The sequence below is a fragment of the Solibacillus sp. CAU 1738 genome, assembly GCF_039888725.1.
Classification (GTDB): Bacteria; Bacillota; Bacilli; order Bacillales_A; family Planococcaceae; genus Metasolibacillus.
This window is the reverse complement of record NZ_JBDQQN010000002.1, coordinates 1-877,665: the sequence shown is the minus strand read 5'-3', so window position 1 is coordinate 877,665 and position 877,665 is coordinate 1. Positions and strand designations below refer to the sequence as shown.

Below are 877,665 nucleotides of genomic sequence, written 5' to 3'. Positions count from 1 at the left end.
TTCTTTCTTGTCACACATAATCAAAACTACGACTACAGGTTAGCTCCCTAGTACAGTCGTAGCATCAGTTTAACATACTAAAGCCAAGCCTTATGAAAAATCGAAAAATCACTAGGCTTATTCGACATGGCCTAATTTATCAAAATAATATCGTAGAGTTAAGAAAGTTATTATAGATACTTGACTAATCGTAAGAAAATAGCTGCCTCACTTTTGAGACAGCCACCATTCAAGTTTATTTCAGGCTCATTTTAAATTCTAAAAAGTACTCGTTATATTTGCCTAACCATTGTAAGCCAAGGTTTTCGTATACTTCTAGCTTTTCACGGAGCTCTTCATCTGGATAGTAGCGCTCATCTTCGATTATTTCAGGGTCCATTAATTCCATTGCAGCTTTATTCGGTGTTGAGTATCCTACATAATCTGTATTTTGTGCGTTTACCTCTGGATCAAGCATGAAGTTAATAAAAGCATGTGCACCGTCGATATTTTTAGATGTTTTCGGAATGACAAAGTTATCGAACCAAAGATTTGAACCTTCTTCAGGCACAGCGTATGTTAATTCTTCGTTTTCAGACATCATATCCGCTGCTTGACCTGACCAAGTTAGAGCAACAGCCGCCTCATTATTAATCATTAGCGGTGTAATTTCATCACCGATAATAGCCTTAATATTTGGTGAAAGGGCAATTAATTTATTTGTCGCTTGACGTAGCAGTGCGTCGTCCTTTGAATTTAACGATGCACCGATTGAGTTTAAGCCCATGCCCATTACTTCACGTGCCCCATCTACTAAAAATACTTTTCGTTTTAATGAAGGGTCCCATAAATCATCCCATGAATCGAATGTAATTTCATCACCAATAATTGATGGGTTGTAAACAATCCCAACAGTCCCCCAAAAATAAGGAACTGAAAACTCATTTCCAGGATCAAACGGTAAATCTAAAAAGTACGGGTCAATATTTTTTAAGTTCGGTAATTTCTCATGATCTAAAGGAATGAGTAAGTTTTTTTCCTTCATCATTTCGACCGTATACTCTGAAGGGATAGCAACATCATATGCTGAGCCACCTTGTTGTACTTTCGTCATCATCGCTTCGTTTGAGTCAAATGTTTCATAAATAACATGTATGCCAGTTTCTTTCTCGAATTGTTTTATTACGTCTGGGTTGATGTATTCGCCCCAGTTATATACTGTAATTGTATTTTTGCTCCCTTTATTACTAGCTGATTGCATTTGATCAGCAGCTACAAATAATAGGGCACAAGTAATTACAATTGCAATAGTTGCTTGCATTAAATCTCTCATTTGTACCCCCCCGCTCTCGTTTGTTTTGAGCGATTATTTACAAAATAATAGCCAATTACTACTAACATGGTAACAACGAAAATTAATCCTGAGATTGCGTTTATTGTTAATGTAATTCCAGCACGCGCCATTGAGTAAATTTCAACAGATAATGTACTAAAGCCATTACCTGTTACGAAAAATGTTACGGCAAAGTCATCGAGCGAATAAGTTAGCGCCATAAAGAACCCAGCGAAAATACCTGGTGAAATATATGGCAAAATAACACGTGTTAACACATCGCGTTTTGTTGCTCCAAGATCCCGTGCAGCGTCAATTAATGAAGTGTTCATTTCTAGTAATTTTGGTAAAACCATTAATACAACAATTGGTACACTAAATGCTACATGTGATACTAGCACTGATGCAAAGCCGAGTTTTACACCAACCATTGTAAATAAAATTAAGAAGCTTGCTCCGATTACAACGTCTGGACTAACGATTAATACGTTATTTAAGGATAATAATGTGTTGCGCATTTTCTTGTTTTTAATGGATACAATACCAATTGCACCTAGTGTTCCGATAATTGTTGCAATTAAACCAGAAAGCAGGGCAACGATTACAGTATTGATTAATATAACAATTAAGCGCGTATCCTCAAAAACAGCTGCGTAATGCTCAAGTGTGAATGACTCGAAGTGGTTCATGTTGCCGCCACTGTTGAATGAGTAAAAAATAAGGTAAAAGATTGGCGCATATAAAATGATGAAAACTAACGCCAAATAAATTTTTGAAGTGGGCGATAATTTTTTCATTAAGCGCGTCCTCCTTTAGATTTCTGACCTGTAAGTACCATGATAAGTACCATAATAAAGATTAAGAATACGGCAATTGTTGAACCCATTCCCCAGTTTTGAGATACGAGGAATTGTTGCTCGATTGCTGTACCTAATGTAATTACTTGGTTTCCAGCAATTAAACGCGTAATCATAAATAAAGATAGAGCAGGTATGAATGTTACTTGAATACCTGATTTCACACCGTCGATTGTCAACGGGAATACGACACGACGAAATGTTGTAAAGCTTGATGCACCTAGGTCACGTGCTGCATAAACAAGCGTTGGATTTAATTTATCAAGCGAGTTGAAAATCGGAATAATCATAAATGGAATGAAAATATATACTGACACGAATACGAAACTAAAATCCGTAAATAAAATTTGCTGTGGATTAAAGCCGAATATTTCAATAAAGGCATTAATCGGCCCGTATAAACCGAAAATCCCAATAAATGCATAGGTTTTTAATAGTAAGTTAATCCATGACGGAATGATGATTAGTATTAACCATAGCTGCTTGTGTTTCGTCTTCGTTAAAAGATAAGCAGTAGGGTACGCAACGATAAGCGTAAAGAACGTAATTAAAAATGCATACCAGAAGCTTGATAACGTCATTTTAAAATAAGAAGCCGAGAAAAATGCCTTATAATTTGCGAGTGTGAAATTGCCATCTAGATCTAGCAATGAGTAATAAGCAATTAAGGCAATTGGAGCAATAACGAATAAACCAATCCAAAGTAAGTAGGGAAATAAAGCGCCTTTTGAATTTTTAGTTTGCATCTTCATCTTCTCCGTACGATTCAAGTCGTTTATCGAAATCTTCTTCTGTTTCATTTAAACGCATGACATGGATTGCTTCTGGTTCAAAGTCTAAACCGATTTCTGCTCCTACGTCTGCCTTTTTCAGTGAGTGAACGAGCCATTCATTGCCGTCTTTATCATATGTGGATAGCTCATAATGCACCCCGCGGAATAGCTGTGTATCTACTTTGACTATTAATTTCCCTTGTTCAACAGTTGTAATTTCTAAATCCTCTGGTCGAATAACAATGTCTATTTTTTCGTTTTTTTGCATTCCTTGGTCAACGCACTCGAACTCCTTGCCAGCAAAACGTACGCGGAAGTCGTCAATCATAATTCCATCTACAATATTCGATTCCCCAATAAAGTCTGCTACGAAGCGGTTAATTGGCTCATCGTAAATATCAACGGGTGTGCCTGATTGCTGAATCTCACCGTTTGATAGGACGAAAATCTCATCGCTCATTGCAAGAGCTTCTTCTTGATCATGTGTTACAAATACGAAAGTTTTACCTAGACGCTGTTGTAGCTCACGAAGCTCGTATTGCATTTCTGTACGTAATTTTAAGTCTAATGCAGATAGCGGCTCATCTAATAAAATTATTTCAGGATCATTAACAATTGCTCGGGCAATCGCAACACGCTGGCGTTGACCACCAGACATTTCAGAAATTTCACGGTTACCATAGCCTGCCAAGTTAACGAATTTTAATGCTTCCTGCACGCGTTCTTGTACTTCAGCATCCTTGACTTTTTTAATACGTAAACCAAATGCGACGTTTTCAAAGACGTTTAAATGCGGGAATAAGGCGTAATCTTGGAAAACAGTATTCACTTGACGCTCATTAGCTGGCACATTGTTTATTTTTTTGTCATGGAAATATACAGTTCCATTAGTCGGTTCCGAAAATCCAGCAATAATACGTAAAATCGTTGTTTTTCCACAGCCAGAAGGCCCGAGTAATGTGTAAAACTTCCCTTTTTCAAGCTCGAAATTTATATTTTTTAATACGACTGTACCGTCATCGTATGACTTTGAAACGTTTTCAAAACGAATGATTGCGTTGTTATCCATAAAAAGCCTCCTAAACTATAAATAAGATTCAGTTGCAACAAGTAAAAGCTCAGTAGTTCCATTGTGTGCATTAAAAATTTGATGATTTGATGTTGCTTCGTAATAAACAGAATGACCTTCTGTTGCTATATATTCCTCGTTTCCAATAACGACCCGAATACGACCTTTCACTACAAAAATAAATGTTTCAGCAAGTGACGGTTCGAATAATTTAAACTCGCCTCCGCGCTTTAAAGTTAGAAAAACGGGCTCCATCTCTTTTTCATTAGAGGTCGGAATTAGCCATTCTATTTCATATTTTTTGTCGTTATCAATATAACTTGAGCGATCTTCTTTTGTGTATACAACATTTTCATTTTGTAAATTATCATCATCGAAAAATTGTTTTGGAGTAGAGCCTAGCACTTCTAAAATTGAAAAAAGTGTTTCGATTGATGGGGAGTTTAAATCTCGCTCTAACTGTGATATATATCCTTTTGTTAAATCTGTGCGTTCACCTAGCTCCTCTTGCGTTAAGCCTTTTTGTAAACGTAACTCTTTAATTTTCATGCCGATTTGCATGTTCTTTGTCCCCCTCCTTATAAGTTTAGTAATTTTAAACATTAAGTATGAAAGTTTACTTTTACCAAACTTTAAGTTTACAAAAACAAAGATAATTATACATAATAATGCCGAAAATACAAGCGATTTATATAGGTATTTGAAAATTTTTTAGCAATGTGCCTTTTCCTAGTTATTGCATATTGTAAGGGGAGGAGGAATGCAGATGAAATTGCGTACGGAAATGCCTGAATTCGAAGGAGCGACAGCTTGGTTAAATCGTAAAGTGGGGAAGGGCGATTTGCGAGGGCCAACGTTAATTCACTTTTGGTCAATTAGCTGTTCTTTATGTAAGGAACTTTTACCGAAATTATATGAACTGGCAAACAAGTACAATATAAATATGGTTGCCGTGCATATGCCACGTAGTGAGAATGATAAAAATATTGTACTTGTGAAAGAAGTAGCGCGGAAGTTACGGATGAAGGAAGCGATGTTTATTGATGATCATTTAAACTTAACTCAACTTTATCAGACGCGTTTTGTTCCTACTTATTATTTATTCGATGAACATCATTTGCTTCGTCACGTGCAAATCGCGGGAAGTATGCGATTTCTTGAATCAAAAATTCAACGATTATTAAAAGAAGCTCTGTAATATTTCGAGAGCTAAAATAAATTTGGTTTGATTTCCGTTCCAGTTGTGCGCTTTCCGGGGGGCGTCCGATGAGCCGCTTCCCTCGCGTCCAGGGTCTCGGGCCAACATGACGTTGGTCACGAAGGCGTTGTCACAGGACGTGACGTTTTAGCCTTCGTTCCTTTTTTGACGCTATTCCCCCAGGAAGCTTTGCTCTGTAGCGAAAGGCATAGCCGACAGCTACACTCGCCCAACTTCCACTCCTATCAACTTGATTTGTATTAAATAATTTGTCGACAGAATTTTGGTGATGAACTAATTAAATAGATAATTTTTGGTCTTTTAGTTAAAGGGAAGCCATGAGCTAATACATTCGCTCATATTGACAGATTGAAAAATACGACGAGAGCATTATAGCAGTTGTCTATCCAACAACAACAGATTACACCACTAAAACAAATCAACAATGAACTTCAAGTGGCATTGAGCACCTGTCATTGGATTCTGTATGGTGAAATTTGTATTGAAAAGTGCTCGTTTAAAGTAAATAAGTAAAATAGCTTTACGATATAAAATCCGGCACTTTTTGTTCGAATTGAACAGATGTGCAGGATTGCTTTGTTTTTTCTATTGTTCATTCGATCTTTTCAACACCTGTTGCAGATTGGTGCTTAATTAAGCATTTATTAAACGCATTTGGTCATAAAAATGAGAAATCATATTCCAACTAGTAGAATTGAAATAATATTTTTACAACAACGGTCGAGTGAGTTAAACTAGTGGCAACAGGTTGTGGAGGCGAATGTATGAAAAAAGAATTTGTTGTCATCGGACTCGGCCGATTTGGTGGAAGTATTGTTAGAGAACTTGTAGCTCAAGGCGCACATGTCATGGCGATTGACTCAACGAGTGAGCGCGTCGATGAATATGCACAAATAGCGACACAAGCGATTGTTGCGGATACAACAGATGAATCAGTAATTAAATCGCTTGGTTTATGGAATTTTGGGCATGTTATTGTAGCTATTGGTGAAAATATACAAGCAAGTATTTTGACGACTTTAATTTTAAAAGAACTTGGTGTATCGCAAATAACTGTAAAAGCACAAAATGATTATCATGAAAAAGTACTGCGTAAAATTGGTGCTGATTATATTGTGCATCCTGAGCGTGATATGGGTATACGTATTGCGAATAATATGATGTCTAGCAATGTACTCGATTATTTAGAGCTATCCGACGAACATTCCATTATGGAAATAAAAGCGAGTGATCGCATAGCTGGCTATAGTTTAATTGACTTAGATATTCGTGCGAAATATGGTATTAATATTGTCGGTATTAAGCGCGGTGAGGCGATCATGATATCCCCATCACCAGAAGATCCGATTTTACTAGGTGATGTACTACTCGTAATTGGTGCTGATGTAGATATTAATCGTTTCGTGAAAAAAGCATTACAAGATTAAAGGGTTATTGGTGAAATGTTGGGGGTGTACTAATTTTGAGGAATCAAAATTTAGTGCATCCTTTTTGAATGGGGGCGTTGATTTCCATTCTGGGTCGGACGCTTTCCTGGGGCACGGCTCTAACTAAATTGGTTCGGATGTAACCGAAACAATTGGATTTTCCGCACGTGCGGCTGTGGCTAAGCTTTTGCCGCAATAAACATTGCTTATCCTAGTGGATTCGACGTTCCTCCCCTACAATCAGCGATGCTAACTAAGATAAGTGCCTGCTTCTTTTATAGCGTAATTGTATAGATATACCCCGACAAATATTATAGAACCAAAAAAACAAGGTCTGCGGTTAACCGCAGACCTTGTTTTTATAATTGAATAAATTAAACTTCCATGATTATTGGTAAAATCATAGGGCGACGTTTTGTCTTTTCGAATAAATACGGTCCTAAAACGTCTGTAATTTCATTTTTCAACTCAGTCCATTGAGTAGATTTTTCTTGGATTGTGCTGTTCAAATGTTGATTTAGCATTTTTTGTGCTTCATTAATCATCATACCTGATTCACGCATGTAGACGAAGCCGCGAGAAATAATGTCTGGACCTGAAACAATTTTTTGTTTCTCCATATTCACACTCACAACTACAATTACAAGACCTTCTTCAGATAAAATGCGACGATCGCGCAAGACGATATTACCAATGTCACCAATACCATTTCCGTCAATATAAACATCACCTGATGGGATACGTCCTGCTACATGTGCTTCTTTTGCGCTTAGTGCAAGCACGTCACCATTTTCCATAACGAATGTGTTATCAATTGGTACGTCACAATCTTCAGCAAGTGACGTATGCATTTTTAACATACGATACTCACCGTGAATAGGCATGAAAAATTTAGGCTTCATTAATCGAAGCATTAGTTTTTGCTCTTCTTGTGAGCCGTGACCAGATGTATGAATATTGTTTAGTGAGCCGTGTATAACTTCCGCTCCTGCACGGAATAGTAAGTTAATAATTTTGTTAACGCTAGTTTGGTTCCCTGGAATTGGTGAAGAAGAGAACACAACTGTGTCACCCGGCTGAATTTGAATTTGGCGGTGGGTACCATTCGCAATTCGAGAAAGAGCTGCCATTGGTTCACCTTGTGAGCCTGTACATAAAATAAGTACTTCATTTGCAGGTAAACGATTAATGTTTTGTGCATCAACAAATGTTTCTTTTGGAGCTGTTATATAGCCTAGCTCACGCCCAATTGTAATTGCGTTGTCCATCGAACGACCGAATACTGCGATTTTTCGTCCGTGCGCAACTGCTGCATCAGTTACTTGCTGTACTCGATGAATATTTGATGCAAAAGTTGCGAAAATAACACGACCGTCAACTTTGCGGAAAATATCATCAATACTTTCGCCGACTTTACGTTCAGACATCGTAAAGTTTGGCACTTCAGCATTTGTACTATCAGATAACAAGCATAATACACCGTCACGACCGATTTCAGCCATTTTTGTTAAGTTAGCTGGCTCGCCAACAGGGGTAAAATCAAATTTAAAATCTCCTGTATGCACGATATTTCCCGGTGGTGTTTTAACAACAATACCGAATGCATCTGGAATACTATGCGTTGTACGGAAGAAGCTAACTGATGTTTTACGGAATTTAATAACATCTTCTTCTTTAAACTCAATCATTTTTGTTGAGCGCAATAAACCATGTTCTTCTAGTTTATTACGCAGTAGACCTAACGCTAGTTTACCGCCGTAAACAGGAACGTTTACTTGGCGTAATAAGTAAGGAATGCCACCGATATGATCTTCGTGACCATGGGTAATAAATAATCCTTTAATTTTATCTGCATTTCGTACTAAATACGTATAATCAGGAATGACATAATCAATTCCTAGTAAATCATCTTCTGGGAATTTAATTCCGGCATCGATTAAAATAATCTCGTCTTGGAATTGTACCCCATATGTGTTTTTGCCGATTTCGCCCAGTCCGCCGAGTGCGAATACAGCCGCTTGATCGTTTTTAACGAACTTCATAAAGATTAAGCGTTCTCCAGACGATAGTTCGGGCTAGCTTGTTCGTATTCTAAATAGTTGCCTTCTAATAGTTGAACAAGTTCAATATTGTAATTTCGATCTTTTAAATAGTGGCGAACCTCTCGTTCAGAATTAGCCTCTAAATAAAGTGTTTTTGTGTTTTCGCGAACTGGAATCTCTTGGTTACTTTCTTGGTAATAAACTTTGTAAATCATATTGACTCTCCTTTTAATACGTACATTATTATTGCATTTACATAGGTTGTACAACTTTTACACTATACTCATGATGTAATTATACATGTCTGAAAAGCATGAGAAGAAGTGTAGGTATAATATTAGAAATAAATGCATTTCCTTTATATTATCACGCAGCTACTTTAAAATAAAGAAAAGCCCTTCAAAAGAAGGGCTTAAGCAATTGATTTCTTTCCGAGGATGCCATTCAATCGTTTCAGTAATTTCTTTTTGAGCCGTTTTAACATGGCACATCACTCCTTATGTTTATTATATAGAATTTTCAGATTTTTGTAAAGTAGTATTTATATAGAGAGAAGGATATTAGTATGAAGAAAATTTTATTTTTTGATGTAGATGGAACACTTTATAATAGCGAAAAAAAATTGCCTGATTCAGCGAGAGAGGCGATAATGCGTGCGCGTGCAAATGGCCATGAGATTGCGATTGCTACTGGACGTGCCCCATTTATGATTCAGTCACTATTAGAAGAGCTAGATATTGATACATTTGTGACGTTTAACGGGCAATATGTTGTTTATAAAGGTGAAGTTGTTTTTACGGACGGCATTTCTACACAGCAGCTAGAAGAAATTATTGATTTTGGAGCACAAAGGGAGCATCCTGTTGTCTTTTTGAACGAAGAAAAAATGATTGCTTCCTTACCTGGGCACGCTTCGATTCGTGATAGTTTAGCGACGCTACATTATCCATACCCTGAAATTGCAGCTGATTTTTATCATGATCATGCTGTTTACCAAACACTTATTTTTATGGAGCAACAGGAAGAGTCGCTTTATAAAGAAGCATTTCCTAATATCGAGTTTGTACGCTGGCATGAAAAGTGTTGTGATATGTTACCGAAAGGTGGATCAAAAGCACGTGGCATTGAAAAATTAATAGAATGCATCGGCTTAAAAATGGAAGATACAATTGCGTTTGGTGATGGCTTAAACGATGTAGAAATGCTACAAGCAGCGGGCATCGGTGTTGTCATGGGGAATGGTCACACTATGGCGAAAAGGGTAGCGGATATTGAAGCGCCACATGTTGATGACGATGGTTTATATAAAATAATGGAAACGCTACAATTAATATAGGTTCTACGTTAAATTTCGTCTTCCTTCCTGTTTGTGTCATGATCATTTTGGACTTGGAGAACTAATTTTGATCCAAGGTTGAAAGTAAAGAAGGACCCAATAAACAGTATATAATTTTTTATAAAAACAACGCCACACGATTTTTATCGGTGGCGTTGTTTTTATACTCTTTCAAAAGGTGTTGAGTTTGGAATCGGAGCAAAAGGTTCTTTTTCATTAATATGGTCATAAAACATTATGCCGTTTAAATGATCTAATTCGTGCTGGAAGGCAATTGCTGGCAAGCCTTTTAAACGAATTTTCTTTTCTTCGCCGTCAATTGTCATAAATTTTGCTGTAATGCGTGCATAGCGCGGCACATAGCCGGGAATTGCGCGATCAACTGATAAACAGCCTTCACCGGATTCGATATATGTTTGCTCAACAGAATGGCTAACAATTTTGGGATTAATGGCAACGAAGCTCACTAGCTCCCCTGCATCGTCTGTTAAATGTAGTGCAAATATACGCTTTAAACAATTTACTTGGTTAGCTGCTAAACCGATGCCACCGCGTAAATTATATTTTTCAGCTATTTCGGAATCTTGACTATTTTTCAAATATTGCAGCATATCTTCTGCTAATTGACGATCTTCAACTGACAAAGGGAATGTCACTTCTTCAGCACGTGTGCGTAATGTAGGATGCCCTTCGCGTATTATGTGTTCCATTAAAATCATGTGAAACTTCCTTTCGTGTTTAACTCTATAACTTAAGTATACATAACGATATGTCATGTTCAATGATAAATACTTATTCTTCAATTGAAGAATAAAAAATAAAACAGGTATTGGTAATTTTGTACAGAAATAAGTAGTCGATGTAATTATTGTAATAGAAAAAAACGTAATGGCACAGTTTATCGAATAGCATACGAATCAGATAACAAGGAAAACCATACCTCTGATTAATTATTTAGTAATTTTTTTAGGAAGTTATATGAAATGAGTTTGCAAATGTAAGTAGATAAATAAAACGAAACCAATTAATAATGCTGTTTAGTTTATATAGAAAACACCATGCTATTATAGTGCGAATGGGAATCAGTATCGGTGCTATTATAATACAGGTATAAGTCTAATATATAACAGATAGAGAAATGTTCGGAATTTAATAAATGGACAAAATATTGCTTTAATAAAGGTAATCTATGATTGACCGATAAGATTTAATTCATTATACTCAATTATAGAATCACTTGTACTAATGATAATGAATTATTTTTTAATACAGTTAAAAGGGAGATGTGTCATATGGGAGAAAACATCGTAAACAAATTTGATCCGACGGCTACATTGCATGAAATTGAAGATAAATTTCAAATGTTCCAGATCTTAAATGAAGAAGGGGAAATCGTCAATGAGGAGGCCAATCCGAATCTTTCTGACGAAGACTTAATTGAATTAATGACGCGTATGGTATACACACGTATATTAGACCAACGCTCGATTTCATTAAATCGCCAAGGTCGTCTAGGTTTCTATGCGCCAACTGCAGGTCAGGAAGCATCGCAACTAGCTTCACATTTCGCGCTTGAAAAAGAAGACTGGATTTTACCAGGCTACCGTGATGTGCCTCAAATTTTTTGGCACGGCTTACCATTATGGAAAGCATTTTTATTCAGCCGCGGCCACTTTATCGGTAACCAAGTACCAGAAGGCGTAAATATTTTAGCACCACAAATAATAATTGGAGCACAATACATTCAGGCTGCTGGTGTAGCGCTAGGTATTAAAAAGCGCGGTAAAAAATCAGTAGCAGTAACATATACAGGTGATGGCGGTTCGTCACAAGGTGATTTCTACGAAGGTATTAACTTTGCAGGAGCATTCAAATCTCCAGCGATTTTCATCGTACAAAATAACCAATTCGCGATTTCGACACCACGTGAATTGCAAACAGCTGCCAAAACAATTGCTCAAAAAGGAATTGCGGCCGGCTTGCCAAGTATTTTAGTTGATGGAATGGATCCATTAGCAGTTTATGTTGCTACACGTGATGCCCGTGAGCGCGCAGTAAATGGAGAGGGACCAACGTTAATTGAAACAATGTGTTACCGTTACGGTCCACATACGATGGCAGGGGACGATCCAACACGCTATCGTACAACGGATACTGATAATGCTTGGGCAGCAAAAGATCCAATCGTACGTTTCCGTAAGTATTTAGAAGGAAAAGGTTTATGGTCAGAGGAAAAAGAAGAAGCTGTTATTGAACGTGCAAAAGAAGAAATTAAAGAAGCCATTAAATTAGCTGACCAAGCACCGAAGCAAAAGGTGACAGAGTTAATTGAAAATATGCATGCAAGCGAAATGCCGTATAACTTACAAGAACAGTATGCAATTTACAAAGAGAAGGAGTCGAAATAAGCTATGGCACAAATGACGATGATTCAAGCAATTACTGATGCACTACGTTGTGAATTACGTGACGATGAGAACGTTCTTGTATTTGGTGAAGACGTTGGAGTAAACGGAGGGGTATTCCGAGCAACAGAAGGCTTACAAAAAGAATTTGGCGTAGATCGAGTATTTGATACACCATTAGCTGAATCAGGAATCGGCGGCTTGGCAATCGGACTTTCTCTACAAGGATTCCGCCCTGTTCCAGAAATTCAATTTTTCGGCTTTGTTTATGAAGTAATGGACTCAATTAGCGGTCAGCTTGCACGTATGCGCTATCGTTCAGGTGGTACGTATAATGCACCTGTGACGATTCGTTCTCCTTTTGGTGGTGGCGTACATACACCAGAGATGCACTCAGATAGTTTAGAAGGGTTAATGGCACAGCAACCGGGCTTAAAAGTTGTCATTCCTTCAACACCATATGATGCGAAAGGATTGCTTATTTCTTCCATCCGAGATAATGATCCGGTTATTTTCTTAGAGCATTTAAAACTTTATCGTTCATTCCGTGAAGAGGTGCCAGAAGAATCGTACACTGTGCCAATTGGTAAAGCAGATGTAAAGCGTGAAGGAAAAGATTTATCGATTTTCGCCTACGGATTAATGGTGCATGAAAGTTTAAAAGCAGCTGAAGAATTAGAAAAAGAAGGACATTCAGTAGAAGTAGTCGATCTTCGTACAATTCAGCCATTAGATATCGAAACAATTATTGCCTCTGTTGAAAAAACAGGACGTGCAATCGTTGTACAAGAAGCGCAAAAACAAGCCGGAATTGCAGCGAATGTTGTAGCGGAAATTACAGAGCGCGCCATTTTAAGTTTAGAGGCTCCGGTATTGCGTGTAGCAGCTCCAGATACGATCTATCCATTCCCTCAAGCAGAAGGTGTTTGGTTACCTACGTATAAAGATGTTATGGAAACGGCAAAAAAAGTATTAACATTCTAATGAAGTGAGGGTGACTACTATGGCATTTAATTTCCGTCTACCGGATATCGGAGAAGGTATCCATGAAGGTGAAATCGTAAAATGGTTCGTCAAAGCAGGCGATCTTGTTAAAGAAGATGATATTTTATGTGAAGTACAAAATGATAAAGCAGTCGTTGAAATTCCATCTCCAGTAGAAGGAACTGTTGAAGAAGTACTAGTGCAAGAAGGGGCAGTTGCTGTTGTTGGTGACGTATTAATTCGGTTGGATGCACCGGGCTATGAAGACTTAAAATTAAAAGGCGACGAGCACGCGGAAGCGAAAACAGAGGCCCAAGTACAAGCGACTGCAGAAGCAGGACAAGTAGTTGAAAAAGCACCTGTAGAAGCACCTACGGAAAAAACGTCGAAAGAACCGCAATTAGCTGATCATATTGACATAAATGCACGCGTTATTGCAATGCCATCTGTACGTAAATTTGCACGTGACAATGATGTTGATATTCGTGAAGTCATCGGTTCAGGTAAAAATGGTCGTATTTTAAGAGAAGACGTGGAAAACTTCTTGAGTGGTGGTCAAAAAGTTGAGGAAGCAACAACTGGAGAAACGGTTGTAGCTGACATGAACGAGGCAATAGAAGTACCTAATGCAGCACCTGTTATTAATTTAGAAGGTGAATTCCCTGAAACTCGTGAGAAGATGTCAGGAATGCGCAAGGCGATTGCCAAAGCGATGGTACATTCAAAGCAAACTGCGCCACATGTTACTCTAATGGACGAAGTAGATGTTACGGCATTAGTCGCGCATCGTAAAAAATTCAAAGATATCGCAGCAGAAAAAGGCGTGAAATTAACGTACTTACCATATGTAGTTAAAGCGTTAGTATCAACATTACGTGAATTCCCTGAATTCAACCGTTCACTAGATGATGCAACTCAAGAAATTATTCAAAAACATTACTATAATATCGGCATTGCAGCAGATACTGAAAAAGGACTTCTTGTTCCAGTAATTAAACATGCAGACCGAAAATCAGTATTTACTATTTCAGCTGAAATTAATGAGCTGGCAACAAAAGCGCGTGATGGCAAATTAGCACAGAATGAAATGAAGGGTGGCTCAATGTCGATTACGAATATCGGATCGGCTGGAGGACAATGGTTTACACCAGTAATTAATCATCCAGAAGTAGCGATATTAGGAATTGGTCGTATTTCAGAGAAACCAGTAATAAAAAATGGTGAAATTGTAGCTGCACCTGTGTTAGCATTATCATTGAGCTTTGACCATCGCATGATCGATGGGGCCACTGCGCAAAATGCGTTGAATCATTTAAAACGATTGCTAAGTGAGCCAGACTTATTATTAATGGAGGCGTAGATAATGGTAGTAGGAGATTTCCCAATCGAGCTTGATACTCTAGTAGTAGGAGCGGGCCCTGGTGGCTATGTAGCAGCAATTCGCGCAGCACAAACAGGACAAAAAGTAACAGTTGTAGAAAAAGGCCAATTAGGTGGCGTTTGCTTAAACGTTGGCTGTATTCCTTCAAAAGCTTTAATTTCAGTAGGACACCGTTTCGAACAAGCGAAACATTCAGATGACATGGGGGTAGTTGCATCTGATGTGAAACTTGATTGGGCAAAAGCACAAGAATTTAAAAACGGCGTTGTAAAAAAATTAGTAGGCGGCGTTGAAGGATTATTAAAAGGTAATAAAATTGATGTATTAAAAGGCGAGGCATATTTTGTTGATGCTAACACTGTTCGTGTAATTAACGAAGATTCAGCTCAAACATATACGTTCAAAAATGCGATTTTAGCAACAGGCTCTCGACCAGTTGAAATTCCGACTTTTAAATTTACAAACCGTGTAATTAATTCTACTGGTGCACTTTCTTTACCAGAAGTGCCAGAAAAATTAGTTGTAATCGGTGGTGGGTATATCGGAACTGAATTAGGTTCTGCATATGCTAACTTAGGTTCACAAGTAACGATTATCGAAGGCGGTAAGGATATTTTAGCTGGATTCGAAAAACAAATGACTCAAATCGTTAAAAAAGGCCTGAAAAAGAAAGGCGTCGAAATCGTTGTTAATGCATCTGCAAAAGGTGTTGAAGAAAACGAAAACGGCGTAGTAGTTTCATATGAAGTAGGCGGAGAAGAGAAAACGGTTGAAGCGAACTACGTTTTAGTAACAGTAGGTCGTCGTCCAAACACAGACGAAATGGGTCTTGAAGAAATTGGTATTCAATATGCTGAACGCGGTTTACTTGCAGTAGACAAACAATGCCGTACTTCAGTGCCGAATATTTATGCTATCGGCGATATCGTTTCAGGTCCACAACTTGCTCATAAAGCATCTTACGAAGGTAAAGTAGCAGCGGAAGCAATCGCTGGTGAAAAATCAATCGTAGACTATCTTGCAATTCCAGCTGTATGCTTCACCGATCCAGAAATGGCTACTGTAGGTTACAACGAGGAACAAGCAAAAGCAGAAGGTTTAGAAGTAACTGCTGCGAAGTTCCCATTTGCTGCAAACGGCCGTGCATTAGCGTTAAACGCAACAGATGGTTTCGTGAAACTTGTTGCACGTAAAGAAGACGGTCTGTTAGTAGGTGCTCAAATCGTTGGTGCTGGTGCATCTGATATGATCGCTGAAATGGGTCTTGCAATCGAAGCGGGTATGACTGCAGAAGATATCGCATTAACAATTCACGCTCACCCAACTTTAGGTGAAATTACAATGGAAGCTGCCGAAGTATTACTTGGCAACCCAATCCATATTGTAACGAAATAATAATAATTTCTCCCTTACCTATTTCGGTAAGGGAGTTTTTTATTATTGGAAATTGATATATTGATTAATTGGTATATATAGCAAAAATTAAATAGTGGAATTTTATGAAGCAACAGACGATTGCAACGATGGCGTTGAAAAACGATTTTGAGTGCCAGCTTTTTGGTTCTTCGTCAAATGTTGTGTACTAACTTTGAAATTTATTGCACCCTTTTTGAATATGGGTGTTGATTTCCACTCTGGTTCGGATGCTTTCCTGGGGGCACGGGTCCAACAAAATTGTTTCGTATGGGACCGAAACAATTGGGTTTTTCGCACTTGCGACTGTCGCTAAGCTTGCGCCGCAATAAACAGTGCTTATCCCTAGGGAGTCGTTGCCCTTCATTTCAATCGACGCGTCCTTAATCAAGATGAACGAACCCACTTTGAAATAGTTCAACTATTGGAGACAAAAAAATGTGCATTCGCACTTATCACAAGACTTTAGTGATATGCGAATGCACATTTTTATTATTGTTTAAGGAACACAGGATTTTTTAGTCCGTTATGACGAGCGATTTGGTATGCATATAGTAAACCGATTATTAAAGTAGCTGATAAGCCGATAATCATGGATAAACCATATTCTAAACCAAATCCTTCAGGAGCTACCATTAAGTATGTGAATACAACAGCCGTCATAAACATTGCTGGTAGACCTGAAATCCAGTGGAATTTGCCTTCTTTTAGTAAGTAAGAAGTAGCAACCCATAGCATAACCGTAGCAACCATTTGGTTAGTCATCCCTACATAACGCCATAGGAATTGATAGTCGATTGTTGTTAAGTAGAATGCAGGAATGGTAACTGCTATTGTTGCTAAAATTGCTACTGTTTTCTGATTCCCTTTGATGCGTGATCCTAAGAAATCAAGCACAATCATACGGGCTGAACGAAGCGATGTATCACCTGTAGTAATAGGTAAGATGATTACACTTAAAACTGCTAATACGCCACCAACTGTCCCTAGTAGCCCAATCGCAATTTGGTCTACTACACCACCAGCACCTACTGCTGTAATGACAGTTCCAAGTTCACTTGTGCCACCAAAGAAGCTCATTCCAGCTGTACACCAGATTAGAGCAATAATACCTTCACCAATCATTGCACCATAAAATACTTTACGTCCCTCTGATTCTTTTTTAAGTGTACGAGAGATAATTGGACTTTGTGTAGAGTGGAAGCCAGAAATCGCACCACAAGAAATAGTAATCATTAATAATGGCCAAACTGGTAAATCACCCGGATGTAAATTGGCAAATGTTAATTCTGGGATATTAATATCTGAGAATAATAAAGATATAAAAATTGCACTAGCCATAATTAATAAAACAGCCCCGAATAACGGATAAATACGGCCGATAATTTTATTAATTGGTAAAATCGCTGCTAATAAAAAGTAGAAGAAAATAATGACGATTGCCACCATAAATGTAATGCCTGTTTTTGCTGAAATAACAGCAGCAGGACCAGCCGTAAATGCAGCGGCTACTAAAATCATTAAAATAACAGATACGATATCTGTAAATACGCGCATAATTTTACCTAAATACTTTTGAACAAGTGCAGGGAATTGTGCACCACCATGACGAAGTGATAGCATACCTGCAAAATAATCGTGAACTCCACCTGCAAAAATACAGCCTAATACAATCCAAACCATGGCCACTGGACCATATAACGCACCGGCAATGGCACCATAAATTGGACCAAGCCCTGCAATATTTAATAATTGAATTGTCCAGCCCTTCCAAGCGGGCATCGGAATATAATCGAGGTTATCTGTTTTTGTAAAAGCGGGTGTTGCTGTTGCATCATTTATGACAAACACCTTTTCTACAAACTTACCATAAACAAAATAACCACCAAATAAAAGAATGACAGAACCTAATAGTGTAAACATAAAAACTCTCCTAATATAATTTCATTTTTTCGACAAATTGAATTATATAATGCAAAAACTATTTTGACAAACTATTTTTAGAAAATTTGTTATATTTAAATTATTAAATTAAACAGAAATGTTTTGTGTAATCGATTACATCTTGCGGATTAGAGTATTTATGCTTGAAATTCTTAAATAAAATTTATTTGAAAAATGGTGTTTTGAGCTGTATGACTGCTCTAAGGCCATGAGTAAAGATTTAGGACAAAATACTATTCATGTGAATGCGATATAAAAGAAAAGTTACAACAATCTCATTTTGAGTACTTAATAAATAATTATGAGCTTAAGCAATGAATTATTGACTGAATTTTCGTATAATAAATCTATTAACATGAAAATAGTAAGCTAGGAGGCAATGGGAATGGAATTGGGGTTAAAAGGAAAAGTTGCGATTATATCAGGTGCTAGTAAAGGAATTGGATATTATACAGCGCTACAATTAGCAAAAGAAGGCGCAGCAGTAGCATTATGTGCGCGTGGAGAAAAACAATTAGAAGTAGCTGCAGCCTCTATAAAAGAAGCAACAGGTGCAGATGTGTTAATCGTACCAGCTGATATGGCGAAAGAAAAGGATTGTAAAGAGCTGATTAATAAAACAATCGAGCATTTCGGACGCATCGATATATTAGTAAATAATGCCGGGACTTCAGCTGCCCATTCTTTTGAACAAGTTAATAGCGAGCTTTGGCAAAGTGACTTAGACTTAAAACTACTTGGTGCAATCCATTGTTCAAAAGCTGCGATACCACATTTAAAAGCGGTAGGTGGCGGTTCTATTATAAACGTAACAGCTGTATTGGCAAAAACACCACCTACATCTTCATTGCCAACAACAGTGAGCCGTGCAGCAGGACTGGCGTTAACGAAAGCGATGAGTAAAGATTTAGGTAAGTACAATATTCGTGTCAACGCTGTATGCATCGGATTGATTAGGAGCGATCAAATTGAAAAACGCTGGAAAGATCAAGCGCCGGAATTAACGTGGGACGAATATTCGAAAAATATTGGGGAGTCAATCCCGCTTGGCCGTATTGGTAATACAGAAGAAGCGGCAAATGTTATTACGTTTTTAGCATCTTCTGCATCGTCATATGTAACAGGTACGTCGATTAATATTGATGGTGGTTCAGGTGGCACGATATAATCTGTGAGGCAAACTCAGCGATGGGTTTGCTTTTTTGTAATAAATTACATATGTTTTTGAAAAAGCGTGGAATTCTACATTTAGAATAGCAAGATGCAATAGACAGAGAATTTTGGAAGTCGTACAATGAAAAAAGAAAGGGGGATTACTGATGCAAATTATAAGAACGATTGCGCAAATTTGTATTTTAATAATTTATTATTATATAGGAGTACTCATAGTTGAGCTTACAGGCATCTTTATCCCTGCAAGTATTATTGGGCTTATATTATTGTGGATATCACTTTATTTCAAACTGGTTAATGTACAATATATTCAAGAAGGAGCAACGTTTTTATTAACGTACTTAACACTTTTTTTTATTCCTTCTACAGTTGCAGTGATAAATTATCCAGAGTTGTTGTCTAGTGCAGGAATATTTTTAATTATAGCAGTAATTATTAGTACATTATTTACGATAATTGTGACAGGGAAATGGAGTCAATGGATCGAAAAGAAAGAAAATACGGTGAAGGAGGGAGAATTAGTTGCTACAAATTCTTCAAGCGTCTCTCGCCATCATTAGTACAGTTTTATTATTTGTTGTTTTACAAAAGGTGTATTTAAAGTTTAGTAATCCGTTGTTATTGCCTATTTTAACAACTACTATTGTGTTGGTTATTGTACTACTCGTTTTTAATATTCCATATAGTACATACATGCAAGGTGGGGACTGGATTCAAGCAATGTTAGGTCCTGCCATTGTCGCGCTTGCTTTTCCACTTTATAATCAGCGAGCACTTATTTTTAAATATAAATATGCGATTGTTTCGAGTTTACTAGTATCAATGCTTTCGGGATTAATCAGCGTCTTTTCGTTGTTGAAATTATTTGATGCATCGGATTCGTTTATTTTAACAGCATTACCGAAATCATTAACAACGCCTGTTGCAATGCAAGTTAGTGATTCAGTAGGCGGCATTGCTCCCTTATCTGCTGTATTAGTAATGGTGGCAGGATTTACAGGTGCGATATTAGGTCCGCTAATATATAAAATAGCAAAAATTGATACTGCAATTAGTAGAGGCGTGGCAATGGGAAGTGCCTCGCATGGCGTAGGGATTACAAAATTAAAAGAATTTGGCGAAGAGGATTTATCAATGGGTTCTCTATCTATGGGTTTAAGTGCTGTATTAGGTGCATTTATTTGCCCAATATTTGCAATGATTTTTATGTAATATTTCCTGGGGAATAAGCATAAGGGGGATTTTTATGAAATGGGAGACACGTGTTACAAAACTATTAAATATTGACTATCCGATTATCCAAGGAGGACTAGCATATTTAGCGTATTCAGATTTAGCTGCTGCTGTATCGAACGCAGGGGGACTTGGGCAAATTACTGCGATGAGTCTTGCAACACCTGAAGACTTAAGACGTGAAATTATTAGAGTTCGTGAATTAACCGATAAACCGTTTGGGGTAAATTATGCAATTGGTCAACATGGCAAAGGTTATGAAGAAATGGTAGAAGTAGCTGCGGAAATGGATGTGCCTGTAGTCACGATTACAGGGGGCAATCCGGCGCCGATTTTTGATATTTTAAAAGATACGAATTGTAAAAAGCTAGTGTTAGTTGCTGCACGCCGCCAAGCACAAAAGGCAGAGTCGCTTGGCGCAGATGCAGTGATGGTTGTAGGGCAAGAAGGTGGCGGTCATTTAGGGCGTGATGATGTCGGAACGATGGTGCTCGTACCCCAAGTTGTCGATCATGTATCGATACCAGTTATAGCATCAGGTGGCATTGGGGATGGGCGTGGCTGGATGGCGGCGCATGCATTAGGTGCTGAAGGGATTGAGATGGGGACACGTTTTATTGCGACGAAGGAATGTGTGCATGCATCAGCTGCCTATAAGAAGGCAATACTAAATAGCGCGGAATATGATACAACAGTTATTAAACGTTCAATCGGCGCACCTGCAAGAGTATTGCGTAATAATTTTACGGAACAAATTTTACAAGTCGAAAATGAGACACCAACATATGAAGCACTAAAAACAATGATTAGTGGTACAGCAAATAAGCGCTTTATTTACGATGGGGATGCGCAGGCTGGCTTTGGCTGGGCGGGACAAGTTGCTGGTTTAATAACAGACGAGCCAACTGTTGCTCAGTTAATTGAGCGAATGGTTGCAGAGGCAGCAGCAATCCGTTTAAAATGGGGAGAATAACAAAAAGGTAGGGAACAGCATGGAATATTCATATCCATTATCAACAGATTGGACAACACAAGAAATGGTCGATGTTGTCAAATTCTTTGAAGTTGTTGAGGCAGCATATGAGAAGGGGATAAAACGCGAAGATGTAATGGCGAAATATCGTCGATTTAAAGAAATTGTACCTTCACAAGCCCAGGAAAAGACAATTTTTCGAGATTTTGAACGAGCAAGCGGCTATGTAAGCTATAAAGTAGTGAAGCAAGCTAAGGAATTAGCGGATGGACAAATTATTCGTATGCGTTAAATGAAAGAGGCATCATTTTTCCAATGAGAAAAATGATGTTTTTTTATGTTGAAAATTGATTTCCGTTCCGTGGACATTTTCCTAAAACACTGCTCGAGCCTGTTATATGTTACTCGTGCGACTGTCGTTCCACTTTTGTCACACAAAAAATTGTGACTGCTGCTACGCTTTCGTCACAGGTAATAATTTGCTGTTCCCCAAGGAGTCGTCCCGTTCACTCCAATCAAAGAGCATTGAATTTTTAGTATAGATAGTTCGTGCTTTTCATAAAAACCAAGCTTATGTCCCGGCCTCTTTTGCATTAATTAAGTTTTTACAATGTCCTTAATGTGCTGTTCCACAATTTCGGCTAGCGCATATACTGTATCAAAGCTATCGCTAGGAAACTCACTTATCGCAAATGCCACGCCGAGATCATTACCAATTTCAAAGAATGTTTCACCATCTGCACTTAGTGATAGGAAAGCACACGTTACATTAGCTAGCTCCTCATATTGTTGTACGTAAACTTTATTACGGTCTAAATCTACCGGTTGGCTATGAACTGTAAATAATACATAGCTTGCCTGCAGGGCTTGCGCTAGCAGCCAGTCAAACGCACGACGTACACGTTCCTCATACACACGTACAACCGCCGGATGTGTGTTCCACTTTTTCACTGAATCACTTCAATATCGTTTCCTTCGATTAGTGTTGCAACTTCATCATGGAATGCAACAGCATCTGTTTGCGGGAAAATAGGATTAATGGGCAATGTTACTATTGTTGTAAAATCATTCGCGGGCATCCTAGTCTTTGAAAGATACCCTAATATTTCGAATAACTTTGGTGGTACATGGCGTCCTTTTAAAATGTGGTCGAAGTAAATAGGTACATCATCAATTGATTATGGTGAACCGTAGGAAAAATGAATAATTCCGATTATGAAAAATTCACCTTTTAACATATTTAGTAATAATGATTATAAAAAATACCAAAATGTAAATAATTATCTATGTAGATATAAAAAAAGACTAACAAACAAGACGAAATATGGTATGTTTGTTAGCCATTTGTGCATATTAATAATACAGTATCGTTATTTTCCGATTATTACGTTATAAATCGGAAGTAGAGCTTCGAATGTTTCTTCAGCAAATGCCATGAATTCTTGAGCTGACATTGCTGTTGCTTCTTCAATGCTTAAATGACGACCAACTAAAAATTCACCTTTTTTGACATCACGTAAGCGTGTAATTAATTTTTCAAGCTTTTCCTCACGAGCCTCACCTAAATTGCTGGCATCCGGTGCCATGTGATCACCTGATACGACAAATTCATCTGATAACGTGTCAAACAGCTGTAAATTTACAAGTAAGCGTTCGGCCATCTGTGCTTTTTGAGGGGCCTCGTAAATAATTGCGGCAACGATAAATAAATGCGTCCCCCATAGCCCAATTTGGAAATGAGGGAGTGATTTATAACCACGTTTATATGGTGCAAATGCAACCCAAGAATCTTTTGGAGGATTTACCGTTCTGCGTGCATGTTTTGCGATATGTGGGAAAAATTCATCCCCTGTTTTTGCGCTGAAATATGTAGAGAACGTTTCACCTATTATATGGAATTTAGGGCGGACAATAGTAGTTAATGCTGCCATCCGTTCATCTAAACCGTTTATTTGGAAAACATTGAAATCTTCCGTAGTCCATTGAACATTTTGCATTTTTAATAACTCCTTTCGAATTATAGGTTTATTTTATTAACTTTTTGGGAAAAAATCAGATAACAGAAACTTTCAAGGATGACAAAAGTTTTTTATAAAACACTAAGGACGTGATGAATATGAAACAGATGATTAAGATTATACGCAAGGTAGATATTGAAAAGCAATACGAACACATTTTACGTTTAGAGCTCGATTATGAGTTAGCTTCGCTGTTTGAGGCAATGAAGGAAGACAATGTAGCAGATATGGAAAAATCCAAAAAACGTTTAAAAGAGATTCAGGAAGAATTGGATAGCTTACATGCATATGCATAACAAAATATTCAAACCTAATTAAAAAATCACTTGCTGGATATTCGGACAGCAGGTGATTTTTGTTATACTACTACTATACAGAATTTTAATCCGTTCTTTTAATACATAGCTAGCATGTGGAAGGTGGCGTAAGTACATGGATTTACAGCAATTAGATCAATTTGCTAAAAAAATGATTTTTGAAGCAGGGCAGCGCATTAGAGATTCTTTTTCTTACGATTTAGAAATTGAAACAAAGTCGAATGCCAATGATTTAGTAACAAATATTGATCGTGAAACGGAACTTTTTTTCATAGAAAAAATTAAAATATTCGACCCAACTCATAAAATTCTTGGTGAGGAAGGAATGGGAGAAAATGTTGAATCACTAGAGGGCGTTGTATGGATTATCGACCCAATCGATGGCACGATGAATTTTGTAAAACAACATCGCCATTTTATGATTACAATTGGTTTGTTTGTGGATGGTATTGGCAAGCTAGGTTACATATTTGATGTAATGCGAGAAGATTTGTTTTACGCAATTGCAGGTGTTGGTGCATGGTATAATGATTCCCCGTTACGTAAATTGCAGCCGTTGAAAATCGAGGAAGCGGTTATTGGTATTAATGCTACATGGGTAACACCAAATAAAAAAGTCAATCATGAAAAACTAATTGAGTTAATTCATACAGTGCGTGGTACGAGATCTTATGGTTCTGCGGCAATGGAAATCGCATTTGTTGTAAGTGGCAAACTAGATGCGTATATTTCAATGCGTTTAGCACCGTGGGATATTGGTGGCGGTACAATTATCGCGCAGGAAGTAGGGGCAATTGCGACGAATTTACAAGGAAAGACATTGGATTTTTTATCAACGGATACGTTTATTATTGCTAATCCATCTATTCATCAGTTGATTTTAGAAGATTATATTCAAGAGAAAAATGAGTAGTGATTTAGTCTGCTGAGAAACACTTGCATACTCACTCACGCTAAGCTTGTGCGTTTCTAAGTGCTTTTACTCAGTCAAAATTAGTTATTTAAAAACCCTAGAAAAGTCGGATATTTGACTTTTTTAGGGTTTTTATGAGTAAAATAAATTTCTGCTATTCTTTTTACAGTATTCCTTGCTCTCTAAATTTACGTTTTGTTTTAAATGCCGTCATAAAGATGAAGCACATAGCGATAATAGAAACAATGATACCAATATAGCCAACCGTATCGTACTCTGTACCTATTATACCAACTAATGCAACAGAGAAACCAATGCCCACCATAGATAAAATAGCTGCTAGAGCATAGATAAACATAACAATTTTCGCTTTATTCAATGCAGTTCGCTCCTTATAAATTATAGTAAAATATGTGATGAAACTATGAACTTGAATCTCTTAGAAAAGACAATTAATCTTTCTTGTGCTATAATAACACAGTTAAACTTATGAAAAAAGAATATGGAGTGGAATAATGACAAATTTACGTCAAGATTTACGTAACATCGCAATTATCGCGCACGTTGACCATGGTAAAACTACACTAGTAGACCAATTATTAAAACAATCGGGTACATTCCGTTCAAATGAGCAAGTTGAAGAGCGCGCAATGGACTCGAATGATATCGAACGTGAACGTGGGATTACAATCCTTGCTAAAAATACAGCTGTTGACTATAACGGCACACGCATAAATATTTTAGATACACCAGGACACGCAGACTTCGGTGGTGAAGTTGAACGTATTTTAAAAATGGTAGACGGCGTTGTATTAGTAGTTGATGCATATGAAGGTTGTATGCCGCAAACACGCTTCGTACTAAAAAAAGCGTTAGAACAAAACTTAACACCAATCGTTGTTGTTAACAAAGTCGATAAAGATTCAGCTCGTCCTGAAGAAGTTGTGGATGAAGTGTTAGAGCTTCTTATCGAGCTTGATGCTAATGACGATCAATTAGATTTCCAAGTAGTATATGCTTCTGGTGTAAATGGTACAGCATCATTAGATCCAAACCCAGCAAACCAAGAAGAAGATATGAAATGCTTATTTGAGAAAATCATTGAGCGCATCCCAGCACCAGTAGATAACTCAGAAGATCCATTACAGTTCCAAGTAGCATTACTTGATTATAATGATTTCGTTGGACGTATCGGTATCGGTCGTGTATTCCGCGGAACGATTTCTGTAGGGCAGCAAGTAGCATTAATGAAACTAGACGGCACAGTTAAACAATTCCGTGTAACGAAAATTTTCGGTTTCTTCGGTTTAAAACGTCAAGAAATCCAAACTGCAAAAGCGGGTGATTTAATCGCTGTTTCAGGTATGGAAGCTATTAACGTAGGGGAAACGGTTTGTCCTATTGAGCATCAAGAGGCTTTAACGCCATTACGCATCGACGAACCAACGCTACAAATGACATTTTTAGTAAATAACTCTCCTTTCGCTGGTCGTGAAGGGAAATGGGTAACTTCTTCTAAAATTGAAGAGCGCCTACGTGCACAATTACAAACAGACGTATCGCTTCGTGTAGAAGATACAGATTCACCAGATGCGTGGACTGTATCAGGTCGTGGTGAGCTTCACTTATCGATCTTAATCGAAAATATGCGTCGTGAAGGCTTTGAATTACAAGTGTCTAAACCACAAGTTATTATTCGTGAAATCGACGGTGTAAAATGTGAGCCAATCGAGCGTGTACAAGTTGACGTACCAGAAGATTGTGTAGGTTCTATAATTGAATCTATGGGTAGCCGTAAAGGTGAAATGCTTGATATGATTAATAACGGAAACGGACAAGTACGTATTATTTTCAACGTACCAGCACGTGGCTTAATCGGTTATTCAACTGAATTCATGTCATTAACAAAAGGTTTCGGTATTATTAACCATACATTCGATTCTTATCAACCAGTTGTAGCTGGTCGCGTTGGTGGACGTCACCAAGGTGTATTAGTATCAATGGAAAACGGTAAATCAACAACTTATGGTATGATGGGTGTTGAAGACCGTGGTACACTATTCGTAGAACCAGGTACTGAAGTATACGAAGGTATGATCGTTGGTGAAAATACTCGTGAGAATGACATTACAGTTAATATCACGAAAATGAAACAAAAAACAAATATTCGTTCTGCTAACAAAGACCAAACAAACGTGATTAAAAAACCTCGTATTATGACACTTGAAGAAGCATTAGAGTATTTAAGTGATGACGAGTACTTAGAAGTAACTCCAGAGTCAATCCGTTTACGTAAGCAAATTTTAGATAAAAACGAACGTGAACGTATGGCGAAAAAGAAAAAATACGCTGAACAAGAAAACTAAAAGCGTATTGGGGAGAGGATGAGAAGTGTTGAATATACCAATGTTCGCACTGAATTTTATTCAAACATCTGCACCTGTAAATGCAGGAGAAAATGATTTTGTATTTGGGCGTATGTCAGGTATAACTCGCTTCTTATATGAAAATTTACCGAGCTATGAAATGGCTGGGTATGCCACATTTTTCTTTGTATTCGTTTTATCAGCCATTGTTTATAAACTTGGCTTCGCAAAAAAATTACCGTTAGCTAAAAATATTGTTATTTATGCATTCCTATTTTTCGGGTGTATGATTTTAACGTTTTTAGCGCTGTTTTTACCAATGATTGAAGGGTTGATTGTCGCGGCCTTAATTTTAATTACGTACAAAACACGTTTATGGCGTGAAAAGCGTGAACAAGCGATAAGTAAATAAAAAGCTGCCGCATTGCATTGTAAGATGTAATGCGGCAGTTTTTTTAGTTTTTAGAGAAGATGACTAGGCATTATCGCCAGCCGTTAGTGCCGCTTTTAAAGGGATTTTTGGGATATGGTCAATAGAATTCAAAATAAGGTCAATAGAATTCAAAATAAGGTCAATAGAATTCGAAATAAGGTCAATAGAATTCGAAATATGGTCAATAGAATCAAAAATTTGGTCAACAACTCAGCAAAATAGGAAACCACTATTTGGGAAGTGAATAGTGGTTTATTTCTTGTTTTCTTAGATGAAGGATCAATAAACCATGTTACACAAATAATCAGTTTATCACCTTTTCGAATTTATTTGCGATGAAAGAGCAGCGACAGGAGCAGTTGGGCGCTCCAGGGAGGCAATTGAAGAAGGACTCACACTTTTTTTCATAAGTGCATAACCTACTCTAGGCGTAATACCAGTTTTTAAGGAGGAAAGGGAATGAAAAGGATGGGAAAATCTAGTTTCATTATTGTTTTATCGTGTTTAGTACTCCTCCTTCTTGGAGCATGTGGAAAAGAAGATTTAACAGAAGTACGTGTTGGAGAAGTGACACGCTCTATTTTCTATGCACCACTATACGTAGCAATTGAAGAAGGATTCTTTGAGGACGAAGGATTAAAAGTAGATTTAAAAACGATACCTGGTGGGGATAAAACAATGACAGCGTTGTTATCGGATGGTATTGATGTAGCGCTTGTAGGCTCAGAAACATCAATTTATGTAACAGCACAAGGTGCAAACGATCCGATTAAAAACTTCGCACAATTAACACAAACAGATGGTACATTCCTAGTGGCACGTGAAAAAATTGAGAATTTCTCTTGGGATATGTTAAAGGGCTCTACTTTCCTTGGTCAACGGAAAGGTGGAATGCCTCAAATGGCAGGGGAGTTCGTATTAAAGAAACATGATATTAATCCACAAACTGATCTTGAATTAATTCAAAATATTGATTTCGCTAATATTTCAACAGCATTTGCGTCAGGCACAGGTGATTTTGTGCAATTATTCGAACCAACTGCAAGTATATTTGAACAAGAAGGAATTGGGCATATTGTTGCATCCTTTGGAACAGAATCTGGCCATTTACCATACACATCATTTATGACAAAAGCTAGTTTTATTGAAAGTGATCCAGAAACAGTAGAAAAGTTCACAAGTGCAATTAAAAAAGCGCAAGACTGGGTGTATGCGAAGAGTGCTGATGATGTTGCAAAGTCGATTTCACCATATTTTGAAAATACAGATGTGAAGCTAATTGCAAAAGTTGTTGAGCGTTATCGTTCACAAGAGTCTTATGCAAAAAATCCAATATTAGACGAAGAAGAATGGAATAATTTACAAGATGTAATGGATGCAGCTGGAGAACTTCCGAAAAGAATGGATTACTTCGATCTAGTTGACACTTCATTTGCTGAGAAAGTATCGAAGTAGTATGGGTTTTCTAAGTGTCAGCAATGTTCATCATACGTATTTTTCAAGTGAGGCCGCAACAGATGCCCTACAAGATATTCATTTCTCGGTTGAAAAAGGAGAGTTTGTTTCAATTTTAGGGGCAAGTGGCTGCGGAAAATCGACACTGTTATCGATTATTGCAGGGTTGCTTACGCCTACGATGGGCACTGTTACAATTGATGGGCAACCTGTTATAGACAATGAGCAGTTATCAATTGGCTATATGCTGCAGCAAGATTATTTATTTCCGTGGAAAACAATTGAAGAAAATGTTACTCTCGGTTTAACGATTTTACAAAAAAAAGATGAACAATCACGAGAGATAGCAATCCAATTACTGCAAGATGTTGGTTTACCACACGTTGAGAAGAAATTTCCAAGAGAGCTTTCTGGCGGGATGCGACAACGTGTTGCACTTGCTAGAACACTTGCAGTTGATCCGAAAATTCTTTTGCTAGATGAGCCTTTTTCTGCACTAGACTATAAATCGAAGCTCACGCTGGAAGATTTAGTATCAAAAATGTTGAAAGATTACAGTAAAACAGCCGTTCTCGTCACACATGATATCGGCGAAGCAATTGCTATGAGTGATCGTATTTTCTTATTATCAGCTAAGCCTGGTAAACTATATAAAACATTTGAAGTACCACAAGAGTTAATAGAGTTACCACCATTTGAAACACGTTCACATGCGAGCTATTCTACGCTATTCCAATTAATTTGGAAGGAGCTGGAAAGTCTTGAGCACGAAAATACTTTATGAGAATTATAAAAAATCGCTCATTAATGAAAAAAGAAAGATTCGTTTTTTTCAGTTGTTAATTTTAGTTGTATTTATTAGTTTGTGGGAAATAGCTTCTCGTTCAAAATGGATTGACCCACTTATTTTTAGTTCCCCGCAAAAAATATGGAGTTTATTTATTGAAAAAATACAGGACGGAACATTAATAATGCATGCTAATGCCACGCTCTTTGAAACCGTGTTAGGGTTTATTATCGGCACAATGCTCGGGACGATATTGGCAGCGATTCTATGGTGGTCGCCATTCTTTTCGAAAGTAGTAGATCCATATCTTGTTGTATTAAACGCGATGCCGAAAGTGGCGCTTGGACCGATATTAATCGTAGTTATGGGACCAGGAATGACGTCAATTATTACGATGGGGGCAATCATTTCTGTCATCATCTCGACTATTGTCATTTACACTGCATTTAGAGAAGTAGACCCGAATTATTTGAAAGTGTTGCAAACATTTAATGCGACGCGCTTCCAAATGTTTAAAGAGGCCATTTTACCAGCTTCCTTTCCAACTATTATTTCGACGCTAAAAGTGAATGTAGGCTTATCTTGGGTTGGGGTCATTGTAGGGGAATTTCTCGTTTCCTCGAAAGGGCTTGGCTATTTAATAATATATGGATTCCAAGTGTTTAATTTCAACCTCGTATTAATGTCGCTTATGATTATCGCGATATTTGCAACGATTATGTACCAATTAGTGGAGCTGCTAGAAAGAAAGTTAGTAAAAACGAGATAAGAGGCTGTCCAACAAGTCAAATTTACGACTTGTGGACGCCTCTTTTAAAATTCTTCGTCAATTTTTGAAGAAGTGCGGAAAAAATGGAATTTCCCTGTTGAGAGTCTTTTTTCAGTATTCTCCGCTATGCGTGTATTACACGGCTCACACATATACGTATGAATAGGACGATTACGAAGCTTTTTTGCTAGTGGCAAATCGTCTTCAAGTTGCTGAATCGTATCACAAATGACACATTTAACACGCATACCAATACCTCCTATTGAACGCGAATTGCAACAACATTTTTAATCGGGTTTTCAATATTAGAGCCATCTGCGAACAAAATATGCACAGGACCACCTTCTGTTAACGGTTTACCATCTTGGCTATATTTTAAAATAAGTGTTTTCGCTTCTTCTATTGGAAATGCATATTCCTCATCGTTTTGGCACTCGAAAACTACTTCTGTCGCTTCTTTTTTTATTTGCGCGTTATTTAAAAATGATTTAATTTCAATACCGAAAGTACCGGTCATCATCCCTTTACGGTCAAATTTGCGCTCTGTTTTTAGTGTTGGGGGGAAAGTAGCCCCTTCCATAATTTCACGTGACCAGTGAGCACCCATATCTCTTAAATATTTTTCATCGTCCTCATCAGCTAGCTTTGATGTAAAATACGTATTTAAATCGAGTTTACGATCATCGAAAATCCAAACAGTTGGATCTAATGTTATTGTGTATGAAACAGCACCTTTAATCGGAATAATACTTTCCATAATCGTGAAATCCTCCTTCAATTTGTAACCATTTATAGTATACCGCTTTTTCTTGTCATTAATAAAGAAATATAATCGAAAACACTCGAATTCATATATATGCACTTGCATTTTTACTCACTAAAAGATAAACTTTATTAAGATAGAATCCAAGAAATATCAAATAATGGGGGCGTCCTCATGGATACGAAATCACAAGCTTCCTTCCAGGAAAAAGCGATAGAGTTACTGCACGCAGACGCAGGGAAAATTGCTCGCTTAATTAAAGTTCAAATGGATCATTTAACAATGCCGCAATGTCCATTATACGAAGAAGTATTAGATACACAAATGTTTGGCCTATCACGAGAAATTGACTTTGCAGTTAAGCTAGGTTTAATTGAACGTGAGAAAGGGAAGGAAATTCTTGATTCGCTAGAAAAAGAATTATCTCTTCTGCACGATTCGTATACAGAAAAATAAAAAAACTCAAACGCCATGCGCGATTTGAGTTTTTTTTCTAAATGAGGTATGTAACTAATGAAAAAATATCTATCAACCTATTTCCGAAATTTTGACTATCCCTTGTTTATTACATATGTTTTGTTGTGTTTGTTCGGCCTTGTCATGATATATAGCGCAAGTATGATGGTTGCTATTCAAGAAGGTAAGCCACCCGATAGTTATTACAATAAGCAACTGATGAATTTAGTTGTAGCCTCCGTTGCATTCTTAATAGGTGCATTTTTCCCATATAAACATTATAGCAATAAGTGGATACTCTTTATTTTAATGGTCATTATGGCGATACTGCTCATATGGGTTACTTTTTTTGGTGTTGGTCGTGAAACAACAGGTTCACAAAGTTGGATAAGCATTTTTGGACTTACTATGTTCCAACCATCGGAATTTGCAAAACTATTTGTTATTATTTATTTTTCCGGATCGTTATATAAAAAGAGTTTAAAAGAGAACTCAATCCAAGATGTTCGCCCGAATGACATATGGCCACCAATATTAATATGGTTACTCATTCTATTTAGTGTAGGATTGGAAACAGATTTAGGGGCAATAATTATTATTGGTGTAATAGCGATGTCTCTTCTTTTATTAAGTGGTATTAGAGGGAAAACATTATTAAAATTTTCAGCTGTACTTGGTTTTTTTGGTTCTATTGTTGTCGGTTTTGTCTTGTTACTAAAATTCGACTCCATTTTCAACGAAAGTCGTTTAGGCCGCTTCAAAGTTTTGAAAAATCCATTCGAATATGCAGATGGCTCAGGCTACCAAATTATTAACGGCTACTATGCAATTGGTGGTGGTGGATTAGAAGGGCGTGGTCTAGGTCAATCGATTCAAAAGTTAGGCTATTTACCAGAGCCGCAAACTGACTTTATTATGGCAATTGTCGCTGAAGAACTTGGTGTGTTAGGTGTAATCATCGTGTTAGGTGGAATAGGCTATATCGTGCTACGTGCTTTTTGGATTGCCATGACAACACAAGATCCCCTTGCACGTATGCTAGCAGGTGGTATTGGTGTGTGGATTGGATTCCAAACTTGCCTTAATATAGCGGGACTTACAGGGGTTGCTCCTTTAACAGGTGTGACACTACCGTTTATTAGTTATGGCGGTACATCCATTCTTTTGTTATCTTTAGCTATGGGAATACTTATCAACGTTTCCATGTATTACAAATTTGATAAGCGTAAGCAATCTTAGGAGGTTTTGAGGGAAATGAAAACTATTAACAAGATTTTAGTAGCGAACCGAGGGGAAATCGCAATTAGAATTTTTCGTGCTTGTAACGAGTTGAAAATTCAAACTGTTGCTATATATTCACGTGAAGATAGCGGCGCTTATCATCGATATAAAGCAGATGAAGCATATATCGTAGGTGTTGGAAAAAAGCCAATCGATGCTTATTTAGATATTGAAGATATTATAGCAATCGCCAAAGATGCAAATGTGGACGCAATTCACCCAGGCTATGGATTTTTATCAGAAAATGTGGAATTTGCTAGACGTTGTGAAGAAGAAGGCATTGTGTTTATCGGGCCAACATCAAAACATTTAGATATGTTCGGCGATAAAGTAAAGGCACGAGAACAAGCTGTACTTGCTAATATTCCAGTTATCCCCGGTACTGATGGTCCAGTAGCGAATATTACTGAAGTAGAAGCTTTTGGAGATAAACACGGCTATCCAATTATGATTAAAGCGGCACTTGGTGGTGGTGGACGCGGCATGCGCATGGTGCAGGCGAAGGAAGAACTAGCATCAGCATATGAGCGCGCAAAATCTGAAGCAAAAGCAGCGTTCGGTTCTGATGAGGTATATGTGGAAAAATGTATCGTCAAACCGAAGCATATTGAAGTGCAAATTTTAGGTGATACAACTGGCGAAATTGTTCATTTATATGAACGTGACTGTTCGATTCAACGCCGTCACCAAAAAGTGGTAGAAATTGCGCCATCTAATTCAATCTCAGCTAATTTGCGTCAACGAATTTGCGATGCAGCAGTGAAATTAATGCGCAATGTAAATTATATTAACGCGGGTACTGTAGAGTTTTTAGTTGCTGGGGACGATTTTTATTTCATCGAGGTCAACCCACGAATTCAAGTTGAGCATACGATTACAGAAATGATAACAGGTATTGATATCGTTCATGCGCAAATTAAAGTAGCAGAAGGGCATACATTGCACGGTGAAAGAATTGGAATCCCTTCTCAAGATCAAATTCCACTATTCGGCTATGCGATTCAATCACGTGTCACAACAGAAGATCCGACAAATGATTTTATGCCAGATACAGGCAAGCTAATGGTATACCGTTCAAGTGGAGGATTTGGTGTACGTCTAGATGCAGGGAATGGTTTCCAAGGGGCAATTGTGACACCATATTACGATTCGCTGCTTGTGAAAATTTCGACATGGGGCATGACGTTTGCTGAAGCGGCAGCGAAAATGGATCGAAACTTACGAGAATTCCGTATTCGGGGTGTAAAAACAAATATCCCGTTTTTAGGAAATGTTGTTATACATGAAAAGTTTTTAAATGGCCAATTTGATACAAGTTTTATTGATACAACACCAGAATTATTCGAATTTCCAGAAAGAAAAGATCGTGGTACAAAGCTGTTAACTTATATTGGAAATGTAACGTTAAACGGTTTCCCTGGTGTAGAAAAAGGCTCAAAACCAATTTTTGCCCAGCCAAATAAGCCGAAAATCGATTTGCTAACATCACCAACACCAGGTACAAAACAAATTTTAGATGAGCGAGGCGCGGATGGCTTAGTTAAGTGGATTAAAGAGCAGCAAGATGTCCTGTTAACTGATACAACATTCCGTGATGCACACCAATCACTTCTTGCAACACGTGTGCGTTCTCAAGATATGTTCCAAATAGCGGGTGAAACAGCCCGTATGATGCACAATTATTTCTCACTTGAAATGTGGGGAGGCGCAACCTTTGATGTTGCTTATCGTTTCTTGAAAGAAGATCCATGGGCACGATTAGAAGCACTTCGCCAGCAAGTACCGAATGTTTTATTCCAAATGCTACTGCGCGGTGCAAATGCAGTTGGCTACACGAATTATCCAGATAATTTAATTCGGGAGTTCATTAAAGAATCGGCTGCATCTGGCATTGATGTTTTCCGAATTTTTGATAGCTTAAACTGGATTAAAGGAATGGAAGTAGCTATCGATGAAGCACGTAATACAGGTAAAATTGCTGAGGCAGCTATTTGCTACACAGGTGATATTTTTGATGAATCACGTGCAAAATATACGGTGCAATATTATAAAGACATGGCACGCGAGCTAGAGGCGGTAGGGGCGCATATTTTAGCGATAAAAGATATGGCTGGCTTACTAAAACCAGAGGCCGCATATCGATTAATTTCAGAGCTAAAGGATGCAACAAGTTTACCAATCCATCTCCATACGCATGACACGAGTGGCAACGGGATTTATTTATATGCCAAAGCAATTGATGCGGGTGTAGATATTATTGATACATCATTAGGAGCGATGGCAGGCTTAACTTCTCAGCCGAGCGCAAACTCACTTTACTATGCAATGAAAGGTAGTAAACGTGAAGTTCGTGCCGATATCGAATCATTGGAGAAGCTATCATACTATTGGGAAGATGTACGTAAATATTACTCAAATTTTGAAAGTGGCATGATTAGTCCGCATTCAGAAATTTATGTCCATGAAATGCCGGGTGGACAATATAGCAATCTTCAACAGCAAGCTAAAGCAGTAGGGCTTGGTGACCGCTGGGATGAAGTGAAGAAAATGTATTCGATTGTGAATTTAATGTTTGGTGATATCGTAAAAGTTACACCATCCTCAAAAGTAGTAGGGGATATGGCATTATTCATGGTGCAAAATGATTTAACTGAGGAAAATGTATTAGAGCGTGGGAAAAGCATCGACTTCCCAGATTCCGTAATAGAATTTTTCCAAGGTTATTTAGGTCAACCACATGGAGGATTCCCAAAAGATTTACAACAAGTAGTATTAAAAGAGCGTGAAGCGATTTCTGTACGCCCTGGTGAATTACTAGCACCTGTTGATTTTGAAAAATTAACAGTAGAACTAGCAGAAAAAGTAGGCCGCCCTGTGACGAATAAAGATGTGTTAGCGTATGCGCTGTATCCGAAAGTATTTGAAGAATATGCAAAAACACACGCATCATTTGGAGATATTTCGGTGCTTGATACACCTACATTCTTATATGGTCTAAAGCTTGGTGAAGAAATAGAAGTAGAAATCGAAAAAGGGAAAACTTTAATTATCAAACTAGTATCGATTGGTGAACCACAGCATGATGGTACACGAGTGCTTTACTTCGAGCTAAACGGACAGTCTCGTGAGATTGTAATACAAGATTTAACGGCTGATGTAGACGGCAATATTGCTTTAAAAGCAGATCCTGCAAATCCAAATCAAATTGGAGCAACGATGCCTGGAACAGTGCTAAAAGTTGTCGTATCAAAAGGTAGCCCTGTAAAACGTGGTGATCACTTGCTTATAACAGAAGCGATGAAAATGGAAACGACAGTACAAGCACCGAAAGACGGTATAGTAAAAGAAGTTTACGCTGGAGCTGGTGACGCAATTTCAACGGGAGATTTATTAATTGAATTAGAATAGTACAAAAAAACATCTACGTGATAAGCGTAGATGTTTTTTACTTTTATTTCTTTTGATTAGCATTACTTCGTGATACGAGAAGAACCATATAGCAAAATAGACCAAATAGTAACGAAATTAATAATGAATGTAGTAGTGCGATAATTAAATTTAATTTTGTTAAAACGACAAGCATACCTGCTAATACTTGTAAAGTCACAATAATGAAAGCTAATATCCAACCCTTGTAAATAACAGGCTGATCTTTGTAATGTTTTATAACGTGCCAAGTTATGTATGCTATCCAAATAAAAATTAGTAATACTGCGAAACGATGCCCCATTTGAATCCATTCGTACATATTGTTTGGTAGGGCGGCTGGTTGGTCATTTCTGCAAAATGGCCAATCTGGGCACACTAAACTTGCATCTGTATGACGTACAAGTGCACCGGTATAGACAACAATATATGAATATAACGTTACACCTATAGTATGCATTTTTAATTTTTTGCCAATAAAAACTTTGTCTGCATTAAATTTAGTATCGACTTCAAAGACAATTAAAGAAAGGAGTAAAACTGCAGCAAAGGATATAAGTGATATCCCGAAGTGTAATGCTAAAATAAAGTCACCTTGCCCCCATAACACTTGTGCAGCCCCAATTAATGCTTGTGCGACTAAGAAGAAAACGGCTAGAAATCCTAAAAACTTAACTTCTCGGACGTGTCCAAGTGATTTCCAAGTCCATGCTACTAAAATAACGATGAAAATGGATACAGCACCTGTCACTACTCGGTGTGAAAATTCAATTAATACTGCTGTTGTTATCTCTTTCGGAATAAGTGAACCGTTACAGTCAGGCCAATTTCGACCGCAGCCTAACCCACTGTCTGTTTTCGTAACGAGTGCCCCCCCTAAAAGGATAAGCAACATACCAATAGTTGCTGCTACAGCAAACCATTTTAAATATTTACTATGTTGCACCTTGAGCCACCTACTTTGTCTATCAACATCGCTCATAAAAAAGCGTCTCTAGTTTTAGATAATAGCGAAATTTGGGAAAAAAGACAACTTCATTCGCAAACTCACATTATATAATTCCATTTTTTTCACAAATTGTTCATAAATTCGTGCCCTAGCATTCACAATTAAAATTGGGAAATCGTTTACTATAGATATGGTGTTTTCTATATACATAACTAATATTTGTAATTTCTGCAATGTTCATTGAAATTTCACTAAACGTCTAGAAATTGTGGGCAAATTTCGCTATAGTTATGTTAGCGGAATATGCTTACAAAAATGAAAGGGGAAGTAAAATGTCAAATGGACGTGCTTTCACGGCTACTAGAAAAACTGGACCAGAAACGACATCTTTCGTAAAAGATTTTTTCGCACTCATAAAGATTGGGATCGTTAATTCTAATTTAGTGACAACCTTTACAGGAATGTGGTTAGCATTTCAGTTTACGGACGGCCACTTTTTAGAACAGTTAGATATAGTCGTTTGCACTATGCTCGGTGCAGCGTTCATTATTGGCGGTTCTGGAGCGATGAACAATTACATCGACCAAGATATTGATCCGATTATGAAACGTACAAAAAAAAGACCTACTGTTACAGGTAGATTTAAGCCGGGTCAAACTTTGATTATTGCTCTTTCATTGTTAATTGTAGGTGAAATTTTGTTATTTACGGCTTCAATTTCAGCCGGAATGTGGGGACTAGCAGGTATATTAGCTTATGTAGTTCTTTATTCGATGTGGTCGAAGAGAAAACATGTGAGTAACACAGTTGTGGGAAGTATTTCTGGTGCAATTCCGCCAATTATTGGATGGGCGGCAGTTGAACCGTCGTTAGGGATCGGTGCCCTTGCGTTATTTTTAATTATGTTTGCATGGCAACCGCCTCACTTTTATGCGCTTGCGATGAAACGTACGGAAGAATATCGTGCAGCCAATGTTCCAATGCTTCCAGTTGTGAAAGGCTTTAAAAGAACGAAATATTCCATGTTAGGATGGGTAGTACTTTTACTCCCATTACCGTTTTTATTACCGGAGCTTGGTACGGGCTTTTTAGTGCTAGCTACAATGTTGAATGTAGGTTGGTTAGCACTAGCTATTAGCGGCTTTAACACGAAAGATGATTTGAAGTGGGCAAACAAAATGTTCATTTATTCATTGAATCATATGACAATTATGTTCGTCTCGATGATAATTTTCGCTGTGCTGAGCTAAAAAGTTAGGAATTCTTTCTTTTATAAGAATTCACATAGAAAAACCATAGTCCTGGTTACACATGAAAATACAACAAAGAAAGAGGGGTTTAATTAAGCTATGATGAAAGGGCTTAAGAAATGGCGTCTGTTTTCACTTTTAACAGTAATGACAGTGTTCCTTTCAGCTTGTGGTGAAGATTATATTTCGGCACTAAAACCAGCTGGTCCTGTTGGACAAGAACAACTGAACATCTTACTTTTAACTGTCGTAGTTATGACGTTAGTAGTTATAGTTGTATCTGTACTTTACTTAACGGCTTTCATGAAGTTCCGTCGTTCTAAAGTTGGCGAGAACGTTATGCCTAAACAAGTAGAAGGTAGTCACACTCTAGAAGTAATTTGGACAGTTATTCCGATTATTTTATTATTAATCATTGCTGTTCCAACATTAACTGCTACTTATAAATTTGCGGATGTTTCTGCAATGGACGAAGTAGATGAAAATGGTAATAAAACTGCACTTACTGTTAATGTAACTGCAAAATTATATTGGTGGGAATTTGAATATCCGGAGCAAGGGATTGTAACGTCTCAAGAATTAGTCGTTCCTACTGGCGAAAAAGTGTACTTTAACTTAAAAGCTGCCGATGTAAAGCACTCATTCTGGATACCAGCAATTGGCGGTAAAATGGATACGAACGTAGAAAACTTAAACAAATTCTACTTACAATTCGACGAAGAATCTAATAGCTTAAAAGATGGCGTATTCTATGGTAAATGTGCTGAGCTTTGCGGTCCTTCACATGCTTTAATGGATTTCAAAGTTAAAACTTTAGACCGTACTGCATTTGACGCGTGGGTTGCAGCAATGAAAGCAACAGAAGGTAATGTAGCTGATGCTAATTCTGCTGACTTAGGTGAAGCAACATTTGCAAACAGTTGCTTAGGCTGTCACGCAATTTCTGGTGTAGGTGGATCTGGCGCAGTGGGTCCAAACTTAACAACATTCGGTGACCGTAACCGTGTTGCAGGTTTCTTAGACCATACTGCTGAAGAAACAGCTAACTGGATTAATGATCCAGGAAAATACAAACCAGGTAACTTAATGACTGGTAAATATAATGTTTCTAAGGAAGAAGCAAAAGCTATTGCTGACTACTTAATGACATTATCTGTAGAAAAATAATTATACTTGGTAGAAACTTTGAAGGAGGTTAAAGTTGTGAGCTCTGTCGCACAGAAAAAGGGCTTTGGGGCACATGTATGGGACTTCTTAACTACAGTCGATCATAAAAAGATTGCGATACTGTATTTAGCTGCCGGTACACTGTTCTTCGCTATCGCTGGTTTTGAGGCGTTATTAATGCGTATTCAGTTAATGATACCAAACAACGATTTCATTTCTGCGGGCCTATTTAACGAATTATTAACGATGCACGGTACTACGATGCTATTCTTAGCAGCGACACCGTTATTATTTGCTTTTATGAATGCTATCGTTCCACTGCAAATTGGTGCACGTGACGTAGCATTCCCGTTCTTAAACTCACTTGGATTCTGGTTATTCTTCCTTGGAGCTATTTTCCTTCACCTATCATTCTTTATGGGTGGAGCACCTGATGCGGGTTGGACTTCTTATGCATCTTTATCTTTATACTCTCCAGGTCATGGTATTGATTTCTATGTACTTGGTTTACAAATTTCTGGTGCTGGTACGTTAATCTCTGGAATTAACTTCATCGTAACAATTATTACGATGCGTGCACCTGGTATGACGTTTATGCGTATGCCACTTTTCACTTGGACTTCTTTAGTTTCAAGTACATTAATTTTATTCGCATTCCCTCCACTTACTGTTGGTTTATTCTTAATGTTAGTGGATCGTATGTTTGGAGCTAACTTCTTCGATCATACAATGGGTGGTAACACGATTATTTGGGAGCATTTATTCTGGATTTTCGGTCACCCAGAAGTATATATTTTAGTATTACCAGCGTTTGGTTTATTCTCTGAGATTATTCCAGTATTCGCTCGTAAACGTTTATTCGGATACTCTTCAATGGTATTCGCAACTATTTTAATAGGTTTCTTAGGGTTCATGGTATGGGCTCACCACATGTTTACAACTGGACTTGGTGCAACTGCTAACGCTATCTTCGCAGTAGCTACAATGGCAATTGCTGTACCAACAGGTATGAAAGTATTCAACTGGATCTTAACTATTTGGGGCGGATCAATTAAAGTTACTGTACCAATGCTTTACGCACTTGGTTTCATCCCGTCATTCGTTGCGGGTGGTGTTACAGGGGTAATGCAAGCAACTGCACCTCTTGACTACCAATTACACGATTCTTACTTTATCGTAGCTCACTTCCACTACGTAATCGTTGGTGGTATCGTAACTGCGTTATTCGGTTCAGCACACTTCTACTGGCCGATCATGTTTAACCGTACATTAAATGAAAAACTTGGAGTACTTACTTTCTGGGTATTCTTCATTGGTTTCCATTTAACGTTCTTCCTACAACATTTCTTAGGTTTAATGGGTATGCCACGTCGCGTATTCACGTACATGGATGGCCAAGGTTGGGATTTATACAACATGATTTCATCTGTTGGTGCATTAATGATGGGTGTTGGGGTAATCTTATTAGTAATTAACGTATTATTATCGATCAAATCTGCACCAGTTAACCGTCGTGATTACTGGGGCGATGGACGCTCTCTTGAGTGGGCACTTGAAACGCCACTACCATTCTATAACTTTAAACAAACGCCACTTATTCGTGGATATGATCCGTATTGGATTGAAAAACAAGAAGGTAATAAAGAAGGTATGGTGTATGCTGAGCCACTAGGTGACATCCATATGCCAAATAACTCGATTTTACCTCTATTAATGTCAATCGGTACGTTCATTGCTGCATTTGGTGCTCTTTATAGTCCATGGGGTGACCAAGCGATCGCAGGTACAGCTGAAAGCGTTTCTCCAGCAGTATCATTAGCATTATTAATCGGTGGATTAGGTTTAACAGTATTATGTATGATTACACGTTCTGTGAAAGATGATTTCGGTTACCACGTTCACGTAGAAGAAATCGAAGCAATCGAAAAGGATTTAGCACATTATCGTGCAACAGGTAAAAAAGGAGGTAACAAGTAATGGACATCAATACTAAATTTACTCCTCAAAATTGGCCTGAGCATCCTGAGCAAGCAACGATGGAAGGTAAAAATAAATTCGTAGGTTTCTGGATTTTCCTTGCCTGCGAAGTTGTACTTTTCGCAAGTCTTTTCGCTACATACTTAGCGCTTAAAGACCACGGTCCAGCAGGTATGACTTTCTCAGCTAAAGGGCTTTACGAGTTACCTTTAGCATTTGTCATGACAATGTTACTTTTAACTTCTTCTCTAACTTCAGTGTATGCTATGTACCATATGAAGAACTTTAACTTCAAAGGTGTACAAACTTGGATGGGGATTACAGTTATTTTAGGTTTAGGATTCTTAGGTCTTGAGATTTATGAGTTCCAACATTACGTACACATTGGTTTTGGGTATAGACAATCTGCGTTCTCTTCTGCATTCTTCACGCTTGTTGGAACGCACGGTTTACACGTTATTATCGGTTTAGTATGGATATCTAGTCTAATTTTCCGTAATATGAAACGTGGACTAAACTTATACAACGCGCCGAAGTACTTTATTGCATCATTATACTGGCACTTCATTGACGTTGTTTGGGTATTCATCTTTACTGTAGTTTACTTGATGGGAGTGTTAGGATAATATGTCACACGAAACGCATTTCGAAGCACGTTCTCAAGTTCAACAAGAGTATTATCGTAATGAAAATGCAGCTAAAATGCGCAAACAAGTTACTCAGTTTGCTATTATGATCCTGTTAACGTTTATAGCGTTTGCTTCTGTAGTGGCAGATTTCTCGCCAAACTTCATTAAACCGTTTGTATTATTACTAGCTGGTATTCAAGTAGTACAACAGCTATACTCATTCATGCACATGGATGATAAAAACGGACACCATATCGGAGTTGTTTCTTTCTTTATGTGGGGTGGCGGATTTATTGCCTTTACGTTCTTCCTTTGTTTCTTAACAATTATTTGGTGGTAATAGTAGACGCGTCTGGAACTTTCCAGACGCGTTTTATGTTTTTTCTTGGGAGAAAAAGAGAGAGACTATGCAATTGCTATTAGAGGTGTAATCAGGTGCTTTTACCATTTCTCTCAAAATTGCTTTTATTGTCATAGTTCATCTATTGATGTTACTATGTATGCGTTCTATAATGAACATATTGAAGTTTAAAGGAGCGCGATGAGTATGCCGTTAAGTATATTTGGATTTCAAGCATTATGGAGTCCATATTTAATAGGGGTAATTGTATTTTTAACGGTCGTTTACTTTTTAGTTACGGTAACTTGGAGAAAAGATTTTAAAGTGAGCGAACCTTTAAAGAAGAGTGAAGCTATATATTTTATATTAGGTATGATTTCTTTATATATTATAAAAGGCTCTCCAATTGATTTATTAGGTCATATTATGTTTACGATGCATATGGTGCAAATGGCATTATTATTATTACTTGTACCGATTCTCATTATTAAAGGGATTCCGTGGTGGGTTTGGAAAGTAGTCGTGGAATTGCCTGTCATAAAGACGATTTTTAAAGTTTTTACACAGCCTCTAGTAGCAATTTTTATGTTTATTGCTTTATTTTCGTTTTACCATATCCCATCTGTTTTTGATACAATTAAATTAGATGAGACGTTGCACGGTATGTACACATTTATTTTATTTTCTTCTGCTGTTTTAATGTATTGGCCATTAATTAATACTGTAGAAGGTCAGCATCAGTTAAAGCCATTATACAAACTTGCATATATTATCGGAAATGCTGTACTTATTACTCCTGCATGTGCTTTAATTATTTTTGCACCGTCGCCGATGTATGGTACATATACAGATGGAGAAATGTGGTTAAAGGCGATGGAGCTTTGTGTTCCAACATCAACATTATCAGGTTTGTCATTATCAGGACCTGAATTATTTTCTTCAATGAGCTCACTTAGCGATCAGCAGGTTGGTGGAGTTATGATGAAAATTATCCAAGAAATTATTTTTGGAGTTATTTTAGCGAGGGTATTCCGTAAGTGGTGGAATAGTGAACGTAAAAATCCAGAAGAGGTTACGGCTAAAGCGTTAAAAGAGTTCCAGGAGCAAGTTATTTATAAATAATTTAGAGAGTGTGGAGAACAGAAATGGGAGTACCTATATTACCTACTATTAGTACATCTTTTATTGTCATTAGTGCTGTGTTAGTTGCTATTGGCTGGTACTTAATTATTATACGTAAAGTAGAAGCACATAAAAAAGTAATGTTGGCGGCTGGTGTATCAGCATTAATCTTTTTTATTATTTATATTTCACGTACTGTCTTTATCGGGAATACCGCATTTGGTGGACCGGACGAGTTAAAAGGATATTATACTTTCTTCCTTATATTCCATATTACGTTAGCGACAGTAGGAGCAGTATTTGGGATTGTAAGTATTATTTCAGGATTAAAAACGAATTTAAAATTACATCGTAGAATTGGTCCGATTACTAGTATTATTTGGTTCTTTGTTGCCATTACAGGTGTAGCAGTGTATTTACTGCTATATATAATTTACGAGGGTGGAGAAACAACTTCGGTAATTAAAGCAATTTTAGGATTCTAATAAAACACGTTACGCGAGAGAAGCGTAACGTGTTTTTTTTTATTTTTGTATTGTTTAAGCTATGGTAGTTTTTGCATAGGGGGTGTTGATTTCCATCCTGGGGTGAGCGCTTTCCTGGGGGCACGACTCCAACTAAATTTTTTCGGACGAACCGAAAAAAATTGGATTTTCCGCACGTGCGACTGTCGCTAAGCTTTCGCCGCAATAAACATTGCTTATTCCCAAGGAGTCGCCGCGCCTCCATTCCAATCAACGCGTCCTTAACCAAGATGAACGCTTACTTTTATAAATTTATGAAAGAGCAAAACCTGCGCTTAATAATATTTTTTAATCCATAGTCATCAAAACGCTAAGAACATTATGCTCCTCCTGTTCGACCATATTATGTATCAATACACTTTTTAATTCTGGGATATGCATGTTAACATTCATAGATCATAAATCACTTTTCTCTTACTTATTTCTCAACAATTCAAGTATATAAAAGAGTGTGATCTTGTGCTTTTTTTATGGACAAAATTGTGTGCATGCCCCATCAAACATTATAGAACCATACAAATAGCAGGATTTAGTTAATAAATTAAAAAAAGAGTGTAAACAAAGTCATTTTTGACATTGTTTACACTCAGAAGTATCTATTCTATGATACCTCTTTAAATATTATTATAGACCGAATTCAGCTAGGTCTTTACGAACGTTTGCTAATATCTTTTCGCAATCTTTTACTAAGTGAGCAGGGAATACTTCGTCAGTATATTCTACACCATGCGGATAGTAATATTTACCGATAGCTGGTTTGTTTAATTTTAAAGTTGCGTCGTGTGCACCAACGTCACCTGAAATAGCGTTGCAGAATATACGTAAATAGAAACGACCTTCACGCACATCGAAACGACGATCAAAAGTCATACGGTCATAATCCCAAGCACCGTGGCATTCTAAACCATGCTTTGCTAGAATATTAGTAAGAACTTGTTGATCGGCAGTTACTGATTCAAGATTTGTGTTTTCAAAATACATTGAATAATCCTCCTTTAGCAAATCGTACATATAGTATATGCTCCATTTTTATAATAGAGCAATTTAACCTTTGTTGCAATGACAACATTGTGTCAAGCTGTATAAAATGGTTATAATTGTAGGTAGGATAATCCTAGTAGGAGGTACACATGGAAGCACTTTTTCGAATCCTAATCATTGTTACATTTATAGCAATTGTGTATTACTATGCTGGGCCAGATGCTACAAAGCATGAACCGTTAGAGGGACCTACTATAGTACAACAACCAATATTAAAGTCAGATTATTCAAAAGTGATAGAAGACGTGCAAATGCGTCCAGAAGAAGGTTTATCGACGTATATTGGTGAACCTAGTGAAACTTTGTTAGTAACTTACGGCTTACCTATACGTATCGATAAAACACCGTTTCAATATGATTGGTGGATCTACAATGGTGAACAAGGTTTTATTATGTTTGGAGTTTCGGACGATAAAATTGTGCAAGTGTATACGAATACAAATGTATACGATGTTGCACCGTATGAGATAGGACAATCATTAGACGATATTTATCGTATGACAATAATAGATTCAGAAGTAACTGTACAATTGGGCGATAATATATATTTGTTTTCAATGAATGATGCGGATATGAGTAGTCGTATTTTAGTGAAATTTAAAGATGTATATGCACAGCTTTATATTGATACCGTAACAAAGCAATTAGCTGGTATCCGTTTTTTAAATGGTGAAACACTTGTCGAGCATAAGCCTTATGAAATGCAATTTATTGGAGAATTGATTGATTCATCTACACCATCTTCGTTTGCGCAGCATGAAATTCATAAAGCGAGCGCAGCGCAATTGCTTGATTTAACGAATGTTATTCGCAAAAAATACGGAGTACCAACATTAGTAAATGATGCAAAACTAAATGAATTAGCGATGCAATCTAGTGAAAATATGTTTTTGAAAAATATGGAGACTCAACAATCTGAAGACGATGTTTCCTTAAAAGACAAATTAATTGAAGCGGAAATTGAATATAAATCTGTCGATCAAAACATAGCGACAGCGTATTATGATGCAATTGAAGTAATGCATGGTTGGTTGAATTCGAAAGAACATAGAGCTATGTTGTTAAATGATACATATTCACATGTTGGTACAGGTGTATTCTTAAACTATTACACGCAAATCTTTATAGAAACGAATATAAACACCTCACTTGCTGCACAGTAGCATTTATGAGCCCTTTTCATACAGTAGTGAAAAGGAGTGAGTTGGATGCAGCTTGCGGAGTTATTAAAAGACTGGCCGTGTATTGTAAAAGGCTCCGTGCGGGAGGAAGTAACAGGTATTGAAGATTTTGCACAACATGTCAAGCAAGGCTATATATTTGTAATGCGAAAAGGAAAACAATTTGACGGTACGCAATTTTTACAGCAGGCGTTAAATAATGGTGCTAGCGCGCTAGTAACAGAAGATGAATCGTTACTCGATAGTAAACTCGCAGTCCCAATTATTTGGGTTCCGAATAGTATGCAATTTTTATCTTTTGCCAGTGCAAAGCTGCATCATTTCCCTGCAGAGGCATTAAACGTTATTGCGATTACAGGAACAAATGGCAAAACAACAGTTAGCCATTTTATTAGTCAATTGCTGCAATCAATTGGTAAAAGCTGTATCGTTATTGGTACGAATGGCGTTTTTTTGAATGGTGAAAAATTCCCACTAAGTTATGAATCTCTTACGACATTACAAGCAAAACAAATTCACGAAATCTTTCAGTTAGCTGTTAGAAAAGGTGTACAGTACGCTATTTTAGAAGCATCTTCAATGGGGCTAGCCAATTACCGACTCGATGATTGCGCTATTGATGTCGGTGTTTTTTTGAATTTATCGTCCGAGCATATAGAAGATCACGGTTCATTAGAGCAATATAAAAAAGCTAAACAACGACTGGCAACATTAGCTGGGCAGATTGTGTTAAATGGAGATGATGCATTTAGTCGCTCAGTTGGGCTCGTTGTGAAGAAAAAAATGCTAATATTTGGGACGAAGGGGCGCGTCGATATACAGTGGCAGCTCTTAACAGAAGGGGAAGGGTTTAGTACTTGTTGTGTGCAGTATAAAGGAAAAGAAGAAATTATTGTATTGCCATTTATAGGTGATTACCAACGCCAAAATGCAATGGCAGCGTTAGCTACTATGTATGCCCTAGATTTTGACATAGAACAATTTACATCTAAGCTAGCTACATTAGCGTTACCAGAAGGGCGTATGCAAGAAATTGAAAATGATTTAGGGCTTCGTATCGTCATTGATTATGCACATACACCGATTGCCTTAAAAGCGGTATTGCAATCATTACAGCATCAAAAAGTGCGAGTTGTATTTAGCTGTGGTGGTGAACGAGATGTTGAAAAAAGAAGGAAAATGGGCACGATTGCTTCAACATATGCACATAAAGTGTATTTAACAACAGATAATGCGAGAAGCGAAAACCCAACGAAGATTAATGCCCAAATTAAAGCAGGTTTTTATAGTGGGCAATTATATGAGGAAATTGAAGACCGTGCGCTTGCGATTGAAACAGCTATTCGCCAAGCTGACAAGGGAGATACGATATTAATTGCTGGAAAGGGGCATGAGCGAACACAAACAATTGGTTCAACTATAACCCCATTTTCAGATATTGATTGTGTAAAGAATGTGTTAAGTACGGCGCTCAATGACGAAAAATGAACCTGTAGCGGTCGCTAGTTTTTTGCCAGTTTCATCTTCAACAACGCATTCCATAACAAGTGTGCGTCGTCCTTTATGAATAAAAGAACCGCGAGCAATTAATTCTTCATTATATGTTGTCGCGATATAGTTAATGTTTAAATTAGTCGTTACAACATTAAAGCCTGGTGCTACTGAACGCGATGCAAGACCGCCCATGGCAGCATCGACAATTGTTGCTATGATACCTCCGTGAGGCACTTTAATTGTATTATGTATAACGGGAGTAATGGGAATACGCACTTCACTGCTATCTTTCCGAAATTCTCCTACCATATGTAAAGCAGCATTAATATACCGGCGATGTATGCCTTGCTGTTTATCTTTTATACCACCTAGTAAATGCAATAGCACTTCTTCGTCTTCTATGGAGCTCGTTTCTAGTATAGACGATAATAATTGTTCAATTTGTTTTTTTGACTTCCCCATCTGCATGACGCCTCTTTCTTATGTAAGCATTGTCTCCATTTTAAATGTAACACACTTTCTGTTATGATAGATACAGAATGGGGGAACATAAAATGTTGATGACTTCTGAATGGGCTTTCGTGTTGGATGAGGCCGACCAGTTGAGCACTATGATTATATCCTCTGAACCAGCACAAAAACTGCGTGATGCATATGCAGCGGTTTATAACGACCACGAGCTTGTTAGTCAAATAAATAAGTTTGGGCGATTGAAGGAACAGTACGAGGATGTACAACGTTTTGGCAAATATCACCCAGATTATCATAAAGTTATGAAGGAGATTCGTATGCAAAAACGCGCACTTGATTTAAATGATCGAGTAGCTACATTGAAACTTGCAGAAAACGATTTCCAAGATTTATTAGATGAAGTGAGCTTACTAATCGGTCGCTCGGTTTCAGAGGCAGTCAAAGTACCTGTAAGTAATCCATTCTTTACTAGCGGTAGTAGCTGCAGTACAGGTGGAGGATGCGGATCTGGTGGTGGCTGTTCTTGTTCGGCGTAGCCTACTAGCGGTAATAAATAAATGAACATAAGCAATGGTTTAGACGAATAAATGTCTAAGCCATTGCTTTTTTTCTATAATATTTTTGGGATATATAATAATTTTGTTAAAAAAGCACAAGATCACATTTTTATATACTTGAATTGTCGAGAAGCAAGTAAGAGAAAGTTGATTTGTGCTCTATGAATTGTTCCGTGAAGACGCGTTGATTGGAGGGGCGGCGACTCCTTGGGGATAAGCAATGTTTATTGCGTCGAAAGCTTAGCGACAGTCGCACGTGAGGAAAATCCAATTGTTTTGGTCACATCCGAAACAGAATGGAAATCAACGCCCCCATTCAAAAAGGGTGCAATAAATATTAATTCCTTAAAATATATTGCACCCCAACATTGACGGAAAACCGATCTTATTTGACTTTCATTAAACTTGATATTTTTGTAATAATGGTAGTGCTAAATCTGGGCGGTCTGTAATAATACCTTGTGCCCCAGTGCGAGTTAGGCGGCTCATTGATACTAAATCATTAATACCTTTAAACATAACTGGTACATTTAAATCCTTTAAAAACTGCACGAATTTTGGTGAATCGAAATTCATTACATTTGATTTTAGTGGAACCATGAATACATCTACTTTTGGATTATATAGGTGACCGAATTGACTTGTGAAAGATGTATAAGCTTTTGTTATATCTGCATCACCTGCGCCAAGTGCTACACGGTTTTGTGCATATAAATTGAAACGGTCAATTTGCTCGCTATATGAGCTTGTTACGATTACTTGATTTGTAACATTCAGTTCTTCAATTAAACGCCATAATTTTGAAGGCATTAAGCTACCTTCGTAAGTATCCGGGCCGTCTTTAATATTAATAACAAAAATTTTATCTTGGTATTTTTCTAATACTTCACGTAAAGTTACAACTTCTATTAGTTCTTCTGCATATAGTTTATTGCCTTCTAAGCATTCGAAGTTTGCACCAAAGTTTATTTGTTTTAATTCCGCAAGTGTAAAATCTTTAATATAACCCGTACTAGTAGATGTACGATCTACAGTTGCATCTGAAAAGATGATGATTTCCTCATCTTTTGTTAGACGAATATCAACTTGGAAGCCGTCTACACCTAATTCTGCTGACTTATCAAATGCAAGCATTGAATGTTCTGGTGCTAAATGTGCACCACCTCTATGTGCTAGTACGAATGGTCGCCCTTGTAGCACGTCTTTACCTTCTCGTTTTTGTGGTTTCGATATTGCCTTTGTACCTGCCCATGCAGCTGCACTAGCCGCGGCAATAGCAAGCGCTACTTTTGTTTTTTTACCCATGCTTCGTTCCTCCTCCGATTTTTACATTAATCGTTTTTAATTGAACAAAAAATGAATCCGTAGTTAGACCTTAATAGAGCGCTACAATGATATTTTATGGAGAATACTCTATTCATATTTATTATAACGGAAAATCCCACCTGCTGTCTAAACTCTGTTGCTAACAAATTGTACATTTGGTATGCTTTTAACAAGAAATGAGGGAATTAGATGAATGAAAGACAAGGACTAATCATATATGTACATCAGCTTAAACATGCGAAATCCCTACGGAAATACGGCCATGTGCATTATATTTCGCGAAAATTAAAATATGTCGTCATTTATTGTAACCGAGATGAAATTGAAGCGGTACAAAATAAAATACAACGCCTTCCATTTGTGAAAGACGTTGTCGAATCATACCGGCCGTTCTTGAAAACTGAGTTTGAAAATTCTAAACCAGATAAAGCGAAGGAATATGATTATAAAGTTGGACTTTAATTAATGCATAGGTGGAATATAGTGATTCAGTCTCAATATTCCGATTAAGTATTGATAAAATAAATTTGCTTCCGAAAAAATAGAAGAGTGCTTCACTTCAAGACGATTCGCTTGGCGCCCCATTTGCGAAACTGCCTCTTCGAAAATTTCTAGGCGTTTTGATCGTTTGTTAGAGTCGTACGGAATTCCTTCACGGCAAACGTAAATCGGCATAAATTTACTTTCGCCAACCGGTTTAAACGCTACTGCTAGAGATGCGTACGATTTATCATCTTTATTGGAAATGAAGATAAACGCATGATGAATGCGGCCTTCATTTGTTTTCATTAGTTCACATAGCTCGAAAATATCGCCATATCCTTGACCTAGTTCTATAAATTGTTGAATCATTTAAGTCACATCCTTTCCATAAACAATAGTAACATGATGCAGGAGGACAGGCACATGAAATTTGCCATGAGTTTTTTTTCGATTTTAGTATGTATTATTGGCGCGGTTCTTTTTGCGCAATTTCAAGTGTATTCTGACCAATTAAAAACAACCGAAGAAACATTTGGGTATTCGCAAGAAATTGAAATTGTTTACCGCGGAGAGAGTCTAGATATTCGTCAACATTTTAAAAATTTACCGAATCAAAAGGTGTCGATAAAGTGGCCAACGAAAGCGGAAAATCCAAGCTGCTTTATCGAAACAGAATATAGTTGTTCACGCTTAAGTGAAGATTTATCGGCGTTTGAGACGGGGGAAAATCGTACACAATCGGTTTCATACATAATACCTCTTAACGGAGGGCTTAAATCGAGACAATTAATGCAAGATGTATTTGTCTCACTTAATAAAGGCGACGTGAAATTTTCAACTGTTCATATTTCAACAGACAGTTCTATAGATGGACAATGGGTAACGGGGTTGCCATTAATTGGTCAGCAATCGTTACCGCTAGTAAATTATTCAATGTTTAGCGGGACTGGGGAAGTTAAGGATCTTTATTGGCAAGCAGGAGATTTAGCATTACAACAAGCGACAGATGTTATTTCGATTTACGGTAAACAACCAACATCTAAAGCGTTTAATGAAAAGTTAGCTACTGTGAACTTTTTAAATGATGAGCATATTGCTATTGTAAACGGAGAGAATCGAACAGGTGCGAAAAGTGACCGTATTTTATTTTTACCGAATGTAACAGTAGCGCAAATTAAGCAAGATGTCATTTTAGCCCAAATTGAAGCAGAGTATGACTTTGTAAATAGCCCGCAATGGTTAAAAGAAGTTATTGCTAGTTTCTTGACAGGTAATGCATTCGGAAGTGAGCGTGTAGCTGAAATTGTTGAAACATTAACAAATCAAATGACCGATGAGCAATTAGCGGAGTGGACGAAGCAATTAGAAGCACTCAAAGGCCAGCAAGTGTCGCCCGAAATACTAGATGAAGCTTTATCAACAGTATTTGGAATTCATACTGGGTATCTTTCAATGAATGTTAACTCGAGCGAAGTGTATCCGTTTTTATTTAATGACAAACGTGATGTATATTTAAATACGTATAAACAAGATGCTGTCAATGTTATTTTTAAAGACGGACTTGTCCTATATTCTGCTGAGCCATTATTAAATGCATTAGGCTATAAGGCAGCTGAAGGGAAAAATGGCTATTATGTAACGAGTGAAACCCGTTCCTTCCGTTTCCCAGTAGAGCCTGGATTTTACGTATTTAACCAACGACGTTACAACACAATCTCCGAGCCAATTGTACAAATAGCCGGAGAGTATTATGTGGAAGAGTCATGGTTACAACGTTTATTCTTAGTCGATATTCAGAAAAAGGATGAGAAAATTAATTTAACGACTGTGACAGCGCAATAGGAATAATGAAAGTTTGGTGAATATATGCGTGTAGTAGCAGGTGAACGAAAAGGTATGCCTTTAAAAGCGATTGATGGTACTACGACTAGACCGACTACAGATAAAGTGAAAGAATCTATTTTCAACATTATTGGTCCATTTTTTGAGGGCGGTATTGCACTGGATTTATTTGCTGGCAGTGGTGGTCTTGGTATTGAGGCGTTAAGTCGTGGGGCAGAGCGAGCAATTTTTGTTGAAAAAGATGGACGTGCTTTTCAAGTATTGCAGGAGAATATAAAAAAATGTCGCTATGAAGACTATACGGAGCTGTTTCGTACAGATGCAATGCGGGCGGTAAAGGGCTTATTAAAGCGTGATATTACGCTTAATTATGTTTTCTTGGATCCACCGTATCATAAAAAAGAGTATTACGATTTAGTCGATACTCTTGTAGAAAACGACAAAATAGCGCATACAGGCATTATTTTATGTGAGCACTCAACAGATGTTACACTGCCAGAAAATTATGGTCCTTTTCAGTTAACGAAACGAGAAACATATGGTGGAACGATTATATCGATTTATCGTTGCATTTAGGAAGAAGGAGAAACAATTGTCTGAAAAAATTGCAGTAGTTCCTGGTAGCTTTGACCCGATAACGAAGGGACATTTAGATATTATAGGCCGTGCAGCCGATGTATTTGATATTGTCTACGTTGCGGTGTTAAATAATTCAGCAAAACATCCGTTATTCTCGATAGATGAACGTATTGCTTTAATTGCAGAGGTAACGAAGGATTTTTCAAATATTCGTATTGAAAGCTCGTCAGGTTTATTAATTGACTATGCGAAGGAAAAAAATGCAAAGGCCATCGTTCGTGGCTTGCGTGCTGTTTCAGATTTCGAATATGAAATGCAAATTACTTCGATGAACCGCGTTCTCGATGAAAATATCGAAACATTTTTCATTATGACAAAAAATCAATATTCCTTCCTAAGCTCGAGCATCGTCAAGGAAGTGGCGAAATACGGTGGGAATGTCGGAGAACTCGTGCCAGCTGTAGTGGATCAGGCACTGAAGGATAAATTTAAAATGAATTAAGACGCAACCTTTGCTCGCGAGGCGGTGGCATTTTGATGCGACCAACACAGGAGCAATATTTCTTGATTGATAATTATCAAAGAGCGAAAAGGGTGTACAGAAATATTTTACTTTCTGTACACCCTTTTTTTAAATAAATATTAGCCAATACAGCACTGGGATTGTAATAATGTACAGCAGGCGCATGAAAATATACGGACGAAACGCAACAGAGCCTGTTTTCGCTATAACAAGTACTTGCATATGGATGCTTAAACTTTGTGCAGTTAAGCCTGTAATTAATCCTATAATTAGTAAATCATTTACTAAATATTCATTCATAAGTTGAAGACCATTTGTCATTTCAAGAATAGCTGCAAATAATATTTGTACATTCTCATGTAATGTGAAAAACTGGTTCATACTATGCATGATGACTGTATAAATTGTAGTGAAAAAAATAATCGTAGCACATACGATAAAAACGGTTGGCATACTATCTTTTACGCTATTTGAAAAAGCATTACGTGTAGAAATGAATGAGGCTCTTGTATTTTTTTTATGAGGTAGGTAAAAATAAACGATACAAAGTAATAACAATGAAAAGCTATGTAATAAGATTAAATATTGCCAACTTATTGATGCATCTCCGAGTAAATCTAAACCAACATATCCAATAACGAATAACGGGCTTGGACAATGGCAAATGCCGAGAAGAATCGCTGCTTCTTTTTTCGACAGTTCCTCGGATTTTACGAGCTGAACTATTGAGGCGGCTCCTGTTGGAAAGCCTCCAATTGCACTAATTGCATATGTTTTTAAATAAAGTAAAAAGGGATGAGCAGTATGCTTGGCCGTCATTCGAAGTAGCCAACCAGTTAATATTAAATAAGGCAATAAATAAGGGAATAATGCCTCCATAAATAAATGAACACCTAAATCTGTTCCTTCGTGCGCGACACCTGGGAATAACAGGAGTAAAATAAGTAACGTTATACAAATGAACACGGTGAAAAAATGAATGATACGATCAGCTCTTTTCGATATTTTGTCAACTGTAGAAGCAAGTGCTACACTAACTATATGCAAAAAAGTTTGCCGTTAGTCGCACACAAAAGAAGGTGGGGTACATAATGAAAAAAAAGTTAATAGCGCTTACGATTGTCTCTGTTTTAGTGGGCTTTTTATCTTTCTATAAGCTCGATGCGTACGTAATGAGTCCAGGGAGTGCGTATGATGTAAGTCGTTTCATAACTGTTCAAAACGGTGATGAACTTGATGAAGGTTCATTTAATTTAATGACTGTATCTATGATTCGTGCAACCCCGCTGTTATATGCCATAGCGAAAGTAAAAGAGCATCATGAAATTATACCGATAAATAGGGTGCGGCAAGAAGAAGAAGACGATGAAGAATACAGGGTTAGACAATTAAAGCTTATGAACGATTCTCAGTTTAATGCTCTATATGTAGCATTTTCAAAGGCTAAATTAGATTATAGTGTCACATATAAAGGTGTGTACGTGCTCAATGTACTAAAGGGCGGTGCGGCAGAGGGGATTATTAAGGCTGGCGATGAAATAGTTGAAGTAAACGGAGAACGTATTGAGAGACAGGCTGAATTAGTAGAAAAAATTCAAAATGTCAATAAAAATCAAGACGTTACACTCGTAATTAATCGCAATAATGAATTGATTGATAAAACGATTCGATTAAAGGAAATCCCTGGGACAGAAGGGCGAATTGGTCTTGGTGTAACGTTTACAGAGAGTAAATCAATTAAAACGGATCCAAAAGTAAAGATGGATACTGAAGATATCGGTGGCCCGTCTGCCGGCTTAATGTTTACACTTGAAATTTTAAATCAGCTTTTAGACGAAGATTTAACAAAAGGCTATACTGTAGCTGGGACAGGTGAAATGTATGAAGATGGTACGGTTGGGCGGATCGGAGGCATTGAACGGAAAGTTGTAGCAGCAGACAAAGATGGAATGGAAATTTTCTTTGCACCAGATGATGAAATTACCGACAAAATGTTAGAATTTAATCCTAATTTAGTATCTAATTATGATGCAGCTTTAAAAACGGCAGAAGAAATCGGTACGACAATGAAAATCGTACCGGTTAAAACATTAGATGATGCATTAGCTTATTTAGAAGCATTAGAGCCGAAACATTAAAGTCGAATAGGTGGCGTTTTGAAATCGCCATCTATTTTTTTGTTTGTGTGCAAGTTTATACCGATACCATACATTGTTGTTGCGTGTAAATCAATTTCCAGTAAATTATCTTGAACTGCAGCTACACGGCTAATTAATGGGAGATCAAAATGTTTTTTATGTTCCGATAAATAACGCTGACCCGCATCTGTCATGCCGAGTAAACGGATATAACTTGGTTCCTTATACGAATGGAGCTGCTCTTTTGTAATACCTGTATAAATATGTGTCAGCATTCGTTGAAGCCTTGTCCAAGTATAGCGTTTGGATTTAATTAGCGTCATAAATTCAATAAAAGAGTTACTCGTTTTTGCATGTTTTATAAGCGCGTATTGTAAGCCTTCTGTAACGTCCGCAAAGGCGGTTAATTGCTCGGGAGTATGTCGTAAAATCGCAAACTTTAAAAGTGGCCAGAACGCTTCCCAGCTACCGAATATATTATAAGATTGTTGCCATTTAGTTAGTTCAGCTAAAGATGTCGTTGGCATGAATTGTTCAACATTTGTTAGATCCTTTGCTTCAAATAATGCTTTTCGAATACCTGTTGCACTAGCAATTGAGCTCATTTTATCAGCGTCATCATGATAACCAGCACCGATACGTGGAATCGTTACAGGTCGTATCGGGCTTTTTAGCGTTTGTGCCGCCTCGATATAATGTAAGCCTAAAATATTGTTAGGCTGTGCTAAATCAATATAATTTCCAGAAAACTGCTGTTGTAGCTGTGCATAGGCTTCGTGCAATGCTTTTGGATAGCTAATCCCCAAAGACATATACTGCTTTATGAGTGCGTTATATTGCGTCCGGTTTTTATTAATTAATTCAAAGCTATTAATAAACGGTGTTATGCGCCCGTCTTCGCTACCAAAAGCGAATGTTTTACATTGCATCGCACTTAGTAGAAAGATAGCTCCGTAAGCAAATTGATTCGCTTGGGCGGTGCTAAAAACGTAAGGTAGCTCAATTACAATATCTACACCGCTAGCGAGTGCCATTTTCGTCCGTGCCCATTTATCGACAAGAGCGGGTTCACCCCGTTGTAAAAATTGTCCGCTCATGACTGCGATGACAGCATCAGCTTCTGTAATTTTTTTTGCTTGCTCTGCATGATAGGCATGCCCGTTATGAAAAGGATTATATTCCACAACTACACCGACTGCTTGCATAATTTATCACCTCACAGTAAAATATATCTTTATGCAATGATTTATTAAACGCGTTTGAAAATACTATTTTAAAACACGAAGAAATAATTTCTTGCAAATAATACTCAATCTGTATTGATTATAAGTGTGTTTTCGAGTAGTGACAAGAAATTATCTTGACATCTATTTTATATATCTATATAATCAACAGTGTTGTCTAGAGGTGATTAACGAATGAAATGGTCAATTCATCAATTATCAAAGTATCGCCAAAACGGGATGCCAATTGATACTTACGTACAATTGGATGAAGTAATGGATCGCAACCAGGATATTCGAGCTATCTCACCCGTTCATGTAAAAGGGCTATGTACATTCGGTGCATCGCAAATGACTTGTCAATTTACATTAAGTGCGACATTAACTCTTCCTTGTGCCCGCACATGGGAAGACGTTGAGTTTCCTATCGAAGTGGAAACGGCTGAAGTATTTAGCTGGGTCGACGAAGAAAAACGAGGGGATCTTGGCGGTGACATTCACTATATTGATGGTGAAGTAATCGACATGAAGCCAGTTTTAGAGGAGCTAGTGCTTCTTGAAGTGCCGATGCAAGTATTCAAAGAGAATACCGAAGGACAAGTGCATGGCGGAAAAAATTGGTCTTACACAACGGATGAAGATGTTGAACTTAGTCGTAAAAATGACGAACCAAAATTGGATCCAAGACTGGCTGCTTTAGCTAAGTATTTTGATCAAACAGATGAATAGATAATCTGTAAGGAGGTGCCACAATGGCTGTACCATTTAGAAGAACTTCTAAAACTGCAAAAAGAAAGCGTCGTACGCATTTCAAATTATCTGTACCTGGTATGGTAGCTTGCCCAAACTGTGGTGAAGCAAAATTAGCTCACCGTATTTGCAAAGCTTGCGGACAATACAAAGGTAAAGAAGTAGTAAGCAAATAATTCAGTATTTGCGCTATATAAAGGCGATAAGAGAGGCCATGGCTCTCTTATCGCCTTTTCTTTATGGGCTGAAATAATGGTTTTATAATATTTGTTGAGGGATTCACTCAATTTCGTACAAAAAAGCACAAGCTCACTCTTTTTTATATACTTGAATTAACGAGAAGTAAATAATGAAAAGGTGAATTGTGGGAGGGTACTGAAAAAGTCCATATAGTTTCACCTTTAGAGCTATCCAAGGATTAATCTCCGAATAACTCTTTTAAAAAATGTTGTTCTCCAGTTGTTTTCCGAAGCTTACCGCTCGCTTTCCGCGGGCGTAGGATTTAGCCTCCTCAGTGCAACACGATGTTGGTCACGAAGCCGTTGCCACAAGGATGTGGCGTACTTAGGCTGCGTTCCTCTATAGCTCCTGCGGGGTCTAAATTTCTCCGCTATCCCGCAGGAGTCGAGCGGACGCTTCTCCAAACAAGATAAAGTGTCGCAAAATCCCTCTCATCTCCGTTAAAATAATATGCAGATGGTGCTCCCGGTAATTTCAAATCAAGAAACACTCAACTTAAGACCGTTAATGGGAATTTACGATATTGTTGTGCCAAAAGATAATATGCTCAGCAAATTTAATGAACTTGTTGATTTTTCATTTATTTTAGTAGAGTTAAAAACAAAATATTGTTTGGATAACGGACGTAACGCGATTCACCCAATTCGCATGTTTAAGTACTTATTATTAAAGAAAATTAATAATGTATCGGACGTTGACTTAGTAGAACACTCACACAATCATGAATACAATGAAGTAAGCGCTCATTCTTGTTAAGGACGCGTTGATTGGAATGAAGGGGCGGCGACTCCTTGGGGATTAGCGCGTGCGGAAAATCCAATTTTTTCGACCCCGACCGAAAAAATTTAGTTGGAGCCGTGCCCCCAGGAAAGCGTCCGGCCCAAAATGGAAATCAACGCCCCCATTCAAAAAGGATGCACTATATTTTGATGCATCTAGAAGTAGTACACATCGACATTTGACGTGAAACCTTAAAACTCTGTTTCTGTTAATTTACTGCGATTAAAATAACCTGAACATTCGAAAAATATAGCGTTCATTCCTTGTCAAATGAAATATCGTTCGTTATGCTTAAGAAAGATGAACTATTTTGACATAATATTTAAGGGGATAAATACATGGCTTATTTAATTGATAAAAACGATGGGATATTAACATTTACTATTAATCGAGAAGAAAAACGGAATGCTGTAAATGATGAAGTGATGGATGGTTTAAAAGAAGTAATTACATATATAAAAGAACATGATGATGTTCGTTTTTTAGTGGTGACAGGTGTAGGAGAAAAATCGTTTTGTTCAGGTGGCGACCTTTCTGTATTTCATGCATTAGAAACTGAGGACCAAGCATTTGGAATGTTAAGTAAGATGGGCAATATATTGTATGAACTAGCTACTTTGCCTGTACCAACAATTGCACTAATTAACGGCACTGCTGTAGGGGGTGGCTGCGAAATTGCTACAGCATGTGATTTTCGTTTAATGGCGAGCCATGCGAAAGCGGGCTTCATACAAGGCACATTAGCTATTACGAGTGGCTGGGGTGGTGGTACGTATTTATTTGAACGTGGACTGCGGCATGACCGTGCGTTAAAAATGTTAGTAGATGCGAAGCCGTATGAAGCACAATTACTCTATGACATAGGATGGGCAATGCGAGTGTTTGAGGGCTCGAAAGAAGTGGCGCTAGACGAATTTATTGCAGAAATGCGCAAGATTCATCCGTCTGTCCACCAAGCATATAAAGAGATTGAGCTGCGAAAATGGCGTGAACGCAATATGTACGAACGTGTCATGGATGAAGTGCGGACTTGTGCAAAACTATGGGAAAGTGAAGCACATCATGAAGCGGTCAATAGCTTCTTAACAAAATCGAAGAAATAATTAACAAGAGGTGTGTGAATAAATTGTTCACGAACCTCTTTTTCATTTAAAATAGCGATTCTATTTCGTCACTTTACGCATATAGTAGTAAAAAATGAGAGGTGATAGAGATGGAAGCGAAAAGAAGAAAAGACCAATGGACACCTGAAGATGATGAAAAATTAGCGGAAATCGTTATTCAGTTTGTGCAAAATGGTAAAACACAACTAGATGCTTTTGCGGAAGCTGCAAATGTGTTAAATCGCACAAAGCAAGCATGCGGTTTTCGTTGGAATAAAACGTTGCGCGGTCAATACGGGCAAATGCTAGGGAGTGTGAAAAAAAGACCGAAACAGTTAATGCGTAGTCATTTAAAACTAGCGTTAACTAGTTTTGATGAGCTAACTGAAGCGTATCAAGAACTTGAATTGAAATACCATGAATTACAAACGGAGCATGACAAGCTAGTAAAATGGCTACAGCAAGGAATGCATTTAACACAAAAACATTAAATTGCACTTAAACTAGAAAATTATTGAATTTATAAGAGAATAAGTGAAAAATGATTGGAATCGCTCGCGTGTGTAACGTACAATGAAATGGAACCTTGTTGTTCGAATTATGCAAAGGGGGATTTTGTATGACACAAGTAAAGGCACCAATGGCAGGAACAGTTTTTGAAGTAAGTGTAAAAGAAGGGGACGTAGTAACTGCGGGACAAACGCTCATTATTTTAGAGTCTATGAAGATGGAAATTCCTTGTGAAGCCGAAGTTGCTGGTACGGTTGTAAAAATTTTAGTTGCTGAAGGCGATTTTATTGATGAAGAAGCAATTTTAGTAGAACTAGCATAACGCCACATAGGGGTGAAAAGGATGGTAAAATTATATAACGAGCAATTACAAAATAAAATCGATGAAATTTATGCGGGTGGTGCGCAGAAGTATCACGATAAGTTACAGGAAACAAATAAATTATTTGTCCGTGATCGGCTAAATTTACTTTTTGATAATGGACTATATGAGGAGGATGGCCGCTTTGCTAATTGTGAAGCGGGCGATTTACCTTCCGATGGTGTCGTTTGTGCAATCGGTAAAGTAGATGGGCAAACTATTTGTGTGATGGCAAATGATTCTACTATAAAAGCGGGTTCATGGGGCTCTCGTACAGTTGAAAAAATTATACGTATACAAGAAACGGCTGAAAAATTACAAGTACCATTATTATATTTAGTTGATTCAGCGGGTGCACGCATTACCGATCAGTTAGAGATGTTTCCTGGGCGCCGAGGTGCAGGGCGAATTTTCCACAATCAAGTACGTCTTAGCGGGATGATTCCGCAAGTTTGTATTTTATTTGGTCCTTCAGCAGCAGGGGGAGCCTATATTCCGGCGTTTTGCGATATTGTTATTATGGTAGAAGGTAATGCGTCGATGTATTTAGGCTCACCACGTATGGCTGAAAAGGTGATCGGAGAAAAGGTTAGCTTAGAAGAAATGGGTGGAGCACGTATGCATTGTACGGTGAGTGGTTGTGGTGATGTATTAGTTCCTTCTGAGGAACAAGCAATTGCACTTGCGAAGCAGTACATTAGCTACTTCCCTGCGAATTTCGTGCAGCTACCTCCACTTAAAGAAATGCGCCCTCCAATTGCAGGGCGCACATTAGAAGAAATTATTCCAGAAAATCAAAATGCACCTTTTGATATGTATGAACTGATAGATCAGCTTATTGATGAAAATAGCTTTTTTGAAATTAAAAAGCTGTTTGCGGCAGAAATAATTACAGGTATAGCACGAATTGACGGACAAGTCATTGGTATAATTGCGAACCAGCCGAAAGTAAAAGGTGGCGTATTATTTGTCGATTCGGCTGATAAAGCGGCTAAATTTATTACTTTATGTGATGCGTTTTCTATTCCGTTATTGTTTTTAGCTGACGTTCCGGGCTTTATGATTGGGACGAAGGTAGAACGAGCGGGTATTATCCGACACGGTGCAAAATTCATTTCAGCAATGAGCTCTGCAACTGTCCCGAAAATATCTGTTATTGTGCGTAAGGCTTACGGAGCGGGGTTATACGCTATGTGTGGACCTGCATTTGAACCGGACGTTTGTATCGCACTGCCGACTGCACAAATTGCGGTAATGGGACCAGAGGCGGCTGTGAACGCTGTGTACTCGAATAAGATCGAAGCGATTGAGGATCCGAAAGAGCGTATGGCGTATGTAAAAGATAAAATTGAAGAATATAAGCGAGAAATAGATTTATATAAACTAGCTTCCGAAATGGTAGTCGACGAAATAGTCTCGCCTAATCTTTTACGAGAAACATTAATTCAGCGAATTAACTATTATAGCTCTAAACAAATTTCGCTCCCTTCTCGTAAACATCCTGTCTATCCAGTATAATAAAATGAATTGAAGAGCTGTCCCAAAAGTGTTGCTTGAGCTTTTGGGGCTGTTTTACGTTAAATTGCGATAGAGGTGAGTGTATGACACGCATTTATATTATTGGAGCAGGCGCTGTTGGGTTATTAATGGCAAGCTTTTTAAGTGAGTCAGGACATGCTGTAACGGTTGTAACAAGAAGACCTAAACAAGCAGAAAAAATTAATATGCTCGGTATTACGCGATATGAAATAAATGGCGATCAAAAAACATTTGAAGTGCAAGCAACGTCAAAACTAGAAATAACAGATGGAGCAATAGTGATCGTCACAACTAAATATGATGCATTACAATCGATTTATCCTTCTCTCGCTAAATTACGACCAGATGTCCCGCTACTATTCTTGCAAAACGGCTTAGCCCATATGGAGAAAGTGTTAGCTTTACAGCATGAAAATATTACATTTGGTTCAGTGCAATTTGGGGCACAAAAAGGTGAGGAGACGTCTGTATATCATAGAGGGCTAGGAGTATTAAAACTAGCAATTGCTCGTGGGGATAAGCGTGTTGTTCAATTATTAGACTTTATTAAGCTTGAGTCATTTTCTGTACAACTAGAAAATGATGCAGAACAAATGTTGTTTGAAAAGGCATTATTAAATTGTTTTATTAATCCGTTAACGGCGTTGTTAGAAGTGAAAAACGGACAATTGATTCATAATGAGCATGCATTTTACTTGCTTCAGAAATTGTATAAAGAACTAATGGCAGCTTTTCCGAGCGTGGAACAAACATTTCCGTTTCAATCGGTGTATGATTTATGTGAACGCACAGCGAATAATACGTCATCTATGCTAGCTGACAGGCAGAAAAATCGGAAATTGGAGACGGAGACAATAGTTGGAGCAGTCATTAATAAAGCGAAAAAAATAGGACAAGAGGTGCCGACTTTACAAGTATTATACAGCTTATTGTTGGCTGTAGAGGAGAGCGGTGAGAAAATGTGAATATAATGGGATTTATTTTAGCGATAATAATAATTTTTCCACTTATAGCACTTATCATTACATATTTTATTTGCAAGAAAATGAAAATTAGCAATGTGAAATCAGTTGGTTTCGCAGCGGACGTGGCAACGTTTTTACTATTCTTTTCGGTCCCGCTAGCCGTGAATAGCATCTGGGACATATCTATCGTCTTACCGCTTATAATGATTGCGGTATTTATCGCAATTGCTTTTACATATATGGATTGGCGCACAAAAAAGGAAATTGAAGTAATGCAGCTGCTAAAAAAAATATGGCGTGTTTATTTTATTTTGCTAAGTGCAATTTATTTTTTCCTTTGGGTAGCTGGTCTGGTGCTTAATATTATGGAATTTGTTTCAGTTTAAGCAAATTCGTTTTCGAAATCGCTTTGAACGATTACAATAAATGCAGAAGGATATATTAGCATAGTAAATAAAAATAATTATACAATGTGTACTACAAGTAGAGTGATAGAAAGTAGAGGAGTTTGTTTAATGAAGCTGGAGCAACGAACATTACCAGTACAAAATGAATTGTTAGCACATTATTGGTCTGAAGAAGCGGCGATTCATTCTTTTTTTGATTACCGATATAATGATGCAGCATTTTCAGAGCGTGCAAATTATTTAAATAGTAAATCATACAATACGGAACAATTAAGTGCAGTCATACGTTCGTATATGGCACCGTTCGGAATATCGAATGCGGCAGAAGAACATTTAGCGGAGCTTGCAGCGGGGGCTCATGTTGTTGTAGGTGGTCAGCAAGCGGGTGTATTTACTGGACCGATGTATTCTGTGCATAAAGCGATTTCGGTTATAGTATTGGCAAAAGAGCAACGTGAAAAATTAGGGCAGCCTGTTGTTCCGCTATTTTGGATTGCGGGAGAGGACCATGATTTAGAAGAGATTAATCATACGTTTACGATTGTTGAAGGAATGGTGAAAAAAAGAGGCTACGGAGAACGGTCGAAACGTAAAACGATGGCTTCAACTACACCTTTAAATCAAGCGGAGATGGAACGTCTAGTACACACTGTGTTTGCAGATTTTGGTGAAACTGCGTATACAAAGGAACTACTAAATAATGTGCTCAGCCATTTGCGAAATAGTAAAACATTTACAGCGTTTTTCACCGCATTGATGAATGACCTGTTTGCTAAGCATGGGCTATTAATGGTTGATTCAGCTTATACACCATTCCGCCAATATGAAAAAGAATATTTCAAAGCTATTATTGAAAATAATGAAGAAATTGCCCGCGTTGTTGTTGAAAAGGAAGGGCAGTTGAACTCAGCTGGCTATGGTACACCGATTGAGGCAACTGTAAGTAATGCAAATCTTTTTTTTGTTCAGGATGGGGAACGTTTTTTACTAGAAAGAAAAGGCGATTACTATTCAAATGTTTTAGGTCATATAAAAATGACGCAAGAAGAGCTGCTTTTAGTTGCAGAGAATTCGCCTGAATGTTTGAGTAATAATGTTGTAACGCGACCGCTTATGCAAGAAATGACAATTCCGGTGCTCGCATTTGTCGGTGGTCCAGGTGAGCTAGCGTATTGGGCGACATTAAAAGGTGCATTCGATGTTTTACAGTTGCAAATGCCGATTTTTGCACCTCGTTTAAATATTTCGTTAGTAACAAGAGCTATGGATCCGTTATTGAAGCAATATGATTTGTCATTTGAAGATGTCACGGCAGGAAAAGTAGAAGAATTAAAAGATTTGTTTGTCGATAGCGTGCAAGATCTAGAAGCTCAGCGACAAATCGATGTGATGCAAGAAATATTAATAGACCAATTAGATAAACTAGAGCAACATTTACAACAAACACAACTTGCATTACACAATGTAATTGAAAAAAATCAACAATATCACGTATTGCAATTCGATTATTTGCGTAAGAAACTCGCGCAACAAGTACTAGTTAAGCATGAGGTGGCACTTCGTCAATTTAATCTATTGTCTGCGGAGCTATATCCGAATAATGGCTTCCAAGAACGTGTATATAATCCTTATCAATATATTAATCAGTACGGTCCGTCTTTAGTAGATGATTTATTGGAACTTGAATTAGTTCCATCTAACTATCACAACATCGTTCTATTGTAACAAAAAAGAGCTATTTCCTTAAGGGAAATGGCTTTTTTTGTATTTCTGTACTAAATAAGTACTGCTTAGTAAGGTCTAATTACACAATTTCACAATTCTTGTCAACAATTATTTGAAATAGGTGGTGCAAAGTGGGGCGTTGTGGTACATTATTTAGTAAAGTGGGGTGAGTAGCATGTTCATGGGAGAATATCAGCATTCCGTTGATGTGAAGGGACGTTTAATCATTCCTTCGAAGTTCCGGGATTTGTTAGGCGAAACGTTCGTAATTACGCGCGGATTAGATAACTGTATCTTTGGCTACCCTATGGATGAATGGCGAAAACTCGAAGAAAAATTAAAAGATTTGCCCATGACTAAAAAAGACGCACGTGCATTCGCTCGTTTTTTCTTTTCAGGGGCAACAGAAGTCGACTTGGACAAGCAAGGCCGAATGAATATACCATCTACACTCGTTACATACGCTCATTTAGAAAAAGAGTGTGTCATTTTAGGTGTATCGAGCAGGATTGAAATTTGGGCGAAAGAATCTTGGGACAAGTATTACGACGAATCTGAAGAGTCTTTTAATGAAATCGCAGAGAATATGATAGGCTTTGATTTTTAAATTGCAATTAAAGGAGTAAAACGGCATGTTCGATCATACAACCGTGTTATTAAAAGAAACTGTTGATGGATTGAACATCAATCCCGATGGTGTATATGTAGACTGTACTTTAGGTGGCGCAGGTCATAGCGAGTATTTAGTAAAACAATTATCCTCTAAAGGTCGTCTTATTTGTTTCGACCAAGATACTATAGCAATCGATAATGCAAAAATTCGTTTAGCTGATTATTTAGATCGTATTACATTTGTTCATTCAAATTTCAGATATTTGAAGGACGAGCTATACGCTTTAAATATTCAAAAAGTAGACGGGATTTTATATGATTTAGGGGTTTCGTCACCACAGCTTGATACGCCAGAGCGCGGCTTTAGCTATCATCATGATGCACCACTTGATATGCGTATGGATCAAACAGCTGAACTAACAGCATTCCATGTTGTTAATGAGTGGTCTTATGAAAATTTAGTACGCATTTTTTTCCGTTACGGAGAAGAAAAATTTTCTAAGCAAGTTGCTCGCAAAATTGAAGAAGCGAGAAAGACTGCACCTATCGAAACGACAGGTCAGTTAGTAGAATTAATTAAAGATGGTATTCCTGCTCCGGCACGTCGTAAAGGTGGACATCCAGCGAAACGTATTTTCCAAGCAATTCGTATTGCTGTAAATGACGAGTTAGGCGCAGCAGAAGACTCATTAGTAGACGCGATCGATATACTAGCAATCGGTGGCAGAATAAGTGTTATAACTTTCCATTCTTTAGAAGACCGTTTATGCAAAACGATTTTTAAGGAAGCGTCCTCATTACCTGATTTGCCGCCTGGTTTACCCGTAATTCCAGACAATATGAAACCGACGTTAAAGTTAATAACACGTAAACCTATTTTACCAACAGATGAGGAGTTAGAAGCAAACAATCGTTCGCGCTCAGCAAAGTTACGCATTGCTGAAAAATTAAATGATAAAGGACGTGGGTGAAGATGGCGGTACGTGTAAGACAGCAACCGTATATACAACAGCCAGCAACATTACCACAACCTCAGCAGCCCGCTTATCAGCCAACAAAAGGGACCACCAATAAAAAGAAGTACTCTATTATTTCGAAGCGAGAAAAATTGCTGTACGTTGTGTTTATGGTAGTCGTTGCATTATTCGCAGTATCAATATTACATACACAAGGAAAAATCCAAACTACGAGCATTGAAATTCAAAAAATTGAATCAGAAATCTCAGAAGTTTCTAAGCAAAATGTGGATTTAAAAGTACGTGTAAGTGAACTATCTACGTATGAACGTATTTGGGAAAAAGCAAAAGAACTCGGTTTGACTCTTAACGAGAAAAATGTAAAGGTAGTGCCGGGAGAATGAAAAAGAGTACATTTCGTTTCCAACGTGGAGCCTTCCTGATGTTTTTAATATACGGAGGGCTCTTTTTACTATTATTTTGGCGTATCGTTCATATACAAACGACTGGCGAATTAAAAGGCTATTCATTAGAGGCGGAAGCTGCAGCAAGATATGCGAAGGAATACAATTTATCGGCTAATCGTGGACGTATATTAGATCGTAATGAAAATATAATTGCAGAAGATACGCTTAGTTATAAAATGATTGCAGTAGTGAGAAAGTCTGTTACAACTAATGCTGATAAACCAAAGCATGTAGTAGATCCCGCTAAAACTGCGAGAGTACTAGCAGAATATATCCCGATGGAAGAAAAAGATATTTATGCTCGTCTTACTAAAGAAGGAGATCCGTATCAAGTAGAGTTTGGCTCGGCGGGGCGTAATATTAGTCACGAGGTCATGAACGCAATAAAAGAGGAAAAGTTACCGGGGATAATTTTTGTTAGTGATACGAAACGATATTATCCGAATGGTGCTTTTGCCTCCCACTTAATCGGTTTTGCTCAAGAAGAAAAGCAAGAAGATAGTACGATGAAAACCGTCGGTAAAATGGGTTTGGAATATACGTATAATAAGCAGTTAACAGGAGTTCCAGGGTCATTATCATATGATAGTGATAGATTCGGGTACTTATTGCCGAGTAGCGAGAAAGTGATTCAGCCTGCAAAAGATGGCGCCGATATTTATTTGACTCTAGATAAAACAATTCAAAATTTTTTAGAAGAGTCGATGACGCGTGTAGAAGAAAAATATAATCCTGAATCGATGACTGCAGTTGTTGCAAATCCCAAAACGGGTGAGATATTAGCGATGTCACAGCGTCCAACATTCGATCCAGACAACCGAATAGGTCTAGAATCTAATTGGTTAAATGAAGCGATTGAAGAAGTGATTGAACCAGGTTCAACAATGAAGATATTTACACTTGCAGCAGCAATTGATTCAGGAAACTGGTATCCAAATGAAAAATATCAATCAGGTAGATACACAATATTAGGTTCTACTATTAATGACCATGATCCAAACGGTTGGGGCAGGATTAGTTATTTAGAAGGTTTCCAACGTTCTTCGAATACAGCGATGGCGCATTTGCTCGAAATTATGGGTGCTGATACATTTATTGATTATTTGGATAAATTTGGATTTGGTGAAAAAACAGGAATTGACTTACCAGGTGAAGCGAGTGGTACGATTTTAACGAAGTATCCAATTAATAAAGTAACTACAGCTTTTGGACAAGGTTCTACAGTTACGCCAATTCAATTAATTCAGGCGCTGACAGCTATAGCTAATGATGGTCAAATGATGCAACCTTTCGTTATTGATAAAATAGTAGATCCGAATACAGGTGGAATTATTTTAGATGATGGACCAATCATCAAGGATAATCCAATATCTGCTGAAACTGCTAAGCAAGTACGTGAAATATTAGCTTCTACAGTTACGAGTGAAGTAGGTACAGCAAGACGTTTTGCATTAGATGGTTATGATGTAGCTGGAAAAACAGGGACAGCTCAGATTCCTAAAGAGGGTGGGGGCTATTACTGGGGGAAAAATCAATTTCTTTATTCTTTTTTAGGAATGGCACCAGTAGACGACCCGCAATTGATTATGTATATTGCTATTGAAAAACCAAAGTTAGCTGAAACAGAGTCTGGTTCGGAGCCCGCTGCTGAAATATTTAAATCTGTCATGGAAAATAGTTTGAAGTATTTGAATATTAACCCTGAGCAAGTAGCTGAAGTACAAACAACTAAACTCCCTGATTATATCGGTCAAGCTTCAGAAACAGTGCAAGTAGAACTGATTAATAAAGGGTTAACGCCAGTTATTATTGGTGAAGGTGGTTCTGTAATTGAACAATATCCAAAAGCGGATTTACAAGTAACGAATGGTAGTCTCGTATTTTTAAAAACAGATGGTCCAATAACGTTACCATCATTTGAGAACTGGTCACTCCGCAATATGCTCATCTATAAAACGATGTCACAGCTACCAATTGAAATTGTTGGTGAAGGCTATGTCGAAAGTCAGAGTGTATCTGCAAATACAGTCATTTTAGATACTTCACCAATAGTCGTGAAGCTAAAAACACCAGCACAAATTTATGCTCAAGAGCCCGAAGAAGTAGACGCAGAAGAGGATCAATTACCTCAAGATTAAAGTTGTACTGAATAGAAGTCCATTTCAAAACATACTTTGTTAAAAACGGAGTGTGGCTTTGTGAAGTGGATTTCAGTACATTCGAAAAAGCGGTTACAATGGATTGTGTTCGCTTTTTTATTTTACGGTATTGCAGTCATAATTCGGTTGATCTATGTTCAAATTATACAGCAAGATGAATTGACAGAAATAGCAAAGGCTAATTGGGATCGTGAAATACCTTTTGCAACTGAGAGAGGTAAAATTGTCGATCGCAATGGAGAAGAGATTGTTACGAATAAACTTGCTCCAACACTTTATTTTATACCTGCGCAAAATGATAATGTAGAACTTGCAGCTAAACAATTGGCACAAATATTGCAAGCTGATGAGGCAAGTTTACTAAAAAAAATGCAAAAGAAAGCATATCTTATAAAACTTGCTCCTGAAGGGAAAAATATTACACAAGAGCAGGCAGAAGCTGTACAGGCGCTCGGGATAAAAGGACTTTATAGCGGTGTCGATTATATGCGACATTATCCGTACGGTTCGTTGCTATCACGTTTCATAGGGTTTACTGGTTATGATAACCAAGGTTTAGCCGGGATAGAGTATGAATACGATAAAATATTAACCGGCAATAACGCGGCGATACGCTTATTTATGGATGCGAAGAACACGGAGATGGAACACGTCGATGATGAATGGAAAGAGGGAGAAGCTGGGGCGACTGTTGAATTAACAATTGATTTAACTGCTCAACAAGTTTTAGAACGCGAGCTGTCTCAAGCGATGATTCGTTTAAACGCGGATCAAGCAATCGGTATGGCGATGAATCCAAATACAGGTGAAATTCTAGCCTTGTCTTCGTTCCCAACATATGACCCCGCGGATTTTGCGAAAGTAGATTCTACTATATACAACCGAAATTTGCCTGTCTTTATGACGTATGAGCCGGGCTCAACATTTAAAATCATTACACTTAGTGCAGCATTAGAAGAAGGCGTAGTAGATCTTGAACGTGACCATTTTTATGATGCTGGCTACACTATGGTAGAAGGGGCAAAGCTTCGTTGTTGGAAACGCGAAGGACATAAAAATGAAACGTTTTTAGAAGTAGTAGAAAACTCCTGCAACCCCGGTTTTATTGAGCTTGGGCAACGTGTTGGTTCTACAAAGCTATTACAATATATTAAAGACTTCGGTTTTGGACAAAAGACAGGCTCTAATATAGCTGGAGAAGCGAGTGGAATATTATTTTCGGAAGAAGGTTTTGGTCCCGTCGAACACGCAACAACGTCGTTTGGCCAAGGTATTTCTGTTACACCTATCCAGCAAATGCAAGCAGTCGCAGCAGCAATTAATGGCGGAACTCTTTATACACCATATGTAGTGTCTAAAATTATTGGTGAAGACGGAGTTATCTCGGAGCAAAAACCTGTTGCCAAGCGGCAGGTTATTAGTGAAGCTACCTCTGCTCAAGTTCGACATGCGTTAGAGTCTGTAGTAGCAAAGGGTTCAGGAAAGCAAGCATTTCGTGAAGGACTGCGAATAGGTGGTAAAACGGGGACAGCACAAAAGGTAGAAAATGGGCGCTATAAAGAGGGCGATTACATCGTTTCGTTTATCGGATTTGCCCCTGCAGATAACCCACAAATAATTGTTTATGTTGCCATTGACAATCCGAAAAGTCATTTACAATTCGGCGGACTTATAGCTGCTCCAATTGTTGGGCAAATTATAGAAGATATCGCTCCTATTATTGGCATTGAAAAGTCGAGCGAGCAAATTGACAAAGCTACAGTTTGGACGGATCCGATTATGGCTGAAGTTCCAGATTTTGTAGGTAAAACGATTGACGAAGTTGTGCAGCAATATTATCCATACAAGCTTGAATGGCATGGAGAAGGAAAGATTGTATCGGATCAAATGCCACTTGCTGGGAACAAGATTGAGCAAGACGGGATAATTCATTTATATTTAACTAACTAATTCTATAAATTCTTTTAAAATGAGTATAAAACAACTATTATTATGAAGGATGTCAATCTAGATAGAAGAATTAAAGGAGATTTAACATGACACTTGCAACAACAATGACCATTTTAGCAATTTCATTTGTACTAACAGTGATTTTAGCCCCTATTGGAATTCCTATGCTACGAAGGCTGAAATTTGGTCAAAGTATTCGTGAAGAAGGACCGCAATCACATATGAAAAAAGCTGGTACCCCGACAATGGGAGGTATTCTTTTTGTAATATCAATAATTGCGACGACGGTAATTGCTGGGAATATTTACGAATTATTCACAACACAAACAGTTGTTTTATTACTCGTTTTAGTAGGTTTTGGTGTAATTGGCTTTTTAGATGATGGAATTAAAGTAATTTTTAAACGAAACTTAGGTTTAACATCATTACAAAAATTAATTGGTCAAATTATTATTTCGATTGCAGCGTTTATGCTGCTTCGTTTAGGAACATTCGATACATCGATCACAATTCCGTTCACGGACTTAAATCTTGATTTCGGTTTATTTTATGTAGCATTTTTAATTTTCTGGTTAGTAGGATTCTCTAACGCTGTCAACTTAACGGATGGTTTAGATGGATTAGTAGCTGGTACTGCTTCAATCGCATTTGCTGCATTTGGTGTTATTGCGCTTTTTAATGAGCAAGCAGATATTGCATTATTTGCTTTTGCAGTAACTGGCGCATTACTTGGCTTTTTAATTTTTAATGCCAATCCAGCAAAAGTATTTATGGGAGATACAGGCTCACTTGCTCTTGGTGGGGCATTGGCAATGATTTCGGTTTTAGTAAAGGCAGAATTATTATTATTACTAGTTGGTTTAGTATTCGTTATTGAAACATTGTCTGTTATTTTACAAGTAGGGAGCTTCAAATTACGCAAAAAACGTATTTTTAAAATGAGTCCAATTCACCATCATTTCGAATTATCAGGTTGGTCAGAATGGAAAGTAGTGCTTGTATTTTGGTCTACTGGTTTAATTGTCGCATTAATTGCAGTATTTTTGGAGGCGTTCGTATGATCGAATATAAAGAGTTACAACATAAAAAAGTTTTAGTATTAGGGTTAGCGAAAAGTGGTGTTGCAGCAGCAGAGTTATTGCACGAGTTAGGTGCTTTCGTAACGGTAAATGACGCTAAACCATTTGATGCAAATTCTGAAGCACAAAGCCTGCTATCAAAGGGAATTACAGTTATTTGCGGTCGTCATCCTGAAGATTTATTAGACGAAGGATTTGAGTTAGTCGTAAAAAACCCTGGTATTCCATATAGCAATCCAATTATTGCAGATGCTCTAAAGCGGGAATTACCAGTCATTACAGAAATGGAACTTGCATATTTAGTTAGTGAAGCACCTTTTATAGGCATTACAGGATCAAACGGTAAAACAACTACAACGACTCTCGTATATGAAATGCTTGAAAAAGGGAAGAAGCAACCTTTAATCGCAGGTAATATTGGAACAGTTGCTTGTAGTGTCGCAGCGGAAGCAACTGTAGATAATGTCATAGTAACAGAGCTATCTAGTTTTCAATTAATGGGCACACGTACATTTAAACCCCGCATCGCTATTTTAACGAATTTATATGATGCACATTTAGATTATCACGGATCATTTGATAATTACGCAGATGCGAAATTTAGTGTAACGCGCAATCAAGATAACAATGATTATTTCATTTACAATGCAGATCAACCAATCGTTTGTAGCTATGCAGCAAAATCGAATGCGCAAAAAGTGCCATTCACAACAAAAGGCAAAACGGAGCAAGGCATTAGTGCAGATGATACAGCAATCTATTGGCGTGGTGAGTACATTCTAAATCGTGCTGATATTGCATTACCTGGAAAACATAATTTAGAAAATATTTTATGTGCGGTTGGTGCTGCTTTACTTATAAATTGTCCACTTGATGCGATTAAAGAAGTACTAGCTACATTCACTGGCGTTCGTCATAGAACACAGTTTGTCCGTGAATGGAAAGGTATTAAAGTGTACAACGATTCAAAAGCAACAAACTGTTTAGCAACAAAAAGTGCACTAGAAGCATTTAAACAACCGATAGTGCTACTTGCTGGGGGCTTAGATCGCGGCCATTCATTTGAAGAATTACGCGACTCTATGAGCAATGTAAAGGCCGTAGTTGCATTCGGTGAAACAGGTTTACGCTTTATAGATTTTGCGAAATCTTGCGGTATTGAGCAAACAATTGCTGCAACGAATGTAGAAGATGCAACCGTTTATGCGGCAAAACTTTCTGTAGCAGGAGACGTCATGTTATTATCACCTGCCTGTGCAAGCTGGGACCAATATGATAGCTTCGAAATTCGAGGAGACTTATTTATCGACAGTGTTTTGAAGCTTGTATAACAACTAAAAATAGAAAGGATGCCCTAGCTGACGCATCAATATAAAAGGCTATTTGTATTCTGCGCCTGTATGTTATCTGTTGTTGGTATAGTTTTTGTCTATTCAGCCAGTACATATTGGAGTTCGGTGCATTACGAAGGGCAAACGCCTTTTTATATAAAACAATTAGTATATTTTTTACTTGCCTGTGTTGTATTTTTTGTAGTTGTAAAAGGGCCTTCAATAACAGAGAAACACGCGTTTTGGCTATATGTAATTTCACTTGTGCTGCTAGTAGCAGTATTAATACCAGGTATTGGTATTTGGCGCAATGGCTCGAGAAGCTGGATAGGTATCGGTCCACTAACATTACAGCCAGCAGAGCTCGTAAAAATTACGACTCTATTGTACTTAAGTATACGTTTAGCAAAAGTGAAATCGTATGAACGTGTTGTAAAGCTCGAGCATTTCATTATTTTATTTATACCAGCTACACTCATTATGTTACAGCCTGACTTTGGTGCTGTATTCATATTAATAGTGACAGGTTTTGTCCTATTATTTATTGCTAAATATCCGATTAAGTTGTATGTATTATGCTTAGCATTAGGAGCGGGTGGCTTAGTCTATTTAATTTTATCCGCTCCATATCGACTAAAACGGATAGAAGCGTTTTTAAACCCCTGGGCGGATTCATTAGGGAGCGGGTTCCAAGCAGTACAATCATTGCTTGCTATTGGTCCAGCTGGATTGTTCGGACACGGCTTTTTGCAAAGTCGTCAAAAGTATTTATATTTACCAGAGCCACAAAATGATTTTATTTTTTCGATATTGTTAGAGGAAATAGGCTTGATCGGTGGTGCAGGAGTACTTTTGCTATTTACGGTATTGTTGTACAGCGGATATTCACTAGCTGTTAGGGCATATAGCTTAGAGCAGTTTTACATTATTTGTGCGCTAACGTCTATGATTGCGATACAAGCTTGCTTAAACATTGGCGTAGTTATAGGACTACTGCCCGTAACAGGTGTTACATTACCGTTCATTAGTTATGGTGGTACATCTCTTGTAGTCGTATGGTTAACCGTTGCGCTCATTATTAATGTCGCCAATAGTGGAAGGAGGGAGTAAAAAAGATGGAAAAAATTATTGATATTGAAGATCGTATACCAACTCTTAGGGAAAAGCGTAGAAAGCGCACGAATATTAAATTTATTGTTTTAACAACTGTGTTCGTGTTCATCCTATTTTTACTCCTATATTTCCAATCACCGTATAGTAATATCAAAAAAATAGAAGTGAACGGAAGCGTCATAGAAAGTGAATTGTTTTATTTAAAACAGTCTGGTTTAAAGCAGGACGATTCGATGTGGGGCTTCCGTAAAAATGAAGTTGAAGCGGCTTTAATGGAAAATAATTGGGTGAAATCAGCAACAGTCGAACGGAAATTACTAACAAAAGTAATTATTCAAATCGAAGAATGGCAAAAGGTTGCTTATATCTCAAAGGATAATCATTTTTACCCGATGCTAGAAAATGGTGTCATATTAGAAGAACAAAGTGAGTTACTACCACTAGATGCACCGATTTTCTTGTCATTTGAAGATGAGGATTTGCGTAAGCGCTTGTTGAAAGAATTAGTAAAACTCGATAAAGAGGTACTCGCTCTTATTTCGCAAATTAATGCAACACCTACGAGTACAGATCCCTTTGCAATAACGTTATTTATGAATGACGGTTACGAAGTGCGTGCAGAAATAACAACACTTGCAAGTAAGTTAAACTATTATCCGTCAATTATAGCCCAAATTGAAAGTACGGAAGGCTATGAAAAAGGCATAATCGATATCGAGGTCGGTTCATATTACCGCTCTTATTCAGATGAATATGCATCGATGAAATTTGACGGAGCAGGAGAAGGACAGGAAGTGGGACAAGATGAAGAAGGATCAGCACAATAAAAAGACTCCTATATTTCAGCGTAAATATTTTGTGCTGTTAATCGTTTGTATCATCACGGGCTTTTTTATAGGTTACTCATACAATCTTTCTAAAGATAAAAAACAAGTTAACCCCATTTCTGGTACGAATTACCAGCAACAAGAAGTATATCGGGCGGAACTAATTGAGCAGCAAGAACGTAATAAAGAATTAGCGGACGAGCTTAATATCCTTCAGCAAAAAATTCGTAATTATGAAAAGGAATTTACTTCAAATGAAGTCGAGTATGAGGAGTTAGTTCAAGAGGCAGAGCGCTTGCGTTTACTCTTAGGATATATATCTGGTCAAGGTCAAGGAATAAAGCTAACTTTAGCAGATGGGGAATACGATCCTAGCTCAACGAATCCAAACGATTATATTGTGCACGAAAGCCATATTTTTAAAGTGCTAACAGAGTTGAAAATTGCTGGTGCAGAAGCGATTTCGATAAATGGACAGCGACTTAAGACAAATTCGTACATAAGTTGTAACGGTCCGGTTATTACAGTCGATGGTAAGCAGTTTCCTGCTCCGTTTATCATAGAAGCGGTCGGTAAACAAGATGTATTAATCGCCTCGTTAGAGCTTGCAGGTGGGGTATTTGACCAACTGCTTAATGAACGGATTCTTGTTACTCTAGAAAAAAGCAATGAAATACAAATGCCGTCCATCACTGAAGAAAGCTAGTCGGGGGATTTATATGACGAAAAGAAAATATTTGCATATTACGCTTATATCATTTGTCATCGGTTTAATGCTTGCTGTGCAATACAATACAGTAAAAAATCCTGCTGATGTGCGAGATACACGTGATATATGGGAAATCCGCCAAGAACTTTCGGAGGAGAAAAAACGGCATTCGGAACTATTAACAAGTATCCGTGGACTGAATGATGTTGTAAATAAATATGAAGATGCAGAATTTAATAATCCTGAAATATTATTACGCGATACAGTCGATGATTTGCAACGTCAAGCAGGTTTGTTGCCTGTCGAAGGACCAGGATTAACTTTGACAATTAAACCATCACAGGAGCTTATGCTTTACGGCTATCAAGTAGAAGCTGTTCCTCCAGAGTTACTGTTTCGCTTAGTTAATGATATTTTTCGTCATAGTGGGCAGTATATAGAAATCGATGGACAACGACTACTACATACAACTGCTATACGCGATATTAACGGGCGAACAACGATTAATAGCGTACCAATTAGTAATTCGAATGTTGAAGTGAAAATAATAATGCCATCAATAGAATTAGCCAAAAAATTATACAACCATTTGCTTGCTTCATCATTTATGGACGAGTTTTATCTTGATAATTTAGAACTAAACATTAATGAGGTTGAAAATCGTATTAATATTGCAGAATCAAATACTACTTTAACAAATACGTATTTGGTCGAAAAAAATAAAGGGGATTAGAATATGTGGTTACCACTATTAGGATTAATATTAGGTATAGGGCTAGGTATTCTAACCGATATTCAAATTCCAGCAATATACGAAAATTATTTATCTATTGCTGTACTCGCTGCTCTTGATACGATGTTTGGTGGTATCCGAGCTCAATTGCAGCAAGTATATGATGATAAAGTGTTTATTTCCGGTTTTTTCTTTAATATTGTACTCGCAGCTGGACTAGCCTTCCTCGGTGTACATATAGGAGTTGACCTATATTTAGCTGCTATTTTTGCATTCGGAGTACGCTTGTTCCAAAATATTGCGGTCATTCGTCGGATATTATTGACTAAATTGGAAGAAAGAAGGATAAAAACAAGTGAAAAATCGGCAGAATCACGTTAAAATTTGATTACAGATGTGATTTTGCTTAGACAACAATGGGAATTTACAATAGAATGAACATTAAGAGTATTTGAAGGAGGTGCAGCGAGTTGAGTCATCAAGATATATATATTTCTTTAGACATTGGTTCATCCTCAGTTAAAGTTTTAATAGGCGAAATGAGCGAGCAACAATTGCATGTTATTGGTGTCGGTCACGTTAAATCAAACGGAATTCGTAAAGGCGCCATTGTAGATATTGATGCCACTGTACAATCGATAAAAAAAGCAATAGATCAAGCTGAAAGAATGACAGGAATAAAAATTGAAGAAGTTGTACTCGGTGTACCAGCAAATCAAACATTTTTACAACCAGTAAAAGGTGTCGTTGCAGTTAATAGTGAGAACCGTGAAATTGGTGATGAAGATTTAGAGCGCGTAATTGAGTCTGCGCAAGTTATGTCAATACCACCAGAACGAGAACTTGTTAATTTAATACCTCGTCAATTTATTGTCGATAATTTAGATGAAATCAAAGACCCGCGTGGCATGATTGGTATTCGTTTAGAAATGGATGCAACAATGATTACGACATCCAAAACATTAGTACATAATGTTCTGCGTTGTGTCGAGCGTGCTGGGTTACAAATTCGTGAAATTTATTTACAACCTTTAGCTGCAGGATACTTTTCTTTAACAGAAGACGAAAAAAACCAAGGAACAGCATTTATTGACCTCGGTGGCGGTTCGACTACAGTCGCTGTATTTGAAGAAGGTTTACTGACGCATACAGGCGTGATTCCGGTTGGTGGAGATCATATTACAAAAGATTTATCGATCGTTTTAAAAACACCAACAGAACAAGCAGAAAAAATTAAAAAGCAGTATGGACATGCCTTCTATGATGATGCTTCGGATGACGAGTTGTTTGAAGTACCTGTTGTTGGCACAGATACAACAGACCAATATAGCCAACGTTATATTTCTGAAATTATCGGTGTCCGTTTAGAAGAATTGTTTGAGCTTGTTCTAGATGAATTAGCGCGTTTAGGTGTACGAGATCTACCAGGTGGTGTCGTAATTACAGGTGGTGTGGCTCAATTAGAAGGAATTGCCCAACTAGCTCGCCAAGTAATGCAAACTCGCGTACGTATATATACACCAGATTATATTGGTGTACGTGATCCATCATTTACAACGTCAGTTGGATTAATTAGATATGCACATTCAGATGATAAGTTTTATGGTAGGAGCCCAGGGACACAAGCATCCTCTTATGTTGCTGTAGCGGCTCAGCCAACTCCTTCTAAAAAACAATCGCATCAAGCAGAACATTTAGACAATAGCAATAAAGTAAGTGTTATCGATAAAGCGAAAAATATTTTCAATAAATTCTTTGAATAAGAGCTTACGATAAAAGTCGAGTGAAGTAGGAGGAGAAACAATGTTAGATTTTGATACAAGTATCGATCAACTTGCTGTGATTAAAGTAATTGGTGTAGGTGGAGGCGGTAATAACGCTGTAAACCGCATGATTGAACATGGTGTGCAAGGTGTAGATTTCATAGCAGTAAATACAGATTCACAAGCTTTGAATCTATCAAAAGCTGAATATAAATTACAAATTGGTGGTAAATTAACACGTGGGTTAGGTGCAGGTGCAAACCCAGAAGTAGGGAAAAAGGCTGCTGAGGAAAGCCGTGAGCAAATTGAAGAAGTTCTACGCGGTGCAGATATGGTATTTGTAACGGCAGGTATGGGCGGAGGTACTGGTACAGGTGCTGCCCCTGTAATAGCGCAAATCGCACGTGATTTAGGCGCATTAACAGTTGGTGTAGTAACACGTCCGTTCACATTTGAAGGTCGTAAACGCCAAACACAAGCAATCGGTGGTATAAGCGGCATGAAAGAAGCGGTTGATACGTTAATCGTTATTCCAAATGACAAGCTATTACAAATCGTAGACAAATCAACTCCGATGTTAGAAGCATTCCGTGAAGCGGATAATGTACTTCGTCAAGGTGTACAAGGTATTTCAGATCTAATCGCAACACCAGGTTTAATTAACCTTGACTTTGCGGACGTAAAAACAATTATGTCTGATAAAGGCTCTGCACTTATGGGAATCGGGATCTCTGCAGGTGAAAACCGTGCAACAGAGGCAGCGAAAAAAGCAATCTCAAGTCCATTACTTGAAACTTCAATTGATGGTGCAAAAGGTGTTATTATGAATATTACTGGTGGTACAAACTTAAGTTTATTCGAAGTACAGGAAGCAGCAGATATCGTTGCATCCGCTTCTGATGAAGAAGTGAATATGATTTTCGGTTCTGTTATTAATGAAAACTTAAATGACGAAATTATCGTAACAGTAATCGCAACTGGCTTCTCGGATGATATATTAACGCAACGTCCACCAACGGCAGCTCGTCCGACTTTAGGTGCTCGTCAAGCAGCAGCTACACAGCAGCAAGCACCAACGCGTCAGGAATCCGTACAAGAGATGCCACGTCAAACACAAAATTATCAACAAGATGATGCATTAGATATTCCAACGTTCTTACGTAATCGTAAAAACCGAGGCTAATCAACAATGGAATCGACGAAACTATTAATAGTTTCGTCGATTTTTTTATTTTTCTGCAAGTATTTGTCTAAAACATTTTTCAAATGAATACAATGAAATGACATTTTCTAACATGTTTGCAGTGGTAATCTACTACTAGGAGGAAGCGAAGCATGATTGGAGAATGGCTCATCATAGTCAATACACTATTTAATTATTTACTAGTATTATTTACAAAAGAAATAACAGGTGTGCATGTAACAAAAAAGCGAGCTTTATGTGCAGCGTTTTGTAGTGGTGTAGTAAGTGCAGTTTTTGACGCCTCTATAGCTATAAGTATAGTAAGTGCGTTGTTACTAGTCGGTATAGCATTTTCATTTCGCTTTCACATGCTAATTAAACAAACGGGCGTATTAATTGTAGCAACATTCTTTTTAGGTGGATTATTAACGGCAGTGCAACCTTTATTAGTAGGGCGCTCTTTACTATTTTATATCTTACTTTGTAGCATGCTAGCCATTCTTTGTTCGAAGTGGGCAGAAATGAAATGGCGAAGTTTTTGGCAACAAAATATTCAGGCACGTTATGTCGTAACATGCAAGCTCAGATTAGGAGAGACCGAGCTTGAATTACGCGGCTTTATCGATACGGGCAATATGTGCACCGAGCCAATCAGTCAGCAGCCTGTTCATTTTATTTCTTACAATGCTATTAAAGATAAATTACCAGCCCCGATAGACGAAGCACTCACTACTTGGGATGCAAAGTCGCCATATAATCTTTCCATGTTTCCACGTGAATGGTTAACAATGATACGCCTTATCCCGATTACAACAATCCAACATCGTGCAATTGTGCCTGCATTTCGTTTAACTGAATGGGCAATCGATCAGACGAAGCTTACTGGGCACTATGTCGTACTAACAAAAAATGATACACATTTTCCACAACAAGCCGATATGATGCTACATGTTTTAGCGCTTTCCAATCAAAATAATAAAGGGGGACAATGATTGTTTCAAAAGCTAAGATTATATTTACAAAACATTTGGAGTAAGTTCTTTCGCAAAGGAACATACTATATAGGAGGCCATGATTCATTGCCAGTACCACTTAGTCGAGAAGAAGAATTAACTGTCGTTGAAGCCTTTATGAATGGAGACTTAACAGCAAGAGATACACTAATCGAACGAAATTTACGCCTAGTAGTATACATCGCAAGGCGTTTTGATAATACGGGTACACCGATTGAAGATTTAATTAGTATCGGTTCTATAGGATTAATAAAAGCAATTGAAACATTTAATAAAGAAAAAAATATAAAACTGGCGACGTATGCTTCGCGCTGTATTGAAAATGAAATATTAATGCATTTGCGCAAAACAAGCCGTATGAAAGGTGAAGTATCGTTTGATGAGCCATTAAATTCAGATGCAGATGGCAATGAATTATTATTGTCCGATATTTTAGGAACTGAGGAGCATATTATAACAAATGATGTTGAACGGAAAATTGAGCGTCAACATATGTTTAATGCAATTAATTGTTTAAGTCCGCGTGAAAAATATATTATGGAATGTCGCTTCGGTTTAAACGGCAAAGATGAAATGACGCAAAAGGAAGTAGCTGATCATTTAGGCATCTCACAATCATATATTTCGCGTTTAGAAAAGAAGATAATTTTAGAATTACGTGAATATTTAAATGAACCGATTGCATAAGTTGGATGAATTTGGCGTAGTTTTTCACGCATAGCCTACATTGTTCGAGGACAAACTGAACGAAAGATAAAACGTTCGGAGGAAAAGAAATGATGCGAACAAAAGTAGAACTATGCGGAGTAGACACATCGAAATTACCTGTACTAAAACATGAAGAAATGAAAGCTTTATTTATTAGGTTACAAGCAGGCGAAGTAGAAGTACGTGATGAACTTGTTATAAGTAATTTACGTCTTGTGTTAAGTATTGTTGGGCGATTCTCATATAGAGGAGAGCAGGCAGATGATTTATTTCAAGTAGGATGTATAGGTTTATTAAAAGCGGTTGATCATTTTGATTTAAAGCATAATGTACGTTTTTCAACGTATGCTGTACCAATGATAATTGGTGAAATTCGTAGACATCTTCGCGATCATCATGCACTGCGCGTATCGCGGTCATTGCGAGATATTGCTTATAAAGCGATGCAAGCGAAGGAACAATTTATTGCAACGCATCTTTATGAGCCAACTATTGAACAGTTGGCAGAATTAATTGAAATGAAGCCTGAGGATGTACTGTTCGCACTTGATGCAATTCAAGATCCTGTATCATTGCAAGAGCCTATTTATTCAGATGGTGGCGATGCAATGTATTTAATGGACCAATTAAAAGGAGATGTGTCAGAAGATCAATGGGTGGCCTATGTATCGGTGAAGGACAGCTTGCAAAAATTAGATGAACGCCAGCAACTAATTGTCGCAAAACGTTTTTATTACGGCGAAACACAAACAGAAATAGCGAAGTCTCTCGGCATTTCACAAGCGCAAATTTCGAGGCTTGAAAAAAGTGCGATGGAATTAATGCAGCGAGACTATATGTAATGCGACTATCCCAAAAGTACAAAGGCGTACTCTTGGGATAGTTTTATTTAAATTCCGATTATTAAAAAAGGGGGACTAAAATGAAATTTTCGGTAGCGCAGCAAAAGGAAATAATTGAAGCAGGAAGTGGTCGTTTTATAGGTTATATTATAGATGCGGAAATTTGTGAGAAAAGCGGGATGATTATAGGTTTTGTTGTTTCAGAACCGAAAAAATTTTATCATATATTAAACGGGGAAGAAACTACTAGAAAAATAGCTATTGAAGATATACTTACAGTAGGCAAAGATGTCATTTTAGTGAAAGGCTCTGTATTAACACAATTTCATGGGCAATAATAATTTTCCACCAAATTAATAATAAAAATGAGTATTGAAAAGCAGGTGCTTCACTATTAGTCGGTCAAAAAAACTTAAATTCGAATAGAAGTTTCGATTAATAGGTCTCGCTATTCATTGATAAATAACGCTTAGCTTGATACAATGAAAAAAACTAATGTTGTAAAGTTGGGAATAAAGTGGCGAAGATTACTGAAAATTTAGCACAAATTCAAGCAAATATAGAACGAGCAAAAAGTCGAGCGCATGCAGGCAAGCCAGTTCAAATAATTGCTGTAACTAAAGAAGTAGATGTAGAGCGTACAGAAGAAGCGATTGAAGCTGGGTTAATACATCTAGGAGAAAACCGTCCAGAAGGAATAACGACAAAGCGTGAAGCGATAAAGCACGAGGCGCAGTGGCATTTTATTGGGTCATTGCAAACTCGAAAAGTAAAACAAGTAATTCATCAACTAGATTTTCTGCATTCATTAGATCGTTTAAGTCTAGCAGAAGAAATTGAAAAACGTGCAGATCGTGTAATTAAATGCTTCGTACAAGCAAATGTATCTGGTGAAGAATCAAAGCACGGTTTAGCTAAGGATGAAGTTGTTCCATTTATTAGAAGTTTAGCAGACATGACGAAAATTGAAGTAGTCGGGTTAATGACGATGGCCCCTAATACGGATAATGAGCAAGTCATTCGAGATGTTTTCCGTAATTTAAAAAATTTGCAGCAGGAAGTTGTGGCATTGCAATTACCATATGCACCTTGTACGGAATTATCAATGGGTATGTCCAATGATTATGAAATAGCCGTTGAGGAAGGTGCTACGTTTGTGAGGATTGGCACAGCACTTGTTGGCTAAAAGGAAGGGATAATTGATGAGTATGAAGAACAAAATAAAAAATTTCTTCTATCTTGAGGAAGAGGAAGAAGTGGCAGTCGCATCAACACCTGCTCAAGCCGCATCAAATGAACGACCTAAACAACAAGAGCAACTAAAACCTGTCGTAAACAATCGTGTGAAAAAAGAACGTAACGTACAAATGAGAAATGAAATTGGCTCTGTACCGAATACTAATAATGTTGTTAGTCTTCAAGCGGCAACATCTCAAAAAGGTTCGAAAGTTATTTTAATCGAGCCGAGAGTGTACGCAGAAGCACAAGATATTGCGGAGCATTTGAAAAATAAACGCGCAACAATTGTGAATTTACAACGTATCGACCGAGATCAAGGCGTGCGTATTATTGATTTTTTAAGTGGTACAGTTTATGCATTAGGTGGAGATATTCAACGTGTTGGTACAGACATTTTCTTATGTACACCAGATAATGTGGAAGTTTCGGGAGAAATTTCAAACTACTTAATTGAAGATATTTAGGAACTAGTGAGGGTGTATACATGATTTTTTATATTATTCATCAAGTATTTACAATATATACATTTTTGATTATTGGTTACATTTTACTGTCGTGGGTTCCAGCAGCTCAAGCTTCGCCAATTGGCCGTTTTTTAGCGACATTATGTGAACCGTACTTAGGATTTTTCCGTAAATTTATTCCGCCAATCGGCATGATTGATATTTCACCGATTGTTGCAATTTTCGCCCTTCGCTTTATTCAACAAGGGTTGATGATTGTAGTAAGCTATATTGTATAGTCGATAGCCTCCTTATACAGGAGGCTTTTATTTGTTGTGGATATTTCAGCACTAGATGATAAGTGGCCAGAGGAGACAGCTAAAGAGTGGCTATCCACTGAGATTAATAACCACCGCATAAAATGGTTTACAACACGTGCGCTAGCGTGATTGTACACTACACAACAAAAATAGAGTCGTATAACATAGTTTCTTTGTTTATTAAACGCGGATTTGTGGAATATATAAATGGAAGGAGGGACTTTTATGGAACATTTAATCCAGCATTTTAGGAAAGATGAGCAACCATTTATTGAGCAAGTAGTAGGGTGGCAGCGTGAAGTGGAAGACCGCTATGCTCCGAAATTAACGGATTTTTTAGATCCACGTCAACGTTTTATCGTTGCAGCTGTTATCGGTAATTCAAACGATATGAAAATGGTAGCAGAAGGTGCGTTTAAGTTTGCAGAGCGTGAACGAATAATAATCTCACCAGCCTATTTTGAACCGTTAAAAGATGATTTTCAAATTACTCTATTAAAGGTGAATTACCCTTCAAAGTTCGTGCAATTAAAACATCCAGATGTACTCGGTGCATTGTTATCACTTGGTATGGAGCGTAGTAAATTTGGTGACATACGCGTTGCAGAAAATGTCGTACAATTTGCGGTAGCGAGTGAAGTAGCTGATTATGTTCGTGCAAATTTATTGAGCATCGGCAAAATAAAAGTACATGTTGAAGAAGTTAGTGATATTGCAGCACTCATTGAAGTAGAAGATGAATGGGTAGAGCAATCACATACTGTATCTTCAATGCGTCTCGATGTTGTGCTAGCAACCGTACTGAATATATCCCGTCAAAAATCACAAAACTTAATTGCGTCAGGGCGAGTGAAAGTTAACTGGACAATTAGAGAAGGTGTAAGCTTTGAGTTACAAGAAGGTGATATTATTTCAGCGCGTGGTTTCGGTAGATTGAAAGTGATGATGACGGAAGGACGAACGAAAAAGGACAAAATTCGTCTACAAGTAGGACGATTAGAGCAAAAATCGTAAATATTGATGTTTTTTAAAGATTTATAATGTTAATTACTTAGCAAAGCTATATAATAAGTTTTAAGATAAAAGTATAAAGGAGTGTAACGCAATGCCATTATCACCTCTTGATATACATAATAAAGAGTTTACGCGTGGCTTCCGCGGCTATGCTGAGGATGAAGTTAATGCATTTCTAGATCAAATTATTAAAGATTATGAAATCATTTTACGTGAAAAGAAAGAGTTAGAAGAAAAGGTCAAAACAATGACGCAGCAAATGAATCATTACAATACTTTAGAAGAAACATTGCAAAAGTCAATTGTTGTTGCACAGGAAGCTGCGGATGAAGTGCGTCGTAATTCGCAAAAAGAAGCGAAATTAATCGTTAAAGAAGCTGAAAAAAATGCAGATCGTATTGTGAACGAGGCGCTTACGAAAGCACGAAAAATCACTATTGAAATTGATGAGTTGAAAAAACAATCAAAAGTATTCCGAAATCGCTTTAAAATGTTAGTAGAAGCACAGCTAGATTTATTAAATACCGATGACTGGGATCACCTTTTGGAGTATGATGTGAGTTTAACAGAAATTCAAGATCATACAAATCAAGAAATGGATGAAGAAAAATCGACTACTATCTAGTTGACAATACTTGACGGTTTTTCATCCTTTTCATATACTGATACACAAGAGTTTATATGCATATGAAGCAAAGACGGAGACAGTAAGTTTTAATTGTAGCTTAGCGATTCGAGGATAGTGAGAGCTCGAACTAATCAATTAATACTGAAGATCACTCCTGAGCTAAATTACTGAACGAATTTGAAAGTAAGTAATTTCGTGTTGCACTACGTTACAGTGTACTAAGAGGCACATTTGTGCAAATTAGGGTGGTACCACGAGTTATTGCTTCTCGTCCCTTTCCTGGGATGAGAAGCTTTTTATTTTGCATTAAACAAAATTTTAGGAGGCAATTTTAAATGGTAGAGTATAAAGATACATTATTAATGCCGAAAACTGATTTCCCAATGCGCGGAAATTTACCGGCTAATGAACCGAAAATGCAAGAAAAATGGAATGCTATGGACATCAATAAATTAGTAAACGAGCGAACAGCTGACCGTCCGCATTTTGTTTTACATGATGGCCCCCCATATGCAAACGGAGATATCCATATTGGGCACGCATTAAACAAAGTTATTAAAGATATGATTAATCGCCACCGTTCCATGACTGGCTACCATGTACCGTATATTCCAGGTTGGGATACACACGGTTTACCAATCGAGCAAGCTCTAACAAATAAAGGCGTTAAACGTAAAGAAATGTCTGTTGCACAGTTCCGTAAACTTTGTGAAGAATACGCATACGAGCAAATCGACAATCAGCGTAATCAATTCCGTCGTTTAGGTGTTCGTGGCGATTGGGAAAATCCATACATTACGTTAAAACCTGAATTCGAAGCACGTCAAATTGAAGTGTTCGGTAAAATGGCGGAAAAAGGCTATATTTATAAAGGTTTAAAACCAGTTTATTGGTCTCCATCTTCAGAATCAGCACTTGCTGAAGCGGAAATTGAATATAAAGATGTGAAATCTGCTTCCATTTATGTAAGCTTCGCTATTAAAGATGCAAAAGGTGTTGTACCTGCTGATGCAAAATTCATCATTTGGACAACAACGCCTTGGACTTTACCAGCAAACTTAGGGATTTCAGTAAATCCAGAATTCACATATGTAGTAGTAGCAGTAGGCGTGAAAAAATTTATCATCGCTAAAGAGCTGCTTGAAACGGTAGCAACAGCACTTGAGTGGGAAAGCTATGAAGTGATTCAAGAAGTAAAAGGGGAAGCATTAGACCGTGTCGTGGCGCAACACCCATTCTATGACCGTGATTCACTTGTAATGGTTGGGGAGCACGTAACAGCTGAAGCGGGTACAGGATGTGTTCATACAGCACCTGGTCACGGGGAAGATGACTTTAACATTGGAAAAGCGTACGGCTTACCAGTACTTTCTCCGGTTGATAATCGTGGTTGCTATACAGATGAAGCACCTGGCTTTGAAGGTATTTTCTATGATGATGCTAATAAAATTGTTACTGAAAAATTAAAAGAAGTCGATGCACTTGAAAAATTAAACTTCTTCACGCACTCATATCCACATGATTGGCGTACGAAAAAACCAGTAATTTATCGTGCAACTCCGCAATGGTTTGCGTCGGTGGAAATGTTCCGTGATGAATTACTTGAGGCAGTTCGTGCAACAGAGTTCACTCCAGCGTGGGGAGAAACACGTCTTTACAATATGATCCGTGACCGTGGGGACTGGGTAATTTCTCGTCAACGTGCATGGGGTGTACCGATTCCAATTTTCTATGCTGAAAACGGCGAGCATATTATTACACCAGAAACAATCGCTCATATTTCGAAATTATTCCGTGAGCACGGTTCAAATATTTGGTTCCAAAAAGAAGCGAAAGAATTATTACCTGAAGGCTTCACGCATCCAGGTAGTCCAAACGGTGAATTTACGAAAGAAAACGATATTATGGACGTTTGGTTTGACTCGGGCTCATCTCACCAAGGTGTGCTAGTAGAGCGCGGCATGAAATATCCTGCTGATCTTTATTTAGAAGGTTCTGACCAACACCGTGGCTGGTTCAACTCATCATTAATTACATCTGTAGCTATTAACGGTTATGCACCGTATAAAGGGTTATTAACTCACGGCTTCGTACTTGATGGTGAAGGACGTAAAATGAGTAAATCTTTAGGGAATGTTATTATTCCTCAAAAAGTAATGGACCAATATGGCGCCGATATTCTGCGTTTATGGGTTGCATCTGTTGACTACACAAGTGACGTTCGTATTTCAATGGATATGCTAAAACAAGTATCTGAAGCATACCGTAAAATCCGTAACACGCTTCGTTTCTTACATGGTAACGTTTCTGATTTTAATCCTGAAACAGATCGTGTAGCTTATGAAGACTTACGTGAAATGGATCAATACATGTATATGCGCTTACAAGATGTTTTAAAAACAGTGCGTGCTGCGTATGATCGTTATGAATTCTCTACTGTCTACACAGTTGTGAATAACTTCGTAGCAGTTGAATTATCATCATTCTACTTAGATATCGCAAAAGATGTTGTGTATATCGAAGGAACTGATAATAAAGATCGCCGTGCAATGCAAACAGTAATGTACGATACACTTATGACATTATTAAAAGTATTGACGCCAATTTTACCGCATACAACAGATGAAATGTGGTCGTATTTAGAGCAAGATGAGGTATCTGTACAATTAACAGACTTCCCAGAAGTAAACGAACAAGCGAATTTTGCTGAATTACGTGCAAAATGGGCTAATATCATTGCAGTACGCGATGAAGTATTAAAAGCTTTAGAAGAAGCGCGTAACGCAAAAGTAATCGGTAAATCATTAGAAGCGAAATTATCTGTTTATGCAGATGCAGAAGTAGCGGCATTGTTAAATGATGCAAACATTAACTTTGCACAACTATCAATCGTTTCAGCATTTGAAGTAGCTGGAACAAAAGAAGCTGCACCAGCAACTGCTTTAGTACTTGATAAAACTGCAATCGTTGTTGAAAAAGCAGACGGTGAAAAATGTGAACGCTGCTGGACAATTTCTGAAACAGTAGGCTCAAACGAAGCACATGCTACGCTTTGTGCGCGTTGTGCAGACGTTGTAGAGAAGTACTATGTATAATTTTATATAGCTCTCAAGGGAAATCTTTAAAATAAAACAGGTGAAGAAAAACTAGACGTTTTTCTTCACCTGTTTTTGTAGTGCGCGCAAGTTGTAAATTTTATAATAATTGTTGGGGTATTCACACAATTTCGTACAAAAAAAGCACAAGCTCACTCTTTTTTATATACTTGAATTGACGAGAAACAAGTAAAGGAAAGGTGAGTTATGCTATTTGAATATTAACATGCATATCCCAGGATTAAAAAATGTCATCATTGATCGGATAGAAAAACGCGAAGGAGCGTATCGTATTTTCTGGTTCATCACTTTAACTTGGGGTTGATTTCCGTTCCAGTTGTGCGCTTTCCGGGGGGCGTCTGATGAGCCGCTTCCCTCGCAAGCTCAGTCCAGGGTCTCATCTAGGACGCTAATCCCCCAGGAGTCGCCCAACCTCCACTCCAATCAATACTCATATTTCCCACTAAATTGTAACCCCTTATTTTTGTTGATGAACCATTTTTATACAAAAAGGGACGCGCTTGTCCGGCATGTTGCCAAAAACAAGCAAAATACATGTATATCGGATACAAAAAATTAAGCACCTAAAATGGTTTGAACGCCTTACAATATTATTTTATAGTCGCCGATCAGTGCCATTACTGTCTCTATATTCACTGGTCAGTGGATGAAGTATGTCGGAAAGTGCAGAAAAAATGGCATGCATATAAACGTAAAAAAGCGATCAAAACGTTTATGTGTTCGGCTATTCGAATGGTTTTTTAGAAGGGATTAATAATGCTTCCAAAGTCATCAAAAGAAACGCCTATGGTTTTCGAAAGTATGAACATTTTAAAGCAAAGATATTATTGAATTATGTATATAAAAATGTAGGAGTGCATCTTGGTTAGAAAGATTACGTTGATTGGAGATCTGGGCAGCCGACTTCTGCGGGAACAGCACGGGCGGAAAATCAAATTGTTTCGGTTCCATCCGAAACAATTTAGTTGGAGCCGTGCCCGCGAAAAGCGTGCTGCCCTGAGCGGAAATCAACCTCTTTCGCAAGAAAGAGTGCAGTGAAAATTCACTACACCCCAACATTTGAATTAGAACCAGTTCTAAGAGCTTTGCTAGTAAAATATAAACATGAGCTAGTAAATCGTGTGAACCATCGAGTATTCAAATCGAAAGTGATAGAAAATCCTGGAAAAGAGCGAGTAAATCAAAATTTCTACAGTAAAGCAAAATCATTTATCAAAAACACTATTATAGTTTGTCGCTTCTCTTAATGCTCTTTCTTCAATTGGTATTCTAACGGAAAGCATAGCAATATTTAAAAGAGTGAATATTATCGCAGTAAAATAAGCTTGAAACATTACCGGCAATAGGATGATTTCTAAACTAACGATTGTATAGTTTGGATGTCTCATAATAGTATATGGTCCTTTTTTTACGACTTTTGCATTCGGCAATATTATTATTTTTGTGTTCCAAAATCGACCTAAAGAAGATAGACACCAAATACGCAAAGCTTGCACAAAGGCAAATAACAATAGTAACACTAGGAAAAGCTGTGAAAGTTCCATTTTATTAATGCTAACTTCAAGAATTAAAATCAGAAAAAAACTACTATGCATAGCAATCATATAAGGATAATGCGAGGCACCAACTTCATATGCACCTTGTGAACGCATCCGCTTTTCATTATTCCTTGCGATAAAAATTTCAACTAGACGCTGCATAATAACAACTGAAATGATAAGGAGGAATAGCATATTACGCCTCCCATTTCAGTAATACAGCTTCCCCGCTAAAACCTGGCCCTAGTGCGACAAGTAAGCCGAAATCACCGATTTTATCATCTTCTAACATAAATTGTTCTAGCACATAAAGCACAGTAGGAGAGGACATATTGCCGTAATACTTTAGAATTTCACGAGAAATGCTCGTCTGTTGCTCTGTTAGGTGTAATGTATCCTCGTATGCTTGTAATACTTTTTTTCCACCAGGATGAGCGATGAAATGCTGGACATCACCTTTCGAGAGTAGCTCTTCTTCTAAAAATTGTTCAATAAACGGTCCAAGCCAAGTTGTTATTAAGACCGGAATACTTTTTTGAAAAACTACATGTAAACCATTATCCTTTATATCCCAGCCCATTACCTGTTCTGAGTTTGGCATCCATTTTGAAGCGGAATTGACAATCGAGGGGATATGCTTTTTTGTAGGAAGATGCACTTCGTCACCGCACACAAGAACGCAAGCAGCACCATCTGCAAAAAGAGAAGCGCCAACTAAATTGCTTTTGGTATAATCATTTGGTTGGAATGTTAAGCTACAAAGCTCTACACAAACGACGAGAGCTTTTTTCGTCGGATGCGCCTTACAAAAATCAAATGCTCGGCTTATCCCAGCAGCACCGCCTGCACAGCCGAGACCCCAAAGAGGCATACGTCTAACTCGATCTGAAAAAGGTAAATGATTCATAACCCGAGCGTCAATACTTGGTGTCGACATGCCTGTTGTACTTACAAAAATAATGGCATCGATTTCGGATGGAGCAACAGGTGACGCTAAAAAGGACTCGTTTTGCAGGCAAGCTTGTATGACGTTCACACTATATTGAGTAGCTAATTCAATATATAGATTATTTCTTTCTTCTAGAGAATGGTCTGTACGATGCCACTGTGCTGGGACACAAAAATGCCTAGTTTCGATATCACCATTTTTAAAAACTTTTAATAAGCGCTCTAGTCTAGGTATTTTATGTTGAAAAAGCGCCTTTGTTAGCTCTTCTGCATATTGCTGCTGCAGCGTAAATGGGGGCTTGTATGTACTAATAGACGTTATTTTAGGCATAAACTCAACTCCTCAAAAATTAATGTGGTTTATTGTATGCAGTGGTGTCAAGGGGACATGCAGATTAGTAAGCTTTTCTTGAAAGAATATTATTATTAGTATACGTATAGTTATGTTAGAATAGGTAAGATATCGTGTAAACGGAGGCGTCATTTGTGAAGAAGTATTATGGATTAGCTATTTTTGTTATTTTACTTGACCAATTAACGAAATGGATGATTGTTAAAAATATGGAAATAGGTGAACGGATCGCGATTTGGGATCCGTGGTTAGGCATTTTATCGCATCGAAATCGTGGTGCAGCATGGGGCATGTTACAAGGGCAAATGTGGCTCTTTACGATTGTCACAATCGGTGTTATTATTGCGATTTTTTATTTCTTCCATACAGAAGCAAAAGGCAAGCCACTATTCCAAGCAAGTTTAATGGTTTTACTTGGTGGTGCAGTTGGAAACTTTATTGACCGATTATTTATGGGTGAAGTTGTGGACTTTATAGACGTGATAATTCCAGTCATCAACTACGATTTCCCGATATTTAATATTGCAGATGCAGCATTAACAATTGGTGTTGTAATGCTTCTTATTGCAATATTACTAGATGAACAACAAGAAAAGAAAAAGGTGAAAAAATGACAGTTGTAACATATACAATTGAAGCTGTAAATGCTGGAGAGAGAATCGATAAAGCGTTATCAACTATTCAAACAGAATGGTCTAGATCTCAAGTCAGCAATTGGATTACAGATGGTGTTGTAAAAGTAAACGGCACAGATGTAAAAGCGAAATATAAAGTAAGAGAAGGGGATGTCATTGAAATTGACATTCCTGAAGTAGAAGAGCTAGAGATTGTAGCAGAAGATTTAAAATTAGACATCGTTTACGAAGATGCCGACGTCTTAGTTGTGAACAAGCCAAAAGGAATGGTTGTACATCCAGCTCCTGGCCATGCGTCTGGCACGCTCGTAAACGGCTTAATGTATCATTGTAAAGATTTATCTGGTATTAACGGTGTTATGCGCCCTGGTATCGTCCACCGTATTGATAAAGATACAACAGGTTTATTAATGGTGGCAAAAAACGACAATGCGCATACATCTTTGGTAGATCAGTTAGTGAACAAAACCGTAACGCGTAAATATACAGCACTTGTGCACGGTCATATTGCGCACGATAAAGGAACGATTGATGCGCCAATAGGACGTGACACGAAAGATCGCCAAAAGCAGGCGGTTGTAGATAGTGGTAAACATGCTGTGACACATTTCCAAGTAATCGAACGATTAGGAGATTACACAGTTGTAGAATGTATTTTAGAAACAGGACGTACTCACCAAATTCGTGTGCATATGAATTATATCGGTTACCCGTTAGTAGGAGATCCGAAATACGGACCGAGAAAAACAATCGATTTTGGCGGACAAGTATTACATGCAGGTGTTCTTGGCTTCAAACATCCCGTATCAGGCGAATATATGGAGTTCTCAACACCGCTACCAGCAGATTTCGAACAATTATTGTCTGACCTTCGTAAATAGTGTTGACAAGCACTGTTTGTAACTGTATAATGGCAACAGTGAAAAAATAAATATTCACCTTTAATAGCAGTCCAGAGAGGCTGAGAAGGTACTTGTGAAGTGTAGGGAATTTTTGTGCGCAAAAATATTTCTGCGCGCTCTTTCGACATGTATATTCCAACCTCCTAGGCAAACGCTTAGGAGGTTTTTTATTTGCGAAAAAGGTGAACAATGAACAATAAGGAATGAGAGGAGGAGCATTATGTCTCAAATTAATGAATTACTAGATGGACCTTCAATGAACAGAGCTTTAACTCGTATAGCCCATGAAATAATTGAGCGTAACAAAGGGATTGACGAATGTATTTTAGTAGGTATTAAAACGCGAGGGGCTTATTTAGCAAAACGACTTGCTGAGCGCATCGAAAAAATTGAAGGGAAGCCTGTTCGTACAGGAGAACTAGATATTACGTTGTATCGCGATGATTTGTCCAAGAAGCAAGATGAGCCGTTAGTGAGGGAAGTAGATATCGACTACAATGTCAAGGAACAAAAAGTTGTGTTAGTAGATGATGTTTTATACACAGGACGTACAGTACGTGCAGCACTCGATGCCATAGTGGATTTAGGCAGGCCAAAACAAATTCAGCTGGCAGTTCTTATTGACCGAGGCCATCGTGAATTACCAATTCGTGCAGATTATGTTGGGAAAAACATTCCAACATCTGGAGCAGAAAGAATCGTTGTCAACTTAGTTGAAGTAGACGGGCAAGATTTAGTAACAATTCATAAAGCAGAATAAGTAGAAAGTAGGGGGACTAACAATGTCAAACACAAAACCAGTTTTAGATGTTAACGAAAAACCAAGTCCAGGTCAGCTTATTACATTGAGCTTCCAGCATATGTTTGCCATGTTCGGATCAACAATATTAGTTCCCCAATTAGTAGGACTAAGCCCAGCAATTGCGCTTTTAACTAGTGGTATTGCAACAATCATCTTCATGTTTGTTACACAATTTAAAGTACCGGCATACTTAGGATCATCCTTCGCCTTTATTACACCAATCCTTATCGCAGCTGGATTGGATGGAAGTGGAAGAAGTATCAATCCAGGAAACGCAATGATAGGTGCGATGGCAGTCGGTTTAGTATACGGTATTGTATCACTCTTAATTTGGAAAACAGGACATAAATGGTTAATGCGTTTACTACCACCAATCGTAGTTGCGCCGGTCATAATTGTTATCGGTTTAGGCCTATCAGGTGTTGCTGTAGATATGGCAATGAACATTAGTGTTGAACAACTTAATGAGGCAACAGGGGTAATGGAAACAGTATCTAAATACAGTGGATTACACTTCTCAGCTGCACTAGTTACATTATTTGCAGCAATAATTTTCACTGTATATTTTAAAAATATTTTAAGCGCGATGCCAATCTTAATGGGGTTAATTGTAGGTTATATTTACTCAGTAATTGTAGGCATTGTTGATTTCACACCAGTTAAAGAAGCAGCGTTCTTTGCTCTACCAGATTTCTTAATCCCAGGTGTAGATTACGAGTTTAATATTACAGCTAAAATTTTATTAGCGATGGTACCGATTGTTATCGTAACGATTTCAGAACATATTGGTCACCAGTTAGTATTAGGAAAGGTTGTTAACCGGAACTATATTAAAGATCCTGGCTTACACCGCTCACTTTTAGGAGACGGACTAGGAACATTCGTAAGTGCGCTTATCGGGGGTCCACCAAAAACGACTTACGGTGAAAATATTGGAGTATTAGCAATCACTCGAGTATATTCTGTATACGTTATAATGGGTGCAGCAGTTATTGCGATAATCTTGTCATTCTTCGGGAAAGCAATGGCGTTAATCGCAACGATTCCGACAGCTGTTCTTGGCGGAATATCAATTCTATTATTCGGTATAATTGCATCAAGCGGTTTACGTATGCTTGTTGAAAGTAAAGTAGACTTTGGTAATAACCGAAACATGGTAATTGCTTCAGTAATATTAGTAATTGGTATCGGTGGTGCGGCAATTAGATTTAACGAGTCATTTGCGATTGAAGGAATGGCTTTAGCAGCAATCGTCGGAGTAATATTAAACCTTGTGTTACCAGGTCGCAACAAAGAAGTTGTCGATTATGATAATAAATAAGTAGTACCTTTTAACAATTGTCCAGAGAGGCATTGAAGGGGAATGGATAAGTGGCACGTATGAAATTACGCTTGCTTTAACTTGTCACACCCTTCAAGCCTCGCTGATAAGTCAGTGAGGCTTTTTTTAAGAAAGGCTTTTAACAGAGCCTTGAAAAACTTTACTTAAACATACTTTCCAAACTGGGGGCGCAGCATGAAGAACTTACTTTCCATGGAGCATTTATCAAATGAAGAAATTTTACACATCTTAGACCGAGCTAAAGATTTCGAAAACGGCGAACAGCCTGAACTTTCTCGCTCTTACAACGTAGCAAATTTATTTTTTGAGCCAAGTACACGTACGAAAACTAGCTTTGAAATGGCAGAGCGACGAGTTGGCTGTACAGTTATTCCTTTCGATGCAGGCTTTTCAAGCGCAATGAAAGGGGAGACGATGTATGACACAGTAAAGACACTAGAAATGATCGGCATGGATGCAGTTGTAATTCGAGCAAAAGAAGATGAATACTACAATGAATTACTTGAAGGCATTAATTGCGCGGTTATTAATGCAGGTGACGGCGCAGGACAGCACCCATCTCAGAGTTTACTAGACTTATATACAATCAAAAAAGAATTTGGGACATTTGATAACTTAAATATTACAATCGTTGGTGATATTTCGCATAGCCGTGTTGCAAAATCAAATGCCACTGCACTGAAGAGATTAGGGGCAAATGTTCGCTTCCTATGTCCAGCAGAATGGGCAGGCGGTTTTGAAGCGCATCATTCGTGGGATGAATTAATTAAAGATAGTGACGTTATTATGCTGCTACGTATTCAGCATGAGCGCCATTCAGTAAGCAAAAGTTTTTCAAAGGAAAGTTATCATGAGAAGTATGGTTTAACGGTTGAACGTGAAGTGCAAATGAAGCAAGGAGCAATAATAATGCACCCGGCACCGGTTAATCGTGATGTAGAAATAGCAGATGAATTAGTAGAATGCGAGAGATCTCGTATTTTTGCCCAAGTACGTAATGGCGTGTTTGCACGTATGGCCATTTTAGAAACTATTTTAAAAGGGAGAGACTAATATGACAAAATATATTCAAAATGTACAAATGGTAAATGAAGCGAGTGAGCTCATTACAACTAGTATTACAATTGAAGACGGCAAAATTACAGCAATTGGTGGCGAGCTGCCGGTAGGGGCTGAAGTTATTGAAGGCCAAGGTCATTTAGTATCTCCGGGCTTTGTAGATGTACATACACATTTACGTGAACCAGGATTTGAACATAAAGAAACAATTGCAACAGGAACAGCATCAGCTGCAAAAGGTGGGTTTACTACAATTTGCGCGATGCCAAACACAAAGCCAGTACCTGATTCAATCGAAAATATGAATCTTATTAATGGATTAATAGAAGATAGTGCAGTTATTCGAGTATTACCATACGGTTCGTTAACTAAAGATATTTCCGGTGAAGTACGTACGAATATGGAAGAGTTAAAAGAGCATGGTGCAGTAGCATTCTCAGATGATGGGGTGGGTATTCAACTAGCATCAACAATGTATGAGCAAATGAAAGAAGCAGCACGCCTTGATGCAGTCGTAGTAGCGCATTGTGAAGACAATTCTCTAATTTATGATGGGGTTATGCATGAAGGAAAACGAAATATCGAGCTTGGATTACCAGGTATCCCTTCAATCTGTGAGTCAGTTCAAATTGCTCGCGACGTGTTATTAGCAGAAGCGGCAGGTGCTCGTTACCACGTTTGTCACGTATCGACGAAAGAATCTGTGCGCGCAGTACGTGATGCCAAAGCGGCGGGAATTAAAGTAACAGCAGAAGTTTGCCCGCACCACTTATTACTTGAAGAAATGGATATTCCATCAGATGATGCAAATTGGAAAATGAACCCTCCATTACGTGCGGCAGATGATAAAGACTCACTACATGCAGCATTACTTGACGGTACAATTGACTGTATCGCAACAGATCACGCACCACATACGGTAGAAGAAAAATGTTGCGGAATGGTTGGTGCACCGTTCGGCATTGTCGGTTTCGAAACAGCTTTCCCATTACTATATACAAACTTTGTAGAAACGGGAAAATGGACATTGAAGCAATTAATTGATTGGATGAGCGTCAAGCCAGCACAAATTTTCGATTTACCATACGGTACACTAGAAGTTGGAGCATCAGCAGATTTAACATTAATCGATTTAAACAAAGAGCAAACAGTGGATGCAAATGGCTTTGTATCAAAAGGTCGCAACACACCATTTAACGGCTGGGTAGCAAAAGGCTGGCCAGTATTAACGATGTTCGCAGGTAATATTGCATATCAGGAGGCAGAGTAATGAAAAAACGTTTATTAATTTTAGAAGATGGTACAGTATTTAGCGGAAACGCATTTGGTAGTGACAAACAATCTCAAGGAGAGGTTGTATTTACGACTGGTATGACAGGCTACCAAGAAACAATCTCTGATCCATCATTTTATGGTCAAATCGTTACTTTAACCTATCCATTAATCGGTAACTACGGGATTAACCGTGATGATTTTGAGTCTATTACGCCAGCTATTCGAGGATTTGTTATTCGTGAGCTTGCAGAGCATCCATCAAACTGGCGCTCAGATATGACTTTAAATGACTATTTAACAGCAAAAGATATTCCTGGTATTGAAGGCATTGATACACGTAAATTAACACGTATTATTCGATCGAAAGGTGCAGTTCGTGCCATTTTAACGGCAGCAGATGCTGAAGTAAATGTAGATGAAATTGTAGCACAACTACAAGCTACTCCACTTATTACACATCATGTACAACATGTATCAGCGCAAGCTCCATATCCATCACCAGGTCGCGGTAAACGTGTAGTATTAATCGACTTCGGTATGAAGCATGGGATTTTACGTGAACTAAATAAACGTGATTGTGATGTGCTTGTTGTACCTTACAATACTACAGCTGAACAAATTTTAGAGTGGCATCCAGACGGCATTATGCTGTCAAACGGTCCTGGTAACCCTGAAGATGTAACAGAAGGAATTGAAACGGTGAAAAATTTAATAGGAAAAGTGCCAATGTTCGGTATTTGCCTAGGTCACCAAATTTTCTCACTAGCAAGTGGTGCTAAATCCTTTAAATTACCATTTGGTCACCGCGGTGGAAACCATCCTGTAAAAGATTTACGTACAGGACGTACAGATTTAACATCTCAAAACCACGGCTATGCAATTGATATCGATTCATTAGAAGGAACAGACTTAGAACTTACACATGTTGCGCTAAACGATGGCACTTGTGAAGGGGTTCGTCATAAGAAATATCCGATCTTCACAGTGCAATATCACCCAGAAGCTTCACCGGGTCCAGAAGATTCAAATCACTTATTTGACGAGTTTATTGAAATGATGGAAAAAGAAGCAGCGAAGGAGAAACAACATGCCTAAACGTACAGATATAAACACAATATTAGTAATCGGATCAGGTCCAATCGTTATCGGTCAAGCAGCAGAGTTTGACTATGCAGGTACTCAAGCGTGTCTTTCATTAAAAGAAGAAGGCTACCGTGTAATTTTAATAAACTCAAACCCAGCGACAATCATGACAGATACAGAAATCGCTGACAAAGTATACATCGAACCAATTACATTAGAATTCGTATCTCGCATTTTACGTAAAGAGCGCCCAGATGCAATCTTACCAACACTAGGTGGTCAAACAGGATTGAATATGGCTATCGAGCTAGATGAATCAGGAATTTTAGATGAATTAGGGATTGAAATTTTAGGTACAAAATTAGATGCGATTCATAAAGCGGAAGACCGTGATTTATTCCGAAACTTAATGTACGAATTAGGTGCTCCAGTACCTGAATCAGATATCATCCACAACTTAGATGAAGCGCGTGCTTTCGTTAAGAAAATCGGTTACCCAGTAATCGTACGCCCAGCCTTCACTTTAGGTGGTACTGGCGGTGGTATTTGTAACAACGACCAAGACTTAGAAGAAATCGTTACTTCAGGATTAAAATATTCTCCAGTAACACAATGTTTACTTGAAAAATCAATTGCTGGCTTCAAAGAAATCGAGTATGAAGTAATGCGCGACTCTGCAGACAACGCGATTGTTGTATGTAATATGGAAAACTTTGACCCAGTAGGTATTCACACTGGTGACTCAATCGTAGTTGCACCAACACAAACATTATCTGACCGTGAAAACCAAATGCTACGTAATATTTCACTTAATATTATTCGTGCATTAAAAATCGAAGGTGGCTGTAACGTACAGTTAGCACTTGATCCATACAGCTTCCAATACTATGTGATCGAAGTAAACCCACGTGTATCACGTTCTTCAGCTTTAGCTTCAAAAGCAACGGGTTACCCAATTGCTAAATTAGCTGCAAAAATCGCTGTAGGTTTAACTTTAGATGAGATTAAAAACCCAGTTACAGGTTCTACGTTTGCTTGCTTCGAGCCAGCACTTGACTACATTGTAGCGAAAATCCCACGTTGGCCATTCGATAAATTCGAATCAGCAAAACGTAACTTAGGTACACAAATGAAGGCAACTGGTGAGGTTATGGCACTTGGCCGTACTTTCGAAGAAGCAATGTTAAAAGCAGTTCGATCATTAGAAACTGGTCACTACCATATCGAAATGAAGCATCCTGAAGAATTAACAGATGCTTGGATTGAAAAACGTATTCGCAAAGCGGGGGATGAGCGTTTATTCTTCATAGGTGAAGCAATACGCCGCGGTGTAACAATCGAACAAATTCACGAATGGTCTGCAATAGATTTATTCTTCTTGCACAAATTAAAGAAAATTGTTGATATGGAAACTACACTTGTTGAGAACAAAAATAATAAAGATGTATTACGTACAGCGAAACGTTTAGGCTTTGCAGACCGTAAAATTGCAGAGCTATGGGAAACAACTGAAGCAGCAGTATACGCATTCCGTAAAGAAAACGGTATTATCCCGGTGTACAAAATGGTTGATACGTGTGCGGCAGAGTTCGAATCGAACACACCATACTTCTACGGTACGTATGAAGAAGAAAATGAATCAATCAAATCTGACAAACCATCTGTAGTTGTACTTGGTTCTGGTCCAATCCGCATCGGTCAAGGTGTTGAGTTCGACTATGCGACAGTTCACTCAGTATGGGCAATTCAAGAAGCGGGCTATGAAGCGATTATCATCAACTCAAACCCTGAAACAGTTTCAACTGACTTCTCGATTTCTGATAAACTATACTTCGAGCCATTAACAATCGAAGACGTTATGCACATTATCGATTTAGAGCAACCAGAAGGTGTAGTCGTTCAATTCGGTGGTCAAACAGCGATCAACTTAGCGGACAAATTAGAAGCAAACGGTGTGAAAATTTTAGGTACATCTTTAGAAGATATTGACCGTGCTGAAAACCGCAATAAATTTGAGCAAGCATTAAGAGGATTAAACATTCCACAACCTCCTGGTGATACAGCTACTTCAGCTGAAGGTGCGATGGTAATCGCTGAAAAATTAGGCTTCCCAGTACTTGTACGTCCATCATACGTACTTGGCGGTCGTGCAATGGAAATCGTATATAACATGGAAGAATTAGCACACTATATGGAGCACGCAGTAGAAGCATCTCCAGATCATCCAGTTTTAGTAGACCGTTATTTAACGGGCCAAGAAATCGAAGTTGATGCAATTTGTGATGGTGAAAACGTGTTAATCCCAGGTATTATGGAGCATATTGAGCGTGCAGGTGTTCACTCTGGTGACTCAATTTCTGTATACCCACCACAAAAATTAACGGAAGCTCAAAAAGAAACGCTAGTGGATTACACAACTCGTTTAGCAAAAGGATTAGGTATTATTGGCTTAATGAACATTCAATATGTTATTAGCCAAGGAGAAATTTACGTGATCGAAGTAAACCCACGTTCATCTCGTACAGTACCGTTCTTATCAAAAATTACGAATATTCCTATGGCTAACATTGCTACGAAAGCGATCCTTGGTCAATCAATTATCGAACAAGGCTATCAAACAGGACTAGCGAAAGAGCAACAAGGTGTATTCGTTAAAGTACCGGTCTTCTCGTTCGCAAAATTACGTCGTGTTGACATTACTTTAGGACCTGAAATGAAATCGACAGGTGAAGTAATGGGGAAAGATGCAACACTTGAAAAAGCACTTTACAAAGGCTTAGTTGCAGCGGGCACAGAAATTAAAACACACGGTACTGTACTCTTTACTGTATCAGATAAAGATAAAGAAGAAGCAATCGCGTTAGCAAAACGCTTCTTAACAGTAGGCTACCGTATTATGGCAACAGAAGGAACAGCACGTAGCTTTGAACAAGCGGGCGTTCGCACAGATGTTGTTGAGAAAATCGGTGCAAAAGGTAAAACATTAATTGATGTTATTCAAAATGGTGAAGCGCAATTAGTCGTAAACACATTAACAAAAGGTAAGCAACCAGCACGTGACGGCTTCCGTATCCGTCGTGAATCAGTAGAAAATGGTGTACCTTGTTTAACTTCTCTAGATACAGCAGAAGCGATGTTACGTGTAATTGAATCAATGACATTTACAGCAGAAGAAATGCCGAAAGCGGAGGTAGTACATTAATGATTCGTAGTGAACGTATGACTGTCGTTCGCCAAGCAAAAATCGCTCACAATATTTTCGAAATAGTACTACAAGGCGAGCTTGTCCAGGATATGAACCCTGGACAGTTCGTTCATGTACGTGTATCAGATGCATTCGAGCCATTGCTGCGTCGACCAATTAGTATTGCAAATATTGATAAAGACAACAATGAATTTACAATGATTTACCGTGCAGAAGGTCGAGGTACAGAAATTTTATCCTTAAAAAATGTTGGTGATGAAGTGGATGTTCTCGGACCATTAGGGAATGGTTTTCCAGTTGAGGCAACACCAAAGGGCGGTACTGCACTGTTAGTTGGTGGTGGAATTGGTGTACCACCTCTGCATGAGCTATCAAAACAATTGAATGCACGTGGTGTACGTACGATTCATGTATTAGGTTTCCAAACTGAAGATGTAACGTTTTACGAAGAGCGATTTAGCCATTTAGGTGATACTCATTTCGTAACAGCAGACGGTACAAAAGGGACAAAAGGGTTTGTAACAAATTTATTAGAAGAGTTGCAACCAGAATTTGATGTCTTTTATTCATGTGGTCCATTACCGATGTTAAAAGCGCTAGAAAATATGTATCCTGAAAAAGAGGGATATTTATCATTTGAAGAGCGTATGGCATGTGGTATTGGCGCGTGCTTCGCTTGTGTTTGTAACACAACAGACAAAATCGAAAAAGATTATGTAAAAGTGTGCTCAGACGGGCCAGTTTTCCCGAAAGGAGTTGTGCAATTATGAGCCGTATCAATATTGAATTACCAGGATTAGATTTAAAAAATCCGATTATGCCAGCTTCAGGCTGCTTCGGTTTTGGTCGCGAATACGCCAAGCTTTATGATTTATCAAAGCTAGGTGCAATTATGATCAAAGCAACTACTGTCGAAACACGTTCCGGTAATCCAACACCGCGTGTAGCAGAAACAGCAGCAGGGATGTTAAATGCAATTGGCTTACAAAATCCAGGTATTGAAAAAGTGATGGGAGAGGAACTTCCATTTTTAGAAGGTTATGATGTTCCGATTATAGCTAACGTTGCAGGGACAGAAGTGGCAGATTATGTAGAAGTGGCAGAACGTATTTCGAAAGCGCCAAATGTCAAAGCGCTTGAATTAAATATTTCATGTCCGAACGTAAAATGTGGCGGTATTCAGTTTGGTACAGATCCAGCAACAGCTAGAGAGCTTGTAGAAGCTGTAAAAGCTGTTTCAAGTGTACCTGTATATGTAAAACTTTCGCCGAACGTAACAAATATTGTGGATATTGCTAAAGCAGTAGAAGCTGGCGGAGCAGATGGTATTACGATGATTAATACGTTAATCGGTATGCGTCTACACGAAAAAACAGGTAAACCCGTCATTGCTAATGGGACAGGCGGTTTATCTGGTCCAGCGGTGAAACCAGTAGCAATTCGCATGGTATATGATGTTTATAAAGCAGTTAATATTCCGATTATCGGTATGGGTGGCGTGTCGAATGCTCAAGACGTGATTGACTTCATGTCTGCAGGTGCATCAGCGGTCGCAGTAGGGACAGCAAACTTTGTTGATTATTTTGTATGTCCGAATATTATCGATGCACTACCAGCAAAATTGGATGAATTAGGGGTAGAGCATATTTCAGAAATTATCGGAAGGAGTCACCGTTAATGAACAATAAACCAATTATTGCACTCGATTTTCCGAGTGACAAAGATGTGTTCCAATTTTTACAGCATTTCAACGAGCCATTGTTCGTGAAAATCGGTATGGAATTATATATGCAGGAAGGTCCAGACATTGTTCGTAAAGTGAAAGAGCAAGGTCATGATATTTTCCTAGATTTAAAATTGCATGATATTCCGAATACAGTAAAATCTGCAATGAAAGGTTTAGCACGTTTAGGAGTCGATTTAGTCAATGTTCATGCAGCAGGTGGCAAACAAATGATGGAAGGCGCGCTAGAAGGCTTAGAGGCCGGTACAGCTGCTGGTAATCAAAGAGCAGCATTAATCGCTGTTACACAATTAACATCAACGACTGAAGAACAAATGCAAGCAGAGCAAAAAATCAATTTATCATTGCAGGATTCCGTGTTACACTATGCGCAGCTAACAAAACAAGCAGGGTTAAATGGTGTCGTTTGTTCGGTACATGAAGCACGTGCAATTGCAGATATATGCGGGGAAGATTTCCTACGTGTAACTCCAGGCATACGCATGCTTGGTGGCGATACACACGATCAAAAGCGTATCGCAACTCCAGACGGCGCGCGTCAAGACGGTTCATCGTTAATTGTAGTAGGTCGAGCAATTACAGGTGCAGCTGATCCAGTGGCTGCATATAAAGAAGTTTGTGAATTATGGGAGGAAAAATAATATGTCATTACAAAAAGAAATCGCACACGCAATGTTAAAAGTAGGAGCAGTAGAATTAAACCCAACAGATTTATTTACTTGGGCTTCGGGAATTAAATCACCAATTTACTGTGATACACGTTTAACGATTTCAGATCCTATTGTTCGTAAACAAATCGCAAACGGATTAGCGCAAAATATTAAAGAATTTTTCCCTGGAACAGAACTTGTTGCAGGTACAGCAACAGCTGGTATACCGCATGCTGCATGGGTTTCTGATGTTTTAGAATTACCAATGGTTTACGTACGTTCAAAAGCAAAAGAGCACGGACGCGGTAACCAAATTGAAGGTAAATACACAGCTGGACAAAAAGTTGTTGTAGTAGAAGATATCGTATCAACAGGCGGCTCATCAATTACAGCAGTAGAAGCATTACGCGCAGCAGGCTGTGAAGTAGTTGGAGTTGTTTGTGTTTATACATACAACTTACCAAAAGCTGAACAAGCATTCGAAGAAATCGGCGTAAAATATGTTTCTCTAACTAACTTCGACTATTTAGTAGAAGCAGCCAATGAATCAGGCACTATTTCACAAGATCAAATCCCATTCTTAAAGGATTGGCATGCAAAACTCAAGGCGGGAACGCTTTAAGTTTTGCATGCGACGAGGATTGAGCGGGCAAATAAAAGAAATTGAGCAATCAATTTCTACATTAATCCGTTTGCCTCGAGTAATCGCAGAGGCAAGATTGCAGGGCAATGACAACCGCAGAAGCACGACAGATGGAGCACGGCATATAGCCGTGCTTCCTTACTTAAAGCAGGAGAGCTTTAAGTTTTCTATGCGACGAGGATTGAGCGGGCAAATAAAAGAAATTGAGCAATCAATTTCTACATTAATCCGTTTGCCTCGAGTAATCGCTGAGGCAAGATTGCAGGGCAATGTCAACCGCAGAAGCACGATGGATGGAGGCACGGCAATTAGCCGTGCTTCCTTTCTTTAAGGCGGGAACGCTTAAATTTTTTTAAATAAATTATGTATAAACAGATATATTTCCTAATGAAATATATCTGTTTTTTTATCGGTTCTATTGATGTATATACCCAAATACTTCTAAAGTGATACAAAACCCTATGCTTATTGCAAGTGTGAACGTTTTAAAGCGGGAATTTTAATAAATCCTTTAAAAAAGTAGGCAGTCATCTGGGTTAGCATCGTTGATTGTAGCAGAGGACCGCTGCCTAAACCGGATTGGAACGAGCGGAAAATCCATATTTTTCGGGAGTTCCTCGAAAAAATTAGTTGTGACGTCCCCGGGGAAGCGCGTGGATCAGAGCGGAAATCAACAGCCTTCGTAAGAAAGGATAAAGTGATTCACCCCAACATTTTACACATTATCGGTTTTCACTTGTACCTTTATTTCCAATACAGACCCATTATCCGCAACATATCATTTCCTATGACGTCTTAAAGAACATAGTAAATAAAGGGGTAAATGATATTGTTTGGTAAATATTTCGATAGACAAATTTTGTTGTACTTATGTATTTTTGCTGTTATAAGTTGTTGTTTCGTGTATTCCAGTAGTTCAATTTCTTCACAGTATTCCGATTCATTTGTAATAAAGCAATTAATTTTCTATATACTAGGATTTGGTTTAATGGTGAGTGTTGCTATATTAGACATTGAGCAATTAAAAAAAATATCATGGTATTTTTATGGACTCATCATATTATTATTAATTGGTCTAATATTTGCACCTGAAAGTATTGCCCGCCCAGTTAATGAAGCGAAATCATGGTATCAAATCCCGTTTATTGGTACATTTCAGCCATCTGAGTTTTTAAAGTTTGGTTTTGTGCTCGTAGTTGCAAAAGTAATTGAACGTCATCAAGAAAAAACAGATCAACAAACGATTTTTTCAGATTGCTTGTTACTAATAAAAATTGGAGTTATAACTATTCCGCCAATGTTCATCGTGTATCGGCAACCAGATACTGGGATGATTATGCTCTACCTAGCATTATTAATCCCTATGATTTACTTTTCAACTATACATAAAAGAATACTTGTAACGATTGCGATAGTGCCAATCACTGCAGTAGTAGCGTTGCTAATTATTTATTTTCAATTTAATAACTTTTATACCGAGCACATATTGGGACAGCTTTCACCACACCAAATATCTAGAATTAATGGCTGGCTAAGTCCTTTTGAATATGGAGATTCTTCTTATCAAACGAGACAAGGGATAATCGCGATTGGTTCTGGTGAGATGATAGGTAAAGGGTATATGCAAAACGATGTATATGTACCCGAAAAACATACTGATTTTATATTTGCTACGATTGCTGAGGAGACCGGTTTTGTTGGTGGATCGATTATTATTCTTTTGTATTTTTTATTAATATATCGACTCGTTTTAATTATAATGAAAGCAAACTCGTCCTTTGCTTATTTAACAGGAGCAGGAATTATCGGTTTATTAACGTTTCAAATATTCCAAAATATCGGGATGACGATGGGGATTTTACCGGTAACCGGTGTAACACTACCGTTTTTAAGCTATGGTGGTAGTTCATTATTGTCCAATTTTATGTTGATCGGAATCATATTATCATTTATAAAAACCTATGATGGCTATTTCTTTCAGTCGGAAGATGCCGAATAGCATGCGATTCCTTTGAAAAAAGAAGATCTAGTATAAAGCTAAGTACTCAAATATTATAGCGAATCATGTATAATACTACCTCTTTTTGCCAAGTGAAGTGAGAAAACGGCATAAAAAACGGAATGTGCGGTAAATAGCTCCATACATTCCCATTCATATCCATAATGAACTCCTTTAAAGGTCATTGTCATCAAATTGATCTAATGTCTCGTCACATTGTTCCTCGTGTAAATAGGCATCGTCATTATCGGCAATTGATTCATACGTATATGGATATTTATTTTGTACTTGATCTAAATACAATTTATACGTCATAGTCATCACCTCCTACTGTTATTTTACTAAGTTCGGAATATTCTGTAAATAAAATAGTGATAAAAAAATGGGGCGTTCGGAAAGTTTTTACTTTCTTGACACTCCCATGTTCTAAACGCTCTAAATTATTGTCGGTTGGATCTAAAAAATAGGCGCGAATAAACATACCTTGAGTAGCAAAAGCTCGTTGTATTTCGTCGCCGAGCTGCATTTTCACAACGCGTGTATCCATGGATTCTTCGACTTGATCGCCAATTTTATGTAATTGTATAACCGTGAAACTAAGTGACATCGCTATTAGTAGAAGAATTGCTAATAATCCACTGTTCATTTTTTAACTAACGGACAAAATGCTCTCTCCGTCAAAAAAAGATATATTAGTCTTATAATATATAGACTCTAATACTGGTGAGTATTGTAAAAAAAAGCATCGCCACCTATTTTGATGGCGATACTTGTATTAATTTTGCTTTAATTGTAAAACCAACTCGTCGTCTGGTGTAACAAATAGTGTTTTTTGCTCGAAATAAATGACAAAACCAGGCTTTGAACCACTTGGTTTTTTTACATGGCGAATTTCTGTATAATCGACCGGAACTGAAGATGATCCACGCGCTTTACTGAAATAGGCGCTTAAGATGGCTGCTTCACGTAGGGTTGTTTCATCAGGCTCACTATGATGTATAACTACATGAGAGCCTGGAATGTCTTTCGTATGAAGCCAAATTTCATTTTTCTTCGCTAACTTAAATGTTAAATGATCATTTTGTTTATTGTTTTTGCCGACAGAAATTTTTGTGCCAGTAGAGGAAATAAATTGCTCTGGCGTAGGCTTTGTCGGTTTTTTCTTCTTTTTTGAAGCACGTAGACGTAGCAAGCCTTGCTCTGCTAGCTCTTCTCGAATTTCCTCAATATCACTTGGTGCAGCCTGTTGTACTTGCTGTGCGAGCATCTCGAAATAATCGATATCTGCACGTGTCTTTTCTAGCTGCTCTTCAATCATAATGAGAGCATTTTTCGCTTTATTGTAGCGCGTAAAATAATGTTGTGCGTTTTCGCTAGGTGTTTTACGAGGGCTTAACGGAATGGTTACCGTTTCACCGTTATAATAATTTTTAACTGTAATTTTTTCTGGCCCTTTTTCGAATTGATATAAATTCGCCATTAACAACTCACCGTACAGTTGTAATTGGTCAAGTTCTGAAGCTCGGTCGAAATCTTTTTGAAGTTTTTTCATTTTAAGCTTTAATTTATCAATTTCATTTGATAACCAACGCTCTAAGTCACCTGCTTGTTGTTTGACGCGGTCACGTTCAGCGCGGGCGAAAAACACACGGTCTAGCAACGCGCCGAGTGATTCGTATGTTGATGCTTGCCCGTCTTCTAAATGCGTTAATTCAGTAGGGGAGAACGCTACTTTTCCGTCCTTTTCAACATAGGTCGGCTTGTGTGCAGTCGTTATTTCCTTTAAAAACGTATGGAATGTCGATACTGCATCACCACCTTGCATACGAGCAAGCAATTCATTTGCGTGCAGTGGTGAAAATGCAGCAAAATGGTTGACGATTTCTTGCGCATTTTTTTGCTCACTAAAAAACGTAGCAATTTCTTCGTCAGTGACAGAATACGGACTTACTTTATGCTGTGCAGGGGGTGCAATATACAATTGTCCTGGTAATACTGTACGATAGCTATTCAGTGATGGTGGCAAGTGCTTTAAGCTATCAATAATTTTATCATTAGCTACATCTACTAAAATACAGTTACTATGACGCCCCATCACTTCAATAATAAGCTTGCGCATAATTGGGTCGCCAAGCTCATTTTTGCTTTCGATGACAAATTGTAAAATACGTTCAGTACCATCGTGGGCAATTGCATGAATAAAGCCCCCTTCCAAATGCTTACGCAGCAACATGCAAAACATTGCAGGCTCAGCAGGGTTTTCAACTGCTTGCTCTGTTAAATGTACGCGAGCATAAGAAGGGTGAATGGAAATCATTAATTTAGAGTTAGCGCCATTTGCTCGAATATGTAAAATGACTTCCAATGCATTCGGTTGGTGAATTTTTGTAATGCGCCCTGAAACAAGTTGTGATAATTCGTTCGCCATGGAACGTGTAAATAATCCATCAAATGCCATGTTCATTCCTCTTTCAAACGCCATATCAAAATTGTATTTTATTCGAAATGGACGTAAAATATTATCTTTCTATCATAGCATTATTTCTCGACTTTGCTCTAGTTGTTCGTTTTTTCTATAAAACATTCGGCAAAATTGGGGGAACGTATGTTATAATTGGTGCAGTATGCAAAGAAGGATGTGACGAACCTTGGTGCGTAGTATGACTGGCTTTGGCAGGGGTGTCACAACGACGAAAAATTATCAACTAACGGTTGAAGTTCGTGCTGTGAATCATCGTTTTTTAGAAATAAGTACTAAATTCCCAAAAGAGTGGATGGAGGCAGAAGTATTATCAAAAAAAATGCTTTCGCAAACTGTATCTCGCGGAAAATTAGATGTGATTGTTTTTATTAAAGAGCTCCATGTAGCTGAACAAAAAATACAAATCAATTGGCCATTATTACATGCTTACATACAAGCGAAAGGCGAATTATCGCAAACTGTTTCGATTGATGAAAATTGGACGATGCAAGAAATTGCTATGCTGGACCAAGTACTAGTTGTAGAAAAACAAGAAGTTGTGCAGGAAGAAATACTCTCTTCAGTTAAGAAGTCGATGGAGTTAGCCATTGCTAATTTAATTCAAATGCGTGAGCGTGAAGGACAAGAGTTAAAAGCAGTTATGTTACAATATAAAGAACAATTGCAACAGCAAATTGCGCATATTCGTGAGACGTCCTCTGATGCTGTGATGAAGTACCGCGAGCGTTTAAAAACTCGTATAGAAGAAATTACGAGCGGACAAGTTATGGACGAACGTTTACTAATGGAAGTCGCACTATTTGCAGAGCGTGTCGACATAACTGAGGAGCTAGATCGCCTTGATAGCCATTTTGGACAGCTTGAAGAAACGCTTGAAGAAAATGTAGCGATTGGTCGAAAGCTCGATTTTTTAATGCAAGAGATGCACCGCGAAATTAACACGATTGGTTCAAAAAATCAATCATCGCAAAGCTCAGTTGCTGTAGTTCAAGCGAAAACAATTTTAGAGAAAATGCGTGAGCAAGTTCAAAATATTGAATAGCTAAAGGGAGATTTAACAATAAATGAGAAAACAACGAGGCTTATTAATCGTATTATCAGGTCCGTCTGGTGTTGGGAAAGGGACTGTACGTAAAGAACTATTCTCGCAACCTAACACGAACTATGAATATTCGATTTCAATGACAACGCGTAATCCTCGCGCAGGAGAAGTAGATGGTGTAGACTATTTCTTTAAGACACGTGAAGAATTTGAGGCGTTAATAGAGCAAGGTGGTTTATTAGAGCATGCTGAGTTCGTAGGCAATTTCTACGGTACCCCGCTTGCTTATGTAAACGAAACATTAGATGCAGGGCGCGACGTATTTTTAGAAATTGAAGTACAAGGCGCAGCGCAAATTCGCGAAAAGGCACCTAATGCACTATTTATTTTTTTAGCACCACCAAGCTTATCAGAGTTACAGGATCGTCTAGTTGGACGCGGCACAGAGACGGAAGATATTATTGCAAAACGTATTTCTACCGCACGCGAAGAGCTAGAAATGATGAGCCTGTACGATTATGTTGTAGAAAATGACGAAGTTCACAATGCATGTGATAAAATTAATGCAATCATTAAAGCAGAGCATTGCCGTCGTGAACGCGTTGAAAAAATTTATTTGTCAATGTTGAGAGGAGAATAAACCATGTTATACCCATCAGTAGATGCTTTAAAAAAAGAAATCGATTCTAAATATTCATTAGTAAGCTTAGCTTCTAAGCGCGCTCGTCAAATGCAAGAAGAGGGTGGCGAAAAACTTTCTAAGTATGTGTCTTACAAACCAGTAGGCCGTGCACTAGAAGAAGTAGCAGCTGGTGCATTACGTAAAGAAGAGCAAGATGCTTCAACTATTTACGAAGACGAAGTTTAATTTTCGAGTTGACGTTCAAACGCCGAGGAAGTAGTTCATTGATTACAACGATATAACTTGCGAAGTAGCTCCCGAGGAATTTTTCTTTGGGAGCTTATCATTTGAAAGGGTGAATTTACATGAAAAAGCAAAATATTTTACTATGTGTAACGGGTGGTATCGCCGTCTATAAAGCAGTTGCCCTTGTTAGTAAACTGTCGCAAGCAGGGATGAATGTCAAAGTCATAATGACCGAATCTGCTAAACAATTTGTTAATCCATTAAGCTTTCAAGTGATGTCAAAAAATGACGTGTTTTTCGATACATTCGATGAAAAAAATTCCAATGTTATTGCCCATATCGATTTAGCAGACTGGGCGGATTTAGTACTTGTTGCACCTGCGACGGCTAATTTGCTCGGAAAGTTAGCTAACGGTATAGCGGATGATATGGTTACTACAACGTTACTCGCAACTACAGCACCTGTTTGGCTAGCGCCCGCAATGAATGTCCATATGTATGAGCATCCTGCTGTGAAGCGCAATATTGCTCGTCTTGCAAATGACGGATATGAATTTATAGAACCATCTGAAGGTTTTTTAGCTTGTGGCTATGTAGGAAAAGGAAGATTAGAAGAGCCAGAGAAAATTACGGACATAGTGGTAAAACATTTTTTACCGAAAGCACGACCCCTTGCAGGAAAAAAAGTCATTGTATCAGCAGGTCCAACACGTGAACGTATCGACCCTGTACGCTATTTAACGAACTTTTCGACTGGTAAGATGGGTTATGCAATGGCGGAGGCCGCACGTGATTTAGGTGCGGAAGTTGTTCTTATCTCGGGGCCTGTTGCACTAACTAAACCAGCTGGCATCAAAGTTATTGATGTAGAAAGTGCAGCTGAAATGCTAGCTGCGATGGAAACCCAATTCGATACGAGCGACATCGTCATTAAAACAGCAGCTGTTGCAGATTACCGACCGAAAGAAATCTGTACACATAAAATAAAAAAACAACAAGGTAATTCCTCTATTGAACTAGAGAGGACAGTCGATATTTTAGCATCTCTCGGGAAGAAAAAAACACATCAATTGCTAATCGGCTTTGCTGCTGAAACAAATGATGTAGAGGCTTATGCACAAAGTAAACTAGAGAAGAAAAATGCCGATTATATTGTCGCGAATGATGTGACAGCACAAGGCGCCGGTTTTGGTACAGAGACAAATATCGTCACATTATATGGTCGGGAATTCGTACAAAGCTTTCCACAATTGACGAAATCAGAACTAGCGAAGCGTCTACTTGAAACAATTATGGAAAGAGAAGAGCGCTAATGATACGCATTGCAAAAGTAATTGTCGATGTGGCTGCTTATCCGGTTGATCGACCGTTTGACTATTTAGTTCCTGATGAATGGCATGATTTAATTGAATGTGGTTGCCGTGTAAAAGTGCCATTTGGACCGCGCAATGTGCTTGGCTTTGTAGTGGAACTTACTAGCGAGACAGAAATCCCACTTGATAAAGTAAAACCAGTTGCACAAATTTTAGATATTGAACCGGTATTAACAAATGAGATGCTAGCATTAGCTAAATGGTTAAAAAATGACACGATTTGTTATGAAATCGACGCACTGCAAGTAATGCTACCGTCTGCATTACGCGCGAAATATGAAAAGATTGTTCATCTTCATGTACCTGCTGAGCAGATACATCCAGAGCTTGCCTCTATATTTCGAAAATCCCTTAAAGCGAATTTTAAATTGTTTGAAAAAGCAGGATTTCTACGTGAATTAAAGCAAGCAATTCATGCAGGTCAAGTATCGATTGAAAATAGCGTCAAGCAGCAAGGGAATATAAAAGAAGTACGGAAAGTAAAGATCCATACAAATTTAGATGATTTAGCCGAAATCGAACGAACGATTTCGAACCGTGCAGCAAAGCAAAAGCAACTCGTAAATTGGATGCAGGCGCATGTCGGGGAAGTGTTTTCGCCTGATGAAATTTACGAGGAAGTGGGTGTTACAGCTGCAGTATTATTAGCGGTAATTGAAAAAGGTGCGGCACAGTTTATACAAGAGGAAGTATACCGGGATCCATTTACAAAAGAAGTTGCGAGAACAAACTTTTTAACGTTAACAGATGAGCAGGACGAGGCACTAACACAAATTACTTCCGCGATGGACAATCATCTTGCGGAAACGTTTTTGCTACACGGCGTTACAGGTAGTGGCAAAACAGAAGTGTATTTACAGGCCATTCAGCATACGTTACAGGAGGGCAAGGAAGCAATAGTGCTCGTCCCGGAAATTTCGCTGACACCGCAAATGACAGAGCGTTTCCGTTCAAGATTTGGGGAGCTTGTAGCAGTTATGCATAGCGGCCTATCTGTTGGTGAGAAATACGATGAGTGGCGAAAAATCCAGCAAGGTAAAGTGAAAGTCGTTGTTGGTGCGCGGTCGGCTATTTTTGCACCGTTTCATAACGTAGGAATTATTATTTTAGACGAAGAGCATGAATCTACGTATAAGCAAGAAGATGCGCCACGTTACCATGCCCGTGATGTTGCTATTTGGAGAAGCGAGTTTCATCATTGTCCGGTTATTTTAGGAAGTGCAACACCAGCGCTCGAATCTTTTGCCCGTGCAAAAAAAAATGTGTACAAGCTCTTATCCTTGAAAGTACGTGCGAAAAAACAAGCATTGCCAGCCGTTGAAATCGTCGACATGCGTGAACAATTAAAACTAGGCAATCGTTCGATGTTTTCAGAGAGACTTATAGAAGCGATAGGCACCCGATTAGAGAACAAGCAGCAAATAGTATTGTTTTTAAACCGTCGTGGTTATTCGAGCTTCGTACTTTGTCGTGATTGTGGAACGGTTGTACAATGCCCAAACTGTGATATCTCACTAACGTATCATCGTTCTAACGAAAAGTTAAAATGTCATTACTGTGGCTATGATGAATACGTACCGCAAAGCTGTCCAGAGTGTCAAAGTGAGCACATTCGATTTTTCGGTACAGGTACGCAAAAAGTAGAAGAAGAAATTTACAAGCTTTTCCCGGAAGCGCGCATCTTACGAATGGATGTCGATACAACCTCGCAAAAAGGTTCACATGAGCAACTACTTGATGCATTTGGTCGAGGGGAAGCAGATATTTTACTTGGTACACAAATGATTGCAAAAGGGCTCGATTTCCCTAATATAACGCTAGTTGGTGTGCTTAGTGCTGATACATCGTTACATATACCGGATTACAGAGCAGGCGAGCGTACATTCCAATTGTTAACGCAAGTAAGTGGGCGCGCTGGTAGACATGAACTGCCTGGAGAGGTCATTATTCAAACGTATACGCCAGAGCATTATGCCATTGAACTAGCTAAAGAACAGCAGTACGAGCCATTTTACGTACGTGAAATGCATGCACGTAGACAAGCAGGCTATCCACCATACTATTATTTAGCGCTCGTGCAAGTGTCGCATGAAGATGTTGTAATGGCTGCAGAATATGCCGCCAAAGCAGCTGAATATTTACGAGCAAATTTATCATTTCAGGTGAACATTATAGGGCCAACTACAGCAAGTATTACCCGTCTCCAAAATAGATATCGTTATCAATGTTTGATAAAATATAAAGTAGAGCCAAATTTAATTGGCGTATTACTACAGTTAATTAAAATATACCGCTCCGAGTGGATAAAAAAAGGTATTCAGCTAACAATTGACCTTGATCCGTCGATGATATAAACGTTTAGAAAGAAGGAAGTTAAAATGGCAATTAAAGAAGTTGTGAAAAATCCTGCGAAAATTTTAACAACGCCAACTAAGGAAGTAGAAGTCATCAATGAAGAAATCATCGCATTACTAGATGATTTATATGACACAATGGTTGAATATGACGGTGTTGGTATTGCAGCGCCACAAATTAATGTTGGCTTACGTGTTGCAATTGTTGAGCTAGGTGAAGATATTTTAGAAATGATTAATCCAATCGTTCTAGAAACAAAGGGCGAAGAGGAAGATGTAGAAGGTTGCTTAAGCTTCCCTGATTTATTTGGTATGGTGAATCGCCCAACATACGTGAAAATTGAAGCATCTGACCGTGAAGGACGCATTTATGAATTGGAAGCAGAAGATTTTGAAGCACGTGCTATTTTACATGAAATCGATCATTTAGATGGTGTTTTATTCGATTCAAAAATCACGCGTATTTTAACTGAAGAAGAATTAGAAGAACTGTACGCAGACGCTGAGGAGGAATAAAATGACTTCGATTGTATTCATGGGAACGCCTGCTTTTTCTGCACCAATTTTACGAATGTTACATGAAGAAGGCTATCATATTTTAGCTGTAGTAACGCAGCCAGACCGTCCAGTTGGTCGCAAAAAAGTATTAACACCCCCACCTGTAAAAGAGGAAGCGGTTCGATTAGGCTTACATGTCATCCAGCCTGAAAAGCTACGCGGATCTGCAGAGCTTGATGAGATATTAGCGTTAAATCCAGATTTAGTCATTACAGCTGCATTCGGTCAAATATTGCCGAAAGAATTGCTTGAGGCACCTCGCCTAGGCTGTATTAACGTACATGCTTCATTATTACCACTTTATCGTGGTGGTGCGCCAATTCACCAAGCGATTATTGATGGGCAAGCAACAACAGGCGTAACTATTATGTATATGGCTGAAAAACTAGACGCAGGGGATATTATATCACAGCAAGAAATTGCAATTGAAGATACGGATCATACAGGTAGTATGTTTGATAAATTAAGCGATGTTGGTCGAGAGCTCTTAAAGGATACATTACCTTCTATTATTGCGGGCACAAATGAGCGCATTGTACAAGACGAATCAAAAGTAACATATGCACGCAATATTAGTCGTGAACAGGAGCGTATTAACTGGCAACAAGATGCTCGAACAATTTATAATCAAGTGCGTGGTTTACACCCTTGGCCAGTGGCTTATACGACTTTTGATGAAGGTATCTTTAAAATTTGGTGGGCACAAATTGGCACAACTGCAAATAATGCAACACCGGGTGAAGTTGTGGCGATTGCGAAAGACTATTTTGAAATAGCAACAGGTGAAGGTGGTAGTCTCGCTGTATTAGACTTGCAACCAGCAGGCAAAAAGCGTATGTCTGCTAATGAATACTTACGTGGTACAGGGTCAAAATTACAGATTGGGGACCGTTTTGAATGAGTAAAAAAAAGCAACAAATTTGGGATGGAAATGTGCGGGATGCGGCATTAACTATCCTATTAACGGTAGATAAAAGCCAGGCGTATAGCAATCTTTTATTACACCAAACGATTGAAAAGTATAAAATTGAAGCAAAGGACCGTGCACTTTTAACTGAAATTACGTACGGTACACTACAACATAAATTAACGCTAGATTATTACTTAGAGCCATTTATCCGTGGGAAAGTCGATATTTGGGTACGTTGGTTACTACGTTTATCGCTCTATCAAATGCATTATTTAACACGTATTCCGCCGCATGCTGCCGTGAATGAAGCAGTAGAAATTGCGAAGCGTCGTGGACATCAAGGCATTGCATCGATGGTCAATGGCATCCTGCGTTCAATTTTACGAGAAGGTGTTCGCTCTACAGACGACATCGAGAATGATATAGAACGTCTATCAATAGCAACAAGCCATCCACAATGGTTAGTTGAGCGTTGGGTAGAATCGTATGGTTATGAAAAAACGAGTGACATGTTACAAGAAAATAATGTGCCTCCACTACAAACTGTGCGCGTTAATACAACGAAAGCAACTCCTGCCGAAGTCCTTACTACGCTAGAACGAGAAGGAGTAAAAGCGCAGCAAAGTGAATATCTGCCAGAATGTTTATATTTAACAAACGGTCAAGCAGCGCGTACTGCGGCATTTAGGCACGGGCTTATTACGATTCAAGATGAAAGCTCAATGCTTCCTGCAAATGTGCTAAATCCACAACCTGGCATGCGCGTCTTAGATATGTGTGCAGCACCAGGAGGGAAAACTACACATTTAGCAGAAAAAATGCAAAATGAAGGTCAAATTTTAGCGATGGATTTGCATCCTCATAAATTAGATTTAATAGATGAAAATACTGCGCGTTTAGGCATTGAAATTGTCCAAACAGCACCTCTTGATGGACGTAAAGCAGCTGACTTTTTACAAAAGGAAAGCTTTGACGCAGTATTAGTCGATGCACCGTGCTCTGGTTTAGGTGTTATGCGCCGTAAGCCAGATATTAAATATACGAAGCGTGAGGAAGATTTAGCTAGCCTTCAAACAATCCAACTTGCCATATTAAATAATGCTGTACAAGTGTTAAAACCAGGTGGTCGTCTCGTGTACAGTACGTGTACAGTTGACAAAAATGAAAACGAAGGTACTGTAAAAGCCTTTTTAGCGGCGCATCCTATAATGGAAGCGGTAGCGCTTGAAAATTTACCAAAACAACTAGATGGACAGCAACATGATGGAATGCTTCAAGTGTTCCCACAAGACATTGGTAGTGACGGATTTTTTGTTGCTGCCTTCGTAAAAAAGGAGAAATAAAATAACTAATGGATCAACAACAATTCGATGAACGTATTTTAGACTTAGTCGAGGAAGCAGAAGAAAAACCTGCCCGCCGTGTGAAAAAAGAAAAGCCACAATTAAAAGAATCAATTTATTCATTACGACCAGATGAATTAGAAAATTGGCTAAAGGAGAATGGTGAAAAGCCATTCCGTGCTGGCCAAATTTACGAGTGGTTATATGAAAAGCGTGTAAAAACGTTTGAAGAAATGTCAAACTTATCGAAAGCATTACGTGAAAAGTTAGCGGAAAATTTTGCTTTAACAACGCTATCTACAATTATTAAACAAGAATCAAAAGATGGTACAATCAAGTTTTTATTCCAATTACAAGATGGCTATTCTATTGAAACAGTATTAATGCGTCATGAATATGGTAATTCCGTTTGTGTAACGACACAAGTAGGCTGCCGTATTGGATGTACGTTCTGTGCCTCTACTTTAGGTGGTTTAAAGCGTCATTTAATGGCCGGTGAAATTGTTGAGCAAGTTGTTAAAGTACAACAAACGCTTGATGAAGTAGGGGAACGTGTAAGCTCAATCGTCATTATGGGTATTGGTGAACCATTTGATAACTATGATGCGATGATGAACTTCTTAAAAATTATTAACAATGAAAAAGGATTAAATATTGGGGCACGTCATATTACTGTATCGACTTCTGGTATTGTCCCTAAAATTTATCAATTTGCAGATGAGCAATTACAAATTAACTTTGCGGTGTCATTACATGCGCCAAATCAAGAGGCTCGCCAAAAGTTAATGCCGATTGCGCGTGCCTATAAAATTGAAGAATTATTAGAAGCTGTTCGTTACTATACTAAGAAAACAGGGCGTCGTGTAAGCTTTGAGTATGGTTTAATGTCTGGTGAAAACGATTCTGTTGAGATTGCAGAAGAATTAGCGCAATTAATTAAAGGGATTAAATGTCACGTTAATTTAATTCCTGTGAACTATGTACCAGAACGTGATTATGTTCGTACATCACGTAGCAAAATTTTCGCCTTTGAAAAAACATTAAAAAAGAATGGTATTAACGTAACGATTCGTCGTGAACAAGGTGCTGATATTGATGCAGCATGCGGTCAATTACGTGCAAAAGAGAGATCACAAGAAACTAAGTAGGTGGAAAATTTGAACTTTACAGTCGAAAGTGATGTTGGATTGAAGCGTACAGTAAATGAAGATCGGGTAGCTTTTTGTGAGCGGCCCGATTCCTTTAAGCTTGCGATTTTAGCGGATGGCATGGGTGGTCATAATGCTGGAGATGTGGCAAGCGAAATGACAATTACTGCATTACAGCAGTATTTTTTACAAGCAGAAGCAACTGCTTTTTCGACTCTAGAAACGAAACAGCAGTGGCTACATAACGTAGTAACACAAATCAACCATGAAATATATCGCTATTCTTTATCACATGAAGGCTGTCAAGGGATGGGCACAACGCTAATCGCCGTTTTGATTGATAATGCGAGCTGTATTATTAGTCATGTTGGCGATAGCCGAGTGTATCACTTTACTAACGATATAGGTGAGCTAGTTACAAGAGATCATTCATATGTGAATATTTTAGTTGATAGCGGTGAAATTAGTGAAGAAGAGGCACAACACCATCCGAAGAAAAACTATATTTTAAAAGCGCTCGGTACAGAAGCATCGATTGAGCCGGATTTTTACAAAATAACATTACAAGAAGATTCATATTTACTCATTTGTTCTGATGGGCTAAGTAATAAAATATCGTTACATGAAATGGCCGCAATGATTACATTGCCATTGCCATTAGAAACTAAAGGGAAAAAATTAGTGCAGCTTGCTAATGATTTTGGCGGTGAAGACAATATTTCCCTCGTATTACTAACGATGAAAGATGAGGAGGTGTAAGGATGATCATAGGCAAAAGAATTAGTGATCGCTATAAGATTATCGCGCTTATTGGTGGCGGGGGCATGTCAAATGTATATTTAGCGCATGACATGATATTAAATCGAGATGTTGCCATTAAAATTTTGCGTTACGATTTTACGAATGAAGAAGAATTACATCGCCGTTTTCAGCGTGAGGCACTTTCTGCCACAAGCCTTACACATCCAAATATCGTAAGTATTTATGATGTCGGTGAAGACGGCAATATGCATTATATCGTAATGGAATATATTGAAGGCAAAACATTAAAGCAATACATACAAGAGTTTTCGCCTTTATCGCCTGCGCGTAGTGTGCATATTATGAAGCAGCTAACTTCAGCAATAGCTCATGCCCATGAAAACGGTATTATCCACCGTGATATTAAGCCACAAAATATTCTTGTTGACTTAGATGGTAATGTTAAAATTACAGATTTTGGAATCGCTACAACGCTAAGTGCAACTAGTTATACACAGACAAATTCTGTTATGGGTACTGTACATTATTTATCTCCAGAGCAAGCGCGCGGTGGGACAGCGACGAATAAATCGGATGTTTATTCATTAGGCATTGTTTTTTATGAACTATTAACCGGTGAATTGCCATTTTCAGGTGAATCAGCTGTTGCGATTGCGCTAAAGCATTTGCAGGCGGAAACACCATCCGTTCGTGCGTTCGATGGTTCGATTCCACAGAGTGTGGAAAATGTCGTCTTAAAGGCGACAGCAAAAGATCCTAATCATCGCTATCAAACTGCCGAAGAGATGGAAATGGATTTAGCCTCTGCACTATCTGCAAATCGTGTAAATGAAGCAAAATTTGCACCACAATTAGATGATGGTGCTACGAAAGTTATGCCAATAATTAAAGATAAGAAAGCTGTGCATGACCTAGCAGAAACGAAAAAGATAGACACTGTTAAAAAACAGCCTAAGCAACCTGTACAGCAATCTGCAAATAACAAGAAAAAAAAGAAATGGCCGTTAGTTTTAGGGATTTTGTTAGCTCTTGTAGCGGTTATCGTTATTGTAGCAATCGTTTTAACGCCTTCCAAAAACGAAGTTCCAGCTGTAACGAATTATACTATCGAAGAAGCGGAGATAGCCCTTAAAAAGGCGGGATTTGTCGTTGGCCAAATTGACGAGCGCTATAATGAGGAGATTGAAGAAGGAAAAGTTATTGAAACGGATCCTAAAGCAGGTTTGATGCGCGTCAAAGGAACAGAAATTAATTTGATTGTTAGCCTTGGCAATGAAACATCTGTAATGGATGATTACGTTGGTAGCTCTATTACACAAATAAGACCGATGCTTGCCCCTCTATTTGCCGACATTATTGAAGAAGAAGTATATGATGATTTGCCAGCTGGAACGATTATAAGGCAAGAACCTGCAGCTGGAGAGGAAATTGTCGTTAAAAATACAACGATTCGTTTTACGGTAAGTAAAGGGAAGCATTATGAAAAAGTAGATGATTTAATAGGCTATACACCATCCCAGATTTCAGAATATGCAAACAACAAAGGCTTCGTATTGAAGGAAGTACAAAAAGTCCCTTCTGAAACAATTGCTGTTGGAGGTGTAGTATCACACAATCCGAAAAAAGGCGATTTACTTGAAGTAGGCGGTACACTCGAGATTACCGTTTCAAGTGGTCCGCGAGCAAAACCAGTTAAACTGTATACTAAGCTAGTTGAGATTCCTTACATGCCACTTGAGGAAGGCGCAAAACAAGTTGTACGTATTTTCATTCAAGACAAAAACCATACGATGGCAGAACCGGTTGAGGAAATAGCAATTACAGAAACGACATCTTATCGAATTGAACTAACTATTTCCGAAGGTGAAATTGGTGCATATCGTATCGAGCGGGATGCAGTTGTTATTGATGAGAAAACAATTAATTATGACGATTTGTAAAAAGAAAAGCCTAGCAGTAAGGGGATTATGTTACCAGCTGCTTGAAAATTATAGTTAAACAAAAGGGGGTATTTGATGGCGCAAGGCCAAATCCGCAAAGCATTAAGTGGATATTATTATGTATATCAAGATGGTGGGCTCATTCAATGCCGTGGTCGCGGCGTATTCCGTAACCGCGGTGAATCACCACTTGTTGGCGATATAGTCGATTATACAAAGGAAGGCGAGTCAGACGGCTATGTAATGAAAATTTATCCGCGAAAAAACGAGCTTGTTCGTCCGCCAATCGCGAATATAGACCAAGCGATTTTGGTTTTTTCAGTGAAAGAGCCGGCATTTAATACGATTTTACTTGATCGCTTTTTAGTCGTGTTAGAATCCTTTTCCGTACAACCAATTTTATGCTTAACGAAAATGGATTTATTAACAGATGAAGAAAATGAGCAGTTAAAGCCATATATTGATGATTATCAAAAAATCGGCTATACCGTTTTGACGACATATAAAGATGATGCATCATTAGTTCAAAGACTATCACCGATACTTGAAAATAAAGTGAGTGTATTAGCAGGACAGTCTGGTGTTGGCAAATCGACGTTGCTAAACACGTTAATTCCAGCATTAGATTTAAAAACGGATGCTATTTCGCAAAGCTTAGGACGTGGGAAACATACAACGCGTCACGTAGAATTAATCGAAGTTTGCGGTGGCTTATTAGCTGACACACCTGGATTTAGTTCGTTTGAATTTGAAACGATTGAAAAGGAAGAATTAACAGCTTGTTTCCCAGAATTTTTACGGCTAAGTGAGGGTTGTAAGTTCCGAGGCTGCCTTCATACGAAGGAGCCGAAGTGTGCAGTAAAAGAAGCGCTTGAAACGGGAGAAATTCGTCCGTATCGCTATGAGCATTACGAACAAATTTTACAAGAAATTATGGATCGAAAGCCGAGGTACTAAATATGATTAAAATTGCTCCATCTATTTTAGCTGCAAACTTTGCAAAGCTAGGAGAAGAAGTAAAAGAAGTTGAGGCTGCAGGCGCAGAATTGATTCACATTGATGTAATGGACGGGCATTTCGTACCGAATATTTCATTCGGTGCGATAGTGCTAGATGCAATTCGCCCACTAACTACATTACCTTTAGATGTACATTTAATGATTGAAAACCCAGATCAATATATCGAGCAGTTTGCGAAAGCGGGAGCGAATTATATTACAGTTCATGTAGAAGCTTGTCGTCACTTACACCGTACGATTCAATTAATTCGCTCATACGGTGTAAAACCGGGTGTTGTTCTTAATCCGCATACACCGATTGAGTCGATTCAGCATATTTTAGAAGATATCGATATGGTACTATTTATGACGGTTAACCCAGGTTTCGGTGGGCAAAAATTCATTGATTCTGTCGTACCAAAAGTAGCCGCTTTATCAAATATTATTAAAGAACGTAATTTAAATATTGATATCGAAATCGATGGTGGGATAACTGCCGAAACAATTATCCCATGTGCAAAAGCCGGTGCGAATATATTTGTAGCTGGCTCTGCAATTTACAATAAGGAAGACCGTGCAGCAGCGCTTCAAGAAATTAAAGCGGCTGGTGAAGCGGCTTACGTGAAATGATTGCCATTATTTGTTCAGGCGGACCGAGCGATGAGCTTTGTTCGTTTGAACGTTTTTTAAATCAAGAGCAAATTGTATTCATCGGCGCTGATCGTGGAGCATATCATTTATTAGAACGAGGAATTGTCCCAGATGCAATTGTTGGTGATTTTGATTCTGTAAGTAAGGAGGAGTGGCGGGAGATTAGTGCTGCTGTTACACATGTTGAATCTTATAAAGCAGAAAAAGATGAAACCGATACGGATCTAGCACTATTAAAGGCGCTAACTTACAAACCTAAAAAAATCATAATAACTGGTGTAACAGGTGGACGATTAGATCATTATGAAGCTGTTATGCGAACAGTTTGCTTATTCCAGCAAACATATTCGGAAATACAATTTGAGATAATGAATAATCGGAACTGCCTGCAATTTTTACATCCAGGGACGCATCATTTAGAGCGTGATATTAACTATCCATATGTATCTTTTTTTGCTTATGGTGAGGCTGTACATGCGGTTACGTTGCGCGGAGTGAAGTATGAAACGACAAATGAAACAATTAATTTATGGACGTCTCGTTTTACAAGTAATGAAATTATAGAGAAGGCGCATATCACCTTTGAATCGGGCATATGTTTAATGATAAGAAGTGCGGATTAAGGGGGAGCAAATGTGAAAGTATATACTTTTCAATTACCAAAGTTTCTAAGTAGTATGACGCGTGCATGTATGAAATTATTTAGAAGAGAGAAAAAAGCGTAGAAGCCGCCAGCGTTTGTTGGTGGTTTTTTTTGTCTTTGAACAGTGAAAAGGGAATATCGTTACTTAAACATTTGGAATCTGTAGTGCACATTCATGTATATAGTAAAAATTAAAAAAACATCGATTCATAGAGGAATCGATGCCTTTTATTTCGCGATTAAACGCGTTCAATTTTACCTGATTTTAATGCACGAGCAGAAACCCATACACGCTTTGGCTTGCCGTCAACTAGGATACGAACCTTTTGAAGGTTAGCCCCCCAAGTACGTTTGTTAGCGTTCATTGCGTGAGAACGGTTGTTTCCTGTACGAGCTTTACGGCCAGTAATAACACATTGTTTTGGCATGTAAATTCCCTCCTTACAGATGAATCTGAAAGCAATATATTTCAGTTCGATATTTCACATACCATAATAATTTAACATAGTCTCTATTTGAGTGCAAGACATTTCGCACAACCTTTCAAGAAAAAAACCTTTACACACTTCTTTCGTATAATAACTAATAGTAATTAAAAAATAGTAAAGAATACTTTGTAGATAGAAGGTTAAAAATGATTATTAATTACAAAATTATTGAGGGAATTAAGTTAGTAACGAATTTTCCAATTTCTGCATAGAAATCGATTTAAACGGAAAGCGCACGCAAACCGGACAAGGCCGCACGCAACAAGACCAAAAGCGCACGCAGCGTGAAAGAAACCGCACAGTCAGCCGGAAATCACGTGCAAACGATGGAAAAACAAAAATAACGAGATTATCCAACGCTTTATTTGAGTTGTTTTATCATAATGGGTGTTATTCTTTTTGGATCGTTGTAGACGAATACGAACGTTTTCTTTTATAATCATTGTTTGTGTAGTACAATAGATATTAGTCAAAAAGAGCCAAGGGGGCATATGTATGTCAGTAGAATTGAACAATGAATTCGGCCAAATTGATATTTCGAACGATGTGATTGCACAAGTTGCTGGTGGAGCAGCGATCGAATGCTACGGTATTGTCGGCATGGCGAGCAAACACCAAGTTCGTGACGGTTTAACAGATATTTTACGCAAAGAAAACTTCGCAAAAGGCGTTCTAATTCGACAAGAAGAGGAAGACCTACATATTGATATGTATATCATTGTTAGCTATGGTACGAAAATTTCTGAAGTAGCTTACCAAGTTCAATCAAAAGTAAAATATACAGTAAATAAAACATTAGGTATGAGCGTTAAGTCGGTTAATATTTTTGTGCAAGGCGTTCGTGTTACGAATGTGTAAGAGGAGGAAACGAATCCGATGAAGTCTTTAGACGGAATTAAATTTGCAGAAATGGTCCAAATGGGTGCGCATCATCTATACCAAAATGCAAATTATGTAGATTCATTAAACGTATTTCCAGTGCCAGATGGTGATACAGGGACAAATATGAACTTGTCCATGACATCAGGTGCAAAGGAAACAGAAGTGCAGGCGCAAGCACATATCGGAAAAACAGCGCAAAGCTTATCAAAAGGTTTACTAATGGGCGCGCGTGGTAACTCGGGCGTTATTTTATCGCAATTATTCCGAGGTTTTGGAAAAGCGATTGAAAAACAAGAAACAATCGACGCAAAAGGGTTAGCAAATGCCTTCCAAGCCGGTGTAGATACAGCATATAAAGCCGTAATGAAGCCAGTTGAAGGAACAATTTTAACGGTTGCTCGTGAAGCAGCGGCAAAAGGTGTTGAAGTTGCGGAAACTGAAGACAATATGATTGCTGTGATGGAAGCATTTGTTGCAGAAGCGAAAGCGTCATTAAATCGTACACCAGACTTACTTCCTGTGTTAAAAGAAGTAGGTGTAGTAGATAGTGGTGGACAAGGCTTACTATTCGTTTATGAAGGTTTCCTTGCGTCTATGAAAGGTGAGCCACTGCCGCAGAAAAATGAATCCTCATTAGATGATTTAATTAATGCAGAACATCACCGTGTTCAAGATTTCATGAATACAGAAGATATCGAATTTGGTTATTGTACAGAAATAATGGTTCGCTTTGAAGCAGATAAAGAGCCATTCGATGAAGAACAATTCCGCCAAGAATTAAATCCGATGGGTGATTCATTACTAGTTATTTCTGACGACGAAATTGCAAAAGTACATATCCACTCGGAAACTCCAGGTGCTGTACTTGCTGCAGGTCAAAAATATGGAAGTTTAATAAAAATAAAAGTCGATAATATGCGTGAACAACATTCTGCGATTGTCAATGAAACACCAGCAAACCAAGTGAAAAAAGCTGAGAGACATCCGTATGCAGTAGTAACAATCGCAATGGGCGAAGGTGTTGCCAATCTTTTACGTTCAATCGGTGCTTCTTATGTTATTGAAGGTGGACAAACAATGAACCCTTCAACTGAAGATATCGTGAAAGCTGTAAAAGAAATTGGTGCAGAGCGTGTGCTTATTTTACCGAATAATAAAAATATCATTATGGCAGCAGAACAAGCGGTTGAACTGTTAGATATCGAAGCAGCTGTTGTACCGACGAAAACAATTCCTCAAGGGATGGCAGCGATACTAGCATTCAATCCAGAAGCAAGTGTCTCGGATAACAAGGAAGCTATGACAGACGGTTATGCTCATGTGAAGACGGGTCAAGTAACATTTGCTGTTCGTGATACGTCAATTGATGGTGTTGAGATTCGTAAAGACGAGTTTATGGGATTATCTGAAGGGAAAATTATCGTATCTACACCAGCGATGATGGATGCAGCGCAAGCGGTAATAAATAATCTTGTTGATGAAGATGCAGAAATCATTACGGTTATTTACGGTGAAGATGCAACATCTAAAGATGCACAAGCTCTAGCAAGCTTTATTGAAGAAAATTATCCGGATGCTGAAGTTGAAATCGTAGAAGGTAAACAGGCGTTATATCCGTTCATTTTATCAGTGGAGTAATTAGACTAGGCCATTGATAAGCGATTTCAAAAAATATTGAGATATAATTAATCTATATTTGATAATATATGTAGGTAAAGTCGGAACATTGACTTTGTTAGGAGTTATCTCGCGTGTGCGAGGTAGCTCCTTTTCATGCTTTTATAGCGTAAATTGAAGAGAAGTTTGTATATTTTGTGTCGAAGTGTTTGTTCTGATACACTCATCTTAAAAGGAGATTACGATAATAGGAGGGGACAGTATGAAATTTACTTCAGTGTTTGACATAATAGGTCCAGTCATGATTGGTCCTTCATCTTCCCATACAGCAGGGGCTGCTCGAATTGGGCGTGCTGCAAGGGATTTATTTGGTCGTCAGCCAAAATGGGCAAAAATCCATTTATATGGCTCGTTCGCAGAAACATATCGAGGTCATGGCACTGATGTAGCGGTTGTTGGTGGTTTACTTAATTACGATACGTTTGATGAACGCATTAAAACAGCTTTTGAGGATGCAGACAAAGCAGGACTAATATATGAATTTATTCCGGAGCAGGCAAATAAGGAGCATCCGAATACCGCGCGAATTGTCATGGGGGATGACGATGGTGAAATGAGTGTCGAAGGTATTTCAATCGGTGGAGGCAAAATTGAAATTAGTGAAGTAAACGGCTTTAAGTTGCGTTTAACAGGTGGGATGCCGGCCATTTTAGTTGTTCATGATGATCGGGCTGGATGTATAGCTAATGTTGCAAATTGCTTAGCGATGCATAATGTGAATATCGGACATATGGAAGTGTCTCGCATTGAGCGAGGCTTAACAGCGCTTATGGTAATTGAAGTCGATCAAAATATAGATGAACGTATTTTACAGCAAATTTCGTATATTCCTCATATAACGAAAGTATCGAAAATAAACAACTAAGGGGCGGGCAATATGGACGTGTTATTTCAAAATGTACGTGAATTAGTAGAGCGTGCAGAATCTGAACAAAAGCTTATTTCAGAACTAATGATTGAGCAAGAAATCGCAATGAGCGGTCGTTCGCGTGATGAAATTATGGCGCAAATGGACCGCAATTTAACGGTAATGGAAGAGGCGGTAGAACGCGGTCTTCGAGGAGTACAATCTGTCACAGGTTTAACAGGTGGAGATGCAGTGCTATTACAAAAATATATTGCAACGGGTAATTCTTTATCTGGTGAACTATTATTAGATGCGGTGAGTAAAGCTGTAGCAACAAACGAAGTAAATGCGGCAATGGGTACGATTTGTGCAACGCCAACAGCTGGTTCTGCTGGTGTTGTGCCAGGTACGCTTTTTGCTGTGCAAAACAAATTAAAGCCGACACGTGAACAAATGATTCGTTTCTTATTTACATCTGGAGCATTCGGCTTTGTTGTAGCAAATAATGCATCTATTTCTGGTGCAGCAGGTGGCTGTCAAGCGGAAGTGGGTTCTGCTGCGGGGATGGCTGCGGCTGCCATTGTTGAAATGGCAGGTGGAACACCACAGCAATGTGCAGAAGGTTTTGCGATAACTTTAAAAAATATGCTTGGCCTTGTTTGTGACCCTGTTGCAGGATTAGTAGAAGTTCCTTGCGTAAAACGCAATGCTATGGGCGCTGCTAATGCACTCGTTGCAGCAGATATGGCGTTGGCTGGAATTACTAGTCGTATACCTTGTGACGAAGTAATCGGTGCGATGTATCGAATTGGCCAAGCTATGAGCCCGAACTTGAAAGAAACGGCACGAGGAGGACTTGCGGCAACGCCTACAGGTAAAGCGTTGGCTGCGAAAATTTTTGGAGGAGCTGTCTTGCAAGGTGAATAATTGCACGGAGCCGGTGACTACATTAAAAGGCATCGGAAAAGAAACAGCTGAACATCTACAAGCGCTCGGTATCGAAACTATTGGAGACTTAATTTGGACCTTTCCGTATCGTCACGAAGATTTCCGCTTGAAAGATTTAGCTGAAACACCACATAATGAACGAGTCACAATTGAGGCACTAGTAGAATCGATGCCTTCTGCTGTTTTTTTAGGGAAAAACAAGCAACGATTAACGGTGACAGTGAGAGCGGGACGTCATTTAGTAAAAGTCGTCTTTTTTAATCAGAATTATTTGCGTCAAAAATTAACACCTGGTGCTATTATTACCGTGACAGGGAAATGGGACCGAGGTCGTCAAGTTATTATCGGTTCTTCTGTAACATTTGGTCCGAAAACGGAGCAAGTAGATTTTGAACCAGTGTATAGTTTGCGAGGTAATATACAACAAAAGCGCTTCCGCAAATATATGCGTCAAGCGCTTGATGCGGTTGACGATATTGTTGATCCGTTACCGCTCTTAATGCGCGAGGATTACAAGTTGCTAGAAGTGAAAGATGCGTTAGAAGGTGTCCATTTCCCGAAAGATGCCAATCATGCCAAGCAGGCACGTCGACGATTCGTTTATGAGGAGCTACTAGAATTTCAACTACGTATACAAGCGTTACGGAAGGCGCGTAAAGATTCAGAGCAAGGTCTTTCTATTGCTTATGATGTAGCGAAAGTTCGTGCGTTTATCGAGACGCTACCATATGAGCTAACAAATGCTCAAAAAAGAGTAGTAAATGAAATTAGTAAAGATTTAAAGCAACCTCATCGTATGAATCGTTTATTGCAAGGGGATGTAGGGTCGGGTAAAACAGTTGTCGCAGCTATAGGATTATATTCTGCTGTAACAGCTGGCTATCAAGGGGCTCTAATGGCACCAACTGAAATTTTAGCAGAGCAGCATGCACAGTCGCTACAAGCATGGTTTGAACCAATTGGTGTACGTGTCGGTTTGCTTTCGGGTTCAACAAAATCAAAAGCGCGTCGGATATTACTGGAGCAATTAGCTGCAGGAGAAATCGATATATTAATTGGTACACATGCACTTATTCAGCCGGATGTCATATTTAAAAAGCTAGGCTTTGTTATTACTGATGAGCAACATCGTTTTGGAGTAGAACAGCGCCGTATTCTTAGGGATAAAGGGGAAAATCCGGATGTACTTTTTATGACAGCAACGCCAATTCCACGTACGCTAGCGATAACGGCGTTCGGTGAAATGGACGTATCGATTATTGATGAGCTGCCAGCTGGTCGGAAAGAAATCGAAACTCACTGGATGAAGAAGGAACAGCTTGGTAGTGTACTCGGTAAAATGGAATCCGAATTGAAAGCGGGTCGTCAAGCTTATGTTATTTGTCCACTCATTGAAGAGTCAGATAAGCTTGATGTGCAAAATGCAGTAGAAGCATACGAGCATTTAGTGCAATATTTCCACGGTCGCTTTCGCGTAGGGTTAATGCACGGTCGACTGCATCCGGATGAGAAGGATGCTGTAATGCGCGCATTTAGCGTTGGTGAGATTGATATTTTAGTATCAACGACAGTTGTAGAAGTTGGGGTAAATGTACCGAACGCAACGTTTATGACGATTTATGATGCAGAACGCTTTGGCTTGGCGCAGCTTCATCAGTTGCGTGGGCGTGTTGGTCGTGGTGAGCATCAGTCGTATTGTGTATTAATTGCTGATCCAAAGTCTGATGAAGGAAAAGAGCGTATGATGTCCATGACTGAAACGAATGATGGCTTCCGCCTAGCCGAAAAGGACTTAGAGCTACGAGGTCCAGGTGATTTCTTTGGTAAAAAGCAAAGCGGTTTACCGGAATTCAAAATGGCGGATCTTGTCCATGATTACCGCGCCTTGGATGTAGCGAGAAGAGATGCGGTACGCCTAGTAGAAGATCCTGCTTTTTGGCATGATGATGAATACTTGCCTTTACGTAATATGCTAGAGAAATCGGGTGTATTGGAAGGCGAACGTATAGATTAATTAAAAAGGAACACAACAATTATGAAAAATTGTTGCGTTCTTTTTTTTCTAACTGTATACTGGTATTAGTACCAAGTTCTAATACTAAATGAGAGGTGACGAGTGAAAATGAAACGTACAAAAAAGGAACGCCAGCGGTTACTGATTGAAACAATTACAGATAACCCATTCGTCACAGATGATCAGTTAGCAGCCGAGTTTGGTGTCAGTGTGCAAACGATTCGCTTAGACAGGATGGAGTTAGCAATTCCGGAACTGCGTGAACGTATAAAAGATGTAGCTGCAAAAAATTATGAAAATGAAGTGAAAGCTTTACCGCTCGATGAAGTAATTGGCGAAATTATTGATATTGAACTAGATAAACGAGCTTTATCGATATTTGATGTGAAAGAAGAGCATGTATTCCAGCGTAACGGTATTGCGAGAGGACATCATTTATTTGCACAAGCAAATTCTCTTGCTGTTGCAGTCATTAATGATGACTTAGCGCTAACTGTAAAATCCAATGTAGTCTTTGTGAAGCCTGTAAAAGCAGGGGATAGAGTAGTTACAAAAGCGGTTGTACGCGGACAAAATAATGATAAAAATCGTACATATATCGATGTTCATTCTACGGTAGATAATGAAGTTGTTTTTAAAGGTGAATTTGAGATGTTTCGTACGAAAGGTGTAGGTGAAACAAAGTGAAGATAGCAGTTGATGGTATGGGTGGAGATAATGCCCCACAAGCAATCGTGGAAGGTGTATTACTTGCACTTGAAGAATTTCCGGATATTAACATCCAATTATACGGTCAGCAAGAAAAGATGGCGCCGTTTTTAAAACAACATCCACGACTTGATGTCATTCATTGTACAGAAGTAGTTGAAGGGGAAGACGATCCGGCACGTGCGGTTCGTCGTAAAAAGGATTCTTCGATGACACGCATGCTAGAAGCTGTTGCGGAAGGTAAAGCGGATGCTTGTTTGTCAGCAGGAAATACAGGTGCCTTAATGGCGGGTGGTTTATTTAAAGTTGGCCGTATTGAAGGAGTTGCACGACCAGCACTAGCGACGACATTGCCAACAATCGATGGTAAAGGCTTCTTAATGCTTGATTTAGGGGCGAATGCCGATGCGAAGCCTGAAAATCTTCAACAGTATGCAATCATGGGCGATATTTATGTGAAAAAGGTACGTGGTTATTCAGCGCCACGTGTAGGGCTTCTGAATATCGGTACCGAAGATAAAAAAGGTAATGAGCTTACGAAAGCGGCATTTGATTTATTTAAAGAGTCTAATTTCAATTTTGAAGGTAATGTTGAAGCGCGTGAACTGTTAAATGGGGTAGCGGATGTCGTGGTGACAGATGGCTTCACAGGTAATATGGTTTTAAAATCAATCGAAGGAACAGCAGGCGCGCTGTTTTCAATGTTAAAAGAAGCGTTTATGGCTTCGACAAAATCAAAAGTTGCAGCTGTATTAGTAAAAAGTGATTTAAAAGTATTAAAAACGAAAATGGACTATACAGAATACGGTGGAGCAGCTTTATTTGGCTTGCAAGCACCAGTTATTAAAGCGCATGGTTCATCTAATGCCAAAGCTATATACAGTGCGATTAAACAGGCGCGTACAATGGTTGAGCATGATGTTTGTGCAACAATTAAAGAAACAATTGCTCAGTAATATTAAGGGGATTCACAAAGGGGAACTAACTATGACGAAAATAGCTTTTATTTTTCCAGGGCAAGGCTCGCAACTAGTAGGGATGGGTGCGGAATTTGTCGCTACAACTGAAGAAAGTAAAGCGTTTTATGAGCGAGCTGACGAAGTGCTTGGCTTTTCATTATCGGATTTAATGTTAAATGGTCCGCAAGAGGAGCTAACACTAACGTATCATGCACAGCCGGCACTGCTAACAACAGGTGTGATGGTGGCTAGTAAATTAATGCAAGCTGGCATTCAACCTCACTACACAGCAGGTCATTCATTAGGGGAGTACAGCGCATTTGTCGTATCAGGGGTGATGACATTTGATGACGCTGTAGCAACTGTTCACAAACGTGGTTTATATATGGACGAAGCAGTACCAGCAGGACAAGGAGCAATGGCTGCGATTTTAGGGATGGAATCACAAAATTTGCAAGCTGTTTGTGAAGACGTAACGGCACAAGGGGACACGGTACAACTTGCAAACTTAAATTGTCCAGGACAAATCGTTATTTCAGGTACAAAAGAAGGCGTAGAAAAAGCGTGTGTGGCAGCGAAAGAAGCTGGTGCAAAACGTGCAATTCCGCTAGTAGTAAGTGGGCCATTCCATTCGACATTAATGCAGCAGGCTGCCGGGAAATTAGCAGATGCAATTGAACAAATAGCTATTCAAACACCAGATATTCCGGTTATTAGTAATGTAACTTCCGCTGAGTTACAAGATGTAGAGGTAATAAAAAAAGAAATGGTCGATCAAGTTGTCAGCCCTGTATTATGGGAGCAAAATGTTCGGACGTTGCTTGATTTAGGTGTAACGGTATTTATTGAATGCGGACCGGGGAAAGTATTATCAGGTTTAGTGAAAAAAATTGATCGCACTGTAGAAGTACATTGCGTATATGACGAGGCTTCGCTGCAAGCATTACTTGAAGCGTCAAAGGGGTGGACACAATGAGTTTAATAAACAAAACAGCTGTTGTGACAGGAGCATCACGAGGTATTGGGCGAGCAATTGCACTAGAACTAGCAAAGCAAGGTGCGAAAATCGTTGTCAATTATAGCGGTAGTGAGGAACGTGCATTACTTGTAGTTGGAGAAATTAAAGCTGCTGGTGGCGAAGCAATCGCAGTACAGGCAAATGTCGCAGATGTTGATTCTGTCACAAAGCTAATGAATACGGCACTTGAAACTTTCGGTTCTATTGATATTTTAGTAAATAATGCAGGCATTACGCGTGATAATTTGCTTATGCGTATGAAGGAAGACGAGTGGGACGATGTGTTAAATACGAATTTAAAAGGCGTATTTTTATGTACGAAAGCAGTCACTCGTCAAATGATGAAGCAGCGTTCAGGGCGTATTATTAATATTTCGTCAATCGTAGGTGTTGCTGGTAATGCTGGTCAAGCAAATTATGTGGCGGCAAAAGCAGGCGTTATTGGATTGACAAAAACGACTGCAAAAGAGCTAGCGAGTCGAAATATTTTAGTAAACGCAATTGCGCCAGGCTTTATTACGACGGAAATGACGGATGAATTACCTGCCGATCTAAAGCAAGGAATGTTATCTCAAATTCCGTTAGCAAAGCTTGGTCAGCCAGAAGATATTGCACAGGCTGTAGCCTTTTTTGCATCCGACGCATCGAGTTATATTACAGGTCAAACATTGCATATTGATGGTGGTATGGTTATGTAAAACTTGTTGCTCGCAGCTACACATGATAATTTGTATAGTTATTTGAGGGGAGGTGACCGATTTGTCTACAGTTATAGAGCGTGTATCAAAAGTAATCGTTGATCGTTTAGGCGTTGACGAAAGCGAAGTGAAAGCAGAAGCTTCTTTCCGTGATGACTTAGGTGCGGACTCATTAGACGTAGTTGAGCTAGTAATGGAATTAGAAGACGAGTTCGATATGGAAATTTCTGATGAAGATGCTGAAAAAATTGCAACAGTTGGCGATGCGATCAGTTATATTGAGAGCAAAATTAGCTAATTAATAGGAGGCACGTTTCATGCGACGACTTTGAGCGCTAGAAACGTTGCCTCTTTTCGATTCTTGTAAAAAGGTCATAAAAGCTATCGCGATAAAATATTTAATATAACACCTTTGAAAAAACGAGTATTACATTGTACACTTAACGATAGAAACTACTAGGAAGGCAGATTGTCCATGACGATAAGAAAAAAAGGAAATAACCAGAAAGTAGGCATATTACCAGAAAAGGTACGAAGCCAATTTCAAACTTTACAAAATGAATTGAATATTCAATTCGACAACACTACTTTATTATATCAAGCATTTACGCATTCATCTTATGTGAATGAACATCGTCGCAAACTATTTACGGACAACGAACGCTTAGAATTTTTAGGAGATGCTGTATTGGAATTATCCGTCTCCAAATATTTATTCGAGAAATTTTCGCAAATGAGTGAAGGAGAACTAACGAAGCTCCGTGCGTCGATTGTTTGTGAACCATCACTTGTAATTTTTGCAAATGAACTTCAATTTGGTCAGTACGTATTACTAGGTAAAGGTGAGGAGCTTACAGGTGGTCGTGAACGTCCAGCCTTACTTGCGGACGTATTCGAATCATTTGTCGGCGCTTTGTATTTAGATCAAGGTTTAGCAAAAGTTGTAGAATTTTTAGAGCGTATCGTATTCCCGAAAGTAGAGACCGGTGCTTTTTCGCATGTGATGGATTTCAAAAGCCAACTGCAGGAAATGGTTCAACAGTCTAACAACGGCTTATTGCATTATGAGATTGTCGATGAAAAAGGCCCAGCGCATAATCGTACTTTCGTTTCGCGTGTATTATTAAACGATTTAGAGCTTGGTTTAGGACGTGGGAAATCAAAGAAAGAGGCTGAACAACAAGCTGCGCAAAGTGCCATGGTTATGTTGAAGAAGCAGGTGCAGGAGGAGGAATAGTATGTTCCTAAAGCGACTTGAAGTGATTGGCTTCAAATCATTTGCAGAGCGTATCGGTATAGATTTTGTTCCTGGTGTAACGGCTGTAGTTGGCCCGAACGGAAGTGGCAAAAGTAATGTAACCGATGCGATCCGGTGGGTATTAGGTGAACAGTCTGCGAAGTCGTTACGCGGGGCTAAAATGGAAGATGTTATTTTTGCTGGCAGTGACTCTCGAAAGCCATTGAACTTTGCAGAAGTGACGTTAATTTTAGATAATGAAGATGAACGAATAGCTGTTCCTTACACGGAAATTAGTGTAACGAGACGTGTGTATCGTTCAGGTGATAGCGAATATTTGCTGAATAACCAGCAATGTCGCCTGAAGGATATTACGGACTTGTTTATGGATTCTGGCTTAGGCAAAGAAGCATTTTCTATAATTTCACAAGGGCGTGTTGACGAAATTTTAAACAGCCGTCCAGATGATCGCCGCCTCATTTTTGAGGAAGCGGCAGGCGTCTTGAAATATAAATTGCGCAAGAAAAAAGCCGAGTATAAACTCGTTGAAACAGATGATAATTTGCACCGCGTGTTAGATATTTTACATGAATTAGATAGCCGCTTAGAGCCGCTGCAAATACAAGCTTCTAGCGCAAAAGATTATGTGCGTATGACGACAGAGTTAAAAGATTATGATATCGCACTTATTGCACATGATTTGACTAGCTGCTATGAAACGTTAAAAAAAATAGATGCAGAGCATGAAACATTGTTGCAAACTGAACAACAGAAGGCAGCAGAAATTGCCGGCGTAGAAAAGCAATTACGTACTATTCGTACGCGGTTAAACGAAATTGACAATGTGCTAGATCAATCTGGGGAAGAATTAGTAGAAGCAAGTACAGAAGTAGAGCGCTGGGAAGGTAGAAAAGCGCTTGTTAATGAAAAGCGTTTAAACGCTGAAAAGCATTTGCAACAATTGCAAGCTTCACTAGATGAGGCGCGTGGCGAGGAGCAAGAACTCGAACAAGCTGAAAACGAAAAAAAGCAACAATTTGAAGAAAAGCAAAAAGAAGTCCAACAATTAAAGCTAGCGATTAAACAGTTAGAACAGTCATTGACACGTTCTGCTTCAGAAATTGAAGCAGACATTGAGCAATCGAAAAATAAATATATTGATTTATTAAATGAAGAAGCAACAGTTAAAAATGAGCTAAAACATATTGAACAGCAATTAACCCAGCAAAAAGAAACGGCTGCTCGGATGACTGATCGTTCGGAAGAAGTAACAAAAGAGCTGGAACAAGTGTTGTCGTTAAAACAAACAACTGTCGCTTTACTCGAAAAAGTAGAGGCTGACATTGCGGATACATTATCTCAATATGATGTAATGCAACTGCAACTAAAAACAAAAACTATACAATTTGATGAAAAGCAAGAGCTATTATATAAAGCGTATCAGCATCATCAGCAATTAAAGGCGCGTAAAGAAACATTAGCAGAGCTTGAAGCGGATTTCTCAGGCTTCTTCCAAGGCGTAAAAGAAGTGTTACTTGCGCGAGATAAAGGTGAATTAACAGGTATTGAAGGTGCAGTTGCGGAGCTTATTCAAGTTAATGGCGAGTACTCGCAAGCAATTGAGACAGCTTTAGGTGCCGCTTCACAGCATATTGTGACTGAAAACGAGAGACAAGCACAGCAGGCAATTGGCTGGTTAAAGCAAAAACGTGCGGGACGAGCTACTTTCTTACCGAAATCAGTTATGAAATCGCGTAAATTATTCCCTGCTCAGCTTGCACAAGCTTCGGAGCATCCTGCATTTGTCGCACTTGCATATGAACTTGTACAATTTGATGAATCTAACCGTACGATCGTGGAAAATTTACTAGGCAATGTTTTAGTAGCGAAAAATTTAGAAGGTGCTAGTCAAATTGCGCGTTTATGCGGTTTTAAATTCCGTGTTGTTACACTTGAAGGAGATATAATCAATGCAGGTGGATCATTAACTGGTGGTGCCTTAAAGCAACAGTCATCACTTTTTACGCGTAAAGCTGAACTAGATACACTAACTGCCAAAATTGTCGAAATGGAAACATCTATTTCTGCAGCTGAAAAAACTGTGGCAACCCAAAAAGAACAAATTGCGACACTTCGCAATGATTTAGAAAAACTGAAGCTAATTGGTGATGATTTGCGAACACAACAGCAAATTCATCGTGCCAAAATGCTAGAGATTGAAATGACAGAGAAAAGCTTGCAACAAACCGCAACGATTGCGACATCCGAGCAATCTTCTGTGACATCACGGGAAGAAATATTAGCTGTACAAAAAAACGAAGCTATTACACGTTTACAAGAGCTTGCAACAGAGCTCGCAGCAATTAATGCCCAAGTTGAACAGCTAACAGAAGCGAAAGTTTACGGGGAAACTCAAAAAGATGTATTGCGTGAGCAGTCTGCGCAAAAACGTTCGGCACTTGCTGTAGCGGTGGAGCAATTAACACAAGTTCAAATTACAACTGCTGAAATAGCGTTAAAGCGTTCGAAATTACAACTAACTATTCAAAATATTTCCCAAGAAATAAATTGGTTACTATCTGATGAAGGTACAGGACCGTCTTTGGAGGAAATCAATCTAGCTGTGGAAAACTGGACATTGAAAAAAACAGCTTTATCAGAGACGATTCAACAACAGCGTGAGTCGCGTTCTGCACAGCAACAGCAAATGACGACGTTAGAAGAAAGCTTGCAAGAACTTTCTCGTGTACATAAAGGTTATGTTGATGCATTACGTACACTAGAGCTGAAACGAAACCGTACACAATTTGAGTTAGAATCTCTTGAAACACAACTAGAAGAACAATATGAATTGGAATATGGAGAAGCAAAGGCTAGCGCCATCTCTATTGAAGATGTAGAGCAAGTCCGTCGTAAAGTTCGCTTACTGAAACAATCGATTGAAGAGCTTGGACCAGTCAATTTAACAGCGATTGAAGAATATGATCGAGTACAAGAGCGTCACGTATTCTTAACAGAACAGCGGAGTGATTTATTAACTGCGCAGGAGACACTACAAGAAGCAATAAAAGAAATGGATGAAGAAATGACTGCACGTTTTTCGGAGACGTTTGCGATGGTGCGTGCGCAGTTTAAAGTTGTTTTCAGAGAACTATTTGGCGGGGGTCAAGCAGATTTAGTGCTTGTTGACCCGGAAAATATACTAGATACAGGCATTGAAATTGTGGCACAACCACCAGGGAAAAAACTGCAAAATTTAAGTCTCTTATCAGGTGGAGAGCGAGCATTAACAGCAATTGCTCTATTATTTGCTATTTTAAATACGCGCCCTATCCCATTCTGTATTCTTGATGAAGTCGAGGCGGCTTTAGATGAATCCAACGTTGTACGCTATAGTCAATACTTAAAGAAATTTAGCGAAGAGACGCAGTTCATCGTCATTACACATAGAAAAGGGACGATGGAAGGGGCCGACGTATTATATGGTATTACGATGCAAGAATCGGGTGTTTCGAAGCTTGTATCTGTAAAACTGGAAGAAGATGCTGTACTAGTTTGACAAAGGAGCGTAAAAATATGAGCTTTTTTAAACGATTAAAAGAAAAATTGATTGGTAATACCGAAGACGAAAAATTACAGCAGGACGAGTTACTAGCTGAAAAGGCAGAAAATCAAGATGAAATTACGACTGAACTAGAAGAAACGAGCAATGAGCAAAGTGAAGTTAGTATGTCAGAGCCAGCTGTTGAAAAATTAGAAGAAGTAGTTGTCGAGAACACTACAGAGCCAGTTGCTACAGAACAGACTACTGATATGACTGAACAATCGGCACAGCAGGAATTTCCAGCTATAGTTGAAGAAATCGAAGAAGAGCAGGAAGTTGTTGCAGAAAAGAAACCTTCTGCTTGGTCGATTACACAAAAATTTAAAGCTGGACTTGAAAAAACACGTAATTCATTCACATCAAAAGTAAATGATTTAGTAGCACGTTATCGTAAAGTAGATGAGGATTTCTTTGAAGAATTAGAAGATGTACTATTGCAAGCGGACGTTGGTTTTGAAACAGTAATGGAATTAATGGAAAAATTGCGTTTTGAAGTGCAACGCAAAAACATTAAAGACACAAATGGTATTCAAACGCTTATTTCTGAAAAACTTGTAGAAATTTATGAATCAGGCGAAGAAAATTTAACGGTTTTAAATATTCAGCCAAAAGGTGAATTAACGGTTATTTTATTCGTTGGGGTAAACGGTGTTGGTAAAACGACGACAATCGGTAAACTAGCACACCGCTTAAAAGCAGAAGGGAAATCTGTTCTTCTAGCTGCTGGTGATACATTCCGAGCAGGTGCGATTGACCAATTGCAAGTGTGGGGCGACCGTGTTGGCTGTGAAGTAATAAAGCAATCGGAAGGTTCAGATCCAGCAGCTGTTATGTACGATGCGATTCGCGCGGCGAAAAATCGCGGTGCAGATGTGCTTATTTGTGACACAGCAGGACGTTTACAAAATAAAGTAAACTTAATGAATGAGTTGGAAAAAGTGCATCGTGTCATTTCACGTGAAATTCCAAATGCTCCACATGAAGTGTTGTTAGCGCTAGATGCAACGACTGGCCAAAACGCACTTGTGCAAGCGCAAATGTTCAAAGAAGCAACAAATGTAACAGGAATTGTGTTAACGAAGCTAGACGGAACTGCAAAAGGTGGTATTGTTCTTGCTATCCGCAACAAACTACACATCCCAGTTAAATTTATTGGTCTAGGTGAGAAAATGGATGACCTACAACCATTCGATGCAGAGCGTTACGTCTACGGTCTATTTGCGGAAGGTTTAGAAAAAGAATTAGAGCAAATGGAAGACTAACTATAAGGGCTGTCCCGTAAGTAAAAAACTTGCGGGGCAGCTTATATTTTTGTAATAAATTTCTCTTATTAATATTTACTTCTGTGGCGGTCAGATGGAAATATAACCATCTTTGTTGTAAAGGGTCGGTTTTTAAATAACTTTCAACTGTGCCACCTTTTTTTATAAAGGGAATTTCCTTGACAGTCTATAAGGAAAATCATAAGATATAGTAGACAAATTATGATTGGAGAGATTAAAGTGCTACTTGAAAAAACAACGCGCATGAACTTTCTCTTCGACTTTTATCAAGCGCTATTAACGGATAAACAACGCAGTTACATGGAGCTATATTATTTAGACGATCATTCACTAGGGGAGATTGCTGAATCGTATACTGTATCGCGTCAGGCCGTTTATGATAATATTCGCCGTACAGAGGCAATGCTTGAGGAATATGAAGATAAGCTACAATTATTTGGAAAATTTCAGCAACGTCAGCAAGTGCTTGAACAGCTGACTAGCGCATTAAAAGAGGACACGTCTTTAGAAGTGCGCCTCGCGTTAATTGAACAACTGAAGGAATCGGATTAGGAGGCGAAAACGTATGGCATTTGAAGGATTGGCGGAACGACTCCAAGGGACAATTCAAAAGATTAAAGGCAAAGGGAAAGTGACGGAACAAGACGTAAAAGAAATGATGCGTGAAGTCCGTTTTGCTTTAATCGAAGCTGACGTTAACTTAAAAGTCGTAAAAGAATTCGTGAAAAAAGTAAGTGAACGAGCAGTTGGCATAGATGTAATGAAAAGCTTAACACCAGGTCAACAAGTAATTAAAATCGTCCAAGATGAACTTACAGAGCTAATGGGTGGCGAGCAAAGCCCAATTAAATTTAATACGAAGCCACCGACTGTTATTATGATGGTCGGTTTACAAGGGGCAGGTAAAACGACGACGACAGGGAAGCTTGCAAACGTACTACGTAAAAAATACAATCGTAAGCCGTTACTAGTAGCAGCTGACATATACCGTCCAGCCGCAGTACAGCAGCTGCAAACATTAGGGAAGCAGTTATCGTTACCGGTCTTTTCTTTAGGGACGGATGTTTCCCCTGTTGAAATTGCGCGTCAAGCGATAGAACATGCGAAAGAAGAACATTTGGATGTAGTCATAATTGATACAGCAGGACGTCTACATATAGACGAAACATTAATGCAAGAATTAAAAGATATTCGTGCGTTAAAAGAGCCAGATGAAGTATTTTTAGTCGTTGACGCGATGACGGGGCAAGACGCAGTTAACGTTGCGCAAAGCTTTAATGAAGCAGTCGGTATTACAGGTGTTGTATTAACGAAACTTGACGGTGATACACGTGGTGGTGCTGCGTTATCTATTCGTGCTGTTACAGAAAAGCCTATTAAATTTGTCGGTATGGGTGAAAAAATGGACGCGCTTGAGCCGTTCCACCCAGAGCGTATGGCGAGTCGTATTTTAGGTATGGGTGATGTATTATCACTGATTGAAAAAGCCCAAGCTAACGTCGATATGGAAAAAGCGAAAGAACTTGAAGAAAAGTTCATGACGCAAAGCTTTACATTGGATGACTTTATCGAGCAAATACAAGCACTGAAAAAAATGGGACCATTAGAAGATCTTCTAAAAATGATTCCAGGTATGAACAAGATGAAGGGCATGGATAATGTTAAAGTAGATGAAAAGCAAATGGGGCGCATCGAGGCAATTATTTATTCGATGACACCAGCAGAAAAAACAAACCCAGATATTATGAATGCAAGTCGTAAAAAACGTGTTGCACAAGGGTCTGGTACGTCTATTCAAGAGGTCAATCGCCTATTGAAGCAATTTGAAGATATGAAAAAAATGATGAAGCAAATGACAGGGATGACATCCGGCAAAGGCAAGAAAAAGATGAAAATACCTGGTCTCGATTCATTGTTTAAATAAAATTCTCATCATTTTTTTAGGTGTTAAGAAAAAACACTTTACAAACAACACAATCATTGATAATATACTATCTTGTGTGAAACTTATTCGGAGGTGCTAGAAAAATGGCAGTTAAAATTCGCTTAAAACGTATGGGAGCTAACAAATCTCCTTTCTATCGTATCGTAGTTGCAGATGCTCGTTCACCACGTGACGGTCGTCAAATCGAAACAGTAGGTACTTACAACCCACTTACTACTCCAGCTACAGTAAACATCGATGAAGAGAAAGCTCTTAAATGGTTAGCTGATGGCGCTAAACCATCTGATACTGTACGTAACTTGTTCTCAGAGCAAGGTATTATGGAGAAATTCCACAACCAAAAATTCAGCAAATAGTCTGAGGTGACGTGCTATGCAGCAACTGATTGAAACAATCGTTAAACCGTTAGTCGATTATCCAGAAGATGTCCGTATCGAGACGGACGAAAATGCAAATCGAATTGTTTATAAGCTTTTTGTTCATCCAGAGGATCGAGGGAAAGTCATAGGCAAGCAAGGACGCGTCGCAAAGGCGATTCGTACAATTGTTTATTCAGCTGCGAGTAGTCATCAGAAGAAAAAGACTTACGTCGATATATTGGATTGAAAATCTAGACAATAAGAGGAGGAGGGAGCTTGCTAGTTCCTTCCTTCTTTTTATTATATAATAAGGATTACGAAAATTAGAAAATGTTTAGGCTAAAGCATCTTCAGGTCGAAGTCGCTTTAGCACTTTTCATATAAGAGGTGACTATTATGGAATGGTTTAACGTAGGTCGAATCGTAAACACACACGGCATCCGCGGTGAAGTACGTGTTATTTCTACGACAGACTTTGAAGAAACACGCTTTGCAATTGGCAACAAGCTAGCGGTATTTAAAAAGGATGACAAGCGTCCAATTTGGGTAACGATTGAAAGTGCACGCCGTCATAAAAACTTTATTTTACTAACGTTTGAAGGGCTAAATAACATCAACTTAGTAGAACCTTTTAAAGAAGGTTTATTGAAAGTGTCGAAGGACCAATTAGCGGATGATGAACTTGATGAAAATGAATATTATCACTTTGAAATTAAAGATTGTGAAGTGTATTCCGAAGAGGGCGAACTAATCGGTGTCGTTTCCGATATTTTGGAAACAGGCGCTAATGATGTATGGGAAATTACAGCTAAAGGTAAAAAGCATTATATTCCGTACATTGCTGATGTAGTAAAAGAAATTGATGTCGATGAGAAAAAAATAATTATTCACGTCATGGAAGGCTTATTGTAATGAATATTCATGTATTAAGTTTGTTTCCACATATGTTTGAAGGAGTATTCGGTTCATCCATATTAAAAAAGGCTCAAGAGAAAGGTGCAGTGGAGCTAGCTGTATCTGATATTCGTGAGTTTAGTGACAACAAGCATAAGCAAGTAGATGATTATCCATATGGCGGTGGTGCAGGTATGGTATTAAAGCCAGAGCCAATGTTTAATGCAGTTGAGTCAATTACGAAAGGCCGTTCTCCGCGCGTTATTTTAATGTGTCCACAAGGTGAACGCTTTACCCAAAAAAAGGCGGAAGAGTTGGCACAAGAAGATGAGCTTGTATTTTTATGTGGCCACTATGAAGGGTATGACGAGCGTATTCGGGAACATCTCGTAACAGACGAAATTTCAATTGGAGACTTCGTACTTACAGGTGGCGAATTACCTGCGATGACGGTGATAGATGCTGTTGTACGCTTATTACCGGGTGTATTAGGACAAGCGGATTCACATATCCAGGACTCATTTTCAACTGGGCTATTAGAACATCCTCACTACACGCGTCCTGCTGATTTTAGAGGCATGAAAGTACCTGATGTACTTATTTCAGGTAACCATGCAAAAATCGAAGAATGGCGCGAGGAGCAATCATTTAAGCGTACATTGTTACGTCGACCTGATTTATTAGATGCGCTGGAGCTTACACCAAAACAGGTAAAAATAATCGAAAAACTGAAAAATGAAATGTAAAGTAAAACTGCTTGCACGTGCCTAATATTTATGGTAACATTCATTTTGTGCTTCTATGTGAGGTACTGAATTACGGTGTTCCGCTGTGGCGAAAAATCGCGTGCATGAGCATCTGTCTAAGGAGAGAAAACAATGTCAAACATTATTACAGAAATTACTAAAGAACAACTTCGTTCAGATCTACCTTCATTCCGTCCTGGTGACACAGTAAAGGTACACGTGAAAGTTGTTGAGGGTACTCGTGAGCGTATCCAATTATTCGAAGGTGTAGTTATTAAACGTCGTGGTGGCGGAATTAGCGAAACTTTCACTGTTCGTAAAATTTCTTACGGCGTTGGTGTTGAGCGTACTTTCCCAGTACACACTCCAAAAATTGCTAATTTAGAAGTTACTCGTCGCGGTAAAGTGCGTCGTGCAAAACTTTACTACTTACGTAACCTACGTGGTAAAGCTGCTCGTATTAAAGAAATCCGCTAATAACTTTTTTAAGAAGAGGGCTTGTACTTTTACAAGCTCTTTTTCTTTTGCTTGAAAGGGAAATTAAGTCCGGAAGTAAAAAATATTTCACAATAAGAGCTTATGATTTTTCTGCTTTATATTGCTAAGTATATTTGCTATCAATATAGTGTGGAAATAATTAGTTCTATTGTAAGTGATTTTGTTTTGAGTGAGGAAAATGCGATGTGAATGGTATTTTTTTTTGCTTGTTCTGACACTTTCGTTTACAATAATAGGTGATAGACAAGGGGGACATCTGCGTGGAAAAAACTCAGAAAGAAAAAAATGAACTTTGGGAATGGACAAAAGCGCTTCTAATTGCGTTTGCAATTGCAGCTTTCATTCGCTATTTTTTATTTACGCCAATTGTAGTTGATGGTGACTCAATGATGCCGACCCTTGAAGATGGTGATCGTATGATTGTTAACAAAATCAATTATAAAATTGGAAGTCCAAATCGTTTTGATATTGTCGTATTCCATGCACCGGAACAAAAAGATTACATTAAACGTGTAATTGGTCTTCCTGGTGACCATATTGAATATAAAGACGATCAGTTATATATTAACGGTGAGCCAATTCCTGAACCGTATTTAGATCAATATAAAGCGGAAATAACAGAAGGAAACTTAACAGGAAACTTCAAATTGCAAGATATTGACCCATCTTTAGATGTAATTCCAGAAGGCTATGTATTTGTCATGGGCGATAACCGCCGTTTTAGTAAAGATAGCCGCCATATCGGTATCGTCAATCAAAAAGAAATTATCGGTAATACAAGCATCATTTTCTGGCCTTTAAACGAAATAAAAATGGTAAAGTAATGGACTAGAGGAGATTACACATATCTCCTCTTTTTTATCTTTTCCCAACAGCAGATACCAACTTCAAATGACATAGGGAGAAGTGGTATGAGGTTCAATGTATAGGAGGATTACAAATGACAATTCAATGGTTTCCGGGACATATGGCAAAAGCGCGCCGAGAAGTGTCTGAGAAATTAAAATTAGTTGATATTATATTTGAATTAGTCGATGCGCGTTTGCCGTTATCATCTCGCAACCCGATGATCGACCAAGTGATTAATCAAAAGCCGCGTTTACTTATTTTAAATAAACAAGATATGGCAGATGAGTCTGAAACGCGTAGATGGCTACGGTATTTCGAAGAGCGTGGTCATAAAGCAGTTGCGATTAACTCTCTTGAGGGGAAAGGTTTGCAAACGGTAACGAAAGCGGCGCAAGAGATTTTAGAAGATAAATGGGCACGTATGAAGGCGAAAGGGATGAAACCCCGTGCCATTCGTGCAATGATTGTTGGTATCCCGAACGTTGGGAAATCAACGTTAATCAACCGTTTAGCGAAGAAAAATATAGCCAAAACAGGCAATACGCCAGGTGTCACAAAAGCACAACAATGGATTAAAGTTGGTAAAGAGCTCGAGCTGTTAGATACACCGGGAATTTTATGGCCGAAATTCGAGGACCAGGAAGTTGGCTATAAGCTTGCCTTAACGGGGGCGATAAAAGATACGATTACGAATATGGAAGACTTAGCAGTATATGGTCTCCGTTTCTTATCAAAAAAATATCCAACACGAATGGAAGAACGTTATGGTTTATCATTTGTACATGAAGATTTAGTGGAAACATTTGATCATATTGGGAAGTTGCGTCGCGTATTTGGACAAGGTGGAGAAATTGATTATGATCAAGTAGCGGAGCTTGTTGTACGTGATATTCGCAGCCAGCATTTAGGTAAGCTTACTTTTGATTTTGTAGATGAACAACTGGAAAAAGAAGCGTTAACTGAACAATAAAGAATGCTTGCTAATAGTTAATAATAACTCGAAAGGGCTGTCCTAAAGTGAGGTATACACTCATCTTGGGGCAGCTTTTTCTTGCTTAGTGTGACAATAACGCCAGCGGTTATTAGCTTTATTTGACGATTGAAATCGAGTGTAATTTGCGGTAAAGTAGCCATTATTAGAATCCTTCTACTGGTTAATTTGTAGTGATTTAACCTTAGCAGAAATGGATTCTTTTTTCGTTTATTTCATGCATAAATAGTTTGTAAAAAAGACAATTTTATAGCTTGTACTCTTTCTTAAAGCATCAGAAAAGAAGGATTCTTTTAAATAAGGAAAAACAAGCCGATATATTACTTATATAGAAACAAGGAGTTTGACAATGCAAACAATTAAAGAGATTACAGCTGCATTAAAGGCAGCGACAAAGATAGAATTATGGATGAAGGATATAGCATCTGATGAGCGTGCAGGTGTACAAAAAGCTTGGTCTCAATTTTTAAAGCGGTTAGAAAAGCAGAAGCAATTGCAACAAGCACATAATGAAAAAATTAGCTTTGATGCACAGTACGGCAAGCTCGTTGCCGGTGTTGACGAGGCGGGGCGTGGTCCTTTGGCAGGTCCAGTTGTAACCGCGGCAGTTATTTTACCAGAAAACTGTCAAGAGTTACTTGGCTTGAATGACTCAAAGCAATTATCGAAAGAAGCACGTGAACGCTTTTGTTTGCAAGTAAAAGAACATGCACTCAGCTATTACATCCATTTTCAAAGTGCCGAGGTAATTGACAAACTTAATATTTATGAGGCAACGAAGCAATCAATGACGGAAAGTGTGAACATGCTTCATATAAAGCCTGATTTTGTGGTTGTTGATGCGATGACTTTGCCAATAACAATTCCGCAAGCATCGATTATTAAAGGGGATGCGAAAAGCTTAGCTATTGCTGCGGCGTCCATTTTAGCCAAAACGGCTCGTGATCAATATATGGAGAACTTAGCGCTGGAATTTCCGCAGTATGGCTTTGAGCAGCATGCGGGTTACGGAACGAAGCAACATTTAGAAGCGCTTGAGCGGTACGGACCAACAATTTATCATCGGAAGACTTTTGAGCCCGTTAAATCTATGATGAAAGGATGAATTTTATGACATCAACATCATTAAACCTAGTATCTAACCAGACGCAATCAGTGCAAGCGAATCAACCACTTGCACTGAAGCAAGGACAAGTATTCCATGGGACAATTAAGCAGCTTTACCCAGACCAAATGGCGGAAGTGCAAGTTGGGGGGAATAGGCTAATTGCAAAGTTAGAAACGCCACTAAAAGTAGGGGATGCACATTTTTTTCAGGTGATTAATACATCTGGTGCACAGACAGAGTTAAAGGTTGTATCAGGTCCGATGTCACAGGCGATGACGCCAGCACAGCAGTTGACACAATTACTAGAATCTATGAATTTACCGAAATCAACTGAAATGCAGCAAGTGATGGCGCATTTTATGAAACAACAAATTCCGATTTCGAAAGAGCAGCTCGTGCAAGCGGAACTGTGGATGAAGAGCTTACCAGATGGCATATCGAAGCAGGATGCACTTGTTGCAATCCAGCGTATGGTAGAGCTGAAAATGCCATTTACAAATGATGTGTTTCAAGCATTAGTACAAGGAGCAAAGACGGATGGTATGACACAGACGTTACATAATTTTCTGCAACAGCTCGGTAGTGCGACATCTGTCAATGATCAGTTGAAAACAAGTATTATGCAACAAGTACAATCGCTTGCCAAACCTTTTGATGCTGAAATAGGGGGGCTAGTACTCGCGCGTGCTGTGCAGCTACTTGCTGATCCGAATGTGAGTGTAACGGATAAAGCGCAAGCATTGCAATTATTGAAGCAAGCGGGTGTTGTACCACAACATGCAACTGTGCAAAACTGGGCAAGTCAGCCTCATAGCCAAACGGAGCAAATACAGTCTCCACCTACAAACGCAGGACAGCTAATTGCTCAAGTAGCACAAGCTAAACCTGAGCAGAGAGGGCAATTAATAGAACAAGTAAAAGCGTTCATTGTTAACGATAGTCTATTGTCAACTGCTCAAAAAGCGCAATTACAGCAATTAGTAGATCGATTTACGCAGCTACCGCAAACGAAGCAAACACTTGAAATATTTGCAAAGGAGCTGCAAATACAATTAGTTAAAGCTTATTCAGATAGCTCAGCAAGTCACCTGTTTACCCAAAATGAGCGCGGGGTATCGATAAAGGATCAACTAGTATCGCTTTTAAGACCAGAAGTAAGAACACAAAATAATGATGCGCTCCTTCGTACTATAGTGAAGGAAGCAACAAATTTCACACAACCGACAATCCAAACGATATTAACACAAGCTGATGCTCAGGTGCAGTCCTCTATTGATAGTAAAGCTATGGAGCAAGCGATGAAAACCGTGTTAAAAGGTCTTGGCATAAGTTATGAAGCTGCATTAAACAATAAGGCAACAGATATACAAGATTTGGCACAGCAATTAAAACCACAGTTGCTAGCGTTAATTCAAGATACAAATACAACGCCATTATTACGTGAATCAGCCGATATGTTAATGGCACGTATAAATGGAATGCAATTATTATCAGGTGAAAATGGCCATCAGCATCAGCTAGTTATGCAAGTACCACTTGAATTTTTCGGCAAGCGTATGGATGCTACTTTGCAGTGGAATGGGCGTATGAAAGAGGATGGTAAAATTGACGCCAACTATGCACGCGTGCTTTTTTATTTGCACATGGAGTCATTAAACGAGACGGTTATCGATATGCAAGTGCAAAATCGTATCATCACAGTAAATGTATTCAATGATAATGCGGGCTTGGCACAGCTAGCTGAACCGCTAAAGCTATCGTTAAAACAAGGGTTAGCAAATAAAGAATATCAGCTCTCGGGAATCTTTATAAAGCAGTTTGAAAATACTATGACAGAACAAGCTCCGCAAAATTCAAAAGATGATCAAGAGGAGAGCGGTGGGGTGGATATTCGGGTATGAGCGAAAGAAGATATATTAGAAAAGAAGCGATTGCTCTATCTTATAATCCGTCTGATCATGCTGGACCGAAAGTTATTGCAAAAGGAAAAGGGAAAATTGCGGAAAATATATTAGAGCAGGCGGAACTTCATGAAGTTCCTATTCATGAAGATCCGAATTTGGTTGAATTATTAGGACAGTTAGATTTAAACGAATCGATACCAGAAGAATTATACCAAGCAGTTGCCGAAGTATTCGCATTTATTTATCATCTAGACCGTAAACATAATGAGTTACAAAGACAAATATAAAGCATAGGTCGAAGTCCGACTTATGCTTTTTTTACATTTGCATCATCTGCTGTAGAATATAACTGCATAATTAATTGAAAATTTCGCATTAAAGACAAATATAGACATTGTCAGAATGTTTGTATAGAATAGATTATGTTAGTAAAATAATTTCCAATGTCTGATGGGAGGATGTATTATGAATATCCATGAATATCAAGGGAAAGAAATCTTAAGAAAGTACGGTGTAGCTGTTCCGAAAGGGAAAGTAGCCTTTTCTCCAGATGAAGCAGTAAAGGTCGCAAAAGAAATAGGTGCTAACGTAACTGTTGTTAAAGCACAAATCCACGCTGGGGGCCGCGGAAAAGCGGGTGGAGTAAAAATTGCTAAAAACCTTGATGAAGTCCGTTCATATGCTAAAGAATTGATAGGTAAAATATTAGTTACACACCAAACAGGTCCTGAAGGTAAGGAAGTAAAACGTCTATACATTGAAGAGGGTTCAGATATTCGTAAAGAATATTACTTAAGTTTAGTATTAGATCGTGCAACTTCTCGCGTCACTATGATGGGCTCTGAAGAGGGCGGTATGGATATTGAAGAAGTGGCAGAGGAAACACCGGAAAAGATTTTTAAAGAAATAATTGATCCAGTGACGGGCTTACAACCATTCCAAGCGCGTCGTATGGCGTTTAATATGAATATTCCTGCAAAGCTAGTGAATAAAGCTGTGAATTTAATGCTAGGTCTATACCAAGCATTTATCGATAAAGATGCATCAATCGTAGAAATTAACCCATTAGTTGTAACGGGTAGTGATGAAGTAATGGCACTTGATGCAAAATTCAATTTTGATGGAAATGCATTATATCGACATAAAGATATTGTTGAATTACGTGATTTTGATGAAGAAGATCCGAAAGAAATTGAAGCTTCAAAATATGACTTAAGCTATATATCTTTAGAAGGAAATATAGGTTGTATGGTTAATGGTGCGGGGCTTGCGATGGCAACGATGGATACAATAAGTTATTACGGCGGCAAACCGGCGAACTTCTTAGACGTTGGGGGCGGTGCGACAGCTGAAAAAGTTACAGAGGCATTTAAAATTATTCTATCTGATGTAAATGTAAAAGGTATTTTTGTAAATATTTTCGGTGGAATAATGAAATGTGACATTATTGCAGAAGGTGTTATTACAGCTGCAAAAGAAGTAGGCTTAGCGGTACCATTAGTCGTTCGTTTAGAAGGGACAAATGTAGAGCTAGGTAAACAATTATTAAATGAATCTCGTTTAAATATTGTCGCTGCTGATTCAATGGCAGATGGCGCACAAAAAATTGTGGAATTAGTAGGCTAAGGAAGGCGGGGAGAAAAATGGGTGTTTATATTAATAAAGATACAAAAGTCATCGTGCAAGGAATTACGGGTGAAACAGCACTTTTTCATACAAAACAAATGCTTGAATATGGTACAAAAATTGTAGCTGGTGTTACACCAGGTAAAGGTGGTCTTGAAATCGAAGGCGTACCTGTTTTCAACACAGTACAAGAAGCGGTAGATGCTACGGGGGCAAACGTATCAGTTATTTATGTACCAGCACCATTTGCTGCTGATGCAATTTTGGAAGGCGTTGATGCTGGACTAGATTTAACGATTTGTATTACAGAGCATATTCCTGTACTAGATATGGTGAAAGTGAAACGTTATATGGAAGGTAAGAAAACTAGACTAGTAGGACCGAACTGCCCAGGTGTTATTACAGCGGATGAATGTAAAATTGGTATTATGCCAGGTTATATTCATACAAAAGGGCATGTTGGAGTAGTGTCACGTTCCGGTACTTTAACTTATGAAGCTGTGCACCAATTATCGCAAGCTGGCATTGGTCAAACGACAGCTGTTGGTATCGGTGGAGACCCGGTAAACGGTACAAACTTCATCGACGTATTATCTGCGTTTAATGATGACCCTGAAACGTATGCAGTCGTTATGATTGGGGAAATTGGTGGTACTGCGGAAGAAGAAGCAGCTGAATGGATTAAAGCTAATATGACAAAACCGGTTGTAGGCTTTATTGGTGGTCAAACAGCACCTCCTGGTAAACGAATGGGACATGCTGGTGCAATTATTTCTGGCGGTAAGGGCACTGCTGCAGAAAAAATTAAAGCGATGAATGCGGCTGGAATTGAAGTAGCAGAAACACCATCTGTTATTGGTGAAACATTAATTCGCGTTATAAAAGAAAAAGGTCTATACGAGAAATGTAAGACACATTAAAATAGAAGGTGTAGCGTATTATACGCTACACCTTTTTCGTAAACAAATTAAATGAACAGCAAATAACAATGCCAGCTCATTCGCGCCAATGTTTGTTTACACTTCTATGCGGTCATTTTTTTCTTCTATATAATATAAGGAGTGATAAAATGACAAAACAATTTAATCTACAACAATTATTAGCATTGCACTACGTATATCCTCTACCGCTAAATAAGCTCCAGCGCCTACTAAAAGAAATACATTCATTACAGAATTTACAATTTGTTCCGATTGAATTGCTTGCCAAAATACTAGGAATGACAGAAAATAAAGCACAAGCTTTGCAAACAAGCTATTTGCGTATAATAAGTACACCGATTGCGGATAGTTATGAAGAACATCAAATTTCTGCCATTCCTTATACAAGTGAATTGTATCCGAAAAGTTTACTACAGCTTATTGATCCTCCAACTGTACTATATGCAAAAGGTGATGTTCGACTTCTAACGGCAAATAAGAAAATTGCTTGCATTGGCTCTCGCAACGCAACAAATTATACTATAACAGCACTGCAAACGATTTTGCCACCGTTAATACAACAAGAATATGTTATTGTTAGTGGTTTAGCAAAGGGTGCAGATACCCTTGCACACCGAGCTACCATCCATTACGGAGGTAAAACAATTGCTGTTTTAGGACACGGCTTCTTTCATTTATATCCTAAAGAAAATAAAGAGATTGCTACACATATAGCGAAGTATCATCTATTACTTTCGGAGTATCCACCGTATGTAGGCCCAAAGAAGTGGCATTTCCCGATGCGTAATCGGATTATTAGCGGCTTGAGTAATGCACTCGTTGTCACAGAGGCAGCTTTGAAAAGTGGGACACTCATTACTACAGAGCATGCACTCGATCATGGGAAAGATGTCTTTGTCGTACCGGGGCCGATTCATTCTGAGCAATCAAAAGGTACAAATAAATTATTAAAAGAAGGAGCAATTCTGATTTGGGACGGGTATCAAATATTAGAGGAATTACAAATGTTTCAAATTAAAAATTGAAAAAAAGTTGCAATCTGTTTAAATCTGTTATACATTTTGCAACAGGTATTGCTTTGAAATCCAATAAGTAACCTCTATAAGGGGGAAAGAATAGATGGCAGATTATTTAGTAATAGTAGAATCACCTGCAAAGGCAAAAACAATTGAACGTTACTTAGGAAAAAAATATAAAGTGAAAGCCTCTATTGGACATGTACGTGACTTACCACGTAGCCAAATGGGAATTGATACGGAAAATAATTATGAGCCTAAGTATATTACAATTCGTGGGAAAGGTCCTGTACTACAAGAATTAAAATCGGCAGCAAAAAAAGTGAAAAAAATCTATCTCGCAGCCGATCCAGACCGCGAAGGAGAGGCAATTGCATGGCATTTAGCGACAGCGCTAAACATTGATATCGAGTCGGACTGCCGCGTTGTCTTCAATGAAATTACAAAAGATGCAATATTAGAAAGTTTTAAACAACCGCGTCCGATTAATATGGATTTAGTAGATGCACAGCAGGCACGCCGTATTTTAGACCGTTTAGTAGGGTATAATATTAGCCCGATACTGTGGAAAAAGGTAAAAAAAGGTTTGTCAGCTGGACGTGTTCAATCCGTATCACTCCGATTAATTATTGATCGTGAACATGAAATTAAAAATTTTGAACCTGAAGAGTACTGGTCGATTGAAGGGAGCTTTGAAAAAGGAGCTAAGCCTTTTGATGCATTATTTTATGGGTCAAACAAAGAAAAAATAAAGCTAACCAATGAACAGCAAGTGAAAGAAGTGTTAGCAAAATTAAAAGGTAATGATTTCACAGTAACTAACGTCGTAAAAAAAGAACGTAAACGAAATGCAGCCCCTGCTTTTACAACGTCTTCATTACAACAAGAGGCAGCACGTAAGTTAAATTTCCGTGCTAAAAAAACGATGATGCTAGCACAGCAACTGTATGAAGGAATTGAGCTGAGTAAAAAGGAAGGCGCGGTCGGTTTAATTACGTATATGCGTACAGATTCAACTCGTATTTCTGATACGGCTAAAGCAGAAGTTGTTGACTATATTGAGAAAAAATATGGGAAAGACTATGTTGTGACCGAAGTTAAGCAAGTGAAAAAGCAAACAAATGCACAAGATGCGCATGAAGCGATTCGTCCAACAAGTACTTTACGTACGCCTGAAGAATTAAAAACAATACTTAGTCGCGATCAACTGCGCTTGTACCGTCTAATATGGGACCGCTTTGTTGCTAGCCAAATGGCACCAGCGATTTTAGACACTGTTACAGTAGATTTGGAAAATGAGGGCGTACAATTCCGAGCAAATGGCTCACAAGTGAAATTCCCAGGATTCATGAAGCTCTATATCGAAGGCTCAGATGATCAAACAGAAGAGACAACTAAACTTTTACCTGTAATGGATATCGGTGATAAAGTAAAATCATTGGAAATTGAACCAAAGCAGCATTTTACACAGCCACCACCGCGTTATTCGGAAGCTCGTTTAGTGAAAACATTGGAAGAGCTAGGAATAGGACGTCCATCTACGTATGCGCCTACTTTGGATACGATTCAAAAAAGAGGCTACGTGCAGCTGGATGCAAAACGATTTGTGCCGACTGAATTAGGTGAAATTGTGCACCAAGCAACGATGGAATTTTTCCCTGAAATCATTAACATTGAGTTTACGGCACAGATGGAACATGATTTAGATAAAATCGAAGAGGGAATCAAAGGTTGGGTCCAAGTTATCGATGAATTTTACCGAGATTTTGAACCTCGTGTTAAACATGCAGATGAGGTAATGGAAAAAATCGTGATAAAAGACGAGCCGGCTGGTGAGGATTGTGACAACTGTGGAGCTCCAATGGTTTATAAACTAGGCCGCTACGGTAAATTTATGGCATGCTCTAATTTCCCAGATTGTCGTAATACAAAGGCAATTATGAAGTTAATTGATGTAAAATGTCCGAGCTGTAAAGAAGGCGAAATTGTCGAACGTAAAAGTAAAACGAAGCGTTTATTTTATGGCTGCAATCGCTACCCAGAATGCGAGTTCGTATCATGGGATAAACCGATTAGTAGACCTTGCCCGAAATGTAGTTCATTATTAGTAGAGAAGAAATTGAAAAAAGGTGTTCAAATCCAGTGTACAAATTCAGACTGTGATTACGAAGAAACACCGTCACAATAGAAGGTTGGTAATAAAAATGTCAGAATTAGTAGTAAACGTTATTGGAGCAGGTCTTGCTGGTAGTGAAGCAGCATGGCAAATTGCTAAGCGCGGCGTGAAAGTTCGACTATATGAAATGCGCCCGGTAAAGCAAACGCCTGCTCATCATACAGATAAATTCGCTGAGCTAGTATGTTCTAACTCATTACGTGCAAACACATTAACGAATGCGGTAGGAGTAATTAAAGAAGAAATGCGCTTGCTTGATTCGATTATTATGAAGGCGGCTGATAATTGCTCTGTACCTGCTGGCGGAGCACTTGCAGTGGATCGTCACGAGTTTGCAGGCTACGTTACAGAAGCAGTGAAAAATCATCCGCTAGTAGAAGTTATTCACGAGGAAGTTACTGAAATTCCAGAAGGTATTACAATTATTGCGACTGGTCCATTAACGTCAAAAGCACTTGCAGAAAAAGTTCAAGGGCTAACAGGAGAAGATTATTTATACTTCTACGATGCAGCAGCACCAATTGTCGAAAAAGATTCAATTAATATGGACAAAGTATATTTGAAATCTCGTTATGATAAAGGGGAAGCAGCATACTTAAATTGCCCGATGAATAAAGAGGAATTCGACCGTTTCCGTCAAGCATTAATTGATGCAGAAGTTGTGCCATTAAAAGAATTCGAAAAAGAAATCTATTTTGAAGGCTGTATGCCAATTGAAGTGATGGCAGCACGTGGCGAAAAAACAATGCTATTTGGACCTATGAAGCCAGTTGGACTGGAAGATCCGAAAACTGGAAAGCGTCCGTATGCAGTCGTACAACTTCGTCAAGACGACGCAGCCGGCACCTTATACAATATCGTTGGATTCCAAACGCATTTAAAATGGGGACCACAAAAAGAAGTACTACAATTAATTCCGGGATTAGAAAATGTAGAAATCGTACGCTACGGTGTCATGCATCGTAATACATTTATTAACTCTCCGAAAGTTTTAAATAAAACGTACCAGTTACGTTCAAATCCAACTATTTTCTTTGCTGGCCAAATGACAGGCGTTGAAGGGTATGTAGAATCAGCTGGTAGTGGATTAATCGCAGGAATTAACGCAGCCCGCTTAGCAAAGGGGCAAGAATTACTTTACTTCCCTGTAGAAACTGCCCTAGGTTCTATGGCACGTTATATTACAGAAGCGGAGTCGAAAAACTTCCAGCCAATGAATGTTAACTTCGGATTGTTCCCTGATTTAGAAGAACGTATTAAGTCAAAAGTAGAACGCGCAGAGCGTCACGCAAACCGCGCTTTAGAAACAATTCGAAATTTTGTGAATTCGCAAACAATTTAATTGCCAAAAGCCTCTAAAAGTTGTTATAATTTTAGAGGCTTTTCTATTTCGTTTTAACAGGATTTTTTTATCTCTTTGTTCAAAAAAAGGATATTATACCACATGTTCATTGAAGAAAAACAACTTTTTTAATATTAACACATATTTTACTTGATAAATTTCTTGTATAGGTATAGTGTCAGTATGTATGTTTTATTGTGCAGTATATAACTTTTGTGCAAACTGTTTTTTTACTATATAGCCTGTGTTTTAATAATTGCTATATATGACTAATACAAAAGCGATTTCTTTTCATTGCCTGTTGAGGGAGGTAGCGTCATATTGATAAATCAACCTTACGATACGTTAGAACAGTTTATTCGTTATGTGCAACTTGAGAAAAATTTCTCATTACATACAGTGCGTGAATATGAATCGGATATTCGTCAATTTTTAATGTTCTTGAAAATAGAAGGTATTGAGGATTTACGTGATGTCGAATATATTCATGCCCGATTGTACGTAACGAAACTTTATGATGAAAAAAAAGCAAGAACATCGATATCAAGAAAAATTTCATCGATACGATCTTTTTTTCGATTTTTAAATAGGGAATTTGAGTTTGACGACGCGCCATTTAGGTCTTTGTATCATCCTAAAAAAGAGGAGCGACTTCCAAGTTTTTTTTATGAAGAAGAGCTTGCGCGTCTTTTTGAAGCGAATGCAGGGAATGATATTAAAGCACTACGAAATATGGCTCTCCTCGAATTGTTATATGCAACAGGTATGCGTGTTAGTGAATGTACGTCGCTAGAGCTATCTCATATTGATTTTCATTATTCAATACTGCGTGTCATGGGGAAAGGTCGGAAAGAGCGGATAATTCCTTTCGGTGAGTTTGCCCACCAAGCTTTAACGAAATATATAGATGAAGCACGTCCGCGTTTAATGAAGAAAACAGAACATCAATTTGTTTTTGTGAATATGCGCGGTGGCGAACTTACGCCAAGAGGAGTACGTCATATATTAAGTGAGATGATTGAAGCAGCAAGTTTGCATATGAAAATTTATCCGCATATGTTACGTCATACTTTTGCGACACATTTGTTGAATAACGGGGCGGATATGCGTACAGTTCAGGAATTACTAGGGCATGCGCATCTTTCTTCAACACAAGTGTATACGCATGTGACAAAGGAACATCTTCGGAATACGTATATGAATGCTCATCCAAGAGCTTAAGGAGGAAAACGTATGGGGCAAATACATGCAACGACGATTTTTGCTATTCACCATAACGGAGGCTGCGCAATGGCTGGCGATGGTCAAGTAACACTTGGCAATGCGGTTGTTATGAAACATACGGCAAGGAAGGTCAGACGTCTGTTTAATGGCAAAGTATTAGCAGGATTTGCGGGATCAGTAGCTGATGCGTTTACATTATTTGAAATGTTTGAATCAAAGTTAAATGAGTACAATGGGAATTTACAACGGGCTGCTGTTGAAGTTGCTAAACAGTGGCGCGGTGACAAAATGCTGCGCCAATTAGAGGCGATGCTTCTTGTGATGGATAAAACAACATTACTACTCGTTTCAGGTACTGGAGAAGTAATCGAACCAGACGATGGCATTTTAGCAATCGGCTCAGGTGGTAATTATGCACTTTCAGCAGGCCGTGCATTAAAAAGACATGCAGGTGAGCATTTAACCGCGACAGAAATTGCAGAAGCTGCATTAACTACAGCAGCGGATATTTGTGTATTTACAAACCATAATATTATCGTGGAGGCGCTATAATGACACATAATTTAACGCCAAGACAAATTTCAGAACACTTAAATCGCTTTATTGTTGGGCAAAATGATGCCAAACGAGCGGTAGCAGTAGCGCTGCGCAACCGTTATCGTCGTTCGCTATTAAGTGATGAAATGAAAAATGAAGTAATACCGAAAAACATTTTAATGATTGGGCCAACTGGTGTTGGTAAAACCGAAATTGCTCGTCGGATTGCAAAATTAACACATGCACCGTTCATTAAAGTAGAAGCAACGAAGTTTACAGAAGTAGGGTATGTAGGGCGTGACGTCGAGTCGATGGTACGTGATTTAGTAGAAGCATCACGTCGACTTGTGAAAGAAGAGATGATGGCGACTGTGCAACCTGAAGCCGAAAAGCTTGCAAATGAAGCGATTGTAAAGTTACTTGCCCCATCGAAGCTAAAAGCGAAAATGCAACAAAACCCTTTCGAAATGCTTTTTGGGCAAAAACAGGAGCAACCGCAGCAAGAAAATACAGCAGAGGAAGCAGAAATCCGTTCCAGACGTGCGCAAATTGCTGCAGATTTAAAAGCAGGGAAGCTTGAAGAGCAATGGGTAACTGTAGAAGTAACAGAGCAAAATACGCCGATGCTTGACATGCCAGGTATGGATATGCAAGCAAGTGGTATGCAAGAGATGTTCTCGAACTTAATGCCAAAGAAAACGAAAAAACGTAAAGTTCAAGTAAAAGATGCGCGTCGTATTTTGATAATCGAAGAAGCGAATAAATTAATTGATACGGAGCAGTTGGCTGCAGAGGCAATAACACGAGCAGAGCAATCCGGTATTATTTTTATTGATGAAATCGATAAGATTGCAAGTAAGAATAACGACTCTTCAGCTGGTGTATCTCGCGAAGGGGTTCAACGTGATATTTTACCGATCGTTGAAGGCTCTACTGTGACAACGAAGTATGGACCAGTAAAAACTGATTATATGCTATTTATCGCCGCGGGTGCTTTTCATATTTCGAAGCCGAGTGATTTAATTCCTGAATTGCAAGGTCGTTTCCCGATTCGTGTCGAACTTGAAAAATTAACGAAAGCTGATTTCGTACGTATTTTACAAGAGCCGGATCAATCACTTATTTTGCAATATAAAGCTCTTCTCGAAACAGAAGGGATCACAATCAACTTTACTCATGAAGCGATTGATCGAATAGCAGAAATTGCGACTGAGGTAAATCAAGAAACGGACAATATTGGTGCGAGACGTCTGCATACGATACTAGAACGTTTACTTGAGGAGCTTTCATTTGAGGCACCGGAAATTGCTCCGGCGCATATCGACATTACCCCTGCGTATGTCGAACAAAAACTAGGGTCCATTGTTAAGAATAAAGATTTGTCACAATTTATCTTATAATCGGAGCCGAATTAGTGTATATAAATTATAAAAACCTTTAGAATATTAAGTAAATATCGAAACAGCCTGTAGGAGGATCATATAAATGAATTTATTAGCAAAAACACGTAAAATTAACGCCATGCTTCAAGCATCGGCAGGTAAACCAGTAAACTTTAAAGAAATGGCCGATACTTTAGGGGATATTATTGATTCCAACGTTTTTATCGTAAGTCGTAAAGGTAAACTTTTAGGATTTTCGATTCATCAACAAATTGAAAATGACCGTATGAAAAAAATGTTCGAAGAGCGCCAATTCCCTGAAGAGTATACAAATAAATTATTCAATGTAACGGAAACGTCTCAGAATATCGATGTTCATAGTGAATATACAGCGTTCCCAGTAGAGAACAAAGATTTATTTGCTTCAGGCTTAACTACAATTGTACCGATTATTGGTGGTGGTGAGCGACTAGGTACATTAATCCTTGCCCGTATTAACGATGAATTCAAAGATGACGATTTAATTTTAGCTGAATATGGAGCTACAGTAGTAGGTATGGAAATACTACGTGAAAAATCAGAGGAAATTGAAGAAGAAGCACGTTCAAAAGCTGTTGTACAAATGGCGATTAATTCATTATCTTACTCTGAATTAGAAGCGATTGAGCACATCTTTGAAGAATTAGATGGTAACGAAGGGTTATTAGTTGCATCTAAAATTGCTGATCGCGTAGGAATCACACGCTCAGTTATTGTAAATGCTTTACGTAAACTTGAATCTGCTGGTGTAATTGAATCACGTTCTTTAGGTATGAAGGGTACTTATATTAAGGTTCTTAATGATAAATTTTTAGCAGCTTTAGCAGAAATTAAAATGAAATAATAAATAAAGATTTAGGTTTCGTCTTTGAAAGATGAGACCTATTTTTTTATGGTTCTATAATATTTGTTGGGGGTATTCGCACGATTTCACAAAAAAAAGCACAAGCTCACTCTTTTTTATATACTTGAATTGTCGAGAAACAAGAGATAAAAAGGTGAGTTGTGCTATATGGATATTAACATGAATATCCCAGGATTAAAAGATGTCATCATTGATCAGATAGAGGAATAGAAGGAACGCATCGTTCTGTACATTTCTCGTTCATCACTTTAACTTGGGGTTGATTTCCGTTCCAAATTTATTTGCGACAGGAGCAGTTGAGCGCTTTCCGGGGGGCGTCTGATGAGCCGCTTCAGGCCAACATGACGTTGGTCACGAAGGCGTTGTCACACGATGTGACGATTTTAGCCTTCGTTCCTATTTCACGCTAATCCCCCAGGAAGCTTTGCTCTGTAGCGAAAGGCATAGCCGACAGCTACACTCGCCCAACCTCCACTCCAATCAATACTCACATTATAAACTGTCACCCCTAATTTTGTGGGGAACCGTTTTTACAAAAAAGGAATGCACTTATCCGGCATGTTGCCAAAAAAACAAGTAAAATACATGAATATCGGATACAGAAAATTAAGCTCCTAAAATAGTTTGAACGCCTTACGATTTTATTTTATAAGCGTCGTCGTATGCCTGTACTAGTGGCAAACGTTTTTCTGAGAACACTACTTTTATAGACCGCTATAAGCTTTTTTCTAAGGAATGGAATCAGGTTGTTCGAATTCGTTCAGTAAAAGCGAAAACATTTAAAGAAGCCGGTGAAGTACTGGACACTTCTTCTACAACAGTGATTCGTCGCTTTAAACAGTTGGCGACAATACATCCAAGCGGCGTTCAGTTACCACGCGCTATTGCAGTTGATCATTGCCGATGCCGGAACTCATGCGCCAATTGATATTTTGCGGAACCGTCGTAAAGAAACCATTAAGCAGCATTTACAAGAGAATGGAGCCAATGTAGAAATTGTCGTAATGGACATGAACCCAAGCCTTTAAGGAAGCTGTGAAAAAGGCATTGAATCGACCAGTTATTGTCGCTGATCGCTTTCATTACTGTCGCTACATTCACTGGGCAGTGGATGAAGTACGTCGTAAAGTGCAGAAAGAATGGCATGCATATGATCGCAAAAAAGCGAAAAGAATGCGTTACATATTACACAAATCATCTGAGGCTTTAACACCGAAAGAACGCTGGTATTTAAACCGATACATCAACATGTCACCAGAATTAAAAGAAGCGTATGAATTAAAAGAACTGTATAAGAAATGCAAGAGAGTGCGAAAGAAGAACAGAACATTTCTGTAGTGAAAGCTGGTTTAGAAGCTTTTTACCGTAAGGTAGAGAAACTAAAATCCGGCATTTTTAAAAGCAATCAAAACGTTTAATAATTGGCAAGTTGAAATTCTGAATAGCTATGCGTTCGGTTTCGAATGGTTTTTTTAGAAGGGATTAATAATACTTCTAAAGTCATAAAAAGAAACGCTTATGGTTTTCGAAAGTATGAGCATTTTAAAGCAAAGATATTATTGAATTATGTATATAAAAATGTAGGAGTGTATCTTGGTTAGACAGATTACGTTGATTGGAGCGAAGGGCAGCCGACTTCTGCGGGAACAGCAAATTACTATCTGTGATGAAAGCATAGCGGAAGTCACAATGTTTTCTGCGGCGAAAGCACAGCGACAGTCGCACGGGCGGAAAATCAAATTGTTTCGGTTCCATCCGAAACAATTTAGTTGGAGCCGTGCCCGCGAAAAGCGTGCTGCCCTGAGCGGAAATCAACCTCTTTCGCAAGAAAGAGTGCAGTGAGATTATTCACTACACCCCAACATTTGAATTATAACCTTTTTATTAAGAAAATTTATTCGGTTATTAGTAGTTGGCGGAAAAAGATTACATTTTAATGATACTTTCCTAATAATGATTCTAAAATACCGGAAAACTATTCCAGAATAATTGTCGAATAATGTCGATTAATAGTTGAGGAACGGGGAATTTGAATAATATCGTAATTTTAACAAGAAAAATAGTACCTATATACTATTAAAATACGACAAAAGACAATAGACACTCTGGATTATATTAATTACAATTAAACTATTGAAATAATTCTGGAAGTAACAGTATTTTACATAAAAGAGGTGAATGGTTTGGACTTATTTGGTGGAACTATTAGTAGCCTGGAAAATGGACTTTCCTATGCAACATTAAAAAATAAAACAATTGCAAATAATATTGCGAATGTTGACACACCAAACTACAAAGCTAAGGATGTAAGCTTTAAACAAATGTTAAATGATGCACAACAGTCATCGATTACGGCGAATCGTAATGATGTAAGACATTTTGATTTTTCTATTAAACAATCGAAGCCGGGTGTATATAGCTACGAAAATTTCCGCGCGCGTCATAATGGCAATGGTGTCAATATGGATGCAGAGCAAGCGAGTTTAGCTGAAAATACAATCTATTACAATGCATTAATTGATCGAGTTAATGGGAAGTTAAATTCATTGAATACAGTAATTAAAGGAGGGAAATAACGTTGACGATATTCCATAGTATGAATACGACTGCATCAGCTTTAACGGCGCAACGTTTGCGAATGGATGTTATTTCTTCAAACATGGCGAATGTTGATACTACTCGTGCAAAACAAGTAAATGGAGAATGGGAGCCATATCGACGAAAATCGGTAACTTTAACTGCTCAAGAAGGACAATTTTCAAATTTTTTAAATGTAGCAATGGGGAAAACATCAAAACATGGAGTAGGAAACGGTGTGAAAGTATCAAAAATTAATGAAGATACGGAAACACCGTTTAAACTTGTTTATGATCCAACACATGTAGATGCTAATGAAGATGGATATGTTCGTATGGCAAATGTTGACCCATTGAAAGAAATGGTAGATTTAATTTCTGCTACGCGGTCATATGAAGCGAATGTAACGGTTTTTAATGCGAATAAATCGATGTTAACAAAAGCATTAGAAATTGGTAAATAATACATATAGAAAGGATGAAGGACTTTGGTAATAAATTCAGTTTCGATGATGACTCCACCAACAACAGTGAATGAAACGAACAAACATTCTGCAACACCATATGAGGCACAACAAAGCTTTGCTCAATCATTAAAAAATGCAATTTCAGAAGTTAATGCACAACAAATCCAATCAGATATTAAAACAGAAAAATTAATCAATGGCGGAGATGTTGATCTACATGACGTAATGATTACAGCACAAAAAGCAAGTATTACGTTAAATGCAACGATGGAAATTCGTAATAAGGCAGTGGAAGCCTACCAAGAAATTATGCGAATGAGTGTATAATTAATCGGTTAAAGCGGATCGGATATTGTTGAAGCATTCACTAATACCGGAGGATACATAATGAATGAACGACTGACGAAAGTAAAAACCGATTCGACTAATTTTTGGTCGAGTCGTACAAAAAATCAAAAAGGCGCAATAATTGGTACACTTGTAGCTGTATTAGCTTTAGCAGGTGTTCTTACATACTTTTCTACCCGCACAACGATGGTGCCGCTATTTACGGAAATCACACCTACTGAAGTAGGGAAAATTGCTGATGTCCTAAAAGCACAAGGCACTACATACGAAATTGCGCCAGGTGGTAATAATATTTTAGTACCGGAAGACCAAGTGGATGCATTAACTGTTTCATTAGCTGCGCAAGGCTATCCCGAATCAGGTGCGATTAATAACTCGTTCTTTACGCAAAACGCTGGTTTCGGAATGACTGATAATGAATTTAATGTAATTAAACTTGCTGCAACACAAACAGAATTAGCAAATCTGATTAAGACGATCCAAGGTGTGCAGGATGCAAAAGTTATGATTAACTTGCCTGAAGAAGGCGTATTTTTGAAGGATGCTAAAGGTGAATCATCTGTAGCGATCATCTTAAATACAGAGCCAGGACACCAATTTACTGATCAACAAATTAAAACGCTTTACAACTTAGTAGCAAAAAGTGTACCGAATTTAAGTATGGAAAATATCAAAATATCTAACCAATATGCAGACGATTTTGATTTAGATTCTGCGACAAATAACGGTAACTCAGTTGGTACTATCGATGGTCAAATGAATGTAAAGAAAACGATTGAACGCGATCTACAACGCCAAGTGCAAACTATGCTTGGTACATTAATGGGCGATGATAAAGTTGTTGTCTCTGTAACAACAGATATCGACTTTAAGCAAGAAAACCGCGAAGAAAACTTAGTGAAGCCTGTAGATGAGGAAAATATAGAAGGACTTGCAATTAGTGTCCAACGTATTACTGAATCATATGCAGGTTCAGGTGCTGCCGCCGCTTCAGGAACACCTGAAGCAGGAGAGGTAACAGATAATTATACAGATTACAAAGAAGGTACAACTGGTGACGGAGAATATGAGCGAGTTGAAGAAACAATTAATAATGATGTCAACCGTATTCGTCGTGATATTCAAGAAAGTCCTTACAAAATTCGAGATATCGGTATTCAAGTAATGGTTGAACCACCAGAGCCTGCTAATGCCGAATCTCTTCCGGAAAGTGTTCGTGCAGATATCGAGCAAATATTAGCAACAATTGTACGAACTTCTATTGATAAAGAAGCAGCAGGGAATTTAACAGAAGAAGAAATTAATGAAAAAGTGGTTGTATCTGTACAACCATTCTACGGAAAAGAAGTTGCTGATTCAGCTAAACCTACTGCTATTCCTTGGTGGGTTTGGGTAATCGGTGGCATTTTAGTAGTGGCCATTGCTTTATTAGTATTCTTTATTTTACGTTCACGTAAGCGTCAACAACAAGAGGAAGAATTAAGCATTATTGAACAACAACAAGAATTAATCGTAGAAGATATTGCTGAAGAAAAAGAAACAGAAGCAACAATACGCCGTAAGCAACTAGAAAAAATGGCGAAAGATAAGCCAGATGATTTTGCGAAATTGCTACGTAGCTGGATTGCTGAAGACTAATAGGAGGTTCGGCTGTGTCCAAGAAAGATAAAGAACTAACAGGAAAGCAAAAAGCTGCCCTACTATTAATATCTCTAGGACCAGAAGTTTCGGCTTCTGTATATAAACATTTAAATGAAGAAGAAATTGAAAGATTAACTTTAGAAATTTCAGGTGTTAAAAAAGTAGAGGCTAATGTGAAAGAAGATATTATCGAGGAATTCCATAATATTGCATTAGCGCAAGATTATATTACACAAGGCGGAATCGGTTATGCGAAGACTGTACTAGAAAAAGCATTAGGTGCAGATCAGGCGCAAGCTATTTTAAATCGCTTAACATCTTCACTGCAAGTCCGTCCATTCGACTTTGCGCGAAAGGCTGACCCAGCGCAAATTTTTAACTTTATTCAAAATGAACATCCGCAAACAATTGCCCTAATTCTCTCTTATTTAGAACCGGGTCAAGCGGGGGTTATACTTTCTTCATTACCGCAAGAAGTTCAAGCAGATATAGCTAAACGTATTGCAGTAATGGATTCAACATCACCAGAAGTTATTAGTGAAATTGAATCAGTTTTAGAACGTAAGCTTTCTTCTACAGTTACGCAAGATTACACTGAAACAGGTGGCGTAGATGCAGTAGTTGAAGTACTTAACGGAGTTGACCGTCAAACAGAAAAGACGATTCTCGATGCGCTTGAAATTCAAGATCCAGAGCTTGCTGAAGAAATCAAAAAGCGCATGTTCGTATTCGAAGATATCGTTACGTTGGATAATCGTTCCATTCAGCGAGTTATTCGCGACTGTGAAAATGAAGATTTATTATTGTCGATGAAAGTATCATCAGATGAAGTAAAAGATATTATTTTCCGTAATATGTCACAACGGATGGCAGATACATTTAAGGAAGAAATGGAAATCATGGGACCAGTTCGTTTACGCGATGTTGAAGAGGCGCAATCACGAATTGTTGCAGTTATCCGCCGATTAGAAGATGCGGGTGAGATCATTATTGCTCGTGGTGGAGGAGATGACGTAATTGTCTAGAATCATCCGCTCTATGCAAGCAGCGCCACTTGATGAAGAAAAAGTGGTGAAAATCGAAATAAAAGATATGTTCCAACCAATTTTTGGTCAAGAGCTGAGTGAGCAAGTTTCAGAACAACCGCAATTGACTATTGAAGAAATTGTTGCTGAGCGAGATAAATATTTAGCAGAAGCGCAACAACAAATTGCGCAAGAGCGTGAGCAATTCGAGCAATTTCGTAATGAGCAGCTTGATGCAATAGAGCAACTAAAATTAACTTGGGAAGAAGAGAAACTCTTCCTACAGCAACAAGCATATGACGAAGGTTTTGCTAGTGGTTATGAGGAAGGGATACAAAAAGCAAATGCTGCGATGGCAGAGGCTCTAAAAGTGGCGAATGAAACAGTAGTCCATTCCGCAGAAAATGCACGCAAATATATCGAAGACCAAGAGTTTGTTATTTTAGAGTTAGCTTTAACAGCTGCAGAGCGCATACTTGATGTAACGCTAGATCGAGATGATGAAATGTTTACTGGAATTGTGAAACGTGGTTTAAAAGAAGCGCGTGAAATGAAAGAAGTAAAAGTATATGTTTCTCCTCAATACTATGAGAATGTAACGAAAAATCGTGATGAGTTAGCAGAAATGTTCCCTCCGAATGTACCTTTACTATTTTTTGTAAATGAAGATTTGCATCAGACAGAAAGTTACATTGAAACGAATCATGGGCGAATAGTATTAACGATAGATGAGCAATTAAATGAGCTTCGTTTAAAACTTAATGAAATTTTAGAAAGCAGGGAATGATACGGATGAAAACGGCTCAATTAATCGGGAAAATTCCAACTCTAAATACGTTTAAAAAATTTGGACGCGTAACGAGAGTAGTAGGCTTAATGATTGAGTCGCAAGGTCCGGAAAGTTCAATCGGTGATGTTTGTAAAATTCATGTCAATACAGTACAAAATGGCCAACAAACGATTTTAGCTGAAGTAGTAGGCTTTAAAGATGAGATTGTTGTATTAATGCCTTTTTCGTCTTTACGTGAAATTTCAATAGGCTGTTTAGTTGAAGGAACTGGTAAGCCTTTGGAAGTGAAAGTAGGACCGGAGTTAATAGGAAAAGTACTCGATTCAATGGGGAATCCTTATGATGGCTACTCTTTACCGAAAGGGCTAGTATCGGTACAAACTGAGCAAGATCCACCGAACCCGATGACTCGTCCTCCAATTAATGAAAAAATAGAAGTAGGCGTGAAAGCAATTGATGGCATGCTAACGGTCGGTATGGGGCAACGTGTTGGGATTTTTGCCGGTTCGGGAGTTGGTAAAAGTACTTTACTTGGTATGATTGCACGCAATACCGAAGCAGACTTAAATGTTATTGCACTAGTTGGAGAGCGTGGTCGTGAAGTTCGAGAGTTTATCGAGCGTGATTTAGGGCCAGAAGGGTTAAGTCGTTCTATTGTTATTGCAGCAACGAGTGATCAGCCCGCACTTATGCGAATTAAAGCAGCGTTTACGGCAACTGCGATTGCAGAATATTTTCGCGATCGTGGAATGAATGTCATGTTGATGATGGACTCAGTAACGCGTGTTGCGATGGCGCAACGAGAAGTGGGTTTAGCTGTCGGAGAACCACCAGCAACAAGAGGATATACACCTTCAGTATTCGCTATTTTACCTACTCTATTAGAGCGAACAGGTACGAACTTAAATGGTACAATTACTGCCTTTTACACCGTGCTTGTAGACGGTGATGATATGAATGAGCCAATTGCCGACACAGTACGAGGTATTTTAGATGGACATATTGTTTTAGATCGTACACTTGCTAATAAAGGACAATATCCTGCAATTAACGTATTAAAAAGTGTTAGTCGATTAATGAACCATATCGCAGAGCCAGAGCATGTAAAAGCTGCTGAACGATTAAGGGAGCTTTATTATACATATGCGAAATCAGAGGACTTGATTAATATAGGTGCATACAAGCGTGGAACATCACGCGAAATTGATGAAGCTATTCAGTATGAGCCACTTATTACTGCGTTTTTAAAGCAAAGTTATAAAGACAATGTATCATTAGAGCAAACTGCAAATGAACTCATCACATTAGCAAATGGTGGTGCAGGGTCGTGACACAGTACACATATCGATTCGAAAAAATATTGACAGTGCGTGAACAAGAAAAGTCGGAATCGGAAATAGCATATAAAGAATCTGTGCGCGCTTTTGAAGAAATAGCAACGAAACTTTATGAATTGCTAAAGAAAAAAGAGGAAATAATTGAATTCCAGCAAGAGCGCCTTAAAGTAGGCTCTTCTATTGATGAAATTAGCCATTATGCTAGTTTCATAGATAGTATGGAAAAGACAATAGCGGATGTGCAAAATAAAGTTGTACAAGCCCGGTCGAAAATGAACTGGCACGAACAAAAACTATTAGAAAAAAACTTGGAAGTACGTAAATTCGAAAAAATGCGAGAAAAAGATTTTGATATGTTTAAAAATGAACAAAATCGCATCGAAGCAATACGTTTAGATGAACTCTCAACAATTGCGTACAACAAGAGAGAAATCAGGTGATTTCATGGTAAAAAATAAGGTAGAAAATATAAATATTGAAGAGACTTCAGAAAAGGGGCCTGGTATTTTTCAAAAATTATTTTTTTGGGTACTAATTCCTCTGTTGTTTACGCTTACTATTTTCTTAATAATAGCTCAGTTTACAAATACAAATGTATTCCAATTTGCAGATGGTATTAAAGATAAAGTGCCATTTTTACAATCTAATGATACAGAGATTATTGAAGATAGTTCTTTGAATGAGCAAAAGGTCGTTACCTTACAAGCTCAAATACAAGAAAAAGAAGCGGAAATTTCTCAATTACAAACGAAAATTAGTTCTTCAAATGAAGAAGTAGAAGCGCTGTTAGCGGAGCAAGAACGACTGCTTTTTGAAATAGAAAAATTGAAGCGTGATCAAGAACAAACAACAAAAGACTTTAAAGATATCTTATCTACATTTGAAAAAATGCCAGCTAAAACAGCTGCACCGATCTTAGTTAAAATGAGTGATGATGAAGCTTTGCGTATTTTGTCTAGTATGAAACCAGATACATTATCAGCTATTTTTACGAAAATGAGTCCAACAGATGCTGCTAGATATACAGAATTATTAGCTAAAAATTAATATAAAAGGAGGTGAAACAATGAATATCGCTATGATGCAACAACTAGCTCCAAAAGTGGGTGTACAAAAACAAACAGCTACTCAAAATACGCAAACGACTCAAACATCGAATGCGAAAAATGAGAAATTTGGTGCAGTATTCAGCGAAGTAATAGCATCTAAAAATAAGCCGGTACAGCAACAAGATACGCAAACGTCTAATGCGGAATCAGTTGAAGCAGTGTTGTCAGCAGATTCATTAGAAGAATTACTAGATGTACTACAAATCCCACATGATGAAGCAGTATTTTTCGTAGAAATTAATGGAAATGCAGTAGCAGTGGATGAAATGATGAACACAGAGGATTTAGCAGCAGCACTAGGCATGGACGTAGAAGATCTAATGGCTATTGTAGAAGAGCTACTAGGTGAAGAACTTCAAACAGATGATGTGTGGGCAATGATCGAGCAAGCACCAAATCTTTTAGCGCAGGTGATGGCAGCCCTCCAAGGTGAACATCAAGTACCACCACAAGATGCAGAAAAAATAGTGGAATTTTTAAAGCTAGCACAATTAGTCGGCTCAAAAACGGATAGTATGTATAACCAAGAAATGCAATTGCCACAGCTTAAAGAGTCGTTTCAACAAATAATGACTCAAGTTCAACAATTGCTACAACAAGAAGCGCCGAAAACACCAGTGATCCAGCAAGTTGTACAACAAATTGTTCAACAAACTGTAAAACAAGAAGTGGATACAACGCAAATAAACGCAACCCAGCACCAACAGTTAACAACACCGACCAAAACGGTTACATTAACGTTGCCAGCAGAGCGTCCTGCACAATCTGAAGCGCTTTTAAAGGAAATTCAAAACTTAATAAATCGTAGCCAAATGTCCAATACGCAAGGCACGATGAAGTTAATGCTGAAGTTATATCCTGAAAATTTAGGCTCAATTCGTATTGAAATTATGCAGAGAGATGGCGTTTTAACAGCTCGTTTATTAGCGACAACAACTGCAGGTAAAGAATTATTAGATTCCAACTTGCACCAATTGAAAACGGCATTCGTTGCACAAAACATTCAAATGGAGCGTATTGATGTTGCGCAATCATTACAAGATGCCGAGCGAAATATGCGTGATCAAAGCTTCTTCAATAATTTCTTTAAACAACAATCAAATGAAGAGCAGGAAACAGACGATGACGAAAAGGATGACGATGAAAAGTCATTTAGTGATTTTTTAAATGAGGAGGTGTAATTAAATGACAAATAAAATAACGAATGATTATTACTTTTCAAGCTACACACCGCCTACGAAACAAACGGGTAATAGCGAGCTTGGTAAAGATGCCTTTTTAAAGCTACTAATTACACAGCTACAAAATCAAGATCCAACTAATCCAATGGACGATCGTGAATTCATCGCTCAAATGGCCCAGTTCTCTTCGCTAGAACAAATGCAAAACATGACAAAAGCAATGGAGGACCTACTAGAATCACAACATCAAACACAATTAATGTCCTATACATCTTTCATCGGAAAAGAAGTAAAATGGCATGAGTTAACAGAAGAATTAGATGAAAAAGGTAATCCGGTTATTAAAGAAGGTACAGGAACAATTAGTGAGTTAAAATTTGTTGATGGTGACGTAGTCTTTATTTTAGCTGATGGAAAAGAAATTACCCCTGGTAACATTTCATCAATTTTAGGTAATGCTTCGAGCTCAGGTGGCGCAACTACTGAAAATCCGTTTGCAGAGGCGAGTAAACTAATCGGTCAAAAGATTCAGTACAGCATTGATGGAGAAAATGTACAAGCGATCATTGAAGCGATCACAACAAAAAATGGAGTTATCGAATATTTGTTGAATAATGGTACTCGGTTAACAAAGGATCAATTTGAAATTGTAGAACCAACTGAACCGACTCCTGAAGAACCAAATGATAAAACAGAAACAGAGTAAGGTGGTGTGATGATGAACCGAATAAATATTCAGAGCATCCCGTTTCATCCACCTTTAAAACCGACAAATACGACCAAACAATCGCAAGGTACTTCTTTTAAAGAGCATATGCAACAGGCGACTGAAGCAGACGAACTGAAAATTAGTAAGCATGCAACTGAGCGAATACAGGAGCGCAATATTAATATTTCAGATGCTGAGTGGCAAGTTGTAACGAATAAAGTATTTGAAGCTCGAGATAAAGGTGTAACTCAACCATTAGTATTAATGGAGCAAGCAGCACTTATTGTTAGCGCGAAAAATGCGACAGTTATTACTGCAATGGACCGCGCAGAAGCGAAAATGCAGCTTTTTACAAATATTGATGGAACAATTGTGCTCTAGGCTGGACCTTATAGGAAGCCTACAACACTACAGACTGATCGATGTAGTGTGAACCAACGTTTGCGTACTCGTAAACGAATTTGACAAGACGAAGGGAGAACAAAACTATATGTTACGTTCTATGTATTCAGGTATTTCAGGTCTTAAAAATTTCCAAACTAAATTAGATGTAATTGGTAATAACATCGCAAATGTTAATACACATGGCTTCAAAAAAGGGCGCGTCATTTTTAAAGATTTAATGTCTCAAACAGCTGGATCTGCTTCAGGTTCAACTGGAGCAACTGGTGGTGTAAATGCGAAACAAGTTGGCCTTGGTTCGACGTTAGCCGCGATTGATACAATTCATGGCTCGGGCTCACGTCAAAATACAGGACGTACATTAGATATCGCTATTGAAGGTGATGGCTTCTTCGTAGTAGGTGGCCGTGCTGGGGATGATCAAGAGGAACCAGTTATCGGTGGCTTCGATAATATTAAATATACACGTGCTGGGAACTTTTATATGGATAACGAAGGCTTCTTAGTGAATGCGGACGGGTACTATTTGATTGGACTAAATGGCGATGCAGGAGACGTTCCTGAAGGTGCACCAGAAGGGGATGATATTATTGGTCATCAGCCAATAGGTAAAGATGAAAATGGAGATCCACTAGTACCAGATGACGATAGTGTTTACAATCCGGAAGACCCATTAGCACCTACAGTAGATCAAGGTGGTCGTATTTATATTCCTGCGGATGCACAATCAATGTCCATTGGGCTAGATGGGCGTGTAACATATGTTGATAAAGAGGGGGCGTTGCAATTTGCTGGGCAATTAGTAATGGCAAAATTCCCAAATGCTGAAGGTTTAACAAAAGACGGCAATAACTATTATCAACCATCTGCTAACTCAGGTGCACCAGGCTTTTCAGCAGGTAGCTTAAATGGTATTGGTAAAGCAGTGTCAGGTGCGCTTGAAATGTCTAACGTCGACTTATCTGAAGAGTTTACCGAGATGATTGTTGCGCAGCGTGGTTTCCAAGCAAATACACGTATTATTACAACATCAGATGAAATTCTACAAGAATTAGTTAACTTAAAACGATAGTACTAATTTCGTAAAATAAATTCATTGCAAGGGAGGGTCGGGCCGGCTCTCATAAGACCCGGCCCCATTTCAATGATTGAACTAACTCGCCTAAATGGCAAAGTGTTTTCATTAAACGCTTTATACATAGAAACAGTCGAAGCTTTTCCAGACACTACTATTACGCTTACGACTGGTCGTAAATTCATAGTTTTAGAAACTGAAGAACAGGTGCGACAAAAGGTTAATGCCTTTTATCAACATATACAAGTACTATCAAACCCGCATCTACGAGGTGAAGAAGATGAAGAACAATAAAATGTTAACGGTCATGCTCATCATTTTAGTGTCTATTACACTAATAGGCGTTGTGTTCTTTGTAATGTTTACGCAATTGAAAGAGTCGAAAACATTAGAGCCAACAATTGATGAGATTTTAGAAGCGTCAGTTGATGTACCAGAAATTACAACAAATTTAGCGGACAAACGGTTTGTGAAAATGCAGTTAAAAATACAAACAAATGGCAAAAAGTCGGCTGAAGAGTTAGCAAAACGTGATTTCCAAGTGAATAATTTAATTATTCAAGAATTATCAGAAATGACACAAGAAGATTTAAAAGGTAAGGAAGGAAAAGTATTGTTTGAAAAAACATTAAAAGTTCATATTAATGACTTAATGCAAGTGGGTGAGGTTAAACAAGTTTACATAACCTCCTACATCATTCAGTAAAAGAAACATCTTTGAAATGGAGGTGGGCAAATGGCAGGAGATGTAATGTCCCAATCCGAGATTGATGCGCTATTATCCGCGATATCAACTGGAGAAATGTCAGCAGATGACATGAAAAAAGAAGAGGAAACTAGAAAAGTAAAAGTATATGATTTCAAACGTGCTCTTCGCTTTTCGAAAGACCAAATCCGAAGTTTGACCCGAATACATGAGAATTTTGCAAGACTACTTACAACATTCTTCTCAGCACAACTAAGAACATATGTACAAATTACAGTGGCATCGGTTGACCAAATACCGTTTGAAGAGTTTGTTCGATCAATTCCGAACATGACATTAATAAATGTATTTGAAGTACCGCCGTTAGATGGTAATATTTTAATGGAAATTAACCCGAATATTGCTTATTCAATGTTAGACCGTTTAATGGGTGGTACCGGAGCAAGTCATAGTAACGTTGATAATTTAACTGAAATTGAAACGAAAATTATGACGAATTTATTCGAGCGATCATTTGATAATTTACGTGAGGCGTGGGAGAACATTGTCGAAATTGATCCAATGTTAATTGAACTTGAAGTTAACCCACAATTTTTACAAATGATTTCCCCAAATGAAACGGTTGTTGTTATTTCGTTAAATACAATTATCGGAGAAACGACAGGTATGATTAATATTTGTTTACCACACGTCGTTCTTGAGCCAATCGTTCCTAACTTATCGGTACGATACTGGATGCAGGCAAATACGAAAGAGCTTTCTCCAGATCAATCGAAAATGCTTGAAACACGAGTGAAACAATCCGAGTTACCTGTTATTGCTGAGCTAGGTACGACACAAATATCAGTGGAAGATTTCTTAACAATGCATTTAGGGGATGTTATCCAACTAGATCAAAAGTTTGCCAATCCTTTAACATTAAAAGTCGGTTCCTTACCGAAGTTCACTGTACAACCAGGTAAACTTAATAAAAAAATGGCAGTCCAGATTATCGACCCTTTGAAAGGAGGAGACGAAGATGAGTGATGAAATGCTCTCCCAAGAAGAAATTGAGGCTCTATTAAGGGGCGAGACGTTGGAGGATAGAAACAACGTATTAGAACAATCCGCAACAGTTATTGAAGATGAGATTATTGTAGAAGACTATCTAAGTCTGCTTGAACAAGATGCATTAGGAGAAGTAGGGAATATTTCGTTCGGTAGCTCAGCTACAGCACTTTCTGCTTTACTTGGACAAAAAGTTGATATTACAACGCCAAGTATTTCAATGATTAATCGAAATCGTTTAGAAGAGGAATTCCCGCATCCATATGTTGCAGTCCAAGTTGAATATACAATTGGTTTATCTGGCATGAATTTGTTAGTTATTAAACAATCAGATGCTGCAATAATTGCAGACTTAATGCTAGGTGGGGATGGATTAAATCCAAAACCAGAATTAGGCGAAATTCAGCTAAGTGCAGTACAAGAAGCGATGAATCAAATGATGGGTTCAGCTGCAACGTCTATGTCAACTGTATTTAATAAGAAGGTAGATATTTCACCACCATCAATTGATTTAATGAATATTTCTCAAAATGAAGGTCGCGATAATATACCAGATGATGACTTATTAGTACGTGTTTCGTTCAGATTACGTATTGGCGAGCTGATTGATTCGAATTTAATGCAATTATTACCTTTAAACTTTAGTAAAAAAATAGTAAAGTCATTAATGGGGGAAGTTGATGAATCGACACCGGTAGAATCTACACCACAGCCAGCGACTATTCAATCACAACCAGCAGCGCAACCTGCGACGACACAACAGTCAGTACAGCAGCCAGTTCAACAACCACTACAGCAAGAGGCGCAGCAACCGATGTATCAGGAGCCTGTATATCAACAGCCAATGTACCAGCAACCGATGTATCAAATGCCGCAACAACCTGTTAATGTACAACAAGCACAATTTGCAAGCTTTGAACAAGCAAATATAACGCAACAAGAAGCACGTAATTTAAATATGCTTTTAGATATTCCGCTGCAAGTGACGGTTGAGCTTGGTCGTACAAAACGCTCAGTAAAAGAAATTTTAGAATTATCTAGTGGTTCTATTATTGAGTTAGATAAGTTAGCAGGTGAGCCTGTTGATATTTTAGTCAATAGTCGTTTAATAGCTAAAGGTGAAGTAGTCGTTATTGATGAAAACTTCGGTGTGCGTATTACTGATATTTTAAGCCAAGCAGATCGCTTAAATAATTTACGATAGTTTTAAATTGGAGGAATCGACTATGTCAAAAAAGATTTTAATCGTTGACGATGCTGCTTTCATGCGCATGATGATTAAAGATATTTTAACGAAAAATGGCTTCGAAGTTGTAGGAGAAGCAGCTGACGGTGTACAAGCAGTAGAAAAATACAATGAGCTACGTCCGGACTTAGTAACAATGGATATTACGATGCCTGAAATGGATGGAATTGCAGCATTAAAAGCGATAAAAGGAACACATCCAAATGCCGTAGTTATTATGTGTTCTGCAATGGGACAACAAGCTATGGTTATCGATGCCATCCAAGCAGGTGCGAAAGACTTTATCGTAAAACCATTCCAAGCAGACCGCGTAATCGAAGCAATTCAAAAAGCTTTAGGATGATAAAATGAAAGTAAAAAGATCATTGCAAATATGGGTAGTTTTCACCTTACTTGTATTGATTGCTGTTGTAGTACCGACTGAAGCATATGCCAGCCAAAATGGTTACGTTAATGAATGTATTAAAGATACAACTTTATGCGGAAACAGCGCCCCAACAGATGCCGAAGCAGATAATACTGAATCGGCATCTGTCAGTATGGGCCCTTGGGAATACATAAAAATTTTGCTAGCACTTATTTTCGTACTAGCATTATTAATAGGCGTATTAAAGTTTTTAAACAAACGCAATTTAAACTACCAACAAAATAGTATTGTCCGAAATATTGGCGGTCTATCTGTTGGTGCTCAAAAATCTGTTCAACTTTTACATATTGGTAATCATTTATACGTAATCGGTGTAGGGGAAGACGTGCAATTAATAAAAGAAATTACGAACCCTGCAGAAATTGAACAAATTTTAGCATATTACAACGACAAGCATACAAGTGTAGGAACTGCACCATATATAACAGAATTGTTTAAGAAGAAGTCTACGAAAAAAGTTGAAAAACAAACTTTAAATTTTGGAAATATGCTAGATCAACGTTTATCCGAAATAAAAAAAGAGCGTAGTGATGAGCTGGAACGTTGGAAAGAAAAGGAGAATGATAAATAATGAATGATTTTATCTCGATCTTTTCTGAATCTGATCCAACTAATGTTGCTACATCTATAAAACTATTAGTATTATTGACGGTTTTGTCTTTAGCACCGAGTATATTAATATTAATGACTTCATTTGCACGTATTGTTATTGTATTGTCGTTTACACGTACAGCGTTAGCAACACAGCAAATGCCACCTAACCAAGTTATTGTTGGTCTAGCGCTATTTTTAACGTTCTTTATAATGGCTCCGACTTTTCAAGAGGTGAATAAACAAGCTTTACAACCTTTATTTGAAGAGGAAATCGGTCTTGAGGAAGCATATGAGAAGGCGTCTCTTCCATTTAAAGAATTTATGTCCAAGCACACGAGGCAAAAAGATTTAGAGCTCTTTATGGAATATAGCCAAGCAGAGCGTCCAGAATCTGTGGAAGACATTCCATTAACAATGTTAGTGCCTGCCTTTGCCTTAAGTGAAATAAAAACAGCATTTCAAATGGGCTTTATGATTTTCATTCCGTTCTTAGTTATCGACATGGTTGTTGCAAGTACATTAATGTCGATGGGGATGATGATGTTACCGCCTGTTATGATTTCTTTACCATTTAAAATTTTGCTATTCGTCTTAGTTGACGGCTGGTATTTAGTAATGAAGTCTTTACTTCAAAGCTTTTAGGGGATGATACAACATGACACAGGAAATGGTCATTGCAATTGCAGAACGAGCGGTTTATATTGTCCTTATTACATCAGGACCACTATTACTAATAGCGCTAATAACGGGTTTATTGGTGAGTATATTCCAAGCGACGACATCAATCCAAGAACAAACTCTTGCTTTCGTACCGAAAATTGTTGCGGTGCTTTTAGCAATCGTATTTTTTGGACCGTTTATGATTTCCCAAATGACGAATTATTTTCACGATATTTTAAATAATTTAATTCGTTACATAGGGTGAACATATGACGGAATTAATACCTAAAATTTCAATTTTATTATTAATCTTTGTCCGAGTTTCTGCATTTTTTGTATCAGTCCCATTATTTTCATATCGTACAATACCGCCTCAAATGAGAATTGCCTTCGCATTCGTTCTTTCATGGATGATGTATTACACATTTTCTATCGAACCAATTCCATTTGATGGGAATTACATATTACTCGTGTTAAAAGAAGCAATCATAGGACTGATGCTCGGTTTGACTGCTTATATTATTATCTCTGCTGTTCAAATAGCAGGTGGATTTATTGATTTCCAAATGGGATTTGCATTAGCAAATATTGTCGATCCTCAAACGGGGGCTCAAAGTCCATTAATGGGGCAGTTTTTTAACTTCCTAGCATTACTTACACTACTAGCTATTAATGGCCACCATTTATTACTAGATGGAATTTTTTATAGCTATCAATTTATGCCGATGGAGCAATTTTTTCCGAATTTCGGTAGTGAGGAAACAGTTGATTTTATTATGAAAATGTTCGTTGCTGTTTTTGCAGTAGCGTTTCAAATGTCAGCTCCAATAGTTGCAACTCTATTTTTAGTGACAATCGCACTCGGGATTACAGGTAAAACTGTACCGCAGATGAATATTTTCGTTATCGGTTTCCCAATAAAGATTGCGGTCGGTTTTCTAGTATTAATTGTTACAATGGCTGTCATGGTCGAAGTGATGCAAAGCTTAATAGAGATGATGATTGTCCAATTACGCAATTTGATGGTTATTTTAGGTGGTGCTTAAAGTGAAACTATACTTAACACTCGATATTCAGTTTTTTGCAGGTGAGAAAACCGAAAAGGCAACACCGAAAAAACGTCAAGATGCGCGTAAAAAGGGACAAGTGTTAAAAAGTCAAGACGTAACAGCGGCAGCTTTATTACTTATTACGTTTATGTTTTTATTTTTCTTTGCTCCTTTTATGCTAGATGGATTGCTATCATTCCTTTTGCAAGCATTTCAGCGCAATATGTTAGTTGAAACATTATCAGCTGATGTAGTAATGAAAATGTATTTTGATTCATTAAAGGAAATGGCGAAGCTCATATTACCTATTATGCTCGTTGCGGTTGTTGCAGGTATTGGAGCTAATTATTTGCAATTCGGATTATTATTTACTACTGAAACATTAAAGTTAGATTTAAAAAAGATAGATCCGATAAAAGGTATTAAAAAAATTATTTCTGTCCGAGCTATTATTAATTTAATTAAGTCTTTATTAAAAGTAATATTTATTGGTACAGTGACAACAGCTGTCATTTGGACGAATTTGGATAAAGTACTCTCGCTAACATTTCATAACCCGTGGGAAACACTATCGACTGTTGCTTACTTAACTGGAATAATGGGGATTGCTGCTTCGCTTATGCTCATTTTTATTGCACTTCTTGATTTTTTATATGAAAAATTTGAGTACGAAAAGCAATTAAAAATGTCGAAACAAGATATTAAAGACGAGTATAAAAATAGTGAAGGGGATCCATTAATTAAATCTAAAATCAAACAGCGTCAACGGGAGATGGCTATGCGTCGTATGATGCAAGAAATTCCAAACGCAGATGTTGTTATTACGAACCCTACCCACTACGCGATTGCACTTAAATACGATGAAGATAGTATGGATGCACCTCGCGTTGTTGCGAAGGGGACAGATTTTGTTGCACAGAAAATTAAAATGGTCGCAAAAGAGAATGACGTTATTATGGTTGAAAATAGACCACTCGCTCGCGCCATGTACGATCAAGTTGAAATAGGCGAAACTGTACCAGAAGAATTCTTTAAAACAGTAGCGGAAATCTTAGCGTACGTATACCGTATAAAACGTAAAATTTAGAGCACGAAAGCAGGAGGGACACTTATGAAAATTCGCGATATAGGGGTATTAGCTGCGGTTATATTAATTGTAGCGATGCTCGTTATCCCTCTACCAACGTGGTTATTAAGCTTTTTAATCATTATTAATATAACGTTGGCATTACTTGTTTTACTAACGGCAATGAATATGAAAGAGGCATTAGACTTCTCGATTTTCCCGTCTGTAATTTTATTACTAACATTGTACCGTTTAGCATTAAGTGTTTCGACAACGCGAGCAATTTTAGCTTACGGTGACGCAGGAGAAGTTGTTGAAACGTTCGGGAATTTCGTGACAGGCGGAAATATATTAGTCGGTCTCGTAATTTTCTTGCTATTAGTTATTATCCAGTTCATCGTTATTACAAAAGGAGCGGAGCGTGTTGCAGAAGTAGCTGCTCGTTTCACACTAGATGCGATGCCTGGTAAACAAATGAGTATTGATGCCGACTTAAATGCGGGTATTATTTCCGAAAAAGAGGCACGAGAACGTCGGGAAAAAGTTTCTGGGGAAGCGGATTTCTACGGTGCGATGGATGGTGCGACGAAATTCGTAAAAGGGGATGCCATCGCCTCGATTATTATGGTATTTATCAATTTATTATTTGGTATGATCATAGGAATGATGCAGCTTGATTTGAGTTTTGGAGAAGCGGCTTCAAAATTTTCGATTTTAACAGTCGGGGATGGATTAGTATCGCAAATACCAGCATTACTCATTTCAACAGCAACTGGTATCGTTGTAACTCGTGCAGCATCAGATGGTAACTTAGGTGAAGATATTACAAAACAATTATTTGCCCAATCAAAGTTATTGTATGTTGCAGGGGCGACAATTTTCTTGCTAGGTTTATTTACGCCGATTCCTTTCTGGATTACGATTCCGATTTCAGGCGCGTTAATTATTGGTGCTTGGTTAATGGATCGTAAAAAAGTAGAAGATCCTGAAGAACTACTTGAAATGGAGGAAGAAGTGGCGGCTGATACGATGAAGAGTCCTGAAAATGTAGTGAACTTATTAAGTGTTGACCCTATTGAGTTTGAATTTGGCTACGGCTTAATTCCACTAGTAGACGCTGCACAAGGTGGAGATTTATTGGACCGTGTCATCATGATTCGTCGTCAATTAGCACTTGAGCTAGGGATCGTTATTCCGGTTGTACGTATTCGAGATAATATTCAGTTACAGCCGAATGAATATCGTATAAAAATAAAAGGCAATGAAATGGCGCGAGGGGAACTATTACTGGATCACTATTTAGCGATGAGTCCTGGTGATGATGACTCAATTGATGGTATTGATACAATCGAACCGTCATTTGGATTGCCAGCGAAGTGGATTACAGAGCAAGTGAAAGAGGAAGCAGAAATGTTTGGATATACAGTTGTAGATCCACCTAGTGTTGTATCAACTCACTTAACAGAAATGATTCGTGCAAATGCCCACGAATTACTTGGACGCCAAGAAACGAAGCAACTTATCGACCATTTACGCGAAACGCATTCAATTTTAGTAGAAGAATTAACGCCAACGCCATTATCGATTGGTGAAATTCAAAAAGTGCTAGGAAAATTATTACGCGAAAATGTTTCTGTACGTAACTTACCTATAATTTTTGAAACGCTAGCAGATTATTCGAAATTAACTAGTGATACAGATATATTAACGGAATATGTGCGGCAAGCATTAGCTAGACAAATTACAACACAATACGTGAATGGACAGCCAGCATTGAAAGTTATTACCGTATCCGCGAAGATCGAAAAACTTGTTGCCGACAGCATTCAGCAAACAGATCATGGGAATTATTTAGCAATGGACCCACAAGAGTCACAATTTGTGTTAGAAGCGATCGCAAATGAAGTTGAGCGAGTATCTTATATGGAACAATCGCCACTTATTTTATGTTCGCCTGGGGTACGTATGTACTTGCGTCAATTAACCGAGCGTTATTTCCCGCAAATACCTATATTAAGTTACAATGAATTGGACGCAGCCGTTGAAATCCAAAGCGTTGGGGTGGTGAATGTTGAATGAAAATGAAAAAATATAATGCGCCATCAATAGCGGAGGCGATGAAGCTCATTCGTGCAGACCTTGGTGATGATGCAGTTATTATTAATTCAAAAGTTGTCGTAAATAAAAAGTTTTTTGGCTTAATTAAAAATAAAAGTTTTGAAGTTGTTGCAGGGCTAGATAAGGTGGAAAAGAAACTTGCTTTTCCACCGCTACCTGAACTGCATTCAATTGTCTCACCGCCACAAGTTGCAAAAGAGGCAACAACATCGATGTCTGCAAATAGAGAAGATTCTAAAGTTGACACAATGATGACTGCGGAATTGAAAAAAGAGATTGCTGATTTAAAATCTATTATGCAATCAATGCAAAGACAATCTATTCAGTCACAATATCCTGATGAGCTCTTGCCTTTTATCGATTTCTTAAAGAGTCAAGAGCTAAATGAAGAGCTTATCACACAAATTAGTGATGAGCTTTTTACGCATATAAAAAAGGGCGAGCCTATTAACTTAACGACGATGCGCTTAATTACTGAGCGATTTCTATGTGAGAAATTAAATGAACAAATAATTAGTGGTTTATCATATAATAAAAAATTTATTAATGTGTTAGGTCCTACTGGTGTTGGTAAAACAACAACCATTGCAAAAATGGCTGCTCGCGCTGTATTAGAAAAAAAGAAAAAAATCGGTTTTATTACTACAGACACATACCGTATTGCTGCGATTGAGCAATTAAAAACATATGCAGGTTTACTTCAAGCTCCAATTGAAATAGTTTATAATGCTGAAGATTATAAAGTGGCAATTGAAAAGCTAGCTCATTTAGATTTGGTGTTTATTGACACTGCAGGTCGGAATTATAAAGAAGCAAAATATGTAGATGATTTACAAAAGTTAATTGATTTTAGTGCGGAGGCTGAGTCGTTACTCGTCCTATCATTAACGTCAAAAGAACGTGATTTAGAAACAATTATTGAACAATTTGACAAAATTCTGATCGAAAAGTTCGTATTTACGAAGCTTGATGAAACAAATTCTATTGGCACTATGTTTAATTTAATGATTAAATATAAGAAGGGACTTGCTTACTATACTAATGGACAAGAAGTACCAGAAGATATAGCAGAACCATGCCTAGAAGATTTATTAGAATTGCTCTTTCAAGGAGAAATTAAATGAGAGATCAAGCTGAAATGTTACGAATGAAAATGCTACAAAGTCAAGGAGCTCTTGGTAAGTCGATTGCCGTAGTGAGCGGAAAAGGTGGCGTAGGGAAAAGTAATTTTACAACAAATTTTGCATCATTACTTGCAAAAGAAGGAAAAAAAGTAGTTATATTAGATATGGATATAGGAATGGGCAATATTCATATTTTAATTGGGAAATCTGCTAATAATAGTTTGCTAGATTATTTAGAAGGCAATTTAGCAATTGAAGATGTCATATTTGAAGGTCCTAATAATTTCCATTACATTTCGGGTGGCTCTAGTATGTCCACATTAATGGAATGGTCAGATCATATGTTTGAGGCTTTAATTGATGCATTTCATCAGCTTCAAAAGAAATTTGATTATATTTTATTTGATATGGGGGCAGGGGCAACAAATTGGGCACTTGAGTTGCTCGTATCAATTGATGAAATTATAGTTATTTCAACAGCGGAGCCAACCGCCATTATGGATGCCTATTCAATGATGAAGTATATTCATTTAAAAGATAAAGAAAAAACATTTTATCTATTATGTAATCGTGCCTTTTCAAGAGAAGAAGGTCAAGATACACTACATCGCTTGGCAGGAGCGATGCAAAAGTTTATGTCAAAAGATGTCGTTATACTAGGCTCATTGCCAGAAGACCCTGTTGTACGCAAAGCGGTGAGGGAACAAGTGCCGTTTTCAATTCTCTACCCAGATGCGCCTATCTCAAAAACGATGCAGCGAATTGTGCAACGTTTTATTAACGAACAAACAAATGAAGTACATGTACATGAGGAGTCAAATAAATTTTTATCTAAACTAAAAAGTATTTTTTCGAAAGGACGTGATTAATTGGGACTCTCGAATAAAAGTAAGTTGTTAATCGTAGATGATTCGGCTTTTATGAGGAAACTAATTAGTGACTTTTTTGTCGGAAATGCAAATGTAGAAGTAGTTGGTACAGCTCGAAATGGAAAAGATGCCATTGCTAAAATTCAACAATTAAAGCCGGATGTTGTCACAATGGATGTCGAAATGCCGGAAATGAATGGTTTAGATGCGCTAAAAGAAATTATGTCCATTTGTCCTGTACCTGTCATTATGTTATCGAGTACGACGCATCGAGGAGCGGAAAACACGTTAACAGCTATGGAAAATGGCGCTGTTGATTTTGTAGCAAAAACGAGTGGTGCCATTTCCCTTGATTTACATAAAATTAAAGACGAATTGATTCATAAAGTGGAAGAGACGTCGCAAGTTTCTGTTGCGAAGTTAAGAAAGCCAAGAAAAATGCCGAAAATAAAAGTAGGTGTTACGCAACCAGTAAAAAACGTCACTGCAAGTATTTCTAAACAAACAGAACAAATAAGTATACAGCCTGTAAATGCATCAAAACGTAACTGGAGTAAATCATCAAAGAAAATTATTTTGATAGGTACTTCTACGGGCGGACCACGGGCATTACAGGAAGTTATTACTAAAATTCCGGCGAATGTAAATGCACCCATTTTAATTGTGCAGCATATGCCAGCTGGATTTACGAAATCGCTAGCAAATCGTTTAGATCAGTTAAGTGATATTCGTGTCAAAGAAGCCGAACAAGGTGATATTTTGCAAAATGGAGTTGCTTATATCGCTCCAGGTGGCTACCATCTAAAATTACGGAAAATTGGCACAGCGTTTGGAATTATGCTCGATGATAATGAACCGCCTTGTTCTGGTCACCGTCCTTCTGTTGATGTAATGTTCGAAAGTGTGAGCAAGTTCACTGAAATGGACAAAATTGCAGTTATTATGACGGGGATGGGCCACGATGGCTCTAGAGGATTAAAATCATTAAAGCAAAAAGGAAATGTCATAGCTATTGCAGAGTCAGCAGAAACTTGTATAGTTTATGGAATGCCGAAAGCTGCCGTGGAAACGCAGCTTGTAGATGATGTGGCAGATGTTGACGATATTACACTAACAATAATGAAATATATGCATTAAAAGGGGTGTCCTCTTATGGAAGTTAATCAATATTTAGAAATGTTCATTGATGAAAGCAAAGAGCATTTACAAGCTTGTAGTGAACATTTATTAGAATTAGAGAAGAATCCGGAAGACTTGGCAATTGTCGGTGAAATATTCCGCTCTGCACATACATTAAAGGGTATGTCTGCAACGATGGGCTTCGAGGATTTAGCAGATTTAACGCATAAAATGGAAAATGTTTTAGATGCTATTCGTAACGAAAAAATTAAAGTAACACCAGAAATTTTTGATGTTGTGTTTGAATCTGTTGACCACTTAGAAGAAATGGTAATGGATATTGCCGATGGAGGGGACGGGAAACGTGACGTTCAATCGACTGTGGAGAAATTAAAGCGAATTGAGTCAGGTGAGACTGCTCTTGCACCAATCACTGCTCTGTCGTCCGCTATCGCACAGCAAGCTGCAACAACTATTTCTGCTGATTTACAATTAACATATGATGATTTTGAAAGAGCCGTAATTTCACAATCAATAGAGCAAGGTTTTGTTGCTTATGAAGTCGCAGTTACTTTACGTGAAGATTGTTTATTAAAAGCAGCACGCGTATTTATGGTATTTGAAATATTAGAAAAGAATGGTGATGTTATTAAATCTTCGCCGACAGTAGACATTCTTGAAGAAGAACAATTCGATCAAATATTCCGTGTTGCCTATATTACAAAAGAGTCAGCAGAAGATTTACAAAAGAAATTAATGAAAGTATCTGAAGTAGAGCAAGTGATTGTAACAGCGATTACTGACATGAATTACATAGCAGAAACTGTGCCACAACAAGAAGATACGTCTCAAAATGTGAGCACACTACCTGCAGCTAAACAGGAAGTAGGCGCACAAAAATCACAAGTACAAACAACAAATGCTAAAAGTAATGGCCATACATCTAGTAAAACAATTCGTGTAAATATTGAACGTCTAGATATTTTAATGAATCTGTTCGAAGAGCTTGTTATTGATCGTGGTCGCTTGCAATCAATTTCTACAGAAGTAAATCATCTTGAATTAAACGAAACAGTAGAACGTATGAGTCGTGTAATGGGCGACTTACAAAACATTGTTTTAACGATGCGCATGGTACAAGTTGAAACTGTATTTAACCGTTTCCCGAAAATGGTACGACAGCTGTCTCGTGACTTAAATAAAAAAATCAATCTTGAAATAATTGGTGCTGAAACAGAGCTTGACCGTACAGTAATTGATGAAATTGGCGATCCGCTCGTGCATTTAATACGTAACTCGCTCGATCATGGAGTAGAAAGTCCGGAAATACGTCGTGCAAAAGGCAAACCTGAAGAAGGTACTGTGCAATTACGTGCATTCCATAGTGGTAACTACGTATTCATCGAAATTGAAGATGATGGCGCTGGAATCAATCGTGACAAAGTGTTAGCGAAGGCGATTTCAAAAGGCGTCGTAACACAAGAAGTTGCTAATACGCTTACAGATAAACAAATTAATGAACTAATTTTAGCATCAGGATTTTCGACAGCAGATGTTATTTCAGATGTCTCAGGCCGTGGTGTAGGTTTAGACGTTGTGAAAACTACTATTGAATCATTAGGTGGTAATATTTCAATTGAATCTACACAAGGTGTGGGCTCAGTATTCTCGATTCAATTACCACTAACATTGTCAATCATATCTGTTATGCTCGTTGAAATTGAAAAAGAGATTTATGCAATTCCTCTATCATCAATTATTGAAACATCGATTATCCGCAATTCGGATATTTTAAATGCTCACAATCAAAAAGTGATTGATTTCCGTGGTAAAGTTGTACCGCTTGTATTTTTAGAGGAAATTTTCGATGTACCACGCAATGAAGGAAAAGACGATGAGTTCCATTCGGTAGTTATCGTTCGCAAAGGTGAAAAACTTGCTGGGTTAGTAGTAGACTCATTTATTGGGCAACAAGAAATTGTACTAAAATCTTTAGGTAACTACTTATCAAATATATTTGCGATTTCGGGTGCAACAATTCTTGGTAATGGGAAAGTAGCATTAATTGTCGATTGCAATGCTTTAATGAAGTAAGAAGGATGAAAATGAGGTGTGAACTATGACGAATGAAGTTGGGCAAGAGTATATTAAAGTAATTGTTTTTCAATTAGCAGATAAAGAATATGCAATTCCTGTTTCGCATGTACAAGGAATTGAAAAATTAATGCATATTACACGTGTTCCGAAAACGCCGAATTATGTGAAAGGTGTTATTAATTTAAGAGGAGTAGTAACGCCGATTATTGATCTTCGTGAACGTTTTTCTTTACCTATTACTGGAAGTGAAGAGGCGGCTCGTATTATTATTATTACTCTAGATGATATGGAGGTTGGCTTTGTCGTAGACTCTGCGAATGATGTTTTAGACATTGCGGCAAGTTCAATTGAACAACAACCAGAAGTAGTAGGGTCATATGAGGAAGATTTTATTTCGGGCGTAGCGAAATTAGATAAGCGATTATTAATTTTGCTTCACTTAGATAAAGTGCTTAATCCATTAAGCTAAACGATTAATTTTCTAGCTACAACTAAGTATCTAGAATCTACTAAAGTAGGGATATGAAATGAGTATTAATCAAAAAATTACTTCGCTACATTTAGATGTATTAAAAGAGATTGGTAATATTGGTGCTGCCCATGCTGCTACAGCTCTATCTGATTTGCTTGATAAAAAGATCGATATGCGTGTACCGAAAGTAGAAATGGTTACATTCAACGATATGATGGAATTAGCGGGCGGTTCAGAAACTGTTGTTGTCGGAATATTTTTGCGTATTGAAGGAGATGCAGAAGGGAGTATGTTCTTCATATTACCGATAGAGCAGGCGAATCGCTTTATACAGCGCTTAATTCACGATGAGTCATTTGACTTTAATAATCCGCCGGTATCGGAACTAGGCTTGTCAGCTATGCAAGAAATGGGGAATATTTTATCTGGCTCTTATTTATCGGCTCTTTCCGATTTTACAGGTCTTAAAATTTATCCTACAGTACCTGGCTTAAGCGTAGACATGTTTGGCGCTATTATCAGTATCGGGTTAATTGAATTATCACATGTTAGCGATAATGTTATCGTAATCAACACATCCATTTTTGAAGAAGATGTAGCTGATGAAGAAGAAGTTCGTGGACATTTCTTCTTATTACCAGACCCTGATTCATTCGAATCGATATTTAAGGCATTAGGTGTTTCGTAAATGTTATTATCGAATGATGTTGTTAAAGTTGGTATAGCACAAATGGATGTAGTAAAGTTGCCAAAAACGATTCGAACTTCTGGTTTGGGCTCGTGTGTAGGGGTTGTATTATATGATGAATTTAAACAAATTGCAGGTTTAATCCATGTAATGTTACCCGATTCAAGCTTAGGTAGGGCCGATACTATGAATGTAGCTAAGTTTGCTGATACAGGCATTAAAGCGTTAATCGATTTATTAAAATTAGAAGGTGTACAAAGCTTTAAACTAAAAGCAAAAATTGCAGGTGGCGCGCAAATGTTCCAGTTTACATCGGATAAGAATTCAATGAGAATTGGTCCACGTAATGTGGAAGCAGTTAAAAATGAACTTCGAAAAAACGGGATTCCAATTGTGGCGGAAGATACTGGTGGTAGTAGCGGACGCACAATTGAATTTAATCCTGCTACGAGTAAACTTAATATTCGCACAGTAAATCAAGGAGTGAGTGAAATATGATGTTTGGCTCTGTTTTTTACAATTGCTGGGCTGCGCTAATAAGTTTTACAATTTATTTTTTAATTGCAATCATAAATCCGTTTGCAATGCCAATAAGTACATTAATCATTGCTTCTATTGTTGCAATTGTAGGGTTTCTTCTTATGTTTCCTGTACGTTATTTAATGGGTTATGTTTTTTATACGCCAAAAGAAGTAGCGTTTAATGAAGAAACAGCTTCGCACACTGATGAAACTACAACAATCGGGCAACCATTGACAGAACAAAAAAGCACTTCAACGGTTGAATTTGCAGATGAAAGTACAGAAGATATAGCGCAAGTCGTACGCACAATGATGAGCAAAGATGACGACATTATGCTCAGTCGCTAATAAAAATTAATGCAAACATAAAAAGAGTCGAGAAATCGGCTCTTTTTTCTTATGAAAATAAAAAAATCATTCCTTACTATGTCACATATAGTTCGAATGGGGCGTGTGTAAATGACATATTAATTTGCTATAATAATAGTAATAATGCTTTGTTTCGAAAAGAGGTGGATACGGGTGACACAACCGATTCTAGAAGATGAACAAAAACTTTGGCATAGCTGGAAACACGAGCGAGATCCACAAGCTGGGGATATACTAATGAAAAAATATAAGCCACTAGTTTCTTACCATGTGCAACGTATCGGAGCAGGACTTCCTAAAAATGTGTCCCGTGACGATTTGTTTAGTTTAGGTATGATGGGCCTTTTTGATGCGTTAAATAAGTTTGATATAAACAGAGATTTAAAGTTTGATACATACGCTTCTTTTCGTGTAAGAGGTGCGATTATTGACGGATTGCGAAAAGAAGATTGGCTACCCCGTTCAGCACGAGAAAAAGCAAAGCGAATGGAAGCGCAAATTGAACAATTAGAGCAGAAGCTAATGCGCCATGCTACACCAGAAGAGTTAGCGGAACAGATGGGTTTACCAATCGAAGAAATATACCAGATGGTGCATGAGCATTTCTTTTCGAATGTCCTTTCTATAAATGAACAGCAAGATCAAGAAGAGCTAGACGGGATAGCATTTGTAATTCGTGATGATGATACTCGTACGCCGGAACAAGAAACTTTACATACTGAGCTACTGGGAGATCTTGCGAAAAACATAGAGAAATTAAATGAAAAAGAACAGCTAGTGTTAAGTTTATTTTATTCGGAAGAAATGACATTAACCGAAATTGGGGAAATGCTTGAATTATCAACATCGCGCATTTCACAAATTCATTCGAAGGCTTTATTCAAATTGCGCAAATTGCTATCATCTGAAGTAATTGGCATGTAAGGAGGGCTTACAGTGAGTTTAAAAGGGATCGAGCTGCAAATTGCAATTCCGAAAACATTTGATGCGGGTAAATTAGCTGATCAACAACAGCAAAATACAATACATCAACAAATGCATGCTAATGAAGCACTAAAAAAGGAAATAGAACGTAAACAATTTACGGTGAATGATACAGATGGGATGGATAATATTTCAGAAGATGAAGAAGGACAAAATAGCTCTGAACAGCAATTAGCCCAAAAGAAACATGAACAAGCACAAAAAGAACAAGAAAAAATTAATCATCCGTTTAAAGGGAATTTTATCGATTATAGTGGGTAGGAGAAAAAATGAATTCAGTCGTATTTATACTATTGATAGGACTTGTAATTTCACAACTAGTTATTTTTTATTTAATTATTTTGTTAAATAATAAAGTGGCGAAATTTAAAGATTTAGAAGTCCGTCAAGATCAGTTAATGCAAGAAATGGACAATGCGATAGGCGTTTATTTAATCGAAATGCGTGAAGAAAATGACCGCCTTATCGAGCAATTGAATACGGTGAAGATAGAGCAATCTATTCGAACTAATGTGTCAGAACAAGCCCATATAGAAAAAGTGCAGCAAGCATATGTGCCGCCAACGGTAAATGGGCAGGGTGAACAAACACCACAAGAAATGGAACAAATGGCTGAAAAGAAATCCTTTATACCGAAAAATATGGCGGCAAGCGCATATAATCGTCAAAAGGCACAAGTGCAGGAGTTGGCACCAAAAAAGTTAGACGAAGTGGAACAAAAAAATATATCATTCGAACAACAAATTGTAGACTTATACAAAGCGGGACAATCAATTGAGGAAATTGCGAAACAAACGCAAAAAGGTAAAACGGAAATAGAATTATTACTTAAGTTCCGTGCGTGAAATGGTTGCATGACATCATTTATTATGTTATATTTTAAAACGGTGTTAACAATACACACGCATTTTGATGTAGTAAGTGGTGCTCGTGTGCGCGCGGGTTGCTTGTTACAGATGAAAAATGCGGAGGAAAAAAACCAAACATTTAGGAGGAAACACTCATGTCAGTAATTTCAATGAAACAATTACTTGAAGCTGGTGTACATTTCGGTCACCAAACTCGCCGTTGGAACCCAAAAATGAAGAAATATATCTTCGTTGAGCGTAACGGTATTTACATTATCGATTTACAAAAAACAGTTAAAAAATTAGAAGAAGCTTACGACTTCATGCGTCAAGTTGGCCAAGATGGTGGTAAAGTTCTTTTCGTAGGTACAAAAAAACAAGCTCAAGAAGCTATTAAAGACGAAGCTGAACGTTCAGGTAACTACTACATCAACCAACGTTGGTTAGGTGGTACTTTAACAAACTTCGGTACTATTCAAAAACGTGTTGCACGTATGAAAGAAATCGAAAAAATGGAAGAAAACGGTACTTTCGAAGTTCTTCCTAAAAAAGAAGTTATCCAACTTAAAAAAGAGCACGAGCGTCTAGTTAAATTCTTAGGCGGTATCCGTGATATGAAAGCTATTCCGGACGTAATGTTCGTAGTTGACCCTCGTAAAGAGCGTATCGCTGTTGCTGAAGCTCGTAAATTAAACATCCCTCTAGTAGGTATTGTTGATACAAACTGTGATCCAGATGAAATCGACTACGTAATCCCTGCTAATGATGATGCTATTCGCGCTGTTAAATTATTAACTGCTAAAATGGCTGATGCTCTAATCGAGTCTAAACAAGGTGAATCAGAAGCTACAGCTGAAGAAACAGCTGCAGAATAATTCCCTGTTACAAAAAGGTGATAAGTGGCTGATACCTCTTATCACCTTTTTTTAAGAAATAGACTTGAGAGAAGCGTTCGCATATTTGTCACGTAACAAAATCGACTAGTATGACAATCGCTTTTACAAAGTCCCATTTTTTATAAACCAAGTTACAATAAGCAACAGATAAACTAGTTTGTTTAATTATTATTATCCCCAAGGAGGAAACTCAAATGGCAATTACTGCACAATTAGTAAAAGAACTACGTGAAAAAACTGGCGCAGGTATGATGGACTGCAAAAAAGCATTAGTAGAAACTGACGGTAACTTAGAAGCTGCTATCGACTTCTTACGTGAAAAAGGACTTTCTTCAGCTGCTAAAAAATCAGACCGTATCGCTGCAGAAGGTACTACTTACATTTTAGAACAAGGTAATGAAGCGATCCTTTTAGAAGTAAACGCTGAAACTGACTTCGTTGCGAAAAACGAAAAATTCCAAGTTTTAGTATCTGAATTAGCTGCACACTTACTTGCAACTAAACCAGAATCAGTAGAAGCTGCTTTAGAAACTACAATTGGTGATGTTAAAGTTGTTGACTATATTTCTACAGCAATCGCTACAATCGGAGAAAAAATCTCTCTTCGTCGTTATGAAGTGAAAACTAAAACTGATGCAGACGCTTTCGGTGCTTACCTACACATGGGTGGACGTATCGGCGTATTACTAACTTTAGAAGGTTCTACTGATGCAAGTGCTGCTAAAGATATCGCTATGCACATCGCTGCTATTAACCCAACATACGTTTCTCGTGACGAAGTATCTGCTGATGAAGTAGAGCGCGAGCGTAAAGTGTTAACTGAGCAAGCTTTAAACGAAGGCAAGCCAGAAAATATCGTAGCGAAAATGGTTGAAGGTCGTCTTGGTAAATACTTCGAAGACGTTTGCTTATTAGACCAAACTTTCGTTAAAAACTCAGATCAAAAAGTTCGTGATTTCGTAAAATCAACTGGTGGTAACGTAACTGGTTTCACTCGTTACGCTGTTGGTGAAGGAATTGAAAAACGTGAAGATAACTTCGCTGAAGAAGTAATGAGCCAAGTTAAAGGTAACTAATCTTATAACTCAATTTTGTTAGGGAACACATTTTACGTGTTCCCTATTTTTCAAGGGAATTGAAGGCTTAATGCCGAAATTGGATTTTGCTTTAGAAAACTGAAATTCTTTAATCTTATTTTTGTAGCAGAAACGTCTTTTCATAAAAGACCATATTTAAGTTGAAAAATCTAAAATGGCTACATAAAGCTAAAAATAGCTATTTTATTTAAAATAGAATAAAACATTCATGCAGTAGCTTGTATTTGAAGTGGAAACATGCTAATTAATAGCTTGAATGTAACATATTAAGTGACGGAGGTTTACTATGAGTGTGCCACAATACAAACGAGTAGTAATAAAACTAAGCGGCGAAGCATTAGCAGGGGAAGTAGGCTTCGGTCTATCGCCAAAAATTATTAAAGATGTTGCTGCAGAAGTGAAGCAAGTAGTGGATCTTGGAGTAGAAGTTGCAGTAGTAGTAGGCGGCGGTAACATTTGGCGCGGTAAAGTAGGTAGCGAAATGGGTATGGACCGTGCTGCTGCTGATTATATGGGTATGCTAGCAACGGTGATGAACTCACTAGCACTTCAAGATGCATTAGAAAAACTAGGTATTGAAACGCGTGTACAGTCATCAATCGTAATGACACAAGTAGCAGAACCATACATTCGTCGTAAAGCTGTACGTCACCTTGAGAAAAAGCGTGTTGTTATCTTTGCGGCAGGAACTGGAAATCCATTCTTCTCAACAGATACAACAGCGGCATTACGTGCAGCTGAAATTGATGCAGAAGCGATTTTAATGGGTAAAAATAATGTGGATGGTGTATATTCTGCTGATCCAAAAGTAGATCCAAACGCGGTGAAATATGATGAATTATCATACTTAGATGTTATTCAACAAGGATTACAAGTAATGGATTCAACTGCGTCTACCTTATGTATGGACAATGATATCCCATTAATTGTATTCTCATTAATGGAAGAAGGAAATATTAAACGTGCCGTACTTGGAGAAAAAATCGGTACAGTTGTTAGGAGGAATTCATAATGACAAAACAAGTATTAGAACAAGCAAAAGAAAAAATGACAAAATCACTTAATGCCTATTCTCGTGAATTAGCATCAATCCGTGCTGGACGTGCTAACGCATCTTTACTTGATCGCATTACTGTAGATTATTACGGTGCACCTACACCAATTAACCAACTTGCAGGTGTTTCTGTGCCAGAAGCTCGTTTACTAGTGATTTCACCTTATGACAAAACAATTTTAGGTGAAATCGAAAAAGCGATTATGAAATCAGATATTGGTATTACACCATCAAATGACGGAACAATAATCCGATTAATGATTCCTGCTTTAACAGAAGAGCGTCGTAAAGATTTAGTAAAAGTAGTGAAAAAAGAAGCGGAAGAAGCGAAAGTAGCAATTCGTAATGTACGTCGTGATGCAAATGATGATCTGAAAAAAGCAGAAAAGAATGGCGAAATTACAGAAGACGATTTACGTGGTTATGGTGATGACATTCAAAAATTAACAGATGAATTCATCGCAAAAATTGACGATGTAGCAAAACAAAAAGAGCAAGAAATTTTATCTGTATAATTTTCAGACAAAAGTTTAGAATTCTTTTGTAAGAGTATTGTTTAAGCATTTGCGCTTTCCCGATGAAAGTTCTCCAACATTGGTCGGAGAAAAGTTTGCGGGAATACAATTTTCTTATAAGAACTTTATTTGGATTAAGACGTCCTGCTAGAAAGGGCGTCTTTTTCTTTCATGTTGTTGTAAGATGCAAAGTTGCATCATAAACTAGAAGTACATAAGGAAGCGAATGTTTTAGTAGAAATAAAAGGACACATTAAGCTCTTTTTGATATGATAAAAAGTATATGTCCGATATGTTGGCATTTGGGGGAATAGGCTATGTTTAAAAAGCTGTTAGGAAAAAAATCAAATAAAAGTGAGGCTATACTGCAACGGAGTGCAGAGCTAGTTGATGAAAAAGTTCCTTCCCATATTGCGATTATTATGGACGGCAATGGTCGTTGGGCAAAAAAACGTGCGATGCCACGAATTGCAGGACACCATGAAGGAATGAAAACGGTAAGAAAAATAACACGATATGCTTGTGATTTAGGGATTGATGTTTTAACGTTATATGCTTTTTCAACAGAAAACTGGAAGCGGCCTAAATCAGAGGTGGAATTTTTAATGGGCTTACCAGAACAGTTTTTGAACTCGTTTTTACCTGAATTGATGGAGCGTAATATTCGTGTACAAATGATAGGTGAGGAGCAAAATTTACCTAAGCACACACGCAATGCATTAATTAAAGCAATTGATACGACAAAGAATAATACAGGTCTGATTTTAAACTTCGCAATGAACTATGGTAGTCGTGCAGAAATGGTCATGGCTATGCAAGAAATTATGCGTGAAGTTGAAAAAGGTCATTTAACAATCGATGAAATTAACGAAACACATGTAGATCGTTACTTAATGACTTCACACTTACCAGAACCAGATTTACTCATTCGAACGAGTGGTGAAGTACGGTTAAGTAACTTTATGCTGTGGCAGCTTGCGTACACGGAATTTTTGTTTACGGATACATTGTGGCCAGATTTCGATGAGCAATGCTTACTTGAAGCTGTGCAGGAGTATCAAAAACGAAATAGGCGGTACGGTGGGCTGGAAGGAGAAGACGAAAAGTGAAACAACGTATTATAACGGGTATAGTTGCGGCTGCATTATTTATCCCGTTTGTGATGTATGGTGGGTATCCATTTACAATTGTCATATATGCGCTAGCTGCAATCGCCATGTATGAGATTTTACGTATGAAAAATATCGCCATTTTCTCGGTCCCTGGAGTTATAGGTACAATCGGATTATTTGCGATATTGATGCCCGTTACTTGGGAAGAAAAAGTGTATGAAGTGATACACTACGATAAATTTGAGATCGTTTTTATCGCGGTTATTTTATTACTCGTATATTCAGTTTTAATAAAAAACCGCTTTACATTTGATGATGTCGCTTTTGTTGTTCTTGGCGCATTGTATATTGGTATAGGGTTTTATTATTTCATTACAACGCGTGATACAGGTTTAGTCTTTGTTGTTTACGCTCTATTAGTAGTGTGGACAACCGATTCAGGTGCTTATTTTGTTGGGCGCAGTTTCGGGAAAAACAAACTTTGGCCAGAAATTTCGCCCAATAAAACGATTGAAGGTTTTGTTGGAGGTATTGTGATCGCTGTAATTTGTGCAATTATTATGCAACTCATTACGCCGTTTGCACCATCTTATGCAATGCTTATTTTCGGAACAATAGTGTTATCGATATTCGGGCAAATGGGTGATTTAGTCGAATCTGCAATTAAGCGTCATTATAACGTAAAAGATTCGGGCAATATTTTACCTGGTCATGGCGGTATTTTAGATCGCTTCGATAGTTTATTATTCGTATTACCATTATTAAATTTACTGCATTTCGTTAGTTAATGAAGGGAAGTACACACGTTGAAGAAAATTAGTTTATTAGGGGCTACAGGCTCGATTGGCTTGCAAACAATTGATATTTTAAAGGCGCATAAAGAAGTATTTCAGCTTGTTGCTGTATCGTCGGGAAAAAACATTGAAACAACTCGCCTAATTATTGACGAATTGCAACCAGAATTAGTATCAGTTCAATTGGAAACTGATGCATTAGCACTTAGCAAGGACTATCCGCATATTGCATTTACATTTGGGGAAAAGGGGCTTGTAGAAGTTGCGACCCATCCAGATTCGACGGTACTTGTGAATGCGGTATTAGGCAGCGTTGGTTTAGAGTCCACTCTAGCAGCTATTCGCATGGGGAAAACAATTGCTATTGCCAATAAAGAAACGCTCGTTACAGCAGGACATCTTGTTATGGCAGAAGCGAGAAAATACAATGCACCAATTTTGCCAGTGGATAGTGAGCATTCAGCATTATTCCAGTCTATGAACGGCGAAAATCCCAAAAATATCGAACGATTAATTTTAACTGCATCAGGTGGCTCATTCCGTGATAAAACGCGCGATGAATTACGTCACGTCACTGTTAAGGATGCACTGAATCATCCGAACTGGTCGATGGGGGCAAAAATTACAATAGACTCTGCAACGATGATGAATAAAGGGCTTGAAGTTATTGAGGCTCATGTATTATTTAATATGCCGTATGATAAAGTAGACGTTTTATTGCACCGAGAAAGTATTATTCACTCATTAGTTGAGTATCATGATACAAGTGTGATCGCGCAGCTTGGAACGCCGGACATGCGTGTGCCGATTCAATATGCATTAAGCTATCCGGACCGCTTGCCTTTAGTAGGGGGCCAACGCTTAAACTTAGCGCAAATAGGGCAGCTGCATTTTAAAGAAGTCGATTTTGACCGTTTCCGTGCATTAAAGCTTGCTTACGACGCAGGACGAGCTGGCGGTACGATGTTAACAGCGATGAACGCAGCAAATGAAGCAGCAGTTGCACTGTTTTTACAAGAACAAATTACTTTTTTACAAATTGAAGAGCTCATCGAACGTGTAATGCATGCGCATCATAATATTTTACTTCCAGATTTAGAAACAATTTTACACGTAGATAGCGAAACGAGAAAAACAGTTGTAGACATGGTAAAATAGACAAGGAAAATGCTTGTGAAGGTGGGATATTATGCAAACAGTAATTGCATTTATCGTGATTTTTGGCTCGCTCGTATTCTTTCATGAGCTAGGTCACTTCCTGTTCGCAAAACGTGCAGGAATTATGGTTCGTGAATTCGCCATTGGGATGGGGCCAAAAATTTTCGGGATGACAAAAGGAGATACATTATACACGCTACGCCTTTTACCGATTGGTGGCTATGTCCGCATGGCTGGCGATGATTTAGATACGGTTGAATTACAACCAGGTTATCGTGTTGGCTTAATAATGAATGAAGATAATGTCGTTGAAAAAATTATTTTAAATCAAAATAGCCAGCATCCAAATATTTTATTTATGGAAGTAGAGCGTGCTGATTTAGAACATGATTTATGGATTGAAGGCTATGATGAAGACGAAAAATTAGTGCGTTACAATGTATCACGTACAACAGTAGTAGTGGAAAACGGTAAAGAAACAATGATTGCACCGTATGACCGTCAATTTAACGCTAAAACAGTTGGTCAACGTGCAATGACAATTTTTGCTGGACCGCTATTTAACTTTATTTTAGCATTCTTTATTTTCATAGTAGCAGCTTTACTACAAGGGATCCCAACATATGAACCTATTATTACTGAAGTTGTTGATGATGGAATAGCACAAATGGCTGGTATGCAAGCAGGTGACTATGTTAAAGAGTTGAATGGCCAGCCTATTACGACATGGCAAGAACTATCGAAAACGGTTAACGAGAGTTACGGTAAGAAAATTGATATGGTTGTAGAGCGTGATGGTAAAGAGGTCGCACTTGTAATGACACCTAAAACGCTTGAAGACGAAAAAGGCAAAAAGTATGGTCAAATTGGCGTTATGTATCAAACGCCATATGAAAAAGCATCAATTGTACAATCTGTTCAATTAGCAGCAGAAAAAACATATGATACAACGATTATGATATTCCAATTATTGGGTAAATTAGTTACAGGGCAATTATCTATTGATAATCTATCAGGTCCTGTTGGTATTTATAAAACGACAGAAGCTGTTGCGGCAGATGGTATTTTCTATTTAATGCACTGGGCTGGCTTATTAAGTATTAATCTGGGGATTATGAACTTACTACCACTTCCGGCATTAGATGGTGGTCGTTTATTATTCTTTGGATATGAAGCAGTGCGTGGCAAACCAATTGATCGTCAAAAAGAAGGCCTTGTGCATTTGGTTGGAATCGTCTTATTGATGATTTTAATGGTTGTTGTTACATGGAATGATATTCAAAGATTTTTCTTTTAAAAGACAGGCTTTGGGCTTTTTGTGTGAATAACACTAGCGCCCAAAGCTAAATTTGTTTATGCTAACTATATATTATGAATTAAAAGGTGGAACACTTTATGAAACAAAGTTTAACTTTCATTCCAACTTTACGTGAAGTACCTGCTGATGCAGATGTCAAATCACATAAAGCTTTATTGCGTGCCGGATTTATCCGACAAAATGCAAGTGGGGTATATTCTTATTTACCATTAGCTCGAAAAGTGCTATCAAAAATTGAACAAGTTGTACGTGAAGAAATGGAAGCAATCAACTCTGTTGAATTATTAATGCCAGCGTTACAATCTGCAGAGCTTTGGCAACAATCTGGCCGCTGGGAAGCATATGGTCCAGAACTAATGCGTCTTAAAGATCGCCATGACCGTGATTTTGCATTAGGCGCAACACATGAAGAAGTTATTACAACTTTAGTACGTGACGAAATTAAATCATATAAAAAATTACCGTTATCACTGTACCAAATCCAATCAAAATTCCGTGATGAAAAACGCCCTCGCTTCGGTTTATTACGTGGTCGTGAATTCATTATGAAAGATGCGTATTCATTCCATGCGACTCGCGAAAGCTTAGATGAGACGTATGATGATATGTATAAAGCATACTCAAATATTTTCTCTCGCCTCGGTTTAAACTTCCGTGCTGTAATTGCGGATGCAGGATCAATAGGCGGAAAGGGAACTCATGAATTTATGGTGCTTTCTGAAATTGGTGAAGATACGATTGCTTACTCAGATAGTTCTGATTACGCAGCAAACATTGAAATGGCAGAAGTTGTGGTAGACTATAAAGCTAGCGATGTTGCTTTGAAAGAGCTAGAAAAAGTAGAAACACCAAATGTTAAAACAATTGAAGAAGTAAGCAATTTCTTATCAGTAGATGCAGCAAATTGCATAAAATCATTAGTATTTAATATTGATGGTGAATTAATCGTTGTATTAGCACGCGGCGATCACGAAATTAATGATATTAAATTAAAAAATGCATTAGGTGCAACTTCAGTTGAGCTTGCTGAAGAGAACGCAATTAAAGAGCTACTAGGCTGTCTGCCAGGTTCAATTGGTCCTGTGAAACTTCCTATCAATGTTAAAGTAATTGCAGATAATGCGATTAAATCTATTCGTAATGGGGTTGCAGGTGCAAATGAAGATGGTTTCCACTTTGTGAATGTAAATCCTGAACGCGATTTTGCAATTAATGCGTACGAAGATATTCGCTTCATCCAAGAAGGAGACCCATCTCCAGACGGCAAAGGCATCATTAAATTTGCTGAAGGAATTGAAGTTGGTCATATTTTCAAACTTGGTACAACTTATTCAACAAAAATGAACGCGACGTTTTTAGATGAGCAAGGAAAAGCACAACCATTTATTATGGGGTGCTATGGTATCGGTGTTTCTCGCTTACTTGCTGCCGTAGCAGAGCAATTCCAAGATGAAGATGGTTTCGTATGGCCAAAACAATTAGCGCCATATGATGTGCATTTAGTGCCAGTAAACTTAAAAGATGAAGCACAAGCACAGTTGTCGGGTGAGTTATATAGTATTTTAAAATCATATCGCTATGACGTACTATTCGATGATCGTGCAGAGCGCCCAGGTGTTAAGTTTGCTGATGCAGATTTAATCGGCTTACCAGTCCGTGTAACTGTTGGGAAAAAAGCATCTGAAGGCATCGTTGAAGTGAAACTCCGCAGTACAGGTGAAACATTTGAATGGGCAAAAGAGGAATTAGTGGATCGTTTAAACGAGTTTTTCCGTACAAACTAATATATTTTTAGAGAGGGGAAGTACTTATATGTACTTTCCTTTCTTTTCGAATCAAGGAAGGTGAAAGATGTGTCAAATGAGCAAGAGGCAAGAGAACGTTTTCGGACGCTTTTGCAGCAGCTGCAGCTAACGGATGATGTTTATATGTCTTTTTTTGAGAAAGGTGAATTAACACGCCTTTCCGTGCATAAGAAAAATCGTATTTGGCGCTTTGTTATTCAACTGCACAATATATTACCGTATCAATTGTATCAATTGTTTATTGCACGAATGACTGAAACATTTGCCCCGATTGCGAATGTATCACTTGAGATAAATACGACAGCTCCTGTTGTGACTGAAGAACGTATATTAGAATACTGGTTGCCGGCTATTCGTCAGCTTGAAGATATGTCTCCACTTTTAAAAAATCAGTTAATGGAGCAGCAGCCACATTGGACAGGACATAAGTTAATTGTTACAAGTATGCATGAGGTCGAGCATTTATCGTTAAAGGCGAAATATACCGATAAAATAGCTGATAGTTATAAATTATTCGGTTTCTCACATATTCCACTTGAATTTCAGCTAGTTGAGCAGTCTGAAGAAATGAAGCAGGCGCATGAAGCATTTATTGCGAAACGTCAAGAGGAAGAGGCAATATTAGCAAGTCAAGCGCTAGAAGATTTTGCAAAGCGTGAAAAAGAGAAAGCGCAATCTCCTGAATCTGTGCTTGGTGATCGACCATTCCAGCTTGGAGCGCAAATTAAAGATAGTGAAACAGCAGAAATTTGTACGGTGCTTGAGGAAGAACGTTCAATTGTATTAGAAGGTTTTGTTTTTGCTACAGAAATAAAAGTGTTAAAGAGTGGTCGTTCATTATTAGAATTTAAAATGACAGACTATACGGATTCGATTTTAGTAAAAATGTTCTCTCGTGATGATAGTGATGCCGAGATGATGACCCATCTTTCTAAAGGCATGTGGGTAAAAGTGCGCGGCTCAGTTCAGATGGATACGTTTGCGCGAGATTTAGTTGTGATGGCGCGTGATATTTTAGAAATTAAAAAGGAATCACGTAAAGATACAGCACCTGAAGGAGAAAAGCGAGTGGAACTACACTTGCATACACCGATGAGTCAAATGGATGCCGTAACATCGGTAGATAAAATGATCGCACAAGCAGCGAAATGGGGACATCCAGCTATTGCTGTAACTGACCATGCTGTCGTACAAGCTTTTCCTGATGCTTACTCAGCTGGGAAGAAAAATGGCATTAAAATCATTTACGGTCTTGAAGCAAATTTAGTTGATTCTTCTGCGCTTATTGCGTATGAGGAACAGCATATCGAGTTAGAGGACGCTACATTTGTCGTATTTGACGTCGAAACAACAGGCTTATCAACAGTATATGACACAATTATTGAGCTGGCTGCTGTGAAAATTAAAAACGGACAAGTCATCGATAAGTTCGAGCGCTTTGCGAACCCACATAAACCTTTGACAGCAAATATTATTGATTTAACACATATTACAGATGATATGTTGAAAGATGCACCAGAAGTAGAAGATGTAATACGAGAGTTTTATAATTTTATTGGTGACAGTATTGTTGTCGCACATAACGCATCGTTCGATATTGGTTTCTTATATGTAGCATATAAAAAATACAATATTACAGATAGGAAGCATCCAGTAATTGACACGCTTGAGCTTTCACGTATGTTAAATCCAACATTAAAAAACCACCGTTTAAATACGCTTTGTAAACGTTATGGCGTGGAACTAACACAACATCACCGTGCGATTTATGATACGGAGGCAACAGGAGATTTAATGCTTCATTTATTAAAAGAAGCAAATGAAAAAGGCGTAAAATTCCACGATGATTTTAATAAGTATATCGGTGGGGATGATAGCTACAAGCAAGCGCGTCCAACGCATTGTACAATATTAGCGGCCGATAATACTGGTTTGAAAAATTTATTTAAGCTCGTTTCAATTGCCCATACAGAAACGTTTTATCGTGTCCCACGTATAAAGAAAAGTGATTTACAAAAGTATCGTGAAGGCTTAATTATTGGGTCGGGTTGTTCGAACGGTGAATTATTTGAAACGATTATGAATAAAACACCAGAAGAAGCAGAGCGTGTAGCGAAGTTTTATGATTATATCGAAGTACAGCCAAAGCCAGTTTATTCACAGCTTATTGCGCGCGGGACGATACACGATGAATGGAACTTAGAGGACATTATTCGTCGTCTCGTGAAACTTGGTAAAAAATTAAATATTCCAGTAGCGGCAACTGGTAACGTCCATTATTTAGATGAAACAGATGGCAAGTTCCGTCAAATATTAGTTGGTTCAATGGGCGGAGCAAACCCGCTAAATCGTTACCCTTTACCAGAAGTGCATTTCCGTACGACAAATGAGATGCTTGCGGAGTTTGACTTTTTAGGACCTGATTTGGCGAAAGAAGTTGTTGTCACAAATACGCAGCTCATTGCCGATATGATTGGTGATGTAAAACCAATTAAAGATGATTTGTATACTCCGAAAATCGAAGGCTCGGATGATGAAGTAACAAATTTAACGTATGAAATGGCGCATCAAATATACGGTGAACATTTACCGGAAATAGTGCAAGCACGTATTGATAAAGAATTAAAATCGATATTAGGGCACGGTTTCGGGGTAATTTATTTAATTTCCGCGAAGCTCGTGAAAAAATCTCTTGCCGATGGGTATTTAGTTGGTTCACGTGGTTCGGTCGGTTCGTCACTTGTTGCGACCTTTATGGAGATTACGGAAGTAAACCCATTACCACCGCATTATATTTGCCCAAATTGTAAACACTCTGAATTCTTCGATGATGGTTCCGTATCATCAGGTTACGATTTACCAAATAAAGACTGTACGGAATGTGGTACACCTTATAAAAAAGACGGCCAAGATATTCCATTTGAAACGTTCCTTGGCTTTAAAGGAGATAAAGTACCTGATATTGATTTAAACTTTTCTGGGGAATATCAACCACAAGCGCATAATTATACGAAAGTGTTGTTCGGTGAGGATTATGTATTCCGTGCTGGAACAATAGGTACGGTCGCGGAAAAAACGGCGTATGGTTATGTACGTGGCTATGCAAATGATCATAATTTGACTTTCCGTGGTGCAGAAGTAGACCGACTTGTACAAGGTTGTACAGGCGTTAAACGGACTACAGGGCAACATCCTGGTGGTATTATCGTAGTGCCTGATTATATGGATATTTACGATTTTTCGCCAGTACAGTTCCCAGCCGATGCACAAGATTCAGAATGGAAGACGACACATTTTGACTTCCATTCGATACACGACAATATATTAAAGCTCGATATTCTTGGTCACGATGATCCGACCGTAATTAGAATGTTGCAAGATTTATCAGGCATTGATCCGAAAACGATTCCGACTGATGATCTTGAAGTAATGAAAATTTTCAGTTCAACAGAATCACTCGGTGTCACAACTGAGCAAATTGGTACGAAAACAGGCACACTTGGTATTCCGGAATTCGGTACACGATTTGTTCGTCAAATGTTAGAGGAAACAAAGCCGTCAACGTTTAGTGAACTCGTGCAAATATCTGGTCTTTCACATGGTACCGACGTTTGGTTAAGTAACGCACAGGAACTAATAAAAAACGGAACATGTGTGTTATCAGAAGTAATTGGTTGTCGAGATGATATTATGGTGTATTTAATTTACCAAGGTCTTGAACCAGCGTTTGCTTTCAAAATTATGGAGTCAGTGCGTAAAGGGAAAGGCTTAACGGATGAAATGGAAGCAGAAATGCGCAAAAATAAAGTGCCGGAATGGTATATTGATTCATGCAAGAAGATAAAATACATGTTCCCTAAAGCGCACGCGGCAGCCTATGTATTAATGGCGGTTCGAATTGCTTGGTTTAAAGTACATTATCCAATCTTGTATTACGCGGCGTACTTTACAGTGCGAGCAGATGACTTTGATTTAATTGCAATGATACAAGGTTCGGCTGTTATTCGAACGAAAATCGATGAAATAAACGCAAAAGGCTTGGAGGCATCGACGAAAGAGAAAAACTTAATGACAGTATTAGAAATTGCACTCGAAATGTGTGAGCGTGGCATGCAATTTAAAACAGTTGATTTATACCGTTCAACAGCTAGTGAGTTTGTCATTGACGGTAATTCGCTCATTCCACCGTTTGATGCGATTCCCGGTCTTGGAACAAACGTTGCAAAACAAATTGTACTTGCCCGTGAGGAAGGCGAGTTTTTATCGAAGGAAGACCTACAACGTCGCGGTCGTGTATCAAAAACACTTATTGAATACATGGATCAGCTAGGTTGCTTAGAAGGGTTGCCAGACGCCAACCAATTATCACTATTCTAATATTGTTTGTGAAATGAGTAAATTTGCATTCGCAAAAGTAATGTGCTATTCTAATTGTAATAATTTGTTGATAGTATCGCAGCAAAAGAGTGGGTTTCTCCCGCTCTTTTCTGTTGTTTAGAACAAGAAGGCAAATTTCCACTGAAAAAACAACAGCTGTTGAAACATCAAATTTCACCATCCGTGGTGGAATTTGTGTTTTATTATGAGAAAAACAGTGACGTAAGGAGGATACGATGAGCAAAGTTACGTCAGTAATCGAACAACTACTAATACCTATTATAGACGAGTTAAAACTTGAGCTAGTAGATATTGAGTTTGTGAAAGAAGGCCGCAATCACTTTCTTCGCGTATATGTTGATACTCCAGAAGGTGGCATTGACATCGAACAGTGCGTGCAAGTTAGTGAACGCCTTAGCTTAATTTTGGATCAAGAAGATCCAATTGAGCAAAACTATTATTTAGAAGTTTCTTCTCCAGGGGCAGAACGTCCGTTGAAAAAAGAAGAAGACTTTCAAAAAGCAATTGGAAAATACATTTATGTGAAAACGTATGAGCCAGTTAAAGATATGAAGGAATTGCATGGCTATTTAATTGCATATACTGAACAAGGTCTAGAAATGGAAATACGTATTAAAACCCGTAAAATCAACATACAAATCGAAAAAGAAAAAGTTGCGCAGGCACGTCTTGCAATAGACTTTTCAGATAAGCAAATTTAGGAGTGAAAATAAATGAGTAGTGATTTACTAGATGCTTTAACTGCTCTCCAAGAGCAGAAAGGCATTTCAAGAGACGTATTAATTGAAGCGATTGAGGCTGCTTTAGTAACAGCGTATAAACGTAACTTTAACCAAGCACAAAACGTTCGTGTGGATTTAAATTTAGACAAAGGTACTATGGTTGTATACTCTCGTAAAGATGTTGTAGAAGAAGTTGAAGACGATCGTTTACAAATCTCTGTTGAAGATGCAAAAATGATTAACCCTGCTTATGAAATCGGTGATGTTTTAGAGCAAGAAGTAACACCACGCAACTTTGGCCGTATTGCTGCTCAAACAGCTAAGCAAGTAGTAACGCAACGTGTTCGTGAAGCAGAGCGCGGTCTTATTTATGAAGAGTATGTTGACCGTGAAGATGATATTGTTGTTGGTACAATTGAGCGTCAAGATCCGCGTCAAATCTATGTTTCACTTGGGAAAGTAGAAGCGGCATTACCTTTAAATGAGCAAATTCAAGGCGAAGTGTACAAACCACAATCACGTATTCGCGTATATATTACAAAAGTAGAACGTACAACTCGTGGACCTCAAGTGATCGTTTCTCGTACTCACCCTGGTTTATTACGCCGCTTATTTGAAATGGAAGTTCCTGAAATTTTCGATGGTACTGTTGAAATTAAATCAATTGCACGTGAAGCAGGAGACCGTTCAAAAATATCGGTATATGCACATAATGAAGAAGTAGATCCAGTTGGCTCATGTGTAGGGGCAAAAGGTGCACGTGTACAAACAATTGTCAATGAATTAAACGGTGAAAAAATTGATATCGTAGAATGGTCTGAAGATCCAATCGTATTCGTTGCAAATGCACTTAGTCCATCAAAAGTATTAGATGTACAAGTGAATGAGGAAGAAAAATCAACAACAGTAGTTGTACCTGACTATCAATTATCATTAGCAATCGGTAAGCGCGGTCAAAACGCGCGCCTTGCAGCGAAATTAACAGGTTGGAAAATTGATATTAAGAGCGAAACAGATGCGCGTGAATTAGGAATTTATCCTTCTGAAACAAGCACATTCGTTCCTCAAAATGATGATGAATTGTATAATGATGTCGCATACGATTTATACCAAGACGACGAAGAGTAATCATCATGTGACTTTTTCGTACGAATGCTTTTGTAGGGAAGGTGAATGCTGATGTCGATTAATAAAAAAATACCATTACGTAAATGTGTAGCAACGGGTGAAATGTATCCGAAAAAAGAAATGTTTCGTGTTGTACGTTCCAAAGAAGGTGAAGTATCTGTTGATGTAACAGGTAAAAAATCTGGACGTGGCGCTTACGTTTCTAAATCGGAGCAGGCAGTCGAAATAGCGCGTAAAAAAAATATTTTAGAGCGCCAACTAGAAGCGAAAATCCCGGATGAAGTGTATGAGGAATTGCTAACACTAATTCGCAGGGAGTCGATTTTATGAACAACGTAGCTGTCCTGCAAATGTTAGGATTAGCGGCTAGAGCTCGAAAAGTAATATCTGGAGAAGAATTAGTCGTAAAAGAAGTGCGCGGAGGCGGTGCTAAGCTTGTCTTGCTCGCTTCTGACGCTTCAGCAAATACGGCCAAAAAGATTCAAGATAAATGTACGTACTACAACGTTGAGTTTCATGTATTTGGAGATCGTTATGATCTAGGACATGCTACAGGAAAGGAAGCACGTGTAGCTTTAGCTATTACCGATATTGGGTTTGCAAAAAAAATGTCTAGTCTACTCAACGAAAAATAATCGGGGGTGAGCAGATGAGCAAAATTAGAGTTCATGAATATGCGAAAAAGGTAAATAAAACGAGTAAAGAAGTAATTGAACAGCTCACTAAGCTTGATGTAAACGTAATAAACCATATGTCAATGCTTGAAACGGGCACTGTTTCAAAACTTGATTCTGTCTTTCAGCAAGTAGCAGAACCGAAAAAAGCAACTTCTTCAATAGCGCAAGCTAAAGAAGAAAAACCTTCTAAAGGTCAACAAGCAAAAGCGGCAACACGTCCGCAGACTAATCAACAACAGTTTAAGAAAACGAGCAATACTCCCCAAGCGGAGCAAAACAATACGTCACAGAGTGACAAATCTAAGAATGTAAAAGGTAACCAAAACAGAAATATGACACAAAATAACAATAATAATAGTCGTGGAAATAGCGGCGGTAATAAGAATAACAATAATAATAAAGGTGGCTTCAATCAACGTAAGAAACCAGGTATCAATGGTGGAAAACGTCGTACACATAGACCACAACAACCAATTCAAGTAGTACAAAAAGAATTACCAGAAAAAATTACGTTTTATGAATCATTATCAGTTGCTGAGCTTGCGAAAAAATTACATCGCGAGCCATCTGAACTAATTAAAAAATTATTCATGCTTGGCGTAATGGCAACAATTAACCAAGAGTTAGATAAGGATGCCATCGAGTTAATTTGTACAGACTACGGGGTAGAAGTTGAAGAAGAAATAAGAGTCGATATTACAGACCTTGAAACGCATTTCGAGCAAGAAGTAAATGAAGACGAGTTAAGTGAACGCCCACCTGTAGTAACGATTATGGGACACGTTGACCACGGTAAAACAACATTACTTGACTCAATTCGTAATACAAAAGTAACAGCTGTTGAAGCTGGTGGTATTACGCAGCATATTGGCGCTTACCAAGTAACTGAAGGCGACAAAAAAATTACGTTCCTTGATACACCAGGACACGCTGCGTTTACAACAATGCGTGCGCGCGGTGCGAAAGTAACGGATCTTGCGATTATCGTAGTAGCTGCAGATGATGGTGTAATGCCTCAAACTGTAGAAGCGATTAATCACGCAAAAGCTGCTGAAGTGCCAATTATCGTTGCAGTAAATAAAATGGATAAACCTTCAGCAAACCCTGATCGCGTTATGCAAGAATTAACAGAGCACGGTTTAGTGCCAGAAGATTGGGGCGGCGATACAATTTTCGTTCCAATTTCAGCACTAAAAGGTGAAGGGATTGACCAATTATTAGAAATGATTTTACTTGTTTCTGAAGTGGGCGAATTAAAAGCAAATCCTAAACGTGCGGCACTCGGAACTGTAATTGAAGCGCAACTTGATAAAGGTCGCGGTTCAGTCGCTACACTTTTAGTACAAGACGGTACACTACGTGTTGGAGACCCAATCGTAGTAGGTCATGCATACGGTCGCGTTCGTGCAATGGTAAATGACCTAGGTCGTCGAGTAAAAGAGGCTGGTCCATCTACACCAGTCGAAATTACTGGTTTGAACGATGTACCACAAGCGGGTGACCGTTTCGTAGTATTCGAAGATGAGAAAACAGCTCGTCAAGTTGGTGAATCTCGCGCGATGACAGCAATTCAAGCGCAACGTTCTGAAAAACAACGTGTAACGCTTGATAACTTATTCGAGCAAATGAGCCAAGGCGAAATGAAGGAATTAAACTTAATCGTGAAGGCTGACGTACAAGGTACAGTTGAAGCGATGGCTGCCTCACTAATGAAAATCGATGTAGAAGGCGTTAACGTAAAAATTATTCACACAGGTGCAGGTGCGATTACAGAATCAGATATTTCACTTGCAGCAGCTTCTAATGCAATCGTAATTGGCTTCAACGTTCGTCCAGACGTGAATGCGAAACGCGCAGCAGAAGAAGAAGGTGTAGATATTCGTTCACACCGTATAATTTATAAAGTAATTGAAGAAATTGAACAAGCGATGAAAGGGATGCTTGATCCAGAATACGAAGAAAAAATCGTTGGTCAAGCAGAAGTTCGTCAAACAATTAAAGTATCAAAAATCGGTACAATCGCAGGTTCATACGTTACTGAAGGTAAAATGCTACGAGATGCAGGCGTACGTATTATCCGCGAAGGCATCGTAATTTTTGAAGGTGAGCTGGACTCATTAAAACGTTTCAAAGACGATGCAAAAGAAGTAGCAAAAGGATACGAATGTGGTATTACTATTAAAAACTTCAACGACATTAAAGAAGGCGACATTATCGAAGCCTTCGTAATGGAAGAAATTGTTCGTAAATAATGATTGTGTACGCAGAAGTTGAATTCATTATTCAAACTGCCCATTCGTTGAAAGAAAAACGTGCGGTGCTGCAACGCATGATGACGAGAACGAAGCAAAAGTTCAATGTATCGGTTGCGGAAATTGATCATCAAGATGTTTGGCAGCGCACGCGTCTTGCTATCGTTACGGTCGCTTCCTCAAAAGAAGCAGCTGATCGAGAAATGACACGCGCACTCCATTATTTAGACTCCAATCCTGAATGGGAGAGACTAGATGCTTGGCGTGAATATTTATAAGATTTTGAAGGTAATTAAGGTGGTGACTTGAAATGTCTCTAAGATCAAACAGAGTAGCTGAGCAAATGAAAAAAGAACTTGGTGAAATTATCGGTCGAAAAATTAAAGACCCTCGTGTTGGATTTGTTACCGTAACAGATGTAGCTGTAACAGGTGACTTACAACAAGCAACTGTCTATATTACATCTTTAGGAAACGAACGTGAGCGTGCAGAAACATTGAAAGCTTTAGATAAAGCTTCTGGTTTCATCCGTTCAGAAATCGGATCACGTATTCGATTACGTCGCACACCAGAGATATTTTTCGAGTTCGATGCTTCAATCGAATACGGAAATAAAATCGATGAACTATTACGTTCATTACACGAAGAGAAATAACAACAAACGCCTGCATCTGCATACTTTTTATGCAGGCAGGCGTTTTTTATGTAAAGGAGCGCATTTATGAACGGCATTTTACCATTATGGAAAGAGCGAGGCATGACGAGCCACGACTGCGTATTTAAGCTACGCAAAATATTAAAAACAAAAAAGGTCGGACATACAGGAACATTAGACCCTGGAGTAGAAGGCGTATTACCTATTTGTATAGGTCAAGCAACGCGCATTGCCGAGTATTTAACTAATGCCGGTAAAACTTATGAAGCAGTTGTGTCCATTGGCCGTACTACAACGACTGAAGATGCTGAAGGAGAAACAGTTGAGCAAAATATTTCGTATAAACAATTTAGCCGTTCTGAAGTTTTAACTGCTTTAAAAAGTTTAACAGGTGAAATCGAACAAACGCCACCGATGTTTTCAGCGGTTAAAGTGAATGGTAAAAAGTTATATGAATACGCAAGAGCTGGCCAAACAGTAGAGCGTCCAACACGTAAAATTACGATTTACGAGCTAGAACTTTTAGATGATGCTGAAAGTTTTGAAGGAGAAGAAGTGCAATTCAGAATTCGCATTAAATGCAGTAAAGGTACTTATATTCGTACACTAGCAGTACAAATTGGTGAAGCGCTTGGGTTCCCAGCACATATGCATGAACTTGTTCGTACAGCTTCAGGTACATTTTCAACAGAGAATTGCTTTACTTTAGCAGAAGTTCAAGCACTTATGGAAGAAGGAAAGGCAAGCGAGTTTTTATTGCCTGTTGAATATGCATTGTCTAATTATCCGTTTATTGAAATCGACTCTACTAATGAAAAACAAATTTTAAATGGACAAGTGCTTCCACAACATGCATTATTAAAAGAACATGATAAAATTGTCTATAGTGTGAACGGTCGAGCATTTGCGGTTTATATTGCCCATCCAACGAAGGCAGGCCAAATGAAGCCCGATAAAATGTTCCCTGAAGTTGAGTAGGAGGCGTCTTTATGGAAGTAATACATTTAAAATATCCACATCAATTAAAATCACCACAAGCAGCATACTCACTTGCTGTTGGCTTTTTTGATGGTGTGCATTTAGGACATAAAGCAGTAATTGAACGCGCAATAAAAATAGCGCGTGAGCTTAATGTGAAAAGTGCGGTCATGACATTTGATCCGCATCCTTCCGTCGTACTCGGTGCGCGTAATGAAAAGGTATTTTACATTACACCTTTACAGCAAAAGATTGATACACTACAAGCGCTAGGTGTTGATACAGTTTTTGTTGTGAACTTTACATCGGATTTTGCAAAGTTGTTACCAGAAGATTTCGTTCAATATTTCATACGTGATTTAAACGTTAAACATGTAACGGCTGGTTTCGATTTTTCGTTTGGTTCATTTGGAAAAGGGGATATGCGTTTGATGGAAGAACTGTCGCACGGAGATTTTGGTGTTACAGTAGTTGACAAGCAAACTGACTCTGAAGACAAAATTAGCTCAACACGTATTCGTAACTTATTGAGAGCTGGTAATATGGAAGATGTGCGTACATTACTAGGACGAGCGTTTGAAGTACCTGGTATTGTTGTGCATGGTGACAAGCGCGGGCGTACAATGGGCTTTCCAACAGCGAATGTACAATCAATGGAAGGCTGCTTTATTCCTGCAACTGGCGTGTATGCAGTAAAAATCCTAGTACAAAATGAATGGTATAATGGTGTTTGTAACGTCGGATATAAACCAACATTTAAAAATCCGGAAGATAAGCAATTATCGATTGAAGTACATATTTTTAATTTCGATAAAAATATTTACGGGGAAGAAGTAGTAGTAGGTTGGTATAAACGTATTCGTAGTGAACAAAAGTTCGATGGCATCGATGCACTCATAGCACAAATCGAAAAAGATAAACTAGAAGCAATCGATTATTTAAAGGCATTATCATAATAGTTGATTGCGTGTACGTTATATGGTAATATTCATAAGTGCACAAATGTGCTAACCTTAGCTCGGCTTTCCGTTTCTCCAACGATTGCTGTGCTATAGGGGATATTATAATTATTTAGGAGGTTCATTCACATGGCAATTACAAAAGAACGTAAAAATGAAATTATCGCTGAGTACCGCACTCACGAAAGCGACACTGGTTCTCCAGAAGTACAAATCGCTGTATTAACTGCAGAAATCAATGCTTTAAACACTCACTTACGTACTCACAAAAAAGACTTCCACTCTGAGCGTGGTCTTCTTAAAATGGTAGGTCGTCGTCGTCACTTATTAAAATATCTTCGTGAAAATGACGTACAACGTTACCGTGAATTAATTACACGTTTAGGATTACGTCGCTAATCTGAATTAAAAAGCGGGAGATTTCCCGCTTTTTATTTATGTTTTGAGGAAGCGGTTCGTTGTATTTGTTCGTGTGCTGCTATATATAAACAACTCCTAAATCTAAACTATTCAAATTTCCAATATTATTAATGAAAATATTTAGCATAGAAAACGCATTTTTGATACACTTACTATAGTACATAAAAAAAGATGACGTAGGGTGTAACAGTAGAAAGGGGTTCATTAGATGAACGACAAAAAAGTCTATTCGTATGAATGGGCTGGCCGTCCACTAGTAGTTGAAGTAGGACAGTTAGCAAAACAAGCAAATGGCGCAGCATTAGTGCGTTATGGCGAAACAGCAGTACTAGCAACTGCAACAATGTCAAAATCTCCAAAGCCATTAGATTTCTTCCCATTAACAGTGAACTATGAAGAACGTCTATACGCAGCAGGTAAAATTCCAGGAGGCTTCATAAAACGTGAAGGTCGTCCGTCAGAAAATGCAATTTTAGCATCTCGTCTAATTGACCGACCAATCCGTCCAATGTTCCCAGATGGCTTCCGTAACGAAGTACAAGTTATCTCTATGGTTATGTCAAATGACCAAGATAATCCGTCTGATGTAGCAGCGATGTTCGGATCTTCATTAGCTTTAGCAATTTCAGATATTCCGTTTGATGGGCCAATCGCAGGTGTTCATGTTGGTTATATTAACGGTGAGTTCGTTATTAACCCAACAGTTGAGCAATCAGCGGCGAGTACAGTTCATTTAACAGTAGCTGGTAATAAAGATGCAATCAACATGGTTGAAGCAGGTGCATTAGAAGTACCTGAGGAAGTTATGCTTGAAGCAATTATGTTTGGTCATGAAGAAATCAAAAAATTAATTGCCTTCCAAGAGCAAATTGTTGCTGAAGTTGGGAAGGAAAAATTATCTGTTACTTTATATGAGCTTGATGCAGAATTAACAGCTACTATTAAAGCAGCATGTGAAGCAGATATGAATGCAGCGATCCAAACAGTAGAAAAGCATGCACGTGAAGAAGCGATTGCTGCTGTAAAAGAGCGTATTTTAGCGCCTTATGAAGAGCAAGAAGCGGATGCTGAAACAATTAAACAAGTAAAAGGCATTTTAGATAAAATGGTAAAAGATGAAGTTCGTCGTCTTATTACTGAAGATAAAATTCGTCCAGATGGTCGTAAATTAGATGAAATTCGTCCACTTTCTTCGGAAGCTGGCTTATTAGACCGTACACACGGATCTGCATTGTTTACACGTGGACAAACGCAAGCATTATCGATTACAACTTTAGGTGCTTTAGGTGATGTTCAAATTATCGATGGTATCGGTATTGAAGAATCAAAACGCTTTATGCACCACTATAACTTCCCACAATTCTCTGTTGGGGAAACGGGTCCAATTCGTGGTCCAGGTCGTCGTGAAATTGGTCACGGTGCACTTGGGGAACGCGCATTATTAGCGGTTATTCCAGATGAAGCAGATTTCCCATACACGATTCGTTGTGTATCAGAAGTACTTGAATCGAATGGTTCTACTTCACAAGCATCAATATGTGCATCAACATTATCAATGATGGATGCAGGTGTACCTCTGAAAGCACCAGTAGCTGGTATTGCGATGGGGCTAATTAAAAAAGGCGAGCACTATTCAATCTTAACGGATATTCAAGGTATGGAAGATCACCTTGGCGATATGGACTTTAAAGTTGCAGGTACTGCTAAAGGTGTTACTGCACTGCAAATGGACATTAAAATCGACGGCTTATCACGCAATATTTTAGAAGAAGCTCTTACTCAAGCAAAAATCGGTCGTATGCATATTTTAGAGTCAATGCTAGCAACACTTGCAGAACCACGTAAATCATTATCTAAATATGCGCCGAAGATTTCGGTAATTAAAATTAACCCTGATAAAATCCGTGATGTTATCGGACCAGGTGGTAAACAAATTAATAAAATCATTGATGAAACAGGTGTTAAAATTGATACAGAGCAAGACGGTACAATTTACATCTCATCATCTGATGAAGAAATGATTACACGTGCTCGTGAAATAATCGAATCAATCGTTCGTGAAGCTAAAGTTGGCGAGTACTACATGGCAACGGTAAAACGTATTGAAAAATTCGGTGCTTTCTGTGAGATCTTCCCAGGCAAAGACGGCTTACTACACATTTCGGAAATTCAAGAAGAACGTACGAAAGCAGTAGAAGACGTATTAAAACTTGGCGATCAATTACTAATGAAATGTATCGAAATCGATAACCAAGGTCGTGTCAACTTATCACGTAAAATTGTTATCAAAGAAGAAAAAGAGCGCGCTGAACAACAGTAATCTGCTCAGAAAGTCAAACTAAAGGCTTTTTTATAAATGAGAGGCTGTACACTATGTACAGCCTCTTTTTAGGTGAGGGGGAATTGAAAATGGTAACAGTCACAACTTGCAGTAACGGTGTTCGTATCGTGTCGGAACAAATGCAACATGTACGTTCCCTATCTGTAGGCATTTGGGTAAATGCTGGTTCGCGTTACGAATTACCTGAAGAAAACGGTATTACACATTTTATTGAGCATATGCTTTTTAAAGGTACTAAGACGCGCTCAGCAAAGGAAATTGCAGAGGAGTTTGACCGAATTGGCGGTGAAATAAATGCCTTTACATCAAAAGAAAATACATGTTATTTTGCTAAAGTACTTGATCACCATGCGGAGCTAGCAGTGACAATTTTAGCTGATATGTTTTTCAATTCAACATTTAAACAAGAAGATATCGAGCGTGAGCGTCAAGTTGTACTTGAGGAAATATATATGAGTGAGGATGCACCAGACGATGACGTCCATGAAAAATTATGGGCTGTGATGTATCCAAATGACGCACTAGGCCGCCCGATTTTAGGTACTGCTGAAACACTTGCAACTTTTGACTCGGCAATGCTTCGTCATTATATGGCCAAGCACTATAGCCCCAAAAATGTAGTCATTTCAGTTGCAGGGAATATAACAGATAGCTTACTAGAAACGATTGAAGAATTATTCGGTCAATTTACTGCTTCACCAGAGGCAGTGGAGCCAGTACTAACATATCCAGCGTTTAATGCAGGGGAAGTCGTAAAAATCCGCGATACAGAACAGGCCCATTTAGCGATTTCATTCCCAGCAATAAATGTGAAAGATTCATATATGTATAGCTTTATCGCACTAAATAATATTATTGGAGGGAATATGAGTTCACGTTTATTTCAAGAAGTACGTGAGGAGCGCGGCTTAGCATATTCCATATACTCTTACCAATCTTGTTACTCAGATGTTGGAGCATTTACTATTTACGGCAGTACAAGTAAACAGCAACTGGACCAAATGCAACATACGATTGATGCAACATTGCTAGATGTCGTTGCAGGTGGTGTTACAGAAATTGAACTTGAAAATGCTAAAGAACAGTTAAAAGGTAGTTTTGTGCTAGGCTTAGAAGGCACAGAGGAGCATATGAACCGCAACGGTATTAATGAACTAGTTCATCAACATCACCGTTCAGTAGATGAAGTCCTCGCTTTGATAGACGCCATTTCAATGGAATCAATTAATGATTTAATTACCGATTTACTATTAAAAGAGCCGGCCATTGCGATTATTGGACCGGAAAAATAAAACGGAGTAGGGCTATGCTAGAGGGCACTGAAAAACTTACGTTTTCATAATGGCGAATCTTATTCAGATAAAAATAAGGCACTTCTTGTACAAAAATGAACAGGAAGTGCCTTATTTCTTTCTCTGTTCCTTGTTCTTTTTCATCTAGTAGTTCAATATTCGTTTCAGATTGACTGCTAATATCGTTGTGGCACCTTGAATTTGCATGCCAAATAGACCCGCAGGCTATGTCGTATCGTACCTGTGTCCGTTTCTTAATTCACTATTCTTTGCTTCTATTTTATAGCGATTGTTTTACTGTTGATGATTTTCTTCTCGAGTGTGATTTCAACTGTTTTCCCAATAAACATGTCTAATAAGCTTACGTCTTGGAGACGAAGCTTATGAAATTTTGTGAGCAAGATTAGATCTATGACAGGATCCCCTTGCGCCATATCTAAAAAGATATTTAAACGACATATCGTATTTTGAGCGTTCTACTAAGTTAACGTCTGATACAACATGAATTTCCTATAATTAACATGTAACAATATCGTAAATCGCCATAAATAGACTCAAGTTGAGGGTTTCTTGGTTTGAAATCATCTGGAGCACCACCTACATATTAGTTCTTTTTTTATAACGGAGAGGATAGATGTCTTTCGACACTTTGTTTTTTGGAGAAGCGTCCGCTCGACTCCTGCGGGATAGCGGAGAAATTTAGACCCCGCAGGAGCTGTAGAGGAACGCAGCCTAAGTACGCCACGTCTTTGTGGCAACGGCTTCGTGACCAACATCCTGTTGCCCTGAGGAGGCTAAATCCTACGCCCGCGGAAAGCGAGCGGTAAGCTTCGGAAAACAACTGGAGAACTACATTGATAAGAAATAAAGAGATATTCAGCGATTACCCCCTGAATAACTCTAAACCTGAAACTATATGGACTTTTTCAGTACCCTTGCTATGCTACCCACTCTGTTTTACTATAAAACTCTAATATTTCATGATATCTCTAAAGAATCACATCTGGAACAGTACTAAAACTGTTTACGACTATAAAGCTTCACTGAAATCAAATAAGAAATTGCCAACAAAAAGAGCGCAATCAGCGGTGCAAAATAAGTTACTGTCATAATTTTATTCAATGTCTCAGCACTTGGCATTTGTGATGAATTTGTAAACATGCCGATTCCGAATGCTGGGAAAAACGTTATTGCAAATAAAATAGAACGTCCTTTCGTCGAGCCATACTTAATATAGACAGGGATAATAACTGATGTAATAACAAGTCCAACCGTCATTGCTACTGCTACGATTGCAAATATTTCTTGTAAAGTTAGCGTATTATGACCGAGATTTACTAAAAAAAGTACTGGTGAAATAAAGATTATGCTACCACCAGTAAGTGCAAGTGATAACGCATATTTACTGCCAATAATCATTTTTTTTGTAATCGGTAAAGCCCCTGCATAGCGGTCCCAATGGCACATCTCCTCAAATGTAAAGGCAGTGGTTACTTGTAATGTTCCAACAATGAGAGCCATTGAAATTAAAAATAAACCTTGGTCTAATAAAAATGATAAAAAAGTGAAAAATAAAATTAACAAAACAAACGATTTTAATTGTTTTCTCAGCATATAAAAATCTTTAATTAGTAGTGCTTGCATATTTTTCTCCTTTCACGAAGAACAACATTAAGTCTTCAATAGATGGTTTATTTAGCTCGAAAGCGATGTTCACATCTGCACGCTTTACAAGAACCTCTAGACCAAAAGCATGTGGGCGACGTGCTACAATGGCTTGCTCAGGTAACTCTAATGCCTCAACCTCCGTTCCTTGCCAAATTCCGTAATCAAATAACAGCGTATCTTTATTATCACTAAATAGGATTTGTCCTTCATGAATAAACGTAATTGTGTCAGCGATTTTCTCTAAATCACTCGTAATATGTGAAGAGAACAGTATACTATGATCGTCTTGTTGCATAAAATCTAAAAACAAATCTAAAATTTCATCACGAACAATTGGATCTAGGCCGCTCGTTGGCTCATCTAGAATAAGAAGTTTCGGATGGTGAGCTAAAGCTGCTGCTATCGATAGCTTCATCTTCATTCCGCGTGATAGCTTTTCAATTTTTTTATTGTCTGGTACTTTAAATCGTTCAAGCAAATGGAAGAAATACGTCGTATCCCAGTTCTTATAAACTTTTGCTAAAAAGCGATCAATTTGCTTTGCAGTCATCATTGTGGGGAAATAAATATCATCAAAAACAACACCAATTTCTTCTTTCCAAGCAGTTTCATCTTTTCTATGGTTTTTTCCGAAAATAAAAATGTTGCCTGCATCTTTTTTCAATAAGTTTAAAATGCATTTAATAGTTGTTGATTTGCCAGCACCATTTTCTCCTACAAAGCCCATCACAGTACCTTGCTCGAGTGTAAATGATACATCTTTTAGCGCAAACGTATCAAAGCGTTTTGTTAATTGGATGATTTCAATAGCATTCATTCCATTTCCTCCTCCATTAATAGTGTTAGTAAATCGGTTAGTTCTTGTTTTGACATATTAGCAGTTTTGGCAATTTGTACAGCCTTTAATAAATGCTCCTCCGCTTGACGCAACAGTTCTTCCCGCAGGAAATCTTGATTACGCTCTGCTACAAAGCTACCTTTGCCTGCAACTGTTTCGATAAAGCCGTCACGTTCTAAATCGGCATATGCACGCTTTGTTGTCATAACACTTATTTTCAAGTCTTTTGCTAAACTACGTATAGAAGGAAGTGGGTCACCAGGTAATAGTTTTCCAGCTAAAATCGCTGTCTTTAGCTGTTGGGTAATTTGTTCATAAATAGGTTTTTCACTTGCGTTACTTAATTTGATGAGCAAAAAAGTGCACCGCCTTTCGATAAAACTGTATATATACACTATACACAGAGTGTGCTGTATTTGTCTATTCTAAATTTTCGCTGCAGTAGGCGAACGTTCAAAATACGACATGCATATAGTATTGTGAAGCACTGAAGAGGAGGGAGAATATGCTTTTATCAGAGCTTGCTGAAAAAGAATTAATTGAAATGCAAAACGGTGTCCGTTACGGCTATTTAGCAGATACAGAATGCTTATTTGAGCCAACAACAGGCAAAATATTTGGGTTCGAATTAACGCCTCAAACTAGATTAACATTCCAAAAGCGTAAAGCGGCAGCTACGTTTATTCCGTGGGAGGAAATCGTTTTAATTGGTGAGGACCGTGTATTATTTAATAAAACTTCTACTACTTTTAAAAGCAATGACACATGACAGAGCGCTGGTTAATTGTTGGAACAGACGAACGGATGAAGATTTTGGCGAAAAGTTTAGATAGTAGTGAACGCACGATTTTTTACAAAAATAAAGCGGCTTGGGATGCAGAATTAAATGCTACTGCGCTCGACTTCCACCCGGATGTAGTCGTTCTACCTATACAGCCGATGCCAATTGAAGTACCGGTTGTATTTGGTTTGCAAAATGCGATGATACATGCAGGAAAGTTATCGCAAGAATGGGAAGCAATTTTAAAGAAAAATTCAATCCACCGTTATTTAGAGCAAGAGTCATTTATTTGGCAAAATGCTGCGCTAACTGCAGAAGCCTTTTTAGCATACTTTTATGAAAACAGGCGAGCTGTACGAGGTAAACGGTTCATTATTTCAGGCTTTGGACGTGTCGCGAAAATGATGGCCCGTATGTTAAAAAACATGCAAGGAGACGTCGTAATCTTAGTCCGCTCTGCATCTCAGCATTGTGAAGCATTAGCATTTGGATATGAATCCTATTTACTAGATGAGAAAAATTTATTTGAGGGAGTAGCTTTAATAAATACGATTCCAGCAAAATGGGTAACTCCAAAATTGAGGGAACAGTTTAAAATGCCAATTTACGATTTAGCAACAGCACCAGGTTGTATGACTGGAGATACTTATAACTATGTACTACTTGCTGGTTTGCCAGGGAAATATTTTGGAGTAGATGCTGCTAATTTATTAAAAACAGCGATACTAGAATGGAGGTCAGAAGAATGCTCGAAGGAAAACGCATCGGACTCGGCATTACAGCATCCCACTGTACCTACGCAGATGTAGTTCCAAAAATAGAAGATTTAAAAAATGCAGGTGCACAAGTAGTTCCGATAATTACGCCATCCGTTCTCCATGCAGCAACTCGCTTTGGTACAGGAGCAGAATGGATAGAAAAAATAGAAGCTATTGCAGGTGAAAAAGTCATTTCATCTATTCAAGAGGCTGAACCATTTGGACCTAGTAATCCACTTGATTGTATGGTCATTGCGCCAATGACAGGAAACTCCATTAGTAAATTTGCAAATGCAGCAACGGATAGTGCAGTATTAATGGCTGCCAAAGCAACGCTACGTAATGGCTCCCCAGTAGTAATTGGAATTTCAACTAATGATGGCTTAGGCTTAAATGGACAAAATGTAATGAAACTATTAAATGCTAAAAATGTATATTTTATACCATTTGGTCAAGACGACCCATTCAATAAGCCTACTTCGCTTATTGCAGATTTCACAAAAATGCTCGAAACTGTTCACTATGCGCTCACTTATAAAAAACAATTACAACCAATATTTATACAGTTTTTTAAATAATCGAATAATCGTACACAATTCAAAATTTTTGTGTTACAATATCCAACATTATGTAACTAGTTACCAAGGAGAGATGAAATAATGACAAAGCAATTGACAGTCGCTGTTGTTGGGGCGACAGGAGCAGTAGGTTCGAAAATGCTGGAAAATTTAGTAAAACGTAAATTTCCAATTAAACATATAAAGTTTCTAGCATCAGCACGTTCAGCTGGTAAACAAATCGACTTCAGCGGTCAAACATATACAATAGAAGAAGCAACTCCTGAAGCTTTTGAAGGTGTAGATTTAGCATTATTCTCAGCAGGTGGTTCTGTATCTGAAGCGTTGGCACCAGAAGCAGCAAAACGCGGTGCAGTAGTTATCGATAACACAAGTCATTTCCGCATGGATCCAGAAGTACCTTTAGTTGTACCAGAAGTAAACCGCCATGCATTGAAAGACATTCCGAAGGGCATCATCGCTAATCCAAACTGTTCAACAATACAAATGGTTGCAGCACTACAACCGATTCGCGAAAAATTCGGCTTAACCAAAGTAATCGTATCTACATATCAAGCAGTATCAGGCTCCGGTATCGCAGCGATTGATGAATTAAAAGCTCAAAGTGCTCAATGGGAAGCGGGCAAAAATGTAGAAGCTACTATTCTACCAACTAAAGCAGATAAAAAGCACTATCCAATTGCACGTAATGTTATTCCGCAAATCGATAAATTTACAGAAAACGGATACACATACGAAGAAATGAAAATGATTAATGAAACGAAAAAAATTATGGAGATGCCTGCATTACATGTTGCGGCAACTTGTGTGCGAGTACCAGTCGTATCAGGTCACTCAGAATCGGTTTATATCGAGCTTGAACAAGAAGCAACAGTACAAGAAATTTTCAACGTATTGAAAAACGCACCAGGCATCGTTTTACAAGATGATATTTCAAACCAAGTATATCCTATGCCAATATACGCAGAAGGAGAAGAACCAACATTCGTAGGTCGTATTCGTCAAGATTTAGATAATAAAAAAGGATTCCATATGTGGATCGTGGCGGATAACTTACTAAAAGGTGCAGCTTTAAACTCAATTCAAATTGCGGAAGCGATGTTAGAGGATAACTTACTATAAGAGGTGTGTTAGCATGAATTTAGGTCGAATCGGAACGGCAATGATTACACCGTTCAAAAAAGACGGCACGATTAATTACCCAGAGTTAGAACGAATTATTAACCATTTAATTAATAATGGGACAGATTGCATTGTGGCATGTGGTACAACATCTGAAAACCCAACGATGTCAACAGAAGAAAAAATTGAAGTTGTACGTTTTACTGTAGAAAAAGTAGCAGGGCGTGTACCAGTTATCGCTGGTACTGGAGATAATGAAACAGCATACTCAATTGACATGACACATAAAGCAGAAGAAAATGGTGCGGACGGTATTATGTTAGTTGCACCGTATTATAATAAACCTAACCAACGTGGAATATATGCCCACTTTGAGACAATTGCAAAAGAAACAAAATTGCCGGTCATGCTATATAATGTACCGGGACGCACAGGTATAAATGTAGCGTTTGAAACGTCTGTTGCATTAAGTAAAATTTCAAATATCGCTTGGATTAAAGAAGCGAGCGGTAATTTGGATCAAATGGGTGACATTATTGAAAATGTAGCACAAGAAGATGATTTCTTAGTATATAGCGGTGATGACGGCTTAACATTACCTTTACTGGCAATTGGGGGGGCAGGAGTTATTTCTGTAGCTTCACATGTAGTTGGTAATGATATGCAGCTAATGATGCGCGCGTTTGAACAAGGCGAGCATAAGCTAGCCGCGAAAATTCATCGCGCATTATTACCGCTTGTACGTGCATTGTTTGCTCAACCAAATCCATCTCCGGTCAAATATGCAATGACAAAGCTAGGTTTTGATACGCTAGATGTCCGTTTACCAATGATGGAAATGACAAATGAAGAAAAAGCGGCTTTCGATGCGATTTGGGATACGTACCAAACGAAAATGGAAGCTATTCGAGAAAATCAACCAGTGTGAATTTCACACTGGTTTTTCTTATTATTTACAACATGGAAAAATTTAGTGTGAGTTGAATTTTTAATTTGTGCTAAATGCTTTATGCACGTATAATGTTTGATAAGTGGTTGCTGTTCGGGGTATTAAACTTTATTGAGCAGAGGTTAACATTTGCTAAAGGATGAATAAATTGCAATTAAAAATTAGCTGCTAAAATTGCAAACATTTGCTGAGTAAAGTTGAGCCTTTGTCAAATGTCATAGATTTTAAAAAAGGAATTTAAACTAGGTTTGTTGCATTCGTGGAACAAATAAAATGATTTACATATTGCACACCTATGCACGATTAAAATCTAGACGTTGTTTGCTTGGGCGAATTTATTTAGGAGGAAAAAAAGTGACAAAAACAAAAAATGAACTAATCCGTATCATCCCTCTTGGTGGAGTAGGTGAAATCGGTAAATCAATGTACGTAATAGAAATCGATGAAGAGCTGTTCGTCGTAGACAGTGGGTTAATGTTCCCAGAAGACGAGATGCTAGGGATCGATATCGTTATTCCAGACATTACTTATTTAGAAGAAAATAAAGACCGAGTGAAAGGGATTTTCTTAACGCACGGTCACGAAGATGCAATCGGATCTATTGCCTATTTATTAAAGAAAATTAAGGCACCTGTGTATGGCTCTAAATTAACAATCGCGCTTGCAAAAGAGCAATTAAAAGATATGCCTGCACCTCATCAAGTCAAATTTTTTGAAGTAACAAATAAAAGTCGTATGAATTTTAACACAACATACGTAACGTTTTTCCATACAACGCATAGTATTCCAGATTCATTAGGTGTTGTTTTCCATACATCTGAAGGGGCGATTGTGCATACAGGAGAATTCAAGTTCGACCAATCAGCACAAGGGAAATTTAAACCGGATTTAGCGAAGATGGCACAACTAGGTGAGGAAGGTGTGTTTATTTTACTTTCTGAATCAACAGAAGCAGAACGTCCAGGCTATACGACAAGTGAAGCAGTAGTAGAAGAGCAGTTAGCGAAAACATTCCACTCCGCACAAGGACGTATTTTAGTGGCCGTTTATGCATCTAACTTTATACGTGTACAACAAGTATTTACACAAGCTCAAGCGGCTTTTCGTAAAGTAGCTATTGTCGGCAAGTCACTAGAAAAAGTAGTTGACCTAGGCATGAATTTAGGCTATTTGGATATTGATGAAGAAACGCTTATTCCAGTAAGTGATATTCATAAATATCAAGATGATGAAATAATAATAATTGCAACTGGTAACCAAGGGGAGCCACTAGAAGCTCTTGATAAAATTGTACGTAAACATCATCGCGATATTAAAATTAAACCGACAGATACGGTACTAATTACGTTTACTCCGTCTCCTGGGATGGAAGTGCAAATGTATAATACGATGAACCAAATTGCAAAAGCAGGTGCCAACGTATTATCAGCGGATAAAAAAGTACATGTTTCTGGTCATGGTAGCCAAGAAGATTTAAAATTAATGCTCAACTTAATGCAACCTAAATACTTTGTTCCAATTCAAGGAGAATATCGTATGCTTATTGCGCACTCGAAAATAGCGCAATCTTTAGGCATGCAAAAGTCGCAAATTTTCATTGCGGACAAAGGTGATATTGTAGAATACAAAAATGGGAAAATGCGTATGAGCGGTCGTGTCCATGCCGGCAATGTTTTAATCGATGGAATCGGTGTTGGCGATGTAGGGAATATCGTATTACGCGATCGTAAATTATTATCTCAAGATGGTATTTTCATCGTTGTAGTGACACTAAATCGTGCGCAAAAGAAAATTGCATCCGGTCCAGAAATATTATCTCGTGGCTTTGTATATGTACGCGAATCAGAAGAACTCATGGTAGAAGCATCTGAAATAGCTCGTGGTGTTATAGAAAAATATGTGAATAAAGATACGTTTGAATGGACAAATATTAAACAAGAAATCCGTGATACGCTTAATCAATATTTATTTCAAAAGACGAAACGCCGCCCGATGATTATACCAATTATTATGGAATATTAAGCACAGTAAAAGGATTTCCTTATGGCATAAGGAAATCCTTTTTTTAGCACATAAGAAAGGCTATGTGTAAAAGGAAAGTAGGTGTACAAATGGTTGTAAAAGGGAAAAGAAAAGTTTTGAAAGCAAAAAGTACTGGAAAGAAAGAATTAAATCCACTCGCCTATGAAATTATCGGTATATTATTTATTGCATACGCTATAATAATATTTTTTGAATACGGAATTGTTGGTAGGTTAACTAAAACAACTGCATTGTTTTTATTTGGGAATTTACACTTTGTAGTCCCGTTTTTACTCGTTTTAGTCGCTGGGATGCTAATGGTGAGAAGACGTGGTGTAACGATAAAAAATCGCGTTGTTATAGGTGTTTTGCTCATTGTTAGTAGTCTTGCGATTTTTAGCCATAGTTTACTATTCGAGCAATTACACGGAGCAAATACATTATTATCGAATTCGGTATTACGAGAAACTTGGCGAATTTTAATTGATATGGAAGGTGTGGCGAACCGCGGTCAAGCACTTGGAGGCGGAATACTTGGTGCAATGCTATTTAGTACCCTACATGTTTTATTTGATTCAACAGGTACCAAAATTGCCGCATGGGTTTTGTTGTTTATAGGCATTATACTAGTGACGGGAAAAGCGCTCGTACCTTTTATTATCGAGAAAACGCCTGATGTGAAAAAAAAGCTCACAACTAAACCGAAAAGTAGTAAAAAAACACGTGCTAAAAAGCCGCGTGTAAATAATGAAGAGCTAGCGACTGAGGAATTACCGGTATTGGAGCAAGAACCTATTATCTCAGCCTTTACTCAAGTACCAATTGGGGAGGATAAAGTATTTGAAGAGGTGGAGGAAGATGAAACGATAATAAAAGAACAGCAAGCGCCAAGTGGACCGTATACATTGCCGGCTGTGCAATTACTTAATTCACCGCCGATGCATGATCAAAGTAGTGAATATGCGGTTATTCAAGCGAATGCAAAAAAGCTAGAGCAAACACTACTTAGCTTTGGAGTAAAGGCAAAGATAACACAAGTACATTTAGGGCCAGCAGTGACAAAGTATGAAGTATTACCAGATATCGGTGTTAAAGTAAGTAAAATTGTTAGCTTACAAGATGATCTCGCACTTGCACTTGCAGCAAAGGACATTCGTTTAGAAGCCCCTATCCCAGGTAAATCTGCAATCGGTATTGAAGTACCAAATGGGGAAATTGCAATTGTAACTTTACGAGAAGTGCTTGAGGTGAAGGAAAATAAGCCGTCAAGCAAGCTTCTAATTAGCTTTGGACGTGACGTAACAGGACAAGCAATGTTAGCAGAGCTAAATAAAATGCCACATTTACTCGTAGCTGGTTCTACAGGGAGCGGAAAAAGTGTATGTATTAATGGCATTATAATTTCGATTTTAATGCGTGCTGCACCGCATGAAGTAAGAATGATGATGATTGATCCTAAAATGGTTGAGCTGACAGTATATAACGGCATTCCACATTTATTAGCACCTGTCGTGACAGATCCACGTAAGGCAGCACAAGCATTGCAAAAAATCGTCTCAGAAATGGAACGTAGATATGATTTATTTTCCCATACAGGAACGAGAAATATCGAAGGGTATAATGACCATATTGACATGCATAATGCAGAGCATACTGAACAACAACAAAAGCTACCATATATTGTTGTCATTGTAGACGAGCTAGCCGATTTAATGATGGTTGCTTCAAGTGAAGTAGAAGATGCGATTACACGTCTAGCACAAATGGCACGTGCAGCTGGTATTCATTTAATTATTGCCACTCAGCGTCCGTCGGTTGATGTAATAACGGGTATTATTAAAGCAAATATTCCTTCTCGCATTGCGTTTGCAGTATCTTCGTCTATTGACTCTAGAACGATATTAGATATGGGCGGAGCGGAAAGGTTACTTGGTAGGGGGGATATGTTATTCTTACCAGCGGGTGCTTCAAAACCAGTTCGGGTGCAAGGTGCATTTGTTTCAGACAAAGAAGTTGAAGCAGTTGTTGATTTTGTTATACAACAGCAGAAAGCTCAATATGAGGAGGCGATGATTCCGACAGACGAACCCGTAAAGGAAATTACGGAACAAACTGATGAGTTGTACGATGAGGCGGTGATGCTCGTTGTAGAGCAACAAAGCGCATCGGTTTCTTTGCTACAAAGACGTTTCCGTATAGGATATGCAAGAGCTGCTCGTATTGTAGACCAAATGGAACTGCGGGGAGTTGTCGGACCTCCTGATGGCAGTAGACCACGACAAGTTTTAATAACGAAGTCGAGTATTATTAACTAACGGAAAAGTCTGACTATTCAATATCTCTGTTTTTTAATTGAAATTCACAAAAAAGTACTAAAAAGAATCTATTACAGTACAGATTTGAAGAAATCTATTTGCAACGATTAGTAAACATGTTATATTGAAAACGAATTAGTAGAAATGTTGTACATCAGATGTCTGATCTCTTAATGTTGGTGGTGAATATAAATGACAATTAGGACAGATCATCGTCATTTATACTTACAAGTGATTGATCGATTAAAATCAGATATTGATAATGGTATTTATCAAGAAAATGAAAAACTACCTTCAGAATTTGAATTATCAAAATCACTTGGAGTAAGTCGTGCCACTTTACGTGAGGCTTTACGACTGTTGGAAGAGGAAAATGTAATCGTCCGCCGCCATGGGGTCGGTACGTTCGTCAACCCAAAACCGTTATTTACTTCGGGTATAGAGCAATTATCGAGTATATCCTCTATGATTGAGCAAGCGGGGATGGAGCCTGGCGCGATTTTTATGAAGGCAACGGAAGAAAAATCGACAGAGGACGATGTAACTCGCTTCCAAACCGACATTGATGACAATGTGATCACAATTGAACGCGTTAGAACTGCGGATGGTGAGCCGGTTGTTTATTGTATTGATAAAGTACCAGCAGGCTATCTACCGCAACAATTCGTTAGTAATCAAGATGTATCCATTTTCTCAGCACTCGAGCAAACGGGTGCTATTCATGTAGCGTATGCGGTCACATTTATTGACCCTGTAGGCTACCATGAACATGTTTCACCGATCCTTAACTGTGGTCCTGAAACAGCATTGCTCGTCTTGAAGCAACTTCATTACGATGATAATGACCGAGTAGTTCTTTATTCAAAGAACTATTTTAGAGCTGATAAATTCAGCTTCCATGTAGTACGAAAACGGGTGTAGAACATTTTATTTTTCCTGCTAATTACTAAAACCTTTGAGGGGGACTCACTAATGACAAAACGTAAATTTGGTTTATTAATTTCATCTGTTGTTGCAACTGGAGCAATTTTAGGTGCATGTGGTACTAGCGATGAAGGTACTAAAGAAACTGATAAAGGCACTACAGGTAATAAAGGTACAGGAACTGAAGAAAACTTAACTATCGCAATGGTAACAGACGTTGGTGGTGTAGATGACAAATCTTTCAACCAATCTGCTTGGGAAGGTATTCAAAAGTGGGGTACTGATAACGGTTTGAAAAAAGGTGACAACGGTTTTGACTACCTACAATCAAAATCAGATGCTGACTACAACACGAACTTAAATAGCTTAATACGTCGTGACTTCGACTTAGTATTCGGTGTAGGTTTCTTAATGAACGATGCGATTCATGAAATTGCAAACCAAAAACCAGATGCAAAACTTGCAATTATCGACTCTGCTGTAGATGCACCAAACGTAGCATCTGTATTGTTCAAAGAGCAAGAAGGTTCATTCTTAGCTGGTGTTGTAGCTGCTGAAATGTCTAAAACAGGGAAAATCGGCTTTATTGGCGGTCAAAAAATCCCAGTTATTGAGCGCTTTGAAGCTGGTTTTATAGAAGGTGCTAAAGCAGCTAACCCTAATATCGTAATCGATAGATACTATGCAGAAGCATTCGACAAAGCTGAATTAGGTAAAACAGCTGCTAACCGTATGTACTCTTCTGGTGTAGATATTATTTTCCATGCAGCTGGTGGTACTGGTAACGGTGTATTTACAGAAGCGAAAGAGCGTAAAGAAAAAGATCCTAATGCAAACGTGTGGGTAATCGGTGTAGACGCTGACCAATATGCAGAAGGTCAAGTTGGTGACAAAAACGTAACCCTTACTTCTATGCTAAAAGGTGTATCAACAGCGGTTATCGATATTGCAAACCGTACTAAAGAAGGTAAATTCCCTGGTGGTGAAACACTTGTTTATGGGTTAGCTGAAAACGGTGTAGGATTAGCTGATTCTCGCGGTGCTATCCCTGCAGATGTATTAAAATCAGTTGAAGAATACAAAGCAAAAATCGCTGCTGGTGAAATTGTAGTACCAGAAAAACCAGCGAAATAATAAATTTTTCGAATTAAATAAAATTAAAATCATCATAGGGATCAAAGTATTCCTATGATGATTTTGTCATGACAGCATATTGTTTGATAATTAATATTATTTCATCATTTAATAGAAAAATGAAAGCGTTCTTTTTATTTTTTGTGTAGTTATTATTCTATAATACTAACAAACTGCTTTATTAAATTATTGTGCAGGATATTGTCTTATATTTATTGAAATTAATAATATTAGAAGATTTATGAAAATTGATAGATGAAAGATTTTCATTAAAATCTTTCATGTGTTAATTTTTTTCTAACCTAAATTGTACCTAAGGGAGTGAATATATTGGAATTCGTGATTGAAATGCTTGGCATCCGTAAAGAATTCGGAGGCTTCGTAGCAAATAACAACATCACCCTCCAACTTAAAAAAGGTGAAATACATGCACTGCTTGGTGAAAATGGTGCAGGTAAATCAACTTTAATGAACGTACTATTCGGTCTTTACCAGCCAGAAGCTGGGGAGATAAAAGTGCGAGGAAAAGCAGTGAAAATAACAGATCCAAACGTTGCTAACGATTTAGGAATCGGGATGGTTCACCAACACTTTATGCTTGTTGATAACTTTACTGTTACAGAAAACATTATTTTAGGGAGCGAACCGACAAAAGCTGGTATCGTGAATATTAAAGATGCAGCAAAAGATATTCAAGCACTCTCAGAAAAGTATGGTTTAGATGTAGACCCTCATGCGAAAATTGAAGATATTTCAGTAGGGATGCAGCAACGTGTTGAAATTTTAAAAACACTTTATCGTGGTGCTGAAATTTTGATTTTTGACGAACCGACAGCTTCATTAACACCTCAAGAAATTAACGAGCTTATTCAAATTATGAGACGCTTAATTGCAGAAGGTAAATCAATAGTTTTAATTACTCATAAATTAAAAGAAATTATGGATGTATCTGACCGAGTAACGATTATTCGAAAAGGGGAAGGCATTGGTACAGTTGTGACAGCTGAAACAAACCCAGATCAACTAGCAGAATTAATGGTTGGTCGCCAAGTAGAGTTCAAAACTGAAAAAGGCTCTGCTAACCCGAAAGATGAAGTATTAAATGTCCAAGATTTAGTAGTACTGGATTACCGTGGTATTGAAAAAATTAAGCATTTAAACTTGTCAGTACGTAAAGGTGAAATTGTTGGTATCGCAGGAATTGATGGTAATGGACAATCAGAGTTAATAGAAGCGATTACTGGTTTACGCAAAATAAAGAGCGGTAAAGTAATAATGAATGGACAAGATGTAACAAATAAAAAGCCACGTCAAATAACAGAAACAGGTCTTGGTCATATTCCGCAAGATCGTCATAAACACGGCTTAGTATTAGACTTTACAATTGGACATAATATTGCACTACAAACGTATTACAAAGAACCAATTTCTAAATTTGGTATTATTGATTATAAAAAAATCTCGAACAAAGCAAACCAAATTATTGAAGAGTTTGACGTACGTACAGGTCACGGTGAGTCAACAATGGCGCGTGCACTTTCTGGGGGTAACCAACAAAAAGCAATAATTGGTCGTGAAGTAGATCGTAATCCAGAGTTATTAATTGCAGCGCTACCAACACGTGGTCTTGACGTAGGTGCGATTGAATTCATTCACCGCCGTTTAATCGAACAACGTGATAAAGGTAAAGCGGTGTTATTAATTTCGTTCGAGTTAGATGAAGTAATGAACGTGTCAGACCGTATTGCTGTTATATATGACGGGCAAATCGTTGATACATTAGATGCAAAAGAAACGACTGAGCAAGAACTCGGTTTATTAATGGCTGGTCAATCGAAAAAAGTTAAGACAGTGGAAGGGGACGAAAAATATGAGTAATCGCGCAATTAATATTCTCGTTCCTATAATATCAGTTATTTTAGGGTTAATCGTAGGTGCGATAGTAATGGTCGTATCTGGTTATGACCCAGTTAATGGATATATCGCATTGTGGAATGGTATATTTGGAGATGTCTATACAATTGGTGAAACAATTCGCCAAATTACACCATATATATTAGCAGGTCTTGCGGTTGCATTCGCATTCCGTACTGGATTATTCAACATCGGGGTTGAAGGTCAGTTAATTATGGGGTGGACAGCTGCTGCATACGTTGGTTATGCATTTGAAGGCTTACCAAAAATTATTCACTTGCCATTTGCTTTACTTGCTGCAGCTGCTGCAGGGGCATTTTGGGCATTTATCGCTGGTTTCCTAAAAGCGAGATTTAGCGTGCATGAAGTAATCTCAACGATTATGCTAAACTATATAGCGCTTCATATTTCGAACGCTTTAATTAAGTTTTGGTCTGGAACGGATCGTACCGAGAAAATTTTAGAAAGTGCTTCACTGCGCTCTCCGTGGTTAGAAAGTTTAACAGATTATTCGCGTCTCCACTGGGGGATCATTGTAGCACTTATGATGGTATTCGTTATGTGGTTTTTATTAGAACGTACAACGCGCGGCTTCGAGCTAAAAGCAGTTGGTTTTAATAAAAATGCTGCTGAATACGCAGGAATGAACGTAAATAAAAACATCATTTTAGCGATGACAATTTCCGGTATATTTGCAGGTCTTGGTGGTGCGATGGAAGCGCTAGGTACATTCGGCTATGTATCTATTAAAGGTGGTTTTACTGGTATTGGATTTGACGGGATTGCGGTAGCGTTACTTGGTGCAAACACGCCTTTAGGGGTTCTATTTGGTGCATCATTATTCGGTTCTTTAAAATTTGGTGCTTTAAATATGCCAAACGCAGCAGATATCCCAACAGAAATCGTATCGATTATTATCGCATTAATTATTTTCTTCGTAGCTTCTGGTTACGTAATTCGTATTGCATTAGAAAAATTTAAAAAGACTAAGGAGGGCAAATAATATGAGCTTTTTAGAAGTATTATATTTCATCGTCCCTTCTGCTATATTCTACGCAGCACCGCTTATTTTTGCTGCAATTGGTGGCGTATTCTCTGAGCGTTCAGGTGTTGTAAACATAGGAATAGAAGGCATCATGGTTATTGGTGCTTTCGTAGGGATTGTTTTTAACTTATTTACATTCGATGTACTTGGTAACTTTACACCGTGGGCAGCACTTATTGCGGCAATGGTAATAGGTGCGATTTTCTCACTATTACTGGCAGTTGCAGCAATTTCATTCCGTGCTGACCAAACAGTAACAGGGGTTGCACTAAACTTACTTGGTATCGCTGTGGCACTATTTTCTGTAAAAATGTTATTTGACGGGAAAGGTCAAACAGATTTTATTTCAGAACGTTTCCCACGTTTTGATGTACCCTTCCTTTCTGACATTCCATTTATTGGGCCATTGTTCTTCCAAGATATTTATGGCACTTCGATTTTAGCTATTGCTGTTGCTATATTAGCATGGTTCGTTATTTATAAAACACCATTCGGTTTACGTTTGCGTGCAGTTGGGGAACATCCAATGGCCGCTGATACTATGGGTATTAACGTTACAAAAATGCGTTATATCGCAGTGATGATTTCTGGAGGTTTAGCAGGTATTGGTGGTGCCGTCTATGCACAAACAATTACTGGCGACTTCGGTCACGCGACAATTAACGGTCAAGGTTTCATGGCAATTGCTGCTATGATATTTGGTAAGTGGCATCCAATTGGTGCGATGGGAGCAGCATTATTCTTCGGTTTAGCGCAAGCACTATCAATCGCGGGTGGTTCAATTAAGTACATTCAGGACATACCGCCAGTATTTTTAACAATTTTACCTTACGTAATAACAATCTTTGCGCTAGCAGGGTTTATCGGTAAAGCAAACGCACCAAAAGCGTCTGGTCAACCGTATATTAAAGGTAAACGATAATTTTTCTAGCTGTAACAGACGAACATACCGTTTGTTACAGCTTTTTTCATATTAAAAAACGAAAAAAATTATTCAAAGGGATGTTTTGTTGCAAAAAACACCATACTAACTTTGCATAACTATAACCTTCGCATGTATAGTAGAGAAGAGATGTATTATTTAGGCAATCTAGGGAGGTATTTTTTTGTTTTCAACGACACAATTAGCGAAAAATGTTTCGCTCCACATTCGGCAAACGACCCAATTCAAAACGGTAAATTTCTCAATCAAATGGAGAAAGCCATTAACAGCACAAGATGCAGCAGAGCGAACAGTATTGTCAAATGTTTTACAACATAGTAACGAAAAATATAAAACATCGGCTGTATACCGTAGCTACTTAGATGATTTATTTGGTACGGTTTTATATTTTGATACGTCAAAGCGTGGCAATGAGCATACTGTATTAATGAATGTTGAAACCGTAAATGACCAATATTTAGCGCATGGTAATGTACTAAATGAAGTGTTGGCGCTTTTACATACGGCTATTTTCAAACCGAATGTAGAAAATGGTGTTTTCGTTCCGGCAATTGTTGAGCGAGAAAAAGAAATGGTGTTACAACGTATTCATTCAATTTTTGATGATAAATCACGTTTAGCGCAACAACGATTAACTCAAATTATGCGCCCAAATCATCCTGCATCAATATCAGCAAACGGTACCCTTGATACAGTTGCAGCGGTTACCCCTACATCATTGATGGAAGCCTATCAAAGTATGTTAGCAAACGACGTAATTGATATTTATGTCGTTGGGGATATAGATGAGAAAGAGATAATTGAAAAATTACGCGCTGCATTGCCATTTGGAGATCGACAAGGTTTTGCTAAACAAGAAAAAATAATTTCCGAAGAGCCAGTACAGGAATATACGAAAGAACAACAAGAAATGAAGCAAGGCAAATTGCATATTGGTTATAGCACACCTGTTTATTTTGGTGACGCAGATTTTTCGAAAATGCAAATTTTTAATGGTGTATTTGGCGGCTATGCTCACTCCAAATTATTTATGAATGTTCGTGAGCGAGAAAGCTTAGCCTATTATGCATCAAGCTCATATGCTTCACATTACGGACTTGTTTTTGTCATTTCGGGTATTGAACCTGTAAACGAGAAAAAAGCGATAGATGTAATTGACGAGCAGCTTGTGTCGATACAAAACGGTGAAATTTCAGATTTAGAATTAACACAAACAAAAGCGATGTTAATAAACCAATTAAAAGAAGCACTTGATTCGCCACGTGGTCAAATAGAAATATACGACCAATACAAAGATTTAGACGAAGAATTCTCTATTGCTACTTGGACAGCACGTTGGCAAAATGTGACGAAAGAGGATGTACAGAAAATGGCTTCGCAAATTAAACGAGAAGCGATTTATTTCTTGTGCGGCAAGGAGGACTAAAAAATGAAAACAATTGAATTTAAACAACTAGATGAAACACTTTATTATAAACAGCTTAAAAATGGTTTAGACGTTTATATTTTACCGAAAAAAGGGTTTTCCAAAACATTTGTAACATTTACAACAAAGTATGGGTCAATTGATCGTTCATTCGTACCGATTGGAGAAACAGAGGCGATTATAGTTCCAGATGGCATTGCCCATTTTTTAGAGCATAAAATGTTTGAAAAAGAAGATGGCGATGTGTTCCAAAAGTTCAGTGAGGTTGGTGCACAAGCAAATGCGTTTACATCATTTAATAGAACATCCTATTTATTTTCTGCGACAGACCATATTTATAAAAGCACCGAAACATTATTAAACTTTGTACAAGAGCCTTATTTCACTGAAGAAACAGTAAATAAAGAAAAGGGTATTATCGGACAAGAAATTACGATGTATGATGACTTGCCTGATTGGCGTCTGTATTTTGGGGCAATTGAAAATATGTACCATAATCATCCTGTGAAAATTGATATCGCAGGTACGATTGAATCGATTGATGGCATTACTGCGGAGCACTTGTATACTTGTTACAATACATTTTACCACCCATCCAATATGCTACTATTTGTTATTGGTGCAGTAGATCCAAAAGAAATGATGACATTTATTGAAAACAATCAAAATAACAAATCTTTCCCTGAGCCTACACCGTTAACACGCTTATTTGATAAAGAGCCAACTGGCGTAGCTACTAAAGAAAGTGTGCTGCATATGGATGTTCAAAAACCAAAAGTGTATATTGGCCTAAAAGCGAAGGAAACTGATTTATCTGGTGAGGCAATGTTAAAACACGAATTAGCCGTACAAATTGGTTTAGAATGCTTATTTGGCCGTGCATCAGATTTTTATACACATATTTACGAGGAAGGCTTAATTGATGAATCTTATAGCTATGATTTTTCGCTTGAAAAAGGCTATGGGTTTTCCTTAATAGGCTCTGACACTACAAATCCACAGGCGCTAATTGCAGCCATTAAAGAGCAATTAGCGAAAGCAGAACAAAATGTCTTATTTACAACCGAAGATGTGGAGCGTATTAAACGTAAAAAAATTGGTTTCTTCTTACGTGCATTGAACTCGATCGAATTTATTGCTAATCAGTTTACCCGTTATAAATTTAACGATATGAATTTATTTGATGCAGTACCTATACTTGAAACATTAACAGTGGCAGACATTGCGGAGGCATTTAAAACACTTCAAGGTGAAGAACAGCAAACAGTTTTTACAGTGTTGCCAGTGAGTGAGCGCGTGTAATGAAAAAATTTGCATTGATTTGCGGTGCCTCAGGAGCAATTGGGTCAGCCATTTGTAGCGAGCTAGCATTGCAAGGTTGGTCTCTGTATATGCATTATTGTAAAACACCGATTAATGAGTTAGCATCCAAGTTAGCTAATGACTATCCTGAGCAGGAATTTATCCCTGTGCACGCTGATTTTACAGAGATGGAAGCTGCGACGCATCTCGCGTCGCAGCTCTTTTCATTACAAGCAATTGTATTTGCTAATGGGCAAGCATATTATGGTCTTCTGGAAGATACTTCATATAAGCAAATTAATACGCTATGGCAAGTTCATATGCAAACGCCTATGACTATTTTGCAACAAATTGCATCAAAACTTCGCGCTAATGAAGTGAGCTATGTCCTATTTATAGGCTCTATTTGGGGTTCGGCCGGAGCTGCAGGTGAAGTTGTTTATTCAGCTGTTAAAGGAGCTCAGCATAGCTTTATTAAAGCGTATGCGCAAGAGGTCGCTTATAATGGGATTCGTGTTAATGCGATTGCTCCAGGTTTCATTGATACAGTAATGAACGATCATATTGAATATGAGGATCGGCAACGAATTATCGAAGATATCCCGTTGCAAAGACTCGGTAAAGTAGAAGATGTTGCAAATATGTGTGCCTTTTATTTGAGTGGCAAAGCAGATTATGTAACAGGACAAATCATTCATTTAAACGGTGGATGGTACATATAATTTTGCCTTTTTGCACATGCTATTTTTACAAAGGAGGCGATTGCTATGGGAATCATGGAAAACTGGAAACAGTGGACATCATTTTTAGGGGAGCAAGTAGAAGGTGCAAAAGAAAGCGGTATACCAAATAAAATGATTGAAAAAGCAGCTGTCCAAATTGGCAACTACTTATCAGAAAATGTTGATCCGAAAAATGAACAAGAGCGTGTACTGTCTGATTTATGGACAGTTGCTTCATCAGATGAAAAAAAAGCACTAGCGAGCTGTATTATTAAACTAGTGGAAAACAAGCATGTACAGTAATTAGAAAGTCGCCCAAATTTAGAGCGGCTTAGACTGTAGACAAACTCAAAGAATTTTGAGAGTTTGCCTACAGTCTTTTTTCTTTTTTCTTTTAGAATGAATATAAATACAAGACGAAAAAAGCATCCCACCACCAGAAGTTCGAGGGGGATTATTGAAAAAAAGGAAGTAAAACCAATCCTGATTATGTGAAAGCCGAATAATTTATGAAAAAAAAATATCCTTTTAAATAAAATTATGCAAAATAAATAAATATAGTAGAAAAGCACGGTTTCGAACTTTTCATACGTTATAAAATCGGCTATGATGGAACTTATAAAGTTATTTTTACGTTTCTATAGTGAAGGGGACGAGATTCGATGAGTGAATGGTATTTTGAGTACGAGATTCAAGTAAATCGTCCGGGTTTGTTAGGAGATATTGCTTCACTTCTTGGAATGCTGCGTGTGAATATTGTATCAATTAACGGAGTTTCTGAAGAACGGCGAGGAATGCTATTACATGCAGAAAATGAAGAGTCGATTCAACGCTTTATTTCGGTTGTGTCTACAATGGATAATATTAACGTTACGAGATTCCGTGAACCAAAATTACGTGACCGCTTAGCTGTGCGACACGGACATTACATTCCGCGTGATGCAGATGAAAAAAATACATTCCGTTTTGTACGAGATGAGCTAGGTATTTTAGTGGATTTTATGGCGGAATTATTTAAAAAGGATGGTCATAAACTAATTGGGATAAGGGGAATGCCACGAGTTGGCAAAACCGAATCAATCGTAGCTTCAAGCGTTTGTGCAAACAAGAAATGGATTTTTATTTCCTCGACTATGATCAAGCAAACGATTCGAAATACTTTAATTGGCGATGAATTTAACGGCAATAATATATTTATATTAGATGGAGTCGTTACACGCAGAGCGACGGATGAAAGGCATCAACAGCTTGTGCGGGAGATGATGCGTATGCCAACAATTAAAGTTATTGAGCACCCAGATATTTTTGTGCAGCACTCAGAATACAAGATTGAAGATTTTGATTACATCATTGAACTTCGCAATCATCCCGATGAAGAAATCACATATGAAATCATTGAGAATAATAATATGATGTCAAGCTCAAACCTAGGTAGTTTTGGCGGATTTAATTTTTAATAAAAGTAGGTGTTATTGTTGACAGAACTAGGAGCTCGCCTTAAAGAAGCGAGATTGGCTAAAGGATTTAGCCTTGATGATTTACAAGAAATAACGAAAATTCAAAAGCGTTATTTAGTTGGAATTGAAGAAGGAAATTATTCAATTATGCCTGGCTCATTCTACGTGCGTGCGTTTATTAAACAGTATGCAGAAGCAGTAGGACTAGATGCAGATGAAATTTTAGCGAATTATAAGCAAGATGTTCCGGGTACACAAACAGATGAGGTAGCACAATCGTATACGCAAAGCCCGAGCCGACGTAAATTGGCGTCTAGCTCATCCAACAGAATGATGGAAATGATGCCTAAAATAATCGTTGCATTATTTATCATTGTTATTATTATCGTAATTTGGACCTTATATTTACAAAAGGCTAAAAATTCACCAGATGAAGTGGATGACACTACATCAGTAATTCAATACGATAAAACACAAAAAGAGCCATTAAATGAAGGAAATAACAACGACGTAACGGTAGATGATGAAGAAGAGCCTGAAAAAGAAGAACCTGTCGTAGAAGCGAAACAAGAAATTAGCGCAGGTCAAATACAACCAGATGGTGAAACGACGATTTTTGATGTGACAGGTACAGATACTTTAAACATTCGCGTTGAAGTAGCAGGCCCTACTTGGGTAGGTATTCGTAATGAAAAAGGCGATGAGCAAGTAGAGGCAAAAGCGTATAGTGCTGGAGATGTTGTCGAGCATGACTCAACAGCAAACGGTTATGCTCGCATTCGCCTTGGTAATTCACAAGTAGCAAAAGTGTTCGTCAATGGTGAAGAGCTTCAATACGCACAAAACGTTGTTGTACAAAATATTGTATTGAAATTAGCAAAGGAAGAGTAGTCATCAATTGATGGCTACTTTCTTTAGAAAATAATTATTTTTAAAATAAAGAATTGTTAAGGCATTCGTGTCGGATATTTTTGCAAATAGTGTATCCGGCAGCTTTAATACCTTATCGTCGCTGCGTTTAGATAGTAAGGTGAAGAGTGCATGAAAATGCAATTCTTTTATGAAAGGTGTTTACAAATGAATATTCCAAATAAGATTACAGTCTCTCGTATTTGTTTAATTCCATTTTTTGTGATTGTAATTATGTTTGATTTTGGTTGGGGAACAATGGAGCTTTTCGGTGCGGAAATGCCGGTTAATCACTTTGTTGGAGCGCTAATTTTTATTATTGCTTCCGTAACGGACTGGGTAGACGGGTATTATGCACGCAAATATAATTTAGTTACAAATTTCGGTAAGTTTTTAGATCCACTTGCAGACAAATTACTCGTATCAGCAGCACTTATATTGTTAGTGGAGCTAAAATTAGCACCTGCTTGGATCGTTATTCTTATTATTAGTCGTGAGTTTGCGGTAACGGGTTTACGCCTTATTTTAGCGGGTGAAGGTGAAGTAGTTGCAGCAAATCAATTAGGTAAAATTAAAACATGGGCACAAATTATTGCCATTTCAGCCTTGCTTTTACACAATACTATTTTCGAACTTATCGGTATTCCGTTTGATATGATTACTTTATATGTTGCTTTATTCTTTACGGTTTGGTCTGGATGGGATTATTTCTATTTAAACCGTCGTGTATTGCTTGATTCAAAGTAAAAGAGGGGTCTTTTCATGAATGCTGAAATAATTGCAGTTGGCTCTGAGTTATTACTTGGACAAATTGTTAATACAAATGCCAAGTTTATTTCCAATCAATTGTCAGAGCTAGGTATTAATGTATTTTATCATACCGTTGTTGGTGATAATGCAGGGCGTCTTGAGGATGTTATTAAAACTGCTGAATCGCGTGCGGATTTAATTATTTTTTCAGGTGGGCTAGGTCCTACAAAAGATGATTTAACGAAAGAAACGATTGCCCGTCATCTAGGTGTCGACCTTACATTTGATGAAACAGCTCTAACATATATTGAGGCATTTTTTGCTAAGCGTGGTCGTGTCATGACTGAAAATAATAAGAAGCAAGCGCTCGTTTTAGCAGGGTGTGATGTGCTAGCGAATCATCACGGTATGGCACCAGGGATGATGTTTGAGAAAGACGGCAAAACGTATATATTATTACCTGGACCGCCGAAAGAGCTTGAACCAATGTTTCAATTTGAAGCGAAACCAAAGCTAGCAGCTAGATTAAATGATGGTGCAATTATTTTATCGCATGTGCTTCGCTTTTACGGTATAGGTGAGGCTGAGTTAGAGGTTGCAATACAAGATATATTAGACTCGCAAACGAATCCAACTGTTGCGCCACTTGCATCAGATGGTGAAGTGACGCTTCGAGTTACTGCCAAAGCAGCTAGTGAAGCAGAAGCTCGGACTTTAATTGAGGCAAAAACTGCAGAGATTCAAGCGATTGTTGGTGACTTCCAGTACGGAGTGAATGATGATTCGCTCGCTTCAAAAACTGTTGAAACATTACTTGAAAAAAATTGTACGATTGCGGCAGCGGAAAGCTTAACTGCAGGATTGTTTCTATCAGAACTTGCAGAAATACCTGGTGTTAGTGGCGCTTTAGTGGGCGGCGTTGTGACATATACTGTAGATGCAAAAATTAAACAACTCGGTATTGAGCCAATGTTGATTGAGCAGTACGGTGTTGTAAGTAGTGAATGCGCGGCTGCAATGGCGGAGCATGTCCGTGTGAAATTCGGGACTAACATTGGTATCGGCTTAACTGGTGCAGCTGGACCCGATGCACATGGCGATCAGCCAGCAGGTACAATTTGGATCGGAATTAGCATTGAAGGGCGCGATATTGAAACTTACAAGCTTCAGCTATCGGGCATGCGCAATACGAATCGTTTACGGGCAGTAAAATTCACTTGTAGTTATTTAATTCGTTTATTAAAAGAAAAATATTGAAAATGAAAATTTGAGCTAATAAAAAGGCTCAAATTTTTATTTTGGCCTAAAATCGAAAATACGTTCGCTTTTTTCTTGTATTTTTCTCAAAGAACAAGTATAGTAGTGTTATAAATAAAACAGACGTTTTCTAGAGGAGGAAATTAAGTGAGTGATCGTAAAGCAGCCTTAGATATGGCGTTAAAACAAATTGAAAAGCAATTCGGTAAAGGTTCTATTATGAAGCTTGGTGAAACAACAGATCACCAAATTTCAACATCATCAAGTGGTTCATTAGCACTTGATGCAGCACTAGGGATAGGTGGATATCCTCGTGGTCGTATTATCGAAATATACGGGCCAGAGTCTTCAGGTAAAACAACAGTAGCACTTCATGCCATTGCAGAAGTACAAGCAAACGGAGGTCAAGCTGCATTCATTGACGCAGAGCATGCACTTGATCCAGTATACGCAAAAAAATTAGGTGTAAATATTGACGAATTACTACTTTCTCAGCCAGATACAGGGGAACAAGCTCTTGAAATTGCTGAAGCATTAGTACGTAGTGGCGCAATCGATATTTTAGTCATTGACTCTGTAGCGGCATTAGTACCAAAAGCCGAAATCGAAGGTGAGATGGGTGACTCGCACGTAGGTTTACAAGCGCGTTTAATGTCTCAAGCATTGCGTAAATTATCTGGAGCAATTAATAAATCAAAAACATTAGCGATTTTCATTAACCAAATTCGTGAAAAAATTGGTGTTATGTTCGGTAACCCAGAAACGACACCAGGTGGTCGTGCACTTAAATTCTATTCTTCAGTCCGATTAGAAGTTCGTCGTGCAGAAGCACTTAAGCAAGGTAACGACATTTTAGGTAACAAAACAAAAATTAAAATTGTAAAAAATAAAGTTGCTCCTCCATTCCGTACAGCTGAAGTAGATATTATGTACGGGGAAGGTATTTCGAAAGAAGGAGAAATCGTCGACTTAGGTGTAGAACTAGATATCGTGCAAAAAAGCGGCTCTTGGTATGCATACGGCGATGAGCGTTTAGGTCAAGGTAGAGAAAACGCAAAGCAATTCCTTAAAGAAAATCCAACAGTACGTGAAGAAATCGCTGGTAAAATTCGTCAATCATATGGCATTGCAGCAGCGAATTACACGATCGGTGGTCATGATGACGAAGATGAAATGGATGAAGAATTAGCTTTATTATTAGATGAAAAATAAAAATTGAGTTGCCTGTCAGAGTGTAGACAAAGTCAAAAATAACTTTGTCTGCACTCTTTTTTGAACTAAAATGGAAAAAAGGGTTAGAAATACATACATTTCCCTATACTGAAATAGAAGGCTCTAAATGAATGATTGGTAGTATGTTGCACATAGTGGCTATCCTTGACAGAGCAATAACAGAACTATACAATTAAACATGTATAATTTCTAAATTTTGAAATGAAATAGGTCAACTAAATAGCTTCATTTGACCCATTAAAAATGACACGATTATAGCAATTGGAGGTGTTTATATGGAAGGAATTATCATCTCCGCTTTGTTTGCACTCATCGTTGGTGCCGCTGTTAGCTATATCTACATGAAAAAAGTGAATGACTCAAAAATCACTGGTGCTACGCATACTGCACAAGCAATCGTTGAAGAAGCGAAACGTGAAGCGGATGCATTGAAAAAAGAAGCACTACTGGAAGCAAAAGATGAAACTCACAAATTTCGAACTGAAGCTGAAAATGACATTCGTGACCGTCGTTTTGAACTTCAAAAACAAGAGAACCGTTTATTGCAAAGAGAAGAAAATCTTGACCGCAAGGATGATGCTCTAAATAAGAGAGAAGCCGGCTTAGAGCGTAAGGAAGAAGCTCTATCTGACAGACAACAGCATATTGAACAGATGGAAAGCAAAGTGGACGAGCTCGTAGCAGCACAAAAAACGGAGTTAGAACGTATTTCCGCTTTAACAAGAGATGAAGCAAAAATGATCATCTTAAGTGAAGTAGAAAAAGAATTAGCTACTGATATTGCTGTTATGACGAAGGAATCTGAAACACGTGCGAAAGAAGAATCTGATAAAAAAGCGCGTGAAATTTTATCCCTTGCACTACAACGCTTCGCAGCAGACCACGTTGCAGAAACGACTGTATCAGTCGTAAACTTACCTAATGACGAAATGAAAGGGCGTATTATCGGACGTGAAGGCCGTAATATCCGTACCCTTGAAACGCTAACAGGTATTGACTTAATTATCGATGATACGCCAGAAGCAGTAATTTTATCAGGTTTTGATCCGATCCGTCGTGAAACAGCACGTCTTGCACTTGAAAAATTAGTACAAGATGGCCGTATCCATCCAGCACGTATCGAGGAAATGGTTGAAAAGTCTCGCCGTGAAGTAGATGAACAAATTCGCGAAACAGGTGAGCAAACGATTTTCGAAGTAGGTATTCACAATCTACATCCTGACTTAATGAAAATTTTAGGTCGCATGAAATATCGTACAAGTTATGGTCAAAATGTGCTTAAACATTCAATCGAGGTGGCACATCTTGCAGGATTACTTGCAGCAGAGCTTGGAGAAGACGTAACACTTGCCAAACGCGCAGGTCTTCTACACGATATCGGAAAAGCAATTGATCATGAAGTGGAAGGAAGCCACGTTGAGATTGGTGTCGAGCTTGCAACGAAATATAAAGAACATCCAGTTGTTATTAATAGTATCGCATCTCACCATGGAGATACTGAAGCGACATCAGTTATCGCAGTACTTGTTGCAGCAGCGGATGCTTTGTCAGCTGCCCGACCAGGTGCTCGTAGCGAAACACTAGAAAATTACATTCGTCGCCTAGAAAAGCTAGAAGAAATTTCAGAAAGCTATGATGGCGTTGAAAAATCATTTGCAATTCAAGCCGGTCGTGAAATACGAATAATTGTACAACCTGACAAAATTGACGATCTTGCCTCACACCGTCTTGCACGCGATATTCGAAAGCGTATAGAGGAAGAACTAGACTACCCAGGTCACATTAAGGTAACTGTTATTCGTGAAACACGAGTAGTTGAATATGCAAAATAATAAGTAATAACCTACTTTCTTAAGGAAAGTACTGAAAAACTTTAATATTCATATTTTAAAGTACATTTCACGAAAAAATAGGCAGCTTTTTGTTCGATTTCGAACAGAAAGCTGCCTATTTCTATTTAATGATCATGAACTCATCTAAATATTATTCATAAATCCCCTTAATTTAGCATAATAAAAACATTAGAGCTTTTTTTAATGCTTATAGAACAGGGGGATGCTAATGATTGATATGCATAGCCATATATTGTGGAATGTAGATGATGGACCAAAAACGTTAGATCTTACTATGCGAATGATGGAACAAGCAGTTAAGGAAGGGATTTCAGTAATTATTGCTACTCCACATAGTCATCACCCTCAATATAATGTTGATTATAATTCAGTGAGAAATCTAACAGAAAGATTACAATATGAACTACTAGAAAATAATATACCTCTAACAATTTATACGGGACATGAAGTACGATTATCCGGAAAAATCATGCTCCTTTACAAAGAAAAACAAATCCATACATTAGCAAATTCTAATTATATGTTATTAGAATTACCTTCATACAATATACCGAATTACACAATAAGTATTATCCGTGAGTTACTATCAGAAGGAATTACGCCTATTATTGCACATCCAGAACGTAATAAAGCCATTGCTGAAAGACCAATACTTTTAGAACGATTAATTTATGAAGGGGCAAAAGCGCAAATAACTGCAGGAAGCTTAGCTGGTTATTTTGGTCGCACACTACAAAAGCTCTCTCTTAATTTAGTAAAGGCGAACTTAATTCATACGTATGGATCAGACGTTCATAATTTAACATCGCGGCCGTATCTTTTTGATAAAGGTCTCAGTTATTTAGAAAAGAAGAAGGAATTAGATGCAGTCGATATTTTGCTCGAAAATAATTATAGGATCATTGAAAATAAACCGTTTATTCAACAAGAACCAAGTGAAATCGAAGCTGAAAAATGGTGGAAAATTTATTGAAAGTGCAATCGTATCCCAATTTTGAATAAATTTATTTAGTAAAGGTAAAAATATACTATATATTTACAAATGCCCGAGGGGGACAGCGATGAAAAAAGTATTAAAATGGGTAGCAATAATTGGGTTTATCGTATTTGTATTAGGTTTTGCAATGACGTATAAATTATATGCTGAAATAAAAAATACAGCACAGGAAATGTATACACCAATTCAAGATGAAGTATCACCTAGAAGAGTTGAAGCAGTCAATGTTACTGCAAAGGAACCATTTTCTGCATTAATATTAGGAGTCGATGAGCGAGAAGGTGATAGTGGACGGTCTGATACAATGATTGTCCTAACAGTCAACCCAACACTCGAGACAACAAAAATAGTAAGTATACCGCGGGATACGTATACCGAAATTATTGGAAAGAACTTCAAAGATAAAATCAATCATGCGTACTCTTTTGGTGGAATTGAAATGTCGGTGAAAACCGTTGAAAGCTTGCTTAATATCCCAATAGACTATGTTGCACAAATCAATATGGAAAGTTTCAAAGATATTATTGAAATTGTCGATGGCATTACAGTAGAAAACACATTCGAATTTGATTATGAAGGAGAGCACTTCCCGATAGGTGAATTGACACTAGATGGTGAGAGTGCCCTGAAGTATGTGCGAATGCGTTATGAAGATCCTACGGGAGACTTTGGTCGCCAAAATCGCCAAAAACAAGTTATTCAAGGCGTTATAAAAAAGAGTTTAACATTAAACACATTGTTTAACTATAAATCTATTTTTAAAACATTAGAAGAGAATGTAGAAATCAATGTCGTCTTTGATGATATACTCAGCATTCGTAAAAACTACTCTAGCAGCTTTAATACAATAGAGCAGCATTATATGAATAATGGCACAGGAACGAAGATGAACGGTATATATTACTATATTCCGGATGAACAGGAACTAGAAACCCTTCAAACAATATTGAAAAGTCATTTGGGTATGTAGGTAAAAGGACACGAAAAAAATATGACATTGAATATTACACAAAATCAGGAATATAGTATAGGACTTCTCCGTATAATAGAGTTTAGATAGAGTAATTTGGTCTATTTTAATAGTTAGTATGATAATACAAATATATTAGCTTTTCTTGCGTAAAATTAATTAATCATGAAGAAAGAAAATGTTCAATATAGAATGCAAGTGTATAAGTAGAAAAAGCTTACAGTAGCAAAACTAAATGAGAAACTAAAAATATGTTAATTGAGATCATAAATCATTTAGGAAATGTCTTTACATCTTAAATTTTGCATATGTATGGTATGGTGCGGAATTTGCACCTCGTACGAATCTTCTGAATATTTATTAGGTTCGTCGAGTGTCGGAGGGCTAAGTAAGAATGAAGGTTTGGGGGAAAGTATTTCATCCAGCCAGAGCCTTTCATATGCAAAAGACAGGTACATGTGTATAAGTGTTGTCATTACAGGGCCGCAAACTAGCCGATTACAACGGTTGTCATTTTTAAGTAATAAAGAGGAGTCTTGTGGCATAAACCATTTAGGTAAGTGAACGACGGGACATTACCTTTGTTTAGATGCATTAAGAAAATAAAAGTGAGTTATACAACCAGGAGATGTGTGAATTGTGGAAAAAATCTAATGATTATCGATTATTTAGCATTTATAGACAGATTATTAATGCAACAAACTGATTTGAAACATGAATATTCATATGATGCTTCTTAAGAGAAATCGGAATGATTATAAGGGACTAGAAATACAAAATCCAAATTTTTTAACATATTTATTAAACCGGAATTAATTAATGAAGTTTGTTCAAAGTTTCGAATAACCAATTCAATGGTAATTGCAAACTGTTTGTAACGTAGAAAACAAACTTTATAGTTATTTAGATTAGTAATATTCAGTTTAATGTATGAAAGAACGATCAATAAAAATACCAAACTCTATACACAAAAATAATCCTCTTATACAAACTAATATATTTATTAATAATAACCTTTAAGTAACCACGATAATTATACCACCATTTCTGCTACGAAAATATTTTATTTTCCTTGAAAATATCTGTAATAAAACAGTTAGCACCATAGATTTTTATGGAAATTTGTTTGATTTAGTAAGAATAATTACCTGTGAAATGAGTGATAAATTGCCGAATAAATTACTATCAAGAGCTATTTTAGATGATTCATTAATAGGCATAAATATTGACTGGTCAGAGTATTATACACCTGTTTCAATGGTTCACGATTATTTAGAGGAAGTATCAGATGAATTAACAGGCTGGATAAAGTCTCCTTTAGAACGAAACAAAGAATTATTAACTTCTATAGACTGTATTGCCTCTGAAATAAAAATGAATGCAAATGTATTAATTGTAATCGGTGTAGGGGGTTCATTTTTAGGAGCAAAAGCTATACAAGATGCATTGACTCCATACTTTGGACTAAATAAAAATGGAATTTCTGTTATTTATGTCGGTCAAAATATGAGTGGAGCTTATATTCAGCAATTATTAAATAGTCTCGAAGATAAAGAAATTTATGTAAACGTTGTTTCAAAATCTGGTACAACGATGGAACCTGCAATAGCATTCCGAGTTTTTCGTAATTATATGAAAAAAAGATACGGTCAAGAATACTACAATCGAATTATTGTTACAACTGATGCAGAAAAAGGATTATTAAAACAAATAGCCGACAAAAGTTACTATCGGCAATTTTATATTCCCTCTAATATAGGCGGACGGTACTCAGTTTTAACACCAGTCGGTCTTTTACCGATTGCAGTAGCAGGAGTAAATATTTATCAGTTACTAGAAGGGGCATATGAAGCTGCTATTCTTTTACAAGAAGAACGAGTAGAACAGAATGAGGCTTACCGATATGCTGTTATTCGAAATGAATTATTTAAAAGAGGTTACCAAGTAGAATTACTAGCTTCCTTTGAACCTTCATTAGCTAAATTGCATGAATGGTGGAAGCAATTATTTGCTGAAAGTGAAGGGAAGGATAAGAAGGGTTTATTTCCTAGTTCAGTAAGCTTTTCGACAGACTTGCATTCTATTGGGCAATTTATTCAAGAAGGGAATCCCATTTTATTTGAAACGATTCTATATTTTAATGAAATAAATGAAGATTGTTCGATTCCATTTGATGAGCAAGATGATGATCAACTCAACTATTTATCGAGTAAAAGTATTAACGAAGTAAATGCCGTATCAAAAGAAGGGGTTATAGCAGCGCATACAGAGGCAGGTGTACCAATCATACAGCTACAGTTTGAAAAATTAGATGCCTATCATTTAGGATATCTTGTTTATTTTTTTATGAAAGCCTGTGCAATGAGTGCTTATTTATTAAATGTCAATCCATTTAACCAGCCTGGTGTAGAAGCATATAAAAAGAAAACTTTAGAGATGTTGATTAAAGAAACGGTATATGGATAAAAAAACAACAAATCAAAATAATAGAGGAACAAAATGGTTATAGAAGCGTAACAAAACTGCTATTAAACTTCGAAAGGATGTCTTTATGAATAAAGTAAAAAAAGCAATTATTCCAGCTGCAGGGATGGGGACACGTTTTTTACCAGCAACAAAAGCAATGCCAAAAGAAATGTTGCCGATTGTAGGTCGTCCAACGATTGAGTATATCGTGGAAGAAGCTATTCTCTCTGGTATTGAAGACATCATTATTGTGACTGGGAAAGGAAAAAGAGCAATAGAAGATCACTTTGATCGGAACTTTGAACTTGAACAAATCCTAAAAGAAAAAGGGAAGTTTGATTTGTTGGAAAAAGTGAATAAATCCTCAAACGTAAACATTCATTATATTCGCCAAAAAGAACCAAAAGGATTAGGGCATGCAGTATGGTGTGCAAGAAAATTTATTGGAAATGAACCATTTGCCGTTTTATTAGGTGATGACATTGTGCAGGCGGATATACCATGTACAAAACAATTAATAGACCAATTTGAAATAATACACAGCTCCGTTGTTGGAGTTCAACAAGTTTTATATGAAGAAACAAATCGCTACGGCATTATTGACCCGAATAAAAATGATGGGAGAATTTATCAAGTTCGAAAATTTATCGAAAAGCCAGAACTAGGTACAGCCCCTTCAAATTTAGCCATTATGGGGCGCTATGTGTTAACACCGGAGATTTTCGAAATACTGGAAGAGCAAGAAGTTGGTGCTGGAGGCGAAATTCAACTGACAGATGCGATTCAAAAATTAAATACTATACAATCTGTCTACGCGTATAACTTTGAAGGTAAGCGCTATGATGTTGGCGAACAATTAGGTTTTATTCGGACAACAATTGAGTTTGCAATGAATAATGATGAGTTCGGTGCAGATGTTCGAAAAATGCTTGAAAATATTCATATTAACGCTTCAAAAACCCTAATAACGGAGGGGTTAAGTTGAATCTAGCTGTGTTTGGTGCGGGTTATGTAGGATTAGTAACTAGTACTTCTTTAGCAGAAATAGGACATCAAGTAATTTGCATTGATAAAGATCAAGCGAAAGTAGAAACAATGAAAGAAGGGATAGCGCCAATTTATGAACCCGGATTATCAGACCTCATGAAAAAAAACATGGACTTAGGTCGACTAACTTTTACAACGGATTATGTTGAAGGGTTAAATGATGCGGATATAGTTTATATTGCAGTAGGTACACCCGAAAATGAAGATGGTTCTGCTAACTTAATTTATGTCGAAGAAGTGGCTACAACAATCGGTCAAACCGCCAAGAAAGATACGATTGTCGTAACCAAAAGTACTGTACCAGTTGGCACAAATAATCGATTACAAAAAATAATCGATTTAAATAAATTATATCATATAAAAATTGAAGTAGTTTCAAATCCAGAATTTTTAAAAGAAGGTTCTGCCATTTATGATTCTTTTCACGGCGACCGTATTGTGATTGGTGCGAATTGTGAGAAAGCAGCAAATGTAATCGAAGAAATTAATAGACCATTTGGAATTCCTATATACAAAACAGATTTACGTAGTGCAGAAATGATCAAATATGCATCCAATGCATTTTTAGCAACGAAGATTAGCTTCATTAATGAAATTGCCAATATTTGCGAAAGAGTGGGTGCTGATATTGAACAAGTTGCATTAGGTATGGGGCTAGATAAGCGAATCGGTCCGGAGTTTTTAAAAGCAGGTATAGGATACGGTGGTTCATGTTTCCCTAAAGATACGAAGGCTCTAATTCAAATTGCGGGAAATGTGCAATATGACTTTGAATTATTAAAAGGTGTAGTTAATGTTAATAAAAAACAGCAAAAAAAGTTATTAGATAAAGTATATGAACGAATTGACAGTGTGAAAGGTAAAAAAATAGCCGTGCTTGGGTTAGCATTTAAGCCGAATACAGATGATATGCGCGAAGCACCATCTGTATATATCGTCAACGAACTAGTTAAGTTAGGTGCCAGCGTTTTTGCGTACGATCCAATTGCAGTAGAAAATGCAAAGAATCACTTAGATCCTTCTGTGGTATATGTTGAAAGCATTGAAAGTGCAATTAAAGTTGCAGAGGCAGTGTTAATCCTTACTGAGTGGCAAGAAATTAAAAATATGGATTTAACTATTTTTAATACAATGAAATATCCACTTGTTATAGATGGGAGAAATTGTTTTTCTGTAAATGAAATGGAAGCACTAAATTATGAATATTACTCTATTGGAAGAAAAACGCTAAAGCCAATTCTTCAACCTATGTTTGAAAGTTGGTGAAATGAAATGATCTACCAATCTTCTAATGGGAGCTCTAAAGTTAATAGGGAAAATGAATTTCCACTTCAACAAATTCAAGTGAATGATAATAAGTATTACTTAATTAGTAAAAGGATTGTGGATTTAGTATGTTCCACTATCGGAATAATTTTATTAATTCCTTTATTTTTATTACTAGCTATTTTTATTAAGTTAGAGGATAGAAAAGGACCAGTAATTTTCAAGCAAATTAGAATTGGAAAAAGTGGTAAACAATTTAATATTTATAAATTTCGTTCTATGGTGACAAACGCCGAAGAGTTAAAAGTAGCCCTGCTCGAACACAATGAAATAGCCGGACCTGTTTTTAAAATAAAGTATGATCCAAGAGTAACAAAAGTAGGGAAGTTTATAAGAAAAACAAGTTTAGATGAGTTGCCACAACTTTTGAATGTATTAAAAGGTGAAATGAGTTTAGTCGGTCCAAGACCACCACTACCGAATGAAGTAGAGAAATATACTAGCTACGAGAGACAGCGACTTAGAGTGACACCTGGACTCACTTGTTATTGGCAAGTAAGTGGTAGAAGTAATATTAGTTTTGAACGATGGATGGAATTAGATTTGAAATATATTCAGGAACGCAGCTTCTTTTTGGATATAAAATTAATATTAAAAACGGTCTTCGTTATATTTGGTTCAAAAGACGCTTATTAATAAGGTGGAGGTTTGTAATGGAATTAAATGCAAAAATATATGTAGCTGGACATCGAGGATTAGTAGGGTCAGCGATTATAAGAAAACTAGAAGAAAAGGGGTATTCAAATATTGTTTATCGATCTAGTGGAGATCTAGATTTAAGAGACAAAGTACAAGTGGATGAATTCTTTGAAGATGAACAACCAGAGTTTGTTTTTCTTGCAGCCGCAAAAGTAGGTGGAATTGTTGCTAACAATGATTACCCTGCAGACTTCATTCGGGATAATCTAATGATTCAAACGAATGTAATTGATGCATCCTACCGCAATAATATAAAAAAGTTACTTTTCCTTGGAAGTACTTGCATTTATCCGAAATTTGCTCCTCAACCAATGAGTGAGGATACCTTATTATCTGGGGTGTTAGAATCTACAAATGAACCATATGCTATTGCAAAAATTGCTGGAATAAAGATGTGTGAAGCTTTCAATCGTCAATATGGTACAAATTTTATTTCAGTCATGCCCACAAATTTATATGGTCCAAACGATAACTTTGATTTAGAAACTTCACATGTATTACCAGCATTAATTCGAAAATTTCACGAAGCAAAAATAGAAAATGCGGCGACGGTTGAAGTATGGGGAACGGGTTCTCCAAAAAGGGAATTTTTATATTCAGCTGACTTAGCTGAAGCGGTCATATATTTGATGAATAATTATGAGGGGACTCAATTTATCAATATTGGTGTAGGCAAAGATATTTCGATAAAAGAATTAGCTAAAAAAATAAAAGAGATTGTTGGATTTAACGGTGATATTATTTTTAATACATCAAAACCAGATGGCACTCCAAGAAAATTAGTAGATGTAACAAGATTAAATGAGTTAGGTTGGCAAGCAACTATTTCCCTAGATGAAGGAATAAAAAAAGCATATGAATGGTTTTTAAATAATACAGATGCAACTGTTGTTGCCGAGTAATGGAGGTAGCTATGAAAAAAGCAATTGTTACAGGAGTAACTGGTCAAGACGGTTCTTATTTAGCAGAGTTTTTGTTGGAAAAAGGCTATGAAGTACACGGTATTATTCGCAGAAGTTCTTCTTATAATCAAGAAAGGTTAGAAGACCTCCTATTAGAAGAAGAGGAAAATGCATTATTAAACCATAATAACTTCACACTACATTATGGTGATGTAACAGATGCACTGAATATTACTCGATTAGTTAGCGAAATCCAACCTGATGAAATTTATAATTTAGCAGCTCAATCGCATGTTCGTGTTTCATTTGATATGCCCAGTTATACGTTAGATGTTGATGCAAAAGGTACATTAAATATTTTAGAGGCAGTTCGGATTTTAGGATTAACTGATAAAACAAAAGTGTATCAAGCATCTACATCTGAATTGTTTGGAAAAGTCCAAGAAGTCCCGCAAAAAGAAACAACGCCATTTTATCCTCGTTCACCATATGGGGTTGCTAAAATTTATGGATACTGGATAACGAAGAATTACCGGGAAAGTTACAACATGTTCGCAGTAAACGGCATATTATTCAATCACGAATCAGAACGTCGTGGAGAGACGTTTGTTACGAGAAAGATTACCCTTGCAGCTGCTCGCATTGCACAAGGAAAACAAAAAACATTGCAACTTGGAAATTTAAACTCCTTACGTGATTGGGGATATGCAAAAGATTATGTAGAGTGTATGTGGCTAATTTTACAACATGATCAACCTGAAGATTTTATTATTGCTACAGGAGAAATGCATAGTGTAAGGAAGTTTGTTGAACTAGCATTTAAATATGTTGGAATTGAAATTGAGTGGTCAGGTGAAGGTATTGAGGAAATAGGGATAAATAAATCAACAGGTGAAGTCATTGTACAAGTCGATCCTAAATACTTCCGACCAACAGAAGTCGATCAATTATTAGGAGATCCTACAAAGGCAAAAACTTTATTAGGATGGAATCCAACGAAAACTTCATTTGAACAATTGGTAGAGAAAATGGTTCTTCATGATATAGAGAAAGTCTCAAATGAAATGAGATTAGTGGAAATGTTTGATTGATAATAGTATAAAAGAAAAATTAATTTTCCTGTGATTCTTTATTCTATGACAATAGAAATGGAGTTAGTCTATGAAAAAAAAATTACTGATGTATGCACATTATTATCATCCAGATGTAGCTTCTACTGGACAAATTCTTACTGAACTTGCAGAAGGCATGAAAGAACATTTTGATATTACAGTTATTTGTGTAGTCCCTTCATATACAGGTGTTGTCTCACAGGCATATGAGGGGAAAAAATATTATTTTGAAGAGATTAATGGCATAAAAATTGTCAGAGTAAAGGTTCCTGAATTTAGTAAAACAAATAAGGTTAGTCGTGTGAAAAATATAGTAACGTATTTTTTTCGAGCTATAATTGCTACTTTTAAAGTTGGAAAACAGGACTTTATTTACTCGATATCACAACCTCCGATATTAGGAGGGATTCTTGGGGTTTTGGGTAAATGGATAAAAAATGCTAAATATATTTATAACATACAAGATTTTAATCCCGAACAAACAATGGCAGTTAATTATAGTGAAAATCAATTTATCTTAAAAATTATGATGTTACTGGATAAATTTAGCTGTAAACGAGCGGATAAAGTAATTGTCGTAGGAAGAGATATGTTAGTGACATTGAAAAATCGTTTTAAGTTAGGTGGGAATTTAATAAGTAAGAAGCTCCCAGACAATTGTTACATCAATAATTGGACGAATGAAAAAGAAATCTATCCGTTAGGTTCAAATCATCAAAAAGTTGTTTCATTCAAAAAAAAGTATGGTTTAGAAGATAAGTTTATCTTTATGTATTCAGGCAATATCGGTTTGTATTATGATTTGGAGAATTTAATAAAAGTAATTGAAAAGTTTAAAGAAGAAAAAGAGATAGTTTTTGCATTTGTAGGAGAGGGAACAGTAAAAGCTCATTTAGAAACGTACAAGGAAAATCACCAATTAGATAACGTCTGTTTTATACCATATCAGAAAAAAGCGGATTTAATATACAGTCTTAACGCTGGAGATGTTCATTGGGTAGTAAATGCAAAAGGTATTCGAGGGGTTTCTGTTCCAAGTAAGCTTTACGGTGTAATGGCGGCAGGTCGACCGGTCTTAGGTGTTCTAGAAGTAGGATCAGAAGCTAGATTAATCATTGAAGAAGCGAAATGCGGCTATGTTAATGAGCCTGGTAATTACGATCAAATAGAACAATGTATTAGAAAGATTATTGATGAGAAAGAAACATTAATTCTAAAAAGTAAAAATGGCCGAGACTATTTAGTGAAAAATCTAACAAAAGATGTATCCATAAACAAATATATAAGTGAAATCAATTCGCTAGAGCAAATTGGAAAATTAAAAGGGGAAATCCAATATGAACAGTAATTGGTTTAAGGTAGCAATGAAAATAACTAAAGTAAATTATGGTAAAAACCTTCTATTAAAAGGGGTACCAATAATTTTTAATAGTACAGGAGCAACATTAGATATTGGTCATAATGTTACTATTAATTCTTCATTTTTATCAAATTTAGTTGGTCTATATCAACGAACAATTATTGTGACTCGTACACGTGAAGCGGAAATTGTAATTGGTGATAATGTAGGTATTTCAGGTGCAACTATATATGCGAGGACATCAATAAAAATTGGAGAAAATACACATGTTGGTGGTAATGCGAAAATTTTTGATAATGATTTTCATCCACTTGAAATTGAAGCAAGAAATGCAGATATTAAGGAGAAGATTGGTACACGGCCGGTAATAATAGGTAAGAATTGTTTTATTGGATGCAATTCTTTAATTTTGAAAGGGACGGTTTTAGGAGATGGTTGTATCGTTGGCGCAGGATCAGTTGTCAGTGGAAAATTTGAAGATAATTGTATTATTGCAGGAAACCCAGCAAAGGTGATAAAAAGACAATTTCCAAAACCTATTGCTGTTAATAGTTAATAAGTAGAGGAATGCAATAAATTAATTTATTGAATATATTAAGAGATTAAATCTAGTTAAGAGGAAAAAGCTATGTCTATGATGAGATTATTATGGATTGGTTGTCTAGAAAGTGAAGAAGAATTCAAAATAAAATCAAAAAAAGGTTATAATTTAGCCTCAGCGCAAGTATCACAATTAAATATTATAAATGGGATAGAAGAGGTATCAGGATTAAGATTTGATTCAATAAATGGCAGTGTTCTGCCTCCATATCCTCGATATTCAGATAAAATTATTGAAGAAGTAATATGGTCTCATAAAGAAAATACTTTCAACATAAGTGTAGGATATAAGAATATTAAGGGATTGAATAGAATCACATGTAAATATTCAATGATAAATGCTGTTAAAATATGGGTTAGAGATATGTATAAGGGTGAAAAACTAGTTGTTTTTGCATATTCTATGAGATCACCAGTTATGGCGGCAGCATGTGAAATAAAAAAATTAATTCCCGATGCAAAAATAATTCTTATTGTAACAGATCTCCCTCAATATATGGACTTAGGCCAAAGTAAGTTGAAAGCGTTGCTTAAAAAGTTTGATTGGCTACATATAAAGAGAATGCAAAAGGAGTTTGATGGTTTTATTTTATATGCCCAAAAGATGGCTGAATTTTTAAAAATTCCAAATGAAAAATGGTTGCTAATGGAAGGATCGTATGATGTTAAAGACACTTTACCATTAAAGATAAATTCGTATAAAAAAAGTAAGGTTATAATGTACTCCGGAAAACTGGACATAGAATATGGTATCGGTATGCTAGTGAGCGCATTTATGAAAATACCAATGCCAGATTTAGAATTATGGATTACAGGTGGTGGAAATGCAGAAGAATGGATCAAAGACTGTGTCATTAAAGATTCGAGAATAAAATTCTATGGGTTTCTTCCATTAAGGGGAGATGTCCTAAAAAAACAGATGGATGCCTCTCTTTTAGTTAATATGAGACTTCCTTCAGAACGTGCATCTGCATATTGTTTTCCATCAAAGCTTTTTGAATATATGGCTAGTAATATTCCGGTGCTTTCGTTTAAACTCGGGGGTATTCCATTAGAATATTATAAACATCTAATAATTGTTGATAATGAGACACAGGAAAGTTTGATTAGTGCTATTACAAGTGTTTTTAATTTGAATGATGAATCTAGAAATTTTACTGGTCAAAAGGCTAGAGAGTTTATTTTATCTAAAAAGACAAAAGAACATCAATGCAAGCGTATTTGGAAATTTGTTAAGAAGGTTTAGGGTGAGAATTATGAAGAGAATTTTGTGGGTGTGTAATGTACCGATCCCAAAAATCGCTAATAATATGAAAATAAAAGTACCAAACATTTCTGGATGGTTAACAGGTTTTGCAAATGCTTTAGAAAAAGCGAATGATGTTGAATTGCATATATGCTTCCCATTAATTGGATTAAAAGAGATGAAGCAAGGGAAAGTTGGTAGTTTGAGATATTACGCCTTCTCTCAACCAAAGTTATTTGGATTCATACCAGTAGAGGATCCACTTAATACATCTGTGTTAATGGAAAAACATCTTGATGAAATAGTTACACTCGTTAAACCAGATGTTTTGCATATTTTTGGTACAGAGTATCCTCATGCCTTAGTAGCAGCTAAAGCATTTAATAAGCCGAATAGAACTGTAGTTCATATTCAAGGATTAACTTCGTATTATTGGATGCATTTTAATTCCGGAATTCCAGATAAGGTAAAAAAAAAGTTTTCTATTAGCAATTTTGCAAGAGGTAATCTTTTAAAACAAGAAAAGAAACTAAAACAACGTGGTGAATTTGAAATCGAAACTCTTAAAATAGTAGGACATGTAATAGGAAGAACAGATTGGGATGAAGCATGTACAACTCAAATAAATCCTGATATTAAATATCATTTTTGCAATGAATCTCTTAGAGACCCTTTTTATGATGAGGAATGGAATGCTGAAAAATGTGAAAGGTATTCTATATTTATGAGCCAAGCTGCAACTCCTATTAAAGGATTACATTTTATGATTAGAGCATTACCTGAGATAATAAGAGTGTATCCAGATACACATCTTTATATTGCTGGAAATGACTTAATTAGAACTGATTCATTATATGCAAAATTAAAAATTTCATCATTTGCTATATATATTAAAGCACTACTTAAGGAATTCGACATAGAGAATAAAGTTACTTTCACTGGCTCTTTAAATGAAATAAAGATGAAAGAGAGATTTTTAAAAAGTAATGTATTTATTTCGCCTTCAACAATTGAAAATTCCCCTAATTCGCTTGGGGAGGCTATGTTACTTGGTGTACCATGTATCTCATCGGATGTAGGTGGGGTAAAGGATATGCTTGAACATAATAAAGAGGGATTTATTTATCAGGGAGATGCCCCTTATATGCTTGCATATTTTGTGAAGAAATATTTTGGGAATCCTGATTTAGCAAGAAGTTTTGGTTTAGAGGCAAAAAAACATGCATTGGTTACACATTGTAGGGAGAATAACCTAAAAACACTATTAAAGATATATGATGAGATAATTCAGGGTTGATTAATTTTCATCAAGATTTTCAATAATAAAGAGTAATTAATAGTTAGAGGAGTTTGTTTACCTAAAGAGGAAGAATAAGATTTGAAACCGCATTTTTTGCATATTTTCTAGTTGAAGAGGAGTTGGTAAAGGATGCAGTTAATAACGAAAAAAAAAATTCAATTTTACTTATTTTAATGATCATAGCAATTGCACTAGAGAATTTTAAATTAATAAATGTAATAGGTGCACCAATTAAGGTAACCCATATAGTTTTTATTATAGCAATAATAAATTCATTATTTTTAGTAATAATAAAACAACAATTTAATTTGAAATATCTTTCAATCTATTTATTTTTAATTATTATACCTTTAATTCCGTTATATAGAATATTTGACATAACGGAATTTATGAAAACTTATGTGATATATATTCTTATGATTTCTTTCCTGACTTTTTCTTATTCAGATTTCTCGAAAAAATTTAAAGCAGCCTATATGAGTTATATAAATATGTTTTTATGCATTATATTACTAGTCCAATTATTGGGGATTATACAATTTGTTTGTATGAATTACTTTGGTTATTTTTTTCTAGATGGAATTTGGGGAGATTTCCAATTCCATAGAAGCATTTATGGAATGCAATTTGGTTTGTATAGAGCATATTCAATATTTCACGAACCCTCTTTTTTTGGTTGGGTTTCTACAACTTCTTTTGCAATCTGTGTTTACTTGAAAAGAAAATATTATCTAAAAAATTCGAAATATTATTTGTTTCAATTCTTTAATATTTTAGCAATTGGAGTTTCTGTAAGTGCATCCTCTCTAGTTATTATCCTATTAATATATGGGATCTCAATATTATTAGAAATAAAAAAACCTGTTAAGTTTTTTATATTAATAATAATAAGCTGTGCAATCTTTTATATATTAGGGGAATTTACAAATGTATTTAACTCATTAGAACGGGTAGGAAATGAAATTAATACAAGTGAAACATCAGGTTATGAAAGATTAAACACTCCGATGCAATATATGATAGCCACATTTGAAAACTACCCTTTATTTGGCCGAGGACTAGGTCAAGAAGGAAATATAGACGCTGTTGGAGTAATTGGACTGTACGAAGGAGTACACAATTCACTATTCGGTATTTTTGTGAATTTAGGCTTAAGTGCAATTGTTTTTATTGTATATTTTTTATTATTCTTCTTCAAAAAAATAAAGCAAAATATGGATTATGTTTTAATATTTACAGCACTTATGGGGATATATGTTTCAACTGGTGCATACCTCTCACTAGATACTTTTGTAGTGCTTGTATTTATGTTGTTAATTGGAGATTTACCCAAAAAGGAGATTTCTAATATAAATATTAAGGGGTATTCTAATATACAAAATAATTAATGATTTGATTGAGTTTTCTTTACAGCATTATTAATTTTTTTTAAGAAAGCAAATTTCTAATGTTGCTTTCTAATTAATATTAAACGATTAATGAGAGGGAATTAGACTTGAAATTTGGATTTGGGGTTTTAGAATGATGCTGAAACATAGTGTTATTGTTGTTCAAAGGTATATTCCATGATATCAGGTTTATTTAAGTTGCAATTATCTATAAGGAACTTTTTATACTATTTATCAATTTTTGGATGCAATTAAATCAAATGCCAAAAATAAGATTAAGGAGCTGATAAATTGAAGTTAGTCTTATTATCGGGTGGTTCTGGAAAACGTTTATGGCCTTTATCAAATGACGCACGTTCAAAGCAATTCCTGAAGGTATTAGAAGATGATAGTAATAACTTAAAGTCAATGGTACAGCGTGTTTGGACACAATTAAATCGTGTTAACTTATCTGAATCGACTGTCGTGGCTACGAGTAAAACCCAAGTTGATATTATTCAAAATCAGCTTGGTCAAAAAGTTGAATTAGTCATTGAACCGAGCAGGAGAGATACATTCCCGGCTATTGCATTAGCGGCATCTTACCTTTATTCAGAAAAAAATGTTCCCTTAGATGAAACTGTTGCCATTTTACCGGTGGATCCATATGTAAATGAATCCTTCTTTGAACAAGTGAAACAACTAGAAAAAATATTAAATCAATCTGAATCAGAGGTCGCACTTATTGGTGTTCAACCTACTTATCCATCCTCAAAATATGGCTACATTATACCTACTACTATACCTACTACTATACCTACTACTAATTCTTCTATTGATTATCTTAGAGTCCATAGCTTTATAGAAAAACCTACTGAATCAGAAGCAGAAACTTTAATTGCACAAAATGCACTTTGGAACTGCGGAGTTTTTGCTTTTAAATTAAATTTTATAATTTCAAAACTTGAAGAACTCGGATTGCCCCTCCAGTATGATGAATTATTGGAACAATATGATAACCTTCCGAAAAATAGTTTTGACTATGAAGTCGTAGAAAAAACAGATAATATTGTTGTGCTTCCTTATGATGGCTATTGGAAAGACCTTGGTACATGGAGAACACTAACCGAAGAAATGAATACATCTCAAATAGGCAGAGGTATTATTACAGAAGATTGTAAAGATACACATTTAATAAATGAGTTGGATATTCCAATTACGGTATTAGGGGTTTCAAATGTTATTGTTGCTGCAAGTCCAGATGGTATTTTAGTTGCAGATAAAGAACAAAGTCCGAGGATAAAAGAAATTTTAGGACAGTATGATAATCGTCCAATGTATGAAGAACGTCGTTGGGGATGGTATAAGGTACTAGATCATTTAAAAACAGATGAAAACTATGAAGTATTAACAAAACGTATTGGAGTGATAGCAGGTAAAAATTTGAGCTATCAATATCATAAACATCGTAGCGAAGTGTGGACTATCATTAGAGGAGAAGGAGTTTTTGTCCAAAATGATAAGCTACGCGTAGTTCGTCAAGGAGATGTATTAGAAATCCCAGTTGGTCATAAACATGGTTTGAAAGCTGTAACTGATTTAGAGATGATTGAAGTTCAAACGGGTTCACAATTAATTGAGGAAGATATTGTTCGAGTTTTCATGACATGGGATGAAGTTGAGGAGCATTGTTATGTGAAGTGAAAAAATATTCATGTAAAATTAAATGTTTTCTGATAAAAAACGAGGTGGAATTTGTGGTTAGTATTTCATATATAATCCCTACATTCAATAATCTTGAACTATTAAAACGATGTATATATTCAATTGAACCTCAGCTTAAAAGTGAAGACAAAATTATTATCATTAACGATGGAAGTAATGATGGAACAAAAGAATATTTAAACGAGAATTTTACTAAAAAAAGAAACTACATTATTTTGAATCAACCTAATAAAGGTTCAGGGAGTGCGAGAAATTTAGGGTTAGAGAGATGTGATACTGATTATATTTGGTTTGTAGATGCAGATGATTTTTTAGTAGCAGATGCAAGAGATAGAATTAATGAAGTTTTAGAATCAAATCATTATGATCTTCTTTTTATTGGTTATTCAATTAAAATTAATAGTTCAGAAATAGAAAATAAAGAAATTCAATATGATCCCCAAGAAAAAATAGGACTTTTTATGACAGAGCATTACCCTTGGAATAAGGTTATAAGTAAAAAGCTCTTTCAAAATATATACTTTCCTAATGAAAATATTAGATTTCAAGATCAAGCAACTATACCAGTAATAATTTCTAAAGCAAGAACATTAGGTGCTATATCAAAACCACTTTATATATACGATATGAGTCACCCAAATAATATATCGAAGAATAGTAAAAAAAATAAAGACATTTATGCAGCATTTTTGTATTTGAATAAACATTATAAAAAACAAAATTTGAAAAAAGAAGAAATAGAAGCACTCTATATTAAGAAATTTATTTTCGACGAAGCTTATCATTCGAATATAAATATATTAAAAATCTATCTGAATTTGAGAAAAGTATATCATTTTTTAGAGGCTAATATGTCTAATTGGGGGAAGTCAGCTCTTTTAAAACAAAATGAAATTTCAAAATACAATCACATAATAAAGTATGTACAATTAAAGGCTTTTATTGGAAAAGTTATTAGTATATCGCCTTTAGCTGCCTCTTTCCTAATATTTTTCTTTAAATTATCTAAACGGGTTATCTTTTTTATTTGGAAAAAATCCAGTGGAATAAAATACTTGATGAATATAAGGAGTAGAATATTATAAATGAAAAGAACTTTGAAAAAATTATTATATAAAAAGCATCCTGTTTTTTTAAGTAAATATTTTTTCTATAAAACTTTTAAAAGGAAACTAAATTTAAAAAATCCTTCAACATTTAATGAAAAATTAATGTGGTTAAAATTAAATGAAGACGATTCTATAAAAGCGAAATGTGCTGATAAATATTTAGTAAGAGATTATATTAATCAATTAGGATATTCAGATTTATTAGTTAAATTATATAAAGTTTATGATACTGTCGAAGAGATTGATTTCGAGGAGCTTCCTAGTAGTTTCGTGATGAAATGTACCCATGGGTGTGGGTTTAATATTATTTGTTTAGATAAAGATAAACTGGATAAAGAAGATACTATACAGAAATTAAAAGAATGGATGAAAACCGATTATGGTAACAAAATGGCTGAATTACATTATTCGAAAATTAAACCTCGAATTATAGTAGAAAGGTTCTTAGGAGATACAGTGAATGGTAAAGTTCCTTCAGACTATATGATACATTGCTTCCATGGAGTTCCTCAAGTAATAGAGGTTGGGGAAAATTATGGAAATAATAAAAAGTATATTACATTTAACTGTTCTTGGGATGTACTAGATTTTTATAAGAATAGTATAGAGAAAAGTGAAGAAATTAAAAGACCTAAAAGAATAGAAGAAATGTTAGAAATCTCTAGAGCATTAAGTAAAGAGTTTACCTATGTAAGAGTAGATTTATATTTTAGCGATAATGAAATCTATTTTGGAGAACTTACCTTTACACCAGGTGCTTGCTTAGAAAATGATTTTATTAATGATGCTGATTATCAGATGGGTCAATTATTGGATTTGAAAATTTTAAAGAAGGAGAGTCTATCTAAAATGTCAATGTCAGCCAGGCCTGTTAAGATAAAATAATTATTTTTGACCGGGGAATTCGGTTTATGCAATTTTGAAGTTAAGATAAAAAAATAAAAAAGGGTTGTTTACTATTGTACAGCTAACATTCATAAAAGAAAAAGTGTCTACAAAATTTATGAGAAATACTGGTTGGTTATTATTTGAGCAAATTTTTAGAATGGGACTATCATTAGTCGTCACATCATTAATGGCTAGATATCTCGGTACTGAAAATTTTGGCTTAATCAATTATAGCTTAGCGTACATCATGATTTTTACAACAGTGAGCAACCTAGGTATTGATAATATTATTGTTAATGAAATTATTAAAAATAGAGAAGAAACGGGTAAAGTGATTGGTACTACCATTTATCTACGTTTAGCCTCTTCCGTAATCTCTGTTTTTTTAATATTTTTAATAGTCAAATATATGAATGTTGACCAATTAACTATTCAGTTCATTACCTTAATCCAATCTATTTCATTATTATTTGTTGTGTTTAATTCAATAGAATATTGGTTTCAGTCAAATTTGCAGTCTAAATATGTAGTGATGGCGAAATCAACTGCTTTTACTATTGTATCTATTTGGCGTTTAATGTTAATTTTTTCTGAAAAATCTATTTATTACTTTGCGGTGGCAACTGCTATAGAAGCATTTGTCATAAGTGTGTGTATGGTAGCATTTTACATTAAATTTAAAGGGCCAAGACTGCACTTTTCATTGCAAACAGCTAAAAAATTGTTAGCAAAATCATATCATTTTTTTATTGCTGGACTACTAATCATGATTTATACCCAAATTGATAAAATAATGCTTGGGAAAATGACTGATGTAGCAACTGTTGGAATCTATGCAGCAGCAATGACTATTTCTAGTTTATGGGTTTTTGTTCCCTATGCACTAATCGAATCTGCAAGACCGATTATTATGGCTTCAAAAAGTCATAGTGAAACTTTATATATTAAGAAATATAAACAATTATTCTGCTCAATAATTTGGATCAGTATTGGGGCTTCTATTGTAATTTCACTATTTTCTCATTTGATAGTTGTGTTGATATACGGTAATCAATTTAGTGAATCAATAAATGTTCTAGTAATTTTAATTTGGTCTAGAATTTTTTCTTTAATAGGATCGACCAGAGCTATTTGGTTAACTGTAGAAAATTTAGGTAAATTCCAGGTCGTTTTTGTAGGAATAGGTGCGTTTTTAAATGTTGGTCTTAATTTAATGCTGATACCTATGTTTGGTGCAATAGGTGCCGCGATAGCTACACTATTTGCAGAAGTAATATCTACCTTTTTTGCAGTTTTAATTTTTAAAAAAACAAGACCTTTATTTAAGTTGATTATCGAATCATTTTTATTTAAAGGAATAAAGACTTAGATATAAAAGGATTTTTTATGATTATTTAAGTTAGGCGATTAATAGAGAAAATATATTTTTAATAACAGAACGTGGGGGATTTTTTTGATTAGCGTAGAGAGAAAATTATTCTTTATGGAATTAATAGATGTATTTTTAGCAGAAGAGTATAATCCTAAACTTACAAAAAAGAATATAGTAGTTTATCATTACGCAAAAGTTTCGGGTGGTAATTTATTTAAAGAAATTACTTATCAGATAAATTTAGAAAAAGATGAAAGTGAACTTATGGACGGTATGAATAAAGGAAATCGCAATAAACTACGCCGAGCGAAAAAAGAACCATATGTTGTAATTATAAAAGATAATCCGACTGATGAAGATTTAAAAGAATTTCAACAGTTTTATAATAAATTTGTAAAGATAAAAAAAACAAATAAAATAAATTTTATTCAAATGAGAAGATTGAAACTTCTGCGTAACAAGGGAGTTCTGATTTTTACAAAACTACAAAATACTAACGGTGAGGCTCTGTGCTATCAAATTCGTTTAATAGATCAAGATTTAGTTCTTAGTTTATATGGTTGTACAGCTGTGTGGATTAAGAATAGACCAGATTTAAAACAACAAATAAGATATGCAAATCGGTTTTTACTTTGGGAAAATATAATGCATTTTAAAAACAGAGGATTTAAAACTTATGATTATGGCGGAATAACAGAAGTCAATGAAATTAACAAGTTTAAAGAAGACTTTGGTTTCATAGAAGTAGAAACATATCATGGTCTTGAAACAGAATCTGTTATTGGTAAAATTTTGATAAAATTACATTGGAAGAAGCTCATTTATTTATTTTAGCTGAAATTGAGTTATCAAAGAAGTTTAAATGTAAGCTGCTTATGAAGTTATTTGCAATCAGTTTCTATTTATTCACAAATAAACCCCTTCGATCTTCCATAAGCTGAAGCATATGAAAATAAAATGAACGAATTACTTCAAAAGGAGTCTTAATAACATCGAATTTGGAATTATTGATCTTTTTGATTTTTGTGAATAATTTATCTATTACTAATATATTTCCTATTTAATTCATATAGTAATAAATAGATATCCAAAATAACAGTATAATAATTGCTATAAATTAACAATAGTGTTAAAATCCGAAACTTTAGTTATTGTAGAAGAGACGGGACAAGGGGGAGAATAATTTGGAGGAAACGATTAGCTTACGAGAAATTTTAACTATTATAAAAAAAAGATTGTTACTTATTCTCACACTTATCATTATTTCAATAGGCATTGCAAGTTATCTGAATTTTTATGTATTAACCCCTATTTATGAGGCGCAAACACAAATACTTGTTAATCAAAAGCCTAGTAGTCAAGAAGGCTACTCATGGAACCAAATGGAGACGGATTTACAATTAATTAATACGTACAATGTTATTATAACAAGTTCGGCCATTTTAAATAAAGTAATTGAAGAACTTGAGTTAGATATGACATCAGATCAGTTAATGAAAAAAATTTCAGTGTCTAATGAAAATGATTCGAAAGTGGTAAATATCAAAGTAGAGTATCCAAACCCTGAACAAGCAGTTAGCATCGCAAATACAATTGCTGTGATATTTAAAGTGGAAATCCCACCTTTACTTAGTGTTGATAATATCAATATTTTATCGGAAGCAAAATTAAGCGAAAATCCGACGCCTATTAAACCAAGGAAATTAATAAATATAGCAACTGCAGCGATAATTGGTTTGATGGTTGGAGCTGGATTAGCATTATTAATAGAGGTGTTAGATACAACAATAAAAAGTGAAAGAGATATTGAAGAAATTTTAGAGCTTCCAATCATGGGATTAGTCGGTTCAATTTCATTAGATAAAGAAAAAAAATCTTCCTTCAAATTCCGAAGACAAAGGGGGAAATAAAGTGTTTAGATTTAAAAAAAGAGCCAACAACAAAAAGTACCGTTTATCAACAATGGCACGTAGGCTTGTGACGGTTTCGGATTCTAAATCTATAATATCTGAACAGTTCCGAACGATTCGTACGAATATATCTTTTTCTTTGCCTGATCGAGATTTAAAAACCATTTTAATAACATCATCGACACCGGGAGAAGGTAAATCAACAAATGCGGCAAATTTAGGGGTCGTTTTTGCTCATGAAGGTAAAAGGGTATTGATAGTAGATGCAGATATGCGTAAACCGACGTTGCACTATACGTTCGCACTCTTTAATACGGTTGGTTTATCTACGTTGCTTTCTAGACAGAGTGAATTTCAACAAGCATTTCAAGAGACGCCGATTGTAGGGTTATATGTTTTAACAAGTGGTCCGATTCCACCAAATCCAGCTGAATTACTTGCTTCAAAAACATTCGATGTCCTTCTAAGAGAAATGCAGAATCATTTTGACATTATTATTTTTGATGCTCCACCCCTATTATCTGTGTCGGATGCACAATTGTTAGCACATAAAAGCGATGGTACATTGTTAATAGTTCATAGTGGTGTTGCTGAAAAAGAAGATGTTCTTAAGGCTAAAGCCATCCTAACATCGTCTAAAGCAAAGATCTTAGGTGTTGTATTAAACAACTATAAAATGCCTAAAAAAAGCAAATATTACTATGAGTACTTTAAAACAAGCGTTTAAATCATAGAGAGAAAATGACTAGAGGATTCTATAGAAGCTTGTAGAGGAAATGTCTTTTCAAAAGCTCCATGAAAAGACGCATTACAGTAACGAAAATTAAACTTAAGTTAGTATTATAAAAAAATACTATTAATCGTTTAAAGAGGCGAGAATATGAATATTCTTATTACTGGAGGGAACGGTTTTATTGGTTCTCACACTATAATTTCTTTACGTGAACATTATCCACATGCACGGTTAGTAATTGCGGATAATTTAACTAATAGTACACTCGAGACATTCACTAATTTAAAAAAGTTAGTTAAAGAGGGGATTGAATTTTATAACATTAATATTTGCAATGAAGAAGAGGTTGCAACCCTTTTTATAAACTATTCTTTCAATGCTGTTATTCATTTTGCTGGACTGAAAGCTGTTGGTGAGTCTGTTGAAAAGCCATTAAAATATTATAGAAATAACTTAATTAGTACGCTAAATTTAGTGAAGTATTGTCTTATATATGATGTGGGAAAATTTGTGTTTAGTTCGTCTGCTACGGTATATGGTAATGGAGAAAGCCCATTCATAGAATCGCATTCATTATTGCCAACTAGTAATCCATATGGTGAAACAAAGGCAATATGTGAAAGAATTTTAATAGATGTAGCGAATACAAATCCAGAATTTTGTGTATCTATATTGCGTTACTTTAATCCAATTGGTGCACATGAAAGTGGTTTAATAGGAGAAGCTCCTAATGGCATTCCAAACAATTTAATGCCTTATATAACAAAAGTAGCAAAAGGGGAATTAGAAACTTTACATGTTTTTGGCAATGGCTATCCAACTATAGATGGTACAGGTGTACGAGATTATATACACATTATGGATCTTGCTGATGGACATGTTGCGGCACTCGTAAATTTGAAACCAGGTGTCAATATTTATAATCTAGGTACAGGTAACGGGACGAGTGTATTACAACTTATCGACACTTTTGAAAAAGTAAATGGTGTAAAGATCCCTTACAAAATTGTAAATCCTCGCTCTGGCGATTTAGCAACTATTTACGCAGATGCAAGAAAAGCCGAACGAGAGCTGAATTGGAATGCAAAGCGGTCAATTGAAGATATGTGCAGAGACGCGTGGAATTTTGCGAAAAATACTGTGACAATTTAATAGCTAAATGATGACGGACAAAAATAAAATGTCCGTTTATTTGTGTCTTCTTTTTAGGCAAAAGCTAAAATAATTAGAAAATTTTTTTGAGATAATCTTTCTTTAAAATGAAAAGCTTAATTTGCGTAATAAAACTCGACAATGGTAGAATGAAGCGTGAATTGAAAGAAAGTGTGGTCGTTTAAATGAAAGTTTTATTTATAGGTGACATCGTTGGATCGATTGGTCGCGACGCGGTTGAGAAATATTTACCGCGCTTAAAGAAAAAATATGCAGTGGATGTCGTCATTGCAAACGGTGAAAATGCCGCTGCAGGTCGTGGTATTACACGTAATATTTATAATGATTTATTACAAATGGGTGTTGATGTAATAACGATGGGTAACCATACGTGGGATAATAAAGATATTTTTGATTTTATCGATGATGCCGATTATTTAATTCGGCCAGCCAATTTTTCTAAGGATGCACCAGGTAAAGGTATGGTGCAGATTTCGAAAAACGGCGTGACATTATCAGTCATTAATCTACACGGTCGTGTATTTTTACCACCGCATGAGGATCCATTTGCAATGGCTGAGGAACTAGTGGAAGAAGCGCGAAAAACATCGCCTCTTGTATTTGTAGATTTCCATGCGGAAGCAACGAGTGAGAAAATCGCACTGGGCTGGCATTTAGATGGTAAAGCATCTGTAGTTGTTGGCACACATACACATGTGCAAACAGCTGATTCGCGTATTTATCCTAATGGCACAGCCTATATAACGGATGTTGGAATGACAGGTCCATATGATGAAATTTTAGGGATGACAAAGGAAAGTGTCCTCTATAAATTCCAAACGAATATGCCATCTCGCTTTGAAGTACCGAAAAACGGCCGTGATGTTCTGAGCGGATTCTTCGTTGAGATTGATGATAAAACAGGTAGAGCTGTGCGCCAAGAGCGTATATATATTAATGAGGATTATCCATTCCAAGCTTAAAGTTAATTCAATGATACGCATTACATTTTACACGTTTGTCATGTTTCCAAACTTTCTCGCATACAATGACCTACAGACAATAAATATAAGTTGTCTTGATCATGCAAAAATGGGGAGGAATAGTTGTGGATTCATTAAAAGTATCATCTCGCTCTAATCCAAATTCTGTTGCAGGTGCTCTTGTAGCTGTCATTCGTGAGCAAGGCTATGCAGAGATGCAGGCAGTAGGAGCTGGTGCATTAAACCAAGCCGTCAAAGCAGTCGCGATTGCCAGAGGATTTGTTGCACCAAGTGGCACTGATTTAATTTGCGCACCAGCATTTGCAGATATTACGATTGCAGGGGAAGACCGAACAGCGTTAAAATTGGTAGTGGAAAAAAGAAACCGTTAATAATCAAAGCCGTCTATTTAGTTAATACTAAATGGATGGCTTTTTTAATTTGTTGGGGCATCCATAATGAGTTAAATTCATTAAAAGTTATTTTGATAAAAAATACGAACAAATTATAATGGCGGAAGGTTGTGATTACATTTGTAGGCTACCTCTTTGCCTAACCCCAACATATGATGTAGCTATATCTTTTTAGTTGGCTATTCAATCAATCAATAACTGTTACATATGCTTGAACAGGCGCTTCCGTCAAAGGGCTGATTTTTTTATAGAATATGACATTTGCAATAGTACACGCAACATGTTCGTGATAAACTTATGTAGGAAATTCTTATATATAAAACGAAATTTAAGGAGATGTTTATATGTTACATCAGCTTTCGTGGAAAGTCGGTGGGCAACAAGGTGAAGGGATTGAAAGTACGGGTGAAATTTTCGCAACAGCGATGAACCGTTTAGGGTATCACTTATACGGTTACCGTCATTTCTCTTCTCGCATTAAAGGTGGCCATACGAATAATAAAATTACAGTACGTCCGACAGAAGTACGTTCTATCGCGGACGATTTAGATATATTAGTGGCGTTCGACCAAGAAACAATCGACGTTAACTATAAAGAATTAACAGCTACAAGTATTATTTTAGCTGATGCGAAATTTGAACCGGTAAAGCCAGAAGACTCTAAAGCACCATTATTTGCGGTTCCGTTTACAGAAATCGCAACAGAGCTTGGAACATCTTTAATGAAAAACATGGTAGCAATTGGTGCCACGGCAGCATTATTAAATTTAGAAGAAGCTGTTTTCCAAAGTGTAGTCAATGAAATCTTTGGCCGTAAAGGTGAAGAAGTAGTTGCAAAAAACATTGAAGCGATTCAAAAAGGCCGTGAAGCAGTAGCGGCATTAATTGGTGAACGTGTTGGTGAGTGGGCGTTAGTGCCGGCAGATGGTAAACGTCGTATGTTCATGATTGGAAATGATGCAGTGGCTCTGGGAGCACTTGCAGCTGGCTCTCGTTTTATGGCAGCATATCCAATTACACCGGCTTCGGAAATTATGGAATACATGATTAAAAAGCTACCATTAGTTGGTGGTGCGGTTATTCAAACAGAAGATGAAATTGCCGCGGCAACTATGGCAATTGGTGCAAACTTCGGTGGTGTTCGTGCGTTCACAGCATCAGCGGGTCCTGGTTTGTCATTAATGATGGAGTCAATCGGTTTATCTGGCATGACAGAACAGCCGCTAGTAATTATTGATACACAGCGCGGCGGTCCGTCAACAGGTTTGCCAACAAAGCAGGAGCAGTCAGACTTAATGGCAATGATTTACGGTACACACGGTGAAATACCGAAAGTAGTAATCGCGCCTTCAACGATGGAGGAAGCGTTCTTTGATACAATCCAGGCTTTCAACATTGCTGAACAATTACAATTACCAGTTATTTTAATGACAGATTTACAATTATCACTTGGGAAGCAAACAGTAGATCCATTTGATTACAGTAAAATCGAGATCCGCCGTGGTAATATTGTAGAAGCAGTGGAAGAAACAGAATCCAAAGATTATTTCAAACGCTATGAAAACACAGAAGACGGTATTTCTCCACGTGTTTTACCAGGTACAAAAGGTGGTATTCACCATGTAACTGGTGTAGAGCATGATGAAACTGGAAAACCATCTGAAGCAACGGGCAATCGTCGTATTCAGATGGATAAACGTTTCCGCAAATTACAGCACTTGCAATTTGATACACCGGTTTACGTAAACGCGCCTCACGAAGAAGCAGACGTATTACTTGTAGGCTTTAACTCAACTCGCGGTGCATTGGAAGAAGTGCAAGAAACGTTAAACGCAGAAGGCATTAAAACAAACCACGCGCACGTTCGTTTACTATTCCCATTCCCAGCTGAGGAAATGTCGAAGCTAGTGGATAGTGCGAAAAAAGTAATTGTTGTGGAAAATAATGCGACAGCACAGCTTGCAAATATTATGAAAATGAATATTGGTGGTCATACGAAGACAGCTAATATTTTAAAATATGATGGAACACCGTTTTTACCGCGTGAATTAACAAATTTAGTGAAGGAGGAGATTTAATCATGGCAACATTTAAGGATTTTCGTAATACTGTCAAACCTAACTGGTGTCCTGGTTGTGGTGACTTCTCTGTACAAGCTGCGATTCAACGTGCAGCTGCAAACGTTGGCTACGAGCCACATGAATTAGCGGTTATTTCAGGTATCGGCTGTTCAGGACGTATTTCAGGTTATATTAACTCTTACGGCTTCCACGGCATTCACGGTCGTGCATTACCACTTGCACAAGGCTTGAAAATGGCGAATAAAGATTTAAAAGTAATCGCATCAGGTGGTGACGGTGACGGCTTTGCAATTGGTATGGGGCATACGATTCATGCTATCCGCCGTAATATTGACATCACATACGTTGTTATGGATAACCAAATTTACGGTTTAACGAAAGGCCAAACATCTCCTCGCTCAGCAGCTGGTTTTGTAACAAAATCAACTCCAGGTGGGGCAATTGAGCCATCATTAAAACCGTTAGAAGTAGCTTTAACAAGTGGTGCTACATTCGTTGCACAAGGCTTTTCAACAGATATTAAAGAGTTAACAGCGTTAATCGAAGCTGGCTTAAACCATAAAGGCTTCTCATTCATTAACGTATTCTCACCATGTGTAACGTATAATAAAGTAAATACGTATGATTGGTTCAAAGAAAATTTAACAAAACTAGCAGATATCGAAGGCTATGACCATACGAATCGTTCGATGGCAATGCAAACAGTAATGGAAAAAGAAGGTCTTGTGACGGGCATTATTTATCATGATCAGGAAACGACTTCTTACCAAGATAAAATTAAAGGTTACTCAGAGCTACCTTTAACAGATATCGATATTAGTTTAACTGAAACACAATTTGATCAACTTCTAAAAGAGTTTATGTAATTACAAAAACCCGCTGTCATATGTGCAGCGGGTTTTATGTTGTAAAAATAGAACTCCGTATATTAATGGTCACTGAAAAACTAAATAGTCGGCATTTTTCTTAGAAAATTTCTATTATGTTGTTGGTTATTATTCGACGGGAGGCGGTACGTTTCGTTGGGCTTTACGTGTGGTATGAAGGTGGAGAATGAGAAAGCGCGTGCATTTTGTAGGCTCATACACTACCGAAAATACGATTCCTATTTTGTTAGAGGCTCTATATCAATAGGTTTAGAAAGGAAATAATTAATCAATAGCGCCTTGCATGAAGCGCAAAAACAAGTCGTATATGATGTACTACGCAACTTTAATTCTCGTGCGCTAGCGCGATTACCTTGATAAACAAAATACCCCAAATTTTTATTTTCAGTCATAGTATCGTCTTTTGCATCGCTTCCTATTACAATGTGCGTAAAGGAGGCGATGTTTGTTGATTTTTTTGGATAGAAAGTTGTCATCCAAAATTACTGTCAGTGATTCGCTACTTAGGCGAGGGGAGCTTAATAACGAGCAGCGACGGCAGTTGGAAGTGATGTTATGGCAATGTGAACGTGGTTTTGAAGGCGAACAACGTGCAGATCGATATTGGCATGATCTACAATTAGATGTGCCACATGTGTTGCTGCATGGATACGAAACAGAAAATAAGTACAATTTTTCTCATCAAATAGATACCATTCTCATTACGAATCGCTTTTTGTTAATTGTCGAGCTGAAAAATATAGGTGGTGTCATATCTTATGATGAACGAACGAACCAATTTGTGCGTATTTTACACGGAGAACGACTTGCTTTAACCGATCCTTTTGCACAAGTATCGCGGCATGAATCCCTAGTGGAACGTGTATTATGGGATGTCGGTGTGGAGTTACCGATTTTGACAGCCGTTATTATAACTAGCTCCTCATCAATTATTGAAATGATGCCACCGCATTTTCAAGTTTTTAAATTATCCGGACTAAGGCTAAAACTACATGATTGGCTAAAGTCTTATCCAGTGCGTGTTTCAAACAATATGGTATTTTTAATAAAGGATGAATTATTAAAGAAATATAAAATACGTAAATGGAAGCATCCTTTTGGGAAAATTCCGATCAGGAGTGGTGCATTATGTAAATGTGGAAGCGTGATGTACTATTCACGCGGCAGATTTGTTTGTGCTTGCGGACAGATTTCTCGAGAAGCTTTACTTCAAGGTTTACATGATTATCGACTATTAATAAATGAATGGATAACGAATAAGGAATTGAGAGAATTTTTCTTGATTGACAGTGCAGACGTAGCAAATAAACTTTTAACAAGAGCGGGCTTTTATTATGAAGGTTCTAATAAAGGTAGGCGATATTTAATACCCGAAACTGTTTGGCGGAAAAAACATGAAAAGTGACGGATATATCGTGATTTTTGGCGGATATCCATCGAAAAGTGGCGGATAAATCACAAATAACGGCGGATATCCTATTAACCGAAAAATTGAGGGATTGTAAATGACGAATATTATTAATTTTCTTCAGAAAAAGCATGAACACGATGAGCAACGAATCGAAAAATTATTTCAAAAGGCGAATTCGCATAGTGAAAAGTTAGATCTGTTGATTCAGCAAAAAGAATTAGCTGTCCATGATCATCAACTTTTCCTCGCATTTCTCACTTACTTAGAACAGCAACAAATCAATGCACAGCAACTATTTAAAGACGTAATCAACTTGCCTAAATTTCAATTTGAAGCACAATATTGCATGAACTGGACTCAGGTAGTCAAATTAAGTGTCACATTTCTTACAATTTTGAAGCACAATGACCCCGAAAGCTATGAACATTTCATAGGCTGAACTTGTCCTACCATACGTGCATTAGCTATAATAGTAAAATGGGTATTCGAATGTACGAAACCATTTGAAAGGAGTTCATAGATTTAATGAATGAGGAACAACGACTGGCGAGCGCGCAAGTTAATCAACCAAAACCTTCTAATAATAAAACTGAAAAAGATTACAGTAAATATTTCGAAAAAGTATTTACTGCTCCTTCATTAAAAGATGCGAAAAAACGTGGGAAAGAAGAAGTGAAGTACCATAAAGATTTCGCAGTTGATGAACAGTTTTTAAAAATGGGTGAAGGTCGCAAGTTTTATATTCGAACGTATGGTTGTCAAATGAATGAGCACGATACGGAAGTAATGGCTGGAATTTTCATGCAGCTTGGCTATGAACCGACTGAAGAAATTGAAAAAGCTGATGTTGTGCTCCTAAATACATGTGCCATTCGTGAAAATGCGGAAAACAAAGTATTTGGTGAACTAGGCTTCCTCGTGAAATATAAACGAAAAAATCCTGAAATGATAATTGGCGTTTGTGGCTGCATGTCCCAAGAAGAGTCGGTAGTTAATAAGATTTTGAAAAAATATCCACATGTAGATATGATTTTTGGTACTCATAATATTCACCGTCTACCAAATATTTTAAAAGAAGCATATATGTCAAAAGAAATGGTAATCGAAGTATGGTCAAAAGAAGGGGATGTAATTGAAAACCTTCCGAAGCAGCGACTTGGTTCCATTAAAGCTTGGGTTAATATTATGTATGGCTGTGACAAGTTTTGCACGTACTGTATCGTACCATATACACGTGGTAAGGAGCGCTCTCGTCGCCCAGAAGAAATTATCGCAGAGGTACGTGAATTAGCAGCTCAAGGTTATCAAGAAATTATGCTGTTAGGTCAAAATGTAAACGCATACGGAAAAGATTTCACTGATATAGAATATCGCCTTGGTGATTTAATGGACGAGTTGAGTAAAATCGATATTCCACGCATACGTTTCACAACGAGCCACCCTCGCGATTTTGATGATCATTTAATCAAAGTACTCGCAAAAGGCGGTAACTTATTAGAACATATACACTTACCTGTACAATCAGGTTCAAATGAAGTTCTAAAAATTATGGCACGAAAATATACACGCGAGCATTTCCTTGATTTAGTGGCGCGAATTAAAGCTGCTATACCAGATGTAGCTTTAACGACAGATATTATCGTTGGTTATCCGAACGAAACAGAAGAGCAGTTCCAGGAAACGCTTGATTTATATCGTAAAGTAGGCTTTGAAATGGCATTCACATATATTTACTCACCGCGCGAAGGAACACCAGCTGCAAAAATGGTTGATAATGTACCGGAAGATGTAAAAAAAGAACGTTTACACCGATTAAATGCAGTTGTAGGAGAGTATTCAAAGGCTGCGTTGAAAAAGCTCGAAGGTGAAGTAGTGGAAGTTCTTGTAGAAGGTAGCAGTAAAAAACGTGATGATGTGCTAGCTGGCTATACTCGTAAAAATAAATTAGTAAACTTTGAAGGTCCCGTTGAATTAGTAGGGGAAATAGTGAAAGTGAAAGTATTAGAAGCGAAAAGCTACTCATTAAGAGGAGAGTTTTTAGAAATAGTAAAACGATAAGGGGTGCAAGTTTAATGACGAAATTATATACTAAAGACGAAATTATTGAAAAAGCAAAAGAGATCGCGCATATGATTGCAAATACAGAAGAAGTTGAGTTTTTCAAAAAGGCTGAAGAGCAAATTAATGATAACCAAAATATACGTGAAAAAATTGCTTCATTAAAAACTTTACAAAAGCAAGCAGTTAACTTCCAACATTTAGGTAAAGAAAAAGCGCTTAAAATGATCGAAGGTAAAATTGCCAATATTGAAGATGAAATCGATGCAGTACCAGTTGTTCAACAATTCAAACAATCACAAATGGATGTAAATGATTTGCTGCAGCTTGTATCAAATGCGATTGCGAATTCAGTAACGAGCGAAATTATTGAATCCACTGGCGGAGATGTGTTGATGGGTGAAACAGGCTCGAAAATTAGAAATAGTGTCCCAGGAAGTTGTTCTTAGTATACTTATGACGAAATAGCTATCCCTTAACCCCTACAGCCACTTAGGTTTGTAGGGGTTTTATATTTATACGCCTACATGATTATTTGAATAAGGTGCCCAAAAGGTGCCCAAGTCACTCTTCTTTTTCAAAAAATTTATCGAAATACGAACTAGCGCGTTGATCTGATTCAGGTAATAAATGACCGTATGTGTTCATTGTCATTTTTATATCTGCGTGGCCAAGTCGTCCTTGAATAACTCTCGGGTGCTCGCCAGCATGTATTAAAAGTGATGCTGATGTGTGACGTAATTCATGGAATCGTATCTGTGATAAATCAGGGTTTTTTCTTATGAATTTTCGCCACCATGCACTAAGAGAGGAAACGTTATAAGGCTTACCTAAATCACTAGAGAATAAAAATACATGTCCTTTCCATTCTCGTTCATCCCCAATTTCATCAAGTTGAGACTTTTTTACTTTAGCTAGTAATAATAAATCTTCCATAACATAATGAGGAATAGTAACTCTACGTTTCTTTTTACCTTTGGTTTCTTTTAAAAATTGCCGTTCTTCTTTGTTATCACTAACTATGGTCGATATCGTTTGTTCAATAAGCACAGAATTATTTTCTGCATCCAAATGTTTTAACTCTAGAGCTGCTATTTCACCTAAACGTGCACCACTAACAATAGCGAATTGAACAATTAGTCTTTTTATTGGTTTTGCTCTTTGCTGCAACCTTTCGAGCAACTGAGTAACCTCTGACTCAGAATAAGCTTGTCCTTCCGGAGTAATAACTTTTGGTAACCTAACACCAATACAAGGATTTTCAGTAATCATATTCCATTCAAAAGCGGTATTCATCATGTTTGAGAAGGCTTTATGAATATTCCTGATGGATGAAGCACTTAGTTTACCATCTGGACCATCAGAACGTTTGTTATCTGTACGTCTACCGTTTTTCGACAGATCCGCAACAAAAAATACAACATCAACCTTTTTAATATCTTTAATTTTAAATTCGCCAAACATAGGTAAAATTCGATTTTCAATATACGAACAGTAATTTTGAAATGTTTTTGGTGAGTAAAACTGTTTAGCATGATTATCGCGCCACTTTGGATAAAAATTAGCTAACGTAGTGTTATCTATGTTTGTAAAATGAACATCTTTATCCTGTAAAACTTCTTCTTCAAATAATACTAGAAGTCGCTGGGCTTCACGATCATTTTTAGCTTCAACCCTACGTGTTTTGCGAATACGCTTATTTCCTCTGTACCCTAAATCAGCAATAAGTTTGTATTTATTTTTTTCTAATTTAACGAAATATCCCATAATCAATAAAGTCTCCTTTCAATAAATAAGAATATATGTTCTTTTTTATGTATTAAAATAGCCCCTTACATTTCAGTTCTACCAGCTCTAGTGGTACATTATGTAATGAAGCTATGTCATAGGTTGTCATTTGTTCGAAAATACAATCTTTTAAACATGCGTCGGAGATTAATAGTTCAGCAGCGAATTTGTTTGCTTCTCGTTCAATTCGATCAACAGATAAAAATGTATTTTGGCGCATAAACGGTGTATTCACTTTTTTATGCATCACAGCATGTCCGAGTTCGTGTGCGCAAACAAATCGCTGATAATTTTCATCAAGATTACTATTTATTACGATAAACCTATTTCGGCGTTCATATTTGTAGTAACCTCGAATCTCTGGATGTAAATCATGTTGTAAAACGTGTATTTTTAAACTTTTAGCTAATTGATATGGACAACTCGTATTGTATTTAGATGTAAGTTGCTTTACTCTCTCTCTAATCCACATGCAATCACTTCGTTTCTGTTTTGGGTGCTTTATCACAAACATTCTATTAAAATAAATATATAAACAATTTAAGGAGTGAATGTGATAATTGTAAATGGTACAGATTTTATTAACATTACATTAAGTAAAGAAGAGATATTTGCAATCATTGAAGATTTACAACGTGCTATTTGGTGTAGCGAAGATTGCGGTAATGAAGCCGAAGCTATTACACGTAAATTACACGCTCAATTTGAATTGTTACAGGAGCATCGCTAAATCTTCAATTGTTGCATATAGATGATCTACAGTAGTTTTACGAACTGGATCTTCATTAGTATGCGAATTACTATTCCTAATGTCTCTTAAATTACTTACTGACGCAGCTAGTCGATTTGATAGTACATGATTTCGTTTTAAAACAGCTAATGAATCTTTAATATATGTGTCTTTCGGTAGATGTTCACTGGTTTTGTTTTTAATTAAAATACGTAAAATATTTTCTAATGCAATCCCACCAGTAGTAGAAGCAGCTAAATAAATACCTGCATTATAAGCCTTAACGGATTCCCCGAATTCATATGCGAATGAGGGGGTGTTAACTTTCTCAATGATTAAATCAGTATTAAGATCTGATAATAATGTCGAAGGTTCAAAAGCTGATTGTAAAGCTTTATTAAAACGATAGTTCATCTCGTGTGAATCAGCATTTTCAATTCCCCATACTTTGCTCCGTTCAATTAACCCACCGTGATTCACTTCATTAAACATTAGACCTGCATATTCACCTAAATCATAATAATGAAAGTCTGTTATATATTCTGTAATACTAAATTCAGACTTAATAAACTCAATCTTTAATTTTTCTGGACCTTTACGTAATACAGAAAATTCTTCATGCTGCATATCTTTACAATCGATAAAACCTATTTGATCCACGTCATTTTCTGATAATACCAAATGAGTATTCATATCATTTAGTAGTACATGTAATTTTACAGGGTTCATAAAAAAGAACGACTCTCTATTTTCTCTATACTCATCTGCATATAATTCATTCACACGGTTTCTGTAACCTTCTAAATATGGAGAAAAGAACATATTAAAACCATTTTTCAGGCCCTCGTTTCTACTACCTTTCACTTTATATCCCCCTAAAGATTATTCATCCTCTCGATACTTCTTAGGTGTATATTTCCTATTGATACGTTGAGTTTGTCTAAATAATAATGCCATTGATTCTAAAAGAGATTCTTTAGCTTCTTGTGACATTGGTTCACCGTTAAAAGCTAAGTCTCCACTATTTTCAATTTCTTCTTCAAATTGTTTTAAACGTTTTGCAATGTCTCGTTCTTCCTTAGAAATTTCATTATTTTTGGCGGTATTTATTATCTCTCTTCCTAACAAATAATCAACGGATACATCGAAATAATCAGCTAACTTTTGCAGTGTGTCAAAGTCTGGTTGTCGTGTGCCTTGTTCGTAGTTAGCTAGCTGACCTCTCGAGAAACCCATTTTTTCCGCTAAATCATATTGACTCATTTTTCTTTCTTTACGTAATTTAGCTAAAATTTTCCCAAACATTGTTTTCACCTCTTGTATCCAATTATATAGGTAGAAACTATTTGTTTCTATTGATGGTTTAAAAGAGAAACAAAAAGTTTCTAGAAACGGTTGACAGAAACGAAGTGTTTCTATTATTATGTAATTAAGGAAACGAAGTGTTTCTTTAAAAGGAAGGAGCGATACTATGAAAACCACGATTAAAGAGAGGAACATGTTGATTAATCTTCGTGGTGATAAATCTAGATCAGAGGTAGCTTTTGATTTAAAAATCACACCACAAATGCTTGGGGCTATAGAAAGAGGAGATAGAACCCCATCTTTACAATTAGCAAAAAAAATAGCTGATTATTATGATACGACAGTAGATGTAGTTTTTTTTGGCCATTTAGGACACAAAATGTGTCTTTGAATTTGTTGTTCCGTTTACAACAATTCAATCGATTTTATATTAACGCGGAGGAATAAACATGGAAAACAAAACAACAGTAAAACTTCACGAAGCATTAGCTGCACGTGAGGGAGTGACAGAAATAGTAATTGATCCTTATGAAACATTTCAGATTGTGCAAGACCAGCGCATTTATGAGTTTACTGGTCCCGCACGTGTTTTGATCAATATAGACTAACGAAGCTTAGTGAATCGATATCCGCCTTTTTTGATGTAAGTATCTAAGTATTCACCCTTGGAGATTGCACTCATTAATCCTTGATGGTGATGCGTTGGCACTTGGTGGTAATCATACAATCCTCCACCAATAAAACTTACACGTAGCGTTTGAGTATTAATATCATATCCGACTGATGCTAAATTACTCGAACTTACAGGAACCATCGTCATTTTTATTCACCTCCTTATATTGTCAATGTTCGACATAAAAGGAAGTAAGCCTTTAATAAAATTCAGGAGGTTTTAACATGAATTTAGTAATTATTCAACGTCGCCAAGCAGTTACAACTTCATTACAAGTTGCAGAATTGTTTGGAAAACAGCACAAGGACGTATTAGAAAGCATTAACGGACTAATAGAAGGGGTGGCGGAAAATCCCGCATACTCAAATAGTCCTATGTTTCACGAAGGCACATACGAACATCCGCAAAACAAACAGCAGTATCGCATGTATTACATGAACCGTGACGGCTTCACTTTATTAGCAATGGGCTTCACAGGAAAAAAGGCAATTCAATTCAAATTGCAGTACATTCAAGCATTTAACCAAATGGAGCAGCAGTTACTCGATATGAGCCGACCTTCTTACGAATTATCAGATCCAGTTGCTCGGGCAGAAAAATGGATTGAAGAAGAGAAACAACGGTTGATGCTAACTGCTCTGGTTGAAGAACAAAAACCAAAAGTGTTATTCGCAGAAGCAATTCAAGCTAGTAGTACATCAATCTTAATAGGTGAGTTTGCAAAAATCCTAAAACAAAACAGTGTTGATATGGGTCAGAAACGTTTATTCGAATGGCTTCGAGAAAATGGCTATTTAATAAAGCGTAAAGGTAGTGATTATAACAGTCCGACGCAGAAGAGTATGGAGCTTGGATTGTTTGAGATAAAAGAAACACCTATCCATCACAACAGTGGAGAGATTTCAATTAATCGTACAAGCAAAATAACTGGCAAAGGACAAGCCTATTTTATCAACAAGTTTGTCCACAAAAAAGCAATATAAAGAAGGCACAGGGCATGCGCCTTAGAACGGAGGATAATGTATGAATCTAACTATCGACGAACTGCGTGAAGCGTTGATAAACGCAGAATTAGCAGAAATGTTTAATCAAGCTTACAAGCAAGGTGTAGAGGATGGTAGAGAACTAGTGAAATTTGAAAATTCTCTATCTACCAATCTGAAAAAAGAAGATGTAGCGAAAATATTTAATGTTGAGTTACCTACCGTAGAAAAAATAATTCGTATGAATGGCTTTCCTAAGTGTCGTGCAGTAACAGCTCGTTATCCAAGAGATAAGGTATTGCAATGGAAAGAGGAGAACGAAATGTACTGGAATGAACGACTAGGCATATACGTTACTCACCAGGAAAGCCTCCGTTTAATGCGGACTAGCAGCTGAGGGCAATCAGCTTTAAATGAGCAAGGGCATTTGCTCAACAAGCAAGTTAACTTGCTTATGAACTAATAATATCTAATTTTGTTACTCATGAGTAATCCATATCGGACTATATTCCATTTTCGACTAATTCTGATTCAGAAGGGGGGAATGATCTATGAATTTATTAAACCCAAGTGTATTACGGAATTTCCGTAAATCAGCAAACTTAACCCAAGAAGATATGGCAGAAGAACTTAATATTACTCAATCTCACGTGTCAAAGTATGAGTCTGGGAGAAAAATACTGGACCATGAAACATTAGCGAGATGGATACAAATTACGAACTGTGAAGTGCACGCAGCATTAGTGATGTTTGGCGCAGAGATATGCGCACAAGCAGCACAATTAGCAACATTAGCGCCTGCATTTTCTATCGGTGTCGGTCGGTTGTTGTTCATCATGTGAGGAAAGTGGAAGTCAAGAATGCAAGCATTAATGGAGGGTTCTTTATATGGATGTAAAACAATTACAAGCTGAAATAGCCAACTTAAAAACACGCTTGGATGATGCATTGACAGAAGTAGCGGTTCACAACAAGCGCAACGATTATGTACAAGCTGCTGAATGCGGTAAACGAATTATATATCTTGCAAACCAGTTACACATGCGTTCAGTTCACTTGCAAGATCAAATCAAATTTTATGGGTTAATCAGTGATTTAAAAAATCGAGGTATTTCAGTAGAGGCGGTGAAGAAACTTGCGTATCAAGCCTAGAGCGTGGAAGCACATGACACTTAAACAAAGGTTAGTGATGATTCACTTTCACACAAATAAAAAAACTGCTTAATCGCTCCAACGATTAAACAGCATGACCATATATACAAGTTCCATTATAACACATTTACGACGTAGCGAAAGCAATTTCGCTCTCGTCAAGCAGTCTATAAACCTCCTCAAAGGGCTTGGTACACCCTAAAACTTTGTAGGCTGCTTGATGGGATGGTCCATCAGAAAGTAGGTGAGTAATATGCATCCAGTTATTGAAAATACGATGCGCACAGGTTATGCAGACGGTCGTATTCCAGATGTAGTCGCCTGTGAGCACTGTGGTGAAGATGATCAAGTTGTTGAGTTCGAAGGTTTAACATTTTGTAGTACGGATTGCTTGGTCCGTTGGTTGCTTGAAAATGACTACGCTAAGAAAATCGCATAAAAAAGGACGCTCTGCGAAAGCGTCCTTCATCGGAAATTTAATAAATGTATTTACGGAAATTTTAACATAGGGGGCATTGATATGGAAGCAGTAAGTACAAAAGAAATGAGTCGTATTGAATGGCTACATTTACGTAAAAGCGGTATTGGTGGTTCTGACGCATCAGCAATCTTAGGTTTTAACCGTTGGAAATCAGCTTTCCAGTTATATATAGAAAAAACTTCGGATTTTGTTGAAGAACTCGACAACGAATTTATTTATTGGGGCAATGTGCTTGAAGATGTTGTGGCACAAGAATTTGCAAAACGTACAGGTAAAAAAGTTCAGCGTGTAAATCGTATGCTACGTCATCCAGATTATCCGTTTATGACAGCTAACCTTGACCGTCGAATTGTAGGTGAAAAAGCAATTCTCGAATGTAAAACTACATCCACTTATAACAATCAAGCTTGGGAAGGTGACGATGTACCGGCAGCGTACATTTGCCAGTTGCAACATTATCTCGCGGTTACAGGTTACGAAAAAGCGTATATTGCAGTATTAATTGGCGGAAATAATTTTGTTTGGAAAGAAGTTGAACGTGATGACGAGTTTATTGAGCTCATGATTGATCGCGAGAAAGACTTCTGGGAAAATCACGTACTTGCGAACGTACCTCCTGCAATCGATGGCAGTTCATCGGCTAGTGACTTCTTAGCGAAGATGTACCCACAAGATGACGGTTCGGCCATTATGTTGGACGAGCAAATGAACACAGTGATTGAAGCGATTGAGTCGATAAAAGCCGAAGAAAAGCAACTAGAGTCTCAACGTAAAGGTTATGAAAATCAACTGAAAATAATATTGGAAGATGCTGCTGAAGGGCATTCAAATCGTTTTAAAGTTACTTATAAAACAATCACGTCTAACCGTATTGATAGTAAACGTTTAAAGGCTGAGCAACCAGACCTTTATGAAAAATATTGCAATGAATCATTATCACGTCGGTTATCGATTAAGGAGGCTAACTAATTATGGCAACTACAGACGAATTAAAACAACAAATGCAACAGGCACCAGCTGAACAAAAAAAACCAAAAACAATCGAGGATTATCTTAAACAAATGGCTCCGGCAATGGCGCAGGCATTACCAAAACATATGGATATCGACAGAGTAATGCGTTTAGCAATGACAACAATTCGTACTACTCCAGCATTACGAGAAGCGGATGTCTCTTCTCTTCTAGGTGCTGTAATGCAAGCTGCGCAATTAGGTTTAGAGCCTGGGCTAATGGGTCACTGTTACTTGCTACCATTCAAAAACAATAAAAAAGGTATTACCGAAGTCCAGTTCATCATCGGCTATAAAGGCATGATTGACCTAGCTCGTCGTTCTGGCCATATTGAATCCATCTATTCTCATGCAGTTTACGAAAAGGATCACTTCGAGTTTGAACTTGGGCTTGAGCAAAAATTAGTACACAAGCCATCGATGGAATCAGATCGAGGACAATTCATTGGTGCTTATGCAGTAGCGCGTTTTAAAGATGGCGGTTATCAATTTGAATTTATGCCAAAGAGTGAAATCGAAAAGCGGAAGGGACGTTCTAAGGCTGCTAATTCTTCATATTCACCTTGGGCAACAGACTACGAGGAAATGGCGAAAAAGACGGTTGTACGTCACATGTGGAAGTACTTGCCGATTAGCGTCGAAATGCAACAGCAGGTAGCTTATGACGAGGGGACAGCTCCGAAACGTGAAATGAAGGATATCACACCAGATACAGAATTTTTCATTGATGCACCAACATTTGATGAAGTAACAGAATAACAGGTAGGGGGGCGCTCCCCTTCCGATTTAGGAAGGTTATACATGGTTATCGAATGCCAAAAATGCGAAAGCAGAGAGATGAAAAAGACGCAGTATTCCGAAGAAGGGTACATTGTAGAAACAAGTTACACGTGCAAAGATTGCGGAAATTATGTCGGTACGGATTCATATGGCAGCTGGTGCGAAAATGAGGAGTTTGCAGAAGTAGAAACAGTATAACGAATGGGGAGCAATCCCCGTTCATCTTTAGGAGGGCAAGGGCATGGCTGAACAGCTAAAAGGTAAATTTATAATCACAGTTAATGGTGATGTGAAACCCCTTTTTGCAACATCAGAGCAATGGTATGAGATTTCGACAAAGTTTAAAGATGGCGCAGTACCAATTGTGACAAATGAAGGTGAACAAGAAGTTTTTGCCATTCTTGAGGTTGCAAAGGGTTATACAGGTAAAGATTTGGCTAGTTCGGCAGATGGAATATTGATGATATTTAGCAAGGAGGACTAGGGCAAATGGGCATTGTAAGAGTAGCTAAGAACAGCAACTACGTAGTCATGAATCGTACGGCACTAAATGATAAACGGCTATCTTGGAAGGCCAAAGGAATTATGGCATATCTCCTTTCGATGCCGGATGATTGGGTGTTTTACATGGAAGAGCTACAAACGCACGCTACTGATGGAAAAGCTTCATTTCAAAGTGGTTTTAAAGAATTAAAAGATTCTGGTTATGTGGAACGTAAGCCAATACGTGAAGGGCAACGAATTAAAGAATGGGAAACGATTGTACATGAAGTTCCAATGAATTCTCTAGAACCCGATTTTCTAGAAATAGAAAAGCAAGAAATAGAAAACCAAGAAGTAGGTTTTCAAGAAGTAGAAAACCCGCCACTACTAAGTACTGATATTAACCAAGTATTGAATAAACCAAATACTGATAATAATCCTACTACTGCAAATGATAAAAATGCGATTCGCTTCTTTCAAGAAAATATTCGATTCAATTTATCGACTTTTGAAATCGAAACCATCTTGCATTGGGAAAACGAATATCCTTACGAGCTAATTATTGAAGCAATGAAGCGAACTGCATTAGCCAATATAACAGCTCTACGATATACCGAAAATATTTTAATAGACTGGCAGAAGAAACGAATCGCCACTTTAGCAGAAGTTTTACGGGATGATGACGCGTTTAATAAAAAGAAGGGTGGTCAGAGAAATGCAAGCAATAGGGGAAGCAATAAACCAAACAATGGCTACAAAGCTGACTTGGGCTTCTGAGTATTGCACCAATGCGACTCATGTGCCAGCGCATATTAAACCGAGAATGCCTAACGATGATGATTGGGATGCAGTGACGGAATACCAAGTTGAAATGCAAAAGCTATGTGACAAATACAAAGTGCAAAAAATAATAATTGATGGACAAGTAGTTTGCCCACGTTGCAAGTGTGAGCAATATACTGCCGAAACGACAGCAGAATTTCAGTCGTATGCTGATCACTTAAAAAAAAATGACAAAACACTTGTCTTATACAATCAAAGCGTTTTGCAGGATGAGACGATTTTATATGCTCGTTTTGATAATTACCGCACAGAAGATGAACCACTTGCCTATCAAAATTTACTAATGATGAAGCAACATGCTACGGGTATTTTAAACGGTGAAAAATTCAACATCCTGCTTTATGGTCCTCCAGGTGTCGGAAAAAGCCATCTTAGCTATTCATTACTTTACGACATCAATGTTCGTTCGAATAACCAAATGAGCTGCTTGTTCATCGATATTGATGAGATGCTTCGTAGATTAAGAGATTCGTTCAATAATCCCGAGAGTAAGTACACAGAGCTTTATTTTACACGCTTAATGAGCGAAGTTGATGTTTTAGTCCTTGATGATTTAGGGGCTGAAACAGGTAACGAGCAGACTGAAAAAAGAGCATCCGATTTCACTGGTCGAATTTTAAGAGCTGTTGTAAATAGCCGTCAGCAGAAGGTGACAGTTGTTACAACCAATTTAGGTGGGGAGCAACTAAACAAAATGTATGATGGCAAGATGCTTTCTCGGTTATCAAAAAATCGAAAAGCAGTGTTATTCGATGATCGCGTTAAAGATAAACGACCTTTAGAAGGATATTAAGAGGGGCACCACGCCCCATGATTGGAGGGCAATATGAGGGAGATAAACAACATTACTGAAAAATTCCTGATTGATCAAATAGTTTTGTACTACGGGACATACGATCGATTCGGCAACAAATACGATGAGCAAATGGCTTACAGACGCTTGGAGCAGTTACGAGTGCAAAAAGGCCTTAAAGATGCTGATGAGGCTGTTGATTATATGATTGCTGTTTTAGATAGCGGTGAGGCGAAGTTGGTTTCTTAAAAACGACGGTTGCAGCTATAAAGTCAAAATTAAAACAGGAGTGATATTAATGGTTTTTACACCTTATGCAGATGAATGTACGACGTTCGAAAATGTTAGAATCCTTAAATTCGAAAAGGAATCAGTAGAGATAGCCATCAAAACACCTAATGATGGCCAAAAGATTTTCGTTAACACTAAACCTTTCAAAATTTATTTCAATACGAACAGCTTCATAATTATGAATACACTGCAGGAAATTAAACTAATATCCGATAAAACGAAGCTGAAATGCAGATTAGGAGAGTTAATTGTTAAGTCGAATATTGAAGCATTACTAAAAGAATGGAATACTTTCGTTGAAAAAGTTTAAAACAAATCAGGGAGTGCTAACAAGGAGGAATACTAATGCCAACAGCAACAGTTGAACATGTATATCGTGATTTAGAAGCAATATATGAGCACTACTCGGCTCCTAGCAAGGAAATTACATTCGAGGGTAACACTTATACCTTCGAAGGCTCAAAGCGTGTTATGGACAAGGTAGTGCATCTTTACCGATGTGAGCAAGAGCAGCATAACCTTAAGATTCATTTGCAGGGTAATTTACCGTATTTGGTTGAGTGGTCTTACTCGGTGGAGAGCAATTGAAATATTTTGTTGAGTAGTAAGAGGTGGTTATTAGGAAGTTTTATGATATGCAGCCAAGAGCAGAATTAACGATTGATAGGGAAAAAACGAAAAACATTCCTTCTTTTCGCTTGAATTTCACAAGCTCATCAGTAGGTTAAACCTAGAAGAAGAGGAAGTGGCTTTAAGAAAGGTAAAAATAGTGATGATAGAACTTAACAGATTTAAGTGATAAAGGATTTTAGAAATAATATCCACTCCTTTAAGTTCGGTTAATATACAAAAAACTAAAAATGTAGGTATCAAAATGCCTGTCATCATCAGTAATGGTAAGCCACTTCCATTAGACACTAAAGTGTTTCGACAATGTAATTATATCACAATTCATTTCTTTTGGAAATTATTTGAACTACATTTATAGGGAATTTAAATACTGAAAACTTTGAAAGGAACGAAAGGATATATCTTAAGGCGCCAGAGCAACTGTTACTAAAGCCGAGCCGCAAATAGCGGCTAAATGACCAACAATATCTGATAAAGTTTCAAACAAGAAATTATTATCCATATTAACCACCACCTGATTCTTTTTTGCTTTCAAGAGTAACTGTAATGTTACTAGCAGAATAAATAAAGTTGCTAATCCTGGTCCCAGGCATACTAGCCCCTTAAGATATATGTTAGTACATTATATCGTAAATTTTAAATAAATAGATAATATTTATGAAGGGAATTTTTAGTATAAAAAGCCGCAGCGAGTACAAGGCGCTGCGGTGATGATAGGTTCCTCTTATGTAAGGATGACACTATTATTATAGCATAGGGGGCAGCTTATGAGTAAAGGGCAAATATTTGTATCAGAGGGCAACTTATTGCAGTGGATTGAAGATTATCACTGGATGATTGAAACAATCAAAGAGGCTGAAATGGATGTAGCTGTTATTAAAGGGGCAAAGGTTGCTAGTTATGGAATTGATTCAACATTACCAAAAGCAAGTGGTGGGACAAGTGATCCTGTATTTTACGAGGTTCATCGTCGTACTCAATATGGTGGCTTCCGTATTCAACAGTACCGTCGGAAAGTGTCAGAGGTACAAAAGCGCATTCAGTTAGTAGTAGGCGATAGAGAAATGGAGATTCTGCATCGTTTGCTGAATGGTGATAGTATGAGGTCAATTGGTAAGCACATGAAGCTATCAAGTACAACAATATTCAGGGTCAGAAACAACGTGTTAAAACAAATGCTAGTGTTGTAATAGAGCGGGTATAATTAAAAAACAACTAGAAAAAGTTTGGATAGCCTTATTTATGGGGGTTATTCCAAGCTTTTTTGTTTAGTGATACCAGCTTTGATACCAATAAAGCTAGGAGAATGCTAATGTTAAATTATTATTTGTCAGAATAGTTTATAATTATTTGTGATACTAATTTAGTAAATGAAGTATAGAGGGGGAAGATGATGAATATTTTTGTTGAATTAACAAACCCAGTTCATGGTGGTGAAGGTTGGGAGTTAGGTGAAGTATTATGGAGTCCATGTGCAAGTAGTTGGAATATAATGAAATTGCCAAAAGAAGGTGACTTGGTAATTCATTCTGTTAAAGGTTCAAAAGAAGGCAAAAATCATAGATTTTGGGGAATTTCATTTGTAAGTAGTGCTTATACTATTGTTCATGTAGCTCCACCTATTCCTGGTAAATGGGGTGGTTATGAAACTTACTATCGTATACCTTTAATTGGGTACCATGAATTTGAAGAAAAAAAACGGGTTGAGGATTTTTTAAGTGAATATCGAGAATTTCTTATAGAAATAACAAAACAAAGATCTTTTTACACAGAAGAAAATAATATATTTAAAACTGCTCAAAAATACTTAGCACTTGTAAGTGATGAACTATTTAATAAATTAAAGGAATTTTTAAATATAGATTTAGATTCAATGGATGTAGAATCTAAAACTTCAATTAGAGTTGGAGATGAAGAGGAAAGTACTACTAGAGATGAAGATGGGCAGACAACACGTGTATCATCTGTTATTAATAGAATCGTAAGAGATACTAAGATTGTAAGAGAACTAAAAAAAGAATATGATGGGAAATGTCAAATTTGCGGAGAGCAAATAATATTACCTTCAGAAAAAAAATATTCAGAAGGGCATCATTTGAAGAAATTAGGTGGAATTCATCAAGGTCCTGATATTAAGAGTAATATTATAATTTTATGTCCCAATCATCACGTTGAATTTGATTACGGAATAATAGCGATTGAACCTACAACAGGGAAAATCATACATATTAATACTGATAATTTGTTTCATGGAAAAGATTTAGCATATTCTAGAACAGATTTAAATCCTAACTTTATTAAGTATCATTACAATGAAATTTTTGGTAAATAAAGTATCTGTATCCTTGTTACTTTTATAGAAGCTCGGAACAAATGTAACGGATGTAACAAAAGGAACAAATGTAAAATGTTTTTTGTTTTAAAAAATCCCATGTACCATATGAGATAGGCACGGAGCTGCTCTTTATCCCCGAGGTTGTAAGACTTCGTCCTACAAAAATATATGAGGGGCTTCAGTTACTAGAGCCTAACACAATTCAAACCATCTACTTCGGTAGGTGGTTTTTCTATTTTGAAAACTGCATCAAACAGCCAATGAGTAGCATAAGGCTAGGGGCGGAGTTTGGTGTGGTTTTGAGGATAGTAAAATATTAGTGTATTTGTATGCCTTTTGCTCTATTATGGAGTGGGAGGTGATAAAATTGAATAATATAAAAAATTCTATGTACATAATATTTATTTCACTTTTGATATTGAATATGCTGCTGATATTTTTTGGAGTTTATACATACTTCTTTGATGTGAAGGATTATACGTTAGTTGCTGGAATAATAGCCTTTTTTGGAGCGGTTATTGGTGGTTCTATTACGTTAATTGGAGTTAACAAAACCATAATTGAAGCTAGAAGAAAAGAAAGTTTAAGTCAAATTCCGCAATTAATCAAACTATTAAATAAAGAACATCAATATATTTTAGATTTTCAAATCGAACTCATGAAAAAAGATAATGAGGATAAAACTTCTTTGAAAACTTTTTTATTTAATATTAACTCAGAATTAAACGATAGGATGAGTAACAATGAATTATTAGTAATGGGAAAAGATATGTATAATTTATATAAAAAGATTATTAAGCAAACTTCTGATTTGTATATTCATTTGGAAGGTGTAAAAGTTAAGAATTTTGAACCTACAATCACAAATACACAATAACTATTGGACACATGTTTAACTTATTACGCAGAATGTGGAAATTTAATAAAGGAATTAGAGGAAGAATATTATCAAATTTTATAATAATATCCTTCAGATTTTACTAGCAAAAAGGTGATTAGGAATTACCTTCTTTTTTTATTTAAGATGGGGGTGGAAGGGATTATATGACACCAGAAGATGCAACATTAACAAGTGGTATATTGAGTTTATTTGGTGGTTTAATAGGTGTTATGGGTGCGTATTGGATAGCAACGATGCAAATGAGTCATCAATTAAAAACCATTGAAAAAGAGGGGGTAAAGAAGGCTAGACCTTATATTATATGTGAAGAGATCAGAGGAAGTTATAAATTACAAGAAATAAATAGACACCCAGAATCTAAGATTCTCTTTTCTGAGTATTATGAAAAAAATATCGACATTGCTACTATACATACTGAAGGTTTTATGAATTTTTTTATGTTTAAGTTCATAGGGGATCCAGAATATATTATGGATTGTCAAATAAAATTAACGATGGACTCAAATGTTTACGAAGAAAATTGTTATGATTTTTATTTAGATCATATGAGAAGAAATGTAGAGATATTTATCCCTTTGCCATTCTATATTAATGATATTGAGGGAATTCTAAAAGTGGAATTTGATAATATTGAGTTGAAATACTCGACAACAAGTAAAGAAAAATTTAAGTATGTATATTCTCATAGAGATTTATATCAAAAAATATATTTAATAATTGAAGGTCAAGAAGAGTTAATTAGTGATAAGGAAGTAATTCCATCAAATTGGATATTAAATTCAAAGTAAAGCACCTACTAAAGGTGCTTATTTATTTCGTAAAGCAATTAGCATAATGGGGTGATAGCAAAATCATGTTAAAGAATTACCTTCCAGTTTGTTTTATGATGGAGTGGGAGGTGAGAAAAATGGATATAAAAACAATTATCGAAAACTTGAATTCTGGAAATTATCTAATGGAACATACAGTTCTAGAAGAGGGTAACGGAACTGTAATTGTAGGTCACTTCCAAGATAAAAAAGATTCTTCAGGTTTAGGAAGACATGAGTTTGTAATAAGAAACAAAACTGAACAAAGTCAATTCCTTGAAGCACATACTGAAAACCTGAAGAATATTTTAGGTTAAATCCAACGCCGCTTATGTGAATAAGTGGCATTTCAATTTTATAAGCAACTAGCATAACGGGGTGATTACAAAATAAACAAATGATGGTGGAGGTGGTTTTAAATATAGTAAAATAGTAAAACATTAGTGTATTTGTATGACTTTTGCTCTAATATGGAGTAGGAGGTTGAATAATGAACGAAAGATGGAAAGACGTTTTAATTTTTTTTATATTAGGATTATTGTGCTTTATGGCAGCCACAGCATTTATAGATATCTTTTTAATTAAGGGATTAGCTATAGATGGAGGTGTATTAATAGGTTTTATTGGAGCGATATTAGGTGGTTTGATTTCTGGAGGAATTACCTTTTTAGGAGTGAAATTAACAATTAAGCATGATAAGAATACTGAAGGGCTCAAAGCTCTACCGGAAAAAATAAGGTTAATAAATGAACTTAGAACAAAACATAATTTAATCAACAATGTTTTGTTCCATCCAATTATCCCAGACTATCCAAAAGAGATTGATAGATTACTAGAGGATTATATAGATGTTTACGATAAATGTATGAAAGTAGATATTCATTTGTATTACAAATATAAAGATATTGTTCAAGCTTTATCAGAATTAAAACAATCTGAATTAATGGGGGGGCAATTAGCTAAGTCATATAATTTAATAAGCGATATCAAGAAGTTTGAAGTAAGAAAAAAATTGAAAGAATTTATTGAAATGCTTAAAGAATACGAAAAAGATATTGTAAATGAGTTAGGTTAATGAAAAGGAAAATAAAGATTTAGAAAAGAGATGTTATAGTTTTACTCTGAAAAATGATTATCGATCATACTGTAATTTTTTTGAAGATTTTTACTTCCTATCTTGAAATATTATAAAATGGAGGAGTGAATGAAATGGAAAGGGAATTGAATATATTACCTGAAAAACGTATAGATCGATTTATGAACTCTGCAGAATTTAAAGGGGTTATTCAAATAATACCGTGGTTAGGTCCGTATATTAGCGAGAAAATTTCAAGTAGAGAAAATAAATTTATTCAGGCTAGAATCGAGTTTTTTATACAGGATTTATATTCGGAAATAAATGCAATGAAGGATGTAACTCTGGTAAATTGGTTAGAATCCGAAGAAAATTATGACATATTTAATATTGCTATTGAATCTTCAGTCCAAAACAGAAGTCGAGAAAAATCGTTAATGAATGCAAAATTATTGATGTCAGCCTTGCGTGGAGATGTTGAAGATTTGGGGTTGGTAGAAGAGTTTTTATATTCACTAAAAGATTTATCACCAATTGAAATAAAGGCCCTTGCGGTAATATATCATGCATTTAATACGTACGAAAAATCCGAACATGAAAATGAACTTCAGTTTTCAGTGAAAATAAAGTGGAGAGAATTATTAATTGAAAAGTGTTTGATTCAAGAAGATGATATTGATTTTATTGTAAAAAGGCTAGAAAATACAGGATTGATTTCCGAAATTACTGGAGGATTTTTGAACTATTCTGGTGGGCAAATTAAAATAAACAAGACATTTAAAAAACTTATAAAAAATCTTCATACTAGCGAATAAAGTACCTAAGGGTGCTTTTTCTTTTATATAAATTTAGCAATTAGCATAATGGGGTGATGCCATTGATTGAACGTAAATTAACAGTGAAACAGCAGGCTTTTGTTGATTTCTATATCGAACTAGGAAATGCTACGGATGCATATTTGAAGGCGTATCCGAATGTGAAGAAGGGAGCTACAGCGAGAGCTGCAGGAAGTCGAATGTTAACAAATGTTAGCGTAAAATTTTATATAGATGAACGCATGGAAGAGTTGAAATCTGAAAGGGTAGCTGATCAACAAGAAATACTCGAAACACTTACAGCGATTCTACGTGGCGAAGCAACTGCGGCTACATTAAAAGGTATTGGTATGGGTGAGCAAGTGATTGATAAAAAGATGCCTCCCACAATGGGCGAGCGTATTAAAGCTGCAGAACTCATTGGTAAGCGTTTTACTCTATGGACTGACAAACAAGAAATTGAGCATAGCGGAGAAATTGAAACTAAAATGGATTTGAGTAAGTTAACAGATGAGGAGTTGAGAGCTATTGCCAACTCTATCAAAAAAGGAACTTGAAACATTAGCGAATGAAGCCCAGAGAGAGCTTGCTAAGCGTAATTACCGTGAATATGTAGAATTTGTACATCATGGGCATTACGAACATTACCGTCATACAGAATTAATATGTGACGTTTTACAACGTATAGCAGATGGAGAACAGTTATCTGTTTTGATTGAAATGCCACCAAGGCACGGTAAATCCATGACGGTGACAGAATCGTTCCCGTCTTTTTATTTGGCTAAAAATCCAGATAAACGTGTTATAGCTGCTGCATATTCGGATGGACTTGCGACAAAATTCGGTCGATTGAATCGCAATAAATTCAATGAGTTTTCTAATCTGTTTGACTTAAGGTTATCCGAATCGAATGGGGCTATGAAGGACTGGGGCGTACAAGATAGACGTGGGGGCATGATTGCTACTGGTATCGGAGGTAGTATTACTGGTCAAGGTGCTGACTTAATGATTATCGATGACCCTATTAAAAATATGAAGGAAGCAAGTTCTCAAACTATCCGAGATAATATTTGGGATGAATGGGAGGCTACGCTTTCTACGCGTTTACATGATGGTGCAAGCCTAATAGTGATCATGACACGTTGGAATGAAGATGATTTAATTGGTCGCCTGCTTACTCGTAGCCCTCGTAATTGGATTCGATTACGCTTACCAGCCATCGCAGAGGACGATGATGATTTATTAGGCCGTTCATTTGGTGAAGCGCTATGTCCTGAACTTGGTTTTAACGAGCAATGGGCAGAAGCTAAAAAATTCGAGGTCGGTTCCCGTACATGGGCTTCGTTATATCAACAACGTCCATCCCCAGCAGGCGGTAACATATTCAAGCGCGAATGGGTGCGTTATTATGTGCGTACAGCTGAACAAAAGCGTGAATGGGGCTTAAGTGATGATGTAGTCGTATTGCCTACTCATTTAGATAAGGTAGCACAATCGTGGGACTGTACGTTTAAAGATTCGTCAGCAAGTGATTTTGTTGCTGGTGGTGTATGGGCACGTAAGCAAGCGCAGTATTTCTTGTTGGACATTGACCACAGACGTATGGGTTTTGCTGACACAATGAAAGCAATACGAGCTATGTCCGACAAGTGGCCCAATGCACGCAGTAAATATATTGAGGATAAAGCGAACGGTACAGCTATCATCGAGATGCTGAAAGATGAAATCAGCGGTATCATTCCCGTTAATCCAAATGGTGGTAAGGAGGCACGCGCAAATGCGGTGTCTCCTTTATTTGAGGCAGGCAATGTATTTTTACCCCATCCGAATATATGCAGTTGGTCAGAGGATGTTATCGAGGAGCTTGTTTCATTCCCGAATGCAGCACATGATGATTTAGTTGATATGACAACACAAGCTCTAAATCAACTATACACAAGCAAGTCCAATCCATTGGATCGCTACAAAAACTTATTAGGAAAGTAGGTGAGAATATGAAATCATTAGACCGAGCAAAAGAAATGCGCGAGGACTTCATGCAAGGGAACGGCAAGGCGAATCATAAAGATAAGCTAACCAGACAGGTTGCTGGTGTTGGACGTAAGCTGTCGCACGATGAAATAACGAATTTGTATGGTGACAGTCGAATTGTTCAAAACATCATTGATATACCAGCTGAGGATATGACTCGAAATTGGTTCACCTTGCGAATGGAAGATGAGAAACTAGCTCGCGACATTATGAGTAAATTAGCAGATTTAAACGCAAAGAAAGCATTTAAAGAAATGTTCCTTTATGACCGTCTCCGTGGAGATGGTTTTATTAGTTTAGGCGTAACACAGGGCTCAAAATTTGAATTAAGCGATGAGTTACAGATGGATAAATTGTATTCAGTTGATTATTTACACGCATTCAGTTCGCAAAAAGTTAATGAATTCCTGATTAACGAGGATGTTTTTGATATTAAATACGGTCAATTAGAGCAATTACGTATCAATCGTGCATCCAGTCATGGAGTACAGATACAAACAATTGAATCATCTGTACATGTATCTCGCTTGCTCCACAGCCAAACAAGGCGATTCGAGGGTGAAGCACAAGGTCGCTCCCTATTAGAGCCGTTGTACGACATTCTGACAGTTTTTGATACGTCTGTATGGTCGGTTGGTCAAATCCTTCATGATTTTACCTTCAAGGTCTATAAATCAAAGGATATTGAAAATTTAAATAGTCAGGATAAGCAACAGCTATCCATGATTATGGATTTTATGTTCCGTACTGAAGCGTTAGCGATGATTGCTGATGGTGAGGAACTGAAAAAAGAAACCACATCTGTTGGTGGTATAAATTACTTACTTGATTTTGTGTGGGATTTGTTAGCTGGTTCAGCACGTATGCCGAAAACTGTTATAAAAGGGCAAGAATCAGGCACTATTGCTGGAGCGCAGTATGATGTGATGAACTATTATTCTCGCATTGTGGCGGACCAAGAAAACGAGATGAAGCCGCATTTAGAAAAGCTCATCCGTATGCTATTAATGGCTGAAAAAGAGCTCGGTGGTCGTATCGATCCAGAATCCTTGGAATGGGAAATACAGTTTAATCCGTTATGGAACGTGGACGCTAAGACAGATGCCGAAATTCGCAAGCTTGTAGCAGAGACGGACCAAATTTATATGAATAACAATGTTTTAACTGCTGATGAGATTCGGGAAAGTCGTTTTGGACAGTTTGGTCTTGAAGAAACGTTAAAATTTAGTGGTGACGATGCAGATTTGAAACAATTAGCGGATAACTTGTACAAAGGTTGGCGTTCAAATGGCTAAGCAAGTGCCTAAAACAAAGTTTCCGACAGCGGCCACGGTTAGTTACGAACGTGAATTGGTGAAAATGGTTGCTCTTGTAGGTAAAGAGGCGTTGAAATTATTCGATAAACACGTAGCAAATGAAATAATGCATGGTGATGCGGTTACTTTTACTAATGACAGCATTTTTGATGGATTAAAGAAGATGTTTCAATCGTTAAAGAAGAAAGCTAACGATACTTTTTCTTCTTCTAAAAAAGAACGTGCAGCTGACCAGTTTGTAAAGAATGTTAATCGAGTGAATCGTCACAATCTAGAGCAACAAATGAAGGTGAAGGGCATTAACCTTGTAGCTACGGAACCATGGTTAAAGGATTTTATGCAACAGCATATTAAGAACAATGTCGGCTACATCAAAAATATTGAAATTGAGATGTACGAGCGCATTGATCAAGCGGTGCGTGATGGCGTTAAAAATGGCGCATCAACAAAGGCTATTCGTAAAGCAATCATGGAGCAGACGGATATTTCAGAAGGTCGTGCGCAATTTCTTGCTGTAGATCAAGCTGGTTCGATTCTCGGGCAGATGACCGCAGAGAGACATCAGCGACTTGGAATTGAAAAATTTACTTGGGACACATCCGGCGATGAGCGAGTACGTGATTCGCATAGGGAACTGGATGGAAAAGTATTTTCGTATGATGGTCTACCGACTATAAATGGTCGTGTTGTATTGCCTGGGGAAGATTACCGTTGCAGGTGTGTAGCGTTGCCTATGTTTGAGGATGAGTAAATAAGTAATTAAACATACATTTATTATATGTTAAAATATCCCTTGGAATAGAGGAGGGTATATATGAAATTGTATGAAAGTAGTTTATATGGAACAATAAACGAACCAGAGAATATTTTTGAACTATTTGAGTTGATTATTGGAAAAAGTAATAATAAAGATTTTTCTGTTAAATTATGGAGAGGTCAATCGGATATTAGTTGGAGAATTGACAGTGGTGCTTATCGAAGATTTTTATTTACGAAATTAAGTATTAGGGAAAGGGATATAGTTCATTATGAGAAGTCATTACTTAGAAGAGCCCGTCACAAAGGATACGGAATAGATAATGGCATTTTACTTAGTGATATGGAACTCCTTGCTAGATTACAACATCATGGGGCTGCAACTAGACTGGTAGATTTCTCGAAAAATAGCTTGGTTGCCTTATGGTTTTGTGTAAACAATGTGACTGAAGATTATGGATTACTAGTTGGTATAGATACTAATTATATAGGTGGTATGGAAGATGTATTAGATGATAATCTCAAAGATTATTCATCGGCGATAAAAAATTATTCATATAGTCATCCTATGCTTATTGAACCACCTGTAGTATCAAAAAGGATAGCTGCTCAACATGGTGTATTTTTGTATAGCGATATTTCTCAAAGTGATATGGGAAGTTTGAAAATACCACTTGAAGGTCAAAATATTTTTATTGCTATTTCTCCAGAATTGAAAAAAGTATCTAGGCAAGTTTTAATTGATACATTTGATTTAAGAAAAGAAACGCTTTTTCCTGATTTAGATGGATTTTCTTCTGCGAATAGTTTCAGAGAAAATCCACGTGAAACATATAGGTGGTAAGCAGTTGATTGTTAAGACCGAATTCTCGGTCTTTTTTATTTAGAAAGGAGGTGATTACTTGAAACTACAACGCTACGACACATCTTATATCAAGGATTACAGAGAAACATCAGAAGGGTATTTAACGGTCAATGTGCCGATTACTCGTCCTGGTGTTTTTCCATATCAAAGGCAAGATGGAACTGTTCAGATGGAGGCGAAACTACCTGATGAAATCTTTAGCGACCGTACTATTCGCTCGGCATGTGCTAAACCTGTAACTGACGAACACCCTAATGAGCCGGTAACAATTGATAATTACAATACTTATTCAAAGGGATTGAGTCATAATGATGCGCGAGTAGAAGATTTAAAGCTGTATGTATCACTTACTATAACGGACAAGGGGCTTATTGAAAAAATTTACGATGGTAAACGTGAAATTAGTATTGGCTTTATGTCTGATGTATTAGCAGAAAGTGGCACATACAACGGTCAACAGTATGAATACGTACAACGTAACATCGAAATTAACCACATTGCTATTGTTGATCAAGGGCGTGCAGGTCCAGAAGTTGCTATTCGTTCTGATTCGGATGCATGGCAAATTGAAAATAAAGGAGGGCATACAATGCCAGTATATAAAATTGACGGAAAAGATTTTGAGGTAGATTCGGTGGTCAAAGCGCACATCGAGAAATTACAAGCGCAAGTAGATGCTGCAGCTGTAAAAACAGCACAAGTTGATGCATTACAAGGTCGTTATGATGCACTTGAGGCAAAACTTGAAAAGACCGAGAAAGACCTTGCAGACGAAAAGGCAAAGCAAGTATCGGCCGATGAATTAGGTAAACAAGTAGAAGCTCGTGTACAGCTAATTGCTACAACTAAACCACTATTAGGTGATTCATATGATTTCGCAGGTAAATCGGAACGTGAAATCAAAGAGGCAGTAATTTCTACAACTAAACAGGACTTTAAAGGCGATGGTAAATCAGACGATTATATCAACGCCTTTTTTGATGCAACTGTTGAGCAAGTGCAATCAACAGGTTTTTCTAGTACTGGTGCCAATAGTGCATACACAGGTGATGTTGGTGCGGACAAAGATTTAGATGAAATGAAAAATAAACGCTTAAATATGCGTTCATAAGGAGGGCAAACAAATGCCTATTACAAATTATCCAGATTACATGAGCCCTGCAGGAAAGGCAGGTCAATTAGCAAATTATCAAGACTATGTAGCTGACACATACGCTGTAGAAGCAACGGTACCATTTGGAGCTGCTGTTCAATTAAATGCGACTGGTACTGCAATTAAACCTATTGCTACAAGTGGTACGGTTATAGGAATCGCTTTAGCACAAAACATTCATGATTGGGTGGAAAAGAAAGACGACCAAAACTATCCAGTGGGTGAACCTGCTGCAATTGTAAAACGTGGGCGTATTTTTGTTGTTGCGGGTGGCGATGTGATTAACGGCCAACCTGTTAAAGTGGACCCAACAACGCAAAAGTTTGTTGCAACCGGTGCAGGCGCTGTAGACGTAGGTAATGCTGTCTTTAAAGCGAATTCTACAGCTAATCAATTAGTTGAAATTGAAATCAATTTACCTTAATAAAGGGAGGAAACTTATATGCCAACACAATACCGAGGGGACGCTTTAATCCGTCCGCAAGACTTAAACGCAATCGACAAACGAGTTTACGAACCACATGCTTCAGAATTAAAAGCACGTTCAATTTTCTCATTAAAAACTGATATTCCTGTAGGTGCAAAAACTTACAGTTACGATGTATTAACTCGTTCTGGTGTTGCTAAAATCTTAGCACCTGGTGCAACGGATGTTCCTTTAGTAGATGCTGATTTAACTGAAGAAACAGTGAAGATTTACTCTATCGCGGCTGCTTTCAATATTACCGTGCAAGAAGTACGTGAGGCACAAATGGCAGGACGTCCTATCGATGTGACGAAAGCTGATACAGTGCGTAGAGCCATTGCAGAAAAAGAAAATCAGATTGCCTTTTCTGGTGATAAAACACATGTAATAAAAGGTTTAACTGATGCAGTTGGTATTCAAGTGTATGCTACGCCGAATAACGAGGCTGGTTCATCAACAAAGTGGAAAGACAAAACAGGTAAAGAAATTGTTGCTGACATTCGTAAAGCAAAAAATATGATCAATAAATTGAATGGCCATGAAGCTGATACGTTATTATTAACGCCTGACTCGTTTGAGGAGCTTGAAAAAACATTTAACGAGTTCACGCAGCAATCAGTATTGGAGTACATTAAATCTCAAAACTGGTTTAAACGTATTGAAACAGTGAACGACCTTGCTAAAAAAGGTTTGGCGAATTCAGAATGCTTCGTTGTCCTTGATTCTTCGCCATCTGTAGTAGAACTTGGTATTCCAATGGATGTGACACGACATCCACAAGAGTACGCTTTCCCAAACACGAAAGTACCTTTTGAAGAGCGTACAACTGGTTTAATAATTCGTTATCCAATGGCTATTTGCCGTGTGGATGGCATTTAAGGGAGGGGCTAATCGATGCTAGTACAAAACAAAGGTAATCACTCATATACAGCTAATGAATTAACTCTAAATCCAGGTACAAATGATGTGGATGGTGCAGAATTTGAAAAATTTCTAGCCCATCCATTAATGGCGCACCTTGATAAGCAAGGTGAATTTGAGTATGAAAAAGAAGAAAAACCACTGAACGCTAAAGATTTAATAGCTATGATCAACGATGCTTTTGATATTGATATGCTTGAAAAGCTGAAAGAAGGCGAAGAGCGTAAATCAGTACTTGAAGCAATCGATAAACGCATTGAAGAGTTGGCTAATCCCGCAAAATAGGAGGGATTCACATGTTATTAACGTCAATTGAGCGTATTAGAATGCTTAGCGATGAATTTACACCTATTTCGGATGAACGATTAACAATGTACATTGAGGATGCTTCGCTTGAAGTGTCCTCTTTGTCTGTACCAGAAACCTATCACGAAAGATTAACGCGCTATTTAGCTGCTCATTTAGCCACTTTAAGCATTACTAAGGACCAGACAGTTATTCGAGAAAAATTAGATGTTATTGAACGTGAGTACAGTGATCCAAATAATAAGATTGGTTTACTGGCAACAAAATACGGTCAAGAATATCAACGAATACTAGATGAATTAGAAGAGAAATTTGCATCAAAAAAATCCATTAATTTGTTGGTGATGTGATATGGGTGTGAAAATTAGAAATGTTAGTCGTATGAAGCAAATAAGATCTAATGTTAAAGCTTTAAGCCATCTTGCTGTAGAAGTTGGCGTATTCGGTAGTGACGACGCTTTTTACGCAATGATTGCAGGTGTGCATGAGTACGGTATAACTATCCGAAAAGAAAAGGGTAGTATCGTGATACCAGAGCGCTCGTTTTTACGTTCTACATTCGATGAAAAGCAAAGTGTATGGTTAGAATTCGTTCGTAAACGCATCCCGAGTTTAGTAGATGGCCAAATGGATGCTCGTCAATTATTAGAGCTGTTAGGGACAAAAATGGTCAGTGATATCCAAAAGAAAATCAAAGACCTAGACGACCCACCAAATGCACCGTCAACAATTGCGCAAAAAGGCTCTAGTAGCCCATTAATTGACACTGGCGGACTACGTAAACGAATCACTTACAAGGTGGTGTCTGTGTAATGCCTGAATTGATGATATTTAAACCTGTTATCGACGAACAAGGTGTACCATTTATAGCTCATTTGAGCAAAGAAGGAGCTTATGTTGATGGTGAATGGTTGGAAGGTACAAAAGGTGATAAAGGGTGCATTGGTGTTATTTTACCACTTGCAGTCGGTTCTAAAAGTGTCGGGGAATCCTTGACGTATGCAGAAAATGGCGTGTACTCATTGAAAGATAAAAAATTGTTAACTACTGAGTCATTACCCACCGGTACCATAATCACGTACAAAGATTTCTCTTACACGATACAGGACTTTAAAGATTTATCCGATTACACTGACGTTAATATTTATTTAGCGAGGTACAGAGGAAAATGAACCTTATTAAAGCTATACGAACTAAAATTGCAACTGATGAAAGGTTAACGGTCATTCGCGCTGATCAAACAGGGGAGTTACCAGATTTACCTTATGCTACGTATAAGGTTATTAGTGACAAAAAAGGCGCTGGTCGTGAAAATGTTGAGCATATCGACCAAACGGATGCTCTGATTGAACAACGCTCACAAGAACGTAATGCCACAATTTCATTTAATGTATATGGGACTTCGCATGATAACGCTTGTGAGCAAGCTAAACAGCTTCGTAAGTGGTTTGAATGGCGAGGTTCTTTGTTTTTAGATGAATTAAATGTTGCTATCATACCTGTTTCAGAAGTGAAAAATCGTACAACTTTTTTAATTGATTCTTACGATGAAAAATGGGGTTTTGATGTGATTATTCGCTATAACGATAGTGATCAATATGAAATTGACTACTTCGATAAAGTGGAAATTAATGTAGAAATAGAAAAGGAGTGATGGAATGTCACGTTTTGTAGAAGTGGACATTACGCGCGAGACAAAACCTGTCAGTCAAAAGGGTTTCGGCACAATTTTAATGCTCGCTACAAATAAAGAGCTACCTTATACAGTTTATAGGGAGCTCACAGATGTAGCAAAGGACTTCCCAGCAACAACTCGTGAATACAAATTGGCAAATCGACTATTTGGACAGTCACCGAAAGTATCAGAAATTGCTTGTGTAGGTATCTCTTATATTTCTGGTACAGATGATGTAGTTGCTCTTGTATCAACGTTAAACAATACAGTAGTGACTAATAACGATTGGTTCTATTTAACTTGTGTAGAAAACGGGGATATCGAGATTAAAGCACTTGCTGAGTGGATGTCATCACAAGAAAAAATTTACGGGGTTACTACACCAAATGTTGCTCTGGTACAAGAATTGAAGGGGATGTATGAGAATACTTATTTTTCTGTACATGATGATTTAGAGGCGTTCCACGCTGAAGGGTTACTTGCTTACGGAGCACCACAAGAAATAGGGTCCTACGATTTTGCTCATAAACAAATTAACGGCGTGGGTGCTGCTCGTCTTTCGAATGCTGAAATTAACGCTGTTAAAGAAGCAAATGCGACAACAGCAGTTAATGAAATGGGGCTTATTGTGAATTTAACAGGTAAAGGTTGCGGTGGTGATTACATTGACGTGATTCAAGCGGACTATTTCTTGCGTGCAAGATTGCGAGAAGATGTATTCCAGCATCTAGCTACTGTAAAGAAAACACCATATACAGACCCTGGTATTGCACAAATAGTAGCGGTAGCTGATACAAGATTTAAATCAGCTTATAGTCAAGGGATCATTGCTGATGACGAAAACGAGGAGCCAGATTATTATATCGAATTCCCACGTCGAAAAGACATTCCGAAAAACGACCGAGCAAACCGAATTTTACGAGGCATTAAATTCCGTGCTGTAATTGCGGGTGCGGTTGAAAACGTTGAAATATCAGGTGTATTAACTGTTTAAGGAGGGAAAAAAGTATGGGAGTACACAATTTTAAAAATACGCAAGTAATTGTAAATAATGCAATTATGACAGGCTTTGCAGATGGAGATGCAATCCAATCTGAATCGAATGAAGACAAGTGGACTCAAACTGTCGGGGCAGGTGGCGATGTCACATATAACGAATCGAATAACGATACTGGGTTAGTTACATTGACGTTAAAACCGTCATCTAGCTCTATTCCTGTATTAAAGGCTCTTTACAAAAGTAGAGAGCCTTTTAATGTGCTTATTCATGACACAGAAAACAATGTACGTGTGACAGGTGAAAACTGTCGTATTCAAAAATGGCCTGCATTTACTCGTGCCGAGGAAGAATCAGGCGTTGAAATTCCAATTCTAGTTGCTAAATATAAGGAGGACTAAACAATGGCATTTACACCTAAACAAAAACCTTTTGAATCAAAAGAAGGAAACAAATACACATTCCAAAATGTCGCAAACAGTATACAAGCGGAGATTATTGATAAAGGCACAGATTTTAACGGTAAAGTGTTAAACGCTAAAATGATGCCATTAATGCTTGAACATGTAGTAGTAGATCCACAAGGCTTAACAATGGATGATTTTGATAATTGGGGCGAGCTTGAAGAAGTAACAAACGCTGCCTTCACCTTTCTTCGAACAAGAGTATAAAAAATACATGAGGACAGGGGTGCAAAGCATTCCTGCTCCACTTCGTTCTGAGGTAGATAAAGATCTAACACCTTATGTTGTCGCGCATCATTATAGTTTAGATCCAGATACTGTACGTTCATGGGATAACGATTCAATTATGAAAGCTTTGTATGCCCTTAAAAAGATAGGGGTGATTAAGTGAGTAGTATGCGCGATATGTTTGTTGGTATTTACTTTCAAGACGAAGCTTCGAAAGCTATCGATAAAATCGATAAAAAGATGGACGAAGCCGAACGTGCCATTATTGGCATGGGGAATGAAGTGGATCTTACCCAAAAAAGCATCGGCAAGATGGGTAATGCCGGTATTAAAGCGGGTAAAGAAATTGGTATCGGCATGAAAAATGCAGATGATGGTGCTGAAAATTTACAAAAAGAAGTTAAACGAATCGGTGACAGCCTTGACGGATTAAAAAGTAAAGCGAAAAGAATGGTTGGCTTTATCGGTGGCGTATTCGCTGCTCATAAAATTAAAGATTTCGGCTTAAGTGCAATTGAAGAAGCAGCTGGGTTTCAAGCGATGCAAGCCCAATTTGACCAAGTATTCGACAACTTAAATGATTCGGCTACTACAAATTTAAATGCAATTGCTAAGGAAACGGGTATAATACCAGAACGATTAAAGGGAAGTTTTACTCAAATAGCTGCATTCGCGAAAACAACAGGTGTAGATACAGCGGCAGCACTCTCTTTAACTGAACGTGCTACTTTAGCAGCTGCAGATAGCGCTGCTTTCTATGATCGTTCTATCGAAAATGTCGCTGATAACTTACAGTCATTTTTAAAAGGTAACTTCGAAAATGATGCTGCATTAGGTATTTCTGCGACTGAAACGACTAGAAATACGAAAGCAAATGAACTGTATGGTAAATCATTTAAAAAATTAAGCGAAGCAGAAAAACAGTTGACTTTACTCGCGATGGTTGAGGATGGAAATAAATTATCTGGTGCATTAGGTCAAGCAGCCCGTGAATCAGATGCTTTCGAAAACCAATTAGGTAATATTAAGATGTCCTGGACTAAATTAAAAGCTAAAATAGGTGGTCCTTTACTTCAACCATTCGTGGGCTCAATGCAATCTGCATCGCAATGGATAGAAAATCTTGATACTGATAAGTTAATTGGGAAAATTGACCGTACCGTAGAGGGTTTTGGTGCAGTAAAAGATACTGTGATGTCTCTCGTTTACGATACTGGTGAAGTATCGGATATTTGGCAAAACTTCGGTTTATCCAAAGAAACAAGTGATAATATAGCTGATGTTTCTGATATGTTACGAACTACTTTTGTTAAAGGTGTAGGAATTGCAGAAACAGCCTGGGGTGGATTTAAAGAGGGATTAAATTGGGCAATCGAAAATAAATCTCTAATGATATCAGTTGTAACAGGTTTAGCTGCTAGCTTTGTAACATTAAAGGTTATTAATACTGTTAGAACTGCAATGGATTTGTATAAAGGAAGTGCTATAGTTTCAACTATTGCTACACAGGGTTTTAATGCTGCATTACGAGCAAACCCCATTGGAATAGTTGTTACCGCAATTGGTTTACTTGTAGCTGGTGGCGTAATGTTGTATCAAAACTGGGATACTGTTACGGCTAAAACCAATGAATTGTGGGGCGCTATAGGCGGGTTAGAAGGTGCAATGCGAATTATATTTGGTCCAATTGGCATTCTAATCGGTGCAGCTGTTGATTTATCGAAGAATTGGGATAACACGAAATCTGTGTGGGGAAATGTTTGGAGTGCTATTCAGCGTTCTGCTGCAGAGTCCATTAACAGTGTTATTGGTCTTATCAACGAAATGATTGGTGTAATCAATAAAATACCGGGCGTTAATATTCCAATTGTAGCGAAAGTTGATTGGGGTCAAGCTGAAGCACCTCCTTCTCAAGGTTCGACTGGAATTAGCAACGCCGATGGTTCACATGCTACGGGGCTCGAAAATGTACCATTTGATGGTTACATGGCTGAACTGCATAAGAATGAAGCAGTATTAACAGCAGGACAGTCTAATGCTTTACGAAGAGCAGGTATTCTTCGACAATCCAATGGAGGTAAGCCAGAAGTAAATCTACCTCAAAGCCAATCGTCTGTAGCTGTTCAAACTGCTAATCCTGAAAGTAGCTCTACTTCAACAACAAATCATTACACTATTAGTATCACAATTCAAGCTGCATCAGATAAAGCGCAAGATATTAAGCGAGCAGTAAAAGAAGCTTTAAGTGATATTTTAGATGACGATTTGCAAACTATTTAGGAGGTGGTAGGGATGCCATATATTAAGGATGTTCTTATCGATGTTATTACAGATGTTAATATGTCCGAAAGTTCAACAACGACAGACCACGCGCTTGAGGATGGCGAACAGGTTACAGATCATGTGAAATCTGACCCTATCACCATTACTTTAAATGGTGTCATTTTAGATAATACTGAAGAAAAGGTTTTGAAGCTACGTGAATATCGAGAAAAAGGGATAGTCATTAATTATGATTATATGACCGAACTGAAACATGTTGTTATTACAAATTTCGGTCGTGATTATGCCGCTAATATTAAAAATGGTTTCGCTTTTTCTTTAACTTTAAAACAAATACAAACAGCAAAAGTTGCTAAATATGTGCCGGTAAAGTTAAAAAAACAGACGAAGCCTGTAACAAGTAAAGGAAGACAGCAATCAAAGAAAACGCAGAAGTCGAATAGTAATGAAACGCGCAAAAAATACACAAATACAAGATCGCCACAGAGAAGAGTAGTAAGTAATGGATGGGAGCTTACAGAATGAACGAATATATTGAAATATATAAAGATGAAATACCCTACTCATTTGAAATGGAGTTAGCTGGCGATGTATTCGAATTTGAAGTTAATTACAACGAGAGTCATGATTTTTTCACAGTTGATTTATTCAAAAATGGATTGGCGCTTGTGATTGGTGAGAAAATTATTTTAAATCGCGCGTTATTTCGTAATAGTGTTGATATTGATTTACCCAAAACTAAAATTATCCCAAAAGACCGTTCAGGAGAGGTGTCGCGTATCACATACGACAACTTCAATGAAACGGTCTTTTTGTATATAGGTGATGAAGATGAGTAATTTATATATGCGTACTAATACCTTTAAAACTGGTGGAGCAATAATGACAGATCCATTAAATATTGTTTTCTCTGTCCCCTTTGGTGACGATGCAGAAGTAGATGTTGTAGAAATAAAAGTATACAACCTGAAAGATTCGACTATTAACAGTATCGTCACTAATACAAAGGCTATCTTAAACGCTGGTTATATTGATGAAAATGGTGTGATTTTCGAAGGTGTGTTAAAGAAAAAGGAAACCAATTGGGAAGGGCTAGACAAAATCACGACATTTAAATGTATTGATTCCTCAGATGATTATACTAAGACTGTAATAAAGAAAACATACGCACGTAACACTAAGGCTTCTGTAATTTTAAAAGATTTAGCAAGTGCTGCAGGTTTGCAAATCGGTGACATAGATCTACCTATCGATTTTGTCTATCGTTCCGGCAAGGTACTAAACGGCAAAATTAAAGCACTTGTTGCTGAAATCGCTAAGGATTGTAAAGCGAAACTATATGTCAACAAAGGGGCAATTTTTGCGCGTGAACAAGCTAAAGGGACAAATTTAGGGCTTGATATATCAAAGGAAACTGGCCTTATTGATGAACCAGAAGAAATTGAAGAAGAAGTTAAAGACGAAAAAGGCTCGAAATTAAAAAATGATAAGAAAAAAATAAAAGGTTATAAAATAAAAGTATTGCTAAACCACGGTATTACTACAGATGTCATTATTAAATTGACATCTCGTAAAGTAAGCGGTGTTTTTCGTGTGACAAAAGGAGAGCATAAGTCAGATGGGAATGGGAGTAACACTTACTATACAGAGTGCGAGGTGGTGCCAGCATGAGTAGACGTACACCAAAAGCGAATATAACGGCTCAAATAGACGAAGCATTCGCAAATGTAGACACTTGTTTAATATGCGAAATATTAGAAGTGGATATGAATTTATTTAAAGCTGACGTACTGCCATTACATGATTCTGAAGCATCTCCTATTTTAGATGTTCCGATAGCATTTCATCAAACAGAGCAATTCGTCATTCAAATCCCTTATAAAAAAGGCGACAAAGTGCTTGTTGTATGTTCGCAAACTGATATTGATCCAATTCTATTCGGTGGTGGTGATGCTGCTAGTCGTTCTTTTAGTAGAGATGATGCACTGATTATTGGTGGAATAAATTATTTTACAACTCCCATTACAAATGAACATCCAGATGATGTAGCGATTGCTACTAAAGATTTTCAAACAAAAATTGTCTTAAAGGAAGATGGAGAAATTAATATTAAATCCTCAAAATTTAAAGTTGAGGCTGATAGCATCGAATTTATCGGCTCAACTATTACTGCTAATGGAGAGGATTTGACCACTGATTTAGTGTAGGAGGTCGAGATATGCATACACTTAAATATAACGATAATGGAGATTGGGTACTAAATGAGTTGGTGTATGGCGATGAGCAGCTCATTCAAAATTTAAAGCATTTATTTCGTCAGCGTGTAACAGAATGGTTATTTGATGAGCGACAAGGCTTCCGACATGAAGATGTTTGGAAAAAGAAGATTGAACGGCGGGCCTTTGTGCAAGCCATTCACGATTGCGCTTATCAGGAGCCACGTGTAGCAGAGGTCCTGTCTGTAGATTACGAGTACGAAAAGATTAAACGCTGTTTGAAACTAAAATTTAAAGCACGAACGTTAACGGGTAGCGAGATAGGAGTTGAATTCGATGTTAACACCAGCAGGCTTTAAGCGAAAGAGGGTGGCTGATTATTTGCCGATTTTACAAGAACAAGCGCGTGAACTATTTGGTGAAGATGCAGATTTATCGGACCGTACACCTCTTGGGAAATTACTTTATTTACAAGCCCAGCAACGAGCTGAAGACAACGAGGAGCTAGAGGCTGTATATAATTCTCGATTTGTCGATACATCTGAAGGTGCTGCTTTGGAAGCGAATGTAAAACGAGTAATTACTAAAAAAGGTTGGCGTAAAGCTAAAGGTGAAGTAATTGTAAATTTGAGCAAAGGTGCAAAGGTAAATCAAGGTGATTTATTTCGTACACCATACCACGTCTATTTTAAAGCGTTAGATACAATTGACGCTGTCGAAGAAGGTAACTATCGAGTAGGAGTTGAAGCACTTGATTATGGTGCAATTGGTAATGTAGAGCCTGGTGACATCTCTATAATTGTTAATCCACAAAGTGGCATCAATTTGGTAACGAATTCAGATGCTTTTTTTAATGGGCAAGATGAAGAGACAGATCCAGAATTACAGGACCGTTATTACTATTCCCTGGGAAAAGTCGGTGCTAGACGTGTAGAATCTATCGAGGCAAATGTACTCGATGAAGTCGAGGGAGTTCGTTCTGCTATCGCTATCGAAAATGATACAAATATTGTAGATGCTGATGGTAGACCACCGAACAGTGTAGAAACGGTTGTTCTTGGTGGTTTAGATGAAGATGTCGCGATGGCAATTTTCCGCAAAAAAGGTGGCGGTATTCGAGCTTACGGATCTACAGTATATTCTTTCACTGATAACCGTGGTATTACTCATGAAATCGGCTTTACTAGAGCAACGTCGATTGTTGTTTACGTAAGGGTGCATGTTAAAAAGAACAACCAGTATCCGTTAAGTGGAGATAAATTAGTTGTTGAACAAATAGTGAAATATATTGGTGGCACATACAATGGCACCCTATACAAAGGTGTGGGCATGAGTACAAATGTAATCTGCACTAAAGCAGAGGCGCGTGTATTATCCATTGAGGGTGTTGATGATGTCCGAGTTGAATTTTCGACAGATGGGGTTTCATATACGCCAAATAATGTAATTATCGCTTTTCCGGAAGTTGCAGAAACGGATGAATCCAAGATAGAGGTGATGAGCCTTGTCTAGTAAACGATTACAAACATTATTAGAACGAATGCCACATCAATTTACCCAAGCAGAAGAAAGCAATAACTATAAGCTTCTTAAGATTATTGCAGAAACCAGCGTCCAAAATCTAGCCATACAGCAAACCATTTTAAAATATTGGGATATAGACCAAGCAGAAGGCTACGGGCTTGATCGATTAGGAAAAGACGAAGGTATTTCTCGTGGTGGTTGGGATGATGACGAATATCGCAAAATGATTAAAATACAGTGCATTCTTAATCTTTCCGAGGGTGATATTGACACAATGAATCAAATTATGGATGCATACATGGACCACGATTTTATTGGATTTGAGGAAGGGTGGAAAGAGTTTGAGCCAGCAACATTGTTACTTAACATTCGAGCTTCAGCGAAAACAGTTCCAGATGTACTCATTAAACGAATGAAGACAGCAGGTGTTGGTATTTACATTTTTTTAAACGAAATAAATGATTTTTTGCAGTTACATGCCGGTACCTACACATGGCAACTTAGCAATAAAATCTGCGGCCGCTTTAAAACAGCTCAAACACACGGGGCACTAGGTAAAGAATTATTAAGTGTTAAGGATGCAGCATACGGCTTTATTTGCAATACTCGCATTTGTGGTCGATTTAGAGCAGGAGGTGCTAAAAATTGAATGAAATACAGCCTTTAATGATTGATTTGGTCCAACAGTTTTTAAGCAATACTGTTGCCAAAGCTAAGGTGACGATTGATGGTGTCGTATATGACAAAGAAATCTATCATACTAGCACGAAGCAGGGTCTAAGAAAATACGTAAAGCTATCAACAGAACAGGGCTTGGTTACACGTGCATCGTTAGTAGATAGCTATGGCAGAGAACTTTATGTGAAAACAATGAGCTACCAAAAAGGTGCGCAGGGGTATGTAATCGCATTTCCTCTGCAGCTCGAAGCGAAGGAAGTGAAAGTAAATGCGTAATTTGATAAATGGTGAAATACCATTTAATTTAAGGCAAAACCCATATGACCGCACGCAATGGCATGATGACATAACAGATCCTGTAACTGGTGAAGTAATCGAAGACGGTACACCTTTTATGTCAGAGTATGCAAACAATTTTGAGTGGGGTATATGGAATGCTTATCAATTCTTAATCGAAATGTATCGTCAATTAGAACGTATGCGTGTACAAATGGAACTTGACGGACGTGTACCAGGTAACAGCGGAACATTTGCTGACACATTAGATGGCAGTACAAACAAAATCATTTTAGACAAAGCCCAAACGGACATTACCGAAGCTATTGAAATTGGCGCTACATTATTAAAAGTTGCTAGTGTTGAAGGATTTACAGCATTTACACAAGTAACAATTTACGATGATGTATCAAATGAGGATGTAATGATTACAGCAGTTGGCGCAGATACAATCACTGTACAAGCTCTAACAAATGCATACAAAAAGGGCGGTAAAGTGGCTCGTAGTAATGTTGTGATTGATTTGGTTAATGCTGAAATGGGTGTTGGAGATTGGCAGATTTATAATGTTGAATTGGTGGAGGTGCTGTAATTGGTTAAATATTATTATGATAAATACAATGCAACCCCTCTTTATAGAACCGTTGCCGTAACTGGCCCTAAAGAATCTACTCCCCACCTCATGGGAACTGTTAGTTTTACAAACGGTAATTATAAAGACAACCCAATGGCATTTACAGTTACTAAAACTTCCAATATATCTGGTCTTATAGGTCAACCTTCTCCTGACCTATACTGTATGGTTTCGTCGACTAAAGCTATTAATACGAGCGGTGGACTAATTTACTCAACGGGAAACTATTGGTATAACGGTGAATCTTTGGAACTGAAATCATCAATATATAGCTATGCTAGGGGTTCTTTAGTTTCTAGTAATATTCAAGCAGAGGATGGTACGTACCCTGTAGATGGCAGACACACGGACGGTTATTGGTATGTGCGTAAAACAGCGGTTAACACCGCACCTACATGGAAAGCAATACCTACACAGTCTACTACGAAAAACGTAAACAAAACAGTTAACCTAGCAAGCTATGCAAGCGACGCAGATAGTAATACGTTAACGTACAGCGCAACGTCCAATAATACAGGGGTTGCTACGGTTACAGTGTCAGGTAGTATTTTGTCTATTAAAGGTATCGCAAAGGGTACAGCGACTATAACAGTAACTGCAAACGACGGAAAAGCAACGTCTAGTACAACATTTACGGTGAACGTTTCTAATACCGGTCCAACAGGCTCAACGATACCTACACAAAGCACAAAAAAGGATACAGCAGTTACTTTAAACCTCGCAAATTATTTTAGCGATATAGATGGTGACGCTCTATCTTTCACAGCTTCATCAAGTAGCCCATCTGTTGCTACTGCAAGTGTTTCAGGAAATACTTTGACGATTACAGGTAGGGCTATTGGAAGCACAACAATTACAGTTAACGCTTCAGATACTCAAACAACAGCTATACAGTCATTTACATTAAACGTTACAAATACAGCGCCAACTGTTTCTGTTTCGGTACCAACTAATAATGTAACGCTCTATGAAAATGACTTATTAAATCTGACTGGCTCCGCAGCAGATGTAAACGCTAATCAATCAGTCACAGTTTATGCTCAAGTAAATTTGGAACAACGAATTGTATTAGCAGTCGGTCTAAGCAACGCACCTATACCGTTTAACAAGCAATTAAAGTTTAAGGGTGGTCAGTTATATGATGGCGATGTAGCTATTACCAACAATCTAACCGATGGTGTACCACATACTTTAAAAATTTGGGCGCAGGACGGTGATGGTGGCCAATCAACTATTACCGAGCGGACATTTTACGTTGTGCCGAACCGTCCACCAATTTTAACAGTAGATACAGTACAACCAGGTGGCATTATCAACAAAGATAAGTTTACAATCAGCGGAGGTGCTAGTGATCCAGATGGCAACTCTGTAACAGCTGCATATAAAATCAACGGTGGAAATAGCGTTCCATTAGAAATCATTGAAGGTAAATGGGCTTTTGAAATCTCTCTTTTCCAGCTACTAGATGGTCTAAATACAATCGTTATTGAGCTTAGTGATAGTTATAATTTTAAAGTTTCAAAAATAATCAAACTAAATAAGAACGAAGTCAAAACGCCTATTTTGCATTCTGTTGCTCGTTATAAAATCGAGCCACCGAAGGGAACTGCAAAAGGCGTTTTATTGTGGATTCAGCGAGACGAGGGGCTTCAAATATCAACAGAGCTATCCATGACTCTAAAAGGTGAACAAGAATTATTTGTTCCACTTGTTGCAACAAACACAGCGCCAGTAAGTCAGGGGATTGTAGAAGATGAATTTTATCATGAAACATTGGAGCCAAAAGAAAATATCATTCTAAAAATTTCGATGTCACGATCCAGCACAACAGAAAGCAATAAAATTAATTTAATAAGTGGGGTGCTTGAGTAATGCAAAGAAGAAAGAGGTTGCCAACCGGTGAATTGGGCGAACTCGAAAAAGTAGGTTCAATACCCACAACAGAAGAACAAGTTGCAGAACTTGGCATGCAACTCACTCAAGAAAAGCTATCCAATATACAAAAGGATGTCATTATTAATGGATTAGGCTCTCAAGTGGCACAAATGAAAATAGAAATAATGGCGATGAAAGGTGGTGGGGCGTAATGGCATTCTGGAAGATGGCTTATAACTTGAAATGGGTAACAGCTGAACAATTGCGTTTAGCTGTTGTTACAGAGAGCAATCCTTATGGTGAAATCACTGCTGATGAGTACAAAGAAATTACAAAGCAAGAGTTTTAAATACAGCTTAGGCTAGCGTTATTTTTATTGTCAAATATCATTAGAGGAAATCATTCCCTTTTGTCGAATTAAGTAGATGAAAGGGAGGTAATAAAATTTGAGTAAAGTAAAATTAATAACGAACGAGCGTAATGAAGATTTCCAACAAGAAGTAAACGATTTTTTAGAAAGTATTACGGGTGAACAACTTATTAGTATTCAATATGCAACGACATCAACTGCAATTACTACACATACCGAATATGGCGTTTACCCAAGTGTTGAATATTCAGCACTAATTCATTATAAAGAGTAAAACAGTTAAAGCATCCTCGCACAAGGATGCTTTTCATATTTCTAAACGCCTCTATATTTACTTGTGAAATTTTCAAAAAGGATTTCCCTCACCAATGGCGAACATTGTCATAAAGGAGGGATTCTTGTGGATTTCGACGAAATAATCTTAGTAGTATCAGGACTTCACGAGGATGAATTACGAGAAAAATTACTTATCATCTTATCCACGTATGAACAGTCAAGTGATAATCAAGATAAGTTAGTACGCGAAGTGAAAAGTATTATTAGAGAGTTAAACTATAAACGATTGATTTATAAACCTTGAAACGTTGCTTATGCAGCGTTTTTTTATTGTTATTTTAAGAAGGGAATCCTTTCCTTTTGTCGAAAAGAGAGTAAGGGAAAGGAGAAAGTATTATTATGGCTAAAAAAAATTACAAAAAATCTGAGAAAAGAGAAGTTCGATATTCAGAATTAAACAATTATATTTATAACGAACAAGAAGATTTGATTTATACTCTTCCTGATGAGGAATTAAAAGAACTACAAAATGAAATAGAATGGCAACAACAAATGGCAAAAGAAGAAATTGATGAATTAAAAGACTTAATCGAATTAGGAGAATTAAAATATAGATATATTGAAGCATATATTCAATTAGGTAGAGAAACAATTGATACTGTCTCGTATTTTAATAAAATATTTGATTATAAACTTTCCACTCTTATTGCACCTAGAGGTTATTGGCATTCTGCCGAAGGAATTATACCAATTAAAGATATAATTTCTAATAAAAAATATAATAAGAATTGTAAAAAGTGGTTAGATGATTTTGAAGGATTTATAAAATATAATGAATATGATTTGAATCATCAGTTGATTTTGGTTGCGAATAAATATATTTTACCGCTTATAAAAGAGAAGAAACTAGAATTTGAAAATTAGTATTTTCGGCGAGTCATTGACTCATTTTTTGCCTTCCACATAACAGTGGAGGGCTTTTATTTTTGCATCATATTTGAGAGGCACACTACTCACTAATTGAAATTAAAGAAATTCATGAAGAATCAGGCTTTAGTATTGAAGCTACTTTTAGTAATAGTAGACCCACTCTAATTCAGAAGATTAAGCAGGAACTTAGTCAGATTAGTGGTGAGGTTAGATGATGAGGAATAATACGACCAAATAAAAAGCAAACAGAAATAAATCTGTTTGCACGAATAATTTAATTCTTGATACAAATTTCATAAAAAAGTCTTCCAAATGAAGTAGTATCCGCATAGGATCTATTGATTTTCGATTTACCCATTAAATTTGCTAACTCTATCGCATAAAGAGTCATTGGATGATTTTCGATATCTGTATACTGTTTATCATCAGCTATAGACCCATTTGCATTTAGATTAATTAAGCCTAACCGATTTAAATTTTCTAGATATGCATGTACTTTATTAGGATATTCACATTCTGCTTTAAATGCGATATCGGAGAAGTTCAGCATTATTGGAGAGTGAGTCGTACCATGACTTGCAACTACATTTATAGTAGGGATATGACGCCCTTTTGAATATCTTAAAATTTTAGCCTCATCTGAGGTGAGTTGTTTAATGATTTCCACATAAGAAGGATGAACACTGTCAGTTTTATCACTATTCATACTAGCGGCAATTAAATTGGCAAACATTTCTCGTAATTCTTCAGAATCTATATAGTATTTTGAAGCTTCTATTGCAGGACCGATAATGTGAAGGGAAGGCTCTGCTAATCTATCAGGTTGGATTTCAGCAATTTTTGTATTAACTTTTTCAACGTAATCCCGGTAATTCAATTCATGTTTAAATTCTTGCTTCTGTTTCCAAAGTTTAATGTAATTACTAAACGTAAGATCCCAAAGGTTAGCAATTGAATTACCAACGCTTTCAGCTACTGGTGACATGGCTTTATCTATGAATTTTGGTACGAGATTTATTTCTAAGCTCATTATTTTCACCCCCTTTCAAAATAAGTATAGGAGGTTGTGATTATGGAAACAATATACAGTCATCCTATTTTGACATCTTTTTTTATTTTACAAATAGGTTTCTGGATAAATGTGGATTTTAATCAATTGAAAATAGCAAAAGATTAATTTCTTAATTCAAAAATAGTTTGTTTTACTACTATGCAACCGAAATAAAGCGTGGTAATGAAAAATACTATAAATTTTTATGCCTTCCACATTATCATTGTGGAGTATTTATATATTGGACAATAATGAGTATCCTTATTTCCTATACTTTTAAATTGTCGATTATTAGAAGGTAATCCTTTCCTTTTGTCGAAATTAGTAGATTAAAAGGAGTGTTTTAATGTTAAAATTTAAATCTAATAGTAGTATAAAGAAAAAATTTATTCATAGTCTTGAAATGGCTAAAAAAATTATTGAAGATAATAAAAACATCTCGTTAGAATCTATTGATCACCCTATTTATAAAGTGATTAATATTTTTGCTATGGCGATTCAATCAGATTTACTGCGTAATGTAATAACAACACATGAATATGATATTCCAAAGCCAACAAGTTTATTTTATCCGGACTATGATTTATTGAAAAAACATAATATTAAATTGAAAATATATGATGGTGTAGATACATCTCGTAAAGTGGATATAGACTTTAGTAGGGATATGGTTTTATCATTACCTTGGTCGTCTAAAAGATTTCGAAGTGCTTTATTTAATTTAAAGAGGGGAGATTGGTTATATGATTCTATGAATCACAGAGCGGAATTTCTAGAGCCTTTTAAAATTGGAGTAATTATGAATGGAATTCATTCAAGCTCTATCGGGATTTTGAATAGACAAGGAAATATGCCAGCTCAAGTAATAGATTTGAGCAGTTTATTTGATTTAATTGAAACAGATGGTATTTATTATTACAGTAAAAAAAACAAGGGGAAAATTTCTAAAGTCAAGTATTTTGAAGAAGCAGTGATATTTGAAATAGGGAGATTAATAAACTCAAACAAATACTAGAGTACTATTAATAGATTATTTGATTATTATTCAAAAAATGTAAAATCCTAATTTTGGGAATTTAAAAAGGATGCGCAACTGCGGATCCTTTTTATTATGTAAAAGGAAGGTGTAATATGAAAACAGATACACTATATACATCACTTGTAGGCGGCTCCATGGCAGGGGTCGCTTATTTTGTTGGAGGAATTGACCATTTGATTAAAGCATTAATTATTTTTATGGCTATCGATTACGCACTAGGGTTAATGGTCGGTTTTACTCATAAAAATATTGAGAGTAAAAAGGCGTTTAAAGGTTTATTAAAAAAGGCAGCTATGATATTAATGGTCATTGCAGCAGTTCAGTTAGACTTAGCAACAGAGAGTGGAAGCTTCATGCGTAATGCTATGATACTGTTCCTTATTGGTTTGGAAGGTATCAGTATGATTGAAAACTTAGGTAAGCTCGGCATTCGTGTTCCTAAGTTTTTAGCTAATGCATTTTCGCAGTTGCAGATGGATAACGATGATAAGAAGGAGGGTAAACGATGATTAGCATTTCACCAGGACATTGGTTACCAGGTACAGGTGCCAAGGATATTATCGACGAAGTAACCGAAGCTCGTAAAGTTGCTAAACGCGTCACTGAAATATTACGTGCAACTGGTATAGCTGTAAATTACATCGAGGACAACGTATCTAAATCACAAGCTCAAAATCTAACTTACCTTGTATCGCAACATAATAAATCAACTCGCCAATTTGACGTAAGCATTCATTTTAATGCTTCAGCTGGTCGTCAAAATAGAGGTATAGGAACCGAAGTGCTTTATTACGACCAACAAACATTAGCTGCTAAAGTAAGTAAAGCGATGTCTAGTGCAACAGGTTTAATTGATCGTGGAGCTAAACAACGTAAAAAGTTAGCTTTCTTAGCTAATACAAATAAGGCGGCTATTTTATTAGAAGTTTGCTTTGTTAACAGTACAGTTGACGTAGCTATTTATAAACGAGATTTTGAAAAGCTATGCCAAGCGATTGCTAATGAATTAGCTACTGCTGTAGGGAAATCAATTAAGGAGCAAAATGTAGTTACTAATGAAATGAAATTCTCTAGTCCAACATTGAAAGCCGAAACCGAAACTACGCTTGCTAGTAAAATTTGTCGTCAAATCATTGTAGATGCAGCTATAGATGCTGGTGCCAATAAATCTGTTTGGCAAAAAAAGTTAGATGATGGCACGATTACAGATGCTGATTTGCTAGGTTTATCTGCCAAAGTTGTTGTGGGAATAAATAAAAAGCAATAGTAAGATAGCGGTATAGTTTGAAGAGAAAACAGAACTATATAAAGCGGTATTAACAAAAAACCAGCAAGGTAAAAATTAACCTTGCTGGTTTTCTTTTTTGGAATTATGAACATCAGATTGATCTGATTTAGTTTTAGTTTCAGGTAAATTAGCTTGTCCTGTACCATCATTTTTGTGGTTTTTAATCGATTCTTTGAAATAATTAAATATAAAAAATGGATCTCTTTGATAAACTGCTGTAATAAAATAAATGAACCAAAAAAGAGGTACTAGCCACCATAAACCTTGCCAAGCAAACTTTAAATTAACATTACTTAATTCAAGTGACGCCCCAATTAGGATAATAAAAACTAAGATACCGTGAATCAAAACAAGTGAGGGATGTTTTTCAAACAAAGTTCCATCCTTTTTACTTGTACTAGATAGACTTCTATCAGTTAACTTAGCTATTGCATTTAGTAAGAAAAATAGTATTAAAACAACTGAGGAAGCACCTATTGAACTTAAAATAAATATTTTTCCAATAGATAAGCCTATCGCATTGGCAAATAGACTTGTAAATCCTTGGATTGCCCCAAAAGCCCCCATTAATATTGCTGCAAAAATACCTAATATTGAAATGAATTGGGTCAACATATTTTTGTATTGAAGTTCTGCTGCGCTTTTTAACTGTGTAATTTGATTATTCAATTGAGAAAATTGATCGTTTAAATTATCATACTCAGATTGTAAATGCTCTATTTTTGTACTGGCAAATTTGGTGATTTGTATTAATGCTAGATCGATATGTCGTACTATTCTATAAAAATCCTTTTCGCAATTAGATAAATCGATATTAGGTACTTCAGAAGTAGTATCAGATTCTCTTTCTAGAAGGTCTGTAGCAGACATCTGAGATATTGTAGCTTGTTTAAGAAAATATTGTCTACCATATGTTTTTAGTCTGGTTGTAAAATCAAAATATAACTCTTCTGGAGTTTCTATAAAAACAAATTCAGTAATTTTGTCATACGGAATTAATTCATTGTCGAATCTAGTCTTTGAAATGGTAATAATGAATTCTTCAATTCTAGTTTGCAAAAGAGATCCATTACCTACTGTTCCACTTTGGGAATTTTGAGATAGAGAATCCAAACTTTGTCGTAAATTAGCTAAACCATCTATTCTAATACCAGAACTTGATTCTGTTTTGAGTAAGTTAGGGAAATTGAGTAATAGATCTCTAAAACGGTCTAAAAACTGCTCTTCGCTTATTTCTCTCATGAAACAAAATCTTCCCATATTTCTTTTAAAGTATAGCTTTCAACATATCTACGATTTAGAATTTCTGCTTTATAATCCGCCCATGATGACAACTGATGTGAAAGTTCAACCAAATCAAAAACGTTAATTTTTAATAATTGCTCTATATTTGAATCTAAACTTGATAATTCAGCTGTATAACGTCCTTGTTCTGTGATCGGTTTATCTTTAAATTGACATAATTCATAGTAAACGGTTTCAACAACTGGACCGTATCTCCACTTTTCGAACGGCATATCATAAATTTTTTCGGCAAGTGCATCAATACCATTATCTTGTAAATGAAAACCTAAGGTAAAAAACATAACTTTTTGAACTTGTAAATTAGTTACAGGTAAATTTTTATTAGCCCCAATAGCAATAACGTGGTCAGCTAAAGATCTCATACCTACCATAAAAACTCCTCCTCTCAAATGGAAGATAAGGTCATATATATAGATATATATATGACTATGTAATATTACTAAATTACACCAACACAACCATAATGTAAACATTTGGGCTAAAATAAATGAGATTGAATCTCAAAGCCTTCTATTTACGTTTTTTTGTATAGAACATTTGTTCTTATTATAACATATTCTTATAATTATTTCCAGTTAGCTTTTATTGTTAAAATAAGAACTAATGTTCTATAATAAGTAAATATGAAAATAAATGTTTGTATAAGGAGTTGGCATCATGAAAGAACAGCTAATAAAAGCAATGCAGCGTAATCAATTGGTGGACATTATGTATTTTGCTAAAGATGGCGTTATCAGTAAACGCCGAATCCAAATTGTTAAAATGATTGGCGAAAAGTTGCAAGCGTACTGTTTCGTTAAACACGCTAAACGTACTTTTATTATTGATAATGTTCTTGCTGTTTCGCCAGTGACTTATAAAGAACGTGATGTTATATGATTACAAACGAGCAACGACAGCTTATACATCAATTTGTTGTAATTGATATGGCCCAACGTTCGATAAAAAGCGATATTGAGCTATATGAAAAATACACCGATCGCCTGAAGATGACTAAAATATATATGAAGATAATCAATGAATTGGCGGAATCAATACACCAGGAGTACCACAACATAAAACGTTTGCTCAATTTGAATAAAATACAAGTCGGCAGATGGCAACGAGTAGATGATACACATAGTAATTACTATTATATATATCAAGGAATTGAAGATGCTCTAATGTACAATAACTTACAATTGAAAAATGAGGTTGAAAATATGCTCATTCAGCGATTGACTGGATGAGTTTTTGTATGAAAAAAAGCCACTCGCTTGAGTGACTATCTTCTATTATAAATAATTGTTTGCATCGATATAATTGGTATATAAATTCTTATATTATCGAAGTGTCCAAAGGTGCCCAAAAGGTGCCCAAAAGTAAATCGAATTATATAAACTCAACAAATTAATATGAAACGTAAATTCAAAAAGACATAAAAAACCTTAGTTTTATTAGTAGGATATCAATGCATAGAAGTGTATAGCGCCTACATTATAGCGTCCCAGGAAGTTGCTCTTAATATATACTTTTTAAAAATTAAATACACCTTAGCCCCTATAGCACAAAGTTTTAGGGGTTTTTTATTTGTGCAATGAAATAAATTATTAATTTAAGTACCCATTTAGTTAGTAATAATGAATCCTCCATACGGAATAAGGAATAATAATTCTACGCTTCTTTTCCTAAAAAACTCTAGTATAGTGGACTGTTTTGAGACTATGATTTTATGTTTTTTGTCTGTAAGCTTTAAAAGCAGTTTTTAAGGATGCATAACTTCCTATTGCTGCGTATCCATAAAACCATCCCATAAATATTCCGGCGAGTAAATTATGTCTATGGCTAATAAAAATCGAAATAATTAAGCCTATGATTAAAGCTATTGGGGGAACCCAATAAGGTTTAATACGAAAAAATATTTTTAAGAGTTGAGTAATTATCATAATAACAGGAATGGCTATTATTGCATCCCAAAAATTTGTATGTATTACCGGAAAGTATTCCATAACTACACCTCAATTTAAAATATTTATTATTAATTGTTTGCTTTAATAAATTTTTTATACTTATCAAATTAGAAAATGGAGAATGTTTAAATCTCACAATAAATTTCTAATGGAATGTACCTTATTTACTTGAGTGGGGTCGTACCTCGAATGCTATTACATCTATTGGCGTATCTAGTTATCGCCGAGCTTGGCAATGAAATCCATTGCAGGATGGATTGATACGGAAGAACAGTTTAAGCAACTCCAAAAATTGGTTGTATTGTTGGACAAGGCTATTATTTTTATAAACTAATGCAAATACATGAAATTGATGTATTACTTGAAGAAAAAGAGAAAGAATAATGATTGAAAATACCTTTGCTCCGAGAAAATTTATGGTAATTAAATATTAACTTGAATCATTGTTTACATTCTAGTGAAAGTCGTCTACTATCATGTAGTAGAGCTGAACAAAAGCTGTTTTTACTACTTACATATAAACGTTAGTCAAAGGAGATTAATTTATGTCAGATTTACAAAATTCACGTTTAGAAAAAGATTTTTTAGGGGAGCGTGAATTACCGAAAGATGTGTATTATGGCATTCAAACATTGCGCGCAACCGAAAACTTTCCAATTACTGGTTTATCACTCCACGCTTCACTTATCAAAGCAATGGGGATAGTAAAAAAAGCAGCGGCACTTGGTAATATGGAAGTTGAACTTTTGCCAAAAGAAATTGGTGTTCCAATCGTCATTGCTTCAGATGAAGTAATTGAAGGAAAATGGGACGCACAATTTATCGTAGACCCAATTCAAGGCGGTGCAGGTACGTCAATAAATATGAATACAAATGAAGTAATCGCAAACCGAGCACTTGAAATTTTAGGTAAAGAAAAAGGCGATTACAAAACGATTAGCCCTAATAACCATGTCAATATGTCACAATCGACAAACGATGCTTTCCCAACGGCTATTCATATTGCAGTCTTAACATTAGTTGAAGATTTGTTAGAGACAATGCAGCATATGCAAAATGTCTTTGAAGACAAAGCAAAACAATTTGCGCATGTTATTAAAATGGGAAGAACACATTTACAAGATGCAGTACCAATTCGTCTTGGACAAGAGTTTGAAGCATATAGTCGTGTAATCGGTCGTGATATTAAGCGAATCGCGCAAACACGTGAGCATTTATATGAAGTAAACATGGGAGCGACAGCAGTCGGAACAGGGTTGAACGCTGTACCTTCTTATATTCAAGCAGTAGCGAATCATCTGGCAGAAATTTCAGGCTTCCCATTAACAGGAGCGACGCATTTAGTTGATGCAACACAAAATACAGATGCATATACTGAAGTTTCCAGTGCCTTGAAAATTTGTATGATTAACATGTCTAAAATTTCCAATGACTTACGTTTAATGGCGTCAGGTCCTCGTGCAGGTTTGGGTGAAATTACTTTGCCAGCTCGCCAACCAGGATCTTCTATTATGCCTGGTAAAGTCAATCCGGTTATGCCGGAAGTATTAAACCAAGTAGCCTTCCAAGTAATCGGTAATGACCATACAATTTCGATGGCATCAGAAGCGGGTCAGTTAGAACTAAACGTTATGGAACCAGTACTTGTCTTTAACTTAATTCAATCGTTAAGCATTATGAACAACGTATTTCATGCGTTTACAGAACATTGCTTGAAAGATATCGAAGCAAATGAAGCACGTATGAAGGAATATGTAGAGAAAAGTGTCGGCGTATTAACGGCGGTCAATCCGCATATTGGTTATGAAGTAGCAGCACGCCTTGCTAGAGAGGCTATTATAACAGGGCGTTCAATTCGTGAATTATGTATTGCTGAAGGCGTATTAACTGCAGAACAGCTTGATTTAATTTTAGATCCTTATGAGATGACCCATCCTGGTATCGCTGGATCAAGTATTCTAAAACATAAATAACAAACGTTTCCCCCCTCCTATCACCATTTAGGCGAGTGCCGCATAGACTAAGGCGAGCCACATAGGAAGGGGGAATTTTCGTTGAAACGATTACGTCAAATTGTGACAAAGGCGGTCGTAGCTAAGGGGAAACAGCGCACGGAATGTACTGAAACGCTATGTCCACCAAATACACCGACGAGTATATTAGGTTGTTGGGTAATTAACCATCAATACCAGGCGAAAAAAGTAGGGAAATTTGTAGAGGTGTCTGGTAAATTTGATGTCAATGTATGGTATGCATATAGTCAACACTCGAAAACGGCGGTTTACACAGAAACAGTAACTTATCGCGATCGGATCAAATTGAAATATCGTGATGAAAATGTGAAAGATTCGAATGAGGTGCATACAACAGTTTTACAACAACCGAACTGTATTGAGGCGATCATTACACCATGCGGAGAAAAGTTCCAAGTTGTTATCGAACGTGAATTTTTAGTTGAAGTAATTGGTGAAACGACGATATGTATTCATGTACATCCACTTGAATTCGAGGATGAGTGGGATTTTGCAGAGTCTTCATCAAGCTCTTCATCATCGTCATCAAGCTCATCATCTTCATCGAGTTCATCTAGTAACAAAAATGAAATAGAATCGTCATCATTTCGTTAATTGAATGCGCTCAAATGTCTGCAAAAAGTAGATATGCGAGCGCTCTTTTTAATTTTTCTATATAATGAGAAGTACAAACAAAGCAAGAGAGGTAATATCATGACTACTTATACGCCAATGATGCAACAGTATTTATTAATAAAAGAAGATTATAAGGATGCCTTTGTTTTTTTTCGTTTAGGCGACTTTTATGAATTATTTTTTGAAGATGCAATAAATGCATCGCAATTACTTGAAATTACATTAACGAGCCGAGATGCAGGGAGTAAGGATCGTATTCCGATGTGCGGTGTACCTCATCACTCAGCGAAAAATTATATAGAAACATTAGTTGCAAAAGGTTATAAAGTTGCTATTTGTGAACAAACCGAAGATCCAAAGACTGCAAAAGGTGTGGTTAAGCGAGAGGTCGTTCAGCTCATAACACCAGGTACGATTATGGAAGGTAAGACAATAGACGGCAAAACAAATCATTTTATCGCAGCTGCAGAGCGTATATCGAGCATGGAAGTAGCGTTTGTTACTTTAGATGTTTCAACGGGTGAAGCGACGGGATCTATTATTGAAGGTGGAACAAAAGAAGTACTGCAACATTTACAAGCGTATACGATTCGAGAGCTAATTGTTAGTGATACATTACAAGTTGAAATGAAAGATATTGCGGCAAATATAGGTGTCGTGTTATCTATAGAAAACGAAGAAATGTCAGCTGCACAGCAGTTTGTTAAAGGGTTGCCAGAAATTATCCAGCCTGTTGCAAAAAAATTGCTACGCTATATTGAACGTACACAAATGCGTTCATTATCACATATTCAAGCATTCAGTTATATAGAAACAACAAATTATTTACGTATTGATGCAAATTCAAAACGTAATTTAGAGCTCATTCAATCAATTCGTGGCAGCGATCAAAAAGGTACACTTTTATGGCTACTAGACGAGACAGTAACAGCGATGGGGGGGCGGAAATTAAAACAGTGGCTTCATCAACCACTCGCAAACCGTGCACAAATCGAAGCACGCCATTCAATTGTCGAGCATTTATTAGAAGATTTTTTCATACGTGAAGACTTACGTGAACGCTTAAAACAAGTTTATGATTTAGAGCGCTTAGCAGGGCGAGTAGCTTTCGGTACGGTTGGTGGTCGTGATTTAGCACAGCTACGTGAATCACTACGTCAAGTGCCAGCTATCCGTGAGCAGCTTACAGCAAGTGATAAAGAAATATTCCAACAGCTTGGGTTGGCTCTTGATCTATGTGAGGATATTGAAAGCTTATTAAGTACAGCGATTACTGATCACCCGCCAATTTCAATAAAAGAGGGCGATGTCATTCGCGATGGATATAATGAGCGCTTAGATGAACTACGTTATGCATCAAGAAACGGCAAAGATTGGATTGCCCAATTAGAACAAAGAGAACGTGAGCTTACAGGTATTAAAAACTTGAAAATTGGCTATAACCGCATATTTGGTTATTATATCGAAATTACAAAATCAAATATTGCGAATGTCGATTTAACACGTTATGAACGGAAGCAAACTTTAGCGAATGCAGAGCGTTATATTACTGATGAATTAAAAGAAAAGGAAGCACTAATTTTAAATGCGGAGGAACAAAGCTTAGCATTAGAATATGATTTATTTGTAGCACTTCGCGAGCAATTAAAGGTGTTTATTCCGCGTGTACAAGCGCTAGCTGCACAAATTAGTGAGCTTGATGTTTTTATGAGTTTTGCAGTAGTAACTGAAAAATATCGCTTCGTTAAACCTACATTCCATGAGGGACGGGCACTGTCTATTAAAGAAGGCCGTCACCCTGTCGTTGAGAAAATGCTAAATAAGCAAATGTATGTACCAAACGATTGTGTCTTACCGAATGAGCAAAATATGATGCTCATTACAGGTCCAAATATGTCGGGTAAAAGTACGTATATGCGCCAAGTAGCATTAATTGTTGTGCTTGCGCAAATGGGCTGTTACGTACCTGCTGAATCAGCGCATTTACCAATAACAGATCAAATATTTACACGTATTGGTGCAGCAGATGATCTAGCAGCAGGACAATCAACCTTTATGGTCGAAATGTTAGAATCACAGCATGCGATTACACATGCAACAGCGAGTAGCTTACTATTATTTGATGAAATTGGGCGCGGTACTTCCACATACGATGGAATGAGCTTAGCGCAATCAATGATGGAATATATTCATAATAATATCGGTGCAAATACTTTATTCTCTACTCATTATCATGAATTAACAGAGCTAGATCAGGAGCTAGAACGTCTGCAAAATGTGCATGTGAGCGCAACAGAGCAAGACGGTAAAGTTGTGTTCTTGCATAAAGTAAAGCAAGGTGCAGCAGATAAAAGCTACGGAGTCCATGTAGCTGAATTAGCTAATATGCCAAATGAAATAATTGAGCGCGCACGTATATTATTAGCTCAGTTTGAAGCAAAGGACGAGCACCTATTACGACCAACTCTTCACGACGAGTTGGTTGTAAACGAGCCAACGACTGCTCAACAAGCAGCTACTATTCAAGAAGGTGAGCAGCTCTCGTTATTTACAGAAGTTCCAGCAGTGTCTGACGCGGAGAAGGATGTATTAGATGTGCTGTCTAAATTAAATATAATGAGTACGACACCAATGCAAGCGATGACGACTCTATATGAATTACAGCAAAAACTTTTAAATAAGTAAGAGGTGAACCACATGGGGAAAATTCAAATAATGGATGAATGGTTGTCGAATAAAATTGCTGCCGGAGAAGTAGTTGAGCGCCCTGCATCAGTCGTGAAAGAGCTAGTCGAAAACGCAATTGATGCAGGTAGTACAACAATTGAAGTTTTCCTTGAGGAAGCCGGACTTACATCGATTCAAGTAGTTGATAATGGAAGTGGGATGGATGAAGAGGATGCCATGAAATCTTTTTCACGCCATGCCACATCTAAAATTGAAAAAGAACAAGATTTATTTCGCATACGCACACTTGGTTTCCGCGGTGAGGCATTAGCGTCGATTGCTTCAGTATCAAAAGTCACTCTAAAAACATCTAATGGCATAAGTGGTATCGAGTTGTCGCTTGAAGGCGGGCATGTAAAAGAGCAAAAGCCTACTGCACTTAGAAAAGGTACAGATTTAACCGTTGCACAGCTATTTTTCAATACGCCAGCACGCTTAAAATATTTAAAAACAATTCAAACCGAGCTCGGCCATTCGATAGATTTACTAAATCGTCTTGCACTTGGGAATCCGCAAATCGCTTTTAAACTCGTGCATAATGGGCAACCTTTATTGCAAACGAACGGACGCAGTAATGTGCAGCAAGTATTAGCTTCAATTTACGGGGCGCAAAATGCGAAAAAAATGATCGCTTTTAACGGTGAAACAAGTGACTATAAAGTACATGGTTTTGCGACATTGCCTGAAATTACACGTGCATCGAAAAATTATATGTCCATTTTTGTGAATGGGCGCTGGGTCAAGCATTATTTAGTGCAAAAGGCTATAGTCGACGCCTACCATACGTTTTTGCCGATTGAGCGTTATCCAATTGTTGTGTTGTATATTGAGGGGGACCCGCAGCTGACAGACGTCAATGTACATCCAGCAAAGCATCAAGTACGCTTAAGTAAAGAGCCAGAACTGTTGCAATTAATTGAGCAAACAATTCGCGAAGCTGTTCGTGCTAGCGTGCGTGTTCCATTAGCCGCAAAGCAAGAAAAGCCGGTTAGAGTACCGAGTGAGCAAATGAATATTTGGAAGCCAGCCCCTACTTTTAATGAAGAAAAAATGAACGCGGTTGTGGACAAATTGACTGCTAACCAAGTTGTGAAAGAGCCATTTGTTGGAGAACCGGTAGTACCAACTAAAGTTGAAACAGATTGGTATCCAAACATTTCGGAACAAGTGAAAGAACCAGGGCAGCAAATAGAAAATAAAATGTTCGAAGAGCCGTTAACTGAAACTGAAAAGAAAGAGCCTTTCCCCCAGCTAGAAATTGTTGGCCAAATTCACGGTACTTATATCATTGCCCAAATGGAAGACGGCTTTTATTTAATTGATCAGCATGCGGCACAGGAACGTATAAAATATGAATATTTTCGTGAAAAAGTAGGGGATGTCAATCCAAATGAACGACAATCCCTGCTTTTACCACTAACCTTCCATTATGCTGCTGATGAGGCATTAATATTAAAAGAATATACGGCAGCCTTACAAGAAGTAGGTGTTTATTTAGAAGAGTTTGGGCAATCATCATTTGTTGTTAGGGAATATCCTACATGGTTCCCAAAAGGCTTTGAACAAGAAATTATTGAAGAATTAATAGAACAAGTGTTAAAAACGCGCAAAACCGATATTAAAAAATTGCGTGAAGAAGCTGCTATTATGATGAGTTGCAAAAAATCAATTAAAGCGAATTATTATTTAACAAAGGAGCAAATGGTGCAGCTGCTTGATGATTTACGCGCCGCTGATAATCCGTTTACATGCCCTCATGGAAGACCGGTGCTTATTCATTTCTCAACTTATGAGGTTGAAAAAATGTTTAAACGTGTAATGTAGAAAGGGTGATGGTATGAAAAAGCTTGAACAATTTGTTACGATGCGAGACGGACAAGAAATTTTTGTGCGAATATTTGAACCTGAGCATACAATAGGCCATTTTCATATTTTACATGGAATGGGCGAGCATTCAGGACGTTATGAAAGTTTTGCTGAAATGCTTTGTGATCACGGTTTTTTCGTATCGATGCACGATCACCGTGGTCACGGTCATACAGCTAAAGGAGACTACGGTTACTTCGCAGATGAACTGGGCTTCCATAAAGTTGTAACAGATGTACTTGAAGTGCTAAAGTATGTGCGCATGCGCGTAGATGTCCCTCTTACACTATTCGGACATAGTATGGGTTCCTTTATCGCAAGACGATTTATTCAGTTATATAGTAATCAAGTAGACCGGTGCATTCTTTGTGGTACAGGCACAACTACGGCTTTACATATCGCGGGCAATAAATTGGCGCTTGCTCTTGTTAAAACACAAGGACCGCGAATGGAAAGCAAGCTTATGAATGATTTAAGCTTTGGTAGTTTTAATAAAGCATTTAAGCTTCCGAAAACTGCATTTGACTGGCTATGTAGCGACGAAAAAGAAGTCCAAAAATATATTGATGACCCAATGTGCGGTTTTATTGCAACGAATCAATTTTTTGCTGATTTAACTGAAGGACTGCTACTTATTAATCGAAAAGAAGAAATATCGCGTATGCGTACAGATTTGCCAATATTATTTATTAGCGGTAGTGAAGATCCTGTTGGCAACGCTGGGCAAGGTGTTTTCAAAGTAGCGAGTAAAATGACAGAAGTCGGTATGGAAAATGTGGGCGTATATTTATTTGAAGGGATGCGTCACGAAATTTTAAACGAAAAAAATAAACAACATGTATATGATGTAATAATACGGTGGTTAAAACATGATAAACAAAAAATATGATGTCGTTGCTATAATTGGACCTACTGCATCAGGGAAAACGGCATTAAGTATCCGCCTTGCGAAATTTCTAGATGGAGAAGTGATTAATGGTGATTCGATGCAAGTGTATAAGCAGCTCGATATCGGGACGGCAAAAATAACGGAACAGGAAATGGAAGGCGTAGTGCACCATTTACTTAATATTAAAGAGCCAACTGATAGCTTTTCTGTTGCCGAATACCAGCAGCTTGTGCGTGAGAAAATTGCCGAAATCCAATCCCGCGGGAAAATGCCAATTATCGTAGGAGGTACAGGGCTTTATGTACAGTCTGTGCTATATGATTTCCAATTTACAAAGGAAGAGGTAGATGAAGAGGCGCGCGCGGCATATTATGAAGAGCTTGCAAAAATTGGACCAGAGGAAATGCATGCAAAGCTTGTTGCGCTCGATCCTGACACTGCGAAGGACATTCACCCGAACAATACGAGAAGGGTCATCCGTGCACTTGAAATGGTAGAACTAAGTGGCACATCAAAAGCTGCAGAAGAGCATAATCGAGGGGATATCGCACTTTATAATCATCTCATTATCGGCATGGATATGGATCGTGAATTATTATATGAACGCATTAATTTACGTGTGGATTTGATGATTGAAAAAGGGTTAATTGAGGAAGTGAAAGCTTTGTACGATGCAGGTATTCGTGATGTGCAATCAATTAAAGCTATTGGCTATAAAGAATTATACGCATATTTTGATGGTTTTTTAACATTGGAAGAAGCAGTTGAACAAATTAAGCAAAACTCAAGACGTTATGCGAAGCGCCAGCTAACGTATTTCCGCAATAAGATGGATGTACAATGGATCGGTAATGATTGGGATAAAATAAAATCCCTTTTCTAATATTTTCTAATTTTTTGCAGGAGAATTTCTATTAATGCCGAATATGAGTGTAGTAAATAGAATAGAGAAGGGGGCGCTTTCATGAAATCAATCAATTTACAAGATACGTTTTTAAATCAACTTCGGAAAAATAATGTTTTCGTTACCGTGTTTTTATTAAACGGATTCCAATTAAAAGGCTTAGTAAAGTCTTATGATAATTTTACGGTATTGTTAGAATCTGAAGGGAAGCAGAATCTTATTTATAAACATGCGATTTCTACATTTGTTCCGGCTAAAGCAATAGGGATAAATTCTAACGAGGCAGAAGAATAATGTAAATTCATCACACTAGAAACATTTTTTTGTTTCACTTATAATGGACAAGTGAATGTAGAAAATTGGAGGCTAGTAATTGTGAAATCAATGACAACTGATGAGTTATTAAATTTATTCGATGCAAATGAAGAGTTCAACGTAATTGATGTACGCGAAGATTTTGAAGTGGAGGACGGCATGATTCCTGGTGCCATTCATATCCCGCTAGGTTCAATTCCGGAACGTACTGCTGAGCTAGATCCAGCTAAAGCATATATTGTTGTCTGTAAAGGCGGCGTTCGTAGTGCTAATGCTTGTGAATACTTAGAGTCTCAAGGCTTTGATGTTACAAACCTTGAGGGTGGTATGTTAGCATATGATGGAGAATTAGAGTTTAAATAAAAGTGTAAAGCACACAAGTAGATTTCTCTACTATTTGTGTGCTTTTTCTTGTGCAATTTTTAATTTTTTACGAGGTAAACTCCAACCGTGTAAATACGACATTACACGTAAAAATGTTACGATTACAAACATTGTATATAAGAAGATATCACCTGTGAATATTTGTAAACCTACAATTAATCCTGCACCAGCTGCCCACATTGCATAAATTTCATCTTGCAATATAGTGGGTTTTCTTCCGGCGAGCATATCACGTACTATGCCTCCCCCAGAACCTGTTAGTAAAGCTGCGACAATGACTGCGCTTAATGGCAGCTGTAATTTAACAGCGTACATAGCCCCTTGTACGGCAAATGCGGCTAGACCGATTGCATCAGAAAAATTTCCCCATTTATGCCAATGCTTAATTAAATGATGTGGTACTAAAAAGAAAATAGTAATCGCTGCAAGGGCGATTTGGAACATCATTTCCTGACTCCATAAAGTGGAAACTGGTAATCCTATTAATAGATTACGAATTGCTCCGCCCCCAAATGCAGTAACGATTCCTAGTAAATAGACACCGAATAAATCATACTCTTCCTCCATTGCCACAATGGCACCAGACAATGCAAATGCAATCGTCCCAATAATACTAAAAAACTCCCAAGCCATTTCCTAACCCCTTTACAAATAATCCACAATTTCGAGCATATCAAGGAAGTATGTTTTCGTAAAGCATAATATTTATATGCGAAACGGTTGACGCACTCCTCACAATTGTTAAGATGATATAGATACAAATCGTCGTAGGAATGGAGATTATTATGTTTACATCACATTTAACAGAAGAAACATTAACGCTTGCTACTCGTGTTGAAGAAAAAGTAGCAGAATTTCATAAAAAAGCAGATAATATGGCTTTTTTTAATCAACAAAAAGTGCTCACTGCATTTAAAAATAATCAAGTAAGTGACTATCATCTGCATCCTTCTAGTGGTTATGGTTATGATGACGAAGGTCGTGACAATTTAGAGAGAGTTTATGCCGAAGTTTTTGGTGCTGAGGCAGCGATTGTTCGCCCACAAATTATTTCTGGTACACATGCCATTACATTAAGTTTATTTGGAGTATTACGTCCAGGCGATGAACTCTTATACATTACGGGTAAACCGTATGACACGTTGCAATCCATTGTTGATGGAGGAGATAAAGATACTGGGTCACTAAAAGACTTTGGTATAAAATATAGCCATGTTGATTTAATTAATAATAAAGAGATTGATTGGGATCGTGTCAAAGCAGGAGTGAATGCAAACACAAAAGTGGTGGCAATTCAACGTTCAAAGGGGTATGCGACACGTCCTTCATTTACAATTGAAGCGATTGCTGAGATGTGCAAGCATATCCGAGACATAGCACCGGAAGCTATCATTTTTGTCGATAACTGCTACGGTGAATTTGTAGAAAGCATGGAACCTACTGAAGTTGGAGCAGATTTGATGGCAGGCTCACTAATAAAAAACCCGGGTGGTGGTCTTGCGAAAATTGGCGGCTATATTGCTGGACGTGCGGATTTAGTTGAAAAATGTGCATACCGCATGACTTCTCCAGGTATCGGCGCTGAAGCGGGCGCGACATTAAATACACTCGCAGACTTTTATCAAGGATTCTTCCTTGCACCGCATACTGTAGCACAAGCGTTAAAAGGTGCTATTTTTACATCGGCCATGCTTGAAGAGATTGGAATGATCACATCACCTCATTTTGCAGAGCCTCGTACTGATTTAATTCAATCGGTATCATTCCAAACAGCCGAGCAAATGATAGCATTTTGTCGTGAGATTCAAGCCGCATCACCAATTAATGCACATTTTGCTCCTGAGCCAGCGTATATGCCGGGGTATGAGGACGATGTTATTATGGCGGCGGGTACATTTGTACAAGGCTCAAGTATTGAATTAACAGCAGATGGTCCCATCCGTCCCCCATATACAGCGTTTATACAAGGTGGTTTAACATACGAGCATGTTAAATATGCAACTTGCAGCGCGGTACAAAAATTAAAGTAATTTAGTATTACGTGTGAAGTATAATTTACTTTTTCTATGCCTGTCACATTCACCTTATATTGTAACTCTCAAATAGGTAATTTCTTTTAAGTAATTACCGTCAAGTAAAATAAAAGACAACGCCCTTTGGTTAAAATGCAAGCTCTGTCCCAATCAACCAAAGGAGCGTTTGTCTGTTAAATAGGTTATTGCATCAATGAAAATAGTTTTTTTAGTTAAAAATTGTAAACTCCCCCGCTTGAATTTCTTAAAACTACATCTACTAGTTAGTTTCAAATATATTACAATAACGAATTTCCCCTCTATTTTACTATATCAAGTTATATTTTTCTGCTCCTTTAAAGGAAGTTGAATTCAAACTATTATTAATTATTTTTCAATTTTAATTAGTGAATATAACAAACCATTACTGTTAATAGTTTGTTATACTGATATATTGTTATTGTCAATATTGAGGGAGTTGAGTTTGTTAATGAAAATGAAAAAAAGTATTGCATGGAAGCTATCAAGTCTGATTATTGGTGTCTTTCTTCTATTATTCATCTCATATAGTTTGGTGACTAATAACTACATACATACACAAACTGTTAAAGACGCTGAGAATTTTTCTGCTAGTAACACAGAAAAGGTCGCAGCACAATTAAATGAACAGTTTAATAAAGCAAATAATATATTACGTACAACAAAAGCGATGTTTGAGACACTTCAAGCTGAAGGATTATTAACATCTAATGAAGTATTGAAGGTCATTGAAAGAAACATACAAGATAATCCTCAGACAATGGGAATGGCAGTTATTCTTGAAAAAGGAGTGTTGCCAACCAATGATGTCAAGAACGCACAATTGGTAGATGGTAGTGGACGATTCACCCCTTATTTAATGCGCACTGATAGTGGAATCTTGACTGTCAAGGCCCAGGGGTTAGATACGAATGGTGTAGGTGATTGGTATTTAGTACCGAAAAACGAAATGAAACCTATCTTACAGGAACCTATGGAAATAGACATTAACGGGAAAAAAATATTGGTGACAACATTGGCTGTTCCGCTCGTTTCAAAATCGGGTGAATTCCTAGGTGTTCTGTCTACTGGTTTATCTATGAATTTCCTAGGTGAGTTAGTAGAAAAAATTAAACCAGATGGTGGATATGCTTCAATCATCACGGAAGATGGTATGCTAATCGCAAATAGTTTAAAAGATGAAATGAATGGTACCAACATGAGAGACGCAATCGATTGGGAACCAGTGAAAGCTGCACTGAATAAGAATAAAGTGACTTCGTTATATGTAGACTCTAAAACCTATGAAGAAAAAGCTTACAATACGTTTGCTCCATTGAAGATAGAAGGAGTACCGGATGTGTGGAGTGTTCAGACTGTTCTGCCGCGTTCTAAAATTTTGGAGCCTTATTCACAAATCTTCTTATTAACTATCCTTTCAGCAATTGCAATGGCTGTAATCATGTCAACAGTTACTGCATGGTTTATCTTTAGACAAATCAAACCACTTGCACGTTTGCAAAAATCGATGGAGAAAGCTGCAAATGGAGATCTGACAGAGTTTGTTGAGCAGAAGTACATAAAAGAAGATGAAATTGGAAAAGTAACTGCATCTTATAACCATATGTTGAAAGAGACGAGTCGGGCGATTTCCTCTGTCAAAGAAGCGTCGTTACGGTTAAAAGATTCATCCGACCGTGTACATAATGCTTTTGAAGAAGTCGTTGCATCAAGTCAGGAAGTTTCAGTGGCAACTGAAGAAATTGCCCAAGGCGCTTCTACTCAATCCAAAGATGCCGAAGAAACAAGCGAGCGTATGGAAAACCTAGCTGACCAGATTAACACGCTTGCAACACTTTCGGGAAATATGGCTAATCTGTCTCGTCAAACGGTTGAATCTACAGAACAGGGCATACATGAAGTCAAAATGTTACATAAGCATAATTTGAACGCTAATGCTATGAACGAACAAGTTCAAAAACAAATGGATGCACTGACTGGGAAAATATCCGGTATCAACCAAGTGATCGTCTCCATCCAAGAAATTACTGCTCAAACTAACTTATTAGCGCTCAACGCCAGCATAGAAGCTGCGCGCGCGGGTGAGCACGGAAAAGGATTCTCAGTCGTTGCAGATGAAGTCCGAAAGCTGGCGGAACAATCAAGTAAAGAAACTGAAGTAATCAAAAAAACAGTGCAAGAAATTCTGGATGAAACAAAATCTACAGTTGCGGTAATTGAGCGAAATGTAAAGTCTATGGAAAACCAGAGCAACTCTGTTACTAGCACGGAGCAATCATTTAAATCTAATTGGGAATTGACTGAACAGATGAATCTATCTATTAAAGAACTCACTACCAATTTGAAAGAGATGATTGTACAAAAAGATTATGCGTTATTGGCGATTCAAAACGTCTCTGCTGTTTCAGAAGAAACAGCTGCGTCAGCGCAACAAGTGAGCGCTTCTTCCGTTTCTCAGCAAACAGAACTTGAACAAGTAGCGGATTCCACAACTCAAATGAATAATATCGTTAACGAATTAGATGAAATAGTGAGACGTTTCAACGTTAACTAAAAAATATATCAACACAAAAAAGCGCATGCTTATTTAAAACGAAGATACTGATAAAGTACAAATCGTATCACAAGTTGCGAGGAATTCGGCTATTGTTTGTCGAATTCCTCGTTTTTTTATGTGGTATCACAGTATTTTTCTGAAGCTTTCCGTGGCCAAAAAAATAATTACCTCAATATTTATGGATGGATTATAACTTGAGTCCCTATAGGAACGATACTAGCTAATTCCTCAACGTCATTATTATGCATACGAATACAGCCGTGTGATACGGCGTGACCGATGGAGCTTGGATTATTTGTTCCATGAATACCGTAGTGTTCTTTCGATAAACTCATCCACATTGTACCGAATGGACCTCCAGGATTTGGCTGTTTGTTGACAATAATATAATTTCCTAATGGAGTATCATACAACATCTTTCCTACTGCAATAGGATATTGCTTTTGGATCACACCATTTTTGAGTAAACGTAACCATCGATTATTTACAGAAATCTCAATTTGAAAAGGAGTTGTATTTGGAAAACCGGGTATTATTATTTGCTGTCCAATATAAAGAACGTCTGGATTGATACCTTGATTGGCATTTATGATTGCTGATAAAGGTGTTCTAAAATCTCTAGCTATTTGCGACAATGTATCTCCAGCTTTCACCGTATAAATCAATATCATCAGCTCCAAAACCAAAAGTTGTTACTGTATTTTATGCATAAGGTGTAGAAAGATAAAGCAGTTTACATAAATATTTGAAATAATAAATCTCGAAAAAGGAGAAAATATTATAAGCTTCAGTACATAATAAAATTGCCTTTACGCAAATTAAAAGTAAAGGAGTGTGATGTTATGGATAAGGAGAACATTCCACATGATAAAAAAATGTTTATGAATCTATCCAGTAAGGACAAACCAGATATGGTCGATTCGGATAATATAAGTATTTTCGATTTGCATGAGGATATGCAAACTGTGGATGCTATACCAATTGAGGAGCTTAATAAAAAAGTAAAAAGAGAAGGTGATGAACTAATCGAAATGCAACCAGATGAGTTATAATAAAGGGGATGTATAAATGAACGATCATACTGAAAAACAATTTACATCAGTAGGTACAAACATTAATGAAGTTAAAAGTAAAAATGCAGCATCTGGCTTATCTTATAATGAGGTAAAAGAGCTGCTTGCAAAAAGAGGTGGTCACGGCACAGCAATTTATAGTGATACCAACGTTGAAGAAGTGCAAAAAGAAAATCAGAAACATAATCATTAGTACTAAAATTACAAAAAATGAACAGGGGTGCGTTAATTTCCGTACTTCTGTTTTTAAGGAATAGCTAAATAATTATATACAAAAGTAGATAGGAGCGTGGGGGAAATGCCGTTATTAGACGAATTTCAATGCCCTATTTGTGGAGCAGACAACGGTTGTAAAGCTAGAACTATTGAACAAGCAACATGTTGGTGTATGACAAAAACGATACCAGAAAACATTTTACAAGCAGTACCGAAAGAAAGTAAAGGGAAGCAATGTATTTGCCAAAATTGTATAGATACATTTAAAAGTGAATAAGTTTAAGGAGTACAGAGGGAAAAAAGTAATCCTTTTTAACGGATACATAAACGAAATACTACTAGTTTAATAAGTCATTAATAGATGAGTGTGCATGAATATTTATGCCACTCATCTTTTTGTTGTTTTCAAGGTAACGAAAAGTATATATATGCATAAAAATCAGAAAATTAAATTATTTAGAAACTAACTATGCGTGGAAACCGTATATTAGTAGACTACATAAATTCAAATGAGGTAAATAGATGCAGTACTATTTCATTGTGAACACCATACCGTTTCGGATTCGAAGGTGTTGCTTCAAAAAGTGTTTAAAAGGGTGAAATTTTCATATTTCAATTTGAAACAGTTGAAATCATGCCTAGTTATCCATACGAACAATTTTATTGATCATAATTTACAACAGTATTATTCAATCGAACATTATCTAAAGAGGTGATTATATGAATAACGATAAAAGACCTTCATTGAAATTTTTTGCAGCAGCAATGGTTGGTGTTATGGTAGCACCGCTTATTATGCTACTCGGACCGCCAATAATGGTGGAAACGATGTATTTTGATAAGGATCATATTGTACTAATGACACCTTGGTCCAATTTTATCTTGCTCGCCTTAGCATTAGTGTTAATTATTATTAACTTATTTTTATTAGCTTGGAAAAGAAATAAGATCATGTATATTCTGACTGGATTTTTAATTGTTGCCAGTGTGATTTGCGCGATTCAATCAACAAAAAATTATACATCCATTCATGACACAGGAGTTATTTTAGTTCATTACGGTAAAGAACAGCACTATGATTGGAATGATTTTGAACAAATCATTTATTTTTACGACTCTTCGTACGGCGGGCTAGGACAATATGAATTTACATTGAAAACTGGAGAAAAATTTAAAATAGAGGAAACAGGTCAGTTCATTAATGAAGTTCGAAACCTAATTTATAGGATAGTAAGAGAAAATAATATTGTCTATTTGGAACAACCGCTTGAAAAATGAAAAGTCAATTATAGATAAAGCGAGTGTAGTCAAGAAAAATTAAATAAAATAATATAAGGGGTGATTCTGTATGTTTTAGTTTACAGAATCGCCAATTTTTTTATAAAAAATTGCTCGTTGTGGTTTAATTTCTCTTCACTTATAAAACTCATGTTAGTTTTTCTTACATGGAATTGACACGCGATATTACAGCGTTTATTATTATTAAAAGGGAGGAAGATTAAATGAGTAGTGAAATTCGTCGAACGATGCCGTTGTTACCAATCAGTACTGTCATGCAATTAACAGATTTAACAGCGCGTCAAATTCGATATTATGAAGAACACGATTTAATTCAGCCGCACCGTACAGAAGGAAATCGGCGTATGTTTTCTTTAAACGACGTCGATACATTACTAGAAATTAAAGATATGCTTGAGCAAGGTGTTAATATGGTCGGCATAAAGAAATTGTTTGAAATGAAAAAGGTTCCACAAGTACAAAGTAAAGACATTACAGATAGTGAGTTGCGTCGAATTCTTCGGGAGGAAATGCAACAAGCACAGCGCATGCAAAAATCATCTATCCGTCAAGGGGATTTATCGCGTTTTTATCAATAGAAGTGGGGAGACGCTCGCTTCGATAAACCGTGTGAATTATATATTTTCATAAGATAGCGAACATTTTAGGAGAGTGCATATTTTGGCTAAATATTCAAAAGACGATATTGTACGTCTAGTACATGAACAAGAAGTTAAATTTATTCGTTTACAATTCACTGACATTTTAGGAACAATCAAAAATGTTGAAATTCCAGTTAGTCAGTTAGAGAAAGCTTTAGATAATAAAATGATGTTCGATGGCTCTTCTATTGAAGGTTTCGTTCGTATTGAAGAATCTGATATGTACTTATTCCCAGATTACGATTCATTCATGGTATTCCCGTGGACTGCAGAAAAAGGTAAGGTAGCACGTTTTATTTGTGATATCGCACGTCCAGACGGCACTCCTTTTGCTGGAGACCCACGCTCAAACTTAAAACGTGTGTTAAAAGAAATGGAAGAAATGGGCTTCACTAATTTCAACTTAGGGCCAGAGCCAGAATTTTTCTTATTCAAGCTTGATGCAAAAGGTGAACCTACATTAGAAGTAAACGATAACGGGGGCTATTTCGACTTAGCGCCGACTGATCTTGGTGAAAACTGCCGTCGTGATATTGTACTTGAGCTGGAAGAAATGGGCTTTGAAATCGAAGCATCTCACCACGAAGTAGCACCAGGTCAACACGAAATTGATTTTAAATATGCAGATGCCATCACAGCTTGTGATAACATCCAAACATTTAAATTAGTAGTAAAAACAATAGCGCGCAAACATGGTTTACACGCAACATTCATGCCGAAACCACTATTTGGTGAAGCGGGTTCTGGTATGCACTTCAACGTTTCTTTGTTTAAAGGAAAAGTAAATGCATTTTATGATGAGCAAACTGAGCTTGGTTTATCTGAGACAGCGATGCAATTTATGGCAGGTGTACTTGCACACGTTCAAGGTTTTACAGCGATTACAAATCCGACTGTAAACTCTTATAAACGTTTAGTTCCTGGTTACGAAGCACCTTGTTACGTAGCTTGGTCAGCGCAAAACCGTTCACCATTAATTCGTATCCCATCATCACGTGGCGTTTCAACACGTGTAGAAGTACGTTCTGTAGACCCATCTGCTAACCCTTATTTAGCAATGGCGGTAATTTTAGAAGCTGGTCTTGAAGGTATCCGTAAAAAAATGACACCACCACCAGCGATTAACCGCAACATTTATGTAATGAGCGAAGCAGAGCGTAAAGCAAACGGAATCGACAATTTACCAGCTGCTTTAGATGATGCGCTTGGTCTACTTGCAAAAGACGAAGTAGTACAAAAAGCACTAGGTGAACATATTTACGCAAACTTCAAAGAAGCAAAAGAAATCGAGTTCGAAATGTACCGTTCAACAGTACACCAATGGGAACGCGATCAATATATGAAGATGTATTAAGAATGAAGCGTTGGGGCTATATGGCTCCAACGCTTTTCTTTGTCTACATGAATAAATTATTGAAAGATATTTTATCAAAGGCGTTTTGAAACAAAATTAGCATCAGAAATAAATGTTTTTAGCAATTTTAGAAATTTGTTTTACAAATAAATACAGAGTTCTATACTTTTATCGACAGGCAGTCGGTTGGTAAAGGAGAGTAGAAATGAGAAAAGAAGCGGATGTACGCAGAAATGAAATACTTGAAGCGGCGGATGAACTTTTTGGGCAGAAGGGCTTTGACGGTACAAGTACAAACGATATTTTGGAAAAGGTCGGAATTGCTCGGGGAACGCTGTATTATCACTACAAGTCCAAGGAGGACATAATGGACGCGCTAATTGAGCGGTATAGTGTCCGTCTTTTAGATGCGGCTAAAGAAATTGCTGCAAATAAGAGTATCTCCTTGAACGAACGTCTAATAGGCGTTGTAATGGCACTGAATATAAGTGGTGAAAGCAGTAATGAAATTATGGAGCACATTCACAAACCGCAGAACGCGCTTATGCATCAAAAAATACAAAAGGTCATAATTAACGGAGTTCCCCCGATATGGACTTATTTACTGAAATCAACGCGGATGGTACCGCGGTGATGCTTGTAACTCATGACGCCAAGGTTGCTGCGCGGACGGAGCGCATTATATTTATGCGCGACGGAAAAATTGTAAGCGAACTGAAGCTTTCTAAGTTTGACGGAACGAATATAGATGACAGGGTCGAAAAAGTTATTGTTAAAATGTTGGAAATGGGAATATGATTTGTTGTTTGACAGATACGTTTTGTTCTAATGGCACTTTCAGTTATCCTAGGAAAGTGTATTCCAATCTGTTGCGATCTTCAGAGGATATTGGTGATACAAAAAACTTGATTTACTATACAGAGGAGAGAAATTATTTTAGAGCACTTTGAATTTGTGGTAAAATTAACTAAAAATCAAATAATTTGAAAATTCTGTTTCCGGAGGGGTCATATTGGACTTTAAAAAGGTTGAAAAAACATTTAAAGTTGTAGGAATCAAGGGGAAAGGGTCTTTCGAAAATTATAGCATCGAGGTTCCGGAACTTGCCAGGCAATTTTTAAGTCGAATTAACGAAATCGATAGTAGCAATGGTAATGAAATAGCTCTTTTTGAACCTAAAATTGATGAAGATCACCTAGAAGGTAACTATTATGTAGGAGTGATTGTAGATAAATCATTTAGTGCAGTTCCAGAGGGGATGGAATACATTGAATTGTCTCAAAGTTATGTTTCAGCTAGAGGGCCAATAACTGAAATTGGGACTCTCTATCATAATTTATTGCAATGGTCTATTAAACAGCAGTATAAGAGAAATATAGAATCTTATATTATCGAAATTTATCATCCAATGGATAATGGCGAAGAAGTAGAAATTTATTTACCGATTCGATAACTGCAAGTAAGAATATGTTGCCTAATATAATACAAAAATTAAGTGATGTTGAGTAGTATTTAGTTGGTGTAATATTTTGTATTATTGTTAATATCCTACTTTTCGCCTATACTATATCTTTGGAAGGGGAAGAGTTAATTGAAAAAATTTATAAGTAGCATATTTATTTTAATGCTAGTAATATCATTTGCATTACCTGTTGTAAATGCGGAAAAATCAACTGAAGTAAGAGAAATTAAAGCCAATTTTGTAACAACAACAGGTGTAGCTATGCGTGATGTAGCGGATAAAACTGGCAAAACACTAGTTGTTATTCCAAAAAATACGCATATTTTTGCAAAAGCTAGAAGTGGAGATTGGTATAAAGTTTCTTATAAAAACCATACTGGATGGATTTTAAAAGATTATGTTGCAAAAGAAAGTGCAGTAACCAATAACAATGCAAATAAAAATGGTTCGACTAATAAAGGAAATACTGCGAATACAGGCAATGTTAATTCAGGTACGTACGTAGATCCAAATGCGCCGAAATATTTTCAAAACTGTACTGAACTTCGAGTGTATTATCCGTCAGGGGTAAAAAAGGGACATCCAGCTTATGCAGGCAAGCACGACCGCGATAAAGATGGTTGGGCATGTGAAATTAATAAATAAAGAAGCAATCTCGATTGTGTTACATTGAAGATAAATAATTACTAATGGTGATATATTTCATCACAATTAGTTTATAATTTTGCACATTATGAAAATGTACATTACTAAATTCGATTTTAGTTTGTGCATTTTTATTTTTTGGAAATTTCAACGCATTGTTATTTGTATTAAACTAACAATGCGTTTCTTGATTCGTGGGCGTAGCCATAGAAAAACGGTTCTATAATATTTGTTGGGGTATACAAACAATTTCTTACAAAAAAGGCACAAGCTCACTCTTTTTTATATACTTGAATTGACTAGAAACGAGAGATAAAAAGGTGAGTTGTACTATATGAATATTAACATGAATATCCCAGGATTAAAAAATGTCATCATTGATCAGATAAAAGAACGCAAAGGAGCGTATCGTTCTGTACATTTTCTGGTTCATCACTTTAACTTGGGGTTGATTTCCGTTCCAAATTTATTTGCGACGAAAGCCTTGCGACAGGAGCAGTTGAGCGCTTTCCGGGGGGGCGTCCGATGAGCCGCTTCAGGCCAACACGACGTTGGTCACGAAGGCGTTGTCACAGGACGTGACGGTCTTAGCCTTCGTTCCTTTATAAGCTCAGTCCAGGGTCTCGGGCCAATAGGATGTTGGTCACGAAGGAGTTGTCACACGATGTGACGTTTTTTGCCTTCGTTCCTTTTTCGCGCTAATCCCCCAGGAAGCTTTGCTCTGTAGCGAAAGGTTTACCGACAGCTACACTCGCCCAACCTCCACTCCAATCAACACTCACATTTTTCAATAAATCTACACCCCTTATTTTTACTGTTTAACCATTTTTATACAAAAACGAACGCACTTGTCCAGCATGTAGCCAAAAACAAGGGAAATAAGGAAAATACATGAATATCGGATACGAAAAATTAAGCACTTAAAATGGTTTGAACGCTTACGATTTTATTTTATAAGCGCCGTCGTTATGCCTGCAAATGTGGTAAACATTTTTCCGAGAATACAACTTTTATAGACCGCTACCAACGATTTTCTAAGTAATGGAATCAAGTTGTATGAATTCGTTCAATAAAAGCGAAAACGCTTAAAGAAGCAGCTGAGGTACTCGGTAATTCTTCAACAACAGTGATTCGTCGTTTTAAGCGGTTTGTTGACAACCCTTCCAAGTGGCGTCCAGTTACCACGCGGTATTGCGATTGATGAATACAAAATACAAAGCGGATACGGATGCAGGTAAGTATCAGTTGATTATTACGGATGCTAAAGACTCATGCCCCAATTGATATTTTACCGAACCGCCGTAAAGAAACAATTAAGCAGTATTTACAAGAGAACGGAGCCAATGTAGAAATTGTAGTAATGGACATGAACCCAAGCTTTAAGGCAGCTGTAAAAAAGGCTTTGAATCGTCCAGTTATTGTCGCCGATCGTTTCGGCAGTAAGTCCGTCGGAAAGTGCAGAAAGAATGGCATGCATATGATCGTAAAAAAGCGAAAAGAATGCGCTACGTATTACACAAATCATCTGAAGCTTTAACACTGAAAGAACGTTGGTATTTAAATCGCTACATCAATAAGGATTACGTTGATTGGAGCGCAGGGCGGCCGACATCTGCGGGAACAGCAATGTTTTCTGCGGCGAAAGCAGAGCGACAGTCGCACGGGCGGAAAATCAAATTGTTTCGGTTCCATCCGAAACAATTTATTTGGAGCCGTGCCCGCGAAAAGCGTGCTGCCCTGAGCGGAAATCAACCTCTTTCGCAAGAAAGAGTGCGGTGAAATTATTCACTACACCCCAACATTTGAATTAGAACCAGAAAAACGCCACCTTTATTAGTTATAACTAATTAGGTAGCGCTATGATAAAATATGAAACTTTTCTTAACTTGATGGCTATAATGCTAACCTTATTTACCTTCGTTGGATAATGATTATTGAATAAATTAAGTATTTCATTTTAACCTTTTATTAGTTGTAACTAATAAGTTAAATTTCTACTCCAGATTTTTCTAACCAATAGGAAGCTTTTTTAAGGTTTTTTTCTACACCTAATCCAAATTCATATTTTTTTGAAACATTAAACATCCCACTTGAATCTCCATTTTCAGCAGCTTTTAAATTCCATTTGAATGCCTTTTCGTGGTCTTGTTTTACTCCAATTCCATTTGAATATAAATATGCTATATTAACCATCGAAGTTGTATTACCATTTTCGGCACTTATCAAGTACCATTCCAAACTTTTTTCGTAATCTTTATTAACTTTGATTCCTTCTTGATAATAATATGCTAAGACACCCTGAGCTTTACTATCCCCATCATTAGATAAAGTAGTCAATTCCGAAATGTTTAAAGATCCATAATCTAGTTCTTGTTGATCGCCTAATATTACAAAAATAATACCTAAAATAACTACCAAAGAAGAGATACCTACTACTAGTTTTTGTTTCACAAACAAACGCCTCCTTCTCCCCGTTAATAAACATTATACACATTAAATTACCAAATTAAAGTATTAATGAGTATTATTTGAAAATCAGATGCCTGAAGTGGACTTTAGAACATGATTCATCGTAGTTGTTGAACTACTCTACTTGGTATCAAAGTAGGTCAGTATTGTTGAGGTAATTACACGAAAGTTCCTTCATATGATATATAAATAAAATCGTTTTAGAAATTGCCAATCTACTTTAAGAAGTTTGTGAATAAAAGGGAGTGTAAATTTACACTTTTTATTTCGTGTGCTAATATGAAAGAAATATTAATGAAGGTGGGGGAGATGAGTGGAGCGAGAATTAGAAAGCCGGGTTGAAGTGCTGGAGGCAGAAGTACGGGCATTACGTGCGGAGTTAGCGGAACTTAGGCAAACACCCGAACAAGCAACAAAAAGTCAAATACACCAAAAGGTTTTTACTGTAGAGGCGTATGAAAAAGTTACACCGAAAGTAACGGAAGAAGTAAATGAAGCGGAACAAACAGAACCAATCATTGCGAAATCAAACGTAACACAACCGGCTAAACCTAAACGCACGCTTGAGGAAACAGTGACAAAAGCGCTACCAAAAGTCTTTATGGTTATTTTAGTGCTCGGAGTTTTATGGGGGCTCAAGCTTATTAGTGACTATGGCTATTTATCAGACTCGGTGAAAATTTTACTGGCATTTGTATTGTCAATCGGGCTTGGAACAGCTGCGTATATGATGGAAAAGAAAGACTTTGGCTCACCTCCTGTCACAATATCACTTTACGGCGGGGCGTTTATCGTCGGAATATTAACGACAGCTGCAGGTGCGATTTTATATGATGTATTATCTTTAACGATCGCGCTTGTAATTGCACTTTGCTATATTGCATATGGTATTGCCATTAGCTATGTGAAGGGTAATGAAATATTGACAATTTTCGTGGTCTTTACATCACTTCTATTACCTTATTTACTAGAGTACATGGATTTTAATTCATTATTCATTATGGCGTTTGTTATTCTATTATTTGCGGCGATGCAGTTTGTTATTTTAAAGCATCAACAAAAAATCGCATTTTATATTGCAACTTTTTTCTCTGTAATAGCTACATTTATCGTTTGGACGTTGCAATTGGATAATAATGTTTTCTTTGTAATCGGAACTATTGCTGTACTTGCAATATTTTTAGCGAGCTGGTGGAGGTTATACGACAAAAGCGAGAACTATAAAACTGTGCAAGAAGGTTTGTTATTTGGTTTCAGTGGATTTACGATGCTTTGTTTAAACATATTATTGCTTGACGTAACATTTGCAGAAGGTTATTTAATGATTGCACTAGCTTTATTTGTGGGTGCGGTATTTATTATGTATAAAGAAAAACAGCATCGAGTGTTTGACATTACTGCAACAATTGCGCTACTAATTGTGTTTAATATTTTCCTAGTTTTAAACTTACCAGATGGCTATGATGTGCTAATTTTTGCTTCAAGTGCCTTTGCTGGAATGATGCTCGGTATACGTTTGCGTGCACCAGTGATGAAAGTGATTTATTCGTTACTTTTAGGGTTAATAGCGCTCATTATTTTTACTGTAGAACATGTAGTACCTTTTTGGCAATTGGGTCATTTAACGCTTGTCCTGTTACTTATCTTTATGACAGTAGCATACATCTTTGCAAAGCGTCCGAAAAATGACCGAACTCGCTTTGAAGAATTAATGGAAAAGTATTTTGTAATGGATGGTATTGCAGTAGGTATCGTTTTATTTTTCATGCTGTATATTGTGAAACTTGATTTTGCGTATTTCTCAATTGGAGATAATTTACCGTATGTCTTCATGATGGTTATTGCCATCGCAGCAATTAGCTCGTATTTAGTGGACAGAAATTGGTTTGGGGAAGCCGTACCAGTTGTACTAACAGCATTCTACTTCATGTCCGTATTTATTCTTATCGTCAGTGCTCTAAACAATAGTTATTATGATAGCTTAAATATTTTAGCGCGTATCATATCACTAGTTGTCTTACTAGCGCTACTAGCTGATTTATATCAAGAAGGACTTATTTATAAAAAATGGCATTCCCTAATTGAAAAATATGTCGACGAAATTTTAAGCAGCGGAATTATTTTAGCAATGTTCCAAGTGATGAGCTTGATTACGTATTTCAATCATGTTGATATGATTGCTTGGGGAATTGCTGTGACAGGCAACACATTCTCGATATTTATTGCAGCGAGCATTGCATTAATGCTCGGTATGAAGAAACAATGGCGCTACACGAAATATACGGGATTTGGATTACTTATTTTTGCAATTTTAAAACTCATCTTCTTTGATTTATCGTCACTCGATTTACTCATACGCGCAGTACTGTTTATTACAGTCGGTGGGGCGGGGATGGTGCTATCTAGCCGATTGTTGAAGAAATGAATGTAACCGTGGTAAAAATATTTTGCCACGGTTAATTTTTTGTGAAAATAGGTCCTAACACTTGTAGTTACACGAATAGTTACCTAGACTAGTAGTAGTGAATGCATTGGAGGTATAGAAATGAGAAAAAGTATTGCAATAGATATGGATCAAGTGTTAGCGAATTTTTATCGGAAAATGGTCGTTATGTATAATGAAACGTTTAACGAAAATTTAACAGAGCAGCAATTTATGCTTGCTGATCGCAATGATCTAGACCCTGAAAAAGGAAAACAATTTTTTGAAATATTAAATGGTCCGACATTTTTCCGTGATTTAGAATTGCTCGATGCTGATTCAATTGAAGTTGTTCGACAGCTAAATGATAACTTTGACGTGTATATCGCGACCGCTGCAATGGAAGTTCCCGGTTCGTTTAATGCTAAATACGACTGGTTACGCGAGCATTTCCCATTCTTAAACACACAAAACTTTGTATTTTGCGGCAACAAGGCAGTTATCAATACCGATTATTTAATCGACGACAGCCCAAACCAGCTCCGAGCTTTCAAAGGACAGGGAATCCTCTATTCAATGCCTTATAATGAACATGTAGAAGGCTTCGTAAAAGTACACAACTGGAAAGAGATAGGGGAGTATTTTTTAGGGGTTAGGGTTAAGTAATATAAAAGGTAGTTTGGAAAGTCGTTGAAAAATGACTAACCAAACTACCTTTTTATTTATTGGCGATTTATTGTTTCGGGATCGTTTAATTGTGTAATGAATTCTTCTTCGTCGTCGCGTTTGAAGGAAGTGTATGAATCGATTAAATCTTGATCGTAAATTATAGTGAGTCTAGATGTTTTGGATGGTACAAGAGGGGTGCTTGGATCTCTATCGTGATCAATTAATTTACCTTGATCAGGGACACTGTCAGTAGAGCCTCTTGAAGTAAACTTGCCTCGAACGGCGGATAAAATAACATTATTAGCAGATATCCCACCTTGAATTTGAATATTTGAAAATACCCCAAACATATTTAATGTATCTTGTGAATAGAAGAACCCTTTAATCTTACTTGATTCATCACTATATTTAGAAATATTAATTATTTTGATTTTCCCAGTAGCGAATATGATTAGAGTACCGTTTGACCCTAATCCGTTAAGTGTACTATCAGTAATATTTACATCTCCATCGACGTAAATAATTGCATCGCTATTTATAGATGAATTTTGGATGTTTAGGTTTCCGTAAACGTAATATTGTCCTCTTAGATTTACTGAATTAGCCCCAATATTAAATTCTCCCCCCTCTCTCCATTCAGCACAGCCGCTACCCCACCAATTGTAACGTATACAAGTCTTGTCAGCCCTGATTAAAACGATGTCATCTTTACTTAAATTAACACTGTTTTTATTGCTATTGTTAATAGTTAATGAGTTATTATAAAATTTAGAATAGTTTCCTGTTTCGTATAGGTTTAAAACCTTCTCTTGTATCTTTACTTCGTCAGAGTCTATAGATTTTGTTACGGCTGTTACATTAGTAGAATCAAATAATGTTGAACGTAAGTTAGTAACTAAAGCTGGATTGGTAGCTGTAAATCCAGTATAATTTCTCAGGTGATTAGTTACATCTAAATTAAGTATGTTACTTTCAGATTTTAAATGTGATGTATTTTTATTAATATATAAACTACCTGTATCGGGTAATATTATTTTTGGTGTTACACTTTTTGAATCTGCTTTTAGTCGAGTGTAGACAGTATCGCTCCAGTTTGGTGTTGTGCCTGATAATGAATAGCCTTGGTTATGAATAATAAGATCTTTAGCAGATTTTATATCACCGGTTACATCTACACCACCATATAGGTATATACTTCCGTTGTTATTTGAAGAAATCGCATATCTCAACTGATCCGGTATAGCGTCTGTCCCTATAATTACCTCGGATTTAGAAACATGTTCTTTACTGTTAACAACGCCGACACTTCTAAATGTAACAATTCGCTTGTATTTATCTTTTTCTTCGGTGATACCAGAAGCGCTTATAATCATATCAACTTTCTCGATACATACTTTAGTAAAGCTGCTATTTTCTCCAGGTATTTTATAGCCGATATTATCTGGGATTGGTTGTCCTTCATCGGGGCATTTCAAGTTAGAATTATTTAGAGTTTTATCTAAGTAAGTTCCGAACTCTGTTTTTCCCATAGGTGTAGCTTTTATTTTTTCTTCTAAAGTCTTTTGAATATCACCGACTGCAAATTCTATTCCTTTATCTGATAGGTCCTGCGCTTGAATTATTTCTTCACGGTTTGCATTTTTTGCAACACCACTTGATGTTAGAGTCATTAAACTTAATCCAAGAATTGAAAAGATTAGAATGACACAAATAGATAGTAATAGAGAATAACCTTTGTCGTTTCGTAAATATTTTTTCATCTTAATAATATCTCCTTCCTTATTTATTATTTTGAAGTTAATACAGGCTGTATTTGATTAGTAAAAGCCATTTCTTTTGAAGTTTCTTTATTTCCTCTTTTATGAGTTATTTTTAACTTTAAGTCGATTTCATATATGGATGTTTTTTGTGGATCTCCGTTTACCTTCGAATTTTGGAGTATTTGAATATTAGGGTGAGAAATGGAATATACCTCATCTAATATATAAATTTTAGTTATACCAGATACTGTTTTAAAGCCAATTGGTTTTAAAGTAGCGTTACATGCAGTAACGTTAATTAAATTTCCATCCTCGTTTTTTTGGCACTTCTCTAAATCATTCGTTACTTCTATATAACTATTTCCTGCTGAATTTGTTGTGTTTCTAATAATATATCCTTGCTTAGTTGAATAGAGGGTTTTAATAAATTTACTAACAATAATATCTGCTTCATCTCGCAACATTGTTTCTTGTTGAATAACACGATTGTTTTCGATAGCTTTCGTTGTAATCGAAAAAATAAAAATTGAAATCATAGATATTAAAACAATACTTGCCAAAAGTTCTAGTAACGTTAAGCCTCTTTGATTTTTTAATAGTTTATTCAAGTGAAACATATCCTTCCGACGATCCTTTAATTTTTCCATCAGGTGCAGTGACTGTCACGACAACTTTAATTAAGTTTAAATCTTTTTCTGAATTATTAGAGTTAGGAACATTGGTTGCACTTTGAGAAGCTACATATGACACTGAATAAGTTTTTCCATTCATCTTTATTTCTCGGGGCGGTTTTTTCTTTGTGGCATCTGTTTCAACATTGTCTACAAAATAATCATTAACATTTGTAATAGAAGAGTTTTTAGTGAAAGTTTCTGATCTTAATTTTACAAGAGCGGCATCTGCTAAGTTTACAGTTACTAGTTTCTCGTTATTATGAGCTGCCGTTTTGTTTGATTGTACAAAAAGTTGTGAAAAACTAATCAACACAATCGTTATTATGACAATTGAAGCAACAACCTCTATTAAAGAAAACCCCCTTTGGCTAGTTAATAGCATTCTAATTTTCTGTTTCATTATATTTGACCCTCCCCATACCGATACTTTAGAATCTAGTGATTTCTATTAAATAGTAGAAAATCATTTATATTGACTTACTTTTATCTAATAAAATTTGAAATTTCCCTTTTATTATACATTGAGGAAAAAAGAAGAGCTATTAAAGTCATGTCTATTTGTTGTCATTTTTAAAAAGTGACAATTTAATAGGTCTATAGTTATGTACAAATCTATTAATTGTATTGTATTGTATATTCATAGTCTATTTGATAGTGCCACATTCTATATTAATGGTCTATTTGAAATCCGGAATTGTTAAATAACGGCAATATAAAGTTTCGTATATAAAATTATATTGATTGAGGTGTTGGAATTGAAAATAAGGAAAAAGCTTGCGCTGTTACTAGTTCTAATGTTGATCCTGATATCTGTAGCATATCCTGGGAATTCGTTGATGAATAAAGCCTACGCAGATGATGCTTCTAATAGATCAACTATTGGGGGGATTTCGGTAGACAAACTGTCACTGGAAGAATTGAAAGTGATTTTAAACGATGCAATTATCAATTGGACAAGTGAGCCAATTATCGTTTCAGGTGGGGGCTCTTCGTTAAAAATAAATCCGACGGCGCTTCAATTTGATGTTGAAGCAACGATTGCGACGTATGAATCTATGACAAAAAAAGATTGGTTTGCATTTTGGGAGTCAAAACGTGTTGTGCACTTACCGTTAGAGCTAGCACCAAGTGATTCTATTAAAAAGGAAATTGAAAGTATAGCAATGTGGCATACAGACTCTACTTATGACAAAGTTTTTGCGCAAGCGGCTTACTTAGGGTCACACGAGGTAGAGGCAGATGTGGCGAATTTGACATTACTTGAAAATGATCGCATTGCATTGGATATTGAACAAATCCCTGAAGAAGCGATGGGGGTAAGTGAATTAGTTAATGCCCTAAATGAACAAATTATTAATCCAAATGAACCCTTTTCATTATTAGAAAAACTTAGTGCACAAGCGGATTTGGCAAATCGGGAAGCGTTGAATTTTGTTGCTTCGATGCTTTATAGCGTAGCTTTAAATACGAATAGTGAAATAATGGAACGTTCATCACAAAATGTAGTTCCTTCTTATTTAACTGCTGGAATTGAAGCTGCAGTCGAGCGAGATGGCTCACAAGATTTACGTTTTCTTAATACAACTTCAAATGCGATGAAATTAAAGCTATCTATTGAAGGCGACAATTTAAAAGTAGAAGCATATACAACGAATAAAGAGCAAGACATTGAAGTACGTGTTGTGCGAGATCGCGATGTAGAGCCACGAATTATTACGCGTTATACAAATGATTTAGCAATTGGACAGCAGCAATTGGTTGAAGAGGGTGCACCAGGTTTACGTGTTTCTGTATATCGATACTCTTCAGCAACAGGTGTCGAAGAATTAATTAGTAAAGATTACTACGCACCAAAAAATCGTATTATTTTGAAATCTTCTAGTCAACCAGTGACAGCGACAAGCAATGCGGGGGGGACAACCTCTTCCGGAAATGCGTCACCTTCTATTGATTTAGATGGAGACGGATTACCGGATTATGAGGAGGGGACAAGCATAGGTGGACTAGTAGAACCCCCGCTAGAAGACGAACAGTTACCAGCGGGTAGCTATTACGATAAAGGCGGTAATTTAATTACACCTTAAGAAAGGGGCGAAATTGTTATGAAAGTAGCAGCGCGTAAACGACTCGGTGACTTATTAGTTGAAGCAGGCGTTATTACAGAGCAACAACTGGAATATGCCCTAACTACAAAAAGTCGTGACGAAAAATTAGGGGATTTTCTAATAAAGGAAAATTTCTTGACTGAGCAGCAGTTAATCGAAGTGCTAGAGTTTCAATTAGGCATCCCTCATATTCATTTAAATCAATACGCAATTGAACCGGAATTAATTCAAGTAATTCCTGCTGAGCTTGCGAAACGTGCGAGCATCATGCCGATTCGCCGTGATAAAAACAAATTATTCATTGCGATGGCAGACCCGATGGATTACTTCGCGATTGAAGAAGTGCGTATGGCGACAGGCTGTCAAATTGAGACAAGTATTGCGGCTAAAGATGATTTATATCGTACGATTACGAAATATTACGATTTGCAGGAATCAATGGATGCTGCACTTACTGATTTAGGTACAAATATGCGCGGTAATGAAACGCAGCAGGAAATTACCGATGAAGATTCTCCAATTGTTCGCTTAGTAAACCAAATTATTGCAAATGGTGTCGCACAGCGCGCATCTGATATTCACTTTGATCCTCAGGAGACGGAATTTAAAGTTCGTTACCGTGTGGACGGGGTGCTTCGTACAGAGCGTTCGTTGCCGAAGCATATGCAAAGTGTTATAACTGCACGTGTGAAAATTATGGGGAACTTAAACATTACCGAAAATCGTACGCCGCAAGATGGGCGTATTAAAACGAACGTCAATTTTAAACCAGTAGATATTCGTTTATCCACATTACCGACTGTTTATGGAGAAAAAATCGTTATGCGTATTCTTGATTTAAGCAATGCGGCTAACGACATTGATAAATTAGGCTTTACGAAACAAAATGAAGCATTGTTTAGAAAAATGATTGCACGACCGAACGGCATTGTTCTAATAACAGGTCCTACTGGTTCCGGTAAATCTAGTACGCTTTATGCTGCGCTTTCTAATTTGAATGATGAAGAAGTGAATATTATTACTGTTGAAGATCCCGTTGAGTACCAACTTGATGGCGTTAACCAAATTCAAGTAAAGGAAGAAGTAGGACTTACGTTTGCAGCAGGGCTTCGTTCGATTTTACGTCAAGACCCAGATATCGTCATGATTGGGGAAATTCGTGATTTAGAAACAGCTCAAATTGCTGTACGTGCATCTTTAACTGGACACTTAGTTTTAAGTACACTTCATACGAATAGTGCAGTCGAATCGCTTTCTCGTTTACAAGACATGGGTATTGAGCCTTTCCTGCTGTCCTCTTCGTTAGTAGGGGTGATGGCGCAACGTTTAGTAAGGCGTGTCTGCCGTGACTGCGCCCGAACGATACAAGCGACAGATCGTGAAAAAGAAATCTTCGCAGCAAATGGTTTTTCGATTGAAACAGTGCGCAAAGGAAAAGGTTGTCCTGCTTGCAACAAAACAGGCTATAGAGGTCGTTTAGCGATTCATGAAATTTTACCGATTGATCGTCAGTTAAAGGATTATATTTTGAATCGTTCGAGTGTGAGTGTTATTCGTGACTATATGGGCGAGCAGGGCTACAACACTTTACTTGAAGATGGATTATTAAAAGTATTAGACGGAGTTACGACGACAGAAGAAGTTCTGCGTGTAGCAACAGCAGAATAGGAAGTGACAAAGTGACTAATGCAACATTAACAATACAAGATTTATTAACCTATGCTTATGAGCAAAAAGCGTCAGATTTACATGTAACAGTCGGCATTCCACCAGTATACCGTATTGATGGGCGACTTTCTCAATATGGAGAAATAGCCGTTACACCGGAACTAGTAAATGAGATGGTACGTGATATTTTGCCTGACTATAAAGTGGCTGAGTTCGATGATAAAGGTGAAACGGACTTTAACTATTCCCTTAATGGCTTGTGTCGCTTCCGTGTTAATGCCTATCACCAGAGGAATACAGGGGCAATTGCAGCACGATTAATCTCAAGTCAAATACCAACAATTGATTCACTAAAAATGCCGAAAGTGTTATTTGATTTAGCGGACAAGCCTCAAGGGTTAATTTTAGTAACAGGTCCAACAGGTTCAGGTAAGTCGACAACATTAGCAGCAATGATTGACTATATTAACGAAACAAAAGCAAAGCATATTATCACACTAGAAGACCCGATTGAGTATTTACATACGCATAAAAAATCGGTCGTCAATCAACGTGAAATCGGCATAGATACAGATAGTTTTGCCAATGGTTTACGTGCATCTTTACGTCAAGACCCTGACATTATTTTAGTCGGAGAGATGCGTGATTTAGAAACAATTTCAACAGCGATCACGGCCGCTGAAACTGGTCATTTAGTGTTAGCCACATTGCATACATCGAGCGCACCAACTACTATTGACCGAATTATCGACGTGTTCCCACCACATCAACAAGGGCAGATTCGGATACAGCTAGCCAATGTGTTGCAAGGTATTATTTCACAGCGTTTATTCGTGAAAAAAAGTGAAAAGGGTCGTGTCGCAGCGACGGAAATTTTAGTTGCCGTACCAGCTGTCACGAACTTAATTCGCAATGAAAAGATTCACCAAATCCCAAGTGTGATGCAGACGAGCCGAGCGCTTGGTATGCATACGCTAGAAAATTCGATTCAAGCACTAGTTTCGTCAGGCAAAATAACTCTTGAGGAAGCACGTCCATATATGAATGTAGGTGAGTACATTTGACCGTATATAAATATACAGGCCGTACAAAAACAGGTGTTACAAAAAAAGGAATAATAGATGCGACGAATAAAAATGCAGCGATTTTAAAACTGCGAGATCAAGGCATTAATCCACGTGAGATTGTAGAATCAACAAGCATTTTGCACATGGATTTAAACATTGGCGGAAAAATCAAAAACCAAGAATTCGTTATTTATTGTCGACAGTTTGCGACATTAATTCGAGCGGGCGTTTCGATTGTGGAAGCAACAAATATTTTAGCGCGTCAATCGACTAGTAAACAATTAAAAAAAGCGCTAGAACAAGTGGAAGAAGATGTGCGCTCTGGCATTTCTTTCTCGCAAGCGGTTGGGAAGCACCCAAAAGTGTTTCCGGAATTATTTACAAATATGATGCGCTCAGGTGAAGCGACTGGGGATATTGATGAAACATTAGAGCGTCTCGCTAATATGTTTGAAAAGCAATATAACTTGAAGAAAAAGGTACAATCAACGCTTACTTATCCAGCGGTGTTGATGGTCATTACAGTGGTTATAGTTTTCTTTTTACTCATCTTTATTGTACCAACGTTTGTGTCAACATTTGATGAAATTGGTGCGGATTTACCATTAATTACGGTATTGACAGTGGCGCTCAGCGAATGGCTGCAAAAGTTTTGGTGGATTGTCATTGGGACAGTAATTATCGCTGTTGTAACTTTTAATTCGTTATATAAAAAAAATAAGCAATTTCATTTTGCAATAAATTTAGCATTACTAAAAATGCCGATTTTCGGGTCATTATTTCAAAAATCTGCAATTGCCCGCTTAATGCGAACATTATCATCGTTATTTAGCTCAGCAGTACCGATTTTACAAGCATTAACGATTTCTGAAAAAGTAAGTGGCAATCCAGTCATAGGAAAAGTTGTTTTAGAAGCGCGATCTAGTTTGGAAAAAGGAAGCACTTTATCAGAGCCACTTGAAAAAAGCTGGATATTCCCACCACTCGTAACGAGTATGACGCAAATCGGCGAATCAACTGGCTCACTCGATTATATGCTAGAAAAAATTGCAGACTTTTATGAAGACGAAGTAGATCGTTCCGTTGATACATTAAAGTCTTTAATCGAGCCATTAATGATTTTAGTTTTAGCAGTAGTCATTGGATTAATCGTCGCAGCGATTATGCTACCGATGTTTAGCTTATATGAGCAAATGTAATCAAAATATATTGGGACGTTTTGCAAGGAGGTGAGCAACACATGCAGCAAACGTCCGAGCAAAAGCAAAAAAATACACACATTAACTTAGGAGGAACGAATATGTTCAAGGAAATGAAAAAACGTATTAAAAATGAGAAAGGCTTAACGCTAGTAGAGCTTTTAGCAGTAATCGTAATCTTAGCAATCGTAGCAGCAATCGCAATTCCAGCGATTGGGAACATTATTAACAATCAACGTGATAAAGCGGTACTAGCCGATGTTTCTGGTGTTATTTCAGCTGCAAAAATTGCAAATACAGACGGTTCTTGTGGAACTGGTAATGTTTGTGGTAAAGATGATTTAGCTGATTACATTAGCGTTAAAGGATTTAAAGCGACTGGAGATCAAGTAGATTTAACAACTGTAACAGATCCGGAAATCAAATATACATTAGCGTCTGGCGAAGAGATTAAAGCAGGTGGAAAGATGGCAAAAGCTCTAGGTAAAGCTTATGCTGTTGGTGATGTTCTTACAATTAAGGAATCAAAATTAAATGAAGTTATGGGTAAATAATTACCCCTCAAAGAACACCTAACCACGGTTGGGTGTTCCATTGAGTGACTAATTAGATCCGAACATGTGTCACACTAGTAAGTAACAAACATGCTTTCATACTAACAATCAAAATATGATTCTCAAACAAGTAGACATACTAATAGAAGGAGGCCCAATGATGATTAGCTTCAAAAAGAAAACGAATATGTCCATCCAATTGAATGATTATATATTGCGTGCACTTGTGAAAAAAGGGCCGAACGCAGCGCAGTGGGCAGTTCATGAAATTCCTTTGCAAAAAGGAATTGTACAAGATGCCGTAATTGTCGATGAGATGGCACTGTTCAATATTTTAAAAGAAAACGCCTCGAAGTTTGGTGGTAAAAATCAGAATGTCCGTCTATTTGTACCTGACACATCTGTGTTATTAAAAAACTTTGATCACCCAGTTGATATAGAAGGGAAAAAACTGAAGGAATATGTGCAAATGGAGCTTGGTAGATCTATTCACTTACCATTCCAGGAGCCGCTAGTGGATGTTTATGACCATGTTGCAGGAGATGGTTACGCAACTTTGTTTGCGACACCTCCAGATGAGGTGCAAAAACTGATGGGTATATTGCTCGATATACATATGCACCCAGAAGTAGCAGATATCCGAGCGCTCTGTAATTTACGTTTACTGGAGCAGTTGAAAAAAGTAACGACTCACAAAACGTATATGATTGCAGATTGGTCCATTAATGAGCTATCAATTTGTATATATTCTAAAGGGCAAGTTGAGTTTTTACGTTATCAAACGATTGATACAGATTTATCAAAATGGCATGCAACAACAGCTAGTAATGGAGAAACTGAATTCACATATAACGATGATATTCAACAATACAATGCGCTTTTGGCGGACCAAGTGCTTGAGCTTGACCGTATGATGAATTTCTTTAAGTTCTCTCTTCATAAAGGAGAGAAGTCGGTAGATGAACTCATTATTATGGGAGACAATCCGCTATTAGATCATATTAGTACATTTTTAAGTGTAAATTTACCTACACCGATAACGGTTATTGATGATGCGGCAATTGCAAGTTTCTACCCGCAGTTTAAAGCGAAACATGCATCGTTAATCGGGCTTGCGCTGAAGGAGGTTAGCGTATGATTCCAGATATAAACTTACTCCCTAAGCTAGATAAAAGAGAGACTGGCTCTAAATTACTTTATAGTTTGATCGGTATTGCCACAGTAATGGTCCTATCACTTTTCGTTTGGCAATATTTCGAAGCAAAAAACGAATTAGCTACGCTTACTACCGAGCAGCAAGCACTACAACAACAAAAAGAGCAGTTACAAAGTGAATATGACGTACTCGTTAACGCAAGTAAAGGCTCACTTGAAGAGTCAGTTGCCTTCGTTGAGCGTGTCTCTTATCCAGTGTCACCATTAATGGATGAAACACAAAATTTATTACCAAAACACGCTTATTTAAGAAATTATTCATTTGCTGAAAAGTCTACAACGATTTCAGTAGATTTTGAAACATTAAATGAAATATCTAGTTATGTAAATCGCCTCGAACAAAGTGCATATTTTTCAGATGTGCAAATAGGCACTGTTTCTAATTTTGATGTTAATCCGAACGAGACATCTGATGGAAAAGCTAAGGATGAAACTTTTAATGAGATACCACGCTACTCAGTAGACATTACATTATTTATGGATGAAGTATATTTAGCTACTGGAGGTGTGAGATAATGAATAAAATCTCTAGTAGTAAAAATTCAACTACACTATTATTAAGTGCTCTCATTATAGCTTTATTATTTGCGGTTTATTATTATGTTGTAATGCCTAAACAAAATGAAGTATCAGCTATGCAAAGCTCTGTTTCTAACTTACAATCAGATGTATCGGGCTTACAAAACCAAATCACAGCTGTAAGTAGTGAACAAGAGAAAGGTACACCAAATCAATTTGCACTACGTAAAAAAGTTCCTCAAGATCGTAATTTGGTGGAGCTATTACTAAATCTAGAAGAAATCGAATTCGTTTCAGATTCACGCGTTCTCGCTATTAAGTTTAATAACTATGATTCTCTAGTTGCTGAATCGCAATTACAGGATCCTAATCAAGAAGAGTCGACTGAGGATGCTAGTCAGTCTACTACGGAAAATACAGATACTGTCGCAGTTAGCGCACAAACAAATGATCAACAAACAACGTCAGGGGCATTACCTGTTTCATCAATCGCAAAAGAATCTTTGCCGGCAGAGCTAAAAATGTTGACGTTCAGTATTGATGTAGAAGGTCCAAATGCGGCAAAGCTAGAGCAATTTTTAAAGGAGTTAGAAACCCTGGAGCGTGTGATGCACGTAGATATGGTTGATTTTGCTTTACCGGGCGAGGAAAATGCATTTGCAGAAGAACGTTCTGAAGGAGTTGCTGCTACGATTCAAGTAACGACTTTCTATTATGAAGGCAATCAATAAGATAGAACAGGAAATAGTTAGGGGCATTTAACATGGATATAGCTTATACCATATTTGCATTTATTTTCGGGCTTGTATTCGGTTCATTTTTCAATGTCGTCGGTTTACGTGTACCAAAAAAGGAGTCGATTGTTTCACCTCCATCTCATTGCACGAATTGTAACAGGCAACTAGGCGCTCTAGATCTAGTTCCTGTTTTTTCGTATGTATTATTGCGCGGGAAATGTCGCACTTGTAAGGCAAAAATTTCTCCGATTTATATGATTACAGAGCTAATAACAGGACTGTTATTTGCATATGCCTTTTGGACAATCGGTTTTCAATTAGAGCTTGCAGTTGCTTTAATATTTATTTCATTATTAGTAATAATTACAGTATCAGATATAGCATATATGTTAATTCCCGATAAAATTCTACTATTTTTCGGCATTTTATTAATTATAGGACGTATTATAGTACCGCTGGATCCGTGGTGGGATAGTATCGTAGGGGCAATTATTGGTTTTGGTATATTATTATTAATCGCGATTATTTCAAAAGGTGGTATGGGTGGTGGTGACATTAAATTATTTTTAGTCATCGGCCTTGTACTTGGAACATTCAACACCTTACTAACATTATTTATTGCATCAGTAATTGGAATGATTACCGGGGTTATTGTATTAAAGCTGCGTGGTCAAGGTAGGAAGGCTCCTATACCATTTGGACCTTCGATCGCGATTGCCACAATCATTGTCTATTTTTATGGAGATAAAATGATAGATTGGTATATGAAGCTATTTTAAAAACGTATTGTATTAACGTAGCAATACGTTTTTTCTTTGCTTTTAGGAGATTTGTTAGTAAATACATAGCAGTTGAGTGCATATAATAGCTGACAATTCGTATTCTTGCTGTTTGAGTGTGTGTATTCTCAGCTAGACTTAGTTTGCCATTCTTCGATATGTATCAAAACTCAAAATGTAAATTCTTTTATCGTTATAATTAACAGAATTATCTGTATCTAATAAGGGGAATAATGGTATATTTATAGAATAAAGATGAAATTGGAGGGCGTTTTATGAAGCCGATTATTGGATTAACAATGCATACAGGGGATAACAAACTAGAAATTAATAATACTTATATAAATTCAGTTGAGCTTGCAGGGGGAATTCCGCTTTGTATCCCTCATATAGCTGGTAATGATATAGAACCGATTTTAAATCGTATAGACGGACTTATTTTAATTGGTGGACACGACGTTGATCCCATTTTATTTGGACAGGAGCCGCATAGAAAACTGGGGGCATTTCATACTCACCGAGATACGAGCGATTTGGATCTCTTCCATGCTGCGTTTAAAAAGAATATGCCCATTTTAGCAATATGTCGTGGTCACCAAGTGTTAAATGTTGCATTTGGTGGTACATTAATTCAAGATATTGATTCACAGTGGGAGCAGCCGATTGCTCATATTCAATCTTCAATTCGACATGAAGTAACACATTCTGTCAACATTACAGGAGAAAAATTATTAAGTATTTTTGGAAGCAGCTCCATTAGAACAAATTCCTTCCATCATCAAGCGATTGATCAATTAGGTGAGGGGTTAATATCAGCAGGTTTAGCTTCAGATGGGATTAATGAAGCAATTGAACATCCTGAGCATCCATTTTGTATTGGTGTGCAATGGCATCCTGAAGCGCTTGCGCCAGCAGGAGACACACACTCTATTAAATTATTCGAAGCATTTATCAAGGCTTGTAAATAGGAGAAGGAGCATTTGAACAGAGAAAGTTCAAATGCTTTTTTTTCTATTAAAGAGAGTTTGCAATAGGAAGATGCACAAAAAAAGTTGGCAAATACATGAACCTAAAAACACCCCGAATTGGAGTGTTTAAGGCAAAATGCTATTAAATTTCACTTTCTTTTCTATTGCCTAATAAACTCCCATTGAAAGCAAATCACATTATAGTACTTTACGATATAAACCAACTACTTTTCCTAAAATCGTTACTTGATTTACTAGAATAGGATCCATTGAGGAATTTTCAGGTTGTAAACGGAAATGCGTTTTTTCTTTGAAGAAACGTTTAACAGTCGCTTCATCATCTTCAGTCATTGCAACGACAATATCCCCATTGTCCGCCGTTGATTTTTGTTTAACAATGACATAATCTCCATCTAAAATGCCAGCTTCAATCATGGATTCTCCCATAATTTCTAGCATAAATAATTGGTCTTCGCTTGTGCCATATGTATTTGGCAGAGGGAAGTATTCTTCAATATTTTCAATTGCAGAAATCGGTAAACCTGCCGTAACTTTTCCTATAAGTGGTACATGAATAACATCTTGTTTTTGAACTATATTATCATCTTGGTCTAAAACCTCGATTGCGCGAGGCTTTGTTGCGTCACGTCGAATTAGTCCTTTGCTTTCTAAACGAGCAAGATGCCCATGTACAGTCGAACTTGACGCAAGACCAACTGCTTCACCTATTTCACGTACTGATGGTGGATAACCTTTTGAACGAACCTCTTCTTTAATAAAAGCCAAAATGGCTTCTTGGCGTTTTGATACTTTTGTCAATTAACTCACCTCTTTTTGGAATATAAGAACATTTTTAATTATTTTCAGTATAGCAGGATGCGAACACAAAAGCAAACATAGGTTCTGAAAAGTGGTTGACAAAAACAAATGTTCGGTATAAATTAAGAACATACATTCCGAACAAGTATTCGATAAAAGGGGATTTTATTATGAATTGGGTAAAACAAAACAGCTATATTACAGTACTTTTCTTATTTTCATTATTTGTTATTTCAGTTGTAGCGATTACAGATGAAAAAATTGAACAATACGAACAAGTTTTTGTCGAACATGGTGATACTTTATGGTCGTTAGCAAATGAATATCGTGGTAAAATGTCGATGCAAGACTGGATTATCTTTGTTAAAGAGGAAAATCGATTAGCTAATGAAACAATTATCATTGGGCAGCAGTTAAAGATTCCTGTTGAGAAAAGTTCCAATTATATTGCAAAAATAACAACAGAAGAAAGCAATTCTGTTAAAGTAGCGAGTGAAAATTAATGAGTAATGAACAAGCGGTCGTTTATGCCAGAGTTAGTACGGAAAAATCGACTCAACAAACATCATTAGCACGTCAAAAAGAAGAATTGACAACTTATGCTAAGAAAATGAATTACGCAATTGTAGAGGTCTTTCAAGATCAGCAAAGCGGTTTCGACGTAGATCGTGAAGGTTTATTAGATATGCTTGATTATATGAAAACACATAAAATTTCTGCGCTATTTGTACAAGATGAAACCCGTTTAGGACGGGGAAACGCACGTGTGGCAGTTTTACATCTTTTACAAAAGCAAGCGATTACCGTATTTTCATTAAATGAAGCAGGACCAATCGCATTAAATGAGATGGATACAATGTTATTAGAAATATTAGCTATTGTAGAGGAATACCAACGAAAACTTCATAATGCGAAAATCCGGCGTGGCATGCGTCGAGCAGTTGAAAATGGATATCGTCCTGAAGAAAATTTAAAAGACCGTGGTAATATGGAAGGGCGAGAGCGCATTGAAGTGCCAATAGAAGAAATAGTAAAACTTCGTAACAAAGGGTTTACATTCGCAGAAATTGCATCAACTTTACAAAGTGTTGGTTTTCAAGTTAGTAAAGCAACAGTACACAGACGATATGCTGAATATCAAGACGGACTTGAAGGCTAAACACTTGCGCTTAGAGTCATTTTCTCATACCTTTTAAATAGGTTATTTAGAAGGGTGAGAAAATTATGTTGTCAAAAGAAAAAATAGCACGAATTAACGAGTTATCAAAGAAAGCAAAGGCAGGTATTTTATCAGAAGAGGAAGCGAAGGAACGTACATTATTAAGAAAAGAATATTTAGATACATTCCGTTCAACAATGCGTGACACAATTGAGCATGTCAAGGTTGTTGATCCAAACGGTAATGATGTAACACCTGAAAAATTGAAAAGCATTAAAAAACAAAGAGATTTTTTAAACTAACTTAATCATGAGTTATCATTTATTGTGACACATTTAGCAATAAGTATGACATAATTGGAATAAATGTTACACTAAGCATTGTTTTCTTTATGATTCTTGACTAAACTAATAAAGAATAATAATTAGCACGAGAAAGGATGTCATAAAATGACACAACACGTGGATCAGTTAGCAATTAACGCAATTCGAACTTTATCAATTGATGCAATCGAGAAAGCAAACTCAGGTCACCCAGGACTACCAATGGGTGCAGCACCAATGGCATATACTTTATGGACGAAGCAATTACGTCATAACCCTCAAAATCCAAAATGGTTTAACCGTGACCGTTTCGTATTATCAGCAGGTCATGGTTCAATGTTATTATACAGCCTATTACACTTAGGTGGTTATGGTTTAGACATGGAAGAAATTAAAAACTTCCGTCAATGGGATTCAAAGACACCAGGTCACCCAGAGTATGGGCATACTGTTGGAGTTGAAGCGACAACTGGTCCACTTGGTCAAGGAATCGCAATGACAGTAGGTATGGCTATGGCAGAAGCTCACCTTGCTGCAACTTACAACAAACCAGGTCACGAAATTGTTGATCACTATACATTCGCACTATGTGGAGATGGTGATTTAATGGAAGGTGTAGCAGCTGAGGCGATTAGTTTAGCTGGCCACTTACAACTTGAAAAATTAATCGTACTTTACGATTCAAATGATATTTCCTTAGATGGTGATTTAGCTAAATCATTCTCTGAAAACGTTCAAAAACGATTTGAATCATACGGCTGGAACTACATACATGTAGCAGATGGTACGGATGTTTCAGAAATTAACAGTGCAATCGAACAAGCGAAAAAATCAAATGGTAAACCAACATTAATCGAAGTGAAAACAGTGATCGGTTTCGGTTCACCAAATAAATCAGGTAAAGCAGATTCACACGGTGCTCCACTTGGAACAGATGAAGTTGTGTTAACTAAAGCAGCTTACGAATGGGCACATGAGCCATTTGAAATTCCTGCTGAAGTATATGATACTTTCAAAGCAGCTGCACAAACACAAGGTGCTGAGCCAGAAGCAGCTTGGAATGCAAAATTCGAAGCATACAAAGCACAGTTCCCTGAGCTAGCAGCACAATTTGAAAAAGCAATGAACAATGAATTACCAGAGGATTTTGCAGCAGAGCTTCCAATATATGAAGCAGGTAAATCTGTAGCAACTCGTTCTTCATCTGGTGATGCAATTAACGCATTAGCTAAGAAGACTCCTTCATTCTTCGGCGGTTCAGCTGATTTAGCTGGTTCAAACAAAACGACAATTAAAGGTGCTGGTGACTTCTCATCAGAAAACTATGCAGGTCGTAACATTTGGTTCGGTGTACGTGAGTTTGCAATGGGAGCAGCATTAAACGGAATGGCGTTACACGGTGGGGTAAACGTATTCGGAGGTACATTCTTCGTATTCTCTGACTATGTTCGTCCAGCAATTCGTCTATCTGCATTAATGGGCTTACCTGTAACTTATGTATTTACGCACGATTCAATCGCAGTAGGTGAAGATGGTCCGACACATGAACCAATCGAACATTTAGCTTCACTACGTGCAATGCCTAATCTTTCAGTAATTCGTCCAGCTGATGCAAACGAGTCTGCAGAAGCTTGGAAATTAGCACTATCAGCAACATCTAAACCAACTGTTCTAGTATTATCTCGTCAAAACCTTCCAGTACTTGACGCACCAATCGAAGCAGTTCGTGCAGGTGTAGAGAAAGGTGCTTACGTTGTTTCACCAGCAACAAAAGCAACGCCGGATGCTATTTTGATCGCAACTGGCTCTGAAGTTTCTTTAGCAGTTGAAGCACAAAAAGTATTACTAGCTGAAGGAATTGATGCGTCGGTAGTATCAATGCCATCTGTTGACCGTTTTGACCAACAATCTGCAGAATATAAAGAAGAAGTATTGCCGAAAGCAGTGACAAAACGTCTTGCAATCGAAATGGGTTCTTCATTCGGCTGGCATAAATATACTGGTTTTGAAGGTGATGTACTTGCAATTGACAAGTTCGGCGCTTCTGCACCTGGTGAGCTAGTAATGGAGAAATACGGCTTCACTGTAGAAAATGTAGTAGAAAAAGTAAAAGCTCTATAATAAAATTAGGATTTATTCCGATTCTTGAAAAATCCCAGTTTTTTGCGACTAGTAATCGCAGGAGAAAAGTAAAGGCTTTATAATTTAAAACAAGAGTGATTCCAGGTGTAAGCTGGATTCACTCTTGTTTTTTTACTCTCGATGGGATATTTGGGTTCTATTGACCATATTTTGGAATCTATTGACCGAATTTTTGATTCTATTGACCATATTTCAAATTCTATTGACCATATTTCAAATTCTATTGACCTTATTTTCAATTCTATTGACCATATCCTTGCTCAAGTAGAACAATATTCGCTTATTGCAGAATGATTCCCTCAAACCTCTATGCTGTTTCACTTTTTGCCTTTGTTTTCGAAAAAGTATCCAGCAACAATTGCAATCACTTGTGCAATAGCTGTGACTATTAATAATATGAAATCTTTTGAGCCGCCACTTAATGCGAGTTCATCAATTAGAATGCCTGAAAGCCAAAATAGCTGCACTGTAATAATAATTGTAAAGCTCCCTACAAATAATACGAGCTTAGCAGAGGGTTTTAATAAAAATACTGCAATACAAAATAATACGGAAAATACCGCGATTGTTGTAAAAACAGGGTCGAGCAATGTAAATATTCCATCTTGCTCAAACTTGTCATATGTAAAGCGTGACATACCATCCCTCCTTTTCATTACTAAACGCTATCGTTTGGAAATTGATCCAAAAACTACTTTGCTAAACCGTTTTGAAAAGCATACACTACAGCTTGTGTTCGATCTTGCACATCTAACTTACTTAAAATATTACTAACATGTGTTTTGACTGTTTTTAATGCAATAAATAAGTCATCCGCAATTTCTTGGTTCGCTTTACCTTTTGCCATAAGGAGAAGTACTTCCATTTCACGCTCGGTTAATTGCTCATGTAGGGCAGTCGCTGCTGAGTTTCTTAGTCGAGACATCATTTTTGTTGTTACTTCTGGTTCGAGAACTGTTTCACCTTGCATCGTTTTACGAATAGCGTCTGCAATTTGCTTCGCGTTTGATGTTTTTAATATATAGCTAACGGCACCGGCTTCAAGAGCAGGATATACTTTGTCATCATCTAAAAAGCTTGTAACCATCATGACTTTTGCAGTCGGCCAAGCTTGTAAAATTTTTTCCGTTGCCTCAGCTCCTGTCATAATAGGCATTACATTATCCATTAAAATTAAATCTGGACGTAGAGTAAGTGCCTTTTCCACAGCTTCTGCGCCATTTTCAGCTTCTCCTATCACTTCAATATCCGCCTGTGCAGAAAGATAGGCTGATACACCGATCCGAACCATTTCGTGATCATCTACAATTAATACTTTAATCAAGTTGCTCACCTTTCTTTCGAGGTACTTTTACTTCAACAATTGTACCTTCACCTGGAACTGATACAATTTTATAAAGACAGCCGATTTCGACAGCACGCTCGGCAATATTTTTTAAACCGTATGATGTACTTTTGTCGTTTTCATTATCAAAACCTAAGCCATTATCTTGTATACGTAAAATAGCGTAATCATCACGAGCTATTAACAATAGTTCAACAACGCTTGCTTTTGCGTGACGCAGTGTGTTTGATAATGCTTCTTGTGCTATACGAAATAAATGATCTTCTTCTGCTTTTGAAAGTGGAATTTCCTCTAGCTTATATTCAATATGGAAATACACTTTTTGCTGCAGCTCTTGAATTAAATCTGATAATCCCTCTGCTAATGTTTTATTGCGTAAGGCGATTGGACGTAAATGAAGAAGAAGTGCGCGCATTTCGAGCTGAGTTTGCTGAACTATTTTTTCAACTTGCTCGAGCTGCCGTTTTGCCTCATCATCTTGCTGTTGTTCTGTTAAAGCAGATAACAACATAGAGGCTGCAAACAGTTGTTGTGAGACAGAGTCATGTAGCTCGCGTGCTAATCGTTGGCGTTCTGCAATTAAACGTTCCTGGACAATCGCATCATTTGTTTCTGCTTTTTCATTCGATAAACGCTGTAGTGCAGCACGCTGTGATTCGATTAAAGCATTAGTTTCATTTATCGCTTTTTTCATCGAACGGGAAAGTCCTTTTTGTTTTACTTGTTCAAAATCGGGTTCCGCCACTTTTTTAACGATCCTTGTTGCAGATATTTCGCGTGATTTCGCTAATATTGTCATCCAAACACTAATAACAAAGGACACAGTTAATATGACACTAGCTATTGTAAATATTAGTGGCATCGTACCGAATTGTTCGTCGGTAAATATGCGCCAAACATTTTCGTTCGGTACACCTAAAACGAGTACCATAAAGCTAAAGGTCATAGTAGTGAGAAGTAGAAATAGCATACAGGTTCTTAAAATTAAACCGATCATACGCGGCTCACCTCCACATCCCCGAACCAAGTTGAAACAAATATGACGAGAATACGCTTTTCGTTTGTTTGGCCATCTTCAAACAGTAAGCTTTCGTTGACGAGGCGTTTAGAAGCTTCATGCATGCAAATAGCTTCACCATAAAAAGTTGTATAATGAAGCCTTACTGTAACCTCGTATGGTACGAGCACTTGTATTTTCCCTATAGTTTGTTGAATCGAAATAATAGACTTTCCAGCTGGTAATATCGTTTGTGTTGTATCGATGACGATATCTCCTACAAAGCGTTGTATTTGCACATCCTCCCATTTGTATGCATCAAGTGGTGCAGCAGTAGTGCCGATAAAGGTGTTCGCTTTTGTAGAAGAAGTCCAACCGCGATTTGTTACTTCGATAATTTCTTCTTTTTTCGTGATTTGCTTGTACAGTAAATAGGCGATAAGTGCGATAATATATAAGCGTAAGCTCCATAGCGTTAGTAGGGCGATGAAAATAAAAAACCCACCAATATAAAACATATATTTGCGCTTCCGTTTTAGTCCGAAATAAATAAAACATGCGCCGATTATTAAGTTGATAACAGCTCCATTATTAAATAGTGTAATCTCTATTAGCATAATAAGTAACAAGCTTAGTAGAAAAAAAGTAAACTGATCTGTCGTAAATTTGGTCAACATTCTATCCTCCCGTCGTTTGCTTACAATACATTTGTCTCACTATGAGAACGCATAAAGGGAGAAGGCAACTCTGCCCTCTCCGCATTTGGTTATTCTACTATAGCATGGTTTTCTTGTTTATCGTTAGTTGTGATGAGCTTCTGTTTGTTCTCAAGTTGTGCTAAACGTGATTCAAAAGTTGTCACTTCATATTGTTTATCAATTTTCGTTGCTAGATCGTCTATATAAAGAGAGATTTCTTCAAAACTTGTATCTTCTTGTTTATTAATAATTTTATCCATTTGATGATGGGCCCGTGTGACATTTTCTTTCCCCATTAATTCTAATTGACGCACTTTCATATCTTTAATTTTATGTTTCATCGTTTCGAATTTGCGCTCTAGCTCAAAATATTCTGCTGCACACACGTCGATACTAGAAAGTAGACCGATTTTACGTGTCATATAAGCATCCACTTCACCTTGTGCAAAAGCGATTAAATCTGCTTCACCGCTTGCACTTGCTAGACCTAGTTGCTGTTCGCGTTTGGACAACATATTTGCAGTTTCCTTTAACTGTGCCTCCAGTTCTTTTTTAAGCTGACCTTGGCGAGCAAGTAATTTCCCTGTTTGCTCTGTTTGATGTTCTGCCTCGCGAATGTATTGATTAAGTAAGGCAACAGGATTTTTTTGTTCCTTTTTATCGAAGAAATCATGTAAATCTGCTTGCAATTGATATTTAAAACGTGTAAATAAGTTTGCCATATAAAATCTCTCCTTTTATTTTGTTAATTTTGCCCATTCTCTCTCAAAGTTAGTGAACGGGTCATTATTTGTTGAAACTTCCGCTTTTTCTGAGTTCCAATTTTTATAGATGAAGTATGCGATAGCGATTGAGACTAAACCGATAAATGCTGGAATGTTTGAGATTGCACTCACGACCCCAGCAAGTGCAACTGTTGCACTCATAATTTTTCCGAACAGCGATGTGCTCTTAGTGTAATAATGTAAGCCGGCAGCTAGTAGTAGACCAGAGAATAATAAGCCAATCATTGGTAATAGTAGAATGAAGGCTATCATTGCTGCTATGGAGCCTATGCAAAAGTAAAGAAATTTTTTCATGTTTTGTGTCCTCCTTTTGTTGATACCTTAATATTAAAGGATGACAGTGCTTTGCATAACGACCTGTAAGTGTATCTTTATCTAGGTCTAGAGGCTGAGCTAATATCAGACTTATAAGGAGTGGGAGAACGAAAAACTATAAAATAATATTAATGCATAGAAAGCATTGGGGAATTAGTGTATAATTCTTTTTGAAATGCTCGATAGAGAGGGAGAAGAACATATATGAATTTATGGCTAGGTATAGTATTAATCATCATCGCACTAGCAGGTGGAGCTGCATTAGGTTTCTACTTTGCGCGTCAATATATGATGAAATACTTAAAAGAGAATCCACCAATTAATGAACAAATGATTCGTGTAATGATGGCTCAAATGGGTCGCAAACCATCTGAAAAACAAGTTCGTCAAATGATGTCTCAAATGAATAAATTCCAAGATAAATAATTAAAGTATATTCGTTTTTGTTTTTTCACAAGTGGTAAGATCACATATACAGTCGATTTTACTAAAGGATTGAGATGGTTGTGCTCCTGCTATTACTTGTCGCAAATACATTAACTCGAATATCTAAATATTTTTCTATTTTAAAACCATATTTACTTAGGTAATAAAAACAAAGGTCGCCCCCAGTTTTGAGGACGACCTTTTTTGTTTGATGCTATTTCATTTCCGATAAATGGATGGTTGAAATAAAGCGATTCAAAAAAGAGGCAACGAGCTGTTCATACTCTGCTTCATTCTCGTTGAATGATTGTGAATGTTCGCCTGTTTCGAAAAGTTTAAGCATTTTTGGTCCCTTTTTTGCTGCATACATTTCCACAGTCATCGAAGGAAGAATAAACTTATCTTCTAGACTATGGATAAACAAAACAGGCTTTTGAATATTAGTTACTGCTTCTATTGGCATGACACTTCGAAATGAGTAACCATCACGCATGCGCATAATTATATCTGCAATATGAACAGTGATACGTAAATCAATCGGAATAGAATGCTTAACGATGCGATACAGCAACTCTCTAAAATCTGAAAATGCGCAATCTGCAATATAAAAGTCTGCATCATCTCGAATGGAGCCGGCATAAAGCAAAGTTGTCGCTGCGCCCATCGATTCTCCGTGAATACCGATGATTGCAGCTTCTCCAACAATTCCTCTAACTGTTTCTACGATAGCTGCTAAATCAAACTTCTCGTAATACCCGTAGCTTGTCGTTTTACCTCCGGAATCTCCATGACGTCGATGATCGAAAACAAATGTATTATATCCGAGCCGTTCAAACATCCGAGCGTATTTAATAGAGTTCATTTTATTTTCTGTAACGCCATGGCAAATAATAATTGTATTATTTGTTTCAAGGGGCTTTAAAAAAATCCCTTTTAAAGTATAACCATTTGGAGAATCGATAATAAGCTCTTCCTTAGCACAGGAAGTATACCATTCTAAATTAAATCGTTGTGCCTTCGTTTCACGTTCGACAATGAATTTAGGGTCCTTTTGTTTGATATACATAAGCTTATTCGTCATTACTATACCGTAAACAGCTGTCGCTAATAAGGTGGTCGCTAAGCTAGAAAAAACCATTATTTTACGCTTCATCTATTTCACCTCGATTTTCAGAATATTTTTCGACAAGACGTATTAAGTTGTTTTCCCTATAAGTATGTAATAAAACCGAAGTTACTCACATCCTTTTACCTATCTATAAAAAATAATAATAATTTGGTAAAATAAAATAGCGCTTAAATGCGTCACAAGGGTAAAAAGGGGCGATTAAATATGACACAAGAAGTTGTAATCGTAAGTGCAGTTCGAACAGCAATAGGTGCATTTCAAGGATCGTTAAAGGATATTCCAGCACCAGTACTTGGGGGTATCGTTATAAAAGAAGCAGTGAAACGTGCAGGTATTTCAGCTGATTTAGTAGATGAAGTTATTATGGGGAATGTTCTCGCAGCAGGTCTTGGACAAAATCCAGCAAGGCAGGCTTCATTAAAAGCTGGTTTAGCACATGCAGTACCAGCAATAACAATTAATAAAGTATGTGGATCAGGCTTAAAAGCGGTGCATTTAGCAGCACAGGCAATAGCTGTTGGCGATGCAGATATTATTGTGGCAGGTGGCTTTGAAAATATGAGTCAAGCACCATATGTGTTGAAAAATGCGCGTGAAGGATTCCGTATGGGCGATCAAAAAGTGGTAGACACAATGATTCAGGACGGTTTATGGTGTGCGCAAAATGATTATCATATGGGAGTTACTGCTGAAAATTTATGCGAAGCGTATTCGATTTCACGTGAGGAGCAGGACATTTTTGCAGCTCGTTCACAGGCACGCGCAGCAGCTGCCATTGAAGCAGGGAAGTTTGTGGATGAAATTGTTCCAGTTGAAATTCCGCAGCGTAAAGGAGAACCTGTAATCTTTGCGCAGGACGAATATGTTAAGCCTAGCACAACAGTAGAAAAGTTAGCGGCTTTACGCCCAGCGTTTAAAAAAGACGGTTCTGTTACAGCGGGGAACGCTTCAGGCATTAATGATGGCGCAGCAGCACTTGTCATAATGTCGAAGCAACGTGCAATCGAGCTTGGACTTACTCCAATGGCAACTATTGTAGCAAATGCAAGTGTTGGAGTGGATCCACAAGTTATGGGAACGGGTCCAATTTTGGCAGTGAAAAAGGCATTGTCAAAAGCAAATAAAACGCTTGAGGAAATGGATTTAATTGAAGCAAATGAAGCGTTCGCTGCACAGTCAATAGCAGTTGATCGCGATTTGCAGTTTAATCATGATAAACTAAATGTGAACGGTGGAGCTATTGCACTTGGTCATCCAATTGGTGCAAGTGGTGCACGTATTTTAGTGACGCTACTACACGAAATGCAGAAGCAAGAAGCACATCTAGGGCTAGCTACGTTATGTATCGGCGGCGGACAAGGTGTAGCAACAATCGTTCAACGTTAATGAAATAAGTAGGTGAATACAATGGGAAAGAAGAAAAAACTAGGTCAAAAGCAAGCAGCTCAACCAAAAGCTGAAAAAGAGCAAGCACTAACTTTACAAGATCAGCTTGGTGGCGATGTATTAGCAAAATTAAAGGCAGCAAAGCAAACGCTTGTAGATAAAGAAAAGGCGGAAGAAGAAGAACGCCAAGCACGTCAAGCTTTTGAACGCAAGCAACGTGAAAAGAATATGAGCTTTGAGGAATTGCTAAATCAATACGGTGAAAATGGCTCAAAATATTAAATAGAGAAAGTAGTCTCAAGTTTGTTTTGAGACTACTTCTTTTTTTCGGAATTTCAATAATAGAGCTGCAATTAATATAAACGAAATCGCACCTTGCATATCAAGTAGTACATCTTGGAAAACCCCCGTACGACCCGGCATAAATGATTGGTGTATTTCATCGAGTGAGGAAATAATAAACACTGTTGCAATTGCGAGTATAGAAGGCATGCGCCATTTTAATTTGCGATAAAGTAAATAAAAAATGACTCCGACAATCCCAAAACCGACAAAATGGGTTGCCTTGCGAATTAAAAATTCTACAAAATAATAATAGCCACGTGTTTCGACGGAAATCGTAGTTCCCCAATATTGAATTTCAATAGAACTAATTAGTTCTTCAAAAGGCTTATTTGCTAGCAATGTTCGAAGCTCAGGGACAATAGTTTGTTGTTCGTAGGGCATATTTGATGCAAATGCAACAACTGCAATAGCAAGTATTGCAAGGGAAATAAATTTTTTCATCGGTGCTCAGTATACACTTCCTGTTTAGTCATTTGAGTAGCTAGATGTAATGACGTAACGTGCTGTGCTTGTTTATAAGAGTTGAAATTCTCGATTAGCTGCTGTTCAGTGCGTGCGCCAATTACAGTAGATGCAATTGCTTGATGCTGTAAATTAAACGCAAATGCTAGTGCATGCAACGAGCCGTATTGTTGTTCGAGTTCCGTTAGTATTTTAGCTAACTCAGCCTCAGTATAGCTCATAAAAGGCTTTAATCGTTGACGCCATTCACTTGTTAGTAAGCCTTTTGCAATAGAGCCGCGTGTAACAACTGAAGCACCATTTTTCACAATGCAATCAAACCACTCTTCTGCACGTCTATCTAGCAAATTGTATTGCATCATATTACTAATTGCTTGACTGTTTTCGAGAAAAGGAACAAAAACATTTGGGCGAATAGAAGAAATGCCGTATTCACGAATAAGCCCTTCCTTTTTAAGTTCATCAAACGTATCAATGACAGCATCCAAATTATCTTCAATAGTACCGCCATGTAGCTGATACAAATCAATATAGTCAGTTTGTAAGCGGCGTAAACTTTCTTTGACAGCGTGCTTTATATATGTAGGAGATGCATCCCACGTCCATCCATCAACGCCTTCTCGCCAGTGATTACCGACTTTTGTTGCGAGAATAATGTTTTTACGATGTGGTTTTAGTAATGTACCGATTATTTCTTCATTAAAACCACGTTCGTAAAGATCGGCGGTATCGAAATAATTTATTCCTATATTAAGTGCGGTTTCTAAAATATGTCCGGCTTCGGCAAGATTTGTTGGTAGCGACATGCAGCCGAGGCTTAATTTAGAAATTTTGAGTGAGCTATTGCCTAGAAATCTAGTTTTCATATAGAGTGCTCCTTTTCTATCGTGCATAATTACAACATAATGTTACAATGATTGTATCATGTACGACAAGCGAGGCGAGATTAAGTGAAAAAGTTTGAAGAAAAATCGATAGCATCAGAGGCGATATTTAAAGGACGAGTTATCTCATTAAAAGTAGATGATGTAACGTTACCTAATGGCATGACTACGAAACGTGAAATAATAAATCATCCTGGAGCTGTAGCAATAATAGCACAAAAAGACGATGGGAAAATTATTTTAGTAGAACAATATCGGAAAGCTTTGGAGCGTTCTATCGTAGAAATTCCAGCCGGTAAATTAGAGCCTGGTGAAAAGCCGGAAGTGACAGCACGAAGAGAATTGGCAGAAGAAACGGGCTATGATTGCAAGGAGCTTACATATTTACAAACGTTTGCGACTTCTCCAGGTTTTGCTGATGAAGTTATTCATTTATTTGTGGCAAGAGGCTTGTTTGAGCTTGCCGAAAAGGCAGAATTAGATGAAGATGAATTTGTAGAATTATTGGAAGTGTCTATAGAAGAAGCAGAAGAGATGATGCAGCGCGGTGACATTTACGACGCAAAAACAGCATATGCAGTCATGTGGTTAAAAGCAAATAAGATGAAATAAAGTTTTGCATAACAAGCTTGGACAAGCATAAGTTGGTTGTAAGGGGGCTTGATCATTGCGGACAAGTAGTATCGTACAATTTACTGTTATGATTGCACTAAGCTTTGTATGCGGCGTTATATGTTTTCAATTATTTGACTTACAACAGGCGACGGCACTTATAAACTTAATGGATGCGCGTATTTTACAACAAGATGCACCTAGTATATGGCAAACAATCTTGCCACTAGCGATTTCGATTGTTATTGTGGTATTATTTGCAACGCACCCGTATTGCGCATTTATAGCGAAATGGCTCATTGCATTACGCGCTACATTTTTAGGCTTTAGTTCAGTTTATTTATTAGCGCAGCAAAAATCTTTATTAGCTTACGGTATATGGTGGTTTCCTTTTCAATTTATTTATTGTATTTTACTTTTAGCGATTTGTTTAATCGTTTCAACTAAAACAAGAAAGATGCCAAAAAGAGGCATTTTAGCACCTAGAAGGTTAATTGTAATGATAATTGTCTTTATTGTGGTCGCTTGCTTTGAACTCGTCGCAATATCGTACGTATTTAAATAAATCACTATCTTGTCATCAGTTTTACTCATTTGGTATAATAGAATGAGTTTAGGAGGGCGTCGCATGGAGAGCCGTATTGATCGTATTAAAAAGCAACTGCATAGTGCTAGCTATAAGCTGACGCCACAGCGAGAGGCGACAGTGGCAGTTCTACTCGAACATGAGGAAGACCATTTAAGTGCAGAGGACGTTTACTTATTAGTAAAGGAAAAAGCACCTGAAATTGGTTTAGCAACAGTGTATCGTACATTAGAGCTGTTAACGGAGCTTAAAATTGTCGATAAAATTAATTTCGGTGATGGTGTATCACGTTACGATCTTCGTCAAGAAGGCGCAGCGCACTTCCACCACCATTTAGTTTGTATCGAATGTGGTGCAGTTGATGAGATTCAAGAAGATCTACTTGAAGATGTAGAAGCAGTAGTAGAGAGACGTTGGAATTTTATCATTAAAGATCATAGACTAACATTCCACGGTATTTGCTGGCGTTGCAACGACAACGATGGAGACAGCGAATAGAAAAGCGTGAAGAAACGAGTAGCTGAGGGGCTGCTCGTTTTTTATTTTGTCTCTTTTTATACATATTGTTGATTTGATAACGGTTCTATAATAATTGTTGAGTTATGTACACAATTTTGCCCAAAAAAAGCTCAAGATCACACTTTATTGACATAAGATCAAAAAGCGGGTTCCCATGAGCGAAAAGCGTGTTGCCACGGGCGAAAAGCAGGTTCCCACGAGCGAAAATTAACCTCCCACTGGCGAATCGTTATTTTTGTCATGGTATGTAGTAAGTATTTGTTTATGGATTTTATAATAGTCGAAATGCGATTCCACCAATAGGGGACACAGCGTATTCTAGTAAAGAGAATTTAACTTATTTACATATTGAACAAGAGCAGTTTTCAAAATACAGAAAAAATTAAAACGCTTGCCAAAGAACGTTATAAAATCGAGGCTAGAAAAAAGTGAATAATAGACCAAATCTTAAGGTACTTTCTGTTCAAATTTAAGTGCCCTCGATAAGTACGTGCGGAAAATCAAATTGTTTTGGTCCCATCCGAATCAATTTAGTTGGAGCCGTGCCCCAGGAAAGCGTTCGAACTAGAATAGAAATCAACGCCCCCATTCATAAATGGTGCAATAAATTTTAATTCTTCAAAATTAGTACCCCACATTTGATGTAAAACCATACTAATCACTAACGTCGCGTTAAATTAACTTAAATAGAAATTCCTATATAATCCCTATATTTAGGTGGAAAACATAGATTGGTAAATATTAATTATTTTCTATAAATAGATATTTTTTCTATCAAATTTTTGTTATCAATTCCTAAACAATTGAATTTTAAAACCGATAGTTGTTAAAGTAATGCTGTTTTATACGATTGGGAAAAAGGAGTTATCTATATATGTTTAAATCTGTAAAAACCAAAATTGTCATGACGGTCATGGTACTCTTTTTAATAGGGATAGGTTTAATGACAGTCATTAGCAGTACACAAGTCAAACAAACAACAGCAAAAAGTGCTAGTGCAGCTAGTGAAGCTCTAGTCAACGAAATTAGCTTTGCTATAGAAAATTATCTTGGTCAATATGGAAAGGGTATCGGACAGTTGTCTACAACATCACCAGTAATGGATGCTCTTTCCGGCAAAGAGACTGCAACAAATACTAGTGCCCTTGAACAAGAATTTAGGAACTTTTTAAGCTTCTACGAAGATGCAGCCTCTGTTTACATAGCTCTTCCTACGAAGGAAGTAATTATCATGCCAAAAGCTGATGTCACAGCTAACTTGGATCCAACAACACGTGAATGGTATCAAAATGCAGTTACAAATCCAGAAACTAACAACTGGTCAAAACCATACACTGACTCAGTAAGTGATGAATTAGTTGTTACGGTCTCTAGGGCTATCCAATCGAATGGCAAAGTCATCGGGGTTCTTGCACTTGACATTCAACTGAATGCGTTAACAAACAAAATAGTGTCTCAGGATGTAGGTTATGGTGGCTACCCAATGGTGCTGGATAAAGATGGTACAGTAATCGCCCATCCTTCTAGTAATGGAGCAAATTTAATGGATATACCCTTCGTCAAAGACATGTATAAAGTAGGTAATGAACGGAATATTTCTCACTTTTTATACGAAGGTAACGATTATGTAAATGTCTATACGACTTTACCGGACATTGGTTGGAAAATTTCCGCCGTTTATGAGGAAAAAAATATAAATGCGACAGCAAACCATCTCCGGAATTCAATGATCTTTGTCGCACTCGTAACGTTACTTATTATTTTCGCTGCATTATTTCTCACAATTAGCCGAACTATAAAACCTATTGGTGAATTAAAATCACTGATGAATTCTGTATCACAAGGAGATTTGACGGTACGTTCTAATATTAAGACAAATGATGAAATTGGGGAGCTTGGAGCTAATTTCAATACGATGATTGATAATATGAATGCCATTATTTCCGTTGTAAACGATTCTGCTTCCGATGTTCGTGCTAGCTCTGAAAACTTGAGTGCAGTTGCGGAGGAAACAAGTGCATCAAGTAAAGAAGTTGCAGATGCCGTTACGGAAATTGCAGAAGGTGCATCGAGATCAGCAGAAGATGCAGAAGTGGTAACTGAACGTGCGGATCTGCTTTCACAGCAAATTAATGAAATTACAACAAAAGCAGGGATCATGTCTGATATTGCAACTAAAGCAGGTGGCATGAATACGAATGGACAAGGTCAAATGCAGCAGCTGAAACAATCTTTTAGCGATTGGGGAACTAATTTACAGTCCGTGGCTGAAGTCGTTAGCACACTTGAAACGAAAGTAAAAGCAATAGGTGGCGTTATGGAAACAATTACAGAAATTTCGTCCCAAACGAATCTCCTTGCATTGAATGCCAGTATTGAAGCTGCACGAGCGGGTGAGCATGGCAAAGGATTCGCTGTAGTTGCCGCAGAAGTTCGTAAACTTGCCGAACAATCAGCACGCTCTACAGAAGAAGTAAAATTGACTGTTCAGGAACTACAAGCTGAATCTAGACTAGTTACTCAACAAATGAACGAAACACGTGAAAACTTCCTTCGTCAAGGTACAGTTGTCCATGATACCGAAATTACATTTGGTGAAATTTCAAAATTGATGGCAGTCATGCAAGATTCGATTGATGAAGTTTATATAGAAATTCAAAAAGTAGCTATGCATAAAGATGATGTTGCTGAGACGATTCAAACGATGGCAGCTACATCTCAAGAAACAGCCGCTGCATGTGAAGAAGTTAGTGCCTCAACAGATGAACAGCTCCGGGCTATTCTATCTATTTCGATTGCAGCAGAAAAATTAACAGGATTAAGTGAAGAATTAAGCTTTGCTGTAAATCGCTTTAAAGTCTAATCGAAGTAAACTTTAAAGTTACAAATAGTTAGTGGTAAATGCAATTGAAAAAACCACTCCTACAGTGTAAAATTACACTAAAGGGGTGGTTTTGTGATTTTTGTTCATTCAAAACGATTTATCGTCTTTTTGACATCTGTTGCTATATATGTAGGGTGTTTATTAATACTTAGGTTTTTTCCAGGTACAAACGTTTTATTCCCTGCTATACTCTCGATCTTAGTGATGCCTACAGCCTTAATTTTAACGGGTGCTAAATACGCACCTAAACCGTTTAATAACTTTACAACTTGGTTTGGTGTTGTGTTTATTGGCATTTGTATATTAAATGCAATAGGACAGGATGATAAAAATTTACTCATTAGTTTACTATCATTCGATGTTGTATTTAGTAGTCTAGTATACAATGATACGATTAGACCTTATATATTTAACGAAGAGCAATTCACATTAATAGGCTATTTTATTCGGGTTGGATTAGGGATGATATACGGAGCAGTTATAGATTTAATAAAGTATGTCAGTATAAGTACCAAAAAGCATAATGTTTCCAAGTCCTTGTAGTATAATATTTACTACAAGGTTTTTTAGTTAAAGGAGATATTGGGATGAACGCATTTACAGACCCGATTGCAGATTATATTCATTTTATTCGTGTAGAGCGGCAATTATCTGACAATACACTCGCATCATATAAGCGTGATTTAGATAACTACGCCCTGAATTTACAAGACCAGCAACAATTAACTTCTTTTAATGCTGTTACACGTCAACATATACTTCTACATTTAGAGGAATTGCGTACGCAAGGAAATTCAGCACGTACAGTTGCTCGACATATTTCATCAATTCGGTCATTTCATCAGTTTTTACTACGTGAAAAAGTGACAACAACAGATCCTACTGTCCATCTTGAAATGCCGAAAATTGAACAAAAGCTTCCGAAAGTACTTTCTATACAAGAAATTGATGCATTAATTGCCGCACCTAACCGTGGCAAACCACAAGGAATACGTGATGTAGCAATGTTAGAATTGCTTTATGCTTCTGGGATGCGTATAAGCGAGCTGGTAGACCTCGATTTAGAAGATGTCCATTTAACGATGGGCTTCGTTCGTGTATTTGGTAAAGGTGGGAAGGAGCGTATTATCCCACTTGGCAAAGGAGCTATTGAAGCATGTAAAACGTATTTAGAGCGTGCCCGCTATGAACTACAAGGAAAGTATCCAAAGACAGATGCGTTTTTTATTAACCAAAGAGGAAAACGACTAACTAGACAAGGGTGTTGGAAACTGCTGAAAGAGCATGCGCAGAAAGCTAATATTCATCATGAGCTTACACCACATGTTCTGCGCCATTCTTTTGCGACACATTTAATTGAAAATGGAGCTGATCTTCGTGCAGTACAGGAAATGCTCGGTCACTCCGATATTTCTACAACACAAATTTATACCCATGTGAGCAAAACAAGACTATCAGAAGTGTATAAACAATTCCATCCTCGGGCATAAAATCAAAAAGGATTATGAAATATCAAGGTTAGCAAGAAAAAATAATTTAAGTCGGATGTCTGACCTTTATTTCTGAAATATTTTTGGTAAAATAGTATTTGTAAGAAAGAGGAGGACGTTTTTAATATGAAACCGTTTAAAAAAATACATGTCATCGTTATGGACTCAGTTGGTATTGGTGAAGCACCTGACGCTGATAAATTTGGTGACGTAGGATCGCATACATTAGGACATATCGCACAAAAAATGAATGGATTAACAATGCCTAATATGGCTACATTAGGCTTATCAAATATTCGTGAATTACAAGGTATAAAAAAGGCTGAACAACCGACAGCTTTCTACGGTATGATGCAAGAAGCGTCTGTTGGCAAAGATACGATGACAGGTCACTGGGAGATTATGGGCTTAAACATCGACAAACCGTTTAAAGTATATCCTGAAGGTTTTCCAGCTGAATTAATCGCTAAATTAGAAGAACAAACAGGACGTAAAGTATTATGCAACTTGCCATATAGTGGTACAGCTGTGCTTGAAGATTACGGCAAAGAGCATATGGAAACAGGTGCAATTATCGTTTATACATCGGCAGACCCTGTATTACAAATTGCTGCACATGAGGAAATCGTACCTTTAGAAGAACTATATAAAATTTGTGAAATCGCACGTGAATTAACATTAGACCCGAAATATCTAGTTGGTCGTGTAATTGCACGTCCTTTTATTGGTACTCAAGGCAACTATATACGAACTTCAAACCGTCATGATTATGCATTAACACCATTTGGCCGTACGACAATGGCAGAGATGAAAGATGCTGGCTTAGATGTCATTGCGATTGGTAAAATTTCTGATATTTTTAATGGTGACGGGGTAACAGATGCAATTCGAACTAAAAATAATACAGATGGAATGGATAAAATGGTGGAAGTTGTGCACCGTAATTTCCACGGTATAAGCTTCCTTAACTTAGTTGATTTTGATGCTAATTTTGGTCATCGTCGTGATCCAATCGGGTACGGTGAAGCATTAGAGGAATTTGATCGCCGTTTGCCAGAAGTATTAGATGCATTAACAGAAGAGGACTTGCTTATTATTACAGCTGATCACGGGAACGATCCAACATTCCCTGGAACAGACCATACACGTGAATACGTACCATTAATTGTTTATTCGCCACGCTTTAAAGCAGGTGCTGAGCTACCACTGCGTGAAACATTTGCAGATATAGCAGCTACAATTGCAGAAAATTTTGGCGTTAAAGCGCCTGAATTTGGAACGAGCTTCTTAGGAGAGCTGAAATAAGGAGGACACTTTAATGAGAATGGTGGACATTATTGAGAAAAAACGTAATGGCGAAGCACTGTCAACAGAGGAGATTCGCTTTTTCGTAAATGGCTACACACAAGGAGAAGTGCCGGATTATCAAGCAAGCGCCTTATGTATGGCAATTTATTTTCAAGACATGAATGACCGTGAACGAGCTGATTTAACGATGGCAATGGTCGAATCGGGTGACCAAATTGAGCTGTCTAACATTGAAGGAATTAAAGTTGACAAGCATTCTACGGGTGGAGTAGGCGATACGACAACATTACCACTTGCTGCTATGGTTGCTGCTGTAGGCGTACCAGTAGCAAAAATGAGTGGTCGTGGTTTAGGACATACAGGTGGTACAATTGACAAACTTGAATCGATTGACGGTTTCCATGTAGAACTTTCAAACGAGCAGTTTGTCAAACAAGTAAATGATATTAAAATGGCGGTTATTGGACAAAGTGGTAATTTAACGCCCGCGGATAAAAAATTATATGCATTACGTGATGTAACAGGAACTGTATCAAGCATTCCGTTAATCGCGAGCTCTATTATGTCGAAAAAAATTGCTGCTGGAGCAGATGCAATTGTCTTAGATGTAAAAACGGGCGACGGCGCATTTATGAAAACGGTAGAAGATGCAAAGCTATTAGCTGAAGCAATGGTGCAAATTGGCAATAATGTCGGGCGGAATACTATGGCAATTATTTCAGATATGAGTCAACCACTTGGCTATGCAATTGGTAATGCGCTTGAAGTGAAAGAAGCAATTGATACATTAAACGGTGAAGGACCAGCTGATTTAAATGAGCTATGTTATACATTAGGTTCTCAAATGGTCGTGCTTGGCGGAAAAGCAAGTACAATTGAAGAAGCGCGTGAAATGCTTGAAGAGGTTGTAGCAAATGGTGCAGCTCTTGAAGTTTTGAAGAAATTTATCACAGCGCAAGGCGGTGACGCTTCTATTGTTGATGAACCATCGAAATTACCACAAGCGAAATTTATTACAGAAGTTGTTGCAAAAGAAGCAGGTTACGTGGCGAAAATCGAAGCGGAAGACATCGGTACAGCAGCGATGCTTTTAGGAGCCGGACGCGCTACAAAAGAATCAGAAATCGATTTAGCAGTTGGTCTAGTGCTACGTAGAAAAGTAGGCGATTATGTCGAAGCTGGGGAATCTTTAGTAACAGTTCATGCAAATAGTGAAGATATTAATGAAGTAATAGAAAAAATATACACGCATATCCATTTATCGAAAGATCCAGTAGTAGCACCGAAATTAATCGAGGCAATTATTACAAAATAGCATCATTGACACCATCTGAAAGAGAACTCTTTTAGGTGGTGTTTTTTTATCGGTGAGAAGAATCCTACACCCTGATTAGATGCGAATGGTTTGTCAGCGGAAGTCGGTAAGAACAATTTCTTCTCTACTACAGGGGAGGCAATTGATCAGGCGATTTATGCAATTCATCGTGAAAAATGTCAAGGGTGTAGACATTTTGCGTTTAGAGAATGTCAAGAGCTTTCCAATTCAATAGCAAATTAAAATAAAGCCTATAAAATTAGAGTCTTTCTAATTATATAGGCTTTTTTATGTTTAAAAAAACCAACTTTCTCCCATACTGCCTATAGAAATCTTGCCGTATTTTCACTACTTATACCGAAACTTCACTAGTTTTGTCACTCGCAAAGGAAACATAGAATGCATGTAGAATAAGCGAATGACGAGGAGGCGAAATGAATGAATTATGATATTTCGATGTATACAGGTCAAATTGCAATTATCCGGTTATACGGAGAACTTGACCACCATGAAACCGAAAAAATACGCGCACACATTTCAAAAACGATTTTACAAGGCCAATTAACGACTGTGATTTGGAATTTAGCACATTTGCAATTTATGGATAGTTCAGGTGTCGGACTAATATTAGGAAGAATGCGAGAACTACGTGCGGTAGATGGACAAACGATAATATTAAATCCTTCTGCGACGATGCAAAAAATATTTCAATTTTCAGGTCTAGCACCATATGTTATGCAAGCAGATGAACAAACAGCAATTTTGCATGTAAGGGGGATTGTTAATGGATAACGAAATGACATTATCATTTGTCGCGAGAAGCGAGAATGAAAGCTTAGCAAGAATGGCAATAATGAGTTTTATAGCTCAACTAGACCCAACAATCGATGAGTTATCTGAAATAAAAACGATTATTTCTGAAGCCGTTTCGAATGCCATTATCCATGGCTATGAAGGGGATGAGCGCGGAATCGTAACAATGCATGCAGTTCGCTCTGGCGATACGATTCAAGTATCGATACAAGATTTTGGACAAGGTATTGCTAATGTTGAACAAGCGATGGAGCCGCTTTATACATCGAAAGCAACGTTAGAACGCTCTGGTATGGGCTTTACGATAATGGAAAGCTTTGCAGATGAGCTAGCAGTAGATTCAGCAATTGGAGAAGGGACAAGTATTACGTTTACGAAAAAAATATCGTCTGTTCGCACACCAGTTATGTAAAGGGGAGGTGAGGACAATCGAACAGCCGACTGATGTGTTGTTAACGCAAGTTGAGATGAGAGAGCTCATTAAGCACTCTCAGCAAGGGGATATTGAAGCAAGAAAACGAATGATAGAAGGAAATACCCGGCTTGTTTGGTCGATTGTACAGCGCTTTTCTTCGCGCGGTGTAGAGCTAGAAGATTTATTTCAAATTGGCTGTATCGGCTTAATGAAATCAATTGATAAGTTTGATTTATCATATGAAGTGAAATTTTCAACATATGCAGTACCAATGATTATTGGGGAAATACAGCGATTTTTACGGGATGACGGGATGGTGAAAGTAAGCCGTTCTATACGAGAGCTTAATTTCAAAATCCGACATGCAACTGATGACTATATGAAGACGCATGAAAAACCACCTTCAATTTCTGAGCTGGCTGAGCGAATAGGTGTCACACAGGATGAAATATTAATTGCCGCTGATGCGATGAGGGATCCTGCTTCCTTGCATGAACAGCTATTTGAAAATGATGGGGATTCGATTACGTTGATGGATCAGATGCGCGATGAAAAGTCACAGTTACCTTTTGATTATATACCGCTCAAGGAAATGCTGACGAAGCTTGATAAACGTGAACAGTCAATCATTTACTTACGGTATTTTGCTGATTTAACTCAAACTGAAATCGCCGAACGTTTAGGGATTTCTCAAGTACAAGTATCGCGTCTTGAGAAAAAAATACTTGCTCAGCTGAAACGATGGATGGATGTAACAACTACAAAGAAGACGGTGAATAAATGACAAATAAGCTTTTTACATCTTTAGATGAAGCAGAACGATTTTTAAAAGCGAAATTTGGTGTTGATGAGTCTTTTGATGTATGTATTAAACGAGTATACATTAAAAACATGAAAGCACTTTGTGTCTATATATCGGGTTTAGTAAGTGGCGATACTATAACGGAACTGCTCTCCAATTTACAATTTGAAGAGGATGAAGATATTGCAGATGAAGAAGCCTATTTTTTCGCCCATTTTAACTTTTATGGCACAGATAAAATGGAATCTATCGAAGATTTTTTATTAGCAGTTCTAAGTGGCCGTATTGGGTTTATAACGGAGAATGGCTTTTGCTATGGATCAGAATTCCGAAATTATCCAGGTCGCAATCCAGAGGAACCTGACAATGAGAAAGTAATTCGCGGTTCTCGTGATGGTTTTGCAGAAAATATTATTCAAAATGTTGCACTAATTCGTAGACGTATACGAAGCACTGAATTACGTTTTCAAATGTTTCAAATATCAAATGTAGGAAAAACTGATGTGTCCATTTGTTATTTAAATGACATCGTGAATACCGATCATCTACAATGGGTTCGCGAGCGCTTTAAACAAATTGATCATGACGGATTAACGATGGCAGATAAATCGTTAGAAGAATGGCTATTTAAACAAAAATTTCATCCACTGCCGTTCGTTCGTTATTCAGAAAGACCCGATATTGTAGCGGCTCACTTATTAGAAGGACATATAGCTATTGTTGTCGACACGTCACCGTCCGTTATGTTAATGCCGGTGACGATGTTTCATTTATTGCAGCACGCTGAGGAGTATAGGCAAGCGCCATTAATAGGCTCAATGATGCGCTTATTACGTTATATGGCAATGATTTTAAGTCTTGTTCTATTACCTCTATGGTATATTCTTTCTACAGATAATCATTTGCTTCCGGAAAATTTATCATTTTTAGGTGTCGCAGAACCGTCAAATGTACCGTTATTTTTGCAAATTATTATAGCGGATTTAGGTATTGAATATTTGCGTATTGCAGCCATTCATACACCGACTCCTCTATCGACCGCTATGGGATTAATTGCAGGAATAATTATCGGGCAAATTGCAATTGACGTAGGACTCTTCTCTAGTGAAGTTGTATTGTATACAGCAATTGCAGCTATATTTACATTTGCAATTCCGAATTATGAGCTAAGTGTTTCGATTAAGGTGTTTCGTATCTTTATACTAATTATGACTGCTATACTGGGGATAAATGGATTATTTATTTCGTTATTTATTGTTTTTTCGTATTTATGTTCACTGCGTCCGATGCAAGTGCCATATATGTGGCCGCTCGTTCCATTCTTTCCAAAAGCCTTCTTACGTGTAATTATCCGTTTCCCAATGTCCGACGATGCGCCTAGGCCGTTTGTAGTCGGCGCAAAACAGCGGAAACGTGTTTGAACGTACATTGCACACGTCTCTCTCCTATGTTAAAGTTCAACATATAATATTTTGCGACTTTTGAGAAAATTTAGTTGCGAATGACTGATAGAGGAGAGAGATGAATGCATTTATATGGGACACAGAGCTTTACTGAAGAAGGGCATTTAGCGATTGGTGGAGTAGATACTGTAGAACTTGCGAATCACTACGGTACACCACTTTTTGTATATGATACAGCGCTAATTCGCAAGCGTGCGCGTGGATTTATTAATACGTTTAAAAAATTAGGCGTAAAAGCAGAAGTAGCTTACGCATCAAAAGCATTTTCGTGTATAGCTGCCTATCAATTAGCAGCACAGGAAAATTTATCGTTAGACGTTGTATCGGGTGGTGAATTATATACGGCTATTAAAGCGGGTTTTCCAGCTGAACGCATTCACTTCCATGGCAATAATAAATCAGTTGCAGAGCTAGAGCTAGCGTTTGACACTGGCATTGGCTGTATCGTTGTTGATAATTTTTACGAAATTGCACTGTTAAAAGAAATTTCTGAAGCAAAAAAACAGCCAATGCGTATTTTATTACGTGTAACGCCAGGTGTTGAAGCGCATACACATGATTTCATTACAACAGGTCAAGCGGATTCAAAATTTGGCTTTGATTTAAATAACGGCCAAGCTGATCGTGCTTTTGCACAGGTAATTGGTCACGAATATATACAGCTACTAGGTTTACATTGCCATATCGGTTCTCAAATTTTTGAAACGGATGGCTTTAGCTTAGCGGCAGGCAAGCTTATGAAAAAAATCGGAGAATGGAAAGAACAGCATAACTTTGAATGTTCGGTACTAAATTTAGGTGGTGGTTTTGGTATTCGTTATACAGAAGAAGATAAACCACTTGAGCCTCACATTTATGTTGAAGAGATGATAAAGACTGTACAAGCTGAGACGTCTGCGCTAAAATTAGCAATGCCGGAGATCTGGATTGAGCCGGGTCGTTCACTTGTTGGCGATGCAGGAACATCTCTTTACACTATTGGTTCTCAAAAGACAGTACCGGGTGTACGTGAATATATTGCAGTTGATGGTGGTATGAGTGATAATATTCGTCCAGCATTATATGATGCGAAATACGAAGCGGTTCTAGCAAACAAGGCGAACGAAGCAAAGGACAGTACATACACTGTTGCTGGGAAGCTTTGTGAATCAGGCGATAAATTAATTATCGACGCACCACTACAAAAAGCGAACCCAGGCGATATTTTAGCGATGTTCTGTACAGGTGCATACGGTTATTCAATGGCTTCAAACTATAACCGCGTACCTCGACCAGCTGTAGTATTTGTAGAAGCGGGTGAACATCAGCTAGCAATTAAGCGTGAAAGCTATGAAAATATCGTACAAAATGATCTCCCGTTAACATTAAAAAAGGATGATAAATAGTTGAATATTTCGAAGTGGAAGTTATTAGCAGGCTTTTCTGTTTTCTGTTTTTTATGGGCGATTTTATATATTTTCGTGATTATTCCTGTGTTTTTAGTTGACTAACGCTTGTAAATTTATGTCATTGCCTTTTTGCTTATCGTTATGGTAGGATGTGCAATGATAGAAAATGAGGGAATGTTGACATGCTAGTAAGATATAAAAAAGCTCTGGAAAAAATTGCGATGGGTTTACTATCGTTCATGCCGCAAGAGAAAGATGTCAAGCGCTTAATGGAAACGATACAGCAATATGAGCAAGAAGATGACTGGATTTTATATTTGTGGAAAAAGGGAGAGGAGTATGTAGGGATTGTTGGTATACTAGCAGAAGATGCAGTGGCAACAATTCAACATATTACGGTAATTCCATCGTATCGTGGTGAAGGTATTGCACTTAAAATGCTTCAAGAATTACGCGAGCTTGGCCAATTTAAAACGCTTCAAGCAAACGAGGAAACAGAACCTTTTTTACAAAAATATATACCTATACTAAAAGAAGACGAAAAGTAATATTTATTGTAGACAAAGTCATTTTTGGCTTTGTCTACACTTATTTCTAGGATACATATTATTAATGGAAAATCGCCAATACTGTCATGAAAGCACCTTTCAACAGTAAAAGAAGCAGACGTTATTAGTGCCGTCTGCTTCTTTTATTTGCCTCCCGCTCGGCGATTATGGCAGAACGATCTCGCAGCTTATGTTTATCTATTAAATAGGCTAAGTCATGTGGCGTGAGATCCTTTATTTTTTGAGTGACTACTTCTAGTAAATGAGCGTTTGTAATTTGAATTTTAAATGAAATAAATGTTTGGCCAGAATGGATATTCTGTATTGCGAGTTCGATATCTTCATATAATGCTTGCATATCGAGATAGTCAAAAAAAGGGCTTTTTGCGTTTTTCTTTAGTAGTGTTAGAGACTTGTTTAAAACACGGTATGCCCCCTGTTCATTTCCGCGTCGCCAATGATACATTGCTGTAGCGAGCTGCACAAAACCGACAAGTGCATGCTCTTTATTTCCGGGTGCTTCTATTTTCCAGTACTCTTCTAACACTTCATGGCATTCAAAATAATCTTGATTGCCGTTAAAATATGTACAATAATCAACAAACAACGGATGAAACGATGGATGCATTGTTATCACCTTTCCTTTATACTAATAACGTTAAAATAAATTATAATAAATTTTTTCATGAATCTCGACAAGAAACGACAGGTGGTAGTAATATGTCCTATGAAGTAAAGTTAGATGCTTTTTCCGGACCACTTGATTTATTATTACATTTAATAAATCGGCTGGAAATTGATATATATGATATTCCCATGGCGGAACTGACAGCGCAGTACATTAACCATATACATGCAATGCAAGTGCTTGAGTTAAACGAGGCGAGCGAATATTTAGTAATGGCTGCTACGCTACTAGCTATTAAAAGTAGAATGTTATTGCCGATCCATGAAGGTGAAATGGATGAAACGGAATTTGAAGTTGATGGATCAGACCCTCGTGATGAGTTAGTAACGCGCTTAATCGAATATAAAAAATATAGAGAAGCTGCAGCAGAATTACAAACATTAGAAGCAGAGCGGGCACAAGTATATACTCGTCCACCTACTGATTTATCAGAGTTTATGCCAGATGAGCAGCTAGCGCTATTTGAAGCAAACGTGAATGTATATGATATGTTAGGTGCTTTTCAAAAATTACTTCGCCGAAAGCAATTAAAAAAGCCGTTACAAACCCGTGTAGCGCGCCAAGAAATGTCAGTAAAAGAACAAATGACTGCGATTGTCAGCTCGCTCAAAAAAACAGGGGGACGCGCAAATTTTTCAGTGCTATTCCCTTATGAAGATAAGCCGACATTAATCGTAACATTTTTATCACTTTTGGAACTAATGAAGCGCCAAGTCATTTTTGTAGAACAACAAAATAACTTCGAAGATTTTACAGTACTTTTACAAAAGGAGGATATTGGCGATGAACTCGAAGAAATTATTGAGTAAAATTGAGGCTTTGCTTTTTGTCGTAGGTGACGAAGGTATGACAGCAAGACAGCTTTCGCAATATTTGGAAGTTGATTTAATGGATATAGAAGCAGGACTAAGTGAGCTTGAAACGCAATATAATGAGAATGAAGCGTGTAGCATTACATTAAAACAACTTGCTGGTACATATCAATTAACGACGAAACCAGAAATGGCAGATACGATAAAAAAGCTAGTAGAAAATCCAACAAGCCAAGTATTAACAACAGCTTCTATTGAAGTACTAGCGATTATTGCGTATAAACAACCTATTACACGTATTGAAGTGGAAGATCTGCGCGGTGTAAAAAGTGAAAGACCGATTCAAACACTTGTGTCACGTGCTTTAATTCAAGAGGTAGGGCGTGTAGAAGGGACAGGGCGTGCTATTTTATACGGTACGACGAAGGAGTTTTTAAATTATTTTGGTCTAAAAGAAATAACAGATTTACCGCCACTACCTGAAGGATATGACACTGAAGAGGAGCGAGAAACGGATTTATTTTTAACGAAATTCCAAGAAGCATTTAATGAGTAAAGGAGTGTACGTTTGAAAAAATGGCTACTAGTCATAGTGTTATTTTTGCTAATGCAACAGCCTGCACAAGCAGGGGGACACGCGTATGCGGTTATTGATGCAAAAACAGGTAGGTTGCTGTCAGGTACAAATGTAAATGACGAACTCCCAATTGCAAGCTTAACGAAAATGTGGACTGCGTTAATTGTTATTGAAAATAGTGATTTGAAAGATGTTGTCACCGTATCAGAGAAAGCATCATTAGCTGAGGGCTCTTCTATTTATTTGCAAGCAGGTGAAACATATACTGTTGAAACGCTATTATATGGGCTTATGCTGCGTTCTGGTAACGATGCGGCATACGCGCTTGCTGAGCATGTTGGCGGCTCAGTCGAAGGATTTGTACACTTAATGAATCAAAGGGCGCTTTTTGCAGGATTATCGCATACGAAGTTTACCAATCCATCGGGTTTACATCATGAGGAGCATTTATCGAGCGCCTACGATACAGCGAGAATGCTACAAATTGCTATGAAAAATAAAACGTTTAAAAAAATTGCTACAACAGTTGTGTATAACGGGAAGTACAGTTGGAAAAATAAGCATAAGCTATTAACGCAAAATAATGGAGCAATTGCAGGCAAAACTGGATTTACGAAAGTTGCCGGACGAACGCTCGCTACTTTTTTTGAGCGAGATCAAAAACAATTTATTGTTGTTACATTAAATGAATCAAATGATTGGCAAGTACATAATGCACTCGCAAATGATGTATATGCGAATTATGCTGAGCGTACGATTGTCAAAAAAGGAACATACTATGTTTCAGGAGAGAAAATTATTGTACAGGAACCAATTAAACTGCTTGCGACAAAAGATGAGGTAGAAACGTTGCGCCACGTAGTTTATTTACCGACGAATCCGAGCAATAAAAATGCTACTTGGTACGTGTATGATGAAGGGCGTCCAGTGCTTTCTGTTCCAGTCAAAAGAAAATGAGACAGCTTTTTTAAGCCGTCTTATTTTTTTATGTGACAAATTTGTAACTTTAATTGAACATACGTGATCGATTTAAGTTGTTTCTCTTTAATAATGAGAAAAAGTATGCCATAATTTTGAACAGATTCAAGCTTTGGCTAATTAGAAATTGTATACATTTAAAGTGCTTTAGTTCGAATAATCAATCAATCAATCAATGAGGTGAGCTTATGGAAAGATTACAAAAAGTAATAGCATACGCGGGTGTAGCATCACGCCGCAAAGCAGAACAATTAATTGTGGAAGGTAAGGTAAAAGTTAACGGTAAGGTTGTGAAAGAGCTTGGTACAAAAGTATCCAATTCAGACACAATCGAAGTGGAAGGCGTAAAACTCGAAAAAGAGGATAAAGTATACTTCCTACTATATAAACCAAAAGGCTATATTTCTGCTGTAACAGACGATAAAGGTCGTAAAACAGTAACGGATATTTTCAAAAAGCGTGTTCATCAACGTATATTCCCTGTCGGACGTTTAGATTATGATACGACAGGCTTATTGTTATTAACGAATGATGGAGAATTCTCGTACCAATTAACGCACCCGAAATTTAAAATCGATAAAACGTATGTAGCACGCGTAAAAGGTATACCTACGATTGAAGGTTTAAAAAAATTGCAGCGCGGAATTAAATTAGAAGATGGCAAGACCGCTCCAGCAAAAGTAAGTATGACTTCATTTGATGAGCAAGCAGGAAAAGCAATTTGTGAAATTACGATTCATGAAGGGAAAAACCGCCAAGTACGTCGGATGTTTGAAGCAATAGGCACACCTGTCGTAAAACTTAAGCGAGAACGTTTTGCATTCCTTGATTTAACAGGTTTAAACCCAGGTGAATATAGAGAGCTAACAAAACATGAAGTGAAATTACTACGTGTATTAGCAGAAACAGGGAAAATGGATTAACACTTACATCTTAGTGAAAACGTTCATAATTCATTCAAATGTGGTAATCAGTATGAAAACGTTCTTTGTTATAATTAAACAGAATGATACGTTTTCTAGGAGGATTATGCGTATATGGATAAGAAACAAAAAAGATCACTTACTCGCGGAATAATTTTAGTAGTGCTTGCTGCTGCAATTGCTTACACAGTATTTGCAACAGCAACGAAAGACAAAGTAAAAGTTTTAAAAGTTGGCGCAACAGCACCTGATTTTGAGCTTGTCGATTTAAATGGGGAAACTCATCGATTATCGGATTATAAAGGACAAGGTGTTTTTTTAAACTTCTGGGGTACTTGGTGTGAGCCTTGTAAAAAAGAAATGCCCGCTATGGATAGACAATATACTGCATTTAAAAATCAAGGGGTACAAACGTTAGCGATTAACATTGCCCAATCGGATTTTGAAGTACAAAAGTATATTAAAAATTTGGGCGTTTCTTTCCCTGTTGTTATTGATAAAACGAAAAGCGTTATGACAGCGTATAATATTTACCCGCTACCAACAACGATTTTAATTAGTCCAGAAGGAAAAGTTCAAAAAATTATTACCGGTGAAATGACTGAAGGACAAATCGCTTCTTATATGGAATCGATTAAGCCGGAATAGGAGTTTTACATGATGGAAAAAATCATTTGTACATGTAATCACGAAAACCCGGTTGGAACAAATCTTTGTGAAAAGTGTGGTCGTCCGTTAACAACGGAAGAGCAAGAGAAGAAGATTGTCGACATGCGATACGACGGCATAGCGATTCGCTCAAAAACGCATAATAAATCGATTATCGATAAAATTTGGAATTTCTTCTCCAGTGTGAAAATCGGGATTACATTAATTATTATTACATTGATCGCAGCATCTGTAGGTACAATTTTACCGCAAGAGTTTGCGGTAAGAGTATCATCTGAATCTGAAAAGGCTGCTTATTACACCGATGTTTATGGATGGTTTGGGACGCTTTATTATAATTTAGGACTTGCGGATTTATATTCGTCTTGGTGGTTCCAAATTATCGTAGGTATGCTAGGTATTTCAATTATTGTAGCTAGTATTGATCGCGGTTTTCCACTGCATCGTTCTTTAAAAAATCAGCGTGTTAAACGTCATATAAGCTTTATGAAGCGTCAACGCATTATTGCTGAAGGTCAACCCTCTCAAGATGGTGATAAAACACTAGATTTACTTGAACAAAAAATGAAAGATTTAAAATACAATGTACGTCGTGAAGATAATGCGATTTTAGCAGAGCGGGGACGATTTGCCCGTTATGGTCCATACATAAACCACGTAGGATTAATTGTATTTTTAGGCGCTGTAATGCTACGTCTATTACCAGGATTTTATGTTGATGAATCGATGTGGCTACCTGAAGGTGAAACACGAGCTATTACTGGAATGGACGGCTATTTCTTGCATAACGATCAATTCATATTAGAAACATATGATAATGATCCGCAAGGGGAGCAATTAAAGCAAGGTGTGAATGTTGTAGCAAAAAACTTCCAATCAAATGTTACGCTGTTTAAACAAAAAGAAGGCGCAGTAGCTGGTCAAACGTCGGATTTAGAAACAGTAAAATCATATGATATCCGTGTAAACCATCCACTAAAACATGATGGTTATGCCATTTACCAAATGGATTATCGTTTAAATCAACTAAAAACAATGTATTTTGATTTAGTAAATAAAGAAACAGAGAAATCATTAGGAAGGGTTAGCATCGACTTAACGAATCCACAAGATGAATATGTTATTGATGACAATACGAAAGTACAATTAATTACGTATTTATCTGATTTCGCAGGATTTAAAGATGGTGAACCGCAATCCGCATCTCCTAATCCGAATAACCCAGCATTTGTTTTCAAAATGTTTACTCCAGAAACACCTGAAGGAGAGACTAGCTTCGTAATGATTGGTCAAAAAGCATTGGAACCGCTAGGAGAAAATGAACACATGATGAAGTTTGCGGGTGTAGATACACGCAGTATGTCGGGGCTAACGGTTCGTAAAGATAAGACGATACCAATATTAGCTATCGGCGGTCTTATCTTTATGATTGGTGTTGTAATCGGTTCTTACTGGAATCATCGCCGTATTTGGGTAGAGCAGCTTGAAGATGGCTCAATTCGTCTTGCAGCTCATACGAATAAAAACTGGTTTAGCTTGAAAAAAGATTTAGATGGCTTAACTGAATTTGCTCATATACCACAATATACGGACCAGGCTGATTTAGAAAAAGTAGAGGTAGAAAAGGAAGGTGACAACATCTTATGAGTTTGTTAGATTTAAGCGGAAACTTACTATTTGCTGCATTCATCTGCTATTTGATTGCGACAATTTTCTTTGGCGGTGCGATTAAGCCAGCGAAAACAGGTGCAGCTCCAGCTCGTGCCGAACAATGGGGTAAGTGGGCCATTACTGTAACAATTATTGGTTTCATAGCGAATTTAGGTTACTTTATTTCTCGTTGGATTTACACGGGACACGCACCTGTAAGTAATATGTTTGAATTCACAACAGCATTTGGGATGTTTCTTGTAGCTTCATTTATCGTTATATACTTTATGTACCGAGTTGCAGCACTAGGTATTGTAGCATTACCGATCGCTATATTAATTATCGGTTACGCAGCAATGTTCCCGAAAGAAGTTAGCCCACTCGTACCATCACTACAAAGTCATTGGCTAACGATTCACGTAATTTGTGCGGCAATCGGGGAGTCCATTCTAGCGATTAGTGCAGTTGCAGGATTAATTTATTTATTAAAGCAAGTAGATTTAACGAAAAAATCTAAAGAACGCTTCTGGTTAGAAGCTGTTATGTTCTCATTAGTATTAGTTGTTGGTTTTGTAGTTTCATCGATTACATTCGGATTAATGGGCTACGAGGCAACTTACCAATATACAGATAAAGAAGATGTCAGCCGTGTAATTGTGTATGAAACACCAGCTCTTTTCGGGATGAATAACTATGTAGAGGTAGAGCTAGTCGATGCTGAAAAGAAAGTTTATGAGCCTGTAGCAGAAGCAAATCAATCATTTCAACCATTAGTTGAAATGCCAGCTATCATAAATGGGAAAAAATTATCAACTGTTGCATTCTCGGTATTATTCGGTACTATAATATATTTATTAATCCGATTAATTGGTCGTCGTTCTATTTCTGCGATGGTTCAACCGCTTGTGAAAAAAGTGAATTCACAATTAATGGATGAAATTGGGTACCGAGCAGTGTTAATTGGTTTCCCAGTATTCACATTAGGAGCGCTTATTTTTGCGATGATTTGGGCGCAAATTGCTTGGAGTCGCTTCTGGGGTTGGGATCCAAAAGAAGTATGGGCGCTTGTTACTTGGTTATTCTATGCAGCATTTTTACATTTACGCCTTTCAAAAGGTTGGGAAGGTAAGAAATCTGCATGGCTAGCAGTAATCGGTTTCGTTATCATTATGTTTAATTTAGTATTTGTTAACTTAATTATTGCTGGTTTACACTCATATGCAGCATAAAAGGGCAACGAGAAAATTGTAGAATAATTAGAGGAGTTGTCTGAAAAAGTATTTTCAGGTAACTCCTTTCCTTTTCATTTTGAGTATGAAATTGTACAATAGAAGTTGTAGAAAGCGAGAAAGGGGATACACTAGTGTCTGAGAATATTTCTGTCTTAATAGTAGATGATGAAGATCGCATTCGCCGTCTCTTAAAAATGTATTTAGAACGTGAAGGATATATAGTAGATGAAGCAGAAAATGGTAATGAAGCAATCGAAAAAGCATTTGAAAATGACTATCATTGCATTCTGTTAGATATTATGATGCCTGAAAAAGATGGTTTACAAGTATGCGCGGAAATCCGTGAAAAGAAAACAACACCAATTATTTTACTAACTGCAAAAGGTGAAGAAGCAAATCGTGTACAAGGGTTCGAATTAGGAGCTGATGATTACATCGTAAAGCCGTTTAGCCCACGTGAGGTCGTGTTACGTCTAAAAGCGATTTTGCGAAGGTCAGCAGCATTTGCACCTGTTTCAAGTCCTTCCGCTTCAAAAGATTTAGTCGTGTTCCCGCATTTAACAATTGACCATGATGCACACCGTGTTACAGCGGATGGAACTGAAGTTAACTTAACGCCAAAAGAGTATGAACTATTATACTTCTTAGCAAAATCACCAGATAAAGTTTTTGACCGTGAACAACTACTTAAAGAAGTATGGCATTATGATTTCTTCGGTGACTTACGAACTGTCGACACGCACGTAAAGCGACTGCGCGAAAAATTGAACCGCGTTTCTGAAAATGCGGCGAAAATGATCGTTACAGTATGGGGTGTAGGTTACAAGTTCGAGGTAGTCAATGAATAGAATATGGAATAGTATTGTCGGGAAGCTATGGGTAACCATATTGCTTCTCGTTTCATTTGTACTTTTTATTTTCACGGTATTTATGCTGGAGTTTTTAGAAAACTATCATAAGGAGCAGGCGGAAGATTCTTTGCGTCAAACAGCTGCAACAATAGCAAGTATAATAGAGGAACGTGCAACGGGAGATTCCCCTTATGAAATTATAAAAGATATTTTACATGATGAGACGAATGCGCTTATTGTAGAAAATCCTAATGATACCGTCCATGCGATCCAAGAAGGGATTAATCAGGAAAGCATTAAACAAAAGATTTTAGAAAATAAGGCATTTGAAAATATTTATGCATCAGATCAACCAATTTTAAAGGAAATGATGTTACCCTCGCAAACAGCCGAGAATAAGATGGAATCATATGTTGTGCTCGCCTTCCCGTTAAAGAGTAACAGTGCTTTACACGGAGCAGTATTTATTTACCAAAATCCAGATGCGATGCATGAAACGAGTGAGGAGACGACGAAAATTGTCTTTATTTCAGCGTTTATTGCTTTCGTACTAACGACGTTTTTTGCGTTTTTCTTATCGAGCCGTATTACGTATCCGCTTCGTAAAATGCGTGAACATGCTTTTGAAATTGCGAAAGGGCGCTTTGATTCACAAGTACCGATAACGCAAAATGACGAAATTGGTCAATTAGCTGTAGCGTTTAACCAAATGGGTCGCCAGCTAAAACATCATTTAGAAGTCATAAATCAAGAAAAAGAGCAGCTATCGAGTATTTTAACGTCAATGACAGATGCTGTTATTACTTTTAATCGAGATCGTACAATTTTAGTGAGTAACCCACCAGCAGACCGTCTCCTGCAAAAGTGGTTTATAACGAAGGGTTCGCAAAGTGCAACACCTCTGCCAGCCGAAATATATCATATGCTCGATCATGTTCTTGATTTTGAAGATAAAATTGAGGAAGAGCTAGAAATGGACGGGTCATATTATAGCTTTACGATAAGCCCGTTGTATAGCGCGGATTCAGTAAGAGGAGCGGTAGCTGTAATTCGAGATCAAACAGAGCAAAACCGTTTAGAAAAGCTTCGTTCCGATTTTATAGCAAACGTATCACACGAATTAAGAACACCTATTGCCATGCTTCAAGGATACTCAGAAGCAATTATTGATGATGTTGTTTCAAGTGAAGAAGAACGCAATGAAATGTTTAAAATTATTTATGATGAGTCTCAGCGTATGGGCCGTCTTGTGACAGACTTACTTGATCTTGCCCGTATGGAATCTGGCCATATGAGTTTATTTAAAGAGACAATACCACTCGTTCCGGTGTTAGAGCGTATGACGCAAAAGTTTGCCCAAGTAGCAAAGGAAAAGCAAGTAGATTTAATATTTGCACCTAATATACCGGAAGATGTGACGATTAGTATGGATGTTGACCGTATCGAGCAAGTGTTAACAAATTTAATCGATAATGCGATTCGTCACACACCTGTTGATGGTTCCGTCACAGTATTTGTAGAATATGAATTATCGTATGCAAAAATCCAAGTACGGGATACGGGAGTTGGGATCCCGAAAGATGATTTACCATATGTATTTGAGCGTTTCTACAAAGCGGATAAAGCACGTACACGCTCAAAAGGTGGTACAGGCTTAGGTTTAGCGATTGCTAGAAATATTGTCGAAGCTCATAATGGAAACATTTCTGTAAAGAGCGTTGAGAAGGAAGGAACAGCCTTTACATTTTATTTACCGTTATAAAAGCAGACTTTCTCATTTGTAAAATTTGTAATAAAATAAGGGTGTCTCAAATACTTTTGAGGCACTCTTATTTATTTGAAACTTTTTTAATATATTAACGACTAATAAGATGAGGACGGAGGTGGAATGGATGAAAGAATCCATTTTCCATCGATTATATGATGATTATCACCAAGATGTGTTTCAGTTCCTAATATACTTAGTGAAAAATCGGTCTGTTGCTGAGGATCTTTCCCATGAAGTTTATGTACGAGTGTTGAGGTCGTATGATCGATTTCAAGGAAATAGTTCTGAAAAAACGTGGCTTTTCTCAATTGCAAAAAATGTTGCTATTGATTATTTTCGAAAGAACATTGTGCGTGAACGCCATGCATTCGATACGTTTGATTGGGAAAGAGAACAGCTTGTTTCGACTATGCCTACACCAGAGCAATTTTTGGAAATGAGCGAAGAGATGCACGAGCTACTAGAAGCACTTGAACATTGTACCGGTGATCAAAAAATGGTCATTGTTATGCGGTATTTCCAAGAGCTATCTATATTGGAGACCGCTGAAATATTAGGTTGGACAGAAGGTAAAGTGAAAACAACACAGCATCGTGCAATAAAATCATTGCGATCGATATTACAACAAGTCGGAAAGGAGGCTAATTCATAATGAATGATAATAAATGGAATGAACAAGATATTGAGAGTTTACTAAAACAGGCACCAAAAATTCATGACAATCGTTCAAAGGAAGATGTCTTCGCTCGACTACAAGCAGATGGAGTTTTTGATGAGGAACCTTTAAAAAAATCACGGAAAAAATCAAGTATTTATATTGGTGGCATTACAGCTGCGATCTTAGCTTGTGCAATTGGCATTCCGTTGTTAAACTCGAATAACGAAGTTGAAGAGCAGTCAGCTGATATGGCTTCCTATTCTACTGAGGAATCTTCAGTTGGAAACAGGGCTAGAGATGTTGAAAATGATGCTTCACATGAAAACAATGCTGCTGATAATGCAATGACGATGCGAGCTAATGTAATGCCTAGTACATCAGCTATTTACGCAAATGAATTAGTAGACAATACCTTATTTACGATTGGTTTATTAGGTGACGACACAGAAAGTATTCCAGCAGCGATATTAATCCCTAATGAAAAAATACTTGAAGATTTCGGGAAGGAAAACCCTACACAAGTAGAAATGTACAATTATTATGCGCCGCTACTCGATGAGGAAGGCTTTGCATTTAATGATTATCACCCGTATAAGGGAGAAATTATTGAACGTGGAAATACAGTTGTTCATATTTTACCGGAAGGGCATGGTTACGATGTTGCTTCAGGCACAATGGCACAATATACAGGTTCCCTAATAGATACATTTAAAAATTATGAAAAAATTAAATACGAGCAACAAGATGGTAATCCTGTTACATTTAGCGAAGCAGGTGAGCCAAGTAAACTAGTTAAAGTTGAAGAACGGTTAAAATTTAATTACTATTTATTTAACCAGCGTGGAATTAATTACTTAGTTCCGCAAATACGGAGTTCCTTTGTAGATGCTAAAACGGCAATTGAAGCGATGCCTGACCATCTTAATGATGTTTTCCAATCTGCCATTATAGATGGCATTAATTATGAAGTAGAGGAAAACGAGACAGTACATGTTACCTTTACCGAACCACTGGATTTAGCGTCATATGATACTGAACGTGTTCTGCATATGATTGAAGCTATTTTGCTAACTGCAGCAAATTTTAACAAGCAAGTGGTCTTTGAAAACATCGTGCAAACAGAGTGGCAAGGTTTTAATTTTAATAAACCATTGCCAATGCCTATTGCTGCAAATGAAGTACCAATAGAAATCATTCGGAATCATTAGATAATAATTCCGAGCAAAAGGGTTTACTTTTTATGGTTTTATTTTATAATAGATATTGTAACAACTAATTTAATATTGATTCATCTTCGGGGCAGGGTGTAATTCCCGACCGGCGGTAATAGAAATCGCAATCTCTGACCATTTACTTGGAGGATATTGCAGCAGTATTTCTCGAGCCCGCGAGCCGCTTTTTAAGTGTGCAGGATTTGGTGCAATTCCAAAGCCGACAGTATAGTCTGGATGGGAGAAGATGAAGGTACGGTCGTCATTTTTCGAAAATGCCGTATTTTTCCGTATGCGTGCAAAGTTTATTCTTATTTGTAGATAACTTTGATTTCGCATAGGCTTTTTAAAGGTTTGGAAAAATACATGAATTAGACCTTATTTAAGTGTGCCTATTTCTCCCTTATACAAATTTTGTATAAGGGTTTTTTCGTGAATGCACGGACTGTCCTTTCTTCTTGCGAGATAGAATCAGCAATGAGGAGAGATTTTTATGCGCAAGCAAAATTTGAAGTTACGGTCATTCGTAACAATCGCCATGTTAAGTAGTATTTCATTTGTTTTAATGCTACTAAACTTTCCACTACCATGGTTCCCAGTGTTTCTACAAATTGACTTTAGTGATGTGCCTGCATTAATCGCAGCTATCACAATGGGACCAATTGCTGGTATTTTAGTAGAGTTAATTAAAAACATTTTAGATTGGATTTTTTCAGGTGCGCCAACAGGTGTTCCAGTAGGTCATATGGCGAACTTTATGACAGGTATTTTATTTGTGTTACCAGTACATTACATTTATAAAAAATTCAGCTCTGTAACAGGCTTAATCGTAGGTTTAGTTATTGGTACAGTAACGATGTCAGTAGGTATGAGTGTATTAAATTATTATGCATTCCTACCGATGTACACATACTTCCTTGGCTGGGGTTCTTTTGATATGTACGAAACAATTGTGCTCGGTATTTTACCATTTAACATCGTTAAAGGCATTATGCTAATGGTTATTGCAGTGTTGCTATTCCGTACGATGAAAGTTTGGATAGACAACCAACGTGCGCAATATTTATCATAAAATACGGCCCGTATTTATTTTAGTACGGGTTGAGACTGTAGACAAACTCAAAAATTGGGGTTTGTTTACAGTCTTTTTTCTTGGGTTCCTCGTCAAATGTTGATGGGGAATGATTAGTTTCACTGTGAAGGATGTTTATTTTCTCTCATGTTTATCGAGCATTGAAAAAAGTCCGTTTTTCCCTACATTAGCGAGTACAAGAACGAAAATTGTTCTTGTACTCGCTTTTTCTCTGATGTCATTTATTTCCATTACGGTGGCCGCTATCCGCAGGCACAAAAATGGATTTTCCGCTTGTGCGACTGCGGACGCTAAAACTATCGTCGCAATAAACGTTGAACATGATCCCACGGGCGAAAAGCGGGCTGCCATGGGCGAAAATTGGGTTCCCATGGGCCAAAATTAACCTCCCACGGGCGAATTGTTACTTTTGTAAGGGGGGATAGTAACTATTTGTTCAGGGATTTCATAATAAATAACTTTCTGTAGTTTCGTCCCTATGCTTTAAACAATGCAAAGCAGCAAGGTAAGCAAATGTCATACCCGGTCCCAATGTAGCACCTGGCCCTGGGTAGGATTCCCCCATAATCGAGGCAGAACAGTTACCAGCTGCATACAAACCTTCGATTGGTGAACCATCTTCTTTCAAGACTCTCGCGTGTTCGTCAATAATTACACCACCTTTTGTGCCGATATCACCTGGGAATACTTTCAACGCGTAATAAGGTGGGTTTTCAATTTTATCTAAGTTTGGATTTTTCAATGTAGGATCTCCGTAATAACGATCATACGGATGATCGCCACGGCCGAAATCTTCATCCTTGCCATTTTCAGCGAATGTATTAAAAAGATTGAGTGTTGCTTTTAAATTCTCTTCTGGAATACCTGTTTCGCTTGCTAATTGGTCGATAGATTGGCCAACTTTTACAATCCCTTCACTATACCAAGCTTTAGGAAAATCTTGTTTGGGAAAAAGACCCATAAACAAATAGCGGTTTTTTGTTTGCTTATCAACAATTAACCAAGAATGTATCGCTTTGTTGTTTGTTTTTTCGTTATGCACGTGCATTTTATCAATAAATTCATGGTAAGGAATCGCTTCATTCAAATAACGATTGCCGTTTTGATCGACTATAATCATACTCGGTATTGCGCGGTCCGCAACTAAAAAGTACGGTTTTCCATTATGGTCTAAAACGGATGGTGCCCCCCAAACGCGCTCCATTAAATCTAATTTTGCTCCAAGTTTTTTACTCGGTTCTATAATGTCACCAGTTTGTCCAGGAGGGGAGGAGGACCACGCTGCGTTTGTTGGCTTCGGTAAATATTGCTCTCGTTTTCCTTGATTTTGTGAGAAGCCACCAGAAGCTAAAATAACGCCATGCTTTGCTTTTAGTTGCATCTCTTGACCGTCTTTTTCTATTAATAAGCCAACAACACGATTGTCTTCTACTATATAATCTTTAAAGGCTGCATTTAACCAAATTTCTCCTCCAGCATCGCGATAGGCAAGGGCAAGACGTGCGATTAACGCAAGACCAAGTGAAGCATATTGTGCACCTGTTAGCTTTGATTTGATTAACCTCATCCCCAGTTTTAATGAAGTCATTTTCCCGACCGTTGTGCGCATTATCATGTTTACCTTATGGAATTCTTGACCGGTCATCGTAAATCCTTTTGTCGATAAAGTAGGCTCTTTTAAAAGAGGTTGCAATTCTTTTAATAAGTTTAAATCGACTATTTCTGGTTCAATCGAGCGTCCATTTGGTGCGCCACCAGGAAAATGGGCATAATAATCGGAATATCCTTTTGCATATTTGAAGCGCATATAATGTGTTTGTTCGTGAAAGTATCGTAGCATTTCCGGGCCTTTTTTTAAGTAAGATACTTTTAATTGGTCTGGTACGCGGTCGCCGATAGTTGCATCCATGTACATTTTCGCTTGTTCATAACTATCTTGTACGCCCGCTTCTTCTAAATAAAGATTGTTTGGTATCCATACCCCGCCACCTGATAACGCAGATGCACCACCAAATCGATCTTCCTTTTCTATTATTAGAGTAGATAATCCTTTTAATTGTCCTGTTAAGCCTCCTGCAAAGCCAGTTGCACCTGAACCTACTACTAGAATGTCATATTCCTTTTCCCACTTCATGTCATCACCCTCAATTATCGGAATTTTGTTTATATAATATATTATGTTTGTGAAGCAGGTTAATAGAAATATAAAGTAGATATTTTCCTGGAAATAGGAAAGAGGATTGCAACATCAAATTGTGCAATCCTCTTTCGTCTATTTAGATGTAATTCCAAGTTCATTTTTAAGACATGTAACATTTGCTTCGTGATAATCTTTCATACTTTGCAAATAGCGATAATGACCTATAAATGAGTTTGCTTCTGTTGACTGCTGTTCAATTATCGCTTGGCGCAAGTTTAAAATATAGCGTTCTGCTTCTGAAATACGCGCCGTCATAGCTACTTGTTCAGTCGTGACATGTCCATGTCCAGCAACTAGAAGAGAAATTTTATGTTTCTTTAGGATTTCCTTCGCTTTATGCAATGTTTGCAAGTAAGTAGTGCTGCTATCATAAATATAAGGGAACTCAATATCTGATAAATAATCCCCCGCAATGAAAATGCCAACCGGTTCTACAATTGTAAATATCCCGTCTTTCGTATGACCAGGGGCTGTATAAAATGATAGCTTAGTTTCACCAATTTGCAATGATTGTGTATCTTCGGCAATGATATCTACATTTGGATACACTAGGTCGTACGAGCGATCTACATAATAGAAATCATCGAATGTTCGAATTTGGCTCAGTACCGATTCAGGGTCAGGGTGTTCTGTAAACGCGCGACTAGCGATGACCTTGGCATCAGGAAAAGCACCATAGCCTAAAATATGATCATAATCAGAATGAGTAAACAGTAAATATAAGGGGCGATTATGTCTCCGTTGTTCTACAAAGTTTTGTATTTCTTTAATTTCAGCAGGTAACCACGTTGGATCGACAACTAGTATACAATCAGCTGTTTCAACGACAGTAGATGTTGTTTTAAATAACTGGCTTTCGAAAACAGTCACTCGTTCGGTTTGATATTGAATCATTACTTCACCTCTTTCTTTTAGCATAATACATTTTGGATGTGTATTGGAAGGAATTCGATAATGACTAAAACTAAAACTATAGGTGCTGCCTCTGATGAACCGATCAACCATTTTATGTAAAAAATCATTTATCTATATATTTTTCGATAATCGATTTTTCCATGATCATCAAAACCTATTCCAGCAAATGGGCTATCATCGCGAATATAGAAATGGTGCTGTCGATGTGATAAAAATTTTAAGACAAATGCATCTACCATTAGATCTTCTACTTCATTTAACCACCCTAAAGCTTCTTCATCATTCCACGTTAGTTTCGCTTGTTTCAATAAGCTTTTGACTTGTTCATCCTCCATAAAGGCTTTTAATGCGAACTGATTCGATTCGTATGCATGTAAAAGAGCGAGGATATGATCTTGCCCAATTGCAATTCCCCCGACGAATAGATCGTAATGATCTGCAACATAACGAGCATCGGAACGAATAGGGGCAAGTTCTGAGCTATGAGGAATATTGTTCGCTGTTAAAAAATCGCTTAATATTTTTGCTTCTCGTAAATGATTAGCTCCTGGACGAATTTGTTGAATACCAATACGTAAGTGTGGGAAGTGATAGTCATTTAATGAATTACGAACTAAATGCTCACGTTTCTTTGAAGTCATAAAGCTATGTGCAACCGTTTCACCTTGCTCAAATAAACAGTAGCTTAATGGATCAATTGCCTCAAATAATGCTTGTCGAAAATTCACATCTTGTAACGAACCATTTGTGGCATTGAGTAAAATGAAATCAGCACCTTGCTCTTGATAAGTGATCTTTTGTTGTGAAATATATTCTGCATATGGTTTAGGAGATACGCCAAATTTAAATTCTTCTGGTGTATGTATGACTTCTACTTCATCAATCCAAGGGCGTTCTTTAAAATACTTTGGAAAAGTAGTTAAACGCATTAATGATTCATTCATCTCTTTTACATAAAATGGACCACAACCGATTGGCATCCCTTGTGCACCGGCTTCTATCCATTTGGCAGGTACAATCGATAATTTATAAGTGCTCAAAAATCTCGGAAATAGTGTATTCTCTTCGGATAATTTTATTTCTAGATGATAAAGACTTGTTGCACTAATAGACGAAATTTCTACCATATTTATTAGATGTTTTGCTCGTTTTAATGACGCAACAACATCAGTGCTTGTTAATTTTGTACCGTCGTGGAAAAAGACATCTTTCCTTAGAGTAAAAGACCATTGCTTTGCATCATGTGAATGATATCCATATACTAGATTCGGCTTTGCTTCCTTTGTTTTTTCACAGTACGTAAAGAGGGGCTCGTGAACTTGATTATAAAAATGCATGTCGTGCCGCGATAATCCATAAATAGGATCTACATTTAACGCTACATTCCAGTAAGGGTATCGGAAACTATCAAGGGTATTGTTATTTGAGAATCCGTAACGATCATTTAACCATTGTTCAACTTGTGGATGTGAAAGTAATTTGTAATGATGTAGCATTTCATAAGCCTCGTTAAAACGGTTACTTTGCCAATAATCATCGAAAGCTACATAAATGGCTTCCAATTTCGATAATCGAAGAAAAATGGACGGTTTTTTTCCTCTGCCTTGTTGGGTGGCCCAATCAATCCAGTTATTTTCATTACATTTTTTTACAATCGTTTTCGCATAACGGGTTGAACAATGCCATATTTCCGCAAGCTCATCTATTGACGTTTCGGATTGTTTACCTATTTCAAAATGGTTATATAAACTCAATAAATATGTAATCATGACAGGCCTCCTAAAAGGTGAACTGAAATATTTTTAGCAACACTTTTTGTTCCCTTTTTTAAATTCTACACTATTGTAGGAGGTGTTCATATGAATTTATATCGGAATAAAAACTTTTTACTGCTTTATTTTGGCACAATTGCCTCAACGCTCGGTTATCAAATATATAATTTTATTTTGCCGTTATTCATTTATGATTTAACGAAATCAGCACTCGCTATGAGTACTATGCGTATTATGGATTTCTTGCCAAATGTGTTACTTGGCATGCTTGCGGGGGTGCTAGTAGACCGCATGAACCGAAATGTCATGCTGAAGTATTCAGGGCTCTTAAAAGTACTTTTGTCTACTATTTTAGTAGTAGTTATATTGTTAGATGCAGTGGAGCTTTGGCATATGTACATATTAGGGTTTTTAATGGCGACTGTTAGCTATACATTCAGTAACGCACAGCATGCCATTATCCCGCAGTTATTCGATAAATCGCTCATGACTGAAATTCAAGCAAAATTTTCATTTGTGAATACGTTATTTTCGATAATTGGTCCTTCATTTGCAGGAATGTTGCTCGTGTTTTTTGCTTATGACTATTTATTTATTGTATACGTCGCGTCATTGTTCTTTATTTGGATTAGTGTATTGTTTCTTGATAAAACAGAAACACCGATAAGAGAAAAGGAACAGTCCATTGTTGCGGATATGAAAGAAGGTTTTGTCGAGCTTTTTGGGAACAAAATGCTTTTATATCCAACTTTATCTATATTATTCGTTAATTTAGCGACGAGTTTAATTATTGGGGTGCAAGTGTTTTATGTCATTGATGTACTTGGTGAAACGAAGGAACAACTTGGTTTAATGTATTCCATCTCAGCACTGGGAGGTCTACTAGGGGCTAAGTTGATTCATCCATTACGCAAAAAATGGACGCGCGGAAAAATATATACGGTGATGTATTTAATTGATGGTGTCGTGCTCGTATTATTTTTCTTTGCAACGACATGGTGGCAGCTCGGTCTCTTGCTAGCATGTAGAACTTGTATAACGATCATCGTTAACATCATTTATTTGGCAATTCGCCAAGAGTCTACACCGAATCATTTACTCGGTCGAGTAGCAGGAACTTCTTCTATGTTTATGAAGCTTGCGTTACCTGCTGGGTTATTCATCGGTGGTATTTGGGCGGAAGCATTACCAATTCCATATATTTTTATTATTTCTGCCGTAATCGTTTTTTGTATGTATATTGTTTTATCGAAACAACGTTTTTATAATGTGAAATAAACGCAAAAATTAAATGTTTATTAAAAAGTGGTTGTGCTTTGCAGGGGTGGCTGTTAGTATAGAAACATTCATTTAATATCAAATAATTGCAAAATTTTAATTTGCTGTTGTTATACACATCTTAGGAGAATTCATCTATGCAAACAAAAATATCTTTTTCTACTTATGCAATCATAGGAACAATGTTATTTGGCATGTTTTTTGGTGCGGGGAACTTAATCTTTCCCATTCAGCTTGGTCAACTGTCGGGTACTAACTTTTGGCCAGCTTTAATAGGTTTTTTAGTTACAGCGATTGGTTTACCCTTTATGGGAATTTTAGCGATTGGCCTTTCAGGAAGTAACGGTTTACGTGATTTAGCAAGTCGTGTGCACCCGCTATTTGGGGTCATATTTTCATTAGCTTTATATTTAACAATTGGTCCTTTTTTTGCGATTCCACGAACAGCGACAGTACCCTTTGTGGTAGGATTTGAACCTTATATACAACCTGAGCAAACGACAATGTTTCTTGCAGGCTTTAGTTTAGTGTTCTTTTTAATTGTTTATTACTTTTCATTAAATCCCGCAAAAATTATGGATTATATCGGCAAGTATTTAACACCAGCCTTTTTAATTTTCTTATTCATTTTAATTATCACGAGCATTCTTTTACCAATGGGAAGCTTTCAACAGCCATCTGGTGCATACATTAACGATGCATTCATGACTGGTTTCAAAGAAGGCTATAATACGATGGATGCCTTAGCATCACTTGCGTTCGGGATTGTTGTCATCAATGCAATTAAACGTCAAGGGATTACGGATAAAAAGGATATCGCGAAAGCAACCTGGAAATCAGGGATTTTCGCAATGGCGTTAATGATGCTTATTTATGGTTTGATTACGTATATGGGTGCATCGAGTATTGGAGCGATAGGTACGTTTGAAAATGGAGGCCTAATTTTTGCTGCAGTGGCGCAGCATTATTTCGGATCATTCGGCGTGATTTTACTTGCTATTATTATCGTTCTTGCTTGTTTAAAAACTAGTATTGGATTAATTACTTCATGTAGTGAATTTTTCCATGAAGTATTCCCGAAAATCGGCTATAAATCATTTGTTTTCATTCTTTGTACCGTATCTTTCATTATCGCAAACTTTGGATTAACAAATATTATTCAATTTGCCGTGCCAGTTCTCATGTTCTTGTATCCACTGGCAATTGTATTAATATTATTAGCGCTTTGTTCTTCGGTTTTTAAAATCAGTCAAAGCGTATATGCACTAGCAATGTTCTTTACATTTTTCGTTAGCTTAATTGATGGCTATGTTGCACTAGTTAACAATCTACCTGCTGCACAGCTTCGTGTATTCGAAGCAATTGCAGAATTTTATAAATCCGTCTTACCGTTTTATGACATTGGCTTAGGATGGATTTTACCGGCAGTTGTCGGTTCACTCCTTGGATTGCTATGGTCAAAGGTGAGGGGAACATCAAACGAATCTGTCTAACTCAAGCAGGAGTATAGACAAAAGGCAATTGGAATGAGATAATTCCAATTGCCTTTTTGTATTTTCCTGTGATTTATATGGAAACCATAACTTTAAGAGTGAAAAACCATATATGGAGTCCGTCACGAAAAAATAGAAAAAAAAGGACATGCACGCTACGGCACTGAAGAAAAACTAACCGCTGAGGAATGGAATTTACTACACTCTTTTATTGCACTAACGGACCCTTTTAGTTGAATAAGATAGAATAGAAGGTTATTTTAAATAGACATATAAAAATGGGATATTAAATTTCATTACTATATTAAATGAAATACCTAAAAGATAAAGTTCAGCTTTACGTTTAGGAAGGAGGAACATAGTTTTGAAATTGATTGGATTACTCATTATAGGTGGCTTGATTTTTCTTTTATTAGGTTTCATCTACATAATGATTAGTGTGGTTGTGCGAAATAAAAAAGAAAAGTAATTAGGGTTATGTTAATAGAATTGGATTATTTACTTACCTTGCAAGTATTGAGTTGGACATAAGCTCCACAATACTACTCATATATCAAGGCCTTTCATCAATCTATAAAATTGATGAAAGGTCTTTTTTCTATTAAGGAATACTTATTTTCCCACTAAAGCACTATGCGAATAGTGTTTATAGTGTTCCAATTGCCTTTTAGAAGGAAGTAAAATAGCATTCACTCAAAAATTATGCTTAGACTAATAATTTAAAATGACAACAGACAGTTGCTAGTTAGATATTTTCAGGTGACTGTGGTATTTGGTGTTGTTATTGGATTATACCTCTACGCAAAGCCTCGGCTACTCCTTGCACTCGATTGAATACCTCAAGTTTTCGAATGGCCGATTGTACATAATCCTGGACAGTAAATTCGCTAATGCCAAGGGATACAGCCATTATCTTCGTACTTTCACCCCAAGACATTCTCTGTAATACGTCTATTTCTCGCTTGCTAATTTTTTTGTCTCTTCCAGGGGAATCGTCTTCTCCAAATATTTGCCCTAATTGTTGCCCATACATACCTAAAGAGTGAAGAAGGCTATCCTCAACGGTAAAGGAATCTGTACTCCCCATGCAGGCATAGCCGACTACGTGTGAGCTATAGCTAATGGGAACTACTAGAAGTTCAGTTGTAACGCCATTAGTAAACTTTATTGGTAGTTGGTGAATTGATTGTGTATCGATATGCTTGGGCTTTCTTTCCTTAATGGCTGAATAGATGGGAGGCATGTTTCGAACATCTTCTCTCCACTCCTGCAAGGAAGATACCCCTTGTTGATCTATACATAATATACCTTCACCGACTTTGCTTAGTGTCGAATAGAAATAGAGACTTACACGAGAAAAGTTAAAAAGATCCATAAATCCGCGAACGGCAAGGATTTGCTTTTCATAATGAGAAGGAACTGATGAAATAGATTGAATTTGCTTTATTATAGCTGCTTCATGCATGAATATCCCCCTTTACTTACGGCTTGAATATTCACATTATATCAAAAATAGATATTATTACAAATGTTGTGAATGGCTGAATAAGAACCCTCTTAATAACGAATTTTTTGGTTATTCGAGAAGAAAAAGTAGTTTATTAACAAAAATCCCCCTTAATTTTAGGGGATATATTAATCGGAAAATTAAAATTATTATTATAGTTGTAAACTATTACACTTGAAAGAATAACTGTAAGGATAAAAGTCATTTATATTTGAATGACTCTTAATATGAGAAAGCAGGTGACGGAAATGAGTAATTTTTTTGCAGAATTTCATTTAAGAACATCCATATCTAGTGGGGCTGGGGCGAGAAGTTTGCTACCTGAAATAATCCAGGGGTTAGGCGGAAAGCGGGTCTTCCTGATTACGGATAAAGGGATTGTTCAAGCGGGTGTTGCTGCCCAAATTATCGATTTATTTGAAAATTCACAGGAAAATGTAGAGCTTGTTGGTGTCTTTGATGAAATTGAACAGGATGCTAAGGCAGAGAATATTACGAAAGCCGTTCGGGTTGCTAAAGAACTTCAAGCAGACGCGCTAGTTGCCCTAGGAGGCGGAAGTGTGCTAGATGCTGTAAAAGGTATCAAATGGATGTTACATAAAGGATTTGAAGATACGGAGGAAGTGCTTCATACCAGCATTCGAGAATTTCCTCCAGAGGCTCAACCGATGGACATTCCACATGTGGCAATTCCTACGACGGCAGGAACGGGTGCAGAAGTATCGCCAATGGCTGTTATTTATAATGAAAAACTAGGTGTAAAAGTAGTTCTAAGGACTCCGTATCTCAATGCAGACATGGCGATTTTGGATCCTGAATTGACGGTGGGGCTACCTCCGAAGATCACAGCATTTACAGGAATGGATGCTTTGACGCATGCGATAGAAGGTTATTTTTCTACAACAGCTACTCCATTCACTGATTCTTATGCGTTATATTCTGCCCAGTTGATTGCAGAGAATTTACCAATTGTAGTTAAGGAAGGATCTAACGTAGAAGCTAGAGGCAATATGTTAATGGCGAGTGCAATGGCAATAACGGCTTTTGGATTTGGGAACAATGGAGTTCCGGTGCATAATATGGCGCATGTATTTGGTGCTAAGTTTAGAATTCCACATGGTCTGGCCAATGCGGTACTCCTACCGAACGTAATGGATGCCCTACCTGATTTATATTTACCGAAAATTGAGCGATTTGCTAGAGCGTTGGGAATTGAAAATCTGTCGTCTGATTCTCAGGAATGTTTGACGAAGGTTATAGAATTCATCCGTAATTTGCGACAACAAGTTGGGCTACCAGATACATTTGCTGAATTTAATCTAGATTCTGATATTCTACAATACATTGTGGAGGAAGTGCAAAGTGATTCTGCAGCAGGCAAGTTTATGATTCCTGCCGGTATTATTACCAAAGTGACTGAGGAAGTTGCCGGATTTATTCCAAGCAAAGTAAACCCTTAACCTATTCGAAGGAGGTATCAATCCAATCATGTTAGATACTCAAGCAAAGGACTTCCTGCAGATGTTAGGAGAAAGAAAACCAACTTCTGCTATGACACCTGAAGAAAACCGTGCCAATGGGGTGGCGCTACAAAAATTGGCGGGGCCACCAGAGTCAGTTGCGAAGGTAGAAGAGTACTGGGTTCCTGTAAAAGATGGCGAAATCAAGGTGAGGATATATACCCCTGTAGGAGAAGGGATTTTCCCTATATTTATCTATCTTCATGGAGGGGGATGGGTATTAGGGGATCTTGATACAGTCGATGCACCATGTCGTAGCATTGCGAATCAGGCGGAGTGTATAGTAGTGTCTGTTGATTATCGTAGAGCTCCTGAATTTAAATTCCCTATTCCTCTTGAAGATTGTTATGAAGCAGCATTATGGGTAGCTGATCATGCAGGTGAATGGAACGGAGATTCAACGAGAATTTCTATAGGTGGTGACAGTGCCGGTGGGAACTTGGCTACATGTGTCGCAATAAAGGCAAGAGATGAGCAAGGACCAACTTTCGTGTCCCAAATTTTGATCTATCCGGTAACAGATCTATCTTTTAGTACGACATCGTACAAGGAAAATGGAGAAGGATATTTCCTCACTCAGGATAGCATGGAATGGTTTGCCGGGCACTATATCAATACTGAAGCAGACAAGTTGAACCCTTATGCTGCACCGTTACTAACAGAAAATCTTAGCAATCTTCCACCAGCACTAGTCATTACAGCAGGGTATGATCCACTTCGAGATGAAGGATTAGCTTATGCGAATCGGTTGCATGAAGCGGGTATTCAAGTGGAATCTACTTGCTACGAAGGTATGATTCACGGATTTTTCTGGATGGCGGGAATTATGGACAAAGGCAAGCAGGCGATTGGGCAAGTAGCTCGTTATTTGCACAAATCCTTTTACGAATAAATAAGACTATAAATTACGATAGAAAATTAATCGATACATTGTTAAATACAACGAAATTGTGAATATAGGGAGGAATAAAAATGGCAAATACAAATCAAATCAATAATTTAGATGCAGTCGTTATCGGAGCAGGATTCTCGGGTATGTATATGCTGTATCGCTTACGTGAAGCTGGATTTTCTGTCCGTACTTTCGAAGCGGCGGCAGATGTTGGTGGTGTATGGTACGCGAATCGTTATCCGGGAGCGCGATGCGACTCAGAAAGTATCATTTATAATTATACGTTTTCTGATGAGCTTCTTCAGGAATGGACTTGGACAACTAGGTTCCCGGCTCAGGAAGAAATATTAAAATACCTTAATTTTGCGGCAGATAAGCTCGACCTACGTCGAGATATTCAGTTCAATACACGCGTTACATCTGCTCATTACAATGAAATTAGTAAAAAATGGGATATAACACTAGATGATGGTACTAACTTAACTGCCACATATTTCATCACTGGGGTAGGCTGCCTATCTGCATCAAATATACCTAATTTTAAGGGGTTAAATAGTTTTGAAGGAGAGGCTTACCACACTGGACGTTGGCCACATGAAAAGGTGGACTTCAGTAATAAACGCGTAGGTTTGATTGGTACAGGTTCAAGTGGTGTCCAATCTATCCCTGTCATTGCGGAAGAAGCAGGTCATCTCAATGTTTTCCAGAGAACGCCGGCGTATAGCACTCCTGCAAGAAACCAACCATATGACGCAGAATTTATTCGTCAAACAAAAGAAAATTACGAAGAGATTAGACAACAAATTCGTTGGTCTTCAATGGGTTATCTTCATACGACAGTGAATAATAGATCGGCATTGGACGATACACCAGAAGAACGTGAGCAGCAATATCAAAAGATTTGGGATAGAGGCGGATTAGGATTTAGTCAAACTTACAAAGACCTAATGGTAAACGAAGAAGCCAATAAAACGGCTAGTGAATTTATTCGTTCTAAAATCGATAACGTTGTTAAAAATCCTGATGTAGCTAAGAAATTAAAACCAAGCTACTTCTACTCTGCAAAACGCCCTGTAATTGACACTAATTATTATGAGACGTTTAACCGTGATAACGTTACTTTAGTTGATGTAAAGACGACGCCAATTGTAGAGATTACTCCTAAAGGGATAAAAACTTCGGAAGCAGAATACGAGTTGGATGTTATTGTTTTTGCTACAGGTTACGATGCGATGACAGGGCCATTGTTTAAGATTGATATTCGTGGAAAAGAAGGCGTGTCACTTAAAGAGAAGTGGGCTGATGGAACACAAACGAGAACATACCTTGGTCTTGCCAATGCTGGTTTCCCAAACATGTTTATGATAACTGGTCCTGAAAGTCCTTCAGTGTTATCAAATGTGCCTGTATCAATTGAGCAGCATGTGGAATGGATTGGTGATTGTATCGAATATCTACGTGAGAACAAATTGGAAACGATTGAGGCGAATGTAGAAGCGGAAGAAAAATGGAGTAAACATTGCTTAGAATTAGCTCAATCTTCACTTCTGACAAAGGTTGAGTCTTGGTATACGGGTGCAAATATAGATGATAAGCCACGTGGATTCCCTATTTATACAGGTGGAGTTGGGAACTACCGTAAAATATGTGATGAAGTAACAGCTAAAGGTTACGAAGGATTTACGTTAACACCTTTGCGCTCTTATGAGACGATTTCTTAAAAGACTGTACTTGAGTCCTAATAATTTATATTATTCCGGAAAATCCAACGATTGTTAGTTCGGGTTTTCCGGTAGTTAAATATCGCAAAGGGAGTGTAGAAAGATGTATATCAATGGAGAATGGTTCAAAACAGATAAGGCATTTGAAGTTAAAAACCCGGCTACAGGGGAAATAGTAGATACGGTTTATTTTGTCGGTGAGGAAGAGACGGAAGCTGCTATTCAAGCCGCAAAGGATGCATTTCCGGAGTGGTCAGCACTGACTGCAGAGCAGCGTAGTTTGTATTTACGGAAAATTGCGGATAAATTAGGGGAGAAAAAGGAAGAGATAGCCCAAATTATCACAAAAGAAATGGGTAAGACTATTCATCACGCTAGGCAAGAAGTGAATTCAACGATTGCTTTCTTTCAATGGTTTGCAGAAGAAGCGCGCAGAGTTTATGGAGATGTCATTCCACCATCAATCGCTAATAAACGTATAACAGCGATTCGACAACCTATTGGCGTTGTGGCAGCTATTACTCCTTGGAATTTCCCGCTATCTATGGCCGCAAGGAAGTTGGGACCGGCTTTAGCGACAGGCTGTACAGTGCTTTTAAGACCTTCAAGGGAAGCTCCGTTGTCTTCCATTGCATTGTTTAAAATTATTGATGAAGTAGGTCTACCTAAAGGTGTGGTTAACCTTCTTATTGGACAATCAGGCCCTATTGTTAACACGATTATGAACAGCAGTGTTGTAAAAAAGGTTTCCTTTACGGGTTCAACAGAAGTTGGAAAAATCCTCATCGAACAATCTGCAAAAACTGTTAAACGTGTGTCAATGGAATTAGGTGGACATGCTCCATTTATCGTTTTTGATGATGCTGATATCGACTTAGCTGTTAACGGCTTAATAATAAGTAAATTTGGCTCAAATGGACAACAATGTATTTGTCCAAACCGAATCTATGTGCAAGAAAATATATATGAAGAATTTGCTGAGAAGCTGAAAGAAAAAGTTCAAACCATCAAAGTAGGAAATGGATTAGATGAACAAAATGGAATGGGCCCATTAATTTATGCAGAGGCAATCGACAAAGTACAAGAACAAGTGGATGATGCCGTTCTCTTAGGCGCTTGTGTACTTAACGGTGGGAAAAGGTTGACAGGCGAAGACTACTCTAATGGCTATTTTTATCCTCCTACTGTTTTAGCGGATGTTACGGATGAGATGTTAATTACTAGGGAGGAAACTTTTGGACCAGTCATTCCACTAATTAAGTTCCAAAGTGAAGAAGAAGTGATTGAAAGAGCAAATGCTATTGAATATGGACTTGCCTCTTACTTCTATACAAAAGATCTTTCACGCAAGTACCGTGTTTCTGAACAATTAGAATACGGTATGGTCGGAGTAAATGATGCGATTCCTTTTGCTGTTCAAGTGCCATTTGGTGGTGTGAAAGAGAGTGGTATGGGGCGTGAAGGTGGAAAGTATGGAATGGATGACTATTTAGACATAAAAATGATTTCTGTACAGATTTAATAGAAGACTATTACACTAAACAAATCATTTTGAAATAGTATCAGGTACTATTAAACTTGTTTATTTTCCTTCATCGTGCCAAAAGATTTGCTTTTACTGTTCAGCGGGTGTCTCGTCTTTTTAGGAAGGATGTTGTTTAATCCTTCCTTCTTTTGGATTCAAGCTCGTTCCAACATCTGGACGCAATTATACCAATGTGTAATTGATTGTAAGTTTCTGTATGTCACCTATTTACAGCTCATGTCTCGTATTTTGCATTTCGTTATAAAAATGGGAAACGAGATTTAATAGACGTAATTTTAATATCCATAAATAAGGGGTGGAATGTTTATGCGGTGGGTTGTTCTAATTATTTTATTTTTTGGCTTTTTAATTAACTTTGCAGACAAGAGTGTTATGGGACTTGCTGTTGGTCCTTTAATGGAAGAATTGAATTTGAGTTATGCACAATGGGGACTTATTGGCAGTAGCTTTTTCTGGATCTTTCCTGTAGCTGCGGTTTTCATAGGATTTATTACTGATAAAATTTCACCTAAAAAAATTATAGCCTTTATGCTTTTAGCATGGTCATTTCTACAGTTTGGGGGCTATGTAATCGGTGGTTTTGCAACGCTTTTATTGTATCGTGTATTTCTTGGATTTGCTGAAGGTGGGTATGCTCCAGCATCCTTGAGACAATTATTTGCTTATTTCCCCCCAGCGATGCGAGCAAGGGTGACTACTATTTTCACGCTTGGTTCAACGGTTGGAGCATATGCTGTTGCTCCCTTGGTAGTACTACTACTCCAATTAGTAGGTTGGAGACACTCGTTTGCTATTATGGGACTATTTAGTTTAGTTTTGTTAGTTATATGGATTGTGGTAATTCCTAATAAAACGCCAGAACTTGAAGAGCTTGAAGTGAAGGACGATTCTGCTCCAAAAAGGAAAGTTCCTTGGTCGGAATTATACCCAGTTTTGTTGTCGCGAACTAGCATATTTACGTTATTTATGACGTTCGGGTTCTTTTGTTTATCGAGTTGGATGCAGATTTGGATGCCTTTATACTTTTTAGAAGTGACTAAAATATCGCAAATGGGAATGGCGTATGCCACATTGACAGTCGGGTTGACTTCAATGATCGTGTCGCTATCGATGGCAACTATCTCTGATCGCGTATTTAAAAAAACACAAAGCTTACGTGAGGGACGTGTAAAGGTAACAGGAATAGGTATGCTAATTGCAGGCTTGGTTTTTGGTTCACTCTATTTTACGAATTCGGTTGTGTGGGCTATCTTGGGAATTACATTGGCATATGGGTTTAGTTTCCTAATACTTTCAACATCTCATATCATTATTGGCAGTCAACTTCCTGAACGTACATCGACTCTATCTGGAGTGATTGTCGCTTTTTCGAATATTGCAGCAGCTTTATGCGCAATGGCCGTTGGATTTATCATTCAAAACGTTGGTGTTGAAAATTCGGTTCAAGGGTTCAAGTATTCGTTTTTAATGATTGCTGGCATTATGGTGATTGTTGCAGTACTATTTATGGCCCTTGTTCATCCGGAAGGAAAAAAGAAAAAGGCTAAATTAGTTAATATGGAAAAAGCCGTGTCAAACTCTTAAGGAATATAGATTTTACACATGCAGAAGTTAATAAGGGGGAAGAAAAATGGATTTTGAAGGGAAAGTAGTATTAATCACAGGGGCAGCTGGTGGTATTGGCAAGGAAACTGCTCGTTTATTTGCCAAACAAGGAGCGAAACTGTCGTTAGTTGATGTAGATGGCCAAGCATTAGAATCACTAGTTAAGGAATTAGAGCTAGAGGATTATTTGTTACAAACGGCTGATGTGACAATTGAAGAGCAAGTGAAAAATTTTGTGCAGCAAACGAAGGAAAAATACGGAAAAATTGATATCTTCTTTAATAATGCAGGAATAGAAGGAAAGGTTGCTTCCATTATTGAAACGACTGCTGAGGATTTAGAAAAAGTATTGAATGTTAATATCAAGGGTGTCTTTTTTGGTTTAAAACATGTGATGGCTACTATGATGGAACAAAAATTTGGAAGTATTATTAATACTTCATCCATTACTGGGTTAAAAGGCTCTCTAGGTTTAGCTCCTTACTCGGCTTCTAAACATGCTGTGCTTGGTTTAACTAAAACAGCTGCCTTAGAATCAGCAGGAATGGGGATACGCGTAAACGCAATTTGCCCTGGGTATGTCGAAACTCGAATGATGCAGTCCATTGAACAAGGCAGAGGACCAGAGCATGCGAATGAAATGAGAGAAAGAGCATTATCGAAAGTACCTATGAATCGATATGCGCAATCGCATGAAATTGCGGAACTTGTTTTATTTTTAGCTTCAGATAAAGCGACTTATATTACAGGAAGTCATTATCTTATTGACGGTGGTAATCTAGCATAAGATTGTGTGAGGAAAAATTGATTATAGCGATTTAAGGGGCTCTTTCTATAGAAAGGCCTTCTTTGTTTTGGAATCAACTGAAATACTAATAAACGCTTAGAAAGCGATACACAAATTATTAAGGGATTTTGCGGGTCGATGAGACAATATAGCTCGATACAGTGAAGAGCTTGCTGCTAGAGAGGTATGTGCCTTGAGACCCCTCATGGCTGATCCAAGTGTATTCTAAAATTGTAAAAAAATAATCTGGTTTATTTTTTTACTGGTGTGCTTAACAATCATTACTTTCCATTCATGTTTGCAACAAGGACAGAGCCACCAAACAATATAATAGGAGTGGGGGAAGTTTTCTTTTGGATGCCATTCTTTAATCAATTCGATATGCCCAATTAAACGACGAATTTTAGTTTCATTTCCACGGTTTCAATGGAGCAGCAGATGTCGTAATTCCCAACATACGCCCCATTTTACTAAAAAATACGTAGCCAGAAAAGACTTAGGTATTTTACACCTGCATCTTTTCTAGCTACTTATTATAAGAGTATTTAGTGCCACCAATTAAGCATTTGTTTCATATCCATTTTTACTTTGCTTAACTACAGTCAGCTGTTTTTAAAAGAGACTACAATTTCACCAATAGTAATGTAGTCCTTTGTTATTTTGTTGTTTTATAGGAAGCCAAATTTATTAATTTTACCTCTGTATAACCTGATTTCTCCTCGAATAATACAACGTTATCATTAAATAAAAGGGGGTGCATATTTGTATTTATTATGACTTCACCCGTTTTAAGGTCAAAAATGGTAATGGTATTTCCAGCTCGATTTACACCATAATTGCCCTTGTTGCCAAGATCATAGATTGATTCATATGATCCATCACTAGGCAGGGTGTATAGTAACGTATTTTGGACATTATAAAATTGAGATTCTCCATCCTTCGTTATATAAAATAAATTTTCATTTATTACATCAAAAGGTGAATCAAAAGGATCACCGGTAATTGTTTTTTCAGTAAGTGTATCTAAATTTAGTAAATGGTAAAAGTTTTGCTCACCCAAAAGAGATTTATAAATAACTTGATTTCCTATGAATTGAGGTTCGTTAGTATCCGATATATTTATATCTTCTAGTTCCAAAAAATCTACTACTTTGCCTTTGGTATTAACTTTAAGTAGTCTCTCATTACCCGAACCCATCTCATTTTTTCTTAAAAAGAAATAAAAATGATCTTTGTATTTTGTAATAGTATTTGAAGAAAAACTTATACGGTATCCATCATTTACATTGGGAATCGTACTTCTATCTACTTTTAGCTCAAAGTTTGTGTGATCATTCGATATTGTTTGTTGTGAAATAATAGGGGTAAAGTTATCAGGAGTATATCGTAATATATATGCTTCACCAGGTGCTTTATTTGATGTAGTTTCTAAAAGTTTCCCCTTTTTGTCATGATTCATAAACACAAAGAAATCCTCATTCTTTTTAGAATCAAAATTATATATATTTCCGCCAAATACAAAGATATTATCATCTACATCAGATTTTCTAATGGAGAAGTCATGAAATTTAATATTCGATTTCCAACTTTTCGAATAAATAGATTTAAAGTTTTCATCATAGATTGTTAAATTTTTCTTCTCAAGGTGCAAAATATATCCTTTCTCTTTAAAGTCAAAGAGGTACACCTTACCTCCATCCAAGGTAGAAAGGTGTTTAACCTTAGATGTTACATTGTTCACTTTAAAAATTTCATAATGGTCAATATTCTTCTTTGTTGTATATGTTGCCAACATCGTTTCATTTTTTGATGTCGTAGCACCACTCCAAACGAATGATTTGTTGACTAGTTTTTCTTGCCATATTACGTTAGATTCCTTAGCGAATACTTGGGATGATAGAACCATATAAAATAAAGTTATAGAAGTAAAAATGGCAACGAATTTTTTTATTCTCAATACTATTCACTCCTTTATCCTACTACTAATAGCATATATAGAAATTACTTTTTTTTCAATAAAAGGTTATTTTTAGTGAGCTAGGTGGGAACTTATGCGTATCGTTTGATGAACAATGTCATTTTGTTTAGTTGTTTAGTTGGCTTGGCACACCATGCTTGGAGAAGTAGCTACATCAGAATGCATTTCCAATTAGGTTTCTGTATAATATAGTAAATCTATGAAAATTCAAACAATTTATTGGGGTGATAGGAATGCTTAAGAAAGAACTGACAAACCGAATGAAGCAATTACAAGAGAGGCTAATTACGAATGAATATGACGCTTATATTATTACCGCCGAAGAAGACATCTGGTATTACACAAACATTACATATAAACCAGAGGAACGCCCCTTTTTCATAATCGTTGTACCTGATCAAACACCTACATTACTTGTACCAAAGCTTGAAGAATCACACGTACATAAAAGTATTATCGATTATAATATTGCATCTTATTGGGAATTTCCATCTTTAGAGGGTAGCAATTGGTATGATAGACTAAATCAGTTAATCCAAGGTTATTCACGTATAGGAATTGAGAGTAACGTACGTGCAGATGTATATCATCTCATGCAAGCAAAGGAATTAGTTTTAGCGCAGTTAGTCGAAGCACAACGTAAAGTGAAAAGTGTCTATGAAATTGAAAAAATACGCATCAGTGCTAGAGTGTGTGATGAAGCAATGGCTGATATATTTAATACGATTTATCGTGGTGCCAGTGTGTTAGAACCATTCACCTTGTCAAAAAAAGTACAAACTAACCTTATAAAAACAAAGCAATTTGACCCAATCACAACTTCATTGCTCACAGCAGTTTGGAATGCACCGACAAGTGCAATGCCGCATAGTATTCCTGAATTAGGCGATCGATTTGGAGATGGACCAAACGTCGCGATGGCTTATTATCGAATTAATGGATATTCAGCAGAGTGTGAACGGACTTTTTTCCTTGGACAACCTACCAAAAACGATGTGGAAATGTTCCAGCATATGCAAAACGCGCGAAATCGGGCATTGAGTATGGTGCGACCAGGTGTAAGGGCATCAGATATCGATGCAGAGGCACGAGCATATTTTGATGAACATGGGCTACTTCATCGTTTATTACATCGTACAGGACATGGAGTTGGCTTGCGAAATCATGAAGGACCATATATTGCAGAAGGTAGCAACGAAATATTAGAAGAAAATATGGTGATTACGATTGAGCCAGGCATCTATATTGAAGGAGTAGGCGGATATCGACACTCCGATACAATCCTTGTAACTAAGGAAGGCTATGAAGTGCTTACAACATTTCCTACTGATTTAGTAGATATGACGATTACCAAATCGAACTTATTGTCAAAGTTAAAAGGGAAGTTTATACAGAAGTACTTGAAGCTTTGATGTTAAGGGCGGCATGATGTAATAAGGGGCTCAAACCCATTGATCTAAAAGGGTTTGACAACATTGGGAAGTTTTTGGAAACATTTTGGAAAATATACTAACATTAGTAGCACAGACCAAGGCCATGGTTTGTGCTACTATTTTTTATAATAGCTTCAACTTATTAAATTTATAAATAAGAAATCTACTAAGATTGAACAATTAACAATATATAAATCTCCATATTGGAATGAAATCATAAATCTCAGAGGACAATGTGAGACAGTACTATTAAATAAATGCCAATCTTGCAATTCAATGTTTCATACAATTGGAATGAGTGGATTTTTGAATCAGTCAGACTTCTTTGTGATAAATGTGGAGATGTCTTGTTTAGAACGTATTATGATGAAAGCGAAATCCCAAGATGTAATTGTTCAGGAAAGTACATATCTGGTTGCAAGAATTGTATAAATAAACCCTCGAATTTTATTAAAGAAACCTCTCCATATGAATACTTTCTAAACCAAAACTATATCAGGGGCTTGATGTTATAGCTTCAAAGCCATTCCTTTATATAACACCATATTTATGGAGCAGGAAATACTATAAGAAATGATTAAGTGGTAAAATATAGTAATGAAGTGAATTTAAAAATCGGATGTAAGGAGAGAAAATACATATGGGGAAGAAGAGAAAAACCTTACCGAAAAATTTTGATGAACTAATTGAAGCAGGCGATATATCAGCATTAAAAGAGGTATTTATGAAATGCGAATTAGATGCCCGTGGCGGTTACAGTAAAACAACAGCCTTGAGCTTTTTCAATATACCGAATGAATTGGTTCGCTGGCTTGTGGAACAGGGTGCTGATATAAATGCTAGAGACAGTTACGGAAGATCGGCTCTACATGAACAGGCAAAAAGTTGGTGTGGTAATACTGAATTGCTGCTTGAGTTGGGTGCAGATATAGAAGCCATTGATTATCAAAACGAGACACCATTATTTGCCGCGGCTGCTTTTTTTAAAACAAATACGATTCGCACGTTGGTTTCTAAAGGCGCAAATATTAGCGCAGTAAATATGATGAATCAGACGCCCTTAGACAAAGCTTTGGCAGTATGTAGAAATATAAATATTGTTGATATGGTGGAAGTTGCTGATATTTTGCTTAACGCGGGTAAAACTGTAACGCCGGAAATGAAAGACTCTATTAAGCGAATTGGGAAAGACTTTGAATTTCACAGAGAAGGTTTTAATAAAGAATATTTGAATCAAACGGATGAGGCACTTTCCCGTCTTTATGAGCTATTTGATGTTCCTCCAGTAGAGAAGCGAAAAACGCATGATGGTACGTCTTCAATAACAGTATCTACAAAGGGCTGGCAGGCACAACATAATGAACTTTGGAATTTACTAATTCCTTCACAAGGACCTGCGAAAACTGTACAGGGTGAGGTTATCCGTATTACTGGTAAAGTTTCATACGAAATTTTAGATAACGGCGGCATCAACTGGGATAATCATTTTCGTAAAATGCTCAAAAGTTTGAATCACTATTTTAGCTTAGGTACGCCATTACATCCCGCTGCACTTCAGGAGGCAGCCATATTGGCGAAAGAACTTCACAAAGGCGATGGAAGTGATGAACCTGCGAGATTATGCGAACTGGCAGTACACTGGGTACTCAGCAATCCGAATCCGATTACTTTAGAACAGCCCGACTATAAGCGCTAACTTATTCAGCGTATTCAATAAGCTTTTTTGCACGATATATTCCTCTATTTTTAGCACTTACCAGCTAACAAAAGGGGATATTATTCTGTCGGAAAACGATAAACATATTTGAAGGGGATGGATGTTACAATGAGTTATGATGTTCAAATTGGAAGATTGATCAGTGGGCGAAGAGAAGCGGAAGGCAGGGGGATTTTTCTATTATGCAATACAGATCAAACTATTCGGGAAATCTCGACATTTACTCCCCATGAAGGGATATTCGTTAGCAGAAACGACATAGAGAATGCACTTTACGACTTCTGTAAATCTGCTATATGTAACTATATAGAAGAAGAGAGCAACGAGGATGTGTATACTTTCTCTATTTGTACTGATAGTTATCATAGTAGCTATTTAGTGTACATAAACGATCAAGCTTCATTAGAGGAAATTGCTGCTGACTACTTACTACGCAAGTTATCAAGAAAATTACTTGAAAACGGGTAAGGAAATTTATAATCAAACAAAAGAGCAAGTATATTATTCATGTAAATTTAGTGAAGCTGATTATGCCTTTATGTTTGGAGAGATGCCTGATCGACTAGAAAGCTATCTTGAAATTATCAGCTGCATTAGCCAAGAAACGCCCGAGTATCTAAGCATTGAGGAGAACTATATATTTGAGAAGACGATAATAGATTCGGAGCTCTTTTTGATTGCCATTGATGTTATTCATCGATTACAAAGCGACCTTAAACAATTGAACCAAACAGAGGACTTCATTGCCTACGTTTCAGCGGCAGATGGCGTTGGTGGTGATTATTTGACACTAAGCCAACTCGTAAGGAAATGTGTGCCCGAAGACCAATTGTATAAATCAATGCCAGACTTAAAGAATAAAGACCTGGAATTTCAGGCTGCTGTCGTTGCTATACAGCAACTCCCCCTTGTTCAGCAAGTGCAACATTGGGTGAATGTTATAGAGCGAGGAGAATTTGGTAAAGGCAGCATGAGAAGCTTTTTGCGAACTGACTATGAAGCCTATGAACAACTTGTGGAGCTTGGGAGTCAAGTCATACCATATATTCAAGAGCATCTGAACGGTGATCTTAAGAATGAGAGCAAGGATATTCTAATGTTGGTATTAGATGATCTGGATGAACAAGCTGACAACCTATAATACCGTTGCAAAGTCGAATATGGAGGTTACAAGTCGATTTCTTTTTCTTGGAAGATTAATTATTATTGAATATTAAACAAGAAGTCGAGAACATCAATAAATCATTCATTCATCTATAAATCTATACATGAAGATCTAGGGAATAATTGTTCTACGGGTTTTCATTTAAAGATTAAAGGTCGCGGTGGATTTATTTATTTTCTTGAAGATGATTTTGTAGTTCCAATTGCGATTGATGCCAGGAGTTAAAAACTACGATTTATTGATTTTTGGAGAGACGGAACATCTGAAAGTTAAATACAATATTAAATTAGATGAGACGATGCCAATTTAGATGAAGAATCGTTTTAGATTACAAAAATTATTAATAGATTGTTTGGAAATCAAGGGAACAAAACATGTTATAAAGATTGGATATTAGGGGTTAAAGTTCTCAGATTAGCGAATGCGAAAACCTTGATTGGAAAGTAGGGATTATATTCATGGACGAAACATATTTGTCTTTACATTTTAATTTCCAAATGTGTAGTCTAACTCCACCTGCTTGAGCAGGTGGTAGATTAATATATATTGATTTGGACACTCAGCGAGCTTTTCGGAAATTAAGATGTTTATCGGTTCGTAATAAAGGAGGGGTAATCAAATATGGCGGAACGAATCCCATGCAAGACAGAAGGTTGCAGCGCAACAATTCTGCCGAGCACCGCAGCCAAAACAGGTGGTATCTGCATGCCCTGCCATCAGGAGCAGGAACGAAAAAAGCAACAAGCTTATATTGAGCAAAACCGCAAAAGGGTGAATCTCTATGAAGGATTAACAGATCATATAGACATTCTCAAGGTGATGCATGCACCGAGAAAGCATGACCCGCTTATCCGATACATTCCTTATCCGTTAAGCATGGAGCAGATGTACATATCTTTATTAGAGGAAGAAGCGGATTGTATGCTGAAATACGCAATAGAATTACTCGCTGTTAACAATGAAAGTGAAGCAGAAGATATTCTATTCTCTCTGGTGTGCTACCGGAATGATAATATATCAGATGCTTTGCCGGAGCTTATACAGCGCGGATTGTTTCATAATCCGATTCTTTTTAAAGATGCACCACAAGACATTCAAAATCAACTTCTGGAGCGGGTGATATGGGATGGGGACAACCGGAATCATCTTCTCCTTGTACTTGGATGGATTGGTAATGCAGTGGTCACAGAGCAGTTTCGGGAATGGCAAATGCAGCCGCCAAAATGGGCGGAGCAGTTGTATGTAACTCCTGAAACTTATGCTCTTGATGGAGGATGGGAGCTTACCCCGGATGGAGAGAGGCGTGACCTGAATAATCATTTATGTTATTCGATCAGGCAAGCAGATCAAGAGAATGATGACTTAAAAGAAGAACATCATGCCCGTTTTCTTGAGACAAGCCATTCAGCATGTCCATGGTGCAAAAGGAAGTTAATGACGTTAATGAATGTAGCTACCTCTCATCCGGCCTTGCAATATCTCGACCTGCAGATGGAGAACCTGCAGGTGATAACCTGTGACTTATGTGGGGGCTTTAGCACGATATACATGGAGCTGGACAATCATGGCGTGCCTGTCTGGAGCCATTTTAATCAGGAACCTGATTATCTTCCGGATATGGATGACGTAAACAGCAGTACTGAAACCCCACCTAGTTTTGTCCTTTCACATGAGCCGCAATCACCGTATTATGCTGCAGTTTGGACCATGTCACAATTGAATTCGCAGATCGGCGGCCATCCAAGCTGGGTCCAAGATTCGGAGTATCCGGTTTGTCCTTGTTGTGAAAGAAGAATGCGGTATATAGGGCAGATCGATTATGCTGATTTCGATGAATATGCTGAAGGCATTTTTTATATGTTTATATGTCCAAAAGACCGGATTACAGCAACGGTATATCAGCAAAGCTGAATAGGTTCATCTTTTTGTTAGCACCGCTAGAACTATTACATGTCATTGTGAACGAATATAACTGGGATAATGGCCCGGAACCCCCGCTGAAAAATGAATAATGAAGACCCAAAGGAGATCACAAGAAGAAGAGCCCGCTTTGAAAGCGAGCTCTTTTTTCATTATTAGGCATGAATCTGATCTGCAACGTAATCAGCGATTAGGCTTCTTTTAACTTATTAATTACTTCCTCTGCAAATGAATCAGTAAACTGAATAATCCCATGATCCTGTACGATACGTCCTTCGTTGATGCGATGATCAAGCCAATCCGTTATAAAGGAAGGAGCATATCCGCCTGTACCGAATTCCCCACCAAATGCGATGATGTTCTGATAGGCTGAAACATATTGATCGCGACTAGTGTCCGGATAGGACTTCATATATAACCAAAACTGTACATCATACATGTCATAGGATAATTCATCTGCATGTAAAGCAAAATAGCCTTTCTCTTCGACAATCCTTGTACATATGCTGCGGATTTTCTGTTCAACCTGTTCCACTTCGGTTACCCAAGAGCATAGCTCCTCCAGCAGAGGAGAAAATTTGCCGTGCGCGACTTTATCCAGAGCTTCTTTTTTGTCTTCTTCAGAAGTATCATATTGTTCTTCGCTTACTAATCCTTTTATAAACTCTTCAAAATTATCGGCAAGGAAGGTAATCTCATAGTCATCTTCTTGATCGACATGAATAACTTCTGGTTCACCATCTTTACCACATGCGCGGTAGTCTAACATCACGACATCATGGCCGGCTGAAGGACAATCACAGATTACCACTCCAATGTCAGGATATCCCCATTCCTCGATCATAAACGGACTGCCCAAATCTCCGCATAGGGAATAGCTTTTCTCACGCCCAATACCCATAATCCCCGTAATGGCAATATGACTTTCGGCCCAGGAAGTTGGCTCCTCTGTTGGAAAACAAGTGTTCCTCGGCACCCCGCCATTTTGCTGCTTCATTAGATAAATATAAGAGGATGGGAGTTTATAACCAAGCGCTTTCTCTATAGAATCGATGAATTCGTCAGAGGGTGGCTCCGATTGATATTCTTCTCTTGCATACTCGCTGTCCTCCCAGAAATCAGTTAGAGACATATCTGAAAAGGGAATCTTCTTCGCTACGGAACCACCATGCTCCAAGTAAGCTTTCTTCTTGGCAAGCCGAAGTTCTTCTCTTTTTTGTTTCTCTGCTTTTTGTAAAAAGTACTCCGTATTTTGATCGTCAGGCTTTATTTGATCAGTCTTGCGGAAAGCTTGAACTGCTTCCTCAAATCGTCCCAAGTGATAAAGAGCAAAGCCTACCCGATAATGCCATAAAAAATCCTGTTTTCCAGACTCGGAAATTTTATCGAATTGATCGAGCGCTTCTTCGTAAAGCCCCAAATTGTTATAAGCTCTAGCTAGAAGACTGATTGCTTCATAGTCTAATTCTTCATCGGAAATAGATAGCAGCAGATCCACAATTTTCTGATGTTCGTCTTCTTCATGCCACTTGTTCAGTTGTTCAAATAGTGTTTGATTCATTTCTACCTCCAAGATGATTATTAAGATACTAGCTGCATATGTGCTTGGCAGTCTCTACCTTTAAAATAGTAATAGCTATAATAGAGAATACTATAACTCTTCCATAATGAGGAACTAAGAATGGCAAGTATTCAGAAAAATAGGATTTTAGATATAGATGACAATACAGGCAAATTAAGTAGATAAGAATAGTAAGTTCTTGAGTATTTCTCCATAATTAACGTAAGGCATCCTATTTAGTTAAAGGGTATGTAAATTCATGCGTAAATTGGTATAATATTGTAAAAACATGTGAAGAGTAGAGAGTCTATCAAACAGATATCATTACCATGGTGAAGTTTTCAAAGAATGTGTAAGGAAAAATAGTTATTCCTATAAACAGATGGAATATCTATTTGGAACGTATATTTAGCACAAAGAGGAGGAGCAGTAATGGACGCAGCAGTACAGAGGTTTTTAGATGATGTGTGGAACATGCTGATGACTATATACAACAAAGAGAGTAAAAGAATAAATGAGTTCATAAGCAAAAGACCGCTTCAGGCAGGAGTGAAGGATTATTTACAGGTGGCTTGGCGTGACGGGAAAATACACATTGATATTGAAGAGCCGCTTGATTGGACTGACAGCTCTTATAAAGTCGAACCAGGTCCTTATGTTGCCGAACTCACGGAAGAACTTATTAGAATTGAGCTTTATCCAGCATTATGTAAGGGAATGGAGGAGCTCTTTTTATCGGATAAACTTGGTCCTCGTTTTTTTGATTACCGATTCCAGATCGTACTTTCCTTTGAAATGGAAGATGAAGACATAAAGATTTGCAATCAGCTCGTAAATAATGAGAAGCTAAACCAGCTCCGCCAATCATTACAGAAGTTTATAGCATCCAAAATCATGCCTGATCTTCCAGTATTACCGAGTGTGGATGACCAGTTTTTCTTTTCTCGTCATTTGATGAACCCTGATCTAATCAAGCAGGAAGAAGATACAGTTGAACCTTTAATCCGACGTTTATCCGATAAGCTCAGAAGTAATAAAGAACGCTTGAATGAATGGATTAGCCAGTATACTTTGGCTACGGATGATTGGATACAGAATGTGTATCTTCCTCGCTATTTTAACCGTGCAGACAGCTATTCAATGGACTGGATACCAAAAGAGGATCTGACTCTTATGAATCCGAAAGCAGATCAACTTTCATTTTTTGTGTATGCTGCTCTACAAATAGGAAAGGCGAAACCAGATACTCGTGAGCAATATTTGAAACTGGCAGTCAAGCTTGGGTCAAAACAGGCTGTAGATTATATCCGGCAGGGGAGCGGGAAATTCGCTCCAGTATATAAAGGAACCTATGCAGAAATTCATAATAATGATGTAACCCAGGCTATTGAAGTCCGGATTTTTGCCGAAGAGGAAGCAGCTTATGGAGAAGTGTTGGATCACATTACCGAATTGCTGCAAAAAGGATTTCCGAAAGAATATAACCTGAAGCTGAAAAGCAAGCAAAAAAACTATCTTCCTCTAAAAAAAATAGCTAAATCGGAACTGCATCAGTTTTTTGCAGGAGCACTTACCTATCCTACCCTTTATCCAAAATTGGGTGCGTATGCGAACACTGCTATGGAACCCTATGCGTGGTATAAGGATACAGAACCGGGTGAAAAGTCGGTCATGCCGGGCACTTATGCGGTACTCGGATTAGGATTGTATAGCAGCGAATATTTCTCACTCGTCTCTCGTTATATGGAGATGGTAGATACGGAGCACCAAATGATACAGGATGGTTATGCACAAGTCTTTATTGATGCTCACGGAGTGGAGCCGGAACTTATGCCTGTTCTAATAGACATTCTGCTTGCAGGGAATGAGGAAGCAAGACCTGTGAAAAACTTCGTCATCAATCGGACCGAGCTAGCAAAAGCGCTTCTACAAGAGCTGTTATCTAAAGAAATATATGAACGAGAGCAGGTTCTATACCGGATTTTCGGAAGTCGTGCAAAGCTGGCAAAAGCCATTAAGTCAGAGCAAACGGAGCACTATCTTAAGGCTATTTATGCGGAGTTGCTTGCTCTTGTAAGTTGATTGATGCTGTATCAATCCCGAGTAATGACAAAAAACTGTTTCATCCCCGATAGGTCACCAGGAATTTATCGGTGAGAGAGGAGATATTTAATGTCAATCTTATTAAAAGCGTCATTTGTTTATTTTGGTATTGAGGATGAGACATTATTAATTGGATTTGCAGATGATGAATTTGAGACCAAAGAATATGTGTTATTTCAAAAGTCATTATGTATTGAAGACATCCCCATTCTAAATAAGGTCCATATTACACTTAATAGTGAAAATAGATCTGAGCATGGGGGGATATTAAGGATAATACTTAGTCGAAATTTAATTTCAATATTTTTATCAAAAGAGACTGCAAGATCACTTGGCGTAAATGAGTCCATTGACATTGAATATGATATAGATGAAGGAAGATATAATACCTTAATAAGTCACTTTAATAAGCTAAATGTAGATCAAGAGATAGTAATTGAGGTTAAGTAGAATTGTGCCCTTGGCCGCAGATACAGCAACATTATCTAAAAATCCCATCGAATTGGGAGAGCGTCATGAAAGTATTCCAAATAAAGATTAAACCAATTACTGTAGATAATCATTTATTTCTTTGTGTTGTAGATGAAAGAAGTCATGATGTTGTATTTCGAGCCTATTCAGGCGTGCATAAAACATCATTTGTAGAAATTTCATTTGATTGTTAGGAAACTAAATATATTCATTTGAATTTGCAGGTTGTAAGCGCTAGTTTGTTTATTTACGTCAAAACAAAATGGGTATGGGTTGAATCTAGTTGATTTTTTACTATACGAGTTGGAGGGAAAATAATGACTGAAGAAGTAAACACGACAGGATGGGCTGCAATTGAAGAAGCATTAACGAAGCTATATGGGGAACAGGAACCGAAGCATTATGGTACCGCAATTCCTTTTATGCTTGGTGGTCAAGACCCATTAGATGGCCTTAGTGCTTATAAAGTGGAAACACCTTCTCCCCACTGGCATATTGTAACTTTTGGTTTCTCGGAGCTTTATGAGAAGGAATCGAATAATACCGAATATAGCGGCTATGGGTTTGAGCTTTCTTTTCGAGTGGCCCGTAGTATAGATGAGGAAGAGCCTCCAGCATGGGCATTGAACCTGCTTCAAAACATGGGGCGATATGTGTTTAACAGCAACAATATTTTCGCTTCAGGTGATTATTTAGATGCTAATGGTCCAATCTGCTTGGGAGCCGATACACAGCTAACCGCTCTTGCCTTTATATCCGATCCAGAACTTGATACACTGCATACGCCTAACGGACGAGTTGAGTTCCTTCAAATGGTGGGGATCACTGAGGATGAGCTGGAGGCTATGAAAATATGGAATACACGAGGTGTACTTGAAGCTGGAAAAGCGGAAATTCAGGGTTATATTACAGATTTATCCCGAAATTCTATGTTGCGAGTCACTGCTGTTCAGGAAAGTGTTCAAATAGGAATAGATCGTGACGGTTCGAGCACTGGATTTTTATTTGTGGATCAATTGTCTTGGGAACCTGGTAAGAATGGTTTGTTCAAAAAGAAGCCGTCTGTACTCACACTAGGAGCGAAGCAAGCTAGTACTGTTGGGAAGCTACTGTGCGGTCGCCTGCTTAAGGGTAAAGATTTAATTTTAGTGAGTAAAGAGATAAGCGTAACAATGGAGCATGCTTCAACGACTGGATTCGAAATAGTTGAGAGTACGGTCCATTTAAAACTTGATGAAGCGGCTGTCAACGAGCTCATCCACATACTTCTGCCCAAAGAAGGAAAAATTCGTTTGTCTTCTTATAAAGACTTAATCATACAAGTCGTTAAAACATACATTAAGGATCAAGATGGAAATGTGATATCTACCATCGGATAAACATGGTCCTTACATTACATATAACATGGGAAGTATGGACTAATATGATTTAAAAGGAGAGAAATAGGATGAAAAAAAGCGAGCGATATCTCTCGGCAATTTGGTGTTTTTGATTCAAGTAATATTTTTGAGTTTTACATGTGGAAAGAGTACATGAGATAAATTGATGCCTCAACACCACCCTTGGAGAGCGCTAATATGCTGGATGAGGGGAAGAAGTTGATTGGCTTTTCAAACGATGACTAATTTGGTGAACAATACGATGTTTATCTTTTTGATACCGATGAAGTAGCTTAAACCTTTGATAGATAAGGGTTCTCTGTAAGATGAAAGTGTGATGGTAATATGTTTGTTAACATTGAGGATTTTAATTGAGGCTTCTCATGAGTTGAGCAAACTTGTGGGAAGCTTCTTTTTTCATTTCTTGGGTAACATGTATTTCTTCAAAGCGCCATTTACTTTTTCATCGACAATGATTTCCGTCGTGATTTTTTACAAGATATTTAGGAATTTCTTTTTCCTCCAATTGTTTTTTTTTCTTTTTTTAGATAAGCATACTCTATTAGTTATTTTTATCACCTCTGTCCTTTAAGGAAAATCTTCTTTCCTGTTCCATATACCCCTTCCATAGTTATAGATAAAAGTGAAGATAAGGCATATCCGCGTTTTTTAATGAATGATAGAAATTCACTGCATTTTGCGCCTTTAATACGCTAAAATGCTAAAAATTACTACATCTAAATTATTTACAACTTGAAAGGTTTGACTATATAATGAATGAAAATATATTAATATAGTTATTTGTTCGTAGAGTAGGGGAGGAGATTATGGAATTAATAGGGATTTTAATTATCATTGTAGGCTTTGCTTTAAAGCTAGATACTATAGCAGTAGTAGTTGTAGCTGGTATCTCTACTGGATTAGTAGCAAAGATGAATCTTGTTGAAATATTGGATACTTTGGGTTCAGCCTTTGTATCAAATCGTGTAACATGTTTATTTTTAATCACCCTTCCTGTTATTGGATTGTGTGAAAGATATGGGTTGAAGGCTAAAGCAGTAATGCTCATTAAGAAAGCAACTAATTTATCGGTTGGTAAATTATTGAGCGGCTATACTTTGATAAGAAAAGTAACGATTGGAATGGGAGTAACGCTTGGCGGACATCCGCAATTCGTTCGACCTCTAGTTAGCCCAATGGCTGAAGGGGCAGCTATTGCTAAGTACGGAGAAAAAGTAGAAGAAAAAGATATGGAAAAGATTAGAGCATATTCTGCGGCATCTGATAATATCGGTAATTTCTTTGCACAAAATGTATTCATGGCAAATTCAGGTGTACTTTTAATTGCTTCTACATTAGAAGGACTTGGCATGCCGGTTGATACATTACAAATTGCCAAAGTGGCAATTCCAGTAGCTATAATTTCATTTGTGTTGTGGTTCATTCAAAATATGATATTTGATAAAAGGCTTAAGCGAAAATATGCTACTATTGAAAATGAAAAAATTAGAGGTGATCAATAATGGATATTGCACAACTCTCTAATTTGTTATTAGAAATATTTTATATAATTATCGGTTTATTCATGGGAATCACAATGGTATTCACAATCAAAGATACGAACCATAAAACAAGAATCGGTACAGCTTTATTTTGGGGGATTCTTGCGGTTATTTTCATTCTAGGAAACTACATTCCAAGTACGATTGTCGGTTTATTAGTCGTAGTGATTGCTATTTTATCGGCAACAAAGCAAATCAATATTGGAACGTTGAAGCAATTAGATGAGACATTTGCGAATATCAAAGCAGAAAAATTAGGGTTGAAAATATTCATCCCCTCTCTATCCATCGCAATCATTGCGATGCTTGTAGCAACTTTCACGGGCTTCCCTGGAACGGTTGCTATCGGTATTTCAGCATTATGTGCCCTAGCGCTGACGTTCATCATCACTAAAGCAAAACCGAAAGAGCTATTAGCAGATTCAAACAGAACATTTCAATCAGTTGGATCATTTGCTATACTCCCTCAATTATTAGCTTCTTTAGGTGTGTTATTTACAACTGCGGGAGTAGGCGATAAAATTGCTTCTATTATTTCAAATGTAATCCCGACAGGTAACGCATTAATTGGGGTAGCAACATATTGTATCGGTATGGCATTATTTACAAGCATCATGGGTAATGCATTTGCGGCATTCGCTGTTATTACGGTTGGTATTGGTGTACCTTTCGTATTTAGTATTGGTGGAGATCCTTTAATCTGTGGAACACTTGCTCTTACAGCAGGATACTGCGGAACATTGTTAACACCAATGGCGGCAAACTTTAATATGTTGCCGGCAGTATTGCTTGAAATGAAAGATAAAAACGCAGTCATTAAAGTACAAGCTCCTTTTGCTTTAATTTTGTTAGCTGTTCATATCTTCTTGATGTATAGTTTAGGATTTTAAGATGAAGGATATTGTGAAATTTTTCAGTAGGAGGATGAGTCATGAAAGTACTATTAACAGGATTTGATGCATTTGGTGGAGAGCCGGTCAATCCGGCAGAAGAAGCAGTCAAAATGGTTAGCGACCAGATAAACGGAGCTGAAGTGATTAAACTCATTATACCTACAGTTCAAACAAAATCCGTTCAAGCTATTGAGGATGCAATTGAAAAGCATAATCCGGATATTGTCATCTCGGTAGGTCAAGCAGGAGGAAGATTTGATATTACTCCTGAAAGAGTTGCTATTAATCTTGATGATTATCGAATCAAGGACAATGAAGGCAATCAGCCATTAGATACAGTAATCCAAGCAGATGGGCAACCAGCATATTTCTCGAATCTACCAGTAAAAGCTATGGTTAAGCATATGAATGATCATAACATACCAGCAACGGTATCTTATACAGCTGGAACATTTGTATGCAATCATGTTATGTACGGCATTTTATACATGATTGATAAAAAGTACCCTCATATCAAAGGTGGATTTATCCACATTCCTTATATGACTTCTCAGGTTATGGACAAGAAAAACGCACCATTTATGTCGTTGAATGATATTGTAAAAGGTTTAGAGCTTGCGATTGAAGCGTGCATTATCAATGACAAGGATATAAATGCAGTAGGCGGGGAAATCTGCTAATGAAAGCAATCAATCTTTTTGTTTATGGAAGTTTAAGAGAAGGTTTCTTTAATTATAATAAGTATTTAGATGGAAAGGTCATCGAGAAAAAGGATGCCAAGCTTGAAAATATGAAATTATATCATCTACCATACAAAGGATATCCGGCTTTAACATCCGGTGAAGATACTGTATTTGGGGAAATCCTAGTGCTAAGTGAAGAACATTATGAAGATACAATGAATGCGATAGACAAAATGGAAGGATTCATTAGTGAAAAAAATCCTGAAAATGAATACGATAAAGTCATTCTAGAGGTTGAAAATCTTCATACGAACGAAAAAGAAAAATGCTTTGTATATTTTTATAACAAAGATAATGATCATCTTTTTGAGGACAAAGCAATTTATCTTCCGCACGGTAATTGGAAAGAGTATATGCTGTGCGATAGTGTGAAATAGGTAAGCTAATATTTTGTTCAAATATCTTGATATACAGCACTTTTTGGAACACATCGTGAAAGATAATACACACTTTTATCTTACGGGCGGCATGATGTAGGGTCCGCACGATGCGGATCAGTCAACCGTTGCCACACGATGTGGCGCCCTTAGCTAGACTTCATCTATGATGGATGTGGTGACAAAGGCATTGCGACAGGACGTCGCGGTTTTAGCCTTTGTTCCGCAGCTTCAAACCCTTGATATGACTGGGTTTTATGTAAGGTGAAAGTGTGATGTTAACATTTTGTTAACATAGAGGATTTTAATCGAGGCTTCTCATGAGTTGAGCAAACTTGTGGGAAGCTTCTTTTTTCATTTCTTGGGTAACATGTAGATAGACATTTTTTGTGATTTGATCATCGGAATGTCCGAGTCTGTCCATGATTTGTTCGAATGCGACACCTGCTTCTGCTAAAAGCGATGTGTGTGTATGTCTCACTGAGGTGTTATTTTAATGACGAGAGGATATCCGGGATGTCTAACTGGAGAAAATCCCCTTTATACTGTTAGGAGTGTCCCGTTATATTTTTCAATCCTGCAGCTATAAAGTTTGCCACTGCCTCTGTAGATGTAAACAGTAGTAGATTTACTTTTTCAGATTCTTTCTGATATTAGTTGACAAAATAAGATTAGTTATTAAAATAAAAAACGATGATAATCATTATCATTGTCTTTTGTTATTAATAATTAATTAGAGACATTTAGAGGAGAATATTACAGTGAGAAAAAATATAAGTTTAACTAAAATTTTAAGTATTATGATGGCTATTATTGTAGCAATTGGATTGGTTGGATGTAATTCTAAAACAAGTGAAAAGTCTGAACCTAAATCAGATAATGAAACAAACGACATTTTTAGTGTTTCGATTGATACAAAATTCGGTGAAGTTACCATTGAAAAAGAGCCTAAACGTATTGTTGCACTTGGCTGGGGTGATGCTGAAACAGCTTTAGCCCTTGGAGTAGAACCTATTGGCGCTAGTGACTGGCTTGCCTTTGGTGGTGAAGGTGTAGGTCCTTGGTTAAATGGAGCATATAAAACAGCCCCTACAATACTTGGAACTATGGAACTTGATTATGAGCAAATTGCGTCACTTGAGCCAGACCTGATACTCGACGTTAGATCTTCTGGTGATCAAGAACGGTACAATCGTCTCTCTGAAATTGCTCCAACTATCGGTGTTCCTGAAGGGGGCGATGGTTACTTGACTACTTATCAGCAACAAGTTCAAATAATAGCGAAAGCGCTTGGCAAGGAAGCAGAAGGAGAACAATTATTGAAGGATGTTGACACTGCTTTTGAAAAGGCAAGGGAAGAATACCCACAATTTGCTGGTAAAACTGTTGCAGTAGGTGCATATACATCTGAAGGATGGGGAGCATATGTAACAGGTGATGCTCGTACTGATTTTATGACTGATCTAGGATTTATTAATAAGGAAGAGATTGAAAAACAAGCAAACGGTGCATTCTATATATCAGTAGCGGACGAGCAATTAGAGCTTCTAGATGCTGATTTAACAGTTGTTATCCCAATTTGGGTAGACACAAAAGAAATAACTGACAATGCTCTTTATCAGAAAATCCCTTCAGTTGCTGATGGGAGATCTATAATTATTGATGGTGATTATGCAGATGCCTTCTCAACAGGTACTGCACCAGCTATACTTTGGGCAATTGAACAATTGCCTTCTATGTTTAATAAAGCATTGGAAAGTGGGGAATGAAACAGTGGCAGCAAGTAAGCAACCAAAAAAAGCAGTTGAAAAGAACATTAAATCAATTACTGCATTACGGTTGCAACGGATTATAGGATTAGTTTTCGCCCTATTACTTTTGATGGTGGTCGTCTTCTTAAGTCTTATGATCGGAGCGAAGCCACTTTCCTTTGGCGTCGTTTGGGAGGCTCTGTTTTCTTCCACTGAAAGCTATGACTATACGATTATTCATGAATCCCGTATTCCAAGGACCATCATCGCTCTTGCAGTTGGACCAGCATTTGGACTGGCAGGAGCTGTGATACAAGCTTTAACACGGAATCCACTGGCTGATCCTGGCATTCTTGGCGTGAATGCAGGAGCAGCCTTTGCTGTTGCAATAGCAGTTGGCATTTTTTCAATTTCATCGATTTCAAGCTACATATGGTTTGCACTCGCTGGGGCGTTAGTCGCAAGCATTGCCATATATTTTATCGGTGGTGGAGCAGGTAAGAAATCTCCAACTCCCGAACAAATTACACTTGCAGGAGTGGCAATGGCTGCAGCATTGAACGGAATAACTACTGCGTTATCTTTGGTGGATAGCCGAGCATTCGCTGGGATGCTGAACTGGAGAGTGGGTTCGTTAGCAAGAAAAGGTCTTGAAGATCTGTGGCCGATTATTCCATTTCTCATTGTCGGCATATTATTAGCCTTAGCGATTGCTCCAGCGTTAAATACGATTGCCTTTGGTGACGATCGTGCTTCCTCTCTCGGTGTGAATGTGAATAGAATTCGAATTATTGGCCTTCTTTCCATCACGCTATTAGCCGGCGGAGCAACGGCTATCGCTGGCCCAATCGTTTTCCTCGGTTTAATGGTTCCCCATTGTGTACGGTGGTTTATTGGTCCTGACCAACCATGGATTTTTCTTTATTCCTTGGTCATTGCACCGTCGATTTTGCTTCTTTCCGATATTATTGGAAGGGTTGTCATGTCTCCAGCAGAGGTTCCCGTCGGCATTATCACAGGATTTGTCGGTGCCCCGATTCTTCTAATCCTTATGAGAAGACGAAAGGTAAGTGGGTTATGATGATGGGACAAGAACATTAATATCACGTTTTAATGGTAAAAGGAGTGAATCTCATGGGGCGTATTGATTTTGGTAGGAAATATGTGCAGCTAAAAGGACCATTGAAGCTACGTTTAGATGTAAGGAGTATGTGTGTTACTGCGGTTTTTCTCGCAGCTGTAATAGCCCTTTCTCTATTTTCTCTCGTGGTTGGAACATATAAATTAAGTATAGCTGAGGTGTTTTCTGCGCTTTTTGGTGAATTGACAGGATTTAAACAAACAATTGTAATCGATTGGAGATTACCGCGAGTGTTAGCTGCTATTGTTTTTGGTGCCGGTCTTGCAGTTAGTGGTTCAATTTTTCAATCGATTACCCGAAATCCTTTAGGGTCACCTGATATTCTTGGCTTTACAACAGGTTCGTATACAGGAGCCTTGGTTGTGATGCTAGTGTTCAAATCGATGTCCTTTGCCTCAATCGCAATAGGTGCACTTATCGGCGGATTTGCCACTGCATTTATTATTTATCTATTAGCATTTCGTAAAGGGACACAGGGCTTTCGATTGATTATTACAGGTATTGCTATTTCAACTATTTTAAGTAGTATCAATTCAATGCTGCTTCTTCAAAGTCAAGCTGAGGTTGCATTAACAGCGGGTGCATGGGGCGTCGGTTCCTTAAATGGAATTGATTGGACTCATGTATTACCGGCAATCGTTTTAGTATTGGTACTGCTTATACTTGCGATGATCATGAATCGACCACTTCGTGAAATAGAGTTGGGCAAGGATGTAGCCAAGTCCCACGGTGTTCATTTCGAAAGGACGCAACTTTTATTGATCGTGATTGCTGTAGCCTTAACAGCATCTGCGACAGCCATAATGGGACCGGTTACCTTTGTTGCATTAGCTGCCCCACAAATTGCTCTGCGCTTTACAAATACTGCAGAAAGCCTAGTTCCAACAGCAACTGTCGGTGCATTTGTTTTATTAAGCGCTGATGTTCTGGCGCAGAGAATCATTCCCGGAATGCTTCTTCCTGTAGGGGTGCTAACCTTATCTCTTGGGGGCTTATATTTAGCTTGGTTATTGTTTCGCCAGGCACGTTCTACCACGTAAGGACAAAGCATTAGTTCTTTAACAAGCTGAACAAACATGTGTAATTACGCCTGGAAAATAGGTAGCAAGTAAAAAAATTATAAGAATAGAGTCTTTTTTTACAAGGGCCTTTCATTATACCAATAGTTTAAGAAAGGAGTAGTCATTGATTATGGCCATAACAAAAGCAGACATTCAACCTCAAAAGAATCCGCCTATACGGTCGCGCCTAGGAGCGGAAAATGTTACTACTCAATACGATCATAGGGTGATTTCCCAAAATCTCTCGATTGAGATACCTGACAAATCCTTTACGGTTATTATCGGACCTAATGCATGTGGGAAATCTACCCTTTTACGCACCCTTTCCAATTTAATTAAACCTTCAGCAGGTCATGTGCTATTAGACGGAAAAAAAATTAGCACATACAAAACAAAGATAGTGGCGAAAAAGCTTGGTCTTCTACCACAAACATCAACTGCTCCTGATGGAATAACCGTCGCCAATTTGGTGGCACATGGCCGTTATCCATATCAAAACCTTATTCAGCAATGGACTGAGGCAGACGAACAAGCCGTTATGACCGCGATGGAGCTGACCAATACAGCCGAGCTTGCCAACCGCTTTGTAGATGAACTTTCTGGTGGTCAACGCCAACGAGTCTGGGTTGCGATGGTACTTGCCCAACAAACCCCATTACTTCTTTTGGATGAACCGACTACTTACTTAGATATTGCACACCAAATTGAGTTGCTCGAATTATTTACAGATCTCTATGAACAAGGAAATACATTAGTAGCAGTTCTACATGATTTAAATCATGCTGCCCGTTATGCTACCCATTTAGTTACTATGAAGGCAGGCAAGGTTATCGCTCAAGGTGCCCCATCCGACATCGTCACCGAAGAACTCATCGAAGAAGTTTTCGGTCTAAAGTGCAAGGTCATCCCAGATCCAATCGCCCATACACCGCTTATCATCCCACTTGGTAGAGATCGCTCCAAACCGTTATGAGAGAGTTGAAACACCGTTAACCAATCTTTTCTATGAAACCTAACTCAACAATAAAACTAAACCCACTCGTTTTGATCAATCTTTTTTCAAAACGAGTGGGTTTCTTTGAAAACTTGCCGATGTATTGACTTCGAGTTACTCGAAGGTGATATACTGCGATAATAACGAGGGAGGGCTCATAGTGAAAAATATATTCGAAGAAACGAAGAATCAAAACGAGACGTCTGTTATTGTTGGTGCCTCACTTTCAGGGTTGATGGCGGGAATTGCACTTGCACAAGAAGGTGTACACGTAACTATTGTAGAGAAAGTCGGAGAGGATAGACAAGGTGGTTCGGGGCTACGAGTAAATGGTGGTACATTTGGTCAATCCAAAACGGAAAAGCTGCTTAAACAACTCGTTTCGGGTGGGAAGAGTTCTGTCCAACTTTGGTCTGCGATTGAGTCTCGTTTACGCGCAGAAGCGAAAAGGGATGAAAAAATTAATTTGCTTTATAATACGAGAGTTGTAGAACTAAATCAAGATGATGAAGCTGCTTGGATTGTAACGGATCAAGGAAAGACGATTCGTGGTAACATTTTGATTGGTGCTGATGGATATAACAGTCAGGTGCGTAAGTATATTGCACCACATAAGCCGCACGCCACATACGCGGGATACATGGGGTGGATTGCTTCCATGAGCGAGGATGATTTACCAGAACATCTTCGTCCAGGCTATATCTATGATGGACAAGCGGTGGAAATGTTTGATAGCTTCGATGGCTTTAAATTCGGTTCCATTATTGAAAGAGAGGAAGGTTCTTTGGAAAGCCGCCGAATTGGATGTACATGGTACGACAATAAGCGAAGTGATATGCTGCGCCGCCTTGGGAGCGTAGAGGGGATGGTTGTGCGCCATTCATTAAACGGTGCGGATATTCCTGAACAGACGTTAAATGAATTAGCGGAACAAGCTTCATATTGGCCCGAGCCATGGCGGTCCGCGGCGTTGTATGCGATACAAACACGCACGCTTATAGGAATCCCAATTAAAGAATATGTTCCGGACCAACTTGTGAAAGGACGAATGGCGCTTGTTGGAGATGCGGCACATGTACCAGCTCCCGTCACAGCTAGCGGATTTAACGAATCGTTGCAAGATGCTGTGGCATTAGGAAAATGTGTGGCAAGGGGAATACAAGGACAAATGGCCATTCAAGCGCTGGAGAAGTACGAGTCTCTCCGTTTAGATAAAGTACGTCAAATGGTTCTATCTGGACAATTTTATAGTCGGTCATTTGGTCGCCCATAAAAAGGAGGAAAACGATGTACACTGTGAAAGAAGTGGCTGCAATGCTTGATATGACTGATCACACGGTACGCTACTATACGGATCAGGGATTAGTTCCGAATTTGAGACGAGACGGTCATAATAATCGTCTATTTGATGAGGCATCGGTCAATTGGCTTTTGTGTGTGAAACATTTAAGGCATTGCGGTATGCCAATCGATGATATAAAAACGTATATTGGCCTTTGTCAAGAAGGTGATTCCACGGTCAAGGAGCGCTATGAGATTATGCGCAGACAACATGCTGTTGCGCGAGCCCAATTGGAGGAAGCTAAACTACGACTCGCCTATATTGAAGAAAAAGTAGGTAATTATCTTGGCATCATGAATGATACGGAGGACGACATTAAGCATAGAACGTTAATTCCCAGTGAACCCTTATACTAATGTTAAGTAAGAGGTACTAGGTTCAACGCGGACCTGGTACCATTACAATCCAGTCCCGGTGGCAACCATTCTTTTGCAAATGCACTGAACGATTGGTTTGTTTCTTCTAAATACACTGCTTGGTTTAAGTCATTAATGAGATTTGCAGCAGCTGTTTGAGTTTCTTCCTTAGTCGTAAAACGGCTCTTACCTTGGTTTTCCTTTTTCTAGTTCCTCCTCGTCATTTATATTCTCACGATTATTAATAATACTCTATGAGCGGGATGCACTTAATAACGGTAATATTACCTCGTTTGACATAATAACCCATTTTAGATTATAGTTAGCAAGCTAATTATTTTAAGTTAGGAATGATAAATATGGTAAAAGAGGACATTCGTATTTTGTTCATAAGGACTTCAGCAAAAATGAGAAAGGATTATGCGGATTCGCTAAGATCGATAGACATTTATGTAGGTCAAGATCATTTGTTATGGCAATTATGGAATCAAGATGGCGTAACGCAAAGCGAGTTGTGTGAACGCATGGGCTGTGAACCACCAACACTAACGAATATGGTGAAAAAGTTGGAATCATATGGTCTGTTAACAAGAAAGAAAGATGCTTTAGATGCAAGAGTGACGCGGGTTTTTTTAACTGAAGAAGGTCGTCAAATTAGAGGTCCAATCGATGAAATTTGGGCAAAGCATCAGGACAAAATGTTAAAGGGTATAAACTTGGAGGAGCAATTAATACTCAAACGTCTATTACAACAGATTGATGTCAATTTAAGCGAATAATGATCTTATATCTTCTGATTTTTCTATTCTACATAATTAGTTAGCATACTAAATAAATTTATATAGTGTAATTGAAAGGGAGTTAAAAATCATTGAATAATCACCAACAAAAGGATATGAAGACAGGTCCTATATTAACAGTATTACTAGTAGGCGCAATAGCAGCGATATTAAATCAAACTGTATTAAATGTTGCACTGCCTACCTTAACTACGGAATTGAATGTATTTACTTCAACAGCACAGTGGTTAATAACTTTATACATGCTAGTAAATGGTGTCTCAATTCCAGTTACAGCCTTTCTAATGGCTCGTTTTTCAACACGTCAGCTTTTTTTTACTGCTATGATTGTATTTTCTTTAGGGACAGTGTTATGTGGATTTGCACCAAACTTTACTGTTCTATTAATTGGTCGTGTTGTACAAGCTCTTGGAGCGGGGATTGTGATGCCACTATTAATTAATGTCGTATTTACATTATTTCCAATTGAAAAGCGCGGTGCAGCAATGGGGATTGTTGGAGTTGCTATTATGTTCGCGCCAGCAGTTGGGCCAACGCTATCGGGTTTATTAATTACAACATTCTCTTGGCGTTATATCTTTTTTGCCATTTTGCCATTTTCAATTACAGCATTAATCGCTTCCTTCTTTGTACTAAAAAATGTTTCAGAACCGCGTGCTGCTAAGCTAGATGTTTTAGGGGTTATTGCATCAACGCTTGGTTTTGGTGGGATATTGTATGGTTTTGGGATTGCTGGAAAGGCAGGGTGGGGAAGTGCAACTGTTATTACAACGTTAACAATTGGGGTAATTTCACTTACTCTATTTGCTATTCGTCAGTTTAAAACAGATCACCCATTAATCAATTTAAGAATTTTTAAGTCTCGTGAATATACATATTCAATTATTATTACTTTCTTTGTAAATTGTGTTTCGTATGCTGGGATGATTTTAATACCTATTTATTTACAAACGAATCGCGGATTAACTGCATTGGAGTCGGGACTCTTCTTATTGCCGGGTAGTATTGCGATGGCCATTATGTCACCAATCGCTGGTAAAATGTTTGACCGTTACGGTATTAAATGGTTAGGAATTATCGGTACGTTTTTACTTGTAGTAACGACAGCGTATTATACGAATTTAACATATTCTACAGGAATAATATTATTATCATTGATTTACGTAATTCGTTCTTTAGGTCTTACATTTTTAACGATGCCAATGTCAACAGCAGGATTAAATGCATTACCGGCAAAGTTATATGGTGACGGTACAGCAATGCAAAACACAATTCTAGCTATTTCAGGTGCAATTGGAACAGCAGTCATGACGACAATTATGACAATGCAGACAAGTTCGTTTATAAATGATGCTGTAATTACTACAGGTGGAAAACCTGATGCGAAACAACTGGATGTAATTACTGCGGATGGCTTGTTACATGGAATTAACAGTGCCTTTGTAGGGGCTACAGTATTTGGTGTAATTGCTTTAATTATTATGTTTTTATTAGCTATTTCCATTAATAAAAGGAAGAAAACAACTGTAATGGAAACGTAACCCGATCCGAATTAAAAACTACTCTGAAAAACAGTTTTTTACCGTACATGAAATTCATATATATAAGGTAAAAGCTTATAGGAGTAGAAATCAATGGACAAACAAAATAGCAAATACAGATGGATTGTATTTGCTGCTGTATTGTTTACTTATTTGTTAATGGCGAGCCAACGAACAGCTCCAGGATTAATTACAGATCAATTGATGAAGGACTTTAGTGTAACAGCATCAACGATTGGGTTATTGACGAGTATACAATTTTTTGTGTATACGAGTTTACAAATTCCGATGGGGATATTAGCCGATCGTTTTGGGCCAAACTTTTTTCTAATTATTGGTGCCACACTTACAGGTTTAGGTACAATCATTTATAGTCTAGGTACACATGAATTTGTGTTGTTTTTTGCCAGAATACTTACTGGGATAGGGGACGCTACTATATGGGTTAATATGGTGCTAATTTTAGCTCAATGGTTCCATAAAAAGGAGTTTGTTCGATTGATTGGCTTGGCAGGCATGACGGGAAGTCTAGGTTTCCTATTGGCGACAGTCCCTTTCTCCTCATGGATACTTTTACTTGGTTGGAGAGCAGCATTTTTCTCAGCGGGACTATTATTATGTTTATGTGGCTTCCTCCTTTATTTTGTACTCGTAAAAAAAACGAAGCACATCTTTTTGAATGAACCGCTAGTTGTAACTGTAGAAGTACAACGTGAAAAAACATCAGTTTTACTAAGAAGAATATTTTCAAATCGGCAAGCATGGGCTCTATTCTTTTGTCATTTTGGAGTAGTCGGCGGTTATGTAGGGTTTATCAGTTCTTGGGCAGTACCATATGGAATGAATATGTATGAAATGACACGCTCAGATGCAAGCCAGCTAATTATGATCGGTCTTATCGGGGCACTTATTGGGGCTCCTCTAACTAGTTGGATTTCAAGTCGATTAGAAACAATAAAAAGGCCATATATTATCGTTCATATTACTGTTTTAATCGGTTGGTTTTCATTCCTTTTATTTAATGGGCTTCCGTCATTTTTCTTGCTAGTTATACTTTTCTTTATTATTGGCTTTGGATATGGGGCTAGTGCATTAACCTTTGCAGCAGTACGCCAATCTTTCCCTTTAAAAGAATCGGGCATTGTTTCTGGGTTTGCTAATACGGGTGGATTTCTAAGTGCTGTATTGTTGCCAATCATTTTTGGATATGTATTGGATCATTTTCAATCTACTTCAGGTAATCAAGTTGATGGCTACTACTATAGTTTCTTCACGCCATTTATTTTCTCTATTATTGGCTTGATTGGAGTGGTTTTTTATAAGGAAAAGCGCTATGGAACAGTGCATAAAACAAATAAATAATCGCATATCTAAATTTTCGCAAAGAGAGAATTCTTTATATATATCGTTTATATGAAAAAAACTTATTTGAAATAAAAATCAAATAAGTTTTTTTGCGTGAGTAAACCTTAAGTTGACTTAATCAACAAAAGTAAACGATGTTTCGCTCGATTGTGATAATTACATTCCTTATAATGGAAGCAAGAGGGAGTGGTTCGATGCATCATTTACAGTTTTCAATGAATTTTGCACTAAGACGAAAAGAAATGGGCGTAACACAAGAACAAGTAGCACAATACATTGGGGTATCAAAAGCGGCAGTATCCAAATGGGAAAAGGGCTTAAGCTACCCAGATATTACATTATTACCGAAGCTTGCAACATATTTTAATTTATCGATTGACGCATTGTTAGGCTATGAACCACAAATGACGAAGGAGCATATTCAAAAAACGTATGCTGAACTAGCTAAAAAATTTAGCGAAAAATCATTTAGTGAAGTACAAACAGAAATTGAAGCTTTATTAGCGGAATATTATGCATGTTTCCCGTTCGTATTAACAATAGCACAGCTATATTTGAATTATGTAAAGCAATCCGAGCATCAGCAAGAAGTGTTGAATCGTGTGCTCGAGTTATGCGAAAGAGTGATTGTACAAAGTAATGATTACAGACTAATGCATGAAGCAGAACTATTGAAGGCTTATGTAATGTTGCTACAAGGGAAACCAGAGGAAGTGCTCAATATACTTGGCGAGGAAATAAAAATCCAGTACGGAGCAGAACAACTTATCGCAACAGCACTTTCGATGCTTGGAAAAATTGATAAATCAAAAGAAACATTACAAGTAGGCATGTATCAGCATATGCTTGGAACGATTTCAAACGCGACTGAAACATTGCAATTTGAAACAAGCAATTCAGAATATTTCGATAAAACGGTACATCGAATTGAAGCGATGCTTTCTTTGTTTAATATTTCACAATTGAATATTAATGCTTCACTAGTATTTTATTTAAAAGCAGCAGCGGGCTATATGATGCAGCAAAGAGAAGATGATGCACTTAACATGCTAGAAAAATATTGCAAAGTGTGCGATAGTTTGAATTTTCCACTGAAATTAAGTGGAGATGACTATTTTTATTTACTCGATGAGTGGATTGCGCGTGATATTAATTTAGGTGCTCAAGCTCCACGTGATGATGTATCTATTAAACGTGAAATATTATCGAGTATTTCAGAGCAACCAATATTTGCAAGTTTGCAACAAAACAGTAAGTTTAAAGCGCTATTAAATAATTTAGCGCATCGTCTACAATTAAAGGAGGAGTAGTATGAACAGCTTAGAGCAAATTCCATGGGCACTAATTGCACCCATTTTAGTCGTCCAATTTATTTTAATGGTCGTTGCACTCATTGATTTAAAAAGAATTCATGCAACAAATGGTCCAAAATGGCTTTGGGTTATTTTAATAATAATGGGCAGCTTGTTCGGTTCGATTGCTTATTTCATAGTAGGGAGACGTAATGTATGAGTTTACTTAATGTTGAGCATTTAACGAAAAGTTTTACAGGTAAAACAGTTGTAGATGATGTTAGTTTTACGATTGAACCATATTCGGCTACTGCACTAATCGGACCAAATGGAGCAGGAAAAACGACAACAATGTCTATGATTACGGGGCTCTTGAAGCAAACAAGTGGTACTGTGAAACTTACAGGTGAAAGGGATATTCGAGCTAGCATTGGCTTTTTACCGCAGTATCCTCAGTTTTTCCCTTGGCTCACAGCACTAGAATACGTAGAAATGGCAGCTAAACTGAGTGGGGTCACTACTAAAAATGTACGTGAAAGAAGTATAAAAACACTTGAATATGTAGGGCTTGGTAATGCACTTCATAAAAAAACCTCCACTTTTTCTGGCGGTATGAAGCAGCGTCTCGGTATTGCCCAGGCAATAGTGCATGAACCAAAGCTTTTATTACTAGATGAACCGGTATCAGCACTCGACCCTATAGGACGATTAGAAGTTATGAATTTACTAAAAGAACTACAGCAACAAACAACGATTTTATATTCAACACACATTTTGCATGATGCAGAAAAAATGACCGATCAAGTATTATTTTTAAAGGAAGGTCAGCTTGTAGAACAGGGTTCACTGACAGCGATTCAACAAAAATATGCCGATCCAAAATATTGCGTACAATTTGCTTCCGAGCAGGCGGCTATGGTCTTTGCATCAAAAATGAAAGTGCAAAGGGATGGCTTAGCTGTCTATTTGCCTGTTGATCGATCCATGCAAGAAATACTTCAACTACTAGCGCAAGAGCAAGCAGAAATAATAAAAGTTGAGCGTATTACAGCAAGCTTAGACGAAATTTTCATGAAGGTGGCGGGTAAACTTGACACAATTTAATGTTTTATTAATAAAGGAATTTTTAGAGTGTTGGCGCAGCTTTAAGTTATTATGGATTCCACTAGTATTCGTCTTTCTAGGTGTCAGTGATCCACTATTAAACTATTATTTAGAAGATATTTTAGCCGCTGTCGGTAATATGCCTGAAGGTTTTCAAATGATGTTTCCAGAGCTGAAACCAGCTGATTTATTATTAGCCTCTACGGGACAATTTCAATTAATCGGATTAATCGTCCTCGTTAGCGCATTTATTGGCTCAATAAGTCGCGAAAGGGCAAATGGTACAGCAACATTAATGTATGTACGTCCAGTTTCAGCAACGGCAATGTTTATGAGTAAATGGATAATGGCTTCTGTAGTAGGAATTGTTAGCGCGACTCTTGGTTATGCAGGGAGTATGTATTACACATCTATACTATATGGCTCTGTTGCTGTTAGTGATTTTCTAGCCATGTTATGTACATATTTTGTATGGATCATATTTGTAATGGCAATCACCGTTTCAATGAGCGCGGCATTTCATACAGGGGTTGCAGCAGCAATCGCAATTATTATCTTACCAATCGGACTTTTAATTGATCAAGTGATTGGAAGCTTTTGGGCGTGGACACCTTGGAAACTTGCTAACTATGGTGTTGAATTTGTAGCTGGTACAGTGGATACTGGTGATTACCGTGCGACACTCATAATTACATTAGTATTAATCGTGATGTTTATGCTATTTGGCATTTGGTCGACTAAACGTAATTGGCAGCTGACGAAGGTGTAAGAAGATTGATTTTTTAACTTTGAGAAGATATCTATTCTAAAAGAAAAAGGGAATCCAGAATTTTTATGATTCGGGCTCCCTTTTTGTGTTTATGAATTTATTTTTATACGGATGCATGTCTAGTCACAGAAGTCGCTGTTAGAACGAGCGAAGCAGCTGATACAAACGCGAAAGCCACTGTTAAAACTCGATAACCCTCTCAAAATAATGCAATGCTTAATACTAATTAGTCCATCAACTAGTTTTCATATGCTGGTTAATAAATGTTCATCCTACCTATCTATTTTTTGTACTATTTTTGTAATCAATCCAAAAGAAAATACAGGAAAGTATAAGTAAGATGATTGGAAAAATAAAGAGATCTGAATCGTATTTTATTGAATGTCCCATCTTAAGTCCAATCAAATATAGAAAGAACCAAAAGAAACACATAAAGAGATTGTTCCAGCAATACTTTTCACTTTTAAATCCCCCTTTTCCCAATACTATAACTTATATCCTAATTATTGTAAAATTAAGTTTAGAAGGAGATTTGTCATTAGTTTATTCGTTTAACAATCATTAATAGTGATAAATATTTAACTTTTGACCTGATTCAACTGTATCTGATCGTAACTGATTCCATTGTTTAATAGATGTTACTTTAACATCATAGGCTTGGGCAATTTGGTGAAGTGAGTCACCATCAGAAACTGTTATCGTAGTTTTATCTTTAACAGGTTGATCGTATTGTTGTAAATCGTACTCGATAATAAGTTGATTAAGCTTTTCATTATATTTTGAATCTGTAGCATATGTGCCAGTTAAGTGTTTTGTTGCATCGGCATAAGAATTTGAGTTACTTTTAAAGGCTCCTTTATATATATCCTTGTTCCACGACACACCGTTGCGCAGTAAACGAACGTAGTCTTCCATTGAGTCTTTATAGGAAGGGTATTTGCGGAATTCTGCCTGAATCGTTGACATATTGCCTGCACCATCATCTTCAGAAGTGGCAAATGTTGCGGAGTTGTTTTTATACTTACCTTTCATACCAAATAAATTATTATATGGTGATGAACCAAGTCCACTTTGCCCATAATTACTTTCTAAAATGGCTTGTGCAATCATAACAGAAGCATATAAATCATTGTCAGCACTAAGCTGTCGCGCAGTTTCAGCGATTTCACCAATGAACTCTTCAACACTAGGATTCTCTTCAATATATTGAGGTTCGGGGATTGCTGTTTGCGTAGATATAGTATTAATAAGCACTATACCTAAAGAACCTAATATGCTTAAAACGACTACGATAATTAAGATACTTTGTAGTTGCTTTTTTAAGGACTTCATATTAATTAGATGTTGTGCTTTTGCAACATCTGCCTCCTTCCTCGTCGATGAAAAAAGTTACTATTTTTCTTTTAAGTATATACTGAATAGAACGAGGGTGGAAGTGAAATAGTTTCATATTTACTAGTGAAATAAACTACTTTCAGTAATAAAGGCAGCTATTTTGCTAGATATTATTTTAATAAGTCATTTAACAAACTGAAGTTCCTCTTCTTTTATCATATAAGACAATTATTAAAACTACTCTTTTTTTTCATTACAATAAGTAGTAAACGATAAATATATACAAGTAAAAATTGATTAATAAATACTTTTAGTACTGCTGATTTTTCATATTGCGTGAAAGGGTCCGAAATTTTGGGGAAGTGAAAAAAATGGACCACTAAAAATATCGCTTTAATTTCTTTCAAAGTTACTTTACAAGTCCAGAAACCTTTTGCTGAATTTTCGAAACATTATGTAAAACAAAACGTATTACATATATATAGGTTTTTGGATAATAACGCACTATTGAGTAAATGATGAAATGCGTAAAAAAGCAGTTATTGGATTTATGGGCATTGTTTTAAATTAGTTGAATCCCACACGGAAAAGGAGGAGATTTATGCCACATCCAGTAGTATTAATTGAATTCTTGCTATTTGGAGGAATGCTGTTTGGCCTAGTTGTTTTATCAATAGTTCTTACAGGAAAATGGCGGAAAATAATACATACTTCAGCGATAGTACTTGTCATAGGCTGTGCGATTCTTTATTTTGTGCGTCCTTATTGGGTGGCAAATGTGCAGGAGAAGAAAAAAGCGATTGTGCAAATACATTTAGAGCAGCTTTATCCAAATGAAGTATGGGATATTCGCACAATTCCGTATCGTCAGGAAGGGTATGAAAATCGCAACCCATATTTTGTAGAAGTAATCTTTCGTAATGAGCCGTACATCAAGTATGACTATTTTGTGCTAGATAGTGGTCAAGTGACACAATCCGGTTACTCTTATTTAAATCATATGCTAAATCCGAAACATTGGGAGCATTAGGAACAATAAAATGGTTACTAAAAGTAAATGTATATAGAAGAAAACTGGGGGTGCTAGGCGTGCGCATGCTTAGAATTGGGTGTGTGGCGTTTACAGTTATTATTTTAATAATAGTTATAGGCTTTGCTACATATATGAAATTCGGCTTGCCTTGGAATTATATCGAACAAAAAGCTTTATTAGAGCAAGCTGCCGAAGAAAAATACGGATTAGATTTTACAATGGACAGAGTTGTGTTTGCGCTTGGACATGGCGGTGAATACTACGGCTATTTAGCAGACGATAATGATGTACGTTTTTACGTTGGTTTTGAGGAAGGTAGATTTGTCGATTCCTACCCGATGGAGAAATGGGCTGCAGAGATCTCAGATGAACTAGTTCCAATAATACGCGCTCATTTTCCAGAGGCACAATTGGTTGTAGCCAATGTTGCATCTAACCAATATTTAAAAGATGTTGGACATGAAATTCCAAGCTATAAAGAAACCGTATCTGTTGAGGTAGGTGCGACTTTAAAAGATGTGGTTGTAACTGATGTCGAAGCCGAGCTAGACCGAATTTGGTTGATGCTTAAAGCAGTAGAAGCAACAGGAGCAAAAGTAGGTATTATTAGCATAAACTTTGCTAATAAAACATTACAGCATCGGGGTATGCGCATTGTGTGCCGTGAAGAACTAGATGGCTTATTAAAAGATTATCAATAAAGGAGCTAGTGTATGAGCAAGAAATTTAAAGTGATACTAGCGATTGTTATTGTGGCGCTTATCGCAAGTCGGTGGTATTGGGAAGCACAGCAACTTGAACAGCCAATTATTGTGGAGTCGCGTGTTGATTTAGATAAGCGTAGAATTGATGTTTCATATATTGTTAATAGTCAAGACCAAACGACATTGCAGATGGTTGAAATAGGTAATGAGTCTTTCTATCCAAACAATTCGTTCGCGACATTTATGTGGGATGATACTAGCGCTTACTCCAATGTTCAAGAATATACTTATTACGCAATTCGTCATGAAGAAATATTATTAGATGAAAGGCAACACGCTTATTTATTAGAAAATAAACATTTACTCGACAAAGGTATTGTTATTTTCAATCATTATTCTCCAATTACAATAACACCAACGATTTTAAATGAAACTTTACTTCGTACGGATTACTTTAAGGACTCTCTTAAAGTAGATGGTCATACAAATTTCCGCTTTCTATTAAATACGACTACAGAACTTACAATTGAAAATATAGAAGTAATTCACCCAACAGCAACATATCAAGTGTTTTACATGGACGAAGTGGCAAAATACCCATTTATTATGGAAGAAGGCGCAACGCTTGAAATCCATTTTGAACAATCTTATGCGTTTTCAACATATGGCTTTTTAGATGTCATTGTGCGCGGAACACGAAATGGACAAAAATTTGAAGAGCGCTTCTCACCAAACTTTCACGGTATAGCACCTGAAAAGGCAATTCGAGCGTATGTGAAGGAGGCATTGCAATGAAGATAAGTGAAGTGTTTCGAAATACCTTTATTGGGCACCTTTTTATCTTTTTAGATATAAATATTATCGGCGTCGATATACTACCAGATGCGCTTGGTTGGTTTATTATTGGGGGTGCGTTTGTCGAAGCTGAAAAAGTAACGAATCCCCAAATGGCGAAACGACTGGCGATAATGATCGGTGTTTTGTCGTTACCATTTACTTTATTAAGTGTGCAACAAATGATTCAAACATCGATTTATGTCGAGCTATTACATACAACAATGCTAGTTGTAAGTGTAGTGTTTTATTATTTCTTTTTTTCCGTTTGTTTAGACATTGCGAAGCTATATAAGCAAGAGAGTAACGTAAGGCAAATGAAATATATATTTTTACCAATGCAAATTATCAATCTATTGAGTTTGGCAATATTAATTCATTTACCATTAGTTTATCGAGTAGTAGGGGTGGCTTTTACTTTGGTAGGCTTAATCGTATTTATTATGTTTATCGTATTTTTATGGCAAATGAAAAACCGTACAAGTGGACCGATTTTTGATGAGGAGATTTAAAGAGGAGGTAGGGATTATCATGTTTAATTTTATCGATGATTTAGTAGAAGTATTATCTACATTTATCAAACCATTTCTTTATATTCTCGTAAGTGTTTTGATAGTGGGCATCCCGCTATTCCTAGTAGCTAAATTTTTTGATGTACTAACAGCTTGGTTTTATTAATACTTTTGGAGGATATTAAATGCTATGAAATACATCGAGTTCGGTTTGGGAAATAAGTGGCTTCTTCGCACCGAAACAAAGCTAGCAGATGGATCTGAAGTCGAGGAAAAAGGAATTGTCGGTCCAATTCGCTTTCAATCTTGTTACTTTCGAGTTTGGATTAAAAAAACAGTACTCATTTTAGATTCGAAGCATAGATGATTTCTAATAATAACCCATTTTCATAATAAGGAGTGTTCAAAAATATATAAATTAATTGTTCAACTACTAGCCGTAACATTGTTTTTTATTGTGTCTGCTGCCATTGCTCTATATGAAGGAAGTGCACTTGTAAATAAACCATGGGAATGGCGATACTCTACTCCCTTCTCAAAATTCTTTGGCATAGAAATACAACAAGGTTCCGATATATTATTGTTAGACTATTTTGTGTATGCCTTAAAATTCCAACCATTGTTCCCGCTTATTATGGTGTTGTGTGTGATATATGCATTGATTTTATTAGGATTTATACTGTTCAAAAATATATCACATGTTATTCCAATTTATTTTGGCTCACTTGGGTTGATTGCGATTGTTTTCTCCCTATTTTTACTTGGCGCATCTACAACTGGCGGAAACTATATGTTTTATCTATTAGTCACGGCAGGGGTTTTACTTCTTGTATTCGCCCTCTATAGCAGATTTACAAATAGGAATAGTGTGAAAGAATCTACGTAGACTATTATTAGCGAACACATACTAATTAATATGGAAAATAAAAATGACCAAATGAATTTTTCTTACAGAAGTTTGTGCTTATTAATGATAAAAAAACAGCAGTCGTGGCTTTTAAAGTCCGCAAGATAGTGACAGCCATTTGAGCATACTTTGGATTGAAGTTTGCATAGATATACCTTTTATCGCCCCTAGTAAAACCCGATGATTTGGGTTTTATTTTTTTTGAGAATATTTCCAATATTTAGGGTGTGTTTTTGATTGTAATGGTATAATTTGATAAAAGATTGAGGAGCGTGTATATCGTGTCGGAAACAAAGTTTGTTGAACTTCAAAAAGAACTTTTTGGCTTATTTGAACTCGGTAAATATGATGAAGTTCATTCACTAATTGAAAGAGCACAGGTGGAATTTCCCAAAAGACTAGATAAAATAATTTTTTGGAGGGCTTGTGTTTATTCTGTTCAAGGAAACCAAGAAAACGCCATCGCAGCTCTTAAAGAGGGTTTGCAAAAAGGAATATGGTGGAATCCTTTGACATTAACTCGTGACCAAGATTTAAATAACCTCCAAAACATCGAAGAGTTTAAAATAATAGTAAATGAGTGCCGGGGAATTTTGGAAAATCACGAACATATATCTAAACCCCAACTGTTTACTTACGGAAATGATAAATCAAATACAGGATTATTTTCTTTGCATTGGCGGGGTTCTAATGTGAAAGATTTCGCTCCTTATTGGTTTGACAACAGTTTATTTGACGATTTTCTTTTTGCATTTCCGCAATCATCTCAGGTCTTCGGATACAACGCTTATTGCTGGGACAATCAAAATACTGCAGTTGAAGAAATTACGGTATCATTCAGGGATTTCAAAGAAAAATTTAATACAAAACAGGATATTATTGCTGGTGCATCGCAAGGCGGGAAATTAGCGATTGAACTAAGTTTAAGTGGAAATATTCTTGGAACAAAAGGATTTATAGCAGTTATTCCTGCAATTCAGAATGTGGCTTCCTTAGAAAGATTGTTGGTAGGGAATGGAAATAAAATTAAGGGCTGCATTATCACTGGAGATAAGGACCCTTTTTACAATAAAACCGTTGAATTAGTAAAACTTTTTGAGGAAAATGAATTCCAATGCAAATTAATCGTCAAAGAGGGATTGGGCCACTTCTTCCCTGCTGATTTTACTGATTTATTAAAAGAAGCCGTTGAATTCATTCATAAGCCTTTAGAGTAAATATTGGATAACTAAAAAGAGAGTTAGAAATAATTCAAGCTCTTTTCTTGTGAATTTGAATGTGAATTACTCTGCGGAAATTTTGTGATTATTGTTGCTTTTGAACTGTGAATTGATGTTTTGCAGCCCAAAAGTAAACCCGTTAATGGCTTTTAGTGAATTTGTATTTTTCTTTTCTATTTTTAGATAAGATAAATTAACCAAAGGGGAGCTTTTAATTTTTTTGATTGGAATAATTTTGGTAGTCATTGTAATTATAACGAATGCAATTGAAAAAACACTGCGAACTATAGAAAAACAAAACGAAGAAGTAATACGGTTATTAAAAGCGAAGCAGGAGAAGTGAAAAATCTATTTAGTGAAAGTCAGTACAAGATGTTTTTGCCTACTGTTTCTCTTTTATTATTGTATCCTTCCTGTAAATCCAGTATACTTCATTCGAAATCTAAAAGAGAAAAGGATGAGTTAGGTTATGACATTTGAAGAAATTTTACCACGTTTAAAACAAGGCGAAAAAGTGATTCGTCAAGGATGGGGCGGGGCAGAACTGTATGTGAAGCTAGTAGGACAAAGTGAACATGACGGAGAAACATTAAACCCATATCTTTTAATTAATGTTAAAGGTGAAGGTTATACGATGTTTTCACCAACAGTTTGTGATATTTTAGCAGAAGACTGGATCATCGTTTCATAATGTAATGTGAAGGAATGAGTGAGGAACTAAGATGACATTTGAAGAATTTAAAGGACAGACAGTTTTTATAACAGGCGCTAATTCTGGTATTGGGCTTGCTCAAGCAAACGCGTTCTTAAAAAACGGTGCGAATGTATTTGGTTTTGATAAGGATTCGGATAACTTAGACGCACTACACAAAGAGTACGGAGAACGTTTCGCATTTAAAGTCGGAAGTGTTTCCGAGCAGATAGAAGTAAATGCTGCTGTTCAGGAAGCTATAAATACATTCGGTTCTTTGCATATTTTATTAAATACAGCCGGTGTATTAGATAACTTTGCAAAAACATTAGAAACAGATGAACCGCTATGGGACCATATAATGAACACGAATGTGAAAGGTCTCTATTTTGTGACGAATGCAATTTTACCCTATATGCTTAAACAGCAAGCTGGGGTGATTGTTAATATGGCATCAATCGCTGGTCTTGCAGCTGGGGGAGGCGGTGCAGCATATACGGCCTCAAAGCATGCGGTCATTGGCTATACGAAACAGCTCGATTTTGATTATTGCAGAAGTGGTATACGTGCTAATGCGATTGCTCCTGGAGCGATACAAACACCGATGAATCAAGCTGATTTTGATGGAGATGGCGAGATGGCTAAATGGGTAGCGGAGCAAACACCTGCAGGGCGATGGGCACAACCAGAGGAAGTTGCAAATTTAACATTGTATTTGGCAAGTAAAGCAGCAGATTATATTCATGGTACTGTTATGACTATTGATGGCGGTTGGCTTGTAAAATAGTTTTTGATTTGAAAGGCGAATCTGCTATAATACGCAAGTAAGCAAAATTTGAAGGCTTACACTACGGCACTTAAGGTGGGCACGTTGCTCACTCTCCTTTGGTCGTAGTTATGAATAAAATGGGCACCCCATTTTATAAAGGAGGAAACTAATATGCAAACTTCTATTTCTTCATCACGTACTTCTGTCAGTGAGCTGACAAAAATAGCGCTTGTCGCTGCCCTCTACGTAGCGGTTACACTCATCTTATCGGTTATAAGCTTTGGAGCTGTACAGTTACGTCTTTCAGAAATGTTCAATTATTTAGCACTCTATCATAAACGCTATGTCATTGCTGTCACATTGGGAGTTGTACTCGCTAACTTTATGTCGCCTACATGGATACTAGATGTACCAATTGGTGGTATTTCTACATTTTTAGTACTTCTTATTTGTCGTGCTAGTACTAAAAATATACAGAACATGAAAATTAGGATGGTTATTACAGCACTTATTGTGACAGCTTCTATGTTTACAGTAGCTGGACAGTTAACAATCATGCTTGATTTACCGTTTTGGCCAACGTATTTAACTGTAGCTATCGGTGAATTATTCTCCATGACTGTAGGTGGCGTAACGATTTATCTGTTAAATAAAAAGTTGAATTTTGCTAAATAAGTTCCAAGTGCCTCATGAATTTTTGAGGCACTTTTTTATTGCAGAAAAAAACGCCTGAAAATTTCAGACGTTACACATATAAATATATCGCAGCAAACATTGCTGCACTACCACCTATAACAAAGACGTGCCAAATTGCGTGATTGTAAGGGATTTTTTTATTTTTATAAAAGAATGTGCCTGCAGTATATAAAATACCACCTGTTAATAATATTAAAAATCCTTCGCTTGAAAAATGCTGAATTACCGGTTCATAAGCAAAGACTACGAGCCAACCCATGCCAATATAGACGAGTAGGGATAATTTTTTAAAACGGTATACGAAAAATTGTTTTAGAACAATACCAATTAGTGCGAGTGACCATTCAATCACAAAAATTGTCCAACCGAGTTTGCCTCCAATTGCTACAAGCGCTACAGGCGTGTATGTACCTGCTATAAGTAAAAAAATCGAGCTATGATCAAGTTTTTTGAAAAAACTTTTATGCGTAGGCACAGAATGATATAACGTAGATGCCGTAAATAAACAGAACATCGATATACCGAAAATTAAATAACTAATGAGCTGTGTTTTGGAACCTGTTTCGAGCGCCTTTTGCACTAATAAATAGGTCGCGGGAATTGTTAAAAACGCACCAATTCCATGTGTTAATGCATTCCAAAATTCCTCTTTCATACTATAATCGCTTTGTTTAATAACGGACTGTGTCATGCACGCCACCTCTTTCTTACAAAAATTATCGCATATAAGCCGTAATTGACTATAAGAAAATGTAACATGATCCATATGATATTTATCATATGGATCATAATTATCTAAATGTTAGTAAGTTTATTTTTATTAATGAATATCACGTTTTTGGAAATTTCCTCCCTTGACTTCTACTACTTCATAAACAATAACAAAAGCAGCAGGGTCAATTTCTCGAATAATTTCTTTTAGCTTACTGTCTTCTAAACGATTGATGACACAAGTAATTTCTTTGAATTCTTGATTAGAATAAGCACCGTAAGCTGTTTTAAACGTAGCAGATCGGCCTAAGCGGTCTCGAATTGTTTCTACCATTTCATCTGGTTTACTTGTAATAATGTTAAACGTTTTTGAACCGCTTAGCCCTTCTTCTACAATATGGACCACTTTCGAAGCGATAAAGTAAGCTATAGCAGATAATATTGCACCTTGAAATCCGAAGACAGTTGAAACTATTATAAAAACAAATAGATTTAAAAATAGTATTAAATCACTTGTACCAAACGGTAATTTTCTGGAAAGCAGTACAGCTAACATATCAATGCCATCTAACGCACCACCATTTCTCAAAGCAATCCCCATACCAAAACCGATGATAATACCACCGACTACAGTTACTAATAATGTATCACCATGAATAATAGTCGGTACATGATGCATTAATGCAGTACCTATTGAAAGTGAGACAATACCAATTACGGAAAAGATAGCAAAACTTTTCCCTATTTGTTTATACCCTAAATAGATAAATGGAATATTTAGGATGGCGATTAGAAGCCCTAAAGGTAATCCAAATAGCTTGGAACCAACAATACTAAGACCTGTTACGCCCCCATCTGATACATTGTTAGGGATTAAAACAGCTTCTAGCCCGTATGCAGCTATGAACCCACCAATGATAATCATTAAAACTCTAAAACTTTTGTTTACTCCTTTATTATTACTGGCCATAAAAAAATATTATCCCTCCTGGTTTCTCAAACATCCATTATAATAATATACTAAAAACAATAATAATAAAAAAAGTACGACCGGAAAATTTAATTTTTTCACTAGGTGGTTCGGAAAGATGGGTTGTACTTTTTCTCATGAAATGCATTTCATTTGGTGATAAGATATATTTTCTTAACGCTTTTTTATAGGTATAGACTTTATATATAGGTTATTAATTTCCCTTTTTTGTAGAAACTTACTATATCGCAAAAGTTGTGATTGACGTAAATCAAGTCGAATTAGTGAGTTCCTTAATAGTGTCGATGTACTTTTTCAGTGCTCAGCAAAAGGGAAATTTGAAATATGGAGAAATTCAATATAGAAATGTCATTTAGCGCGCTCTGTACTATTGCTAATAAAATGAGTGTAAAAATTATCTGAAAAATGGGATAATTAATATCGGGGATACGAAGTTGTATGCCATTTAGTAGAAAAATAGAGAGGTGTTAATAATGAAAATTGGGTTAAGCACGTATAGTTTAATAAAAAAAATGCGCCAAGGCGAAATGAATGTATTGGATGTATTACAGTGGGTAGCCGATAATGGTGGGGAGCATGTTGAGCTTGTTCCTTATGAATTTACAGTTGTAGATAATTATGAGCTAGCGACACAAATAAAAGAAAAGGCAGCTGAATTACAGTTAGAATTATCTGCGTATTCGATGCCAGCTAATTTTATTCAGGAAAGTGAAGAAGCATTTTTAGAAGAAATTGATCGAGTAAAAAAACATGTGGATGTTGTGCACCATATGGGCATTAAAATTTTACGACATGATGTAACTTTGTTTACGGTTCCTAAAGAATATACGACGATTCATTATTATGTTGAGCATTTTGAGAAAATGGTAAGAGGTTGTCAAATAATAGCGGACTATGCAAAACAATTTGGCATTACAACTACAATTGAAAATCACGGGTTCAATGTACAAACTAGCGACCGTGTACAGCAGTTAATCCATGGGGTTAATCGGGATAATTTTAAAACAACATTAGATATTGGTAATTTCTTATGTATTGATGAACCACCGCTAGTGGGAGTGAAGAAAAATATTCCGTATGCAGCGACAGTTCATTTTAAAGATTTTTATATTCGTCCATATTATGAAAATCCTGGTGGTGGGGAATGGTTTAGAACAGTGCACGACAATTATATTCGCGGAGCAATTGTTGGTCATGGAGATATAAATATCAGAGAAATTATTAAAATTGTAAAAAGCTCAGGATATGATGGATATTTAACTGTAGAATTTGAAGGGATGGAAGATTGTACAGTAGGTTCTAAAATAGGAATGGATAACTTGCGCCGTCTATGGGAAGAGTGCAAATTGTAGAGAGTACGATCTGTACATGATCGACTTTATATTGTCATCTACTTTTTATGAAAATTATGTAAGAACACAGAGGCTATTTAATATTTCAACAGTATGCATAAAGCAAAAATAATCTTCGCGAAATCATTATAAATTTGTATTGGTTTCGTTGCAAAACTGTAAAATCGATCATTGGAAACAATTAAAATCGTATATTCGAAATAAGCCAATAGAATCAGGTGGAAGTTTAAATAGCATTTTTTTTTGATAATCTCCTGTTTTTCATACTTCTCTCACATTTAAACACTATACTATGAAGGAGTTATGAAAATTTGGAGGAAATAAAATATGAAAAAAATATTGCCACTTTTAACTGCTTGCTTTTTATTATTTATACAGACTGCATCAGCACATACAATGAATGAAGGCAGGATTTATGAAGATATTGATCCATCGGCTACAAATGCACAGCACATATTATTAGTAAATAGTTTAGGATTAGTAGGCTACAATGGAAAAGATATGATTTTAGGACAAGACGAAAATCTATCACGTATGGAGTTTGCAGCATGGATTGGTGGTTTTTTTGGACTTGAGGGTACAACATTTGAAGAACTAGCAAATGCAAGCTTACATGAGGAATATATTAAGTCACTTGAAGGAGACGTGACTTATCAAGATATAAATATTGCTTTATTCCATAATTCAGTAACGCTCGAAAATCCAGAAGATAATATAACAAAAGCAGACTATGTAGAGTATATATACAATCACTTGAACACAGATATGGGTGACCATACGCTGTTGCAAATGGGTGGTTTTGCTGAAGGGCCAACTGGTGTTATTGAAGACGTCAAAGTAGATGAACATGAAACAGCAATAGTTATCGGTGGAACTGCATATCCGCTATCAGGGCATCCGCGTGTGTCTGCAAAAACGATAAATGCTGAAGATTGGATAGGAAAAACGGTTGAACTTTCATATTTTGTAACAGGCGCGGCTAGCCATAGCCACAGCAATGAACATAATGAAGAAGTGAGCTCGGCGGGGCCAACATTACAATATGTCCAGCTTCAAAAGGAAGAAAATGTTGACGTAGCTACGGAAAATGATAAAGAGACACAAGTTAATTTGGCTGGTGAAGAAGTAACCGAAAAAGCTGATAAAGATGGTAATAACTATATTATTCCAATTGTTGTGGTAATTATCATTGCTTTAGTAGGCATTGTACTTTGGAAAAGAAAATCGAATAAATAATCGCTAAAGGTATTTCACATTTTTGTGAAGTACCTTTTAGCTTTAATATAGGATAATCGAAGTACTATTTAAAAGTGTACAATTTAAGTTGAAACCTTCTAGCATTCTATTCGTATAATAAGTATTACGAAAAAGAAGGAGTTTTCTTCGTTGAAAAACAAAAATTTATCAAAAGTTTTAAAGCATTTTATGTTTATGTGGATTTTAACTGCAGTCGGTTTATTTGTCGGGACAATGTTACCACCAGCAATAACAATGCCTATTTCAATAATTACGCTAATTTTACTCATAATCGTAATTTTTGTACGAAATGTACGGTTAGCCAATTCAATCATGTATGTAATTCCATTTTTGCTAGGAATTACGCTGTTTTGGACTACCCAGTTTTACATTAATGAACTAGGTAGTGCCCTTGTTTTTAGTGTCTTTATTGGGACGATTATAATTTTCATTGTGTTAGCTTTTGTCGGTATGATGATGAAAGACATCTCGGGCATAGGTAGCTATTTATTTGCTGCACTTATTGTCGCTATTGTGTTCTCAGTTATTTTTATGTTTATACCTGTAGGGAATACAATCGCACTTGTTTTAGCAGGAGTAATGATTTTGCTGTTTACGATTTATACGGTATACGACTTTAACTTAATACGACACAATTATGTCGGGGATGATGAAGTTGTAGGAATGGCACTTAATTTATATTTAGACTTTATTAATTTATTTACAAATATTTTAGAAGTCATTTGGCGATTGAAGGACGAATAATCGATAAACCTATTCCTTTTTTATATAAAACACCTAAGTTGCGAACTAACCTATTTTGTCATATCGTTATATGAGAATGATATAGGGAAGCGGTGAAGGGTAATGGTGTTTTCGTTTTTTAAAAAGGGTGCACGGGAAAAACAGGTGCTTGTTAATCAAGTTGACATTTGTATTTCCAACATAGCACAGCACGGTGATGATTTATATGATGCGTTTGAAAATAGAGATGACGTACAGTTAAATGAATTTGGTTGCACATCGAATTGTGAAGTTTGTGATTGTCACGCAATTGCAGTAGTAAATGGGGATATTGTGAAAGCGGACGATCAGCAGCAGTTAATAGAGCTAATTAATGAATCACTTGTATAGTATTAGAAGCCTCGCAGTTTGGTAGCGAGGCTTTTTTAATACGGTTCTATAATATTTGTTGGGGTGTTCGCACAATTTCGCACACAAAAAAAAGCACAAGCTCACTCTTTTTTATATACTTGAATTGTCTAGAAACAAGAGATAAAAAGGGAGTTGTGCTATATGAATATTAATATGAATATCCCGGGATAAAATATTATTGAATTATGTAAATAAAAATGGAGGAGTGCATCTTGGTTAGATAGATTACGTTGATTGGAGCGAAGGGCAGCCGACTTCTGCGGGAACAGCAATGTTTTCTGCGGCGAAAGCAAAGTGACAGTCGCACGTGCGGAAAATCCATTTTTTCGGGTTAATCCCGAAAAAATTAGTTGGAGCTGTGCCCGCGAAAAGCGCGCTGCCCGGAGCGGAAATCAACTTCTTTAGCAAGAATAATAAATGATTCTGCAATCCAAAGCGCATACACGTCTTCAAAAAGCTACCTATAACAAACTGTAAAATAGTATTAATTGTTGAAAAGAGCAAAATTATTTTATTAAAGCTATTGACTTACTTTTCGTAACTTGATATTATTATCTCGAAGTTGAGATAATTAAATTCGAAATATAATCAATTGCTCATGCAACAGAGCATTTTATTTTTAAATATATATCTCGAATTCAAGATAAATGATTTATATTGTATAAATCGAAAGCAGGTTCAATATGAGTTTTCTAAAAAATTTATTTGGAACAAAAAAAGAGGAGGAACAACAAATGGCACAATTAAAAATCGGTATAGTATTAGGTTCGACACGTGAAGGACGTGTTAGCCCGCAAGTAGGCGCTTGGGTAAAAGCAATAGCAGATAAACGAGGGGATGCACAATACGAAATTATCGATATTGCAGACTTTAAATTACCTTTACTAGGCGAAGCGGGTGATGCTTCTGGCGCGGCTGCTTGGTCAGAAAAAATCGCTTCTTGTGACGGTTTCGTATTTATCGTTCAAGAATACAACCATTCAATTACTGGTGCATTAAAAAATGCATTAGATTATTTACGAGTAGAATGGAATAACAAAGCAGCTGGAATCGTTTCATACGGTTCAGTAGGCGGTGCACGTGCAGCTGAGCATTTACGTGGTATTCTAGGTGAATTACTTGTAGCAGATGTTCGTGTTCACCCAGCATTATCATTATTCACTGATTTTGAAAACGGTACAGAATTCAAACCGAAAGAAGTACAAGATGAATCAGTTAATCAAATGTTAGATCAATTAATTCCTTGGTCAAAAGCATTATTTACAATTCGTTAATGATTATTGAGCTATCTCATATGGCAAACTTATTCAAATAAAAATAAGCGACTTGTTTATACTAAAAAGGATGTCCTAATTTACGATTAGGATGTCCTTTTTTATGTTTAAGAAAGATTTCTTATCTTTTAGTACAGCCATATATTGTTAAATAAGGTGTGTAAAATAATCATTTGTTGTTAAAAAATAACATTGACAAAATGTCTTTTTTTACATAATATTTGTGTTAACTTATTTATTTTTTAGGTTAACTATATTAGGTAGAGGTGTTATTGTGGCTGAATTAACTAGAAGTTATTCAAAATGGAAAACGATTGACTTAGTATATTGTGGTTTATTTGCAACACTGATGATGATAGGAGCTAATATTACAACAATTGCTCCATTTTTAGTCGTTGGTGGTGTGCCGATAACATTACAAACATTTTTTGCCGTTCTCGCTGGGCTAGTATTAGGTAGTAGGAACGGTGCTATCGCTTGTACAGTTTATATGCTTGTTGGTTTAGCTGGTGCGCCTGTCTTTTCAAAGTTTATGGGGGGATTGTCGTATATTTTAATTCCAACATTCGGATTTGTTATTTCTTTCATTTTAGCGGCTTATGTTGCCGGTAAGATTGTTGAGCGCTATAAAACAGCTAAGTCATATATTGGTGCAGCTCTTGTAGCGGCAGCTATTAACTATATAATTGGTACAAACTGGATGTATTTTGCCTATATGTTCTGGGCAGGTGCTCCTGAAGGATTTTCTTATAAAATAGCATGGGCATGGATGATTCCACCGATGCCAAAAGACATAATCCTAGCAATCTTTGCTGGTATTTTTGCATATCGTCTACAAAAAATGCTGAAAATTATTCCAGTTAAATAACCGTTAAGATTAATATTTTGTATATTAAGAAGCGTATTCGAGTTTCATTTCGAATACGCTTTTCTGTGAGTAACGAATAATTCAGAAGTACGGGTAAATTTACTTAATTATTATTCTCCCACTCTTCTCTTAACATGCCCATTCGAATAGAGTCATAATATTGGCCATTGTAATAACGTGCTTTACGAATTCTAGCTTCCATTTGCATCCCTAACTTTTCACCTACACGAATCATTCGTTCATTTCCTGACCATGTACTAAATCCAACACGAACTAAAGGTAATGTAGCAAATAAGTGGTCAATCCATAGTTTCAAAGCACGAGTACCTAAACCTTTTCCCCATGTATTTGTTTCATGGAAAACAATACCGAGTTCCAGCCACTGTGAAGGCTCATGTTCCCAATAGTATGAAATAATCCCGCGTACAACTTCATCTACTTCAATTGCCCAAAAATTTTCTTTATTTATCCATTTTTTTGCGGATGGCAAGAACTCTTCGAAATGCATCGACTGATGAGGATAATATGGTGCATCCCATTTTTTCCATTCAGGTTGTTCGTCTTTATAAATAAGCTCCCACAAACGTAATAAATCATTCTCATTTATTGGCCGAATTTTCAGCTCTTGATCTGAATACATAAAATTCCTCTTTTCAAATAATTTTATACTTATGGATTGAAAAGAGAGGATAAACTCTAGTTTTCAATCACTTTATATACTTGTTTCATTTTCATCATTCCTTTCGTAGCTAATAATCTCATTATAACAGAATATTCCTTTTATATGGATTATTCTTATATAAGGATTTTAGGGAATTTATTACTCAAACATTTTCATAGTGGAATTGTGAAGTTTGTTTCATTTGTTGGGAACAAATCACTAGCAATTTCAATCATACGAATAATAATTCCTTCTGAATGAAATGTAATCGCCAATGTAATTATCCGTAGTAGATAAGTTTTGAATTAGCACATTTACAAAATCACTAAACAAAAAAGCCTATTTAACTAACATGCAAAATCAAAAATGGTTGACAATGATAACAAAACTATGTTAAATTTATCTCGAATTAAAGATAAATGAATTCGTAATAAAAAAGGGCGGTGTTTATGGAATTAGTTGATGAAAAGCTAAGGGCGATTACTGTCATACTTCGTGCCGCGCGTTCTATTGAAGATGTCGTTAGGAAGGATGTCACTTGCTATGGACTGAATACGACAGAATTCGCTGTACTCGAGGCACTCTATCATAAAGGTGATTTGCCCATACAAATTATTAGTAAAAAAATTCTAATTGCTAGCAGTAGTATTACGTATGTTGTTGATAAATTGGAACAAAAAAACTTAGTTCGTCGTAGTGGGTGTGCAAATGATCGTCGTATCACTTACGCGAGCTTGACTGAGCAAGGACACACATTAATGGATGATATTTTTCCGAAACATAAAGCAAAAATGGCACAACTATTCAATGATATGGAAGAACAATCCTTACATGACATGAATGAAGCATTAAAACAAATCGGTATAAAATCACAATCTTTATAAATTTTTTTACATTAATATCTCGAAATCGAGAGAAATGAGGAGGAGTTCAATAATGAACCACTTAAAAGGAGTACACCACGTTACAGCTATTACTAGTAGTGCAGAGGAGAACTATAAATTTTTCACATATGTATTAGGGATGCGTTTAGTAAAAAAGACAGTAAATCAAGATGATATTCAAACATATCACTTATTCTTTGCTGATGATAAAGGGACTGCTGGAACAGATATGACGTTCTTTGATTTCCCTAATATTCCAAAAGGAGTACACGGTACAAATGAAATTTCAAAAACATCCTTCCGTGTACCTTCAGATGCTGCATTAGATTACTGGGTGAAACGTTTTGACCGTTTAAAAGTAGCGCATTCAGGTATCGCTTCACAATTCGGTAAAAAAACATTATCATTTGTCGATTTCGATGATCAACAATATCAATTAATCTCAGATGAGAAAAATACGGGGGTTGCTTCTGGTACACCTTGGGAAAAGGGGCCAATTCCACTAGAATACGCAATTACAGGGCTAGGACCAGTATTTGTACGTATTAGCAGCTTAGATTATTTCAAACAAGTGCTTGAAAAAGTAATGTTATTTACAGAAATTGCACAAGAAGGGCAATATCATTTATTTGAAGTTGGTGATGGTGGAAATGGTGCGCAAGTGATTGTTGAGCACAATACAGTGCTTCCAAATGCTCGTCAAGGATTTGGAACAGTACATCACGCTGCCTTCCGTGTAACTGATCGTGCTATGTTAGATGAATGGCAAGACCGTTTTGAAAATTTCGGTTTCCAAACTTCCGGCCACGTCGATCGATATTTCTTTGAATCACTTTATACACGCGTAGCACCACAAATTCTATTCGAGCTTGCAACAGATGGTCCTGGCTTTATGGGTGACGAACCTTACGAAACAATGGGGGAAAAATTATCATTACCTCCATTCTTTGAAGCTAAACGTGCTCAAATTGAACAATTAGTAAGACCGATTGATACAGTGCGCAGTACAATGCAATTCGATAAAGAATATGAATGAAGAATGAGGGATTGTTCGTGGATTTTTTAAAATTAATTGAAAAAAGGCGTTCAGCAAATAATTTTATAAAGGATGTAAAAATTACTGAGTCAGATTTAAAATCGATTTTTGATGATGTGAAATTTGCGCCTTCAGCATTCAATCTCCAGCATGCGCATTATTATAATGTTATTAATGAAGAAAAGAAGGAACAAATTCGTGAAGCCGCATTTGGGCAGTATAAAATCCATTCAGCTTCAGCGGTAATTATTGTTACTGGCGACCGTTATGCGTATCGTCAGACAGAATGCTTAAATAAAGGTATGCACGATTTAGGAATTATTACTGAAATAGAGCTGCAAAATATAGTGACAGAGAATACCGATTTTTATGTAAGTCGCGGTGAGGAATTTATGAAAGAAGAAGCGATTCGTAATGGTTCGCTTTCTGGCATGATGTTTATGCTTGCTGCCAAAAATAGAGGGTGGGACACTTGCCCGATGATTGGCTTTGACCAAGAAAAAGTTCGTGAAATATTAAATATTCCAACAGACCAAGAAATTGTGATGATGATTACAATTGGTAAAGAAAAAGAAAGTAGTAGTCGTTTACGTGGTTACCGTAAGCCAGTCGATGAATTTGTAACAGTGATTAACTAAAATAGAGGATGTTTCGAGTAGGTTCGAAACATCCTCTTTAATATTTAACGCACATTAGAGTAGCAGTGATCTTCTGAAATATGGAAGATTCATACTATAGAGTTTGTGCGAGTTCTTCGATATCCTCGGCGATTTTTGCTAAATGCTGAATAGCCTGTGAAATTTCTATAATTGATGATGATTGACTTGTTGAAATGGTCAAAGTTTCATCAATCGTTTGAGTTACTTCGCCTACTTTGTCTTTCATTGAGTTGAGAAGCTGACGAATTTCGTTAACAGAGTCTGCACTTTGATCAGCAAGTTTCGTAATTTCTTTTGCTACGACACTGAAACCTTTACCATGCTCACCAGAACGAGCTGCCTCGATGCCCGCATTAAAGCCTAAAATACGGGTGTTTTTTGCAACACTATTAATCATTTCTAATATTTTTGCAGAGCTCTCAACTTGGGTTGTTAAGTTTTGTTGTGCTAACAACACTTGCTCCATAAAATTATTCAAATTTGTCGCAGATACAGCAAGTTGCTCAGTTGATGCACCAATTTCTTGAGAAGAAGCAGCAAACTGTTCGGCAGCTTGATGCAAATTCGTTTGTTTACTAGTATTTGTACTTATACATATAGAGCCAATTACTTCATTTTGCTCATCAAAAATAGGTGCTGCAATAACTTTAGTTGCTATTCCATACAGTTCTTCTGGGATAATTATAGTTTCAGTTTGTTTCGATCTAATCGCTTTATATTGTGGGTCATAAGGCTGAAGCTGATAGCCAATTCCTACCTCGAAATTACTGAAATCTTTAGAAGTAGAAATATAAAGCGCTTGTTCTTTATCGGAAATTGCTAAAAGAACATCATCTGAAAAAAGTGCTTTAATAGTTGGTGCCATTTGAATCATCGTTTTTAATACGTCATGTTGTAAGTTTGTTTTATCCAAAGTTTACCACTCCTTATACCTTTATTATAATAAAGATTGGAGTGCAGTAGTGTGAAAAATTATGGAATTTTATATCATTTTAGAATTATTTGTTATTAGCCCATAATATTATAGCCAGAGTCTACATAAATCGTTTCTCCAGTGACACCACGTGATAGGTGACTTAACATAACAATCGTCATATCTGCTACTTCTTCTTGGTTCGTATTACGCTTTAATGGTGCTTGCTCTTCGATTTTGTGTAAAATTTGATTAAAGCTTGGTACACCTTTTGCTGCTAATGTACGGATAGCGCCAGCTGAAATGGCATTCACACGAATATTATCAGCGCCTAAATCAGCAGCTAAATAGCGCATTGATGCTTCAAGTGCAGCCTTTGCAACGCCCATCACATTGTATCCATCTAGTACACGTTCCGCACCTAAATAACTCATAGTTACAATAGAAGCACCATCTGCTAAATAAGGTTTTGCAGCTTTACTTACGGCGATTAATGAATAAGCGCTCGTATCTTGCGCGAATGCATAGCCATCACGCGTCGTTTCTACAAAGCGATTTTTCAAATCTTCTGCATTTGCAAACGCTACTGAGTGAACGATACCATGTATTTCCCCAAATTCTGCCCCGATTTGTTCAAATGCTTTTGTAATGCTTTCATCGCTATTTACATCACATTCAACAATTGCTGTGCGATATTCAGTATATTCGCTTAGCACCTTTTCAATTTTTCCTTTTGAACGCTCTTTTCGATAAGTGAAAATAACGTTTGCACCAACTTCGAATAGTTTTTTCGCGATACCCCAAGCGATACTGCGCTCATTAGCAACGCCCATCACGACGATATTTTTATTTTTTAGTTGTAATAAATCCATGTCATGCACCCCTTAAATATAATTATAGCTATTATTAGTACCAACTACTAATAATAACTATAACATTACGAAAAACTGGGCGCAACAAATTTTAAACATAAAAAAACGATGAACCAATCGCTCATCGCTTTATTAATTATTCAAATTTTAATGAGTCGCCGTCGAAAGTTTCGTCTGCAACTTTAATAGAGTCTGTTGGGCAGCCTTCGAATGCATCTTGCATATCTTCTAGTAGATCCTCTGGCACTTCAGTAGTCCCCATGTTATCATCTAAAATAACGAAAGCAATTCCTTCATCGTCATAATCATAAATGTCCGGTGCAGCAGCTCCACAAGCGCCGCAAGCGATACATGTATCTTTATCAACAATCGTATATTTTGGCATTGTTACCTCTCCTTTTTACGTTCGCTTCCTTTCAAGCTTCTTTATTATTCTAAAGCTGTTTACTATACTTTTCAACATAATACTACGAAAATGAGGGATTTGATTTGATTTTACAACAAATTCTTTTGCGAATATTTGCGCAATTAAATAATGAACGGACAATTTCAGCCGCCTTTCACTTATTGCGTGGTAAGCGTTCAGGGCAAACGATACAAGATGTCGGTATTTTTAAATTACATGAATACTTTAGCTTACTACCAAAGCTTTCACGTGAGAAATTTGACAAGGAAGTAAATATGCTATTGCAATACAACTATTTAACAATAGATGACAATGGATATTATTCTATGACAGCAAGTGGTTTGAAAAAATCCGAAATAGGTGTAGAGTGTTCATTTTATAGTTGGGATTATAGAGGCAATGAGCATATTTTCTTTGCACGATTATCGCTAATTGTACAAGCTTTATCATATCAAGCATCAAGAAAAAAACAGTTTATTCCGATTCAGCGCAACGAAGAAATTCAGCATTTTGCCAAACAGTTTTTAATAGCTGAACATTACCAATCTGGACATCTGCAAAATAAGCTTTTTCAAGAAATAATTGAAAGTCTAGAAAAGCTTGCGATTACTAATAAGCAAAAAGAGCTACTTGTAAATCGATTGACCGGAATGAATATTCCTGGATTAACATGGCAGCAGCTAGCGTTTAATGAGAAGATGTCGGAAATGGATGTACAATTAAACTATATTTCGGCATTACATAATTGGTTACGAGAAATACCGAACTATCCGTATTTAGCAAAAATAGCTGAAAATATTCGTGTTAAAATACCACTAACAGGCTCTGCTTTCCAAACAGCTCAATTATTTAAACAAGGCTATACAATTGATCAAATTGTTGTAAGACGTGGTTTAAAACAGAGCACGATTGAAGATCATTTAGTTGAGCTTGCAATGAATGAAAGACTGTTTCCGATATACGATTTTATTAGCATAGATGATCAAAAGAAAGTGTTAGCAGCAATCGAGGATTATAATACAAAAAAACTAAAAGTATTACATGAAATAGTGCCACATTTAACATACTTTCAGATACGTTTAGTTTTAGCGAAAGGAGTAGAGTAAATGTTAGAAGATATACTTGAAAAGCATTTCGGTTATACTTCTTTTCGCCCTGGTCAAAAGGAAGTAATCGAACAGCTCATAGAAGGGCGTGATGTGGTGGCACTACTCCCTACAGGTATGGGAAAGTCGATGTGCTACCAGCTTCCAGGCTATTTATTTGATGCGCCAGTCTTAATTGTATCACCGCTATTATCATTAATGCAGGACCAAGTTGACCAAATGAAGCAATTCGGCGAAAAGCGAGTTATTGCCCTGAATTCCTTTTTGAATGCTGAGCAAAAACGCTACGCACTTCATTTTTTGCATGAGTATCGCTTTATTTTTGCATCGCCGGAAATGCTATTACAGGAGCAAGTAAAAGAGCGTATAGCAAATATGAAATTATCACTTATCGTAGCAGACGAGGCCCATTGTATATCGCAATGGGGGTTTGATTTTAGACCAGATTATTTACGTATTGGTGAAATTATACCGACAGTTAAACGGCCGCCGATTTTAGCGCTGTCTGCAACTGCAACTGCAAGTGTTTTACATGATATCGAAACGTATCTACATATGCAAACGCCTTTTCAGTATATTCATTCTGTGGATCGACCGAATATTCATTTTGCGAAAAAATTTTTTCAAGATAAAGGAGACAAAATTCCTTGGATTATACAGCATGTACAATCGACGCGTGGTCCGGGTATTATTTATACGCAGTCACGTGCGAAAACAGAAAGCTTAAGTATGCAGTTGTTGGAATGTGGCATTAATGCGGCTGCCTATCATGCAGGGAAAGACGCCGAAGATCGCCAGTTTATTCAGCAACAATATATTGCTGGGCAGCTGGAGTGGATTGTAGCAACAAATGCATTTGGAATGGGCGTTCATAAAGCTGATATTCGTCAAGTTATTCATGAAACAATGCCATCAACTGTTGCAAATTATATGCAGGAAATAGGTCGTGCCGGTAGAGATGGGCTAGATGCTGTTGCTACACTGCTATATGCGGAAGGTGATGAGCAGTTTGCTAAATTTATCGTGACCGAAGACTTGCCGAAATCTGGACATGTAGAAAGCTATCAAAATTATTTGATGAACAGGGAAAACCCAAAAAATATGCTTATCTCAGGAGAAATTTCAGAAACGGCATTTCGTGTTTTGCATTATTGGATGCAGCAAGAGCCTATTGAAGCAGTAAAAAAACGGCTTGTACATATGGAAATTTCCAAGTATGAGGCAGTTAATGATATGATGAAAATAATCGAAACAACAAATTGTATGCGTGATTATGTCGTAAGCTATTTTGGTCAGCAAATTATAGACAAGCCATCGAACTGCTGCCAAGGTTGTGGATTAAACACTAGTGAATTATTAACTAAAAGAACTGTCGAAGTACAAGACATAAGTACATTGTCTTGGCAAAACCGCTTGCAAAAGATCCTTTTGGGGGATATGTGAACTTATGAAGAACCGTTTACTTTTTTGTAGAATTTCGTCATAATATGAGAATAGAGTGTATGTAAGGAGGCTTTGTAATGGCTAAAAAAGATTATCGAGAAAAAATCGAAGAACACCGTCAAGAAATCGAACTAGAGGAAGTACCTTCCAGAATGTCGCGCGCAAATAAAAAACAAGATTACAAGAAAAGTCCACTTATGAGAAATTTAACAATCTTCTTTATTTTTATTCCTTTACTTGTGTTAGGTTACGTGAGATTCTTTTATGAACCAAAGACGCCTGCAATGGAAAATGATGTAGAGCAGCAAATAGAAGTTCAAACGAACAAACCTTCTACTCCTAATAGTAATAATCAAGCAACAACTGGTAATGAGAAAGAAGATGCTGAAACAGAAAATAAAGAGGAAACAGGTAAAATAGAAAAAGAAGCAGCTGAAGCAGATAAGATAGCGAAAGAACAAGCTGCAAAAATAGCTGAACAAAAGGCGAAGGAAGAAGAAGCAAAAAAACTAGCGGCACAACAAGCACAGCAGGCTTCACCAAAAACCTACACAGTAAAGACAGGGGATACACTATACAGTATTTCCAGAGCGCATTACAACGGTGAGATAAGAGTACAGGGCATTATTCAAGCAAATAATTTAAGTTCAGAAAACATCACTGTTGGACAAACACTAATTATTCCTCAATAAAGTGCAAAGGAACAAAGTATTAAATTGTGCAATAATGTAAAGGAGGTGCCTCATTTTTTTCGAGCATCTCCTTTTTTAGATAGGGGTTTTAGTGAGATGGAATTTATAATTTTTTTACTAGCAGTACTAATCCTTTTTACGCTTTTCATGATAAAACAAGCATTTGAAAACAATATTCGTGAGCATTCAGTCCGAATATATGGTGACGTAACGGAACAACTTCGCATTTTTTTTATTTCAGATGTGCATTTGCGTGAAATTAATTCGGACATGATACGAAAAATAAATACAGCAGATGCGGTAATAATAGGTGGAGATTTTTGCGATGGCCGCACCTCATTTGAGCGTATTAAATATAATACCGCGCTATTGCAAACGTTAGGACCAGTATACTTTGTGTGGGGAAATAATGATCATGAGGTAGGAGAAATACGTTTGCGAAAATTTTTTTCACAAGTTGGTGTTGAAATAATTGAAAATAGTGCGCAATTATTACAGTCGAAAAATCGAGTTTGGCTAAGCGCTATTAATGATACTTCGACAATGAAATATGACTTTGAGAAGGCCTTCAAAAAATGTGGAAAAGAGGATATTACAATATTTGTTTCACATAATCCGCAAATTTTTTATCGAGTGAAAAATTATTTTAAACCACAACTTATGATGGGGGGACATTTGCACGGAGGACAAATTCGTTTTTGGAAATTTGGTGTGCATCCACATGGGTCTTTTTCTTTACGTGATGGAATTCCAACCCTTATTAGTAATGGGTATGGTACTACACTAGTACCCGTGCGTTTAGGTGCAAAACCAGAATGCCATATTATTACAATTGAAATTGAACAAAATACACCAAAGTAAAACATTTTAGACGTATAATATAGGTGGAACAGATTGAAGGAGATGTAAAGTATGCAAATAGTAGATGCCCTTATCGTTGGGGGAGGTCCTTGTGGCTTATCTGCGGCAATTGAATTACAAAATATCGGGTTAAATCCTGTCGTAATTGAAAAAGGAAATATTGTTAACGCACTATATAATTATCCAACGCATCAAACATTTTTTAGTACGAGTGAAAAATTAGCGATTGGCGATGTGCCATTTATAATTGAAGATCGCAAACCACGTCGCAACCAGGCGCTTGTGTACTATCGTGAAGTAGTAAAGGCGAAGCAAATAAACGTTCATCGCTTTGAAAAAGTTGAAAAAGTAGAGAAAACGGGCGAACTTTTTACTGTTACGTCAAATAAAGATATATATGAAACGCCATATGTTGTCATTGCAACAGGTTATTATGATAATCCTAATTACATTGGTATTCCAGGAGAAAGCTTAGCAAAAGTGCACCATTATTTTAAAGAAGCTCATGAATTTTTCGATACGGATGTCGTTGTCATTGGAGGTAAAAACTCCGCAGTTGATGCGGCACTCGAGTTAAATAAAGCTGGGGCCCGTGTAACAGTTATATACCGTGGTAGTGAATATTCACCGAGTGTAAAGCCTTGGGTACTACCAGAGTTTGACTCCCTTGTTCGTTCTGGTGAAATAACGATGCATTTTAATAGTATAGTTAAGGAAATTAGTGAAAAAGAAGTTGTTCTAAATGTACAAGGTGAGAAAACAGTACTGAAAAACGACTTTGTTTTTGCCATGACAGGCTATCATCCGGATCATAATTTTATTCGCTCAATGGGTGTCGATATTGATACAGAAACAGGTCGACCATGTTTTAATGAAGAAACAATGGAAACAAATGTTGGAAATTTATTTATTGCAGGTGTCATTGCTGCAGGGAATAACGCAAATGAAATTTTTATAGAAAACGGCCGTTTCCACGGGGAACTTATTGCTAATTTTATTAAAAAAGGTGACGTAAAATAGTCGATTGCTACTAAAAACAGTGAGGTAATAGAAGATGCAAATTCAAGATTTATTATCATCAACAGCATTAAATACGATTGAACGTTTTTCTAATAACTATGCCCAAGTAAAAAACACACAGAAAAAGACGGAAGCAACTCAATTTGCAGACGTCTTACAAAATGAGATTTCAACTAATTCTACAACGAATACGAAAGATTTATTGTCGATCATTACTAATACAAAGGCTACGACAGGTACAACAAATTCAACGACATTGACACTTTTGCAATCTGCTTTAAATAATATTCAAGAAGTAACGACTAGCTTATCGCAAGATAAAACGAAAACAACTGAAGTAGCAACATTAAATAAAACAACAGAGCAACTGCAACATTATTTACAAGCACAATATACAAAGAGCTTCGCAAATGATTTAAGTTCGATGTCAGCATTAAAGAATACGAATACAACGACAACTTCTATGTTGCAAAGCTTATATGGCAATTCAGATAAGCCAACCTCAGCTGAGTCTAGGTTAATTAATATCGGACAATAATAAAAAGCCAATCATCCGCGTGAATACCGGAGATTGGCTTTTCGTATAGTATTAAAAATATTCTTTTAGATTTACAGGAGTTTGTATTTGGTTTAGGCCGATTAATAATTTTAAACGCGCTTTTTGACCATTAATACCTGTAGCAAAAATAACGCCTCTCTCTTCTAAGCTTTTGCCGCCACCTTCATATCCGTAAACGCCTTCTGCAATGCCATTAAAGCAGCGGGATACTAATACGACAGGCATGTTTTTATCAAGCAGTGTTGCTATACTTTTGGCAACAGCAGGGGGGACATTCCCTTGGCCTAAACCTTCAAGAACTAGACCGTCATAATTTAATTCAGCAACCGTTTCAATTAAATCTGCTTCCATACCAGCGTACACTTTGAGGAGTGCGACACGTTTTTCTATTTTCTCAACTTCTACATATTGACGGCGAACTGGCTTATGATGAATATGCACCATTTTTTTCGTAATTAAGCCGATTGGTCCGTACTGAGGACTTTGGAATGTGTTGACGCTGGAAGTTGAAGTTTTCGTAATATTAAACGCCTGATGCACTTCATCATTCATGACAACGAGTACACCCTTTTCGCGCGCTTCTGAATCACATGCTACTCGAACTGCTTCTACTAAATTATATATACCATCTGCTCCAAGCTCATTGGATGAACGCATAGCACCTGTAAGAACAATTGGGAAATTATAACGAGTAGTTAAGTCCAAAAAGTATGCCGTTTCCTCCAAAGTATCTGTCCCGTGAGTAATAACGACACCGTCGAGAGCAAATTTATTTGCGTGCTCATGAATACAGTTTCGTAGTGCTAGCATTTCAGTTGGCGTAATATGAGGAGATGGCAAATTAAAGGCTTCAACCTCGATAATATTTGCAAACTTTGCAAGTGTATCTTTTTCTTGTACTAATGGATTTTGTTCATTTTGGATAACGGCGCCAGTTTCAGCGCTCATTTTCATAGAAATCGTACCACCTGTATGAATGAGTAAAATATTTTTTTTTGACATAAAAAAACCCCCTTAAAAAATCAGAAAATGTAAGTTTAGTGCTATAATAAAATTGGATAAAATATTTTACTAAGAGAGGGACTGGTCGACATGTTAATAATACTATCAGCAGCGATTGCTCCAGGGCTAGCCCTTCTTAGTTATTTTTATTTGCGCAATCAAATGGCAACAGAGCCACGCAAGACACTCATGCATGCATTTTTATATGGTGCTATCATTACATTCCCCATACTCTTTATTCAATATGTATTAGAAGAAGAGCATGCATTTTCAAGTGCATTTGTGACGAATGTTGTGTTCACGAGCGCAATAGAAGAATTTTTTAAATGGCTTATTATTTTTGTAGTTATATTGCGCAATGTCGAATTTGATGATCCTTACGACGGTATTTTATATGGCGCTGCTGTTTCTTTAGGATTTGCGACAGTTGAAAATGTGCTTTACTTATTGTCTTTTGGTTTAAATACTGCATTTATTCGTGCGATATTACCCGTTTCTAGCCATGCATTATTTGGCGTTGTGATGGGCTATTACTTCGGTAAAAGTAAATTTTCAAATGATGATAAAGGAAAAGAATATTTACTTTTAGCACTTTGCGCACCAATAGCCTTACATTTTAGTTATAACACAATTTGGACATTAGGAGGCAATTTTGTCTACTTAATGGTGCCGTTTATGTTATTTTTATGGTGGTTTGGCTTAAATAAGGTGAAACAAGCACATCAACACTTAATCGAACATTTAATCGATAATAGAAAAATATAAGCTTTTGCTCAACTAGTGTCGAGCAAAAGCTTTTTATTATGTATAAATCCTCTCCATTTTCGCATGCTATGAAAAAGGAGATGCAAATATGAAAAAAATAATAATATCTATTTTAATGTGTAGCTTATTATTTGTGCAACCGCATGTGTCTGACGCATTTTCAGCGCAAGTTGTGCAACGCGGTGCTTATGGTGATGATGTTATTGAGCTGCAGGCGCGATTGCAATACTTAGGCTTTTATAATGGAAGAATCGATGGCAAATTTGGTTATGGAACATATTGGGCGCTACGCGAATTTCAACAATCTTACGGTTTAGATGTTGATGGCATAGCAGGGAAAGCGACTAAAGAAATGCTTGTTAATAATTCGGAATACAATGAAAACTTTGTGAAAAATCAAATTGCAAAAGGTAATCGATTTACTCACTATGGTGGAATACCTTTGGAGCAACAAGTGCAGTCTGGTACAGGAAATGCAACTGCATCAGGCAATGCAAATACAACAGGCAATCCAAGTAGCTCATCTATGCAACTACCCGCGAATTATTCAGAGCGTGATATACAATTGCTTGCCAATGCTGTATACGGAGAGGCACGCGGTGAGCCGTATGAAGGACAAGTAGCAGTAGCAGCTGTCATTCTAAACCGTTTAGAATCACCGGATTTCCCGAACACTATATCAGAAATTATTTTTCAACCTCGAGCTTTTACAGCAGTAGCAGATGGGCAAATTTGGTTAACACCGAACCCTCGAGCAAAAGAGGCAGCGCTTGATGCTATTAATGGTTGGGATCCTTCTGAAAACGCACTTTATTATTTCAATCCCAAAACAGCTACAAGTGAATGGATTTGGACACGACCACAGATAAAACAAATTGGCGAACATATTTTTTGCTATTAGAGGTGAATCATGAAAAATGCAGTGTATTTATTAAGTATTGTTGTCGTAATTTTAGGGCTTTATGCTTTTGACGCAAAACGAGAGCAGCATGCATTAGAAAGAGCAGTGCATGCGCATTATACAAATGAATTAGCGAATGCATCTGAAAAATTGTCATTATTGCATACAACGATTGCACAGTCTATGTTATTTCAAGATGAAAAGGCATTGCACAACGAACTTGATACGATTTGGCGTGTAAGTAATGATATGCGTAACTCTATTTCTCGTTTACCATTACACCAAGATGTAGCAAATGAATGGATGCGCTATTTAGGGAGAATTAGCGAGGAAGCAAAAAATGCGGATAGTTTAAAAGATGCAAATAAGTGGCGTGAGAAAATGACTGTCGTTAATGGAAATTTACATGCATTAACAGAAGAATGGGAAGTAGCTACTGCGAACTATTTCCAGCAAGATGGAGATTTTTCAAAATGGTCAAAAGTGACGAATGTTGAAACGGCAAACTCTCCTTTTGCAACAATGTCTGTGAATTTAAAAAGCTTTAATGAAACAGATTTTCCTTTAACCGCAAGTGAATCGGACTATCAAAAAAAGCGTGAGTTAAAAAATTTAATGGATGAGCCGATTTCGAAAACAGAGGCGATAGAAAAATTTAAAATGTATTTCCCAAAAATTGATGATGCAACAATAACGGTAACGAAGAGTCACGATGATGCAGCGTATCCGTTTTACCATGTACAATTTGTCCGTGGTTCACGTATAGGCTATGCTGATATAACTGAAAAGGGCGGGCATATTTTATCGTTTTTATTAGAAAGACCGATAAGTAAAGATGTGCTGTCACATGAAGAAATTTTAGAGTCTGCTCAAAAGTTTATGAAAAAAGCAGGATTTGAAGATACTGAAGTAACAGAAGCGCGTGAAAACCATGAAGCATGGCATTTTGTTTTCACAAGAAAAGTAGATGATGCGTTAGTTTATCCAGATAGTGTGCATGTAAAAGTAGCAAAAGATAATGGAGAAATACTTGGCATTAATGCAATGGAGTATATACAAAAAGAAACTATAAATAAGCAATCTGAAAACCCAATTGACTGGAAGCAATTTTTTGGTGAAGGTGTCATAATTGAAGATGAAAAGAAAATTTATACGGAAAATGATAGATATGATTTACGTCTTTGCTATGAGGTGATTGCGAGATTACCGAATAATCTTTATGATACATTTCGTGTTGTTGTCGATGCTGAAAATCATGAAGTAGTTCAAATTGATGCATTATCTTAAGGAAACATATTGAGAACGTATAGAAAAATTGGAAATCCCGTGTCATAATAGGAATACTATATTCTATTTGCACGAGGAGATAATCATGGAACTTAAAATTGGTACGATACTAACGCTTGAACCTACCTATACAGAACGAGTAGAGAAATTTCGATGTAAAGTAGTTGAACAAGAGGGGGATATTCTTTACATTGACTATCCAATAAATGTATTAACGAAAAAAACAGCTTTCTTAGTAGATGGCTCACAGTTTCGTGTAACTTTCCATACGGATGAGAAAATTAGTTATTCCTTTGTGACGGCTGTTTTAGGGCGTAAGGGTGGCAATATTCCTATGATAATGCTGTCCTGTCCACCAGACGATCAAATTTTTAAAATACAACGGAGAGAATATGTACGTGTAGAGACGCCTGTAGATGTTGCGCTCGAATTTAAGGAAAACTTTTATCAATTTGTTGCAGAGGATGTTAGTGCAGGAGGCATCGCGATTGTTGTAAATCAGCCTACATCGTTTTCAGATGGAGATATTGTTCGACTAACGATAGTGTTACCGTTTACAAACGGAGAAGTTCGATACGTTCAAACGGATGCATATATTGTGCGTATTTTTGAGCGAGATAACGTGAAAATTGCCTCTGTTCAATTTACTGATACAGATGATATTGACAAGCAACATATTGTTCGTTTCTGTTTTGAGCGACAATTACTAATCCGTAAAAAAGAGATGAATGAAATATAAGCCACTCATTAGTAGTGGTTTTTTCTGTTTTTAAATTGGAAGTGCGATGCTATTTTGTATGTTGGCTAACAAGTAGCATCGTATGATTTATGGTACAATGTAGACGGAAAGTAGGGATTAAATTTATGGAAAAACGTATTCAAATTGCGATTGATGGACCAGCAGGTGCTGGGAAAAGTACGATAGCAAAAATAGTAGCTGAAAATTTATCATTTACGTATATTGATACGGGCGCAATGTATCGCGCTGTAACGCATAAAGCAATGCAACAAAACATAAAGTTAGATGATGCTGCAGCACTTGAAAGCATGCTACGCAGTACAAATATCACATTAAAGCCATCTAGTAAAGGACAACTTATATTTGTTGACAATGTAGATGTATCAGATGCAATACGCTCAAACGAAGTAACAGCAAATGTCTCACAAGTAGCAGCTCACGCGAATATTCGTGAAATATTAGTTGCTATGCAACAACAGTTGGCGGCAAATGGCGGAGTTGTTATGGACGGCCGGGATATTGCGACACATGTATTAAAAGATGCGGAACTGAAAATTTTTATGTCAGCTTCAGTAGAAGAGCGTGCGCGTCGCCGTTTTGCAGACAATGAAAGTCGTGGTATAAAATCTTCCATTGAACGCTTACGAGAAGAAATCTCGCTTCGTGACAAGTTAGATAGTGAGCGCGAGGCTTCACCGTTAATTCAAGCGGAAGATGCATTGTTCTTGGATACGACAGAATTAACAATTAATGCTGCAGCAAATGCAATATTAAAATTAGCAAAAGAAAAAATGTAATACATGTAAACAAAAAGCAGTAAGAAATTTTAGAAAACAAGGGATAATTTTTGTTTTTATTAAGTGTTTCGAATAAAATAAGAGTTGAAGATGCGAAGGAGGGTTACATATGTCTGAAGAAATGAACTTAGGATTACACCAAGAATTTCGAGAAGGAGATATTGTGAAAGGTACTGCGGAGCAAGTTGACGATAAAGCTGTCACTGTTTCGATTGAAGGGGCTCCCTTTGAAGGGATCATACCGATTAGCGAACTTTCAAGCTTACACATTGAAAAAGCTTCAGATGCCATCTCGGTTGGGGATGTGCTTGAATTAATGATTACCAAAGTAGAAGATGAGGCATACGTGCTATCAAAACGTAAAGTAGATGCACTTAGAGCGTGGGACGATTTAATTGCTAAATTTGAATCGGGCGAAACGTTTGAAGCCGAAGTGAAAGATGTTGTAAAGGGTGGCTTAGTAGTGGATTTAGGAGTCCGCGGCTTCGTACCTGCTTCACTCGTAGAAGATCATTTTGTTGATGATTTTGAAGATTACAAAGGTAAAACGGTAAGCTTCAAAATTACAGAGCTAGATAAAGAAAAGGGACGCTTAATCTTATCCCACCGTGCTGTTGTGGAGGCCGAAAAAGCGTCGAAGAAACAAAAAATTATTGAAAATATTAGTGCAGGTGACGTTTTAGACGGTAAAGTACAACGTCTAGCTTCATTTGGTGCATTTATTGACCTTGGCGGCATTGACGGTCTTGTACACATTTCGCAAGTAGCACACGATCATGTTGATGACGTATCGAAAGTTTTAGCAGAAGGGCAAGCTGTAAAGGTGAAAGTACTTTCAGTAGACCCTACAAATGAACGTATTTCTTTGTCCATTAAAGATACTTTACCTGGACCATGGGATAATATTGAAAGTCGCGCGTCGAAAGGCACTATTTTATCAGGTAAAGTGCGCCGCCTAGTAACATTCGGTGCATTTGTAGAAGTATTCCCTGGTGTTGAAGGCCTTGTACACATTTCACAAATTTCACATAAGCATATTAATACACCTCATGAAGCTTTAAAAGAAGGACAGCAACTAGATGTAAAAGTATTAGATGTGAACGCTGCTGATAAGCGTTTATCTTTAAGTATTAAAGATCTTGTTGACAATCCTGATAAAGAAGAAGAGTTTGACTATGTGTTACCAGAAGAAAATAAAGGTTTTTCATTCAGCGATGTCATTGGTGACAGATTAAAAGGGTTTATTAAAGAATAATAAATTTTGCAGACAGGTGTAATGCTTGTCTGTTTTTTTTGTTTCCATACTGATTGCTTGAGTATCATCACAAATCTAGACAAATTTTGATGTCTAACAAAAACATTTGAATTAGAGCCAATTACAACACGTGCTTCTTGGTTCGCTGATTTTACAGGTGGAATCACGATTCGCCCATGGCAACTCACTTTTACCTGGACAAATGTCATTTCGTTTATTGTGTGATATAATACAAAAATTCGTGTATAATACGTAAAGATTAGATAGTTGGAAGGATGAAGTACAGATGACAAAACCAGTAATCGCCATCGTAGGTCGTCCGAACGTAGGTAAATCGACAATTTTCAACCGTATTGTTGGAGAGCGTGTATCAATCGTGGAAGATATTCCAGGTGTAACACGTGACCGTATTTATAGTTCGGCAGATTGGTTAGCACATGAGTTTAATATTATCGATACAGGCGGAATTGAAATTGGGGACGAGCCATTTTTAGAGCAAATTCGTCAACAAGCCGAAATCGCTATTGATGAAGCGGACGTTATTATTTTCATGACAAATGGACGTGAAGGTGTAACAGCTGCTGATGAGCAAGTTGCAAAAATTTTATACAAAACGAAAAAGCCTGTTGTATTAGCAGTTAATAAAATCGATAACCCAGATATGCGTGAGATGATTTATGATTTCTATTCATTAGGTTTTGGTGAGCCTTGGCCAATTTCAGGCTCGCACGGATTAGGTTTAGGAGATTTATTAGACGAGTGCGCGAAGCATTTCCCAAAAGAGGATGAAGAGCAGTACGATGAAGATACAATTAAATTTTCATTAATTGGTCGTCCGAACGTAGGTAAATCTTCATTAGTAAATGCATTTTTAGGACAAGAGCGCGTTATCGTAAGTGATATTTCTGGTACAACACGTGACGCAATCGATACGCCGTACACATATGACGGACAAGACTACGTTATTATTGATACAGCGGGTATGCGTAAAAAAGGGAAAGTGTACGAAACAACAGAAAAATATTCTGTACTACGTGCGCTACGAGCAATTGAACGCTCAGACGTTGTATTAGTAGTGTTAAATGCAGATGAAGGTATCCAAGAGCAAGATAAAAAAATCGCTGGATATGCACATGAAGCAGGAAAAGCGATTATTATCGTTGTGAATAAATGGGATGCAATCGAAAAAGATGAGAAAACAATGAATTTCTACACGCAGCAAATTCGTGAACATTTCTTATTTTTAGATTACGCACCGATTGTTTTCGTATCAGCGAAAACGAAACAACGCGTCCATCAAATTTTACCGGTTGTACAACGTGTTAGTGAAAACCACGCAATGCGTATTCAATCGTCTATTTTAAATGAAGTAATCGAAGATGCGGTAGCACGTAACCCAGCGCCATCTGATAAAGGTCGTCGTTTACGCATTTACTATGCAACACAAGTAGCGATTAAACCACCTACATTTGTTGTATTTGTGAATGAAAAAGAATTAATGCACTTCTCGTATGAACGTTTCTTAGAAAATCGTATTCGTGAAACATTTGACTTTGAAGGAACACCAATCCGTTTAATTACTCGTGCACGTGATTAAATTCCATTGTAATTAAATACAATATTTTCTATTAGAAGAAGTGATTTTAGTTAAAATGCGATATCCTGGAGGGCCCTAGATTGTAAAGTTGGAAAGACAACTTTCATTTCCGGCTCTCTAGTGATATTTTCATGGTGATGAGTAATCGCCAAAACGTCTTTTGTCTCAATGTTAGAACGATGAAACATAGACAGTAGCACCTTGTCGGGGGTGTAAGGGCATTTTAGTGCTTTTCTTATAAAGGGGTTAAGGATATGGAACAAGTAACGGTTTTAGGTGCGGGCTCTTGGGGTACAGCGTTAGCGCTAGTGCTTGCGGAAAATGGTCATAACACGCTTGTGTGGACACACCGTGAGGATCAAGCAGTAGAAATAAACGAGCACCACACAAATAAAAAATATTTACCAAATACAATTTTACCTAATAACTTAGTTGCAACAGCGAATTTAGAACAGGCGGTAAATCATGCATCGACAATTATAGTAGCGGTACCTACAAAGGCTATCCGTGAAGTTTGTGGCAATGTATCGGCGTTATTAAATAAAAAAGTATTATTTGTGCATGTTTCAAAAGGAATTGAACCAGATTCGTTAATGCGCATTTCTGAATTGTTAGAAGAAAGTGTTGATGCTCAGTTCATCGAAGAAATCGTTGTATTATCTGGGCCAAGCCATGCTGAAGAAGTTGTATTGCAACATCCGACAACGGTTACAGCAGCATGTAGAAATTTGGCTGCAGCGGAAAAAGTTCAGGATTTATTTATGAACGGTTATTTCCGTGTGTATACAAGTGATGATGTAATCGGTGTTGAAATCGGTGGTGCTTTGAAAAATGTTATTGCACTAGCGGCGGGAATAACAGATGGCTTAAGCTATGGAGACAATGCAAAGGCAGCGCTCATTACACGTGGTTTAGCTGAAATTACTAGACTAGGTGTGAAAATGGGAGGGAATCCTTTTACATTTGCTGGGTTATCGGGTATGGGAGATTTAATTGTCACTTGTACTAGCGTGCATTCACGTAACTGGCGAGCGGGCAATATGCTTGGAAAAGGGATGACTTTAGCGGAAGTATTAGAGCAAATGGGCATGGTTGTAGAAGGTGTTCGTACAACAAAAGCAGCTTATCAGCTTGCTTTAAAATATAACGTAGCTATGCCGATAACATCTGAGCTTTTCGATGTGCTATTTAGTGATAAAACGCCAAAAGAAGCAGTTGACGAACTAATGATCCGCATGAAGAAACGAGAAATTGGTGATCTTCGTTAAGATCGTCAATTAAAAAGTTGATAAATTGTCACATTTTGTTAGAGTTGTGATAGTTATATGAGATAATGGGCTTGTTCCTAAAGGTATGCATTGCATACTTTTTGAACAGCCCTATTATTTTAATATTAGAAACTATATAATTTACAATAGTGTAGAAAATACATAGTAGGTTGAAAGGCGGTTTTTCTATTGCAAAATCCATTCGCGATGGATGCATCTATGTTTGTCTTGAGCTCAGTTAGGGGACCATTAGCTAGTTTGCATGCACTAGACGTTATGTGGGTGTCTTTTTATTCAATTGGTTTATTAATCGTATCCGTATTACTCATAACGGCAATACGTAAATGGGTGAATAATGTTTTTTTATCTTTTATTTTGAAATTTTTTGCATATACGATGTTAGCGCTTGGTTCGTTTTTAATGGTGCTCGTTGTCGCAACATGGCCTTCTTAAAAATAATTTGGTGGTGAAATAAATGAAAAAAAGATGTAGCATGCACATAATGATTGTTGTTTGTGCTGTATTATTATCAGCATGTATGTATCCAGAGGAGCAGCGAGTAGAAAATCAAGTTCCTGATGTTGATCAATTAGCAGCTGTGCAACGAGCAGTAGAACAGTTCCAAGCAGATACTGGAGTTCTACCGATTAAAACCCGTGATATGGATACAGATATTTTTATAAAATATTTAATCGACTTTGAAAAATTAGTGCCTAAATATATAGCATCTCCTCCTCCTAATTCATATGAAAAAGGTGGTATTTTCCAATATATTATTTGGGATCCTGAAGAAAAACCAACTGTAAAACTTGTCGACCTTCGTGCTCCGGAGCGTATTAGGGAAGTGAAAATTCGCTTTATTAGCACAACGTATCCACAATATAAAGATCAAATTGCACCTTTTATTTATACTATTAATTATAAAAACATTGGCTATAAAGAAGAAATTTCTGTACCAAGCCCATATTCTAATAATTTATTGCCGCTAGTCGTATCATCAGAAGGGAATATTTACGTTGATTATTCCATGGACTTATATCAATTTATACAAGACAATGATGTGAAGGCGCAGCCAGGTGATGATCTTCGCTTATTATTAGTGGAGCATTATCCAGTTGTTCCGGCATATTCACTGCCATATACGGTTGATGAAAATAATGAACCGGTGTTTATGTATGACCCAATAAAGTGAGGATTTCATTAGGTAGGGTGCTACTATATTTTTTGTAAATGAAATTTTTTTTACGCCTTGTACTTTTGTGCAAGGTGTTTTTTCATATTCTTAATCTCTCGTACATAAATTGAAATAAGTAAAGGGGGAGCGCCAATTAGTGAACAAGTTTTCCAACAACTCGCAGAAAGAACAAATGGCGATGTTTATATTGGGGTTGTCGGGCCCGTTCGTGTAGGAAAATCAACTTTTGTCAAGAAGGTTATGGAATCGATCGTGCTGCCAAATATTATGCATGAGGATGATCGGAAACGCGCACTGGACGAGCTGCCACAAAGCTCACCGGGGCCAGTTATTATGACTGCTGAGCCAAAGTTTGTACCCGCACAAGCAGCGCCAATTGCAATTGGAGATAATGGGCTTGCTTTTCGGGTTCGGCTTGCAGATTGTGTAGGGTATATTATCGACGGAGCACGAGGTTATGAAGATGAAAATGGTCCAAAATTTGTGCATACTCCTTGGCATACGGACGCCATACCGTTCCAAGAGGCTGCAAAAATTGGAACAGATAAAGTTATTCGAGATCACGCTAATATTGGTATTGTAGTGACGACCGACGGAACAGTAAACGGTATTGAAAGAAGTGCGGCACGTGTTGCTGAAGAAGCGATTATCGAACAGTTAAAAGACATAGGCAAGCCGTTTGTAGTTGTGCTCAATAGTATGATGCCAGCTCGTGAAGAAACAAGACATTTACGCAATGAATTATTTGAAAAATACGAAGTGCCTGTTATTGCGGCTTCGATTGACCAACTTTCAGTACCAGATATTGCGTATATTTTACAAGAAGCGCTATATGAGTTTCCAATCGAATATATCGAGGTCGAAAAGCCAGACTGGGTAGATATACTTGACGGCTCTCATTATTTGCATGAATCCATGAATTTAGCTGTAGGGGATATGATGGCAAACGTAGAGAAAATTCGCGATGTGGAGCGTGCTACGGCGTTTTTAAAGGAACTTGATTTTGTGGATGATTGTAATGTCGAGCGTGTCGATGCAGGGCTAGGTGTAGCGACAATACGATTATCAATTAAGAATGACGTATATAAAGCGGTTTGCAATGAATGGTTAGAACAGCCAATAGATTCAAAAAAAGATTGGCTACTATTCATTAAAGAGGCTTCTGAAGCGAAAAAAGCACAAGCTAGATTCCGTGATGCCATTGATCAGGCTCGTGCGGATGGCTATGGTGTAACCCTTCCGACACTGGACGAATTTGAGCCAAATGAGCCAGAACTTATTAAACAGAACAATTTTTACGGTGTACGCATGAAAGCCAGAGCACCATCCTATCATATTATTCGTATCGATATGGAATCAGAATTTGCGCCACTTATCGGTTCAGAGTTCCATAGTCAGCAATTACTAAAAGATTTGCAGCATGCTTATGAATATGATCGGGATTCATTGTGGCAAACACAATTATTCGGTACACCTCTACATGAAGTTTTAAAAGAAAGTATACGTTATAAAATGAATACAGTTCCCGCTACTGCTAAAAAACGGATGCGTCAAACGATTGAACGCATGGTGAATGAAGGCGATAGAGGGCTCATTACTTTCATAATTTAACAAAATTTAGATGTGATAATATAAAAAAACAAATAACAGGACAACGCTTTTTTTAGGCGTTTTGTCCTGTTATTTGCATTTTATTTGAAAAAAACGATAGTATATGCAAAAACATAGGCGAATTCAGTTGCGTAGCGGTTTTTGATATGTTACTCTTTTTACATGATTTAGGTTCAGGGCCCTTTGAGAGGAGGTGAATGTTATGAATAAAACAGAATTAGTAAACTCTGTTGCTGAAGCTGCAGGTCTTTCAAAAAAAGACGCTTCTAAAGCAGTTGAAGCTGTATTTGATACAATTCAAGATGCTCTTGCAAAGGGTGACAAAGTACAATTAATCGGTTTTGGTAACTTCGAAGTACGTGAACGTGCGGCTCGTAAAGGTCGTAACCCACAAACTGGTGATGAAATCGAAATCGCTGCAAGCAAAGTACCTGCTTTCAAACCAGGTAAAGCGCTTAAAGATGCTGTAAAATAATACACATCTGAGCAGTTACATAGAGCAGCCTTCGGACTTCCTGAAGGCTGCTCTTTTTATACATAATTCTGAAGGCTTTTATATTGGGGTACTATACTTTTAGTATCCATTTAACGCTAAAAAAATTTTATTTTTTAAAGCAAAGTTTTTTTAAAACTTGTTTTAGATAATTTAGTTATACATATTGGGTAGGATTCAACAAAAGTTGAGGTGCCCGCCCAAAAATTCTGTACTTATTGCTTTAGGATTGAATAGAATTTGTCTTATTACAAGCAGACGATACCCCCAACAAATAAAGTGGAGTAAAGGCTAAACTCGTCAAGTAATGTAGCAAAGCCTTTGTGACTAACACCTTGTTGACTCCTAGGAGGTTTAGCGTGTAGTCATTGTATTAATTGCGACGAAGCTTAAGGAGCGATGCAGGGGGACTCCAAAACGAATGTAATAGCTGTTAAAAGTGCACTTTGAACTTATTGTTCGGATATGCTACGATTCATTTGTTAGAAGAGATGCTTCACGCATTTCTTACGGGATTTGTTATTTATTTAGGGGGCAATTTCATGTCAAATGTAGATTTAGAAAAAATTGAAGAAGCTGTAAAAATGATTTTAGAAGCTGTTGGTGAAGATGTTGAACGTGAAGGACTTCTTGATACACCAAAACGCGTATCGAAAATGTACGCAGAAATGTTTAGTGGTTTAAATGAAGATCCACGAGAATTTTTCAGCACAGTGTTCCATGAAGATCATGAGGAGCTTGTTTTAGTGAAAGATATTCCGTTTTATTCAATGTGCGAGCACCATTTAGTACCGTTTTATGGCAAAGCACATATCGCTTACATACCGAAAGATGGCAGGGTGGCAGGCTTAAGTAAGTTAGGACGTTGTGTAGAGTCAGTTGCACGCCGCCCACAGCTACAAGAGCGCATCACGTCTACTGTTGCAGATACAATTATGGACATGCTCAATCCAAAAGGTGTTTACGTTGTTATCGAAGCAGAGCATATGTGTATGACGATGCGCGGATTGAAAAAACCAGGCTCAAAAACAGTAACCTCTGTAGCGCGCGGTGTTTACGAGGCAGACGAAGTAAAACGTCGTGAAGTACTAACATTTATTCAAATGTCTTAATTTACCTTCATAACATAGTCAAAACTACTTGTCTAAAAAAAGAAAAATTGTTTATGAATGAATCGATCAACTGCCCGTAAAAGCCCAATTGGTTCAGGCCAACACGAAGTTGGTCACTTAGGCATGTGCTGCTGTCACTACGCTGACTCTCCGTTTTCGCGCAGATAAATTGCCACAGGACGTGGCGAATTTAGCCTAAGTTCATATAAACCATCAGTGAGGGAGAGACTCTCACTGACGGAAGTTTCACTTTATCGCAGGTTAACGGGCAGTATAGCTAAAACTGCGTGTCTAAAAAAAGAGAATTGATAATGAATGAATCAAACAACTGCCCGTAAAAGCCCGATTGGTTCAGGCCAACACGGAGTTGGTCACTTAGGCATGTGCTGCTGTCACTACGCTGACTCTCCGTTTTCGCGCAGATAAATTGCCACAGGACGTGGCGAATTTAGCCTAAGTTCATATAATCCTTCAGTGAGGGAGAGACTCTCACTGACGGAAGTTTCACTTTATCGCAGGTTAACGGGCAGTATAGCTAAAACTGCGTGTCTAAAAAAAAGAGAATTGATTATGAACGAATCAAACAACTGCCCGTAAAAGCCCGATTGGTTCAACTAACCATCAGTGAGGAAGAGACTCTCACTGACGGAAGTTTCACTTTATGGTATGATAGACAAAGAAAATGTTGTTATGAGGAGAGTAAGCGAATGACACAACCAGATTATATTATTATTGAAGCGGAGGAAGATGGTGTACACGTTATTGGCTTAACACGTGGTACCGATACTAAATTCCATCATTCAGAGAAGCTAGACGCGGGAGAAGTAATGATTGCTCAATTTACGGAGCATACGTCTGCAATGAAAATTCGTGGTAAGGCACAAATACATTCTTCACATGGTATCATTCAAAGTGGTTCGAAAAAATAATGTTTTCTCTATCAAGAAATTGGTACAACGCCAAATTTGACTAGCGATAGTCACTTTAGTGAAATGGAGTAAGATCTATGAATGCAACATACATTCCACAAGCAATTCAAAATTTAAAAGAGTCGATTTATATGCGTGTTCGTCATAGAACTTTACTGCATTATACGGGGGATCCTGTTGTCGATGAAAATCAATTATTTTTCTTACTTTTACCATTTTTAAATGGAGAATCGTGGGATGCAGAATTGCAAGAAAGTGCAGTTACTGTAGGTATAGTACACGCCTCTCTATTTGAGCATGATAAAATTCAAGAAAAAAATGCGACATCTAAAGACCAACAACTGACTGTTTTGTCGGGTGATTATTATAGTGGACGTTATTATGAGATTTTAGCTCATACTGGTAATATTTTATTAATACAAAAATTATCGCAAGGCATCATTGAACGATGTGAACAAGAAATTACTGTTTATGAGGATACTTATCGACCTTTTGAGCAGTGGATTGATGGTATGCGCATTATCGAAACATCACTTATCCAAAAGTTTTATGATGTGTATAATTTTACTCATTATGAGCAAGTGATGCTTGATTCCTTAACAATTGCAAGACTTAAGAGAGAATTTGTAGCTTTACAGAATGGTGAAATGACAGTTTTTGGACGTGCATTAAAAAATAATGTTGCTGGAGTATTTCTTGAGGATATGCTAGCTACAGAAATCGAAATACATCAATCGAAATTAAAGGAACGACTAAATACTATAGTATTAAAGGACGAGCTAAAAACATTTATTCAACAGCTTGGACCTGTTCTGAAGTGATAGAAAGGTTTTGAAAAAATGGCAAAGTCGAAAGAAGAGCATGTACATGAAGTATTTGAAAGTATTTCGGAAAGTTACGATAAAATGAATTCCGTTATAAGCTTCCAACTGCATGTGAAATGGCGTGAAGATACTATGAAGCGTATGAACGTCAAGCCAGGCTCGAAATGTTTAGACGTGTGCTGTGGTACAGCAGATTGGACTATTGCACTAGCTAAGAAAGCTGGAGAGCAAGGAGTAGTAAAAGGTTTAGACTTTAGTAAAAATATGCTAAAGGTTGGATGGGAAAAGGTAAAACCATATCCACAAATCGAATTGCTCCATGGCAATGCAATGGAATTGCCGTTTGAAGATAATTCATTTGATTATGTGACAATCGGTTTTGGCTTGCGTAATGTACCAGATTACATGCAAGTATTGCGTGAAATGAACCGTGTCTTAAAGCCGGGTGGAATGGCAGTTTGTTTAGAAACATCGCAATCAGAAATTCCTGGTTATCGACAACTTTTTCGTTTTTACTTTAAATATATTATGCCGATTTTTGGTAAGCTTTTTGCGAAAAGTTATAAAGAATATTCATGGCTTCAAGAATCAGCAGGTGATTTTCCGGGCATGAAAAAGCTAGCTGCTATGTTTGAACAGGCTGGCTTTGAAAAAGTAGCATATAAAGGATATAGTGGCGGTGCAGCTGCTATGCATATAGGCTTTAAAAAAGATATTTAGTGGGAGAAGGTTTGTTCACGTGGAAAAGATGAAGCTGAAATTTATCTACTCTGATCTAAAGTCGGACATAGATATCATCGAAAAAGAATTAGAAAAAGCGTTGAACTCGTCTTCACACTTGTTAAATGAAGCTTCTCTGAATTTATTGCAAGCGGGTGGTAAACGAATCCGTCCGATTTTTGTACTGCTTAGCGCAAAGTTTGGCGATTATGATATAAACAGAATGAAGCATATTGCCGTTCCGCTAGAATTAATCCATATGGCATCATTAGTCCATGATGATGTTATCGATGATTCAAACATGAGAAGAGGAAGACATACCGTGAAAGCGCAGTGGAATAATAGAGTTGCCATGTTTACGGGTGATTTTATTTTTGCGCGTGCATTAGAGTATGTAACAGAAATTGACAATATACGCGCCCATCAAATTTTAGCCCGTACAATGGTTGAGATTTGTAACGGTGAGGTAATCCAAATTGAAGATAAGTTTCGTTTAGATCAACATATAAAAGACTATTTCCGACGTATTAAACGTAAAACTGCACTATTGTTAGAATCAAGCTGTGAACTAGGTGCTGTTGTTGGTGGGGTAGACGAAAAAAATACTCGTCATTTGAAGCGTTACGGCTATTTTGTCGGCATGAGCTACCAAATTGTAGACGATATTTTGGACTTTACAGCGACGGATAAAGAGCTTGGTAAACCAGCTGGAAGTGATTTAATGCAAGGGAATATTACATTGCCAATGTTAAAGTTAAAAGATGATCCAATGATGAAGCCTTATTTTGATAGTGTTATTGCTGGTACATTAACTGAACAAGAGCGAATAAGTATGCTACAATATGTTCGCCGTTCAGAGGCGATAAAACAAGCAATGGAAATTAGCGATAAATATTTGAAAAAGGCATTAAAAGAAGTAGAGGCTCTACCGAATCATCAAATGAAAAAAAAGTTGCGTGATATTGCGTTATTTATTGGAAAGCGCAAATTTTAGCTAATAGTTGCGCAGGTAATGTTATTTTGGTAATATTTATCGGTAGGTAAAAAAACCTTTTACTCAAACTTAAGGAGTGTTTATAACAATGGCAATCGAAAAAACTTTTTTAATGGTTAAACCTGATGGTGTAGAACGTCAAGTAATCGGTGATATCGTTGACCGTTTCGAACGTCGCGGATTTAAATTACGTGGCGCTAAATTAATGGTAATTTCTCAAGAATTAGCAGAAAAGCATTACGCAGAGCATTCTGAACGCCCATTCTTCGGTGAATTAACTGATTTCATCACATCTGGTCCTGTATTTGCAATGGTATGGGAAGGCGAGTCTGTAATTTCTTTAGCTCGCATGATGATGGGTGCTACAAAACCATCTGAATCAAACCCTGGTACAATCCGTGGTGACTACGCTACTACAGTGTCACACAACATTATCCACGGTTCTGACTCATTAGCTTCAGCTGAACGCGAAATCGCATTATTCTTCGGTGAAGATTTAGTTTAATTACTAACTATCGGATATAACTACGAATTTAACTAAATAAAAATATCATCGTTTTTTCGATGTGAATTTTCCTTCTAACAATTAATTTTGTTGGGAGGTTTTTTTATTGTCTCAAAAATATAACAAGGTAGATACGAATATTGATTTAACTCTATTCAATGTAAAATCAGACAATGATTCTGAAGAAGTGTTAGTAAAAAAACAAGCTCAAAAATTGATGTAATTGAGGATATTAATAATCGTAGTATAACAATGAAGATTTTAAATCAACAATGGAAGTTGAGTGGACTAAGACCGAGAACTGTTCAAAGCTATAACTATAATTTTGATCGCTTTGTAGAAGTTACAAAAGTCGAATATCTTCATCAATTTGCTTACAGCTAAGATTGCTTAGTACGGTAAATCGGCCGTCAAATTACGGTATAGATAACCGGGAAAAGCGAATCGTTTAGCAGTCTATACGTTAAATATGGCGTGATTTAACGTATTTAATCAATAGGTGCGTGAAGTAGTGCAGTAATTGCCTCGGTGTTGATGTAGTTGGCGATACATCAAGCGGAGAGAAGGCGATCAGAGCTTATATAGACGGATTCTGCGACGCAACATATACCGGAGCATTTGCCGATGCTCACAAAATAACATCAGTATTGCAAACGGTATTTAGCGATTTAACCAAGCGCAACGTACAAACGACTTTAAAAAGATTTAAACTAGCGGGATGGTTGGCGCCATTCCGTTAACGTAGAGAGAATTGACGAACTAGTTTCTTATATATGACGGTTTTCATGCTGCAATATGAGGGCCGTTATTTTTTATAATACTTTGCAAAAGGTTAATCAATTATATATTGACAGGATGGATAGAAAAATACATATAAATGCTGAGATGAATAAGATGATAGAGGCTACAAAAATTCTTCTGAATTTAATAGCATATGCACAAAAAAAGATTGCCGCAGCTAACTTGGAACAGCTTTGAAAATAGTCATTATTTGAAAAAAATGAACTGCTAAAAATAATTGAAATAAGTAAAGTTGTAAAAATTAGTATTTTAAACCACAAAGGCTCTTTTAGGAATTGTTGAATCATAAATTTTATCCGCCACATAACGGTATGACTCCCTTCGATGCACATTCAAGAATATATCATCATATGATGTATTCTTGAAAAGAGATACTTACCTTCATTTCGCCTTTATAAACGTGGCTAGAAACGGTTTTAAATCGCCAGTACGCGAAATCGCATTATTCTTCGGTGAAGATTTAGTTTAATCGTATATTCAAATAGCTAACGCAAATAAAGCGTTAGCTATTTTTTATTTTGTCTTTGTCTGAAAAATTAAACTATTTAGCGAAGATGTCGTATAATTAAATTAGAATAGAAAGGATGATGACTGTATGTGGATTGTAATTATAATTGCCATTGCGGTTACTACTATTGCGGTTACTGCTATAGTAGCTGATACGATTTCAGAAAATAAAAAGATTGAGTTGAAAAGAACTGAAAAAGAAATTGAATTAGAAAAATTACGCTTAGAAACTTTTGAAATTGAAACACAAAAAATGCGATTAGAGCTAGAAGGTTCAAAGCAAGCATTACTGGAAATGAAGCAATAATGCGAGACAAAACGGGGCATTGTCCAAAGATCTCATTCATCATTTTCAGCTAAGTGCGAAATCCCCTTATTCTTCTGTAAAAACTTAATTTTAATAGTATACTCAAATAGCTAACGCAATACAGAGTTAGCTATTTTACGTCTTATTATATTTATTGGTGTGGCCATATACATGACACGACTGTACCTACCGCTTGCGGCACTATATTGTAACTATGAAGTGCCTGTCATAGTAAGATAGCCGTGAATGCGTCATTGTTAGTAAATAGCATAAGAATCGCTGGATCCAGGCTAATCATTAAAAATTGTCTAAGATATATAATTTTCGGTATTAGATAAAAACCCTAAGAGATTAGATAAATAACTATCTATATTAGATAAATACGACAAGAAATTAGATAAATACCCAGTCATAACACAAATTCCAGATAGCACATTTTTTTATCGAAGAAAGCGGAGCCAGGCAGCGGAATAAATACGATTGCTACTAACATTTAACACAAAAAATTTTACAAATAACCTTTTTTATAATTTTTTATTTGAAAAACGAAACTAATTTATGGAAATATCGTATAATCTAATTAGTATAGAAAGGATGATGAGTGTATGTCAATGTGGATAGCTATAGCTGCCATTTCTATAAGTGCAATTTTGGCAGATATGTTTAATAAAAATAAAAAAATCGAATTAAAAAGAATTGATAAAGAAATTGATTTAGAAAAATTACGATTAAAAACATATGAAATTGAAACAGAAAAAATGCGCTTGGAGCTAGAACATTCAAAGCAAGCATTACTCGAAATAAAGCGCTAAAGCGAGACAGGAGAAAATTATGGAAGATGTTATCATCGTAATTGGTATCATGGCCTTAATCGTTTCTATTCCGTTAGTGGCGATTGTGACAGCACATAAACGTTCAGCAATGAAACTACAATTGCAAATAATTGAAAAAGAAACAGAACTAGAAAAAATAAAAATGGAAAATTACGGGATAGAGACGGAAAAAATGCGTGTAGAGCTTGAACATTCAAAACAAGCTTTACTTGAAATGAAGAAATAAGAAGGAGGCTTATCATGGGAGGCATAACTATTGCTGTCATCTCGATAGTACTTGGAGCATCGATACCGATTATTGCCATACTTGCTACGCATAATCAATCAAAAATGAAATTGCAAATAAAGCTTACTGAAAAGGAAATAGAACTTGAAAAAATACGATTAGAAACTTTTGAAATTGAAACGGAAAAAATGCGTTTAGAGTTGGATCATCAAAAACAGCAATTACTTGAAATGAAAAAAAGTGTATAATGTGACAAATATGTTGAGAAACTAGCTGAATCATTGGAATTAGTGTTTCAGAAGCATCTGTTTTCCGCTATAATAGTTGTACAATGATTTGAGAGGATAGATGAGTCAATGTCAGATTATGAACTATTTATCGATGGTATTAAGCGAAAAACGGGAATCGATTTAGCACTTTATAAAGAAGCTCAGATGAAGCGTCGTCTCACATCTTTGTATGAAAAAAAAGGCTATCGAAGTTTTGTTGAATTTTTAGGTGCGCTGGAAAAAGACCGCGATTTAATGAATGAATTTTTAGATCGCATGACAATTAATGTGTCAGAATTTTATCGAAACGGTAAGCGCTGGGAAGTATTGCAAAATAAAATTTTCCCGTTACTACTGCAATCAAATAGGCGCCCTAAAATATGGAGTGCTGCTTGCTCAACAGGTGAGGAGCCTTATAGCTTAGCTATGGTGTTATCACATCATATACCGCTATCACAGGTCGGTATTTTGGCAACAGACTTAGATGAAAATGTTATTCAAAAAGCAAAGTTAGGTTTATATCCTGAGCGTTCTTTAGCGGAAGTACCAAAAGATGTACAAGCAAAGTATTTCGAAAAAGAGGGCCAATTTTATAAAGTTAAAGATGAAATTAAACGTACAGTTACGTTTAAAAAACATAATTTATTAAAAGATCCGTATGAAACGAATTTTGATTTAATCGTTTGTCGAAATGTTATGATTTATTTTACTGAGGAAGCGAAAGATCAAATATATACAAACTTTAGTAAATCATTGCGTCCGGGTGGGATTTTATTCGTAGGTTCAACAGAACAAATTTTTAATCCAGCACGTTATGGCTTTGAAGTAGAAGATACGTTCTTTTATCGAAAAAAATAATCGTTCTACATGTATGTATTATGCGCTAGTTTTAAGAAAATCTTTAAAAGAAACGACGCTTTTCGTGCATTCCGCGAAAAGCGTATTTTATTTGTATAATATAAATACTGTACTTAAGAATTTCATTTTGTAGCAACTAGCCTTTCACAGAAAGCATACTCCTGTCTTTGCAACCTTCTAAATGCTTAAAGACAAATGGTGCTTTACTGTATGTAAGGAGCGAATATTGAAAATGATATTTCACGGAAATCTTTCATTCAATCTATATCCACAAATCGGTTTTAAACGAAAATTTCCGAATATTCGTAAATGAATGCTAGTACTTCGGAAATCGTACTGTTATTTCGGAAAAAATATGTTATAGTGAAAAATACATACTTTAGCGAGTTGAAGGGAGAAAGTGTTTTATGCGTTACTTAACAGCAGGAGAGTCACATGGACCACAATTAACGACAATTATTGAGGGATTACCTTCATTACTACCAGTAGTAGCAGAAAAAATTAATTATGATTTGAAACGACGCCAAGGAGGTCACGGTCGCGGTCGTCGTATGCAAATTGAAACGGATACAGTTGAAATTGTATCTGGTGTACGTCACGGTAAGACACTTGGTTCACCAGTTGCGCTTGTAGTAACGAATGATGATTGGAAGCACTGGACTAAGATTATGGGGGCAGAGGAATTACCGGAAGATGTAGATCCTAATGAAATTAAACGTCAAATTTCACGTCCTCGCCCAGGTCACGCCGATTTAGTTGGTGGCATGAAATACGGTCATCGCGATTTACGGAATGTATTAGAGCGTTCAAGTGCACGTGAAACGACTGTTCGGGTTGCTGTTGGATCAGTTGCAAAAGCTTTACTAAATGAACTAGGTATCACAATAGTTGCACACGTAACCGAAATCGCAAGTATAAAAGCAGATTCGGCTTTACTTGCAGGAAAATCAGTTAATGAAATACGCGCCATCGTAGAAGAAGACCCTTGTTACTGTGTAGACCCAGCGGCATCTGCAAAAATGGTAGAAGCAATTGACGCGGCGAAAAAGGCTGGCGACTCAATTGGTGGTGTCGTAGAAGTAATTGTAGAAGGTTTACCAGCAGGCATCGGTTCTTACGTGCACTATGATCGTAAGCTAGATGCGAAATTAGCTGCAGCAATGCTGAGTATCAATGCTTTTAAAGGTGTCGAGTTCGGTATTGGTTTTGAAGCAGCACGTCTACCTGGCTCACAAGTACATGATGAAATTATTTGGAGTGAGGAACAAGGGTATAGCCGAGCAACAAATCGCTTAGGTGGTTTAGAGGGCGGTATGACAACAGGTATGCCAATCGTCATGCGCGGGGTTATGAAACCAATTCCAACTTTATATAAACCATTACAAAGCGTCGATATTGAAACAAAAGAGCCATTTAAAGCGAGTGTAGAACGTTCAGATAGCTGTGCTGTACCGGCAGCGTCCATTGTAGCAGAGCACGTCATTGCCTGGGAAATTGCAAGTGCCATCGTTGACCAATTCCAAAGCGATCAATTACCACAACTACAAGCACAAATTGAAGAAATGCGCCGCTACACAAAGGAGTTTTAATATGAATATTTCAGTTAGAGCTGCTTCTCATCAATATGAAGTTGTAATTGGGAAAAACATATTAGCGAATGCATTTACTACTTATAAACCGTTATTTGACAAGGCAGATAAAGTAATTGTCTTAACTGATGAGCATGTTTGGCAATCACAGCAAGCTTATTTTTCAGCATGTGCAACATTTGACTATAATGTTTTTGTCATGCCAGCGGGTGAAAGTTGTAAAAGCTTTCACAATTACGAAGCAACGCAAACATTTTTACTTGAACAAAAATGCACTCGTAAATCGCTTATTATAGCATTTGGCGGTGGGGCTGTTGGAGACTTAGCAGGCTTTGTAGCAGCTACATATATGCGTGGTGTGCCGTTTATTCAAGTGCCAACAACGATTTTAGCACATGACTCAGCAGTAGGCGGGAAAACGGCAATTAATCATCCATTAGGTAAAAATATGATTGGTGCTTTTTATCAGCCACAAGCAGTTTTATATGACACTACATTATTAAATAGCCTACCCGAACGGGAAGTATTATCGGGTTTTGCAGAAGTCATTAAGCATGCACTTATTTCAGATGAAAAATGGCTGAACGAGTTAATGCAAATCGTATCAATTAAAAGTTTGCCGGAAGAGTCACTTGCACAGTATTTAGCAGAGGGTATTCGAGTGAAGGCGCGTATTGTAGAGCAAGATGAAACAGAGCAATCTGTGAGAAAGTATTTAAACTTAGGGCACACATACGGTCACGCAGTAGAAGCAGCAGCAGGTTATGGAGGCATAGCACATGGTGAAGCGGTAATGATCGGTTTAGTATATTGCTTATTATTAAGTGAACGCTATGGTAACATTACGCGAGACTTTACAACAAAGTTTTTACAATATGCGGCAAGTAACGGATATCCATTTGCGGCAGTAAATGACTATTCCTTTGATGAGTTAATTGATTATTTATTAAAAGACAAAAAAGCCGAGTATGGTGAGCTACAATTTGTCCTACTTAAAGAAGTAGGCGAGCCATTTGTACAAAAAGTAGAGCTAGCTGAGTGTCGAGAAATAGATGCAATATATAGAACTTTATTAGCGGAGGTGCTTATATGATTCGAGGAGTAAGAGGGGCGACAACGATTGAATTGGATAAGCCAGAGCTTGTTTGGGAAGCTACAGCACAGCTAGTACAAGAAATTGTAAAAGTGAATCTCGTTGATATTGAGTCGATTGCTTCAGTGACAATTTCAACAACCCCAGATATTACATCAGCTTTCCCTGCAAAAGCAGTACGTACATTAGACGGCTGGCAATTTGTGCCGATCATGTGTATGCATGAAATGAATGTCGCAGGTGCATTGCCGCTTTGCATTCGCGTTCTTATGCATGTGAATACGGACGTTGCTCAACAAGATGTGCAGCATGTTTATTTAAATGATGCAGTGAAATTACGACCAGATTTAGTAGGTAAATAGTAGAGAAAGAGGGACTTTTCAAAATGAGATGGAAACAACAAATTCAAGGTATGAAAGCATATCAACCAGGTAAACCAATTGACGAAGTAAAGGAGATGTATGGTTTAGAGGAAGTTATAAAGCTCGCTTCTAATGAAAACCCATATGGTAGCTCGCCTAAAGTAAAAGCACTTTTGCAATCAGATGCTACTAATCATGCAATTTATCCAGATGGCTATGCGCAAAATTTACGTACAGCGGTAGCGAATCATTTACAAGTCAAAGAAAATGAGCTGATTTTCGGTAATGGTTCAGATGATTTAATTGCTATTATTACACGTGCCTTGTTGTATCCAGGGGTTAATACGGTGATGGCAGATCCATCTTTCTCTCAATATGGGCATAATGCGGAAATTGAAGGGGCAGAAGTTCGAAAGGTACCATTAATAGAAGGTCGACATAATTTACATGCGATGCTAGAAGCAATTGATGACAAAACATCTGTCGTATGGGTATGTAATCCGAATAACCCTACAGGAACAATTGTAACAGATGAGGAATTAAAAGCTTTCTTAGCAAAAGTTCCGTCTGATGTTTTAATAGTATTAGACGAAGCGTATATCGAATATGTGAATGACCCAACATATAAAGATACACTTCCTTATTATAAACAATATCCAAACCTTATTTTATTGCGCACATTCTCAAAAGCATATGGTCTTGCGTCGTTCCGTGTAGGCTATGGTATTGCGCAAGAAGAGGTAATAGCTAAATTGGACCCAATACGAGCACCATTTAATAATACAGTACTTGGCCAAGCAGTTGCGATTGTGGCATTAGAGGATCAAGAATTTATTGACTTTTGCCGTGAAGAAAATGAAAAAGGTAAGGCGCAATATGTTGCGTTTTGTGAAAAGCATAATTTAAACTATTATCCATCACAAACGAATTTCATATTATTTGAAGTTAAAGCAGATAGCAATGTCGTATTTGAAGAAATGATGAAACGTGGATTTATTATTCGTAGTGGAGCAGCACTTGGCGCACCAGGCTATATTCGTGTCACAATTGGCACGGAGGATCAAAATGCAAAGTTTTTATTATTGCTTGAAGAAGTTTTAACTGAGCAAGGTGTTTTTGCGTGACGAGAAATGTTCTTGTCATCGGACTGGGGCTAATTGGTGGTTCAATTGCCCTTGCTCTGCAGAAAGCGCCACAAACGAGGGTATATGGCTATGATGCCTTTACGCAGACACGGGTTATGGCTAAAACACTAAATGTTGTACATGAAGTAGTAGATCACCCACAAGAAGTTACTGAAAAAGTAGATTTCATCATTTTTGGTACTCCAGTAAATGCGACAATTGACTGGATGGAAAAGTTAAAAACCTGGACTTTAAAAGATACGGTAATTATTACGGATACAGGTAGTACGAAAAGCTTAATTATGGAAAAGGCAGAGGAATTGCTTGCTGAGGGTATTACTTTTATTGGTGGTCACCCAATGGCAGGTTCTCATAAAAGCGGTGTAACAGCTGCGAAGCCTCATTTATTTGAAAATGCCTATTATATGCTCACACCTCATGAAAAGGAAGACGAGTGTGCGATTGAAAGACTAGAGGATTTGCTAAAATATACACATAGTAAAATTGTAAAGGTCGATGCAAAAGAGCATGATCATATGACAGCAGTCGTTAGTCATTTTCCTCATATTATCGCGGCTTCACTTGTGCATCAGCTTTATCAAGAAAATGCACAGTTCCCTATGACAAGCTCACTTGCTGCGGGAGGTTTTCGTGATATTACACGTATTGCATCAAGTAATCCTTTATTATGGCGCGATATTACCGTTCAAAATCGTCAAGAACTAATCGGTCAATTAGATCAATGGCTGCGAGAAATGGATGCTGTGAAAAGCTTGCTTGAAGGCGGGGATGTGTCGTTAATAGAACAATATTTTGCAATGGCAAAAGAAGTACGTGACGAACTCCCAATTTCCGCTGGTGCGTTTTTCACTTCATTCGATTTATATGTTGACGTACCAGATTATCCAGGAGTCATTTCCGAGCTTACGGGTTACTTAGCGGACGAAAACATTAGTATTACGAATATTCGAATAGTGGAAGCACGTGAAGATATTTTCGGTATTTTAGTTATAAGCTTTCAAAATGCAGAAGATCGTGAACGCGCGGCAACTTGTATTTCACGCAAAGCGAGTTTTGAAACTTATATTTCATAAGCAAAAAGTGCAAATGCGCTTTTTGCATTTTTTTCAAGGAGGGATTTTTGATGTCAGCAAAGAAGATGAATTACGGCCAACCTAGCTTACAAGGGACGATTACTGTACCAGGGGATAAATCGGTTTCCCATCGCTCTGTTATGTTCGGTGCAATTGCAGAAGGGAAAACTACTGTAGAAGGTTTTTTGCTTGGTGAAGATTGTTTAAGTACAATAGACTGTTTCCGCAAACTTGGTGTGAAAATTGAAGTAGACGGCACGAATGTAAAGATTGAAAGTGCTGGTATCGACGCTTGGGAAGAGCCGAAAGAAGTATTATATACAGGTAATTCAGGTACGACTACACGTATAATGCTTGGTATATTAGCTGGTACAAAGCTACATACAGTTATGACAGGAGATGCGTCTATTGGTAAGCGCCCAATGCGACGTGTTGCAAATCCATTGCGTATGATGGGTGCACAAATTGCCGGACGTGAAAATGGGCAATACACCCCACTAGCTATTCAAGGTTCAACACTACAAGCAATTGATTACACAATGCCAGTTGCAAGTGCACAAGTTAAATCGGCTATTTTATTAGCTGCTTTACGCGCTGAAGGTACGACAATTGTGCGTGAAAGCTCTGTATCACGTGATCATACTGAGCGTATGCTACGTCAATTTGGTGCTACAGTCGATGTAGAAGATGGTGTCATCTCATTTGCTGGTGGTCAAAAATTAACTGGCACGCATGTTTTTGTACCTGGGGATATTTCTTCTGCAGCATTTTTTTTAGTTGCAGGTGCGATTGCCAAAAACAGCCGTATTACAATGAAAAACGTTGGTATTAATCCAACACGTGATGGCATAGTTAATGTGTTAGCTGAAATGGGTGCAGCAATGGAAATTATTGTGGATGATGAATTAGCAGCTGAACCAACAGCAACAATTACAATCGAAACATCCGATTTACGAGCGATGACAATTGAAGGTGACTTGATTCCGCGTTTAATTGATGAAATTCCTGTTATAGCACTGTTAGCAACGCAAGCAACTGGTACAACAATTATTAAAGATGCAGAAGAATTAAAAGTTAAAGAAACTGACCGAATTACAGCAGTAGTAACAGAGCTAAAAAAACTAGGTGCAAATATCGAAGCAACAGACGACGGTATGATTATTACCGGCCCAACTGCATTACACGGTGCAGACCTTCAAACATATGGTGACCACCGTATTGGTATGATGGGAGCCGTTGCAGCACTTATTGCGGATGGAGAAGTGACGATTGATGATGCAGCTTGTATAGCAGTGTCCTATCCAATATTCTTTGAGCATGTAGAATCTTTAATCGTAAAATAATAGTAAAAACTGTGTGAAAGTTATGGAAACTATCATGCAGTTTTTTAGTGTATAAAGGTAGTGTGTATAAACACTTTTCCCTTGTGAGATGTGCCCTTGTCATGTAGCATAAAGATTGACTAAGAAAGAAAAGGTGAAGTACTTTGACAACGATTAATGAGTTAATGCAGGCGATGCAAGATGGCAATCTAGAACAGATGGACGAGCTTCTTGAGTCTTTTTTAATGAATGCAGTACCAGGGGAACAATATGAGGCAGCAGAAATGTTTATGCAATATGGCTATTTAAATGAAGCGAATCGAATATTTGAGCATTTGCAATTTTTATTTCCGGAAGAGGCACAAATTATTATTGACCGTGCTACTGTAATGATGGAAATGGGCGAAGAGGATGAAGCGCTAGAATTACTTTTATCAGTTGATTCGGAAGCGGCAGAATACCCGCAAGCGCTACTTGTTCTAGCAGACTACTATCAAATGCAAGGCTTATTTGAAGTAGCGGAGCAACGTATTAATGAAGCCCTGCAAATTTTACCTACAGAGCCGTTACTACAATTTGCAAAAGCAGAATTACTATTTGAAACAGGTCGTTTCACAGAAGCTGCCCGTATTTATGAAGAATTATATGAAATTGAAAAAACATTTGCAGGCGTGTCTTTAGCTGCCCGCTTAGCAGAAGTTTATAGAGCGGGTGCAGGATATGAAACTGCACTAGACTATTATATGGAAGCTTTAGAAGACGAAGTATCTCCTGACATGCTATTTGGATCAGCATATTCAGCATTTCAATCGCAAAAATATGAACTTGCGATTAATCAACTAGAAGATTTGAAAGAGCTAGACCCAGATTATTTCTCAGCCTATCTATTATTGGCAGAGAGTTACGCGATGCTAGAGGATAATAAACGTGCTTACGTAGCAATTAAAGAAGGACTAGTACGTGATGAATACGATAAAGCTCTATTTTTATTCGCTGGAAAAATTGCGCTGAAAAATGGTTTGGTGAATGAAGCAATAGAACATTTACAGCAAGCAATAGCATTAGACCCTGAATATATGGAAGCGATTTTAGTATTAATGTCTATTTACGCAAACGAAGAAAACTATGAGGCAATCATAGAATTATATGAGCATTTAAAAAATGATGATTTTGATTGGACAGCATTGCATCCATTTGTTGCCAATGCATACAATAAGGACGAGCAATTTAATAAAGCATACGAAATTTATAAAGGCGCATATAATGATTTTAAGGAAGATCCACAATTTTTAGAAGCGTATACTTATTTCCTTATAGAAGATGGCAAAAGGGATGAAGCGAAGGCAGTTGTCGAGCAGTTAATGAAACTGCAACCTGCTGAGCAACAATGGACGGATTTATACGATAGTTTTGAATAAAGGGGGCATTGTATATGACATCATCGGTCCCGATTTCGGATAAAAAAATATTTGTACGGTGGTTTTTAAAAAATCATCAATTAAAACGTCGAGAATGCGTATGGATTTTAAATTATCTACTAAGTGATGATAAGCTACTTGAAAAAATTCATTTTGTTGAGGAAGCGCATTATTGTCCGCGTGCAATTGTTATGTCTTCTGTAGAAAGCAATGGCGTCCCATTTCGTTTTTACAAGGGCAATATTATGACTGCTGATGCTGAGAAGTCATTCCATGATTTGCGCTTAAATCCGGATGATGTAATGTATATACAAGTTAATTTTCCAAATATTCCACCGCACCGGGTATACTTAGCTGTATTGGAGGAAAATCCGTATATGCCCAAGTATTTGCATATTAGTGAAAAAGATCGTGTAATTGCGGAACAATTATTAAAAAACAGTATGCGCGCATTCCAAGAAGAAAGGATTTTAAAAGAAATCGATGAAGCACTAGACCAAGGTGATAAAGAACGTTTCTTTGAATTATCAAATTTATTACAGGCGTTACAGCATGCACAGAAGTAAAAAAATGATGAAGTTCGGCTTATCCGAACTTCATCGTTTAAATTGGAGGAAAGAAAATGTTTTTTAACGTTAAAGATGTAGAGCTATTCCAAGCCCAAAAGCAATTTATTGATACAGCAATTGTACCTTTACTTAGTCTTGATTTTGAAGAAAATTCCATGAAGCAAAGCAGTTCAGCAGCAGAATACTTAATGTCACTTACGGCATTTATTGAGCAACAATTTAAAGGTAGATTAATGTTGACTCCACCATTTTCCTACATAGAACAAACGCGTCATCAAATAGATATTACTATTATTAAAGAAATATTAACTAAAAGTGGATTTAAACACGTAATATTTATATCGTGTGACCACTTCTGGACAAGCTTGCAAGATGACTTAAATATTATATGGTTGCCGCCTATTCCCCTAGAATCTATGGATAAATCAGTAAAGCAAAGAATCCTTGAAGATCAGTTAAAACAAGTAATTCCGAACCTTACAGCAGCGTGGTCAAAGCAATAGGAAATTGATTCATTAAATGTTCACAAACTGGAAAAAACGACCGCATGCGATATTGACCAACCTATTTTATTGATATATCATATATATGTCCTAGTGTGTTACTATTTGTAAAATTATTATGTCTATGGAAGAAGGACTGACCTTTTAGTTAGAGGGGGGAAAAAGATGAGTAATAATCGAGTTTCACGACGCCAATTTTTAAACTACACTTTAACTGGTGTTGGTGGATTTATGGCTGCTGGTATGTTAATGCCGATGGTACGTTTTGCAATTGATCCAGTGCTACAAACAAAAGCGGCTGGAGACTTTATTTTAACAAGTCGAAAAATTGCAGATATTACAGAAGAACCGACTAAAGTGGATTTCACATTTGAACAAGTAGATGCTTGGTATAAATCTGATGTAACTGAAGCGGCATGGGTGTATAAGAGTGGAGATACAATTGTCGCGCTTTCGCCAGTATGTAAACACTTAGGTTGTACTGTAAACTGGGCTGGAGATACAGCTCACCCAGATCAATTCTTCTGTGCTTGTCACGGAGGTCGTTATGAAAAAGATGGTGTGAACATTGCTGGGACACCACCAACTGGACCACTTGATATGTATGAAGTGGATGAAAAAGACGGTTATTTAATGCTTGGGAAAAAGATCGCAAATACTTTTAAAAGTTAATTAGTTAGGGGGTACGAAATCAGTGCTAAATAAAATTTATGATTGGGTCGATGAACGTTTAGATATTACTCCTATTTGGCGTGATATTGCCGACCATGAAGTGCCAGAGCACGTAAACCCTGCACATCACTTTTCAGCATTTGTTTACTGTTTCGGTGGTTTAACGTTCTTTATTACAGTAATTCAAATCTTATCTGGTATGTTCTTAACAATGTACTATGTACCGGACGTAGAAAATGCTTGGAAATCAGTTTATTATTTACAAAACGAAGTAGCTTTCGGTGAAATCGTACGCGGTATGCATCACTGGGGAGCTTCATTAGTAATTGTAATGATGTTCTTACATACGCTTCGTGTATTCTTCACAGGTTCTTATAAAAAACCTCGAGAATTAAACTGGATTGTTGGTGTAGGTATTTTTGGTGTAATGCTTGGTTTAGGTTTCACAGGATATTTACTTCCTTGGGACATGAAAGCATTGTTTGCAACAAAGGTAGGTATTGAAATCGCGGCGTCTGTACCATTTATCGGAGAAATGATTAAGGTACTTTTAGCGGGTGATGCTGCAATTCTTGGTGCGCAAACTTTAACGCGTTTCTTTGCAATTCATGTATTCTTCTTACCTGCTGCACTATTCGCTTTACTTGCAGCTCACTTTGTGATGATTCGTCGTCAAGGTATTTCAGGACCACTATGATTAATAACAATGTTTTTATGATTTTTTAAGGAGGGGACACTATGCATCGCGGAAAAGGGATGAAATTCGTAGGGGATTCGCGTGTTACGACACATAATCGTATGCCGAATAAGCCTAAAGATTATTCCGAGTATCCAGGGAAAACAGAAGCTTTCTGGCCAGATTTCTTATTAAAAGAATGGATGGTAGGGGCTGTATTCTTAATTGGTTACTTACTATTAACTGTCGCTCACCCTTCACCACTTGAAGGCCCGGCAGATCCAACAAATGCTTCATATATTCCGTTACCGGACTGGTACTTCTTATTCATGTACCAATTATTAAAATACTCTTATGCTTCAGGTCCATATAATGTAATTGGAGCAATCGTTATTCCAGGTTTAGCGTTTGGTGCTTTAGCGCTTGTACCGTTCTTAGATACAACGCCAGAACGTCGTCCGTCTAAACGTCCATTACCAACTGCATTTATGTTATTAGCTTTTTGTGCTATGATTTACTTAACTTGGGAATCTGTTGCTAACCATAACTGGGAAGCTGCAAAAGCACAAGGTGTAATTACTGATAAAGATTTAGGTTTATTGCCAGATATTACAATTGATGAAACTTCTGAAGGCTATGAAATTTATCAAGCACAAGCTTCATGTATAGGGTGTCACGGTGGTGACTTAGCTGGGGTTTCTGGTCCTATGCTATTAGGCAATGAGCTTACTGCTGAAGAAGTTAAAGAAGTTATTTCTAACGGCCGTGGTGGGATGCCAGCAGGCGCATTCCAAGGTACTGACGAAGAACTTGAAGTGTTAGCCGAGTTTATCGCTAGCTTAAAAGAAGAGAAATAATGTTTAAAGGGGCTGTCTCATAAGTGAGGCAGCCACTTTTGTTATAAAATTTTTGTAGTAGACATAGTAGAAGGTTTTTAGGACAAACTTTTTACAATCGTTTCATTTTAATACATAATATAAATAGAATTAAGAAGTCATGCATATTAAAGGAGATTTTACTATGTCCCAATTGCTAATAAAAGGCTGGTATTTACTAACACATCGTGCTTTTTTAATACTATTATTAATTATTAATTTCTTGGGTACCGTTTATGGATATTATTGGTATGGGAGTCAACTAGCTATTACAGAGCCGAAGTTTTATATATTCGTACCGGATAGCCCCACTGCGAGTTTGTTCTTCTGTTTTGCAATAGTAGGCTGGCTTTTAGGTAAAAACTTCAAATTAATGGAAGTGTTAGCGCTTGTTACATTAATTAAGTATGGCTTATGGGCCGTTGTAATGAATTTACTAACGTTTGCAGAAGTAGGCTATTTAGGACCGGATGGTTGGATGCTTGTTTTTTCACATTTTATGATGGCTGTGCAAGCTATGCTATATTTACCGAAGTATCGTTTTGATTTTTGGCATATAGTAGTGGCTGCAATTTGGACACTTCATAATGATTTTATTGATTATGTGTTTGGACAAATGCCGATTTATCGAATTTTAGCGCAGTACTCAAGTCAAATCGGTTATTTTACTTTTTGGTTGTCGATAGCTTGTATTTCAATCGCCTTCATCACGTATAGAAGGCGTGATTATTTGCAACATTAATAAAAACTAATTAAAATAGTATAAGAAGTAATATTAGAGAGGAAGATTTCATACAAAATGGGAATGTATATAGTTTATTTTGCTATAGTACTGATTTTGCCAATATATGCGCAAATGAAAGTAAGAAGCACTTACAATAAATTTTCACAAGTACCCGCGAATCGTGGAATGACTGGTGCACAAGTAGCACGTATGATATTAGATCATCACGGTTTAACAGATGTACGTGTCGTACCAACACAAGGAGTATTGTCGGATCATTATAATCCCGCAACAAAAACAGTAGCACTTTCTGAAGATAACTACTACAATGCCTCAATTGCAGGTACAGCTGTTGCAGCCCATGAAGTTGGACATGCTATTCAGCATAAAGAAGCGTATTCGTTTTTAACTTTACGCGCTAAATTAGTGCCAGTAGCAAGTATTTCTTCTAATGCTTCATGGGTTTTCGTGTTAATTGGTATCATTGCAACAAATCCTAACTTTTTATTAGTAGGTATTGTATTATTAACGGCAGGGGTTCTATTCCAAGTCGTTACATTGCCTGTGGAGTTTGATGCCTCAAAACGTGCGATGAATGAAGTCGTTTCACTTGGTATTATTGGAAATAATGAAGAGCGTTCAGCGAAAAAAGTATTAAACGCAGCAGCTATGACATATGTAGCGGCAGCAGCTGTGGCTGTACTTGAGCTTTTACGTTTAATATTAATTTATACAGGTATGCGATCAGATGATTAGCATGAGATACTCGTTTAAACATTTACGTTTAAACGAGTATTTTTTTTTGTTTTATAGAATAGATTAGTCTAACAAACATTCGTTTCCTTTGAAATTATTAATCTATACATAATAACAGAAAGGGGATATTTGTGGGTTCATCAAAAGGATTGTTTCGAATCTTTGTTGCTGTAGTTGCCGGTGTTATTATTTTGTTAGCACTTATTTATTATTCCTATGTAGTCACAGACGGCATTCTTAAAAATCATAATGATGAAGAAAAAAATACAGCTGTATTTTCACTTAGTGAGTTTGAGGCAAAGCAACAAAAAGTTTATGATTTGGGGGAATCAATTTTCAATGCAAATTGCTTAGCTTGTCACGGTAATTTAGGTGCGAATGGTCAAAATGGTCCAAACTTACAACTTAGCGAATTTGCAGAAAAATATAATAATGTAGTAGACCGTGTTACAAATGGAGGTACATCGATGCCAGCATTTGAATCAGTATTATCAAAAGAAGAAATCGATGCCATTGCCAAATATATTACAGAAATTATAGCGAAAGCAGATGAATAATAAAAAACGGTCCGAGTAAATTACTCGAGACCTTTTTTTAATGGTTCTATAATATTTGTTGGGGTATACAAACAATTTCGCACAAAAAAAGCACAAGCTCACTCTTTTTTATATACTTGAATTGACTAGAAACAAGAGATAAAAAGGTGAGTTGTGCTATATGAATATTAACATGAATATCCCAGGATTAAAAGATGTCATCATTGATCAGATTGAGGAACAAAAGGAGCGAATTGTACTGTACATTTCTCTTCCTAGAAAGGAACATACTTGCCCTGCCTGTGGTCAAAAAACAAGTAAAGTACATGACTATCGGATGCAAAAAATTAAACACCTAAAATGGTTTGAACGATTAACAATATTGTTTTATAAACGTCGTCGTTATGCCTGTACATGTGGCAAACGTTTTTCTGAGAAAACCACTTTTATAGACCGATATCAACGCTTTTCTAAGGAATGGAATCAGGTTGTTCGAATTCGTTCAGTAAAAGCGAAAACGTTTAAAGAAGCCGGTGAGGTACTGGGCACTTCTTCTACAACGGTGATTCGCCGTTTTAAACAACCCTCCCAAGCGGCGTTCAGTTACCTCGCGCTATTGCGATTGATGAATACAAAGCAGATACGGATGCAGGTAAGTATCAGTTAATCATTGCGGATGCCGAAACTCATGCGCCAATCGATATTTTACCGAACCGCCGCAAAGAAACAATTAAGCAGTATTTACAAGAGAACGGAGCCAATGTAGAAATTGTCGTAATGGACATGAACCCAAGTTTTAAGGCGGCTGTGAAAAAGGCATTGAATCGTCCGGTTATTGTCGCTGATCGTTTTCATTACTGTCGCTATATTCACTGGGCAGTGGATGAAGTACGTCGTAAAGTGCAGAAAGAATGGCATGCATATGATCGTAAAAAAGCGAAAAGAATGCGCTACGTATTACATAAATCACCTGAAGCTTTAACACCGAAAGAACGGTGGTATTTGAAACGATACATCGACATGTCACCAGAATTGAAAGAAGCGTATGAATTAAAAGAACTGTATAAGAAGTGGCAAGAGAGTGCGAAAGAAGAAGAGAATATTTCTGTCGTGAAAGCTGGTTTAGAAGCTTTTTACCGTAAGGTAGAGGAGACTAAAAATCCAGCCTTCTTAAAAGCTATTAAAACGTTAAAAAATTGGCAAGTTGAAATTCTAAATAGTTACGCGTTCGGCTATTCGAATGGTTTTTTGGAAGGGATTAACAATACTTCTAAAGTCATTAAAAGAAACGCCTATGGTTTTCGAAAGTATGAACATTTTAAAGCAAAGATATTATTGAGTTATGTATATAAAAATGTAGGAGTGCATCTTGGTTAGAAAGATTACGTTGATTGGAGCTCAGGGTAGCCGACTTCTGCGGGAACAGCACGGGCGGAAAATCAAATTGTTTCGGTTCCATCCGAAACAATTTAGTTGGAGCCGTGCCCGCGAAAAGCGTGCTGCCCTGAGCGGAAATCAACCTCTTTCGCAAGAAAGAGTGCAGTGAAAGAATTCACTACACCCCAACATTTGAATTAGAACCTTTTTAATGAATTGGCTGCTTGTTATCGTCAAGAGTAAAGCCTTCACCAGCAACGTCGCGCACATCGAGTATTGACACGAACGCATGCGGATCAATTTCATGAATGATTGATTTAAGCCGAACGAGCTCATTGCGTCCTACAACACAGTAAATAACATCCTTATGTTCTTTTGTGAAGTGACCATAGCCATCAAAAATTGTGACACCACGACCCATTTTTTCTGTAATAAAGTTAGCAATCTCTTTTGACTTATTTGAAATTATAATAGCACCTTTAGCAGAATAGGCACCGTCTTGTACAAAATCGATAACTCGTCCACCTACATAAACGGCAACTAGTGTATACATCATTGAGCGCGCATCAAGGAATGTTAGCCATGAAAGCAAAATAACGACCATGTCAAAGGCGAACATCGTTTTCCCCATACTCCACCCGATATATTTATTTGCAAGTCGTGCGACGATATCAACACCACCTGTCGTACCTCCAAAACGGAAGACAATACCGAGCCCAGTCCCGATAAAAACGCCTGAAAATAATGACACAAGCAAAAGATCATCTTGTAAATGCATTTGGAATTCATATATTTGGAATATTTTCAGGAAAACCGAAACAGATATTGTTCCAACCAAAGTATAGATGAGTGACTTTTTGCCGAGCAAGCGCCAACCGATAATGAACATCGGGATATTGAGGATTAAATTCATAAGTGCAGGATCCCAATTCATTGTAAAATATAAAATCAAAGTAATACCACTAAAGCCACCTTCACCGAGCTGGTTTTGCATATTGAAATGCACGAAGCCAAAACTAAAAAGTGCAGCTCCGACAATAATCCCTAAAATATTTCTAATTCTAATACCTTTCATAACAAATCTCCTTCTAAAATAAGTGGATTATCAGAAAATAAGTGAAAATAATTGCAATTTCTACACACTTTTCATTATGTTGTATTTCCGATATTTTGACAACATGAAGTGAAATATATACGATAGTTACAGGAGTGTGATACGATGAAAAATGAAGCAACAATGCAACAATTACAAAAACGGGTAGACGATTATATTGGTCAGTTTAAAGAAGGATATTTTCCTCCATTTGAGCTTATAGCAAGGTTAACTGAAGAGCTTGGTGAACTATCAAGAGAAGTACAAGATGTTTACGGACAAAAGAAGAAAAAGGCAACAGAAGATGTAAATAGTATTGAAGAAGAATTAGGCGATTTCTTCTTTGTTTTAGTATGCTTTGCGAATTCTCAAGGGATTAAGCTAGATGAGGCATTACTCCGTGTAATACATAAGTTTGAAACGAGAGATAAAGACAGATGGACACGAAAGGAAGAGTAAAAATGATTAAAGTAGCTATTGCAGGTGCCCGCGGTAAGATGGGGATAGAGGCAGTACATACAGTAATGAAACGTCAAGGTATGGAGTTAGTTGCTGCTCTTGATTATAAACAAGTAGGAACAACTTTAGCTGACTTAGAAATATTCCCTGTTAATTATAATGTACCGATTTTTACCGATTTTAGTGAGCTTGTAAAATATACAGCACCGGACGTTTTAATTGATTTAACAAGTCCCCATGCAGTATACGAGCATACAAAACAAGCTATACTTCATAATATACGCCCTGTAATCGGCACGACAGGCTTTTCAGACGAGCAGCTTGAAGAATTAAAGCAGTTAGCTGAAGAGAAAAAAGTAGGCTGTATTATTGCCCCAAACTTTGCAATTGGTGCGATTTTAATGATGAAATTCGCCCGTGAAGCGGCAAAATATTTACCGGATGTTGAAATTATCGAAATGCACCATGATAATAAGCTAGATGCACCTAGTGGAACAGGTGTGAAAACAGCACAAATGATAGCTGAAGTGCGTACCGAGAAAAAACAAGGGCATCCAACCGAAAAAGAAACAATGCCAGGAGCTCGTGGTTCAGATTTTGAAGGAATGCGCATTCACTCAGTTCGTTTACCAGGCTTAGTAGCGCATCAGCAAGTATTATTTGGTGGTGAAGGGCAACTATTAACAATTCGTCATGACTCACTTAACCGTCAATCATTTATGAGTGGTGTAGTGTTTTCTATTGAAACAGTTGTCGGTATTGAAAAGCTCGTATACGGACTCGAAAATATTATTTAAGAAATGGACTGAATAGTATGAAAATAGCCTTAATTGCACATGATCGCAAAAAAGATAATTTAGTAGAATTTGCTATTGCTTATCGTGCTATATTAGCGGAGCACGAATTATTTGCAACAGGTACAACAGGTTTAAAAATTAGTGAGGCAACAGGTCTTGCTATTACTCGTTTTAATTCAGGTCCACTTGGTGGTGACCAGCAAATTGGCGCGATGATTGCCAACAATGATATGGATATGGTGTTTTTCTTCCGCGATCCTTTAACAGCACAGCCACATGAACCGGATGTTACAGCGCTCGTACGTTTATGCGACGTGTATCATGTCCCATTAGCTACGAATATGGGAACAGCTGAAATTTTATTAAAAGGGTTGCAAGAAGGTTTTGTTGATTGGCGTTTAATTGCTAATCGTCGTCAATAAAAAAAACAGCATATAAAAAAGGAGGAAGACGGATGAGAAAATTAAAAATTGGGATTACGTGTTATCCGACAGTTGGTGGTTCAGGGGTTATTGCAACTGAACTGGGCAAAATGTTAGCGGAACGTGGTCATGAAATTCATTTCATTACATCAGGTGTACCTTTTCGATTGAATAAAATTTATCCAACCGTTTTTTTCCATGAAGTCGAAGTAAGTAATTATTCCGTATTTCAATATTCGCCATACGATATAGCACTTGCGAGTAAAATGGCAGAAGTAATAAAAGAAGAACAATTAGATGTACTACATGTGCATTATGCAATCCCGCACGCAGTTTGTGCGGTTTTGGCAAGAGATATGTGTGGAGAAAATATTGGAATTGTCACAACGCTACACGGTACCGACATTTCTGTATTAGGACAAGATTCCACACTCGTTCAAGCGCTTAAATACGGCATCGATAAATCAGATATTGTCACAGCGGTATCTGATAATTTAAAACAGCAAACATACAATTTAATTAATACAAACAAGTCGATTGAAACGATATATAACTTTGTAGATGAAGAAGAATTTAAACCATTAGATGTAGGCGATTTAAAAGAACAATTTGGTATTCGTCCTGAAGAAAAAGTACTTATCCACGTTTCAAACTTCCGTAAAATCAAAAACTTACCGGATATTGTTGATGCCTTTTTCAAAGTGCGTGAACAAATGCCCTCAAAGCTACTTCTTGTTGGAGATGGTCCAGAAAAGCATCGTGTAATGGAACAAGTCAAATGTTCTCCTTATAAACAAGACGTACTATTTTTAGGAAAGCAAGAAAATATTGCAGAGTTATTTGCGATTAGTGATTTAAAATTACTGCTTTCTGAAAAAGAATCTTTTGGACTTGTACTGCTTGAAGCAATGGCATGTGGTGTACCAGGTATAGGGACAGCTATCGGTGGTATTCCCGAAGTAATTGATCATGGTATTAACGGCTTCTTAGTTGAAGAGCATGATATTGATGCAGTTGCAGCATATGCCATTGAATTGCTACAAGATGAGGATAAACTTCAAAAATTCCGTGAAGCTGCCATATATGCAGCACAAACAAAGTTCCGCTCTGAAACAATTATTAAGCAGTACGAGGAACTATATGAAAGATTGGCGGCAATTCCGAAATGAAAAACGACATAGCTTGGCAAGTTGCAGGACGTGTTATAGAAAAAATAGAGCAAGCTGGTTTTGAAGCCGTATTCGTCGGTGGGGCGGTACGTGATTTATTTATAGGTAAAATGAATAATGATGTAGACGTCGCAACAAATGCTTTGCCATTAGAAGTGAAGGCAATTTTTTCAAATACTATTGATGTTGGTATTGAACATGGTACGGTGCTTGTCCTTGATGAAGGAGAACCAATTGAAGTAACAACATATAGAACGGACGGGGAATATACAGATCATCGTCGTCCGAATGAAGTGAAATTTGTTCGGTCTCTAGCGGAAGATTTAGCGCGTCGTGATTTTACAATGAATGCGATGGCCTTGACAAGACAAGGTGAGACAATCGATTTATATGGTGGAAAAGCTGATATTAAAAGCAAGCTAATACGCGCGGTCGGTAACCCGTTACAGCGCTTTGAAGAGGATGCACTTCGCATGATGCGCGCAGTTCGATTTAGCGCGCAGCTTGGGTTTTCAATAGAAACGCAAACAAAACAAGCTGCCAAGCAACTAGCTGAACAAATTCAATTCGTTGCGAAAGAAAGAATTCACGCTGAACTGGATAAAATGTGGATGAGTCAGTCTATCTCACAAGGTATGACAATGCTAAATGAAACGGGGCTTGTACAATATTTACTTGGTTCATTTCATCCGCATCAATGGCACAATTTCCAAGCGAATAATCCATTCGTAGGTTGGGCTTATTTAAATTTAATAAGTAATGATGACAAGTTATTGTCTTATTATAAATGCTCGAATAAAGAAAAAGCATTTGCCAAGCAAGTGAAGCAAGCGTATAACAAGCTTCAAGTAGGCTGGGATGTACTCGATTATTTTCAATATGATATTGAGGTGCTACAAACGGCGTATGATTTTACTTGCTGGCAAGGAGACAAGCTCGATTTCGACAAAAAGCAAATTGCTGAGAAAAAATCAGCTTTACCTATTGCAAACGTTCATCAGCTTGTTGTGAATGGCAATCATTTTATGCGATGGACAGAAAAAAAGCGCGGACCTTGGATAAAAGAAGTACTCGATGCGGCGTTATTAGCTGTACTAACTGGCGAGGTCGTTAATGAAAAAGAGCGGTTAAAGGAATGGTTCCATGACTACGATAAAAGATAAAATTTTGCAACGTTTTTTAGCTGCAGGTAATGAACCAATTAGTGGACAGCAGCTTGCAGATGAGCTTGAAGTATCACGTACAGCTATTTGGAAGCATATGCAAACATTACAGCAGGAAGGCTACACATTTGAAACGATAAAGAAAATAGGATATAAACTTATCGCAAAATCAGAAAAATTAGATGATATGCAAATAAAAGCACATTTAGAAACAGAGCGTTACGGACGAAAAATTTATCATTATGATGAAGTGACATCAACGCAGCTTATTGCCCATGATTTAGTAAGAGATGGAGCCGAGGACGGTACGGTTGTGATCGCCGAAACACAAACGGCTGGTAGAGGTCGCATGTTACGTCCTTGGGATTCTGCAGTTGGTAAAGGCATTTGGATGACTGTCATTATTCGTCCGGACGTTTTACCATATCAAGCACCGCAGTTTACACTTGTGACAGCTGTCGCGGCTGTCAAAGCAATGCGGACCTTGTATAATAACTTCACAGCTGTTATTAAGTGGCCAAATGATATTTTAATAAATGGCAAAAAAAGTGTAGGCATTCTAACTGAAATGGTTGCTGAAACGGACCGAGTACAAGCATTACTCATCGGTATTGGCATAAATGCAAATCAGCAAATGGAAGATTTTCCAGAAGAATTGCAAACGATTGCAACCTCGATTGCTCTGGAAGAAGGGGAAGAAATCGACCGAGCTGAATTTGTCGCAGAATTCCTGAAATATCTAGAGCAATATAGTGACCATTATGTAGAACATGGCTTCTCTCATATTAAAGAACTGTGGGAAGAAGCATCAGCGACAATTGGTAAGCAAGTCCGAGCAACAACTTTACGTGAAGTGATAGAGGGCGAGGCAATTGGCATTACAGAATCTGGTGTTCTTGAAATTCGCACGTCTTCAGGTGAAATAAAAGGCGTGTATTCTGCAGATATTGAAATAAAATGAAAAATTTCACTGTACGATTTCTTTCAAACTTGTTATAGTAGCGGTAAGGACAGTATCGTCTATCGAACTGTACCTGCAACAAAAAAACTAACTATAAATCTGCCTTGATCTTTATAGACAGGGACGGAAGAAAACGGACGCGTTAAAATTTTTTTGATGTAAGACGCAACCCTTCTGTCTAATTATGGATAGAAGGGTTTTTTTATGTTTTCTTCTCAGAGTAGAAGGAGGAAATTATGAAAACAACGAGTGAATTTTTGAAAATGAAGAAGCAAGGGGAAAAAATCGTCATGATTACAGCATACGATTACCCTGCTGCCAAATTTTCAGAGGAAGCGGCAGTCGATATGATTTTAGTCGGTGATTCTTTAGGCATGGTTGTGCTTGGCTATGATTCTACAATGCGCGTGACGGTAGAAGATATGATTCATCACAGTAAGGCTGTCCGTAGAGGAGCACCAAATACATTTGTTGTCGTCGATATGCCTTTTGGTTCTTACCATGGTGATGTAAATGATACGTTAAAAACAGCTGTCCGCATGATGCAAGAAACGAACGCCAATGCACTTAAAGTAGAAGGGGCAGGAGATGTTATTCCAGTAATAAAAAAATTAACGGATGCTGGTATTCCAGTAGTGGCGCATCTTGGCTTATTACCACAATCAGCAGGTGTTTTAGGTGGCTACAAAGTGCAAGGGAAAACAGCAGAGCAAGCCGCACAACTGATCCAGGATGCAATGGCTTGTGAGGAGGCAGGGGCAGCAGCAGTAGTTTTAGAATGTATTCCATATCAATTAACAGAAACTTTGTCACAAAAGCTCACAATTCCAACAATCGGTATAGGTGCTGGCGCAGGGGCAGACGGGCAAGTACTCGTGTACCATGATTTATTACAATACGGCAAGCACCATATTCCGAAATTTGTGAAGGCATTTGCACATGTTGGGGATGAGATAGAGCACGGGATTGCAAGCTATGTTCGTGAAGTAAAGGTGGGTACGTTCCCAACTGAAAATCACCGCTTTACGATGAAAGATGAGGAGTTAAACCAACTGTACGGGGGCGTCAAGTAAATGAAAGTTGTAACAACGATTGCACAATTAAAAAAACTAGTAAATGCAGCAAAGCAAGCAAATAAAACAATAGGGTTAGTTCCTACTATGGGCTATTTACATGACGGTCATTTAACGCTAGCTCGTACAGCGAAAAGTGAAAACGATATTGTCATTATGAGTGTATTCGTTAATCCAACTCAGTTTGGTCCGAATGAGGATTTCGAGTCGTATCCGCGAGATTTACCACGTGATACCGTACTAGCAGAATCGGCTGGTGTTGATATTGTGTTTGCGCCGAGTGTGGAGGAAATGTATCCAACTGATGGTGGTATTAAGCTATTAGCAGGGCGTCAAGCAACGATCTTATGCGGTGCGAGTCGACCTGGCCATTTTGATGGGGTTATCCAAGTTGTATCTAAGCTATTCCATTTAGCAGAGCCAACATATGCATATTTCGGTCAAAAGGATGCACAGCAAGTAGCAATTATCGAAACGATGGTGCGTGATTTTAATTTCCCGCTTGTGATTAAAACAGTGCCGATTGTGCGTGAGGAAGACGGTCTTGCAAAATCGAGCCGTAATGTGTATTTGACAGAGCATGACCGCAAAGAAGCACCTGCAATCTATGAGGCTTTAAATATCGCAAAAGAATCGTATAAACAAACAAAAGATGCCGCGCAGGCTATTGCACAAGCGACAGCACATATTACTACCAATACTTCTGGCCGCATTGACTATTTACAGCTACTAAGCTATCCAGATTTAGCAGAAATAAATGATCAAACAGAAACTGCACTACTTGCAACAGCAGTGTATATCGGTAAAACAAGATTAATTGATAATCTAATCTTTTCGTTAAAAGGGGAATAAATCATGTTTAGAATGATGATGAACAGTAAAATTCACCGCGCACAAGTAACGCAGGCGGATTTAAATTATGTTGGCTCCATTACAATTGACCAAGATATTTTAGATGCAGTAGGTATGCTACCAAACGAAAAAGTGCATATCGTCAACAATAATAACGGTGCTCGCTTTGAAACATATATTATCGCAGGGGAGCGCGGTAGTGGGGTCATTTGCGTAAATGGTGCAGCAGCTCGCCTCGTGCAAAAAGGTGATATTGTAATTATCATTTCATATGTATACGTAGATCATAATGAAGCGGCAGACCATAAACCAACTGTAGCGATTATGGGCGAAAACAATACAATTAAAGAAATGATCAGCTACGAACCAGAAGCAACGGTGATGTAGTTTTTAGAAATTTGTTGCAACAGTTGTGACGGGTGATGGCACTGAAAAAATTCTTTAGGCACAAATTAGAGAGTACTAGAACGAAAAACGTTCCAGTACTCTCTTTTTCTTCGATGCCGTTGATTTCCATACTGGCGAAGCGTTTTGCGGGCACGGCGCCAGCTAATTTTTTGCTTTCGAAGCAAAAAAAAATGGATCTTCCACTCGTGCGACTACCGCTAAAGGCTGTTCCCGCTAAAGTTGCCGACTAATTCCAATCAACTCGTTTTATTCGTAGACAAAAATGACTCGCTTCTCGAACAATCTCCACTTAGTCAATTATTACTTTTCACCATTGTGGTAAATTTCACAACACCTGTACTGAATTCTTGTTTCTTAACAAAACCAAGCTTTTCATATAAATAAATAGCTCTTTCATTAAAGTTGGCCACTGTTAATCTGATTGGAATATTACTATATCTTTCTTCAATAAATTGAAGAATAAGAGAGCAAAACTTAACGCCGTTTCCTTTACCAACATATTTGGGATTCATACCAATTCCCATATCAACAAAGTCTTCTGTGTAAACCGAAAATTGTTCACCAATCGGAACTTTCGCACTTTCTCCAATGCAAAAAAAGCCAAATGTTTCATTTACATCATTTGTTAAAGCATAGTATGTACCATCTAGCATTTCCTTCATTGCTTCATCCGTCAAATCATTATTATAAAAATCATATGGTTCATTATATTTCCAACATAGTATTTCTTTGGCTAATTTTTCATTCATAGTTTCAACGAATAATTGCATTTTTACATCACCTCTATATTTTTTGAAATTGTATAAAAGTTGTCCGTTTATTAAATTCTACTGATATGTTTAAATACCTTTTTATAGGTTAGGAAATCTATACTGATTCATTAGTTAGAACTGTGTTAACTATAAATTCTCAAGTCAAATCTTTAGCTATAGCATCTTGCAGGGCAAATTGTTTTTCCCATTGTTTGTTGGATGTTTAACAATGTAAAAAAATAGATTTGCCATCGCGAAGTATTATAGAAATTAAACTATAATTTATGGTCTTATATATTTTATTTCCTAAATAAACCATTTTATGTTATGATAGAATCAATTAATTTGAACGGAGGTGAAAAGGAATGATTCAAAACGCTATGACAACAGGTGTAAAAGTAGATACAGCTATGTATTTTGCACGTGTTATTACTTTTGATTTTGCGATGAACGGGATAGGTCTGTCCATTTTTAACCAAAATCAAATACTAAACGTAGCGGATTAACCATTCTTTTTCACAATTTTTTAGGAAAAGACTGCTTGTTAATGGAGCAGTCTTTTTTCTTTGTAAAAAATGCTTTTTTCGCACGTTTCATGGAGGAAAAAACGATGCAAATAAAGGCTGAACATATACAAAAAGTAATTGGTAGTAATAAATTATTCGATGGACTTCAACTTGAAGTAAATGATAGTGAACATGTAGCGATTGTTGGTCCAAATGGCTGTGGGAAAACGACATTATTGCAGTTATTATCAGGAAACGATCTACCTGATGCAGGGCGTATTATTAAGAGCAAAGAAGCAACGATTGGCTACTTACACCAAATTCCCAGCTACCCGTCTTTCACAGCGAAAGAGGTGTTAGAAGAAGCATTTGTAGAAATCTTTACTCTAAAAGCTAACATGACCAAGCTTGAGCAAGAGATGCAAGAAGCTCAGGTGACTGAAAAAATATTGCACCAATACGGTATTTTACAAGAAGAATTTATGCAACAAGGCGGCTATGAAATTGAATCACAACTAGCCGCAATTGCAAATGGGTTAGGTATTTCTCACTTACTGAACCAACCTTTTACAAGTTTAAGCGGTGGGGAAAAAACGAAAGTTATGCTTGGGCAAATATTATTGAAAAACCCTTCGATTTTACTGTTAGATGAGCCGACAAATCATTTAGATGTGCAAGCAATTGAATGGCTCGAAAATTATGTGAAAAACTTTGTAGGAATTTTAATAGTAGTATCACATGATCGCCAATTTATGAATAAAATGGCACAAAAAATAATTGAAATTGAAGATGGAATAGCTTGTACGTATAAAGGGAATTATGATGAATTTATTGCCCAAAAAGAGGCAAAGATTGAGCAGCAATTTGCAGAATTCGAAGAGCAACAGAAGAAAATAAAGAAAATGCAAGAGGCTATTAAACGCTTAAAACAGTGGGCAAATGAAGCGAATCCACCAAATGCTGCAATGCATCGCCGTGCGAAAAGTATGGAAAAAGCTTTAGCACGCATAGAACGGGTGAAAAAGCCAACTATTGCTAAGAAAATGAATTTATCTTTAACGATGGATGAGCGCAGCGGCAAGGAAGTTGTGCACTTAGAAAATGTAAGCCACTCTTATGAAAAAACATTATTCGTGGAAAGTAATTTATCCGTTTATTTTGGAGACCGTATAGCCATTGTAGGAGAGAATGGTAGTGGGAAATCAACAATACTGAAAATGGTTTTAGGTGAGGTTGTACCAAATAGCGGAACTTGTAAAGTCGGTAGCAATGTGAAAATTGGGTATTTATCTCAGCAATTTGAATATAAAAATCCTACTAATCGACTCATTGATGCTTTCCGTGAAACAGTTTTCGTTTCGGAAGCAGAAGCACGCCATATTCTCGCGCAATTTTTATTTTACGGGCATGATGTATTCAAGAAAGTAAAGGATTTAAGCGGTGGAGAGAAGATGCGATTACGTCTAGCGCAGCTAATGCATGACAATGTTAATGTACTAATTCTTGATGAGCCGACAAACCATTTAGATATTGAATCGAGAGAAGTGCTAGAAGATACACTGGAAACATTTGAGGGGACGATCATTGGTGTTTCACATGACCGCTATTTTCTTCAAAAAATGTTTACGAAAATTGCGTGGATTGAGCAGGAGAGCATCACAGTATATGAAGGTGATTATGAATGGGCAAAGGCAAAACGGCTAACTCAAACAAAAACTGTAGTGAAGAAACATGCGAAAATAGAGAAAAGTAAAAAAGAAATTCCAATAGAAGATTTAATTGAAAAGCTTGAAATTAAGCTGAAGGAACCGGTGCTTGCAAATGAGCAACGAGAAAAAATAGAACAACAACTGGAGGGCTTATACGAAAGTTGGTTAGGTGATCATGATAGTAAGCAATGAAGAGATCAATCCATTTTTGTTCTTGCAAAATAGATCGTATTACAGTTTGGTTTACGAAATGAATGTTCTTTTCATTTCATAAACTTAGGAGGCAAGCATAATGACGTTGTTATTCTTTTAAGAGATACGAGTTGTAAAAGCTCGTATCGATAAACACTATCGATACGGAAAAATTCATTTTTTCGGAGGTAGTGAAACATGGAACATATTCAATTTGAAATAAATCAATTAACACATAGCTATTTAGATCGTGATGTACTGCATATCCCTTATTTAGCGGTGCACCAATTAGAGCGTATTGGCATAGTTGGAGACAACGGTGCGGGGAAAAGTACATTGCTGAAGCTACTAGCAAGCAAAATAACACCAACAATAGGATATGTAAAGCAGTTTGTTGATGCCAAGTATATGGATCAAGTCGATTTAGCGGTTACGAATGACATAGATTTTGCATTAAAAGGAAAGTTGAACATCCCAACAGATCATCAAAACTTAAGTGGCGGAGAGCAAACAAAGCATAAACTAGCTGAATTATTCACTACGTATTCAGAGTGCTTTTTACTAGACGAGCCAACTTCCCATTTAGACGTGGAAGGAATTCATTTTTTAATTGATGAGCTAAAATATTATTATGGCACACTAATTATAGTAAGCCACGATCGGACATTGCTTGATGCAGTTGTAGAGACGATTTGGGAAATTCGCGACGGAAAAGTTCATGTGTATGCAGGTAATTACAGTGCCTATAAAGAACAAAAAGTGTTAGAACGACAGCAACAACAGCTAGCACACGAGGCATATGTAAAGGAAAAAACGAGACTCGAAAAAGCAGCGGCTGAAAAAATGAAGAGTGCTGAACAAATGGCACAGGCTAGTAATATGACGCGAAAAGAAGCGAAATCTAAGCCAAATCGAATGATTGAAACAAAATCAAAAGCAACTGGACAAAAAGGATTGCATAGATCAGCTAAAGCATTAGAGGAGCGTGCAAATAAATTACAAGCTGTCGATAAACTTGAAGAAGATAAACAATTTCATTTTACACAGCGAGCAATAGTGGAGCTTCATAATAAAGTACCCATTTTAGCGAATGATTTTACGCTAAAGATTGGCAATCAATTATTATTAGATCGTGTTTCTTTTCAAATTCGTAAAGGGCAAAAAATAGGTATTACTGGGAAAAATGGCAGTGGGAAAAGCACACTTTTGCAAGCAATAGCGAATAAAAAAGAAGGTATTGAAATTTCATTAAAAGTGAAAATCGGTTATTTTCGTCAGATGAGCTACCATTTCACAAAAGATCAATCAATCTTAGATTTTGTAAAAGCGCAATCAGATTATAATGAAAGCTTTTTAAGAAATATTCTTGCTGCGATGCATTTCACACAGAACGATTTAATAAAAAATGTACAGCATTTGAGTGGTGGAGAGGCCATGCGCCTGCAGCTATGTTTATTATTTGTTGGGGATTACAATGTACTATTACTAGATGAACCAACAAATTTCTTTGATATTACACTAATAGGTGCATTAGAGCGGTTTATCCATGGCTACAGCGGTACAGTAATCATTGTGTCACATGATGAAGCGTTTTTAAAAGAAACTGTTACTACTCGCTACAATATTGAGCAGCAAAAATTGCAGTTAAAATAGGAGTTTTACAAAAAAACACGCATCATTCGCAATTAGCGAGTGATGCGTGTTTTGTCTGCTTTAGTAGTTTCTAGTTGGCACTACTAAACTAAAGGTATTTTTCGCCTTGTTATTTTTCTATTTCAACAATAATCTCGTCCATTTCAAATTCTTTTATGTCTGCTTTACTTTTTAATAATCTATATCTACCTTTAATTGAACCATCTTCATTGTATTCGATTCCATCATAATCTGATAGCTTCACTTTTGGAGTGATAATTAGTATTGAAGCATGAGGATCTAACATCTGGAACGTTTTACCCCATGTCATATAATATTTCCCACCAGATCCACTATGGAATTCACTTGAATATATATTTCCAAAATTATCTTTTACTTCAATATCTACGTCAGCCATATCCCAATCTTTTATTATTTCCTTTGATACAACTTGTTTATAATTAATAAGGAAAGAGGTCGGTGTAATCGTTAGATTTTCTATATTAACTGAGATTCCGTCCATTTCTTTGTCTTGATTAATTTTCTGAACTGTAATATCTGCTTTTTTTACTTGGAAATTGAATTTCCAGTCTCCTTTAATTCTCTCTCTATCTTTTGTTAGATCAGGGATAATATAATCAAGTTTCCAATCTACATCTATTGTAGAATGTTTTTCTTTAGATGAAGTTGTTGCTTTACCAACATATTTATTTTCGTCTATTCTAAAAATCTCGTGAGTACCATTGCCTTCATTTTCTATAAGGGGAATACCATTTATATGAAGGGTATCTCCTAAATACTTCTCCGTTTCAACTGTATACGTGACCATTAATTTCTCTCCATCATAGACGGCATCATTAACAGTTACCTTAATCCCGTTACTTTCTGCTACTTCGTTAATTGGATTGGAGTTTTCCTTGTAGTCTATATATAAGCCATCATTATTAAAGTATTTAAAGATATTACCTAATATAGGGATCTCTTCTGCATTAGTTGTAAACGACAAACCAAAGATGCCAAAAGTGAATAAGCTTACTGCAAGAGAAGCAGCCTTTACTGTATTTTTCCATTTCTTTTGTTTGGTTGAATGGATTTTATTTAAAAGCTCTTTTTTTACTTTAGCACGATCAAACTCACTTACTTCCATTTCCTCGAATTTTTTTATGTCTATCTCGAGGTCATTTAAAAGTTTATAAATGTCGTTCATACAACACTACCTCCCATTAGAAAATCAGATGCATGTACTTTTAATTTCTTTTTTCCGCGATAAATTCGATTGTCAATAGAAGCTTTCGTTTTTCCGAGGCTATAAGCTATTTCCTCGGTATTTTCACCAAGAAAAAACTTCCTGATAAAGATTTGTTGATCAATTGGTTCAAGTTGGTTAATCAATTGCATGAGCTCCGACCTGTTCTCTATTCGTACTAAATCTTTCTCTATAGAATCAGCAGGGGAAAGCTCTAAGTTATCACTGGAAATCTCCACATTTTTTACAGCTCTTCGGTAATAATCAATGGCCTTAAATTTGGCTATCGAACAAATCCAATTTTTGAATTTAGCGGAATCACCATTGAAATCCTTTGCATAATACCAAACAGATAAAAAAATATCATTTACACATTCATCTATCATTCCATCGTTTTTAAATGGGGATAGAACTTGGTAGGAAATTCCCTTAATGAGGGGTAAATATTTGTCCACAATATATTCGAGTGCATCTTCTTTTCCCGATTGCAGACGCTTGATAAAATTTGTTTCATTTGATTTCATCTACAATAGCTCCTTCAAATTATTGTAAAAGCTTTTACACCTAATATAACGAAATATAATAAAATTTTTCTCATTATTTTTACTATTTAGTGGATTTTTTCAAGATTATACTACATGTTGGAGAACTGTAGAGAAAATCATAAAGCAACTGGAGTTAAAAACCGTAGAAATTAGAAGATAAAAGTTGTTGAAATAACAGAAAAGGAAGATTTGCATCTATATAGATTTGTGACCTAAATTCTCAATTGAAATTTAGCATTAATCAAATGTTCTTGTTGTAGGAATTTCTATAAAATGGAATAATAGGGTTAAATAGAATGCGAGGCGATTTTGATGAAAATTAATGATTCTGTGCCATATTTTTTAGAACATTATGAGCCGAGTTTACAATTTTTGCACCAATATTATGAAAAGTATAATGAAATGTTTCATGAATACTTTTTATATCATTGCAAAAACACAGATGATAGATTAACTGCTGCAATAGACAAATATCCAGATTCATTTGCATCAATTAAAGAGGTCTATCAAAAGATTGTTCCGATCATCTTAAAAACAGTAAATGCTTATGAACATCAATATAATATGAAATTTCCAATCGAGGTTAATCTTCTTGTTGGTGGCTATGGTTCAAACGGTTATACAGAGCGGCAATTCATTCCGAATATTACATTTGCATTAGAACAGCTTTCACCTCAGCAGGAGTATATCGAAGTACTAGTTGCACATGAATTTGGTCATGCTTTACACAATATTTTATCTGAGCATGAGAAGATTGATTGGCAACTAGTCGATTGGCAGCATCCTTTCACATGGCTTTTACAAGAAGGAACAGCTATCTATTTATCGCAGCAAGTGACTGAAAACATTGAGGAATTCATCTACTTTGCTTATAAAGAAAAAGACTCAAGTTGGTTAGATTATGCAAAAAAGAACGAATACCTACTAATCAAGGCTTTCAAAGAAGATATAAATAATTTATCGACAGTAGAAGTTTTTAAAGAATGGTTTTCAATTAATGGTGGTAAAAGATTTGGAATGGTACGTTTCGGTTATTACATTGGTTATGTATTTTTACGTAGCTTCATAGAAAAACATGGTGAAATCGAAGCCATTACGATGTGGAAAGAGCCACACTATAAACAAATAGTAATGGATTGGTTGGACAGCTTTGAGTAAATGGGGATGAACACATGGGATATATAATGGATTTACGAAAGATAGTAGGTAGCCGTCCATTAATAATGGTTGGTGCCTGTGTTATTGTTATAAACGCGCAGCAACAAGTTTTATTACAGCTTAGGAAAGATAATGATTGTTGGGGATTATTAGGTGGTTCTATGGAGCTAGGGGAATCGTTGGAACAGGTTGCTATTCGAGAATTATACGAGGAATCAGGATTGACGGCGAATAATTTAACTTTACTTTCTGTTTATTCAGGTGAGAAATTTTACTATCAGTACCCACATGGAGATGAAGTTTACAATGTAATAGCTGCCTATGAATGTAAGGAATATACTGGGGGATTACAATGTGATCAAGAGGAAGCAACCGATCTACAGTTTTTTTCATTGTCTAATTTACCAAAAAACATGAGTCCACCAGATCAACCGATTTTAGAAGCTTATATAAAAAGAATTGGATGAATTTTTTCACCGAGAGTAGGTTATTTTAACAACTAATGCCCGATTTCTGATGACACTGTGTCTCGGCTTTCGGGGAATAACGTAATGATGGTTGCTATCACATGAAAACAGTATAATTTTATATTGGAAGAAACTATAAATAAAAGGATGGCCAGCAAGAATGAAAGAGCAATTATGCAATTGATTATAAAGGCAGGTTATTAAGTATTAATTTTTGTATGAGTTTGAACTACGAAAATCCCCCCTAGAAAACAAGGGGGGAGTAAGCATGTATGCCTTTGCTAGGTAGGTAAGAACTCCACCTAAAATAGTATCTTCATCCAAGCTTGTCGGGGCTAAACAGGGCGCTTGCTCATATAAGCACCATATTACTCTTTTAAGCCTCTACCAAGTCCTTTTAAGAAATGCACACCAAAATTGAGAGCACGATTGACATCCGGATCATTTAGCATTTTTATGAGTTTGAATGCACTTGCTTTCTCCGAGTCCAAAGCTTTATTAGCCTCATCTACACCAGCGTTTACACCTTTTATAAGCTTTGCTGTAGTGTCTGGATTCAGCTCGGTCAATGCTCCAGCAACACCCATTAAATTATTGATCATATTCGTAACAGGCTTGCGGGTTAATTGGCCTAGAGCGATATGAGCTACATCCTCTTTAGCTTCTAGTAGCTTCGTAGCTGCCTCAAGTGCACCGATATCATTTAATTCTGCCATAATCATAAAGACTTGATGGACCGCTTCTTCATTTTCTGAAAGAAGTTGTTTGAGATTTTCTAGTTTTTGATCCTTTAATTGCTCTTCTGTTAGTTGTTGTTTTTTAATATTTGTAATTGGTGCTGCCATGCTTTCACTCTCCTTCGTTAATTGTTGTTAAGTGAACGTAGCCAGGACGATTCCATTTACGTTGTACCTCGACACCATTTTGTGGGTAGCGCTTTTTATTGCGCGGGTTTGTTCGTGGAAGTGGTGATTTCCCTTTTGTTTTTAACACTTCCACTCGTACTTTCGTTTGTTTATAAGCTGGTGTTGATGTATTAATATCTACAGCAGGACCCGTTAAAAAGTTGATGGCTGATTCTTTGTTAACAGAGTTCATTGGTAAAAATAATTCGTTACCTTGCACACGATCTGTAATGAGTGCATTTAACTTTAATGCGCCATATGGAGAAACTAATCGAAGTAGAGCACCATCCTCAATGCCTCTTTCCTTCGCTAACTCAGGTGATACTTCAACGAAAATTTCAGGTACTTTCGATTGAATACCTTTCGATTTATTTGTTAAGTTTCCTTCATGGAAGTGTTCCAGCATACGGCCATTATTTACAAGGCAATCGTATTGTGCTTCATATTCAACAGGTTGAACCCAATCATGTAAAGCAAAACGAGCTTTTTTGTCAGGGAAGTTAAATCCATCCTCATATAATAAAGGTGTATGTTTCCCATCAAGACTACCCCAACAGAAGCTACCCCAGCCTTCTAATACATCATAATTAGCTTGTGAGAAAATAGGAGAAAGGCTAGCCATTTCATCAAAAATCTCACTTGGATGACTGTAATTCCAGTTAGCTCCTAAGCGACGAGCGATTGCTTGAGTAATTTCCCAGTCCGCTTTTGATTCACCGAGTGTAGGTAACACTTGATATAGGCGCTGAACGCGACGTTCTGTATTGGTGAATGTACCTTCTTTTTCTAGTGAAGGTGCTGCTGGTAATATAACATCCGCATATCTTGCTGTACGAGATAGGAAACAATCCTGGACGACAAAAAAGTCTAATTGTGAAAGTACTTTATCAATATGGTTAGCATTGCAGTCAACAAGTGCCATATCCTCTCCGACTAAATACATAGCCTTCATCTTGCCTTCCATTACTGCATCTAACATTTGCATATTTCTACGACCTGGCTGAGACTTAATTTTTACACCATAAGCTTCTTCAAATTTTGCACGTGCCTCATCATCTGTCACTTTTTGATACCCAGGTAGTAGATTTGGTAGGGTACCCATGTCACAAGCACCTTGAACATTGTTATGACCGCGTAGAGGATAAGCCCCTGCACCAGGACGACGATAGTTCCCAGTAGCTAAAAGAAGATTAGAAATAGCAGCGGATGTATAAGAACCACCTGTATTTTGTGTCACACCCATACCCCAAAGAATACATGTGCCGTCTGCATCACGAATCATTTCAGCAACTTGGATTAAGGTTTCTTTACTTATACCGGTATGTTCTTGCGCGTATTCAAGTGTATATTTTTCAAGCACATGTTTAAAATCATTAAAGTACAGGACATTCTCTTGAATGAAGTCAATATCATGCCATCCTTGATCAATAATGTATTTTGTTACGGCCATTAACCAAACTTGATCTGTTCCTTGTTTTGGGCGTATGAAAATATCTGAACGCTCAGCCATTTCATGCTTACGAACGTCAGCAACAATTAATTTCTGACCATGAAGCTTATGGGCACGTTTAACTCTCGTTGCCAAAACGGGATGGCCTTCAGCAGGGTTAGCACCAATAATAATAACTAGACCAGCCTTTGCGATATCTTTAATTGTCCCGGCATCACCACCCATACCAACAGTACGCATTAAGCCGTCAGTAGCTGGCGATTGACAATAGCGGGAACAATTATCTACATCGTTTGTTTCAAACAATTGACGTGCCATTTTTTGAATTAAGTAGTTTTCTTCATTCGTAATTTTTGAAGAAGAAATAAATCCGACAGATCCAGGTCCATATTCTTTTTGAATACCCCCTAATTTAGAAGCAATCAAGTCTAGTGCTTCATCCCATGATGATTCAACAAATTCATCGTTTTTACGAATTAATGGTTTTGTTAAACGTTCCTCAGAGTTGATGAAGTCCCAGCCGAATTTCCCTTTAACACATGTAGATATTGCATTTACCGGACCTTCGGAAGGCTGTATTTTTAATATTTTGCGGTCTTTTGTCCAAACCTCGAACGAACAACCTACCCCACAGAAAGTACAAACTGTTTTTGTTTTGCGAGTACGTTTACTACGCATTGCAGCTTCGATTTCAGAAACTGCAAAAATTCCGCTATACCCTGGTTCAACTTCTTTAATCAAGTCAATCATTGGATCTAACATATCCTGTTTAAGTCCAGTCATAAATCCAGCCTCTCCAAGCATGGATTTTTCCATTAATGCGTTACATGGACAAACGGTTACACATTGACCACAACCTACACAGGAAGAATTATTAATAGCAACACCATCATCCCAAATTACTAGAGGTTTATTCGCTTCCCAATTAAGGGATAATGTTTCGTTAACTTGTAAACTTTGACAAACCTCTACACATTGACCACATGCAATACATTGGTTTGGATCATATCGGTAAAATGGATGTGACATGTCTACTTCATGGGGTTCTACTTTTGGTTTGTATGGATATTTTTGATGTTCGATTTCCATTAATTCAGCTGTATTGTGTAATTTACAGTTCCCATTGTTATTATCACAAACAGTACAATACAGTAAATGATTTTCAAGTATACGGTCCATAGCTTCAGTTTGTGCAGCTTTTGCTTTCTCAGAAGCTAGTAACACATTCATCCCGCTTACTGCCTTTGTTGAGCAGGAACGAACTAATTGACCGTTAACTTCAACGATACATGTATCACACGTTTCGATTGGATCAACAGCTGGTAAATGACAAATTTGCGGATGTGGGATGTCATGTTGATTAATGGTTTCAAGAATTGTAGCCCCTTGTTTTACATCATACGATACGCCATTGATTTTAATTTGAGTCAAGGTAACTTCCTCCTTTTACACTTTTAGAATGATAGGACAACATGTTACGGCTTAAGACAAAAAGGGAATAACATATCGGGTTGGTTATTTTTACTAAAGGTTGTCTTGTTATTATTGTAATTCCCAAACGGTATGTAAGCTACCTAAAAATAGGTGAAAAAATATTCTATTACAAGTATTCTATATTTAGGTATTTAAAAAATAAAAAATTCACCATGAATCAGCATGTCCAGGATATTGTAAGAGTGACATAAAAAGTTTAATTACGATAGGGGAAAAGCAAGTACACTCAATGGTTAATGCTCCATGAACAAGTATAATTCAAGATTTATATACCAAGTCATCACTTGAGTGCATGGGAGAATTGAAGGGCAGTAAATTACTCCACTTATTTTCGGATATAAAAATTGATGAAGATTTTTATATCCGTCTTTGTTTTCGAAAAGAATATAAGCAAATAAAGGGGATGCCTTATGGATAAAGCAATAACTCGCGAAATTTTGCGCATTGAAAATCAGCAAATGAAAAAAGTAGATGATTTAATTGTCACCGAATATGCTGTTACCTTGAAAATTAACCAGCAAGAATTTGTGACGATGGTTTGTACACCAGAGTATGTAGAAGATATGGTTATTGGGTATTTAGCTTCTGAACGAGTGATACGCAGTTACGAAGATATTGACGACATTTGGTATCAAGAAAAAGAAGGTTTTGTGCATATAAAAACAAAGCGCATAAATCCTTTTTATCAACAAACGCAAAATAAACGCTATATTACGTCTTGCTGTGGGATGAGTCGACAAGGCTTTGTATTCACAAATGATGCATTAGTAGCGAATAAAATGGAAGGTATTCACGTGCAAATAACTACTGAGGATTGCTTTCGTTTGATGCGCGCTATGCAGGATTCTGCTGAAATATTTAAAAAAACGGGCGGTGTGCATAATGCAGCACTATGTGATGTGAATGGATTGGTCCTTAGCCGAATGGACATTGGACGTCATAATGCGTTAGATAAAATTTATGGCTATTGCCTACGCAACAATATTAGCATGCAAGACAAAATTATCGTCTTTAGTGGAAGGATATCATCTGAAATTTTACTTAAGGTATCAAAAATTGGTTGTGAAATTGTGTTATCTAAATCAGCACCAACCGAATTAGCATTACAATTGGCAGAGCATCTTGGGATTACGACAGTTGGCTTTATTCGTCAAAATACTATGAATATTTATACGCACCCACAACGAATTATATTACCAGCAAATGAAACACCGAAAGAAGGAGATTAAATGTCGGCTCTACAAGACCAATTTCACAGACCATTAAGAGATTTAAGGATATCCGTGACAGATCGTTGCAATTTTCGTTGTCGCTATTGCATGCCTGCCGAAGTATTTGGCCCAGACTATGCATTTTTACCATCTGATAAAATATTGAATTTTGATGAGATTGAACGTTTAGTAAAAATTTTCGTTTCACTAGATGTAAAAAAGGTACGCATTACTGGCGGGGAGCCTCTATTACGCCGTGATCTACCGGAATTAATTGAACGTATTCATCGTATAGATGGAGTGGAAGATATAGCTTTAACAACAAATGGTACTTTATTAAAAAAATATGCACATGCATTATCACAAGCTGGTTTAACAAGAGTTTCGGTCAGTTTAGATTCACTTCATGAAGAGCGATTTTTCGAGATGAATGGGCATCGAGGTAAAGTTTTAACTGTATTAGAAGGGATTGAAAAAGCGGCAGAGGCTAATTTACAAGTTAAGATCAATATGGTCGTCCAAAGGGGAAAAAATGAGCAAGATATTGTGACGATGGCCAAATTTTTTAAAGAAAAGCAGCATATTTTACGCTTTATTGAATATATGGATGTTGGGAATTCAAATGGTTGGCGGTTAGATGAAGTTGTATCAAAAAAAGAAATTATAGATCAAATTCATCAAATTTTGCCATTACAACCTGTTGCCCCAAACTACAAAGGTGAAGTGGCGACACGCTATCAATATGAAGATAATGAAGGGGAAATTGGTGTAATCTCATCAGTTACCGATTCTTTCTGCTCAACTTGTTCGCGTGCCCGCATCTCAGCTGAAGGAAAGTTATATACTTGCTTATTCGCTACAGATGGTACAGATCTAAGAGAGTTGATCAGATCAGGGGAAGATGATGCAGCCATTAAGAAGTGTATTTCAAACGTTTGGGAAAATAGAAATGATCGCTATTCGGATGAACGGAATGAACAGACGATGACAAAAAGAAAAAACGCGAAAATTGAAATGTCTCATATTGGAGGCTAAAAAGGGAACTTAGTTTTGGTAGAGAAGGTAGGTTAAAGCTCTGTCAGTATCCTTCAAGGTGGCGTACTGACAAAGCAGTAAAATCATCTGAAAAAGTTGGTAAAGTGATGCCTTATTTATGTATAAAGGTCCCACTTTTTCCGCCTGTTTTTTGTACAAGATACGTTTCTTTAATGACCATTGTTTTATCAACGGCTTTACACATATCATAAAAAGTTAGGGCGGCTATGGATACAGCTGTTAACGCTTCCATCTCGACACCTGTTTTTCCACTACATTTTACTTTAGCTTGAATATGAAGCTCATATCCAGTCTCTACTTTTTTATAGTCAAATTGGAGATCGGTTCCTTGCAATAAAATTGGGTGACACATTGGAATTATATCGGCTGTTTTTTTAGCCCCCATAATCCCAGCAATTTGTGCAACTTGCGTAGGATCACCTTTTTTAATGCCACCTTGTTGTATTGCTTGATAAACTTCATCGGATAGTGAAATAGTACTGCGAGCAATTGCTGTACGTGTACTAATTTCTTTTTCTGAAATATCGACCATTTTAGGGCGTCCTTCTTCGTTCCAATGTGTGAAATTATTCATAGTCAGACTCCTTTTTAGTTGTTTGTGACCAATCTTGTTGTGAGTTGATATTAATAAATGTTGGACTATTTTCCTCAAATGAAACATAGCAAACACGAAGCTGCTCTAATAAAGCTTGCATACTACGTTTGTTTTGTTCAGTTAGTAGTTTCATTTTAGGTAATGCACTTCGTCGATATATTGCAGCAAGTGGTTGAATGCGTATAGCTTGTTTAGGAACAATGGCGTCAAAACCATCATCTATATAATCTAACATGTTACGGATAAAATCTGCATTCATATATGGCATATCACTCGCTACGACAAAAAACCATTCAACATCAGGAAAAGCTGTCATTATATTGTGCAAAGCAAATAGGGGACCTTGATGCGGCTGCTGCTCGACAATCATTTGGACCTTATCATCTACGAAACCCTTTAGTAGACTTGCATTTGTAGCTATTACTACAGGCTCTAATTTGTTCTTTTGTAAGGCGATGAGGCTATGTTTATACAAAGGCTGACCGGCAAACAACTCAAACATTTTTGGTTCACCATATCGTGACGATTGACCACCAGCTAATATAACACCTGCGATTTTCATAGGCGATTCAACTCGCCGACAAAATGTTGAACTGTAGGTAAAATGAGCTTAGTCATAGCCAATGTTACGGCATTTGTAGAACCAGGCAAAACATAAATGGCAGTTTCATTTCGACTGCCTGCTGTAGCACGACTAAACATAGCTTTTGGACCAATTTCTTCATAGCTCAGTGCTCGAAATAATTCCCCAAACCCCATCATTTCTTTTTCGAAAAGAGGGAGAATAGTGTCATAAGTTTGGTCTCTAGGTGTAAAACCTGTTCCACCTGTAACGATAATCGTATTGATATTTGGGTCGAGACACCAATGTTTTACAAACTTTGTGATGTCGAGCGGTTCATCCTTTGTTAATTGGTAGTCTACGATTTCAAAAGAAGTTTCTTTAAGTAAAGATAAAATTCGTTGACCGCCATGATCATCTGCCTGTGTGCGTGTATCACTCACAGTTAATATGGCAGCACGGATTGGAAGTTGATGATGTGTAGGATGCAAGGTAGAAAGACCTCCTTTACTAGCATATTATTGAATTTATTATAATGCCAATAACAAAAAGGTCAAACTATAATTCAAAGAAAGAAAGGCAAAAAGCTTATGCACAATAGATATTCTAGACAACAATTATTTAGTCCAATTGGTGAAATAGGGCAAAATGCACTGAAACAAAAACATGTGCTAATTGTAGGTGTTGGAGCATTAGGCAGTGCAAGCGCAGAAGCACTTGTGAGGGCTGGTATTGGAAAGTTGACGTTGATTGATCGTGATTATGTAGAGTGGAGTAATTTGCAAAGACAGCAATTATATACAGAACAAGACGCGCAAGAAAAAATACCAAAAGTGATCGCTGCGAAAAATCGACTCCAACGTATTAATACAGAGGTGGAATTGAATGTCGAAATTTTGGATGCTTGTACGGAGTCATTAGTTCCATTGCTTGAAAATGTAGATATCATAATAGATGCCACCGATAATTTTGATACCCGTTTTCTCATCAATGACCTTGCTCAAAAATTTCAAATTCCATGGGTGTACGGCTCTTGTGTAGGGAGTTATGGTGCTACTTATACGGTGATGCCTGGGACAACACCATGCCTACATTGTTTGCTAAAAGTAATGCCTAATACTGGCATGACATGTGATACAGTAGGGATAATTAGTCCAACTGTCCAAATAGTAGCTGCCTATCAAGTGTCAGAAGTATTCAAGATATTAGTTGGTGACCAAAAAGCTTTACGTAAAAGTTACTTAACTTTTGATGTTTGGCAAAATCAACATTATGAAATCAATGTGGAAAAAATGCGTCAGGATGATTGTCCATCTTGTGGTAAAAATGCGACATATCCTTATTTATCCTATGAAAATCAAACAAAATTAGAAATACTTTGTGGTCGAGATGCAGTACAAATTCGACCATCAAAACCGATTCACTATAATTTAGAGCAACTTGCAAACCAATTAAGCCATTACGGGGAGATCCAAAGAAATCCATATTTAGTATCTTGCCAAACGTCGGATTATCGAATCGTCATTTTTCAGGATGGGCGAGTAGTTATTCACGGATTGCAAAATATACAAGAAGCTAAAAGCATTTATTATCGTTTATTCGGATAAGGGAGTGTATGTAATGTTGGAAAAAAGAAAACCGATTGCTGTAGAAGAGGCAGTTCAACATGTAATGGATTATGCATTTCAAGCAAAAAAAGGATTTGTTTCATTAACAGAAGCCCATGCGCGTTTTATCGCAGAAGATGTCATAGCAGATCATGATGTACCAGCCTTTGATCGTTCTCCTTATGATGGCTATGCAATTCGTTCAGTGGATAGTGAAGAAGCAACTTTGGATCAACCAGTTGTCTTTCAAGTAGTAGGGGAAATTGGTGCAGGATATGTATACGAGGAAGTTGTCGGTTACCGAGAAGCGGTACGGATTATGACAGGTGCTCCTATCCCCAAAGGATGCGATGCGGTTGTTATGCTAGAATTAACCCATTCTTTCGAGGACAAACAACAAAAATATATGTCTATTAAGCGCAAGTTACAAGCTGGAACAAATATTTCTTTTAAAGGTGAGGATGTTCAAAAAGGGGCTGTTCTTATTGAGAAGGGACAATATATTAACCCAGGAGTAGTGGCATTACTTGCAACTTTTGGTTATGATCAAGTTCCTGTTTTTCGCAAAATGAAAATAGGTGTATTAGCTACTGGAAGTGAATTACTTGAGCCCGGCGAAGCTTTGCAGCAAGGCAAAATTCGTAATAGTAACGCTTATATGATTATGGCACAAATAGAACGTGCAGGTGCTGAAGTGAAATACTTAGGTAAACTTAATGATGATCTCCAATTATGTATCGAAATTGTTGAAAAGGCTATTCAGGAAGTAGATATATTAATTACTACGGGAGGCGTATCGGTTGGTGATTACGATTACTTACCAGCTATATACGATGCTATTGGAGCACAAGTGTTGTTTAATAAAGTGGCGATGCGACCGGGTAGCGTGACAACAGTTGCTGCCCGAAATGGTCAATTATTATTTGGCCTTTCTGGTAATCCATCTGCTTGCTATGTAGGCTTTGAACTATTTGTACGCCCAATTATTCGAACTGCATTTGGCAATAAACAGCCTCACCTACGAAGAGAACAAGCTGTTTTAGGAGCAGATTTTAAAAAGCCTAATCCGTTTACTCGCTTTGTACGAGGGAATGTTTTTTATGAAGATGGTCAACTAGTTGTCGTGCCATCTGGATTTGATAAATCTAGTGCGGTTTCTTCATTGGCAAGAGCTAATGCGTTCATCGTTTTACCAGGGGGATCACGTGGCTATGAAAAAGGAATGCAAGTAGCAGTCTTATTATTAGAAGATTTGCAAGGAAGTGAGTGGCCTTGGTACAACATCAAAAAATCTTACAAATTGTAGGCTATCAAAATAGTGGGAAAACGACATTAATAGAGCAATTGATTACACAAGCTTTAACGGAAGGGTTGCGTGTTGGGACAATCAAGCATCACGGACATGGGGGAATTCCAATGGTAGAGTCTTCAAAGGATAGCATCCGTCATGAGCAGGCTGGTGCATGTGTTACAGCTGTTGAGGGTAACGGGACTTTGCGCATGACGATTCGCCAAAATGAATGGCAGCTTGCTAATATACTAGAAATTTATGCGTCCTTTCCGGTAGATACTATTTTAATAGAAGGTTATAAGAACGAACATTATCCAAAGGTCGTACTTTTACGCACAGCACAAGACCAAGCACTACTACACAAAGTATCGAATATCATTTGTATACTCTATTGGCCCACTTATGTACATGATATAACACTAGATGTTCCAGTTTTTTCGATACATGAAAAAACGCAATATATGGAATTTTTATTGAAAGAAATGAGGGCGAAATGATGACTACAACGATGTTTGAGATTATCAATAATCCAATTGATGTAGAGGCAGTCAGACAAAAAGTAAAGAGTCGAAATGCGGGCGCAATAACGATTTTCATTGGAACTGTTCGGGAAATAACGAATGGTAAGAAAACATTGCACCTAGAATATCAAGCCTATCCTGCGATGGCTATAAAAATGTTTGAACAGATTTCTAATGAAATAATTGTTCAGTGGCCGGATGCGAAAGTGGCCATTACACACCGCGTTGGTCATTTAGATATTTCAGATATTGCTGTTGTCATTGCTGTTTCATCACCTCATCGTAAAACGGCATACATGGCGAATGAATATGCAATTGACCGCATTAAACAAATTGTTCCTATTTGGAAAAAAGAGTACTGGGAAGACGGTACCGAATGGATTGGCGATCAATTAGAAAATGTCCCTTACCCAAAAGGGGCACCTTCTATTAGAGAGGAAGATCAAAATGATTAGTATATTATTTTTTGCCCATTTACAAGAAGCTGTTGGGTCGTCAGAGTTAAAAGTGGATTTATCGAATCAAACGGTTAGCCAAATTAAAGAGTGGGTTGAAAATCAATATCCACAACTTTCGTTAAAAAATATGATAACAGCAATAAATGAGGATTTTGCAACAGATACGATGATAGTAAAGGCGGGGGATACGGTCGCCTTTATTCCCCCAATAAGTGGCGGGTAAGTAAAAGGTTCAAATTCAAATGTTGGGGTGTAGTGAATAATTTCACTGCACTCTTTCTTGCGAAAGAGGTTGATTTCCGCTCCGGGCAGCGCCTGGAACGGAAATCAACGGTTTGAGATGTAGTTGACTAAGTCAACTACATCTTTTTTTATGATTTCATGAAATTAGCGCTAAGAAGCATCAGGAAAGAAATAGCTATCGTACATATTACCCATGTCCAAGCTAGTGCCATATTACCTGCATCAAGTGCCATATAAATTGCAAGTGGCGTTGTTTGCGTTTTACCTGGAATATTTCCAGCAAACATTAAGGTAGCACCAAATTCACCTAAGGCACGTGTAAAGCTTAATATACTGCCTGATACAAGCGCCTTTGATGCAAGCGGAATAGACATGGAAAAAAAGACTTGCCACTCTTTAGCTCCATCAACACGCGCGGCATTTTCAATATCCGGATCAATAGTAGAAAACCCGGTTTTAGCCGATTGATACATCAAAGGAAAGGCGACTACGGTTGAGGCGATGACGGCCGCCCACCATGTAAACATAATTGGTTGATCAAAAAGCCAATATATTAAATCTCCTAACACGCTATTTTTCCCGAAAATAACAATAAGTAGAAAGCCTAAAACGGTAGGAGGTAATACTAGTGGCAGGAGCAAAACCGTTTCAAGTAGTAATTTCCCTTTGAAATGGTGTGTTGCCATCCATTTGCCTATCAAAATGCCTGCAATTATAGCAATAATTCCAGCGACAAAGGCAACCTCAATAGAAAGTAAAAGTGGAGACCAGAAATCGGTGCCCATTTTATTGCGCTCCTTTAAACCCATACTTTATAAATATATTCATAGCTTCGTCACTTTGTATAAAGTAATAAAAATCTTCTGCCTCTTTTGCGTATTTACTATTTTTAATAATACCAACTGGGTAAATGATTGGTGTATGTGTATCATCATCCGCAGTGGAAATGACTTCAACTTTTTCTGATGAAAGTGCGTCGGTTTGATAAACGATACCAGCATCAACATTCTCTGTTTCTGTATATGTGAGCACTTGACGTACGTCTTTTGTGTACACTACTTTGGATTTTATGTCCTCCCATAGCTGTAAAGCATTTAAAGTTTCAACACTATATTTCCCTGCTGGAACTGATTCTGGTGTACCGAGCGCAATTTTTTCTGCTTTTTTTAAGTCTTCAAAAGATAGGATTTGTTTCGTGTTGTTTTTCGGAACGATTAGTACTAATTCATTTGTTAAAAGATCTGTACTTTGTGTTTGATCAATGATTCCTTTTTCGACGAGCGTATCGAATTTATCTTCTGCTGCGGAAAAGAAAAGATCGACAGGAGCACCTTGTGAAATTTGTTGTTGTAATGCACCTGAGCCGCCAAAGTTATAGAGAATTTTTATATTATTGTGCTCTTTTTCATAAGTTGCTTTTAATTCTTCTAAGGCATCCTGTAAACTAGCTGCTGCAGAAATTGTTAATTCAACTGGTTGATTTACTTCCTTAACCTTATCCTCGCTACTACATGCAGTTAAAATGCTAATAAGTAGTAACAGTGTAGCGAATAAACTACTAAATTTTTTCACTTTGATTGCACTCCTTTAATAACCGATAATAACAAGACATAACTAATTAAAATAAGTTGTGAATATAAATAAAATACTTATCCGAGTAAATTTTCAAGTTTATTAGGGGATATTAATATCTTATTGAATATGATTTTACAGGAAAAAGAAAAGTCTAATTAAAAAAGTTTTGCTTGTACATGCATCTTTATTCAAGCGTTTTTAGCATCTCTCGTCTCATCATAACGTCTAAATGATACTTCAACATTGCTTTTTTTAACTGATTTTCATTATATTTTAACATACTTAGCGGCTCATGAGACTAAACTGAATACGGTGTTTGAACAGAGTGTGCATCATCAATAACATTAATCGGTCTTATCATGTCATGGTCTTCATGTTTTATGTAATAAAAGCATGGGTCTATTAGAAGATTATAAGTTAAGAATTTACGTATAATGTGAGTAGCTAATACTTGTTTAATGACATACAAAAAGAACCCATTTTGAAAATTACGCAGTTCAAAATGGGGTGTTCTCTTGTTAATTATTCATCAAGTAACTTCTTCAATTGCTATTGCCATGATTCTCTTCTGAAGCGAGTGCATCTGTTTTTGTAACATGTACAGTACCAAATGGATGGTTAGGAGGAGCATAGATTGAGTATAGCTTTAGCGGAATATTCCCGGTATTCGTTACATTATGCCATGTTCCAGCAGGGATTATAATTGCAGAGTCATCGCAAACAAATCTTTCGAAATTTAAATTCTCTTTACTTTTACCCATTTGAACGATCCCTTGCCCTTGTTCAATACGTAAGAATTGATCAACATCAGGATGTATTTCTAGACCGATATCTTCCCCAACATTAAGACTCATTAAAGTTACTTGCAAATGTGTTCCAGTCCATAAAGAAGTACGATACGTATTGTTTTGCTTCGCTGCTGCATTGATATTAACGACATATGGTTTCGGTCCATGATCTGTTAATAAATTACTTCCATTCCCATAAAAAGAGTCCCAACAATCAAATCTGTTTGCATATTGCATCTCATTAGGAAAAGTCCTGTATTCAGGCTGTATTCCATAGTTGTACATTGGCATATTAACATAATAAGGAACATAGTACATTTTTCTTAACCCCCTTATAGATTATAAAAATACCCTATGCCAATTATTTTTCTGAGTGAACGTAAATTTAAGATGACATATATTCTCAACAAATTAATTATCTATATTTTTATCTTCTACTTGAAGGTTTTCATTGCTAAGCGAATCATCCTCGTTAACCTCTTTGTTAGCTTGTAATAATGCGCTTGGTGGCTCATGTGGTTCGCCCGAATGCGGTGTTTGAACTGGATGCGCATCACTAATTACACGGATCGGTCTCATCATGTCATGGTCTTCATGTTCTAGGAAGTGGCAATGCCAAATGTAATTACCTGTAAACTCCTTCCAGTGCATAATGATTTTCGTTACCATGCCAGCGTCCGTTTTCACAACATCTTTCCAGCCCCGTTCATAATCCCGAGGTTCTATAGGATCTCCGGTATATTCAAGGACGCCTTCATTTTGATAACGCTCAACATTAAACGGTCTTCGTTCTAATATTTTAAATTGTACTAAATGCACGTGGATTGGGTGAATAAATGGTGTGGTGTTAATAATATTCCATATTTCGATACTATCTAAAGAAGGCTTTTCAGTTGTTGGGTCGTGATACATACGGTCGTTTAATAGCAGCATTGGTCTTCCATACTGATCCTGTGTAAACGATAATGGCAAGTCTCGAGTTATATGTGCATGGTGCTCATGAAGGTCCATTGCAGGATATAGTTCGTCTGGGATATCTGGACTATCACATCCATTTAACGAAAGGTCTACTCTAAATTGCATTATTACCTTTGTGTGTTCATCAGGGAACTCTTCGTCTGTATTCAACAGCGTAATGACTTCACCTTTTAATTTAGAGAAATCAATGACAATATCTGTTCTTTCAGCAGGGAGTAAGCCAATAGAAGCTATATCGGCACGATTCGATAGTAAGCCCCCATCTGTTCCAATTTGGATGAAAGGTTGATTGTTAGAAAGCTTTAATACATAGCCTCTTCTGTTTGAAGCATTGACAATTCGGAACCTGTATTTTCTAGGTTCTACTCGCATATAAGGCCATACTTTACCATTAACGAGTATTGTATTGCCTACAACTCCTGGCGTGATGGACGGATGAACAGGTACAGGGAATGGCGGAGCATTAGGGTAGAAAATAGAACCATCTTCATTAAACAACTTATCTTGAATCATTAAAGGCATTTCATATGGACCACTTGGAAGCTGTAATCTTTCCTCGAGGGTATCTCTAAGCAAATAAAAACCTGCAAGTCCTGCATAGACATTTAAACGTGTTAATGCCATCGCATGGTCATGATACCATAGCGTTGCGCTCGGTTGATGGTTTGTATAGTGGTGCACTTGCCGTCTGAATTTTGGCCCCGTAAATGTATAGTTTTTTGTATACCATGCCTCAGGATGTCCATCACTTTCCCAGTCCACATGTGCGCCATGAAGATGAACTACTGAGCGAACTTCTTCTGAATCAATAGCGCTATGCAATGTATGATCAATTGGTAAAAAATGTTTTGTCGGTAGATTGTTAATATATTTTAAGTAAGAAGATTTGTCTTTTACGGCTTCAATAGTAGGACCGGGCACAATGCCGTTATAGCCCCACACTTTGGATAGGGGAAAATGTCGGTGAAATCGATGGTATGCTGCCTCCATTTTTAATTCAAAATACGAGTTTTTTGGATAGTCCTCATGTGGTACTGGCCTAGCAATCGGTGGTTTCGGTAATTTGTCAACAAACTTTGGTATAGAAGCTGGATTTGCTGGATTAACAATCGGCTTCAAATAAGCACAACCTTTCTTAATAAATTCAACCTATTATATTCATAAATTAATATTTGGTTTAGCTTTATTAAGTCATGTACGCAGGATTGTTGCTTATAGAGTCCGTATTGGTAATAAGGTCAATAGAATCGAAAATAAGGTCAATAGAATTCAAAAGTCCTTTAAATATGAAAACAAAAGGTAATTTGACCTTGTAGAAAATGCGTATTACTCTAATCATAACAATATAGTGTACTAAGCAACGGTAGCTAATTTTCTAAAGAGTTCAATCCTTTTAGGTTGGACTGCTCATTTAGTAGCTGCTGGCTCGCAAAAAGGAAGTTCTATTAAACGAAACTCAGGAGGTACGGGACATGAATGAACAACTTGTAGGGAAGTGGGCAGGGAATATTGAAATACCGAATGTATCACTGCCAATTATAGTGGATTTGCAAAAAAAGAGCGGAACATTATCCGTGCCAGTACAAGGATTGCATGATTATCCTTTTAATAACATTACGTACGATGGTGACAAAGTGAGCATTCAAATTGAGTTAAATGGTGCTCAAATTGAAATAGACGGAGCACTAAACGATGAACAAATCGATGCAACCTTTAAGCAAAACGGTGGGGTTTTCCCGATTCGTTTGAAAAAACATGTGGAAGAGCCAGTCACTTATGAAACAATCACAGTACCTGTTGAACATGGCGATTTAAAGATAGCGGTTCAAAAGTCGAGCAAACACCCATCGCCAGTAGCACTTATTCTTGCAGGCTCGGGTCCAACGAATAAGGACGGTAATTCTGCTATCGCGGGCAAAAACGACAGCTTAAAAATGTTAGCAGAAGGGTTAGCAAATGAAGGAATTGCAACCGTTCGATACGATAAGCGCGGTATCGGGGAAAATATGATGCTTGTCACAGCGGAAGAGGAACTCAGCTTGGAACAATATGTAGATGATGCAGTTCGAGTAATTGAAACACTAAAAGTAGATAGTGCATATACAAGTGTTCATATAATCGGTCATAGCGAGGGCTCACTTATTGGTATGCTCGCAGCTAAGCAAACACAAATAAATTCCTTCATATCCTTAGCTGGTGCAGGAAGAGCGGCAGACGAAATATTGCTAGAACAATTAGAAGGGCAGTTACCGCCAACACTGAAAGAAGAAACAACAACGATTCTCGCATCACTAAAAAAAGGGGAGCGAGTTGAAAATGCGTCGCCTGAATTACAAGCATTATTTAGATCTTCTGTCCAGCCATATATGATTTCGTGGTTAAAATATAATCCAGCACATATCATTGAAACGTTGGAAATCCCAACACTTATTATTCAAGGTACAACGGATATTCAAATTAACGCAGCAGATGCGGAAGCTTTAAAGAATGCCAATACAAACGCTACCCTCTTATATGTAGAAGGTATGAACCATATATTAAAAAATGCACCGGCAGAACGCACTGCAAATATAGCGACATATACAGATCCATCACTACCACTGCATGAAGAATTACTGCCAGCGATAAGCACGTTTATTTTGGAGTGAAAATACAATCTATTACACAAAAATAAAAATACTAGGTGATTCAGTGAATACAAAGGAACAGGAATTAATTCAAATTATTCAAAACGACAATTGGATGATGGAAATATTGACTACTGTAGAACGACTCCAGTTAAATGATTGCTGGGTATGTGCTGGCTTCATTCGAAATAAAGTATGGGATGTAGTACATCACTTTAGAACATCGACACCATTAAATGATATTGATGTTATATATTTTGACCTACAAGACATAACAGTAAATCAAGAAAGAATAATAGAAAAAAGACTATTAGAAATGATGCCGAATGAGCCTTGGTCTGTTAAAAACCAAGCAAGAATGCACGTGAAAAATAAGACAAATCCCTATATATCTTCATATGATGGAGTCGCGCATTTTCCAGAAATGCCTACAGCAATAGGGGCAAGAAAGGTTAAAGGAGAAATTGAAATATTAGCCCCGTATGGTACGGATATTGTTTTTTCTAAAATAGTGAAGCCGACCCCTTTTTATGATATAAATACTTCTTTGTATAGCAAATATGTAGAACGAGTGAATAACAAAAAATGGGATACTATTTGGACAGATTTAATCATTCAAATGTAGTTAATGAGATGTAGCAAAGGAGCAAACCATGCACATAATAAAAATTACAGAAGCAAAGAGAAATAATGTAATAACATTTTTCGAGGAGCATTGGGGTAGCACTGAAATGGTTATTTCCAGTGGAATATATCCATGTAATGAGCTAGATGGATTTTATTACGAAAATGAAAGTGGTCAAATTGTTGGGCTTATTACGTATATCATCCGCGACAACGAATGTGAAATTATTTCATTGGATAGCATTGTAGAAGGGCAAGGAATTGGTACAAAGCTTGTGGCGCAAGTAGAACAATTTGCTAAGAATAGTAGTTGTAATTTAATATCGCTTATTACAACTAATGATAATTTACATGCGCTCAAATTTTATCAGAAACGTTATTATCGTATCGTCAATGTCATTCCAAACGCGGTTCAAGTAGCAAGAAAAATAAAACCTACTATCCCGCTTATCGGAAATGATGGTATCCCTTTAAATGATGAACTGAAATTACTCAAATATTTATAAAAATAGGGTGAGTTACTTTGATGAAAAAGTAATTCACCCTTAAAAGCATTTTTTACCGTAATTTGAATCATATTCGATTTGAATTCTAGCCGCTCTTTTAACTCATTTTGTACATATGTATAGGCGACTTTAAATAAATCGTCCACATATTTGCTTGCAATAGCATCGAAATCCACCATTATTATCCACCACCTTATCAATTAGACGAGGGAACGTTTCATAGCGTTTCAATATAGGATAGATATTTTGGAATATCCGATAATGCTTTTAAGTATAAATAGTTTAGTAAATGAAGCTTAAGTTAATGTAAAAAAAGAGTAATACTATTATTTTATAGAAAATATGGCTCTATTCTAGTATTCCAAAATAGTAATTTTATGAATATAATTAGTGTGCCGGTAATATATGGACATAATTCGTATTACCGGTAACTGTAATAAAAGGTTATATAATTCTCAGTTCTGGAGGTACTTATGAATATTATTGAAGCTTTATCGGTTTCTTCACCTTATATGCACATGGCATTAAAGGAAGAAGCTATTGTAGCGGTAGTAGAGAAAGAAACGGAAACAATTATCGCTTATATACCAGGAAAGCGGATAGATGTTGGTTATCAAGTAGGGCAAAAAATTAATGCCGATGATGCAAATATGCATACCGCATTAAATGGGAAAAACGGGTATGTTGTTATACCGAAAGAAGTATACGGAGTAGAACTTAATGCATTTTCTTTCCCGGTCAAAGAAAATGGGCGTGTTGTAGGGGCACTTGCTTTTGCCTTGCCGTTAGATAATGTAGTAAAACTTGAAAAGTATATGTCATCAATGAATGATATTATCCATAGCTTACAGGATAGAGTACATACTATTGCATCTCATTCTGAGGAACTTGCAGCAACGAGTGAGGAAATTAATAAGCAAGCTCAAAATGCCTTAGAAGATGCCGAAAAAACGAATGCGGTAACTAATTTAATTAAAAGTATTTCTAGCCAAACGAATTTACTAGGGTTAAATGCATCGATTGAGGCTGCTCGTGCAGGCCAACATGGTGCAGGCTTCAATATTGTTGCACAAGAAGTTCGTAAGCTATCCTCTCAAACGTCTACTGCAACTGGAAATATTGAATCCTCGTTACGCAATATTAATAACAATCTAGAAAATTTAAAGCAGAATATGGGTCAAATAAACGCTGCGACAAATGAACAGGCTCAGCTCGTTCAGGATTTTAGTGAAATCATTGAAGAACTTAGTGTACTTAGCCGTGAAATGAAAGAATTTATGAGCGAATCAATGAAATGATTGAGTAGCAATTCTTAATACAGCTAAATCCTTTCCCGCCTTTTATGCGAGAAAGGATTTTTATGTTGACCTAGAATATTTTCCTTCGCGCTTTATTCAAAACGTGATTGCGCGAAAGGAGATAGATTTTTATACCTCAACTGACAAAAAGATTTTTATACTACCATCAGTAGAATAGAGCTCAAAATCTGTGTTGTATGCTCTTTTTATGTCACTGTTCCAAATTTCTATCCAAGTATTTATTACGCCCTTTGGATCAGTTGTATCTACTTCAATAACATGATAGGTACCTGTAGGAATTAATACATTACTTTCATCAATAAATTTTATTTCAGTACCGATATGTAAATCATAATCTCCTGTAAAATCGCTTGAATAATTATTATAGACCGCATATATATCACCTTTTAGATCTAGACGAAGAAACTCTTCCCATAATTTTAATATCGTATCGGGGTTTTGATTGTTGGTTCTAATGCACTTTCCGTAAATATGTTTTTCTGTGAATGTTGTATTCATGTAAACTTCCTCCTACTTGTTAATAATTGAGAGTATAGCGTACATAATATGACAACAGTCTGTCAGCTTTCGTAAATAAATTTAATTTCATTCACATATTGATTTTTAAGCCAGAGAGGAGATTCTATTTTTACATGCCGGCCGAACATTAATAAAAAGGGTAATAAATTTTTATTTGTATCATAATCGAAGGTCACTTTAAGGTGTCCATCTTCCTGTAGCGATATTTCATCATCTGTAAAAAAATCATATAATTTCCCCAGTTCACTTTTTGAAAAAAGTAATACAATTTCTTCGACTTTTTCGGTTTTGATTAGTGGAATCTCGGTATCCTCTACATAGGTAATCTTTGTATTATCTGTTATAACTTCAATATTTCTGATTCTAGTCAGTTTAAATAATCTATTAGCTTTTTTCGTCTCACAAAAGGCTTCTAAATACCAACTACCATTCATGAAATTTAATTTGATAGGCTGAATGATTCGACTGGATGTACTACTTGTTTGAGAAACATAAGAAATACGCATTTGATTATCTTGTTCAATGACTGCTAGTATTTGTTGTATTTTTAATTTAGTTTCTTCCTCAATTGATTTTCTATGTAATGTAGCAGAGGCAATAGTCATATTAGAAAAATGCTCATCTTTATTTTCTTTCAAAAGTTCTATTTTATTTTGTAAAATGGAGAGATGGTTATTATCGAATAAATCATTTTTTAAGGCTAAACCTTCCAATAAAATCTTCTTTTCATCCTCGCTAAATGTAAACTTATCCAGCTGAAAACTATCAATTAAAGTAAAACCGCCATTCTTCCCTAGATAGGAAATAATAGGTATACCGACTGCGGATAAGGCGTCCATATCTCTATAAATTGTTCTTTTGCTCACTTCAAATTTTTCCGCTAATTCTTCAGCAGAAACTAGATGTTTTTTCAATAAATAAATGAGTATTGAAAACATTCTCTCGGTTTTCATGATGTGGTCTCCTTAAAGGTTATTAAAGCAATAGATTGAATGGTAACTTCTATTTTCATTAAGAACTATATCATTAAGGGCACTGAAAAAGTGGGTGTATCCAAAATGTTGAAATAGAAATTTGCTTTCTACCTAAACAACGATATTAGCATTCTGTTGATTTATTTGTAAGGCAATCGCGCTAGCACACGAGATGCAAATCTGTGTAGTACTGTCTTATACGACTCGTTTTTGCGCTTTTATGCAAGGCGCGAATTGCATAAGCATTTTCCTTCTGAACCTTTTATTCGCATTTTGTAGACTCATACTGCACGTACCGCCACCCGCCGAATAATAACAAACAATATAAAATATATACATTGAAAAATGACAATTAATTAGTTTTTCAGTGCACTCGAAATTGTATTGTTTCGTTTATATGGAAGATACTTGAAACCTAAGCGAGGGCAAATCGTATAGTTAGATAGCGTTATTTAATGGCGACTTGAAAATTTTGAGATTGGAGAGGAATTAAATGTCTATCTTATTGATAACGATTATAGCGTTTTGCGGAGTCATAGGTATCATCATATTTGTAAGTGGTTTAAAGCTTCAAGAGGAAACAAAAGGGGGTAGTCCCGAAAAGGTTATCGCTTTTCTAAAGGGTAATATAAATTCGGAAAACGTTTCATTTTCTCTCAATGCCAATAATGTAAATGTAGTACGTGTAAATGAAAATAAAAAACTCCCATTAGCAAGCACTGTGAAAATCATTATAGCGATAGAATATGCGCGGCAAGCAGCTGAGGGAATAATTGATTCCACTGAGTTAATTAGTCTCGATACTTTAGATACTTTTTACATACCGAAAACAGATGGCGGTGCTCATCCTGCATGGCTGTCTAAATTAGAAAATACTGTAGAAATCCCGTTAGAAGAAGTAGTGAAAGGAATGATTTTATATAGTTCGAATGCTAATACAGAATTTTTAATGCATAAGCTAGGGCTAGAAAATATTAATAAAATGATCGAACGTCTTGAAATAAAAAATCATGATGTACTGTTCCCAATTGCTAGCGCATTGTTTATTCCTGTTCACTTAAAGAGGGAGGGACTGACGAAGCAGCAAGTTTACGATCAGCTATTAAACATGAGTTTAGAACAGTATAGAGAAAAAGCAAATTTGATACATGAGTGCTGGTTAAAGCAACCGCTTACTGCAGCACAAAAAAGAGAGTACTACCAATATGTTGCAATGCGTTTTCAAAAAATATGGTCAGATCGTTTACCAGGATCTACTACCGCTGACTACATTAATCTTATGCAAAAGCTAAATAGTAGGCAGTTTTTAAGTGAATCTATCCACCATTATTTAGATCCAATTCTCGAGCAATCCCCACCTCAAGAGGGAATACAATATATCGGTAAAAAAGGCGGGTCCACTTCATTTGTGTTGACGATGGCGATGTATGCCAAAGATAATGAAGGGAATACAACAGAACTTGCACTTTTCGCTAATGAATTAACCTTTATCCAACAGCAAAAATTAGCAAATAACATCGGTGAATTTCAATTGAAATTGTTACAGGATAAAGCATTTAAACAGCATGTGATGAACGAAATAAGTTGAAAATGTTTTGTATGGAATGCAATCACCCTAAATACAGATTTGAATGGTTTTTTGATAATAATCGCAAATAAATTTAAAAAACTATACAGAGGTGAGATTTTGATGGAATTATGGTGGACAACAAGTTTGATATGGTTAGTATTGTTTGGTGCTACTGCAATATTTATTGGAGTTAGAAAAGTAGATGGTTCTGGAGTGGAGCAAACGCCTGAACTAAGATTAGTTGCATTAATTATATTAGGGGTGGCTTTTGTTTTTATTTTATTATGTCAATTGGTATTTCTATATTTCGTAAGAAAAAGGAAATCAGTTTCAGCTCATTAAAAATGATTTGAATTTTTTTGAAGATGTTTTAACGCCAAGAGGTAATTTTTCGCTGAAAGGATTAGTAAAAATCCTTTCAGCTTTTTTTATGGAAAAAATTGTTGTAAAACATTTTCGGTTTGTGTATATTGTATATAAAGTGTATATACAATATTCAAGCGAGTGAGGTTTTTGCATGCAAATTTTAATTTCGAATAATTCGAAAGAGCCCATTTACGAGCAAATTTATGCTCAAATTAAAAAACATATTTTGACGAATGAAATTCAAGCAGGACATTCTCTACCTTCGATGCGTCAATTAGCTAAGGAATTGGACATAAGTGTGATTACGACAAAGCGTGCTTATGAAGAATTAGAGAAGAATGGATTCATTTATTCGGTCGTTGGGAAAGGCTCTTTTGTATCTGAGCAAAATAATGAAATGATTAAAGAAAGAAAAATGAAAGTCATTGAAGAGCAATTGATAACTGCCATTCAAAATAGTAAAGAAATTGGCATCACTCTTACAGAATTAAAGGAATTGCTTACATTGTTATATAGGGAGGAAACTTAATGGAAAACGTAATTGAATTACAACATGTTCAAAAATCATTTGATGGGTTTCAACTAAAGGACCTTTCATTGTCTGTTAAAAAAGGATTCGTAACTGGGTTTATTGGTGGAAATGGAGTAGGAAAGTCAACGACAATTAAACTCATAATGAATTTATTGCAACCGGAAAGCGGGACCGTTTCAATATTCGGTTTGAATTATAAGGAGCATGAAAAAGAAATAAAACAGCGAATTGGATTTGTATTCGACGAAAATGTTTTTTATGAAAATTTAACATTAGCAGAAATGAAAAAAATTATAAAACCATCCTATAAAAATTGGGATGACAATCTATTCGCTCAATTTGTTAAAACATTTGAACTGCCACTAAATAAAAAGATAAAGTCATTTTCAAAAGGCATGATGATGAAAGCCTCATTAACAATAGCTTTATCGCATCACGCAGAATTAATTATTATGGATGAACCAACGTCAGGACTGGACCCGATTTTTCGTAGGGAGCTGTTAGATATACTTCATAATCTAATGCAAGATGGAGAGAAAACAATCTTCTTTTCTACTCATATAACAACGGATTTAGACCGTATTGCAGATTATATTACTTTTATTCATAAAGGGGAGCATATGTTTACGAAGGAATTTTATAAAATTGAAGAAGAGTTTGCCATTGTAAAAGGCGGAATTGAGTTATTAGATCGGGACACGGAACAAGAATTCGTATCCATTCGGAAATCTAATCATGGTTTTGAGGCTTTAACAGCTAATAAAGGACGCATAGAAAATATTTTTGGAGAAATGGTTTTGGTTGAGAAGCCAACTTTGGAAGATATTATGTTCTATACAAAGAAAGGGGCTGAGCAGTATGTTTAATTTAATACGCAAAGATATCATGTTGCAAAAAACAACGTTAATGACTATGTTACCGCTATTAATATTATTATTAACTTTAGAACGTTCATTCATTTATATAGGTTTATTATTTAGTATGGCAATCATTATGAATGCTTTTGCGAGTGATGAAAAGTCTTCAATTAATACGCTACTAAATTCTCTGCCGTATACAAGAAAAGAAATTGTCAGTTCAAAATACATTGGTGCATTATTTTTCGTTTTAACAATCGTTTTAACAATTTTTACTGGGAATTTGATTATTAATAGAGAAATTACGATGTGGAAAGAACTAGGCTTAATAATTTGTCTTGTAATGATTTTTATTTCGTTTATGTTTCCGTTTTCTTATAAATTCAAAAGTCAATATTTGTTAACCGCTGTTATTGTTTCATTTGTTATTTATTTGCTTATTGTTAATTTATTCATCAATAATTTGAACGATAAAATTAGAGAACTTGTAGGAATATTATTAACTTTACAAAGTTCTCAATTATACTTGTTAATTGCATTTTCGGTTATTGCTCTCTATGTTTGTTCATGGCTGCTGTCAATTCGTATTTATAGTAAAAAAGTGTTTTAGCGGGATTCTTAAGAGATTCAGCAACATGTTGGGAGTTAATTGTGAAATTTACTGAGCTTGGCATGATGTAATTTAATTCATTGTATAAAGACGTCAGACATTATTCATTTTGTCTGGCGCTTTTTTTTTTTTGAGAAGCTGGTAAATATCTAATTACAATATTTAGTAATGTTATAATGAAGTGGAAATGTAAAAATGGGAGGATACAGATGAAGAATCTCAGTATTCGCTATGTTAGTTTATTCGTATTAATAGCCACAATACTTGTACATACATATAACTCGGCAGGGCCTATTACATATGCTTTCTTCATATCAGCACTTATTTTAAGTTTGTATTTCATTACACCACTGTTGAAGAAGACACGAATTATTAGTTATTCATTCATTGCTCTCATGCTTTTTGGTAGCGTTTTTGCCTCACTGGACATTATGTATTTATTACTGCTAATTGCTTTTTTTATGATTGAAGGCTCCTTTTTACTCAACTCGAAATCGTTTTATGTTTTTATAATGATCATTATCTTATCTAGCTTTTTATTTGTTTTGTTCCAATTGATGCCATTGTACGGGCTACTCATATTGATTGCTCTTTCGGTGTGTACTTTGTTCATGCGTTATTACATTAACTTGTATAGAGAAAAAAGTGTTTTATATGAAAACATATTAGGACAGTTTCGTTCTTTAAAACGTTTGGCTGTGGAGCAGGAGCAGCTAGTGCGAGCTGAAGAACGTACTAAAATTGCCCGGGATATGCATGATTCAGTCGGGCATAATTTAACTGCTTTACTAATGCGTGTTGAAATGTTGTCCATTCAAAACGAGAATGAAGCACTCGATGAAATAAAAAAGATAGCGCGTAAAAGTCTAGATGAAACGAGGTATGCAGTTCGGCAGTTAAAATCGAGTGAAACGTATGGTATTCAATCTGTGTTGCAATTAATCCGTAAGCTTGAAATGGAAAGCCGTTTGCATATTCGCTTTACTATCGAAAAAGGAATTTTGTCATTACCAATTTCAAATAAGCAAAGTGTTGTGTTGTATCGAGTGTTACAGGAATGTTTAACCAATGCGATGAAATATAGTGATTCGAAGGAAGTCGATATTATTTTAAGTCAAGATTCGTTACAAAATGTCAGTTTTATAGTTAAAAACAAATCTATTGCACTTACACCAATTATTCATGGTTTTGGGCTGAAAAATATGAGTGAGAGAGTACATGAAATTGGCGGAGAACTTCGCGTCTATAAAACCGGGCAACAATTTATTGTAGAAGGATCATTTCCAATGAAGGAGAGAGCTTAAATGACAAAGCGCATTATACTTGTTGAAGATCAGCTGATTGTCCGAAATGGTTTAAAAATGATAATTGAACAAGACGAGACGCTACAAATTGTAGCTGAGGCAAGTAATGGCAAGGAAGCATTACAATTGCTAGATAAAGTGCAAGTGGATCTCGTTGTAATGGATATTCGTATGCCTGAAATGAACGGGATTGAGGCGACAAAACATATACGAAATCGCTTTCCAACTATGAAAATACTCATTTTAACGACTTTTGATGATGAAGAATATGCGTATCAAACATTAAAAGACGGGGCAAGTGGCTTCCTTGTAAAATCTTCAGAACCACAAAAGCTTATTGCGAGTATTCATAGTGTACTTGTCGGGGGAATGGTTATTCAAGAAGATGTAGCTGCTAAATTAATGCCCAAACTTTTACATCATACGGCTCCTAGTACGCCAATCGAACAACTGCCTGCACTTACAAATCGTGAGCTAGACATTATGAAGCTAGTAGGGGAAGGAAATACGAATAAAGAAATTGCCGAGACATTATTTTTATCTATTGGCACTGTGAAAAATCATATTACACATATTTTAAATGAGCTGGAATTAAGGGATCGGACGCAGCTCGCTATTTATGCAGTGAGGAATGGGATTGTTTAACTTGCTTCAGCAGAAGATGAAATGACCTCAGTCACTTTATTTAGTGACGTTAGCTAGTCGATTAGCACTTTTGAAATTGATATTCTAAAGACGAAGGGGAGGATATCGATGATAGAAGTTGTAAATTTAACGAAAACGTTTAAAAAAGTACGTGCAGTTGACGAAGTAAATTTGTACATTGAGCCTGGAGAAATTGTTGGGCTTCTTGGACCGAATGGCGCTGGAAAATCAACAACAATTGCCATCATGTCTACACTCATTCAGCCGACGAACGGGGATGTATTGCTGCAGCATAAAAGTATTTTAAAAAATCCAGCTGCTTTAAGAAATCTGTTAGGAGTTGTCCCACAAGAAATAGCTTTATATGATGAGCTGACTGCTCGTGAAAATTTAGAGTTTTTCGGTAACATCCACAAAATACCACGACAAAAATTAAAAGAGCGGATTGATAAAGTACTCGTACAAATAGGCCTAGAAAATGAACGGAAAAAGCCTGTAAAACATTACTCAGGCGGGATGAAAAGACGGTTAAATATCGGTGTAGCACTACTACATGAACCAGAATATTTAATCATGGATGAACCAACTGTCGGCATTGACCCGCAATCGAGAAACTACATTTTAGAAACTGTGAAAAAGCTAAATAAAGAAGCGAATACAGCAATTATTTATACGAGTCACTACATGGAAGAAGTAGAGTTTCTATGTGATCGAATTTATATTATGGATAAAGGGCGAATTATCGCAGCAGGAACGAAAGAAGAAATTAAAGCTATTTTATCTTCAGAGAAAACGATCGTATTAAAGCTAGAAAAGCATTCAAACACTTTCGTAGATGCACTCATGAAGCAAGGTATTTTATCTAATATTCAAGTGAAAGAAGCCCATATTTCATTTAACGTTGCAAAAAATACGGATTTCCTACCGATGCTATTACCCTTATGTGAAGAGCATAACATTGTCATAAAAAGCTTCCATGTCGAAGAGCCAACACTTGAAGATGTATTTTTACATTTAACTGGCCGAGCTTTAAGGAACTAGGAGGGGGAAGCAATGTTTTTTGCACTTATTCAGAAGCAGTTAAAAATATTATTTCGAAGTCCACAAGAGTGGTTGGTTTTACTGTTAATGCCAATTGCGTTAATAACTATTATAGGTTTTGCGTTAGGCTCGTTAATGGAGGGTAGTACGGAAGCATTTAAGGTAAATATAGCAATCGTACAGCATGAAGATGAACAGCAAGAGTTTGCCGCATTTTTACAAGAAGCAAGTGAAATCATAGGCATGGATGAGCAAGTACAAAAAAGTCTCACACAAATGATGCCTATCTCGAAGCTGAAAGAATTATTGTTTGAAAATGAAGAAATGAAGCAATTCATGAATGTTACAAATATTGATCCTAAAGATATAGAAAAAGCGCATAGTAAAGGAGATTATGGCGCAATTATTGAAGTGCCGAATGGATTTACAAAGCAATTTTTCATGTCGATTTTCACTGAAGAAGAAAAACCAACTTTTAAAGTGTATTTAAATGATAATAAGGAAATTACATCAACCGTTGTAAAAAGTATTTTAGATTCATATCAATATCAATTTACACTCATGACCGAGTTGGCTACAAAAGACTTCATCAATGAGGATATTTCATTACCAACAGCTAATTTTTCATCATCTATTCAAACAATAAATCAGCAAGAGCCTGTATCAACGAGTGCGTATTATTCGTTTAGTATGAGTATGATGTTTATTTTGTATTGGGCAGGCACACTTGCAGGTCAGGCGTTTTTAGAAAAACATTTTCATATTTTTGACCGAATTATTTTAGCAAATATTAACCCCTCAATTTATTTATTAGCGATTATTGTCTCGACAGTCATTTTATCAATGCTTCAAATGTTCATTTTATTTGCATATGCTCATTTTATGTTCGATATTTCTTATGATCCTTGGCCACTTTATTTAATCATTACGTTTATGATTGCGCTTGTCGTTGGCACAATTGCAGCGCTACTTTCTGCTATTAATTATCGCTTCAATTCAATAGAAGCTTCCAATATCTTCGGATCATCCTTAGTAGCTATATTAGCTTTATTAGGAGGCAGTTTCTTTAATTTTAGTAGTTTTGCCCCTGCTATTGCGAAAATAGGTAGTTGGACACCAAATGGAGCGGCCCTACAAGGTTATTTAACGATTCAGCAAGGTGGCAGCTTTGAGCAAATTACACCATATATAGCGATACTAAGTATTCTAGCTACGATTTGTTTTATTATCGCCTTTCTACTGTTTCCAAGAAAGGGTGGTATCGCATGATAAACATATTAAAGACTAAATTTTTATTGTTAATGAGACGACCGGGTTCTTATATCACCATAACGATTGTTACTTGTATTTTCACTTATATAATGGGGATAGGGCAAGAAGCGAAGCAGCCTGTTGCTGTTCACTCAGAGCTCGATGAAGTGACAACGGAACAAGTAATAAATAAATTAGAAAAAATGATGAATTATGAAATAACGATATATAACAAAAGTGAAGCAACAAAACAAGTTAAATCTGGGCAAGTCGATGTTGCAATTTTTTTGCAAGAAAAAAACTATGATTTACTAGTTTCTATAGATTTTATGAACGCCACACTACTTCAAAATGAGTTGAATATGATCTATAGTGATATGCTACAACAGTCTGCTATCATAAATGCTTTTCCAGAAGAGAAGCAAGGAGAAATAGCTAATGTCATTGCACAATCTAAAACATCCCCGATATTTACAATTCAGTACACAAACTTTGAAAATGAAGAAGGGTTTAAATGGGATGGAAAGCTCCATAGTTTACTCGGGTTTACACTGTTTATGGTCATTTATACAGTAGCAAATGGTGTCAATCACATTGTGATGGAGCGAAGAAATGGTATATGGAATCGGTTAACTGTTTCTAGTATTCATAAGTGGGAAGTGTATGTAGCGAATTTAACTTATACATTTTTGTTAGGCTATTTGCAAATTGTATTAGTGTTTAGTATTTTTTATTTCGGCGTCGATGTTGATTTTTATGGGGGCTTCGCTAATAGCTTAATTGCTGTCATACCGTATTTACTTTGTGTTGTGGCGATATGTATTTTTGTTGCTTCTGTCACGAATACACCTGGGAAATTCAATGCAATAATGGTAGTTATCGCAGTTCCATTTGCGATGCTTGGAGGGGCTTACTGGCCATTAGAAATTGTCACTTCAAAAGTGATATTAGCATTATCTTATATTTCGCCAATCACTTACGGACTAGAAATATTAAAAGGTGTGACGATCAACGGTAGTACATTTGCACAATTATTCCAACCGCTCAGTTTACTTCTATTTATGACTGTAGTATTTATGGGTATTGGTATTAATGTGCTGGAGAGAAAAGATTAAGTTATCCGTAATTTTGAATTAATATGGGAGTAAAAAGGGGGTGTCCAGAAAGTTTTTACTTTCTGGACACCCCCTTCCCCCCTTTATATTGCTTCTGCGGTGGTCGCATCAAAATGCCACCATCCTCGTCGCAAAGGGTCCGTCTCAAAATGTTTTTTCAGACGTACCCTTTTGTATTTAACGAGTACGATTTTCACACTTTACTTAAAACTATTTTACGATACATACCATTCAACATGACAGGCTCATCTTGAACTACTTTAATATTATTACTTTTTTGTGCAATTATTTCTTCAAAACTGCGACCAATGTCTGTGCCTAATAAACTGATAAACGGTCTTAAAAGGATTTTTGGTAATGCTAATTTTTTGTTTGTAGGGGCAAATTTATCGAATACAACAATAGTGCCATGTTGATTGAGGACCCGCTCCATCTCTTTAAAACACATGCTAGCATCCGGTACAACTGAAAGGATGAGGCTAGCGATAATTAGATCGAATGATTCATTATCGAAAGTCATGTTTTGAGCATCCATTTCTAAAAATTGAATATTGGAGTTTTGAAATTTTACTTGAGCCTTTTCTAGCATGTTCGGTGAATAATCGATTGCCGTAATATTATGATATGCATAGTTAATTAACTCGATATCTGCACCAGTCCCAACACCAACAAAAAGAATTTTTAACCTTTCGTCCAAGTGGAAATCTTTAAAAATCTCTTTTCGCGCTTTTAAAAATACACCAGAATTAAAGAATTTATCATAAAATGAAGCGCCAATATTGTAAATAAACTTATTCCAGAAATTATTCACTTCAACCACTCCCAAAGTACATAATTTGGTAAGACAAAGGTTCTAATGATCGTGGTGATGTTCCTTTTGTAAATTTAAATTACAATAAAGCGAATTATCATGTTGATGTGAAGTAGTTTCCATTTGAATTGTTATATGATTAATTGATAAATGTTGCAATTGGTGCTCTATTTTCTGCAAGATGGATTGGCTTTCTTTTATAGTCATTGCATCATCTATTACGACGTGGCAGGAAAGGGCATGATGACCACTTGTAATAGACCAAATATGCAAATCGTGAATGGAAACAATACCTTTTGTCTCATGGAATAATTGAATGACCTCATCAACATTTACATTTGCTGGTGTGCCCTCCATTAAGACATGTAGCGCATCTTTTGTGACACGTAATCCACTCACTAAAACTAACGCTGCAACAATGACACTCGCTAACGGGTCTGCCCAGTTCCACCCAAAAAGCATTATGACAATTGCCGCAACAATCGCTCCAACCGACCCAAGCATATCACCAATAACATGTAAAAATGCTGCACGCATATTTAAGTTATCTTTCGTGTCTCCACCGCGCATTAAAATCCATGCTGCTAAAATATTGACTAGTAGTCCGATGATTGCGATATAGAGCATGCCACTTGATGCGACTTCAGGTGGATTTGTAAAGCGCAATATCGCTTCATAAAAAATATAAATAGCAATAGCGATAAGCGTAATACCGTTGAAAACAGCGGCTAAAATTTCGAAACGTTTATAGCCAAAAGTTTTATTAGCATTTGCTACTTTTTCACCAATTGAAAAGGCTAATATCCCTATGAAAAGTGAGATCGAGTCACTTAACATATGTCCTGCATCTGACAGTAAGGCTAAGCTGTTCGTCATAAATCCGCCGATTACTTCGACAATCATATAAATAGTAATGATAGTAAAGGCAATTAATAATGTTTTTTTATTGGCACTGTGCGTGTGATTATGATCGTGCCCTGCGTGATTATGTCCCATATGATTCCCTCCTACATATGTTTAGCGTGTTCGATAGTTTGCTGAAGTACATACATAACGTGCTCGTCGTCTTGTGAATAAAAAAGCGTTGTCCCTTCGCGCCGAAATTTAACTAATCGCATATTTTTCAAAAATCGAAGCTGGTGGGACACGGTCGATTGTTTAAGGTCTAAGTTTTCACTAATTTCATGCACTGCATATTCTTGTTTTGATAATAAATTTAAAATACGAATACGTGATGGATCTCCTAATGCTTTAAACGTTTGCGAAACTAAAAATAAAACTTCTTCATCTAAATCATCTACAGATTTTTCTTGAATATTTTTATTCATAGCAGTCATCCTTTCGAATTGTATTCATGAGTATATTTATATATGAACATCTGCTCATATATAAATATATGCTGTACTATGTTTTTTTGTCAACCAAATAATTGAACAATTCTTTTTTCTTGCTGATTGAAAAATTAAACTTGGTTCAGGAATAAATGTTTTAGAAAAGAAAATTTGGTTGGAAAAAGAAGGTTTGTTAGTTCAGAAAAGAGAAAAGGAGTTTATCACGTATTTTGGAGGGAAATATATGACAGAAACATCAATGCAAATGAAGTCGATTAAACAGCTTGGTGAATTGAAGTTAGTAGGTTTTAGGGTTTTATGTGCTGCTGATCAGTATATTGTTCAAATACCAAAAGCGTCAGTGAAATTAAGTGAACGAATTAGCGAAATTAAGCATGCCATCAATCCAATGAAACTAATTGGAGCATTTGTAGTGGACAAGGAATTTGATGAACAGGATGGTTACTGGGTTTGTGTTGAAGTTCAAGAATTTGAAAACATTCCAACAGACATGGTAGTACTAACAATCCCATCTCAAAAATATGCAGTTTTAAGGCATAGAGGGAAAAATGAAAAAATAATGGATTCCTATCAACACTTACATAAGTGGATTGAAGAAAAAAACTATGTAAGACTAAAAAATAAATGGCATTTAGAAATTTTTCATAGCTGGGAAAATAGCGGAAATATAGATGTAGAACTTTTTGATACGATAGATCACCAGGAGATAATTTACAATTCAGTCTATAATAAATAAAAGAAGGGGGAAGATTATTTTGAAACATTATGTAAATAAAGAGCATGCGATTTATGCAATGAGCGCAGAAAATGAACCAGTGTTAACCGTTCAAGATGGGGACACAATTACGTTTGAAACATATGACTGTTTTACGGATCAAATAACAGCTGAAGACCAAATCGTTGAAGCATTAGACTGGAATAAAATTAATCCAGCAACAGGTCCAATTTTTGTTGAAGAGGCAGAAGAAGGCGATGTTCTGGAAGTGACAATTCGTTCAATCGCTATTGGCGACACAGCAACACTTATGACAGGGCCCGATTTAGGTGTATTAGGTGATGTTCTAAAATCGACTACTATTAAGCGTGTTCCTATTAAACATGAAAAGCTATTATTTACTGATGACATTACTATTCCAATTAATAAGATGATCGGTGTTATTGGAACGGCTCCCAAAAAAGAACTTGGTTCGATTAGCTGTGGCGTTCCTGATTTCCATGGTGGCAATATGGATACAACAGCCATTACTGAAGGTACGAAGCTTTATTTACCAGTTAACGTGCAAGGAGCATTGCTAGCGTTAGGGGATTGTCATGCAGCAATGGGTGATGGGGAAGTATCCGTATGTGGTGCAGAAGTGCCAGCAGAAGTTACCGTTACCGTTCGTGTATTAAAAGAGCATCACATTCCAACTCCATACTTAATAAAAGATGAGTATATTAGTATGATTGCTTCTGCTAAAACATTAGATGAAGCAGCTGAAATGGCGACAAAAAATATGGTGAAAGTCGTTGAAACATTTGCAGAGTTAAATAGTGATGAGGCTATTCATTTACTATCATTAGCTGGACAATTACGTATTAGCCAAATTGTAGACCCGAATAAAACAGCGCGGATGGAATTACCTTTACGCTACTTGAAACATTTAAAATAAAATATTGCTAGTTTAGAGAGTTTACCGTCTATAATTGGACATGGCAAGCTCCAGAAATAGTCTAATTTAGGCGAGTCATTTTACTTAAATTAGACGTAAAATATCAAAAAACAAAAGGCCTTCAGAATGTGGCCATTCTGAAAGCCATTTTAATAAAATGGTTTATCCATTCGATATAAGTTTACATATCTTTCATATGATTGTAGCAATTGGTGATGAGTTCCTTTCATTTGAACGTGACCATTTTCCAAAAATACTATTTGATCCATCTTTTCAACTCCAACAAGATGATGGGTGATCCAAATTAAAGTTTTACCTTTAAGACTTGCAAATATTGTATTTAATAGATCTCGCTCTGTTACGGCATCAAGACCAACTGTAGGCTCATCTAAGACGACAATTGGTGATTGCTGAAGAAGTATTCTAGCTAATGCAATCCGCTGCCGCTCTCCACCAGAAAATCTACCACCTAATTCACGCATCCTTGTATGATATCCATCAGGTAGTGAGCTAATATAATCATGCATTTTAACTTGTTTTGCAACCTCTATTACTTCTTCGTCAGAAGCATTTGGATTTCCTAATCGAATATTATTCATAACCGAAGTATCAAATAAATGTGGTTTTTGTTGAAGAACAGCAATGAACTTATGAATATCATCGTGTAATTGTGCTACTGGTATATTGTTTATCGAAATACTACCACTTGTTGGGCTGATTGCATTTAACAGTAACTTAGCAATTGTGCTTTTGCCTGCACCACTTTTCCCAAGAATAGCAATTTGTTCTCCTTGAGAAATTTTTAAAGAAAAATCATTAAGAACAAGATAATCCACTTCCTGTCCATATGAAAAATCAACATTTTTTATATGGAGCGTTAATGATGGTTGTTTTAATAAATTCTCTACTACAGGGGCGTTATATTCATTCATCTCTACATTAGTTTGGTCAATACTATTCATACGAATCAATGAGTTTTCATAACTCGGCAATTGACTAACTGCTTCGGAAATTGGAGCAAAAGCTTCAATAACTGGGAATACAACTAAAACAAATGCAGCTATCCAAACATGAGTAAACACACCTGTATCAGCGCTATTACTTGCAAACCAAATCATTGTAAGAATGATTATAGTAACCATTACTTGAAATAAAAAATTACGTCTAAGATTAAAATGTTCAATTTCTGATTCTAATTGATCCTGCATCAGTTCTTGTTTTTCGTAGCTTTTTAAAAAATCCGCTTGACGTCCACTAATTTTCCAATCACTAATCCCCATAACCGCATCACCTAATCTCTTGTATAGTTCATTACGAGATTGTTTAATGCGAGCTTGTTTTTGTCTCATTACTAACAAAGATACTAAAGGAAACAGCACAACAAGGATAAATAAAAACAGTGCCATTAATAATGCGAATGGAATGGAGAAGAACCCTAATGCAATAACAGCAATCATATAGAGAATAAGCGCAATGACACTTGGAAAAATGGTTTTTAAATAAAGATTTTGCATTTGTTCTAAGTCATCTGCCAAGACTCCTAATAGGTCTCCTGTTGAAAAACGCGAACGTAAAGTTAAAGCTTGAACTTCTAACTTTTGATACAAACGAACTCTCATAGCTGATAGGAATTTTAGGACTAGATTATGGCTTGTTAACCTTTCTAAATAACGAAAAACAGGTCTAGCGATACCAAATGTACGAACTAGCACAATAGGTATATAAACCATAAGAATGTTTTCTGGTACTGTAGCGGATTTAGAAATTAAATATCCTGAAGTGAACATTAAAGCACTCGCGCTAAAAAACGTTAATGTACCAAGAAGTAAAACTAGGAAAAGTAATTTTTTATTTTGCTGTAAGTACGGTTTAATCCATGAATCGTTAAGAACAGCTTTTATCAATTGAAGTCTTTTAGCCATATTGTTCCTCCGTTCCATGCATTTGCGCTCGTATTAATTGTGTATAGGTACCATTTGCTTCAAGTAATTCTTCATGTGTTCCTGTCTCTACAATTTCACCATGATCCATTACAATTATATAATCCATTTCTAACATCCAATGTAATCGGTGGGTTGCAAAGAATACAAGGCGTTGATCTAATAAAGGAAGAATATTTTGTTTTAATTCCCATTCTGTTTCAATATCTAAATGTGCTGTTGGTTCGTCAAATAATAGGATTTTTCGAGACTTATCAAGAAATGCACGAGCAAGGGCTATACGTTGTTCTTGTCCACCACTTAATTCACGACCACTTTCACCAACCGGTTCTTCTAATCCATTAGGAAGTGATTCAATGACTTTAGAAAGTCCCGCATGATTACATGCTTCTTGTATTTCTTCGTTTGTGGCAGTAGGTGTATAGAAGCTTACATTATGAGCTAAAGTGTCATTGAAAATATACGGATGCTGCGGAATGTAAAGAACTTGTTCTTGCCATTGGTTTGTATCGAAACTTTTGATTGTTTCATTATTAATTTGAATCGAAGCCGATGTAGGATGTGCAAATCCACCTAATACATTTATTAATGTTGATTTTCCTGCTCCACTTGCACCAATAATCCCAACTTTTCCGAAACCTTTCCACGAAAAAGAAATATCCTTCAATGAAGATTGATTTGATTCATTATATTGCAGAGATAAATTTGTCACATTTAATGTAGAATTTTCATTCCACTGTGGAATTTCAGCAGACACATTTCTGTCTTGTTCGGGTAAATCAATAATATGATTAATAGCTTTCAGAGCGTTTTTTCCGTCTAATGTCGCGTGATAATCGGTACCAAAATCACGGATAGGTAAGAAATATTCAGGTGCCAAAATTAACACAGTCAGTGCTGGTAAAAGCATCATTTCTGCATTGATTAATCCTAATCCTAGAAAGAGTGCAACGATTGCAACTGATAAACTTGAAAAGAAATCTAACGCAAATGTTGATAGAAAAGCAAATCGCAATGCACCTATAGTTGATTTTCGGTATCTCTCACTTACATCCCTAATATTTCTATCATAGCGCTTACTTAATCCCAAGAGTCGTAACGTTTCTAAACCGCGCAAAGAATCAACAAAATGGTTAGAAAGCGTACGATAAGATTCATACTGTTTGTCTGCTTTTTTTTGTGCTGCAATACCTAGAATAATCATAAAAAAGATTAACGTAGGTAATACAACGATTAAAATAATAGCCGATTTTACATCTAATATAAATGTATAAGCAAGAATCATAATAGGAATTATAGCCATATTCATAACTTTCGGAATGAACAGCTTCAAATAGGTTTCAATCTGTGTAATTCCTTCAAGTGCCATCGTAATTAAATTACCTGTACCTTCAACTTCTGTTACATTCGGTCCTAATGTAAATAATTTCTTCGTAAATTGCTCACGAATAGTAGATCCTGCTTGCGAGGCAAAATGGGACATTCTTTGATCACGAAACCTAGTCAATAGCTGTCTAAATAAATAAAAAAGTGCAAATAAACAGATAGGGAGTAGCTGTAATGACAGCTTCTCCCCATTGAATAGATTTGTGATGGCTTGAGCCAAATACTTGGCTTGAAATATTATAGCTAAGCCTTGTAAAAAAGATATAAAGAACAAAAATAGTACAGTTGCTCGAAATCCTTTTAGCTTAAATAATGATTTGTCCATCATTTATAATTCACCGTGTCCTTATGTCTAATACGTTTACGGAAAACGTAATAGCTCCAAATTTGATATCCTAGAACAAATGGTAATAATGTACATGCAATCTTTGTCATTAATGATAGTGTATATTGACCGCTTGCAGCATTTGTAATTGTTAAGTTAAATGCTGGATCTATAGAACTAATCATTACTCGTGGGAATAACCCTACAAATAACATAGCTACTGTTAACACAATTGTTAAACCTGACATTGTAAATGCCCAACCTTCTTTACCTTTATTAGCAAAGATAAAGCCAAGTAGTGCTGCTAAAACGATAGCTACAAAAAATACTGGTGTTGCAATTGGACGGACTGTGAAAAGATCTGTATTAAAATACGTTAATACCGCAAATACAACAAGTCCCCCAAATAGACCAAAATATACTTTATTTAGTAACGATAGAGCACGTGTATGAACGGGACCGTCTGTTCGTAATCCGATAAATGTTAAACCGTGAACAAGGGTTAATAAAACAACTGCAATTCCACCCACTACAGAATAGACATTCACATAGTCAGTAAAAGTTGCCCACATTGTCATATTTTCATCAATAGGCATTCCGCGTAAAATACTTGTAAATAATACCCCAAGTAAGAATGGAGCAAGAACACTACCTCCAAAAATTAACCAATGCCAAATGTTTTTCCATTTCTCATTAATAGGGTGGTGGCTATATTCAATACCTACACCACGTGCAATGAGGGCTAATAAGAAGAACACAAATGGAATATAGTAACCGCTAAACATGGTAGCATACCAATGTGGGAATGCTGCAAATATCGCTCCTCCAGCTGTTAATAACCAAACTTCATTCGCATCCCAGAAAGGCCCAATTGTATTAATTAATTGCTCTCTTTCTTTTGAGTTTCGAGCAATTAAACGTGTAGACATCCCTACACCGAAATCAAATCCTTCTAAAAAGAAGAAACCTATAAACAATACAGAAACAAGGATGAACCAAATTTCATTTAATGTCATTTTCCGAATGCCTCCTTGCTTAATAAGTCAACATCTTCTTCTACATCAACTTGTCCATATGGATCTTTCTTAACAACACGAATCACCATATATACCATGATTCCACCTAAAATTAAATATGATCCACAGAAAACAATATTAGAAAAGAGTAGGTCACCTGCTGTTACATTTGGTGAGACAGATTGTGCAGTAGTGAACAGACCCATTACTGTCCAAGGTTGACGACCGATTTCTGTCATAATCCAACCAGCAGTATTAGCAATGAATGGCATTGGAATCATCCATATTAATGCCTTTAATAACCAAGGCATGCTATTTAGTTTGTTCTTTTTATTAAAGAATAATGCAAGCATTGCAGCAATAACCATTAAACCGCCAAGTCCAGCCATGATACGGAAGCTCCAGAAAACGGTTTTTACTGGAGGAATATAGTTTACTCCTTCACCATATAACTTTTCATAAGTCGCTTGAAGTGTTTTCATTCCTTCAACTGAACCTTCGAAATCATTATATGCTAACACGCTAAGCAAATATGGAATCTCAATGGACCAGTTATTCTTCATCTCTTCTGTATCCATATCTGCAATTATTGCCCAAGATGCCGGGTCTCCACTATCTTCCCAAAGAGCTTCACTTGCAGCCATTTTCATTGGTTGAGTTTCCATTAAATATTGTGCTTGTGAGTGGCCACTGAACGCAATACCGATGCCACTAATAAGTGAAACAATCATTGCAATATTTAAAGATTTACGGAAAAATTCAATGTTTTGTTTTTTGAGTAATTTATAAGCACTAATACCACCAACAAGTAAGCCACCAGTTGCTAATGCACCCAATACAACGTGTGGGAATTCAACCCATAATTGTCCGTTTTTTATAAGTGCCATGAAATCAGTTAATACTGGTTTACCATCAACGATTTCGATTCCAACCGGATGCTGCATAAATGAGTTTGCAGCCAAAATCCAAAACGCAGATAATAGCGTACCGATTGATACCATCCAAGCAGAAAATGCAATAACCCATTTAGGTAGCTTTTCTCTCCCGAAAATCCAAATACCGATAAATGTAGACTCCATAAAGAATGCTAGTAATGCTTCAATTGCGAGCGGTGCCCCAAATACATCCCCTACAAATCGTGAGTATTCAGACCAGTTCATACCAAACTGGAATTCTTGTAATATACCTGTTACTACGCCAATTGCGAATGAGAGTAAAAATATTTTCCCCCAAAACTTAGCCATGTCTAGATAAATTTGTTTCTTCTTAACAACATACAGTGTTTCCATGATGGCCACTATGAAAATTGTCCCAATAGACAATGGTACAAATAAAAAGTGGAAAATTGTCGTAGCTGCATACTGAAATCGAGCTAAATCAAGTACGTCCATGTTGTTTTTCCTCCTTTTTCAGCTAGTATTCAAACATCCTTCTCGCAAACTATTCTATTCCTAAGGTTTAATATTTTCTATACTTATACCAAGCATGTAGAAAGATAGACAAAAATCTAAAAAAATAATAAAAATTTGAGGTATATAATTTGATTTTGTTATTTATCTATAGTAATAATTATTATTTTAATAAAATCGCAATTGAGCCTAAAGACTCTTGGTGTTGGTTATTTTTATAGTTCTTTCGGTCTAACGTTGTATTATTTATACGATCGAGATAAGAAACAAGAAGGGGGCTTTTCGTCAATGAACAAAGTCGGCATTTATCAAAGTAAGCAAGATGTTCGTGTTGAAGAAAGAGAAATACCGAAAGCAGGACCGAGTGATGTGGTCATTCGCAATTTACGTGGCGGTATTTGTGGAACGGATATTAACATTATTAAAGCAGGAAACGAGATGGGTATTCGTTTTGGTCAAGAATTTGGACATGAATTATTTGGGGAAGTTATAGAAGTTGGCAGTGAGATAGAGGATATAAAAGTTGGTATGCGTGTAGGTGTAAATCCCATTACAGCTAAACGTGCAGGTCGTCGATATTCGCTAGAAGTAGGAGGTTTCTCTCAATATGTATTAATTGAGGATGCAAAACTCGACTACAACCTGTATGTATTTGATAACAATATTACACCTGAAGAAGGCGTATTAATGGAACCAATGAGTGTTGGATTCCACGGTGCATTTAGCATCGAGCCGAAAGTAGATGAAAATATTGTTGTTTTAGGTGCTGGTCCAATCGGTTTATCAGCCGCGGCCGGTTTAATCGGTGAAGGAATTAGTAATGTAGTTGTAGTAGATATCGACGATTGGCGTTTAGCTAACTCGTGAAATAGGTGCAAAAACGGTCAATACTAAAGAGCAATCACTAGCAGAAGGCTTAAATGCTCATTATGGTACAGTTAATGTATATGGTAATGAAATGCCAAATGTAGATGGTTTTGTGGATGCAGCAGGTGCACTAATACTGTTTGAACAAGTGATGCAAATTGTTAAGCCACATGCGCGTATTGCAATTATTGCAGTGTATAAACATGAGGTACCAATAAGCTTAGCACAAGTGATGAGTAAAGAAGTAAAAATTATTGGTGCGAGTGGTTACACACATGAAGATATTGTAAAAGTAGTTGCGCATATAAATGAAAAGAAAACACCGATTGCCACTATGGTGACTCAAGTATATAAATTAAATGAGATACAGCAAGCATTTGAAAAAGCTATTGAAGCGAACGAGACGATTAAAGTCGTCGTTGATTTAACGGAATAATTTTAAAAACCAGGTATTGGATTGTCGATACCTGGTTTTTATTTGTTAATCTTGTCCTTTTCCAATTAATGTATAATAGTAATGGTTGCATGAAAATCCAAAAAAATTTTCCAAAAATATAATGAACTTTTATCTTTTCCCATTTGTATAGTAAGTGAATATTCAATTGAGGAGGCATAAAAAGTGGAGCTAATATTGAAAGATATTGTGAAAAAATATGATGGAAAAGCGATTTTGAATAATATTTCTGCAACATTTAAACAAGGGTATTGCTATTTGCTATTAGGTGAAAATGGTGCGGGGAAATCGACGTTAGCAAAATGTATTGTAGGTGACGAGGATTATGATAACGGCACAATCCAGTTTAACAATTCATCGCAAAGTGTTGTAGACAATGCAGTCATACAATACCAGTCATTCGATAGCTATCAGCATTTGAAAATTCGAGAAGTCATTCGATTATTTGAAAAATTATCCAATCAAAATGTAGATTTAGAAGAATTGTATGAAATATTGGAATTGCAAACATTTGATCATGTGTTGCTGAAAAATGCTTCTGGTGGTCAACGAAAAGCGGTATCCATTTTCCTTGCCTTTTTATTGAATAAACGAATTGTCATTTTAGATGAGCCGTTCGCTGATTTAGATTTAATGAAGAAAAAGCAGCTCATGCATTTTTTGCAAAATGAAATGAATAAACAGGGGAAAATTCTCATCATTATTAGCCATGAAGTAGCTGGGTTTGAGACATTATTTGATTATGTATATATTTTGAAAGATGGCAAGTTCATTGAAAATGGGTCAAAGCAAGAGCTCGTTACAAAATATAAAAATACTGTTCTGGCAGGAATTGAGGGAATTTATTTTGAGGTGACTGGAAAAGTATTGGGAGGTAGAGCAGGATGATTACACAAATTTCACGTACGTTTATGCTTGAAAGTATGCGTAATACAGGGGTGACTTTAGGAAATATACTCCCCGCATTTACTTTTTTTATTTGCTCAATGATTTTTAAATTAACAATGACTGAAAATGAAGAAGTAGTAAACTTTTTAATTAAAGGACAGTTTCTCCCGATTTCAATATTACTTTTACTTTTCTCATTCGCATTTTCGAGTGCTACGATTTATTTAGCAGATATGAAAGCGAATAAGACTTTTAATTGGGTGAAGCGGACTGGTGTAGCACCGTCCACGTATTATGTTGGCATGGGCATTGGTGTTTTTACATTAGTGAATGTTTTTTTAGTACTGCTACTTGTTTGCTATTCTTTTTTAATAGCCTTATCATTTGTATCTTTTCTGAAAATCGTGTTCATTAGCAATTTTGTCTTGTTAGCATTGTATCCTCTAAGCTTTATATTGGCGGGGGTATTTAAAAATGGGAAAGTCGCTCAAAGTATGTTAGTGCCAATTATGATCTTGTTCATGTTTTCCATTACGATGCCGTCGATGTTTTTAACGATTGCAGATAAAAACCCACAAGATTATTACATCTTCTTAAGCTGGAATCCAATGCTTTATTTGCATGACAGTTTGCAATTGCATTTAAATATGGCAAATGAAACATGGCTTCCTGAGTATCGATATTTTATAATTTTAACAGTATTCAGTATTTTGTTGGCGGTTATTGCTAGAAAAGTTTATAGCTTAAGGTAGGTGCTACGTTTGGAAATTGGATGGATAATTTCACTTGTCATTATGGGAATCTGGACGATACTTCTATTAGCAATTATGATTCCTTTTGATAAAAAATATATAGTTCGTGAAAATAGAAAAATTAATTACAAGAAAACGACTATTTACTTGCGTTGGAATTTATTTGATACGATGACACTCATTATAGCTATTTACACAATTATTTGTGTGCAAGTGTTAAATTTCTTAATTATGGATGGTCAAACAGTTGACAATCCATATGTACAATTTTTCACAAATCAGTCACAGGCATGGGTCATTGTTATAGTTGGGTATTTTGTGACGCGCGTTTCTGTTACTTTAAAGTCGATAAAAGCTCATTGGGGGGATGAGCTCGATGAAAAGCAATGAAGAATGGATAGAGGCATATAAAAAGGGCGACATAGAAGCCTTTAATATGCTTTATCATAATTTATATGAAATGCTTTATTGCTTCTTGTTCCGTTACACCAGGGAAGAACAGCTTAGTATGGATATTGTTCATGATACGTTCGAAAGATTGCAAAAAACATTACACAGCTATGATGTAGAAAAGGGAACCGTAAAATCTTATTTGTTTCAAATTGCTTACCGGCTTCTTATTAATAAATTGAATAGACGAAAAAAGTGGCATTCATTTTTACCTTTTCTAGTGCCGACGTCGAATACTCAATTTTCAACAGATGAAAAGTTGGCGGTGCAAGAAGCAATCGCGAAGTTACCAGAAAAGCAGCGAGGGGTCATTTTACTAACGTACTATCATGATTTACCGCAGGAAGACATTGCACAAATTTTATCCATCCCGATCGGTACAGTTAAATCACGATTGTATAATGCCATTCAGTTTTTAAAAAATGAATTAAAGGAGGATTTTCATGCTGAAGGATGAATTTGACAAGGAACCGTCACTACAAAAAAGATTAGATGAATATGAAGTGAAAGTGCCTCAGTCTTTAGCGCATTTCAAAACGAATCGATGGCTTCGCTTTGTAGAGTATTTGGCATCTCCAACGAAAGATCCGTTAGAACAAGTACACTCCTCCTCATCAGGCTTTACTGCAATGCAAATAGTGCCGATTGCGAGTGCGGTGTTTATTACAATTCTTCAACTGTTGATTCATTAGGTTTTAGAGCTTACTAAACCGGTTATGGTCAATAGAATCGAAAATAAGGTCAATAGATTTTGAAATAAGGTCAATAGAATTCAAAATAAGGTCAATAGCATTCCAAACGTAGCGGTTGTATCCAAAACCTCACCTTATTTTATAGCACAGCCGGTTTTTCGTGTTAGTAAATATTGTTTTATTTGCTGTGAATAGTACTGAGGGATTGAACTTTTTTGAAAGTTTTTCGTATTTAACTATAATACGAAATCAATTGCTTGGAGTGATCAAAATAAACATCTTTGCTAAATTAAACATAGTTAGCATGCTGTTCGCGCTCTATATCGTTCTGAATATTCAACTATTATTAAATCAGTATCGAATAAGTAGAGTAACCGGTTTTAGCTTCGCCTTAACTGAAATCATTTCGCTACTATTTATGGGGACTAGTTTACTCATATTTACAATATTTGCTTGGAAATGTATAACGAAATATTTAGGCAAGCGTATCTCAAATTTTTTAATTGTATTGTTATGTTTACCGTATTCCTTGTTGTTTATGCGAGTGTTTGTATCATTGTTTCCAATTACCGACCGAGGAGAAATACCACCACCTATTGTAGGATTGATCATGATCGCTCTGCTTATTTTTTTCGCTTGTTATATAATCGTGCTTATTGCACTAGCAACTTTAAATGGTAGAAGTGAAGTAAATGTGTAAGGAGAGATTTTATGTCCATAGATGACGTAAGAAATGAGTTGATTTTTCAATACAATGATCGTCTGGATAAGAAACGCCCTTTAATAGTTGCTATAGACGGTTTGGGTGGGGCAGGAAAGACAACATTAGTGAAAGAAATCGAACACGAGCTATGCAGGACGCACAATGTTAGCATCATACATATTGATGATCATATTGTAGAGAATAGCAAAAGATACAATACTGACAATGAAGAATGGTATGAATATTATTTTTTACAATGGAATGTAGAATTGATAGTTGAGGCGTTATTTGCAAAGCTTCGAAGTAACTGTACGGAAATATTGTTTCCCTTTTATGACAAAACGAACGATAAGACGTTTGTAAAAAAGATCGCAATCCAAACTGATAGTATCATAATAATTGAAGGTGTTTTTTTACAAAGGGAAGAGTGGAATAGTTTTTATGACTACGTAATTTTTATTGATTGTCCTAAAGTAATAAGGCACGAAAGAATATTAAAAAGAGATTTATACATCGGGGATTCCGATGCAATTGTAAAAAAATATAAAACACGATATTGGCCGGCCGAAGATTATTATATGAAAAAGGTACAGCCTATTAAAAGGGCGAATATAGTTATTAATACAAATATGTGAACATCAAACTAGCAGGGGGAATGGTTTACATGAAAGCAGTCCGACAATATGCATTTGGAAGTAAAGAAGTTTTACAATACGAGGAAGTAGCAATGCCTACTATTAGTAACAATGAAGTATTGATAAGAGGCGTTTATACGAGTGTTAATTACGCTGATATTAAATCACGAATTGGGTCAAAAGCAAAAGGGGATTTTCCATTCACATTAGGCTTAGATATAGCGGGAATTGTTGAAGATGCAGGCAATACAAAATTCCAAAAAGGGGACCGTGTCATTGCTTTTCCAAAAGCAGGTTCTTATGCAGAATATGTCGTTGCCAGTGAACAGTTAGTTTTTAAGATTCCACAATCAGTCTCATTTGAACAAGCTGCTTCTATGCCAACTGTGTCCATTTTAGCGTATATACTATTACATGAGGTTGCACAAGTGAAACCAACTGATTCCATTTTGATACATAGCGCTTCAGGTGGGGTAGGGACCGTGCTTACTCAATTTGCGAAGTTAGCTGGTGTCGAGCAAATTTTTGCTACTGTTGGCAATAAGGGAAAAGCAGCATACGTAAAATCATTGGGAGCTGATTACGTTTATACATATGAGAATTTTGTTGAGGAAGTGTTAACACAAACGAATCAAAAAGGTGTTACTGTAGTTTTTGATTCGGTAGCAGGATCAATCACACAGCAGAGCTTATCTTGCTTAGCCAATTACGGTACACTCGTTCAATTTGGAAATAGCAGTGGGCAAGCAGGTACGATTTCTACATCCGATGTACATAGTAGCTGCCGGAATATAAAAGGCTTTAGTTTAGGGACAACTCGTAAGGAAGACCCAAAACGATTAGCACCAATTGTGGAAAAAGTGTTTCAGTATTTTGAAGATGGCTCTATTACGATCCCAATTGCTGAAATTGTCACATTAAAAGATGTGAAACGTGCACACGAATTAATGGAAAGTCGCCAGCATAAAGGGAAGATATTATTGCAGCTATCATAGAAGGATTTTATCGAAAGTAGCTTGAGGTTTGGTTGGATATCTATCTTATTTCAGGGGTTATTTATCTAATTCGTGGAGTTATTTATCTTATATGTAAAGCTATTTATCTATACCATAAAAATATTTATCTATCGGAATTATTGTATGAGAAGGTGTAGCTCTTATGATGGTGCAACAATCAATCGTTCTGTGTACCATATTTGTTTGATTAATTATGTGAAATTCATATTATTTGCTCCATCAAAAAAGATGTTAGTGGAAAATTACTAACATCTCCTACAATTATGAACTTAATTTTGCAATGGCTTTTTTCGTATTTCCATTTACTTCTGCGAGGGTTTCTTGAACTTTCTCGAAATCTGCATTTGTCTTGAGCATGACAATGGCTGGCTTTACTGCAAAATTCGTCTTGTTTAAAATTTGTTCTGCCTGTTCAAGTGGGCAATTAGTCGACATCATAACAATTCGTTTTGCACGCTCCACTAGTTTTTTATTGCTCGCTTGAACATCTACCATTAAATTTTCATATACTTTCCCTAATTTCACCATAGTAATTGTACTAATCATATTTAAAATCATTTTATGAGCAGTCGCTGCTTTTAAACGTGTTGAGCCCGTCAATATTTCCGGTCCGACTTCTACTTCTATCGCTTCATCCGTATATTTGCTAATTTCTGAGTTTCTATTGCTTGTTAGGCTTACAGTGAACGCCCCATTTATTTGCGCATACTTTACAGCACCAATCGTATATGGTGTTGTACCACTGGCCGTAATACCTATGACAGTGTCCCATTTTGTAATAGACTTTTCAGCTAATTCTCTTTTTCCTGCCTCGGCATCATCCTCTGCATTTTCAACGGCCTGAAAAAATGCTGAATTTCCACCTGCCATCATCGTTTGAACTAACAGGGGGTCCGTCATAAACGTTGGGGGACATTCGGCTGCATCCATCATTGCTAAGCGTCCACTTGTACCAGCACCTACGTAAAAAATTCGCCCACCATTTAATAAATTGTCGACAATTTTCGCAATGACCTTTTCTAAAGTAGGTAGCACTTGTGCGACAGCTTGAATGACATGCTCATCTTGGCGGTTCATAATGTTTAAAATTTCCCCAATCGATAATTCATCTAAATTCATCGTTTCAGCATTACGTTTTTCAGTCGTCAATTGCTGTTCGTTCATATCAACCCTCCTCGTACATTCGCCCATGAATTAATAATATTTTCCTTTATCACTTCATCGATAAAAATTTGATTAGCTTGCAACGCTAATATATAGGCACCTACTTCACCATCAACTTCTGGCTTCGTATATTTTAACGTCGGAAATTGTTGTTGTAATTGCTTACAAAACGCTTCATAAAAGGCTGAATTTGTGAATAATCCACCATGTAAAACAATGTGTTTCCCCGTATCCATTTGACTTTGTGCTAAGCGAATTAAACGAATTAATTCATCTTGAGTTAGTCGAACAATTTGGCTCGCTACTTCATCGCCTGTTTCATATGCTAGGAGCACTTCATGACAAATGGATGCAATGTGAGAAACGGGTGACTTATGACTATAAATTTTCGAAATGATGTCCGGTGGATGCTGTACATGAAAATGGGCCAATATATCTTGTTGGAATGGTCGCATTGAAAGCTTAGCATCATGGGATTCCAAAATAGAGCGTATAGCCAATTTTCCAAGATGAAAACCGCTTCCTTCATCCCCCAATAAATAGCCCCAGCCGCCAACTCGAAAATAATGCTCACCATTCCAGCCATAAACGATGGAACCTGTCCCTGCAATTAATATTGTCCCCGAATTTCCCCATACACCTGCTGCTAAAGCGGCATGCGCATCACTTTGAATAATTATTTTGTCAAACAAGTCACTATTAGTAAAGGATTGATGTATTTTTTCCTTTTCACTTACGCGATCTGCACCAGCTAAACAAATGGAAATTTGAAGAACATCGTGTAAAGGGATATTTGTCTGTGCTAAAGTTGTTTCAATCAAATTTTTCAACATGTCATGTAACTGTGTTAGTGGAATCGCATTAATATTGCCAGAAGTGCTTACTTTCTGGTCAATAATATTGCCTTTAATGTCTCCGATAACACAACGCGTTTTTGTTCCACCACCGTCTATACCGATCAAATACTGTTTTGCTATATTCATCCCCTTATTTCCTATTGTTTTCTAATGCAGTTAAGTTGTGAATAATCCGTCGAAACCTTTGAATATTACACTGTCGTCCAAAATGTACTCGATTTGTTAATAGTACAATGACGATTTCCTGCTCATCTGACACCCAAATGGAAGTCCCAGTAAATCCAGTATGACCAAAACCATCTTGTAAATATTGCCCTGAAAAAGTAGGATTACTATACAATTGCCATCCTAATCCGCGCTGTTCGTCATGAATGCTCGTATAAGATTGTTTACTAATTCGTTTCGTTTTCTCTGAAAGGATAGAAGATTGCCCCTCCATTAATGCTTGTGCATAACGTGCCAAATCTTTAGCCGTTGAAAAGAGTCCCGCATGACCGCTCACTCCACCAAAATAATTGGCATTTTCATCATGAACATCCCCCCATTGGAAATCTTGTAAACTATCGCGATATTCAGTTGCCGCTATTTGCGACTGTAAACTAGGGGGTGGGTTGAAAAGTGTTTGCTCCATTTGTAATGGAAGAAAAATATTTTTCTCTGCAAAGATATGAAGTGGATCACCACTAACTTTTTCTACTAGCTTACCAAGCAAAATATAATTCACATCACTGTAAATCACTTCTGAATCTATTGCTTTTCTATTTTGTATTTGAGCAATTACTTCTAACGGGCTTTTTTGTTTATGTGGCTCTAAATAAAACTTCACTTCTGGTTGAATGCCGCTCATATGTGTCAGTAAATGTTTAATCGTCACTTCTTCGTGATATCTTTTTAATTCCGAAAAATAGTAAGCGATTGAATCATCCAAATCGAGTAACCCTTGTTCTAGTAGTAATAAAATTGCAGGAGTTGTAGCGACCACTTTTGTTAATGAAGCAACGTCAAATAATGTATTTTCCTTCATTAAAATATCTTTTTTTACATGTGCCTTGCCAAAAGCTTTATTTAGTAAAATATCCTTTTTATTTGCAATACAAAGAACTGCGCCTGGCAATAAATTTTGTTCAATGGATTGTTCAATAAATCGTTGGACTGCTTGGAACTCCATATGATTCCTCCTATTTGATGGCACCTTCTGTCATGCCCTTAACAATGGAACGTTGGAAAATCGTGTAGAATATAATTACTGGAATAACCGCGATACATAAGCCTGCAAATAATACGCCCCACGCACTTTCATATTGGGCTTTTGTTTTTAATAAGTTCATCGCTACCCCTAGTGTATTTTTGCTTTCTGTTTGTAATATGATTAAAGCCATGAAAAACTCATTCCAATAAGAAATGGCATTTAAAATTGTAACGGTCATAATCCCTGATTTGATTAAAGGTGTGACGATTTTAAACAAAATGCCATATGGACTCATCCCATCTACTGTTGCCGCTTCTTCAAGCTCCTTTGGGATATTACCAATAAAACTCATTAATATAAAAATAGTAAATGGGACATGTGAAATTGCGTATACAAGGGATAATGCCCATAAATTATCAAGTAAATTGAGCTTCATTAATAAGAAGAAGAGGGGAATCCATCCTAAAACGGACGGAATCATCATCGAAGCTAAATAAACATTCAATAGCACATCGCCAATTTTTGAGCGGATTCGTTCTAATGCGTATGCCGTCGGGATCGAAAGTAATAATGTTAATACTGAACCTAAAACGGTAACGAAAAAACTATTTAAAAAGGCACGACCAATATTAAAGTCATTCCATGCACGTTCAAAGTTTGAAAAGTTAAAGGTTTTCGGGAGTGCCCATGGAGAAGAGAATATTTCAGCATTCGTTTTAAATGCTCCCATAAACATCCAAACTAGTGGGAGAATTACAATCATAGCCCATAGTAAAAGCGGAATTCGTACAAGTATTTGTGAAAAAGCTTTCATCATAATCCTCCTTTTAATATTCTACTTTTTCTTTTTTCAAAATAAATTGTGAAATTAATACGGTAGCGAGTGACACGACTAAAATTAATACGCCGATTGCCGCGCCATAGCCAAATTGGAAGTCCTCAAATGCGCGTTGGTATAAGTACGAGCCCATTACTTCTGACGCACTCCCTGGTCCACCGCCCGTCATTACCTGTACTAATACGAAAGAGCCGTTTAATGATGTAATAATTATATATAAAATCGAAGTTTTAATTTGAGGCCAAACTAAAGGTACGGTTATTTGCCAAAATTGTTGCCATTCTGAAGCACCATCTATTTCCGCTGCTTCATATAAGCTTTTAGGAACATTAGAAATGCCCCCCATAAGCAATAGCATGAATAGTCCAATTCCCGCCCAAATCGCAGGAATAGCAATACTCGGTAGAACCCAAGTCATATCTCCTAGCCAAGGACGAGCCCATTCGGTTAATCCAATTTTTGTTAAAAAGCTGTTTACAATTCCGATACTTGGATCATATATAAATTGCCATAAAATTCCGATAACTACAACAGACATAATGTTCGGAAAGAAAAATACGATACGATAAAACGGTGCTTCTTTAATACGTAGTTGTGTTAACGCTACAGCAAAAAATAAAGAGAGAGTCATAATCCCAAAAATTTTTACAAATACGAAGAAGAAGTCATTAAATATTGCCTTTTTTATAACTGAATCATTCCAAAGTTTCACGTAATTTTCTAGACCAATAAATGTTTTTACCGAGCTAGTGCCTGACCATTCAAAAAAGGAATAATATAAGCCACCGAGCATCGGGTACACGGTAAATACTAGAAATAAAAAAAATGTTGGAAGTAAACAAAAGGCTAAAAATAAGTAATGTTTTTTTGATGTAAGAGCCAATTTACTCCTTCCTCCTCTCATTTGAGTCTAAATAGAAGGAAAGGGTTGCTAGAAAGATATTTTTCCAGTCAACCCGATTCCCTTCATTATCAATTACACCTCAGCGTAATTCCATACAGATTTTTCCGGTTCGTTCGAAAAGTTCCTCTTGAACAAAGATAAATAATTTCATTACATATGCATTTCGTTATTTTCGTAATTCTTGTGCTTTTTTCGTCATTATATCTACAAATTGCTCGGCTGTTTTCTTCCCTAATAAAACTTCTACAAGTTGTAGTTTAATTTCATTAGTAATTTCTACAGCAATTTTTTGCTCGTCTGCGTTCGGTGTGTGACGTTGATAAATTTTTACAGCGCTTGGGTTATTGATCATGTCATTAATACCTGTTAAGAACTTCGGCACATTTGTATTCCCAGAAAGATCTACACTTTTCAAGTTCATAATCGCTCCTGTTGATGCTGCAAAATCTTGTGCGTACTGTTCTGTGAAAATAAACTCAAGGAATGCTTTTGCTGCTTCCGGATTTTTTGCTTTTTCAGCAACCGCAATTGTACGAATATCTGGTACTAATGCTAACGGCTCTCCCGGATCATTCATTGGTGTTGGCGTGAACCCAAATTGGAATTCACTTGGTGTGTCATTTTTCATTTCGTTCGGTAACCAGAAACCTACTGGAATATATGCGTTTTTATGAAGTAAGAAATTCATTTGTGATTGCGTATGGTTATATGCGGCAAATCCAGAATCTACTACTTTAGCATCTACCATTTTTTGAACCTTTTTCATAACTTTTAAAACTTCTGGCCTTTGCCATGCTTCTACTACACCATTTCTTAAATCATTTAAAAATTCTTCTCCACCTGCTGCTGCAAAGGCTGGATTTAATACACCACGTTCAAAGTATTGCGGATGTTGACCAGTCGTAATAAATGGTGAAATACCAGTATCTGCTTTAATTTGCTCCATTGAACTTAACCAAGTGTCAAAGTCTGTAGGAGATTGCCAATTATTATCTTCAAACCATTTTGAGTCATACCAAATTCCCCATGTATCAAATACAAGTGGTAAGGAATAAATTTTCCCCCCATCAATTTCTTCAGCTGGTACAATGAAACTTTCCAATAATGGAGTTCCATTTTCCATCTTTAAATCTTTTACAAAACTACTAATGTCCATTAATTGGCCTTCTGCAATCATTTGCGTTTCATTTGCACCGGCTCCATCAATATAAACAACGTCTGGTGGATTATTTGAAATCCAACGAGTATTCATTTCTGTATTAATATTCGGTCCAGCATGTTCAACTATTTCTAAATTCGGGTTCTCTTTTTTGAAATCGCCAATTACTTGTTTCCACCATTCGTCTCCGTAACCACCTACGAAATATTGAATTTCTAATTTACCTGATAATCCTTCTTCTTTTGCTGTTTCCGTTGTTGCACTAGTTGTTACGGTACTGTCACTTTCTTTTTCAGATGCTACGTCCTCTTTCTTTGTATCTTCTGAACAAGCTACTAACAACATCAACAATCCTACTAATGCAAACAATAACCAAAATTGCTTCAACCCTTTTTTGTGATTCATTAGTAAACACCCCTTATTGATATTTATGTAAACTACTAAAAAAATAGTTTCCACCGTTGATTATCGAGAATAAGTTGTTATTGTTTTTCGCGTACTGTCTAACACTTCAATTGATTTATCAAAATTTAAGGTTGCTACCCCAGTAAATAAAATATGGGAACCCCCACTGATTGAAGATTCACTTTATTTGTAATTGTAATTATGTTTTGTGGAAATTCAGAAAATAAGGAGTTTTATTACATATTAGTATGATTAACTCTTCATTATGTCCGTTTTTGGATATTTCGATAATGAGGAGGGGGCACTCTACTGATGTTTTATTTAATTTTGCTAATTTAGATTTTTTTATTGGTGGTGACGAATATACAGTACGCATTATAAGGAGACTTACATATGAGGTTGCGAAGAGGGCACGGAAAAACTTCCGATTTTTAAAGACTGAGTAGATTTTTAAATGAAAATAAGGCGCTTTCTGAACAGAATGCGCCTTATTTTCGCTTCAGAGAATGGGGGAAATTGCATTTCGAAATTATGAAATCCCTGAGCAAATACTTACTATATACCCTGACAATAGTAACGATTCGCCCGTGGAAGGTTAATTTTCGCCCATGGGAACATGCTTTTCGCTCATGGGAACCCACTTTTCGCCCGTGGCAACCAACTTTTCGCCCATGGGAACATCAATTCCACTGAGCGATCGCTTTTTTCACGAGGCGACTCGACTCCAGGCGTGGCCTGGGGAAGTATTGGAACGAATACTAAAAACGTCACATCATGTGCCAGCGTATTCGTGAATAATATCGTGTTGGCCACAGCCATAGCGGAAATCAACGTATTCGAATGTTTTCGTTTCCAATAAGAGGTAAATCAACATACTTGCTAAAATATTTATCTAATGACCTGAGAGATATAATGGCTTTTAAGAAAATTTCAACCTCTGCACAACTATTGCGTTATATTAGGCTACTTTTTAAAGCGTAACATATTCCAAAAGCCGATATCCTCAAAGCCTAAACGTTTATAAATCGCACCTGCTTTAGGGTTGTCGTAAAATAAGCAAAGCGATTTACCTTCATCTAATAGTTCGCCGCATAGCTTCTGCATACATTTCGTCGCATAGCCTTTTTGTTTGAAGCCTTCACGTGTAGCGACGGCAATAACCATTGCCGATACACTATTTTCTGCAGTAGTTGAAGCTGATGACGCCATGATATCACCTTCACGCATAAAGTATGTACGTCCTGTTTTATTTTCTTCTGCGCGGATTTTTCCAGCAGCTGATATATTGCTACCTTCAAATTCAGGAATCGTTAACATGAGCTCTACATTTTCATCAATAGTATCAAGTGTTAAACGTTCAACATTTTGTAATTCCGACCCGTCGTAAATAGGCTGCAACTTTGTACATTTTGCATAATAAAGCTCCTGTTTTTTGTTAAGAGGTTTCTGAATTAGCGGCTCTAGTAAATCTGTAAATTGCTTTAAGCCGGACATTTCAGTAGCGTATTCATCTGCATTAATAATATCAGCAAAGGCTTGTACGTCAAATGAACCTTGAGCGTATGGAATATAGTTTGCTTCATACTTTAGTAATACCGCGATAAGTTGCTCGTCTTCAAACTGTCCCCAAATTTTTTGGAACGGCTTGTCATAACCGAAAGCCTCAATATCCCCAATAATAAATAAGTTTTCAGCAGGTTGCTGTTGCACAAGTGCCATACATACTTCATGGTCATCTGCAGTTAGTAGTCGAATCATGTAAACCCTCCTTGAAAGTAAATTAGTAGAATGATATAGCTAATCCTCTGTATTGTCAATAGATGGTAAAATAAAAAAGCCCTTTTGACTTTTTCAAATCAAAAGGGCTCAAAATAAATTAAAAAATGCTAGCTAATCGTTTAATTCCTTCTTCAATCATTTCTGGTGTAGAGTTTGTGTAGTTTAAACGCATCGTACTTACACCTTTAGGATCTGTATAGAATGGATCACCCGGTACGAACGCGACATTTTTATCCATCGCTTTTTGGAATACATCAAGCGCAGATTGGCCGTTATTCAGTGTAGCCCAAATGAACATTCCACCTTGAGGTTTTGTGTATGATACATGGGCAGGGAAATACTTTTCCATTGCTTGTAACATTGCATCTGATTGTGTTTTATATAGGTCAATAATTTTTTCAACGTGTTTGTCAAAATCATTATTTGCTAAATAATCATAAATGACATACTGTGCAAAAATATTTGTGTGTAAATCTGTCGCTTGTTTCGCTGTTTCAATATGTGTAAGCAACTCTTTGTTTTTTGTAATAACGAAACCTAAACGCATACCTGGTGTTACTGTTTTAGAGAATGATCCTAGTAAAACACTATTCTCTAATTTTCCAGCGCCGATATATGGTAAGTCCTCACCTTCAAAACGCAACTCGCCGTATGGATCATCCTCGATTAATACAACATCATGGCGTGACACAAGCTCATAAACTTGCTTACGTTTTTCAAGGGAATACGTTAAACCAGTTGGATTTTGAAAGTTTGGCACTGTATAAATCATTTTAACATTTGGTTGTTGTAGTGCTTTTTCTAGTTCTTCCAGGTTAATGCCATCCTCTTCTAAAGTGACAGGGTAAAACGTTGGCTCCGATAAAGTAAACGCTTGGATAGCGCCTAAATAGCCTGGTTTTTCAATGATAATTCCATCGCCTTTATTTACTAAAACTTTTGCTAGTAATTCTAGCGCTTGCTGAGAGCCTGTTGTTAATAAAATATCATCGGGACTAATATCCAGACCGTGTTTGCGGTTATATTTATCCGCAATGTATTGACGTAAAGGTAAATAACCTTGTGTGGAAGAGTATTGAAATAATTTCGCTCCATGCTCTTTCATTGCGCGATCGATTGACGTTTGGATAGCATCTAGCGGGAATGAAATTGGATTTGGTAGTCCTCCAGCAAATGAAATAACATCCGAAGCATCCGTAACTTTTAATATATTACGAATGAATGAAGATGGTGTGTTTAAAATTCTGTCTGAATATTGCATAAAATTAATCGTCCCTTTTTCTGATTTTTTAAAAATTATAGCATTGTCATACAACACATACAATACAACACGTGTATGTCAGTCAAATATTGTACAGATGCAGTATTTTTAAAAGCAACCGAGCAAATATTTAGCACTTCTATTCTATAACAAATGCTGAAACTCTACTATAATAAATATGATAGGGAGTGATAAAGTGGGTAGTATTGTATGTATTGGTGAAATGTTAATTGATTTCTTTTGTAAAGATATCGATTCTACGTTGACAGATGGTGTCCAATTTGAAAAGCAGGCTGGAGGAGCACCAGCAAATGTATGTGCTACAATCGCAAAGCTAGGTGGGCAAGCTATATTTATTGGTAAAGTAGGCGCAGATCCTTTCGGCGATTTTTTACAGCAAACGTTAGAAAACGCTAATGTAAATACGTCGATGCTCGTACGCGACAGGAATACACCAACAACACTTGCCTTTGTATCTTTAAAAGCAGATGGAGCACGTGATTTTGTTTTTCACCGTGGGGCAGATGCAACATTAAGAACGGATGATATTGACTTAAAATTATTAAAGGACGCTACTATCGTACATTTTGGTTCTGCGACAGCTTTACTTGATGGCGCGTTTTATGATACATATATGACTTTCATGAAGAAAATGAAAGCTGAAGGGAAATTTATTTCATTTGACCCAAATTTCCGGGCAGATTTATGGCGTGGAAGTAAAGCAGTTTTTATTGAACGGGCAAAGCAATGTATTGCAATAGCTGATTTTGTTAAGGTGAGTGATGAGGAACTGTCCTTATTTGGTGACACATCAACTATTCATTCGCTCGGAGCACAAGTTGTAGCGGTGACATTAGGTAAAGAAGGAACACTACTCTCAACAAACAGTAGACAACAAACCGTATCTAGCATTTCAATACATGCAGTTGACTCGACGGGGGCAGGAGATGCATTCGTCGGTGCAATGCTATATCAGCTAGCTCAAAGTGAGGACCGCTCATGGCAGCGCTGGCTTGATATAACGACCTTTAGTAATGCAGTTGGTGCATTCGTTTGTCGGCAAATTGGAGCAATCTCTGCTTTACCAACATTACAGCAAGTAAATGAATTTTTGAAAGAAGGAAATTAACATGACAGTATCTATAATTTTAGGTGCAAGCTTAGCGATGTTAGCCGTTATACTTGGTGCATTTGGTGCACATGCTTTAAAGGATAAATTTGCAGAACCAAAATATGTGAAAAACTGGGAAACTGCTGTCCAATATCACATGTATCATGCACTTGGCTTACTAATCATCGGTATTCTATCAATGGAATCATTGCTAGGAGCAAGCTCACTTTTACAATGGGCCAGCTATTTAATGTTTGGTGGCATCGTATTTTTTTCAGGGAGCTTATATGTTCTGTCAGTAACAGGCATAAAAAAGCTCGGAGCAATTACACCAATTGGGGGATTATTATTTATTGTGGCATGGATGTGTGTTATTGTTGCGATCATTTAGAAGTCAATGTATATAGCGATATGTTTAAGCCAGTTAGGAAATGATGAACTATTTCCTAACTGGCTTTTTTGTTGTAAGTAACTATTAAAATGAACAAATCTAGCGTGCTTATTTATTGTTACTTTCAGCTTTAGATTGTATTGATTTCCGATAAGGCTGAAACCAACACAATGTTGCTCAACATTGCTTTGCGCTGACGCTTCACTTTCGCGCAGATAAATTGCTACATGATGGAATGCTTTTAGTAATCACTTGGAAAGTGTCTTTTATCAATTATTCTACTAGATAAATCGCGCTTACAACCTACGAATATTGGTATAATTAACATGTTGTGTATGTCGTGTTAGAGAAAGTGGATAATAATTCGTACTTATATACTGATTAATATACTAAGGGGGAAGAAATGGATAATGAAGAGAGTAGATGTTGTCTATGTGCTTTTATTTGATAGCGATGAAGAGAATATATTGATGGTAAAAAACAAAGGAAGTCACTCCTCTTATTATACACTTCCGGGTGGGGCGGTAGAAAATGGAGAAACTCTAGAAGAGGCAGCTATCCGTGAAGTTAATGAAGAAACAGGGTTAAACGTTGAATTAGAGGGAGTTTTTGCAGTAAGTGAGGCATTTTTTGAAGATCGAGGGCATCACGCAATATTTTTTACTTTTAAAGGCAGAATTGTTGATGGTGAAATAAAAATATCGTTTCCAGATGAAATTGAAGAGATTACGTGGATGGATGCTAAAATAGCAGAAAGGTATGCATATATACCAACTGAAGCAAAGGATTTAATAAACAGTAAATCCATTATTCCATACATTCTTCGTGGGAATGTAGTTCATAAACCTTGAATTTTATTAAACAGGGCACTTTAATGTTTTAAAAAAGTAATGAATGAGGGGGAGTAGGTTGAAAAAAATAATACTATTTTTTTCTCTATTAGCTGTTTTGATAGTTTCTTCGGGTTGTTTGAATGAGGTGGTTGGGCAAAAAATAACTGTGCAGAAACGAACTGGTGAAGAAAATTTTTTTGAAGACTTCAAAGAGGTGAATCAAAAAAAACAGGTGGAAAAAGCGATAGCTATAGTTAAAAATGCTAATTGGGAAAATGCAAAAGTAGAAATGGCACGCTATGCCGACTACCAATTTCAATTTCCATTTAAGAACAGTAGCGAGAACAAAATAGCCTCTTATTTACTTTGGATTAGCCCAAATGGTGAAAATTTAGAAATTGTTATGGATAGCTTTAAATATGCTAAATTAACAAAGCAAGATTCTGCAAATCTATATAAAATTTTAACAGGAGAAGAATTAATAAAATAGCTCCCTGTCTTGTACACTCTTCAACAGGTGCTTGAGTAGAAGATTAAGGCTGTCATTTTAGCAGGTTCTGTTTTGAGGTTTAAAAATGTAATTAATACCTTGAAATCACATATGTCAGCGCATTTGATACAGAAATTTATCGCACATTAACGGGCAGTAACCCTACTTCAAGAAGTTGAGTGAAACTAAAATTTCTAAGTGGGGGATCAACTGCCCGTAAAAGCTCTTCCTTTTCATACCACTTTTTTATTCCGAACGTAAACTTTATTCAAATTCACCACATACATCGTATCTTTTTCTAACTTTCGAAAGAATTTCTCCTGTAATTAAAGGTCATAATAAAAACAAAGCTAAAAAAATTATTATGGATGTGATTCTTTGTATATTAAATACTTGCCAAATATTTTATCCGCTTTCAATTTATCACTTGGCCTTTTCTCAATTTTATTAACATTCAATAAAGAATATGCTCTAGCTGCTATGATGATTTTAATTGCTGCAGTTATTGATAGGTACGATGGAAGAATTGCAAGGTTTTTTAATGTATCTAGTGAGTTAGGGAAGGAACTAGACTCTCTATCGGATTTAACCTCCTTTGGTATTGCTCCAGCCATTTTAATTTGTATAAAATTTGATTTTTTTAATAATGGTTCATTAGGTGAATTAGGAATTGTCATAGTATTTTTGTATGTAATTTCTGGTTCGTTTAGGCTTGCCAATTATAATATCAATGAATTTGAAGGTTATTTTACAGGTGTTCCGATAACTGTCGCCGGATCGATCCTCACATTTTTTACTATATTTAATTTTAATGCCCAGATATTAATAGCGATTATTTTATTAATGCTTTTTGCATATCTTATGGTGTCTAAAATCCAGTTAAAAAAGTTTTAAAATGGCAAACGATTTTCCAATAGTGAATTAACAAAAATAATTCCGTAAACAAAAAAGCTGTCCTGTAAGTGAATTACAGGCAGCTTTTAATAAATTTCTCCTTAATGTTCCTATGTTGTTCCTGCAAAATGCTACTGTTTTGAGAACTGGGGGTACATTGATTCTCAATTTACTTCGAACTTCGTGCATTACGCTCCCATATTAGAAGCGACGGGTATGGGTCAAATGCCCATTCATTGCGACCGTCATATTTATACATACCGTAGTGCAGATGTGGTGGGAATTTCCCTGATGTTCCTTCTTTACCGTAGCCTGAGCTTCCAACATACCCAAGTATGTCGCCAGGTTCTACGATATCCCCTATAGCAACGTCCTCATTATAAGATCCAAGATGGGCATAATAATGATATGTGTTTTGGATGTCACGAATGCCGATGCGCCAACCGCCAAATTCGTTCCAACCTTTTACTTCTACTACACCGTAGGAAGTGGAGTGAATCGGTGTACCGTAGCCCGCAAAAAGGTCTGTACCTTCATGACTCCTTCTGCCACCCCAACCTCGATTTGCACCCCAAGTACTTCTATAACTATAATTTGATCGAATTGGGACAGGGAATGCGCGTTTTTGGAGAGCAACTGTATTATATTTTTCATAAATCTTTGCAATGATCAATATTTGGCTAACTGTTTTTTCATCATAATAATATTGCCATAGTGCTAATTTAAACTCGTCATATGACGTACCAAATTTGCTCAAATAGCTTGCCATAGAAAATAAAATATCAGCATCATCTTGCGCATTTGCTATGCCGTCGTTATTTCCATCGAGACCGAAACCACCAAAATAACTAATCGTTGATGGTGTAGTGTCTTGCCCAATTGGATTAAATGGTCCCGACCAAAATTCATCTGAAAATTGAATCGCAACAACGCTATCTCGTTTCGGAATGTCTTTGCGAACAGCCTGTATATTACGCTCATACTGGTCGATTGCAGCAAGAAAATACCAAGGGACTATTACATTTTCAAATTGGTAATAATGCGTCATACGCTGCTCGTAAATCTCTTCCTGTGAAAGTGTTTCTTGCGCATAGCTTGGAGTAATGTAAAATAAACCCCAAAGTAAAACGCAATATAATGGGATCATAACGCGATTCAAAAATCAAACCTCCTTTCATCACTACATAGAATAACCCGAATTATTTATTCCATGAGTGAAAAAGGAGGGAAATAATGTTTCACTATTTGTCGTTTTTCGGTAATTTGAAATGGGGGAATAAACTGTATTGAACACGTTATTAGTGGGCAAAGCCGATTCCTGCACTATGTATGTTGAGCGACAAATGAATGATGAAAAATACAATTTGTTTATTAGGCTCTGTTTAACTTGATTGTTGATTATATTATAAAAGAAGCGTATTCGCTATTTTCAGTCGAATACGCTTCTACTACCTTACTAACATCTTTCACAAAATACACTGTTAGCAGTTCTTGCAATTGCATTATCAAATCTCGATACTAACATATCTTTTTCAGAAGGCATTGTTATATTTGCAATGAATCTTGTCTCATATGCGAGACAGCCACCTTTTCAAGTAGATTGGCTATTCAGCCAGCGTTAAAAGCGCTTTTAACTTTTCATTCAATACTTTCGCTTGCATCAGTGCTTGCACATCTTTCATAATTGTGCCTGGCTTGCGTGCTTCTCCGATAATATAGGAGTAAAATTCCATATCAAAAAAGTCGAACGTGTATTGGCATTGTTGGATAAGCGGTAGCCCTTTAACTCTTGGATGATCACCTCCAACTGCGATAACAATGCCTTTCATCGATTTCATATGTTCCATAACATGCGGATAGCGTTCATCACGAATAGCATGACTAAAACGGTCAATCGTATTTTTCATAGTACCTGACATACTGTACCAATAAATAGGTGTAGCAAGTACGAGCACATCACTTTCTAAAATAGCCTCAAGCACTTGGGTATAATCGTCATCAACTGGATGGAAACCTTCTGGTGTATGGCGTAAATCTTCAATAGGGCAAATGTCTAAATCTTTTAAATAAATTGTTTCGTACTCTAATCCTTCTAAAGCGAGGTGAGCCAACTTTTCACTGTTGCCCTCATTTCTAGTGCTACCTACTAACATCAAAATTTTCATTAGCATTGCTCCTCTCTTACACATAGTATATGAAATCAAGTCTAATCGGAAAAGCTGAATATTTCGATAATAACGATCGAATAAATGAATTAAGGAGAGCGATTATGGAAATTAAACAGTTAAAAACATTTTTAATAGCGGCAGAGACGTTGAATTTCACGCAAACAGCAAAAATGTTAGATTATGCTCAGTCTAGTATTACGGCACAAATTAAAGCGCTCGAAGAAGAATTAGGCACACCGTTGTTCGAGCGGCTAGGTAAGCGTATCGTATTAACGGAAACAGGCAAGCACTTAGTAGAATATGCTCGAAAAATGTTAGCTATTGAAGATGAGTTGAAACAGAAACTAGTCGAACCGCAGCGTGTCCTGCGTATTGGTGCTCAGGAAAGCCAATGTACGTATCGTTTTCCGCCCATTTTAAAGCGTTTTAAAGAACAATATCCAGCGGTAGAATTAATTTTCAAACCGGTTCATACAAAAGAAGTGGCGAGGGAAATGCTTCACTCTGGTGAACTTGATGTTGCGTTTGTAACGGATATTGATGATTTAATTCCAATGATGAATAAAGAAGAATTAGTACAAGAAGAGCTTGTGCTAGTCGCAGTACCGTCCCACCCTTTAATGCAAGCACCTACAACGGGTTTAGAGCAATTAATTAATGAACCGTTATTATTAACGGAGCAGGGTTGTTCTTATCGCACACAATTTGAACAGCAACTACAAATACTAAGTATAAAACCGAAGCAAGTTATCGAATTTTCAAGTATTGAAGCGATTAAGCAATGTGCTATCGCTGGTTTAGGAATATCATTATTACCAAAAATGGTTGTTGCAAACGAATTACATAATGGGCAACTAATGCAGCTTAATGTATCATTAAACATGTCTCCGATTTTCACATCGATTACATGGCATAAAAATAAATCTTTACCCAATTATTTAATAGATTTTATCTCCATTGCGAATGAAGAATATGGAAAAATAGATTGAATGAATATTTGTTTGAATGTATTATTATTCCTAAATTGATAAAAGGAATGAGATTATGGAAATTATACATTCAAATGATGCACTAGCGATTCGTCATGTAATGTTACAGGCATTTAGTGAATATGCAGATGATCCACAACCGTCTAGTGCATTGTATGAAACTGAACAAACAATTACATTAGATTTACAAAGAGGTGCGCGTGCATTTTTAGGGAAGATTGATGGTCAACCTGTCGCAATGGTTCGATTTACAGTAAACGAATCTTATTTATATTTTTACCGATTATCCGTTGTACCAAACCATCAAGGGAAAGGACTAGCAAAAAAATTGCTTGCTACCTTAGAGGACTATGCACAACGGAATAATCTTTCAGAAATTCAATGTAAAGTTCGAGCGAGCGTACCGAAAAATATTGATTTATATGAATCAGTAGGATATGAAATAATTGCGAATGAGCAATCAACAAATCCACTTGGTATGACTATGAATGTTGTAACAATGAAGAAAACAATAAATTAAAAGGTTTACATATATGACAAAGCTACTTCAATATTTTCATCCACTAGTTTGGATTATTTTATGTGGAACGATTTTCACTAGAATTGCTAGTTTTATGACAATGCCATTTTTAGCGATTTATTTGCAAAAAGAACTTGGTGCATCCCCGCTTTTAATTGGATTAACGCTTGGGGTTGCGCCACTATGTGCAACATTTGGAGGCTTTATCGGCGGGTATTTAACAGATAAGTTTGGGCGAAAAAGCGTCATTATTACAACTGTTTTTGTGTGGAGCGCGGTATTTATTGGCTTTGCTGTCGCCACGATCGCGCCATTATTCGTACTATTAAATGCACTGAACGGATTATGTCGTTCTTTTTTTGAACCCGGTACACAGGCATTAATGATCGATTTTACGGAAGGTAATAAAAGACGCCGACTGTTTTCAGTTCGTTATACAGCGATCAATATTGCTGCAGTAATTGGCCCGCTAGTTGGTGTTATGATTTCGACATTATCCAGTGCAGTTGTACCCTTTATTATTACTGCTACAATGTATGCTTTATACGGCTTATTTTTAATCTTTTTGTTAAATAAATATGAAATGCGTCAAAAAATGCTAGCAGCAGGGCAAAGTATACAGCATATTTTCCGAGTTGTACTAGCTGATCGCAAATTGCTCCTGTTTTTAGCAGGGGGAATATTAATTAATGTTGGCTATTCGCAATTTGATTCTACTTTACCGCAGTATATACAACTGAATATTGCGGATGGAGTAAAGCTATTCTCGTTATTAATAGCCTTAAACGCAACAGTCGTATTGCTATTGCAATTGCCTATTAGCATGTTGACAGAAAAAATATCCATTATGAAATCTTTGACAATTGGTATTCTATTTTTCGCAGGAGGATTAATGTTATTTGGCTTGGCAGATTCCTATTGGTTGTTTATTGTCGCGATGATTATTTTTTCGACTGGTGAAATTTTTGCATTTCCAATGATGAATGCCATTATTGAAGAAATTGCACCGGAAACACAAAAAGCTACGTATTTAGGTGCTTCGCAATTTAAAAATATTGGTGGTTTTATTGGTCCAATGTTTGGGGGATGGCTACTTATTCATTTTGAGGCGCAGCTGTTTTTCGTAATTGGGTTTGCTGTACTGATGAGTGTGCCGTTTTATTATCGCGCTTTTAAATCATGAGAACGGGATGTCAATGCTACTGTAGCAGGGCACTGAAAAATTCGCTGTCTAACTAAACAGTAATAAAAATTATTGATTTATTTGTCAAAGCAATCGCGCTAGCGTACGAGACGCACAAGCCAGTAATACTGTCTTATACGACTCGTTTTTGCGCTTCATGCAAGGCGCGACTGCGAAAGTACTTTTCTTCTGAACCTATTGTTATAGAGTCTCTATTAAAGTAGGAATCGTATTTTCCATAGTTTGAAGGAAGTTTATTTATATTTGGCGGGTTTTACGTGCGGTATGTTCGCGCGGAATGAGACTACGAGCATTTTGTAGGCTCATACAGCACGTACCGCCACCCGCCGAATGATAATCATCTAAGAAAAGCAGTCCAAATGTTCATAAGGACTGCTTTTTTTCGTCTAAATATTTTCGAACTAAATAGCAAAACCAGCTGCAAACTGGGTCAGCTTGTAAGTTTGCAAGCATCCCCGCAACTATCGTTTTATGGGGATTGGTTTGCTCTAATTGCTCAAGTGTAATGGAGATCGAATCTAATATTAATTCATCATTTATATAGGAACGTAAAGTATCAGCCTCTTTTAAAATATCATTTTTCGTAATGGCAATCCTTTTGTCTTGTTGCAATGCATACATCTCTTTTGTGAAATATGGCTTCTTCATATGCTCAGCGAGAATATTTGTTTTTTCGACAAGACTAGTTGCTAATAAGTGTAAATCAAATTGATCACCCAATGATTTTTTGAAAAAATGTTGAACATATCCAGCAATTAATCCATTAACGACAATAATTAAATCATATATATGTTGTTCTGACTTTGGATATAATTGTAATAACATTGAATGTAATAATTGATTCATCATCATTTCATAATGGTTGATGATTTCTAAAATCGTTTCATTAACTGTTTGTGACTGTTCTTTCATAAAAACTATAGCTAAATCAAAATGTTGTTCCATTAAAAAAAATGATTGATAGTAGTAATGGTATAGTTTGTCCTCCGGGTCACTATTGTTATTGACTGTATGGTCAATTTGAGACGTTATTTTTTTCATGAAGTAATCTATTATAGAAACTATTAGTTCGTCTTTCGATTTAAACGATAAGTAAAAGGCTCCTTTTGAAATACCGCATGTATCTGTGATTTGCTGTACAGAAGTTGCATCTATGCCTTTTTCGGCAAAAAGTTGAATTGCTGTTTCCATAATAAGTTGCTTTTTCGACATAATTAAAAGCCGCCTTTCTGTTTGACAATTGACCGATTAGTCATTAGTATAAAATTTGTAAATTGATGTGTCAAGAAAGGTTAGGTGTGAGTGTGAAATCGTTAGTTAATTTCGTGTTGAAAAATAAGCTGGCCGTGTGGTTATTAACTATTATTGTTACTGTGTCAGGTATTTATTCAGGTACACGTATGAAAATGGAGTCTATCCCTGATATTTCGATACCTTATTTAATCGTAATGGGCGTTTATCCTGGGGCAACTCCTGAACAAGTAATGGATGATTTATCGATACCATATGAAAAAGCAATTGAAAGTTTAGAAGATGTAAAAGCAGTTTATTCGACTTCTTCGTCCAATATTTCGCAAGTACAAGTGGAATATGATTACGGCGTAGATATGGATGAGAAAAAACGTCAACTAGAATCAGCATTAGATAATATTAAACTACCTGATGGTGCTGGGGAACCTACGATTATGGCAATTAGCATGAATATGATGCCAGTAATCGCATTATCAGTAAGTAGTTCAACTGAAGATATTGTAGACCTAACATCTACAGTAGAAGATGTATTACTACCTAAAATTGAAAAAATTGAAGGGGTTGCTTCTGCGACAATAACAGGCCAGCATATTGAACAAGTATCGTTCAAGTATGATGAAGAAAAAATGGCTGCACTTGGCTTAACAGAGGAATCTGTTAAACAAATGATTCAAGCGAGTGATATGTCTTTATCCCTAGGATTATATGATTTTACTGTTGGTAAGCAAGCAGTATCTGTAGATGGTAAAGTCAAGTCTGTCGATGAATTAAAAGAATTATTAATTCCAGTCACACCTTCTGAAACACAGCCTTCACCATTCGTTCGTTTAGGCGATATCGCAACGATTGAAGTTGAAGGGAAAGTACAATCTGTTTCTCGTACTAACGGTGAAGATGCAATCGCAATTCAAATCGTCAAAGGTCAAGATGCCAATACTGTAACTGTTGTTGATGCAGTAAAAGATTTAATTGAAGAGCAAGAAAAAGCAATTGACGGTTTAATCGTAGATATATCGCTTGACCAAGGAAAACCAATTAAAGATTCGGTATTCACAATGATCGAAAAAGCGGTATTCGGTGGTGGGATTGCTGTATTAATTATTTTACTATTCTTACGTGATTTCAAATCGACAATTATTTCGATTATTTCTATTCCAGTTTCTATTTTTATGTCGTTACTTCTACTAAATTGGATGGATATTACGTTAAATATTATGACGCTCGGTGCGATTACCGTTGCGATAGGTCGGGTTATCGATGACTCCATTGTAGTGGTCGAAAATATATATCGACGTATTCATTTAAAAGAAGAAAAATTAACAGGTCGCGCACTTATTCGTGAAGCGACAATTGAAATGTTCAAACCAATCTTTTCTTCTACATTAGTAACGGTAGCAGTTTTCGCACCATTAATTTTTGTAGGTGGAATGGTTGGAGAGTTATTTATGCCATTCGCATTAACGATGACATTTGCTTTAGGAGCATCGTTAGCAGTAGCTATAACAATCGTTCCTGCACTTTCGCATTTCTTATTCCGTAAAAAACTATACGGTGAAAAGAAAGAAAGTCAGCATAAAGAAGTTGGCAACTTAGCAAGCTGGTATAAAGGTATATTAGAAAAAGCGTTAAATCATAAAATCATAACATCCGTTATTGCGATTGTAATGCTTGTCGGTTCTCTTGCCTTAACGCCACTTATTGGCTTTAGTTTCTTAGGCTCACAAGAAGAAAAGATGATGTATTTAACATATACACCAGCGACAGGTGAGTTAAAGGATGAAACAGCAGCAAATATCGAAGCTGTAGAAAAAGAATTATTAAAACGTGATGATATTGATATAGTTCAATTATCGATAAATGATCCAGACAATGTAGACCCTGCTGCAATGATGATGGGGGGCGCTGGGGGCGGTGCATTAATGTACCTTATCTTTGACCCAGACATGAAAGATTTCCCTGCGGCACGTGAAGAAGTAGAGCAATATGTAACTAACTTAGGTCAATCTGGAACTTGGAAATCACAAAATTTCGGGATGTCTATGTCATCTAATGAAGTAAGCTATACATTGTATAGTGAAGATTTAGATAAATTAGCAGATGCAGTTAAACAAGTAGAAGGTGCTTTGAAAGATATTGAAGGTTTAGAAGATGTAACTTCTGACTTTGAAGATGCGTATGTTGAACATGTACTGAAAGTCGATCAACAAAATGTGTTGCAATATGGCTTAACTACAGCTCAAATTGCCATGGCGCTTTCTGAATCGGCTGCAAAAGAAGTATTAACGACTGTCAAACATGATGGTAATGACATCGAGGTTGTTGTTAAACGTGACGCTAAAGCTGCCGCATTATCACTGGATGATGTGTTAGCGACAGAAATAAAAACAGCACTAGGTACAACAATGAAAATTGGTGACTTAGTAGAAGTTGAGGAAGGTACTACACTGAACTCATTATCGAGATCAAAAGGTGAGTACTTCACAACAGTGAAAGGTACAATTATAGACGATGATATTTCAAAAGCAACAACTGCAGCACAGAAAAAAATCGATGAATTAGATTTACCTAAAGGAGTAACAACAGGAGTAGCGGGTGTAGCTGCTGATATGGCAGAAACATTTACACAACTTGGTGTAGCAATGCTTGCGGCAATTGCGATCGTCTACTTCATCCTTGTTGTAACATTTGGTGAAGGTCTTGCACCATTTGCGATTCTATTCTCATTACCATTCACAGTTATTGGTTCATGGGTTGGACTATGGGCAACAGGTCAAACGATTTCGGTATCAGTTATGATGGGCCTACTCATGTTAATTGGTATCGTTGTAACGAATGCCATCGTTCTTGTAGACCGTATTATCCGTATGGAACGCAATGGTTTAGAAATGCGCGCTGCTATTTTAGAAGCAGGTGCAACTCGTTTACGTCCAATTTTAATGACAGCCATCGCTACAATTGGGGCTATGATTCCAATGGCTTTAGGTGGAGCAGGCGGAGGTTTAGTATCAAAAGACCTTGCAATTACAGTAATCGGCGGTTTAATGTCTTCAACATTATTAACATTAGTAGTAGTTCCAATCGTTTACGAAGTACTGTCTAAAATGTTTAAGAAAAACCGTAAAGATATGGAAGAAAACTAAAAAAACGTGCCTATCATTTCGGTAGGGTTCTAAAAAAGTCCATATAGTTTCATGTTTAGAGATATTCGGGGATTACTCTCCGAATATCTCTTTTTTTATTTGTGATGAGGTTGATTCGTTTGCATATTAAATAAATAACTTCTGGTATTAGATAAATATCTCAAGAAATTAGATAAATAATGCGGCTTTGTCCCTTTTTTAAATACTAGATTTGTGAAAATGAATACATAAAAGTACCTAAATATTTACAGAAAGTGCATTGCATTCCGTATGGGCAAGTGCTATCGTAAAAATCGAGGTGAAAGTCAATGAAACAGTTTGATTTAGCAATTATCGGAGCGGGTCCAGGTGGTTATGTAGCAGCTATCCACGCTGCGAAAAGTGGCTTGAAAGTTGCGTTAGTTGAAAAAGATAAAGTTGGTGGAGCGTGTTATAATGTCGGCTGTATCCCATCGAAAATTATGTTAGAGCATAGTAAGCTTGTACAAGAAATTCGACGGGGCACCGATTGGGGGATTACCGTACCAACAATTAATATTGATTTCCCTAAGCTGATGAAACGAAAAGATGCGGTAGTGGAACAATTATTAATAAATATTGAAGGGTTTATAGAACATACACAAATTACGATGTACCGCGGGGAAGCAAGTGTAACGGCGGAGCGAAAGATAATGGTTGGTGAGGAATCATTCACTGCGAAAAATGTTATTTTAGCAACTGGAAGCCGCCCATTTGTACCGCCGTTTAAAGGAATTGAAACAGCAAACTACTATACGACGGATACATTTTTTGATATTAAAGAACTTCCAAACGAACTAACGATTATAGGCGGAGGGGTTATTGCAATTGAAATGGCATTCGCATTAGCACCAATGGGCACGGAAGTAACCGTATTAAATCATAGTAAAGATATTTTACAAACAGAAGAGCCAGATGCACGCCCAATTATTAAAGAAAAGATGGCGCAACTTGGTATTAAGTTAGTAACGGAATTTACTTTTGAAGAAATTCGTGAGCATGAGATACAAACATCAATAGGTATATTCCAATACGAAAACCTATTGTTTGCAACAGGGCGTCGTCCAAACACGCAAATTGCCGAGGCGTTAGAGCTGGCGATGGACGGTCGATTAATTGCTGTGAATAACCATTATGAAACAAGTGTGCCGGGCATTTTTGCTATCGGTGATTTAGTTGGGGGCTTTCAGTTAGCTCATTCAGCGAGTGCAGAAGGTATCCATGCAGTTGATACGATTTTAGGTAAGCATCCTCGAGTCATTAATCAACAAGAAATTCCGCGTTGTGTATATACACATCCTGAAATTGCAACTTTTGGTATGCTAGAGCATGAAGCACCTGCTGATGCAATTGTGACGAAAATGTACTTACCGACAAATCCAAAAGCGCTTCTTGAAGGAAATATACAAGGCTTTATGAAATTTGTTGCTAGTCCAGAAGGAGATATTTACGGTGCTTGTGTAGTAGGGGATGGGGCTACAGAAATGATCAATGCAATGCTAGCTGCAAAAGTATCAGGCGGATCTGTGAAAGATTTAGCACGCATGATATTCCCACATCCAACAGTGAGCGAGCATATTGGAGACGCAGCTAGCGCGGTATTCGGTAAAGCAATACACTTAGCATAATAGATGAGGTTTAAATGATGACAGATGAATTAATTGCACTTGAAAAGCAAGTAGAGGACACTCTTTTTCGCTTAATGGAGCTTGAAGTAGAAGAAAACATTATTCAAATGGGCCAGCTGTTTGCAGAGCTTTTGGCCTCGTTGCAAGCTAATATGCTTATTAACTATAAACTAGAAGTACTTGTTGATACGGCAAGTTGTTTGCCAGAAACGCAGCTATTACTAGAAAGCTTGCTGGATGTGAAGCAACGTTATAGTAAACGCATGAGATTGCTTACTCACCGTGATATTTTGAAAGTCTGGTTACGGAAAAATAGCCAGTTTAAATCCGATTTTTTAACTAGAATGTTTTAATGAAAATCCATTATTGAAAAGACCGGTAATAATCGAATGTAATTTCAATATTTTTTTAGGAAAAGGTTACCTATTATTAAAGAGAAAATGAAGACTGGGCAACTCTGCATTAGTCCGGTCTTTTATTCATCTTCTTTTCTCCCCGGTACTAACATGGAGTGTATATCTAAAGTTAAATTAGGTTATTTTTTTCAATCTAGAGTTCAAAGTTACTTTAATTCTTTATACATCAGAATATGCGGACCTATAGGTGGATAATCAAAAACTTCACCGTGAGCATGAAAGCCTAATCTACTATAGTATTCTTGTACGTTTGTTCTACCTTTACACCATAAGAAATAAAAACCCTCGTCTTTAATTAAATTTTCTCCGTAATTTACAACCGCTCTTCCCGCTCCTATATTTCTATAATCTCCTAGAGTAGCCATTTGTCTTAAGCGATATTGTTTATCTATAGGGAAATCGGGATTTCTATCAACGATAAAGGATGCAACGCTTACTAGCATTCCTTGAAAAAATGCTCCAACATGAAATGCATAATCGTCATGATCCGTTTCATACATGGAATCTTCAAGAGTTTGATTAGGACGTAAAACAGTGTGTCTAATACTATAAGTCAGTTCAGGTTCGATTTTTCTAATTTCTAACATGCTCTTCTCTCCAATCTTTTTAATATCAATTTCTAAATAATTCTTCTAAAATCCTTCTAAGTACATATTTTTTTATTGAATCAGTATTGATGCGTGCTCTAATTTTTTAAAGTGAATTGATATAATATCGAAATGAAAATCAACTAGTAGTTGATAGCTGCGTTTGTCATATCTTTTTAGTTGATATACTATTATCTCCCTCCTAAATTATAATTAAGTTGGCCGGGATGTATGATGCGAATTTTCTGAACTCGCAAAAAAGTATATATTGTTAACAAATATTTCATTAGGTAAGTAATTTGTTTTGGAAACTAACACAATAAATTGAAAATTGGAGATGATGGATGTGATAGTAGTAACGACAGAACATATTGAAGGGTATAAAGTTGTCGATGTAAAAGGTCCTGTATTTGGGCTGATTGTAAGAAGTCGGGGGCTTGGTGGGGATATTATGGCAGGTTTAAAAGGATTAGTAGGAGGAGAAATTATGCAATATACTGCTATGCTTGAAGATTCCAGAAAAGAAGCTATAGATCGTATGATAAAAAATGCTCACCAAATGGGAGCGAATGCTATTATTATGATGCGATTCGATTCCGGGGAAATGGGTAGAAGCATGAGCGAAATTGTTGCATACGGAACAGCTGTTGTTTTGGAGAAGCTATAATGACGATTTGGGGCGGGATAAGTGTCTATATAATATTTCAAATTATTATTGCGATCATTTGCATCTTACTAGGATTTTTTATTTATGACAAACGATATAAACGCAATCAAGGAATAAAAGTCCCTAATGGTTTCCAGAAAACAGATGAAGTAAGTATTGACCCAGTTACAGGTGAAAAAATAAGAGTGTACTATAAACTAGAGACAGGAGAACGATTTTACAAAAAAGAAAAGTAGTTTTTAGTGCAATACTTTTTGTTTAAATATCTAAGTATCTCAGCTATGTAATTATTCAATAGCTTAATATTTTGTGGAATACACTTCAAGTGGTAAGAGTGAAGTGAAGTGAATTGTGGGAATAATTAATCTTTGATTGAAAGATTGCGAGTTAAGCGTTTTTATATTATATTGATTATAGGTGCCAAACCTAGTAAAGTTTCGACTTTACAACAAAAGCATCCATTAACGGCTCGGATTTGCCGGGAAGCTTTTGCTACAGAGCAGGGAGATGAGCCCCTGCTCGTTTTTTTTTTCATAATAACTATTCAGGCTTTCACAAAAGTAACTACTCTTTTGTGGAAGCCTTTTTTTTTTCTTATTTTTTAATAAACAAAAGGGGAGGAAACACATGACCTAGCAGGCATTTTTATGATAAAATTCGCATATTAGAAATGAACAGTGAGTTGATCATGATGGAAAGTCAAAAGTATGCAATTGTCGATTTGGAGACGACGGGACATTCTCCTGCAAATGGCGATCGGATGATTCAAATCGCAATTGTAGTGATGAGGGATTGGTGTATTGAAAAGACTTTTACATCCTTTATTCATCCAGGAAAGTCCATTCCTTTATTTATTCAAGATTTAACGAATATTACTGATACAGATGTAGCGGATGCTTTGCCATTTGAGGCGCATGCCGATTATATTTATGAGCTATTACAAGATGCGGTATTTGTTGCGCATAATACAGATTTTGACTTAGCGTTTTTGCAGGCAGAATTTAAAAGAGCTGGTTTACCGAAATGGCATGGCAAAAAAATTGATACGGTGGAGCTAGCGAAAATTTTATATCCAACATCACTTAGCTATAAACTTGGAGACTTAGCGCATGATTTGAATATTCCGCTCAAAAACGCACACCGCGCTGACGATGATGCGAAAGCAACTGCGCTATTACTAAAGGCATGTTGGGAAAAATTATTGCAGTTACCTCAAGTGACGCTCGAACAGTTGCATAAACGGTCATTTCGTTTGAAATCAGACATAGCGCAATTATTTTTCTCAGCTTTACACGAGAAAAGACAAACTGTATCACACGACGAAGATTATATAATTTATCAAAAAATTGCGATGAAGCGTTTCGAGAAGCGGAGTGCAACATATAAAAATGATGCGAAATATCCTAAAACACGAAAAGATAAAATGGAGCTACTGAAAAAGGCGGTGCCTAATTTTGAAGAACGTCCGTTGCAATTCCAAATGATGGATAAAATTTGGCATAGCTTACTAGACAAACAGGAAGTCGTAATTGAAGCATCTACAGGTATAGGCAAAACACTCTCATACTTATTACCTGCTTTTTATTATGCAAAAGAATCAGGTAGAAAAGTTGGAATTAGTACGTATACATCGCATTTATTAGATCAGTTATTAAACGAAGAAGTGACTAAGCTTGAAGCGATTACAGGTGAAAAAATTCATGTTGCGCTACTAAAGGGCATGCAAAATTATGTAGATGTAGAGCGCTTTGAAAAAATATTGAAAATGCAAGACGACTCGTATGACGAAACGCTTGCTATTATTCAAGTTCTTATTTGGCTTGTAAACACCGAAACGGGAGATTTAAATGAACTAAATGTGTCCGGTGGAGGTCAATTGTTTTTAGATAAAATTCGTAAAACGGTGCTTGAAACGAATATTCCATCTTATTTCGATTTTTATGAACGAGCTATATATAAAAGCAAGCATGCGGACCTAATTATTACGAACCATGCGATGCTACTTGCTGATTTAGTTCGACATGAGCAATTATTTAGTGAGATTGGTGGCTGGATTGTCGATGAAGCACATCAGTTTATTCAAGCGGCCGTTCAGCGCGATGAAAAAGTATTTTCATTTATGAACTGGAAATATTTATTTGGGCAAATTGGCTTGTACACAGATGAGCAACTCTTTTATCGTTTACAGCGTGTCGCATTGAAAAAGCATCGCGTATCAATGCAATTACTTCAACAAACAGAAAAGCGATTTATGCAAATGGTGACGCTATTTGACGAAGTAATGCAGTCATTTGTTGAAGCGCTGCAACCACATTTTAGAAATTCAAATAAGCATGAAATGAAGCAAACGATTTTCTTATCGGAAGTCGTAATTGATTATAAGCGTTTCGGGCAAGTTTCTGCTGCAATTCAAAATTGGATTGATTTAGCTGAGCAAGTACTACAAACGTTTCATGAACATACGGATGAAATTGCGCCTGAGCATCAATTTATTTTAGATGAATGGTTATATTGGATTCGTGAATTTAAAGTAAAAGTTGCAGAATGGGATGAAGTGTTTCTAATCCAGCATAATCATTATTCTGCATGGATTGAAGTCGATAAACGAAGCATTCCAGGTAGTGTGCAATTGTTTAAAAAACCGATTAATGTAACGACGGTTATTCAACAGTTATTTACACCTATTCGCGAGCGCGCCGCAGTCATTTGGACATCTGGAACATTAACTGTACCAAATAATGAGCGTTTTATTTCAGATCAGCTTGGCGTTAGTGCAGAGGTGCCTATCTATAAATTACAAGCACCAGCAAAATACTATGGTGGGGCAAAAGCTTTTGTTGTGACTGATATGCCCGAAATTCAGGTAGTATCACAAAATGATTATATTGAAGCGGTTGCACATGCGATTACACGTACTGTTCGTACAACGGAAGGGCGATGCTTCGTATTATTTACATCACAAGATATGCTGCGGAAAACAGTGGAACTGATACAAGAAAGTGAGCTATTAGAAGACTATATGTTGTTTGCACAAGGTGTGACAGCGGGAAGTCGAATGCGTCTACTAAAATCATTCCAAAAATTTAGTCAATCTGTCCTATTCGGAACAAATAGCTTTTGGGAAGGGGTCGACGTACCTGGTGATGGTCTTGCGTCAGTAATCGTCGTACGCTTACCGTTCTCTTCTCCAGATGAACCGACATTTAAAGCACGAGCGCAATATTTGCAATCAGAGGGGCGCAACCCATTTGCCGAATTATCGTTACCTGAAGCTATTTTACGTTTTAAGCAGGGCTTTGGACGGTTAATTCGTTCATCGCAAGATAAAGGTGTTTTAATCGTGTTAGATCGTCGAATTGATACTAAATCATACGGAAAAGAGTTTATTCGTGCATTACCGCCAATATCTGTTCAAAAACTACCTCTACAGCATATGGTACAAGCGCTTGGAACTTGGTATAATAACAAACATGAGTAAAGAAAGCAGGTTGACAACATGGAAAGTAAAGTCGAAGTATTATCAGTCGTAAAAGTAAACTATCAATCCGATTTATACAAGGTTGTAGATGCGCTAAATCGCACATTAAAGGACCAAGATTTAATGTTCGGTTTAGCATTGGATCGTGAAGATCAGGCCAAAGCTGTTTTCACAATCTACCGAACATAGGGTGATGTAATGAAAAACTGGATTATTTTTAGTACTGTCTTTCTCATCTCTTTGTCACTTGTTATTTCAGTTATAGTACTCTGGAAAGCCGATGCTCCATTCAATGGAATTGAAGAGCAAGCAGAACAACTAGCGCTTACGTCAAAGTCGCTTGCTATCGTTTCGGAGTCTTACACATACAATGGTAATAAGCCGTACGTTACTGTATTCGGGGTAGACGAATATGGTAAAGAAAAAGCAATTTTCGTTCCAATCAGCTTAGAAGAAAATTCGATTCAGGAAGTATTTTTGCAAGACGGTATTACTAAGGAACAGGCTTTATCGGTTTTAAGTAATGAGCCGTCTGTAAAAAAAATTCTTCATACAAAATTAGGCTTTGAAGAGCCCGGTGCAGTTTGGGAAATTACGTATTTAAACAATACCGACCAGCTCAACTATGTATATATATTGTTTGAAGACGGCGAATGGTGGAAACGCATTTTGAACTTATAGAGGAGTAGATCTCATTGAAACAATTATTAGCAAACCGTGTAAAAACTTTAACACCATCTTCAACTCTTGCAATTACTGCAAAAGCGAAAGAATTAAAAGAGCAGGGCATTGACGTAATTGGTTTAGGTGCTGGTGAACCAGACTTCAACACACCTCAAAATATTTTGGATGCTGCGATTGATTCTATGAATAAAGGCTTAACAAAGTACACACCAGCAGGGGGCTTACCTGTATTAAAGCAAGCGATTATTGACAAATTACAACGTGACAACGAACTTACATACAAAGCAAACGAAATTATCGTTGGTGTAGGGGCAAAGCATATACTTTACACATTGTTCCAAGTCATATTAAACGAAGGCGATGAAGTAATTATCCCAATTCCTTACTGGGTTTCATACCCAGAGCAAGTGAAATTAGCAGGTGGCGTACCTGTTTATGTAGAAGGTACACGTGAACAAGGCTATAAAATTACAGTAGATCAATTAGTGAATGCGATAACTGACAAAACGAAAGCAGTTATTATTAACTCACCATCAAATCCATCAGGTATGATTTATAGTCGCGAAGAACTTGAGGAAATAGCAAAAATTGCAGAAGAAAAAGATATTTTAATCGTTTCAGATGAAATTTATGAAAAGCTTGTATACAATGGTGTAGAACATTTTTCCATTGCACAGCTTTCTGAATCGATTAAAGCTCGTACAATCGTTGTGAACGGTGTAGCGAAATCTCACTCAATGACAGGCTGGCGTATCGGTTATGCAGCAGGTAATGCGGAGATTATAAATGCGATGACAGACTTAGCGTCTCACTCAACATCAAATGCAACAACAACTGCTCAATATGCAACAGTTGAAGCATATAACGGACCACAGACTGCTGTAGAAGAAATGCGTCAAGCATTCGAGTCTCGCTTAGAAAAAATTTATCCACAAGTTGCAGCAATCCCGGGCTTTAAAGTATTAAAGCCACAAGGTGCGTTTTACTTACTGCCAGACGTAGCAGAAGCAATTGAAAAAACAGGCTATGAAAACGTCGATGCATTTGCAGCAGCTCTTTTAACTGAAGCAAATGTTGCAGTAATCCCTGGCTCTGGCTTCGGTGCAGACACAACTATTCGCTTATCGTATGCGACATCATTAGAATTACTAGAAGAGGCAGTACGTCGTATTGACACATTTGTTAAATCAAAGTGGCAATAAGAACTACTCTCTAAAATTTGGAGGACAATATGAAGAAAATAATGATCAAAGATATGCCAAATCATATTGGTGAAACAGTAAAACTAGGCGCATGGCTTGCTAATAAACGTTCAAGCGGTAAAATTGCGTTTTTACAACTACGTGATGGCTCTGGTTTCGTACAAGGCGTTGTTGTAAAAGAAGAAGTAGGCGAAGACCTTTTTGCAGTTGCAAAAGGTATGACACAAGAAACATCGATGTATGTAATCGGCGAAGTAAAAGCAGATGAACGTTCAACATTTGGTTGCGAATTAAATGTAACGGGCATTGAAGTAATCCATGCTGCTACAGATTTCCCAATTACACCAAAAGAACACGGTACAGAGTTTTTAATGGATAACCGTCATCTTTGGTTACGTTCTCGTAAACAACACGCTATTATGAAAGTGCGTAACGAAATTATTCGTGCAACATACGAGTTCTTTAACAATAACGGCTTTACAAAAATGGACCCACCAATTTTAACTGGTTCAGCTCCTGAAGGTACTTCTGAACTATTTGCTACTAAGTATTTTGACGAAGATGCTTACCTATCACAGTCAGGTCAGCTTTATATGGAAGCGGCGGCTATGGCGTTAGGAAAAGTTTTCTCATTCGGTCCAACATTCCGTGCTGAAAAATCTAAAACACGTCGCCACTTAATCGAGTTTTGGATGATTGAGCCGGAAATGGCGTTTGTAGAACATGAAGAAAACTTAGAAGTACAAGAGCAGTATGTAGAGCATATCGTACAATCTGTATTAGCAAATTGTAAGCTTGATTTAGAGCGTTTAGGCCGCGATACTTCTAAATTAGAAAATATTCGCGCACCATTCCCACGTATTTCATATGATGATGCGATTAAATTCTTACATGAACAAGGATTTGACGATATTCAGTGGGGTGATGATTTCGGCGCACCACATGAAACAGCAATTGCGAACCATTACGACAAACCTGTATTCATTACGTGCTACCCAGTAGGAATTAAACCGTTCTACATGCAACCACACCCAGAGCGTGATGACGTTGTATTATGTGCGGACTTAATTGCTCCAGAAGGATACGGTGAAATCATTGGTGGTTCTGAACGTATTCATGACTATGATTTATTAAAATCTCGTCTTGAAGAGCATAACTTATCAATGGATGCATATGCTTGGTATTTAGAGTTACGTAAACAAGGTTCAGTTCCACACTCTGGCTTCGGTCTAGGTTTAGAACGTACAGTAGCATGGATTTCTGGTACAGAACATATTCGTGAAGCAATACCATTCCCACGTTTACTTAACCGTTTATATCCTTAATAATTATTTGTTTAGGCGTCCGAGTAATCGGGCGCCTAACGTTACTAAGAAGGGAGTCACGCCCAGATGAATAATTACAACCGACTCCGAACTTGGATAGAGCAGGGGAATGTGACAATTCCTCAGCTTTTTTTTCAGTTTTATAAGGAGCTCCACATTACTGACGATGAAGCTATTTTGCTTATGCATTTAATTGCGTTTCATGAAGAAGGAAATGATTTTCCGACACCATATGATTTAAAGGCGCGTACCCATTTTGCGGCTAACGATATCTCAATGAAACTTCAGCGATTACTGCAAAAAGGTTTTCTAGAAATTACGCAAGGTGTAGACGTAAACGGTAAAATTTTTGAAAAATATTCGATTTATCCATTATGGGATCGTATTTTAATGCTTCTGGAAACAAAGCAATTAGCCTCAACGGAAGCTGACCAGAAAAATGAAGAAGGCGAAATTTACTCGATGTTTGAGCAGGAATTTGGTCGTTTGCTGTCGCCAATAGAGCTTGAAACGATTGGTATGTGGATAGATAATGACCACCATTCACCCGCAATGATTAAAGAAGCATTAAAAGAAGCTGTTCTTGCTGGTAAAATCTCGTTGCGTTATATTGATCGTATTTTATTTGAGTGGAAAAAGAAAAATTTCACATCAGTGAAGCAAGTAGAACAACACTCTGAGCAGTTCCGAAAACGTACGATGACACAACACCAACACCAACACCAACCGACTAGTAAGCCAGCCCCGAAAGCAGCCTTTTATAACTGGCTTGAGGAAAGAGATTAAAGGAGACCATTATGTTAACAAAAAAGCAGTGGGAGCACTGTTTAGCGGAAATGGATCGTATGTTTCCAGATGCACATTGTGAATTAGTTCATGACAATCCTTTTGAATTAACGATTGCGACACTATTATCTGCACAATGTACAGATGTTCTCGTTAATAAAGTAACAAAAAATTTATTTCGAAAATATAAAACTCCAGAAGATTATTTAGCAGTTTCACTTGAAGAGTTGCAGGAGGATATTCGGTCAATTGGACTATATCGTAATAAAGCGAAAAACATCCAATTACTTTGCCAAAAGTTAATTAATGAATTCGACGGCGAAATACCTGCAAATCGTGAAGCTTTAGTAACATTACCAGGTGTAGGGCGAAAAACCGCAAATGTCGTTCTATCTGTTGCTTTCAACGTACCTGCAATGGCTGTCGATACTCATGTGGAGCGTATTTCGAAGCGCCTCGGTTTATGTCGCTGGAAAGATTCAGTACTTGAAGTAGAAGAAGCGATAATGAAAAAAACGCCAATTGAAAAATGGTCGAGAGCGCATCATCAAATGATTTTCTTTGGGCGCTATCATTGTAAAGCGCAAAATCCAGGCTGTCATGAATGCCCGTTGTTTGCCGATTGTCGTGAGGGGCAAAAGAGGATGAAAAAGGGGCTTGTTAAGCAATGATTGATGTAAAAAAAGAAGGTATTACTAAAGAAGTTGTTGATCAGTGGTACTCGGAGTGGGAAGTATTACGTGAACAGATTCATGTAGCCCATAATGCCAGAAATGGCGAAGCAAAAGACTTAATGGAGCGGGGCATTGTTAATTTTCTCAACTTTGTAGTAGGAGCGTCTGACATAGATGAGTATGATGCAACTGCTGATTATGAAGTATTACCAATTAACGGCAAAGAACGCATTGCCTTTATTCAAGCTAAGCCTGGCCAATACGCATGCTATCGTCAGCTAGATGAATTATATAAAGAAACGAAAAAACGCTGTGCTAGATTGCGCTTGAAATCATAGATAGGAATTATCTCAAGGGAAATTGAGATAATTCCTTTTTTATGTTCTATAAATATAGTTTTAAAAACTGTATAACATATAGGTGGGATTATCTGGTAATGAAAAACTGCTTTTAAATAGAGAAAAATGAAATATTGTAGCTAAATCGGTTTTGAAAATAATTTTCAAAAATAAAAAAAAACAGAAAATTATTTACATTTTTGAAAAGGTAGTATATGATTACCTGTAAGCGTTACCAGGAATTTATTAGGGGTGTTGGTTGTTAGTGGTAGTCCGCCCTGAGGAGGGATATGGAAAATTACTTATACTGTATTTTCTTGTTTTTGTGTTAAATAACATAAGGGCTTATTACATTACTTTTAGGTGGGGTCAAGGTGAACTTGGAAAAATTTAAAGGAATATTTCCTGCTTTTTATGCTTGTTATGATGATGTAGGGGAAATTTCAGAGAATCGAACAAAAGAATTATGTAGCTATTTACTCAATAAAAACGTCCAAGGTCTATACGTTGGAGGAAGTTCAGGAGAATGTATTTATCAAAGCCTTGAAGAAAGAAAAGCGACATTAAAGTTTGTTTCAGAAAGTTTGAGAGGAAAGTGCACTTTAATCGCTCATGTCGGGGCACCATCCACTAGAGATAGTGTGATTCTAGCAAAATATGCTGAGGAATTAGGCTATGATGCTTTATCAGCCATTCCACCGATCTATTTTAAACTTCCTGAAAGCTCAATTTATAAGTATTGGACAGAAATTATGGATTCAACTGAATTGCCATTTATTATTTATAACATTCCTCAAACGACAGGATATAGCCTTTCTATGCAATTATTTAAGAGATTACTAGAGAATAAAAAGGTTATAGGAATTAAGAATTCTTCAATGCCAGTAATGGATATTGAACGATTTAAAGCAGTTGAAGAAAATCTAATCGTATTTAACGGGCCAGATGAACAATATGTTTCTGGGAGATTAATAGGTGCAGATGGTGGAATAGGTGGAACGTACGGAGTGATGCCAGAACTTTTCTTAATGGCTGAACAGTTTGTGTTAACAGGAAACTTCAATGCTGCTAGAGGAATTCAAAGAGATATCAATGACATTATTATCGCATTATGTTCATTAAATGGCTCTATGTACTCTGCTATTAAAGAAGTTTTGAAATTAAATGGAGTTAATATTGGAAGTGTAAGGGGTCCATTAGAGCCAGTATCAGGAGAAGACCTCAACAAAATAGAAGGAATTAAAGGGTTAATTGACCAAGCGATTACTACCTATTCAAAGGGAATTTAATGAAAAGAAGATTCTAATACATTGGGCAAGGGACACGTACAAATGAATAACATTAACTTCATGCATCTTGTTGAAAAAGGGAACAAGCTATTATCACATCTTGTTTTTAATAAAATCAAAAGTATGTTACTACGTTAATTGGAAAATAAGGGGGAGTAGTTTATGATTAAAAATCGTTTTTTAACAATAAGTTTGGCAATCGTGCTTGTACTGTCAATATTGGCAGGTTGTACAGGAAGCGGTGGATCTAGTAAGGACAGTGCTTCAAATGGTGAGGTTGAAATAAAAGTATGGTTAACTCCGCAGTGGAAGGGCGTTTTAGATGCTTCTGAAGATGGGGCTGATTATGATAGCTTCTTCAAACATGCAGCAAAAAGATTCTCTGAAGAGTACAAGGATCATAAAGTTAAAGTAACTGTAGAGGTAGTGGCAGGTGACCAAAGGGATGAGCTTTTAAACGTAAATCTTAATGGTGGTACTCCTCCGGATGTTTTCTTTGAGAGCGTTTTTGCTATGGGTGACTATGCTCATAGAGGTGCACTAGTACCTTTAAATGATATCGTGGATGATGAAGCTAAAAAAGATATTGCACAAAGTCATTGGGATAATGTTACATTTGGCGACGATATTTACTTCTATCCATTCTCACAAAACCCAGGTACGCTAACTTATAACGCTGATATGTTTAAAGCAGCTGGGCTTGAAAAGTATATTGGTGGAGAAGAAGAAATTAAGACTTGGACTTTAACTGAGTATGAGGAAATTCTTAATGCCCTGAAAGCGAATTTACCTAAAGACAAATATTCAAATGCCTATCCAATGGGATTATATGCTTTGAATAACCAAGGGGATACATGGAATCTTGCTTATTTAAGAATGTTCGGAAATCAATTCTTTGATAACGAAGGTAATTTAATTATTAATGATGAAAATGGTGTTAAAGCTGCAAATTGGTTAAAGAAAATCTACGATGATGGATTAACAAATCCTGGTGCAGAGTCCGTTTCTTCAAATGATGTGAACGCAATGTTCCAAAATCAACAGCTTGCAGTTAGTTTTACAAATGCAATCTTATTTAATAATGCAAAGGCTGATATGGAAAGCGGCAAAGCACCTAAATTTGATATTCGACTTGCGAATATTCCATCTGCAAGTGGCGATCCATTAACATTCACTTATGTGACAGGGGCAACTGTTTTTGATACGAAAGATGAAACTAGAATTAAAGTTAGTAAAGATTTTGTGAAATTTATCTCAACAGATCCTGAACTTGTTAAGGCTTCGAAAAATGGTGTACCAGTTAGAACATCTGTTGCAAAAGAGTTTAGTGCAGAAAAACCTTTCTTTGCAGCATATTCTGCTAACGATCAATACATGTTTAACTTTACTGGTAACGTACCAGGTTACAGCCAATTAAGACAAGTTCTTTATCCAGAACTACAAGCTTTATATACTGGTTCAAAAACTGCAAAAGAAGTAGTGGAAAGTTACCAAACAAAAGGTAATGAAGTAATTGAAAGTTCGAAAGCAGATTCAGTTATTTATAAGTAGTAGGTTTTAAAGTATATGACTTTACAACAATCAAGCCCCTTTTTGGGGCTTGAATTGTAGAAAGGTAAATGATGTAAATGAAAATCATCAAACAATCTTATAAAGAAAATCTAACAGGATACTTGTTCATCGCTCCTCAAATTTTACTTTTTTTAATCTTTTTAGTTTACCCTATTATTGAAGGAGTAAGATTAAGTTTATTTAAAATAAGCTACCAAGATGAAGTGTTTGTTGGATTTGACAACTATAGAAGATTATTTAGTGATCCTGTTTTTATTCAATCGACTATTAACACAGTTATTTTTGTTGTATTCATTGTGGCATTAACAGTTGGTTTTGCAATCTTCGTTTCCGCTGCTATTTTTGATAAAAATGCCAAATATGTGTCTTTTATAAGAGGTGCTTATTACATTCCTGTAATGGTTTCCATGGTAGTAATGAGTATGATTTGGAGCTTTTTACTAAATCCAGCTAACGGTTTAATTCCTTTCATAGCAAGGGAAATGGAGATCGTATCAGTGAATTTCTTAGGTGATACGAAGTGGGTATTGCCAGTAATTATTTTCGTAACATTTGCGACGAATGTCGGCCAAGCAATCATACTTTACATAGCTTCTATGATTGGGGTGCCAAAGGAACTTTTAGAAGCAGCCGAGGTAGATGGTGCAAGTAAAATAAAAGTAGTCTTTAAAATTATCATTCCAATGGTTAAGCCAACAACTATTTACATTATTATTATGAATATTATTGCAGTTTTAAAGATATTTGTTGTTATCCAACTATTAACTGGTGGAGGACCAAACAATGCATCTACAACTCTTATGTACTATTTATATAATAATGCCTTCAAGTATAATCAGCTCGGAATCGCATCTGCTGTAGGTGTCATTATGTTTTTAATTACATTAGCTTTATCAATTCCGCAGCTAAGAGCTATGTTTAAAGAGAATTAGAGGTGAAAAGTATGTTTAAAAATAGATTAAAGAGTAGAGGGAAACTGGATACAGTAGCAAATTTCATTGTACTATTTTTTGCTGTTTTAAGCTTGTTCCCACTTTACTGGCTTGTGACAAGCTCTTTTAAGAACAGCTCGGATGTTGTTAAAATGCCACCCGATTGGTTCCCAAAAACTTTTACTGTTAGCAACTATACGGATGTTTTCAATAATCAACCTGCTTTCACATGGGCGTACAATAGTTTATTTGTAGCTATAGTTTCTACGCTTGCCTTAATTATTGTTAGTACCCTTGCAGCTTATGCATTTTCAAAGCTTAAGTTTAAAGGGAAAAATATACTGTTCGTTATTTTTATTTCAAGTCTCATGATTCCAAAAGAAGTTATGATTGTTCCGCTATTTAGAATTATTCAGGACTTCAATATGGTTAATACTCTAAGTGGGATGATTTTCCCTAACATTGCAACAGCTTTTGGCGTATTTTTACTTAAGGGATTCTTCGATACGATTCCAGATTCATTAAGAGAAGCTGCGAAAATCGATGGAGCTAGTGAATTTAAAATCTTTTACAAAATCATGCTTCCTTTAGCTAAACCGGGTATTGGGGCATTATTTATCCTTAACTTTGTTCAAGTATGGAATGACTATTTATGGCAACTTGTAGTAGGACAAAGTGCGAATTCAAAAACGTTAATGGTAGGTATCGCTACCTTGATGCAAGATTTAAATCCAAACTTTGCCTATAAAATGGCTGGTGCAACTGTAGCGGCAATTCCTATGCTACTAATATTTATTTTCTTCCAAAAGTATTTCACAAAAGGAATTACGCTTGGATCGGATAAATAATATTTTTCTATATGGGGATGTATATGTATGAATAGTAAGCAAAAAATATTTGATCTCATCCATGGACAATTAATTGTTTCATGTCAAGCACTTCCAGAAGAGCCGCTTCATAGCCCTTTTATTATGAGTAAACTTGCTTATGCTGCAATGCTTGGAGGAGCTAAGGGAATACGTGCAAATAGTGTTGAAGATATAAAGGAAATAAAAAGAGAAGTTCAATTACCTATCATCGGAATTATTAAGAGTGTCTATGAAGGGTCGGATGTATTTATCACACCGACTAATCAAGAAATTGAACTACTATATCAGGAGGGCGTAGATATTATTGCCCTGGATGCAACAAAAAGAATTAGACCTGATGGCAAGACTATTGGCGAAGTTTTTCCTGAAATAAGAGCAACATATAAAGAGCAAATTTTTATGGCGGACTGCTCTACTTATGAAGAGGCAGTAGAGGCTTATAAATTAGGGTTTGACTGCTTAGGTACAACATTAAGCGGTTATACGGAATATACAAAGGGTAATCATTTACCAGATCTACAGTTGATTGAACGATTAGTTCAGGATTTTCCTATACCTGTAATTGCTGAAGGTGGGATTTGGACTCCAGAGGAACTAAAGCAAGTTTTTGAACTGGGAGTACATGCTGCAGTAGTTGGTACTGCTATAACTAGACCTATGGAAATTACAAAAAGATTTATAAATGCCATTAAAGGATAAGTTCTTTTTAAAAAGAAGTTTATTCTACATTAAAGCTTATATGTAGAGGATGACTAAAGTGAAAATACTAGCGGCCGATATTGGTGGGACATCTATTAAAGTTGTTATCTCTGATAAAGATGGCAATATAGAAACATTTAATGAATTCGATACAGAAAGTGAAAAAGGTGGAAAATATTTAGTTGAAAAACTAATTAAGATATTAAATGAGTATCAGGATTTTGATGCGATTGGTATAAGCACTGCAGGACAGGTTAATAGCGAAGAAGGTTCAATAATATATGCCAATGAAAACATTCCCAACTACACAGGCACACAATTAAAAAAGATTTTAGAGAAACAATTTAAAGTGCCTGTTAAAGTTGAAAATGATGTAAATGCAGCTGCTTTAGGAGAACAGTACTTTGGAGCTGCAAAAGAGTTTAATGATTTTCTATGTTTAACTTATGGTACAGGTATTGGTGGTGCCATCGTTGTAGATTCTAAAATTTATAAAGGATTTAATGGTTTAGCAGCTGAATTTGGGCATATTATTACCCACCCTTTAGGCAATAAGTGTAACTGTAGTAAAGTAGGTTGCTATGAAACATACGCTTCAACAACCGCTTTAGTAAATAGGGCAAAGGAAATATCTCCAGATTGTATAAACGGTCGAGTAATTTTTGATAGGATAAATAAGGGGGATGAAAGTTTAGTAACGGTCCTTCAAAATTGGATCGAGGAGGTAGCTTTTGGCCTCGTCTCCCTTAATCATATTTTTAACCCACCGGCAATTATTTTAGGTGGTGGGGTTATGGAGCAGGAAAGTGTTGTAAATATGATATCAAGCAAAGTTCTAGAGTTAACGATGGAGAGTTTTTCGAATGTAAAAATTGTGAAATCCTCTCTTGGAAATAAAGCTGGTGTCTTAGGTGCAGTCTCACTTCATTTATCCTCAAATAGTTAGAAGGAGTCGTAAAATGGCAAACCAAGATATATTTTCACTTATTAATTCAAGGTATAATTCATTAACTAATACTGAAAAAAAAGTAGCTGATTATATCCTTGAAAATATAAAGGACGTCATCTACATGTCGATAACCGATTTAGCTGACGCGTGTAACGTGGGTGAATCAAGTGTTTTTAGATTTTGTAAGCAAATGGATTTTAAAGGATATCAAGAGTTTAAAATTGTTTTAGCTCATAGTATTTCTCTTGATAATGAACCCCCACAACTTTCTAGTAGAATTACAATGCAAGATACAATTGGGGAACTAGCGTCTAAAGTTTTATCTTCAAATGTAAATGCACTTACAGAAACTTATAACTTAATTACAGAAAATGATATTTCTAATGCAGTTGAGAGTATGGTTCAAGCAGAAAGAATTCATTTTTTTGGGGTAGGCTCTTCCTTAATGACAGCGATGGAAGCAAAAAACAAGTTTATGAGGATTACAAATAAAACGGAGTGCTCTTTAGACTCTCATCTTCAAATTATGTCTGCTGCTTTAATGACAGAGAAAGATGTAGCTATATTAATTTCCTATTCTGGCTCAACAAAAGATACTATTGAAGTGGCAAAAGTGGCAAAAGAAAGAGGAGCGAAGATTATTTCAATTACTAGATTTGCTAAATCTCCTTTAACAAGTTTTTCTGATATTACGTTGCTTTGTGGTGCAAATGAAGGCCCACTTCAGGGAGGCAGTTTATCTGCAAAGATATCACAGCTTTATCTATTGGATTTGTTGTACTTTGAATATTTTAAAAGAACTAGTAAGGAAGCTCTTCACAACAAAGAACTAACTGCAAAATCTGTTATTGAAAAGATGTTGTAAAACGGGAGAGGATCATTAGTTAAATGAAGGATAGAAAGGGAGAGATATTTTTTTTGAAAAAAGATTTGAATGCTCCTGCTTTCCTTCCATTTTAACTATTTTCATTTTTGGACAGGAGAATTATGCTTCCACAAAGACAGTTGCTAATTGTAGCAAAAGAAATGTGGATTGCTGGAATTGACAAGTTTTACACGGAGCTGATTCTCCAAAAAATATTGCTGCTGCAATCCGCCAAAGCTTTACTAAAGAGTGACTTGTCAAGTATCAAGCGTTACAGAACTGAAAAGGACAAGCGGAAGTTGTGTTAAAAGTGAAATGCTTTTGCATATATAGCACTCCTGATTAAATGGCTGAAATTTTTTTAATAAAATTTATCTGAAAATTCCTAATAAAGAAGTTGTAGATATTGATATATTCGAATCTAGCTATAAATGAGGTTATCAAAGTTTATTAACTGGGTTAAATAAAAATACTTAAAGACTAGTAATGGGCTACAAGTATTTTTATTAATATAAAATACAAGGAGGAAAGAGTATGAGAAAGATTTGGGTAGCAGCAGTTGCATCAGTGTTGGTTTTGAGTGGTAATATCGCAGGAAAAGCAAACGCATCAGAGGGTGAGAATTCAGTGGGGAAAATATTATGGGAACATGCAGGCGAGCTAGAGGCACAAAAGGGATTTGAAAAGAATATTGGGACGGCAGGAGTATTGTCAGGATCTTATAAAGATTATGTAATAGTTGGAGGGGGAGCGAATTTCCCATATGAAACTGTTTTAAATGGAGGGGCAAAGAAACATTATTCAGATATATATGTATTAAAAAATGATAAAAACAAATTAAAAATGGTAGAACATACTAATCTTGACCATGAAATAGGATATGGATCTTCTGTTACGACAGAAAAAGGGGTTTATTATATCGGGGGAAGTCCTGAGAAAGACTATGCAGACGATATTACTTTGCTAACTGTTGATAAAAATGAAAAATTGAAAGTGAAAAAAATAGGAGATTTACCATTCACTATTAATGATGGTATAGCAGCTGAGCAAGATGGAAAACTGTATATTGGACTTGGAAAGCAAAATGGGAAAGATAGCAATAAATTGTACGAATACGATCTAAAAACTTTAAAAACAAAAGAGTTAGCTCCAATTCCAGGAGAAAGTGTAAGAAATCAAAGTGTAGCGCAAATTTTAAATGGCGATCTATACGTATTTAGCGGTGGGGGCTCTATTGCTTACACAGATGGGTATAAATACAATATCAAAACAAATAAGTGGTCAAAAGTTTCTTCAGTAAAACTAGGTAATAAGGAAATATCCTTACTAGGGGCAAATTCAGTAAAATTAAACAAGGATGAGATGCTGGTAATAGGAGGATTTAATAAAGGTATTTATGATAATGCAGTTAAAAACCTAGGTTCTTTACAAGGAGAAGAGTTAGCGGCGTTTAGAACTAAATACTTTACTGCAGATCCTTATGAGTTTAATTGGAATAAAGATATGCTAATATATAATGCAAAGAAGGATACTTGGAGATCTATAGGGAAGGTTCCTTTTGATGCACCATGTGGTGAAGGTTTAGTGTTGATGGGTAAAAATATTTATTCCATTAATGGAGAAATCAAGCCTGGAGTTAGAACAAATGCAATTTATTCAGGCACAATAGTAACTGTTAGCCGGTAATTAAATAACGCAAGTACCACACCTGACAAATAGGTACGATAGAAGTAACTGACGAAGGAAGTACTTTTCTTATGCCAACGAGCAAATTCACAATGGGACCCTTAAATCTTAATCACAGTACACCATATTTCGCTGCCTTAATCTGCTTGAGCGTAGTGGTAACTGCCAAAGTGAGCAGTATCGACTAATATGAGTAACTATAAACTTTGCGTTTTACTTGCCTTTGGTAGAAATATTTTAAATAAGTTGATCAAAATAGCAATCTATCAAAAAAACAGGATAGATTGCTATTCAATGTGTGTACTGAAAAGGTTCCCCGGTTTTTTGTATTTTTAGCTTACGTTACATATGTTAATTTGTAAGTAGTTAGCAAAAGAAGGCACTCCTTCAATTGACGCTTACCTACATACATTACATTAAAATAGCCAGGTTACCCAGTAATATAATATTACTAAAGTAAATAATACCGTCGGCGGTATAACGACAATCGTAACTTTTATATATTGCCACCAAGTAATTATTACATTACCTTTTCTGACAATGTGCATCCACATGAGTGTAGCTAACGTACCCATTGGAAGAAGTAATGAGCCAACATCACTTCCGATAACATTTGCCAGATAAGCAACCTTCAAGGAAAGTAAATCTAAATCCATATTCATAAGCGTCATTGTTCCGACCATTAGCGCTGGGTGATTATTAAATATATTAGAAAGTACTGATAAGAGTACCCCCATCATCACACTTGTATGGAGTAGGCTTCCCGTAACCAAAGGATGCATAAATCCAATCAACCAGTCTGTTAAACCGATGTTGTTCAGACCGTAAATAATTACGTACATACTAAATGCAAAGATGAGAATATACCACGGAGTCTTTTTCAACATATCTACCGGTGGTATTTTTAAATACATCCATCTCCATCCTAAAAGTAGTAAGGAGCCAAATACAGCCATAAGATAGACCGGAATGTTAACAAATGAAGCGAAAAAGAGGCTAAGTCGAACAGCAAAGACGAAAAGAAGGATATTGCGCATAAACTTTGAACGATCTGCATCTGAAGTAAAATTCGAACTTTGTTTGAGCGGATGATAAGAAGGGAGCGATATTCCACTTACTGTAGTAGGGATGATTTTCGGGATATCCTTCCTAAATCTCCAGTATAGGAGTACTACTAAAAGTAGTAGACCTAGCGTAGCTGGTACAAACATCATTGCTGCATGTGAATACAAACTCATATTCACAATTTTTAACGCGATTAGATTTACAATATTACTTACACCAATTGGAGCACTTGAAGCAGTTGCTACTAATCCACCAGATAATAAAAAGGGGATTTTTTGGTAATTACTCAACTCCATTTTGTTTAATAACATAATAAGAATTGGCGTTGTTATTAAAATACTACCGTCGTTATTAAAAAAGAGAGTCATGAGAAAACATAAAAGATTGACGTACCAAAACAATCGAATACCTGATCCTTTTGCTTTTTCTGCCAGCTTTTCTGCTACCCAGTTGAAGAATCCGAAGCTTTCTAAGACGATTGCCATAACAATCGTCGCCATAATGGTTATTGCTGCCCCACTTATGGTTTCAGCTATTATCCCAAGTTCACTCAACGTGACACTTCCACTTAATAATACAACAATCGCACCTATGGTGGCAGGTATTGCTTCATTGATGCCTCTTGGTCTCCAAAAAATAAATACAAGTGTAAAGAAAAATGCTAATATGGTTATCCAAGCCATTGGTTGCATAGTATTTTCCTCCTTCCCTACTTATTTTCAAATCTTATCTGTTTATATAAATTTACATTTTATCCTCATATAAAAAACTACCTATTTCACCCCTCTTAGCAAACCTCTTGATTTTGCCTTACTCATATTTATATGTAAATTGGTTAATCATTTCTTGGTTTAGTACCTATTTTAAAAATTTTTGGAATCCATTATCGAATTCCTAGACACTGGAAGCCTGTCCTTTGAGATGCACAAAACTACTTAAAGGTGTTGATTGTATAATTATCGGTAGATGGAAAGCTTTATTTTCGAGTGAAATAATTGATAAGGCACTTGCATGTTGATTGGAACGGAGGCTACTCGACTCATTCTTGAAAGATAAATTTACCAACGCTTCGATGCACTTTGGATCTCTGCAGAACTTAGATGATTTATCCGCCCACATCTCTTCTCATCATTCGAATACATTTCTTCGTTTGGTCTAGTCTATAGCGTTTCATAGTATATACAAATGCCTATAAAAATTATATTAAAGCACATATTCTTCAAATGTTTCTTAGGTTAAATTAGGTAATAAAAGAATGTTTTTACTATGGGCAAATTTAGTGTAATTAAACAAGGATTGTGTGAAAAAAGAGAACGAATGTCCCTGGGTTTGGTCCTGAAATAAGGAAAAGCAATAGTGTTTTCTAAAACAATCGGCTGTTCCTAATTTGTGTTCAATCCTTTTTTAGCAAAATGGAACGATACATATACAAAGAAACAGGCAAAGGACTAGCCTACAACGCTCCTTCTTCACAATTTACTCAACTAAAGAAATAATTAGCTAAAGAAAGAGGGGAAAAAAGGATGGTAATAATAATTGGAGATAATGGTATAAAAAAAATCCGAAAATGAAAACGTATTGCTTTATGCAGTAGTAGCTGCCATAAAGTAAATGGACGTGCCGCATAAAATTGCAATGATGGAGATCAACTTCCTCAAGAAAAAACGCATATTAAATAAGAAATGTTGCTCGTAAGTCTCTGCACTCATTCGGTAAGCACTACATATAATAAGGGAACTAATACATGGATAATCTATTTGGTTTAAAAACTTACATAAGCATTTTCCACAATCGATTGGGAAGGCATTCTTATTTTTCTAGATAAGAAAGTATAAATTTCTGGAGTTTGAGAAGTGTCTAGCTCCAGCGCCTAGCCCCTCGAGGTCGCTTCAGTCCCTTAATCGAAAGCGGAAAAGATGCTTTCAATACGGGTCTGCAAGCAGCTGTCGGGGCTGAACAAGGCGCTTGCGCTTTTTTTATAAAAGCGATAAAAAAAATTCGTCGCATGTTAGCCTCCTAAAATAGTAGAAAAAAAGTCCATCTGTACAAAATAAAAATATGATTTGGGCTTAATTGTGCTAAAAATTAAACGGCATAGATAGGCATCAGTCATTAATTCCTCTCACAAGTACACATATGAATAGAAGGACTACAAAATTAGGAGGTCAATTGGATGAAAAAGGATAAATTTAATTCATTAATGAACAAAGTAGTTAAAATCGATAGAGGTGGACCTGAAAGTAATGTTGGAATGCTATTAGCAGCAGAAGACGACTATATTACAATGCTTACTGAAAAAGATGGTGTCGTATACTATCAAGCAAAACATATCAAAAGCATAACAAATGATTCAAAAGGTGGTATGAAGTTTAATATTGAAGTACCTACTGATTTTACTTTCCACCAAGGGGAAACCTTCAAATGCGTATTAGAAAATCTAAGATATCATTGGATTAGTGTAAATCGTGGAGGTCCAGAGAAGTTGGAAGGGGTATTAGATGAAGTTACAGACGACTATTTAATTATTATTTTGAATGAAGAAATTATTTACGTTGCGATGTATCATATTAAAAGCATTAGCTACGGGTTAAAGGTTGAGAAGAAAGAAGAAAACGAGAAGGAAGAAAGAAAAGCATCTACAGAATAATAAATTTTTAGTTTCACAAAGGGATTTTAAAAACTATGAAGGGAGACAGCTAATTTTGATCAATATTTCTTTCAAAACATCAATCGCCAATTATATAGGTAAAGATATTGGTTTCTACTTAAATGACAACAGATTTGTCAGAGGCGTTTTACTAGATATAAAAACAGATTACTTAGTTATTTATGTAGATGCAAATGTAATTTATTTAGCACTCAATCAAATATATGCCCTTTCAAAAAACGCAAAGGACATTGCTGTTTCTCCCCAAATAGTTCCATATCTCAACAGAGATTATCTTCAAGATGTTTTGGAAGATTTACAGCACAGTTGGGTCAGTATTAATATTTTAGGTAATAAATATTTTTTTGGATTGTTAACAAAAGTATTTGATGACCATATTATTTTAGTTAATAATGCAGAACTATTATATATTCAAAAATCTTATATATCTAATGTTTATAAAGGGATATTTGAAAGTAATGAGCAACGAGAAGTAAGCGTACAAGAAATAAATATTGAATCTATTTCTGTCCAAATGGATATACAATTCAATGATGATACTCATGAATTACGATCTACTCTATCTACAATCAAAGAATCCAGTAATCACACTAATTTCGTAGAACCATCATCCTTACCGGAAGAGCACACACCATCTACAATCAAGGAATCCAGTAATCACATCATTTCTGTAGAACCATCATACTTACCTGAAGAACACACACCATCTACAATTCAAGGATCCAGTAATCACACTAATTTCGTAGAACCAACATACTTAATGGAAGAGCACATACCATCTACAATTCAAGGGTCCAGTAATCACACTAATTTCGTAGAACCAACATACTTAACGGAAGAGCACACACCATCTACAATCAAGGAATCCAGTAATCACATCATTTCTGTAGAACCATCATACTTACCGGAAGAGCATACACTATCTACAATTCAAGGGTCCAGTAATCACACCAATTTCGTAGAACCATCATACTTACCTGAAGAACACACACCATCTACAATTCAAGGATCCAGTAATCACACCAATTTCGTAGAATCATCATACTTACCAGAAGAGCACACACCATCTACAATTCAAGAATCCAGTAATCACAAAATTTCCGTAGAACCAACATACTTACTGGATGAGCACACACCGTCTACAATAAAAGAATCCAGTAATCACAAAATTTCCGTAGAACCAACATACTTACCAGAAGAGCACACACCATCTACAATTCAAGAATCTAGTGATCACAAAATTTCCGTAGAACCAACATACTTACCAGAAGAGCACATACCGTCTACAATTCAAGAATCTAGTGATCAATCCATGTCCATAAAATCTAAACCCTCACTAAAAGACCTTACACTATTTACAATTAAGGAATTCACTAATCAACCAATGTCCATAAAATCTAAATCCTCACTAAAAGACCGTACACTATTTACAATCCAGGAATCCACTAATCAGCCTATATCCATAGAACCTAAATCTTCACTAAAAGATTCTATCCCAATTACAAACCAAAAATCGTGTAAACAAGTCATTTCTATAGAACCTAAATCCACCCCTAAAGATCCTACTCCATTTAAATTTCAGGAACCTGGAAAAAAAACCGATTCTCTAGAATCTTCTTTCTTACAACAAAAAACCACTCAACAAATTAACGATAAATTTATTCATTTAAAAAACGAACTTAAATTAAATAGAAATAACAAAGGGTCTTTAAGAAGACAAAGTAAGTTTGATAAAAAAGTTAAAAAATCAAATAAGAGAAGATATATTGGGAAAAAACATTTTTCCAATACGAACATAACTCAACAGGAAATAATTATCCCGCCTGTAATATACAAAGCGTTTTCTAAAACGAAGTGTGATAATTCGGATAATTGTATAACGAACAAAGGGGAAAAAAACGTTCAATTAAATTCGGAAAATTCATACAACGAAATTCAGCAAATGGATGTACTACATATAAACAATGAGGTTCAAAAAGAAAATGTATTAAATGATAATTATTTATTGGAATTACAGTACTTAGCTTTAATGAAACATGCGGAAAAAATGTATCTTCAGTTGAAAGACGAACGATTAAAAATAAATCATGAAAGAGGGGAGGAAAAGATATGGTGATGTTTTTTTATTTTTCAGTAAAAGAAATTGTTTTTAACATCACCTAATGTACAAAATACTAATAGAAAATCAACAAAAACTGCTTTTCCCAACCATAAGGTGGCGGATATAAATGCTAGATAGCTCTTTGAGTTAAAAGCAGGTATTGTTTCATGGCATGATATTATAGGGAAAATAGGCAATGTCAGTGGCCCTTCACTTACAATACTGTCAATAATCATGATGGTATTGGATAGTAGTGGCTTTTTTTCGGCGGATTGCGTATAACATCGTTGTTAGATAAGACTCTATATTTACACGAATCTTATTTGCTTTTTTTTTTGCGCTGTACTTTTTGTTGAAATTAGAAACCTACTATTCTATTGCATGAATGAACTTAAACTATTTCTTAAATAGTTATTTCGTTCATGAATATAACGTAAAATAAAATCCTTTTCTTCATTTAAATTTATTTCTTTATGTTTTAAGTAAGGATCTTTATGGATAAATGGACGGATAGATTGTAGTATTTCTTCAATAATAGGTTCAAGATACTGTTGGGTAAATTGTTTTTGTAATATTTCATCCAATATACTACCATATAAATTTTTGAAATATGAACAATCTAATAATCGCGCAGTTAAAGAATTATAGCCTTCTATTGGAATGTAATCATATTCTAAATATCTACCATGTAAATCTCTACCCCAAGATCCATCATAATCCCATGGAGTTATTTCAAAAAGCCCTGTATCACTATTTTGATACAATGCATAATTGTGTATAAAACCATCAAAGTTCTGAACACATACAACACCAGTAAGCCACTTTAAATATTTTTGAACATCTAAAATCGTATTTATTTCTACACGAAATTTCTCTTGTGGGAAAGTATTAATAGCAATTAGTAATTTTTTTAAAGAGTCATCTTTTTGGAAGTCGACCTTTTTTGTATAGCCATCTTCTAAAGAAGACTTTAATTCCTTTTCAGGAGTGTATAACGAGAAATTAGCATCGTTATTTGTTGCATAATAGATGGTTCCTTTAGGTAAAGAGTGATTTTGTAAATAGTATTGATCAAAAGATTCGAGTATTAAATAAATACCTTCGAATATTCCATTAATATAAAGTAATACATGTTTAGATGCAGGAGCTAGAACACCAATACTTTTAAAGAAATCAAATGAAAGTTTATTTCTAATTATACTTGGATCATTATATTCTGCATTTAAGTGTATTTCATGCTGTCCCTGAAAAAGAAAGGGCTTATCAAAGATAATATGATACGATTTTTTCTTATGTTCACGAAGTTGGTTTCCTCGTAAGGCAAGTTTAACTGACAATTTATTTGTTGCTGTTTTTAATTTAGCGTTAACATAATTATGATCCCATAAATCATACATCATTGAATCAAGTGCACTTTCAGGAACTTCAATATAATACCTTTCCATAAATACTCCACCTTCCCTATTTTTGTTTTCAAATAATATTTTTTACAAATAAAAAAATAATTTTGTTGTTAGAGTACATTTACCTTATTTCATATTATTTCTTGTTGCATATGATGTAGAGAAACTAAAAAGGAGGTAATTATTTGAGTATTGTGTTATTGGATGATATGAAAAAATTGGCTGAACTCGCAACAAACAATGGTGTATCACATTATATGATGAAAAACCCAACAGATGAATCTGATATAGATGCATCGACATTTGTCATGGGAATTAGGAAGTCAAGAGGTTCCAAAGGTCGTAAATGCTCGAGAGGTTCACGAGGTTCAAGAGGTTCAAGAGGATCGAAAGGGCGTAAATGTTCGCGAGGCTCAAGAGGCTCACGAGGTTCAAGAGGTTCCAAGGGATCAAAAGGTTCACGAGGTTCAAGAGGATCGAAAGGGCGTAAATGCTCGCGAGGCTCAAGAGGATCACGAGGTTCAAGAGGATCGAAAGGGCATAAATGTTCGCGAGGCTCAAGAGGTTCAAGAGGCTCAAAAGGTTCCAAGGGATCAAGAGGTTCAAGGGGATCGAAAGGTCGTAAATGTTCGCGAGGTTCAAGAGGCTCAAAAGGCTCAAAAGGCTCAAGAGGTTCAAGAGGATCGAAAGGTCGTAAATGTTCGCGAGGCTCAAAAGGTTCCAAGGGATCAAGAGGTTCAAGGGGATCGAAAGGTCGTAAATGTTCGCGAGGCTCAAGAGGTTCGAAGGGATCAAAAGGTTCAAGAGGATCGAAAGGACGTAAATGTTCGCGAGGCTCAAAAGGTACCAAGGGTTCAAAAGGCTCGCGAGGCTCAAGAGGTTCAAGAGGATCGAAAGGCTGTAAATGCTCGCGAGGCTCAAGAGGTTCAAGAGGATCGAAAGGCTGTAAATGCTCGCGAGGCTCAAGAGGTTCAAGAGGATCGAAAGGGCGTAAATGCTCGCGAGGCTCAAGAGGATCACGAGGCTCAAGAGGGTCACGAGGTTCAAGAGGGTCACGAGGTTCAAGAGGTTCAAGAGGATCACGAGGTTCAAGAGGATCGAAAGGGCGTAAATGTTCGCGAGGCTCAAGAGGCTCGAAAGGACGTAAATGCTCGCGAGGTTCAAGAGGCTCGAAAGGGCGTAAATGTTCGCGAGGCTCAAGAGGCTCGAAAGGGCGTAAATGCTCGCGAGGCTCAAGAGGCTCAAGAGGCTCGAAAGGACGTAAATGCTCACGAGGTTCAAGAGGCTCGAAAGGCTGTAAATGTTCGCGAGGCTCAAGAGGCTCGAAAGGACGTAAATGCTCACGAGGTTCAAGAGGCTCGAAAGGCTGTAAATGCTCGCGAGGCTCAAGAGGCTCGAAAGGGCGTAAATGTTCGCGAGGTTCAAGAGGCTCGAAAGGGCGTAAATGTTCGCGAGGCTCAAGAGGCTCGAAAGGGCGTAAATGCTCGCGAGGTTCAAGAGGCTCGAAAGGACGTAAATGCTCGCGAGGTTCAAGAGGTTCCAAGGGATCAAAAGGTACAAGAGGTTCAAGAGGCTCGAAAGGACGTAAATGTTCGCGAGGCTCAAGAGGCTCGAAAGGGCGTAAATGTTCGCGAGGCTCAAGAGGCTCGAAAGGACGTAAATGTTCGCGAGGTTCAAGAGGCTCGAAGGGACGTAAATGTTCGCGAGGTTCAAGAGGCTCGAAAGGGCGTAAATGTTCGCGAGGCTCAAGAGGCTCGAAAGGACGTAAATGTTCGCGAGGTTCAAGAGGCTCGAAAGGGCGTAAATGTTCGCGAGGCTCAAAAGGTTCCAATTGGATCAAAAAGCTCTAAAGGTTTAAGAGGTTCAAAGAGATCTAGATTAGGCTGTTTTTAATATTTTTAACCAACCTTTAAATATAATAAACTAATAAATTTCATTTAATGGCTATTGATAAACATGTTGGGCTTGTTAGGAAATGTCTCGGACTATGTCGCTGGAAATAGAAGAAACGCTCGCGGGGATTCCAAATTCGCCCATGGGAATGTGATTTTCGCTCGTGGGGATACCGAATTCGCTCGTAGGGTGCGAAATTCGCCCGCGGCAGTAACTCTCCACGCCCAAGTACAAAAAAATCCAGTAGTTACAAAGCGTAACTACTGGATTTTATATTATTCATTATTCGATTCTTCTTCTCCAGTGTCTGGTTCGGTCGGTTCGTTTGGATTTGTTGGTGGTTGACCTTGCCAATTGCCATTGCCGTTACCATTTCCATTTCCATTTCCATGTCCGTTGCCATTTCCGTGTCCGTTACCATTCCCCGGACCTTGCCCGTTATTTTCATTCGAGTCGGGATTATCTGGTTCAACTGGATTATTTGGCTCATCAATGCCGGAATCTCCCCATCCGTCATCTTCAGGCTCTTCTGGTAACCCTTCGATTAAGACTGAAGTAGAACCTGGCTCACTTCGTACATCTTCTGCAGTTGCTACGACCGTAAATGCATAAGTGTGTCCCGGTTCAATAGCCGGAATCGTCACATTTTTTGCTCCTGTTGTCGCAATAACAGTTGACTCACCATTATCAATCGACATCGAAACTTCAAACGTAATATCGACAGCTTCCGGATCGAAATCTTCTTCTAATTCACCAGGCGCAGCATGCTCCCAAGTTAGATCGATGACATTAGCAACCTCATTATAATCTGCATGTACATTAGTTGGTGCATCTAATTCTAATTTCTCATAGGCATCAGATACTTCAGTTGGCTCTGTCCCTTTAACGAATAGCTCTGTCACCTTCTTATCATCAGGTGTATTTTCACTAGCTAATTTGAGTGGATTTGTGCCGACTTCAACTGTTGCAGAAACAACTGAGTTTGGTTGAGAGAAGCGAGCTGGCTGATCATTTGCCGCTAGTTCCGACATGATAGACTTAAATAGCGTTTGCGGTAAGCGTCGTTCATCCCAAGTTGTAATTGCATCTGGTCGATGTTCATATCCGCTCCAAATAGCGATGGAGTAATCCGTCGTATATCCACTAAACCATGAATCTGGAACAGCGGTATCTGGTAAATTATATTTGGCAAATTCATCACTTGAATAGTTCGTTGTACCTGTTTTACCCGCTATATCAACTCCTGGAACAATCGCTGCTTGACCAGAAGCGTTAGCTTTATAACTAACAACATCGCGTAGCATATCAGTTACCATATAAGCTGTATAGTCACTCATAGCGACATTTCGTTCTGGTTTATATGTTTTAGACGATTTACCGTCGCGATAAACGATTTTTGTAATAGCATGTGGTGAATTATATACACCGTTATTACCAAATGCTGCATAAGCGGATGCCATTTGAACAGGTGAAATGTTAATACGTCCACCACCAATAGCATCGGATTCTACTACATAATCGACATCTATACCTAAACCAGAGACAAATGCTTGTGCTTTATCTGCACCGACAGCTTTAAATGTTTTCACCGCTGGAATATTACGGGAAGTGTATAGTGCTTCGCGTGCTGTCATTGCACCTAAATATCTATTATCCCAGTTTGTAATAACTTGGTCTGAATTTGTATATGTCATTTTTTCGTCAACTAATGTTTCAGCAGTCGACCATTTTAAGTGTTCGATAGCTGGACCATAATCGAGTAATGGCTTCATTGTAGAACCAGGTGCACGTGTTTTTAGGTCATAGGCATAGTTATAGCCACGTTCTACCCCATAATTACGACCGCCACCAATTGCTTTAATTGCTCCTGTTTTCGTATCAATTACTGCGGCCCCTGATTGAATTTTATCAGTAGGGAAGTTCGCATCGTTGTTCATCACTGATTCGACGATAGATTGTGCATCTGGATCTAGTGTTGTATAAACTTTGATTCCTTCTGCTAATGCTTCACTGTCTCCATTTTCTTCAAGCTCTGCTAATACTACATCTAAATAAGCAGGGTAGTTTGTAAGGCGTGTTGATTTTCGTTCTGCTTCTGGTAGTACGCTGTCTGCTACAGAAATGGCTTTTGCTTCATCGGCCTGTGCTTGTGTAATTTTATCATGCTGAACCATTAAACCAAGTACGATATTGCGTCGTTTTTCTGCGCGTTCAGGGTATTTGAACGGGTTATAATTATTTGGACTTTGTGGCATACCAGCAAGCACTGCCATTTGCTCCAATGTTAATTCATCTAGTGGTTTACCGTAAAAATATTCAGCTGCTGTACCGAAGCCGTAAATAGACCCAGACATTAATACTTTGTTAAAGTACATTTCAAAAATTTCTTCTTTAGAGTATTTACGCTCTAATTGAATAGCTAGCCATGCTTCTTGTGCTTTACGTTCTAATTTTTTCTCATTTGTAAAGAATGAGTTTTTAATAACTTGTTGTGTAATTGTACTTGCACCTTGTGATCCGAAGCCATGTTGGAAGTTTGCGATAACAGCACCACCAAGACGCCATAAGTCAATACCGAAATGCTCAAAGAAGCGCGAATCTTCTGTAGCGATAATCGCATCAACCATCTGCTTAGGAATATCTTCGTATTTAACATATTTACGATTTTCTGGCCCAATAGCAGCAAATAATTCCCCATTCACATCATAAAATTCAGAGGATACAGGGTCTTTTAAAAGCTCCTCATCAAGCTCTGGTGCTTTACTTACGTAATAAGCAAATAAACCAGCGCCGCCTACAAAAACTAGTGCACATATTATAGCGATTGTTAACGCTATACGTTTAATCCACTGGTTGATGGGCTTTTTTTGTTTTTTCTTTTGTTGTTCACGTTGTTTTTTTATATCTTCTCGTGTCCGTTTTTGTTCTGTCAAGTTAAATCTCCTCACTTTAATACTAAACGTTTGCTATAAACTTTTTTACCGCCTGTAAGTAGTCGATGCGTGGTTGGTAGCCAGCCTTTATTTCCACAGCATGTGCTTCAAATACTTTCAGTGGTATTGATTTGCGTCCGCCTGATGTCATTAATTGCCACGCTTCCTCGATGACCGTCAGTGGTGTAATAAAATATCGGTCAAGTACGGCAAAACGAATGATGAAAAATGCAATGCCTTTCTGCAATAAGACAGCCTTCATATGTTCTACTTGGTGAGCATGAATATTGTTTAATGGAAAGGAAGTCTTATTTTGAGTTTCCTTCGCTTCGAAATCCAAATAATAACCATTCCACACGCCGTTATAATCCGTCGTTGAAGGAGTGCGGAAATATGCTTCTCGTATTACAGCAGCACTTCTAGACGGATACTCTACTTTGACGATTTGAATGGGAACAGGTTTCTTATGAATATTTGCAATGTTACGTTGCAAGTAAAAAGCATTCGTCTCATTTATTTCATCTTCTAAAGTTTTCCCACGATTACTAAATGATATATCCTTTTTTCGCTGTTTTATTTCAGGCTTTGGAATTTCCTTTTGAGCTGGTGCATAGAGCTTGCCATTTGGATAACGAATCATCATATTCACCCTTTCAACATGCACTTCAATCCCTATTTTAGCACAAATATTATGCAGATTTTTTGTTGTTTTATCGTATCATGTCTAGTTTTGCGTATGACAAGGAGTTTTTCTTAGTCATTTAGAATAGTTCGTGAAAAGGGGGAATGAACATGAATAAATTGAACGCACTTATTTCCTATATTGAACAAACTGAGCAGTTATTAGACATGGTGCTTGAACAACAGCGACTAACACTGTCACTTCAATTTAGTAAAGAAATTTCAAACGCCCACCAAAAAGTAAGCTTAGCAGAAAAGAAGAGGCAAGTAAAGAATGCATGTTCGCCTGTGAGTAGTGATTGAAGAAAAGATTTGGTACACTTAAGAGACTAAACATAACTTAGAGGTGTACGATGCAATTAAAACAACTTACAAATTATTTAATAGAACAATGTGATGAAGCGCAAACACGTTTTTTTCGCATGCGAGAATTAAATGCTACGCCTGATTTTTTTGCTGAAGTAAAGCCCCATGCAGACCATGTGCATGAACAACTACTAAAGTGGAAACAATTAGCAAAAGAATGGCGTTCACAATCCAAACCGAAATATATGCACAATCAGCAAATTGACCAAGTTGTTGACGCGATGGATCAATTTATTGTGCAATCCTTTTATAAAGAAACGAGCAAGAAAAGATTTATTCAATCCGTGCATTCCGTTCACTATACGCTATCCACTTTTTTACGTTATTTAGAGGAAGGTGAACGGGATGCTGAGTAAGAAAAAATCAATTTCACAATTACTTGAAGCTTGGCAATATGATGAAGACTTAAAAGAAAATATTATGCACTGGCATACGTTAGAGGCACAGCCAGCAAGCTATGCACCATTTCCGGAAACGATGCATCAATCAATACGTAAAGCTTTGCAAATGCGTGGAATTGAGCAGCTATATACGCACCAGCGACAAGCATTTGACTATGCAACTGGCGGAAAGTCGTTTACGGCAGTGACGCCTACAGCTTCTGGAAAGTCCTATTGCTATCATTTGCCGGTGTTACAAAAGATTTTAGAGGATAAGTCTAGTCGTGCTATTTATCTATTTCCAACAAAAGCGCTAGCGCAAGATCAGAAAACGGATTTAAATGAATTAATCGAGTTAATGGATGAAGACATTTTAAGCTATACGTATGATGGTGATACAGCACCAGGTATTCGTCAAAAAATCCGCAAAGCAGGCCATATCGTCATGACAAATCCAGACATGCTGCACTCGGGTATTTTGCCACATCATACGAAATGGGTTTCTCTATTCGAAAATTTAAAGTATATAGTCATTGACGAGCTACATACGTATAAAGGGGTATTCGGTAGCCACGTCGCACATGTTATTCGTAGACTTAAGCGTATTTGTGCCTTTTATGGTAGTGACCCAATTTTTATTTGTACATCAGCAACGATTAAAAATCCAAAAGAACTAGCTGAAAGTTTAACAAATACAACGCATAAACTGATCGCAAAATCAGGTGCACCTGTTGGGAAGAAAACGTTTATTTTTTATAATCCACCGATTATTCATCCGACTTTTGGTGTAAGGCGTAGCGCGATATTAGAAGTGCGTGATTTATCGACGCGTTTATTTGAGGCAGGTATTCAAACGATTATTTTTGCTAAATCGAGAGTACGTGTTGAGATGCTTGTAACTTATTTAAAATCACTAACCGCGAAAAAAATTGCAGATGAATCAATTCAAGGCTATCGTGGTGGTTATTTACCGAGTGAGCGTCGTGAAATAGAAAAAGGTTTACGTGATGGCTCTATTCAAATGGTTGTTAGTACAAATGCTTTAGAGCTTGGTGTCGATATTGGGCAATTACAGGCATGTATTATGACGGGCTATCCAGGTAATATTGCGAGTGCTTGGCAACAGGCAGGACGAGCTGGTAGAAGACAGGATGAAGCGCTCATAATTTATGTTGCGCAGTCAACGGCACTCGATCAATATGTGGTGAATCATCCGACGTATTTATTAGGTAGCGAACCTGAGCAAGCAAATATTAATCCTGAAAATATATTAATTTTAATGGCGCATTTAAAATGTGCCGCATTTGAACTACCGTTTTCTGTGACGGATCATTATGGGGAATTCACAGTCCAGGAGCTGCTTGCTTATTTAGCTGAGGAAGGTGTATTAGTAAAAACGTCTACACAGTGGCACTGGATGAGCGACCGCTTCCCAGCACATGAAATCAGTTTGCGTTCTGCAGCACAAGAAAATGTCGTCATTATCGATACGACTGTTCCAGCTAAAACAAAGGTCATTGGCGAAATGGATACGTATAGTGCAATGACGCTCCTTCACGAAGAAGCGATTTATATTCATCAAGGGACACAGTTTCAAGTAGAAAAACTTGATTGGGAAGAGAAAAAAGCATTTGTACGAGAAGTCGATGTTGATTACTTTACTGATGCCAATTTAGCAGTCGAGCTAAAGGTGTTAGAGGAGGATAAATGTGCGCACTATAAAACAGCTACAGTTAGCTACGGAGATGTGGGCATATTAGCGATTCCGACAATTTTTAAGAAAATCCGTTTTAACACACATGATAATATTGGCTCCGGTCCAATTCATTTACCACCAATGGAAATGCACACGAATGCAACATGGGTATCGTTTGACTTACCGGAAAACTGGTCAGAGGAAATGTTAACAGATGCTTTACATGGTGCAGCGTATGCTTTAGGTTCATTTATCCCGTTATTTATCCAGTGTGATCGCAGTGATGTGTCGGTCGTACCACAAGTAAAAGCAGTTCATAATGAACGTCCAACACTATTCATTTATGATAGCTATCCAGGTGGTATCGGACTAAGTGAGAAGGTGTACGATGTCTTATTGCCATTACTTGAGCGTACCGTGCAGCATATTGAAAATTGTCCATGTAAGTCAGGTTGTCCGTCGTGTATCGGGGCACAGGATAGTTTACAAGAAAGCAAAAAACGAGTATTAAAAGTACTAAATATTTTACTAGTAGAAATGATGTGGCCGTAAATGTCATACGAAAATAAAATACTGCAAATGAAAAAAATGCTAGGAAAGAAAACCTCGGAGGAACAAGAGAAGCCTAAATTTGTGAAACCAGCTGCACCTAGTTATAAGGAAGCGTGGACAGCAGCAGGTCTTACACCCGTGCATAACGATTTTGGTATGCTTTTCAAGAGAGAAGTACGCTATCCGCTCACTTATCGCCACGGTAATTATGAGCTAGGAGAATTATATAATGCGATTGAAGCATGGGAAGCTGCGGATATGAACCATCCGTACAGGTTAACATTTGATGACACGCTCGTATTTTTTGATACAGAAACAACAGGATTAAAAGGTACAGGTACGCATATATTTCTATTAGGCTTACTTGAAGAACGCGGTGATGAATTTGTCTTAACGCAATACGTACTTGCTGATCCGGAAAATGAGGCCGCTCTGCTTTTTGAGTCAAAGTTTTGGCAGCGAGCGATAACGATAGTTTCATATAATGGTAAAAGCTTCGACTGGCCAATGCTGGAAACACGCTGGACATTGAATCAAAACATTATCCCAAAGCTACGGCCGCAAAAGCAAATTGATTTATTGCATAGTTCAAAACGTTTATGGAAAAATGATTTAGAGAAAATGAAACTTGTACAAGTGGAGGAAGAAAAACTTGGTTTCAAGCGAGAAGGGGATATACCTGGCTATTTAGCACCGATTATTTATTTTGATGCGGTGAAAAGTGGCAATGCAGAAGCACTTATGAAAGTATTGCTGCATAATGAATGGGATCTTTTATCGCTAATTACACTATATGTCCATCAAACGAAGCTACTATTTGCAAGCGAAGTAGAATCGGCCGTTACTTATACGAATATCGGAAAATGGTACGGTGATTTAAAGCAACCAATTGCAAGTGAGCACGTGTTAACGAATGTAACAGAAAATTATCGTGAGCAGGAAGCAAGTTTAGCGTATTTTTATTTAGCGATTCAGCAGAAGAGAAATGCAAATTATGAATCGGCAAAATTGTCATTTGAAAAAGCACTCCCAGGTATTTCGCCTAAACAAAAGTTACAAGCCTATGAGCAGCTTGCAATGTTACATGAGCATCAATTTCAACAATTCGATCGGGCATTGTTTTATACTGAAAAAGGGCTTGAGATTGTTAGACAAAGTTCGCTAACTACTGACCAAAAGCAAAAGCAACTAGTGAAATGGGAAAAGCGTTATAAAAGAATCGAAAATAAACGACAATAATCGTTAAAATTCTCGTAGCTTTCATTCACAGAAAGATGTATTCTTGTGCTATAATGAATGCACGTATGTATTGGATGGAAGGGCGATGAGCATGGATTTAAAATTAAGTTCAAAAATCATTTTAGAAAAAGAATTTAAAAAGAGTATGAAGGGCTATCATATCGATCAAGTAGACCAATTTTTAGATCAAATAATGGAAGACTATGACACATTCGAGAAAAAGCTGAGCGAACTTCAAGCAGAAAATGAACGTTTAAAAGCAGAATTAGACAATAATTCGCGTAAATCGGTAACGCCACAAACGAATTCAAATACCAATTTCGATATTTTAAAACGTTTGTCGAACTTAGAGAAACATGTATTTGGTAGCAAACTTTATGAATAAAATATAGTACTAATCGGTTGTTTTTTTATGATATGTCGAGTATAATGTAAAACGACATCAAGAAATTCGAGTAATCGCTGCATCTCCTTGAAGATGTAGAGGAAAGTCCATGCTCACACGGCTCTGAGATGACCGTAGTGTTCGTGCTTACTGAAAAAATAAGGTAAGGCAAGCGTTATGCTTGACGGCGGAAGGAATACCTAAGTCTTTTGATATGGTAGACACTTCCTGAAAAGTGCCACAGTGACGAAGCTTGCTAGGAAACTTGCAAGGTGGAACGAGGTAAACCCCACGAGTGAGAAACCCAAATTATGGTAGGGGCACTCTCCAAAAGGAAATGAACGGATGGAGGGACGGGAAGTTTCCCGTAGATAGATGATTACTACCTGGTCGTACGAGGCGCAAGCCGTTTGAGTACTCAGGAACAAAACATGGCTTACTGAATTATATTGATGCTTACTTGTATACAATAAGCTCTCCATTACTTTGGAGAGCTTTTCTTTTAGACATTTGGATTTAACGCTTAGAGAATAGGTTAAGGGTGAGAAAACATGAGTAGCACAGCTACACAGCAAATGGTTAATAAATACAATGCATTTTCAGAGTATCCAATAAATATATTAAATACAATGTTTGAAAACGTAGCTGAAGGCATCATGATTACTAACAATGAAAAAAAAATTATAGGTGTAAATCCAGCCTTTGAATTCGTAACAGGTTTCAGGTCAGATGAAGTAGTAGGTAAAAGTCCATCTGTTTTGCAATCCGGCGCACATGAAATTAGCTTCTATAAAAAAATGTGGAAGTGTATTGATGAAAAAGGATTTTGGCAAGGTGAGATTTGGAACCGGCGTAAAACGGGTGATATATATCCCGAGTGGTTATCCATTATTGCAGTCAAAGATGATTGGGGTAAAGTTACGAACTACTGTGGAATTTTTACTGATTTATCAGAGCGTAAAATAGTAGAAAGTGAGCTAGAAAGACGTGCTTTAACAGATACGTTGACAGATGTATGCAATCGTTTTGCATATATGGATCGTATGAATGCTCTACTTGAAGCTAGCTCTAGTTTAGCTAATCCAATACAGCATGCTGTATACTTAATGAATTTGGATCGTTTTAAACACGTCAATGATACACTAGGTCATGCGGTAGGTGACAAGCTGTTAATTGAAATAGCACGCCGCATTAAAAAGCTTTTAAAAAATAAAGATATTTTAGCACGCTATGGTGGAGACGAATTTGTCATTACTTTAACAAATATCGCATATACACGAGAAGCGGCAAAATTTGCAGAAGAAGTAATCCGTATTGTAGAAGCACCTATAATTATTGATGGACATGAAATATTCGTATCGACAAGTGTTGGCGTTAGTTTATATCCTTTAGACGCTACAGATACTGAAGAATTAGTAAATCGCGCAGATAAAGCAATGTCCTTTTCAAAACAAAATGGACCAAGTGGCTTTGCATTTTATATAGATGATTTAGACATCGACACTAAGCGTGTATTACTACTCGATACTGAAATCCGAAAAGCAATTGAGCATCGTGATTTTAATCTTGTTTTTCAGCCGAAAGTTTGTATTAATACTAATACAATTATTGGTGTGGAAGCGCTAGTTCGATGGCAAAATGACAAGCTTGGAAACGTGTCCCCAGCAGAATTTATTCCTTATGCAGAAGAAACAGGTTTAATAATTCCGATAAGTGAAATTATAATTGAAAAGGCTTGCGAAGCTTTAACTATTATGCACGAGCAAGATTTAACAAATATTCCAATATCAATTAATATATCGAGCATCCATTTCCAACAGCAATATTTTTTAGATTCGATTCTAAAGATTTTAGAAAAAAATAATATGTCTGCACAAAATATTGAAATTGAAGTAACTGAGCGTACAGTAATGAATAATGCGGTGGAAACGGTGAATAAGTTTGTACGACTAAAGGAGCTAGGATTCAAATTATCGATGGATGATTTCGGTACAGGCTATTCTTCTTTAAGTTATTTAGTACGTTTCCCGCTAGACATACTAAAAATTGATCGTAGCTTCATTCAGCATATTTGTTCATTAGAGGAAAAGCAAGCAATTGTCGATGCGATTATTCAAATGTCACATCGTTTAAAAATGAAAGTTGTAGCAGAAGGTGTAGAAAGTTTACAACAGGTAGAACTATTAAAAAAAATGGGCTGTGATTATATTCAAGGTTTCTTTTATAGTAAACCACTCCCATTAGATGAGCTGTTCGAGTTTTTAGAGTTATGGGAACAAGAACATCAAGGAAGGTAATAAAATGACAAAATTTCAATTAGTAGCAACTGCAGCAATGGGTTTAGAAGCAATCGTTGCACAAGAAGTTCAAGATTTAGGATATGAAACACGTGTTGATAATGGCAAAGTGTATTTTGAAGGAGACGAAACAGCTATTGCGCGCTGTAACTTATGGTTGCGCGTTGCTGACCGTGTAAAAATCGTTGTTGCGCAATTCCCTGCAAAAACATTTGACCAATTATTTGAAAGTACGAAAGCAATTGAATGGGAGCGTTACTTACCAGTAGATGCTTCGTTTCCGGTATCGGGTAAATCTGTAAAGTCAAAGCTTTTCAGTGTACCAGACTGCCAAGCAATCGTTAAAAAAGCGATTGTTGAGCGAATGAAATTTCACTATAAGCGTTTAGGGTTTTTAGACGAATCAGGTGCAACATTCAAAATTGAAATATCAATTTTAAAAGATGTTGCAACGTTAACTATTGATACATCAGGCGCCGGTCTTCATAAGCGAGGCTATCGTCAAGTGCAAGGGGAGGCACCATTAAAAGAAACGTTAGCAGCTGCACTTATTAAAGTTTCTAAATGGAATCCAAACCGCCCATTTGTGGATCCTTTCTGTGGTTCAGGTACGATCCCATTAGAGGCAGCAATGATCGGTCAAAATATAGCACCAGGCTATAACCGTGAGTTCATTTCAGAGGACTGGAACTGGATGAAAGCAAAAATTTGGGATGAAGCACGCGATGAAGCTGATTCTTTAGCAAACTATGATCAACCGCTGCAAATTATCGGGTCGGATATCGATCATCGCATGGTTAGTATTGCACAGGAAAATGCTTTAGAAGCTGGATTCGGTGATATTTTATCGTTCAAGCAAATGCAAGCAACAGATTTCACTACACGTTTAACTGACGGTGTCATAATTTCGAACCCTCCATATGGCGAACGTATCGGGGATAAAGAAATGATTGAAAAGGTTGTGCGTGAGTTTGGCCAAGTAATGAATAATTACCCGACTTGGTCAGTTTATATGCTTTCTTCAATGGAAAATTTTGAAGAGTGCTATGGCCGCAAAGCAACGAAAAAGCGTAAGCTATTTAATGGCTTTATTCGAACAGACCTTTATCAATACTGGGGTCAAAAATCGAAGCGCGAAGACTAATGAAAAACAACGGAAGGAGGTATGTCTCTCCTTCCGTTTGTTGTCTAATTACTTGACAAAAAAGTGAAACAACGATTAGTAGGGCATTTGTAACCGTACTATTCGTTAGTTGAACTATTCGTATGGATAAAGGGAGAATAACTATATGAGACAATCTTTACCGTTTGAACTTTCAAAGGATAGATCATTTTTTGAATCGCTTGGCGACTGGATGGGTGACGTCCTTTATGATGAACTACCTGAGAAAGGCTTTGAATGCCGCGATGAGCAAATTTTTATGGCATATCAAATTGAGCAAGCATTAAAAGAAAAAAATGTACTCTTTGCAGAAGCTGGTGTTGGTACTGGCAAAACGATTGCGTATTTATTACCAGCTGTTTCATATGCACGTTATACAGGTAAGCCTGCACTTATCGCTTGCGCGGATGAAACATTGATCGATCAGCTCGTAAAAGAGGGAGGCGATGTGCATAAACTGCGCGATCATTTAGGGTTAACGATCGACGTACGTTTAGCAAAATCGCGTGATCAATATTTATGTATTAAACGCTTTGAAGAAGCTGATAAACATGTAGAAGATGAATGGATTGATGATATTGCAGAATCTATTCCAGACGGCGTGTACGCGCATGGATCAATGATTGCATTAAATCCATACGGTGAGCGCAGTGACTATCAGGCAATTAGCGATGAACAATGGCAAATGGTCAATTATAACTCGATTATGCAATGCGCGGTTTGTGATGTACGCAATCGTTGCGGCCAAACACTTCACCGAGCACACTATCGAAAATCATCAGACTTAATTATTTGCTCTCAAGATTTCTTAATGGAGCATTTAGCGACGAAGGAATCACGTGAACGAGAAGGACAATTGCCATTACTGCCAGAAGTATCAATGATTGTTCTAGATGAAGGACACTTACTTGAATATGCAGCCCAAAAAGCAATGACATATAAAGTGCAAGCATCTACAATTGTACAATTATTAGAGCGCCTAATGGTAGATGGAGTGCGTGAACGTACGTTGTATGCAATGGAGAGACTACAAGACGACCATGAGCTATTTTTCGATCAGCTTCGTGACGATTTAGTACCTTCAGAAGAAGACCGTAAGCGCATTAATAAATCGAAAAAATTGATTGAATTCGGTAAGAAATTAATTGTTGATGTAGACCAATTACTAGAAGAATTTGTTTTTGAATCTGAGCTGTATATGATTCCGGAATACGAGCTAAATATGGCGGAGGAATTTTTAGAACATTATGTTGCTTCAATTCGTATTTTCGTAGAACAAGGTGATGCAGTTGATTGGCTTGAAGAAACGGATGGCGAAGAAACTCTTGTAATAATGCCTCGTCTAATAACAGAAGTATTAGAGGAAAAATTATTCTCGAAAAAGACACCAATTGTATTTTCTTCCGCAACATTATCAGTGAATAAAGATTTTTCATATATTGCGAAGAGCTTAGGTATTGAAAAGTACCAATCATTTAGTGTACCATCACCATTTGATTACGAAGAAGTTATGAAAATTTACTTACATGATATAGCACAAGCAGATAAGACTGCAAAAGTAGAAGAACTGCTACAAGATGATGAGAAAACATTGATTTTATTCAAGTCAAAACAAGCAATGAATATATTTAAATCAAAGCTGAGTATGATGTCTCGTTTAACAATGGCATTCGAAGGTGATCGTGAATTGTCTGCCATCGTGCGTGATTTCCAAGAAGGAGTCGTTAAAACATTTTGCTCGTATCACCTTTGGGAAGGGCTTGATTTACCAGAGGAAGCATTAACTCGCGTCATTATTTTCGATTTACCATTCCCGCCGCATGATCCATTATTTGATGCGAAGCGTGCGTTTGCAGAAGATGCATTTAAAGAAGTAGAATTACCATTTATGTTACTTCGTTTGCAGCAAGGTATGGGGCGTTTAATCCGTACTGCTAATGATTACGGAGATATTCATATTTTATTAAATGAACAAGAAAGCACAATGAAAGACGTCTTTGCTAATATTTTAGCCGTAGAGCCAGAATAATAATAGGAACCACCTTAGAATATTGTATTCTAAGGTGGTTTTTTGATATTAATTTGCACTGTACATAGTAAGCTGCAGTTCCAATTTCAGTCGTTTTGTTTTGAAGCTTGCTATTAATTTTGTATTAATGATACATTAATTTAAATTAATTTAAATATTCCGACATTTAAGAAGAGGGGGATGGAATGATGAAACATTTGCGGCAACAAGGTTTATCGAAAGGGACTCTTTTTAGTGAAATGCAAGCAGCTCGGAAGCATGATGCCAATTGGAAAGCCGGAAAAACGTTTAGCCTCGTGTACTACGCAGGGGAAGAGGTTAGTAATGTCGCAAAAGAGGCATACAATCTATTTTTCCATGAAAATGCTTTAAACCCGTTAGCTTTTACTAGTTTGAAAAAGTTTGAGACGGAAATAATTGCAATGAGCGCTTCACTATTCCACGGTAACGAGCAAGTAGTAGGTAGTTTGACATCAGGTGGTTCTGAAAGTATTTTAATGGCAGTGAAGGCATACCGCGATTTCGCTCGCAAACATCGTCCGGAAATCGAGCATCCAGAAATGATACTACCAATAACAGTGCATGCGGCGTTTGAAAAAGCAGCGCATTATTTTGGCGTCAAATCGGTTTATATTAGTGTCAATGAACAATTCGAAGTAGATGTTGAGCAAGTTCGACAAGCGATCAATGATAATACAATTTTAATAGTGGGTTCCGCTCCTAACTATCCTCAAGGTATTATGGACCCGATTGAACAGCTCGGACAAATTGCAGTTGCGCATAATATTCCGCTTCATATAGATGCCTGTTTGGGTGGTTTTATTGTACCGTTTTTACAGCAGTTAGGTTATCCACTAGCTCCTTTCGATTTTAGTGTAGCTGGGGTAACATCGATTTCTGCTGATATTCACAAATATGGCTATGGAGCAAAAGGGGCTTCGGTTATTTTATATAAAGACGATGAGTACCGTCGCTGTCAATATTTTGCCTATGCTGATTGGCCGGGGGGATTATTTGTATCGCCTACTGCTACGGGTACGCGTCCTGGAGGGGCTATTGCATCTGCCTGGGCAGTAATGAATTATTTAGGCGTGGAAGGCTATAAAAAGCTTGCACAGCAAACGATAAATACGACTAAAAAATTTATAGAAGGAATTCAACAAATACAAGAGTTAAGCATTTTAGGAAATCCACAAGCTTCGATTTTTACAGTAGCATCAAAAGAAGTAAATATCTTCGCACTAGCCGACCAAATGGAAATACGCGGATGGCATATGGACCGCCAACAGTTGCCGAATTGCTTGCATTTTATGATTACGCCAGCGCATGAGCATGTTGTTGAGGAGTTTATTGTAGACTTACAGCAGTCTGTAGCGGAAGTGAAAGCGAACCCAGCACTTGTCCAACAAGGATATGCTGCAATGTATGGCATGATTGGGCAAATTCCGGATAAAAGTCAAATTCAACAGTACATTTTGCATACATTAGATAAAGAAATGCGCTTATAATCTAGCATGCTATTCTCTTAAGGGGGAGATACTGCTTATGAATCTAACATTGAAAAAAATAGTGTATGGCTCTGGCGAAAGCGTACCGGTTGTTGCAAATACAGTAATAGGGCTATACTTTTTGTATTTTTTAACAGATATTGTTGGCATGTCACCAGCTTTAGCAGGGACAATTTTCATGATTGGACGTTCATGGGATGCTATTACAGATCCTGCCATTGGATTATTTAGCGATCGCACTCGTACACGTTGGGGAAGAAGGAGACCATATTTTTTTGTAGCAGCAATTCCTTTATTAGTTACGTTTTTATGCTTGTGGCAGCAATTAGAGCTTAGTACAGGGCTTACATTTATTTATTACACGTTATTGTACATGCTATTTATGACGATTTTAACTGTATTTCATGTACCATATGTTTCGCTTATTACAGAATTTAGTACAGATTATATGGAACGTACGAGTATTAATAATTATCGCATCTTCTTTCAGTTGTTTTTTGGCTTAATTGCAGCAGTTATTCCTAAAATGATTGCAGATAGTACGAGTTATTCGGTGATGGCACTCATACTCGGAATATTTATGATGAGCGTTGCATTATTTTTATTCGCCAATACGAAAGAGCCCCCACTGCCACAACAACAGCCAAAAGTGAATCTTTTCGTAGAATTAAAAAGCGTTTTTCAAAATCGCGCTATGCAGTATTTACTAGTTATTTATATTGGTTGTTACGCAGCTGCAAATGTTATTGAATCATTTGTCATTTATTATATGAAATATTATTTAAATCGCGAGTTTGATATGTCGATATTATTTGTCATTGTTATTGGAGCTGGCATATTTTCATTACCTGTCTGGTCAAAGATTACAGAAAAAATCGGAAAAAAGCAGGCCCTATTTTACGGATTAGTCATTTGGGCTGTCGGGCAACTGGGCTGGATACTCATTGCACCGAATTCACACGTTTTTCTCGTATATGTAGTTGGTGCAATAGTTGGACTAGGTTACGGGGTTGCACACGTACTCCCTTGGGCAATGTTACCGGATGTTGTCGATATTGATGAATTACAAATCGGTAAAAAACGTGAAGGTGTGTATTCGGGGATTATGACATTTTTTATGAAGCTTGCGAATTCATTAGCGATATTTTTGATAGGGCTCGTCCTAGAGTTTTCAGGATATATAGCGAATGAAGTACAGTCAGTAGAAACGATGCAAACGATTAAATGGACGATGGTATTAGCTCCAGGCATATTTGTTGTAATCGCACTAATTGCGACGTTTATATATCCTTATAGCAGAGAGGATCATGAAGCTATTCGCCGGCAATTGAGTGAAAAATAAGTATCGTATTATTAATATATGACTGCTCTTTTGGTTTCCCTATTATCAGATGCATTTGTATAATAATGGATATAGAAATGAATAACGATGCAAGTTATGGCAACTAACAACAGAGGTATTTAATAATTTCTATAATAGGCTAAGCTAGAGGAGGAATGGCAATGTTTTATACACCAATTTTTGTTACATTAATTTTTCTTCTTATACATGCAACAGTGAGTATTAAAGGAATTGTATTGGCTAGCTTTGGAATGGCCGCGTTATATACTCTTTTTGCTGTAATAATTAGTCCGTATTTCGATTTAGTTGTTATTTGTTATTTAGCATGCTTGCAATTTTGGATAATGGCTTTTGCTACTAGGGCGATGTGTTGGCGATAATTTGGCCAGCACATCGCTTTTATTATTGTAAATGAAATTAAATTTGCTTATCTTTATGACCCGCATAGTATAAAAAACACGTCACTAGATAAGGTAGATAAAATTCAATTCATTCTGCACTTTTCATTTCAAGATATTGTAGTACGATATTGATAGAAATGGGGTTTTTTTTATATGCAAGCGGTCATTCACGGCTTTTTTCTAGCATTTGGACTTATTTTACCTTTAGGTGTACAAAATGTTTTTGTCTTTTCACAAGGCGCCACTCAACCTTCGAAATTTCGCGCTTTGCCAGCAGTACTTACAGCAGCTATTTGTGATACGCTACTCATTTTACTAGCAGTGTTCGGATTATCGATGATCGTGTATCAGTTTGAATGGTTACGTATTACTTTACTAATAGGTGGCATTGTTTTTTTAGTATACATGGGGAAGGTACTCTGGACATCGAGTGCTACCGCAGTTAAGCAAGATGAGGCTTTGCCAGCAAAAAAACAAATTTTGTTTGCGCTATCCGTTTCGTTATTAAATCCACATGCCATTTTAGACACAGTTGGCGTTATTGGCACGAGTGCATTGAATTATATAGGGACAGATAAAATACTTTTCACCGCAACATGTATTATTGTGTCATGGTTATGGTTTGTAGGGTTAATGATTGCTGGTGCGACTCTGAAAAAGTTCGATACATCTGGTAAAGTGATGTACATATTTAATAAATGCTCAGCAATATTTATTTGGTGTACGGCAATATATTTATTGATTGGGTTGTTGTAATTGTATTTTAAAGGAAAACTGAATTGTCATACAGACCATAGTTAGTAAACGGCAAGTATTGATGAAAGGAAACGTATAACTTAATTATTAAGGCAATTTGTAACATTTTACCGATTTTAGAGTCTAATTCGATAAGAGGTGAATTATATGAAGAAGTGGGCGGTTATTAGTTTACTAGTTGTTGTATTAGCTGGCTGTCAATATGGTGGAAGTCGAGCAATTATTGATTGGGTAGATTTTATAAAATGGGATGGTGAAAGTTACTTAGGCATATATACAGGTGTTTTGGCTGATGAACGGTATATAGGTGAAAAAATCGGGAAGGTAAAGTTTAAAGTAGCAGACAACATTTCGGATCCATCATACAAAACAAAAGATGGAGATGCTGCATTTCTCGAAAAAGGAACGGAAATTTTCTCGATTAAAGGGAGGCCTGATTTATTAGCAGTAAAGGCCGAAGAAACTATTAACGGCTATCAAGTTTATTTTGCAAGCGATAGTACAAAATTTAAATGGCATTTTAAAGATATGCCAGTAGATAAAGTGAAAAAAATAGAAATATATTTAGCTTACACAGAAGAAGGTAACAAGAAGTTAGCTGATATAAATGACAATAACGACATAGATGCTTTCCTTGATATATTAACAAATAGCAAGGAAGACTCGGCATTTCAACCGAATACCGAAAATGGTGATCCACGTTATTACAACATCGTTTTGTATACAGATGATCCGATAGCCTATAAATACGGTGTGCAATTTGATGGGGAAACATATTTTTGGTACCCATGGGATACGGCGTTATTATCAAGCGAAATAAAACGTTTTATCCCGGAAATGTAGGCATTGCCTGTTTAATTTAAGTAAAATACTGATATTTCACGATATATGGCTAAAATTTCATGATATAACTGTGGAATTTCACGATAAAGAGCTAGTATTTCACGATATGTACGATAAATAAATTTCACGATATTAAGAGTAAAAGAAAAGACAATACAAATAAGATTGGCTCGAATATTATTTACATACAAAGAATAGTGCAAAAACTAGATAGAATAGCTAAAATAAGCCAATGTGATTTTTGCTGCATTGGCTTATTTTTGTTTAAGATTTAAAGATGAGGTTTTTCTAGGTAATGTAATTTGATTTGCTAGGGGGGAAATTGGAAATGCAGATAAAAAAATATTCACCTGAATATGAAGAAGGTTGGTTAAGGTGTAGGGTTTTAGCTTATTTACATACGTCTATGTACGAAGATGTAGTGACATCCAAGCCTACATTTGATGCTCGGCCATCAATAGAATTAATTGCTGTTGAAAATGAAGAAGTTATTGGTATTTTAGATATGGTGTTAGATACAAATGAATTAAAAACATCATTATTAGGCAAAGGTTTAGGGGCATTTCTACAAATAATAGCAGTTCATCCTGATCATCAATCTAAAGGAATTGGTCAACAATTGTACGCTGAAGCGTTGAAACACTTGAATGATACACAAATTGAATTTATTGAGCTTTATACAAGAGGAGATGAACAGGCGAATCAATTTTATCAAAAATTAGGCTTTGAAATGGCGCTAGAAACATATGACGTTTTTGGCTTAGAAAAAGGTTTACGAAAGAATTTGGTTATTGAAGGAATTGGGGATAAAAAACTGTAAATAAAAAATTCCGATGGGGAAGATTGTGATTTTATAATTATAAATGGTATTTATGAAGTTTATCGTAAAAAGGCTCTCGATTACATTGAATATGACAGGTATTATCCATCTCGAGGGTATATAAAATACATAAAATAAATACCGAATTGTAAGAGCAGCCAAAACATTGTCTACCAATGGTTGGCTGCTCTTTTTATTGGAACTTTTAATGAAAAAGAAAGCCTGAAGGGTGAAATGGTAGGTATGACAGTTGACGTAATTCAAAAACTGAAACAAATATTAATTTAAGCAAGTTTTAGTAAATAATTATCAGTATGGCTGATTCAAAAGAGTGTTATTCGTCAATATTTATTACGGAAAAGCTTTCGCTATAAAGAAGCGGCTTTAACTTTGTATAGACACTTGATGGTGGAAAAAATAAGTGTAAATTGAAACCAATATATTACTACTTGCATAAATGAAAAAATATGTTTCAAACAAAGGGAAGATTAGTCTCCTGGAATTTGGTTGTATGTGAGAAATTGAAGGCGTAATTTTCTTAACAGAAAGGAGACTGTACATGGAAGTCTTACTGTCAATATTATTTCTGCTTGTATTATTAATAGTTACAAATGTTCTAGCACATTATATTCCTTCCATTCCAATTGCGCTAATTCAAATTGTAGTTGGAGTTGTAGTTGCTTTAGTAGCAAATAATTTCACCATTGAAATTGAATCAGAATGGTTTTTGTTATTGTTTATTGCTCCTTTACTTTATTATGATGGAGCACATTTTCCACGTGAACAATTATGGGAAATGCGATTACCTATTTTAGGTAACGCAATTATATTAGTATTATTAACAACAATTGTTGGTGGTCTTTTTGTGCACTGGATGATTCCTCCGATTCCTTTGGCGGCTGCCTTTGCGTTAATGGCTATTTTATCTCCTACTGACCCAGTGGCTGTAAATGGTATTGCCAAACGAGTTCATATCCCAGTGCGTAATATGAATTTAGTTCGTGGAGAATCTTTAATCAATGATGCATCGGGATTAATCGCGTTTAAATATGCAGTTGCGGCAGTTGTAACAGGCTATTTCTCATTGACATCAGCAGGAATTGAATTTATGTACATGTTTTTGGTTGGTGTCATAATAGGGATCTTCGGTGCATTAGCAATATTTTTGATACGACTTCATTTTCGCCGTGTAGGAATTGTAGATTCAACATTTTATGTCTTAGTACAAGTTTTAACACCCTTTATTTTATATTTTATAGCAGAAGAAGTGTTTCATGCATCAGGTGTAATTACGGTAGTAACAGGAGGAATTATTTCGACAATTATTAAAGAAAAGACCGAAAGTGTTATTGCGCAGGAACAAGTAGTAACAGAACATGTTTGGTTAATTTTTACGTTCATACTCAATGGCGTGATTTTCCTTTTGTTAGGACTTGTGTTGCCTTCTGCTACAAATTCAATATTAAAAAGTGAGGTAATTCACAATAGTGTCCTTATTTTATACGTGTTAAGTATTGGCTTGATGGTGTTAGTAATCAGGTTTGCTTGGGTAATGTTCTTTAGCGTTATTGATAAAAAAATATTTAAGAGCAATGAAACAGTGACAATTAAAGATCATATTGTGACAACATTTCTTGGAGTACGGGGTACCATTACTATGGTAGGAATTTTATCATTACCTCTAGTAACAAATCAGGGAGACTTATTTCCATACCGCCAATTACTCATTTTTTTAGCAGCAGGTGTTATTTTATTCACTTTGATAATGGCTACTATATTCTTACCTTTGTTAAACTCTAAAAAAGCAGCACAACAATCAAATTTAATGAGTGAAAAACGAAAAATGATAAATCATGCAATTCGTAGTATTCAACTTGAAACTGTAGAGGAAAACGCTCCTATTGCTCTAAGTTTAATAAATCAATATAACGCAATGTTAATAAATATTGAGCGAGAACAGTCAGAGGGAGCATTTCAAACGTACAGGCAAAAAATACTGGAAGCCAGAAAAGTTGGGATTGAATTAGAAATAATTTATACAAATCAATATATGACTGAGCATGGATTTAGCCAATCAATTCAACAAGAAGTTAATTATATTCTTAAAGAAAGAAAAGATATGTTGAATAACCGATCATTTACTTTGTTAAAACGTCGTTTGCGATATTTTTTACATGAACGGAAGTTGAGCAAACTACCTGTCAATGTTGTAGAACAAATTAATAATGTAAAAAAAGATTTATCAGATTATGTATCATCATCAATTGTAAGGCATCTTCAAGAAACAAATGAATTTTCTTTAGATGTTGCGCAAAAATTGGAAATGTATTATCGTCACCTACAATATTCTTCTTATAATAAAATGGATTCTTCAAAACTGGAAGAACAAAAAGAATACTTAGCTTTAATAGCAATTGAAGCTCAAAGAAGTCTTATAAATGAATGGTATCGTGCTGGTAATATAAATAATGAAGTAGCAAAAGAATTAAGAAGATTTGTCAATAATTTAGAAAGTGTTATTTTACTTGAAGAGGAAGAATAGAGGGGGTCTTAGAAACTTACATTCTAGACTCCCTTTGCTTTTTTGAAGGTTAAAAAGTAAATAAAATTTCTCTATTAACGACGGGAGGTGTTTTAGTATATACCCCACTAATAAGAGGACCTGCTTTTATTAAAAGAAAGGATTGTTCAAATTCAAAAACTATCGTATCGAAAACTTGAAGTGTTTCGCCCTTATAACCGTAGCCCGTCACCTTTTTTATAACGTTATCTTCAAAAGAAAAGCTTGAACCGATAATAAAGTATTGATCGGGATAATATTGGTCAACATGATAATCAATAGAGGTCGGAATAGTTTGTTCTTCAATAAGAAGATAGTCACTTCCTGGCTCATCTTCAAACCAATCTAATTGCCAATAAAAAGAGTCATTCGTATCTTTATGACGAAAAGAAAGGACAGGTTTCATAGAATGAAAAGTCCATTCGTCAAATTGTTGATGTGAATGGATTTGTTCAGCATAAATTGTCAGGCAATAGTCATCGACATTATGCAAATGCTTCATTTTCCCATCAAATTGTATTTGTAACCTTCCAGCCCAATTTGAATTCCCTGATCTATAGTTACCTTGAGGAAATATAAACGTCCAAGGCATACTCACTTTTGGTGGAATCACGAGCGCTGGTAATGTAAATAGCTTCTCCGCAAGTATCATTTGCTCGTTCAAATAGACTAGTCGAGTATTCTCAAACGTCAGTGGAATTGCAGAAAAGTTGTGCACTAATACGGTAATTAATAGCTCATTTCGATGATTTATCGCTTCTCGAATAGGGGAGAAAACAATATTAGCAAAATGTTTCTCTTTTGTTTCGTTAAAAAGCTTTTCTATTTGATCTCGGTCTTGTGCTGACAATGCTTTGTCCCAAGAAGCTTCAAATTGTAGCTGCTGCATAAAGGAAACCTCCTTTTTATGTTAGTTTAACATACGAGAACGGTGGTGAAGTAGGAAGTTGGATTGTAATGATCATATTCAATTTTTAGCAGAAAATTATATCACATCATTTTAAAAACAATGAAACCGTGATTTGTCGAATTTAATATACAACTTATTTTTAAATAAGCGTCAAAAGGGGCAAATGGCACTTAAATATAAATAAGTCGTATATCAATTTGGTTATATGACAAAATCGTTGATAAAAATTGTGGTGATTATTTTTGCGAGATAAAAATAATGAACGAATAATTATTACTAGTAAATTAAAATGGAGTCCTTCCTTTAGCGAAAAGTATTTCACCATAGTATAATGAAAACGGATTAAAAAGATTTATGAAGGGAGCTACTTATAATGGCGCAAAATTTACAAGGAAAAGTAGCATTTGTAACTGGTGCAGCGAGAGGAATCGGAAAAGCAACAGCGCTTCACTTAGCTAAAGAAGGCGTAAATGTAGGTTTATTGGCTAGAACAGAAGAAACTTTAAAGGAAGTTGCTTCCGAAATCGAAAGCTTAGGTGTAAAAGTAGCCTATGCAACGGCTGATGTTTCATCAAAAGAACAAGTTGAGGCAGCCATTGCTTCATTAACAAATGACTTAGGACCAGCTGATATTTTAATTAATAATGCAGGTATCGCTACATTCGGTACGGTTATGGAGATGGATCCACAAGAATGGAAGCAAATCATTGATACAAACTTAATGGGTACATATTATGTAACACGTGCAGTACTACCTCAATTAATCGAAAAAAATGGAGGAGATATTATTAATATTTCTTCTACTAATGGATTAGGTGGAGCTGCTACATCAAGTGCCTACAGTGCATCAAAATTTGCTGTTATTGGATTTACAGAATCTCTAGCACAAGAAGTTCGCCGTAACAACATTCGCGTATCGGCTTTAACACCAAGTACAGTAGCGACAGATTTAGCAGTAGATTTAAGCTTAATTAAAGAAAACGATGAATCAAAATTCATGCAACCAGAAGATATTGCTGAATTCATCGTCAACCAATTAAAGTTAAATCCACGTATTTACGTGAAAACAGCAAGCTTTATCGCAACGAATCCGTATTAATGAATGGTAGTTAAGTGAATAAATTGTTGGAAGAGTTGATTATCCGAAAAAGGGGTAATCAACTCTTTTTTTAGATCCATGATTACATTGTGTTGACGTTTGAAAAGTTTTTTAGTTAGTTGTCTGAAAGGCATTGTTTTGTCTTTTCGATAAATCTCTGTAGTGCATTTGTGATTGGCCTGTCTTTTCTGCGAATAAACACCGTGGTAACATATTGAGCTAAAGGTATAAATTTCATTATTTGAAGGTCTTTTTACCAAAAATATTGCTATCAACTGAAATAGAATCAATTTTCTTCGTTCAAAATTGCCTAAGATAAATTACATTCAGTATAAGATAAATAACTTTCAATATTAGACAAAGAATTAGAACGGCAGTCGCATAAGTTGAAGGTGATCGAAGGACCAGAACACCAAGTCATTATGAAATTTATCTGCACGGCAACGACTTCGTATCTCTATCTTTTTGTATTTATTTCACTGGATAATTATCAAGAGTAATATAAAAATTCAGAATTTTTATTGAAAGAATAAAATAGTTGTTGTAGACTTGTCATACAAGCTTACTACATTTTTTTACATTAGGGGGAAAGAAATGAAAAAGTCACTATTGGTTATTTTGGTAGCGTTATCATTAATGCTATCCGGATGCATAGAGCGCCGAGAGTTCATTACTATTGCAACTGCATCGGCAGGGGGGACATACTATCCAATCGGAGTTGGATTAGGGAATTTATGGACTGAAATGTTAACTGAAGAAAAGGTAAAGGCCACGGGTCAATCATCAGCAGGATCGGTGGAAAATATTCAACTATTAAAAAACGGGGAAGCAAAAGTAGCTATTCTTCAAGGTCTTATCGGGGCGCAAGCATATGAAGGACGAGGCGGCAACTTTGAAGGTAGGCCATATGAAGAGTTACGTTCAATCTCCATGCTATGGTCAAACGTAGAGCATTTTGTGTTGATGGATAAAGAAATTACAACAGGAACAATTTCTGACATCGATACAAAGTCGTTCTCCGTAGGCCCACAAGCTTCAGGAACAGAGCAATCGACACTAGTAATTATGGAAGGTTTAGGGTTAACAAAAGAGAATATTAAGCCCGAATATTTAGGTTATGATGATACTATTTCAGCAATGCGAGATGGGCGTCTAGATGGTGGCTCTCTACCTGCTGGGGTTCCTGTATCTTCGGTAATGGACATGACGGCTTCTGGTGTAAAGGCTTCTGTATTAGATGTCACTGATGAGCAGCTTGATAGCATTAACAGTGTATTTAACACTTGGTTCCGCTTTGTAATCCCAGCCGGTACATACAAAGGAATTGATAAAGAAATCAATACTATTGCGCAACCGAACTTTTTGGCAACTACTACAGAAATTGATGAAGAACTTGTATACAAATTGACGAAAACGATTTATGAAAATTTAGATAAAGTACACCAAATTCATAACTCAGCAAAAGAAATCCAATTAGAATCAGCGCTAAATGGACTTCCTGCTCCGCTTCATATGGGAGCATACAAATACTTTGTGGAGGCTGGATTAGAGGTGCCTGAGCATCTTATTCCGCCAGAAGCGAATGAATCAAAAAAATAAGGAGTTCATCACGGGGGTGTAATGATGATTAAACAACAAGAATTTGATGTGGCTGAAACGTTGGAAAATGATAAAGAAGCTGGCGGAGCAATAAGGACATTGTCTGGTAAAACAGGTATGGTCATTGCAGTATTACTGTTTGTTTTAGCGGCATTTTCGGTTTATGTAAATAGTTTGATGAACATTCAAGAAATCTATCGAAATGCAATTTTTTTAACGTTTCTTTTAGTATTAACATTTCTACTTTACCCAGCAACAAAACGTTCTAGTAAAACTAAAATAACAGTTATGGATTATATATGGGCCATCTTAGGATTTGCAGGGGGCGCCTATATATTACTAAATTATTCTACTATTCATAATGTGAAGTTATCAGAGCCTACGACAATTGATTATATCTTTGCATTTATTACGATTGTCGTGTTACTAGAAGTATCACGCCGCACAATTGGTCTGTTCATTCCATTGTTGGCAATAATAGCGCTCTTCTTTGCGTTGTTCGGTCCATGGTTCCCTGGTATGTTCGGTCACGCAGGCTTTGGCTTTGAGCGTCTCTTATACCGTCTATATATGACGACTGAAGGAATATTTGGCATGACGTTCTCGATTGCAACGACGTATATCGTGATTTTCATTTTATTCGGAGCATTTTTAAATGCAAGCGGGGCGACACGCTTGTTTAATGATTTAGCATTAGCGGTTGCTGGGCAAAGACGAGGTGGCCCTGCCCAGGTAGCTGTATTGTCTTCCGCTTTAACTGGGATGTTAAGCGGTTCTGCAGTAGCGAATGTAGCAACAACTGGAACTTTTACAATTCCTTTGATGAAGAGCATCGGTTTAAAGCCGCGTTTTGCAGCAGCAGTTGAGGCAACAGCTTCAACTGGAGGAATGATAATGCCACCTATCATGGGGGCAGCTGCTTTTATCATGGCAGGTTTCCTGGGAGTGGGTTATAACATTATCGTTCTAGCTGCGATTCTTCCAGCGATCCTCTACTATAGCGCCTTAATTATAGCCATTGATATTGAAGCAAAAAAGCAAGGGCTAAAAGGGATTAGTAAGGAAAATATTCCAGATGTAATAGAGGTCATCAAGTCACGCGGAGTGCTAATCTTACCGATTATTATCGTCATTGTGACTTTAATGACAGGCTTTACAGCGTTGTTTGCTGGTTTTGCAGGGATCTTTGCGTGTATAGCGGCGAGCTGGCTGACGAAGGATAAAGAAAAGCGAATTGGCATAAAGGCCATTATCAATGCAATGATTGAAGGAGCTCGCGGGTCAATTCAAGTAGCTGTAGCCTGTGCAACAGTAGGTATTATCATTGCTGTCATTACTATGACAGGGTTAGGCTCAACACTGGCTTACAACATTATTCAAATATCAGGCAATAATTTAGCCATTATTTTAGTGTTGATTATGATTACGAGTATTGTATTAAGTATGGGGTTACCTTCGACAGCACTTTACATCGTTGTCGCTGTAGCTGCTGCGCCAGCATTAATTGAAGCAGGGGTGAATCCTATTGCGGCACACTTCTTTGTATTTTGGTTCGGTGCACTTTCTAACATTACGCCACCAGTGGCATTGGCATCTTATACAGCTGCAGGGATTGCCCGAGCAGATGCAATGCAGACATCGTGGACAGCGGTAAAGCTTTGTTTACCAGGATTCTTATTACCATTTATGATCGTGTACAATCCAGCACTTGTTATGCAGACAGAAGCAACAGGTATGGACGCAGCATTACAAATTATTTTTGCATTCACTACTTCGATTTTAGGTGTGTTTGCATTGGCGACAACTGTATTTAACTTCTTTACAACAAATATGACCATTTTTGAGCGTATAGCTATGGCGATTGCAGCATTACTTTTAATAATTCCAGAATTAATTACGAGCGCAATAGGTCTAGGAATCATTATACTAGTGTTAGCTATTCACTTGCCACGTGCTAAAAAAGTGAATACTCAAAGGAATGAAGTATCTGTTTAAAGATAGGAGTTATAAAATGCAAGTTGAACGTAGGAAAGTAGCAGATCAAGTATTAGAGTTTTTGATTGAAATGATGCGTACAGGAGAGCTCCAGACAAATACAGTGCTGCCAACCGAAAATGAGTTGGCAGTACGATTCGGGGTAAGTAGAGCGCCTATTAGAGAAGCGCTAAAAGTATTAGAAGTAGCAGGTGCCATCGAAAGCAGACAAGGCAGCCGCAGCTTGGTGAAGGAAGTGTCGCTGGCAGAATTATTGGATCCTGTGCGCTTTCAACTCATCAAGAGGCAGCAAGTGCTGGATTTACTGGAGTTCCGGATCATTATCGAAACGGAGGCAGCTGCATTGGCAGCGGAACGCCGAACAGAAGAGGAGCTTGTGGAAATTCAAAGGTTAGTTGATCATTTCCAACAGCTGATGGGTGATAATCAAGCAATTGGTTATGAAGAAGATTTTCAGTTTCATCAGTTTATTATGAAGGCGTGTAAAAATGACTTTATCTCTGAAACAATCGGCAATTTAAGTGACTTACATTTACGTGCATTAAAGTATTCCCTAACCAAAAATTTAGGATGGGATAAAAAGCGGAAGGAAGTCGCTAAGGAGCATATGCTTATTGCACAAGCGATTGCCCAACAAGACAGTGAAGGGGCAAGACAAGCGATGCGGGAGCATTTAAGCAATGCTCGCAATAAAATTCTCAATTTACCAGAAGAAGAGTAACGCTATAAAGCGCGTTCTCTTCGCTGGTCTTTTAATTGGGACCTAGGAGGGGACGAAATGGAGAAGCTACAACAGCTTTTACAACAAATCATCCTGGATGATGAGCGTATTTTAACAGAGAAGGCAGATTTGACAAGCTATTCCTATGATGCCTCATTTGGGGTGTATATGCCGGAAGTGGTTGTGCAACCGTTATCTTCATATGAAGTGGCAGGAATTTTACAACTGGCCAATAAGCATAAAATCCCTGTATACCCACGTGGGCAGGGTACAAGTTTGAGTGGTGGTCCCCTGCCTGTCCGCGGGGGAATTGTGATGGATTTATCTCAATGGACATCTAAATTGGAAATCGATACGGAGAACATGCTAGCGATTGTATCACCTGGCGTGACAGCACAGGCAATTAATAATGCAGCACTTGTACACGGGCTAATTTATCCGCCAGACCCGTCCAGTATGAATATCGCGACTATCGGCGGAAACTTGGCTGAAAATTCGGGCGGTCCTAAGGGTCTGAAATACGGGGTCACAAAGGATTATGTCATTGGCCTGGAAGTCGTGACACCAGAAGGCGAAATCATTCGGACAGGCGGCAAAACGGTGAAAAACGTGACGGGTTATGATTTAACGAAGTTGATTGTCGGTTCTGAAGGCACGCTTGGTGTTATCACAGAGGCAGTTCTTCGCCTTTATCCAAAACCACAAGCTACAGAAACATTAATGGCGGTATTTGATGACATCATTGATGCGGGGCGTGCAATTTCGAATATATTAAGTGCGGGTATTATCCCTGCAAAGTTAGAAATTATGGATAAGGCGTCTGTGGAAGCCGTAGAGGCTTATCGTCCATCAGGTTTACCGACAAATATTGATGCACTCATTTTAATTGAATTAGACGGACATCCAGCTGCAATCAAGGATGAAATAAAGCGTGTAAATGATGTGTGTCTTCAAGAAAATGCCCGTTCGGTACAAATCGCAAAAACTGCAGAGGAAGCCGCAAAGCTATGGCTTGCTAGAAAGCTTGTTTCACCGGCCATTGTCCGGGTTAAACCAACAAAAATTTCAGAGGATGCAACTGTCCCACGCAGCAAAATTCCGGAAATGTTCCAGCGGTTAAAGGAAATTAAAGAGAAATATAAAATTGATCTCGTTGTATTTGGACATGCAGGCGATGGTAATCTACATCCGAATATTATTGCAGATGAGCGGGATGCAGAGGAAATGAAGCGGGTAGAACAGGCAGTAGAGGAAATATTCCAAGCGGCAATCGAGCTTGGAGGGACATTATCCGGGGAGCACGGCATCGGTACATTAAAAGCACCTTTTATGGAAATGGAGCTTGGTGCAGTAGGGGTGGATATGATGAAACGCATTAAACAGGCATGGGATCCGAATGATATTTTAAATCCGGGGAAAATATTCCCTGAGCCAAATCAAAGGTTTGTGTTGTCCAATGACTGAGTTAGCATATCAAGAGACACTCAGCTGTGTGCAATGCGGTTACTGCCTGCCAACATGCCCTACGTATATAACATTTAAAAAGGAAACCCATTCACCGCGAGGACGCATTAATTTAGTGAAGATGGCGGCTGAGGGGAAAATTACATATGACGATATGACCGAAGCAATTGATCTATGCCTGGGCTGCCGTGCCTGTGAAACAGCATGCCCAACAAACGTTCAATACGGAAAGATTCTCGAGTCTGCAATTGAAGTGTTGGCAAAACATAAGAATGAGCAGTTGAAATCGCGTGTCAAGGTAATGAAATCACTCTTATTTAACCAAGTGGTGCCCAATGAACAGATACGTAAAGTACTAGGTGCGGGATTAGCATTCTACCAAAAAACCGGGTTACAAAAAGTAGCACATAAAACAGGTGTTTTACGTGTGCTTCCTGAGAATCTCCACGCCTTTGAAACGATTTTACCAACTGTCGAGGGGCCAATTAAGCGGTCAAAGCGGGAGCGATTTTATGAAGCGGCGACACCACAGGCTACCTTTAAAATCGGTTTTTTTGTTGGATGTATCATGGATACGATGTTTTCATCTATTAATACACTCAGTATGAAACTGTTGCAGCAGGCGGGCTGCGAAGTGACAGTGATTCAGGAGCAGGGGTGCTGTGGTGCATTACATCAACATAGCGGCTTATCAGATAAAACACGTGAACTGGCTAAGCGTAATATTGAGGCGTTTGAGCGTTATGATTTTGACTATATAGTAAATAGTATTGGTGGTTGTGGGGCAATGCTTGGTGAATATCCACAGCTACTGGATGACTCGCCCGAGTGGGTAGAGAGAGCGGAAAAATTCTCTGAGAAATCTGTTGATATTAGTGTCATTTTGAGTCAGCTATCATTGCCATATACAAAGCCGCTCTCTTATAAAGTGACATACCAACCGTCATGTCATATGACAAATGTACAAAAGCGTGTGAACGAACCACTTCAAATGATTCAAAGTATCCCTGGCATCGACTATATTCCTTTGCCTGATGCGCATATGTGTTGTGGATCTGCTGGTATTTATAACATTGTCCGCTACAATCATTCGATGAAAATATTAGATGAAAAAATGAAGCATGTAGAAGCATTGACAGAGCCCCCAAGTATCATTGTGACAACAAATCCAGGTTGTCATCTGCAAATGAAGCTGGGTGCCGAGCGAGAAGGATTGTCACAAGAAATTCGGGTTGTACATCTTGTCGAACTATTGGCTGAAGCATGTAGTATTGAAGCATAGGGGAGAAAAGTATGTTAGATGTGGTCATTATTGGTGGAGGGATTGTAGGATTATCCGTTGGTCTGGCATTAACGGAAAGATTCCCGGAAAAAAAGATCGTAATCTTGGAAAAGGAACCATCTGTGTCTATGCACCAAACAGGTAATAATAGCGGGGTGATCCATTCGGGCATCTACTATAAACCAGGAAGTTTTAAAGCACGCTTTGCTAGACAGGGTAGTCAATCAATGGTTGCCTTTTGCGCGGAACATGATATCGAATATGACATTTGCGGGAAAGTCATTGTAGCAACTGAGCAACATGAATTACCACTTCTTCAAAACCTATATGAACGCGGGCTGCAAAATGAGCTGGCGATTGATATGTTAAGCGTAGAACAGTTAAAAGAGATTGAACCGCATGTAGCGGGGATCGGGGCTATCCGTGTTCCGCAGGCAGGCATTGTGAATTACAGGCAAGTGTCAGAAAAAATGCGTGAGTTAATTGAAAATCGCGGTGGGGAAATCCGCTGCAATGAAGCAGTTGAAAAGATTGAGGAAGGTCCAGCAAGTGTCTATATCGAGACAAGACGAAAATCCTACGAAGCAAAAGTGATGATCAACTGTGCTGGCTTACAGAGTGATCGCATTGCACGAATGGCAGGCTATCACGCTGATTTAAAAATCGTGCCGTTTAGAGGAGAGTATTATAAGCTGAAGGAAAGCAGCCGTGGACTAGTCAATCATTTAATTTATCCTGTACCAAACCCTGATTTTCCGTTTTTAGGCGTACATTATACACGTATGATTGGCGGGGAAGTAGAGGCCGGCCCAAACGCTGTACTTAGCTTTAAGCGCGAAGGCTATAAAAAAACGGATATTAATGTTTTCGACCTTGCCGAAACACTTATGTATAAAGGGTTTTGGAAGCTGGCAGGAAAGAATATGAAAGAAGGTTTAAACGAAATGGCGCGTTCCTATAGTAAAGGGCTGTTCGTAAAAAGCCTGCAAAAGCTCATTCCTGAAATTACAGCCGAGGATTTAGTGCCTGGCGGTGCAGGGGTGCGTGCGCAAGCATTGAAAAGTGATGGATCCATGGTTGATGATTTTTACTTCATTCCTGGTAAGCGAAGTATCCATGTGCTAAATGCTCCGTCACCGGCAGCGACAGCTTCTATTGAAATCGGTAAGGAAATTGTGACTCGCTTCGAGAAAAAGTTTGAGTCTCTTTAACAGAAGGAACGCAATTATTTATCCAATATCAAATAAGATTCCCCTTACTAGATCTATTGATTAGCCTTTTAAAACGCAAAATGGAGCAAGCGATGAACTTGCGAAATTTTGCGTTTTTACGTTTATAAGATGGATAAAAGGCAAGCTAACGTTTCCTATAGCGAGAAGTTTCTGTCTGCAGCATTAATTGAATACGAAAGTAAAACAAACACCGTACATTTTACTAGCTGTTTCAATATTGCGTATAAGCAACCATTTCTAGTCCAGGATCAAAATTAACTATTTTAGTTCAAAATTGCCTAAGATAAATAACTTTAAATATTAGATAAATAAAATACTAACTTTCATTATTAAATAAACTACGGCAGATACATAAATTGAAGATACTTCGATGGCGAGGTAGCAATTGAACGTAAACAGTCAATTGGTTTTGAAAAACAGTTACTAGACAAAATGATGCAACAGTATCGTACAGCAATTAAAACAGTCGCTAAAGAAAATGATGCACTCCCAGCAAAACTGGAAACATACTTAGTGAATATTTTTGGAAACAAGGAAAAGCAATCTGCAGAAGAAGTAAAATTACATTCAGAGACATTCATGAAACGTAACGAATTTGAATTCGTTGATCCGATGAATGCAAAGAAATTAATTGATGCATTGACTAGTCGTATTGAAGAGTTCGAATCAGAGGTAGATGCTGTGTTATCAGAATCTAATGCCACTACATTTATAGAAGTACAAGTTTAAATAGAAATATTAATATTATAGAATTGCATGGCCTAGCGAAAACAGAAAACGTATAAGTCGCTCGTGCTTAGAGGGTGTGCGCGAGTTGAAATTTCAAAACATACCTCACTAAATAGTTTCTTACTAATTCAACTTACCTTTCAAGCATTATTGAAGCTGCGAATGCAGTATGAAGATAATGCTATTAGTTGAAAATTCAAAGAGTAAAGCTAAAAGCGCAAAGTTTACGTTTCAAAGTTCTTAATAACTTAAAACTAAAACCTAAAAGTTAAAGGTTCTTTTAAATCCTGGGTTTCTGGTTGAGGTATCGACTTTTCAGGACCGTCTGTCATCCACCAGGCAGCTTGTGCTGTGCAAAACTAATAGTTAATAATGAGGGTAAAAAATGCTATATTACTCTCAAAAAATAAGGGTAACTTTCAGTAGGCTGAGGGTTGCTTTTTTTGTGTCTTTTTTTAATAAGAATAGATGGATTTTGGCAATTATAAATGTATCAACAATCCTTAAGAATTCTTAAGGATTTTCGCTATTTCCTCTTAAGGTTTGAAATTTAAAGTATGATTATCAATTCAAATCAATGAGGTGGTCAATTTGAAAAAAATTTTATTCCTGTATCAATTTCTAATCAATCCAAAATCTGTAGGTGCTATTCTTCCTAGTTCAAGATTTCTTGGTGATAAAATGATTGAAAAAATCAATTTTAAGAAAGCAAAATACATTGTTGAATATGGTCCGGGTACAGGTGTATTTACGGAAAAATTGATTAAAAAAAGAGATTCTAAAACAGTTATTTTATTAGTTGAAAATAATAAAGGATTTTATTCATTGCTTAAAGAAAAATATAAAGAGCAAAATAATGTATTCGTTGTAAATGGATCTGCAGAACATATTGAACGGTATTTGAGAGAGTTCGATATCCCTTATGTTGATTATGTTATATCTGGTCTTCCTTTTTCGAGTTTATCAAAAAACATTTCATGCAAAATTTTATTAAATACTAACAAAATCTTAAAAGAGGATGGAATATTTATTACTTTCCAATACACAAAATTAAAAAAAGAATTTATTAAACATTATTTCACTAAAATTGATATTAAAAGAGAGTATAGAAATTTCCCACCTGCCTACATCTTTAACTGTTCTACATCAAAAAAACATATGGAGGAATTTGATGATATCAAAAATACTAATTGTTGATGACGATAAAGAAATTAGAAATCTTATTTCGGTATATTTAGAAAATGAAGGTATGCAAACTCAAAAGGTTGAAAATGCTATTGAAGCATTGAAAATACTAGAAGAAAAAGCTTTTGACCTCATTATTTTAGACATTATGATGCCGAAGATGGATGGTATTCAAGCATGTATGAAAATTAGAGAAGAACGCAGCATGCCGATTATCATGCTTTCGGCAAAATCAGAAGATATGGATAAAATTCAAGGTCTTACTGCTGGTGCCGATGATTATTTATCTAAACCATTTAATCCATTGGAATTAATTGCTAGGGTGAAATCTCAATTAAGAAGATATAAAAAATACAATACAGATTCATCTATCGACAAAAGTGTTATTGAGATAGGGGATTTAGTTGTCAATACAGATACACGTCAAGTTTTCGTACAAGAAAAGGAAGTTAGGTTAACTCCGAAAGAATTTGATATTTTAGAATTGCTTAGTCGAAACAAAGGGAGAGTCTTAAGTGTTGCAAAAATTTATGAAGCGGTTTGGAAGGAAGACTTTTATAAGTCTGATAATACAGTGATGGTACATATTACAAAAATTAGAAACAAAATAGAGGAAGATCCCAAACAGCCTATATATATTAAAACGATTTGGGGAGTAGGTTATAAAATATGAAGACAATTAAGTTTCAAAATACACTAACCGTAAATCTTCTTTTAATGATTATCATTAGTTTTTTTGGAACCCTAGCAGTGATGGTCGTCTTTTCAAAAATGGATACTTTAATTAACCCAAATGGCAGTATCTTGCAAGCCGGTTTGCTACTGACATTTTGGTTTTCTTCTGTAATACTAACGTTCATTGTCATATTTACATTGCTCGTAAGGAAAAAAATACTGTATTTAAAATATATTTCTGAAACAGTGCAACATATTGCCAATGGAAAACTGGGGAAGACAATTGACATTAAAGGGAAGGATGAACTATCGCAGCTAGCAGGGAACATTAATTACATGTCAAAGGAGTTAGAAAATAAGTTTATTCATGAAAGACAACTAGAAAAGGTGAAAAATGAACTGATAACAAATATATCTCATGATTTACGGACGCCATTAACATCAATTATTGGCTATTTGAATTTAATAAAGAGTGGGCAATATAAAAATGAAAATCAGCTGCAGGAATACTTTGAAACTATTTATTCAAAATCACAAAGACTAAATTATCTAATGGATGAACTGTTTGAATTTACCCGTTTATCTAGTCCGGATGCTATGTTAAATCTATATAAAATTGATTTGGCGAGTTTATTGCAGCAAATCGTTGGAGAATATATTCCAATATTCGAGGAAGAACATTTAAGTGTTCGAAATTCGATAACAAATGAAGATATCCCTGTTTTAATAGATGTAGAAAAAATGGTTCGGGTTTATGAAAACCTCTTTATGAATGCGATAAAATACAGTATTAAACCTTCGGAAATTAATATATCCCTAATTTCTAAAGAGAATACCGTAGCTTTAAAGGTGTCAAATAGAGTGGAACAACCCCCTGTAGATAATGTAAATAAATTGTTTGAACGGTTTTACAGAGGAGATATGTCGAGAATGGGTGAACAAGGGACTGGCCTTGGACTATCAATTTCCAAAAGAATCGTAGAACTACATAATGGGGACATTCATGCGGAATATAAGGATGGTTGGATAACCTTTATAGTTGAACATCCTATATGTGATTAATGACCTATAGCGCAAACAATTCAAGACTATGCAACTATCAAGTTTCCGTACGACCAGTGCTTGATGTGCATAGTCTTTTTTTGAACAGTTTTTACAGGTGTGTTTACCTTGCTGAAACAGGATAATGTTGTAATTATCACATATTAATAAATTGCATTGCCAACATAAGACCTACAGGGATAGTAACCCAAAGTAATAAGTTGCTCATTATGATCTTAAAATAAGAAGTATTTTCTAACGTTTTTTTGTTAACGAATCTCCACATCAATAGTGCCCCAATAGCCCATATCGGTAAGATTAAAAAGAATTCTGGTGTTAAGGAAGTAGCGTCACCTATTCCCCCTTCTGCATAGAAATAAGATATCAATATTGCAATAAGACCACTTAATATAACATTGCTCACAACTAAGATTGATTTCAATTTAAACAACATCCTCCCTTTTGAAAAATATAATATTCATGACATGACATTTAAATCTAAATTATCAACCACAGGTAGGTGCAAAAAAAGACATTTCGTTTGCGGCATCCTCCTTACCATTAAGAATATTCTAACAATCACATGAAATTTCTTCAAAATTTTAACTTTAATAGAAACTATGGTTGTTATTTTTCCCATTAGTGCTTCTTTACTTAACAAGGAAGTTAAATGGCTTCCAAAAGAAGAAAGGGGAAATGTAAAAATGTCAGAAAACGCTATTATTTTAAACGGTAAGTATGTTAATAATGAGCTAGAACAAGAAGCATACGTACAAAACGTTCAAACGAAGTCGGATTTCCATTTGCTAATGGAGGAACTTCAAAAACATGTTCCATTCAAACAAGATGATTTGACGGTGAAAAGGTTGTATATTTACGATGGTGTCGCCGTTGACACTAAAAAATTTGGAACAGGTAAAAATATTACTTTGGGCTATGAAAATAAGGTGCAAATTAGTAGTATTGTTGCCATCTTGGAAAATCAAGTTGTTGAAAAGTTTTATGGTAGAGTAGTATCTGCTGATAATAAAAACGTGTTGGTCTTTGATGTGCTTAAAGGGAAAGTGAACTTGTTGTTTACTGATAAAAATGAAGGGCAACTGGAGAAAGACATCGATACATCAGCAATACATGATCCAGCCTTTAAACCGTTAAGCACGACAGACGCAGTTATTCAACAAGGTTTGTTCGATTTCTGTTTAAAAGACCAATACGGAAAAAAATATCAACACTGTGGTAAAGGTTGTGGATCAGGATCAGGTGCTATAGATGGCGGTGGTACACCTATAAATAGTATCGATACATGTTGCCGAGCACATGATCGTTGTTGGGATCAGTTCGGTAGTTGGGACTCTTGTTGTGACAAAATTCTCGTTGACTGTGCAAACCGTTATGAACATGTGGACAATGCAACACAAAATCAAATTTGGTTAGTTTTTGCTGCGAATGCCGCGTTCTGCTGATAAATTATTAATATTTCAGTAGTAGTAGTAGTTGCTGCTACAGTATTATCAAAAATAACTGTATTATATCTATACTATGTCAGACAGTAGACAAAGCTTCACTTTTCAGCTTTGTCTACTGTTTTGTTTTGAATCAAATGTCCAGGAACCTTTAATATTAGTGTTTGTTGAGTTATTCTATATCGAAAAAAATTAGTTTGTCGACGTTGAACCAGGTGCAATAATAGGTTTTGTTCCAAAGTATTGCCGTAATTATTATTTATAATTCTTGTATCCTTTCGGTGAAAATTCCCAATAGCCGTTTTCTATTAAAAATGATAGCATGACAATATATATTGTAGTAACTGGTTATAATAATCTTCGAATAATTAAGAGTTTAATAAACATCAAAATGAGGAGAATACAAATGATTAGAACTGCAGTAGGAGCAATAATTTATCAAGGGAAAGAAATTCTTTTAGTACATAAGGTTAAAATAAGCTCAATAAAAAACTCGAATAATCATATTAGTGGTGATTGGGATTTTCTGAAAGGTGGCGTAGAAGAGGATGATAAAGATCTCCAGGATGCATTATTAAGAGAACTTGAAGAGGAAACAGGCTCAACAAATTATAAGATTATTAAACAATTAGATGAAAAAATTAGTTTTTCGTTTCCTGAAGATGTTGCACAAAAAATAGGTTATATAAAACAAGAAACTACGATGTATATTGTTGAGTATTTAGGGGATGGGTCTGATTTAATGCCAAAAGATGATGAAATCAATGCAGTTGAATTTTTGAATTCGGACGAGGTATTCGAGAGATTAACACATCAAGATACAAAGGAGTTTTATGTTAGAGTTCAATCCAAGATGAAGGAATAAGTTTATAAGTTTTTTTAATATAAGCAAAGACGGGGATATCTATCGTTTTAAACAAATAAGTAATTAATCGGCAATTCTTCAGGCTAAAAAAAGGGGGAAATAGCTTTGGGACAAAATACATCACATATTTATACACCTTCTAAACACTTTGTTTCAGCTGCAACTATTGTAATCAACGACCAAAAAGAAATTCTACTCATTAAGGGTCCCATAAGAGGCTGGGAAATGCCAGGTGGAATAGTTGAGGAAGGTGAGTCTCTGTAAGACGCAGCAATAAGGGAAACTAAAGAGGAGTCTGGTATTGAAATTGAAGTGCTAAAATTTTGCGGGATATTTCAAAATGTAAATAAGTCAATTTGTAATACGCTCTTTTTAGCTAAGCCAATTGGTGGCAAATTAACAACTTCACCAGAAAGTTTAGAAGTTGGTTTTTTCCCTATCGAACAAGCTTTAAAAATGATAACTATAGATAATTTTAGACAAAGAGTAGAGTTCTGTCTTGATAGCAGCAAACAACCATTTTATGTGGAATTTTAAGTCCTATGGAACGGTATTGTTATTCAACCAATTATTTTGTTGTATGATATTCTTAATCGAGAGTTAGCAAATATTTAAGGGTGGCAACTAGCCACTCTTTTTATTTTCTTCGGCAAAATTGAAACGTGCTGCAGAAGAAAATACGTATTCTGCATTAATTTACATAGGAAAAAACAATAAGAAAATCTTAAGAATTGATGTGTGCGTTTGTTAAGATTTAATTAGTATTATATCTTTAGACGAATCCTATAGGGGTGATCACAGGAGCCTAAAGAGATGGAGGAGTGAATGTAGTTGAACATTTTGATTTGTGATGATGATAAAGAAATTGTACGAGCGATTAGCATTTATTTAGAAAATGAGGGATACCAAGTATTCAAAGCTTACAATGGGATTGAGGCAATCGACCTTGTTCGAGATCACGCCATTCACCTAATTATTATGGATATTATGATGCCGAAAATGGATGGGATAACGGCGACGATGAAGATTCGGCAAGATAATATGATTCCGTTAATTATGCTTTCTGCTAAGTCGGAGGATCATGACAAAATACTCGGATTAAATATCGGAGCAGATGATTATATGGCCAAGCCGTTTAATCCATTAGAACTTGTGGCCAGAGTGAAATCGCAGCTAAGAAGGTATACGACATTTGGTAGTCTAGAGGTAAGTAGTACTGTATTTGAAACGGGCGGGCTCATGATTGATGATGAACAAAAAGTCATTACTGTTGATAAAGAAGTTGTTCATTTGACACCAGTGCAGTATAAAATTTTAAAGCTTCTCACAGCAAATGCTGGGAGAGTATTCACCATTGAAGAAATTTATGAAAAGGTATGGAATGAAAGGGCCATCAATCCTGAAAATACCGTTGCGGTTCATATTCGAAAGATTCGAGAAAAAATTGAAATTAATCCGAAAGAGCCGAAATATTTAAAAGTTGTATGGGGAGTTGGGTATAAAGTTGAGAAATATTAGTCATGCATTTATTACAAAAATGGTTGTGTTTCTGATTGCCGTCGTTTGTATAACTGGTACAACAAAGGCAATTATCGACATGGAAGTAAATGAGGTTCATCTTAGCAGTATAAATCAAGATAACTATTTTGAAAGCCAAGCATTCGCTGAGGAAAGTTACAACATTATTTCTCCCTTAGCGCAATTAATCGGAAAATACAAAAGTGAAGAGTATATTTTAAGTGGTAAGACACTAACGGAGGATGATATTAGAGAAATCGAAGAAGAATTATATAATGAATACGGTTATTCATACAAATATAATTCAAATGAAGAGGAAAATAAGAGCGTATTTGAAGAAAAGTACGAAAATGACATAAAAAGTAAAAAAGATGAAAGAATGAAAGAACAGGTAAGAGAATATTATCGGTTACTCAGCACACTAGAAGCAAAGGAAGGAATCGTGTATTATGCTAGTGACGGTGAGCATATATTTTCCAATAGTGGACTAAATAAGAAAGACCAATTTGATTCATTTGGTGCATATATACTAATTGAGGATTATCAACAAAAGCTTTACCCAAATGAAGTGAATGAAAGCAGGTACTCTAATTACTTTACACACAGTGTTGAAGAGTTGAATCCACAAACAGACGTTATTTATGTGGCGTTTAATGATCCTTTCTTACAACAAGAAATATCGGAATGGGAAAAAGGCAAAGAGCTTGCTAAAAATTTACTTAATGAATTTATTGTATTTGTAGCAGGATTTGTTTTATCTTTTGTTTATTTAATCATTGTGATTGGAAGAACTCCATCTAAAGATAAAGAAATACAATTAAATGTCATTGACAAACTTTATAATGATCTCAATATTGTGATTGTCGTTTGTTTAATTTCATTGTGGATTGCATTGGTTGTTGAAGTGCTGCAGGATATGTACTTGCTTCTCACTGTACCTATTTTTAGCATTGCCTTACTGCTAATTTTATCGCTTATTAAGCATATCAAAAATAGGACATTCCTTCAGCATACTCTCATCTATCAAATTCTTAAAAAGATTTTTCTTTCGGTGAAAAATGTATTTGATAGTGGTAGTATAGGTGTGAAAATTGTGCTGCTTGTTATTGGCTATCCAGTAGTAATTGCGGCAACGTTTTTCATGTTTCCTATTACGATAGGTGTAGCTGCTTGGCTGGCGCTGAAAAAGGTGAAATCGTTTAACCGCATTAAAGAGGGCGTAGAGCATATTAAGAATGGAGATCTTCAGCATCGAATTGAAGTAGACGGAAAAGGGGAGTTAAGCAGACTTGCAGCGAATATCAATAGTATTACCGATGGGTTAAAAACGTCGGTGGATAGTGAGATTAAGAGCGAGCGTTTAAAAACAGAGCTCATTACGAATGTTTCACATGATATTAGAACACCTTTAACGTCAATTATTACGTATGTTGATTTATTAAAAATCGAAAAAGACCCTGAAAAAATTGCTGAATATATCGAAGTGTTAGATCAAAAATCGAAAAGACTTAAGCACTTAACAGATGATTTATTTGAAGCGGCTAAAGCATCAAGTGGAAGTATGCCTGTTCAATTAGAACGGATTGACATCGTATCATTACTAACGCAAGGAATAGGAGAAATGGATGAAAAAATTGAAGCGTCAGCATTAGATTTTAAGTTAGCCTACCCAACTGAAAAAGTGTATGTGAAGGCAGATGGTAAACTTCTATGGCGCTCCGTCGAAAACTTATTCTCGAATATTTTTAAATACGCACAGCCTGCATCAAGGGTGTATATTGATGTTGAAGATTTAGGCAATGAAATACTCGTGACATTTAAAAATATTTCAGCGTATGAATTAAATATTTCGGCCGATGAGCTAATGGAACGCTTTACACGAGGAGATGAATCCAGATCTAGTCAAGGTAGTGGATTAGGGTTGTCGATTGCTGAAAGCCTTATTTACCTCCAGCGCGGAAAGTTTTTAGTTCAAGTAGATGGCGATTTATTTAAGGCGATGATTTATTTACCGAAATTTCCAAATGAATAATGTAAAAAAGGAATAGGATATGAGTGTCCTATTCCTTTTTTTGTATAGGAAATATTTTTTTATTGCGATTTTTTATAAGCTCAATCATTCAAATGAATGCTGCTGCTTTTTTGTATCTAAAAAGACACCTACAGCCAATAATACAGATGCAATTAAAAATACATACATCCCTGTTCCTGCAACATTAATTGTTTCGCCAAAAAAATCACCTGATTTAGATTTCATAAAAGCTAAAATGGCTAAGATTGCTAAACCTGCACTTAATAGTCCACCGATTTTATTAATATGTATGTTTTTAATAATACAATAGACAGGATAAATAAAGAAAATAAGAAATATATAACCTTGTTGTTGAAAACCTGATGCACTTGCAAAGCCAATATCAATCCAAGCAAAAAATAATGAAATAACTGCTAAAATGCTTGCCCCTAAAATAATCTTTTTAGGTAAACTTAATTTTGCTAAATCCATGAAAATTATCCCCTTCCTATTAATACATATACTTTACAATAAATACTATATTTGGTAAATGTGTTTCGCGATATGTTATATTAATTAGGAGGTTTTTGTGTATAAACAACTAGGGTTGGTAAGCAAATGGGTCAGTTTTCGAGAAAGTTTGGGAGTTTCACATAAAAAAATAAAAGTGATAATTACATCAAAAAATAGGATATTTAATAGAGTGATATTTACAAAATAAGGGGGTAACGACTTTGGGAGAAAATACATCACATATTTACACTCCTTCTAAACATTTTGTTTCAGCGGCAGCTATTGTAATCAACGACCAAAACGAAATTTTGCTGATAAAGGGGCCAATGAGAGGCTGGGAAATGCCTGGTGGAATAGTTGAAGAAGGTGAATCTTTGAAAGACGCTGCAATTAGAGAAACTAAAGAGGAGTCAGGTATTGATATTGAAAGTCTTAAATTCTGTGGGATATTTCAAAATGTGAATAAGTCAATTTGTAATACACTCTTTTTAGCAAAGCCAATTAGTGGCAAGTTAACAACTTCATCAGAAAGTCTAGAAGTGGGTTTTTTCCCGATCGAGCAGGCTTTGAAAATGATAACTATAGATAATTTTAGACAAAGAATAGAGTACTGTCTTGATAGTAGCAAACAACCATTTTATGTAGAATTTTAAATGCTATGGAATGAAATTGATTTACATTAACTTATGACAATCAATTGAGGGGCAGGTAAGACTAGTAACGACGAAATGAGTCTATTTAAGCTTCAAGACAATTGAATCCGGTTGAAGAGGGGCATCATTGTGCTTCTCTTTTTTTGTCTGGGGACAGACCGTAAGAGAAAGAATGAGGACGAAATACTAATTTATACCTTGTTACAATGAGTCCTATAAATCAAAGGTGATTATGAAATAAAAAAATACAAGGAGAGCGGATTAATATAATGTTGGAACGGTAAGGTTTGATGCCTGCAATATGCCATAGTATATTTGGCCCTTTCTCATTTAGTTCGCCATTGTTTGGGGACGTGCAGTAGGACCATGCATCATTAAAAAAAATTGAAGTTAAAACAAGTGCTCGTCGATTTATTGAAACAATGTGGACAAACAATGGAAGCTATTCAGTATTTGGCAGATAGATTTAGTAAGCAGAAGGCTGCTGCGAATGGCACGTTATTGATGAAAACAAAGGTTTTAGTTGAAAAGAGTGAATAATCAAGGCAGTTCGAAGAGAGGAAACAATCCTGCCAATCGAACTGCCTTTTATTTATTCATATTGAGCGAACTCCATCCAATCGTTTTTTTAATTTAGCTTACTATTAAATAAATGGATCGCCACCGTTATTGTAAATTATTTCTGCTATAAAGAATTTAAAGAACTAACTAATTCCAATTCTTCATTAACTTTAACCGAAACACCATGATTTAGTGTAATTTCGACAGGAAAAGCTGTTGATTTTTTATTTGAGAAAAACCATGTACGACCCTCATTTACAAATAGTAGATATGTCGCATCTTCACGCTCTCCCATAAAAGATAAGCCGTCTGCAGAAATTTCATCATTATCACGTTCAAAAATAGACACTTCATGTAATGATGATACGGCATTTAATTTATCGGTTACAACAATACTCATCTCAGACACTTTTTGTAGAGAAGAAGCAGTAAAAGGCTCGTCACTTTGTTCGGCATCTGAAAAGCGACAAATAAATTCTACAATATTTCCGGCAGGATCCTCAAAATAGATAGATTTAGCATCAATGAAGGCAAAGTATACTTCATCATCACCTTGCTCTTGAGATAATTCTACTTTTCCTTTTGTCCATGCCTTAGCCTCTTCAAACTGATTTGAAGGTACATCGAATGCAAAATGGTAGAATGGTTTTTCTTCCAAGGGAGCTTTAACAAATGTAACTGTGGTTTTACCAACCTTTATGGTAAAACGGTTTTGCTCTTCAGAAGTTAAAGGGAATTTGAGTATAGTTTCATAAAATTGTTTTGTTGCTTCATAGTTAGAAGCATACATTGTGACATGGTCAATATTCATAAAATCAACCTTCTCTCTTTTGGTATGTTAAAGTTACCATTATTCTAAAATATAATCGCCGTGCAAAAGTCTGAATTTTCAGGGCGAAATATCCTGTTTTACGTATAAATTAATTACGGAGAATCATCATAAATAAGCGTCGATTTTCGAAAATTCTACAAAAGAGTATATTGCCGCTATTTGAATTAAAATATTATAAAAAAGGAGGTATCCCTTATGCACGCAATTAACAAAATAGGTAACAGTTTTTGGTATATTACTCCGGTATCGTTAACTGATCGCCCCATTCTAGGTATGGTGGTCGGCAATAATAAGACATTAATGATTGATGCAGGCAATTCGGAAGACCATGCTAATTATTTTCAGAAAGAACTTTTAAAAAGGGGAGTTCCGAATCCTGATATAGTTGTTATTACTCATTGGCATTGGGATCATATTTTTGGTCTTTCAGCATTATCTAATACAGTTTCCATCTCTTCTAAAGAAACAAAAAAAGAAATGGAGAAATTAATCCCATTTTCTTGGTCAGACGAGGCAATCGATGCTCGAGTGAAAGAAGGAACAGAAATAGAGTTTTGCGCCAGAGCTATTAAGGAGGAATTCAAGAATCACCGAGATATCAAGATTGTTTTGCCGGATGTCACTTTTGAAAAACGAATGGAAATCGACCTTGGCGGGGTAACTTGTATTGTTCAACATGTTGGAGGGGACCATGCTGCCGATTCAGCAATCGTGTATATCAAAGAAGAAAAAATTCTCTTCCTTGCTGACTGCATTTACCCTAATCTTTACGCCGTAAAAGAAAACTATACAATTAAGGAAACGCTTCGGTTATTAGATGAGTTAGAGCAATTTGATGCAGATGTATATATACCTTCGCATCAAAAGCCAATTTCAAAAGAGGAATTTAATCAAGAAGTAACTAAGCTTAGAACGATTGCAAAATATACAGATATTTGCGGTGGGGATCAACAGAAAATAATGATGGAATATGAAAAACACGTTAAAAGGGAATTGACAGAAGACGAGAAAGAAACGATTACCAACTTTGTGAATGGTTATTAAATCAAAAGGCAGTAGTGGCAACTAACAGGTTCGGTTAATGGAGAGAAAACATTAAATAACATCCCAATTGGGGACACAATTCATATAAGAATTAGTGTCTCCTTTTTATTGTAATATCAATATTATAAAGGATGCGGATTTACAACGTTAAGCAAAGAAAAGTCCACAAACGACGCTGGGGAATGTTATAGTAGAATCCTAAATCATTTATTATTCATCAATAATAAAAATCCTTAAATTGAGGTAACGTTTTGATTATAGTTATTTTTACGTCTGCTTTGGTGGGTAGTACCTTACCTATTTTTCTCTCATTGTTTTTTTCATTAATCAAACCTATTCTTTTGTTCGATAATACAGGTATATTTATGTTGATTACTGGCATTTCAATTGAATAGGGTGTTTTAACTACTTATGAATTGTATGTACTCAAATTTAGCTTTTGAGATATTTTTTAATCGAATTTATTTAATAAAATAACAAAAACAAAATACTAAAAATAATACCAAACCTGAAAGGATTGCAATACTATCAATATTATTTTTTCTCCTTATAAAACCTACGTAAGATAATAATAGCGAACAAAGTGCCATTGATATGAAATAATACCCTTTAGGCTCAAAAGTTATTAATAAAAATATTAGTAGCATAAAAATAGGGATAATATATTCTTTCCTATACATTAGATTCATTTTTTTCTAATTCTCTCTTTCTAAAACGTTCCCAAACAAAAGTTTGGAAATACACTAGAAAGAGACGAGTGAATTAAAAGGAGTCCAATCCATTTGCGAATTGAACTCCCTTTAATATTGCTTATTACATTTTACACGGCTTTTTTTTCTTTATTAAAAGTGCAGGTTAGTGTAAGAATGAATCTCTGATAAGTTTGTTATATTGGTTCTAAAAGAGTATATAAAGAAGGATTTACTTCATCCTAAATAGGCACATTAATCTTATGATTAATGCGCCTATTTAGTTATGGGATGGTGGTAACTTTGAGTTTCTTCAAAAAAATCTCTTGTTTGTTAGTCGTTTTATTAGTTTGTGTAAACTTGATTGGTCATGAAGGAATCGCTTCTGATGGTGAAATTACGCTAAAAGAAGCGATTGACATTGGACTCAAGAGAGCAAAAGAATGGAATGTAAACGCAAAACTTACAAGTGTAAACAGTGTGGATGATAAGATGGGAGGCTCGAGAGGAGAAACAGGGAAACGCTTTAATTGGTTTATGAACTTTATAGTTCCAGGTACAGATGATTATGTATTAATTGGTATTTCAGAAAAGAAAATAACTGTGTTTAGGGCGAATAAGCAAACTCCAGATCCAATAATCCCCTATGATGACATTAAGTTGGATAGCTCTGATGTACTCCAATTAGCAAAGGATCAATACGGACTAAAACAAGGGGAAGATTGGGCAACAGGATTTAATTTTACACTTGATAGTATTGATGGTAAACCCATTCTAACAGTGTTTGGTAATGATCAAGATAATCGTTTTACTCGGATATCATTCAATGCCAAAAACGGTGATGTAGTGAGCGCTATTCATAAATTACCATACGGTGGAGGATTAATATCCAAACGTATTGATACCGAAAACCTAACAAAAAAAGGGATGGCGATTACAGGGGTTGTCGCTGGAAATAAAGATTTAGTTGTTTGGGGAGATAAAAAACCAACACAATTCAGTACAACTAAGCAACCATTTATTGAATGGAGCGATAACAATGGTGAAACATGGACAGGACTCCAAGCTAATAGTTATGTAACACACGCCTGGTTTAATTTAAAGGATCAATTATATGCAGCAACGGAAAAAGAATTATGGGCAGGTATTACATCAAAAAGTAAAGGAACGAAAATTCTTACATTAGACCACATGATTGAGAACATCGATTATTCAATTAACAATAATATAGCGGCGATATCAAATGGAAAGGTTTACTATACGAGCAATAAAGGGGAGAGTTGGAAACAAGCTATTGTACCGAAACCATTATATATTGTTCAAATATCGGATAATGGTGACTTAGTAGGATTCACAGAAGAAAGAAAGATTTTGCAAAAGACAAATGATAGCTGGAACGAGATAACTATGCCGAATAGTAATGATATTCCTTTGGATATGAAAGTGATTCATAATAGGCTATTCATTTCCACACAAAATGGAATTTGGACCCGAAATCTTCAAGAGGGAAATTGGAGGAAAATTCAAGTTGATGAAATGATAGTTAAACTTATTAAAAAAGGAGAGAAATTATTCGGAATAACAGAAAAAGATGAAGCTATTTATTCCATTAACATGAAAGATGAAGGAAAATCTGAAAAAGTGTTTGCTGCAAAGGATTTAATCATTTGGGATGTGGATAGCATGGGTGATAAGTTATGGATTGCAACTATACCAGATTATTCTTGGGAAGAAATGACGATTCAAAAGAGACGGTAAAAATATTACTTGTAGGGTTGTCATGTTTACAGAAAACATCGTGCAGATTTCTTGAAGTGTATAACAACCTTCTTCTATATATTGAAGTGCTAAGATTTTAACATCTGTTAAAAATGATTTTTTTGGCATGAAAAAACTCCCCATCTAGATAAACAGATTTTATTATTAATCTGTCTACCTAATGGGGAGCATATCAATTAATATCATTTGTGGCTTTTTGCGTATGCTTCACATGCAGTACTATGAAATACCCCATGGCACGTTTTATATAATCAAACTAACGATAATACCTGAAAGTATACTTACAAGTGTGGCACCATACAACAGTTTCAACCCAAAGCGCGCAACGACATTCCCTTGTTTTTCATTCAAACTTTTTACAGCCCCGACAATAATACCAATAGACGAGAAGTTGGCAAAGGAAACTAGGAACACAGAAAGAATGCCCATTGTTCGCTCACTAAAGTGATAATTCCCTTCTGATAAATCCAACATCGCCACAAATTCATTGGTCAACAGTTTAGTCGCCATTATTGATCCAGCACTAACTGCTTCAGAGAAAGGAATCCCCATAATGAAGGCAACTGGAGCAAAGATATAACCTAATATCGTCTGGAAAGAAATATTAAATAATAGCTCAAACACATGGTTGAATCCCGCCATTAATGCGATGAATCCAATTAGCATGGCTCCGACGATAATTGCCACTTTAAAACCATCAATAATATACTCACCAAGCATTTCAAAAAAGGATTGCTTTTCCTGCTCCTCTATTTCTAATATATCCTCATTTGGGTCAATTTCGTACGGATTAATTATAGTAGCTATGATAAAACCACCAAATAAATTTAAAACTAAAGCTGTGACAATATATTTTGGTTCCAGCATCGTCATATAAGCACCGACTATTGACATCGATACAGTCGACATCGCCGAAGCACATAGCGTATACAAACGCTTTTTAGAAAGCATGCCGAGTTGTTTTTTTAATGTGATGAAAACCTCGGATTGTCCGACCATCAGTGAAGCAACTGCATTATATGATTCAAGTTTACCCATTCCATTCACTTTACTTAATAACAATCCAATTCCCCTCATAAGGATTGGTAGAATTTTTAGATGTTGAAGAATCCCAATTAATGCAGAAATAAATACAATTGGCAGCAATACAGTTAAAAAGAATGGAGCCTCTCCCGCATTTGCCATGCCGCCAAACACGAAGTTAATCCCTTCGCTTGCATATTCAAGCAGCTTGTTGAAAACAGCAGCTATTCCCTGGATGATGAATAATCCAAATTCTGTATTTAACAGTAATAATGATAATAGAATTTGTATGACAATCATCGTGATAATGGGCTTGTATTTTATCTCTTTTCGATTAGAACTTGCCAACCAAGCCAAAAACAATACAACTAGAATACCTAAAATAGAAATAACGTATTGCACATAGTACCTCCTGTTGAAATTTAATAATATGCGATCGCCTATTTACCGCTTGAATTTTAAATTTTTTTACTTGTGTTTACAACCGATATTTTGTCCATTTTTTAAAAAAAGAACCGGACATATTTTTTAAGTAAAATCCTATTAGCAAAGTGAGAAGGCCGAGCATTAATAACGATTGGCGGTAGCCAAATGGATGTGCGTTATATTATATCCAGAATAAATAATTTTATTGGGAGGTAAAGTAAAACTTATGCTTGTCCATAAAGTCCATAAAGTAATTAAATTTCTCTTCTATCCAAAAAGTAGCAAACCATAGTTGTTCTTTATTCGTCTTTCTTCTTAGGTTGTAAATTGTTCCTTTCTAAAATATTTGATTCACTGTTTATTATCTTGTTAGGTATATATGCAGTATTATGTCCTTCATCTCTTGCTTTAATTAGTATTGAAACTTTGTCTTCATATTTCATTTTATCTGGAAATATTTATTGGTAATTTTTGTTTGTATCATTAATAATGTTAATTGGAAGTAGGGATAATGATGAGGAGTGATTTCTATATTTAAGAAAAACATAAAAAGGATACTTAAATCATTATTAACAAATCCAATATTTACAATTGGATACTGGATTTTTTGCTATGAGTTAGCTTCATTATGTATGTATGGAAGAGTTAATAATAATATATATTTTTTAATAATATGTATCGTATTTTTAATATCTATCATTGCAATTACTGCAATTAGAATTGTAAAAGATAAAGAATCTGACTCTAAAAAACCAAATCCATTCCAATATATTTCTATATTAATTATTGTTTCTATAACATTATTTTATGGAGTAGAGATTTATAAAAGTGCAACAAATTATGGTGGCAAACTTGCGTGGACTATAGAAAGATTAAAAAACGAAAAATCAGTTAAATTTGAACATAATAATATATATAAATACGGAGTAGAAGGTATTTTTGAAGATATAAATGAGAAATATACTTTGCCCAAGAAATTATATATAGAAAGTGATTTTAAGCTTACATTTAACTCAGCTGGAACAATCACATCTCTTTATACATTTGTGTATGGGAAAAATGAAGTTGGGAAGGAAGAAAGTTTCTTAATAACTTATGATAAAAAAAAGCCTCAAAAGCTTACTTTACGGCTAAATGGATATGCGGGTGCTGTTTATGATGATGATAAATTAGTTGAACCATTAATTAAAACAGTTAATGCTATTCCAGTTCAGCTAGCCGTTAGTAAGTGGCATGAAAGTGAATATGGATTGGTTTATTTTGGGAAACGAAATTGGGGCTATAACACAGAGGGAATTATTAATATTAATGAGGAAGGCATAGAGTATCCTTTTGAAAAAGTAAATTTTGAAAAAATTGGATATACGGTATCTATATATGTCCCAGGAAAAGAGAAAGAGATAATACCTGCTAGATATAACTTAATTGGTGACTCAAGTTGGAATACTACACCAAATCAAGATAGTTCTAAAGAAAAGCAACAAGAAAATAACGAGGAAGAACAATTTTTCCTATCAAAAGAAGTTGGATATCAACTAAATTTTGTAGATAAAGCATTAGGAAGTACTTTATATTCACTAAGTAAGACTGTTAATGGGGGAGAAACATGGGAGGTTGTAAATGAAGATCCATTCATAGGGTTAATTGGTAGTGTATTAGGAATGACTTTTATAAATGATAAACTTGGATTTATAGGAGCAATCAATCCTTCTGGTACTAGCGGAGATTTATATCGTACAGATGATGGGGGCATATCTTTTGAAAAAGTAATGTATTCACCTCATGAAGTAAAATTAGATAGTGGACAGTCTATTAGTCCTTACGATTCTCCAAGTATACCTTATGAGAAAGATGGCATTTTTAATATGTTAGTCGGGCAAGGATCAGATGGAGATTACAATGGTAATAGTAGTGCACTTTATCAATCAAAAGATAAAGGTGCAACATGGGAATATGTAAAAGAAGTTGAATAGAATAATAATATATAAGCCTTCGTTGCATGTAAAACGGGAACCATAAGTAAGCGCGGTTACTAGTTATTGAATAAGGAGATTTTAGTATGCTAACTGTTCGACAAATATTTTCAAAAGATTACCCATCAGGGAAGAAAGTATTTTATAAATATACGTCAGAAAAATATTATGAACTCCATATAGAACGAAAAGATAAAGGGTGGAATTTCTCTTTAATTGAAGAAAGATTTGTAGCTCCTTTTGTAAAAAAATTAGAAGAAGAAATTTTTGAACCATATAAAGAAGGCTCGGAATTTTATTTGGCGGAGCTTAATGGCGTTGAATCTGCTATTATGGTAATCCAAAAAATGGAGTGGAATAATACATTATTAATTCATGATTTATATGTTGATGATCGATTAAAGAAAAATGGTATTGGTAGAAGTTTAATTGAAGTAGCCAAGAAAAGAGCAACTGAATTAGGCGTTAGATCGATTACATTAGAAACACAAACGTCTAATTATCCAGCCGTCCAGTTTTATCTGAAAAATGGATTTGAATTAGTTGGATTCAATACTATTTCCTATACAAATGAAGATGTAAATAATAATGAAGTGCGTATAGAAATGGCTTATTTGATAGAAACCAGCACTTAGGTAAGTTACGCTGAAACTAAAATAGTGGATGATAGTAAAATACTAGCTAAACCATTGATATAATAATGATTTAGCTAGTATTTTATTTTTAGTATTTATGATTCAAGCTGTAAAATCACCTTAGTAAACTCCTTAAAATCATCAATATGTTTTTCTAAGATGGCTTCTAGAATATCGAGCTCTAAAGCTTGATAGTCATATACAGCAATATTACGAAAACCAACCATATTCATTAATGTTTTTGTAAGTGCTGCATTAATAAGTCCTGCTTCCTGCAATAGCTTGAAAGCTTCGCGACTGGCTTTTGGTACACCAAGTTTTCTTTCACTCACAATATGCATTGCTATATCAATACTCGCCTCACAAGCACGTTGAATATTTAGAATGATACTATCTTGCTTCGTAAAGTCAGATAAATTTTGAGGCTTTCCTTCATATACTTCATGAATTCGCTTTATACAGTGTTCAATGGTCGTCGTTTTATTTAAAATGACATCATTCATCTCCAAATACACTTCCTCTTTCTTTAATAGCTTCAATGATTGGTTTGCGTTGTTCATTTAATGTAACGTACATGCTAAATGCCCGCATTTTTTGGCGTGTAAATTCATTTGCGTTTTTAATATAAATCGGTATACCTTGCTCGAAAATCTGCATTGCAAATACCGTATCAATTTGTTTAATATCGACTAAATCTACTTCTCGCTCAGCGATTAAAGCGAGCTCTCCAGCAAGTATAAACCGTTCATAAGATGACAGCTGCTTGTCACTAAAAAATGCAAGATCGATATCACTTTCCGCATGAGCCGTTCCCTTTGTGAAAGAACCGAAAAGAATAATGAAGTCAGGATTTAATTGTTGCTTTAGCTTTTCAATGATTTGCTTTTGTGTTTCTTCGTTTAGCATGCATATCACCACTTTCTATTCATTATATACGTACACCATAAAAGCCGCACTTAAACATATTACTGAGAACCCTATAAAAAACTCCAATATTTTTCGTGAATATCATAATTAAGTATATAATTGGTAATATATGTTTTGTGTACTAAAGATTGAAGTGTAACATGTACATTACTTTTAGATAAATTTTAAGGAGAATAATTTATGTCTACAGAATATATATTACAAAACTTGGAGTCTATACTAACTAATGAAAATTTTATTGGAATCGGTTCAACTAGAAAGGTTTATCGTTACAAAAATTTTGTTATTAAAATATTTTTACATAAGTTAGGGAATTTGCAAAGCTTAAATGAATTAGATATGTATAAATATTTAGAAGAGCGAAATTTAACTAAACATTATTGCCCCAGTGTTGTTTATTAATGAAAGAATGATTATTCAACCCTTTTATGAGCAGCTACCGTTAGAGAATTACCAAACTTATGATTTAGATTTAGAGGGCGATATTAGATTAACTAAAGATTTAAAAACTGCGTTGAATATTATTGATAAAGAATTAGATGGCTTTGATTTTTTTGATAGTGGAAATTTCGGGCTTGATGCGGATGGAAGCTTAGTTTTAATTGATTATGGTATGACTAAGGCGATGTATGAAAAACAATGGGTTCCATTAGCAGAAGCGGGTGTTTTACCTCAAATATATTTTGAGAAATGTTCGGTATGTCATATCGAAAAGGGCTTAAGAATGTATGGAAAGCTTGATATAGATAAAAGATGTGTAGCTTGTGGAAAAGAATAAATTAGTATTCTTCTATATTTAGTAGAATTATTAATGAATAAAGTTTTTATTATATCAAATAGTCCAATTCAGGAAGATCTCTTGAATTGGATTTTCTTTTTCTCATATTTCCATGTTAGTAGTATCTAGTTCATCGGAAACTCTATTCGCTGAAATGAATAAATACGTTTTTCAACACTTATGGGGCAGTTCAGTTTATTGTTTCTTTAATTATTGAAACATAAAAGGAAGAGCAATATTTTTCAGTGGTTTTCTAAAACAATTGCCCTTAATAGAAAATTACTTATTGTAAAAATTCAATCGTTTTACCTGTTCTCTCAGCAGTAGGTTTTCCCATAATTTGCTCAACAAGATAAAGTGCCATATTAATTCCAGAGGACACTCCACCAGAAGAAATGATGTTACCGTCATGTACAACTTTGTTATCTGATAGCACTCGGATTTCAGGATATTTTTCTTGTAATACTTTTAAAGCTAAATGATGAGTTGTTGCTCTCTTGCCATCTAATAATCCCGTTTCTCCTAAAATATAGGCACCTGTACAGACTGAACATATGTATTCAATGCTTTTGTATTGAATTATCCAATCTATTATCTTTTTGTTTTTAGCTATGGATTGTACTGCCCTTAAAGGACCACCAGGAATTATCAAAATATCTAATTCGGGACTATTATTAATACTGAAATCAGGTTTAACTTTTATTCCTGAATGAGTTTTTATTTCTGTTCCTGTTTCGGTAAGTGTAAATACTTCAAATGGTCGCGTTGGCAATAATTCCTTTTTGTAAAGAGTAAGTGCTTGTTCCGCTTTATTATTAACAGTTAGTGCTAACACTTCAGCAGGACCAGCAAAATCTAAAATATCTACATAATCATAAAGAAAAATTCCCACTTTGCGTCTTTTCATTATTTAACTCTCCTTTCGTTATTTGATTTCAATTTATTATTCAATTATATTTCTTGTAAGATATAGCAATATATCCCTCAAAGGGCACCTTCAGTTAGTATAACAAGAAAATCAACAAAAACTTTTAACTTATTTTCGAATATTTTTAAAATGAACAAAAAAGACCATCAATTATGTGCCTGGAGCAATAGATTGTGGGAGCGCATCTATCTTTCAATAAATAAGAAGGCAAAATAAAATTCCGATAAATGCTAGGACAAATCTCACAAACACCGTCTTTTTCATTGAGAAAAATGGTGTTTTTTTAGTATAATGAAAATTGATTTCCTTTCCGGTGGTACTTTCCAATGATACGTAATGAGCTGGTAGAATAAGACTTCGTGCTGTTTTCGTAGAAGTCATTCATCCTATCTTGTTAATTCATGTATTATCAAATTTTTATTATATGTGGTCGCAGATGTTTTAAAATAATCGGGTAATAATGTATATAGTGAAAAGAGAGTGGCAAAAGTCAGAGATATCTTGTTTTGCGGATATTTATAAAATGAGTACTTGTAATAATATTCGTTAGTTTTAAAAAGGTACTCTAATTTTGTTCCTATGGAGTGAACAGGAGATCCTATTAAATAAAGGAAGTGAATTAATGGATTGGTTTGGCAATATTCTAGGTGATATAAATACAATTTTATATTCATATGTATTAATTATTTTGTTAGTGGGAACGGGTTTGTTTTTTACTATTAAAACTAAGTTTATTCAATTTAGATTAATCCCAGAAATGTTTAAACTTATTACTGAAGCAGCACCAAAAGATAAGTCAGGGAAAAAGGGTATTTCCTCTTTCCAGGCCTTTACAATATCTGCCGCTTCACGTATTGGAACTGGTAATATTGCTGGGGTTGCGACGGCAATAGCTCTTGGAGGTCCAGGTGCTGTATTTTGGATGTGGATGATTGCGCTAATTGGGGGTGCATCTGCACTGATTGAAAGTACATTAGCACAAGTATATAAAGTTAAAGACAATCGTACTGGATTGTTTCGTGGTGGTCCGGCCTACTATATGGAAAAGGGCTTAAATAAAAGATGGATGGGCGTTCTTTTTGCCGTTGTTATTACAGTTACTTACGGTTTTATTTTTAATGCAGTACAAGCCAATACGATTTCAATTGCTTTTGAAGAAAGCTTTGGTACTAATCGTGTTGTTGTTGGTTTAATAATGGCTGCTATAACAGGAATTATTGTCTTCGGTGGATTAAAGCGTATTGTAAACTTTACTCAAATAGTTGTTCCGGTTATGGCAATTTTGTATATTGTCATTGCACTTTTTGTTGTAATCACAAATATTTCAGAACTTCCGAATGTGTTTGTCCTCATTATTAAATCTGCCTTTGGATTGGAAGAAGCCTTTGCGGGAATGTTAGGGGCAGCCATCATGAATGGGATAAAACGTGGTCTTTTTTCCAATGAAGCAGGGATGGGTTCTGCACCTAATGCAGCAGCAACAGCATCTGTTTCTCACCCGGTAAAGCAAGGCTTGATTCAAGCACTTGGTGTATTTATTGATACCTTAATAGTTTGTACGGCAACTGCGGCAATCGTATTATTAGGTGATGCATATCTTCAATCTGACGCTACTTCCGTAAATTTAACTCAAGCTTCTTTAGTTGAAAACCTAGGCAATTGGGCTGGTAGCTTTTTGGCGATAATTGTATTAATGTTCGCTTTTAGCACGGTTATTGGTAACTACTACTACGGTGAATCGAATATTGGATTTATTAAAGAGTCTAAATATGGTTTATTTGTATTCCGTATAGTTGTCGTACTCTTTGTTATGTTTGGTTCAGTTGCCAAAGTACAAGTTGTATGGGATTTAGCGGATCTATTTATGGGCATTATGGCAATCATAAATTTAATCGCTATTCTGATGCTTTGGAAAGTAGCAAAACCAGTTATTCAAGATTATTTAAACCAACGTAAGCAAGGCAAAGATCCAGTGTTCTATACGAAAAACGTACCTAATATTGGAGAAGTTGAATGTTGGAGAGAAGATGAAGAAATAGAGGAAAAACGCTAAATTTTTTTATTTTAAAAGGAGTGACCAATTTATTGGGGTCACTCCTTTTTGTATGTTAGGCATGTTCATAATCTTGGCGCTGCAAGTTTGCTATGCAGGGACTTATTTTTTTATCGGATACTTTTCTAAATCCTTACTTGCCCGATTTACCATTGCTGCCATTTGTCCTCTTGTGACATTGTCAAATGGGTAAAATCCACCGTCTTCTTTCCCTCTAATAATGCCTTTACTACTTAGTTTTAGAATATCTTCATACGCCCAGAAAGCTTTTGGAACATCATAAAAAGGAGACTCAACCGTATTATTTACTGGGTAATCTAAAACTCTCGATAAAATGGCTGTGAATTGCGCTCTTGTAATTTTGACATTTGGTTCGAAGATTTTTTCACTTGTTCCATTTACAATATTGTATTTATGGGCAATTTCAATAGCGCGTTTTGCCCAATGGTTCGTTGGAACATCTTTAAAGTAGTTAGGTACTGTTTCGGTTGTTTTGTCTAAACCGATTGCGTTTACTAGTATAGCGGTAGCTTGTGCTCTTGTTAAATCACTATTTGGCTCAAACATATATTCGTTCTTTCCGCTAATCCAGCCTTTTTTATAAAGGGCCATAATATCATTCTCAGCCCAATGATTTTCTGAATCTAAAAAATTATGCTGTCCATTCTCCCAAGCCGAGTAAAAATTCCATATTCCTTTATCTGCTTGAGTTAATTCCCAACTACCAGTTCCTCTTAAATTGTATTTCTCTACTAATCTTAATTTATATTTTAAAGAGGCATCATTTTCATACCATATTGTATAATTTCCTGGTGTAAGTTTTTTGCCACCGACATACGTAGGGGAATCACTGCTTTTAACTTTAAATTTAGCATAAGGTGATTTGGCATCATAATCAAAATAGAATTTTCCATTATGTTTATTCACTATGCCTTTTACAGCGTTATTCGGAATACCATCGCCACCTGTTGCTTCACCATCTTTCCAAATCCGACCGTAAAAAGGAAGGCCTAATACAATTTTATTCGGTTTAACTCCTTGCTTTAATAATTGTTTAACCGATTTTTCAACAAAAGGTAAACTTGCGACAGGACCAACCGGACCACCATTATAACTTTCATCATATGCCATTAACATTAAGTAATCGCTATACTCACTAAGTTTTAAATAATCATATGAACCATGCCATCCGGCTGTCCATCCATTAGGATTTGCAGCAACTGCAATAGATAATGTTTTATCTTTCGGCAATTTCTGGCGTAATAATCGAATAAAATCTGTAAACGCTTCTTTATCTGTATAGTTTAAATTTTCAATATCAATATCGACACCATCTAAATTATTTTTCACGACAGAATCCGCTAATTGAGTAGATAACTTGTCTCGGTTTTTCATTGCGGTTTGACCTAATTTACGATCCCAGTGGTTGGAGATAAATGGTACATCTTTTAATCCTCGACTATGTAATGCTTCTATTAAACTTTTATCTACTAATGATTTCAGGCTGCCGTCAGCGTTTAATTCATAAAAAAGTGGTGTAGCTGTATTTAACGCACCATGAGTCGAATCTATATTTTTTATGTAAGTGCTATTAGTACCGCCATATAAATATGACATATGTACATCATTTACCGAGGCATTAGCACTAAAAGGAGAAGCTAATAATGTCGTTACCAACGCGGGGACTATTAAGTATTTTTTTAGTTTATTATTCATTAAAATCTTCCTTTGCAATAGATTATTAACAAACTTATTATCTATTACATTGGTAGACATTATCAATTATTAAAATGTGGTTTCGTTGGGTGTTTTTGTGAAACTATGAAATTAAGTTTGAACAATGGCAAGAAAGGACAGTTCGTAAAAAAGAGGGGGCTATTTTAGAGTAATGGGGAATGCCATGCCCTGAGAAATGTCGAAGCTGCAATGTTTATTCGACATTTCCAAGGGGATTGCTATTTTAATTATCCACGTTTTTCTAGATTTTTAGCGGTTTTACTTTGGGCAACATCCTTCTGGTTTTTAAAGGTGCCCATTAAAAAATCATATGCTGGATTCGTCACACCATACCAGTAATTTTCATTTTTGAAGTGATGCAATAAATGTACCTTTTTCATCCAACGTCCCCATGGTGATATTGGTTGAAGAGGGCGGTGCGCGATATAATGCTTCCATTCGTAATACAATAAAAAGATCATAATACCTGCAATAAATGCGTTTGTCATAATCCAGCTAGATGTAAAGAAATAAAAAATACCGCCTGCAATGGCAATATTGGGCACACTATACCATAAAGGTAAAAATAATAAATGTAGTTCATTTGGATTTGCATGATGATCATAATGTAGCCGTTTTAGCAATTTTAACAAAAAAGGACTTTTTGGCGGCTTTAAATGAAAAACAAATCGGTGTATGGCATACTCAGCTAAGGAATACGTAATCATTCCAATAATAAAAACACCTAAAATTACGATAGAATTAAAATGATAAATCATAAATCCAAAGCTAATGAGAAATAGACAGCTCATGACTAATACATCAGGATAGGAAAAATATTCTTTTAAATATTTTAATTTCATTGAACTTACCTCCAGCCTTTATTATTTTTTTCTTTCTTTCCAAAGGGCCAAGCTTTTCTCCATTGTGCTTTTAGACAAACTTTCCGCTTCCATCGCATCCCCTTTTAATGCCGCTCTTAATAAATCGTTGTAATAGGCGAAGGACAATTCGCGATAATCTTTAATAGAAAAATACCTTTTCGCCATATTTACATAAATAGAATCGAAGCTATTTAAAATGAGTAAATAGATTGGATTAGCAGCAAGACCGGCACACTTTTTTTGCAAATCCCAATCGAATGTCGCATAGCTTTCTGCACAATCTTCTAGCTGCTCTAAATTGGCAAGAAGAGCCACCACTTTAGGTTGATTAAACGTCACAGCATCACGAATGTAAGTTGGAGTTAACGAACTTCTTAATTCTAATAAATGTAAAATAAATTCATCTGTAATGGCACGTTGATTTTCAATAATATCCACTAGTGTCGTTAAGTTCCCCTGGCGCCAATAATCATTAACAATCGCAGGCATTCCTTTTCTCCCTGTTATCCATCCACCCCTTTCTAAATGCTGAAGTGCCTCTCGAATAGTTGGACGGCCAACACCAAATTCTTTCGCAAGCTCTCTTTCCGGCGGTAGGGTACTTCCTACCGAATAAGAACCATTCAATATCAATCTAATAAATTCATTCTCAATTTTATTTGAGGAGCGTTCTTTTTCTTTCAAGCTATCGTCTCCTTTATTTTGCGGTAATACATGTTATATACAGTGGTAATACCAAAATTATATAATGGTTTAGAATTTTCTGTCAATAGGGGATTTTGATGGATTTTTTCGAACTAGCGACGTTTTGTGTGAACTATCTTTAGTTTTGCTAGGAAATATGTCATTTAGAACAGTTAAAAACAACTTCTGAATAAAGAGTATAGTATCCTCATATAATGAACATTTTGGCGAGTTGACTCTATTTGTATTATAATAATAGAGTCAAATTGATATAGAGGGAGTAGAAAAGAATATGTTAGCACGATACAAAGTATTTAGTTTTGTTTTTAGCCTGATGGTAGTAGCTTTTGTTTTAACGGGCTGCGGAACGTCAAACGAAGATGTGAATACAGCAGGAGCAACAAATGAAAGAGCTGATTATCCATCAGATGTGAAAGAAAATCCGATTGTAACGATTACGATGGACAATGATGAGAAGATAGTTATTGAATTAGAGCCAACTATTGCACCTAATACGGTTGCAAATTTTATTTCGTTAGTTGAAAAAGGGTTTTATGACGGATTAATTTTCCACCGCGTTATTCCTGGCTTTATGATTCAAGGTGGGGATCCTTTAGGGAATGGAACAGGTGATCCTGGCTATTCAATTAAAGGTGAATTCTCGAATAATGGGTTTGAAAATAATTTAACACATGAACGTGGAGTGATATCAATGGCCCGCGCCCAAGATCCGAACTCTGCCGGATCGCAATTTTTTATTATGGTAGAAGATTCACCGTTCCTTGACGGAGAATATGCTGCTTTCGGGAAAGTACTTGAAGGTATGGAAACAGTAGATGCAATAGTTGCTGCTGAACGAGATGAAATGGATAAGCCATTAGAAGATCAACGAATGAAGAAGGTAGAAGTAGATACGAAGGGCTTTGACTATCCTGATCCAGAAGTACAAAAATAGGATAAATGAAAAATTCAAGACCTTAAGTTCGGTAATATACTGGACTTAGGTCTTTTTTGCTTTCAATAGAAATGCAGCGACTCATGCTAAGAAGCTCTTAAGATTCGGCCTTAATAATAACAAGCAGTCGGTAAATAATATAAATCCCCAAATAGCTCCCTGTAATTAAGAAATAAGGATTCAAGAAAATAGCATGAATATTTGTCATAAAAACAGTTCGATCTTTAAGAATTTCATAAATGGCAAGAGAAGCAATATTCCCGAAAATAAGGGCTGACAATATAGCAAGGGCATTAAATAAAATTCGAGTTTTCCCGAAAAATCTTTGCATAACAAACATAGCTATCGGCAAAAAAATACTCATTACAACTAATATAAGCTTCATAACATCACCTCGAAATAGAACCAATCTTAATTGCACTTATAATTTACCATTTCACAAATATCATGCAGATGCTTGAAAAAAAGGAATAGAGAAATGGATATATATGCTAAAATTAGTTGAGTTCAAACAAAATCATGCGAGGTACTATCTATGCCAGTAAAATTTGATATTACATATACAATTAAAGATCTTCAGAACAAGGGAATTATTCAATTAAACGAACAAGATATATTGATGATGAAGGGGACTACGGAAGGGCTTGTATATACACTATGTGAAAAAGGTGAACCGAAATATGTTGTGAAGCTTGATCACCAAGAGCAGATTAGTCATGTAGAACAATTTCTAACTACATACGATGAGATTAGATTATTGCCTAAATTACTGTACACTGACCCTAATAAGGAATTTATTGTGTATTCATTTATTGCGGGTACTACTCATTTTAATCGCGGCTCGAAGGTTAAGTGGATGTCTACTTTAGTTAAAGATCTGTTCAACAAGTATCAACATTGCGATCAGGCTGCTGATTGGGGCAGGTTAGGGATACCGAGACAATCTTGGCATGAGTTCAATAAAATTAGTGTGGATGCTGCCTTTAAAAATATCGGTGATTTGCTACCGATTGACGATTACTACATAGTTAAAGCATTGATTGAAAGAAACGGCAAAGATGAACACAAACAATTAAAGTATTTGCTTCATGGGGATACGGGTGTTCATAATTTTGTGTTTAGTAATGAAGAATTGACTGGTGTAATTGATCCTTCACCAATGATTGGACCAATAATTTATGACTTTACGTATGCCTTCTGTTCATCACCAGACGATTTAAACATAGAAACATTACGTACATCCTACTCGGGCCTTAATAATGTCGAAATAGATGAAGCAAGGCTTATTGAAGAAGTAGTCGTTCAGTTATATACACGAATCGGCATTTGTGCAAAGGTTCATCCGCAAGATTTAGATGACTATTTGAAAGCCTGGGACTATTGGAAGGCTATGTTGAAATTAATTTAACTAACTTTATTATATTGGAGGACTTGGTAAACTCCATTAGTATGGGGCTACATATAATACAGAATGTAATTAACATTGAAATTTATATAAGTTCAATTTAAAAATGGTAAAGAAATGTTAGGTCACAAAATGTATTGTGAAACAATGTACTTCGATATTCTACAAAGAATTTAATGTAAAGGATGAAACCATTGAGTAGAATCGAATTTATACGAAATGAAGAGAAGCAATATCACGATTATTGTTATGATAACTATAAATTATTTGAAAAAGGTTCGTGGTTATACAAACCTGTAAAAACGGTGACCGATTTATTAAATTTATTTGATGATAAAGAGAACGTAAAGGTTCTAGATTTAGGTTGTGGGGTCGGTAGAAATAGTATTCCTATAGCTGAAGTACTCAAGCGAAAAAACGGGAAAGTCGTTTGTGTTGATTTACTTGATTCAGCATTATTAAAATTAATGCAATACAGTAAAGAATATAATGTTGAAGAAGTAATTCTCACGGAAAAAGCTGATATTGGTAACTATGAAATAAAAAGAAACCATTATGATTTAATAGTTGCCATTTCAAGTTTAGAACACGTTCAATCAGAAGTAGCTTTGAATAAAACAATTCAGCGGATGGCAAATGGGACTGAGAGCGACGGAATAAATTGCATTATCGTGAACTCTGAAGTGATAGAAATTGATGTAGAAACTAACGAGAAGTTAGATGCACTTATAGAAGTAAATCTTTCAACAGAAGATATGATTAAAAAAATGAGTAGCCTCTATACAGGATGGGAAGTATTAAATTTGAAAGTAAAACCGTTAGAATACAACATTATTCGAAATGGAAAAACTGTATTATTAAAAACTAACGCAATAACTTATGTTGTTCGAAAAAATAATGAATAGTTCTTAAATTGAGTTGCATATGCAGCTCTTTTTTGTTGAACGAATCAGAAAGGATTATATACGTTCGGAACAAACGAATGAATAATGTATGGTAATATAGATATTAATTACATAAAATTGATTAAACAAACTTGAGAGGTTATTTATAAAAATCGTAGAAGTATATAGCATAGTGGAAATTGAACAAGAGAAATTTTGTTCTAAATGCAAGTTTATTTTCGTATATCACGATGAATCGAATTATTAATATATCGGTATTAATTTCGTTTTGGAGGGTTTAAATTGGTGAAAATTACATTAGTGCCACATCATAAAAAATATGCAAAAGCAATGTCAACTCTATCTTCAGCACCTCAAGTTAAAGATGTATTAGGAATGACTAACAACCAAACATCACTTGAGGGAACTATTGATTTTATTGAATTTATTAATGAACAACAAAAACTAGGGAAGGAATATTCAAGAGTTATTTTAAACGAAAATGAAGATTTAATTGGAGTTATAACACTTAAAGATATAGATAATGTCAATAAAACTTGTCATATTGGTACTTGGATAGGGTATGAATATTGGGGGAAAGGTTATAATGCATTAGCGAAGTCGGAAATATTGTATACTGCTTTTACAGAATTAAATTTAGAGTACGTCTTTGCGGGGGCAAAATTATCAAATATACGTTCCATAAAGGCTCAAGAAAAGCTAGCTTATATAAGAACGGATGTACAAACAGAGTTTCCAGGTGAGCATAAAAAATTAGAGTTTCAAGTAAAAGCTCCGTGTATTTTAAATGTAATAGAGAAAGATATGTTTCTTAATTGGCATTTAGAAAATAATCGATATAGTTAGTGCAATAAGGGCTTCGTAAATATCGGAATTTTTAATTAATAATTTAATCTACCATATAAAATAAGAGCATGTTTTGATCAATCTTTTTTCAAAACATGCTCTTTAGATTTTTTCTCATTAGGGTTGATGGTATTGTTCGAAAAATAGTTTTTCTACCCCATTTTTTAGCTTGTGCAAAAAGTATATGATATAATTTCCTGTAAATGGAATAATTTGAATCGAGGTTATCATTTTATTTTCTGCTAGTAGACCAGCCGGAATTATTTTCATCTTTTACAATGCTGATTTTTATCAAAATATAATTTACAGTCGTTTTCATGTACTCAGGCAGACACTTTATTAACGGAGGTAACTTATGATTGAACAAATATTAAAAGAAATAGTCATATTAAAAAATCATCAGCAAATTATAAAAATCAACAAAGGATTTTCCTTAGAGGAAAAATATATTATTGCTTTACCCGACTCTGCAGAAAAGTATTTACTAAGATTTTTTCCTGTTAATCAACTAGAGGGAAAAATAAATGAATTAAAGATATTAGAAAGAATGCAAAACTTAAATGTAAAAGCTACCAGGGCAGTTGATGCGGGAGAGGTTGCAGGGAAAGGCTATATGATAACAACTTTTATAGAAGGAGAAGATGGAGAAGAGGCTTTACCTATGCTGGCTTCTTCTGACCAATATCAAATTGGATTTGAAGCAGGTAGAGAACTTTATAAGATGCATCAGTTAGAAGCCCCTAACGATATTCAGTCATGGTATGAAAGAAAAAGAACCAAACATTATCGGTACATAGATTCTTATAAAAAATGTGGCATAAGGTTTGAACAAGATGAAAAGATTATGGAATTTATCGATCAACGCATAAATTTAATGTTAGAGCGTCCTAACATTTTTCAACATGATGATTTCCATCCATCTAATCTTATTATAAAAAATGATCGTTTGGCAGGGATTATTGATTTTGGCCGTTACGATTATGGAGATCCTATTCATGAGTTTTTAAAAGTAGGAATGTTTACAAGAAACATCAGTATTCCTTTTTCAATAGGTCAAATTAAAGGTTATTTTAATGGAGAAGCCCCTACGGAAAATTTTTGGAACTTGTACTCTCTTTACTTGGCAATGAGTATATTTTCATCGGTCGTTTGGATATTAAAAGTGGCTGAAAATGATATAGACAATATGTTAGAAAAAATAAATGTCATATTAAAAGATCATGAATATTTCAATAATACACAACCAAGTTGGTATGAAAAATTTGGAGGGCAAAATAATGAAAGGTAATAAAAAGGAAATACAAACAAAAGATAAATCAATTAGCTATACGCATATTGAAACGGGTTCCAAAACTATTTGCTTTTTGTTTTCGGGTTCTGGATACAATTACGATAAGCCTCTGTTTTACTATTCGACTATGGTAATGCTTGAAAATAAAATGGATGTCGTTCATGTCCATTATTCCTATGAAGGAAGCTGGTGGGATAAACCCATTGAAGAAATGTCTACTAGAATGATGGAGGATATACAACCAGTAATAACGGAAGTCCTTCAAAGTAATTCATATAGTGAAATAATTTTTTTAGGTAAATCTCTTGGAACAATTCCGATTGCTATACACCTAATGGAAAAAGAGGAATTTGTAGATGCAACAATGATTCTCCTTACACCATTATTACAGTTTGATTCGATATTTGATTCAATATTAAACAGCAAACATAAAGGAATATTAGTAATTGGTGATAAGGATCCTATTTTCAATTCAAATCAAATTGAACAACTAAATAACTCAAAAATAGAGATAGAGATTATCAGAAATGCAAATCATTCATTGGATATTGGAAAATATGAGACTACTAATTCAATAGTAGCTTTATCAACTGTCATGGAAAAACTAAATGTAGCGGTTGCGTCTAAGACATTTTGAGCAGGGACAGTTGCAACTTGATTACTAGTGAAGGGAGAATAATACAATGCATTTTGAAGAATACGGCGATACGAGCGCTCCATTATTGATGTTTTTACATGGTGGTGGCGTTAGTGGCTGGATGTGGGATAAACAAGTTCAGCATTTTACCAATTACCATTGCATCGTACCTGATTTACCTGAGCAAGGAAAGAGCGGCAATACCGAAAATTTCTCCATAAAAAGAAGCGCGGAAATGTTACTCGCTTTAATTGAAGCAAAAGCACAGAACAAACAAGTTATCGTCATCGGCTTTTCATTAGGAGCACAAATTGCTGTCCAAATGGTAAGCATGAAATCTCACATGATTGACTATGCCATCGTTAATAGTGCGTTAGTTAGACCAATGCCATTTAGTAAAAGCTTTATTAGCCTCTCTGTGAAATGTACATATCCACTCATTAATATAAAGTCATTTTCAAAACTCCAAGCAAAAACACTTTATGTAGATCAAGACTATTTTGAACAATATTATAGGGACAGCGCGGCAATGAAATGTGAAACGCTCGTTAGAATATTACAAGAGAATATGGCATTCCATATACCGGAGCAATTCCATAAAGCAGAATCTAAAATTCTTATTACAGTAGGTGAAAAAGAGAAGGGGATTATGAAAAAGTCGGCTGCTGATTTAGTAAACAATAATCCGAATTGTAAAGGCGTAATTTTGCCTAATATCGGACATGGTGTTTCATTAGCAAAGCCAGATTTCTTTAATCGGATGGTTGAAGGGTGGATAAAGGAAGAAAAGCTGCCAGAAGGTAAAGTTATAAGTTAAGATGGCGTAATTAAATTTTATTAGCTTAGAGGAATTGTGAAATTAGGACACCACCTGCATTTTTATTCCTTAGTTGTTTTCAGAAGCTTACCGCTCGCTTACCGCTCGCTTACCGCTCGCTTACCGCTCGCTTACCGCTCGCTTACCGCTCGCTTACCGCTCGCTTACCGCTCGCTTACCGCTTCAAGCAGAGGCGAGCAGACGCTTCCCAAAACAAAAAAGTTTCGATTTTCTAGAACTGTTTGCATGAAATTCCGCTTCTGCTCAATTGTTCGTTGTTTAATTCAATTGTAAATATTGAATCATTTCTACCCGGTTACCAAAGGGGTCTCTAAATTCAAACCGTTCAAAATTTGGAATAGGTACCGCATCAAGTATGTGTATATTCTCATTAGACAATTTTGTTCGCCAATATGATATATCTTCAACTTCATATGCAATATGTGCTTTAGTTGTCAATCGATCAAAACCATCTTCAGTTCCTACATGGACATCTCTATCTCCGACTTTTAACCAAAATCCTCCACGTCCTTTTAGCGAATCGGGTTTCTCAACTTCTTGTAAACCTAAAATGCCACAATAAAAATCCTTACCCTCTTCTTCAGTCCCTTTTGGAATAGTTATTTGAACGTGATGTAAACCTCTAATCATTTTACAACCCCCTCGGAATTCGAAATTTTTCGAAAATGTATTCTCTTTTAATAATACTAAACAATATCCGAAAAGAAAAACTTATATTATTTATGTAAATCCATAAGTATTTCTTATGAGTAAATTCGGAATTTAGATTTTTTTTACAAAAGAAGAAATCATTGAGGGGCTACTTATTAGTTTATTATTGTATGACTTACTGCACTTCATTTTACAGTTCGACAATGAGAATTATTGAAGTGGCATGTAAACAATGTATTATTTTTTGATGTAATGCAGCATTGCCAATTGTCCAAGTTTTTCAACTTTCGTTAATGTAAATTTCGTTTCAATATCACCGCCAGTATATAGAGAGATTCCTTTCCCTAAAACGATGGGTGCAATTGCGAGTTGAAACTCATCGATTAAATTTTCCTTGAAAAACTCTCGTGCTAAATTTCCACCGCCAATTAGCCAAATATCTTTTCCGGGCTGTTCTTTTAAGTCAGTAATGAACCTCTTTACATTTTCGTTTACAAATTCGGCATATTCATCTTTACCCTCTACAGATGTTGAAAACACGTAATTAGTAAAGTTCGTATAAGGATAATCTATATCGAATCCACGAATTACATCATACGTTTTTTTACCCATCACAACTGTATCAATTCTTTCAAGAAGGGCACTGTATCCATTATCTCCTTCAATTTCTGTTGATTCTAACCACTCTAGAGTGTCATCCTCGTTTGCAATAAAGCCATCAATTGAAGTTCCAATGTATAGTATGATTTTGCGTTCTTGTTTCATTTTTAACATCCTTTCGTAAGTCCGTAAATTTCTACATGATTATATGTCTTAGACGGAAAATATCCAAGTGACATGTACAAAATATGCATCAATCCAATAAATTATCGGATTGATGCATATTCGTCTTACTTTATAGGATAGATACTTTTTGTTTTTTTAATACAAAAAGCAGCATTATGATAAAGAGGGAAATATAAAGTAACGTATAAAAAATACTCTCGTTAAGACTATATATGTGTGACAAAGGATGGAAAGAAATCATATCTCCTGACGATTTTTCAAATAAAATAGGTAACATTGATTTCTGAATATATAGTGGTAAATATTCACTGAAAGACAAATCATGTAAAAATAAAGATTCTATTATTGGATACGCAATTCCTATAATAATTCCTGTAAATAGGCTTTTAGTGATTACTGTAATGAATGCTGTGAATATTCCCCAGAGGAAAAGACTAATGAACGTTCCAACAATTTGAAGTAATGATTGGTCTAACATTATTTGTTCGTTTGAAATAATATCAACAGGCATATCAAAAATACGTGGTGTAATAAAACTCATGATATAACCCGTTACTATGCAAATACTTAAAAAAAGAACAATGATAGTTGCAATGCTAAATATTTTTCCTAATAATATCTCAACTTTTGTCATTCGCCTAGACCGTAATTGTTTCACTGTTTGATGGCGATATTCGATACCGAAAAGGAAAGCTGCTATTATCGCAATAAACCAAGGACCGAACGAATTAACTATCGCCAGTGAATAACCAATAGCATTTGATGGGCTAACTACATGTAGTGGATTTCTTAAAGGATCACTAATATCAGCAGTCGCTAGATAATTAAGAGTTTGTTGAACACTAAAAGAGCTGTTTTCTAAAAATGAATTAAAAGATTGTTGAAATTGAAGCCCAACGTTTACATAGCAATAGATAAGAAATATTACATATAGTGAAATTCCCCAAATAAAAGGAGATCGTTTAAAAAGTTTCAATAATTCTCTTTTGTATATCGCTACTGTTACCATCCTTTCTCTTAGATTTTTCCATAATAAAATTGTGTTTACCAAAACGCATATGACTATGATTAGCTTGTCTAATTCATTGTATGAAATATTTTCAAGTTCATTAGTGGAAAACCAGTATTTTCTAAAAATGTTTCACAAGACAATGTAAATGGTGTAAAATTACACTATAGATTATTGGGGGGATTAAAATGGTCTTTGTCATATGCGCTTATTTTTTCGCTGTTTCAATAAATTTAATGTCAGCTATTAAATACCCAGACTTAAATGTGACAATATTTAACTTAGTCGTATCAATAATATTTTTGACTGTCATCCTCATATACGCTAGAAAAGGTGATAAAAAGCTAGCGGTATTTTCTATCGGAGGCATGATTTCGGGAATTATTGTTTTTCTTATCACGACATTTGAGAGTTTTATGTTTAAATATGCAATTTTAGATGTTATTGCGTCCATTCAATATCCTCTTTATTTGATTTTCACGACGCCATTATTTGGAGGGAATTTATTTTTCAACGTAAATTATGGAACCTATTCCTTGCTAACTTCTTTGTTCTATTTAGTCGTATATGTTTACGGTAGAAAAGCTCAAAATTCTTCTGCATTCCACTTTAGATTTTTCGGAAAACATTGACAATTAGGTTGGGCGTTTGGTATAGTGGAATGAATTTAAGGAGGGGTTCATTTACATTATTACATCATCATACATACTAGTCTTGCTATAACGATCAGTACTTATCGTATATAGGAAGACTATTTTTCGTGAAATCGTATGGATAAAGAGATGGATTCTTTATCAGGTGCGGTTTTTTTATTTTCCTAAAAAACGGAGGTATGGATGATGAGAAAGATGGATTATCAAAATGTTAGAGGAACACAAGATTATTTGCCTGAGCAGGAAATTGTGAGAAGACGGATTAGAAGAACACTGGAAGATACATTTATTGATTATGGCTGCAAACCACTGGAAACACCGATTTTAAACTATACGGACTTAATGAGTTCGAAATATGGCGGTGGGGCAGAAATATTACAAGAAATGTATACGCTCACGGATCGCGGTGAACGTGATTTAGCACTGCGCTATGATTTAACAATTCCATTTGCTAAAGTAGTGGCGATGCATCCAACAATTAGTATGCCTTTTAAACGTTATGAAATAGGGAAAGTATTTCGTGATGGACCGATAAAGGCAGGGCGATTCCGTGAATTTACACAGTGTGATGTTGATATTGTCGGTGTGTCATCCCAAGTAGCAGAGGCTGAACTAATGATGATGTGTTTAACTGTTTTTGAAAAATTGCAGTTAGATGTCAGCATTCAATACAATAACCGCAAGCTCTTAACAGGTATGCTTGAAGTACTTCAAACGCCTATTGATAAGCTAAATCGCGTTGTACTCACGATTGATAAACTCGAAAAAATTGGCGTAAAAGGTGTTATCGATGAATTAATCGAGCAAGGTTTATCTTCGCACAACATTCAAGCAATTGAAGCATTTTTACAAGCTAGTAACAACCGATCTTATAACTATTTTGAGCAATATGCAAAGGACAATGAGCAAGTGCAGCAAGGTTTAGCTGAAATACAGGAGCTCGATGAATACTTAAACTATTTAGGCATTCAACAGCAATGTATATTCAATCCCTTTTTAGCGCGAGGCTTAGAAATATATACAGGCACAATTTATGAAATCTTTTTACAAAGTGGGGTCATTCAATCGAGCATCGGAAGTGGGGGACGCTACGATAATGCCATTGCAGGTTTACTCGGAACAACGGACTCGTTTTCAACAGTTGGTATATCATTCGGTTTAGACGTCATTTATACTGCACTTGAAATGAGTGATGGCGCAAAAGATAAGACTTCAAATATCGACTTGTATATTATTCCAATAGACACGTTGAAAGAGTCGCTGTTTTTAGCAACTGAACTCCGTAAGCAGGGAATGAAGGTTGAACTAGAAATGAGTAATAAAAAACTAACAAAAGCCATGAATAAAGCAAACAAAGAACAATATCCATTTGTCATTATTTTAGGTGAACAAGAAGTAAGCACCAACAGCTATAAAACAAAAAATATGAAAACAGGTGAAGAAATAGTAAAATCGTTTGTTTTTTAAATATAGTTGACAAATAATTCAAAACGTTTAAAATAAACTTACTTTCATATTTGCATAACAAAGATATGTAATTTATGTCGGAGTATAAGAATAAAGGCTATGATAAGAACGAGTAGCAGTCATATGAACAAACAGAAAGTTGCCGGTTGATGAGAGGCGCGTGATCAGTGAATGTGAATACATCTTGGAGCTGCGTACCGAACGGATTTCCTAGTAGGCTACGACGGTGAGCACCCGTAATCATGTGCAAAAGTATCGTCTTTTGACCGTACTTATTGAGGTAAACAATGTGAGTTGTTTACGAACAAAGGTGGCAACACGAGATTCTAGCTCGTCCTTTTGGTAAATCCAAAAGGACGAGTTTTTTTATACCTTTTTTAAAAGATAAGAAAGTATAAGTTTCTGAAGTTTGGGCAGTGTCTAGCTTCAGCGCCCAGCCCCTCGAGGTCGCTTCTGTCCCTCAATCGAAAGCGGGAAAGATGCTTTCGTTTGAGAGATTGCAAGCAGCTGTCGGGTCTAAGCAGGGCGCTTGCGCATTTCTTATAGACCTTGCGAATTGTAAAGATAATAATTTAAGGAGATGTTGAACGATGTTATTACCACCAAAGGAGCAACTTCGAATTATCGCAAAAGGTGCACATCAAATTGTTGATGAAGGAGAATTACTTACGAAACTTGAAAAATCTTATGAGCAGCAAAGGCCGTTAACGATTAAATTAGGTCTTGATCCCTCCGCACCAGATATTCATTTAGGGCATGCTGTCGTATTACGAAAAATCAAGCAAATGCAAGATCTTGGTCATCAGGCAGTCATTGTCATTGGTGACTTTACTGGACGAATTGGTGACCCTACAGGGAAAGCAAAAGGTCGCGTAGCATTATCAGATGAGCAAGTAAAAGAGAATGCTACAACTTATTGTGAGCAAATTTTCAAAGTACTTGACCAAGAAAAAACGGTCGTACGATTTAATAGTGAGTGGCTTGCGAAATTATCATTTGAAGAGGTCATTAAGCTTGCTGCAACTACATCTGTCGCAAGAATTTTAGAGCGAGATGATTTTCAAAAACGATACCAAAACCAAGTCCCAATCGGTATCCATGAATTTTTCTACCCATTAATGCAAGCATATGATTCAGTCGAACTCCAAGCGGACATCGAGCTAGGTGGTACAGACCAAACATTTAATATATTAATGGGGCGAACATTGCAAAAACATTTAGACCAAGAAAAGCAAATAGCGATTTTTATGCCGTTACTAGAAGGCCTAGATGGTGTTGAAAAAATGAGCAAAAGCTTAGGAAACTATATTGGTGTAAATGAACCGGCAGAAGTAATGTTCAAAAAAGTGATGGAAGTACCAGACGCGCTAATTACGAAATACTTTGAATTAGCCACTGATGAGCACCCAGATGAAATTGACCGTATCAAAAATGAGCTATTAAATGGAGTGAATCCACGCGATATTAAATACCGCCTTGCCCAAATTATTACCGCACTCTACTGGAATGAGGAAGAGATGAACAAAGCAGCGATCTACTATGACACAGCTTTTAGCAAAAAAGACATCCCAGATGATATTCCAGAATTACTCATACAATTAGATAAAGAAACAATACAAGATGTAATACCGCAGTTAATTGAGATGAAATTCATCAATAGTAAGAGTGAATTTTTGCGCTTAATTAAGCAAGATGGTATACAAATTGATAAAGAGAAAATAGCATTAGATGAGCTGCAACGTGTGCTAATGAACGGGGAAGTAATGAAGATTGGTAAAAAGCGTTTTGTAAAGTTTATTAAATAATTAGTTACTTACGTCGTGTAAGCATGGAAATTAATAATCAGTCCCGTAAACTAGAACTATCGGGACTGCCTCCACTGGCTCTGCGCATATTTTTTAAATAAGGGCAAAATGACAAATAATAAAAATAATGATAAAAATAGCTTTCGGAACAGATGAAAAACAATGCCGATAAAGCATCTGCTTGTATTGATGTAGCGATAAGTGTCAATTGATCCATAAAAGGTATTTGCCAATTAATGCGATAATGAAAACATAAAATATAGGGAGTGCCAGCTTTATCATAGGTTTTCTTTCTTTCCTACGTGCTCAGTATGGCGAAAATATATAAAGGAGTAAAAATTGTAGGAATTCGGAAAATGAGATTGGAAGAACCTATTAAGGGGATTTCTTCATGAATAAATAATTGACATTTTCCACAGTATAGTTTATAGTAACTAACTATAAGCTTTAAAAAATATTGAATTCATCTATTACAAAACGTAATCGGATTGTTCGAGTGCTTTTTGTAATATGTGAATTTTTTGTTTGTTAAAGAAATTATATATTAATTTTTTTTTGGAGGTTTTCTTAAATGAAACAAGGTACAGTAAAATGGTTTAACGCAGAAAAAGGTTTTGGATTTATCGAAGTAGCAGGCGAAGCAGACGTATTCGCTCACTTCTCAGCAATCCAAGGTGACGGTTTCAAATCACTTGACGAAGGTCAAAAAGTTGAATTTGAAGTTGAAGATGGTAACCGTGGACCACAAGCTAAAAATATCGTAAAACTTTAATTTTTTTCGAATATTGCAGCTAAAAAAAGAGGCACCTTTAAGGTAGCCTCTTTTTTTTATACAATTAAATTGTTTCGACGCTCGGTATGTACACCCATTTCTGAAAAATAATAGTAAATAATCTCGATTTTTGTTTTAATTGTAGAAAGAGGTGAAGTGGATGAAACAATTAGAAAATGAAGTTGTTCAATTAATCCCAATGACTCAAGTACATGTAGATGGGATTTATGAAGCCGCGCATGACGAGCGGATTTGGGAGCATATGTCTGTCAATTTAATGACGAAGCAGCAAGTGCAACAATATGTGGATGCTGCTGAAAAAAAGCGAGAGTCGGGTACGGAATTTTTCTTTGTTATCGTTGATCGCGCTACGAAACAAGTTATTGGTGCAACATCTTTTCTTGATATTGCCCTCGATCATAAGCGTGTCGAAATTGGTTCGACTTGGCTGAATCCAAATTATTGGAGGTCAAATATTAATTCGAATTGTAAATATTTATTATTACAATATTGTTTTGAGGAACTGTATTTGAACCGTGTGCAAATTAAAACGGGGCATGAAAATATTCGCTCGCAACAAGCTATTGAGCGTTTAGGTGCACAAAAAGAAGGCATCTTAAGAAATCACATGATTCGCAAGGAAGGTACGATTCGCCATACGGTTATGTATAGCATTATTAAAGAAGACTGGCCGCAAATTAAACAGCATTTTGAAGAGAAGTTACTTAGTAAAGGAAATGGCTGATACGCACTATTTGGTCAATAGAATCGAGAATTTGGTCAATAGTATTCAAAATTTGGTCAATAGAATCGAAAATAAGGTCAATAGAATTCAAAATAAGGTCAATAGAATTCAAAATAAGGTCAATACCATAGAAAAGCAAGAAGCTTTTTTTGTTTATTTCTTCAAAATAAAATGTAAAACAGGAGAAACCTAATTTGGATAATCAATTATTAATGTCTCATTGCGTATTTCCAACACAGGATATAATTAAAACTGCCAATTATTATGAACAAAAAATGGGATTTAAAGCTGTTCCATATTTAGAAGCAGATGAACCTCATATATGTTTGTATCGTGACTCAACGGAAATTATATTAACTAAAACTAATGGACAAAAAGTGTTACCGAATCGAGAGTTGTATGGGTATGGCTATGATGCTTACTTTATTACAAAGAATCATGAGAAACTTCAACAGGAGTTTATTAATTCAAACGTAAAAATCGTCCGATCACTACATAATACTGATTACAATAATAAAGAACTTGTAATAGAAGATATTGACGGCAGATGGATAGCATTTGGCATAAAAGTGGTATGAAAAGGAAAGCATTCTCTTCACTGAAATGAGCTAGCTAGATGCACAATTAATTAAATAGTTAACGTCTATAAAACCAGCTTATGTAAACTACTTATCATGAGTTGGTTTATTTTGTATAATAATGGTAACTGAAGGTTTTGGGATTAAGTTTTTACGTACGCTGCCAAGAAAAATATGTACATAAGGAGTTTTTCAATGGACTACAAAATTGTTTTTTTCGATGTAGACGGAACGCTTGTAAATTATGAAGACGGTCGAATTTCGGCAAGCACAAGGAGAGCACTACAAGTGTTAAAAAATAAAGGGATAATATTAGTAGCTGCTACTGGTAGACCGTTATCGATGTGTCAGTCTTTAAAAGAGTTAGGAATAGACACGTTTATTACAGCAAACGGCGCTTATGTGAAGCATCAATCTCAAGTAATATATAAAAATGCCCTAACAGCAGAAACTGTGCAATCAATGAATGCATTCGCTCTTAATAATGGTCAAAGCTTGTCATTTTTTACAGAGGAATTATCGATGAATGGGGTACAAAATGCAACTACTTTACAAGTTTTAAAAGAAACACTTTCATTGCAAGAGTATCCAAGCACTATTCAAGAAATCGCTAATCAAGAAGTATATTTAATGTGTTTGTACGCAGATCAACAAACAGAGGAGAAATATAAATTACAGTTCCCTCATTTAACATTTAAAAGATGGCATCCGTATGTAATGAATGTGTTAGAGCGTGATGTAGCAAAGTCAATTGCAGTTAACAAGGTTTTAGAGTATTTCAATTTAGAGCCCCATGAAGCGATTGCATTTGGTGATGGCGAAAACGATATTGATATGCTTGAACATGTAGGTGTTGGTATCGCAATGGGGAATGGGCATGCATCATTAAAAGCGGTAGCTGATTTCGTAACAAAAAAATGTACTGAAGATGGTATTGAATTGGCATTGCAAAAGCTGCAGCTTGTTTAGCAAGATTGCATTGAATGCTGAACAAACGAAACTTGAAATAGATGAAATAAACATATGACAGGGGGAAAAAGTATGAATTTAAATATAGCTACACATTTGATGAGCGAAGAAGAACTAAAACAGACTCTTCAACAAATTAAAAATGGCGAAAAAAATTGGGAAGATGAGTATAGTTTAATAATTATCAAATCGATGATACAGCATATTGGTTCAACAGATAGTGTCCTGAGAGATGAATTAATTTATAGTTCTTTTCATGAATTAATTATTAGTAAAAACCTACTTGAAAAAGAACTATTGGTCGAACTATTACATGATTGTTTAAATGATTTGTTATTTACAGGGATTGGAGAAAGTGGGACAGATACTGTTTTTACAAGATCGTTCACGTCGCTTTTAATCGCACTTATATTATTTAGAGATAACGAAGATCGATTTTTATGCGAACATTCTGTGTATATGGCTAAAGAGAAGCTAATCGATTATATGAATGCCGAGGTGGATTTAAGAGGGTTTGTGCTACAAAAGGGATGGGCGCATAGTGTTGCACATGTAGCTGACGTGGTGGATGAACTCGTAAAAAACACTAAAATTGGTCCCGAGCAATATGTAGAATTGTTAAAGCCGTTGTGGAATAAAATATTTGTTCCTCATAATATATTTGTTCACGATGAAGACGAAAGAATTTTAGTTCCTATTATAGAAATGTTAAATAATGGTTTGGTAGTTCAGGAACTAGAAACTCTCCTACAAAATATTCCTAGTCATTTAAAGATGCATAAACAGCAACTAGATGAAGAGCATTACAGGTTATTAGTTTTTAACTGCAAAACATTTTTGAAAAGTTTCCATCTAAAAATTCATGGAAATCCTCACTTACACCCCCTTCAAGACTGTATTAGAAAATGCTTGGGGGAAATTTAATAACGTGCCTGCCCTGTGGAATTGACTAATCCATTACCTATTAAAAGCCAGGTAGTCCTAGCGATGACTTTCAATTAAATAAGACAGTCCGTGAGTGTATCAATCTAGAGCAAGCATTTTATTGAAAGGGGGCATTTCAAATGCTAGAGAACTTTGATTTAGCAATAGTATTTAGTTTTTTTGGATGGTTGATTATAGGTTTGTTGACTTACCGACTTTATAAAAAACAGGAAAACAAACCTAAAATATGGAAAATATTTATCGTTATCGTAATCGGGATTTTTTCATTTACAATTAAATTGGATATCTATTTCGTGACAGTCAGTTTCGCCATTCTTCCATTAGGTGTTTGGCTGTTAGCTTTCATTTGTCGAAAAAATGAGGGAAAATGGCAACGCTATCGTCAGTATGCTTGGCTAGGGTTTTTTGCAAATTATATTTTCTTAAGTATGACGTTATTAATCATACCTGTAAATTACTTGTTTTATCCAATAAATGAAATAACGACCTATATTTCAAATGTTGACAATGTTGCGATTATACGAACACATCCATCAGCGAAGAATTCGTCTTTAAATAAAGAGGCATTAGTAAATCAGCTACAAACAGCACAAGAAGCACAGATTGATAGCGCTCAATGGTATTCAGATATGGTATTGCATGTTGAAACAAACGAAAGAAATGAACGATTTCCTTATTTATTAACGGGGACTTTACCAAAATGGGGAAGTGGTATACATGCGAATATTTATATTGAGGATGATGGTAAAGGAATATTAATAGCTTCAGAGAAAGGATATAGTTATTATCGCTTCGAAGAATCATTGACAGAGGGAGGGGGAAGATAAATGACCAGGAAGAAAATAATACAATATGCAGGTATTATTATTGTTTTAATCTCAGTATTCTTTATTTACTGGTTCAATTTTTCAAAACCTATCTCGTTTCCTCCGAATGAACAGTTAGTGGAAGAGATCAATAGTCAATTTCCTGAGGCGAATGCGAGTATCATTCAAGATGCGATACATTTAGATGAACGTCACGTATTAGTTCCGTTTGTATCGAAAAGTGGGGATTATAGTTTAAGCTATTGGCTGTGGGACAATCGAAAGTGGGAAGTTTCAAGAGTAAGTACGAAAGGGAATCCGATGGTTTGGAAATTAAATAAAAATAATCCATCATCGTATTACTTCGTTTGGAATATACACCCGGATGATCAGGTAAATTCAATTGATTACTATTTAATTAAAGACAGGTACTATTTTATCTCATCTGGTACGCACCATTATGATCCAAGAATTCAAATGAAGATGCAAGTTTCCCTTCAAGAGAAAACCTATGGTGTAGAGCCAATACCGAATGAGTGGATAGAATTGATGAATTCACTTTCAAAAGTTGAATCTGCAAAGCAACCAATGCCATTTCTTAATCAATTTTACCAATCGTATAGCATGTATTTTGGTTGGCTTCCGGTAGATGAGTTAGGAAATGAATTGTTTCCAGAACGATCTGTCAATGGAAATGGTTATTCGAGTAGTAAAGTGAATTTGGACTACTTGATGATTTTAAATAAATCAGAATTAGAGCTTCCGTAAAGAAATTACCGAATAATAGTTTTTGGGGAACCTGGATATGAAAGACAGATAGAATTTCGAAGGGGGGAAAAGGAGGGGTATATTGAAAAAATTACTTGTTATCGGGTTATTTATTTTCATAATTATTTTAGCAGCCTGTAGCAATGATAAAGTAGTAGAACCGATTTACGAAGGAAGAGACTTAAAAATAGCGGTAATTGGTGAGTTTCCGACTGTTAGGGAAAAGAATATTCAGTTTGAAGAAATGACTTTTGATACGTGGGAAATAATTGGATATAACGCTATTTTTATTTCACAAGAATATTTATCTGAAGCAGCCAACGATGACAATGTGCAAAAATTTAAGGAAAGTAAAATCCCTATTTTTTTCCTCGGTACAAAGGCTTCGTATATGCCATTTATGGAGCTTAATAATACGGTTACGTACGAACAGTTTGCTAAGCAAGTAAATGACAATGAAAATCCGATTGCTGGTCTTTTATATAAGGGAGAAGAGCAAGGATATTTAGGTTGGACGTTTAGTTATCCAGTTGTTAATAGCAGAATGATAACTTCAGATAAAAGCGGTAAAATTTATTCGCATGTATTTAATGTAATTGAGGAGTTAAACTTGTAGGTTAATATTAGTATTTATGAAGTAAACTATGTGAAGCAACTAAATAGGAGAGGTGAAAAATGAAGCTATTTTTTTGGCAATTAAATGATGAAGAAAAATTGTCTCGTACCCTATGGTCTGGTTTAGCGGCATTAACATTCCTTTATATAGTCCTCATTTTTAAGGAATATGTTTTATCGACAAAAATAATAATAGCCTTAATTTCTACTTCCGTGTATCTCATAGGATTATATGTACAATATAAGAAGCTTAAGAAATAAAATGAAAAGGAATCACCTAATAAAACTAAACTGAACCCCAAAAAGTGGACCTATTCAGGGTTCAGTTCATTCATAAACTATAGCTCGTGGTTTCTATGTTTTATTTATATCTTATTAAATACATCGCACGGTCTGGACCTTCACCGTTTACAATTAATGTACTCTGTTCTGCGTAAAATAATATTTCCATATATTCTGTGTTTAGAAATCGTGGATAGTCACAGCCGTACTAAACCGACCTTCCATATGTTCCTAATAATTCACTCAATACATCAACTTGTCCAGTAAGTAATTCTTCTGTACACTAATTTCTATGAATAATTGTTCAACAAATTAAAGTAGTCCTGAATCAGTTAATAAATCCTCTAATATTTTTAGTTTTTCCTCAAAAAATGTACATGCATCAATGATTGGTTTGGGCGATTTCATATCGACACCTACAGCTATTAATACTTCAATCGGGAAGTTTGAACTTCCTGCTTTAAGAAAAGCATTTATATAACGGTCAGCAGAAGATGTACCTTCTTCTAATATTTGCTTACTAAGAGCTGTTGCAGCGGATTTACCTGTAGCATACTGGTAGACATAATAGTTGTAATATAAGTGTGGTATACGAGCCCAGTTTAAACCAGCTTCTGCATCTACAATCATTTCATCTCCATAATATTGCTTCATTAAGTTGGAATACAATTCTGTTAATTTATTTGCCGTTATGGCTTCACCTAGACGGTTCCATTCATAAATAGTATGTTCAAATTCTGCATATAAAGTAGAGATGAACACCATATTACAAAAATTATGTAACCAACTACTTAATAAATATATCTTTTGTTCTGGATCTTCTACTGTTTTAAGTAAGTGTTCAAATAATAATTCCTCATTAAGTGTAGAAGCTACTTCAGCTACAAAAATAGAAGGACGCGTATATGGATGTGGCTGTGTATTACGTGTATAGTAGCTATGCATACTGTGACCAAACTCATGCGATAATGTATACAAACTTTCTAAGTTATCTTGCCAATTCATTAAAATATAGGGATTTGTTCCGAATGCTCCAAACGAATAGGCTCCGCTTTTTTTTCCTTGATTTTCAACTACATCTATCCATCGCTCTTCAAATCCTCTTTGAACAATATCTTGATACTCTTTCCCTAGAGGTGCAAAACTATCTATTAAAATTTGCTTTGCTTTTTCATAAGGTATTTTCATTTCTATGTTTTGAGTAAGCGGTACAGAAAAGTCGTAAATATGTAATTCCTCTACACTTAAAACTTTCTTTCGCAGTGCTGTAAATCTGTGTAATAAAGGTAATTGGCTATGTATAGTGGTAATTAATTGATCATACACCTTTTCAGGAATGAAGTTTTTACTCATTGCTTCATGACGGGAAGACTCATATTGGCGAATCTGTGCCTTAGTGTTATTAGCCCTAACGTGTCCTGCTAAAGTAACGGCAAATGTATTTTTATATTGGTCGTAAGTTTGGTAAATACCTCGAAATGCTTCTTTTCGTACATCACGATTATAGCTTTCTGAAAGCGCGTTGTATAAGCTGTGAGTTAATTGTACTTCTTCTCCTTCATCATTTTTAACTTTGGGGAACCGGATGTCTGCATTATTTAATGTAGCAAAGGCTTCACTAGCCAAACTAGACAAATTCTCCATTTGAGTAAGTACTAGTTCTTGTTCAGTAGATAAAATATGAGGACGCTTCAAATTGATTTCTTTTAAATAATGATCATAAAGCTTTAAATCTTCATGATTTGCTAAATATTCATCAATTACTGTTTCTTCCGCTTCTAAAATTTTGGGTATAATAATAGATGTAGCCTCAGCCAATTTAATGAATAATGTTTTCACTCGTATATCCATTTCTTGATATGTACTATTTGTTGTATCTTGGTCGAGTTTTAAATGAGCGTATAAATAGAGCACATTAATTCTTCTATCTAATTCTTGATCAAACTCCAGAACTTCAAATAAACTTTGTGCACTTTGTGTTACTTTATCTTGAAAGTTAATCATCTTCATTCCAAGCTGTTCGAGTTCTTTATACTCTAAATCCCACGCTTCATCTGATTCAAAAATGGATGTTAAATCCCACGTTAGTCCTACTGGTACTTCATCACGTGATAATATTGAATTTGTCATCATAACCTCCTGTATTTTTAAATTTTTTTATTATGTTCCGCCCTCTATTACTAGCGGCAGTGAAAATTTAAAAAAGCAGGCACAATATAACCTGCCCCAACATTATATACCAATATATTACAATTAAACTATAAAATTTTGCATTTGATAAAATTATTGAAGCTAAATGGAGGGATAAAATGCTCTATACATCACTAGCGTTTATAACACTTATATTGTTGTGTATGGATTGTTGGTTTCATTTTTTCTCTTGTATTCTTAATTTCATCAATTTCATAAGTCATTTCCTCGCCAAATAAAGTGAAACAGCATGGGCACGATTTTTAGCACCGAGTTTCATTAACGCAGATTTAATATATTGCTTAATAGTGGCTTCACTTAAATCTAAAACATCAGACATTTCCTTTGTTGATAAACCGTTCGCTATCGCTCGGATGATTTCATTTTCACGTGGACTTAGGCGAGGGTGGGGAGGCGCATCATGCTGGATAAGGATTTTGGCAGCCATCTCACCAAACAGTGTAAATTGGGCAAAATTATGTGCTTGAAATTGGGGGATGTATGATACATATTCGCTACAAATATAGGAAATTGTCATATTATGAATGAAAATGGGTACGACGAGTAGTCCGAGCAAAGGCTTGTCCTGCTGATAACGACTTGAAACATTCGTAATATAATGTTCACCTTCATAAAAAGCAGCCCATCTCTCTTCAACAACTTTCCGAATGGCAGGTAAAGACCGAATATCATCTCGTATATAGGTAAAAGACCGCATATTCCCATTTTCTATTATGGCAACACCTTCTCCTACATAACCTACAGGGCTAAAACGGAAAAAGGAAAGCTTATCAGATGGAAACAGTTCATAAAAACACTTTAAAAGACGACAAATTTGTTCTTCTTGTGTATCTAAGTAATGTATATCCTTTAACATTTCTTCCAATGCCCACTTTGTTACCAATTTCTAGTTCACTCCTCAGAATTTATATATTTTTTATCCCTCTTTTAGCTATTCAAATAAACGAAAGGAGGAATAGGTAATTTTAGTATTCCTTGATACGCTATAAGTGCACAAATAGAAGTCGTGCAATTATAAATGTGAGGGGATGTTATAAATGAGCGTATCAAACAATGCAAAAGTATATTTGGAAGCGTTTTACAGCGGTCCGAAACTACAAGATTTATCTGCTCAAGAAGTTCGTCATGCATTAAGTCTAGCTCCACCACCTCCAGAAGGGGTAGAAGTACCAACTGTTGCAAATGTGGAAGATCGACAAATCGCTGTTAATGATGGTGACATAACAGTTCGAGTTTACACACCATCCGGGGAAGGTCCTTTTCCACTATTCGTGTACTACCATGGTGGTGGCTGGGTAATAGGTAATTTAGAAACGTCCGATGCTGGATGTCGTTTGCTTGCTGAACAAACGAAACGCGTCGTTGTTTCAGTTGATTATCGCCTATCACCTGAATATAAATTCCCTGTACCAGTAGAAGATTGCTATGCAGCGCTTTGCTGGGCACATGAACATGCAGCTGAGTTAGGTGCGATAGCAGATGATATTGTTGTAGGTGGCGATTCAGCTGGAGGTAATTTAGCAACAGTTATGACCATTTTGAGTAAAGAACAAAACGGTCCATCGATTTCTGCACAAGCGTTAATTTATCCAGTAACAAACCTTGATTTTACGACTTCTTCTTATGAACAATTTGCAGACGGCTATGGACTTGATCGAGATTTAATGATTTGGTTCGGTAACTATTACGTGAATGATCAGAAAGAATATAAACATCCACATGTTTCACCACTTTTATATGAAGATGTAAGTAATTTACCACCAGCTATTATTATTACAGCGGAAAATGACGTACTACGTGATGATGGTATTTCTTATCGACATAAGCTGCAGCAAGCAGGTGTTCATGTCACTTACACAGAGCTAGAAGGAAGTATTCATGGTTACTTTAGTAATATGATTTTATTTGCAGAAGAAACAAAGCATACTGTGAATGCAATTGCAGAATTTTTACAAACGATCCCAACGAATGTTTCTAATTAAATAGGAGGTTACCAAATGAGTAACGAAGTCAAACAATATGATGCGATTGTAATCGGTGCTGGATTTTCGGGATTATATATGTTGCACAAACTTCGTGAGCTTGGCCTATCTACTCGTGTGTTAGAAGCGGCAGATGGTGTAGGTGGTGTTTGGTATTGGAGTCGTTATCCGGGTGCGCGGTGTGATTCGGATTCTATTTATTATAGTTTTACGTTTTCTGAGGAACTGTATAAAAAATGGCGTTGGACAGATCGTTATTCCGCACAATCTGAGATATTAGCATATTTAAACTTTGTTGCAGATGAGTTAGATTTAAGCTCTGATATTCAATTTAATACCCGTGTTATATCTGCTCATTTTAATAATAACAAGAAATGCTGGGAGATTGCTACTAATAGCGGAGAAACATTTCTCGCAAAATACTTTATAAGTGGGGTAGGATGTTTATCTACTACTAATGTACCACCATTTGAAGGTGCGGAAACGTTTAACGGAGAGCAATACCATACGGGGCGCTGGCCACATGAAAAAGTAGATTTCACTGATAAACATGTCGTTATTATTGGGAACGGCTCAAGTGGTGTTCAAGCTACCCCAGAAATTGCAAAAGAAGCGGCAAAAGTGTCGATATTAATGCGAACTCCACATTATGTAACAGAAGCGAGAAATCGCCAGCTGTCAAAAGAAGAACAGGATCAAGCATTTGCGAATTACAACCAAATTCGTGAGTGTTATATAAATACATCTGGTGGTATTGATTTATTGAGGACAGGTAAATCGGCAGCCGAATTATCAGAAGAGGAACGCAAAAAACTCCTTGATTACGTTTGGGAAACTGGTGGACTATCGTTTGGTACAGCACTTTCTGATGTTGCAGTCAATAAAGATTCGAACTTCATTGTCTCCCAATATGTTCGTGATAAAATTCAGGAAATAGTGCAGGATGAGGAGACAGCTGAGCAATTATTACCTGATTATTATATTACAACAAAACGATTAATTATCGGTACAAACTATTATGAAACATTTAACAAAGATAATGTGGAGCTCATTTCATTAAAAGAGAATCCAATCGACTGCATAGTAGAAGACGGTGTGAAATTAAGCGACGGTGTTATGAATTGCGATGTCATTGTGTATGCAACTGGTTATGATGCAATGACAGGGTCGCTATTGAAAATGGATATTCGAGGAAGAGACGGACAAACGATTCAGGAGAAATGGAAAGAAGGAAATGAAGTAAAAACGTATCTTGGTTTAGCAATGCAAAACTTCCCTAATTTCTTTATGATAACAGGTCCACAAAGTCCATCTGTATTAACGAATATGCCTGCAGCAATTGAACAGCATGTCGACTGGATTGCTGATTGTATTTCCCATATGGAACAACAAGGAATTCAAACAATTGAGGCAGAAAAGAAAGCAGAATTATCATGGGGACTACAATGCGATGAAATCGCTAATCAAACACTTTATCCAGAAACAAGTTCTTGGTATACAAGAGCCAATTTAGACGGTGAAAAACGTGGCTTTGTTATTTTTGTAGGCGGTCTTCATAATTACCGTAGCATTTGTGATAACATTGCCGCGAATGATTATAGCGGCTTTACTTTTGAAAAAATTCCAACGACTGTTATAACAGAATAATAGAAAATTAGGACTAATCCTTTAAGTTGAAAAGGGTTAGTCCTTTCTTTTCAATTTTCAATTACGGCTTTTTCTAATCAATCTTGCGCTGTTAAACCACTCATATCGATTATTGTATTCCATCTAAGCCTATTCTAATTGTCCCGTTAAATGCTCCCATTTAAGGCGAATAGAAGTACCTTCGATTCAAAAGTCAATCCGAATGTAAAAAAGCCCCGTAAATGTAAGTTGAGTGTCTAACATTTACGAGGCAGTTCCAAAGCATACCTGCTTTTCGATTTCCACTTATTCATTTAGTGGTCAGGATTGATATATTCAATCCTACTTACGGAGATATTGGTAATCTCTCCCATTCGCTGAACATTTATGCTAATACCAGTCGTGGAACCTGACATTGCATCACCTGGCACACCTAAAACCCAAGGTATGTTATTCTCGAATTCTATTTCGATCGAGCCTGTGTTCTTGGCAGTAGCCCGGAACACATTCGTACCCGAGTCTCTAGTGACCTCAGCAATCTCCTCTGCGTTATTTGTGAGGATTTTATGTTTGCCTATATTTTTCGCAGCATTTTCATCATATCTAAAATCCTCAGAGAGAGACTCAAAGAATGACTTTTCCACATCATATACTATCGATAGCTGTTCTCTTAGTGTCTTGATGTCATATGTGAAGAGCGCATTGGTTGGCTGTTTTACTTCGATCCCGTACCGTACTTCTTTCCCATCGTCGAAACGGACTGTCGCTATATACTCGCCCGGTTGGTCAAGATCGATGTAGATATCAGGACGATTAGGACTTTTTTTGAATGCAAAGTTATCAGATATCTTCTTCCCATCTACTGTAGAAATGGCAACGTTCTCGGCCAGTTCACCTTTATATAATGTAAGAGTCGCTTTTGTCGGCAGAAAATCATTTGTCTCTTCGAGTGTCAGCTCCAGCTCACCGTTCACTTTTTTGATATGAACATAAAATTTCTTGTATTGATATTTGTAAGGATCGACAGAATTCCCTTCATCCTTAGAGATTTCATACAAGTTAAGCGTTCCCTCGCCCTCTTTTAATGGAACCAACTGAAGCCTATCTTCAGTATTTCCGGAAGGTGTTTTTTTCCCATACACTATGAATGATTTGAACAAATCGGAATTCTTCTCTTCATATACAACGCCAAGATTATCCCATCCGAAGTCGCTGGCCTTGAATGTCACCATTGTCGGTTTCCGGTCTTCAGTTGCTTTTATCATTTTAGCCGCTTGCCCTCTTGTAATAGGAGCATTCGGACTGAATTTGTCAGGAGACGTTCCTGTCGTGATGCCGAGTTTATAGATGATGAGAATACTAGTGCCGTGTGACTCATATTCTACAACATCTTTGAATGGGTTTTTAATATCATAGAACCTATACCGCGGCAGATCGAACGCTTTTACAAGAATCGAAGCCATTTGCCCCCGTTTAATGGGATCGTTCGGCCCGAAGTTTCCATCCCCGTATCCGCTAATAATGCCATTCTCTGCCATGGCTGCAATGGCTTTATAATAACCATTTTCCAACGAAACGTCCTTAAATCCCGGATCCTTCACCTCTTCCGTGTCCAATTTGATCAGCTTAGCGATTATTGCAGCTGCCTGTCCTCTCGTAATGGAATTCCCTGGCTTAAAAGTGCCGTCCGGATAGCCTCCAATAATATTGCGTTCTGCCAGATTATAGACCGCTTCAGCATAATGCTTGCTTGGTGGAACATCTTTGAATTGCATTCCGTTTGCGGCGAATGTGACGGATAGAGGCATACTGCAGCAGAGCAATAGTGCTCCAAATAGTATAAGTATTTTCTTCTTCAATCGCTCTTGTCCTTTCTTTTTTGAATGGTGATTATATTGTATCGGAATCTGACGTTTAAAACGACATCCCTTCAAACTAATTGTGGTACTTTGCACTAGTTCAATCTATTTAGTTTACATTTTAATCCTACTCTTTATTATAGATGGTAGTTTGGATATTAATATCTACATTTTTCGAATGTTCTCACCTTATTTTAAGGGGGAACATTTTTTAAAATAGAATTAGAATAAAAAAATTTATAAGTCGAAAATTGTAATTTTAGTATGTGTATGTATTTAATGAGAAAGTGAGTCAAAATTAAAAGTGATACGTCTAACTTAAAAAGGAGGTGTCGGGGTGTTTCGATTGGAGCAAAATTATGACGAGCATAACGAAGCAATATTTCATTATATTTACTTACTTGTCGGTCATAAAGAAACAGCGGAAGATTTGACACAAGAGACATTTTTGAAGGCACTGAAAACACCGAATTACCGTGGTGAGGCACAAATAAAAACATGGCTTATAACGATTGCGCATAATACAGTATACGATTTTTATAGGCGCAAGAAGCTGCTAAAATTTGTCCCGTTTTTAGCACATTATGAAGAAATTGATCATACATATACGCCCGAAATGTGGTTAGATAATCAGTCTACAAGTTATTTACTTTATGAAGCTTTAGGAAAACTGAAATTTGAGTATCGAGAAGCAGTAGTATTGCGCAAAATAGAAGGCTATTCCATAAAAGAAACCGCACAAATTTTACAGTGGAATGAGTCAAAAGTAAAAAACAATACAGAACGTGGCTTGAAAGCACTACGTACATTGCTAGGGGGTGAATGGGATGAATTTAGATAAAGAGTTAGCAGAGATTGCGCGGCCGGAACGTGCGATGCATGAAAGGGAAGTACAAAAAACTAGCAATACAAACCGATTTAAGCGAGCTCAGAAATTACAACTGAGGACACAGCAATTCGTGATGTCATGTATTGCCGTATTATTCCTGTTATTTTACTTTGAAAATGACATTAATGAAACCTCTCAGCAAGCAGCTTTAACAGATCAACCTATAGAAATAACTGTTCTTAAAAATCAAATACCAGAGCGTGAACTGAATTTAAATTCTCCTATGTATTTTCAAAAGAAATCAACTAGCGATGAACAAATTTTAGCTACATTTCAGTCACATGTAACTGACGCAAATATCGTCGTAGTAGACTGGGATGGTCAAATACAAGATAGTTATGGTGTGTATGATGTGTTATTAACGTATGACGGGGGACAACAGCATTATTTGAAATTGTCCACAGAATCGATTAATTATGAATTAATCGATGTTATTGCACAACAACGTTATGTTCTACCGAACGACACCGGGAAAGCAATGTACAGATTAATCGCCGACATTGAACGCCAACAAAAAGATAACGGTTGGAAACTATATGTATTCCTGGCATTAATCGTTCTGATACTGATAGATTCAATCTTTATTAGTCGAAAATCTTATATTAAAGATGAAGAAGGTAAACGAAAAAAAGGTAGAAGTTCTATACGTTTTTTTTCAAATATGCTCATGTATATACCTCTCTTATGGGGCGAATATATTCTTGGAGCGAAGCATTTAGGACTAATCGTCATCGGTTGCATTATGTCATTTGTAATTTGCGAATATTTCGAGGTGAGATTAGGGATTAAACATCCGCAATGGAAATGGGCATTTACAACAATGATGGTTTCTATAGTATTCTTCCTTCTTATTATCCTCTAACTCTTTCATTCCGAACACCGAACTAATATAATGGAAATGAAAGGGAGGTAATTTTATGGCAATTGAACAGCAATTTATTGATTATGTAAAGAAAATGCAAAACTATGGAGAGGCGCTATCGGTTATTTATTGGGATATGCGTACTGGAGCTCCGAAAAAAGGTATACCACAGCGCGCGGAAGTAGTAGGCACTCTTTCAGCTGAATTATTCGCACTGCAAACTGCGGGTGAGCTAGGGGAAATGTTAGCAGCGCTTGAAGCGAAGCAAGATGAGCTTGATTTTGTGACAAAACGCTTATTTGAAGAAACAAAAAAAGCTTATGATGAATCAAAAAAAATACCTGCTGATGAATATAAAAAGTATGTAATATTGCAGTCAAAAGCTGAATCAGTTTGGGAAGAAGCAAAAGGGAAATCAGATTTCGCATTGTTCCTACCATACTTAAAAGAGATCATTGCGTACCAAAAGAAATTTGTCGAGTATTGGGGTATTAAAAATGGTTCTGCTTACAACACATTGCTTGATAAGTATGAACCAGACATGACGACTGATATTTTAGACCGTGTATTTGGGGAATTACGTGAAACAATTGTACCTCTTGTAAAGGCAATTAATGAATCTCCAAACAAACCAAATACAGAAATACTATTTAAGCATTTCCCGAAAGAAGGGCAACGTGCAGCTTCTTTAGAAATTTTAGAGCAATTAGGCTATGATTTCGATGCGGGTCGCTTAGATGAAACAGTTCATCCCTTTATGATTGGTTTAAATAGTGGAGATATTCGTGTCACAACAAAATATGACGAAAACGACTTCCGCTCTGCCGTATTTGGCACAATTCATGAGTGTGGTCACGCATTATATGAACAAAATATTGATCCGAAATTAATGGGACTACCACTTGCAACAGGTGCATCAATGGGTACCCATGAGTCACAATCTTTATTCTATGAAAACTTCGTAGGACGTAACGAACAGTTCTGGAAACATAATTTTAGCCTGCTACAAAAACATTCTCCAGAGCAATTTGGAAATGAAACTGTGGAAGATTTCTTAAAAGCGATTAATTTCGTTGAGCCATCTTTCATTCGTATTGAAGCAGATGAGCTAACATACCCACTTCATATTATGATTCGTTATGAAATTGAGCGCGAATTATTTAATGGTGACTTACAAGCAGAAGATTTACCACAAGTATGGAATGATAAATACGAGCAGTATTTAGGTATTCGCCCTGCAAATGATGCACAAGGTGTACTTCAAGATACGCACTGGAGCGGTGGTAGCTTCGGTTACTTCCCAAGCTATGCATTAGGCTATATGTATGCTGCACAATGGAAACATGCGATGGATAAAGACATTCCAAACTTTGACGAGCTTTGTGCAAAAGGGGATTTAACTCCAATTCGCGAATGGCTGACAGAAAAAGTACATCAATATGGTGCACTGAAAAAACCATTTGAACTATTGCAAGAAGTTACAGGTGAAGGGTTAAACGCAAAATATTTAGCTGATTACTTAAAAGAAAAGTATACGAAGATTTATCAATTACAATAGAAACAACTATGAAAAATGCACTGCTAATTGCTTAGGAAACTAAACTTTTGGTAGTGCTTTTTTAATGTCGAATGTATTAAGTAAAAATCCCCTCTAGTCTGCTATTTAGTGAAATATGAAGAGTTATAAAGTAGGTTTTGAATGCCTTTAATTGAGATACCAAATTTAAAACACTTAACAAATTATTTGAATAAAGAGAGATATTTTACTAGTAGTAATGCAAATAGACATACAAAAGAAACTTGAAGTTATTTAGTTAATATTAATTTTGGTGAATCGTACAATAAGTAAATGAGTTTAAAAAGCGTATTTATTTTTATGAAGTAAATACGCTTTTTATATGGTAAAATACATTTTATACATAAATTAGGTGAGTGTTTTATGGAAAGGGGAATTTCGTAAATTAACTAAACAAGGCGTAAACAAGTGGAGTAAGTTAGGTCAGTATTCGATACCGAAAAAAGGTACGTTTAGAAGAATGGCTGCTATTCCTCACCCGTTACATAAACCCTTATAACCTCACAAGTAATTTGAATTTTTGTGATATGAGCAAGCGATAGCGAGCTTAGATTTAATACAAAATCTCAATTTTCTCTGTCCATTTTTTAGGTTATACTTGTTTGAAAAATGCGAGAAATTTGCAAATTAAAAAGGGTTATTTTGACACTATTAAACGAGGAGATTACTATGGAAATTAAAATTATTTCACCAAAAGATGTAAAAGAACTCTCTATTTATCTTGAAAAAATAAATACAAAAAGTAGAAGCCACATTGGATTTTGTGGAGAGCAAAATGAAGAAATATACGATTCTTTAATGAATGATTTTTCTGATTTAAAATTTGAAGATTCTTTTTTAGTGGCATATGATCAATCTAATATAGTTGGTACGATTGGATTGGATGTTGATTTAGACGGGGGGTACGCGGATATCTGGGGTCCATTTGTCACAGATGAGAATCTGGATGTTGCACAAGCATTATGGAACAAGGTTCTTCTTAAAATACCTCAAGAGATAAAGTCTTGTTCTTTTTTTATAAATAAAGATAACTTATTTGCAAAAGAATTTGTTACCCAAAATAAAGCTCAATACTCAGGCGCAGATCTGGTTCTTAATATAACAAGAAGTATGTTTACTAAAGAAGCCATTACTACTTCAAAAAAAATAGACAAAGAATACTATGATTCATTCATTAGTTTACATGATGAGGTCTTTCCAAAAACATATTTCAATTCCCATTCTATATTAAAAAGGTTGAATAGCAGTAATGATCTACTAATTATAAAAGGAAATGAATCTAAAATTAAAGGTTATGTATATATAGAAGCAAATCCTGAACATAAAGAAGGGAATATTGAGTACATTGCCGTATCTACGGAATTTAGAGGTCAAGGGGTTGGGAAAATGCTCATAATAGATGCTTTAAAGAAGCTTTTCTCATATCCTAGTATTGATGAGGTAACTATATGCGTGTCATGTGAGAATGAAGCGGCAATAAATTTATACAAATCCGTTGGGTTTAAAGAAAAGTATTTTTTGGATAGTTATGATTTATCGGTAAATAATAATTAAGATTCAAATAAGTTCTGATGTTAGTCTAAATTATGGACACAATAAATTGGGACATTTTAAAGTATAATAATCCCAACACATTGAAGAACTTTTGAAATACGAAAAATCAAATGTAATAGTAACGAGAAGAAGTGAACCTAACATTGATGGCAATGGCTTTGATAAATTTAGTGAATCAATCTTAAAATAATATAACTTACTTAAAACACTGGTGCTAATGCATTCAGTGTTGTTTTTTGTTCGTTTTTAAGCACGTTTTATTTCATAGACTATAAAGTATTTAGATGATAGTGTTCATCCTTTTATGATTGGCTTAAATAGTGGCGATATTCGTATCACTACGAAGTATGATGAAAATGACTTCCGATCTGCTGTCTTTGGTACGATTCATGAGTGTGGTCACGCATTATACGAACAAAATATCGATCCGAAACTAACAGGACTACCACTTGCAACAGGTGCATCTATGGGTATCCATGAGTCACAATCTTTATTCTATGAAAACTTCGTAGGACGTAACGAACAGTTTTGGAAACATAATTTTAGCTTGCTACAAAAACATTCTCCTGAGCAATTTGGCAATGTTACTGTGGAAGATTTCTTAAAAGCAATTAATTTCGTTGAGCCATCTTTCATTCGTATTGAAGCGGATGAGCTAACGTATCCACTACACATTATGATTCGTTATGAAATTGAGCGCGAATTATTTAATGGTGACTTACAAGCAGAAGATTTACCACAAGTATGGAATGATAAATATGAACAGTATTTAGGTATTCGCCCTGCTAATGATGCACAAGGCGTACTGCAAGATACACACTGGAGCGGCGGTAGCTTCGGTTACTTCCCAAGCTATGCACTAGGCTATATGTATGCTGCGCAGTGGAAACATGCGATGGATAAAGATATTCCTAATTTCGACGAGCTTTGTGCAAAAGGGGATTTAACACCAATTCGCGAATGGCTAACAGAAAAAGTACATCAATATGGTGCACTGAAAAAGCCATTCGAACTTCTACAAGAAGGAACAGGCGAAGGGCTAAACGCGAAATATCTAGCTGATTACTTAAAAGAAAAGTATACTAATATTTATCAACTATAAAAGCGGGCGCTCACATTTTGTGGGCGCCTTATTAAGTTTTATTCCCATTTAAAAGCACATAAAAAACTCCCCAGCTCGTTTTCCGAGAGGGGAGGGCATTTAACAATTTAGTTTACCAAAGATTATTGAAGCCTTTAAAACCTGGAGGAGATTGCGTAATAATCTCGTAAATCATAATTGTATACGCGAATAAGATTAACGCGAATAAAATAACACCCCATACATTGAAGATTAGTTTTGGTGAACTGTATCATAAGTGATGCGGTTTTCTTAGCTATATATAACATTTATAATCAAGAGTTAATTAATAAATGTTGTTACTCATTGTGTGCTTTTATAAAGTCATAAAGAACTTGACTTAATTTCTGGGCTTCCTCACTTAATTGATCATACGTAGTTATATGGTTTATAGCTTTTTTGCAGAAATCTAATTTATTTACTATAGTTCCTGAATCTGCGGCATAACTACCTCTTCTTTTCCTAGTCCCTTCTGGTAAAAGAGAATTGATAAAGGTACCTAAATGCATGTTATTGTAATCATCTTGAGTAAAGTCTTTGTTAGTTAGGTGTTCTAGTGTACTCTTTTCATATTCAGAAATTACTTCTCTTATTGTATCTGCAGAGAGTATATTCTCAATTTCTTTACATTCTAAACAAAAATACCTATCTCCTAGAACTAATTTTAACTTTTCTTGTCGAGGACGTTTATCATCACCGTCTTTGTCAGAAATCAAAAAAAGAGTGCTGCAGATTTTTTCAGCATTCATAGAAGCATGTCCTGCATCATCAACTTTTTCATCTTCATCTAGGAACGACCAATGAGTTATATTGCCACCACTATATTCAACGAATGAATAGTGTATATCTTCTTTAAACTGTTTTAATTCAGGGTGAGATTCTTGAAATACTTTAAGAAAACGTCTTATATATAATCTATCTGTAATACCTTCAACCCATATGGTACAGTTAGATAGAAGAACAGCAGAATTTTTAACTCCAAGTTCTTGTAACACGCTCTTGTCCTCATTACTTACATTTTCTATAGAGAAAGTTGCATCTAGTTCTTCAGTAGGGTTTCCGGAATGTTCTCCTAATGTTTTTCTGAACTTATAGACGGATATCTTATCAATATCAAGTGTCATATCTAAAAAATGATTTGAATGGGTTGTGAAGAAAAATTGGTGATGTGCAAATTGTTCATCCAATATAATTTCAATAAATTTTCTTTGCATACCTGGATGTAAATACAACTCGGGTTCCTCGATAAATAATAGCAAATTGTGTTCTAAAAACTTAAATAGAGGGAATGTTAAGATGATTAAAGATTGAATACCATCCCCTAATTCAGATATGTTTTTTTCCTTTTCTGTTCCTATTTTCACTTTTATTATATCTGAATTTCTAACGGGCGTAAGTGTAACTTGTTGTCTGTCGAAGAAGCTTTCAGACAAAAATTCTTGAAATTTCAGCATGTTGTACCTTTGTTGAACACTTCCTAATAACATGTCTGTTATTTCATCATAGAGATTAAGTCCAGTTTGTATTTCTAAAGTTTCCGGTGTTTCTTTGAAGTAATCATTTTTCGTTCGTTCTTTATAAATATCTTTTCCAGTATCGATTGTATCTACATATCCTCTTAGGCCACGTAGAGTCGGTATATAAACACGTTTAAAATTAATTTTATAATTTGATCTACCCGAAGGAGTTATTTCGCTAATTTTTGATTGGTAGTCATTAATTAATGTTTTTAAGTTAGTTATTACCTGATTTCTTGTATTAGCTCCAACACTTACGCTTGATTTTATAGATACAGGTGATGAGTTATTCAGTTCATTTATTTGATCAATTAATCTATAAAAGTGGCTAAATAAATCCCTATCCTCTTTTAAAAATGGAGTATGTTCTGATTCTTTAATATCATTAATTAATTGGTTTACTTCAAGTTTACCAATGCCCTCAAGAGAATTTTTTGTTATAGCGCTAATTATTTCATCCATAAAATCAATTAGTATATTGTAATATTTCTTAACGTCTACCATTTCTTCTGGCGGCATAAAAGAAATTTTATTATCAGTTGCGAATATTCCCCTAAGGAATCTACTTTTACCTGAATTATTAGAACCTACAAAGATGTTGACTTTAGATAGGTCTCCTATGGCTATCGAGTTATAGTCGGATTTTAAATTGCTATTAACAATTAGTCTTTTTATGTGGTATACCAAATTAGTCACTCTTTTCCTGTAATTTGAATATAATCTTCATCTCATTATAAGTTATTTTTCTGAAAATCGTTTATGTAAGTTTTGATTACATTTTAGAGTATCCTAAGCATACGATTTCAGCATAGGCTGCAAACTTTTTCTTGAACCTTTCTTTTATGTCTCAAGGATTTGATTCCAGTCAAGTCCTCACTATCAAGTGGTTGATAGGTTTGACTTCCGCTTTGAATTAATATGCACTGTCTGGAATTGTCATGATCTCGCCATGGACATGTACCAATCAATAACAGTCTTTATGAATAAAGGCAATGGTGTGCTCTGTAAACTCTAATCCCTATTACTGTATAGATTATTAGGGAAAATAGTAAAACTTCATTTAGATACATTACTGAGAACCGTATATTAAGTAATTTTATTACAAACATCATTAACAATGAACAACTTTAAGTTCATGCCAAATGAAAGCATATTATTCTATCCTCATCTCTCACAAATACAACGTCCACAAGAAGTGCATTTTAAATGTTTTTTACACATATCACACACTGTTGCATTAATACCTACTTTAAGATAGCGAACTGAACAATATTTACAACCATGTTTAGATTCTATACGTGGAAAAATTTTATCTGGTTCATTCGAATTTTTGGTTTCTGTTTGAATAGGAATTTCAAAAGGTCTAAGTTTTTGTATTTCTGGAAAAAAATCCACCATATTCAGACTTAGTCCAGATTCAACTACGAATACAGTAAAGCCTTGTTTAGCGTAATGAACTGCTTCTTCTTCTGAATAAGAGTGTGCAAAAAATAAATGACTGACGATTTGACCATTATTTTGAGGGGGGTCTTCTGTACTGCCCAAAAGTTGATTATATGATAAGCCAACAACATAAGAACCTCTTTGCGGAAAACTACGTGACATTAGAAAAAACTCCAATCCTTATTTGTTTAGGAACTTGCCCAATAAGCAATATACTATAGTTTGAAGATTTTTCCTGCAATGGTAGTATAATAACTTACTGAAAAAAGCATAATTCAAAGTATGTTCTTAAAAATAATTTATTTGATGGGAATTTACAAGCAGAAGATTTACCACAAGTGTGGAATGATAAATACGAGCAGTATTTAGGTATTCGTCCTGCTAATGATGAAGAAGGGGTACTTCAAGATACACACTGGAGCGGCGGTAGTTTCGGTTAATGCATTAGGCTATATGTATGCTGCACAGTCGCTTGTTATACGAGATCTTTGTCCCAACCAGCCTCAAACATGTTTCTACAAGTATGGCGCGAACGTTCTACCCCGGCCACCGGTATCATAAACAAAGAAGAATCCTTGATATATCGAGGGTTCTTTTTTTATTGTAGAAAATTTGTAGAAAGAATATCTCTTGGGAGTTATAATGAATTTAAAATAAATAAAAGATAAAGAAAAATATGACAATCAATAATAATAGTAAGTAGATAAAATTCTACTTACTATTATTAATTAGGGCAAGGGTGTTGGATACAGCTATCCATTGCGAGGGAGCTTTACTTATTAAGCTAACGGCACAAATTAAATGATGAAACAAAATTATAGGCTTTTATGACTGGAGTGTAATAAAATTGAAGTTTGAAATAAAAGCTAGGCTATTCATAGGTAATTCTAGAATAGATCTTAAGAATTATCCCTCTTTTAGACCTCGTCCCCTAGTTGAATGGATAATAAATACTAATGACTTCGAATTAAATATGTATGGGTCACTTTGGGGGGAGAGCCTTGTATTAGATTTAGGAAATCACTTATCAGTTTATAGACAAAAGAGTAGTTTGTGGTGGGCTTTAAATCAAACTGTATCACCTATAAATCCTTCTTACGCACCTCAAACTGGCAAAACTGCTGGTAGTTCTGTTACTGGTAATTTTGGTGAGGTATTAACAATATTAGCATTAGAATCACTTGTGCCTTATCCTGAATTTTTAGGAATCTGTCATATAACATCTAAATATGGAAAGCGTTCACCAGATATTTTTGTTGAAACAACTCCATTAATAGATGTTCATAATAAAAAATTTAAGAATAAGAAGAAGACTTCGCCTTCAAGATCAAATTGGCCTTCGTCAATACCAGGTGAATGTAAAAATTCGGATTTTCTAGAAGCACTGAGGCAATTGGCGGTTTATTGGTTTTATTCACAAAGTTCAGATGACTTTGGGTATGGACTGATATCGACTATAAATTATGAAGAGTCCAATGAAATAATGGTAAATCTTAATTTAATTATTCCTAAGGATATTCCAAAATTAAGAGGTATTCTTATCTCAGAAAAAGATGCAAAAGGTCTAAAACAAAAAGACTTAAAGGATGTAATGTATGGTTTTGAAAAGCGACGTAGAAATGGTAAAAGCTTATAAAGAATCAAGAATGGACATTTGGGTAGGTAATAGGGAAAATTCCCTTAAAAATTTAGAAAAATGTTTGATGTACATAAAAAATAATAATGAGAGTGGATTAAAAGTATTATTTGATCCAATTGAAAAAACTATTGAATCCTGGAACAAAATTGAGTCAAATCAATTAGGATGTACAATTGACAATCTGGTTCCAAATGTAAATTTCTCAGGTATCCTACTCTATAGTGGATTAAACTCTGGGGAATTTAGAGGTCGTATCTATGGTTCGAGTTTAATAGTTAGTGAATATCTTAATCCAATTCAAGGGTGTATTAATAAAGAAACATTGAATCTGAATTGGGTAACGGTTAATACTATGGGTGGCTTTACAGCAAAAATAAGTTTTAACCCCTCAAACGCTATACTTATTGCAAATTTAATATTTCATCAGATTTTTGACGATCAAACAATAAAAAATAATAGAATTGTGATTCAAGAAGAGATATGCAGATTCTTCTTGAGGGAAATTAAAAATAAATTTAATTTGATTTGATGTAATAAGGATTTTGATGTAGGAGACAATCTTAATAAAAATCGAATTAAGGAATGGATTGTAAATGTTAACTGAAACAAATTTTATGTAAGTAACGGAGGGCTTTGTTGAAGAAGATATCCAAAGTAGAAGCAACAATCTTTGAGAAAACAGCCTATATTAATGAACACCTAAAGATTTATATTCATTTTATGAAGATTTGAATGTTCAATATGAAGACTAAATAATTGATACTAGTGATATACAAAATTTATTTTCTATCGGTGATAGACTTATTATTACGGGAACTGAGGGAATAGGGAAATCGACTATGATGAACCTTTAAATTTGCAATTACCTGTTCGTTACTTATGAAATGCAAGAGGGTGGGAACGTGGAATGAGAAGAGAAGTGGAACGAAAAATTAATTGAAAATAAAAATTTGAATATAATATGAAATTTAGAATTAATAATTAAAGCAGCTTGTGAGTAAAATTCACAAGCTGCTTTTTAACTATGTTTAAATCTTCCGAAAATTTCATTGGTGATGAAATTAATCTGTAAATTGATAAATTTATTGTAAAAAATTATTGGATTATCTAATTGTGCTTGTCCCTGATTATTTCCCATATCGTTTTTAGTTTCCGAAGGTCTTCTTCTGTATATTGGGGAAGTTCATTATACCATAATTGAAGTTCTGGATCATGAATAATAGCAGCAATGTGACCTTTATTATATGTGGATTCCAAGATGTCTGTTCTGCCAAGTAGGTAATCGGTGCTAACATTTAAATAATCAGCAATAGACTGTAATGTGTCGTAATCAGGTTTTCTATCATCAGATTCATACCTAGATAATACAGTACTCGAAACACCAATTTGCTTAGCAAAATCTTTTTGAGAAATATATTTTTTTTCACGCAAATATTTAATTCGATTACCTAAAGAACCCAAATTAATCACCACTTATTAAAGTAATTTATTAATTAAATGTTAGCATTTACTTCTTTATTAAGTTCTTTTATTACCAAAAAGGTAAAAATATATTTACATTACCATTACGGTAACTTAAACTATGTATAGATACTATGTAACTTGGTATTTTTTATATAGAAAAGAAGGAACATAGACGGACGTTAATGCAATTCCTGCTAAAGAATATGATGTTAAAGTGACAACTATTTGAATTTATGAGTAATTGGGGAAAAGCAAGAGGGGGATGTTGGGAGATGAGTGAGAAGAAGGAAAAGAAAGTGGATATTGCAGAGAGAAGAATTAATATTGAGGAATTTTTGAAAGTGGAAGTTACAAATGTAATTGTAACGAAAAGAAATGAACCTAATATGAAATTAATGGCACAAGCTTTTGTAGATTTAATGAATCAATCCTAAAATAATAAAACCTCTTAAAACACTGGTGCTACTGCATCCAGCGTTATATATTTTTTTGTTTTTAATATTCTGAATTTTGGTGTATATAAAGTTTTTAGATGAAACAGTCCATCCGTTCATGATCGGCTTAAATAGTGGCGATATTCGCGTTACGACGAAGTATGATGAAAACGACTTCCGCTCTGCTGTATTCGGTACGATTCATGAGTGTGGTCACGCATTATATGAACAAAATATCGATCCGAAATTAATGGGACTACCACTTGCGACAGGTGCATCAATGGGTATCCATGAGTCACAATCTTTATTCTATGAAAACTTCGTAGGACGTAACGAACAGTTCTGGAAACATAATTTCAGCTTGCTACAAAAACATTCTCCTGAGCAGTTTGGCGATGTTACTGTAGAAGATTTCTTAAAAGCGATTAATTTCGTTGAGCCATCTTTCATTCGTATTGAAGCAGATGAGTTAACATATCCATTACACATCATGATTCGTTATGAAATTGAACGCGAATTATTTAATGGTGATTTACAAGCAGAGGATTTACCACAAGTATGGAATGATAAATACGAGCAGTATTTAGGTATTCGTCCTGCAAATGATGCGCAAGGGGTATTACAAGATACGCACTGGAGCGGCGGTAGCTTCGGTTACTTCCCAAGCTATGCATTAGGCTACATGTATGCAGCGCAGTGGAAACATGCGATGGATAAAGACATTCCAAACTTTGACGAGCTTTGTGCAAAAGGGGATCTGACTCCAATTCGCGAATGGCTGACAGAAAAAGTACATCAATACGGTGCACTAAAAAAACCATTCGAACTTCTACAAGAAGGAACGGGCGAAGGATTAAACGCCAAATATCTAGCTGATTACTTAAAAGAAAAGTATACTAAGATTTATCAATTATAATAGAAAAAATTTTGAAGAAAGCACTACTAATTGTTGGGGAAACTTAACATTTGGTAGTGCTTTTACTTTAATTTTTTTTTTGAATTCTTTTAGTGAAAGCAGAATACTACAGCGAAGAATGCTAATACAACAGTTGTTTTAAGTTAAATGAAAGTTTCGCGTAACTATTATTTGAAGCTTGTGAAATTAGTTCCAGTGTTCACTATAAAGTTAAACCTTAAGAGCTATTTATTACTAGGTAGTAATAATATTATAATTAAGTTTGTGCTTGATAAATTTACCATAAGGAGTTTTTGATACATTGAAAAAATTGTCAATATTTACTTTTATTTTAATGTTAAATTTGGTACTCGTAGCATGTAATGAAAAGACTAAGGATGAAGTTAGTGGAACTGATCAAGAACAAAATAAACAAGTAATAACAGAAAAAGAAATAACTGACACTGAAATAGAAATAAATGATTCTGATACTGATTCTACAACTAGTAGTGAAGAACAAGAACTTACTGAGGAACCTGTAGGAATACAATCAGATTCCTTAGTTGATAATGTTCCGCCTATACCAACAAATTTTGAAGAGATTATTTCCTATCCAGTTGGTCCATTTAGCGGAAATGGAAAAAGTTCAAGATTAGATCGAAAAAATACTATGACTGATGAAGAATTGATGGATGCAATATTAACGACTTTACCTCCTTTTACAGAGGAGCAATTGAAAAATCCAGATTTTCTGGATCGCTGGTTTAGTGCATTGTACTATTTAATTGCAGAAGACTATAAAAACCCGCAATTTATATTTGATGAAATGGCTCTCCATTCATTTGGAAAGCCAATGATTAATGGGAAACTAATTGAACTAAAAGAACAATTAAACGTTCTTATCATACTAGATGCAAGCGGTAGTATGAATAACACTATTAACGGTGAAAAAATGATGAGTATTGCCCAAAGACAGTTGAATGAATTAATCTATAAGTTACCGGATAATGTAAATGTGGGTTTGCGTATTTATGGGGGAAAAGATGGTGAGGAGAATGGGAAATGCTCTAAAACAAAGCTATATCACCCAATTTCTTCAGGCAATAAGATGGAAATTAAGTCAACAATCGATAACGTAATTCCAGGAGGCTGGACGCCAATCGCTGAAAGTTTAAAACAAGCAGCACAAGATTTTGAAAACTATTCCAATGAAAAGAATACTAATTTCATATATTTAATTAGTGATGGTGTTGAAACTTGTGATGGTGACACAATTAAAGAAGTACAAAATTTGAGAGCATCGAATATCGAACCGGTCGTAAATGTCATTGGATTTAATGTAGATGTAAACGGTCAAAAAGAATTAGAGACTATCGCTGAACAAGGTCAAGGACAGTATATTCATGTATCAAACGAACAAGCATTTGCAGACTCTATGAAAAATATTGAGGATATCGTGAAAGCTTGGGAAAAGCGACATTTTGAAGCTATCGATGACGCATTAACTGCAAGAGGTAAATTAGATGAGGCTATTTATGATTTAACTAGAGATTGGGATAGGAAATTAACAGATGAATACAAGGTGATAATGGATATAATGGATGCCTTAAATTCCTCTGATGGTTATTTTGAGGATAAACAGGTTTTCCATGATGTTCATAGTACACTTTTACAAAAAATATCGGATAAAAATGATTTATATCGCGACGAATTTGAAAAGAAAAGCGCGGAACTAAAAGAGAATGTAAATGCAGCTTATGATAATATTTTATATGAGATAAATAATAATTAATATAAGGCTGAGAAAAGGTACATCAATACGGTGCACTAAAAAACCATCCGAGCTTCTACAAGAGGGTACAGGCGAAGGGTTAAACGCGAAATACTTGGCAGATTATTTAAAAGAAAAGTATACGAAATTGTATCAACTATAATAGAAACAACTTTGAAGAATGCACTGCTAATTGTTGGGGAAACTTAACTTTTGGCAGTGCTTTTTCTTAATTTTTCATTAAATTTCTGTGAGAATGGTTGCTATTAGTTTTCAGAGCAATTTTGGATTTATGTTGGGATTAGGTAATGATATGATATTTTTTATTTTGGATAAGTAGAAAAGAGGGTATTACGTTGTGTCATTTTGTTTGTATTTTTATTTAAATGATGTTTGTTCTATGGGAATTAATTATATTATCGAACGAAAATTTGTTAATATTTTGAAGTATTTACAATGTTAGTTATCTAAAGTACAGTAAGACATAGCGAAGTATCTAGCTGAAGGGAGTGGTGGCTCATTATGAAAAACGAATTTTATAATAAAGCAAATGAATATGCTATTGGTAGACCAACTTATCCAGAAGAAATAATAAAAAATATTAAAGAACTGGGCATTGGAAAACATTCTACAATTGCAGATATTGGGGCAGGAACAGGATTACTTACCCGTATGTTAAATAAATTGGATTGTATGATTATAGCAGTAGAACCAAATGAAGAGATGCTTAACGAATGCAAGAACTATTGCTCGACTCTTACGAACATTGAATATATCCATGCACCTGCTGAAAGTACCCAAATAAAAGATCATAGTTTAGATATGATTTTTATTGCGATGGCTTTTCATTGGTTCGATAAAGAGTTGTCTAAAGTTGAATTTAAACGGATTTTAAAAGAAAATGGATACATTATTTTCTTATGGAATGATTTGCAGATACATAATGAATTCGCAAGTGAATATATGAATATAATCCGCAAGTATACAATTAAAACAACAGCTGCAATTTCTAATTTTGACCCCGAAAAAGAGAAGTACAACTTTTTGGGACAAGAATATGAGAAAATATTTTATAATAATTCTCAATCATTGGATTTAGAAGGAATCATCGGCAACGCATCATCACTATCCTATACTCCATCAAAATTAAACAGTAATTATGTTGAGTTTGAACGAGAACTTAAGAACCTGTTCTTGAAATATCAAGAACAGGGTCAAGTTACTCTTTATTACAAAACAGAGATGTGTATTGGACAATTTTTAAAGTAACCTTAATATTTAAATAACTCAAAGTGAATAAAAAGGATTTAATTTTCTTAATGAACTAGATAATTCAATCGGCATTACGAATCCAACTTCAGTCAGGTAAGATATTGAAGCAAATAGTGATGAAACAAGAAGGTTTGTTAAGAGCAAGTAATAAAAGAGAATTCTTTATATGTTATTCAAATTACGATTCAAATGAAATTAATCTACCACAATCGGGCGCTTTTCTGAGGAAAGCGTCTTTCTTCATGAGAAGGGCCATTTAACGGAATACGGGATAATTATCGTATTTGTACTCGTAGACAATTGATAAAGGAGCAATCCCACCTTATGTTTAGTTTTTTTAATAAAGCAAAATTAAAAAAAGATAATTTAATTGGCATTGCAAAATTAATATATCAGGATGTATCAGATGATTCATGGGATAAAGAGAACCTTACTAAAAGAAATTTAGACTTCACTATTGAAAGTATTCGATATATTGATATCTATGCAAAAAGATTAATGAATACGGAGTTTGGTACTGAACTCTTAAATAAGCATTTTGATAATTTTGCGGAACGTATTGGTGCTTATATTGGTGAGGTTATTAAAAATAACATTAATCAAGACTTTTACTGGTATGAACCTGATTCTGTACTAAATTATTCGCCCAATCTTGATAGAGAATTTAGAAATAGCAATACACAGAGTGTTCTTTATTCTAAAAAGAGGGATATGGTGATATTACCATTGAATGTGGTATCACAATTTTTGAAAGGTAACTCCCCATACAATAACCTTCTTACTTACGTAGAAGAAACGATTAAGAAAAACACTTAAATAACGCATGTTACTCAACTAACGGAGTCAATAGTAAAAGAATATTATAATTGCATTTTTAAGATTATCTTGAAATCAAGTCTTCTGTTAAAGGGCGCGATTCTATAACAAGGATCAGCCCTTGTTTTCATTAAAGGGCCAGATTATTGAATAACTCTAAATAAGAAATAATTGGATATTTATGTTAAAGTTTAATTAAGTTTGTGAAGCAATATACTTCAACTAACGGGGCAGTTTAGTTTTACAATTATGTTATAAATAAGGGGAAGATTAATAATGTTGTTCATATCTAAAAATATAAAAGCATTAAAAAATCAAAGGTGGTTTTCAAGTTGAAATGCAACCAATGTCAAAGTGAAATGGTTACAGATTGTGGCGTTAATGTTGAAGGTGTAATGTATGGGATAAAAATATTTAAAAAGAGTAAAGGACTGTTCAACAAAGTGTCTGAAAAACCAAAAGCGTGTGTTTGTCCGAATTGCGGTTATGTTGCGTTCTATATAGATAATTATAAGAAATTCAAATAAACGGTTAATAAAGTAAGTTTCTTATTGTACTAACGGGGTGCGTTAGTTTAAGAAGAATTACGTATTTTTATGGCTAAGATCATATTTCAGTTATTCCATTAAAGGGCGCGATTCTGTAATAAGGAACAGCGCTCGTTTTCATTAAAGCGCCATATTGTTGAATAAACGGTAAATGAAGAATGTAATTACTTAGTACGACTAATTAAAAGTAGAATTGTGTTAATTTCGATATAGTGAGGTGGAAAATGACAAATATTATGTTGTATTGGTATGTCGTCTTAGGTTTGTGGGTTTTATTAGCTTTATCAATTTTGTTTACAGGTTATGCTTTAAAAAAGGCATCGTGGCAAGTAATGCTTACATCCGTTATTTTCTCTATTCCTAATACGGCTGTCGTCTTGTTTGTAGAATTAGAAAAAATAATGTACTTACTGTTGGTCTGGTTTATTGTTCAATTAGCATTATTGTACTTCCTTTATAAAAAACGTCCTCTTATTCAAGAATAGGGCGCTATCCTGGAATAAAAGGATTGCTCCTTTTTGGCGTTTTAGGGTCATATTGTTAAATAACATACTTTTACAATAGAATATTAAAAATAAACTTTGGTACCTTTATGAAGGGGTATCAGTGTTAGGTAGAGAATAAACATAAAAAGTCAGTGGGGGGTATTTATATTGAAAAAAAGAATCCTTTTAATCTTCGCAGTAATTTTATCGTTAGGAATTGCAGGCTGTAATCATGAAGAGTCCATTGAGAAAAATGAAAAAGTAATTAACCACAATTGGAATGAAAGTTCACTTTTTGAATCAGGCGGTTACACAATGATTGGAGAAGAGGGACGATTAGGTTTTATTTATGATGATAGCGAAGTTGTTAGGTTTTATCCTGATAAAGTGCAAAAGTACATGTGGCATTTTTGGGGGGAAGAACAAGAGTTAGATGGAGAACTAAAAATTGTAGCCACACATGAAAATGAAGGTGAAGAAATCTATGTGACTGGTGGAGTACTAGGTGCTGCTAATAATGGGGCAGACAAACACGCCCCATCTAACATGTCATTACCTAAAAGTGGAATATGGAAGTTAGATGCTTATATAGGAGAAAGTCTATTTGGAAGTGTATATGTAAAAGTTCATGAGAAGTAATTTATATTTTAAATATTGTTTGAAACTTGCTGTGAAATATTAACAGTAGGTCAATTGAAGAGGCATTAGTGGATTTAGGATTTAATTTTTGAGATTAATTAAACTTTTATTTCACAGTGGTAATAATTGGTGTGTGATAATATTAATAGGATATTGTTTGAAGATTCTATAACCAGGCGCATTTCTGCAGAAAAAATGCGTCTACGAAATAAAATGGGCCAAGTGTTTAAGGATAAAGTATAAATTTTAGGGGTGTTTTATGTTTGTAGTTAATGTAGAAGGTGCAATTCGTCGCAATGAGAAATGGCTTTTAATCCGCAGAAGTGAAAAGGAAGAGCATGCTGGTGGAGGTCTCTCATTAGTAGGGGGAAAGTGTGAAATTGAAGGTGATTCGTCTGATATTCTGGAAAGAACATTAAAACGAGAAGTTTTTGAAGAAGTAGGTAGCGAAATTACAGGCATTAGATATGTAAACAGCTCCTCCTTCGTGACAGAATCAGGGATAAATGTAATCGATATCGTTTTCCTATGTCATCATAAATCTGGAGAACCTTACGCTAAAAGTACTGAAGAAGTGGATGATGTTATTTGGATGACTACAACAGAGGTTCTTGCACATACGGAACTACCTTTATTTCTAAAAGAAAACATTAAACTTGCAGAGAGAATACTACAGGGTAATTTGCAGATGAAATATTAGTTTACATTTTTCATAATAAGGCCAGATAAATAATTTATCGGAGGAAAGCAATGAAACCAACATTCCACATTACGCAGAAGAATACCTTATTAGATGCAACATTTAAAATGCGAATCACCAATCTTCAACCATGTGAGGTTGTGACTTTAAGAGCCAAAATGTGCGACAACCTAGGTACACATTGGGAATCGTTTGCAGAATTTTTGTCTGATAGTAATGGTGAAATTAACTTAGCAACCGCACAACCTCTATCGGGAACTTATTTCACTCCTGATGTGAATGGGTTATTTTGGTCAATGGTTCCAAAAGTAGATAATAAACCGAAAAGAAGAACTCCTTTAAAACCATTAGAAACAACGCTTATTTTAATGAGGGAGCAAGAAGTCTTGGCAGTCACTTCAATCATTCGTAATGTGGTTTCACCAAAAGTGAATAGATTTCCTCTACGTGAACGAGGACTCGTAGGAACATTCTTTTGCCACCCCGAGAGCGGGCCATTGCCTACTGTAATCGTATTAGGTGGATCTGAAGGTGGATTACGTGAAAGTAATGCAGCGTTATTGGCTTCATATGGATTTAATACGTTAGCTTTGGCGTATTTTGGAATTGAGGATTTACCAAAAGAGCTAGTAAATATACCCTTGGAATATATCCAAAATGCAATTGATTGGCTAAGAGATAATCCAAAAGTTGACTTTACAAAACTAGGTATATTCGGAACCTCTAAGGGCGGAGAACTAGCACTACTAAGCGCGTCAATGTTCCCTTCAATTAAGGCAGTGGTTGGTTATGTGCCTAGTGGTGTTGTTTATCCGGGAATTGGCCATTCAGCACCTGGTAATTCATCATGGCAATTTAAAGGTGAATCGTTACCGTTTGCTTTTGGTGAGATACCAAAAGAGGTTACTTTGGAAATTAATCGTGAAATGCAAATTGGAGAACCAATCTCTTGGCGAAAAACTTATCAATGGTGGGCTGAAGGTGAAAAGCAAGCTGAAATTCCAGTCGAAGATATCCAAGGTCCTGTTCTCTTGATTTCAGGAGGTGATGATCGGTTATGGCCAGCTGATTTATTATCTGAAAAAGTAATAACCCGATTGAAAGAACACAACCACCCCTATACTTACGAACATATTAATTTTCCTAATGCAGGACATTCTTTTGGAGTTCCTGGTTTCCCGACTTCACAATCTGTCGTGTCTCTTTTTGGGAATGGCAAGTTGTTACTTGGAGGAACACCTAAAGATAACTCACAGGCTCAATTTGAGGCATGGGAGAATGTGAAAATTTTCTTTAATAAATACTTAACTGTTAGCTCTGTTTAACTATTTTATTCAACAATCGAGCGCGATTGTTGAACAACATACATAGAAAATGAACCGAATTTTTTAAAAATTGTAACTATTCGATTGATAATTATATGCGTGACTTAGAATACATGTATTTAAAGTAACATTGCTTTTTTTTAAGTTATTAAAAAAAATACTATTGATAATGTGTCATACCAAGTTCAGAAGATATTGAGATAACAGAGCGATAGGAGAGGCTAGACGAATTATAAGGATTGATGTTCTTGACCGTATCAAATTTAGAATTAATAATTAAAGCAGCTTGTGATTAAAATTCACAAGCTGCTTTTTAATCATGCTTAAATCTTCCAAAAATATCATTAGTGATATTCAATAGCATTCGAATATCGTCCTCATTTTTATCCTCAAGAGTGTTAAATAAAATCATCAAAAGCTCTTCTTTGATACTGTCTGGATTATTATTAGTTTTGCTTTCGGGGATTAGAACACTTCCTGGATCTACTTCAAGTGCGTCTAATATTTTATTTAAAGTTTGTAATGTAATATTTCTTTCTCCACGTTCAACATCGGATAGATATGGGGCTTGAAAGTCACATTTTTCAGCGTTATGAAATTGAGCGCGAATTATTTAACGGCGATTTACAAGCAGAAGATTTACCACAAGTATGGAATGATAAATACGAGCAGTATTTAGGTATTCGTCCTGCAAATGATGCACAAGGTGTACTTCAGGATACGCACTGGAGCGGCGGTAGCTTCGGTTACTTCCCAAGCTATGCACTAGGCTATATGTATGCGGCTCAGTGGAAACATGCGATGGATAAAGACATTCCGAATTTCGATGAGCTTTGCGCAAAAGGTGACCTTACTCCGATTCGCGAATGGCTGATAGAAAAAGTACATCAATACGGTGCACTAAAAAAACCATTCGAGCTATTGCAAGAAGGTACAGGCGAAGGGTTAAACGCGAAATACTTAGCTGATTACTTAAAAGAAAAGTATACGAAAGTTTATCAGTTACAATAGAAATTACAATGTAAATGCGCTGCTGTTTGTTAAGGAGACTTAACAAATGGCAGTGCTTTTTAACGTAGAATGTTGAATGTATTAAGTGGAAATCCCCTCTAATCCGCTATTTAGTGTTATGGGATTATTTATATAGGGGAATGCCTTTCGAAACATGAAGTTATTTAGTTTAATTTTAATATTGGTGAACCGTACCACAAGTAAGTGCGATTCTATTCATTTAATAGAGCGTTGATTAAATAGAAAAAATAGACTTAATAATATGCATTTTGCAAGGAAAAAAATCTCTACTTAATTGAAATGGGTGAATTCAATTGTAAAGTAGAGAAATAGACGTGAGAGATAGAGCCATTTCGTTAAACAAGAAATGAATAATTTGAACGAATATTATTTTTTATAGGAATGATTAGGACAAAGTGGCCATATACATGGATTGTATGAATTTATGATATGGGGGAGGAATTGCAAGTGGTTGGAAATAGAGCTGTGGCCTATATGGGCTCCGGAATAGTAGAAGTGCAAGATATTGGTTTTCCAGATTTGGTTTTACGAGATGGACCAGGAGTAAATCCACTTAATGTAGGACGCAAATGTGATCATGGTGTTATTTTAAAGGTAGTAACAACTAATATTTGTGGAAGCGATCAGCATATGGTGAGGGGGAGAACTACAGCTCCGACAGGATTAGTTCTAGGCCACGAGATTACAGGAGAAGTGATTGAAGTAGGCCGAGATGTTGAATTTATTAAAAAAGGTGATTTAGTTTCTGTTCCATTTAATATAGCTTGCGGTCGGTGCCGTAGCTGTAAGGAGCGGCATACTCATATTTGTGAGAATGTAAATCCAGATCGTCCTGGTTCAGCATATGGTTATGTCGATATGGGAGGATGGGTTGGAGGTCAATCTGAGTATGTAATGGTGCCATATGCCGACTTCCAATTATTAAAATTTCCTGATAAAGACCAAGCAATGGAGAAAATTAGAGATTTAACAATGCTTTCAGATATATTTCCAACTGGATATCATGGTGCCGTAAGTGCAGGTGTGAAACCGGGATCAACTGTGTATATCGCAGGTGCAGGTCCAGTTGGTCTCGCTGCTGCTCATTCAGCTCAGTTACTAGGAGCCGCTGTAGTAATTGTAGGAGATTTAAATGAAGAAAGGTTAGCTCAAGCTAGAAGCTTTGGTTGCGAAACAGTTAATTTACGAAATCATTCAAACCTAGGAGAGCAAATCGACCAAATACTTGGAGCACCTGAAGTAGATTGTGCTGTAGATTGTGTAGGATTTGAAGCATCTGCACATGGAGCTAATGCAGTTGAAGCACCTGCTACAGTTTTAAATTCTATTATGCAAGTAACACGTGCTGGAGGACGTTTAGGTATACCGGGTCTTTACGTAACCGGGGACCCTGGTGGAATTGATGAGGATGCAAAAATTGGTACGTTAAAAATTCGTCTTGGCTTAGGATGGGCTAAAGCGCATACTTTTGTAACTGGTCAAACACCTGTTATGCAATATCATCGCGATTTAATGGCGGCAATTTTGAGTGGAAGAGCTCAAATTGCGAAAGCTGTTAATGCTACAGTAATATCATTAGACGAAGCTCCAAAGGCATATCAAGATTTTGATAAAGGGGCTGCCAGAAAATTCGTCATCGACCCACACGGTCTAGTAAAGTAAGAGATTTCTACAGGGGTTAAATTGAAATAAGCATAGAGGACAAATCTTTGGCTACTTTTCAATAAGAACTAGATAGCATGCTGATATTCTAAGGAGACTTTGAACTTCATTTCTCAAAGTCTCCTTTTTTTCGTTGCTTATTTACCACAAGTATATTTGTATTCAGAAAAGCTGCTTTTGATCCGTTATGAAATTGAGAGCGAGTTATTTAACGGAGATTTACAAGCAGAAGATTTACCACAAGTATATTTGTATTCAGAAAAGCTGCTTTTGATCCGTTATGAATTGAGAGCGAGTTATTTAACGGAGATTTACAAGCAGAAGATTTACCACAAGTATGGAATGATAAATACGAACAGTATTTAGGTATTCGACCTGCTAATGATGCACAAGGTGTTCTTCAAGATACACACTGGAGCGGCGGTAGCTTCGGTTACTTCCCAAGCTATGCACTAGGGTATATGTATGCTACACAGTGGAAACATGCGATGGATAAAGACATCCCTAACTTTGACGAGCTTTGCGCAAAAGGTGACCTTACTCCGATTCGCGAGTGGCTAACAAAAAAGGTACACCAATACGCTGCACTAAAAAAACCATTCGAACTTCTACAAGAAGGTACAAGCGAAGGGTTAAACGCGAAATACTTAGCTGATTATTTAAAAGAAAAGTATACGAAAGTGTATCAATTACAATAGAAATTACTATAAAAAGTGCACTGCTAATTGTTGAGGAAACTTAACTTTTGGCAGTGCTTTTTTATAGTTTGATTTATTTCATTTCCTGTAAAGTAGTGTCCATTAGTTTTCAGCTGAACTTTGGTTTTATGTTGAGATTAGGAGCTTTAGTTAATTATTGGATTCTAGACAATCTTTTTTAAAAAAGTATATGATACTTACAGAAAATTTTAATCCTTCATAATATGTCACCCTTTTTTTATATGGTAATATTATTTGGGGTAATTTTGGTGGATATTGTGTTTGTATCTAAAGTACAATACTTTATAAAGATTTAGATGCTCAAAAGTATCAAAACAATATAAAAATATCAAACCTCTTGAAAATGGCAATCTAATTTTATTTATACTAATCGCAGAGACAAGAAAATAGAATTAAGCACTTAAAAAGGATATTGAAGGTAGGAAAAATGTAGGGGGAATACTATGAGTAAAAAAGATGAAGCATTAACACAATTTGAGAGTGTATTGAAGGAACTAAAGAAAGGCGAAGAAGAAAGTGCTTCTACTGCTGTTGTAGGACGGAGTAGAGGACACGCCAATATTTCTGGAGCATTATTTAAGCTCATTTTTAAATTATGGGGAGTAAAGATATTTTTATTTATATTGCTTCTCATAGCCATCATATCTGGAATTGCTTGGTCTCTCTCGGGAAGTACACTTAAAAAGGAAAGTACAGCATTTGTAGAACAGGTACAAGAATTAGCAACGCTTGCAACGGCTGAAGCCCATATAAAAGTAATCATCGAGGAAGAGGATAATAAGTTGTTCGGAAATGATATATCGTTTAATTTGCCGGGTACAAAGAGAGAGATATTATTAATTGTTCCTGCTACAGTTATTGCAGGAGTTGACCTTAAAGGGATAACTTCAGATGATATAAAAATCAATGAAAACGAAAAGGAGCTAGAAATCGTCCTACCACGAGCAACGCTTATACAGGACCCAACACTTCAGATGGATAGTGTCAAAACTTTCTCAGACGAAGGGCTATTCCGTGGGGAAGTGAAATGGAAAGAAGGAATTGATCTAGTGGCAGAAGCACAGGAGAAGGCCAAAGATGAGGCCATTGAAATAGGATTATTAGAATCAGCGGAAAAAAGTGCGGAGAAAGTTCTTAAAGGTTTTTTTAGCAACCTTGGTTATACTGTGAAAATAACATTTAGATAGATTGAAAAACTATAAGGTTCAAATAATGAAATATCTTAAAAGTACATACAATGGAAGATTATGAGGACTTTGTAGAGCTTGTAGCAAAAGAAGCAGATGCATCATTGGATTTGTATTTAAGAACGATGTAAAAACCGCATCTAAACTAGTTACGGAGAACCGTATCATAAGTAAACACATAGTTTGTTGAAGAAGAAACATCAAAGAATAGTTCATATGAAAATTTTGTAGGACGTAATGACAGTTCTGGAAACATAATATCAGCTTGCTACAAAAACATTCTCCTGCGCAATTTGGTAATGTTTCTGTAGAAGATTTCTTAAAAGCGATTAATTTCGTTTAGCCATCTTTCATTCGTATTGAAGCAGCGGTAGCTTCGGATAATTCCCAAGCTATGCACTCGGCTATATGTATGCAGTACAATGGAAACATGCGATGGATAAAGACATCCCTAACTTTAACGAACTTTGCGCAAAAGGGGATTTTTCACTGATTCTCGAATGGCTAACAGAAAAAGTACATCAATACGGTGCACTAAAAAAACCATTCGAACTATTGCAAGAAGGAACATGCGAAGGGTTAAACGCAAAATACTTAGCTGATTACTTAAAAGAAAAGTATACGAAAGTGTATCAATTACAATAGAAACATTTATGAAAAATGCATTGCTAATTGTTGAGGAAACTTAACTTTTGGCAATGCTTTTTTATAGTTTGATTGATTTCCTTTCTTTGGTGAAAAAATAGCATGATAATTATCATGCTTGGTTCTTAGTTTTTGAACTCAAGGTTTACGCTTATCAAAGTTCGCTATTTAGTTCTTATTTATATAACAAAGGCAGGTTAATGCAACAATTTGAATATAACTTCGTCTGAAATATGAGGTGGTTATGTGAAAAAATGGATATTTGGTTTTTGTGTAGTAATAGGATTATTCTTTTTGCTAGCAATTTGGGTGCTAAGTAGCCTAATTTATAATGAATATGAGGTACTAGAAGCAAATTGGGGAATAAAATTACCCCAAGCAACAGAAGTTAAAGATTTACTTACTACGGAAAACAGTTCTCACGGTGATGGTGAATGGTTTACATTGTTTAAATACTCAAAACCAATTGATTTAACAGAAAGTAATTTTGTGAAACTTTCATTAGAAGAAGTACCTAATGCTAATAATGAAATAGCAAATTTTCAGCGAAGAACACTTGAAATTCGTAAAAATGATAAAACGGTAGTCGATGTTTTTAAGACCTATAATGTTAAGGCAGAAGTTGATGATTATTACTATTATGAAGGACGAAATAATAACTTTGATACGATTGTTTTATTATATAAAACACAAACTCAACAGTTATTTAAATATGAGTGGCATCAATAGGGTGGAACTCGTGAAAAATGCGTATTTATAACGTTAAGAAATTGCCTGTATATGTACGATTATATACAGATAGTGCACCAACAGCATTTTTCTGACGCTACCATATATAGAATTAAAGAGAAGTTTCTAAAATAAAAAGTTAAAATTTTAAGCTAGAAAATATATAGGGAATTGCGCAAGTAGTGGGGGTGAAGATTATGTACGAACTTAAGGATTCTCATTTCTTTATTTTCGATACTACATTTTTAGTTATAGCAGTAATAGTGGCTGTTTTATTAATTGCGAGCATCTTCTTTTTCAAAGCAAGGAAGAAAAAATAGATTGATCAGTGTTTTTTTTATAAACGGGCACGATTATTGCAGAACGAGAAGGGTAGCTATGCTGCCCTTCTTTTCTTTTTTTCTTCGGACAACCATGAGCGAGATCTGGGAATGGAAATATAAATAAAGAACTATTTAGAAAACTCCCTCTGAATGTTTGGAAGCAAAATGCACTTGAATATTAGAGATTTTTTGTAAAAACACACGATTATGTATAAAATGGTAAATAAGTAATTTTCAGATGTAACACAGAGGGGAAATATTAAAGAGATAGGTAGAAACAAGTTACTAGTAGAATAATAAAAATCCTTAATGGAGGGATAAATGATGATCGTTAAACTACCAAAAGAAAATTATTACAAGATTAATAAACTGTTGGTTAGTCCGCAAGAAAAAATTGAGAATGTATTAAATGCAGTTATTAGCGGTATGAATCAAGGGGTAGTATATGTTGATCAGATAGAGGAGCCGCGGACTGCGATAGTATACGCGGTAGGCTTAGGATACTATCTGCTCGGTGATCCAGAGAATGAGTCGTTTAACAGCCATCTGGGTAATTTAATTTCCACACAATTAAAGCAAGAAAGTCAGGATTTATGTGGAGGAACTTGGTTTATCGCCAATATCTTTAATGAAACTTGGAAAAAGGCTCTGGAAAAAGTGATTGATGAGCGTAAATATTATGTGGGTTATAACGTTTATTACGAATTGGATACGCGTCGTTTCAATAATAGTTTGGAGCAACCACGTCATATACTTGATGAAGACCTTGCCATAGTAAAGATTACTAAGGAATTGATTAATGCTGACGAGGATCTAAGAGAAGAGTTAACAGAGTATTGGTCTTCGGCGGAATCTTTTATTCAATGTGGATTAGGATATGCGGTCTTAAAAAATGATAAGGTTATTAGTACATGTTACTCATGTTGTGTGAACGGAGACCGCCATGAAATTTATATAGCAACATTTGATCAAAATGTGCAAAATCGTGGTCTGGCAACGATACTGGGACAGCAATACATAAAGGAATGCTTGGAAAAAGGGTATAGCGTTCATTGGACAACTGATGAATCGAATGAGCCGTCCAAAAGAGTGGCTGATAAATTAGGTTTTGATTATTTGCATCGATTGATGTCGTTCGAATTTGCTTTCTGATTCAAAAATGTGATTTTAAGTAAAGGAGGAAGTCTATACATTTATGAGGGCTTTTCATCAACAAGAGGATTTGGACTTCGAAGTTTAGACATGTGAAATCTCTGAATCCCACGGTGCCACTACTGATTTTGTGGAATTAGAAGGCGATATGGATGAGAGATTTAAAATAATCAATCTTTTATAGAGCCAAGAAATGGAGGAGGAACGTTGATACCGTTTTTTGAAGGGTACATGGAACTTTATTATATTCTTTCTCTTTTGGTTATCCCAGTTATTTGTTGCATAATTTTTTATTTTAAGCGCCCCAAACTTATTTGGCTTTCACCATTAATCAATTTTTTTGCGTTTATACTTGTATCGATAGTATTCTTTCCTTTTTATTTTGAAGATATTTTTAGAGCAGAGTATGATTTCACTACAATTTATTGGCTTTACTATTTCGTCCCTATTCAAATTATTTCTGCAGTACTTTTCACTGGGATAACAGATTTTATTATTAGTATAACTAAAAGAGGGAAGTGATATTGGATTACTCTAGCTGTTGTGTCTATAACAATAACCAAGAGGGGGGATTATGTTGTATCATTCGCCGTATATTTGTAATGTTGAATGGGGTTTACGTGGTGCAAGGGAAGCTGCTGAGCGCGGTGATATAATCATCATTGTCGATGTACTTAGTTTTTCTTCTACTGTAGTTACAGCATTGAGTCATGGTGCAGTAATTTACCCTTATCCGCCGCATCTGAACGGGAAACAGTTTGCTGAGCAAATTGACGCTGAATTTATTTTAGGAAGGGCAGAAGCTGCTAAACTAAATAAACCGACATTATCTCCAATTTCTTATAGTCAGGAGCATGCTAATAAAAAGTATGTATTATCTTCATTGAACGGGGCAATGTGTACTTGGGCGGTATCAAAAGTGCCCGCTTTATTAATCGGTTCTCTACTTAATGCATCTTCGGTTTCTTCCGTGGTAAACCAACTAAGAATGCAATTAAATGCAAATATTACTGTTGTTCCATGTGGTGAACAATGGAATGATGTAAGAGAAAATGAGAATAGTTTACGACCTTCTATAGAGGATTATTTAGGTGCTGGTGCAATTCTTTCTAAATTAGATGGCGAAAAATCACCGGAATCTGATGTTTGTATAGGTGCGTTTCAACATGCTAAACAAAAAATAAGTGAAATAATTTGGGAATGCGAAAGTGGAAGAGAATTACGTAATAGGGGATATGAAGAAGATGTAAGACATTGCAGTCGATTGGACGTATTTCAAACAATACCTTTGTTAAAGAGTGACCATTTTGTATCAGTGCAATTGTAAATATAAAAGCAGTGGCCCATCAAAAAAATTAAATCGCATCAAATCGGTGCGTAATAGTGTATAAAGGGGTTTTTTTACTATTTTATGGTATCATTGAATGTAGATTTCTTCTTCAACGAACGAGTAGGATTGTAGATCATTGCAAGGAAAGCACTTAACGAAAAAAATGGAGGTAAGAGGTGGAATCATTACTTTGGATAACTATTGGATTCATCATTATTGGATTTGTTGTTCTTATTTCTATGAAAAAAACTATTGAAAGTAAGCTCGCTTTTATAAAAGCAAATATGGACAGCGAGGAAAGTTCAAGAAATACTAAATCTATAATTTGGTGGATAATTAGTGTCGTAGCTTGGGGAATAGTGAGTATGATTCTTATTGTTTTGGTTTTTTTTAATTACTTTGGATAAATGGATGGTTTTTTTGAGAGTGGCCGTAGTAATGAATGTTGCTTCCAGAAATCATTAAATAGAGATTAATGTTATTTAGAGAGTAAAGAAAAACACAACCTACGCATTTTTGTGCAAGTTGTGTTTTTTTATTTACCACAAATTATTAAATCCTTTTGTTCCAGCAGGCGAATTTTGAATAATATCAATTAGTGGCATTGTGTATGCGAAAATAATTAATGCTACTAGTAATACGCCCCATAATTTAAAGTTTTCTAAAATTGCTGGTGTTTTTTCAGCACCAGGAGCTACTTCAGCTACAGGGAATTCTTCTTCGCCTTTAGGTGCGAAGAACGCTAATTTAATTACCATGTACGTAATAATGATAATCGCGATGAATAAAATTGTACCACCAACAGCTTGTGCAATTTGGTAAGGTACCCAATCATAAGCTTGTGTAGCACCACCGTATTCAGAGTACTCAGAACGACGAGGTGCACCAAGTAATCCTGCAATATGCATAGCAGCGGACATGATTAGCATGCCAATGCCCCATAAAATACCAACTATATTTCCTAAAAAGTTTAACTGAGGTGTTAATGTGCGTCCAGTTAAATGGGGAATTAACCAGAATGCTACACCAAAGAATGTTAATACTACCGCTGTTGCGACAGTTAAATGGAAGTGACCAGTAACCCAAACTGTGTTATGCACTAGTTGGTTCATTTGATAGGAAGCATTAACAAGTCCTCCTGCACCACCAGGGATAAATGCGAGCATCCCGATAAATGGAACTAGGAAGCGGCAATCATTCCAAGGTAATTTTTTAAACCAGCCTAAAATACCACGTCCACCAAGCTCACGACCGCGCATTTCAAACGTTGCAAACATAGAGAAAGCTGTCATTAATGATGGGACAACAACAAAGAATGTTAAAACAACTTGAACGAATTTCCAGAAGCCATCAATACCAGGTTCAGTCAACTGGTGGTGAATACCTACTGGGAAAGAGAAGATTAAAAATAACATAAATGATAGCCTTGCTAATGCATCAGAGAAAATTTTCCCGCCAATAATTTTTGGTACAACTACATACCATGCCATATAAGCAGGTAATAACCAGAAGTATACTAATGGATGTCCGAAATACCAGAATAATGTGCGAGTAAGTAGTACGTCTACGCGTTCAATTAAGCCTAATGACCAAGGTAAAAGCATGAATAATACTTCAACTGCAACGCCTAATGTTGCAACAAACCAAAGTAGACAGTTAACAACAGCCATAAATGTTAAGAGGGGAGATGTTTGCCCTTTATTTTCTTTACGCCATTGTGCATATTTCATAATTTGTGGTACACATAGTAACCATGAACCTACAACAACTAAAGTTAAGCCTAAATAAAAAATCCAGTGTGCTTTTAACGGAGCGTAAAATGTATAAAGTACAGTTGCTTCATTTAATAGCACCATAACTGCAGCTGCAGCAGTACCGATCGTCATTAACCAGAAACCAATCCAACCTATTTTGCGTTGTGTATTAGTAAGAGGGCCAGCTGTACGGCTAACCGCTGCAATTTGGAAGCCCATAATAAAAAATGTTGTTAAAATAAGACCGAGTAAAACACCGTGAACTGTTAATACTTGATAATAGCCAATGCCCTTAGGTAAATTAAATTGACCTGAACGAACTAATACTTGCAGTAAACCAGCTAAACCACCGAGTAATAATGCCACAAACGCGACATAAATGTTGGCCATTGCTAGGTTAGCATCTTTTCGATCTACTTTCATAAACTTAGTTACTGCTGTCTGTTGCATTTGCGTCCACCACCTTTATTGAAGAATACATGAATGCATGCCCTGTACCGCAGAATTCATTACATACAATTAAATATTCGCCTGCTTTATTAACTACTGTTGTATATTCTGAGTAATAGCCAGGCTCTAGCATCATGTTAATATTTGTACCGGCAACTTGGAAACCGTGAATAACGTCTTTCGTTGTCGCGATAAACTTTACTTTCGCGTTCAGTGGTAATTCGATTGCGCCAGGATTGTAGTTAAAGGCAGAAGCGATTAATACAACTTCGTAATCCCACTTTTTCCCTTCAACTTTATGAACACCTGGATTATCAAACGGCTCAAATTCTTCAACCCTCTCATAATCTAATGTTTTTTTCGATTGGTTCGGGTGGGTACCGTTATGAAATGCGCCAACGCCTAAAATTATTAAAAATGCAACTAAAGTAGCGCTTCCGAACACAAGCCACCATTTTTCATACTTATGTAAGTGCATGAATATCTTCCCTTTCTACTTGAAAATCATAAATTAGAAACGATCCATAAATAGGCTAAAGCAGTAGGACCAAATTAAAATGATAATTCCACCTACCGCAAAAGTCATAATAAGAGTGCCTTTTAAATCCTCTTCCGCTTTCTTCTTTTTTGCCATAAATCTCCCTCCTAGATAAAGAAGTAGTTATTGTACTTGTGTTCATCATATAAAAAAAAGTTTTCGCAAGATGTGAAAAAAATCACAGTGAAAGGTAAATTTTGTGAAAAAAATGTGAAGAATTGAGAATGAGTTTCAAAAAAAGCAAAATAAAAAACACGTCAAGCTTAATGCTTAACGTGTCTTTATACAAACTTATTTATCATCTTCGTCAATCGTCAGTAATATGGTCATGGATCCTGCACCTTCGATTGTAGCAGGTATGCAAAATGCTTGCTGGAATCCGTATAACTTTGTATTACCTACCATTACAGTAGGTGGTGTAATATCAAGCTCTAAATTAGTTGCCCCAGCATATGTACATAAATTCCCAGCTATCATATTACCAAGTTCACCAGTGAATGATTCAAGCATTTCTCCTTCAAGCGGCATGCCGAACATTGCAGAGCCAATTGCGCCAAAAGTTTTAGGCGAACTATCAATAATAACTCGTCCTCTTAAGTCACCAATTAGACCAATTAATACGCCCATTTCTTCTTGTTTATATGGTTCAACTGTAATAGATGGGGTTTTAACGTCAATATTCATTGGTAAGATTGATTTTAAAGCGTGGATTGTCCCGTTTAAAATAGTTTGAATATGCTTCGAAGTACTCATATTTTAACGCTTCCTTTATCCGACTTTTTTTTCATATTACCACGTAATCTACTAAAATGTACATGGGTCATATGTACGGCTATTGACGAAAAATCTGATTTACCGTTATAATGAGTTTGATTATTATTCTCAATTGAAGTGAAAAGGAGAGCTTAAAATGGTGTTTGTTTTTGTTAGTGCAACAGTTGTTGTTTATACAGCAGTGGGCTCATACATTTGGAAAAATACAATTAAATCTATATAAAAACAGTTTTGGCGGGGGCAGGCACTTCCACTTTTACACCACACTCAATATGTATTCCTATATAGGATACTTAACTCGTTAAATCCTTGTTCCCACCTTGCTTTTGAAGTAGAGAGAACATGCTTCTTCTGTTACTATTTATATAATATTGTAAGTTAATTATCTTTTTCTCAAACTAATCTACTAAATTTCAATAGTCAATCATTTTAGGCCATTTCAAACGATTTAATGGGTTTGAATCGAGCAGTTTTTTCGATATACTTAAAAAAGCATTTACTACTCCGTTATCAATTCGAGTACTTTAACCTTTACTCGTAACAAAATAAAAATTCCTCATACTACTTCGCTTTCGGCGGAAAAAATTCACCTCATGAAAAACCTGCAACTTGTGAAAGTATTTTCTTCAAATACTCCATTAAACATTATTACTTCTATTATTTTATTCGTTATATATGAAGGAAACATTTTCTCGCGAGTCACATCTTGTTTATGCGTCTCATGCGTTAATAGTGTTTGTATTTTACACGGTCAAAATATAGCCATCTAATTTAAAGTAAGCAAATTTCCACATTAAATTTCAAGTGCAACTAACTTGTCAGCCGCGCTCCTTGTAGAAGGTAGTTTTTTTCATTTAATACTATTTTTCTACAGAAAGCGTGGTACTATATATTTGTGACAAAAAAAAGGCAAAGGGGCATTATTCGTAATGAATGCTTTTGAACAACAATTACAAACATTATTACAGCAATCATCAATTCAATACATAATTTATAAACATAACAATGACACCGAGCGCATGGAAAAACTTAATTTATTTGCACGGAAGCTTTTGCAAAAAGAATACGTAATCGGTTTTGCAGGGCATTTCTCTGCCGGTAAATCTAGTATGATCAACGCGCTATCAGGTGAAGATATTTTAGCTGCGAGTCCAATTCCTACGAGTGCTAATATTGTAAAGGTTCATAAATCTGAAGAAGATTTTGCAATTGTCTATATGCACAATGAACAACCGATTAAATTTGAAGCGGGCTATGATTTTAAGACAGTGAAAGAACTGAGTAAAAATGGCGAACTCGTATCACAAATAGAAATTGGTCATAGTGGTTCTAGCTTACCACTTGGGGTCACAGTAATGGATACACCAGGCGTTGATTCAACTGATGACGCGCATGCGATGAGTACGGAATCGGCACTTCATATAGCGGATGTCGTATTTTACACAATGGATTACAACCATGTTCAGTCTGAGTTGAATTTTCAGTTTACAAAGCAATTAATGAAATATAATCCAAATGTTTATTTAATCGTTAATCAGATCGATAAACACCGAGAAGCAGAATTGTCATTTGAAGATTTCCGTAATTCTGTTCATCAATCATTTGCTGCTTGGGGAGTGACGCCGAAAGATATTTTCTTCACCTCATTACGTGAATTAGACCATCCACATAATGACTTTGCAAAAGTAAAGAAAATCGTGATGGATTCGATGAGCGATTGGCAGGAGCAGTTGATTGGTACAGCGAAAAACACATTAGAAAAATTACAGCATGAGCATGAAAAGTATTTAGAGGAAGAAAAGCAAGATCGACTTTCTACATATGAAGATGTATTACCGTTAGAGGATTGGGAAAATCGTGCCGATATTTTAGATCAGTACGACCAATTAGCGCTTCAAACAGAGTTGTTTTCATTTGAACAATGGAAAGCAATATTTGAAGAGAAGCGCAAAGACCTCCTGGCAAATGCGGCGATAATGCCAGCTGATTTCCGTGAAAAACTACGCAGTTATTTAGAAAGTAAGCAAGATAATTTTAAAGTAGGCGGTTTATTTAGTGCAAAGCGTAAAACGGAGGAAGAACGTTCACGCCGTATTGAAGAAGCAAACACTGCTTATCAAACAATTTTGCAGTCACAAGTTATTGGTCATATAAAGTCTTTAATGAAAGAATCTTTAAAAAATGTAGGCGCCTTAACGGAAGAACGCGCGACAGCTATTGATACTTATGCATTTAATGTGCCTTTTACAGTAATTGAAGAACAAATTCAGCCAGGCTCTCTCGTAACAGGTGATGCATTATTGAATTTTGCGAATCGTGTCGCAGAAGCAACGAAGCGTTTCTTTATTCGTGCTACAGATGAATGGCAGGAAGCACAAAAGCCGATTTTAGCTGAAGTTGCAGCAGAGGCAAGTGCACCAGTAAAACTTAAAATTAATAGTATGCAAAAGAAAATCGATGCTATTCGACAAGTTCAGGAGTTAGATCATCAAAAGGCTTATAGTGATCGAGAAATAACACAAGCAACAAATGAAACACGCTCAGAAGCGAAGGCTCAAAATGCGAAATGGTTAGCTGATTTTGAAAGTGCACTTGCTGAAATTCGACCATTTGATGATACGATGCTCACGCCAAAAGAACAGCAGCAGGTCATGGAAGAAACAGCGCTACAAACAGCGTCTACTGCGCAGTTGCAAACAGAAAGCGTTGTTGCAAATGCAATAAAAACAGCTAATGCAGTTCGTGAAGTACAAGGTTTTGCTGAAGTCGCAAAATTCTTGACGAAAAAAGTAGAGCGTTTGCAAAAGAAAGACTTTACGATTGCGTTGTTTGGTGCATTTAGTGCAGGGAAATCAAGCTTTTCCAATGCACTAATGGGCTCAAAAGTTTTACCAGTTTCACCGAATCCAACAACAGCTGCAATTAATAAAATTCGTCCAGTAACTGTTGATCATCCGCATGAAACAGCAGATGTACAATTAAAAACAGCACAACAATTATTAGAGGATATTCAAGGCTCATATGCAGCAATCGGTTTACAAGTTGGCTCTCTTGATGAAGCTTTTAACCGTGCAGATGAAGGACTGGCAGTAAAACTAACTGATGAACGTTTAAATGTTCATAAATCATTTATTCGAGCATATAAAGAAGGTTATAAAACATATGAATCGCAGTTAGGGACAGTACTTCGCGTTGACCGTGAACAGTTTGAGTTGTTTGTCGCTCAAGAAAATAAATCTTGCTTTGTTGATAATATCGATTTCTATTACGATTCACCAATAACAAGAATGGGTGTTACACTCGTTGACACTCCGGGGGCAGATTCGATTAATGCACGTCATACAGGTGTTGCGTTTGACTATATTCGAAATGCCGATGCAATTCTTTTTATTACGTATTATAACCATGCGTTTGCGAAAGCTGATCGAGAGTTTTTAATACAGCTTGGTCGTGTGAAAGACGCATTTGAACTTGATAAAATGTTCTTTATCGTCAATGCCATTGACTTAGCTTCTACTAAGGATGAAGAGGAAGATGTGAAAAATTATGTTCGAAACGAGCTACAGCGTTTTGGCATTCGTTTCCCTCGTTTATATGGTGTATCGAGTTTACAAGCGTTACGAGAAAAGCAAGAACAAAATGATTTTGGCTCAGGTATGCCGCCGTTTGAAGAAGCATTCCATCACTTCTTAAATGAAGAGTTAATGGCAATCGCGGTGCAAGCATTGCATGAAGAAATAGAAAAAACGCACCAACGCCTATTTGATTTAATTGCTCAAACAGAAGAAAACTTACTGCGTAAAGATGATCGTTTAGATGAACTAGCACAGTTAGAACAGCATATTCGTAACACATATGAAAAGTCGCAAACTACAATGCTTGAATCAGAAGTGAATCAGGAATTAGAAGAGCTGCTATATTATGTATTACAGCGTGTCTATTACCGCTACCCTGATTTCTTCCGTGAGAGCTATAATCCATCACAATTTGCGGCAATGCCTGCAGCGACAGCACTTGATACGTCATTAAAAGAAGTATTACAGGCATTGAGCTTTGACTTTGCTCAGGAAATGCGTGTAACAAACTTCCGTTTAGCACAATTTGTAGAAAAGCGTATAAAAGAACGCTTCAAGGAAGAGGCACGCAATTTAAAGGAATACAATCACAGCTTTTCATTTTTAGCATATGAGCCAAGTGAGCCGAGCTTGCTCGACTTTACAGGACCTTTTGCAGACCACAAAAAATATGCTTCTGTCAAATCGTATTTCAAAAATACGAAAGCATTCTTTGAAAAAAATGAGAAAGAACAATTAAAAGAAGCGCTTGAGCAATTAACAAAGCCAGATGCACAAGCATATTTAAATGGGGAAAAAGAACGTCTAAAGAATTGGGCAGCAAGCTATATTGCCTCAGAAGCAGAGGAACTTAGACAATATGTTAGTGGGCAAGCAATTGAACAAATTGAAACTGAGCGTTTACTATTACAAGAGGAAAGTCGCTTAGATGCTTGGAAAGCCATTTATGCACAAATTAAATAGGAGGAATTCCAATGACAAAAGTATTTGTAACAGTCGATGAAATAGTAGAAAAACCTCGCTTTATTGATACGCGTTTTTCTTTAGCAAATGTAGACGAAGGGCGTACGTTATTTGCACAAGGACATATTGACGGTGCAATTTATTGGGATTTGGAGCGCGATTTATCCAATATGGAAAGTAGCAATGGTCGCCATCCGATGCTTACAAAAGAGCAACTGCAATCATTAGTAGAGCGTAGCGGTTTAAGCTATGAAGATACTATTTATGTGTATGATCAAGGTGGTTCACCATTTGCCCCACGCGCTTGGTATATGCTTAAATATGCTGGTTTTCCGAATGTTTACATTGTTAATGGTGGGTATCCCGCACTTGCTGAGGAATTCCCTGTTACTACGGAAGAGGCTGATTATCAAGAAACGCAATTAATGCTTGATTGGCAGGATGGTATATATGCCAGCCGCGATGATGTGAAGCGTATCGTAGATGGATTAGAAAAAGTGACGTTACTTGATGCCCGCGCGACAGGACGTTACCGTGGAGAGCATGAACCGATTGATCCGATTGCTGGGCATATTCCGACAGCAAAAAACTTCGACTGGGAGCAAGTGAAGAAGGGTTCGACACTTGCACCAAACGATGTATTACTATCAAAAGTAAGCAAAGATGAAGAAATTGTTGTGTACTGTGGTTCTGGGGTAACAGCATCGCCGTTATTTGCAGTATTGGCAGAGGCTGGCTATGAAAATATCCGCGTGTATGTTGGGAGTTATAGTGATTGGATTACTACTTATGATGTAGAAGTAGGAGAGAATATTTAAATTAGAGATCCGCTAAATGGAAATTTAGCGGGCTCTTTATTACAATGAAAATGAATAGTCATTCACTTTTGGTGGGGGTGTATTTTATGTTATTAAAAAAGAGCTTTGAGCAAGGGGAAAAAAACGGGGTAATTTTCGGAAATGGTATCATAAAATTTCAAGCTATAAATTTAAATGTATACAGTTATATTGTAGATGGTGTTTGTATTGATACGGGTGCACGTTCACTAAGAAATTTATTTCGTCCATTTTATGAACAGCAAAACATTGAACAAATTGTATTAACGCACTATCATGAGGATCATTCAGGGAATGCTGCCTATTTTCAAAAAAAGGGCATCCCTATTTTAATGAATCAAATAATGCTTGAAAGTTGTACAAAAAGGGCCGATTATCCGTTATATCGTAAGTTGTTTTGGGGAGCGAGAGAGCCGTTTCACGGTCAGCCACTCGAATCTACTTTCGAATCTCGAAATGCGACTTGGGATGTAATTGAGACACCGGGTCATGCGATTGATCATGTAGCGTTATTAAATCGTGAAACGGGACATCTTTTTACAGGTGATTTATATGTGAGCTCTCGTACAAAAGTAGTACTAAAAGAAGAAAGCATTCCGACAATCATTGCATCGCTTGAAAAAGTTTTGACTTATGATTTTAATGAAGTATTTTGTAGCCATGCCGGATTATTAAAAGATGGTAGGCAACGATTGACAGTGAAGCGAGATTATTTACTCGAGCTTGAAGATAAAGTAATTGCCTTTAATAAACTAGGCTTTTCAGCAGCAGAAATTCAAAAACAGTTATTTCCTAAAAAATATCCAATTACACGAATGTCTAGTGGGGAATGGAATTCGATGAATATTGTCACTTCAATTTTGGAAGAAAAGAAAAAAATTTAATTTTTTTGTAACCTTTTTCAAATTTAGGCGACTAATTGTATGAACCTATAATAAAGGAGAGAGAGAAACTATGAAAAAATCAATTCCATTTGCGTTAGCCGCAACGTTAGCAACTAGCGTATTGGCAGTACCTGTAACTTTTGCAAAAGAGGAAGCGGTGAATACATCATTGGAAATTTCACAGGAAGAAACATCGAACTTTATAAAGCTATCAGGGAAAATTGGTGCAATCGAGCCACGCACACATGACTTCCAGTATTCTTTAATAGAAAAACAAGATGATATCTTTGCGATAACTTTCAATCCAAAGACAGTCGTATTAGACAATACAGGCAAAAAGGTTGAGTTAAAAGAGGGTATGGAGTTTACTGCATTTGTGAATAAAAACAAGCCGATGCTTTTAATTTACCCGCCACAATATTCACCAGAAATTATTATTGTGCAAACAGAAGCTATCAGTACAGCTGAAATTGGTATATTTGATAAAGACTTCGTTAATAAAACAAATAGCTTGCAATTAAATATTGCAGATGAGACAGAGATTACGGATTTAGCAGGTAAGAAATTAACGCCAGCAGAGATTGTTGATAAAGAAGTAATCGTATTTTACGGTATTACAACACGAAGCATTCCCGCTCAAACAACCCCTTCTAAAATTATTGTATTAGAAGGGGATCAAGAGGAAACGCCAGCACCAGTGGCAGAAACGAAGGATGTTATCGCAGAAATTATTGCAAAAGATCAATATATAGTAAATGGTATTACGATGGTACCATTACGCTTGCTTGCTGAAGAAATGGGCTTCACAGTAAAAACGACTGGTAAAGGTGCAATTTTAACGCGAGGCACGGAGTCGTATACATTAAAGCGCGGGGAGAAAATATACGGTCATAACCGTGCAGTTGACTATTTTGAGGAAGCGCCAGCATTACTCGAAACAAATAAAACATATGTGCCACTAGAATTTATTAACCTGCTAAAAGGCGAATAAATTATCGGGCTACCAACCTAATAATTTCTGAGACTGTCCTAAAAGTGAGTAATTTACTTACTTTGGGACAGTTTTTCTATTAGGTTTTATACAAGGTGTGAATAAGAAAAAGTCCTTCTTTGTCGTAAAGTATGAAAGGATGCACTAAATTAGAGAACAATAATCATATTATTTTTGTCTAGTTCAGTGTCGAAATAATAATAACATCATAAAAATAGAAGCATCCATGCGACTTAAACGGAAAAGGGCACGGTAATTTTTTGAAATAAAATACTAGATTTTATTAAATTATCATATTAAAGATTATTCAATTTCAATAACAAATGTATAGGAAACTGTTCCGTTAGGCCATTCTGCTATAGCTTCATAAATATACTTACCTTTTTCTGAAGGAACGGTTATTTGATTAGCATCTTGTTCGATTTCTTTTCCTCTTCCTTTGTCGTTCCATAAATAGACTTTAATTTGTGGGGTGTCTTCAATCTGAATATCAACTTTTTGGCTTGGTTTTACGCTAATTGATTTAATATGGTCTGCCATTTGATATGGAGATGCATGGTCCGTTTGTACAACTTCTATCCCTAGACCTGTTTTCCTTTGCCATTGATAATTGCCTTCTTCCATTGGATACTCAATCCCGTTAATATTAATGAGTCCTGCCATAGATGGAGGGAATTCATTTTCTATTTCTTCAGCTTCCTTAATTACGTTATTTGAACAACCTGTCATCAAAAGTATAGAGAAAGCTAAAATTACTTTAAACAAATGTCTCGATCTCATAATATCCCCCATATAGTGATGGCTATCGTATTCAACGTATCTTTGCTAACTGCTCATGCAAATAATCAACCGGTACAAATAAGCCGACCTTGCCTTCTTTTTGGTCTTTCATTGTGGCAAATACAATACCAATTACTTCACCGTCATCAGTAAATACCGGGCTTCCGCTATTTCCTTTATAAACCGGTGCTTGCATCATCATAACTGGCTTTTCCCAATCACTCAATTGCGTATAATTAATTAGCGTTCCTTCATTGGCGATACCTGTGAAATATAGTGGATTACCAATAAAATATACATGCTCCTGTTCTTTGAAATTTAAAGTATCAGCAAGTTGTAAATGGGGGAGATTATTCGCTTGAATTTTTAATATTGCTAGATCAATTGTCGGATCGCTTACAATGACTTCTGCTTCGTATATGCCATCTTCGGGAAACACAACCGTTAAAGATAATGCATCATCAATGACATGTTCGTTCGTCACGATATATCCATCATCCGAAATGGAAAAGCCAGTTCCTTTACTTTCTCCTGTAGAAATTTCAACAACGGACTTTTTATATAGTTGAATATTTTCCTGTTTAGATAGTTGTGTAGAAACTTTAATAAATTCAATAGCTGGAATCGAATAAATTTGGAAAATAACTGCGAATGTATTAAAAAAAAGCACAAATGCCATTGCGAAAATGAATAGTTTAACAGTAGGGCGCTGCTTTTTAGTTTTTGCCGTTCCGTTTAATCGCCGTTCCCGCTCTTCATCCAGTGCTTTTTGTTGTTCGGCAAGGACTAGCTCAAGGAATTCTTCTTCAGTTAATTGTTCTTCAATAGAGTTCTCTTTTTCAGTCATTAGTAAGCCCCCTTTGTTTATGGTGTAAAGGAACTATCATATTGACAGCAACTGCCCGCTTTACTTAATTGAATATAAATAAATCGAGTGCTAGCTGTACAATTAAAATAATTGTTATGAATCTAAGTAATAGCTTTGCATGTTGATTGTTAACTTTACGTGCTAGTATGATGCCGGCTTGAGAACCAATTATTGAGCCAAGCATTAAAAAGATTGTTTCAGTCCATAAAATTTGACCAGATAATACATAAGTAATCGCTGCTCCAAAGCATGTAGCAAAAATCCCGACACGACCAAGAACAACAGCTTTCATATAGCTCAATTTTTCGCCTGCGTAAATATAAAGCAGTAATGTGCCACTACCTGGACCGAACATCCCGTCATAAATTCCTACACTAATTAATAAAGCGCGTGTACGATTTTTTAAATGTAGCGTTATGTTATCACCAAAGTCTGTTTTTCCTAAAAATGATAAAACAAAAGCAAAAATAAGCAAGCATAAAGCGAGAATAGTCAACGTTTCTCCTGTAAATAGCGAAGCAATAAGACCACCCACTAATCCTCCGATAAAGCATAGTAAAACGATAGGACCCGCTTCGGCAATTGTTATTTCTTGCCGACGAAATACTGTGTAAAAGCTTGATAAAGTACTTATCGTATTAGATACTTTATTTGCTCCGATAGCGGAATGTACTGGCATTCCGAGTAAAAGCATCGTTGGTAGTGTTATGAGCCCACCACCTCCAGCCAGTGTACCTATTAAATTACCAAAAAGACCGATAATAAATAATAATGCTAGCATATAAACCCTTCTTTCTATCTACTACCCAACTTTACACTATTTATAAAACATTTGGAACTTCCTTTGTGGTTGTGAAAAAGTGAGCAATTTAGAACAAAAAAAATATGAAAAAAATGTGACTATTTCTATTGATGTAAGTAAGTAAGAGTGATCACAGTTTGTGAAATCATTCATATTTCGCCTAGTAAAGTGAAACGTGTACTGATTCACAAAGAATATCGTGATATCACAATGATTATAAAAACAAGCAGCTCTTTTTTAGTATATTAATATAATAAAAAAGAGTAGATAAATTACCATTTTTTGTTTGTGAAAAGTTGAACTTTCAAATCTAAAACATTATTATATAGAGCTTTATTGTAATAAGTTTGTGAAATTGGAAATGTAATTGTTGACTTTATTGTGATGAAGAAATATGATACTGGAATATATAGAATTCCCATTTTAGAAAGGGTGTATGAAAAAAATGGATATTATGAAAAAATCGTTAGAGATGCATGAAATGTACGGGGGAAAAATGGAAATTAAGGCAAAGGTGCCGGTAGAAGATACGTACGATTTAAGTTTAGCGTATTCACCAGGGGTAGCAGCACCGTGCTTGGAGATTGAAAAGAATCCATCATTAGTTTACGACTATACGATGAAAGGCAATTTAGTCGCGATTGTAACAGACGGAACAGCCGTACTTGGTTTAGGTGACATCGGTCCAGAAGCTGCATTACCTGTAATGGAAGGGAAGGCCCTTCTACTAAAACGTTTTGGTAATGTCGATGCTGTACCTATTTGCTTAAACACAAAAAATGTGGACGAAATAGTGCAAACGGTTAAAATGATTGCTCCAACATTTGGAGGTATTAATTTAGAGGATATTTCTGCTCCTCGTTGCTTTGAAATTGAAGATCGGCTGCGAGCAGAATGTGGTATACCAGTGTTCCATGATGATCAACATGGAACAGCTATCGTTGTTGGAGCGGCATTGATTAATGCAATCAAAGTCGTTGGCAAACAAGTAAAGGATATGAAAGTAGTAATAAACGGTGCTGGAGCTGCAGGAATTGCCATTTTACGATTATTAGTTCAAATGGGTTATACAAATGTGTTAATGTGTGATACGAAAGGGATTATTTATAAAGGTCGCCCTGATGGTATGAATCCGATTAAAGAGGGAGTTGCGCAATTAACAAATCCTGAAAAAGTAAGCGGTAGTTTATCAGATGCTCTAAAAGGGGCAGATGTTTTTATCGGTGTATCAGTTGCTAATCTTTTAACAGAGGAGCATATTAAATCGATGAATGCAGATCCGATTGTTTTTGCAATGGCTAATCCAAATCCGGAAATCACTTATGAAAATGCACAAGCATGGGGCGTTCGTATAATTGGTACAGGCCGCTCTGATTATCCGAATCAAATTAATAATATGTTAGCATTCCCGGGTATTTTCCGTGGGGCGCTTGATGTTCGTGCAACAGACATTAACGAGGATATGAAAATTGCCGCTGTATATGCGATAGCCTCTCTAGTATCAGACGAGGAGCTAGCAGAAGACTTCATCGTGCCAAAATCAATGGATGAGCGCGTTGCTGGTGTTGTAGCGAAAGCAGTTGGTAGCGCGGCTATTGATACAGGAGTATCGGCGTTATTCCAACAGCCTGTAAATGTAAATACAATATAATTATTAAAAAAGACCGAGAGCAAAGAGGGCTCTGAAAATCCTTCGATATTTCGGTAAGCAGTTGATTTTCAATATAATCAGACTGTAGACAAACTCATCGAAATTTGAGCTTGCCTACGGTCTTTTATTCGAAAAGGAGATAGTTCACAAAGAGACTCATGCAAATGAAGCAAAACTTTCTACTAATGGATAAATAAAATTTGCGTAAAGGATGTTTTCCGGTACAAGTTGTTCGATTGTCAGCATTTCAAGTTGTTCCGCTCATTGATTTGATTTTTCGTCATCTTGATTTTCATCACCTCAAGTATTTTCAGCAAGTTAAGAGTAGAATATTTTATATATAGCTAATACGCCGTGCCTGTGGAAAGGGAGCGCCTGGAAAGGAAATCAACGGTTTCTAACTAACTAATCTAAAAAGAAAAATAATTTCCATCCCCAAAAATAAACCCGCCGATTTTGCCGTTTTGGCCATACGGGTTTTTGATTTCACTATTTTTCGCTTCGATTTTATATTGCTTTTTGGAAAGCTCCTTGAACGTGTTTGTTTCTTGGAATGCAGCTTGTTCCCCATGTTCCGTTAATTTAATTGACGCAGAATAGGTCTTACTTTTTGCACCGACTTTACAACAATCTTCTCGCATTGGACTTGCTTTATTTTTTCGATATCAAAGTGGAAGGTCATCACTTGATTGGTTGCTTGATTTTTCTTCTCTGTACACGCTTGACGAATCCGCCATATGCCCAGCTGGAGAAACGGAACATTCCGCTTCTTTATTAAAATCGGCTGAATCCGCTGATTTTGGCCTACACGTGCATCCGGATCGGAAGAATAGCTTAATTGCACATCATAGTTTTCGATGAATTCTTTTAACACTTTTGCCTACGAATAAAATGAGTTGATTGGAATGCAGGCGGCGACTTCAGCGGGAACAGCGCGAGTGAAAGATCCATTTTTTTGCTTAACAAGCAAAAAAATTAGCTGGAGCCGTGCCCGCGAAACGCGTCCGCCTGAATGGAAATCAACGGCATCGAAGAAAAAGAGAGTACAAGAACGTTTTTCGTTCTTGTACTCTCTAATTTGTGCCTAAAGGCTTTTTCAGAGCCCTCAAGCAAAGAGGGCTCTTGGTCTTTTTTGGACATTTATGGACTGTAAATCATTCCGCAAATTGGTATTCACCGATTTCTTCTGTTAATTTTTCTAGTTCGTCTATTAAGCTACCAATATAAGCGATTGTGTCACGTAAAGGTTGCTCTGTTGTAATATCGACTCCAGCCATTTTCGCGAGTTCCACAGGTGTTTTTGTGCCGCCCGCTTTTAATACTTCAATCCAATCTGCTACAGCTGCTTCGCCTTCATTTAAAATACGCTGTGACACTTGTGTTGAAATAGTTAAGCCCGCAGAATATGTGTAAGGATATAAGCCCATATAGTAGTGTGGCTGACGCATCCAAGTAAGTTCAGCGCCTTCATTAATTTCAACAATGCCACCCCAGAACTCTTCTAATACGCCACGTTTTAACTCATTTAATTTAGGTGCATTTATTGAACCACCTGCATCAATAATGTCATAAACTTTTCGTTGATATGCTGCTTCAAGTAAATGCGTTACGAAGTTATGGTAGTACGTACGTGAAATAATCGTTGCAATAACCCAGCGTTTAAAGCGTGCATCTGTTGAATTTTTTAGTAAATGATTTGCCATTAACATTTCATTCATCGTAGACGGTGCTTCGATAAAGTATAGGGAAGGGCGAGCATTGAAATAATTTTGTGCTTCATTTGCTAAATAGAAGTGGCCAGCATGTCCGAGTTCATGAGCTAAAACAAATACTTCATTCATTCGACTAGTCCATGAAATAAGAATATATGGATGGTAGCCATAAGGACTTGAACAAAATGCACCAGTTGATTTACCGGCGTTTTGTGCAAAGTCGATCCAGCGCTCGTCAAATGAGCGGTCTAGCATTTTGCTATAGTCCTCTCCCAGTACTGCTAAGCCTTCCTTCATATATTTACGAGATTCTTCCACAGTAATTTTTGGCTCGTAAGAAGGGTCTAACGAAATTTTTAAATCGGCAAATGTCATTTTATCTAAGCCGTGTGTTTTTTGTAATAATTTTGCGTAACGGCGCATGTGAGGTGCTAACTCTGACATTATAAGATTAATTTGTCGGTCATAAAGTGAACGATCTACTTCTTGATGTAATAACAGTGCATCAAAAACAGAATCATAATTACGAAGATCTGCAGCTGTTTTTTCCATTGTAATATGTGTATTATAAGCTTTTGCTGTTGTATGCTGATATTCACGTAGTTTACTAGAAAACGCGTCAAATGCAGCGCGGCGAACATTTGTATCATTTTCTAATTCCCAGTCACCTTCAAATAAATTGTAGCTAAGTGGGTAACTTTTACCGTCCACTTCAAAGTTCGGGAATTGCATATCAACTAGCTTTGTCGTGTTGTATAAACCATATGCTGCATTGAATGTAGTACCGAAAGCAGCTAACGCTTTCTCAGCATCAGGATGCAATTGATGTGGTTTTTGTTTTAATAGTTTACGAATGTAATTTGCATATTGTGGCGCTTGTTCACTAGCAGCAGTTAAAATAGCTTCATCTAATTGTAATAGCTCACTTTGAACGAAAGAAGTTTGCGCACCAATTGCGGAAGTTACTTGTCCTACTTTTGCGGCACGCATTTGTGCTTCGCTACTTGTTTGATCTACACTATGTGCTAGGTTTGAATACGTACCGATTGGGACTATTTTTTCGTAAAGCTTTGAATTCGCCTCAATCACATTTACTGCACTTGCTGCATCAGTAATATTTCCTTTATACGTTTCCTCGATTGCTTTTGCGGCTGCTTTTACTTCTTCAATTGCTTGTTCGAATTGTGCTTCGGATTCAAATAAATCGTTTAAGTTCCAAGTTTCTTCAATGCTTACTTCACTTCGTTTTACTGTCGACATAAAAAGCCTCCTTATATTACGGTATTCGAAATAAATTGTACCATTATTTACCGAATAGTGCAAAAATAAAAGAGAGGGGATATTGTGAATGACAGAAAAAAACGAGGGCAAAATGCCACTCGTTTATTTAATATATGTTAATGTTTTATTCAGCCAAGCAAATAGAACCGTTATTATTGGACTTAAAAGGCAAAAGAATGCAAAAGGTACATAACTCATTGTACTTACTTCTAGCGTGGAGGAGATAAATAAACCACAAACACTCCATGGTACGAGTGGATTAATAACTGTTCCAGCATCTTCCATTACACGCGATAAATTTTTCGGATGTAAGTTCAGTGCGCGGAATTTTTCTTTAAATGCCTCACCTGTTAATAAAATCGATAAATACTGCTCTCCAATTAAAATATTAAACATAATCGCAGTAATAGCAGCTCCTGTAATAACTTTGGCAGCAGATGTTAATAAAGCTTCAATTGTAGCAAGTAGCGTCTGTATTATACCTAGTGCAAACAATAGCCCGCCCATTGAGAGTGATAGCAGTACGAGCATGATTGTGAAATACATACTACTAATACCACCGCGTGTAAGTAAAGTGTCAAGACTTTCAAAACCAGTATTCGACTCATAGCCACTATATAAAATGTTTAGCAAATCTTGCAAAGGCAATGATAAGTGGAAAAATGATAATACAATACCGCTTATTGAGCTAATAACAAGAGTAAGTGGAGCAGGTAATTTAAACAATGTGCAAATGACTAATAACAATAAAGGAATTAATGCATATAAATGAACTAAGTTTGTAGAACCGAGTGCTGTTTTATATGAAGTTATTATTTCTGAATTGATAGCTTCTACAGATGGGGATAAGAGCGCATAAAATATTGTACTTATGATAAACACTGGTATTGTCGTCCACATCATATTGCGAATATGTGTAAATAAATCAATATTTACAATACTAGCTGCTAAGTTCGTCGTATCTGAAAGGGGTGACATTTTATCGCCGAAAAAAGCACCAGATACAATCGCGCCAGCAGTAATGGCAATAGAGGCATCAAATGCTGTACCGATACCGAGTAGGGCGACACCGACTGTCGCAACAGTCGTGAGCGAACTGCCGATTACTGTTCCTACTATGCTCGTTATAATAAAGACAATCGCATAAAAATAATGAGCAGAAATAATAGAAAAGCCGTAAAACAATAAAGTTGGAATTGTCCCACCAATAATCCAACTACTAATTAGAAAACCAATTAGAAGAAAAATATAAACGGCACCAATACCTGACGAAGCGCCAGTAATCATGCTTTTTTCTAAATTAGAAAATGGGACTTTCTTATATAGTCCATATCCAATTAATAAAAAAATACTAAATAAAATGGAGATATGCGGTTTAGCACCGTAATAACCAACTCCGAGTGTAATAATGAAAATGATGGCTGTGATGATAAGTAATGCTTCGTAAATTTTCGGTTGTAAGAAACTCTTTGATGTAAGCATATTTAAAACTCCTCTTTGTACTTTTGCGCTTCAACGCGTCGAAGCATAAAAGTATTTTAGCATAATCATAAAATAATGCAATAGGAGAATTTTATATTAAAAAGCTTGATTTATCGCTGAGTGCGATTAATCAAGCTTTTATTATTGTTATTCAGAAAGAATAATTTTTTCTAATTCTAAAGGTTCGATATATGTATCACCTTTATAAACGCGCATATTACCGCCTGAAATTTCATCGATTAATATTATTTCATTTGTTTTTGCGTCGCGACCAAATTCTAGTTTAATATCGTATAATGTTAAGCCTTTTTTTGCTAATTCGGCACGCACGAATTTTGAAATTTCGATTGTACGTTGTTTTAAAATTTCGTATTCTTCGAGTGTTAAAATGCTTAGCATATTTAGTGCGTCTGCAGAAATAGGTGGGTCTAAGCGGTCATCGTCTTTAATCGTTACTTCTACGAATGAATCTAAATCTTGACCTTCTTGTACGTAAGCACCGTAGCGACGTAGGAATGAGCCAACAGCTTTGAAGCGGCAAATTACCTCTAAGCCATTACCGAATACTGTAGCAGGTTTTACGGTCATTGTAGCATTGTCAAAGTTTGCATCTACATAATGAGTTGGGACACCTTGCTCGTTTAAATTAGAATAGAAGAATGAAGTTAAGCGAAGTCCGGCTAAGCCAGCACCATCAATTGTTAAACCGACAGTATTTGCTCCTGGATCGAACACTCCATTTTCACCTGTAACATCATCTTTGAATTTTAGTAAGTAATGACCATCTTCTAATTTGAATACGTTTTTTGTCTTACCTGTATATACTAATTCCACAAAAAGCCCTCCATTTCAAAAATACTCCATCATTATAACACGAATGATATTGGTATGTGAATACAAAAATGTTCGTGAAAAAGACGAATTTTTCATTAATTTTACATAAAAAAAGGGAAAAAAGAAGATGACAGCAATGCCGTCATCTTTTTTATACGAACTTTATTAATAAACGCCTTCAGCGAGCATACCTTCAGCAACCTTTATGAAGCCGGCGATGTTTGAACCTACAACTAAATTGCCGCTATAGCCATATTTCTCAGCTGCTTCTTTACTTTCAGCATATATTGATTTCATAATACGATGTAATTTTTCGTCTACTTCTTGGAATGACCAGTAGTTGCGGCCAGAATTTTGCGCCATTTCAAGAGCGGAAACAGCAACACCACCAGCATTTGCAGCTTTACCTGGACCAAATAAAATATCCGCAGCTAAAAATTCGTTAATAGCTTCTAAGTCAGAAGGCATATTTGCACCTTCAGCAACTACTTTTGTACCGTTAGAAATTAGTTTACGTGCTGATTCACCGTTAATTTCATTTTGAGTAGCACATGGAAGAGCGATGTCACACGGAATTGTCCATATACCTGTGCAGCCTTCGTGATACTCTGCATTTGGGCGATACTTTAAATAAGTACTAATACGATCGCCTTTTAATTCTTTAATTTCTTTGACAACTTTAAGGTTAATACCTTCTGGGTCATAAATATAACCAGCAGAATCAGAACAAGCAACTACCTTTGCACCGAAATGCTGTGCTTTTTCTATAGCATATATTGCGACGTTGCCTGAACCAGATACAACTACTGTTTTATTAAGGAATGATTGGTTTGCTTCCTGTAGCATTTCACTAACAAAGTATACTAAACCGTACCCAGTTGCTTCTTTACGAGCAAGTGAACCACCATATCCTGGTTTCTTCCCAGTTAAAACGCCAGCCTCGTATGCACCACGTATACGTTTGTATTGACCCCATAAATAACCTACTTCACGAGCACCTACGCCAATATCTCCAGCAGGAACGTCGACATCTGGGCCAATATAACGGTATAATTCAGTCATAAACGCTTGGCAGAAACGCATGATTTCCGCATCTGATTTTCCTTTAGGATTAAAATCAGATCCACCTTTACCACCGCCAATTGGTTGACCAGTTAAAGCGTTTTTGAAAATTTGTTCAAAGGCAAGAAATTTCATAATTGATTCGTTTACAGTTGGGTGGAAGCGTAAACCGCCTTTATATGGCCCGATTACATTGTTGTATTGAACTCGGAAACCGCGATTTACTTGTACTTGGTTTTTGTCATCTTGCCATGCTACACGGAATGATACGATACGGTCTGGTTCAACGATGCGAGATAGGATATTGTGTTGGATATAGGCAGGGTTTTGAGCAAATACAGGAACTAAAGAAATGAAAATTTCTTCTACCGCTTGTAGAAATTCAAGCTGGTGAGCGTTTTTCGCTTTTAAAGTGGCGAATACGTTATCTATATATTCTTTAGCTAATTTGTCATTGCAAAATACTTCTGTAGTCATAAAATGTTACCCCCCAAATAAATTGTTAGCTGTATAGTATTATGATTTTTCGAACAATTCAATATAATTTTAATGGACATTTTCTTTTCATCTCCTTTTTCGCTTTATGTGAATCGGGAATTAATTATATTAGTATACTAAAAAGTGGATATTTTTTAGTTGATTTAGAAAGAGGTGATATATGATGATCCAGCTATTAATAGATGCGGATGCATGTCCGGTTGTTGATTTAGCGCTATTTGTTTCATCTCAATATGAGATTAAACCCATCTTGTTTTGCGATACTTCTCATCGTATTGAACGTGATAATGTAATAACAATTATCGTACCAAAAGGACCCGATTCAGTTGATTTCAAGCTAGTTAATGCGCTTACAAAAAATGATATTGTCATTACAGGTGATTATGGGCTTGCTGCCATGTGTTTGGCAAAAGGTGCATTTGTTGTCGATCATAACGGTAGGGAGCTGACATCTGAAAATATAGATCAATTGCTCGCTTTCCGATATGAAAGTGCAAAGTTTAGACGTGCTGGTGGTAGAACAAAAGGTCCGAAAAAACGAACGGAAGAAAACAATATTTCTTTCGAGTTGAAATTTCGACAAATTTGTGAACGTGCTGTTTTACTGAAAGGAGAAAGTACAAATGAACAATAAAAACATAGCTGCATTATCCGAACAATTCCCGCTTATCCATCAATTACAAAAAGGAAATTACGTATTTTGGACAAATAATCATGTTAACGAATCTCAGTCATTCCCTTTTCCGATAGACATCGTGTATGAAGCTGAAGCAAGATTACAACGCTTTTCTTCCTATATAAAAGTAGCATTTCCTGAAACTCAATTTTCAAACGGCATTATTGAGTCCGATATAAAAGAAATAGAAGCGATGAAAAAGTTAATTGAGGGAAGGCGAGCAATAACAATACCAGGAAAGCTGTTACTGAAATGTGATCATGCATTGCCAATATCAGGGTCAGTAAAGGCGCGTGGTGGTATTTACGAAATATTAAAGCACGCGGAAACGTTAGCGATTGATCATGGTTTACTAACGATGCAAGATGATTATAAAAAATTGCATGATGAAAAGTTCAAGCAATTTTTTAGTCAATATAAAATTGCGGTCGGGTCTACTGGAAATTTAGGTTTAAGTATCGGAGTTATGAGTGCAAAGCTTGGTTTTCAAGTAACTGTGCATATGTCAGCAGATGCAAAAGAGTGGAAAAAGCAGTTATTACGTGATGTCGGCGTGACAGTTATAGAATATGAGGCGGACTATAGTGAAGCAGTAAAACAAGGACGTCTAGAGTCAATGCAAAATGAGAATTGTCATTTTGTGGATGATGAAAACTCCATCGATTTATTTGTTGGTTATGCAGTTGCAGCTTTGCGCGTTCAAAAACAGCTTATTGAACAAAAAATTCGGGTAGACAAGGAACACCCTTTATTCGTTTATATTCCGTGTGGGGTAGGAGGAGCACCAGGTGGTATTAGTTATGGGTTAAAACAATTATTTGGCGAGCACGTGCATATTTTCTTAGGTGAGCCGATACAATCGCCATGTATGTTATTAGGGATGATGACAGGGCTACATGATAAAATTGATGTATCGGATATTGGGCTCACAAATGAAACTGAAGCAGACGGTTTAGCAGTCGGACGTGCTTCGAAATTTGTAGGGAATATAATGGAAACTGTTATTAGTGGTTGTTATACTGTAGATGATGCTTTTTTATTCAGAAGTTTAAAGGCAATGTATGAGCAGGAAAATATTTTTATGGAACCATCTGCGCATGCAGGAGTATTTGGTCCAATCCAGCTCATTTGCGAGGGAGCTTCCTATATAGAAGAACATGGTCTTGCACCGTACTTAAATAATGCACACCATCTTATTTGGTCAACAGGTGGTAATATGGTACCGCAAGTATTGCGCCAACAATATTTACTGACAGAAAAATAGGAAGGAAATAAAAATGTGATTGTTTCAATTATTTTTGCTAGTTTTATAGCAGCAGGTATTATGGATTTAACGTTACGCAAAAAGTTAAATATCGAAAAAAATGAGAAATTTATGGATCAATATATTAGTAAAAAGCACTTCATTTTTGAAATTGTATTGATTGTGTTATTTTTAACAGGTATATCGACAAATGGTTATTCAGGAAAATATTTATATATGTTATTATTCCTATTTTTCTCGGTATTATTTGTTATCCGCGCAGCGGTAGAATTTATTTTTTTACGCGACAAGCGTAAACACATTATTTCGTTTGCTTATACGATGATTTGTTTATTATGTGCACTAGCTATTGTATTATTATTATAATGATATTCCTAGTGATTTTAACTAAGTTAAATCTCACTAGGAATATTTTTTTTCTTAGTCAAAATAATTGTATGCAAAAATTGCGCCTATAGAGGACTGAAAAGAAGAAATGAAAGGGCTGAATCTAAATGACGATAGCAAAGGCAATTATGGTACAAGGAACGTCTTCTGATGTAGGGAAAAGTGTGATTTGCACCGCTTTATGCCGCATCTTTTCTAATGATGGACATAGAGTCGTACCATTCAAGTCTCAAAATATGGCGCTGAATTCCTATATTACAGAGGATGGCGCCGAAATTGGTCGTGCACAAGGTGTACAAGCGGAAGCAGCACGTGTAAAAGCTACAGCGCATATGAATCCGATTTTATTAAAGCCAAAGCAAGATATGGTGTCAGAAGTCGTGTTACATGGCAAACATTATTTGGATATGGATGCCAAAACATATCGCAATAACTTTGTAGAGGAAGTAATGCCTGAAATTGAAAAATCAGTTCGTTACTTGCAGGAAAACTACGACATTATTGTTTTAGAAGGTGCGGGTAGCCCTGCTGAAATCAACTTGAAAGCGCGTGATATTGCAAATATGCGGATGGCCCATTTGGCAGATGCAGCAGTCATTTTAGTAGCGGATATTGATCGAGGTGGAGTGTTTGCTTCTATTATAGGCACACTAGCGCTTCTTGATGATGCAGAGCGTGCGCGCGTCAAAGGACTTGTTATTAATAAATTTCGCGGTATGAAGGAACTACTAGATGATGGGATAGAGTGGGTGGAAAAGGAAACGGGTATTCCAGTGCTTGGGGTTATCCCATATATTGATGTACAAATTGATGCAGAGGATTCGTTAGCACTATCGTCGCTACGTTTAAAAAAACCAAAGCAAGGTGAATTTGATATTGATGTCGCAATGATTCGTCTACCAAGGATTTCTAATTTCACGGATATAGACCCGTTATTTGAGGAGCCTGGTGTCGGGGTGCGGATGATTAATTCTAAATCGGAGCTAGGAAAGCCAGATGTTATCATCTTACCAGGAACAAAAAATACGATAGATGATTTACAATGGTTAAAAACGACAGGGTTGTATAATGCCGTACTAGCTTTACATAAACAAGGTGTTATGATTATCGGAATTTGTGGTGGTTATCAAATGCTAGGGGATTTTTTATATGACCCAGATGGGATTGAAGGAAGTGGTGGCACCGAGCAAGGTCTTGGTTTACTCGCAATGGATACTACATTTATGTCGAATAAAAAAACGGTGCAAATTTCCGGTACGATTGTTTCAACAGATGAAACAGTCACGGGTTATGAGATCCATTTAGGACGAACTACGTTAAAGCAGGAGACATCACCATTTATGAAATTACAAGATGGTCGTTTAGATGGTGCCATTTCTCATGATGGAAAAGTAGTCGGAACATATTTACATGGAATTTTCCATAATCGCAATCTAACGCGACGTCTGATCAATGAAATTCGTGTATACAAAGGACTTGAGCCAATTGCAGATGATGTGAAAAGTGATGCTGAATTACGTGAAGATGCGTACGAGAGCCTAGCTCAGCACGTGAGAACACATTTAAATATGGAGCAGCTGTATAAAATTATTCAATAAGAGGTGTCGATATGGCACCTCTTTAGGTGTATATATAGTTATAGAATATTAGGAGGGTGAACATGCTAACAATCGAACAACAAGACGATTTACTCATCATGAAAAGCGCACACCCTTATAAAGTGTTAAGCTCTGCAATGATTAATCCTGGTATTGGTTATTATAGTAATTTTGTGAATCGAACAGTGCCTATAGACTATTACCCTCATGATGCTTTACTTGAATACACACAGTTTTTACATGAGGAAGGTCTATCACTACAAAACACAATCGCGATGATGACAGCAGTAAGCCAACGCTTTGTTTTTATGAATCGTTATGATGATTTAGATACTTCGATATTTGTTGTAATAACTGCAGGGCTAGGGAATGCAGTGGACGTAACGCGTTCACATCAGTATACATATGAACAAAAAATAGGCACGATCAATATATTTGTATTTTTGGATGCTAAAGTTAGTGAAGAGGCACTTATACAAGCATATAGCTGTATCATTGAAGCGAAAACAAAAGTGTTGATGGAAAGAAATGTAATGGATCGAAAAAGCGAGACAACAGCAACTGGAACATCAACAGATAGTACTGCCGTTGCTGTAAGTGAACAAGGGGAATTCCATCAATACGGTGGTTCCATTACAAGATTAGGCTCGTTAATAGGTAAAGGTGTCGCACAAACATTGAACGATGCAATTGATGACTATTTTGCATATAAGCGAGGCGAGATAGTATGAATTTTATAATTGCCGTCATTGCAATGTTATTAGACCGGATTATAGGAGATCCACGGTCGTTACCGCATCCGGTTATATGGATCGGTAATACGATTTCTTTCTTTGAAAAACGTTGTAATCAAGGTAATGCCCGTTACATAAAAGGACTAATTACAAGTAGTATAATCGTTTTAGTAGTGGGTATTGTTGTTTTTGCGATTGTGCAGGTGAGCTCTATGCTATCTTTCTGGCTTGGAATAATTGTTGAAATCATACTCATTACAATTGCTATTGCACAAAAAAGTTTGAAGCAAGCTGCAATAGTTGTTTATGATGCACTACGTCAAGGAGATATGACGGAAGCTCGGACAAAACTAGGTTGGATCGTTGGGCGTGATACAGCTCATTTAGAAGAGCAGGAAATTGTGCGTGGTGTTGTCGAAACAGTATCAGAAAATACGAGTGATGGGGTAACAGCACCACTATTTTATGCATTGCTATTCGGAGCAACGGGTGCATGGGTTTATAAAGCAATTAATACACTCGATTCAATGATTGGCTATAAAAATGAACGCTACAAGGATTATGGTCGTTTTGCAGCAAAGCTCGATGATGTTGTAAATTTTTTACCGAGTCGTATAACAGGGCTATTGATTGTTTTGTTTACGAAAAACGAAGGACCTTTTTCGTTGAAAGAGCGTTTTACCTATTGGCTACAAGATGCAAAAAAACATCCAAGTCCAAACAGTGGATATTTGGAAGCCGCGACTGCTTATCAATTAGGTATTCGTTTAGGTGGGGAAAATGTGTATGGTGGAGTAACATCATTTCGAGCGTATATGGGGCAACCTATTGTGGCATTGCAAAAACAACATATTGTCCAATCTGTTCAACATATGTATCGCATAAGCATCATCTTTACAATCATTATCGGAGGAATACAATATGCAATATCCAGCACATGGAGCTAATCCAGCAACATTATACGAAAAGCTTGGGCTTGCAATGCCGGCACAAGTAATCGACTTAAGTGAAAACGTCAATCACTTTGGCTATCCGCAAAGCTTTGCAGACATATGGCCAACTTTATTAGAAAAAATTCAATATTATCCTCATGAAGATGCCGAGCCATTACGTTCGAAGCTTGCTTTTTTACATAAAGTGAAAACGGAACATATCGTAATTGGAAACGGGGCTGCTGAATTATTAATGGCACTATCCAAATTATATGCAAATGACAAAGTTGCGATATTACATCCCTCTTTTTCAGAATATACACGTACATTGCAGCAGCAAAACGTGCAAATCATCTCGATTATTGTGGACGATATAGCTTCATATACGTTACCGATGGGGGAAATTAAAGAGGCGATGAGAAAAGCGCGGGCTATCTATTTCTGTAATCCGAATAACCCAACTGGTGTCGTTATCCAAAAGGAACAGCTGATTGAAATCATTTCATTCGGCGAGCAAGTTAATTGTGATGTCATTGTCGATGAAGCTTTTATGGACTGGACAGATGAATCCCATTCGGTCATTAATTTAGTAGAAACATACGGTCATATATTTGTGATGCGTTCGATGACGAAAATGTTTAGTATGGCGGGTGTACGTTTAGGCTATTGCCTATCTCAACAGGCAGCGACTCTTAAGAGTAACTTACCTCATTGGAATGTCAGTGGAGTAGCGATTGAGCTTGGATTACAAGCGCTTGAAGAAGGTGTGTTTTGTGAGAAATCAAGAAAATATGCACAAGAGATGCGTGAGAGGATAACTCAGTTTTTACTAGACAATGGCTGTATCGTAACGCAAAGTGAAACTAATTACATTGCTTTTTGTTTACCCAAATATTTGGATGCAACTGATTTTTATTTGTCCTTACTAAAAGAAGGTATTGTCTTGCGCCATACGCAAAATTTCATCGGTATGGATGGCCAGTGGTTCCGCTTAGCCTTAAAAGACGAATGGAAAATGGAACAATTTAAAGGGAAGTTTTTGAACTATGCAAACAACAATTTATCTCGTTAGGCACGGGGAAACAGAATGGAATAAGAAAGGGAAACTGCAAGGTTGGCTAGATTCGCCATTAACTGAAGAAGGGAAAAATGCGGCATTGGCATTGCAGAAACAGCTAAAGAACGTCATGTTTGATGATGTCTTTGCGAGTGATTTAGAACGAGCCGTGGAAACTGCCATGCTAGTTGCGCCAAGTATGAGTGTACAGCAAGATGCAAGATTACGGGAAATTTTTTTAGGCGAGTGGCAAGGTCAACGAGTTGAAAAACTACAACAAACTCTTTTCTATCAAACATATACGAATGAACCTCATCTTTTTCAGCCGACTAATCAAGAGTCATTTGCCGGTGTAACAAAAAGAATGATGCAATGTTTAGAGGATATAAGTGTTGGTGGAGGGAATATACTTGTTGTGTCTCATGGTGTGGCAATTATGTGTTTATTAGCGCACATTAAAGGATTACCACTTGCGCAGCTTTGGGATGGAGGAATTATACCAGGAGCAACAGTTATTCGGCTGCAGTATAATGCGGGACTACTACAAGAAATTTAAAAGACGAAGTATCGATATCATTAGTTACTTCGTCTTTATTGGTATACTTTAATAAGAATTACAATTATTTTTTCTACGAATTACTAGTACAATCTGTGTTGGTGATGATCATGATGATGTTGATGCTGACAAGGTGGGAATCCATTTACATCATGTATCATGTAAAAGTCGTATTGTTTTAACGCAAATTGAGCCTGGTATAAATATTCAATAACAAGTAACTTTCCGCCAGATACACCACATAAAATACCGGAAGTTCCTTGCCCATTAGTTAATGATATTCCAACTGGCTGTCCTATTAAAAAACTAATTTTTTGTTGCCACGGTATAATAAACATCACTCCTTTTAATCAGAGTATGTTTTGATTAGTACGGTGGTACCAGAATAAATAAATTAAGCGTATGATAACAACATTTCCGAAGGAGTAATTTTAATGAAAATAGAATCACCAAAACTTCCATCAGATCTACCATTGAAAAACTTTCAAGATATTTTATATGAAGAAGATCCTGAACTAGAAGTATGCATTATACAAGACGCAGTTTTTGAACATGAAACGCTTGATCGTGCGCGATTATCAAGAGTCATAATAAGAAATTGTAGCTTTGAGCAAACAGTATTTGAACGGATGGATTTAATTGATGTTCGATTTGAAAACTGTAATTTATCGAATGTAAATATGCGTAATTCATCCATTCACCGCGTACAGTTTGTAAATTGTAAGCTGCTCGGAGTAGATTTTTCTGAATCGAGTTTTGGCAATGTGCTATTTGATAATTGTGTAGCCAATTTAGCACTTTTTAGTAATGCAAAATTAGAAAAAGTGCAGTTTCAACAAACGTATTTAAAAGGTGCAGATTTCTATGATTGCAAGCTGAAAAAAATAGCATTTGATACGTGTAATATTGATGAAGTAAGCTTTGACGAAACATCTTTGAAGGGCATTGATATTAGTACATCTACTTTTAACTCTCTTATAGTATCGATGGAAGATTTAAAAGGCTGTACTGTATCGACTGATCAAGCGATTCGATTTGCTACATTACTAGGACTTATTGTTAAAGAATAGAATGTGAAAATGAGGTGATTTTGATGTTAGCTACGCCTTTAGGCAATATTAAACTATTTGTAAACGACAATGAAATCACATTCACAGCTATAAGATTAGGTAACTTGGAAAGAATATGTCCAGATGTGAATGGTAGATATTTAATCCAATATAATTATAAAAAGAAATTTAAGCACCAAAAAATTAAATGTTGCTTACCATTTATTGATGTAAAAGGTGAAATCGGAAGTGGCGAAAGGTTAGAAGCGATTGCTTTTTATAAAGATGGTGTAAAGCTTACAATAGGTGTAGAGGCTGAATTTGACGATCAATTAAGTGGCTATGATTATAGTGGAGACTATTTAAATAATGGAATTACTTATGAAACGTTTGAAACAACAGAAGATAAAATTTTGCAGTTTGGTGTTTGTTGGATAGAACCGCGTACCGAGGAAAATGATCATCAAACTTGGTTTGGTGCTGACCCATCAATAATGTAAGGAGGAATTCAAATGATAGCTAAAATAACAAAAGTAGAAGAAGGTTATATTGCAAAATATGAACGGCATTTTCATCATTCAGTAGATAGCGTATGGGCAATGTTAACTGAAAATGACAAACTATCTCAATGGTTTTCTGAGCTCCGAATAGAAGATTTGAAAAAAGATGGAGTAATAAAATTTGATATGCAAGATGGTACCTTTGAAGAAATGAAAATTTTAGATTTTAAAACGAATTCTGTTCTTGAATATACTTGGGGAGAAGATATAGTCAGGTTTGAATTGTCCTCTGAGCAAGAGGGATGTCGCCTCGTACTTATTGAAAAGATTAAACAGTTAACAGATCATACCCCAAAAGATTTAGCAGGCTGGCATGTATGTTTAGATGTAGTCCAAGCACTGCTCGATGGGGAAACAATTCAGTCCAGAAAACAACTGTGGGAAAAATGGTATGTAGAATACGTTACTGTTTTAAAGCGATTTTGAATGTGTCCAATTGAACAAGGGGAAGTCTCAAAATGATACTTGAGAATTCCCCTTGTTTTTTTTACACTTTTTCTGTAGTTAAAATAGTTCCCGCTTTTTCAATTGCTTCTTGCATTTGCCCACGCAATTCTTCAGAAATTTCTGCAATTGTTTGGCTATTTTTAACGCTTCCAACACCTTGTCCCGCAGACCAAATATCTTTCCAAGCTTTTGCATCAGTCATAACGGAAAAATCTAATTTTCCTTTAGACTGCAAATTCGTAGGATCTAAGCCATTATTAATAATCGATGGAATTAAATAATTGGCATTTACTCCACTAAAAGCATCCGTATAAATTATATCTTCAATGTCACTTTCGATAACCATTTTCTTGAAATCGTCAGTCGTATTGCCCTCAGTAGCTGTTAAGAAACGTGTACCCATATAGGCATAATCAGCCCCCATTAAACGAGCTGCGACAATATCTGCGCCAGTCGAAATCGTACCAGCTAAACAAATTTTCCCTTTAAAGAAGGATCGAACTTCGGAAATAAAGGCGAATGGATTTAAAGTTCCGCCATGACCACCTGCACCAGCTGTTACAAGAACGAGCCCATCTACACCAGCCATTGCTGCTTTTTTCGCATGCTTGACAAAAATAACATCGGAAAATACTTTACCACCATAAGCATGCACCGCTTCCACAACTGGTGTTGGATTACCAAGAGACGTAATAACGATAGGTGGCTGATACTCTTTAATGAGTGCAAAATCTTCTTCGTAGCGCTGATTTTCACGTTCATGGCAAATAAAATTAACTGCCCAAGGTTCTGTCGGTAAAGCCTCTTTAATTTCCTGTAACCATTTCGCACATTTACTAGCCGGGCGTGCATTTAGTAATGGAAACGAGCCAATCATGCCCGCTTTCGAGCTTTCAATCACCATTTTAGGTGTTGAAATTAAAAACATCGGTGCAACTATTACTGGTAAAGTCATGTACATTTCCCCCTGACCATAATATGGAATTAACGCCAATTATAAATGAATGGTCATTCATTTGTAAAGGGGTTTTAAGAAAAGAATGATAAATATAGAAATTTTCGGACGTAAAACAATATTTTTTGACGTCCTTTTGGTTTTAAAGTTACTCATCCTTAATGAAAAGATTATCTATGGCCCTATATGTAGATTACTCATTTCAGTATTAATGTTCTTATCGTCCGCTGAACTTTACTAGCAGTTCATGCATTGGAAGTATGAATGAGCTTGAAGTGGAAGGTGAAGTAGATTTATTACAAGTAAAAGTGAATTCATATTAAATATTTATAGGTGTATTTAAAAAGTTGTAATAAATTTTGATATTAAACCATTTTTTCATAAGATACTTCTATAATTGGTGGCAAAGCATACAAATTAGAAAGCAAAAAAGGGGAACAATATTTGCTTTAACCCTTTGTAAGTACTTCCTGAAACAATCGAATTTCAATAATGGAAAGACTCGCGTACAGAAGCGAGTCTTTTAGTATTAATCTCATATTTAATTTCAAAAATTATACTCTAGTCCTCGGTATTTATCGCTAATAAATTCTTTACTGCTAATTCTGGTTGAAAAGATTCTATAAAATCTAGAATATCCGTTTTAGAATAAGGGTCGGCATAAAAATCATCATGAATGTCATAAGTTTGAACGATTATTGTATACTCTTCATGATTCACTAATATTTCCGAAACAGCTATGATGTATTTACTTTCGCCACTAGATGTTTCAGAGTCTGGGATGAGATTCCAGTTCCCGACTTTTTCTATTACCTTATGGTGTTCTTCAAGGTTTATTTCACCTTTAAAAATTTGTGTGAAGTAAGAATTTTGTTGACTTTGAAAACTTAAGGCTAAGGTGATTTCCTTTGAAGAATAGGAATCTTTGTATTCACCGCTTTTTGACCAGTAATTAAAACTAGCTTTCTTAAGTTTATACTTTTCTGGATTGTTAATTATCGATAGTTGTAAATCGTTTGTTACTTCATTTGAAAACATTTTTCGACTGCTTTTATTGGCCTCTCCATTAACCATATTATCTAAAGAAGCTTTTATATGCATATTGTCCTCAGTTTCATTTTCTTCCACTGCAGAGTAATTGGATTGGGAGTTACTATTAAAGTTTAAAGTTTTAAATAACGGAAAACATAGAATGGTAAACAAAACTACTGCAGAAGCCAAAACGGTGTAATAAACTCCATGAAACTTTTTTGTTGAGCTTTTATTTGCAGTTTTTTTACGAATTTGCTGACTTTCTTCGCGAGAAAAGTGTACATGTTTATTCAAGTATCCCTGTACCTCTTCTTTCACATGTTTATCGAACTTGTCCACTAGCATTACTCCTTTCCAATTTATTTTGAAGAATTTTCTTTCCACGAAGTAATCTTGATTTAATCGTATTAATATTTACATTGAGGATTTCACTTATTTCGATCATAGTTAATTGCTGATAATAATAAAGGATGAGTACTTCTTTATATTTGGTTGGTAGTTTGGCTATTTGTTCTATCATACTTCTTGAAGTCTGTTCATTAATAAATTGTTCTTCTGCAGATGGTGCTGTAGAAACGGATGAAATAATCGGTTTATAAATCAGGTTTTTTAAACTCCAACGTTTCTTATAATCTTTACATTTATTGATAGTAATACGAATTAACCAAGTCTTATAGCTACATTCATGTCGGAAGCTAGATAACTTTTGATAACAGGATATATAGACTTCTTGAATAATATCCTCACATTCGGACATATCATTTACATATAAAAAAGCAATTCTTTTTAAATCGGTTGCATAGTCTACCATCAGTTGATTTAGTATTACATCTGATGAAACTTCTGAATTATCTGCTTCAAGAACTCTCACTCATTGCCCCTCCTTTCATAAATTAGACGAGCCTCGATTTGATATTGACTCACAAAAGTTTTATTAATTCATTTTTTGATTACAAGCATTTATATTCACAAATTGATTAAGGAACTAATACTTCATAAGTGATAAACAAAAAAATATTTTATAAAAAGTTGTGAAATGACCAATGTTTAGTTCTTTTCTAAGTAGGAGGTGAAGCACATGTCTAACAAGGAAAAAACAGGTAAAGCAAAAGAACAATTAGTGACTGCACAATATATTTGCGGTAGTACTAGAGATTGTTGTAGTAATAACCATCTTTGCTCTAGAAAAGTAGCATATGATTCTAAAGGAAACATTATTTTAAACGTATGTTCATTATGTTATGAATCATAATCATTCGAGTAAATAAAGCCAAATAATAAATTTTGAAATGGGGCTGTTCCGAAAAGGTCGTGAATAACGACTTTTTTGGGATAGCTTTTTCTATTTTATCGAATTGCTGATTTCGGTTAGGGCGGTCCTGTATTACTTAAAGGCTTATTAGATATTTCTTTATTAATCGGTACTTATTGATTTTATTTTAAATTTATTTTTTACTCAGGTTGTTGTTTTTTGAATTTTCCGTTCTTTATAAATAAAGAGTTCTTTTTTAAGAAATACATAACCAACTAAAAAGAAGAATGGAGGTTTTAATATGAAGGGAAAAATAGAATTACTACCAGTTACAATTAACACAAATAGTCGAAATAAAGGACCAAATAAAACTGATAATATTCAAAAAATAGGTGCTCATGTTAAATGGGAAAAAGGAATATTTGGCAATGGTATAACAATAGCAATTATCGATTCTGGAATTGATATCCATCACAAAAAATTACAAAGTAGTATTAAGACTGGCTATAATTTTTCTGATGATGATGAAGGAAATATATCTATTTACCAAGATTATAATGGACATGGTACACATATTGCCGGAATTATTTCTAAAATTGCTCCGAAAGCGAAGCTATTAATTTTAAAAGTACTAAATAAGTACGGTTCTGGTACTGTACAGGCTCTTATTGACTCGATCAATTATGCTATCGATTGGAGAGGAACAAAAAATGAACGTGTTAGAGTCATATCTCTTTCATTAGGAATGAAAAATCCAGACGATGAACTGCATAAAGTAATTAAACGTGCAATAAAAAATAATATTTCCGTTGTAGTTTCAGTAGGTAATGAAGGGGATGGAGATATAAATACAGAAGAAATTAGTTATCCAGCTGGATATCAAGAGGTAATAGGGGTAGGGGCAATTAATAATAGTAGTGATATTGCAAATTTTTCAAATACAAATAAAGAAGTAGATATTTACGCTCCTGGTGTAGATATTTATTCCACTTTTTTAAACAATGAATATGCAACGCTTTCAGGTACATCAATGGCAGCGCCACATGTTACAGGTGCTCTAGCCCTTCTTATAGAAGAATATGAAAAGACATCATCTCGTCAACTTACTGAACAACAAGTTTTTGAACTACTCATGCAAAATACGAAAAGAAAGGAGGTACACAACATTACAATTTCAGAGCTTCTATTAAAAAATGAAAATATTGGAAGTGTAAATGACAGACAATTGTTACTTCAATGTTTTTGTGAAGCGAGAAAAACTCAAGCATTTTACACTAAATGTTTAAGTAATAGTTCAAGTAAGGAAAGTTATGAATTACTCATTGAACTTGTTCAAAATTCTACAAATACAGCAAATAGAATAAAAGAATTTTGCGAATATAGTATAAATGAATGAATAAGTTCTATTTTAAGAATATATTCCATAAATTTTATTAACTCAAATTTTTTAAGCATTAATTCTATACAGAGTTTAACTTATATTCTAAGAGAGGTGATTATGATTATGTTGGAAGACTTATCCGTTTGCTGTACTGCAAAATATAATGAGTATAAAGAGAAAAACAAAGACTTTTTCAATAATAAAGTTATTCTATCATTCCTAAAATCTCCTCAAAACGAAAAATTGTTGATGAAGTATATTTGTGAACCTAATAGAAAGAATAAAAAAATAATTGACGAAACGTTCCGGCGATTTTATTTCAATATCCGATTTGTATCATTTGTATCATCAACATTGCACTTCAATGCTATTAATTATGATAAAAAAGTTAACAAGTATACAAGAGCTAATATGTTGACAATTGATAGTTCAGAAGGGTACGATCAAAAATTTTCGTTTAAAGATTTAATTGAAGATACTTCCGCATTAGAAGTTTTAGAAAATAGCATTTATAAAGAGATAAAAGACTATATTACTGAACCTCAATTATATTATGCAGTAACGAAATTAACTAATAAACAAAGACAAATTATCGACCTGTGCTATGTATATGGACTAAACGACACAGAAATTAGCCAATTACTAAATAAAACACAACAAAGTATTTCAAAAACTCATAAAAAGGCATTGGAAAAATTGAAATCGAATCTAACTATGGGGGGAAGTGTTACCTTTGATAGTAGAAATGCCTAATTGGATAATGATTCTTGGCAATTTTGGATTCCCTATAGCAATAACTATTTATTTGTTTCTCCGTTTTGAAAAGAAATTTGATAAATTGGAAATAGTTATTAATAAGTTAGCGGATGTAATTAAAGATTATATAAAATAGGAGGAAACTTTTTATGGAGAATTTGTTTACATTAGTAAAAGAATCTCGGGTAAATGAGTATGCTTTAGCAACATTAATTGAGCAATTCGAACCGAAAATTAAAAAGGTTTCTACTTTCACATCTGTCAGCAATAGAGAGGACTTAGAACAAGAGCTTAAACAAAAATTAATACTATGCATTCGAAATTATGAAATGAATTCGGTTCCAGGTTTTTTTGAATATAAAAATAATAGTGAGGTAAATGGATGAATTTGAATATATATAACGGACAGTTTAATAAAAAAGCGACTAGACAGTTTAAGTTGCGATAAGATGGTTCCTGAATGCCACTGGAGCCATCTTTTTTAGATTGATTTGCTGAAGTGATGTATTGGGATAATGATTACAACTGTAATTTTATGTTGTGATTTGAATTACATAGTATCGACTCCGTTCGTTATCAGCTGAAATTTTAATAACACCAATAATGTTACGTAATCACGTGCAACTGGTTATTCCTTTGCCATTAACCAAATAGCCATTTATTTAGTTTTCTTTTTCTTTTTTAATCCATCAATCGATGTATCCTCTTCAATAACCTTTTAAGCAATTTCAACATCTTGTGATTTTTAAAGCAAGGTAGGCTTGCTCCATTTAATCTGTTGCAAGCTCTACCATTTACGATATTTTTTTGCTTAAGATCTCGTATATTATTATTAAAGCTTTCACGAATCAATCTTATGCATCGCTTATCCAAAACGCCCTGTTACATAATCTTCTGTACGGGGATCTCTTGGAGTAGAGAATATGACATTTGTATTGTCATATTCAACTACTTCTCCATTTAGGAAGAAGGCTGTTTTATCTGAAATACGTGCTGCTTGTTGCATATTATGTGTAACGATAACAATCGTATAATCTTTTTTCATCTGTGTAATCAGTTCTTCTACCTTTAGTGTAGAAATTGGGTCAAGTGCAGATGTTGGTTCATCCATTAAAATAACATCAGGCTTCATTGCTATAGCGCGTGCGATACAAACACGCTGCTGCTGACCACCAGAAAGACCAAGTGCAGATGTTTTCAAGCGATCCTTAACCTCATCCCAAATCGCGGCACCACGTAAACTTTCCTCTACAATTTCGTTTAATACCTTTTTGTTTTTAATACCTTGCATGCGCGGACCATAAGCGACATTATCATAAATACTCATAGGGAATAGATTCGGCTTTTGGAACACCATACCGACCTTTGTACGTAATTTAATAACATCTTGACTCTCGTAAATATCCTCATTATCAATAATGATATTCCCTATAATTTTCACACCGTCAATTAAATCATTCATGCGGTTAAGCGTACGTAAAAAAGTCGATTTTCCACAACCAGAAGGGCCGATTAATGCAGTTACTTCATTCTCTTTAATATCTAATGTAACACCATATAAAGCTTGTTTTTCTCCATAAAATAAATTCAAATCATTAACGATAATTTTTGATTGCTGCTTTGTAGGGGTATCATTAATCGAAAAAGTATCCAGATTATTTGTGTCGGCTAAAATGACCATATTAGATAACTCCTTTAATGTTAATAGTCTGCTTTATTAAACTTCTTAGAAATAAATGTAGCGGATAAGTTAAGGATTAATATAATCACAATTAAAACAATCCCTATAGCTGCTGCTAACCCAATATCACCGGATTCCTGTGTCACAAGGTAGGAATGGACAGTTAATGTACGTGCCGATGAAAAAATACTTTCAGGCATTGCAGCAACTGTACCAGCGGTTAAAAAGATGGCAGCTGATTCACCAACAATACGTCCTATTGATAAAATGATTCCTGATAAAATTCCGGGCATTGCACTTGGTAATATGACTTTATAAAGCATTTGTAATTTTGTTGTGCCGAGTGCTAAAGAGCCTTCACGGTATGAGGCAGGAACAGTTTTTAAAGCCTCTTCTGTTGTTCGAATAATTACTGGTAATACGATAATTGTTAGCGTTAGTGACGCGGCAATTATTGACATACCTAGTTTTAATGTTGCGACAAAGAATACAGCACCAAATAATCCGTAAATAATCGATGGAATACCAGTTAAACTTTCCGTAGCATAGCGAATTATTTTAACTAAGCGGCCTTGCTTTGCATACTCTTGTAAATACACGGCAGCTAGAATACCAATTGGTGTAGCAATAGCTAAAGAAATAACAATTGTATAAATAGTCGTAACAAGCATTGGCCAAATACCGCCACCACCAGCAGGAGAGTAATCACCAAAGATAAACTCAAAATTGATATACTGATAGCCTTTGTAGAAAATAAAACCGACAATTACAAACAAGATGGCAACTGAAACAAATGCCGAGGCCCAAAGTAGCCCATGTAATAGGTTGTCTTTCCATTGGCGCATATTAGTTGTCTCCTTTTGCTGTAATTTTTGCTAGTACAAAATTTAAAAGTAAAATAAATGAGAATAACACAATCCCTGTTGCAAATAACATTTCCTGATGTGTTCCAAATGCATAACCCATTTCGAGAGCGATATTTGTCGTTAATGGGCGAACACTATCCGTTAAGCTTGTTGGGATAATTAAACTATTCCCTGCTACTAAAATAACGGCCATTGTTTCACCGATTGCTCGACCTAATCCTAATACGATGGCAGCCATAATGCCTGATTTTGCTGCAGGTACAACTACTTTGAAAATTGTACTAATCTCTGAAACACCAAGTGCTAGAGAGCCTTCGCGATATGTATTAGGAACTGCGCGAATTGCTGTTTCAGCTACTGTTACAATTGTCGGTAGCATCATAATTGCAAGCACGAGTATAACTGCTAATAAGCTTTGTCCTCTTGCCAGACCTAAGTTGTTTTGTAAAAATGGAACGATAATCGCTAATCCGAATACACCATATAATACAGACGGAATACCTGCTAATAGCTGAATTGCAGGTGAAATAAATTTTGCTAATTTTTTTGGTGCAATTTCAGCTAAGAAGATCGCAGTAAATAATCCAATTGGAACACCAATGATAAGAGCGCCTATTGTGGCCAATAGTGAAGCGACAATCATTGGGAAGATACCGAATTTATCTTCACTTGGCACCCAATCGGTACCGAAAATAAAGTCAATAAAGCTATAGCCATCCATAATAAATGGATAAGAGCCTTTATAAAATACAAATACAATAATTAACAATAAGCTTAAAACTGATAGAAGTGCACAAGCTAAAAAAACTTTAGCAGAAAGGCTTTCTAAAAAATATTTCCGTTTGTTTGCTTTGGCAATTTCCACTGTTTGTTGTTCGAAATGAGGGGTTGTCACGCAATTTTCCTCCTATGTTGTTTATTGTTCTAATATAGGAATAGCACCTGCGGATGAAACAATTTTTTGCCCTTCTTTTGTTAAAATAAAATCTATAAATTGTTGTCCGCTTTCAGATAGATTTCCTTCTTTATAAACGAATAAAAACGGGCGAGAAAGGCTGTATTTTTGTGCTAATACGTTTTCAGTTGTTGCTTCAACACCATTGATGCTAAGCGGTGAAATTGATTCATCAATATATTCAAAGGAAATAAATCCTATAGCGTGTTTATTTGTTGCAACTGTTGTTTTAATATTTCCGTTTCCACTAGCAATAATGGCATTGTCGATTAATTCTCCTGAAGAGTAACCAACGATTTCCTGGAATGCCTCACGTGAACCGGAGCCATCCTCGCGTGAAACAACAACGATTTCTAGATCCTCACCACCAAGTTCTTTCCAATTGGTAATTTCTCCAGTGAAAATTTGTTTTACTTGCTCCATCGTTAAATTTTTCACTTTATTAGATGGATGTGTCACAACGACAATTCCATCGTACGCAATAACTACTTCTTGTAATTCACTTGCTTCTTCGTCTTTCAAATCACGAGAGCTCATTCCAATCTCAGAAACGCCGTTGATTGCATTTGTAATCCCAGCGGAAGAACCGATTTGATTTACTTCGATATTGGCTGATGCATTTTCTTCATATTTCATTGCTAATTTTTCAGCTAGCGGTCCAACAGATGTTGAGCCTGAAATGCTAATAGTTGAATTGCTACCTTTAGCTGAATCATTTTCGCCTAGATCACCACATGCTGAGATAATCATTACCATTGGAAGTAGTAGCGTTAGCGCAATTTTTTTGAAAAACATTCTGTATCCTCCGATTAAAGTAGGTTTGTTATTATCGGCTTCAAATAATAACGTGTATATTTTAAAATCCTAATAACAGAATGTAAAGCTTTTGTAAAGAAAAATATTTGGAAGTATATGGGGTGTGAATATTGGTGGAAAACACCATTTATAATATTTATTTTTGTAAAATATTTAGTAGTTATAGTTTAAAATGGAATGGATTATCTTGTAAGTTTCAATGAAAAAATCGCGGGGGAATTACAGATTCATACAGGAACATTTTGTAAATCAAATCGTTTTCTTCTTAAAGGGGAGAAGGAGCTGTTTGAATGGAAAAGTTACTTACTGTTTTGTTAACTACATTATTATTAGTTGGTTGTACAGAAAAAGCGAGTACTGCCGAAGAACACGGTAAGGGAATCTCGGTAGAAATGGCAGCATCTCAAAAAATTAAACATCTAAGCTTAGTTAAATATGTGGATGGGATAGTGGTAACTAGTGACAATGTAATCAATGCAGATAATAGTCCTTTTAAAAAAGGAGAGATCATTTGGTTTGATACATCACTAGGCTCAGATAATTCACTTGTTAAAATAGCAATTTCTTATAGCCAGAATATTGATGCAACAGAAGAAACAACTACTGAAAAAATTGATATTTCAAATGCGACTAAATGGGTTAATGTACGATTAAATCAAGACATGGAAATTGAGATTGTTGATCTAGAGTAGGAAGAGAAAGGGATATCCCTGATTGGAGAAAGATATTGTTTTTTAATTTAAAAAAGTGATTATTATTTTGAAAGTAGGAATATCGATGAAAATTACTGCTTTACTAGAAAACTCGAAGTCCGAGAAAAATTTGACCGCCAAACATGGCTTATCACTATATATTGAAACCGAAGAAATGAATATACTTTTCGATTTGGGACCAGATCAATCATATATAAAGAATGCACAAGCACTAGGGATTGATTTAGATAATGCAAACGCAGTAATTATTTCGCATGGGCATTCCGATCATATTGGCGGCTTAAGTTATTTGAATGAAGTGAATAAGCATGCAAATATCTTTTTATCACCAAATTCCTTAGAACCACATTGGTTAAAAATTGGTCCTTATTTTCATCAAGTTGGCGCGGATAAAACTATACATATGGAATATAGTAATCGTATGAATTTTGTAGATGAGGATATTGAAATAGGGAAGGGCGTACATATTATTCACCTGCAGCCGACGAACGAGTTTACGAATAATCTTTATAAAGGAATCAAGAAAGAATTAGATAATTTTGATCATGAAATTATGTTAGTTATTGAAAGGGCAAATGGTTTAGTCGTATTTAGCGGATGTAGTCATCATGGAATTGTTAACATGACAGAAACTGTATTAAATAAGTTCCCGAATAAAAAAATCGATAGAATAATTGGTGGGTTTCATTTAATTGGCTTACCGATAATCAACACTTTAGGTAAATCTAAAGAAGAAGTAATTTTAATTGGTCAAACACTAAATAGCATGCCGATTCATCGTATTTATTCATGTCATTGTACTGGTCCAAAGGGGTTTAAAATTCTTAAAACTATTTTAAATGAGAAATTGCATACATTTGAAACAGGGCAAGTTCTTGAAATTAAGTAAATGATAAAATTATACAAAGTAGAGCTGATAATGTAATCCATTGGTTATAATAAGGTGAAAATAGCATTTGTGAGGTGTCAAACAAATGATTGTTTCTACCTGTAGGAGTATATGCAAAATAGTAATCATTCCGTCGAAGCGGGCCATGAAAAAGTAACTGTGGCACGTAATAATTTCATGCAAATTAACAATGCAATCAATGACGTACAAAGTCAGGCTCAATCAGTAACTGCTGCTATACGTGCTATTCATCTAGACATTGAAAAGCTCATAAAAGAAAACGATATTATTAGCGAATTCTCGATTACATCAAGTACGAATGTACAAAGCGTTGCAGCTTCATCACAGGAGCAAACTGCTGCAATGGAGGAAGTAGCTGCAGCCTCTACCCTTTTAGCAAAAATGGCAATTGACTTGCAGGTGTCTATACAGACGTTTAAATATTAATAGAAGATGAGGTTGGGACAAAACCCTCTTCTGAAATGGAAAAGCCAGTGAAATTTTACGACGATAAAATTTCACTGGCTTTGATTGTTTTCATCATGAAATAAGTACCGCTTTTGAAAATAAAAGTATCCCACTTTCTAAGAAAAAGTATAAATCTTTCGGAAGTGGGATTTTTCAGTGTATTTATGCAGAAGGTTTTTAATAATTAGAACAATTTGCATTTTAATTCGTTGTATAATTAAGGAAATAAATTAAATGAAAAGGAGAAGATGATGCAAAAATATTTATTATTAGTATGCTTATCGATATTTTTAGCCAGTTGCTCAGCTGCAAATTCAAGTACCGCTTGTCCACCAAATGCAGAAATAGATTGGATCGATGTATTAAAGATTAACAATATGAAATATGAACACGATTATGTGGAAGAGAATGATTTTCCATTAGATAAACAGATAGAAAAAGGAAAAGAGCTAGGTAAAGTGACATATCGCATGGCAGATAGTGCTTGTAGTAATCATAAAATGGAAAATGGTCACGCTACTTTTTTAACAGAAGGTTCACCTATCTATGAAATTGTGAATTATCCTACCTCACTTGTCGTTATGGCAGATAATAAGGTATACGTAGTTTCTGAAAACGAAAATGCACAAACGGCAAAAGAGTTGTACCCTTTAAATGGTTATGTGAAAAATATTCATCTTGCAAGCTTAGAAGATGGTAGTATTGTGCACACGTTTTCTCAACACTCAAAAGAGCAATATGTCGCTGCATGGAGTGAATTACAGCTTGAGGATCACGAAAAGCTTTATAAAAAGGGGCTGTTTGAAGGCACTCGTGTATTTCTAGAAATCGAGTTAAATAACGGCATCATGTTTAGACAGTTATATTGGGCGGATTCTAATGTGTTTCATTCTGGTGTGGTAGGTAATGTAAAAATACAGAACATTATTACCGAGGAGTTAAAACAAGCGGATTACTGAATGAATGTAGTCAATTTTTTTCGTGCTTGTACCCTTAATCTTTTCCTAAAGGAGACCTACTATGGATACTTTACAAAAAGTAATTGAACGATTTAGATTAAATGTTTTATCGATAGAGGATGTGCCAGAATCATATAGTTCAACTGTTTATAAACTTCAATTAGTAAACAAGCAAAATGTTTATATTAAAATTCCATATACAAAACAGAAACTAAAAAGAGAATATCATGTACTAACAAAAGTCCATGGCATAATTGATGTACCAAAAGTATTGGACTATTGGGAAGGGAATGAATCGATTACAGGCGCATTCCTTTTAGAGGCTATTTCAGGTGCCCCATGTTTAGGCGAGATAAATGAGGACTTAGCATATAATATCGGCGTTAGTCATGCAAAAATGCATTCTGTTCCAGTATCCATATTCGATGGTGAAGACCATATTGAAAAACTTGAGCCTAGTGAATGGAGAGCTTTCGTATTAATAAAATTGAACTATTTCAAGCAGTATGCGAAGAAAAGCTTGTCCGAAGAATTGTTTGAAACTTCTGTTAATTATATCGAAAACACGCTTCAGTTATTACCTAGCCCAGATGGACCTGCTCTTATCCATATGGATTTTAGACCCGGCAATATACTAGTACAGCAAAATCGAGTGACGGGTATTATCGATTTTGAAAGTACGAGAATTGGATCAACTGAAATTGATTTTACAAAGATTAATCGCGATATTTGGACAAAGTATCCAGGTACAAAAGAGGCATATATAAATGGTTACAATACAATTCGCCCAATAATTGATTTACAGCAAATCTTGCCATTTTATGCTTTCTATGATGCATTTTGCTCGATAGGTTGGGGTGAAGTGAGAGGCGCAGAAAAGCATCAAAGTTTTATTGACGAAAATCTAGCATTGTTAAAAACGATGGTATAATTTTGCCATTTAGATGTGTCTATTACCATTAATAGTTGAGAGGGACTTCTATGTAATTCATAAAACCAATTTTCCCAAAACATTTAAGCAGCGCTAAAAATATTGATTAGGCGGATTAATTTATTAGATAGATTAGTGGAAACGAAATTCGTATGGAGAGTGATTTAAGTGGCAATCAGTAATTTGGTACAAAAAGCTCTAGTTAAAATATTTAAAATGGGAATAAGAAATTCAGCTAAAGCTTTGATAGTTAAAGATGGGAAATTATTAGCCGTAAAAATGCATGAAAATGGTGGAACTTATTATATTCTACCGGGTGGTGGTCAAAAACATGGTGAAAATCTTCACCAAGCTTTAGAAAGGGAGTGCAAAGAAGAGTTAGGTGCGGAAATTGAAATTGGAGAGTTAATATTTGTTCGAGAATACATTGGGAAAAATCATGAATTAGCTGCTTATCATTCTCATGCACATCAAACTGAGTTTATGTTTTTGTGTAATGTTAACCAAGACACATTTATTAATGGGAAAAGTCCTGACAAGGGTCAAGTAGGTACAGAATGGTTACCGATTAAAGACTTGTTAGAATATAAAATATTTCCCCGAGCGTTAAGATCTCATTTGATTTCTTATTTTGACAGTGGAAAAGCTTCAATTTATGTAGGTGACATTAATTAAATTTGATTATTTAAGTAGTATAAGGAGATTAAAATAATCAATATTTTTTATATCCAGTATTATCAAGCTTTTTTACTAGGAATAATCAAATGATAATTTAAAAGCATAACAAAGGTCGTTACATAACCGCTATCTAACCGCGTATAAAGACAATTGGATTGCGCGTTGCAATATTAATTTTAGAATAAATGTGCTTTTTACATGCGCGTATATTTATCGAGTGGTGATTCGAAAGTCCTGATTCGCCCATGGGAGCGTGAGATTCGCCCGTGGCACCCCGGAATTCGCCCGTGGCACCCCGATTTTCGCCCATGGCACCCCGGAATTCGCGGTGGCACCAGTAAATTCGCCCATTGGATATTTTATAAGGGAAATGTATTACAATTTATAAGTTTAGGAGTTTTATAGATGAATGTAAAAGAAAAAAATAAAGAGATAGAGCAAAATCATCGCGATGGCTGTTTAATAGAAATAATTCAATTTGTAGTCTCTGAAATTATTTGGGGAATTTTAATGTTTATTCCACGAATGATTGTACGTCTATTCAAAAATTTATTGTAACTGTAGCAAAGCTGTTTAATTCTACTTTTTACTTCATACCAAACTTCCAAACGTTTTATTACGTGAAAATTTGGGCACTCTAACTAGGACTAAAATGAAAAGGAGTTAATTAAATGGCACATCAGTTAAATACAAAATTAAATAAATTAGTTTCTACTTACTCTGTACTTTACACAAAATTACATTGCTTTCATTGGTATGTGAGTGGTCCGTCTTTTTTCACGTTGCATGAAAAATTTGAAGAACTGTATAATGAAACAACATTAAATTTAGATGAAATGGCAGAACGTATTTTATCAAAAAATGGGAAACCGGTAGCAACGCTTCAAGAACATTTAAAACTTTCGCTTATCGAAGAAGCAACAGGAAAAGAATCCTCGGATGAAATGGTTGCGGCAACAGTTTCTGATTTTAAAATTATTATGAACGCTTTAAAAGAAACGATGAATATTGCTGCAGAAGAAGGCGATGATCGCACAGAAGATATGCTAAATGCAATGTTCCAAAGTTTAGAAAAGCATACTTGGATGTTGAATGCATTCCTTGGCGATAGTTCAAACGCGAAGTAAAGTGGTTTTTACTGACTAAAATTTCCGAAAAATAAAATTTGACTTGTAAAATTCTGTTTGTTATGATGAGTGTCAATAAAAGCATACAAATTCGTTGATGAGAAAAAGTAGTGATGCAAATTGTTCCACAGAGAGCCGACATTTTGGTGAAAGTCGGTGTGCAAATGTTTCATGAAAATCCTCTCTGAGAAGATTAGCAGAAAGTTAGTAAGCTAATTCGGGTGTCTACCGTTAAAAAGAACACGTATGATTGTACGTTGCTAAGTGCTATTGAGCGGTTTTCAATAGAATTAGGGTGGTATTCGCGGTTAACCCCGTCCCTTACTTGGGACGGGGTTTTTTGTATGCCTTTTATACAAAATGTATAGGAGGAATTCACATGCAAGACGGCAAGAAAAAAGAAACAGTAGTTGAAAGAGAAGCGAGAATACGTCATTGGTGGGAGGAGCAGCAAACGTTCAAGGCTTCAGTTGAGAATCGAAATGGAAGTGTACCCTTTGTTTTTTACGAAGGACCGCCTACAGCAAATGGTTTACCACATGTCGGGCACGCACTTGGGCGAACAATTAAAGATGTTGTTGCTCGCTATAAAACGATGCAAGGATTTCAAGTCGAACGAAAAGCTGGCTGGGATACACATGGACTTCCTGTAGAGCTTGGTGTGGAAAAGCAATTAGGCATTTCAGGCAAGCAAGAAATTGAAAACTACGGCGTAGAGCAATTTGTTAAAAAGTGTAAGAAAAGTGTATTTACGTATGAGAAAATATGGCGATCTTTTACGGAAAAACTTGGCTATTGGGTAGATATGGATGACCCTTATTTAACGTTAAATAATGATTATATAGAATCCGTCTGGCATATTTTAAGTCACGTTCACAAGGGAAATCTGTTATACAAAGGACATCGTGTGTCTCCCTATTGTCCGAGTTGTCAAACGTCGCTAAGCTCACATGAAGTGGCACAAGGCTATAAAGATGTGAAAGATTTATCAGTGACAGCCATGTTTAAAAGGAAAGATCATGATAATGAATATTTTCTCGGTTGGACGACAACCCCTTGGACATTACCAGCAAATGTAGCTTTAGCAGTAAATCCTACTTTAACTTATGTAAGGGTAAAGCACCAAGAAAAAATATACATTGTCGCAAAATCATTAGTAGAAAAAATATTTGGTATGCCAGTTGAAATACTAAGTGAGCATCTAGGCAAGGAACTGAAAGGGATTGCCTATGATCCACCATTTTCGTATACGCAGGTCGATAAAGGGCATGTCATTGTAGTAGCAGATTACGTGACAGAGCATAGTGGAACAGGCATTGTGCATATTGCACCTGCTTACGGTGAAGAGGATTATAAAACCGTTCAGCAAAACGGTTTATCTTTTGTAAATGTAGTTGATTTAAAAGGGTGTTATACAGATGAAGTGCCAGAGCTTGTAGGTAAATTTGTGAAAGATTGCGATGTCGATATTATCAAAATGCTTGCGACAAAAGGTTTGTTATTTGCGAAAGAAAAATATGAACATAGCTACCCGCATTGTTGGCGATGTGATTCACCGTTATTGTATTACGCGACAGATAGCTGGTTTATTAAAATGTCTGCTTTAAAAGAACAAATGCTACAAAACAATGAGCAAGTAATATGGTATCCAGATCACCTCAAACATGGCCGATTTGGGAATTTCCTGGAAAATATCGTTGACTGGAATATTAGCCGAAATCGTTACTGGGGTACTCCACTAAATATTTGGATTTGCGCGGGCTGCGGGCATGAGGAAGCGCCAAATAGTATCGAAGCTTTAAAAACATTAGCAAAAGTTGCATTCAATAAAGATCTCGAACTACACAAGCCGTATATTGATGAAGTAGTGTGCACTTGTCCCAAATGTGCAGGTGCTATGAAACGTACGCCAGAAGTGATTGATGTTTGGTTTGATAGTGGCTCCATGCCATTTGCACAGCATCATTATCCTTTTGGCGACAGTAAAAAATTTAATAATCAATTCCCTGCCGACGTTGTTATCGAAGGGATCGATCAAACGCGCGGCTATTTTTATAGCTTATTAGCAGTATCTACGCTCTTTAAGGGTAAACCACCTTATAAAAACGTCTTATCTTTAGGGCATGTGTTAGATGAACATGGTCAAAAAATGTCGAAAAGTAAGGGGAATGCTCTAGACCCTGTAGAGTTAATAGAGCAATATGGTTCGGATGCATTGAGATGGGCATTTTTAGTTGATAGTTCACTGTGGAATCCGAAACGCTTTTCAAAAAAAATAGTGATGGACGCGAAATCAAAGTTAGTGGATACATTAGATAATACTTTGACATTTTATAAGCTGTACGCACAAATTGATGGGTTCCGATACGACTCTAACAGTACAGGGAAACGTTCAAAGCTAGATGAATGGATTCTATCTCGTTTACACTATACGATTCAGGTCGTAACAGAAAATATGAATAATTATCAGTTTACACAAGCAACACGAGAAATCGGCAAACTTGTTGAGGCACTTAGTAACTGGTATATTCGCCGTTCCAGAGCGAGATTTTGGGCGAGTGGTATGTCAGAAGATAAACGGGCGGCATTCAGTACACTTCATGAGCTATTAACGAATATTAGTAAATTGCTTGCACCATTTACACCGTTTATTGCAGAAGATATATATGTTCATTTATATGGTAAAAGTGTTCATTTACAAAACTATCCAACAGCAGATAGTACAAAGATGAATCGACAGCTAGAACAAGAGATGGACATTGTGTTAACGGCTGTAGAATTAGGTCGAAGCATTCGCAATACCCAAGCAATAAAAGTGAAGCAGCCATTAGCGAAAATGCTTGTTTCTATACAAGGCGATTTCAATGCATATAAACAATATAACGATATCATTCAAGATGAGTTAAATGTAAAAGAACTACTGTGGGTGAAAGATTTCTCCGAGTATGAAACGATTCACTACAAACTAAACTTTAAAACTGCTGGTGTGGCTTATGGCAAAAAAGTAAACCAAGTAAATGAATATGTTAAAAACTTTACTGAAGTAGAAAAATTTACGTTACAACAAAATGGTGCTTTGACGATAACAATCGATGGGCAAGTTGTTTCATTACTAGCACAACATTTGCTGAAAGAATCCACTGTAAGAGAAAACTATGTGCTAGCGGAGGATGCGAGTTGTAGAGTATTACTCGATACCAAGCTTACAGAAAACCTATTGCAAGAAGGGCAAATTAGAGAATGTATAAGGACAATTCAAGATGCACGTAAGAAATGGGATTTGCCTGTGGAACAATATATTTCAATTTCAATTGTCGGCAGTAAAAAAGTGCAACAAGTAGTACAGCAATATAAATCACTATTAAGAGAAAATGTCTTATTAAGTAACGTTTCCTTTGAAGATATGTCTATGTACTCAACATATATAGAGATGGATCTGTTTAATGAAAAAGTGTTGATTTATGTAGATCTATCATGATAAGGGGGGCTTGCATGTTTACATTTTTAGTGGATAATGAAATCTCAATTGAGCTACTCCAGCAACAGCATCGAGCAGAGCTATACGAATTAATTGATATTAACCGTGAGCATTTACGACAATGGTTACTATGGGTAGACAAAAGGAAATGTGCAGATGATTTACAACCCATAATAAAAATGTGGTTAGAAAAATACGCTGAAAATAATGGTTTTGATGCTGGCATTCGCCACAATGGTAACTTAGTCGGTATGATTGGACTACACTACATTGATTGGAAAAATAAATCGACAAGCATCGGTTATTTCCTTGCAGAAAATGCTCAAGGAAAAGGGATTATTACAAAATCTATATCTAACTTAATGGAGTATTTATTTGAACGATTGGATTTAAACAGAATTGAAATACAATGTGCAATGAATAATGTAAAAAGTAAAGCCATTCCGGTGCGACTTGGATTTATTAATGAAGGGGTAATTAGAGAAGGGCAATGGCTATATGACCATTATGAAGATATCGTGACATATAGTTTGTTAAAAAAGGATTGGGAAGATAAAAGGATAGTAAAAAAATTATCAATATAGCTGTAGCGTTAAAAAAATTAGTTATAAAGTTTGATTAAAATTGTCTCACCCCTGTAGATTTAGAGGTGAGATGATTTTTGTTGGATATTTATGTTATATTACTATAAAGAGTGTGAAGAAATATACTTAAACAAACTATCGCAGGTTTTGTTTTTAAAGCGATAAACATCGATAGTATTCTTTCACTAGCTCCATAAAATTTTTAGCAGGTTTAGAGACGAAATGATCTTCAAGCCAAATTACTCCTAAAGAAGAGGTCATGTCAACATTGGTTATTGGTGTTGAGTAAAGACCCTTGGCCCCATAAACATTAACTACAGACTTGGGAACGATCGTAGCACCTATCCCACCTTTAACCATCTCCATTAAAACATTCATATCAGAACACTCCATCACGCTTTTTAGTTGAATCTGTTGGCTCGAAAATGCATTGAGAATCGTATTATAGATGCCTAATCCCTCAAAACTTGGAATAATAAACGGCATATGCGATAACTCTTTTAACGATATATTAGGTGTTTCCTTATTGCTCAAAAACACTAAGGGTTCATGAATGAGATGGTGATAGGTCAACCCACGATGTTCTAGTGGAAGACGTACGAATGCCATTTCAATTGCCCTTGATTTAACCAATTCTGCTAAATAAACGGAATCATTTTGAACGATTTTTAAGGAAACAAGGGGATAACTTTTATGGAATGATTTGATCATTTGTGAAAATCCCGATGCAGATAATGTATTAATTCCGACAGAAAGTACCCCTTTATTTCCTTCTTCTGTTTCCTGTATTTCATTTTTGATTTCTTCGATGCTGTACACGAGATTGAGAGCGCGATTATAGAGGACATTTCCCTTATCGGTTAATTCTATTCGCTTACCACTTCGCTCAATTAATTTGACGCCTAATTCATCCTCCAACTGTTTCAACTGAATGCTGAGAGGGGGCTGGGACATATGTAGACGATTAGCTGCAGCAGTTATATTCTTTTCCTCTGCTATGGCTATAAAATAACGCAATTGTTTAATGTCCATTGTTCTCTCCTTCTATATATAAAATATATGGTTTCTATATAAATTATATATTTTTCGTATGGTTAAGTCCATGCTATGATTACCTCCATGCTCAATTGTAGTAGAAAGGTGATGAGTATGGATCGTTTTTTTAAATTTAATCAATATAATACGACGATAGGAAAAGAAATAACTGCAGGTATTATTTCATATATAACTGTGGCATATATCATTATAGTTAATGCGACGATTTTAGCTATAGCAGGAATCCCGATAGAGGCAGGTATCATTGCAACTATTTTAACCAGTTTTTTTGGATGTTTAGTCATGGGAATTTGGAGCAATACCCCTCTTCTAATTATTCCTGGAATGGGTCTGAATGCTATGTTTACCTATACAATTGTTCAGTCTGGGGGCTTTTCCTGGCAGGAAGCGTTGGCAATGGTTTTTGTTTCTGGACTGATTTTTGTTGTTATTGCTTTTACCCCGTTAGCGAACGTGATTACTTCCGCAATTCCAAATTCCTTAAAAGAAGCCATTGCAATTGGAATTGGAATTTTGCTGATATTAATTGGTTTTGAAAATGCTGGCATTATTACAAGTGCTGATCACACGCTTCTTGCAATTGGAGATTTAAGTAGTCCAACAGTAGTTGTAACATTTATCGGTTTAATTATTACAATTTTATTATTTATAAAAAATGTACCAGGAAACCTATTATTAAGCATAATAATTACTTCATTTCTATCAATTTGGCTAGGAGGAGCTACTTTTGAGGCGGAGTCCTTTTCAATGCCTTCTTTTCACGAATATCTGGGGGTGTTTGGTCAAATATCGTGGGGACAAGCAGGAAATGTTATTTTTTGGTTAACATCCCTTTCTCTTGCGATGGTAATTGTGTTTGAAAATATTGGATTGATACATGGGCATAGCAAAATGCTAAACCGTACTGAAAGTAGCAAGAAATCTCTCCAGGCTACTGCTGTTTCAGTTCTTTCTTCTGGAATTTTTGGTACGAGCCCCACTGTAGCATCAGTGGAAGCAGCTGCAGGAATTACAGCCGGTGGAAGAACAGGCTTAACAAGCATTGTTACTGGTTTTATGTTTCTTATTTCTATCTTGTTTATTCCAGTTATTAAATTAGTACCGGCTAGTGCGGTTTCGCCAATTCTAATATTAATAGGGCTACTCATGTTGCAAAATATTGTTCATATTTCAATGGACGACTTAACTGAGAGCTTTCCAGCACTTTTAATTATTGTATTAATTCCATTAACTTATAGTATTGCAGATGGTATGGCGATCGGCTTTATTATATATACACTGATAAAGCTCTTAATGGGGAAAGGTAAGGAACTTCATCCAGCACTATATATCATTGCCATTCTGTTTATGAGTAATATTGTTATTCAGCACGTATTATAAGTGAAACTCAAAAAAAATATTCAACAATAGGCGCTTTTCTGAAATAAGGAAAGCGTCTTTCTTCATTTTAGTTTAAACATTCCATTGACAGAAAGGATAAATTTTAAAAATGTCGAATTTAATAAAATAATAATAGTTAATTTTTGGGAGGTATTTATGGGTTATATAGAGGATTTAAGAAAAGTTGTTGGGACTCAGCCGTTAATATTGGTAGGAGTAGCTGTAGCTGTTATTAATAAAGCTGGTGAAATTTTATTACAAAAACGTAGGGATGGACTTTGGGGCGTTCCAGGTGGTTTTCTCGAATTAGGTGAGTCAACTGAAGAAGCGGGAAGAAGAGAAGTACTCGAGGAAACTGGAATTGAAGTTGGTACGCTTGAATTAGTTGGCGTATTCTCAGGGAAACATCATTTTGTAAAATTACCAAATGGAGATGAATTTTATCCTGTTACGATTGCTTATGTTTCAAAAGATATTATAGGTGGGGTTTTAAAAGCGGACGGTGTAGAAACGACTGAAGCGAAGTTTTTTAAAGTAAGTGAATTACCAGATGGGCTTAATCCGCTTATAAAAAATTTAATAAAACAATACTTAGGTTCTTGAATGGAAACAATTAAAGGAGAGGTTGAAATGGAGAAAACAAATGCATTTGCGTATATTTCATTTGTGAGCAACTCTGATTTTGATGATGATTTTCCATTAGAAATTGTTACAGAACGACTAAGAGTTCTGCCTACAAAAACAATGAAAAAAGGTGAACGAACTCCTTATAAGGGACTTACACATTTTCGCTTCACAAGCTGGGTCTATGGAACTGATATTACGGATACGCTTGATGTAGATGACGTATTAATGCCTGTAATAGATATGCTAGAACCTAGAATACATGAAATTGATTTATTGAAGAAAGAATTGAACTTGAAGGCAATTATTCGCATTGTCATTCATATTCATAATGGATATACGCCAGGCTTTGTAATTGGAACAAGAGCAAGTAGGGTTGCAGCTGCTATTGATGCGGATTTCGATATAGATTTATATGCCTATCCATATGAAGAACTGGATGAGGATCTTTAATTAAACTCAAATGAGTAATACTTCATGTTGAAGGTGGTGATTCACATATGGCCTTATTCACTATCATTTTTTTCAGCGGAATTATTGGCTTTCTATTATTAATGTTAACTGGACCATTAATAGGTGGCATAATTATTAGTTCCATACTTATTGGCTGTATTATTAGAGGGCTCTATTTATTAACTAAAATCTATCAAGCTATTGTTCCTAGAGAAGATAGAGTTAATAATGCCTTGGACCATTATTTAGCCGAAAGAGAAAAAATAGAGCAAAGGACAAAAGCACGACGTAAACTAAATATAAATAAGAGGTAAATCTATGACATATCCAATAAGAGTTAGAGCAAGCGCTTTAATCATTCAAAATAATTGTGTATTACTAGTTGAATTTAATGACGAAAAGGGTCTTCATTACAATTTGCCAGGTGGAGGCGTTGAAGAAGGAGAAACGTTAATTGAGGCAGTTAAACGCGAGGCAAGGGAGGAAGCTTCTGTCGAAGTAAATGTAGGGAATGTAGCGTTTCTTTATGAATATGCCCCTCAAACCGTAAACTCAAAATATGGCACGGTACATTCGCTAACAACTATATTTGAATGTACATTAAAACATGCTGAAGAGGCGCGGTTGCCACTAATACCAGACGAAAACCAAACAGGCGTTAAGTGGATTCACCTTGATGATTTACATGAAATAATTTTATATCCAAATTTGTGTGAAAAAATACGCAATTATGTGGAAAATAAACAAAATATTGCATTAATAGAAGACCAGTATTTACAAGACTATGAAAAATAATGTTTACATAACATTTTACATTTAAAAAATATACGAACAGCGATTATTTCAATTATTTTATTGAGATAATCGCTTTTATTTTTCATAATTTATGCCAGACTTCGCTCTATTTATAAAAGCTTGGTACGGATTATTCCGAATTAAAAAACGGCATTTACAAAACAAAAACAAATGTGTTAACCTAAAAATGTATTCGGTTAACACAAGTTGGGGAGGGGGGATAACGATGCCACATTTTTGGGTAGTCGGCACAGATACAGATGTAGGCAAAACATGTGTGACAACTTTATTGATGCGTCAGTTACAAGCGCAAGGTATTCGTGTGACACCTTACAAGCCTGTTCAAACAGGTGAAGTGATTGAAAATGGGCACGCCTATTATTACGACACGACAATGTATGAAACGTATTCCTTGCAGCCGTTAGATCAATCAAACTTAAATCTTTATTCATTTAAAGAGCCTGCTTCGCCACATTTTGCAGCTCAACTGGAGGGACAACAAATTAACACGTCCCGCATTTTGCAACAAGTAGAACAACTGCAACAAGCATACGATATTGTCATTTGTGAAGGTGCTGGAGGTATTTTTGTACCTTTAGAAGCTGATGGGAAAGAAACGTTTCTTGATGTAATTACGCAAAGTCAGTTACCCGTTGTAGTCGTTACACGTACAAAGCTTGGCACAATTAATCACACGTTATTGACGTTAGAAGTATTACAGTCTAGAGGGATTGAAGTGCTAGGGATTGTTTTTAATGGTAATACAGGCAGCGCGATGGAACGGAATAATATTGAAACGATTTTACAGCATCGTGCATTACCGTATACAGTCATTCCACAGTTTGAAGATCTTTCAAAAGCAATGGATCATTCGATTACCCACACAACATTATTTGAAAGGCTGTATCAACATGACACAACAGTTATCTAATTGGCAAGAGAGAGATTTACGCCACGTATGGCACCCTTGCTCTCAAATGAAGGATTATGAAGAGTTCCCACCAATCGTCATTGAACGAGGGGAAGGTATGTGGCTTTATGATGAGCATGGCAATCGATATTTAGACGCAGTGTCCTCTTGGTGGGTGAATCTATTTGGTCATGCGAATACACGCATTAGCCAAGCTTTAAGCGAGCAAGCATTTAAGTTAGAGCATGCGATTTTTGCAAATTTTACACATGAACCAGCTATACGTGTAGCCGAAAAGTTAGTTGCTTTAACACCAGATGGCTTAAATAAAGTCTTTTTTGCGGATAATGGCTCCTCCGCTACTGAAGTCGCATTGAAAATGAGCTTTCAATATCATATGCAAAGTGGAAAAAAGACGAAAAAACGCTTTCTCGCTTTAACAGATGCGTATCATGGTGAAACATTAGGTGCACTTTCTGTCGGGGGAGTAGACTTATATAACGAGGTGTATCAGCCGCTCTTACTAGATACAGTGCGTGCGCAAGGACCGGATTGTTATCGCTGTCCATTTAATGACAAGCCGGAAAGCTGTCAGGCACAATGTATTCGCTTTGTGGAAGAGGAATTAACCGTACATCATGAGGAAATTACAGCTGTTATTATTGAACCACTTATTCAAGCTGCGGCAGGGATGAAAATGTATCCTCCAATTTATCTGAAGAGACTAAGAGACATATGTACAAAATATGACGTGCATTTAATTGCTGATGAAATTGCAGTTGGATTTGGACGCACCGGTACAATGTTTGCTTGTGAGCAGGCGAATATTTCACCAGATTTTATGTGTCTTTCAAAAGGATTAACAGGTGGCTATTTACCGTTATCTGTCGTTTTAACAACGGATGGTATTTATGATGCTTTTTATGATGATTACAACAAGATGAAGGCCTTTTTACATTCGCATAGCTATACAGGCAATACACTTGCATGTCGAGTAGCACTTGAAGTGTTGACGATATTCGAAGAGGAAAACTATATCGATATTGTACAGCGAAAAGGTGAGCGTATGAGAGAACTAGCGTGTGAGGCATTTAGTGATCTACCATATGTAGGGGAATATCGACAAGTTGGGCTAGTCGGTGCTATTGAGCTAGTAACTAATCGTGAAACAAAAGAGCCGTTACCTAGTGAGGAACGGATTGGCTATCAAATTTACAAAAAAGCGCTAACAAAAGGGTTACTCATCCGTCCACTAGGCAATATTTTATATTTTATGCCACCGTACATTATTTCAGATGAGGAAATGCGTTTCATGATTAAGACGACAAAAGAAACGATGGAGCAATTTTTTGATGAAAGAAAGGGGTAAGTTATGCAACAGCAACAAAAAACGTTAACACTCGTAATGGTTGCAATGTTTGCCGCTTTAACAGCTATTGGAGCATTTATTAAAGTACCATTACCGGTCGTTCCATTTACACTGCAAATTGTCTTTGTTTTTTTAGCAGGTAGTTTACTTGGCAGTCGAAATGGTTTGTTAAGTCAGTTTGTTTATATCGGTATTGGCTTAGTAGGGTTGCCTGTATTTACACAAGGCGGCGGAATTACATATGTGATGCAGCCGACATTTGGTTTTTTAATAGGTTTTGCACTTGCTGCATTTGTGATCGGCTGGTTAATCGAAAAAGTGGATGAACCAACGAAAAAGCATTTTATCGGTGCAACTGTAGTTGGTCTGTTTCTTATTTATGCAATCGCTGTGCCTTATTTGTACGTATCACTAAACTTTTGGCTGAATGTACAAACGAGCTGGTCACATGTTTTTTTAGTTGGTTTCTTAAATAGTATAGTAGCCGATTTTTGCTTAGCAATTGTATCGGCATTGTTAGCTGAAAGACTGTATAAGGTTTTCCGTTCTGCAAGAGCATTAAATATTTCACAAATGAAAAAGGAGCATGTATCATGAATTTTTTACAGTTGGCAGAGGAAGTTATTGCAGGTAAAGTAATTAGCAACGATGAAGCATTAGCAATTTTAAATAGTGATGATGATGATTTATTAAAATTAATGGACGGCGCATTCGCTATTCGTAAACATTATTATGGTAAAAAAGTAAAGCTAAATATGATTATGAATGCAAAAAGCGGTTATTGCCCAGAAGATTGCGGTTATTGTTCACAATCATCTAAATCAACGGCACCGATTGAGAAATATCCATTCATTACTAAAGATGAAATTTTAGAAGGGGCAAAGCGTGCATTTGAAAACAAAATCGGTACTTACTGTATCGTTGCAAGTGGTCGTGGCCCGACTCGCAAAGATGTAAATGTTGTGAGTGAAGCAGTTACGGAAATTAAAGAAAAATATGGTCTAAAAGTTTGTGCATGTCTTGGGTTATTAAAGGAGGAGCAAGCACAGCAATTAAAAGAGGCGGGTGTAGACCGTTACAATCATAACTTGAATACATCGGAACGCCACCATTCATATATTACGACGTCTCATACATATGAGGACCGTATCAATACAGTTGAAATTGTAAAAAAACATGGTATTTCACCTTGTTCAGGTGCCATTATTGGGATGAAGGAAACGAAGGAAGACGTGGTAGAAATTGCTCGTGCACTGTATCAATTAGATGCGGATTCCATTCCGGTTAATTTCTTAAATGCTATTGATGGTACAAAGCTAGAGGGCACGAAAGAATTAAATCCACGCTATTGCTTAAAAGTTTTAGCATTATTCCGCTATATAAACCCTTCCAAGGAAATTCGCATTTCAGGTGGCCGCGAAATAAATCTTGGCACTCTACAGCCACTCGGGATGTACGCAGCAAACAGTATTTTTGTCGGGGATTATTTAACAACAGCAGGGCAAGAGGCTAATAGTGATTACAGGATGCTAGAAGATCTAGGCTTTGAAATTGAATTAACTGAAAAACAAACAGAGGCATTTTGCTCATAAGTTATTATCATAAAACATAAGAAAATGCAGTGTTCCTAGTTGTTAGGAATACTGCATTTTTTATCTATTACACGGTTTTGCATTCAAAGCTAGGAGAAACTAATTTTACGAATAACTGCTCGCACTGGTGCGCCGTCTGCACCTTCCACCTTTAATGGCAATGCGATCAAATCATAAAAACCTTGTTCAATCGTTTCAAGTACTAATCCTTCTACGATGTGAATTCCAGCTTGATGTAATGCGTGATGTGCACTTACTTCTTTGCTATCTAACGGATCTACAGAAGGATTGTCAACACCTATTAACACTACACCTTTTTCCTTTAAAAAAGGAGCGACGTTAGGATGAATAACGGGAATCGTCGTTGGGAATTGTGAAGATATGGAATCGAGCGTTTTTAATAAAATTCGTTGTACCCCTTTAAAATCTACGGAGTGAAACGTCTCTCTCGTTATTTCAGCAATCCCTCTACAATCCATAACAAAACATATTCCGATAAAAACATTAACATCTAGTTGATGCATTTTTTCACCGCTACTGTCAAAGTGAAAAGGGGCATCGGCATGAGTTCCTGTATGCATCGAAGTCGTCATTTTCCCTATATTGACAGAACCTGTTTGTTCTTTCGTATAAGCAACTTCAAATTGAAATGGTGTATCACCTGGCCAATTTGGTATTCCTGCTTTTAATGTTTGTGTAATATCAATCCACATAAAGAATTTCTCCTATTAGTATTGAATGATTAAATAACCGAGAACAACAAGAATGACTGTTGGTACAACCCATGTCATTAAGAAACGATATGTTTTATAAAATCCTTCTCCCATTTTACTCCCTTGTAAAAGCTCATTTTTCACTAAATTTTTATCCATTACATGCATAATAAAGAATGCAATGAGCAAGTTACCAATCGGTAAAATTACATTGGAAACAATGAAATCTGTCGCGTCGAAAATGCTTCTTCCGAAAATCGAAACATCGCTTAATGTGCTGAACGTTAAAGTCGAAGGAATGCAAGCAATAAATACAATAACTCCGATTATGATCGTTAATTTTGCGCGAGTAATGTTAAACTTTTCTACAATAGCAGCAACAATTATTTCATACATACTAAATGATGACGTTAACGTTGCAAATAAGAATAAAATTAAAAACATGGCTAAAAACAGCTCGCCGAATGGCATTTGCGAAAACGCTGCCGGTAGCACCATAAATAGTAGTGGAGGACCTTCAGTGACTTCCATATTAAAGGCGAATACTACTGGGAAAATAGCTAAACCAGCTAAAAGTGAAACGAAAATATTTAAGCCTACAACTGAACCAGCAGAATAGGGTAGGCTAATATCTTTCTTTAAATAAGAACTATAAGTAACTAAACAAGAGAAACCTACTGCTAATGCAAAGAATGATTGCCCTAATGCATATAAAATTGATTTACCTGTAATATTGGTGAAATCAGGGTATAAGAAAAATTTAACACCTTCCATTGCGCCATCTAGTGTTAATGCTCGAATAACTAAAATGAAGAACATAATGAATAATAAAGGCATCATAAATTTATTCGCTTTTTCAATCCCATTTTGAACACCAAGTGCAATTACTACAACGTTAGCAAGCGTAAACAATGCTAAACCCAACAAAGCAATCCAAGGCGTACCTGTGATTTGGCCAAAAAATGCACCTGGATCTAATGATGGCTCAATGACATTTCCTACGACTGAAGCTCCACTATAAACAACAATCCATCCACCTACAACGCTGTAAAAGGATAATAGCAAGAAACATCCAATGATACCTAATTTCCCAATCCATGCCCATGCAGGTGTATTCGGTGCCAATAATTTATACGCCGAAACCGCTTCTTTTTGCGAGCCACGACCGATTATATACTCGGACAGTAGCATCGGGAGTCCAATGAGAAGAGTTAATACTACGAATATTAAGAAAAATGCACCGCCACCACTTTGACCTGCTACGTAAGGCATTTTCCAAATAGCCCCTAAGCCTATTGCTGCCCCAGCAGAAGCTAAAATAAAGCCGAACTTACCTGACCATTGACCTTTGTTTTCTGTCATTCAAACACCTCCACCTTCTATAAAATTGTTCGTAAATCCCATAATTCTGGGAAAAAACGATGGTCTAACACTTGACGTAAGTAATTAACACCTGAGGAACCGCCAGTGCCTATTTTAAAGCCTATAATTCTTTCTACTGTTTTCATATGTTTGAAACGCCAAGTTTGCAATGAATCTTCAATATCAACTAATTTTTCAGCAAGCTGATATAAGTCCCAATATTTATCTACATCTTTATAAACTGTATGCCAAGCTGCCGCGACCGATTCATCTCCACTATATACCACACTGTAGTCACGGCTTAGAAGGTCTTTGTTGATCGGTATACCAGCACGCGCTAACGCTTGGATTGAAACATCGTAAATGCTTGGTGCTTTTGAAGCTTTTTGCAACATATCTAAAATGTCTTGGTCTTTTTCGTATATTTTTAAAATATAAGGTGTTTTGTATCCTAACGCAAATTCAATGAGTCTGTACTGATAACTTTGGAAGCCAGATGCCTTTCCAAGTTTATCGCGGAATTGTAAATACTCAGCTGGTGTCATTGTCGCTAGAACGTCCCACGCTTGAATAATTTGTACTTGAATTTTAGACACGCGTGCTAACATTTTAAATGCGGGCTGCATTTCACCCCGTTGAATCGTTTCGATAGCTCCTTGCAACTCATGAATAATTAACTTCATCCATAACTCACTAACTTGGTGAATAATGATGAAAAGCATTTCATCGTGGTGATCGGAAAGACGATTTTGATTAGATAAAATGTGGTCTAGACTTAAATATTCACCGTACGTCATGTCATTTTTAAAGTCGGTATGAATCCCTTTTTCTTGTTTTAATTTTTCTTCGAGTTCCGAAATAGATCGTTTCGACATGTACATTCCTCCTAAGCTATTATTTCGCGTTCGTTATGAAACTTTTTATAGGTTTCCTTTTTCATAATATCTTTCAAAATTTGAACGACTTTCCACACTTCCTCAAATGAGTTGTACAAAGCAACGGGTGCAAGTCGAATGCCATTTGGTGCTCTAAAATCAGGAATGACACCGGCTTCTTTTAGTGCTTTACAAATACTTGCCGCTTCCTCATGAACTAAAAATACATGACCACCTCTTGTTTCATCAGTAGGGTTACCTAACTGAAACACGTTTGGAATTTCTTGCTGTAAACATTCCATTAAAAAGCCTGTTAATTGCAATGATTTTTTACGAATTGCGTCAATACCAACTTCTTCAAACATTGATAAGGATCCTTCAATTGGTGCTAAACTAAAAATATGTGGCGTCCCAATTTGGAATGCACCTGCAGTATTGGCGGGAGTAAATTGTGTAGCTAAATCAAATTGCTTCGTCTTATCTGAGCCGAACCAGCCAGCTAGACCCGGCATGGTGCCAAAATGTTTTTCATGTACAAATAAGCCTGCAACCGAGCCTGGACCTCCGTTTAAATGTTTATAATTGCACCAAAAAGCAAAATCAGCTCCTATTTCGTGTAGTTGGTGAGGAATAGAGCCGATGGAGTGACATAAATCGAATCCAACTACTATGCCACGCTCATGAGCAGCCTTAGTAATCGCAGCGATATCTAGCACTTGGCCGCTACGGTATAAAACAGCTGGTAATATGGCGACAGCTACATCATCCGTCATTGCTTCGATTATTGCGTTTGTTGTAATCGTCTGACCGTCATCACTTTTTACGAGTTTTAAATGGTCTTCTGGTAAATTATGAACTTGAATTTGACTTGCGATAGCATAAAGATCAGAAGGGAAGTTTAATTCATCTGCTAAAATTTTATTTCGCTCAGTTGTAGGACGGAAAAATGTAGCTAGTAGTTGATGTAAGTTTGTTGTTGTTGAGCCTGTTAAAATAACCTCTTCTTTTTTTGCTCCAACTAATGGTGCGCATTTTTCTCCTAATTTTTCAGATAGAAAATACCACGGATGTTCACCACTAGTCCATCCATCGATACCAAATTGCTTCCACGAATGTAACAGCGTTAATAAACTATTTTCAGCACGTTTTGATAACAATCCTAAAGAGTTCCCATCGAAATAAAATTGATTTTCGTTTTTGTAAAATTCATTCTCGTACTTTTTTAATGCATCTTGACTATCTAGTAGTATCGCACTTTCTAAACAACTCATAAAATCACCCTTTTATTCCATTTTTTTCTTCATTTTAATCATAAAATGCTAGAATATCAAAGTCAAATAAAAATCCGGGAAATATTATTATTCAATAATTATTTTTTTAATATAATTTGGTTATTAGCCACTTTATTCAGATAAAGCGAGGGAATTGGCAGTTAATAAATAACTATTTAGAAATAGTAATATTGGCTGAAAAAGGGGGGATAACATGGAACGTCTTTAAAGGCTCAAGGTATTACAACCAAACAATACCGCAGTGAAAATATTATCATGAGTTATGACTAGGCCAGAGACCAACTAAAAGCATTTAATTCTTTGCGGGATTACTTTGAGGGACAAAATAAAAGCGAGAAATAACAAAGCGGTTGAGATTACTGGTGAGGTATAATAAAAATTATCATCAACAAAAAAAGGATGTTAAGACTAATAAAGATAAATATAAGTAGTTCGGCTTGCCGATCCATTTTCTTTAAATAGATTTAATGTAGGGGTCCCGTCAAAAAAATGCGGATTTACAACGTTAATGAAAGAATGGTTACCAAACGACCGTTTGGGAAGATTTGTACTTCAACTAACGGTTAGTTATATAATGACTTCAACTTATGAAATTGGAGGTTTTATAATGAGACATAACATTAAAGGGGTCTGTAAAATTTATCACGAAGACGAGGGTTGGGGATGGATTTCAATTGAAGGTGAGGATGACGTATGGGTACACTTTAGTAGTATTCAAATTAATGGTTTTAAATCACTTACTAAAGGTGACGTAGTATCGTTTGACCTTGAAGAAAATCCACATTTAAAAGAACAATCACGTCGAGCTGTAAATGTTAAGAAACTCGTAAAATTCAACTAACAGGTGCTTTCGTGCAATAAGCATTCCAATAACCTTCCTAAATCCCGCTTTGGGCACTTTTTTATTCAACTTACGAGGCAGGTTAGATGCCGGACCCCTAGTAGAATGGATTTCTACCATGAATAAAAGGAATAATAACAATATAAACGGAGCCTGCAAAAAACAACCAAAATAACTTTGATTTAAGACGGTCTGAAATTTTAAAAATTAATAGTCTAACAATTATTGAATATAGTCCAAAAATAAAATAAGAAATTCCAAACCAATTAACCCACACATTCCCCGTTAACGCTATTCCAAAGTTCTCATATATGTTACTCGCTATATTTATAGTAAGAAAATAACCAACTACGAAAAAAAACATTAATTCTAGAATTCCAAGTAATTTTATTTTATAGGTCATTTAAATAATTCAATTCCTTTCGTTTTAATTTAAAAATACGAAATAATTAACGAAATTATAACAAGGAACTAGTTAAATTATCCTCTAAATGTTTTTAATGGTATACATTTATTCTGGTTTTATTAGTTATTCTGCTAAACATGAAATAAGAGCGAAAACTGCAGCTATTCCACAACAAAAACTCACAACATTTCTTAACGTTGTAGATCTGTATAAATCTGATACTACCTCAGTCACCAAACTGACCATTTTCTAAAAAATGCAATATTGTATTCACAGTGATAAATAAATTACATATTGACATCAATTTTCTTCTTCTGTATAGTGAGTATCAATTTCATGCAATACAATTATTGGCAATGAGAAGGATACGAAATTTGATGGACGATTTACAGAGAGGGGAGTCATGGCTGGGAGCTCCCTAATGCCGCTTCAAATTTTACTACCTAGGAGCCGTGTTTGGAAACTTGCACCGTTTTATGCGACGTTACAGCATATTCAATGAGCCACTAATCATGTAGTGGGAATTTGGGTGGAACCACGGGTAATCAACACATACTCGTCCCTTTATTAGGGGCGGATATGTGTTTTTTTATTTTTAGGAAAAGGAGAATAGAACATGTCAAATCAAGAAGTAAAAATTCAATTTCCAGATGGTCAACAACAAGTATTTTCACAAGGTGTTACACTAACCGACATCGCACAATCAATTAGTCCAAGCTTACGTAAGAAGGCGATAGCTGGGAGTGTGAATGGAACCATCGTTGATTTGACGTACCCGATATTTACGGACGCACAAATTAACTTATATGATACTAGCTCAAAAAAAGGAATTGAAATTATTCGCCATTCAACAGCACATTTATTAGCGCAAGCGTTTAAGAGACTATATCCAAATGCACGATTTGGCGTTGGACCAATAATAGAAAATGGTTTTTATTATGATGTTGAAGTAGACCATTCGCTAATCCCAAGTGATTTAGAAAAAATAGAACTGATGATGCAGCAAATCGTAAAAGAAAATCTCGCTATACAACGCAAAGAAGTGACACGTGATGAAGCGAAACAATTATTTGCCCATGATGCGCTAAAATTAGAATTATTAGCCACTATTCCAGAAAACGAATTTATTACAGTGTATGAACAAGGGGAATTTGCTGATTTATGTCGTGGGCCTCATGTTCCGTCAACAGGGAAATTGCAACATTTTAAATTAATGCATGTCTCTGGTGCTTATTGGCGCGGTGATCGTAATAATCAAATGCTACAACGTATTTATGGTGTGGCATTCGCAACAAAAGAGGAGCTTCAAGATTATTTTGTTTTTTTAGAAGAAGCAGAAAAGCGCAATCACCGGAAACTAGGAAAAGAACTGGAATTATTTATGTTCTCTGAAGAAGCCCCGGGAATGCCGTTTTATTTAGCAAATGGTCAAATTATTCGAAATGAACTAGAGTCTTTTTTACGTGATTTGCAGACAGCCTATGATTATCAAGAAGTACGTACACCGATTATGATGAATCAGCGCTTATGGGAGCAATCAGGGCACTGGGATCATTATAAAGAGAACATGTATTTTACAGAAGTAGATGATCAAAAATTTGCCCTAAAGCCGATGAACTGTCCAGGACATATGTTAATTTTCAAAAATGATTTACATTCATATCGAGATTTACCGATACGGATGGCGGAATTTGGCCAAGTACATCGCCATGAATTTAGTGGTGCATTGAATGGGCTACTGCGAGTGCGGACATTTTGTCAAGATGATGCACATATTTTTGTTACACCAAAGCAAATTGAAGATGAAATTACATTAGCGTTAAAAATTATTGATCATGTGTATCAAGTTTTTGGTTTTAATTATGAAATTGAACTTTCAACACGTCCAGATGACTATTTGGGGGATATCGACTTATGGAACGAGGCAGAGGCTGCATTAGAAAATGTACTAAACAATTTAGGCTATCCTTTCAAAATTAATCATGGTGACGGTGCTTTCTACGGACCGAAAATTGATATTCATATTAAAGATGCTATTAAACGAAGTCATCAATGCGCAACAGTTCAGCTGGACTTCCAGCTACCAGAAAAATTTGATTTAACATATATAAATGAGCAAAACGACAAAGTGCGACCAGTCGTTATTCACAGGGCTGTTTTTGGTTCGATTGATCGATTTTTAGGGATATTAATTGAACATTTCGGCGGTGCTTTTCCAACATGGCTAGCACCAGAGCAAGTCAAAGTAATTGCTGTAGCTAATGCTCATCAAGCTTATGTCGATTATGTATTGGAGCAGCTGAAGAAAGATGGTATACGCGTATCATCAGATGATCGAAATGAAAAGCTCGGAAAGAAAATACGTGATGCTCAGATGAAAAAAGTGCCGTATATTTTAGTATTGGGTGATAAAGAACAGGCAAATCAATCTGTCTCAATGCGTAAATATGGTCAACAACAAGTAATTGAAATGCCGATACAAAAATTTACAGAGCTAATAAAACAAGAGGTAGCTGAAAAAACATTACCTATGAGCTAATAACTAGATGTTCGTATTTTGAAACTTCTAGACAGTGAGAGGAAATAAAGGAGTTGTTTATTTTGCCAAAAGTACGTGTTCAGCATATTGATGCTTTTAGTGTCGTACCTGGTAAAGGGAATCCAGCAGGTGTTGTATTAAATGGGGAAAATTATAACGAATCGCAAATGCAAGCGATTGCGGCTAACGTTGGATTTAATGAAACGGCGTTTGTAGTGCCTTCAACTGTAGCAGATTTCCGTATTCGATATTTTACACCTGGCCATGAAATGAATTTATGTGGTCATGCAACAATGGGGACAATTTTTGCCCTATATCGTGAACAGTTATTAAAAACTAAATTTACCAACTACCTTAATTGTAGAGCAAGGTCATGAAATAAATAAAGACGGCAAAGTTTTTGTACATCTACAAGGTGACTCTTCACAAATAAATATATCAATATCAGGTACAGCAGTTTATGTAAAAGATATAGAGATTGAAATGGAATAGCTTGTAATAGTGTTTAATTTTCTATAATAAATGGAAAATTCCGCAATACTATTCCTACTTTAATAGAAACTCTATAACAATTGATTCAGAAGGAAACTACTTTATCAATTGCGCCTTGCATGAAGCGCAAAAACGAGTCGTATAAGACAGTACAGCTGGCTTGTGCGTCTCGTGCGCTAGCGCGATTGCCTTGACAAATAAATCAACAGTATTTTTTATCCCTGTTTAGTTAGAAAGCGGATTTCTATTGTGAAAATTTGTATATACACACTCTTTCAATGCCCTCAGAATTATCCGGTGGACTTGTAGAAATTAATGAAACAATTAAAGAAACCGTAATTAGAGAGGTTAAAGAAGAAACTGGAATCGACATAGATATAGTTAAATTCTGCGGTGTATCACAAGAAGTAGAAAAAGGCATTTGTAATATGTGGTGGATAGGGGCTCCGATAAGTGGAGAAATTCAAACTGGTTTGGAAAGCTTAGAGGTTGGTTTTTTTGATATTGATGATGCCATACGATTAATAAATAACGAAGATTTTAAACAAGAGCTATTGCATTGCTTAAATAATAAAGTAGAACCATTTTTTATTTCTTTCCAATAAGATAAATTTGGAACATTATATTTTCTTTAAATATAATTGAAAGGAGATAAGACCTTATTATGGAAATTAGAAAAGCAAATATTCATGATGCAAGTGAAATTGTTCGTGTCATGACAAATGCAGAGGAATCTAATTTTATGTTATTTGAGCCAGGAGAAAGGCAAATAACAGTAGAACAATGCGCGGGAATGATTGAGAATTTGAATAATGCTGAAAAATCGGCGCTGTTTGTAGCGAGTGAGGAAAATAAAATTTATGGTTATATGATTGTCCGAGGAGATCAGGCGAGAAGAATTTCTCATAGAGCGTATATTGTTATCGGCGTTCATAGTGATAGTCGTGGAAAAGGAGTCGGAACAGCTCTTTTTGAACATCTACATTGCTGGGCAAAAGATGCAGGTTTACACCGGTTAGAGTTAACTGTTATTTCAAATAACGATGTAGCTGTAGGACTATATAAAAAAATGGGCTACGAAATTGAAGGTGTAAAAAAAGATTCATTATTCATCGATGGAATATATGTAGATGAATATTATATGGCGAAATTGATTTGAACTAAGCTAATATAAAGTGTTGTTTATTCTTTGCCAGTTATAAAATTAATAAATTTGCTGCACAAATTCATATTTAAACTACGCCACCGTCCTAATAGCGATAATCAATTGAACATTTAATATAAATACTTTAAGAATCTGCTCTCTTTTCGCGTGCAATCCGCATTTCCCCTAAGAGTCCAGCAGATTCTTTTTCTGTCGATAAATCAAAAAAGAAGCATAATTGAATCGCTGCTATTTTCTATACATAAAGAATATCGCCATCATTATATTGATACATTTATAGAGGGGTTTTTTTGTAATTTTTTATACTTTTAGAATAATAGCTAACGAAGTATCTTATTTTAAGTTAAGATATAGATAAGAACCGTAAGAAAAAATTAGCTTTAGGTGGGATTGTTTAATGGTACATCACTTGCATTCTCTTATTGAAAATTACGGATATATAGGCATCATTATTTTATTAATCGGAGGAGTTTTCGGTTTACCACTCCCTGATGAGATTTTTTTGACATATATAGGATATAGTGTTTATCGTGAACACTTGGCTCATATTCCTGCTTTAGCAAGTGCAGTAGTAGGGGCAATTGGCGGAGTTACTCTTAGCTATTATATAGGCTATCGTTTCGGATTACCTTTATTACTAAAATATGGACCTAAAATTTACATTACCGAACAAAAAATTAATTCCACTAAAAAATTATTCGATAAAATAGGTCCTGCCTTTTTGTTTATCGGCTTTTTCATTCCCGGAGTACGACACATTTCAGCATATATTGCAGCTATAAATAAATACTCCTTAAAAAAATTCACCATATATGCTTACTCGGGGGCATTTGCATGGACGTTAACTTTCATCACAATAGGAAGAGTATTAGGGGATAGATGGAGTTATGTTAGTATTTATTTATCCGACTTTAGCTTCTATATTGTATTATTGTTATTAATATTAATTATTGTCGGTTATTATTTTTTCAGAAAAAGAAAAGCATCTAAATGAACGTAAATACAAGAAAATAATAAGCATTGCAATATTAAGTAACTTATTGCAAGGAAGAACTATTTGTACATACCATTTAATTTACGAAAAAAGAAACACCTTCAAAGTGTACAGGAACAATTAGTACTCTTCATTGAAAAATAAATTTTTTTTTGCAGTAACTAGTATTAGCAAATAGAAAAACTCGTATTTTAAAGTAACATAGTTTAAAATACGAGTTTTGTATAAAAATATACTAATTTTTCTAAAAATTCACAAATGGAAGATAAGTCCGCTCGTATATGATTTTCATAGAGTTGTTTTATCGTTACTCAATTATTGTTCATAACCAAGTACTACGCCAATAATCTCCTTTGTATCTAATGCGCCATAGTGCCTACTGTCTGTTCCTCTCCACCACTGATCGACTAGTATATATACTTCACCTTCTTTGACATTCGTTAGGGGGGCTGAAGTTGAAAAGTATTTTCGTGTTTCTTCTGCATTTACAATATTGCTTTCGTCAACCTTGTTAAAATATGCTTCTTCATCAAGACCGTGCTTCGTTGCTTTTCCATAAAATGTGTTGAGTATTTTTCCGTCTATCCAAACTTGCCCGTTAATAATTTCGATTGATTCACCTGGAAGAGCAACAATCCTGCCTAAATATTGTGTTGGTATATTAGGATTTTGCAGTAGCATTTCCTCAGGCATTTGATAGTAAATTACATCCCCACGTTTATTAGTACGAATTGTTGGGTCAATAACTAATAAATCATGAGCAGAAGTTTCGAAATCGTGATTTCCACGATCCATCGCATCACTTAGCCATTCAATTGTAAATAAATTATCGGATATTGGAACCGTTAATACTTCGCTAGACGTGATAGAATCAGTTATTGTTTCAACTGCTCGTTGTTGGTTGATGTTATCATTCATAAGCAAGTAGATACCTGCTATAACAAAGACACTAAAAAGAGCTAGCACAAATTGAGGAACAATAAAGCGTCGTTTCTTTTTAAGATGTACATTACGAAGTACAGCTTTCTTGTTTTGCTCTGTAAATGTCACTTGCTGTAAGGGGCCGATATCTCGATTGTCTTTTAATGTTTTTAATTGCTCATGCATGAAAATCACCGTCCTTCAATTGTTTTTCAAGCAATGCACGTCCTCTTTTTAGACGCGTTTTCACTGTATTTTTATTGATATCCAGTAGATCGGCTATTTCAATAATTGATAAATCTTCATAGTAAAATAGTAAAAGTGCTTCGCGATATTTAATTGGTAACTTAAGAACATAGCTTAATAAATGTTGTTGTTGCTCAGAATGTAAAACAGCTTGTTCTGTGAGATGGTTGGATTTCGTATAATTAGGGAGAACATTATTGAGCAATATGCGCTTTAGCCAGCTGCTTCTTAAAACATCTTTACTACGATTAATCGTAACACGGTAGAGCCAAGCTTTTACTAATTGTATTTTAATCACTTGCTCATATTGGGAATAACATATGAAAAATACGTCTTGTACAATTTCCTGTGCTCTTCCGATATCTTTAACGTAACTATACGCGAGCTTCGTTAACGAATCACCGTAATCTTCCATCAACTGTTCAAGCCATTCAATCTTTTTTACTTGAGGTGTTGTTGTTGTGGAAAAAGTAAAATCCATCTCATCCCCTCCGAACATTTTGTTTAAAACGAATGAAACTGATGGAAAGTTTCAAGATTTATACAATTAGTATAATATAGTTCAAAAAATTTGTTGAGAACGTGGAAAAGAAGCCTTATTATGAAATGAATATTTAAAAGTAATCAAGTTTTTTTGTTCAGGGGAAAGATGTTCATAGGAGGGGATTACTATGTATAGACCAGCAGCATTTGACATGAAAGAGCATACAGATATGTATAAAGTTATTCATGAAAATGGCTTTGCAACATTATTTTCTACACATAATGGTATGCCAACTGCTACACATTTACCATTGCTTCTTAGTGATGGGAACGATTATTTAGTTGGACATTTTGCTAAGGCCAATCCGCAGTGGAGGGATATGGAAGGACAAACAGTATTAACAGTTTTTCACGGACCTCATTGCTATATTTCACCTTCTTGGTATGAAATGGACCAAGCAGTACCGACTTGGAATTATATAGCGGTGCACGTATATGGAGAAGTGGAGTTTATCGAGGATGATGAGTTAATAGCTTCTTATGAAAAGCTTATTTCGAAATATGAAAAAGCTAATAGTACATACAAGCTAGCGAATGTAGATCCGAAAATGATTACCAACATGAACAAAGCTGTACAGGGCTTTAAAATAAAGATTACGAATGTTGAGGGTAAGGCAAAACTAAGTCAAAATCACCCACAAAATCGCAGGGAGTTAGTAATTGATGCCTTGGAAAAAAATCCAGGTCAAAACGAACAGCAAATTGCTAATCTCATGAAGGAAAAAACCTGAATTCCGAAATTTTTCGGTTTCAGGTTTTTCAAGTTAATCGGCTTGTACTTCTTCGACAGTTTGTTCGACTTCCCCACGAGTCATTTTTTCGCGACCTTCGTGCATTGCTTTTAATGTTTTATGTGCAAGTGCAAGTGGGAGACGACAGAACAATAAAATTGTGCGCTTATTAATGCTTTTCATGTAATCATCTGCTTTTGCTAAGTTTTCCTCTGCATAAGCAAATAATTCAGCGCGTCCCCATCCATCAGGAACAAAGCTTACACCGCGCTCGTCCAAGTCTTCCTGTTCGTTTCGCAAAATATTTACAGCTTGTAAGCCGCGTCCGTAGCCAATCGCAAGCTCACGGTTAGTTTCAATACCTTCAAACGCATACCACAATTCAGACAGCATCACACCGACAAGGCCTGCCACATAGTATGTATAATCATCTAATTCTTCACGACTATGAATTTGCCAGTCGGCTTTTGCCCATTTGCCCATACCCATAGCCATCTCACTAGTAGAAGCAGTTACGATAGGTAATGCTTTTTCTGGGCATGCCTTTAACCAATCTCCTAGGCGAACAGTTACTTCTGGCCATTTTTCTTGCTGAGGTGCTAGAAGTTCTGCGTAAGCCTGTTCATCAAACGGCTTTTGCAATAGCTCACTTACAGATAGTAGTAATTTATGCTTCGTATCATTATCTACATCCTCATGGTCTTCGATTTCATCAATGGCACGCATAGCAAGGTAAGCAGTTGCTACCGCCATTTTTAATTCTTTTTGTAAAAATGTTATAGGAATATAAAAAGTGCGGCTCGTTTCTTTTAAGACGCGCATGGCATCTTTTTGCAGCTCTTTATTCGTCATGTTGACTCCTCCAGTCGTATATATACACGTACTATCGTAACTCAAAAAGTGAAAAAGATAAAATACAAACTGTTAAAATGACGAATTTGTAAAATAATATATAAACAGGAAAAATATTTGGGGCGAATTATTACTAGATTAAGTGAATTTTCGCTAGCAATAGAAAAGCTATAGTAACTCGTAGAAATCAATACTGTTAATTTATCAGATTTCATTTAAAATAAATAGTATTATAATTTCACAATTTGGTTTACGTGAAAGTGGTAGGTGGAAATATTGGAACGCAAAAAAACATATATATGTGTGGATGTGGAAGCGGCTTTAATTCGTGGACGGCAACACATTATTGAAGTAGGAGCAGTAAAATGGTTGCCTGATGGGACGAAGGAAACATTTACACAGCTTATAAAGCCTTATAAATTTAAAAAATTAAACGCCCATATTCAAAAGCTGACAGGTATTACAACAGAACAATTACTGGACGCACCTTCATTTAAAGAGGCGATATATAAGTTTAAGCGCTGGTGTAAAGGAGATTATATACTCCTTACATTTGGAGAGTTTGACCGTAAAGTGTTTGAAGAAGAGCTAGCGCGTAATTATATGAATAGTGATTTCTTATTTCCTTTAGTTGATTACCAACAGAAGTACATGATTGTACATGGCTTAAAGGAGCAACCAAGCCTCGGTGGTTTAATGACGACGCTCGGATTAGAAGTAGAAACACAGCATCGTGCACTAGCAGATGCGGAAAGCTTGTTGAAAATTTTTGAAGTGACAAACGGAGAGTCCGTTATTGAATGTCAGCAAACACGTAATATGATTATTCTATTCACACAATTTAAGCAACAGGAAACTGATTTTGATGTCGCAGTTACATACCTTAATTGCACTGTGGAGAACGATCATATTGAGGTGCAGCATATTGAAACATATCGCGAGCTGCTCCCCTTTACTGTACATGAAGAGGAACGTATGAATAAAGAAGGGGAAACATACGTTACTCAATTGACGACAATCCAGCCGTCAATTAAGGTGAAGGCGTTTTTACAGCAAATAATTTTACAAGCTGAGGGAAAAGTGGTGTTAACACGATCTGGTTTACGATCGATGTCCCGTTTACTACGTTTACATGGATGTACAATGCCGAAAACAGAGAATATGCAACTGTCTAATCTATTAAATAATGAAGAAATATTGGCGAAGTTTTATATTGGAGAACAGTCTGTACATGCTTATGAAGCAAAAATATGCCGATTACTCCGGAAATTTGAAGGCTTAATAATAGAAGAGTATTCTAAACGCGCTTTATTGCCGCAAGAAATATTAAAGGTGTAGCGAACGTATTTGTTGCTACAAAAAAATAATTAATAGAAATTATTGCACAATTATTTGAAGACTAGTAAAGTTTACATTGGGAGAAAATAAAGGAGAGCGTTTATGTCTAATGTTATAGGAATTGACACGGGGGGAACTTTAACGAAGCTAGCTTATCTAGATGAGCAAAATGAGTTAAAGTTAGAGCTTTTTCCGTCGAATGATATGGAGTTAGTAAAAGAATGGTTAGTGCGTCATCCACAAGTTGAAGAAATTGGTTTAACAGGAGGGCGTACCGAGCAATTACGTGATGTATTAAAAACGATGAAGTCGATTGAATATATAGTAGAGTTTGAGGCAACCTTAAAAGGTGTGCGCTACTTACTGGAAAAAGATGGACATTATATCGATAGTTGTATTATTACTAATATCGGAACGGGCACGTCGATTCACCATATGTTTAATAATGACCATGTGCGAATTGTTGGAACAGGCATCGGTGGTGGTACATTAATCGGTTTATCTGCACTTATGACGGGCATTGGTGATTTTAATGAAATAAGAACGCTTGCTGCAAAAGGAAACCGCGCTGAAATTGACCTTCTTGTGAAAGACATATACCAAGGTATGGAAACACCCATCTCTGGTGATTTAACAGCGAGTAATTTTGGCAAAGTCGGAATTACTGAACATGTTAATCACAATAAAGAGGATATTTTAGCAACTATACAAGGGCTTGTAGGTGAAGTCATTACAACGCTTAGTATACAAATTGCAGAAGAGAAAAAAGCGCAAAATATTGTCTATATCGGATCTACATTAACAAATAACGAGCATTTGAAAAAAGTAATAGCTAATTATACGATTTTAAAGAAACGTACACCAATATTTTTACAGGATTGTGGATTTTCTGGAGCGGTTGGTGCACTCCTCAATATATCTAAATATAATAAGCATGAATAAAAAGCTAGTAAACCGAAATATATCGGTTTACTAGCTTTTTTCCTGTTTACAAATTGAAATCATAGGCGTAATATAAAAAAGTAATTTATTTAGCTAGGTAAATAATTGGAGGTGCTTAGATGAATCCACTATTTCATATGCTTTTTCAACAACAACGTGTGCTAATCAATAAATTAAATGATGTGTTAAAGGAATATGATTTATTTCATGCACAATGGACAATTCTTTTTGTGTTACATGAGCAAGGACCGATGACATTAACAGCAATTTGGAAATATTTAAATGTCGAGGCGCCTACTGTTACGCGTACAGTAGCAAGGCTGGAACAATTAGGATGGGTAAAACGAGAGACTGGATTTGACAAACGAGAGAAAATTGTTGATTTAACAACTAAAGCACTCACTGCATTCCCTGTGATTGAATCATCCATTATTCAATTTGAAGAAGAAATGGTAAAAGGATTAAATGAATCTGAGCAACAACAATTAATCGCCTTATTGCAAAAGATGAAGGGTTGATTAAATGGAAACACAAAATCAAATTTTTACGAAGCGGTTCATTAGTTTGTTTTTTACAAATATGGCTGTTTTCTTTGTATTTTATGGACTTGTTACGACATTGCCGCTTTATGCCATTGGTGCACTTGGTCGCACTGATGAGGATGCTGGCTTACTCGTAACAGTTTTTTTAATTTCTGCAATATTAGTACGACCATTTAGTGGAAAGCTACTTGATATGTATGGGAAAAAGCGAATGCTTGTTATTGGCGTTTTATTATATTTTATTAGTACGATTCTTTATTTATTTGTTAAACCGTTTATGTTACTACTAGCACTACGTTTTTTTCAAGGAATTTGGTTTAGTATTCTAACTACGGCAGCCGGCTCTCTTGCAGCGGACATTGTACCTGCTAATCGTAAAGGGGCTGGACTTGGTTACTTTACAATGTCAACGAACTTAGCGGTAGTTATCGGACCATTTGTTGGTTTATTAATAATTCAACATTTCGACTATAATACGTTATTTATTGTGCTAAGTATAATTGTCTTCCTTGGAAGCTGTATCGCATTAACAATTAAAACCGATGACTTACCAAAATCAGAAAATGTAGATCGGTCGTTTAAATTTACATTTGATGATTTATTTGAACGAAAAGCTTTGCCAATTGCATTTTTAGCATGTTTAGTGGCCTTTGCTTATGCGAGTGTATTATCTTTTATTTCGATTTATGCCGAGCAGCAAAATTTACTTGCTGTTGCAAGCTACTTCTATGCAGTATTTGCAGCTGCGATGCTTATTACACGCCCATTTACAGGGAAAATTTATGACCATAAAGGACCGAAATATGTTATTTTGCCCGCTTTTATCTTATTTGCAATCGGTCTATTTATTTTATCAATGACAAGTGGGGCATTTTTCTTTTTAGTTGCGGCTATATTTATTGGAATTGGTTATGGAACATTGACTACGAGTTTTCAATCACTTGCTGTTCAATCTACAGTCCATCAGCGGAGCGGATATGCAACAGCAACGTATTTTACTTTATTTGATTTAGGCATTGCTGTTGGTTCGTATATTTTAGGTGTTGTTGCGGTACAATTAGATTATGCGTCAGTTTACATGATTGCGGGCATAGTATTACTTGTTGTATTTTTCCTATATATATTGACGTTTGTGAAAAGAAAATAAAAAGTAGATGTACGGGCGTGCTGCTCATACATCTACTTTTTTTGAATCGCTTCACGTGCAAGCGCATCGGCAGCGCGGTTTTCTTTTTCGGGTATCCATTTAATAAAGAACAAATCAAATTCATTAATTAAGGATATAGCACGCTCTAAAAAAGGTTTGAATTCTTCGTTTTTTACGTATGATTTGTCTATAGAAGCAACGACAATTTTTGAATCAGAGCGCATGGATATGAGCGTTGCATGTAATTTTTTTGCTTCTTCTAGTCCGCGGATAAGCGCTGTAAATTCGGCAATATGATTGTTTGTTTCGCCAATATATTCACTAATTTTAATATGGTGGCCTTCGCCTTTTATAAAAATGCCAATACCACTCGGACCCGGATTGCCTGCACTGGCACCATCAATATAAATTTCTAACATTATTTACCTCTGGGTTTTGTGTCATTACCTACATTATATCAGAATGCGGTATGTAGATGGACAAAAGAAAATAGTCAGTAGTACAATAGAAAAATGTAATTTTTAAAAGGGGGAAGCGTAAATGGATAAAGTTTCCGTTATGAAGGAAATTGACGAGATCACAGACACATATTGTACTGACTGTCTAATTATACGTGACCTAAGACAAAAGCGAGGTAAACCTGGTGCTCATAAATTTTGTATTGAATCATGTACAGTAGGGGAGCAGCTTCAATTTTTAGGCCAGGAATTGATGAAAATATATGAAAAATAAGTTGCAGAGTAGTTGAAAAAATGATGTTTTTTTGATATTCTGTATTTGTATTTCTTTTATTGGTAAGTGTTTGTTGCTTGGTACGCATCAAATAAATACCAATAATTACTATCAACGGAGTGGTTACCGTTGAAAAATTTCCTGCAGTTACATTAAGTCTCTGCTATAACGCGTAAACAACATCGGGTTTCCGATATTGTTTGCGCGTTTTTTATATCGCTCTGTAGACTTAGGAATAGCAGTAAGCAAAGTATCGGTTAACTTTGCGAGGACTTTTACCTGTAAATAAAGAAACTAAAAGTACTCTCAGCTTACTATTTTTACTTTTAGGACAGCATTTTCTCTTTAATCTAATGTACCTGTACTAATAATGGAGGTTTTTACTTGCACATCTATTTGTAATTTACTGGTAATATCTTCCGTCATCTCTTTAGTCCATTTTCCATTGTAGTACATTCGGAAATATTCACTTAAACCAATGGGATCCACTTGATATTCCTTTAGCTTGTCTAAAAATTGATCGATATTATTCTTTATTTGCTTATCGATATCATTTTCTATTTTTGATAAGCCTTCTGAAGTATATAGGCTAGAGTTCCTTTTCCCTTTATACTCAATAAGTGCTCCATTAATAACTAATGAAATTGTTAGCTTTGGGGAGTCTATATTTTTATTGCTCTTAATATTCACCTTACTTTTAACGATATTAAACACCAATCTTTCTGTGCCATCGCCTTGATTTAACGTAATTGATAGAGGTGCAATTTTATGTTTCTTTTGAAGATTTTGAATGATGTATGCATCTTCAGCTGAGATAGTTTCAAGCATTTTATTATTTTTAAATAGCGCTACGCTTGAAATTTCTATTTTTTGATCTTTTCTTTCTATTACAGGTATAATGGGATCAATTACTGGATTTGTACCGGTATATACAAAATCGTGAATATTCGTATTTGGATTAAATGCAGTATTGATGGTTGGTTTTAATATATCATTCAAATAAAAATTAATATTAGGTTTATCGGGATAATCTGCCTCTATCAGTTCCTTTGCGGACACTCCTTTAACGATTGCAATTAGTACTTTATCTGCAGCCGCAGGGTTTCTATATAAATGCCGAATTGTTCGTTGTAAATCTCCTATACGGGCAAATTTCTCATCGATAAGAACGACACGTAATTGGCTGAATGTAATTTTTTTATCTGAAAGTGCCTCAATATCAATAATGCCTTTAGAAGCTAATTCAGTAGTAACACTAAAAACTTCAGTATTTTTCTGTGCATGAGAAGAATATTGTGGAATTGCGATACTTAACTGCATAGTATTTTCATCAATATAATCAAATGCCACGATGCCAACCATACCAACATCTTCTAAAGGTACTCTTTGCTCTTTTGATGAACAGCCTACTAAAAAAATAGCAGCAAATATAGTAGCGATGAATAGAAATTTTCTGCTCAAGATTGCACCTGCTTTTTTCTGAGTAAATATATGATACATAAAAATATAGGCCAAACGATTAACACATAAACTAAATAATCATTTACTTTATATAATTTTTCATGGAAGTCACGAGTAAATGGCAGTTTTATAACAAGGAAGATAACAATTGCGAGAATATATAAATAATATTTCTTTTTTTTATCGGAAATAGATTCCATGCCTTTTTTCGCGCTCCATAAATACACCGCTAAAGTAGATATAACTAGAAAGACCCATAATGTCATCGCAAACACATCGATTCTTTCGATAAAAGAAAGTTCCCCAGCTTTTAACAAATTTAATACCGAAAACTTTATATTTTTTAACTGCCATTCAGAATAATATATTACGCTAATAAATACGGTAATAAAGCAAAGACTGATACTGATCCAAATGCCTATCAATGCATGTTTAAAAGCCTTATTTTGTTCTTTAATATAAGGAAAATAAAACATGATTAATTCGTATCCTACGACAGCTAAGTAGCCTCTTTTCATAGCATCAAAAAGTTCATGGCTATTAAAATTAAATAATGGAAAAATGTGACTCACGATGCCTTTTTGAAATGCCCAATGCGAAAAATAATAAATACCGGATGTTAGGAAGAACGATAGAATACAAAATCTTGCAATGGATTTTATCCCTCCACTTACGATGTAAAGAAGTAATAGGAGCAAAAGAATAAGAGGAAAAGTATTCGTTTGCTCCGGTAGAGTTGTACTATGGATAAGATCCATGTAATAAGTAATTGTTCCTGCAATAAAAACAGTGATTTGAAGAATAATCAACACATTGATTATCTTTCCTAACACTTTACCTAGTAATAGTTCATTGATACGGAATAAATTTTCATTAGGATATTTCCTGTTAAGCCAAATCATCGGCCATAATGTTAAACTGGCAATCACCCCAAAGAGAAGAGGGAAAACTGTTTGGCTATAACCTACTGCACTAAGTTCTCGAGGTAGCGTGAGTATTGCGGTGCCTAACATTGCACTTTGAACCAAAAAAACAACATGATAGCCATTCAATATTTTTTTTGTTTGTGTACTCAAATTAAACTACCCCAACTTCCTTAAAGCTTTTTACTTTTTCTGAGCTCTTGAAATCCCTTTTCGACCTTTTGTAAAAGCTATTGGAAATCTGATAACACTGTCCAACAGATCTGTGGCCTTCCGAGGAATAAAAGGAGTCATATATGGTGTTCCTAAAGATTTTATACGTAATAAATGGGCGAATAACCAAGCTAATGCTAACATTTGACCAAACAACCCAAAAAATCCGGCAGCAAGAATAAAAATATACCGAACGAAGCGACTTGTATTACTCATTAAAAAAAGTGGCGGTAGGAAAGAGAGTAATGCTGAAACTGCAACTAACACAATTAAAATATTACTAACTAGTCCTGCTTCAACCGCTGCGGTACCAATGACAATACCACCTACGATACCAATCGTTTGCCCAACTTTCGTAGGCAATCGAGAACCAGCTTCCCTTAGCACTTCGATAATTAACTCGATGAACAATACTTCGAAAATTGGTGGAAAAGGAACCTTACTTCTCGATTCTTGTATATTTAATAACAGTTCATAAGGAAGTATTTCTGGATGAAATGTTAAAGCAGATATATAAGTAGGAGTTATTAAAATTGTCAAGAAAAAGCCGAAAAAACGAAGCATCCGTAGTAGGGACGCCATTGTCCACCGGTTATAATAATCTTCAATAGAAGTAAACATTTCGAAAAATGATGTAGGACATACGATTGCTGCTTGGCTATTGTCCATGAAAATAATAATTCTTCCATCAAGTAGATACTGACTAATAGTATCTGGCCGAACACTCATGTAATACTGTGGGAAAGGGGACAAAGGATTGTCTTCAATTGCTTGCATTAACATTGAGATATCCGTAAATATCGGATAATGAACCTTATCTATTCGTTGTCTTAACTTATTTAAATTTTCTTTATTTACGAGATCATCGATGTACAGAATGGAAATTTTAAAATTGGATTCTGTTCCTAAAATACGATCTTCGTTTTTTAACATCGGATTTCGAATACGTCTTCTCACTAAAGAAATATTGGTTTGTAGTGATTCTGTAAATGCATCTTGTGGTCCGATAACAGTTGACTCTGTAGCTGTATCCGTTATTGCGCGTGTAGGTGCGCTATAAGTGTCCATAGATAATAATTGATGTGTTTGCTGAAAATACATCAGCGTATGACCACCAACAAGCTTTTCTATAATACCTTTAAAATCCTTGAGATCAACGGGTGTAGCTAATTGATGAATCTGATGGATATAATCACATAAAGGAATTAATATTGATTTTTCTAATGTTTGCTTCTCCACAAGTGAACTGGAATGAATAATCGTGACAATACCTTCGCTTGTCGGGATTTCTTTGAAAACTATGTCTTGAATATCGTTTGTAATCTCCTTTAAAGCTTTTACCGTTTCATCAGCTAAAATATCCTCCGCCGTAGGAGCCTTTTTATACTGCTTATTAACTTTCGTGGTACGTACCAACTTATATTTCAAAGTACCACACGCCTTTCTATATATAGATAACGTTAGATTGTCCATTTTTTGAAAAATTATGTATTAAAATTTCGGTTCTTTTTTAAAATATGTACTGGACCGAATTACAAACGTTCCTTTTTTCGCAATCTTGCTACGATTTCTATCTCTTAAAGATAATATAGAGTATTATTTGCTTAAAGAAAAAAGCCGCCTCAACAAGTTGAGACGACTATCGATAGATTTAATTTAGGCAGTTACTGCTTGATAAGCAAGTAAATCTTGGTAGTATTTATTTAAAGAAGATGCAGATACGCCAAAGCCTTCTGCGATTTCCTTTACAGTAAATGCTTTCCCTTCGAACAATTCACGTTCTTGACCGAAGCGAATGGCACCAGCTGCGATTGCCGCTGCTTTACGTGCTGTTGGTTGTTGTTCTACTAAGTAATCTTCTAAAACAATTACTAGTTTCTCAGAGTCACGACCGCGTTCTTGTAAAAAGTTCTTTGCTTGTTCTAGGACGTCTGTTTCAAATGATGTGAATTCTTCTCCCGCGTATCCACCATCAACTAACTGCATCCAGAAATTTAAATGATTTAGTTTTAGGAATTCACTCACTGATTGCTCATTATTATACCCTTTAGCAAATGTATCAAATACTTTTGCATGCTCAGCAGGGAAGAAAATTAGTGTCGAAACAGCTAGCATATGCATAGCTTGTCCTGAGCCGTCTGGTAGAAGGAAGGCAAATACGTGCATACCTTCTGGAATCGGTTTATTGTTTTCACGACGAATCATATAGCTTTCTTTCGTTAAAGTATGTGTTGCTTTGAAATGACGTTCCTCTACAGCGTCTACTCTCCCGATGAACATTTCAGGTTGCATCCAATTTGATAATAACTCGATTGTAGTAGGGCGCACCATTTTTTTTATAGTACGTTTTAAATAGCCTGTCCAAATATCAGGACGTACGTGGAAGAAAAATTCATCTAAAGCAACTGCTTCTATTAATTCGCCCTGTAAATGAGTTTGTAGTTTTGGCTTCCAATCTTGAACAATTTCGATATATTCGCGGATATCTTTGCGTTCTGGGTAAGCCCCATAAAAGTTTTGTAATACTGCTTCGATTTCTTCGTTGAAAACAGATGTGACAGTTGTTTGCGTTTTCCCTTCACAGCATTTTTTATATTTTTTTCCGCTACCACATGGGCATTGGTCATTACGTCCTATCATATAAACACACTTCCTTTAAATTCTTGTTGATATTTATGATAAAAAAAACACATATTTAATAATAACGCTTGTGCGGTTTCTTGAAAACTAATTGTATATTTGGAACTGTCTGATAAAGCGCGCTATTATAATATATGAAGATTTTTCTGAAATTAGAACTAAAAAAACGATTTAGCCAATATGACTAAACCGTTTTGTGAACTGTTGTTTCTTTTCGTATACTACGTATCTTAGAAAATTGTTCAAGCTGAGCTACTAAATTGCCGATTAAAATAAATGCGCCACCGATTAATAATTGTGTCGTAATAGCTTCATCTAAAAAAATAAAGGCAAACATTGCGGCGAAAATCGGCTCCAGTGAAAAGATTAAGCCGGTATGTGTTGGTGATGTATACTGTTGTACAACAGATTGGGCGACGAAACAAAAGGCACTACATATGATCCCTAAGCCTAAAATCGCAATCCAGCCAATCGTTGTTGTTGGCACTTGGGGTGTTTCGAAAAGCAAGCAGAAAAATGCAGCAAAAACACCAGCAAACCCTAATTGATACACACCAAAAGATATAGAATCTACATTTTTAGTGAATGAACTATTAAGTATTAAGTAAATCGCGTAACTTACTGCAGCAATAGCTACTAAAATATCCCCAACTTGGAATGTTAATGACTCTTTTAAAGTAAGAATTGATATTCCAATCAACGTCATAATAATGGCGAATCTTACTGGGCGAGAAGGTAGCTTTTTATCTAAAATACTAGTGAAAATCGGCACTAGCACGACTGTTAAGCTTAAAATAAACCCTGCATTTGAAGCGGAAGTTGTCTTTAATCCGAATGAAGATAGCGCAAATACTAAGAAAAGTATAAAGCCTTGAATGCTGGCGTATATTATCGTTTTTGTATTTACTTGCATCAATTTTTTATAAAAAATAAGTCCCGCTACCGCAAAGGCAATTAAACAGCGTAGCGCTACAACATTGTACGCTTCTAGAACTTCTAATCCCATTACCATAAACGTATATGACATACCCCAAAATAACGTTACAATAACCATTAATAAATTTGCCTTAATTTGTATACTCAATACATTCACCACTTTTCAATACATTCATTTTTTAACTGTTATAATACAATATAAACCTTGCTTTACGATTAGTAAAACGAATGTTTATAATGATTAATATGAAAAAAATTCATGCAAAGGGGTTAAAGCAATGAGTTTAGTAAAGTATGAAATTTTAAATAAAGTTGCAGAAGTACAAAGTTTTACAGAAGCAGCGCAATTATTAGGATTAACACAATCAGCTGTTAGTCATGCTATATCAAGCTTAGAAAAAGAATTCGGTTTTGCACTCATCCATCGTAGTCGGAATGGTGTGAAACTTACAATGGACGGTCAAACGATGCTGCTTGCGATGCGTAAAGTACTACAAGCAGAGGAACTTTTACAGCAAGAAGCGGCTAATATTGTAGGTGTTACAAAAGGAACAGTACGTATCGGTTTAATTTCCAGTATTTCGACAAAGTGGATGCCGAACATCATTCGTTCCATGGATTCTAATTATCCAGGTATAAAAATTGAATTACGTGAAGGGGACTATTATGAAATCGAGCAATGGTTAATAAATGGGCAAGTCGATTGTGGATTTTTAAATCGCACAAGTTCGAAGCAATTTGATTTTATGCCATTAAAACGGGACAATCTCCTATGTATTGTATCTTCGAAAAGTCCGCTTTATTATAAAGAGGAAATTGATTTATATGACATAGTACTAGAGCCTTTTATTATGCCATCTTATCGTGGAATGAATGATATTTTAACGACTTTTGAAAAGCACGGAATAAAACCGAATGTTCGTTTTGAATTGTTTGATGAAAAGGGAATATTATCTATGGTAGAACATCATATAGGTATTTCCATGCTACCAAAGCTACTTTTATCACAATTACCATCAAATGTACGCGCTATACCTGTTAAACAGGAGAGCTTTCGTACTATTGGTTTAGCGACGAAACAATCTCTATCACCAGCAGCACAGAAGTTTGTTGAAGTGTTAAAGTTATGGTTAGAAAAAAATGAAGAAGATTTAACGAATGAATAGGGGAGAATTAGTATGTTACAAGGGAAAAAGGTTGTTATTACGAGTGGAGGCACGCTTGAAAAGTGGGATCGTGTGCGCGGCCATACGAATTTATCGAAAGGAATAATGGGCTGTTATTTAGCTGAGGCGGCACTGGATGAAGGCGCAGAGGTTATTTACATGCACGGTTACTTTGCGAAATTGCCCACTCATCAAAAACAAATGCGTACGATGAGTTTTGAAGGAATAGAAGATTTAGGCGAACAATTACATAATTTATTGCAGCAAGAAAAAATCGATATAGTTATTATGGCAGCTGCTGGTTCGGATTGGGTAATTGATAAAGTGTATAATCAGTCAGGTATTGAAATGACAGAGCAAGGAAAAATGCCATCCGATGAACCGCCCATTATTCACTTTAAAAAAGCACCGAAAATTTTACCAAAGATAAAAAAGTGGGCACCAAGTGTAATACTAGTAGGCTTTAAATTAGAAGCAACGACAGATGTGGAATTTTTAATTGAACGCGCAAAGCTTCGTATGGAGTCATCACACGCGCAACTAATGGTAGCGAATAGCTCACAATCACTATACGGTAGTGGAGAACCACATTTTATTGTTAGTGAACATGGTAGTGTTATGCAAGTAGACGGGAAAGAGGAAACGGCGAAAAAGTTAATACAATATTTATCAAATGAATTGATGATTTGATTGTATATAATCTGAAAATTGAGTTTATGTTATAATGTTATTAAGGTTTACAGTTTCTTTGGAGGGATTTATATGTCGATTCAAAGCGTGAAAGAACATTTGAAACAATTTAATTATGAGAAACATATTTTAGAATTTCAGGAAAGCAGTGCAACGGTTGAGCAGGCAGCTAATGTGCTTGGCGTTATTCCAGCTCGGATTGCCAAAACCTTGTCATTTAATGCCGCAAATGGTGGTGCGCTTTTAGTAGTTGCAGCTGGGGATGCTAAAATAGATAATGCTAAATTTAAAGTGACATTTGAAACAAAAGCAAAAATGTTAACAGCTGATGATGTCGTTACATATACTGGACACCAAATAGGCGGTGTATGCCCGTTCGGACTAACTGCGGATGTGCCAGTTTTTCTAGATATTTCTATGAAACGATTTACAACTGTCTTTCCGGCATGTGGTAGTGCTAATTCTGCAATTGAGCTAACTTGCGAGCAGTTGGAGCAATTTTCATTTGCACAAGGTTGGGTTGATGTATGTAAAGGGTGGGATTACACGTTACTTCAAGGAGGTGCAGACAATGTATGAGCTTGATCATATAGTCCATTTTGTAGATAATCCTGAGCAAGCTATTGAAGAAATGACGGCACAAGGTCTTCATGTAGTGAAGGGGGGGCATCATGAACAGTGGGGGACGTATAATGCACTAAGTTATTTTGGTTCCCAGTACATAGAATTTATCGGTATAGAAGATGAAAACAAATTCGAAAAAGCAGCGAAAATGCCTTATACATTACATGAGACGTACGAAAAATCTAATCGTATAAATGGCATAATCCGTTTAGCCATTCGAACGACGACGATTCAGCAAGATGCCGATATGTTTAGTGCAGCTGGCTTAGAAGTATACGGACCAGAGCACTTTTCACGTACACGTCCGGATGGTTCTGTCGTTAGCTGGCAATTGCTGCACATTGGACATAAAAGTCAAACAGTACCGTTCCCATTTTTCATCCAATGGGACAAGTCAAATGAAGAAAGAGAGCAAGAAAATAAAGAGCGCGGTATCACCGGTACACACTCAGTTGGCAATGTAAAATTAAAGGAAATTGTATATTTGATCGATCGTCTTGATTATCCGAAATATCTTCAATTATTGGAAGGTGTCAAGGCGGAGGAACATTATGATGAAGAAATAAATGCGAATATAGTTACGTTACATTTACATAATATTGATTTGAAATTCGTTTGTCCTTGCGGGGACGGTCCAGCATGGGATGCGATGTTAACAAGTGAAATGGGCATTAACTATATTACGTTTGCAGGCGCAGAGACGGAAAAAATTATTGAATATGAAAATGGACAATATGTTTTCGTGAAATAGTATTCATAAATTATGTTGATAGCCGATGTATATAAGAAACAGTTTTATCTTTTTAAGGAGACATCGACATGCTAACAAAACAGCAAGCAATACAAGCACTAAATAATAATAAATTTATCGGTTTTACTACGATTACAGGGAATGTATTAATAAAAAAGAGCAATAAAACGGATTACAATATTTATGTGTATGAAAGTGGAAATGAAACACCTGCACATTATATAGGTTCGATAACAAATGTGATGGCAACAATGGGCGATAAAGGCTCGAATAAAGATTTTATAATTGTAGAGAAATAATATAGGGTTGGGTCTCCAAATGGGATGCGTTGATTTCTATTCTGGGGTGGATGCTTTCCTGGGGGCACGGCTACAACTAAATTGTTTCGGATAGAACCGAAACAATTGAATTTTCATGGAGTCGCCGTCCTCCATTCCAATCAACTTTTCCCCTTCATTTGGACAAGCACTTGCCTTCTTCATACCGAAACATGAAGAACGATATACTCCTCCTGTTCGACCTGTCACGTATCAATACACCTTTTAATCCTCGAGTTTCAAGTTAAATTCGTAAAGCACATCACAACTTTATATCCCTTGTTTTTCGTCATCTCAAGTAAATTAAAAAAGAGTCATCTTGGTGCTTTTTTATGTGAAATTATGTGGATAACCCAAATATATTATAGAACATAAAAATACGTGTAGATAAAGTCAATTTTAACTTTGTCTACACGACTCTGAACACCAGCTGTAATTGGTGTTATAATTTATAATTTTAAAACGTTAGCTGCTTGAGGACCGCGGTTACCTTCAACAATCTCAAATGAAACGACTTGTCCCTCTTCTAAATTACGGAATCCTTCCTCCTGTATACCAGTGAAGTGGACGAACACATCCTCACCATTGTTGCACTCGATAAAACCATAGCCTTTCTCGCTATTAAACCATTTAACCTTTCCTTGGTGCATGAGCGTTCTCCTCCCATACTTGTAGATTAAATACACATTTAAACGAAAGATTGCGACAATTATGAATACTAATATACGGTATTATTAATTAATTGTCAATAAATTGGCGAATTCTGGTGACGTATTGTCGTGTTTTTCACTAGAAATTGCTTATAATAGAATTGAATACGAAAGAAAGCAGGGACCAACATGACAATAACGAAAATCTTATCTGATTTAGAAATCGCAAATCAAGCAGTTATGAAACCTATAACGGAAATAGCAGTAAAAGCAAATATCCCGGTAGATGCACTTGAACAATATGGCCGTTATAAAGCGAAAATCGATACAAACCTAATTACAGGAGCGCCTACAGGTAAAGTTGTATTAGTTACTGCGATTAGCCCAACGCCTGCTGGAGAGGGGAAATCGACTGTAACGGTTGGTTTAGCAGATGCATTAAACCAATTAAAAGAAAATGTTGTCGTTGCACTTCGTGAGCCCTCACTAGGTCCAGTAATGGGTGTAAAAGGTGGGGCAACAGGTGGAGGTTTTGCACAAGTATTACCGATGGAAGATATAAACCTGCATTTTACTGGAGATCTTCATGCTATCACAACGGCTAATAATGCACTTGCAGCGTTTATTGATAATCATATCCATCAAGGGAATTCGTTAAACATCGATTCACGCCGTATTATTTGGAAACGTGTTTTAGATATAAATGACCGAGCATTACGCAAAGTCGTTATTGGTTTAGGCGGTCCAGTTCAAGGAGTACCACGTGAAGATGGTTTTGATATTACAGTGGCTTCTGAAATTATGGCTGTATTTTGTTTGGCGACTAGCATTGAAGATTTACGTGAGCGTTTAGCAAACATCCTGATAGGCTATACAATTGATCGTAAGCCTGTATTTGTTCGTGATCTTCAAGTAGAAGGTGCCTTAACATTATTATTAAAAGATGCATTCAAACCAAATTTAGTACAAACGCTTGAAGGAACACCTGCCATTATTCATGGTGGACCATTTGCCAATATCGCACATGGCTGTAATTCAATCATGGCGACACAAACAGCACGTAAATTAGCGGATATCGTCGTAACAGAAGCGGGCTTTGGATCGGACTTAGGTGCTGAAAAGTTCATGAATATTAAAGCTCGCCAAGGCGGATTTAGCCCTGATGCAGTTGTCATTGTAGCTACAATACGTGCTTTGAAAATGCACGGTGGTGTAGCTAAACAAGAACTTTCTACAGAAAATGTTGGAGCGTTGAAATTAGGTATCGAAAACTTAGCGAAGCATGTAGATACAATTAAAACATTCGGCGTAGAGCCGGTAGTCGCTTTAAATCGATTTATTACTGATACAGAGGCAGAACTAGCAGTCATATTAAACTATGCAAAAGACAACGGTATTCGTATTGCTCGTACAAATGTATGGGAAGAGGGTGGAAAGGGTGGACTTGAATTAGCGAAGCAAGTACAGGAAGTGCTAGCTACACCACAAAATTTCCATCAGCTGTATGATTTAAATGAAACAATTGAACAAAAAGTTACGACAATCGTGCAAAAAGTATACGGTGGTGCAGGTGTTCAATTTACAGACAGTGCAAAAAAACAAATTGCTCAAATCGAAAAGTTCGGCTGGGACGACCTACCGATTTGTATGGCAAAAACACAAAATTCATTATCTGATGAGCCAAGTTTATTAGGCCGTCCAGAAGGATTTACAGTTACAGTACGTGAAGTAATACCAAAGCTTGGCGCAGGTTTCCTTGTGTGCTTAACAGGAGATATTATGACAATGCCTGGTTTACCGAAAGAACCCGCAGCACTTCGAATGGACGTTGCGTCTGATGGAAGCGCATTAGGGTTGTTTTAATTATGTAAAAGCAAAAGTCATCTCAAATTATTTTGAGGTGGCTTTATTTTTGTTAGAGAAAGATTGGTGGGTATATACAGGAAGTTATATATTTGCTTAGATTCTTGATAAGCGTCTAGTATTTTCGGATAAAGATTAAAAATATTTTTTACATAGATAGAAGTGACAACTGGCAAGAAATAAATTTAGAAGGATAGGGATACGACACTTTTCCAGTAGCCCATATAAAATGTTTGAAGTGGAAGGCGCGGCACTCCTGCAAAAGCAAATATTATTTGCGACGAGTAAACGCAGGACAGCGCGTGCGGAAAATCCATTTTTGCGGCGGTGTGCCGCAAAAATTAGTTGGAGCGGTGCCATGGGCGAAATTCTGATGCCCACGAGCGAAAGTCGAGGTGCCATGAGCGATTTATGGTGTCCCATGGGCGAAAATCAAGTTCCCACGGGCGAATCAGGACTTTCGACATATTACTTGATAAAAATCGGAGCATAAAAAAGCATATATTTCCAATATTTATATTATAACGCGCGAATAATATCTCTTAATACATAAAACTATTCCAATTTGTCTACAGTCTTAAGAGGCTGTGACAAAATAAAAAAACATCATTTTTCACAATGGAAAAAATGATGTTTTTAGCAATCAGAAAATTAATTTCCGTTCCAGGGACGCTTTCCAGTGGCACGGCTCAAGCCTGTATTCTCAGTATTCTCACGCTTTCGCTGTTCTCCCAGGAGTCGTCCCTTCACTCCAATCAATTTAGAAGGTATCGAATTTTTAATATAGATAGAACGTACTTTTAATAAAAAATATACTTATGTCCCAGCCGCTTTTGCTATTATAATTTGAATTTATTTACTAATTGATTTAATTGCTCAGCTGTTGTAGCCAAATGTTCAGCGCTACCTGACACTGTTTCCATCGATCCAGCAGCCTCTTCAACCGTAGCAGCTGTCTCTTGGGCACTGGCAGCTGATTGTTCAGAAATTGCAGCAATATTTTCAATGGAAGCATCAATTTCACTAGTACGTAAAGCAATTTGTTGTAGGTTTTGAGTAACACGTGAAATATTATCTACCATATTGTCAATTGACTGAGATATGTTTGCATATGTTTTATTTGATTCAATAGCTTGATTTGATCCTTTTTCAACTTCTCTATAGCCTTCACGTAAAGAACCAGTTACTTCAGTCGTCTCACTTTGAATTGCATAAACGATTTTTGAAATATCCGCAACAGAAAGAGTTACTTGTTCAGCAAGCTTTCGAACTTCGTCTGCAACAACTGCGAATCCTTTTCCTTGTTCACCTGCACGAGCAGCTTCAATCGCAGCATTTAATGCAAGTAAATTAGTTTGATCTGCAATGTCAGTTATAACTGTAACTAGTTTTGAAATTTCTTGTGTTTGAACGTTTAAATGTTCCACTTTATCGACAGATGATTTTACAATTTGATCTATTTTGTTCATTTGATCTTCTGTTGCTTCCATTAATGAACGACCTTCGTCTGTCATCGTGCGCACTTTTTCAGAAAACTGTTCAACCTGCCCGCTATTGTTACTAGCATCTTCTACGTTATTAGTAAATTCAATCATTGCTTCACGCAGTATAGTGGCAGAAGTCGCTTGTGATTCAGTACCTTCAGCGATTTGTTGAACGGTAATCGCCGTTTGATTTGTACCGATAGTTACTTCCTCAGCAGATTGCTTTAAATTATTACTATGGCTTGCTACTTCATTTGCTCCAACTTGTATATTAAATAATATTTTTTGAAGCATTTCTGTCATCGCGTTTGTTGCTTCTGTTAATTTTCCAAGCTCGTCTTTAGATGACACTGTTAATTGAGGGTGGTTTAATTCACCTTGTGTAATACTTTCCATACGACGCATAAGTGTAGTAACAGGTTTTACAACCATTGATGTTATAGTTAATACAGCAATAATAAATGTGACAGTGATTAGACAAGATAAAATTAATAAGACGATTTTTGATTTATTCATAGAGTCAATATTTTTAGATCCGATAGAATTCAACTCTTGAATTTTCAGCTGTACCTGTACTTGGAAATCTTCTAATATAGCTTGTGCAATTTTGTCCATTTCTTGCAAGTTAGCTTTTGCCTGCTCAATATTACCTCGATCATAAACGGCAAACACTTGATTTTCGATTGAAGAACGCCATTCATCTGTTTCCGCAAATAAATTCTCTAAATCATTACTCTCTTCTTTTGCTAAAATAATTTCTTTTAATGGTTCTGATTCATTAAAGCCGAGGTTGAAAATATCTTTATGTTTTGTCTCTCCTGTTAAAACATAGCCACGCACTGATGCAAGACTTGTTGTCATCAATTGTGCGATGGATTGCTCAGCCGTTAATAGTTGAACTTCATTATTAATTATTTCCTTAGTTGAATTCGTTAATCCCTCATTATTAAAGTATGTATACACGGAATAAGCCCATATCGCTAGTAACATTAACGCCATAGTTAAAAAGATTTTAGTGCGGATTGATTTTATGTTTCTTAGTAAGTTGAATTTCCCCATTGTTCCTATTCTCCTTTGGTTGTTCACATGATAGTAGTACGATATACTGATAAAAGCACTTTTCAGAAAAGTGTTTTCCTAATATATGATAGTATATACTTTTATTACAATAATAAATAGTAGTTTAGTTATTTCTGGAAACAGAATATGTTATAGAGGTGGGTAATAATGGATAAAATAGAACTATGTAAATTATTGGTGAGTGAAATTTATGAAAAAATGGATGCGAGTCATGATTTTCAACATATAGAACGTGTTTTAATGAATGCTGAAACAATTTTACAAACAGAGCCAACTGCTGACGCAAATATCGTTCGTCTTGCGGTTTATTTGCATGATGTTAGTGATGCTAAATATGCAGACGATAAATCTGCACAAAACATTATATTAGATCAACTGAAATTAAGTGAAGAAGAACGTCAACATATTGAAGATATAATCGAATCTGTTTCATTTAATGGAGGCAACTATCTTGAGGCAAAGACAATTGAAGCAAAAATTGTACGTGACGCCGACCGTTTAGATGCGATAGGTGCAATCGGAATTGCCCGCACTTTTGCGTACGGTGGTGCAAATGGTAGAAAGCTATATGATGAAGCAGAGGAAGCTCGGTTCAATATGTCAGAGGCTGAATACCGTACGAAATCGACGTCATCGGTTACTCATTTTTATGAAAAGTTACTATTATTAAAGGATTTAATGGTAACAGAAAAAGGCAAGCAAATGGCTGAAGAACGCCACATGTTTATGGTATCCTTTATACAACAGCTAAAAAATGAAAGAGACGGGATTGTATGAGTCATTTAATTGTTTCAAATTTAACAAAAACAGTAGGCGATAAAACGCTATTTGAAAATATCGAGTTTACCATTTATGAAGGAGAACGCGCCGGTTTAATTGGAATTAACGGTACTGGTAAATCGACATTATTATCAATTTTAGCAGGTGTGCAAGATGCCGATCATATAGAACTTGATCATCCGAATAAATACCGCATTGCTTATTTAGAGCAAGATCCAAAGTTCTCACAGGGAGAAACAGTGTTACAAGCAGTGTTTGCGGGGGATTCTCCAGCGTTAAAACTAAATCGTCAGTATGAGGAAATGGTTGCAGCACTTGCACAAAATCCAACGAGTGAAGAGCTTCAAAATAAATTATTCCGCTTGCAACAGCAAATGGATACGGAGCAAGCATGGGATATCAATGCGCTAGCAAAACAAACTTTAACTAAACTAGGTATAGATATGTTTGACCGTGTCGTAACTGAGTTGTCGGGTGGACAACAAAAACGTGTTGCGCTAGCAAAAGTATTAATCGAACCAGCTGACTTGTATTTATTGGACGAACCAACGAACCATTTAGATGTAGAATCCACAGAGTGGTTACAGGAAATGGTAATGCGTCTGAAAGGTGCCGTTATTTTCATTACCCATGATCGTTACTTTTTAGATGAAATGGCGACGCATATTTATGAGCTAGCAGATCAAACTTTATACCGTCATGCTGGTAACTATGCAGACTATCTGGAAGCGCGAGCAATTCGTGAGGAAATGAATGCGGCAACACAGTCGAAATTACGCAATCGTTATCGTTCAGAGTTAAAATGGATTCGCCGTGGAGCAAAGGCACGTACGACAAAGCAAAAAGCAAGAATTCAACGATTTGAAGAGCTAGATACACAAATAGATCGTTCAAATGATGATGCTAATTTAGAGCTAGCACTACAAACGACACGCTTAGGTAAAAAAGTGCTGCAGGCTGAAAATATATCGAAAGCATTTGATGAACGTGTTATTTTAAAAGATTTCAACTTTTTACTGCAACAAGGGGACCGAATCGGCATTATTGGCGCAAATGGCTACGGAAAATCAACACTATTAAATATTTTAGCTGGTGAGTTAGAGCCAGACGATGGTGAAGTGCTAGTAGGTTCTACAGTAAAACGTTTACACTTTAAACAAACGTTACCGAAAATGAATGAAAACGAGCGGATGATTGAATACATTCGTGAAGCGTCAAACGATATAACCGATGCAGAAGGGGTGCGATATAGTGCCGCGCAAATGTTAGAGCGCTTTTTGTTCCCGCTACATACGCACGGAACACCAATTAGTAAGTTGTCGGGTGGTGAGCGCAAACGTTTGCATTTATTGCGTTTACTAATGGAACAGCCGAATGTATTATTACTAGACGAGCCGACAAATGATTTAGATATTGAAACACTCGGTGTATTGGAAGACTTTATTGAGCAATTCCCTGGTGTTGTCATAACAATTTCCCATGACCGTTTCTTCTTAGATCGTATTGCAAAGAAATTATGGATTTTAGATGGTCAAGGAAATGTAGAGGAAAGTTTGGATGTGTATACGGATTACTTAGCAAAACGTGCTGAGCTGCAACAAGTGAATGTAAAAGAAATGAAGCAAGATAAACCGAAACAGGAAAAACTAAAGCAAGAGAAGAAAAAGCTTTCCTTTAAAGAGCAAAAAGAATGGGAAACGATTGCTGACGATATAGTAAGAGTGGAAGACCAAATTATGCAAACTGAAGAAGGTATTGCAACAGCAGGGGCAGACTTCACTAAGTTACAGCAGCTGACGAATGAGCTTGATGAATTAAATGCGAAATATGAGCAGTTAATTGAACGCTGGAGTTATTTAGATGAAATCGTTAACGGATAGGAGATAGTTAATATGAAGATTATTACGATAGAGCCAACGCCAAGTCCGAACTCAATGAAAATAGTAATTGACCAAGAATTACCTTTTGGCAAAAGCTATAACTATACGAAAGATAATATTGGTGAAGCATCTGAAGCAATTCAGGCGATTTTTGCTGTAGAAGGTGTGAAAGGCATTTATCACGTAGCAGACTTTTTAGCTGTTGAGCGCAATGCAAAATTTGCTTGGGAAGGTATTCTTTCTAGCATTCGCCAAGCACTTGGGGAAAATGAAGAAAACCATGCTTCAGAACAGGCAGCAGTTGACCATTTCGGTGAAGTGTACGTGCATGTGCAAGTATATAAAGGTGTGCCACTGCAAGTTAAAGTGTTTAATGGAGATGGAGAGATTCGTCTTGCAACAGGCGATCGCTATAAGGACGCATTTGACCTTATTCAATCAAAAGCAGCTGATGAAAACTATATATTCCAACGTAAATGGGTAGATTACGGTGTTCGATATGGAGATAAGCAAGAGATTGCTGACAGTGTTTTGCAGGAAGTACATGCAACATATCCACAAGAACGAGTAGATGCTATTGTGGCAGCAGCGAACGAAAAATCAAATTATACACCTGTAGAACGAGAAAAAGTAACTATGGAAAACTTTGCTGTCGATGATTGGCAGCAACGTTTCCAATTGCTAGACCAAATGCCTGACCCTGAAGTTGATGATATTCCGTTACTGATGTATGCATTAGACGATGACCAAATGGCTATTCGCCGTTTAGCAACGGTTTATTTAGGGATGATTGAGGATGAGGCAGTTGTACCTGCTCTTGAAAAAGCGATTCAAGATAAAAGCGCGGCTGTGCGCCGTACCGCGGGGGACTGCATGAGTGATCTAGGATTTGTGGCATTTGAACGAGCGATGATTAAGGCATTAAGTGATAAAAATAAGCTTGTACGTTGGCGTGCTGCAATGTTTTTATATGAAACAGGCACAGAAGCATCCCTTGAAGCGCTAAGAGTAGCTGGAAATGATGTCGAGTTTGAAGTGAAGCTACAAGCGAAAATGGCACTTGCCCGTATTGAGCAAGGGGAAGAAGCAAAAGGCTCGGTTTGGAAGCAAATGACGGACGCTAAATTTTCGAATTAATTCGTTATGTTTATATAATAGCAACTCAAGTTGAGATAAATTGATTTTAGCCAGCTCCTTATATTTGGAATAAGTGTAGTATTATAGAGAATGTTGATCTGTTAAATAAAGTTTGAATAAAAAATCCTGTGTAAAGCAGGATTTTTTATTGTTCAACAACCATGTCCCAATTAAGGTAACTAACTTTTTGAACTCAAGGACTGTTTATTCGAAAAAATAGACAGTATATTCGATTAATTTAGTCGGTATAATTTCTAAAACAGAGGTTATAGTTTTGATGGTGAAGATCATGATGTATTTGAATATTATGGAAACTCGAAAATGGATGAAGCTAATAATGTGTTACAATGAGAGTAATGAAAGAGTTTGAGAGACAAAGATTTCAAGCAATTAATGAGGGTATTAGAATATCGAAAATATAGGTAATTCAACTTGAAGAATACAGCATTCCTTTGAAATAATTTTAAAATGTAGGATAAAAGGAGAGAAATCATCATTATGTTTGAAATCAGTGATGAAACATTACGATTAATTAAAAGGGCCAGTAGGGGAAAAAAACATTTAAAATTAACTGTTGGTTATTTAATAGACAATAATCCTGTAATAAAAATTTATAATGAACATGGTGAACTTGATTCATCAAATAAATATTATTATGAAATTGGGTCTATTACAAAGACTTTTACTGCTTCTTTGCTATCAAAATATGTATTTGAAAATAAGTTGTCAATAAATGATTCAATACAAAAATATATAGAAGAACTTAAGGAACACGAGTATTATCCTACATTGCTCCGTCTTGCTACGCACTCTTCTGGATATTCTCAAACACTGCCATTAAATAAAAGGGAATATTTGAACATAATGTTTGGCTTGATTTTTGGCAATGGTGATTTTAATAAGAATAATCCGTTAAATATGGATATTAACAAAATGGAGATGCTAATTGAAAAAAATAAATTAAAAGAAGTGGATTATTCATGGAAATATTCAAATTTCGGTATATCACTAATTGGGTATTGCTTAGGGATTGTATCAGGTAGAGGATATTGGGACACTATGAATGACTTTCTTTATAATGAACTTGGATTAAGAGATACTTATTTGGGTATATCAAATAATAATTTACAAGGTTTTAACAGAAAAAATATTGATTGCGGTAATTGGGAATGGAACAAAGAAAATCTAATATCAGCTGCGGGTGCAATCAGTTCAACTGCTGATGATTTACTTCAGTATGCAAAAATAAATATTCACGAAGATAAACCATATTTGTCTCTTTGTCATAAAAAACATGGAAATAGAACAAAGAAGTATGATATGGGTCTTGGATGGTTGCTTTTAAAAAATAATAATAATGTTATTTTGCATGGCGGTGGAACAGGTTGTTTTAGTTCATTTTTAGGGATTGATAAAGAAAAGAAAGTTGCCTCTGTAGTTTTGGCCAATTATAGATTAGGTCGAAATGATGATGAAAATATAGGGATTTCCTTATTAGAAAGTCTACAAAAATCAAATGATATATAAGAATTGCAAAAAAATGGTGAAAATTAATCTATCATGTTTCACTATAATCTAATAATATGAAATGAAGATATAAATGGCGCGGTTGTGGAGCAATATAAATAGAGGATTATCAGACTTTTCTATAAAAATGTATCAATTTAATATATTAAGAGTGTGTTTTGATCAATCTTCAAAACGCGCTTTTTTCTATGATCAATTACCAAGGCTTTAGTTCAAAGTGGGGTTTTCATTGTTAAGTCGGTTTTTTGCATTTCCCTAAAATGGCAAAATAATGTAAAATTGTAAATAGCGGAGGGGTGTATATATGATAGATCAAGCAAGTGGAAAACATCTATTTTTAGTGTTAGGTCTTAGTTTGTTATTTTTTTCGCCGATTCTCATATTAATCATACCTACAATGATTCCGATGACTTTATACTTTGAAAAATATACGTGGGTATACTATACACTTGGTGAGAGCTATTTGGTATTTGGGTTTGGATTAGCGACACTTATTGTTTGCTGTGCCATTTTATTTTTAGGAAAGCTAAAAAAATGGGCAGTTAGCGTCGGGATAATTCTTACCGTACTTGCATGTTTTTTATTTTACGGTAGTGCAGTGGGCTTTATTGCATTTGCAGATGAAGGCATTACATATCGTGGAATATTTGAAAATGAGAAAAAGTTTTTTGGGTGGGATGAAATTGGACATGTTAAAATAGAACAATTAGTTCGGGGTACACCTCCTGAAATTACATTTACGCTAAAAGATGGGGAAGTTTTATCGTTTACTGAAAATGGGCATGTGCGAGATATTCGTGGTAGTATGCGGGCGAAGTTTCAGAAATATAATATACCGATGGAACATACATATGCTGATTAAAACATCACTTTTGACAATCATTAGCTTTGTCTAAATTGCTCGGGTATGAACCTGTGTTCTATTCGCGTCTTCGCTAAGCTGCGCGATTTGTATGACAAGTGTTTTCAAGACAGTAAAGTGTTGCTGCTTTATTTTTTTATAAACAACGTAAGACCTCTTCTCTAATCATGAGGAAGAGGTCTTTTCATGTGCCACAACTTTTTGCGTAGGCATAAATACTATGTATAAAATGCTACCAAAAATAAGTGCAATACCTAACACTTGGAGTAAGCTTGGTTTAAAAGAGAGAATGAGTACATCGAGTAAAATAGCGACAACTGGATCAACAAACACGAGAACGGAAACAATGACTGTCGATAAATTGCGAATACTATCAAAAAATAAATAATATACAAAGCCAGTATGAATGATTCCCGTACCAAAAATAAATAACCAGTTCGAAGTTGTTAAACCTTGGAATACAGTAAAATCACAAAAAGGTAGTAGCATTACAATACCGACCGTTGTTTGTACAAATGTAAGCGCATAGGAGGATAATCCATTAATTGTTTTACTCGTAAACATAGTGAGCGCATAAAATAGTGCAGACAATAAAGCCCAAATAAAGCCCGAGTTAAAAAACTGATCAATTGATTGGAAATGTTCTATGCCCACTATTAAGATGCTGCCAAGAAAACATATAACCGTTGCAATAATGCCTTGGATAGTCATTTTTTCTGCGAGTAGAACGGCTCCTAGCATAAGGACGAAAATCGGTGCTAAATTATAAATGGAGATTGCGATCGAAATTGACATTTCCTCAAAAGCTTTAAATAAAAACACCCAATTTAAGACTATAAAAACTCCGCAAATCAATGTTTTACCAACTTCTTTTTTATCCCATTTTTCTGTTTTATGACCGCCAGTAATATACCACATAGTCCCTAAAAATAAAGTGGCGCAAATACAGCGTACAAAGACAAGCTCTACAGCGGGGATACCTGTATGAATAGTGAAAAAACCAATTGAGCCGAAAATGGCCATGGCAATTGTTAATTTAAGCATTGCACTTATGTTCATTAAAAAACACCTTTCTATAAAACACTTCGAATATACTATACCAAACGAAAGTATCATACCGCTATATTATTCAGAAAAATCCAACTATATTTATCTTTGTGAAAATGGTATAATATAGGATGTGGAGAGGGTGGGTAGATGCGAAGTGATGCAGGGTTTCGACATGTATTTTTAGTTCTTGGTTCATGTATGCTTATGTTTTCACCAGCTATCATATTTTTAATTCCTTCAATGATTCCTATGACATTCTACTTTAAAAAGTATACTTGGGTATACTATACTCCGATTGAGAGTTTTATAGTTTTTGGTGTTGGATTAGGAATACTTATTGTTTGCTGTGCAATTTTATTTTTTGGGAGATTAAAAAAATGGGCTGTGAGAACTAGTATTATTCTTGCTTTACTTGCAGGAATATTATTTTACGGAAGTGCAATGGGGTATATAGCAATTTCTGATGAGGGCTTTACATATCGGGGGATTTTTGAACAAAAGAAACAATTTTCAGGATGGAATGAAGTGGCACATGCTGAAATTGAAGAAGCAGCTCGCGGTACATCAGACAATGCTACATTTATATTTACCTTTAAGAATGGGGACGTTTTAACATTGAAAGAAACAGAGCATTTACGAAGAACTCGTGCAAAAATGCGTGCGCAGTTTAAGATCAATAAAATACCGGTTGACTATACAGAAGCGGAATAAAAAATCACCCAATTGTTGGGTGATTTTTCCTTTTAACTACGTGTTTGGCCAGTGCCATACACATAAAATTTTGTGGATGTTAATGCAGGCAAGCCCATTGGACCACGTGCATGTAGTTTTTGAGTCGAAATACCAATTTCTGCCCCATAGCCAAATTCAAATCCGTCTGTAAAACGAGTAGAAGCGTTATGATACACTGCAGCTGCATCTACTGTTGTTAGAAAAACATCTGCATTGTCCTTCGTTTCTGTGATGATTGCTTCTGAATGATGTGTTCCGAATTTATTAATATGACGAACAGCCTCATACACATTTTCCACTATTTTCACACTTAATGTTAACGATAAAAACTCTTCCGCGTAATGTTCTTCTGTAGCGAGCATTGCACTGCTAAGCACATTGCATACAGCTTCGTCACCGTAAATTGTAATACCGACATCAGACAAATAGTTAAGTAACTCTTTCCCATAAGTTTTGAAAAAATTTTCGTGTATAAGAACGCTCTCTGCAGCATTGCAAACAGAAGGGCGCTGCGTTTTAGCGTTCACAATAATGTTTTTGGCCAATTCTAATTGAGCAGAATCATCGATATAAATATGGCAATTACCAGCGCCGGTTTCAAGGACAGGCACACTTGCTTCACGTACAACTAAGTCGATTAAACTTTTACTACCGCGCGGGATGAGTACATCTAAATATTCATTTAAGTTAAATAATGTTTTTGCTGTCTCCCTGCTTGTATCTTCAATTAATAATACTGCATCTTCTGGTAAATTCGCTTTCTTTAATGCGGTATGGATTGAAGCGACTAACGCAATATTGGAAAATTTAGCAGATGAACTACCGCGCAATAGTACAGCATTTCCAGTCTTCAATGATAATGTAGCTGCATCAACTGTAACATTTGGACGCGCTTCATAAATCATGCCAATCACACCAAGTGGTACACGCTTCTTCAAAATTTGTAAGCCATTTTCTTTCTTAATGTCCTCTAACACTTCGCCAATTGGATCAGGTAGTTCTACTAGTAAGCGAATGGCATCACTCATAGCTTGGATACGTTCTTTATTTAGCATAATGCGGTCAAGCGTTGATTCAGTTAAACCGTTTACAGTACCTTGTTGTAAATCCTTTTTATTTTCATTAATTATCTTCTCTGCGTCGTGTAGTAATTGATCCGCGATACAAAGAAGAGCATGATTTTTTTCTGCTGTCGTTTTAATATTCATTTCATAGCTTGCCGATTTTGCACGTTTCCCTTTTTGTACTACTTCATTTTCCACATTTGTATTCACTTTAATTCCTCCTTAAATTTGAATCCACTGATTGCGATGAATTACTTCAATTGGGTAATTTTTTAAATCATCTGTCCGTTTTCCCATCGCTTTTTCGAGTTCTTCACTCGTATATAGTACTTCACCGCGGCCAATACATGTGTGACGGTCAAATACTTCCACTACATCACCGCGCTCAAAATGTCCTTCAAATGCATACACACCAGCTGGCAGTAAGCTTTTTCCACCTGTAGTTAATGCTTTTACTGCGCCCTCGTCGATAAATAGCTTGCCAGATACTTCTGTTAACGCAACCCATTGTTTATTACTTGGAATAATGGTAGAGGATTCATTTTCGAAATAAGTACCATCCCCTTTACCGGCTAAAATATCGGTTAATTTACATTTACCAGAGCCGCTACCAATAAATACTTTCACACCTGCGTTCATTGCATAGCGTGCAGCTACTAGCTTTGACTGCATACCTCCAGTGCCAACCTTGGAGCCAGTGCCTGTAGCAAAGCCGAGCATTTCATCAGACACTTCAGTAATACGGTCAATGCGGTTTGCCTGTGGATTTTTTAGTGGATTAGCATCGTACAAGCCGTTGACATCGGTTAAAATAATGAGCTGGTCGGCATGCACAAGTCCGCTCACTAGTGCAGACAGCATATCATTATCGCCAAACGTCAATTCTGCTACGGATACCGTATCATTTTCGTTAATTATTGGTATTACCGAGCGTTCTAATAGTTCTGAAAAAGTGGCGTTTGCATTCTTATATCGCTTTTTATCACTGAAATCAGTGCGAGTTAATAATATTTGTGCAGGGACGATACCAAACTTACTAAATGCTTCATTATAAGATTGAATTAATACACTTTGCCCTACGGCTGCGGCTGCTTGCTTACCTTTGATTGTGACAGGACGAGAGGAGTAACCGAGTTTGCGGAAGCCTGCTGCGACTGCACCGGATGAAACGAGTAATACTTCGTGTCCTTCGTTTTTTAATGTTGCTAATGCTTGAATATGGTCATCAAATTTAACTAGGTCTATTTCTCCTTTTGCATTTGTTAAGGAGCTACTACCTATTTTCACTACGATTCTTTTTCTTTCCATATTGATCCCTCCGAAAATACTAGCTTATTCGTTCCCGTATTCTCCAGTTAAGAAAGGGGCGAGTACTTAGTTATTTGCGCATTCCGAAAATGTTCTGCTAATTTTTAGAAAAAATAAAAAGCCCTTTTTGTCCTAAAATAATAGGACGAAAAGGGCTTCTTTCCGTGGTACCACCTAAATTGATTGCACATGCAATCCGCTTTATCTCATAACGCTGAGTCGGCGCCTAGTTTTGCTAGGAGCGTATCGAAGTAGGTTGGGCGGTTGAACTATGCGAATCTTGCAGCCGGTGGAGTTCGCTCTCTTTAATAGTCAAGGGACGCTTAATAATCTTCGTTATGCATTTAACTTTTTAAATAGCATGCATGACAATTTGCATTTTGTCAACCTTATCAAGTAAGAAAAAAAAATCATATTAATCATGTCAATATTTCACATTTAATGTAATGTCGGCACTGTATTTTTAAAGAAATCTAATTTTTTGCGATTTTTTAGGGCTATTGCTTTTTTGTTTTCGATGATAGAAATCGATATAGTCGTGACACCTAGGAATATATCGTTAGTGCACTGCGCAAAGGATTAAATAAATGAATTTTGAGCTGTATTATGAACAATATAAACCGCTAATTCAAAAAGTATTGTATAAATGCAAAGTGTATGGCAATTATGATGAGTTTCGTCAAATTGCAGTAATTGCACTTTGGGAAGCAATCGAATCGTTTGATGATAAAAAGGGGAGTTTTGATTCCTATGTGTATTTTAGTATGATGCATAAAATTATGAAGGAGATGGAGCGTCAAAACAAGCAGCGTGAACGATTTATAATAACAATGGACGATGAATTGCAGTTTTTGCTTGAATCTCGACAATTACCTGAAATAATAAATAATATTACACTCGAAATATTGTGGCAGAAGCTAAAAATACAAGATCGCCAAATATTATATAGTTATTATGGTGAGCTAATGGCAGATGCTGAGATTGCTTTGCAGCTTAATATGAAAACAGACACTGTAAAGAAAAGAAGACAACGATTAATAAAAAAATTGCGCGATCACTTTTAGTTGAAATAGGCAGTAATGGGGCCACTGGGGTGTCTTTTGTATCTTATATAGTATAAAGCCTGTTGCTATTCTATCCATCATATTTGTGTATAATAATGATAGGAGCAAGTTAGGGGGCTTTATTTTGAAAAAAAATATAGAAGAATTGAATGAGTCAACAGAAGAGTCTGTCGCGTGTCGTAAAAGTCATCACCCTGAGAGCGTGAAGAAAAACCTAACAGTTCGTTTAAATCGTATTGAAGGTCAAATTCGTGGCATCAAAGGTATGGTAGAGAAAGATGTGTATTGCGATGATATTATTACACAAATTTCGGCTACACAGTCTGCATTGAATAGTGTAGCAAAAATTTTACTAGAAGGTCATTTAAAAGGCTGTGTGGTCGATCGTTTAGCTGAAGGTGACGAAGAAGTGTTAGATGAATTACTTGTTACAGTTCAAAAGTTAATGAAAAAGTGATGCATATAGGTATGAGCCGTCAACCGATTTAATAAGCAGTATGAAATTCATTAGTACAATTAAAAAAGGTGGAGGAAACGATTTAGTTTTCATCACCTATTTTTGTTGTTTTCAAATATTATTAACGCGAGTCATTTGTCCATTTTGAAATTAATATTTTCTTAAGGTAGTTATCTTTCACTATCTATGGTAAAGTTTTTTTATTAATTATTACATGAGCATATTCTCATATTACCGGTCGTTTATAACAGGAGGCGCTGTATATAATGGAAGAAGAAGTACAAACTATCTCGCATGAATTAGATGAAGAAACGTTATTTGTTGTATCTCAAACATTTAAAGCGTTAAGTGATCCAACACGTATTCGAATATTAAATTTACTATGCTGCAAAGAACATTCAGTAAATGAGATCACTGAGGCACTTAATCTAGGACAGTCTACGGTATCGCATCAATTGCGTTTTTTGAAAAATTTACGTTTAGTAAAATTCAGACGTGAAGGGACAACCATGTATTATTCAAGTGATGATATCCATGTGATGAATTTATTGCATCAAGCAATTGACCACGCAAAACATTAGTAGATGTTGTTTAAAATTATAGCGTAAAGGCATATTTAAAGTCAGTTATATCAAGGCTTATGTGTGTGACATAAGAAGCTTTTCATAATGTGTTTTAGCACTTTACATACCCTGCTATGGTATGGTATTATTAACTCAAGGTAAGGAGGCGAGTAATTGGAAAGTACATCAGAAGTTGTTACTTGGCAGGGTGAAGAAGAATTGTCTTGTCGAAAAAGTCATCACTCTGAAAAAGTCAAAAAAGATTTATCCAATCGTTTAAATCGTATCGAAGGCCAAATTCGCGGCATTAAAGGCATGATCGAAAAGGATGTTTATTGTGATGATATAATCACGCAATTATCTGCTACACAGTCTGCGTTAAATAGTGTTGGGAAGATTTTGCTTGAAGGGCATTTAAAGGGTTGTGTCGTTGATCGTTTGTCAGAAGGTGACGAAGAAGTATTAGACGAGCTAGTCGTGACAATTCAAAAGTTGATGAAAAAATAAGTGAATTATTTATAAGAGCATGGTGGTATTTTTAGACTCTATATACCCCACTGTTGTATAAATTAATCTATAATACAAAATTTAAAGGAGCGAGAATTATATGCAAAATGTAACATTAAATGTACAAGGAATGTCTTGTGGACACTGTGTTAAATCAGTTGAAGGTAGCGTTGGTGCATTAGCTGGCGTTGACCAAGTAAAAGTAAACCTAGAAGAAGGTTTAGTGGAAGTTGCTTTTGATGAAGCACAAGTAACACTTGATCAAATTAAAGAAACAATTGATGACCAAGGTTATGATATAAAATAATAAGAGTGCTCTCGTAGCACTCTCTTATTTTCTGTAATTTATACCCCTGTACGGTATGTGGAAGGTGGAAAGCAACATGAATTCAGAACTAAAAGAAGCACATCTGCAAATTACTGGTATGACATGTGCGGCATGTGCAACGCGTATTGAAAAGGGTTTAAATAAAATGGACGGTGTCGAAACGGCGAATGTCAATTTAGCACTCGAAAAATCCTCAATCCAATACGATCCTTCAAAATTGAGTGAAACTGATTTAGAGAAAAAAATCGAAGCTCTTGGCTATGGTGTCGTGAAACAAAAAGCAGAGTTTGATATTACTGGGATGACGTGTGCAGCTTGTGCGACACGTATTGAAAAAGGTTTAAACAAGATGGAGGGTGTTGCTACAGCGAACGTGAACTTAGCGCTCGAAAAAGCAACGATTGAATTTAACCCTTCGGAAGTAGCCATTGCAGACATCATTGCAAAGGTTGAAAAACTAGGGTATGGTGCTCATCAAAAGCAAGAGGACAAAGATAACGTCGACTATCGTGAGCAAGCAATTAAAAAACAACAAAATAAGTTTATTTTATCTGCAATTCTTTCATTACCATTATTGTGGACGATGGTAGGACATTTCTCATTTACATCATTCTTATACGTACCAGATATTTTAATGAATCCTTGGATACAGATGATACTGGCAACACCAGTGCAATTTATAATTGGTAAGCAATTTTACGTTGGTGCCTATAAAGCCCTTCGTAATGGCAGTGCCAATATGGACGTTTTAGTTGTGATGGGGACATCCGCTGCTTACTTTTATAGTGTTTATCAAGCCATCATAACGGTAGGTACACATCACGGACCTCATCTTTATTTTGAAACAAGTGCGGTACTGATTACACTAATTTTACTAGGGAAATTATTTGAAGCAAAAGCAAAAGGTCGTTCATCTGAAGCAATAAAAAAATTAATGGGTCTTCAAGCGAAAACTGCAATTGTTGTGCGTGAAGGCGTAGAAAAAGAAATTCCCTTAGAAGAAGTAGTTATTGGTGATACTATTTTAGTAAAACCAGGTGAAAAAATTCCAGTAGATGGTGAAGTACTAGAAGGTGCAACTGCTGTGGATGAATCGATGTTAACCGGTGAAAGTTTACCGGTCGATAAAGTAACTGGTGACGTTTTATTTGGTTCAACGATCAATAAAAATGGTTTTATTAAAATGACAGCAACGAAAGTAGGGCGTGATACAGCCTTAGCACAAATTATTAAAGTAGTTGAAGATGCACAAGGTTCCAAAGCACCAATCCAGCGATTAGCAGACCAAATTTCAGGCGTTTTCGTTCCAATCGTTGTTGGAATCGCCGTCATTACATTCTTTGTCTGGGTTAGTTGGGTCACACCTGGTGACTTTACAAAAGCACTTGAAGTTTTCATTGCGGTGTTAGTCATTGCATGTCCGTGCGCGCTTGGTCTTGCTACGCCAACATCCATTATGGCAGGATCGGGTCGTGCAGCTGAATTTGGGATTCTATTTAAAGGCGGCGAACACTTAGAACAAACACAAAGTATCGATACAGTAGTCGTTGATAAAACAGGGACTGTTACACATGGTAAACCAGTATTAACAGATGTTGTCGTAGAAAATGGAGATGAAGAAAAGTTCTTAGCACTAATTGGTGCAGCCGAGAAACAATCGGAGCACCCATTAGCAGAGGCCATTGTGGCAGGGATTGTAGATCGTGGCATCGAACTGGGAGATGTTCAATTCTTTGAAGCGATTCCGGGATATGGCGTACAGGCAACAGTTTCAGGTCAAGGTGTTACCATTGGTACACGCAAATTAATGGCACAATATGGTATTGATATAGCTCATGTTATACCAACAATGGAAGTCTTAGAACGTAACGGGAAAACGGCAATGCTTGCGGCGATAAATGGCCAATATGCTGGTTTGGTGGCTGTTGCCGATACGATTAAAGAAACATCAAAAGAAGCAATCCGTCGCCTGCACGACATGGGGATTATGGTCATTATGATGACAGGGGATAATGAACGTACTGCTCAAACAATTGGTAAAGAAGTCGGAGTAGATACTGTTATTGCAGAAGTATTACCCGAGGAAAAGGCAGAAGAAGTGAAAAAACTGCAAGCACAAGGGAAAAAAGTAGCGATGGTTGGTGACGGAATTAATGATGCACCGGCATTAGCGACAGCGAACATCGGAATGGCGATTGGTACAGGAACAGATGTGGCGATGGAAGCGGCTGATATTACGTTAATTCGTGGTGACCTCAACAGCATAGCTGATGCAATTTTAATGAGTCGAAAAACGATGCGTAACATTAAACAAAACCTATTTTGGGCATTCGCCTATAACGTAATGGGGATTCCAATTGCAGCTGCTGGTTTTTTAGCACCTTGGGTAGCTGGTGCTGCAATGGCATTCAGTTCGGTATCAGTTGTATTAAATGCCCTTCGTTTACAACGTGTGAAACTAAAATAATCACTTTCGTAGCTAATTCCCTTATTCTACCGTCTACATGACTAGGAGCTATTCACAAATATGAAAACACTTAATTTGATAGGGTGATGGAACAACAATTTTCCAGTGAAATGTTAGCGGTTCAAATGTAAAGATGGTCACGACAATGTAGCAATGAATTTCAATGACGTCATCTTGTTAGCTTGAGGAGCTCAGCGCCTACCCATAAAAAGGAGGTGCTAGAGCTCCATCTTATTTTTCTAAGTCAGTTATATCCTTATTTGTAGCTATTTTTTAACAGAATGAAAATTAGTCATTGTAAACTTGTTCTATATATTTTGTACGTTCTTCCGGTGTTTGTTGTACATGATTTAGTAGCAGTACGCCAACCTCATAGGAAGAACGATCTTCCTCGACCACAAATTGTAAGTTTATTGGTTGAACTACATTGTCTACTGGACATTCGCCTTTAAATTCTACGACATGCAGCCTCTTTTGTGTTTGGAAATACACCCATTTCCCATTTTTGCAAAAATTCCCTAATGTCTGTTCAGCACTGAGATTACTATTTTCAACTAGTGAAACTTGTTTTATATATTGTATGTATTCATTTTCCGTAATATCTTTTTTTGGTCCATAGAAATAAACGAAAATGCCGAGAATAATAAACGGTATAATCCATAAAATAGTTCTTTTACTTGGTTTCATTGTCATTCCCCCTAAAATATGTAATTGAATTATAGCATTTGTAGTGGTGATATTACTAGAATAAGATAATTTATTCTGTCTAATGCCGGCTATTTTGTTATTAGTGAAGGGCTGTCTAATGATATTAAATGAAGAACAAGATTATCGAATCATGCCTAAAATAATGCCGCATACAAAAACTGTCCCAAGAGGAATGAATTATTCACTTTTGGGACAGTTATTTAAATAGTAGGAAACAATGTTATATTTAGATTTTCCGCTTCTGGCTAACTATTAGTGAATATTAATTGGTAAATTGTCTAAAATTATATGAATAGCAAAGTAAAGTAAGATACCACCGAAAAAGTAAAATATTACAATATTATCTTTCGTAGCTGTGACAGTTGGTAGTAAATCGACAGTAGCGATATAAAGAAATATTCCTGCTGTAATGGACAGGGCAATTGCAAGGATTAGGGTGTTTGAACCAAAAATTTGAGAGATTGAAACAGCCGCTATAGCGCCAAGTATAGTTGAAATTCCTAGTAAAATAGCCGATTTTATCGCTTTTCTTTTATTTCTATAGTTGGCATATACGATCGATGAAATCGTCAGTCCTTCAGGAATTTTGTGAAGTAATACAGCAAGTAACACAACGAAGCCTGTAGTTTTATCAAGTTGAAAGCTAAAAACAATGGAGATACCATCAAAGAAAGTATGGATAAGCATACCGATTAATGTGCCTGCAGAAGTACCGTGTGAATGTTTATGGGTTTTATTAGGTGAATGATTATGAGGTGTGAGTAGTTGCTGAAATAAATAAATTAATCCAAAACCCAATATAATAAAGACGGGACTAGATTTACTCATTTCAATCGATTCTGGAATAATATCTATTAATGCAATAGATAAAAGAATACCTGCACTTAATGCCATTAATGAAAATAATCCGCGCGATGACCACGCTCTTTTTAGAAAGATAAGAAGACCACCGACAATATTGGCAAATGCTGCTACAAAAACATAGAACAATATGTCCATTTCCAATTACTCCCAACGCATGTTGATTTGTGACGCTTTTACAATCGAGTTATCGTCATTATACTGAACATAGAAGGGAGCTATGCAACTTTTATTAACCTTATTTGAGTAAAATGTTGCAGCAAGCTTTAACAATCCACTTCAATCTAGCGAAAAGGAGAACTGACCTTGGAATTAAAAATATTAGTAGAAAATGATTTAACTAAATGTACGTCAACATTTATTGAGGTTTTTAATGATGAGCCATGGAATGATGAATGGACATTTACAAAAGCCAAAAAGTATTTATTAGATTTTTACAATACACCCGGATTTTTAGGTGTTTTAGCGGTAGAAAACGAAGAAATTATTGGCTTTATATTTGGTGTACATAGAATTTGGTGGAGCGGAGATGAATTTTTCATTAATGAAATGTGCGTAAAACTACAACATCAAAATAAAGGTATTGGAAGATTACTGTTAAATCATTTAATAACAGAGCTCGATAATAGCAATATAAGTAATATTACACTTCTCACAGATAGAGGTATACCTGCCGAAGAATTTTATAAAAAAAGTGGCTTTGAAGAAATAGAAAGACTCATCTTCCTAAGTAAAAACATCAAATCTGGTATTTAAAGTAGATAGATTTCATTTTCAGAACACATGACAAATAACGTTCTAAAATGAAAGTTAGGTTATAAAACAGTAGCCAGAAAACATTGATTTAACAATGTTTACTGGCTTTTTTTATTATTTATTTCTGTGAAATATTTTGGCGATTCTTAAAAAAGTTAGTCATCGTAACTTAATAATGGGAAACCAACTAAAAAAGCCATAGATAAATAATAGTCTATATAATTTTTAAACATAAGTCTACTAATTTTTAGGAGCAACCTGTATGTTTATTGTAGCGAACCGCGGCGCGAAATAAGTTTAAGGAGATCAAAAAATGGAACAATATTATTGGGACAGTCAAATTGAATATTTAAAAAGGTCGGTAAGTTTGTACTATAACGATGATTATATCGAATTCTTAGTCAAGAGAGTATGGAAGATTGATAGTCCCGTCCATATTTTAGATTTTGGTTGTGGTTTTGGTCATCTGGGCCTTCGACTGTTACCTTTGTTGCCAGAAGGCTCTAAGTATGTAGGAATAGATGCTGGCGCTAAACTTATCGAACACGCCAAGGAACTATTTAAGGATTCACCATATGATACGGAGTTTTTACTTGGCGATTTTAATACCGTAAAGATTGAGCAAAAGTATGACATTGCTGTTTGTCATGGTGTATTGCTGCATATGACTGATCCAATGTTTATGCTTAACAAAATGATCGATTGTGTAAAAAAAGAAGGTAAAGTTATTGCATTTGAGCCTCACTGGATTGGTAGCAACGCAAGTTTTCATTTTGAGGGGATTGAACAATCTACTGCCATTCCTCTTGGACAACTACAGAAACTGTTTGAGCATGATGTCAAGAGTACGGGTAAAGATGGGAATATCGGATTAAAGCTCCCTTTGTATTTTAATCGCCTCGGATTACATGATGTACAGTGTCGAGTAAGTGATAAGGTGAATATCCTCGATCCAGCAGTTAACAGAGAAACGGCTTCAAAGCTTTATGAGGCGATGCAATTCAGTAACCCCGGTAATCGGGAAGCTTTTATTAACAGCCTTATAGAACGAGGAATGTTACCAGAAGAGGCTATTCGACAATACGAGACCGAAAAGTATTTGTCCGAAAATTTCACCTCATCGATGGCGGCTACCTATGCAGCTGTGATGAAAATTACATTTGGAACAGTCAGATAGTATATTGACCTAACGTAAAATTAATAAGGCATAATAAATAATGGAATGTTTGAAAACGATGAGAGAACCATTGTTTTCCAGTATTTCTCACGTCGAAGTAAAGATAAATGCAATTTACAATTTTAAGTTAATAATGTTTATAAATTACTCTTATTTCGGAGAACTGAAGGGCAAACAGAAGACCACTCCCTTTATTTTTCAGAGTGGTCTTTTATTAAATAACTTTAATCTGATTTTTTATAAGTACATTTTTAATAAAAGCTGCTCCTGTCTCTACCATAATTGTATCTAGCAGAATACCAAATCCCATTACTGCTATTAATAGTGGAGGAATAATATGTTTGTAAACTTAAATCACAAAAATTATGTTATATACGTTGCACTACTTTCCATAATCAGTGCAACGATAACTTTTATCATTCCGATATGGTTATTGGCGGAAACGAAATCACCATTCATTGTTTCTATTATTAGCTCGATCCTCGTTATTATTAGTGGCAGTGTGACTCCTTTTAGTGGTACATTGGCGGATCGATACGCTAAAATACGTCTAATAAAAATAGGAGCAACAGTTATTTTAATTTCTTCTCTTATGCTATTTATTTTTAATAGTTTCACATTTGTACTCACTTTATCAGCATTTCTAATTTGCTTAAGAATGATTGGTATATCAATAAATAGCCCTGTCAATTCCTCCTTGTTAATGGATATGATTACTAAGGAAGAATTACCAAAAGCGGTGCCGATCAACCAGGTTACAACTCAAGTTTCTCAAACAGTTTCACCTTTATTAGGTGGACTCGTTATTGTACTTCTCGGATATCATTACGCCTTTTTACTTGAAACAATAGTAATTTTATTCGCTATATTTTTTATTTCAAAGGTTAAACTATCAACAGAAATAACTAAAAAGAATAATAGGAGCTTCATTGATGATTTAGTAAATGGCTTTAAAATGATTTTTCAATCTACTAAGATTTTTGCCTTTATACTAGTAGCTGCCTGTATAAATATTTTAGGTGCTAGTATGATGTTGGCAATACAAACTCACTTAGTATTAAGTAATGTCGAACAATTTTGGTATGGCATCGTACTGGCGTCATCTCCTGTGGGCAGTATAATCGGTGCGACATTATCTAGAAAAATAAAATGGGGAAGCAGTTTAATTTATTTTGCTTTTTTATGTGTGGCTATGATGGCAGTTTTAAATATTTTTATGGGGGTTGCTATTAACAATTTAGTTCTTTTTACAATATTATTTTTCCTGTCTGGCATATTTTTTGGATTTTCTAATGTCTACTTTGGAATATTGTATAGAACTGAGGTGCCAGAAAGCCAACAAGGTAAATTTTTTGGTTTTTTAAGTTCCTTCATGATTATTTCTATCCCACTAGGAACCGTTTTAAACGGATATTTATTAGAAATATATCAGCCTGGCCCTATTATTATAGTCCTTGGTATCATTACATTTTTAATCGGTAGCATTTCATCTATATATTTTAAATTCCTTTATATAAACTCTAAATGAGCAAATACATTTCAATTAATAACAATCAAACGAAATAAAAAAACAGATTCCACTCTTTAGTTAAAAAGACAACTCATGCACAATCAATCTACTAAAGGTGCGGCTGGAATGTCGAATGTGGGTTACAGGGAAATTCTTGCCTTTAGCCACTCTGCAATAGGGGCCAAAGTAATAAAAGCCTAATTTTCGAGAAATTAGGCTTTTCTTCAAAATGCCAGTTAGTAATCGGATGTTTCTATAACAAATCATAGTCTAACCTTAACCTCAGTACCGTCCTTTGCTTTAACATCTACTAGCACGATTCCCTTATAATTTTTTAGCTCCTTGACGATAGGCTTTAGTACATTTTTGTCTATTAATGGAAAGGTGAAATCTATTTTTTTTCTTTCGAAGTGCTCTTTTGTCCATTTGTTTAGATTTTGTTGTAAAAATTTAGATGACAAGATTGAAATAGCTATGTTTAAAACAGTATATGGAACTGGGATGGATAACCGAACGTTCTTTGCTTTCACTTTTACATTCATCATAAGCAATTCACTACTCAATGATAATAGAAACGGTATCTCCGTCTGCTGATCTAATATCCACTATTTGACCATCCAATTCGTTTTCGATTGCGTCAAGAATAAGGTTTATGTCGATATCTTTAACATATTTTTCCGATTGAGGAATACTTGCTGCGATGCTATGTCCAGCCATCAACACTACTTTGACAAGTTTTATTGGTAAATTGACAGTTACGTTATCATTTTCAGCTGATACAACACGAATTTTTAATGTTTTATCTAAATATTTAGTCGGTTTTTCTAGAAGCTGACTACCTGTTTCTTCTTTCGCTTGTAGCACTTGAATCAATTCAGATGCTTTATCTGCATCGATTTTACCTTCTTGAACCATTGTTAACACTCTTGAAATTTCGTCTTTCATGATTAATTCCTCCTTAGTCTTCTTTTAAGAGCTTAATGGCTTCTTCTGTTGTGATTTCGCCATTTTCCAACATAGTGATAACTTTTTTCTCGTTTACTTCATTTTCCTTTTTCTGCACATACCCAAGGGCTGAAATGATGTCTGTTAGCTTGCCGCGAACTGTTGGATATGAAATCCCTAGTTCCTTCTCAACTTCTTTAATATTTCCTCTGCATGTTAAAAATACTTCCACAAAGTGAAGTTGATCCTTTGATAAGGAGGCTAGCTTAGATAATTCAAACTCATTTTCAATCGTCGTGTGGCAATGTGAGCAGTGCAACTTTGTAATTTTCAATGTTTTGCTACAGACAGGACAATTTGTGATTACTTTATAAGCCATAATGAAATCCTTTCTTTTAGTTGATTCGATTTTATTGTATAACAAGATAATGGAAAAATAAATAACAAAATTAATATTTTTTATTTAAAAAATTAATTTTATTAATTTGTTATTTAAAATTATTGATTTTTTGTTCTCTATTTCGTTATTTATTTAAGATATATTATGTACCATAATGGTTGAAATTGAAACATTCCTCCTATTGAAAATACCCAGTTACATAATTGTATTGGAGATAGTTGCTAATAAGGCTTGCACCGGGAGACTTGAAATATTTGAAAGGTGCTTCGGCTGCTAATAATTGTTATGTTCCCTAAGGGCAATAAGCCTGTATCTTAAATTGATAGTAATATAAGATACAGGTTTTGTATTTCAATTTATAGCTATTTTTTACGTAATGTTAATTAAAAATCAATTAAATATTAAGATCAATTAGAAGAAAGTCCTTATTAAATTAATTTTTTCAGAAATTGAACCTATTTGGAATTGATAATCGTCTAATAGCGAAATTTAAAGAATGTTAAAAGTGAGGGGGAGTAGAGAAGAAAAAGATTATGTATTGGAAAAAATAATGATTGAATATGGTAATGAGTTAGTACGATTGTCATTTTCTTGTGTAAAAAGATGCGGAAATTGTTTACTATTAGGGAATTAATGTTGTTTTAAAATTTTGTGATAATTGTAATTAATTGTATATAGTTTGATATTAAGTAGTGAAGTATTATATTATACTGTTGTAGAAATATAAATTTACAAAAATCGGAAGGGGTTTTAATATTGTTAACAATTTCTATAGCATATACACTTACAGCAGCTTTATTTACCTATGTAGGTGTCAGATTAATAATTCCTATAGCAATCAAGGTCAATTTCGTAGATAATCCAAACTACAGAAAAGTACATAAAAAACCTCTTCCAATGCTTGCAGGGGTAGTTTTTTTTGTTGTCATACTTATAGGAATAACTTTTCTATATTGGTTTAACTATTTAACATTAAAATTTACAATAGCTTTAAGTCTAGGAGTTATTCTTCTTAGTACAATAGGTTTCATCGATGACTACTACAAAACAAAAACGAAAGACTTTTCGGCACTTATAAGATTGGTAATTCAAATTATTGCGGCTTATTTAGTGGTGCAATTTGGATACTATGTCTCAGTAATAAATTTACCGATTATTGGATACATAGAGTTTCCTCCTGGTATTGGTAAGGTTATAAGCATTATTTGGATTATATTTATAATCAATACGATTAACTTCATGGATGGTTTAGATGGGCTTGCAGGTGGAATATGTGGAATATTTTCTATGACTTTCTTATGTACTTCATTAATTATGAACCAGCCGATTTCTGCGGTTCTTTCTGCTCTTATACTAGGAGTTGCAATAGGTTATTTACCTCATAATTTCTTTCCTGCAAAAATTATAATGGGTGATACAGGTTCAACTCTTTTTGGCTTCATGATAGCAACAATTTCAATAATTGGTGCACTAAAGACAATTACTCTGATTACTGTGAGTGTTCCTCTCCTAATTTTAGCGGTACCAATTTTTGATACAATTTTTGTTTTATTAAAGAGGTTTATGCAAGGTAAATCAATTTTTCGCCCAGACAAATTACATATACATCACAGACTGTTAAATTATGGGCTATCCCAAGTTCAAGCAGTAATTACTATATATTTTTTCTGTATATGTACAAGTACTACAGCCATAATCATATTATTAACAACAATTTAAAGAACTGTTTCCAGACGAATGGGAAGATAATAAGCTTTTTCGAATGACACATATTACATGTTTAAATGCATTGGCGATATTAGGTAGTGAGGTGATAAATGATCATTTCTTAGCTAAATCCCAGCAGCCTGATTCCGTAAAAATTGCAACAGGGGATTTGAAATATTTGAAAAGTGCTTCTGATACGAAGATTTTAGGTCGTTAAGGCACGGAGGACGGGGAACGCTGTCCGGCAGCCGCCCCATCGCCTAGCGTTCCGCATGGCATCGGGCGGGCAGCAGCCGGACAGGACGCGCCGCCTGTCGGCGCTGCGCTTCGCCCTTGCCCTTGGGGACGGGAACGGCGTTACGGGCAGATGCAGCGAATTTATATTTTCGGAAGTAGGGAAGAAAAATGATTGAATTAAGAAAAATTACCCACGATAATTTTGAGGCAGTGTTGAAGTTAAGCATAACAGATGAGCAGAAAGGAAATGTGGATTCCAGCATATATTGTTTGGCTAAAGCCTATGTAAAGATACTCAACGACGAAAAACCTCCTATGATCTTCGCTATATGCAACAATGATGAAGTCATAGGATATGTCGATATTGGATTTTACAAGCTGGCGGAAAGTTCGATTTTATGTGAAAAATATGGAGATAAATCTACTTATGGACTTAATCGCTTTATGATTGATAAAAAGCATCAAGGCAAAGGATTTGGCAAACAAGCAATGATGAAAGTTATTGATTACATAAAGTCGTTTCCACAAGGAAAAGCCGATGCAGTTGCTACATCATATTGGATGGTAAACGAAGCCGTCCGGAAGTTGTTTGCATCTGTCGGTTTCGTTGAAACAGGAGCGATATGGGACGGACAAACAGGGGGTAATTGGAATGCAGAAAGAAAAGATATAGAGTATGCAGAAGTAGGTGCCAGACTCGGATTATAAAGCTAACAATTTGAATAGTGCATCGTACAGTATAAGACCAACTATGCGAAGTCAATAGCAAAAATGCAAAAAGAAAGCACAACATTAGCCGTGCAAAAAAGTGCACGCTTCCGCGAACCTAAGTGATATTTTAAATTGTTTCAAGTAAAATAGTAGTAATGTATTTCAAAATAAACTCAACTAATCTGATTAGTTGAGTTTTATATTTATTTATACAAATATTATTTTAAAGAAGATGTGATTATTTATGGGGAAAATCGCTATTTTGGCTGAAAAACCATCTCAGGCAAGAGCTTATGCAGAAGCATATAAAATTAAGCAAAAAGAAAAAACATTTATAGAATTAGAGCCTTGTTCTACATTTCCGGACGGGGCAATTATTACTTGGGCTGTTGGTCATCTAGTAGAATTGAAGGAACCTAAGGAATACAAAAAGGAATGGGAAAAGTGGTCTCTAGGATCACTACCAATTATTTTAGATAAATATGAAGATAAAGTAGTAAGTAAAATGTATACGCAGTTTAATGCTGTAAAAAAAATCTTTAACGATCCTATTGTTTCAATAATTTATAACGCTTGTGATGCTGAGCGTGAAGGATCGAATATTTTTTATTCGATTTACAAAATGACAAAAGTAAAAAAGCCTGTAAAACGCTTATGGATTAACTCACTAGAGGTCGATGAAATTCGCAAAGGTTTTAATAATATGCAAAGTAATGACCGCGATCTGCTCATGTATCAGGAAGCGAAAACACGTCAAATTAGTGATTGGCTTGTCGGGATGAACTGTAGTCGGTTGTATACTTTGCTTCTTCAAAAAAAGGGCTTTAAGGGCAGCATTTCAATCGGACGCGTGCAATCTCCAACTGTATATTTAATTTATAAAAGACTGCAAGAAATTGAGAATTTTATACCAGAGAATTTTTATGAAATTGAAGGTATATTCAAAGTTCAAAACGGTGTTTACAAAGGTAAAGCAAAAATAAAAACAAAGGTAAGGGCGGAGGCTGAGCAGCTATTAAATCAGCACGGCATTCAGCCAATCGATGGAGGTCAAATCACGAACGTTTCGAATAAAACAAAGCGAATCCAGCCGCCTAAATTACATGCTTTATCGACATTGCAAGCGACTGCCAATAAGCGCTGGAAATATAGCCCTGCTCATGTGCTAAAGCTTACGCAATCGCTGTACGAGAAGAAATTAGTATCTTACCCAAGGACTGATTCACAGCTCATTACGCATAATGAGTACGACTATTTAAAAGATTCATTGCAAAAATACCAACAACTTAGTGGACATTCGTTTGAACCAGTTTTAAGAGGACAAAATAAACGCTATGTTGACAGCTCAAATGTCGGAGAGCACTATGCTATAATTCCGACTAAAAAAATACCGACTGAAAAAGCATTGCAATCAATGCCTGCTGATGAAAGAAATATATATTTTGAAATAGTAAATACTACGTTAGCAATGTTCCATAAAGATTATGAGTATGATGAAAAAACGATTTTAACAAACGTAAAAAATTTAGAATTTAAATCAGTTGGGAAAACAGAGCTTGTGAAAGGCTGGAAAGAGCTATTTTCTAGAGAAAAAGAGCCTCAAAATCATGACGAGGTACTACCTGTCGTGTCCCAAGGTGAAATGGTACAAAGTAAAGTCGACATCATTGAAGGTACAACAAAGCCTCCAAAGCCCTATACGGAAGGGCAGTTAATCACGATGATGAAAACATGTGGAAAAGCAGTTGAAGATGAGACCGAAATCGAAATACTAAATTCCGTAGAAGGCATTGGAACAGAGGCAACTCGAAGTGGGATTATCGAGACGATAAAAAAACATGGATTTATCGAGGTAAGAAAAAATATTGTAAGTATTACACCAAAAGGAGAACTCCTTTGCAGAGCGATTGAAGGAACTTTACTTTCTAGTCCTTCCATGACAGCTAAATGGGAGATTTATTTGAAGAAAATAGGGCGCGGGGAAGGCTCAGCGAAACACTTTATCGATAACATTGGTAAATTTATTAATCAGTTAATCACAGAAGTGCCGAATAAAATTAATACGTTAACGATTGAAGCAGAGCATTTTACTAAACCTGTGGCGAAAGAAATTGTTACTTGCCCAGCGTGTAAAGTCGGTAAAATAAGCTTACGCAAGAATTTTTATGGCTGCTCAAATTATAAAAATGGCTGTAAACAAACATTTCCAGAAAGGTTACTAGGGAAGAAGCTCACAGAGAAAAATATTAAAGACTTGTGTACTAACGGTAAAACTACAGAGATTAAAGGATTTAAAGCAAAGAGTGGTAAACAGTTCAGTACCGCACTTCGTTTAGTTGAAGGTAAAATTGAATTTGATTTTAATGTTAAAAATTAAAAGTAATCAAGGCGGTTTGTATTCTTACAATCCGCTTTTTATTTGGTAAATTAATTGTTTCTAGAGATAGTGATAAAAATAGTGAATAAACGACCCCTAATGGAAGAATGTATTCAAATTAACAAATGGTGCTTGATTAATATAGCATATTTCTTTTTTTACGATGGTCATAGTTTTTGAAAGTATTGAAAAAATGGAAGACTTAAATACATGAGAAAGGCCCTTAAGAATAACTGTAAGCAGTATCTGGAAGCGATTAATCAGAAATCACTATCAGAAAAAAGCTGATAAGCTGCCGCTAACAATAGCATACATTGATACTATAAAAGAAAGAAAAACAGGCTTTTAAGAGATGTATTAAATGGTCAGTTAAAGAGTTAGAGGACTATAAAGAAAAATGTTAACTTTCGATTTGTTTGATTTATTTGTAACAAAAATTACTTGTAATATGCAAGTAATTGAAGTATAACTAATTAATAATCTGTATAACGTTGGGAAATATGTTATACGAAAATTATGCTTTATGATTACACATTAATGTATGAGTGCATTGTTTATTAATCGTGTATTGTACATATTTGCGGTTTGAAAATGTTAATTTGAGATATTTTTTCTTATTTAATATTTGCAAAGTACAAATAATTAGGGGGAATATTATGAAAGAGATACTTGATACAATTGTAATTGGAGGGGGCCAGGCTGGGCTTGCTTCGGGTTATCACTTACAGAAGAAGGGATTGCGTTTTTTAATTTTGGAGGCTAGTGATCAGATAGGCGGGTCTTGGCCAAGTTATTATGACAGTCTTAAATTATTTTCTCCTGCAGGCTATTCCTCACTGCCTGGTCTGAAGTTCCCTGGCAATCAGAATCGTTATCCGCAGCGAGATGAAGTCATTCGATATTTACAGGATTATAAATCAAAGTTTGAATTGCCAGTTTTAATTAATCAGCGAGTTGATTTGATTGAAAAAGATAGGGAAGGTTTTGTTATTCGAACAAAGTCAGGAGAAATATTTAAGGCTCAAACTATTATTAATGCGACTGGCTCATTTAATAGTCCATTCGTTCCAAAAATAGCAGGAATGGATGTTTTTCAGGGAGATACACTCCATTCTTCGGAGTATCGAAATTCGAAACCATTTCACAACCAAAGAGTAGTCATTGTAGGTGGTGGTAATTCTGCTGTACAGATTGCAGTTGAATTGTCTGAAGTGAGTCGAACAACTTTAGCAGTTCGCCAACCAATCCAGTTTATGAAACAACATATTGGGAGACTCGATTTACATTTTTGGATAAAACTAATTGGTTTTGATAATTTTCCATTCTGGCGATTCGGGAAAACTGCCCCGAGTTCAAATGCAGTTATTGATACGAATCGATTCAAAGATCGAATAACTGAAGGAAATCCAAATCAACAAACAATGTTTACATCCTTTTATGAAAGTGGTGTTATTTGGCCGAACGGGAAAAAAGAGCTTGTAGATACTGTAATCTTTGCAACAGGATTCAGACCTAGTGCTCCTTATCTAAAATTGTTAGGTGCGCTTGATGAGGATGGTATGCCTTTACATAAAGCTGGTATTAGCCCAGTTCCTGGTATTTATTTTGTGGGGCTGGAAGGACAGCGTTCCTTTGCTTCTGCTACATTAAGAGGAGTTGGATCGGATGCACTGTTTGTTGTGAAAAAAATACTGAAACAACTTAAATAGGGATATTCAATCTTTGCCTAAAGTGGGGTTTATGAAACACTTTCTTTATGTGAATATGTACATAAAGGTATGTCTAGAAAATTAGTTGTTGTTCTTGTGAAAAAGGAAATAATAGGTTAAATATAAAAGGTTGCGATTTGCAAGTAATAGTATTAATATATCATTAGCAACTTATCAATACGTGGTGTTCAATTTTTCATTATTACTTGCAGTTTGCAAATAAGTTTATTCATATACTAATTAGTGAGGTGACTACTATGGAACAAAACTTGAGAGAGATTTTTCAAATGTTCAGTAGACGTTTTGGCTTTTTAAATAAAGACTGCTGCCAAGCGGGTGGTCATAATATTTCCCTTGTCCAAAGTCATATTTTGTATGAAATCGATCGACAACATCATCCATCTATTCAACAAGTGGCTGAAACATTGGGAACAGATATTACTACGTTTAGTAGGCAAGTTCAATCACTCGTTAAGATAGGTCTTGTTTCTAAAACACCTGCCCCTTCTGATCGAAGAATCTTCATCTTATCTCTTACAGCAGAAGGAAAAGAAGTAGCAGATGATATTGATAAGCAAATGAATCAATTTTTAGAATGCGTATTTTCTAACATGAGCCAAGATGAAAGAGAAATGGTTGTTCAGGCTATTCACTTACTAAATAGGAACATGGAAAAAACTAATAAGTGTTGTACTACTCCAATAGGGTAGTATAATCCTGGTCTATACTTGCAAATTGCAAGTAAATATCCGCATATACTTGCAATTTACAAATAATTAAGGAGTGGCAACATGATTAAAGAAATTTTAATCCAATTTTTTATTATCGCATTAGAATTAACAACACTTTTTGTTGTTATTTCGTTTGCTGTTAACCTTTTACAAGCGATAGTGCCTTACGAGAAGATTAATAAATATCTCTCTGGCAAGAATACTTTTTTAGGTGTAGTAGCAGCCTTAGTTTTTGCTTTTGTTACGCCATTCTGTTCCTGCTCAACAATACCGGTTGTGGTGAACTTGCTAAATAAAAAAGTACGTTTTGGAATTGTCATGGTGTTCTTATTCGCTTCACCACTATTAGATCCAACAATTATTACGCTTATGGTTGCGATGCTAGGCGTGAAGGTTGCTGTGACATATACCATTATTACAGCCATTTTCTCTGCGATCATAGGGCTGTTATTGGAAAAATTAGGATTTGAAACAGCTGTTAAAAATGTAAGAATGACTGGTTATCGAGAAGAGGAAATGAAATTTAGTTTTAAGGATGCTGCAAAAGAAACACTAAATTTGATGAAGACGGTGTATCCATACTTACTATTAGGAGCAGCTATTGGTTCTGTAATTTACGAAGCTGTTCCAACAGAATGGATTTCGACTTATCTAGGTGGAGACAAATGGTGGCTCGTACCTATCGCAGCTGTTATTGGTATTCCGTTATATGTTCGTATTGAAACGATGATTCCATTATCAAAAATCTTAATAGCTAAGGGCATGGCATTCCCACCTGTTATGGCTCTTATGATCGGTTCAGTGGGAGCAAGTATTCCCGAGGTAGCATTATTAAATTCAATCTTCCATAAACGCTTAGTAGTGGCTTTTGTAGCTTCTGTAATAACAATGGCTACACTTTCTGGATTCTTATTCTACATCATTTAAAGGAGGTGAACATATTAATGTTTAAAATTTTTAATAAATCAAAGAAAGATAATGATTGTTGCAATATAAAAATTGAAGAAGTAAAAGAAGATAAGAAGTCTTGTTGTAACGTGAAAATTGAAGAAGTAGTGGAATCAAAAGATAATAATGCTTCGGAAATGAATGCTTCATCTAGCTGCTGTTCTTCTAAAACAGAATAAACATGTAAAACCTGAGAACCTACAGAGGAATGTGTTCTCAGGTTTTTTTAAAGACTGTTTACTGAAAGGTTGTTGCTAATCATCTACGGAGGAAGTTAGTTGAAGAAAAAAATCTAACTTGTTCCACAATCGGGCATTTAATTGAATAACTTACTTTAAAGAAAATCTCGGTTGTTTCCATGCATGCTTATGATAAAGATAAGAGAACTAAACTTGTTCATTAAGGTTTAAAAATTCCGCCCTTTATAATAAAGAGGGGGGGTTTTTCAATTAAATTAATAACATTGCTTAAAATATTAATTGTTTATGCACTAGTAGATAAATAAACCAACAATCGTTCCAGTAAGAACAGAACCCATCGTAGCAACTAATAGTACTTTAAAACCGACTTTAGCAAGTTGTGATGCCTTCTCACCATTTACGGCTTGTACAGTCCCTAAAATGATACCGATTGATGAGAAGTTCGCAAATGACACTAAAAATGCAGATACAATTGCTACTGTCTTATGTGATAATTCAGGAATCATTTTTGGAAGTCTAACATTGCAACGAATTCGTTAGCAGTTACATTAGTTCCCATTACTGAACCTGTACGTAATAACCCATTTCTACACTTTACAAACAAGCCTCTAATGCAATTTGCATCATATTATTGAATGTAGTTTGTTTTGCTTCAGCGCTAATTTCCTCTTTAGTTACTAAGTTCTCTCCAATAGTTATTAAACACGCCGCATTTTTTTCTAAAATTCTTGCATTATGAAATAATGCAAAGCTTTCCATTTCTGTACATATACAATTATGCTCATTATAAAAATCAACATAATTTGGAACATGACTTTCGTGATAAAATACATCACTCGAATGTACTTTTCCTTTGACTAGAGGAATATTAATACGATTTGCAGCCTCTTCAATTTTTTGTGTTAATAACTCACTTGGATACTGAATATCAGATTCTACACCTGCTTGAACCTTTGCAAAAGTTGATTCACTCCAGGCACTATCTGCTAGAACAATATCATGAATGTTCAGTTTATCAGTATAAGCTCCTGCACTACCAACACGTATAATATTTTCTACATCAAAAAATTTATATAATTCGTATGAATAAATCCCCATACTTGCCATTCCCATTCCAGAACCCATCACGGATATTTGTTTTCCTTTATAAGTCCCTGTATATCCATACATGTTACGTACACTATTAAATAGTGTAATATTTTCTAAATATGTCTCTGCAATATATTTTGCACGCAGAGGATCTCCTGGCATTAAAACCGTTTTAGCAATTTCTCCAACTTTTGCAGTATTGTGTGGTGTTGTCATATTAAAACCTCTCCATTTCAATTCTTTTTAATCGACTAAACTAATATTCATACCTCTTTCACATATCAAGTAACCTGTACAATCTTCTTGAAATGTATTCGGTTTCAAAATACAACTAGTTTATCCTAATTTCTTATTACCTCTTAGATGTAAAAATAATACCACGAAATACAGTGGTATGTATCGTTGTCTAATTCTTTTCAACTAAATTATATTTCAATATATTAAAATAAGCAATAACAATCTTAAAATTTCATAATATTCTGCACCTTAAAAATTTTAGGTATCTGACTTAAAAGAATAATAGTCGTGTTTTACATTCCACTTAACTGACAAGATTGCGAATAAATTATAACTCGATATAATATTTATAAGGAGTGTTGTTAATGTCGGTTGAAAATAAAAAAAAAACGCCTCTATACGTAGAGGTTTATGAAAAATTATTAAAACTAATAAATGAGGGAGTCTATCCGATTGGAAATAAGCTACCTTCGGAACAAGAACTTTCTAAGATGATGAATGTTAGTAGAATGACCCTAAGACAAGCATTGGGTTTCCTAAAAGAAGACGGTTATATTGAAACAATCCATGGACAAGGGAACTTTATAAAACAAAATGTGAATGTAAGAAGTGTTGGCTTAGAAAAAATAGATAATACTGTTTTTCAATGTTGTACAGAAATGATTGATGATATAGATGCTTATTTTGAAGTTAGTTTTTCAGACGATAGTGATTACATTAAAAAGATTTTTAATCGCGATTCAGCAGTGATAATTAGGTTTAATAGGTGGTACAAGTGTAAAAATAAAATAGTAGCACATGCTTTTACAATGTTCCCAAGTGAGACTGCTTCCCAATATCAAATGAATCTCAATGATCATCATAGCGTACTAAAAATACTTGAAGAAGATATTCATATGCTAATACATTCATCAACAATCGAAATAAAATTTACAGAATCGGTTCCTCCTTCTGCACATTATGAATTACGTTCAAATAATAATTTATTCGTATTACTAATTGAAAATTTATATGACTCAATGGGGAATGTTTTACTTAAAAATAAGATTTATATACCAAACGAACTTAGTTCAGTGAAAATTAATCGAATAAACAAATAACTTAAAAACGCTCGTAAATGTAGATAAGAACTGATATAACAAAAAAGAAACGTGCTTTTACCTTCAAAAAAAGTATATTAATGGATGTGTGGTACTACCCCTAAGAATAATTATTCCATTAAAGGGCGGAATTCTTAAAGGTGAATTGTGCCTTTTCAGCAACTGGGCCAGATTGTTAAGGAAGCTTTAAGAACAAGCATACTAAATTTTTTCTAAAATGATACGATGACAGTTTAGTAAAACATAGTATTAACCCGACAAAATGGTGCATGAAATGTCGGACTGACACATTCAACTCCTGTTATTCTATTGATGAAAGGAGGTCATTTAATGGATTTGCTAAAGAGCATGAATGATGCAATGAGATATATTGAGGATAACCTCACTAACGAAATAGATTTCAAAGTGGTGGCAAGAATCGCTAATTGTTCCGGATATCATTTTACAAGAATGTTTTCTTTTCTTGCAGGAATAACATTATCAGAATATATTCGCCGTAGACGATTGAGCTTGGCGGCATTTGAGCTTACAAATAGTAATTTAAAAATAATTGATATTGCGATTAAATACGGATACAATTCACCAGACTCTTTTACTAGAGCTTTTCAAAATTTTCATGGTGTAACACCATCAGAAGCAAGGAATAACGGACAGCAATTAAAAGCATTTCCACCTATGACCTTCCAATTATCAATTAAAGGAGGAAATGAAATGAATTACCGAATTGAAGAAAAAGTGGGATTTAACATAGTTGGTATTATGAAAAGAGTTCCAATTATTTTTGAAGGGGAAAACCCGGAAATTACAGCGATGTGGAAATCCTTGACGATGGAAAAAATAGGGCAATTAAAAAAGCTTTCAAACGTTGAACCGGTAGGGATTATTCAAGCATCAACAAACTTTTCTGAAGGGCGTATGGAAGAAAAAGGAGATCTTGATCAGTATATAGGAGTAGCTACAACACAAGAATGCCCTGAAAACTTTTCAAAACTTGAAGTTCCTGCCTTAACTTGGGCGATATTTGAATCAACCGGACCTTTTCCTACTACACTACAGGAGACTTGGGGAAGGATTTATTCTGAGTGGTTTCCATCTTCCAATTATCAAGTAGCAGAAGGACCAGAAATCTTGTCGATTAAAACCAAAGATTTAACTTCACCATCTGTTACAAGTGAAATTTGGATTCCAGTTTTGAAAAGGTAATAAAATATTAGATCACTGAGCTGCTTTGGCTGCTCTTTTTACAGATACGATGATTGTGAATATACACTTGAACTAGATTGATTATCTTCAATAAGATCCTCCCCAATAGGGCGCAATTCTTGAAGAGGAATTGTGCCTTTTTCAGTAATATGGCCAGATTCTTGAACAACTAAAGGAGGGAAAATAATGTCCAGTGAAGTAGGAACAAGAAAAATAATTTTAGATTTAGCTGTTTCCCTAGACGGATTTATTGAAGGGGAAAATGGTGAAGTTGATTGGTGCATAATGGACCCTGAAATGGAGTTTACTAATTTCCTAAATCAAATTGATACAATTTTGTATGGAAGAAAAAGTTACGATTTATGGGGACAATATACTCCAACAACCGGGGCTCCTGATGACGAAAAAGAAATGTGGGAGTTGGTTCACAGCAAGGAAAAATATGTGTTTTCTAGAACGCAAAAAGGGTCTGACTGTAAAGCAATATTTGTAAATAAAAATATTCCCGAGGAAGTAAATAAATTAAAGAATAATCCTGGTAAAGACATATGGTTATACGGTGGGGCAAGTCTCATCACGACTTTTATTGATTTAGGGCTTGTTGATGAGTTTAGATTATCTGTTCACCCTGTAGTATTGGGAGAGGGAAGACCGTTATTTGTTGATATAAAACAAAGATTGAATTTAAATTTGGTGAATACAAGGACTTTTTCCTCCGGCGTTGTTCAACTAATCTACCATTCAAACAGAATTTAAATATCATTTGGGGATACCAGACTATAAATTTCATTACTACAGCAAACGAGCGCGATTGTGGAATAAGCGTCCCTTTTCTTATTTAATTAATGGAGTGCGTTAATTTAAGTTCATGGAGTTGCAAATGCAGCTCTTTTCTTACGATTAGTCAAGTATCTATAATAACTTTCTTAACTCTACGATATTATTTTGATAAATTAGGCCATGTTGAATAAGCCTAGTGATTTTTCGATTTTTCATAAGGCTTGGCTTTAGTATGTTAAACTGATGCTACGACTGTACTAGGGAGCTAACCTGTAGTCGTAGTTTTGATTATGTGTGACAAGAAAGAA

889 protein-coding genes, 1 other RNA gene, 17 pseudogenes, 1 riboswitch and 3 other annotated features are annotated in these 877,665 nt (G+C 36.5%); of the genes and pseudogenes, 725 read left to right on the top strand and 182 right to left on the bottom strand.

Going from position 1 to position 877,665, the window contains the following annotated elements; genetic code table 11:
• Positions 1 to 235 precede the first annotated feature (235 nt).
• The 5 genes from AAFN87_RS09580 to AAFN87_RS09560 are packed head-to-tail and all read right to left on the bottom strand — an operon-like array spanning position 236 to position 4,572.
• Positions 236 to 1,312: an ABC transporter substrate-binding protein gene (locus AAFN87_RS09580; RefSeq protein WP_347790817.1), complete on the bottom strand. Its 1,077-nt coding sequence runs from the start codon at positions 1,310 to 1,312 to the stop codon at positions 236 to 238.
• On the bottom strand, positions 1,309 to 2,109 hold the full coding sequence (locus AAFN87_RS09575; RefSeq protein ID WP_347790816.1) for an ABC transporter permease: 801 nt from the start codon (positions 2,107 to 2,109) through the stop codon (positions 1,309 to 1,311). The genes AAFN87_RS09580 and AAFN87_RS09575 overlap by 4 nt, the downstream gene beginning before the upstream one ends.
• Entirely contained in the window at positions 2,109 to 2,915 is an 807-nt protein-coding gene (locus tag AAFN87_RS09570) for an ABC transporter permease (RefSeq protein ID WP_347790815.1), read from the bottom strand. Before AAFN87_RS09570 ends, AAFN87_RS09575 begins: the two co-directional genes overlap by 1 nt.
• Positions 2,905 to 4,011, bottom strand: coding sequence for an ABC transporter ATP-binding protein (locus tag AAFN87_RS09565; RefSeq protein ID WP_347790814.1), 1,107 nt, complete (start codon positions 4,009 to 4,011; stop codon positions 2,905 to 2,907). The genes AAFN87_RS09570 and AAFN87_RS09565 overlap by 11 nt, the downstream gene beginning before the upstream one ends.
• Positions 4,012 to 4,026: 15 nt before the next feature.
• Positions 4,027 to 4,572: a helix-turn-helix domain-containing protein gene (locus AAFN87_RS09560; protein ID WP_347790813.1), complete on the bottom strand. Its 546-nt coding sequence runs from the start codon at positions 4,570 to 4,572 to the stop codon at positions 4,027 to 4,029.
• Between the two features lie 205 nt (positions 4,573 to 4,777).
• Between AAFN87_RS09560 and AAFN87_RS09555 the strand changes: the two genes are divergently transcribed.
• Both AAFN87_RS09555 and AAFN87_RS09550 read left to right on the top strand, forming a co-directional pair.
• Positions 4,778 to 5,209 (top strand): TlpA family protein disulfide reductase, encoded by a 432-nt coding sequence (locus AAFN87_RS09555; protein ID WP_347790812.1) that lies wholly within the window; start codon positions 4,778 to 4,780, stop codon positions 5,207 to 5,209.
• 785 nt (positions 5,210 to 5,994) lie between these two features.
• Positions 5,995 to 6,657 carry a potassium channel family protein gene (locus tag AAFN87_RS09550; protein ID WP_347790811.1) on the top strand — a complete coding sequence of 221 codons (663 nt, stop codon included), beginning with the start codon at positions 5,995 to 5,997 and terminating at the stop codon, positions 6,655 to 6,657.
• A 374-nt stretch (positions 6,658 to 7,031) separates the two neighbouring features.
• Here AAFN87_RS09550 and rnjA read toward each other — a convergent pair whose 3' ends face one another.
• Both rnjA and AAFN87_RS09540 read right to left on the bottom strand, forming a co-directional pair.
• Entirely contained in the window at positions 7,032 to 8,699 is a 1,668-nt protein-coding gene (rnjA, locus tag AAFN87_RS09545; protein ID WP_347790810.1) for a ribonuclease J1, read from the bottom strand.
• Positions 8,700 to 8,704: 5 nt separating this feature from the next.
• On the bottom strand, positions 8,705 to 8,914 hold the full coding sequence (locus tag AAFN87_RS09540; protein WP_347790809.1) for a DNA-dependent RNA polymerase subunit epsilon: 210 nt from the start codon (positions 8,912 to 8,914) through the stop codon (positions 8,705 to 8,707).
• Positions 8,915 to 9,264: 350 nt separating this feature from the next.
• On the opposite strand from AAFN87_RS09540, the gene AAFN87_RS09535 reads away from it, so the two are divergent.
• Positions 9,265 to 10,035, top strand: a complete 771-nt coding sequence (locus tag AAFN87_RS09535) for a Cof-type HAD-IIB family hydrolase (protein WP_347790808.1) — start codon at positions 9,265 to 9,267, stop codon at positions 10,033 to 10,035.
• Positions 10,036 to 10,196: 161 nt separating this feature from the next.
• On the opposite strand, the gene def (AAFN87_RS09530) is transcribed toward AAFN87_RS09535, so the two are convergent.
• Positions 10,197 to 10,754, bottom strand: coding sequence for a peptide deformylase (gene def, locus AAFN87_RS09530; protein WP_347790807.1), 558 nt, complete (start codon positions 10,752 to 10,754; stop codon positions 10,197 to 10,199).
• A 642-nt stretch (positions 10,755 to 11,396) separates the two neighbouring features.
• Between def (AAFN87_RS09530) and pdhA the strand changes: the two genes are divergently transcribed.
• Genes pdhA through lpdA (AAFN87_RS09510) form a run of 4 tightly spaced genes read left to right on the top strand, consistent with a single transcriptional unit; the run spans position 11,397 to position 16,200 of the window.
• A complete protein-coding gene (gene pdhA, locus AAFN87_RS09525; protein WP_481886469.1) occupies positions 11,397 to 12,443 on the top strand; it encodes a pyruvate dehydrogenase (acetyl-transferring) E1 component subunit alpha in 1,047 nt (348 codons plus the stop codon).
• Positions 12,444 to 12,446: 3 nt separating this feature from the next.
• Entirely contained in the window at positions 12,447 to 13,424 is a 978-nt protein-coding gene (locus AAFN87_RS09520) for an alpha-ketoacid dehydrogenase subunit beta (RefSeq protein ID WP_347790805.1), read from the top strand.
• Between the two features lie 19 nt (positions 13,425 to 13,443).
• A complete protein-coding gene (locus tag AAFN87_RS09515) occupies positions 13,444 to 14,784 on the top strand; it encodes a dihydrolipoamide acetyltransferase family protein (protein WP_347790804.1) in 1,341 nt (446 codons plus the stop codon).
• Positions 14,785 to 14,787: 3 nt separating this feature from the next.
• Positions 14,788 to 16,200, top strand: coding sequence for a dihydrolipoyl dehydrogenase (gene lpdA, locus AAFN87_RS09510; RefSeq protein WP_347790803.1), 1,413 nt, complete (start codon positions 14,788 to 14,790; stop codon positions 16,198 to 16,200).
• A gap of 510 nt (positions 16,201 to 16,710) precedes the next feature.
• On the opposite strand, the gene AAFN87_RS09505 is transcribed toward lpdA (AAFN87_RS09510), so the two are convergent.
• The gene (locus AAFN87_RS09505) at positions 16,711 to 18,141 is read right to left on the bottom strand and encodes a carbon starvation CstA family protein (protein WP_347790802.1); all 1,431 of its coding nucleotides are present in this window, start codon (positions 18,139 to 18,141) and stop codon (positions 16,711 to 16,713) included.
• A 406-nt stretch (positions 18,142 to 18,547) separates the two neighbouring features.
• Between AAFN87_RS09505 and AAFN87_RS09500 the strand changes: the two genes are divergently transcribed.
• The 5 genes from AAFN87_RS09500 to AAFN87_RS09480 all read left to right on the top strand — a co-directional run bounded on the left by AAFN87_RS09500 (position 18,548) and on the right by AAFN87_RS09480 (position 21,833).
• Positions 18,548 to 19,330 carry an SDR family NAD(P)-dependent oxidoreductase gene (locus AAFN87_RS09500; protein WP_347790801.1) on the top strand — a complete coding sequence of 261 codons (783 nt, stop codon included), beginning with the start codon at positions 18,548 to 18,550 and terminating at the stop codon, positions 19,328 to 19,330.
• Positions 19,331 to 19,481: 151 nt separating this feature from the next.
• Positions 19,482 to 19,895, top strand: a complete 414-nt coding sequence (locus AAFN87_RS09495; RefSeq protein ID WP_347790800.1) for a CidA/LrgA family protein — start codon at positions 19,482 to 19,484, stop codon at positions 19,893 to 19,895.
• Positions 19,858 to 20,547 (top strand): LrgB family protein, encoded by a 690-nt coding sequence (locus AAFN87_RS09490; protein WP_347790799.1) that lies wholly within the window; start codon positions 19,858 to 19,860, stop codon positions 20,545 to 20,547. Before AAFN87_RS09495 ends, AAFN87_RS09490 begins: the two co-directional genes overlap by 38 nt.
• Before the next feature lie 34 nt (positions 20,548 to 20,581).
• Positions 20,582 to 21,541, top strand: a complete 960-nt coding sequence (locus AAFN87_RS09485; RefSeq protein ID WP_347790798.1) for an NAD(P)H-dependent flavin oxidoreductase — start codon at positions 20,582 to 20,584, stop codon at positions 21,539 to 21,541.
• 19 nt (positions 21,542 to 21,560) lie between these two features.
• Positions 21,561 to 21,833 carry a UPF0223 family protein gene (locus tag AAFN87_RS09480; RefSeq protein WP_347790797.1) on the top strand — a complete coding sequence of 91 codons (273 nt, stop codon included), beginning with the start codon at positions 21,561 to 21,563 and terminating at the stop codon, positions 21,831 to 21,833.
• A 305-nt stretch (positions 21,834 to 22,138) separates the two neighbouring features.
• Here the strand turns inward: AAFN87_RS09480 and AAFN87_RS09475 are convergent, their stop codons facing one another.
• The 3 genes from AAFN87_RS09475 to AAFN87_RS09465 form a co-directional block, all read right to left on the bottom strand.
• The gene (locus tag AAFN87_RS09475; RefSeq protein WP_347790796.1) at positions 22,139 to 22,492 is read right to left on the bottom strand and encodes a hypothetical protein; all 354 of its coding nucleotides are present in this window, start codon (positions 22,490 to 22,492) and stop codon (positions 22,139 to 22,141) included.
• Positions 22,489 to 22,620 (bottom strand): hypothetical protein, encoded by a 132-nt coding sequence (locus AAFN87_RS09470; RefSeq protein WP_347790795.1) that lies wholly within the window; start codon positions 22,618 to 22,620, stop codon positions 22,489 to 22,491. The genes AAFN87_RS09475 and AAFN87_RS09470 overlap by 4 nt, the downstream gene beginning before the upstream one ends.
• Positions 22,621 to 22,911: 291 nt before the next feature.
• The gene (locus AAFN87_RS09465; protein WP_347790794.1) at positions 22,912 to 23,538 is read right to left on the bottom strand and encodes a YktB family protein; all 627 of its coding nucleotides are present in this window, start codon (positions 23,536 to 23,538) and stop codon (positions 22,912 to 22,914) included.
• 119 nt (positions 23,539 to 23,657) lie between these two features.
• Here AAFN87_RS09465 and AAFN87_RS09460 point away from each other — a divergent pair, with 119 nt between their 5' ends.
• Entirely contained in the window at positions 23,658 to 23,855 is a 198-nt protein-coding gene (locus AAFN87_RS09460; RefSeq protein WP_347790793.1) for a hypothetical protein, read from the top strand.
• 136 nt (positions 23,856 to 23,991) lie between these two features.
• Complete coding sequence (locus AAFN87_RS09455; RefSeq protein WP_347790792.1) at positions 23,992 to 24,789, top strand: inositol monophosphatase family protein; 798 nt, start codon at positions 23,992 to 23,994, stop codon at positions 24,787 to 24,789.
• Between the two features lie 163 nt (positions 24,790 to 24,952).
• Here the strand turns inward: AAFN87_RS09455 and AAFN87_RS09450 are convergent, their stop codons facing one another.
• A complete protein-coding gene (locus AAFN87_RS09450; protein WP_347790791.1) occupies positions 24,953 to 25,168 on the bottom strand; it encodes a DUF5325 family protein in 216 nt (71 codons plus the stop codon).
• A 136-nt stretch (positions 25,169 to 25,304) separates the two neighbouring features.
• Between AAFN87_RS09450 and typA the strand changes: the two genes are divergently transcribed.
• The 5 genes from typA (at position 25,305) to AAFN87_RS09425 (ending at position 30,599) form a co-directional block, all read left to right on the top strand.
• Positions 25,305 to 27,155 carry a translational GTPase TypA gene (gene typA / locus AAFN87_RS09445; protein ID WP_347790790.1) on the top strand — a complete coding sequence of 617 codons (1,851 nt, stop codon included), beginning with the start codon at positions 25,305 to 25,307 and terminating at the stop codon, positions 27,153 to 27,155.
• A 40-nt stretch (positions 27,156 to 27,195) separates the two neighbouring features.
• A complete protein-coding gene (locus AAFN87_RS09440; protein ID WP_347790843.1) occupies positions 27,196 to 27,567 on the top strand; it encodes a YlaH-like family protein in 372 nt (123 codons plus the stop codon).
• 480 nt (positions 27,568 to 28,047) lie between these two features.
• Positions 28,048 to 29,043: an ABC transporter substrate-binding protein gene (locus AAFN87_RS09435; protein ID WP_347790789.1), complete on the top strand. Its 996-nt coding sequence runs from the start codon at positions 28,048 to 28,050 to the stop codon at positions 29,041 to 29,043.
• Position 29,044: 1 nt separating this feature from the next.
• Positions 29,045 to 29,827, top strand: coding sequence for an ABC transporter ATP-binding protein (locus AAFN87_RS09430; protein WP_347790788.1), 783 nt, complete (start codon positions 29,045 to 29,047; stop codon positions 29,825 to 29,827).
• A complete protein-coding gene (locus AAFN87_RS09425) occupies positions 29,805 to 30,599 on the top strand; it encodes an ABC transporter permease (protein WP_347790787.1) in 795 nt (264 codons plus the stop codon). Before AAFN87_RS09430 ends, AAFN87_RS09425 begins: the two co-directional genes overlap by 23 nt.
• 44 nt (positions 30,600 to 30,643) lie before the next feature.
• On the opposite strand, the gene AAFN87_RS09420 is transcribed toward AAFN87_RS09425, so the two are convergent.
• On the bottom strand, positions 30,644 to 30,847 hold the full coding sequence (locus AAFN87_RS09420; RefSeq protein WP_347790786.1) for a YlaI family protein: 204 nt from the start codon (positions 30,845 to 30,847) through the stop codon (positions 30,644 to 30,646).
• A gap of 11 nt (positions 30,848 to 30,858) precedes the next feature.
• On the bottom strand, positions 30,859 to 31,356 hold the full coding sequence (locus tag AAFN87_RS09415) for a molybdopterin-binding protein (protein WP_347790785.1): 498 nt from the start codon (positions 31,354 to 31,356) through the stop codon (positions 30,859 to 30,861).
• A gap of 180 nt (positions 31,357 to 31,536) precedes the next feature.
• Here AAFN87_RS09415 and AAFN87_RS09410 point away from each other — a divergent pair, with 180 nt between their 5' ends.
• From AAFN87_RS09410 to pyc, 3 genes are read left to right on the top strand one after another with little or no spacing between them, the layout of a single operon-like run.
• Positions 31,537 to 31,818 (top strand): Fpa/YlaN family protein, encoded by a 282-nt coding sequence (locus tag AAFN87_RS09410; RefSeq protein WP_347790784.1) that lies wholly within the window; start codon positions 31,537 to 31,539, stop codon positions 31,816 to 31,818.
• Positions 31,819 to 31,875: 57 nt separating this feature from the next.
• Positions 31,876 to 33,057: an FtsW/RodA/SpoVE family cell cycle protein gene (locus AAFN87_RS09405; protein WP_347790783.1), complete on the top strand. Its 1,182-nt coding sequence runs from the start codon at positions 31,876 to 31,878 to the stop codon at positions 33,055 to 33,057.
• 15 nt (positions 33,058 to 33,072) lie between these two features.
• Positions 33,073 to 36,507: a pyruvate carboxylase gene (gene pyc, locus AAFN87_RS09400; RefSeq protein ID WP_347790782.1), complete on the top strand. Its 3,435-nt coding sequence runs from the start codon at positions 33,073 to 33,075 to the stop codon at positions 36,505 to 36,507.
• 43 nt (positions 36,508 to 36,550) lie between these two features.
• Here the strand turns inward: pyc and AAFN87_RS09395 are convergent, their stop codons facing one another.
• Positions 36,551 to 37,471: a COX15/CtaA family protein gene (locus tag AAFN87_RS09395; protein WP_347790781.1), complete on the bottom strand. Its 921-nt coding sequence runs from the start codon at positions 37,469 to 37,471 to the stop codon at positions 36,551 to 36,553.
• A 335-nt stretch (positions 37,472 to 37,806) separates the two neighbouring features.
• Here AAFN87_RS09395 and cyoE point away from each other — a divergent pair, with 335 nt between their 5' ends.
• The 7 genes from cyoE (at position 37,807) to AAFN87_RS09360 (ending at position 44,444) form a co-directional block, all read left to right on the top strand.
• The gene (gene cyoE / locus AAFN87_RS09390) at positions 37,807 to 38,724 is read left to right on the top strand and encodes a heme o synthase (protein WP_347790780.1); all 918 of its coding nucleotides are present in this window, start codon (positions 37,807 to 37,809) and stop codon (positions 38,722 to 38,724) included.
• A 99-nt stretch (positions 38,725 to 38,823) separates the two neighbouring features.
• Entirely contained in the window at positions 38,824 to 39,891 is a 1,068-nt protein-coding gene (gene coxB / locus AAFN87_RS09385) for a cytochrome c oxidase subunit II (RefSeq protein ID WP_347790779.1), read from the top strand.
• Positions 39,892 to 39,927: 36 nt separating this feature from the next.
• The gene (locus AAFN87_RS09380; RefSeq protein ID WP_347790778.1) at positions 39,928 to 41,868 is read left to right on the top strand and encodes a cytochrome c oxidase subunit I; all 1,941 of its coding nucleotides are present in this window, start codon (positions 39,928 to 39,930) and stop codon (positions 41,866 to 41,868) included.
• Entirely contained in the window at positions 41,868 to 42,494 is a 627-nt protein-coding gene (locus tag AAFN87_RS09375; protein ID WP_347790777.1) for a cytochrome (ubi)quinol oxidase subunit III, read from the top strand. Before AAFN87_RS09380 ends, AAFN87_RS09375 begins: the two co-directional genes overlap by 1 nt.
• A gap of 1 nt (position 42,495) precedes the next feature.
• On the top strand, positions 42,496 to 42,837 hold the full coding sequence (locus tag AAFN87_RS09370) for a cytochrome C oxidase subunit IV family protein (RefSeq protein WP_347790776.1): 342 nt from the start codon (positions 42,496 to 42,498) through the stop codon (positions 42,835 to 42,837).
• 207 nt (positions 42,838 to 43,044) lie between these two features.
• Entirely contained in the window at positions 43,045 to 43,959 is a 915-nt protein-coding gene (ctaG, locus tag AAFN87_RS09365) for a cytochrome c oxidase assembly factor CtaG (RefSeq protein WP_347790775.1), read from the top strand.
• Positions 43,960 to 43,982: 23 nt separating this feature from the next.
• Positions 43,983 to 44,444: a DUF420 domain-containing protein gene (locus AAFN87_RS09360; protein ID WP_347790774.1), complete on the top strand. Its 462-nt coding sequence runs from the start codon at positions 43,983 to 43,985 to the stop codon at positions 44,442 to 44,444.
• Between the two features lie 663 nt (positions 44,445 to 45,107).
• Here AAFN87_RS09360 and AAFN87_RS09355 read toward each other — a convergent pair.
• Entirely contained in the window at positions 45,108 to 45,464 is a 357-nt protein-coding gene (locus tag AAFN87_RS09355) for a YugN family protein (protein ID WP_347790773.1), read from the bottom strand.
• A 149-nt stretch (positions 45,465 to 45,613) separates the two neighbouring features.
• Here AAFN87_RS09355 and AAFN87_RS09350 point away from each other — a divergent pair, with 149 nt between their 5' ends.
• Together AAFN87_RS09350 and AAFN87_RS09345 are read left to right on the top strand one after the other, a co-directional pair.
• Positions 45,614 to 46,687 carry a CAP domain-containing protein gene (locus AAFN87_RS09350; protein ID WP_347790772.1) on the top strand — a complete coding sequence of 358 codons (1,074 nt, stop codon included), beginning with the start codon at positions 45,614 to 45,616 and terminating at the stop codon, positions 46,685 to 46,687.
• A gap of 45 nt (positions 46,688 to 46,732) precedes the next feature.
• The gene (locus AAFN87_RS09345; RefSeq protein ID WP_347790771.1) at positions 46,733 to 48,193 is read left to right on the top strand and encodes a UDP-N-acetylmuramoyl-L-alanyl-D-glutamate--2,6-diaminopimelate ligase; all 1,461 of its coding nucleotides are present in this window, start codon (positions 46,733 to 46,735) and stop codon (positions 48,191 to 48,193) included.
• Here the strand turns inward: AAFN87_RS09345 and AAFN87_RS09340 are convergent.
• A complete protein-coding gene (locus AAFN87_RS09340; protein WP_347790770.1) occupies positions 48,164 to 48,661 on the bottom strand; it encodes a PaaI family thioesterase in 498 nt (165 codons plus the stop codon). The two genes, AAFN87_RS09345 and AAFN87_RS09340, sit on opposite strands and share 30 nt — an antisense overlap.
• 92 nt (positions 48,662 to 48,753) lie before the next feature.
• Between AAFN87_RS09340 and AAFN87_RS09335 the strand changes: the two genes are divergently transcribed.
• Complete coding sequence (locus AAFN87_RS09335; RefSeq protein ID WP_347790769.1) at positions 48,754 to 49,206, top strand: YlbF/YmcA family competence regulator; 453 nt, start codon at positions 48,754 to 48,756, stop codon at positions 49,204 to 49,206.
• Between the two features lie 420 nt (positions 49,207 to 49,626).
• Here the strand turns inward: AAFN87_RS09335 and AAFN87_RS09330 are convergent, their stop codons facing one another.
• Positions 49,627 to 50,532, bottom strand: a complete 906-nt coding sequence (locus AAFN87_RS09330) for a glycerophosphodiester phosphodiesterase family protein (RefSeq protein ID WP_347790768.1) — start codon at positions 50,530 to 50,532, stop codon at positions 49,627 to 49,629.
• A 210-nt stretch (positions 50,533 to 50,742) separates the two neighbouring features.
• Here AAFN87_RS09330 and AAFN87_RS09325 point away from each other — a divergent pair, with 210 nt between their 5' ends.
• Positions 50,743 to 51,015, top strand: a complete 273-nt coding sequence (locus tag AAFN87_RS09325) for a YlbG family protein (protein ID WP_347790767.1) — start codon at positions 50,743 to 50,745, stop codon at positions 51,013 to 51,015.
• Here AAFN87_RS09325 and AAFN87_RS09320 read toward each other — a convergent pair whose 3' ends face one another.
• Entirely contained in the window at positions 51,016 to 51,405 is a 390-nt protein-coding gene (locus AAFN87_RS09320) for a DUF7147 family protein (protein ID WP_347790766.1), read from the bottom strand.
• 54 nt (positions 51,406 to 51,459) lie between these two features.
• Between AAFN87_RS09320 and AAFN87_RS09315 the strand changes: the two genes are divergently transcribed.
• From AAFN87_RS09315 to coaD, 3 genes are read left to right on the top strand one after another with little or no spacing between them, the layout of a single operon-like run.
• A complete protein-coding gene (locus AAFN87_RS09315; protein WP_347790765.1) occupies positions 51,460 to 52,878 on the top strand; it encodes an RNA polymerase II in 1,419 nt (472 codons plus the stop codon).
• Positions 52,879 to 52,902: 24 nt separating this feature from the next.
• Positions 52,903 to 53,454: a 16S rRNA (guanine(966)-N(2))-methyltransferase RsmD gene (rsmD, locus tag AAFN87_RS09310; protein WP_347790764.1), complete on the top strand. Its 552-nt coding sequence runs from the start codon at positions 52,903 to 52,905 to the stop codon at positions 53,452 to 53,454.
• A 16-nt stretch (positions 53,455 to 53,470) separates the two neighbouring features.
• The gene (gene coaD, locus AAFN87_RS09305; protein ID WP_347790763.1) at positions 53,471 to 53,959 is read left to right on the top strand and encodes a pantetheine-phosphate adenylyltransferase; all 489 of its coding nucleotides are present in this window, start codon (positions 53,471 to 53,473) and stop codon (positions 53,957 to 53,959) included.
• Between the two features lie 129 nt (positions 53,960 to 54,088).
• On the opposite strand, the gene AAFN87_RS09300 is transcribed toward coaD, so the two are convergent.
• On the bottom strand, positions 54,089 to 55,027 hold the full coding sequence (locus tag AAFN87_RS09300; RefSeq protein ID WP_347790762.1) for a hypothetical protein: 939 nt from the start codon (positions 55,025 to 55,027) through the stop codon (positions 54,089 to 54,091).
• 44 nt (positions 55,028 to 55,071) lie between these two features.
• Between AAFN87_RS09300 and AAFN87_RS09295 the strand changes: the two genes are divergently transcribed.
• Positions 55,072 to 56,118, top strand: a complete 1,047-nt coding sequence (locus AAFN87_RS09295) for a SepM family pheromone-processing serine protease (protein ID WP_347790761.1) — start codon at positions 55,072 to 55,074, stop codon at positions 56,116 to 56,118.
• Here AAFN87_RS09295 and AAFN87_RS09290 read toward each other — a convergent pair.
• Positions 56,115 to 57,323 carry a nucleotidyltransferase gene (locus tag AAFN87_RS09290; protein ID WP_347790760.1) on the bottom strand — a complete coding sequence of 403 codons (1,209 nt, stop codon included), beginning with the start codon at positions 57,321 to 57,323 and terminating at the stop codon, positions 56,115 to 56,117. The two genes, AAFN87_RS09295 and AAFN87_RS09290, sit on opposite strands and share 4 nt — an antisense overlap.
• Positions 57,324 to 57,536: 213 nt before the next feature.
• Here AAFN87_RS09290 and AAFN87_RS09285 point away from each other — a divergent pair, with 213 nt between their 5' ends.
• The 35 genes and pseudogenes from AAFN87_RS09285 to AAFN87_RS09115 all read left to right on the top strand — a co-directional run.
• A complete protein-coding gene (locus AAFN87_RS09285) occupies positions 57,537 to 58,070 on the top strand; it encodes a YceD family protein (RefSeq protein WP_347790759.1) in 534 nt (177 codons plus the stop codon).
• Positions 58,071 to 58,093: 23 nt separating this feature from the next.
• Positions 58,094 to 58,267: a 50S ribosomal protein L32 gene (gene rpmF / locus AAFN87_RS09280; RefSeq protein ID WP_066543222.1), complete on the top strand. Its 174-nt coding sequence runs from the start codon at positions 58,094 to 58,096 to the stop codon at positions 58,265 to 58,267.
• A gap of 520 nt (positions 58,268 to 58,787) precedes the next feature.
• Positions 58,788 to 59,045: pseudogene (locus AAFN87_RS09275) on the top strand (transposase); the annotation flags it as partial.
• Positions 59,046 to 59,449: 404 nt separating this feature from the next.
• Positions 59,450 to 60,214, top strand: a complete 765-nt coding sequence (locus tag AAFN87_RS09270) for an enoyl-CoA hydratase/isomerase family protein (protein ID WP_347790758.1) — start codon at positions 59,450 to 59,452, stop codon at positions 60,212 to 60,214.
• Positions 60,215 to 60,324: 110 nt separating this feature from the next.
• Positions 60,325 to 60,705, top strand: coding sequence for a transcriptional regulator (locus AAFN87_RS09265; RefSeq protein ID WP_347790757.1), 381 nt, complete (start codon positions 60,325 to 60,327; stop codon positions 60,703 to 60,705).
• A 128-nt stretch (positions 60,706 to 60,833) separates the two neighbouring features.
• Positions 60,834 to 61,046 (top strand): biotin/lipoyl-binding carrier protein, encoded by a 213-nt coding sequence (locus AAFN87_RS09260; protein ID WP_347790756.1) that lies wholly within the window; start codon positions 60,834 to 60,836, stop codon positions 61,044 to 61,046.
• A gap of 21 nt (positions 61,047 to 61,067) precedes the next feature.
• Positions 61,068 to 62,603 carry an acyl-CoA carboxylase subunit beta gene (locus AAFN87_RS09255; RefSeq protein WP_347790755.1) on the top strand — a complete coding sequence of 512 codons (1,536 nt, stop codon included), beginning with the start codon at positions 61,068 to 61,070 and terminating at the stop codon, positions 62,601 to 62,603.
• An 83-nt stretch (positions 62,604 to 62,686) separates the two neighbouring features.
• Positions 62,687 to 63,589 (top strand): ketopantoate reductase family protein, encoded by a 903-nt coding sequence (locus AAFN87_RS09250; RefSeq protein WP_347790754.1) that lies wholly within the window; start codon positions 62,687 to 62,689, stop codon positions 63,587 to 63,589.
• A 5-nt stretch (positions 63,590 to 63,594) separates the two neighbouring features.
• Positions 63,595 to 63,975 carry a DUF3397 domain-containing protein gene (locus AAFN87_RS09245; protein WP_347790842.1) on the top strand — a complete coding sequence of 127 codons (381 nt, stop codon included), beginning with the start codon at positions 63,595 to 63,597 and terminating at the stop codon, positions 63,973 to 63,975.
• Positions 63,976 to 64,104: 129 nt separating this feature from the next.
• The gene (gene bshC / locus AAFN87_RS09240; RefSeq protein WP_347790753.1) at positions 64,105 to 65,721 is read left to right on the top strand and encodes a bacillithiol biosynthesis cysteine-adding enzyme BshC; all 1,617 of its coding nucleotides are present in this window, start codon (positions 64,105 to 64,107) and stop codon (positions 65,719 to 65,721) included.
• A gap of 175 nt (positions 65,722 to 65,896) precedes the next feature.
• The gene (gene mraZ, locus AAFN87_RS09235; protein ID WP_347790752.1) at positions 65,897 to 66,328 is read left to right on the top strand and encodes a division/cell wall cluster transcriptional repressor MraZ; all 432 of its coding nucleotides are present in this window, start codon (positions 65,897 to 65,899) and stop codon (positions 66,326 to 66,328) included.
• 25 nt (positions 66,329 to 66,353) lie between these two features.
• The gene (gene rsmH, locus AAFN87_RS09230; protein WP_347790751.1) at positions 66,354 to 67,304 is read left to right on the top strand and encodes a 16S rRNA (cytosine(1402)-N(4))-methyltransferase RsmH; all 951 of its coding nucleotides are present in this window, start codon (positions 66,354 to 66,356) and stop codon (positions 67,302 to 67,304) included.
• A 2-nt stretch (positions 67,305 to 67,306) separates the two neighbouring features.
• Positions 67,307 to 67,693: a cell division protein FtsL gene (ftsL, locus tag AAFN87_RS09225; protein ID WP_347790750.1), complete on the top strand. Its 387-nt coding sequence runs from the start codon at positions 67,307 to 67,309 to the stop codon at positions 67,691 to 67,693.
• A gap of 38 nt (positions 67,694 to 67,731) precedes the next feature.
• A complete protein-coding gene (locus AAFN87_RS09220) occupies positions 67,732 to 69,894 on the top strand; it encodes a penicillin-binding transpeptidase domain-containing protein (protein WP_347790749.1) in 2,163 nt (720 codons plus the stop codon).
• Between the two features lie 60 nt (positions 69,895 to 69,954).
• Positions 69,955 to 71,865, top strand: a complete 1,911-nt coding sequence (locus AAFN87_RS09215; RefSeq protein ID WP_347790748.1) for a stage V sporulation protein D — start codon at positions 69,955 to 69,957, stop codon at positions 71,863 to 71,865.
• Between the two features lie 86 nt (positions 71,866 to 71,951).
• Positions 71,952 to 72,926 carry a phospho-N-acetylmuramoyl-pentapeptide-transferase gene (gene mraY, locus AAFN87_RS09210; protein WP_347790747.1) on the top strand — a complete coding sequence of 325 codons (975 nt, stop codon included), beginning with the start codon at positions 71,952 to 71,954 and terminating at the stop codon, positions 72,924 to 72,926.
• On the top strand, positions 72,923 to 74,275 hold the full coding sequence (gene murD, locus AAFN87_RS09205; RefSeq protein WP_347790746.1) for a UDP-N-acetylmuramoyl-L-alanine--D-glutamate ligase: 1,353 nt from the start codon (positions 72,923 to 72,925) through the stop codon (positions 74,273 to 74,275). The genes mraY and murD overlap by 4 nt, the downstream gene beginning before the upstream one ends.
• A 27-nt stretch (positions 74,276 to 74,302) precedes the next feature.
• Positions 74,303 to 75,385 carry a putative lipid II flippase FtsW gene (ftsW, locus tag AAFN87_RS09200; RefSeq protein WP_347790841.1) on the top strand — a complete coding sequence of 361 codons (1,083 nt, stop codon included), beginning with the start codon at positions 74,303 to 74,305 and terminating at the stop codon, positions 75,383 to 75,385.
• Between the two features lie 5 nt (positions 75,386 to 75,390).
• Positions 75,391 to 76,215 carry a cell division protein FtsQ/DivIB gene (locus tag AAFN87_RS09195; protein ID WP_347790745.1) on the top strand — a complete coding sequence of 275 codons (825 nt, stop codon included), beginning with the start codon at positions 75,391 to 75,393 and terminating at the stop codon, positions 76,213 to 76,215.
• On the top strand, positions 76,193 to 76,921 hold the full coding sequence (locus AAFN87_RS09190; RefSeq protein WP_347790744.1) for a DUF881 domain-containing protein: 729 nt from the start codon (positions 76,193 to 76,195) through the stop codon (positions 76,919 to 76,921). The genes AAFN87_RS09195 and AAFN87_RS09190 overlap by 23 nt, the downstream gene beginning before the upstream one ends.
• Positions 76,922 to 76,934: 13 nt before the next feature.
• Complete coding sequence (locus tag AAFN87_RS09185) at positions 76,935 to 77,657, top strand: DUF881 domain-containing protein (RefSeq protein WP_347790743.1); 723 nt, start codon at positions 76,935 to 76,937, stop codon at positions 77,655 to 77,657.
• 3 nt (positions 77,658 to 77,660) lie between these two features.
• Complete coding sequence (locus AAFN87_RS09180; RefSeq protein WP_347790742.1) at positions 77,661 to 78,038, top strand: small basic family protein; 378 nt, start codon at positions 77,661 to 77,663, stop codon at positions 78,036 to 78,038.
• An 89-nt stretch (positions 78,039 to 78,127) separates the two neighbouring features.
• Positions 78,128 to 79,420, top strand: a complete 1,293-nt coding sequence (gene ftsA / locus AAFN87_RS09175; RefSeq protein WP_347790741.1) for a cell division protein FtsA — start codon at positions 78,128 to 78,130, stop codon at positions 79,418 to 79,420.
• Positions 79,421 to 79,460: 40 nt separating this feature from the next.
• Positions 79,461 to 80,603: a cell division protein FtsZ gene (gene ftsZ, locus AAFN87_RS09170; RefSeq protein ID WP_347790740.1), complete on the top strand. Its 1,143-nt coding sequence runs from the start codon at positions 79,461 to 79,463 to the stop codon at positions 80,601 to 80,603.
• Between the two features lie 152 nt (positions 80,604 to 80,755).
• Positions 80,756 to 81,595, top strand: a complete 840-nt coding sequence (locus AAFN87_RS09165; protein WP_347790739.1) for a sigma-E processing peptidase SpoIIGA — start codon at positions 80,756 to 80,758, stop codon at positions 81,593 to 81,595.
• Positions 81,596 to 82,303 carry an RNA polymerase sporulation sigma factor SigE gene (sigE, locus tag AAFN87_RS09160; RefSeq protein ID WP_347790738.1) on the top strand — a complete coding sequence of 236 codons (708 nt, stop codon included), beginning with the start codon at positions 81,596 to 81,598 and terminating at the stop codon, positions 82,301 to 82,303.
• Between the two features lie 92 nt (positions 82,304 to 82,395).
• Entirely contained in the window at positions 82,396 to 83,166 is a 771-nt protein-coding gene (gene sigG, locus AAFN87_RS09155; RefSeq protein ID WP_347790840.1) for an RNA polymerase sporulation sigma factor SigG, read from the top strand.
• Positions 83,167 to 83,246: 80 nt separating this feature from the next.
• Entirely contained in the window at positions 83,247 to 83,504 is a 258-nt protein-coding gene (locus AAFN87_RS09150; RefSeq protein ID WP_347790737.1) for a YlmC/YmxH family sporulation protein, read from the top strand.
• A 179-nt stretch (positions 83,505 to 83,683) separates the two neighbouring features.
• Positions 83,684 to 84,352 carry a YggS family pyridoxal phosphate-dependent enzyme gene (locus AAFN87_RS09145; RefSeq protein WP_347790736.1) on the top strand — a complete coding sequence of 223 codons (669 nt, stop codon included), beginning with the start codon at positions 83,684 to 83,686 and terminating at the stop codon, positions 84,350 to 84,352.
• Positions 84,353 to 84,368: 16 nt separating this feature from the next.
• A complete protein-coding gene (locus tag AAFN87_RS09140; RefSeq protein WP_347790735.1) occupies positions 84,369 to 84,869 on the top strand; it encodes a cell division protein SepF in 501 nt (166 codons plus the stop codon).
• 20 nt (positions 84,870 to 84,889) lie between these two features.
• Entirely contained in the window at positions 84,890 to 85,147 is a 258-nt protein-coding gene (locus AAFN87_RS09135; protein WP_347790734.1) for a YggT family protein, read from the top strand.
• Positions 85,148 to 85,393: 246 nt separating this feature from the next.
• Entirely contained in the window at positions 85,394 to 86,182 is a 789-nt protein-coding gene (locus tag AAFN87_RS09130) for a YlmH family RNA-binding protein (protein ID WP_347790733.1), read from the top strand.
• 91 nt (positions 86,183 to 86,273) lie between these two features.
• A complete protein-coding gene (locus AAFN87_RS09125; protein ID WP_347790732.1) occupies positions 86,274 to 86,807 on the top strand; it encodes a DivIVA domain-containing protein in 534 nt (177 codons plus the stop codon).
• Between the two features lie 61 nt (positions 86,808 to 86,868).
• Positions 86,869 to 87,089: a binding site (T-box leader), on the top strand.
• A gap of 56 nt (positions 87,090 to 87,145) precedes the next feature.
• Positions 87,146 to 89,905, top strand: a complete 2,760-nt coding sequence (gene ileS / locus AAFN87_RS09120) for an isoleucine--tRNA ligase (RefSeq protein WP_347790731.1) — start codon at positions 87,146 to 87,148, stop codon at positions 89,903 to 89,905.
• Positions 89,906 to 90,648: 743 nt separating this feature from the next.
• A pseudogene (locus tag AAFN87_RS09115) lies at positions 90,649 to 90,795 on the top strand (transposase); the annotation flags it as partial.
• A gap of 336 nt (positions 90,796 to 91,131) precedes the next feature.
• Here the strand turns inward: AAFN87_RS09115 and AAFN87_RS09110 are convergent.
• A complete protein-coding gene (locus tag AAFN87_RS09110) occupies positions 91,132 to 91,659 on the bottom strand; it encodes an isoprenylcysteine carboxyl methyltransferase family protein (RefSeq protein ID WP_347790730.1) in 528 nt (175 codons plus the stop codon).
• Position 91,660: 1 nt separating this feature from the next.
• Positions 91,661 to 92,743 (bottom strand): type III polyketide synthase, encoded by a 1,083-nt coding sequence (locus AAFN87_RS09105; RefSeq protein WP_347790729.1) that lies wholly within the window; start codon positions 92,741 to 92,743, stop codon positions 91,661 to 91,663.
• 155 nt (positions 92,744 to 92,898) lie between these two features.
• Between AAFN87_RS09105 and lspA the strand changes: the two genes are divergently transcribed.
• The 14 genes from lspA to AAFN87_RS09035 all read left to right on the top strand — a co-directional run bounded on the left by lspA (position 92,899) and on the right by AAFN87_RS09035 (position 108,103).
• Positions 92,899 to 93,378 (top strand): signal peptidase II, encoded by a 480-nt coding sequence (gene lspA / locus AAFN87_RS09100; RefSeq protein WP_347790728.1) that lies wholly within the window; start codon positions 92,899 to 92,901, stop codon positions 93,376 to 93,378.
• A complete protein-coding gene (locus tag AAFN87_RS09095) occupies positions 93,375 to 94,280 on the top strand; it encodes an RluA family pseudouridine synthase (protein WP_347790727.1) in 906 nt (301 codons plus the stop codon). Before lspA ends, AAFN87_RS09095 begins: the two co-directional genes overlap by 4 nt.
• A gap of 241 nt (positions 94,281 to 94,521) precedes the next feature.
• The gene (gene pyrR / locus AAFN87_RS09090) at positions 94,522 to 95,061 is read left to right on the top strand and encodes a bifunctional pyr operon transcriptional regulator/uracil phosphoribosyltransferase PyrR (protein ID WP_347790726.1); all 540 of its coding nucleotides are present in this window, start codon (positions 94,522 to 94,524) and stop codon (positions 95,059 to 95,061) included.
• A 22-nt stretch (positions 95,062 to 95,083) separates the two neighbouring features.
• On the top strand, positions 95,084 to 96,424 hold the full coding sequence (locus tag AAFN87_RS09085; RefSeq protein WP_347790725.1) for a solute carrier family 23 protein: 1,341 nt from the start codon (positions 95,084 to 95,086) through the stop codon (positions 96,422 to 96,424).
• Positions 96,425 to 96,619: 195 nt separating this feature from the next.
• The gene (locus tag AAFN87_RS09080; protein ID WP_347790724.1) at positions 96,620 to 97,498 is read left to right on the top strand and encodes an aspartate carbamoyltransferase catalytic subunit; all 879 of its coding nucleotides are present in this window, start codon (positions 96,620 to 96,622) and stop codon (positions 97,496 to 97,498) included.
• 1 nt (position 97,499) lies between these two features.
• Positions 97,500 to 98,774 carry a dihydroorotase gene (locus tag AAFN87_RS09075; RefSeq protein ID WP_347790723.1) on the top strand — a complete coding sequence of 425 codons (1,275 nt, stop codon included), beginning with the start codon at positions 97,500 to 97,502 and terminating at the stop codon, positions 98,772 to 98,774.
• Positions 98,774 to 99,874 (top strand): carbamoyl phosphate synthase small subunit, encoded by a 1,101-nt coding sequence (locus AAFN87_RS09070; RefSeq protein WP_347790722.1) that lies wholly within the window; start codon positions 98,774 to 98,776, stop codon positions 99,872 to 99,874. Before AAFN87_RS09075 ends, AAFN87_RS09070 begins: the two co-directional genes overlap by 1 nt.
• On the top strand, positions 99,867 to 103,064 hold the full coding sequence (carB, locus tag AAFN87_RS09065; RefSeq protein WP_347790721.1) for a carbamoyl-phosphate synthase large subunit: 3,198 nt from the start codon (positions 99,867 to 99,869) through the stop codon (positions 103,062 to 103,064). The genes AAFN87_RS09070 and carB overlap by 8 nt, the downstream gene beginning before the upstream one ends.
• Entirely contained in the window at positions 103,064 to 103,837 is a 774-nt protein-coding gene (locus AAFN87_RS09060; protein ID WP_347790720.1) for a dihydroorotate dehydrogenase electron transfer subunit, read from the top strand. The genes carB and AAFN87_RS09060 overlap by 1 nt, the downstream gene beginning before the upstream one ends.
• Entirely contained in the window at positions 103,834 to 104,745 is a 912-nt protein-coding gene (locus AAFN87_RS09055) for a dihydroorotate dehydrogenase (RefSeq protein ID WP_347790719.1), read from the top strand. Before AAFN87_RS09060 ends, AAFN87_RS09055 begins: the two co-directional genes overlap by 4 nt.
• Positions 104,745 to 105,452 carry an orotidine-5'-phosphate decarboxylase gene (gene pyrF / locus AAFN87_RS09050; protein ID WP_347790718.1) on the top strand — a complete coding sequence of 236 codons (708 nt, stop codon included), beginning with the start codon at positions 104,745 to 104,747 and terminating at the stop codon, positions 105,450 to 105,452. The genes AAFN87_RS09055 and pyrF overlap by 1 nt, the downstream gene beginning before the upstream one ends.
• Position 105,453: 1 nt before the next feature.
• Positions 105,454 to 106,083, top strand: a complete 630-nt coding sequence (gene pyrE / locus AAFN87_RS09045; protein WP_347790717.1) for an orotate phosphoribosyltransferase — start codon at positions 105,454 to 105,456, stop codon at positions 106,081 to 106,083.
• Between the two features lie 7 nt (positions 106,084 to 106,090).
• On the top strand, positions 106,091 to 106,435 hold the full coding sequence (locus tag AAFN87_RS09040) for a hypothetical protein (RefSeq protein ID WP_347790716.1): 345 nt from the start codon (positions 106,091 to 106,093) through the stop codon (positions 106,433 to 106,435).
• Positions 106,436 to 106,927: 492 nt separating this feature from the next.
• Positions 106,928 to 108,103, top strand: a complete 1,176-nt coding sequence (locus AAFN87_RS09035) for an FtsW/RodA/SpoVE family cell cycle protein (RefSeq protein WP_347790715.1) — start codon at positions 106,928 to 106,930, stop codon at positions 108,101 to 108,103.
• Positions 108,104 to 108,277: 174 nt separating this feature from the next.
• Here AAFN87_RS09035 and AAFN87_RS09030 read toward each other — a convergent pair whose 3' ends face one another.
• The 3 genes from AAFN87_RS09030 to AAFN87_RS09020 all read right to left on the bottom strand — a co-directional run bounded on the left by AAFN87_RS09030 (position 108,278) and on the right by AAFN87_RS09020 (position 110,561).
• A complete protein-coding gene (locus AAFN87_RS09030) occupies positions 108,278 to 108,418 on the bottom strand; it encodes a hypothetical protein (RefSeq protein ID WP_347790714.1) in 141 nt (46 codons plus the stop codon).
• Positions 108,408 to 108,749: a hypothetical protein gene (locus AAFN87_RS09025; protein WP_347790713.1), complete on the bottom strand. Its 342-nt coding sequence runs from the start codon at positions 108,747 to 108,749 to the stop codon at positions 108,408 to 108,410. The genes AAFN87_RS09030 and AAFN87_RS09025 overlap by 11 nt, the downstream gene beginning before the upstream one ends.
• A gap of 129 nt (positions 108,750 to 108,878) precedes the next feature.
• Positions 108,879 to 110,561: an Rqc2 family fibronectin-binding protein gene (locus tag AAFN87_RS09020; RefSeq protein ID WP_347790712.1), complete on the bottom strand. Its 1,683-nt coding sequence runs from the start codon at positions 110,559 to 110,561 to the stop codon at positions 108,879 to 108,881.
• A gap of 190 nt (positions 110,562 to 110,751) precedes the next feature.
• Here AAFN87_RS09020 and AAFN87_RS09015 point away from each other — a divergent pair, with 190 nt between their 5' ends.
• The 15 genes from AAFN87_RS09015 (at position 110,752) to spoVM (ending at position 125,257) form a co-directional block, all read left to right on the top strand.
• Positions 110,752 to 111,627 (top strand): YicC/YloC family endoribonuclease, encoded by an 876-nt coding sequence (locus AAFN87_RS09015; protein ID WP_347790711.1) that lies wholly within the window; start codon positions 110,752 to 110,754, stop codon positions 111,625 to 111,627.
• 22 nt (positions 111,628 to 111,649) lie between these two features.
• Entirely contained in the window at positions 111,650 to 112,267 is a 618-nt protein-coding gene (gene gmk, locus AAFN87_RS09010; RefSeq protein ID WP_347790710.1) for a guanylate kinase, read from the top strand.
• Between the two features lie 3 nt (positions 112,268 to 112,270).
• Positions 112,271 to 112,495, top strand: a complete 225-nt coding sequence (rpoZ, locus tag AAFN87_RS09005; RefSeq protein ID WP_347790709.1) for a DNA-directed RNA polymerase subunit omega — start codon at positions 112,271 to 112,273, stop codon at positions 112,493 to 112,495.
• Positions 112,496 to 112,614: 119 nt separating this feature from the next.
• The gene (coaBC, locus tag AAFN87_RS09000) at positions 112,615 to 113,808 is read left to right on the top strand and encodes a bifunctional phosphopantothenoylcysteine decarboxylase/phosphopantothenate--cysteine ligase CoaBC (RefSeq protein WP_347790708.1); all 1,194 of its coding nucleotides are present in this window, start codon (positions 112,615 to 112,617) and stop codon (positions 113,806 to 113,808) included.
• Positions 113,808 to 116,222 carry a primosomal protein N' gene (gene priA, locus AAFN87_RS08995; protein ID WP_347790707.1) on the top strand — a complete coding sequence of 805 codons (2,415 nt, stop codon included), beginning with the start codon at positions 113,808 to 113,810 and terminating at the stop codon, positions 116,220 to 116,222. The genes coaBC and priA overlap by 1 nt, the downstream gene beginning before the upstream one ends.
• A gap of 24 nt (positions 116,223 to 116,246) precedes the next feature.
• Positions 116,247 to 116,738, top strand: coding sequence for a peptide deformylase (gene def, locus AAFN87_RS08990; RefSeq protein ID WP_347790706.1), 492 nt, complete (start codon positions 116,247 to 116,249; stop codon positions 116,736 to 116,738).
• A 1-nt stretch (position 116,739) separates the two neighbouring features.
• Positions 116,740 to 117,681, top strand: coding sequence for a methionyl-tRNA formyltransferase (fmt, locus tag AAFN87_RS08985; protein ID WP_347790705.1), 942 nt, complete (start codon positions 116,740 to 116,742; stop codon positions 117,679 to 117,681).
• Positions 117,678 to 119,033, top strand: coding sequence for a 16S rRNA (cytosine(967)-C(5))-methyltransferase RsmB (gene rsmB / locus AAFN87_RS08980; RefSeq protein WP_347790704.1), 1,356 nt, complete (start codon positions 117,678 to 117,680; stop codon positions 119,031 to 119,033). Before fmt ends, rsmB begins: the two co-directional genes overlap by 4 nt.
• 8 nt (positions 119,034 to 119,041) lie before the next feature.
• Complete coding sequence (gene rlmN, locus AAFN87_RS08975; RefSeq protein ID WP_347790703.1) at positions 119,042 to 120,181, top strand: dual-specificity RNA methyltransferase RlmN; 1,140 nt, start codon at positions 119,042 to 119,044, stop codon at positions 120,179 to 120,181.
• 9 nt (positions 120,182 to 120,190) lie between these two features.
• The gene (locus tag AAFN87_RS08970) at positions 120,191 to 120,940 is read left to right on the top strand and encodes a Stp1/IreP family PP2C-type Ser/Thr phosphatase (protein WP_347790702.1); all 750 of its coding nucleotides are present in this window, start codon (positions 120,191 to 120,193) and stop codon (positions 120,938 to 120,940) included.
• A gap of 2 nt (positions 120,941 to 120,942) precedes the next feature.
• A complete protein-coding gene (gene pknB, locus AAFN87_RS08965; RefSeq protein ID WP_347790701.1) occupies positions 120,943 to 122,883 on the top strand; it encodes a Stk1 family PASTA domain-containing Ser/Thr kinase in 1,941 nt (646 codons plus the stop codon).
• Positions 122,884 to 122,958: 75 nt separating this feature from the next.
• Positions 122,959 to 123,840: a ribosome small subunit-dependent GTPase A gene (gene rsgA, locus AAFN87_RS08960; protein WP_347790700.1), complete on the top strand. Its 882-nt coding sequence runs from the start codon at positions 122,959 to 122,961 to the stop codon at positions 123,838 to 123,840.
• A gap of 2 nt (positions 123,841 to 123,842) precedes the next feature.
• Positions 123,843 to 124,511: a ribulose-phosphate 3-epimerase gene (rpe, locus tag AAFN87_RS08955; protein ID WP_347790699.1), complete on the top strand. Its 669-nt coding sequence runs from the start codon at positions 123,843 to 123,845 to the stop codon at positions 124,509 to 124,511.
• On the top strand, positions 124,508 to 125,155 hold the full coding sequence (locus AAFN87_RS08950) for a thiamine diphosphokinase (RefSeq protein ID WP_347790698.1): 648 nt from the start codon (positions 124,508 to 124,510) through the stop codon (positions 125,153 to 125,155). Before rpe ends, AAFN87_RS08950 begins: the two co-directional genes overlap by 4 nt.
• 12 nt (positions 125,156 to 125,167) lie before the next feature.
• The gene (gene spoVM / locus AAFN87_RS08945; RefSeq protein WP_347790697.1) at positions 125,168 to 125,257 is read left to right on the top strand and encodes a stage V sporulation protein SpoVM; all 90 of its coding nucleotides are present in this window, start codon (positions 125,168 to 125,170) and stop codon (positions 125,255 to 125,257) included.
• Positions 125,258 to 125,414: 157 nt separating this feature from the next.
• Here the strand turns inward: spoVM and rpmB are convergent, their stop codons facing one another.
• Entirely contained in the window at positions 125,415 to 125,603 is a 189-nt protein-coding gene (gene rpmB, locus AAFN87_RS08940) for a 50S ribosomal protein L28 (RefSeq protein WP_004227417.1), read from the bottom strand.
• A gap of 555 nt (positions 125,604 to 126,158) precedes the next feature.
• Here rpmB and AAFN87_RS08935 point away from each other — a divergent pair.
• From AAFN87_RS08935 to AAFN87_RS08475, 94 genes and pseudogenes are all read left to right on the top strand, one after another.
• Positions 126,159 to 126,521, top strand: coding sequence for an Asp23/Gls24 family envelope stress response protein (locus AAFN87_RS08935; protein ID WP_347790696.1), 363 nt, complete (start codon positions 126,159 to 126,161; stop codon positions 126,519 to 126,521).
• 18 nt (positions 126,522 to 126,539) lie between these two features.
• Positions 126,540 to 128,183 carry a DAK2 domain-containing protein gene (locus tag AAFN87_RS08930; RefSeq protein WP_347790695.1) on the top strand — a complete coding sequence of 548 codons (1,644 nt, stop codon included), beginning with the start codon at positions 126,540 to 126,542 and terminating at the stop codon, positions 128,181 to 128,183.
• A 241-nt stretch (positions 128,184 to 128,424) separates the two neighbouring features.
• Positions 128,425 to 129,087: an L-serine ammonia-lyase, iron-sulfur-dependent subunit beta gene (gene sdaAB, locus AAFN87_RS08925; protein WP_347790694.1), complete on the top strand. Its 663-nt coding sequence runs from the start codon at positions 128,425 to 128,427 to the stop codon at positions 129,085 to 129,087.
• Between the two features lie 12 nt (positions 129,088 to 129,099).
• On the top strand, positions 129,100 to 129,996 hold the full coding sequence (gene sdaAA, locus AAFN87_RS08920) for an L-serine ammonia-lyase, iron-sulfur-dependent, subunit alpha (protein ID WP_347790693.1): 897 nt from the start codon (positions 129,100 to 129,102) through the stop codon (positions 129,994 to 129,996).
• A complete protein-coding gene (gene recG, locus AAFN87_RS08915; RefSeq protein WP_347790692.1) occupies positions 129,989 to 132,031 on the top strand; it encodes an ATP-dependent DNA helicase RecG in 2,043 nt (680 codons plus the stop codon). The genes sdaAA and recG overlap by 8 nt, the downstream gene beginning before the upstream one ends.
• A 108-nt stretch (positions 132,032 to 132,139) precedes the next feature.
• Positions 132,140 to 132,718, top strand: a complete 579-nt coding sequence (gene fapR / locus AAFN87_RS08910; RefSeq protein ID WP_347790691.1) for a transcription factor FapR — start codon at positions 132,140 to 132,142, stop codon at positions 132,716 to 132,718.
• A complete protein-coding gene (gene plsX, locus AAFN87_RS08905; RefSeq protein WP_347790690.1) occupies positions 132,715 to 133,695 on the top strand; it encodes a phosphate acyltransferase PlsX in 981 nt (326 codons plus the stop codon). Before fapR ends, plsX begins: the two co-directional genes overlap by 4 nt.
• Before the next feature lie 31 nt (positions 133,696 to 133,726).
• Complete coding sequence (gene fabD / locus AAFN87_RS08900; RefSeq protein WP_347790689.1) at positions 133,727 to 134,674, top strand: ACP S-malonyltransferase; 948 nt, start codon at positions 133,727 to 133,729, stop codon at positions 134,672 to 134,674.
• A complete protein-coding gene (gene fabG / locus AAFN87_RS08895; protein WP_347790688.1) occupies positions 134,671 to 135,414 on the top strand; it encodes a 3-oxoacyl-[acyl-carrier-protein] reductase in 744 nt (247 codons plus the stop codon). Before fabD ends, fabG begins: the two co-directional genes overlap by 4 nt.
• Before the next feature lie 61 nt (positions 135,415 to 135,475).
• On the top strand, positions 135,476 to 135,712 hold the full coding sequence (gene acpP, locus AAFN87_RS08890; protein ID WP_347790687.1) for an acyl carrier protein: 237 nt from the start codon (positions 135,476 to 135,478) through the stop codon (positions 135,710 to 135,712).
• A 177-nt stretch (positions 135,713 to 135,889) separates the two neighbouring features.
• Positions 135,890 to 136,651: a ribonuclease III gene (gene rnc, locus AAFN87_RS08885; RefSeq protein ID WP_347790686.1), complete on the top strand. Its 762-nt coding sequence runs from the start codon at positions 135,890 to 135,892 to the stop codon at positions 136,649 to 136,651.
• Between the two features lies 1 nt (position 136,652).
• Positions 136,653 to 140,210 carry a chromosome segregation protein SMC gene (smc, locus tag AAFN87_RS08880; RefSeq protein WP_347790685.1) on the top strand — a complete coding sequence of 1,186 codons (3,558 nt, stop codon included), beginning with the start codon at positions 136,653 to 136,655 and terminating at the stop codon, positions 140,208 to 140,210.
• Positions 140,211 to 140,227: 17 nt separating this feature from the next.
• The gene (ftsY, locus tag AAFN87_RS08875; protein WP_347790684.1) at positions 140,228 to 141,517 is read left to right on the top strand and encodes a signal recognition particle-docking protein FtsY; all 1,290 of its coding nucleotides are present in this window, start codon (positions 140,228 to 140,230) and stop codon (positions 141,515 to 141,517) included.
• 240 nt (positions 141,518 to 141,757) lie between these two features.
• Entirely contained in the window at positions 141,758 to 142,090 is a 333-nt protein-coding gene (locus AAFN87_RS08870) for a putative DNA-binding protein (RefSeq protein ID WP_347790839.1), read from the top strand.
• A 13-nt stretch (positions 142,091 to 142,103) separates the two neighbouring features.
• On the top strand, positions 142,104 to 143,462 hold the full coding sequence (gene ffh / locus AAFN87_RS08865) for a signal recognition particle protein (protein WP_347790683.1): 1,359 nt from the start codon (positions 142,104 to 142,106) through the stop codon (positions 143,460 to 143,462).
• A 104-nt stretch (positions 143,463 to 143,566) separates the two neighbouring features.
• Positions 143,567 to 143,839 (top strand): 30S ribosomal protein S16, encoded by a 273-nt coding sequence (gene rpsP, locus AAFN87_RS08860; RefSeq protein WP_347790682.1) that lies wholly within the window; start codon positions 143,567 to 143,569, stop codon positions 143,837 to 143,839.
• 16 nt (positions 143,840 to 143,855) lie between these two features.
• Positions 143,856 to 144,089, top strand: coding sequence for a KH domain-containing protein (locus AAFN87_RS08855; protein WP_347790681.1), 234 nt, complete (start codon positions 143,856 to 143,858; stop codon positions 144,087 to 144,089).
• 149 nt (positions 144,090 to 144,238) lie between these two features.
• Positions 144,239 to 144,754 carry a ribosome maturation factor RimM gene (gene rimM, locus AAFN87_RS08850; RefSeq protein WP_347790680.1) on the top strand — a complete coding sequence of 172 codons (516 nt, stop codon included), beginning with the start codon at positions 144,239 to 144,241 and terminating at the stop codon, positions 144,752 to 144,754.
• Positions 144,754 to 145,482, top strand: a complete 729-nt coding sequence (trmD, locus tag AAFN87_RS08845) for a tRNA (guanosine(37)-N1)-methyltransferase TrmD (protein WP_347790679.1) — start codon at positions 144,754 to 144,756, stop codon at positions 145,480 to 145,482. Before rimM ends, trmD begins: the two co-directional genes overlap by 1 nt.
• Positions 145,483 to 145,614: 132 nt before the next feature.
• On the top strand, positions 145,615 to 145,959 hold the full coding sequence (rplS, locus tag AAFN87_RS08840; protein WP_347790678.1) for a 50S ribosomal protein L19: 345 nt from the start codon (positions 145,615 to 145,617) through the stop codon (positions 145,957 to 145,959).
• Between the two features lie 281 nt (positions 145,960 to 146,240).
• Positions 146,241 to 146,804, top strand: coding sequence for a signal peptidase I (gene lepB, locus AAFN87_RS08835; protein ID WP_347790677.1), 564 nt, complete (start codon positions 146,241 to 146,243; stop codon positions 146,802 to 146,804).
• A 116-nt stretch (positions 146,805 to 146,920) separates the two neighbouring features.
• Positions 146,921 to 147,799: a ribosome biogenesis GTPase YlqF gene (gene ylqF / locus AAFN87_RS08830; protein WP_347790676.1), complete on the top strand. Its 879-nt coding sequence runs from the start codon at positions 146,921 to 146,923 to the stop codon at positions 147,797 to 147,799.
• 370 nt (positions 147,800 to 148,169) lie between these two features.
• The gene (locus tag AAFN87_RS08825) at positions 148,170 to 148,925 is read left to right on the top strand and encodes a ribonuclease HII (RefSeq protein ID WP_347790675.1); all 756 of its coding nucleotides are present in this window, start codon (positions 148,170 to 148,172) and stop codon (positions 148,923 to 148,925) included.
• A 5-nt stretch (positions 148,926 to 148,930) separates the two neighbouring features.
• Complete coding sequence (locus AAFN87_RS08820; RefSeq protein WP_347790674.1) at positions 148,931 to 150,829, top strand: hypothetical protein; 1,899 nt, start codon at positions 148,931 to 148,933, stop codon at positions 150,827 to 150,829.
• Positions 150,826 to 151,119 carry an EscU/YscU/HrcU family type III secretion system export apparatus switch protein gene (locus tag AAFN87_RS08815; RefSeq protein WP_347790673.1) on the top strand — a complete coding sequence of 98 codons (294 nt, stop codon included), beginning with the start codon at positions 150,826 to 150,828 and terminating at the stop codon, positions 151,117 to 151,119. Before AAFN87_RS08820 ends, AAFN87_RS08815 begins: the two co-directional genes overlap by 4 nt.
• A 178-nt stretch (positions 151,120 to 151,297) precedes the next feature.
• Positions 151,298 to 152,458, top strand: coding sequence for an ADP-forming succinate--CoA ligase subunit beta (gene sucC / locus AAFN87_RS08810; protein ID WP_347790672.1), 1,161 nt, complete (start codon positions 151,298 to 151,300; stop codon positions 152,456 to 152,458).
• 17 nt (positions 152,459 to 152,475) lie between these two features.
• The gene (gene sucD, locus AAFN87_RS08805) at positions 152,476 to 153,378 is read left to right on the top strand and encodes a succinate--CoA ligase subunit alpha (RefSeq protein WP_347790671.1); all 903 of its coding nucleotides are present in this window, start codon (positions 152,476 to 152,478) and stop codon (positions 153,376 to 153,378) included.
• 149 nt (positions 153,379 to 153,527) lie between these two features.
• Positions 153,528 to 154,424: a DNA-processing protein DprA gene (dprA, locus tag AAFN87_RS08800; RefSeq protein ID WP_347790670.1), complete on the top strand. Its 897-nt coding sequence runs from the start codon at positions 153,528 to 153,530 to the stop codon at positions 154,422 to 154,424.
• A gap of 94 nt (positions 154,425 to 154,518) precedes the next feature.
• Positions 154,519 to 156,603: a type I DNA topoisomerase gene (topA, locus tag AAFN87_RS08795; protein WP_347790669.1), complete on the top strand. Its 2,085-nt coding sequence runs from the start codon at positions 154,519 to 154,521 to the stop codon at positions 156,601 to 156,603.
• A gap of 16 nt (positions 156,604 to 156,619) precedes the next feature.
• Positions 156,620 to 157,933 carry an FADH(2)-oxidizing methylenetetrahydrofolate--tRNA-(uracil(54)-C(5))-methyltransferase TrmFO gene (gene trmFO, locus AAFN87_RS08790; RefSeq protein ID WP_347790668.1) on the top strand — a complete coding sequence of 438 codons (1,314 nt, stop codon included), beginning with the start codon at positions 156,620 to 156,622 and terminating at the stop codon, positions 157,931 to 157,933.
• Positions 157,934 to 158,254: 321 nt separating this feature from the next.
• Positions 158,255 to 159,154: a tyrosine recombinase XerC gene (gene xerC / locus AAFN87_RS08785; RefSeq protein ID WP_347790667.1), complete on the top strand. Its 900-nt coding sequence runs from the start codon at positions 158,255 to 158,257 to the stop codon at positions 159,152 to 159,154.
• Between the two features lie 12 nt (positions 159,155 to 159,166).
• A complete protein-coding gene (gene hslV / locus AAFN87_RS08780; RefSeq protein WP_347790666.1) occupies positions 159,167 to 159,709 on the top strand; it encodes an ATP-dependent protease subunit HslV in 543 nt (180 codons plus the stop codon).
• Entirely contained in the window at positions 159,709 to 161,094 is a 1,386-nt protein-coding gene (hslU, locus tag AAFN87_RS08775) for an ATP-dependent protease ATPase subunit HslU (RefSeq protein ID WP_347790665.1), read from the top strand. The genes hslV and hslU overlap by 1 nt, the downstream gene beginning before the upstream one ends.
• Positions 161,095 to 161,179: 85 nt before the next feature.
• Positions 161,180 to 161,959, top strand: a complete 780-nt coding sequence (codY, locus tag AAFN87_RS08770) for a GTP-sensing pleiotropic transcriptional regulator CodY (RefSeq protein ID WP_347790664.1) — start codon at positions 161,180 to 161,182, stop codon at positions 161,957 to 161,959.
• Positions 161,960 to 162,834: 875 nt separating this feature from the next.
• Entirely contained in the window at positions 162,835 to 163,008 is a 174-nt protein-coding gene (locus AAFN87_RS20050) for a transposase (RefSeq protein WP_481886468.1), read from the top strand.
• A gap of 4 nt (positions 163,009 to 163,012) precedes the next feature.
• Positions 163,013 to 163,318: pseudogene (locus tag AAFN87_RS08765) on the top strand (transposase); the annotation flags it as partial.
• 125 nt (positions 163,319 to 163,443) lie between these two features.
• A complete protein-coding gene (locus tag AAFN87_RS08760; RefSeq protein WP_481886462.1) occupies positions 163,444 to 163,581 on the top strand; it encodes a transposase in 138 nt (45 codons plus the stop codon).
• A 582-nt stretch (positions 163,582 to 164,163) separates the two neighbouring features.
• Positions 164,164 to 164,556, top strand: coding sequence for a flagellar basal body rod protein FlgB (flgB, locus tag AAFN87_RS08755; protein WP_347790663.1), 393 nt, complete (start codon positions 164,164 to 164,166; stop codon positions 164,554 to 164,556).
• A gap of 2 nt (positions 164,557 to 164,558) precedes the next feature.
• Positions 164,559 to 165,020, top strand: a complete 462-nt coding sequence (gene flgC, locus AAFN87_RS08750; RefSeq protein WP_347790662.1) for a flagellar basal body rod protein FlgC — start codon at positions 164,559 to 164,561, stop codon at positions 165,018 to 165,020.
• A 24-nt stretch (positions 165,021 to 165,044) separates the two neighbouring features.
• Positions 165,045 to 165,350 (top strand): flagellar hook-basal body complex protein FliE, encoded by a 306-nt coding sequence (fliE, locus tag AAFN87_RS08745; protein WP_481886461.1) that lies wholly within the window; start codon positions 165,045 to 165,047, stop codon positions 165,348 to 165,350.
• Between the two features lie 60 nt (positions 165,351 to 165,410).
• Positions 165,411 to 167,009: a flagellar basal-body MS-ring/collar protein FliF gene (gene fliF, locus AAFN87_RS08740; RefSeq protein ID WP_347790661.1), complete on the top strand. Its 1,599-nt coding sequence runs from the start codon at positions 165,411 to 165,413 to the stop codon at positions 167,007 to 167,009.
• Positions 167,010 to 167,023: 14 nt separating this feature from the next.
• Positions 167,024 to 168,037, top strand: a complete 1,014-nt coding sequence (fliG, locus tag AAFN87_RS08735; protein WP_347790660.1) for a flagellar motor switch protein FliG — start codon at positions 167,024 to 167,026, stop codon at positions 168,035 to 168,037.
• Positions 168,030 to 168,824 (top strand): flagellar assembly protein FliH, encoded by a 795-nt coding sequence (gene fliH, locus AAFN87_RS08730; RefSeq protein WP_347790659.1) that lies wholly within the window; start codon positions 168,030 to 168,032, stop codon positions 168,822 to 168,824. Before fliG ends, fliH begins: the two co-directional genes overlap by 8 nt.
• A 5-nt stretch (positions 168,825 to 168,829) precedes the next feature.
• A complete protein-coding gene (fliI, locus tag AAFN87_RS08725) occupies positions 168,830 to 170,158 on the top strand; it encodes a flagellar protein export ATPase FliI (RefSeq protein ID WP_347790658.1) in 1,329 nt (442 codons plus the stop codon).
• The gene (fliJ, locus tag AAFN87_RS08720; RefSeq protein WP_347790657.1) at positions 170,155 to 170,604 is read left to right on the top strand and encodes a flagellar export protein FliJ; all 450 of its coding nucleotides are present in this window, start codon (positions 170,155 to 170,157) and stop codon (positions 170,602 to 170,604) included. The genes fliI and fliJ overlap by 4 nt, the downstream gene beginning before the upstream one ends.
• A 4-nt stretch (positions 170,605 to 170,608) precedes the next feature.
• Positions 170,609 to 171,211, top strand: coding sequence for a MotE family protein (locus AAFN87_RS08715; RefSeq protein ID WP_347790656.1), 603 nt, complete (start codon positions 170,609 to 170,611; stop codon positions 171,209 to 171,211).
• Positions 171,212 to 171,230: 19 nt separating this feature from the next.
• Positions 171,231 to 172,454 carry a flagellar hook-length control protein FliK gene (locus AAFN87_RS08710; RefSeq protein WP_347790655.1) on the top strand — a complete coding sequence of 408 codons (1,224 nt, stop codon included), beginning with the start codon at positions 171,231 to 171,233 and terminating at the stop codon, positions 172,452 to 172,454.
• Between the two features lie 4 nt (positions 172,455 to 172,458).
• Entirely contained in the window at positions 172,459 to 173,160 is a 702-nt protein-coding gene (flgD, locus tag AAFN87_RS08705; RefSeq protein ID WP_347790654.1) for a flagellar hook assembly protein FlgD, read from the top strand.
• 12 nt (positions 173,161 to 173,172) lie between these two features.
• Positions 173,173 to 173,544, top strand: coding sequence for a TIGR02530 family flagellar biosynthesis protein (locus AAFN87_RS08700; protein WP_347790653.1), 372 nt, complete (start codon positions 173,173 to 173,175; stop codon positions 173,542 to 173,544).
• Between the two features lie 109 nt (positions 173,545 to 173,653).
• Positions 173,654 to 174,637 carry a flagellar hook-basal body complex protein gene (locus AAFN87_RS08695; RefSeq protein WP_347790652.1) on the top strand — a complete coding sequence of 328 codons (984 nt, stop codon included), beginning with the start codon at positions 173,654 to 173,656 and terminating at the stop codon, positions 174,635 to 174,637.
• Between the two features lie 72 nt (positions 174,638 to 174,709).
• The gene (locus AAFN87_RS08690) at positions 174,710 to 174,934 is read left to right on the top strand and encodes a flagellar FlbD family protein (protein ID WP_347790651.1); all 225 of its coding nucleotides are present in this window, start codon (positions 174,710 to 174,712) and stop codon (positions 174,932 to 174,934) included.
• A complete protein-coding gene (fliL, locus tag AAFN87_RS08685; protein ID WP_347790650.1) occupies positions 174,921 to 175,346 on the top strand; it encodes a flagellar basal body-associated protein FliL in 426 nt (141 codons plus the stop codon). The genes AAFN87_RS08690 and fliL overlap by 14 nt, the downstream gene beginning before the upstream one ends.
• A gap of 30 nt (positions 175,347 to 175,376) precedes the next feature.
• Entirely contained in the window at positions 175,377 to 176,372 is a 996-nt protein-coding gene (fliM, locus tag AAFN87_RS08680; protein ID WP_347790649.1) for a flagellar motor switch protein FliM, read from the top strand.
• Complete coding sequence (gene fliY, locus AAFN87_RS08675; protein WP_347790648.1) at positions 176,365 to 177,597, top strand: flagellar motor switch phosphatase FliY; 1,233 nt, start codon at positions 176,365 to 176,367, stop codon at positions 177,595 to 177,597. Before fliM ends, fliY begins: the two co-directional genes overlap by 8 nt.
• Before the next feature lie 22 nt (positions 177,598 to 177,619).
• Positions 177,620 to 177,982 (top strand): response regulator, encoded by a 363-nt coding sequence (locus tag AAFN87_RS08670; RefSeq protein WP_347790647.1) that lies wholly within the window; start codon positions 177,620 to 177,622, stop codon positions 177,980 to 177,982.
• 4 nt (positions 177,983 to 177,986) lie between these two features.
• Entirely contained in the window at positions 177,987 to 178,637 is a 651-nt protein-coding gene (locus AAFN87_RS08665; RefSeq protein WP_347790646.1) for a flagellar biosynthetic protein FliO, read from the top strand.
• Complete coding sequence (gene fliP, locus AAFN87_RS08660; protein ID WP_347790645.1) at positions 178,637 to 179,302, top strand: flagellar type III secretion system pore protein FliP; 666 nt, start codon at positions 178,637 to 178,639, stop codon at positions 179,300 to 179,302. The genes AAFN87_RS08665 and fliP overlap by 1 nt, the downstream gene beginning before the upstream one ends.
• Positions 179,303 to 179,315: 13 nt before the next feature.
• Positions 179,316 to 179,585, top strand: coding sequence for a flagellar biosynthesis protein FliQ (fliQ, locus tag AAFN87_RS08655; protein ID WP_347790644.1), 270 nt, complete (start codon positions 179,316 to 179,318; stop codon positions 179,583 to 179,585).
• 4 nt (positions 179,586 to 179,589) lie between these two features.
• Positions 179,590 to 180,366, top strand: coding sequence for a flagellar biosynthetic protein FliR (gene fliR, locus AAFN87_RS08650; protein WP_347790643.1), 777 nt, complete (start codon positions 179,590 to 179,592; stop codon positions 180,364 to 180,366).
• A 1-nt stretch (position 180,367) separates the two neighbouring features.
• Positions 180,368 to 181,456 carry a flagellar biosynthesis protein FlhB gene (gene flhB / locus AAFN87_RS08645; protein WP_347790642.1) on the top strand — a complete coding sequence of 363 codons (1,089 nt, stop codon included), beginning with the start codon at positions 180,368 to 180,370 and terminating at the stop codon, positions 181,454 to 181,456.
• Between the two features lie 24 nt (positions 181,457 to 181,480).
• Positions 181,481 to 183,514 (top strand): flagellar biosynthesis protein FlhA, encoded by a 2,034-nt coding sequence (gene flhA / locus AAFN87_RS08640; protein ID WP_347790641.1) that lies wholly within the window; start codon positions 181,481 to 181,483, stop codon positions 183,512 to 183,514.
• On the top strand, positions 183,511 to 184,677 hold the full coding sequence (gene flhF, locus AAFN87_RS08635; protein ID WP_347790640.1) for a flagellar biosynthesis GTPase FlhF: 1,167 nt from the start codon (positions 183,511 to 183,513) through the stop codon (positions 184,675 to 184,677). The genes flhA and flhF overlap by 4 nt, the downstream gene beginning before the upstream one ends.
• Positions 184,674 to 185,546 (top strand): MinD/ParA family protein, encoded by an 873-nt coding sequence (locus AAFN87_RS08630; RefSeq protein ID WP_347790639.1) that lies wholly within the window; start codon positions 184,674 to 184,676, stop codon positions 185,544 to 185,546. Before flhF ends, AAFN87_RS08630 begins: the two co-directional genes overlap by 4 nt.
• Positions 185,547 to 185,597: 51 nt before the next feature.
• A complete protein-coding gene (locus tag AAFN87_RS08625; RefSeq protein ID WP_481886460.1) occupies positions 185,598 to 186,683 on the top strand; it encodes a protein-glutamate methylesterase/protein-glutamine glutaminase in 1,086 nt (361 codons plus the stop codon).
• Positions 186,684 to 186,698: 15 nt separating this feature from the next.
• On the top strand, positions 186,699 to 188,759 hold the full coding sequence (locus tag AAFN87_RS08620; protein WP_347790637.1) for a chemotaxis protein CheW: 2,061 nt from the start codon (positions 186,699 to 186,701) through the stop codon (positions 188,757 to 188,759).
• Between the two features lie 25 nt (positions 188,760 to 188,784).
• Positions 188,785 to 189,231: a chemotaxis protein CheW gene (locus AAFN87_RS08615; protein WP_347790636.1), complete on the top strand. Its 447-nt coding sequence runs from the start codon at positions 188,785 to 188,787 to the stop codon at positions 189,229 to 189,231.
• A 58-nt stretch (positions 189,232 to 189,289) separates the two neighbouring features.
• Complete coding sequence (locus AAFN87_RS08610) at positions 189,290 to 189,922, top strand: chemotaxis protein CheC (RefSeq protein WP_347790635.1); 633 nt, start codon at positions 189,290 to 189,292, stop codon at positions 189,920 to 189,922.
• Positions 189,923 to 190,420: a chemotaxis protein CheD gene (locus tag AAFN87_RS08605; RefSeq protein WP_347790634.1), complete on the top strand. Its 498-nt coding sequence runs from the start codon at positions 189,923 to 189,925 to the stop codon at positions 190,418 to 190,420.
• Positions 190,417 to 190,791 carry a multidrug transporter gene (locus AAFN87_RS08600; RefSeq protein WP_347790633.1) on the top strand — a complete coding sequence of 125 codons (375 nt, stop codon included), beginning with the start codon at positions 190,417 to 190,419 and terminating at the stop codon, positions 190,789 to 190,791. The genes AAFN87_RS08605 and AAFN87_RS08600 overlap by 4 nt, the downstream gene beginning before the upstream one ends.
• Before the next feature lie 174 nt (positions 190,792 to 190,965).
• Positions 190,966 to 191,736 (top strand): FliA/WhiG family RNA polymerase sigma factor, encoded by a 771-nt coding sequence (locus tag AAFN87_RS08595; RefSeq protein ID WP_347790632.1) that lies wholly within the window; start codon positions 190,966 to 190,968, stop codon positions 191,734 to 191,736.
• A gap of 12 nt (positions 191,737 to 191,748) precedes the next feature.
• A complete protein-coding gene (locus tag AAFN87_RS08590) occupies positions 191,749 to 192,057 on the top strand; it encodes an RNA polymerase subunit sigma (protein WP_347790631.1) in 309 nt (102 codons plus the stop codon).
• Between the two features lie 8 nt (positions 192,058 to 192,065).
• Positions 192,066 to 192,641 carry a hypothetical protein gene (locus AAFN87_RS08585; protein WP_347790630.1) on the top strand — a complete coding sequence of 192 codons (576 nt, stop codon included), beginning with the start codon at positions 192,066 to 192,068 and terminating at the stop codon, positions 192,639 to 192,641.
• 158 nt (positions 192,642 to 192,799) lie between these two features.
• Positions 192,800 to 193,519, top strand: coding sequence for a 30S ribosomal protein S2 (gene rpsB / locus AAFN87_RS08580; RefSeq protein ID WP_347790629.1), 720 nt, complete (start codon positions 192,800 to 192,802; stop codon positions 193,517 to 193,519).
• Between the two features lie 215 nt (positions 193,520 to 193,734).
• Positions 193,735 to 194,616, top strand: a complete 882-nt coding sequence (gene tsf / locus AAFN87_RS08575) for a translation elongation factor Ts (RefSeq protein ID WP_347790628.1) — start codon at positions 193,735 to 193,737, stop codon at positions 194,614 to 194,616.
• A 307-nt stretch (positions 194,617 to 194,923) separates the two neighbouring features.
• Positions 194,924 to 195,649: a UMP kinase gene (gene pyrH / locus AAFN87_RS08570; RefSeq protein ID WP_347790627.1), complete on the top strand. Its 726-nt coding sequence runs from the start codon at positions 194,924 to 194,926 to the stop codon at positions 195,647 to 195,649.
• Complete coding sequence (frr, locus tag AAFN87_RS08565) at positions 195,649 to 196,206, top strand: ribosome recycling factor (protein WP_347790626.1); 558 nt, start codon at positions 195,649 to 195,651, stop codon at positions 196,204 to 196,206. Before pyrH ends, frr begins: the two co-directional genes overlap by 1 nt.
• Positions 196,207 to 196,523: 317 nt before the next feature.
• Positions 196,524 to 197,315, top strand: coding sequence for an isoprenyl transferase (locus AAFN87_RS08560; protein ID WP_347790625.1), 792 nt, complete (start codon positions 196,524 to 196,526; stop codon positions 197,313 to 197,315).
• Positions 197,312 to 198,106, top strand: coding sequence for a phosphatidate cytidylyltransferase (locus tag AAFN87_RS08555; RefSeq protein ID WP_347790624.1), 795 nt, complete (start codon positions 197,312 to 197,314; stop codon positions 198,104 to 198,106). Before AAFN87_RS08560 ends, AAFN87_RS08555 begins: the two co-directional genes overlap by 4 nt.
• Positions 198,107 to 198,124: 18 nt before the next feature.
• Positions 198,125 to 199,270 carry a 1-deoxy-D-xylulose-5-phosphate reductoisomerase gene (gene dxr, locus AAFN87_RS08550; RefSeq protein ID WP_347790623.1) on the top strand — a complete coding sequence of 382 codons (1,146 nt, stop codon included), beginning with the start codon at positions 198,125 to 198,127 and terminating at the stop codon, positions 199,268 to 199,270.
• A gap of 31 nt (positions 199,271 to 199,301) precedes the next feature.
• Positions 199,302 to 200,567 (top strand): RIP metalloprotease RseP, encoded by a 1,266-nt coding sequence (rseP, locus tag AAFN87_RS08545; protein ID WP_347790622.1) that lies wholly within the window; start codon positions 199,302 to 199,304, stop codon positions 200,565 to 200,567.
• 98 nt (positions 200,568 to 200,665) lie between these two features.
• Complete coding sequence (locus tag AAFN87_RS08540; protein ID WP_347790621.1) at positions 200,666 to 202,372, top strand: proline--tRNA ligase; 1,707 nt, start codon at positions 200,666 to 200,668, stop codon at positions 202,370 to 202,372.
• 69 nt (positions 202,373 to 202,441) lie between these two features.
• Positions 202,442 to 206,770, top strand: a complete 4,329-nt coding sequence (locus AAFN87_RS08535; protein ID WP_347790620.1) for a PolC-type DNA polymerase III — start codon at positions 202,442 to 202,444, stop codon at positions 206,768 to 206,770.
• Positions 206,771 to 207,006: 236 nt separating this feature from the next.
• Positions 207,007 to 207,492 carry a ribosome maturation factor RimP gene (gene rimP, locus AAFN87_RS08530; protein WP_347790619.1) on the top strand — a complete coding sequence of 162 codons (486 nt, stop codon included), beginning with the start codon at positions 207,007 to 207,009 and terminating at the stop codon, positions 207,490 to 207,492.
• Positions 207,493 to 207,504: 12 nt separating this feature from the next.
• Positions 207,505 to 208,641 (top strand): transcription termination factor NusA, encoded by a 1,137-nt coding sequence (nusA, locus tag AAFN87_RS08525; RefSeq protein WP_347790618.1) that lies wholly within the window; start codon positions 207,505 to 207,507, stop codon positions 208,639 to 208,641.
• A 51-nt stretch (positions 208,642 to 208,692) separates the two neighbouring features.
• A complete protein-coding gene (gene rnpM / locus AAFN87_RS08520) occupies positions 208,693 to 208,971 on the top strand; it encodes an RNase P modulator RnpM (RefSeq protein WP_347790617.1) in 279 nt (92 codons plus the stop codon).
• Entirely contained in the window at positions 208,968 to 209,276 is a 309-nt protein-coding gene (locus AAFN87_RS08515) for a YlxQ family RNA-binding protein (RefSeq protein ID WP_347790616.1), read from the top strand. The genes rnpM and AAFN87_RS08515 overlap by 4 nt, the downstream gene beginning before the upstream one ends.
• Before the next feature lie 14 nt (positions 209,277 to 209,290).
• The gene (gene infB, locus AAFN87_RS08510; protein ID WP_347790615.1) at positions 209,291 to 211,570 is read left to right on the top strand and encodes a translation initiation factor IF-2; all 2,280 of its coding nucleotides are present in this window, start codon (positions 209,291 to 209,293) and stop codon (positions 211,568 to 211,570) included.
• Positions 211,570 to 211,848, top strand: a complete 279-nt coding sequence (locus tag AAFN87_RS08505) for a DUF503 domain-containing protein (RefSeq protein ID WP_347790614.1) — start codon at positions 211,570 to 211,572, stop codon at positions 211,846 to 211,848. Before infB ends, AAFN87_RS08505 begins: the two co-directional genes overlap by 1 nt.
• A gap of 32 nt (positions 211,849 to 211,880) precedes the next feature.
• Entirely contained in the window at positions 211,881 to 212,225 is a 345-nt protein-coding gene (gene rbfA / locus AAFN87_RS08500) for a 30S ribosome-binding factor RbfA (RefSeq protein ID WP_347790613.1), read from the top strand.
• Between the two features lie 66 nt (positions 212,226 to 212,291).
• Complete coding sequence (gene truB, locus AAFN87_RS08495; RefSeq protein WP_347790612.1) at positions 212,292 to 213,203, top strand: tRNA pseudouridine(55) synthase TruB; 912 nt, start codon at positions 212,292 to 212,294, stop codon at positions 213,201 to 213,203.
• 11 nt (positions 213,204 to 213,214) lie between these two features.
• The gene (locus AAFN87_RS08490; protein ID WP_347790611.1) at positions 213,215 to 214,159 is read left to right on the top strand and encodes a bifunctional riboflavin kinase/FAD synthetase; all 945 of its coding nucleotides are present in this window, start codon (positions 213,215 to 213,217) and stop codon (positions 214,157 to 214,159) included.
• A 132-nt stretch (positions 214,160 to 214,291) separates the two neighbouring features.
• Positions 214,292 to 214,561, top strand: coding sequence for a 30S ribosomal protein S15 (gene rpsO / locus AAFN87_RS08485; RefSeq protein ID WP_347790610.1), 270 nt, complete (start codon positions 214,292 to 214,294; stop codon positions 214,559 to 214,561).
• Between the two features lie 229 nt (positions 214,562 to 214,790).
• A complete protein-coding gene (gene pnp / locus AAFN87_RS08480; protein WP_347790609.1) occupies positions 214,791 to 216,902 on the top strand; it encodes a polyribonucleotide nucleotidyltransferase in 2,112 nt (703 codons plus the stop codon).
• Positions 216,903 to 216,991: 89 nt separating this feature from the next.
• Positions 216,992 to 218,215: a M16 family metallopeptidase gene (locus AAFN87_RS08475; RefSeq protein WP_347790608.1), complete on the top strand. Its 1,224-nt coding sequence runs from the start codon at positions 216,992 to 216,994 to the stop codon at positions 218,213 to 218,215.
• Between the two features lie 281 nt (positions 218,216 to 218,496).
• Here AAFN87_RS08475 and AAFN87_RS08470 read toward each other — a convergent pair.
• The 4 genes and pseudogenes from AAFN87_RS08470 to AAFN87_RS08455 all read right to left on the bottom strand — a co-directional run.
• Positions 218,497 to 218,713, bottom strand: a pseudogene (locus tag AAFN87_RS08470) (IS5/IS1182 family transposase); the annotation flags it as partial.
• Positions 218,714 to 219,229: 516 nt separating this feature from the next.
• Complete coding sequence (locus AAFN87_RS08465; protein ID WP_347790607.1) at positions 219,230 to 219,859, bottom strand: ABC-2 transporter permease; 630 nt, start codon at positions 219,857 to 219,859, stop codon at positions 219,230 to 219,232.
• Positions 219,840 to 220,700 (bottom strand): ABC transporter ATP-binding protein, encoded by an 861-nt coding sequence (locus tag AAFN87_RS08460; RefSeq protein ID WP_347790606.1) that lies wholly within the window; start codon positions 220,698 to 220,700, stop codon positions 219,840 to 219,842. Before AAFN87_RS08460 ends, AAFN87_RS08465 begins: the two co-directional genes overlap by 20 nt.
• Positions 220,697 to 221,077 carry a GntR family transcriptional regulator gene (locus AAFN87_RS08455; RefSeq protein ID WP_347790605.1) on the bottom strand — a complete coding sequence of 127 codons (381 nt, stop codon included), beginning with the start codon at positions 221,075 to 221,077 and terminating at the stop codon, positions 220,697 to 220,699. The genes AAFN87_RS08460 and AAFN87_RS08455 overlap by 4 nt, the downstream gene beginning before the upstream one ends.
• A gap of 149 nt (positions 221,078 to 221,226) precedes the next feature.
• On the opposite strand from AAFN87_RS08455, the gene AAFN87_RS08450 reads away from it, so the two are divergent.
• The 51 genes from AAFN87_RS08450 to AAFN87_RS08200 all read left to right on the top strand — a co-directional run bounded on the left by AAFN87_RS08450 (position 221,227) and on the right by AAFN87_RS08200 (position 278,678).
• Entirely contained in the window at positions 221,227 to 221,490 is a 264-nt protein-coding gene (locus AAFN87_RS08450) for a YlmC/YmxH family sporulation protein (protein WP_347790604.1), read from the top strand.
• Positions 221,487 to 222,311: a dipicolinate synthase subunit A gene (locus AAFN87_RS08445; protein ID WP_347790603.1), complete on the top strand. Its 825-nt coding sequence runs from the start codon at positions 221,487 to 221,489 to the stop codon at positions 222,309 to 222,311. Before AAFN87_RS08450 ends, AAFN87_RS08445 begins: the two co-directional genes overlap by 4 nt.
• Positions 222,248 to 222,838 carry a dipicolinate synthase subunit B gene (locus tag AAFN87_RS08440; protein WP_347790602.1) on the top strand — a complete coding sequence of 197 codons (591 nt, stop codon included), beginning with the start codon at positions 222,248 to 222,250 and terminating at the stop codon, positions 222,836 to 222,838. The genes AAFN87_RS08445 and AAFN87_RS08440 overlap by 64 nt, the downstream gene beginning before the upstream one ends.
• 81 nt (positions 222,839 to 222,919) lie before the next feature.
• Positions 222,920 to 223,960, top strand: a complete 1,041-nt coding sequence (locus AAFN87_RS08435) for an aspartate-semialdehyde dehydrogenase (RefSeq protein ID WP_347790601.1) — start codon at positions 222,920 to 222,922, stop codon at positions 223,958 to 223,960.
• A gap of 13 nt (positions 223,961 to 223,973) precedes the next feature.
• The gene (gene dapA / locus AAFN87_RS08430; protein WP_347790600.1) at positions 223,974 to 224,888 is read left to right on the top strand and encodes a 4-hydroxy-tetrahydrodipicolinate synthase; all 915 of its coding nucleotides are present in this window, start codon (positions 223,974 to 223,976) and stop codon (positions 224,886 to 224,888) included.
• A 375-nt stretch (positions 224,889 to 225,263) separates the two neighbouring features.
• Positions 225,264 to 226,931 carry a ribonuclease J gene (locus tag AAFN87_RS08425; protein WP_347790599.1) on the top strand — a complete coding sequence of 556 codons (1,668 nt, stop codon included), beginning with the start codon at positions 225,264 to 225,266 and terminating at the stop codon, positions 226,929 to 226,931.
• 89 nt (positions 226,932 to 227,020) lie between these two features.
• Positions 227,021 to 229,246 (top strand): FtsK/SpoIIIE family DNA translocase, encoded by a 2,226-nt coding sequence (locus tag AAFN87_RS08420; protein ID WP_347790598.1) that lies wholly within the window; start codon positions 227,021 to 227,023, stop codon positions 229,244 to 229,246.
• 192 nt (positions 229,247 to 229,438) lie between these two features.
• Positions 229,439 to 230,167 carry a GntR family transcriptional regulator gene (locus tag AAFN87_RS08415; protein WP_347790597.1) on the top strand — a complete coding sequence of 243 codons (729 nt, stop codon included), beginning with the start codon at positions 229,439 to 229,441 and terminating at the stop codon, positions 230,165 to 230,167.
• 51 nt (positions 230,168 to 230,218) lie between these two features.
• Positions 230,219 to 231,304 carry a BMP family lipoprotein gene (locus tag AAFN87_RS08410; RefSeq protein WP_347790596.1) on the top strand — a complete coding sequence of 362 codons (1,086 nt, stop codon included), beginning with the start codon at positions 230,219 to 230,221 and terminating at the stop codon, positions 231,302 to 231,304.
• Positions 231,305 to 231,634: 330 nt separating this feature from the next.
• A complete protein-coding gene (locus AAFN87_RS08405) occupies positions 231,635 to 233,182 on the top strand; it encodes an ABC transporter ATP-binding protein (RefSeq protein WP_347790595.1) in 1,548 nt (515 codons plus the stop codon).
• Positions 233,175 to 234,221 (top strand): ABC transporter permease, encoded by a 1,047-nt coding sequence (locus AAFN87_RS08400; protein ID WP_347790594.1) that lies wholly within the window; start codon positions 233,175 to 233,177, stop codon positions 234,219 to 234,221. Before AAFN87_RS08405 ends, AAFN87_RS08400 begins: the two co-directional genes overlap by 8 nt.
• A gap of 1 nt (position 234,222) precedes the next feature.
• Positions 234,223 to 235,185 carry an ABC transporter permease gene (locus AAFN87_RS08395; protein WP_347790593.1) on the top strand — a complete coding sequence of 321 codons (963 nt, stop codon included), beginning with the start codon at positions 234,223 to 234,225 and terminating at the stop codon, positions 235,183 to 235,185.
• 184 nt (positions 235,186 to 235,369) lie between these two features.
• Positions 235,370 to 236,632, top strand: a complete 1,263-nt coding sequence (gene yfmF, locus AAFN87_RS08390; protein ID WP_347790592.1) for an EF-P 5-aminopentanol modification-associated protein YfmF — start codon at positions 235,370 to 235,372, stop codon at positions 236,630 to 236,632.
• Positions 236,633 to 236,635: 3 nt separating this feature from the next.
• A complete protein-coding gene (gene yfmH, locus AAFN87_RS08385) occupies positions 236,636 to 237,934 on the top strand; it encodes an EF-P 5-aminopentanol modification-associated protein YfmH (protein ID WP_347790591.1) in 1,299 nt (432 codons plus the stop codon).
• Positions 237,934 to 238,656 carry an elongation factor P 5-aminopentanone reductase gene (gene ymfI / locus AAFN87_RS08380; protein WP_347790590.1) on the top strand — a complete coding sequence of 241 codons (723 nt, stop codon included), beginning with the start codon at positions 237,934 to 237,936 and terminating at the stop codon, positions 238,654 to 238,656. Before yfmH ends, ymfI begins: the two co-directional genes overlap by 1 nt.
• A gap of 45 nt (positions 238,657 to 238,701) precedes the next feature.
• Entirely contained in the window at positions 238,702 to 238,959 is a 258-nt protein-coding gene (locus tag AAFN87_RS08375; protein ID WP_347790589.1) for a DUF3243 domain-containing protein, read from the top strand.
• 359 nt (positions 238,960 to 239,318) lie between these two features.
• The gene (locus tag AAFN87_RS08370) at positions 239,319 to 240,113 is read left to right on the top strand and encodes a DUF3388 domain-containing protein (RefSeq protein ID WP_347790588.1); all 795 of its coding nucleotides are present in this window, start codon (positions 239,319 to 239,321) and stop codon (positions 240,111 to 240,113) included.
• 18 nt (positions 240,114 to 240,131) lie between these two features.
• Positions 240,132 to 241,004, top strand: coding sequence for a helix-turn-helix domain-containing protein (locus tag AAFN87_RS08365; RefSeq protein WP_481886459.1), 873 nt, complete (start codon positions 240,132 to 240,134; stop codon positions 241,002 to 241,004).
• A gap of 186 nt (positions 241,005 to 241,190) precedes the next feature.
• Positions 241,191 to 241,769: a CDP-diacylglycerol--glycerol-3-phosphate 3-phosphatidyltransferase gene (gene pgsA / locus AAFN87_RS08360; RefSeq protein ID WP_347790586.1), complete on the top strand. Its 579-nt coding sequence runs from the start codon at positions 241,191 to 241,193 to the stop codon at positions 241,767 to 241,769.
• 15 nt (positions 241,770 to 241,784) lie between these two features.
• Entirely contained in the window at positions 241,785 to 243,029 is a 1,245-nt protein-coding gene (locus AAFN87_RS08355; protein WP_347790585.1) for a competence/damage-inducible protein A, read from the top strand.
• 147 nt (positions 243,030 to 243,176) lie between these two features.
• Positions 243,177 to 244,241, top strand: a complete 1,065-nt coding sequence (gene recA / locus AAFN87_RS08350; protein WP_347790584.1) for a recombinase RecA — start codon at positions 243,177 to 243,179, stop codon at positions 244,239 to 244,241.
• A 296-nt stretch (positions 244,242 to 244,537) separates the two neighbouring features.
• Positions 244,538 to 246,094, top strand: coding sequence for a ribonuclease Y (rny, locus tag AAFN87_RS08345; protein ID WP_347790583.1), 1,557 nt, complete (start codon positions 244,538 to 244,540; stop codon positions 246,092 to 246,094).
• Positions 246,095 to 246,323: 229 nt separating this feature from the next.
• On the top strand, positions 246,324 to 247,088 hold the full coding sequence (locus AAFN87_RS08340; RefSeq protein ID WP_347790582.1) for a tyrosine-protein phosphatase: 765 nt from the start codon (positions 246,324 to 246,326) through the stop codon (positions 247,086 to 247,088).
• Positions 247,089 to 247,176: 88 nt separating this feature from the next.
• The gene (locus AAFN87_RS08335) at positions 247,177 to 248,082 is read left to right on the top strand and encodes an LCP family glycopolymer transferase (RefSeq protein WP_347790581.1); all 906 of its coding nucleotides are present in this window, start codon (positions 247,177 to 247,179) and stop codon (positions 248,080 to 248,082) included.
• A gap of 1,167 nt (positions 248,083 to 249,249) precedes the next feature.
• The gene (locus AAFN87_RS08330; RefSeq protein WP_347790580.1) at positions 249,250 to 250,548 is read left to right on the top strand and encodes a glucose-6-phosphate isomerase; all 1,299 of its coding nucleotides are present in this window, start codon (positions 249,250 to 249,252) and stop codon (positions 250,546 to 250,548) included.
• A gap of 85 nt (positions 250,549 to 250,633) precedes the next feature.
• Complete coding sequence (gene galU / locus AAFN87_RS08325; RefSeq protein WP_347790579.1) at positions 250,634 to 251,533, top strand: UTP--glucose-1-phosphate uridylyltransferase GalU; 900 nt, start codon at positions 250,634 to 250,636, stop codon at positions 251,531 to 251,533.
• Entirely contained in the window at positions 251,530 to 252,861 is a 1,332-nt protein-coding gene (locus tag AAFN87_RS08320) for a UDP-glucose dehydrogenase family protein (protein ID WP_347790578.1), read from the top strand. Before galU ends, AAFN87_RS08320 begins: the two co-directional genes overlap by 4 nt.
• 6 nt (positions 252,862 to 252,867) lie before the next feature.
• Complete coding sequence (locus AAFN87_RS08315; RefSeq protein WP_347790577.1) at positions 252,868 to 253,557, top strand: sugar transferase; 690 nt, start codon at positions 252,868 to 252,870, stop codon at positions 253,555 to 253,557.
• Between the two features lie 17 nt (positions 253,558 to 253,574).
• Positions 253,575 to 254,522, top strand: coding sequence for a GDP-L-fucose synthase (gene fcl, locus AAFN87_RS08310; protein WP_347790576.1), 948 nt, complete (start codon positions 253,575 to 253,577; stop codon positions 254,520 to 254,522).
• 11 nt (positions 254,523 to 254,533) lie between these two features.
• The gene (gmd, locus tag AAFN87_RS08305; RefSeq protein ID WP_347790575.1) at positions 254,534 to 255,613 is read left to right on the top strand and encodes a GDP-mannose 4,6-dehydratase; all 1,080 of its coding nucleotides are present in this window, start codon (positions 254,534 to 254,536) and stop codon (positions 255,611 to 255,613) included.
• 70 nt (positions 255,614 to 255,683) lie between these two features.
• Positions 255,684 to 256,982: a glycosyltransferase family 4 protein gene (locus AAFN87_RS08300; protein ID WP_347790574.1), complete on the top strand. Its 1,299-nt coding sequence runs from the start codon at positions 255,684 to 255,686 to the stop codon at positions 256,980 to 256,982.
• Positions 256,972 to 257,550, top strand: a complete 579-nt coding sequence (locus AAFN87_RS08295; protein ID WP_347790573.1) for an acyltransferase — start codon at positions 256,972 to 256,974, stop codon at positions 257,548 to 257,550. Before AAFN87_RS08300 ends, AAFN87_RS08295 begins: the two co-directional genes overlap by 11 nt.
• Before the next feature lie 72 nt (positions 257,551 to 257,622).
• Positions 257,623 to 258,840, top strand: a complete 1,218-nt coding sequence (locus tag AAFN87_RS08290; protein ID WP_347790572.1) for a glycosyltransferase — start codon at positions 257,623 to 257,625, stop codon at positions 258,838 to 258,840.
• Between the two features lie 10 nt (positions 258,841 to 258,850).
• Entirely contained in the window at positions 258,851 to 260,137 is a 1,287-nt protein-coding gene (locus AAFN87_RS08285) for a glycosyltransferase family 4 protein (RefSeq protein WP_347790571.1), read from the top strand.
• A gap of 122 nt (positions 260,138 to 260,259) precedes the next feature.
• A complete protein-coding gene (locus AAFN87_RS08280) occupies positions 260,260 to 261,528 on the top strand; it encodes an O-antigen ligase family protein (RefSeq protein ID WP_347790570.1) in 1,269 nt (422 codons plus the stop codon).
• Positions 261,529 to 261,819: 291 nt separating this feature from the next.
• A complete protein-coding gene (locus AAFN87_RS08275; protein ID WP_347790569.1) occupies positions 261,820 to 263,211 on the top strand; it encodes a sugar phosphate nucleotidyltransferase in 1,392 nt (463 codons plus the stop codon).
• Between the two features lie 53 nt (positions 263,212 to 263,264).
• Entirely contained in the window at positions 263,265 to 264,317 is a 1,053-nt protein-coding gene (locus AAFN87_RS08270) for a glycosyltransferase family 2 protein (protein WP_347790568.1), read from the top strand.
• The gene (locus AAFN87_RS08265) at positions 264,318 to 265,226 is read left to right on the top strand and encodes an ATP-grasp fold amidoligase family protein (protein ID WP_347790567.1); all 909 of its coding nucleotides are present in this window, start codon (positions 264,318 to 264,320) and stop codon (positions 265,224 to 265,226) included. It abuts the gene before it with no gap.
• A 118-nt stretch (positions 265,227 to 265,344) separates the two neighbouring features.
• Positions 265,345 to 266,598, top strand: a complete 1,254-nt coding sequence (locus AAFN87_RS08260) for a flippase (RefSeq protein WP_347790566.1) — start codon at positions 265,345 to 265,347, stop codon at positions 266,596 to 266,598.
• An 84-nt stretch (positions 266,599 to 266,682) separates the two neighbouring features.
• Positions 266,683 to 267,435: a hypothetical protein gene (locus AAFN87_RS08255; RefSeq protein WP_347790565.1), complete on the top strand. Its 753-nt coding sequence runs from the start codon at positions 266,683 to 266,685 to the stop codon at positions 267,433 to 267,435.
• Positions 267,436 to 267,785: 350 nt separating this feature from the next.
• The gene (locus tag AAFN87_RS08250; protein ID WP_347790564.1) at positions 267,786 to 268,511 is read left to right on the top strand and encodes a YveK family protein; all 726 of its coding nucleotides are present in this window, start codon (positions 267,786 to 267,788) and stop codon (positions 268,509 to 268,511) included.
• Positions 268,512 to 268,563: 52 nt separating this feature from the next.
• Positions 268,564 to 269,238 (top strand): CpsD/CapB family tyrosine-protein kinase, encoded by a 675-nt coding sequence (locus AAFN87_RS08245; RefSeq protein ID WP_347790837.1) that lies wholly within the window; start codon positions 268,564 to 268,566, stop codon positions 269,236 to 269,238.
• Between the two features lie 153 nt (positions 269,239 to 269,391).
• Complete coding sequence (galE, locus tag AAFN87_RS08240; protein ID WP_347790563.1) at positions 269,392 to 270,396, top strand: UDP-glucose 4-epimerase GalE; 1,005 nt, start codon at positions 269,392 to 269,394, stop codon at positions 270,394 to 270,396.
• A 185-nt stretch (positions 270,397 to 270,581) separates the two neighbouring features.
• On the top strand, positions 270,582 to 271,379 hold the full coding sequence (locus AAFN87_RS08235; RefSeq protein ID WP_347790562.1) for a TIGR00282 family metallophosphoesterase: 798 nt from the start codon (positions 270,582 to 270,584) through the stop codon (positions 271,377 to 271,379).
• 125 nt (positions 271,380 to 271,504) lie between these two features.
• A complete protein-coding gene (locus tag AAFN87_RS08230) occupies positions 271,505 to 271,771 on the top strand; it encodes a stage V sporulation protein S (RefSeq protein WP_097072367.1) in 267 nt (88 codons plus the stop codon).
• Positions 271,772 to 272,136: 365 nt separating this feature from the next.
• Complete coding sequence (locus tag AAFN87_RS08225) at positions 272,137 to 273,870, top strand: 2-oxoacid:acceptor oxidoreductase subunit alpha (RefSeq protein WP_347790561.1); 1,734 nt, start codon at positions 272,137 to 272,139, stop codon at positions 273,868 to 273,870.
• A gap of 2 nt (positions 273,871 to 273,872) precedes the next feature.
• On the top strand, positions 273,873 to 274,739 hold the full coding sequence (locus AAFN87_RS08220) for a 2-oxoacid:ferredoxin oxidoreductase subunit beta (RefSeq protein WP_347790560.1): 867 nt from the start codon (positions 273,873 to 273,875) through the stop codon (positions 274,737 to 274,739).
• Positions 274,740 to 275,205: 466 nt separating this feature from the next.
• Positions 275,206 to 276,165: a nuclease-related domain-containing protein gene (locus AAFN87_RS08215; protein WP_347790559.1), complete on the top strand. Its 960-nt coding sequence runs from the start codon at positions 275,206 to 275,208 to the stop codon at positions 276,163 to 276,165.
• Between the two features lie 100 nt (positions 276,166 to 276,265).
• Positions 276,266 to 276,610: a hypothetical protein gene (locus AAFN87_RS08210; protein WP_347790558.1), complete on the top strand. Its 345-nt coding sequence runs from the start codon at positions 276,266 to 276,268 to the stop codon at positions 276,608 to 276,610.
• Positions 276,611 to 276,696: 86 nt separating this feature from the next.
• Entirely contained in the window at positions 276,697 to 278,229 is a 1,533-nt protein-coding gene (gene miaB / locus AAFN87_RS08205; protein ID WP_347790557.1) for a tRNA (N6-isopentenyl adenosine(37)-C2)-methylthiotransferase MiaB, read from the top strand.
• Between the two features lie 14 nt (positions 278,230 to 278,243).
• Positions 278,244 to 278,678, top strand: a complete 435-nt coding sequence (locus tag AAFN87_RS08200; RefSeq protein ID WP_347790556.1) for a YlbF/YmcA family competence regulator — start codon at positions 278,244 to 278,246, stop codon at positions 278,676 to 278,678.
• A gap of 115 nt (positions 278,679 to 278,793) precedes the next feature.
• Here AAFN87_RS08200 and AAFN87_RS08195 read toward each other — a convergent pair whose 3' ends face one another.
• Positions 278,794 to 279,996 (bottom strand): site-specific integrase, encoded by a 1,203-nt coding sequence (locus AAFN87_RS08195; protein ID WP_347790555.1) that lies wholly within the window; start codon positions 279,994 to 279,996, stop codon positions 278,794 to 278,796.
• Positions 279,997 to 280,048: 52 nt separating this feature from the next.
• Positions 280,049 to 280,489 (bottom strand): ImmA/IrrE family metallo-endopeptidase, encoded by a 441-nt coding sequence (locus AAFN87_RS08190; RefSeq protein ID WP_347790554.1) that lies wholly within the window; start codon positions 280,487 to 280,489, stop codon positions 280,049 to 280,051.
• An 81-nt stretch (positions 280,490 to 280,570) separates the two neighbouring features.
• Here AAFN87_RS08190 and AAFN87_RS08185 point away from each other — a divergent pair, with 81 nt between their 5' ends.
• On the top strand, positions 280,571 to 280,747 hold the full coding sequence (locus AAFN87_RS08185) for a hypothetical protein (RefSeq protein WP_347790553.1): 177 nt from the start codon (positions 280,571 to 280,573) through the stop codon (positions 280,745 to 280,747).
• Here AAFN87_RS08185 and AAFN87_RS08180 read toward each other — a convergent pair.
• The gene (locus tag AAFN87_RS08180; RefSeq protein WP_347790552.1) at positions 280,730 to 281,611 is read right to left on the bottom strand and encodes a hypothetical protein; all 882 of its coding nucleotides are present in this window, start codon (positions 281,609 to 281,611) and stop codon (positions 280,730 to 280,732) included. The two genes, AAFN87_RS08185 and AAFN87_RS08180, sit on opposite strands and share 18 nt — an antisense overlap.
• A gap of 18 nt (positions 281,612 to 281,629) precedes the next feature.
• The gene (locus AAFN87_RS08175; protein WP_347790551.1) at positions 281,630 to 282,052 is read right to left on the bottom strand and encodes a helix-turn-helix domain-containing protein; all 423 of its coding nucleotides are present in this window, start codon (positions 282,050 to 282,052) and stop codon (positions 281,630 to 281,632) included.
• A 166-nt stretch (positions 282,053 to 282,218) separates the two neighbouring features.
• Between AAFN87_RS08175 and AAFN87_RS08170 the strand changes: the two genes are divergently transcribed.
• Complete coding sequence (locus AAFN87_RS08170) at positions 282,219 to 282,443, top strand: helix-turn-helix transcriptional regulator (RefSeq protein ID WP_347790550.1); 225 nt, start codon at positions 282,219 to 282,221, stop codon at positions 282,441 to 282,443.
• Positions 282,444 to 282,501: 58 nt separating this feature from the next.
• Entirely contained in the window at positions 282,502 to 282,660 is a 159-nt protein-coding gene (locus AAFN87_RS08165; protein ID WP_347790549.1) for a BC1881 family protein, read from the top strand.
• On the opposite strand, the gene AAFN87_RS08160 is transcribed toward AAFN87_RS08165, so the two are convergent.
• On the bottom strand, positions 282,657 to 282,872 hold the full coding sequence (locus AAFN87_RS08160; RefSeq protein WP_347790548.1) for a KTSC domain-containing protein: 216 nt from the start codon (positions 282,870 to 282,872) through the stop codon (positions 282,657 to 282,659). The two genes, AAFN87_RS08165 and AAFN87_RS08160, sit on opposite strands and share 4 nt — an antisense overlap.
• Before the next feature lie 77 nt (positions 282,873 to 282,949).
• On the opposite strand from AAFN87_RS08160, the gene AAFN87_RS08155 reads away from it, so the two are divergent.
• From AAFN87_RS08155 to AAFN87_RS07890, 54 genes are all read left to right on the top strand, one after another.
• Positions 282,950 to 283,708, top strand: a complete 759-nt coding sequence (locus AAFN87_RS08155) for a Rha family transcriptional regulator (RefSeq protein WP_347790547.1) — start codon at positions 282,950 to 282,952, stop codon at positions 283,706 to 283,708.
• 40 nt (positions 283,709 to 283,748) lie between these two features.
• On the top strand, positions 283,749 to 284,105 hold the full coding sequence (locus tag AAFN87_RS08150; RefSeq protein WP_347790546.1) for a hypothetical protein: 357 nt from the start codon (positions 283,749 to 283,751) through the stop codon (positions 284,103 to 284,105).
• Positions 284,106 to 284,259: 154 nt separating this feature from the next.
• A complete protein-coding gene (locus AAFN87_RS08145) occupies positions 284,260 to 284,550 on the top strand; it encodes a helix-turn-helix domain-containing protein (RefSeq protein ID WP_347790545.1) in 291 nt (96 codons plus the stop codon).
• A gap of 46 nt (positions 284,551 to 284,596) precedes the next feature.
• The gene (locus AAFN87_RS08140) at positions 284,597 to 284,860 is read left to right on the top strand and encodes a hypothetical protein (protein ID WP_347790544.1); all 264 of its coding nucleotides are present in this window, start codon (positions 284,597 to 284,599) and stop codon (positions 284,858 to 284,860) included.
• A 253-nt stretch (positions 284,861 to 285,113) separates the two neighbouring features.
• Positions 285,114 to 285,299, top strand: coding sequence for a hypothetical protein (locus AAFN87_RS08135; RefSeq protein WP_347790543.1), 186 nt, complete (start codon positions 285,114 to 285,116; stop codon positions 285,297 to 285,299).
• 81 nt (positions 285,300 to 285,380) lie between these two features.
• A complete protein-coding gene (locus tag AAFN87_RS08130; protein ID WP_347790542.1) occupies positions 285,381 to 286,310 on the top strand; it encodes a YqaJ viral recombinase family nuclease in 930 nt (309 codons plus the stop codon).
• Between the two features lie 2 nt (positions 286,311 to 286,312).
• On the top strand, positions 286,313 to 287,110 hold the full coding sequence (gene recT / locus AAFN87_RS08125; RefSeq protein ID WP_347790541.1) for a recombination protein RecT: 798 nt from the start codon (positions 286,313 to 286,315) through the stop codon (positions 287,108 to 287,110).
• 42 nt (positions 287,111 to 287,152) lie between these two features.
• Positions 287,153 to 287,329 (top strand): hypothetical protein, encoded by a 177-nt coding sequence (locus AAFN87_RS08120; RefSeq protein WP_347790540.1) that lies wholly within the window; start codon positions 287,153 to 287,155, stop codon positions 287,327 to 287,329.
• A gap of 43 nt (positions 287,330 to 287,372) precedes the next feature.
• Positions 287,373 to 287,615, top strand: coding sequence for a hypothetical protein (locus tag AAFN87_RS08115; protein ID WP_347790539.1), 243 nt, complete (start codon positions 287,373 to 287,375; stop codon positions 287,613 to 287,615).
• Between the two features lie 5 nt (positions 287,616 to 287,620).
• Complete coding sequence (locus AAFN87_RS08110) at positions 287,621 to 288,391, top strand: DnaD domain-containing protein (protein WP_347790538.1); 771 nt, start codon at positions 287,621 to 287,623, stop codon at positions 288,389 to 288,391.
• Positions 288,330 to 289,250, top strand: coding sequence for an ATP-binding protein (locus tag AAFN87_RS08105; RefSeq protein WP_347790537.1), 921 nt, complete (start codon positions 288,330 to 288,332; stop codon positions 289,248 to 289,250). Before AAFN87_RS08110 ends, AAFN87_RS08105 begins: the two co-directional genes overlap by 62 nt.
• 33 nt (positions 289,251 to 289,283) lie before the next feature.
• On the top strand, positions 289,284 to 289,499 hold the full coding sequence (locus tag AAFN87_RS08100) for a hypothetical protein (protein WP_347790536.1): 216 nt from the start codon (positions 289,284 to 289,286) through the stop codon (positions 289,497 to 289,499).
• A 49-nt stretch (positions 289,500 to 289,548) separates the two neighbouring features.
• Positions 289,549 to 289,851 (top strand): hypothetical protein, encoded by a 303-nt coding sequence (locus tag AAFN87_RS08095; RefSeq protein WP_347790535.1) that lies wholly within the window; start codon positions 289,549 to 289,551, stop codon positions 289,849 to 289,851.
• Positions 289,852 to 289,886: 35 nt separating this feature from the next.
• Complete coding sequence (locus AAFN87_RS08090) at positions 289,887 to 290,129, top strand: hypothetical protein (protein ID WP_347790534.1); 243 nt, start codon at positions 289,887 to 289,889, stop codon at positions 290,127 to 290,129.
• A gap of 809 nt (positions 290,130 to 290,938) precedes the next feature.
• Entirely contained in the window at positions 290,939 to 291,361 is a 423-nt protein-coding gene (locus AAFN87_RS08085) for a LuxR C-terminal-related transcriptional regulator (RefSeq protein WP_347790533.1), read from the top strand.
• Positions 291,362 to 291,564: 203 nt separating this feature from the next.
• Entirely contained in the window at positions 291,565 to 292,503 is a 939-nt protein-coding gene (locus AAFN87_RS08080) for an HNH endonuclease (RefSeq protein WP_347790532.1), read from the top strand.
• A 370-nt stretch (positions 292,504 to 292,873) separates the two neighbouring features.
• On the top strand, positions 292,874 to 293,383 hold the full coding sequence (locus AAFN87_RS08075; RefSeq protein WP_347790531.1) for a hypothetical protein: 510 nt from the start codon (positions 292,874 to 292,876) through the stop codon (positions 293,381 to 293,383).
• 167 nt (positions 293,384 to 293,550) lie between these two features.
• Positions 293,551 to 294,195 carry a hypothetical protein gene (locus tag AAFN87_RS08070; RefSeq protein WP_347790530.1) on the top strand — a complete coding sequence of 215 codons (645 nt, stop codon included), beginning with the start codon at positions 293,551 to 293,553 and terminating at the stop codon, positions 294,193 to 294,195.
• A gap of 119 nt (positions 294,196 to 294,314) precedes the next feature.
• Positions 294,315 to 294,533, top strand: coding sequence for a hypothetical protein (locus AAFN87_RS08065; protein WP_347790529.1), 219 nt, complete (start codon positions 294,315 to 294,317; stop codon positions 294,531 to 294,533).
• Positions 294,534 to 294,706: 173 nt separating this feature from the next.
• Positions 294,707 to 295,291 (top strand): hypothetical protein, encoded by a 585-nt coding sequence (locus AAFN87_RS08060; RefSeq protein WP_347790528.1) that lies wholly within the window; start codon positions 294,707 to 294,709, stop codon positions 295,289 to 295,291.
• Between the two features lie 134 nt (positions 295,292 to 295,425).
• A complete protein-coding gene (locus AAFN87_RS08055; protein ID WP_347790527.1) occupies positions 295,426 to 296,106 on the top strand; it encodes a hypothetical protein in 681 nt (226 codons plus the stop codon).
• 62 nt (positions 296,107 to 296,168) lie between these two features.
• Positions 296,169 to 296,663: a terminase small subunit gene (locus AAFN87_RS08050; protein ID WP_347790526.1), complete on the top strand. Its 495-nt coding sequence runs from the start codon at positions 296,169 to 296,171 to the stop codon at positions 296,661 to 296,663.
• Entirely contained in the window at positions 296,635 to 298,092 is a 1,458-nt protein-coding gene (terL, locus tag AAFN87_RS08045; protein ID WP_347790525.1) for a phage terminase large subunit, read from the top strand. The genes AAFN87_RS08050 and terL overlap by 29 nt, the downstream gene beginning before the upstream one ends.
• Positions 298,093 to 298,100: 8 nt before the next feature.
• A complete protein-coding gene (locus tag AAFN87_RS08040; RefSeq protein ID WP_347790524.1) occupies positions 298,101 to 299,432 on the top strand; it encodes a DUF1073 domain-containing protein in 1,332 nt (443 codons plus the stop codon).
• The gene (locus AAFN87_RS08035) at positions 299,425 to 300,204 is read left to right on the top strand and encodes a phage head morphogenesis protein (protein WP_347790523.1); all 780 of its coding nucleotides are present in this window, start codon (positions 299,425 to 299,427) and stop codon (positions 300,202 to 300,204) included. The genes AAFN87_RS08040 and AAFN87_RS08035 overlap by 8 nt, the downstream gene beginning before the upstream one ends.
• Before the next feature lie 63 nt (positions 300,205 to 300,267).
• Entirely contained in the window at positions 300,268 to 301,053 is a 786-nt protein-coding gene (locus AAFN87_RS08030; RefSeq protein WP_347790522.1) for an FRG domain-containing protein, read from the top strand.
• Between the two features lie 58 nt (positions 301,054 to 301,111).
• A complete protein-coding gene (locus AAFN87_RS08025; RefSeq protein WP_347790521.1) occupies positions 301,112 to 302,185 on the top strand; it encodes a DUF2213 domain-containing protein in 1,074 nt (357 codons plus the stop codon).
• A gap of 13 nt (positions 302,186 to 302,198) precedes the next feature.
• On the top strand, positions 302,199 to 302,651 hold the full coding sequence (locus AAFN87_RS08020) for a structural cement protein Gp24 (RefSeq protein ID WP_347790520.1): 453 nt from the start codon (positions 302,199 to 302,201) through the stop codon (positions 302,649 to 302,651).
• Between the two features lie 18 nt (positions 302,652 to 302,669).
• Positions 302,670 to 303,572 (top strand): DUF2184 domain-containing protein, encoded by a 903-nt coding sequence (locus AAFN87_RS08015; protein WP_347790519.1) that lies wholly within the window; start codon positions 302,670 to 302,672, stop codon positions 303,570 to 303,572.
• Positions 303,573 to 303,587: 15 nt separating this feature from the next.
• Entirely contained in the window at positions 303,588 to 303,899 is a 312-nt protein-coding gene (locus AAFN87_RS08010; protein WP_347790518.1) for a hypothetical protein, read from the top strand.
• Positions 303,900 to 303,910: 11 nt separating this feature from the next.
• Positions 303,911 to 304,270: a DUF4054 domain-containing protein gene (locus AAFN87_RS08005; RefSeq protein ID WP_347790517.1), complete on the top strand. Its 360-nt coding sequence runs from the start codon at positions 303,911 to 303,913 to the stop codon at positions 304,268 to 304,270.
• A 1-nt stretch (position 304,271) separates the two neighbouring features.
• The gene (locus AAFN87_RS08000) at positions 304,272 to 304,733 is read left to right on the top strand and encodes a phage virion morphogenesis protein (protein ID WP_347790516.1); all 462 of its coding nucleotides are present in this window, start codon (positions 304,272 to 304,274) and stop codon (positions 304,731 to 304,733) included.
• A complete protein-coding gene (locus AAFN87_RS07995) occupies positions 304,733 to 305,092 on the top strand; it encodes a hypothetical protein (protein WP_347790515.1) in 360 nt (119 codons plus the stop codon). Before AAFN87_RS08000 ends, AAFN87_RS07995 begins: the two co-directional genes overlap by 1 nt.
• Entirely contained in the window at positions 305,089 to 305,574 is a 486-nt protein-coding gene (locus AAFN87_RS07990; RefSeq protein WP_347790514.1) for a phage neck terminator protein, read from the top strand. The genes AAFN87_RS07995 and AAFN87_RS07990 overlap by 4 nt, the downstream gene beginning before the upstream one ends.
• Before the next feature lie 4 nt (positions 305,575 to 305,578).
• Positions 305,579 to 306,589, top strand: a complete 1,011-nt coding sequence (locus tag AAFN87_RS07985; protein WP_347790513.1) for a DUF3383 family protein — start codon at positions 305,579 to 305,581, stop codon at positions 306,587 to 306,589.
• A 14-nt stretch (positions 306,590 to 306,603) separates the two neighbouring features.
• Positions 306,604 to 306,993 (top strand): phage structural protein, encoded by a 390-nt coding sequence (locus tag AAFN87_RS07980; protein ID WP_347790512.1) that lies wholly within the window; start codon positions 306,604 to 306,606, stop codon positions 306,991 to 306,993.
• A gap of 3 nt (positions 306,994 to 306,996) precedes the next feature.
• On the top strand, positions 306,997 to 307,263 hold the full coding sequence (locus AAFN87_RS07975; RefSeq protein WP_347790511.1) for a hypothetical protein: 267 nt from the start codon (positions 306,997 to 306,999) through the stop codon (positions 307,261 to 307,263).
• 7 nt (positions 307,264 to 307,270) lie between these two features.
• Positions 307,271 to 307,447, top strand: a complete 177-nt coding sequence (locus AAFN87_RS07970; RefSeq protein ID WP_347790510.1) for a hypothetical protein — start codon at positions 307,271 to 307,273, stop codon at positions 307,445 to 307,447.
• A complete protein-coding gene (locus AAFN87_RS07965; protein ID WP_347790509.1) occupies positions 307,444 to 309,564 on the top strand; it encodes a hypothetical protein in 2,121 nt (706 codons plus the stop codon). Before AAFN87_RS07970 ends, AAFN87_RS07965 begins: the two co-directional genes overlap by 4 nt.
• Before the next feature lie 12 nt (positions 309,565 to 309,576).
• Entirely contained in the window at positions 309,577 to 310,092 is a 516-nt protein-coding gene (locus AAFN87_RS07960) for a phage baseplate protein (protein WP_347790508.1), read from the top strand.
• Positions 310,089 to 310,406: a phage baseplate plug family protein gene (locus AAFN87_RS07955; protein ID WP_347790507.1), complete on the top strand. Its 318-nt coding sequence runs from the start codon at positions 310,089 to 310,091 to the stop codon at positions 310,404 to 310,406. The genes AAFN87_RS07960 and AAFN87_RS07955 overlap by 4 nt, the downstream gene beginning before the upstream one ends.
• A complete protein-coding gene (locus AAFN87_RS07950; protein WP_347790506.1) occupies positions 310,399 to 311,238 on the top strand; it encodes a phage protein in 840 nt (279 codons plus the stop codon). Before AAFN87_RS07955 ends, AAFN87_RS07950 begins: the two co-directional genes overlap by 8 nt.
• Entirely contained in the window at positions 311,235 to 311,774 is a 540-nt protein-coding gene (locus AAFN87_RS07945) for a Gp138 family membrane-puncturing spike protein (RefSeq protein WP_347790505.1), read from the top strand. Before AAFN87_RS07950 ends, AAFN87_RS07945 begins: the two co-directional genes overlap by 4 nt.
• 11 nt (positions 311,775 to 311,785) lie before the next feature.
• Positions 311,786 to 312,142, top strand: a complete 357-nt coding sequence (locus AAFN87_RS07940; RefSeq protein ID WP_347790504.1) for a contractile injection system sheath initiator — start codon at positions 311,786 to 311,788, stop codon at positions 312,140 to 312,142.
• A complete protein-coding gene (locus AAFN87_RS07935) occupies positions 312,120 to 313,295 on the top strand; it encodes a baseplate J/gp47 family protein (protein ID WP_347790503.1) in 1,176 nt (391 codons plus the stop codon). The genes AAFN87_RS07940 and AAFN87_RS07935 overlap by 23 nt, the downstream gene beginning before the upstream one ends.
• Positions 313,288 to 313,956: a hypothetical protein gene (locus AAFN87_RS07930; RefSeq protein ID WP_347790502.1), complete on the top strand. Its 669-nt coding sequence runs from the start codon at positions 313,288 to 313,290 to the stop codon at positions 313,954 to 313,956. Before AAFN87_RS07935 ends, AAFN87_RS07930 begins: the two co-directional genes overlap by 8 nt.
• Positions 313,953 to 314,261, top strand: coding sequence for a hypothetical protein (locus tag AAFN87_RS07925; RefSeq protein ID WP_347790501.1), 309 nt, complete (start codon positions 313,953 to 313,955; stop codon positions 314,259 to 314,261). The genes AAFN87_RS07930 and AAFN87_RS07925 overlap by 4 nt, the downstream gene beginning before the upstream one ends.
• The gene (locus tag AAFN87_RS07920; RefSeq protein WP_347790500.1) at positions 314,254 to 314,853 is read left to right on the top strand and encodes a hypothetical protein; all 600 of its coding nucleotides are present in this window, start codon (positions 314,254 to 314,256) and stop codon (positions 314,851 to 314,853) included. The genes AAFN87_RS07925 and AAFN87_RS07920 overlap by 8 nt, the downstream gene beginning before the upstream one ends.
• Positions 314,854 to 316,767: a hypothetical protein gene (locus AAFN87_RS07915; RefSeq protein WP_347790499.1), complete on the top strand. Its 1,914-nt coding sequence runs from the start codon at positions 314,854 to 314,856 to the stop codon at positions 316,765 to 316,767.
• Positions 316,767 to 316,982 carry an XkdW family protein gene (locus tag AAFN87_RS07910; RefSeq protein WP_347790498.1) on the top strand — a complete coding sequence of 72 codons (216 nt, stop codon included), beginning with the start codon at positions 316,767 to 316,769 and terminating at the stop codon, positions 316,980 to 316,982. The genes AAFN87_RS07915 and AAFN87_RS07910 overlap by 1 nt, the downstream gene beginning before the upstream one ends.
• Positions 316,982 to 317,119: an XkdX family protein gene (locus AAFN87_RS07905; RefSeq protein WP_347790497.1), complete on the top strand. Its 138-nt coding sequence runs from the start codon at positions 316,982 to 316,984 to the stop codon at positions 317,117 to 317,119. The genes AAFN87_RS07910 and AAFN87_RS07905 overlap by 1 nt, the downstream gene beginning before the upstream one ends.
• Before the next feature lie 97 nt (positions 317,120 to 317,216).
• Entirely contained in the window at positions 317,217 to 317,414 is a 198-nt protein-coding gene (locus AAFN87_RS07900) for a sporulation protein Cse60 (protein ID WP_347790496.1), read from the top strand.
• Between the two features lie 126 nt (positions 317,415 to 317,540).
• Complete coding sequence (locus AAFN87_RS07895; RefSeq protein WP_347790495.1) at positions 317,541 to 317,720, top strand: hypothetical protein; 180 nt, start codon at positions 317,541 to 317,543, stop codon at positions 317,718 to 317,720.
• 95 nt (positions 317,721 to 317,815) lie between these two features.
• Positions 317,816 to 318,340, top strand: a complete 525-nt coding sequence (locus AAFN87_RS07890; protein ID WP_347790494.1) for a hypothetical protein — start codon at positions 317,816 to 317,818, stop codon at positions 318,338 to 318,340.
• A 280-nt stretch (positions 318,341 to 318,620) separates the two neighbouring features.
• Here the strand turns inward: AAFN87_RS07890 and AAFN87_RS07885 are convergent, their stop codons facing one another.
• Entirely contained in the window at positions 318,621 to 319,376 is a 756-nt protein-coding gene (locus tag AAFN87_RS07885) for a DUF4393 domain-containing protein (protein ID WP_347790493.1), read from the bottom strand.
• 367 nt (positions 319,377 to 319,743) lie between these two features.
• On the opposite strand from AAFN87_RS07885, the gene AAFN87_RS07880 reads away from it, so the two are divergent.
• The 3 genes from AAFN87_RS07880 (at position 319,744) to AAFN87_RS07870 (ending at position 321,703) form a co-directional block, all read left to right on the top strand.
• The gene (locus AAFN87_RS07880) at positions 319,744 to 320,412 is read left to right on the top strand and encodes a DUF6710 family protein (RefSeq protein WP_347790492.1); all 669 of its coding nucleotides are present in this window, start codon (positions 319,744 to 319,746) and stop codon (positions 320,410 to 320,412) included.
• Between the two features lie 116 nt (positions 320,413 to 320,528).
• A complete protein-coding gene (locus AAFN87_RS07875; protein WP_347790491.1) occupies positions 320,529 to 320,945 on the top strand; it encodes a phage holin family protein in 417 nt (138 codons plus the stop codon).
• On the top strand, positions 320,942 to 321,703 hold the full coding sequence (locus AAFN87_RS07870; RefSeq protein WP_347790490.1) for an N-acetylmuramoyl-L-alanine amidase: 762 nt from the start codon (positions 320,942 to 320,944) through the stop codon (positions 321,701 to 321,703). The genes AAFN87_RS07875 and AAFN87_RS07870 overlap by 4 nt, the downstream gene beginning before the upstream one ends.
• Positions 321,704 to 321,778: 75 nt before the next feature.
• Here AAFN87_RS07870 and AAFN87_RS07865 read toward each other — a convergent pair whose 3' ends face one another.
• Together AAFN87_RS07865 and AAFN87_RS07860 are read right to left on the bottom strand one after the other, a co-directional pair.
• Positions 321,779 to 322,966 (bottom strand): hypothetical protein, encoded by a 1,188-nt coding sequence (locus AAFN87_RS07865; protein ID WP_347790489.1) that lies wholly within the window; start codon positions 322,964 to 322,966, stop codon positions 321,779 to 321,781.
• Positions 322,963 to 323,400, bottom strand: coding sequence for a Panacea domain-containing protein (locus AAFN87_RS07860; RefSeq protein WP_347790488.1), 438 nt, complete (start codon positions 323,398 to 323,400; stop codon positions 322,963 to 322,965). The genes AAFN87_RS07865 and AAFN87_RS07860 overlap by 4 nt, the downstream gene beginning before the upstream one ends.
• Before the next feature lie 286 nt (positions 323,401 to 323,686).
• On the opposite strand from AAFN87_RS07860, the gene AAFN87_RS07855 reads away from it, so the two are divergent.
• Positions 323,687 to 323,908, top strand: a complete 222-nt coding sequence (locus AAFN87_RS07855; RefSeq protein WP_347790487.1) for a transcriptional regulator — start codon at positions 323,687 to 323,689, stop codon at positions 323,906 to 323,908.
• Positions 323,905 to 324,258: a YhjD family protein gene (locus AAFN87_RS07850; protein WP_347790486.1), complete on the top strand. Its 354-nt coding sequence runs from the start codon at positions 323,905 to 323,907 to the stop codon at positions 324,256 to 324,258. The genes AAFN87_RS07855 and AAFN87_RS07850 overlap by 4 nt, the downstream gene beginning before the upstream one ends.
• A gap of 480 nt (positions 324,259 to 324,738) precedes the next feature.
• Here the strand turns inward: AAFN87_RS07850 and AAFN87_RS07845 are convergent, their stop codons facing one another.
• Positions 324,739 to 325,017 carry a hypothetical protein gene (locus tag AAFN87_RS07845; protein WP_347790485.1) on the bottom strand — a complete coding sequence of 93 codons (279 nt, stop codon included), beginning with the start codon at positions 325,015 to 325,017 and terminating at the stop codon, positions 324,739 to 324,741.
• A gap of 506 nt (positions 325,018 to 325,523) precedes the next feature.
• Between AAFN87_RS07845 and aspA the strand changes: the two genes are divergently transcribed.
• From aspA to AAFN87_RS07805, 8 genes are all read left to right on the top strand, one after another.
• Positions 325,524 to 326,951 (top strand): aspartate ammonia-lyase, encoded by a 1,428-nt coding sequence (gene aspA / locus AAFN87_RS07840; protein WP_347790484.1) that lies wholly within the window; start codon positions 325,524 to 325,526, stop codon positions 326,949 to 326,951.
• Positions 326,952 to 327,032: 81 nt separating this feature from the next.
• Positions 327,033 to 327,605, top strand: a complete 573-nt coding sequence (gene cotE / locus AAFN87_RS07835; RefSeq protein WP_347790483.1) for an outer spore coat protein CotE — start codon at positions 327,033 to 327,035, stop codon at positions 327,603 to 327,605.
• Positions 327,606 to 327,704: 99 nt separating this feature from the next.
• On the top strand, positions 327,705 to 330,311 hold the full coding sequence (mutS, locus tag AAFN87_RS07830; RefSeq protein ID WP_347790482.1) for a DNA mismatch repair protein MutS: 2,607 nt from the start codon (positions 327,705 to 327,707) through the stop codon (positions 330,309 to 330,311).
• Positions 330,312 to 330,323: 12 nt separating this feature from the next.
• A complete protein-coding gene (mutL, locus tag AAFN87_RS07825) occupies positions 330,324 to 332,177 on the top strand; it encodes a DNA mismatch repair endonuclease MutL (protein ID WP_347790481.1) in 1,854 nt (617 codons plus the stop codon).
• 13 nt (positions 332,178 to 332,190) lie between these two features.
• On the top strand, positions 332,191 to 333,108 hold the full coding sequence (locus AAFN87_RS07820) for an alpha/beta hydrolase (RefSeq protein WP_347790480.1): 918 nt from the start codon (positions 332,191 to 332,193) through the stop codon (positions 333,106 to 333,108).
• Positions 333,089 to 333,991, top strand: coding sequence for a tRNA (adenosine(37)-N6)-dimethylallyltransferase MiaA (gene miaA / locus AAFN87_RS07815; protein WP_347790479.1), 903 nt, complete (start codon positions 333,089 to 333,091; stop codon positions 333,989 to 333,991). The genes AAFN87_RS07820 and miaA overlap by 20 nt, the downstream gene beginning before the upstream one ends.
• An 81-nt stretch (positions 333,992 to 334,072) precedes the next feature.
• Positions 334,073 to 334,306, top strand: coding sequence for an RNA chaperone Hfq (gene hfq, locus AAFN87_RS07810; protein ID WP_347790478.1), 234 nt, complete (start codon positions 334,073 to 334,075; stop codon positions 334,304 to 334,306).
• An 81-nt stretch (positions 334,307 to 334,387) separates the two neighbouring features.
• Positions 334,388 to 334,690: a rhodanese-like domain-containing protein gene (locus AAFN87_RS07805; protein ID WP_347790477.1), complete on the top strand. Its 303-nt coding sequence runs from the start codon at positions 334,388 to 334,390 to the stop codon at positions 334,688 to 334,690.
• Positions 334,691 to 334,720: 30 nt separating this feature from the next.
• On the opposite strand, the gene AAFN87_RS07800 is transcribed toward AAFN87_RS07805, so the two are convergent.
• Positions 334,721 to 335,344 (bottom strand): trimeric intracellular cation channel family protein, encoded by a 624-nt coding sequence (locus tag AAFN87_RS07800; protein WP_347790476.1) that lies wholly within the window; start codon positions 335,342 to 335,344, stop codon positions 334,721 to 334,723.
• A gap of 149 nt (positions 335,345 to 335,493) precedes the next feature.
• Here AAFN87_RS07800 and AAFN87_RS07795 point away from each other — a divergent pair, with 149 nt between their 5' ends.
• Positions 335,494 to 336,741, top strand: coding sequence for a methionine gamma-lyase family protein (locus AAFN87_RS07795; protein WP_481886467.1), 1,248 nt, complete (start codon positions 335,494 to 335,496; stop codon positions 336,739 to 336,741).
• Between the two features lie 472 nt (positions 336,742 to 337,213).
• Positions 337,214 to 339,316, top strand: a complete 2,103-nt coding sequence (locus AAFN87_RS07790) for a methyl-accepting chemotaxis protein (RefSeq protein ID WP_347790474.1) — start codon at positions 337,214 to 337,216, stop codon at positions 339,314 to 339,316.
• Between the two features lie 179 nt (positions 339,317 to 339,495).
• Here the strand turns inward: AAFN87_RS07790 and AAFN87_RS07785 are convergent, their stop codons facing one another.
• Positions 339,496 to 339,984 carry a L,D-transpeptidase family protein gene (locus AAFN87_RS07785; RefSeq protein ID WP_347790473.1) on the bottom strand — a complete coding sequence of 163 codons (489 nt, stop codon included), beginning with the start codon at positions 339,982 to 339,984 and terminating at the stop codon, positions 339,496 to 339,498.
• Positions 339,985 to 340,161: 177 nt separating this feature from the next.
• Here AAFN87_RS07785 and AAFN87_RS07780 point away from each other — a divergent pair, with 177 nt between their 5' ends.
• From AAFN87_RS07780 to AAFN87_RS20040, 13 genes and pseudogenes are all read left to right on the top strand, one after another.
• On the top strand, positions 340,162 to 340,371 hold the full coding sequence (locus AAFN87_RS07780) for a hypothetical protein (protein ID WP_347790472.1): 210 nt from the start codon (positions 340,162 to 340,164) through the stop codon (positions 340,369 to 340,371).
• Positions 340,372 to 340,387: 16 nt separating this feature from the next.
• A complete protein-coding gene (locus AAFN87_RS07775; protein WP_347790471.1) occupies positions 340,388 to 340,585 on the top strand; it encodes a gamma-type small acid-soluble spore protein in 198 nt (65 codons plus the stop codon).
• Positions 340,586 to 340,690: 105 nt separating this feature from the next.
• Positions 340,691 to 340,885, top strand: coding sequence for a cysteine-rich CWC family protein (locus AAFN87_RS07770; protein ID WP_347790470.1), 195 nt, complete (start codon positions 340,691 to 340,693; stop codon positions 340,883 to 340,885).
• Positions 340,886 to 341,328: 443 nt separating this feature from the next.
• Positions 341,329 to 341,886: a hypothetical protein gene (locus tag AAFN87_RS07765; RefSeq protein WP_347790469.1), complete on the top strand. Its 558-nt coding sequence runs from the start codon at positions 341,329 to 341,331 to the stop codon at positions 341,884 to 341,886.
• A 224-nt stretch (positions 341,887 to 342,110) separates the two neighbouring features.
• Positions 342,111 to 342,485: a MerR family transcriptional regulator gene (locus AAFN87_RS07760; RefSeq protein WP_347790468.1), complete on the top strand. Its 375-nt coding sequence runs from the start codon at positions 342,111 to 342,113 to the stop codon at positions 342,483 to 342,485.
• 82 nt (positions 342,486 to 342,567) lie between these two features.
• Positions 342,568 to 343,902 (top strand): type I glutamate--ammonia ligase, encoded by a 1,335-nt coding sequence (gene glnA / locus AAFN87_RS07755; RefSeq protein WP_347790467.1) that lies wholly within the window; start codon positions 342,568 to 342,570, stop codon positions 343,900 to 343,902.
• A gap of 205 nt (positions 343,903 to 344,107) precedes the next feature.
• Positions 344,108 to 344,512, top strand: a pseudogene (locus AAFN87_RS07750) (TetR/AcrR family transcriptional regulator); the annotation flags it as partial.
• Positions 344,494 to 344,700: pseudogene (locus AAFN87_RS07745) on the top strand (ABC transporter ATP-binding protein); the annotation flags it as partial. The pseudogenes AAFN87_RS07750 and AAFN87_RS07745, both read left to right, overlap by 19 nt.
• A 214-nt stretch (positions 344,701 to 344,914) precedes the next feature.
• The gene (locus AAFN87_RS07740; RefSeq protein ID WP_347790466.1) at positions 344,915 to 345,355 is read left to right on the top strand and encodes a GyrI-like domain-containing protein; all 441 of its coding nucleotides are present in this window, start codon (positions 344,915 to 344,917) and stop codon (positions 345,353 to 345,355) included.
• A gap of 138 nt (positions 345,356 to 345,493) precedes the next feature.
• A complete protein-coding gene (locus tag AAFN87_RS07735; RefSeq protein WP_347790465.1) occupies positions 345,494 to 346,009 on the top strand; it encodes an excalibur calcium-binding domain-containing protein in 516 nt (171 codons plus the stop codon).
• A gap of 334 nt (positions 346,010 to 346,343) precedes the next feature.
• Entirely contained in the window at positions 346,344 to 346,538 is a 195-nt protein-coding gene (locus AAFN87_RS07730; protein ID WP_347790464.1) for a hypothetical protein, read from the top strand.
• A gap of 729 nt (positions 346,539 to 347,267) precedes the next feature.
• On the top strand, positions 347,268 to 347,546 hold the full coding sequence (locus tag AAFN87_RS20045) for a transposase (protein WP_481886458.1): 279 nt from the start codon (positions 347,268 to 347,270) through the stop codon (positions 347,544 to 347,546).
• Positions 347,510 to 347,788, top strand: a complete 279-nt coding sequence (locus AAFN87_RS20040; protein ID WP_481886457.1) for a hypothetical protein — start codon at positions 347,510 to 347,512, stop codon at positions 347,786 to 347,788. Before AAFN87_RS20045 ends, AAFN87_RS20040 begins: the two co-directional genes overlap by 37 nt.
• A gap of 207 nt (positions 347,789 to 347,995) precedes the next feature.
• On the opposite strand, the gene AAFN87_RS07720 is transcribed toward AAFN87_RS20040, so the two are convergent.
• Positions 347,996 to 348,460, bottom strand: coding sequence for a tetratricopeptide repeat protein (locus AAFN87_RS07720; protein ID WP_347790463.1), 465 nt, complete (start codon positions 348,458 to 348,460; stop codon positions 347,996 to 347,998).
• Between the two features lie 331 nt (positions 348,461 to 348,791).
• Here AAFN87_RS07720 and AAFN87_RS07715 point away from each other — a divergent pair, with 331 nt between their 5' ends.
• Positions 348,792 to 350,903 carry a DUF2339 domain-containing protein gene (locus AAFN87_RS07715; protein ID WP_347790462.1) on the top strand — a complete coding sequence of 704 codons (2,112 nt, stop codon included), beginning with the start codon at positions 348,792 to 348,794 and terminating at the stop codon, positions 350,901 to 350,903.
• A gap of 120 nt (positions 350,904 to 351,023) precedes the next feature.
• Positions 351,024 to 351,566, top strand: a complete 543-nt coding sequence (locus tag AAFN87_RS07710; RefSeq protein WP_347790461.1) for a 5' nucleotidase, NT5C type — start codon at positions 351,024 to 351,026, stop codon at positions 351,564 to 351,566.
• 56 nt (positions 351,567 to 351,622) lie between these two features.
• Here AAFN87_RS07710 and AAFN87_RS07705 read toward each other — a convergent pair whose 3' ends face one another.
• The 3 genes from AAFN87_RS07705 to AAFN87_RS07695 are packed head-to-tail and all read right to left on the bottom strand — an operon-like array spanning position 351,623 to position 354,403.
• On the bottom strand, positions 351,623 to 353,329 hold the full coding sequence (locus AAFN87_RS07705) for a hypothetical protein (protein WP_347790460.1): 1,707 nt from the start codon (positions 353,327 to 353,329) through the stop codon (positions 351,623 to 351,625).
• A 26-nt stretch (positions 353,330 to 353,355) separates the two neighbouring features.
• Positions 353,356 to 353,937 carry a PulJ/GspJ family protein gene (locus AAFN87_RS07700; protein ID WP_347790459.1) on the bottom strand — a complete coding sequence of 194 codons (582 nt, stop codon included), beginning with the start codon at positions 353,935 to 353,937 and terminating at the stop codon, positions 353,356 to 353,358.
• Entirely contained in the window at positions 353,930 to 354,403 is a 474-nt protein-coding gene (locus AAFN87_RS07695; RefSeq protein WP_347790458.1) for a type IV pilus modification PilV family protein, read from the bottom strand. The genes AAFN87_RS07700 and AAFN87_RS07695 overlap by 8 nt, the downstream gene beginning before the upstream one ends.
• A gap of 436 nt (positions 354,404 to 354,839) precedes the next feature.
• Here AAFN87_RS07695 and AAFN87_RS07690 point away from each other — a divergent pair, with 436 nt between their 5' ends.
• The 10 genes from AAFN87_RS07690 (at position 354,840) to AAFN87_RS07645 (ending at position 364,814) form a co-directional block, all read left to right on the top strand.
• The gene (locus AAFN87_RS07690) at positions 354,840 to 356,087 is read left to right on the top strand and encodes a VanW family protein (RefSeq protein ID WP_347790457.1); all 1,248 of its coding nucleotides are present in this window, start codon (positions 354,840 to 354,842) and stop codon (positions 356,085 to 356,087) included.
• A gap of 18 nt (positions 356,088 to 356,105) precedes the next feature.
• Positions 356,106 to 357,776 (top strand): GspE/PulE family protein, encoded by a 1,671-nt coding sequence (locus tag AAFN87_RS07685; RefSeq protein WP_347790456.1) that lies wholly within the window; start codon positions 356,106 to 356,108, stop codon positions 357,774 to 357,776.
• A gap of 11 nt (positions 357,777 to 357,787) precedes the next feature.
• The gene (locus AAFN87_RS07680) at positions 357,788 to 358,840 is read left to right on the top strand and encodes a type IV pilus twitching motility protein PilT (protein ID WP_347790455.1); all 1,053 of its coding nucleotides are present in this window, start codon (positions 357,788 to 357,790) and stop codon (positions 358,838 to 358,840) included.
• Positions 358,837 to 360,042: a type II secretion system F family protein gene (locus tag AAFN87_RS07675; RefSeq protein ID WP_347790454.1), complete on the top strand. Its 1,206-nt coding sequence runs from the start codon at positions 358,837 to 358,839 to the stop codon at positions 360,040 to 360,042. The genes AAFN87_RS07680 and AAFN87_RS07675 overlap by 4 nt, the downstream gene beginning before the upstream one ends.
• Positions 360,043 to 360,083: 41 nt before the next feature.
• A complete protein-coding gene (locus tag AAFN87_RS07670) occupies positions 360,084 to 360,596 on the top strand; it encodes a prepilin-type N-terminal cleavage/methylation domain-containing protein (RefSeq protein ID WP_481886456.1) in 513 nt (170 codons plus the stop codon).
• Between the two features lie 160 nt (positions 360,597 to 360,756).
• Complete coding sequence (pilM, locus tag AAFN87_RS07665) at positions 360,757 to 361,734, top strand: type IV pilus biogenesis protein PilM (protein WP_347790453.1); 978 nt, start codon at positions 360,757 to 360,759, stop codon at positions 361,732 to 361,734.
• Positions 361,731 to 362,327, top strand: a complete 597-nt coding sequence (locus AAFN87_RS07660; protein WP_347790452.1) for a PilN domain-containing protein — start codon at positions 361,731 to 361,733, stop codon at positions 362,325 to 362,327. The genes pilM and AAFN87_RS07660 overlap by 4 nt, the downstream gene beginning before the upstream one ends.
• Complete coding sequence (locus AAFN87_RS07655) at positions 362,327 to 363,061, top strand: potassium transporter (RefSeq protein ID WP_347790451.1); 735 nt, start codon at positions 362,327 to 362,329, stop codon at positions 363,059 to 363,061. Before AAFN87_RS07660 ends, AAFN87_RS07655 begins: the two co-directional genes overlap by 1 nt.
• Before the next feature lie 32 nt (positions 363,062 to 363,093).
• Entirely contained in the window at positions 363,094 to 363,846 is a 753-nt protein-coding gene (locus AAFN87_RS07650) for a prepilin peptidase (RefSeq protein ID WP_347790450.1), read from the top strand.
• Positions 363,847 to 364,121: 275 nt separating this feature from the next.
• Entirely contained in the window at positions 364,122 to 364,814 is a 693-nt protein-coding gene (locus AAFN87_RS07645) for a gamma-glutamyl-gamma-aminobutyrate hydrolase family protein (protein WP_347790449.1), read from the top strand.
• A gap of 198 nt (positions 364,815 to 365,012) precedes the next feature.
• Here the strand turns inward: AAFN87_RS07645 and lexA are convergent, their stop codons facing one another.
• Positions 365,013 to 365,633, bottom strand: a complete 621-nt coding sequence (gene lexA / locus AAFN87_RS07640) for a transcriptional repressor LexA (RefSeq protein WP_347790448.1) — start codon at positions 365,631 to 365,633, stop codon at positions 365,013 to 365,015.
• 170 nt (positions 365,634 to 365,803) lie between these two features.
• On the opposite strand from lexA, the gene yneA reads away from it, so the two are divergent.
• The 4 genes from yneA to tkt all read left to right on the top strand — a co-directional run bounded on the left by yneA (position 365,804) and on the right by tkt (position 369,236).
• The gene (gene yneA, locus AAFN87_RS07635) at positions 365,804 to 366,136 is read left to right on the top strand and encodes a cell division suppressor protein YneA (protein WP_347790447.1); all 333 of its coding nucleotides are present in this window, start codon (positions 365,804 to 365,806) and stop codon (positions 366,134 to 366,136) included.
• Positions 366,136 to 366,792 (top strand): YneB family resolvase-like protein, encoded by a 657-nt coding sequence (locus AAFN87_RS07630; protein WP_347790446.1) that lies wholly within the window; start codon positions 366,136 to 366,138, stop codon positions 366,790 to 366,792. The genes yneA and AAFN87_RS07630 overlap by 1 nt, the downstream gene beginning before the upstream one ends.
• Positions 366,793 to 366,857: 65 nt before the next feature.
• Complete coding sequence (locus AAFN87_RS07625) at positions 366,858 to 367,094, top strand: DUF896 domain-containing protein (RefSeq protein ID WP_347790445.1); 237 nt, start codon at positions 366,858 to 366,860, stop codon at positions 367,092 to 367,094.
• 147 nt (positions 367,095 to 367,241) lie between these two features.
• Positions 367,242 to 369,236 (top strand): transketolase, encoded by a 1,995-nt coding sequence (gene tkt / locus AAFN87_RS07620; protein WP_347790444.1) that lies wholly within the window; start codon positions 367,242 to 367,244, stop codon positions 369,234 to 369,236.
• A gap of 338 nt (positions 369,237 to 369,574) precedes the next feature.
• Here tkt and AAFN87_RS07615 read toward each other — a convergent pair whose 3' ends face one another.
• From AAFN87_RS07615 to AAFN87_RS07590, 6 genes are all read right to left on the bottom strand, one after another.
• Positions 369,575 to 369,895 (bottom strand): acyl-CoA dehydrogenase, encoded by a 321-nt coding sequence (locus tag AAFN87_RS07615; protein ID WP_347790443.1) that lies wholly within the window; start codon positions 369,893 to 369,895, stop codon positions 369,575 to 369,577.
• A gap of 53 nt (positions 369,896 to 369,948) precedes the next feature.
• On the bottom strand, positions 369,949 to 370,581 hold the full coding sequence (locus AAFN87_RS07610) for a response regulator (protein WP_347790442.1): 633 nt from the start codon (positions 370,579 to 370,581) through the stop codon (positions 369,949 to 369,951).
• On the bottom strand, positions 370,574 to 371,599 hold the full coding sequence (locus tag AAFN87_RS07605) for a sensor histidine kinase (RefSeq protein WP_347790441.1): 1,026 nt from the start codon (positions 371,597 to 371,599) through the stop codon (positions 370,574 to 370,576). The genes AAFN87_RS07610 and AAFN87_RS07605 overlap by 8 nt, the downstream gene beginning before the upstream one ends.
• A complete protein-coding gene (gene liaF, locus AAFN87_RS07600) occupies positions 371,596 to 372,276 on the bottom strand; it encodes a cell wall-active antibiotics response protein LiaF (protein ID WP_347790440.1) in 681 nt (226 codons plus the stop codon). The genes AAFN87_RS07605 and liaF overlap by 4 nt, the downstream gene beginning before the upstream one ends.
• Positions 372,277 to 372,365: 89 nt before the next feature.
• A complete protein-coding gene (locus tag AAFN87_RS07595; RefSeq protein ID WP_347790439.1) occupies positions 372,366 to 373,019 on the bottom strand; it encodes a PspA/IM30 family protein in 654 nt (217 codons plus the stop codon).
• A gap of 15 nt (positions 373,020 to 373,034) precedes the next feature.
• The gene (locus tag AAFN87_RS07590) at positions 373,035 to 373,376 is read right to left on the bottom strand and encodes a lmo0954 family membrane protein (RefSeq protein WP_347790438.1); all 342 of its coding nucleotides are present in this window, start codon (positions 373,374 to 373,376) and stop codon (positions 373,035 to 373,037) included.
• Positions 373,377 to 373,601: 225 nt separating this feature from the next.
• Between AAFN87_RS07590 and AAFN87_RS07585 the strand changes: the two genes are divergently transcribed.
• A complete protein-coding gene (locus tag AAFN87_RS07585) occupies positions 373,602 to 373,823 on the top strand; it encodes a YneF family protein (RefSeq protein WP_347790437.1) in 222 nt (73 codons plus the stop codon).
• A 214-nt stretch (positions 373,824 to 374,037) separates the two neighbouring features.
• Here the strand turns inward: AAFN87_RS07585 and AAFN87_RS07580 are convergent, their stop codons facing one another.
• Complete coding sequence (locus tag AAFN87_RS07580; protein ID WP_347790436.1) at positions 374,038 to 374,976, bottom strand: alpha/beta hydrolase; 939 nt, start codon at positions 374,974 to 374,976, stop codon at positions 374,038 to 374,040.
• A gap of 180 nt (positions 374,977 to 375,156) precedes the next feature.
• Between AAFN87_RS07580 and AAFN87_RS07575 the strand changes: the two genes are divergently transcribed.
• Complete coding sequence (locus AAFN87_RS07575; protein ID WP_347790435.1) at positions 375,157 to 376,338, top strand: acetyl-CoA C-acetyltransferase; 1,182 nt, start codon at positions 375,157 to 375,159, stop codon at positions 376,336 to 376,338.
• A 21-nt stretch (positions 376,339 to 376,359) separates the two neighbouring features.
• Complete coding sequence (locus AAFN87_RS07570) at positions 376,360 to 376,620, top strand: YqkE family protein (RefSeq protein ID WP_347790434.1); 261 nt, start codon at positions 376,360 to 376,362, stop codon at positions 376,618 to 376,620.
• Between the two features lie 15 nt (positions 376,621 to 376,635).
• Here AAFN87_RS07570 and AAFN87_RS07565 read toward each other — a convergent pair whose 3' ends face one another.
• The gene (locus tag AAFN87_RS07565) at positions 376,636 to 377,124 is read right to left on the bottom strand and encodes a VanZ family protein (protein ID WP_347790433.1); all 489 of its coding nucleotides are present in this window, start codon (positions 377,122 to 377,124) and stop codon (positions 376,636 to 376,638) included.
• On the bottom strand, positions 377,121 to 378,011 hold the full coding sequence (locus tag AAFN87_RS07560) for an aldo/keto reductase (RefSeq protein ID WP_347790432.1): 891 nt from the start codon (positions 378,009 to 378,011) through the stop codon (positions 377,121 to 377,123). Before AAFN87_RS07560 ends, AAFN87_RS07565 begins: the two co-directional genes overlap by 4 nt.
• 84 nt (positions 378,012 to 378,095) lie before the next feature.
• On the opposite strand from AAFN87_RS07560, the gene AAFN87_RS07555 reads away from it, so the two are divergent.
• The 14 genes from AAFN87_RS07555 (at position 378,096) to AAFN87_RS07490 (ending at position 392,172) form a co-directional block, all read left to right on the top strand.
• Positions 378,096 to 378,641, top strand: coding sequence for an NUDIX domain-containing protein (locus AAFN87_RS07555; protein ID WP_347790431.1), 546 nt, complete (start codon positions 378,096 to 378,098; stop codon positions 378,639 to 378,641).
• 55 nt (positions 378,642 to 378,696) lie between these two features.
• Complete coding sequence (locus AAFN87_RS07550; protein ID WP_347790430.1) at positions 378,697 to 379,206, top strand: hypothetical protein; 510 nt, start codon at positions 378,697 to 378,699, stop codon at positions 379,204 to 379,206.
• A 63-nt stretch (positions 379,207 to 379,269) separates the two neighbouring features.
• Complete coding sequence (fur, locus tag AAFN87_RS07545; RefSeq protein WP_347790429.1) at positions 379,270 to 379,725, top strand: ferric iron uptake transcriptional regulator; 456 nt, start codon at positions 379,270 to 379,272, stop codon at positions 379,723 to 379,725.
• A gap of 895 nt (positions 379,726 to 380,620) precedes the next feature.
• Entirely contained in the window at positions 380,621 to 382,609 is a 1,989-nt protein-coding gene (locus AAFN87_RS07540) for a methyl-accepting chemotaxis protein (RefSeq protein WP_347790428.1), read from the top strand.
• A 93-nt stretch (positions 382,610 to 382,702) separates the two neighbouring features.
• The gene (locus AAFN87_RS07535; RefSeq protein WP_347790427.1) at positions 382,703 to 383,173 is read left to right on the top strand and encodes a hypothetical protein; all 471 of its coding nucleotides are present in this window, start codon (positions 382,703 to 382,705) and stop codon (positions 383,171 to 383,173) included.
• Positions 383,174 to 383,217: 44 nt separating this feature from the next.
• Positions 383,218 to 384,120, top strand: coding sequence for a site-specific tyrosine recombinase XerD (xerD, locus tag AAFN87_RS07530; RefSeq protein ID WP_347790426.1), 903 nt, complete (start codon positions 383,218 to 383,220; stop codon positions 384,118 to 384,120).
• Between the two features lie 126 nt (positions 384,121 to 384,246).
• The gene (deoB, locus tag AAFN87_RS07525; protein WP_347790425.1) at positions 384,247 to 385,425 is read left to right on the top strand and encodes a phosphopentomutase; all 1,179 of its coding nucleotides are present in this window, start codon (positions 384,247 to 384,249) and stop codon (positions 385,423 to 385,425) included.
• A 13-nt stretch (positions 385,426 to 385,438) separates the two neighbouring features.
• Positions 385,439 to 386,743 (top strand): pyrimidine-nucleoside phosphorylase, encoded by a 1,305-nt coding sequence (locus tag AAFN87_RS07520; protein WP_347790424.1) that lies wholly within the window; start codon positions 385,439 to 385,441, stop codon positions 386,741 to 386,743.
• A 438-nt stretch (positions 386,744 to 387,181) separates the two neighbouring features.
• A complete protein-coding gene (locus AAFN87_RS07515; protein ID WP_347790423.1) occupies positions 387,182 to 387,535 on the top strand; it encodes an STAS domain-containing protein in 354 nt (117 codons plus the stop codon).
• Positions 387,528 to 387,968, top strand: a complete 441-nt coding sequence (spoIIAB, locus tag AAFN87_RS07510; protein ID WP_347790422.1) for an anti-sigma F factor — start codon at positions 387,528 to 387,530, stop codon at positions 387,966 to 387,968. The genes AAFN87_RS07515 and spoIIAB overlap by 8 nt, the downstream gene beginning before the upstream one ends.
• Before the next feature lie 7 nt (positions 387,969 to 387,975).
• Positions 387,976 to 388,755, top strand: a complete 780-nt coding sequence (locus AAFN87_RS07505; protein ID WP_347790421.1) for a SigF/SigG family RNA polymerase sporulation sigma factor — start codon at positions 387,976 to 387,978, stop codon at positions 388,753 to 388,755.
• Positions 388,752 to 390,194, top strand: a complete 1,443-nt coding sequence (locus AAFN87_RS07500; protein WP_347790420.1) for a spore germination protein — start codon at positions 388,752 to 388,754, stop codon at positions 390,192 to 390,194. The genes AAFN87_RS07505 and AAFN87_RS07500 overlap by 4 nt, the downstream gene beginning before the upstream one ends.
• 104 nt (positions 390,195 to 390,298) lie before the next feature.
• Positions 390,299 to 391,621: a diaminopimelate decarboxylase gene (lysA, locus tag AAFN87_RS07495; protein ID WP_347790419.1), complete on the top strand. Its 1,323-nt coding sequence runs from the start codon at positions 390,299 to 390,301 to the stop codon at positions 391,619 to 391,621.
• A 185-nt stretch (positions 391,622 to 391,806) separates the two neighbouring features.
• Positions 391,807 to 392,172 (top strand): GNAT family N-acetyltransferase, encoded by a 366-nt coding sequence (locus AAFN87_RS07490; RefSeq protein WP_347790418.1) that lies wholly within the window; start codon positions 391,807 to 391,809, stop codon positions 392,170 to 392,172.
• A gap of 124 nt (positions 392,173 to 392,296) precedes the next feature.
• On the opposite strand, the gene AAFN87_RS07485 is transcribed toward AAFN87_RS07490, so the two are convergent.
• Positions 392,297 to 392,800, bottom strand: coding sequence for a DUF309 domain-containing protein (locus AAFN87_RS07485; protein ID WP_347790417.1), 504 nt, complete (start codon positions 392,798 to 392,800; stop codon positions 392,297 to 392,299).
• A 92-nt stretch (positions 392,801 to 392,892) separates the two neighbouring features.
• Here AAFN87_RS07485 and AAFN87_RS07480 point away from each other — a divergent pair, with 92 nt between their 5' ends.
• From AAFN87_RS07480 to AAFN87_RS07425, 12 genes are all read left to right on the top strand, one after another.
• The gene (locus AAFN87_RS07480; RefSeq protein WP_347790416.1) at positions 392,893 to 393,669 is read left to right on the top strand and encodes a segregation/condensation protein A; all 777 of its coding nucleotides are present in this window, start codon (positions 392,893 to 392,895) and stop codon (positions 393,667 to 393,669) included.
• Entirely contained in the window at positions 393,644 to 394,228 is a 585-nt protein-coding gene (gene scpB, locus AAFN87_RS07475) for an SMC-Scp complex subunit ScpB (RefSeq protein ID WP_347790415.1), read from the top strand. The genes AAFN87_RS07480 and scpB overlap by 26 nt, the downstream gene beginning before the upstream one ends.
• A gap of 12 nt (positions 394,229 to 394,240) precedes the next feature.
• A complete protein-coding gene (locus tag AAFN87_RS07470; RefSeq protein ID WP_347790414.1) occupies positions 394,241 to 395,206 on the top strand; it encodes a D-alanyl-D-alanine carboxypeptidase family protein in 966 nt (321 codons plus the stop codon).
• 209 nt (positions 395,207 to 395,415) lie between these two features.
• The gene (locus AAFN87_RS07465; RefSeq protein WP_347790413.1) at positions 395,416 to 396,150 is read left to right on the top strand and encodes a pseudouridine synthase; all 735 of its coding nucleotides are present in this window, start codon (positions 395,416 to 395,418) and stop codon (positions 396,148 to 396,150) included.
• Positions 396,151 to 396,264: 114 nt separating this feature from the next.
• Positions 396,265 to 396,798 carry a thiol-disulfide oxidoreductase ResA gene (gene resA, locus AAFN87_RS07460; RefSeq protein WP_347790412.1) on the top strand — a complete coding sequence of 178 codons (534 nt, stop codon included), beginning with the start codon at positions 396,265 to 396,267 and terminating at the stop codon, positions 396,796 to 396,798.
• A 12-nt stretch (positions 396,799 to 396,810) separates the two neighbouring features.
• On the top strand, positions 396,811 to 398,466 hold the full coding sequence (gene resB, locus AAFN87_RS07455) for a cytochrome c biogenesis protein ResB (RefSeq protein ID WP_347790835.1): 1,656 nt from the start codon (positions 396,811 to 396,813) through the stop codon (positions 398,464 to 398,466).
• Complete coding sequence (gene ccsB, locus AAFN87_RS07450; protein WP_347790411.1) at positions 398,463 to 399,698, top strand: c-type cytochrome biogenesis protein CcsB; 1,236 nt, start codon at positions 398,463 to 398,465, stop codon at positions 399,696 to 399,698. The genes resB and ccsB overlap by 4 nt, the downstream gene beginning before the upstream one ends.
• Before the next feature lie 134 nt (positions 399,699 to 399,832).
• Positions 399,833 to 400,549: a response regulator transcription factor gene (locus AAFN87_RS07445; RefSeq protein WP_347790410.1), complete on the top strand. Its 717-nt coding sequence runs from the start codon at positions 399,833 to 399,835 to the stop codon at positions 400,547 to 400,549.
• The gene (locus AAFN87_RS07440; protein ID WP_347790409.1) at positions 400,542 to 402,314 is read left to right on the top strand and encodes an ATP-binding protein; all 1,773 of its coding nucleotides are present in this window, start codon (positions 400,542 to 400,544) and stop codon (positions 402,312 to 402,314) included. Before AAFN87_RS07445 ends, AAFN87_RS07440 begins: the two co-directional genes overlap by 8 nt.
• A 130-nt stretch (positions 402,315 to 402,444) precedes the next feature.
• Positions 402,445 to 402,972 carry an RNA polymerase sigma factor SigX gene (gene sigX / locus AAFN87_RS07435; protein WP_347790408.1) on the top strand — a complete coding sequence of 176 codons (528 nt, stop codon included), beginning with the start codon at positions 402,445 to 402,447 and terminating at the stop codon, positions 402,970 to 402,972.
• Positions 402,972 to 404,186: a hypothetical protein gene (locus AAFN87_RS07430; protein WP_347790407.1), complete on the top strand. Its 1,215-nt coding sequence runs from the start codon at positions 402,972 to 402,974 to the stop codon at positions 404,184 to 404,186. The genes sigX and AAFN87_RS07430 overlap by 1 nt, the downstream gene beginning before the upstream one ends.
• A 78-nt stretch (positions 404,187 to 404,264) precedes the next feature.
• A riboswitch (FMN riboswitch) is annotated at positions 404,265 to 404,442 on the top strand.
• Between the two features lie 240 nt (positions 404,443 to 404,682).
• Positions 404,683 to 405,261: an ECF transporter S component gene (locus tag AAFN87_RS07425; RefSeq protein ID WP_347790406.1), complete on the top strand. Its 579-nt coding sequence runs from the start codon at positions 404,683 to 404,685 to the stop codon at positions 405,259 to 405,261.
• A gap of 466 nt (positions 405,262 to 405,727) precedes the next feature.
• On the opposite strand, the gene AAFN87_RS07420 is transcribed toward AAFN87_RS07425, so the two are convergent.
• The 3 genes from AAFN87_RS07420 to AAFN87_RS07410 form a co-directional block, all read right to left on the bottom strand.
• Positions 405,728 to 407,416, bottom strand: coding sequence for an FAD-binding protein (locus tag AAFN87_RS07420; protein ID WP_347790405.1), 1,689 nt, complete (start codon positions 407,414 to 407,416; stop codon positions 405,728 to 405,730).
• A 138-nt stretch (positions 407,417 to 407,554) separates the two neighbouring features.
• Complete coding sequence (locus tag AAFN87_RS07415) at positions 407,555 to 408,376, bottom strand: MBL fold metallo-hydrolase (RefSeq protein WP_347790404.1); 822 nt, start codon at positions 408,374 to 408,376, stop codon at positions 407,555 to 407,557.
• Positions 408,377 to 408,504: 128 nt separating this feature from the next.
• On the bottom strand, positions 408,505 to 410,166 hold the full coding sequence (locus AAFN87_RS07410; RefSeq protein WP_347790403.1) for an ABC transporter substrate-binding protein: 1,662 nt from the start codon (positions 410,164 to 410,166) through the stop codon (positions 408,505 to 408,507).
• A gap of 90 nt (positions 410,167 to 410,256) precedes the next feature.
• Between AAFN87_RS07410 and AAFN87_RS07405 the strand changes: the two genes are divergently transcribed.
• Together AAFN87_RS07405 and brnQ are read left to right on the top strand one after the other, a co-directional pair.
• Positions 410,257 to 411,447, top strand: coding sequence for an MFS transporter (locus tag AAFN87_RS07405; RefSeq protein WP_347790402.1), 1,191 nt, complete (start codon positions 410,257 to 410,259; stop codon positions 411,445 to 411,447).
• A gap of 137 nt (positions 411,448 to 411,584) precedes the next feature.
• Positions 411,585 to 412,940 (top strand): branched-chain amino acid transport system II carrier protein, encoded by a 1,356-nt coding sequence (gene brnQ / locus AAFN87_RS07400; RefSeq protein WP_347790401.1) that lies wholly within the window; start codon positions 411,585 to 411,587, stop codon positions 412,938 to 412,940.
• Positions 412,941 to 413,721: 781 nt separating this feature from the next.
• On the opposite strand, the gene AAFN87_RS07395 is transcribed toward brnQ, so the two are convergent.
• The gene (locus AAFN87_RS07395) at positions 413,722 to 414,405 is read right to left on the bottom strand and encodes a LuxR C-terminal-related transcriptional regulator (RefSeq protein WP_347790400.1); all 684 of its coding nucleotides are present in this window, start codon (positions 414,403 to 414,405) and stop codon (positions 413,722 to 413,724) included.
• 290 nt (positions 414,406 to 414,695) lie between these two features.
• Here AAFN87_RS07395 and AAFN87_RS07390 point away from each other — a divergent pair, with 290 nt between their 5' ends.
• The 6 genes from AAFN87_RS07390 to AAFN87_RS07365 all read left to right on the top strand — a co-directional run bounded on the left by AAFN87_RS07390 (position 414,696) and on the right by AAFN87_RS07365 (position 422,518).
• Positions 414,696 to 415,907 (top strand): iron-containing alcohol dehydrogenase, encoded by a 1,212-nt coding sequence (locus AAFN87_RS07390; RefSeq protein ID WP_347790399.1) that lies wholly within the window; start codon positions 414,696 to 414,698, stop codon positions 415,905 to 415,907.
• A 28-nt stretch (positions 415,908 to 415,935) separates the two neighbouring features.
• Positions 415,936 to 416,859 carry an alpha/beta hydrolase gene (locus AAFN87_RS07385; RefSeq protein ID WP_347790398.1) on the top strand — a complete coding sequence of 308 codons (924 nt, stop codon included), beginning with the start codon at positions 415,936 to 415,938 and terminating at the stop codon, positions 416,857 to 416,859.
• A gap of 80 nt (positions 416,860 to 416,939) precedes the next feature.
• Positions 416,940 to 418,580, top strand: coding sequence for a flavin-containing monooxygenase (locus AAFN87_RS07380; protein ID WP_347790397.1), 1,641 nt, complete (start codon positions 416,940 to 416,942; stop codon positions 418,578 to 418,580).
• 103 nt (positions 418,581 to 418,683) lie between these two features.
• The gene (locus tag AAFN87_RS07375) at positions 418,684 to 420,102 is read left to right on the top strand and encodes an NAD-dependent succinate-semialdehyde dehydrogenase (RefSeq protein ID WP_347790396.1); all 1,419 of its coding nucleotides are present in this window, start codon (positions 418,684 to 418,686) and stop codon (positions 420,100 to 420,102) included.
• Positions 420,103 to 420,432: 330 nt separating this feature from the next.
• Complete coding sequence (locus AAFN87_RS07370; protein WP_347790395.1) at positions 420,433 to 421,710, top strand: MFS transporter; 1,278 nt, start codon at positions 420,433 to 420,435, stop codon at positions 421,708 to 421,710.
• A gap of 46 nt (positions 421,711 to 421,756) precedes the next feature.
• Positions 421,757 to 422,518, top strand: coding sequence for an SDR family NAD(P)-dependent oxidoreductase (locus tag AAFN87_RS07365; RefSeq protein ID WP_347790394.1), 762 nt, complete (start codon positions 421,757 to 421,759; stop codon positions 422,516 to 422,518).
• A gap of 225 nt (positions 422,519 to 422,743) precedes the next feature.
• Here the strand turns inward: AAFN87_RS07365 and AAFN87_RS20035 are convergent, their stop codons facing one another.
• Both AAFN87_RS20035 and AAFN87_RS07360 read right to left on the bottom strand, forming a co-directional pair.
• The gene (locus tag AAFN87_RS20035) at positions 422,744 to 422,893 is read right to left on the bottom strand and encodes a zinc-ribbon domain-containing protein (protein ID WP_481886455.1); all 150 of its coding nucleotides are present in this window, start codon (positions 422,891 to 422,893) and stop codon (positions 422,744 to 422,746) included.
• A gap of 280 nt (positions 422,894 to 423,173) precedes the next feature.
• Positions 423,174 to 424,475, bottom strand: a complete 1,302-nt coding sequence (locus AAFN87_RS07360; RefSeq protein WP_347790393.1) for a hypothetical protein — start codon at positions 424,473 to 424,475, stop codon at positions 423,174 to 423,176.
• 254 nt (positions 424,476 to 424,729) lie between these two features.
• Between AAFN87_RS07360 and AAFN87_RS07355 the strand changes: the two genes are divergently transcribed.
• From AAFN87_RS07355 to AAFN87_RS07335, 5 genes are all read left to right on the top strand, one after another.
• The gene (locus AAFN87_RS07355; protein WP_347790392.1) at positions 424,730 to 425,908 is read left to right on the top strand and encodes a M24 family metallopeptidase; all 1,179 of its coding nucleotides are present in this window, start codon (positions 424,730 to 424,732) and stop codon (positions 425,906 to 425,908) included.
• A 661-nt stretch (positions 425,909 to 426,569) separates the two neighbouring features.
• The gene (locus tag AAFN87_RS07350; protein WP_347790391.1) at positions 426,570 to 427,625 is read left to right on the top strand and encodes an ankyrin repeat domain-containing protein; all 1,056 of its coding nucleotides are present in this window, start codon (positions 426,570 to 426,572) and stop codon (positions 427,623 to 427,625) included.
• A 129-nt stretch (positions 427,626 to 427,754) separates the two neighbouring features.
• The gene (locus AAFN87_RS07345) at positions 427,755 to 428,114 is read left to right on the top strand and encodes a hypothetical protein (protein WP_347790390.1); all 360 of its coding nucleotides are present in this window, start codon (positions 427,755 to 427,757) and stop codon (positions 428,112 to 428,114) included.
• Complete coding sequence (locus AAFN87_RS07340; RefSeq protein ID WP_347790389.1) at positions 428,101 to 428,787, top strand: hypothetical protein; 687 nt, start codon at positions 428,101 to 428,103, stop codon at positions 428,785 to 428,787. Before AAFN87_RS07345 ends, AAFN87_RS07340 begins: the two co-directional genes overlap by 14 nt.
• 645 nt (positions 428,788 to 429,432) lie before the next feature.
• Positions 429,433 to 430,722 carry a DUF1963 domain-containing protein gene (locus AAFN87_RS07335; RefSeq protein ID WP_347790388.1) on the top strand — a complete coding sequence of 430 codons (1,290 nt, stop codon included), beginning with the start codon at positions 429,433 to 429,435 and terminating at the stop codon, positions 430,720 to 430,722.
• Between the two features lie 199 nt (positions 430,723 to 430,921).
• Here AAFN87_RS07335 and AAFN87_RS07330 read toward each other — a convergent pair whose 3' ends face one another.
• A complete protein-coding gene (locus AAFN87_RS07330) occupies positions 430,922 to 432,292 on the bottom strand; it encodes an SMI1/KNR4 family protein (RefSeq protein WP_347790387.1) in 1,371 nt (456 codons plus the stop codon).
• A 432-nt stretch (positions 432,293 to 432,724) separates the two neighbouring features.
• Between AAFN87_RS07330 and AAFN87_RS07325 the strand changes: the two genes are divergently transcribed.
• The 8 genes from AAFN87_RS07325 (at position 432,725) to AAFN87_RS07290 (ending at position 439,820) form a co-directional block, all read left to right on the top strand.
• Positions 432,725 to 434,374 carry a DUF6138 family protein gene (locus AAFN87_RS07325; RefSeq protein WP_347790386.1) on the top strand — a complete coding sequence of 550 codons (1,650 nt, stop codon included), beginning with the start codon at positions 432,725 to 432,727 and terminating at the stop codon, positions 434,372 to 434,374.
• A gap of 90 nt (positions 434,375 to 434,464) precedes the next feature.
• Positions 434,465 to 434,845 carry an Imm10 family immunity protein gene (locus tag AAFN87_RS07320; protein ID WP_347790385.1) on the top strand — a complete coding sequence of 127 codons (381 nt, stop codon included), beginning with the start codon at positions 434,465 to 434,467 and terminating at the stop codon, positions 434,843 to 434,845.
• Positions 434,846 to 434,910: 65 nt separating this feature from the next.
• Complete coding sequence (locus AAFN87_RS07315) at positions 434,911 to 435,060, top strand: hypothetical protein (protein ID WP_347790384.1); 150 nt, start codon at positions 434,911 to 434,913, stop codon at positions 435,058 to 435,060.
• 123 nt (positions 435,061 to 435,183) lie between these two features.
• Positions 435,184 to 436,245 carry a suppressor of fused domain protein gene (locus AAFN87_RS07310; protein ID WP_347790383.1) on the top strand — a complete coding sequence of 354 codons (1,062 nt, stop codon included), beginning with the start codon at positions 435,184 to 435,186 and terminating at the stop codon, positions 436,243 to 436,245.
• An 827-nt stretch (positions 436,246 to 437,072) separates the two neighbouring features.
• Entirely contained in the window at positions 437,073 to 437,768 is a 696-nt protein-coding gene (locus AAFN87_RS07305; protein ID WP_347790382.1) for a DUF969 domain-containing protein, read from the top strand.
• Entirely contained in the window at positions 437,768 to 438,697 is a 930-nt protein-coding gene (locus AAFN87_RS07300) for a DUF979 domain-containing protein (protein WP_347790381.1), read from the top strand. Before AAFN87_RS07305 ends, AAFN87_RS07300 begins: the two co-directional genes overlap by 1 nt.
• Positions 438,698 to 438,738: 41 nt before the next feature.
• Entirely contained in the window at positions 438,739 to 439,380 is a 642-nt protein-coding gene (gene pcp, locus AAFN87_RS07295) for a pyroglutamyl-peptidase I (RefSeq protein ID WP_347790380.1), read from the top strand.
• Positions 439,380 to 439,820 (top strand): gamma-glutamylcyclotransferase family protein, encoded by a 441-nt coding sequence (locus tag AAFN87_RS07290; RefSeq protein WP_347790379.1) that lies wholly within the window; start codon positions 439,380 to 439,382, stop codon positions 439,818 to 439,820. Before pcp ends, AAFN87_RS07290 begins: the two co-directional genes overlap by 1 nt.
• 304 nt (positions 439,821 to 440,124) lie before the next feature.
• Here the strand turns inward: AAFN87_RS07290 and AAFN87_RS07285 are convergent.
• A pseudogene (locus tag AAFN87_RS07285) lies at positions 440,125 to 440,304 on the bottom strand (tyrosine-type recombinase/integrase); the annotation flags it as partial.
• 277 nt (positions 440,305 to 440,581) lie between these two features.
• Here AAFN87_RS07285 and AAFN87_RS07280 point away from each other — a divergent pair.
• The 13 genes from AAFN87_RS07280 to AAFN87_RS07220 all read left to right on the top strand — a co-directional run bounded on the left by AAFN87_RS07280 (position 440,582) and on the right by AAFN87_RS07220 (position 453,336).
• Entirely contained in the window at positions 440,582 to 441,589 is a 1,008-nt protein-coding gene (locus AAFN87_RS07280) for an iron-siderophore ABC transporter substrate-binding protein (protein WP_347790378.1), read from the top strand.
• A gap of 4 nt (positions 441,590 to 441,593) precedes the next feature.
• Positions 441,594 to 442,652: a FecCD family ABC transporter permease gene (locus AAFN87_RS07275; RefSeq protein WP_347790377.1), complete on the top strand. Its 1,059-nt coding sequence runs from the start codon at positions 441,594 to 441,596 to the stop codon at positions 442,650 to 442,652.
• A 53-nt stretch (positions 442,653 to 442,705) separates the two neighbouring features.
• Positions 442,706 to 443,752, top strand: coding sequence for a FecCD family ABC transporter permease (locus AAFN87_RS07270; RefSeq protein ID WP_347790376.1), 1,047 nt, complete (start codon positions 442,706 to 442,708; stop codon positions 443,750 to 443,752).
• Positions 443,753 to 443,903: 151 nt separating this feature from the next.
• Positions 443,904 to 444,746 carry an ABC transporter ATP-binding protein gene (locus tag AAFN87_RS07265; RefSeq protein WP_347790375.1) on the top strand — a complete coding sequence of 281 codons (843 nt, stop codon included), beginning with the start codon at positions 443,904 to 443,906 and terminating at the stop codon, positions 444,744 to 444,746.
• 181 nt (positions 444,747 to 444,927) lie between these two features.
• Positions 444,928 to 446,040 (top strand): FAD-dependent oxidoreductase, encoded by a 1,113-nt coding sequence (locus tag AAFN87_RS07260; protein ID WP_347790374.1) that lies wholly within the window; start codon positions 444,928 to 444,930, stop codon positions 446,038 to 446,040.
• Positions 446,041 to 446,054: 14 nt separating this feature from the next.
• Positions 446,055 to 446,465 carry a MerR family transcriptional regulator gene (locus AAFN87_RS07255; protein ID WP_347790373.1) on the top strand — a complete coding sequence of 137 codons (411 nt, stop codon included), beginning with the start codon at positions 446,055 to 446,057 and terminating at the stop codon, positions 446,463 to 446,465.
• Positions 446,466 to 446,872: 407 nt separating this feature from the next.
• A complete protein-coding gene (locus AAFN87_RS07250; protein ID WP_347790372.1) occupies positions 446,873 to 447,244 on the top strand; it encodes a MarR family winged helix-turn-helix transcriptional regulator in 372 nt (123 codons plus the stop codon).
• Positions 447,245 to 447,336: 92 nt separating this feature from the next.
• Positions 447,337 to 448,806, top strand: coding sequence for a DHA2 family efflux MFS transporter permease subunit (locus tag AAFN87_RS07245; RefSeq protein WP_347790371.1), 1,470 nt, complete (start codon positions 447,337 to 447,339; stop codon positions 448,804 to 448,806).
• A gap of 93 nt (positions 448,807 to 448,899) precedes the next feature.
• A complete protein-coding gene (locus tag AAFN87_RS07240; RefSeq protein ID WP_347790370.1) occupies positions 448,900 to 450,168 on the top strand; it encodes an MFS transporter in 1,269 nt (422 codons plus the stop codon).
• Positions 450,169 to 450,365: 197 nt separating this feature from the next.
• On the top strand, positions 450,366 to 451,481 hold the full coding sequence (locus AAFN87_RS07235; protein ID WP_347790369.1) for a helix-turn-helix domain-containing protein: 1,116 nt from the start codon (positions 450,366 to 450,368) through the stop codon (positions 451,479 to 451,481).
• Position 451,482: 1 nt separating this feature from the next.
• Positions 451,483 to 451,683, top strand: coding sequence for a PLDc N-terminal domain-containing protein (locus tag AAFN87_RS07230; RefSeq protein WP_347790368.1), 201 nt, complete (start codon positions 451,483 to 451,485; stop codon positions 451,681 to 451,683).
• Positions 451,680 to 452,567, top strand: coding sequence for an ABC transporter ATP-binding protein (locus tag AAFN87_RS07225; protein ID WP_347790367.1), 888 nt, complete (start codon positions 451,680 to 451,682; stop codon positions 452,565 to 452,567). Before AAFN87_RS07230 ends, AAFN87_RS07225 begins: the two co-directional genes overlap by 4 nt.
• Complete coding sequence (locus AAFN87_RS07220; RefSeq protein ID WP_347790366.1) at positions 452,554 to 453,336, top strand: ABC transporter permease subunit; 783 nt, start codon at positions 452,554 to 452,556, stop codon at positions 453,334 to 453,336. The genes AAFN87_RS07225 and AAFN87_RS07220 overlap by 14 nt, the downstream gene beginning before the upstream one ends.
• Positions 453,337 to 453,897: 561 nt before the next feature.
• Here the strand turns inward: AAFN87_RS07220 and AAFN87_RS07215 are convergent.
• Entirely contained in the window at positions 453,898 to 454,668 is a 771-nt protein-coding gene (locus tag AAFN87_RS07215) for a glucosaminidase domain-containing protein (RefSeq protein WP_347790365.1), read from the bottom strand.
• 604 nt (positions 454,669 to 455,272) lie between these two features.
• Here AAFN87_RS07215 and AAFN87_RS07210 point away from each other — a divergent pair.
• The 11 genes and pseudogenes from AAFN87_RS07210 (at position 455,273) to AAFN87_RS07165 (ending at position 462,016) form a co-directional block, all read left to right on the top strand.
• Entirely contained in the window at positions 455,273 to 455,701 is a 429-nt protein-coding gene (locus AAFN87_RS07210; protein ID WP_347790364.1) for a hypothetical protein, read from the top strand.
• Positions 455,702 to 455,760: 59 nt separating this feature from the next.
• Positions 455,761 to 456,405: a hypothetical protein gene (locus tag AAFN87_RS07205; RefSeq protein ID WP_347790363.1), complete on the top strand. Its 645-nt coding sequence runs from the start codon at positions 455,761 to 455,763 to the stop codon at positions 456,403 to 456,405.
• 12 nt (positions 456,406 to 456,417) lie between these two features.
• Complete coding sequence (locus AAFN87_RS07200) at positions 456,418 to 457,203, top strand: hypothetical protein (protein WP_347790362.1); 786 nt, start codon at positions 456,418 to 456,420, stop codon at positions 457,201 to 457,203.
• On the top strand, positions 457,200 to 457,754 hold the full coding sequence (locus AAFN87_RS07195; protein ID WP_347790361.1) for a hypothetical protein: 555 nt from the start codon (positions 457,200 to 457,202) through the stop codon (positions 457,752 to 457,754). Before AAFN87_RS07200 ends, AAFN87_RS07195 begins: the two co-directional genes overlap by 4 nt.
• A 19-nt stretch (positions 457,755 to 457,773) precedes the next feature.
• Entirely contained in the window at positions 457,774 to 457,920 is a 147-nt protein-coding gene (locus AAFN87_RS07190; RefSeq protein ID WP_347790360.1) for a hypothetical protein, read from the top strand.
• 24 nt (positions 457,921 to 457,944) lie between these two features.
• Positions 457,945 to 458,112 (top strand): annotated as a pseudogene (locus AAFN87_RS07185) (DUF3977 family protein); the annotation flags it as partial.
• Between the two features lie 15 nt (positions 458,113 to 458,127).
• Positions 458,128 to 458,640 (top strand): DUF4306 domain-containing protein, encoded by a 513-nt coding sequence (locus tag AAFN87_RS20030; protein ID WP_481886466.1) that lies wholly within the window; start codon positions 458,128 to 458,130, stop codon positions 458,638 to 458,640.
• A gap of 302 nt (positions 458,641 to 458,942) precedes the next feature.
• The gene (locus AAFN87_RS07180; protein ID WP_347790359.1) at positions 458,943 to 459,878 is read left to right on the top strand and encodes a DUF3089 domain-containing protein; all 936 of its coding nucleotides are present in this window, start codon (positions 458,943 to 458,945) and stop codon (positions 459,876 to 459,878) included.
• 472 nt (positions 459,879 to 460,350) lie between these two features.
• Entirely contained in the window at positions 460,351 to 460,572 is a 222-nt protein-coding gene (locus tag AAFN87_RS07175; RefSeq protein WP_347790358.1) for a DUF2829 domain-containing protein, read from the top strand.
• Positions 460,573 to 460,603: 31 nt separating this feature from the next.
• Entirely contained in the window at positions 460,604 to 461,359 is a 756-nt protein-coding gene (locus AAFN87_RS07170; protein ID WP_347790357.1) for a 3-oxoacyl-ACP reductase, read from the top strand.
• A 153-nt stretch (positions 461,360 to 461,512) separates the two neighbouring features.
• A complete protein-coding gene (locus tag AAFN87_RS07165) occupies positions 461,513 to 462,016 on the top strand; it encodes a QueT transporter family protein (RefSeq protein ID WP_347790356.1) in 504 nt (167 codons plus the stop codon).
• Between the two features lie 70 nt (positions 462,017 to 462,086).
• Here AAFN87_RS07165 and trhA read toward each other — a convergent pair whose 3' ends face one another.
• Both trhA and AAFN87_RS07155 read right to left on the bottom strand, forming a co-directional pair.
• The gene (gene trhA / locus AAFN87_RS07160) at positions 462,087 to 462,728 is read right to left on the bottom strand and encodes a PAQR family membrane homeostasis protein TrhA (RefSeq protein ID WP_347790355.1); all 642 of its coding nucleotides are present in this window, start codon (positions 462,726 to 462,728) and stop codon (positions 462,087 to 462,089) included.
• Positions 462,729 to 462,857: 129 nt separating this feature from the next.
• Positions 462,858 to 463,718 (bottom strand): YitT family protein, encoded by an 861-nt coding sequence (locus AAFN87_RS07155; RefSeq protein WP_347790354.1) that lies wholly within the window; start codon positions 463,716 to 463,718, stop codon positions 462,858 to 462,860.
• Positions 463,719 to 464,212: 494 nt separating this feature from the next.
• Here AAFN87_RS07155 and AAFN87_RS07150 point away from each other — a divergent pair, with 494 nt between their 5' ends.
• The 6 genes from AAFN87_RS07150 to AAFN87_RS07125 all read left to right on the top strand — a co-directional run bounded on the left by AAFN87_RS07150 (position 464,213) and on the right by AAFN87_RS07125 (position 469,624).
• Complete coding sequence (locus tag AAFN87_RS07150; RefSeq protein ID WP_347790353.1) at positions 464,213 to 465,091, top strand: sugar phosphate isomerase/epimerase family protein; 879 nt, start codon at positions 464,213 to 464,215, stop codon at positions 465,089 to 465,091.
• Between the two features lie 327 nt (positions 465,092 to 465,418).
• Entirely contained in the window at positions 465,419 to 466,327 is a 909-nt protein-coding gene (locus AAFN87_RS07145) for a hypothetical protein (RefSeq protein ID WP_347790352.1), read from the top strand.
• Between the two features lie 150 nt (positions 466,328 to 466,477).
• Complete coding sequence (locus AAFN87_RS07140; RefSeq protein ID WP_347790351.1) at positions 466,478 to 467,092, top strand: Bax inhibitor-1/YccA family protein; 615 nt, start codon at positions 466,478 to 466,480, stop codon at positions 467,090 to 467,092.
• A 102-nt stretch (positions 467,093 to 467,194) separates the two neighbouring features.
• Positions 467,195 to 467,461, top strand: coding sequence for a DUF1450 domain-containing protein (locus AAFN87_RS07135; RefSeq protein ID WP_347790350.1), 267 nt, complete (start codon positions 467,195 to 467,197; stop codon positions 467,459 to 467,461).
• Between the two features lie 704 nt (positions 467,462 to 468,165).
• A complete protein-coding gene (locus tag AAFN87_RS07130; protein ID WP_347790349.1) occupies positions 468,166 to 468,756 on the top strand; it encodes an NADPH-dependent FMN reductase in 591 nt (196 codons plus the stop codon).
• A 274-nt stretch (positions 468,757 to 469,030) separates the two neighbouring features.
• A complete protein-coding gene (locus AAFN87_RS07125; RefSeq protein ID WP_347790348.1) occupies positions 469,031 to 469,624 on the top strand; it encodes a biotin transporter BioY in 594 nt (197 codons plus the stop codon).
• A 103-nt stretch (positions 469,625 to 469,727) separates the two neighbouring features.
• Here AAFN87_RS07125 and AAFN87_RS07120 read toward each other — a convergent pair whose 3' ends face one another.
• Complete coding sequence (locus AAFN87_RS07120) at positions 469,728 to 470,264, bottom strand: GNAT family N-acetyltransferase (protein ID WP_347790347.1); 537 nt, start codon at positions 470,262 to 470,264, stop codon at positions 469,728 to 469,730.
• A gap of 470 nt (positions 470,265 to 470,734) precedes the next feature.
• On the opposite strand from AAFN87_RS07120, the gene AAFN87_RS07115 reads away from it, so the two are divergent.
• Genes AAFN87_RS07115 through AAFN87_RS07105 form a run of 3 tightly spaced genes read left to right on the top strand, consistent with a single transcriptional unit; the run spans position 470,735 to position 472,843 of the window.
• A complete protein-coding gene (locus AAFN87_RS07115; RefSeq protein WP_347790346.1) occupies positions 470,735 to 471,169 on the top strand; it encodes a MarR family winged helix-turn-helix transcriptional regulator in 435 nt (144 codons plus the stop codon).
• 52 nt (positions 471,170 to 471,221) lie between these two features.
• Positions 471,222 to 472,205 (top strand): ring-cleaving dioxygenase, encoded by a 984-nt coding sequence (locus AAFN87_RS07110; protein WP_347790345.1) that lies wholly within the window; start codon positions 471,222 to 471,224, stop codon positions 472,203 to 472,205.
• 17 nt (positions 472,206 to 472,222) lie between these two features.
• A complete protein-coding gene (locus tag AAFN87_RS07105) occupies positions 472,223 to 472,843 on the top strand; it encodes a nitroreductase family protein (RefSeq protein ID WP_347790344.1) in 621 nt (206 codons plus the stop codon).
• A 94-nt stretch (positions 472,844 to 472,937) separates the two neighbouring features.
• On the opposite strand, the gene AAFN87_RS07100 is transcribed toward AAFN87_RS07105, so the two are convergent.
• From AAFN87_RS07100 to AAFN87_RS07090, 3 genes are all read right to left on the bottom strand, one after another.
• Positions 472,938 to 473,777 carry a methyl-accepting chemotaxis protein gene (locus AAFN87_RS07100; protein ID WP_347790343.1) on the bottom strand — a complete coding sequence of 280 codons (840 nt, stop codon included), beginning with the start codon at positions 473,775 to 473,777 and terminating at the stop codon, positions 472,938 to 472,940.
• Positions 473,778 to 473,872: 95 nt separating this feature from the next.
• Complete coding sequence (locus AAFN87_RS07095; protein ID WP_347790342.1) at positions 473,873 to 474,649, bottom strand: enoyl-ACP reductase FabI; 777 nt, start codon at positions 474,647 to 474,649, stop codon at positions 473,873 to 473,875.
• 136 nt (positions 474,650 to 474,785) lie between these two features.
• Complete coding sequence (locus AAFN87_RS07090; protein ID WP_099423028.1) at positions 474,786 to 475,034, bottom strand: ferredoxin; 249 nt, start codon at positions 475,032 to 475,034, stop codon at positions 474,786 to 474,788.
• A 104-nt stretch (positions 475,035 to 475,138) separates the two neighbouring features.
• On the opposite strand from AAFN87_RS07090, the gene AAFN87_RS07085 reads away from it, so the two are divergent.
• From AAFN87_RS07085 to AAFN87_RS07060, 6 genes are all read left to right on the top strand, one after another.
• Entirely contained in the window at positions 475,139 to 476,161 is a 1,023-nt protein-coding gene (locus tag AAFN87_RS07085; protein ID WP_347790341.1) for a YpbB family protein, read from the top strand.
• A complete protein-coding gene (locus tag AAFN87_RS07080) occupies positions 476,162 to 477,604 on the top strand; it encodes a RecQ family ATP-dependent DNA helicase (RefSeq protein ID WP_347790340.1) in 1,443 nt (480 codons plus the stop codon).
• A 77-nt stretch (positions 477,605 to 477,681) separates the two neighbouring features.
• Positions 477,682 to 478,296 (top strand): LysM peptidoglycan-binding domain-containing protein, encoded by a 615-nt coding sequence (locus AAFN87_RS07075; RefSeq protein WP_347790339.1) that lies wholly within the window; start codon positions 477,682 to 477,684, stop codon positions 478,294 to 478,296.
• 96 nt (positions 478,297 to 478,392) lie between these two features.
• Complete coding sequence (locus AAFN87_RS07070) at positions 478,393 to 479,157, top strand: metallophosphoesterase (protein WP_347790338.1); 765 nt, start codon at positions 478,393 to 478,395, stop codon at positions 479,155 to 479,157.
• 51 nt (positions 479,158 to 479,208) lie between these two features.
• Complete coding sequence (locus AAFN87_RS07065) at positions 479,209 to 480,177, top strand: YpdA family putative bacillithiol disulfide reductase (protein WP_347790337.1); 969 nt, start codon at positions 479,209 to 479,211, stop codon at positions 480,175 to 480,177.
• A 34-nt stretch (positions 480,178 to 480,211) separates the two neighbouring features.
• The gene (locus AAFN87_RS07060; RefSeq protein WP_347790336.1) at positions 480,212 to 480,715 is read left to right on the top strand and encodes a hypothetical protein; all 504 of its coding nucleotides are present in this window, start codon (positions 480,212 to 480,214) and stop codon (positions 480,713 to 480,715) included.
• Positions 480,716 to 480,766: 51 nt separating this feature from the next.
• On the opposite strand, the gene AAFN87_RS07055 is transcribed toward AAFN87_RS07060, so the two are convergent.
• Entirely contained in the window at positions 480,767 to 481,738 is a 972-nt protein-coding gene (locus AAFN87_RS07055; RefSeq protein WP_347790335.1) for an asparaginase, read from the bottom strand.
• A 90-nt stretch (positions 481,739 to 481,828) separates the two neighbouring features.
• On the opposite strand from AAFN87_RS07055, the gene prsW reads away from it, so the two are divergent.
• The 39 genes and pseudogenes from prsW (at position 481,829) to AAFN87_RS06860 (ending at position 517,221) form a co-directional block, all read left to right on the top strand.
• Positions 481,829 to 482,503 carry a glutamic-type intramembrane protease PrsW gene (gene prsW, locus AAFN87_RS07050; RefSeq protein WP_347790334.1) on the top strand — a complete coding sequence of 225 codons (675 nt, stop codon included), beginning with the start codon at positions 481,829 to 481,831 and terminating at the stop codon, positions 482,501 to 482,503.
• An 88-nt stretch (positions 482,504 to 482,591) separates the two neighbouring features.
• Positions 482,592 to 483,404: a spore cortex-lytic enzyme gene (sleB, locus tag AAFN87_RS07045; protein ID WP_347790333.1), complete on the top strand. Its 813-nt coding sequence runs from the start codon at positions 482,592 to 482,594 to the stop codon at positions 483,402 to 483,404.
• Positions 483,405 to 483,413: 9 nt separating this feature from the next.
• Positions 483,414 to 484,691, top strand: a complete 1,278-nt coding sequence (locus tag AAFN87_RS07040; RefSeq protein ID WP_347790332.1) for a PepSY1/2 domain-containing protein — start codon at positions 483,414 to 483,416, stop codon at positions 484,689 to 484,691.
• A gap of 85 nt (positions 484,692 to 484,776) precedes the next feature.
• Positions 484,777 to 485,430 (top strand): flagellar brake protein, encoded by a 654-nt coding sequence (locus AAFN87_RS07035; RefSeq protein WP_347790331.1) that lies wholly within the window; start codon positions 484,777 to 484,779, stop codon positions 485,428 to 485,430.
• 125 nt (positions 485,431 to 485,555) lie between these two features.
• Positions 485,556 to 486,227, top strand: a complete 672-nt coding sequence (gene cmk, locus AAFN87_RS07030) for a (d)CMP kinase (RefSeq protein WP_347790330.1) — start codon at positions 485,556 to 485,558, stop codon at positions 486,225 to 486,227.
• Positions 486,228 to 486,336: 109 nt separating this feature from the next.
• Positions 486,337 to 487,482, top strand: a complete 1,146-nt coding sequence (gene rpsA, locus AAFN87_RS07025; protein ID WP_347790329.1) for a 30S ribosomal protein S1 — start codon at positions 486,337 to 486,339, stop codon at positions 487,480 to 487,482.
• A gap of 286 nt (positions 487,483 to 487,768) precedes the next feature.
• On the top strand, positions 487,769 to 489,079 hold the full coding sequence (gene der, locus AAFN87_RS07020) for a ribosome biogenesis GTPase Der (RefSeq protein ID WP_347790328.1): 1,311 nt from the start codon (positions 487,769 to 487,771) through the stop codon (positions 489,077 to 489,079).
• Positions 489,080 to 489,333: 254 nt separating this feature from the next.
• Positions 489,334 to 490,347: an NAD(P)H-dependent glycerol-3-phosphate dehydrogenase gene (locus AAFN87_RS07015; RefSeq protein WP_347790327.1), complete on the top strand. Its 1,014-nt coding sequence runs from the start codon at positions 489,334 to 489,336 to the stop codon at positions 490,345 to 490,347.
• 189 nt (positions 490,348 to 490,536) lie between these two features.
• Positions 490,537 to 490,800 (top strand): DUF2768 domain-containing protein, encoded by a 264-nt coding sequence (locus AAFN87_RS07010; RefSeq protein WP_347790326.1) that lies wholly within the window; start codon positions 490,537 to 490,539, stop codon positions 490,798 to 490,800.
• A gap of 22 nt (positions 490,801 to 490,822) precedes the next feature.
• Positions 490,823 to 491,539 (top strand): hypothetical protein, encoded by a 717-nt coding sequence (locus tag AAFN87_RS07005; RefSeq protein ID WP_347790325.1) that lies wholly within the window; start codon positions 490,823 to 490,825, stop codon positions 491,537 to 491,539.
• 135 nt (positions 491,540 to 491,674) lie between these two features.
• Positions 491,675 to 493,153, top strand: a complete 1,479-nt coding sequence (gene spoIVA / locus AAFN87_RS07000; RefSeq protein WP_347790833.1) for a stage IV sporulation protein A — start codon at positions 491,675 to 491,677, stop codon at positions 493,151 to 493,153.
• Positions 493,154 to 493,355: 202 nt separating this feature from the next.
• A complete protein-coding gene (locus tag AAFN87_RS06995; protein ID WP_036154459.1) occupies positions 493,356 to 493,628 on the top strand; it encodes an HU family DNA-binding protein in 273 nt (90 codons plus the stop codon).
• A gap of 560 nt (positions 493,629 to 494,188) precedes the next feature.
• A complete protein-coding gene (folE, locus tag AAFN87_RS06990; protein WP_347790324.1) occupies positions 494,189 to 494,758 on the top strand; it encodes a GTP cyclohydrolase I FolE in 570 nt (189 codons plus the stop codon).
• Positions 494,759 to 495,465: 707 nt separating this feature from the next.
• Positions 495,466 to 495,687: a trp RNA-binding attenuation protein MtrB gene (gene mtrB / locus AAFN87_RS06985; RefSeq protein WP_347790323.1), complete on the top strand. Its 222-nt coding sequence runs from the start codon at positions 495,466 to 495,468 to the stop codon at positions 495,685 to 495,687.
• Positions 495,688 to 495,764: 77 nt separating this feature from the next.
• A complete protein-coding gene (locus AAFN87_RS06980) occupies positions 495,765 to 496,508 on the top strand; it encodes a heptaprenyl diphosphate synthase component 1 (protein WP_347790322.1) in 744 nt (247 codons plus the stop codon).
• A gap of 18 nt (positions 496,509 to 496,526) precedes the next feature.
• Positions 496,527 to 497,231 carry a demethylmenaquinone methyltransferase gene (locus AAFN87_RS06975; protein WP_347790321.1) on the top strand — a complete coding sequence of 235 codons (705 nt, stop codon included), beginning with the start codon at positions 496,527 to 496,529 and terminating at the stop codon, positions 497,229 to 497,231.
• A 19-nt stretch (positions 497,232 to 497,250) separates the two neighbouring features.
• Entirely contained in the window at positions 497,251 to 498,225 is a 975-nt protein-coding gene (hepT, locus tag AAFN87_RS06970) for a heptaprenyl diphosphate synthase component II (protein WP_347790320.1), read from the top strand.
• 88 nt (positions 498,226 to 498,313) lie between these two features.
• Positions 498,314 to 498,730 carry a nucleoside-diphosphate kinase gene (gene ndk, locus AAFN87_RS06965; RefSeq protein WP_347790319.1) on the top strand — a complete coding sequence of 139 codons (417 nt, stop codon included), beginning with the start codon at positions 498,314 to 498,316 and terminating at the stop codon, positions 498,728 to 498,730.
• A 1,396-nt stretch (positions 498,731 to 500,126) separates the two neighbouring features.
• Positions 500,127 to 500,345 carry a hypothetical protein gene (locus AAFN87_RS06960; protein ID WP_347790318.1) on the top strand — a complete coding sequence of 73 codons (219 nt, stop codon included), beginning with the start codon at positions 500,127 to 500,129 and terminating at the stop codon, positions 500,343 to 500,345.
• A 605-nt stretch (positions 500,346 to 500,950) separates the two neighbouring features.
• The gene (locus AAFN87_RS06955) at positions 500,951 to 501,157 is read left to right on the top strand and encodes a hypothetical protein (RefSeq protein WP_347790317.1); all 207 of its coding nucleotides are present in this window, start codon (positions 500,951 to 500,953) and stop codon (positions 501,155 to 501,157) included.
• 19 nt (positions 501,158 to 501,176) lie between these two features.
• Positions 501,177 to 501,404, top strand: a complete 228-nt coding sequence (locus AAFN87_RS06950; RefSeq protein WP_347790316.1) for a hypothetical protein — start codon at positions 501,177 to 501,179, stop codon at positions 501,402 to 501,404.
• Between the two features lie 14 nt (positions 501,405 to 501,418).
• Entirely contained in the window at positions 501,419 to 501,652 is a 234-nt protein-coding gene (locus AAFN87_RS06945) for a hypothetical protein (RefSeq protein ID WP_347790315.1), read from the top strand.
• Between the two features lie 108 nt (positions 501,653 to 501,760).
• Positions 501,761 to 502,531, top strand: coding sequence for a CheR family methyltransferase (locus AAFN87_RS06940; RefSeq protein WP_347790314.1), 771 nt, complete (start codon positions 501,761 to 501,763; stop codon positions 502,529 to 502,531).
• Between the two features lie 407 nt (positions 502,532 to 502,938).
• Positions 502,939 to 504,120 carry a chorismate synthase gene (gene aroC, locus AAFN87_RS06935; RefSeq protein ID WP_347790313.1) on the top strand — a complete coding sequence of 394 codons (1,182 nt, stop codon included), beginning with the start codon at positions 502,939 to 502,941 and terminating at the stop codon, positions 504,118 to 504,120.
• Between the two features lies 1 nt (position 504,121).
• Positions 504,122 to 505,213, top strand: coding sequence for a 3-dehydroquinate synthase (aroB, locus tag AAFN87_RS06930; RefSeq protein ID WP_347790312.1), 1,092 nt, complete (start codon positions 504,122 to 504,124; stop codon positions 505,211 to 505,213).
• Positions 505,210 to 505,575 carry a chorismate mutase gene (aroH, locus tag AAFN87_RS06925; RefSeq protein WP_347790311.1) on the top strand — a complete coding sequence of 122 codons (366 nt, stop codon included), beginning with the start codon at positions 505,210 to 505,212 and terminating at the stop codon, positions 505,573 to 505,575. The genes aroB and aroH overlap by 4 nt, the downstream gene beginning before the upstream one ends.
• A gap of 23 nt (positions 505,576 to 505,598) precedes the next feature.
• Positions 505,599 to 506,699 (top strand): histidinol-phosphate transaminase, encoded by a 1,101-nt coding sequence (hisC, locus tag AAFN87_RS06920; protein WP_347790310.1) that lies wholly within the window; start codon positions 505,599 to 505,601, stop codon positions 506,697 to 506,699.
• On the top strand, positions 506,696 to 507,793 hold the full coding sequence (locus AAFN87_RS06915) for a prephenate dehydrogenase (protein ID WP_347790309.1): 1,098 nt from the start codon (positions 506,696 to 506,698) through the stop codon (positions 507,791 to 507,793). Before hisC ends, AAFN87_RS06915 begins: the two co-directional genes overlap by 4 nt.
• Positions 507,794 to 507,843: 50 nt before the next feature.
• Positions 507,844 to 509,136, top strand: coding sequence for a 3-phosphoshikimate 1-carboxyvinyltransferase (gene aroA, locus AAFN87_RS06910; RefSeq protein ID WP_347790308.1), 1,293 nt, complete (start codon positions 507,844 to 507,846; stop codon positions 509,134 to 509,136).
• A 164-nt stretch (positions 509,137 to 509,300) separates the two neighbouring features.
• A complete protein-coding gene (locus tag AAFN87_RS06905) occupies positions 509,301 to 510,533 on the top strand; it encodes a tetratricopeptide repeat protein (protein ID WP_347790832.1) in 1,233 nt (410 codons plus the stop codon).
• Positions 510,534 to 510,547: 14 nt separating this feature from the next.
• Entirely contained in the window at positions 510,548 to 511,099 is a 552-nt protein-coding gene (locus AAFN87_RS06900) for a ReoY family proteolytic degradation factor (protein ID WP_347790307.1), read from the top strand.
• Positions 511,100 to 511,155: 56 nt separating this feature from the next.
• Complete coding sequence (locus AAFN87_RS06895) at positions 511,156 to 511,605, top strand: YpiF family protein (RefSeq protein ID WP_347790306.1); 450 nt, start codon at positions 511,156 to 511,158, stop codon at positions 511,603 to 511,605.
• A 165-nt stretch (positions 511,606 to 511,770) separates the two neighbouring features.
• A complete protein-coding gene (locus AAFN87_RS06890; protein WP_347790305.1) occupies positions 511,771 to 512,277 on the top strand; it encodes a QcrA and Rieske domain-containing protein in 507 nt (168 codons plus the stop codon).
• A 22-nt stretch (positions 512,278 to 512,299) separates the two neighbouring features.
• Entirely contained in the window at positions 512,300 to 512,974 is a 675-nt protein-coding gene (gene qcrB, locus AAFN87_RS06885) for a menaquinol-cytochrome c reductase cytochrome b subunit (protein WP_347790304.1), read from the top strand.
• A 41-nt stretch (positions 512,975 to 513,015) separates the two neighbouring features.
• Positions 513,016 to 513,810 (top strand): menaquinol-cytochrome c reductase cytochrome b/c subunit, encoded by a 795-nt coding sequence (locus AAFN87_RS06880; protein WP_347790303.1) that lies wholly within the window; start codon positions 513,016 to 513,018, stop codon positions 513,808 to 513,810.
• A gap of 163 nt (positions 513,811 to 513,973) precedes the next feature.
• A complete protein-coding gene (gene lhaT / locus AAFN87_RS06875; RefSeq protein ID WP_347790302.1) occupies positions 513,974 to 514,570 on the top strand; it encodes a lipoprotein heptaprenylglyceryl N-acetyltransferase LhaT in 597 nt (198 codons plus the stop codon).
• A 57-nt stretch (positions 514,571 to 514,627) separates the two neighbouring features.
• Positions 514,628 to 515,308, top strand: a complete 681-nt coding sequence (locus AAFN87_RS06870) for a zinc metallopeptidase (protein ID WP_347790301.1) — start codon at positions 514,628 to 514,630, stop codon at positions 515,306 to 515,308.
• Positions 515,309 to 515,439: 131 nt separating this feature from the next.
• On the top strand, positions 515,440 to 515,865 hold the full coding sequence (locus tag AAFN87_RS06865; RefSeq protein WP_347790300.1) for a c-type cytochrome: 426 nt from the start codon (positions 515,440 to 515,442) through the stop codon (positions 515,863 to 515,865).
• Positions 515,866 to 516,025: 160 nt separating this feature from the next.
• Positions 516,026 to 517,221: pseudogene (locus tag AAFN87_RS06860) on the top strand (ISL3 family transposase).
• 208 nt (positions 517,222 to 517,429) lie between these two features.
• On the opposite strand, the gene AAFN87_RS06855 reads toward AAFN87_RS06860, so the two are convergent.
• Complete coding sequence (locus tag AAFN87_RS06855; RefSeq protein WP_347790299.1) at positions 517,430 to 518,296, bottom strand: YitT family protein; 867 nt, start codon at positions 518,294 to 518,296, stop codon at positions 517,430 to 517,432.
• 144 nt (positions 518,297 to 518,440) lie between these two features.
• On the opposite strand from AAFN87_RS06855, the gene AAFN87_RS06850 reads away from it, so the two are divergent.
• The 9 genes from AAFN87_RS06850 (at position 518,441) to panD (ending at position 525,597) form a co-directional block, all read left to right on the top strand.
• On the top strand, positions 518,441 to 518,773 hold the full coding sequence (locus AAFN87_RS06850) for a nucleotide pyrophosphohydrolase (protein WP_347790298.1): 333 nt from the start codon (positions 518,441 to 518,443) through the stop codon (positions 518,771 to 518,773).
• A 2-nt stretch (positions 518,774 to 518,775) separates the two neighbouring features.
• Positions 518,776 to 519,570: a 4-hydroxy-tetrahydrodipicolinate reductase gene (gene dapB, locus AAFN87_RS06845; protein ID WP_347790297.1), complete on the top strand. Its 795-nt coding sequence runs from the start codon at positions 518,776 to 518,778 to the stop codon at positions 519,568 to 519,570.
• A 17-nt stretch (positions 519,571 to 519,587) separates the two neighbouring features.
• Complete coding sequence (gene mgsA / locus AAFN87_RS06840) at positions 519,588 to 519,992, top strand: methylglyoxal synthase (protein WP_347790296.1); 405 nt, start codon at positions 519,588 to 519,590, stop codon at positions 519,990 to 519,992.
• A gap of 32 nt (positions 519,993 to 520,024) precedes the next feature.
• Positions 520,025 to 521,161, top strand: coding sequence for an N-acetyl-alpha-D-glucosaminyl L-malate synthase BshA (gene bshA, locus AAFN87_RS06835; protein WP_347790295.1), 1,137 nt, complete (start codon positions 520,025 to 520,027; stop codon positions 521,159 to 521,161).
• The gene (locus AAFN87_RS06830) at positions 521,158 to 522,324 is read left to right on the top strand and encodes a CCA tRNA nucleotidyltransferase (protein WP_347790294.1); all 1,167 of its coding nucleotides are present in this window, start codon (positions 521,158 to 521,160) and stop codon (positions 522,322 to 522,324) included. Before bshA ends, AAFN87_RS06830 begins: the two co-directional genes overlap by 4 nt.
• Positions 522,305 to 523,285, top strand: a complete 981-nt coding sequence (locus tag AAFN87_RS06825; RefSeq protein ID WP_347790293.1) for a biotin--[acetyl-CoA-carboxylase] ligase — start codon at positions 522,305 to 522,307, stop codon at positions 523,283 to 523,285. Before AAFN87_RS06830 ends, AAFN87_RS06825 begins: the two co-directional genes overlap by 20 nt.
• Before the next feature lie 236 nt (positions 523,286 to 523,521).
• The gene (panB, locus tag AAFN87_RS06820; RefSeq protein ID WP_347790292.1) at positions 523,522 to 524,358 is read left to right on the top strand and encodes a 3-methyl-2-oxobutanoate hydroxymethyltransferase; all 837 of its coding nucleotides are present in this window, start codon (positions 523,522 to 523,524) and stop codon (positions 524,356 to 524,358) included.
• Positions 524,359 to 525,210: a pantoate--beta-alanine ligase gene (gene panC, locus AAFN87_RS06815; protein ID WP_347790291.1), complete on the top strand. Its 852-nt coding sequence runs from the start codon at positions 524,359 to 524,361 to the stop codon at positions 525,208 to 525,210. It abuts the gene before it with no gap.
• Between the two features lie 3 nt (positions 525,211 to 525,213).
• A complete protein-coding gene (gene panD / locus AAFN87_RS06810) occupies positions 525,214 to 525,597 on the top strand; it encodes an aspartate 1-decarboxylase (RefSeq protein WP_347790290.1) in 384 nt (127 codons plus the stop codon).
• Positions 525,598 to 525,911: 314 nt separating this feature from the next.
• Here the strand turns inward: panD and AAFN87_RS06805 are convergent, their stop codons facing one another.
• On the bottom strand, positions 525,912 to 526,388 hold the full coding sequence (locus AAFN87_RS06805; RefSeq protein WP_347790289.1) for a GNAT family N-acetyltransferase: 477 nt from the start codon (positions 526,386 to 526,388) through the stop codon (positions 525,912 to 525,914).
• 347 nt (positions 526,389 to 526,735) lie between these two features.
• Between AAFN87_RS06805 and AAFN87_RS06800 the strand changes: the two genes are divergently transcribed.
• The 3 genes from AAFN87_RS06800 (at position 526,736) to abc-f (AAFN87_RS06790) (ending at position 530,430) form a co-directional block, all read left to right on the top strand.
• Entirely contained in the window at positions 526,736 to 526,876 is a 141-nt protein-coding gene (locus AAFN87_RS06800) for an RAxF-45 family protein (protein WP_347790288.1), read from the top strand.
• 104 nt (positions 526,877 to 526,980) lie between these two features.
• Positions 526,981 to 528,777 (top strand): ribosomal protection-like ABC-F family protein, encoded by a 1,797-nt coding sequence (abc-f, locus tag AAFN87_RS06795; protein WP_347790287.1) that lies wholly within the window; start codon positions 526,981 to 526,983, stop codon positions 528,775 to 528,777.
• 198 nt (positions 528,778 to 528,975) lie between these two features.
• Positions 528,976 to 530,430 (top strand): ribosomal protection-like ABC-F family protein, encoded by a 1,455-nt coding sequence (abc-f, locus tag AAFN87_RS06790; RefSeq protein WP_347790286.1) that lies wholly within the window; start codon positions 528,976 to 528,978, stop codon positions 530,428 to 530,430.
• A 109-nt stretch (positions 530,431 to 530,539) separates the two neighbouring features.
• Here abc-f (AAFN87_RS06790) and AAFN87_RS06785 read toward each other — a convergent pair whose 3' ends face one another.
• Together AAFN87_RS06785 and AAFN87_RS06780 are read right to left on the bottom strand one after the other, a co-directional pair.
• Positions 530,540 to 531,616: a DUF4179 domain-containing protein gene (locus tag AAFN87_RS06785; protein ID WP_347790285.1), complete on the bottom strand. Its 1,077-nt coding sequence runs from the start codon at positions 531,614 to 531,616 to the stop codon at positions 530,540 to 530,542.
• A complete protein-coding gene (locus AAFN87_RS06780; RefSeq protein WP_347790284.1) occupies positions 531,613 to 532,179 on the bottom strand; it encodes a sigma-70 family RNA polymerase sigma factor in 567 nt (188 codons plus the stop codon). Before AAFN87_RS06780 ends, AAFN87_RS06785 begins: the two co-directional genes overlap by 4 nt.
• Positions 532,180 to 532,512: 333 nt before the next feature.
• Between AAFN87_RS06780 and AAFN87_RS06775 the strand changes: the two genes are divergently transcribed.
• Together AAFN87_RS06775 and AAFN87_RS06770 are read left to right on the top strand one after the other, a co-directional pair.
• Positions 532,513 to 533,358 (top strand): hypothetical protein, encoded by an 846-nt coding sequence (locus AAFN87_RS06775; protein ID WP_347790283.1) that lies wholly within the window; start codon positions 532,513 to 532,515, stop codon positions 533,356 to 533,358.
• Between the two features lie 14 nt (positions 533,359 to 533,372).
• On the top strand, positions 533,373 to 533,825 hold the full coding sequence (locus tag AAFN87_RS06770; RefSeq protein WP_347790282.1) for an NUDIX hydrolase: 453 nt from the start codon (positions 533,373 to 533,375) through the stop codon (positions 533,823 to 533,825).
• 368 nt (positions 533,826 to 534,193) lie between these two features.
• Here the strand turns inward: AAFN87_RS06770 and AAFN87_RS06765 are convergent, their stop codons facing one another.
• Positions 534,194 to 534,670 (bottom strand): helical membrane plugin domain-containing protein, encoded by a 477-nt coding sequence (locus tag AAFN87_RS06765; RefSeq protein WP_347790281.1) that lies wholly within the window; start codon positions 534,668 to 534,670, stop codon positions 534,194 to 534,196.
• 4 nt (positions 534,671 to 534,674) lie between these two features.
• The gene (fdhF, locus tag AAFN87_RS06760) at positions 534,675 to 537,611 is read right to left on the bottom strand and encodes a formate dehydrogenase subunit alpha (protein WP_347790280.1); all 2,937 of its coding nucleotides are present in this window, start codon (positions 537,609 to 537,611) and stop codon (positions 534,675 to 534,677) included.
• Between the two features lie 473 nt (positions 537,612 to 538,084).
• Between fdhF and fdhD the strand changes: the two genes are divergently transcribed.
• Together fdhD and moaA are read left to right on the top strand one after the other, a co-directional pair.
• Complete coding sequence (gene fdhD, locus AAFN87_RS06755; protein WP_347790279.1) at positions 538,085 to 538,903, top strand: formate dehydrogenase accessory sulfurtransferase FdhD; 819 nt, start codon at positions 538,085 to 538,087, stop codon at positions 538,901 to 538,903.
• A complete protein-coding gene (gene moaA, locus AAFN87_RS06750) occupies positions 538,904 to 539,920 on the top strand; it encodes a GTP 3',8-cyclase MoaA (RefSeq protein WP_347790278.1) in 1,017 nt (338 codons plus the stop codon).
• A gap of 112 nt (positions 539,921 to 540,032) precedes the next feature.
• On the opposite strand, the gene moaC is transcribed toward moaA, so the two are convergent.
• The 3 genes from moaC to AAFN87_RS06735 are packed head-to-tail and all read right to left on the bottom strand — an operon-like array spanning position 540,033 to position 541,589.
• Positions 540,033 to 540,515, bottom strand: coding sequence for a cyclic pyranopterin monophosphate synthase MoaC (moaC, locus tag AAFN87_RS06745; RefSeq protein ID WP_347790277.1), 483 nt, complete (start codon positions 540,513 to 540,515; stop codon positions 540,033 to 540,035).
• Positions 540,508 to 541,098, bottom strand: coding sequence for a molybdenum cofactor guanylyltransferase (locus AAFN87_RS06740; RefSeq protein WP_347790276.1), 591 nt, complete (start codon positions 541,096 to 541,098; stop codon positions 540,508 to 540,510). Before AAFN87_RS06740 ends, moaC begins: the two co-directional genes overlap by 8 nt.
• Entirely contained in the window at positions 541,095 to 541,589 is a 495-nt protein-coding gene (locus AAFN87_RS06735) for a MogA/MoaB family molybdenum cofactor biosynthesis protein (RefSeq protein ID WP_347790275.1), read from the bottom strand. The genes AAFN87_RS06740 and AAFN87_RS06735 overlap by 4 nt, the downstream gene beginning before the upstream one ends.
• Positions 541,590 to 541,688: 99 nt before the next feature.
• Here AAFN87_RS06735 and AAFN87_RS06730 point away from each other — a divergent pair, with 99 nt between their 5' ends.
• The 5 genes from AAFN87_RS06730 to moaD are packed head-to-tail and all read left to right on the top strand — an operon-like array spanning position 541,689 to position 545,198.
• On the top strand, positions 541,689 to 542,705 hold the full coding sequence (locus tag AAFN87_RS06730) for a thiazole biosynthesis adenylyltransferase ThiF (protein ID WP_347790274.1): 1,017 nt from the start codon (positions 541,689 to 541,691) through the stop codon (positions 542,703 to 542,705).
• A gap of 13 nt (positions 542,706 to 542,718) precedes the next feature.
• Positions 542,719 to 544,011, top strand: coding sequence for a molybdopterin molybdotransferase MoeA (locus tag AAFN87_RS06725; protein ID WP_347790273.1), 1,293 nt, complete (start codon positions 542,719 to 542,721; stop codon positions 544,009 to 544,011).
• Positions 543,972 to 544,493, top strand: a complete 522-nt coding sequence (mobB, locus tag AAFN87_RS06720) for a molybdopterin-guanine dinucleotide biosynthesis protein B (RefSeq protein WP_347790272.1) — start codon at positions 543,972 to 543,974, stop codon at positions 544,491 to 544,493. The genes AAFN87_RS06725 and mobB overlap by 40 nt, the downstream gene beginning before the upstream one ends.
• Positions 544,493 to 544,972 carry a molybdenum cofactor biosynthesis protein MoaE gene (locus AAFN87_RS06715; RefSeq protein WP_347790831.1) on the top strand — a complete coding sequence of 160 codons (480 nt, stop codon included), beginning with the start codon at positions 544,493 to 544,495 and terminating at the stop codon, positions 544,970 to 544,972. The genes mobB and AAFN87_RS06715 overlap by 1 nt, the downstream gene beginning before the upstream one ends.
• Positions 544,965 to 545,198: a molybdopterin converting factor subunit 1 gene (gene moaD, locus AAFN87_RS06710; protein ID WP_347790271.1), complete on the top strand. Its 234-nt coding sequence runs from the start codon at positions 544,965 to 544,967 to the stop codon at positions 545,196 to 545,198. The genes AAFN87_RS06715 and moaD overlap by 8 nt, the downstream gene beginning before the upstream one ends.
• Positions 545,199 to 545,346: 148 nt before the next feature.
• Here the strand turns inward: moaD and modB are convergent, their stop codons facing one another.
• From modB to AAFN87_RS06690, 4 genes are all read right to left on the bottom strand, one after another.
• Complete coding sequence (gene modB / locus AAFN87_RS06705) at positions 545,347 to 546,003, bottom strand: molybdate ABC transporter permease subunit (protein ID WP_347790270.1); 657 nt, start codon at positions 546,001 to 546,003, stop codon at positions 545,347 to 545,349.
• A gap of 1 nt (position 546,004) precedes the next feature.
• Positions 546,005 to 546,790 (bottom strand): molybdate ABC transporter substrate-binding protein, encoded by a 786-nt coding sequence (modA, locus tag AAFN87_RS06700; RefSeq protein WP_481886454.1) that lies wholly within the window; start codon positions 546,788 to 546,790, stop codon positions 546,005 to 546,007.
• Positions 546,791 to 547,335: 545 nt separating this feature from the next.
• The gene (locus tag AAFN87_RS06695) at positions 547,336 to 547,899 is read right to left on the bottom strand and encodes a cupin domain-containing protein (RefSeq protein ID WP_347790269.1); all 564 of its coding nucleotides are present in this window, start codon (positions 547,897 to 547,899) and stop codon (positions 547,336 to 547,338) included.
• A 93-nt stretch (positions 547,900 to 547,992) separates the two neighbouring features.
• On the bottom strand, positions 547,993 to 549,678 hold the full coding sequence (locus AAFN87_RS06690) for a multicopper oxidase family protein (RefSeq protein ID WP_347790268.1): 1,686 nt from the start codon (positions 549,676 to 549,678) through the stop codon (positions 547,993 to 547,995).
• Positions 549,679 to 550,031: 353 nt separating this feature from the next.
• Here AAFN87_RS06690 and AAFN87_RS06685 point away from each other — a divergent pair, with 353 nt between their 5' ends.
• The 4 genes from AAFN87_RS06685 (at position 550,032) to AAFN87_RS06670 (ending at position 553,614) form a co-directional block, all read left to right on the top strand.
• Positions 550,032 to 551,207 (top strand): alpha/beta hydrolase, encoded by a 1,176-nt coding sequence (locus AAFN87_RS06685; protein WP_347790267.1) that lies wholly within the window; start codon positions 550,032 to 550,034, stop codon positions 551,205 to 551,207.
• A 43-nt stretch (positions 551,208 to 551,250) separates the two neighbouring features.
• Positions 551,251 to 551,811, top strand: coding sequence for a nucleotidyltransferase family protein (locus tag AAFN87_RS06680; RefSeq protein WP_347790266.1), 561 nt, complete (start codon positions 551,251 to 551,253; stop codon positions 551,809 to 551,811).
• Positions 551,812 to 551,839: 28 nt separating this feature from the next.
• Positions 551,840 to 552,316, top strand: coding sequence for a GNAT family N-acetyltransferase (locus tag AAFN87_RS06675; RefSeq protein WP_347790265.1), 477 nt, complete (start codon positions 551,840 to 551,842; stop codon positions 552,314 to 552,316).
• Positions 552,317 to 552,789: 473 nt separating this feature from the next.
• Positions 552,790 to 553,614 (top strand): methyl-accepting chemotaxis protein, encoded by an 825-nt coding sequence (locus AAFN87_RS06670; RefSeq protein ID WP_347790264.1) that lies wholly within the window; start codon positions 552,790 to 552,792, stop codon positions 553,612 to 553,614.
• Positions 553,615 to 553,743: 129 nt separating this feature from the next.
• On the opposite strand, the gene AAFN87_RS06665 is transcribed toward AAFN87_RS06670, so the two are convergent.
• Both AAFN87_RS06665 and AAFN87_RS06660 read right to left on the bottom strand, forming a co-directional pair.
• Positions 553,744 to 554,133 carry a GyrI-like domain-containing protein gene (locus AAFN87_RS06665; RefSeq protein WP_347790263.1) on the bottom strand — a complete coding sequence of 130 codons (390 nt, stop codon included), beginning with the start codon at positions 554,131 to 554,133 and terminating at the stop codon, positions 553,744 to 553,746.
• A gap of 62 nt (positions 554,134 to 554,195) precedes the next feature.
• Entirely contained in the window at positions 554,196 to 555,107 is a 912-nt protein-coding gene (locus AAFN87_RS06660) for a helix-turn-helix transcriptional regulator (RefSeq protein ID WP_347790262.1), read from the bottom strand.
• A 514-nt stretch (positions 555,108 to 555,621) separates the two neighbouring features.
• On the opposite strand from AAFN87_RS06660, the gene AAFN87_RS06655 reads away from it, so the two are divergent.
• The 10 genes from AAFN87_RS06655 to AAFN87_RS06610 all read left to right on the top strand — a co-directional run bounded on the left by AAFN87_RS06655 (position 555,622) and on the right by AAFN87_RS06610 (position 564,419).
• Positions 555,622 to 556,716: a serine hydrolase gene (locus AAFN87_RS06655; RefSeq protein ID WP_347790261.1), complete on the top strand. Its 1,095-nt coding sequence runs from the start codon at positions 555,622 to 555,624 to the stop codon at positions 556,714 to 556,716.
• A gap of 102 nt (positions 556,717 to 556,818) precedes the next feature.
• Complete coding sequence (locus AAFN87_RS06650) at positions 556,819 to 557,040, top strand: DUF3923 family protein (RefSeq protein WP_347790260.1); 222 nt, start codon at positions 556,819 to 556,821, stop codon at positions 557,038 to 557,040.
• A 175-nt stretch (positions 557,041 to 557,215) separates the two neighbouring features.
• The gene (locus AAFN87_RS06645) at positions 557,216 to 557,593 is read left to right on the top strand and encodes a GntR family transcriptional regulator (RefSeq protein ID WP_347790259.1); all 378 of its coding nucleotides are present in this window, start codon (positions 557,216 to 557,218) and stop codon (positions 557,591 to 557,593) included.
• Entirely contained in the window at positions 557,593 to 558,462 is an 870-nt protein-coding gene (locus AAFN87_RS06640) for an ABC transporter ATP-binding protein (protein WP_347790258.1), read from the top strand. The genes AAFN87_RS06645 and AAFN87_RS06640 overlap by 1 nt, the downstream gene beginning before the upstream one ends.
• Positions 558,455 to 559,063 (top strand): ABC-2 transporter permease, encoded by a 609-nt coding sequence (locus AAFN87_RS06635; protein WP_347790257.1) that lies wholly within the window; start codon positions 558,455 to 558,457, stop codon positions 559,061 to 559,063. Before AAFN87_RS06640 ends, AAFN87_RS06635 begins: the two co-directional genes overlap by 8 nt.
• Positions 559,064 to 559,272: 209 nt before the next feature.
• On the top strand, positions 559,273 to 560,367 hold the full coding sequence (locus AAFN87_RS06630) for a sensor histidine kinase (RefSeq protein WP_347790256.1): 1,095 nt from the start codon (positions 559,273 to 559,275) through the stop codon (positions 560,365 to 560,367).
• The gene (locus AAFN87_RS06625; RefSeq protein ID WP_347790255.1) at positions 560,368 to 561,012 is read left to right on the top strand and encodes a response regulator; all 645 of its coding nucleotides are present in this window, start codon (positions 560,368 to 560,370) and stop codon (positions 561,010 to 561,012) included.
• Between the two features lie 108 nt (positions 561,013 to 561,120).
• A complete protein-coding gene (locus tag AAFN87_RS06620; RefSeq protein ID WP_347790254.1) occupies positions 561,121 to 562,053 on the top strand; it encodes an ABC transporter ATP-binding protein in 933 nt (310 codons plus the stop codon).
• A gap of 12 nt (positions 562,054 to 562,065) precedes the next feature.
• Positions 562,066 to 563,322, top strand: coding sequence for an ABC transporter permease (locus AAFN87_RS06615; protein WP_347790253.1), 1,257 nt, complete (start codon positions 562,066 to 562,068; stop codon positions 563,320 to 563,322).
• Complete coding sequence (locus AAFN87_RS06610; RefSeq protein WP_347790252.1) at positions 563,319 to 564,419, top strand: ABC transporter permease; 1,101 nt, start codon at positions 563,319 to 563,321, stop codon at positions 564,417 to 564,419. The genes AAFN87_RS06615 and AAFN87_RS06610 overlap by 4 nt, the downstream gene beginning before the upstream one ends.
• A 193-nt stretch (positions 564,420 to 564,612) precedes the next feature.
• Here the strand turns inward: AAFN87_RS06610 and AAFN87_RS06605 are convergent, their stop codons facing one another.
• Genes AAFN87_RS06605 through AAFN87_RS06595 form a run of 3 tightly spaced genes read right to left on the bottom strand, consistent with a single transcriptional unit; the run spans position 564,613 to position 566,558 of the window.
• Positions 564,613 to 565,230 carry a class I SAM-dependent methyltransferase gene (locus AAFN87_RS06605; RefSeq protein WP_347790251.1) on the bottom strand — a complete coding sequence of 206 codons (618 nt, stop codon included), beginning with the start codon at positions 565,228 to 565,230 and terminating at the stop codon, positions 564,613 to 564,615.
• Between the two features lie 42 nt (positions 565,231 to 565,272).
• On the bottom strand, positions 565,273 to 566,226 hold the full coding sequence (locus tag AAFN87_RS06600) for a cation diffusion facilitator family transporter (RefSeq protein WP_347790250.1): 954 nt from the start codon (positions 566,224 to 566,226) through the stop codon (positions 565,273 to 565,275).
• Between the two features lie 11 nt (positions 566,227 to 566,237).
• On the bottom strand, positions 566,238 to 566,558 hold the full coding sequence (locus AAFN87_RS06595) for an ArsR/SmtB family transcription factor (protein WP_347790249.1): 321 nt from the start codon (positions 566,556 to 566,558) through the stop codon (positions 566,238 to 566,240).
• Between the two features lie 247 nt (positions 566,559 to 566,805).
• Between AAFN87_RS06595 and AAFN87_RS06590 the strand changes: the two genes are divergently transcribed.
• Positions 566,806 to 567,318, top strand: coding sequence for a GyrI-like domain-containing protein (locus AAFN87_RS06590; RefSeq protein WP_347790248.1), 513 nt, complete (start codon positions 566,806 to 566,808; stop codon positions 567,316 to 567,318).
• Between the two features lie 58 nt (positions 567,319 to 567,376).
• The gene (locus AAFN87_RS06585) at positions 567,377 to 568,234 is read left to right on the top strand and encodes an acetamidase/formamidase family protein (RefSeq protein WP_347790829.1); all 858 of its coding nucleotides are present in this window, start codon (positions 567,377 to 567,379) and stop codon (positions 568,232 to 568,234) included.
• Positions 568,235 to 568,383: 149 nt separating this feature from the next.
• Here the strand turns inward: AAFN87_RS06585 and cydC are convergent, their stop codons facing one another.
• Genes cydC through AAFN87_RS06565 form a run of 4 tightly spaced genes read right to left on the bottom strand, consistent with a single transcriptional unit; the run spans position 568,384 to position 574,292 of the window.
• Positions 568,384 to 570,156, bottom strand: a complete 1,773-nt coding sequence (gene cydC / locus AAFN87_RS06580) for a thiol reductant ABC exporter subunit CydC (RefSeq protein WP_347790247.1) — start codon at positions 570,154 to 570,156, stop codon at positions 568,384 to 568,386.
• Entirely contained in the window at positions 570,149 to 571,885 is a 1,737-nt protein-coding gene (cydD, locus tag AAFN87_RS06575; protein WP_347790828.1) for a thiol reductant ABC exporter subunit CydD, read from the bottom strand. The genes cydC and cydD overlap by 8 nt, the downstream gene beginning before the upstream one ends.
• On the bottom strand, positions 571,885 to 572,901 hold the full coding sequence (gene cydB / locus AAFN87_RS06570) for a cytochrome d ubiquinol oxidase subunit II (protein WP_347790246.1): 1,017 nt from the start codon (positions 572,899 to 572,901) through the stop codon (positions 571,885 to 571,887). The genes cydD and cydB overlap by 1 nt, the downstream gene beginning before the upstream one ends.
• Positions 572,898 to 574,292: a cytochrome ubiquinol oxidase subunit I gene (locus AAFN87_RS06565; protein ID WP_347790245.1), complete on the bottom strand. Its 1,395-nt coding sequence runs from the start codon at positions 574,290 to 574,292 to the stop codon at positions 572,898 to 572,900. The genes cydB and AAFN87_RS06565 overlap by 4 nt, the downstream gene beginning before the upstream one ends.
• A gap of 306 nt (positions 574,293 to 574,598) precedes the next feature.
• On the opposite strand from AAFN87_RS06565, the gene AAFN87_RS06560 reads away from it, so the two are divergent.
• The 9 genes from AAFN87_RS06560 to AAFN87_RS06520 all read left to right on the top strand — a co-directional run bounded on the left by AAFN87_RS06560 (position 574,599) and on the right by AAFN87_RS06520 (position 580,746).
• Positions 574,599 to 575,177 (top strand): zinc-dependent alcohol dehydrogenase, encoded by a 579-nt coding sequence (locus AAFN87_RS06560; protein ID WP_347790244.1) that lies wholly within the window; start codon positions 574,599 to 574,601, stop codon positions 575,175 to 575,177.
• A gap of 1 nt (position 575,178) precedes the next feature.
• The gene (locus tag AAFN87_RS06555) at positions 575,179 to 575,613 is read left to right on the top strand and encodes a zinc-binding dehydrogenase (protein WP_347790827.1); all 435 of its coding nucleotides are present in this window, start codon (positions 575,179 to 575,181) and stop codon (positions 575,611 to 575,613) included.
• 183 nt (positions 575,614 to 575,796) lie between these two features.
• A complete protein-coding gene (locus AAFN87_RS06550; protein WP_347790243.1) occupies positions 575,797 to 576,519 on the top strand; it encodes an ATP-binding cassette domain-containing protein in 723 nt (240 codons plus the stop codon).
• Positions 576,516 to 577,271, top strand: a complete 756-nt coding sequence (locus tag AAFN87_RS06545; RefSeq protein WP_347790242.1) for an ABC transporter permease — start codon at positions 576,516 to 576,518, stop codon at positions 577,269 to 577,271. Before AAFN87_RS06550 ends, AAFN87_RS06545 begins: the two co-directional genes overlap by 4 nt.
• A complete protein-coding gene (locus tag AAFN87_RS06540; RefSeq protein WP_481886453.1) occupies positions 577,272 to 577,661 on the top strand; it encodes a group-specific protein in 390 nt (129 codons plus the stop codon).
• Positions 577,639 to 578,178: an RNA polymerase sigma factor gene (locus AAFN87_RS06535; RefSeq protein ID WP_347790240.1), complete on the top strand. Its 540-nt coding sequence runs from the start codon at positions 577,639 to 577,641 to the stop codon at positions 578,176 to 578,178. The genes AAFN87_RS06540 and AAFN87_RS06535 overlap by 23 nt, the downstream gene beginning before the upstream one ends.
• On the top strand, positions 578,165 to 578,413 hold the full coding sequence (locus tag AAFN87_RS06530) for a hypothetical protein (protein ID WP_347790239.1): 249 nt from the start codon (positions 578,165 to 578,167) through the stop codon (positions 578,411 to 578,413). Before AAFN87_RS06535 ends, AAFN87_RS06530 begins: the two co-directional genes overlap by 14 nt.
• Before the next feature lie 711 nt (positions 578,414 to 579,124).
• Complete coding sequence (locus tag AAFN87_RS06525; protein ID WP_347790238.1) at positions 579,125 to 579,751, top strand: kinase; 627 nt, start codon at positions 579,125 to 579,127, stop codon at positions 579,749 to 579,751.
• A 29-nt stretch (positions 579,752 to 579,780) separates the two neighbouring features.
• Positions 579,781 to 580,746, top strand: a complete 966-nt coding sequence (locus AAFN87_RS06520; protein WP_347790237.1) for a quinone oxidoreductase family protein — start codon at positions 579,781 to 579,783, stop codon at positions 580,744 to 580,746.
• A gap of 282 nt (positions 580,747 to 581,028) precedes the next feature.
• Here AAFN87_RS06520 and murQ read toward each other — a convergent pair whose 3' ends face one another.
• From murQ to AAFN87_RS06480, 8 genes are all read right to left on the bottom strand, one after another.
• Positions 581,029 to 581,931, bottom strand: a complete 903-nt coding sequence (murQ, locus tag AAFN87_RS06515; RefSeq protein WP_347790236.1) for an N-acetylmuramic acid 6-phosphate etherase — start codon at positions 581,929 to 581,931, stop codon at positions 581,029 to 581,031.
• Entirely contained in the window at positions 581,928 to 582,914 is a 987-nt protein-coding gene (locus AAFN87_RS06510) for an N-acetylglucosamine kinase (RefSeq protein ID WP_347790235.1), read from the bottom strand. The genes murQ and AAFN87_RS06510 overlap by 4 nt, the downstream gene beginning before the upstream one ends.
• 4 nt (positions 582,915 to 582,918) lie before the next feature.
• Positions 582,919 to 583,956, bottom strand: coding sequence for a serine hydrolase domain-containing protein (locus AAFN87_RS06505; protein WP_347790234.1), 1,038 nt, complete (start codon positions 583,954 to 583,956; stop codon positions 582,919 to 582,921).
• A gap of 10 nt (positions 583,957 to 583,966) precedes the next feature.
• Positions 583,967 to 584,791: a carbohydrate ABC transporter permease gene (locus AAFN87_RS06500; protein ID WP_347790233.1), complete on the bottom strand. Its 825-nt coding sequence runs from the start codon at positions 584,789 to 584,791 to the stop codon at positions 583,967 to 583,969.
• Positions 584,792 to 584,804: 13 nt separating this feature from the next.
• On the bottom strand, positions 584,805 to 585,698 hold the full coding sequence (locus AAFN87_RS06495) for a carbohydrate ABC transporter permease (protein WP_347790232.1): 894 nt from the start codon (positions 585,696 to 585,698) through the stop codon (positions 584,805 to 584,807).
• 187 nt (positions 585,699 to 585,885) lie between these two features.
• Complete coding sequence (locus AAFN87_RS06490) at positions 585,886 to 587,283, bottom strand: ABC transporter substrate-binding protein (protein ID WP_347790231.1); 1,398 nt, start codon at positions 587,281 to 587,283, stop codon at positions 585,886 to 585,888.
• Between the two features lie 963 nt (positions 587,284 to 588,246).
• Positions 588,247 to 589,041, bottom strand: coding sequence for a GNAT family N-acetyltransferase (locus tag AAFN87_RS06485; RefSeq protein ID WP_347790230.1), 795 nt, complete (start codon positions 589,039 to 589,041; stop codon positions 588,247 to 588,249).
• Between the two features lie 118 nt (positions 589,042 to 589,159).
• Positions 589,160 to 590,323, bottom strand: a complete 1,164-nt coding sequence (locus tag AAFN87_RS06480) for an aminotransferase-like domain-containing protein (protein ID WP_347790229.1) — start codon at positions 590,321 to 590,323, stop codon at positions 589,160 to 589,162.
• 178 nt (positions 590,324 to 590,501) lie between these two features.
• On the opposite strand from AAFN87_RS06480, the gene AAFN87_RS06475 reads away from it, so the two are divergent.
• From AAFN87_RS06475 to AAFN87_RS06455, 5 genes are all read left to right on the top strand, one after another.
• The gene (locus tag AAFN87_RS06475; protein ID WP_481886452.1) at positions 590,502 to 591,452 is read left to right on the top strand and encodes a carbohydrate kinase family protein; all 951 of its coding nucleotides are present in this window, start codon (positions 590,502 to 590,504) and stop codon (positions 591,450 to 591,452) included.
• Between the two features lies 1 nt (position 591,453).
• A complete protein-coding gene (locus AAFN87_RS06470; RefSeq protein ID WP_347790227.1) occupies positions 591,454 to 591,825 on the top strand; it encodes a DUF423 domain-containing protein in 372 nt (123 codons plus the stop codon).
• 410 nt (positions 591,826 to 592,235) lie between these two features.
• Complete coding sequence (locus AAFN87_RS06465; RefSeq protein ID WP_347790226.1) at positions 592,236 to 592,676, top strand: NUDIX hydrolase; 441 nt, start codon at positions 592,236 to 592,238, stop codon at positions 592,674 to 592,676.
• Between the two features lie 58 nt (positions 592,677 to 592,734).
• Positions 592,735 to 593,148, top strand: coding sequence for a YhfM domain-containing protein (locus AAFN87_RS06460; RefSeq protein WP_347790225.1), 414 nt, complete (start codon positions 592,735 to 592,737; stop codon positions 593,146 to 593,148).
• A 378-nt stretch (positions 593,149 to 593,526) separates the two neighbouring features.
• Positions 593,527 to 594,042, top strand: coding sequence for a CDP-alcohol phosphatidyltransferase family protein (locus tag AAFN87_RS06455; RefSeq protein WP_347790224.1), 516 nt, complete (start codon positions 593,527 to 593,529; stop codon positions 594,040 to 594,042).
• A gap of 169 nt (positions 594,043 to 594,211) precedes the next feature.
• On the opposite strand, the gene AAFN87_RS06450 is transcribed toward AAFN87_RS06455, so the two are convergent.
• Both AAFN87_RS06450 and AAFN87_RS06445 read right to left on the bottom strand, forming a co-directional pair.
• Complete coding sequence (locus AAFN87_RS06450) at positions 594,212 to 595,201, bottom strand: M23 family metallopeptidase (protein ID WP_481886451.1); 990 nt, start codon at positions 595,199 to 595,201, stop codon at positions 594,212 to 594,214.
• A 445-nt stretch (positions 595,202 to 595,646) separates the two neighbouring features.
• A complete protein-coding gene (locus AAFN87_RS06445) occupies positions 595,647 to 596,207 on the bottom strand; it encodes a flavodoxin family protein (protein ID WP_347790223.1) in 561 nt (186 codons plus the stop codon).
• 104 nt (positions 596,208 to 596,311) lie between these two features.
• Between AAFN87_RS06445 and AAFN87_RS06440 the strand changes: the two genes are divergently transcribed.
• From AAFN87_RS06440 to AAFN87_RS06430, 3 genes are read left to right on the top strand one after another with little or no spacing between them, the layout of a single operon-like run.
• Entirely contained in the window at positions 596,312 to 597,199 is an 888-nt protein-coding gene (locus AAFN87_RS06440; protein WP_347790222.1) for a LysR family transcriptional regulator, read from the top strand.
• A 55-nt stretch (positions 597,200 to 597,254) separates the two neighbouring features.
• Positions 597,255 to 597,719: a GNAT family N-acetyltransferase gene (locus AAFN87_RS06435; RefSeq protein ID WP_347790221.1), complete on the top strand. Its 465-nt coding sequence runs from the start codon at positions 597,255 to 597,257 to the stop codon at positions 597,717 to 597,719.
• 13 nt (positions 597,720 to 597,732) lie between these two features.
• Positions 597,733 to 598,902 (top strand): MDR family MFS transporter, encoded by a 1,170-nt coding sequence (locus tag AAFN87_RS06430; protein WP_347790220.1) that lies wholly within the window; start codon positions 597,733 to 597,735, stop codon positions 598,900 to 598,902.
• A 384-nt stretch (positions 598,903 to 599,286) separates the two neighbouring features.
• Here the strand turns inward: AAFN87_RS06430 and AAFN87_RS06425 are convergent, their stop codons facing one another.
• Entirely contained in the window at positions 599,287 to 600,135 is an 849-nt protein-coding gene (locus AAFN87_RS06425; protein ID WP_347790219.1) for a TetR/AcrR family transcriptional regulator, read from the bottom strand.
• Between the two features lie 92 nt (positions 600,136 to 600,227).
• Here AAFN87_RS06425 and AAFN87_RS06420 point away from each other — a divergent pair, with 92 nt between their 5' ends.
• From AAFN87_RS06420 to AAFN87_RS06410, 3 genes are all read left to right on the top strand, one after another.
• On the top strand, positions 600,228 to 603,314 hold the full coding sequence (locus AAFN87_RS06420) for an efflux RND transporter permease subunit (RefSeq protein WP_347790218.1): 3,087 nt from the start codon (positions 600,228 to 600,230) through the stop codon (positions 603,312 to 603,314).
• Positions 603,315 to 603,622: 308 nt separating this feature from the next.
• The gene (lpdA, locus tag AAFN87_RS06415; protein WP_347790217.1) at positions 603,623 to 604,960 is read left to right on the top strand and encodes a dihydrolipoyl dehydrogenase; all 1,338 of its coding nucleotides are present in this window, start codon (positions 603,623 to 603,625) and stop codon (positions 604,958 to 604,960) included.
• Positions 604,961 to 604,974: 14 nt separating this feature from the next.
• On the top strand, positions 604,975 to 605,313 hold the full coding sequence (locus AAFN87_RS06410) for a hypothetical protein (protein ID WP_347790216.1): 339 nt from the start codon (positions 604,975 to 604,977) through the stop codon (positions 605,311 to 605,313).
• A 209-nt stretch (positions 605,314 to 605,522) separates the two neighbouring features.
• Here AAFN87_RS06410 and AAFN87_RS06405 read toward each other — a convergent pair whose 3' ends face one another.
• Positions 605,523 to 605,963, bottom strand: a complete 441-nt coding sequence (locus AAFN87_RS06405) for a GNAT family N-acetyltransferase (RefSeq protein ID WP_347790215.1) — start codon at positions 605,961 to 605,963, stop codon at positions 605,523 to 605,525.
• A gap of 346 nt (positions 605,964 to 606,309) precedes the next feature.
• Here AAFN87_RS06405 and AAFN87_RS06400 point away from each other — a divergent pair, with 346 nt between their 5' ends.
• The 18 genes from AAFN87_RS06400 to AAFN87_RS06315 all read left to right on the top strand — a co-directional run bounded on the left by AAFN87_RS06400 (position 606,310) and on the right by AAFN87_RS06315 (position 623,978).
• Complete coding sequence (locus AAFN87_RS06400; RefSeq protein WP_347790214.1) at positions 606,310 to 606,630, top strand: YbjQ family protein; 321 nt, start codon at positions 606,310 to 606,312, stop codon at positions 606,628 to 606,630.
• The gene (locus AAFN87_RS06395) at positions 606,630 to 606,866 is read left to right on the top strand and encodes a hypothetical protein (protein ID WP_347790213.1); all 237 of its coding nucleotides are present in this window, start codon (positions 606,630 to 606,632) and stop codon (positions 606,864 to 606,866) included. Before AAFN87_RS06400 ends, AAFN87_RS06395 begins: the two co-directional genes overlap by 1 nt.
• Positions 606,867 to 607,318: 452 nt before the next feature.
• Entirely contained in the window at positions 607,319 to 610,108 is a 2,790-nt protein-coding gene (gene dinG / locus AAFN87_RS06390) for an ATP-dependent DNA helicase DinG (RefSeq protein WP_347790212.1), read from the top strand.
• 18 nt (positions 610,109 to 610,126) lie between these two features.
• Entirely contained in the window at positions 610,127 to 610,297 is a 171-nt protein-coding gene (locus AAFN87_RS06385; protein WP_347790211.1) for a YpmA family protein, read from the top strand.
• 9 nt (positions 610,298 to 610,306) lie between these two features.
• Positions 610,307 to 610,789: a cell wall elongation regulator TseB-like domain-containing protein gene (locus tag AAFN87_RS06380; RefSeq protein WP_347790210.1), complete on the top strand. Its 483-nt coding sequence runs from the start codon at positions 610,307 to 610,309 to the stop codon at positions 610,787 to 610,789.
• 14 nt (positions 610,790 to 610,803) lie between these two features.
• Positions 610,804 to 611,994 (top strand): pyridoxal phosphate-dependent aminotransferase, encoded by a 1,191-nt coding sequence (locus AAFN87_RS06375; RefSeq protein ID WP_347790209.1) that lies wholly within the window; start codon positions 610,804 to 610,806, stop codon positions 611,992 to 611,994.
• Between the two features lie 29 nt (positions 611,995 to 612,023).
• Positions 612,024 to 613,319: an asparagine--tRNA ligase gene (gene asnS / locus AAFN87_RS06370; protein WP_347790208.1), complete on the top strand. Its 1,296-nt coding sequence runs from the start codon at positions 612,024 to 612,026 to the stop codon at positions 613,317 to 613,319.
• Between the two features lie 66 nt (positions 613,320 to 613,385).
• Positions 613,386 to 614,105 (top strand): DnaD domain-containing protein, encoded by a 720-nt coding sequence (locus AAFN87_RS06365; protein WP_347790207.1) that lies wholly within the window; start codon positions 613,386 to 613,388, stop codon positions 614,103 to 614,105.
• 11 nt (positions 614,106 to 614,116) lie between these two features.
• Positions 614,117 to 614,776 carry an endonuclease III gene (gene nth / locus AAFN87_RS06360; RefSeq protein ID WP_347790206.1) on the top strand — a complete coding sequence of 220 codons (660 nt, stop codon included), beginning with the start codon at positions 614,117 to 614,119 and terminating at the stop codon, positions 614,774 to 614,776.
• Positions 614,773 to 615,117, top strand: a complete 345-nt coding sequence (locus AAFN87_RS06355; RefSeq protein ID WP_347790205.1) for a YpoC family protein — start codon at positions 614,773 to 614,775, stop codon at positions 615,115 to 615,117. Before nth ends, AAFN87_RS06355 begins: the two co-directional genes overlap by 4 nt.
• 374 nt (positions 615,118 to 615,491) lie before the next feature.
• Complete coding sequence (locus tag AAFN87_RS06350; RefSeq protein WP_347790204.1) at positions 615,492 to 616,406, top strand: dihydrodipicolinate synthase family protein; 915 nt, start codon at positions 615,492 to 615,494, stop codon at positions 616,404 to 616,406.
• A gap of 162 nt (positions 616,407 to 616,568) precedes the next feature.
• Positions 616,569 to 617,957 (top strand): ABC transporter substrate-binding protein, encoded by a 1,389-nt coding sequence (locus AAFN87_RS06345; RefSeq protein ID WP_347790203.1) that lies wholly within the window; start codon positions 616,569 to 616,571, stop codon positions 617,955 to 617,957.
• Positions 617,958 to 618,034: 77 nt separating this feature from the next.
• Entirely contained in the window at positions 618,035 to 618,910 is an 876-nt protein-coding gene (locus AAFN87_RS06340) for a carbohydrate ABC transporter permease (protein ID WP_347790202.1), read from the top strand.
• A gap of 11 nt (positions 618,911 to 618,921) precedes the next feature.
• Complete coding sequence (locus tag AAFN87_RS06335; RefSeq protein ID WP_347790201.1) at positions 618,922 to 619,758, top strand: carbohydrate ABC transporter permease; 837 nt, start codon at positions 618,922 to 618,924, stop codon at positions 619,756 to 619,758.
• Positions 619,759 to 619,785: 27 nt separating this feature from the next.
• Entirely contained in the window at positions 619,786 to 620,478 is a 693-nt protein-coding gene (locus tag AAFN87_RS06330) for an N-acetylmannosamine-6-phosphate 2-epimerase (RefSeq protein WP_347790200.1), read from the top strand.
• Between the two features lie 58 nt (positions 620,479 to 620,536).
• Positions 620,537 to 621,424 (top strand): ROK family protein, encoded by an 888-nt coding sequence (locus tag AAFN87_RS06325; protein WP_347790199.1) that lies wholly within the window; start codon positions 620,537 to 620,539, stop codon positions 621,422 to 621,424.
• A 13-nt stretch (positions 621,425 to 621,437) separates the two neighbouring features.
• The gene (locus AAFN87_RS06320; protein ID WP_347790198.1) at positions 621,438 to 622,292 is read left to right on the top strand and encodes a MurR/RpiR family transcriptional regulator; all 855 of its coding nucleotides are present in this window, start codon (positions 621,438 to 621,440) and stop codon (positions 622,290 to 622,292) included.
• 534 nt (positions 622,293 to 622,826) lie between these two features.
• Positions 622,827 to 623,978: a cyclically-permuted mutarotase family protein gene (locus tag AAFN87_RS06315; protein ID WP_347790197.1), complete on the top strand. Its 1,152-nt coding sequence runs from the start codon at positions 622,827 to 622,829 to the stop codon at positions 623,976 to 623,978.
• A gap of 416 nt (positions 623,979 to 624,394) precedes the next feature.
• On the opposite strand, the gene AAFN87_RS06310 is transcribed toward AAFN87_RS06315, so the two are convergent.
• Positions 624,395 to 625,726, bottom strand: a complete 1,332-nt coding sequence (locus AAFN87_RS06310) for an arsenic transporter (protein ID WP_481886465.1) — start codon at positions 625,724 to 625,726, stop codon at positions 624,395 to 624,397.
• A 1,490-nt stretch (positions 625,727 to 627,216) separates the two neighbouring features.
• Here AAFN87_RS06310 and AAFN87_RS06300 point away from each other — a divergent pair.
• Positions 627,217 to 627,690, top strand: a complete 474-nt coding sequence (locus AAFN87_RS06300; protein WP_347790195.1) for a hypothetical protein — start codon at positions 627,217 to 627,219, stop codon at positions 627,688 to 627,690.
• Between the two features lie 55 nt (positions 627,691 to 627,745).
• Positions 627,746 to 629,827: a hypothetical protein gene (locus AAFN87_RS06295; protein ID WP_347790194.1), complete on the top strand. Its 2,082-nt coding sequence runs from the start codon at positions 627,746 to 627,748 to the stop codon at positions 629,825 to 629,827.
• A 359-nt stretch (positions 629,828 to 630,186) separates the two neighbouring features.
• Here AAFN87_RS06295 and AAFN87_RS06290 read toward each other — a convergent pair whose 3' ends face one another.
• The 4 genes from AAFN87_RS06290 to recU all read right to left on the bottom strand — a co-directional run bounded on the left by AAFN87_RS06290 (position 630,187) and on the right by recU (position 636,684).
• Entirely contained in the window at positions 630,187 to 631,257 is a 1,071-nt protein-coding gene (locus tag AAFN87_RS06290; protein WP_347790193.1) for a CotH kinase family protein, read from the bottom strand.
• Between the two features lie 273 nt (positions 631,258 to 631,530).
• Positions 631,531 to 633,036, bottom strand: a complete 1,506-nt coding sequence (locus AAFN87_RS06285) for a hypothetical protein (RefSeq protein WP_347790192.1) — start codon at positions 633,034 to 633,036, stop codon at positions 631,531 to 631,533.
• A gap of 347 nt (positions 633,037 to 633,383) precedes the next feature.
• Positions 633,384 to 636,041, bottom strand: coding sequence for a PBP1A family penicillin-binding protein (locus tag AAFN87_RS06280; protein WP_347790191.1), 2,658 nt, complete (start codon positions 636,039 to 636,041; stop codon positions 633,384 to 633,386).
• Positions 636,042 to 636,063: 22 nt separating this feature from the next.
• A complete protein-coding gene (gene recU / locus AAFN87_RS06275) occupies positions 636,064 to 636,684 on the bottom strand; it encodes a Holliday junction resolvase RecU (RefSeq protein WP_347790190.1) in 621 nt (206 codons plus the stop codon).
• Positions 636,685 to 636,833: 149 nt separating this feature from the next.
• On the opposite strand from recU, the gene AAFN87_RS06270 reads away from it, so the two are divergent.
• From AAFN87_RS06270 to AAFN87_RS06195, 16 genes are all read left to right on the top strand, one after another.
• Positions 636,834 to 637,025: an endonuclease gene (locus tag AAFN87_RS06270; RefSeq protein ID WP_347790189.1), complete on the top strand. Its 192-nt coding sequence runs from the start codon at positions 636,834 to 636,836 to the stop codon at positions 637,023 to 637,025.
• 50 nt (positions 637,026 to 637,075) lie between these two features.
• Complete coding sequence (locus tag AAFN87_RS06265) at positions 637,076 to 637,444, top strand: YppE family protein (protein ID WP_347790188.1); 369 nt, start codon at positions 637,076 to 637,078, stop codon at positions 637,442 to 637,444.
• Positions 637,434 to 639,716, top strand: a complete 2,283-nt coding sequence (locus tag AAFN87_RS06260) for a DEAD/DEAH box helicase (RefSeq protein ID WP_347790187.1) — start codon at positions 637,434 to 637,436, stop codon at positions 639,714 to 639,716. Before AAFN87_RS06265 ends, AAFN87_RS06260 begins: the two co-directional genes overlap by 11 nt.
• Positions 639,717 to 640,955 carry a ribonuclease H-like domain-containing protein gene (locus tag AAFN87_RS06255; protein ID WP_347790186.1) on the top strand — a complete coding sequence of 413 codons (1,239 nt, stop codon included), beginning with the start codon at positions 639,717 to 639,719 and terminating at the stop codon, positions 640,953 to 640,955. It begins immediately after the preceding gene.
• A 91-nt stretch (positions 640,956 to 641,046) separates the two neighbouring features.
• Positions 641,047 to 641,340 carry a cell division regulator GpsB gene (gpsB, locus tag AAFN87_RS06250; RefSeq protein ID WP_347790185.1) on the top strand — a complete coding sequence of 98 codons (294 nt, stop codon included), beginning with the start codon at positions 641,047 to 641,049 and terminating at the stop codon, positions 641,338 to 641,340.
• A gap of 62 nt (positions 641,341 to 641,402) precedes the next feature.
• Positions 641,403 to 641,784: RNase P RNA component class B (gene rnpB / locus AAFN87_RS06245), an RNA gene on the top strand.
• A 107-nt stretch (positions 641,785 to 641,891) separates the two neighbouring features.
• Positions 641,892 to 643,637: an EAL domain-containing protein gene (locus AAFN87_RS06240; protein ID WP_347790184.1), complete on the top strand. Its 1,746-nt coding sequence runs from the start codon at positions 641,892 to 641,894 to the stop codon at positions 643,635 to 643,637.
• Between the two features lie 4 nt (positions 643,638 to 643,641).
• The gene (locus tag AAFN87_RS06235) at positions 643,642 to 644,781 is read left to right on the top strand and encodes a THUMP domain-containing class I SAM-dependent RNA methyltransferase (protein WP_347790183.1); all 1,140 of its coding nucleotides are present in this window, start codon (positions 643,642 to 643,644) and stop codon (positions 644,779 to 644,781) included.
• Between the two features lie 145 nt (positions 644,782 to 644,926).
• A complete protein-coding gene (locus tag AAFN87_RS06230) occupies positions 644,927 to 646,828 on the top strand; it encodes an ATP-dependent DNA helicase (protein WP_347790182.1) in 1,902 nt (633 codons plus the stop codon).
• A gap of 185 nt (positions 646,829 to 647,013) precedes the next feature.
• A complete protein-coding gene (locus AAFN87_RS06225) occupies positions 647,014 to 648,336 on the top strand; it encodes a pyridoxal phosphate-dependent decarboxylase family protein (protein ID WP_347790181.1) in 1,323 nt (440 codons plus the stop codon).
• A gap of 37 nt (positions 648,337 to 648,373) precedes the next feature.
• Positions 648,374 to 649,678, top strand: a complete 1,305-nt coding sequence (locus AAFN87_RS06220; protein WP_347790180.1) for an MFS transporter — start codon at positions 648,374 to 648,376, stop codon at positions 649,676 to 649,678.
• A gap of 161 nt (positions 649,679 to 649,839) precedes the next feature.
• Positions 649,840 to 650,058, top strand: a complete 219-nt coding sequence (locus AAFN87_RS06215; RefSeq protein WP_347790179.1) for a hypothetical protein — start codon at positions 649,840 to 649,842, stop codon at positions 650,056 to 650,058.
• 174 nt (positions 650,059 to 650,232) lie between these two features.
• Positions 650,233 to 650,835 (top strand): LysE/ArgO family amino acid transporter, encoded by a 603-nt coding sequence (locus tag AAFN87_RS06210; RefSeq protein ID WP_347790178.1) that lies wholly within the window; start codon positions 650,233 to 650,235, stop codon positions 650,833 to 650,835.
• Positions 650,836 to 650,982: 147 nt separating this feature from the next.
• The gene (locus tag AAFN87_RS06205) at positions 650,983 to 651,678 is read left to right on the top strand and encodes a hypothetical protein (protein ID WP_347790177.1); all 696 of its coding nucleotides are present in this window, start codon (positions 650,983 to 650,985) and stop codon (positions 651,676 to 651,678) included.
• A gap of 328 nt (positions 651,679 to 652,006) precedes the next feature.
• On the top strand, positions 652,007 to 652,498 hold the full coding sequence (locus AAFN87_RS06200; RefSeq protein ID WP_347790176.1) for a GNAT family N-acetyltransferase: 492 nt from the start codon (positions 652,007 to 652,009) through the stop codon (positions 652,496 to 652,498).
• A 559-nt stretch (positions 652,499 to 653,057) separates the two neighbouring features.
• Complete coding sequence (locus AAFN87_RS06195; protein WP_347790175.1) at positions 653,058 to 655,040, top strand: cation:proton antiporter; 1,983 nt, start codon at positions 653,058 to 653,060, stop codon at positions 655,038 to 655,040.
• Between the two features lie 49 nt (positions 655,041 to 655,089).
• Here AAFN87_RS06195 and AAFN87_RS06190 read toward each other — a convergent pair whose 3' ends face one another.
• Positions 655,090 to 655,947, bottom strand: coding sequence for an SLAP domain-containing protein (locus AAFN87_RS06190; RefSeq protein WP_347790174.1), 858 nt, complete (start codon positions 655,945 to 655,947; stop codon positions 655,090 to 655,092).
• A 394-nt stretch (positions 655,948 to 656,341) separates the two neighbouring features.
• Between AAFN87_RS06190 and AAFN87_RS06185 the strand changes: the two genes are divergently transcribed.
• The 11 genes from AAFN87_RS06185 (at position 656,342) to AAFN87_RS06135 (ending at position 669,011) form a co-directional block, all read left to right on the top strand.
• The gene (locus AAFN87_RS06185) at positions 656,342 to 657,067 is read left to right on the top strand and encodes a 3-ketoacyl-ACP reductase (RefSeq protein ID WP_347790173.1); all 726 of its coding nucleotides are present in this window, start codon (positions 656,342 to 656,344) and stop codon (positions 657,065 to 657,067) included.
• A 594-nt stretch (positions 657,068 to 657,661) separates the two neighbouring features.
• Positions 657,662 to 658,666: a TAXI family TRAP transporter solute-binding subunit gene (locus AAFN87_RS06180; protein ID WP_347790172.1), complete on the top strand. Its 1,005-nt coding sequence runs from the start codon at positions 657,662 to 657,664 to the stop codon at positions 658,664 to 658,666.
• A gap of 24 nt (positions 658,667 to 658,690) precedes the next feature.
• Entirely contained in the window at positions 658,691 to 660,661 is a 1,971-nt protein-coding gene (locus AAFN87_RS06175; protein ID WP_347790171.1) for a TRAP transporter permease, read from the top strand.
• 16 nt (positions 660,662 to 660,677) lie between these two features.
• A complete protein-coding gene (locus tag AAFN87_RS06170; RefSeq protein ID WP_347790170.1) occupies positions 660,678 to 661,382 on the top strand; it encodes a FadR/GntR family transcriptional regulator in 705 nt (234 codons plus the stop codon).
• A gap of 57 nt (positions 661,383 to 661,439) precedes the next feature.
• Positions 661,440 to 662,846 (top strand): FAD-binding oxidoreductase, encoded by a 1,407-nt coding sequence (locus AAFN87_RS06165; protein WP_347790169.1) that lies wholly within the window; start codon positions 661,440 to 661,442, stop codon positions 662,844 to 662,846.
• On the top strand, positions 662,839 to 664,128 hold the full coding sequence (locus AAFN87_RS06160) for a (Fe-S)-binding protein (RefSeq protein ID WP_347790168.1): 1,290 nt from the start codon (positions 662,839 to 662,841) through the stop codon (positions 664,126 to 664,128). The genes AAFN87_RS06165 and AAFN87_RS06160 overlap by 8 nt, the downstream gene beginning before the upstream one ends.
• A gap of 11 nt (positions 664,129 to 664,139) precedes the next feature.
• On the top strand, positions 664,140 to 665,339 hold the full coding sequence (gene lhgO / locus AAFN87_RS06155; protein WP_347790167.1) for an L-2-hydroxyglutarate oxidase: 1,200 nt from the start codon (positions 664,140 to 664,142) through the stop codon (positions 665,337 to 665,339).
• A 453-nt stretch (positions 665,340 to 665,792) separates the two neighbouring features.
• A complete protein-coding gene (locus AAFN87_RS06150; protein WP_347790166.1) occupies positions 665,793 to 666,089 on the top strand; it encodes a hypothetical protein in 297 nt (98 codons plus the stop codon).
• A gap of 591 nt (positions 666,090 to 666,680) precedes the next feature.
• Positions 666,681 to 667,286 (top strand): class I SAM-dependent methyltransferase, encoded by a 606-nt coding sequence (locus AAFN87_RS06145; RefSeq protein ID WP_347790165.1) that lies wholly within the window; start codon positions 666,681 to 666,683, stop codon positions 667,284 to 667,286.
• Positions 667,261 to 667,947: a response regulator transcription factor gene (locus tag AAFN87_RS06140; protein ID WP_347790164.1), complete on the top strand. Its 687-nt coding sequence runs from the start codon at positions 667,261 to 667,263 to the stop codon at positions 667,945 to 667,947. Before AAFN87_RS06145 ends, AAFN87_RS06140 begins: the two co-directional genes overlap by 26 nt.
• Positions 667,944 to 669,011: a sensor histidine kinase gene (locus AAFN87_RS06135; RefSeq protein ID WP_347790163.1), complete on the top strand. Its 1,068-nt coding sequence runs from the start codon at positions 667,944 to 667,946 to the stop codon at positions 669,009 to 669,011. The genes AAFN87_RS06140 and AAFN87_RS06135 overlap by 4 nt, the downstream gene beginning before the upstream one ends.
• A gap of 136 nt (positions 669,012 to 669,147) precedes the next feature.
• On the opposite strand, the gene AAFN87_RS06130 is transcribed toward AAFN87_RS06135, so the two are convergent.
• Positions 669,148 to 669,432, bottom strand: a complete 285-nt coding sequence (locus AAFN87_RS06130) for a hypothetical protein (RefSeq protein ID WP_347790162.1) — start codon at positions 669,430 to 669,432, stop codon at positions 669,148 to 669,150.
• Between the two features lie 262 nt (positions 669,433 to 669,694).
• Between AAFN87_RS06130 and AAFN87_RS06125 the strand changes: the two genes are divergently transcribed.
• The 5 genes and pseudogenes from AAFN87_RS06125 (at position 669,695) to AAFN87_RS06105 (ending at position 674,868) form a co-directional block, all read left to right on the top strand.
• A complete protein-coding gene (locus tag AAFN87_RS06125; protein WP_347790161.1) occupies positions 669,695 to 670,453 on the top strand; it encodes a hypothetical protein in 759 nt (252 codons plus the stop codon).
• 406 nt (positions 670,454 to 670,859) lie between these two features.
• Entirely contained in the window at positions 670,860 to 671,318 is a 459-nt protein-coding gene (locus tag AAFN87_RS06120) for an NUDIX hydrolase (RefSeq protein ID WP_347790160.1), read from the top strand.
• A gap of 105 nt (positions 671,319 to 671,423) precedes the next feature.
• A pseudogene (locus tag AAFN87_RS06115) lies at positions 671,424 to 671,855 on the top strand (NUDIX hydrolase).
• Positions 671,856 to 672,149: 294 nt separating this feature from the next.
• Positions 672,150 to 672,836: a response regulator transcription factor gene (locus AAFN87_RS06110; RefSeq protein WP_347790159.1), complete on the top strand. Its 687-nt coding sequence runs from the start codon at positions 672,150 to 672,152 to the stop codon at positions 672,834 to 672,836.
• Positions 672,823 to 674,868 (top strand): HAMP domain-containing sensor histidine kinase, encoded by a 2,046-nt coding sequence (locus tag AAFN87_RS06105; RefSeq protein WP_347790158.1) that lies wholly within the window; start codon positions 672,823 to 672,825, stop codon positions 674,866 to 674,868. Before AAFN87_RS06110 ends, AAFN87_RS06105 begins: the two co-directional genes overlap by 14 nt.
• Positions 674,869 to 674,952: 84 nt before the next feature.
• Here AAFN87_RS06105 and AAFN87_RS06100 read toward each other — a convergent pair whose 3' ends face one another.
• Positions 674,953 to 675,339 (bottom strand): hypothetical protein, encoded by a 387-nt coding sequence (locus AAFN87_RS06100; RefSeq protein WP_347790157.1) that lies wholly within the window; start codon positions 675,337 to 675,339, stop codon positions 674,953 to 674,955.
• A gap of 242 nt (positions 675,340 to 675,581) precedes the next feature.
• On the opposite strand from AAFN87_RS06100, the gene AAFN87_RS06095 reads away from it, so the two are divergent.
• A complete protein-coding gene (locus AAFN87_RS06095; protein ID WP_347790156.1) occupies positions 675,582 to 676,013 on the top strand; it encodes an NUDIX hydrolase in 432 nt (143 codons plus the stop codon).
• A gap of 399 nt (positions 676,014 to 676,412) precedes the next feature.
• Complete coding sequence (locus AAFN87_RS06090; protein WP_347790155.1) at positions 676,413 to 676,553, top strand: hypothetical protein; 141 nt, start codon at positions 676,413 to 676,415, stop codon at positions 676,551 to 676,553.
• 145 nt (positions 676,554 to 676,698) lie between these two features.
• On the opposite strand, the gene AAFN87_RS06085 is transcribed toward AAFN87_RS06090, so the two are convergent.
• The gene (locus AAFN87_RS06085) at positions 676,699 to 677,385 is read right to left on the bottom strand and encodes a VOC family protein (protein WP_347790154.1); all 687 of its coding nucleotides are present in this window, start codon (positions 677,383 to 677,385) and stop codon (positions 676,699 to 676,701) included.
• Positions 677,386 to 677,601: 216 nt separating this feature from the next.
• On the opposite strand from AAFN87_RS06085, the gene AAFN87_RS06080 reads away from it, so the two are divergent.
• A complete protein-coding gene (locus tag AAFN87_RS06080; protein ID WP_347790153.1) occupies positions 677,602 to 678,450 on the top strand; it encodes an MBL fold metallo-hydrolase in 849 nt (282 codons plus the stop codon).
• Positions 678,451 to 679,442: 992 nt separating this feature from the next.
• Positions 679,443 to 680,897, top strand: coding sequence for a beta propeller repeat protein (locus AAFN87_RS06075; protein ID WP_347790152.1), 1,455 nt, complete (start codon positions 679,443 to 679,445; stop codon positions 680,895 to 680,897).
• A 264-nt stretch (positions 680,898 to 681,161) separates the two neighbouring features.
• Here AAFN87_RS06075 and AAFN87_RS06070 read toward each other — a convergent pair whose 3' ends face one another.
• The gene (locus AAFN87_RS06070; protein WP_347790151.1) at positions 681,162 to 682,343 is read right to left on the bottom strand and encodes a NupC/NupG family nucleoside CNT transporter; all 1,182 of its coding nucleotides are present in this window, start codon (positions 682,341 to 682,343) and stop codon (positions 681,162 to 681,164) included.
• A 545-nt stretch (positions 682,344 to 682,888) separates the two neighbouring features.
• Here AAFN87_RS06070 and AAFN87_RS06065 point away from each other — a divergent pair.
• On the top strand, positions 682,889 to 684,340 hold the full coding sequence (locus AAFN87_RS06065) for a WD40/YVTN/BNR-like repeat-containing protein (protein ID WP_347790150.1): 1,452 nt from the start codon (positions 682,889 to 682,891) through the stop codon (positions 684,338 to 684,340).
• 86 nt (positions 684,341 to 684,426) lie between these two features.
• Positions 684,427 to 684,975: a GNAT family N-acetyltransferase gene (locus AAFN87_RS06060; protein ID WP_347790149.1), complete on the top strand. Its 549-nt coding sequence runs from the start codon at positions 684,427 to 684,429 to the stop codon at positions 684,973 to 684,975.
• A 95-nt stretch (positions 684,976 to 685,070) separates the two neighbouring features.
• On the opposite strand, the gene hepT (AAFN87_RS06055) is transcribed toward AAFN87_RS06060, so the two are convergent.
• Together hepT (AAFN87_RS06055) and mntA are read right to left on the bottom strand one after the other, a co-directional pair.
• Positions 685,071 to 685,478, bottom strand: coding sequence for a type VII toxin-antitoxin system HepT family RNase toxin (gene hepT / locus AAFN87_RS06055; protein WP_347790825.1), 408 nt, complete (start codon positions 685,476 to 685,478; stop codon positions 685,071 to 685,073).
• The gene (gene mntA / locus AAFN87_RS06050; protein WP_347790148.1) at positions 685,471 to 685,881 is read right to left on the bottom strand and encodes a type VII toxin-antitoxin system MntA family adenylyltransferase antitoxin; all 411 of its coding nucleotides are present in this window, start codon (positions 685,879 to 685,881) and stop codon (positions 685,471 to 685,473) included. The genes hepT (AAFN87_RS06055) and mntA overlap by 8 nt, the downstream gene beginning before the upstream one ends.
• Before the next feature lie 201 nt (positions 685,882 to 686,082).
• On the opposite strand from mntA, the gene AAFN87_RS06045 reads away from it, so the two are divergent.
• Together AAFN87_RS06045 and AAFN87_RS06040 are read left to right on the top strand one after the other, a co-directional pair.
• Complete coding sequence (locus AAFN87_RS06045) at positions 686,083 to 686,304, top strand: hypothetical protein (protein WP_347790147.1); 222 nt, start codon at positions 686,083 to 686,085, stop codon at positions 686,302 to 686,304.
• Positions 686,294 to 686,680, top strand: coding sequence for a hypothetical protein (locus AAFN87_RS06040; RefSeq protein WP_347790146.1), 387 nt, complete (start codon positions 686,294 to 686,296; stop codon positions 686,678 to 686,680). Before AAFN87_RS06045 ends, AAFN87_RS06040 begins: the two co-directional genes overlap by 11 nt.
• Positions 686,681 to 686,963: 283 nt before the next feature.
• On the opposite strand, the gene AAFN87_RS06035 is transcribed toward AAFN87_RS06040, so the two are convergent.
• Positions 686,964 to 687,587, bottom strand: coding sequence for a DJ-1/PfpI family protein (locus AAFN87_RS06035; protein WP_347790145.1), 624 nt, complete (start codon positions 687,585 to 687,587; stop codon positions 686,964 to 686,966).
• Positions 687,588 to 688,230: 643 nt separating this feature from the next.
• Between AAFN87_RS06035 and AAFN87_RS06030 the strand changes: the two genes are divergently transcribed.
• Positions 688,231 to 689,661 (top strand): alanine/glycine:cation symporter family protein, encoded by a 1,431-nt coding sequence (locus AAFN87_RS06030; protein ID WP_347790144.1) that lies wholly within the window; start codon positions 688,231 to 688,233, stop codon positions 689,659 to 689,661.
• Positions 689,662 to 689,763: 102 nt separating this feature from the next.
• Here AAFN87_RS06030 and AAFN87_RS06025 read toward each other — a convergent pair whose 3' ends face one another.
• The 3 genes from AAFN87_RS06025 to AAFN87_RS06015 all read right to left on the bottom strand — a co-directional run bounded on the left by AAFN87_RS06025 (position 689,764) and on the right by AAFN87_RS06015 (position 692,945).
• On the bottom strand, positions 689,764 to 691,377 hold the full coding sequence (locus tag AAFN87_RS06025; RefSeq protein WP_347790143.1) for a glycosyl hydrolase family 18 protein: 1,614 nt from the start codon (positions 691,375 to 691,377) through the stop codon (positions 689,764 to 689,766).
• Between the two features lie 248 nt (positions 691,378 to 691,625).
• Positions 691,626 to 692,240: a sterol desaturase family protein gene (locus AAFN87_RS06020; RefSeq protein ID WP_347790142.1), complete on the bottom strand. Its 615-nt coding sequence runs from the start codon at positions 692,238 to 692,240 to the stop codon at positions 691,626 to 691,628.
• Between the two features lie 21 nt (positions 692,241 to 692,261).
• Positions 692,262 to 692,945 carry a GntR family transcriptional regulator gene (locus AAFN87_RS06015; RefSeq protein ID WP_347790141.1) on the bottom strand — a complete coding sequence of 228 codons (684 nt, stop codon included), beginning with the start codon at positions 692,943 to 692,945 and terminating at the stop codon, positions 692,262 to 692,264.
• Between the two features lie 292 nt (positions 692,946 to 693,237).
• Between AAFN87_RS06015 and AAFN87_RS06010 the strand changes: the two genes are divergently transcribed.
• The gene (locus AAFN87_RS06010) at positions 693,238 to 693,900 is read left to right on the top strand and encodes a peptidylprolyl isomerase (protein WP_347790140.1); all 663 of its coding nucleotides are present in this window, start codon (positions 693,238 to 693,240) and stop codon (positions 693,898 to 693,900) included.
• A gap of 97 nt (positions 693,901 to 693,997) precedes the next feature.
• On the opposite strand, the gene AAFN87_RS06005 is transcribed toward AAFN87_RS06010, so the two are convergent.
• Positions 693,998 to 694,285, bottom strand: a complete 288-nt coding sequence (locus tag AAFN87_RS06005; RefSeq protein WP_347790139.1) for a transposase — start codon at positions 694,283 to 694,285, stop codon at positions 693,998 to 694,000.
• A 150-nt stretch (positions 694,286 to 694,435) separates the two neighbouring features.
• On the opposite strand from AAFN87_RS06005, the gene AAFN87_RS06000 reads away from it, so the two are divergent.
• The 6 genes from AAFN87_RS06000 to AAFN87_RS05975 all read left to right on the top strand — a co-directional run bounded on the left by AAFN87_RS06000 (position 694,436) and on the right by AAFN87_RS05975 (position 699,801).
• Complete coding sequence (locus AAFN87_RS06000) at positions 694,436 to 695,308, top strand: hypothetical protein (protein WP_347790138.1); 873 nt, start codon at positions 694,436 to 694,438, stop codon at positions 695,306 to 695,308.
• Between the two features lie 191 nt (positions 695,309 to 695,499).
• Positions 695,500 to 696,210, top strand: a complete 711-nt coding sequence (locus AAFN87_RS05995; protein ID WP_347790137.1) for a class I SAM-dependent methyltransferase — start codon at positions 695,500 to 695,502, stop codon at positions 696,208 to 696,210.
• 282 nt (positions 696,211 to 696,492) lie between these two features.
• A complete protein-coding gene (locus tag AAFN87_RS05990; RefSeq protein WP_347790136.1) occupies positions 696,493 to 697,056 on the top strand; it encodes a GNAT family N-acetyltransferase in 564 nt (187 codons plus the stop codon).
• Positions 697,057 to 697,411: 355 nt separating this feature from the next.
• On the top strand, positions 697,412 to 698,344 hold the full coding sequence (locus tag AAFN87_RS05985; protein WP_347790135.1) for an aminoglycoside phosphotransferase family protein: 933 nt from the start codon (positions 697,412 to 697,414) through the stop codon (positions 698,342 to 698,344).
• Entirely contained in the window at positions 698,334 to 698,984 is a 651-nt protein-coding gene (locus AAFN87_RS05980; RefSeq protein ID WP_347790134.1) for an alpha/beta family hydrolase, read from the top strand. Before AAFN87_RS05985 ends, AAFN87_RS05980 begins: the two co-directional genes overlap by 11 nt.
• A gap of 46 nt (positions 698,985 to 699,030) precedes the next feature.
• Complete coding sequence (locus tag AAFN87_RS05975) at positions 699,031 to 699,801, top strand: alpha/beta fold hydrolase (RefSeq protein ID WP_347790133.1); 771 nt, start codon at positions 699,031 to 699,033, stop codon at positions 699,799 to 699,801.
• A gap of 279 nt (positions 699,802 to 700,080) precedes the next feature.
• On the opposite strand, the gene AAFN87_RS05970 is transcribed toward AAFN87_RS05975, so the two are convergent.
• The 4 genes from AAFN87_RS05970 to AAFN87_RS05955 all read right to left on the bottom strand — a co-directional run bounded on the left by AAFN87_RS05970 (position 700,081) and on the right by AAFN87_RS05955 (position 702,722).
• Positions 700,081 to 700,452, bottom strand: coding sequence for a VOC family protein (locus AAFN87_RS05970; RefSeq protein WP_347790132.1), 372 nt, complete (start codon positions 700,450 to 700,452; stop codon positions 700,081 to 700,083).
• 258 nt (positions 700,453 to 700,710) lie between these two features.
• Positions 700,711 to 701,238: a dihydrofolate reductase family protein gene (locus tag AAFN87_RS05965; protein WP_347790131.1), complete on the bottom strand. Its 528-nt coding sequence runs from the start codon at positions 701,236 to 701,238 to the stop codon at positions 700,711 to 700,713.
• A gap of 130 nt (positions 701,239 to 701,368) precedes the next feature.
• Positions 701,369 to 702,268: an ABC transporter permease gene (locus tag AAFN87_RS05960; protein ID WP_347790130.1), complete on the bottom strand. Its 900-nt coding sequence runs from the start codon at positions 702,266 to 702,268 to the stop codon at positions 701,369 to 701,371.
• 208 nt (positions 702,269 to 702,476) lie between these two features.
• Entirely contained in the window at positions 702,477 to 702,722 is a 246-nt protein-coding gene (locus tag AAFN87_RS05955) for a hypothetical protein (RefSeq protein ID WP_347790129.1), read from the bottom strand.
• A 385-nt stretch (positions 702,723 to 703,107) separates the two neighbouring features.
• Between AAFN87_RS05955 and AAFN87_RS05950 the strand changes: the two genes are divergently transcribed.
• From AAFN87_RS05950 to AAFN87_RS05900, 11 genes are all read left to right on the top strand, one after another.
• Positions 703,108 to 704,388 (top strand): histidine--tRNA ligase, encoded by a 1,281-nt coding sequence (locus AAFN87_RS05950; RefSeq protein ID WP_347790824.1) that lies wholly within the window; start codon positions 703,108 to 703,110, stop codon positions 704,386 to 704,388.
• Positions 704,389 to 704,478: 90 nt separating this feature from the next.
• Positions 704,479 to 704,730, top strand: a binding site (T-box leader).
• 248 nt (positions 704,731 to 704,978) lie between these two features.
• Positions 704,979 to 706,193 (top strand): tyrosine--tRNA ligase, encoded by a 1,215-nt coding sequence (tyrS, locus tag AAFN87_RS05945; RefSeq protein WP_347790128.1) that lies wholly within the window; start codon positions 704,979 to 704,981, stop codon positions 706,191 to 706,193.
• Positions 706,194 to 706,764: 571 nt separating this feature from the next.
• Positions 706,765 to 706,965: a cold-shock protein gene (locus tag AAFN87_RS05940; RefSeq protein WP_347790127.1), complete on the top strand. Its 201-nt coding sequence runs from the start codon at positions 706,765 to 706,767 to the stop codon at positions 706,963 to 706,965.
• Positions 706,966 to 707,125: 160 nt separating this feature from the next.
• A complete protein-coding gene (locus tag AAFN87_RS05935; RefSeq protein WP_347790126.1) occupies positions 707,126 to 707,710 on the top strand; it encodes a GNAT family N-acetyltransferase in 585 nt (194 codons plus the stop codon).
• A 194-nt stretch (positions 707,711 to 707,904) separates the two neighbouring features.
• Positions 707,905 to 708,288 carry a VOC family protein gene (locus AAFN87_RS05930; protein ID WP_347790125.1) on the top strand — a complete coding sequence of 128 codons (384 nt, stop codon included), beginning with the start codon at positions 707,905 to 707,907 and terminating at the stop codon, positions 708,286 to 708,288.
• Positions 708,289 to 708,483: 195 nt separating this feature from the next.
• Positions 708,484 to 709,257, top strand: a complete 774-nt coding sequence (locus tag AAFN87_RS05925) for a Cof-type HAD-IIB family hydrolase (protein ID WP_347790124.1) — start codon at positions 708,484 to 708,486, stop codon at positions 709,255 to 709,257.
• Between the two features lie 72 nt (positions 709,258 to 709,329).
• Complete coding sequence (locus AAFN87_RS05920) at positions 709,330 to 710,181, top strand: DUF2785 domain-containing protein (RefSeq protein ID WP_347790123.1); 852 nt, start codon at positions 709,330 to 709,332, stop codon at positions 710,179 to 710,181.
• Positions 710,182 to 710,321: 140 nt separating this feature from the next.
• A complete protein-coding gene (locus AAFN87_RS05915) occupies positions 710,322 to 711,029 on the top strand; it encodes a hypothetical protein (protein ID WP_347790122.1) in 708 nt (235 codons plus the stop codon).
• On the top strand, positions 711,030 to 711,776 hold the full coding sequence (locus AAFN87_RS05910; protein ID WP_347790121.1) for a hypothetical protein: 747 nt from the start codon (positions 711,030 to 711,032) through the stop codon (positions 711,774 to 711,776).
• An 82-nt stretch (positions 711,777 to 711,858) separates the two neighbouring features.
• Entirely contained in the window at positions 711,859 to 712,392 is a 534-nt protein-coding gene (locus AAFN87_RS05905; protein WP_347790120.1) for a hypothetical protein, read from the top strand.
• Positions 712,393 to 712,451: 59 nt separating this feature from the next.
• Entirely contained in the window at positions 712,452 to 712,652 is a 201-nt protein-coding gene (locus tag AAFN87_RS05900) for a hypothetical protein (RefSeq protein ID WP_347790119.1), read from the top strand.
• 333 nt (positions 712,653 to 712,985) lie between these two features.
• Here the strand turns inward: AAFN87_RS05900 and pepF (AAFN87_RS05895) are convergent, their stop codons facing one another.
• Both pepF (AAFN87_RS05895) and AAFN87_RS05890 read right to left on the bottom strand, forming a co-directional pair.
• Entirely contained in the window at positions 712,986 to 714,803 is a 1,818-nt protein-coding gene (gene pepF / locus AAFN87_RS05895; protein ID WP_481886450.1) for an oligoendopeptidase F, read from the bottom strand.
• 280 nt (positions 714,804 to 715,083) lie between these two features.
• Positions 715,084 to 715,767 carry a helix-turn-helix domain-containing protein gene (locus AAFN87_RS05890; protein ID WP_347790117.1) on the bottom strand — a complete coding sequence of 228 codons (684 nt, stop codon included), beginning with the start codon at positions 715,765 to 715,767 and terminating at the stop codon, positions 715,084 to 715,086.
• A gap of 154 nt (positions 715,768 to 715,921) precedes the next feature.
• Between AAFN87_RS05890 and AAFN87_RS05885 the strand changes: the two genes are divergently transcribed.
• Positions 715,922 to 716,866: an alpha/beta hydrolase gene (locus AAFN87_RS05885; RefSeq protein ID WP_347790116.1), complete on the top strand. Its 945-nt coding sequence runs from the start codon at positions 715,922 to 715,924 to the stop codon at positions 716,864 to 716,866.
• 15 nt (positions 716,867 to 716,881) lie between these two features.
• Positions 716,882 to 718,513 (top strand): flavin-containing monooxygenase, encoded by a 1,632-nt coding sequence (locus tag AAFN87_RS05880; RefSeq protein ID WP_347790115.1) that lies wholly within the window; start codon positions 716,882 to 716,884, stop codon positions 718,511 to 718,513.
• 293 nt (positions 718,514 to 718,806) lie between these two features.
• On the opposite strand, the gene AAFN87_RS05875 is transcribed toward AAFN87_RS05880, so the two are convergent.
• Positions 718,807 to 720,351, bottom strand: a complete 1,545-nt coding sequence (locus AAFN87_RS05875; RefSeq protein WP_347790114.1) for an S-layer homology domain-containing protein — start codon at positions 720,349 to 720,351, stop codon at positions 718,807 to 718,809.
• Positions 720,352 to 720,688: 337 nt separating this feature from the next.
• Here AAFN87_RS05875 and AAFN87_RS05870 point away from each other — a divergent pair, with 337 nt between their 5' ends.
• From AAFN87_RS05870 to AAFN87_RS05850, 5 genes and pseudogenes are all read left to right on the top strand, one after another.
• Positions 720,689 to 721,192 carry an RNA polymerase sigma factor gene (locus AAFN87_RS05870; protein WP_347790113.1) on the top strand — a complete coding sequence of 168 codons (504 nt, stop codon included), beginning with the start codon at positions 720,689 to 720,691 and terminating at the stop codon, positions 721,190 to 721,192.
• Positions 721,179 to 722,102 (top strand): hypothetical protein, encoded by a 924-nt coding sequence (locus tag AAFN87_RS05865; protein ID WP_347790112.1) that lies wholly within the window; start codon positions 721,179 to 721,181, stop codon positions 722,100 to 722,102. Before AAFN87_RS05870 ends, AAFN87_RS05865 begins: the two co-directional genes overlap by 14 nt.
• A 55-nt stretch (positions 722,103 to 722,157) precedes the next feature.
• On the top strand, positions 722,158 to 723,660 hold the full coding sequence (locus AAFN87_RS05860; protein ID WP_347790111.1) for a carboxypeptidase M32: 1,503 nt from the start codon (positions 722,158 to 722,160) through the stop codon (positions 723,658 to 723,660).
• 687 nt (positions 723,661 to 724,347) lie between these two features.
• The gene (locus AAFN87_RS05855; protein ID WP_347790110.1) at positions 724,348 to 725,232 is read left to right on the top strand and encodes a GNAT family N-acetyltransferase; all 885 of its coding nucleotides are present in this window, start codon (positions 724,348 to 724,350) and stop codon (positions 725,230 to 725,232) included.
• Between the two features lie 280 nt (positions 725,233 to 725,512).
• Positions 725,513 to 726,334: pseudogene (locus tag AAFN87_RS05850) on the top strand (carboxypeptidase M32); the annotation flags it as partial.
• A 317-nt stretch (positions 726,335 to 726,651) separates the two neighbouring features.
• On the opposite strand, the gene AAFN87_RS05845 reads toward AAFN87_RS05850, so the two are convergent.
• Both AAFN87_RS05845 and AAFN87_RS05840 read right to left on the bottom strand, forming a co-directional pair.
• Complete coding sequence (locus tag AAFN87_RS05845) at positions 726,652 to 728,556, bottom strand: AAA family ATPase (RefSeq protein ID WP_347790109.1); 1,905 nt, start codon at positions 728,554 to 728,556, stop codon at positions 726,652 to 726,654.
• A gap of 477 nt (positions 728,557 to 729,033) precedes the next feature.
• A complete protein-coding gene (locus tag AAFN87_RS05840) occupies positions 729,034 to 729,474 on the bottom strand; it encodes an ETC complex I subunit (protein WP_347790108.1) in 441 nt (146 codons plus the stop codon).
• A 137-nt stretch (positions 729,475 to 729,611) separates the two neighbouring features.
• Between AAFN87_RS05840 and AAFN87_RS05835 the strand changes: the two are divergent.
• The 3 genes and pseudogenes from AAFN87_RS05835 to AAFN87_RS05825 form a co-directional block, all read left to right on the top strand.
• Positions 729,612 to 729,780, top strand: a pseudogene (locus AAFN87_RS05835) (carboxypeptidase M32); the annotation flags it as partial.
• Between the two features lie 379 nt (positions 729,781 to 730,159).
• Positions 730,160 to 730,948 (top strand): hypothetical protein, encoded by a 789-nt coding sequence (locus AAFN87_RS05830; protein WP_347790107.1) that lies wholly within the window; start codon positions 730,160 to 730,162, stop codon positions 730,946 to 730,948.
• A complete protein-coding gene (locus tag AAFN87_RS05825; RefSeq protein ID WP_347790106.1) occupies positions 730,908 to 731,480 on the top strand; it encodes a hypothetical protein in 573 nt (190 codons plus the stop codon). The genes AAFN87_RS05830 and AAFN87_RS05825 overlap by 41 nt, the downstream gene beginning before the upstream one ends.
• Positions 731,481 to 732,058: 578 nt before the next feature.
• Here the strand turns inward: AAFN87_RS05825 and AAFN87_RS05820 are convergent.
• Entirely contained in the window at positions 732,059 to 732,412 is a 354-nt protein-coding gene (locus AAFN87_RS05820; RefSeq protein ID WP_347790105.1) for a helix-turn-helix domain-containing protein, read from the bottom strand.
• Positions 732,413 to 732,687: 275 nt separating this feature from the next.
• On the opposite strand from AAFN87_RS05820, the gene AAFN87_RS05815 reads away from it, so the two are divergent.
• From AAFN87_RS05815 to AAFN87_RS05775, 9 genes and pseudogenes are all read left to right on the top strand, one after another.
• Complete coding sequence (locus tag AAFN87_RS05815) at positions 732,688 to 732,849, top strand: hypothetical protein (protein ID WP_347790104.1); 162 nt, start codon at positions 732,688 to 732,690, stop codon at positions 732,847 to 732,849.
• 94 nt (positions 732,850 to 732,943) lie between these two features.
• Positions 732,944 to 733,765: pseudogene (locus AAFN87_RS05810) on the top strand (carboxypeptidase M32); the annotation flags it as partial.
• Between the two features lie 301 nt (positions 733,766 to 734,066).
• Positions 734,067 to 735,536 (top strand): vWA domain-containing protein, encoded by a 1,470-nt coding sequence (locus tag AAFN87_RS05805; RefSeq protein ID WP_347790103.1) that lies wholly within the window; start codon positions 734,067 to 734,069, stop codon positions 735,534 to 735,536.
• Between the two features lie 501 nt (positions 735,537 to 736,037).
• Positions 736,038 to 736,784 (top strand): class I SAM-dependent methyltransferase, encoded by a 747-nt coding sequence (locus tag AAFN87_RS05800; RefSeq protein WP_347790102.1) that lies wholly within the window; start codon positions 736,038 to 736,040, stop codon positions 736,782 to 736,784.
• Between the two features lie 327 nt (positions 736,785 to 737,111).
• On the top strand, positions 737,112 to 737,603 hold the full coding sequence (locus AAFN87_RS05795) for a hypothetical protein (RefSeq protein ID WP_347789580.1): 492 nt from the start codon (positions 737,112 to 737,114) through the stop codon (positions 737,601 to 737,603).
• A 772-nt stretch (positions 737,604 to 738,375) separates the two neighbouring features.
• Entirely contained in the window at positions 738,376 to 738,636 is a 261-nt protein-coding gene (locus tag AAFN87_RS05790) for a hypothetical protein (RefSeq protein ID WP_347790101.1), read from the top strand.
• Between the two features lie 165 nt (positions 738,637 to 738,801).
• On the top strand, positions 738,802 to 739,275 hold the full coding sequence (locus AAFN87_RS05785) for a hypothetical protein (protein ID WP_481886464.1): 474 nt from the start codon (positions 738,802 to 738,804) through the stop codon (positions 739,273 to 739,275).
• 259 nt (positions 739,276 to 739,534) lie between these two features.
• Positions 739,535 to 739,975 (top strand): NUDIX hydrolase, encoded by a 441-nt coding sequence (locus AAFN87_RS05780; protein WP_347790099.1) that lies wholly within the window; start codon positions 739,535 to 739,537, stop codon positions 739,973 to 739,975.
• 50 nt (positions 739,976 to 740,025) lie between these two features.
• Positions 740,026 to 741,300: an acyl-CoA thioesterase/bile acid-CoA:amino acid N-acyltransferase family protein gene (locus AAFN87_RS05775; RefSeq protein WP_347790098.1), complete on the top strand. Its 1,275-nt coding sequence runs from the start codon at positions 740,026 to 740,028 to the stop codon at positions 741,298 to 741,300.
• Positions 741,301 to 741,613: 313 nt separating this feature from the next.
• On the opposite strand, the gene AAFN87_RS05770 is transcribed toward AAFN87_RS05775, so the two are convergent.
• Positions 741,614 to 741,910: a helix-turn-helix domain-containing protein gene (locus AAFN87_RS05770; protein ID WP_347790823.1), complete on the bottom strand. Its 297-nt coding sequence runs from the start codon at positions 741,908 to 741,910 to the stop codon at positions 741,614 to 741,616.
• On the opposite strand from AAFN87_RS05770, the pseudogene AAFN87_RS05765 reads away from it, so the two are divergent.
• The 10 genes and pseudogenes from AAFN87_RS05765 to AAFN87_RS05720 form a co-directional block, all read left to right on the top strand.
• Positions 741,877 to 742,311, top strand: a pseudogene (locus AAFN87_RS05765) (carboxypeptidase M32); the annotation flags it as partial. The gene AAFN87_RS05770 and the pseudogene AAFN87_RS05765 sit on opposite strands and share 34 nt — an antisense overlap.
• Positions 742,312 to 742,779: 468 nt before the next feature.
• Positions 742,780 to 743,994, top strand: coding sequence for a formaldehyde dehydrogenase, glutathione-independent (gene fdhA, locus AAFN87_RS05760; protein WP_347790097.1), 1,215 nt, complete (start codon positions 742,780 to 742,782; stop codon positions 743,992 to 743,994).
• A 284-nt stretch (positions 743,995 to 744,278) separates the two neighbouring features.
• Positions 744,279 to 744,692 (top strand): annotated as a pseudogene (locus tag AAFN87_RS05755) (carboxypeptidase M32); the annotation flags it as partial.
• 464 nt (positions 744,693 to 745,156) lie between these two features.
• The gene (locus AAFN87_RS05750) at positions 745,157 to 745,900 is read left to right on the top strand and encodes a DUF4230 domain-containing protein (protein ID WP_347790096.1); all 744 of its coding nucleotides are present in this window, start codon (positions 745,157 to 745,159) and stop codon (positions 745,898 to 745,900) included.
• Between the two features lie 200 nt (positions 745,901 to 746,100).
• Positions 746,101 to 746,545: pseudogene (locus AAFN87_RS05745) on the top strand (carboxypeptidase M32); the annotation flags it as partial.
• 246 nt (positions 746,546 to 746,791) lie between these two features.
• Positions 746,792 to 747,274, top strand: a complete 483-nt coding sequence (locus tag AAFN87_RS05740; protein WP_347790095.1) for a hypothetical protein — start codon at positions 746,792 to 746,794, stop codon at positions 747,272 to 747,274.
• Positions 747,275 to 747,471: 197 nt separating this feature from the next.
• Positions 747,472 to 747,594: a hypothetical protein gene (locus tag AAFN87_RS05735; protein WP_347790094.1), complete on the top strand. Its 123-nt coding sequence runs from the start codon at positions 747,472 to 747,474 to the stop codon at positions 747,592 to 747,594.
• A 324-nt stretch (positions 747,595 to 747,918) separates the two neighbouring features.
• On the top strand, positions 747,919 to 748,749 hold the full coding sequence (locus AAFN87_RS05730; protein WP_347790093.1) for a GNAT family N-acetyltransferase: 831 nt from the start codon (positions 747,919 to 747,921) through the stop codon (positions 748,747 to 748,749).
• A 574-nt stretch (positions 748,750 to 749,323) separates the two neighbouring features.
• Positions 749,324 to 750,076, top strand: a complete 753-nt coding sequence (locus tag AAFN87_RS05725; RefSeq protein WP_347790092.1) for a 2-phosphosulfolactate phosphatase — start codon at positions 749,324 to 749,326, stop codon at positions 750,074 to 750,076.
• Between the two features lie 179 nt (positions 750,077 to 750,255).
• Complete coding sequence (locus AAFN87_RS05720) at positions 750,256 to 750,486, top strand: hypothetical protein (RefSeq protein ID WP_347790091.1); 231 nt, start codon at positions 750,256 to 750,258, stop codon at positions 750,484 to 750,486.
• A 132-nt stretch (positions 750,487 to 750,618) separates the two neighbouring features.
• Here AAFN87_RS05720 and AAFN87_RS05715 read toward each other — a convergent pair whose 3' ends face one another.
• The 4 genes from AAFN87_RS05715 to AAFN87_RS05700 form a co-directional block, all read right to left on the bottom strand.
• The gene (locus AAFN87_RS05715; protein WP_347790090.1) at positions 750,619 to 752,283 is read right to left on the bottom strand and encodes a b(o/a)3-type cytochrome-c oxidase subunit 1; all 1,665 of its coding nucleotides are present in this window, start codon (positions 752,281 to 752,283) and stop codon (positions 750,619 to 750,621) included.
• A complete protein-coding gene (locus AAFN87_RS05710) occupies positions 752,261 to 752,761 on the bottom strand; it encodes a cytochrome c oxidase subunit II (RefSeq protein WP_347790089.1) in 501 nt (166 codons plus the stop codon). Before AAFN87_RS05710 ends, AAFN87_RS05715 begins: the two co-directional genes overlap by 23 nt.
• A gap of 33 nt (positions 752,762 to 752,794) precedes the next feature.
• On the bottom strand, positions 752,795 to 752,917 hold the full coding sequence (locus AAFN87_RS05705; protein WP_347790088.1) for a hypothetical protein: 123 nt from the start codon (positions 752,915 to 752,917) through the stop codon (positions 752,795 to 752,797).
• A gap of 195 nt (positions 752,918 to 753,112) precedes the next feature.
• Positions 753,113 to 753,574 (bottom strand): chemotaxis protein CheX, encoded by a 462-nt coding sequence (locus AAFN87_RS05700; RefSeq protein ID WP_347790087.1) that lies wholly within the window; start codon positions 753,572 to 753,574, stop codon positions 753,113 to 753,115.
• 950 nt (positions 753,575 to 754,524) lie between these two features.
• Between AAFN87_RS05700 and AAFN87_RS05695 the strand changes: the two genes are divergently transcribed.
• The 4 genes from AAFN87_RS05695 to AAFN87_RS05680 all read left to right on the top strand — a co-directional run bounded on the left by AAFN87_RS05695 (position 754,525) and on the right by AAFN87_RS05680 (position 760,844).
• Entirely contained in the window at positions 754,525 to 758,133 is a 3,609-nt protein-coding gene (locus AAFN87_RS05695) for a dynamin family protein (RefSeq protein WP_347790086.1), read from the top strand.
• Between the two features lie 11 nt (positions 758,134 to 758,144).
• Positions 758,145 to 758,951 carry a sulfurtransferase gene (locus AAFN87_RS05690; protein WP_347790085.1) on the top strand — a complete coding sequence of 269 codons (807 nt, stop codon included), beginning with the start codon at positions 758,145 to 758,147 and terminating at the stop codon, positions 758,949 to 758,951.
• Between the two features lie 86 nt (positions 758,952 to 759,037).
• A complete protein-coding gene (locus AAFN87_RS05685; protein WP_347790084.1) occupies positions 759,038 to 759,853 on the top strand; it encodes an MBL fold metallo-hydrolase in 816 nt (271 codons plus the stop codon).
• Between the two features lie 70 nt (positions 759,854 to 759,923).
• Positions 759,924 to 760,844, top strand: coding sequence for a stalk domain-containing protein (locus AAFN87_RS05680; RefSeq protein ID WP_347790083.1), 921 nt, complete (start codon positions 759,924 to 759,926; stop codon positions 760,842 to 760,844).
• Positions 760,845 to 761,147: 303 nt separating this feature from the next.
• Here AAFN87_RS05680 and AAFN87_RS05675 read toward each other — a convergent pair whose 3' ends face one another.
• The 3 genes from AAFN87_RS05675 to AAFN87_RS05665 all read right to left on the bottom strand — a co-directional run bounded on the left by AAFN87_RS05675 (position 761,148) and on the right by AAFN87_RS05665 (position 763,273).
• A complete protein-coding gene (locus AAFN87_RS05675; protein WP_347790082.1) occupies positions 761,148 to 761,624 on the bottom strand; it encodes a hypothetical protein in 477 nt (158 codons plus the stop codon).
• A gap of 31 nt (positions 761,625 to 761,655) precedes the next feature.
• Complete coding sequence (locus tag AAFN87_RS05670; RefSeq protein ID WP_347790081.1) at positions 761,656 to 762,471, bottom strand: S1C family serine protease; 816 nt, start codon at positions 762,469 to 762,471, stop codon at positions 761,656 to 761,658.
• A gap of 64 nt (positions 762,472 to 762,535) precedes the next feature.
• Positions 762,536 to 763,273, bottom strand: a complete 738-nt coding sequence (locus AAFN87_RS05665; protein WP_347790080.1) for a sulfite exporter TauE/SafE family protein — start codon at positions 763,271 to 763,273, stop codon at positions 762,536 to 762,538.
• A gap of 466 nt (positions 763,274 to 763,739) precedes the next feature.
• Between AAFN87_RS05665 and AAFN87_RS05660 the strand changes: the two genes are divergently transcribed.
• Positions 763,740 to 764,945 (top strand): NAD(P)-dependent malic enzyme, encoded by a 1,206-nt coding sequence (locus AAFN87_RS05660; RefSeq protein WP_347790079.1) that lies wholly within the window; start codon positions 763,740 to 763,742, stop codon positions 764,943 to 764,945.
• A gap of 577 nt (positions 764,946 to 765,522) precedes the next feature.
• On the opposite strand, the gene AAFN87_RS05655 is transcribed toward AAFN87_RS05660, so the two are convergent.
• The 5 genes from AAFN87_RS05655 to gdhA all read right to left on the bottom strand — a co-directional run bounded on the left by AAFN87_RS05655 (position 765,523) and on the right by gdhA (position 771,793).
• Positions 765,523 to 765,819, bottom strand: a complete 297-nt coding sequence (locus AAFN87_RS05655; RefSeq protein ID WP_347790078.1) for a hypothetical protein — start codon at positions 765,817 to 765,819, stop codon at positions 765,523 to 765,525.
• A gap of 280 nt (positions 765,820 to 766,099) precedes the next feature.
• On the bottom strand, positions 766,100 to 767,917 hold the full coding sequence (gene pepF, locus AAFN87_RS05650; protein ID WP_347790077.1) for an oligoendopeptidase F: 1,818 nt from the start codon (positions 767,915 to 767,917) through the stop codon (positions 766,100 to 766,102).
• 123 nt (positions 767,918 to 768,040) lie between these two features.
• Positions 768,041 to 769,420 (bottom strand): Na+/H+ antiporter NhaC, encoded by a 1,380-nt coding sequence (gene nhaC, locus AAFN87_RS05645; protein WP_347790076.1) that lies wholly within the window; start codon positions 769,418 to 769,420, stop codon positions 768,041 to 768,043.
• Positions 769,421 to 769,567: 147 nt separating this feature from the next.
• Entirely contained in the window at positions 769,568 to 770,254 is a 687-nt protein-coding gene (locus AAFN87_RS05640) for a phosphoribosylaminoimidazolesuccinocarboxamide synthase (protein WP_347790075.1), read from the bottom strand.
• A gap of 165 nt (positions 770,255 to 770,419) precedes the next feature.
• On the bottom strand, positions 770,420 to 771,793 hold the full coding sequence (gene gdhA, locus AAFN87_RS05635) for an NADP-specific glutamate dehydrogenase (RefSeq protein ID WP_347790074.1): 1,374 nt from the start codon (positions 771,791 to 771,793) through the stop codon (positions 770,420 to 770,422).
• Positions 771,794 to 771,977: 184 nt separating this feature from the next.
• Here gdhA and AAFN87_RS05630 point away from each other — a divergent pair, with 184 nt between their 5' ends.
• The 8 genes from AAFN87_RS05630 to AAFN87_RS05595 all read left to right on the top strand — a co-directional run bounded on the left by AAFN87_RS05630 (position 771,978) and on the right by AAFN87_RS05595 (position 779,018).
• Positions 771,978 to 772,448, top strand: coding sequence for a YaiI/YqxD family protein (locus AAFN87_RS05630; protein WP_347790822.1), 471 nt, complete (start codon positions 771,978 to 771,980; stop codon positions 772,446 to 772,448).
• A complete protein-coding gene (locus AAFN87_RS05625; RefSeq protein WP_347790073.1) occupies positions 772,438 to 773,754 on the top strand; it encodes a D-serine ammonia-lyase in 1,317 nt (438 codons plus the stop codon). The genes AAFN87_RS05630 and AAFN87_RS05625 overlap by 11 nt, the downstream gene beginning before the upstream one ends.
• Positions 773,755 to 773,769: 15 nt before the next feature.
• Positions 773,770 to 774,120, top strand: a complete 351-nt coding sequence (locus AAFN87_RS05620) for a DUF4181 domain-containing protein (protein ID WP_347790072.1) — start codon at positions 773,770 to 773,772, stop codon at positions 774,118 to 774,120.
• A gap of 128 nt (positions 774,121 to 774,248) precedes the next feature.
• Complete coding sequence (locus AAFN87_RS05615) at positions 774,249 to 775,739, top strand: cobyric acid synthase (RefSeq protein ID WP_347790071.1); 1,491 nt, start codon at positions 774,249 to 774,251, stop codon at positions 775,737 to 775,739.
• Positions 775,740 to 775,801: 62 nt separating this feature from the next.
• A complete protein-coding gene (locus tag AAFN87_RS05610; protein ID WP_347790070.1) occupies positions 775,802 to 776,470 on the top strand; it encodes an adenosylcobinamide amidohydrolase in 669 nt (222 codons plus the stop codon).
• A complete protein-coding gene (cbiB, locus tag AAFN87_RS05605) occupies positions 776,467 to 777,420 on the top strand; it encodes an adenosylcobinamide-phosphate synthase CbiB (protein ID WP_347790069.1) in 954 nt (317 codons plus the stop codon). The genes AAFN87_RS05610 and cbiB overlap by 4 nt, the downstream gene beginning before the upstream one ends.
• The gene (locus AAFN87_RS05600; RefSeq protein WP_347790068.1) at positions 777,395 to 778,477 is read left to right on the top strand and encodes a pyridoxal phosphate-dependent aminotransferase; all 1,083 of its coding nucleotides are present in this window, start codon (positions 777,395 to 777,397) and stop codon (positions 778,475 to 778,477) included. The genes cbiB and AAFN87_RS05600 overlap by 26 nt, the downstream gene beginning before the upstream one ends.
• The gene (locus AAFN87_RS05595) at positions 778,452 to 779,018 is read left to right on the top strand and encodes a histidine phosphatase family protein (protein WP_347790067.1); all 567 of its coding nucleotides are present in this window, start codon (positions 778,452 to 778,454) and stop codon (positions 779,016 to 779,018) included. The genes AAFN87_RS05600 and AAFN87_RS05595 overlap by 26 nt, the downstream gene beginning before the upstream one ends.
• Before the next feature lie 83 nt (positions 779,019 to 779,101).
• Here the strand turns inward: AAFN87_RS05595 and AAFN87_RS05590 are convergent, their stop codons facing one another.
• The gene (locus AAFN87_RS05590; protein ID WP_347790821.1) at positions 779,102 to 779,347 is read right to left on the bottom strand and encodes a hypothetical protein; all 246 of its coding nucleotides are present in this window, start codon (positions 779,345 to 779,347) and stop codon (positions 779,102 to 779,104) included.
• 105 nt (positions 779,348 to 779,452) lie between these two features.
• On the opposite strand from AAFN87_RS05590, the gene AAFN87_RS05585 reads away from it, so the two are divergent.
• From AAFN87_RS05585 to AAFN87_RS05575, 3 genes are read left to right on the top strand one after another with little or no spacing between them, the layout of a single operon-like run.
• Positions 779,453 to 780,088: a pentapeptide repeat-containing protein gene (locus tag AAFN87_RS05585; protein WP_347790066.1), complete on the top strand. Its 636-nt coding sequence runs from the start codon at positions 779,453 to 779,455 to the stop codon at positions 780,086 to 780,088.
• A 23-nt stretch (positions 780,089 to 780,111) separates the two neighbouring features.
• The gene (locus AAFN87_RS05580) at positions 780,112 to 780,567 is read left to right on the top strand and encodes a hypothetical protein (RefSeq protein ID WP_347790065.1); all 456 of its coding nucleotides are present in this window, start codon (positions 780,112 to 780,114) and stop codon (positions 780,565 to 780,567) included.
• Between the two features lie 12 nt (positions 780,568 to 780,579).
• On the top strand, positions 780,580 to 781,053 hold the full coding sequence (locus tag AAFN87_RS05575) for an SRPBCC family protein (protein WP_347790064.1): 474 nt from the start codon (positions 780,580 to 780,582) through the stop codon (positions 781,051 to 781,053).
• 61 nt (positions 781,054 to 781,114) lie between these two features.
• Here the strand turns inward: AAFN87_RS05575 and AAFN87_RS05570 are convergent, their stop codons facing one another.
• The 3 genes from AAFN87_RS05570 to AAFN87_RS05560 all read right to left on the bottom strand — a co-directional run bounded on the left by AAFN87_RS05570 (position 781,115) and on the right by AAFN87_RS05560 (position 783,932).
• A complete protein-coding gene (locus AAFN87_RS05570; RefSeq protein ID WP_347790063.1) occupies positions 781,115 to 782,029 on the bottom strand; it encodes an NAD(P)H-dependent flavin oxidoreductase in 915 nt (304 codons plus the stop codon).
• A gap of 561 nt (positions 782,030 to 782,590) precedes the next feature.
• Entirely contained in the window at positions 782,591 to 783,400 is an 810-nt protein-coding gene (locus tag AAFN87_RS05565) for a hypothetical protein (RefSeq protein WP_347790062.1), read from the bottom strand.
• Complete coding sequence (locus tag AAFN87_RS05560; RefSeq protein WP_347790061.1) at positions 783,384 to 783,932, bottom strand: sigma-70 family RNA polymerase sigma factor; 549 nt, start codon at positions 783,930 to 783,932, stop codon at positions 783,384 to 783,386. Before AAFN87_RS05560 ends, AAFN87_RS05565 begins: the two co-directional genes overlap by 17 nt.
• 207 nt (positions 783,933 to 784,139) lie before the next feature.
• Here AAFN87_RS05560 and AAFN87_RS05555 point away from each other — a divergent pair, with 207 nt between their 5' ends.
• The 5 genes from AAFN87_RS05555 (at position 784,140) to AAFN87_RS05535 (ending at position 786,836) form a co-directional block, all read left to right on the top strand.
• The gene (locus tag AAFN87_RS05555; protein ID WP_347790060.1) at positions 784,140 to 784,313 is read left to right on the top strand and encodes a hypothetical protein; all 174 of its coding nucleotides are present in this window, start codon (positions 784,140 to 784,142) and stop codon (positions 784,311 to 784,313) included.
• A gap of 301 nt (positions 784,314 to 784,614) precedes the next feature.
• Positions 784,615 to 785,709 (top strand): S8 family peptidase, encoded by a 1,095-nt coding sequence (locus AAFN87_RS05550; protein WP_347790059.1) that lies wholly within the window; start codon positions 784,615 to 784,617, stop codon positions 785,707 to 785,709.
• Between the two features lie 108 nt (positions 785,710 to 785,817).
• Positions 785,818 to 786,447: a sigma-70 family RNA polymerase sigma factor gene (locus AAFN87_RS05545; protein ID WP_347790058.1), complete on the top strand. Its 630-nt coding sequence runs from the start codon at positions 785,818 to 785,820 to the stop codon at positions 786,445 to 786,447.
• Positions 786,440 to 786,586: a YvrJ family protein gene (locus AAFN87_RS05540; protein ID WP_347790820.1), complete on the top strand. Its 147-nt coding sequence runs from the start codon at positions 786,440 to 786,442 to the stop codon at positions 786,584 to 786,586. Before AAFN87_RS05545 ends, AAFN87_RS05540 begins: the two co-directional genes overlap by 8 nt.
• A 13-nt stretch (positions 786,587 to 786,599) precedes the next feature.
• On the top strand, positions 786,600 to 786,836 hold the full coding sequence (locus AAFN87_RS05535; protein WP_347790057.1) for a helix-turn-helix domain-containing protein: 237 nt from the start codon (positions 786,600 to 786,602) through the stop codon (positions 786,834 to 786,836).
• 479 nt (positions 786,837 to 787,315) lie between these two features.
• Here the strand turns inward: AAFN87_RS05535 and pstB are convergent, their stop codons facing one another.
• From pstB to AAFN87_RS05515, 4 genes are read right to left on the bottom strand one after another with little or no spacing between them, the layout of a single operon-like run.
• Positions 787,316 to 788,131 carry a phosphate ABC transporter ATP-binding protein PstB gene (gene pstB / locus AAFN87_RS05530; protein WP_347790056.1) on the bottom strand — a complete coding sequence of 272 codons (816 nt, stop codon included), beginning with the start codon at positions 788,129 to 788,131 and terminating at the stop codon, positions 787,316 to 787,318.
• A gap of 20 nt (positions 788,132 to 788,151) precedes the next feature.
• Positions 788,152 to 788,976, bottom strand: a complete 825-nt coding sequence (gene pstA, locus AAFN87_RS05525) for a phosphate ABC transporter permease PstA (RefSeq protein WP_347790055.1) — start codon at positions 788,974 to 788,976, stop codon at positions 788,152 to 788,154.
• A 1-nt stretch (position 788,977) separates the two neighbouring features.
• Entirely contained in the window at positions 788,978 to 789,892 is a 915-nt protein-coding gene (gene pstC, locus AAFN87_RS05520; RefSeq protein ID WP_347790054.1) for a phosphate ABC transporter permease subunit PstC, read from the bottom strand.
• Between the two features lie 21 nt (positions 789,893 to 789,913).
• Positions 789,914 to 790,747 (bottom strand): phosphate ABC transporter substrate-binding protein, encoded by an 834-nt coding sequence (locus tag AAFN87_RS05515; protein WP_347790053.1) that lies wholly within the window; start codon positions 790,745 to 790,747, stop codon positions 789,914 to 789,916.
• 311 nt (positions 790,748 to 791,058) lie between these two features.
• On the opposite strand from AAFN87_RS05515, the gene AAFN87_RS05510 reads away from it, so the two are divergent.
• The 10 genes from AAFN87_RS05510 (at position 791,059) to AAFN87_RS05465 (ending at position 800,595) form a co-directional block, all read left to right on the top strand.
• Entirely contained in the window at positions 791,059 to 791,460 is a 402-nt protein-coding gene (locus tag AAFN87_RS05510; protein ID WP_347790052.1) for a hypothetical protein, read from the top strand.
• An 85-nt stretch (positions 791,461 to 791,545) separates the two neighbouring features.
• Positions 791,546 to 792,370 (top strand): MBL fold metallo-hydrolase, encoded by an 825-nt coding sequence (locus AAFN87_RS05505; protein ID WP_347790051.1) that lies wholly within the window; start codon positions 791,546 to 791,548, stop codon positions 792,368 to 792,370.
• A 111-nt stretch (positions 792,371 to 792,481) separates the two neighbouring features.
• On the top strand, positions 792,482 to 792,817 hold the full coding sequence (locus AAFN87_RS05500; RefSeq protein ID WP_347790050.1) for a hypothetical protein: 336 nt from the start codon (positions 792,482 to 792,484) through the stop codon (positions 792,815 to 792,817).
• Positions 792,818 to 793,089: 272 nt separating this feature from the next.
• Positions 793,090 to 793,797: a hypothetical protein gene (locus tag AAFN87_RS05495; RefSeq protein WP_347790049.1), complete on the top strand. Its 708-nt coding sequence runs from the start codon at positions 793,090 to 793,092 to the stop codon at positions 793,795 to 793,797.
• Positions 793,798 to 793,858: 61 nt separating this feature from the next.
• The gene (locus tag AAFN87_RS05490; RefSeq protein WP_347790048.1) at positions 793,859 to 794,728 is read left to right on the top strand and encodes a phosphotransferase; all 870 of its coding nucleotides are present in this window, start codon (positions 793,859 to 793,861) and stop codon (positions 794,726 to 794,728) included.
• 168 nt (positions 794,729 to 794,896) lie between these two features.
• A complete protein-coding gene (locus AAFN87_RS05485) occupies positions 794,897 to 795,403 on the top strand; it encodes an NUDIX domain-containing protein (protein WP_347790047.1) in 507 nt (168 codons plus the stop codon).
• A gap of 408 nt (positions 795,404 to 795,811) precedes the next feature.
• Positions 795,812 to 795,964 (top strand): hypothetical protein, encoded by a 153-nt coding sequence (locus AAFN87_RS05480; protein ID WP_347790046.1) that lies wholly within the window; start codon positions 795,812 to 795,814, stop codon positions 795,962 to 795,964.
• A 113-nt stretch (positions 795,965 to 796,077) separates the two neighbouring features.
• Positions 796,078 to 796,533, top strand: coding sequence for a Dps family protein (locus AAFN87_RS05475; RefSeq protein ID WP_347790045.1), 456 nt, complete (start codon positions 796,078 to 796,080; stop codon positions 796,531 to 796,533).
• An 85-nt stretch (positions 796,534 to 796,618) separates the two neighbouring features.
• Positions 796,619 to 796,858 (top strand) — a binding site (T-box leader).
• Positions 796,859 to 796,912: 54 nt separating this feature from the next.
• Positions 796,913 to 800,011 (top strand): isoleucine--tRNA ligase, encoded by a 3,099-nt coding sequence (gene ileS / locus AAFN87_RS05470; RefSeq protein WP_347790044.1) that lies wholly within the window; start codon positions 796,913 to 796,915, stop codon positions 800,009 to 800,011.
• Positions 800,012 to 800,025: 14 nt separating this feature from the next.
• Positions 800,026 to 800,595, top strand: coding sequence for a GNAT family N-acetyltransferase (locus AAFN87_RS05465; protein ID WP_347790043.1), 570 nt, complete (start codon positions 800,026 to 800,028; stop codon positions 800,593 to 800,595).
• 153 nt (positions 800,596 to 800,748) lie between these two features.
• Here the strand turns inward: AAFN87_RS05465 and AAFN87_RS05460 are convergent, their stop codons facing one another.
• The gene (locus tag AAFN87_RS05460) at positions 800,749 to 801,627 is read right to left on the bottom strand and encodes a LysR family transcriptional regulator (RefSeq protein ID WP_347790042.1); all 879 of its coding nucleotides are present in this window, start codon (positions 801,625 to 801,627) and stop codon (positions 800,749 to 800,751) included.
• Positions 801,628 to 801,744: 117 nt separating this feature from the next.
• Between AAFN87_RS05460 and AAFN87_RS05455 the strand changes: the two genes are divergently transcribed.
• The 9 genes from AAFN87_RS05455 (at position 801,745) to bioB (ending at position 808,774) form a co-directional block, all read left to right on the top strand.
• On the top strand, positions 801,745 to 803,031 hold the full coding sequence (locus AAFN87_RS05455) for an NCS2 family permease (protein ID WP_347790041.1): 1,287 nt from the start codon (positions 801,745 to 801,747) through the stop codon (positions 803,029 to 803,031).
• A 156-nt stretch (positions 803,032 to 803,187) separates the two neighbouring features.
• Positions 803,188 to 803,634: an NUDIX hydrolase gene (locus AAFN87_RS05450; RefSeq protein WP_347790040.1), complete on the top strand. Its 447-nt coding sequence runs from the start codon at positions 803,188 to 803,190 to the stop codon at positions 803,632 to 803,634.
• A gap of 27 nt (positions 803,635 to 803,661) precedes the next feature.
• Positions 803,662 to 804,108 carry a DUF4279 domain-containing protein gene (locus AAFN87_RS05445; RefSeq protein WP_347790039.1) on the top strand — a complete coding sequence of 149 codons (447 nt, stop codon included), beginning with the start codon at positions 803,662 to 803,664 and terminating at the stop codon, positions 804,106 to 804,108.
• A gap of 47 nt (positions 804,109 to 804,155) precedes the next feature.
• On the top strand, positions 804,156 to 804,422 hold the full coding sequence (locus tag AAFN87_RS05440; protein WP_347790038.1) for a hypothetical protein: 267 nt from the start codon (positions 804,156 to 804,158) through the stop codon (positions 804,420 to 804,422).
• Positions 804,423 to 804,426: 4 nt separating this feature from the next.
• On the top strand, positions 804,427 to 804,903 hold the full coding sequence (locus AAFN87_RS05435; RefSeq protein ID WP_347790037.1) for an NUDIX domain-containing protein: 477 nt from the start codon (positions 804,427 to 804,429) through the stop codon (positions 804,901 to 804,903).
• 226 nt (positions 804,904 to 805,129) lie between these two features.
• Positions 805,130 to 805,834, top strand: a complete 705-nt coding sequence (bioD, locus tag AAFN87_RS05430; RefSeq protein WP_347790036.1) for a dethiobiotin synthase — start codon at positions 805,130 to 805,132, stop codon at positions 805,832 to 805,834.
• A complete protein-coding gene (gene bioA / locus AAFN87_RS05425; protein ID WP_347790035.1) occupies positions 805,815 to 807,182 on the top strand; it encodes an adenosylmethionine--8-amino-7-oxononanoate transaminase in 1,368 nt (455 codons plus the stop codon). The genes bioD and bioA overlap by 20 nt, the downstream gene beginning before the upstream one ends.
• Positions 807,183 to 807,185: 3 nt before the next feature.
• Positions 807,186 to 807,779 (top strand): biotin transporter BioY, encoded by a 594-nt coding sequence (locus AAFN87_RS05420; protein WP_347790034.1) that lies wholly within the window; start codon positions 807,186 to 807,188, stop codon positions 807,777 to 807,779.
• On the top strand, positions 807,776 to 808,774 hold the full coding sequence (gene bioB / locus AAFN87_RS05415; RefSeq protein ID WP_347790033.1) for a biotin synthase BioB: 999 nt from the start codon (positions 807,776 to 807,778) through the stop codon (positions 808,772 to 808,774). Before AAFN87_RS05420 ends, bioB begins: the two co-directional genes overlap by 4 nt.
• 89 nt (positions 808,775 to 808,863) lie before the next feature.
• Here bioB and kynB read toward each other — a convergent pair whose 3' ends face one another.
• The 4 genes from kynB to kynU are packed head-to-tail and all read right to left on the bottom strand — an operon-like array spanning position 808,864 to position 812,995.
• Positions 808,864 to 809,487: an arylformamidase gene (kynB, locus tag AAFN87_RS05410; protein WP_347790032.1), complete on the bottom strand. Its 624-nt coding sequence runs from the start codon at positions 809,485 to 809,487 to the stop codon at positions 808,864 to 808,866.
• 15 nt (positions 809,488 to 809,502) lie between these two features.
• Complete coding sequence (locus AAFN87_RS05405) at positions 809,503 to 810,849, bottom strand: sodium-dependent transporter (protein ID WP_347790031.1); 1,347 nt, start codon at positions 810,847 to 810,849, stop codon at positions 809,503 to 809,505.
• Between the two features lie 17 nt (positions 810,850 to 810,866).
• Entirely contained in the window at positions 810,867 to 811,724 is an 858-nt protein-coding gene (gene kynA / locus AAFN87_RS05400) for a tryptophan 2,3-dioxygenase (protein ID WP_347790030.1), read from the bottom strand.
• A gap of 11 nt (positions 811,725 to 811,735) precedes the next feature.
• Positions 811,736 to 812,995: a kynureninase gene (kynU, locus tag AAFN87_RS05395; RefSeq protein WP_347790029.1), complete on the bottom strand. Its 1,260-nt coding sequence runs from the start codon at positions 812,993 to 812,995 to the stop codon at positions 811,736 to 811,738.
• Positions 812,996 to 813,623: 628 nt separating this feature from the next.
• On the opposite strand from kynU, the gene AAFN87_RS05390 reads away from it, so the two are divergent.
• From AAFN87_RS05390 to AAFN87_RS05365, 6 genes and pseudogenes are all read left to right on the top strand, one after another.
• The gene (locus tag AAFN87_RS05390; protein ID WP_347790028.1) at positions 813,624 to 813,857 is read left to right on the top strand and encodes a cold-shock protein; all 234 of its coding nucleotides are present in this window, start codon (positions 813,624 to 813,626) and stop codon (positions 813,855 to 813,857) included.
• A 1,022-nt stretch (positions 813,858 to 814,879) separates the two neighbouring features.
• Complete coding sequence (thrS, locus tag AAFN87_RS05385) at positions 814,880 to 816,802, top strand: threonine--tRNA ligase (protein ID WP_347790027.1); 1,923 nt, start codon at positions 814,880 to 814,882, stop codon at positions 816,800 to 816,802.
• Between the two features lie 62 nt (positions 816,803 to 816,864).
• A pseudogene (locus AAFN87_RS05380) lies at positions 816,865 to 817,170 on the top strand (PhzF family phenazine biosynthesis protein); the annotation flags it as partial.
• Between the two features lie 402 nt (positions 817,171 to 817,572).
• Positions 817,573 to 817,899 (top strand): NUDIX hydrolase, encoded by a 327-nt coding sequence (locus AAFN87_RS05375; protein WP_347790025.1) that lies wholly within the window; start codon positions 817,573 to 817,575, stop codon positions 817,897 to 817,899.
• Positions 817,900 to 817,958: 59 nt separating this feature from the next.
• Entirely contained in the window at positions 817,959 to 818,453 is a 495-nt protein-coding gene (locus tag AAFN87_RS05370; protein ID WP_347790024.1) for a GNAT family N-acetyltransferase, read from the top strand.
• Between the two features lie 403 nt (positions 818,454 to 818,856).
• Positions 818,857 to 819,453 (top strand): DedA family protein, encoded by a 597-nt coding sequence (locus tag AAFN87_RS05365; RefSeq protein WP_347790023.1) that lies wholly within the window; start codon positions 818,857 to 818,859, stop codon positions 819,451 to 819,453.
• A 315-nt stretch (positions 819,454 to 819,768) separates the two neighbouring features.
• On the opposite strand, the gene lepB (AAFN87_RS05360) is transcribed toward AAFN87_RS05365, so the two are convergent.
• Together lepB (AAFN87_RS05360) and AAFN87_RS05355 are read right to left on the bottom strand one after the other, a co-directional pair.
• Positions 819,769 to 820,560, bottom strand: coding sequence for a signal peptidase I (gene lepB, locus AAFN87_RS05360; RefSeq protein WP_347790022.1), 792 nt, complete (start codon positions 820,558 to 820,560; stop codon positions 819,769 to 819,771).
• Positions 820,553 to 821,101 carry a sigma-70 family RNA polymerase sigma factor gene (locus AAFN87_RS05355; RefSeq protein ID WP_347790021.1) on the bottom strand — a complete coding sequence of 183 codons (549 nt, stop codon included), beginning with the start codon at positions 821,099 to 821,101 and terminating at the stop codon, positions 820,553 to 820,555. The genes lepB (AAFN87_RS05360) and AAFN87_RS05355 overlap by 8 nt, the downstream gene beginning before the upstream one ends.
• A 190-nt stretch (positions 821,102 to 821,291) precedes the next feature.
• Between AAFN87_RS05355 and AAFN87_RS05350 the strand changes: the two genes are divergently transcribed.
• The gene (locus AAFN87_RS05350; RefSeq protein ID WP_347790020.1) at positions 821,292 to 821,894 is read left to right on the top strand and encodes an FMN-binding negative transcriptional regulator; all 603 of its coding nucleotides are present in this window, start codon (positions 821,292 to 821,294) and stop codon (positions 821,892 to 821,894) included.
• A gap of 33 nt (positions 821,895 to 821,927) precedes the next feature.
• Here the strand turns inward: AAFN87_RS05350 and AAFN87_RS05345 are convergent, their stop codons facing one another.
• Positions 821,928 to 822,746, bottom strand: a complete 819-nt coding sequence (locus AAFN87_RS05345) for a squalene/phytoene synthase family protein (RefSeq protein WP_347790019.1) — start codon at positions 822,744 to 822,746, stop codon at positions 821,928 to 821,930.
• A gap of 276 nt (positions 822,747 to 823,022) precedes the next feature.
• Between AAFN87_RS05345 and AAFN87_RS05340 the strand changes: the two genes are divergently transcribed.
• The 4 genes from AAFN87_RS05340 to AAFN87_RS05325 all read left to right on the top strand — a co-directional run bounded on the left by AAFN87_RS05340 (position 823,023) and on the right by AAFN87_RS05325 (position 826,715).
• Complete coding sequence (locus AAFN87_RS05340; RefSeq protein WP_347790018.1) at positions 823,023 to 824,084, top strand: 3'-5' exonuclease; 1,062 nt, start codon at positions 823,023 to 823,025, stop codon at positions 824,082 to 824,084.
• Positions 824,085 to 824,186: 102 nt separating this feature from the next.
• A complete protein-coding gene (coaW, locus tag AAFN87_RS05335) occupies positions 824,187 to 825,026 on the top strand; it encodes a type II pantothenate kinase (RefSeq protein ID WP_347790017.1) in 840 nt (279 codons plus the stop codon).
• Positions 825,027 to 825,145: 119 nt separating this feature from the next.
• The gene (locus AAFN87_RS05330; RefSeq protein ID WP_347790016.1) at positions 825,146 to 825,544 is read left to right on the top strand and encodes a MarR family winged helix-turn-helix transcriptional regulator; all 399 of its coding nucleotides are present in this window, start codon (positions 825,146 to 825,148) and stop codon (positions 825,542 to 825,544) included.
• Between the two features lie 4 nt (positions 825,545 to 825,548).
• Positions 825,549 to 826,715, top strand: coding sequence for an MFS transporter (locus AAFN87_RS05325; protein WP_347790015.1), 1,167 nt, complete (start codon positions 825,549 to 825,551; stop codon positions 826,713 to 826,715).
• 32 nt (positions 826,716 to 826,747) lie between these two features.
• Here AAFN87_RS05325 and AAFN87_RS05320 read toward each other — a convergent pair whose 3' ends face one another.
• On the bottom strand, positions 826,748 to 827,134 hold the full coding sequence (locus AAFN87_RS05320) for a ribonuclease HI family protein (protein ID WP_347790014.1): 387 nt from the start codon (positions 827,132 to 827,134) through the stop codon (positions 826,748 to 826,750).
• A 121-nt stretch (positions 827,135 to 827,255) separates the two neighbouring features.
• Here AAFN87_RS05320 and AAFN87_RS05315 point away from each other — a divergent pair, with 121 nt between their 5' ends.
• Positions 827,256 to 827,447 carry a zinc-finger domain-containing protein gene (locus AAFN87_RS05315; RefSeq protein WP_347790013.1) on the top strand — a complete coding sequence of 64 codons (192 nt, stop codon included), beginning with the start codon at positions 827,256 to 827,258 and terminating at the stop codon, positions 827,445 to 827,447.
• Positions 827,448 to 827,792: 345 nt separating this feature from the next.
• Here AAFN87_RS05315 and AAFN87_RS05310 read toward each other — a convergent pair whose 3' ends face one another.
• The 5 genes from AAFN87_RS05310 to AAFN87_RS05290 all read right to left on the bottom strand — a co-directional run bounded on the left by AAFN87_RS05310 (position 827,793) and on the right by AAFN87_RS05290 (position 833,777).
• Positions 827,793 to 828,908, bottom strand: a complete 1,116-nt coding sequence (locus AAFN87_RS05310) for a Ger(x)C family spore germination protein (protein ID WP_347790012.1) — start codon at positions 828,906 to 828,908, stop codon at positions 827,793 to 827,795.
• On the bottom strand, positions 828,905 to 829,984 hold the full coding sequence (locus tag AAFN87_RS05305; protein WP_347790011.1) for a GerAB/ArcD/ProY family transporter: 1,080 nt from the start codon (positions 829,982 to 829,984) through the stop codon (positions 828,905 to 828,907). Before AAFN87_RS05305 ends, AAFN87_RS05310 begins: the two co-directional genes overlap by 4 nt.
• Before the next feature lie 30 nt (positions 829,985 to 830,014).
• Positions 830,015 to 831,472, bottom strand: a complete 1,458-nt coding sequence (locus AAFN87_RS05300) for a spore germination protein (RefSeq protein ID WP_347790010.1) — start codon at positions 831,470 to 831,472, stop codon at positions 830,015 to 830,017.
• Positions 831,473 to 831,700: 228 nt separating this feature from the next.
• Positions 831,701 to 832,684, bottom strand: coding sequence for a YecA family protein (locus AAFN87_RS05295; protein ID WP_347790009.1), 984 nt, complete (start codon positions 832,682 to 832,684; stop codon positions 831,701 to 831,703).
• Positions 832,685 to 832,868: 184 nt separating this feature from the next.
• Positions 832,869 to 833,777, bottom strand: coding sequence for a DMT family transporter (locus AAFN87_RS05290; protein WP_481886463.1), 909 nt, complete (start codon positions 833,775 to 833,777; stop codon positions 832,869 to 832,871).
• A gap of 121 nt (positions 833,778 to 833,898) precedes the next feature.
• Here AAFN87_RS05290 and AAFN87_RS05285 point away from each other — a divergent pair, with 121 nt between their 5' ends.
• The 5 genes from AAFN87_RS05285 to AAFN87_RS05265 all read left to right on the top strand — a co-directional run bounded on the left by AAFN87_RS05285 (position 833,899) and on the right by AAFN87_RS05265 (position 837,150).
• A complete protein-coding gene (locus tag AAFN87_RS05285) occupies positions 833,899 to 834,786 on the top strand; it encodes a LysR family transcriptional regulator (RefSeq protein ID WP_347790007.1) in 888 nt (295 codons plus the stop codon).
• A 6-nt stretch (positions 834,787 to 834,792) separates the two neighbouring features.
• Positions 834,793 to 835,476, top strand: coding sequence for a phosphopantothenoylcysteine decarboxylase domain-containing protein (locus AAFN87_RS05280; RefSeq protein ID WP_347790819.1), 684 nt, complete (start codon positions 834,793 to 834,795; stop codon positions 835,474 to 835,476).
• Positions 835,477 to 835,548: 72 nt separating this feature from the next.
• Positions 835,549 to 836,055, top strand: a complete 507-nt coding sequence (locus AAFN87_RS05275) for a YbaK/EbsC family protein (protein ID WP_347790006.1) — start codon at positions 835,549 to 835,551, stop codon at positions 836,053 to 836,055.
• Positions 836,048 to 836,851, top strand: a complete 804-nt coding sequence (locus AAFN87_RS05270) for a VOC family protein (RefSeq protein WP_347790005.1) — start codon at positions 836,048 to 836,050, stop codon at positions 836,849 to 836,851. The genes AAFN87_RS05275 and AAFN87_RS05270 overlap by 8 nt, the downstream gene beginning before the upstream one ends.
• A 68-nt stretch (positions 836,852 to 836,919) precedes the next feature.
• Entirely contained in the window at positions 836,920 to 837,150 is a 231-nt protein-coding gene (locus tag AAFN87_RS05265) for a hypothetical protein (RefSeq protein ID WP_347790004.1), read from the top strand.
• A 467-nt stretch (positions 837,151 to 837,617) separates the two neighbouring features.
• Here AAFN87_RS05265 and AAFN87_RS05260 read toward each other — a convergent pair whose 3' ends face one another.
• A complete protein-coding gene (locus AAFN87_RS05260) occupies positions 837,618 to 837,818 on the bottom strand; it encodes a cold-shock protein (RefSeq protein WP_347790003.1) in 201 nt (66 codons plus the stop codon).
• Between the two features lie 189 nt (positions 837,819 to 838,007).
• On the opposite strand from AAFN87_RS05260, the gene AAFN87_RS05255 reads away from it, so the two are divergent.
• Complete coding sequence (locus tag AAFN87_RS05255) at positions 838,008 to 839,681, top strand: formate--tetrahydrofolate ligase (RefSeq protein ID WP_347790002.1); 1,674 nt, start codon at positions 838,008 to 838,010, stop codon at positions 839,679 to 839,681.
• A 229-nt stretch (positions 839,682 to 839,910) separates the two neighbouring features.
• Positions 839,911 to 840,174: a hypothetical protein gene (locus tag AAFN87_RS05250; RefSeq protein WP_347790001.1), complete on the top strand. Its 264-nt coding sequence runs from the start codon at positions 839,911 to 839,913 to the stop codon at positions 840,172 to 840,174.
• Positions 840,175 to 840,520: 346 nt separating this feature from the next.
• Here AAFN87_RS05250 and AAFN87_RS05245 read toward each other — a convergent pair whose 3' ends face one another.
• A complete protein-coding gene (locus AAFN87_RS05245) occupies positions 840,521 to 842,224 on the bottom strand; it encodes a methyl-accepting chemotaxis protein (protein WP_347790000.1) in 1,704 nt (567 codons plus the stop codon).
• Positions 842,225 to 842,392: 168 nt separating this feature from the next.
• Between AAFN87_RS05245 and AAFN87_RS05240 the strand changes: the two genes are divergently transcribed.
• The 5 genes from AAFN87_RS05240 to AAFN87_RS05220 all read left to right on the top strand — a co-directional run bounded on the left by AAFN87_RS05240 (position 842,393) and on the right by AAFN87_RS05220 (position 848,431).
• The gene (locus AAFN87_RS05240; RefSeq protein WP_347789999.1) at positions 842,393 to 843,022 is read left to right on the top strand and encodes an HD domain-containing protein; all 630 of its coding nucleotides are present in this window, start codon (positions 842,393 to 842,395) and stop codon (positions 843,020 to 843,022) included.
• On the top strand, positions 843,019 to 844,905 hold the full coding sequence (locus tag AAFN87_RS05235; RefSeq protein ID WP_347789998.1) for an ABC-F family ATP-binding cassette domain-containing protein: 1,887 nt from the start codon (positions 843,019 to 843,021) through the stop codon (positions 844,903 to 844,905). Before AAFN87_RS05240 ends, AAFN87_RS05235 begins: the two co-directional genes overlap by 4 nt.
• A 12-nt stretch (positions 844,906 to 844,917) precedes the next feature.
• Positions 844,918 to 846,042: a conserved virulence factor C family protein gene (locus AAFN87_RS05230; protein WP_347789997.1), complete on the top strand. Its 1,125-nt coding sequence runs from the start codon at positions 844,918 to 844,920 to the stop codon at positions 846,040 to 846,042.
• Between the two features lie 498 nt (positions 846,043 to 846,540).
• On the top strand, positions 846,541 to 847,569 hold the full coding sequence (locus AAFN87_RS05225) for a serine hydrolase domain-containing protein (RefSeq protein ID WP_347789996.1): 1,029 nt from the start codon (positions 846,541 to 846,543) through the stop codon (positions 847,567 to 847,569).
• Between the two features lie 304 nt (positions 847,570 to 847,873).
• On the top strand, positions 847,874 to 848,431 hold the full coding sequence (locus tag AAFN87_RS05220) for a hypothetical protein (RefSeq protein ID WP_347789995.1): 558 nt from the start codon (positions 847,874 to 847,876) through the stop codon (positions 848,429 to 848,431).
• Positions 848,432 to 848,596: 165 nt separating this feature from the next.
• Here AAFN87_RS05220 and AAFN87_RS05215 read toward each other — a convergent pair whose 3' ends face one another.
• Entirely contained in the window at positions 848,597 to 849,490 is an 894-nt protein-coding gene (locus tag AAFN87_RS05215; protein ID WP_347789994.1) for a DMT family transporter, read from the bottom strand.
• A 138-nt stretch (positions 849,491 to 849,628) separates the two neighbouring features.
• Here AAFN87_RS05215 and AAFN87_RS05210 point away from each other — a divergent pair, with 138 nt between their 5' ends.
• Complete coding sequence (locus tag AAFN87_RS05210; protein ID WP_347789993.1) at positions 849,629 to 850,192, top strand: hypothetical protein; 564 nt, start codon at positions 849,629 to 849,631, stop codon at positions 850,190 to 850,192.
• A gap of 32 nt (positions 850,193 to 850,224) precedes the next feature.
• On the opposite strand, the gene AAFN87_RS05205 is transcribed toward AAFN87_RS05210, so the two are convergent.
• On the bottom strand, positions 850,225 to 851,475 hold the full coding sequence (locus AAFN87_RS05205) for a glutamate-5-semialdehyde dehydrogenase (RefSeq protein ID WP_347790818.1): 1,251 nt from the start codon (positions 851,473 to 851,475) through the stop codon (positions 850,225 to 850,227).
• A 24-nt stretch (positions 851,476 to 851,499) separates the two neighbouring features.
• The gene (gene proB, locus AAFN87_RS05200; RefSeq protein WP_347789992.1) at positions 851,500 to 852,585 is read right to left on the bottom strand and encodes a glutamate 5-kinase; all 1,086 of its coding nucleotides are present in this window, start codon (positions 852,583 to 852,585) and stop codon (positions 851,500 to 851,502) included.
• A 587-nt stretch (positions 852,586 to 853,172) separates the two neighbouring features.
• Here proB and AAFN87_RS05195 point away from each other — a divergent pair.
• The 6 genes from AAFN87_RS05195 (at position 853,173) to AAFN87_RS05170 (ending at position 857,971) form a co-directional block, all read left to right on the top strand.
• Complete coding sequence (locus tag AAFN87_RS05195; RefSeq protein ID WP_347789991.1) at positions 853,173 to 853,649, top strand: sigma-70 family RNA polymerase sigma factor; 477 nt, start codon at positions 853,173 to 853,175, stop codon at positions 853,647 to 853,649.
• 124 nt (positions 853,650 to 853,773) lie between these two features.
• Positions 853,774 to 854,106, top strand: coding sequence for a metal-sensitive transcriptional regulator (locus AAFN87_RS05190; protein ID WP_347789990.1), 333 nt, complete (start codon positions 853,774 to 853,776; stop codon positions 854,104 to 854,106).
• Positions 854,107 to 854,372: 266 nt separating this feature from the next.
• Positions 854,373 to 854,687, top strand: a complete 315-nt coding sequence (locus tag AAFN87_RS05185) for an ArsR/SmtB family transcription factor (RefSeq protein ID WP_347789989.1) — start codon at positions 854,373 to 854,375, stop codon at positions 854,685 to 854,687.
• 156 nt (positions 854,688 to 854,843) lie between these two features.
• On the top strand, positions 854,844 to 855,176 hold the full coding sequence (locus AAFN87_RS05180; RefSeq protein WP_347789988.1) for a metal-sensing transcriptional repressor: 333 nt from the start codon (positions 854,844 to 854,846) through the stop codon (positions 855,174 to 855,176).
• Between the two features lie 100 nt (positions 855,177 to 855,276).
• A complete protein-coding gene (copZ, locus tag AAFN87_RS05175) occupies positions 855,277 to 855,483 on the top strand; it encodes a copper chaperone CopZ (protein ID WP_347789987.1) in 207 nt (68 codons plus the stop codon).
• 76 nt (positions 855,484 to 855,559) lie between these two features.
• A complete protein-coding gene (locus AAFN87_RS05170; RefSeq protein ID WP_347789986.1) occupies positions 855,560 to 857,971 on the top strand; it encodes a heavy metal translocating P-type ATPase in 2,412 nt (803 codons plus the stop codon).
• Between the two features lie 288 nt (positions 857,972 to 858,259).
• Here AAFN87_RS05170 and AAFN87_RS05165 read toward each other — a convergent pair whose 3' ends face one another.
• Together AAFN87_RS05165 and AAFN87_RS05160 are read right to left on the bottom strand one after the other, a co-directional pair.
• Positions 858,260 to 858,658 carry a glucosamine 6-phosphate synthetase gene (locus AAFN87_RS05165; RefSeq protein ID WP_347789985.1) on the bottom strand — a complete coding sequence of 133 codons (399 nt, stop codon included), beginning with the start codon at positions 858,656 to 858,658 and terminating at the stop codon, positions 858,260 to 858,262.
• Positions 858,659 to 858,931: 273 nt separating this feature from the next.
• Positions 858,932 to 859,678, bottom strand: a complete 747-nt coding sequence (locus AAFN87_RS05160; protein ID WP_347789984.1) for a ZIP family metal transporter — start codon at positions 859,676 to 859,678, stop codon at positions 858,932 to 858,934.
• Positions 859,679 to 859,846: 168 nt separating this feature from the next.
• Here AAFN87_RS05160 and AAFN87_RS05155 point away from each other — a divergent pair, with 168 nt between their 5' ends.
• From AAFN87_RS05155 to AAFN87_RS05145, 3 genes are all read left to right on the top strand, one after another.
• The gene (locus tag AAFN87_RS05155; protein WP_347789983.1) at positions 859,847 to 860,296 is read left to right on the top strand and encodes a GNAT family N-acetyltransferase; all 450 of its coding nucleotides are present in this window, start codon (positions 859,847 to 859,849) and stop codon (positions 860,294 to 860,296) included.
• Between the two features lie 313 nt (positions 860,297 to 860,609).
• Positions 860,610 to 861,473 carry a class I SAM-dependent methyltransferase gene (locus AAFN87_RS05150; RefSeq protein WP_347789982.1) on the top strand — a complete coding sequence of 288 codons (864 nt, stop codon included), beginning with the start codon at positions 860,610 to 860,612 and terminating at the stop codon, positions 861,471 to 861,473.
• A gap of 337 nt (positions 861,474 to 861,810) precedes the next feature.
• Positions 861,811 to 863,001 carry an MFS transporter gene (locus AAFN87_RS05145; RefSeq protein WP_347789981.1) on the top strand — a complete coding sequence of 397 codons (1,191 nt, stop codon included), beginning with the start codon at positions 861,811 to 861,813 and terminating at the stop codon, positions 862,999 to 863,001.
• A gap of 245 nt (positions 863,002 to 863,246) precedes the next feature.
• On the opposite strand, the gene AAFN87_RS05140 is transcribed toward AAFN87_RS05145, so the two are convergent.
• Genes AAFN87_RS05140 through AAFN87_RS05130 form a run of 3 tightly spaced genes read right to left on the bottom strand, consistent with a single transcriptional unit; the run spans position 863,247 to position 864,307 of the window.
• On the bottom strand, positions 863,247 to 863,528 hold the full coding sequence (locus tag AAFN87_RS05140) for a hypothetical protein (RefSeq protein ID WP_347789980.1): 282 nt from the start codon (positions 863,526 to 863,528) through the stop codon (positions 863,247 to 863,249).
• Positions 863,529 to 863,538: 10 nt separating this feature from the next.
• Positions 863,539 to 863,928: an SHOCT-like domain-containing protein gene (locus tag AAFN87_RS05135; protein ID WP_347789979.1), complete on the bottom strand. Its 390-nt coding sequence runs from the start codon at positions 863,926 to 863,928 to the stop codon at positions 863,539 to 863,541.
• Positions 863,929 to 863,941: 13 nt separating this feature from the next.
• The gene (locus AAFN87_RS05130; RefSeq protein ID WP_347789978.1) at positions 863,942 to 864,307 is read right to left on the bottom strand and encodes a DUF2089 domain-containing protein; all 366 of its coding nucleotides are present in this window, start codon (positions 864,305 to 864,307) and stop codon (positions 863,942 to 863,944) included.
• Between the two features lie 777 nt (positions 864,308 to 865,084).
• On the opposite strand from AAFN87_RS05130, the gene AAFN87_RS05125 reads away from it, so the two are divergent.
• The 8 genes from AAFN87_RS05125 (at position 865,085) to AAFN87_RS05090 (ending at position 872,927) form a co-directional block, all read left to right on the top strand.
• Positions 865,085 to 866,047 carry a glycosyltransferase family 4 protein gene (locus AAFN87_RS05125; RefSeq protein WP_347789977.1) on the top strand — a complete coding sequence of 321 codons (963 nt, stop codon included), beginning with the start codon at positions 865,085 to 865,087 and terminating at the stop codon, positions 866,045 to 866,047.
• A gap of 43 nt (positions 866,048 to 866,090) precedes the next feature.
• The gene (locus AAFN87_RS05120; protein ID WP_347789976.1) at positions 866,091 to 866,252 is read left to right on the top strand and encodes a hypothetical protein; all 162 of its coding nucleotides are present in this window, start codon (positions 866,091 to 866,093) and stop codon (positions 866,250 to 866,252) included.
• Between the two features lie 188 nt (positions 866,253 to 866,440).
• On the top strand, positions 866,441 to 866,980 hold the full coding sequence (locus tag AAFN87_RS05115; protein ID WP_071976260.1) for a GNAT family N-acetyltransferase: 540 nt from the start codon (positions 866,441 to 866,443) through the stop codon (positions 866,978 to 866,980).
• Between the two features lie 247 nt (positions 866,981 to 867,227).
• Positions 867,228 to 869,360 carry a type IA DNA topoisomerase gene (locus AAFN87_RS05110; protein ID WP_347789975.1) on the top strand — a complete coding sequence of 711 codons (2,133 nt, stop codon included), beginning with the start codon at positions 867,228 to 867,230 and terminating at the stop codon, positions 869,358 to 869,360.
• A 656-nt stretch (positions 869,361 to 870,016) separates the two neighbouring features.
• Positions 870,017 to 871,069, top strand: a complete 1,053-nt coding sequence (locus AAFN87_RS05105; protein ID WP_347789974.1) for a flavin-containing monooxygenase — start codon at positions 870,017 to 870,019, stop codon at positions 871,067 to 871,069.
• Positions 871,070 to 871,356: 287 nt separating this feature from the next.
• Positions 871,357 to 871,779, top strand: coding sequence for a MarR family winged helix-turn-helix transcriptional regulator (locus AAFN87_RS05100; RefSeq protein ID WP_347789973.1), 423 nt, complete (start codon positions 871,357 to 871,359; stop codon positions 871,777 to 871,779).
• An 81-nt stretch (positions 871,780 to 871,860) separates the two neighbouring features.
• Positions 871,861 to 872,727, top strand: a complete 867-nt coding sequence (locus AAFN87_RS05095; RefSeq protein ID WP_347789972.1) for a permease — start codon at positions 871,861 to 871,863, stop codon at positions 872,725 to 872,727.
• A gap of 17 nt (positions 872,728 to 872,744) precedes the next feature.
• Positions 872,745 to 872,927, top strand: a complete 183-nt coding sequence (locus AAFN87_RS05090; RefSeq protein WP_347789971.1) for a hypothetical protein — start codon at positions 872,745 to 872,747, stop codon at positions 872,925 to 872,927.
• Positions 872,928 to 873,238: 311 nt separating this feature from the next.
• Here the strand turns inward: AAFN87_RS05090 and AAFN87_RS05085 are convergent, their stop codons facing one another.
• Together AAFN87_RS05085 and deoD are read right to left on the bottom strand one after the other, a co-directional pair.
• The gene (locus AAFN87_RS05085) at positions 873,239 to 873,454 is read right to left on the bottom strand and encodes a nucleoside transporter C-terminal domain-containing protein (protein WP_347789970.1); all 216 of its coding nucleotides are present in this window, start codon (positions 873,452 to 873,454) and stop codon (positions 873,239 to 873,241) included.
• 88 nt (positions 873,455 to 873,542) lie between these two features.
• Complete coding sequence (deoD, locus tag AAFN87_RS05080) at positions 873,543 to 874,253, bottom strand: purine-nucleoside phosphorylase (RefSeq protein WP_347789969.1); 711 nt, start codon at positions 874,251 to 874,253, stop codon at positions 873,543 to 873,545.
• A 386-nt stretch (positions 874,254 to 874,639) separates the two neighbouring features.
• On the opposite strand from deoD, the gene AAFN87_RS05075 reads away from it, so the two are divergent.
• From AAFN87_RS05075 to AAFN87_RS05065, 3 genes are all read left to right on the top strand, one after another.
• Positions 874,640 to 875,374, top strand: coding sequence for a GntR family transcriptional regulator (locus tag AAFN87_RS05075; RefSeq protein WP_347789968.1), 735 nt, complete (start codon positions 874,640 to 874,642; stop codon positions 875,372 to 875,374).
• Positions 875,375 to 875,704: 330 nt separating this feature from the next.
• Positions 875,705 to 876,577, top strand: coding sequence for an AraC family transcriptional regulator (locus AAFN87_RS05070; protein ID WP_347789967.1), 873 nt, complete (start codon positions 875,705 to 875,707; stop codon positions 876,575 to 876,577).
• A gap of 186 nt (positions 876,578 to 876,763) precedes the next feature.
• Positions 876,764 to 877,333, top strand: coding sequence for a dihydrofolate reductase family protein (locus tag AAFN87_RS05065; RefSeq protein ID WP_347789966.1), 570 nt, complete (start codon positions 876,764 to 876,766; stop codon positions 877,331 to 877,333).
• Positions 877,334 to 877,665 lie beyond the last annotated feature (332 nt).

Coding starts and splice junctions, on each gene's coding strand:
- AAFN87_RS07375 (WP_347790396.1), top strand. CDS start 418,684: ATGTATATCAATGGAGAATGGTTCAAAACAGATAAGGCATTTGAAGTT.
- gmd (WP_347790575.1), top strand. CDS start 254,534: ATGAAAAAAGCAATTGTTACAGGAGTAACTGGTCAAGACGGTTCTTAT.
- sdaAB (WP_347790694.1), top strand. CDS start 128,425: ATGAAATTTACTTCAGTGTTTGACATAATAGGTCCAGTCATGATTGGT.
- yneA (WP_347790447.1), top strand. CDS start 365,804: ATGAATTGGGTAAAACAAAACAGCTATATTACAGTACTTTTCTTATTT.
- fdhD (WP_347790279.1), top strand. CDS start 538,085: ATGGATAAAGCAATAACTCGCGAAATTTTGCGCATTGAAAATCAGCAA.
- AAFN87_RS09420 (WP_347790786.1), bottom strand. CDS start 30,847: ATGCGTGTTAAATGTGTCATTTGTGATACGATTCAGCAACTTGAAGAC.
- AAFN87_RS07135 (WP_347790350.1), top strand. CDS start 467,195: ATGGTGTTTTCGTTTTTTAAAAAGGGTGCACGGGAAAAACAGGTGCTT.
- AAFN87_RS07570 (WP_347790434.1), top strand. CDS start 376,360: ATGGGAAAGAAGAAAAAACTAGGTCAAAAGCAAGCAGCTCAACCAAAA.
- AAFN87_RS07465 (WP_347790413.1), top strand. CDS start 395,416: ATGGAAAGATTACAAAAAGTAATAGCATACGCGGGTGTAGCATCACGC.
- AAFN87_RS06955 (WP_347790317.1), top strand. CDS start 500,951: ATGTCAATGTGGATAGCTATAGCTGCCATTTCTATAAGTGCAATTTTG.
- lepB (WP_347790022.1), bottom strand. CDS start 820,560: ATGCATGAGCAATTAAAAACATTAAAAGACAATCGAGATATCGGCCCC.
- AAFN87_RS05325 (WP_347790015.1), top strand. CDS start 825,549: ATGGAAACACAAAATCAAATTTTTACGAAGCGGTTCATTAGTTTGTTT.
- AAFN87_RS06010 (WP_347790140.1), top strand. CDS start 693,238: ATGTTAGCACGATACAAAGTATTTAGTTTTGTTTTTAGCCTGATGGTA.
- AAFN87_RS06675 (WP_347790265.1), top strand. CDS start 551,840: ATGCACATAATAAAAATTACAGAAGCAAAGAGAAATAATGTAATAACA.
- AAFN87_RS07990 (WP_347790514.1), top strand. CDS start 305,089: ATGAACCTTATTAAAGCTATACGAACTAAAATTGCAACTGATGAAAGG.
- AAFN87_RS07800 (WP_347790476.1), bottom strand. CDS start 335,344: ATGGCTTGGGAGTTTTTTAGTATTATTGGGACGATTGCATTTGCATTG.
- AAFN87_RS05285 (WP_347790007.1), top strand. CDS start 833,899: ATGAGTTTAGTAAAGTATGAAATTTTAAATAAAGTTGCAGAAGTACAA.
- AAFN87_RS09195 (WP_347790745.1), top strand. CDS start 75,391: ATGGAAAAAATTATTGATATTGAAGATCGTATACCAACTCTTAGGGAA.
- AAFN87_RS06630 (WP_347790256.1), top strand. CDS start 559,273: ATGAAGAATCTCAGTATTCGCTATGTTAGTTTATTCGTATTAATAGCC.
- AAFN87_RS07820 (WP_347790480.1), top strand. CDS start 332,191: ATGAAAAAGCTTGAACAATTTGTTACGATGCGAGACGGACAAGAAATT.
- AAFN87_RS07975 (WP_347790511.1), top strand. CDS start 306,997: ATGGCATTTACACCTAAACAAAAACCTTTTGAATCAAAAGAAGGAAAC.
- AAFN87_RS06175 (WP_347790171.1), top strand. CDS start 658,691: ATGATTAAACAACAAGAATTTGATGTGGCTGAAACGTTGGAAAATGAT.
- abc-f (WP_347790287.1), top strand. CDS start 526,981: ATGCAAATAAAGGCTGAACATATACAAAAAGTAATTGGTAGTAATAAA.
- AAFN87_RS08855 (WP_347790681.1), top strand. CDS start 143,856: ATGCAGCAACTGATTGAAACAATCGTTAAACCGTTAGTCGATTATCCA.
- rpsA (WP_347790329.1), top strand. CDS start 486,337: ATGTCTGAAGAAATGAACTTAGGATTACACCAAGAATTTCGAGAAGGA.
- AAFN87_RS08020 (WP_347790520.1), top strand. CDS start 302,199: ATGCCTATTACAAATTATCCAGATTACATGAGCCCTGCAGGAAAGGCA.
- AAFN87_RS08290 (WP_347790572.1), top strand. CDS start 257,623: ATGTCTATGATGAGATTATTATGGATTGGTTGTCTAGAAAGTGAAGAA.
- AAFN87_RS06120 (WP_347790160.1), top strand. CDS start 670,860: ATGATTAGAACTGCAGTAGGAGCAATAATTTATCAAGGGAAAGAAATT.
- AAFN87_RS07090 (WP_099423028.1), bottom strand. CDS start 475,034: ATGCCAAAATATACGATTGTTGATAAAGATACATGTATCGCTTGCGGC.
- AAFN87_RS05150 (WP_347789982.1), top strand. CDS start 860,610: ATGGAACAATATTATTGGGACAGTCAAATTGAATATTTAAAAAGGTCG.
- AAFN87_RS07980 (WP_347790512.1), top strand. CDS start 306,604: ATGGGAGTACACAATTTTAAAAATACGCAAGTAATTGTAAATAATGCA.
- AAFN87_RS05515 (WP_347790053.1), bottom strand. CDS start 790,747: ATGTTTTTCAAAAAAATTGCGCTAACGCTACTACTTCCAATGGTAATG.
- AAFN87_RS05825 (WP_347790106.1), top strand. CDS start 730,908: ATGGTTTTGAAAAGCGACGTAGAAATGGTAAAAGCTTATAAAGAATCA.
- AAFN87_RS07695 (WP_347790458.1), bottom strand. CDS start 354,403: ATGAAACAGAAAATTAGAATGCTATTAACTAGCCAAAGGGGGTTTTCT.
- AAFN87_RS07860 (WP_347790488.1), bottom strand. CDS start 323,400: ATGGTAGGTATGAGATCTTTAGCTGACCACGTTATTGCTATTGGGGCT.
- flgD (WP_347790654.1), top strand. CDS start 172,459: ATGACAAATAAAATAACGAATGATTATTACTTTTCAAGCTACACACCG.
- AAFN87_RS08225 (WP_347790561.1), top strand. CDS start 272,137: ATGTTACATCAGCTTTCGTGGAAAGTCGGTGGGCAACAAGGTGAAGGG.
- AAFN87_RS05225 (WP_347789996.1), top strand. CDS start 846,541: ATGTTTGAAATCAGTGATGAAACATTACGATTAATTAAAAGGGCCAGT.
- pdhA (WP_481886469.1), top strand. CDS start 11,397: ATGTTCCAGATCTTAAATGAAGAAGGGGAAATCGTCAATGAGGAGGCC.
- AAFN87_RS08625 (WP_481886460.1), top strand. CDS start 185,598: ATGAGGAAACTAATTAGTGACTTTTTTGTCGGAAATGCAAATGTAGAA.
- frr (WP_347790626.1), top strand. CDS start 195,649: ATGACAAAACAAGTATTAGAACAAGCAAAAGAAAAAATGACAAAATCA.
- AAFN87_RS07560 (WP_347790432.1), bottom strand. CDS start 378,011: ATGAAAACTAGATTTCTAGGCAATAGCTCACTCAAAATTTCTAAATTA.
- AAFN87_RS09060 (WP_347790720.1), top strand. CDS start 103,064: ATGATTCGTAGTGAACGTATGACTGTCGTTCGCCAAGCAAAAATCGCT.
- trmFO (WP_347790668.1), top strand. CDS start 156,620: ATGTCAGAATTAGTAGTAAACGTTATTGGAGCAGGTCTTGCTGGTAGT.
- mutL (WP_347790481.1), top strand. CDS start 330,324: ATGGGGAAAATTCAAATAATGGATGAATGGTTGTCGAATAAAATTGCT.
- AAFN87_RS05705 (WP_347790088.1), bottom strand. CDS start 752,917: ATGGCAAAAAAGAAGAAAGCGGAAGAGGATTTAAAAGGCACTCTTATT.
- AAFN87_RS05910 (WP_347790121.1), top strand. CDS start 711,030: ATGACCAGGAAGAAAATAATACAATATGCAGGTATTATTATTGTTTTA.
- AAFN87_RS06265 (WP_347790188.1), top strand. CDS start 637,076: ATGCAATTAAAACAACTTACAAATTATTTAATAGAACAATGTGATGAA.
- AAFN87_RS09335 (WP_347790769.1), top strand. CDS start 48,754: ATGTTGATGACTTCTGAATGGGCTTTCGTGTTGGATGAGGCCGACCAG.
- AAFN87_RS07385 (WP_347790398.1), top strand. CDS start 415,936: ATGTTAGATACTCAAGCAAAGGACTTCCTGCAGATGTTAGGAGAAAGA.
- AAFN87_RS07685 (WP_347790456.1), top strand. CDS start 356,106: ATGAAAGTAGCAGCGCGTAAACGACTCGGTGACTTATTAGTTGAAGCA.
- fur (WP_347790429.1), top strand. CDS start 379,270: ATGGAGAGCCGTATTGATCGTATTAAAAAGCAACTGCATAGTGCTAGC.
- AAFN87_RS06205 (WP_347790177.1), top strand. CDS start 650,983: ATGAAGAAGTGGGCGGTTATTAGTTTACTAGTTGTTGTATTAGCTGGC.
- AAFN87_RS09580 (WP_347790817.1), bottom strand. CDS start 1,312: ATGAGAGATTTAATGCAAGCAACTATTGCAATTGTAATTACTTGTGCC.
- rsmD (WP_347790764.1), top strand. CDS start 52,903: ATGCGTGTAGTAGCAGGTGAACGAAAAGGTATGCCTTTAAAAGCGATT.
- AAFN87_RS07775 (WP_347790471.1), top strand. CDS start 340,388: ATGAACGATCATACTGAAAAACAATTTACATCAGTAGGTACAAACATT.
- AAFN87_RS08335 (WP_347790581.1), top strand. CDS start 247,177: ATGAAAAAAGTATTAAAATGGGTAGCAATAATTGGGTTTATCGTATTT.
- AAFN87_RS07955 (WP_347790507.1), top strand. CDS start 310,089: ATGAACGAATATATTGAAATATATAAAGATGAAATACCCTACTCATTT.
- AAFN87_RS08815 (WP_347790673.1), top strand. CDS start 150,826: ATGAGCGAAAGAAGATATATTAGAAAAGAAGCGATTGCTCTATCTTAT.
- AAFN87_RS09125 (WP_347790732.1), top strand. CDS start 86,274: ATGCCATTATCACCTCTTGATATACATAATAAAGAGTTTACGCGTGGC.
- AAFN87_RS08585 (WP_347790630.1), top strand. CDS start 192,066: ATGAATTCAGTCGTATTTATACTATTGATAGGACTTGTAATTTCACAA.
- AAFN87_RS20045 (WP_481886458.1), top strand. CDS start 347,268: ATGCTAAAGACTCATGCCCCAATTGATATTTTACCGAACCGCCGTAAA.
- AAFN87_RS05215 (WP_347789994.1), bottom strand. CDS start 849,490: ATGAACATAAGTGCAATGCTTAAATTAACAATTGCCATGGCCATTTTC.
- AAFN87_RS06445 (WP_347790223.1), bottom strand. CDS start 596,207: ATGAAAATTTTGATGTTAGTAGGTAGCACTAGAAATGAGGGCAACAGT.
- AAFN87_RS06395 (WP_347790213.1), top strand. CDS start 606,630: ATGACGATTTGGGGCGGGATAAGTGTCTATATAATATTTCAAATTATT.
- AAFN87_RS05345 (WP_347790019.1), bottom strand. CDS start 822,746: ATGACGAATAAAGAGCTGCAAAAAGATGCCATGCGCGTCTTAAAAGAA.
- typA (WP_347790790.1), top strand. CDS start 25,305: ATGACAAATTTACGTCAAGATTTACGTAACATCGCAATTATCGCGCAC.
- rnpM (WP_347790617.1), top strand. CDS start 208,693: ATGTCGATTAATAAAAAAATACCATTACGTAAATGTGTAGCAACGGGT.
- AAFN87_RS06330 (WP_347790200.1), top strand. CDS start 619,786: ATGAATAGTAAGCAAAAAATATTTGATCTCATCCATGGACAATTAATT.
- aroH (WP_347790311.1), top strand. CDS start 505,210: ATGATTCGAGGAGTAAGAGGGGCGACAACGATTGAATTGGATAAGCCA.
- AAFN87_RS07240 (WP_347790370.1), top strand. CDS start 448,900: ATGGACAAACAAAATAGCAAATACAGATGGATTGTATTTGCTGCTGTA.
- carB (WP_347790721.1), top strand. CDS start 99,867: ATGCCTAAACGTACAGATATAAACACAATATTAGTAATCGGATCAGGT.
- AAFN87_RS06500 (WP_347790233.1), bottom strand. CDS start 584,791: ATGAAAGCTTTTTCACAAATACTTGTACGAATTCCGCTTTTACTATGG.
- AAFN87_RS08190 (WP_347790554.1), bottom strand. CDS start 280,489: ATGTGGATTAGAGAGAGAGTAAAGCAACTTACATCTAAATACAATACG.
- AAFN87_RS06215 (WP_347790179.1), top strand. CDS start 649,840: ATGTTTTATACACCAATTTTTGTTACATTAATTTTTCTTCTTATACAT.
- AAFN87_RS08445 (WP_347790603.1), top strand. CDS start 221,487: ATGACAGAGCGCTGGTTAATTGTTGGAACAGACGAACGGATGAAGATT.
- AAFN87_RS08760 (WP_481886462.1), top strand. CDS start 163,444: ATGGTTTTTTTAGAAGGGATTAATAATACTTCTAAAGTCATAAAAAGA.
- AAFN87_RS07970 (WP_347790510.1), top strand. CDS start 307,271: ATGAGGACAGGGGTGCAAAGCATTCCTGCTCCACTTCGTTCTGAGGTA.
- AAFN87_RS05405 (WP_347790031.1), bottom strand. CDS start 810,849: ATGACAGAAAACAAAGGTCAATGGTCAGGTAAGTTCGGCTTTATTTTA.
- AAFN87_RS07615 (WP_347790443.1), bottom strand. CDS start 369,895: ATGTCACGCTTTACATATGACAAGTTTGAGCAAGATGGAATATTTACA.
- AAFN87_RS06670 (WP_347790264.1), top strand. CDS start 552,790: ATGAATATTATTGAAGCTTTATCGGTTTCTTCACCTTATATGCACATG.
- rpmB (WP_004227417.1), bottom strand. CDS start 125,603: ATGCCAAAACAATGTGTTATTACTGGCCGTAAAGCTCGTACAGGAAAC.
- AAFN87_RS06685 (WP_347790267.1), top strand. CDS start 550,032: ATGAATGAACAACTTGTAGGGAAGTGGGCAGGGAATATTGAAATACCG.
- AAFN87_RS07305 (WP_347790382.1), top strand. CDS start 437,073: ATGGAATTAATAGGGATTTTAATTATCATTGTAGGCTTTGCTTTAAAG.
- pgsA (WP_347790586.1), top strand. CDS start 241,191: ATGAATATTCCAAATAAGATTACAGTCTCTCGTATTTGTTTAATTCCA.
- AAFN87_RS08935 (WP_347790696.1), top strand. CDS start 126,159: ATGTCAGTAGAATTGAACAATGAATTCGGCCAAATTGATATTTCGAAC.
- AAFN87_RS07920 (WP_347790500.1), top strand. CDS start 314,254: ATGCGTAATTTGATAAATGGTGAAATACCATTTAATTTAAGGCAAAAC.
- AAFN87_RS08015 (WP_347790519.1), top strand. CDS start 302,670: ATGCCAACACAATACCGAGGGGACGCTTTAATCCGTCCGCAAGACTTA.
- AAFN87_RS06135 (WP_347790163.1), top strand. CDS start 667,944: ATGAAGACAATTAAGTTTCAAAATACACTAACCGTAAATCTTCTTTTA.
- AAFN87_RS07175 (WP_347790358.1), top strand. CDS start 460,351: ATGACATTTGAAGAAATTTTACCACGTTTAAAACAAGGCGAAAAAGTG.
- panB (WP_347790292.1), top strand. CDS start 523,522: ATGAAAACAACGAGTGAATTTTTGAAAATGAAGAAGCAAGGGGAAAAA.
- AAFN87_RS09085 (WP_347790725.1), top strand. CDS start 95,084: ATGTCAAACACAAAACCAGTTTTAGATGTTAACGAAAAACCAAGTCCA.
- AAFN87_RS06905 (WP_347790832.1), top strand. CDS start 509,301: ATGCAGGCGATGCAAGATGGCAATCTAGAACAGATGGACGAGCTTCTT.
- AAFN87_RS06980 (WP_347790322.1), top strand. CDS start 495,765: ATGAATGCAACATACATTCCACAAGCAATTCAAAATTTAAAAGAGTCG.
- AAFN87_RS08370 (WP_347790588.1), top strand. CDS start 239,319: ATGAGTGAATGGTATTTTGAGTACGAGATTCAAGTAAATCGTCCGGGT.
- AAFN87_RS05685 (WP_347790084.1), top strand. CDS start 759,038: ATGTTATTAAAAAAGAGCTTTGAGCAAGGGGAAAAAAACGGGGTAATT.
- AAFN87_RS06560 (WP_347790244.1), top strand. CDS start 574,599: ATGAACAAAGTCGGCATTTATCAAAGTAAGCAAGATGTTCGTGTTGAA.
- rbfA (WP_347790613.1), top strand. CDS start 211,881: ATGTCTCTAAGATCAAACAGAGTAGCTGAGCAAATGAAAAAAGAACTT.
- AAFN87_RS07410 (WP_347790403.1), bottom strand. CDS start 410,166: ATGATTACATATTTATTGAGTTTATATAACCATTTTGAAATAGGTAAA.
- AAFN87_RS09565 (WP_347790814.1), bottom strand. CDS start 4,011: ATGGATAACAACGCAATCATTCGTTTTGAAAACGTTTCAAAGTCATAC.
- AAFN87_RS06890 (WP_347790305.1), top strand. CDS start 511,771: ATGAGTAATAATCGAGTTTCACGACGCCAATTTTTAAACTACACTTTA.
- AAFN87_RS05570 (WP_347790063.1), bottom strand. CDS start 782,029: ATGACTTTACCAGTAATAGTTGCACCGATGTTTTTAATTTCAACACCT.
- AAFN87_RS06165 (WP_347790169.1), top strand. CDS start 661,440: ATGGAGAAGCTACAACAGCTTTTACAACAAATCATCCTGGATGATGAG.
- AAFN87_RS06800 (WP_347790288.1), top strand. CDS start 526,736: ATGATTCAAAACGCTATGACAACAGGTGTAAAAGTAGATACAGCTATG.
- AAFN87_RS06940 (WP_347790314.1), top strand. CDS start 501,761: ATGTCAGATTATGAACTATTTATCGATGGTATTAAGCGAAAAACGGGA.
- coaW (WP_347790017.1), top strand. CDS start 824,187: ATGTCTAATGTTATAGGAATTGACACGGGGGGAACTTTAACGAAGCTA.
- AAFN87_RS05095 (WP_347789972.1), top strand. CDS start 871,861: ATGATTAAAGAAATTTTAATCCAATTTTTTATTATCGCATTAGAATTA.
- AAFN87_RS06945 (WP_347790315.1), top strand. CDS start 501,419: ATGGGAGGCATAACTATTGCTGTCATCTCGATAGTACTTGGAGCATCG.
- AAFN87_RS08095 (WP_347790535.1), top strand. CDS start 289,549: ATGGTTTTTACACCTTATGCAGATGAATGTACGACGTTCGAAAATGTT.
- folE (WP_347790324.1), top strand. CDS start 494,189: ATGTCAAATGTAGATTTAGAAAAAATTGAAGAAGCTGTAAAAATGATT.
- AAFN87_RS07480 (WP_347790416.1), top strand. CDS start 392,893: ATGTCCTATGAAGTAAAGTTAGATGCTTTTTCCGGACCACTTGATTTA.
- AAFN87_RS06020 (WP_347790142.1), bottom strand. CDS start 692,240: ATGAAATTAAAATATTTAAAAGAATATTTTTCCTATCCTGATGTATTA.
- AAFN87_RS07130 (WP_347790349.1), top strand. CDS start 468,166: ATGAGTTTTCTAAAAAATTTATTTGGAACAAAAAAAGAGGAGGAACAA.
- AAFN87_RS07350 (WP_347790391.1), top strand. CDS start 426,570: ATGGGGAAGAAGAGAAAAACCTTACCGAAAAATTTTGATGAACTAATT.
- rny (WP_347790583.1), top strand. CDS start 244,538: ATGGAAGGAATTATCATCTCCGCTTTGTTTGCACTCATCGTTGGTGCC.
- hfq (WP_347790478.1), top strand. CDS start 334,073: ATGAAATCAATCAATTTACAAGATACGTTTTTAAATCAACTTCGGAAA.
- AAFN87_RS07430 (WP_347790407.1), top strand. CDS start 402,972: ATGAATGATAATAAATGGAATGAACAAGATATTGAGAGTTTACTAAAA.
- AAFN87_RS05435 (WP_347790037.1), top strand. CDS start 804,427: ATGACATATCCAATAAGAGTTAGAGCAAGCGCTTTAATCATTCAAAAT.
- AAFN87_RS09555 (WP_347790812.1), top strand. CDS start 4,778: ATGAAATTGCGTACGGAAATGCCTGAATTCGAAGGAGCGACAGCTTGG.
- AAFN87_RS09515 (WP_347790804.1), top strand. CDS start 13,444: ATGGCATTTAATTTCCGTCTACCGGATATCGGAGAAGGTATCCATGAA.
- AAFN87_RS08420 (WP_347790598.1), top strand. CDS start 227,021: ATGGTTGTAAAAGGGAAAAGAAAAGTTTTGAAAGCAAAAAGTACTGGA.
- AAFN87_RS07235 (WP_347790369.1), top strand. CDS start 450,366: ATGCATCATTTACAGTTTTCAATGAATTTTGCACTAAGACGAAAAGAA.
- AAFN87_RS08435 (WP_347790601.1), top strand. CDS start 222,920: ATGACAAAGCAATTGACAGTCGCTGTTGTTGGGGCGACAGGAGCAGTA.
- abc-f (WP_347790286.1), top strand. CDS start 528,976: ATGGAACATATTCAATTTGAAATAAATCAATTAACACATAGCTATTTA.
- AAFN87_RS08175 (WP_347790551.1), bottom strand. CDS start 282,052: ATGTTTGGGAAAATTTTAGCTAAATTACGTAAAGAAAGAAAAATGAGT.
- AAFN87_RS05660 (WP_347790079.1), top strand. CDS start 763,740: ATGGATATTATGAAAAAATCGTTAGAGATGCATGAAATGTACGGGGGA.
- AAFN87_RS08170 (WP_347790550.1), top strand. CDS start 282,219: ATGAAAACCACGATTAAAGAGAGGAACATGTTGATTAATCTTCGTGGT.
- rpsP (WP_347790682.1), top strand. CDS start 143,567: ATGGCAGTTAAAATTCGCTTAAAACGTATGGGAGCTAACAAATCTCCT.
- dprA (WP_347790670.1), top strand. CDS start 153,528: ATGACAAAACAATTTAATCTACAACAATTATTAGCATTGCACTACGTA.
- cydB (WP_347790246.1), bottom strand. CDS start 572,901: ATGACATTAAATGAAATTTGGTTCATCCTTGTTTCTGTATTGTTTATA.
- AAFN87_RS05270 (WP_347790005.1), top strand. CDS start 836,048: ATGTATGAGCTTGATCATATAGTCCATTTTGTAGATAATCCTGAGCAA.
- AAFN87_RS09520 (WP_347790805.1), top strand. CDS start 12,447: ATGGCACAAATGACGATGATTCAAGCAATTACTGATGCACTACGTTGT.
- moaD (WP_347790271.1), top strand. CDS start 544,965: ATGATTAGTATATTATTTTTTGCCCATTTACAAGAAGCTGTTGGGTCG.
- ftsL (WP_347790750.1), top strand. CDS start 67,307: ATGGCGGTACGTGTAAGACAGCAACCGTATATACAACAGCCAGCAACA.
- AAFN87_RS06520 (WP_347790237.1), top strand. CDS start 579,781: ATGAAAGCAGTCCGACAATATGCATTTGGAAGTAAAGAAGTTTTACAA.
- def (WP_347790706.1), top strand. CDS start 116,247: ATGGCAATTAAAGAAGTTGTGAAAAATCCTGCGAAAATTTTAACAACG.
- asnS (WP_347790208.1), top strand. CDS start 612,024: ATGAAGAAAATAATGATCAAAGATATGCCAAATCATATTGGTGAAACA.
- modB (WP_347790270.1), bottom strand. CDS start 546,003: ATGGGCACCGATTTCTGGTCTCCACTTTTACTTTCTATTGAGGTTGCC.
- AAFN87_RS07250 (WP_347790372.1), top strand. CDS start 446,873: ATGAGAAAGGATTATGCGGATTCGCTAAGATCGATAGACATTTATGTA.
- AAFN87_RS05100 (WP_347789973.1), top strand. CDS start 871,357: ATGTTCAGTAGACGTTTTGGCTTTTTAAATAAAGACTGCTGCCAAGCG.
- AAFN87_RS07065 (WP_347790337.1), top strand. CDS start 479,209: ATGCAAATAGTAGATGCCCTTATCGTTGGGGGAGGTCCTTGTGGCTTA.
- AAFN87_RS06830 (WP_347790294.1), top strand. CDS start 521,158: ATGAAAAACGACATAGCTTGGCAAGTTGCAGGACGTGTTATAGAAAAA.
- AAFN87_RS08630 (WP_347790639.1), top strand. CDS start 184,674: ATGAGAGATCAAGCTGAAATGTTACGAATGAAAATGCTACAAAGTCAA.
- AAFN87_RS05450 (WP_347790040.1), top strand. CDS start 803,188: ATGGGTTATATAGAGGATTTAAGAAAAGTTGTTGGGACTCAGCCGTTA.
- pepF (WP_347790077.1), bottom strand. CDS start 767,917: ATGTCGACAGTAAAACGAAGTGAAGTAAGCATTGAAGAAACTTGGAAC.
- AAFN87_RS06195 (WP_347790175.1), top strand. CDS start 653,058: ATGGAAGTCTTACTGTCAATATTATTTCTGCTTGTATTATTAATAGTT.
- AAFN87_RS05900 (WP_347790119.1), top strand. CDS start 712,452: ATGAAGCTATTTTTTTGGCAATTAAATGATGAAGAAAAATTGTCTCGT.
- AAFN87_RS09570 (WP_347790815.1), bottom strand. CDS start 2,915: ATGCAAACTAAAAATTCAAAAGGCGCTTTATTTCCCTACTTACTTTGG.
- AAFN87_RS09315 (WP_347790765.1), top strand. CDS start 51,460: ATGAAATTTGCCATGAGTTTTTTTTCGATTTTAGTATGTATTATTGGC.
- AAFN87_RS06870 (WP_347790301.1), top strand. CDS start 514,628: ATGGGAATGTATATAGTTTATTTTGCTATAGTACTGATTTTGCCAATA.
- AAFN87_RS07605 (WP_347790441.1), bottom strand. CDS start 371,599: ATGATCGGTTTAATTTTAAGAACCTGTATGCTATTTCTACTTCTCACT.
- AAFN87_RS06600 (WP_347790250.1), bottom strand. CDS start 566,226: ATGGGACATAATCACGCAGGGCACGATCATAATCACACGCACAGTGCC.
- pknB (WP_347790701.1), top strand. CDS start 120,943: ATGATCATAGGCAAAAGAATTAGTGATCGCTATAAGATTATCGCGCTT.
- AAFN87_RS09165 (WP_347790739.1), top strand. CDS start 80,756: ATGATTGGAGAATGGCTCATCATAGTCAATACACTATTTAATTATTTA.
- AAFN87_RS07870 (WP_347790490.1), top strand. CDS start 320,942: ATGATTAGCATTTCACCAGGACATTGGTTACCAGGTACAGGTGCCAAG.
- mraY (WP_347790747.1), top strand. CDS start 71,952: ATGACACTTGCAACAACAATGACCATTTTAGCAATTTCATTTGTACTA.
- AAFN87_RS09535 (WP_347790808.1), top strand. CDS start 9,265: ATGAAGAAAATTTTATTTTTTGATGTAGATGGAACACTTTATAATAGC.
- AAFN87_RS07515 (WP_347790423.1), top strand. CDS start 387,182: ATGAATTATGATATTTCGATGTATACAGGTCAAATTGCAATTATCCGG.
- AAFN87_RS08375 (WP_347790589.1), top strand. CDS start 238,702: ATGGGAATCATGGAAAACTGGAAACAGTGGACATCATTTTTAGGGGAG.
- AAFN87_RS06655 (WP_347790261.1), top strand. CDS start 555,622: ATGTCTATCTTATTGATAACGATTATAGCGTTTTGCGGAGTCATAGGT.
- AAFN87_RS07115 (WP_347790346.1), top strand. CDS start 470,735: ATGGAATTAGTTGATGAAAAGCTAAGGGCGATTACTGTCATACTTCGT.
- AAFN87_RS06025 (WP_347790143.1), bottom strand. CDS start 691,377: ATGAATAATAAACTAAAAAAATACTTAATAGTCCCCGCGTTGGTAACG.
- AAFN87_RS09440 (WP_347790843.1), top strand. CDS start 27,196: ATGTTCGCACTGAATTTTATTCAAACATCTGCACCTGTAAATGCAGGA.
- AAFN87_RS06235 (WP_347790183.1), top strand. CDS start 643,642: ATGACAAAATTTCAATTAGTAGCAACTGCAGCAATGGGTTTAGAAGCA.
- AAFN87_RS06525 (WP_347790238.1), top strand. CDS start 579,125: ATGTCCATAGATGACGTAAGAAATGAGTTGATTTTTCAATACAATGAT.
- lysA (WP_347790419.1), top strand. CDS start 390,299: ATGCATTTATATGGGACACAGAGCTTTACTGAAGAAGGGCATTTAGCG.
- AAFN87_RS07040 (WP_347790332.1), top strand. CDS start 483,414: ATGAAAAATGCAGTGTATTTATTAAGTATTGTTGTCGTAATTTTAGGG.
- AAFN87_RS06335 (WP_347790201.1), top strand. CDS start 618,922: ATGTTTAAAAATAGATTAAAGAGTAGAGGGAAACTGGATACAGTAGCA.
- fcl (WP_347790576.1), top strand. CDS start 253,575: ATGGAATTAAATGCAAAAATATATGTAGCTGGACATCGAGGATTAGTA.
- AAFN87_RS06085 (WP_347790154.1), bottom strand. CDS start 677,385: ATGAATATTGACCATGTCACAATGTATGCTTCTAACTATGAAGCAACA.
- AAFN87_RS06715 (WP_347790831.1), top strand. CDS start 544,493: ATGACTACAACGATGTTTGAGATTATCAATAATCCAATTGATGTAGAG.
- AAFN87_RS08155 (WP_347790547.1), top strand. CDS start 282,950: ATGAATTTAGTAATTATTCAACGTCGCCAAGCAGTTACAACTTCATTA.
- AAFN87_RS08700 (WP_347790653.1), top strand. CDS start 173,173: ATGAACCGAATAAATATTCAGAGCATCCCGTTTCATCCACCTTTAAAA.
- AAFN87_RS07855 (WP_347790487.1), top strand. CDS start 323,687: ATGAAAGAACAGCTAATAAAAGCAATGCAGCGTAATCAATTGGTGGAC.
- AAFN87_RS05370 (WP_347790024.1), top strand. CDS start 817,959: ATGGAAATTAGAAAAGCAAATATTCATGATGCAAGTGAAATTGTTCGT.
- recT (WP_347790541.1), top strand. CDS start 286,313: ATGGCAACTACAGACGAATTAAAACAACAAATGCAACAGGCACCAGCT.
- AAFN87_RS08410 (WP_347790596.1), top strand. CDS start 230,219: ATGACAAAACGTAAATTTGGTTTATTAATTTCATCTGTTGTTGCAACT.
- AAFN87_RS09405 (WP_347790783.1), top strand. CDS start 31,876: ATGAAAAAATATCTATCAACCTATTTCCGAAATTTTGACTATCCCTTG.
- AAFN87_RS06440 (WP_347790222.1), top strand. CDS start 596,312: ATGGAAATTAAACAGTTAAAAACATTTTTAATAGCGGCAGAGACGTTG.
- AAFN87_RS09185 (WP_347790743.1), top strand. CDS start 76,935: ATGACGAAAAGAAAATATTTGCATATTACGCTTATATCATTTGTCATC.
- AAFN87_RS06240 (WP_347790184.1), top strand. CDS start 641,892: ATGAGTAGCACAGCTACACAGCAAATGGTTAATAAATACAATGCATTT.
- lpdA (WP_347790803.1), top strand. CDS start 14,788: ATGGTAGTAGGAGATTTCCCAATCGAGCTTGATACTCTAGTAGTAGGA.
- AAFN87_RS07690 (WP_347790457.1), top strand. CDS start 354,840: ATGAATAAAGCCTACGCAGATGATGCTTCTAATAGATCAACTATTGGG.
- AAFN87_RS07780 (WP_347790472.1), top strand. CDS start 340,162: ATGGATAAGGAGAACATTCCACATGATAAAAAAATGTTTATGAATCTA.
- AAFN87_RS05750 (WP_347790096.1), top strand. CDS start 745,157: ATGAGTAAAAAAGATGAAGCATTAACACAATTTGAGAGTGTATTGAAG.
- AAFN87_RS05145 (WP_347789981.1), top strand. CDS start 861,811: ATGTTTGTAAACTTAAATCACAAAAATTATGTTATATACGTTGCACTA.
- coaBC (WP_347790708.1), top strand. CDS start 112,615: ATGAAAAAGCAAAATATTTTACTATGTGTAACGGGTGGTATCGCCGTC.
- AAFN87_RS08715 (WP_347790656.1), top strand. CDS start 170,609: ATGGTAAAAAATAAGGTAGAAAATATAAATATTGAAGAGACTTCAGAA.
- AAFN87_RS06475 (WP_481886452.1), top strand. CDS start 590,502: ATGATAGGGAGTGATAAAGTGGGTAGTATTGTATGTATTGGTGAAATG.
- def (WP_347790807.1), bottom strand. CDS start 10,754: ATGATTTTAATGGAACACATAATACGCGAAGGGCATCCTACATTACGC.
- pepF (WP_481886450.1), bottom strand. CDS start 714,803: ATGACAAATTCAATATTATCACGTGATGAAGTACCAGTAGGACTAACG.
- bioD (WP_347790036.1), top strand. CDS start 805,130: ATGCCACATTTTTGGGTAGTCGGCACAGATACAGATGTAGGCAAAACA.
- rseP (WP_347790622.1), top strand. CDS start 199,302: ATGCAAACAGTAATTGCATTTATCGTGATTTTTGGCTCGCTCGTATTC.
- AAFN87_RS06650 (WP_347790260.1), top strand. CDS start 556,819: ATGGAATTATGGTGGACAACAAGTTTGATATGGTTAGTATTGTTTGGT.
- AAFN87_RS05160 (WP_347789984.1), bottom strand. CDS start 859,678: ATGGACATATTGTTCTATGTTTTTGTAGCAGCATTTGCCAATATTGTC.
- rpe (WP_347790699.1), top strand. CDS start 123,843: ATGATTAAAATTGCTCCATCTATTTTAGCTGCAAACTTTGCAAAGCTA.
- sucC (WP_347790672.1), top strand. CDS start 151,298: ATGAATATCCATGAATATCAAGGGAAAGAAATCTTAAGAAAGTACGGT.
- AAFN87_RS05610 (WP_347790070.1), top strand. CDS start 775,802: ATGCTAACAATCGAACAACAAGACGATTTACTCATCATGAAAAGCGCA.
- hslU (WP_347790665.1), top strand. CDS start 159,709: ATGACACATAATTTAACGCCAAGACAAATTTCAGAACACTTAAATCGC.
- AAFN87_RS06805 (WP_347790289.1), bottom strand. CDS start 526,388: ATGCAATTATTCGTTGAAACTATGAATGAAAAATTAGCCAAAGAAATA.
- AAFN87_RS06385 (WP_347790211.1), top strand. CDS start 610,127: ATGGAAAGTAAAGTCGAAGTATTATCAGTCGTAAAAGTAAACTATCAA.
- der (WP_347790328.1), top strand. CDS start 487,769: ATGACAAAACCAGTAATCGCCATCGTAGGTCGTCCGAACGTAGGTAAA.
- mtrB (WP_347790323.1), top strand. CDS start 495,466: ATGACACAACCAGATTATATTATTATTGAAGCGGAGGAAGATGGTGTA.
- AAFN87_RS06435 (WP_347790221.1), top strand. CDS start 597,255: ATGGAAATTATACATTCAAATGATGCACTAGCGATTCGTCATGTAATG.
- AAFN87_RS06485 (WP_347790230.1), bottom strand. CDS start 589,041: ATGATTCGACTACTAACTGCAGATGACCATGAAGTATGTATGGCACTT.
- AAFN87_RS05115 (WP_071976260.1), top strand. CDS start 866,441: ATGATTGAATTAAGAAAAATTACCCACGATAATTTTGAGGCAGTGTTG.
- AAFN87_RS05935 (WP_347790126.1), top strand. CDS start 707,126: ATGAAACAATTAGAAAATGAAGTTGTTCAATTAATCCCAATGACTCAA.
- AAFN87_RS07150 (WP_347790353.1), top strand. CDS start 464,213: ATGAAAATTGGGTTAAGCACGTATAGTTTAATAAAAAAAATGCGCCAA.
- murQ (WP_347790236.1), bottom strand. CDS start 581,931: ATGAACGAACAGCAATTGACGACTGAAAAACGTAATGCTGAAACGATG.
- ftsZ (WP_347790740.1), top strand. CDS start 79,461: ATGTTAGATTTTGATACAAGTATCGATCAACTTGCTGTGATTAAAGTA.
- AAFN87_RS08195 (WP_347790555.1), bottom strand. CDS start 279,996: ATGGGATATTTCGTTAAATTAGAAAAAAATAAATACAAACTTATTGCT.
- AAFN87_RS09070 (WP_347790722.1), top strand. CDS start 98,774: ATGAAAAAACGTTTATTAATTTTAGAAGATGGTACAGTATTTAGCGGA.
- miaB (WP_347790557.1), top strand. CDS start 276,697: ATGAATGAGGAACAACGACTGGCGAGCGCGCAAGTTAATCAACCAAAA.
- AAFN87_RS08620 (WP_347790637.1), top strand. CDS start 186,699: ATGGAAGTTAATCAATATTTAGAAATGTTCATTGATGAAAGCAAAGAG.
- AAFN87_RS05475 (WP_347790045.1), top strand. CDS start 796,078: ATGGCACATCAGTTAAATACAAAATTAAATAAATTAGTTTCTACTTAC.
- fabD (WP_347790689.1), top strand. CDS start 133,727: ATGACGAAAATAGCTTTTATTTTTCCAGGGCAAGGCTCGCAACTAGTA.
- murD (WP_347790746.1), top strand. CDS start 72,923: ATGATCGAATATAAAGAGTTACAACATAAAAAAGTTTTAGTATTAGGG.
- AAFN87_RS09325 (WP_347790767.1), top strand. CDS start 50,743: ATGAATGAAAGACAAGGACTAATCATATATGTACATCAGCTTAAACAT.
- AAFN87_RS09265 (WP_347790757.1), top strand. CDS start 60,325: ATGGAAGCGAAAAGAAGAAAAGACCAATGGACACCTGAAGATGATGAA.
- truB (WP_347790612.1), top strand. CDS start 212,292: ATGAACGGCATTTTACCATTATGGAAAGAGCGAGGCATGACGAGCCAC.
- fliM (WP_347790649.1), top strand. CDS start 175,377: ATGGCAGGAGATGTAATGTCCCAATCCGAGATTGATGCGCTATTATCC.
- galE (WP_347790563.1), top strand. CDS start 269,392: ATGAATATTCTTATTACTGGAGGGAACGGTTTTATTGGTTCTCACACT.
- AAFN87_RS05535 (WP_347790057.1), top strand. CDS start 786,600: ATGGAGAATTTGTTTACATTAGTAAAAGAATCTCGGGTAAATGAGTAT.
- AAFN87_RS09470 (WP_347790795.1), bottom strand. CDS start 22,620: ATGCCCGCGAATGATTTTACAACAATAGTAACATTGCCCATTAATCCT.
- AAFN87_RS09410 (WP_347790784.1), top strand. CDS start 31,537: ATGGATACGAAATCACAAGCTTCCTTCCAGGAAAAAGCGATAGAGTTA.
- AAFN87_RS06260 (WP_347790187.1), top strand. CDS start 637,434: ATGCTGAGTAAGAAAAAATCAATTTCACAATTACTTGAAGCTTGGCAA.
- cbiB (WP_347790069.1), top strand. CDS start 776,467: ATGAATTTTATAATTGCCGTCATTGCAATGTTATTAGACCGGATTATA.
- AAFN87_RS06060 (WP_347790149.1), top strand. CDS start 684,427: ATGCTAACTGTTCGACAAATATTTTCAAAAGATTACCCATCAGGGAAG.
- thrS (WP_347790027.1), top strand. CDS start 814,880: ATGTCAAATCAAGAAGTAAAAATTCAATTTCCAGATGGTCAACAACAA.
- AAFN87_RS05130 (WP_347789978.1), bottom strand. CDS start 864,307: ATGGCTTATAAAGTAATCACAAATTGTCCTGTCTGTAGCAAAACATTG.
- AAFN87_RS06770 (WP_347790282.1), top strand. CDS start 533,373: ATGGGATATATAATGGATTTACGAAAGATAGTAGGTAGCCGTCCATTA.
- AAFN87_RS05245 (WP_347790000.1), bottom strand. CDS start 842,224: ATGGGGAAATTCAACTTACTAAGAAACATAAAATCAATCCGCACTAAA.
- AAFN87_RS08115 (WP_347790539.1), top strand. CDS start 287,373: ATGGCTGAACAGCTAAAAGGTAAATTTATAATCACAGTTAATGGTGAT.
- AAFN87_RS07650 (WP_347790450.1), top strand. CDS start 363,094: ATGGATATAGCTTATACCATATTTGCATTTATTTTCGGGCTTGTATTC.
- fliQ (WP_347790644.1), top strand. CDS start 179,316: ATGACACAGGAAATGGTCATTGCAATTGCAGAACGAGCGGTTTATATT.
- AAFN87_RS06950 (WP_347790316.1), top strand. CDS start 501,177: ATGGAAGATGTTATCATCGTAATTGGTATCATGGCCTTAATCGTTTCT.
- AAFN87_RS09095 (WP_347790727.1), top strand. CDS start 93,375: ATGACAGTTGTAACATATACAATTGAAGCTGTAAATGCTGGAGAGAGA.
- rlmN (WP_347790703.1), top strand. CDS start 119,042: ATGGATCAACAACAATTCGATGAACGTATTTTAGACTTAGTCGAGGAA.
- AAFN87_RS08085 (WP_347790533.1), top strand. CDS start 290,939: ATGAGTAAAGGGCAAATATTTGTATCAGAGGGCAACTTATTGCAGTGG.
- AAFN87_RS07885 (WP_347790493.1), bottom strand. CDS start 319,376: ATGAGCTTAGAAATAAATCTCGTACCAAAATTCATAGATAAAGCCATG.
- pstA (WP_347790055.1), bottom strand. CDS start 788,976: ATGCGCCAATGGAAAGACAACCTATTACATGGGCTACTTTGGGCCTCG.
- AAFN87_RS06660 (WP_347790262.1), bottom strand. CDS start 555,107: ATGAAAACCGAGAGAATGTTTTCAATACTCATTTATTTATTGAAAAAA.
- AAFN87_RS08145 (WP_347790545.1), top strand. CDS start 284,260: ATGAATTTATTAAACCCAAGTGTATTACGGAATTTCCGTAAATCAGCA.
- pilM (WP_347790453.1), top strand. CDS start 360,757: ATGATTAGCTTCAAAAAGAAAACGAATATGTCCATCCAATTGAATGAT.
- AAFN87_RS06995 (WP_036154459.1), top strand. CDS start 493,356: ATGAATAAAACAGAATTAGTAAACTCTGTTGCTGAAGCTGCAGGTCTT.
- AAFN87_RS05585 (WP_347790066.1), top strand. CDS start 779,453: ATGAAAATAGAATCACCAAAACTTCCATCAGATCTACCATTGAAAAAC.
- AAFN87_RS07035 (WP_347790331.1), top strand. CDS start 484,777: ATGGAACTTAAAATTGGTACGATACTAACGCTTGAACCTACCTATACA.
- pyrE (WP_347790717.1), top strand. CDS start 105,454: ATGTCATTACAAAAAGAAATCGCACACGCAATGTTAAAAGTAGGAGCA.
- AAFN87_RS05575 (WP_347790064.1), top strand. CDS start 780,580: ATGATAGCTAAAATAACAAAAGTAGAAGAAGGTTATATTGCAAAATAT.
- AAFN87_RS08055 (WP_347790527.1), top strand. CDS start 295,426: ATGGAAAGGGAATTGAATATATTACCTGAAAAACGTATAGATCGATTT.
- AAFN87_RS05350 (WP_347790020.1), top strand. CDS start 821,292: ATGTATAGACCAGCAGCATTTGACATGAAAGAGCATACAGATATGTAT.
- AAFN87_RS05355 (WP_347790021.1), bottom strand. CDS start 821,101: ATGGATTTTACTTTTTCCACAACAACAACACCTCAAGTAAAAAAGATT.
- AAFN87_RS05330 (WP_347790016.1), top strand. CDS start 825,146: ATGAATCCACTATTTCATATGCTTTTTCAACAACAACGTGTGCTAATC.
- AAFN87_RS08600 (WP_347790633.1), top strand. CDS start 190,417: ATGATGTTTGGCTCTGTTTTTTACAATTGCTGGGCTGCGCTAATAAGT.
- pyc (WP_347790782.1), top strand. CDS start 33,073: ATGAAAACTATTAACAAGATTTTAGTAGCGAACCGAGGGGAAATCGCA.
- AAFN87_RS06340 (WP_347790202.1), top strand. CDS start 618,035: ATGAAAATCATCAAACAATCTTATAAAGAAAATCTAACAGGATACTTG.
- AAFN87_RS06785 (WP_347790285.1), bottom strand. CDS start 531,616: ATGAACGACATTTATAAACTTTTAAATGACCTCGAGATAGACATAAAA.
- AAFN87_RS08665 (WP_347790646.1), top strand. CDS start 177,987: ATGAAAGTAAAAAGATCATTGCAAATATGGGTAGTTTTCACCTTACTT.
- AAFN87_RS05625 (WP_347790073.1), top strand. CDS start 772,438: ATGAACAATAAAAACATAGCTGCATTATCCGAACAATTCCCGCTTATC.
- AAFN87_RS08150 (WP_347790546.1), top strand. CDS start 283,749: ATGAATCTAACTATCGACGAACTGCGTGAAGCGTTGATAAACGCAGAA.
- AAFN87_RS06160 (WP_347790168.1), top strand. CDS start 662,839: ATGACTGAGTTAGCATATCAAGAGACACTCAGCTGTGTGCAATGCGGT.
- AAFN87_RS07325 (WP_347790386.1), top strand. CDS start 432,725: ATGGACGCAGCAGTACAGAGGTTTTTAGATGATGTGTGGAACATGCTG.
- AAFN87_RS08040 (WP_347790524.1), top strand. CDS start 298,101: ATGAAATCATTAGACCGAGCAAAAGAAATGCGCGAGGACTTCATGCAA.
- AAFN87_RS05315 (WP_347790013.1), top strand. CDS start 827,256: ATGGATAAAGTTTCCGTTATGAAGGAAATTGACGAGATCACAGACACA.
- AAFN87_RS09455 (WP_347790792.1), top strand. CDS start 23,992: ATGGATTTACAGCAATTAGATCAATTTGCTAAAAAAATGATTTTTGAA.
- ndk (WP_347790319.1), top strand. CDS start 498,314: ATGGCAATCGAAAAAACTTTTTTAATGGTTAAACCTGATGGTGTAGAA.
- AAFN87_RS05540 (WP_347790820.1), top strand. CDS start 786,440: ATGCCTAATTGGATAATGATTCTTGGCAATTTTGGATTCCCTATAGCA.
- AAFN87_RS09220 (WP_347790749.1), top strand. CDS start 67,732: ATGTTTTTAATATACGGAGGGCTCTTTTTACTATTATTTTGGCGTATC.
- AAFN87_RS07230 (WP_347790368.1), top strand. CDS start 451,483: ATGAACAGCTTAGAGCAAATTCCATGGGCACTAATTGCACCCATTTTA.
- rimM (WP_347790680.1), top strand. CDS start 144,239: ATGGAATGGTTTAACGTAGGTCGAATCGTAAACACACACGGCATCCGC.
- AAFN87_RS05680 (WP_347790083.1), top strand. CDS start 759,924: ATGAAAAAATCAATTCCATTTGCGTTAGCCGCAACGTTAGCAACTAGC.
- AAFN87_RS07850 (WP_347790486.1), top strand. CDS start 323,905: ATGATTACAAACGAGCAACGACAGCTTATACATCAATTTGTTGTAATT.
- AAFN87_RS08440 (WP_347790602.1), top strand. CDS start 222,248: ATGCTCGAAGGAAAACGCATCGGACTCGGCATTACAGCATCCCACTGT.
- AAFN87_RS08560 (WP_347790625.1), top strand. CDS start 196,524: ATGTTTAAAAAGCTGTTAGGAAAAAAATCAAATAAAAGTGAGGCTATA.
- AAFN87_RS05710 (WP_347790089.1), bottom strand. CDS start 752,761: ATGCACTTACATAAGTATGAAAAATGGTGGCTTGTGTTCGGAAGCGCT.
- cmk (WP_347790330.1), top strand. CDS start 485,556: ATGGAAAAACGTATTCAAATTGCGATTGATGGACCAGCAGGTGCTGGG.
- AAFN87_RS08010 (WP_347790518.1), top strand. CDS start 303,588: ATGCTAGTACAAAACAAAGGTAATCACTCATATACAGCTAATGAATTA.
- trmD (WP_347790679.1), top strand. CDS start 144,754: ATGAATATTCATGTATTAAGTTTGTTTCCACATATGTTTGAAGGAGTA.
- AAFN87_RS08090 (WP_347790534.1), top strand. CDS start 289,887: ATGCCAACAGCAACAGTTGAACATGTATATCGTGATTTAGAAGCAATA.
- deoD (WP_347789969.1), bottom strand. CDS start 874,253: ATGACAACACCACACAATACTGCAAAAGTTGGAGAAATTGCTAAAACG.
- AAFN87_RS07575 (WP_347790435.1), top strand. CDS start 375,157: ATGACACAAGAAGTTGTAATCGTAAGTGCAGTTCGAACAGCAATAGGT.
- AAFN87_RS07710 (WP_347790461.1), top strand. CDS start 351,024: ATGAGAAAAAGTATTGCAATAGATATGGATCAAGTGTTAGCGAATTTT.
- AAFN87_RS06270 (WP_347790189.1), top strand. CDS start 636,834: ATGAATAAATTGAACGCACTTATTTCCTATATTGAACAAACTGAGCAG.
- AAFN87_RS05260 (WP_347790003.1), bottom strand. CDS start 837,818: ATGCACCAAGGAAAGGTTAAATGGTTTAATAGCGAGAAAGGCTATGGT.
- AAFN87_RS07120 (WP_347790347.1), bottom strand. CDS start 470,264: ATGTATTCAGATCAAGAGCTGAAAATTCGGCCAATAAATGAGAATGAT.
- AAFN87_RS07225 (WP_347790367.1), top strand. CDS start 451,680: ATGAGTTTACTTAATGTTGAGCATTTAACGAAAAGTTTTACAGGTAAA.
- AAFN87_RS06405 (WP_347790215.1), bottom strand. CDS start 605,963: ATGTTAGAAATTAGAAAAATCGAACCTGAACTGACTTATAGTATTAGA.
- AAFN87_RS05275 (WP_347790006.1), top strand. CDS start 835,549: ATGTCGATTCAAAGCGTGAAAGAACATTTGAAACAATTTAATTATGAG.
- AAFN87_RS06855 (WP_347790299.1), bottom strand. CDS start 518,296: ATGAAAGGTATTAGAATTAGAAATATTTTAGGGATTATTGTCGGAGCT.
- AAFN87_RS07075 (WP_347790339.1), top strand. CDS start 477,682: ATGGCTAAAAAAGATTATCGAGAAAAAATCGAAGAACACCGTCAAGAA.
- resB (WP_347790835.1), top strand. CDS start 396,811: ATGGAAAAAATCATTTGTACATGTAATCACGAAAACCCGGTTGGAACA.
- AAFN87_RS05230 (WP_347789997.1), top strand. CDS start 844,918: ATGAAGATTATTACGATAGAGCCAACGCCAAGTCCGAACTCAATGAAA.
- AAFN87_RS07985 (WP_347790513.1), top strand. CDS start 305,579: ATGTCACGTTTTGTAGAAGTGGACATTACGCGCGAGACAAAACCTGTC.
- AAFN87_RS08165 (WP_347790549.1), top strand. CDS start 282,502: ATGGAAAACAAAACAACAGTAAAACTTCACGAAGCATTAGCTGCACGT.
- AAFN87_RS05675 (WP_347790082.1), bottom strand. CDS start 761,624: ATGAGATCGAGACATTTGTTTAAAGTAATTTTAGCTTTCTCTATACTT.
- AAFN87_RS06565 (WP_347790245.1), bottom strand. CDS start 574,292: ATGGACGTACTTGATTTAGCTCGATTTCAGTATGCAGCTACGACAATT.
- AAFN87_RS05735 (WP_347790094.1), top strand. CDS start 747,472: ATGTACGAACTTAAGGATTCTCATTTCTTTATTTTCGATACTACATTT.
- AAFN87_RS05955 (WP_347790129.1), bottom strand. CDS start 702,722: ATGGACGCAATAACATCTAAAATTGCATATTTAAACATAAAACTCTCA.
- AAFN87_RS07095 (WP_347790342.1), bottom strand. CDS start 474,649: ATGGATTTATTACAACTAAAAAATAAAAATATCGTCGTGATGGGCGTT.
- AAFN87_RS05970 (WP_347790132.1), bottom strand. CDS start 700,452: ATGATTAGAGGTTTACATCACGTTCAAATAACTATTCCAAAAGGGACT.
- AAFN87_RS09140 (WP_347790735.1), top strand. CDS start 84,369: ATGAGTATGAAGAACAAAATAAAAAATTTCTTCTATCTTGAGGAAGAG.
- gdhA (WP_347790074.1), bottom strand. CDS start 771,793: ATGACTACAGAAGTATTTTGCAATGACAAATTAGCTAAAGAATATATA.
- AAFN87_RS07905 (WP_347790497.1), top strand. CDS start 316,982: ATGGCATTCTGGAAGATGGCTTATAACTTGAAATGGGTAACAGCTGAA.
- AAFN87_RS05460 (WP_347790042.1), bottom strand. CDS start 801,627: ATGGACATTAAACAATTGCGTTATTTTATAGCCATAGCAGAGGAAAAG.
- smc (WP_347790685.1), top strand. CDS start 136,653: ATGTTCCTAAAGCGACTTGAAGTGATTGGCTTCAAATCATTTGCAGAG.
- AAFN87_RS06320 (WP_347790198.1), top strand. CDS start 621,438: ATGGCAAACCAAGATATATTTTCACTTATTAATTCAAGGTATAATTCA.
- AAFN87_RS05250 (WP_347790001.1), top strand. CDS start 839,911: ATGTTTGAAGTGGAAGGCGCGGCACTCCTGCAAAAGCAAATATTATTT.
- AAFN87_RS05235 (WP_347789998.1), top strand. CDS start 843,019: ATGAGTCATTTAATTGTTTCAAATTTAACAAAAACAGTAGGCGATAAA.
- AAFN87_RS07865 (WP_347790489.1), bottom strand. CDS start 322,966: ATGAGAGAAATAAGCGAAGAGCAGTTTTTAGACCGTTTTAGAGATCTA.
- bshA (WP_347790295.1), top strand. CDS start 520,025: ATGAGAAAATTAAAAATTGGGATTACGTGTTATCCGACAGTTGGTGGT.
- AAFN87_RS05790 (WP_347790101.1), top strand. CDS start 738,376: ATGACAAATATTATGTTGTATTGGTATGTCGTCTTAGGTTTGTGGGTT.
- AAFN87_RS07655 (WP_347790451.1), top strand. CDS start 362,327: ATGAATAAAATCTCTAGTAGTAAAAATTCAACTACACTATTATTAAGT.
- AAFN87_RS20040 (WP_481886457.1), top strand. CDS start 347,510: ATGCGCTACGTATTACACAAATCATCTGAAGCTTTAACACTGAAAGAA.
- AAFN87_RS08160 (WP_347790548.1), bottom strand. CDS start 282,872: ATGACGATGGTTCCTGTAAGTTCGAGTAATTTAGCATCAGTCGGATAT.
- AAFN87_RS05545 (WP_347790058.1), top strand. CDS start 785,818: ATGTTGGAAGACTTATCCGTTTGCTGTACTGCAAAATATAATGAGTAT.
- AAFN87_RS07485 (WP_347790417.1), bottom strand. CDS start 392,800: ATGCATCCATCGTTTCATCCGTTGTTTGTTGATTATTGTACATATTTT.
- gpsB (WP_347790185.1), top strand. CDS start 641,047: ATGGATTTAAAATTAAGTTCAAAAATCATTTTAGAAAAAGAATTTAAA.
- AAFN87_RS05555 (WP_347790060.1), top strand. CDS start 784,140: ATGTCTAACAAGGAAAAAACAGGTAAAGCAAAAGAACAATTAGTGACT.
- xerD (WP_347790426.1), top strand. CDS start 383,218: ATGAACGCATTTACAGACCCGATTGCAGATTATATTCATTTTATTCGT.
- ctaG (WP_347790775.1), top strand. CDS start 43,045: ATGCCGTTAAGTATATTTGGATTTCAAGCATTATGGAGTCCATATTTA.
- lpdA (WP_347790217.1), top strand. CDS start 603,623: ATGAAACAGTTTGATTTAGCAATTATCGGAGCGGGTCCAGGTGGTTAT.
- AAFN87_RS09080 (WP_347790724.1), top strand. CDS start 96,620: ATGAAGAACTTACTTTCCATGGAGCATTTATCAAATGAAGAAATTTTA.
- bioB (WP_347790033.1), top strand. CDS start 807,776: ATGAATTTTTTACAGTTGGCAGAGGAAGTTATTGCAGGTAAAGTAATT.
- AAFN87_RS05920 (WP_347790123.1), top strand. CDS start 709,330: ATGAATTTAAATATAGCTACACATTTGATGAGCGAAGAAGAACTAAAA.
- AAFN87_RS07015 (WP_347790327.1), top strand. CDS start 489,334: ATGGAACAAGTAACGGTTTTAGGTGCGGGCTCTTGGGGTACAGCGTTA.
- yfmH (WP_347790591.1), top strand. CDS start 236,636: ATGAAAACAATTGAATTTAAACAACTAGATGAAACACTTTATTATAAA.
- AAFN87_RS08060 (WP_347790528.1), top strand. CDS start 294,707: ATGAACGAAAGATGGAAAGACGTTTTAATTTTTTTTATATTAGGATTA.
- aroC (WP_347790313.1), top strand. CDS start 502,939: ATGCGTTACTTAACAGCAGGAGAGTCACATGGACCACAATTAACGACA.
- cyoE (WP_347790780.1), top strand. CDS start 37,807: ATGTCAAATGGACGTGCTTTCACGGCTACTAGAAAAACTGGACCAGAA.
- AAFN87_RS07200 (WP_347790362.1), top strand. CDS start 456,418: ATGAGCAAGAAATTTAAAGTGATACTAGCGATTGTTATTGTGGCGCTT.
- AAFN87_RS06365 (WP_347790207.1), top strand. CDS start 613,386: ATGAATAATTACAACCGACTCCGAACTTGGATAGAGCAGGGGAATGTG.
- sucD (WP_347790671.1), top strand. CDS start 152,476: ATGGGTGTTTATATTAATAAAGATACAAAAGTCATCGTGCAAGGAATT.
- AAFN87_RS07580 (WP_347790436.1), bottom strand. CDS start 374,976: ATGAAGCGTAAAATAATGGTTTTTTCTAGCTTAGCGACCACCTTATTA.
- AAFN87_RS07170 (WP_347790357.1), top strand. CDS start 460,604: ATGACATTTGAAGAATTTAAAGGACAGACAGTTTTTATAACAGGCGCT.
- AAFN87_RS05800 (WP_347790102.1), top strand. CDS start 736,038: ATGAAAAACGAATTTTATAATAAAGCAAATGAATATGCTATTGGTAGA.
- AAFN87_RS07270 (WP_347790376.1), top strand. CDS start 442,706: ATGGGGCGTATTGATTTTGGTAGGAAATATGTGCAGCTAAAAGGACCA.
- AAFN87_RS06310 (WP_481886465.1), bottom strand. CDS start 625,726: ATGGCTTGGATAACCATATTAGCATTTTTCTTTACACTTGTATTTATT.
- AAFN87_RS05295 (WP_347790009.1), bottom strand. CDS start 832,684: ATGATAGGACGTAATGACCAATGCCCATGTGGTAGCGGAAAAAAATAT.
- hepT (WP_347790825.1), bottom strand. CDS start 685,478: ATGAATGATGTCATTTTAAATAAAACGACGACCATTGAACACTGTATA.
- AAFN87_RS06465 (WP_347790226.1), top strand. CDS start 592,236: ATGAAGAGAGTAGATGTTGTCTATGTGCTTTTATTTGATAGCGATGAA.
- AAFN87_RS06005 (WP_347790139.1), bottom strand. CDS start 694,285: ATGAAGCTTATATTAGTTGTAATGAGTATTTTTTTGCCGATAGCTATG.
- AAFN87_RS07940 (WP_347790504.1), top strand. CDS start 311,786: ATGCATACACTTAAATATAACGATAATGGAGATTGGGTACTAAATGAG.
- pyrH (WP_347790627.1), top strand. CDS start 194,924: ATGAGTGTGCCACAATACAAACGAGTAGTAATAAAACTAAGCGGCGAA.
- AAFN87_RS05840 (WP_347790108.1), bottom strand. CDS start 729,474: ATGTCACGTAGTTTTCCGCAAAGAGGTTCTTATGTTGTTGGCTTATCA.
- AAFN87_RS06230 (WP_347790182.1), top strand. CDS start 644,927: ATGAGACAATCTTTACCGTTTGAACTTTCAAAGGATAGATCATTTTTT.
- AAFN87_RS05075 (WP_347789968.1), top strand. CDS start 874,640: ATGTCGGTTGAAAATAAAAAAAAAACGCCTCTATACGTAGAGGTTTAT.
- rpoZ (WP_347790709.1), top strand. CDS start 112,271: ATGTTATACCCATCAGTAGATGCTTTAAAAAAAGAAATCGATTCTAAA.
- AAFN87_RS07960 (WP_347790508.1), top strand. CDS start 309,577: ATGCCATATATTAAGGATGTTCTTATCGATGTTATTACAGATGTTAAT.
- ccsB (WP_347790411.1), top strand. CDS start 398,463: ATGAGTTTGTTAGATTTAAGCGGAAACTTACTATTTGCTGCATTCATC.
- AAFN87_RS07765 (WP_347790469.1), top strand. CDS start 341,329: ATGAATAACGATAAAAGACCTTCATTGAAATTTTTTGCAGCAGCAATG.
- spoIIAB (WP_347790422.1), top strand. CDS start 387,528: ATGGATAACGAAATGACATTATCATTTGTCGCGAGAAGCGAGAATGAA.
- AAFN87_RS08475 (WP_347790608.1), top strand. CDS start 216,992: ATGGTAACAGTCACAACTTGCAGTAACGGTGTTCGTATCGTGTCGGAA.
- AAFN87_RS07380 (WP_347790397.1), top strand. CDS start 416,940: ATGGCAAATACAAATCAAATCAATAATTTAGATGCAGTCGTTATCGGA.
- sigG (WP_347790840.1), top strand. CDS start 82,396: ATGCGAACAAAAGTAGAACTATGCGGAGTAGACACATCGAAATTACCT.
- AAFN87_RS08400 (WP_347790594.1), top strand. CDS start 233,175: ATGAGTAATCGCGCAATTAATATTCTCGTTCCTATAATATCAGTTATT.
- pstB (WP_347790056.1), bottom strand. CDS start 788,131: ATGGTCATTTTAGCCGACACAAATAATCTGGATACTTTTTCGATTAAT.
- AAFN87_RS08415 (WP_347790597.1), top strand. CDS start 229,439: ATGACAATTAGGACAGATCATCGTCATTTATACTTACAAGTGATTGAT.
- AAFN87_RS06730 (WP_347790274.1), top strand. CDS start 541,689: ATGCACAATAGATATTCTAGACAACAATTATTTAGTCCAATTGGTGAA.
- AAFN87_RS07890 (WP_347790494.1), top strand. CDS start 317,816: ATGGCTAAAAAAAATTACAAAAAATCTGAGAAAAGAGAAGTTCGATAT.
- fliP (WP_347790645.1), top strand. CDS start 178,637: ATGAATGATTTTATCTCGATCTTTTCTGAATCTGATCCAACTAATGTT.
- AAFN87_RS07540 (WP_347790428.1), top strand. CDS start 380,621: ATGTTTAAATCTGTAAAAACCAAAATTGTCATGACGGTCATGGTACTC.
- fliI (WP_347790658.1), top strand. CDS start 168,830: ATGAAAACGGCTCAATTAATCGGGAAAATTCCAACTCTAAATACGTTT.
- AAFN87_RS06960 (WP_347790318.1), top strand. CDS start 500,127: ATGTGGATTGTAATTATAATTGCCATTGCGGTTACTACTATTGCGGTT.
- AAFN87_RS05185 (WP_347789989.1), top strand. CDS start 854,373: ATGGAAGAAGAAGTACAAACTATCTCGCATGAATTAGATGAAGAAACG.
- rsgA (WP_347790700.1), top strand. CDS start 122,959: ATGGCGCAAGGCCAAATCCGCAAAGCATTAAGTGGATATTATTATGTA.
- infB (WP_347790615.1), top strand. CDS start 209,291: ATGAGCAAAATTAGAGTTCATGAATATGCGAAAAAGGTAAATAAAACG.
- AAFN87_RS07145 (WP_347790352.1), top strand. CDS start 465,419: ATGAAAAAAATATTGCCACTTTTAACTGCTTGCTTTTTATTATTTATA.
- AAFN87_RS06425 (WP_347790219.1), bottom strand. CDS start 600,135: ATGTCGAAAAAGCAACTTATTATGGAAACAGCAATTCAACTTTTTGCC.
- AAFN87_RS06430 (WP_347790220.1), top strand. CDS start 597,733: ATGACAAAGCTACTTCAATATTTTCATCCACTAGTTTGGATTATTTTA.
- AAFN87_RS06535 (WP_347790240.1), top strand. CDS start 577,639: ATGAGCTCGATGAAAAGCAATGAAGAATGGATAGAGGCATATAAAAAG.
- AAFN87_RS07875 (WP_347790491.1), top strand. CDS start 320,529: ATGAAAACAGATACACTATATACATCACTTGTAGGCGGCTCCATGGCA.
- AAFN87_RS07585 (WP_347790437.1), top strand. CDS start 373,602: ATGAATTTATGGCTAGGTATAGTATTAATCATCATCGCACTAGCAGGT.
- AAFN87_RS05090 (WP_347789971.1), top strand. CDS start 872,745: ATGTTTAAAATTTTTAATAAATCAAAGAAAGATAATGATTGTTGCAAT.
- ymfI (WP_347790590.1), top strand. CDS start 237,934: ATGAAAAAATTTGCATTGATTTGCGGTGCCTCAGGAGCAATTGGGTCA.
- AAFN87_RS05885 (WP_347790116.1), top strand. CDS start 715,922: ATGAGCGTATCAAACAATGCAAAAGTATATTTGGAAGCGTTTTACAGC.
- AAFN87_RS06850 (WP_347790298.1), top strand. CDS start 518,441: ATGAAAAATGAAGCAACAATGCAACAATTACAAAAACGGGTAGACGAT.
- AAFN87_RS07770 (WP_347790470.1), top strand. CDS start 340,691: ATGCCGTTATTAGACGAATTTCAATGCCCTATTTGTGGAGCAGACAAC.
- AAFN87_RS06355 (WP_347790205.1), top strand. CDS start 614,773: ATGATTGATGTAAAAAAAGAAGGTATTACTAAAGAAGTTGTTGATCAG.
- AAFN87_RS05725 (WP_347790092.1), top strand. CDS start 749,324: ATGTTGTATCATTCGCCGTATATTTGTAATGTTGAATGGGGTTTACGT.
- cydC (WP_347790247.1), bottom strand. CDS start 570,156: ATGGCTAAAAGACTTCAATTGATAAAAGCTGTTCTTAACGATTCATGG.
- AAFN87_RS05915 (WP_347790122.1), top strand. CDS start 710,322: ATGCTAGAGAACTTTGATTTAGCAATAGTATTTAGTTTTTTTGGATGG.
- lhgO (WP_347790167.1), top strand. CDS start 664,140: ATGTTAGATGTGGTCATTATTGGTGGAGGGATTGTAGGATTATCCGTT.
- AAFN87_RS05320 (WP_347790014.1), bottom strand. CDS start 827,134: ATGTTAGAAATTTATATTGATGGTGCCAGTGCAGGCAATCCGGGTCCG.
- AAFN87_RS09560 (WP_347790813.1), bottom strand. CDS start 4,572: ATGCAAATCGGCATGAAAATTAAAGAGTTACGTTTACAAAAAGGCTTA.
- AAFN87_RS05105 (WP_347789974.1), top strand. CDS start 870,017: ATGAAAGAGATACTTGATACAATTGTAATTGGAGGGGGCCAGGCTGGG.
- AAFN87_RS05670 (WP_347790081.1), bottom strand. CDS start 762,471: ATGACTGAAAAAGAGAACTCTATTGAAGAACAATTAACTGAAGAAGAA.
- AAFN87_RS09465 (WP_347790794.1), bottom strand. CDS start 23,538: ATGCAAAATGTTCAATGGACTACGGAAGATTTCAATGTTTTCCAAATA.
- AAFN87_RS09180 (WP_347790742.1), top strand. CDS start 77,661: ATGTGGTTACCACTATTAGGATTAATATTAGGTATAGGGCTAGGTATT.
- AAFN87_RS08105 (WP_347790537.1), top strand. CDS start 288,330: ATGCAAGCAATAGGGGAAGCAATAAACCAAACAATGGCTACAAAGCTG.
- AAFN87_RS09110 (WP_347790730.1), bottom strand. CDS start 91,659: ATGCTATTCCTCCTTATCATTTCAGTTGTTATTATGCAGCGTCTAGTT.
- AAFN87_RS08930 (WP_347790695.1), top strand. CDS start 126,540: ATGAAGTCTTTAGACGGAATTAAATTTGCAGAAATGGTCCAAATGGGT.
- AAFN87_RS05780 (WP_347790099.1), top strand. CDS start 739,535: ATGTTTGTAGTTAATGTAGAAGGTGCAATTCGTCGCAATGAGAAATGG.
- pyrF (WP_347790718.1), top strand. CDS start 104,745: ATGAACAATAAACCAATTATTGCACTCGATTTTCCGAGTGACAAAGAT.
- kynA (WP_347790030.1), bottom strand. CDS start 811,724: ATGTCGAAACGATCTATTTCGGAACTCGAAGAAAAATTAAAACAAGAA.
- dinG (WP_347790212.1), top strand. CDS start 607,319: ATGATGGAAAGTCAAAAGTATGCAATTGTCGATTTGGAGACGACGGGA.
- recU (WP_347790190.1), bottom strand. CDS start 636,684: ATGATGATTCGTTATCCAAATGGCAAGCTCTATGCACCAGCTCAAAAG.
- AAFN87_RS05865 (WP_347790112.1), top strand. CDS start 721,179: ATGAATTTAGATAAAGAGTTAGCAGAGATTGCGCGGCCGGAACGTGCG.
- AAFN87_RS05165 (WP_347789985.1), bottom strand. CDS start 858,658: ATGAAACCAAGTAAAAGAACTATTTTATGGATTATACCGTTTATTATT.
- galU (WP_347790579.1), top strand. CDS start 250,634: ATGAATAAAGTAAAAAAAGCAATTATTCCAGCTGCAGGGATGGGGACA.
- AAFN87_RS09355 (WP_347790773.1), bottom strand. CDS start 45,464: ATGTATTTTGAAAACACAAATCTTGAATCAGTAACTGCCGATCAACAA.
- AAFN87_RS05580 (WP_347790065.1), top strand. CDS start 780,112: ATGTTAGCTACGCCTTTAGGCAATATTAAACTATTTGTAAACGACAAT.
- AAFN87_RS05495 (WP_347790049.1), top strand. CDS start 793,090: ATGCAAAAATATTTATTATTAGTATGCTTATCGATATTTTTAGCCAGT.
- AAFN87_RS06510 (WP_347790235.1), bottom strand. CDS start 582,914: ATGAATATAGCAAAACAGTATTTGATCGGTATAGACGGTGGTGGAACA.
- AAFN87_RS09350 (WP_347790772.1), top strand. CDS start 45,614: ATGGAAGCACTTTTTCGAATCCTAATCATTGTTACATTTATAGCAATT.
- flhA (WP_347790641.1), top strand. CDS start 181,481: ATGAAAATTCGCGATATAGGGGTATTAGCTGCGGTTATATTAATTGTA.
- AAFN87_RS09460 (WP_347790793.1), top strand. CDS start 23,658: ATGAAACAGATGATTAAGATTATACGCAAGGTAGATATTGAAAAGCAA.
- moaA (WP_347790278.1), top strand. CDS start 538,904: ATGTCGGCTCTACAAGACCAATTTCACAGACCATTAAGAGATTTAAGG.
- AAFN87_RS06625 (WP_347790255.1), top strand. CDS start 560,368: ATGACAAAGCGCATTATACTTGTTGAAGATCAGCTGATTGTCCGAAAT.
- AAFN87_RS08265 (WP_347790567.1), top strand. CDS start 264,318: ATGAAAAGAACTTTGAAAAAATTATTATATAAAAAGCATCCTGTTTTT.
- AAFN87_RS09480 (WP_347790797.1), top strand. CDS start 21,561: ATGGAATATTCATATCCATTATCAACAGATTGGACAACACAAGAAATG.
- AAFN87_RS09415 (WP_347790785.1), bottom strand. CDS start 31,356: ATGGAAAGTATTATTCCGATTAAAGGTGCTGTTTCATACACAATAACA.
- AAFN87_RS07405 (WP_347790402.1), top strand. CDS start 410,257: ATGAATTTATATCGGAATAAAAACTTTTTACTGCTTTATTTTGGCACA.
- AAFN87_RS07625 (WP_347790445.1), top strand. CDS start 366,858: ATGTTGTCAAAAGAAAAAATAGCACGAATTAACGAGTTATCAAAGAAA.
- AAFN87_RS06100 (WP_347790157.1), bottom strand. CDS start 675,339: ATGGATTTAGCAAAATTAAGTTTACCTAAAAAGATTATTTTAGGGGCA.
- AAFN87_RS05925 (WP_347790124.1), top strand. CDS start 708,484: ATGGACTACAAAATTGTTTTTTTCGATGTAGACGGAACGCTTGTAAAT.
- AAFN87_RS07370 (WP_347790395.1), top strand. CDS start 420,433: ATGCGGTGGGTTGTTCTAATTATTTTATTTTTTGGCTTTTTAATTAAC.
- sdaAA (WP_347790693.1), top strand. CDS start 129,100: ATGGACGTGTTATTTCAAAATGTACGTGAATTAGTAGAGCGTGCAGAA.
- AAFN87_RS07390 (WP_347790399.1), top strand. CDS start 414,696: ATGAGTAATTTTTTTGCAGAATTTCATTTAAGAACATCCATATCTAGT.
- AAFN87_RS07660 (WP_347790452.1), top strand. CDS start 361,731: ATGATTCCAGATATAAACTTACTCCCTAAGCTAGATAAAAGAGAGACT.
- AAFN87_RS08070 (WP_347790530.1), top strand. CDS start 293,551: ATGACACCAGAAGATGCAACATTAACAAGTGGTATATTGAGTTTATTT.
- AAFN87_RS06490 (WP_347790231.1), bottom strand. CDS start 587,283: ATGAATCACAAAAAAGGGTTGAAGCAATTTTGGTTATTGTTTGCATTA.
- AAFN87_RS05665 (WP_347790080.1), bottom strand. CDS start 763,273: ATGCTAGCATTATTATTTATTATCGGTCTTTTTGGTAATTTAATAGGT.
- mntA (WP_347790148.1), bottom strand. CDS start 685,881: ATGCTAAACGAAGAAACACAAAAGCAAATCATTGAAAAGCTAAAGCAA.
- AAFN87_RS06225 (WP_347790181.1), top strand. CDS start 647,014: ATGATGAAACATTTGCGGCAACAAGGTTTATCGAAAGGGACTCTTTTT.
- AAFN87_RS08515 (WP_347790616.1), top strand. CDS start 208,968: ATGAACAACGTAGCTGTCCTGCAAATGTTAGGATTAGCGGCTAGAGCT.
- AAFN87_RS09135 (WP_347790734.1), top strand. CDS start 84,890: ATGATTTTTTATATTATTCATCAAGTATTTACAATATATACATTTTTG.
- AAFN87_RS05975 (WP_347790133.1), top strand. CDS start 699,031: ATGCATTTTGAAGAATACGGCGATACGAGCGCTCCATTATTGATGTTT.
- mgsA (WP_347790296.1), top strand. CDS start 519,588: ATGAAAATAGCCTTAATTGCACATGATCGCAAAAAAGATAATTTAGTA.
- AAFN87_RS06150 (WP_347790166.1), top strand. CDS start 665,793: ATGATGCAACAGTATCGTACAGCAATTAAAACAGTCGCTAAAGAAAAT.
- AAFN87_RS06125 (WP_347790161.1), top strand. CDS start 669,695: ATGTCAGAAAACGCTATTATTTTAAACGGTAAGTATGTTAATAATGAG.
- AAFN87_RS08080 (WP_347790532.1), top strand. CDS start 291,565: ATGAATATTTTTGTTGAATTAACAAACCCAGTTCATGGTGGTGAAGGT.
- AAFN87_RS08695 (WP_347790652.1), top strand. CDS start 173,654: ATGTTACGTTCTATGTATTCAGGTATTTCAGGTCTTAAAAATTTCCAA.
- mraZ (WP_347790752.1), top strand. CDS start 65,897: ATGTTCATGGGAGAATATCAGCATTCCGTTGATGTGAAGGGACGTTTA.
- AAFN87_RS05695 (WP_347790086.1), top strand. CDS start 754,525: ATGAATGCTTTTGAACAACAATTACAAACATTATTACAGCAATCATCA.
- AAFN87_RS09575 (WP_347790816.1), bottom strand. CDS start 2,109: ATGAAAAAATTATCGCCCACTTCAAAAATTTATTTGGCGTTAGTTTTC.
- AAFN87_RS07190 (WP_347790360.1), top strand. CDS start 457,774: ATGTTTAATTTTATCGATGATTTAGTAGAAGTATTATCTACATTTATC.
- AAFN87_RS07070 (WP_347790338.1), top strand. CDS start 478,393: ATGGAATTTATAATTTTTTTACTAGCAGTACTAATCCTTTTTACGCTT.
- AAFN87_RS06645 (WP_347790259.1), top strand. CDS start 557,216: ATGCAAATTTTAATTTCGAATAATTCGAAAGAGCCCATTTACGAGCAA.
- AAFN87_RS09540 (WP_347790809.1), bottom strand. CDS start 8,914: ATGATTTACAAAGTTTATTACCAAGAAAGTAACCAAGAGATTCCAGTT.
- AAFN87_RS09105 (WP_347790729.1), bottom strand. CDS start 92,743: ATGCCTAAAATAACGTCTATTAGTACATACAAGCCCCCATTTACGCTG.
- AAFN87_RS05110 (WP_347789975.1), top strand. CDS start 867,228: ATGGGGAAAATCGCTATTTTGGCTGAAAAACCATCTCAGGCAAGAGCT.
- AAFN87_RS07880 (WP_347790492.1), top strand. CDS start 319,744: ATGTTAAAATTTAAATCTAATAGTAGTATAAAGAAAAAATTTATTCAT.
- AAFN87_RS09290 (WP_347790760.1), bottom strand. CDS start 57,323: ATGCAAGCAGTCGGTGTAGTTGTGGAATATAATCCTTTTCATAACGGG.
- AAFN87_RS07005 (WP_347790325.1), top strand. CDS start 490,823: ATGAAAAAAAGATGTAGCATGCACATAATGATTGTTGTTTGTGCTGTA.
- AAFN87_RS08950 (WP_347790698.1), top strand. CDS start 124,508: ATGATTGCCATTATTTGTTCAGGCGGACCGAGCGATGAGCTTTGTTCG.
- AAFN87_RS05170 (WP_347789986.1), top strand. CDS start 855,560: ATGAATTCAGAACTAAAAGAAGCACATCTGCAAATTACTGGTATGACA.
- AAFN87_RS07950 (WP_347790506.1), top strand. CDS start 310,399: ATGAGTAATTTATATATGCGTACTAATACCTTTAAAACTGGTGGAGCA.
- tsf (WP_347790628.1), top strand. CDS start 193,735: ATGGCAATTACTGCACAATTAGTAAAAGAACTACGTGAAAAAACTGGC.
- AAFN87_RS06380 (WP_347790210.1), top strand. CDS start 610,307: ATGAAAAACTGGATTATTTTTAGTACTGTCTTTCTCATCTCTTTGTCA.
- AAFN87_RS06345 (WP_347790203.1), top strand. CDS start 616,569: ATGATTAAAAATCGTTTTTTAACAATAAGTTTGGCAATCGTGCTTGTA.
- AAFN87_RS06290 (WP_347790193.1), bottom strand. CDS start 631,257: ATGGAAAGGTATTATATTGAAGTTCCTGAAAGTGCACTTGATTCAATG.
- fliL (WP_347790650.1), top strand. CDS start 174,921: ATGAAGAACAATAAAATGTTAACGGTCATGCTCATCATTTTAGTGTCT.
- AAFN87_RS09270 (WP_347790758.1), top strand. CDS start 59,450: ATGGCTTATTTAATTGATAAAAACGATGGGATATTAACATTTACTATT.
- AAFN87_RS09550 (WP_347790811.1), top strand. CDS start 5,995: ATGAAAAAAGAATTTGTTGTCATCGGACTCGGCCGATTTGGTGGAAGT.
- AAFN87_RS08135 (WP_347790543.1), top strand. CDS start 285,114: ATGCATCCAGTTATTGAAAATACGATGCGCACAGGTTATGCAGACGGT.
- AAFN87_RS06780 (WP_347790284.1), bottom strand. CDS start 532,179: ATGAAATCAAATGAAACAAATTTTATCAAGCGTCTGCAATCGGGAAAA.
- AAFN87_RS08035 (WP_347790523.1), top strand. CDS start 299,425: ATGGCTAAGCAAGTGCCTAAAACAAAGTTTCCGACAGCGGCCACGGTT.
- AAFN87_RS08300 (WP_347790574.1), top strand. CDS start 255,684: ATGAAAAAAAAATTACTGATGTATGCACATTATTATCATCCAGATGTA.
- AAFN87_RS07110 (WP_347790345.1), top strand. CDS start 471,222: ATGAACCACTTAAAAGGAGTACACCACGTTACAGCTATTACTAGTAGT.
- AAFN87_RS07395 (WP_347790400.1), bottom strand. CDS start 414,405: ATGCATGAAGCAGCTATAATAAAGCAAATTCAATCTATTTCATCAGTT.
- AAFN87_RS05600 (WP_347790068.1), top strand. CDS start 777,395: ATGCAATATCCAGCACATGGAGCTAATCCAGCAACATTATACGAAAAG.
- AAFN87_RS09485 (WP_347790798.1), top strand. CDS start 20,582: ATGAAATGGGAGACACGTGTTACAAAACTATTAAATATTGACTATCCG.
- AAFN87_RS05775 (WP_347790098.1), top strand. CDS start 740,026: ATGAAACCAACATTCCACATTACGCAGAAGAATACCTTATTAGATGCA.
- coxB (WP_347790779.1), top strand. CDS start 38,824: ATGATGAAAGGGCTTAAGAAATGGCGTCTGTTTTCACTTTTAACAGTA.
- pcp (WP_347790380.1), top strand. CDS start 438,739: ATGAAAGTACTATTAACAGGATTTGATGCATTTGGTGGAGAGCCGGTC.
- AAFN87_RS05480 (WP_347790046.1), top strand. CDS start 795,812: ATGAATGTAAAAGAAAAAAATAAAGAGATAGAGCAAAATCATCGCGAT.
- AAFN87_RS09370 (WP_347790776.1), top strand. CDS start 42,496: ATGTCACACGAAACGCATTTCGAAGCACGTTCTCAAGTTCAACAAGAG.
- AAFN87_RS05855 (WP_347790110.1), top strand. CDS start 724,348: ATGGAAATTAAAATTATTTCACCAAAAGATGTAAAAGAACTCTCTATT.
- AAFN87_RS08825 (WP_347790675.1), top strand. CDS start 148,170: ATGCAAACAATTAAAGAGATTACAGCTGCATTAAAGGCAGCGACAAAG.
- AAFN87_RS09260 (WP_347790756.1), top strand. CDS start 60,834: ATGACACAAGTAAAGGCACCAATGGCAGGAACAGTTTTTGAAGTAAGT.
- AAFN87_RS09320 (WP_347790766.1), bottom strand. CDS start 51,405: ATGATTCAACAATTTATAGAACTAGGTCAAGGATATGGCGATATTTTC.
- AAFN87_RS08460 (WP_347790606.1), bottom strand. CDS start 220,700: ATGAATGCTATTGAAATCATCCAATTAACAAAACGCTTTGATACGTTT.
- tkt (WP_347790444.1), top strand. CDS start 367,242: ATGACACAACACGTGGATCAGTTAGCAATTAACGCAATTCGAACTTTA.
- AAFN87_RS09500 (WP_347790801.1), top strand. CDS start 18,548: ATGGAATTGGGGTTAAAAGGAAAAGTTGCGATTATATCAGGTGCTAGT.
- AAFN87_RS05500 (WP_347790050.1), top strand. CDS start 792,482: ATGCAAAATAGTAATCATTCCGTCGAAGCGGGCCATGAAAAAGTAACT.
- AAFN87_RS07630 (WP_347790446.1), top strand. CDS start 366,136: ATGAGTAATGAACAAGCGGTCGTTTATGCCAGAGTTAGTACGGAAAAA.
- AAFN87_RS06975 (WP_347790321.1), top strand. CDS start 496,527: ATGGCAAAGTCGAAAGAAGAGCATGTACATGAAGTATTTGAAAGTATT.
- AAFN87_RS05440 (WP_347790038.1), top strand. CDS start 804,156: ATGGCCTTATTCACTATCATTTTTTTCAGCGGAATTATTGGCTTTCTA.
- AAFN87_RS08140 (WP_347790544.1), top strand. CDS start 284,597: ATGGATGTAAAACAATTACAAGCTGAAATAGCCAACTTAAAAACACGC.
- AAFN87_RS06140 (WP_347790164.1), top strand. CDS start 667,261: ATGATATCAAAAATACTAATTGTTGATGACGATAAAGAAATTAGAAAT.
- flhF (WP_347790640.1), top strand. CDS start 183,511: ATGAAAATGAAAAAATATAATGCGCCATCAATAGCGGAGGCGATGAAG.
- lhaT (WP_347790302.1), top strand. CDS start 513,974: ATGTCCCAATTGCTAATAAAAGGCTGGTATTTACTAACACATCGTGCT.
- AAFN87_RS05070 (WP_347789967.1), top strand. CDS start 875,705: ATGGATTTGCTAAAGAGCATGAATGATGCAATGAGATATATTGAGGAT.
- AAFN87_RS09250 (WP_347790754.1), top strand. CDS start 62,687: ATGACACGCATTTATATTATTGGAGCAGGCGCTGTTGGGTTATTAATG.
- rnc (WP_347790686.1), top strand. CDS start 135,890: ATGACGATAAGAAAAAAAGGAAATAACCAGAAAGTAGGCATATTACCA.
- AAFN87_RS07300 (WP_347790381.1), top strand. CDS start 437,768: ATGGATATTGCACAACTCTCTAATTTGTTATTAGAAATATTTTATATA.
- AAFN87_RS07255 (WP_347790373.1), top strand. CDS start 446,055: ATGTACACTGTGAAAGAAGTGGCTGCAATGCTTGATATGACTGATCAC.
- AAFN87_RS05365 (WP_347790023.1), top strand. CDS start 818,857: ATGGTACATCACTTGCATTCTCTTATTGAAAATTACGGATATATAGGC.
- fapR (WP_347790691.1), top strand. CDS start 132,140: ATGAAACGTACAAAAAAGGAACGCCAGCGGTTACTGATTGAAACAATT.
- AAFN87_RS08505 (WP_347790614.1), top strand. CDS start 211,570: ATGATTGTGTACGCAGAAGTTGAATTCATTATTCAAACTGCCCATTCG.
- AAFN87_RS09330 (WP_347790768.1), bottom strand. CDS start 50,532: ATGGGTAAAAAAACAAAAGTAGCGCTTGCTATTGCCGCGGCTAGTGCA.
- AAFN87_RS07995 (WP_347790515.1), top strand. CDS start 304,733: ATGCCTGAATTGATGATATTTAAACCTGTTATCGACGAACAAGGTGTA.
- AAFN87_RS06880 (WP_347790303.1), top strand. CDS start 513,016: ATGCATCGCGGAAAAGGGATGAAATTCGTAGGGGATTCGCGTGTTACG.
- AAFN87_RS05615 (WP_347790071.1), top strand. CDS start 774,249: ATGACGATAGCAAAGGCAATTATGGTACAAGGAACGTCTTCTGATGTA.
- AAFN87_RS08005 (WP_347790517.1), top strand. CDS start 303,911: ATGTTATTAACGTCAATTGAGCGTATTAGAATGCTTAGCGATGAATTT.
- AAFN87_RS08200 (WP_347790556.1), top strand. CDS start 278,244: ATGACGAAATTATATACTAAAGACGAAATTATTGAAAAAGCAAAAGAG.
- AAFN87_RS05510 (WP_347790052.1), top strand. CDS start 791,059: ATGGAAAAGTTACTTACTGTTTTGTTAACTACATTATTATTAGTTGGT.
- AAFN87_RS08030 (WP_347790522.1), top strand. CDS start 300,268: ATGAAATTGTATGAAAGTAGTTTATATGGAACAATAAACGAACCAGAG.
- AAFN87_RS07335 (WP_347790388.1), top strand. CDS start 429,433: ATGGCGGAACGAATCCCATGCAAGACAGAAGGTTGCAGCGCAACAATT.
- AAFN87_RS05630 (WP_347790822.1), top strand. CDS start 771,978: ATGATCCAGCTATTAATAGATGCGGATGCATGTCCGGTTGTTGATTTA.
- fmt (WP_347790705.1), top strand. CDS start 116,740: ATGACTTCGATTGTATTCATGGGAACGCCTGCTTTTTCTGCACCAATT.
- AAFN87_RS08000 (WP_347790516.1), top strand. CDS start 304,272: ATGGGTGTGAAAATTAGAAATGTTAGTCGTATGAAGCAAATAAGATCT.
- rimP (WP_347790619.1), top strand. CDS start 207,007: ATGAGCAAAGTTACGTCAGTAATCGAACAACTACTAATACCTATTATA.
- AAFN87_RS05980 (WP_347790134.1), top strand. CDS start 698,334: ATGAAAGGTAATAAAAAGGAAATACAAACAAAAGATAAATCAATTAGC.
- AAFN87_RS07080 (WP_347790340.1), top strand. CDS start 476,162: ATGTTAGAAGATATACTTGAAAAGCATTTCGGTTATACTTCTTTTCGC.
- fabG (WP_347790688.1), top strand. CDS start 134,671: ATGAGTTTAATAAACAAAACAGCTGTTGTGACAGGAGCATCACGAGGT.
- AAFN87_RS07425 (WP_347790406.1), top strand. CDS start 404,683: ATGCGCAAGCAAAATTTGAAGTTACGGTCATTCGTAACAATCGCCATG.
- pnp (WP_347790609.1), top strand. CDS start 214,791: ATGAACGACAAAAAAGTCTATTCGTATGAATGGGCTGGCCGTCCACTA.
- AAFN87_RS06210 (WP_347790178.1), top strand. CDS start 650,233: ATGCAAGCGGTCATTCACGGCTTTTTTCTAGCATTTGGACTTATTTTA.
- ylqF (WP_347790676.1), top strand. CDS start 146,921: ATGACAATTCAATGGTTTCCGGGACATATGGCAAAAGCGCGCCGAGAA.
- AAFN87_RS05595 (WP_347790067.1), top strand. CDS start 778,452: ATGCAAACAACAATTTATCTCGTTAGGCACGGGGAAACAGAATGGAAT.
- AAFN87_RS05210 (WP_347789993.1), top strand. CDS start 849,629: ATGCGAAGTGATGCAGGGTTTCGACATGTATTTTTAGTTCTTGGTTCA.
- AAFN87_RS09255 (WP_347790755.1), top strand. CDS start 61,068: ATGGTAAAATTATATAACGAGCAATTACAAAATAAAATCGATGAAATT.
- AAFN87_RS08130 (WP_347790542.1), top strand. CDS start 285,381: ATGGAAGCAGTAAGTACAAAAGAAATGAGTCGTATTGAATGGCTACAT.
- sigX (WP_347790408.1), top strand. CDS start 402,445: ATGAAAGAATCCATTTTCCATCGATTATATGATGATTATCACCAAGAT.
- AAFN87_RS07645 (WP_347790449.1), top strand. CDS start 364,122: ATGAAGCCGATTATTGGATTAACAATGCATACAGGGGATAACAAACTA.
- aroB (WP_347790312.1), top strand. CDS start 504,122: ATGAATATTTCAGTTAGAGCTGCTTCTCATCAATATGAAGTTGTAATT.
- AAFN87_RS05880 (WP_347790115.1), top strand. CDS start 716,882: ATGAGTAACGAAGTCAAACAATATGATGCGATTGTAATCGGTGCTGGA.
- AAFN87_RS08110 (WP_347790538.1), top strand. CDS start 287,621: ATGGGCATTGTAAGAGTAGCTAAGAACAGCAACTACGTAGTCATGAAT.
- aroA (WP_347790308.1), top strand. CDS start 507,844: ATGTCAGCAAAGAAGATGAATTACGGCCAACCTAGCTTACAAGGGACG.
- panD (WP_347790290.1), top strand. CDS start 525,214: ATGTTTAGAATGATGATGAACAGTAAAATTCACCGCGCACAAGTAACG.
- AAFN87_RS06775 (WP_347790283.1), top strand. CDS start 532,513: ATGAAAATTAATGATTCTGTGCCATATTTTTTAGAACATTATGAGCCG.
- AAFN87_RS06635 (WP_347790257.1), top strand. CDS start 558,455: ATGTTTAATTTAATACGCAAAGATATCATGTTGCAAAAAACAACGTTA.
- AAFN87_RS09025 (WP_347790713.1), bottom strand. CDS start 108,749: ATGAACAGTGGATTATTAGCAATTCTTCTACTAATAGCGATGTCACTT.
- rsmB (WP_347790704.1), top strand. CDS start 117,678: ATGAGTAAAAAAAAGCAACAAATTTGGGATGGAAATGTGCGGGATGCG.
- AAFN87_RS06030 (WP_347790144.1), top strand. CDS start 688,231: ATGGATTGGTTTGGCAATATTCTAGGTGATATAAATACAATTTTATAT.
- AAFN87_RS05240 (WP_347789999.1), top strand. CDS start 842,393: ATGGATAAAATAGAACTATGTAAATTATTGGTGAGTGAAATTTATGAA.
- gmk (WP_347790710.1), top strand. CDS start 111,650: ATGAGAAAACAACGAGGCTTATTAATCGTATTATCAGGTCCGTCTGGT.
- AAFN87_RS08540 (WP_347790621.1), top strand. CDS start 200,666: ATGAAACAAAGTTTAACTTTCATTCCAACTTTACGTGAAGTACCTGCT.
- AAFN87_RS08820 (WP_347790674.1), top strand. CDS start 148,931: ATGACATCAACATCATTAAACCTAGTATCTAACCAGACGCAATCAGTG.
- AAFN87_RS08220 (WP_347790560.1), top strand. CDS start 273,873: ATGGCAACATTTAAGGATTTTCGTAATACTGTCAAACCTAACTGGTGT.
- AAFN87_RS05490 (WP_347790048.1), top strand. CDS start 793,859: ATGGATACTTTACAAAAAGTAATTGAACGATTTAGATTAAATGTTTTA.
- AAFN87_RS05465 (WP_347790043.1), top strand. CDS start 800,026: ATGTTTACATTTTTAGTGGATAATGAAATCTCAATTGAGCTACTCCAG.
- AAFN87_RS08210 (WP_347790558.1), top strand. CDS start 276,266: ATGACGAATATTATTAATTTTCTTCAGAAAAAGCATGAACACGATGAG.
- AAFN87_RS08605 (WP_347790634.1), top strand. CDS start 189,923: ATGTTATTATCGAATGATGTTGTTAAAGTTGGTATAGCACAAATGGAT.
- AAFN87_RS07155 (WP_347790354.1), bottom strand. CDS start 463,718: ATGGCCAGTAATAATAAAGGAGTAAACAAAAGTTTTAGAGTTTTAATG.
- AAFN87_RS07215 (WP_347790365.1), bottom strand. CDS start 454,668: ATGAAGTCCTTAAAAAAGCAACTACAAAGTATCTTAATTATCGTAGTC.
- AAFN87_RS08710 (WP_347790655.1), top strand. CDS start 171,231: ATGAATATCGCTATGATGCAACAACTAGCTCCAAAAGTGGGTGTACAA.
- panC (WP_347790291.1), top strand. CDS start 524,359: ATGAAAGTTGTAACAACGATTGCACAATTAAAAAAACTAGTAAATGCA.
- mutS (WP_347790482.1), top strand. CDS start 327,705: ATGACTACTTATACGCCAATGATGCAACAGTATTTATTAATAAAAGAA.
- resA (WP_347790412.1), top strand. CDS start 396,265: ATGGATAAGAAACAAAAAAGATCACTTACTCGCGGAATAATTTTAGTA.
- moaC (WP_347790277.1), bottom strand. CDS start 540,515: ATGAATAATTTCACACATTGGAACGAAGAAGGACGCCCTAAAATGGTC.
- AAFN87_RS07365 (WP_347790394.1), top strand. CDS start 421,757: ATGGATTTTGAAGGGAAAGTAGTATTAATCACAGGGGCAGCTGGTGGT.
- AAFN87_RS08295 (WP_347790573.1), top strand. CDS start 256,972: ATGAACAGTAATTGGTTTAAGGTAGCAATGAAAATAACTAAAGTAAAT.
- AAFN87_RS08340 (WP_347790582.1), top strand. CDS start 246,324: ATGATTGATATGCATAGCCATATATTGTGGAATGTAGATGATGGACCA.
- AAFN87_RS09505 (WP_347790802.1), bottom strand. CDS start 18,141: ATGTTTACACTATTAGGTTCTGTCATTCTTTTATTTGGTGGTTATTTT.
- AAFN87_RS08285 (WP_347790571.1), top strand. CDS start 258,851: ATGAAGAGAATTTTGTGGGTGTGTAATGTACCGATCCCAAAAATCGCT.
- AAFN87_RS08670 (WP_347790647.1), top strand. CDS start 177,620: ATGTCAAAAAAGATTTTAATCGTTGACGATGCTGCTTTCATGCGCATG.
- liaF (WP_347790440.1), bottom strand. CDS start 372,276: ATGTTGACCAAATTTACGACAGATCAGTTTACTTTTTTTCTACTAAGC.
- AAFN87_RS05195 (WP_347789991.1), top strand. CDS start 853,173: ATGAATTTTGAGCTGTATTATGAACAATATAAACCGCTAATTCAAAAA.
- AAFN87_RS06530 (WP_347790239.1), top strand. CDS start 578,165: ATGCTGAAGGATGAATTTGACAAGGAACCGTCACTACAAAAAAGATTA.
- AAFN87_RS05420 (WP_347790034.1), top strand. CDS start 807,186: ATGCAACAGCAACAAAAAACGTTAACACTCGTAATGGTTGCAATGTTT.
- AAFN87_RS08395 (WP_347790593.1), top strand. CDS start 234,223: ATGAGCTTTTTAGAAGTATTATATTTCATCGTCCCTTCTGCTATATTC.
- fliY (WP_347790648.1), top strand. CDS start 176,365: ATGAGTGATGAAATGCTCTCCCAAGAAGAAATTGAGGCTCTATTAAGG.
- AAFN87_RS07730 (WP_347790464.1), top strand. CDS start 346,344: ATGAATATTAACATGAATATCCCAGGATTAAAAAATGTCATCATTGAT.
- AAFN87_RS06545 (WP_347790242.1), top strand. CDS start 576,516: ATGATTACACAAATTTCACGTACGTTTATGCTTGAAAGTATGCGTAAT.
- AAFN87_RS06045 (WP_347790147.1), top strand. CDS start 686,083: ATGTCTACAGAATATATATTACAAAACTTGGAGTCTATACTAACTAAT.
- nhaC (WP_347790076.1), bottom strand. CDS start 769,420: ATGCTTACATCAAAGAGTTTCTTACAACCGAAAATTTACGAAGCATTA.
- bioA (WP_347790035.1), top strand. CDS start 805,815: ATGACACAACAGTTATCTAATTGGCAAGAGAGAGATTTACGCCACGTA.
- AAFN87_RS06895 (WP_347790306.1), top strand. CDS start 511,156: ATGTTTTTTAACGTTAAAGATGTAGAGCTATTCCAAGCCCAAAAGCAA.
- AAFN87_RS05730 (WP_347790093.1), top strand. CDS start 747,919: ATGATGATCGTTAAACTACCAAAAGAAAATTATTACAAGATTAATAAA.
- AAFN87_RS05140 (WP_347789980.1), bottom strand. CDS start 863,528: ATGATGAATGTAAAAGTGAAAGCAAAGAACGTTCGGTTATCCATCCCA.
- AAFN87_RS05550 (WP_347790059.1), top strand. CDS start 784,615: ATGAAGGGAAAAATAGAATTACTACCAGTTACAATTAACACAAATAGT.
- AAFN87_RS07330 (WP_347790387.1), bottom strand. CDS start 432,292: ATGAATCAAACACTATTTGAACAACTGAACAAGTGGCATGAAGAAGAC.
- AAFN87_RS07520 (WP_347790424.1), top strand. CDS start 385,439: ATGAGAATGGTGGACATTATTGAGAAAAAACGTAATGGCGAAGCACTG.
- AAFN87_RS05960 (WP_347790130.1), bottom strand. CDS start 702,268: ATGGTAACAGTAGCGATATACAAAAGAGAATTATTGAAACTTTTTAAA.
- AAFN87_RS09375 (WP_347790777.1), top strand. CDS start 41,868: ATGGACATCAATACTAAATTTACTCCTCAAAATTGGCCTGAGCATCCT.
- AAFN87_RS07565 (WP_347790433.1), bottom strand. CDS start 377,124: ATGAAAAAATTTATTTCCCTTGCAATACTTGCTATTGCAGTTGTTGCA.
- AAFN87_RS07210 (WP_347790364.1), top strand. CDS start 455,273: ATGCCACATCCAGTAGTATTAATTGAATTCTTGCTATTTGGAGGAATG.
- AAFN87_RS08490 (WP_347790611.1), top strand. CDS start 213,215: ATGGAAGTAATACATTTAAAATATCCACATCAATTAAAATCACCACAA.
- AAFN87_RS06200 (WP_347790176.1), top strand. CDS start 652,007: ATGCAGATAAAAAAATATTCACCTGAATATGAAGAAGGTTGGTTAAGG.
- AAFN87_RS07595 (WP_347790439.1), bottom strand. CDS start 373,019: ATGGCAAACTTATTTACACGTTTTAAATATCAATTGCAAGCAGATTTA.
- AAFN87_RS07935 (WP_347790503.1), top strand. CDS start 312,120: ATGTTAACACCAGCAGGCTTTAAGCGAAAGAGGGTGGCTGATTATTTG.
- hisC (WP_347790310.1), top strand. CDS start 505,599: ATGAGATGGAAACAACAAATTCAAGGTATGAAAGCATATCAACCAGGT.
- AAFN87_RS05445 (WP_347790039.1), top strand. CDS start 803,662: ATGGAGAAAACAAATGCATTTGCGTATATTTCATTTGTGAGCAACTCT.
- AAFN87_RS06610 (WP_347790252.1), top strand. CDS start 563,319: ATGATAAACATATTAAAGACTAAATTTTTATTGTTAATGAGACGACCG.
- AAFN87_RS06035 (WP_347790145.1), bottom strand. CDS start 687,587: ATGAAAAGACGCAAAGTGGGAATTTTTCTTTATGATTATGTAGATATT.
- nusA (WP_347790618.1), top strand. CDS start 207,505: ATGAGTAGTGATTTACTAGATGCTTTAACTGCTCTCCAAGAGCAGAAA.
- copZ (WP_347789987.1), top strand. CDS start 855,277: ATGCAAAATGTAACATTAAATGTACAAGGAATGTCTTGTGGACACTGT.
- AAFN87_RS09035 (WP_347790715.1), top strand. CDS start 106,928: ATGATATTGTTTGGTAAATATTTCGATAGACAAATTTTGTTGTACTTA.
- aspA (WP_347790484.1), top strand. CDS start 325,524: ATGTCAGATTTACAAAATTCACGTTTAGAAAAAGATTTTTTAGGGGAG.
- AAFN87_RS09130 (WP_347790733.1), top strand. CDS start 85,394: ATGGAACATTTAATCCAGCATTTTAGGAAAGATGAGCAACCATTTATT.
- AAFN87_RS07315 (WP_347790384.1), top strand. CDS start 434,911: ATGAAAGTATTCCAAATAAAGATTAAACCAATTACTGTAGATAATCAT.
- AAFN87_RS05940 (WP_347790127.1), top strand. CDS start 706,765: ATGAAACAAGGTACAGTAAAATGGTTTAACGCAGAAAAAGGTTTTGGA.
- AAFN87_RS07290 (WP_347790379.1), top strand. CDS start 439,380: ATGAAAGCAATCAATCTTTTTGTTTATGGAAGTTTAAGAGAAGGTTTC.
- AAFN87_RS06765 (WP_347790281.1), bottom strand. CDS start 534,670: ATGGCAGCACCAATTACAAATATTAAAAAACAACAACTAACAGAAGAG.
- AAFN87_RS05815 (WP_347790104.1), top strand. CDS start 732,688: ATGAGTGAGAAGAAGGAAAAGAAAGTGGATATTGCAGAGAGAAGAATT.
- AAFN87_RS06620 (WP_347790254.1), top strand. CDS start 561,121: ATGATAGAAGTTGTAAATTTAACGAAAACGTTTAAAAAAGTACGTGCA.
- AAFN87_RS09190 (WP_347790744.1), top strand. CDS start 76,193: ATGAAGAAGGATCAGCACAATAAAAAGACTCCTATATTTCAGCGTAAA.
- codY (WP_347790664.1), top strand. CDS start 161,180: ATGAATTTATTAGCAAAAACACGTAAAATTAACGCCATGCTTCAAGCA.
- AAFN87_RS07910 (WP_347790498.1), top strand. CDS start 316,767: ATGCAAAGAAGAAAGAGGTTGCCAACCGGTGAATTGGGCGAACTCGAA.
- AAFN87_RS06900 (WP_347790307.1), top strand. CDS start 510,548: ATGACATCATCGGTCCCGATTTCGGATAAAAAAATATTTGTACGGTGG.
- topA (WP_347790669.1), top strand. CDS start 154,519: ATGGCAGATTATTTAGTAATAGTAGAATCACCTGCAAAGGCAAAAACA.
- AAFN87_RS07760 (WP_347790468.1), top strand. CDS start 342,111: ATGAGTAGTGAAATTCGTCGAACGATGCCGTTGTTACCAATCAGTACT.
- rpmF (WP_066543222.1), top strand. CDS start 58,094: ATGGCTGTACCATTTAGAAGAACTTCTAAAACTGCAAAAAGAAAGCGT.
- AAFN87_RS06220 (WP_347790180.1), top strand. CDS start 648,374: ATGAATCTAACATTGAAAAAAATAGTGTATGGCTCTGGCGAAAGCGTA.
- AAFN87_RS06590 (WP_347790248.1), top strand. CDS start 566,806: ATGACAGAAACATCAATGCAAATGAAGTCGATTAAACAGCTTGGTGAA.
- AAFN87_RS07790 (WP_347790474.1), top strand. CDS start 337,214: ATGAAAATGAAAAAAAGTATTGCATGGAAGCTATCAAGTCTGATTATT.
- AAFN87_RS05505 (WP_347790051.1), top strand. CDS start 791,546: ATGAAAATTACTGCTTTACTAGAAAACTCGAAGTCCGAGAAAAATTTG.
- AAFN87_RS08465 (WP_347790607.1), bottom strand. CDS start 219,859: ATGCAAGCACTACTAATTAAAGATTTTTATATGCTGAGAAAACAATTA.
- proB (WP_347789992.1), bottom strand. CDS start 852,585: ATGGAAAGAAAAAGAATCGTAGTGAAAATAGGTAGTAGCTCCTTAACA.
- AAFN87_RS06505 (WP_347790234.1), bottom strand. CDS start 583,956: ATGGAGTTCCAAGCAGTCCAACGATTTATTGAACAATCCATTGAACAA.
- rpsB (WP_347790629.1), top strand. CDS start 192,800: ATGTCAGTAATTTCAATGAAACAATTACTTGAAGCTGGTGTACATTTC.
- AAFN87_RS08610 (WP_347790635.1), top strand. CDS start 189,290: ATGAGTATTAATCAAAAAATTACTTCGCTACATTTAGATGTATTAAAA.
- AAFN87_RS07195 (WP_347790361.1), top strand. CDS start 457,200: ATGAAGATAAGTGAAGTGTTTCGAAATACCTTTATTGGGCACCTTTTT.
- AAFN87_RS08355 (WP_347790585.1), top strand. CDS start 241,785: ATGAATGCTGAAATAATTGCAGTTGGCTCTGAGTTATTACTTGGACAA.
- AAFN87_RS06000 (WP_347790138.1), top strand. CDS start 694,436: ATGCCAGTAAAATTTGATATTACATATACAATTAAAGATCTTCAGAAC.
- AAFN87_RS05690 (WP_347790085.1), top strand. CDS start 758,145: ATGACAAAAGTATTTGTAACAGTCGATGAAATAGTAGAAAAACCTCGC.
- AAFN87_RS06825 (WP_347790293.1), top strand. CDS start 522,305: ATGACTACGATAAAAGATAAAATTTTGCAACGTTTTTTAGCTGCAGGT.
- AAFN87_RS05795 (WP_347789580.1), top strand. CDS start 737,112: ATGTTTAGTTTTTTTAATAAAGCAAAATTAAAAAAAGATAATTTAATT.
- AAFN87_RS07705 (WP_347790460.1), bottom strand. CDS start 353,329: ATGAAAAAATATTTACGAAACGACAAAGGTTATTCTCTATTACTATCT.
- AAFN87_RS08260 (WP_347790566.1), top strand. CDS start 265,345: ATGAGAAATACTGGTTGGTTATTATTTGAGCAAATTTTTAGAATGGGA.
- AAFN87_RS06080 (WP_347790153.1), top strand. CDS start 677,602: ATGCACGCAATTAACAAAATAGGTAACAGTTTTTGGTATATTACTCCG.
- AAFN87_RS07310 (WP_347790383.1), top strand. CDS start 435,184: ATGACTGAAGAAGTAAACACGACAGGATGGGCTGCAATTGAAGAAGCA.
- AAFN87_RS06410 (WP_347790216.1), top strand. CDS start 604,975: ATGATGACAGATGAATTAATTGCACTTGAAAAGCAAGTAGAGGACACT.
- AAFN87_RS07440 (WP_347790409.1), top strand. CDS start 400,542: ATGAATAGAATATGGAATAGTATTGTCGGGAAGCTATGGGTAACCATA.
- ileS (WP_347790731.1), top strand. CDS start 87,146: ATGGTAGAGTATAAAGATACATTATTAATGCCGAAAACTGATTTCCCA.
- AAFN87_RS09285 (WP_347790759.1), top strand. CDS start 57,537: ATGAAATGGTCAATTCATCAATTATCAAAGTATCGCCAAAACGGGATG.
- AAFN87_RS08065 (WP_347790529.1), top strand. CDS start 294,315: ATGGATATAAAAACAATTATCGAAAACTTGAATTCTGGAAATTATCTA.
- AAFN87_RS09040 (WP_347790716.1), top strand. CDS start 106,091: ATGCGACGAGGATTGAGCGGGCAAATAAAAGAAATTGAGCAATCAATT.
- AAFN87_RS08450 (WP_347790604.1), top strand. CDS start 221,227: ATGCTTTTATCAGAGCTTGCTGAAAAAGAATTAATTGAAATGCAAAAC.
- AAFN87_RS06695 (WP_347790269.1), bottom strand. CDS start 547,899: ATGTACTATGTTCCTTATTATGTTAATATGCCAATGTACAACTATGGA.
- fliF (WP_347790661.1), top strand. CDS start 165,411: ATGAATGAACGACTGACGAAAGTAAAAACCGATTCGACTAATTTTTGG.
- AAFN87_RS09340 (WP_347790770.1), bottom strand. CDS start 48,661: ATGGGGAAGTCAAAAAAACAAATTGAACAATTATTATCGTCTATACTA.
- tyrS (WP_347790128.1), top strand. CDS start 704,979: ATGTTATTACCACCAAAGGAGCAACTTCGAATTATCGCAAAAGGTGCA.
- AAFN87_RS05375 (WP_347790025.1), top strand. CDS start 817,573: ATGCCCTCAGAATTATCCGGTGGACTTGTAGAAATTAATGAAACAATT.
- AAFN87_RS07355 (WP_347790392.1), top strand. CDS start 424,730: ATGCTTAAGAAAGAACTGACAAACCGAATGAAGCAATTACAAGAGAGG.
- AAFN87_RS06740 (WP_347790276.1), bottom strand. CDS start 541,098: ATGAAAATCGCAGGTGTTATATTAGCTGGTGGTCAATCGTCACGATAT.
- fliR (WP_347790643.1), top strand. CDS start 179,590: ATGACGGAATTAATACCTAAAATTTCAATTTTATTATTAATCTTTGTC.
- dapB (WP_347790297.1), top strand. CDS start 518,776: ATGATTAAAGTAGCTATTGCAGGTGCCCGCGGTAAGATGGGGATAGAG.
- AAFN87_RS05950 (WP_347790824.1), top strand. CDS start 703,108: ATGAGAAAGATGGATTATCAAAATGTTAGAGGAACACAAGATTATTTG.
- rplS (WP_347790678.1), top strand. CDS start 145,615: ATGTCAAACATTATTACAGAAATTACTAAAGAACAACTTCGTTCAGAT.
- AAFN87_RS05220 (WP_347789995.1), top strand. CDS start 847,874: ATGATAGATCAAGCAAGTGGAAAACATCTATTTTTAGTGTTAGGTCTT.
- AAFN87_RS06585 (WP_347790829.1), top strand. CDS start 567,377: ATGAGCGCAGAAAATGAACCAGTGTTAACCGTTCAAGATGGGGACACA.
- deoB (WP_347790425.1), top strand. CDS start 384,247: ATGAAACCGTTTAAAAAAATACATGTCATCGTTATGGACTCAGTTGGT.
- AAFN87_RS07165 (WP_347790356.1), top strand. CDS start 461,513: ATGCAAACTTCTATTTCTTCATCACGTACTTCTGTCAGTGAGCTGACA.
- AAFN87_RS07845 (WP_347790485.1), bottom strand. CDS start 325,017: ATGGAATACTTTCCGGTAATACATACAAATTTTTGGGATGCAATAATA.
- miaA (WP_347790479.1), top strand. CDS start 333,089: ATGATAAACAAAAAATATGATGTCGTTGCTATAATTGGACCTACTGCA.
- AAFN87_RS08615 (WP_347790636.1), top strand. CDS start 188,785: ATGACGAATGAAGTTGGGCAAGAGTATATTAAAGTAATTGTTTTTCAA.
- cydD (WP_347790828.1), bottom strand. CDS start 571,885: ATGGACAAATCATTATTTAAGCTAAAAGGATTTCGAGCAACTGTACTA.
- AAFN87_RS09075 (WP_347790723.1), top strand. CDS start 97,500: ATGACAAAATATATTCAAAATGTACAAATGGTAAATGAAGCGAGTGAG.
- AAFN87_RS06315 (WP_347790197.1), top strand. CDS start 622,827: ATGAGAAAGATTTGGGTAGCAGCAGTTGCATCAGTGTTGGTTTTGAGT.
- AAFN87_RS05860 (WP_347790111.1), top strand. CDS start 722,158: ATGGCAATTGAACAGCAATTTATTGATTATGTAAAGAAAATGCAAAAC.
- scpB (WP_347790415.1), top strand. CDS start 393,644: ATGAACTCGAAGAAATTATTGAGTAAAATTGAGGCTTTGCTTTTTGTC.
- AAFN87_RS06170 (WP_347790170.1), top strand. CDS start 660,678: ATGCAAGTTGAACGTAGGAAAGTAGCAGATCAAGTATTAGAGTTTTTG.
- AAFN87_RS06470 (WP_347790227.1), top strand. CDS start 591,454: ATGACAGTATCTATAATTTTAGGTGCAAGCTTAGCGATGTTAGCCGTT.
- AAFN87_RS06640 (WP_347790258.1), top strand. CDS start 557,593: ATGGAAAACGTAATTGAATTACAACATGTTCAAAAATCATTTGATGGG.
- sleB (WP_347790333.1), top strand. CDS start 482,592: ATGAAAAAAATAATAATATCTATTTTAATGTGTAGCTTATTATTTGTG.
- AAFN87_RS07490 (WP_347790418.1), top strand. CDS start 391,807: ATGCTAGTAAGATATAAAAAAGCTCTGGAAAAAATTGCGATGGGTTTA.
- AAFN87_RS07320 (WP_347790385.1), top strand. CDS start 434,465: ATGTCAATCTTATTAAAAGCGTCATTTGTTTATTTTGGTATTGAGGAT.
- AAFN87_RS09055 (WP_347790719.1), top strand. CDS start 103,834: ATGAGCCGTATCAATATTGAATTACCAGGATTAGATTTAAAAAATCCG.
- AAFN87_RS06595 (WP_347790249.1), bottom strand. CDS start 566,558: ATGAATAAAAATATTCAAGAAAAATCTGTAGATGATTTAGATGAAGAA.
- AAFN87_RS05085 (WP_347789970.1), bottom strand. CDS start 873,454: ATGATTCCTGAATTATCACATAAGACAGTAGCAATTGTATCTGCATTT.
- bshC (WP_347790753.1), top strand. CDS start 64,105: ATGAAGCTGGAGCAACGAACATTACCAGTACAAAATGAATTGTTAGCA.
- AAFN87_RS05700 (WP_347790087.1), bottom strand. CDS start 753,574: ATGAGTACTTCGAAGCATATTCAAACTATTTTAAACGGGACAATCCAC.
- AAFN87_RS07420 (WP_347790405.1), bottom strand. CDS start 407,416: ATGAAGTGGGAAAAGGAATATGACATTCTAGTAGTAGGTTCAGGTGCA.
- AAFN87_RS08245 (WP_347790837.1), top strand. CDS start 268,564: ATGGCACGTAGGCTTGTGACGGTTTCGGATTCTAAATCTATAATATCT.
- AAFN87_RS05265 (WP_347790004.1), top strand. CDS start 836,920: ATGCTAACAAAACAGCAAGCAATACAAGCACTAAATAATAATAAATTT.
- rsmH (WP_347790751.1), top strand. CDS start 66,354: ATGTTCGATCATACAACCGTGTTATTAAAAGAAACTGTTGATGGATTG.
- AAFN87_RS05455 (WP_347790041.1), top strand. CDS start 801,745: ATGGATCGTTTTTTTAAATTTAATCAATATAATACGACGATAGGAAAA.
- kynB (WP_347790032.1), bottom strand. CDS start 809,487: ATGTGGATTGATATTACACAAACATTAAAAGCAGGAATACCAAATTGG.
- rnjA (WP_347790810.1), bottom strand. CDS start 8,699: ATGAAGTTCGTTAAAAACGATCAAGCGGCTGTATTCGCACTCGGCGGA.
- AAFN87_RS09430 (WP_347790788.1), top strand. CDS start 29,045: ATGGGTTTTCTAAGTGTCAGCAATGTTCATCATACGTATTTTTCAAGT.
- ffh (WP_347790683.1), top strand. CDS start 142,104: ATGGCATTTGAAGGATTGGCGGAACGACTCCAAGGGACAATTCAAAAG.
- AAFN87_RS05120 (WP_347789976.1), top strand. CDS start 866,091: ATGACACATATTACATGTTTAAATGCATTGGCGATATTAGGTAGTGAG.
- AAFN87_RS06190 (WP_347790174.1), bottom strand. CDS start 655,947: ATGCAGCAGCTACAATTTGAAGCTTCTTGGGACAAAGCATTGTCAGCA.
- AAFN87_RS07055 (WP_347790335.1), bottom strand. CDS start 481,738: ATGTCAAAAAAAAATATTTTACTCATTCATACAGGTGGTACGATTTCT.
- AAFN87_RS07670 (WP_481886456.1), top strand. CDS start 360,084: ATGCAGCAAACGTCCGAGCAAAAGCAAAAAAATACACACATTAACTTA.
- AAFN87_RS07265 (WP_347790375.1), top strand. CDS start 443,904: ATGGCCATAACAAAAGCAGACATTCAACCTCAAAAGAATCCGCCTATA.
- AAFN87_RS06255 (WP_347790186.1), top strand. CDS start 639,717: ATGTCATACGAAAATAAAATACTGCAAATGAAAAAAATGCTAGGAAAG.
- AAFN87_RS07500 (WP_347790420.1), top strand. CDS start 388,752: ATGACAAATAAGCTTTTTACATCTTTAGATGAAGCAGAACGATTTTTA.
- AAFN87_RS05965 (WP_347790131.1), bottom strand. CDS start 701,238: ATGAAACAAGAACGCAAAATCATACTATACATTGGAACTTCAATTGAT.
- AAFN87_RS05255 (WP_347790002.1), top strand. CDS start 838,008: ATGACAATAACGAAAATCTTATCTGATTTAGAAATCGCAAATCAAGCA.
- ileS (WP_347790044.1), top strand. CDS start 796,913: ATGCAAGACGGCAAGAAAAAAGAAACAGTAGTTGAAAGAGAAGCGAGA.
- AAFN87_RS07590 (WP_347790438.1), bottom strand. CDS start 373,376: ATGAAAAAATTTCTTTACTTTTGCATAGGCTCCATAGCAGCAATGATA.
- AAFN87_RS05065 (WP_347789966.1), top strand. CDS start 876,764: ATGTCCAGTGAAGTAGGAACAAGAAAAATAATTTTAGATTTAGCTGTT.
- AAFN87_RS05985 (WP_347790135.1), top strand. CDS start 697,412: ATGATTGAACAAATATTAAAAGAAATAGTCATATTAAAAAATCATCAG.
- AAFN87_RS07415 (WP_347790404.1), bottom strand. CDS start 408,376: ATGATTCAATATCAAACCGAACGAGTGACTGTTTTCGAAAGCCAGTTA.
- AAFN87_RS09150 (WP_347790737.1), top strand. CDS start 83,247: ATGAAATTTTCGGTAGCGCAGCAAAAGGAAATAATTGAAGCAGGAAGT.
- rpsO (WP_347790610.1), top strand. CDS start 214,292: ATGGCAATTACAAAAGAACGTAAAAATGAAATTATCGCTGAGTACCGC.
- AAFN87_RS06180 (WP_347790172.1), top strand. CDS start 657,662: ATGAAAAAGTCACTATTGGTTATTTTGGTAGCGTTATCATTAATGCTA.
- AAFN87_RS09245 (WP_347790842.1), top strand. CDS start 63,595: ATGGGATTTATTTTAGCGATAATAATAATTTTTCCACTTATAGCACTT.
- AAFN87_RS06725 (WP_347790273.1), top strand. CDS start 542,719: ATGTTGGAAAAAAGAAAACCGATTGCTGTAGAAGAGGCAGTTCAACAT.
- brnQ (WP_347790401.1), top strand. CDS start 411,585: ATGCAAACAAAAATATCTTTTTCTACTTATGCAATCATAGGAACAATG.
- pyrR (WP_347790726.1), top strand. CDS start 94,522: ATGTCTCAAATTAATGAATTACTAGATGGACCTTCAATGAACAGAGCT.
- priA (WP_347790707.1), top strand. CDS start 113,808: ATGATACGCATTGCAAAAGTAATTGTCGATGTGGCTGCTTATCCGGTT.
- AAFN87_RS05135 (WP_347789979.1), bottom strand. CDS start 863,928: ATGAAAGACGAAATTTCAAGAGTGTTAACAATGGTTCAAGAAGGTAAA.
- AAFN87_RS06615 (WP_347790253.1), top strand. CDS start 562,066: ATGTTTTTTGCACTTATTCAGAAGCAGTTAAAAATATTATTTCGAAGT.
- AAFN87_RS09030 (WP_347790714.1), bottom strand. CDS start 108,418: ATGACGTATAAATTGTATTTAGATCAAGTACAAAATAAATATCCATAT.
- AAFN87_RS08690 (WP_347790651.1), top strand. CDS start 174,710: ATGATTGAACTAACTCGCCTAAATGGCAAAGTGTTTTCATTAAACGCT.
- dapA (WP_347790600.1), top strand. CDS start 223,974: ATGAATTTAGGTCGAATCGGAACGGCAATGATTACACCGTTCAAAAAA.
- AAFN87_RS09020 (WP_347790712.1), bottom strand. CDS start 110,561: ATGGCATTTGATGGATTATTTACACGTTCCATGGCGAACGAATTATCA.
- AAFN87_RS05715 (WP_347790090.1), bottom strand. CDS start 752,283: ATGCAACAGACAGCAGTAACTAAGTTTATGAAAGTAGATCGAAAAGAT.
- AAFN87_RS09495 (WP_347790800.1), top strand. CDS start 19,482: ATGCAAATTATAAGAACGATTGCGCAAATTTGTATTTTAATAATTTAT.
- AAFN87_RS07060 (WP_347790336.1), top strand. CDS start 480,212: ATGCAAATTCAAGATTTATTATCATCAACAGCATTAAATACGATTGAA.
- AAFN87_RS09295 (WP_347790761.1), top strand. CDS start 55,072: ATGAAAAAAAAGTTAATAGCGCTTACGATTGTCTCTGTTTTAGTGGGC.
- AAFN87_RS08235 (WP_347790562.1), top strand. CDS start 270,582: ATGAAAGTTTTATTTATAGGTGACATCGTTGGATCGATTGGTCGCGAC.
- AAFN87_RS08100 (WP_347790536.1), top strand. CDS start 289,284: ATGAGGGAGATAAACAACATTACTGAAAAATTCCTGATTGATCAAATA.
- kynU (WP_347790029.1), bottom strand. CDS start 812,995: ATGAGTTGTTTAGAAAGTGCGATACTACTAGATAGTCAAGATGCATTA.
- ftsY (WP_347790684.1), top strand. CDS start 140,228: ATGAGCTTTTTTAAACGATTAAAAGAAAAATTGATTGGTAATACCGAA.
- AAFN87_RS06480 (WP_347790229.1), bottom strand. CDS start 590,323: ATGCAATATTCAGACAGAATTTTAAACACACCATCTTCATTCATTCGT.
- hslV (WP_347790666.1), top strand. CDS start 159,167: ATGGGGCAAATACATGCAACGACGATTTTTGCTATTCACCATAACGGA.
- AAFN87_RS07345 (WP_347790390.1), top strand. CDS start 427,755: ATGAGTTATGATGTTCAAATTGGAAGATTGATCAGTGGGCGAAGAGAA.
- AAFN87_RS06300 (WP_347790195.1), top strand. CDS start 627,217: ATGAAAAAGGATAAATTTAATTCATTAATGAACAAAGTAGTTAAAATC.
- prsW (WP_347790334.1), top strand. CDS start 481,829: ATGTTAATAATACTATCAGCAGCGATTGCTCCAGGGCTAGCCCTTCTT.
- AAFN87_RS06185 (WP_347790173.1), top strand. CDS start 656,342: ATGGCGCAAAATTTACAAGGAAAAGTAGCATTTGTAACTGGTGCAGCG.
- AAFN87_RS05390 (WP_347790028.1), top strand. CDS start 813,624: ATGAGACATAACATTAAAGGGGTCTGTAAAATTTATCACGAAGACGAG.
- trhA (WP_347790355.1), bottom strand. CDS start 462,728: ATGACACAGTCCGTTATTAAACAAAGCGATTATAGTATGAAAGAGGAA.
- AAFN87_RS07945 (WP_347790505.1), top strand. CDS start 311,235: ATGAGTAGACGTACACCAAAAGCGAATATAACGGCTCAAATAGACGAA.
- AAFN87_RS06665 (WP_347790263.1), bottom strand. CDS start 554,133: ATGAATACAACATTCACAGAAAAACATATTTACGGAAAGTGCATTAGA.
- AAFN87_RS09360 (WP_347790774.1), top strand. CDS start 43,983: ATGGGAGTACCTATATTACCTACTATTAGTACATCTTTTATTGTCATT.
- AAFN87_RS08120 (WP_347790540.1), top strand. CDS start 287,153: ATGGTTATCGAATGCCAAAAATGCGAAAGCAGAGAGATGAAAAAGACG.
- AAFN87_RS09345 (WP_347790771.1), top strand. CDS start 46,733: ATGCAGCTTGCGGAGTTATTAAAAGACTGGCCGTGTATTGTAAAAGGC.
- AAFN87_RS09435 (WP_347790789.1), top strand. CDS start 28,048: ATGAAAAGGATGGGAAAATCTAGTTTCATTATTGTTTTATCGTGTTTA.
- nth (WP_347790206.1), top strand. CDS start 614,117: ATGTTAACAAAAAAGCAGTGGGAGCACTGTTTAGCGGAAATGGATCGT.
- AAFN87_RS08315 (WP_347790577.1), top strand. CDS start 252,868: ATGATCTACCAATCTTCTAATGGGAGCTCTAAAGTTAATAGGGAAAAT.